At 55.0% G+C, this 922746-nt stretch carries 674 protein-coding genes, 3 tRNA genes and 4 pseudogenes (2 of these 681 running past the window's edge); 347 read left to right on the top strand and 334 right to left on the bottom strand.

Annotated features, from left to right (window positions below; all coding sequences use genetic code 11):
- The 9 genes from RB_RS08645 to RB_RS08600 all read left to right on the top strand — a co-directional run.
- Positions 1–6257, top strand: the 3' portion of a protein-coding gene (locus tag RB_RS08645; protein WP_011119870.1) for a choice-of-anchor Q domain-containing protein. Its footprint begins 2914 nt before the window's first position; only the last 6257 of its 9171 coding nucleotides appear in the window; the start codon falls outside the window, past its left edge; its stop codon occupies positions 6255–6257.
- A gap of 525 nt (positions 6258–6782) precedes the next feature.
- The gene (locus RB_RS08640; protein WP_164921739.1) at positions 6783–7208 is read left to right on the top strand and encodes a DUF6869 domain-containing protein; all 426 of its coding nucleotides are present in this window, start codon (positions 6783–6785) and stop codon (positions 7206–7208) included.
- Between the two features lie 131 nt (positions 7209–7339).
- Entirely contained in the window at positions 7340–7759 is a 420-nt protein-coding gene (locus RB_RS08635) for a hypothetical protein (RefSeq protein WP_011119867.1), read from the top strand.
- Positions 7760–7913: 154 nt separating this feature from the next.
- The gene (locus RB_RS08630) at positions 7914–8378 is read left to right on the top strand and encodes a macro domain-containing protein (protein WP_164921738.1); all 465 of its coding nucleotides are present in this window, start codon (positions 7914–7916) and stop codon (positions 8376–8378) included.
- A gap of 156 nt (positions 8379–8534) precedes the next feature.
- Positions 8535–8975, top strand: coding sequence for a hypothetical protein (locus tag RB_RS08625; protein ID WP_011119864.1), 441 nt, complete (start codon positions 8535–8537; stop codon positions 8973–8975).
- A 139-nt stretch (positions 8976–9114) separates the two neighbouring features.
- The gene (locus RB_RS08620; RefSeq protein WP_011119862.1) at positions 9115–9585 is read left to right on the top strand and encodes a hypothetical protein; all 471 of its coding nucleotides are present in this window, start codon (positions 9115–9117) and stop codon (positions 9583–9585) included.
- A gap of 672 nt (positions 9586–10257) precedes the next feature.
- Positions 10258–10728 carry a DUF7919 family protein gene (locus RB_RS08610; protein WP_011119859.1) on the top strand — a complete coding sequence of 157 codons (471 nt, stop codon included), beginning with the start codon at positions 10258–10260 and terminating at the stop codon, positions 10726–10728.
- Between the two features lie 162 nt (positions 10729–10890).
- The gene (locus RB_RS08605; protein WP_164921737.1) at positions 10891–11262 is read left to right on the top strand and encodes a hypothetical protein; all 372 of its coding nucleotides are present in this window, start codon (positions 10891–10893) and stop codon (positions 11260–11262) included.
- Between the two features lie 156 nt (positions 11263–11418).
- The gene (locus RB_RS08600; protein WP_011119857.1) at positions 11419–11859 is read left to right on the top strand and encodes a hypothetical protein; all 441 of its coding nucleotides are present in this window, start codon (positions 11419–11421) and stop codon (positions 11857–11859) included.
- 1125 nt (positions 11860–12984) lie between these two features.
- On the opposite strand, the gene RB_RS08585 is transcribed toward RB_RS08600, so the two are convergent.
- Positions 12985–13455, bottom strand: coding sequence for a PA2169 family four-helix-bundle protein (locus RB_RS08585; RefSeq protein ID WP_007324679.1), 471 nt, complete (start codon positions 13453–13455; stop codon positions 12985–12987).
- Between the two features lie 601 nt (positions 13456–14056).
- On the opposite strand from RB_RS08585, the gene RB_RS08580 reads away from it, so the two are divergent.
- Both RB_RS08580 and RB_RS08575 read left to right on the top strand, forming a co-directional pair.
- Positions 14057–14329: a hypothetical protein gene (locus tag RB_RS08580; RefSeq protein ID WP_164921736.1), complete on the top strand. Its 273-nt coding sequence runs from the start codon at positions 14057–14059 to the stop codon at positions 14327–14329.
- A gap of 14 nt (positions 14330–14343) precedes the next feature.
- Complete coding sequence (locus tag RB_RS08575) at positions 14344–15273, top strand: ISAzo13 family transposase (RefSeq protein WP_011119850.1); 930 nt, start codon at positions 14344–14346, stop codon at positions 15271–15273.
- A 244-nt stretch (positions 15274–15517) separates the two neighbouring features.
- Here the strand turns inward: RB_RS08575 and RB_RS08570 are convergent, their stop codons facing one another.
- The 4 genes from RB_RS08570 to RB_RS08555 form a co-directional block, all read right to left on the bottom strand.
- A complete protein-coding gene (locus RB_RS08570; protein WP_011119848.1) occupies positions 15518–16378 on the bottom strand; it encodes a glycosyltransferase family 2 protein in 861 nt (286 codons plus the stop codon).
- Complete coding sequence (locus tag RB_RS08565; RefSeq protein WP_011119847.1) at positions 16375–17493, bottom strand: hypothetical protein; 1119 nt, start codon at positions 17491–17493, stop codon at positions 16375–16377. The genes RB_RS08570 and RB_RS08565 overlap by 4 nt, the downstream gene beginning before the upstream one ends.
- Positions 17490–18575 carry a glycosyltransferase family 4 protein gene (locus tag RB_RS08560; RefSeq protein ID WP_011119846.1) on the bottom strand — a complete coding sequence of 362 codons (1086 nt, stop codon included), beginning with the start codon at positions 18573–18575 and terminating at the stop codon, positions 17490–17492. The genes RB_RS08565 and RB_RS08560 overlap by 4 nt, the downstream gene beginning before the upstream one ends.
- Before the next feature lie 127 nt (positions 18576–18702).
- Positions 18703–18915, bottom strand: a complete 213-nt coding sequence (locus tag RB_RS08555; RefSeq protein ID WP_164921735.1) for a hypothetical protein — start codon at positions 18913–18915, stop codon at positions 18703–18705.
- A gap of 220 nt (positions 18916–19135) precedes the next feature.
- Between RB_RS08555 and RB_RS08550 the strand changes: the two genes are divergently transcribed.
- Positions 19136–20584: an MATE family efflux transporter gene (locus RB_RS08550; RefSeq protein ID WP_164921734.1), complete on the top strand. Its 1449-nt coding sequence runs from the start codon at positions 19136–19138 to the stop codon at positions 20582–20584.
- Positions 20585–20950: 366 nt separating this feature from the next.
- Here RB_RS08550 and RB_RS08540 read toward each other — a convergent pair whose 3' ends face one another.
- On the bottom strand, positions 20951–22324 hold the full coding sequence (locus tag RB_RS08540) for an IS4-like element ISRba1 family transposase (protein ID WP_011119835.1): 1374 nt from the start codon (positions 22322–22324) through the stop codon (positions 20951–20953).
- A gap of 1037 nt (positions 22325–23361) precedes the next feature.
- On the opposite strand from RB_RS08540, the gene RB_RS08530 reads away from it, so the two are divergent.
- The 8 genes from RB_RS08530 (at position 23362) to RB_RS08490 (ending at position 31133) form a co-directional block, all read left to right on the top strand.
- Positions 23362–23745 (top strand): heavy-metal-associated domain-containing protein, encoded by a 384-nt coding sequence (locus RB_RS08530; RefSeq protein ID WP_011119841.1) that lies wholly within the window; start codon positions 23362–23364, stop codon positions 23743–23745.
- 55 nt (positions 23746–23800) lie between these two features.
- Positions 23801–24955 (top strand): ABC transporter permease, encoded by a 1155-nt coding sequence (locus RB_RS08525; RefSeq protein WP_164922784.1) that lies wholly within the window; start codon positions 23801–23803, stop codon positions 24953–24955.
- 29 nt (positions 24956–24984) lie between these two features.
- Positions 24985–25503: a hypothetical protein gene (locus tag RB_RS08520; protein WP_011119839.1), complete on the top strand. Its 519-nt coding sequence runs from the start codon at positions 24985–24987 to the stop codon at positions 25501–25503.
- Between the two features lie 2 nt (positions 25504–25505).
- Positions 25506–27065, top strand: a complete 1560-nt coding sequence (locus tag RB_RS08515) for an HlyD family efflux transporter periplasmic adaptor subunit (RefSeq protein WP_011119838.1) — start codon at positions 25506–25508, stop codon at positions 27063–27065.
- A complete protein-coding gene (locus RB_RS08510) occupies positions 27065–27766 on the top strand; it encodes an ABC transporter ATP-binding protein (protein WP_011119837.1) in 702 nt (233 codons plus the stop codon). Before RB_RS08515 ends, RB_RS08510 begins: the two co-directional genes overlap by 1 nt.
- Before the next feature lie 216 nt (positions 27767–27982).
- Positions 27983–29356, top strand: a complete 1374-nt coding sequence (locus tag RB_RS08500) for an IS4-like element ISRba1 family transposase (RefSeq protein WP_011119835.1) — start codon at positions 27983–27985, stop codon at positions 29354–29356.
- Between the two features lie 105 nt (positions 29357–29461).
- Positions 29462–30595, top strand: coding sequence for an ABC transporter permease (locus tag RB_RS08495; RefSeq protein WP_164922783.1), 1134 nt, complete (start codon positions 29462–29464; stop codon positions 30593–30595).
- Positions 30596–30671: 76 nt separating this feature from the next.
- The gene (locus RB_RS08490) at positions 30672–31133 is read left to right on the top strand and encodes a hypothetical protein (RefSeq protein WP_164921733.1); all 462 of its coding nucleotides are present in this window, start codon (positions 30672–30674) and stop codon (positions 31131–31133) included.
- Positions 31134–31220: 87 nt separating this feature from the next.
- On the opposite strand, the gene tnpC is transcribed toward RB_RS08490, so the two are convergent.
- From tnpC to RB_RS08475, 3 genes are all read right to left on the bottom strand, one after another.
- Complete coding sequence (gene tnpC, locus RB_RS08485) at positions 31221–32615, bottom strand: IS66 family transposase (protein ID WP_011119832.1); 1395 nt, start codon at positions 32613–32615, stop codon at positions 31221–31223.
- 354 nt (positions 32616–32969) lie between these two features.
- Positions 32970–33392 (bottom strand): hypothetical protein, encoded by a 423-nt coding sequence (locus tag RB_RS08480; protein ID WP_164921732.1) that lies wholly within the window; start codon positions 33390–33392, stop codon positions 32970–32972.
- 93 nt (positions 33393–33485) lie between these two features.
- A protein-coding gene (locus RB_RS08475) for an IS3-like element ISRba6 family transposase (protein WP_164921731.1) occupies positions 33486–34657 on the bottom strand; the annotation gives its coding sequence in 2 pieces (ribosomal slippage) (positions 33486–34408 and positions 34408–34657; 1173 coding nt in all).
- A gap of 661 nt (positions 34658–35318) precedes the next feature.
- Here RB_RS08475 and RB_RS08470 point away from each other — a divergent pair.
- The 19 genes from RB_RS08470 (at position 35319) to RB_RS08380 (ending at position 66395) form a co-directional block, all read left to right on the top strand.
- A complete protein-coding gene (locus tag RB_RS08470) occupies positions 35319–35981 on the top strand; it encodes a hypothetical protein (RefSeq protein WP_164921730.1) in 663 nt (220 codons plus the stop codon).
- A gap of 172 nt (positions 35982–36153) precedes the next feature.
- Positions 36154–37041, top strand: a complete 888-nt coding sequence (locus RB_RS08465; RefSeq protein ID WP_164921729.1) for a C1 family peptidase — start codon at positions 36154–36156, stop codon at positions 37039–37041.
- 173 nt (positions 37042–37214) lie between these two features.
- Positions 37215–38630, top strand: a complete 1416-nt coding sequence (locus tag RB_RS08460; RefSeq protein WP_164921728.1) for a peroxidase family protein — start codon at positions 37215–37217, stop codon at positions 38628–38630.
- A gap of 152 nt (positions 38631–38782) precedes the next feature.
- Positions 38783–41542: a ferritin-like domain-containing protein gene (locus tag RB_RS08455; RefSeq protein ID WP_164921727.1), complete on the top strand. Its 2760-nt coding sequence runs from the start codon at positions 38783–38785 to the stop codon at positions 41540–41542.
- Positions 41543–41596: 54 nt separating this feature from the next.
- Complete coding sequence (locus tag RB_RS08450) at positions 41597–43180, top strand: LodA/GoxA family CTQ-dependent oxidase (RefSeq protein ID WP_011119822.1); 1584 nt, start codon at positions 41597–41599, stop codon at positions 43178–43180.
- A 5-nt stretch (positions 43181–43185) separates the two neighbouring features.
- The gene (locus RB_RS28535; protein ID WP_011119821.1) at positions 43186–44310 is read left to right on the top strand and encodes an NAD(P)/FAD-dependent oxidoreductase; all 1125 of its coding nucleotides are present in this window, start codon (positions 43186–43188) and stop codon (positions 44308–44310) included.
- A gap of 14 nt (positions 44311–44324) precedes the next feature.
- On the top strand, positions 44325–45050 hold the full coding sequence (locus tag RB_RS08440; protein WP_011119820.1) for a dienelactone hydrolase family protein: 726 nt from the start codon (positions 44325–44327) through the stop codon (positions 45048–45050).
- 24 nt (positions 45051–45074) lie between these two features.
- Positions 45075–47579 (top strand): hypothetical protein, encoded by a 2505-nt coding sequence (locus RB_RS08435; RefSeq protein WP_164921726.1) that lies wholly within the window; start codon positions 45075–45077, stop codon positions 47577–47579.
- 148 nt (positions 47580–47727) lie between these two features.
- Positions 47728–49227, top strand: a complete 1500-nt coding sequence (locus RB_RS08430) for a hypothetical protein (protein ID WP_011119817.1) — start codon at positions 47728–47730, stop codon at positions 49225–49227.
- 68 nt (positions 49228–49295) lie between these two features.
- Complete coding sequence (locus RB_RS08425) at positions 49296–50171, top strand: zinc-dependent metalloprotease family protein (RefSeq protein WP_011119816.1); 876 nt, start codon at positions 49296–49298, stop codon at positions 50169–50171.
- 131 nt (positions 50172–50302) lie between these two features.
- Positions 50303–53068, top strand: coding sequence for a ferritin-like domain-containing protein (locus tag RB_RS08420; protein WP_011119815.1), 2766 nt, complete (start codon positions 50303–50305; stop codon positions 53066–53068).
- Between the two features lie 338 nt (positions 53069–53406).
- Positions 53407–55725, top strand: a complete 2319-nt coding sequence (locus tag RB_RS08415) for a hypothetical protein (RefSeq protein WP_011119812.1) — start codon at positions 53407–53409, stop codon at positions 55723–55725.
- A gap of 33 nt (positions 55726–55758) precedes the next feature.
- Entirely contained in the window at positions 55759–57315 is a 1557-nt protein-coding gene (locus RB_RS08410; RefSeq protein WP_011119811.1) for a Dyp-type peroxidase, read from the top strand.
- A 52-nt stretch (positions 57316–57367) separates the two neighbouring features.
- Entirely contained in the window at positions 57368–58645 is a 1278-nt protein-coding gene (locus tag RB_RS08405; protein WP_164921725.1) for a hypothetical protein, read from the top strand.
- Between the two features lie 349 nt (positions 58646–58994).
- Entirely contained in the window at positions 58995–61538 is a 2544-nt protein-coding gene (locus RB_RS08400) for a hypothetical protein (protein ID WP_164921724.1), read from the top strand.
- A gap of 116 nt (positions 61539–61654) precedes the next feature.
- Positions 61655–64072, top strand: coding sequence for a DNA/RNA non-specific endonuclease (locus RB_RS08395; RefSeq protein WP_164921723.1), 2418 nt, complete (start codon positions 61655–61657; stop codon positions 64070–64072).
- A 374-nt stretch (positions 64073–64446) separates the two neighbouring features.
- Complete coding sequence (locus RB_RS08390) at positions 64447–64989, top strand: trypsin-like serine peptidase (protein ID WP_164921722.1); 543 nt, start codon at positions 64447–64449, stop codon at positions 64987–64989.
- A 63-nt stretch (positions 64990–65052) separates the two neighbouring features.
- Positions 65053–65685, top strand: a complete 633-nt coding sequence (locus tag RB_RS08385) for a carbonic anhydrase family protein (protein ID WP_011119806.1) — start codon at positions 65053–65055, stop codon at positions 65683–65685.
- 347 nt (positions 65686–66032) lie between these two features.
- Positions 66033–66395 carry a hypothetical protein gene (locus RB_RS08380; protein WP_011119804.1) on the top strand — a complete coding sequence of 121 codons (363 nt, stop codon included), beginning with the start codon at positions 66033–66035 and terminating at the stop codon, positions 66393–66395.
- Positions 66396–66698: 303 nt separating this feature from the next.
- Here RB_RS08380 and RB_RS08375 read toward each other — a convergent pair whose 3' ends face one another.
- The 5 genes from RB_RS08375 to RB_RS08350 all read right to left on the bottom strand — a co-directional run bounded on the left by RB_RS08375 (position 66699) and on the right by RB_RS08350 (position 74800).
- On the bottom strand, positions 66699–67487 hold the full coding sequence (locus RB_RS08375; protein ID WP_011119802.1) for an RDD family protein: 789 nt from the start codon (positions 67485–67487) through the stop codon (positions 66699–66701).
- Positions 67488–67810: 323 nt separating this feature from the next.
- Positions 67811–68887 carry a hypothetical protein gene (locus RB_RS08370; protein ID WP_011119799.1) on the bottom strand — a complete coding sequence of 359 codons (1077 nt, stop codon included), beginning with the start codon at positions 68885–68887 and terminating at the stop codon, positions 67811–67813.
- A gap of 757 nt (positions 68888–69644) precedes the next feature.
- A complete protein-coding gene (locus RB_RS08360; protein ID WP_007328763.1) occupies positions 69645–70232 on the bottom strand; it encodes a TVP38/TMEM64 family protein in 588 nt (195 codons plus the stop codon).
- A 4-nt stretch (positions 70233–70236) separates the two neighbouring features.
- Positions 70237–74370: an ATP-dependent RNA helicase HrpA gene (hrpA, locus tag RB_RS08355; RefSeq protein WP_164921719.1), complete on the bottom strand. Its 4134-nt coding sequence runs from the start codon at positions 74368–74370 to the stop codon at positions 70237–70239.
- Positions 74351–74800 carry a PH domain-containing protein gene (locus RB_RS08350; protein WP_007331068.1) on the bottom strand — a complete coding sequence of 150 codons (450 nt, stop codon included), beginning with the start codon at positions 74798–74800 and terminating at the stop codon, positions 74351–74353. The genes hrpA and RB_RS08350 overlap by 20 nt, the downstream gene beginning before the upstream one ends.
- A gap of 217 nt (positions 74801–75017) precedes the next feature.
- On the opposite strand from RB_RS08350, the gene RB_RS08345 reads away from it, so the two are divergent.
- The 5 genes from RB_RS08345 to egtB all read left to right on the top strand — a co-directional run bounded on the left by RB_RS08345 (position 75018) and on the right by egtB (position 82595).
- The gene (locus RB_RS08345) at positions 75018–75578 is read left to right on the top strand and encodes a sigma-70 family RNA polymerase sigma factor (RefSeq protein ID WP_007331069.1); all 561 of its coding nucleotides are present in this window, start codon (positions 75018–75020) and stop codon (positions 75576–75578) included.
- On the top strand, positions 75575–77254 hold the full coding sequence (locus tag RB_RS08340) for a LamG-like jellyroll fold domain-containing protein (protein ID WP_011119792.1): 1680 nt from the start codon (positions 75575–75577) through the stop codon (positions 77252–77254). Before RB_RS08345 ends, RB_RS08340 begins: the two co-directional genes overlap by 4 nt.
- Positions 77255–77261: 7 nt before the next feature.
- Positions 77262–80078, top strand: a complete 2817-nt coding sequence (locus tag RB_RS08335) for a PSD1 and planctomycete cytochrome C domain-containing protein (protein WP_231846328.1) — start codon at positions 77262–77264, stop codon at positions 80076–80078.
- Positions 80079–80406: 328 nt separating this feature from the next.
- Positions 80407–81402: an L-histidine N(alpha)-methyltransferase gene (gene egtD / locus RB_RS08325; RefSeq protein WP_011119789.1), complete on the top strand. Its 996-nt coding sequence runs from the start codon at positions 80407–80409 to the stop codon at positions 81400–81402.
- Entirely contained in the window at positions 81399–82595 is a 1197-nt protein-coding gene (gene egtB / locus RB_RS08320; protein WP_164921716.1) for an ergothioneine biosynthesis protein EgtB, read from the top strand. The genes egtD and egtB overlap by 4 nt, the downstream gene beginning before the upstream one ends.
- Before the next feature lie 701 nt (positions 82596–83296).
- On the opposite strand, the gene dinB is transcribed toward egtB, so the two are convergent.
- Together dinB and RB_RS08310 are read right to left on the bottom strand one after the other, a co-directional pair.
- Positions 83297–84487 carry a DNA polymerase IV gene (gene dinB, locus RB_RS08315; RefSeq protein ID WP_011119785.1) on the bottom strand — a complete coding sequence of 397 codons (1191 nt, stop codon included), beginning with the start codon at positions 84485–84487 and terminating at the stop codon, positions 83297–83299.
- Positions 84484–85266, bottom strand: a complete 783-nt coding sequence (locus tag RB_RS08310) for an SOS response-associated peptidase (protein ID WP_165447231.1) — start codon at positions 85264–85266, stop codon at positions 84484–84486. The genes dinB and RB_RS08310 overlap by 4 nt, the downstream gene beginning before the upstream one ends.
- A 374-nt stretch (positions 85267–85640) precedes the next feature.
- Here RB_RS08310 and RB_RS08305 point away from each other — a divergent pair, with 374 nt between their 5' ends.
- The 3 genes from RB_RS08305 to RB_RS28530 all read left to right on the top strand — a co-directional run bounded on the left by RB_RS08305 (position 85641) and on the right by RB_RS28530 (position 86980).
- Positions 85641–85907, top strand: coding sequence for a hypothetical protein (locus tag RB_RS08305; protein ID WP_231846327.1), 267 nt, complete (start codon positions 85641–85643; stop codon positions 85905–85907).
- 508 nt (positions 85908–86415) lie between these two features.
- Positions 86416–86646 carry a DUF1580 domain-containing protein gene (locus RB_RS08295; RefSeq protein WP_011119778.1) on the top strand — a complete coding sequence of 77 codons (231 nt, stop codon included), beginning with the start codon at positions 86416–86418 and terminating at the stop codon, positions 86644–86646.
- A 1-nt stretch (position 86647) separates the two neighbouring features.
- Positions 86648–86980 carry a recombinase family protein gene (locus RB_RS28530; protein WP_011119777.1) on the top strand — a complete coding sequence of 111 codons (333 nt, stop codon included), beginning with the start codon at positions 86648–86650 and terminating at the stop codon, positions 86978–86980.
- Here RB_RS28530 and RB_RS08285 read toward each other — a convergent pair.
- From RB_RS08285 to RB_RS08275, 3 genes are all read right to left on the bottom strand, one after another.
- Positions 86910–87614 (bottom strand): hypothetical protein, encoded by a 705-nt coding sequence (locus RB_RS08285; RefSeq protein WP_011119776.1) that lies wholly within the window; start codon positions 87612–87614, stop codon positions 86910–86912. The two genes, RB_RS28530 and RB_RS08285, sit on opposite strands and share 71 nt — an antisense overlap.
- A gap of 212 nt (positions 87615–87826) precedes the next feature.
- On the bottom strand, positions 87827–88249 hold the full coding sequence (locus RB_RS28050; protein ID WP_231846326.1) for a hypothetical protein: 423 nt from the start codon (positions 88247–88249) through the stop codon (positions 87827–87829).
- Positions 88250–88914: 665 nt separating this feature from the next.
- A complete protein-coding gene (locus RB_RS08275) occupies positions 88915–89310 on the bottom strand; it encodes a DUF6876 family protein (RefSeq protein ID WP_011119771.1) in 396 nt (131 codons plus the stop codon).
- 872 nt (positions 89311–90182) lie between these two features.
- On the opposite strand from RB_RS08275, the gene RB_RS08270 reads away from it, so the two are divergent.
- Both RB_RS08270 and RB_RS08265 read left to right on the top strand, forming a co-directional pair.
- A complete protein-coding gene (locus tag RB_RS08270; protein ID WP_164921712.1) occupies positions 90183–91037 on the top strand; it encodes an FRG domain-containing protein in 855 nt (284 codons plus the stop codon).
- Positions 91038–91378: 341 nt separating this feature from the next.
- Positions 91379–91807 carry a hypothetical protein gene (locus tag RB_RS08265; RefSeq protein ID WP_164921711.1) on the top strand — a complete coding sequence of 143 codons (429 nt, stop codon included), beginning with the start codon at positions 91379–91381 and terminating at the stop codon, positions 91805–91807.
- A 326-nt stretch (positions 91808–92133) separates the two neighbouring features.
- Here the strand turns inward: RB_RS08265 and RB_RS08260 are convergent, their stop codons facing one another.
- Positions 92134–92511 (bottom strand): hypothetical protein, encoded by a 378-nt coding sequence (locus RB_RS08260; RefSeq protein WP_011119764.1) that lies wholly within the window; start codon positions 92509–92511, stop codon positions 92134–92136.
- A 146-nt stretch (positions 92512–92657) separates the two neighbouring features.
- Positions 92658–92731: transfer RNA gene (locus tag RB_RS08255), tRNA-His, on the bottom strand.
- A gap of 405 nt (positions 92732–93136) precedes the next feature.
- Here RB_RS08255 and RB_RS08250 point away from each other — a divergent pair.
- A complete protein-coding gene (locus RB_RS08250) occupies positions 93137–97000 on the top strand; it encodes a serine/threonine-protein kinase (RefSeq protein ID WP_011119761.1) in 3864 nt (1287 codons plus the stop codon).
- 316 nt (positions 97001–97316) lie between these two features.
- On the opposite strand, the gene RB_RS08245 is transcribed toward RB_RS08250, so the two are convergent.
- On the bottom strand, positions 97317–98666 hold the full coding sequence (locus tag RB_RS08245; RefSeq protein WP_011119759.1) for a DUF1598 domain-containing protein: 1350 nt from the start codon (positions 98664–98666) through the stop codon (positions 97317–97319).
- A gap of 175 nt (positions 98667–98841) precedes the next feature.
- Between RB_RS08245 and RB_RS08240 the strand changes: the two genes are divergently transcribed.
- Positions 98842–101100, top strand: a complete 2259-nt coding sequence (locus RB_RS08240; RefSeq protein ID WP_164921710.1) for a sigma 54-interacting transcriptional regulator — start codon at positions 98842–98844, stop codon at positions 101098–101100.
- Positions 101101–101205: 105 nt separating this feature from the next.
- Here RB_RS08240 and RB_RS08235 read toward each other — a convergent pair whose 3' ends face one another.
- From RB_RS08235 to ftsY, 3 genes are all read right to left on the bottom strand, one after another.
- Positions 101206–102282, bottom strand: coding sequence for a hypothetical protein (locus RB_RS08235; RefSeq protein WP_011119757.1), 1077 nt, complete (start codon positions 102280–102282; stop codon positions 101206–101208).
- 266 nt (positions 102283–102548) lie between these two features.
- Entirely contained in the window at positions 102549–103130 is a 582-nt protein-coding gene (gene miaE / locus RB_RS08230; protein WP_011119755.1) for a tRNA-(ms[2]io[6]A)-hydroxylase, read from the bottom strand.
- 5 nt (positions 103131–103135) lie between these two features.
- Positions 103136–104149 (bottom strand): signal recognition particle-docking protein FtsY, encoded by a 1014-nt coding sequence (gene ftsY, locus RB_RS08225; protein ID WP_007331084.1) that lies wholly within the window; start codon positions 104147–104149, stop codon positions 103136–103138.
- A 194-nt stretch (positions 104150–104343) separates the two neighbouring features.
- Between ftsY and RB_RS08220 the strand changes: the two genes are divergently transcribed.
- Positions 104344–107283: a PQQ-dependent sugar dehydrogenase gene (locus RB_RS08220; protein WP_011119753.1), complete on the top strand. Its 2940-nt coding sequence runs from the start codon at positions 104344–104346 to the stop codon at positions 107281–107283.
- Positions 107284–107392: 109 nt separating this feature from the next.
- On the opposite strand, the gene RB_RS08215 is transcribed toward RB_RS08220, so the two are convergent.
- The 5 genes from RB_RS08215 to RB_RS08195 form a co-directional block, all read right to left on the bottom strand.
- Positions 107393–109558 (bottom strand): RNA polymerase sigma factor, encoded by a 2166-nt coding sequence (locus RB_RS08215; RefSeq protein WP_011119751.1) that lies wholly within the window; start codon positions 109556–109558, stop codon positions 107393–107395.
- Positions 109559–109964: 406 nt separating this feature from the next.
- Entirely contained in the window at positions 109965–111482 is a 1518-nt protein-coding gene (gene malQ / locus RB_RS08210; protein ID WP_011119749.1) for a 4-alpha-glucanotransferase, read from the bottom strand.
- Between the two features lie 109 nt (positions 111483–111591).
- The gene (gene mqnC / locus RB_RS08205; RefSeq protein ID WP_164921709.1) at positions 111592–112749 is read right to left on the bottom strand and encodes a cyclic dehypoxanthinyl futalosine synthase; all 1158 of its coding nucleotides are present in this window, start codon (positions 112747–112749) and stop codon (positions 111592–111594) included.
- On the bottom strand, positions 112749–113552 hold the full coding sequence (locus RB_RS08200) for a menaquinone biosynthetic enzyme MqnA/MqnD family protein (RefSeq protein ID WP_315851295.1): 804 nt from the start codon (positions 113550–113552) through the stop codon (positions 112749–112751). Before RB_RS08200 ends, mqnC begins: the two co-directional genes overlap by 1 nt.
- 268 nt (positions 113553–113820) lie before the next feature.
- Positions 113821–114543, bottom strand: coding sequence for a hypothetical protein (locus RB_RS08195; RefSeq protein ID WP_011119745.1), 723 nt, complete (start codon positions 114541–114543; stop codon positions 113821–113823).
- A 125-nt stretch (positions 114544–114668) separates the two neighbouring features.
- On the opposite strand from RB_RS08195, the gene RB_RS08190 reads away from it, so the two are divergent.
- Together RB_RS08190 and RB_RS08185 are read left to right on the top strand one after the other, a co-directional pair.
- Positions 114669–115769 carry an ATPase, T2SS/T4P/T4SS family gene (locus RB_RS08190; RefSeq protein WP_007328734.1) on the top strand — a complete coding sequence of 367 codons (1101 nt, stop codon included), beginning with the start codon at positions 114669–114671 and terminating at the stop codon, positions 115767–115769.
- Positions 115757–116590: a hypothetical protein gene (locus RB_RS08185; protein ID WP_011119744.1), complete on the top strand. Its 834-nt coding sequence runs from the start codon at positions 115757–115759 to the stop codon at positions 116588–116590. The genes RB_RS08190 and RB_RS08185 overlap by 13 nt, the downstream gene beginning before the upstream one ends.
- A 261-nt stretch (positions 116591–116851) precedes the next feature.
- Here the strand turns inward: RB_RS08185 and RB_RS08175 are convergent, their stop codons facing one another.
- From RB_RS08175 to RB_RS08135, 9 genes are all read right to left on the bottom strand, one after another.
- Complete coding sequence (locus RB_RS08175; protein WP_011119742.1) at positions 116852–117262, bottom strand: hypothetical protein; 411 nt, start codon at positions 117260–117262, stop codon at positions 116852–116854.
- A gap of 15 nt (positions 117263–117277) precedes the next feature.
- Positions 117278–117538, bottom strand: coding sequence for a hemin uptake protein HemP (hemP, locus tag RB_RS27905; RefSeq protein ID WP_007331092.1), 261 nt, complete (start codon positions 117536–117538; stop codon positions 117278–117280).
- 39 nt (positions 117539–117577) lie between these two features.
- Positions 117578–119077, bottom strand: a complete 1500-nt coding sequence (gene gatA / locus RB_RS08165; protein WP_011119740.1) for an Asp-tRNA(Asn)/Glu-tRNA(Gln) amidotransferase subunit GatA — start codon at positions 119075–119077, stop codon at positions 117578–117580.
- A 114-nt stretch (positions 119078–119191) separates the two neighbouring features.
- The gene (locus RB_RS08160; protein ID WP_007336165.1) at positions 119192–120523 is read right to left on the bottom strand and encodes a sensor histidine kinase; all 1332 of its coding nucleotides are present in this window, start codon (positions 120521–120523) and stop codon (positions 119192–119194) included.
- Positions 120510–121097, bottom strand: a complete 588-nt coding sequence (locus RB_RS08155; protein ID WP_007328727.1) for a response regulator — start codon at positions 121095–121097, stop codon at positions 120510–120512. The genes RB_RS08160 and RB_RS08155 overlap by 14 nt, the downstream gene beginning before the upstream one ends.
- A gap of 693 nt (positions 121098–121790) precedes the next feature.
- Positions 121791–122819, bottom strand: coding sequence for a zinc-binding alcohol dehydrogenase family protein (locus RB_RS08150; RefSeq protein ID WP_011119735.1), 1029 nt, complete (start codon positions 122817–122819; stop codon positions 121791–121793).
- Positions 122820–122821: 2 nt separating this feature from the next.
- Positions 122822–124102, bottom strand: coding sequence for a tagaturonate epimerase family protein (locus RB_RS08145; protein WP_011119734.1), 1281 nt, complete (start codon positions 124100–124102; stop codon positions 122822–122824).
- Between the two features lie 203 nt (positions 124103–124305).
- The gene (locus RB_RS08140; protein WP_231846324.1) at positions 124306–125100 is read right to left on the bottom strand and encodes an endonuclease/exonuclease/phosphatase family protein; all 795 of its coding nucleotides are present in this window, start codon (positions 125098–125100) and stop codon (positions 124306–124308) included.
- Between the two features lie 271 nt (positions 125101–125371).
- Positions 125372–125818, bottom strand: a complete 447-nt coding sequence (locus RB_RS08135) for a cupin domain-containing protein (RefSeq protein ID WP_011119731.1) — start codon at positions 125816–125818, stop codon at positions 125372–125374.
- 393 nt (positions 125819–126211) lie between these two features.
- Between RB_RS08135 and RB_RS08130 the strand changes: the two genes are divergently transcribed.
- The 6 genes from RB_RS08130 (at position 126212) to RB_RS08090 (ending at position 135948) form a co-directional block, all read left to right on the top strand.
- Complete coding sequence (locus tag RB_RS08130; protein WP_011119729.1) at positions 126212–126655, top strand: BlaI/MecI/CopY family transcriptional regulator; 444 nt, start codon at positions 126212–126214, stop codon at positions 126653–126655.
- Positions 126656–126657: 2 nt separating this feature from the next.
- A complete protein-coding gene (locus RB_RS08125) occupies positions 126658–130041 on the top strand; it encodes a M56 family metallopeptidase (protein ID WP_011119728.1) in 3384 nt (1127 codons plus the stop codon).
- A gap of 59 nt (positions 130042–130100) precedes the next feature.
- Entirely contained in the window at positions 130101–131135 is a 1035-nt protein-coding gene (locus RB_RS08120) for a molybdopterin-dependent oxidoreductase (protein WP_231846323.1), read from the top strand.
- A 373-nt stretch (positions 131136–131508) separates the two neighbouring features.
- Positions 131509–132687, top strand: a complete 1179-nt coding sequence (locus tag RB_RS08105) for an ISAs1-like element ISRba7 family transposase (RefSeq protein ID WP_011118077.1) — start codon at positions 131509–131511, stop codon at positions 132685–132687.
- An 836-nt stretch (positions 132688–133523) separates the two neighbouring features.
- The gene (locus tag RB_RS08095) at positions 133524–134222 is read left to right on the top strand and encodes a tellurite resistance TerB family protein (protein WP_011119722.1); all 699 of its coding nucleotides are present in this window, start codon (positions 133524–133526) and stop codon (positions 134220–134222) included.
- Positions 134223–134475: 253 nt separating this feature from the next.
- Complete coding sequence (locus tag RB_RS08090) at positions 134476–135948, top strand: SEFIR domain-containing protein (protein WP_011119720.1); 1473 nt, start codon at positions 134476–134478, stop codon at positions 135946–135948.
- Between the two features lie 50 nt (positions 135949–135998).
- Here RB_RS08090 and RB_RS08085 read toward each other — a convergent pair whose 3' ends face one another.
- Positions 135999–136589, bottom strand: a complete 591-nt coding sequence (locus RB_RS08085; protein WP_231846322.1) for a JAB domain-containing protein — start codon at positions 136587–136589, stop codon at positions 135999–136001.
- Between RB_RS08085 and RB_RS08080 the strand changes: the two genes are divergently transcribed.
- Entirely contained in the window at positions 136580–137014 is a 435-nt protein-coding gene (locus RB_RS08080; protein WP_390174968.1) for a tyrosine-type recombinase/integrase, read from the top strand. The genes RB_RS08085 and RB_RS08080 overlap by 10 nt on opposite strands.
- A 550-nt stretch (positions 137015–137564) precedes the next feature.
- Here RB_RS08080 and RB_RS08075 read toward each other — a convergent pair.
- The 14 genes from RB_RS08075 to moaA form a co-directional block, all read right to left on the bottom strand.
- Positions 137565–138752: a hypothetical protein gene (locus RB_RS08075; protein ID WP_011119716.1), complete on the bottom strand. Its 1188-nt coding sequence runs from the start codon at positions 138750–138752 to the stop codon at positions 137565–137567.
- Positions 138745–140835, bottom strand: coding sequence for a TIR domain-containing protein (locus RB_RS08070; RefSeq protein ID WP_164921704.1), 2091 nt, complete (start codon positions 140833–140835; stop codon positions 138745–138747). The genes RB_RS08075 and RB_RS08070 overlap by 8 nt, the downstream gene beginning before the upstream one ends.
- Entirely contained in the window at positions 140825–141151 is a 327-nt protein-coding gene (locus tag RB_RS08065; RefSeq protein WP_164921703.1) for a hypothetical protein, read from the bottom strand. Before RB_RS08065 ends, RB_RS08070 begins: the two co-directional genes overlap by 11 nt.
- Positions 141152–141746: 595 nt before the next feature.
- Positions 141747–142925, bottom strand: a complete 1179-nt coding sequence (locus tag RB_RS08060) for an ISAs1-like element ISRba7 family transposase (protein ID WP_011118077.1) — start codon at positions 142923–142925, stop codon at positions 141747–141749.
- 23 nt (positions 142926–142948) lie between these two features.
- Positions 142949–143269 carry a hypothetical protein gene (locus RB_RS08055; protein ID WP_164921702.1) on the bottom strand — a complete coding sequence of 107 codons (321 nt, stop codon included), beginning with the start codon at positions 143267–143269 and terminating at the stop codon, positions 142949–142951.
- A 16-nt stretch (positions 143270–143285) separates the two neighbouring features.
- Positions 143286–143924, bottom strand: coding sequence for a ParA family protein (locus RB_RS08050; protein ID WP_164921701.1), 639 nt, complete (start codon positions 143922–143924; stop codon positions 143286–143288).
- A 229-nt stretch (positions 143925–144153) separates the two neighbouring features.
- Positions 144154–144513 carry an AbiU2 domain-containing protein gene (locus tag RB_RS08045; RefSeq protein WP_011119710.1) on the bottom strand — a complete coding sequence of 120 codons (360 nt, stop codon included), beginning with the start codon at positions 144511–144513 and terminating at the stop codon, positions 144154–144156.
- A gap of 208 nt (positions 144514–144721) precedes the next feature.
- Positions 144722–144795, bottom strand: a tRNA-Arg gene (locus RB_RS08040).
- 97 nt (positions 144796–144892) lie between these two features.
- The gene (locus RB_RS08035; protein ID WP_011119708.1) at positions 144893–146032 is read right to left on the bottom strand and encodes an AAA family ATPase; all 1140 of its coding nucleotides are present in this window, start codon (positions 146030–146032) and stop codon (positions 144893–144895) included.
- The gene (locus RB_RS08030; protein ID WP_011119707.1) at positions 146029–147669 is read right to left on the bottom strand and encodes a hypothetical protein; all 1641 of its coding nucleotides are present in this window, start codon (positions 147667–147669) and stop codon (positions 146029–146031) included. The genes RB_RS08035 and RB_RS08030 overlap by 4 nt, the downstream gene beginning before the upstream one ends.
- On the bottom strand, positions 147666–148577 hold the full coding sequence (locus RB_RS08025) for a DUF4129 domain-containing protein (protein WP_164921700.1): 912 nt from the start codon (positions 148575–148577) through the stop codon (positions 147666–147668). The genes RB_RS08030 and RB_RS08025 overlap by 4 nt, the downstream gene beginning before the upstream one ends.
- Entirely contained in the window at positions 148574–149650 is a 1077-nt protein-coding gene (locus RB_RS08020; RefSeq protein ID WP_164921699.1) for a hypothetical protein, read from the bottom strand. The genes RB_RS08025 and RB_RS08020 overlap by 4 nt, the downstream gene beginning before the upstream one ends.
- Positions 149640–150749, bottom strand: a complete 1110-nt coding sequence (locus RB_RS08015; protein ID WP_007336191.1) for a stage II sporulation protein M — start codon at positions 150747–150749, stop codon at positions 149640–149642. Before RB_RS08015 ends, RB_RS08020 begins: the two co-directional genes overlap by 11 nt.
- 48 nt (positions 150750–150797) lie before the next feature.
- On the bottom strand, positions 150798–151877 hold the full coding sequence (gene moaA / locus RB_RS08010) for a GTP 3',8-cyclase MoaA (protein ID WP_011119704.1): 1080 nt from the start codon (positions 151875–151877) through the stop codon (positions 150798–150800).
- Between the two features lie 14 nt (positions 151878–151891).
- On the opposite strand from moaA, the gene RB_RS08005 reads away from it, so the two are divergent.
- Positions 151892–152182 carry a hypothetical protein gene (locus RB_RS08005; RefSeq protein WP_011119703.1) on the top strand — a complete coding sequence of 97 codons (291 nt, stop codon included), beginning with the start codon at positions 151892–151894 and terminating at the stop codon, positions 152180–152182.
- Positions 152183–152225: 43 nt separating this feature from the next.
- Here the strand turns inward: RB_RS08005 and RB_RS08000 are convergent, their stop codons facing one another.
- Positions 152226–153692 (bottom strand): prepilin peptidase, encoded by a 1467-nt coding sequence (locus tag RB_RS08000; RefSeq protein ID WP_011119702.1) that lies wholly within the window; start codon positions 153690–153692, stop codon positions 152226–152228.
- A 181-nt stretch (positions 153693–153873) separates the two neighbouring features.
- Between RB_RS08000 and RB_RS07995 the strand changes: the two genes are divergently transcribed.
- From RB_RS07995 to RB_RS07980, 4 genes are all read left to right on the top strand, one after another.
- Positions 153874–154359 (top strand): TadE/TadG family type IV pilus assembly protein, encoded by a 486-nt coding sequence (locus RB_RS07995; protein ID WP_007326371.1) that lies wholly within the window; start codon positions 153874–153876, stop codon positions 154357–154359.
- Between the two features lie 11 nt (positions 154360–154370).
- On the top strand, positions 154371–154841 hold the full coding sequence (locus tag RB_RS07990; protein ID WP_011119700.1) for a TadE/TadG family type IV pilus assembly protein: 471 nt from the start codon (positions 154371–154373) through the stop codon (positions 154839–154841).
- Positions 154842–155040: 199 nt separating this feature from the next.
- A complete protein-coding gene (locus RB_RS07985; RefSeq protein ID WP_164921698.1) occupies positions 155041–156369 on the top strand; it encodes a vWA domain-containing protein in 1329 nt (442 codons plus the stop codon).
- A 68-nt stretch (positions 156370–156437) separates the two neighbouring features.
- Positions 156438–156980, top strand: coding sequence for a hypothetical protein (locus tag RB_RS07980; protein ID WP_011119697.1), 543 nt, complete (start codon positions 156438–156440; stop codon positions 156978–156980).
- A 117-nt stretch (positions 156981–157097) separates the two neighbouring features.
- On the opposite strand, the gene RB_RS07975 is transcribed toward RB_RS07980, so the two are convergent.
- Complete coding sequence (locus RB_RS07975) at positions 157098–158285, bottom strand: hypothetical protein (protein WP_011119696.1); 1188 nt, start codon at positions 158283–158285, stop codon at positions 157098–157100.
- 217 nt (positions 158286–158502) lie between these two features.
- Between RB_RS07975 and RB_RS07970 the strand changes: the two genes are divergently transcribed.
- The gene (locus tag RB_RS07970) at positions 158503–159801 is read left to right on the top strand and encodes a GlmU family protein (RefSeq protein ID WP_164921696.1); all 1299 of its coding nucleotides are present in this window, start codon (positions 158503–158505) and stop codon (positions 159799–159801) included.
- 127 nt (positions 159802–159928) lie between these two features.
- Here the strand turns inward: RB_RS07970 and RB_RS07965 are convergent, their stop codons facing one another.
- Positions 159929–160915 (bottom strand): sugar phosphate isomerase/epimerase family protein, encoded by a 987-nt coding sequence (locus RB_RS07965; RefSeq protein WP_011119693.1) that lies wholly within the window; start codon positions 160913–160915, stop codon positions 159929–159931.
- 104 nt (positions 160916–161019) lie between these two features.
- Here RB_RS07965 and RB_RS07960 point away from each other — a divergent pair, with 104 nt between their 5' ends.
- From RB_RS07960 to RB_RS07950, 3 genes are all read left to right on the top strand, one after another.
- Positions 161020–164181, top strand: coding sequence for a hypothetical protein (locus RB_RS07960; protein ID WP_164921695.1), 3162 nt, complete (start codon positions 161020–161022; stop codon positions 164179–164181).
- Between the two features lie 132 nt (positions 164182–164313).
- Positions 164314–165750 carry a DUF1501 domain-containing protein gene (locus RB_RS07955; RefSeq protein WP_164921694.1) on the top strand — a complete coding sequence of 479 codons (1437 nt, stop codon included), beginning with the start codon at positions 164314–164316 and terminating at the stop codon, positions 165748–165750.
- Positions 165751–165885: 135 nt separating this feature from the next.
- A complete protein-coding gene (locus tag RB_RS07950; RefSeq protein WP_011119689.1) occupies positions 165886–167553 on the top strand; it encodes a serine/threonine-protein kinase in 1668 nt (555 codons plus the stop codon).
- A 63-nt stretch (positions 167554–167616) separates the two neighbouring features.
- On the opposite strand, the gene RB_RS07945 is transcribed toward RB_RS07950, so the two are convergent.
- The 6 genes from RB_RS07945 to RB_RS07920 form a co-directional block, all read right to left on the bottom strand.
- Positions 167617–167916: a type II toxin-antitoxin system RelE/ParE family toxin gene (locus RB_RS07945; RefSeq protein ID WP_164921693.1), complete on the bottom strand. Its 300-nt coding sequence runs from the start codon at positions 167914–167916 to the stop codon at positions 167617–167619.
- Positions 167906–168112: a hypothetical protein gene (locus tag RB_RS07940; RefSeq protein WP_007326358.1), complete on the bottom strand. Its 207-nt coding sequence runs from the start codon at positions 168110–168112 to the stop codon at positions 167906–167908. The genes RB_RS07945 and RB_RS07940 overlap by 11 nt, the downstream gene beginning before the upstream one ends.
- A gap of 411 nt (positions 168113–168523) precedes the next feature.
- Positions 168524–169342 (bottom strand): alpha/beta hydrolase, encoded by an 819-nt coding sequence (locus tag RB_RS07935; protein WP_231846320.1) that lies wholly within the window; start codon positions 169340–169342, stop codon positions 168524–168526.
- Positions 169343–169529: 187 nt separating this feature from the next.
- On the bottom strand, positions 169530–170243 hold the full coding sequence (locus tag RB_RS07930) for an alpha/beta hydrolase (protein ID WP_231846319.1): 714 nt from the start codon (positions 170241–170243) through the stop codon (positions 169530–169532).
- A 36-nt stretch (positions 170244–170279) separates the two neighbouring features.
- The gene (locus tag RB_RS07925) at positions 170280–171017 is read right to left on the bottom strand and encodes a hypothetical protein (RefSeq protein WP_164921692.1); all 738 of its coding nucleotides are present in this window, start codon (positions 171015–171017) and stop codon (positions 170280–170282) included.
- A 27-nt stretch (positions 171018–171044) separates the two neighbouring features.
- Positions 171045–172535, bottom strand: coding sequence for a sulfatase family protein (locus RB_RS07920; protein ID WP_164921691.1), 1491 nt, complete (start codon positions 172533–172535; stop codon positions 171045–171047).
- Positions 172536–172920: 385 nt separating this feature from the next.
- On the opposite strand from RB_RS07920, the gene RB_RS07915 reads away from it, so the two are divergent.
- The 5 genes from RB_RS07915 (at position 172921) to RB_RS07895 (ending at position 181777) form a co-directional block, all read left to right on the top strand.
- Positions 172921–173586 (top strand): family 16 glycoside hydrolase, encoded by a 666-nt coding sequence (locus tag RB_RS07915; RefSeq protein WP_164922777.1) that lies wholly within the window; start codon positions 172921–172923, stop codon positions 173584–173586.
- Between the two features lie 68 nt (positions 173587–173654).
- A complete protein-coding gene (locus RB_RS07910) occupies positions 173655–175004 on the top strand; it encodes a glucuronyl esterase domain-containing protein (RefSeq protein ID WP_164921690.1) in 1350 nt (449 codons plus the stop codon).
- Positions 175001–177490 carry an ATP-dependent helicase HrpB gene (gene hrpB / locus RB_RS07905; protein WP_164921689.1) on the top strand — a complete coding sequence of 830 codons (2490 nt, stop codon included), beginning with the start codon at positions 175001–175003 and terminating at the stop codon, positions 177488–177490. Before RB_RS07910 ends, hrpB begins: the two co-directional genes overlap by 4 nt.
- A 71-nt stretch (positions 177491–177561) precedes the next feature.
- Positions 177562–178362: a TlpA family protein disulfide reductase gene (locus tag RB_RS07900; protein WP_231846317.1), complete on the top strand. Its 801-nt coding sequence runs from the start codon at positions 177562–177564 to the stop codon at positions 178360–178362.
- Positions 178363–178384: 22 nt separating this feature from the next.
- The gene (locus tag RB_RS07895) at positions 178385–181777 is read left to right on the top strand and encodes a DUF6797 domain-containing protein (RefSeq protein ID WP_011119677.1); all 3393 of its coding nucleotides are present in this window, start codon (positions 178385–178387) and stop codon (positions 181775–181777) included.
- Positions 181778–182199: 422 nt separating this feature from the next.
- On the opposite strand, the gene RB_RS28045 is transcribed toward RB_RS07895, so the two are convergent.
- A complete protein-coding gene (locus tag RB_RS28045; RefSeq protein WP_231846315.1) occupies positions 182200–182373 on the bottom strand; it encodes a hypothetical protein in 174 nt (57 codons plus the stop codon).
- Between the two features lie 24 nt (positions 182374–182397).
- Complete coding sequence (locus RB_RS07890) at positions 182398–183846, bottom strand: hypothetical protein (RefSeq protein ID WP_231846314.1); 1449 nt, start codon at positions 183844–183846, stop codon at positions 182398–182400.
- 872 nt (positions 183847–184718) lie between these two features.
- On the opposite strand from RB_RS07890, the gene RB_RS07880 reads away from it, so the two are divergent.
- Both RB_RS07880 and RB_RS07875 read left to right on the top strand, forming a co-directional pair.
- A complete protein-coding gene (locus RB_RS07880; RefSeq protein ID WP_164922776.1) occupies positions 184719–185759 on the top strand; it encodes a tyrosine-type recombinase/integrase in 1041 nt (346 codons plus the stop codon).
- Positions 185760–185773: 14 nt separating this feature from the next.
- Positions 185774–186922 (top strand): IS91 family transposase, encoded by a 1149-nt coding sequence (locus tag RB_RS07875; RefSeq protein ID WP_011119671.1) that lies wholly within the window; start codon positions 185774–185776, stop codon positions 186920–186922.
- Between the two features lie 401 nt (positions 186923–187323).
- Here RB_RS07875 and RB_RS07870 read toward each other — a convergent pair whose 3' ends face one another.
- The 9 genes from RB_RS07870 to RB_RS07825 form a co-directional block, all read right to left on the bottom strand.
- On the bottom strand, positions 187324–187899 hold the full coding sequence (locus RB_RS07870; RefSeq protein ID WP_011119669.1) for a hypothetical protein: 576 nt from the start codon (positions 187897–187899) through the stop codon (positions 187324–187326).
- 576 nt (positions 187900–188475) lie between these two features.
- Complete coding sequence (locus RB_RS07865; RefSeq protein WP_011119664.1) at positions 188476–188808, bottom strand: hypothetical protein; 333 nt, start codon at positions 188806–188808, stop codon at positions 188476–188478.
- Between the two features lie 747 nt (positions 188809–189555).
- Positions 189556–189993, bottom strand: coding sequence for a hypothetical protein (locus RB_RS07860; RefSeq protein ID WP_011119662.1), 438 nt, complete (start codon positions 189991–189993; stop codon positions 189556–189558).
- Between the two features lie 322 nt (positions 189994–190315).
- A complete protein-coding gene (locus RB_RS07855) occupies positions 190316–190564 on the bottom strand; it encodes a DUF6429 family protein (protein WP_007340708.1) in 249 nt (82 codons plus the stop codon).
- 140 nt (positions 190565–190704) lie between these two features.
- The gene (locus RB_RS07850; protein ID WP_011119659.1) at positions 190705–191190 is read right to left on the bottom strand and encodes an SMI1/KNR4 family protein; all 486 of its coding nucleotides are present in this window, start codon (positions 191188–191190) and stop codon (positions 190705–190707) included.
- 102 nt (positions 191191–191292) lie between these two features.
- Positions 191293–191631 carry a hypothetical protein gene (locus RB_RS07845; protein WP_231846313.1) on the bottom strand — a complete coding sequence of 113 codons (339 nt, stop codon included), beginning with the start codon at positions 191629–191631 and terminating at the stop codon, positions 191293–191295.
- 1437 nt (positions 191632–193068) lie between these two features.
- Complete coding sequence (locus RB_RS07835; protein WP_011119653.1) at positions 193069–194067, bottom strand: DUF4886 domain-containing protein; 999 nt, start codon at positions 194065–194067, stop codon at positions 193069–193071.
- A gap of 251 nt (positions 194068–194318) precedes the next feature.
- Entirely contained in the window at positions 194319–195953 is a 1635-nt protein-coding gene (locus tag RB_RS07830) for a sodium:solute symporter family protein (RefSeq protein WP_011119651.1), read from the bottom strand.
- Complete coding sequence (locus RB_RS07825) at positions 195950–196207, bottom strand: DUF3311 domain-containing protein (RefSeq protein WP_007327431.1); 258 nt, start codon at positions 196205–196207, stop codon at positions 195950–195952. The genes RB_RS07830 and RB_RS07825 overlap by 4 nt, the downstream gene beginning before the upstream one ends.
- A gap of 259 nt (positions 196208–196466) precedes the next feature.
- On the opposite strand from RB_RS07825, the gene RB_RS07820 reads away from it, so the two are divergent.
- The 5 genes from RB_RS07820 (at position 196467) to RB_RS07800 (ending at position 204556) form a co-directional block, all read left to right on the top strand.
- Positions 196467–198305, top strand: a complete 1839-nt coding sequence (locus tag RB_RS07820; protein WP_007327432.1) for an SLC13 family permease — start codon at positions 196467–196469, stop codon at positions 198303–198305.
- Between the two features lie 82 nt (positions 198306–198387).
- Positions 198388–198798: a PaaI family thioesterase gene (locus tag RB_RS07815; RefSeq protein WP_007327433.1), complete on the top strand. Its 411-nt coding sequence runs from the start codon at positions 198388–198390 to the stop codon at positions 198796–198798.
- Positions 198799–198972: 174 nt separating this feature from the next.
- The gene (locus tag RB_RS07810; protein ID WP_164921686.1) at positions 198973–200436 is read left to right on the top strand and encodes a sulfatase family protein; all 1464 of its coding nucleotides are present in this window, start codon (positions 198973–198975) and stop codon (positions 200434–200436) included.
- A complete protein-coding gene (locus RB_RS07805; RefSeq protein WP_164921685.1) occupies positions 200433–202979 on the top strand; it encodes a c-type cytochrome in 2547 nt (848 codons plus the stop codon). The genes RB_RS07810 and RB_RS07805 overlap by 4 nt, the downstream gene beginning before the upstream one ends.
- A complete protein-coding gene (locus RB_RS07800) occupies positions 202973–204556 on the top strand; it encodes a DUF7133 domain-containing protein (RefSeq protein ID WP_011119646.1) in 1584 nt (527 codons plus the stop codon). Before RB_RS07805 ends, RB_RS07800 begins: the two co-directional genes overlap by 7 nt.
- Before the next feature lie 10 nt (positions 204557–204566).
- On the opposite strand, the gene RB_RS07795 is transcribed toward RB_RS07800, so the two are convergent.
- The 3 genes from RB_RS07795 to RB_RS07785 form a co-directional block, all read right to left on the bottom strand.
- Positions 204567–206693, bottom strand: coding sequence for a carbohydrate-binding domain-containing protein (locus RB_RS07795; RefSeq protein WP_231846312.1), 2127 nt, complete (start codon positions 206691–206693; stop codon positions 204567–204569).
- A gap of 317 nt (positions 206694–207010) precedes the next feature.
- Positions 207011–208228, bottom strand: a complete 1218-nt coding sequence (locus RB_RS07790) for a tRNA-uridine aminocarboxypropyltransferase (protein ID WP_231846547.1) — start codon at positions 208226–208228, stop codon at positions 207011–207013.
- 175 nt (positions 208229–208403) lie between these two features.
- A complete protein-coding gene (locus tag RB_RS07785; RefSeq protein ID WP_231846311.1) occupies positions 208404–209729 on the bottom strand; it encodes a 3-keto-disaccharide hydrolase in 1326 nt (441 codons plus the stop codon).
- Between the two features lie 364 nt (positions 209730–210093).
- On the opposite strand from RB_RS07785, the gene RB_RS28525 reads away from it, so the two are divergent.
- Positions 210094–210627, top strand: coding sequence for a tRNA (cytidine(34)-2'-O)-methyltransferase (locus RB_RS28525; protein WP_011119641.1), 534 nt, complete (start codon positions 210094–210096; stop codon positions 210625–210627).
- Here the strand turns inward: RB_RS28525 and RB_RS07775 are convergent.
- The 6 genes from RB_RS07775 to RB_RS07750 form a co-directional block, all read right to left on the bottom strand.
- Entirely contained in the window at positions 210624–211586 is a 963-nt protein-coding gene (locus tag RB_RS07775; RefSeq protein WP_011119640.1) for a GHMP family kinase ATP-binding protein, read from the bottom strand. The genes RB_RS28525 and RB_RS07775 overlap by 4 nt on opposite strands.
- Positions 211583–212170, bottom strand: coding sequence for a DUF447 domain-containing protein (locus RB_RS07770; RefSeq protein ID WP_011119639.1), 588 nt, complete (start codon positions 212168–212170; stop codon positions 211583–211585). The genes RB_RS07775 and RB_RS07770 overlap by 4 nt, the downstream gene beginning before the upstream one ends.
- Positions 212167–212901: an anthranilate synthase component II gene (locus tag RB_RS07765; protein ID WP_011119638.1), complete on the bottom strand. Its 735-nt coding sequence runs from the start codon at positions 212899–212901 to the stop codon at positions 212167–212169. Before RB_RS07765 ends, RB_RS07770 begins: the two co-directional genes overlap by 4 nt.
- 163 nt (positions 212902–213064) lie before the next feature.
- On the bottom strand, positions 213065–213556 hold the full coding sequence (locus tag RB_RS07760) for an ExbD/TolR family protein (protein WP_007327445.1): 492 nt from the start codon (positions 213554–213556) through the stop codon (positions 213065–213067).
- The gene (locus tag RB_RS07755; RefSeq protein WP_007327446.1) at positions 213553–213990 is read right to left on the bottom strand and encodes an ExbD/TolR family protein; all 438 of its coding nucleotides are present in this window, start codon (positions 213988–213990) and stop codon (positions 213553–213555) included. Before RB_RS07755 ends, RB_RS07760 begins: the two co-directional genes overlap by 4 nt.
- Entirely contained in the window at positions 213990–214883 is an 894-nt protein-coding gene (locus RB_RS07750; protein WP_037228130.1) for a MotA/TolQ/ExbB proton channel family protein, read from the bottom strand. The genes RB_RS07755 and RB_RS07750 overlap by 1 nt, the downstream gene beginning before the upstream one ends.
- A 495-nt stretch (positions 214884–215378) precedes the next feature.
- On the opposite strand from RB_RS07750, the gene RB_RS07745 reads away from it, so the two are divergent.
- Both RB_RS07745 and RB_RS07740 read left to right on the top strand, forming a co-directional pair.
- Positions 215379–215636 (top strand): DUF4404 family protein, encoded by a 258-nt coding sequence (locus RB_RS07745; RefSeq protein WP_007327449.1) that lies wholly within the window; start codon positions 215379–215381, stop codon positions 215634–215636.
- 132 nt (positions 215637–215768) lie between these two features.
- Positions 215769–216740 carry an SMP-30/gluconolactonase/LRE family protein gene (locus RB_RS07740; RefSeq protein ID WP_011119630.1) on the top strand — a complete coding sequence of 324 codons (972 nt, stop codon included), beginning with the start codon at positions 215769–215771 and terminating at the stop codon, positions 216738–216740.
- A 614-nt stretch (positions 216741–217354) separates the two neighbouring features.
- Here the strand turns inward: RB_RS07740 and RB_RS07735 are convergent.
- Positions 217355–222151: a PVC-type heme-binding CxxCH protein gene (locus RB_RS07735; RefSeq protein ID WP_164921683.1), complete on the bottom strand. Its 4797-nt coding sequence runs from the start codon at positions 222149–222151 to the stop codon at positions 217355–217357.
- A 310-nt stretch (positions 222152–222461) separates the two neighbouring features.
- On the opposite strand from RB_RS07735, the gene RB_RS07730 reads away from it, so the two are divergent.
- Together RB_RS07730 and RB_RS07725 are read left to right on the top strand one after the other, a co-directional pair.
- Complete coding sequence (locus RB_RS07730; RefSeq protein ID WP_011119625.1) at positions 222462–224234, top strand: divalent metal cation transporter; 1773 nt, start codon at positions 222462–222464, stop codon at positions 224232–224234.
- Positions 224235–224252: 18 nt separating this feature from the next.
- Positions 224253–225743 (top strand): UdgX family uracil-DNA binding protein, encoded by a 1491-nt coding sequence (locus RB_RS07725; RefSeq protein WP_011119624.1) that lies wholly within the window; start codon positions 224253–224255, stop codon positions 225741–225743.
- Positions 225744–225756: 13 nt separating this feature from the next.
- Here RB_RS07725 and RB_RS07720 read toward each other — a convergent pair whose 3' ends face one another.
- Together RB_RS07720 and RB_RS07715 are read right to left on the bottom strand one after the other, a co-directional pair.
- Positions 225757–228435: a U32 family peptidase gene (locus RB_RS07720; protein WP_164921682.1), complete on the bottom strand. Its 2679-nt coding sequence runs from the start codon at positions 228433–228435 to the stop codon at positions 225757–225759.
- A gap of 342 nt (positions 228436–228777) precedes the next feature.
- Positions 228778–229002 (bottom strand): hypothetical protein, encoded by a 225-nt coding sequence (locus tag RB_RS07715; protein WP_007327455.1) that lies wholly within the window; start codon positions 229000–229002, stop codon positions 228778–228780.
- A 472-nt stretch (positions 229003–229474) separates the two neighbouring features.
- On the opposite strand from RB_RS07715, the gene RB_RS07710 reads away from it, so the two are divergent.
- Positions 229475–229909 carry a secondary thiamine-phosphate synthase enzyme YjbQ gene (locus RB_RS07710; protein ID WP_164921681.1) on the top strand — a complete coding sequence of 145 codons (435 nt, stop codon included), beginning with the start codon at positions 229475–229477 and terminating at the stop codon, positions 229907–229909.
- A gap of 199 nt (positions 229910–230108) precedes the next feature.
- Here RB_RS07710 and RB_RS07705 read toward each other — a convergent pair whose 3' ends face one another.
- A complete protein-coding gene (locus tag RB_RS07705; protein WP_011119620.1) occupies positions 230109–230495 on the bottom strand; it encodes a DUF2237 family protein in 387 nt (128 codons plus the stop codon).
- A 647-nt stretch (positions 230496–231142) separates the two neighbouring features.
- Between RB_RS07705 and RB_RS07700 the strand changes: the two genes are divergently transcribed.
- The 6 genes from RB_RS07700 to RB_RS28035 all read left to right on the top strand — a co-directional run bounded on the left by RB_RS07700 (position 231143) and on the right by RB_RS28035 (position 238013).
- Positions 231143–233152: a hypothetical protein gene (locus RB_RS07700; RefSeq protein WP_011119616.1), complete on the top strand. Its 2010-nt coding sequence runs from the start codon at positions 231143–231145 to the stop codon at positions 233150–233152.
- Between the two features lie 217 nt (positions 233153–233369).
- The gene (locus tag RB_RS07695) at positions 233370–233954 is read left to right on the top strand and encodes a pyroglutamyl-peptidase I (protein WP_231846309.1); all 585 of its coding nucleotides are present in this window, start codon (positions 233370–233372) and stop codon (positions 233952–233954) included.
- Positions 233955–234075: 121 nt separating this feature from the next.
- The gene (locus RB_RS07690) at positions 234076–235206 is read left to right on the top strand and encodes a leucine-rich repeat domain-containing protein (RefSeq protein WP_164921680.1); all 1131 of its coding nucleotides are present in this window, start codon (positions 234076–234078) and stop codon (positions 235204–235206) included.
- On the top strand, positions 235203–236711 hold the full coding sequence (locus RB_RS07685; RefSeq protein ID WP_011119613.1) for a serine/threonine-protein kinase: 1509 nt from the start codon (positions 235203–235205) through the stop codon (positions 236709–236711). The genes RB_RS07690 and RB_RS07685 overlap by 4 nt, the downstream gene beginning before the upstream one ends.
- A gap of 55 nt (positions 236712–236766) precedes the next feature.
- On the top strand, positions 236767–237585 hold the full coding sequence (gene proC, locus RB_RS07680; RefSeq protein WP_164921679.1) for a pyrroline-5-carboxylate reductase: 819 nt from the start codon (positions 236767–236769) through the stop codon (positions 237583–237585).
- Between the two features lie 50 nt (positions 237586–237635).
- Positions 237636–238013, top strand: a complete 378-nt coding sequence (locus RB_RS28035) for a hypothetical protein (RefSeq protein WP_011119611.1) — start codon at positions 237636–237638, stop codon at positions 238011–238013.
- A 117-nt stretch (positions 238014–238130) separates the two neighbouring features.
- Here RB_RS28035 and RB_RS07670 read toward each other — a convergent pair whose 3' ends face one another.
- Genes RB_RS07670 through pyrH form a run of 3 tightly spaced genes read right to left on the bottom strand, consistent with a single transcriptional unit; the run spans position 238131 to position 241331 of the window.
- Entirely contained in the window at positions 238131–239816 is a 1686-nt protein-coding gene (locus RB_RS07670) for a hypothetical protein (protein ID WP_011119610.1), read from the bottom strand.
- A gap of 6 nt (positions 239817–239822) precedes the next feature.
- Positions 239823–240383 carry a ribosome recycling factor gene (gene frr / locus RB_RS07665; protein WP_007339966.1) on the bottom strand — a complete coding sequence of 187 codons (561 nt, stop codon included), beginning with the start codon at positions 240381–240383 and terminating at the stop codon, positions 239823–239825.
- 42 nt (positions 240384–240425) lie between these two features.
- On the bottom strand, positions 240426–241331 hold the full coding sequence (gene pyrH, locus RB_RS07660) for a UMP kinase (RefSeq protein ID WP_037248584.1): 906 nt from the start codon (positions 241329–241331) through the stop codon (positions 240426–240428).
- A 176-nt stretch (positions 241332–241507) separates the two neighbouring features.
- Between pyrH and RB_RS07655 the strand changes: the two genes are divergently transcribed.
- On the top strand, positions 241508–241846 hold the full coding sequence (locus RB_RS07655) for a hypothetical protein (RefSeq protein ID WP_007325878.1): 339 nt from the start codon (positions 241508–241510) through the stop codon (positions 241844–241846).
- Positions 241847–242777: 931 nt separating this feature from the next.
- Positions 242778–244280 (top strand): arylsulfatase, encoded by a 1503-nt coding sequence (locus tag RB_RS07650; protein WP_037201681.1) that lies wholly within the window; start codon positions 242778–242780, stop codon positions 244278–244280.
- A gap of 87 nt (positions 244281–244367) precedes the next feature.
- Here RB_RS07650 and RB_RS07645 read toward each other — a convergent pair whose 3' ends face one another.
- The 3 genes from RB_RS07645 to RB_RS07635 form a co-directional block, all read right to left on the bottom strand.
- Positions 244368–245858 carry an arylsulfatase gene (locus tag RB_RS07645; RefSeq protein ID WP_011119603.1) on the bottom strand — a complete coding sequence of 497 codons (1491 nt, stop codon included), beginning with the start codon at positions 245856–245858 and terminating at the stop codon, positions 244368–244370.
- A gap of 377 nt (positions 245859–246235) precedes the next feature.
- Positions 246236–247552 (bottom strand): IS4-like element ISRba5 family transposase, encoded by a 1317-nt coding sequence (locus RB_RS07640; RefSeq protein ID WP_011119601.1) that lies wholly within the window; start codon positions 247550–247552, stop codon positions 246236–246238.
- A 348-nt stretch (positions 247553–247900) separates the two neighbouring features.
- Positions 247901–248755, bottom strand: coding sequence for an endonuclease/exonuclease/phosphatase family protein (locus RB_RS07635; protein WP_011119598.1), 855 nt, complete (start codon positions 248753–248755; stop codon positions 247901–247903).
- Here RB_RS07635 and RB_RS07630 point away from each other — a divergent pair.
- Complete coding sequence (locus RB_RS07630; RefSeq protein ID WP_231846308.1) at positions 248709–249494, top strand: hypothetical protein; 786 nt, start codon at positions 248709–248711, stop codon at positions 249492–249494. The genes RB_RS07635 and RB_RS07630 overlap by 47 nt on opposite strands.
- 94 nt (positions 249495–249588) lie before the next feature.
- Here the strand turns inward: RB_RS07630 and RB_RS07625 are convergent, their stop codons facing one another.
- The 4 genes from RB_RS07625 to RB_RS07610 form a co-directional block, all read right to left on the bottom strand.
- A complete protein-coding gene (locus tag RB_RS07625; RefSeq protein WP_164921678.1) occupies positions 249589–250113 on the bottom strand; it encodes a GNAT family N-acetyltransferase in 525 nt (174 codons plus the stop codon).
- A gap of 631 nt (positions 250114–250744) precedes the next feature.
- A complete protein-coding gene (locus tag RB_RS07620) occupies positions 250745–251137 on the bottom strand; it encodes a hypothetical protein (RefSeq protein ID WP_164921677.1) in 393 nt (130 codons plus the stop codon).
- Between the two features lie 935 nt (positions 251138–252072).
- On the bottom strand, positions 252073–252495 hold the full coding sequence (locus RB_RS07615) for an ACT domain-containing protein (RefSeq protein ID WP_231846307.1): 423 nt from the start codon (positions 252493–252495) through the stop codon (positions 252073–252075).
- 354 nt (positions 252496–252849) lie between these two features.
- Positions 252850–254682 carry a sulfatase family protein gene (locus RB_RS07610; protein WP_231846306.1) on the bottom strand — a complete coding sequence of 611 codons (1833 nt, stop codon included), beginning with the start codon at positions 254680–254682 and terminating at the stop codon, positions 252850–252852.
- Positions 254683–255448: 766 nt separating this feature from the next.
- Between RB_RS07610 and RB_RS07605 the strand changes: the two genes are divergently transcribed.
- On the top strand, positions 255449–257575 hold the full coding sequence (locus RB_RS07605; protein ID WP_011119585.1) for a S9 family peptidase: 2127 nt from the start codon (positions 255449–255451) through the stop codon (positions 257573–257575).
- A 122-nt stretch (positions 257576–257697) separates the two neighbouring features.
- On the opposite strand, the gene RB_RS07600 is transcribed toward RB_RS07605, so the two are convergent.
- The 5 genes from RB_RS07600 to RB_RS07570 all read right to left on the bottom strand — a co-directional run bounded on the left by RB_RS07600 (position 257698) and on the right by RB_RS07570 (position 263432).
- Positions 257698–258204: a lactoylglutathione lyase family protein gene (locus tag RB_RS07600; protein WP_011119583.1), complete on the bottom strand. Its 507-nt coding sequence runs from the start codon at positions 258202–258204 to the stop codon at positions 257698–257700.
- A gap of 150 nt (positions 258205–258354) precedes the next feature.
- Positions 258355–258660, bottom strand: coding sequence for a hypothetical protein (locus tag RB_RS07595; RefSeq protein WP_011119582.1), 306 nt, complete (start codon positions 258658–258660; stop codon positions 258355–258357).
- 55 nt (positions 258661–258715) lie between these two features.
- Positions 258716–259342, bottom strand: coding sequence for a hypothetical protein (locus RB_RS07590; protein WP_011119581.1), 627 nt, complete (start codon positions 259340–259342; stop codon positions 258716–258718).
- A 1254-nt stretch (positions 259343–260596) separates the two neighbouring features.
- Positions 260597–261241, bottom strand: a complete 645-nt coding sequence (locus RB_RS07575; RefSeq protein WP_011119576.1) for an SGNH/GDSL hydrolase family protein — start codon at positions 261239–261241, stop codon at positions 260597–260599.
- A 10-nt stretch (positions 261242–261251) separates the two neighbouring features.
- A complete protein-coding gene (locus RB_RS07570) occupies positions 261252–263432 on the bottom strand; it encodes a DUF5722 domain-containing protein (RefSeq protein ID WP_164921675.1) in 2181 nt (726 codons plus the stop codon).
- 232 nt (positions 263433–263664) lie between these two features.
- Between RB_RS07570 and RB_RS07565 the strand changes: the two genes are divergently transcribed.
- A complete protein-coding gene (locus RB_RS07565) occupies positions 263665–265179 on the top strand; it encodes an OprO/OprP family phosphate-selective porin (RefSeq protein WP_011119574.1) in 1515 nt (504 codons plus the stop codon).
- A 69-nt stretch (positions 265180–265248) separates the two neighbouring features.
- Here RB_RS07565 and nadB read toward each other — a convergent pair whose 3' ends face one another.
- Positions 265249–266931, bottom strand: coding sequence for an L-aspartate oxidase (gene nadB, locus RB_RS07560; protein WP_011119573.1), 1683 nt, complete (start codon positions 266929–266931; stop codon positions 265249–265251).
- Between the two features lie 124 nt (positions 266932–267055).
- Here nadB and RB_RS07555 point away from each other — a divergent pair, with 124 nt between their 5' ends.
- From RB_RS07555 to RB_RS07540, 4 genes are read left to right on the top strand one after another with little or no spacing between them, the layout of a single operon-like run.
- Positions 267056–268051, top strand: a complete 996-nt coding sequence (locus RB_RS07555) for a phosphatidylserine decarboxylase family protein (RefSeq protein ID WP_164921674.1) — start codon at positions 267056–267058, stop codon at positions 268049–268051.
- Positions 268048–268998, top strand: coding sequence for a CDP-diacylglycerol--serine O-phosphatidyltransferase (pssA, locus tag RB_RS07550; protein ID WP_007325853.1), 951 nt, complete (start codon positions 268048–268050; stop codon positions 268996–268998). The genes RB_RS07555 and pssA overlap by 4 nt, the downstream gene beginning before the upstream one ends.
- Positions 268995–270059 carry a hypothetical protein gene (locus RB_RS07545; protein WP_011119570.1) on the top strand — a complete coding sequence of 355 codons (1065 nt, stop codon included), beginning with the start codon at positions 268995–268997 and terminating at the stop codon, positions 270057–270059. The genes pssA and RB_RS07545 overlap by 4 nt, the downstream gene beginning before the upstream one ends.
- On the top strand, positions 270056–271468 hold the full coding sequence (locus RB_RS07540; protein WP_011119569.1) for an MBOAT family O-acyltransferase: 1413 nt from the start codon (positions 270056–270058) through the stop codon (positions 271466–271468). The genes RB_RS07545 and RB_RS07540 overlap by 4 nt, the downstream gene beginning before the upstream one ends.
- A gap of 63 nt (positions 271469–271531) precedes the next feature.
- On the opposite strand, the gene RB_RS07535 is transcribed toward RB_RS07540, so the two are convergent.
- A complete protein-coding gene (locus tag RB_RS07535; RefSeq protein ID WP_011119568.1) occupies positions 271532–272443 on the bottom strand; it encodes an NAD(P)-dependent oxidoreductase in 912 nt (303 codons plus the stop codon).
- A gap of 6 nt (positions 272444–272449) precedes the next feature.
- On the bottom strand, positions 272450–273505 hold the full coding sequence (locus RB_RS07530; protein WP_011119567.1) for an NHL repeat-containing protein: 1056 nt from the start codon (positions 273503–273505) through the stop codon (positions 272450–272452).
- 454 nt (positions 273506–273959) lie between these two features.
- Here RB_RS07530 and RB_RS07525 point away from each other — a divergent pair, with 454 nt between their 5' ends.
- Positions 273960–274526, top strand: coding sequence for a hypothetical protein (locus tag RB_RS07525; RefSeq protein WP_011119564.1), 567 nt, complete (start codon positions 273960–273962; stop codon positions 274524–274526).
- A 131-nt stretch (positions 274527–274657) separates the two neighbouring features.
- On the opposite strand, the gene RB_RS07520 is transcribed toward RB_RS07525, so the two are convergent.
- The 5 genes from RB_RS07520 to RB_RS07500 all read right to left on the bottom strand — a co-directional run bounded on the left by RB_RS07520 (position 274658) and on the right by RB_RS07500 (position 285921).
- Positions 274658–275965: a DUF1501 domain-containing protein gene (locus tag RB_RS07520; RefSeq protein WP_164921673.1), complete on the bottom strand. Its 1308-nt coding sequence runs from the start codon at positions 275963–275965 to the stop codon at positions 274658–274660.
- Entirely contained in the window at positions 275965–279753 is a 3789-nt protein-coding gene (locus RB_RS07515; protein ID WP_011119561.1) for a DUF1553 domain-containing protein, read from the bottom strand. Before RB_RS07515 ends, RB_RS07520 begins: the two co-directional genes overlap by 1 nt.
- A 183-nt stretch (positions 279754–279936) precedes the next feature.
- Positions 279937–280299, bottom strand: coding sequence for a hypothetical protein (locus tag RB_RS07510; protein WP_011119559.1), 363 nt, complete (start codon positions 280297–280299; stop codon positions 279937–279939).
- 30 nt (positions 280300–280329) lie between these two features.
- Positions 280330–284568, bottom strand: coding sequence for an FtsK/SpoIIIE domain-containing protein (locus tag RB_RS07505; protein ID WP_011119558.1), 4239 nt, complete (start codon positions 284566–284568; stop codon positions 280330–280332).
- Between the two features lie 216 nt (positions 284569–284784).
- Positions 284785–285921: a sensor histidine kinase gene (locus tag RB_RS07500; protein ID WP_011119557.1), complete on the bottom strand. Its 1137-nt coding sequence runs from the start codon at positions 285919–285921 to the stop codon at positions 284785–284787.
- Positions 285922–286341: 420 nt separating this feature from the next.
- Between RB_RS07500 and RB_RS07495 the strand changes: the two genes are divergently transcribed.
- From RB_RS07495 to RB_RS07475, 5 genes are all read left to right on the top strand, one after another.
- Positions 286342–286791, top strand: coding sequence for a hypothetical protein (locus tag RB_RS07495; protein WP_007328659.1), 450 nt, complete (start codon positions 286342–286344; stop codon positions 286789–286791).
- Complete coding sequence (locus tag RB_RS07490; RefSeq protein WP_011119554.1) at positions 286788–287864, top strand: ABC transporter ATP-binding protein; 1077 nt, start codon at positions 286788–286790, stop codon at positions 287862–287864. The genes RB_RS07495 and RB_RS07490 overlap by 4 nt, the downstream gene beginning before the upstream one ends.
- Positions 287865–287937: 73 nt before the next feature.
- A complete protein-coding gene (locus tag RB_RS07485) occupies positions 287938–290499 on the top strand; it encodes an ABC transporter permease (RefSeq protein WP_164921672.1) in 2562 nt (853 codons plus the stop codon).
- Between the two features lie 396 nt (positions 290500–290895).
- A complete protein-coding gene (locus RB_RS07480) occupies positions 290896–291321 on the top strand; it encodes a response regulator (protein ID WP_231846303.1) in 426 nt (141 codons plus the stop codon).
- A 59-nt stretch (positions 291322–291380) separates the two neighbouring features.
- Complete coding sequence (locus RB_RS07475) at positions 291381–294473, top strand: PAS domain S-box protein (protein WP_011119550.1); 3093 nt, start codon at positions 291381–291383, stop codon at positions 294471–294473.
- Between the two features lie 15 nt (positions 294474–294488).
- On the opposite strand, the gene RB_RS07470 is transcribed toward RB_RS07475, so the two are convergent.
- The 8 genes from RB_RS07470 to RB_RS07435 all read right to left on the bottom strand — a co-directional run bounded on the left by RB_RS07470 (position 294489) and on the right by RB_RS07435 (position 302241).
- Positions 294489–295364 (bottom strand): hypothetical protein, encoded by an 876-nt coding sequence (locus RB_RS07470; RefSeq protein WP_011119549.1) that lies wholly within the window; start codon positions 295362–295364, stop codon positions 294489–294491.
- Between the two features lie 81 nt (positions 295365–295445).
- Positions 295446–295904, bottom strand: a complete 459-nt coding sequence (locus RB_RS07465; RefSeq protein ID WP_164921671.1) for a hypothetical protein — start codon at positions 295902–295904, stop codon at positions 295446–295448.
- A 77-nt stretch (positions 295905–295981) separates the two neighbouring features.
- Complete coding sequence (locus RB_RS07460; RefSeq protein WP_011119547.1) at positions 295982–296398, bottom strand: VOC family protein; 417 nt, start codon at positions 296396–296398, stop codon at positions 295982–295984.
- Between the two features lie 23 nt (positions 296399–296421).
- Positions 296422–297822, bottom strand: a complete 1401-nt coding sequence (locus RB_RS07455; RefSeq protein WP_011119546.1) for a four-carbon acid sugar kinase family protein — start codon at positions 297820–297822, stop codon at positions 296422–296424.
- A 271-nt stretch (positions 297823–298093) separates the two neighbouring features.
- Positions 298094–298762 (bottom strand): cyclase family protein, encoded by a 669-nt coding sequence (locus RB_RS07450; protein ID WP_011119544.1) that lies wholly within the window; start codon positions 298760–298762, stop codon positions 298094–298096.
- Positions 298738–299787 (bottom strand): Gfo/Idh/MocA family protein, encoded by a 1050-nt coding sequence (locus tag RB_RS07445; RefSeq protein WP_011119543.1) that lies wholly within the window; start codon positions 299785–299787, stop codon positions 298738–298740. The genes RB_RS07450 and RB_RS07445 overlap by 25 nt, the downstream gene beginning before the upstream one ends.
- Positions 299784–301085 carry an MFS transporter gene (locus RB_RS07440; protein WP_231846302.1) on the bottom strand — a complete coding sequence of 434 codons (1302 nt, stop codon included), beginning with the start codon at positions 301083–301085 and terminating at the stop codon, positions 299784–299786. Before RB_RS07440 ends, RB_RS07445 begins: the two co-directional genes overlap by 4 nt.
- 61 nt (positions 301086–301146) lie before the next feature.
- Positions 301147–302241 (bottom strand): isocitrate/isopropylmalate dehydrogenase family protein, encoded by a 1095-nt coding sequence (locus RB_RS07435; RefSeq protein WP_011119542.1) that lies wholly within the window; start codon positions 302239–302241, stop codon positions 301147–301149.
- 253 nt (positions 302242–302494) lie between these two features.
- Between RB_RS07435 and RB_RS07430 the strand changes: the two genes are divergently transcribed.
- Positions 302495–303547 (top strand): DUF1593 domain-containing protein, encoded by a 1053-nt coding sequence (locus RB_RS07430; protein ID WP_231846301.1) that lies wholly within the window; start codon positions 302495–302497, stop codon positions 303545–303547.
- A 73-nt stretch (positions 303548–303620) separates the two neighbouring features.
- Here the strand turns inward: RB_RS07430 and RB_RS07425 are convergent, their stop codons facing one another.
- Together RB_RS07425 and glpK are read right to left on the bottom strand one after the other, a co-directional pair.
- Positions 303621–305213: a glycerol-3-phosphate dehydrogenase/oxidase gene (locus RB_RS07425; RefSeq protein WP_011119539.1), complete on the bottom strand. Its 1593-nt coding sequence runs from the start codon at positions 305211–305213 to the stop codon at positions 303621–303623.
- Between the two features lie 65 nt (positions 305214–305278).
- Positions 305279–306784: a glycerol kinase GlpK gene (glpK, locus tag RB_RS07420; RefSeq protein WP_164921670.1), complete on the bottom strand. Its 1506-nt coding sequence runs from the start codon at positions 306782–306784 to the stop codon at positions 305279–305281.
- Between the two features lie 278 nt (positions 306785–307062).
- Here glpK and RB_RS07415 point away from each other — a divergent pair, with 278 nt between their 5' ends.
- Complete coding sequence (locus RB_RS07415) at positions 307063–307296, top strand: hypothetical protein (protein WP_231846300.1); 234 nt, start codon at positions 307063–307065, stop codon at positions 307294–307296.
- Between the two features lie 267 nt (positions 307297–307563).
- Here the strand turns inward: RB_RS07415 and RB_RS07405 are convergent, their stop codons facing one another.
- The 4 genes from RB_RS07405 to RB_RS07385 form a co-directional block, all read right to left on the bottom strand.
- Positions 307564–308997 carry a sulfatase gene (locus tag RB_RS07405; RefSeq protein ID WP_011119535.1) on the bottom strand — a complete coding sequence of 478 codons (1434 nt, stop codon included), beginning with the start codon at positions 308995–308997 and terminating at the stop codon, positions 307564–307566.
- Positions 308998–309121: 124 nt separating this feature from the next.
- The gene (locus RB_RS07400; RefSeq protein ID WP_164921669.1) at positions 309122–310120 is read right to left on the bottom strand and encodes an SDR family oxidoreductase; all 999 of its coding nucleotides are present in this window, start codon (positions 310118–310120) and stop codon (positions 309122–309124) included.
- Positions 310121–310271: 151 nt separating this feature from the next.
- Positions 310272–310763 carry a flagellar export chaperone FliS gene (locus RB_RS07395; protein WP_011119532.1) on the bottom strand — a complete coding sequence of 164 codons (492 nt, stop codon included), beginning with the start codon at positions 310761–310763 and terminating at the stop codon, positions 310272–310274.
- Positions 310764–311340: 577 nt separating this feature from the next.
- Entirely contained in the window at positions 311341–313386 is a 2046-nt protein-coding gene (locus RB_RS07385; protein WP_164921668.1) for a flagellin N-terminal helical domain-containing protein, read from the bottom strand.
- A 332-nt stretch (positions 313387–313718) separates the two neighbouring features.
- On the opposite strand from RB_RS07385, the gene RB_RS07375 reads away from it, so the two are divergent.
- The 3 genes from RB_RS07375 to RB_RS07365 all read left to right on the top strand — a co-directional run bounded on the left by RB_RS07375 (position 313719) and on the right by RB_RS07365 (position 316349).
- Complete coding sequence (locus RB_RS07375; RefSeq protein WP_007328635.1) at positions 313719–314138, top strand: bifunctional nuclease family protein; 420 nt, start codon at positions 313719–313721, stop codon at positions 314136–314138.
- Between the two features lie 79 nt (positions 314139–314217).
- On the top strand, positions 314218–315069 hold the full coding sequence (gene panC, locus RB_RS07370; protein WP_011119525.1) for a pantoate--beta-alanine ligase: 852 nt from the start codon (positions 314218–314220) through the stop codon (positions 315067–315069).
- 311 nt (positions 315070–315380) lie between these two features.
- Complete coding sequence (locus RB_RS07365; RefSeq protein WP_164921666.1) at positions 315381–316349, top strand: UDP-glucuronic acid decarboxylase family protein; 969 nt, start codon at positions 315381–315383, stop codon at positions 316347–316349.
- A 13-nt stretch (positions 316350–316362) separates the two neighbouring features.
- Here the strand turns inward: RB_RS07365 and RB_RS07360 are convergent, their stop codons facing one another.
- Positions 316363–317607, bottom strand: coding sequence for an FtsX-like permease family protein (locus tag RB_RS07360; protein WP_011119522.1), 1245 nt, complete (start codon positions 317605–317607; stop codon positions 316363–316365).
- A complete protein-coding gene (locus tag RB_RS07355) occupies positions 317604–318869 on the bottom strand; it encodes an ABC exporter membrane fusion protein (protein WP_164922768.1) in 1266 nt (421 codons plus the stop codon). Before RB_RS07355 ends, RB_RS07360 begins: the two co-directional genes overlap by 4 nt.
- 107 nt (positions 318870–318976) lie before the next feature.
- Here RB_RS07355 and RB_RS07350 point away from each other — a divergent pair, with 107 nt between their 5' ends.
- On the top strand, positions 318977–320170 hold the full coding sequence (locus tag RB_RS07350) for an ATP-binding cassette domain-containing protein (protein ID WP_011119520.1): 1194 nt from the start codon (positions 318977–318979) through the stop codon (positions 320168–320170).
- A 77-nt stretch (positions 320171–320247) separates the two neighbouring features.
- On the opposite strand, the gene RB_RS07345 is transcribed toward RB_RS07350, so the two are convergent.
- A complete protein-coding gene (locus tag RB_RS07345) occupies positions 320248–321240 on the bottom strand; it encodes a sigma-70 family RNA polymerase sigma factor (RefSeq protein WP_007328629.1) in 993 nt (330 codons plus the stop codon).
- A gap of 850 nt (positions 321241–322090) precedes the next feature.
- Between RB_RS07345 and RB_RS07340 the strand changes: the two genes are divergently transcribed.
- The 4 genes from RB_RS07340 (at position 322091) to RB_RS07325 (ending at position 326641) form a co-directional block, all read left to right on the top strand.
- On the top strand, positions 322091–323683 hold the full coding sequence (locus tag RB_RS07340; protein WP_164921665.1) for an MFS transporter: 1593 nt from the start codon (positions 322091–322093) through the stop codon (positions 323681–323683).
- A gap of 128 nt (positions 323684–323811) precedes the next feature.
- Positions 323812–324231 carry an OsmC family protein gene (locus RB_RS07335; RefSeq protein WP_011119515.1) on the top strand — a complete coding sequence of 140 codons (420 nt, stop codon included), beginning with the start codon at positions 323812–323814 and terminating at the stop codon, positions 324229–324231.
- Positions 324232–324318: 87 nt separating this feature from the next.
- Complete coding sequence (locus tag RB_RS07330; RefSeq protein WP_011119514.1) at positions 324319–325713, top strand: beta-ketoacyl-[acyl-carrier-protein] synthase family protein; 1395 nt, start codon at positions 324319–324321, stop codon at positions 325711–325713.
- 169 nt (positions 325714–325882) lie between these two features.
- On the top strand, positions 325883–326641 hold the full coding sequence (locus RB_RS07325) for a hypothetical protein (protein ID WP_007326758.1): 759 nt from the start codon (positions 325883–325885) through the stop codon (positions 326639–326641).
- Between the two features lie 166 nt (positions 326642–326807).
- Here the strand turns inward: RB_RS07325 and RB_RS07320 are convergent, their stop codons facing one another.
- From RB_RS07320 to RB_RS28320, 6 genes and pseudogenes are all read right to left on the bottom strand, one after another.
- Positions 326808–328382 carry a bifunctional GNAT family N-acetyltransferase/carbon-nitrogen hydrolase family protein gene (locus RB_RS07320; protein ID WP_011119512.1) on the bottom strand — a complete coding sequence of 525 codons (1575 nt, stop codon included), beginning with the start codon at positions 328380–328382 and terminating at the stop codon, positions 326808–326810.
- 89 nt (positions 328383–328471) lie between these two features.
- Entirely contained in the window at positions 328472–330478 is a 2007-nt protein-coding gene (gene speA, locus RB_RS07315; RefSeq protein WP_011119511.1) for a biosynthetic arginine decarboxylase, read from the bottom strand.
- Between the two features lie 43 nt (positions 330479–330521).
- Positions 330522–331043 (bottom strand): hypothetical protein, encoded by a 522-nt coding sequence (locus tag RB_RS07310; RefSeq protein ID WP_037227447.1) that lies wholly within the window; start codon positions 331041–331043, stop codon positions 330522–330524.
- A 198-nt stretch (positions 331044–331241) separates the two neighbouring features.
- Positions 331242–332240, bottom strand: coding sequence for an FAD:protein FMN transferase (locus RB_RS07305; RefSeq protein WP_164922767.1), 999 nt, complete (start codon positions 332238–332240; stop codon positions 331242–331244).
- A 524-nt stretch (positions 332241–332764) separates the two neighbouring features.
- Positions 332765–333388 (bottom strand): annotated as a pseudogene (locus RB_RS07300) (LysR family substrate-binding domain-containing protein); the annotation flags it as partial.
- Between the two features lie 12 nt (positions 333389–333400).
- On the bottom strand, positions 333401–333712 hold the full coding sequence (locus RB_RS28320; RefSeq protein WP_011119508.1) for a LysR family transcriptional regulator: 312 nt from the start codon (positions 333710–333712) through the stop codon (positions 333401–333403).
- Between the two features lie 150 nt (positions 333713–333862).
- Here RB_RS28320 and RB_RS07290 point away from each other — a divergent pair.
- The 6 genes and pseudogenes from RB_RS07290 to RB_RS07265 all read left to right on the top strand — a co-directional run bounded on the left by RB_RS07290 (position 333863) and on the right by RB_RS07265 (position 339650).
- Positions 333863–334675: pseudogene (locus tag RB_RS07290) on the top strand (oxidoreductase).
- 365 nt (positions 334676–335040) lie between these two features.
- Complete coding sequence (locus RB_RS07285) at positions 335041–335448, top strand: DMT family transporter (RefSeq protein ID WP_011119503.1); 408 nt, start codon at positions 335041–335043, stop codon at positions 335446–335448.
- A 220-nt stretch (positions 335449–335668) separates the two neighbouring features.
- Positions 335669–336514 carry an alpha/beta fold hydrolase gene (locus RB_RS07280; protein WP_011119501.1) on the top strand — a complete coding sequence of 282 codons (846 nt, stop codon included), beginning with the start codon at positions 335669–335671 and terminating at the stop codon, positions 336512–336514.
- Positions 336515–337046: 532 nt separating this feature from the next.
- Positions 337047–337703, top strand: coding sequence for a helix-turn-helix domain-containing protein (locus tag RB_RS07275; protein WP_231846296.1), 657 nt, complete (start codon positions 337047–337049; stop codon positions 337701–337703).
- 129 nt (positions 337704–337832) lie between these two features.
- Complete coding sequence (locus RB_RS07270; protein WP_164921664.1) at positions 337833–338534, top strand: isochorismatase family protein; 702 nt, start codon at positions 337833–337835, stop codon at positions 338532–338534.
- Between the two features lie 132 nt (positions 338535–338666).
- Entirely contained in the window at positions 338667–339650 is a 984-nt protein-coding gene (locus RB_RS07265) for a zinc-dependent alcohol dehydrogenase family protein (RefSeq protein WP_011119496.1), read from the top strand.
- Positions 339651–339761: 111 nt separating this feature from the next.
- On the opposite strand, the gene RB_RS28520 is transcribed toward RB_RS07265, so the two are convergent.
- From RB_RS28520 to RB_RS07240, 5 genes are all read right to left on the bottom strand, one after another.
- Positions 339762–339941 (bottom strand): DUF1330 domain-containing protein, encoded by a 180-nt coding sequence (locus RB_RS28520; protein WP_164922765.1) that lies wholly within the window; start codon positions 339939–339941, stop codon positions 339762–339764.
- Positions 339942–340413: 472 nt separating this feature from the next.
- Positions 340414–341109, bottom strand: a complete 696-nt coding sequence (locus RB_RS07255; RefSeq protein ID WP_011119492.1) for a class I SAM-dependent methyltransferase — start codon at positions 341107–341109, stop codon at positions 340414–340416.
- Positions 341093–341566, bottom strand: a complete 474-nt coding sequence (locus RB_RS07250; protein WP_164921663.1) for an Rrf2 family transcriptional regulator — start codon at positions 341564–341566, stop codon at positions 341093–341095. The genes RB_RS07255 and RB_RS07250 overlap by 17 nt, the downstream gene beginning before the upstream one ends.
- A 32-nt stretch (positions 341567–341598) precedes the next feature.
- A complete protein-coding gene (locus tag RB_RS07245; RefSeq protein WP_231846295.1) occupies positions 341599–342219 on the bottom strand; it encodes an FAD:protein FMN transferase in 621 nt (206 codons plus the stop codon).
- A 190-nt stretch (positions 342220–342409) separates the two neighbouring features.
- Complete coding sequence (locus tag RB_RS07240; RefSeq protein ID WP_231846294.1) at positions 342410–344506, bottom strand: SHD1 domain-containing protein; 2097 nt, start codon at positions 344504–344506, stop codon at positions 342410–342412.
- On the opposite strand from RB_RS07240, the gene RB_RS07235 reads away from it, so the two are divergent.
- Positions 344505–344723: a hypothetical protein gene (locus RB_RS07235; protein WP_164921662.1), complete on the top strand. Its 219-nt coding sequence runs from the start codon at positions 344505–344507 to the stop codon at positions 344721–344723. The two genes, RB_RS07240 and RB_RS07235, sit on opposite strands and share 2 nt — an antisense overlap.
- 468 nt (positions 344724–345191) lie before the next feature.
- Positions 345192–345653, top strand: coding sequence for a DDE-type integrase/transposase/recombinase (locus RB_RS07230; RefSeq protein WP_011119486.1), 462 nt, complete (start codon positions 345192–345194; stop codon positions 345651–345653).
- A gap of 307 nt (positions 345654–345960) precedes the next feature.
- Here RB_RS07230 and RB_RS07225 read toward each other — a convergent pair whose 3' ends face one another.
- Both RB_RS07225 and RB_RS28515 read right to left on the bottom strand, forming a co-directional pair.
- On the bottom strand, positions 345961–346260 hold the full coding sequence (locus RB_RS07225) for a hypothetical protein (protein ID WP_164921661.1): 300 nt from the start codon (positions 346258–346260) through the stop codon (positions 345961–345963).
- 109 nt (positions 346261–346369) lie between these two features.
- Positions 346370–346552: a transposase gene (locus tag RB_RS28515; protein ID WP_164921660.1), complete on the bottom strand. Its 183-nt coding sequence runs from the start codon at positions 346550–346552 to the stop codon at positions 346370–346372.
- Positions 346553–347379: 827 nt separating this feature from the next.
- Here RB_RS28515 and RB_RS07215 point away from each other — a divergent pair.
- Entirely contained in the window at positions 347380–348288 is a 909-nt protein-coding gene (locus RB_RS07215) for a hypothetical protein (protein ID WP_011119479.1), read from the top strand.
- A 723-nt stretch (positions 348289–349011) separates the two neighbouring features.
- Here RB_RS07215 and RB_RS07210 read toward each other — a convergent pair.
- The 3 genes from RB_RS07210 to RB_RS07200 all read right to left on the bottom strand — a co-directional run bounded on the left by RB_RS07210 (position 349012) and on the right by RB_RS07200 (position 351916).
- A complete protein-coding gene (locus RB_RS07210) occupies positions 349012–349800 on the bottom strand; it encodes an SDR family NAD(P)-dependent oxidoreductase (protein WP_011119475.1) in 789 nt (262 codons plus the stop codon).
- Between the two features lie 59 nt (positions 349801–349859).
- Positions 349860–350801, bottom strand: coding sequence for a cyclase family protein (locus RB_RS07205; RefSeq protein ID WP_011119474.1), 942 nt, complete (start codon positions 350799–350801; stop codon positions 349860–349862).
- 305 nt (positions 350802–351106) lie between these two features.
- Positions 351107–351916 (bottom strand): AraC family transcriptional regulator, encoded by an 810-nt coding sequence (locus RB_RS07200; protein ID WP_164922762.1) that lies wholly within the window; start codon positions 351914–351916, stop codon positions 351107–351109.
- A gap of 440 nt (positions 351917–352356) precedes the next feature.
- Here RB_RS07200 and RB_RS07195 point away from each other — a divergent pair, with 440 nt between their 5' ends.
- Entirely contained in the window at positions 352357–353709 is a 1353-nt protein-coding gene (locus tag RB_RS07195; protein ID WP_164921659.1) for a Gfo/Idh/MocA family oxidoreductase, read from the top strand.
- Between the two features lie 398 nt (positions 353710–354107).
- Here RB_RS07195 and RB_RS07190 read toward each other — a convergent pair whose 3' ends face one another.
- The 6 genes from RB_RS07190 to RB_RS07165 all read right to left on the bottom strand — a co-directional run bounded on the left by RB_RS07190 (position 354108) and on the right by RB_RS07165 (position 360350).
- Positions 354108–354305 carry a cold-shock protein gene (locus RB_RS07190; RefSeq protein WP_037198672.1) on the bottom strand — a complete coding sequence of 66 codons (198 nt, stop codon included), beginning with the start codon at positions 354303–354305 and terminating at the stop codon, positions 354108–354110.
- 161 nt (positions 354306–354466) lie between these two features.
- A complete protein-coding gene (locus RB_RS07185; protein ID WP_011119463.1) occupies positions 354467–356482 on the bottom strand; it encodes a lactonase family protein in 2016 nt (671 codons plus the stop codon).
- Positions 356479–357186, bottom strand: coding sequence for a rhamnogalacturonan acetylesterase (locus RB_RS07180; RefSeq protein WP_164922761.1), 708 nt, complete (start codon positions 357184–357186; stop codon positions 356479–356481). Before RB_RS07180 ends, RB_RS07185 begins: the two co-directional genes overlap by 4 nt.
- Before the next feature lie 125 nt (positions 357187–357311).
- Positions 357312–358601: a 3-keto-disaccharide hydrolase gene (locus tag RB_RS07175; RefSeq protein WP_011119461.1), complete on the bottom strand. Its 1290-nt coding sequence runs from the start codon at positions 358599–358601 to the stop codon at positions 357312–357314.
- 334 nt (positions 358602–358935) lie between these two features.
- On the bottom strand, positions 358936–359685 hold the full coding sequence (locus RB_RS07170; protein ID WP_011119458.1) for an SDR family oxidoreductase: 750 nt from the start codon (positions 359683–359685) through the stop codon (positions 358936–358938).
- A gap of 95 nt (positions 359686–359780) precedes the next feature.
- A complete protein-coding gene (locus tag RB_RS07165) occupies positions 359781–360350 on the bottom strand; it encodes a carboxymuconolactone decarboxylase family protein (protein WP_164921658.1) in 570 nt (189 codons plus the stop codon).
- 357 nt (positions 360351–360707) lie between these two features.
- On the opposite strand from RB_RS07165, the gene RB_RS07160 reads away from it, so the two are divergent.
- Positions 360708–361550 (top strand): transglutaminase-like domain-containing protein, encoded by an 843-nt coding sequence (locus RB_RS07160; protein WP_007326778.1) that lies wholly within the window; start codon positions 360708–360710, stop codon positions 361548–361550.
- A gap of 169 nt (positions 361551–361719) precedes the next feature.
- Here the strand turns inward: RB_RS07160 and RB_RS07155 are convergent, their stop codons facing one another.
- Positions 361720–362301 carry a c-type heme family protein gene (locus RB_RS07155; protein ID WP_164921657.1) on the bottom strand — a complete coding sequence of 194 codons (582 nt, stop codon included), beginning with the start codon at positions 362299–362301 and terminating at the stop codon, positions 361720–361722.
- 218 nt (positions 362302–362519) lie between these two features.
- Here RB_RS07155 and RB_RS07150 point away from each other — a divergent pair, with 218 nt between their 5' ends.
- Positions 362520–362702 (top strand): hypothetical protein, encoded by a 183-nt coding sequence (locus RB_RS07150; protein WP_007326780.1) that lies wholly within the window; start codon positions 362520–362522, stop codon positions 362700–362702.
- Between the two features lie 114 nt (positions 362703–362816).
- On the opposite strand, the gene nhaA is transcribed toward RB_RS07150, so the two are convergent.
- The gene (gene nhaA / locus RB_RS07145) at positions 362817–364139 is read right to left on the bottom strand and encodes a Na+/H+ antiporter NhaA (RefSeq protein ID WP_011119453.1); all 1323 of its coding nucleotides are present in this window, start codon (positions 364137–364139) and stop codon (positions 362817–362819) included.
- A 50-nt stretch (positions 364140–364189) separates the two neighbouring features.
- Positions 364190–364477: a hypothetical protein gene (locus RB_RS07140; protein WP_011119452.1), complete on the bottom strand. Its 288-nt coding sequence runs from the start codon at positions 364475–364477 to the stop codon at positions 364190–364192.
- Positions 364478–365029: 552 nt separating this feature from the next.
- Between RB_RS07140 and RB_RS07135 the strand changes: the two genes are divergently transcribed.
- The gene (locus tag RB_RS07135) at positions 365030–366262 is read left to right on the top strand and encodes a two-component system sensor histidine kinase NtrB (protein WP_011119450.1); all 1233 of its coding nucleotides are present in this window, start codon (positions 365030–365032) and stop codon (positions 366260–366262) included.
- A complete protein-coding gene (locus tag RB_RS07130; protein WP_164922760.1) occupies positions 366259–367680 on the top strand; it encodes a sigma-54-dependent transcriptional regulator in 1422 nt (473 codons plus the stop codon). Before RB_RS07135 ends, RB_RS07130 begins: the two co-directional genes overlap by 4 nt.
- Positions 367681–367928: 248 nt before the next feature.
- Here RB_RS07130 and RB_RS07125 read toward each other — a convergent pair whose 3' ends face one another.
- Entirely contained in the window at positions 367929–368744 is an 816-nt protein-coding gene (locus RB_RS07125; RefSeq protein ID WP_011119447.1) for an HPP family protein, read from the bottom strand.
- Positions 368745–369160: 416 nt separating this feature from the next.
- On the opposite strand from RB_RS07125, the gene RB_RS07120 reads away from it, so the two are divergent.
- The 6 genes from RB_RS07120 (at position 369161) to RB_RS07095 (ending at position 376174) form a co-directional block, all read left to right on the top strand.
- Positions 369161–369754: a hypothetical protein gene (locus RB_RS07120; RefSeq protein ID WP_011119444.1), complete on the top strand. Its 594-nt coding sequence runs from the start codon at positions 369161–369163 to the stop codon at positions 369752–369754.
- Between the two features lie 2 nt (positions 369755–369756).
- Positions 369757–371712 carry a PAS domain-containing protein gene (locus tag RB_RS07115; RefSeq protein WP_011119443.1) on the top strand — a complete coding sequence of 652 codons (1956 nt, stop codon included), beginning with the start codon at positions 369757–369759 and terminating at the stop codon, positions 371710–371712.
- Positions 371709–373553 (top strand): putative bifunctional diguanylate cyclase/phosphodiesterase, encoded by a 1845-nt coding sequence (locus RB_RS07110; protein WP_011119442.1) that lies wholly within the window; start codon positions 371709–371711, stop codon positions 373551–373553. Before RB_RS07115 ends, RB_RS07110 begins: the two co-directional genes overlap by 4 nt.
- Before the next feature lie 193 nt (positions 373554–373746).
- Complete coding sequence (locus tag RB_RS07105; protein ID WP_231846293.1) at positions 373747–374763, top strand: TolB family protein; 1017 nt, start codon at positions 373747–373749, stop codon at positions 374761–374763.
- 164 nt (positions 374764–374927) lie between these two features.
- Positions 374928–375659 carry a polysaccharide lyase family 7 protein gene (locus RB_RS07100; protein ID WP_011119440.1) on the top strand — a complete coding sequence of 244 codons (732 nt, stop codon included), beginning with the start codon at positions 374928–374930 and terminating at the stop codon, positions 375657–375659.
- A gap of 32 nt (positions 375660–375691) precedes the next feature.
- Positions 375692–376174, top strand: a complete 483-nt coding sequence (locus RB_RS07095) for a hypothetical protein (RefSeq protein WP_164921656.1) — start codon at positions 375692–375694, stop codon at positions 376172–376174.
- Positions 376175–376204: 30 nt separating this feature from the next.
- Here the strand turns inward: RB_RS07095 and RB_RS07090 are convergent, their stop codons facing one another.
- The 13 genes from RB_RS07090 to RB_RS28025 form a co-directional block, all read right to left on the bottom strand.
- Entirely contained in the window at positions 376205–377203 is a 999-nt protein-coding gene (locus tag RB_RS07090; RefSeq protein ID WP_164921655.1) for a Kelch repeat-containing protein, read from the bottom strand.
- Between the two features lie 40 nt (positions 377204–377243).
- Positions 377244–378572, bottom strand: a complete 1329-nt coding sequence (gene xseA / locus RB_RS07085) for an exodeoxyribonuclease VII large subunit (RefSeq protein WP_011119437.1) — start codon at positions 378570–378572, stop codon at positions 377244–377246.
- Positions 378569–379864 carry an aminotransferase class V-fold PLP-dependent enzyme gene (locus tag RB_RS07080; protein ID WP_011119436.1) on the bottom strand — a complete coding sequence of 432 codons (1296 nt, stop codon included), beginning with the start codon at positions 379862–379864 and terminating at the stop codon, positions 378569–378571. The genes xseA and RB_RS07080 overlap by 4 nt, the downstream gene beginning before the upstream one ends.
- Complete coding sequence (gene sufU, locus RB_RS07075; RefSeq protein WP_007330765.1) at positions 379861–380295, bottom strand: Fe-S cluster assembly sulfur transfer protein SufU; 435 nt, start codon at positions 380293–380295, stop codon at positions 379861–379863. Before sufU ends, RB_RS07080 begins: the two co-directional genes overlap by 4 nt.
- A gap of 119 nt (positions 380296–380414) precedes the next feature.
- Positions 380415–381143, bottom strand: coding sequence for a polysaccharide deacetylase family protein (locus tag RB_RS07070; protein ID WP_231846292.1), 729 nt, complete (start codon positions 381141–381143; stop codon positions 380415–380417).
- Entirely contained in the window at positions 381136–382413 is a 1278-nt protein-coding gene (locus tag RB_RS07065; RefSeq protein ID WP_231846291.1) for a glycosyltransferase, read from the bottom strand. Before RB_RS07065 ends, RB_RS07070 begins: the two co-directional genes overlap by 8 nt.
- Before the next feature lie 197 nt (positions 382414–382610).
- On the bottom strand, positions 382611–384263 hold the full coding sequence (locus RB_RS07060; protein WP_164921654.1) for a GumC family protein: 1653 nt from the start codon (positions 384261–384263) through the stop codon (positions 382611–382613).
- Between the two features lie 731 nt (positions 384264–384994).
- Positions 384995–385654, bottom strand: coding sequence for a hypothetical protein (locus RB_RS07055; RefSeq protein ID WP_007338171.1), 660 nt, complete (start codon positions 385652–385654; stop codon positions 384995–384997).
- Positions 385651–387585, bottom strand: a complete 1935-nt coding sequence (locus RB_RS07050) for a cation:proton antiporter (RefSeq protein WP_011119431.1) — start codon at positions 387583–387585, stop codon at positions 385651–385653. The genes RB_RS07055 and RB_RS07050 overlap by 4 nt, the downstream gene beginning before the upstream one ends.
- Before the next feature lie 174 nt (positions 387586–387759).
- A complete protein-coding gene (locus RB_RS07045; protein ID WP_007330758.1) occupies positions 387760–388164 on the bottom strand; it encodes a hypothetical protein in 405 nt (134 codons plus the stop codon).
- Between the two features lie 115 nt (positions 388165–388279).
- Positions 388280–389242, bottom strand: coding sequence for an alpha/beta hydrolase family protein (locus tag RB_RS07040; RefSeq protein ID WP_164921653.1), 963 nt, complete (start codon positions 389240–389242; stop codon positions 388280–388282).
- Positions 389243–389264: 22 nt separating this feature from the next.
- Complete coding sequence (locus tag RB_RS07035) at positions 389265–389795, bottom strand: hypothetical protein (RefSeq protein ID WP_231846290.1); 531 nt, start codon at positions 389793–389795, stop codon at positions 389265–389267.
- Between the two features lie 157 nt (positions 389796–389952).
- Positions 389953–390192 (bottom strand): hypothetical protein, encoded by a 240-nt coding sequence (locus RB_RS28025; RefSeq protein WP_231846289.1) that lies wholly within the window; start codon positions 390190–390192, stop codon positions 389953–389955.
- A 476-nt stretch (positions 390193–390668) separates the two neighbouring features.
- On the opposite strand from RB_RS28025, the gene RB_RS07025 reads away from it, so the two are divergent.
- Positions 390669–394178, top strand: a complete 3510-nt coding sequence (locus RB_RS07025; RefSeq protein ID WP_164921652.1) for a DUF1583 domain-containing protein — start codon at positions 390669–390671, stop codon at positions 394176–394178.
- 283 nt (positions 394179–394461) lie between these two features.
- On the top strand, positions 394462–394833 hold the full coding sequence (locus RB_RS07020; protein ID WP_011119424.1) for a GxxExxY protein: 372 nt from the start codon (positions 394462–394464) through the stop codon (positions 394831–394833).
- A gap of 683 nt (positions 394834–395516) precedes the next feature.
- Here the strand turns inward: RB_RS07020 and RB_RS07015 are convergent.
- From RB_RS07015 to RB_RS28315, 5 genes are all read right to left on the bottom strand, one after another.
- Positions 395517–396074 (bottom strand): hypothetical protein, encoded by a 558-nt coding sequence (locus tag RB_RS07015; RefSeq protein WP_011119419.1) that lies wholly within the window; start codon positions 396072–396074, stop codon positions 395517–395519.
- Positions 396071–396427 (bottom strand): hypothetical protein, encoded by a 357-nt coding sequence (locus RB_RS07010; RefSeq protein ID WP_231846288.1) that lies wholly within the window; start codon positions 396425–396427, stop codon positions 396071–396073. Before RB_RS07010 ends, RB_RS07015 begins: the two co-directional genes overlap by 4 nt.
- 644 nt (positions 396428–397071) lie before the next feature.
- Entirely contained in the window at positions 397072–398985 is a 1914-nt protein-coding gene (locus tag RB_RS07005; protein WP_007330748.1) for a glucosamine-6-phosphate deaminase, read from the bottom strand.
- Between the two features lie 43 nt (positions 398986–399028).
- Positions 399029–399727 carry an ROK family protein gene (locus RB_RS07000; RefSeq protein WP_011119415.1) on the bottom strand — a complete coding sequence of 233 codons (699 nt, stop codon included), beginning with the start codon at positions 399725–399727 and terminating at the stop codon, positions 399029–399031.
- Entirely contained in the window at positions 399669–400085 is a 417-nt protein-coding gene (locus RB_RS28315) for an ROK family protein (protein WP_261340188.1), read from the bottom strand. Before RB_RS28315 ends, RB_RS07000 begins: the two co-directional genes overlap by 59 nt.
- Before the next feature lie 176 nt (positions 400086–400261).
- On the opposite strand from RB_RS28315, the gene RB_RS06995 reads away from it, so the two are divergent.
- On the top strand, positions 400262–401152 hold the full coding sequence (locus RB_RS06995) for an alpha/beta hydrolase (RefSeq protein ID WP_164921651.1): 891 nt from the start codon (positions 400262–400264) through the stop codon (positions 401150–401152).
- Between the two features lie 17 nt (positions 401153–401169).
- Here RB_RS06995 and RB_RS06990 read toward each other — a convergent pair whose 3' ends face one another.
- Positions 401170–402033, bottom strand: coding sequence for an AraC family transcriptional regulator (locus RB_RS06990; RefSeq protein WP_164921650.1), 864 nt, complete (start codon positions 402031–402033; stop codon positions 401170–401172).
- 928 nt (positions 402034–402961) lie between these two features.
- On the opposite strand from RB_RS06990, the gene RB_RS06980 reads away from it, so the two are divergent.
- The 3 genes from RB_RS06980 to RB_RS06970 all read left to right on the top strand — a co-directional run bounded on the left by RB_RS06980 (position 402962) and on the right by RB_RS06970 (position 407604).
- Positions 402962–404194, top strand: a complete 1233-nt coding sequence (locus RB_RS06980; protein WP_011119407.1) for a DUF1559 domain-containing protein — start codon at positions 402962–402964, stop codon at positions 404192–404194.
- Positions 404195–404275: 81 nt separating this feature from the next.
- Positions 404276–404476 carry a hypothetical protein gene (locus RB_RS06975; protein ID WP_011119406.1) on the top strand — a complete coding sequence of 67 codons (201 nt, stop codon included), beginning with the start codon at positions 404276–404278 and terminating at the stop codon, positions 404474–404476.
- Between the two features lie 14 nt (positions 404477–404490).
- A complete protein-coding gene (locus RB_RS06970) occupies positions 404491–407604 on the top strand; it encodes an FG-GAP-like repeat-containing protein (protein WP_011119405.1) in 3114 nt (1037 codons plus the stop codon).
- Positions 407605–407646: 42 nt separating this feature from the next.
- Here the strand turns inward: RB_RS06970 and RB_RS06965 are convergent, their stop codons facing one another.
- A complete protein-coding gene (locus RB_RS06965; protein ID WP_164921649.1) occupies positions 407647–408588 on the bottom strand; it encodes a metallophosphoesterase family protein in 942 nt (313 codons plus the stop codon).
- Between the two features lie 257 nt (positions 408589–408845).
- Complete coding sequence (locus RB_RS06960) at positions 408846–421550, bottom strand: YDG domain-containing protein (protein WP_164921648.1); 12705 nt, start codon at positions 421548–421550, stop codon at positions 408846–408848.
- A gap of 470 nt (positions 421551–422020) precedes the next feature.
- On the opposite strand from RB_RS06960, the gene RB_RS06955 reads away from it, so the two are divergent.
- Positions 422021–423826, top strand: coding sequence for a ShlB/FhaC/HecB family hemolysin secretion/activation protein (locus tag RB_RS06955; RefSeq protein WP_164921647.1), 1806 nt, complete (start codon positions 422021–422023; stop codon positions 423824–423826).
- A gap of 18 nt (positions 423827–423844) precedes the next feature.
- Here the strand turns inward: RB_RS06955 and RB_RS06950 are convergent, their stop codons facing one another.
- From RB_RS06950 to RB_RS06865, 17 genes are all read right to left on the bottom strand, one after another.
- Positions 423845–425443: a DUF4185 domain-containing protein gene (locus RB_RS06950; protein ID WP_164921646.1), complete on the bottom strand. Its 1599-nt coding sequence runs from the start codon at positions 425441–425443 to the stop codon at positions 423845–423847.
- 3 nt (positions 425444–425446) lie between these two features.
- On the bottom strand, positions 425447–425731 hold the full coding sequence (locus RB_RS06945) for an ArsR/SmtB family transcription factor (RefSeq protein ID WP_007325842.1): 285 nt from the start codon (positions 425729–425731) through the stop codon (positions 425447–425449).
- 183 nt (positions 425732–425914) lie between these two features.
- Positions 425915–427300: a putative sensor domain DACNV-containing protein gene (locus RB_RS06940; RefSeq protein WP_007328267.1), complete on the bottom strand. Its 1386-nt coding sequence runs from the start codon at positions 427298–427300 to the stop codon at positions 425915–425917.
- 108 nt (positions 427301–427408) lie between these two features.
- Positions 427409–428698, bottom strand: a complete 1290-nt coding sequence (locus tag RB_RS06935; RefSeq protein WP_011119397.1) for a DUF1593 domain-containing protein — start codon at positions 428696–428698, stop codon at positions 427409–427411.
- Positions 428695–430086, bottom strand: coding sequence for a DUF1593 domain-containing protein (locus RB_RS06930; protein WP_164922755.1), 1392 nt, complete (start codon positions 430084–430086; stop codon positions 428695–428697). The genes RB_RS06935 and RB_RS06930 overlap by 4 nt, the downstream gene beginning before the upstream one ends.
- Before the next feature lie 78 nt (positions 430087–430164).
- The gene (locus RB_RS06925; RefSeq protein ID WP_164921645.1) at positions 430165–431085 is read right to left on the bottom strand and encodes a ThuA domain-containing protein; all 921 of its coding nucleotides are present in this window, start codon (positions 431083–431085) and stop codon (positions 430165–430167) included.
- Positions 431086–431262: 177 nt separating this feature from the next.
- Entirely contained in the window at positions 431263–432144 is an 882-nt protein-coding gene (locus RB_RS06920; protein ID WP_011119394.1) for an NAD-dependent epimerase/dehydratase family protein, read from the bottom strand.
- 461 nt (positions 432145–432605) lie between these two features.
- Positions 432606–433937 carry a DUF1593 domain-containing protein gene (locus RB_RS06910; protein ID WP_231846287.1) on the bottom strand — a complete coding sequence of 444 codons (1332 nt, stop codon included), beginning with the start codon at positions 433935–433937 and terminating at the stop codon, positions 432606–432608.
- Positions 433938–433999: 62 nt separating this feature from the next.
- A complete protein-coding gene (locus RB_RS06905; protein WP_231846286.1) occupies positions 434000–435382 on the bottom strand; it encodes a DUF1593 domain-containing protein in 1383 nt (460 codons plus the stop codon).
- Between the two features lie 168 nt (positions 435383–435550).
- Complete coding sequence (locus RB_RS06900; RefSeq protein WP_011119388.1) at positions 435551–436993, bottom strand: DUF1593 domain-containing protein; 1443 nt, start codon at positions 436991–436993, stop codon at positions 435551–435553.
- Entirely contained in the window at positions 436990–437922 is a 933-nt protein-coding gene (gene rbsK / locus RB_RS06895) for a ribokinase (RefSeq protein WP_007330725.1), read from the bottom strand. The genes RB_RS06900 and rbsK overlap by 4 nt, the downstream gene beginning before the upstream one ends.
- A 13-nt stretch (positions 437923–437935) precedes the next feature.
- Positions 437936–438907 carry an ABC transporter permease gene (locus tag RB_RS06890; protein WP_007330724.1) on the bottom strand — a complete coding sequence of 324 codons (972 nt, stop codon included), beginning with the start codon at positions 438905–438907 and terminating at the stop codon, positions 437936–437938.
- A complete protein-coding gene (locus RB_RS06885; protein WP_011119386.1) occupies positions 438901–440436 on the bottom strand; it encodes a sugar ABC transporter ATP-binding protein in 1536 nt (511 codons plus the stop codon). The genes RB_RS06890 and RB_RS06885 overlap by 7 nt, the downstream gene beginning before the upstream one ends.
- Positions 440433–441089, bottom strand: a complete 657-nt coding sequence (locus RB_RS06880; RefSeq protein WP_007328278.1) for a DUF2291 domain-containing protein — start codon at positions 441087–441089, stop codon at positions 440433–440435. The genes RB_RS06885 and RB_RS06880 overlap by 4 nt, the downstream gene beginning before the upstream one ends.
- Entirely contained in the window at positions 441086–442075 is a 990-nt protein-coding gene (locus RB_RS06875) for a D-ribose ABC transporter substrate-binding protein (RefSeq protein WP_007330721.1), read from the bottom strand. Before RB_RS06875 ends, RB_RS06880 begins: the two co-directional genes overlap by 4 nt.
- 42 nt (positions 442076–442117) lie before the next feature.
- On the bottom strand, positions 442118–442525 hold the full coding sequence (rbsD, locus tag RB_RS06870) for a D-ribose pyranase (protein WP_007330720.1): 408 nt from the start codon (positions 442523–442525) through the stop codon (positions 442118–442120).
- 162 nt (positions 442526–442687) lie between these two features.
- A complete protein-coding gene (locus RB_RS06865; protein ID WP_037244312.1) occupies positions 442688–443857 on the bottom strand; it encodes a zinc-dependent alcohol dehydrogenase in 1170 nt (389 codons plus the stop codon).
- Between the two features lie 286 nt (positions 443858–444143).
- Between RB_RS06865 and RB_RS06860 the strand changes: the two genes are divergently transcribed.
- A complete protein-coding gene (locus RB_RS06860) occupies positions 444144–444938 on the top strand; it encodes a helix-turn-helix domain-containing protein (RefSeq protein WP_007335894.1) in 795 nt (264 codons plus the stop codon).
- Positions 444939–445062: 124 nt separating this feature from the next.
- On the opposite strand, the gene RB_RS06855 is transcribed toward RB_RS06860, so the two are convergent.
- The 3 genes from RB_RS06855 to RB_RS06845 form a co-directional block, all read right to left on the bottom strand.
- Entirely contained in the window at positions 445063–446277 is a 1215-nt protein-coding gene (locus RB_RS06855) for a type II secretion system F family protein (protein WP_007328284.1), read from the bottom strand.
- 81 nt (positions 446278–446358) lie between these two features.
- On the bottom strand, positions 446359–448050 hold the full coding sequence (locus RB_RS06850) for a GspE/PulE family protein (RefSeq protein ID WP_007330716.1): 1692 nt from the start codon (positions 448048–448050) through the stop codon (positions 446359–446361).
- Positions 448047–450995, bottom strand: a complete 2949-nt coding sequence (locus tag RB_RS06845) for a secretin N-terminal domain-containing protein (RefSeq protein WP_164921642.1) — start codon at positions 450993–450995, stop codon at positions 448047–448049. Before RB_RS06845 ends, RB_RS06850 begins: the two co-directional genes overlap by 4 nt.
- A 323-nt stretch (positions 450996–451318) precedes the next feature.
- On the opposite strand from RB_RS06845, the gene map reads away from it, so the two are divergent.
- Positions 451319–452116 carry a type I methionyl aminopeptidase gene (gene map, locus RB_RS06840; protein WP_007328287.1) on the top strand — a complete coding sequence of 266 codons (798 nt, stop codon included), beginning with the start codon at positions 451319–451321 and terminating at the stop codon, positions 452114–452116.
- Between the two features lie 198 nt (positions 452117–452314).
- Here the strand turns inward: map and RB_RS06835 are convergent, their stop codons facing one another.
- Positions 452315–453310, bottom strand: a complete 996-nt coding sequence (locus RB_RS06835) for a DNA integrity scanning protein DisA nucleotide-binding domain protein (protein ID WP_008660854.1) — start codon at positions 453308–453310, stop codon at positions 452315–452317.
- A 135-nt stretch (positions 453311–453445) separates the two neighbouring features.
- Positions 453446–454777 (bottom strand): hypothetical protein, encoded by a 1332-nt coding sequence (locus RB_RS06830; RefSeq protein ID WP_011119379.1) that lies wholly within the window; start codon positions 454775–454777, stop codon positions 453446–453448.
- Between the two features lie 26 nt (positions 454778–454803).
- On the opposite strand from RB_RS06830, the gene RB_RS06825 reads away from it, so the two are divergent.
- A complete protein-coding gene (locus tag RB_RS06825) occupies positions 454804–455367 on the top strand; it encodes a shikimate kinase (protein ID WP_011119378.1) in 564 nt (187 codons plus the stop codon).
- Positions 455368–455782: 415 nt separating this feature from the next.
- Here RB_RS06825 and RB_RS06815 read toward each other — a convergent pair whose 3' ends face one another.
- From RB_RS06815 to RB_RS06795, 3 genes are all read right to left on the bottom strand, one after another.
- Positions 455783–456808 carry an IS110 family RNA-guided transposase gene (locus RB_RS06815; RefSeq protein ID WP_011118756.1) on the bottom strand — a complete coding sequence of 342 codons (1026 nt, stop codon included), beginning with the start codon at positions 456806–456808 and terminating at the stop codon, positions 455783–455785.
- A 526-nt stretch (positions 456809–457334) separates the two neighbouring features.
- The gene (locus tag RB_RS06800; RefSeq protein ID WP_007330711.1) at positions 457335–459248 is read right to left on the bottom strand and encodes a DNA gyrase/topoisomerase IV subunit B; all 1914 of its coding nucleotides are present in this window, start codon (positions 459246–459248) and stop codon (positions 457335–457337) included.
- Positions 459249–459336: 88 nt separating this feature from the next.
- Positions 459337–461814, bottom strand: a complete 2478-nt coding sequence (locus tag RB_RS06795; RefSeq protein ID WP_011119377.1) for a DNA gyrase/topoisomerase IV subunit A — start codon at positions 461812–461814, stop codon at positions 459337–459339.
- 333 nt (positions 461815–462147) lie between these two features.
- Here RB_RS06795 and RB_RS06790 point away from each other — a divergent pair, with 333 nt between their 5' ends.
- From RB_RS06790 to fliD, 3 genes are all read left to right on the top strand, one after another.
- A complete protein-coding gene (locus tag RB_RS06790; RefSeq protein WP_011119375.1) occupies positions 462148–462696 on the top strand; it encodes a hypothetical protein in 549 nt (182 codons plus the stop codon).
- Positions 462697–462794: 98 nt separating this feature from the next.
- The gene (locus RB_RS06785) at positions 462795–463175 is read left to right on the top strand and encodes a hypothetical protein (RefSeq protein ID WP_008660861.1); all 381 of its coding nucleotides are present in this window, start codon (positions 462795–462797) and stop codon (positions 463173–463175) included.
- 582 nt (positions 463176–463757) lie between these two features.
- Positions 463758–466139, top strand: coding sequence for a flagellar filament capping protein FliD (fliD, locus tag RB_RS06780; RefSeq protein ID WP_011119371.1), 2382 nt, complete (start codon positions 463758–463760; stop codon positions 466137–466139).
- A gap of 28 nt (positions 466140–466167) precedes the next feature.
- Here the strand turns inward: fliD and ispF are convergent, their stop codons facing one another.
- On the bottom strand, positions 466168–466665 hold the full coding sequence (ispF, locus tag RB_RS06775; protein ID WP_164921639.1) for a 2-C-methyl-D-erythritol 2,4-cyclodiphosphate synthase: 498 nt from the start codon (positions 466663–466665) through the stop codon (positions 466168–466170).
- A gap of 388 nt (positions 466666–467053) precedes the next feature.
- Between ispF and RB_RS06770 the strand changes: the two genes are divergently transcribed.
- Both RB_RS06770 and RB_RS06765 read left to right on the top strand, forming a co-directional pair.
- Entirely contained in the window at positions 467054–468409 is a 1356-nt protein-coding gene (locus RB_RS06770) for a peptidylprolyl isomerase (protein ID WP_231846283.1), read from the top strand.
- Between the two features lie 144 nt (positions 468410–468553).
- On the top strand, positions 468554–469978 hold the full coding sequence (locus RB_RS06765; RefSeq protein WP_011119366.1) for a Gfo/Idh/MocA family protein: 1425 nt from the start codon (positions 468554–468556) through the stop codon (positions 469976–469978).
- A 119-nt stretch (positions 469979–470097) separates the two neighbouring features.
- Here the strand turns inward: RB_RS06765 and RB_RS06760 are convergent, their stop codons facing one another.
- Positions 470098–471408, bottom strand: a complete 1311-nt coding sequence (locus RB_RS06760) for a DUF1570 domain-containing protein (RefSeq protein ID WP_011119364.1) — start codon at positions 471406–471408, stop codon at positions 470098–470100.
- Between the two features lie 142 nt (positions 471409–471550).
- Between RB_RS06760 and RB_RS06755 the strand changes: the two genes are divergently transcribed.
- Together RB_RS06755 and RB_RS06750 are read left to right on the top strand one after the other, a co-directional pair.
- Positions 471551–472876, top strand: a complete 1326-nt coding sequence (locus RB_RS06755; RefSeq protein WP_011119363.1) for a hypothetical protein — start codon at positions 471551–471553, stop codon at positions 472874–472876.
- Positions 472877–473245: 369 nt separating this feature from the next.
- On the top strand, positions 473246–474160 hold the full coding sequence (locus RB_RS06750) for a DUF4349 domain-containing protein (RefSeq protein ID WP_164921637.1): 915 nt from the start codon (positions 473246–473248) through the stop codon (positions 474158–474160).
- Between the two features lie 63 nt (positions 474161–474223).
- Here the strand turns inward: RB_RS06750 and RB_RS06745 are convergent, their stop codons facing one another.
- The 3 genes from RB_RS06745 to RB_RS06735 form a co-directional block, all read right to left on the bottom strand.
- Positions 474224–474565 (bottom strand): MGMT family protein, encoded by a 342-nt coding sequence (locus RB_RS06745; protein ID WP_231846281.1) that lies wholly within the window; start codon positions 474563–474565, stop codon positions 474224–474226.
- A 445-nt stretch (positions 474566–475010) separates the two neighbouring features.
- Complete coding sequence (locus RB_RS06740; RefSeq protein ID WP_007327343.1) at positions 475011–475793, bottom strand: LON peptidase substrate-binding domain-containing protein; 783 nt, start codon at positions 475791–475793, stop codon at positions 475011–475013.
- Positions 475794–475797: 4 nt separating this feature from the next.
- On the bottom strand, positions 475798–476544 hold the full coding sequence (locus RB_RS06735; protein ID WP_007327344.1) for a Bax inhibitor-1/YccA family protein: 747 nt from the start codon (positions 476542–476544) through the stop codon (positions 475798–475800).
- A 490-nt stretch (positions 476545–477034) separates the two neighbouring features.
- Here RB_RS06735 and RB_RS06730 point away from each other — a divergent pair, with 490 nt between their 5' ends.
- From RB_RS06730 to RB_RS06700, 7 genes are all read left to right on the top strand, one after another.
- Positions 477035–477631: a dCTP deaminase gene (locus tag RB_RS06730; protein WP_011119358.1), complete on the top strand. Its 597-nt coding sequence runs from the start codon at positions 477035–477037 to the stop codon at positions 477629–477631.
- A gap of 487 nt (positions 477632–478118) precedes the next feature.
- A complete protein-coding gene (gene aceE, locus RB_RS06725; protein ID WP_011119356.1) occupies positions 478119–480851 on the top strand; it encodes a pyruvate dehydrogenase (acetyl-transferring), homodimeric type in 2733 nt (910 codons plus the stop codon).
- A 138-nt stretch (positions 480852–480989) separates the two neighbouring features.
- Positions 480990–482399 carry a 2-oxo acid dehydrogenase subunit E2 gene (locus RB_RS06720; protein ID WP_011119355.1) on the top strand — a complete coding sequence of 470 codons (1410 nt, stop codon included), beginning with the start codon at positions 480990–480992 and terminating at the stop codon, positions 482397–482399.
- Between the two features lie 191 nt (positions 482400–482590).
- The gene (locus RB_RS06715; RefSeq protein ID WP_164921636.1) at positions 482591–484984 is read left to right on the top strand and encodes a beta-agarase; all 2394 of its coding nucleotides are present in this window, start codon (positions 482591–482593) and stop codon (positions 484982–484984) included.
- A 70-nt stretch (positions 484985–485054) separates the two neighbouring features.
- On the top strand, positions 485055–485594 hold the full coding sequence (locus RB_RS06710) for a DUF1697 domain-containing protein (protein ID WP_164921635.1): 540 nt from the start codon (positions 485055–485057) through the stop codon (positions 485592–485594).
- Between the two features lie 57 nt (positions 485595–485651).
- Positions 485652–486662, top strand: coding sequence for a pectate lyase (gene pelA / locus RB_RS06705; RefSeq protein WP_193427768.1), 1011 nt, complete (start codon positions 485652–485654; stop codon positions 486660–486662).
- A 131-nt stretch (positions 486663–486793) separates the two neighbouring features.
- On the top strand, positions 486794–487909 hold the full coding sequence (locus RB_RS06700) for an alpha/beta hydrolase fold domain-containing protein (RefSeq protein WP_164921634.1): 1116 nt from the start codon (positions 486794–486796) through the stop codon (positions 487907–487909).
- A gap of 15 nt (positions 487910–487924) precedes the next feature.
- Here RB_RS06700 and RB_RS06695 read toward each other — a convergent pair whose 3' ends face one another.
- Positions 487925–488719, bottom strand: a complete 795-nt coding sequence (locus RB_RS06695) for a DUF1853 family protein (RefSeq protein ID WP_261340198.1) — start codon at positions 488717–488719, stop codon at positions 487925–487927.
- Positions 488720–488750: 31 nt separating this feature from the next.
- Positions 488751–489293: a carboxymuconolactone decarboxylase family protein gene (locus RB_RS06690; RefSeq protein ID WP_011119347.1), complete on the bottom strand. Its 543-nt coding sequence runs from the start codon at positions 489291–489293 to the stop codon at positions 488751–488753.
- A gap of 441 nt (positions 489294–489734) precedes the next feature.
- Between RB_RS06690 and RB_RS06685 the strand changes: the two genes are divergently transcribed.
- Together RB_RS06685 and RB_RS06680 are read left to right on the top strand one after the other, a co-directional pair.
- Positions 489735–492038, top strand: coding sequence for a glycoside hydrolase family 2 protein (locus RB_RS06685; RefSeq protein WP_011119344.1), 2304 nt, complete (start codon positions 489735–489737; stop codon positions 492036–492038).
- A 259-nt stretch (positions 492039–492297) separates the two neighbouring features.
- A complete protein-coding gene (locus tag RB_RS06680; RefSeq protein ID WP_011119342.1) occupies positions 492298–493773 on the top strand; it encodes a sulfatase-like hydrolase/transferase in 1476 nt (491 codons plus the stop codon).
- A gap of 73 nt (positions 493774–493846) precedes the next feature.
- Here RB_RS06680 and RB_RS06675 read toward each other — a convergent pair whose 3' ends face one another.
- The 5 genes from RB_RS06675 to RB_RS06655 all read right to left on the bottom strand — a co-directional run bounded on the left by RB_RS06675 (position 493847) and on the right by RB_RS06655 (position 500526).
- Positions 493847–494047 carry a hypothetical protein gene (locus tag RB_RS06675; RefSeq protein ID WP_007327358.1) on the bottom strand — a complete coding sequence of 67 codons (201 nt, stop codon included), beginning with the start codon at positions 494045–494047 and terminating at the stop codon, positions 493847–493849.
- Positions 494048–494171: 124 nt separating this feature from the next.
- Positions 494172–495413, bottom strand: coding sequence for a DUF1559 domain-containing protein (locus tag RB_RS06670; protein ID WP_011119341.1), 1242 nt, complete (start codon positions 495411–495413; stop codon positions 494172–494174).
- A gap of 429 nt (positions 495414–495842) precedes the next feature.
- On the bottom strand, positions 495843–497039 hold the full coding sequence (locus RB_RS06665) for a DUF1559 domain-containing protein (RefSeq protein WP_007337669.1): 1197 nt from the start codon (positions 497037–497039) through the stop codon (positions 495843–495845).
- Between the two features lie 215 nt (positions 497040–497254).
- A complete protein-coding gene (locus RB_RS06660; protein WP_231846280.1) occupies positions 497255–497392 on the bottom strand; it encodes a hypothetical protein in 138 nt (45 codons plus the stop codon).
- A gap of 173 nt (positions 497393–497565) precedes the next feature.
- The gene (locus RB_RS06655; protein WP_164921633.1) at positions 497566–500526 is read right to left on the bottom strand and encodes an FG-GAP-like repeat-containing protein; all 2961 of its coding nucleotides are present in this window, start codon (positions 500524–500526) and stop codon (positions 497566–497568) included.
- Positions 500527–500756: 230 nt separating this feature from the next.
- Here RB_RS06655 and RB_RS06650 point away from each other — a divergent pair, with 230 nt between their 5' ends.
- Both RB_RS06650 and RB_RS06645 read left to right on the top strand, forming a co-directional pair.
- The gene (locus RB_RS06650; RefSeq protein WP_011119333.1) at positions 500757–503801 is read left to right on the top strand and encodes an FG-GAP-like repeat-containing protein; all 3045 of its coding nucleotides are present in this window, start codon (positions 500757–500759) and stop codon (positions 503799–503801) included.
- Entirely contained in the window at positions 503791–506889 is a 3099-nt protein-coding gene (locus RB_RS06645) for an FG-GAP-like repeat-containing protein (protein ID WP_011119332.1), read from the top strand. The genes RB_RS06650 and RB_RS06645 overlap by 11 nt, the downstream gene beginning before the upstream one ends.
- On the opposite strand, the gene RB_RS06640 is transcribed toward RB_RS06645, so the two are convergent.
- Together RB_RS06640 and RB_RS06635 are read right to left on the bottom strand one after the other, a co-directional pair.
- Positions 506874–508820: a multiheme c-type cytochrome gene (locus RB_RS06640; RefSeq protein WP_164922754.1), complete on the bottom strand. Its 1947-nt coding sequence runs from the start codon at positions 508818–508820 to the stop codon at positions 506874–506876. The two genes, RB_RS06645 and RB_RS06640, sit on opposite strands and share 16 nt — an antisense overlap.
- A 331-nt stretch (positions 508821–509151) precedes the next feature.
- Complete coding sequence (locus tag RB_RS06635; protein WP_011119328.1) at positions 509152–515148, bottom strand: hybrid sensor histidine kinase/response regulator; 5997 nt, start codon at positions 515146–515148, stop codon at positions 509152–509154.
- A gap of 386 nt (positions 515149–515534) precedes the next feature.
- Between RB_RS06635 and RB_RS06630 the strand changes: the two genes are divergently transcribed.
- Both RB_RS06630 and RB_RS06625 read left to right on the top strand, forming a co-directional pair.
- Positions 515535–516902, top strand: coding sequence for an SAM-dependent methyltransferase (locus RB_RS06630; protein ID WP_164922753.1), 1368 nt, complete (start codon positions 515535–515537; stop codon positions 516900–516902).
- Between the two features lie 269 nt (positions 516903–517171).
- Positions 517172–518437, top strand: coding sequence for an OmpP1/FadL family transporter (locus RB_RS06625; RefSeq protein WP_011119323.1), 1266 nt, complete (start codon positions 517172–517174; stop codon positions 518435–518437).
- 711 nt (positions 518438–519148) lie between these two features.
- Here the strand turns inward: RB_RS06625 and RB_RS06620 are convergent.
- Positions 519149–520570, bottom strand: coding sequence for a PAS domain S-box protein (locus RB_RS06620; protein ID WP_164921632.1), 1422 nt, complete (start codon positions 520568–520570; stop codon positions 519149–519151).
- 738 nt (positions 520571–521308) lie between these two features.
- A complete protein-coding gene (locus tag RB_RS06615; protein WP_164921631.1) occupies positions 521309–523468 on the bottom strand; it encodes a cytochrome c peroxidase in 2160 nt (719 codons plus the stop codon).
- Between the two features lie 202 nt (positions 523469–523670).
- On the opposite strand from RB_RS06615, the gene RB_RS06610 reads away from it, so the two are divergent.
- The 5 genes from RB_RS06610 to RB_RS06590 all read left to right on the top strand — a co-directional run bounded on the left by RB_RS06610 (position 523671) and on the right by RB_RS06590 (position 531536).
- Entirely contained in the window at positions 523671–524900 is a 1230-nt protein-coding gene (locus RB_RS06610) for a sialidase family protein (protein ID WP_011119313.1), read from the top strand.
- Positions 524900–525865 carry an N-acetylneuraminate lyase gene (locus RB_RS06605; RefSeq protein ID WP_164921630.1) on the top strand — a complete coding sequence of 322 codons (966 nt, stop codon included), beginning with the start codon at positions 524900–524902 and terminating at the stop codon, positions 525863–525865. Before RB_RS06610 ends, RB_RS06605 begins: the two co-directional genes overlap by 1 nt.
- Entirely contained in the window at positions 525862–528552 is a 2691-nt protein-coding gene (locus RB_RS06600; RefSeq protein WP_011119311.1) for a sodium:solute symporter family transporter, read from the top strand. The genes RB_RS06605 and RB_RS06600 overlap by 4 nt, the downstream gene beginning before the upstream one ends.
- A 3-nt stretch (positions 528553–528555) precedes the next feature.
- Positions 528556–529731 carry an AGE family epimerase/isomerase gene (locus RB_RS06595; RefSeq protein ID WP_011119310.1) on the top strand — a complete coding sequence of 392 codons (1176 nt, stop codon included), beginning with the start codon at positions 528556–528558 and terminating at the stop codon, positions 529729–529731.
- A gap of 98 nt (positions 529732–529829) precedes the next feature.
- Positions 529830–531536 (top strand): hypothetical protein, encoded by a 1707-nt coding sequence (locus RB_RS06590; protein WP_164921629.1) that lies wholly within the window; start codon positions 529830–529832, stop codon positions 531534–531536.
- Between the two features lie 10 nt (positions 531537–531546).
- On the opposite strand, the gene RB_RS06585 is transcribed toward RB_RS06590, so the two are convergent.
- Positions 531547–532449 (bottom strand): AraC family transcriptional regulator, encoded by a 903-nt coding sequence (locus tag RB_RS06585; RefSeq protein ID WP_011119308.1) that lies wholly within the window; start codon positions 532447–532449, stop codon positions 531547–531549.
- A gap of 244 nt (positions 532450–532693) precedes the next feature.
- Here RB_RS06585 and RB_RS06580 point away from each other — a divergent pair, with 244 nt between their 5' ends.
- The 7 genes from RB_RS06580 to RB_RS06550 all read left to right on the top strand — a co-directional run bounded on the left by RB_RS06580 (position 532694) and on the right by RB_RS06550 (position 542622).
- Positions 532694–533506, top strand: coding sequence for a PIG-L deacetylase family protein (locus RB_RS06580; RefSeq protein ID WP_011119307.1), 813 nt, complete (start codon positions 532694–532696; stop codon positions 533504–533506).
- Positions 533503–534333, top strand: a complete 831-nt coding sequence (gene nagB, locus RB_RS06575) for a glucosamine-6-phosphate deaminase (RefSeq protein ID WP_011119306.1) — start codon at positions 533503–533505, stop codon at positions 534331–534333. The genes RB_RS06580 and nagB overlap by 4 nt, the downstream gene beginning before the upstream one ends.
- Positions 534333–535451, top strand: coding sequence for a Gfo/Idh/MocA family protein (locus tag RB_RS06570; RefSeq protein ID WP_164921628.1), 1119 nt, complete (start codon positions 534333–534335; stop codon positions 535449–535451). Before nagB ends, RB_RS06570 begins: the two co-directional genes overlap by 1 nt.
- 438 nt (positions 535452–535889) lie before the next feature.
- Positions 535890–537224: a Gfo/Idh/MocA family protein gene (locus RB_RS06565; protein WP_164921627.1), complete on the top strand. Its 1335-nt coding sequence runs from the start codon at positions 535890–535892 to the stop codon at positions 537222–537224.
- Between the two features lie 568 nt (positions 537225–537792).
- Positions 537793–539214, top strand: a complete 1422-nt coding sequence (locus RB_RS06560) for a hypothetical protein (RefSeq protein ID WP_164922752.1) — start codon at positions 537793–537795, stop codon at positions 539212–539214.
- Positions 539211–542186, top strand: a complete 2976-nt coding sequence (locus RB_RS06555) for a PVC-type heme-binding CxxCH protein (RefSeq protein ID WP_011119295.1) — start codon at positions 539211–539213, stop codon at positions 542184–542186. The genes RB_RS06560 and RB_RS06555 overlap by 4 nt, the downstream gene beginning before the upstream one ends.
- Positions 542187–542262: 76 nt before the next feature.
- Positions 542263–542622, top strand: a complete 360-nt coding sequence (locus RB_RS06550) for a VOC family protein (protein WP_011119294.1) — start codon at positions 542263–542265, stop codon at positions 542620–542622.
- Between the two features lie 16 nt (positions 542623–542638).
- Here the strand turns inward: RB_RS06550 and RB_RS06545 are convergent, their stop codons facing one another.
- Positions 542639–544225, bottom strand: a complete 1587-nt coding sequence (locus RB_RS06545; protein WP_011119293.1) for a DUF1254 domain-containing protein — start codon at positions 544223–544225, stop codon at positions 542639–542641.
- A gap of 143 nt (positions 544226–544368) precedes the next feature.
- Positions 544369–545727, bottom strand: coding sequence for a Gfo/Idh/MocA family protein (locus RB_RS06540; protein ID WP_164921626.1), 1359 nt, complete (start codon positions 545725–545727; stop codon positions 544369–544371).
- Positions 545728–546032: 305 nt separating this feature from the next.
- Here RB_RS06540 and RB_RS06535 point away from each other — a divergent pair, with 305 nt between their 5' ends.
- Positions 546033–546572 carry a cell division protein FtsH gene (locus RB_RS06535; protein WP_164921625.1) on the top strand — a complete coding sequence of 180 codons (540 nt, stop codon included), beginning with the start codon at positions 546033–546035 and terminating at the stop codon, positions 546570–546572.
- A gap of 88 nt (positions 546573–546660) precedes the next feature.
- A complete protein-coding gene (locus RB_RS06530) occupies positions 546661–548796 on the top strand; it encodes a Tex family protein (RefSeq protein WP_164922751.1) in 2136 nt (711 codons plus the stop codon).
- A gap of 3 nt (positions 548797–548799) precedes the next feature.
- Here the strand turns inward: RB_RS06530 and RB_RS06525 are convergent, their stop codons facing one another.
- The 3 genes from RB_RS06525 to RB_RS06515 form a co-directional block, all read right to left on the bottom strand.
- Positions 548800–549762, bottom strand: a complete 963-nt coding sequence (locus RB_RS06525) for a putative 2-dehydropantoate 2-reductase (RefSeq protein WP_011119289.1) — start codon at positions 549760–549762, stop codon at positions 548800–548802.
- A complete protein-coding gene (locus tag RB_RS06520; RefSeq protein ID WP_011119288.1) occupies positions 549759–551813 on the bottom strand; it encodes an arylsulfatase in 2055 nt (684 codons plus the stop codon). Before RB_RS06520 ends, RB_RS06525 begins: the two co-directional genes overlap by 4 nt.
- A gap of 118 nt (positions 551814–551931) precedes the next feature.
- Positions 551932–553215, bottom strand: coding sequence for a M48 family metalloprotease (locus tag RB_RS06515; protein WP_007328834.1), 1284 nt, complete (start codon positions 553213–553215; stop codon positions 551932–551934).
- Between the two features lie 265 nt (positions 553216–553480).
- Between RB_RS06515 and RB_RS06510 the strand changes: the two genes are divergently transcribed.
- The 4 genes from RB_RS06510 to RB_RS06495 all read left to right on the top strand — a co-directional run bounded on the left by RB_RS06510 (position 553481) and on the right by RB_RS06495 (position 558000).
- On the top strand, positions 553481–554743 hold the full coding sequence (locus RB_RS06510) for a putative DNA modification/repair radical SAM protein (protein ID WP_011119285.1): 1263 nt from the start codon (positions 553481–553483) through the stop codon (positions 554741–554743).
- A gap of 529 nt (positions 554744–555272) precedes the next feature.
- Complete coding sequence (locus RB_RS06505) at positions 555273–556265, top strand: DUF1559 family PulG-like putative transporter (protein ID WP_007328832.1); 993 nt, start codon at positions 555273–555275, stop codon at positions 556263–556265.
- Between the two features lie 243 nt (positions 556266–556508).
- Complete coding sequence (locus tag RB_RS06500; protein ID WP_011119281.1) at positions 556509–556931, top strand: hypothetical protein; 423 nt, start codon at positions 556509–556511, stop codon at positions 556929–556931.
- Positions 556932–557283: 352 nt separating this feature from the next.
- Entirely contained in the window at positions 557284–558000 is a 717-nt protein-coding gene (locus RB_RS06495; protein WP_231846278.1) for a hypothetical protein, read from the top strand.
- On the opposite strand, the gene RB_RS06490 is transcribed toward RB_RS06495, so the two are convergent.
- From RB_RS06490 to RB_RS06485, 3 genes are all read right to left on the bottom strand, one after another.
- Positions 557988–559271 (bottom strand): adenosylmethionine--8-amino-7-oxononanoate transaminase, encoded by a 1284-nt coding sequence (locus RB_RS06490; RefSeq protein WP_011119279.1) that lies wholly within the window; start codon positions 559269–559271, stop codon positions 557988–557990. The two genes, RB_RS06495 and RB_RS06490, sit on opposite strands and share 13 nt — an antisense overlap.
- Before the next feature lie 61 nt (positions 559272–559332).
- Positions 559333–559503 (bottom strand): hypothetical protein, encoded by a 171-nt coding sequence (locus RB_RS27725; RefSeq protein ID WP_007328828.1) that lies wholly within the window; start codon positions 559501–559503, stop codon positions 559333–559335.
- 19 nt (positions 559504–559522) lie between these two features.
- A complete protein-coding gene (locus RB_RS06485; protein ID WP_011119278.1) occupies positions 559523–561106 on the bottom strand; it encodes an ABC transporter permease in 1584 nt (527 codons plus the stop codon).
- Positions 561107–561325: 219 nt separating this feature from the next.
- Between RB_RS06485 and RB_RS06480 the strand changes: the two genes are divergently transcribed.
- From RB_RS06480 to RB_RS06470, 3 genes are all read left to right on the top strand, one after another.
- On the top strand, positions 561326–561775 hold the full coding sequence (locus tag RB_RS06480; protein ID WP_007328825.1) for a YkgJ family cysteine cluster protein: 450 nt from the start codon (positions 561326–561328) through the stop codon (positions 561773–561775).
- Positions 561776–561935: 160 nt separating this feature from the next.
- Positions 561936–562337, top strand: a complete 402-nt coding sequence (locus RB_RS06475; protein WP_231846277.1) for an HU family DNA-binding protein — start codon at positions 561936–561938, stop codon at positions 562335–562337.
- Between the two features lie 95 nt (positions 562338–562432).
- A complete protein-coding gene (locus tag RB_RS06470; protein WP_231846276.1) occupies positions 562433–562651 on the top strand; it encodes a hypothetical protein in 219 nt (72 codons plus the stop codon).
- A 100-nt stretch (positions 562652–562751) separates the two neighbouring features.
- On the opposite strand, the gene RB_RS06465 is transcribed toward RB_RS06470, so the two are convergent.
- Positions 562752–563219: a hypothetical protein gene (locus RB_RS06465; protein ID WP_164921624.1), complete on the bottom strand. Its 468-nt coding sequence runs from the start codon at positions 563217–563219 to the stop codon at positions 562752–562754.
- 236 nt (positions 563220–563455) lie between these two features.
- Between RB_RS06465 and RB_RS06460 the strand changes: the two genes are divergently transcribed.
- A complete protein-coding gene (locus tag RB_RS06460) occupies positions 563456–564478 on the top strand; it encodes an alpha/beta hydrolase (RefSeq protein ID WP_011119273.1) in 1023 nt (340 codons plus the stop codon).
- Here the strand turns inward: RB_RS06460 and RB_RS06455 are convergent.
- Together RB_RS06455 and RB_RS06450 are read right to left on the bottom strand one after the other, a co-directional pair.
- A complete protein-coding gene (locus RB_RS06455) occupies positions 564461–565192 on the bottom strand; it encodes a toprim domain-containing protein (protein ID WP_011119272.1) in 732 nt (243 codons plus the stop codon). The genes RB_RS06460 and RB_RS06455 overlap by 18 nt on opposite strands.
- Positions 565189–566172 carry a serine/threonine-protein kinase gene (locus tag RB_RS06450; protein ID WP_007328819.1) on the bottom strand — a complete coding sequence of 328 codons (984 nt, stop codon included), beginning with the start codon at positions 566170–566172 and terminating at the stop codon, positions 565189–565191. The genes RB_RS06455 and RB_RS06450 overlap by 4 nt, the downstream gene beginning before the upstream one ends.
- Positions 566173–566451: 279 nt before the next feature.
- On the opposite strand from RB_RS06450, the gene RB_RS06445 reads away from it, so the two are divergent.
- The 4 genes from RB_RS06445 to RB_RS06430 all read left to right on the top strand — a co-directional run bounded on the left by RB_RS06445 (position 566452) and on the right by RB_RS06430 (position 570555).
- The gene (locus RB_RS06445; protein WP_007328817.1) at positions 566452–566739 is read left to right on the top strand and encodes a putative signal transducing protein; all 288 of its coding nucleotides are present in this window, start codon (positions 566452–566454) and stop codon (positions 566737–566739) included.
- 236 nt (positions 566740–566975) lie between these two features.
- Complete coding sequence (locus RB_RS06440) at positions 566976–568274, top strand: DUF4832 domain-containing protein (RefSeq protein WP_011119270.1); 1299 nt, start codon at positions 566976–566978, stop codon at positions 568272–568274.
- Between the two features lie 85 nt (positions 568275–568359).
- Complete coding sequence (locus tag RB_RS06435; protein WP_011119269.1) at positions 568360–569325, top strand: RluA family pseudouridine synthase; 966 nt, start codon at positions 568360–568362, stop codon at positions 569323–569325.
- Between the two features lie 153 nt (positions 569326–569478).
- Positions 569479–570555, top strand: a complete 1077-nt coding sequence (locus RB_RS06430) for a Gfo/Idh/MocA family protein (protein WP_011119268.1) — start codon at positions 569479–569481, stop codon at positions 570553–570555.
- A 116-nt stretch (positions 570556–570671) separates the two neighbouring features.
- Here RB_RS06430 and RB_RS06425 read toward each other — a convergent pair whose 3' ends face one another.
- The 5 genes from RB_RS06425 to argJ form a co-directional block, all read right to left on the bottom strand.
- Positions 570672–571058: a VOC family protein gene (locus RB_RS06425; RefSeq protein ID WP_011119267.1), complete on the bottom strand. Its 387-nt coding sequence runs from the start codon at positions 571056–571058 to the stop codon at positions 570672–570674.
- 575 nt (positions 571059–571633) lie between these two features.
- Positions 571634–571819 (bottom strand): type II toxin-antitoxin system HicA family toxin, encoded by a 186-nt coding sequence (locus RB_RS28510; protein ID WP_011119264.1) that lies wholly within the window; start codon positions 571817–571819, stop codon positions 571634–571636.
- The gene (locus tag RB_RS06415; RefSeq protein WP_011119262.1) at positions 571816–572031 is read right to left on the bottom strand and encodes a type II toxin-antitoxin system HicB family antitoxin; all 216 of its coding nucleotides are present in this window, start codon (positions 572029–572031) and stop codon (positions 571816–571818) included. Before RB_RS06415 ends, RB_RS28510 begins: the two co-directional genes overlap by 4 nt.
- Before the next feature lie 162 nt (positions 572032–572193).
- Complete coding sequence (locus RB_RS06410; protein ID WP_011119261.1) at positions 572194–572616, bottom strand: DUF4275 family protein; 423 nt, start codon at positions 572614–572616, stop codon at positions 572194–572196.
- Positions 572617–572779: 163 nt separating this feature from the next.
- Entirely contained in the window at positions 572780–574012 is a 1233-nt protein-coding gene (gene argJ, locus RB_RS06405; protein WP_011119260.1) for a bifunctional glutamate N-acetyltransferase/amino-acid acetyltransferase ArgJ, read from the bottom strand.
- A gap of 197 nt (positions 574013–574209) precedes the next feature.
- Here argJ and RB_RS06400 point away from each other — a divergent pair, with 197 nt between their 5' ends.
- Positions 574210–575214, top strand: a complete 1005-nt coding sequence (locus RB_RS06400; RefSeq protein WP_164921623.1) for an ABC transporter ATP-binding protein — start codon at positions 574210–574212, stop codon at positions 575212–575214.
- Positions 575214–576197, top strand: a complete 984-nt coding sequence (locus RB_RS06395; protein ID WP_011119258.1) for an ABC transporter permease subunit — start codon at positions 575214–575216, stop codon at positions 576195–576197. Before RB_RS06400 ends, RB_RS06395 begins: the two co-directional genes overlap by 1 nt.
- Before the next feature lie 89 nt (positions 576198–576286).
- On the opposite strand, the gene RB_RS06390 is transcribed toward RB_RS06395, so the two are convergent.
- The 3 genes from RB_RS06390 to RB_RS06380 form a co-directional block, all read right to left on the bottom strand.
- Positions 576287–578506, bottom strand: coding sequence for a putative bifunctional diguanylate cyclase/phosphodiesterase (locus RB_RS06390; RefSeq protein WP_011119257.1), 2220 nt, complete (start codon positions 578504–578506; stop codon positions 576287–576289).
- Complete coding sequence (locus tag RB_RS06385) at positions 578503–580497, bottom strand: Hpt domain-containing protein (RefSeq protein WP_164921622.1); 1995 nt, start codon at positions 580495–580497, stop codon at positions 578503–578505. The genes RB_RS06390 and RB_RS06385 overlap by 4 nt, the downstream gene beginning before the upstream one ends.
- Before the next feature lie 413 nt (positions 580498–580910).
- Complete coding sequence (locus tag RB_RS06380) at positions 580911–581918, bottom strand: PP2C family protein-serine/threonine phosphatase (protein WP_007328804.1); 1008 nt, start codon at positions 581916–581918, stop codon at positions 580911–580913.
- A 319-nt stretch (positions 581919–582237) separates the two neighbouring features.
- On the opposite strand from RB_RS06380, the gene RB_RS06370 reads away from it, so the two are divergent.
- Positions 582238–583458 carry an endonuclease/exonuclease/phosphatase family protein gene (locus RB_RS06370; protein ID WP_164921621.1) on the top strand — a complete coding sequence of 407 codons (1221 nt, stop codon included), beginning with the start codon at positions 582238–582240 and terminating at the stop codon, positions 583456–583458.
- Between the two features lie 92 nt (positions 583459–583550).
- Here RB_RS06370 and RB_RS27865 read toward each other — a convergent pair whose 3' ends face one another.
- Entirely contained in the window at positions 583551–584015 is a 465-nt protein-coding gene (locus tag RB_RS27865) for an FKBP-type peptidyl-prolyl cis-trans isomerase (protein WP_173401914.1), read from the bottom strand.
- Positions 584016–584291: 276 nt separating this feature from the next.
- Between RB_RS27865 and RB_RS06355 the strand changes: the two genes are divergently transcribed.
- The 4 genes from RB_RS06355 (at position 584292) to RB_RS06340 (ending at position 588014) form a co-directional block, all read left to right on the top strand.
- A complete protein-coding gene (locus RB_RS06355) occupies positions 584292–585110 on the top strand; it encodes a sugar phosphate isomerase/epimerase family protein (protein ID WP_007328799.1) in 819 nt (272 codons plus the stop codon).
- A gap of 63 nt (positions 585111–585173) precedes the next feature.
- Positions 585174–585623, top strand: a complete 450-nt coding sequence (locus tag RB_RS06350) for an RbsD/FucU family protein (protein ID WP_007328798.1) — start codon at positions 585174–585176, stop codon at positions 585621–585623.
- Positions 585620–587152: an SLC13 family permease gene (locus RB_RS06345; protein ID WP_011119251.1), complete on the top strand. Its 1533-nt coding sequence runs from the start codon at positions 585620–585622 to the stop codon at positions 587150–587152. Before RB_RS06350 ends, RB_RS06345 begins: the two co-directional genes overlap by 4 nt.
- Positions 587070–588014, top strand: coding sequence for an SMP-30/gluconolactonase/LRE family protein (locus RB_RS06340; RefSeq protein ID WP_011119250.1), 945 nt, complete (start codon positions 587070–587072; stop codon positions 588012–588014). The genes RB_RS06345 and RB_RS06340 overlap by 83 nt, the downstream gene beginning before the upstream one ends.
- 197 nt (positions 588015–588211) lie before the next feature.
- Here the strand turns inward: RB_RS06340 and RB_RS06335 are convergent, their stop codons facing one another.
- Positions 588212–589615 carry a DUF1552 domain-containing protein gene (locus RB_RS06335; protein WP_007328624.1) on the bottom strand — a complete coding sequence of 468 codons (1404 nt, stop codon included), beginning with the start codon at positions 589613–589615 and terminating at the stop codon, positions 588212–588214.
- A gap of 51 nt (positions 589616–589666) precedes the next feature.
- Positions 589667–592420 (bottom strand): DUF1592 domain-containing protein, encoded by a 2754-nt coding sequence (locus tag RB_RS06330; RefSeq protein WP_164921619.1) that lies wholly within the window; start codon positions 592418–592420, stop codon positions 589667–589669.
- A gap of 835 nt (positions 592421–593255) precedes the next feature.
- Here RB_RS06330 and RB_RS06325 point away from each other — a divergent pair.
- From RB_RS06325 to RB_RS06295, 8 genes are all read left to right on the top strand, one after another.
- Complete coding sequence (locus RB_RS06325; protein ID WP_007328620.1) at positions 593256–594386, top strand: SPFH domain-containing protein; 1131 nt, start codon at positions 593256–593258, stop codon at positions 594384–594386.
- A gap of 58 nt (positions 594387–594444) precedes the next feature.
- A complete protein-coding gene (locus RB_RS06320; protein ID WP_011119244.1) occupies positions 594445–594939 on the top strand; it encodes an S-adenosylmethionine decarboxylase family protein in 495 nt (164 codons plus the stop codon).
- A gap of 62 nt (positions 594940–595001) precedes the next feature.
- Complete coding sequence (locus RB_RS06315; RefSeq protein ID WP_231846275.1) at positions 595002–596519, top strand: DUF4178 domain-containing protein; 1518 nt, start codon at positions 595002–595004, stop codon at positions 596517–596519.
- Positions 596519–596683 carry a hypothetical protein gene (locus RB_RS27720; RefSeq protein WP_007328617.1) on the top strand — a complete coding sequence of 55 codons (165 nt, stop codon included), beginning with the start codon at positions 596519–596521 and terminating at the stop codon, positions 596681–596683. The genes RB_RS06315 and RB_RS27720 overlap by 1 nt, the downstream gene beginning before the upstream one ends.
- Positions 596684–596833: 150 nt before the next feature.
- Positions 596834–597079, top strand: coding sequence for a DUF350 domain-containing protein (locus RB_RS06310; RefSeq protein ID WP_231846274.1), 246 nt, complete (start codon positions 596834–596836; stop codon positions 597077–597079).
- Positions 597080–597589: 510 nt separating this feature from the next.
- The gene (locus tag RB_RS06305) at positions 597590–597919 is read left to right on the top strand and encodes a hypothetical protein (RefSeq protein ID WP_011119236.1); all 330 of its coding nucleotides are present in this window, start codon (positions 597590–597592) and stop codon (positions 597917–597919) included.
- Positions 597920–597957: 38 nt separating this feature from the next.
- On the top strand, positions 597958–598368 hold the full coding sequence (locus tag RB_RS06300; RefSeq protein WP_011119235.1) for a hypothetical protein: 411 nt from the start codon (positions 597958–597960) through the stop codon (positions 598366–598368).
- An 810-nt stretch (positions 598369–599178) separates the two neighbouring features.
- Positions 599179–600951, top strand: coding sequence for a S41 family peptidase (locus RB_RS06295; RefSeq protein WP_164921618.1), 1773 nt, complete (start codon positions 599179–599181; stop codon positions 600949–600951).
- A gap of 591 nt (positions 600952–601542) precedes the next feature.
- On the opposite strand, the gene RB_RS06290 is transcribed toward RB_RS06295, so the two are convergent.
- Positions 601543–602679 (bottom strand): transaldolase family protein, encoded by a 1137-nt coding sequence (locus RB_RS06290; protein ID WP_011119230.1) that lies wholly within the window; start codon positions 602677–602679, stop codon positions 601543–601545.
- Between the two features lie 517 nt (positions 602680–603196).
- Between RB_RS06290 and RB_RS06285 the strand changes: the two genes are divergently transcribed.
- From RB_RS06285 to RB_RS06260, 6 genes are all read left to right on the top strand, one after another.
- Complete coding sequence (locus tag RB_RS06285) at positions 603197–607105, top strand: efflux RND transporter permease subunit (protein ID WP_011119226.1); 3909 nt, start codon at positions 603197–603199, stop codon at positions 607103–607105.
- Between the two features lie 207 nt (positions 607106–607312).
- The gene (locus RB_RS06280; protein ID WP_164921616.1) at positions 607313–609652 is read left to right on the top strand and encodes an efflux RND transporter permease subunit; all 2340 of its coding nucleotides are present in this window, start codon (positions 607313–607315) and stop codon (positions 609650–609652) included.
- Between the two features lie 91 nt (positions 609653–609743).
- A complete protein-coding gene (locus RB_RS06275) occupies positions 609744–611666 on the top strand; it encodes a sulfatase family protein (protein ID WP_164921615.1) in 1923 nt (640 codons plus the stop codon).
- 25 nt (positions 611667–611691) lie between these two features.
- Positions 611692–612879 carry an aminotransferase class I/II-fold pyridoxal phosphate-dependent enzyme gene (locus RB_RS06270; RefSeq protein ID WP_011119223.1) on the top strand — a complete coding sequence of 396 codons (1188 nt, stop codon included), beginning with the start codon at positions 611692–611694 and terminating at the stop codon, positions 612877–612879.
- A gap of 159 nt (positions 612880–613038) precedes the next feature.
- Positions 613039–613112, top strand: a tRNA-Ile gene (locus tag RB_RS06265).
- A 23-nt stretch (positions 613113–613135) separates the two neighbouring features.
- On the top strand, positions 613136–614323 hold the full coding sequence (locus RB_RS06260) for a pseudouridine synthase (protein ID WP_011119222.1): 1188 nt from the start codon (positions 613136–613138) through the stop codon (positions 614321–614323).
- Between the two features lie 547 nt (positions 614324–614870).
- Here RB_RS06260 and RB_RS06255 read toward each other — a convergent pair.
- The gene (locus RB_RS06255) at positions 614871–615341 is read right to left on the bottom strand and encodes a tetratricopeptide repeat protein (protein ID WP_007328869.1); all 471 of its coding nucleotides are present in this window, start codon (positions 615339–615341) and stop codon (positions 614871–614873) included.
- Positions 615342–615412: 71 nt separating this feature from the next.
- Between RB_RS06255 and RB_RS06250 the strand changes: the two genes are divergently transcribed.
- Together RB_RS06250 and RB_RS06245 are read left to right on the top strand one after the other, a co-directional pair.
- Complete coding sequence (locus RB_RS06250) at positions 615413–618505, top strand: COG1361 family protein (protein WP_011119220.1); 3093 nt, start codon at positions 615413–615415, stop codon at positions 618503–618505.
- 204 nt (positions 618506–618709) lie between these two features.
- Entirely contained in the window at positions 618710–619753 is a 1044-nt protein-coding gene (locus RB_RS06245) for a DUF1559 domain-containing protein (RefSeq protein WP_231846273.1), read from the top strand.
- 422 nt (positions 619754–620175) lie between these two features.
- On the opposite strand, the gene RB_RS06230 is transcribed toward RB_RS06245, so the two are convergent.
- Complete coding sequence (locus RB_RS06230; RefSeq protein WP_011119216.1) at positions 620176–621528, bottom strand: integron integrase; 1353 nt, start codon at positions 621526–621528, stop codon at positions 620176–620178.
- Between the two features lie 1591 nt (positions 621529–623119).
- On the opposite strand from RB_RS06230, the gene RB_RS06200 reads away from it, so the two are divergent.
- The 3 genes from RB_RS06200 (at position 623120) to RB_RS06190 (ending at position 624856) form a co-directional block, all read left to right on the top strand.
- The gene (locus tag RB_RS06200) at positions 623120–623614 is read left to right on the top strand and encodes a hypothetical protein (RefSeq protein WP_011119210.1); all 495 of its coding nucleotides are present in this window, start codon (positions 623120–623122) and stop codon (positions 623612–623614) included.
- Between the two features lie 125 nt (positions 623615–623739).
- On the top strand, positions 623740–624258 hold the full coding sequence (locus RB_RS06195; protein ID WP_164921612.1) for a hypothetical protein: 519 nt from the start codon (positions 623740–623742) through the stop codon (positions 624256–624258).
- Between the two features lie 91 nt (positions 624259–624349).
- The gene (locus RB_RS06190; RefSeq protein ID WP_011119208.1) at positions 624350–624856 is read left to right on the top strand and encodes a hypothetical protein; all 507 of its coding nucleotides are present in this window, start codon (positions 624350–624352) and stop codon (positions 624854–624856) included.
- A gap of 385 nt (positions 624857–625241) precedes the next feature.
- Here the strand turns inward: RB_RS06190 and RB_RS06185 are convergent, their stop codons facing one another.
- Both RB_RS06185 and RB_RS06180 read right to left on the bottom strand, forming a co-directional pair.
- Entirely contained in the window at positions 625242–626390 is a 1149-nt protein-coding gene (locus RB_RS06185; RefSeq protein ID WP_011118929.1) for an IS91 family transposase, read from the bottom strand.
- Between the two features lie 14 nt (positions 626391–626404).
- Complete coding sequence (locus RB_RS06180; protein WP_164921611.1) at positions 626405–627445, bottom strand: tyrosine-type recombinase/integrase; 1041 nt, start codon at positions 627443–627445, stop codon at positions 626405–626407.
- A gap of 134 nt (positions 627446–627579) precedes the next feature.
- Between RB_RS06180 and RB_RS06175 the strand changes: the two genes are divergently transcribed.
- The 8 genes from RB_RS06175 (at position 627580) to RB_RS06140 (ending at position 635295) form a co-directional block, all read left to right on the top strand.
- Positions 627580–628068, top strand: a complete 489-nt coding sequence (locus RB_RS06175) for a molybdate metabolism regulator (RefSeq protein ID WP_164921610.1) — start codon at positions 627580–627582, stop codon at positions 628066–628068.
- Between the two features lie 1721 nt (positions 628069–629789).
- Positions 629790–630128: an Asp23/Gls24 family envelope stress response protein gene (locus tag RB_RS06170; protein ID WP_011119201.1), complete on the top strand. Its 339-nt coding sequence runs from the start codon at positions 629790–629792 to the stop codon at positions 630126–630128.
- A 241-nt stretch (positions 630129–630369) separates the two neighbouring features.
- Positions 630370–630651 (top strand): hypothetical protein, encoded by a 282-nt coding sequence (locus RB_RS06165; protein WP_164921609.1) that lies wholly within the window; start codon positions 630370–630372, stop codon positions 630649–630651.
- 594 nt (positions 630652–631245) lie between these two features.
- Positions 631246–632544 (top strand): family 16 glycosylhydrolase, encoded by a 1299-nt coding sequence (locus tag RB_RS06160; protein WP_011119196.1) that lies wholly within the window; start codon positions 631246–631248, stop codon positions 632542–632544.
- Between the two features lie 159 nt (positions 632545–632703).
- A complete protein-coding gene (locus RB_RS06155) occupies positions 632704–633267 on the top strand; it encodes a hypothetical protein (protein WP_231846272.1) in 564 nt (187 codons plus the stop codon).
- A gap of 142 nt (positions 633268–633409) precedes the next feature.
- A complete protein-coding gene (locus tag RB_RS06150) occupies positions 633410–633760 on the top strand; it encodes a hypothetical protein (protein ID WP_231846271.1) in 351 nt (116 codons plus the stop codon).
- A gap of 336 nt (positions 633761–634096) precedes the next feature.
- The gene (locus RB_RS06145; RefSeq protein WP_164921607.1) at positions 634097–634741 is read left to right on the top strand and encodes a hypothetical protein; all 645 of its coding nucleotides are present in this window, start codon (positions 634097–634099) and stop codon (positions 634739–634741) included.
- 101 nt (positions 634742–634842) lie between these two features.
- Positions 634843–635295, top strand: a complete 453-nt coding sequence (locus tag RB_RS06140; protein WP_164921606.1) for a hypothetical protein — start codon at positions 634843–634845, stop codon at positions 635293–635295.
- Positions 635296–635467: 172 nt separating this feature from the next.
- On the opposite strand, the gene RB_RS06135 is transcribed toward RB_RS06140, so the two are convergent.
- Together RB_RS06135 and RB_RS06130 are read right to left on the bottom strand one after the other, a co-directional pair.
- Entirely contained in the window at positions 635468–636427 is a 960-nt protein-coding gene (locus RB_RS06135) for a hypothetical protein (RefSeq protein ID WP_011119190.1), read from the bottom strand.
- Positions 636428–636595: 168 nt separating this feature from the next.
- Complete coding sequence (locus tag RB_RS06130; RefSeq protein ID WP_164922745.1) at positions 636596–637867, bottom strand: cytochrome-c peroxidase; 1272 nt, start codon at positions 637865–637867, stop codon at positions 636596–636598.
- A 356-nt stretch (positions 637868–638223) separates the two neighbouring features.
- Here RB_RS06130 and dnaE point away from each other — a divergent pair, with 356 nt between their 5' ends.
- On the top strand, positions 638224–641823 hold the full coding sequence (gene dnaE, locus RB_RS06120; protein ID WP_011119187.1) for a DNA polymerase III subunit alpha: 3600 nt from the start codon (positions 638224–638226) through the stop codon (positions 641821–641823).
- A 266-nt stretch (positions 641824–642089) separates the two neighbouring features.
- On the opposite strand, the gene RB_RS06115 is transcribed toward dnaE, so the two are convergent.
- A complete protein-coding gene (locus RB_RS06115) occupies positions 642090–642626 on the bottom strand; it encodes a Spy/CpxP family protein refolding chaperone (protein WP_164921604.1) in 537 nt (178 codons plus the stop codon).
- Positions 642627–643083: 457 nt separating this feature from the next.
- On the opposite strand from RB_RS06115, the gene RB_RS06105 reads away from it, so the two are divergent.
- The 13 genes from RB_RS06105 to RB_RS06030 all read left to right on the top strand — a co-directional run bounded on the left by RB_RS06105 (position 643084) and on the right by RB_RS06030 (position 679617).
- Positions 643084–661107 (top strand): GEVED domain-containing protein, encoded by an 18024-nt coding sequence (locus RB_RS06105; protein ID WP_011119184.1) that lies wholly within the window; start codon positions 643084–643086, stop codon positions 661105–661107.
- A 213-nt stretch (positions 661108–661320) separates the two neighbouring features.
- The gene (locus RB_RS06100) at positions 661321–663834 is read left to right on the top strand and encodes a dockerin type I domain-containing protein (protein ID WP_231846269.1); all 2514 of its coding nucleotides are present in this window, start codon (positions 661321–661323) and stop codon (positions 663832–663834) included.
- A gap of 414 nt (positions 663835–664248) precedes the next feature.
- The gene (locus RB_RS06090) at positions 664249–665721 is read left to right on the top strand and encodes a Gfo/Idh/MocA family protein (RefSeq protein ID WP_164921601.1); all 1473 of its coding nucleotides are present in this window, start codon (positions 664249–664251) and stop codon (positions 665719–665721) included.
- Between the two features lie 1132 nt (positions 665722–666853).
- Positions 666854–667654, top strand: coding sequence for a class I SAM-dependent methyltransferase (locus RB_RS06085; protein WP_011119176.1), 801 nt, complete (start codon positions 666854–666856; stop codon positions 667652–667654).
- A gap of 588 nt (positions 667655–668242) precedes the next feature.
- Entirely contained in the window at positions 668243–668848 is a 606-nt protein-coding gene (locus RB_RS06080; protein WP_011119171.1) for a hypothetical protein, read from the top strand.
- 958 nt (positions 668849–669806) lie between these two features.
- Positions 669807–671273 carry a hypothetical protein gene (locus RB_RS06065; RefSeq protein ID WP_011119166.1) on the top strand — a complete coding sequence of 489 codons (1467 nt, stop codon included), beginning with the start codon at positions 669807–669809 and terminating at the stop codon, positions 671271–671273.
- 351 nt (positions 671274–671624) lie between these two features.
- The gene (locus tag RB_RS06055; protein ID WP_231846268.1) at positions 671625–672068 is read left to right on the top strand and encodes a hypothetical protein; all 444 of its coding nucleotides are present in this window, start codon (positions 671625–671627) and stop codon (positions 672066–672068) included.
- 423 nt (positions 672069–672491) lie between these two features.
- The gene (locus tag RB_RS06050) at positions 672492–672677 is read left to right on the top strand and encodes a hypothetical protein (protein ID WP_007330505.1); all 186 of its coding nucleotides are present in this window, start codon (positions 672492–672494) and stop codon (positions 672675–672677) included.
- An 80-nt stretch (positions 672678–672757) separates the two neighbouring features.
- A complete protein-coding gene (locus tag RB_RS28015; RefSeq protein ID WP_231846267.1) occupies positions 672758–673018 on the top strand; it encodes a hypothetical protein in 261 nt (86 codons plus the stop codon).
- Between the two features lie 549 nt (positions 673019–673567).
- A complete protein-coding gene (locus RB_RS06045) occupies positions 673568–674443 on the top strand; it encodes a hypothetical protein (RefSeq protein ID WP_011119158.1) in 876 nt (291 codons plus the stop codon).
- A gap of 292 nt (positions 674444–674735) precedes the next feature.
- Positions 674736–675197, top strand: coding sequence for a hypothetical protein (locus tag RB_RS06040; RefSeq protein ID WP_164921598.1), 462 nt, complete (start codon positions 674736–674738; stop codon positions 675195–675197).
- 581 nt (positions 675198–675778) lie between these two features.
- Positions 675779–677098, top strand: a complete 1320-nt coding sequence (locus RB_RS06035; protein WP_164921597.1) for a DUF1552 domain-containing protein — start codon at positions 675779–675781, stop codon at positions 677096–677098.
- Positions 677099–677151: 53 nt separating this feature from the next.
- Positions 677152–679617, top strand: coding sequence for a DUF1588 domain-containing protein (locus RB_RS06030; RefSeq protein WP_164921596.1), 2466 nt, complete (start codon positions 677152–677154; stop codon positions 679615–679617).
- A gap of 326 nt (positions 679618–679943) precedes the next feature.
- Here RB_RS06030 and RB_RS06025 read toward each other — a convergent pair whose 3' ends face one another.
- A complete protein-coding gene (locus RB_RS06025) occupies positions 679944–681287 on the bottom strand; it encodes an MFS transporter (RefSeq protein ID WP_165447207.1) in 1344 nt (447 codons plus the stop codon).
- Here RB_RS06025 and RB_RS28505 point away from each other — a divergent pair.
- From RB_RS28505 to RB_RS05995, 6 genes are all read left to right on the top strand, one after another.
- On the top strand, positions 681206–681658 hold the full coding sequence (locus RB_RS28505; RefSeq protein ID WP_390174944.1) for a DUF1589 domain-containing protein: 453 nt from the start codon (positions 681206–681208) through the stop codon (positions 681656–681658). The two genes, RB_RS06025 and RB_RS28505, sit on opposite strands and share 82 nt — an antisense overlap.
- Before the next feature lie 231 nt (positions 681659–681889).
- On the top strand, positions 681890–682138 hold the full coding sequence (locus tag RB_RS27715) for a hypothetical protein (RefSeq protein WP_165447206.1): 249 nt from the start codon (positions 681890–681892) through the stop codon (positions 682136–682138).
- 182 nt (positions 682139–682320) lie between these two features.
- Positions 682321–682776, top strand: a complete 456-nt coding sequence (locus tag RB_RS06010) for a PDZ domain-containing protein (RefSeq protein WP_231846266.1) — start codon at positions 682321–682323, stop codon at positions 682774–682776.
- 230 nt (positions 682777–683006) lie between these two features.
- On the top strand, positions 683007–683255 hold the full coding sequence (locus RB_RS06005; RefSeq protein ID WP_007326905.1) for a hypothetical protein: 249 nt from the start codon (positions 683007–683009) through the stop codon (positions 683253–683255).
- 225 nt (positions 683256–683480) lie between these two features.
- Entirely contained in the window at positions 683481–683813 is a 333-nt protein-coding gene (locus RB_RS06000; protein WP_390174943.1) for a YbjQ family protein, read from the top strand.
- 70 nt (positions 683814–683883) lie between these two features.
- Positions 683884–685458: an NHL repeat-containing protein gene (locus RB_RS05995; RefSeq protein WP_011119147.1), complete on the top strand. Its 1575-nt coding sequence runs from the start codon at positions 683884–683886 to the stop codon at positions 685456–685458.
- Positions 685459–686102: 644 nt separating this feature from the next.
- On the opposite strand, the gene katG is transcribed toward RB_RS05995, so the two are convergent.
- Positions 686103–688676 carry a catalase/peroxidase HPI gene (gene katG / locus RB_RS05990; protein WP_011119144.1) on the bottom strand — a complete coding sequence of 858 codons (2574 nt, stop codon included), beginning with the start codon at positions 688674–688676 and terminating at the stop codon, positions 686103–686105.
- A gap of 242 nt (positions 688677–688918) precedes the next feature.
- Here katG and RB_RS05985 point away from each other — a divergent pair, with 242 nt between their 5' ends.
- On the top strand, positions 688919–692380 hold the full coding sequence (locus tag RB_RS05985) for an exo-alpha-sialidase (protein WP_011119142.1): 3462 nt from the start codon (positions 688919–688921) through the stop codon (positions 692378–692380).
- Between the two features lie 212 nt (positions 692381–692592).
- Positions 692593–693096 carry a TFIIB-type zinc ribbon-containing protein gene (locus RB_RS05980; RefSeq protein WP_231846265.1) on the top strand — a complete coding sequence of 168 codons (504 nt, stop codon included), beginning with the start codon at positions 692593–692595 and terminating at the stop codon, positions 693094–693096.
- A 157-nt stretch (positions 693097–693253) separates the two neighbouring features.
- On the opposite strand, the gene RB_RS05975 is transcribed toward RB_RS05980, so the two are convergent.
- Positions 693254–694546 carry a PQQ-like beta-propeller repeat protein gene (locus tag RB_RS05975; RefSeq protein ID WP_164921592.1) on the bottom strand — a complete coding sequence of 431 codons (1293 nt, stop codon included), beginning with the start codon at positions 694544–694546 and terminating at the stop codon, positions 693254–693256.
- Between the two features lie 133 nt (positions 694547–694679).
- Here RB_RS05975 and RB_RS05970 point away from each other — a divergent pair, with 133 nt between their 5' ends.
- The 10 genes from RB_RS05970 (at position 694680) to RB_RS05910 (ending at position 709391) form a co-directional block, all read left to right on the top strand.
- Positions 694680–696065, top strand: a complete 1386-nt coding sequence (locus RB_RS05970; RefSeq protein ID WP_164921591.1) for a hypothetical protein — start codon at positions 694680–694682, stop codon at positions 696063–696065.
- 238 nt (positions 696066–696303) lie between these two features.
- Positions 696304–697458 carry a prenyltransferase/squalene oxidase repeat-containing protein gene (locus RB_RS05960; protein WP_011119138.1) on the top strand — a complete coding sequence of 385 codons (1155 nt, stop codon included), beginning with the start codon at positions 696304–696306 and terminating at the stop codon, positions 697456–697458.
- Between the two features lie 260 nt (positions 697459–697718).
- Positions 697719–698141, top strand: a complete 423-nt coding sequence (locus tag RB_RS05955) for a hypothetical protein (protein WP_164921589.1) — start codon at positions 697719–697721, stop codon at positions 698139–698141.
- Positions 698142–698752: 611 nt separating this feature from the next.
- Complete coding sequence (gene ptsP, locus RB_RS05940) at positions 698753–700540, top strand: phosphoenolpyruvate--protein phosphotransferase (RefSeq protein WP_231846264.1); 1788 nt, start codon at positions 698753–698755, stop codon at positions 700538–700540.
- Positions 700537–701607, top strand: a complete 1071-nt coding sequence (locus tag RB_RS05935) for a glycoside hydrolase family 130 protein (protein WP_164921587.1) — start codon at positions 700537–700539, stop codon at positions 701605–701607. The genes ptsP and RB_RS05935 overlap by 4 nt, the downstream gene beginning before the upstream one ends.
- 3 nt (positions 701608–701610) lie before the next feature.
- Complete coding sequence (locus RB_RS05930) at positions 701611–703887, top strand: glycosyltransferase family 4 protein (protein ID WP_011119132.1); 2277 nt, start codon at positions 701611–701613, stop codon at positions 703885–703887.
- Between the two features lie 6 nt (positions 703888–703893).
- A complete protein-coding gene (locus RB_RS05925; protein WP_011119131.1) occupies positions 703894–705339 on the top strand; it encodes a glycoside hydrolase family 130 protein in 1446 nt (481 codons plus the stop codon).
- A gap of 42 nt (positions 705340–705381) precedes the next feature.
- Positions 705382–707127 carry an alpha-amylase family glycosyl hydrolase gene (locus RB_RS05920; protein WP_231846263.1) on the top strand — a complete coding sequence of 582 codons (1746 nt, stop codon included), beginning with the start codon at positions 705382–705384 and terminating at the stop codon, positions 707125–707127.
- A 22-nt stretch (positions 707128–707149) separates the two neighbouring features.
- The gene (locus RB_RS05915; protein WP_011119129.1) at positions 707150–708247 is read left to right on the top strand and encodes a glycosyltransferase family 4 protein; all 1098 of its coding nucleotides are present in this window, start codon (positions 707150–707152) and stop codon (positions 708245–708247) included.
- A 262-nt stretch (positions 708248–708509) separates the two neighbouring features.
- A complete protein-coding gene (locus RB_RS05910; protein ID WP_011119128.1) occupies positions 708510–709391 on the top strand; it encodes a LysR family transcriptional regulator in 882 nt (293 codons plus the stop codon).
- Between the two features lie 9 nt (positions 709392–709400).
- On the opposite strand, the gene RB_RS05905 is transcribed toward RB_RS05910, so the two are convergent.
- The 3 genes from RB_RS05905 to RB_RS05895 form a co-directional block, all read right to left on the bottom strand.
- On the bottom strand, positions 709401–711245 hold the full coding sequence (locus tag RB_RS05905) for a chloride channel protein (protein WP_011119127.1): 1845 nt from the start codon (positions 711243–711245) through the stop codon (positions 709401–709403).
- 299 nt (positions 711246–711544) lie between these two features.
- Entirely contained in the window at positions 711545–712519 is a 975-nt protein-coding gene (locus tag RB_RS05900) for a cytochrome c (protein ID WP_011119125.1), read from the bottom strand.
- Positions 712520–712570: 51 nt separating this feature from the next.
- The gene (locus RB_RS05895) at positions 712571–713029 is read right to left on the bottom strand and encodes a bis(5'-nucleosyl)-tetraphosphatase (protein WP_007338041.1); all 459 of its coding nucleotides are present in this window, start codon (positions 713027–713029) and stop codon (positions 712571–712573) included.
- Positions 713030–713181: 152 nt separating this feature from the next.
- Here RB_RS05895 and RB_RS05890 point away from each other — a divergent pair, with 152 nt between their 5' ends.
- The 3 genes from RB_RS05890 (at position 713182) to glnD (ending at position 716868) form a co-directional block, all read left to right on the top strand.
- Positions 713182–713772 (top strand): cob(I)yrinic acid a,c-diamide adenosyltransferase, encoded by a 591-nt coding sequence (locus RB_RS05890; protein WP_011119124.1) that lies wholly within the window; start codon positions 713182–713184, stop codon positions 713770–713772.
- 75 nt (positions 713773–713847) lie between these two features.
- Positions 713848–714207, top strand: coding sequence for a P-II family nitrogen regulator (locus RB_RS05885; RefSeq protein ID WP_007325418.1), 360 nt, complete (start codon positions 713848–713850; stop codon positions 714205–714207).
- Positions 714208–714216: 9 nt separating this feature from the next.
- Positions 714217–716868 (top strand): [protein-PII] uridylyltransferase, encoded by a 2652-nt coding sequence (gene glnD / locus RB_RS05880; protein ID WP_007325417.1) that lies wholly within the window; start codon positions 714217–714219, stop codon positions 716866–716868.
- Between the two features lie 141 nt (positions 716869–717009).
- Here the strand turns inward: glnD and RB_RS05875 are convergent, their stop codons facing one another.
- From RB_RS05875 to RB_RS05850, 5 genes are all read right to left on the bottom strand, one after another.
- The gene (locus tag RB_RS05875; RefSeq protein ID WP_164922740.1) at positions 717010–717963 is read right to left on the bottom strand and encodes a sugar phosphate isomerase/epimerase family protein; all 954 of its coding nucleotides are present in this window, start codon (positions 717961–717963) and stop codon (positions 717010–717012) included.
- A 26-nt stretch (positions 717964–717989) separates the two neighbouring features.
- Complete coding sequence (locus RB_RS05870) at positions 717990–718775, bottom strand: class I SAM-dependent methyltransferase (RefSeq protein ID WP_011119120.1); 786 nt, start codon at positions 718773–718775, stop codon at positions 717990–717992.
- A 169-nt stretch (positions 718776–718944) separates the two neighbouring features.
- Entirely contained in the window at positions 718945–720105 is a 1161-nt protein-coding gene (gene rsgA, locus RB_RS05865) for a ribosome small subunit-dependent GTPase A (protein WP_011119119.1), read from the bottom strand.
- 3 nt (positions 720106–720108) lie between these two features.
- The gene (gene ftsH / locus RB_RS05860) at positions 720109–722127 is read right to left on the bottom strand and encodes an ATP-dependent zinc metalloprotease FtsH (protein ID WP_007325413.1); all 2019 of its coding nucleotides are present in this window, start codon (positions 722125–722127) and stop codon (positions 720109–720111) included.
- 634 nt (positions 722128–722761) lie between these two features.
- On the bottom strand, positions 722762–724132 hold the full coding sequence (locus RB_RS05850; RefSeq protein WP_164921586.1) for an outer membrane protein assembly factor BamB family protein: 1371 nt from the start codon (positions 724130–724132) through the stop codon (positions 722762–722764).
- Between the two features lie 937 nt (positions 724133–725069).
- Here RB_RS05850 and RB_RS05845 point away from each other — a divergent pair.
- The 8 genes from RB_RS05845 to RB_RS05800 all read left to right on the top strand — a co-directional run bounded on the left by RB_RS05845 (position 725070) and on the right by RB_RS05800 (position 731655).
- On the top strand, positions 725070–725378 hold the full coding sequence (locus RB_RS05845) for a hypothetical protein (RefSeq protein ID WP_011119111.1): 309 nt from the start codon (positions 725070–725072) through the stop codon (positions 725376–725378).
- A gap of 839 nt (positions 725379–726217) precedes the next feature.
- Positions 726218–726730 (top strand): hypothetical protein, encoded by a 513-nt coding sequence (locus RB_RS05835; RefSeq protein WP_011119107.1) that lies wholly within the window; start codon positions 726218–726220, stop codon positions 726728–726730.
- A 218-nt stretch (positions 726731–726948) separates the two neighbouring features.
- Positions 726949–727287, top strand: a complete 339-nt coding sequence (locus tag RB_RS05830; RefSeq protein WP_231846260.1) for a hypothetical protein — start codon at positions 726949–726951, stop codon at positions 727285–727287.
- A gap of 605 nt (positions 727288–727892) precedes the next feature.
- On the top strand, positions 727893–728369 hold the full coding sequence (locus RB_RS28010) for a hypothetical protein (RefSeq protein WP_011119102.1): 477 nt from the start codon (positions 727893–727895) through the stop codon (positions 728367–728369).
- A gap of 413 nt (positions 728370–728782) precedes the next feature.
- Entirely contained in the window at positions 728783–729274 is a 492-nt protein-coding gene (locus tag RB_RS05820) for an anthrone oxygenase family protein (RefSeq protein ID WP_011119100.1), read from the top strand.
- A gap of 64 nt (positions 729275–729338) precedes the next feature.
- A complete protein-coding gene (locus RB_RS05815) occupies positions 729339–729506 on the top strand; it encodes an ankyrin repeat domain-containing protein (RefSeq protein ID WP_007332392.1) in 168 nt (55 codons plus the stop codon).
- A gap of 159 nt (positions 729507–729665) precedes the next feature.
- Positions 729666–730328: an acyl carrier protein gene (locus RB_RS05810; protein ID WP_231846258.1), complete on the top strand. Its 663-nt coding sequence runs from the start codon at positions 729666–729668 to the stop codon at positions 730326–730328.
- A 772-nt stretch (positions 730329–731100) separates the two neighbouring features.
- Positions 731101–731655 carry a GNAT family N-acetyltransferase gene (locus tag RB_RS05800; protein WP_164921584.1) on the top strand — a complete coding sequence of 185 codons (555 nt, stop codon included), beginning with the start codon at positions 731101–731103 and terminating at the stop codon, positions 731653–731655.
- Positions 731656–732060: 405 nt separating this feature from the next.
- Here the strand turns inward: RB_RS05800 and RB_RS27860 are convergent, their stop codons facing one another.
- Entirely contained in the window at positions 732061–732231 is a 171-nt protein-coding gene (locus RB_RS27860; protein ID WP_193427767.1) for a hypothetical protein, read from the bottom strand.
- 238 nt (positions 732232–732469) lie between these two features.
- Between RB_RS27860 and RB_RS05785 the strand changes: the two genes are divergently transcribed.
- From RB_RS05785 to RB_RS05770, 4 genes are all read left to right on the top strand, one after another.
- On the top strand, positions 732470–732961 hold the full coding sequence (locus tag RB_RS05785; protein ID WP_011119093.1) for a GNAT family N-acetyltransferase: 492 nt from the start codon (positions 732470–732472) through the stop codon (positions 732959–732961).
- 255 nt (positions 732962–733216) lie between these two features.
- Entirely contained in the window at positions 733217–733627 is a 411-nt protein-coding gene (locus RB_RS05780) for a hypothetical protein (RefSeq protein WP_011119091.1), read from the top strand.
- Positions 733628–733733: 106 nt separating this feature from the next.
- A complete protein-coding gene (locus RB_RS05775) occupies positions 733734–734165 on the top strand; it encodes a hypothetical protein (RefSeq protein ID WP_011119090.1) in 432 nt (143 codons plus the stop codon).
- Positions 734166–734497: 332 nt separating this feature from the next.
- Positions 734498–735247, top strand: coding sequence for a hypothetical protein (locus RB_RS05770; protein ID WP_011119087.1), 750 nt, complete (start codon positions 734498–734500; stop codon positions 735245–735247).
- Between the two features lie 198 nt (positions 735248–735445).
- Here RB_RS05770 and RB_RS05765 read toward each other — a convergent pair whose 3' ends face one another.
- Complete coding sequence (locus tag RB_RS05765) at positions 735446–736774, bottom strand: DUF6666 family protein (RefSeq protein ID WP_011119085.1); 1329 nt, start codon at positions 736772–736774, stop codon at positions 735446–735448.
- Positions 736775–736837: 63 nt separating this feature from the next.
- On the opposite strand from RB_RS05765, the gene RB_RS05760 reads away from it, so the two are divergent.
- Complete coding sequence (locus tag RB_RS05760) at positions 736838–737893, top strand: hypothetical protein (RefSeq protein WP_231846257.1); 1056 nt, start codon at positions 736838–736840, stop codon at positions 737891–737893.
- 366 nt (positions 737894–738259) lie between these two features.
- Here RB_RS05760 and RB_RS05755 read toward each other — a convergent pair whose 3' ends face one another.
- The 5 genes from RB_RS05755 to RB_RS05735 form a co-directional block, all read right to left on the bottom strand.
- The gene (locus tag RB_RS05755) at positions 738260–739141 is read right to left on the bottom strand and encodes a class I SAM-dependent methyltransferase (RefSeq protein WP_231846256.1); all 882 of its coding nucleotides are present in this window, start codon (positions 739139–739141) and stop codon (positions 738260–738262) included.
- Positions 739142–739189: 48 nt separating this feature from the next.
- Positions 739190–739615, bottom strand: a complete 426-nt coding sequence (locus RB_RS05750) for a Minf_1886 family protein (RefSeq protein WP_007329952.1) — start codon at positions 739613–739615, stop codon at positions 739190–739192.
- Positions 739616–739658: 43 nt separating this feature from the next.
- Positions 739659–740480, bottom strand: coding sequence for a PSP1 domain-containing protein (locus RB_RS05745; protein ID WP_164922736.1), 822 nt, complete (start codon positions 740478–740480; stop codon positions 739659–739661).
- Positions 740481–740801: 321 nt separating this feature from the next.
- The gene (locus RB_RS05740) at positions 740802–741980 is read right to left on the bottom strand and encodes a prenyltransferase/squalene oxidase repeat-containing protein (protein WP_011119080.1); all 1179 of its coding nucleotides are present in this window, start codon (positions 741978–741980) and stop codon (positions 740802–740804) included.
- 300 nt (positions 741981–742280) lie between these two features.
- The gene (locus tag RB_RS05735) at positions 742281–742922 is read right to left on the bottom strand and encodes a class I SAM-dependent methyltransferase (protein WP_164921582.1); all 642 of its coding nucleotides are present in this window, start codon (positions 742920–742922) and stop codon (positions 742281–742283) included.
- A gap of 89 nt (positions 742923–743011) precedes the next feature.
- Between RB_RS05735 and RB_RS05730 the strand changes: the two genes are divergently transcribed.
- Genes RB_RS05730 through RB_RS05720 form a run of 3 tightly spaced genes read left to right on the top strand, consistent with a single transcriptional unit; the run spans position 743012 to position 746060 of the window.
- A complete protein-coding gene (locus tag RB_RS05730) occupies positions 743012–743452 on the top strand; it encodes an ExbD/TolR family protein (protein ID WP_011119077.1) in 441 nt (146 codons plus the stop codon).
- Positions 743449–743955: a biopolymer transporter ExbD gene (locus RB_RS05725; protein ID WP_011119076.1), complete on the top strand. Its 507-nt coding sequence runs from the start codon at positions 743449–743451 to the stop codon at positions 743953–743955. Before RB_RS05730 ends, RB_RS05725 begins: the two co-directional genes overlap by 4 nt.
- The gene (locus RB_RS05720; RefSeq protein ID WP_011119075.1) at positions 743952–746060 is read left to right on the top strand and encodes a tetratricopeptide repeat protein; all 2109 of its coding nucleotides are present in this window, start codon (positions 743952–743954) and stop codon (positions 746058–746060) included. The genes RB_RS05725 and RB_RS05720 overlap by 4 nt, the downstream gene beginning before the upstream one ends.
- Before the next feature lie 61 nt (positions 746061–746121).
- On the opposite strand, the gene RB_RS05715 is transcribed toward RB_RS05720, so the two are convergent.
- Genes RB_RS05715 through RB_RS05700 form a run of 4 tightly spaced genes read right to left on the bottom strand, consistent with a single transcriptional unit; the run spans position 746122 to position 749370 of the window.
- Positions 746122–747321 carry an ATP synthase subunit alpha gene (locus tag RB_RS05715; protein WP_011119074.1) on the bottom strand — a complete coding sequence of 400 codons (1200 nt, stop codon included), beginning with the start codon at positions 747319–747321 and terminating at the stop codon, positions 746122–746124.
- Complete coding sequence (locus RB_RS05710; protein WP_011119073.1) at positions 747312–747668, bottom strand: SPW repeat domain-containing protein; 357 nt, start codon at positions 747666–747668, stop codon at positions 747312–747314. Before RB_RS05710 ends, RB_RS05715 begins: the two co-directional genes overlap by 10 nt.
- A complete protein-coding gene (locus RB_RS05705; protein WP_164921580.1) occupies positions 747668–748300 on the bottom strand; it encodes a vitamin K epoxide reductase family protein in 633 nt (210 codons plus the stop codon). The genes RB_RS05710 and RB_RS05705 overlap by 1 nt, the downstream gene beginning before the upstream one ends.
- Entirely contained in the window at positions 748300–749370 is a 1071-nt protein-coding gene (locus tag RB_RS05700; protein WP_011119071.1) for an NAD-dependent epimerase/dehydratase family protein, read from the bottom strand. Before RB_RS05700 ends, RB_RS05705 begins: the two co-directional genes overlap by 1 nt.
- A gap of 617 nt (positions 749371–749987) precedes the next feature.
- Here RB_RS05700 and RB_RS05695 point away from each other — a divergent pair.
- Positions 749988–750800, top strand: coding sequence for a ZIP family metal transporter (locus tag RB_RS05695; RefSeq protein WP_164921579.1), 813 nt, complete (start codon positions 749988–749990; stop codon positions 750798–750800).
- Positions 750801–750860: 60 nt separating this feature from the next.
- Here the strand turns inward: RB_RS05695 and RB_RS05690 are convergent, their stop codons facing one another.
- Positions 750861–751364, bottom strand: coding sequence for a DUF1990 family protein (locus RB_RS05690; protein WP_231846540.1), 504 nt, complete (start codon positions 751362–751364; stop codon positions 750861–750863).
- 802 nt (positions 751365–752166) lie between these two features.
- Here RB_RS05690 and RB_RS05685 point away from each other — a divergent pair.
- Positions 752167–754116 (top strand): PAS domain-containing sensor histidine kinase, encoded by a 1950-nt coding sequence (locus tag RB_RS05685; RefSeq protein ID WP_164922735.1) that lies wholly within the window; start codon positions 752167–752169, stop codon positions 754114–754116.
- A 15-nt stretch (positions 754117–754131) separates the two neighbouring features.
- Here RB_RS05685 and holA read toward each other — a convergent pair whose 3' ends face one another.
- The 4 genes from holA to pilM all read right to left on the bottom strand — a co-directional run bounded on the left by holA (position 754132) and on the right by pilM (position 761362).
- A complete protein-coding gene (holA, locus tag RB_RS05680) occupies positions 754132–755181 on the bottom strand; it encodes a DNA polymerase III subunit delta (protein ID WP_007326016.1) in 1050 nt (349 codons plus the stop codon).
- A gap of 6 nt (positions 755182–755187) precedes the next feature.
- Positions 755188–757227: a hypothetical protein gene (locus RB_RS05675; RefSeq protein ID WP_164921578.1), complete on the bottom strand. Its 2040-nt coding sequence runs from the start codon at positions 757225–757227 to the stop codon at positions 755188–755190.
- A 115-nt stretch (positions 757228–757342) separates the two neighbouring features.
- Entirely contained in the window at positions 757343–759133 is a 1791-nt protein-coding gene (locus RB_RS05670) for a hypothetical protein (RefSeq protein ID WP_011119062.1), read from the bottom strand.
- Positions 759134–759202: 69 nt separating this feature from the next.
- A complete protein-coding gene (gene pilM, locus RB_RS05665; RefSeq protein ID WP_011119060.1) occupies positions 759203–761362 on the bottom strand; it encodes a type IV pilus assembly protein PilM in 2160 nt (719 codons plus the stop codon).
- Between the two features lie 326 nt (positions 761363–761688).
- Here pilM and RB_RS05660 point away from each other — a divergent pair, with 326 nt between their 5' ends.
- From RB_RS05660 to RB_RS05640, 6 genes are all read left to right on the top strand, one after another.
- Positions 761689–764748, top strand: a complete 3060-nt coding sequence (locus RB_RS05660; protein ID WP_164921577.1) for a hypothetical protein — start codon at positions 761689–761691, stop codon at positions 764746–764748.
- 4 nt (positions 764749–764752) lie between these two features.
- Entirely contained in the window at positions 764753–766141 is a 1389-nt protein-coding gene (locus RB_RS05655; protein WP_164921576.1) for a serine/threonine protein kinase, read from the top strand.
- A 177-nt stretch (positions 766142–766318) separates the two neighbouring features.
- Positions 766319–767041 (top strand): CPBP family intramembrane glutamic endopeptidase, encoded by a 723-nt coding sequence (locus RB_RS05650; protein WP_011119056.1) that lies wholly within the window; start codon positions 766319–766321, stop codon positions 767039–767041.
- A gap of 147 nt (positions 767042–767188) precedes the next feature.
- Positions 767189–767314 (top strand): hypothetical protein, encoded by a 126-nt coding sequence (locus tag RB_RS28310; RefSeq protein WP_007335150.1) that lies wholly within the window; start codon positions 767189–767191, stop codon positions 767312–767314.
- Between the two features lie 63 nt (positions 767315–767377).
- Positions 767378–768121, top strand: a complete 744-nt coding sequence (locus RB_RS28005; protein WP_011119054.1) for a PEP-CTERM sorting domain-containing protein — start codon at positions 767378–767380, stop codon at positions 768119–768121.
- A gap of 135 nt (positions 768122–768256) precedes the next feature.
- A complete protein-coding gene (locus tag RB_RS05640) occupies positions 768257–768883 on the top strand; it encodes a thioredoxin family protein (protein ID WP_011119053.1) in 627 nt (208 codons plus the stop codon).
- An 18-nt stretch (positions 768884–768901) separates the two neighbouring features.
- On the opposite strand, the gene RB_RS05635 is transcribed toward RB_RS05640, so the two are convergent.
- The 9 genes from RB_RS05635 to RB_RS05595 form a co-directional block, all read right to left on the bottom strand.
- Positions 768902–770311, bottom strand: coding sequence for a DUF1501 domain-containing protein (locus RB_RS05635; protein WP_011119052.1), 1410 nt, complete (start codon positions 770309–770311; stop codon positions 768902–768904).
- A gap of 62 nt (positions 770312–770373) precedes the next feature.
- Positions 770374–772854 (bottom strand): PSD1 and planctomycete cytochrome C domain-containing protein, encoded by a 2481-nt coding sequence (locus tag RB_RS05630; RefSeq protein WP_164921574.1) that lies wholly within the window; start codon positions 772852–772854, stop codon positions 770374–770376.
- A gap of 205 nt (positions 772855–773059) precedes the next feature.
- Positions 773060–774784, bottom strand: coding sequence for a LamG-like jellyroll fold domain-containing protein (locus tag RB_RS05625; RefSeq protein WP_011119050.1), 1725 nt, complete (start codon positions 774782–774784; stop codon positions 773060–773062).
- A complete protein-coding gene (locus RB_RS05620; protein WP_011119049.1) occupies positions 774781–775299 on the bottom strand; it encodes a sigma-70 family RNA polymerase sigma factor in 519 nt (172 codons plus the stop codon). The genes RB_RS05625 and RB_RS05620 overlap by 4 nt, the downstream gene beginning before the upstream one ends.
- 180 nt (positions 775300–775479) lie before the next feature.
- On the bottom strand, positions 775480–776352 hold the full coding sequence (locus RB_RS05615; protein WP_011119048.1) for a CvfB family protein: 873 nt from the start codon (positions 776350–776352) through the stop codon (positions 775480–775482).
- Positions 776353–776391: 39 nt separating this feature from the next.
- Positions 776392–776697: a hypothetical protein gene (locus tag RB_RS05610; RefSeq protein WP_231846251.1), complete on the bottom strand. Its 306-nt coding sequence runs from the start codon at positions 776695–776697 to the stop codon at positions 776392–776394.
- A 117-nt stretch (positions 776698–776814) separates the two neighbouring features.
- Complete coding sequence (locus RB_RS05605; RefSeq protein WP_011119047.1) at positions 776815–778659, bottom strand: outer membrane protein assembly factor BamB family protein; 1845 nt, start codon at positions 778657–778659, stop codon at positions 776815–776817.
- A 58-nt stretch (positions 778660–778717) separates the two neighbouring features.
- Positions 778718–780061: a Gfo/Idh/MocA family protein gene (locus RB_RS05600; RefSeq protein WP_164921573.1), complete on the bottom strand. Its 1344-nt coding sequence runs from the start codon at positions 780059–780061 to the stop codon at positions 778718–778720.
- Between the two features lie 274 nt (positions 780062–780335).
- Positions 780336–781562, bottom strand: a complete 1227-nt coding sequence (locus RB_RS05595) for a hypothetical protein (protein WP_007328143.1) — start codon at positions 781560–781562, stop codon at positions 780336–780338.
- Between the two features lie 404 nt (positions 781563–781966).
- Here RB_RS05595 and RB_RS05590 point away from each other — a divergent pair, with 404 nt between their 5' ends.
- Positions 781967–783325 (top strand): hypothetical protein, encoded by a 1359-nt coding sequence (locus tag RB_RS05590; RefSeq protein WP_231846250.1) that lies wholly within the window; start codon positions 781967–781969, stop codon positions 783323–783325.
- Between the two features lie 31 nt (positions 783326–783356).
- Here RB_RS05590 and RB_RS05585 read toward each other — a convergent pair whose 3' ends face one another.
- Complete coding sequence (locus tag RB_RS05585) at positions 783357–784250, bottom strand: glycerophosphodiester phosphodiesterase (RefSeq protein ID WP_011119041.1); 894 nt, start codon at positions 784248–784250, stop codon at positions 783357–783359.
- 6 nt (positions 784251–784256) lie between these two features.
- Positions 784257–785756: a DUF1598 domain-containing protein gene (locus RB_RS05580; RefSeq protein ID WP_011119040.1), complete on the bottom strand. Its 1500-nt coding sequence runs from the start codon at positions 785754–785756 to the stop codon at positions 784257–784259.
- A 530-nt stretch (positions 785757–786286) separates the two neighbouring features.
- On the opposite strand from RB_RS05580, the gene gnd reads away from it, so the two are divergent.
- Positions 786287–787765 (top strand): decarboxylating NADP(+)-dependent phosphogluconate dehydrogenase, encoded by a 1479-nt coding sequence (gnd, locus tag RB_RS05575; protein WP_011119037.1) that lies wholly within the window; start codon positions 786287–786289, stop codon positions 787763–787765.
- Positions 787766–787934: 169 nt separating this feature from the next.
- Here the strand turns inward: gnd and RB_RS05570 are convergent, their stop codons facing one another.
- A complete protein-coding gene (locus RB_RS05570; protein ID WP_164921572.1) occupies positions 787935–789047 on the bottom strand; it encodes a hypothetical protein in 1113 nt (370 codons plus the stop codon).
- Between the two features lie 409 nt (positions 789048–789456).
- Here RB_RS05570 and RB_RS05560 point away from each other — a divergent pair, with 409 nt between their 5' ends.
- From RB_RS05560 to RB_RS05550, 3 genes are all read left to right on the top strand, one after another.
- Entirely contained in the window at positions 789457–790125 is a 669-nt protein-coding gene (locus RB_RS05560) for a HEAT repeat domain-containing protein (RefSeq protein WP_231846249.1), read from the top strand.
- 21 nt (positions 790126–790146) lie between these two features.
- Complete coding sequence (locus RB_RS05555; protein WP_007328134.1) at positions 790147–790404, top strand: hypothetical protein; 258 nt, start codon at positions 790147–790149, stop codon at positions 790402–790404.
- A gap of 212 nt (positions 790405–790616) precedes the next feature.
- Positions 790617–791150: a hypothetical protein gene (locus RB_RS05550; RefSeq protein ID WP_007328133.1), complete on the top strand. Its 534-nt coding sequence runs from the start codon at positions 790617–790619 to the stop codon at positions 791148–791150.
- Between the two features lie 128 nt (positions 791151–791278).
- On the opposite strand, the gene RB_RS05545 is transcribed toward RB_RS05550, so the two are convergent.
- Positions 791279–791794 carry a hypothetical protein gene (locus RB_RS05545; RefSeq protein ID WP_007328132.1) on the bottom strand — a complete coding sequence of 172 codons (516 nt, stop codon included), beginning with the start codon at positions 791792–791794 and terminating at the stop codon, positions 791279–791281.
- Between the two features lie 115 nt (positions 791795–791909).
- Here RB_RS05545 and RB_RS05540 point away from each other — a divergent pair, with 115 nt between their 5' ends.
- Positions 791910–792839: an aldo/keto reductase gene (locus RB_RS05540; RefSeq protein ID WP_011119033.1), complete on the top strand. Its 930-nt coding sequence runs from the start codon at positions 791910–791912 to the stop codon at positions 792837–792839.
- On the opposite strand, the gene RB_RS05535 is transcribed toward RB_RS05540, so the two are convergent.
- Positions 792811–793953: a multiheme c-type cytochrome gene (locus tag RB_RS05535; RefSeq protein WP_011119032.1), complete on the bottom strand. Its 1143-nt coding sequence runs from the start codon at positions 793951–793953 to the stop codon at positions 792811–792813. The genes RB_RS05540 and RB_RS05535 overlap by 29 nt on opposite strands.
- A gap of 350 nt (positions 793954–794303) precedes the next feature.
- Here RB_RS05535 and RB_RS05530 point away from each other — a divergent pair, with 350 nt between their 5' ends.
- Positions 794304–795458: an endonuclease/exonuclease/phosphatase family protein gene (locus RB_RS05530; RefSeq protein ID WP_007328128.1), complete on the top strand. Its 1155-nt coding sequence runs from the start codon at positions 794304–794306 to the stop codon at positions 795456–795458.
- A gap of 39 nt (positions 795459–795497) precedes the next feature.
- On the opposite strand, the gene RB_RS05525 is transcribed toward RB_RS05530, so the two are convergent.
- Positions 795498–797276, bottom strand: a complete 1779-nt coding sequence (locus RB_RS05525; RefSeq protein ID WP_011119029.1) for an MFS transporter — start codon at positions 797274–797276, stop codon at positions 795498–795500.
- A 194-nt stretch (positions 797277–797470) separates the two neighbouring features.
- Here RB_RS05525 and RB_RS05520 point away from each other — a divergent pair, with 194 nt between their 5' ends.
- From RB_RS05520 to RB_RS05510, 3 genes are all read left to right on the top strand, one after another.
- Entirely contained in the window at positions 797471–798742 is a 1272-nt protein-coding gene (locus RB_RS05520; protein WP_164921570.1) for a dicarboxylate/amino acid:cation symporter, read from the top strand.
- 121 nt (positions 798743–798863) lie between these two features.
- Positions 798864–801128: an NfeD family protein gene (locus RB_RS05515; RefSeq protein ID WP_164921569.1), complete on the top strand. Its 2265-nt coding sequence runs from the start codon at positions 798864–798866 to the stop codon at positions 801126–801128.
- A complete protein-coding gene (locus RB_RS05510) occupies positions 801128–801736 on the top strand; it encodes an NfeD family protein (protein WP_164921568.1) in 609 nt (202 codons plus the stop codon). Before RB_RS05515 ends, RB_RS05510 begins: the two co-directional genes overlap by 1 nt.
- 108 nt (positions 801737–801844) lie before the next feature.
- On the opposite strand, the gene RB_RS05505 is transcribed toward RB_RS05510, so the two are convergent.
- The 4 genes from RB_RS05505 to RB_RS05490 all read right to left on the bottom strand — a co-directional run bounded on the left by RB_RS05505 (position 801845) and on the right by RB_RS05490 (position 805404).
- Positions 801845–803074 carry a DUF1559 family PulG-like putative transporter gene (locus RB_RS05505; RefSeq protein WP_449314177.1) on the bottom strand — a complete coding sequence of 410 codons (1230 nt, stop codon included), beginning with the start codon at positions 803072–803074 and terminating at the stop codon, positions 801845–801847.
- Positions 803075–803649: 575 nt separating this feature from the next.
- Positions 803650–804408 carry a hypothetical protein gene (locus tag RB_RS05500; RefSeq protein WP_011119024.1) on the bottom strand — a complete coding sequence of 253 codons (759 nt, stop codon included), beginning with the start codon at positions 804406–804408 and terminating at the stop codon, positions 803650–803652.
- Positions 804405–804884, bottom strand: a complete 480-nt coding sequence (gene greA, locus RB_RS05495; RefSeq protein WP_007339475.1) for a transcription elongation factor GreA — start codon at positions 804882–804884, stop codon at positions 804405–804407. The genes RB_RS05500 and greA overlap by 4 nt, the downstream gene beginning before the upstream one ends.
- Before the next feature lie 271 nt (positions 804885–805155).
- Positions 805156–805404 (bottom strand): DNA gyrase inhibitor YacG, encoded by a 249-nt coding sequence (locus tag RB_RS05490; protein ID WP_007339473.1) that lies wholly within the window; start codon positions 805402–805404, stop codon positions 805156–805158.
- Positions 805405–805719: 315 nt separating this feature from the next.
- Here RB_RS05490 and RB_RS05485 point away from each other — a divergent pair, with 315 nt between their 5' ends.
- The 3 genes from RB_RS05485 to RB_RS05475 all read left to right on the top strand — a co-directional run bounded on the left by RB_RS05485 (position 805720) and on the right by RB_RS05475 (position 811000).
- Complete coding sequence (locus RB_RS05485; RefSeq protein WP_231846247.1) at positions 805720–806901, top strand: retropepsin-like aspartic protease family protein; 1182 nt, start codon at positions 805720–805722, stop codon at positions 806899–806901.
- Positions 806902–807040: 139 nt separating this feature from the next.
- Positions 807041–809560, top strand: coding sequence for a DUF1592 domain-containing protein (locus RB_RS05480; protein ID WP_164921567.1), 2520 nt, complete (start codon positions 807041–807043; stop codon positions 809558–809560).
- A gap of 3 nt (positions 809561–809563) precedes the next feature.
- Positions 809564–811000 (top strand): DUF1552 domain-containing protein, encoded by a 1437-nt coding sequence (locus RB_RS05475; protein WP_011119021.1) that lies wholly within the window; start codon positions 809564–809566, stop codon positions 810998–811000.
- Between the two features lie 74 nt (positions 811001–811074).
- Here the strand turns inward: RB_RS05475 and RB_RS05470 are convergent, their stop codons facing one another.
- Positions 811075–811923, bottom strand: a complete 849-nt coding sequence (locus RB_RS05470) for an OmpA/MotB family protein (protein ID WP_164921566.1) — start codon at positions 811921–811923, stop codon at positions 811075–811077.
- A gap of 195 nt (positions 811924–812118) precedes the next feature.
- On the bottom strand, positions 812119–812808 hold the full coding sequence (locus RB_RS05465) for an HAD family hydrolase (RefSeq protein ID WP_007328113.1): 690 nt from the start codon (positions 812806–812808) through the stop codon (positions 812119–812121).
- Positions 812809–812852: 44 nt separating this feature from the next.
- Here RB_RS05465 and ubiE point away from each other — a divergent pair, with 44 nt between their 5' ends.
- The 4 genes from ubiE (at position 812853) to mqnE (ending at position 816549) form a co-directional block, all read left to right on the top strand.
- Positions 812853–813728: a bifunctional demethylmenaquinone methyltransferase/2-methoxy-6-polyprenyl-1,4-benzoquinol methylase UbiE gene (gene ubiE, locus RB_RS05460; RefSeq protein ID WP_007328112.1), complete on the top strand. Its 876-nt coding sequence runs from the start codon at positions 812853–812855 to the stop codon at positions 813726–813728.
- Positions 813725–814393 carry a UbiX family flavin prenyltransferase gene (locus RB_RS05455; RefSeq protein ID WP_011119018.1) on the top strand — a complete coding sequence of 223 codons (669 nt, stop codon included), beginning with the start codon at positions 813725–813727 and terminating at the stop codon, positions 814391–814393. The genes ubiE and RB_RS05455 overlap by 4 nt, the downstream gene beginning before the upstream one ends.
- Before the next feature lie 13 nt (positions 814394–814406).
- Complete coding sequence (locus RB_RS05450) at positions 814407–815324, top strand: UbiA-like polyprenyltransferase (protein ID WP_011119017.1); 918 nt, start codon at positions 814407–814409, stop codon at positions 815322–815324.
- Between the two features lie 61 nt (positions 815325–815385).
- Positions 815386–816549 (top strand): aminofutalosine synthase MqnE, encoded by a 1164-nt coding sequence (gene mqnE / locus RB_RS05445; protein WP_007339462.1) that lies wholly within the window; start codon positions 815386–815388, stop codon positions 816547–816549.
- 194 nt (positions 816550–816743) lie between these two features.
- Here the strand turns inward: mqnE and dapA are convergent, their stop codons facing one another.
- The 3 genes from dapA to RB_RS05430 all read right to left on the bottom strand — a co-directional run bounded on the left by dapA (position 816744) and on the right by RB_RS05430 (position 818778).
- Positions 816744–817670, bottom strand: coding sequence for a 4-hydroxy-tetrahydrodipicolinate synthase (dapA, locus tag RB_RS05440; protein WP_164921565.1), 927 nt, complete (start codon positions 817668–817670; stop codon positions 816744–816746).
- A gap of 241 nt (positions 817671–817911) precedes the next feature.
- On the bottom strand, positions 817912–818130 hold the full coding sequence (locus tag RB_RS05435; protein WP_011119013.1) for a hypothetical protein: 219 nt from the start codon (positions 818128–818130) through the stop codon (positions 817912–817914).
- A 15-nt stretch (positions 818131–818145) separates the two neighbouring features.
- Positions 818146–818778 carry a response regulator gene (locus tag RB_RS05430; RefSeq protein WP_007328106.1) on the bottom strand — a complete coding sequence of 211 codons (633 nt, stop codon included), beginning with the start codon at positions 818776–818778 and terminating at the stop codon, positions 818146–818148.
- 1124 nt (positions 818779–819902) lie between these two features.
- On the opposite strand from RB_RS05430, the gene RB_RS05425 reads away from it, so the two are divergent.
- Positions 819903–821012 (top strand): DUF4261 domain-containing protein, encoded by a 1110-nt coding sequence (locus tag RB_RS05425; RefSeq protein WP_007335200.1) that lies wholly within the window; start codon positions 819903–819905, stop codon positions 821010–821012.
- Between the two features lie 128 nt (positions 821013–821140).
- Entirely contained in the window at positions 821141–822595 is a 1455-nt protein-coding gene (gene zwf / locus RB_RS05420; RefSeq protein WP_007335201.1) for a glucose-6-phosphate dehydrogenase, read from the top strand.
- Between the two features lie 251 nt (positions 822596–822846).
- Here the strand turns inward: zwf and RB_RS05415 are convergent, their stop codons facing one another.
- The 3 genes from RB_RS05415 to RB_RS05405 all read right to left on the bottom strand — a co-directional run bounded on the left by RB_RS05415 (position 822847) and on the right by RB_RS05405 (position 827788).
- Positions 822847–824283 (bottom strand): sulfatase family protein, encoded by a 1437-nt coding sequence (locus tag RB_RS05415; RefSeq protein WP_164921564.1) that lies wholly within the window; start codon positions 824281–824283, stop codon positions 822847–822849.
- Between the two features lie 234 nt (positions 824284–824517).
- Positions 824518–825867 (bottom strand): sigma-54-dependent transcriptional regulator, encoded by a 1350-nt coding sequence (locus tag RB_RS05410; protein ID WP_037228658.1) that lies wholly within the window; start codon positions 825865–825867, stop codon positions 824518–824520.
- A 10-nt stretch (positions 825868–825877) separates the two neighbouring features.
- Entirely contained in the window at positions 825878–827788 is a 1911-nt protein-coding gene (locus RB_RS05405; RefSeq protein ID WP_164921563.1) for a sensor histidine kinase, read from the bottom strand.
- A gap of 280 nt (positions 827789–828068) precedes the next feature.
- Between RB_RS05405 and lpxB the strand changes: the two genes are divergently transcribed.
- From lpxB to RB_RS05370, 6 genes are all read left to right on the top strand, one after another.
- Positions 828069–829322 (top strand): lipid-A-disaccharide synthase, encoded by a 1254-nt coding sequence (gene lpxB / locus RB_RS05400; RefSeq protein WP_164921562.1) that lies wholly within the window; start codon positions 828069–828071, stop codon positions 829320–829322.
- Positions 829323–829372: 50 nt separating this feature from the next.
- Positions 829373–830173, top strand: coding sequence for a hypothetical protein (locus RB_RS05395; protein ID WP_007335206.1), 801 nt, complete (start codon positions 829373–829375; stop codon positions 830171–830173).
- A 52-nt stretch (positions 830174–830225) separates the two neighbouring features.
- A complete protein-coding gene (locus RB_RS05390) occupies positions 830226–830990 on the top strand; it encodes a hypothetical protein (protein ID WP_007335207.1) in 765 nt (254 codons plus the stop codon).
- A 308-nt stretch (positions 830991–831298) separates the two neighbouring features.
- Complete coding sequence (lpdA, locus tag RB_RS05380) at positions 831299–832723, top strand: dihydrolipoyl dehydrogenase (RefSeq protein WP_011119002.1); 1425 nt, start codon at positions 831299–831301, stop codon at positions 832721–832723.
- Positions 832720–833277: a phosphatidylglycerophosphatase and protein-tyrosine phosphatase 1 family protein gene (locus RB_RS05375; RefSeq protein ID WP_011119001.1), complete on the top strand. Its 558-nt coding sequence runs from the start codon at positions 832720–832722 to the stop codon at positions 833275–833277. The genes lpdA and RB_RS05375 overlap by 4 nt, the downstream gene beginning before the upstream one ends.
- Positions 833278–833414: 137 nt before the next feature.
- Positions 833415–834281, top strand: coding sequence for an SIMPL domain-containing protein (locus RB_RS05370; RefSeq protein ID WP_164921561.1), 867 nt, complete (start codon positions 833415–833417; stop codon positions 834279–834281).
- An 86-nt stretch (positions 834282–834367) separates the two neighbouring features.
- Here RB_RS05370 and RB_RS05365 read toward each other — a convergent pair whose 3' ends face one another.
- Complete coding sequence (locus tag RB_RS05365) at positions 834368–837649, bottom strand: PVC-type heme-binding CxxCH protein (RefSeq protein WP_165447205.1); 3282 nt, start codon at positions 837647–837649, stop codon at positions 834368–834370.
- Here RB_RS05365 and RB_RS05360 point away from each other — a divergent pair.
- The gene (locus RB_RS05360; RefSeq protein WP_011118998.1) at positions 837643–838665 is read left to right on the top strand and encodes a rhomboid family intramembrane serine protease; all 1023 of its coding nucleotides are present in this window, start codon (positions 837643–837645) and stop codon (positions 838663–838665) included. The two genes, RB_RS05365 and RB_RS05360, sit on opposite strands and share 7 nt — an antisense overlap.
- A gap of 149 nt (positions 838666–838814) precedes the next feature.
- Positions 838815–840347: a sulfatase gene (locus tag RB_RS05355; protein ID WP_011118996.1), complete on the top strand. Its 1533-nt coding sequence runs from the start codon at positions 838815–838817 to the stop codon at positions 840345–840347.
- 187 nt (positions 840348–840534) lie between these two features.
- Here RB_RS05355 and RB_RS05350 read toward each other — a convergent pair whose 3' ends face one another.
- The 4 genes from RB_RS05350 to RB_RS05335 all read right to left on the bottom strand — a co-directional run bounded on the left by RB_RS05350 (position 840535) and on the right by RB_RS05335 (position 843001).
- Positions 840535–840996 carry a hypothetical protein gene (locus RB_RS05350; RefSeq protein ID WP_231846245.1) on the bottom strand — a complete coding sequence of 154 codons (462 nt, stop codon included), beginning with the start codon at positions 840994–840996 and terminating at the stop codon, positions 840535–840537.
- Positions 840997–841027: 31 nt separating this feature from the next.
- On the bottom strand, positions 841028–841426 hold the full coding sequence (locus RB_RS05345) for a hypothetical protein (RefSeq protein WP_164922728.1): 399 nt from the start codon (positions 841424–841426) through the stop codon (positions 841028–841030).
- Positions 841427–841625: 199 nt separating this feature from the next.
- Positions 841626–841952: a hypothetical protein gene (locus RB_RS05340; protein ID WP_231846243.1), complete on the bottom strand. Its 327-nt coding sequence runs from the start codon at positions 841950–841952 to the stop codon at positions 841626–841628.
- A gap of 125 nt (positions 841953–842077) precedes the next feature.
- A complete protein-coding gene (locus RB_RS05335; RefSeq protein ID WP_011118992.1) occupies positions 842078–843001 on the bottom strand; it encodes a family 16 glycosylhydrolase in 924 nt (307 codons plus the stop codon).
- Positions 843002–843233: 232 nt separating this feature from the next.
- Between RB_RS05335 and RB_RS05330 the strand changes: the two genes are divergently transcribed.
- Entirely contained in the window at positions 843234–844763 is a 1530-nt protein-coding gene (locus tag RB_RS05330) for a sulfatase-like hydrolase/transferase (RefSeq protein ID WP_164921560.1), read from the top strand.
- Positions 844764–844918: 155 nt separating this feature from the next.
- On the opposite strand, the gene RB_RS05325 is transcribed toward RB_RS05330, so the two are convergent.
- From RB_RS05325 to RB_RS05310, 4 genes are all read right to left on the bottom strand, one after another.
- Positions 844919–846445 (bottom strand): DUF1501 domain-containing protein, encoded by a 1527-nt coding sequence (locus RB_RS05325; RefSeq protein ID WP_011118989.1) that lies wholly within the window; start codon positions 846443–846445, stop codon positions 844919–844921.
- Complete coding sequence (locus RB_RS05320) at positions 846442–849411, bottom strand: PSD1 and planctomycete cytochrome C domain-containing protein (protein WP_011118988.1); 2970 nt, start codon at positions 849409–849411, stop codon at positions 846442–846444. The genes RB_RS05325 and RB_RS05320 overlap by 4 nt, the downstream gene beginning before the upstream one ends.
- A gap of 15 nt (positions 849412–849426) precedes the next feature.
- On the bottom strand, positions 849427–850860 hold the full coding sequence (locus RB_RS05315) for a DUF1501 domain-containing protein (protein WP_164921559.1): 1434 nt from the start codon (positions 850858–850860) through the stop codon (positions 849427–849429).
- 79 nt (positions 850861–850939) lie between these two features.
- Positions 850940–854245, bottom strand: a complete 3306-nt coding sequence (locus RB_RS05310) for a PSD1 and planctomycete cytochrome C domain-containing protein (protein WP_011118986.1) — start codon at positions 854243–854245, stop codon at positions 850940–850942.
- Between the two features lie 230 nt (positions 854246–854475).
- On the opposite strand from RB_RS05310, the gene RB_RS05305 reads away from it, so the two are divergent.
- Positions 854476–855240: an AraC family transcriptional regulator gene (locus RB_RS05305; RefSeq protein WP_011118984.1), complete on the top strand. Its 765-nt coding sequence runs from the start codon at positions 854476–854478 to the stop codon at positions 855238–855240.
- 434 nt (positions 855241–855674) lie between these two features.
- Positions 855675–857027, top strand: coding sequence for a vitamin K epoxide reductase family protein (locus RB_RS05300; RefSeq protein ID WP_164922727.1), 1353 nt, complete (start codon positions 855675–855677; stop codon positions 857025–857027).
- Between the two features lie 84 nt (positions 857028–857111).
- On the opposite strand, the gene RB_RS05295 is transcribed toward RB_RS05300, so the two are convergent.
- Positions 857112–857573, bottom strand: a complete 462-nt coding sequence (locus RB_RS05295) for a hypothetical protein (protein WP_164921558.1) — start codon at positions 857571–857573, stop codon at positions 857112–857114.
- A 27-nt stretch (positions 857574–857600) separates the two neighbouring features.
- On the opposite strand from RB_RS05295, the gene truA reads away from it, so the two are divergent.
- The 5 genes from truA to RB_RS27995 all read left to right on the top strand — a co-directional run bounded on the left by truA (position 857601) and on the right by RB_RS27995 (position 862702).
- Positions 857601–858431 carry a tRNA pseudouridine(38-40) synthase TruA gene (gene truA, locus RB_RS05290; RefSeq protein WP_011118979.1) on the top strand — a complete coding sequence of 277 codons (831 nt, stop codon included), beginning with the start codon at positions 857601–857603 and terminating at the stop codon, positions 858429–858431.
- Positions 858432–858649: 218 nt separating this feature from the next.
- The gene (locus tag RB_RS05285) at positions 858650–860104 is read left to right on the top strand and encodes a serine/threonine protein kinase (RefSeq protein ID WP_164922726.1); all 1455 of its coding nucleotides are present in this window, start codon (positions 858650–858652) and stop codon (positions 860102–860104) included.
- Between the two features lie 110 nt (positions 860105–860214).
- Positions 860215–861147 (top strand): FHA domain-containing protein, encoded by a 933-nt coding sequence (locus RB_RS05280; protein WP_231846240.1) that lies wholly within the window; start codon positions 860215–860217, stop codon positions 861145–861147.
- Positions 861148–861194: 47 nt separating this feature from the next.
- Complete coding sequence (locus tag RB_RS28000; RefSeq protein ID WP_011118976.1) at positions 861195–862169, top strand: lipopolysaccharide biosynthesis protein; 975 nt, start codon at positions 861195–861197, stop codon at positions 862167–862169.
- Positions 862166–862702, top strand: coding sequence for a lipopolysaccharide biosynthesis protein (locus RB_RS27995; protein WP_231846239.1), 537 nt, complete (start codon positions 862166–862168; stop codon positions 862700–862702). The genes RB_RS28000 and RB_RS27995 overlap by 4 nt, the downstream gene beginning before the upstream one ends.
- Positions 862703–862843: 141 nt before the next feature.
- On the opposite strand, the gene RB_RS05270 is transcribed toward RB_RS27995, so the two are convergent.
- From RB_RS05270 to RB_RS05260, 3 genes are all read right to left on the bottom strand, one after another.
- Positions 862844–864475, bottom strand: a complete 1632-nt coding sequence (locus RB_RS05270; protein WP_011118973.1) for a sulfatase family protein — start codon at positions 864473–864475, stop codon at positions 862844–862846.
- 72 nt (positions 864476–864547) lie between these two features.
- Positions 864548–865432: a cell division protein FtsQ/DivIB gene (locus tag RB_RS05265; protein WP_011118972.1), complete on the bottom strand. Its 885-nt coding sequence runs from the start codon at positions 865430–865432 to the stop codon at positions 864548–864550.
- Positions 865433–865442: 10 nt separating this feature from the next.
- Positions 865443–866477 (bottom strand): UDP-N-acetylmuramate dehydrogenase, encoded by a 1035-nt coding sequence (locus RB_RS05260; RefSeq protein ID WP_007324328.1) that lies wholly within the window; start codon positions 866475–866477, stop codon positions 865443–865445.
- Positions 866478–866924: 447 nt separating this feature from the next.
- On the opposite strand from RB_RS05260, the gene xylA reads away from it, so the two are divergent.
- From xylA to RB_RS05235, 5 genes are all read left to right on the top strand, one after another.
- The gene (gene xylA / locus RB_RS05255; RefSeq protein WP_011118969.1) at positions 866925–868244 is read left to right on the top strand and encodes a xylose isomerase; all 1320 of its coding nucleotides are present in this window, start codon (positions 866925–866927) and stop codon (positions 868242–868244) included.
- A gap of 166 nt (positions 868245–868410) precedes the next feature.
- The gene (locus RB_RS05250) at positions 868411–869490 is read left to right on the top strand and encodes a WD40/YVTN/BNR-like repeat-containing protein (RefSeq protein WP_011118968.1); all 1080 of its coding nucleotides are present in this window, start codon (positions 868411–868413) and stop codon (positions 869488–869490) included.
- 1356 nt (positions 869491–870846) lie between these two features.
- A complete protein-coding gene (locus RB_RS28500) occupies positions 870847–871701 on the top strand; it encodes an efflux RND transporter periplasmic adaptor subunit (RefSeq protein ID WP_390174942.1) in 855 nt (284 codons plus the stop codon).
- Positions 871698–874049, top strand: coding sequence for a site-2 protease family protein (locus RB_RS05240; protein ID WP_164921556.1), 2352 nt, complete (start codon positions 871698–871700; stop codon positions 874047–874049). The genes RB_RS28500 and RB_RS05240 overlap by 4 nt, the downstream gene beginning before the upstream one ends.
- A gap of 251 nt (positions 874050–874300) precedes the next feature.
- Entirely contained in the window at positions 874301–875074 is a 774-nt protein-coding gene (locus RB_RS05235) for a methylamine utilization protein (RefSeq protein ID WP_011118964.1), read from the top strand.
- 160 nt (positions 875075–875234) lie between these two features.
- On the opposite strand, the gene RB_RS05230 is transcribed toward RB_RS05235, so the two are convergent.
- A complete protein-coding gene (locus RB_RS05230; RefSeq protein WP_164921555.1) occupies positions 875235–876053 on the bottom strand; it encodes a 7-carboxy-7-deazaguanine synthase QueE in 819 nt (272 codons plus the stop codon).
- Here RB_RS05230 and RB_RS05225 point away from each other — a divergent pair.
- The gene (locus RB_RS05225; protein WP_007324336.1) at positions 876043–876408 is read left to right on the top strand and encodes an NADPH-dependent 7-cyano-7-deazaguanine reductase QueF; all 366 of its coding nucleotides are present in this window, start codon (positions 876043–876045) and stop codon (positions 876406–876408) included. The genes RB_RS05230 and RB_RS05225 overlap by 11 nt on opposite strands.
- 51 nt (positions 876409–876459) lie before the next feature.
- Positions 876460–877470, top strand: a complete 1011-nt coding sequence (locus RB_RS05220) for a sugar phosphate isomerase/epimerase family protein (protein ID WP_164922725.1) — start codon at positions 876460–876462, stop codon at positions 877468–877470.
- A gap of 277 nt (positions 877471–877747) precedes the next feature.
- On the opposite strand, the gene glgB is transcribed toward RB_RS05220, so the two are convergent.
- From glgB to gap, 5 genes are all read right to left on the bottom strand, one after another.
- On the bottom strand, positions 877748–879958 hold the full coding sequence (gene glgB / locus RB_RS05210; protein ID WP_007324338.1) for a 1,4-alpha-glucan branching protein GlgB: 2211 nt from the start codon (positions 879956–879958) through the stop codon (positions 877748–877750).
- Positions 879959–880018: 60 nt separating this feature from the next.
- Positions 880019–880741 carry a ribonuclease H family protein gene (locus RB_RS05205; protein WP_011118961.1) on the bottom strand — a complete coding sequence of 241 codons (723 nt, stop codon included), beginning with the start codon at positions 880739–880741 and terminating at the stop codon, positions 880019–880021.
- A 551-nt stretch (positions 880742–881292) separates the two neighbouring features.
- Positions 881293–882180: a type III pantothenate kinase gene (locus RB_RS05195; protein WP_011118958.1), complete on the bottom strand. Its 888-nt coding sequence runs from the start codon at positions 882178–882180 to the stop codon at positions 881293–881295.
- Between the two features lie 16 nt (positions 882181–882196).
- Positions 882197–883420 carry a GTPase ObgE gene (obgE, locus tag RB_RS05190; protein ID WP_007324342.1) on the bottom strand — a complete coding sequence of 408 codons (1224 nt, stop codon included), beginning with the start codon at positions 883418–883420 and terminating at the stop codon, positions 882197–882199.
- A 190-nt stretch (positions 883421–883610) separates the two neighbouring features.
- The gene (gap, locus tag RB_RS05185; protein WP_011118955.1) at positions 883611–884639 is read right to left on the bottom strand and encodes a type I glyceraldehyde-3-phosphate dehydrogenase; all 1029 of its coding nucleotides are present in this window, start codon (positions 884637–884639) and stop codon (positions 883611–883613) included.
- A 148-nt stretch (positions 884640–884787) separates the two neighbouring features.
- On the opposite strand from gap, the gene RB_RS05180 reads away from it, so the two are divergent.
- On the top strand, positions 884788–885750 hold the full coding sequence (locus tag RB_RS05180; protein ID WP_164921554.1) for a class I SAM-dependent methyltransferase: 963 nt from the start codon (positions 884788–884790) through the stop codon (positions 885748–885750).
- A gap of 27 nt (positions 885751–885777) precedes the next feature.
- Here the strand turns inward: RB_RS05180 and RB_RS05175 are convergent, their stop codons facing one another.
- The 3 genes from RB_RS05175 to RB_RS05165 form a co-directional block, all read right to left on the bottom strand.
- A complete protein-coding gene (locus RB_RS05175) occupies positions 885778–886431 on the bottom strand; it encodes a PEP-CTERM sorting domain-containing protein (RefSeq protein WP_164921553.1) in 654 nt (217 codons plus the stop codon).
- A 182-nt stretch (positions 886432–886613) separates the two neighbouring features.
- Entirely contained in the window at positions 886614–887303 is a 690-nt protein-coding gene (locus RB_RS05170) for a response regulator transcription factor (RefSeq protein ID WP_011118951.1), read from the bottom strand.
- Between the two features lie 230 nt (positions 887304–887533).
- Complete coding sequence (locus RB_RS05165; RefSeq protein WP_011118949.1) at positions 887534–888367, bottom strand: TatD family hydrolase; 834 nt, start codon at positions 888365–888367, stop codon at positions 887534–887536.
- A 317-nt stretch (positions 888368–888684) separates the two neighbouring features.
- Here RB_RS05165 and RB_RS05155 point away from each other — a divergent pair, with 317 nt between their 5' ends.
- Together RB_RS05155 and RB_RS05150 are read left to right on the top strand one after the other, a co-directional pair.
- Positions 888685–890610, top strand: a complete 1926-nt coding sequence (locus tag RB_RS05155; protein ID WP_164922724.1) for a sulfatase family protein — start codon at positions 888685–888687, stop codon at positions 890608–890610.
- Positions 890611–890903: 293 nt separating this feature from the next.
- Entirely contained in the window at positions 890904–895646 is a 4743-nt protein-coding gene (locus tag RB_RS05150; protein ID WP_231846236.1) for a PVC-type heme-binding CxxCH protein, read from the top strand.
- 413 nt (positions 895647–896059) lie between these two features.
- Here RB_RS05150 and RB_RS05145 read toward each other — a convergent pair whose 3' ends face one another.
- On the bottom strand, positions 896060–899053 hold the full coding sequence (locus RB_RS05145; protein WP_011118941.1) for an ADP-ribosylation factor-directed GTPase activating protein isoform b: 2994 nt from the start codon (positions 899051–899053) through the stop codon (positions 896060–896062).
- A gap of 37 nt (positions 899054–899090) precedes the next feature.
- Positions 899091–900179 (bottom strand): DMT family transporter, encoded by a 1089-nt coding sequence (locus RB_RS05140; protein ID WP_011118940.1) that lies wholly within the window; start codon positions 900177–900179, stop codon positions 899091–899093.
- Positions 900180–900263: 84 nt separating this feature from the next.
- Between RB_RS05140 and RB_RS05135 the strand changes: the two genes are divergently transcribed.
- From RB_RS05135 to RB_RS05070, 13 genes are all read left to right on the top strand, one after another.
- Positions 900264–900857: a hypothetical protein gene (locus RB_RS05135; protein WP_011118939.1), complete on the top strand. Its 594-nt coding sequence runs from the start codon at positions 900264–900266 to the stop codon at positions 900855–900857.
- Between the two features lie 186 nt (positions 900858–901043).
- The gene (locus RB_RS05130) at positions 901044–901949 is read left to right on the top strand and encodes a DeoR/GlpR family DNA-binding transcription regulator (protein ID WP_011118937.1); all 906 of its coding nucleotides are present in this window, start codon (positions 901044–901046) and stop codon (positions 901947–901949) included.
- The gene (gene pduL, locus RB_RS05125) at positions 901946–902671 is read left to right on the top strand and encodes a phosphate propanoyltransferase (RefSeq protein WP_007333582.1); all 726 of its coding nucleotides are present in this window, start codon (positions 901946–901948) and stop codon (positions 902669–902671) included. Before RB_RS05130 ends, pduL begins: the two co-directional genes overlap by 4 nt.
- 116 nt (positions 902672–902787) lie before the next feature.
- Positions 902788–903084, top strand: coding sequence for a BMC domain-containing protein (locus RB_RS05120; RefSeq protein ID WP_007324356.1), 297 nt, complete (start codon positions 902788–902790; stop codon positions 903082–903084).
- A gap of 70 nt (positions 903085–903154) precedes the next feature.
- Positions 903155–903424: a BMC domain-containing protein gene (locus RB_RS05115; protein WP_007324357.1), complete on the top strand. Its 270-nt coding sequence runs from the start codon at positions 903155–903157 to the stop codon at positions 903422–903424.
- A gap of 84 nt (positions 903425–903508) precedes the next feature.
- Positions 903509–904744, top strand: coding sequence for an acetate/propionate family kinase (locus RB_RS05110; protein WP_011118936.1), 1236 nt, complete (start codon positions 903509–903511; stop codon positions 904742–904744).
- 64 nt (positions 904745–904808) lie between these two features.
- Positions 904809–905117, top strand: a complete 309-nt coding sequence (locus RB_RS05105) for a EutN/CcmL family microcompartment protein (protein WP_007324359.1) — start codon at positions 904809–904811, stop codon at positions 905115–905117.
- A 53-nt stretch (positions 905118–905170) separates the two neighbouring features.
- Positions 905171–906595 carry an aldehyde dehydrogenase family protein gene (locus RB_RS05100; protein WP_007333579.1) on the top strand — a complete coding sequence of 475 codons (1425 nt, stop codon included), beginning with the start codon at positions 905171–905173 and terminating at the stop codon, positions 906593–906595.
- A gap of 2 nt (positions 906596–906597) precedes the next feature.
- Positions 906598–906885, top strand: coding sequence for a EutN/CcmL family microcompartment protein (locus RB_RS05095; RefSeq protein WP_011118934.1), 288 nt, complete (start codon positions 906598–906600; stop codon positions 906883–906885).
- Positions 906886–906991: 106 nt separating this feature from the next.
- A complete protein-coding gene (locus RB_RS05090) occupies positions 906992–907657 on the top strand; it encodes a hypothetical protein (protein ID WP_164921551.1) in 666 nt (221 codons plus the stop codon).
- The gene (locus RB_RS05085; RefSeq protein WP_164921550.1) at positions 907657–907959 is read left to right on the top strand and encodes a EutN/CcmL family microcompartment protein; all 303 of its coding nucleotides are present in this window, start codon (positions 907657–907659) and stop codon (positions 907957–907959) included. The genes RB_RS05090 and RB_RS05085 overlap by 1 nt, the downstream gene beginning before the upstream one ends.
- An 86-nt stretch (positions 907960–908045) precedes the next feature.
- Positions 908046–908909 (top strand): class II aldolase/adducin family protein, encoded by an 864-nt coding sequence (locus RB_RS05080; protein ID WP_007324364.1) that lies wholly within the window; start codon positions 908046–908048, stop codon positions 908907–908909.
- Positions 908910–909037: 128 nt separating this feature from the next.
- Positions 909038–909973, top strand: coding sequence for a lactate/malate dehydrogenase family protein (locus RB_RS05070; protein ID WP_011118931.1), 936 nt, complete (start codon positions 909038–909040; stop codon positions 909971–909973).
- A 450-nt stretch (positions 909974–910423) separates the two neighbouring features.
- Here the strand turns inward: RB_RS05070 and RB_RS05065 are convergent.
- The 10 genes and pseudogenes from RB_RS05065 to RB_RS05020 form a co-directional block, all read right to left on the bottom strand.
- Positions 910424–910699, bottom strand: a pseudogene (locus tag RB_RS05065) (transposase); the annotation flags it as partial.
- A 400-nt stretch (positions 910700–911099) separates the two neighbouring features.
- Positions 911100–912248 carry an IS91 family transposase gene (locus RB_RS05060; protein WP_011118929.1) on the bottom strand — a complete coding sequence of 383 codons (1149 nt, stop codon included), beginning with the start codon at positions 912246–912248 and terminating at the stop codon, positions 911100–911102.
- Between the two features lie 14 nt (positions 912249–912262).
- The gene (locus RB_RS05055) at positions 912263–913303 is read right to left on the bottom strand and encodes a tyrosine-type recombinase/integrase (RefSeq protein ID WP_164921548.1); all 1041 of its coding nucleotides are present in this window, start codon (positions 913301–913303) and stop codon (positions 912263–912265) included.
- Between the two features lie 35 nt (positions 913304–913338).
- Positions 913339–913518 (bottom strand): annotated as a pseudogene (locus RB_RS05050) (transposase); the annotation flags it as partial.
- A gap of 271 nt (positions 913519–913789) precedes the next feature.
- Positions 913790–915139 carry a DUF1015 domain-containing protein gene (locus RB_RS05045; protein ID WP_164921547.1) on the bottom strand — a complete coding sequence of 450 codons (1350 nt, stop codon included), beginning with the start codon at positions 915137–915139 and terminating at the stop codon, positions 913790–913792.
- A gap of 86 nt (positions 915140–915225) precedes the next feature.
- Positions 915226–916266 (bottom strand): N-acetyl-gamma-glutamyl-phosphate reductase, encoded by a 1041-nt coding sequence (argC, locus tag RB_RS05040; RefSeq protein WP_011118924.1) that lies wholly within the window; start codon positions 916264–916266, stop codon positions 915226–915228.
- 202 nt (positions 916267–916468) lie between these two features.
- On the bottom strand, positions 916469–916933 hold the full coding sequence (locus RB_RS05035) for a response regulator (protein ID WP_011118922.1): 465 nt from the start codon (positions 916931–916933) through the stop codon (positions 916469–916471).
- Complete coding sequence (locus RB_RS05030; RefSeq protein WP_011118921.1) at positions 916930–918861, bottom strand: sensor histidine kinase; 1932 nt, start codon at positions 918859–918861, stop codon at positions 916930–916932. The genes RB_RS05035 and RB_RS05030 overlap by 4 nt, the downstream gene beginning before the upstream one ends.
- Positions 918858–920126: an ABC transporter substrate-binding protein gene (locus RB_RS05025; RefSeq protein ID WP_164921546.1), complete on the bottom strand. Its 1269-nt coding sequence runs from the start codon at positions 920124–920126 to the stop codon at positions 918858–918860. Before RB_RS05025 ends, RB_RS05030 begins: the two co-directional genes overlap by 4 nt.
- Positions 920127–920429: 303 nt before the next feature.
- Complete coding sequence (locus RB_RS05020) at positions 920430–922226, bottom strand: 30S ribosomal protein S1 (RefSeq protein ID WP_007324371.1); 1797 nt, start codon at positions 922224–922226, stop codon at positions 920430–920432.
- Positions 922227–922563: 337 nt separating this feature from the next.
- On the opposite strand from RB_RS05020, the gene RB_RS05010 reads away from it, so the two are divergent.
- A protein-coding gene (locus tag RB_RS05010) for a hypothetical protein (RefSeq protein ID WP_007324373.1) crosses the window boundary here: on the top strand, positions 922564–922746 show its 5' portion. The gene runs 78 nt beyond the window's last position; 183 of the gene's 261 nt are visible here — the first part of the coding sequence; it begins with the start codon at positions 922564–922566; its stop codon lies off the right edge, out of view.

Genomic DNA, 922746 nt, shown 5'->3' with positions numbered 1-922746 from the left:
TCGCATCGATTCAAGACAGTGAGATTTCAGGCAACACTGCCAATCGAGCCGGTGGTGGTATCGAGGCAACTGAAACGTCGTCCACTTCGCTGACCGATGTGAACTTGGATGGAAACAACGTTGGCGTCAGTCCCGCAGTGGCATCACCTGGCAACGGAGGTGGCTTGCACGTCACTGGTTCCGGAACGGTGACGATCAGTGGCGGCACCGTGAACGACAACGTTGCTGCTTCCGAAGGCGGTGGTTTGTGGAATGGAACCGGTGTGATGACCGTGACTAACACCACGATCAGCGGCAACACAGCATCGGGTGACGATGCGGACAATGGTGGAGGTGGCTTGTTCAATGTTGGCGGCAATCTGATCGTCACGGACTCCACGGTCATCAACAACGTTGCCGACGGTGCATCGGGCAGCGGCGGCGGCATCCTGAACCAAGGAACGCTGACCGTTTCCGGCAGCGATATCAGTGAAAACACTGCCAATCGTGCTGGCGGAGCGATTGAAGTGACCGCTGGATCCTCGACCACGTTGACCGATGTGTCGATGGATCGAAATATCGCCGGGCCAGATGGTTCGGCGTCGCCGGGTAATGGTGGAGCGTTGCACGTCTCCGGTGGTGGTGTCGTGACGATCACCGGCGGGACGGTCTCGAACAACATCGCCGCTAGTGAAGGCGGTGGACTTTGGAATAGCGTGTCCGGGAGTTTGACTGTTGACGGGACTTTGGTGAGCGAGAACTCCGCACCGATCGGGGGCGGTATCTTCAATGACAGCGGTGTCGACGTGACATCGCAAACGTTCCAAACTTCACTGAGTGCACTGAATGATTCTGGCGTGAGCGGAACGGCGACGGTCACTGTGGATACCAGCGACCCCGACAATCCGTCGATCACGGTTAACATCAATGCATCTGGTTTGGTTCCCAATCAACCTCACATTCAACACATCCACGGGCGGTTTGCTTCGGACTTGGATACAACCGGAACGATCCCGGGACCTTTCTTGGGTGAAGGCGGGGTCGCGATCGATTCTCGTACGCCGGACGCCGGCGATGACGCGAACGGGGATGGCTTCATCACGGTTGGCGAAGGGATTGCCGGTTACGGCAATGTGCTGCTGAATTTGTCCAGCCCGCGTGCACCGGTTCCTTTGGAAGGGAATTCACCGTTGGCCGATTTCAACTTGGCTGACTTCCCCACGGCTGATGATGGCACAATCGACTTCAGCGAGACCTACACGTTCGACCTGAGTGATGTCGATCAAGCTCGTCAGTACAACAATTTGTTGCCGATGTCATTGCGTGAGATTGTGCTGCATGGAGTGAACACAGACGTGGATGTTGACGGGGACGGTTCACCCGATGGTTATCGAGTCACCGGGCCCGCCGCGTCGGGGACGTTGCAAGCCGTTGGCGGAACGCTGTCCATCGTGAATGCACAGATCACCGGCAACGTGGCATCAGGCGATGGTGGCGGGATTGCCAACGAAAGCGGACATGTTTCGATTACGGACTCAAGCATTTCTGGCAATGTCAGTGGTGGCGACGAACCGGGTGAAGGTGGCGGAGGTGTCTTCAATGATGGAGGTGTCGTCACAATCACCGACAGCGATGTGATTGAGAACACCGCCATGGCGGGACTCGGGAACGGAGGCGGGATCCTGAATGCGAACGGCGGAACGTTGGTGGTTCGTGGTGGAACCATTTCCAACAACGACGCGTCTCGTGCCGGTGGTGGTGTCGAGAACGCTGGCAACGCAACGTTCTTTGAAACTGAATTCGACGGCAATGTGACCGGAATCAATGGTGGTGCACTGCACACCTCCGGACCGTGGACAGCCAATTTCATTGATGCCACGATTACCGGCAACTCCGCCGGTGCAGAAGGCGGAGGCGTTTGGAATAGTGTGTCGGGAACGATCGCTTTGGTCGGAACCAACGTCGAAGGCAACTTGGCTAGCGGTGCCGATGCTGATCAGGGCGGTGGCGGTATCTTCAATGATGGCGGAACCGTATCAATCAATTCGTCCACTGTGAACAACAACACGGCTGACGGCACTGCCGGAAGCGGTGGCGGCATTCTGAACCTCGGTTCGATGACAATCACCGGTTCAACAATCAGCGGCAACATGGCCAACCGCGCCGGTGGTGGAATCGAAGCCACCGATGCATCCTCCACTTCGTTGACCGATGTCAATCTGGACGGAAACAACGTCGGTATCAGTCCCGCGGTGGCGGCGCCCGGCAACGGAGGTGGTTTGCACGTCACCGGTTCCGGAACGGTGACGATCAGTGGCGGCACGGTGAACAACAACGTTGCGGCATCCGAAGGTGGTGGTTTGTGGAACGGTACCGGTGAGATGACCGTGACTGGAATCACGATCAGCGGCAACACGGCCTCCGGTGATGATGCCGATAACGGCGGTGGCGGACTGTTCAATGTCGGTGGAACGTTGAGTGTCATTGACGCAACTGTCACAGGAAACTTTGCCGACGGTGCTTCGGGCAGCGGCGGTGGCATCCTGAACCTGGGAATGCTGACGGTTTCGGGCGGCGAGATCAGCGACAACACCGCAAACCGTGCGGGTGGCGGGATCGAAGCTACCGCGGGTAGCAGCACAACGCTGACGGATGTGTTGATGGAACTCAACGTTGCCGGACCTGATGGATCTGCCGCGCCGGGTAACGGTGGTGCACTGCATATTTCGGGTGATGGCAACGCGGATATCTCGGGCGGAACGATTCGCGATAACACGGCGGCCCGTGAAGGCGGCGGTCTTTGGAACAACACCGGAACGATGACGGTCGACGGAACGATTCTGACCGGCAACGTGGCCTCGGGTGACGCGGCGGATGACGGCGGTGGAGCGATCTTCAACAACGGCGGAACATTGACGGTCAGCAATGCGACAATCAGTGGCAACGCGGCTGACGGTGTTTTGGGAAGTGGCGGCGGTATCTTCAGTGCTGACGGTGCGGTGACGATTAACTTGAGCCAGATCGGTGGGGCGATTCCATCCGAGGGCAACACGGCCAATCGAGCTGGAGGTGGCATCGAAGTGATCGATGGGACGGTGACATTAAACTTTGGAACGGATGTTTCGAACAACTTTGCCGGCATCAACGGTGGCGGATTGCACTCGACCGGAGCAGCCAACGTCACATCGAACTTGGCCATTTTCGGTAGCAACACGGCGGCGAGCGAGGGCGGAGGATTATGGAACTCATCGACCGGAACGATGACGATCAACGGCGGGGCGATCACATCGAACGTCGCCAGTGGCGATGACGCCAGCAACGGTGGCGGCGGTTTATTCAACGACGGCGGCACGCTGAACGTGATCGACGCGGTCATCGGATTCAACATCGCCGACGGTGCCAGCGGCAGTGGCGGTGGGATTTTGAATGATGGCGGAACGTTGACGGTGAGTGGAAACACGACCATTTCCAACAACACCGCCAATCGTGCTGGCGGCGGCATCGAAGCAACCTCTGGCACGCTGAACACGATCAGCGGAACCACGATCTCATCGAATAACGCCGGTGTCTCTCCTGCTGTCGCTTCACCTGGAAATGGGGGCGGTATTCATATCGGTGGTGATGGGCAGCTAACGATCAGTGGTGGATCTGTCACCGACAATTCCGCTGCTCTCGAAGGTGGCGGACTTTGGAACGGTAGCGGATTGATGACGATCAATGGCACCACTATCTCAGGCAACACCGCGTTGGGTGAAGGAGCAGACGATGGTGGCGGTGGCGTCTTCAACAACGGTGGCTCGATCGCAATCACCAATGGATCGATTCGTGATAACGTTGCCAGTGGATCGGCGGGAAGCGGCGGCGGACTGTTGAATTTTGGTGGTTTGGTGGAAATGACCGGAACAACGATTACCGGCAATCGCGCCAACCGAGCTGGCGGAGGGATCGAGTCGACCGCGGATTCGTCGACAACCTTGCTGAACGTTTCGCTAAATCTGAACAACGCCGGTGTTTCGCCGGCGACGGCGGCACCTGGAAACGGTGGTGGTTTTCACGTCACCGGAAATGGTTCGGTGGAGATCACTGGCGGAACGGTCAACGGGAATGTCGCTGCTTCCGAAGGTGGCGGACTTTGGAATGGGACCGGAACGATGACAGTCGACGGGACAGTCATCGACGGGAATGTCGCGTCGGGTGATGACGCGGATAATGGAGGGGGAGGCATTTTCAATGTCGGTGGAACGCTGGTGATCAGCGACGCGACCATTCGAAACAACGTTGCCGATGGTGTGTCTGGAAGTGGTGGCGGCATTTTCAATGCTGGAACTGCAACGATCGACAACACAACAATCTCAGACAACACTGCCAATCGTGCTGGCGGTGGGTTGGAAGCCATCGGCGGATCGACCACTTCGTTCACCGGTGGATCGCTTATAGACAACGTGGCTGGCCCAAGCGGTTCCGCGGCACCCGGTAACGGAGGCGCGGTTCACATTTCAAACGATGGTTCCGTTGAGCTGACGGAAGTTGTCGTTAATGGGAACACGGCCGCCAGTGAAGGCGGTGGTCTGTGGAACAGCTCGACGGGAACTCTGGTCGTCACCCGTTCGACGATTTCCAACAACATCACAATCGACGGCGGCGGCATCTTTGCTGACGGAGATGGTGGTGTGGTCACCGTTGTTAATTCAACCATCGCGGCAAACTCGGCGTCGAATGATGGTGGCGGTGTTTTGAGCGAAGGTGGAACCGTTTCGTTGACTAGTGTCACAGTCGCTGACAATTCAGCTTCACAGGGTGGGGGCATTTCGGTCGAGGCGGGCATGTTATCGTTAATCAATTCGATTGTTTCGCGGAACAACGCCTCAACCAATTCGAATCTATTGGGGGCAATTGCCGATAGCGGAAACAACCTTGTCGATGTCGACGCAGGTCTTGGAACACTGGGCGACTTTGGTGGTCCAACTCCAACGATTCCTTTGCTCTCGGGAAGCGCGGCTTTGGATGCGGGAGGTTTGGCCGGGGTGACAACCGATCAACGGGGTGTTTCGCGACCGCAAGGTCCAGGCGTCGACATCGGTGCGTTCGAATCAGATTTGGCGGTACCAGTTGCGGCTTCGTTGAGCATCGCTGCTGACAACGCTCAACGCGTTGAAGGTGACTCAGGAACCACCGCGTTCACGTTCACCGTGACTCGAGCAGAAAATACGATTGGAACCGTCACGGTGGACTATTCGGTGGTCGGGAGCGGAGACAATCCAGCAGATTCGAGTGACTTTGGTGGGACGTTGCCGACCGGAACAGTGACATTCGCCGATGGTGAATCGACGGCGACGATCACCGTGAACGTATCAGGTGATACTCAAGTCGAATCCAACGAAAGCTTCGCTGTCGTGCTGAGTAACGCCAGCGATGACACGGTGATTTCGCAAGCGGATGCGGAGGGTGTCATTCTCAACGATGATATCAACGAACGTGAGACGCGAATTTTGGTTCCGACCTTTGTGGCTCGTCCGCATTTGATTCCAGGTGATGGCATTCCAACGGCAATCATCTTCCAAGCGTTGACGGACACAACGGTCACGGTCACTCCGATTAGTGTGACCAGCTTGAGCGAAACGGTGCGGATCGTCGACGCTGATACGTTGACAGTCAGCACCTACCAAAACGGAGTCGCGACGGCAAATCTTCGAGCTGGCGAACTGTACGCGGTCATCTTTGAACCGCTATCAAGCGATCGTATTTTCTCGATTCGATCGTCTGCTGGTTCGGATACGTTGACCAATCGGGCGGCGACGAACATTCTTCAGCCGACGGACACATCGGCGGATGGTGAAACAACCGCTTTGGACGCGTTGATGGTGATCAACGAGCTGAACCGTTTGAACGATGCCGGTGGTGAACCCTTGCTGGGTAGCTTCGTTGATGTCAATCGCGACGCGAGCGTTACGGCACTGGATGCGTTGCTTGTGATCAACCACCTCAATCGAATGGAGCTGTCGACCAACACTGCGTCGGGTGAGTTCAATGCACCACAAGTGCCATTTGCGAACTCTGAACGCAATGAGCTTTTGAGCGATGAAGTCGATGAGTTCTTTGACAGCGGCGAGGTCATCGGTTTTGAAGAACCAGGACGCACGATCGCATCGTCATTCGCCGGATCAGCGTCAACCGCTGCAGCCACGCTGATCGGAGTGGACGAAGCAATGACAGAACTCAATGACGAGGAAGACTCGTCATCAATGACCACTGAGATCGAGTTGTTGGACGCTGTCTAACCAACGGATCTGTGGTGATGCGAGCATGCCCGGCGTGACTCACGGGGGCGCTCACTGAAGTATTCCCGGGTGGAAGCCGAATGTCTAAGCGTCGATCGCATCGTTGTTGGTGCGATCGACGTCGTGCTTGCCATGATTGCGTGGATGCAAACTTCAATCACGTTATCGCCGATGGAAGTTGCTATCCGTCCGATCTTGGTTGACCACGTCTGGCTCACCGCACTTCGATCCTTGCTATCTCTCGAATACTGGATTGAGGTCGAGTTGCTCGCCATGCATCGGGTTGGTCTCCGATGTTCGACAATGCACGACGCGGATGCATGGTCTCTCAAATGGCGACGACCGGCAGTTCTGGAAGTGCGGCAAGCGGACGGCGCGTGTCCATTGCTGGATCTTTGAGGAACCTTTCTCGGTTGTTCTGCCGATTTGGCACCGATACAATGTGCGTGGTTAAGGCACCTTTCGCATCATTGCGGGCGGTGTCGCGAGAAGCTTGCATTATCCGCTAAACTCGATTGCATTCTGTTGATTGATTCACGCTGGGATGATCTATCGGAGTCGGACTGGAATGCGTTCGCTATCGCATGGAATTCCGAACTCTGTGGCGATGACGCTTCGTCGTCGATTCCCAAGCTTCCTTGGTTGCTAGACGATGCACCAAGCACAGCTAGCGAGTACGTCGTGCCGATGAACTTCACTGCATCAGCAGCGTCTCAGTGGAAATTCATTCTTGTGGCCTATCGGACCGGTACCGAAGATACCCACCGGCATCTTGCTGCTGGTCCGGTGGAACATTTGCTCGGTGAACATGGCGATGAGTTCATTTCCTTGTTTGAACAATTGGCCGAGGAAGATGCACGCTTTGCCAAGATGCTAAGAAATTGTTTGCAGAACGAAATGTCAGGTGAAGTTTGGCGGCGACTATGCTTGGCACGCGGCGACGGAGGTTAAGATGTTTTTGTGACGCCTTCGGCACACGTTCCTCCGTTGGTCACGTCGTTTAGCCGTAGTATGTTCTTTCACAATCCAGGCCGCGCTTTGTTCAGGGCGGTGTCGTAAAAAACTTCCGTTGGCCGACTCTAGTGCATACGTTGCTTCAATACATCCACGACGAAATCTATTCGTGGGGCTACGACTCGCCCGCTGGGCTGACGGGATCCGTCGCACGACTTTTGCGTTCTGTCCTCGAATCCGGTGGGCAGCGCTATGACCTCTCCGACTTCACCGTCCTCTACGATTCGCTTGCCGACTTCCCTGCAAACAACACGGACGACATCTTTCGCGCATTGCACCAATGGAATGATGGGGCTGATTCCGACCAGTTAAATGATCCCGAATCTAGCGACCGGATGCTCAGCTTCAAGGTTGGCTGTGTTTGGGTGCTGTCACGCAGTTTGATGTTGTTCTTTAACCCAAACGAAAAACTCGACACATTCGCCGAATGGCAGGAATTCGCGTTCAAGAACGTCGAAAAGATGCCCGGCATGTATCTACGAACCTGAGTCGGCCAACATTGTGTTTACGTTGAGGACCTTCGGGCACACCTTGTCTCTTTGGTAGCGGGCCTTGGCTTTGTTAGAATCACCCTTAGTTCAGACGTCGTTCGCTTCGTTTAGGGTGGCGTCGTAGAAAACTTCCGTTGTGTGCCACAGATTGATGCAACTCCAAACCGTTGATGGGGATCTCCTCGACCAAGACGTCGACGTCATCGTGAACGCTTGGAACCGCAACATCATTCCATGGTGGCTGCTTCTGCCGCAGGGTGTCTCCGGTGCCATCAAAAAACGGGGCGGTTGCGTTCCGTTCCGCGAGCTGGGCAAACTCGGACCCATCACGCTCGGCGGCGCGGTCATTACTGGCGCTGGCAAGCTTCCCTTCAAATCCATCATCCACGTTGCTGGCATCAGCATGTGGTGGCGTTCCTCGGAACAGTCGATACGTGATTCAACACGCAATGCCGTCGCCCTTGCTACTGAACACAACTTTGAATCCATGGCATTTCCGCTGATTGGGGCAGGTACTGGTGGCGGTTCCGCTGATGACGTGCTCTCGATGATGCAAGACGAACTCGGTAAATGTGACTTTGACGGACTCATTCGCATCGTTCGATTTCGGCGCTAGTGGCACACAACATTGTTTTTACGCTAGGTCTTCGTCACACCTTCCTTGGTTGGTCACGCGGGCTGGCATTGATACAATCTCTCGTGGTTCAGGCACTGCTCGCTTCGTTCAGGGTGGTGTCGTCAGAAACCTCCGTTACGGGACCTACCGCACACGATGCCCGAGCTTCCCCCTGATCGCATCATTGGTTCGCGTCTACTCGAAATCGGGCATTCCACTTATTCCGAACCCGAGTTCGTTCACGCCGGTATCGGCCCCGCCCAATTTCGATCGCATTACCTTCGACTTGATTCTGGTCTCGTGCTCGACCTGTTCGTCGCTGACGTCTCGCTCGCCGATATCGACACTTTTCCAATGCCCGGGGAAACAAGTGGTATTGATGCCAGTTCGATGATTGGACGGCGTATCAATTCTGTCCTCTGCGATGACTCAATGTCTCCCATTGTCGTACTTGATGACGGCTTCTACCTTCGAGATGCAAATGACGGATGTTATGGCAATCCTCTTCACGCGGGGCGAGTTGACACCGACTACGACGCGGAGCAGCGGGCTGCATTCACTGACTTCTGGTCGCACGACGATGGACCGGTCGCCTAACGGGGTGTTTGCGCTGTAGCCTGCGGCACACCCTTCTTGGTTGGTCACGTGGGCTGGCATTGTTACAATCACTCGTTAATCAGACATTGTTCGTTTCGGATGGTGTCGTGACAACCTTCCGTTAGCGGCCAATACCGAAATGGCAAATTTGATCTTTGACGGAGCCATTAAGCACTCGAACTTGCCAACCGCTCGCGGACTCACACTGGGCGTCGCATTTTTTCGCGTCCCGACTGCTGATACGCCACCACCATTCAATGGCGACCCGCCCGGAGATGCCGTCACGGATTGCTACTCGGTGTACGAGTCGGTCGACCTTGATGCGGACTCGATCGAAATTCCGGACCTAATCCCGTTTTCGATCGTGCGCGAACCCGGCATCTACTATCTGCAACTCCGCGCCGTGCTGTACCGTTTTCACAATGGCAAACACTTTGCTCAGGTCGAACAGTTCTTCTTCACCCGGCGACCACTTGAAATTTCGGCCGAATTGCCATTGGTGACATTGCCTATGGAATGGCCCGATATTCCACTCGAAGACTTGGGAGTTGATGGCACGGTCAAACCAAAACGCAAGTTGCCGTGGCCGCTAACTTGGGTTTTACGCTGAGGCCCTGCGGGCACACCTCGTTTCTTTGGCAACGGGCCATGGCCTTGGTACAACTACCGTAGTTCAAACATCGCTCGCTTCGTTTAGGGCGGTGTCGTAAAAACCTTTCATTGTCGGTCGCAGGCTGCCCATGGACGTCGCACAACTGATTCGCGTATGTCAAATGGAATCCGTGACCTGTCGCATCAACGCACACCTTTGTGGCACAATCGATGGCGTTTTCGTCATTGTCGACTCTGAAAACACTTCCTTCGATCCTTCATTGATGATCGACATTGTTGTCCCGGATTTCTCCCGCTTCGCCTTTCACGCAGGTTTGCAACCGAGGGGCGGTCCCGGTTTTGCATACGGCGGACGCTCTGTCATCAGTGGTACGTTCACGCATGTGCCCACGTCCAAATATCCGAGTGCGATGATTGGCTTTACGTTTGTCGAGGTTTCACGGCATCGGAGACCGCCAGCACGGATCCTCCCAAGTTTGCCCACTGAAATGGAGACCTGACACGCGATTCAGCGACCGACAACATGGGTTTGCCGCGAGGCCTGCGGCACACCTTCCTTGGTTGGTAACGCTGGCTGGCTTTGGTAGAATCTCTTGTAGTTCAGGAATCGCTCGCTCTGTTTAGGGCGGTGTTGTAAGAAGCTTCCGTTGTAGGGCACTTGCGTTAACAGATGGCACACTACGTTGACCTCTCGCCCTGCGACTACTTCACATCTGATCATGGGGGCAAGCTGATCGCTGTCGGTTGGCTTTCTCGCGGTCACGCCTACTCGAAGGGCGACATTTCCGCTGAGGTATTCGCTCGTCTGCACCAGTTGCTCGTCAATCCATGGCAACCCTGTGTGGCAATGGGCGCTCATGCTTGTGACTTCCACCGCTTCACCGATGGCCCATGTCAGATCACGCTTGACAACGTCACTGCCCAACTCGGCGTTTCCAATCTGTTTGTCCCGTCCGGTGACCGACTGTTCGTCGCGCCGTCTTTGATTCTTCACTATATCGACGCCTACGAATACTCGCCGCCCCCTGAATTTTGCGATGCTGTAATGGCATGCCCCGAGATGCGCTCAATGGACTACCTGAAGTTGGTTCGCAAGACCGCACCAGCGGCACTTTTCTCTGGCAATCAGACGCAAATGTAGTGCCCCGAGTGTTGCAACAAGGTTTCTGCGTTAGGCCTTCGACACAGCTTCCTTGGTTGGTCACGCGAGCTGGCGTTGGTACAATTTCGGTAGTTTAGGCATCGTTCCATTCATTTGGGGCGGTGTTGTAAAAACTTTCTCGTTGTGTGACCTAGATTACTTGTGATACAAGCATCCGCCACTGTTGCACGCCTTCAGGAAACCGCAACGGTTGTCGTCGAGATTCGACCATTCGATGGTGACTCATTTGTTGTGCTCGATCTTGAATGCGACTCGGTTGTTAAGACCAACTTCAATGCGCCCGAAACATTCACCCGTGGCTACGGTGTCTCCGCTTGCTCTGGCATTCGATATGCAACTCGCTTGGCAGATCGTGACCGCACGGTGGCCGTCCTTTCAATCGCTGGTTCCAATCTCGGCTGGGACGCCCATGACGCGATTGCTCATGCAGCAATGTATGCGGCTTGGGCGGCGTTGGGGTTCCGTTTCACACCTGCTGACATTAACGTCGACCCAGATTGGGTGCTCCAGTAACGCGCCGGTCGCACAACATGGTGTTTACGCTTGGGCTGCGGCACACCTTGCCACTTTGGCGTCGCGGGCCGGCCTTGGTACAATTTCTCGTAGTTCAGGCATCGCTCGCTTCGTTTGAGGCGGTGTGGCAAAAACCTTCCGTTGAGCGCTTAAGTCATGCGTCACTCGACATCTGACAACTCAGTGCGCCTCAACATCCCCGACGAATGGGATATCTGGAATGGTGGAGGTGATGATATCTTCGTTGCCGCCGCACCGGAGGAAGACGAAAACGAGATTCAGCCACAACTCTTGGTGACGCGTGAATCAAACGCGGCTTCCAACTCTGAATCCTACATGATCGGCAACGTCGCTTTTCTGCAAACCGGTGTCGCAGACTACGTAGGGCACGGTAGTGGCTCGTTTTCCTGCGATGGCTACGACGTTGCATGGCATGAATTTACGTCGTCACAAAGGGGATTCACGCTTACCGCGATTTCATATTTCATCGTTTTCGGCGATTCTGCTTATCAATTTCAATTTAAAGCACACCCCGATTTGTTTGGACGCTGGCGATCTGCATTCGAGGCGATCGTTCGTACATTGACCTTCACGTAACTTGCAATCAGCGCGGTTATCACGCTTGTTCCTTCGGCAGTCCTTCCTTGGTTGGTCGCGTGGGATGGCATTGGTATAATTGAGCGGAATTCAGACATCGCTCGTTTGGTTCGGCGCCGTGTTGTTGTAAATTCCGCTTTGTGGCCTCGTCAAATGGTTGGGGCAGAACTCATTGCGAATTCTCGACGGAACATGCTTGACACGCTTGCTGACCTATCTTGCGTTGACAGGCAGCGGAGATACACCGAGACCGTACCCTACGTCCACGTGCCAAACGAACTCGCGTGCCAATGGGATCAACACTCTTCCCTCATGCGGGAACAACTTTGGTTTCGCGATTCGCTGTCGTCTGTGGAGCTTGACACTGCGTTTGCGTTCGACGCCGAATTCATCGCGTTCTGCGATTGCTTCGATTGCGATCTTACAAACTTCGACCGATTGTGGGCCGATACACGTTGGTCAGACATCGGACTTGCGGCTGCCAAGACGTTGGATGCCTTTGCGTAGTGTTGCGGTCGCATAACATGTTGTTTTTGCTATGGATTTGAGGGATCTACGTTGTTTGGCAAAGCTCGTTGGTAATGTCGCAGTTTTTGGAAGTTCAGGAATCGTCCGGTTGGTTGAAGGCGATGTCAGGGAAGATTCCGTCGAAAGAAATTCAGCAGTGTTAGGGTGTCGCTCTTTGAAGGGGCCAGTAGTGTGCGATGGCAGCTGGTCAGTGTTCTTGAAATGTGAAATTGCTGAACACTGATCTTCGCTAATCGCACACTCATCTTCTTCGCCTTCGTTGTTCGGGATACCGGGACGTCGTTCGATTCGGCTATGCTTTTGGTTGCTTTGCGATCATCATTGGTCAATGATGGCGGTTGCTTGCATAGCTCAAAGCTCTGTTGAGTTTGCTTTGACCAGTTGGGCTTGGTTGTGAACGAAGAAGAAGAATAGGAGTCGGAGTTGTGGTGTGGGCTTTGAGGATTTGGTACAAGCAATTACAGGCTGGACGCCTATACCACTTTTGGCTCCGGCTAAAGCTCGAGCAGAATGTCGTTGGCGCAAACAAAAAGCCATGTCATGGGACATGGCTTTCGTTGTTCGGTTTGGAAACCGAAATGATTTGACCAGCCGAGATCAGCTGGCTTTGTAGGCATCGCGGAGATCGCGGATTTTGTCGTGGCCGGCTTTGACTTTGGCGTATTGGGCGGTCAAGACATCGTTCATGGCGCTGCCTGCGGTGTCCTTCAAGACATCTTCGTAGGCTTCCTTGATGTGGTCTTCACCACGCTCAGCTTCGATCAAGATGACCGTTGCATCGCCGCCGTTGAGTTTGCCTCGGATGTTGATCCAAATGCGGTGCGTCTTGGCGGCAACGCTGCCGTCGTCTTCGGCTTCTTTGCCGTTGAATTCGACGTACTGCTGCAGTTCGCTGGCCATCGCCGAACGTTCGTCGCCAATGCTGCGGAACAACGTTGCCAAACGCTCATCCTTCAGCTCTTCTGCGGACTCGTGAAAGCCGTTGTACGAGTCGATGTTGGCCCGAATCAGCTTTTGAAGCTTTTCGATGGTGGTTTCGTTCAAGTCGATTTTGGTTTCAAGAGACATGTGAGATCCTTCAGTTTGCTGTAGTTGGTAATTTCATCAAACGGTTGCTTGATGAGATTGATGAGTCGCAACTACCGTGCCAGAACTGGACTTCGTTCTTCCAGCCAGCTGTTGTCGTGGTCTGATACTGCATTTGGTTGTACTTACTGCAGCGAATGCGTTCTCGAATGAAGTTTCGGGGAGTGGAGCGAAGCTGGCTCGATGAACGCGGGAGCGCTTTGAGTTGGGAGTTGCGCGTACTGCCCTCCCCGGCTTCCTCGCTGAACGCTTGGATTCCGACCCTCACCAACTGCGTTGAGGTTTTGCAGTTTTTAGGTGCTGTGTTCGTGACATCTTGCAACTACCGCCCGCGCGGAAGGAAGGTCGTGCAGTCTTGCTTCACCCTCCTTTTGGGAGGGTCGGCCCGCTTCGGGCCGGGGAGGGTTACGCGCTGGATCCAATGCTCGGCCCTCCCCTCGCTCCGCTCGACCCTCCCAAGGGACGTTCGATTTACAACTTGCGGAACCGCTTTGCTAGCATTGCATTCGGCTGAAATCGCCTGCTCGTTACAATGGGGTTATCGAATGGACTGAAAGGATCTTTGACTTTGAAGGAGTGTGTCATGACACTTGCAATGGAACACCACTTCGACCAAGCGGTCGAATCCCACATGCGAAACTTTTTTCGGACTCTCGGCGAGAAGGATCGTCGACGCTACGCAGCGATCGAAGCCAGGAAGCTTCCTTTCGGAGGCATCCGCTACATCGCCAAAGTACTTGGCTGCTGTGAGAACACGATCGCAAGTGGCATCAAAGAGCTGGAGAGCCTTGCTGATGGTGATCCCCTGGAAGGACGCCAGCGAGTCGAAGGAGGTGGCCGCCCAAAAAAGAACTGAGCTGTCCGTCACTCATGAATGAGTTGCGGGCAGTGATCCAAGACAATACTGCCGGTAGTCCCACCGTGCCTGGCTTGAAGTGGACGCATCTGTCGGTCGCTGAGATTGTCAGAGAATTGTTCCAGCGAGGAATCAAGGTTGCAAACGAAGTGGTTTCTCGTTTGCTCGGCGAGATGGGGTTCAAGACTCGCCAGCAGGTGAAATCAAAAACCAAGGCGCCAAGTCGCGACCGTGACGAGCAGTTTGAAAAGATCGAGAAGTCCATCGAGGACTACAAAAACACGGGAGATCCTGTGTTTAGCATTGATAGCAAACGAAAGGAATCGCTGGGTGAAGTCCACCGTAGCGGCGACGTGATTGCCAATCAGGCAGCGGAAGTTCTCGACCATGATCTACCAGCTTACAGTGATGGCGAAGTCACACCGCATGGGATCTACGACGTGCAAGAAAACACGGGGCACGTGACAGTGACCACAGGTAGCGACACCGGTGAATTCGCGGTGGCATCGTTTCAAAGGTACTGGGAAGAAGTTGGTTCGGTCCAGCACGCCTCGGCCAAGCGAATTCTCCTCTTGTGTGATTGTGGTGGCAGCAACAGCTACCGTTCAAACACGCTCAAGCACCATCTTCAGGAACTGTCCAATGAACTCGGGTTGCCGATTCAGGTGGCCCACTATCCGGTTCATTGCTCGAAATACAATCCGATTGAACGGCGAGAGTTTAGCCACGTCGAACGAGCGTTTTCAGGCCGAATTTTTTCAACAGCCTCGGACGTAGCAGAGGCTGCTGAATCAACATCCACCCAGACCGGGTTGAACGTCACCACAGCAGAACTCCCCGAATTCCAGCCTGTTCGCAAGAGCGGGAAAAGAGTGCCGAAACCACCGAACGTGGAATACGACAAAGATCTCCCCGACTACAACTACACGTTCAACCCACAGTAGTTGAATACGCAAGTTGTAAATCGAACGTCCCAAGGGAGGGTGATGACAAACGCGTGGCAGGACAGCACTTAGAAACTGCATGACCTTTGCGTTCAGGAGGGTGAATCTTGGAACGCGACCTTTGGGCGCGAACAAAGCTCAGGGAAGATTGTGTAAACGAATGGGCTCCACCACATCCGACATTCAGCCATTCAAGGGAACGCTCGGTTCACTTGGTTCCGCTTGTTCAATCTTGGGTGCTTGATCAAAAACCGGCCGGTGTCAGTGACGTTGCTTTTTGAATTTCCGATTCAGTCGGCAGGCGATGGATTGCGATTGAGTCGTCGTCCTTGTCGAAGTCGATGAGTTCTCGTTCAGCAAAGGCGTTGAGCCAGGATTCCATCGGCCATACGCCCCACTTGCGGCGAAACCGTTCAGCGTTTTCGACAATTGGCTTGAGATGGTTCAGGGGTGGTTTGCAAACCGAATGATGCTGGTGATAGGCGACTGCGTTGACGAACCCAAATGGAACACCGGCATTCCTAGCAGAAAATGCGAAGTCGGTGTCTTCGCCACCGTAGCCATCAAACGTGTCATCAAAGCCTCCGATTCGTTTGAAAGATGACTGGCCGATTGCAAAGCACAATGACCAAAACATTTCGTATCGTTCGGAGCTATGTCGTTCGTGATCTCCGAGTTGTGGTTGCAAAGGATGGTCGACAGCTTGCTGTTGGAGTTGATCCATTTGCCAGTCGCCGTCGGCGGCTCCCGCAGGGAGGTAGCGGGGACGTCCCATCCACAAGCGGTCTTCTGCTTGAATGGCATTCACCATCTTTCCGATCAGGTCGGGCGATGGAATGCAATCGACGTCCAAGAACACCATCCCGTCCGTCGTGCATAGCGATGCCGCGTGGTTGCGGGCTTGTGCCAAGGGAAGTGGCTCGGTGAGATAATGAACGCTAGATGTACGAATCGGAAAACGTTTGCAATCAGGCAGTGTGACTTCCTGGTTCATGCCGACGACGATCCATTCGTGTGGCAAGACGGTTGATTGCAGCAATCCCTTCAGTTGGTTTTCGAGATGTGCTTGGCGTCCGCGAACGATGGTGAGAACACTGATTCTCATAGCGTCACCAACTCCCCTGACATTCTGGCTTCGTGCGACCAGCGAGCGACTTGAGCAATATGCTCTGCCGCCTGGGAGGCTCCATCGTGTTCAAAGACATCTCGCCATGGCGATGGATCCAACAACATTGCTTCCTCAATCAGAGCCGGCCACCGGGTTGATGCAGGCCAACCTGTCAGTCCGATCGCCAACCGCTCGCGGCTGAGAATTTTGGCTTTTCGAATTTGTTCTTCGAAGGGACGGTCTTCTACAATCGCAATGAATCGGCACCGTGCGTGCCCGAGTTCCATCACGCTGTTGTGACCCGCTGAAGTGACGACGACGCTGGCATTGGCGATCCATTTGCCAGGATTGTCTTGCCAACCGGCGAAGAACAAATTCGACGGTGTTCGTTCGGCGTTCGAATCGTCGTCTTTTCCCAAAACGACCCAGTCTGCGTGTGGAACCATGGTTGCCGCATCTCGCAAATGCTGGTGAACGTCACCCGTTCCTCCTCGACCAAACATCACCACGATCATCGGCCGCTCGCGAATTTGTATTGTTTCTTGAGTAGGGTCCAACGTTTCATTCGTTTGCTCACGGCAAAACCCGTCCAGGTACACCGTTTTTTCTCGTACGAAATCGGGCGTGATGTCGTCTTCCATCGACTGTGGAAATGGTGCGAGCAGTGAGTGTGCGGCTTCGTAAGCTGCCAAATGAGCCGGGTCGTCGCGACGCCCATGTTGCCGCATCACGATTTGCGGAATCGACGCCAAACGCGTGAGCATCGATATTTCTGCGGAGACATCGATCACCATCACATCCGGTCGAGTCTCATCCAGCCAACGCGTGTACTGGGCGACTCGTTTGGTGATGGAATCGGTCCACAGGGGTGCGTAGTGCAACGCGGAAACATCCTGTGCGTGCTGCATACCACGTACTGGAACATGATCGTTGTCACAATCGATGCCGATGACGTCTGCGAGCGTCGGTCCGCTCCAATCGAGGTCATGAATTCGGCTGGTAACAACCGAAGCGGGCACCGGCAGCCGGCGAAGGATGGCCTCGGTTCGATGCTTGTGGCCCATTCCGTGATAGTGAACGTAAAAGCCCACGTGAGGTTGTTGATCGATCACGCTGCGACCTCGTTTGGAAAGCTCCAGTCGGATTGGTTTTGGTAAAGCGACTCGTATTGCTCCACCATGCGATCGAAGCTGTAGTGTTCCTGTGCGACCCGGCGGCAGATTTCGCCGGGTACCTTCATGCAACCAAGAATCGCTTGAGCCAGTTCACGAACACTTCCCGGTTTGGCCAATCGGCCGGTGGATTTGCCGATCAATTCAGGCAATGCACCGCGATTGAATGCCGCGACGGGTGTCCCACATGCCAGCGATTCTGCAACGACCAATCCGAAGGGTTCATCCCAACAGGGTGTGACAAGGGTCACGGCGGAACGACTGATCAACGTGCAAAGTTCTTCGTGAGTGCGGTGCCCGTGATAGGCGTCGTCTGGACGAAGCAGTGGCAAGACTTCTGAATCAAAGTAGTTTTGATCGGAGATCGGGCCGACAACATCGAGCGGAATGCCAGCACGATGGGCGGCACGCAAAGCCAGGTGAGTTCCCTTGTCAGGGAGGATACGACCAAACCAAATGGCTCGCCGTTGTTTTTGTTCTTTGCAACGAACCCAGAACGAAGTGTCGACTCCGTTGTGGATCACCGTTTGTTCCGGCAACAACGAACGCCAAGCATCCGCGTTCGCATTGGAGATGTTGATGAACTGTCCGCAAGCGTCTCCGCCCCGGCGACGCAGTTCCGCTGCCATGCGGGGCAAGGCAGGAGCGTGCAACGTGGTCATCAAACGCGTTGGCAGCAAATGCGAGAACTGCAAAGGAATGGGGCTGAGCGAGTGATTGTGAATCACGTCAAAGTCGCTCGTACTGAGTTGCAGCATCAATGCCGCATAGGCTTCGTCTTCAACGCTTTCGATCCAGTCATGGCACATCCGTCCGAGGCGTGCGTGGGATTCAGGGATGGTTGCGTTTGGGATGATGCTTTGCAGAGGCAACTGCGGATCCGAGTCTCCCGAAGCAAACAATGTGACTTCGTGACCTCGGTTCTTCAACGCGTTTGTGTACGCGTGAGTGAATGCTTCCAAACCTCCTGCGTAGGGTTTCGCGATGGGAAATTTGAGATGACCTATGATGCCGATTTTCATCGCGAATGGCTCCCCAGCCGATGGAGTTGGTAACGGGTGATTGATCCTCAGATCATCCGTGATGTTGTTTGCGATTCCGTCGGCTTCGGCTTAAGCAACGACCGTGCCAAAGGTCGTGGGGAGTAGCTCAGCGTCGTCGAGTTGCGACCACAGACACGCGTTCCGCAATCGGATTGATGACTCCGGCGTCGGTCAGCTTTCGATCAGATTGGTTGATCAAAGCAACCAACGCGCTTAACGTTCGCGTCAGTAGTCCACTGCCGGGGCGGGTGCGAAATTGGGCGGCTGGAGCGTGCCCATGGCCGTGGAGTTTTCGTTGCGAAAAGCTGGTCGAGGACATTGTTTTTTCCTGTTTGCGTTGTCACGTTGGGAGACGCGAAGCGGTGGCACGTGTTTCGCTTGCGAAGTCGCGAATTGGTTGCGTGCTTGCACTGCATTTTTTGAGCCAGAGGGTGATCGCGTTTCGATCAACCACGTCGCGTCGTGATCCTCGCACTTTCCATCTTTTTTATTTTGCTGGCCCTGGCGGTTGGCCGCTGTCCTCTCTCTCGCAGGAATCCATGACTGAATCGCCCCGTCGAATCGAGCGCGACGCGTACGGCTATCGAGCGATGGTGGCGGTTGCGATTCCGCTGGCGGCCACCGTTGGTTGTTTCTCGATCACGCTCTTCACCGATCGCACGCTGTTGATGTGGTATGGGCCGACGTCGTCAGCGGCTTCGATGGCAGCGGGCAACTTGTATTGGGCGATCGCTTGTATTCCCGTCACCGCGATGGGTTTCATCACTCCACTTGCTGCGATGGCGATGGGCAGGAAGCGTGGTCGGGGAGCGGTCGCGCTGAGGGTTTGGTCTCTGCTCTGGCAATGCTTGTGGTTCACGTTGGCTTGTGTACCCGCCTTCGCATTGATCGGTTGGATGAGCCCGAATCTGTTCGAAGCGTTTGGGCACGACGTCGAACTTGCGAAGCAGGAGGCACGCTATTTTCAAACGTTGTTATTGGTCGCTCCCGCGTCGATGTTAGAAGCCGGCCTGACCGCGTTCTTCGTGGGAAGAAGGGTGACGCGACCGATTTTGCAAACCAACATCGCCTCGTCGGTTTTGAATGTCGGTTTGGACTATTGGTTCATCTTTGGCGGGTTGGGATTGCCCGCGATGGGTGTCTTCGGTGCTGCTCTCGCAACGACCATCGCGATGTGGTTCAAAGTGGCCGTGTTTGCAGTGATGTTGATGCGTTTGAATTCATTTGGACGTCATTTTCGGGCGGCCTGGCGGCCGAGTCGTCATGTCATGACTGAGATCATCGTTCCAGGATCCGCGATCGGATTGCAGCAATTGATTCGTTCGGGATTGTTCAGTTTTGTGTTGCTGGTGATTGGTGCGGCATCCGTCACTGGTCTGGCAGCGACCTCCGCTGCGCTCACCATGTATCAGTTGTTATCGATCCCAGCGATTGGGTTGGGTACCGCGGTGACGGTTGTGACTGGGCAAGCACTGGCAGCGAAAGGAATTGGTTTGGCGTCGGATACGATCCGGCGAGGGATGGGGCTGGGGGTCGTGGTGGCACTGACATTGGCGATCGCACTCGCCGCGTTCCCAGAAACTCTGTTGCAAATACCGTTGGGTGGGATCAGTGACGAAGAGCGAGCCGAAATCCAACCGCTGGCGATTCGCTTGATGTGGTTCGCGGCCATCTATGCTTTGGTTGACGTCGCGAGTCTCTTGCTGGCCGCGTCTGCGAAAGGCATCGGCAAGTCCTTTGTGATTTTGGTGGCAACTGCGGTACCCGGTGTGTTGGTCGTCGCTGGTGGATGGTTGCTCGCGCCGGATGGATGGCTTCGGGCTGGATCGCTGGTCCGGGAGAATCAAATCGTGATCCATTGGTGGTCCGCGTTGGTGCTTTGGTCGACTGCTCAAGCGTTCGTTCTGGCGGGCAGCCTGTTCTGGTCGACAAATGCACTCTTGCCCGTCAGAGTCGGCCAAGCACCCCCATCACAACCCGACGCGTGAGTTTTGAAGTTGCGCTTTTTGCATTCGGTTTTGTTGGCCAAAGGCCTTCGTCATCGTAGCCTGGGGCATCGCTCCAGGGATCGAGAACGAAGGGAAATGAGTTGGCCTACGGCCAACATCAACCCACATGTTCTGAATTGAGTTTGGCCGTTGGCCAAAATGGGGCGGTGTTTTTCTGCTCTATGTTGAACGAGGCCGTTGGCCATTCGAGACAAAAGCGTAGGGCCGCCCCGTTGGGGCTCGCGTTGGAGCCTTCCGAACGAAACCCCAGGCGATGCCTGGGGCTATCGGGCTGTTGATTTAATGAGCCGTACCGCGTTAGCGGCGGTTAGTCAGACGCCAACCGGGGCTAACGCCGAATGGCACTTACTTTAGATCCGAGTCTCTCATTTTAGACGGTGGTTTCGTGCGTTTTTCAAACTGCATGTTTTTGGGGCGTTTCCGGTAGGCCTCGCGGCGATAACTACGTTTGCTGCGAATCGGTAGCTTGTCCTTGCGGGCGATCGACAATGCTGTTTGGTAGGCCATTCTCCAACGCTCAGGCTCCGTGTGCATGTGCCGCAGGAGGAAGGTTTGAAACGTGGTCCACGTTCGTTTGAAGCTCATTCGACGCGGCGGAACTTTCTCGAAGGCCGCCGCTTCGATCCGAAGCTGGCTGGTCAGGTTGTAAGCCACCACCGACGTATAGAGTTCTTTCATGAATGTGTCGACGCTTTTGGCGCGAATGTTCTCGGCGTCCATGACCACCTTGAAGTTGCGAATGTCAATTTCTACGTCGTAGCGTCGCTCAAATAGCGAGGCAGACGCGAAAGCATCTTGCGCAAGCGTACTGACCAGATAAAGTGTCAGCGTGTCGGTCGCCTGGACTTCATGCAAATAGACATCCAACTGGCAGTCGGACGGGAGATCTGGCTGCGTCTGGCGATTCTTCTTCGTGGGTTTCCAGGTGTGCCGATAAGTTTTGTGGTGCTCGGATTGTTCGATCAATTCGGCATCCTTCTGCAGCGACTGAAAGTTCACCTTCTTCATTCGCAGCAGGATGTCGTGACCTGCGTCGATTGCCCCATGTGCGATTCCAAAGATCCCAAATCCTGCATCGGACATGATGATCGAATTCTCCGGAAGCTGCTCAAACCCCTGCCGAGCAAGTTGCGTTTCGGAGATCGCCTCAGGACCGTACATCGGTCCCACTTGTGGAAGCATCGCTGCACCGCTGGCGAGTTCGTGAAAGACCGTCAACAGCACACAAGGCCACACGCCTTCACCGAGCTGATTGCTTGCCGGTGGAAACGCTTGCTGGAGTTCTTTTTCCGGGGCCAGTGCCAACGTGGTTCCATCGATCAAGAACACGCGTTGTTCGTCCACCGCCGGCTCGGTGGCAGAAAGGATCCCCGAGCTCACTTCCTCGGCAAACCAACGAACGACTTCTAACGGTAAGCGAGATCTAGCACGACTGTAGCCACCCGTTGCGACCGAGAGCGTGTTGTCTTCCAGGCGTTTGTTTTCGGGAAGATAAGTCGGTCGCGTATCGAGTAAATGCTTGACTGCGTTTTCAAGCGAGGCATCCGGCTTGAGTCGCTGGTAAACGAGCATCCACAGGACAACACATGCCGTATAGACGGTATGAGCTTGTTGCTCGAAGAGCTTGTTGGCATCTTCAAAGTTGACTAGCTGCTGCAACAACTCAAAAGAGCGGTCGAACTGGAGGTCAGCTTCGTGATTTGGACCGGTATAGTTCATGCCAAAATGGCTCCTTATTGGGAAAAGAAGCCTCTATGCGCAAACCATGTGCCTAAAGTGCAGTTCGTCAAGAATTTAGCGCAAAGTAAGTGCCATTCGGCTAACGCCCATCGGCTAATAGCTGTTACTCGGTATACGACTAAATCAACAGGCTGCTATGAAAGAGTTGCCCCGTTGGGGCGTGAGGCAGAGACAAACTTAATGCCGCAATGTCCGCGTTACCCCCTGATGTCTCTTTAGTTGGGGTGAACGCTTCAATGGCTGACGGGCAAGAGTGCTCGTCCTAGTGCGTGGGCATGTGGTTGACGAGTCAAGCGACGCTCTCCGAGTCGGTCAAACGCTTGGCTTCTGCCAGATTCAGGTTGCTCTGGTAATTGAGCGTTGGTAGACTTTGAGGTATGAAAACCCCGCTCTTCATCGCTCTGTTGGTCGTCAACTTGTTGATGTGCCCCTTGCGTTGCTTTCCGTGCCAAGCGGAAGTGACTTGCGATGAAAGTGTTGCTGCAGCATCTTGCAGTTGCTGCCATCACGATGCACAAGCCGGGCCAGCGCCCACGTCGGATCTCGATTCGAAACATGGTGACTCCTCCCCGTGCGGAGGCGATTGCAATTGTAAGAACTGCATTTGCGAAGGTGCGGTTCTTGAAAGCGACATGGATCTGCCAGATCCGAGTTTGGTCGTTGTTTGGGCCCATGTGGTCGATGCGCGATCGATGTTGCCATCCTTCTCTGATGCGGCTTTGACTTCGCATTGTGACTTGCCGAGTTGTGCGAGTCGATCTGGCCGTCAGGTGCGTCTTGCGCACCAATCTTGGCTGATTTGATCCAAGTGATCGTTCTGGATTTGATTCAACGCGATAGATGCGTTGCTGCGCGTTCATGGATTGTTACCTGATTGGATCACTGGTTCGTGATCGCATGGCGTGATGGATTCGTCACGTTCGACCAACCATTTTGAATCGGTGTGCATGCATTTCGTGTGTCCGCGACGGCGGACCGGATGACTGTGCGCGCCAAATGTTTGTTTCCCCTTTTAAGTGAAAGATTTGACGATGATGTTCGGTTCGAAACGGAATGGATTGGGTTTGGCCGGTTTGGCTTTTCTCGTGTCCGCTTTGATTGGCCCCGCACCTGTGTCGGCTGACACGATAACGGACAAGAAGGATCCCGCCCATCAAATGGTGATGACGGTGGGTGAGATGTGCGGAGGTTGTGTCAAACGAATCACCGCTCGGTTTGATTCTGTTGACGCGGTTGAAAAGGTCGTCTGCAGCATCGAAAAGAAGTCCGTCGCGTTGGTTGCCAAAGAAGGAGTTAAGTTGAGCCCCAAGGGAATCTGGGAAATCATGGAAAGCATTGGCAAAACGCCAAAGAAGATGATCACTCCCGATGGCACGTTCACCTCGAAGCCCAAGCGTTGAACATGAAATCGAACCTGCGTTTCACTTGCCAACCAACCCACCGAGGCGATCGTTGATGCTGTTGCCATGGGAATACGGCGTTCGCAATCTGGCCCGCCGGCCGGTGCGAACCGCGTTGACTTTGGTTGCTTTGGCGACCGTGGTGATGTTGGTGTTTGTGGTTGTCGGATTCATTCGTGGGTTGGAACGATCGCTCGCAATCAGCGGGGATGATGACGTGGTGTTGGTTTACTCGGTGAACTCGGAAGAGAACATCGAGAACTCATCGATCGCCGCGCGGACTCCGTCGTTGTTGGCCGCCAGCCTGGATGGCACGATGAAACGTTTTGGCGTCAGTCACGTGTCCCCGGAGTTGTACTTGGGAACTCGAGTCGCGACAGAATCCGGTCCGGGTGGACTGGGGTTGGTTCGCGGTGTGACTACGTCCGCACCGTTGGTCCGTCGATCGGTTCAGTTGATCGAAGGAACCTGGCCAGAGGACGGTGAAGTGATGGTTGGCCGGTTGGTTGCGACGAAGCTTGGCCGTGAAACGAACGAGTTGACCATCGGCAAGAAGCTCGAGTTTGAGGGGCGCAAGTGGACGATCAGCGGCCGGTTCGCTGCCGGTGGCTCGGCGTACGAATCCGAAATCTGGTGTTCGCTGGGTGACTTTCAAACGGCAACCAAACGACAGGACTTGAGCTTGGTCGCGATTCGATTGCAGCCCGGACGATCGGCGGCTGAGGTGCAATTGTTTTGCAAGGAACGATTGGATTTGGAGCTGAGAGCGATCCGCGAAACGGATTACTACGCGTCGCTGCAGCAGCACTACAAACCTGTCCGAGTGTTGGCTTGGTTTGTGGTGGTGCTGGTGTCCGGTGCGGGCGTGTTTGCCGGTTTGAACATGATGTATGGATCCGTCGCTGGACGGATACGAGAAATCGCAACATTGCAAGCCATCGGTTATCGAAGGCGAGCGATCTTGCTGAGTGTGGTCCAGGAGGGCGTCTTGTTGGCCGCCGCTGGATCGTTGTTGTCCGGGGTGGTGGCGTTGCTGCTGCTCAACGGGATGGCGGTTCGATTCACGATGGGAGCTTTCACATTGAGAATCGATAGTGTCGCAATCTTGATCGGTTGCGGCGTTGGAATTTTGTTGGGTGTCCTTGGTTCGTTGCCACCGGCACTGAAAGCGTTGCGAGAAGAAGTCGCAACGGGATTGAAGGCAGTTTGATTCATTACCCCTTTCGATAGAGAAGTACGATGAAACGTTTTCAACAATATGTTTTGGCTGGAGCCATTGCTTTGATCGCTGGTTGTGGCGGTGCGGAAGTCGCCGAGCTGGCTGCGACGACCACATCCGGCGATACGGCTTACTTGGCCAGTTCGGAACCTGCTGACGCGATGCCTGTCGGCGAAGCCCGTGAGAAGGCAGCCGACGGTGAAGAATTGACATTGGTCGGTTTGATTGGTGGTTCCAGTGAGCCATTCGTCGATGGACTGGCCGCGTTCACGATCGTCGATCCCAAGATCCCGTACTGTGCCGACGATGAAGGTTGTCCTACGCCTTGGGATTACTGCTGCACGCAAGACCAGGTCAAAGACAACATCGCGACCGTGAAGGTGGTTGATGAGTCCGGAGCCCCCGTGTCGAAAACCGCACGCGATTTGCTGGGAGTCAATGAGCTGGCCACCGTTGTGGTGCACGGAGTCGCTAAACGCGACGACCAAGGCAACTTGACCGTGGAAACCAGCGACGTCTTCGTTCGTTCGAGCAAGTAGTCATGGCCGAAGCCCCGCTAGATCTGGGCCAACTGGCCATCGACCGCACGCCATCGCCAAGCCATCCTTCGTCGACGCCTCGGCGGAGACGTTGGATCAGCCGTTTCGTGCTTCCGATTGGGATTCTAATCGGTTTTGCGATGCTGCTAGCCGTGGCCGCCGGTCAGCACTGGATGCCTCGCAAGAGCGTCTCAGTGATACCGGTGATTGCCAAACGTGCCGAGGTCGTTCAGGCGGGGCAAACGTTGTTTCAATCGCCCGGGTGGATCGAGCCGCGACCGACCGCGATCAGCGTCGCGGCGTTGGCCCCCGGGGTGATTGAATCGTTGTTGGTTGTCGAAGGGCAACCTGTGAAGCGAGGCGAACCTGTTGCGCGGTTGATCTCGATTGACGCGGAACTGAATGTCCAGCAAGCCAAGAACACGGTTGCAATCCGGCAGGGCGAGTTGCAACGTGCGGAGGCGGAATGGAACGCTGCGATGGTTCGGTTCAAGAACCCAGTGCACTTGGAAGTTCAGCTTGCCGACGCCGAAAGCATGTTGGCACGAGCGGAAACCGAGCTTGCGAAACTTCCGTTCATGATCGAAGCGGCCCAGGCAAACGTTGAGTACGCGCGAAACAACATGCAAGGCAAACGATCCGCCGAGGGAGCGATTTCAGGTCGGATTGTGGCCCGTGCGGAGAGCGACCATGCGGCTGAGTCCGCCAAACTGCAAGAGTTGCAACGTCGCCAACCGAATTTGCAACGCGAGGTCGATGCTTTGAAGACCAAGGTTCGTGCGTTCGAGAAGCAGTTGAATCTGTTGGTGGAAGAGACGCGTCAGGTCGAAGAAGCCAAAGCCAAGGTCGCGTCATCGAAAGCCCTTTGGGAAGAAGCGAAGATTGAACTGCGGCAAGCGGAATTGGCTCTGGAACGGAATGTCGTCAAGGCTCCTATGGATGGTCGAATCCTGCGTTTGATCGCTTCACCTGGAACACGAGTTTCGGGAATGGCATCTTCGACAGGACACAGTGCCAGCACGGTGGTCGAAATGTACGATCCGGATCGCTTACAGGTCCGTGCCGACGTTCGCTTGGAGGATGTTCCAATGATTCGGAAGGGCCAGCCCGTGGAGATCGAAACCGCGTCTTCTTCATTGGTCATTCAAGGACGAGTGTTGCAAGCCACCAGTGCCGCGAACGTTCAAAAGAACACGTTGGAAGTGAAGGTCGAACTGATCGACCCGCCTCCCACGGTCAGTCCTGAGATGTTGGTCACGGCTACGTTTCTCTCACCCGCGACTGAATCGGATGTCGACGCTGCAAAAGATAAGCAACGGTTGTTCGTGCCGGAGGCGTTGGTTCAGGCCGGCGATTCGGGATCATTTGTTTGGTGTGTCACGGAGGATGAGACGGCGAGGCAAACTCCCGTGGTTGTTGGTGGTGCAGGAGGTGATGGCTTGGTGGAAATCGAATCTGGATTGAACGTGACTGACAAATTGATTGCGAATGTTCCGTCGGATCTGGAATCTGGCGATCCCATTTCAGTCGTGAGCGAAGATACAACCATGGGGATGAACTGATGGCATTGGTCGAACTACGGGGCGTTTGCAAAAGTTTCCGCAAAGGCGATGAAACGATCACTCCCCTTGACGAGATTGATCTCGACATTGAGGCGGGCGACTTCGTCTCGTTGATGGGGCCAAGTGGCACCGGGAAAAGCACGTTGTTGAATCTGGTCAGCGGGATCGATCGTCCTGATTCGGGAACGATCCACGTGGCCGGAACCGAAGTGACGAAGCTCTCTCGCAGCAAATTGGCTGATTGGCGCGCCGCGAATTTGGGTTACATCTTTCAAACCCACAATTTGATTCCGGTGCTGACGGCTTATGAGAACGTTGAATTGCCAACTTTGCTGCTGAAGATGACTGGTTCGCAACGGCGACAGCGTGTCGAGTTGGCACTCGAAGCGGTGGGGCTGAGCGATCGAGCTGATCATTACCCGCGGCAATTGTCAGGTGGGCAAGAACAACGCGTTGGGATCGCTCGAGCGATCGTCGCGCACCCGAAAGTCGTCGTGGCTGATGAGCCAACCGGCAGTTTGGACACGGAAACGAGCGAACAGGTCCAGATCTTGCTGCAACGATTGAACAAAGAACTCGACATCACGCTGTTGATGGTCACCCACGACACGGACGCGGCGAGAATCGCATCGAGGCAGTTGGTGTTGGATCGCGGCAAATTTCGTGAGGTTGAACCGGATGCTTCTTCGGCCGTTCGTTGAACTCAGGCGGCATCGGTTTGGGGTGGGGAATCACAGGCTGGAAGCCTATCGGGCTGTTGATTTAATGAGCCGCACCGCGTTAGCGGCGGTTAGTCAGACGCCAACCGGGGCTAACGCCGAATGGCACTTACTTTGCGCTAAATTCTTGACGAACTGCACTTTAGGCACATGGTTTGCGCATAGAGGCTTCTTTTCCCAATAAGGAGCCATTTTGGCATGAACTATACCGGTCCAAATCACGAAGCTGACCTCCAGTTCGACCGCTCTTTTGAGTTGTTGCAGCAGCTAGTCAACTTTGAAGATGCCAACAAGCTCTTCGAGCAACAAGCTCATACCGTCTATACGGCATGTGTTGTCCTGTGGATGCTCGTTTACCAGCGACTCAAGCCGGATGCCTCGCTTGAAAACGCAGTCAAGCATTTACTCGATACGCGACCGACTTATCTTCCCGAAAACAAACGCCTGGAAGACAACACGCTCTCGGTCGCAACGGGTGGCTACAGTCGTGCTAGATCTCGCTTACCGTTAGAAGTCGTTCGTTGGTTTGCCGAGGAAGTGAGCTCGGGGATCCTTTCTGCCACCGAGCCGGCGGTGGACGAACAACGCGTGTTCTTGATCGATGGAACCACGTTGGCACTGGCCCCGGAAAAAGAACTCCAGCAAGCGTTTCCACCGGCAAGCAATCAGCTCGGTGAAGGCGTGTGGCCTTGTGTGCTGTTGACGGTCTTTCACGAACTCGCCAGCGGTGCAGCGATGCTTCCACAAGTGGGACCGATGTACGGTCCTGAGGCGATCTCCGAAACGCAACTTGCTCGGCAGGGGTTTGAGCAGCTTCCGGAGAATTCGATCATCATGTCCGATGCAGGATTTGGGATCTTTGGAATCGCACATGGGGCAATCGACGCAGGTCACGACATCCTGCTGCGAATGAAGAAGGTGAACTTTCAGTCGCTGCAGAAGGATGCCGAATTGATCGAACAATCCGAGCACCACAAAACTTATCGGCACACCTGGAAACCCACGAAGAAGAATCGCCAGACGCAGCCAGATCTCCCGTCCGACTGCCAGTTGGATGTCTATTTGCATGAAGTCCAGGCGACCGACACGCTGACACTTTATCTGGTCAGTACGCTTGCGCAAGATGCTTTCGCGTCTGCCTCGCTATTTGAGCGACGCTACGACGTAGAAATTGACATTCGCAACTTCAAGGTGGTCATGGACGCCGAGAACATTCGCGCCAAAAGCGTCGACACATTCATGAAAGAACTCTATACGTCGGTGGTGGCTTACAACCTGACCAGCCAGCTTCGGATCGAAGCGGCGGCCTTCGAGAAAGTTCCGCCGCGTCGAATGAGCTTCAAACGAACGTGGACCACGTTTCAAACCTTCCTCCTGCGGCACATGCACACGGAGCCTGAGCGTTGGAGAATGGCCTACCAAACAGCATTGTCGATCGCCCGCAAGGACAAGCTACCGATTCGCAGCAAACGTAGTTATCGCCGCGAGGCCTACCGGAAACGCCCCAAAAACATGCAGTTTGAAAAACGCACGAAACCACCGTCTAAAATGAGAGACTCGGATCTAAAGTAAGTGCCATTCGGCTAACGCCCATCGGCTAATTGTTGTCACTCGGTATACGACTAAATCAACAGGCTGCTATGCCACATTGGGGTCTACCGAATTTGGATGAATACTATGTTTCGTTATGTTTTGAAAACGCTTTGGCGACACCGCACGCGGACACTGCTGACCGTCACCGGGGCTGCTGTTGCCATGTTTGTGTTTTGCTTTGTTGGTTCGGTCCAAGAAGGCCTGCATCGGCTGACGACGGGTTCGGACGCGGATCGCAATCTGATCGTCTTTCAAGAGAATCGGTTTTGCCCAACCAGCAGCCGTTTGCCGGAGGACTACGAACGTGTGATCGCGGAGGTCCCCGGTGTGCGGGACGTGATGCCCATTCAGGTATGGACGAACAATTGCCGGGCTAGTCTGGACATCGTGGTGTTCAATGGTGCTGACCCGAAACAGATTCAGCAAACACGTCCGTTGAAGTTGACGAGTGGAGATTGGCAACAATTTGAGTCAACTCGCGATGCCGCCATCGTCGGCCGCAATGTGGCTCAACGTCGGGGGCTGAAAGTGGGCGATCAATTCACGATCGGAGAATTGTCGGTGCGTGTCGCTGGCATCTTCGAATCCAACGTTCCGTCAGAAGAGAACTTGATTTACACCAGCCTGCAATTCTTGCAGTACAGTCGCGGGTTGGATGCGGCCGGTTTGGTGACGCAGCACGAAGTCTTGCTGACAGACACGGCCGATCCGGATCGTGTGGCGGCAGCGATTGATCAGAAACTTCGGGCAGGCGCGGTCGCGACCAAGACACGCCGAAAGGGGGCGTTTCAGGCCAGCACTTTGTCGGATTTGGTGGATCTGATTGGTTTCGCACATTGGCTTGGTTACGCCTGTGTCGCGCTGGTGCTGTCGTTGGTTGCGACGACCACGGTGATGAGTGTCCAGGACCGAATCAAGGAATACGCGGTGCTGCAAACGGTTGGCGTCCGTCCGTTGCGAGCGATGCGGTTGGTTTTGGCCGAAAGCACCATTCTGTGTTTGGTGGGCGGATTGGTAGGAACGGTTCTCGCGTTGACGGCGCTCGGTTTGGGAGGGTTTGCGATCGGTGCGGAGGGAGCCACGATCGCGTTTCGTCCATCGCTGGGGTTGGCGGTCACCGGAACCGTGGTATCGGTCTTGGTCGGAGTCCTCGCGGGATTAGTACCCGCAATTCAGGCCGCCACCGTCCCGATCGTCGACGCGCTGCGTCAGGCGTGAGATCACACCGGGTCAGCTAAGTCGAGCGTGGCTCGCTAGACGCGATTATTCCCGCCGCGATTCCATGGAGAAATTGTTGAGTGATATGATTGGGGAATTCAATCCCCCATTTTTGCAGCATGGACGACACACTGTCGCCCAAACTTCCGTTGGCAGTCACAGTTACATGAGCTACGACCTTTACTTCTGGAAACAGACATCCGACTGCACGCTCGCACCGGACGTGGTTATTCAGCGTTTCTCAGAATCACAGTCCGTCGATGGAATCGTCCCGATGGACACTGCTGCTGTGATCGCTCGCCTCAAGGCCGAGTTCCCGACGATTGCCGAAAATCCTCTCGGGCTTGACGAATGTTCGGTCCAACTCGTTTGGGAGCACGAAACCGACGGATGCTTCATCGCGTTGCCGTGCACGACATATCTCTGCATCGAATCACACGGCGCGTCAAACGAAATACTTAACCGCCTCATCGACATTGCGAACGAATTCAAGTGCCCATTGTATGATCCGCAAACCAATGAACGCTATGCTGGGTGACTACCAACATGGTTTTTACGCTGAGGCCATTCGGACACACCTTCCGAGTTTGGTCAGGCGGGCTGGCATTAATACAATTGTACTTGTTTACCGTGCCGCGATGGGCAGAGGCAAGGCAAGCGGGCTCGTCGTGGTCAATTGACAGCGGATGAAGTCGAAAGGACCGGCCAGTCTTTGCTTGCACGTTTGCATCACGCTCATGATTCGTGACTGGGTCAACGCTCCGGCTTCGGTGCGGTTGCCGCCCCATACTTTTCGATTCACGACCGTTGGGCGGATCGCCTGCTCGCCTCGCCAGTTCGTTGCGTCGGCACCGGGAGGATGCAGGGACGTGAATAGATCATCAAGATGATTTTCCAAAAACTTCGCGAAGCGTTCATTGGCAGCATGCTTCTTTGGGTGACGAACCAATTTCCACATCTTCATCGTCAATCGGCCCGCCATCACCTTCATCCCATGTGCCGTCATCTCATCGGATCGAAAACGGTTGCGATACTCGAAGCCTGCGAGCAGCAAGTCTTTCACTCCACGCGGAAACGCCAACGCACCACTGGTCCCGCTTTGGATTAACGATTCACATCGCCGAAGCAGGTGCGCAAAGCATTGTTGATGAGTCGCTGCGGTGAACTTGTCATAGACCGCCCAGCCGTCGTGTCCAAAGATTCCCGACCAGTCGATGCCCAGCAGTCTTTCCGCCGGCCCGATGCTTCTCGTCGCATCCACTTCGTAACACGTCGCGGTCAGTCCGACGAACGCATGAAGCCAAGCCCCACGTCCATCGACTCGCCAACCCGTTTCATCTCCGACCACCTGAGGCGAACCACGCACGGCCCTTCGGACCTGAGCGTAGGCGTCCTCTAGTCGATCAGCGGTGCGAAGCATGCTTCGGCAACTGGTGCTGCGACTGACCCGAATCTCAAAAAGCATTTCCAGCAGACGCTTGACCTTGCCGTGACTGAGCCCAAGTTCTTTGTTCAAAAGCGCCATCGCGGCGTGAACGTTCGGTCCGAGTTGAGCCGCGGCGGCTCCGACCGCGTCGGACGTTTGCAGTTTGTGCCGACCCTGGACATGAGATCCACAGCCACAGCAAATTCCAGCGTCGATGTTGAATTGCCGGTTGATGACGACGCGAGGGATATCGGTTTGGAACTGCACGAGCGTTTCGGTCTTGGTCAGTTCGCCATGGCCGCAGTCGGGACAGCACGCTGGTAGGGGAACGTCGTACGTTTCATCGATCTGTTCGGGCACGGCTCGGCGATGGTGCTTGCCGTGATCTTCACCGCTTTTACGCCCTGGCTTTTTCGGATCGGCTTTGCGTTTCTTGCGAAACGGAGCCGCTTGGCGTTTACCTTCGCGTTCAACTTTCTCAAGACGTGCCGTGAGCAACTCAACTTGCTTGACCAGCATGTCGATGATCGCCTGCTGCTTCTCAAGCAGCGGCTTGCAATCCGGGCAATCGGTGGTGATCTTGGGCACATCCATGACCCGCGAATTGTGGTCGATTCAGGCCAAATTCACCAACACCAGTTTTTCGCTGGGTAAACAAGTACGCGCGAATTTGATCCAACACCGCCCCGCGGCCCTTCACTGGGTAAGTATCGGGAGTGAACGGAGCTGCACCACCATCTCTGGCATTCTTGTTGTATGGACTGCAGGCAACAAAATGGGGCTCCAGCGGGACAGGTAGATCCAGAGTGGCAAATCTATCAAGCCGCCACCTCTTGCAGACATCACGAACCGCTTGTTGATGTTCTGGCCGAAAAAGCATGTTGAACTGGCCTGCAGTGTCACCTGGGTACGGCGGCGGCGTCCCCAGCGGAGAGCAATCTTGGCAACCTAACTCCCGAAGCGTCTGGACGTCGGATTGAAACTCTGGGCATTGAACCAACAACCCCAGCCCTGCGACCAGTCGTGTGCGTCTTGAAGTGTCGCCGCTAGGTCGGCAACGATAAGATCCGGATTTGCAGAAAAGTGACAAACGTTTTGATCGACTCGCGTCACGCAGGCGGCAAGTCGGATGAACGACACGGGTTGCTCGTTCCGAACCGCGACATCGGTCCTCAAACTTCGCGAAAGTCGAGCCTCAAGTTCGATGGCTTCGGCGGTAATGGCTTCGGGGAGGGCGTCGTCGATTGCCAGAAGCAGGCTGTCCGGAAGCGTGTAGAAGAGTCGATGGCGAAGTTTGAACGCATCAACCAAGTCATTCGGGAGGCGATCGTTCGGCAGTATTTTCCCCGGTGTGGGTGTAATGTCGGTCATGGTTTTGTTCCAAGTGAAGGGAGTGTGGAATTGCCCACGAAAAGTTGACAGTGGACCGGTCTTAAGGGAAAGGTAAACGGTGAGTCCTGTGAGTCAGGACTCACTTACGAGTGACGGTTCTTTGATCGCTTGCTCGAAATCGATTGGACTGAGGTAGCCCAGCGACGAGTGCAAGCGATGAGGGTTGTAAAATCGTTCGATGTAGTCAGATACGCCGCGTGTGGCGTGTTCGTGCGTGTCGTAAATCTGCTGTGCTTCCTCGGTTTTGTAACTCTTGAAGAACGATTCCATCGGTGCGTTGTCGTAGCAGTTCCCGCGACGGCTCATGCTTTGAACTAGCCCACTGGCTGCCAGGCGTCTGCGGAAATGATCGCTCGCGAATTGGGAGCCACGATCGCTGTGAACGATCAGGCCCGCGTTTGGCTTGCGAAAAGTAAGTGCTTGATCGAATGCCCCGACCACCAATTCCGAATCCATGTTCCGGCTCGTTTTCCAGCTGACAATCTTGCGGGAATGCAGGTCAACGAATGCACAGAGGTAAGTGGAGCCTTCTTGGGTTGGGATGTAGGTGATGTCCGTTAGCCAGACGCGATTGATTGCCTCGGTCGTGAAGTTTTGGCCAAGCAAATTTGAGGCGATGGGCTGATCATGATTGGAGTCAGTGGTCGATATTCTGAATTTGGTGCGGCGATTGGCTTGTATTCCCGCATGACGCATGCATTTGGCGACGGTATTTCGGCAGCACACCACACCGCGTTTGACTATTGCTCGTTGCATTCGCGGGCTTCCATACGCATCGTGATGTTTTTCCAGTCGGATTTCCTTGACGGCTTGAATGATTTGGGTTTGCTTGATCTCGGTGGCTGTGGGACCGCGACCGGCGAATCGGTAATAAGCGGCGCGAGTGACTTCGAGGGTTCGGCAGAGCACTGCGATCGGCCAGCGATCGCGGCACTCTCCAATGAACTTCAACCTCAGTGACTTTCTTTGGCGAAGAATGCCGTCGCTTTTTTTAAAATGTCGCGTTCCATCTTGAGTTGACGATTCTCTTCGCGAAGTCGTCTCAGCTCGGCTTCAATGGATTGGCTACCAACTACTTCGGCCTGGAATGTTCCGTCTTCGTCAAAAGACTTCTTCCACTTGCGAATCAAGCTGTCCCCGATCCCCAAGTCTTTAGCGACAGCGGTGTACGACAAGCCTTGTTCGATGACTTTCTTGACTTCGGCCAGCTTGTATTCGCGGCTAAATGTTCGACGTTTGTCCATGGATCGGTTCTCCTGTCAGAGAAGTCTGACGTGCGCCGGCCCACTGTCAACTTTCCGTGGGCAATTCCACTTCATACAAGACACAGTGGATTTGCACACAGCAATCGGAAGCCGACTATCTTGCCCTGACTTGTCTCGCCCAAAGTTGCGGGCGGTTTTGCACTGCACAAAGCCTGGTTTGTTCCCAATATCACGCAGATCTTGCACCATTGGCAAGCGGATTGGGGGGTTTAGCAGCTTGTCCTCCGAAGGCTGTGGAGCATACCCCGCTCAGCCACTGGTCCGGAGAGCTTTGCCCCAGTTTGACGGACGGCGTAAAGCTTTGTTCTCACATCGTGCGACGTCGGCCTACAGATAGCAGGCTTTTGGCGTTTACCGAAGATTAGGGAACTCTAAATCTGCGATTCAACACCCGAGACCGAAGAATGCAGCTCTTGGGCTATATCGCTCTATATTCTTGGCAAACGTGAGACAGAGTGTCGCATAACGATTCGAGATCCCGTATGATTCAACAGGCCGGGGGGGGCGCCACCGGCCCGCCAGAGGCGGCAGGGACTTGACGAAGTAGCATCTGAAAACATGCGATCTCAGGGGCACTGAAATGACAAGAAGAAGCGTCACTCGGAGCAAAACAGACTTTCGAGACCACCTAATTGAGGCGATGGCACCGTTGCTGTTGGCATCTCAATATGCAAAGCAGGTGGCTTGCGAGCCTTGGGAGTTCGCCGTTGAGATTGAGCAACTTGTAGCCTTGGGACTGGCTCCTAACGATTTTCGATGGCTGGTACGCAGCGGATTGGTGACGCACCGACGAGAAGTGACGTTGGAGGGAGAGAATGGTCGGCATTTTCAAGCTGCGGGTGATTTGACCTATTGCGAGCGATCGTGTTTTGTCCTGACCGACTGCGGCATACGAATAGCCCAGCAGTTTCACCAAGCAGCCAATGTCTCTTTGCCAGTTGATTCTAAGCTTGGAATCGAACAAGTCTCGCAAAATGGCACTGTACATAAGCAAGGCGTGTCAAAAACGTCCGTCCCTATTTGGGAGGCGGAACGTCGCGAACTGCGATTCGATGGGGAAGTCGTGAAGCATTTCAAATGGGTGGCCGTCAACCAGCAGGCGATTCTAAATGCTTTTGAAGAGGACGGTTGGCCACCGCGAATCGACGATCCACTGCCACCGAACGCGGAGCAAGACTCCAAGCGACGACTAGCCGACACGATAAAATGCCTAAACCGGAAGCAGTGTTATGCGGTTGTTCATTTCCGGGGAGACGGGACCGGGGAAGGAGTCATCTGGGAGATTGTCGACTTACCCGAGTAAGCTCACTGAATGTTGCAGTGTTCTGACTCAGTTGCGTGGAGTCCTTCATTTGAAAATCGCATTATTCTCGGAGTGTTCCCATTCTATTCCGTAGCCGATTTCTATCGCAACGATTGAATAGACGTTTAGAGAGGCGTTTTTGCCTTGCTATTCGTTCAATCACGAGATCGCTATGGCTAAATTTGTGCCGCGAGGATTGGGGTGGCAACCTGACCTACCCGATGGACGCGACTACACGTTTCGGCACCCTGAGGTTCGGCGTCTACTTCTAGACCTGCCGGAGATGCTGGACTCCGAACAACCCGACCTAGTTGATCTACGCTGCGATTGCGACACAGAGTATTTCACGGCAGTAGACGACCAACGAACATTGAATGCTTCATCTGCGTTCGCGGCCTTGTCTGCGGTCGAGTATTTTGAGCGGCGTGTTGCCGGACGGACCTACGATGGCTCACGCCTGTTTCTGTATCAAGCTGCACGCTACCGGATCGCGAAAGCAGGACGAGATCTTGCTGATTCAGGCGCGGATTTGAGGACCACCTTGAAAGTACTTGCTCAGGTTGGCGTCCCGCCGGAAGAATACTGGCCATATAGTATCGAGGCTTTTCGATCCGAACCTAGCTCGTTTCTGCTTTCGCTGGCAACAGCCCCGAAGGCCCTTCGGTATTTCCGTATTGTCGATGATGGATGTAGTGGTCAAGAGACATGGCGTGCGTTGAAATCCTTCCTCGCGGCCGGATTTCCAGTACTGTTCGGGTTCTCTGTGCCTTCGTCATTGGCTGATTGTCCCGAGATTCTTTTTCGCAAAGCCCATGACGCACCGCGCGGTGGTCAATCTGTTGTCGCAGTTGGATATCAATTGAATCGCGTTGGTGCGGATCAAGACGCGATCTTGATTCGCAGTTCCTGGGGACAGCAATGGGGAGACAATGGGTATGGATGGCTTCCTGCCAGCTTCGTTTGCAACTACCTCGCTCGCGATTATTGGTGCCTAATCTCGGAAGATTGGCTGGATGTGACGGAGTTGTTTCGGCCATCCATCATCACTGATGTCAACTGAGTGTTCATACCATAGCCGTTCCCATCCGTTTCCGTAGCCGCCCGAGCAGTTGCAAGCAATCATCGTTTCTATAGATGGTTCAAATTCTCAAACAGGAGTATATTCGTATGGCAAGCCACGGTGCATTGAGTCAGCGCGGAATTGAGTTGGTTACAAAATCAGATCGTCGCCGAATGTCGATGTTTCATGCACTGGGGCTGGATGCCCAATCGCCCGAGCAAGTGCCGGCAGGAAAGTTCGGACGTATTTTTGAAGGATTACCAATCTACGAACCCACCAACAATGCGATTCGTCAAGTCGCGGAAACCATGCGAGAGGACGACGCAGCCGCGAACGAATCAACGATTCCGCTTGGCTTCGCGTTCTTAGGACAGTTTATAGATCATGACGTCACTTTCGATCCAATTTCACGCTTGGATGATCGTCTGGATCCAGACGCCATTCGCAATTTCCGGACGCCAGCACTGGATCTTGACAGCGTCTTTGGTGATGGGCCAGATGCATCACGCCATCTATACGATACTGTTGGAGGAAATCCTAAGAGCGAGCACCGCCTACCGTTTCGTCTGTTAACGGACACCGCAAAAAACGACTTTGATCTGCCACGCAATCGCCAAGGAACCGCAATCATTGGCGACCCTCGAAACGATGAGAACTTGCTCATATCGCAAGTGCATCGAGCATTTCTTGGATTTCACAATGAAGTTGTGAAGTACCTGTTGAGCAAGGCCGACGGCAACCCACCGGGCAACAAAGATTTGTTCGAGGAAGCGAGGAACTTGGTTACGCTTCATTATCACTGGATCGTCTTGCACGAGTTCTTGCCCCACATTGCTGGCACGAGTGTAACGAATGACGTAATAGTGAACGGCCGTCAGTTTTTCAAATGGGAGGAGCGTTCAGACCGTCCATTCATTCCCGTCGAATTCGGTGGTGCGGCTTACCGATTTGGGCACACGCTGATTCGAGAGACTTACAACCTAAATGCTGCGACCCAGGGCATAGAGCTGTTTAAGCTGCCATTTTTTGGGACCTGCCCTAATGGCGACTGCGGTGAAGACGGCGGCCCATCGACAAACTACAACTTGGATTGGAGTTACTTCTTCGACTTCGGCAACCATGACAATCTGCAGTTTTGTCGCAGGGTAGACGCAAAGATTGCTAAGCCGCTGTTCGATCTTCCATTCATTCATCGTGGTGAAGATCCGCCCGCGTCGTTACCAGAACGAAACATGCGGCGAGCGCGTACGTTGAAACTGCCAGCTGGCCAAGACGTTGCTGATGCGATGGGGATCACGCCACTAGATAACGCCACTCTAGGCATCAACGAAATCGACGGGCTTGGTGGCAAGGCTCCGCTCTGGTTCTACATTCTGAAGGAGTCCGGATTGACTGGGGACCCAGGCGGTGAACATTTGGGACCGGTTGGAGGCCGAATCGTAGCTGAAACGATCGTTGGGATGATCGATGTTGTCAGAGAAGAGATTCTTGCTCCACATGATCCACAGGATTGGACTCCAACATTGCCAGATCGTGCTGGAAACATCGGTAGCTTCACGATGGCTGATTTGGTTGCATTCCGTGCTTAAAGAGTTCCAAACCTTGTTGCGTTGAGGCCCCAATGTCCAAATTGCCAAGAATTTTTTTCCGAAGTCGCCCTCGTTCGGCACGCGCCGCCACCGCTGCCGAACAGAGAGTGCCATTCGCTGCAACCGCTGAAGAGTTAGTAGTAGAGGGCGTCATGACGCCTCGTGATGAGGCCATCTTCTTGTTGCAAACGGCTGCTGAGATCGAGCACTCATTGTTGGTGCAATATTTGTACACGGCTTATTCCATTGACGTCGGCAACGCGCCTGACGAAACCGAACGAACGAAGGCCAGGGGATGGCAATCGGCGATCGTTGAAATCGCGATCGAAGAAATGGCGCATCTGATCTCGATGCAAAACTTGCTGATATCGCTCGGTGGTCCGACCAACCTTGATCGAGAAGACTTCCCTTTTCGCGATTTGTTCTACCCGTTTCACTTCAAGCTGGAGCCAATTTCGCTCGACTCACTTGCGAAATACGTCGTCACCGAGATGCCTGAAATCGCGCCAGATGCAGAATTGCAGGCAATCATAGACCAAGCGATGGGCGCGCAGGGAGGCGAGCCACTGAATCGCGTGGGTGCGTTGTTCGAGAAAATCGACGAGTTACTTGATGAATTAAGCGACAGTGATTTCTACGCAGATTCGGCGGACACCGTTCAAGCTATCGCTGGCGAATGGAGAGCACTCGGCGGACGCATCGTACAAACGGTTTCTAATCGGGAAGAAGCAAGGGAGTTGGCAAATGCTATTGCCGAACAAGGTGAGGGTGGCGACGCGGCGGTCACATCACACTATCAAAAATTCAGGACGATCTACGAAGAGTTTGCAAGCACCACAACTTGGAATCCAAGCCATCCGACGCCCAACAATCCAAATACATCGGAAGAGGTCTTTAGCGACGCAGAGATGGAGAATGGGCGGATAACGGATCAAGAAAGTCGTCGTTGGGCTCACGTCGCCGATCTACAGTATCGTTTGTTGCTCTACGCGATCGCGCACTCGGTGACATTGGACCGCACATCGCAATTGACCCAACGCGGCACGGTGATCAATTGGTGTTTCCTCGGGATGAAGACACCCGGCCTCATGGGTGTGATTTCGCATCTACAATCGCGTCCGCAGCACGATCCGCCTCAAGTAGATGCGGATGGACGCGAGAAAAAAGCTGGTCCACCGTTCGCGTTGCCATATACGTTGTCATTGCCGCAGTCGATCGAGGCACAATGGCGCACGTACTTGGATATTGTTGACGCGACCGACTCCGTTTTGAAAGACACAACAACTGCTGCACCACTGCGAAACACGTTGGAGCGTACAAACGATCTGATCCGTTCCGCAGCAAACGATTTTATCGACAATTTGCCAACGGATACACCAGTCAACCCGCCCGATCAGCCGCCCGCGCCAAGTGACGGGACCAAGGCCAAGGCAGACTTTGTTGAACTGCTAAAGTCCAAATGCTCACTGGCGCAGATCGTGCACAGTGGCGTGCAAGTCGGCGATGATGGCGGCAATCTTAGCGGGCTGTTTTCCGATGAGGCGTACGAACGAATCTTACAATTCCTGACGACAGCCAATGCGACTCGTCCGCCCGCGGCGGGCAAACCGCTGGTGGTGCCAGGCAATCCCAGCCAAAGTGGTTTCTACATACAGATCACGGATGGGATCATGGCCGCCAACTTTACGGATGAAGAGGCGAAAGTTGTCGAGCGTTGGATACGCAGTTTGCCGACGGACTCTGGCGGAGCGGCATCAGGGCGAACTGTAGCGTTGGGTATGCGTGCTGCAGCGGGAGCTCAGGGCGGGGCGGCGGGAAGCATCGTTGCGAAACGATTTGCATCGGGGCTTGACCAACCGTTGTTCCTGACGTCAGCGCCGGGGAAACCGGATGCGGTCTATTTGGTTGAGAAAACCGGGGCGATCAAGGTACTGAACGCTTCCGATGGGATGGTTACTCATACTTTGTTTCAGGTTGATGACTTGAGTGTTGACGGCGAGCGAGGACTGCTGGGGTTGGCCTTCCATCCGAAGTTTCAAGAGAACGGGCATTTCTACGTAAACTGCACGGATCACGCCGGCCGGACCACGGTACGGCGGTACACGGCAACCGCAAACGGTGTTGATCCGGCAAGTAGACATAACGTGATGGTGGTAGATCAGCCCTTTGCAAATCACAACGGTGGCTGGATTGGTTTTGGCCCTAATGACGGTTTCCTGTACATCGCGTTAGGAGATGGAGGATCCGCCAACGATCCAACGCCGCCGATCGGCAACGCTCAGAACAAAAATTCTCTGCTGGGAAAGATGCTGCGTGTCGATGTGGATAAGGATGATTTGCCTGCAGCCGCAGACATGAACTACGGGATTCCCTCGTCAAACCCGTTCGCGTCAGGTGCAGCAGCGCGAGGAGAGATTTGGGCGACTGGATTGCGCAATCCTTGGCGATGTAGTTTTGATCAAATGACGGGAGACCTTTGGATCGCAGATGTTGGGCAGTTTGCGGTTGAGGAAATCAACTTTCAAAACACAAACAGTCGTGGCGGCGAAAACTACGGTTGGCGTATTCGCGAAGGCACAGTACTGACAGGGCTCGATTCAGACCAGCCAAACCTTGTCGATCCGATTTTTCAGTACGGCCGCAGTGATGGTGGGACGATCATCGGTGGGCACGTCTACCGAGGAGAAGCCCTTGCCGGATTGCAAGGGACTTACTTCTACGCTGATTTTCTTTCCAGCCGGATTTGGTCGTTCCGTTTTGACGGGACCAGCATCTCCAATCATATGGAAAGAACCGCCGAAATAAACGTTGGTGGTCCGATCAGCTCGATCGTTTCGTTTGGACAAGACAGCCAAGGCGAAATCTATATCGTGTCGATACTTGGTGACATCTTTCGGATCTCCTCTACTTGACGCTGTTCAGAAACCGGTGCCCGACGCGGGCAAATCATATAAGGAATCGAAGACATGTCCAAGAGCTACCGCGTTCATCCAGCCATTGGGGTTGCCCGATTAGGTAGCAGCATGGAAACGTTCGTTGGGCCGGAGATTCCGGGCACCAGTCCAAGCCCATCAGACGGACAGTTCAAGCGAGACGGGCGGTTGAAACGCCAAGCAACGCGATTTCGAGTCTTTGAGTACGACTCGGATCATCCTGACGCGGAGCCAGTGGAAGTCGACTTGTCACGTGGCGACGTCGCAAAGATCCAATGGCGTGTGAGTCTCGCCAACCGCAAAGCTGCCGGCGACAATATTCTTCGCGTTACTCCTAGTAAAAGAAATCCGGGTATTGCCGAAGCAGACCTCGTGATTGCACCATCGGGAAAGACCCTCGACACCCCGGGACAACAAGAAAAATTTGACGACGGGGCATTCCGCGGTGACCCAGTCTTCTTGGGAGACGCGACGGTGGAACCATCCGGGACGTTGGTCGTTGCCGGTGGACTTGGCAAATCCGATTTCGTCCTGAAGCCTGGGGAAAATGGCGGGTATTCTGCTGGTGGCAGCCTCAGCTTTGACAACAACCCGTTTTGGTATGACGATACCTCCGATGGTCCCGTCGAAGCAACGATCGAGTTCACCGATGGTACCACTACAGCAGTCAAACCTGCTTGGATTATTGTGGGGCCAGCCGACTTTGCCCCAGGCGTCGGCAACGTTGTGACACTCTATGACTTGATGTTGGATGTCTGCGTTCGCAATTTTTCGCTCAACACATCCCTCTTTGACGGCGGCAAATTTCGCAGCGACTATCGACCGTCCTACACCAATGAAATTTATCCAATCCTGCATCGTGCGTCGCAACAGGGCTGGGTCAACAAGCTTGCTAACTTGGGGCATGTCGGCGCTCACTTGTCCCGGCATGACGACCTAAGTCTTGAACCGGATGCGAACGGCGATCCGCATCAAGCTGCTCGCACCGCGATCTTTAGTAAGCTCAGGGACCCCGACAACCCAGGCAGCAGTGGAAACATGCCACGCCTGACGGGCGATCTTGATGGTGCAGTTTACCCAACCCAAGGACTGACGTTCACTAGAACACAGTTTCATTTGATGCGTCAATGGAAAGACGGAAAATTTGTCAACGACTGGGCCGGTGCATTTACGCCTGAAGCAACAGTCTCCGCAAGAGGACTGGACATCGCGGCTTTGGAATCTTGCGCTGGTGGCGCGTTTTTCCCAGGTATCGAAGTGAACCGAATCGTCGCACTGCGGCTGAACATCTACGACGTCGATTCATCAGATCGTGCTGACGAAATTAGATTGAAACCCGCTTCAATCGACCAGTTGCGCTCACCGGGCTACTTAACCGAAGGCAATGCTCTTCCCTGGCAAGCTGACTTTCTGAAGTGCGCTGGGTCATGGTGGCCGGCACAGCGACCTGACGAAGTGTTTGAGCACTCGGGAAGCTCACAAGTCGCTTGGACTCGAGGAAAGATTTCAAACCACAAGGACATGGTTCAGCGTTGGCATGAGCTGGGCATCGTTGTTCAAGTCGGAGAGGAGTATCACGAGCAGGAACGAAATCCCGATGGAATGTTCATGGCTTAGTCATTATGAGCCAGTATTCAGATGTAATGGTGATTGGAGGTGGCCCGGCGGGCTGTTCCACTGCCCTAAGGCTGCGACAGCAAGGAGCAACCGTCACCCTGATTGAAAAAAGCGACTACTCGCAACAGCGGCCGGGGGAATCGCTAGCACCCGAGGCAATTGGCTTTCTCAATCAGCTTGGCGTTCGCGATCGATTCGACGCCGAAGCCTTTCAGCAGACATCGGGGTTGCTAGTTTCCTGGGGAAGCGTTGGCATTTCTTTCTCTAGTTTCTTGACACGTCCTTTTGGCTCAGGCTGGAACCTCGATCGAGCTCGATTTGATCGAATGCTTAGCCACGCCTGCCGTCAAAGTAGCGTTAAAGTGGTCTTCTCGCGACAGTCGATACAGTTTGTCTACAGCCATGACCGATGGGAGTTGCAAGTTGGCCGGGACTCGTACAGATCGCCAGTCATTGTCGATGCGACCGGCAGAGCATCAGCCATGGCGACGCGATTCGGTGTTCAACGAATACACGATGACCACCTCATTGCACTCGTCAGCTATCGCGACGAGCAATCTTGTGATCCGCGGCTTGTAATTGAATCGACGCCCGACGGTTGGTGGTACTCAGCCGGTCTGCCGGGCGACGTTTCGGTGACCGCGTTTTTAACCGACGTCGATCTCATTCCTAAGCGGCCAGAGGAACGAACCACCTACTTCACTGAGTTGCTTGAACAGACTCGCTTTGCTCATCGAGGAATTGCCCCGTCAAGTCCTGCCTTTTCGCCGCGGTTGGTTCGTGCGAATACTAGTCGTCTTTCTAGGCCTAGTTCGAGTCATTGGTTTGCTGTCGGAGACGCCGCTATAGCCACTAGTCCACTGAGCGGAAATGGAATCGTTCGTGCTTTGGAAACAGGGTTGCTGGCTGCCGACGCCATCGTTTCGACCGACACGAACGCATCCCAAAGATACAACGAAGTCCTCGCTTCGATGAGGGAAGAATCCGAAGCTCAAGCGAGAGCTACCTACTCTCAAGAGAAACGCTGGGCAACGACGTTTTGGCAGCGGAGGCACAGCACTCTTCCGTCAATCAAGAGCCCACTTGTGCAACGAGCAGTTGGCACCGTGATTCCGAATCCGCAATCTTAAGGCACTCGATAGCTATGATCCCATCGACCTTCCAGACCGGCACTGATTCATCTCGGGAGAACATCCCCTGGACCTTTGACGAACCGGCATCGGCGTACGACCGCGCTGTCGTCATCGCCTACGGTAGCGACGGTCTTGTTTCTCCTTGGAAAGCCGAGATCGAAAACTTCGCGAAGAAGTTAGCTGAGGCAGGGATTCTGGCCCTGACGCCAGACTACTTTGAAGTCGATCCGCCGACTCCGCATGGAAGTAGCGAAGCTGCGTTCACGTCGATTTTGCCGAGGAATGAACAGTGGGCACAGGTTCTGCGGGACGCGGTCAAAGCCGCAAAAGCCTTGCCGAAGGTGGACGACTCCAAAGTCGGGTTGGTCGGGTTATCTCTGGGGGGATTTCTCGCCCTGCAGATCCGCGATTCTGTCAACGTATTGGTCGAACACTATGCGCCTTACCGGTTTCCGCCGAATGTTGATCTCGGAACCGAGACACCTTTGATTGGTCTTGGGCCCAACAAGAACCCAGCATTGAAGGCTGCCATTCATCACGGAAAAGCGGATGCCTTGGTGCCGATCAGTCTAAATGCTTCACCTATCAAGGCAGACTTAATCGCCGAAGGTGCCACCGTGACGACGACGTACTACTCCGGAGCCGGCCACGGGTTTCAAGGCACAGACGCAGATAGCGCGACAGCTCGCAAAGAGTCGCTTGATGACACAATCAAGTTTTTTGCAGATCACCTGTAATTCATGTTCGACCGAGACATAGCCGTGCAAGCAAATACTCAGATCACGCCGCCTGGGATCGAAAGATTCACAGCGCCAATTCCAACGACTTTCAGCGTGGGAGACTCCTACCTTTCGGCGGGCAGCTTGCTGGTTTTCTTAGTCGCTTCGGTGTTGGCAATCGTCTATTTGCCAGATCTTCCTGGGTGGGCGGTGGCTCCGTTTTGGTTCACGGCACTGGGGAGCGGGATTGGCTTTCTTTACGAATCTTGGTTGCTCATCCGAAAAGCACCGTACCAGCTATTGGGAACCGCCATGGGCCGATTCATTCAAACCATTCGGCTGGGCAATATCGCACTTGTGTTCGGATCGGTTTATCTCACCTACGAATTGTTGACGCTCGGAGCGTTTGGCTATTCGGGGCTGGTGACGACAGTCGTGGGAGTCGTTACGGGGTTTCTGCTGATTCTGTTCCTGTTCCGCGGTCCGCAAGAAATTGGCGCGGCAATCTTGTCGGTCGGTTTGCTGGCGGTGTTGATTCTTGTATTCACATGTGACGGCATCAAGGCCGGTGCTTGGATCAGGATTACTCTGGCGATAGCCGCTATAGGACTTTACGCGAGCACCTTCATCGGATCGCAAACACCGCGTCGAAGCACGATCTTTCATCTTGTCGCAACCGCGGTGGTTGGGTTGCTGTATTTCGGATTGAGGACTGAGTTTGATGTAGCCGCTGCAGCACACAGGGGAGTTTCGGGAATCGGCCTGCGGCTGTTGGTCTCGATCCCAGTCGGGATGGCGTTGGCTTTCTATTTGCTTCCTCAGACTTGGGCCGTGTTCCGTTCAATGCTGTCCGGGGCGACTTGGCCGTATTTCTATCTTTTCATCGCCGGTGGAGTGCGAATCCCGAGACCGGATCGGTTAGGCGAACTCTACGCGGGGCGTGAAAAGGAACTTCGGCCGCTGGGTATTTTGCCGTACTACGTCGCGCATCCGCGGAATTTGACACATCCGGTCAGCGTTCCCTGTCTGGATAAAGCGTTAACCTTGAAGGTGCACGCTTTTGGGATGATCACGCGCTTGGTGAAATTCGCCTTCGGCGCCGCAAGCGTCGTCAACCGTATCTTCCCGATCGCCAACGTTGACGTTCCGCTTCGGCTAAAACCTAGGATGGAGCCTTGGAGCGATGGCAGTGACTATTGGCCGAAACAGTTCCTTCAACGCATCTATCTGCCAACTCTTGGATGGTTCTCGATCGAGTCAGGTGTTCAAGGCCCAGGTTTCCAACCCACGCCGCCGACCGCGATCGAAGCTTATCACCGTGGCCAGCTATTGGCATTTCTGGTCGAGTACGGCATTGCGGGCACCTTCGTCCAGCCGGTCGTTCGAGATGGTAAACAGGCTTTTGAGTTGGATCTCTCATTCTTCGAGAAATACGAAACCAAAGCAGACTATGAGTCCTACGGTGGCAAGGCGTACTTCGAGATCGACGATGACAATCGTTGCTTGAAGCTGACTCACGTTCACGCTCCGGAGTCGACGATTGAGCTTGTGGTTGATCCGGCCGATGCAAGGTTCCGTCATGCCGAGGATATGATTCTGGCCACGGTTTACTTTTACGTCGTCAGTGGAAAGCACCTTGTCGAAATTCACATGGGATTGAACCTGATCGAAGTCGCACTGTTCAACTCGTTCGACGCGAAAGGGCAGTGGTTTCATCCGGTGCGACTGGCTCTGTACCCGCATCTCTTCGCTCACGAACTCGCCGAGGAACTAACGACTCAAAACCTGCTGGAAGACAAAGCGGTCTTTCCGCAGATATTCGCGACTACGAACGCATCGCTGATGCGACATTTGAACGATCGGTTCGGCGAGTACCAATTGGCGAAAGACGAGGACTTCGTTGGTCGCGAGCAAGTCCTGCTGACCGGCCGTGAGGGGCAGTCTTTGGAGGACGTCCTGCCGAGATCGAGCCTGATTTGGGAGAAGCGATACGCCCGGATTTGGTTGGAATACGCAACCAGCTTGGTCGAAGCCGTTTACGCCAGTGATGCTGATGTCGCGTCGGACGAGTGTGTTCAAGTCTTATTCGCCAATCTCACGGCCACATACTCTCAGCCGCTTCCAGACCGGTTCGAGGAACTAAGAACACGCTCTGGGCTGGCAAGATTCATCGCCGACATGATGCATCATCTGATTATCCGTCACGAAGTCTACGGAACATCCGGCGTCCGTCTGGCACTCGACCCACGCATCAACAAAGTGCAAGTTCCCAAAGACGGCGGAACTTACGGTGTCGACGAATGGCGTTCACTCGCCTGCGTTGCGATGGCTACATCACGAGTGCGTTACACCCAGCTCATGACCGACTTCAAAAACGTCTTCGACGATCTCCAAGACGACGAAATCCGTCAAAAGTACGGCAAAGCCCACGACAGAATGAAAACGCAACTCGAAAAGCTCCAAGCTGAATTCGCCTCCGACGAAATCGAGAATTACAGCACCCTTCGTCTGCTTCCATCGGACCTAGATATCGGAGCGGGCTACTAAGGGAACAACGGATTTCGTTCTCATTGAGTTCCCATCGACTTCCGTAGCTACTTTCGCTTCACGCATTTTAATAGTCAGAAGGGAATCCTGCGTTGAATGGCAATGCAGGCGAGTCGCTGCGGGCGTCCTTGGGGAGTAGTGCCAGATCATGAACGATATTTTGGCTGGAGCTTGGGTCTACCGGAGCTTTCTTAACGTCCAGGATCACCTTGATCCGACGCAGCCGCTCGGCGAGCGATTGCTTTTCGGGCAGGGCGAACTGGTATTCGACTCGGTGGTGGGCCACGATGACGTCCGTGGTCAACTGTCTTTTCGTAGCGATCCACCAACGCAACAAGACGCTCGGTTAGAAATGGTTGGCAGGATCGAACACGGTACGCCGCATCGAATTCGTCTTCGCGGGACAGGTGTCGCCGGAACAAGTGCAGAAGGCTGGGTTTATGACTACGTTGGCTACCTCGCACCCGAATGGGCTGACGGAAAGGACCAAGTTCCTGCGATTGTTGGTACGGTGATTCGCAGTGCTGCGCACGGCAATGCACCAGCGGGCGTAGTCGCGTCGTTCGTTGCAGTGGCCCAGGAATTTCCGGAGCCGCGAATCGTGATCCCGCTGCCTGAACCTGTTATTCGTATGCTGGCAGGCGAAAAACACCGGTTACACCATTTGCTTTGGCATTCGCTGCGGCAGTTCTGGCTCTCCCGCGATGTGTCAGACGAAACTCGGGAGCATATTCGCAAGCTCGGCTGGGAGCCTCCGCGACTGGGGACCGAGTCCGGCAAGACTGCGGTGGACAATGGATCCGGCATCGACTTTTTGTTCATGCATCGCGAGATGATCTCGCACGTTGCACACATGATGCATGGGCTTGGTCTGGACCCAATCCAACATTGGTCGGAGCCTCCTCAACCTGGTGCTGTCAGAGCGGAGCCAGATTTCACGCGAGCACATCCGGAGCTTCCCGTTCCTGGAAACCCCGATGGTTTTGTCGTGCCACCGGCTTGGCATTGGCCTTCCTCCTTAAACCTTGAGCGTCGAATCCACGCACTTAAGAGTGACGAATACTACTGGTCAAGAATGCGCTGGTGGGATCGCGAGTTTAAGAACCCAGAGCGACTGTCGCGACTTACGCTCGGGCAACTCGGTGCACTGCTTGAATTCTCCATCCACAACGACATGCACATGCGTTGGGCATCGGTTCCTAGGTTAGCCGAAGGCACCAAGGTCCCTGCCGGGCGAGGCATTGGAGACATCGACTCGAAGTGGGCGGATCCAAGCAACGACTACTTGGGCGATTTCTATTCGTCCCACGTCAATCCAGTGTTTTGGCGTCTTCACGGCTGGGTCGACGATCGCATCGAAGACTGGTTCGCTGCTCACGAAGCGGCTCATCCCGGTGAGGTCCAACGAACAGATGTCGGCGGCCTGCCGTGGTTCCATGGCAAGAACTGGGTCGAGCACGATCAGCCTTGGGCGAAACCGCAACAAGGCTTCGACGTCGACACCATGAAACAAGTCGTGCACCTGCTGTTCCCGCCTCCACTGGTAGACCCCGTAGCAGCAATCACATTGGCTAGGCCAGCAGTCGTGTCGCAACAGTCCGCCACCGAGTTCTTTTTTGGGAGGGAGTTGGAGACACCGCTGGAATGAGCAATCAACGTTGCCAGTCGTTGGCAGCAGAATACTTACGTGTTTGACTAAATGAAAGTGAGACTATCATGGCGCGATCAATGTTAAAGGCTGATTACGAAGATTTGGTACAGAGGCTGATTAAAGCTTTGGCAGAGTCGGGGGCGTTGGGGGCTGTCGATAATGATGAAGAAGAACGCAGCGAATCCCCAATCACAGATCGGCAACTAGAGAAAAAAATTCATCGAACTAGCAAACGAATGGTTTGCACTACTGACGAACGTGGGTTCGCGACACCTGATGACGTTGACCCAAACTCCATCGTACTTGATGCCTCGGAAGGGTTTATCCCGTTGTGGCGCTACGGCACGACTTTGAGATGGTGTTTTGATGAAGTTGCCCTTTCATCGCATGAACAACGATCCGGGGTCAAGCGAAAGGTGCGTGAATTGATGCAGGAAGCAATGTTGGCTTGGGGAGACGCGGCACCAATTAGATTGAAAGAAGAGCGTGACTCATACGATTTCCGCGTTGTTGTGAATGCCAACAGTCGCTGCACTCCGTTTGGCTGTACCCTCGCGAGCGCGTTTTTTCCAGACTCAGGCAGGCATAACTTTCATGTCTATCCTGAAGCGTTCGAGCAATCGCGGAAAGAACAGGTGGACACATTTATTCACGAACTCGGTCACGTTTTTGGCCTGCGGCATTTCTTTGCACAAGTTCGAGAGCAAGCATGGCCAAGTGTGATCTTTGGGAAACACCGCGCATTTTCGATTATGAACTATGGCGAACAAAGTGAGCTTACTGAAGATGATCGTAGTGATCTGCGGGAGCTTTACAGGGCTGTTTGGTCGGGGGTCCTAACAAATGTCAACGGCACCCCAATTCGACTATTCGCACCATACCATGAGGCTGGGGAATTGGTTACGCCGAGATTTTTTGATACTCGTTCTGCGATCGAGTAACGCGAGTTTTTGGTCAATGTTGTTGCCTGTGCGGGTGACGACGGACGGTTATGTGTACCGAGTGTGTCTTGTCGAGACCAGGCTGGACAACACTTCATCAGTTTGAGCTTTTTAGGAATGGAGAACACTAAATGTTGCATCTCGAAACAGGGGCGATCACGAGCGTCGACGACCTGAGGGAGTTCTTGCAAAAAGCAATTGAACTTGAGCACGCGACGATCCCGCCCTACCTCGTGGCGCACTATTCTCTTCACGGCCCGCTCAATTCCGAAATCAGAGACTGTCTGAAAGAAGTCGCGATTGAGGAAATGCTTCACATGACGCTTGCTGCCAACATCCTGAACGCGATTGGTGGCACACCCAGGATCGACTTTCCAGAGTTCGTCCCGGATTATCCGTCGAAGCTTCCGCTCGGCGTGGGATCGACTGACCCGGACCATGAACTGATTGTTCCGCTCGAGCGATTCTCAAAACAGCTCCTGAAGAACGTGTTCATGGAAATCGAAGAGCCCGAGCGACCACGGGAATTTCCAACCATCGAAAGGTCTGCGGCTCTTGTCGCACCCCAGTTTACCTTCTCGACAATTGGTGAATTCTATGCAGCGATAAAACAGGCGCTCATGCATTTTGGCAGTGAAATATTCTCTGGCCCTCCCGCAAACCAGGTCTCTGTTCATCAGGCGTTTGGAAGGTTCATTGATACGAATCAGGTTCCCGACATCGTCACCAGGCTGGAGTCCGCGCTGCGAGCAATCGACGTGATTGTCGAACAGGGCGAGGGGACGTATGAGTCGCCTGTCGATCCCAACACCGGCGTCGTCGATGACTATGCGCACTACTATAAATTTGCTGCCATTTTTCATGGAAGAAGGCTGAAACCGGATTGGACTAGCACCGGCGGGTTCTCCTATTCGGGGCAACGCATTGGTTATGACCCTGAGCAAGTTTTCCCTCTCCTGGCAAACCTCAAACTTCAGGATCTCCGCGGAGATTCGGAAGAACACGAGCTTTTGCAAACGTTCAATTTGACGTATTCACGCATGCTGCGGGAACTCGATTCCGCGTTTCATGGAAATCCAGCCGCGATTTTCACTGCAGTCGCAACGATGAGACAACTGGAGCAGGATGCTGAAAATGTGGTCGCAAAACGAATCAGTCCGGACTCTTTGAAGACCATTCAGATCGGAGCCGACGACGTCTACCATTTGACACCAAGCTTTGAATACGTTGCCGGAGCAGACGAGCCATCGAAGACTCGGTTTGATCGAGTTATCGAGATTCTCGATGAATCCATCGGAGGACCGTCAGTCACAATCGGCGTACACGGCGCTTTCTGGAGAAACAAAACAAGGAATGAGTTTATTGCATTTCAATTCGCCGGATTGGATTTGATCGTGGTCAACGATGGTTCAGGCTCAAACATGGTAAAGGCCCTCAAGGGTGAAGCGCCGTTTGGTGCCGATTTGCCAAATTCACCTGCGGGTGCTCGTTTCAGTCGCATGCCCGCAGGCTTTGATCCGGTATCGAATTCAGACATTCAATTTATTGAGCAATGGATTGATGATGGTTGCCCGGAAGACCCGCTACAACCTGAAGAAAAAATGGCCTGGCGGCGCACCAATGCTCCGGACGCCAGTTCACGCACGGACGATATCTGGTTCATTGATCCGCAGCGAGGATGGGCTGCCAACAGCAATGGGAAGATTATTTTTACCGAAGATGGTGGCGATTCATGGGTAGACCAGTTAAGCGACCCCGAGGTTTATTTTCGTTGCCTGGGTTTTGCGGATGAACAAACGGGTTGGGCGGGAACCCTGACAGCAGGCAAGCGACTCTTTCATACGACTGATGGAGGGCAGAATTGGCAATCGGTGGATAACCTGCCAGGCAATCAACCTTCGGCGATATGCGGGATTTCTGTTGTTTCCAAGGATGTGATTTATGCCTCCGGAACGAACTTTCCGAATCGACCAACGGGCGTCTTTAAGACAACCGATGCTGGCGCGAACTGGGAAGCGATTGACATGGAACCGTGGTCAGACATGTTGATCGACTGCTTTTTTACGGACGAAAACACGGGCTGGGTGGTTGGTGGAAAAATCGAACCTGGCGAACCGCAAATTCGCGACAACTCATTCCCGGTCGTTCTGAAAACAACTGACGGCGGAAAGACATGGGAGAACAAGCTCGATTCCATTTCGGGAGTTTTGGTCAAAGGTGAATGGGGCTGGAAGATCCAGTTCCTGAATGATCAAATCGGTTTTGTGTCATTGGAGGCATTCGATACAGGAGCCATTCTGAAAACGACCGATGGTGGCGAAAATTGGGTGCGGCTGCTAATTAATGACCCGCAACAGAATGCCAACCTGGAGGGTGTTGGATTCATCGACGAACACGTTGGCTGGGTCGGCGGCTGGGGAGACCGGGAATTTGAACGGCAGTCCAGCAGCTCGACCGACGATGGCGGTGTCACCTGGCGGGACGCCAACGAAATCGGTCGAGCCATCAATCGCTTTCGTTTCTTCGGTAATCCCGTCACCGTGGGTTATTCGTCGGGCGTCACGGTATACAAGTATGAGTCCATCGACAGTGGAGCTATCGCGGTCCAGGCGATTGCCTCAACTCGTCAAATCATGCCCGCTCGGCTGCTAACCCGTTCCAGCCAAACTGAGACCGTTCACATTCCAGTCGGTTTCGATGCACAGCAAACGGCAACGCTGCGCATTTGGGATCGTTTTGGAGATGAGGTAGCGGTTATTGAGAACATTTCTGGTGATATAAATGGGGTTGAGTGGGATATGAAAAACAGTACCGGCAACCGGGTGCAACCTGGATATTTTATTCTTCGTTTGACACGTGGCGAAGAGTCAGAAAGTTCCCTGTTGAAACTGAAATAGTTTACGGCAGGGTCTGTTGAAACTTCCATTACCAATCGATACAGGCTGGACGCAGACATCGACTTTGATGCGATCCGAACAAATTTCGGACAACTATGGATTCTCTTGATCGACTCCGCTGGAGACGAGATTGAAAAATTAAATAATGTCGAAGGCGTTACTTCGGTAGAGATCGATCAGGAAGTTTCTACGCAACAAGACCTATGAGCGAGAATTCTCCATGAATAGATTGATGACTTCTTCGTAATTTCGATCCCATGGGAGTCCGTAGCACGAACGGTCCGAATCATTAAGCTAGGTCAGATCGAATTCACTGAACACTTGATGGGAACGTTGGGATGTATACGCGAGAACTTGGTCGGGAGTTTTGGTTTGACTTTGACAATCAAACACTGTGGCAGCGGACGCGGGTGATCGCCGATGCGTTTCAGCGTGGGTATTTTGCTCAGAGTTGGGGCTTGGACTCGCTTCCCGAGTTTTTGCGGACTTCGTTTTCAAATCCGAGTCATCCTGAACCATTTGTGACGACGGTCGAATCTGGTAAACGCGGATTGCTAGACCTCGCCGCAATCCAATTGCAAATCATTGATCGACACTTGAAAGACGATGATGCGATTCGCAGTGCGTTTGAGGACTTCGGGCAAGGTGTCTTGTTTGACGATCGTCCGCCGCGACCACCAGGCAGACGCGTTCACATGATGGATGGGACTCCGGATAATTGGGTTGGCTGGCAACGCTGGCATGGATTTATCCGTGCTGCAAGTTTGTTAGGCGATTCAGCGGATCGTTGGTTGCACATCGATCGTTGCATGGGACTCTCTTGGGCGATTCAAACGGAAGCGATTCCGGTGAATGACAGTCCCAGCAATCCAGAGCTGCCCGCAAGTCGATTGGACTTGTTGCGCGACAGATGGATGGGACTTACGTTTGAGCATCTTGATTGGGCGTTTGCCAAGCACCGTTTTCGGGCACCTGCACCAGAGGCCTTCGATGCAATTTGCGCTCCATCGCAACGCGCAGCACTCGCAGGTGTCGGTGCTGCACCGCCCGTGACTTATGCGGGTGTTCAACAAATTCTGGAATCGGCTTCTGGGATGAGCTTCCCGCACCATGATGGTCAGGCCAGATTTTGGCGACTTCCCGAGGATGAATTTTTAGCGGTGCCACCGATCTATGGCCATGCGTTGATTGCCGATCCTGGGCCGGATCGCGGGGCTCGCTCGGCTCTCGTCAAAGTTCTCAAGGGAACGCTTTCTGGCATTCCGCAAATGCCGCTGAACCAACCGCCATTGAGTAGTGACGATATTCAATACATCGAAAACTGGATTGACTCACTTGATAGCACCAGTGGAGCATTTCAGTACTCACCACCGGCAAACGTCGAAGACCTTTCGCCAGCTCAGAAAGCAGAGTGGAGCGAAGTCGTTCACGGGTGGTTTCGCTCGGCAGAGACGCGACTGGTACAAGACATCGGAGTGTCGATGGCTGACGTTCGGCTTTTCAATCTGGTTGACACGCCGCAACACGGTGGCGGAAGTGTGGCAGAAATTCCGTGGAGCGGTTTCCCTCGGAAATATTCTCAGGTTGTTCAGGATGTCGAACAGCGTTGGCGAATCGTGGAAGAAACCGCCAGTGCAGACTTAACCGGTAGACGAGCGAGCTATTACCGACAAGTGCCGGGCGGATTTGTGCCTGCGGACGATATCGTTTTTCGCGATCAAGACGAGTATTGCGAGTGGCATTCTTTCCGCGACACGGGCAACGATCTAAGAAAAGTTGTCTTTACTTGTGAGAACCCAGAGTATTGGCGGTTCATCGCGGACGATGACCCCGATCTACTATTGACGCTCTATCAAGACTTAACGGGCCAGTCCGTCGCGATGGCGGATCTTTTTTTCGGTGAGGACATCTTCATCCCGGATCAGGATGGCAATGCGATCAATCAAAACGGAAAATACAATCCTTACAACAAATGGAACACGACCGACGGTGCAATTCATCTGACACATCCAGCCAATTCACTCTCCGCTGAGGTCTTCCTAGCCGCCGATGCGACTGTCCTACGGAAAAATGATACTGGGCCGATTACAGCGCCAGGCGCGCTAATTTGTTGTGCTGGCTATGGTGGTCCTGATCGCTCTAGCGACCCAACAATCGGATCCGCGATCAACGGCCTGGTACGGCAGAAACAATTTGTCACCATCGACGATCCAGTCGGCTTGTACATTCATAGTCTTGACCCAGCACCGTTCGAATTTCCAACCGGTGTCACGTTCAACGACTGCTGGAAAGTCATCCGTGGAGATCAAGACAAAAAGCAAATTCTGCGGGCAGAATTTTCACTTCCCGATGGCGGCCCGCTGAGCAATGTCAACGTTGGCGGCGAACCGCTTCGTTTTGGTTCGCAAATCGCGGAGTTTATCTCGATCGTCATCTTTGGCAAAGCTTTTGACGCGAGTGTTGTTCCAAGTGCGATGTCCTGTGTCGCACATTGTTGCGCACATCCAACTCTTCCGGATTTGCAAAGAATTACTGATATCGATGTTCCGTGCCCGCCGCCAGGTGGCCCAGCAGGTATTGCTGCAGCGCGCGAACTGGACGCTGCTCAAGATCCCCTGCCAAACTTGAAGAGCATCAAGAATCCTTACACTCGGTAGCATTCCGGGGCACCTCTGCGACAGGCAATCCGAATGATCGAACCGCTACTTTCGACCGACCAGATTCAAGCGAACATCGCGCCGGGTTTCCGTTTCCCATTCCAGCATCTCATCGCGGTCAAGTCGGGGGGAGCCGATGAGATTCGTCGATTGATTAGCGAATTGCTACCTCAGGTCACCACGATGGATCAGGCATTGCGGTTTCACGAGAGTCGTTTGGAACGGGCGAGACAAAGCTACAACTTTGGGATATCCAGCTTTCGTGCCCTGGAATCACACCCTTTGTGGGTTAATGTCGCTTTGGGTAACGAACTACTCATGAGTCTAATTGGCGACTCGGTAAACGACGCGGACCGTTCGTTTCGTCTGGGGCTTCATAGTCGTAGTTTTGCTCTCGGCGATCATCGCGATCCAGCAAGTGAGGGACACAGGAACAATTGGCTGGTTGGCGGTCCAGACAACGCGGCCGATCTGTTCTTGATCATCGGGTCGTCCGATGACGCCACGTTGGATGAAGGGGTTGCGTCACTCATTGACACCATCGAAGGCAATACGCATACGGTCATTTACGATGAACGTGGCAATCGCCTGGAGAACGATCAAGAGCATTTTGGGTTTCGTGATGGAGTCTCCCAGCCGGCGATGCGTGGTCGAGTGTCGGCCGGCACCCATGACTTTCTAGCCAAACGTCGGGTGCGCAATTTGCCAACCGGGCCGGAATGGGCGTCGCCGGGATCGCCTCTGGTTTGGCCGGGTGAATTCGTGTTCGGATACCCGCGCCAGAATTCAAACAACTTTCGCGATCCGTCCTCGATTGCCAACACCGATGACTTTCTGAAGAACGGTTCATTTTTGGTTTTCCGAAGACTCAAGCAGGACGTTCGGCTCTTCCGCGAAGAGACGGACAAGATGGCGTCGGAGCTAGCTGCGCATTCGGAGTTCTCACATATCGACGCAGAACTGCTGCGGGCGAGTATCGTTGGCCGATGGCCGGATGGAACTCCCATGCAGCAGTCTCCTGATGGGCCACCCGCACAAATGACATCCGAAGAACGAATCAACTATTTCGGCTACGGCGACGAAACATGTCCGATTGAGTTAGCCGATGGCCGAATCGTTCAAGGGACCGATGCAGACGCCGATGGCATCGTTTGTCCTTTCCACGCACACATCCGTAAAGTGAATCCTCGCGACCGGTCAACGGACCTTGGAGCAGAAACAAACACGATGAAAATGCGAATCCTGCGTCGCGGAATCCCCTTTGGCCCTGCGTACGAGGATGCTCCCAATGAAAACAATCGAGGACTTTTGTTTCTGTGTTATCAAACCAGCATTCGCGATCAATTTGAGCAGTTAATGTTCCGCTGGGTCAATTCAACGGTGAACCCAGAACCAGGAAACAACGAAGGTCATGACATGATCCTCGGTCAGAATGGGGCGGCAACCGACCGCGAGCGATTTTGCGTTTTCAAAAACGCATCTGGCTCCGAGGCAACCGTTTCCACGCGAAAAGACTGGGTCGTCCCAACCGGCGGCGGCTACTTCTTTTGCCCATCGATCAATTCACTGAACCAATTAGCCACAGCGTAATCACATGAAGAACAAGCCGTTGATCATAAGACTTGGCTACGTACATGCGATCATGATTGCCGCAACAGCGCTGACGCCAATCGTATGTAAAGCACAAAACGCTGATCCCTTTGAGATTTCTCCGCCCACCGTCGGTTACGAGTATCGACTTGACATCCACATCGACGAGTCTATCGAAGGAGTTTTCGTTCGCTCGTTGCTTCCCAATAGTCCTACGCAAAGACTGCGTCTCGCCAATGCCAATCCTCCTGTCATTCGCGCATTGCGTCCCGGCGATCAGATCACTCATCTCAACGGAAGAATCATTCGCAACGGCCAAGGACTGCGAGACGCATCAGATGCTAGTCATGGCAATGTGCGATTGACGATTAAGGAAAGCGATACGCTGCGCACACGCGACTGGGATGTTGACCCAGTGGTCATCACGCTCACGGCAAATCGAACAGCGGCGACTTCGCAGGCAAGCGGTGTCAAGCCAGTTCTGTTTGCCATTCTGATTGCCGATACGCAAGACGAAACGATCGGAAATGGAGCGAAAGTCAGCTTGGACCAGATTTCCGAACAGCTCAAACAGCTTATCAGTAAGGATCAACTTGAACTAACGATCCTGGATGAAGACGATTGCAACCCAGAAAAGATCATTCGCGAGCTTGGCGTGATTCCTTCCACCGATGCCGATTCAGTCTTCGTGTATTACCTCGGTCACGGCGCGTTCGACCCTCTACAATCGCAGAACGATCCATCCCGAGGTCACTTTATGGATTTCAAGAGGAAGGATCTTCTACGGCGAACCGTATGGAAATACTTGAACGCCGCCCCCGCCAAGTTTCGGGCTGTTGTCACCGATGCCTGCAATGTTCAGGGTGAGGCTGATCCGTTTGAATACCGCATGGAACTGCGCGCAAGAACAATGCAGATTGTCGGCGCGACGGGGCTGGAATGGCTGTTGCTCGGACATCGAGGACAAATTGATTTGTCTGCGGCCGATTTTGGGCAATTTGCTTGGTACAGCAATGAGCGTGGTGGTTTCTTCTCGAACCAGTGGGTCCAGGTTGCCAGTGACGTTTCACTCACAGACTGGTCACCCTTTCTATCGCAAGTCGGACAAGCGTCAAACAAATACTACGTAGCAGAACGAGAACGAATCCTAGCGAATCCTGGCAGCATTCCTACTGATACACTCGCGAGATTGCGCAGTCAGACATCGATGAGAACTCGGCTCTTCCGAAACCAAGTCAGACGCGACGCGCTGCCACCAGTCAATCCCCAGTTGAGACGCATGATTACAACAACCCACACAACGGCAGTTCCGTTTCATGAGAATAACTAAATCGATCATTTTTCATGCTCGACGAATGTGGTGGTCACGCTATGCAATCGCGACCATCTTGTCGCCGATGCTGATTGTTCTAGCGGTCTGGTTCTTGCCTGGAATGCTGCGGGGACTGGTGCTGTTACGAACGGTTCGTACGGAGCTGACACTGGGTGATCATACGATCGCCGATTCTCTCTTTCGCACTGACCTGAGTTGGCTTACTTGGCTCAATGCGATGAATGTCGCGTTCGGAATCGCAACCTATCGCCTCGTCCGTTTGCATTGGCAGAGTCGAAGTCGTCACTACTTCGCAGGCCATGCTTCGCAGTCCGATGAGTTACCAACTCAATTCGAAACGCAAACTTTGAACGAATCGGGAAAATTCCACATTGCTGGCTGGCCGATTTTGGGATGGTTTGTGTGGTTCTCGATGTCGTTGATCTATCCAATCGTAGCCTCAAGAGAAACGATCGCTGATCAACTTAGCGCAGACGCAATGCTGCAAATGGCGAACGCAAACGGTGCCTCATGGAGTGCTGCTGTTGTTGGGATCGGGATCGGCCTGTTTGCGGCATTGGCGAGCCTTTTGCTACTAGCGTTTATTCGTGCGTTGTGTGGCGGTGCCGATTCCCGTAGTAGTGGCATGTTTCCCGGTGAAGAGTGGGCGAGGCACTTCGCGAGCTGGATACTTCCCACATTAATGTCTAAGCATCGACTGCATCGTCTCAAATTGCCAATCCACATTCATGGTGTTACCGATGCTCAAACGAAAGTGTTGCTGCCGGGCCATTTGCAGTTGTTAATTGGATTATTGCTTTCTGTGACCGTCTATTTTGTCTGGCTCTGGCAATCTATCCATGCTGATTTGTGGAATGTCCCGAAATGGCCAGTCGGATTCTATCTGCTTGTCTTGATATTCTTGACTGGAAGATTCGTTTCACTCATTGCATTTTTATTTGATCGCTACCGAATCCCGGTTGGCCTAGCAATCTTGGCATGGATGCTGGTTGTGTCAGACAAACAGCGCTATTTCGAGTTATTGAGTGTTCAAGAAGCTAATTTTACAAAACTCGATCGTCCGCCATCAAATACTGGGCATAATCTGATCGACGCATTGGCGCAGCGCCCCGAGTCAAGCAGCGACTATCCCGATCCCCCTTACCTTTATGACCTTTACGACGAATACCATTTTCCCCGATGGGGTGACGGCAAACGAACGTGTGTCGTTGTATCAGCGAGCGGCGGTGGAATTCAGGCCGCAGCTTGGACGTCGAAAGTTCTTACAAGTCTCGAAGCGGAGATCGAACCGTTCGGTGAATCGATTGGGCTGATAAGTTCGGTTTCAGGAGGCAGTGTCGGTACGATGCACTACTTGGCGAATCGGTATCCTCGTGTCAATGACATCAACCATCCCCCCATGAGTCCTTCAGCAAATCAGCTTCTTCTCAACGCTCGATCCAATGCGTCTTCGCTTGAAGCGATCGGCTGGGGCATGGCGTTCCCCGATTTTTCACGACTGATTTTGCCATTCAAACTTGACGGTCGTGCTGATCGTGGTTGGGCGTTGGAAGGATCGTGGTGGAATCGATTGGGACGAACCGAAGCAGACGCCAGTTGGATGAGCGAGGTTCGAGTAAGGGATCTCGTTCAACCAACCATTGATGGTAAATTTCCCCCGGTGGTGTTCAATGCGACAGCAGTCGAGACCGGGCAACGCGTTTTGATTTCTCAGGTCAAAGGCAGGGCTGTTCCGCCGGAAGATTCGCGGCCAAATCAGTACGATGGCGTCAACATGCCGATAGACTTTCTCGATTTCTATGGCTCGATTTTCACTGAACCCACGATCGTCAATCCCCGATTGACCACTGCGGTACGACTGTCAGCGACATTTGCCTATGTGACGCCAGCAGCATTGCCACTGCCTGTTGATGACGGTCAGATCGCAGCGCCGGAGCTACGCTCGCGACTCGATATTCATCTGTGTGATGGAGGATATGCAGACAATACAGGGCTTGTTTCGGCAATCAGCATGTTTCAGGATCTCATCACTCGGTACGATGAGGACATGAAGAACAAGAGGAGAAAAACCGCTCCGTTCGACCGCGTACTGTTCGTTCGTATTGAGCCATTTCCACCCAGCGTTGCCCAAGCAACTTACGACAACCGAGGCACCAAAAGTGCATTTTTTGGGCCGCTCACCGCACTTGCGGCCACCCGAACTTCATCCCAAGCTGAGCGTGCGAATCTGGAACTAAGCCTTTTGATGAATACAAGTAGCGAGGATTTCATCGAGCACCAGCAATCCACGGCTCGCGATATTGATCAGCTATTGCAACAAGTCCAGGAGGCTTCCGTGCGAGCCGAAGCAGAGGTTGATCCGGAGAAGCATCAACGTCTGCATAAAGCGATCATGGATCTGCAGACTGATTCTATCGAGAAAAGCCTGGATGGTGTCGAAATCGATGTTAGTCTTGAACGGCACATGCGTGCTTTTCAATTGGGACTTCGACAAAGTGACCCCGAAAAGATGAAGGCACCTGCCGTCAAGGAGATCGCCAGAGCAATCGACCAGATATTGGAGCGGCAACAACAATCGACCGAAGAACAAGGATCGTCGATCGAAGTCTTGACTGCATTGTTCCGATTTGACACTCGATCTAGTAAACCGGAGGACAGCGAAGGGACTAGCAGTTATTCACCACCTTTGTCCTGGCGACTTTCACAGACCGACTTGGCGGCAATCGAAGTTGCGTGGAAACGTCATGAGAAAGCACTTCACCGAAACGACACCGTCGCGACAGCCTCGTCTGGAAGAGATACGGAATCCAAAGAAACACCTTGGATCACCGAGTCGTTGCCGCAAAGCAAGAGCCTGTCCCCCCGAGAAATGCTGAATCTTTCAAAGTAACAGTTGAGTGGGAAGAACCGGCTAAGAGCAACGTCGCAGGTTTTTACGCTGTCGCTGGGTTGTACGCAACAAGCCGAACACGAACGCAGGTCAGTAACCGTGACCAGTTTCAGTTGATGAATCGTTGGGATGATTCAACAGTGAGTTCGGAATGGCAACGGGCCAAGGTACGACATGATTCTCGACCAGAATGGGAATCTCGTGGGACGATTCAATATTCATTCCCATTGTATTCCTGCTGGCTTCCGTACCAATCCAGTGTGGTTATAGGTTTAATGATAGGCGAAAATTTGATACAGGCAATCGATACAATGGAGCCAGTTGTGACTCAAAATTATGAACATTCTGTCATTCCAGACGATGTCATTGCGGCAACCGAAAAGCGATTTCATAACATCCAACAAGAGTTTGATTCCCCGCTGGAAAAGTCACGTAGTGATTTGCTTGCTCAGAACGGACTCTCAACCATTCAAGATCGGCTCGAACGAGCGGGTGTGGATCCCAAACTCGCCAAGCAAGCGTCACGAGCTGGTGCAGCAAACCGTTCGCTCGACAGTGCGTCGATGTCTCGGGCCACGATCTCGGAAGCCAGTGCGTTGGAGAGGATTCTCAACGGGAACGATTTGGTCGATGTGCGATTCTTGCTCAATGGAGCTTCGCGAATCGCGTCGGTTGGAAGAATCAATTTTGGCGGCCGTGGTTTCGCGACAGGCTTCTTGGTCGGCCCCGGCGTGATCATGACCAATCATCATGTTTTTGGGAGTGCGGCCGAGACTCGGGGAGTGCAAGTCGAGTTCGGATTCCGCGAACTCAATCGTGACGGAGGATTGAGTACGCCAACAAAATTCAGATTCGACGCAAGTCAACTTTTCTTTGCCGACAGAGATCTCGATGTTGCGATTGTCGCCATCGGATCTCGCACAAGTGGAAGTATTGACCTAGACAAACTTCCTGTCATGCGACTACTTCCAGACTCGGATGCTGTCATTATGGGAGAGCGACTCAATATTGTTCAGCATCCCGCAGGCGAGCCGAAACAAGTCGCGCTGCGCGACAACACGGTGATTGCGATTCCGGACGAGACCTTTTTGCACTATCGCGCCGATACAAAGCGTGGATCCAGTGGCTCGCCCGTATTCAACGATGAGTGGCAATTGGTCGGACTTCATCACTCTGGTGTGCCAGACAAAGACGATGACGGGAACTGGCTCGATATCTTCGGCAACGTGGCAACGAACAGAACACCGGATCACCACATCGCCTGGATTGCCAACGAGGCAATCCAAAGTTCCGCATTGGTCGAACTATTGAAAGATACGACGTTTCGCGGATCGGAACAACGTTTGGTAGATGGTGTTCTAGAGGAATCGGATTCAGAAGAGTCAATCGTTCAGTTTCGTTCGCCCAACTGCCACAATGAGCCGCACTGTGAAGACGGCAATCTGCCTCAGCGACCCGTTGCAGATGGAGTTGTTCGCGTTGCCCAAGGCAGGGGCACAGTTCGTGTCAGGGTTCCCGTGGAGATCACTGTAAGAATTGGCGAGCCGGACGACCACATTCTAGTCAACAATGACTTCGACGTTGTGTCGGTTGAACGTTTGCGCGAACGATTTGGAATTGATCGCGATTACTCCAATCGCAACGGCTACGACGCGGAGTTTCTTGCTCATAAGCTTAACCTGCCGGCGTTGACCGAAGATCAGATTGCAGCGGCGGCGATCAATCGCGATCCGATCAATGGCGACTTGCCATACGTGTTACGATTTCACAACTTCAGCGTTGTGATGAACGGAGAGCGACGCCTAGCGTACTTCACAGCGGTCAATATTGACGGCGAAAAACTGATTCGCATTCGTAGCGGGGACGATGGCGGCAGTGCGAGTTGGAGCGAAGATCGACGCATTGGTGCACACGAACAGACCAACAATGACCATTACCGTGGCCGCGACAACAAGCTGGATCGCGGGCACTTGGTCCGGCGGCTTGATCCGGGTTGGGGTGGGCAACTACGCGATTCGGCTCGGGGTATCGTTGACACTTACCACTATGTGAACTGTGCTCCCCAATACGACACGTTCAACCAATCCGATGATCGCGGTGATGACGCAAATGGATTGTGGTTAGGCCTGGAAAACTTCGCTCTCGACAATGCCGAGAAGCATGATGTGAAGATCAGCGTCTTTACTGGGCCTGTATTTCGTGATTCCGATCCCGACTTCCGAGACAATGGAGTTCGCATTCCGACTCAGTATTGGAAAGTCATCGCATGGGTGGACGAGAGTAATGACCTGAAGGCTGCGGCGTTCCTATTGAGCCAAAAACGAATGCTCGATGACGACCCGCGTATTGAGCGCATGGACGAAGAAGCGTTTGACTTCCGCGAGCGAGACTTGTTTCAAACTACCGTCACCAAGATCGAAGAACTGACTCATCTGAATTTTGGTCCCTTGAACGACGCCAGGGGTGGTGGTGAGTCGACTGCCACACAGGTGCCGCGTCTGCTCCGTTCATACAAAGAGATTGTCCTCACCTAGGCATCGCCAAATCACAGTAGGGCGAGGTTCACACTCATCGTCTGCAGATGCTTTTACGAGATTGAAGCATGTCTAAAAATGCGAGAAAGCGAAAGTCGCTGCACAAGCTGAATTCCAAATACTGGAATCAACAGCGATTTGGCTCCTGTCCCGAACGGTGCAATAGGTGCGTTCGCTTCCCTCAACGCGGCGCGGCTGCGTCATTTCTAGACGAACAACCATCGTTTACTTCGAGCGAAGTGCCGCAAGATCAATACAAGGAGATGCCTTACTCGGCTGTTGGCAAAATACTTTTTCGCAGTGCACGGGCAGGTCAGTGTAACGTCATGGAAGACGCCTATGGATCCGCTTGGGCAATTGGTCCGCGTACCATTATGACAGTCGCACACAATTTGTACGAGACGAACTGCGCTCAGTTCTCAAGCAACATTGTCTTTGTCCCTGGATTTGGGTCTGATCAACCAACCGCTCTCTATTCCGTTGTCAGCTACAGGTTTCCTTCCGCCTATCCGGAAATCCCAAGTTCAAACAACGACGTCGCGATTTGTATCTTGGATCGAGATTTTGACGCTGATGTAGGCTTCATCGAACCATTGACGCACCAAGTCGTAGGTGGAGATCGGCTGCTTGCGCTGGGCTATCCTTCCAATCACAGCCTTCAAAACATGTGGCAATGCGATGGTGAGTTCGTGACGGAGTTGTCAGATCCGGAAGACCGAATCGCAATGAGCTCTGATTTTCGCGGTGGATCCATTGGCGGGCCTTGGGCGCTGCACGTGGGCGAAACATGGCGAGCCAGAGGTCACCAGGTTGGTCCCTACCCAGGCCAAGCAGGAGACATTCAAGGCTCGACTTACTACGGAGACCAAGTCGTTGAATTGCTGGAATGGGCGGGTTCGATTCTTCGCACAGTTTAGCCGTCATGTCAAAGCACACTTGAAGAAATTTCATCCTGAATCTGATCAAAATCCGAGGCACAAATGAACAACCAACAACAATCGCCGATTCACATCAAATCACCAGTCGTTACCAAGTACGCCAGGCCATTGAAGATTCGATGGTCAAAGCACCTCGACGGAACACTCAAGCCGCATCACGGTAAGGTGCAAGTCGTGTTTAGCGGTGACAAGAAAGAGCGAATTTCGTTTGATGGGCGTGACTTTCACATTGTGCAGTTTCACTTCCATCACAAGAGTGAGCACTGGATCGAGGACAAACAGTTCCAGATGGAACTTCACATCGTTCATCAGAATTGCGATCCGGATGATGGTAAGCTCGCGGTCCTAGGAATCATGATCGAGGCTGACAATTCGGCAAAGACTGTGCCGGGTTTGATTGAACTGATGGAAACGATGGCGAAGGACGACGCCCGCAAATTCATGGACTTCAAGACAAATCCTCATGAATGGCTTCCACCAAATACCCAGCACTTCTACCGGTACGAGGGATCCCTCACGACGCCCGAGTATGACGAAATCGTAAGTTGGATCGTTTTGAGAGAACCGTTGAAGCTCCCCAGCAAAGAGATTAATAAGCTGATCCGTTTCGCCGCCGAGCCGGCCAGACTTCCGCAGCCGCTTAACCGAAGGTTTGTCCTCTCGAACTTCTCGTAGATTCATGATTTGAACACTCGCTCGGACTTCAGACGCTATCTTTGGGGCACCAAACCACGCGAGATTTCTCGATGTGTTAAATTACACCTTCTAACTAAGGACATGAGCGTCTACCGCAGTGAAGATGGAGCGCGGAATCTCCAGTGAAGTCCTTGGAACCGTCGATCGAGAGTATTGTTTTGACATAAACTGTGACAACAGCCGACGAAGCATGACCACAGCTGAACGCACCTGAATATCAGCAAATTCTTGCACTAGAACGGTTTGTCGCCATTAACTGGCATTTCGCAACCATTTACGAAACGCCAGTAAAGGTTTCGTAAAAACCTTCCGTTGTCGGACCAATCGTGAGAATTTCGCCGACCGAACGCGAGAACGCCGACGCCAAACGGGAATCCGTCGCTTGCGTCCTCATTTTTGCCCCGATGCTCACCTTAGGGCTGGCAGTTGCATCGGTGATTGGCTTCATCACGCTTGTACCGCGTCGTGAGATTGGGGGCGGGCGTTCTGTTCCCGAGATTAGCTGGTCGGCTTACGGGCTACTTGGCAATCTCGTCCCGTTTCTGATCTCACTCGTGATCGTTGCGTTGTTCTTCCGCAAGCCGCGACATCGAATTCTCGCTTGGATTCTCGCTGCACTCACATGCTACATTGCACATGAGATTTTCGTGACCAACCTGCTTCGCCGCGACTTCATCGGCAAGTTTTAGCTCGCCGATCGCCTAACAGGGTTTCCAAGCTTGGGCTTTCTCACAACTTCGTCGGTTGGCCGCATGGGCTGGGCTGGGTGCCGTTTCTCAGGATTCAATCATCGCGAGCTTCGTCCTGGGCGGCGTCGCAGAAACTTGCGGCCAGCCGAGTTGCCGCGATTGCCAAAGCTGGCGACCTGAGGATTTGATAAGCGGAATTCAGTGTTCCTCAATGTTCCGCGGTTAGATGAGGCTTGCCGTCTCAATGTTTGATTCGGCAAGTTTGTAACGCGGCGCGGAAGGTGCAGATTGCTCGCTGGTCGTTCAAGATTTGCTGATATCGATCACGCGAGTTCCGGAAAGTGAGTCGTGCCACCCGACGCGTTTGTCTCCGAAAAGGTAGGAAAGTGGATCGAAGGGAATCAGGCGAGCCAAACTACGACCAAGAATTTTCCCAAAGCCTGCTTTGCCTCCATCCGCCGATCGCACGCGAGTTTTGGTAATGAATTTGGCAAGTGTCGCTCCAAAGACTGCTTCCATCAGGATGTAGTAGAGGGCAAAGAAACCAAGCCCCATGAATGTCGAGACGAGGGACATCGTTGCCTCTTGTTCGGGAGTCATGTCGACTCCGTGCATGACAACAAACACGATCCCAACGACGATGCCGATGCCGAATGAGAAGACTTGGACGAAGACCCAATCCAATAGGTAGTTTGCGAGCCGCTTGTTCTGGGACGCAAAGGCTCCAGTGGCAAGTTCCGATGAATCTGCGGCATCGTTCAAGGACGACGCGTAAGGATTGTGTCCACCGGTGGCTGCTGCTGGCATCATGCCTGGTTTGGGTGCGACTGCGACGGGTGCCAAATCGGTTTCGGTGAGTTCGTCGAACAGACCCGCGTCGGCACCCAGGGGACTGGCGACCGGTTGAGGTCGGCGAGCTGGAGCTGCGGGCCTCGCCGATGCGGGGGCGGTGCGTGTCGCGGCAGCAACCGGAGTCGCTCCTTTAGGGGCGGGCACACGGAGTTGCTTTCCACAGGGGCATTTCACGGTCTTACCCGCCGCCGTGTCAGGAACTTGGAGCAGCTTCGAACAGCCCGGGCATTTCAATTTCATCGATCATCATTCCCATCGTTTTGATCCCGGATCGTTTGCATCCGGAACAGCCAATTTCTCCGCGAATCGTATCGCGACGATGAAGATGATAACCCAATTGATTGATTTGATATCAGGTTGGTTGTCAATTGCCGCGCGATCGATCGCTAAGTGAAGGCCATCCGGTCTCAAACCCGGGTTTTCTCGAGCGGATGGGGCTGGACGAATATCGGTAGCGACCGTTCGAATTGGGAAAATTCCATGAAAAAACGTCCGGTGCTCACGTGAGCTTCCGGACGTTCTGGAAATCATTCGATTTGTTCGGCACCGTCGTGCCGTGGGAACTATTTAATCGAGCTGTCCAGATCAGCAGCGGCGTCGACACCAGCATCCACATCGGTGTTGCCAGTTGCACCATTCAAGTCGGAATTGACTTCGGTGCTAGCACCAGCATCTCCATCGGGGGTGAAGCCAGCGTCCACGTTCGATTCGGCATTCGCTCGCGTTTCGCCAACAACGTTTGCGTCGGTCTGATTGTCAACTTGGGTGTTGGCGTCCAGATTTGCATCACCGTTTGTATTGGCGGCGGCACGCGACTCGGTAGAGGCATCTGTTTGGGCATTTGCATTACCGCTGACGTCCGCGTCGAGATCGCTGTTCCGGTTCGCATCGGTGGATTGGTTCGTTTGGACCGCTCCATCGACTTCCGTATTCTGATTTTGGTTGAAGTCGTTTTCGTCCGATTGGCCATCGCGTGATGGAGCGGCGTAATCTTGGTCAGCATTTCCGTAACCAGCCTGATATTGCTGCTGGCTGCCAGTAGCATCAGCGTTCATTCCGCCATCGAAGTAGACGCGTTGTCCGGAGACACAGATGTATTCTCGGCCACTGGCGTCATGGCGTAGCGTGTAAACACCTTGGCTGGTTGTACCATGGTGGTTCACCGAACCATGGTGGTAGGTGGTACCCGCATGATGAGTCATGCCGACGTGGTGTCCACCAAGGTGATGTGCGGTTTGACCCTGTCCGTATTGCACGTTGCCGTGATTCGTGTAGCCGTTGTGGTGCTGATATCCGGCTGCTGCGTTGGTGCCAAGATTTTGGTTGTACGATTGGCCGTTGACGGTGACGTTCTGACCGACATTGGCACGAATGTTTTGTCCCGAGTAAACGTTGCCGTTTCGGTTCGCTCGGCTGTTGGCGATTCCGTTGGACTGAATAGAGGAATTTGCTGCCGCATCGTCGACTCGGTTGCGAAAGCCATCCGCCGCTCCACGTGCCATGTTTTGGGCTTGGCCGGTCGTTCGACTGACTGCATTGCCAACTTGGTTCGCTGCGTTGTTCAGGACACCTTGTGCGCTCGCCATGGTGCCTGTTGCGACGAAGCCCAAGAATGCGGCGGAGTTGATGAATTTTCTCATGTTGTTTTCCTTTATTGTGGGGTGATGGGGCACGGGCGACGACGTTCAAAGAGCAAAGCTCGATGTCTCTGTGTCGCCCAATGGGGGATGCCCCGAAAGCGTCTTTGTTGAGGAGACGTTGGTTGCAACCGGTGTTCCGTAGTTGCGAAACTGAAAACAAAATTGAGTGTGGCGTTGAAGATGGGTGGATCAACGCACCGATGCGGTGTCGGCCGGAAGCGATTCGCTGATGGGGCGTCGTGACGCTGCTCGAAATCGTTTCATTGATGGTAGAAAGTCGATCAGGTGTGGCGGTGATCGGCTACCCAGGTAGGCAGGTCACAATGGGTTTATGAGCCGCCTGGCATTAGCCACGGTTCCCGCATTGAACCGGCGCGAACTTTCGCCTGCGAAAGCTATCAGGCTGTTAATTTATTGAGCCGCACCGCGTTAGCGGCGGTTGATGAGACGCCAACCGGGGCGAACGTCCAACGGCTAATGATTGCCATTCGGTATGCGACTGAATCAACAGCCTGCTAGGACCGCCCCATTGGGACTTTGAAATCTTGGTCTCGCCGCTACACAGGGCGTTGCCCTGGGCTGTTGTAGGGCTGCCCCGTTGGGGCGAAGTCGTGCAATGGAGAAGGCGACCAACGGAATTTGCGCGAACCGATACGCTGCACAAAGCCAAACATTCCGCCGTCCAGGCGAGCGCCAAAACGGCTCACGGGATTCCATCCAGTCATTCCCGCGTACCTGCTTCCCTCGTGCCACGTGGCTAAACGCTGCCGAGCAGGTGTGCACCGATGGCGGACAGCAGAAGTGCGCCGGGGACGATGGCGACCGCGGTCCACAGCAAGTATCGCTTCAGGGAGACTCCGCCTGCCGCAGCGACTCCGGCGGTCAGGTGAGCACCCACGCCTGGGATTTGCCGGCCGAGAACCAAGAACCAAGGGCTGCCGGCGGGCCAACGGGATAACCATGTTGGCATTTTGCGGCGGGCATCTTCCGCGGACTCGACGCCTGTGAGCAAACGGATGGTGAGGAACTCCAGCGTCGAGCCGAGAAACCAGCCCAGCCACCCAAGCAGAACTGCGAATGGATAGGGGTACAGGCCTCCGTTGGCAATCACGATCACGTCGGAGGGAACCGGGGCGGCAGCAATCACGGCATGCAGTGGCACCGTGACGACCGGTGCGATCCAGCCCAGACGTTGGTGCATTGCTCGCAGGTCTTCGCCACTGGTTTGGAACGCGAACCAGCATCCGACCAGCAAAACGATGGGCAACGCCACGCGAAAAATGCGTTTCCAGAGAGGTTGGCTTTTGCCGGTGGGTTGGTCTTCGGCGGGATCGGCGGGCGACATTCGATCAGCTTAACAGCTTTTCGCAGCGTTTCTCGGAGACTTTCACCGCCGTGCCGAGTGGCTGAGCGAATTGGCTGACTCGAAGTTCCTCGATCAACCAGCGAAATTCGCTGGTGCATTGTGATTTCGGGTCCCGGCGGTCTTCCGGCAAACCACTCAACCAACGTTGCCACAACCGATCGATCAACTGCCGTCCCTCCGCATCTCGTGATGCTGCGCTGGACGCTTTGTCCAAACGGTAGGCGATCGCACTCAAGTATCGGGGCAGATGCTGAAGGTGTTGCCATGGTGTCCACTGAATGAATTGATCCGCGACGAGCCATTCGATTTGTTGCATGACATCGGCTCGAACGTCGTTCATTTTGGGGGAACTGGATTCTTCCCATTGGCAACGCATGGAGTGGTACGCGTCGGTCAATTTGCCCAGCCATCCAGCGATGTCTTGCGTGGCTTCTCCGATTCGCTGGGGTGCCATTTGGATGCGTTCGTCAAACTCGGCTCGCTTTCGAACCACCGGCATCTTCCGCCCCGGTTGACTTTCGACCAAAGCCACGCGAGCGATCAGATCCGCGAGCGCCGTTTCAATCACGGCTGAGGAGACAATCGGTGCCAATTTGATTTTGGCTTCGGCGAGGGCGGGCAAGTGGCGAACCTGGGCTCGCAGGTCTTTGCGGCAAGCGATTGCAAAGAGTCGCATCATGCCCAGACGCGTGGCGTTTTCGGCGGTCGCTTCGTCGGAGAACAATTTGGTGGACACCGAGTCGCCTTGATCGACCAGTCCGGGGTACTGCGCGACTTGCACGCCGCCGCGTTTGCGGACGACCTCGCGAGGCAGCACGTCCAGATCGAACGATGTCATCTTCTCGCGTGACCAATCCGCTTCCGGACCGCTGGCCGCCGCGGCGACTTCAGAGTCGTCGATGATTCGTGAACCAAGCTTGGCTTTGACCGCGTCGACCCCACGAGTCTTCTCGATGACGTTGCCGGTGTCGTCGACGACGTTGACGAGGAACTGCAGATGAGGCTCAAGTTTTTCGTCTTGGAAATCGGACTCAACCACTCGGACTTCCGCGTGACGCGTCAACGCTTCGCATAGCGTTGGCATGAACGGGACTTGCCCTCGTTTGTCAGAAATTTCGGCGACCACTCTGGCAGCGACATCGGCGGCGGGAACCAAGTTGCGACGCAACCGTTTGGGCAACGATTTGATCATCGCGATGACCTTGGGTTCCAACAGTCCGGGAACCAACCATCCCAGCGCGTCGTCGCTGACTTGCGGGAGCGCGGCTTCGTGGATGGTCAGGTGAACCCCGTCGTCCTCGGCTCCTGGACGAAAGTGATATTGAAGCGGCAAACGTGACGAACCGGCGGCGAACTCATCGGGGTAAGCGTCAGCGGCGATCGCGACGGAATCGACGGACAGGATGTCTTGTGGACGCAGATAGGGCGTCGTTTCGGAATGCTCGTCATCGGAATCCGTGGCGGGAGGATCGGCCAACCAGGCCGCCAGCGCGACGTCGTCGTTCAGCTTGGATGCCCAGGCTGGTGCTGGGTTTTGACGGTCAAACTTTTCCAGCCTCGGTCGATCGCAAACGTCCTCGGGCAAACGCGACGCGTAAAACGACAACAGGGAATAATCGTCAACCACCAAGTCGCGTCGACGGGTTTTCGCGGCGAGTTTTTCGATTGATTCGATCAAGCGTCGGTTGTGCCGTACAAACTTCGCCGTCGTCGGCAATTCGTTTTCGACCAATCCGTGGCGAATCAACAAATCCCGCGAGGTTGCTGGATCGATGGGCGCCAGGGGGACTCGCCGGCGGACGACGACAGGCAAACCGAACAACGATTGACGCTGGTAGCAGAACGCACCGCCACTTTTGCGACTCCAATGTGGATCGCTGTAGGAAGCCTTCAGCAAGTGCGGCGCAACCGCCTCGATCCATCCAGGTTGGATCCTTGCACACGTGCGAGCGTATTGCTTGGCCGTTTCGACCAATTCCGCGGCGACGATCCATTTGGGTTTGGCTTCGAAGATGCCACTGCCGGGCCACAGGAACAACTTCAGTCCGCCCGCACCGGTGTACTCGTTCTTGTCGCCGGCCATGGCGATCCCGGACAGCAAGCCGGTCATCAATGCCTGATGAATCAGAGCGTACTTGTCCGAATCAACGACCGGTTGTTCTTGGTCGGCTTTGGCTGGATCGAGCTCAGCGTAGCGAATCTTTCCGACGGATCCGCGGGACGTCAACGATTTGTTTTTGGATCGACGTTTGTTTTCGCCGATCGATGCCGACATCTCTTTGAGTTGTCGATAGACGTCCGACCACTCTCGCATTCGCGTGGGTGACAAAAAGTTCTTGCGAAGGATCCGCGTGAGCTTTCCACGGCTGTGATCGCTACGCATCGTGTCGTAGAAACGCCAAAGTCGTAGCAGCGAAAGGAAGTCACTTTCAGGATCTTTGAACGCCGCATGAGCTTCGTCAGCGGCGGCACGCTTCTCAGGCGGACGATCACGCGGATCGGGATTTTCCATCGCGGCGGCGATCGGAAGGACTTCCGGCAGCACGCCCATTTCTTTCGCAGCGATCAGGATGCGGCCGACTCGCGGGTCAACGGGCAGGCGACCGAGTTGCCAGCCGATCTCCGTGAGTTCTTTGTCTTCGTCGATGGCCCCCAGTTCGTGCAGCGTTCGCATGCCTTCGCGGATGGCTTCGGCACGGGGTGGATCGATCAGCGGGAACTCTTCCAGGCGACCAAGACGCAACGTTTTGCTCTGCAGCACAACGCTGGCGAGGTTCGTTCGTCGGATCTCGGGAGTCGTGAACGCGTCGCGAGTTTCAAAGTCTTCGGCGCTGTAGAGTCGCACGCAGATGCCGGGGCCGACCCGTCCGCAACGGCCCGAACGCTGGTTGGCACTGGCGCGGCTGATCGCTTCGACAGGTAAACGCTGGACCTTCGTTCGCGCACTGTAGCGACTGATACGAGCCGTTCCCGAATCGATCACGTAACGGATCCCGGGAACCGTCAGCGATGACTCCGCGACGTTGGTTGCAAAAATGATCCGGCGTTTGTTGCCGCTGGGGTGAAAGATCGCTTGTTGTTGTGATTGAGGCAGCCGGGCATACAGCGGCAACAGTTCGACTCGGTTGGTCAGCCCCATCCGTTTGTAGTGGCCCGCGACGTGGTGGCTGACTTCGCGAATGTCGCGTTCGGTGGGCAGGAACACCAGCGTGTCGCCGCTGCCGTCTCGCGAGAGCGAATCGAGACCGCCGATCACGTGTCGCGAAAGATCGTAATGACGACCGTCGATCTCAGCGTCTTCGCCGGCGATGTCTTCCCAGGGAAAGTAACGCAGTTCGACTGGGTAACCGCGGCCTTCGACTTGCAGAATCGGAGCCGGAATGACGTTCGATTCGTTTTCCGGATCGCTGGCGGCTTCTTCGGAATAGGTGCCAAAGTGTTCGGCAAAACGTTCAGCGTCGATCGTCGCCGATGTGATGATGACTTTCAGTTCAGGTCGGCGGTCGATCAGTTGCCGAAGGTAGCCCATCAAGAAATCAATGTTGAGCGAACGCTCGTGGGCTTCGTCGATGATGATCGCGCTGTAGTTGCGAAGCTCGCGATCTATTCGAGTTTCCGCCAGCAGAATCCCGTCGGTCATCAATTTGATCTTGGTGCGATCGCTGGTTTGATCTCCAAAGCGAACTTGATAACCGATCGCTCCACCGAGCTTGGTTTCGGTTTCCTCCGCCAACCGAGTCGCGATGCTGCGAGCGGCTAAACGTCGGGGTTGGGTGTGACCGATCATGCCGTGCTCACCCAAACCGGCATCGAGCAGCATCTTGGGAAGCTGCGTGCTTTTGCCGCTGCCCGTTTCGCCGCACACGACCAGGACCTGGTTTTCGGCGAGCAGATCCACAATCGCGTCGCGATGGGCCGTGATCGGCAAATCGCTCGGGTATTCGATTTTGATCGGCGGATCGGCCGGACCGGTTGCTCCGACTGGGCGATTGGTGCCAGCAACTCCATCGTCGCTCGGTCCAGGATCCGTTGATGCGAGATCGACCGGTGGAAGTTCGGCGTCGCTGGGCAGGGAGGGACTGTGCGGTTTCAGCGGGCTACTTGGTTTCTGATTCACGTGGATCCATCGATCGGGCAACTCGGTCCATCAATTCCTCGATGAAGCGTTCTCGTTCTTCGGGTGAAAGGATGTGATCGCGTTTGGCGGTGCGAACAATCACCCTTTTCAGTGACATCGCCGGACCGCTGATCCAAGTCGACGAGGGAATCGCTTCGGTGATATCGGCGTAGGCGACTTGGTAACAGATCAGTCCACAGCGAATCGAGAGAGCATCGTCCAACAAGGTGTAGCGGCATGGAATCGTGAATACACCGGTCACCGCGGCGATCGCAGCGGCCATCAGGATCATCGTGCCAGCTTCATCGGCGCGGCCTTCGTTCAACAGATACGCGGAAAACGCGATGGCCATGAAGATCGGGGCGAGCAGCAGAACGAGCAGCCAACGATCGACGGCGGATGGGTAGACGAGCGGGGCAGTGTTTCTCATTCGAGCAGTTTACCAGCCGGGACGGTTTTGTTGACCGGAGGCACGCCGCATTGGAATATCAGACCAGAGAGCTAGTTTGCCACCAATGTTCGGGGTTTTGACCGCGAAATCCGCCATTTTGCGAACAACTGTCTAAAAACTCGGAGTTTTCTGTAACGAATGGGAATCTCGCCGCAATTGTTAGTGAGACCGAAATGTCCGCCATTAAAATCTGTTCATGACCGATCGTTCCCATCCTGCCGCAAACCGCCCGACCGCTGAATCAGCGGAGGAGCACTTTGTGCAACTGGTGACGGAATATCAGCCTCGGATTGGTGCCTACATCCAATCGTTGATGGGGGACGCGAACCGAGCCGCGGACGTGTTGCAGGAAACCAATTTGGTGCTCTGGCGACGCAAAGCGGACTATCAAATCGGCAAGCCGTTTTTGCCTTGGGCGTTCGGAATCGCTCGGTTGCAGGTGCTTTCGAATCTGCGCGACAAACGCCGAGCCCCGTCGCTGCTCGACGCCGACGTTGCGGAATTGGTTTCGACGGAAGTTGAGACGGAGGCGGAACGTTTGCACGAAATCCAGTCCGCTCTTTCGGAATGTTTGAATTCGTTGCCGGAAAAGCGTCGGCAAATGATCCAGGATCGTTACTTCGAATCACAAACCATCGATCAAATCGCCAACGCCATGAGTCAGGGAAGCTCGAACGTCCGCGTGACGTTGATGCGAGTCCGCCGGCAGTTGGCTGAATGCATTGAACGTCGCTTGGCAACCGGAGGTGCCTCTTGAGTTCATCCAAAACCATCGAAGAACTGTTGCTGGCCAGCGAAGAGGGAACACTTGATCCCGCCGATCGTCAGCAGTTGAACGAATTGCTGCGGAGTGACCCTGAGTCGCGGGTTAAGTTCGCTCGTTGGCAGATGATGACAATCGCCTTGCAAGACGCAACACCGGCACCGTCGAAGAATCGAGCTCACGCTAGCGTTGTTCCTGCCGAAACGGATCGAAAGGTTTGGGCTGAGCGACAAATCTATCGATGGGTGATCGCCTCGGCCGCCGCGTTGTTGATTGCGGTCACGTTCCGCTGGGTGCAACTCGAAACACGTCCCTCCGCTCCAGTCGCCGAGACCGCGGTCGCGAGTGTTCGAACGTTGTCGGACGAACCGACATCGTCGGGTGTTGCAGTCGTCACTCAGTTGGTCGATGCCAAAGACGCGGTCATCCGTGACGCGTCCGGATCAACTTCACAATCGCTCAGCGTCAACGCGGCTCTCAACCCAGGCTCGGTTCGTTTGGAATCCGGCTGGGCCCAGATTGAATTTTTGAACGGTGCGACGGTCGTCCTGCACGGACCCGCCGAAATGGAATTGGTCTCGGCCGCCGAAGCGATCATGCATCGCGGACGCATCCGAGCGGAAGTGCCGCCGGCAGCCCGCGGGTTTGTGGTGCGAACGAATGACATGAAGGTGGTCGATCTTGGTACGGAATTCGGCTTGGAAGTTTCCGAAGAAGGTTCCAACGTCCAGGTCTTCGACGGCGAAGTCGAATTGCAGGTCGATGAAGATCAGCCTCAATTGGTCGGCGCTGGAAAGTCGTTGCAACGACGAAGCGGCGTTGGGATCGGATTGATCGATTCGCCCATGACTCCCGAGCGATTTGTCGACGCGGCCGAATTGCAACGTCTCGCCGAAACCCAGGAAAACGAACGTTACCAACAATGGCGGCTGGCAAGCGAAACGCTTCGCAAAGATTCGCGATTGATCGCCTATTTCGCGATGGACTCGCCCTTGAAAGGCCAGCGTTTTTTGACGAACGACACCGTACCACGAAACGCGGATTTGGACGGTGCGATTGTTGGAGCCACCGTGACGAGAGGCCGCTGGGATGCCAAGCCGGCGCTTCAATTCAAACGCCCTGGTGATCGGGTTCGCGTGAACGTTCCCGGTGAATTTGGTTCGCTCACGATGGCGACTTGGGTTCGCATTGACAGTCTGGACCGTTGGTACAACTCGTTGTTTTTGACGGACAGTTATCAGCTCGGCGAGCCTCACTGGCAGATACTCGATACCGGTGAGATTCATTTTTCGGTCCGAGCATCGACCGAGGCCAATGGAGACCAACCCAGTGTTGGTCCACCGCACTACGTTGCTTTGTCGCCATCCTTTTGGAATCCGTCGCTCAGCGGTCAATGGCTGCACTTGGCGGTGGTTTACGACGTTGAGAACGCAACGACCACACATTATTTGAACGGGGATGTCTTGAGTGTGGACCACATCCCTGATCACCAACTCGTTCGAACCACTCGAATTGGAATGGCGTCGATCGGGAATTGGTCCACGCCTTTGGAACCCGACGAACATTTTGCCATTCGAAACCTGAATGGCAGCTTGGACGAGCTGGCAATTTTTGCCGCCGCTCTTTCCCCCACAGAAATCAAGGAAATGGTTGAACATGGAAAACCGTGATTCATGGATGCAAGTTCTCACTGCATCATTTGCTGGACTCCTGTTCGGCGGCGGATTGATTCTGTCGCACGGCGGCGCGAATGTACACGCCGACGAAGCGATTCATGCCGCCGGCGATGCCAATCATTCCGCGGAAGACATCGAGCGTCTGTTCACGCTGAAGGTCATGCCGTTGCTTACTGAAAAGTGCTTGGGATGTCACGGCACTGATGCGGACGACATCAAAGGCGACTATGACGTTCGCACTCGAGATGCGTTGTTGCAGGGTGGTGAATCGGAAGAAGCCGCCATCATTCCTGGCAACGCCGAAGACAGCCCGTTCTTTTGGGCAGTCAACTGGGATGGCTTGGAAATGCCACCCAAAGAAAACGACCGGCTGAACGATAAGCAAATCGAAATTGTTCGCATGTGGATCGACGCGGGGGCTCCATGGCCAAGCGAAGAACGCCAAAAAGAAATTCGCGACGAAGAGTCGATGGTCGCGGAGAACGAAGACGGCGTGCTGATGGCGACCAGTGGCGGTCAAGGCGATGAGTGGACCTATCGTCGTTACAACAAAGACGAAGTGTGGGCGTTTTTGCCTCGCCAAACGGAATTCGAACACGACAGCGTTGATGCATTCGTTGACGCGAAATTGGAAGAGAACGGTTTGGAGCCGGCACCTGAAGCTGATCCCAACACGCTGATTCGTCGTGTTTACTTTGACATGTTGGGTTTGCCGCCGACTCCCACCCAGAAACGAGAGTTCCTGTCGGCTTGGGAAAAGGATTCAGAAGCGGCCTGGAACAACTTGATCGAAGAATTGCTTGCCAGTCCGCACTATGGCGAACGTTGGGGCCAACACTGGTTGGATGTCGTTCGATACGCAGACACGGGCGGCTTTTCAAACGACTACGAACGCTCCAACGCTTGGCGATACCGCGACTATGTCATTCGCAGTTTGAACGAAGACAAACCGTACAACGAATTCATCATTGAACAAATTGCCGGTGATGAGCTGCATGCCGACAAACCGGTCGATGATCCGGATCGCGTTGAGGCTTTGATCGCGACTGGTTTCCTGCGAATGGGACCTTGGGACACCGCCATGGTGCCTCTCGAAGAAGCCCGTCAGATCTTGCGAGACGACATGGTGCACAGCATTGGCCAGTCGTTCCTTTCGATGCCGATGCGATGTTGCAAGTGCCACGATCACAAATTTGATCCTGTGCCGACTCAAGATTACTACCGCATGTACTCCGCCGTATCGACGGCCCAGCCCGTTGAGGCGGAGGCACCTTTCTTGGCCGAAGAGAACTTGGCCGGATTTGAAGAGGGCAAGCAGCAAACGCAAGCGTTGTACGATTACGCGAAAACCCGTGCGGATCGTTTGACTCGCCAGCGTGAAGAGGCCGCTCGCGAGTGGTACGCCGAACATGGCAAAGAGTACAAATCGTTGAACGCTCGCAAGGACGATCCAGACGCGGAGAAGCCACCGCGTGCGGTTGGGCTGAGCGAGATGGAACAAGGACGATTGAAAGTTCGCGAGCAAGACGTTTGGATTTGGAATCGACGTCTGGAACGATATCAGCCGATGGTCCAAACCGTCGTCAACGCGCAAGACACCTGGATGAACGCACGCAAATTGCGTGCACCGGAAAAGATCAAAGAGGATTGGCGGCCAGAGTCGTTTATCTTCAATGGTGGATCGTTGGCCGCACCTGGCGACCCTGTGACACCGGGTGTGCTGAGCGGTTGCAATCTGCCCGTCGAAGGTGCTCCCGACGATGATCCTTACGCTTTACCGGATACGCTTAACGGGCGCCGGTTGGGATTGGCAAAGTGGATTGCCCATCCTGACAACCCAATGAGCACGCGGTCGATCGTCAACCGAATTTGGCAGCATCACTTCGGTCGTGGAATTGTCGCGACGCCAAACAACTTTGGCGTGAAAGGTGCTTCGCCTACTCATCCTGAATTGCTCGATTGGATGGCGGACACGTTCGTGAAGAACGGTTGGTCGATCAAGTCAATGCATCGGCTGATTTTGCAGTCGGATGCATACCGTCGCAGCACCGAACATTCGGCGGCGGACAAAGATCCTGATAACACATGGTTCGCTCGCTACTCGCCACGGCGAATGACCGCCGAGGAAATTCGTGACAGCCTGTTGGCGGTGACTGGTGAGCTGAATCCTGTCGTCGGTGGTTTGCCATCACGACCCGAGATCAACATGGAAGTCGCGTTGGAACCGCGAATGATTCAATTCTCGATCGCGCCCGCATACCAACCATCGCGAACGCCGGAAGAACGAAATCGTCGATCGATCTACTCGTACCGCGTTCGTGGACAAGCGGATCCATTTTTGGAAGTGTTGAACAAACCCAACCCGAATGATTCCGCAGACCTTCGCGACGCTGCCTCGGTTTCGCCGCAAGCGTTCACGTTGCTCAATAGCGATGTGATGACCGACCGTTCGACTGCGATGTCGGTACGTCTGCAACGCGAAGCGGATCAGTTGACCGATCAAATCAATCGGGCTTTTGAGTTGACGCTGGGGCGTTTGCCGACTGATTCGCAGATGCAGCGAATGAAACGCTACATCAAGGACATGACCGAGTATCACTCTGACATCAAACCGAAGCCGCGAACTTATCCCACCGAGATCACGCGCTCTTTGGTGGAAGAGTTCTCAGGGCGTCCGTTTGAGTACACGGAGTGGTTGCCGTCATTCGAGGACTACCAGAGCGATCTGAAGCCTTGGGAAGTCGATGCGAAAACGCGAGCGATCGCGGACATGTGCTTGGTGTTGTTCAACGCGAACGAATTTGTGTTCATTGATTGACCGCTGAAATTCGACTGATCGCTGAAATTCAATCGAGCAAACCCGAGCCCACTCATCGCCGGAGACGGAGTTGAGTGGGCTTTTTCGTTTGGTTTTTGCAACGGATTGTCGGACGTGAATCTCGAAGCGCAATTCCTACGACATTGGCACTAGACGTGCTGGTAATCTGAATTGGCAGCCTGTTGATTGAGTCGTATCCCGAATGACAACAATGAGCCATTCGGCGTTAGCCCCGGTTGGCGTCTGACTAACCACCGCTAATGCGGCACGGCTCATTCATTCAACAGCCCGCTAGACATTCCCAACTGGCACTCATTGATGGATATGCATGGTGATTTCTTCCACTGGATTGGCTGCTGCCGATAGAGCTGAGTGTGCGGTCGCATACGACAGTCGATTGATTGATCGAGATTCGGTCATTGAACTGCAGCGTGGATTTTTCAGCGATCAACCTTCGCTTCCGTCGAAATACTTCTACGACCAGTCTGGTTCGGAACTGTTCGATGAGATCTGTGAGTTGGACGAGTACTACCCGACTCGGACAGAAGCGTCGATCATGCGAGAGTGCGTTGACGACATGGTCGACGCAATTGGTTCGGCAGGTCGATTGATCGAATACGGAAGTGGCAGCAGTCTCAAGACTCGTTTGTTGCTGGAACACATGCATCCCGATGTGACCTACGTTCCGGTGGATATCTCCGGCGATTACTTGGAGCAGGTTGCGGATAATCTGCGACGTGATTTTCCTCAGCGTCGCATCGCACCGATCGCTGCCGATTTCACCCGTCCGTTTCGTTTGCCCAGTTCCGAGGCGGCTAAGTCTCGCGACGTGGTGTACTTCCCCGGATCGACGGTTGGGAATTTCCGACCGGCGTTTGCGGCGACGCTGTTGTCTCAAATGAGAAACCAAGTTGGGACTGGCGGTGGTTTGTTGATCGGGTTCGACCTGCAGAAGGATCCCGCCGTGTTGGAAGCCGCCTACGACGATCGGCGTGGTGTCACGGCGTTGTTCAATTTGAATTTGTTGCGGCATCTGAATCGCGTCGCCGGTGGAAATTTTAATCTGAACGCTTACCGACATGTCGCTCTCTACAACGATCGTGATCATCGGATCGAAATGCACTTGGAAAGCTGTCGTGACCAACAGGTGACTTTGGCCGGACGTTCTCGGACGTTGGCAAAGTCGCAACGCATCTTGACGGAGCTTTCCCACAAATACACTGTCGATGGTTTCACTCAGATGGCCGCCGCGAGCGGTTGGAAACGGGAGCAGATTTGGATGGATTCGAACGAGTACTTCGCCGTGGGAATGTTTCGCTCGTGAGTGACTCGATGCTCGATGCCTACCGCCGAGTGCGTGAACACTCGCGGAAAATCTGTGCCCCGTTGGAAACAGAAGACTACGTCATTCAGTCGATGCCGGATGTCTCGCCGACGCGTTGGCATCTGGCTCACACAACTTGGTTTTTCGAAACGTTTTGCTTGAAGAACCTGCCGGACTATGAACCGGAGCAACCTGCATTCGAGGTGCTGTTCAACTCTTATTACAACTCGGTGGGTGAGCAATTCCCTCGTGATCGACGCGGCTTGCTTTCGCGTCCGACCGTGGCGGAAGTGTGGCGTTATCGCGACCAAGTTGACGAGGCAATGTTTGAATTGCTTGCTCGTTCGGACCGTGATTCGATCGTGACCGATGAGGTGCTTCGAACGGGAATGAACCACGAGCAACAGCACCAGGAATTGATGCTGACGGATTTGTTGCACGTGTTTTCTTGCAATCCATTGCACCCCGTTTACTGCGATGACGCGGTGACGGATTGTGATCCGGTGGAAGAGGTTCGCTGGATCGAGTCTCCGGTTGAGCGTATCGAACCGGTTGGTTTTGATGAGTCGTCGCACGGTCTGTTTTGTTTCGACAATGAACTGCCGCGACATCGGGCGTTGTTGTCGCCTCATGCGATTGCAAATCGGTTGGTCACCAATGGTGAGTACCTTGAGTTCATTGAGGATGGTGGTTACGACGACCCTTCGTACTGGTTGTCCGCGGGATGGGCGACCGTGCAATCGGAAGGTTGGCGAGCACCGATGTACTGGCACCTTGGTGAGGAGGGTTGGCACCAGTTCACCCTCGCGGGATTGAGGCCCGTGGATGAGAAGGCACCCGTTTGCCACGTCAGCTATTTCGAAGCTGACGCGTTCGCACGTTGGTCGGGGTGTCGGTTGCCAACGGAGTTTGAATGGGAGATTGCTGTTCGCGATTCGCGTGAATCGATGATCGATGCGTTTGGAACTCGTTGGCAATGGACCGCATCGGACTACGCGCCGTATCCCAAGTACGCGGCTCCTGAGGGTGCGATCGGCGAATACAACGGGAAATTCATGTGCGGACAAAAGGTGCTTCGCGGGAGTTCCGTTGCAACACCAGAAGGTCACGCACGACTGACCTATCGAAACTTTTTTCCACCCTCCATGCGTTGGCAATTCTGCGGCATTCGCTTGGCCACGGATTTGGAATGATCATGGGGGCAGAGTTGAACATTTGTCCCCAAATGTTTGCGTGGTTGGGTGGATGACTTTTAGCCGCGTGACGCGCACGTGAGAGTAGTCCTGTTCGTAAGACACGACGCTGAAGTCGCTCCCCGGAATTCTCGCTGAACGCTCGACTTCCGACGCTCCCTAACTTCGCACGGGTTGTGCAGTCCTATTTCACCCTGCCTTCGGGCCGGGGAGGGTTACGCGCTGGATCCAATGCTCGGCCCTCCCCTCGCTTCGCTCGACCCTCCCAGGGGGAGGGTGAATTAGTGAAGTAAGTGCCATTCGGCGGGAGCCCCGAGAAGGATAACGGAGAAGAAAGGTCACCCCGGATGGGGCCGTCGTGTAACGTGACTCAAACCTCGCTGACGCGTTTTGAAGTTGCGGTTTTGCATTTGGATTTGTTGGCCGAAGGCCATCGTCATCGTAGCCTGGGGCATCGCCCCAGGGATCGAGAACGAAGGGAAATGAGTTGGCCAACGGCCAACATCAACCCACATGTTTTGAATTGAATTTGGCCGTTGGCCAAAATGGGGCCGTGTTTGTCTGCTCCAGGGGCGATGCCTCTGCCATGTTGAACGAGGCCGTTGGCCATTCGAGGAAAGAACGCAACTTCAAAACTGACGCGTCGGGTTCTGTTTGGTGGAGGTCGACGGCTTGGAAGCCCATCGTACGGGAGGTTGCGGCTAGTTTTTCGGCTTGGTGTTCTTGCGGTCGACCCATTGATGACTCGACGCACGATAGAGACTGTGTTTGCCAAGTTTGGTTGCGATTTGGTCGCTCAACGTGTCGACTTTCGATGATGCGTTCTCTCCGGTTTCTTCACCAAACAAATGGAGTTGCTTGGGAGCGTCGGCGTCGGTCAGACCGCCCAACGAGATGCCGAGCAACCGAACGCTGCGAGGCTCACGCGAGCGCATTTCCAACAACAACTCTTCGGCGACCTGCAGAATTTCGAGGGTGCTGTCGGTCGGGGTGGAAAGTTTGCGAGCGCGGCTGAAGGTTTGAAAATCTTCGCGGCGATATTTGAGTGTGATGGTCGATGCCAAACGGCGGGCACGGCGCAATCGACGTGCGGTTTGTTCGGATAGATAGCTGACGACCGCGTTGAGAGACTCGATATCAGACAGGTCTTCTGCGAATGTGCGTTCGTGCCCGATGCCTTTCGCCAGGTGATCGACCACGACTTGCCGGCGGTCAATGCCGTTGGCGAGGTTCCAAAGGTGTTCTCCCCACCGACCAAGTTGAGACTTCAGTGCGTCCAGGTCTTTGACACGCAGGTCCGCGATCGTGCGGTATCCCAGACGTTGCAACTTGGTTTGTCCGACTTTGCCGACTCCCCACAATCGCGAGACTGGCAACGGATCGAGAAATTCCCGAACTCCATCGGCGGGGACTTCGACGAAGCCATTTGGTTTGCCAATGTCGCTGGCAATCTTGGCAACAAATTTCAGCGGCGCGATTCCGACGCTGGCAGGCAAATCCAGTTCACGCCGGATGGTTTCTCGAATGTTGATGCCGATCTCACGCGGAGAACCGTGAAGCCGGATCGTACCGGAAACATCGAGAAAGGCTTCGTCCAAGGAAAGCGGCTGGACGACGGGAGTGAAGCGATGAAAGATTTCCCGGACTGCTCGGCCAACCGAGGCGTAGTGGTCCAAGCGTCCACGAACGAAATCGGCATGCGGGCAGAGCTTGATCGCGCGACTGCCCGGCATCGCGGAATGGATTCCATACTCGCGAGCTTCGTAGGATGCCGCCGTCACCACGCCGCGTCCTTCGGAGCCGCCGACCACGACCGGACGCCCACGAAGTTCTGGTCGGTCGCGTTGTTCAACGGACGCGTAGAAGGCGTCCATGTCGACGTGCAGGATCATGCCTGTTGGCTGTCGTTGGTGGATTCCGTGTCAACTGATTCGGGAATTCCAAGCGGTCCGGTTTCTTCGATCGCCGCGAGCTGTTCATCTCTCTTGGCGATGTTTCCCGATTGACGCTTGGTCCAAGTCGGCGCCATCTGCCGAGCGACCGTGACGGAGAGCTCCGGTTCGAATGCGTGTTGCTTGAGAATGGTCAGCGAGTCTTGCAGCGGTCGCGAATCTCGTTCAATCCAATGTTGGATGCCGCCGCGTGACAAGAAGAATGGAGATCGATGGTGCCCATGTTCCATGACGGTTGGCAATGCGGGACGCATGATCAGAGACATCGTGAAATTCGCGGGTGCTTCTTCCTGCGAATCATCCGGTTGTTCGTCGCGGTACCAAGTGAAGATGCCCGCGGCGAACAACGGCGAGTCCATGGGCACAGCAAAGTCGACTTCGGTTCCCGCGGTTTCACCCCAGTAACAAGGTTCGCGGAAACCGGTCATGGGCACGACGCAACGATGTGACTTGATCGCGGACTTCCACGGCCACTTTTCGAGGTTTTCGACGCGAGCGTTGGTCAGCGGCCTCCGCTGTGATTCGGGTGTCTTGCCAAAGGGGACCAATCCGAACGCCATTGGAAGGATCTCAATCATCCCGGATCGATTGACCGCAATCGTCGGTGCTGGTTTGCCGGGGAAGACGTCTTCCTCAAATTCCATTTGCCGGGGCGGGGCGGCGTCGAGCGATCGAGCCAGGTGGGCGAGATCCGTTTTGATGTTGAATCGATTGCACATCATTCCCCCCCCCGATACTTTGAAAACACGTACGCGACTGAAACGAAGGTGATCCTTCGCGGCGATCATCGACCCATCGCAGTAGAACGATCGCTCGGGACGTTGTCCATCAGCGTCGCGACCTGGCTGCTAGCGGAGCATTTGGTCTCTTTCGGAAAGGACCGAAATCGCGATCGTTGGCTCGAAATCCCTTATCGAAGGTTGAGTTGAGATTCGCCGACCAATCCGCCTACGGGCTTACGCAGCACGCTTGAACGACCGCGAAGGGTTCACCTATTTTGTGGCGTTTCGAGCGTTCAGTACCGGTTCGATGGTCGTTGTGGGGCATCAACGAGCGAACAGATTCTTCCGTTGAAGGCGGAGATTGGGATCCGATGAGACATCCACGACAGATCGCGTACGAGTGCTGTTGTGCACTCAGCAGTGATGCCCCCTTGGTGGATCGACTTTGGCAGTGCCACCGTGCGTTTCAAAAGCTGCAGCCAGAGAACACGCCCGCGGATTTGTTGCCGGTGGTTCATGGTTACAAGCTTCGATTGGAAAACTACTCGCAGCTCACCGTGATCGAACGCGAAAATTTGGCCCGCGACATTCTGGTGAGGTTCTGGGGCGAGATGTGTGAAGGCCGCCTGTGCAGCTGACTGGGATGGATACCCAGTCGCACCTTCGATTCTCGAGAGCATCCAATTCGTGACGCGTCAAAGAAGCGGCTCTGCCGAGGACGCACGTCGCGTCTGGCGAACCGCAGAATCCATCGTCGATGCACGACAAAAAAACGACGCGGCAGGAGCCGACAAGAGGCAATTTTGCCTGTCGTTCACGTGCATCACGGAGGGTGGCTGAGGGGACTCGAACCCCCGACCTTCGGAATCACAATTGGGTTAATTGAGGCTTTCAGTTGCGATGAAAAACCCCGTTTTCGTTGGTTTCCAGTAGAACTGAAATTCTCAGGTTTGTCGACCTTCTCCCCGTTAAGCGCAGACGGGGGTTTTTGTGTATTTCTAGTGATCGCGTTTTCGGTGGATTCTCGCCATCGCTCGCTTCTCTTGTTTCTGACTTTTGATTCGATAGCGTGACCCGTATCGGATTGGACATCGACTAGTCCACCGATGGCCAACAACGGAACGCGAACGCGAACGAAAGAGAGCAATGGTGACGACACAAGCAACTAAGACCGACGATCCGCTGACGCTAATGACCGAGGACGTAGTGGGCATGGCGAAGGCTGCGAAGCTTTTCCCCGGCGGAGTGAGTGTGGCAAGCATTTATCGCTGGGCTGACCGTGGCGTGAAAGGCGTGAAGCTGGAAACGATCCGCTACGGCAGCAAGCGGCAAACGTCCGTTCAAGCGGTGCATCGGTTCTTGAAGCGGACTCAGTGAGATGGCTATCACAGTAGCGGTGATCTACTGCCGTGTCAGCACCATGAAGCAGGCGGAGTCAGGCGGAAGTTTGGCGTACCAACTGGAGGACTGCTTGGCCTACTGTCGGGAACGTGGGCTAGATGTCGTAGCTGCGTTCCATGACATCGGCTCAGGCGATGCTCGCAAGCCGAGCAAGCTGCCTGGGGGAAACAATGAAGTCAGGATGGCAAACAAGCGAGGTGCCTTGCCGATGACAGGCTGCGACTGGCGTGGAAAGATGGCTACCAGCCAAGCAGATAATCCCAGATCATCCATTTCACAGCCGTTAAGCCAGTATACGACAGAAGAATAAAACCAAGCACATAGACCACGGCACAAGCTATCTTCCATTTTGGGCGAAGTGTTTCCGCGTCGTATTCAATCTCTACAAAAGCATCAGGGATATTCGGTTCGCGAACGCCATTCGGATCTCCAGGGCCAAACGTTTCGATATAAGTAAGTGCGTAGTCCTTTTCGAATCGCCGGGCTTTTGCAAAGATGTCCTGTCCCCGCTCATCTTCGTTGGCATATCCGTGGGGTGGATGAATTTCTCCCAGTTGCCTTTGGTTCCAATGCCCCAACGAAGTAGCAGAGCCGCCGGTCTTTCGGGTGAATTCTTCAAAATCCCCGTATAGCTTAATGAATGGTGGGCAGCAGAATGAAAAGATAAGGTTGCCAGCGGAGAACGCTAAAGAGGCAAAAAACAAACAAATCCAGCTGAATGGGAGATCGATATTTAGTGTGACCCACCTTCCATTCATCGGAAGTTCGATTTCTGGAGGCAACGAGGAAGTGAAACGAGCAGCAGCTGGAATAGCAGCCAGCCAGATCGCCGACCATCGCGAGGCTTTGCTCATCCCGATTCGCCGTAGGTCGGTCCATTGAACATCCGTAATCCATTGATAGAGACTGCGGAAAAATGGCTTCCAGTTCTGGGCAATTTTCACTTAATCTACTCCCTTGGGATGCAATCGACCGAGCCAGAATCTTCGATGAAGTCCTTGGAAGCGTCAATCTCCCAGTTGAAGTCCTTGGGAGTGGTCAGAAAGCCGCTGTCCGTTGTGGCAATGGTGCAAGGCGTTGCGGGAAAGAACACCCACGCCCGACCGTCAAATGTGGCTCCCGTTGTCCACCGACGGTCAGGATTTCAACAGGCTAGTCAGCCGACCAAGTGAGACGACAAGCGGGAAACCACGGTCTGATTGCGATCGACGCCGATGCAATCCCATGTCCAAACCCCATCGTCCTCACGAATGACACCGACCGTCTCAAGCAAGTCGAGGTCGTCGCAAGTGGTGCCCATGCCAACGGGCGTCCCAATGTACTCGCCGACGCAAGAGGCAAGATCGGCAGCGGAGTAACCGCGACGAGATGACTCGATCATGCCAGCGGTAGTCAGAATCCGCTTTAGGGCGGCGTGCTCGCGATCAACACGAGTAGTGAAGGAAGACGAAACCAGCGTAAGCAAACGACTGAACATATTGGGACTCGCAACGGTAAGAAGGTGAACTTCGATAGTGAAAACGGTTCCCGGTACGACCAGCCGGTTGCGACGGCTATGTGTCGGTCGTGCGATAAACATGGCAAAAACGGAAAGACCCGTCAAGCGGATGTTGCAAAAGGTATGGTAATTCTCGGGAAGTCACGCGTCCTATGGTCGGCGGGTTAAACCTGCTTTGCGAGTGATTATCACCGCTGGCTATCTGATCGCCAAGTCGCGACACTGGCTCCAGTGTCTCGCATAAAATGCTGTGCGAGCGGATTTACCTAGCCACACTTGATCTGACGATGGCGAGCTGAAGCGACCGCCGCGAGCGAGCCATAGCAGAAGCACTGGAGCGAGCATGCCTGAAGTGAAAGTTTCCGATACCAACAGAATTCGCCTCGATTGCCGACGCTGCCCCCATCAAATTCATATACCCATTGCCGACTTGAATCGGCTCGAATCTGCGAACCTTGTCTGCGATAGCTGCGGAAAATTGCTGGCTACCAAAGCGGAACACGAGAAGTTGAAGCAGTTCGCCCATTTGCTTGCTAATTTGCGATTCAACGAACCAAGCTCACTTTCGATTTTCCTGGAATAAAGTTTCCCCGAACAACCAACGTCGAACCAAGAGATTGAATCGGGCACCGCATCGCCATAACCTACGAATGCGGCGGGGGACATGACCCGACGCGGAAACGGGGGCCTCCGCCAGCTCAAGTCAGCCTGGCGGAGGCTTTTTTCTTACCGAATCAGAAGCCTTGCTATCGCTCGCTCGGCAGATAAAGGACTTCGTGCTCACCGTTCGCCGACTGCCAAATTTCAATCTCCTGAAGCGGAAAGTTTGTTTGCCTGTAGTCCTGCGTAATGAACGCCTCACTTTCGTGGTCTGCTCTTGCGGTGAGGCGGGCTGATCGATCCTCGAAGACTTCGAGTTTCCAGCTAACCACATACTGAAGCCGTTCGTCTTCTTCGACGGCCTTCTGAAATTTCTTGGACTTCATCCAAGCGATGATGTCAGTGATTAGCCAGTTGGCTTCTCCTGCGTCAATTACGTGGCGAATGCCTTTCGTATAGAGAACCTTTTTGTTCAAGGGACTTTGGTAAAAGACCGGTTCGCCGCTGAAATCCACTAGGTCCTTCTGCTGTAGAGTCGTCATCGTTTGTCACCTTCTTTGCTTTCGAGAAATGCTTTTGGGATCGCTCCCCAATAAACAAGGCGTCCTTTTATTCATCTTAGGGCGATCGATTCGGGTTTTTCAGCTGCGAAAGTTAGTATTGTTTTACGGTGCAAGAAGATACGGTTCACCAGTCGTGCCGAAGCCGCCCAGTGGATCAGGGAGCACCAGGCCAACCGCCGCAATGTGAGTCCGCAAGAGGCGAAAATCCTGCGAGGGCGGGAGTACAACGCTGCGAAGAAATCGGAGAAGGAGCGTGCTTCCAGTGGCGGGAAAGCGAAGGCGAAAACTGGTGAGAGGCCAACCGTTTCTGCTAAGGGACAAAATGTCCCAAAGCAGGAAACAGGCCAGCGGGTGTCCGCTGAACTCGCAGAAAAGCACGGCGTCGGAGAGAAGACGATTCGTCGTGACGCAGTTCGCGCGGAGCTTCACGACGCAGTCCAGGAGGCTGATCCCAAGGCGGCAGAAAAGATCGCCAGCATGCCTGACAAGGATGTTGCTGAGGCAATGAAGCCCTTCAGGAAATGCAGCTACGCGATCACGTTCGACGTTTTGCCGGCTTCATCGAAAAGTCGCACGGTGATGCGATCCCGCCCAGTCCAGGCTCCGCTACCGGGATTTTCATCGCTGCGGAACCGGCATTATTCGTATCTGGTAGACTCGATCGCAGGCGTTGGGCAGCGGGTCCAGTGCAATCGTAATGACCAACCGCATTCTTCCAAGTGTGGCGACAAAGTTCAGCGCAAGATCTTCCGCCAGCTAGTGGCTCAGCTCGACCAGTTCCGCTGAGTTTTCTAGCGCCTGACCGTAGGATAGATCGCAATTCGTTGTCTAGCTCAGGGGCGCGTGACCTCATGTATGAAAGTCGAAACGTCGATCGGGGCGTTCAAACCCGCACATTGGATTCGTGGAAGGATTTCTACGCGTTGATCGCAGACGATCTATCGAACAAGCCCGCATACATCTTCCGTGGTCAAGCGGATGCCGATTGGCTCGTGGATTCCAGTCTCGATCGCCTAGAAAAGCGATTTCCAACAAAACCCAACCGGTACGGAAGCATTCCACAAAGTTTCAACTGCCCGCCTGTGTCGCGAGAAAGACACCTCACGGCATTCAGACAAGCAATTCGCGGACGTAGAGGATCTAATCCACCACAACTCGATGACGACGAATCCTGGGCTTTGGCACAACATCACGGCTTGGCTACGCCAATGCTCGATTGGACACTCCTGCCGTTCGCCGCGTTATTCTTCGCATTCGAGGATGAATTGGTACTTGATGCCGGAGGTAAGATGTCGCCACCCGATAACAGAGCTGTATTTGCGCTTTCAACAAGCGTGATCGGCGAACACTCGACCGAGTCTGACCCTTCACCACGACTTTTTTCACCAACTACCGAGACCAGTAGCCGGCTTGTCGCTCAGTCGGGCTTATTCCTCAAAATGCCGAAACAAACCGACCTTGAAGGCTACGTCCAGAAGCATTTTTCGAACGAATCGTCGCAAACAAATCTCCATGCACGCGCCGTTCTGATCAAGATGGTCATAAAGAACGATGATCGAAGTGGCTGCCTTCAGATGCTCAATAAAATGAATATCAACCGAATGACTCTATTTCCTGATTTGGATGGCGCATCCCGGTATATCAACGCGCTATGGGAAATCGATTTCGATACTTCGCTCGGATACATTGGCGACGAGAGCCCGTAGAGCCAAGACAGACGAAGAGATCAAGAAGTGCGAGCGAGAAGCATTGATGCGGATCGGGCGTCGGCTGAACGCTGAGAAAAAGCCGAAAGGCGAGCACTTAAAAGCTGGTAAACGCAATAAACCTCAAGCTGAGGTTTATTCAGAGCCAGCTGCATCTCGCATCGCGAAGGAGGAAGGTGTTGGCCGCGCAACGGTCGAGCGCGCCGGAGCCCGTATGGAGATCCACGACGCCGTGGAGAAGGTTGCTCCAGATTCGAAACCGCGAGCGAGCGAACGAAGCTACAATCACATTCACAGCGACGCTTCCGTCAACAACTCCGCCTTGGCTGCTCTCGAATACTATGCAAACCACACGCTACTTGCTGCTTGGGCAACTGCTTGCCCTCGCGCCGCTACTGCTTTCAGGTTGTTCTGAGGCAAGCGAGGAGGAGTTGAGGATACGCCAACAGTTCCCCTCGATCCCGTCCGATATGCCAGTTGAAAATCTTGGTGAGATTGAATTCGTTTCCGGGTCGCCAAGGGTTATTGAACTCAAGGACGGGCAGTCCTTATCAATCACGGCTACTGCGAAACTAGACGATACTATTCAGGTGTCGATTGAGTACGAGTCCACAAAGCAGTCGGTTACCAGACTCGTGACTGAATCCTATTCCGAACAATCGAAATTTCTACTGAAGCCAGGGATGCGTTGCGCCCCAAAGCTGGGTGATGATCTGGCAATCGTGTTCAAGCCACGTGTCATCGACTCCGATGCCGACGCTCAACCTTAAACGAATGGTCAATTCAACAGAGATTTGACTTCGCGATCTCAACGTGAGGCTTTTCAAAAACACCGTGTTTTGCGGGCTAGATTTAATAGCCTCAACTTGAGGCTTTTCAAAATCCCCGAAAATGATCGCCAGCGAATGGCAAAAAAGTAGGCCATTTACCTTGTCACGTTTTTGTTGTCTGCCAATACTCAAGGTGTCGCACAAGATATTCGCGACCAAAGATGCCACCAAGACGATGGCCAACAGAAAAAAGACACAGCTCTGAGGGCGTTTGTTTTAGAACGCCAATGCCCCCAGAGCTGCTTCCCGTACAATCATCATAGACCTCAGCAGTTGGCGGTCAAGGTTCGCACGGGATTGGCAAACATTACCCGGTGGCTTGGGTACTTGGCCTTCAAGTGCTCTCGGTAGAGGGCGGTTACGTGGCTGACCAGGACGGGCGCGTTCTCTTGCTGCTCCTGGATCAGTCCCGCTTCTGAGTCCCCGAGCATGGCTTGGATTTGGGGCTCGATGTCGCTCACCGAAAAGTCTTCGGGCATCTTCAAACCACCGGATTGATACTTGGCCAGAAGCACGGCATATCGAGCGAGCGATTCAGGGCTGTCGTGAGGCCCGAGATAGTACGTTCGGCTGTTGAACGTGACGATTGATTGCCCACTAACGTGGAATCGTCGTGCGGGCATCTTGGACTTAGGGCGTGCCATGTGTGAGAACTCCCGGTTGGGAGACCTTAACCGAACCCCGAACGAGGGGGTTTTTAGTTATGGTCTCGAATTCAAACGGGGCCGCACACCATCGTGGTGGTAACGCGAGGAGCGTTTCGACCTGCTATTTACGACAAAAATCAAAGGGTGGCTGAGGGGACTCGAACCCCCGACCTTCGGAATCACAATCCGACGTTCTAACCAACTGAACTACAACCACCGTGAGCGAGCGACGAATTTATCGACGTGGTCTGACGTGGTCAATCCCGTTGGAACGTCCGGAATGACCAATCCGCCATAGAATTACGCTGCTTGTCCGCAAAATTGGAACTGTCCAACCAATTTGCTGCTTCGTCTGGCGCGTACGTCCATTTAAACTGGACGTGGATACACCAGCGTGGCAGGATACCCCCGAAGCAGGTGGGTGGATGCAGTTTCGCTCACAATCGTTTGCAAGTTCGCTGACTGAACCCGAGCCTTGCCCCCAAATGACGTTGCAACGCGGCTCGATTCTTTTCGGCGACTTCGCAGATATGCGTGCTTCTTTTTGAAGCGCCGGCGCAGGAATGCTACGATGATGACGAGGACGGTCTGACAATGCCCCCTGAACGATGGCCCGTTTGAAATGTCGCAATGGGAAGACTACACCGGTGATGAGTGGATGCGTCCACTGGCAAGCCAGGACACACGGACCAAGCACATCCTTGACCGTGAGACTCAAGGCATCAAACCACGCCCACGTCTGCAGGCGCCGCCGTTCAAGGCCGGCGATACATGGGGCGAATTCACTCTCGATGAATGGCTGGGGTCCGGTACACACGGATGGGTATTTGCCGCTCGAGAGAATGCGACTGAGAAGCCTGTCGCGTTGAAGATTTTGGCCGTTGAAGACGACCCGGGCACGACGCTGGCCAAGACGGGGTTCCGTCGGATGGCCAAGCTGAACCATCGCAACTTGATGCGTTTGCACGGGATCCACGAGCACGACAAAACGGTCGCGTTCAGCATGGAACGGATCGACGGTGTCAACTTGACCACCGCTATCCGGCGTTGGCGAAACGAACCATTGGATGTGGCGTGCGAACACATCACCGAAATGGTACGCCAGATTGGATCAGCGATCGGATGGATGCACGCTCGCGAGTTGGTGCACCGCGATCTGAAACCCAGCAACATCATGGTGACGGACGACTACAAACGGTTTGTCGTCATCGATTACGACTCCGCGGGGATGTTTCAGGAACACGATGCGGAATCGATGCGTGCGTATCTGATTTGGACGCCCATGTACGTCGCACCGGAGGTCTTGGTGCGCCAGCGTCACACACCATCAAGCGACGTGTTCAGCTTGGGAATGGTCGTTCTGGAGGCGCTGCGTGTGTTCAGTGCCGCCCAATATCGTCGCGAAGGATCGCTGAAGGTTGAATCGCGACCCACCGATGGAAGCGATGAGTCATTGGGCATTCGTCGCGACAAATCCAACGAAAAACAAGATCGGATGTTGATCACCAACGCCGTTCGCGGATTGCATCCGAGCATTCCGGCGGACTTGTTGGAAACGTTGGATGAAATGTTGGCACCCGATGAGGCGGACCGTCCGATGGCGATGACGTTGTCGCGATTGGGACGTCCACTCGAGACGATGCAGATGACTCGGATCACCGACGTCGACAGCAGCCGCGTTCGCGAGGCGACCCAGCAAATCCGCCATGATGAACTGGCGCGAATTCACCGGTGGAGCCACTTGGTCTTGGGCGGACAAGTCCAACGATTGCACCTCAGTGGCGATTCGGGGATTGGCAAGTCAACATTGTTGGATGTTGCACTGTCTCAATTGCGATCGCTTTCTTGGGCCCAGGTCTTCGTTGCACGTTGTCAGCAACGCGATCAAAAACCGCTGCAAGCTTTTAGCCAGATCTCCGATGAAATCACCATGCGTTTTCGCGGGATGGATCGCGAGCCGTTGCAAGTGGATTCTGTCACCGTCAGCGTGTTGACCAGCATCCTGCCCGGATTGGCTGAAGTGTTGGAGGTGGATCGATCGCAGCCTCTGTTGCAGACGTCGCCAACACGTCCCGGTGGTCTGGAAGCCGCACTGAAGGTTTGCGAACGCTTGCGAGAATACGGACCGGTGTTCTTCGTGATTGATGATGTGCAGTGGGCGGACCGCGACACCATTTCGGTGTTGGATTATTTGCAATCCGGCAGCATGAACCGGCCTAAAGCGCCCGAGTTGCAGGGACTGGGATTGATCACGGTATCGCGAACCGACGGCGACCGACAAATCACACTTCCCGATGAGACGATCAATCTGGGGCCATTGCCCGATGAGACCGCGATCGAAATGCTGATGCGGGAAGCCTCCAAGTACGAGTTGGAAATTCCAGAGGCTCACCTGAAGGATCTGGCGAGCCAGATTGACGGGTTGCCGTATCGGCTCGACGCCTGTCTGGAAGAGCTTCGCCCAGGTGGTTGGTTGTCAGACGCTATTCAAAAGAACGGCGAAGAAAGCGACAGCATGACCGTGCCGTCGATGGAAACGCTGTGGCAAAGTCGGTGTGAACAATTGCCGCCGGGGGCGTTGCAGTTGTTACGACGAATCGCGGCGGCGGGACGTCAGTTGCCGGTCGAAGAACTTCGAGTTTGGGACGAAGATGCGTCTTCGTTGGAAGATCACCTGGATGAGTTGCAGCGGCGTCGGTTGATCGTCCGTGGTGAATCGTCTGGACCGACGGTGCAGATCTGGCATTCGCGATTGGGCGAACGGATTCTGGACCAAATGTCAGAACCCGATATTCGCCAGTTGCACTTGGACTGGGCAGAAACACTGTCTCACGTTCGGCCGGATGTTGCCAACGTGATTGCATCGCACTATCAGCGTGCTGAGGCTCACGAACCGTTGGCGGAGTGGGCCAAGTTGGCGGCTGAGCAAGCCCAGCAAATGTTCGCTCACCGAGAAGTCGCATCGTGGTTGCAGGTCGCTGCGGATCATTCGGACGGCGAACAACGGATCGCATATTTAAAAGAAGCTTCATTCGCTTGGCATCGCAGTGGTTTGCTCAGCAACGCAGCGATGACACACGAAGCGCTCGCGAAGTTGTTGGACGGCCATGCTTCGGTGGAGCAAGAACTTCACCGGGTTGAGTGTTTGATCCGGTCGGGCGAATTCAGCGATGCGAGTCGATTGGTGGAACCATTGATCGACCAACTGGGGTTGCCACGGTTGAAGTCCAAATGGGCGTTCAAATTGTCGGTGATATGGCGGATCATTCGACTGCTGCCGATGCAGCGTGATCTCACGGGCTTGCTTGACCAACCATCGCCACTCCGCACTTGGCAAGAAGGTAGTCAAATCGAAGCCTGCAATCGATTGATACGCCCGCTCAGCATCATCAACAACAACATCGCGGTGGAATGGTCGCTCTTCGCCGCTCGGCAAGTTCGTTTGCTCGGGACGGCCGGCGAACGATTGCAGTTGGGCGTGGGCGAAGCCGTCTTCAATTGCTACAGCCCGGGAAAATCTCGTCAACGAGCCGGGCAGATATTGGAGCGGATGTCGGGAGCTTTGAAGCCGGAAGACGATCCGTCCTGGCACGCTGACGTCAACAGCGGTTTGGCTTGGCATGCGGCGATGGATGGTCGTTACGCCGATGCGCTGGCTCCGTGTGCAAGGTCAAAGAAGTTCTATGCATTGAGTGAGCACGCCAAGAACTTCGAAATCGCTCACACGTCCTACGTCGAATTGGCGTCTTTCTTTCAATGCGGAATGATCTCAGAGATTCGAAAGAGCGTTGCTGAGATGCAGGCGGAAGGTCGGACGACCAATGATCAATTTGTGACCATCATGGGCACGTTGGGATACGCATCGGTTGCATTCTTTTCCGACAATGATTTGGCTCGGATGGATCTGGCTTCGGATCGTGTGCGTGAATGCATGAAGCAGGTCGGGGCAACGTCGTTCTTGTTTGTCCAACAATTCAAAGATGTACTGCATGACCTGTATGCGGCGGACGTTACCAATGGAGCGTCGAAGTTGGACCTGCTGCCTCGGCAGATGCAACTCACCGATTTGAACCGGGTGCAAATGATCCGAATCAACTTCCTTGAATTCGTTTGTCTGTTGGCTCTTCAGGCACTGAGTTGCAAAACAAAGACGGCCGAAACCGTGTTGCAGCGTTCCCTTCGGAAGCTGCGACGCGAACGGTCCGAGTTTGCGAAGATGAAGGCGGACTTCTACGAAGGTATCCAGATGGCTCGTAGTCCCGTTGCGGGCATGGACGTTCACGCTCGTGAACGTTTGGTCGCCGCACACGCGAAGGCCGAGGAACTACGTCTGACGCCATTCGTATTGGCCGCCAGCGACGAATTGAAGTGGCTGGAAGACATCAGCCAACCGTCGGATTTGGAAGCTTATTTGGCAGACGAAGGCGTGGTCGCACCCTCACGCTTCGCCAGACTTTATCGTGGCGTGGAGCGACCTGAAGGCTGAGCGACGATCGGCAAACAAACGGCAGATGGTTCTGGACAGCATCCGACGGGCCGATTTGACGCACGCCCGCTACTAAATCGAGTGCGGCCGGTTCCGGCGAAGAACGCTGCGGATCGGCAGAACAACGTGTCCGAGCGATGACGTTGTCGATGAATGCTGCCGGGGACGAATATCGCCAGCACTTTGCGAAGAAGAGGTGTGGCGTGCTTTCGATCGCAGAGATGAGATGTTTGCAACATCCCGGGCGGCGTTCATGTGAAGGCCGCCGGAGAGAAATTCATCCGCTTTGTTTCAGCGGATGATTCACGAGGACAGCTTATTTGCCGTCCCACCACCAACGCGATGATGCGTCGCTGGCCGCAGCGATGCTGCCGAGCGTTTCGTCGGTGACTGGGTTTTCAGAAACCGCGAAAGCGTTGACGTTGACGCCACCCGAAGCGGTCACGGTCCATCCAGCACGGCCTTTGACGAAGCTGCACTGTGGTTCCAGTGTCTTGGGCATTTCATAGCTGGCCAATTCAACGTGCGAGTCGTTGCCACGAAGAACGCTGAGGTCAATTCCCGATTTGTGGTCGAGTTGTTGCTGAGTGATGAGCGTTGCAATGACCGCCAAATCCATCGCGTTGCGAAGATCGCGGAAGACGGGACGTTCGCGAGAGAGTTCTTCGAATTGTTCGGTCATCATGTCGGCCCACTTGGAGGCCAGAGCATTCTTGCGTCCGGTTGCGCGAACATTGCCTTGCTTGTCGAAGGTGTCGTCTTCGGTCAGCGTTTTGACACCTTGGCCACTGATTTTCCAAACGCGACCTTCCTCGTCACGGGCGACTGGTTCGTAGTCGGATGCCATCCACCATCGCGGTGTGCTGACGCTGGATTGGACTTGGTTTTTGGCAAGTTCCAGATAGCTAGGCAAACCAGCGACGGGCGACTGAGTCAGTCCCATCGCGATACGTTTCATTTCGAAGTCAGCAGCGACCAAAGTGCGAGCGAAGCGACTGTCGGTCGCGACTCCACCCAGCAGAATTTGCTGCGGGCCAAAGGCTTGTCGCATACCGGCTTCGAGATAAGCGGGGTTTTGACCGGGGCGAAGTTTGACGTTCTTCAAGAAGTTCTGCAGACGCACGCGACCTTCTGGGGTCGGTTCGATGGAGCACAGGATGCCGCCATTGTTGCGGGCTGTTTCGACACTGCGGAAAGCGGTGACCAAGTCATCCAGACGAAGAACCGATCCACCGGTCTCGGTTCCGACGACATGTCCATCGGGACGAACCATCCAAGGTTCTGCGGGACCAGCCAACAGAATATCGTTGTTCTCTTGGTCGACGATTACGTATTCAATACGCTGCATGCCGGCGAGGAACATGGTTTCGGTGTCGAGATGTTGCCCCGACTCGTGAGCTTCCTTCAATTTGGCTTGCAAGCCGTTCAGCGAGATCACTCGGCGATCAGCCGCTTGAGCCAGTTCACCCGTGGGGGCTTCCATGGCATTGCGAACAACCTGAGCCATTTCCTTTTGTTCTTCCGCGGTCGCCGCTCGAACGCTCCCATCAGGAGCGATCATCACACCCCCAACTGAACGTTGGGTTCCAAGTCCGATGCCCGCATACGCGGAGGACATTGTCATCGCCAAACAAAGGGCGGCGACCATCAAAGTTGGCAAACGCATGGTACGAACCCAAGACCCGAAACCGCATTGGATGGATCGACCGGAGATAGGACGACCAAGAAGAGAAGAACGCATCGAGACGTGTATCCGGCTGGCGGAGAGAAGGGATGGTGAAAGGCGACCGGCGGTGGGGGGAACCCGCAGTCTATGATTAGAATAATTGCAGGCTCTACCAGTGACAAGCAAATCTAACACAACTCAAGCCGCCGCTGCTCCAGCGAATTCGCCTCCGGACGCCTATTTGGTCGTCCATCGCGGTACGCGCTGGACGGATGTCATTCGATTGTCGGGCGATGTCCGGTGGACGATCGGTCGCTCTTCGTCCAACCCGATTGTGCTCCGCAGTGCTCAATCCAGTCGTCACCACGCGGAAATTCGTCCCGCGATCACTCCCGATGGACCAGTCTGGGCGATCGCTGATTTGAAGTCTCGCAATGGTGTGAGCGTCAATTCCAGGCGAATTCAAGCTCCGACGGTGCTCACGGAGGCCGATCAAATCGAGATCGCTGGGTTTGAGCTGACATTCACGCGGAACCCTGCAACCCTGGCTCGTCCCCCCGTTCGGAATAGTCCAAACATTGGCGGGCCGGCGTCCGGCGGATCGGGATCAGCCGACGATGGTGCGACCCAGGACAATCTTGCGAAAGATTGGCGGAACGGTGATTCCGGTTATGACGGTGAAAACGGCGAAAGCGAAGTCGATGTCGTTTCGCAAATCACAACCAGCGGACTGGCCCGTCGGCTCAACCGCGAAACCAATCCGGTTTCCGACAACGATCCAGCCACGATGGACGCGGCTGATCCACTGCTCGCGATGGCGTTCGCTTTGGGCCGAGCGGAGTCGATTGAAGAATGTGGCGAGACGCTGATGCAAACGCTCGATGAATTGCTGCCGGGCGCCACGATCGGGTTGTACCTGTTTGATGCGGAACAAAGATCCGCCTTGGTCCAGGGTGGTGGATTGTCACCGCCGCGATTGGTTCGTCAGCCCAAGGGGACTCGGTACCGTCGTCCGCCGACTCCGTTGATCGAACCGATTTTGCAACCCAATTCGGCCGCGATCCTAGCCCGCAACGTTTTGGGTGATCGACGCTTGGCAACTGAGAACACCGCAGGCGAGATCGATGTGGAATCGATTATCTTGGCCCCGCTTCGGCCGGTGGCTCGAGAGTCCGCCGCGAATCGCAGCGGTGGCGAATCAAATCGCGAAAAAAGTCTAGCTGCAAACCATCAGCCGATTACCGAAAGCAATCTGCCGGTTGGGTTGGTGCATGTGACCACTCCCGCCGGAAGTCCCGCGCTGACACCAAACCAATTGAGGAACGTCGTCGCGGCGGGAGAAATCTTTTGCCAGGCGATCCGGTCGATTCATCGCGAGGCATCGTTGACTCGATCGTTGAAGAAGTCCGAAGCGGTAATCAATCGTTTGCGACGTCAACTGGCCGGACGAATTCAGATTCTCGGCAACAGCGAACCAATTCGTTTGGTCCAACAACAAATCGCGCAGGTTGCCCCAACGCCGTCGGTCGTTTTGGTTCGCGGTGAGTCGGGTGTGGGCAAGGAGTTGGTCGCGTCAGCAATCCATCACGCCAGTCCTCGCAAAGATGGACCGTTGGTGTGTTTGAACTGTGCGGCGTTGTCAAAGGATTTGTTGGAATCGGAACTGTTCGGTCACGAGGAAGGCGCCTTCACCGGTGCGACCCAACAGAAGCGAGGGAAGTTCGAGGTCGCATCCGGTGGCACGTTGATGCTGGACGAGATCGGCGAGATGAGTTTGGATCTGCAAGCCAAGTTGCTCCGCGTACTGGAAGGTCACCCGTTTGAACGCGTCGGTGGTCAGTCGCCCATTCGAACGGATGTCCGTGTTGTCGCCGCGACGCATCGAGATTTGCGAGCGATGGTGGAACAGAACAAGTTTCGCGAAGATTTGTTTTACCGGCTGAACGTGGTAGAAATTTTGGTTCCGCCACTTCGCGAACGCGGCCGCGATGTCATTTTGCTAGCCAACCATTTTCTACAGTCCTTCGCCGAGTCGATGGCTCGTGGACGTTTGAAATTCTCAACGCTAGCAGAGAAGAAATTACAACGACATCGTTGGCCAGGTAACGTGCGAGAGCTTCGCAACGTGATCGAGCGGGCTGTCGTGATGTCGCCAATGGATGCGGCGGGTGACGGGGAAGCGACCGAACTCGACGCAAACGATTTGATTATCACCGCGGTTTCAAATGCTTCGAAAGAAAACGTCGCCAAAGCAGGCCGATCAGGTGGCTCGCCGGATGAGCTGGAGCTTTCATTGGCCGAATTAGAAATGCGGCATATCCGCCGCGTGTTGGAATCCACCGGCGGGAACAAGAGCCGCGCGTCTACGATCTTGGGGATCGAACGCAGCACGCTTGATCGAAAACTGAAGAGGGCAGAGAAAGACGGGCTCTAATTAATCCGCCCGTCAATGTTCTCTGCGGAAGTTGTGCTGCGATCGCTGCCGCTGCCAATCGCGAAGCAAAGCTTTCGTTGCTCTCGCGATCGTCCAAATTGTCGATCAGCGAGGTTCGTCGAGAGCCAGCAATGCTCGACGGCTGTCGTTGTAGTCCAACGCGACGACTCGTAGGTCGGTTGGCAGTTTTCGGATCACGGGATCGATGTAGGGGTCGGCTTGTCCGGCGATCAAACGTTCTGCCCAATCACCGTGGACGTCGACTGAGTCCACATCGATTTTTGCAGCGACGTGTCGGATCAACGTTGGTAGTGATCGGATTGGCGTGTCGGCTCGGTGACCGCTTGCTGCCTGACGAAGACGAACTTCAGCCGACGCCAATTGACGAGCCAAACTCCAGGCCGCGTCGTCACCCTCTCGGTGAACTGCGACGGTGAAGTGGGCTTTGCCGAGCATTGCGGATGACGAGCTGGTTTCCAACAAAGGCATGTCAGCCCAGACGCCGCTCATCGGGCTGGATTTGGCTGGTTTACCGTAGGCCATCACAACAACGTCCAACATTCCAGCTCGGAAGCCGGGAGGAACGTCGAAAGCGACTTGGAACAGCTTTTCGCCTTCCAAAACTTGTTGCGAAGTCCAACGCAGCTTGTAGTAAACGCCGCGACCACGTTCGATCGTTCCCGCAGCCGAAACAGCATGCAATGGAGCGTGCTTGTCGAACTGGATCGCTTCGGATTGTTTGTCGCCATGGTCCGCACCCAAGTGAGCCGACGCCAAGTGCCCATAGCCACCGTCAGCTGCAATGCCCATTGATCGAGTCGACTCGTCGGACCGTTTGACTTGGATGGGAGTGGCGTAGTCTGATCCGGTTTCGGTGCGAGGCGAGTAGTCGAGGACTCGCCATGAAGCAGCGCGAGGAACGACTTGAACCATCCAACGTTCGATCGTTGGTAGTTTGCTGCCCGTCACCATCGATGACAAACGCAACTCGACTTGCATGGACTCACCCGCCTGTGACGTCGGAGTCATACGGTCTGAAAGATCGACCGGACGAGCGACTGCGGTGGGAGGAAGATCGAACGACAATGCTTGAACGTTGTCTTCGGCAGCGATGTCGGTGGCGAGAACAACCAAGGCGAACGCTGCTACGTAAGATTTGACTTGAGATTGAAAAGTTTTCATCCGTGTGTCTCCGCGACCAGACGATTGATTGACGGTGGTGGCCGGGTCATCCGACTCGATTCCGTTCCTTCATGGATGCGGGCTGACTTTCGACAGCGACGAGAGTATTTCGTCTTGTCCGCGAGGGGCAAGCATCGCAAACTCGGTGCCAAAAGACGGCCCGATCGACACGCTCGAAGAGCCACTTCGCGTGAAACATCGCCGTCGTTGCGGATGCGAATCTGTTCACGGCAAATGCGGAGACACTATCCCGTGAAACAATCGTGTTAGGAGTGCATCCGCGGCAGTTCGCTTCCTTCGGCGATGATCTCACTTTCCAACTTGGACAGTTCGGTGAGACGTTCGCGAACCATTTCGCGACTGGTAAAATGCTCAGCAAGTTTCACATAGGTCGTGTGATGGCGAGCTTCACTTTCGAACAAACCAGCGTAAAACGCGGACAGTTCGGGCTCGCGGTCGGCCACGTGATCGGCAAGCAAGCGGAATCGTTCGCAACTGCGGGCTTCGATCAATGAGGCCACCAGCAATCGATCGACGGCTCGATTCGGATCGTTCTGACGAATCAGCGCGGTCAGTTTGCGGCCATACGGTCCCGGCGCGATCCGGCGAAATGGGATGTCCCGCTTCTTCAAAATATCGATCACCATGAAGAAGTGCTCGAGTTCCTCTTCCACGATCGTTGCCATCTCTCGACAAATGTCGAGGTTCTCGGTGTAGGCGTTCATCAAGTTCATTGCGGTCGACGCGGCTTTGCGTTCGCAATGAGCGTGGTCCAGCAACAGTTCATCCAAGTGATTGTCGACTTGAACCAGCCAACGTTTTGTCGATTCGGAATGCAGGTGAAGCATTTCGATCAGGCCTCCAACAACGCCGCGGCAAACGTATCAGGATCGAACTTGGTCATGTCTTCGATGCCTTCGCCCAGGCCAACGAACTTGACGGGCAGTTCGAACTGTTCGCGAATCGGCAGGACAACGCCGCCCTTCGCTGATCCATCCAACTTCGAAAGAATGATGCCAGTGCAACCGGCCGCATTGCTGAAGCCTTTCGCTTGACTGATCGCGTTTTGGCCCGCGGTCGCATCGAGAACCAATAGGACTTCGTGTGGTGCGCCCGGAAGTTTTTTGTCGATCACTCGCCGGATCTTTTCCAGTTCTTGCATCAACTTGCCTTGAGTTTGCAAACGCCCGGCCGTGTCGATGATTGCGTAGTCCGCGCCAATCTCAACCGCCTTTTCGGTTGTTTGATAGGCAACACTTGCCGGGTCCACTCCGCTGGGACCGGTCACGATCTCGCAGCCGATTCGTTCGGACCAAATGGTCAGTTGTTCGACCGCGGCGGCGCGGAACGTGTCACCCGCACCGAGGACGATCTTGTGCCCTTGGGAAACGAGATGATGCGATAGTTTGCCAATGGAAGTCGTCTTGCCACTGCCGTTGACACCGACGACCAAGATCACCGTCGGTGGCGAGTCCGCTTTCGCGAGGTCACCATGATCTTGTTTCAGTTGTTCGCGAATGTCTTGGGTGATCGTTTCGACGACTTCTTCCAAGTGAACGACTCGGCCGCGAAAATCTTTGGCAACGCGATCGCGAATTCGACCGGCTGGGCCGGCGCCCATGTCGGTGCGGATCAGTCGAGCGTACAGTTCGCCCAGAAAATCTTCGTCGACCAATCGGCCTTCGGCTTTGAACAAGTCACGGATGTCGGTTCCCAGAACCCGGCGAGTCTTCTGCAGGCCGGTTTTCATTTTGCCGAAGAGTCCGCCCGAGGCCTCTTCGCCGGTCGCTGGGGAGGAAGCCGACGAAGTTTCGGGGGCGGTCGATTCGTCGCTCGAGTCGTTCTTTTTGGATCGCCAGAAAGCCATCTATCAATGCACGTTTGGGAATGGAGCGTCTGAGAACTGGTGGGGCCGGCTGCGACGTCGCCGCAGCCAGACAAATTGTGTCGCAACGCGATGAAATCCACCACCCGGGGAAGTCCACAGAGGTGATGGTTTGTGCATTGCATTGGTTAAGATAGGCACGTCCTCCTCATCCCCACGGCCGGCTTATCATCCCCATGTTGCTGACGAACTCACTCGTTCGAACCATTCCCGTTGCCTTTTTGACGCTGTTGTTTTGTTGCGGCAATTCCGCAGCGGAACGTCCGGCATGGAACGATTCTCGATTGCAGGGGACACCCGAGCCGCCGCTGCAACTGACGGTTCAGCGGGTTCATCCGAACCTTGTCCTACGTTCGCCGATCACGGCGATGGACTTGCCTGGCACGAACCGTCGATTGGTGCTGCTGCAAAATGGCCAAGTGCATACTTTCGAAAAGCGAGATGATGTCGCGGAGATGGATTTGGCTCTCGATATCGACAAAGCCAATCAAACGCATACCGACGAACTGTTTGCAGCGGCTCGAGATTTAACGTTGCATCCAGAATTCGAAACCAATGGCTATCTCTATGTTGTGTGGTCGATCCGTCCGCATGACGTTGAAGGCGGCACTCGCGTTTCGCGATTTCGGATGACGATTCCCACGGCGGACAAGCCCGACGCTGACTTGCCGCCCAACGTGCCAGTGATTGATCCAAAGTCGCGATTGGATTTGCTCTCGTATCCTTCCGGCGATCACATCGGTGCGTCGCTCAACTTCGGTCCGGACGGGTTGCTGTACATCACGACGGGAGATGGATCGTTGCCGTATCCGCCGGACGTCAACAAAGCGGCACAAGACATCAGGGATCTTCGCGGCAGTGTGCTTCGAATTGATGTGGATCAGACCAGTGAGTTGGCGGATGGAACGACACTGCCCTATCGCATCCCCGACGACAATCCATTTGTCGATGTGGAAGGAGCCCGCGGGGAAATCTTTGCGTTTGGATTACGCAATGGTTTTCGCGCCGCTTTCGATCCCGCCACCGATGATCTTTGGGTGGCCGACGTCGGCTGGGAACGTTGCGAGATGGTGCACCGGATCGTTCCCGGCGGGAATCACGGATGGAGCCTCTATGAGGGGCCGCATCCGGTGGATCTTGAGCAGACTCCGGGACCGGGAAAGGTGATCTTGCCCGAGGTTGTTTTCCCTCGCAGTGAATCGCAATCCATCACCGGAGGTGTCTTTGTTCCCGCGGATTTGCTTTTCGCGGCTGACGATGGATCGCTCGCCGGCACGTACCTCTGCGGATGCTTCATGAACGGGAATGTCTGGGCAATCAACACGCAATCCAAAGCGACGACGGGCAAACCACCGGTGCCGCGAAAAATTGCCAGCACCGGTTTGAAGATCATAGATTTCTTCGTCAGCCAAAATGAAACAACGTCGGAGGTTTTGTTGGTTGACCATTCAGGTGGGATTTACCGGTTGAGCAGCAATCAGTCGGTCGGTGACTACGAAGCGTTTCCAAAACGACTGAGCGAAACGGGATTGTTCTCAGATACGAAGAGCTTAATTCCCAATCCCGGCGTCGTCGCATACCGTCCCGATGCCACGATGTTTCGCGATGGAATTCGTACCGTCCGGTTTGTTGGCATACCAGGCCAAGAACCAATCAACCCAATGCGGAAACGCTACGTGCCTGGAACCGTTTTCGCGAACACGTTGATCCGCGACGTATTGGATTCATCGGGCAATACGAAAGAGATTCGTTTGGAGACGCAGGTGTTGTCTTATGACGGATTGAATTGGAATCCCACCACGTTCGCGTGGAACGAAGAACAAACCGATGCCACGCTGGTACCCGCGATGGGAGCCACACAAACCTTCCGAGTGGACGATCCGATTTGGGGGAAGCGTGATTGGGAACACCGTTTCTATCCTCGCGATGTTTGCGTCACTTGTCATAACGTGGCCAACCCCGGTGCCGCGTCGTTGGTGCCGGAGAATCTGCGTGACGAGAGCGGTCCGGGATCGTGGTCGCAATTAGCTCGCGCAGGTTTCTTGGTGCCGGCAAAGGTGAAAGCTGGTCACGAGATGGTGAACGCTTATGACGTGGATCAACCTCTCGAACAACGGGCACGATCGTATCTGCATTCCAATTGTGCGCACTGTCATCGGCCCGCCGGTGGTGCGACATCGAAGATGGATCTGAGGCACATCCGGCCATTGGACCAAACTGCTTTGCTTGGAGTCCCCGCTGCCCAAGGTGATTTCGGATTGGGAACGAACACGCAGGTCATTGAACCTGGGCATCCCGAACGTTCCGCGTTGATCTATCGAGTTGCCACCGGCGGTCCGGGCAAAATGCCTCGCGTCGGTTGCTCCACGGTGGATCTGGCCGGTGCCAAGATGCTTTGGGACTGGGTGAAGTCGATGCCTGTCGCTCCCGATGCAACCGAGTCGGCCAGCGAAAAGCCGAACGAAACGTTGCAATCGATGTTGCTGTGGCGAGAGCTCGTTGAGGCACCACCGGAGAGGTCCAAGAAGATTGTTTCTGAAATGCTGAACGATGAAAGCGTATCCCATTCGCCGGTGGTGCTTGGTTTGTTGCAACCTTGGATCGATCCATCGGAACGCACACTCTTGGTGGGTGATTCTCCAGACTTGGAGGCGTTGCTGGCTTTGAAAGGGGATGCGCAGCGAGGGTTGCAATGGTTCTACGAATCGGCCGCGTCCCAGTGTCGGCAATGCCATCGCATCGGAGGCTTGGGCAAGGACGTCGGTCCGTCGCTCGGGGGAATCAGCAAACGACGAACGCGTTTTGAAGTGCTTCGAGGGATCGTGGAACCGAGTGAAAAGATCGAACCGGAATGGAGAAGCCACACGATTCTGACTGTGGACGGTGAGTTGATCGTCGGACGCATTCTTCAAGAGGACGATGACGGCGTGGTCGTTCAGCAAGCCGACGGAACCCACACGACGCTCCGTCCCGAAGATATTGAACTCAAAAAGTCAAACGAGCAATCACTGATGCCGGCGGGATTGCTGTCAGCGATGACGCCGCAAGAGGTTGCCGACTTGCTTGAGTTTCTCATGCAAACAAACGAAGCCGGCGAATTGCCGGCTTCGAATTGAATCGTCGAGTGGTTGTGCGTTGATGCCGGAACTCCCGTTGGTCGGTCCGGCCTACGAGAGACACGCGAAAGTAGAACTGTTGTCTCAACCGATCGCGTGCTGGGCTTGCTCAGAACATTCCGCCGCCACCACCCTCTCCTGCTCCACCGCCCATTCCGCCCATGATGGCTGGTGGGGGGGCTTTTTTCTGTTGTTGGATCTCTTCGTCCGAGAGACGAGGGTCTGAACCAGAGTGAGTTTCGCGAAGAGCTTGCATCAACTCTTCGATCTCTTTGTGAACGTCATCCGTCGTGCTGACCAGCAAGGCCGGACGACCTTCGTGAGAATGATTCACAGAGCTGATTGTCGACACGCCACCCAGTTGCTCCCAGATTTCTGGTTGAATACTTGCAACGATCATCTCGATGGTCCCGAGATTTCCTCCGCGTGGCAATCCTGTGCCTTCCAAGAAATAGAGGCGATTTCGAAGGTTATCTTCAGCTGCAGTTTGAGTTGTGATCTGAAGGACTTCTTCCTTGAACTGATAGGTCAAATTCATCTCGCGAAGAAGCAGTCGTAACGCGGAGCGGAACGAAATGGAATTGATACTCAGATCAACAGGAACATCTGAGGAAAGGCCTTCTCCTTCCAAAGAAAATACGTCAATCAAGATTGGAAAGTTGAGATCCTCTGACATCACGCGAACCGCATCGTTGAGCGGTGTCTCCACGAATGTGTAGGAAACCTTTTTGTCCATGATTTCATCGTACTTCTTCTCTTCTTCCGGCGTTATGTCCAACCATCGGTCCGTCGAAATGCCTCTGCGAGTCAACACAGTCATGTCAGCGGTGATCAAGAGACCGTCATCATCGACCGTTGCTTTCAAACCCTCACGCTCGAGGGCTTTTCGCAACAGCGTGCGAAGAGGTTGTTCGCCCTTTGATGAGAACTGCACGTGCAGACTGTCGACATCGATCTGTCCCAGAGTCATGGCTTGCTCGTCGAGCAGAACCGGAATGCCAATGGCCTGTTGCAGTGTTTCCGGAAGAGAGCGGACATTGGATTCAAATGCCAGTGTCGTTGGCTGATCAAGGGATCGCGTGACCTGGTCCGACACTCCGCTCGAAGGCGGTGCGGGTGGAACCGGCGGAGTGGGAGGTGTTGGCAACGCACGAGGCGGCTGCATGGCAACGCCTGGTGATGCTGATTGAGGTGGAAGTGTTGGAAAGGGCGTGGGCGACGCGTCTGCTGGCTCGATTTGCGCGAGGACCGAGCGATCTTCTTCACCCGGCGTGGCAAACGAAAGGACGCTGGCGGTGCGTCCGGTTTCGTCGTCGCCCACGGGGACCGCAAAGGCAACCAACAAGGCGAATCCAACCGCAGCGGTGGAGCCGAGAATAGTAACGACAGGCATGGTGGCGATTCCTTGTGAAAGATGAGATTCGAGAGAAGAGAAGTTGGAACGCGACGCGGCGGAAGTCCAATCGGATTTGCCAGAGTCTGCGCCGGGGGATGAGTTGGGATCGGTGGTCGCTTCTCCAGGATTCACTGGAGAGGTGAGCTTCAACGCTGCCTCGGCGCCCATCGCTTCGGACGCACTCCAGGCGTGGGCAGCGGCCCAGGCCGCCATCGGTGCAACCCCGCGAAGTCGAAGTTGTCGAGAAAGCCGTTGTTTGCCGCGGGCCAGCCAGCCTCGCACGGTGCCTTCGGTGGTGCCCATCCGCTTCGCGGTTTCGTTGACCGTGACACCTTGTTGAAGGTGCAGCACAATCGCCGATCGGTATTTTTCGGGGAGTTCCGACAACTCTTCGTCGAGCACGATGGCTTGATGTCGAAGTGTCAGTCGTTCCAAAGGATCAACAGGTTCGGAAGGAACATCTGATAGATCCTGATGGGAGTGTTCGGGTGACATCATGGTCGCGATGCTGGCGCGTTGGGCGACACGGTGCAGCCATCCGGCCAACCGTTCGGGACTTCGGATCTTCTTCGCTGATTCAGCGAGATACAAAAACGTGGTTTGCATGGCATCGTCGGCGTCCGACCGATTGTGGCACCTCCGAATGCAAACGCTGAGAACCATTTGGGCATAACGTCGGACCAAAGCGTCGAGAGCTTCGATGCAGTGGTCCGTGACCCAAGCGTCCAACAGATCAGCGTCGGTGGAATTGAGTTCATCCCAACGGTCCGCAATCGTTGCATTGGCCGGTTGAGCGAGTGTTTGAACTTCGGTCGCGTTCTGTTCGTTTGGTGGAGGAATCGAATCCGGCGCGTCCATGGTGAAATTTTCGCTGGGCATGATTGTCCCTTTCCTTTCCGGCTGAAAATCGAGGCTGCAGCGTCATGAGGCGATGCGAATCGATGTGACGAAGGCGCACGGGAGGCAAATTCGCCACTTCTGATCATCGCTTGTTCAGAAAGACAGTGGGACGAGAAGCCCACACGGCGCGCGAAAAATTAGAAATTCGCAGAAAACAAGATTTGAGCGTCCAAGAACCTGTCGATCGGTGGTCTTCCACCGAGACGGGCACGCAAGAAGACCCGTTTTCTCAACTGTTCGCGTCCTTGGCCGAGTCGCCATGCAACCTGACGCGAATGGTGGGAAACTTGGGCGGAAATAAGACGCTGGTTGGCGATTCTTCCGACTCGATTCACGCGTTCACGGTGGAGGACCACCGTGATTCAGGTTGTGGAGTCGGTGTAGTTCAGCCGACGCTGGGGACTTCGTGCGTGAGACGGCCTCGTTGTTGACACAACAACGCGAGACGGTCGGCGTGTTCTTGCGTCAACGCTTGAGGTGACAATCGCCACGCCCAATTGCCGTCGGCGATCCCAGGCAAATTCATTCGAGCCTCGTTACCCAGCCCCAGCACATCTTGAATGGGGACAATTGCGATTTCAGCGGCTGATGACATGACGGCATCGATCAATTGCCAATGCACTTCATGTTCGCTGGTCACGACTTCATCGAGAGGATCGTCGCCTTCCTCGGGTGGCGTTCGCAGATGGTACCAACCCATCACCGTGTCGTTGTCGTGGGTGCCTGTGTAGGCGACACAGGATTCGGGGTAGGTCGACGGGCGATGGAAATCGTCTTCCATCGTCGCGAATCCGAACTGGAGTACACGCATCCCGGGGAACCCGAGCTCTTCACGCAGTTCGTGCACCGCATCGGTGATCATCCCTAGGTCTTCGGCGATGAAAGGGAGTTCGCCGAGTTCTTTTTCGGCGGCACGGAACGGTTTAGCGCCGGGACCAGTTCGCCACTGACCGCCGATCGCAGTTTCGGCGCCGTAGGGAACTTCCCAATAAGCTTCGAAGCCGCGGAAGTGATCAACTCGCAGCAGATCAAACTGTTCCAACGAACGACGGAAACGCGCGGTCCACCAAGCGTAGTCAGCCTTCTCAAGTGCATCCCAATCGTATTGAGGGTTGCCCCAAAGTTGACCGGTTTCGCTGAAGTAGTCTGGTGGCACGCCGGCGACCAACTTGGGCGTGCCATCGTCATTCAATGCAAACATGTCTTGGTTGCCCCAGACATCTGCACTTTCGTAAGCGACGAAGATCGGCATGTCGCCACACAGTTGGACTTGCCGCTCATTGGCATACGCCTTCAGTCGATTCCACTGGCGGTCGAACAAGAATTGTTGGAAGCGAGAATAGTCGATCTCGCGTGACATCTCTTGGCGAGCTTGTCCAAGTGCATCGGGTTCGCGACGACGGATCGGATCGGGCCACTTCGACCAGTTCGATTGTTCGAACTTGTTCAAGAAAACTTCAAACAAGGAAAACTCATCGAGCCACCAATCGTTCGCATCCAGGAACAACTCGAAGGCGATCTTCAGTTCACGTGGTGGCTTGGTTAGGTAACGTTCGTAGGCGAGTTTGAGTCTGGCGTGTTTGAATTCGCTGACCGTACCGAAGTCAACGCGTGCCGGGTCGGTCTGCGTGAATCCGTCGAGGTCGGATGTTTCGAGCAAACCTTCGTCGACAAGAGCCTCCAAGCTGATTAACAACGCGTTGCCCCCAAACGCCGAGTAGGCGCTGTAGGGTGAGTTGCCATAGGCGGGAGGACTGAGCGGTAGAATTTGCCAAATCGATTGGCCGGCCGCATGGAGGAAGTCGACCATCTCGTACGCCGCTGAACCTAGATCACCGATGCCCAACTCCGAAGGCAAACTGGTGATGTGACAAAGAATGCCGGAGGATCGCGGGAAACGCATGCGTGAGATCTAGTTGGCGATAGTCGGTCGGTTGAATCGGAAGTTTTTGGCCTCGTGTTGAACACAGGGCAACTTCCGCACCACTTTTAAGAAGACTACCGGACTTCGGTCAAACCGCCAATTGGACCAACTCTCTTGCCGATTGTTCCCCATTTGCCTGAATGGCTTTTGCTTCCAAGTTTTCGTCCACGAGGTTGTAGTGCACATCACGCTGGCGGGGGACGAAGCCAAGTTCCTCGATCGCTTCCCGAATTTGCTGTAGTGACAGATAGTGCACCGTTCCGGCTTCGGCAACGACGTTTTCTTCGATCATGAGACTTCCCATGTCGTTCGCGCCAAACATCAACGCCATTTGCCCAATCTTCAAACCTTGCGTGACCCAACTACTTTGAAGGTTGGGAATGTTGTCCAAGAACAATCGTGAGACGGCCAACATTTTCAAGTATTCAAACGATCCGGTCGGCCGCACATCGGACATCTCGGTGTTGTCGGGTTGGAACGTCCAACAGATGAAAGCAGTGAAGCCGCCCGTTTCGTCTTGCAAACTTCGCAAGCGTTCTAGGTGCTCGATTCGTTCGGCGAGCGTTTCGACATGGCCGAACATCATCGTGCTGGAACTGATGCCACCCAGCTCGTGCCAGACCCGCATGACGTTCAACCAGTCATCTGTCATGACTTTGCCGCGAGTGATTTCGTTTCGCACGCGATCGGTCAAGATCTCAGCACCGCCGCCGGGGACGCTCCCCAGTCCGGCGTCCTTCAAACGCGAAAGAACGTCGCGAAGCGGAAGGTTGTTGACCTTGGTGAAGTGATGCAGTTCCGGTGGTGAAAAACCGTGAACGTTCACCTCGGGAAAGCGAGACTTGATGTCACGCAACATCTCCTCGTACCAATCGAGTTTGTACTTTGGATGCAGACCACCTTGCAGCAAGATTTGGTTCCCGCCCAGGTCGACAGTTTCTTGGATCTTTTGCAGCAGCACTTCGCGGGGAAGCACGTAGCCTTCCTCGCTCTTGGGACCGCGATAGAAGGCGCAGAAGTCACACACCGCGGTGCAGACGTTGGTGTAGTTGATGTTCCGGTCGATGTTGTATGTTCGATAGGGCTCGGAGTGCTTGGCCCGCGAGACTTTTTCAGCTGCGGCACCGATCGCTGCTAGGTCGTGGCTTTCCAGCAACGTCAGACCTTCGGCGGACGTCAGTCGATCTCCCGCAACGGCTTTGGCGAGAATGTCGTGGACGGCAGATGAGTTGGCGAGTGCGTTCATCAATCTTGCAAAGGTGAGTGGGAAGCGGGGACCAGCCCCAGATGTTCGGCTTTTTCGCGAAAGGCTGCCAGCCCCGATCGTTCGCCGTTGCCGAGTTGGAAGTGAAGATTTTCTGCGAAGTAGCGGTGCAAGTCTTCGATCGTCAGCCCATGACCGGCAGCTTCACGCTTGGCGATCATCTCGAATTGCTGCAATCCTTCGTCGCGAGACACATTCAATGCGTCTTCGATTTGCTGGCGGATCTGCGGATCAGCGACGGCGGATCGCCGCGCCACCCACATGGCAAACACGAACGGCAATTCGGTCCACCGGCACCATCGATCGCCGAGGTCCCAGATTTCCTGGTATTTGCCCGGAGCCGGATGCATGGCTCGATCACCAATCATCAACAACGCGTCGGCGTCGATTTCGTCCGGCGAGGAACCAATCGGGAAGGGCACCGTTTTAGGACGCAGCCCGTGCATCTCCGCCAGCAAGACTTGCGACATCGCGGCACTGGTTCGGCTGCCCTCGTCCAGAGCCAGAGTGCGGACTTCGTTCATGGGAACGCGGCTGAGAACCCGCACGCTCCACACCGGTCCGCGACACGCGATTGCGGCGTCAGAAATGATTTCATATTCGTCGCCGCCGCGAAAATATTCGACGCTGGGGATCAGTGCGATGTCCAATTCACCAGCCGCCAAGTCGCGAGCCAGACGCGATGGCAGATCCAAACGCAGCTCGCCCGATCGGCCCAAACGCCTGGGTAGCGTTTCAATCAACGGCTTCGTGTTCAGGTAGGAAACTGCACCGAGGCGGAGCATGATCGTTTCAGGGTTGGAGGAGTTCGTACGATGGCCTTCCAAGGCCGTCGATTCAACTTCGATGTATTCGGAGGGCGTCGATTCAATCGGCGACGGCCTCGGGAGGCCATCGTACAAATCTCGCGAGTGGCGACGGCCTTGGAAGGCCATCGTACACATTGGCGGGAACTGCGACGGTCTTGGAAGACCATCGTACGACTGGTGGCGTTTGCTGGAAGGACTTGGTCTTGTGTTGATAACCGCGACGAACGGAGCCCGACAACCCGGTTCAGCTTCGGCCGCGGGTTTTTCGCCAGACTCGCATTTCATTGGGGCCTTTGAAAAGCACCATGACCGCACCATAGGCCGCGTTGCGATGGAAGACGTACTCGTGGAAATCGTCTTCGCCTGGCCAAGGGTAGCTGTAGATGATCCCAAAGTCCTCCACGTCCAAACCGATGGACGAGTAAGCTGATTCGATGGAGTGGCCCAGGCTGGGAAGCGTTGGGTCTTCCGCCAGAGTTTCGGATCCTTCCGGCAGAAAGTTGCCTCTCACCAACTCGGGGGTGGGTCCGGACTTCGGGATGGCCGCGAGGGTCTCTTGCCAGTCGCTCAATGTCGCCTCGCCCTGACGGATCAATTCCGGTTCGGACTCAATGCCGATCGCATCCCATCCCACCGCGGCGGCCAGCCACGTGATTGCCGCGAAACCGCATCCCCATTCGACAAACCGCGAATTGTTCAGCATTTGGGATTCGGCCACCCACCGCATTGTCTGATAAACGTACAAGTAATCCGCCGCCACGAACAATTCGATCTGTGGCCGGTCCCAACGGTCTTGGAATGCTTCGATCCGTTGCTTCACGCCGTGCACCATCGCGTGAATTTCGGTCGGGATTTCGGTTGAGTCCAAACCGGATGGCAATTCGATCGGTGTCAGCATGTCGGGCGGGTCAATCGAGGACGAGTCGGGGACGAATGCGTGTCGGAATAGATCGCAGAATCCGAACAATCCGTTCAGCAGCGAAGCCTGACCGCGTGGTTCTCTGGCGAACCCCGTGATTCGTCAAGCCCGCTGGAGCGAATCGACCTATCTGTTTCGATAAGGCACTTATTCAGCATCTAAGAAATGGCACCATGAATCTAACTTCAGTCGATTTCAATCAACCGTCGGTTGGTTGGTTGGACGAAATGTGGGGGCAACTGGAGGACACCAGCCACGAGGAAGAACCACTCGAGGAACAGTTGGCTGACCAATGCGGTTTGACCGACGAATCCAAGCTGGCCTCGGTCTACGCCTCGCATTACTTGTTGCCTTTGTTTGAACCACCTAGCGGTTTGGCGATACCGGTCGATCGTCGTCTCCAGCAATGTCTGCCGGCGGACTTTTGCGAAAAGCACGAAGTGGTTCCGTTGGCGGTGCAGGATCACAGTCTGGAAGTTGCGATCGCGTCCCCGTCTGCGTTGCTACTGGCCGACGAAGTCAGACGACTCAGCGGACTGCAAATGCGACCGCTGTTTGCTCGAGCGACCGTCGTGCGGCGAGCCTGCCATGAATTGTTTGGCGATCTGAAACCGACACCGAAAAACGCTGAGGCAACAGCGACGGCCTCGGCAGTTTCCACCGTTGAAACGAAGAATGTCAAACGTCAATCGATCCCGCAGCCTCCCCCCGTGGAAAAGACCGTGGTCGCATCGCCGATGAACCTGACCGCCTATGATCTGAGATCCGCCGAGCGATCGGCATGGCAGAAACAGTTGGTGGCCGACAGCGGATTGACGATTTATTGCGGGCGAAAGGGTTTGGACAAAAGTCCATTGGCTCGATTGTGGGGCGTTTGGTCCAGTCAAACGCATGGCCGTCCCGCCAGTCGTTGGAATCCGTTGCAACGTGAATCGGTGGAATCGGACCCCTCGGTGGTCATCATTCCGGACCTAAACAGTCCCACATCCGCAGAAGTTTGTTTGCATTCGGTGCTGCAGGGACAGCGTGTTTTTGCGGTCGTTCACGCTCGTGATCCCGTTTCGGCCATTTTGCGTCTCCGAGCTTGGGGACAAATTGGCCACTCGCTCGCCGAACAGATTAACCTGTTGATACATCAAAACGGCCTTTCCCGATCAGAGTGTCGCAGCATCGAAATTGACGATGTTCGACGTTCCGCTTTGGCGTCCGAAAACGACATGGGCCGTTTGCAGAAGCTTTTTCCTTCGACTGGTAGCTTTCTATGTGGCCCCTGACCAACGGAAATCGATGTCTCGTCGGTCCCGAAGCTGAATTGTTTCGCGGCACGGTCGCGATGATGGTGGATCAGTTGGTCGATGAGTTGTATCCAGCCGCGGAAGTGGATCACGAAGGCGAAAGCGAATCGATGTTCACGTTGTCGGGCCCCGTGGTCGGGTTTGATCCGCCGCGTTGGTACGATATGTGGGAACCGCAGCAGAAAATCTGGCTGCTCGAACGAGTCGCCACGTCGTTGTTGACGTCTCGGCCGGCTCCCGCGATGGCGGCAATGTTCGAAGCCACCGTCGAAGCCGTCTATGTCGAAATGGGCAATCTGATCGCTTTAGAAATCACCGAAGGCCGACCGATCGAACCCGGTTCGTGGCGTCAGTCCTTGTTGGATGCTTACGTGCAACGATGTCCACGCGACAGTTTCCTGGAAGCCACGCACTTCGAAGCGACCACGTTGGATCCATGTTGGCCACGCGAAATCGAACAGCAGATTCGCCAATATGAACAATCGCCTTCCGCGGACGGCGATGCCAACGCGAACTCGATCCAGGATGCCAATTCAGTTCCCGATCCCGTTGAAAAACGGCAGAGCGATTGGCTGACTTATTGGTCGATGGTCATCGAACGGTTGTTGGATGCGACTTATGGGCCACGGGTACATCACGCCGCCGAAGCTTTTCGTGATGGCGATCCAAAACTTTTGAAGCAGTTTCTGCAATCCAAAGGTGTCAGCCCCAAGTTTGTCCAGCGAATCCCGCCGCTACGAACCAAGGCTCAACTTCAAAAAGCGGTGACTCGGTTGCAAGCGTTGTTGCTGGACGAGTGAAGGTGGGCGTGTAGTGGATGAGGCAACGAATCCTTCTGCCTGAACATGAGAGTAGAACAGTTGTCCTCAACTGTTCCGTCGTGCTGCCCTCAACGGCCAAGCCTCATCGCGACGGGCGCAACTTCTCATGCCCGGCCCTCACCCTCGCGTACGCCTGAACGGCGTCGCTCGACCTCTCCCCAAACTCTGTTTCGGGAGAGGTAAGTCATGCTGAAATCTGCCGACAAGCTGCACGACCTTAGTTCAGCTTGAAGCAGCGTGCTAAGCCGAAACGGCTCGCGATGGTTTGAACGGGATCACGGAAGGTGCATCCGCATCCATCACACCCAGTCGACGGACGCTGCGTTTTCGCTGGATCGCCGGCATCGTTTCCGGAACCATGGTGCGACGCATCATGTCCCATTGCTCGCGACTCATTTCCACACAACTCTGCGTGAACCAGCCGACCGCTTCGCTGAATGTTTCCTGACGTAGCACGATCGGTTGCGATTGCACGCTGGTCAGCTGTTCGCAGAACGGGCGACTGTCATCGGCTCGTTCTGGCTCAGCTTCGACAACGTCCGAATGCAATTTCAATCGTTCGGCGATTTCGATGAAGCGCGTCGCGACCACCATGCGCTCATGCTCGGTCGCGCCGGGGATCACTGCGAGAATCGTTTCACTGGTATGCACGGATGGATTCCAAGGTCATTTCGTCAGAATCAGTTTGCCCTGGCGGGTCTTGCGGAGCCGGTAAATCTGGCCTTCGTTCTCGATCCAGATTTCACCACCACAACGTGCCAAGGCCTCGAATCGGATGATTTTTGGCATTCCACCGGTCGACATCGTTGTCGCCGAGGGGACGGATTCAACCGCCGGCGTGCCCGCCGGAACACCTTCCACGACCGAACCAGTTGGGATTTCTCCCCATGCAGGATCGGTCGCCGACGAAGGTTTTGAATCAGTCATGCGACCAATCTAAGTCGACGGCAATGTCGCGGCAAGACCTTATTGCGAATGATTTGCAGTAAAAGTAGGCGGGCGGCGAGTATGAAAATCGCTGGCCATTTGGAACACGTTCCCGGCCCGCAAAAGCCGAGTCTCTTCCATCACCGGCGCCTGCAATTGCACGCCCACCGGCAATCCAACCGCATCGAAGCCGCCTGGCAGCGATATCGCAGGCACGCCCGCCAAGTTGGCGCCGACCGTGAACAAATCGCACAAATACATTGCGATCGGATCGTCGGTTTTCTCGTTCAGGGCGAATGCGGGCGATGGCGTTACGGGGCCGAGCATCAAGTCGACTTGTTGGAACGCGGCGTCGTAGTCGTTTCGGATCAGACGACGAACCTTGAGGGCTTGGTTGTAGTACGCGTCGTAGTAGCCTTCGCTGAGTGCGTAGGTGCCGACCATGATGCGGCGTTTGACTTCGCTGCCAAAACCGCCGGCGCGACTGAGCGAATACATGGCCTCGAGCGGCCCCGAGTCGGCGGCGGCAATTTCGGCATCAGCGACGCGATATCCGTAATGGGCTCCATCGAATCGCGACAAATTGCTGCTCGCCTCGCAAGGAGCGATGACGTAATAGGTCGGGACCCAGTACTTGCTGTGCGGCAATTCGACTTCGACAATTTCGGCTCCTTGTTCGCGAAAGACCGATTCGGCGGTTGCTAGTGCATCGCGAACGGCGGGCGAAATTCCGTCCTGGTCCAGACCTTCTCGCAAGACTCCGATTCGCATTCCGCGAACGTCTTCCGCCGCCATCGCTGGCGTGAAATCGGGAACTTCAGCGTTCACGGACGTGCTGTCTCGCGGATCGTAACCCGCCATCGCTTGCAGCCCAATCGCGACGTCATCGACTGACCAACCCATCGGGCCGGCTTGATCGAGGCTGCTGGCAAAGGCGACCAAGCCATACCGGCTGACCCGACCGTAGGTGGGTTTCAAACCGGTGATGCCACAAAACGCTGCCGGTTGCCGGATCGATCCACCGGTGTCCGTGCCCAAACTGAGTGGGACGGCGCCGGCCGCAACCGCCGCGGCAGCTCCACCGCTACTTCCGCCAGGCGTTTTGGTGGTGTCCCAGGGGTTGCCGGTCACGCCCATCGCACTGGTTTCGGTGCTGGCACCCATCGCGAATTCGTCCATGTTGGTTTTGCCAACGACGATCGCGCCTGCGCTTTTCAAACGAGCGACCACGGTCGCGTCGTATGGCGGGACGAAACCCTCCAGCATCTTCGAAGAGCAAGTGGTCGGCATGTCCGAGGTGCAGAGGACGTCCTTGATCGCCACCGGCAGACCTGCCAAAGGGCCCAGGGTTTTTCCCGCTTTTCGATCGGCGTCCACGGCTTCCGCGGCTTGCATCGCGGTCTCTTCCGCGACGTGCGTGAACGCATTGATTGTCGGCTGAGAAGCTCGGATGGCTGCGAGAGATTGTGCGATGACTTCGACTGCGGTGACTTCGCCGGAATCGAGCTGTTTCAGAATTTCCGAGGCCGAATGCAACATGAACGAACCGTCTTGGTCGCGTGGAAAGGAGCGTGAATGGTTTGCGAGGCGGCAGTATCGGCGATCCGCCGCCGGATTGGAATGCGGCTGGATTCACGCTCCACGAACTGCTCGTCAGGCGTGCATCGGCCAAGAAAGCTCTGCGACGCAACCGATCAGTGCCGGATGCAATTGAATTGACCCGCCATGAAGTTCCGCAATTCGGTGGACGCGACAAAGCGATAACCCGAGGCCGCGGCCGGCTTCCCGTCCGCTGAAATACGGATCAAACGCGCGAGCAGCATCATCCGAAGTCAGCCCCTGGCCGCTGTCCGATATTCGAAGCACGCAGCGATTCGTGTCGGTGTCGGCTTCGAAAGAGATGACGATTTGCCCTTCGACCCCGATCGATTCGACCGCATTGAGCACCAAAGCGCGAATGGCCTCACCGAGCATGTTCGGGTCACCATCGCACTTCAGCGAGGACTGCACATCGACATCGACGCAAATCGCATCGCGTTGCAGCGACGGTCGCATCGGAGAGATGACTTCCTCAACCACATCCTTTGCCACAAATCCAGAGATGAATTGCGGTTCGGGTGGATGGGCGTAGAACATCAGGTCGGCGATCATCGCATGAGCCCGGTAGGACTGGTCGACGATTCGCTGCAACGAGTCCGCTTGCTGGGGTCCGGATGCCGAAGCGATCAATCCCTGCGCCCGTGTGGCGATATTCGCCAGCGGATTGTTGATCTCGTGAGACAATCCGTACGCAAGTTGTTTTGCCAAATCGCGACGAACAGATTCGAGCGAATCGGAAAATTCACCCTGCAATCTTTCTCGTTCCGCAACCATGGCGGCCACCTTGCCGAACGCCACGTGTGCGTCTTGATTGGAAGCGTGTTTGATTGATTCCGAAGATGACTTGGATTGGTCCGAGTCGATCAAGCGGATCGAATGCAGCGATTGGCAAATGCTCGATCGCCGACAAAGTCCCGCTGCTTTCCACCACAGGTCGGATTCAAGCAACCAACGCGAGAACGGCAGCGTCTGGAAGTGTTGATCCAGTCGCATGAAACGTTGAAGCAAGCTTTCGCCGGTTTGGATGTCAGGACATGAGAGGAAAGCGGAGCCATCCCATATCTCTGCACCATGGCGCACCCACCAATCCGCCAATTGTTTGGTGGTCCATTGTCCCGCGATCGGTCGCCAACCACGTTCGTGTTCTTGCACCACCTTTGCAGCGGTGAACAAACACAGAGCGGGATCGTGCCGAAGTGTGTTGCGCAGCTGACGCCGAAACGTGACGCTGGTGTCGCGAGATACCAACGCGTGCAGCAACGTTGCCGACGAACTGGAACGCATCGGTAACCAAATGCGTTCTTCGTTTGATGGATTCGCCGTCCCTTCGTCACGCTGGATGACGATGGGAGGCAGCCAACCGGCAAACAGATCAGCCGATGACACCGCGATCCATTTCGAGCAAAGTGCAAGCGCGGCCGACCAAGTCGTCAATCGAGAACGGCTTCTGCATGAAGTCGTTGGCACCGGCGGCTTTCAAACCGTCGACCTTGCTGTGCTCGACCATCCCTGAAATGCACAGAATTTTGACTGTGTCCATCGATGGATCGCTGCGAACTCGTTGGCAAACTTCTTTCCCGTTGATATCGGGAAGCATGACATCGAGGATCACGAGGTCAGGGCGAAATTCCTTCACACCCATCCCGGCATCGAAACCGTTGTTGGCGGTGCGGATGTCGAACCGAGCATCTCGCTGGAATCCGTCCTGCATCAAGTCGACCAAGTCTTGGTCGTCATCGACGATCAGCAGTTTTTTCTTACCGCTTTCCAAAGCATCGGTCGGGATCCCGTTGTCCTTCATGAACAAGAACAACTGCTCGCGGGGGATCCGCCGGAACTTGCTTCCTGGGACACGGAAACCCTTCAGCGAACCGTTGTCGAAACAACGGATGATCGTCTGTTGGCTGACTTTGCAGATCTTGGCTGCTTCGCCAGTCGTGAATACCGTTTTTGTGGTCATGGCGGGAACCGTCCTCCCTGTGGGGTAGCCCAATACCGAAATGAGGAAAGCGCGAAGCCGGTGGGCGGTCAGAGAAAACTCTCACCGAAGCACCCAGCTTCACTCCGTCACTCCAATTAGCAAAACCGCGGGGATGATGCACTAGCACTTCAACCCACTAGAGTCACAAACGCACTTAAAATCCGCCGAACTCGCAGGGGTCACAAGCGACCGCACTTCCCTGGCTTGCCACTACGGCAAATCATACAGTTCAGGCAAGATGGGTCAAGGTTGATTGGGGGTCTCGCCGGTGCAGCGGCTGGTGATTGGCAGAGAACACGAATTTGCCCGCGTTTTCCGAGGCGTTAACGCTCTTTTTGCCGGCCGATGGCCTTCCTGGGCCGTCAAGCGAAACCAAGCAATCGTACGATGGTCTTCCAAGACCGTCGTAAATTACCCGAGGTTCTTAGGTGGGACGCGTGCGAGCTTGAAGAGTTTTTTCGATGGTCTTGTCGGACCGTCGTACGCGTTCGGAGGAAATCTTCGACGGTCTTGGAAGACCATCGTACGCGTGTTGAGAAGTTACGCGACGGTCTTGGAAGACCATCGTACGTGTGTTGGGAAGTTACGCGACGGTCTTGGGTGACCGTCGTTTAGTTCTGAGCCATTCTGCCGACGGTCTGGTAGACCGTCGTGGGCTCGCATTTCCGGATTTTAGGAAATGTGGATCACGGCTTTCACGACGCCAGATTCCGGATCCGTCCAAGCCGGGAAGGACTCGATGACTTCCTCAAATTTCGCGTGATGTGTGATCCATGGATCAGTGTCGATGACGCCCGACTCGATCAATTGAATGATGCGAGCAAAATCTCCAGTCAACGCATTGCGACTGGCCAGAATCGTCAACTCACGGCGATGCAAAAACGGTGCGTGCGGGAACTGCAGGTCTTGCTGAGTGATCCCGACGTAGACGACTCGTCCGCCGAACGCAGCCATCTCCATCGCACGACGCATGGAGTGATGGTTGCCCGTCGCATCGACCACAACGTCCGCGCGACGACCATCGGTCATCGCTTCCAGTTTTTCAATGTCCGCTTCGGATCCATCAAACTGAATGGTGTCGGTCATGCCCATCTTCTCGGTCACAAAGTCCAACCGCGTTTGGCTGAGGTCAGCGACAATGACCCTGGCTCCTGCGACACGAGCGAACTCGATCGCCGACAACCCAATGGGGCCCGAACCAATCACCAAAACGGTGTCCTTTTCGGTCACATGGGCGCGATCGATGGCGTGGCAACCAATTGCCAATGTTTCAACGAGCGCTGATTGCTCGTAAGAAAGATTGTTGGCGGGATGCAGTTTGCGGGCGGGCAAGATCATCTTTTCAGTCAGTCCGCCGTCGCACATCACGCCGAGTGTTTGGTGTGATTCGCAGCAGTTCGTCAGACCACGTTCACAGGAATAACACTTCTGGCAATTGATGTACGGTTCGACGCTGCAGCGATCGCCGACCTTCACGTTCTCGACACCTTCGCCAACCGCGACGACTTCCACGCCCAATTCATGGCCGGGAATTCGGGGGTAGGAAAAGAATGGGAACTTACCGAGGTAACCACCCAAGTCCGTACCGCAAACACCGACGCGGTGAATTCGCACCAACGCTTCACCGGGACCCGGCGGCGATGGTTCGTCGATTTCGATCTGCTCCCACTGTTTCGGAGCACTCAGTTGCAACGCTTTCATGTTCAGGCTCCCGTTCCGATGGCTTTGCCATCTTCGTCGATGAACAATGCCAACAGGTGTCGGTCGTAGATATTTTGGGTGACTTGTTGTCCGACGATTTCTTCGTTGGATTCCAGCAGATCTGTGTATCGAGCCCCCGCTTTCGCGGCGACTTTGAACGACACGTGAAGCAACTGACGCACGTTGGCATTGAAGTTTGGGTTCGATGGGATGTGGCGAATCAGTTCCGCGAACGCGGGACCATCGAGCTTTTCAACCGCGGCCGAATCAGGCAATTGTGAGCGGTCGATGTCAATGACGCTGGCGTAGGGAGCGCACAGTTCGTCAACGTGTTCCAAGGCGTAGACATAGATTTCTTTGGCAAGTGCCAATCCATCGCCACCGGCTTCTGCCAATCCAATGATCTCTTCGAGCCAGGTCGTCCCGGCGGTTTTCAGGTGAACGCCCGCGCCGGTTCGTTTCAAGCAATCGCGGATGATTGGGTACAAGCTGAACTTGTCGCTGCCGCTGTGAACGCTGAGCTTCAACACTTCAGGCAATCCGTACGCTTTAACGGCATGAGCCAGCACGGCGACGTCGTCATTGAATTCGCGTTCGAATTGAGCCAAGTCTCCGACGTAGTCGACGCCCTTGTTGAATCGGCCGGTGAATTTAGGAGCAATCGTTTGCACTCGAATGTTCTCGTCGGCCAGCATCGCCAAGATAATCAGCAGCTCGGGCGGCGTTTGCGGTTCATCGGTCTCGTCCATGGAGACTTCGGCGATGTAGTTGCCTTCGCCTTTGACGGACGCGATGTGCCGGTCGATCTCGCCGGCTTCTTTGGTGGCCAACATGTACTGCCCGGCAACGCGGCGAACGTCTTCTTCGGTGATGGTCAGCGGAGCGGAAAGGCCTTCGAGTTCCAACGTGCCGATCAGTTCGCTGTGCTTGGCAACGAAAGCGTCGATGTCAGCTTGGTCGGCTGGTTTACCGATCGAGTCAGCGACGTCGAGCGTGAAGAAGTCGGAACATGGCAGGAACGGTTCGACGGTCTTCAGACCGATGTGATCCGCATCGACGTGCCAAGGTCGATCGAAGCCGAGCTTTTCGACGGCCGCTGCGGCAGCGTCATACACGCTCTGAGGTTCCGAGCCGACAAAGGTGTGCTCACGATTGGATTTGTTCCAAACCGGAGCGACGTGGATGCCCTTTTCGGCCAAACGAGTGAAGGATCGCAGTTGAGCGGCCGCTTGATGGGCGAAACGGTCACCGACGCCGAAGGAGTATTTCTCAATCGTTAGCAAGGGAAGGCTCTTAAGCAGAGGGGATGAATCTGTTTGGGCCCAACAATATGACTCATCAAGTCGATTTCGGCCACGGGGGCGTCCCAGTCCTTAAAACCGTAAGTCTCAATTGTGTATAGACTTCCGTGTTCATTCGCTGTTTTGTTGCTACGACGCGATCAAGGCTCGGTCCGCTTCTCAGTGGGATCGAAATGGAAGCTGCTTTATTGCACGAGTTCCAACACGGCAAAGATTGGTCGGTGGTCGGACGCAACCGCTTCGTCCAGTACTTTGACTTCGATCAGTTTCCAACTGTTACTCGGTCGAAACAGGATGAAATCAATCTGGCGTCGTGGATTCGCCACGGGGGTCGTTGGCATGACTTGCTCGTTGACTCGAGTCCACATGGTCTCAAGCTCATCCAGCGTTGGGCTGTTCAGGACGTCGTTCATATCCCCAGCCAGCAACGCGGGTCGCCGCGGTGATTCGCTGACGATTTGATTGATAGCCTTGGCCGACGCAAGTCGTTCGCGGTCATCGCGTCGAGAGTCCAGGTGAGTGGCCAGCAGCAACAAAGGTTGGTTCCGTCCCGAGATCGTTAGTTCCGCCGATAGCACACCACGTTGTTCGCCATTGTCGAAATTCGGCAGCAGCTCGTTGCGATGGTTGGCGATCGGATACTTCGAGAGCACCGCGTTGCCGTAATGACCACCTTGCAACGGTATGTTTGGCCCGAAAGCAACCAGCATTCCCGTCAGCCGAGCCAACTCGGCCGGTTGATCGACGCTGCCACTTCGCGAAGCGTTTTGGTCAACCTCCTGGAGCGTCACCAAGTCTGGCTCGACCGACTGGATCACTTTCGCAATTCGTTCCAAGTCCAGCTTCCTATCCAATCCTTCGCCGTGATGGATGTTGTAGCAAAGCACTCGAACCTGCACGGGCTCCGCGGCCCTCAGCACTCCGGTGCCAAAAAACATCACCAACCCGGCCAGCCAAACCAACCCACAACCTTTCATCATTCGATTCTCCCGCATTTTTTCCCCTGCCCACCAAGCTGCTCGCACACAAAAAGCCCAATCTACCCGAAAAAGGTGTCAGGTACCTTTTTGGCAACCTATGTAGTTTTCCTTTCGAGACTGGTAGCGCAACTCGAACCGGTAGAGCGATCTCGGCTCGGTCTTCGTTGCAATAAATTCAACGTCGAAGGCTGCCTTCGCGATCGCGGTGCGAAGTCAGGGCGCGCGAACATGACCAACGGTCATCGCCCCGTTTGAATTGCAGCCAATTTGCCTATTCTTCCAAAAAGGTACCTGACACCTTTTCGAAGAAGATGGCGAGCCAAATGGTTGGTTCTTTTGGCGTGGTCCAATCGACTCGGTGCCGTTGGTGGGCGGGGATGAGGAGGTGATCGCCCGGTTGCATGCTGATGACTTTGGCGTCGCTGAAGCGGAGGCGGGCTTCTCCTTTGAGGACGACCACCCATTCGTCTTGCTCTTGGTCGTACCAGTCGCCGGGAGCGGTCGAGTGGCCCGTGGAGACAATTCGTTCGATGCGAACCGATTCACCTTCCGCCAACACTTCGATGAGTTCCGATGGTAAATGCGTTGGCACGTTTTCGAATAGGTTCATGTCGGCGGGTTCGTCGTTGGATTGGCTGGTGAACGATGTGGACCGAGCGTGATTCCGATCGCGAATTTCTTGATCCTTCCAGTTGGATTGTCCCCAGGTCAACTGCATCGGTTGTATGCGTCTGACCTATTCGGGGCACCGAGAATCTTGGTTCGGGATGGTCTTACAGGATCAACGATCCTTAGCTCGAATGTCTTCAATTCAGATTTTTCACCGTCGGGGCTTTTCTCTGCTCGGACAGATGAAAGGCTCAGCAGTGTGAGCAACAGCAATTCTGCGAGTGACCACCGCGTTGCAGGGAATGTCAAAGACGTCTTGCCAAATTCTCCGTGGGGTCGAAGCGTTGAGCGACAACGCCGTGCTGCAAAAAAACCTCAATAAGATAACACGCCGAGACCTTCTAGATAAAAACCACTTGCACTGCCTACGCGTTGTCAGCACAATGCCTACAGGTTGTCGTCGATAGGAAGTTCTTGAAGAACCACAGTCCAGGAGAAACGGATGACGAAATCCACACCGCCGCCACTGACTGAATCCCAGAGGGAGGTCATGGAAGTCTTCTGGAAGCACGGCGAAGCGACCGTCAGTGAAGTGCGAGAGTATTTGGCCGGTCTTGGACGACACGTTGCACGCAACACGGTCCAAACGACGATCGTGCGTTTGGAAGCCAAAGGTTGGGCGAAGCATCGCGAATGCGGCAGGACGTTTGTCTATTCCGCCGCTCAACCCAAAACGCGTTCTCTGGGCGTCAAGGTTGCTCAAATGGTGGATCGATTTTTCGCTGGTTCACCGGAGGACATGGTGACGGCGTTGATCGAATACCGCGGGCTGACGGAGGAAGAAGCCACGCGGATCACGGCGATGATTGATGAAGCTGCTGAAAAAGCGAAAGAGACCTCTCCGAAGAAGACCAAGTCGAAAGCCACTCGAAAGCGAGGTCGCTGAGCATGAATCTTCCATCTTATGTTCTCAGTTGCGTGCTGTTCGCCAGCTTGATTTCTTTCGCGGCTTTGACGGCCAATCGGATGTTGCGAAGGTTTGCGACCGCACGCCACGGAATGCTTCTTTCCGCTTTGGTGTTGATCCTTGTCTGCCCAGCCTGGATCGCTCTGCTACGAACGCCTGAGGTCGCCTCTCGCAACCCATTGCCGGGGCTGTTGGCCAGCGAACGCGACACGCCAATGGACAATGACTCCAACATGCCTTCGCCGTTGCCAGCAGAATTGCGGGCCGAAACGGAAGTGGCCAGCTTGATGGAACGCCACATTGAGTCGACACCAATCGACCAAGTAAAGCGGGAAGAAGATGAAGCATTGTCACAAAGCGATGTGGTGATGACATCCCACGCGTACCAGCCCGCGACGGCGAGCGGAGCGTTTGCTGAATCAGCAATCCAGGCAAAGCCGCTCAGGGCTCAATTCATGAGAGCGGCGAGGTTAGTGTTTCCTGCGTTGGTAGTGGTGTCACTGCTCGGCACGCTCGTTGGATTGATTCGAGTGGTGCTCGGCTTGGGGCGTTTGCGCCAGATTCTGAGAAGCTCCAATCCCGTCTCCAGCCCCCTCGTGCGTGAATGCTTCGCCGAAGCCTGCGGACGCGTTGGGATCCGACCCGAGACCGTTCGTTTGGCAACTTCTGACCAAGTCGAGATTCCCATCGCCACTCGACTGATTCAGTCGGTCGTCGTTTTGCCTAGTGAGATGGTTCAGGACGATTCGACATCGGATTTGCGTCAAGTTCTGATCCATGAACTGGCTCATGTGAAACGCCGAGACCAATGGGTTTTGATCCTACAACACCTCATATCAGCGATTCATTGGTGGAACCCGTTGGTACATCGTCTGAATCGTTGTCTTGCGGAGGCCCGAGAAGAGATTTGCGACAACTATGTGCTGGGAAATTGCGATGCGCCGAGCTATTGCCGGACGCTATTGCAAATCACCCAGCGTCAAAGTCCGTCAATGGTTCCGTTCGGAGCGGTCGGCTTGTTCACCTCGCGATGGAAGCTCGAACAACGAATCCAATCGCTGCTGAACGCGAATCGAAATCGGGCAACAGCAATGACTTGGAGAGGTCGTTCGCTAATCGGGCTTGGAGTTCTATTGGTGTTGGCGATGGGTAGCCAATTGGCGATCCCGGTCGAGGCGGTTGAGCCTCAAATCACGAGCTCCAGCGAACCACCGGCCAAGACTCCGATCGTCACACAGCCCAACGATGACAGCGAAGAGCTGTTGCCAAATGCGGCCTTTTCGGGATTCGTCAAAGATGAGTTCGGCCAGCCCATTGAAAGTGCAAAGGTGGTTGCCTTTTACCAACTGAAGGAGCAGCGTGAAGTGGTGAGCTTGGCGGATACGTCGGATGCAGAGGGGCGTTTCGAATTCACTGACATTCCACTCACCAACCCAGATTTGAAATCACTGGCCATTTATTCGTACGCGAGCGGCCATGCGATTCAATCGCGACGTGTTCATCGACATTCCGGTTCGCCACCGTTGAACGCTGATTTGCTCGACCTGGATTTTGAACTGCAGCCAGAGGCAGTCGGAATTGTCGATGTGATCGACGAAGAGGGGCAACCCGTGGCTGGGGTTGTCCTGAATCAATTGCAGTCAAAAGGCGAAACGTTGACCAGTCTGTATCTGTACCGTGATGTCTGGGAGCAACTCGGTTTGCCTGTTCCAACGTCGGACGAAAATGGCCGTATGGAGATCCCTTCCATTTCGCAAGCCAGCTTTTATGACGTTCAGCTCGTGCATCCCGAATTTGCCAAAACGCCGATTTGGAAAACTCCTCTTTCGGAAACACCTTTGACCGCCGTGATCGAGAAGGGAGATCCGGTCAAGTTTGTCGTCAAAAGTCCCACCGACTCGGACAAAATAGATCAGGCTAAGATCGAAGTGGTGGTCAATGAGATCGGTGGCGTATTCATGGTCGTTTGTGATGTCCCCGAAGACGGGATCGTTGAGACGCGACTACGTGATGCCAACTCGAACATCTCGATCAAGCACCCAACGCTTGTCAGTCAGTCCTGGCATTTTTACCGAAAAGACAAGCCCACGATGGAGTTCTCGCTTCATCGCACGGGAACGGTCCGAGGCCGGGTAGTGGATGCAGAGACGGGCGATGGAGTTGGGCAAATGTCCATCTCTTTCAGCGCCAATCATCGGCAGGGGCACCTCCTACGCACCGATGCGGAAGGCTACTACGAAGGTGAGGTCGCGGAAGGTGAGTACCCGGTGCAGATCGAAGACAATCAGGGACAGTGGAAAGCGACAGAGGACGATCGACGGAAAATCCATGTTGCGGCGAACGAGACCGTTCAAATGAAAACGTTCACCGCGACCAAGTCTGCTCCAATTCAGGGACGAGTGCTGTTTGAGTCAGGCAAGCCTGTTGCGAATGCCATCGTCCTTCAGGGTTTTCGGCAAAAGCCCATCCTGACTGATACCGACGGGAAATTTGCGGTCGCTCGTGGTTCGCGAAGGAATCAGGTGGTCTATGCGATTCATCCGACCAAAAAACTGTCTCGTGTGACGATTTTGCCAAACGAGGCGAAACATCTCGAGATGGTGCTGGCACCCGAAGGAAGTTTGAATGGCGTTGTCATCGACTCGGACGGCAACGCTTTGGTGGATGTTCCGGCTTCGCTGAAAATTCAGGTGTCATCGCGCTCAAATGGTGGGAGCAACATGTCGACGACCATACGGACCAAGCAAACCGACCAAGAGGGGGCCGTCCATTTTGATGGACTGATTGAAGGAGCCCATTATGCTCTCGAGGCAAATGGCAAATTCAGATCGAGCTTTGGTGAACGGTTGCGGCAATCCAGTCGATTCTTTGACGTTGCCGCGGCGCCCTGGGAAGACGTTGAACTCAAAGTCCATTCCGCCTTGGAAGCCGAACTTAATGAACTGGCCCGGTATCAGCAGGCGCCGGGAACGATCCAGCCACTGAGGGCAACGAATTGGTTGAACGGCGATCCGGTCGATGTTGTTTCAGGAGAAGCGAACTTTCGCCTAATTGTGTTCGGACGATCGAAACACAGTTTCCAAGAAGCGAATCTGGTGCACAAGTTTTATGGTGATCAAGGGGTTCAAGTCGTTGGTGTCGTCGGGAACAAAATCTCAGGATCTGAAAACAGAGACGTATGGGCGAGAGAGCTTCAAATCCCAATTGCGGTCGATGACGGCAACGCCAAAATGTTCTCTCGGTATGGATTCGATTCAAATGGCGGTGTCCTGCTGTACGGAGCAGATGGACAGCTCATCGAACGGATCAATGGAGGAAGAGACCTACTTTGGATCATGAGAAATCACGTTTTGTACCGGGATTGATCTAATCAAGTGATTTCATCGTTCTCGCTCGAAACCGTTTGTGCGTGTACGATTCTCGCATGACTGACAGCACTCTTCCTCCCAATCAACAGCTTGTTCGCGGTGATCGTTGGCCCATTGTTGGTGAACGACACCCGGGCGACATCGATTCGCCTTGGTCGCTGGAGATTGATGGCTGCGTTGCGAATCCGTTCACGTTTTCGCTCGACGAGATTCGAGCGATGCCGCAGGTGACGCGGCAAATCGATGTTCACTGCGTGACGCGTTGGTCGAAACCGGCAATGTCGTTCGCTGGCGTGCGCTTGCTCGAATTGCTGAACGACTCGGGGACACCGAGATGGACCGATGAAGCGAACTTTGTTTCGTTTGTCGCGAGGAGTGAGCGAAATCATTCGACCTCGTTACCGCTCAGCGAAGTGTTGGAACTCGACCCGATCATCGCTTTGCAAGCAGAAGGCAAGCCGTTGGCGACTGAAAATGGTGGTCCGATGCGAATGGTTGTGCCAGGCAAGTACTTTTACAAAAGCGTGAAGTGGATCCGTCGGATTGAGTTCTTGCAAGAAGAACGTCTGGGGTACTGGGAATCCGAGGCTGGGTACCACAACGGGGCGGACCCGTGGCGTGAAGAACGGTACATGGCACCGACGTTGACCAAGCAAGCCGCTTTGCGAGTGATCGAATCGCGAGATTTTCGAGGTCAGGACTTGCGGGGAATCAATGCGGCGCATCGAGACCTCGCGAATCTACAAGCGTCCGACGCGTTGCTTCGGGACGCCGATTTTCAATCCTGCAATTTGCAACAAGCAAACTTTCGCGACGCCAATCTATCCAACTCCAAATTGCAACGATCCAATCTGCAAGGGGCAGACTTCACCGGCGCCGATCTCGAAGGAGCGGACTTGTCCGGCGCTGACCTGCGAGGCTGCGATATTCGTGGTGCATCACTCTTCGGTGCCACCTTCTTCCAACCCGACGCAAACGAAGCAGATAGCCTGCTTGCCATCATCGATCGATCCACTCAAGTCGATCTCGCATCCTTGGACGCTTTGGTAGACGAACAAAAGGCATTTGTTCGCAAGGCGATCAAGGCGTAGCTGCTTGTTGATTTAATGAGCCGTACCGCGTTGGCGGCGGTTAAGCAGACACCCACCGTGGCTAACGCCCATTGGCACTTACTTCACACCCCCTCAAGGAGGTTGTGAATTTTTACGTGCATCGCCAGTAACGCCTTGAGAACCCCGCCCGTGCAGCGGGAGGGGTCGGAAAGCGAGCGTTCAGCGAGATTTCCGGGGGAGGGCAATCTGCGCCGTTTTCCATGCTCGGCCCCCTCCCTCGCGTACGCCTGAACGGCGTCGCTCGACCTCACGGCGATCGCATCAAATTTCGGAAGAAGTATTCGATTGCCGGTTGTCTTGGTGAAGACCTGTTGCGAAAGATTGCGTGAACTCGTTTGATTCATGCCCTGCTATGGAGACGGCAATGCTTTCGCAAATCGATGTGTTTCACGACTGCTTTGATCAGGTCGAAGACCCTCGCGTTCCCGGACGAACCACGCATCCGTTGAACTCCATTTTGTTCCTAGTGGTTGCTGCGACGATCGCCGATGCCGACGGTCCCGAAGAGATCGAGTGTTTTGGAAATGAACGACTCGATTGGCTCAGTCGCTTTGCAGATTTCCCTCACGGCATCCCCTCGCACGACACCATCGGTCGAGTCCTGTCACTGATCAAGCCAGAGCAGTTTCAGCAAGCTTTGCTAGACTGGCACACACAACTTTGTCAGCAATATCGCGACGCCGAAGACAAGCTTGATCGTGATGAAGAGCAGTCTCTGCCCATTCATGTTGCGATTGACGGCAAGACCGCACGCGGCTCTTACACCAACGCTGAGAAATCAAACGCAATTCACTTTGTATCCGCTTGGGCTTCCAAACATGGAGTCACTCTTGGGCAAACCGAAGTGGATTCAAAAACCAACGAAATCACAGCAATTGATGAGCTTTTAGACTTCATTGATGTCCGTGGCACCATTATCACGCTCGATGCAATCGGAGCCCAGAAGTCGATTGCTGAGAAGATTCATCGTAATGGCGGCGACTACATTTTCGCGATCAAAGACAACCATCCCAAGTTGGCCAATGCCATCCGTGAACACTTCGAGTTGGTTCACGAAGAAGGGCTGAAAGCCAATGGAGTGAAGTCGAAGAAGACGGTGGGAAAAAAGAGTGGCCGACAGGAAGAACGATTCTACGCTGTTTGCCCGATACCACCTGAGATGAAAGCCATGACAGATCTCTGGGCAGGTGCGACGAGCATCGGCCAAGCCATCACGCAAACGGAGCGAAATGGAGAGTGCCATGTCGAGGTTCGTTATTTCCTGCTCAGTCGACCTGCCCGGGTAGGAGAGTTCGCAATCAGTGTCCGGAGTCACTGGAGCGTGGAGTCCATGCACTGGGTGTTGGATGTCGTGTTCCACGACGATGCCAGCCGCATTCGGACCAAGAACGCGACGGCGAATTTCACGTTCATCCGTCGTTATGTGACGACGCTTCTCAAGCAGGACACTACCAAGCGAAGTCTCAAGCAGAAGCGAAAAAAAGCGGGCTGGAATACCGACTTCCTCGAGAAACTCATGTTCTCAGCATGATTTTGATGCGATCGCCGTGCGCTCGACCTCCCCCCAAACTTCGTTTCGGGAGAGGTGCATCATACAGAACTCCGCTTAAACGCGACCTCGACAAACTGCACGACCTCCCCAGGGGCGAGGGTGAAGTTGTAAAGTAAGTGCCATTCGGCGAACGCCCATCGGCTGATTGTTGTGACTCGGTATGCGACTCAACTAACCGCCTGGTAGCTTCCTCAAGGATCTTTCGGTCGATTGAATGGCGGCAAGTTGGATTTTGGCTGGAACGCAGTCAATAGCAGAGATCCACCGATATGTGATTCATTGCAATCTGCAATCACGTCGTGTTCCGTCTCAATTGCTTAGGCAAGCACAGTTCTTTTCGCATGCCATGAGCTGTCGCGTTGGCAACAGTTCTCGAGTGCAACCGGGCACGGGCTGCGTTGGCAGATGGACCATGCCAATCCATCCGTTTGTATGTGCTTGCGATGTGAAGGTTGTGTTTGATTTGTGTGCAATCGAACCAATGGGATGTGCCGCGGAAAGTGTTTACACAGTAATGGGATTGCAGCATGGTTTCCGCGACACGATTCCGGCTTCTCATGAGCACTTGCCGTCGCCGTGGGAAATGCGAAGGCTCTTTCCGAAGAATATTTGCAGTGGCTGATTGGCATCGCTATGATGCTCAAACTGTGCTGTTCGAAGCTTAACGTCCTGTTGATTCAGTCGTATACCGAATGACAACAATCCGCCGATCGGCAATAGCCCCGGTTGGCATAGGATTGATCGCCGCTAATGCGGTTCGGCTGATTGAATCAACAGGCCATTAAGAAATTAGCCTCGATGACCGGGACCAACCAATGAGTTTAGACGCAACGATTGCGAACGAGAATTCCGCTGCCGTTTCTCAGTATCCATGTCCCTATTGCCAGGAGCGAACGCTGGAAGCGGTCGCATCCGCTCCTTATGTCCGCGGTTTCCTGATCGTCATGATGTTTGGCTCGAAGTCATTCATCGGCTGCGTACCATGTGTTCGTCAGAAGATCTTTGGTGAGGCGGGTATGTCGATGCTGTTGGGATGGTTCAGCCCAAAGTCTTTGATCATCAACCCTTTTCTGATTCTCTACAACCTGATTCGTGCTGTTTTTGTCGGTGCAAACCCAAAGGCCGTGGAAAAGAAACTGACTCAGTTGGGGTTGCCTGGCACGCCCAATCTGATTGACATTCAAGCGGTGGGAGTGGCATTGGCCGCTTCCATGATTCTGGCGGACGGTGAAGTGGATGAAGCCGAGGTGTTGGCGGCTGAGAAATCCGGTGATGAAGTGTTTGAAGGGTTTGACGAGGCTCGTCTTCGCATGATTCTGCAGCATGGCAAAGATTTACCTTCTGCCGACGACTTGGCCGGAATGCTCCGCGATGTCTTGGATCAAGAAAGCAAGGCCAAGGTCATGGAATTCTTGTCGGAAATCGCCATGGCAGATGGCAGAGTTGCAAAGGAAGAACGAGAGATGTTGCAACGCGTGGCGGCAGGCCTTGGAGTGAACTCACCCATCAATTGATGCGACGCGCGTCGGAGTATTCGTTTCGCAACGAAGACGTTTCGACGGTTGATCATGCCCGCGGTTGAAAAGAGACAATCCGATTGTCTCCACGACTGGAGACGGCAGCGTCACGTGGTGGAATCAGTTGACTGCGTAAGTTGTCTGCCGCCTATCCGCCTGACATGCAGCGACTAGCGACCGAAACAGTATTGAGACAGGCCGAGATGATCGCGGATGAGTTAGTTCACAACGACATAACAGCGGGGCAACAATGAGCGAAACACCATCAGATTCAAAGAGCGTGCGAAGGAAAGTTTTTGTTTCGTACGCACACACGTCCGAACCACACATCGAGTGGATACTGGCATTCGTTGCGGATCTGCAAGCGAATGGCATCGAAGTTGTCGTTGACCAATACGATCTGAAAGAAGGCCAGGACGCCAACACGTTCATGGAGAAAGTTGTCACAGATAAGACAATCGATCGCGTATTGATTGTCAGCGATGAGAACTATGCGGCAAAGGCTGACGGGCGAAAAGGTGGCGTCGGCACAGAAAGTCAAATCATCACGCAGAAGCTCTACAAAGATATTGAAGAGACGCGTTTTATTCCAATCCTGAAAGAACGCGACGACCAAGGAAACGCTTGCTTGCCAGTTTTTCTGGGTGGGCGTATCTACATCGACTTTTCAAATCCTGATGCCTATGCGACGCGTCTTGAAGAATTGACCAGAGTTGTTTTTGACAAACCAAAGAGAATCAAACCGCCGCTCGGAAAACCACCCGCCTACATCACAGACGACACTGTCGTTTCCTTGAAATGTGTGCGATCAGCAAGAACGTTTCGTGAAGTATTGACTTCCGGAAAAGGGAACCCACCGCTCGCGTTTGACCAGTTCAAGCAGGCTGTCTTGGAAGATTTGGAGGAGTTTCAGCTCGAATTCAAACGAGGAAACGAAGAAGAGTGGCCAGACAGAGTGCTTCTCGCAATCGAGCAAATGAAGCCAATTCGAGACAGAGTTGTCGAGGTACTGGAGTGCGCATTTGTTGGTGTCGAGGATGAATGGCTTAGCCGCGCTCTCGTGGAATTCCTGGAAAAGATAGCTGAACTGACTCGCCTCGATGAACAAACGGAGGGTCCGCGATTCCCGATTTCAACCGACAACTACCGATTTTTCGCTCTTGAAATCTTTCTCTATGTTTTGGCTGTCGCAATCAAAAGACGTCGATACCAAATCGCCAATCACCTCCTGACGGTCGGGTACAGTGTGTCGGAGAGACGTGGAGGCGATGACGTAAGGCATGAGAACTTTGGTGTTTTCCACGACCCTCCAGACTCGCTAGAAGTGATGGCTAATCAGAAGTTGAATCCGGGTTGGATTCGATACAGCGGACATCTTATGGCTGAGCGAGCGACAAACTCAGCGATTCGACTCATCGACCTGGTTCAGGCAGATGCAATCGCTCTTCTTGCGGCAGTAAAACAACACGCCCGATGGGGACCAACTGTATCGATAAATGGGAAACGTAGCCGCCAACTCCCGTTGTTCGACGAGCTGTTGCGTACAGCAGAACCCGGTGCAGTTGGCGTGATACTTGGCTTGTCAACGTTCGATGAGATCACCGAAGTCGTTCTCTCTGACCAAATGAAACACTTCTACAATTCGAGTACTTACTGGCGAAGCACCTGGGGTGACGGCGATCTCGTTAGCGCCGAGGAGATCGCCAGAATACGCGACCGGTGAACTAGGATTGGCCGAAAGCGTTTTCAGGGCTCGAACGTTTTCAATCTGGACTACGGTTCCTGTTCACGCAAGCTCAAGCAGTTTTCTCTTGCGAGAACGATGTGGTCCAGCGCGGTGATGCCAATGACTTTGCCCACCTCAGTCAATTGCTGAGTTACTTTGAAATCTTCACGGCTGGGAGTCGGGTCTCCAGACGGATGGTTGTGGGCCAACAGAACGCAACTGCAAGCGTCCCTAATGGCTGGCCGGAAAACTTCGCGAGGATGGACCAGAGATGCATCGAGTGTTCCCACGGTGATTCTGTGTGAATCAATCATCCTGTGCTTGGTGTCGAGCGTCACGATATGAAATTCTTCCTGAAGCCCCTCTGCGATTAGTCGCGAGAAGTGCGACCTGCAGAACGCGACCGCTTTGTGGGTGGAGGTCAGCCGTTCGTTGAAGTTGGTCTTCGCTTCGCCCACACGCTTTCCCAGCTCAATCCCAGCCATCAATCGTTCATAGGCAATGTCAGTCAAACCCAGTTCCGCCTTTGACGCCTGGGCAATCTCACGGACCTTCCTGTTGGCGACACGCTCGAATTGCGATCGCAGCACAAGAGCCAGCAGTTCCTTGTCACTTTTCTCCTTCACACGTGGTGACACGAGCTTGCCGACGTACGTGGGCTTTGCCTTCGGCACGTTCGGAGCGTTTAACCAAAGAACGTGTCGGCCGCATCATTGGATTGATTGGCAAAAAAGCCGGAATCGTTGTTCGGAACGAGGATGAGCGAACTGGCACCAGAACCAAGTTTGCGAGTGTTCATGATATCAGGCGCGGCTGTGCGCAACGCCTTATCAATGCCGGCGTCTCTGCGGAGACGCTCAAGGTCGTCATGCGTCACGCTGATTTCGCGACGACAGAAAAGCACTACGGCGCAACGCGATCAGCTCAGGCCGCCGCAAGCGAAGTACGTCAGAAACTCGCCACACCTGCAACTACGGATGCGATAATGGGGGGACACGAAAAAACTCCGCAGCTATCAGCAGCGGAGTTATCGAAGCTAAAACGTTTGTTAAACAGCATTTAGCGTAGTACACCCCACTGGATTCGAACCAGTAACCTTCGGTTTCGTAGGCCAACCCATTACGGGAAAGCGGTATGCGTTGCGAAGGATGTAAGTGTTGACTTGACAACGGTTTGCGGGAATGATGACGCCGCTTTCCGCGTCGCCTCACTTCCCATATTTTCAATGGTTTTGTCCCACTGTCAACTGTTTCTGTGCCACTTTCTGTGCCACTTCGGAACTTCAAATTCCGTACTGATGGAAATTCTGCAATCGACCAAGAGTGGCTCCAACCCCAAATTCTGCATCCGCACTGGCACCGATACTCCCCCAAACCAGGGCCAGCAAACTCGCGACGGTTTGTCCAACCGCCAGCATCCAACGTAGGCTGAGACGATTCAGCGGATTGCTTAAGCACCGGAGCTGGCGTCACACCTGACCGGCACAAGTACTGGTTCCTCGTCCCGATCAAAGGCAGTCTCATGGCCTATTTCTCATTGATTGACGAATACCGTTAACTAACGCATACAAAACTGATGCGAGTCTGCCTTACGCACTCGATCGGCTTTGCAGATCACTCAGCTGCTGCAACGTTGCGAATGAAACGATCAAGTGCGGCTCTTTGCTCCTCAGTCAGTTTTGCAAGGTTGGACATCTCTTTCATCGTCGGTTCAGCCATAGCTGGCAACCATGCCTCATGACCAGCAAAAGATGGCCCGTGTTTTCCTTCCCTATGGCATTTCATGCACTTGGTGAGCACGCTATGCACCTCTGGATTATTGAGCTTCAGCCATAGCTCATCAGTCGTGTCGGCCATCCTTGATTGCGCAAAACCGAGTTGCTTAACCTGCGATTCAATAAGGTCTGATTGCTTCGCCAATCTTTTTTGCTCGACACCAATTAGTGTTTCCAAGCGTTGAACCGCTGCTCTAAGCTCCTCAGCCACAAAGCTGGTATCAGGCGCCGATGCAACATAGTTTGCCGAATACACAAGTGATGTCCACTCAGCATTCTTCGCCTTGAAGTTGACAAAAAACTTGCAGCCAGGAAAGCCGATCTTTCTGTGAATCAGGAACTCGCCAGACTCGTTTTTGAACTGATACGTGCCAGAGCACACTAGGTCATTCTTCCTGATGTCGTCATGCGCAAGCCACAGATTGTCAACCTTCATCTGCGCACCGTTAACGCTTATCTCCAGAGCATCCAGAGTTCCTGAAAAGTGCAGGTCAATCGCGTCGTTTTCGCCCTTAACTGTAATGTGGGTGTCAAGATCTTCTTTGTCGAATTCAAATGCCAATCCAGTTCTTATGAGCAAGCCAATCGGTGAATGAAACAGGACATTTCCATTACGCATATGCCATGCTGACACAGCGAATGGTTCCGGCTGACCTGATGATCCAGTAACCATAAACATCATCTGCAGCATAGAAAGGTCGAAGCTCTTACTGAGATCAATATTCGCAAAGTCAACGGGGCCGTTGGATGACCAGGAGCTCACTGTCTCGCCGTCCTCATTTAAGAATAGCAAGTGCATGTCATATGGTCCTGAATGCTTCAGTTCAAGGTTGACTGGTGGTTCACCACCTTTTATAGCTTTTGAGAGCCAGCCACTAAGTCTATTGGTGCTTGGCCTTAGCCTGATAATGTAGGATGTCTTGCCTTCGACTTTTAACTGGTTCTGGGCGTTGCAAGGACATGAGAACATGCCCGACATTATGGCGGCGATGGCGAGCCCGAAAGATTGCAAAATAACTCTATTCATCTCGTGTCCTTTTCTCTAAGAAGGCCCTAGAATCTTCACCCCATAGAAGCTCTGACGACAGACCGTTTCTGCCAAATTTAATAATAAGAAGCGGAGCTTCGTGTAAGTAGAAATCCTGAGTGAGTACATGCTCGGAACGCATCCCGTTCATAGATGCAAACACGAGAAACAAGCCCACTTCTTTGTTGAATTCATTAAGTGTTCGTATACCTTTGGGCCCTGGCGCTATTGGAGGGATCACCAACTCCCAGGCATCTCCAAAGGGAGATTGGAATTTGACTGGTGCATAATGCAAAAACAAAAGATCGACGTGAGAATTCGTTTCATTGTAGACGGTTAATGCAAATTCATCCGGTCTCCCAGTCTGTTTGGCCAGATCATAAATTTCGTGCGATGGTAAGTCGTACTCGTCCAGGGGACGTATGGATTGCTCGTAGAGTGGATTGATTCTCTCCACCATCAGTTTCATACGGGTTCTTGCACGATACCTGAATCCGCTGATTTCCACTGACTCAATATTCCCGATGTCACCGGGGTCTTTAATCTGCCCCAACTGTCCTGATATCGAGGTGTTGCTCAGAGGCATCTCGTCCGATGTGTAGGTCAACACCGCTTTGCGTGCAACGATTTCATCCGTTAAGACATCAACGACAGTAAACATACGGTCGGAAACGTCGAGAGACGCAGACCCAACTACATTCGATCGCCTCGAGCTGTTTGGCATGAGCCTGTAGCAAATGGATGCAAGAGCCACGCAGGCGAAGACAACAAGAAGAACAATCAGCCAGCGAAGAGGGACAAAATCAAAGAATGTAAGCCACGTTGGCATGTCCTTTCGCTGGCTTGTATTTCCGTCAGGATTGGCAAGTAAACGACCCTCAACGAGTGGTTTCCACCAGGTCGAAACAAATTCTTCATCAAAAAATAAAGAGTGTCCGCCCAGGTGGAATCTGTCTTGAACACAAATCTGGCCGAATCCGTCGACACCAGCCGCGCCATAGCCCCATCCAGCCGACTTCCCTAAGACAGGCCAAATATCACGACTGCCACAGTCATTGATGATGTATTTGCGTTTTTCGGGATCATTCCTGTCACCGACAAGATGACTAACTTTGTCCCACTGAAAATTCTCGTCCACTACAGAACCACATAAAATTACACGCCAAAGCTCGATATCAGACTTGTCCGTTAAGATTCGAGTAAGAAGGTATGTTCCATAGCTATGAGCTATCACCGTGGTTCTGGCATTTGGAAACGCTTTCTTTACGAGTCTAAGCTGCCTTTCAGCACGCTCCCTTGGTCGTTTCCCCCAATCCCAAGGTGCGAGAAATCGAAAGACATCAAAGTAACCATACTTACATCCGAAGACCTTCAGATTCACAGTGTTTTCTTCAAGAATCCGTCGCATCATTTGTTGCCATTCGCCACGATCGCGTATGCCATGCAACAAGACCACGACATCACAGACTGTTTCTTGTACCTGTTCTTTCTCAAGCACAGCGCAAATTTTTCTTGCTTGAGACTGTGGAGCAATCTGTTTACCAGTCTCCCATTTGCTTACAGTTGCAGGAGAAACTGCTATAAGGTCAGCAAGCTGCGCCTGTGTAAGTTTTTCTCGCAGTCGTAGTTCTTTAATTCGAGGTCCAGTGGGGAAATCCGAGTGCGTTTCACCTGGTGCGCGTCCAGTAATTCCCCAGATTAATCGTCGCAACGGATCAGCCGTAGTAGAACGAAAATCAACCCAGTTCATACCTTCCAGAAACACGGGAAGATCCGGCGTTGATTGGCACGACGGCAGAATCACCGGAATGACTGGGCAATCGTCTTTAACCAAACGACGTAGAAGCGCCTCCTGCTCCATTTCTTGCCAGGGTCCAAGACCTGATCCACCAATGAAAACTGCGGCCGCTCGAATGTCTACGATTGCACGCTCGAGTGTGCGTTGCCATGGTAGCCCTGGACGAAGTTGCTCTTCATCGAGCCAATATGTCAGGCCATTTGCGGCAAGTTCTGTGGCGACTTTCCGCACCTCTTGCTTATCTGCACTGTTGTGGCACAGGAAAACGTCAAACTCACCCTTCACAATATCGCCCTTCGTTACAAGGCAAATTCGATTCGAAATCCTCGGATTTGATGCCAAGTCTTTCAGTCGTATCGCTGATATACCGTACGGTTTGGAAATGTCGACTGGCAAGCCTGCCCTGTAGTTTTAGCGAGAATTCCTGTTCATCCGCTTGAGGCAGGGGATGCATCAAGATATCCAAAATGATGCCCCAATTTAGATTGCGTGCTCCGCTGGCAACCCAATACTGTGCGACCACATCTTTCGCCTTGGCATTCCGTTGAATGGCGAGAACGCGATGACCTGCCAACTCCGGATAGACTATCTGAATCGCCATTTGGGCCCGTCACCTTAAGAGTTCGTGTGGGATGCTGGAGGGATTGCTCATCTGCAGTATGTCGTGCTCTCACGGCGTCTGCCACACTCGGAATAAAAATTTGACCCGCGCGGCGAATTTTTCGCGTGCTGGAATGAGTCTTGGGATTTCGCGTTCGGCTAAGCCGGCGCGGTGCCGTTGGCACGCTGGCAGCACGTTCGCGGGAAACAAATTCCCTTAACGGTAAAGCAGGACAGTGCATTCGAGTCAGATACGCTTCTCGCTGTTCGTGGTCCTAGAACTCGTGGTGGTAGCATTGACTTCAGTATCGAAGCCTTTGGTCTATCTCGCGTCTGTATAAGCGGTTAAGTTCGCTGGGGTTTAGTGAAGATACATTTCGTGCGTTGGCCACGCTGAGCAGAGACTTATTCAGTCCTACGTAGCCACAGTCCCATAGCATCGTTCATGGTGTCTTGGAGCGTTGGTGGCCTCCGACCGGCGGATTCTTCTTTTCGGACGTGCTCTTCGTATTGAGCGATTAGCTGCGGTAGAAAGCGGATGCTCTTTTGGATGCGGGCACGAGATAGGGTGCGGGCGCACGGCGATCGCATCAAAATCATGCTGAGAACATGAGTTTCTCGAGGAAGTCGGTATTCCAGCCCGCTTTTTTTCGCTTCTGCTTGAGACTTCGCTTGGTAGTGTCCTGCTTGAGAAGCGTCGTCACATAACGACGGATGAACGTGAAATTCGCCGTCGCGTTCTTGGTCCGAATGCGGCTGGCATCGTCGTGGAACACGACATCCAACACCCAGTGCATGGACTCCACGCTCCAGTGACTCCGGACACTGATTGCGAACTCTCCTACCCGGGCAGGTCGACTGAGCAGGAAATAACGAACCTCGACATGGCACTCTCCATTTCGCTCCGTTTGCGTGATGGCTTGGCCGATGCTCGTCGCACCTGCCCAGAGATCTGTCATGGCTTTCATCTCAGGTGGTATCGGGCAAACAGCGTAGAATCGTTCTTCCTGTCGGCCACTCTTTTTTCCCACCGTCTTCTTCGACTTCACTCCATTGGCTTTCAGCCCTTCTTCGTGAACCAACTCGAAGTGTTCACGGATGGCATTGGCCAACTTGGGATGGTTGTCTTTGATCGCGAAAATGTAGTCGCCGCCATTACGATGAATCTTCTCAGCAATCGACTTCTGGGCTCCGATTGCATCGAGCGTGATAATGGTGCCACGGACATCAATGAAGTCTAAAAGCTCATCAATTGCTGTGATTTCGTTGGTTTTTGAATCCACTTCGGTTTGCCCAAGAGTGACTCCATGTTTGGAAGCCCAAGCGGATACAAAGTGAATTGCGTTTGATTTCTCAGCGTTGGTGTAAGAGCCGCGTGCGGTCTTGCCATCAATCGCAACATGAATGGGCAGAGACTGCTCTTCATCACGATCAAGCTTGTCTTCGGCGTCGCGATATTGCTGACAAAGTTGTGTGTGCCAGTCTAGCAAAGCTTGCTGAAACTGCTCTGGTTTGATCAGTGACAGGACTCGACCGATGGTGTCGTGCGAGGGGATGCCGTGAGGGAAATCTGCAAAGCGACTGAGCCAATCGAGTCGTTCATTTCCAAAACACTCGATCTCTTCGGGACCGTCGGCATCGGCGATCGTCGCAGCAACCACTAGGAACAAAATGGAGTTCAACGGATGCGTGGTTCGTCCGGGAACGCGAGGGTCTTCGACCTGATCAAAGCAGTCGTGAAACACATCGATTTGCGAAAGCATTGCCGTCTCCATAGCAGGGCATGAATCAAACGAGTTCACGCAATCTTTCGCAACAGGTCTTCACCAAGACAACCGGCAATCGAATACTTCTTCCGAAATTTGATGCGATCGCCGTGGGTGCGGGCGAACTCGGGAGAATCCTGTTGGAAGTCAGTTGGTCGCCGCTCCTTGCGTTGTCCCGCGACTTTGGGTTTTCGCTTCCCTGTCTTTCTCTCCGACATCGTCTGTCCTGGCTTCGGCAATTTCTCAGGTTGGTCGTTCGTGGCGGGTTCCTCGTTGGAAACACCCGTGCGGATGAAACTGTCAAACGCAGGTGTCATCTCCAACGCTGCTGCCGCGTCTCTTCTTTCAGCCATTGGCAACTCCCGATTTTTACACCTCAGCTATCTGTCCAAACAATCCTTTCAAATCCGATTTGGCCTTCTCGAACGATGGCGAGTCTGACTTGACGCGAAGCACGACTGTGCCCTGCTGGTCAGCTTCGGGAAAGGCCTGAAGGTCGCGGATTGGTTCGGTTGCCACAATGAGGCCGAGGCTGGGAGCGAGTTTTTCGACCTCGCGAAAAAGTCGGGTACGTTTCTTGGCTTTGTTCAGAACGAGCCAGGCGTGCTCTGGTTTTCCACCGGTCACGGTTCTTGCGTAGTTCAAGACCTCGATCGATTCCTTCGTCGAGCGAAGGCACTTGATGGTTGGCTCCATCGGAAAGATCGCGACGTCGGCCATGACCATCATTTCCCTTGTTTCATCAGAAAGCCTCGCGGGGGCATCGCAAACGACATCGTCGTGTTGGTCGGCCAGTCGCGTGATTGTGTCGGGGATTTTGTTTGGCTCGAATTCGGCGACCACTGTGATTCCAGGTTCCGCTTCTGCAATCGCTCTGGCCGAATGGAGCTGCTCGTCGGCATCGAGGACGGCAACTCTACGACCGGCGTCGTGCAGGTAGACGGCGAACGCCGTTGCCAAGGTGCTTTTGCCGACTCCGCCTTTCGTGTTTACGAAAAGATACTTCATGCCCCTTTGTTCGCATGCGTTACGAATCCGTGCAAGAGTCTTTCTTGCATGTGGATTGATTCCAGCAACTTGCCTGAGTCTTGCATGCATGCATCGGGGGCCGCGACAAAAATGGAGCAAACGACACTGCCGGCTACCATGGCGTTGCCGGTCAGGGCGACGAGAATCTACGACATTGACCGATCACGCCCCGACCTATGCCGATGGTAGGTCGTCAAAAATCAGGCCTTCAAACGGCTCTCTGAGCCTCGGGAATTTTCGCGAGAATCGAGCTACTGGAACCCGTTGGCGAGTTGCGATGAGTTTGTGCGGTACTTTCTCCGTTGCGCGAGCGAATGAACCACGATATCAGCTGGGCATGAGCAGGGTTTGGAATCAGTTCAATAATGTACTGGAGGGATAGATTGCGGCTTTTTCCCTTCTGGGCCTCGTCATGTAATCTTGCCATTCCAAGCAAAATGGCGTCCAGCAGTACGTCGTCGACTAGACGGAAAAAATCCCCAGCTTCCGCATGCAGCAAATTGCGGCGTTTGCTTGATTCAGCAAACAACTGTTTGTAGGTTTGCCATAAGTACGTGATGTATCGCACGTGGGCGACGACCGAATTAAGAGGCCCTTCTAGTTCAGCTGGAAGCTGCTGGCATTGAGAGTCAGTCTTATTCGGTGCCCAATCGCGAGGCGATTAGCTAGAGGAGATCCTGTGGTATGGTTTGATAGCCCCTCAGGCAATCATTGGGTCTAAAAAAAAAGCGAATGTAGCTGGGTACATTCGCTTTGGCGGTTTGACGTAAGTCGAGTACACCCCACTGGATTCGAACCAGTAACCTTCGGTTTCGTAGACCGATGCTCTATCCAATTGAGCTAGGGGTGCTTCTTCAAATGTTCAGCGGCGAATCGCTTTCGCGTCGCTCGCGAGGGCGTGAAAATATCGGCTGGTCTGGTTTCTCGCAAGGGGGAATGACCAACTTTCAGTTCCTTGGGACCTCGATTCCGCGAATCATGGCCCGCAATTCCTCATCAACGCTGCGACCCTCAATTTCGGCCTCCGCCGTCAACGAGACTCGGTGCCGCAAAACAGGCAAAACAATTTCCATCACGTCGTCGGGAACCGCGAAATCGCGGCCGGAAAACGCGGCAATCGTGCGGGCGGATTGCATCAGTGCAATCCCCGCTCGCGGCGACGCACCAATATGGAAGGCGGGCCAAGTCCGGGTGGATCGAATCAATGCATTGATGTATTCGACCAAGCGATCCTCGACGCGAACTTGGCTGCACGTCGAGATGACCTTTTGAACGATCTCCGGATTGGTGATCGGCTGAATCTCGTTTTCCAATCGCTGGCCAAAGTCGACCTGCATCGAATGCATTTTTAAGATCTCGGCTTCCTCGTTGGCCGATGGATAGTCGACCATCAGCTTGAACATGAACCGGTCCAGCTGTGCCTCGGGCAAGTTGTAGGTGCCTTCGCTTTCCAACGGGTTCTGCGTTGCCAATACCAAGAACGGTTTGGGAACCGGGTGGCTGGTTCCATCGATCGTGACGCGATATTCCTGCATGATCTCGAGTAATGCCGCGTGCGTTTTTGCCGGCGACCGGTTGATCTCATCGGCCAGCAACAACTGCGTGAACACGGGACCGGCGCGGAATCGAAATTCGCTGGTCTGCATGTCAAACACCGGGGCACCGGTGATGTCCGAAGGCATCAAGTCAGCGGTGAACTGGATGCGTCCAAATTCGCAGCCCAGGATTCGCCCAAGTGTTCGAACGAAAAGCGTTTTGCCCAGTCCCGGGACCGATTCGATCAGGACGTGGCCACCGGAGAACAATGCGGTCAACGTGCCCAGGACAAGCTCGTCTTGTCCGACGTACAGCTTGGCAACTTCGGCTTGGATCAATTCGAAAAGCTGTTTGATCTTTGCGAATTCTGGCGATACCGGCGGTGTGGACGGTTCTTCGATTTCTGGAACGGTGATGTGCGAGGCCGGGGTCGCGGGCTCGGACATCTCAGGCGGAGAACCCGGCGCATTGCTTGCAGCTTTGTCGGTGCCAGGGTTCCCGGGACCGGAGTTGTCTTCGGGCAAAATCGGTGGCAAGGAAGAATCGTTCAAGGCGACTTCTCAGCGGGTTCGTTAGGAACTGGCGGGTCAAGTGACGTTGTAGCAACTGGTGCCTCCGAAGTTGAAGGAGGCACATCGGAGGTGTCGGGCGAACTGGATTCGCCGTCCGACTTCGCGGTCGGAGGAGCGGTAGTGTTCATTGGCGGAACGGGCGGTTTCTTCGGGACGACAAACAGATCCGGTTCGCCGCGAACGATTCGCATGTAGTGGTTGATTTTCTCTTTGGCAAAGTCCATCCCGCCGGCGCGACGCATCAAAATTGCCATCGCGCTGAGGTGGTTTCCAAAGTGAGTCGACCGATGATAGACGACTTGTCGTGCTCGGCCAAAAGTCGGCAGGAGCATCAAACACATCACGACACCTAAGAACAGAGCGTGAAGCGTGACCAGACTGATCGGCCACGTTGTCAGCATCTCCATTCCGGTTTGTGCCGGGGCACCCGGTTCGGCGTCGGAGATAGGCACGTAGGAGAGGTCGCTGGTCATGAAGCCAAGGCTCACCCGTTCGTCTTTTCCCACTTCCGCGTTGGACAGGATCTCATGACGGATTTGTTTTGCCATTTCGATCGCAGGTTCGTTCGTCATCGCGAAGTTGGTCAGCATTCCGCCGCCGGCAACCACCAACACGCAAGAATTCTTCCACTTCGGATGTGTGATTCGGGCGTAGGTGGTGATCCCATCGTTCTCATCCAACGATTCGAACAATTGCGATGGCCGATTGGTCTGTTTGGAATCGCCTTTTTCCTCCTTTGGATCCTCCGTCGATTCGGAGGAATCCGTCGGCGAGTCAGGTTCAGATTTTCCTGAGGTGTCTTCTTGGTCGACGACAGTTTCTTTCGTTGCAGTTTCGTCGCTTTCGACGATCGTCGCGTTGTTGGACTGGGCGGCCGGCGCAACCAATCCACCTGGGATCACGACACTACTGGCGACATCGCGTTTCGGATCGAAATCGTGCAAGTCGTAAGAGACAACTCGACGATCATCGATGTTCTGGCGTGCCGGCAACCCTCGAGCGGTGAACAGTTTGCCAACTGTGATGTCGTCGCGTCGGACGTCTTCGAGCAAACGATGGTTGATCTGTTGAGCCAGACGGCGGCGATACTCCAGTCGTTGCTCCGGAGGTGCCAGGTTCGACGCTTCTCGCCAATAGGCTTCCGTGCTGCCCTCATCGGGAACGACAAAGACAACGGTGCGGTTTCCACTTCGCAGCCACTTGGTCATCCAATCTGAGACTTCGCCCGGATTGATTGGGGGCCATACGGTTGGAACCCAAACGATGGCATCGTGCTGATAGGCCCGTGAAGACAACCGCGTTAGGTTTCGAGAGCGGAGTTCGGCGTCCTCCCAGTCTTCGCCCAATTCGGCACGTTCCGCGTCGTCAAGCTCTTCGGTGAGCGTCTCGCGAAAAGCGCCGAATCCATTGAGACTTTCTTTGCCGATCGTGCCGTCCGTTTTGCCGTAAGTGGTGTACAGCTCGCCGCACCCAGAAGTCAGCAGGACGCAAAGCAGCAGCAACCAACGCGTCCGTTTCCCGCCGGTTCGCGGTGATGAAGCGGAACAACAGCACGCGACATCGGGCGACGCAAATTGGGACTCGACGATGGAATCATTTCGGGTGGCGGTGTTCATGCTGCCCCCGGTTTGCGAACGGAATCAGCGGCCTGGATCTCTTGTTCCAGCACCGCGTTGGTTTGCCAAAGGCGTAGGAATTCGACTTTCGAGATTTCGTGCCGACCAAAGTAGGCTCGTTCAAAAGCAGACACCGTTTGTTGCAATCGGTTCCCCGCATCGGGTTGAGACCGCTTTGTCTCTCGGACATAGCGACTGTTCGTCTTACCACGGGCCAACCGCAACCAGTGGACTCGGTCGAGCAACAGCAATTGATGGCCGTAGAGGTAGATCACCGCTTCGTTGTACTGGCCCGACTCCATCAACCGTTCGGCCTGGGCACGTGGGTTGACGCTGGTATCACGCAACGCCTCAGGCAAATGTTCCATGCGTTGGCGGGTTTGGCGGTCCAGTTGTTCGCCGGTCAGCAATGATTGCTCGACGTTGCCGGGAGTAAAATCAAAGCCGCTGTTTGCAAACACCCACGCCAGCAGCGACACAATCCCAACCAGCAAACCCGCAAGCATGAGCCAGCCAATCAATCGGGCGATTGTAAACCCGCCGTTTGCACCGGCGGCAGGAGCAGCGGGTGCCGGTTTGGCTTTGTTGCGGGAGACGCCCGTCCAGCGACTGTCACGATTGTCGGTGTCGGTCTGTTGGTCCGAGACTTCGACCGGAATGAGTTCTCCCGCGTCATCGTCAAACCAAATCGATCCTGTCACCGGCGAGGCGACGGTTTTGGCTTCCGCGGGCTGGTCCGCGAAACTTTGGCGGGTCATTGCTTGCAGTGAGATGCTGCTGAACAAGACGCAAGCGACGATGCACATCCAATTCGTGTGTGCTGGCGTCGAACGGAGACTGAGTGAACACCAAGCGGGCGATGCGTCTTGGAAAGAACTCTTTTGCGAGAAGATCTGGAGATCGGTCATGGTCGAACCTCGACTTCGATCGCGGTCTCGTTCGCGTCAGTTTCGTCGTCGGAAACCAACAGGGCTTCTTCGGTAGTAGGGGGCGGAGTTGGTGAAGCCGCGGGTTTGTCGGGTGTTGATGGTCGATTCAGTGCACCCCGTCTCGAAGACGCCGCCTGCGAGTTCATGGCATCTTCACCGAATTGGCGAATGGCTTCGGCGCGGATGGCCAGTTCCACTTCCCATCCTTCCAAACGGATTCGAGCGTCCAGGTACCCGAGCAAGCGAACGACCACGCTGAACGCCGCGACCGTCCACAGCGCCAACGGGACGAACACCATCATTGCGAGCAAATCCGTGGACCAATTCGAGGTGGCGATTCCGCGGACCCAGATCAGAGAGTAGTAAACCGAACACACCAAAACGAATGAAGTTCCCGCGACAGTCAGGAAGCGTCCGCCAAGCTCGCTGGCCATCGGAGTATGCAATCCCTTTGATCGCCGAGAGAGTGTGATGACATGCGGAGATTTTGAACGGAGTGGGCAACGTTCCAGCACGATCATCTCAGGAACAAACGGGCGGTTGCTGCGAACGACCGCTGCGAGAATCACGATCAACCACGGCAACATGAAATCGATGAAGACATCCGCATCGGTTCCGATTCGAAAAACAAGTAGCAGCGTGGTTGGGATTGCGAGGCGTTTGACGCCGAGCACCCACAGCAGCGGCCATCGAAGCTTCCAAACTTCCGCGAATGTGTGCCGCAGGGTTGGCTTTTGTTCAAAAACCGCTTGCCCCAAATAATATGTCGAGAACGCGCCGGCCAAGGGCGTTTGCAACACGACCAAAACCATCATCCAGCTGACGTAGCGGAGCAAATCCGACGCGGAGTCATCGGTGAAGAATTCATCCGCCGCGATTCGAAGGGGCAAGAATGACAGCAGGGCAGCGTTGATGACGATCCACGGCAATGCCCCGGCAAAAAACGCCCGTTTGACCGCGACCGGATAGCGGCGGATCATCAGCAAAGCGAGGTCACCGATTTCGGAGAGCGAGCGGACTCGGATGGCGATGTGAGTGCGATCAAGCTGCACGGACGCTCGAGCTCCCGCCACCATTCTGGTCGGCTTGCAGGTTGGGATCGGAATTCTCGGGTGGACCAAGATCATCCAGGATCGTCTCGAGTGTCCTTCGCACGGATCGATGTTCGCGATTGCCCGGGAAGCCGAGAACGACGAAGTAGAAACTGATCATGCTGGACGACATCACCGACCAAGCGGCTTTGAATGTATACGCCAGTGGACTGGGGGAGATGAATCCTTCGGTGAAGGCGGCGAGCACAAACAATGTCGCCGCGGCCGAGATCACCGGCACTGCTCTGACCGCGGATCGGCGGACGGAGTCGATGCGGCTGAGTCCACCGGTTGCAAAGAGTCCCATGCCTAAACGCAACCCGGCGGCGGCGGACAATGCGATCGCGGTCAATTCGAATGGACCGTGAGCGGTCACAAATTCAAAGAAATTGTCGCGGCTGGACACATCTTCCCGGGCCATGTAACCAAACACCGTGCCGAGTGTGACGGCGTTGCTGGACAATATGTACAGACACGGAACGATCAAGATTCCATAGGCGAAGCACTTCAGCCCAATGCCGGTGTTGTGCATGATGTAGAAGCTGGACATCGTGATGTAGTGGTCCAGACTTCCGTCCAGCTCCATCTCGTACATCTCTTCCATCGATTGCAATCCGGCTTCGCCGACGACGACATTCGCGAAATTGGGAAAGAGTGTTTGTTGGTAACCCAGGTACATCGACAAAGCGAACAGACCAAAGAACACCAACGTGGCGACTCGCACGCAGTTGTCGCCGTAGATTTCGCGTGGGGCGACACGAAAGATCATGTCGAACCAACCGGTCGGCTCGAATTTGCCCGCACGATAAAGCTGGTTGTGCGAACGCGCGACCAGTCGGTGCAGGTAAGTCACCGTGGCGGGAGGCAATTGGTACGCGTCGGCCAATGCCAAGTCCGCACATGCTCCGCGATACAGCGTTGCAAAACGAACGATCCCGGCGGCACCCTTGTACTGTGGCCCCGCTTTGTCCGTTCTTCCGCGAACTTCCATCGCCTCGCAAAGACGTTCCAATTCGCCCCAGTTCGATCGTCGTTTGTCGAGCAGTTTGGCGATGTTCATGCGAGCAATTATAGCGAACGAAGTCGGTTCGGGGGTGTGGCCAAGGTCCTAGCCACCGATGGCATGCATCGCGCGTTCGGGAGGGCGGAAATCATCCGAATCAATGCCGTGAGCGGCGTGTTTCTCGCCCACACACTGCTGGATCTTTTGAATCAGTTTGTCGTCGTCGCACCCACTTCGCATCGCATCGCGAAGCGGCGTTTCGGATTGCGAGAACAAACAATTTCGCAGCCCACCATCGGCGGTCAATCTCAAACGGTTGCAATCGCCACAAAATGGACGGGTAACTGATCGAATGATTCCGATCGTGCCTTCTCGACCGTCGCAACGGAGCGTAAAAGTTTCCGCGGGAGCCGATGGATTTTCGCGACCGGTCGGTGTGACGTCTCCAAACGCTTCGGAAAGCAGTTTTAGGCAAGCGTCGCCTGAAAGCACATCTTTGGACTTCCAAGCCCGGTCGCTGTCCAGTGGCATGAATTCGATGAATCGAAGCGTAACGCTTTTTTCGATCGAGAAACGGACTAGGCCAACCAGTTCGGATTCGCTGAGCCCACGTATCGCCAATGCGTTGAGTTTGATCGATTCAAAACCCGCCTCGATCGCCGCGTCGATTCCGTCGATGACTCGGTCGACACCGGGACGGCGAGCAATTTTGACAAACGTGGCTTCATCAAGCGTGTCGAGAGAAACATTGAGCCGTTTCAAACCCGCCGATCGCAAATCAGCCGCGTGGTCGCGAAGCAGCATCCCGTTGGTGGTCATCGAGAGGTCTTCCAACCCATCGATTCGGGCCAGCATCCGGATCAGGTCGACGCAGTCGCGGCGTACCAAAGGTTCTCCACCAGTGATTCGGATATCGCGAACACCGCAACGCTTGACCAGCAAACCCGCCAAACGTTCGATTTCTTCGAAAGTCAACACACCACTGCGAGGCAGAAATTCCGCATCGTGTTCAGGCATGCAGTAAAAACAACGGATGTTGCAACGATCCGTGATACTGATGCGAAGGCTGTCGTGGCGTCGACCAAAGCGATCGACCAATGCAATGGGATCGGTCATGTTGGTAGGGTAACCGGCCCGGATCGATGACGCGATGCGGACGAAAAACGAAGCGGTGAGCGTTTCCATCCGAACTCATTCGCGTGAATCAGGCCAGAGCGAATCCGACCAGCGAGATACAACCTTCGATGAGCAACGATTGGGACGACGATTCGTGGCAGTCGAGCTACGACGACGAGTTGGACGAAGATGCGGTCGAGGGGGAAGAGTACTCCGTCGACTGGGACGACGATTCCTACGACGAATTTTTGGCTCGCGAATTTCCGGATTCGACCAATCGCAAGGATTGGGCAGGTGGACGACCGCTTTGGCATTTGACGGTTTGGGTGGTGTTGGCGGTTTTCGTCGGTGGTTTTTTGCTGATGCTGTTTTAGATACCGGTTGGCAAACGGCGGACGTGGACGCCCTCGTTCACTCTCATTCCGGATCGGGAAGCAATCGCAATCGAATCTTTCGAGTGATCCACATCATTCCGGCCAGAACCGGCGGCATGACGATGGCCATCCAAAGCAACACGTCGCCCATCAGCAACAGCGTTGTACGAAATCGAGCGTTGTAAACGTCGTCCCAGAACCAAACGACCAGCAACGTGCCGACACACAAGTACGGACCGTAAGGCGTTCGTGGATCTCGGTTGATGACAAAGACCACCATCACGATCAGCAACCCAGCGATCGGTGAGAGGAAGAAAGTCAGGATGCTGCCTTGCCAGCCGATCACTGCTCCGATCATGGCCATCAACGTGACGTCCCCAAATCCCATCGCTTCCATTTGGACTGCCCATCCGCAGACCAATCGCACGATCCAGATTGTTCCTCCGCCGACAGCCAATCCCGTCAGCGAGGTCATCATGCCCATCCAGCCGATCGGGCTGCTCAGATAGACGGATACGATTGCGATGGAACCGACCAACCATATCGCGACCAAGATTCGAGATGCCGGATTACGTTTCAAACCAAACCAAAAGTACGCCCAGGCTTTTGACCATCCGCGACGGAGGTAGAAACGTCGATCAGCCAGAGCAAAGCACCACACCGCCCAGATCAGCAGCCCAGTGAACAGGCCGTTGGGGCTGCTCCAAAACGGAGACAAACCATACGGATGATTGGCCAGGGTAGGTGCAATCCCTTCCACGGAGTTCGATACCACAGTGCCGGGTAAGAAAGCGAACGGCGTGATTGTTCCAACCACGATGGCGAAGATCGTTCCTGGAATGGTCAGCGAGTCAGGAATGGTGCGTTCATCGAAATCGATGAAGGTGGCCGCGACCAACCACACTAAAAACACCGCGTGCAGAAAGAACAGCAAAGCCATCCAATCGGTGCACGCGGCAATCGTGGCTGGCAAGACTCCCGCGGGTAACAACTGACCGCCTAGATACGCGTGGTGCATCAACGGCAGCGTCACCGCTAGTGACAGTTCGATCAGAATCGGCCGAACCCAGAACCAGCGACCAAACATTTCGGACTCTCGTCGTAAACGCAGCCAACCAATCACCGGGATGCGGTCCATCCAGGTTCGAGCGGGAAGTCCTTCCGAGATCGTTTGGAACTTGGGCAGCAACGGCCAGCGTTCGCGATTGACCCAGGGGGAAATTGGACGTGGGTACCAACACCACGTCGGAATGATGTGATTGGCGATTGCCCCACCGATGATTCCGAGCAATGCCAGGACCATTGTTTGCGTGGTGGTCGAAAGTGCCAACCAGGCCGCCATTCCACCCGCCAACCAATCAGGTGTGATCTCTCCTAGCAAGCCATGCGTTGGCGCAATCTGAAAATCGGGCTGCGACGCAATCAGTCGCGGTGCCATCGAATCAACGACAGGTGCGGGAAAGGTCGAATCAATCATGCGGACTTTGCCGTCGGTTGTGGGAAGCAGCACACAAAACGTGGACCTGCGCAGAGGTTAGAAGGTTTTCAAAGATTTTTCACGCCCACGTCCATTTTCAAAGCTAGGTTTCCGTTAGAGGTCCTCCTTGAGAACCCATTCCCCCGCATTTCAATGGCCCGATCGTTCCTGGGCCAAAACTTCACTGGCCGTCAACGCCTTTGGTCTCCGTAACATGAATCCTGTAAACCACACCTCCAAACGCACACGTTCCGGCTTTACCAAAGCTGGCAGTGCGCGATCGGGAGGTCGCCTGAATCAACCTCGTCGCGGAACCGCGACGGCGGAGATCGCGTTTTGCCTGCCCGTGTTGCTGACATTCACATTTGCGACGGTCGATCTTTGCTCGATCTTTTTCTTGAAAGAAACCGTCGCCATCGCGGCCTACGAAGGTGCCCGTCGCGGCATCAATCGTGGCGGCACCGACGATGCCGTGCGAGCTCGCGTGGCAGAGATTTTGGATGAACGAGGAATCCAGTACGAGGGCAACTCGGTGTCGTTTGAGAACAGCACCTTTAGCTCAGCGGACACGTTGGAACACGTCACGATCGTGGTCACCGTGCCCGCCGCGGGCAATTTGTACGCTCCCGCGGGTTTGTACAACGATTTGCAGATTTCGCATCGAATCACGATGCGTAAAGAATTCAAGAATCAAGAGTAGGCATCGCCCCAATGATCCGATCAACCAAAGCCTCCGCCGGCCGCACACCATCACGGCCATGTCGAGTTCCGGCACGCCGTGCTGCGACACGTGATGGAGCGACGTTGGTGGAATTCGCCATCGTTTGCAACGTGTTGTTGCTGACCATTTTCATGTGCATGGAATTGGCTCGAATGAATATGGCACGCAACTTGGCACAAGACGCCGCCTACTACGCCGCACGAACCGCGATCGTTCCCGGTGCAACTGCGGATGAAGCGATTGCGGAAGCCGAGACCATCATGGAGTCGTTGTTCGCCAGTGGTTACGACGTCGAATGCACACCAATCAATGATGACACCGAGGAAGTCACCGTCACGGTGAGCTTGAGCCTCGACGACGTGGCTTTGTTCGCACCGATGTTCTTGGGCAACCTCGAATTGACGTCGTCGGCCACGATGCAAACCGAACGATACAACGGCTTCTTCCGAGTCCCCGATTGATCCATGAGCCGGACATGAGTGGCAGCTGCCCTTCATGCGAATACACATCGTGGGCCTCGCAAAAGATTGCTGACACTTCATCTTCCAACGAACCAAAGACACCTTTTAGAAAATTGCTTGCCGCTCGTTGTTTCGCGCGGTTGAACACAAGTCACCAAATGAATTCGGTCCGGGGGGACCTCATTCGCTTTCCTTTCCAATGTTTTGTTTTGGAGTTCCATCGATGTTTGTTTCCCCCGCTCCCGTGCGATTTGCATTGACCCAACGCGACGAATCTCGTCGTGGTGGTATCACGGTGCTGATGGCATTCGTATTGCCAATGCTGGCGTTGCTGGCCGCATTCTGTATCAACTTGGCTCAGATGCAGCTGGTCAAAACCGAGCTCGCAATCGCAACCGACGCAGCCGCTCGGGCTGGCGGTCGTGCGTTCAGCGAAGAGCAAACGGTCGAAGCTGCGAAAGCGGCTGCTCGTTTGACGGCTGCCATGAACGAGGTGGCCGGTGAACCTTATCAACTCAACACCGATGACTCCGCCAATGAGTTTGAATTCGGTGTCTCGGCTCAAACCGATGGCAACACTGGTCGGTTCTACTTCACCAAAGTGCCAACATCAGACGTCGCCGCCAATTTGGTGGCCGTCAGTTCTGTTCGGATCAATGGCAAACGAACCGATGATTCGTTGCTCGGGCCAGTTCCATTCATCTTCCCAAACACATTCTCGATCGGTGACTTCAGCCCAGTGGCTTCGGCAACTGCGATGCAAGTCGACCGTGACATCAGCTTAGTCCTCGACCGCAGCGGTTCGATGGACTGGAAGACCTACGATTGGCCAGATGACGCTGATCCTTGGGGCGAAGACAGCTTGATCTCAGCAGAAGACGCTGGCATTGTTGATTTGGAATGGAAGTATCGGAATGGTCAGCCTCAGTACATTCGCCGAGTTTCCTACAACCGCGGCTACGATGAATACGATCTCTACGATCACGCATGGGAAGAAGTCTTCGGACTTGGACCCGCTCCAAACACACCTTGGGAAGACTTGGTGTTGGCGGTTGACGCCTTCCTTCGAGTTCTCGATCAAACGCCTCAGAACGAGCAAGTCTCCATCGCCAGCTACAACAGCCACGGCACATTGGATTGTTGGTTGTTGGATGATTTCGACTCGGTTCGTGCCGCCGTTGCACAGTTGGCCCCCAATGGTTCAACCGGTATTGGTAACGGAATGAACTCGGGCAAAACCGCTTTCACGCATGAAAACGCTCGTCCATACGCTTCGAAAACGATGGTTGTGATGACCGATGGAAATCACAACTACGGAACGCAGCCCAACACTGTTGCTCAACAACTGATGAGCTCGTCCAACTTGAACATCCAAACCGTCACGTTTGGCGGCGGTGCTGATCAGGAAACAATGCAGGAAGTCGCCGTGACCGGATTGGGACGGCACTACCATGCCGATTCGGGTGATGAATTGGTCAGTGCGTTCGAAGAAATTGCCAACAACCTGCCAACGATCCTGACCAACTGAGCTTGCTCAGTTGTCCGTTTCAAACGCGAAAAATTGTCACGGTCACTAAGTGTGACCTAGAGTAAGACATGAAATCTACGTCTCCTGATAATCGTTTGCTTTCCGAAGGTCTCGTTCCGAAAGCGTCTCGCAAACCTGCCAAGCCCAATTGGATTGGCAGGTTGCTGATCTTCACCGCACTGTCGATCGGTTCGATCGCTGGTTGCATTGTGTTGCTTCGCAATACCGTGCACATGGTCAGTGCTCCGGCTTCCAAGGTGCAGCCGGTCCAAGCCACCAAGACATCGCGTGGCGTTGAAAACGACAAAGAGTTTCGTGCTCGCAAACAGCGAAACGAAATCTTTTTGGCCGAAGCGATGCAGGAAGACGCCGCATTCATCCGCGATCGTCAACGTCGCATTTGGATTGAACAAACAAAACAGGTTCCCGATCACCGCGACGCGTACGCTCAATGGAAAACGCAAGTCGAACGATTGGAGAACAAGGTCGCCGAAAGCGCCAAGCAACGAGGCTACTACGACGAAGAAGGCAACGTGGTCCCAGAGTCGATTCTTTGGCATCAGCAACAACGCCTTGAAAAGCTTCGCGAAGATTCACCGAACAGCTACTGAGAAGCTGTTTCGACTTCTGACGCAAAACGCAACCGCGGCCGATCCCACATCGGTCGCGGTTTTCGTTTGTCGGTAGAGAAGTCTTTCCCGATCGTTCTTGAGACGATGAGTGCCGAATCAGCGTCCGATCGATTCCAATCGCACGCCCCATACCGGATCCGCTTGGATGGCAGTCATTCCATGCTGCCGAGCGTCGATGCCGTCGCGTTTCCACAACAAGTATTGGGCAACGTCGCTGACTCGCGGCACGACAATCGAATGAGGCCAGTCGGCCTCACCAACACCAAAGTGAGCTTGGCCGGGCAGTACCGTGATCACACGCTGATCGTTACAGCATTCATTCAGTCGTTCGGTCAACCCATCGTGATTCACGCGGTCGGCGGCCAGCAGGGAAAGTCCTAGCTCGCGCACTCGAACACCGGGGGTGTTCCAAATGTTTTCGCACAGCTCGTTGACCAGTTCGGATCGATGATGAGTCAGTGCGATGCCCAAGCAGGTCTCGCGTGACCATCCGTATGGATTGCGGCGAATGGTCGAGTCGATCAAGCGTCCGACAACCCGTTCCGATGCCGTGCAATTGTCGATCGAGTTGGTGCACGTCGCCATCAATTTGGTTTGCAGCTGTTTTGCCGCGGGAACATAGCGAATTCCGCAGTCGGGAACCTGAATTCCTAGCAAGCATGACCAGTCTTTATCGCCGCCTTTTGCATCACTTAATGAGGCAGCGGCGTTCCAGTGCCAATCGGGGCCCGCCGTTAAAGCAACCAACTGAAATTGGCGAATCGCATCATTGTCATCGCCAGCACGCTGTGAAAATTGTTGCCACCAAAGTTCCAGTTCACGGTTGAAAGCGTCACTGGAATCTCCCCACGGTGAAGGAGTCAATGCTGCGACGGAGCGTTGATGGCAAGCCAAGCGAATTCGTTCGATCAATTGATCCGCAAGTTGGCGGGTGTCCAACGAAAACGAGACCCGCAGTCCTCGCAAGCGACAGAGAATCGCATCACAGGTCGCAACGTCGCCGTTGGAGGCTTTCGAATACAAGCGATCGGCGGTCAGCCGACGAATCACCGCGGAATCAGATTCCAGTCGTGACACGTTGCGATCGATGCGTGCCAGTTCAGATTCGGGCAAACACGCAGCCGTTTTGAAATAGCTGGCTTCGTCAATACTCGCGTCGATTGACGGTGGGCTGGGTTGTTCTGCAACAGTGGTGGTGGCCGTTGTCGAGAACGCCATGCAAGCCGATGCCGCAATCAGTTGTCGCAGTTTGCGGCGTCGAGCGAACTTTGGCGAACTAGGCAAACGTTTGACTCAGCTAGCGAAGGATGCTGACGTCGAGTATTCCGGCGAGCATCAAAGTTGTGTAGTTCAACTCTAGTTTCGTCCATCAACGCGGACCAATGATTTTGCATCGAGTTGTCCCCGCGACCTCGATCACGATGCCCGGTAAACTGCCCAACCGTTGCAACCGGTCTGCCGTTTGGCTGCGTCTTTGTCCCTCCCTCGTCTGGTCCCGCTCATGCAAATTCTCTGCTTCGAAGATTCTCGCGTGGAACAGCTCTGTCCGATCGTCCATGCGCGGCCCGCGTACGCGATCACTTGCGCCAGTTTTCGATTGTTGGATTGGTTGAAGACACTTGCGAGCGAATGCGGCACGGGAACGAAGGCGTGTCAGATTCAAGGACTGATTCGCGAGTATTTGCTGCCAATCCAAGAAGCCGACCACGGATTGCAGGCTCCAGCGACGGAAATGCCGTCCGATGAAGACGTGTTGCTGGTCAACGCGAGATTGGTGCCTTCGGTGCAGACCTACGAGACGTTGAAACAGTTGTTGAAGGCCGGCGAAACCGCTTCGGTGATCGGCAAAGACAACGGCGTCGACACCGAGTTGTTGGCGGCGTTCATCACGGCGGCTGACGTCGCCAAACTGAATGGTTCTGCTGCGTCCGATGCAGATCAGACTCCGATGGCACGAATGGAAGAATTGGCTCGAAAGAATATTAGTCCGCGTTTCAATCTGAAAGCGTTTCAATGGCCGCACGAAGTTGTGTCGTCGCACATGGACGCGATGAACGATTCAGTCAACTACCGCATCGAACACGGTGATTACACGCAGCGAGAAGACGGTGTCTTTGTTCGACCGGGAGTGTCGATTGGTGAGTATGGTTCGATCCACACTTCGGGTGGTGCGATCGTATTGGAAGAAGACGTTCGAGTCGGCCCGTTTTGTTTCTTGGAAGGTCCACTGCACGCGGGACACAGCACGCGAGTGATCGAGCACTCGGCGATCAAAGACGGCGTGTCACTCGGTCACACGGTGAAGATCGGTGGCGAAGTCGAGGCGTCGGTGATTGAGGCATACACGAACAAGCAGCACCACGGATTCTTGGGACACAGCTATTTGGGAAGCTGGATCAACCTTGGTGCGGGAACCTGCAACAGCGACTTGAAGAACACGTACGGAAAGATCAATATCGAATACGGCGATCGCAAGATGGCGACCGGCATGCAGTTTTTGGGCTGCGTGATGGGCGACTATTCCAAGTCCGCCATCAACACGGGCATCTTCACCGGTAAAGTGATCGGCGTTTGCAGCATGTTGTATGGATTCGTTACCAGCAACGTGCCCAGCTATGTCAACTACGCCCGCTTGTTCGGTCAGACTTCTTTGTTGCCACCAGATGTGATGATCAACACTCAAGCCCGGATGTTTGCACGTCGAAAAGTCGAACAACGCCAGTGCGACATGGATCTGATTCAAGCGATGTACGATCGGACCGAGTCCGAACGCGAGACGTCGGATCAACTCGCACTTTAGAGCAACGGGAAATCAGATCGCAACCAAACCGTGATTTGCCTGAATAGCAAAACGCAGGCAATTCACTCTATCGGCGCCGGCAGGTCGCGATCGACTAGCTTGACTTCCGTTAGTTGGACCGTCCGAGTTAGAGGTTGCGCAGGTATTCCAGGCTCTGCTGCAATTCCATGATGGCGGTTTCAGGACGCATCTCGGGGCGACCGACGACGAAGGGGCCACGGTAAGGGATGTCTTCTAGACGCCCCAACATCGATGGGAAGTCCGCGGTGCCCTCGCCAACCGGGACAGACACACCGCGACCGGCGGCCAGATCCAGCACACCGTCAACCGCATGGACGATCGAAATTCGCGACGCGAGCGCGTTGATCGCATCGTCGACTCGAAAGCGGTTGATGATCAATTGCCCAGGGTTGAGAGCGACCGGAACAAAGGTGTCCGGGATCGCATCCAGCAACGCGGCCAAGTCTTGTCCTGATTCGGTTCCCGTTTCCGCCGCCAGGAAACAGCCGACTTTGGCGCCGTAGCGGCCCAAGTCATCCATCACTTCTCGAAGTGTTTCCCACCGAGACGCCTCGCTGCCTTTGGCACCCTGCCCCGCGATGGCTTTGCCGATACGCGAGGATGCGATCGAATTGGCAAGTTCAGCGGCCAGGTCGGCTGGCAAGTCATTGCTCCAATCCGCGTCGTCTGACTCGCTGGACGAACCCAGCAACAGCGAACTGCCCGCTTTCTTGACCGCTTGATCAATGTTTTGCGGGCGTGGAGGAACCGTTCCGATTTGATTGATGATCAGCGGGGCGCCGAGACGGTATGCCGTCTTCATCGCGTTCTTTGTCGCATCGACCCGCTCGTCCAAATGGTCCGTCACGTCGTACCCAAACCTGGTTTGAAACCGGATGGATGCAATCCGCAAATTCAAATCATCCAGGATTTTCCGCAAGGTCCGAACCCCAGTGTCCGACAATTCAGATACGGGTACGTGGGTTCGACCACATAATTCGACACTTCGAACACCCATCGACGCTGCGATGGTCAATGATTTACGTAGAGCGGTGGCCGAGGCACCGGTCCCCGGGATGGCGTCCATTCGGACGGCAAGTTTCAATTCAGCCAATCTGTTCGTTCTCCGATGCAGGCAGCCAGGTCATGGTGGGACGCTTGATCCAACTCGACCCTTCACGATACGCCTTCCGGTCGAGAACATCGAGCGGGGGCAATGTGTTTCACGCCCGGCAGGGTCTCGCTTTCGCGGGTTCCGCCACCGGCAGCGAATCAGTCGGAGTCCGGTTGAGCCTCGTCTTGCGAGCGATTTGTTGCTGCATCGTCGCGTTTTGGATGATACTGGGCAGCTTATTTGTGTCCGCGATCGCTGAAGAACCGACACGTTATGAAAAACTGCGACGAGAGCGAATCCCTCGCGAATCTTTGATCGATCGCAGCAGTGTGGAATCAACTCGTGGGCCGGCGGGCCTGCGGCGGTTTCGCTGGGATTTCTCCCGGGCATCGGACAAGGATTTTGGTGGATGGCCGGACAACTGGTTGCGATACGACGGTCCGGGGTACCCCAATTACGTCGGCATCCGCATCGAAGCCCGCGACCCGAAGCTCGAGGAGGTCGTATTGCCGATGGACACCGCGGCATTGAAGCCTTGGCGGAGGCTGCGTCAGCTTTATCCCAACATGTCACCTTTGCCGCCGTCGCTCGCGGACATTTTGGTCGATCGTTGTCTGAGCATTCATCTGGATGGTGGACTGGCTCGAGTCGAGTCACCGTCGCTGCCCGCCAATCCAACGTTCCAGTATCAATTCAGTGTGGATGTTCGCACCCAAGGTCTGGTGCACGATCACGTCTACGCCCAAATCGTGTTTGAAGATGCATCCGGCAATGAGCTGGGCATCCGAGAAACCGAGCACGTGACGAAGAGCACCGATTGGACGACGTTGACGTTGACCGATCTGCTACCGCCGCGTCGCGCCGATCGCATGTATGTGCGGCTGATGGTTGTTGGTGGCGAGGATGGACTGGAAGACATCACCGGGCACGTTGGTTTTGACAACGTGATGTTTCGTCAGTACCCACAACTCAAAGTTGCGACGGACAAATCGTTGGGTGTCTATCTGCCTAGTGAAACCGTCGTTGTCAGAAGCGAAATGTTAGGGCTGTCCAACGAGCACACTCGATTGCGTTTGCGTTTATACGACCAACACAACAAAACGCTGGGGACATTCACGCGGGCGATCGATCCAGTCGAGGAAGCCGCACGTTTGCAGGCGGAAGAGGACAATTCCAAAGCCGAAAAGGATGCCGGTGAACCGAAAGAGACGGCCCAGGAAGCAAAACGATTGAATCTGAAGGGTGTCGTACCGAAGCAGCAGATCGCTGGCTTGGACGATTCAAGTTCGCTGCACTATCGATGGGACCTCAACGATTTGCGTCCCGGTTTCTATCGGGTCGCCGCGTCGATGGAGAACGATCGTGGAGCATCGCTCGCCAACGAGACGTCGTTCATCGTTCTTGGGAGGATCACCAACGACCCGTCGGAATTTGGTGATCCAAATGAAACGAAGGAATCCATCCTTGGTCTGCCATCACTGGCCACATTCCAGTCGGAATCCGATGTCATTGACCCGACCCCGTTTGGGTGGACATTGCCAAAATCACTGATGGAGCGGCACCGAACGGGCAAACTTTCCGAACGGGAGCTCGCCCGATGGATGCAGCTGATCGGAATCGGGTGGTCGAAGTTGCCAGTCTGGTTTGGGCCGGACCAACCCGATCATGCCGATGCGGCGGCCCTGCTTGCATTCCGATTGCGCGACCGCGGAATCCAACCGATTGGTTTGCTCGATCAACCACCGGAAGATCGACTTCACGCCTACCAGCTGAGAGACAAGAACGACACGCGCGTTGCAAGTTTGCTTCGTGACCAGTCGGCGTGGCGTCCGGAGTTGGAACCGTTGATGAACCGCATGACGATGCGGATTCGGCTATGGCAATTGGGTGCCGACGACGATCACAGTTTCATGGGCCAATCGAACATCGAGTCCACGTTGGAAGGCATCTCAACGGGGCTGCAAGGTTTCGGCCAACCCATCCAAACCATGATCGCTTGGTCTTGGGTTGATACGCCGCCGGCAACCGCGGGTGACAGCTGGCGTGGATTGCATCGCTATTCCAAGTCGCCGCTAACCGCTGCGGAAATGGACGCGATGTTGGACCGCGAAATTCAGGAACGTGAGAAAGCGGTTGTCGCTGGATTGGTTGCATCGGCGAGACCTCCGGAAACTTGGCTGACCATCAATCCCGTATCGCGAAAGAAATATGATCTGAATTCGCGAATCACGGACTTGGTCCTCCGCATGGCAGCGACACGAGGTCATGACGTGGCGGCGGCATTCTTGAGCGATCCGATGAATGAAGAAGCGGCGGTGTTGACCAGCGACGGACGGCCGGACGAGTTGTTGTTGCCATTCCGAACCGCCAGTCTGCTGCTGGGGCACCGCAACAACGCCGGCTCGCTGCGAATGAAGAACGGCAGCGACAACATCATTTTTCGAGGCGACAAAGAATCTGTTTTGATGGTTTGGGCGAACACACCCACAATCGAGCACATGTACTTGGGCGAGAACGTTTACGAAGTGGATGTGTGGGGACGTCGCACCCCGCTGAATTTGGTTGAACACGAAGGTCGACGCGTCCAGCAAATCTCAGTCGGACGCGTGCCAAAGTTTTTGGTCGGAATCGACCAATCTCTCGCTGATTTTCGGATGTCAGTCCGCTTGGATCGCACCCGAATCGATGCGTTGTTGGGGCTGCAACAACCGCTCGGCGTTCAATTTCGCAATCCGATCAACCAATCTTTGGCTGGTGAAATGGCCATCGTGCCGCCGGATTCTTGGCGTTTGGACGAGGCGAAGAAGCCATGGAATTTGCTGCCGAAGGAATCAACGAAAGTCGATTTTGGCGTGACGCTGGAGAACAATGCGACGATTGGTGCGTATCAACTCCCGCTCGATTTCGCGTTCGAAACGATGCCGCCGACGGTCATTCGGGTTCACCGAACGATCAGCATTGGGCCCGAAGGTTTCGATATTCGCGTCACAACGCGGCTGATCGACGATGGGCAGGACGGTCGTCTGCGAGTGAAAATTGAGATGGTCAACCACACCAATCGATTGACGAACTTTGATTGTTTGTTGTTCGCCGGGCGAGATCGCCAGTACGAACGTCGCGTGTTGGTGTTGCCACCACGAGACACTGTTTCGCGGAACATCGATTGGCCCAACGGCAAAGATTTGCTCGGCACCCGAATGTGGTTGCGTGCGATCGAGCAAGACGGGAACCGAGTGATCAATCACTCCTTTGAAGCCAAACCCTGATCTATAGAAGTTGTCGCTCAATTGAGGCGGAATCGCCGAAACGACCGCTATAGATTCGACGAAAGTCAGAGGGCACGGTTAGAATAGAGGGTCCCGCAGAACTTCCCACCTTTCTCGTTCGAGTTGAGTTTCATGCAGTCATCTTGGCAAACGTTGCAACGTCGCAATTTCTTTTGTGGTCTTGGTGCATCGCTCGGTTCGTTAGCGCTGACGTCGCAATTGGCCGCCGACAGTGTCAACGCAAAGGGATCTGATTCCGCTGCGTCGCCGCTGGCACCCAAGAAGCCGATGATTCCGCCGAAGGCCAAAGCGGTCATCATGCTCTTCATGGAAGGCGGCCCCGGGCAGATGGACACATTTGATCCAAAGCCTGAACTTGATCGATTGCATGTGACTGAATCGAAACGCACCGAGGGATTGGCCACCGGCAAACGTTTCTATGTCGGCAGCCCATTCAAAACTCGAAAGGTTGGCCAGTCCGGATTGGACATGTGTGACCAATTTGTTCACTTGGCCCAGCCCGAAGTTGCCGATGAGTTGTGCGTCTATCGTGGCTGTCAGGCTGAATCTTTGAATCACCCCGAAGCTTTGTTGCACATGAACACGGGTAGCCGCTTGGGTGGCGACCCTGCCGTTGGTGCTTGGGCGACTTATGGGTTGGGCAGCGAAAACCAAAACCTACCTGGCTTTGTCGTGATGACAGAACTCGCGATGCCACAGGCCGGCAGTGCGAACTGGTCCAACGGATTTCTGCCGGCTTATTATCAAGGCACAACGCTTCGTGCGCAAGGTTCGCCGATTTTGGATTTGAAGCCAGGTGATTACCGAACGCGTCAACATCAACGTCGGATGCTCGATGAGTTGGCGGCGCTGAACAAAGATCATTTGAACGCCAGTTCGTTGGAACAGCATCCCAACGCGGGTGAGTTGGCCGCGCGGATGGAGAGCTATGAACTTGCCTTCCGGATGCAAACGTCTGTTCCCAATTTGATTGATTTGAAAACCGAACCACAGCACGTTCTGGATTCATACGGCGTCGATGATCCTGAGACGGCAGCTTTCGGCAAGCAATGTTTGATGGCTCGTCGCATGGTCGAAGAGGGTGTGCGATTCGTCCAGATCTTCTCGGGCGGATGGGACAGCCACGACTACCTGGAACGCGGTCACGCAGCTCGAATCAAAAGTGTTGACAAACCGATTGCCGCTTTGATCAAAGATTTGAAGCAACGCGGGATGCTCGATGACACGTTGGTTGTTTGGACCGGCGAATTTGGGCGAACACCTGACAACAACTATCGCGGCGGTGTGACCGCGTTGGGACGTGACCACAACATCGATGCGATGACGATGTGGTTCGCTGGTGGCGGAACACGTCGTGGTTCAATCGTCGGCGCGACCGATGAGATCGGTGCGAAAGCGGTCGAGTGTGTCCACCCGATTCGCGACGTGCACGTGACGATGCTTCACTTGCTCGGTTTGGACGACAACAAGCTGACCTACTTCCACGGCGGACGTTACAAGCAGCTGTCTCAATTCGGTGGCGAAGTGATTCCCGAACTGATTGCCTGACCGTTCAATCCAGTTCGCCGTATCGCGACGCCTTTGTTGACGTTGGTCTCTTGGCGGGCGAGTGCGATCAATGCAAGCTACAATGGCTGGAAAACATTCTGTGTTTTCCAGCCATTTTTCATGTGATGAGATCTAGTGAACGACCCTGATTCGCCATCATCGTTGGATTCCGTTTTGGCGGAAATCCTGGTGCGTGAAGAGAATGGTGAGCGGCCGGATCCGCACGAGTACTTGGAAAAGCACCCCGATCACGCGGAAGAGTTGAGGGACTTCTTTCGCAACCACCGTTGGCTCGGAAGCGAAGATGCGGAGCCCGCCACATTGGTCGGGCAGACGATCGGCGAATTCCGAATCATTCGCGAAGTCGCTCGCGGGGGCATGGGTGTCGTCTACGAAGCTCAGCAGGATTCGCTTCGGCGTGTTGTTGCGATCAAGCTGATCGGTGACGGCGTTCTCGCTAATGACGAGGTGCGGTTGCGTTTCCGTGTCGAAGCGGAGGCGGCGGCTTCGTTGTCGCATCCCAACATCTTGCCGATTCACAGTATCGGATGCTGGCGTGGGATCGACTACTTCGTGATGCCGATGGTCTCGGGGGATTCGTTGCAGTCGTTGGTCGATCAACAGCGCGAGGGTTGCCGCGATGGTTCAATGGCCACCGCGGAAGTGAAAGAGTGCGTCATGAAAGCCGTCGCATTCATGCGAGACATTTCTCGCGGAGTTGCCTACGCACACTCTCGCGGCATCATTCACCGGGATTTAAAACCCGAAAATGTTCTCATCGATGATGGCGTCCCGAAGATTGTGGACTTCGGTTTGGCAAAGTTTCACCGCGATGCGCCGGAGCTAACTCGCAACGGACAGGTCCTCGGCACGCCTCATTACATGAGCCCGGAGCAAGCTCGCGGTTGTGGCGATTTGACGGATGCGGTTGACGTGTATGCGCTCGGCGGGATGTTGTTTTCCATGTTGACCGGATCGCCACCCCATAGTGGTGAATCCACCGCGGAAGTGCTTTCGCGAGTGTTATCGGATGAACCGCCTTCGCTTCGGTTGGCGTATCCCGGTGGGATGCCGCGACTGCCCGAATTGGCCGATTTGGATCACGTCATCCAGCGAGCGATGGCATGCGAACCAACGGAGCGATATCGATCCGCGGACGAACTGGCCGATGACTTGGATCGAATCCTGGTTGGTGAAACGCCGCTCGCTGCTCCGGATGGTTTGGTCCATCGGATGTCGCGAGAGTTGGCTCGTGATCAACACTTGCACGCGTTTCAAAACTGGGGACGTGCTCTGCGAGGAATCGGGTATGTGGTTCTGGCCGCTCACATCGCGATGTTCGTGATCATGCAATGGGTATATGTCGATACGCCGAGTGATCTGGCCGCATGGAGCCAGCCCGCTTTCTGGGGCTACTTCGTTCCACGCCTGTTGATGTTGGCAGGAATCGCTTGGGTGATCGGAAGAGCACGTGATGGATTGTGGCTTCCGCGAATTTCAGCGGAGCGTCCCGTTTGGTCCATTTGGCTCGGTTACTTGGTCGCTTTGTCCAGCATCAATCTGCTTTGGATCAGCGGCAACCTCGATCATTCCGGAGTGATGGTGATGGCGTGCGTGATGAGCGGGTTTGCCTTCATCGCGATCGCGGGTCACATGTGGGGCGGCAGCGCGCTTCTCGGGATGGGTTTTATCGGAATGGCATTCGCCTCGGTTGCGATTCCGGTCGCCGCGCCGTTGTTCCTGGGCGGTTGGTGGATGGTCACGATGCTGGTGTTCTCCAAACGCTATCGCCGAATGGAATAGCACCACCATCGACGGCATTGAAACAATCAGAGCCGCCTTGCACGTGACGTGGGATCGCTGGACTCAGGGACCGTCGCCGACCAGGACTGCGGAAGGGGCCGTCGCATGTGAGACCGTCAACACCCGCACTTCGTCATCAAAGATTTGATGAACGACACGGTATGAATTGACCTGAATCTCGGACACATCTTCCCGGCCAAACTCGGGAACGATCGAGCCGGCGTCAGGGTATTCGAGAAGACGTTCGGTTTGCTCAACGATACGTTCGAAGATCAAATCCGCGAACTTGTCGCTGTCTCGTCCGATGTAGTCTCGAATCGCCAACAGATCCGATACGGCGTATTCGGTCCAACTAACTTGCATTGCGAGCCTGGTTCCATTGTTCGCGTACGGTGTCAGTGCCGACCAACCGAGATGATTCTGCGGTGGCCAGACCGGATTCGATCTTTTGGCGAATGTACAAGCGGTAGAGGACCTCATCCCAGCTTGCGCCATCGGGCAGACTGTCAATGGTGTCGCGAGCCGCAAACTTTGCGGAGGTGTTCAGTGTTTCGTTCATTGGAGTCTCCTTTGTCCCCCCATGTTAGCGGTTTCGCTCCATTTGTGTATGCCCCAATAAGGGAATTCCCGTAAAAGAATTGCAATTGTCGCAAGAGGCAATTTGAAGGAAACGCCGTTTTGCGCACTATTTGCGTGTTTTGCAAGGGTTTTCCCGATCAGGAAAGCCTTGGGCACTGGGAGAACTTTTTTTGGAAAGCTTGTTCGGCGATGGAAGCTGGCACCATCGTCTGAGCAATCTGGTCGCCGATCGCTTTCGCGCCTCATCGTTAGGCATAATCAGTGGGCACACTGAATGAAAGTCTGAGCGACATGCCTCTCGAGCGTGTCGGCGGATGATAGGAGGACTTGATCCGTGCGGGTAGTCCGTTTCATGGACATCTACGAATCGCACATTTTTGCTCTGGGCGAGTCAACGGTTTCGTAGGAGCTGTTTGCCAAGGAAGGAGATCATTTGATCCGCGGTCTTCTTGTGGTAGTCTCCGAGATTGTGTTTGGTGTTCTCGACGATCACGACCTGGTGCGAAATATCGTGTGATCGAAACGTTTCTGCAAGCAATGCAAACGCGTCGGGGCGGTCGCTGTCTCCGTTGATCAGCAACGCGGCGTAACCATTCTTACGAAGTGTGTCGGCGTTCTCTTTCACGGCTGGAAGCAGAGGGCTTTTTTCAGGTTCGCCACGGAACGCCAACGCTCCGCCCCAGCTGCCCGCGGCACAAAACAAGTCGGGATGCAGCAGCGATAGTCGAACCGAACCGGCTCCGCCCATTGAGAAACCCGCGATGACTCGCGATTGCGCGTCAGCTCGGGTGGGATAAGTCGAGTCGATCAATGGGATCAACTCGTCGACGATCATCGACTCCACTTCACCTCGGTAGCCGCTCATTCCGCCGTTGGGACAAACACAAATCGCTGGCGGCATCGTTTTGTCTTGAATGCCTTTGGCAATCAGCGATGCGAAACCAGCGGCGTCTGATCGTTCATTTCCGCCAGCACCATGCAGGAAATAGACGACGGGATAACGAGTGTCAGCATCAACGGAAAATCCCGGCGGCGTCCAAACGACATATCCCACCTCATGTCCCAGCGTTTCGCTTTTGAGAACCTTGTGTTCCAAACCGGGGAAGTTTGGAATGTCCGAATTGACCCAGGTGATCGGTTTGCGAGTTCGCTGAGCGAAGGCTGGAACCGTGATGACGGACATGCTGACGAGACAGAACAAAACTGACATCAATACGCGCTGTGACAATGATCTCATCGGGCTCTACTTGGAGAGGATCTGGCGAGGTGACTTCCCGCAGAATAACACACCAGGCTGGGGCGAAACGGATCGAAGATTCGAATGCGTGGTGACTCAATCCTCGCTATCAACGTCGTGTGACTCGTCACAATCGCGTTTTGCTTGCCGCAACACCGTCTCAACGCAGCAGTTTGTCTCGCGTCGCGTCAACCACTTGCTTCGGGATCGTGTGGCCGTCATTGAACGGCATCCAATTCACGTTCGCATCGTGACGAAGCAGCGCGCCTAGCATTTCTTTTGCATCAAAAAACGGTAGGACTTGATCAAAGCGTCCATGGGCTAGCAGCACGTCCGGTCTGACTTTATCAGGCAGTTCGGATTTGAATTCCAACCAAGCGGGTGAGTAAAGGAACAGATCGTCGATCGGCAACCCAGGATCTTTCGCGAGAAGGCTCGCCAAGGTGGCTCCTTGTGAGAATCCGCCCACAGCAATCTTGGCGTCTTGGTTGGAGTCATGCAGTTCCTCGATCAGGGCGATGATTTGCTTGGTGGAACTTTCCCAGTGTGCGTCTTCAGTGGCCCATGCGAATCCGCCATCGGGCACGGAGATGGGGGCTTCTGGATAGACTTGGCATTGTTGTTCCACGCCGATGTATTCGCCAAGTGGAATCAGGTCTTCCTGCGAAGCTCCATATCCGTGCAGCATCACGACGATCTGTTTTGCGTCCGCTAATGGCTGGCCGACGAATTGAACTTTGAGGCCACCCCAAGGTTCAGGTGTCGGTTCCGGTTCGACTGGCGATGGTGATTGGTTGGTTGCAGACGTTTGGAGCTGCGTTGCTGGATCCGTGCATCCCATAATCAACAGCGTTAGGAATAGGAAGCGTTTCATCGTTTGTCCTGAAAAGACTGGTAAGGCCATGAAAGATCACGAAGGCATTGAACTGGTGGCATGCTCTTCGTCGCCGAAAGCTTCAGCCAGGACATGAAGCGGATCCTCACCGGATTCGATCGTCGATTCGGCATGTTCGCCAACGATTCTTTTGACCCGCCGAATCTGCAACCAATTTTGACAGGAGTATGCGGCAACGCCGGCCGCTAAAACAATGATGAACGGCCACGATTGAAGACCAGCCCGATTCCAAGTCAAAAGCGCCACCCCGGCTGCCCCCAACGCCAAGGTTGCTGAATTCTTGTTGAGCCGATCGATCATCCGGTCTGCGACCAATTGATCATCTCCTTGATGGATCACTTGATGTTCATCGTAGTCGAGCGAAAAAGACAGCCGCAGTGCATCGCCAAGTGAGATTTGTTGATCGGTTTGGCCCAAACGGCTCTGTTCGAAGCGATGGAAAGTTTCTCGTAGCGAGTTAGATCTTCGGATTCGCCGATATGACCAGTGTCCCAGCAATGCGGCGACCAAGATCCACGGGAGGTAGATGCTTGAAGAAGCAATGCCTTGGATTGCAAAGGCCGAGCAAGTTGCAGCGAGCACACCGAGCCCGATTGTGAAGCGAACTCGTTTGCGCAGCAATTGTTGAACGAGAAGTTTCATGCCCGGTTTGTTCAGAACCTGGTGCTGCTCGTAGGTGAGCGGGAACTGCTTGAGTACACGGACCAATTCAGCTCGCGACGCAACTTCCAAATTGATTGAATCTTCACTCATGTCATTGATTCGGTGATGACGTTGAACTCATTTTCCGTCGGCGACCATGGTTTTCATCCACTGAATGTTTTGCTCAACTGTTTGCAGATGTTCGGGTGTCGATCGGATGCGCAGCGTGTCAAGGTAGACCTTCATGTCGCTCTCGTACTGTGCCGGTGACTCGGGCGTTCGGCCGCGATCGTTGGTCTGTGTCATCCATTGATTCAGCTTTTCTCGCAATGCAAACAAGGTCGATTGGTGTTCCGGATCGGTGGCCAAATTGTGCAGTTCGTGTGGGTCGCTGTCCAAGTCGTACAGCTCTTCTTTTGGACGAACGTTGCGAAAAAGTAGCGACTGGTTTTCATCCAGCGTGCCGGCCTCGTGGCATTCGCGAAGAGCGATCAGGATTGCCTTCGCATCCTTGTACGCACATGGTTGCAAGTACGGTCGATCGGACAGGAAGTTGCGAATGTACTTGAACCGATCTGTTCGAACCGACCGAATGTGATCGACGGTTTCGTCGCATCGATCGCGAGCGGCGAACACCGCGTCTCGAGTCTGGTAATTGGCTGCGAGAATGTCGCGGGCTTGCATCGATTCGGGAATCTCAATTCCTGCTGCGGCCAATGACAGGGCAGCGATGTCGATGTGTTCAACAAGGTCATCTCGGACGGTACCGGGCTCGATGCCAGGGCCGTTAAGAACCAACGGTACATGCAGGCCTTCGTCGTACAAGAACTGCTTCCCTCGTCCATGACTGATGCCATGGTCGGTCATGAACAATATCAGTGTGTTGTCCCGGACGCCTTGTTCTTCCAGTTTGGCGACCACTTCACCGACCATCGCATCAGTCATACGAACAGAATCCAGGTATGCGGCCCAATCGCGAAGGATGATGGCGTGATCGGGATAGTACGGTGGCAAAACGACCGATTCGATCGGCGTCGATTGTCCAAATCGCGATCGTGCGGAATTGGCAACTTTGTCCCAACCTTTCGCATCTTTGCCGCGTAGTTTGCCGCCCTGCGTTTGAATTTGTGCGAAGAACGGCTGCCCGGGCTTTCGGTCGCTCCAATCGGCCGAATCATAGATGGACTTGTCCCATTCGAAGTTGTAGTCCGTTTTGCCCAGTCCTCCCTTGATGGGCCATCCGGTGATCGACGTGTGATATCCCGCGTCCTGGAACAATTTCGGAACCATCGTGACGCCTGCGGGCAGATCGATTTTCTCGGTGCCTCTTCCGCTGCGATGGTGATGTGCCCCGATGGTCGTTTGATACATGCCGGTGATGAAGGCGGAGCGACATGTGGAGCAGACGGGCGCGGTCACATAAGCGTGATTGAACTGCACGCCCTGTTTGGCCAACGCATCGACGTTGGGTGTCTCGATTGCGGTTTCGCCGTAGCAAGAGAAGTTGGCGGACATGTCGTCCGGAATGATCCAGACGATATTGGGGCGATCGTCGGCGGATGCTTGGTTCAGCCAACAGGTTGCGAGTGCAGCCAGGAACGCCAGTCGTAGCGTAGCAGCGAGTTTCATAGGGTGGGCTTGGGGCAGATACAGGACAGCGGGTGGCAGGGGATGACTCTCCGATGGACCCAAAAAGATAACCGGTTTTGATCGGGAGCGTTTGGTTGCATCTTCGCACCGGATTGCACAGCAACCGAATCGCTCAGCTATACTCCGGCGATGCACTTTCGCGAGCTTGATTGCGATGGGAACCGGTTTGACAGGTTGCACCCGAGTCGATTCGCGAAGGCATACCCACCTCCATCCCCACCCCGTATTCCACGAGCATTCGATGTTCTCTTCCCCACGCTTTGTACCAAACCGCTTGTGTCCGTCAGTCGAACGTTTTTGTGAATTTTCATGGAAGACCTTGGGCATGGTTTCTCTCGCGGCCGTTTTCACCACCGGTCATGCAATGGCGGTTGAATCCAAGACTGGCAAATTGATCTTTGAAGACCGTTTTGAACGCAACGAGTCACAGGAAGAGCGGGACGAAGTCGGTAACGGCTGGAACACAAACAGCAAGTCTCGAGCGAACGGCCACAAACAAGTCGATTTGAAGGACGGTGCGATGCGCATCTTCATTCATGAAACGGCGGATCATGGCGTGTCGGTCACTCACCCGATGGAGTTTCGCGATGGCCGCGTTGAGTTGAAGTTCATGCTGGAAGATCCCAAGGACTCGTTGGGACTCAACTTCGCCGATCTACAGTACAAGAAGGTTTGGGCCGGGCATTTGTTTCGTGTCAACGTGGGTGTGAACGCGGTTGAGATCGCGGATTTGAAAACTGGCGTGATGGACCTGAAGACGCGTGAAGCCCGCAAAGCCGGGACGGTTTCCAACGAAGTGAAAGAAAAGTTGAAAACGAAGACAAAGCGGGTGCCGCACAAACTGGAAACGGGACAGTGGTATCACGTTGCCGCAGAAGTGGTGGGAGACACGATGACGGTTTCGATCGACGGTGAGGAGGTCGCGTCATTTTCTTCCGAAGGGATGGCTCATCCCACCAAACGTTTGTTGCGATTGGCAATCAAACGAAATGTCGTGGTGGATGACTTGCAAATCTATTCGTTGGATTGAGCCACACCAGCGTCGCTGAGAGAGTCGTACGCACCCAACTTTCCAAATCATTTTTCAACGAATCAAAGATGCAAGTTCATAAATACAACAATCAAATGCTCGGGGCGATCGTCGTCGTGGCGTTCCTTTCCATGACGACGTCCACGATGGCGCAAACGACAAAGAAGTTTGTGCCAAACTACGACGAATCGAAGATTCCCCCCTACGATTTGCCCGCCGCTCTGCAAACAGAGAACGGCGATCGGGTTCAAACCGCGGAACAGTGGAATGATCGACGTGCGGAAACGTTGCGTCTGTTTGAGGAGCATGTGTTCGGCATCATGCCTGGGCAACGCAATATCAAGGTGAAGGTGGTGCGTAGCGACCGAGACTATCGACCGGGCGTAACACGTCACGAATTGGATGTGTCCATTTTGCCTTTGGACTCGTCCACTGATCGTTCGCCGCTAGTAGTGCAGGTTTTGGCCGACGTGCCACAGTCAGATGATCCAGTGCCGGCGATATTGGGGCTGAACTTTCAAGGCAACCACACCATCGATGAAGACCCGAAGACGCGAATTCCGACCAGTTGGGTTCGCGATCGGCGGAATGGAACGACCGATGGAAGCAAGGCGATCGAAGCCGGTCGCGGTGTCGCGTCGACTCGCTGGCCTTCGAAGATGATCACTGACCGGGGCTATGCGATGCTCACGGTTTATTACGGCGACATTGATCCCGATTTTGATGATGGTTTCGAGAATGGGGTCCACGGGTTGATGCGAGAGTTCATCGCGTCGTTGCCTGAAAACCATCGTCCCGGAAGCATTGCCGGTTGGGCGTATGGATTGTCTTGTGTATTGGATGCCATTGAGCAAACCGAAGCACTGAACGTGGATGCGACGCGAGTGGGCGTGCTCGGCCATTCACGATTGGGCAAGACGTCTTTGTGGGCTGGTGCGACCGATCCTCGTTTCGCGATGGTGATCAGCAATGATTCGGGATGCGGCGGAGCGGCACTTTGCCGGCGTGCGATTGGCGAAACCGTGGCACGCATCAACACTTCGTTCCCGCACTGGTTCAATGACGCCTATTTGCAATACAACGAGAACGAATCTGCACTTCCGATCGACCAGCATCAATTGATCGCGTTGTCGGCTCCCCGAGCGATCGCGGTTGGGAGTGCAACGCAAGATGAATGGGCGGACCCGAAGGGCGAGTTTTTGGCATGGCAAACCGCGGCGCCTGTTTATCAGTTGCTGGGAATGTCCTCGGAAGATGTGAAAGTTGTTGAGGAAGCGTCCATGCCGAACGAGCAATCGGTCATCAATGCGGGGCCGATGCAGTACCACCTTCGCGAAGGCAAACACGACCTCGCGGATTACGATTGGGAGTGCTACTTGGACCTAGCAGATCGGACGCTGCAAACCGAGTCTCGATGAATCGACTTCCAATCGAAGATGTTCTCTCGCCGCTGCAAACGGCAATCGATAGCGGGAATGCGGTGGTGCTGAAGGCTCCACCGGGTGCCGGTAAAACGACCGGGGTGCCGCCTGCCGTTTTGCAAACACTGCTGGATAACGACGTCGCGGGTCAGATCTGGGTGATTCAGCCCAGACGATTGGCGGCGCGTTCGGTGGCGGACTGGATCGCTCGTTCGCGAAACGAGTCGATCGGTGAAACGATCGGGTACCACGTTCGATTGGATCGCCGCGAATCGAAGTCGACTCGCGTGCTGTTTATGACGACTGGCATGTTTCTACGAAGGATGCAGTCGGATCCGTTGCTCGAGAATGTCGCCTGCGTGATTTTGGATGAGTTCCACGAACGCACTCTGGAACTGGATCTGGCCCTCGCGATGACGCATCGTTTGCGTTCTGAATTGAGAGACGACTTGGGTTTGGTTGTGATGTCCGCGACCATGGAAACGGAACCCATCGTCGAATATCTGAATGAAGTTCACTCGCAAAACGCGGTTTCGTTGCGGTGCGAAGGACGTGCATTCCCGGTCAGCGTTCACTATGGCGAAGATCAGCCGGGCGAGCGGATTGAAAGGCGTATGGTCAAACCAATTCGCGATGCTTTGGAGAGTAGCAGCGGACACGTGCTGGTTTTCCTGCCCGGTGTGGGGGAGATTCGCCGAGTGCAATCGGAGTTGGAGCGAGTGGACTTGCCCAATGATGTCCGCACTGTGGTGCTGCACGGCTCGCTTTCTCCCAAACAGCAGGACGAAGCGATCCGACCGTCGGCTGATCGCAAAGTGGTTTTGTCGACCAACATTGCCGAGACATCGGTGACGGTTAATGGAGTGACCGCGGTCGTTGATTCAGGGATGGCGAAAGTCCCCCGATTTGATTCCCGTCGTGGGCTGACCAAATTGGAGACGACGTCGATTTCATTGGCATCCGCTGACCAGCGATCTGGCCGTGCGGGGCGGACAGCGCCCGGAGAGGCTTATCGGTTGTGGAGCCAGGCGGCACAGCGATCCCGCGACGAATATGACGTTCCGGAAATACTGCGATCGGACTTAAGCGAAGTGGTGCTGATGCTGGCCAGCCACGGCGAAACAGATCTGCACGCGATGCAATGGTTGACAGCGCCACCTGAACATTCTGTTGAAACAGCTCAGGCTTTGCTGCGAATGCTTGGAGCAATCGATGAAAGTGGTCGCATCACCCGCGCTGGTCAGGTCATGGCAGAGATGCCATTGCATCCGCGAATCGCGAGGATGACAACGGAAGCAGTCGGATCGTTGCCGAGATCTTCGGTCGCGATTCTGGCGGCATTGATGAGTGAGCGAGATCCTCTGGAAGACATGACGTCGATGACGCTGGCGGACAAAGTCGATGCAATTGAAAACAATCGAGTGCCACGATCTGTTTCCGCATTTTCGATCAAGTCGCTTCGATCGGTGGCCGAAACCATTCGTCGTTCTTTGCCCGAAGGAGAGCCGGGACAAGGTGAGGCCGCCAAGATGGATCGTGACGTGGCGGTTGCCCGAGCGTTGCTGTCCGCTTATCCCGACCGAGTCGTCTTGCGTCGTGCGGATTCACCCGATCGCGGCCGGATGGTCGGTGGTCGCGGTGTATCGGGACTGACGCGAGCACTGGGCGAAGGAGTCAACGAAGAGTTGTTGCTTTGCTTTGACGTGGACGGCGGTGGGACGGAATCTCGAGTGAGGGCGGCTGTGCCAATCCAGGAGGAATGGTTGGACGGTGAAATGGTTCATACCGTGCAAACACAGTCATGGGACGCAGAACGCGGTGCGGTTCGTTGCCGACGCCAAGTGACCTACGGCGACTTGATTCTTCGTGAGACGCCGGCCAAGGTTCCCGGCGATGAGGAAACCGCGTCGATCTTGTTCGACAACGCGAAGATGCAGCTTCCACTCGGCGGTGCCAAATTTCAGAAGCTATTGCATCGGATCGAAATGGTTGGGGAAGTCGACGACCAGGTTCCCTCAGTTACCGAAGCGATGCATTTGGAATTGCTTCGGCAAATGTGCGTCGGCCGCTCAAGCCTTCAAGAGTTGAGGTCCGCCCCATGGAAGGATCACGTTCTAGGAACGATCGGGTATTCGGCTTGGCAGATTGTGCAGGAGGAAGCTCCTGAAGAGGTGCAGTTGCCGGGGGGACGAAAGGTGGCGGTGCACTACGTCGAAGGCAAACCACCTTGGATCGAAGTGAAAATTCAGCTTTGTTTTGGTTGGCCCGAAACTCCGCGAATATTGCGAGGACGACAGCCGTTGCAGTTGCATTTGCTGGGTCCGAATGGTCGGCCGCAACAAATTACCAATGACTTAGCTAGCTTTTGGGGCTCAACTTACGGCGAAATCCGCAAGGAACTTAGACGCCGGTACCCGAAACATGATTGGCCAGAGGACCCCTTGTCGGCGGCGGCCAGTTTCAACGGAATGAAGCGTCGCTGAGTGCCAAAGTTCAGACATTTTGTTAACGTAGTGTTTGGTTGTTCGTTCGTTTCCCCATGCCGAGTTCAACGATGGATCGATTCTCGTATTTAAGTTTTGTCCGCTGCGCCTTGTTGCCATTTGTCTTGTTATTGGGCGGGTGCGGATCTTCTTCGTCGCCGACGACGGAGACACCTGAGGCTTCGACCGAATCCAACGGGGCCGAGCCTGCGGTGGAACCGGCGGCGGTTGATTCTCGGCAACCCAACTTAAACACGCCTGGTGGAATCACTTTGCCCGAAGGCGATCTGCCCGATGCACCGGTCAAGCGTTCCAGCCCTGCCGAAGGCGGTATGAGCTTGCCTGATGATTTGGATCTCGGTGCTGCTGATGGCAAAGTGACGGAGCGAGATACGTCGACGGTTTTGGTTGCCACTGCAAAAGACGTTTCCATCGAATACGCCAAGTGGGACAAGGTTCGTGAGAAAGCCGGGAAGACGGGCAAGGTGACCGTGTTGGATGTTTGGTCGTTGGCTTGTGGGCCTTGTTTGAAAGAGTTTCCGAATCTGGTCGCGATGCAGAATCGATTCGGAGAGAAGGTTGTCGCGATAGGAGCCAACGTTGACTTTGATGGTCGCAAGACTCGCCCACCGGAATCATACGAACCAAAGGTCACTCAGTTTCTTTCCAGCGTCGAAGCTGATTTCACGAATTACATCGTGCAAACACCCAGCGATGAAGTGTTTGAGGCAATCGGAATTGGATCCATTCCCGCTGTGATCGTGTTCGACGAAAAAGGGAAAATGGTCAAGTTGTTTTCGGATGTCGGCGAAACCGCGGGCTTCACGTACGAAGCTGACATTGTTCCGCTCGTTGAGAAACTGCTGAACTGATTTCGTCTTCGACTATCCTTCGGTGCAGTCGTTCTCGTGCGAGGCGACTTGCATTCACTCGTGCTCAAGCGGTGAAACGCCGTTGGATTTTGTCATGGTTCATTTTGTGTTCGCCGATCGCCAACGCGTTCGCTTGAAAGCTTGCGTTGGCTTTTTTGTTGTCATGTGCAGTGGTGTTAGTTTATCTGCCGCACCGCCAACGACGACGCTTCGACAAGCCATTCCGCTGGAAACGCAATTGCGTCAGGCTGATCCGCTTTACTTGGCCGAGCAATCACGGCTGCGCGGTGATGCTCGACGCGGAGCCTTGGTTTTCTACAAATCAGCGGCGAATTGTGTCAGCTGTCATGGGAGTGATTCCGACGCGACGCCACTCGGACCGCCAATCGCTCAACTTGGCAATGAACTGACGGACGAATATCTCGTCGACGCGTTGTTGCGACCTTCAAAGCATATTCGTGAAGGATATGAAACCTACTCGGTCTTGACCGTCGATGGTGAAGTCTTCAAAGGGATGCTAGTGAAGCAGGATGACGCTGAAATCACGATGCGGCTTGGGCAGTCGCCGGAGAAGGATTTCACGTTGTCGCGTGACTCAATTGAGGTGATGAAGAAGGACGAGCAGTCCATGATGCCCGCGGGTTTGATGAGGTCGATCAAGTCACAACGTGAATTCTTGGATCTATTGCAGTACGTGACGAGCGTGGCTCGAGGCGGCAGGAAAGCCGAAGAAATGTTACGGCCATCGCTGGAGCAGTTGCTCGTTAAAGATGACTCCGTCAACCTGGATCATGCGGGCATCATCCGATCGTTGCGATCGCGTGATATCGTCGAAGGCGAAAGCCTGTTTCGAGGCGACTGTGCGAATTGCCATGGAACGGATGGCGTGCAGCCCGCATTGCCCACGGCTCGGGCATTCAGTTCGCAGGAGCTGAAGTTTGGTGCGGATCCCTACAAAATGTTCATGACCCTGACCAAGGGCAATGGGCTGATGGGGCCGATGACGTATTTGACTCCGCACCAACGATACCAAGTGGTTCACTACATCCGCGAAATGCTGATGAAGGATCAGAACCCGGGGTATGAGCCCCTTCGTGATGATTACCTGAATTCGCTTCCAACAGGCACTGAGGATGGCAAGCGTTTCGAGATCCAACAGCGTGACTTTGGATTGGCTCTGGGCTCACAATTGCGACGTGATTTCCCCAGTGTGCTGACGTTGCCCCTGGGTGACCTCACTGTTTCCTACAACTTGCACGCGATGGATTTGGCGGATGTTTGGACGGGCGGATTCCTGGACCTCAGCGAAACGCAGCACCAGCGTCCTCGAGGGGAAGGAACTGCGGATCCGGACGGCACTTCAATTCCGGGTTTGGCATCCTGGCAGTGGGGGCACGACGGTGAACTGGACTATTCCCGAGAGGGTTGTCTGCCGCGAGGCCCACTGCCAAAAAAATGGATGGACTATCGTGGTTATTTCTTGCGCGGCAACAATGTCATTCTCAGCTATCAGATCGACGGTCGTGATTTGTTTGAACGTGCCGAGGCGATTGATGACCGAACATTGGCGAGAGACCTCTGGATCGGTCCGGGGGAAACACTCGTGTTGTCCGTTGGAAATGGCCCAGTCGGGGCAACCAAGTTGGAATTCGATCATTCAAACGATACGGTCGTTTTGAAGAGTTCTGACCAATCGAATCAAGCGTTCACGGCCGCGAGCGTGTCAGGCGACCGACACGGCTTGCGTTGGGAATTGGCATCGGGGCAACGAATCAAGCTGACCATCCCCGGTGATGAGGTCGCTCGCAAAGTTCGAATCACCGTGGGCGTCGGGAACTCAACGGACGAACTCAAAACAATTGAATCACTCGCGTCGATCGGATTGCAGAAACCGGTTGCCGATTTGGCGACCCTCGTACAAGCTTCGGCAACCGAACCTCAGCAACTGCGTTGGGCGGGAGAGATCACGACGGTTGGCACTTTGGGTTTGGAGCAGGACGGCTACGCTCTGGATACATTGACTCGGCCCGAATCCACTCCGTGGAACACTTGGTTCCGCACGACCTCACTCGATTTCTTTGATGATGGCCGAATGGCGATCGCGACCCACGGCGGTGACATTTGGATCGTGGCAGGAATCGATGAGACGCTCACCGAATTGAGATGGAAGCGTTACGCCGCCGGACTTTACGAACCCTTTGGGGTGAAGGTCGTCGATGGCGATGTGTTTGTGACTTGCAAGGACCGCTTGGTCCGTTTGCACGATCGAGATAAGAATGGCGAAGCAGACTTCTACGAAAGCTTCAACGCTGACTCGGACGTCTCCACAAACTTTCACGCGTTCAACTTCGATTTACAGACGGACGCGGAAGGCAACTTCTACTACGCCAAGAGCGGTCATGGTGCCGATTTTGCTTTGCCCGGAGCTGTTTGGCGAGTATCCAAAGACGGCAAAGAACGCGAGGTGGTTTGCACAGGATTCCGAACGCCGAATGGACTCGGGACTTTGCCGGGCGGACGCATCACTGTCAGTGACAACCAAGGCCAGTGGACTCCCGCGTCGAAGGTTTCGATTGCAAAACCAGGCAGCTTTCATGGTTGGGTACCGACTTATTCCATTCCCAATAAGTGGGAGCCTGACGGCGGCAAAATCGATATCAAAACGGTGGTTGCTCCGGATACGTTCGAACAACCCTTGGTTTGGATGCCGCAAGCGTTTGACAATTCTTCCGGTGGCCAGATTTGGGTGGACGATGACCGCTTTGGTCCACTGTCGAAGCATTTGCTTCACACTAGCTTCGGCAAAGGATGGATGTCGATGATGATGATCCAAGAAGTTGGCGAAACCGCACAAGCAGCGATCGTGAAGCTGCCTTTTGATTTCTCGACAGGAATCATGCGTGGTCGGGGCAATCCCCACGATGGTCAGGTCTACGCGACCGGATTACAGGGTTGGAACGGTGGCGGTCGATTTGGGTTGGACGACGGCGGCATGCAGCGACTTCGCTACACCGGCACGCCACCGAAGATGATCACCGATGCACGCGTCGTGAAGGGCGGTTTGGAGCTCGACCTTAACTTTGCGATCGACCCTGAATCGGTTCTCGATGAAAACGCTGTCTCGATCGTCCAGTGGGACTATTTGTGGAGCAAGGCGTATGGATCGGATCAATACATCTCCGGCACCGCTGAATCGGAGACCCCACAGGTTGGGACGGAAACGTTGAAGCCCGAATCGGTGGAGGTCGACGCGGTGCCTAACGATCCAAGCTCGTCGCGATTGCGATTGGTTCTGCCAACGCTCGCGCCAGTGGATCAATTGCAGTTGCAACTGAAAATTCGCGGCCAGGATGGCGACTCATTTGAGGAGGAGGTGTACTGGACGATCCATGTCGTGCCCTCAAGCGACTCGTGATGACACGCTCGTGTTCTAAATTTTGGGAGCGTCGTCCGTCGCCGTAGACGCCGCCGTCCCAGGAGGAGAATGCATACTGACTGCCCCTCGCTCAGTCCTCCCAAGTAGGCCGGATCAAGCCGCTTCGGCGCTGCTCCGGCAGACCCGTTTTGTCGATCTACATTATGCAGTTGTCCACTCAAGCAGATCGGCAGGAAAGATCGGGTGCAACGAAGTGAGCCGTTTAGGCGTTAGCCCCAGTTGCACGTAGCATCAACGACGCTACACAAAAAACAACAGCTGAAAGACTCCTGCCGAACTGCTTTGCGCCGGTCGCAGTGCAAAGATGACCGTTGCGAGCGGGTGGCACAATCGAATTGGGACTCTGCCTGTTCTCGCCTTTTGACCGTCCCGAACACGGGACACGTGCCGATGGCACCAACTCATTTCGACGGCTGGAGCACCCATTTGTAGTAGCTCTCCGACGGTTGATCGCGATGAAAGATCAATTGCAGGTGCCGATCCAGTGGATCCACATTGGGATCACGCAATTCGTCAGGTACCGTCAATGAATAATCCTCGCTGAACATGCTCATGGTGTCACCGACCCTGTTCATCTCGAGATCGAATGTCGATTCGTCCTACTCATTCACAGCGACATCAGCCTCTGCGTCATGGACGGCGGAATCGCTGGGGTGTCGTGGCGGCAGGTCTCGCCACGTGTCAGGCCAATAGGATTCTGGTGGTTGCTTCGGCAACTCAACATTGTAACCTTCGATACGTCGTCCCCAAAGAACCAATCTCGACCCGTCTGCCTCAACGCCAAAGGGCTGCGGTCCAATGCCGACGATGGATTCGCGGGGCAAACTCAATTCCTCTTGGGCGAACTGAAATTCCTCCTCATGCGATGCTGGCCAACGGCCACCGTCAATTTCGAATCGTTGGCAAACAAGCGCCAATCGAGCCAAGCGGAGATTCTCCTCCGTGCGAATGACGGTCATTGCGATCGCTTTTAAAGCCGGCATCGTCACACCGGTCGTCATCGTTTCGACTCGTCTCCAAATGTTTGCCGAGCCAAGCGTGGACTCCATGTCAGCATTGGCTTCCGCCGCCGCACGCAGGAAAGTCACTGGATCGTTGGTCGGTAAGGCGAGGAATTGTTCATACCACGACAGCGTTTCCAATTGATCTCGGGGCCCGGCAAGGCCCAGCAATGTGCGAACAGTGCCACTGGGCAGCGTCCCGTCATCATAGATTGATACCGCCACGACCCGTTCGCCAATCATCGCATGCCGAAACGCTTGGTCCCAAGCAAGCGTGCGGTCCAGGTCGGTCAAAAGTTGATCGATCTGATCTGGCCGCCATTGGCCGAGTTGCGTCACACGACGCAATTCCTCCAGCGCGATGTTGACCACGCCCAGTCGAATCAATTGGGGCAACACCATCAATTCGCTCTGCATCGTTCGTGCCAGGGCGAACAGTTGTTTCACAGATTGCTCGCTGGCGTCGATGTCGCCGCGATCGATCGCCGCCAGATTCTCCAACGCCAAAATGGAAGCGATTTCGCGAGCCACATCGGCCGCTGGCGGCATGGTGTCAATGCCTTCATACGTCATCGGCGTATAGATGGGGCCAGCCGCATCCAGCACTTCTGCCAGATCACGACGAAGCGTGGCCGTTTCCTGCAGGAATCGCTGCACGTTCTCGCGTTCGCCCCATGGCTGACCGGCCCACATTGGTTGACAACGTGCCTTCGCATCGACGCGAGGCACACCGGCAACCTGATCGGAATAGCCCGAGTCGGTGCGAAACTGACTGATGACATCGCCCCAAGCTTCAGTCCTATCGGCGGCAGCCAGTTGTTCACGATAGGTCTCAAGCGAGACGGGATCGATTGGCAAGCCGGCACGGCGGATCTCTTGCTTCATATCCGCGACTCGCGTCTTCGCGAAGCCTTGCCGAATCGCGACCACGATCAACAGCAACACTGCAATTGCGATGGCAACGACAAAAAAGCCGATCGCGGCTTTTTGTAAACAACCCAGCCACTTGCGTTGGCGTCCCCGCGGAAGCTCCGAAATAGAACTCATCAAATCGACCTGTTTCGCGTGAGTTAACTTGCACTAGCCCGAAGATTAGCAGGTTTGGTCAGGGCGAAGGAACGATCCGCAACTAACCCGAACCAAAGATCCACCCATCACGGATCGACACGTCAACCGAACAGAAACGTTGTCACCATACGATGAACCGGAGCAGTGCAGAGCTACCGCTCCCGACCAAACAAACAAAAAAAGATCAAAACAATCAATTCCCGCTAAACTCTTTCAGGAAGGCATGGTTATCCGCATTGTTGAGTCAAGGAAAACAGTGAACCGTCAACCAATATTGAAACCCAAATTCATGCGTTCACCAACATCCAGAGCAGAACGAAATCGGTCTACGTAAGTACGAACGTCTCGCGCACCTCGTACACGAAGCCGTCGAATGCGTTGTGAGCGTTGCACGGGGCAGTACCGATCAATTAGCTTATGCGGCCAGATTTCGTTAGCAATCACACGAGCATTCCGATGGATCATGCCAAGTTCATCGCGAAACGCATCGAATTGGTCGGGCGTCACGTACAGGTCACTAGCCCTAAGCGTCGGCATGAACAAAGCACCACGTTCCGTCAACGAGCGAGATCCCCACAGCCGTGTTCGATAGCATTCAAAACCCGCTGCGCACCGGTTATCGAGATCGGGGACGGAAACGAATTCCAGTCGTTCGGTGTCATGACGATAGAGCGAGACGGAAAGTGCCATCGATACCCCGAGGTGTCACCGGTTGCGTTTCATTCAGTCGGGGAACATCACCAATCACCCGGCGGCGACGAGAAAATGTCCATTTGAACACGCTCGACTTCGCCGCTCGGGTGCATTGGATCGTTCAAGTAAGCCGCTTTCGCGGCGGTTTCGGTTTGGTGGTGGAACGGACGCGTTGCGGATTGTTGGAAGCATCTTTTCAGGAGGAGCTGTTCGCTGGGAACAGCTCAACAACTCCTCCTGAAAAGGAACACAACATGTCCAAGTTTAGCTCAAACGGTTCGCAAGATGCACCTGGATCCCACTTCCCTGAAAGTCTTCGCCTGAGACTCTCCGAAGACTTGCACCTGACCGGCAAGGCCAAACGAACTCACGATGGCTACATCCGAGCGGTCAGGCAGCTCTCTGATTTCGCCGGTTGCAGTCCCGACCAGGTGAACGAGCAGCATGTGCGACAGTTCTTCCTACACCTGAAAAACGATCGCAACTTTGCTTATGGATCACTCCGAGTGGCCTTCTCGGGCATCAAGTTCTTCTTCACGCACACCTGCAAGCGTGACTGGGAAATTATCAAGATGCTCAAGCTCCAAAACATCACCACGTTGCCAGAGGTGCTGACGATCGAGCAGGTTCATGAACTGATCGGCTCAGCGACCACGCAGCGAATGTTCGTCTATTTCTGGACTGTCTATTCGCTGGGACTCCGACTCAATGAAGCGTTGCATCTGCAGGTCAGTGACATCGACGCCGAGCGAGGCTGGGTTCATGTCCATCGTGGCAAGGGAGCCAAGGACCGGTACGTGCCACTGCCGACGACGACCGTTCGACTTCTGCGAAACTACTGGGCCAGTCATCGACATCCAAGCTTTCTGTTTCCGGCAGATGGACGAAAGCATGACCTCGCCAAAGACGGCGTCAGCGAAGCGACGACCCCGATGAGCGAAACGGCCGTTCAAGGAGCAATGAAGCAGATCACGAAAAACCTCCGCTTTGGCAAGAAGGTCAGCATTCATACGCTACGTCATTCCTATGCGACGCACTTGCTCGAAGCGGGCGTGGGACTGAAGGTGATTCAAAAGTACTTGGGGCATTCTTCGCTGCAGACCACGATGGTCTATCTGCATCTGACGGATACGGCCGAAGCCAACGCTCGCGAAGAAATCGAAAGGCTGTTCGGTAGTCTACCTGGCAGCGGCGAGTAAACCCGCTCTCGCAAATGCCCACGGTTGCGGAGGCTCTTCGCCAATTCGCACCGGCATACCTGCAGCAACACGCCGATTCGATCTCGGTCGCCGAAGACAAAGTTCTTGGCGCGATCACTCGTTGTCGCACCGGGGCACTGGGTGGTGTTCACTACCAGTGCGGCGGCTGCGGAAGCGATCACTGGGTCGGACGTTCGTGTGGCAATCGGCACTGCCCGAACTGCGGTCACCAGCGAACGCAGGCTTGGATTGAAACGCAGGCTGCCAAGCTGATGCCGGTTCATCACTTCTTGGTCACTTTCACGGTGCCCCGGGAGGTTGGCTTGGTGCTGCGCGTTCACCAACGTGACGGCTACCGATGCTTGTTCGATGCCAGCAGCCAGAGCATTCGCGATGTGGGCGCGGCAACCAAGAGTCTGAAAGGATGCCAGCTTGGATTCTTCGGCGTGCTTCATACTTGGGGGCGTGACCCGGCGGTCTATCATCCGCACGTTCACTATGTCGTTCCTGGCGGCGGAGTGAAACTGGATGAGCATGGCCACGCCTTGTCATGGCAGAGCACACCGAAGAACTTCTTGTTCCATCACGGCACGTTGATCCGCGTCTACAAAGCGAAGCTGGCCGATGAGCTTCGTGCCGCTGGGCTGTATGACCAGGTCAGCCGTGAGGCATGGTCGAAAGACTTCGTCGTTGACATCCAGCCAGTTGGGCACGGCGTCCCAACGCTGAAATACTTGGCACCGTACGTCCATCGAGTCGCGATCAACGACAGTCGCATCCTCGATGTCAATCCGGAAACGGTGACCTACCGGATTCGTCGCAAAGGGAACGTGTTTCAGAGCAAGACCGTTGCCGGCGAAGACTTCGTGGGCAACTTCTTGCAGCACGTGCTGCCGACGAACTTCATGAAGATCCGTCATTACGGATGGATGAGCGGGAACAGCAAGGTGAAGGTCGATGAAGTGAAGTGGTTGGTCTGGCTAATGCTTGGCTGGACGTTCTGGCTGGGCAGCGGCTACGCGCCGCAAGCGGAACCGTTGACCGTGCCGATGAAGTGTCGCCTGTGTGGCGGTGTCATGCGAGTGATCGAGGTCAGCTACACCTCGTTGTCTTCGCAGGGCATCCGCCCCGAGCATGGGCTGACTTACTACGACAGTGGGTAACGCATGAACCAAGGAAGTGAAACGACCGAGCGAATTCGAACGTCTTCAGAAGGGCGAATGGGGGCGATATGTCGCGACGGCAATCTCAAGCTCAAAACTCATCGGGCAATGAGCCTCAATCCGCTTCCATCCAACTCGTCGCCATCGCAAGTCGTCCATAGCAAACGGCCGGCCAACAATGAATCTGCCTCTAAACCAACCGGCCTCTGTGTCCGAGAACGCAACCCGGGAAGCAATTCCCAAGGGAGATTCCATCAACGCCTCGCCATTCACCCCCGGGTATCTTGAACAGAGGACTTGAGCTTCGGCTAGGCGACGCGTTCTAAACCGCGGCGAACGAAGAAAACTGAAAGAGAAAGTGACTCAACCGCCGCATCCACGCGAAGTCAAATCCTTATTGGTTATGCCTCATAGTCGGGTGGGCGGCGAACATCGCCACCCTTCCAAACGCCGGAGTCCAATCGCAACAAGATATCCGGACGTTCAAGAGTAAATTCTCGTGCGTGGGAATCTGGCATGTCCGCCCCCAACGCCTCGATCGCTTGGAGTGACGGTATGCGTAGGAATTGAAGCAAGGCGTAGTGCGAAAGGCCGCAGCCGTTGCAGTTCAGGGCGCGAAGGCTAGGCAGCGAAGCAATGGCGTCAGCTGCGATGTCATCAAGTTCAATGTCGTAGAGTCCAAAGTCTTTGACAGCATGTGGGATGTTCGCGTAGGCGATTCCTGATGCGGTGATTGCCGTACCACCGATATCAAGGCATTCAAGACGGTGGAATGTCGAGATCGCTGTAAGACAGCGATCGGTTACAAATGTGCCGGACAACATTAGCTGTTGGAGGTCGGCCCATCCGGCCATTTGCTCGACGTGTTCGTCGGCAACTGCAGTGTCAAACGCCCAGACTTGAAACGCAGCGTTGACCAAAGCGTCAGTTCCGTAGAGGATCGCCTTTAGTTGCGAAATGTTTTCTGCGTCAGTCATTCGTTAAGGGCAACGATACGCGTCACCGGGCCGGGATAGTTGATGTCCATTTGTGAAACCACGCAAGTGTGGCTCCGGTGCACGGGAGGGTTGCCCGCAGTTTTGGAGAATTGGAGGACGAAGCAAATTCCTTTAAAAACTTGGCATGACCACCGGTCTGACAGCTACCCAAGCCACAAGTATACCGGCAAGTGGCCAGCTCACAAATGTCATGAACGGACGACTCCTTCGCCGCTGTAGAACACGAGGTCGCCAATTAACGCAATGCGGCCGAGGATTTGCAGCGGCGTTTCCATCACACCGTCTAGTGGGCGACCGCCAGGGACTGTGGTTTTATTCAGGATGGATAATCGAGGAACCAGCATGTCGATGCCGGGTACAGCAAACGCGCAAAAGCCGAACCTATGCCAAGGAAGTGCGGCGATGACTATCGATGCGACGTCTGTTGTCAATAGAATGCGGTGTCGTTTTGTTATCGTTCAGACACGGACTTGAGACTTGCAAGCAAGCGAGAAAACGGACCACTCGTTCTCCGTCGCATGCGATGGCTACCCGACGTGGTGAATTCACACCTGGCTAGGCATGCAGTTCTGAAGCAATTTTGCCGATTAATGAAACTGCAAGAGCGACGAAGAAAAGATACGTCCCTTCACGGGCGCGTTCGGTCCAGAGACGACGAGTTGAGAGGGCAAGTAGTACGGTCGTCGTGAAAACGATCGTCATGTAAATCGTGTGTAACTCATTGCCGTACGTCTTCCAGACAAAATACTGCGTGAACATGTAAACGGCAAAGCAAGCGTTGGTCGAGAAGAAGAAAGCGACGAGGTATCTGGCCGCGATGTCGCCGCGTTCGCTCGGCTCTTCACGCGAGAGCGAATCAGTCGCTGTGGATGCAGAAACGTCAGTCACTCCCGGCCAAGCCTCTATTGAGTGTTTATGCGAGTATGATTTGAGTTCAATTTGATCGTCGATCAGAGGTTTCCTTCAACGAAGTATCTCGGGTGACGCCAAACGATCACCCGGTCCGCGCGATTGATCTTCCATTGTAAATACAGCCTGACTCGCGGACTCGGGTGCATCGGATTCTTCCCTGCTAACGGCATTTGCCGTTTCGAAGAACCCTAAATGTGTATAGCCCTCACGCCCACGCCAATCACGTGCATGGACTCCAAGCGTGAACTGCTTGAATTCAGCGTGGACAACGAGGTTGTAAACTCGTGTTTCGCCTGCCGAAAGTTTGGCACAGTCGTCCGCGTCGATCTCAAGCTCGACATATGTTGGATGCCCTTGGTTAGCAAAGGACAACCAAGGGAAGTCGAGAATCGGACTTTCGTTTGGTGTGAGCCAAAGAGGGAGGCTGCCGTCGTTTTTCACGGTCAGCGTGAACTGCCGATATTTGCCGGGAAACTCGGTGAACGGTTCGGTTGCCGGAACGGCGGCGAGTGATTCGATCGAGATTGCGGGCTTAAGTGGTCTGGAAGCAGCTATTCCGATAGCAGCGACGGCTGTGGCTATGAAAAGTGATCGAAGTCGGAAGCGAAGGAATTTCAACTTTCCCTTTCAGTCGGCGAACGGCGGGGTTCAGCGGGGGCGCACGTACGACCCTCCACTTCAATAACGTCAGCTCGCGGCCTCTTTGCAACTCATGGTTCGTCGCTACTCTGCCCGAAGCCATCTGAGGTCGTCGTGCAACTTCGGATCGTCGGAGCCAGCGGCAAGCCAATGGTCAAGTGCGGCAAGGTACTCGCGAGCCGCCAACGTATCAATGTACTGTGTGGCAATTGAACGATCGAGTGCCGCCAGAATGCGAAATGCAGTTCCGCGACACGTGATTGTTGACAGGTCGTCCATGCGTTTGGGACCGGCGATCAATTCCTCGAGTCTCTGTTGCACCGCGTGTGGTGGGAAGCCCAAGTCACCAAGGGCGTGAATTGCAAACCCGGCTATTTGCAAATGACGATTGCTGGTAAGGCGGATCAGCCAATCCGAAATGCGTTTGTGGAGGTCGTCTTCGTTGTCAAAACCGATCGCATGGACAATTGTGCCAAGCGAGCGTGCCCCGTAGGCAACGAGTCGTTCCTGGGTGGGCGGCAACGATTGACCATCAATCGAAACATTTTGGCAGCAATCAAGTAAATCTCGCAGGTGGATAGCACCACGAGGACCTTCCGATCGAAGGAACAGTGCAGCAGCACATTGTGCCTTTGGCGATTCAGAACCGAGAGCACGTTTGAAATTCAGGACAAGCTCCTTGTCAACGAACGTCCGGCGTCACCGGGCGGGGATAGTAAAGTTGTCTATTTCAAATCCGGCCGCAAACGCCGCTCCGCGTGCACGCCATGGCTATCCGCTCGGCTTGGATCCGACGTTGATGATAGGTGATGTTGGTCGATGTCGGATGTGAGTGAGCAAACATTCATGCTTCAGTCTTCCGCACGAACATTGCGTCGAACAATTTCTGGCAGCGTTCCATGCCCTCGGGGGTTAATGCCACGGATTTGGCTTTGCCTACGGGGTCGTGAATCATGCCCTTCTCGTGAAGTCGTGAAAGTGTATCCCAGTCGTGGCCCTTCCACGCACGGTCACCGCCGCACATCGTAAGCGCAAGTAACGCCAAAACGGTGTCGTCGATCTTGTCAGTGTCGAGTTCGTATCCGTCGTCCATGTATAGCATCATTGCGTCGGGAGATTCGCGCGATCATTCTCAGTCGGGGAACGTCACCAATCCCCCGGCGGCGACGAGAAATTGTCCATTTAAAACACCCGACTTCGCCGCTCGGGTTCATTGGATTGTTCCCCGCTGCTTCACGACTCAAGAAAGTCAGCGATTGATCCGTCGAAGGAGCGGAAAAAATCGTCAGGATCCTGATCGGCGTCGTAGCGGAACAATTCATGCATGAACATGTGAAGACCATCGGTCAGGTTGCCGTTCCGGTCATAAATGTAACCCATCGAGTCCCCGTTTGCCCAATCGATAAACGGGAGAAATCGTCTGGATAAGTTTTCGTGTGTATCGGCGATCGTGCTGCGGCAGGAAGAAACGAAGTCCGCCAATTCAGAGGTCGGCACGATGAGCCATGGCGATAGCATGGAGTCGGCATCCATCTTCAGACCGTATCCATCAACACTCCGATAGAGATCCCTCAGTTCGAGTGGCAATGGAAGCCCGATTTTGAATGGGAGGTCATCGAGACGCTCGAGCGGTGCTGCATCGCCGAACAGCGGCTCATACCCGGAGTCGGCATGTGCGGCAGCGTGATGGCGGATCAACAACTCAGCCCAGGCGGTCATGGCAGGCGGACAACTCTATGTCGGGGAACGATCGCGATAACCGAGTCGCGGAGATCAATTTTCCATTGTCCAAAATTGCAGGCGTTGAAACAAGCCAGCGGGTTACAGCTTCTGTGCCTTCGCACCAAACTCGGCCATCTTCTTCGGATTCATCAGTTGTACCGTCAGCATCTTCATGTCTATGTCGTCATTGGACATGTCCATCCTGACGATCATCAAAGTGTCGCCACTTGGATGCGTGTACATCACCTGGTCGACGGAACTCATGTTGATACCCATCTTCGCTTGCATTTTCTTCGCCGCCTCACCCATTTCGGCAGTCGGCTGGTCATCGGAAAGCGTGAAACCAGAGTCTTTTGCGATCGGGTCGACAATGTCCACGACAGCCTTGATGGGGCCGCCGTATTGATAAGTCGCAGATTGCATTGCGTCCATTTGCATCGTCTGAAATCGATCGCCAATTGCGTCGTCCACGGCGGTAAGCAAAGCGTCGAAATCCAGGCTTTGGGGCGGCGCAGTGTTACGTTCGTCGACTATGTTTGTTGCGATCGGCCCGTCGGATTCGGATTGGCAACCGACAGCGCAAAGCATGCACAGGAGCAAAACGTAAAGGAGTGAATGCGTAATCAGTCGTATTGCTTCCAAAATATTGCATTGGTTCATTGAGACAGAACGGCGGGTTTCAACAGTTGGACCGACTGAGAATAGGTTTTGATGATTGTTTTTGGTGGTTTGGCGGTGAGAACAAGTCGCGAGTTTTGACTTCGCGGTGACTTGTTCTTTAAACGGGGGTTTGTTCTCGTTGCCCCCCACCGAGATGGTTCCAGTTTGCCGGGTGCGCCGGGGCGATGCAAGCAAATTCTGCGATTCCGCTGGGGGAGAACATGCCAAAACTTATTGCCAGACACACCGCCATGGCAGTAGCGTGCCTGTCCGGTTGGCCGGACGGACTGGAAAGTTGTGTGAAGTGGAGTCAAGAACCGCGTGGGGCAGACCGCAGGATTCGTTGTGGATCGTGATGCAGGGGGAGTGGGTGACGGCGATGTTTCTGCCAGGAGGGAGAATTCACTCTTGGGCTGGACGTTTCGCCGCCGGGGATGTCCTTTCGATCCGACTTGTTGATTTGGTTGTCGGTTGGCCACTTTTGGCCGAGATCCACGACTCTGACGGGAATGAGTGTTCTTTCTATATTCGTCCAAACAGCTTTTATGGCGAGGGCTGAGTTGTTCCGGCGATGAACCAGCGCCAGGTGGGACCTGGCCTACGTGCGACAACGCTTCTGTCGGAACCTAGTACGTTGGCGAGACTGTCGCTGGATTCGCTACGAGGTCGAACGCTTGTGAACTCGCATCTCTGAATTCTGGCGAATCCAGCTAACGAGCGAGGCGTCCAGACAATCCTTTATGGCGAGGGCTGTGTTGTTCCGGCTATGAACTAGCGCCAGGTGGGACCTGGCCTACGTGCGACAACGCGTCCGTCGGAACCTAGTACGTTGGCGAGACTGTCGGCGGATTCGCTACGAGGTCGAACGCTTATGAACTCGCATCTCTGAATTCTGGCGAATCCAGCTACCACGCGAGGCATTCAAAAAAAACTTTGTGGCGAGGGCTGTGTTGTTCCGGCTATGAACCAGCGCCAGGTGGGACCTGGCCTACGTGCGACAACGCGTCTGTCGGAATCTAGTACGTTGGTGAGACCGTCGCTGGATTCGCTACGAGGTCGAATGCTTATGAACTCGCACCTCTGAATTCTGGCGAATCCAGCTGCCGAGAGAGGCGTCCAAATAATCTCTTATGGCGAGGGCTGTGTTATTCCGGTAATGCACCAGTGCCAGGTGGGACCTGGCCTACGTGCGACAACGCATCCGTCGGAATGCTTTCAATCCTTTGCGGCGGCGTTCAGTGATGCGAAAGGACCCGAAACGACATCACCGCCTTGTTGGGCCGCACGATGGGCAATCGTTTGCAGGTGCGCTGCGTATTCGGCGTCGAGTTGGTCGGGGACGAAGGAATTGCCGATAGGGGTTTCTCCATATAGACATTCAAACCACACGCATGCGCCCAAGTACTCGCCGGCAACGTTGGCGTGATGGCCGTCCATCTTCAATTGTTGTTTGCCATCGATTTCTCGCCAGCGGTATCCCACGTGCAATGAGTGAGTTTGGTCGGGTAGCTCAGGGAACTCAACCGACGCCGCATCAAAGTCAGCCGCCTCGCGATAGCTGAATTGAGCGTGGTTGTCCGCCGCCCAGAACGCATCACCAACCGGGATACGGTTCGCGGATAGTTCGGCCGTGATCGTTCGGTAGGCTTCGCTGAGTCCTTCGTACATTTCTCGCTGGGTGGCTGGTTCTCCCGCAATCAATTTCACGCGACGAAAACGTGGGTCGTCACTTCGATAGGACCAAGTCTGATGCACCAGCAACCTGGCTTGCGGGGCATCGCGACGAATGATTTGGGCCAATTGCTGGGCGTAGGGATGGTAGGTCTCAAGGTTGTGGCTTTTGATGCTGACTTGTTGGATCGTGACGAAGTCCCATGGTTCGCTTTGCAGTGCTTCTTGGAGGGTTTCGCCGTTTCCGTACTTGGCGAATGGAGCCATTGGATCTTTCTCGAATGCCAACGCTTTCTTCGCATGCAACTCCAATGGCGAACCGCCGATCGAAAGCATTTTGTGGGTCAGTTTGTGACCCGCGGCCTCGACGATCTCGTCCAGGTAGCGAGTCGCGTTGTGAGTGAAGCTGTTGCCAATCGTCAAAATGCGAACGTGTTTCGGACCGTCATCGGATGGCTTCTTTGGTGAGTCAGCGTAGGAGAACGACCCAGCGATCAACGAAATCAATGCGAATATGCAAACGAAGGGAAACGGTCGGAACATGTGGGGTATTCCAATGGAGATGGTGGGAAAGTGGGGCAGGGCCGCCTATGGTACTTGAAGTGGGAGGGCCATTTGGTTCTGGACAGTGACGGTGTGAATCTCATGTTCCTGAACGCTCCCTCGCTCACGCCAGAACGGCGTCGATTGACCTGCCCGAATTTCGTTAGGCGAGATGGGCAGCGCGATGGTTCGGCAAAAAAGAAGGGAGCCTCTGGGGCTCCCTTCTCGCGAATCAAACTGCAGGCCTAGGATCAAGCTTGGTCTGGGAAGAACTTCGCCAGAGTTTCTTGTGGCGGCTTGGGCGTTACGAGAGAAACGACGACCATCGCAATCAGAGTGCTGAACACCATTGCGACTACCGGCATCACTTCGTAGCTCTCCTCGCCAATCGACAAACGCAAGACATACTTGCTCAATCCCTGTGGGTCCAAGGTGCCTTGATAGAACAAGTAGGACCAACTGGAAATTGCTGCGAGGATACCAGCGATGGCTCCCATGGCGGTCAAACCTCTCCAGTACAAAGCGGCGACGACGAGCGGGAACAAAGCACTGAATCCGCTGAAGCACCAGACTCCCAGTGCAAACACACTGCGAACGTTCCCGAGACTAAGCAGGTAGGTGATTGCCACGATGGCGACGATGAACAATCGTGTGAATAGCACTTGTTGCTTGTCGGAAAACCGATCTTTGCCGAACGTGTGGTTGACCACATCGTTGTTAAACATCGTTCCGATGCAAAGAAATTGGCTGTCCAAGCTGGACATGATCGCGGCCAGAATTCCGGCGGCCAGGAATCCACCAAGAATGGGAGCGGTTTGAGTTTTCACCAGGAACGGGAGAACCTTGTTTGCATCGACAATGTCGCCACCGGGAAGACGCGGAAGTGGTGGCTTCGCGGGCATCAGTTCTCCGGTTGCCCAGACTCCGACCAACACGCATGGCACCCAAACAATCATGATGAACAAGGGGTGACACACCACGGACAATTTGAACGTGCTGGCCTTCTTTGCAGTCATCCAGTGTTGGAAAAGGTGCGGGAACATGCCGACCGAAAGCGGAATCATCAGGTAGGTGAAGAACTTCGTCTTGCTCATCTCCGCTCGAGTTTTGCCTTCTTCCGGGATGGACTCACCGAGCACTCGGAGGTTTTCGAAGAAGCTGTCCTGTTTGCCGAGCTTGTTCGCAATGACAAAGAAGGTCACCACTCCGAGAATCATGAACACCAACGTTTGAAAAGTATTGGCCCACGTTGTGCCTCGCATGCCGCCAAAGAACACATAGACCAAAACGACCGTGCAGATGGTCAACGAACCCAGCCAGGCGGGAATGCCGCCGTGAACGGCTGGGTCGACTCCGCCCGGGCCACCTTCTAGTGGAACGGGGAACATCTCGGGTGCCAGACCCGCGGTGAGGGCTTGGACAACGCCGCCGGCGCTAATCACACCCACCAACAGGTACGGGATGATCATGCCGACGAGGATCGGAAACAGCAGCCAGCCGACCAAGTTGTTATTGAGGCGGTCGCGGAAGAATTCGATTTGGGTGGTGTAATTGTGTGCGCGAGCAAATCGCCAGACCTTCACACCAATCAAGAAGAAGCAAAGCGAGTGGATGATGCCGCTGCTGCTGGCCAACATCCCGTAAACGCCGATGCCTTCTCGAAAAGCTTCGCCGCTACTGCCGACCAGTGCAAACGCGGTCATCGTCGTTCCAAACATGCTCATCAGCAGCAGGAACGGACCGATCGAATGGCTGGCGACTTGATAGTCTTCCTTCGTTCCTTTGAACAAACGACTGCTGAACAGTCCTAAGGCGAGCAACAAACTCAGGTACACTAAGATAATGATGAACTGAGGAACTCCATTTTGCATTTCGGCAATCATCATCGTTGCGGCTCCTCTTCATCGAGCGGCCACGCGACTCGGGTCGCCAAAAACCAGGTGAAGGACGCGGCAATCGAGATGCCAGCGTGCCACGCCAATCCGATGGGCATGAATCCGAACAGCAACGTGTCGTTGTGCCACAACCAATTGTCTTGGTGAAGGATCAAGAGCACGATGACCAAACCGGCGATGAGCAGAGCTCCGCTTGAAAGACCTTTCCGGTCAGGTGGAGCGGACGAATCAGTCGAGTTGGGCATGATGGAGAGTTCTGGGCGAGACGTGGAAGGAAGGTGGGAACGGCGGTTTCTGATGCGAAATGACCTTTCGAACGCGCAAGCCGTCCACTTTGGCATCAAAACCCTCGCCGGATCAGTAGTCTAATGGCATCGCGGGGGCGACGATATCCATGGTTTGAATTACTGTAAGTGCGATCGGTTCGGCATCGTCCCGATGAACGTCCGCCCCTCTCCCGCCGATGCGATACAACGTCGGCACCATCGAATTGTTTCCTGACGCATGCTAGACATCTTCAATCCGCTGATTTGGCCGATTTGGCTGACCATAGGCGTCACCATCGCCTTGTTGCTGGGATTGGCGACGCGGGCCGCGGCGACGGATCTGCTAGCGCTCACCGCGTTGACGGTTTTGGTTGTCGTTCAAGATTTGACTGGGACTCCGTTGCTGCCCAATCCGACGCAAGCGGTCGCGGGGTTTGGCAACAAAGGTCTGATCACGATCGCGTTGCTCTTCGCGGTTGTTGCGGGGTTGGAACTGACCGGCGGGACGGAATTGGCCACGGGTTGGTTGCTTTCCAAAGCGAAGAATCTTCGCGACACCCAGGTTCGGATGCTGTTGCCAGTGGCGTTCTTGAGCGGGTTCCTGAACAACACACCCGTTGTCGCTGCGATGTTGCCAGTCGTCGGGGATTTAGGCAAACGTTTGACGATCAGTCCGAGTCGATTGTTGCTGCCGCTTTCTTACGCCGCGATCCTGGGCGGCATGTGCACGCTCATGGGAACCAGCACGAACCTTTTGGTGCGTGACGAATACGTTCAGTACATCAGCGATGCAAAAGCCGCCGGTGCCGAAATCGAGATGGCCGAGCTGAGTTTCTTCACTCCCGCGATTGCCGGAATTCCGGCGACCATTCTGGGATTGATCTACATCATTGGTGCGTCCAAATGGTTGTTGCCCGAACGCAAACCAGCCGTAAGCGTCGGCGATGATCCGCAGAAATACACGGTCGAGATGCAGGTCGAATTGACCGGGCCGCTGGTGGGCAAGACTTTGCAGGAAGCGGGGCTGCGAGCACTACCAGGTTTGTATGTTGCTGAAATTCAGCGGGCGGACGGACGCATTGAACCGGCCAAGCCCGATCAAAGGCTCTACGGCGATGACATTTTGATTCTTGTCGGTGACGTCGACAGCGTGGTCGACCTTCGCAAGATTCGTGGTCTCATCACTCCGGGCGATCAGGCTCGTAAGTTGGAGATTCCGGCTTGGCGACGAACGCTGGTGGAAGCCGTCGTCAGTCCCCGTTGCAGCTTGATCGGCAAAACGATCCGAGAAGGTCGCTTTCGATCTAACTTCAACGCAGCCGTGGTCGCGGTCGCTCGCGGTGGCCGGCGGTTGGAGGGAAAACTGGGGGATGTTCGTATCGAACCCGGCGACGTGTTGTTGCTGGAAGCATCCAAATCATTCATGCACCGACAACGTGGCGGCAGCGATTTCTACTTGATTAGCAGTGTCGATCGAGGCGAGATTCGAAGGCACGAACATGCTCCGTTGGCACTCGGGATCATGCTGGTGATGGTGATCGCGGCTGCGCTGAATTGGCTGTCGATTTTAAGTGCAGCCATGTTGGCGGCGGTTGCGATGGTGCTGACTCGTTGCTGCACAACATCCGAGGCGCGCCGTAGCATCGATTGGTCGGTTTTGATTGTGATCGGATCTGCGATTGGAATCGGGCGTGCGATGGAGCAAAGCGGAGCGGCCGCGCTGATCGCAAACGGATTGTTGAGCATCGCTCAAGGAAGTGAACTTGGGACGTTGGTTGCAATTTACATTGCAACGGTGATCTGCACCGAGTTGATCACCAACAACGCCGCGGCGATGTTAATGCTGCCGATCGCCTGGACAGCCGCGACGAAGGTTGGGACGGATCCGATGCCGATGGTGATTGCGGTGATGATTGCGGCCTCGGCGAGTTTTCTCACTCCGTTTGGTTACCAAACCAACACGATGGTCTATGGCGTCGGTGGTTATCGATTGCGAGACTACATTCAGTTTGGACTGCCGCTCAGTCTCATTGTGGGCGTCGTATCAATCGGAATGTTGACTTGGTGGTATCAATGACTTGGCCACTACCGAAGGGCCCACTTGGTCCGATGCAGAGTCTTTCCATTCCAACTGATCGTGTTTCCGGTGTCATTGATCGATGAGCGAGCGTTTTTCAGAAGCCCCCATTTCGCGACTGGTCGGGTTTGAAGTTCAACCGAGCGAAATTGCAGATGGGGAGCCAGACGCAGGTCAGGCGATCGTGAACATCAATTGTGGGCCTCAGCATCACAATCCGATGGGTCGTGTGCACGGTGGTTTGGTTTCGGCGTTAGCGGATGCGGCGATGGGAATCGCCTTCGGGCGAACGCTGCTTTCCAGTGAAGATTTCTCGACCATTGAAATGAAGGTCAATTTCATTCGTCCGATTCGCGAGGGTCGATTGTCGGCCAAGGCGGTCGTGATCCAGCGAGGCCTGCGGATCGGTTTTGTCGAATGTCAAATCACCGACAAACGCGGGAAATTGGTCGCCACCGCATCATCAACGTGCACGGTGTTGGCGGGCGGTTGATCTGGCAATGAAGCACTTGGGCAAGGGCGACTTCTGACGACGCGAAGCAGTCCTTGTGGTAGACTGGGAGCCCTTCCTCCTAATGTCGTCGGGAACGCTTGCACGAGCTTTGGCACGGGCAACGCGTATCACTCTCGACGTCAGTCGCCCAAGTTCCCACCTCAGCGATTGTCGATGCGAAAGCCACCAGTCTCGTTTTTAAAAGCGTTTTGCGTACTCGTTTGTTTGATCGGACAAGCGTCCGCGGAAGAAAATCCCAGCGTTCATGGCGTCAGCGATGGCCGGCCCAATATTGTCTGGATCATTGCCGATGATCTCGGACCTGAGTTGGCGTGCTATGGCTATCCAGATGTGGCGACTCCCAACGTTGATCGCTTAGCTGAACGCGGGAGACTTTTTCTCAATACATTCAGTACATCACCGGTGTGCTCGTCGTCGCGTTCAGCATTCCAGACGGGACGCTACCAGACTTCGATCGGGTGCTATCACCATCTCACTCGCGACAAGAAGGAGTTGCAGGTTCGGACGGCGATTGATTGGTTGCGAGAGGCGGGCTATTTCATTTCGCATGGAAATGGCGAAGTGGGCAATAAGCAGGCGAACAAGTACGGCGTGAATTACCTGTACGACAAGCGAACGCATTTTGATGCTTATGACTGGGCCGATCGCGATCCTGGGCAACCGTTTTTTGCACAAGTTCATATCCATGAACCGCATCGTCCATTTGTGAAGAGCGATCGTCAACGCACCGAGGCTCCGATTCCTCCATATTACCCCGAGCATCCGATTACCCGCGCCGATTGGTCGAACTATTTGGCGACGATTGAAGTGATGGATCAAAAGGTCGGCGGGGTGCTCGATCGTTTGGAGTCGGAAGGGATCAGCGAGAACACCTTGGTGATCTTCTTTGGTGATCACGGCCGGCCACATGTCCGAGGCAAGCAGTGGTTGTACGAAGGCGGGTTGCACACGCCACTGATTGTTCGTTGGCCAGCGAAGCTTGCAGAGGCCAGCCAGGAATCCGGTATGGCGACCTTGTTGGACCTCGTTCCCACGACATTGCAGGCCGCCGGAATTGAGCCGCCGGAACTACCCGGAAAATCGCTGTTGAAGAATCAGTGGGCCGGGCATGAATACATCTTTGCCGCTCGTGATCGCTGCGGTGATGCTCCCGATCGCATTCGAAGCGTGCGAAACGAACGGTACAAATACATCCGCAATTTCCATCCTGAAAAGCCCTACTTGCAGCTGAGCAGCTACAAGAAGCTTTCTTACCCAGTGGAAACGTTGATGAAGGTGTTGCACGAGGAGGGACAGTGGGATTCACCATTCATGGCGGAGAATCGTCCGGAGGAAGAGCTTTACGATCTGTCCAACGATCCACATGAATTGCACAACCTCGCGAAAGAAGGATCCTATCAGTCGACGCTGGTGCAACTCCGAACGACGATGGACGATTGGATGAACGAGACCGGTGACCAAGGCGGCGTTGACGAAAGTCAAACGGTCAACATGGATGAGTTGATGGCTGAAAAACGCAAGTGGTACGAACGAACAATGCAGCGGCGCGGCCTCGAACCATCCGTTTCCGATAGTGAGTATCTCCAGTGGTGGGCGACCGAGTTGGGTGTGGAATGAGTTCACGCGTTTCGGTCGCGGGTTCGACGGTTCCAATGATTCAAGCCAACGACCGCTCTATGTACATATTGCCTTTCCATCGTCGTTGCAAAGTGCTGAACGGCATACTGAATGGCATGCTGATCGGTTGCCTCACCGGTTGGGGGCTGGTCTTTGCGATAGCTTCAACGAGCGTGGCAAAGGAACGTGTGGCTGCAGAGCGGTCTCCGTTCATCTCTGCTGTGGAGCGGTTTGGTCGCCATGACGAAATCGATTCAGCCGCGACGGCGAGATTGTTGGTCACAGAACTGAACTGTGTCGCGTGTCATCGCTCGCAACGTAGTGATCTGACGCCTAAACTTGGACCAGACTTGACGGCGGCCGGGACTCGATTGCGTGCGAGTTGGATCAAAGATTTCTTGCACTCCCCGCATGAGACGAAATCCGGTACGACGATGCCGGATGTACTCAATGAACTCGACGAGTCCGAGAAGGCCGCGGCGATCGAAGCAATCGTCGCCTTTCTGGCGTCGCGTCAGCAGCCTTTTCGAGAACTGAAAGCGGGTGGGGCCAATCCTTTGGAGGACGAGTTCTGGGACAAAGGCGATCCCGATCGAGGTGGAGATCTCTATCATCAGGTTGGCTGCGTCGCGTGTCATGAACCTGGCGCGGAAGTGGAGGTTGAATCTTCGCAATCATCCGCGATTGACCGTCTTCTTGACGAGCTGAATCCGGAAGAGTTGGAAGACATGGGGCTGGCGAGTGCCGCACGAAGAGTGGACTCGGTTCCGCATGCGGATTTGCCTGCCAAATACACACGGCAGTCGCTGACGCACTTTCTTCACGATCCTGAACACGTTCGTCCCGCCGGACGGATGCCGAGCTTGAAGCTGACGCCGAACGAAGCCGCCGATATCGCGGAATACTTGATGCAGCAACAGGAAGCATCGACTTCAAACAGCGACGAAAACCCCAGCGATTTTGCATCGTCCAAACAATTGATCGAACAGGGGAAGCAGCTGTTCGGCTCATTGCGATGTGCGAATTGCCATGAGACAGGGCTATCGATCAAGCAATCGTTTGCAACCGAATGGGGACAACTCAACATTGATTCAGCTGATTCGTGTTTGCGAGACGAAAGCCATCGGAGTGTTGACTTTCGTCTGGATGAATTTCAAACCGAAACCCTCGTCCATTCGATTCAAAGTGGCGTGTTGACAGGCGCGGCCTCGATCCGTGAAGCAAGCGAGTTGGTTCAGCAGAGTTTGCTGACGTTGAACTGCTACGCATGCCACGAGCGTGAACAACTTGGCGGAGTCGGGCGATATCGAAAACCGCACTTTGAAGCCAATTCGTTGGCGGACCTCGGTGATGAAGGCCGATTGCCTCCCGGTCTCAGCGGTGTCGGTGCGAAACTCACAAAGGATTGGTTGCAAAAGGTATTGGCGGGACACCCCGCGACTCGGTTGCGGCCTCACATGACCATCCGCATGCCAACCTTTCCCAAGTCGATGGTTGAGCCATTGGCTCAGGCATTCGAAGTGGCGGATGACGCCTCAAAACAAACCGACTCCGATATCTTTGGTGAGCACAACGCGCTCGCAGAAGACGGGAAGCAGTTGACTCAGATTGGCTGCATTCAGTGTCACGCCTTTGATGGAAATGCTTTGCTCGGAGTGGTTGGGATTGATTTGGGCGGCGTCCCGAATCGGATCCGTCCAGACTGGTTTCGCACATTCGTTCTGGATCCTGGCGCGTTGAAACGTGGGACTCGGATGCCCTCGTTTTTTCCGGATGGAGTCAGCCAATCTCCTCATATTTTGGATGGCAATACTGGTCAGCAAGTCGCTGCCCTTTGGTCTTACTTGAAACAGTCCGATCGCTTGGGAGCACCTCCAAAGATTGCTGAGGCGTTGGCGGCAAGCTATGAATTGAAACCGGCAGATCAGCCTTTGATCTTGAGGACATTCATGAACGGTGTTGGGAATCACGCGATTGCGGTCGGATTCCCCGAAGGCGTTCACTTTGCAATCGACGCGAAAACGCCTCGGCTTGCTTTGGCATGGAAGGAAGATTTTGTCGATGCCAGAAGCACATGGTTTGAGCGGTTTACACCGCCGATCGATCCACTCGGAATGGACGCTGTCGTTGTTTCGCCTGGGGCTGAGTTTCGGTTTCAACCAAGCGATCATTCTCAGAAGCCTTCTTATCCAACCTTCATCGGCTACCAGCTCGATTCAAATCGCGTTCCCACGTTTCGCTATCGCGTTGGCGGCACCATTGTGACGGACCGCGTCGAGGCAACTCGTGATCGCGTACTTCGTCGAACCATTCGCATCGCGAAGGATGACGAACCGATTGACGGACGGTTGGAGTTTCGATTGACGGGTGCATCCCCGAATGGACTGGACGGATCCAATCGAATCACCAGTGCGTCGGGTTTGAACGTGACGTTTTCGGATGGAGAAGCGGTCGAAGATCGAGTCGATCGAGATCCTAACGCTGATGACGTCTGGGTTTCACTCAGCAAGAACCAGACGATGGAGGTTGTGTACCAATGGTGATTTGCAAAATGCTTCGCACGTTGTGTCCGGTGATTGCTCTGCTTTTGACTGTCCTGTTTGGAGACGTGGTCCGAGCGGATGAAGAGAACGACTACTACCGAATGGTCTCGATCGCCGCTCCCGAAGCACAAACGGAATCTCGCGATCCAAACTGGAAACCTTCCGATGATGGGATCGCGTTGGAGGTAAGTGGGATCGCGGTGCTGAGTCCGTCTCGTTTGGCAGTTGCGATTCGCAAAGGCGAAGTCTGGTTGTTGGATGGAGTGGATGAGGTCACTGGCGACGACGATTCCGAGCGTGTTTCCTATCACCGTTTTGCCACTGCGTTGCATGAGCCACTCGGTTTGCTTCATCACGATGACTCATTGATCACCGTCCAACGAACGGAGATGACCCGTCTGCGAGACACTACCGGCGATGACGTCGCGGATGAATACGAAACGATCGCGTCAGGTTGGGGCGTTTCGGGGCACTACCACGAGTACGCCTACGGTCCGAAGTTGGATCCAGACGGCAATCTTTGGATGACGCTCAACATCGGGATGGGGCTGAAAGGCGAACAGCTGAAACAAATCGTTCCTGATGCACCATTTGGCTATCGCCAGGCGGCGTGGCGCGGTTGGGCGATGAAAGTGACTCCTCGCGGAACCTTGCAACCAGTGTGCGCAGGCATGCGGTCTCCTTCCGGGTTAGGAGCCAACGCGGATGGCGACATGTTTTATACCGACCAACAAGGCAACTGGGTCGCGACGAACTCGCTGAATCATATGCGGCCAGGAGCTTTCTTCCATCATCCAGAATCGCTTGCTTCGATGGAGCTGGAGGGATCAACGATTCACGACGTGGCTAAAGTGCCGAACGGGATCGCTTACCCCGAGGCCCTCAAACGATTTCCGCAGATGCAACCGCCCGCGGTGTGGTTCCCCTACAAGAAGGCCGGTCAATCCGCGACCGATATCCTTCTCGATAGCAGCGGTGGTGGTTTCGGTCCGTTTGCCGGGCAATTGTTCGTTGGCGAGTTCACTCAGGCATCGATCAACCGAGTGTTTCTCGAAAAAGTCGACGGTGAATATCAAGGGGCATGCTTTCCATTCCGGCGCGGATTTGCTTCTGCGGTTTTGCGGATGGCGCAAGCGGAAGATGGAAGCGTCTATGTCGGGCTGACCAATCGTGGTTGGAGCAGTCTGGGTACGTCGCCGTATGGTTTGCAGCGTTTGACCTGGACCGGCGAAACGCCGTTTGAAATCCAAGAGATGCGGGCGAAACCTGATGGCTTTGAACTGGTATTCACTCGCCCGGTGGACGTCGAATCAGCCTCGGATGTCCGGTCCTACGGAATGACCAGTCACACGTACTTGTATCAGTCCAGCTATGGCAGCGACGAAGTCTTGAAACGACATCTCAACATTCGCAAAGCCATTGTGTCCGAAGACCGAATGCGAGTTGAGTTGAAGGTGGACGGATTGCGGGAACTGTTTGTGCACGAACTGGATGCACATGGCGTGTTGGATGCAAACGGGAAACCGCTGCTGCACCGGAAATCGTTCTACACGCTAAACAATATTCCGCAGAAGTGATCGACCGGACTCAAACGAGTTGCCAGTAGGCGATGCCGAAGCCGTCATCGTTTTGTGCCAAGGTTCGAACATCGCCGTTCGAATCGAATTCCCACTCTTTCAGTGAGTAGGGCTGCAGGTTTCCGATTTCGTCAGGGTTGTGACCAGATATCCCGTCGGTGCTGAACGACGTATCCAGTTGCCCGTCCGGCGTGATCCGAGCGACACCGTTGAGGTAGGAAACGATGTATCGGCCTTGGCTATCGATATCGAAGGCCCCCGCCGTGTTGTCGAACAATAATACTCCGTCGGTCACGATGGAACTCGGCAAAATCAGGCGACCTCCGTCACCGAAGCTGGAGTCAATCTGGCCGTCAATGGTGAATCGAAGCGAGACTTGGGTTCCCAGGACGGTGAGCCTTCCTTCGTCGTCCAGCACCACGCGTTCAAACCGCTCGCCGTAGGATGAGTATTCAGAAAACTGTTGGTGGGGAATGTTCGCGAAGCCTTCGTCGCCAAACCAGGTTCCTGTGCTGCCATCTTCATTCAGTTGGATCAACCATCCCGCATTTGTGCTCTCATTGGAGGGGAACCCCCACAGCACAATGATGGAGTTGTCTGGACGGGTAAGAATCTGCGATTCCGCCGAATAGAAATTCGGTTCCTGCGGCGTCGGGATGTTCGTTGCACCATTGATTCCGAAACTGTTGTCTGCCGTTCCGTCCGCGTTGTAGCGTGCAATTGACACGTCGTTGCCGAGCAGGATTCGATCCTGCGAATCCATTGTCATGGATGCCCTCGAGCTGATGCCTCCGAGGGAAGCCTGAACAAAACCGCCATCACCAAATGAGGCGTCCAACTGGCCGTTTTCTGTCAAGCGAACCAGGACATTGGAATAGCTGCGGAAGTATCCGTCATAGTTGAAAACCTGAAGACGCGCCAGCAGACGATCTTGCGAATCCACCTCGAGGTTCTGCAATGAAAACTGCGTGGATTTTAGCGAATCATTGTTGAGGAACTGCTTCGCGGCCTGGATCAGTTCAACAGGCTCGCCGTTGTTGAACGATTTCAGAGCGGATCCATTTTCGTCGAACAGTTGGACTTGGATGATCTTTTGGTATTCACCCGACTCACCCCAGAAATACTGGTTCCAACCGACTGCGGATTCGTCTTGGGAAGTGATTGCATGTTCGACTTCAAATGGACGCTCGGGGGTGATGATTGAGACACCTGAACTCGCGATCGAATCGTCCAACGTGTAGCGTTCGCTCGTGTATTCATTTGCAGAGAACTGAAAGTGTCCGCGTCCTTCCAATCGCTCCGTTTGCCAGTTTCCGGATGTGATCGATCCATTTCGATAGACTCCTTGTGCAAACGTGGAGGGATCCTCGGTTTGATGAACCACCCCGTCAATTTCGATCCGATCGACGACCAAGTTGTAATCAATGCCTGGATCAGGTCGGTACAAGTCGTTGATGAACTCCACCCGTACCGAGTTCGGTTTCAAGTCGGTATTGAGATAGAACTTGTAGGCCGTCATTTCGGTGGTCAGGCTGATTGAGTCTGAACGGAACGAGCCCGCTAAAACGTTCATTTTCTCGCCGCCTTGGTCACCTCGAGCGTAGACGACGAGTTCTGATCCGGTGGGCGTGCCGTATTGCAAGTAACCGTTTGTGTTCAGCACGCTGCCACGTCCTTGGCCGGAGACTACACCGTCCTCGGGGATCCAAGTTCCCGTTGAGAAGACGTCCGCCGCGTTGCTGTCGAGGACCTGATCACCAATCGTCACTGATCCAAGTTGAACATTCCGATCGATTCCCTGTGCAGGGTCATAGAAATCGTTCACAAAATGAATTCGTAACAGGCTCGGATCAATCGAGGTGTAGTCCACATTGATCTGATAGGTCTCCCATTGGTCGCTGACGCGGAAGTACGAGATCCTTTCTTCGTTGTAGATCACTTCCAGGATCTCTTGCCCAGTGTCCCCGATCGCCTGCACCTCGATTCCAGATGCGTCCCACGCAAAGCTGATTTCCTGACCTGCGTCACCCGCCAACAACAACCGCGGTTCCAGTTCGTCGACCAACCAATTCGCCGTCGATGATTGCGAACGTTTCGACGTAAACTTAGGTGAGCGACGCCGTGGAAGACGGTTCATCCAACTGCGAAGATTCATGGAACTGGGGGACTGAGGGGACCGGGTGATCTGGGGTGGTGGTCAAGAGTATAGGCGATGGGGCGTGGGGTGGTAGCATCCCCAGTGAAAGTGTTGCGAGCGGATCAATGTTGCTGCTGGCCATTGCTTCCCGGACATGGAGGCGAACCGCATCGCGGATTGGGTGCCATCGATGTCTCCCCTTTAGCAAATTATCTTGATTTGGCAGGCAGCAGATCGCGCGATTGAGACCCCATGAAAATGCGCCGGACGAGGCAAATGACCCCGATCGGGCGACGGTCGAACTTTTTTGCAGGACGTCAGTTTGCGGAGTGCTGCACCAATTCTTCGACGAATCGAACCGCCCAAGCCAATCGTCGTAGCGGACGGGAGTTGCTGGTTTGGTCGGATAGGATCGCGGGCGTTCGCGGATCGCTTTCTTTGGTTTGTGGATTCAGATTGATTGACTTCAGAACGATGCTCGGGGAAAAATCTGCCCCGATGTCTTCCAGCAACTTGGAAGTGCTGCGATGGAAGGTAGCAACGCGATCATCGGGGCGGACAAAGGTTCGCCAGCGTTCGCGAAACTCATCCACTGTGACAAGCGGTTCCAATTCCTCTGTAGTCAAACGGAGGCGACGCATGAAGGATTCGTCAGTCAGCGATTCGGACTGGATCGCACAGCGGAAGAATTCGCCCGTTCCCATTCGAACCGCGTTCCAAAACAGTGGTGCCGGTGAGTGAGAATCTGTTGCAGTTGCATTGTCGGTGTTGCCTCGCTCCTGTTCGCCATAGGCGACCACAATCTTGCTCACATCTTCGGTCAACACTCGTGGCACGTTGGCGGATCCCCGGCGTCGAGTTTCGTTGAGTCGCCAATTGGATTTTGCATGCCCGATCTGATCCGCGATCATTCGATCGAACACGTCTAACAGACGATCGAATCCGGGTGTGGTGGGTTCGATCGCCGACAAGGCCGCGACGGTCGCTTCGAGCGTTGAGAGAGCGTGCTCATTTGGTTCGCGACGGATCCGGTATCGGCCCGGTTGAGATGGCGCGAGTCGATACCGAGGAAGCGTCTGCAAACGCGGAATGTCGCGAAAGAGCGTCTTGGCGTGATGCCAAGTGCCATCGATGACGACCAGTTGCTTTGGTCGCTCCTCCGGCGACAAGTCCGAGAGCAGTTTGGCATTGTCGCCGGGATACAACAGTCCAACGCCGTCGCTGAGGGGCATCGTCGCAAATCGCTCGGCCAATTCATGATTGTAAGCAACCATGACCCGACATTTCTGCAACGATTGGCCAACGATTCGAGCGGTGTTGAACGGATGCGACCGCTCGCGACGATGTTGCATGATCAACACGTCGGTTTGATTGGCGACCTTTGGGATCAGTTCGCAAAAGCAAAGCGATCGTGGGCGAAAACAGGCGTGACAGCGTTTGGGCTCGTCCGATTCGATCGGAGTTTCGTTTGAGGGTGGAGATAAAATGTCGATCGGGAAGTGTCTGATGCGAGTGTGCGATAGATGAAACGCCACAAACTCTATTAGAAATTCAGATGGCCGGGTATCAGGCGTCAGCGTCGGATCGCTTGGCAAAATGCGACCGGCGGTGATTCGCTGAAACGACCGTGCAACCAAAAATGAACCCCGCGTGCAGGAATTCTGCACGCGGGGTCGCTGTGTACTCGTGGCAATTCAACAGATCAGGCGATCAGTTTTCTTCACGAATGGAGATGTCCTTGAACTCGACCGGATCATTGTGGCCGGCGAATCCAAAGTGACCTGAAGTTCGGGTTTTACCCGGGTGAGCACTGCCAGCCATGTAGTCGTCGATCTTCGATACATCCGTGTCCAGGATCACGTTGCCATTCAGTTCGACTCGGATCGTTGGTCCGATAACGGTGACTTGTTGGAAGTTCCATTCACCGACGGGACGTAGGTAGCCACGTTTCGCTGCCGCCATTCCGTATGCCGACCCGTGGTATTGGCGTTCATCGAGCTTTGCGTAGGCGGGGTGATCGTTGTCCAGCACTTGCAACTCAGTCATCGCGGCGTAGGCGGGGTTTCCTTCTTTGGGAGCCCGAATTGCCAAACCATTGTTGCCGCGTTCGGGCAAGCGGAATCGCAAGCGGACGGAGAAGTCGCCATATTCTTTTTCCGTCAGCAAGTTGCCACCGCGGCCTTTTTGACATTGAATCGAGCCGTCTTCGGTCACTTCGTAATCCGCGACGGCTCCGATCCAACCTTCCAACGTCTTTCCGTCGAACACCGAAGTGAAGTTGTCGTTGTGTTTGGATGCGAGAATGTCGTTCGCCTCGTCAGTGTCCAATTGCCGAACTTGAATGTTGCGCCAGCGGATTTCACCGCCATGCGTCTGCAATTGAATCGGACCGGAAGCGGGCAATGGCTCTCCGCGACGCCAATAGTTTTCCATGATCGCGTGATCGACGGTTTGTTTGCCGTTGAGCCACACGGAGGTTCGTGAACCGACTTGGATGACGTGAACTGTGTTCCATTCACCAAAGGGTTTGTCAGCCAAAACCAAAGGATCTTTGCCTGCCGCACCGGGTGAGTTGTTCCAGAGAGCACCGCTGCCCAGGTTGGCTCCCAGGTTGAACTTGCCTTCGTCGGTGGTGTCCCAGATTTGGACTTGAGGGGTGCCTTTCAAGTAGATGCCGCTGTCCGCCTTGGCGACGGTTCGGTATTCCAATTTCAATTCGTAGTCGGAATAGCCTTCGTCCGTTGTTAAGTATGCACCGTGGCCGTCGTTGACCAACTCCCCGTTTTCAACCGACCAATGTGATTTCGCGTCTGCGGTCCACTCTTCGATTTTGGACGCCCGTTCTTCATCGGACATCTCAGCAAGTTTGTAAGGGTCGAAGTGTGGTTGGCCGTGCCATCCCGACAGGTCTTTGCCGTTGAAAAGCGTCGCCCAACCGGACTGAGTGTCGGTGGCGTCTTGCGCGTGCGATGTTGTGAAGGCGGCGAGGCACAAGGCCACGCAAAGCGGTAAGCGTTGGTTCAGGTGTAGGTTCATGTTGCAACGTTGAAGTGGAAACCAAAGTGAAGTGAATCGATCGAACGCACGCGGTGTCGGCGTGACGTTTCGGCATTGGTTCACGCGCAGTGTCGGAGACACTCGACGGAACGGATTGTTTCTGCGGGCGTTGAAAATCGCTCGTTGGGACGGAGGCCGTTTGGTTTGGCTCTCACCGATCATCGGTGAAAACATAAAACGCGGCGACCAAGGCAAATCAGATGTGGCTGAGTTGGCGGGGCCAGTCGAGCCGCATCAAACGGACGCGGTTGGGTGGGATTTCAGGCGGGATTCAGACAGGACCTATCAATGGAGGTGGGACAATATCCGAAGTCCTCGTAGGATAATCGTTTCGGGGTCGCGGATGTTGCGGCCCATCGCCAATCGTAAAAATGTGACGTTGATGTCCGACAGTCTTCCCTTATCCGTGCAGCCACCCGCCCACGTCGTCCTCTATCAGCCGGAGATTCCTCAGAACACGGGGAATATTGGCCGAACCTGTGTCGCTGTGGGGGCAAAACTTTGGATCGTTGAACCCGCTTCGTTTCAATTCGATGAAAAAAGACTGCGTCGTGCCGGACTGGATTATTGGCAGTACCTGGACTGGGAACCGGTCCCCTCTTGGGACGCTCTTTGCGAACGACTGAACCCGGAGCGATTTTTCTTCTTTTCGAAGTTCGCCAAACGGACGGTTTGGGAAGCCGAATTCGCTTTGGGCGACGTGCTGGTTTTCGGTCGAGAAACCAGTGGTTTGCCAGCATCGATCTTGAAGCCCGATGACCCAAGATCGCTTCGGTTGCCGATGCGAGAGCAAGTCCGGAGTCTGAACTTGAGTGTCACAGCAGGCATCGCCTTGTACGAACATCAACGTCAGACCATTGATCTGTTGCCTGCTTAGTGATGTTTCGCGTTGCGGAGAGGACGTTGCACCAGCAACTTTGTTCCGGGAAATCGTTTGTCCCAGTCCCGCGATGCCAACGCCGCCGCTTCTTCACTTTCGAACCACGTGAATACTCCGGGACCCCAGCTGCTCTGTCCGACACCGCTATGGCCGGAAGCAATCAACTGCTCGATCAAACGCGTTGTCGCTTCACCGTTGTATGGACCACCTTGAACAGATGAGAACAGTTCGCCACTGGAACGGTTGTAGCGTGTGATTGCATCGGCGAACGAGTCGAAGTCAGAGTGTTCGACCGACGGAATGAGTTCACGGGTGAGGATATCGACCAGTCTGGATCGCACTTCGTCGCTAGCTGGTTGCAGCGCATCGAACTGTTGTTGTTCCTCATCACCACTGATCGTTTCACTTGGCAATGCGGCGTCCATCAATACAACACCAGCACGCCACGAATCCGGAAGTGAGATCCTTCGGTCGATTGGATTGAGTTGGCAACCGTCGGCTCGTTCGCGATCGCTGGCTTGACCGCGGTCCAGGCCTTCGACGATCAACCCGGGTTCAAAAAATCCATGTGAGCCGACCGCGCTTCGTCGACCTCGGTTGGCCAATCGCAAGACACATTCGCGTGTCGGCCGTTCCGCGGAAGTTTGCTTCAGCAATGCCAGCGAAATCGCGAGCGAGAGTTGAGTTCCACTCCCCAGCCCGTTATGCGACGGTGCCGCCGACACGACTTCGATGGTCACGGCAGGCCGAGTCGCTCGGCCGGTCATTTGCTGCCAGCGATCGACGATCCCGAGAATGCGATCGCGATGGCGTTGGTCACATTCGAACGTCGTCGACGAACTCACGCGAACACAGGTGAGCGGCCCGTCGATCATGACGCCGCATCCGCCAAAGGGTGGCGCAACATCCAACAATCCAAAATGCAGACGGGCTCCCGTTCGAACTTCGACGCTCATGAGATCGACGACTCTCGCACGTGTCGCCGAATCAATTGCAACGCTTCTCGCTCAGGCTCACCGCCGGTTTTTTCGATCGCGATTCGAGCTCGCTCGAGTTCTTCTTCGATTTCCTCGGGAGGCAGCAGATGCAACCGCGTGGCGGCAACAGCGGCTTCGATCACCGCATGCTTGGCACGATTGAATCCAAAAAATGGGTCGACCAATCCCGAAGCCAGACATCTCGCGGTGAGCTCGTGTCGTGGTGGCGTTCCGGCACGCTGCGTGACTCGAACGGCGAACCAACGATGACATCGCTTCAATCGCACATGGGTGTCTTCCAATCCAGGAATGGGGACGACCAAATCGCTCGCGTCGACTTTGCCAATCGCTGTTTTCGCGATCAGTAGAGCATCGTCGATCACATGAATGACGGCGTTTCCACTTGCGAGCAAATTGTCGCAAGTGGTCGATCCCTCGTAGGGACGAAGCAAGAACTGCGGAAGGCCACCAGGCGATTGCGGTGGCAACACGATCGGTCCCAGCGGTGCCAGGTTGATGCGTCCCTGTTCGTCGAGTGTCGTGACCAATGATTCCAAGATCATGACGTCGCACCCCCACCGGCGTCGGGTTGCGAAATCGAGATCGGCGGAATGGTCGTGCGTTGAAAGCGTGAACCTTGGACCGACGGTTGGTGTTCGGGTTGATGCCTTTGAGCCATTCCGATGAAGTGTTCAAACATGGCCAGTCCGCCTTGCGTGAGCAAAGACTCGGGATGGAACTGGACCCCATGAACGCAGCGTCGGTGATCTGCTAGTCCCATGATCAATGTTGGATCGTCCGCTGCCCACGCGGTGATCTGCAATGACTTTGGCAGCGTCGCAGCATCCACTCGAAGCGAGTGATATCGTCCGACTTCGATGGTGGAAGGCAATCCAGCGAACACACTCACGCCGCGATGATTGACTGGAACGGCCATCCCGTGCATCGGCGGACCGACGACGACTTTCGCACCGTAGGCGGCCGCGATGGTTTGATGTCCGAGGCAGATTCCTAGAATTGGAATTTTGCCCGCGAGCCGTTGGACCACATCCAGCGAACATCCTGCGGATTCGGGGCCATGGGGACCGGGTGAGATCACGATCGCACTTGGATTCATCTCAATGATCTGTTCCACCGACAACGAATCACTGCGGACGACCTTCGTTTGCAACCCTTTGCCGGGTTCGTCTTCCATCGGCAAGTTGTTGCCTGCGCGGTTCCGGCGAGCAGCGACGCGGAGATAACGCGCGACGTTGTGAACGAAGGAGTCGTAGTTGTCGAGTAGCAGTATCAACGAGTAACAGTATCAAAGCGACGTCGGAATCCGGACGGCTTCATCGGTTGATTAGCAAGGATTGGGAATGTGGTCAGGTGCCGGTCGCACGCAGCAGCGGCGCGATGCACCAGCCGGTACGGCCAGCCAACAATTTCCCGTCGTTTCCTTCGCCAACCACGGATCAGCGTCTCGGTTTGGCAAATTTGATCTTCTCGATCAATTTGACCACCTGATCGCCGTCTTTGTAACCACTGACCGCGGTGATGGCACGAATGACATATTCGTACCGCAGGTTGTAGTCGGTGTCGATTTCGATTTCGGGACCCTCGCCCGCTTCCACTTCCATGGGAGTCGATGTGCCGATCAAACCAATCACGTTGGCTCGCAATTTGTCGAAGCTGGTCGCGTCGTTACCCATTTGAATATCGTTCAGCTCGATCCCAGCGAGTGACCCAGCCGCGTCGGAGCGAAGACGCAGCTTCAAAGGCAATTCCGTCGTATCCAACGCACCGCTGCCATCGCCTGCCAACGGCATTTTGATGCTGAAGTCGCCTTCCATCTCGACAATTTTGAACGTCATCACAAAGAAGATTAGCAGCAGAAAGACAATGTCAATCATGCTGGTCATGTTCAGCTCAGTGCCCTGGCTGGTTTCGCGGTTGCGAATTTTCATGAGCGATCCTCTTTGACGCGCAGAGCAAAGTTTTCCAGCTTGGAATCTTGGCAAACGCGGATGATCTCTTGAACCTCGCCCGCCGCAACGTCCTTGTGTCCTCGGATGATCACGTTGGCGTCGCTGACCGCTTTGCCTTCGGCACGAATGACCGCCAGTTCACGGTCCAGACCAATTCGTAATGTTTCAGCGGTGTAATCATCACCGCCCAGGAAAACTCGGCCATCGGCTCCGACGTGCAGAATGATAGGAAACTCGAGCGCGACTTCAGGTGGCTTCACCAAACGGCTGTTTGGCAACACGACGTTGTCGTTGGCCTCGGTTTGAGCGAAGTTGATCAACACCATGAAAAAGGCGATCAACTGAAACGTCATGTCGATCATGGGTGTCATGTCACCTTCCGCCATGTCGACTTCGGTGCGTTTGACTCGCATCAGCCACGGGCTCCTGACTTGGGCGACATGTCTTCAAATTTGCTCATCAGGTTTTCGCTTTCCACGCCCACTTCAAGGAGCAGGCGAGCGACGCGGTTGCGAAGAATGTTGTAGGCCGCGATCGCGGGGATGGCGACGGCGAGACCGACGAGCGTGGTGAAAAGAGCGGTCGAGATACCAGCCGCCAGATCAGATGGTTTGGGAGTGGAGCCACCCAAAGCAATGACTTGGAAAGATGAAATCATCCCTTGAACCGTTCCGAACAATCCAATCATGGGCGACAGGTTACCGATCAAAGCCATGTAGCTCAGTCGGTGTTCGAGCTTCATGCTTTCCTCTTCGCCGACTTCCTGCATTGCTTCGAGAGCTTTGTTGTATCCCTTGCTGACCTTTGCCAAACCCGCCGCCAAGACTTGTCCAAGCACTGATTCGTCGGCTTTTGCCAGGTCGTAGGCACCTTGATTGTCATTCGCGGCGAGTCGCTGACTGAACTCTTCCACCAGCTCGGTCGGGCAGAGCGTGTCGCGGCGAGCGGCCAACATGTTCATCACGAAGAGCGAGACCAGCGTCACGGACAAGGCCAAGAAGACGATCAGGTAGGCGACACCGAGTGATTCGAAGACCCATTCCAACAAGGATTGATCGGTCGCGGGTGGCTGCGAGTTGCCGGCGTTCCCGTTGCCTGCCGCATCACCGGCAGGTTGCTCAGCAGCACCTGCCCCAGCGGGTTCGGCGGGAGCTTCGTCGACGGGATCGTCGCCGAACTCAGCCATCGCATCATCTTGTGCAAACGTGGGCGAGAAAGACGACCCAGCAAAAACCAAAGATGCGAGAACAATCCCCACCGTGAAGAGCCAAGTTCGAGAAGCCAACGGTTCAGCAAGACGCATCATGGACGGAACAACCACGGGAGGAGAGAAAAGTCGAGTGGGTTTGACTCAGAATAATCCACGCTGACGCCCGTCGCACCACCCCTGCGGCGGTTTGTGCTCCCAAAACACTGTCGGATGTTCGGATTGGTCGGTTCATTCCGGTGAATCGATTCAACTTCCAATTGGTGGGCCGTTACATAGGGCCCATTCGGTGGAGGGTTGTCACGAGGGAACGGTTCGGAATTGAAAGCCGGGTACCAACGGACGTCAGATGTTCGCGTGATGTCCACTTCCGCGAAGTGGAGTTGCGAACGATACAATAACGATCGAAGACCGTGTTTGTTCTCACTGGTGTGGGAACTTTGATGCTGTCGGCCCTGCGTCCGCCAGTTCGTATGCAGTCTGCTTCGCACCTCGTACGAGCGATCTCGTTCGGTGGCGATTACGCAGCGCATCACCGTGCAACTCAACGCGGCGTTTTCGATCACCCCCTTTTTTAGACTGAGACCCACGCTCATGAGAAGTGAATTGGACGCCACGATTGCTCGCCTTCATGAGCAACTCGCTGACATCGATGACCTGGACCCAGCCGAGATCGCTCGTTTGAAAGCCGAACTCGATGAGATTCGAGAGACTTTGGACGAGCAAGACGTCAACTCAGCGACCTTGGCCGAACGATGGCAAAAACAAGTCGAACACTTTCGCGAGTCGCATCCGGTGCTGACGGAAAACGCTGGCCGCGTCGCCGACATGCTGTCTCAAATGGGAATCTGAGAGCCCAGAAGATTGCCTGGTGTGTGTAAGCCAAATGCTCGGTAGCAGTGCTTTGCCGATGGTGGTTGAACTCACCGTGCGGTCCTACAATCCGTCGCTTTCATCCCTGTTCTCTCGCAAGCCTGAATCGATATGTCGTCTGCACCCGAAGTCCGCATCGCCAGCCCACTGAACGTTCCCGACAACGATGCCTTGCGTTTCCTACCCGAAGGACCGATGGCGATGGTTGCGGATGGAAAGCTGTCATGGGTGGGAATCCAACACGGTGCCGACGTGTTACATGGCAGTATCAATGTGTTGGACTTGGCGACGCAAACCAACCAGTCGCATGACTTGCCCGGTCGTCCCGGATTCGCGTTTCAATGTCGAACAGCGGGCAAGTTTGTTGCTGGAGTGGAGCGTTCGCTCGGTATTTTTGACATCAACTCGGGCGAGTGGACACCATTCTTCGATGGTGTTGATAGCGACGTGACCAACACGATCATCAACGATGGATTGGCGATTGATGACAACCTGATCTTCGGAACGAAGGATTTAGAATTCGCAGAGAAAAAGGCCGGGTTGTATTTGTATCGGGGAAGCGACAAAAAGCTGATTCGCCTTCGAGACGATCAGATTTGCAGCAACGGCAAGATGATCCGCAGGGACGATTCCGGCAAACTGTTTTTGTTGGACATTGATTCACCCACTCGAAAAGTCGTCGAGTATCCGTTGGACATCGAAGCGGGCACCATTGGCGAGGCTCGCGTGGTCTTGGATTTGACTGATGATCCCGGAGTTCCTGACGGAGCTATTTTGACACCTGATGGCAAAGGAATCATCGTCGCGATCTTCCATCCCGGTGTGGCGGAACACGGCGAGACACGACTTTATGACTTGGCGACCGGAGAACTACGAACGATTTGGCAGACTCCTGGGTCACCTCAGAACACTTGTCCGGCCTTGGTACCTCACGAAGGCAAACTGAAGTTGGTGATCACCACCGCTATCGAAAACTTCAGCGCTGAAGATCAATCCAAATGTCCAAACGCGGGACAACTGTTCCTCGGTGAAACGGACGTCGCCGCCGACGAATCGTTCGAGCGAACTGTCTGGCCTGTTTGAACGTTGTTCGTCGACCGGTAACGAGTTTGACCAGTGAGATGCAGACCGATTGGCACCGCCAATTGAGCCGCACGGCGTTAACCGCGGTTGGTGTGGCGGGAGTGAGCTCGTGTTTGGTCGGAGTGTTGGGCTGGTTGGGATGTCGGTGTGAGAACCGGGCCTAACGGCCATCGGCTGATGTGGATGCTGGTAATGAGCCGCACGGCGTTAGCCGCGGTTGGTGCGTCGGAAGCGAGCTCGCGATTGGTCGGAGTGTTGGGCCGGTTGGGACGTCGGAGTGGGAACCGGGCCTAACGGCCTGCGGCTGATGTGGGTGCTGGTATGAGCCGCACGGCGTTAGCCGAATGGCACTTACTTCACCCTCCCTCAGGGAGGGGCGGCCCGCTTCGGGCCGGGGAGGGCGAACCTAGAACCCGGTGTGTAGCCCTCCCCTCGCTTCGCTCGACCCTCCCAGGGGGAGGGTGAATTTGTAAAGTAAACGCCATTGGGCGTTAGCCGCGGTTGGCGTGAGTTCGTAATTGATTGGAATGTTAGGCCGGTTGGGATGTCGGGGTGAGATCCGGGCCTAACGGCCTGCGGCTGATTTGGGGACCCTGGGGACCCGGGGGCCACGGTCACGGCAGGGGGCGTATGGAAACACTGTCGATTCCGGCCATCCAACGTGCGATCGCCTTCTCGTGCTTGCCCGTGATCTTGATTTCGATAGTCAAAGGTTCGTCGGTCTTCAGTTCCACTCGATCCCACGTGATAGCAGGCAAGACTCGTACGTCCGGTGAATAACCATCGAACTGTTGCTCATCCGCGTCATTGATTTTCAGCGATAGCTGTGCGTAGTCGACCGCACCGGTGAAGTGCATTTGAACTTCGGCAGGACCGTTGATGTTGTGCGGTACATTCAACGTTAATGTTGAACCAACTTTGCCGCCGGTCCACCACAGTTGATTGTCCGCGGACCATTGGTCGTGGAACGGTTTCATGTTTTGGTTTTGAACTTTCCCGCCCGAAACAACCGCAGTCTCGAGAAGACTCTCCGCTTCTACCGCCCATTCACGAGCGAAGGATGGCCCGGGGCTCATGAGGTAGCCAAACAAATCGCGAATTTGATTTGGCTTCATTGGCTCCAGTTGTCCTTCCGGCATCAACGACGTCTCAGAAAGCTTTTCAACTTCGACTTCATCAAGTGATAGCACGATGATTTCGGAAGTCGTCTGCACGGTGACCGCGTCTTCGTTGCGTGAGCGAATCAATCCGGAAACCACACGGCCATCGTCCATCAAGAACGATGTCATTTGATAGGCGTTGCCAATGACGGCGTTGGGCTGGAGGATATTCTCCAGCCAATAGTTGACGTCGCTGCGGTTGGCACCTGTCAGATCGGGCCCGATCGGTTCGCCTTCGCCAAACAGCCGATGGCATTTACCGCAATTTGCTTCGTACAGCTTTTTGCCTTCGGACCGATTCGCGGATGCCAATGTTTTGGGAGTTAGCAAGGCGGAATATTTGGCATGCAATTGCTTGGCTTGCTCACTCGTCGAACCAATCCGTCCCCATGCGGCTTCCAGGCGTTCGCGAGCGGTGTCGTCCTCGAATGGCAAAGACAGCACGTTGCGAATTGCGTAGGCGGGGACGATGGTCGGTGGGATGACGCCTTCTTCCATCGCACGGATCAGTTCCATGGCCGATCCGGTTCGCGAAGTCAATGTTGCCAGGGCATCGGATTGCTTTTGTGGTGACCAATCGTTGAACCGTTTGATCAGCGTGGATGCGATCTCGGGTGAGTCGAATGGTGCGAGCCCTCGAACAGCATGAGCACCGATGTCACGATCGTCGATCAGTGAGAGCAGCAACTGACCGAGTTCGGGATCTTTGGCTTGGGTGAGCAATCGCAACGCGTCCAATCGAGAGGTGGTCGCTTCATCCGTTTTCGCGAGGATCGTGCGTAGTTCGGGCAGAGCAGATGCATCGCCGAATTCGATAGCGAGAGCACCAACGAGATCTTTGGTGCTGGGGGCGGATGCCTTCTTGCGAAGCATTCCCGAAACCCTTGGCCATGCTGCGGGCATCGCAACTCCGCCACGACTGCGAGCGGATTGCAACAGTTCTTCTAGCATCCAATCAAACTGGTTGTTGATGGCAGAGTCTTCTGGCAACTTCTCGATTTGCTTTGCGATCGATCCCACCAACGCCTGTCTTCCTTCGGGTGTAGTAGCGGTTCGTCGAGTCACGAATCGTTGCAGTTGATTCCAGTTGCTGTTGGAAACCAAACTCATCACTCCCTCGGCATCGGTATCAACCACCGGTTCGATTCCGTACCAGATCAACCAAGGCAAATTGCGATCGTTTTGGTCGACGGTGTGTCGAAGCAATCCGCGAGCGATGCCGAGTCGTTGATTCTCGGGAATGCGTTGCAACAACGACGCGAGATAGCGACGTGTGACAGGCGACGGCTCGCCGGCCGACATCTCTTCCAGCTTCGCGAGCAAACCGGAGGACAATGATTGACGATGTTCTCCAATCAACTGCATCGCCCAGCCACGGATGATTGGATCGCTGTCATCCAGCAGTGAACTGAGATCCGTTTGGACAAAATTGGGGGCGACGTGCTGCTCGCCTTCGACTGGAAGTAGTCCCGATGTCCATGCGGTCCAGACGGCTTGCAGCCGCGAACGCCTCGGTGCGTCCGACTGAATCAATGCAGTCAGAGCTTCGGCGACTTTGTTCCGGTTGAGTTCCCCAGAAGCAGTTCGCTCCTGCAAAATTCGCTGAGACTGGCGGACGAAGTACGCGTTTGCGTGGGTGAGGTTTTGTACGAGCTGGTCGTCGGACAACTTCGATAGATCGAAGCGATAAGGTCGAAGATCGCCGTACCGGATCCGGAACAGACGGCCGTTGGTGCGGTCCCAGATCTCGTGGTCGCGGTGGTGGCAGGTTTGGTCGTCGTGCCAGTCCGATGTGTAGAGGGCACCGTCGGGACCTTGCATGATTCCCACCCCTATTTGTTCATGATCGTTGGACATCATGAAGTCCGGGCGGTGCCGGCCCAAGAAACCGGAACCTTCCGTTTCCAGATGTTCACGCACGATTCGATGGCCGTGCAAATTGTGGAAGAACAACTCGCCGCGGTAATGTGCGGGGAAATCGTCGGCTTGATAGATCGTCAGACCAGCGTGAGCATGGCCTCCGCCGACCATCGATGTCGTCGCCGCGGTTCGCCGGACCAAATCTCGGTCGACCCTGTTCGCTGAGTTCGCCGATTGAAACGTGCCATCACCGTAGTGCAGGTGATCGGCGATAGTTTTGATGTCGTCGTATGTATGTGGATTGAAATGTTGGCCGGCTTGTCGGAAGTAACGACCACCTTGCGACAGATGAAACAAGTGTGGAATGACGCAAGCACTGACAAACCAATCGCCGTTCTCGTTGAAGTCGACTCCCCAGGGGTTGCTGGTTCCGTGAGCGTAGACTTCGAATTCATGTCGCACCGGATGGTACCGCCACACGCCGGCGTTCAGCGGAGTCCGGTCCTTTTTGGGCGTTCCTGGTTTTCCAACGTTGGAATGGGTGAACACGCCGTGGCAACCATACAGCCATCCGTCCATGCCCCAGGTGAAACTGTTGAGGGTTTCGTGAGTGTCTTGGTACCCCCAGCCATCCAATAGCACCGTTGGTTCCGCATCGGGCACATCATCGCGATTGTTATCGGGATAAAAAAACAATTCTGGAGCGGCACCAATCCAAACGCCGCCAAATCCGACTTCGATTCCACTGGCTAGGTTCACGCCATCGGCAAAAACCTTTTTCGTCTCAAATGAACCATCGCCGTCGGAATCTTCCAGGATCAAGATTCGATCCTTTCCTTCACCATCGGGAGCCTTGGTCGGATACGTGTTGCCTTCGATCATCCAAATCCGCCCGCGATCATCGAAGCACATGGCGATGGGTTGCACTAAATCCGGTTCGCTCGCGACAACATCGACCTCGAACCCATCCGGCACATCCATGTGTTTGGCTGATTCGGATGGGCTCAATCCAATCGCGTATTCGTCTTGCGGTCGTTTGGAAGTTCGCCAGCGTTCCGCGACGTGCCGGCGTTTCGCGAGCGGAACATCACTCAGGTCGGTTTGAATGTGGACCGTCAAACCTCGTTTGTTGCCCGTCAGAACATCGACCAAGCCATCTCCGTTGATGTCCGATGTGACGACTTCGACTCCCACTCCAGATGTTTCATGGATGACATGCGGAACGAATTCGAGTCCACCAGGCTGGTCGCTTTTCACATTGCGGAACCAGACGACCAGGGGAGCCTGCAATCCACCAGCGTCTTTTCCTCCGTGGGCGTAGTAGCGTTTGCCGGTGACGATGTCACGTCGACCATCTCCGTCGACATCGATCGTTTCCACCGCGTGCATTTGCGATGTTGCATACCCATGTGGGTTTTGCATCGATGATTCGCCGCTGATTTGATGCTGGACGAACTGACCGGGGCGAGTTTGCTCGAACCAGGCCAGGCCATAACCGTGTGCATTTTCAGAGGTAACCAGATCGGAGTCGCCGTCACCATCGAAATCGTGTACGTGCATCTGAGCACCACCGCCACCAAACGGTTGAGCGATCCAGGATTGCCGTTGCCACAATGGTTTTGAGTCGGCTGTGCCGGTCGACTCGACGAGGGCGGAATCCGGTTGTCTCCACCAATGCTGGCGATCGATGATGTCTTGATTGCCATCGCCGTCAATGTCGCCAACACCCAAACCATGACCAAAGGGTTCCAACGCGGTTCCCGGTTCTGAGACAGCAATCCATTGCCATGGTTGTGTGGGATCGTCCAATGAGTCCGCGGTGTAGTACCCGTAGGCTCGATCTCGGGCGCAAACGAGTTCCGGAAGTCCGCCCGGAATCAAATCGACCCAGGCAGGTGACTCGTTCGATACGCGAGGTGCAATTGTGTGGGCCGGCCAAAACTGCTCGGACTGGCTCGCGTTCGTTTTGCCTGGATTGGTGTACAGGGTGGCTTGTCGACCAGGGAATCCGACCGAGATCACGTCGAGCTTTCCGTCAGCGTTGACGTCGCATACGTGCGAAAAGAAGTGTTGGCTATAAGCCATCACTGAAACCACTTTGGCTTCCGCCAATTCATGTCGGGTTTGGTAGTCAGGACCTTCGTACCAGACCGGACCGTAGACCAGATCGTTGATCCCATCACCGTTGAGGTCGCCGACCGCGGAACCCTCGGCGTAAAACTGATCCGTGATCTGCTGAGATTCCCAGCCGACGTCGGTGTATTCGAGTTCGGATTGAGGCGTTTGTGCGACCGCATGCGTCGTATTCAGGCCAAACACCAACGTGACGAAGCTCAGAAAGGCCGCCGTGGCCATTGAAACGGGACGTTCCAGGGACGCGAACAGATTCATGACAAAAAAACCGGTGGGGAAGCGGGGAAGGCGGATTGTCAGGCAGGACCGCGTCAATCGAGGCGGTGAATCAAACGGAGGTGTGAATCGTTGGCCGGGAAAGCCGGCGTGCCGCCAGTTTGTCAAACTGGGACGTGATCAAGGGATCAGGCGGGGGAATCTGGAAGGGCAACCGTCAGAATCCGAAGCTCGATTCTATGGTTCTTTGCCAGTATGACTGATTCTGAGCCGCTAGGGGGTAACGACGTGCGTTTCGAGGCTGGTATTATCTTGCCAGTTTCCTACCTCCCCGCCCGCCTCGTGACCGCGCATGTCTGAATCGAATCCATCTTCCAATGTCGAAGCCAATCCACTGACTGGTGGTGAAGCCGTTGTCAGCGACAAAGTTCTCGCCGATCGTGCGATGCTGCAAAAAGCACAAGCCGAAGGCAAAACGCTTGGCACGTACATCAAACTCTCCGGTCCGGGATGGTTGCAATCCGCGATCACGCTGGGTGGCGGCTCATTGGCTGGGTCGTTGTTCTTGGGAGTGATGGGCGGAACCAGCATGCTGTGGTTGCAGCTGGTCGCGATCGTTCTCGGCGTCGTGATGTTGTCGGCGATCAGCTACGTGACGCTTTCGACCGGGCGCCGGCCATTCGAAGCGATCAACAACGAGATCAACCCGGCTTTGGGTTGGGGATGGATCATCGCGACCGTGCTCGCGAACATGATTTTTTGCATGCCGCAGTTCAGCCTGTGCTACGACGCTCTGGACAAAAACTTATTGTCTCTGGGCGGTGGCGAAGGCCTGGGCGATTCCCGCGGCGTCCGCTGGGCGGTGACGATGGTGTTGTTCTTCGCCGCTGGGTTCATTGTGTTGCTGAACACCAAACAAGGTCGCGCTGCGAAGGTATTTGACATCTTCCTGAAAACGCTCATCGGGATGGTCGTGATTTGCTTCTTTGGCGTCGCGATCCTTCTGTTGGCGAAAGGCCAACTCAATTTTGCCAGCATCTTCGCAGGATTGATTCCTGACTTAACTCAGTTTGTTCGTCCCGCGGGCGACCTTCGCGAATCGGTTGCGAATTTGTCTCCGGAAGCCAGTTCGTTCTGGACTGGGCGGCTGATGGGAACACAACGCAGCGTCATGATTTCGGCGATCGCGACAGCGGTCGGCATCAACATGACCTTCTTGCTTCCCTATTCGATGCTTGCTCGCGGATGGGACAAAACCTTCCGCGGATTGGCTCGATTTGACTTGTCGACCGGCATGGCGATTCCATTCGTGCTGGTGACCAGCTGCGTTGTGATTGCCTCGGCGTCGTCTTTCCACAATAAAATTGACGATCAATTGGCATCGTCAGACGTGGCTGTGATGCAAACGTCGCCGTTGTTTGAAAAGGTGAAAGGCGATCTGACCGCACGAGTCGATTCGACCCTGGGTGCCGATGCTGAATCAACCGATGAAGCGACCAAGCTGCAGATGATGGCCGATCTCCCAAAAGACGAAAAGCTCTTGGCGGCGGCTTTGGTCAAACGAAATGCTTTTGAACTTTCGCAAACGCTGGCTCCTTTGTTGGGTGCCGAACGAGCCAAGCTGATCTTCGGGCTGGGAGTCTTCGGGATGGGATTCTCGACGATCATCATCCTCATGCTGATCAACGGCTACGCGATTCGCGAAATGTTTGGGCGTCCGAACAGCCAGACCATCTTCATTGTCGGCGTGTTGATCGCTGGTGCCTCCGGGGCGAGCTGGGTCGAGTTGTGGACGGATCCCGACAAAAAGTTCTGGTTAGCGATCCTTGCCAGCACCTTTGCTGTCATGTTGTTGCCGATCGCATATTTCACGTTCTTTTTGATGATGAATAGCCGCGAAATCTTGGGCGATGATCGTCCAACAGGCGGCCATCGTCTTGGCTGGAACGTGTTCATGGGATTGGCTGTCATTGGTGCGACCGCGTCCGCTGGGGTTGCCCTTTACGAAAAATACATGGCACCCGATCCGCTTTCGTTCCGCATCGTCGCATTCATTTGGGTGGCGTATGCAATCGCGGTGGCGTTGGGATTCGCTTTGAAAAAGAAGACTCCCCGTACCACTTGATTCCAACGTCGAGATTCCATGACCGCGTCCGAAGAATGTTTGAGTGTTCGGGCGACGCGGTGGGATGATTGGCGAGTGACGTCGCGGCGGTTGCTAATCAGCGGCGCCGCTCCGGAAACAATTCACTGGATTGATGGACGGTCGAAATCGGGGCGAAAGCAATCTGATCTTTTCGGTTCGGCCGACGTCGAGCCAGTCGTCGGCGAACCGTCCGCCGAAGCTGAAGGTCAACACGCGGCCGGTTTTTCGTCGCCGTTTCGCGTCCCCAAGGCGTTTTTAAATCTGGCACGCCATGTTTCGTGTCATCGCTCGCCTGGTCGCTGGGAATTGCTGTACCGGTTGCTGTGGCGGATTACCGGTGGTGAAAAGCACTTGCTGACCAACGCCGCAGATCGAGATGTTCACACCGCGACGAAATTGGAAAAATCCGTCAGTCGCGACGCTCACAAGATGAAGGCGTTCGTCCGTTTTCGCGAGATTGAAGACGCGGAAGGGAAACGCTTTGTCGCATGGCACCGTTCTGATCATTACACGTTGGAATTGGTTGCCGATTTCTTCGCACGTCGTTTCGACGTGATGCGTTGGGCAATCTTGACGCCGGATGAGTCCGCGATTTGGGATGGGAAGAAGCTGACAATGGGCGATGGGGCTCCTCGCAGCGACGCACCCGAAGCGGACGAATTAGAAGAGGTTTGGAAGACGTACTACGCGAACATCTTCAATCCGGCTCGCATCAAGCTGAATGCGATGCGTGCGGAAATGCCCAAGAAACACTGGGCAACAATGCCCGAAACAGCGTTGATCGACGATTTGGTTCGCAACGCACCGACACGCGTCGAAACGATGATCCGGCATGCGGAAGGCGGTGTCTCGGCTCGACCGTTCCTGCCCGAAGTCTCGACCGGCGAGTCATCTCAATCCATCGCTCGTTTGCGTGAAGCGGCGGCGGTGTGCCAGGGATGCGACTTGCACGGACCAGCCACGCAGACCGTGTTTGGTGTGGGCAATCCCAATGCGAAATTGGTGTTGGTGGGCGAGCAACCCGGTGATCGTGAAGACTTGGCAGGTGAACCTTTTGTCGGACCGGCCGGTCAGTTGCTTCGAGAAACATTGAACGACGTTGGGTTGGATCCGGCGGAGCTGTACATCACCAATTCGGTCAAACATTTCAAGTTCAAACCGACGGGCAAGCGTCGGCTGCATGTCAAACCGGCCGCCAGAGAAGTCGCGGCGTGCCGGCCTTGGTTGGAAGCTGAGCTGGACGTGATTCGGCCGAAGATGGTCGTGGCTCTTGGAGCGACCGCGGCGGGAGTTCTGCTCGGTCCCGGCTTCCGATTGCTGAAGTCACGCGGTCAGGTGCAACGGTCGGATCATGCCAAATGGACAATCGCGACGTATCACCCATCGGCAATATTGAGAGTGCCCAACGAGGCGACTCGCGAGACGATGCGGCAAGCGTTCTTGGATGACCTGCACTTCGCGGCGGAGCACTACCGGATGTTACCGTGACGATGCACTGCGACTAGAGGATTGCCAATGGGTTGCGTTTGGCTTCCAAAGTGCCGCGAGTGACACCAACTCGGTTTTCGGCGGACAACGATCGCCAAACATCCTGGCCGGGGATCTCGCCCAACAAGAGACGACGATACAAAGTCAGCATCGATTTCGCTTCCGTCTCGTTCTCGCTCAGCAGTTCGACTCGGAACGAACCGACTCCGCGAGCCACCATGTTGCCAACAATCTCCGCCCCGCTCTGAGGTGTCGCATTGAACAACGTGTTTCGGCAAGCGATGTCGGCCTGTAACACGTGAAGCTTGCCCACGCGGTCTCGTAGCTGCACGACATGTCGATCGCATGGGCGACCACAATTGGTTTTGTTGGTGCCCGGTGAAAGCACGCTGCAGAACACACAGTGCTCCATGTGGAACATTGGCATGTGTTGGTGAAGAACCAGTTCCAACCATTCGGCCGGCATCGAGCTGACCAGTTGATCCAATTGGTCGGCATTCAAATCGTATGACGCGGTGACTCTCTGAACGCCTTGGTCGATCAACCATTCCGCGGAACGATGATTCGCGACATTCAGCGAAAAGTCGGCAATCGTTGGAATGCCGGCTTCGAGGCCCATTCGTACCGCCGCTAAATTTCGAGCCAACAAGCCCATCGGACCTTGTTTAAGAATCTGTTTCAGCAATCCCATTTCGCCGGGCTTCTGAATTCGTAGCGACGCGATCCAGACATTCGCGTTGTGCTCCGCGCCCAGAGCAATCGCGGCTTTGTGATCGCGTGGATCGTGGAAATCGGCGTAGATTCGTTCCGCCGACGCGGCGATCGCACCGCGTACCTGATCGATCGTCCGGCACAGGACTGACAGCTGCGGCGATGGCAAATCGGAGGCCGCGGTTTCTTTCGCAATTGGAGTCACCAATGCACGGCCCGCTGATAGACGAACGGTTCGCCGGGGTGGTGCATGCAATTGGTCTTCGAGTTTCTCCACCAATTCGCGTCGAAGCTGATTGAGAACCCCGAGCGGAACCATGGGGCCGCCACTCAGGTCGCTGGTCAGTCGTCCGAGATGGAACGGAGACCCGCCGAGTCGTCCGAGTTTGTCTGCCAAGACTTCATCGGTGATGGCATGCTTGTTGGCGACGGCCAAGTCATCTTCGCCGATGATGCTTTCGGTTGTCGCGTGGTCCCCGTTGCCCAGCGTCGCATGGACTTCGACGGGACTTCCGACATGAGCCACAACGTGCAGATTGATGGGCCGCGTACGACGTGGCTTGCCGCCGAAGGTAGCCGCCAGGCGTTTGTTCAGTTGAGGATCATCGTTCTTAAAAACCGTCGCACCAATTTCGATTCGCGAAAAATCGATTTCGTCTCGACCGAATCCGATCCAAACCGTTTGATTCGTTTCAACTTTCTTGAGCTTTTCCCCCGAAGCTTGACCTTCTGCCTGTTGTCGCTGGCGGGCCAATTCCCAGGGACTCAGCGAAGACTGTTCGGGCAATTTTGCTTCGCTTTTTTGACGCGGACTTCCCGCGGATTCACTGTCGATTCGCAGCGAGTAGATTCGACCGCCCTGGTGATTGTCAGCGAACCCACTGTCAAAGGTTTGGGTGCTGTTGGGATCCACCTCGGACTCAATCGCCAAACCATCGCCGAGTGCGACTGCGGCTTGAACATCGACCAAGATCGAATCGCGACCGATGGCACGGATCTCGCCCAGCACGATGCCTTGTTTGGCGGATCGAACTCCGGGCACCAATCGCTTGTGGTCATTGCCCTCGAGCCATCCTGGTGTGAAGCCACGAGAGAACGACAGTTCCATCTCGTGTCGAGCGTCGTCGCCGAGGTTCACGGTGCCATCCTTGATGGCCTGATCGATCGCTCGGCGGTAGTGGCCGGTGATGTTGGCGACGTACTCTGGCGTTTTTAAACGGCCTTCGATTTTCAGGCTGTTGACGCCCGCTTCGATCATGTCCGGGATCGCTGCGTAGCCCGCCAAATCTTGCGGACTGAGCAGGTAGCGAACATTGCCGAGTTCTTGATCGATTCCATCGCACACCAAGTCGTAAGGCAACCGGCAAGCCTGCGCACACTGCCCACGGTTTGCGCTTCGTCCGCCAAGTGATTCGCTGGTCAGACATTGGCCGCTGTAGGCGACACAAAGAGCTCCGTGAATGAAGGCCTCGATGGGCATGTCCGTTTTGGAACGAATCTGTTTGATTTCGCCGATCGACAATTCGCGAGCCACGACCACCCGTGACAACCCGAGCGATTCTGCCGCCTGGATTGTTTCGGCGCTGGTCAAACTCATCTGAGTCGAAGCGTGGATCTCCAGTTCGGGACAGATCGCTTTGACGATTCGAGCGACACCAAAGTCTTGAACCAAAACCGCGTCCACGCCGGCGCTGGCGATCGCGTCGACCACTTCGACCAAATCGTTCAGTTCATCGGGAAAGACCAGCGTGTTGAGCGTCACGTAGCCGCGGACACCGCGAAGATGCAGTTTGCCCATCAAAGACGACAAATCATTGACGCCAAAGTTGGCGGCGCGGTGACGAGCGTTGAATCCTCGGTCGAGCCCGAAGTAAATGGCGTCCGCACCGTTTTCGATCGCGGCGTGAACACAGTCCCAATTGCCGGCGGGGGCGAGCAATTCGGGGGCGGAAGCGGTGGGTGGCAAGGCGGATTCGAGCATGGGTGAGAGTGTAACCGAACACACCGAAATACCAGACCAGAATTGGTGCTGATTGGTGTCCGACCGAGATCAGATTGCCGGCGTGAGTAGGACGATGCGGCCAGAGACGGGTTCTCGTTCAGACTTCGCGTGAGGGTGGCTCACGCAGAATCAACCTGCAGAGCGGGCCACGAAGTGATCGTCGAAGCGGCGGCGAGGGAGTTCGCGGCGGAAAAGCGAGGGGATAACGAAAAAGCCCCGGTCGCGGGAGACCGGGGCTTTCTGGGTCGTTCGTTGTGGGAGTCGATGGTTGCGAGCACCTGGCCTCTATCCGGGCGGGCTGGCATTTTCGATCGGTCGAACTTATTCGCGAGGGCGAATCGCGCCCGTCAAACCGCTGTAATCAACGCGGTCAGTCGTGTGCCAAAGGGGCTGGCCCAATTCAACACGACGACGCAGCACTTCAATTTTCTCTTGGCTGCCTGCAGGTGCATCCGTCGCAGTGAACATCTCATCTTCGTTTGGCACGAAATCTTCATCGTGGCCGTAACGCAAGATTGCTTCGAATACGTTTTTGCAATGAGTCATACTATTCCGATTTTCTTCAGGGGGTCAGGAGCCATCCAAGCGACCTGGACACCGCGTACAAACATTCGCCTTCAACCAAGTCCGTTCGCTGAAAGCATTTCACACGAAGGGATTATTCGTGTGGAACGGCGTGGGTCAAGAAAATTCTGGAGGGGGCTTGCTCTTCCCAGCCATTCCGGCGTGTCCCGCGACGATCATCCATGACCCTAACGAAGAGGCTGGGTTTGCCGGTCGCGAATCCATCGACTTTCTGATTCGCGAATTATGAAGGTTTCAAGGGGGTTATCCCCAACCTAACAACTGCATGAAGGTTTCAAGAAGGCACTTGGACGGGTTGTTATGAAACCGGTTCCGTCGTCAGAATGAAGCGTTCCAACGGTTCTCGGCTCAGTAACGGTACAAACGTCACCACTCGATTGAGCCGCAAAAAAGTTTCAGAATATTTCTCTTCTTCCTCTTGGTAGCTTCCCAAATGTCGTACTGGATGCAGCGTGAACTGACAATTCCAGCCGTTCGTCGCGGATTTCACCTGGTCACGCGGCCGATTCTGCAAGCCATTCCGGAACTGGCTGAGATCGAGGTTGGGTTGTTGCACGTTTTTATCCGGCACACCAGTGCATCGCTGACGATCAACGAAAACGCCGATCCGGACGTGCGAGTTGATTTCGAAACGGCGATGAATCACGCGGTGCCTGAATCGCTTCCCTATGTTCACACTTTGGAAGGTCCCGATGACATGCCCGCTCACGTGAAAGCATCGATGATGGGCAGCAGCGTCAGCGTTCCAGTGCGAGATGGACGCTTGAACGTGGGAACTTGGCAGGGGATTTATCTGTGCGAGCATCGCGATCGAGCCTCCTCGAGACATCTCGTTTTGACGCTGCAAGGCAAACGGTCCGACACTTAGTTCTCGTTTGCCGCTGAAGCAGTAATCGTCCTGCAGACGCCGATTGGTTTTTCCTCGGCCGGGACGGATCAGCTTGATTCTGCCAGAAAAAAGTCCAAACCATCGATCGCGACCAAGGCGATCAAAGCCAATTCAACTGATCCAATTCTGTTCAGTCGATTGTCGGCTGCAACTTGTCGGTCGCAACGCGACGGTGACCTCAATTGGATTCGGTCGCGAATTCTTGTAGTTCTTCCAGCGACGCGAATTCGAGTGCCGAGATATGGGTTGCTTCGAGGTGAACCTTTGGCGCCATTCCGGCATCGTAGGCCTCTTTCCACCGAGCGGCACAGAGGCACCAACGATCGCCAGGTTTTAGACCGGGAAATTCGTACATCGGCATGGGCGTGCTGAGATCATTCCCGCGTGCCCGGCTGAATTCCAGGAAGTCGGCCGTCATTTCGGCGCACACGACGTGCAAACCGACATCCTGCCCGCCGGTGTTGCAACATCCGTCGCGGTAGAAGCCCGTCATTGGCTCCATGCTGCAAACCGCCAGATCGGATCCCAGAACATTCTTCGCGTTAGAGCGTTTTGGCGTGGGCATGAGATGAATCCGTCAGGATGAATACGGGCATTGGTGAGACAGAAATCGCGTAGCGTACCACCGCAATCGTGTCGCTCAGATCGGTTTCCATCAAGGGACGCTGATCAGGCCGTTTGAGTTCCCCAAATGGTGTTTTCAGTCAATTCCCCGGAAAACAGGGCGGATCAGCGAAAATGGGTGAGTTTGTCGATTGGGGGATGTGTCTGCCGAGAACCGTCCCGTTCAGTCAATTTGGTTCGGAATGGCAAAGCGTTCCGGTTGCAACGCTCCTAGCAGTCGATCGCATTCTTCGCTGAATCCGGCGCGACTTAGCCACCAATTGAGGGATTGCTACGTGGAAAGGAGTCCACCTCTGACGATTCGAGTTGCGGAAGGAAGATCAAACCGAGCGATCGGTCTGGTCAACCAACTTCTCTCAATTCAGGTCCACCGTATTGAACCTTCGGCTGGGGTGTCGAGCAGAACCATTTGCTCAACTGATTGAGATCGAACTGACATCTCGTGAGTGCCTCCCAGCTGTTTGGGCCGGCAACTACTGGTCCAACTTGACTGTCATTTCGATCTTGGTCGGTCGCCTCTGTGGAAGACCCGATTTCGGCTAGGGCAGTTGCAATGAAGCACATTAGCGCACGCAGAAGGAGTCAGCGATGAAATTCAACGTCTTGCGAGCTGTCGCAGCCACCCTGTCCATGGGTGTATGCACGATCGCCTCGGCACAGTACGGACCTGGTCAATACGGCGGACAACCCTACGCTGGTCCAACCAGCCAGCTAGGTGTTCCTCAAACCCAAGCGGTTCAAACGTTTGGTGGTGGGAACTACCAACAACCCAACGCAGGCGGCTATCAAGCTCCTGCGAAGTGGAATAATTTCGGCAACCAAAACAACGGCCCGCAATTGTTCCAACCCGCCTCGACGGGATACGACAACCAGTTGCCGCCACCGGAATCCATTCCAACGCCGGCTCCGTCCTACAGCGAACAGTTGTCGGCTCCGATTCAACAGCACGCTGCTCCGGCTCAGCCAGCACCGTCCTACTCCGCTCCTGCGCCACCTGCGACCGTGCATCAGCACTCGACGCACCAGCATTCGGCAGCTCCTGTTCAGCACTACTCGGCACCCGTTGAGTACAGCAGTGCACCCGCCGGCGACTGCCAGACATGTGCACAACCCAGCCCGTACATGCAAGCCGCTTCGCAACCTTGGGAAGGCGCTTCGTATGCCGCCCAATCTTGTGGCATGCCATCAGCCGCTCCCGTGCGAGCACCTTTGTTCCCATGGTTCGGTTCGTTTGACCTGTTGTTCTTCAACATGGACACAAACGGAAAGGATCGGAACATCGTTTCGCGTTATGACAACGCAGACCCAACCCGACCCTATTTGCCACTAATGGGCATCGGTTCGATCGAGCCTGACAGCTCGCTCGGATACAGCCTCAGCTTCGGTCGCTACCTCGGTTGCGGTCAGTATGGTTTGGGCGTGACGTACTTCAATTGGGATCCAGATTCCGAGATGTACAACTCGCCGATCTACACGCCTGAGAACGCGACGCCAGGCGGCGGTGGTGGTGCTCTGCGTGCTTCGGGCATGCCACAGTACAACGGTGCTGTCATGAACTACCTGTATGACAACGGTGGTGGAGCATACAACGGCCTGGACATCGATGGTGCGGGTGGATACGTCGACGACGGTAGTGACTATGCAACCGTCTACGACATCATCGACGGCCGTGCCGGTCAGGCTGCCTTGGATGGTGGTGATGCCAACGCTGCTCCTGGTGGTGCTGGTACTGACTCACACGCAGAAGCAGTTCGCTTCCGTGCTCGTCGCGACGTCGATATCCAGGGTTTGGAAGTCAACCTGTTCAGCTTCGGACTGATGGGTGCTCAACGTGCCTCGGCTGCTTCTTGCGGAACCGGCATGGGCATGGGCCACAAGCTGAAGAGCTTCATGGGAATGGGCGGATATGGCGGAGTCGGCGGCTACGGCGGAGCCAGCTATGGTGGCTATGGCAGCTGCAACACCGGTGCATGCCCACCTCAACAGTGTGCTCCATGCGGACCACGTTATGGATACGGCGGAGCAGCCGGACCTTTGGTTCGTCCTTGCAACGGCAAAGTCCAAGTCGTCACCAGCCACGGTCTTCGTTGGTTCCAGTTCAAAGACAGCGTCGATTACGCTTACGACGTTGACGGACGAGCTGGTTACACGATGAACGACATCTACGACACGACCTCAACCGAGAACGATTTGTTCGGCTACCAGTTCGGCAGCCAACTGATCTACTGCTTGGGAAGCCGCGTCAACTTGAACGTTGGTGGTAAGTTCGGTGTCTACGGAAACCAAGCTGAGTTCCGTCATCGCTTGGGAACCCAGGACGTCGCCGCTTCGCTCGGTGCAATGCCTGACGAAATGATCAACTACAACACGAGCGACACCGTGTTGTCGACTTTGGGTGAGTTTGATCTGGGCCTCGGCGTCCGCGTCAGCAATTGCTGGACGGTTCGCGGTGGTTACCGAGTCCTCGGTGCAACCGGGTTGGCCATCGCCGACAACTACTCACGTGACTACAGCTCGGTCGCCTCGGCAAGTGCACTGCACGCCGACAGCAGCCTGTTGCTTCACGGAGCGTACCTCGGAGCAAACTTCAACTGGTAATCGTCGACGGCGTCATCGGACGTTGAACGCAGACGCAACCATCTGAACCGCCAAACGCCCTCGAATCGCTTTGATTCGGGGGCGTTTTCGCGTTTCTGACTTCGGCACGGTGAACAGCGAACTATACTTGCGGGGCCTGTTTCAGCATTTTGAGCCTGGATTTCAGGTCCAAAATATTGCTCCGCTTCTCTCGCATTTCCGCCGGACGACCCAACACGTGACCAAGGTTCTCTTGACGGCTTTCGAGCCCTACGACCGCTGGCCGGACAATTCGAGCTGGATGAGTCTGATGGAACTGACCCATTGGTATGACGGTCCGGTGGAGTTGGTGACTCGGCGATACCCGGTCAACTTGCTGAAAATGAGCGAACGGCTGCGAGCCGATTTACAGGCGGGCTACGATTTTGCGATCCACTGCGGCCAGGCCCCTGGTTCGACGCAAATGCGTCTGGAAAACGTGGGATTGAACCTCCGGACCGATGGGGCTGAGATTTTGCCGGACGCCCCGGCCGCTTACCGGTCGAAATTGCCGCTGGCCATTTCCGCTCAAAAAATTCGCGACGCCGGCATTCCCGCCGCGGTGTCGCATCACGCGGGTACTTATCTTTGCAACGCCGCGTTGTATCTGAGTCACCATTATTCGGCGGCATTTAGCATGCGGACTCAGTCCCTGTTTGTGCACGTGCCTCTGGCCCCATCCCAGGTCGCTCGCGAAAATTCGGATGCACCCAGCATGAGCGTGCCGATGACCAGTGCCGCACTCGCGATTCTGATTCAGAGTCTGGTTGCATCGGCTACCTGACGAAAATCCGCCGTCGATCTGGCCCGCCAGCCACAGCGGGAGATGACGATTGTGGGGGGCAGCGACTATGATGGGTGACTTTGTAGCCCTCCATCTTCCCCCACGGTTCAGCACATTCACCATGCACAGCTCGCGAAAACTGTCCGTCCTCTGGTTCGTGTCGCTCTTCTGCCTCAGCCTGGCTTTCGCCCCCGCGTCGTCGGCGGATGACGAGAAAAAGCCCGGCGACAAGCAGGAATCTGCCCCAGCCGAGAAAGCGGCCGAGGTGAAGGAGGCCGCAAAGTCAGAGAAACCGGCTCAGAAAGACGAGGACAAAAAGCCAGAAGCAAAGAAAGAAGAGAAGAAGCCTGAGGCCAAAAAGCCGGAGCCCAAGAAGGCTGACAAAAAGGCCGACAAGGCGGAGATGAAAGAAGAAAAGAAGGAAGATAAGAAGCCAGAGGAAAAACCCGTCGTCAAATCGGTCTTCCCGGACAAGGCTCTCGAGTCAGCCGTCCGCGCCGAGGTTTTCGCGAAACGCCACAACGACGAACCGATCACTGCCGAGGACGTCGCCAAGATCTCTCGCGTTGTCGGAACCGGCAAAGGAATCCAATCGCTCGAGGGACTTCAGCACTGCAAGTCGTTGATGCTGATCGATCTGGCTGACAACAAGATTGAGGATCTATCCCCGATCGCGGATTTGAAACGTCTGCAATCAGTCACTCTGGCCAACAACAAAATCGCCAGCCTGGATCCCGTCGCCGAATTGGTTGCGATGCAGTTGTTGGACGTTTCTGGCAACGAGCTGACCAGCCTGGATCCGCTGGCGAAGATGAGCAATCTTCGAACGCTGTATGTCGCTGACAACAAACTCACCAGCCTTGATCCCTTAGCGGGACTGACCAAAATTTGGTCGCTCGATGCTGCCGGAAATGAATTGACCAGTCTCGATCCCGTCGCAAAACTCGGTTGGCTAACGACGTTGGAGATTTCCGACAACAAGATCACTTCGCTGGCGCCGCTAACCTCGCTCAAAGATCTGGACATGCTGATCGCTCCGGGGAACCCATTCGCGAATCTGAAACCGCTCGTCGACATGTGTCGCGCCGATGTGGAAGGCGATCGCCGTTTTGCACCTTATCTGAATGTCTATCTCTCGCCCGCCCAAATGAAGCATGCGGATTGGTCTGACGACCTCGCCGCACTGAAACAGCTTGGTGTGCGTTTGCATGAGTACGAACGAAAGAAGTCCGGAGAATCATCGAATCCATGAGTGCTCCGACTCCCGAAGAATTCATCCAGCGTGCGGTCGCAGTTGGAATCGCTGAAAGACGAGAGGTTGATCGCGCGCTGTCGGAACTGGGTGCCGAAGAACGGCAACTCAACGACATCATTGAGTTGCTGCAACGACACGGCATTCTGACGACGCTGCAATGCGAGAAGCTGAGTCGTGGCGATAAAGGCGGTTACTTCTACGGCGACTACAAAGTTCAGTACCTGATCGGTGCGGGTACGTTTGCTCGCGTGTATCGTGCTGAAAAAGGCGACGAGGTTTTCGCGGTCAAAGTGCTTCGCAAACGTTTCCGTGATGAACCGAAGGAAATGGAGCAGTTCCTTCGCGAAGGCCGCATGGGGCTGAAGCTGAAACACCCCAACATCGTTCGCATTTTGGATGTTGTCCCCGACGTTCGAAACCCTTTCTTGGTGATGGAATTCGTCGAGGGGCAAACGCTTCGCGAACTGGTTCGCATCCGAAAGCAGTTGCCCGTTGAGCTTTCGTTGAAGTTGACGATGGAAATCGCCGCCGGTTTGGCGCACGCTGCCAGCTTGGGGATTTCACACCGTGACTTGAAGTTGTCCAACGTGTTGATTTCATCCGGAGGGACCGCAAAGCTGGTCGACTTTGGTTTGGCCGCGTTGGCTGATCGCAACAACCCCGAACAGGTCGCTGATTGTCCCAACGCTCGCGCGATCGATTACGCCGCTTTGGAACGAGGCACGAACGTCCGAAAGGATGACCCTCGCAGTGACGTTTTCTTCACTGGAAACATGCTCTATCACATGTTGGCGGGGACGCCGGCATTGTCAGAAACGCGAGACCGTTTGGCTCGATTAAATGTCTCTCGTTTTCAAGAAATCAAACCGATCACCGAACACGTTCCCGATTGCCCGGGGATCGTCAGCCAATTGCTGATGAAGATTTTGGCGTATGACCCGACGAAACGCATCCAGTCCGCGTCGGCGTTGCGAATCGAAGTCGAGCGTGTATTGGAAACGTTGAAACGAGGCCCCGTCGAACGCCAAGTTCACGACACCAGCGGAACGGTCAACGCAGCCGATGTCGGTGACGATCACGTCGTCACCAACGAAGGCGAAGGCTACGTCGTGATGCTGGTGGAATCCAAAGCCAACCTGCAAAACGCGGTTCGCGAACGATTGAAAGCCCGGGGCTACCGCGTGTTGATCATCGCCGATCCGCGACGTGCACTTGCGCGATTCGACGACGACATCGAGAATCCGGCGGATTGTGTGATCTTTGGTGCAGCCGAACTTGGCAACGACGCCTTGGAGGCCTACAACCAATTCGTCACCAACGAAAAGACAGCTGAAATTCCTGCGGTCTTGCTGGTCGATCAACGCCAAGGACACATCATCAGCCGCGCCAAACGCGGCCCCAATCGCGTGCTGCTTCCTCTGCCGCTGCGAGTCAAGCAACTTCGAGTTGCGTTGATGCAGTTGCTGGCAAACGTCGAAAAGCGTACCCCGGGAATGTTCTGAGCCGTCTGCTCGGACGTCTTCTTCCCAACACGCGACAGATGGATTGAATCTCGAGATGCAACTCACCGGATTGACGGTCATTGGCGGCGGGCAAATGGCTCGCGCTCTCGTTGGCGGAATGCTCGAAAGCGGGTGTCTCAAGGCAAGTGAACTGACGATCGTTCACAAAACCAAGTCGACTGGAGAGTGGTGGTCGTCGAAGTACAGCGAATGCACCACGACAACCGATACGGTCGAGGCGGTCGCCGGTGCCAAGGTCGTGATGCTAGCGGTGAAGCCGCACATCATCGCAGAAGTCCTGGCGGTCAAGAATAGTGCCGGGAAATCGGCCGATTGGTCGGGGAAATTGATCGTCTCCATTGCCGCGGGAATCGGGTTGGACAAACTCATCGACGGAGTCGGTCACGACCGCGTTGTTCGCGTGATGCCGAACACACCTAGTCTCGTGGGCGAGGGAGCGAGCGGTTTTTGTGTCAGCGGCGGCGTCAGTGATGACGATGTGCAGCTGATCGAAACCATGCTCAATAGTGTTGGCATCGCCGCACAAGTCACTGAGCCGCAAATGAACGGGGTCACCGGAGTCAGTGGGTCAGGGCCGGCCTACGTGTTCCTCATCATCGAAGCTCTTGCCGATGGCGGCGTCGCGGCGGGTTTGCCTCGTGCGACCGCGTTGCAATTGGCTACACAAACTGTTTTGGGAGCCGCAAAAATGGTTCGCGAAACGGGAGAGCATCCTGGCTTTTTGAAGGACAACGTCTGCAGCCCCGGCGGAACGACCATTGCCGCGATGAGTGTCCTGGAACAGAATGCCGTTCGAGGGGCGATGATTCAGGCCGTTCAAGCGTCCGCGAATCGCAGCCGTGAACTCGCCTAGAGGCTCCATCGCCGTGACCAATTGAAGCCGACTTCGATGCCGGCTGTTGTTTGCTGGACAGTGCCGGACGCGGGTTTGGTTGCCACGTCATTCAAAGCCTCACCAAACGCGGTACGATCGAAACAATTGATCGTCTGATTCACCCAATTAACGACTACTTCTTTTACATCTTGCACAGGGACACCGCGATGGTTTCTCCGATCGTCAAAGTTGATGACAAACACTTGCCACTTTATCGAGTCGTTTGGATTGCGGATCTGCCGCACTTTTGTGGCGAGGAAGATTGTCAACGCGAAGGCTATTACGAGATCCGTCTGGACGTCGAAGACTCCGTGTGGACCAGCTCAGCGGAACGTGATGAAGTGCTGGAGGCGCTCAATCGTTGGTGCGGTGACCCTCGCGATGATCCCGACGAGCGCCCATTCTGATTCGACGACTGTTCATTCAATTCGTTCTTCCATTTTCAATGGGACGAAATGAATGGTACGCCGTGTCGCGAATTGCCGTCGGATCAGCGTCGCATTGGCAGAACAGCTGGTATCGTTTCAGCCGCCGGCTTTGCGGGCCCGTTCGGCTTCACGAACTTCGTCAATGTCGTTCTGTTTTGGAGCGTCATTGACGGACTGACCAATCGCTTTGGCCAATCGCCCTAGCATCGCAAAGTAGATGAATGCTCCCGCCGTCGCGATGAAAATGCAAACCGCTGCCGCGGCTACTGGAGCGAACAAACTGGCAATGAAAAATGTCAGGAACGTTCCAAAGAAGATCAATGCTGCGGACAGATAGAAACCGCCCCACGCTTCTTCGCATCGCGTTACGCTGCGACCCACTTCGGGTGAAAACGGGACGAACATGCTCTGCATGTCCAACATCGACAGCAGAACAAATGGAAAGAGCAAAAATACCGATAGCATGACTAAGCACACTGTCGCTAGGTTTTGACCAAATGCCAATGTGCCAATGATCCATCCCGGTCCACCCGTCAATCCAACGGCGGCAAAGCAGAATGCCGTTGGGGCGAGCCACTCAAATGGTTCCAGCGTCAACGGCCAATCCGAGACGGTCTCTTCGTCATTGCTGACTGATTGCAGAATGGTGAAACCGCATGCCAGCACCAATGCCCCGTAGACAAGTCCAGCTGGAAACAAAAATTTCAGTGCGGCATCGTATCCAGACGCGATCGCAATGGCTGCGATGACCGAAGCAATCGATGAAAGAATCAGCCAGTGAACCGCGACGGTGAATTGACCAAAGATGCCGAAGGTTGACTTTGCCCAGTCCGCGATCTTGGGCACGTCCAAATCAGGAGCGGGTTCTTCCTTCTCAACTTTGGCAGCTTGAGCTAGCAATTCCTGTGCGGATTTGCGAAAAGGATCGGCAGGCCGATCGCTTTGTGTCACTGACGTTTCATTGAATTGGAATGACTGAGCGCGATCCATATCGATCACGACTTTCTTCTTCTTCCGAGGAGCCGGTGGCACCTTGATTGGCTTGTGGCAATCGTGGCATCGAATCTGTTTGCCTGATTGTGCCGATGTCACGTTCATCATGGTGTCGCAAACGGGGCAACGCACCCGAAACTGCTCTTCGTATTCGACATTGTGCGCGACCGGTTCATCGGACGCTGGCGGCTTTGGTTTGCTCGCCGACGCAGCCAACGCGGCAGCTTGGGAAAACAATGGATCAACCATCGAATCCTTTGCCGCGGGAGCAACCGATTCGGCCGGGCTGGCTGATTCTTCCATCGCGTCGAAGTTAAACGGATCGTCGGGATCATCAAACGCATCGGCGGTGGTCACCGGCTCGCCGCCGCTTGTTCCCCCTGATAGATCCTGGATGTTGTCGAACCCGAACGGATCGTCGTCACCGGACGAAGTCTCTGAATCGAGCGGCGGTAGATCCATGTCGAACATGTCACCGTCGGACTCGGATGAACCCGCGGCGGATGCGTCCGCGTCAGTGATGGCCGAGCCACTGGTGGCGGCCGGCTTGGGCGAGACCGCGGGCGATATGTTTGCGGGAGCCACCTGGGTTGGCTGTGGCTTGACCGCTGGCTTTTCCGGCGGATCGCTCAGCACCAACCAGTCGTCATCGTCATTGGTGGTGCTGGCGGAAACCCCCGGGACCAAGAACGTATCCTGGCACTTCGGGCAAATCACGCGAGTCCCGCCGGCATCGTCGCTTACAGCGACGGCCGCGAAACATCGCGGGCATTGCACCGATTGTGTCATACAGGATCAGTCCTCCATCACTTCCGCTTCGCGAGCTTTAGCGGATTCGTTGACGTTTGTTTCAGCCTTCTTGGTCAGTTCTTGCACTTGATCTTTCGTCTTGTCGCGATCGTCTTCCGTCATCTCTTTGTCCTTCTCAGCCGTTTCGGCGGCTTTGTTGGCATCGCGACGGATATTACGAATCGAAACCTTGGCTTCTTCGGCCAGTTCCTTGATTCGCGAAACCATCTTTTTGCGGACTTCGCCCGACAACGGTGGAACGTTGAGACGGATGACGCGGCCATCGTTTTGCGGATTCAATCCCAAGTCGCCGGCGACGATCGCTTTTTCGATATCTTTGATTGTCGTTGCGTCGTACGGGCGAATCAAGATTTGTTGTGGCTCAGGCGTACCGATGCTGGCCAATTGTTTCAGCGGCGTCAGCGAACCGTAGACCTCCACTTTGATCGAATCGACCAAACCCGGGTTGGCCCGTCCGGTGCGAATCCCCGACAAATTGTTTTGCAGCACCGAAACGGCTTTGTCCATTCGCTCTTCGGCGTCCATCAATATCTCGTCGCTCGTCATTGTGTCATCCTGGAATTGAGGAGGGGGAAAGGCTGTTTGCAATCAACGTTGGTTGGTTTGCGTGTCTTGTGGGTCACCGATCCAGGTTCCCACGGATTCGCCGCGGACGGCACGCACAATGTTGCCGTCCTGCTTGAAATTAAACACCAAGATTGGCTTGCGGTGTTCGTTGCACAACGCAATTGCGGTGGCATCCATCACGCGAAGCTTCTTTTGGATCACTTCGTTGTAGCTGAGTTGTTCGTACAAAACCGCGTGAGGGTTCTTTTCCGGATCGTCGCTGTAGACACCGTCCACGCGGGTTGCCTTCAAGATCACGTCGGCTTCGATCTCGAGCGCTCGCTGAGCGGCGGCTGTATCAGTCGTTACAAACGGACTTCCGATTCCTCCGGAAAGGATGATCACGCGGCCTTTTTCGAGATGACGGATGGCGCGGCGTCGGATGAATTGTTCGGCAACACGGTCGACGGGCAACGCACTCATCACTCGTGTCTGCAACCCGATCGAATCGAGAGCGTCTTGCAGAGCCAGCGAATTGATTACCGTCGCCAGCATGCCCATGTAGTGCGCGGTGGCTTCTTGGACCGAAGCGTTGGCTCCCGAGAACGAGGCGCCTCGCAGGATATTGCCACCGCCGTTGACGATCGCAATTTGACAGCCGGATTCGTGGGCGGATTTGATCTGCTTCGCGATTGCCAGCAGTTCGTTGTCGCTGATTCCTCGCTTGCCAGATTCAGCCAGGCTTTCGCCGCTGAGTTTCAAAATCACGCGGCGATAACGTAAATCGCCTTCCGGTTGACTCGATGGGGCAATGTCGGGCATCTCGGCGTCAGGTCGGGTCAGAGGAAGCAAAAAGGAAAGCGAATCGCCGCGTTGAAACGTGTGATTCGCAAGCAAACGTGGCTCGTAAAACGGTAACGATTTCCGTGTGTTTGCGAAACCAGACACGATTCCCCGCGTTTTTGTTTCGCCAACACGATCCTTCGCTACAGACCTCCCCCGTAGATGGGGATCAAATGTGCTTTTCCGCTCCCTTCCCTCGATTCTTGACCTAGGGTTGTGGTGAGAGGTCTCTCGAAAACGTGTGCAAGACACGCTCGTTACCCGTGTGAGGATCCAAATCTATGCCGTTGCCACCTCCAACACAAACCAACCAGACGACACCCGTGACCGTGATTCCGCCCCGTCGGAACCGGCAGGCTTCCGCATCGCGTTCGGAAACTTCGGAATCGCGTTCAACCGATCAAGAATTTCGACAAGACCGCCGTCGCAATCGAGACGCGTCCAACGGCGGTTACGCTCGCGAACGTCGGCAATTCGGAAGTTCCCACGCGGACTTGTCCGAAGACGGTTGTGAATTGGCCGCCGCCATCGATCGCTACAAAATGCAACATCATCGTCGGTACATCACCTGTGACGAGATGCTGATCGTGATGCGTGAGTTGGGCTACTCAAAGTCTTAGACTCCGTCGCCGGCGATCATTCGCCCACGAAACGTGTCCGATGCGACACAAAGTTTTCTGGTTTGCCCTTCTGCCCTCAGGGCCAACCTCCTATTCCAAGACGGCTCGAGTGACTTGGCCGATTTAGTTTCAAGCTGAATCGACCTTGAATGATCTCGAGGAGCCCGTCGATCTTGCTGTCTATCAATCGATTCGCTCTGAATTGTAACTGGCTAAACGTTCCGCCTACGCCCAAGGTTGTGGTGCGTGTTCGATCACCTTGCTCGCTGGCTCGATCGCAGTCGTCTGGTCGAGACGCTTTTTGGTGACGGACACGTCAGCATCTCAAAAGTCGGCGCTCTGATTCGAGAGCCGCTTGTTTCTTGACGCGTTGAAATCGCACAACGCTTTATGCCTTCGCGCAATATTCGTATCGCTCCCCGTAGATCGAAACAAATCACGCGTCCATCAAGAACGTATCTGCCGGACAAACCGCTCAGCGTGATTGCGAGTTGCAGCCACTATTGTGCAAGAACATACGACGATTCTTGGATCTCCTACTCCATTGATCTGCCGACACATTCCAGGAAATGTTCCTCGCGGTCCATGGTCAAAACAATCAATTCGTTCACTCAATATTCGCGAAACGTTCACCTATAAACGTTTTGGATATCGAAGGTCAGCCTTTGCGATTCGACTCGCGGCGTTCGGTTAGGAAATATCTAAAAACCAAAGCCTGACAATGTCGTTGACGACTACAAGCTGTCCAGCTAGGTGGATAAGCTAGAGGTGCTGAGGTGCCCGTCTGATCTGCTGCTACATGACGAAAATCATTCGTGTCCTCCGGTCTGCTTTTCACCATTGCCTCTCGCAACAATGCTCCCTCTGACTAGGACCTATCCAGATGAAGTGTAGATCTCTTGTGTTCCAAGCCTTTGTGCTTACTTTGGGCATGTGCCTCACGGCTCACGCTCAGGACAAACCGAATGTCCTCGTTATTTGGGGCGACGACATCGGCACCGAAAACATCAGCCACTACAACCGTGGGATGATGGGCTATCAGACACCGAACATCGACCGCGTTGCGAAGGAAGGGATTTTCTTCACCGACTACTACGGTCAACAATCCTGTACCGCAGGTCGTGCCGCTTTCATCAGTGGCAGTGTTCCGGTCCGCAGTGGGATGACCAAGGTTGGCTTGCCTGGTGCGAAAGAAGGCTGGCAAAAAACCGATGTCACCATGGCAACGGTTATGAAGAGCCTCGGATACTCAACCGGCCAATTCGGGAAGAATCACCAAGGCGACCGTGACGAACATCTGCCAACGCAACATGGTTTCGATGAATTCCTCGGCAACCTCTACCACCTCAATGCGGAAGAGGAACCTGAGAACGAAGACTATCCCGGCGACATGGTCTTGGCTGATGGTCGAACGTTCCGCCAAGCCTTTGGGCCTCGCGGCGTGATCAAGGCGACTGCGGACGGCAAGATCGAAGACACCGGCCCGCTCACGAAAAAGCGAATGGAAACGATTGATGAAGAAACCATTGCTGCGGCCAAGGACTTCATCACGCGTCAACACAAAGCGGGCAAGCCATTCTTTTGCTGGTGGAACGGGACGCGAATGCACTTTCGAACACACGTCAAGAAAGAACATCGTAACAAAGGCAACGACGAGTACACCGACGGGATGATCGAGCACGACATGCAGGTTGGTGAACTGTTGGATCTGTTGGACGAACTGGGAATCGCCGACAACACGATCGTTCAGTATTCAACTGACAACGGTCCACACTACAACACCTGGCCCGACGCCGGAACAACTCCCTTTCGAAGCGAAAAGAACTCCAACTGGGAAGGTGCTTATCGAGTTCCTTGCTATGTGCGTTGGCCCGGTAAGTTTCCGGCCGGAACGGTTCGCAACGGCATTGTGGCTCACGAAGATTGGTTGCCCACTTTCGCAGCCGCTGCAGGTGGAACAGACATCAAGGACAAATTGTTGAAAGGTGTGGAGCTGAATGGTCGCTCATACAAGAACCACATCGATGGTTACAACATGCTGGACTACCTGACTGGCGAGAGCAAAGAATCGCCTCGCAAAGAGTTCATGTACGTCAATGACGACGGCCAAATCGTTGCCATTCGCTACGAAGATTGGAAAGCCGTCTTCCTCGAAAACCGAGGTGTTGCATTTGAAGTTTGGCGTGAACCCTTCACCGAACTTCGTGTTCCGTTGTTGTTTAACCTCCGTCGCGATCCGTTTGAGAAGGCACAGCACAACTCGAATACCTACAACGATTGGTTCCTTTCGCGAGTCTATGTGTTGGCTCCCATGCAGCAACTAGCAGGGAAGTTTCTGATGTCGATGAAGGAGTTCCCGCCAAGCCAAACGCCGGGATCGTTCAACCTCGAGAAGATTCAGAAGCAAATCGAAGGCAGCTTGGGCGGCCGATGATCTGAGCGGACGCGGGTTCCTTGATGATTCACATGAAGCGGCGGGCATTGCTCGCCGCTTTTTCGTTGCCTGATACGAGTTTCGTTCTTAATTCAACGAGGGTGGATTCCATTTTGGAATCCCCGAACTATCTTTTTGCTTCTGAAACTGATCTCGGAACGGTTTTCCAACATCAAGTGGTGCGTCTTCGTTGATCATCAAAGGACGCACTTCATCCCACCATTCGTCGAAGGCGACAAGCATTCGCGAAACCACTTCAGGGTGACTGCCAGCAACATCGGCTGTTTCACCAGGATCATTTTCGAGATCATAGAGCTCTCCATTGACCAGCCGCCACTTTTCGTCTCGGACGGCGTAGTTCTTGTGTTTCGAATGATCCGGGTTTGGATCGCCCTTGCCAAACTTGCCTTTCAGTCCGGCTTTGGCCCATCGTCCGCTGTGAAAGAACTGAAAGCGATGATCCCAATCTAATTGTGGGTTCTTGATCAACGAAACCAGGCTGCGACCGTCCAGGTCCGCCTCAGCAGGAATCTCGGCGTGCGCAATCTCGGCAAGTGTGGGGAACAGGTCGACGTGACGAGTCATCGTCTCGATGTCCACGCCGCTGTTTGTGAAACCGGGCAGACGCATGAACAAAGGAACTCGCGAGCCACCTTCATTCACGGTTCCTTTGCCGCCCTTCATTCCTGCATTGTAGATCTTCGATCCTTTCGCGCTTCCGTTGTCAGTCATGAAAATCAGCAATGTATTGTCAGCCAGATCCCACTCATCGAGTTTGCCCATCAGCTTTCCCATGTTGTCGTCGATGTTGACGATCATGCCCAAGAACTCTGATTGTGGGGAGGAGCACTTGTCGCGGAATCGATCGGAGTATCGCTTTTCAACTTTGTAAGGAGCGTGCGGTGCGTTGGTGGGAATGTACGCGAAGAAGGGTTTTGTATCGCTCTTAGTTTGCAAGCGGATCCAACCGAGGGCCTGTTGGAAGAAGACGTCCGTGCAATAGCCTTCGGTTTGCACGAACGTTCCGTTGTGCTTGATGATCGGGTTGAAGTAACTGGTTCCGGGAGCGTCGCTTTGCGAACCAGCAAAGTTCTGGCCGATTCCGCCGGCGCCGTGGATGAACGTTTCATCAAATCCACGTCGATCGGGCTGGTAAGCGTCTTCATCTCCCAAGTGCCATTTGCCGAAAATGCCCGTGGTGTAACCTGCTGACTTCAACACTTCTGCGATCGTGGTCGAAGTGAGAGCCATGCGGTCTCGTTCCAAAATGGTGTGGGTCACGCCATTTTTGAATGGAGCGCGGCCAGACATCAGCGCTGAACGTGTCGGCGCACAGGTCGGGCTGACATGAAAGTCGTTGAAACGAGTGCTTTCCGAATGAAGGCGGTCAAGGTTTGGTGTTTTCAGAAACGGATGACCGTGGCAACCGAGATCGCCATAACCCTGATCGTCGGTCATCACCAAAATGATGTTTGGCGGAGACACTTGATCGACGTCATCACCGTTATCAGCAGCTCGTAGCCCGCTGCACGGTACAAGGAGAAACAGGAGTACTGAAAGAATGGCTTTGATTGGCATGGAAGGTCGATCCTAATTGAACTGGAGAGACAGCAGGCGAGATTGGTGGCGACCGGTACATTCAAGACGCCACCAAAACTCACTTCGCTGATTTTAAGCGAGTCCGCGTCAAAAGGTTGGCAGCACGCAAGCATCCGTCGACTTCGCATCGCAAAACACAAAACCGACAGCCACCGTAAAAGGGGACGGGGGCAATAGTGTTCGGCCCGGCGTTTGCCGGGCTGGAATATTGGCGGATGGTTGGCGAGTTGAGTGTGGGTTCATTGCGAAGGATGCGAAGCGATCCGGCTTGCCCAGGGCCGTTGCGTTTTTGTGTTTGGGACCGCGCAGCATTCATGCCGAGACCAGTCAGGCAAAATGACTTCCCGCAACGCCGATTAGCAAATTTCTTTACGCTCCTCTTTGGCACGCTTTGCCTCTTCTGCAGCTGCTTGCTTTTCGATGTGAGCAATCAGCTCCTCTTCAGTGGCTAAGCCTTGGAAGTAGAAGCTGATCATTTCAAACGTTCGTTTCGTGGGGCGAGATCCAGTCCACAGGTTGATCAGCAAGCAAGCAATCACCGAACAGTAGACTTGAATCTGGATTCCATTGGCGTTGTGGCTGATAAGGTGATCGCCGCCCATCAGTTGCTTGTAGAACCGAAAGAAGATTTCAATTGTCCATCGGTAGGCGTAGATCAGGGCAATGATTTCAGCAGGTACATTCAGTAGATTGGTGGCAATGCGAAGGATCCCATCGCTGTTGGGTGCCTTGGAACCTCTCGCCTTTCCGCCAGTGCGGTTTTGATGAGGCGTGCAGCGGATTTGGATCAACCGGATCGGATGATCAGGGGAACTTGAGCTGCTGCTCGATCCTCCAAGCTTCACAATCTTATCGTTGAGCACCCCCGCAGCACGGTCACCCTCGGTTAACTCAAGTTCTTGAGTCGTCTTGTAAACCGTGTTGTCACGTAGTCGGCAAACATAGCTACTCGATGACGCGACGATTGAATTGAAGAGCGAGAACTTGGCATAGCCACGGTCCATCACGTACAAGCGATCTTCTTCGAGCACTCGTTTGAGCACGGCCCGCTCGTCGTGTTCTCCACCGCCGTCAGGTGTCACGTCGACTCGTACGGGCAGCAGGTTATTGACCTCAAAGTGTGTGTGTAGTCGCCATCGCACCAGCGCTGAGCCCGTTGTTTGCTTCAGAATGGATGCGGCAATCAGCGACGGCAAGGCGTTAACAAGTGAGCCATCCACGGCGGTGATCGTTTGCTGAATGCTGCTCAGTCGCGGGTCCGGGGCAGCATCGTTGACTTCAGCAGACAAGGCCTCAATGACTGGCTTGAGATGGTCTGCAGAGAACAGCCCACCGGCTTCGGATAGCGATCCCAGCGAAGCTTTCTCGTTGCCCAGTTTGTCACGTACTTTCGTCAACTCACTGGCCTGCGAGATCGCTCGCAAACTTGAGACAGTGGGGTTCAGGACATACAGCAACACGAGCATGCAATACTGATCGTAGTGCAGCGTACGGTTACCAGCGGTATCACGCTGGCACTCATGTTCGTGAAGATGCTCGAGCAGGGGCTTGAGCATGGCGAAGTATTTGAGGCCTTCGATTTTGATCTTCGGCTTGACGAGAGATTCCTGTGTTCGCTCACCCTGGTCATCAGGAAGCTTTCGTCTTTTGAGTCGCTTGGTTTTGGTTGGCATGGCAAACCAACGATTGCCCGCTCAACGCAGGAGTAAAGCAAGATCGACGCATGAGCCAAACCGGTTTCACGCCTCTCGACTCTGGCGGATGCAAACCATTGAATGTTTCACATCATCGCAACTGCCCGCCAGTCTCCTTGAAGCACGAACGAGACACTCTCGCCCAGAGAGCGAAGACAAGCCAAATTGTCGAAGCGAGCAATTCAGCGTCGGCGGGCAAACGCCGGGCCGAACACTATTGGGACGGGGGTCAAATTCGAGACTCGCAGCTTGGCAAACGTTTGCAATTTTGAATCACCCGTTTGAATTCGCGCGAGCTGAACAGGATGGTGGGCTATCACCTGTTTTCTAATCGAACACTGCGAGCTGCGGGAGGTGATCACTCAGCGCGTACGACTTTTCGTCTTCATTGTTCACGCGAAACGCACCTTCAAACAGCGGCCTTGATTCGCCCACCCTTTTCGCGATCGGTCCCGTGGCGAAGACGTAGTCGATTCGCCATTCGGGATTGTCTGCTTTGATCGTGAAACCATTGCCTTCGCCGACCTTCGCAAAAGTATCGATCCAGCCGGCATCTTTCCAAAGCTTGTATTCGTCAGTGTCAGGGCTGTGATTCAAATCTCCAATCAAAAGCATCGAGCGTCCTGAATCGAGATCCGATTTCATCGATTTAATCATTGCCCGAATCTCTCTGAGGCGAATCGTGGGCTCGGGAGTTGGGTAAAGATGTGCCGAGTGAACGATGAGCGGTTCATCATTTGGCAATTCAACGAGGGCTCGTCCCCAATGGCGCGTGAACAGCTCTTTCGGTCTTTCGCCGTTCATCGGGGCGTTTTGTGAATCCGAAATCTTCGATTTGCTCAGCAGTGTCCCGGGCCAGTTTCCTCCACTGGGAAATCTCACGTGATTCATGCCGAGCAATTCTGCAACCTCTTTCGTCAACTTCTCGGAGGGGGATTCGGAAAAGTTGATGATGTCTGGATCATAAAGAGCCAGCTCCATCGCCAACCGTTTCGCCATTTGTCCACGCGCGACGGCTTGCTGGGCCAAGGGGCTTTGGCTCGGCCATCCTTTCAAATTGTAAATATTGTAGGCGACTACTCGAAGTGGCTTTGGCGATTGATCGTCCGCAAGCAAATTCAGATTGGAGGCGGCAATGCTCGCCCCGACTGCTCCGCAAAAATATCGGCGTGAAAGCGTCATTGTGTTCTCCGTAGTGATGTTCGCGCAGGAACGGTCGGGTGATCAGTGTCAAAAGACTTTTGCCGGCGTGGGCCATTGTGTGCTTCACGCAAATGGCACCCGGCACTTTCTGCCAGCTCATTGCTATGTCGATACCGACTTCGTTTGTCTTGATAGAATAGACGCAATGATGAACGCCTTTGCAACAATCCGAGTTGAAGCAGCAACGATGTTACACTGTTCGGCAATCCGAGTTTTTGTGCTGACCCTTCTCTTGGGGCCGGTGAGTTTCGTGTTCACTCAAGACGCAGATTCGCCCTTTACGATCACAACAAAGCGAGCGGGTGACCAAGTCAAGGTCGAAGTCGAAACTGAGAAAACGTACTTCGTCGTTCGAAGCTCTACGGGTATCGGTCGCGCGATCATCGAACGCAATGGGGCCAACTGGCCCAAGACCGTGTTGGTGCGTTTGCATTTGAAGGGACTCGAAAATTTTCGAGTCAGCAATGGGGAGGACTGCCTTGTGGCCACGGTTTCGAATCAAGATGGCAGAGCATCTCTGTGGATGGACGGTGAGGAAACCTCACTGCTTGATTCGCAGCATCGGTACTGGATGAAGATAAGGGTGGTGGAAAAAGAAGAAAGTCTAGGACAGCCGAACCCCAGAGGAGATGCCTGGTTTCAGATGCAGTTGCCAAAAGCGTTGCTGGAGGACGATCCGAAGTCGATTGAATTGGAATGGATCGACTTCTATCGTTGAGTGAAGAATCAACTAGTTCCAGATAGGAAGACCGGAGATTCACACTGACAATACAACGGCCGAGTCCACTCAACGACTTGAGATCAGCTCAGGATCACAACTCAATCCAGTAGCGTCTCAGATTCGCAGTGGGTGCGTCGTTACAAACAATATCATGGAGGATGCCTCCATTGCGCTCGATAACTCGAGCGGACCCGACGTTTTCGACGCTACATGTCACCAGGAGACGCGTTAAGCCGACAAATCGAGCGAATCGTTTGGCGTCTTGTAGTATTAGCGTGCCGTAGCCTTTGCATCGCTCTGTAGGACGAACGCTGTATCCACAGTGCCCACCGCATTGTTCCAATTCAGGGGAAAGCTCGTGGCGAACGTTGTAGTTCCCGATGATTCGGCCGTTGAAAATCATGAACTGCGATGAGTTCGGTACAAAGCCTGATAGCATTTCGCCATTTGACCAAGCCTGCAGTCGTTTAATCGTCTCCACGTGCGTCCACTCAGGTTTTGCGAAGTAGCCGTGGATCCGATTTTCTCCCTCGCGTTCAAACTCGGCAACGTAGTCGGCGAGAGCGGCTTCATGTTCTGGGCCAAGCTCTGCGAAGGTCGGGGCGGTTTGATTCATGGCGTTGTTCAACGATCGAAGTCTATGCTATCCAAACGAGAGACAACTTTTGGCGAGTTGGGTTCGTTCCATGGAGGGGCAAATCCACCTGGGTAGGAGAGGATGTGTCTGGAGAATCACGAAAGCAGCCGGACGAAACTGAGGAACGATTGAAGCGGTCCTCGCTAATGCCACGTTGTTTAGTTTCCGAACAGGCGTGTAGTCGATTGGCGTTGGTCGGATTCTCAAGCCGCTGGCTAGTTGACGTTTAGAACGACGTTGCGGTTTTGAGCTCAATTGTTGCTCCCGTCGGTGGGCATAAACAGGGTCTCGAAGTTCGTGAGCGATTGCATTCGAAGGGGCGAACGAGTGGGCGGGTAGAGCATCCGGACGCCTTGAGTGCTGCCCTTTCCGACTGTGGAATCGTTTGCCAAACTTCATTTGGCGAAGGTGCTGTTGGACTGCTGACTCAGCAGACTGCTGATCCAATCGAATCTAGGCAACTGATGCAGCGAAGCAGACTATGTTGGTCGATCGATAAGTGCGAGTTACGTCATAATCCGTGGGTCAGCGATCTAGGGTGTAGCGAATACAAAACGCCCACAAGTCGTACAGCATCGTACCAACGCCACTTCATGAAATGCTTTGCCGGCTATTTCGGATCCGTCGGTGCAATTTGTTCTGTCGCTGCACGCATCTCGGCTTGTTGTTGACGCGATGGCAAAAAGACGACTCGAAGCAAGGTGTCACCGCCGGTGATGAGATAGAGCCCGGTGACCAAGTATGGAATCCCACCGGCGACCCATCCAGCTGAATGTGGGTCGATCGTTGTTGAGTACCCGGCATTCGAATATTCAGCGATTTGCAACATCCATTGGACGCTGCCGCCGAACAAGGCTCCCATGCCATCGACGACCAGCATGACGCCGAGCAAGCGAAGCCCCAACTGTGCGAATGGCAAAATCGTTGGTGGGTCTGGATTGGACAAGTTTGAGTTGCTGACGTCTTGGTCTCTGATTGGAGTTTGGTATGGCGAGTGGTTCACTTTGACGGCTCTGATGAATGAGGCAAACTTGAAGACGTGGTGCACGTTCGGTTTTTGTTCGTTCTGTGTTTCGACTTTCGCAACGCAGTGTGGGTAGACAATCGCAAGTCTCAGGTCGTCTGTTCTCGATCACCCAATGCAGATAACGGCTGTGGTCCTTCCGTAACCATCAACCACTTGGTTCGCATGGTTGCCTTGGAGAAAACACATCATCAGTGAGTTGCTGAAGGCGCCAGAGGTATCGAGGCATCCGTTAGTATCGTGTCAAAAACGGTCTGGGGGCTCCTTGTCAGCAGAAAGCCAGGCATCTCGACGTCGTCAACAAACCAGGTGCCCTGCAGACATTCAAAGCAGATCACGACATCGTAGGTCTTCCCGTCGTAAATCGCCCGCAGCCCATGTCGTGGATTGAAACACAAAGCGGCGCTGCCGTCACTGTCTGCGATTCCATTGTCGAACGCATCCAGCAGTTTGGTTCGCACCGCCGGTGCTGAGACGTCGGTTGATCCAAGGTCCTGCCAGCATTGAAATGGTCCTTTGCGATCTCGACTCGTAGGAGTTGGGTCGAGTGAATGCAGCTGAAGCGAATTCGTCTCTCTGAGCGCAGTTTGAAGTTCTGGTGGCAAACGCTTCGTAGAGCAGCCGGCAAGAAGAGCGACAAGAAAGAGTGTGATGAATCTCACGATCAATTTCGATTGACTGGTTTGGGTTGCAAGCGGACTGTTCATACAAGTCTCTAGGAGGAAGCATTTGATGGCAACTTGGACACGGCGTCGTTTCTCGTTCAACCGTTTCGCAATAGTTGTTCGCTGTCCGATTGCAATCTGATCCCGAGTCGAAGGTGCGTGTTCTGCAATGGCATTGTTTCACGCTCCAAATGCTCACGGACGAAACGGAACTATTGCTATCGTCCCGCCACTGTCAGCGAATGCTCACTAGTCTGCGCGAAGTTGTGTGGACAAGCTCTTGACGTTTTCCAGGACACCGATTGCGTCGTGGGCACGAACGGATGGGACGAAGATGTGATCGTGATAGAAGCCTGCTATCACGTTTGCGCTGATGCCTTGTTCAGCGAGGGCTGTCGCGATTGTTGCCGTCAGTCCCACTGCTTCGAGACTGGAATGCACCCGCAACGTGATCATCCGAAAAATGCTTTCGTATTCGATGCCCGCGGTATCAGCATCCTCCTTTTTCACCACGAGAGTCAAACCCTCCGGCTCTTCCATTGCGGCCAAGGCAGGCAAGTCCATTGCATCCGCCATGCGTTTCCCAGGTCGAGACACGAAGACATAGTCGTGGTCATCAAGCACGGGTTGCAAGGTTTCGAGGAGAGTTTGCAAGTCGGTGATTCCTGGCATGAACGCGGCCTCCATTGAGTCCGTAGCAATTCTATTGTTGCGATGGTTGTTTGATCCGCGACTGGAATGCGTTCTGCATGCACTTCACCCGTCACGGTCTTGGGTAGGAGATCGTTACCATTTGCTTTTGAAAAGTTCTTTCAGGCAGGCGGATAGGATTCTTTCGGCTTTTGATTTGTTCGGGCATGCGTTTTTGCTCCCAACTGATTGCGAATCAACTTCGCAATCGGAGCGTAGTTTGGAGCGCTGGCTTGGTTGGTAGATCGGTCAACCCGTTGCTTCTTTGAGTGGCGTTGCAAACCGCCCGGAGCTTGATGGACCTGCTGATTTTTCGAATCAGAACCGATCTCGTGACTATTTCAGTGTGACCAATTTTCCGCCGGCCGGCTTCAGCTCAATTGACTGAATCGATGAGATGCCGGGCGGTAGTTGGATACGAACGTGAATGATCTTGGAGTCACTGGGCAAATTGGTGTGAATCGTCTGGAATCCAGTCGTGTCTGCGACATCGACATCCAGGCGATTGTTTGCCGTGAACTTCTTGTCTGTTGAGGTTCGCCACGCGATGCCGACCGCTCCGGATGCCGCCGGTTTCAAGGTCAGGACGACGGACACGGGGCCGTTGAGGCTCAAACCGTTCTTGGTGATAAAAGGAGCTTGCGCAGAACCTGGGTTATGCGGCGTTATCCTCCAACCGTCTTCTGTGACTGACATTGTGCCGCCACGAGTCAGCCATGATGACACGGCACGGTCTGGCTCGTCGGACGGTTTTGGGTTTCCAGACTTCGGCTGGAACTTTTGCGGCAGCGGAGAGGCCGGTTTTCCGTCGAGATAGAAGTCGAAGTAGTCATTGGCTGCCTTGGACATGTCGCCACTGGCGAGTCCAGGTGGATCGAGTTTGTCTGCCCAGATTGAGAGCTTTTCTCGAAGCCGCCTGGCAACCTTGGGATGTTTGGCAGCGAGATTGGTTTGCTCCTCGAGATCATTCTCAAGGTTGTACAAGTACTCGCGGTCACCGCCGCGAAGCAACTTCCAGTCTCCTTCGCGAATCGCCGCTTGGGCAATCCAACGCCAGGCAAGAAACTCATGCGGTGCATCACTTTTTTCGCCGGTGAGAAATGGGACCAAGTTGACACCGTCAAAGTCATCGGGCTGGGCGGGAATGTTTGCTATCGCTGCGGTGGTCGCTGCGACATCGAGTGCGCTGATCGGGTGATCATAGACTTGACCGGCCGGGATCTTCCCCGGCCAAGAAATGACAAAAGGAACGTGCATTCCACCTTCCGAGAGCATGCCCTTTTCGCCATTGAGTGGATCGTTCAATGATCCGTCCCATCCGGGGCCGCCACCGGGTGCGTCGAGTTTGTGAATTTTCAACGGCGCACCGTTGTCACCGATGTAGAAGATCAACGTTTTTTCGGTAAGGTTGTTCTTCGCCAGTGTGTCGGTGATCAGACCAACGCCATCGTCCACCGCTGACAGCATCGCCAAGGCTTGTCGCCGTCGCTCCGGCATCTCGCCCGGGAATCGATCGAGGTATTTTCTTGGGGCATCCAAGGGCACGTGAGGTGCTCGGTAAGCAACATACAGAAAGAATGGATCGTCGTTGTAGCGATCGATAATCGATGCTGCCGCTTTGCTGCATCCATCGATGTGGTACATCTCAGGACGCAAGCTAGACATCTCGCGATCGTGACCGTCTGAATCAATGTTGGCCGAAAAGGACGCTCCACTGTTTTGATTGAAAACGTGCTTGAAACCGTGATCGGTGATTCGGTTGCCAGGACCGAGATGCCACTTTCCGAATTGAGCGGTGACGTAGCCAGCTTTTTGCAGACGCTCGGCGATCGTCAATTCACTGTTGAAACCTTCCAGCGAAGCGCCGTTGGCTTCAACACCAAATTTGGACTGAAACTTGCCAATCAGCAGACCGGCACGTGAGGGAACACATTGCGGCGCGGTGCTGTAGCCATTCCGCGCGAGGACACCACTCTTTGCTAACGCGTCGACGTTAGGCGTCTTGATATCAGTCAGGACGCCTTGGCAAGACAAATCAGCGTGACCGTGATCGTCGGTGTAAAACACAATGATGTTTGGCCTCGACGCATCGGCCGGCATGTCGGCTGCACTGACGATTGCCATCGAGAGCCAAATGAGTGAAATCCAAAACGCGAAGAGCTTGTGCATGTGTTTGCCTGTTGTTTGAGGTGGAGAACTGCCTTCATCCTGCCTGTGCACACGGCACGCGTGGCTATTTAGCAATCTCACGTGTAAGAGCTGTTTGCTTCGTCCAGACGAGTCAGTCGTTCATGATTGCGTCGATCGTCCAGTCAGCGTTCTCGTTGAATGGCACGCTTGGCGAATCCGTTGTTTTCACCGCTAAACGCAATGGACCAACGGGGCACAGTTTTGAATTGGGAGTGAAAGCGTTTTGCTAACTGCGTCGGTGCGATCCGAGTCGAATTGTAGTCTTTGTCGGCCGCGGTTGCCCACGCGAATGATCAGGTGGTCGACGTTCGGTTGCCCACCTGAACCGAAAGCGTTTCTCAGATGATCGCAGCGTTCTGATTCTTCGAGTCTGAGATTGATCGGGTCAGACGTGATTCGCAGCGATGATCACCGTCGCCTCGGTGGTTCATTGTCGGGGACGGAGGCAACGAACCCATTTACCAATTCAGTTTGAAAGCTTGCGAGCATTGGGCTGATTCGTCGCCGTTAGTGGCGTCCACCGGGGATCTGTTTTAAATGAACCAAGGAAACGCGTTCGCAGAACGAATCGGATCGCTCATTTGGTTTAGTCTTTAAGTATCCCCTTCGTAGACCTGCTATCACCCGCCCCCCTTCCTCCGCGTCGCACCTTTGCGAAACTGCGATTGGATGAATAGCGAATCGATTCTGTTCGCTACTTCACGTCAACGTTTCGTCCCGCGACATCTACTGAAGAGCAGAATTGATGCAATCAAGTTTGAAGGTTGTCACCTATTTGTTTGCTGCAGCGTTAACGTTTGCTACAAACACGTTTTATACTGCGGCACAATCAGCCGACTCACATTCGACCAGCACGTCGGAACTACTCGAGAAGTCACGTCCACGATTGGAAGGCATCTACGCAAACGGCGAGATGCGTGCCAAGGACTTCCGAGCCGAATGGCTTTTGGATAGCACGGGGTATGTTGTTCGCGAGAAAGCCATCGATTCAGGCGAGTCTGTTCAAGCGATCTACGACATGGTAACAGGGGAACGGACCGTAGCGACGTCGGAAGTCGAGACCACATCGCGTGATCCAATGCTGTCGCCGGACGGTACCAGTGTGCTGAAGAAGCAGCGAAGAGGGTGGGGCATTCGAGATCTGACGAGCGGCGAGACACGTCCGCTTTTGAAGCCGGACGAAGCCGGCGATATCCATTATCAAGATCTGAGTTGGAGTCCGGACGGGAAGCGAATCCTGTTTGTCGAATCCAATTCGAACGAAGTGCGACTTCGCAATGTGCTGGTTCCCGATGATCCTTCATATCCCGGAGTTAGCAAAACCCGGTTTGCTCGCGTCGGGACGAAAATCCCGGAACTGAGAGTAGGAGTGGTCGATTCTAGCGGTGAAGACGTTCACTCGGTGACCTGGTTGCCGATTGAATTTCCGGAAGATGGCGGCTACTTCGGTGAAGTCTCTTGGGCGGGGAATTCTGAGGAAATCCTGGTCGAAAGGCTGAGCCGTTTCCGCGACAAGCGTGAGTTCCTTTTAGCTCGAGTCGACGGTGTTGTGTCCACCATTCTCGAAGAGACCAATGAAGCTTGGGCGGTGGGGAGCCATGGGATCAATTCCGGTGTCAAATGGATCGATGGCGGAAAGAACTTTGTATTTCTGAGTGAGAAAGATGGATGGCGTCAGGCATTCGCTATCGATCGCGATGGCAAGAACGAACGACTGCTGACTCCCGGCGATTACGACATCATTGATCGTGCAGAGTCCGGAGATGTCGTTGATGAGGACGGCGGTTGGTATTACTTCTACGCTTCACCGGACAACGGAACACAACGGTATCTTTTTCGCGTTCCTTTGGATGGGACGGGAACGTTGGAACGGATCACGGGCAAAGATCAAGCTGGCTGGCATAGCTACCAGTTTTCGCCAGATCGCAAATGGGCCGTTCACACTTATTCGACCGTCAATTCGCCGCCGGTCGTGGATTTGGTCACCATCCCAGAGCACCGCTCGATCCGAATCCTAGAGAGCAATGAAGAACTTCGGACCAAGGTGCGTAAGACCATCACGCGACCAACTGAATTTGTCCAATTGCGACTTTCGGACGAAGTGACTGTCGATGCAAGCGTGACCAAGCCCAGCGATTTCGATGAGTCGAAACGCTACCCAGTGTTTGTTTATGTGTACGGCGAGCCCTATCTGCAGACTGTGCTTGATCGTTGGGGAGCCGCCCAGATCGATTTTCTTCGCACGATCGCCGATTTGGGTTACATCACTGTTTCGATTGACAACCGTGGGACTCCCGCTCCCAAAGGTGCGGCGTGGAGGAGAAGCATTTTCGGAAGTTTAGGACCGTTGTCGACTGAAGAACAAGCCGCCGCGATTCAGGAACTCGGTCGCACTCGATCTTACGTTGACCTATCTCGCGTCGGCATATGGGGATGGAGTGGAGGTGGTTCCAACACGCTCAACGCATTGTTCCGCAAGCCCGACGTTTATCACCTCGGGATCGCGGTCGTTCCCAAGCCGCAACCACATCTCTACAACGCTTGGTTCCAAGAAATCTACATGCGGACTCCGGAGGTCAACGCGGAGGGATACGCGCGCTCGGCGCCATTGGGTTTTGCAGACGGCCTGAAAGGCAAATTGCTGATCGTCACTGGATCCGGTGAAACCAACACGCATATCCAAATCATTGAAGGTTTAGTCGATCGATTGATCGAACTGGGCAAACCTTTCGATTACATGGTTTACCCCAACCGTGATCACGGTCTTCGTGAAGGAAAGGGATCCGAGGTCCACGTTCGAATGTTGATCACGCGTTACCTGCTGGAAAACTTGCCGCCGGGGCCTCGCCCACTATCAAGCCAAGCAGGGTAGGGTTCGCTCACGGTGCTACCCACCAAACCGATAGCTGATGCAGGCAGGCTGGTGAACGATCAGCCTGCCAGGAAGTCATCTGGTTTGACGAAACAATGGCAATTCGTCTTTGACGATACCACTCAGGCTTTTTCGCCTTGGTAGGCACCCGCGGAGTAGGTCAATTCGTAGCTGTGTGAGTAGATCTCGATGATGTTTCCAAATGGGTCTTCGCAATAGACCATTCGGTACGGTTTTTCTCCCGGGAAATATTCGCGAACGGGCATTCGTTGCTTGCCACCGTTGGCAACGATTCGTTTTGCTAAACCTTCCACGTCCGGATCCTGAACACAAAAGTGGAACACTCCCGTTTTCCAGTATTCGAAGTTGTCTTTGGGCTTCTCCGCGTTTTTGAACTCGAAGATTTCGACGCCAATCTTGTCGCCCGTCGAAAGGTGAGCGATTCGGAAACGCCCCCAGCCTTCGCCGAAGACGTCGTTGCACATGACACCGATCGCTGAGTCATCAGAAACGATTTCAGTCGGCGGCATGATGACGTACCAGCCCAGAGTTTGGGTATAGAACTCAACGGCTGCGTCCAAGTCGGTGACCGAGAGGCCGATATGGGAGAACGTGCGGGGATACGTCATTTTCGAAATCCGGAATGAAAAGATGCTGTCGCGGAGAGGGCGAGCTTACGTCCAGAGGGGATGGTCTTCGATTCGATCGTCCCGCCATTGAAAAGGCAAGCAGAAAGCGAGTCGACTTGCGGCCTATCAGATGCGGAACACGAACCGTTCTCATTTTCGCATCCTGAAAAGGGCGTGCAGTCCGAACATGGCAAAATTTGGGACGGCGAAGTAGGCGAGAATCAGCCAGAATGCGTGCGGTGCAAAATTCCAGTAGTGGCTTTGATAGGTGACTGGATCGCCGTTGTTTCGAGCCGTTTCCATGTGCATCTCGATCAGCACAGACGCGGTATCGACCAGAGCAACCGCAAGCGGAATGCCGAGTAGCACGGCGTTTAATAAAGCAAATTGGAATCGCTTACGAGAATAGGTGCCCTGTTTTGGCGAGGTCTGCGGCGGAAGGTATGGATTGGACATTCGCGTGAGTTGTCGTACGCCGACTCTGTTGAACAAACTGGCATTGGGCGAGAGGCTACAGCTGCGGATGTGGCAACTCAGATCGAAGTCGTTTGAGCAGTGCTTTGGCATGGGCATCGTTTTTGAAGCCGTGCCAACCATGAACAAAAGTTCGTTTCTGGTGGTCGTAACGCGGGAGATAGAAATTCTGACACTTCCAACAAACCGTCGTTTCAAAGAGCAATGACGTACCACGATAGAAACGAAGTCCGTAGACGGGCTGATGGCAAAACGCTCCCGCATAGCGGTCGAAGGTGAGATCCTGCCAGAGCTTGCGAACGTCGCCACAGCTAGAGCCGGTCAACGTCTTGTGTTTCAGGATGTCCGCGTTTCTTCCATATGGTCTCACCGGGAAGATGCCTTTCTCTGATTCTTGCTCGATCTCATCGTCATCGAACGGTAGAGGCATCGAAAGAGCGAAGATCTCGGCACGGTCAAAGCGAGGAAACGCTTCGGTGTGGACCAATTCCAACATTCGATCTTCAGGCGACCCTCCGGCGGTAACGGCCGGTTCCGTTTCTGAGGCGTCGTCGTCAGCAACGACTGGTAGAAACGGATTGTCCGGCGAGACGGCAGATTGAGCCATGGCTGTCGGGTTGAAGACAATCCACAACACCAAACAATAGGCCGAAGGTCGCATCATCAGATATATTAATGAGAGAGGACAGGATCAGTTTCATGCGAAGAGCGAAGATAGGCGGCATTCAGTAGGCGTGAAAGTTCTAAATGGTTCTTCAGACGACTTTGCGTGAGATTCCGTTTCGGAGTTGAGTTAAGGCTGGTCCAAATCCTCGGTGAATGCAAGATTAGCGGCAGGGAGAAGCGTCATCATTCGATGGGCTTCAGATCGATTTGTCTGAGTCGTTCATTCTGCATCGAGTATCGTCGCGTGCCGCTGACGAAGATCCCGCAGGCGATGAACGCACCGACGAGTGCCCCGAGAAGAATGATGCCAATTCCTTGAGCATTAGGCCCAGCCAAAAGAAACAATCCCATGGGAGGAAAGGAGATGGCGATCAACGAGTAGAGCATCTGACGGGAACTTACACCTGGATCATGAGGCCAATTCCGTGATCGAATCCGAAAGATCAGTCCACCGACGACGCTTCCACCTAGAATTGTGACGAGCCCAATTGCAGGAACAGGAGTCAGAAAGGGAACGGATGCAAATGCACCAGCCACTGCGGAGAAAATAATGTACCACGCTGGCCCTCTTCGGAACTCTGATTTCACGTCGTGACTCGACGGGCGAACTGCTTCAGTTTCTGTTGGTGGTGCGTAAGGGTTGTCAGTCACTGAGGGTAATGTATTAGGCGAAGTTTCGATCGAAACGGTTTCGAAGACCGCTGCAGCAGGCTTGCCTGGGTGACGATGGATTATGGCGTTTTGGAGTGCGGGGATGGCCCGAATCGTTTACGGCAGAGGTGGCATAAGCTTCCAGCTTGTGGTTGCGCTGAACAGGGGCTGGAAGCCTATGCCACTTTTCCTTCGCTGTCTCCTGATTGCTCTGGATGGGATCGTGGTGCAGGGCTCCTTGATTGAATCAGGCTAAGCAACGCGTGAACAACAAGTGGCGATGTTAGCGGTGTGGCGCAAGCCGCCCGGTGTGGAACCGGAGGGCTCGCGCCCTTCCGCTACGTCACTTGTTGTTCACGTGGTCCTAAGCACGTGAGCGGGATTCATTGGGCCTGATCACGTAGCGGTGTCTCTCCGAGACGCTGTCATTTGCGAGTCTCAGAGAGACTTGCCTATCGTGAGGTTCTACCCGATTATTCCTGCCGACCTGCTTAGCAGGCGGTTGATTAAGTCACCCGGAACGCGATAGCGTCCGGTTCGTTTCCGGTAACCGTGGGCGAGCGTCCGTCGACTGAGCTTTCGATCTGAGAAACGTACTGTATCAACAGTCTGCTAGTATTTCAGCGATTGTCGATGCCAGTGCGGTACCGAGTGCTTGATGTTGTTCTTGATCGAGATGGACTCCGTCGACGACACTTGTTGTGGTGACCGTGGCCGCATCGAAGAATTCGCAGGAGTGTTCTGTTGAGACCTTGCGAATCGCATCTGCGAGTCCCGTCGATTTCGTTTCCGCGTTTTGGAACTTCGCCGCCATATCAAGTTTCGGGTGGTGAACCGTCGGTGGTGCGACAAGCAGGATTTTCGGTGTCGGCATTCCTGGTTCGAAAGGGGAGCGACGAATGGCGTCGACAAGCAGTGCGAGTCCTTGTGCCGATTGCTCGGCATGGAATTCGTGGACGGACTGGAAATCGTTGGTCCCCAGAAAGAGCACGACCAGTGACAGAGGTGAATTGATTTCGATCCGTTGCTGCAAACCATCCAGGCCATTGCGTCCGGGTTTGATTGGATCTTCCAAGACGGTTCGTCGGCCATTGAGGCAGTCTTCGATGACGCGGGCATCGATTCCAGTTTGTCGCAGTTCAATCTCCATGACGCCCGGCCAACGCTGATGGAACGCGAAGCGACGACGCGTGCCGGGAATGATTCCCCAACTGAGAGAATCGCCATAGATGAGGATTGAATGCATTTGGGGCCTGTCAGTTGTTCCAAAGGGCTTCGTACTTGGAACGCAGGTTCGTTTCGGCTGGGGTTGCGATCGATTTGTAGGCGTCCCAGGCGGGTTTGGCCGCGCCGCGTGGTTGCTTCGGAGAACCCAGCCCGCGCAGGCCTAGATGCAGGCCTCCTTCGTTGCGATTGTCGACGGGGCGGTGATAGTCGAACGCGAGAATCGATTCGCACTTGCGAATCTGTTCGAACGTGTAGAGCACCGCAGCGGCTTGTTGCTCCAATGCTTCCGGATCGTTTTCGGACGCGTGGAAACCTTGTTCGCTGAGCAATACGGCACGCACGTTGCCCTTTGGATCACGCAGGCGTTTGGTGTGCAACCAATCGTCGAGCACCTGCCAGTTCTTCAGCGTGAACATGTTGGCGTCGAGCGAGAAATCTACGTTGTCGTTCCAAGTGTCCGATTCCCACAAGCTTTCGGGGTAGGGATGATGGGCCAATCCCCACGGGAAATTGCCTTCGACTTCACCGTGGCGGACGAGTGCCTGCATGATGTCTTTGGACCTGTACCACCGCCAATGTGGTGGATCTTCTAGGTTCCAGTGGTGCGTCAATGAAATGAAAGTCCGAGCGTGTGGATTGATGCGCCGAGTCGCGGCAACGACCAGACGCATCGAGCGAAAGTAGTGGTCAAGGTAGATGTGCATGGGGACTTCGCCCATGTTTGTCCATTGCCAACCGGCGTCAATTTCGTTGTGGACGATCCAGTGATCGATTCGAAGGTGGCCTTCGCTGTAGCGGTCCGCAAGAAAGTCGAGCGTGTCAGCGTACAGTTGAGCGGATGCTTCGTCAGTCAGGTTCGGCATCGTGTAGGTGCCAGCAGGATCTGCGTCGGGATGCTCCAAACTGGGAGCGTCCTCGGTCGACTTGGTTTGTGAATTGGGGATCAACAAGATCGCAGCCATCACCAAACCGGCGTTACGTCCTTTCTCAACGCGGTGGTCGAGGTTGCGCACGGCGGCTTGATTGACGTATCGTTCTTTCCCGCGAATTTTCGTTGGGTGATAGCCGGGTCGCGGCGTCGGCGAGACCAGATTGCTCAGAACCAGGTTGACTGAACCGTGGGCCAGCCCGAGTTCCTCGACGTGTTCGGGCGCCAACTCGGCCAGGCAAGTCATTCCTTTGGCAGCTCGCAGCTTGGGAGTCGGAGCAAGCTGTTTGGCCTCTGCTGGGTCGTAGCGATCGACGTGGCGGACGGCGGAATACGGAGTCGTGGATCGCGTTCCGTCCGAGTTAAGTTGGCTGGAAATCGAAACAATCTGCCAGCGAAGCCCGGTGTTTCGAAGCGCCGAGTGTTTGTCGGCTGGGATACGGACCATGAAGTTTCCGTCCGCATCAATTCTTACCGGGCGTAGGAGCGTGGTTGAATGCACCTTCGCAGGTAAGGCGGAAATGTCAGTCAGCCCCCGAGCGATCAGGCTGAGGTTGGCCGTCGATAGTTGTCCGACCGCTTTTCCCGACACGAGGATCGCGTCGGCGGTATGCTCCACTCGCGTGATTTCGATCGGGAACTGCGTTTGGTAGTAAGAGGCGATCTGTTCGTTCAGTCGTTCGAGTCGCTTGACCCGTTCTTCTCTTTCCTGATTTCGACGCAGCTCAAGATCGTTTTCTAAACGCAGGACGACATTCCGTATTTGAAACCGTTTGTCAGCTTGGTTTCCGAAATCGAGTCGCAACCAAAGTGGCTTGTCCTCCCGCAAGAACTCCTGGCCGAGGGAGAGGTCGCACGTGTAAGTGGTCCAACCTTCTGCGCGACTCAGATGTGGCAAATCGATTCGGCGTTTTTCACTCCAAGGTTGTCCGTAGAACAGTTGCATGTTCTGGATGCCGTGGGGACAGAACACTTCCATCGCCAAAATCCAACGTCGTTCATTGGCGGGCGTCGGCGGGATTTGAAAGACAATGAACGGATCATTGCCGTTGGTTCGGAACGCGATGGCGTCGTCTGCCTGTTCCATCTCCAGGTGTTTGAGCTGAACTTGCTCGTTGGAAAACGAAATCGTTCGCGGCTCGACGTCGGTTGGGGATTGGGAAGCCGCGAGCGAAGTGAATAGGGGACTCAAAGCCAAGCAAACCAAAATTGGCAGCACGTCACGAACCAAGGGCGTGAAACATTTGCTTTGGCGAGCAAACCAATCGGAGAACAAATTCATTCGAAGGAGGGGATTTCGTGGGGCAGGGAATCGGCGGCGAAGGAGGGAGAGACCGCCACCGGGGAGGTGTGTTTGTTCCGATTGTAACGGTTCGACGCGGCGGTCTACATCCGAGTGGTGGTCATGTCGACTTTGATCATCGGAGCGAAACGAAGCATCAAACCTTGTGGAACGGTCATCCGGGACACAAGGCTTGCATCGAAAGAAGCGACTTCCAATCAAAGGTGGATGGATGACAAAGCAAGCGATCGGAAAAACAGGCGGGAAAAATGAAATGGCATTCCGCGATTTCACTCTGCAAATTGTCGTGATCATGGGGGCGTTGTGCGGCGCTCAGGCGACGGTAGCCAGCGCGCAGGAAGACATGGTCTTGGGAAGCGGGATCACGAGCCAGCCGACCACCGCCACTGAGTTGGGAGTCCCCTTTTCAGAGAGATCCTTGGATGCAAACGCCGCGGGTGATGCGTCGGATGAAGTCGCATTGGAACTGGCTCGGTTGCAGGCTCAGATCGATGAGCTGAAACAAGCGTCCAAAATCTCCCAAGAGCCGATCTACGTTTATCCAGAGGAGTCTCCTGCAATGGCTTGCAGTCCTCCTGAGGTGAGCAAGTTTCCCACCGTGCGGCTGACCGGCTTCTTCCAAGCCGACACAGCCTGGTTCCATCAAAGCGAACGAAACATCGCGGCAGTGGGCGGCGCGGAAGATGGTTCAGACTTTCGACGAGCTCGATTGGCCGCGGTTGGCAACGTTTGGGACAACGTTGCTTATTCGCTCGAGATGGACTTTGGCTTCCCTGGCCGTCCCAGTTTCATGGACGTTTGGGTCGACATGGAAGATGTGATCGGCGATGTCAATCTGCGGGTTGGCCAATTTCGTCAACCGATCGGAATGGAAGGATTGACCAGTGTGAAAGAACTGACGTTCTTGGAACGTTCGTTGCCATTTGCCTTGATCCCATTCCGTCAGGTGGGGGCGGTTGCCTATGGAACCGCGTCGGATGACTTGATGACTTGGGCGGTCAGCGGATTCCGTTTCCCAACCGATGTGTATGGGGGCAGTGTCGGCGAGAACGGTGGTTACGGAACCGCCGCCCGTGTGACTGGGTTGCTGGTCGATCGCGAACCTGGCAACGTTCGTTTTCACGTCGGTGGAGCTTACAGCTTCATCGATCCTTCAAACGATTTGTTACAATATCGAAGCCAGCCCGAAGTGTTTGTCAGCGAAACCGGTGGCGGAGTCCCTGCCGCCGTGGCCGTGAACACACCCTTCTTCGTTGATACCGGAATCATCGACGCGGAGCACACCAATTTGTTTGGTGCGGAACTCGCAGCGTCGGCGGGATCCTTCTACGCCCAATCGGAATATCTGGTCAGCGTGGTGGATCAGATCGGCGGTCCAACCGTCGCACTGCCTGGAGCCTATGCCTACGCTGGCTATTTTCTGACTGGCGAACAACGTTCGTATGACAAGAAGAACGGAGTCTTCGGCGACGTGGTGCCGAACTGCAGCGTCGACAAAGATGGCGGCATCGGGGCGTGGGAATTGGCCGTTCGCTATTCCTATCTCGACTTCAACGATGCAAACGTGCAAGGCGGTCGTTTGAGCGACATCACGGCAGGAGTCAATTGGCACTGGAACCCACACACCAAGTTCCAACTGAACTACATCCACGCGATGTTGGACAGCCCGGTCAATGGCGACAGTGACGCCAGCATCTTTGCCATGCGAGCTCACCTCGATTTTTAGGGTGAGATTGGATGACGACTCAAACTCTTGCGGGGCGATCGAGAGAGTCGATCGCAAAGTCGGATCGGTTCAATCGACCGTCGAGTTCGTCTGCGTTGATTCACGCGTGATCACGGGAGACGTCATTGGTTCGCCTTTTCGTGGCATGCCACCATCAACGTCGACTTGAACGCTGAGGTGGCAACGCCAATTCTCGTCGTCCGGTTCGGGGTAATCGCTGCGAAGATGCACGCCGCGAGATTCGGTCCGTGCCAGTGCCGATGAGGCCATGCAGTGGGCGGTCAGCAATAGATTCTGAAGTTCCCAACCTTCGACGCTGTTGAATTGGTGTCGCATCACGTAAGCGGCCAACGATCGAATTTGCCCGTCGGCTTGGCGTAGCCCCTCGGCATCTCTTTGAACGCCTACCAATCGACCCATCAGACTTTTCAACGACACACGGACGTCGGCGACATCGAACGATTCGTTGAGCGTGTGGTCTGCGTGTTGGATGCGGCGCGCAACCATTTTATGTGGGCCTTCCGCGGCGGAACGGCTGGCCGCTTCTCCGGCGTGGGCACCATAGACCAAACCTTCGAGCAAGCTGTTACTGGCCAATCGATTGGCGCCGTGCAGTCCAGAGCTGGTCGCTTCGCCCGCCGCCCACAATCCAGGGAGACTGGTTCGTCCCAACATATCGACCCGAACGCCGCCGATCATGTAGTGAGCTCCCGGACGAACCGGGATGCGATCGGTGGCGATATCCAACCCGAACTTGCCGCAAGTCTCTGCGATGCCAGGGAAGCGAGCTCGCACGTGTTCAGCGTTGAGGTGGGATAAGTCCAAGTACACACACGGATGTGCGGTCTCGTTCATTTGATTGACGATCGATTGACTGACGATATCTCGGGGCGCGAGTTCACCGCGAGAATCGTAGTCGGGCATGAAGCGATGACCGGTCGCATCACGAAGGTAAGCTCCGTCGCCACGGACGGCTTCGGTGATCAATGAACGGGACGATCCGGCGATATACAAAACGGTGGGATGGAACTGAATGAACTCCATGTCTCTCAGTTCAACGCCGGCTCGATAAGCCAGCGAGGTTCCGTCACCGGTTGCGACTGGCGGATTGGTCGATTCGCGATAAACCTGGCCCACGCCACCGGTGCAAAGAATCGTTTCTTTGGCCCACACCATTGTCGGGCGTCCATCGCTGGTGACGACAATCGCACCGTGGCAACGCCCTTCTTGGCTGAGCAAATCGACTGTGAATGCGTTTTCCCAGATGTCGATGTTGGCGGCTTCGCGTGAACGTGCGATCACGGCTCGCATCACTTCGCGTCCAGTCGCATCGCCCATGGCATGAACAATGCGTTCGTGGCTGTGCCCGCCTTCTCGTCCGAGAGCGAGTTCACCTTCGCTTTTGTCAAACTGGGTGCCCCAGTGGATCAGTTCTTCGATCCGACGCGGGCCTTCGTGAATGACCCTCGCGACGACGGCCGGATCACAAAGGTTGCCACCCGCAATCAATGTGTCTCGGATATGATCGTCAAAACAATCTTGGGGATCCAAGACGCCGGCGATGCCGCCTTGTGCGTAGTTGCTGTTGGACTCACGAAGCTCGTCTTTGGTCACAACCAAAACAGACAGGTTCGGTTCCACCGCGTTGGCCGCTCGCAAACCCGCCAAACCACCGCCAATGACCAGGACGTCTGTGAAACGATGAAGGGCTCTTCGCGAATCAAACGGCAAAAGATACCGGGGTGTGATCATCGTCCATCCAACGGGGTAACAAATTCGAGTGCGAGTGTTCTCGACAATTTCACAGTGTAACCAGTACGCTTCACGCTGACCGGCCCCCTGCCAAGCCGTCGTTTTTGGCTTTCATATTGAATTCATGGCCAGCTATTTGTCCTCCAACGCTTCCGTCCCGCTCAACGATCCAATCCCGCCGTCTTCTGATGCGGCGATGTTGGAAGAGCCAGCCATGGACCCAGCGCTGAAATCGATTCAGCCCGGTGGTGGAGTGGTGATGACAATTGAGTTGGCGTGGGGGAGGTTTCGGCGAGCTTGGTTGAACGCGGTTCGACCCAAGTACGTGGCGAAAATGCGGGATCGTCGCCAAGGCCATCGTGGCGAGTTGCCGTTCGAGCCGGTCGATTCGCGAGACATGAAATACTATCGCAATCAAGACAGTTATTGGTGGGCTGACGCCGACGACCCGTTCCTGTGGCGAGAATCACTTCCGTTTGTGCGGGTTGGGTTGGCCGAACTGATCATCATGACACTGGTCTCGCTCGTCCTGGCGGTCATCGCCGGGTGGTTCTGGTGGCCCCTGGCCGTTCCGTTCGTTTTGGTTGCCGCATTGGTGGCTTGGTTCTTCCGCAATCCGCGTCGCAAAGTGCCGGAAACGATCGGCACCGTTGTCTCACCCGCGGATGGAAAGTTGGTCGAGATCGTTGAAGTCGATGATCCGATCATCGGGGCCGCTGTCCGGTTTGGAATCTTTTTGTCGGTTTTCAATGTGCACGCCAACCGGATTGCGATGCCCGGCCGAGTCGTCCGGGTTCGTTATCGTCCGGGCAAATTTCTTAATGCGCTGCGTTCCGAATCGACCAAAGAAAACGAAAACATTGACGTCGAATTGGAATGTCCGGAAATCGGAGGCCGAATCGTCCGGATTCGGCAGATCACCGGCCAATTCGCGAGAAGAATTGTTTGCTGGGCTCGCGTGGGCGACGTTTTACAGCGCGGAGAAATGTTCGGAATGATTAAACTGGGATCGCGAACCGAGTTGGTGATTCCTCGCGACGAAGCCCTCGAGATCGTGGCACAAGTCGGTGAAAAGGTGTGTGCCGGCTCGACGGTGTTCGCCCGCTATCAACAAGGTTGATCGAAATGAGCGAACTGAAACCAAGATTGCCAATCCAGGACGACGACAGCGTCGATGACGAATCGGACCTCATCCAAGAGGACGGAGTCGCTGAACGCTCGAAATTTGGTCGCCGACGCCGCCGTGGTAAGAAGCGACGTTTGACGCTGGCCGTGTTGCCAACTTTGTTGACCCTCGGAAATGGCGTCTGCGGTCTGGCTGCGATCGCGATCGCTGTCAGCACAGAGTCGCTGGATTGGACGCCCGAGTCGAAGTTGTTTGCCGCTGGTTTGTTGATCTTTGGCGGCATGTTGTTTGATGCCCTGGATGGATCAGCGGCTCGGTTGACCGGTCAAGCGAGCCGGTTCGGCGCGGAGCTGGATTCGTTGTGCGATGCGGTCACGTTCGGGGTTGCACCCGCGGTGATCGTTTGGCGGATCAGCGATGTGTTGTTGCAGCGTTTGACTTGGGGCATCGGCGTTTTGTTCGCGCTTTGCGTTCTGATCCGCTTGGCTCGTTTCAATGTTGAAACGCCAGAGGATGACGACCACGAAGGCTTTGAAGGTTTGCCATCGCCGGCCGCCGCAGGAACGATCGCAGCGTTTGCGATTGCGATTCCGGACCTGGCCGACTTCTCGGTCGGCGAAGCCTATCCCGAATGGATTCATTCGATGGCCGGCCTCGCTCTCGATGCGTCGCACTATGTGATTCCGACCCTGGCTTTGGTGCTGGCGTTTTTGATGGTGTCGCGATACGAGTACCCTCACGTGTTCGCACAATTGGTGCGTGGACGGCGAGCACCGCACCAGATCGGACAAGCTTTGTTTGCGGTGGTGGGTTTGTTCCTGCTGCACTGGGTCGCTCTTCCAGTTGTGTTTTGCTACTTCGCATTCATGTCGCCAATCCGATCGTTGCTGCAACGCAACTCGAAACCCGCAACGTCGACTTCGTCGGTAGAAGGCGGATGATCGTTCGCTGGTTGATCGGTCTGTCGTTGGGCACCCTGATCATCGCAGCGACATCGCCATGGTTTGTGCGCAGCTATGTGCCACGCACGTTCGATGACGTTCGGCAACGTGTGGTGCTCTCGCCAGGCCAAACCTATCGATGGCGAGCGGAAGGTTATGCGACCACTTCGGTTGGGCCTCACGGGATGATGGGCAGGATCAACCTGCCACAGACCGGTGATTCACGAATCAAGATGCTCGCACTTTGGGGTGATTCGCAAGCGGAAGGCGTGAGTGTCGCTGACGCCGACAAATTGTGGCGTCAGCTCGAAAATTCGCTTGGTGACTTGGCCTCGAATGGTGAACAACGCGGCGTGAAAGTGCACGTTCTTCCGATGGCCAGCAGCGGTGATGATGCTGGCTCTTGGAGACACCAGATGCCGTTGGTTGAACAAGAGCTGGACGTCAGTGGGCACGTCTTCTTGATTTGTGAAATGGTTGACTTTATGGGGACGGTTGAAAAACCAAGCCATCAGACCTCGGCCGATCTAACGAACCTCGCCGCCACAAACAGGGTGGCGAACTGGGTACCGGATTTTGCAATTCACGCCGGACGCAACTTGTTGCTTGACCCGCAAACGATGGAGCGTCGTCGACTGAGGTTTGGTGTTGGACCAGTTCCCAAGTATCTATCTCCGACCCAGCTAGCAGTTCAAGAAAAATCGGATCGAGTCGCAGCGGAACGCCGGATCGTCGACAACCTGAACGCGATCAGCGCGGCGGCAACGAAGCCCATTTGGGTCGTCTATGCGCCTCGTTGCCCATTGATCATGGACGGGCAGCTTCGTGTGGAGGATCCGGACACTTATCTATGGAACGTTGTCCAGCGAAATGCGGATGGGACGTCGACGAAAGTCATCGATTGTCGTGGCGCATTTCGTAATTCGGTTGCGCGCGGCGTTTATCCACATGGTTTTCACAATGGACGTTTTGGAAATGGGCACCTCAACGCGGTCGGCTACCAATTGATTGCCACTGAGGTTGCGAAGCACTGGCATGAAGCTCTCGGAGTGGCCGAGTGAACTTCACGCAATTGGAATTTCTGTACTTCTTGTTATGCGTCGTGTCGATCGCGTGGATGCTTCGAGGACGCGTGGGACGCAACGCGTTTTTATTGCTGGCCAGCTACTACTTCTACGCGTACTGGGACTTTCGCTTCTGCGGATTGTTGTTGCTGTCGACGGCGGTGGACTTTGTCGTCGCAAAGAAGATTGCGGCGAGTGACAATCAAACGACTCGCAAGCGTTGGCTGTTGTGCAGCCTGACCGTGAACCTCGGCATGCTGGGCATTTTCAAGTACTTCAACTTCTTCTTGGAAACCGCCGAACCGTTGGTGCGAGCGATTGGGTTGAATTCCTCAACGCTGCCCATCGTTTTGCCGGTTGGGATTTCGTTCTTCACGTTTCAGACGCTCAGCTACACGATCGATGTGTATCGTCGAAAAATGAAGCCAACGAGCAGCCTGCTTGATTTCTCGCTGTACGTTTCGTTCTTCCCGCAATTAGTGGCTGGGCCGATCGTTCGTGCGTCGCATTTGTTGCCGCAATTGGCGGTGACTCCGAATTGGAACTCCAAGCGGATGTACAACGGAGCCCAGCAGTTGCTTCGAGGTGCGGTGAAGAAGGTCTTGATTGCCGATCACTTAGCAGACTTGGTCGATGGCGTTTTCGCAGGACCGGAGCTCTATCATCCAGCAACGGTTTGGCTTGCCGTTTTGGCCTATGCCGGACAAATCTACTATGACTTTTCCGGCTACAGCGACATGGCGATCGGGATCGCGAAGATGCTTGGGTATCGGTTTCCGGTCAATTTTCGGCATCCGTACCTATCCACTTCGATCAGCGAATTTTGGCGACGCTGGCACATCACATTGTCAACGTGGTTGCGTGACTACCTTTTCATTCCATTGGGTGGCTCCCGCGGCACGGCCTGGAGCACCAATCGGAATTTGATGATCACCATGACGCTCGGCGGACTTTGGCACGGTGCTGCGCTGACCTTTGTGAGTTGGGGCGTTTGGCACGGGATCGCGCTTGTCGTGGCCCGATGTAGTCGCGTGCGATTGCCTCGCGTTGGCGGATGGCTGGCAACGATGAGCGTTGTTCTGTTCGGTTGGGTTCTGTTCCGCGCGACATCGTTTGAGAACGCGATGGTCGTCTATCGCGGTATGTTCGGCGGCACGACTCCGCTTGGCCTTCCGGGGACCGAAACTTGGTCGGTGGCCGGGGCGATTCTGTGGTTGCCACCATTGCCGCTGTTGGCACTGGCGTGCATGGTTGTCGATCACCTGGTTTGGCGTACTCACGGGCGTCGGTGGATGCGTTTGCCGGCAGATCGGTGGTTCAGTCCCGTGGCGACCGCCATGATGATTTGGGCATTGGTGTTGTATGCCCCTCGTGGATTCCGCCCGTTTGTGTACTTTCAGTTTTGAGTTTGACTTGCCAATCGATCAGCGATTCATGCAATGCTGATTCGTGTTCGAAGGCCGCGACGTTCAACGTTTGAGCCAGTCGATTCCCGATAGGTTTGCGATGGCAAGTGCCAATGCGTGTGTTCCGTCACGTCCGTGACCCTGTGCCGCGACCGCTTGATAGAGCTGTTCTGCCAGAGCCAATCCCGGCATGGAAAGACTCATTGCTCGGCACTCGGCAAGTGCAATTCCCATGTCTTTGATGAAGTGTTCGACGTAGAAGCCGGGATCAAACTGATTGTCGATGATTCGCGGACCCAGGTTGTTCAGCGACCAGCTTCCCGCCGCACCGGATCCGACCGATTGCAGAACCGTTGGCAAATCCAATCCGGCTTTGTGTCCGTAGACCAACGCCTCACAAACGCCGATCATGTTGGTTGCGATTAAAATTTGATTGACCATTTTGGTGTGCTGGCCCGCACCGGGACCGCCCTGATGGACGATGGTCTTGCCCATCGATTCCAGGCAAGGTTGCACCTTTGTGAGTGCACGGCCGCTACCACCGACCATGATGGACAGCGTTCCACCCTTTGCGCCCGTGTCACCGCCGGAAACGGGAGCGTCGAGCGAGTCGACTTCTCGGCGAGCCGCTGCTTCGGCGATTTCAACGGCCAGCGACGGTTGGCTGGTCGTCATATCGACAATCACATCGCCTGGTTTGCAGCCCGCCAGGACTCCGGTTCCTGGGTCCAAGATGACTTCACGAACATCGTGTGGGTAACCAACGATCGTGAAGATCAGATCGCTACTTTCCGCCACCGCTCTAGGCGTCTTCACCCAAGTCGCGCCGCGAGTCAGTAGCGACTCAGCTTTCGCGAGTGTTCGAGTTGTCAGCGTGACTTCATAGCCGGCGTCAAGCAGATGGCCGCACATGCTGGCCCCCATCACTCCCGTCCCAACCCATCCGATTTTCGGGAGCGATTTGTCGTCGGCCATTTGCTTTCACTTTGCTGGAAGAGGAATTCGCAAGATGCGGTGATTGAAGCTGTCTGCAATGTAAAGTTGATCGCCGCGAACGCAAACACCGTGAGGACGACGAAGTGTGTATTCGCCCAGATTCAGTGTCTGGACGACGTCGGTTTCTGGATCGTAGACTCGGACCAGGTGGTTGACATCGTCGGCGATGTAGACGCGTCCATCAGGTGCCACGTCCATGTGCTTTGGTCCGTTGAAGCTAGCCTGTTTCGCATCACCGTCGGCCTTCCCCTTTTTGCCACTGCCAGCAAGCGTTGTGATGTCACCGTTTGATTTGACGCGTCGCAACCGATTGCCGTTGCGTTCCAACACGAGCAGACGGCGGTTGCCGTCCAAGTCCACCGCTCGCGGATCTTTGAGTTTGGATGTCCTTCCGGCGAGAGTAGTGACCAAACCCGATGAAAGATCGATTGACCGGACGACTTGATTGCCGATATCAGCAATCAACAGGCGATTGCCTTCCGCGTCCAACGTGACTGAGATGGGTTCGTGAAAGGTGGCGTCCCGGCGGTCGACGTTGTCGGTTGCGGGACCTTCCTTGCCTTGGCCAGCATACGTGTCAACCATCCATTCTCCATCGGTTGTCTGAATCAACCTGCGAACGGAATGGTTCGCATGGTCGGACAGATACAGAACATCCTCCGCGTCGATCACCAAGTTGTGCAGCTTGTTGAACCGCGCCGATCGGGCGGGGCCATCAACGTATCCAAGTGCGTTGGGTTCAGTTGCCGATTCGGGACCAGCGATCACGCTTGGGTCGCCAAAATCATTGGCCTCGCAACGCAACACGCGTCCGCCATCGAACTCGACGATCCACATGCGGTTCTGTGAGTCGAATTCGACAGCAAAAGGCGTCCGCAACGGTCCAGGATCGGGCGCATCCTCGGGAGCGGGTTCAGTTGGACCGATTAGGACCTCAACCGGTAGTGAAGGCATCTCATCAGCTGTCGAATTGTTAGCAAGGAAAACCAGCGTGTAGACGGTCACCGCCAATGAACAGCTACGAAACGTAAACGACGTCATGAGAAACTCGGTACAAGAAAGGATGCGTTTTGGAGAACGACAATGAAACAGGTGTGACGCGTCAATGGCACGGTCGTTAGTTTAGCGAATCGGCGTTGAATCGTTGACTTTCGTGACCCGTCGATTTCAGGAACGAACGCAGAGTGAATGAAATAGAATGAGTCTCTTCAACAGGCCCGTGAGGGGCTCATCTGTCGAACACCGAAGGTTTGTGATGCCTTGCCGTGGAACATCGCAAACGAGCGTGTTTGGTCGAGCTAACATCCAGGTTAGATTGTCGCCACAAATTGAATCCGAAGCTGCGATGCTACCGAAATGGACGACAGCGTCGTGGTTTCTTGATCGCAAAATCGCGAGGACGGCTGCAACGAGTTCCACAACCACCGAAAGCTGTAGTAGAACGTAGGGCAATCAGTACAGTTTTCACTTTCAATCATCAAAACAGGCGGACCCAGTGTCAGACACACCTCAAGAATCAGCGAATCAACCTTCTTCACCTCAGCCCAAGAGCAGTCGTGGTGGCCACAAGGGACTGTTCATCATACTTGCCGTGATTGCGGTCGTACTTGCGGCATTCTGCTATGAAACCTTCCTCGCCCCAGCGAACCTGCAAGCTGGCTTTGACAAAGTCGCCGAGGCACAGTTTAAAAGTCTGGCGGACAACAAGACTCTGTCAAATCTCGACGTGCGAGAGGTGTTGGGCAAAGAACCTGCCAATACCTATGAAGAGGGCGAAGAGTACGTCGAGGTGTTTCATTGGATGGGTGGCATGATTGTGAATTCCCATAAACTGTATGCGGTCTATCGAAAGCAGGGTGAGGATTGGACGTTCGTTCGCCACTCGCTGAAGCCCAAGGAGGAGACCGATGAGCAGACCATTGTCATCGACCCAGAGGCAATCGAGGGAGATTCAGAACCTCCAATGGAAACCGCGGACGATAGCGGACCGCCGACGGAACCGAACGGAGAAGATGATTCCTCCGAGGCCGAACAGTCCGTCAATGACGACAACAACCAGTAGCGAAGGTTGCTGGCGGGTGAGTTTGATGTTGGCTGACGGCGATTCGGCAAAATCGCCGCTGGGGACAAACTTCTTGTCGAGCACATTCGACGAAAATCAATCGCTTGATAGTGGCAGGCAGCGTGAACGAATCAAACGAGCAATGACCGAATTGGTTTTCCGTTGTCTGTGATTGGGATCGGACGGTCGCCGTCGTAGAGCAATTTTTGCGGGTCGATTCCGAGCGACGCATGCACGGTCGCGAATAGATCTGGAACGCTCACCGGCGATTCGACGATGTTTTGTGAGAGCTCGTCGGTCAGTCCATAGGCTCCGCTGTGGTTCAGTCCGCCGCCCGCCAGGACACAGGTGAACGCCTTGCCTTGGTGACCTCGTCCGCCGCCGGCGTCGAAGCCTGGTGGTCGTCCAAATTCAGACGACACCATGATCAACGTTTTGTCCAGCATTGAGTGCTTTTCCAAGTCATCGATCAACGTTGACACGGCTGTGTCCAAGTCTCGGATCAGTTCGTGTTGTTTGTTGATGCCATCGTTGTGGACATCCCAACCCGTGCCATTGATGAAGTTCAGGTTATGGGAGACTTCCACAAACCGAACGCCTCGCTGGACCAAGCGTCGAGCCAGCAAACATCGTTGTCCGAATTCGCTGCCGTATTGATTGCGAAGTTGGCCGCTCTCGTTTTCCAGTTCGAAAACTTCTCCGAACTCCGGACCGGACAAACGCAGCGATTGTTCGATGACCGAATCGTAGTTCGCGACTGCAGAATCGTTGTCGAAGCGACGCCGTGCTGATGCTCTTGTTGCGCTCAGCAGTTGCTCGCGTCGTGATTGACGTTCCGCATCAATTCCGTGTGGTAGTGACAATCCGGACGGGCCTTTGCTGGTATCCGTCAGATACAGGTAACCACTTGATGCACCCAGGAATCCTGGGCCGCGGGTCACGTTTGGATAGCCGATCAAGACGTAAGGCGGAACGCTGGAATCTGCTGAACCGAGTTCGTGAGCAACGACGCTGCCCAGCGACGGGTAGGTAACGGTTCCTGTCACGACACGACCGGTGTGCATTCGGTTGGTCGCCGCCGCGTGTTCATCAATCACGTCATGGTGAACCGTTCGAACGGCCGTGACACGATCCATGCGTTCGGCGAGTCGCGGCAAGTGTTCACAAACGGAAACTCCAGCCACGGCCGTGTCGATCGATTTATAGAGCGAACCCGGTTTTCGAGCCTTTTGGTCACCCATTCGTTTAGGATCAAACGTGTCGATCTGCCCCATACCGCCACCAAGCCAAATCGAGATGACGTGTTCGGCTTTTCCGAATAGCGTGGCGTCGTTTGCTACATTCGCTCGCAACAATCCACTCACGCCAGCGGATGACGCGGCAATGGCGGTGCTCCCTGCTGCAACGTTTTGCAGCCAACTTCGTCGAGATTGCAACATCAGGGGATCCAGATGAATTCGGGGGAATTGAGCAATGACCAAATGACGTCTTCGTAGCTTTGACGCCATGTTGAACGCAAACGTGAATCGGGGGCATCGCCACGAACGGCTCGTTGTTCCAGTTCGAGTTTGATGCTGTTGGCACGGTCGGCCAAATGGTTCGACCAAGAAACGTGCTCAAGCTCCGGAAGCGGTTCGGCGCGATGGCGATGAGCCTTCGGAACGATCCGGTCATCAAATCCATCGGACAACACATTCGCGAAAAGTTCGCGTTCATCATCGGTGGGTCGGCGTGACAGGAAACGAACGAATAATGATTCAGTCAGCGAATCAGGCGTTTCAGATTGCACGGCCAAGTCAGCTAGCTCGCTGTCTTCGGATGCGGCTACCGTCCAGGATGCAAACACGGAATTTCCAACCGCGCCGGGTTGCAACACGTTCGGATCTTCGTCTCGACGATCGATCGCCGATTGTCGAGAACCGGTCCAGCCGAATGTTTTCATCACGTCCACGATCACACCCGCACGAGGGAACGCGAGACTGGGACGATCACGTTCGTTGGACAACGTGGTGAACTCCCACGCTCGCTCGGGAGCATCCAAATGGATCATGGTCTGCGGCGGACGACGGGCTTCGGGATCGAACGTCAAAGGTTCAACATCCAAGGGACGGCCGGAGGACATCACCATCGAATCGATGATTTGTTCGGATGACATGCGACGACGATCGGGGGCCGCAAAAAAGCGATTGGCTGGATTGACGGGATCGTTTTGGCCAATGGCTTCGCGTTGGTAAACTTCGGATTGCATGACCGTGCGAACCAACTTGCGAAAGTCATAGCCGCTCGCAATGAAATCTCGCGACAACCACTCCAGCAATTCTGGATGGCTGGGTGATGCCTTTTCCCAGTCGCCAAGTGGTTCGACAAAGCCGGTGCCAATCAGACGCTGCCAAACGCGATTGACGATCACCTTTGCGAAACGAGGGTTCTCCGGAGTCGTCACCGCGACGGCCAACCTTTCTCGAGCATCGGAAGGTTCACGCATCCAACGATCCAATCGAGACGTGTCGACCAGATCACCGAAGGGCCAATTTGGTTCCACAGCTTCGCCGGGCGGCAAAGTGACCTGAATCAGCGAAGCTCGCCCAGGATGATCCTCGAAGAATGCGGCTGGAACGCTGCTGCTGGCGGGGACTTTCAGTTCCTTCCGAGCCAGCATCGCGGCCAGTGAATACAGGTCTTCTTGGGTCGTCGAATGGTAAGGTGAATCGTGGCATCGCGCACATTGTAAATTCATACCCATGAAAGCTGACGCGGCGACGATACAGCGTGTTGCTTCGGGGGCGTCATTGTCGGCGGCCATTCCGAAACCTGCACTGCCGCCTTCATAGCGACTGCCGTGCAGCATCAACAGTTCGGTCGCCATGCGATCAATTGGCTTGTTGTCTATTAACGAATCGTGCAAGAAGAAACGGAACGGGCCGGTGTTATTGAGCGAGGGTTTCAACAAGTTGGGATTCTCGGCCAGCAAGTCTTGCCAGAAGCTGACCCAATGATCGGCGACTGCATCTTGTCCCATCAAGTCTTCGATCAACCGTTGTCGTTTGTCTTTGGCGGTGTCAGCGGCGAACACGCGAAACTGCGTTTCGGTTGGCGGCACACCGATCGAGTCCAGGTAAACGCGGCGAATGAACGATTCGTCGTCGACCAATTCCGCGTCCGCAATTTCGATGGTGTTTGCTTCGTCGGCCCAACTCGCACCTTCGGAGATCCAACGGCTGAGGATTGCGATTTCTTCATCCGGAATGGATTCGGAAGGAGGCATCCGTTCCAATTCGTCGGTTGAGCGAATCCTTCGCATCAATTCGCCCGCGTGGGGGTCGCCGGAAACCAATAGCGTTTCGCCTGAATCACCGCCCATGCGGATCGCCTCGGCGGAACTCAGTTGCAAACCGCCTTCGCTGTCCTCGTCATGACATCGAAAGCATCGTTCCCGCAGAATGGACTGTGCCTTCAAAGACAATTTATTTGTTTCAGGTTCCGCTTCGCTCGATCTCGCATCGCGACGATACGTCTCGATCTTCGCGGTCAGAAATCTGTCAATCGAGTGTCGTGCCTGTTCAGCCTTCGTTGAATTCGTCGGGACTTCCACGGATTCAAGCGAGTCAATCCACTCATTCGCTCTCGCATGACGTTCGTCCCAATAGTCATTGTGTGCTGCGGCGTGATGCCGCCGAGTATGCACGTCATGTGCATTGAGTGTCGTTTCCACTTGGGCCAATTTCGTTTCGACCATTGCGTCGGTAATCGGCAGCCGTGAGTTTACATCTTCAAAGGCGGATGACAGCAAATAGAACGGCCCAGTTCCACTTAGCTGCACGGCGACTATCGTTTCATCGGGTTCCGCTCGATATCGAGTGCCACCTACGATTGTTTCTAGGATGAATCGTTTGTCGCCTTCCTCTTTGACAGAGTGTTCGACAATTGTTTCTTGCACTCCATAAGCCAGACGTCTCAATCCGGGGCCCGGTCTTTCCGGCAATGGTTCGACTGGGTTGTGTCCGTCGGTACGTCCGTTCTGCGGACCGATGGTTGCGATTTCCTCGTCGTTCATCCATAGCCGAGACAAGCCGCGCGCGCGAACAAGAAACCGATGGTCGCCCGCGGGAATCGACAGTTCGGTTCCCAATCGAAGGTAGACCGCTTTCGAATAGGAATCGCGGATCCCGTGCGAGTCGTACTTCTGCGGCAAACGCGAAAGCAGCATGGGAGCCTCGACGGTCAGCGAATCACCGTCATCAGAATTGACCACCGGCCACTTCGTATGCGTCGGAATGTCATCCTTCCACCACCAAGTGACCTTGCCGGGGGAAAGCAACATTTCCGGAGGTTTGGGACGTGGTGGAGGTGGAGGATTCCAGCAACCCTTCAAGTCGTCGTCGTGAAGCAGTTTGCGAGAGACAATCAGCTGATCGATCCATCCTCGAAAGCTCGATGAATGTTGACCTCCCATCGACGAGCCAACCCAAACCGGCGCGTCGTCGATGATTGGAGCCTGCTTTGTCGGTCCGCCCATGTCCCATTTTCCGGCGACCGGCTTTCCGTTTAACCAAGCGCGAACGCTTTTGGGTTCGCCAAAACGGTAAGTCACAGCGATGTGGTTCCAGGTCGCGGTTGATTCGACCCCTTCACTCGACGTCCATCGGTGCCAAGGTGTATTGCCGGAAACCTCCGGCGTTGCGAAAAGCAGACTGATGCGGCTACTGCCATTGAGTTGCCGCAAACGCAACGCCCAGTTTTGATTGTTGGATGCGTACTTCTTCTCGTGTGTGCGACCCTTGCCGATGACATAGACGTTTTGACCCTCGCCGATTTCGTCAATCTTGACGATGGCTTGGATCGATAGCTCATCTCCATTGTCAAAATCCCACTGTGAATCGCTGCCCGGATCATCGATGACCAAGCGTTCGCCCTTGCCGTGAAATTGAGCTGACAGGTTGCCCGGTTTGGCTTCGGCGTATTCAGGCGGTACCGGTCCGGGGACATTCCATTTGACGGAACCATGAACGTGGATTTCCAATGGAGAGGTCGTGTTTGATTCCAGCTTGGTGAAATCCAACGCTGTCACCACTTCGTTTTGGCTCGTCTGTTGAGCCAACGCTAAGGCGGAAAAGAGCGGTGCGGAGATCAGGGCAGCGAAACTGGCAACGTAGATACAGCACCGGTGCGAGTTTCTACGCGACCAAGCGTGATCACACGCTCTCGTTGTGATTCCAAACGAAAACATGGCATTTCGGGGTGGGATGGGGAGGCGGGAGGGGTCGATCGGTCAAATCGACGCACCCACTATAGACTATCCCGTCCCCCCGTGTGTAATTCTTCGAGCCGATCAGCATCGGGGCGGCATGATCAAAAGTTCGCTCCGACTTTCGCGTGACCGGTGCGGTGGAGCATGTGAGTGAAGAACTTGCTACTGGTAGCGAGCTCGAACTTCAGGGAGTGGGTATTCGGTGACGTCTCGGTCGCCGTCTTCCGAGTTGATTTCCCAAAGCCGTTGATAACCTCGTGTTACCAGATCGATCATCTCGTTGGAGTGATCTGGATCCAGTTCGGAGAGTGCAAATGGTCCTTCCACTGCAACGGGTGGAACGCGATCGTCGCGAATGCACTGAGCGAGAATTGGATTGCAGCGGATGTGGCGTTCGGGCGACACATGGAGCTTCTCGGGATCCAAGTGCCCAATGACATAGCGAAGATACAGATCGCTATCCACGATCGACATCACGTCTTCGCCACAGACTTCGCAGCGATACCCTTCATCACACTTGGCCAAACGAATGTCCTGGACTGAGAGAATTTGGAATCAGTTGGTTGTTAACAACGCCATCAATTCTCCCGACGTTGGCGGGTCACACAACCGGAATTTGGTCAATCGACCATCTGAATCGTCGTACAAAATCATCGTTGCCGCCGAAAGATCTGCGGCGGCGGGCGAATCAATCAACATAGATGAATCGCCAGCGTTGAGGGCACCCACCAAACGCAATTCCAGATCGTGATGACTTTGACGCGGCAACCATCGATTGAGTGTTTCAGCCGATGGAAGGCTCACGATGATGAATACGTTGACCGCGGGACCCTCTCGCAAGATCGATTGAAACGCGTCGCAACCGGAAACCTGGCTGGACGCATCCAGCGAGAAGTTCATTGATTCAGGCTGTCGCAAATCGCGGAAGCGGTCGAGCCCATCGAGAACAACCAGCACTGGAGTTTCGTCGTTGTCAGGCAACTCCTCGATTGGTGGTTCTTCCGTTTGATCGCTTTTTGCTGATACCAACGTGCCACCGGAATCCAAACTGAATGCGGCGGCTGTGGATGCCGCTTCGCGATCCTCGGGGGAGTCAGCGGGGGCTTTGCCAAGTCGCGAGTCCACGAACCGCGAGAGTTGGATCATCGCTGCTTCGGCGTCTCTGGTCCGAATGATTTGTCCACCAAGTTGCGGGTTCTGCTGAATCCAGTGTGCCGTTGAATCGCCTTCTTCGGCGCGCGAACCATCGAAATGGACCAGTGCCATCTCGGGACGATGCGCCTTTGCCGATGCGATGATGCTGCCCAGAATGCTGGGGCGATTTCGAGCCGAACCAACCAGGACCGCGTTGCGACCCGTGTTGGCTTGCAACCGCAGTGCGCAGGGCGGGCCAAGTTCGACCGCTTCGCCGAGCAAGCCAACCAGTGTATCGGAGCGTCCCGATTCCGCGATGACTTCACGAACCATGGCCGCCGTAAAGCGTCCGGGGCGGTTACCTTCGAAGACAACGGCCGCTCCCAGTTCTTGCGTCCAGGATTCATCACGCTCAGCAATCTGATTGAGCAGCCGGACTTGTTCGGCGCTTTCCAGGTAAGCGACTTGGAAGGGTTGATTCCCTTCGATCAATCCACTTTCGTCGTTGTAAATTGCTTCACCAGGACGCGAAATCAGGCGAGCGGCGGTGTTGTCGTCGGACAAGATCAACGCTGCATCCGCTTCACTGCACTGCATGGCGATGCGAACGGCCATTTGTCCCAGCGTTGCTCGTGGAAGGCTGTTCGCACCCGCCAGCGATTGACTGCTGAGGACAACGTGGATGCCAAACGAGCGGCCTTGGCGAACGAGTCGATCGAGCAACGCGGTGCAATCGGCCGCCAATGAATCGTCTCGGGTGAACAACTCTTGGAATTCATCAACGACCAGCATCAGCCGTGGCATCAATTTGTTTGGGCACGCCCGGCGGTACGATCCGACTTCTTGCACACCGGCGGCACGAAACAGTTCGCCTCGCGTGGTCATCTCGGCATCCAAACGTTGCAGCACGCTACGTCCAAATTCGCGTTCGCTCTCGATCCCGATCACTCGAGCGTGAGGCAATTTTGCGTCAGCGTAGATCTTGAATTCCACGCCCTTTTTAAAGTCCAGAAGATAGAACTGCAGTTCATCAGGTTCGTACATTGCGGCACCTGATGTCACGATGCTGTGCAGCAACGTGCTCTTGCCCGAACCGGTCTTTCCTGCAATCAAAACATGTTGGCGAACCCCTTCGCCTAAGTCCAAGGAGCGATTGCGTCCTGCACCAGAACTGCCGATGATCACTTCCAAACCATCTGCGGAGCTGGACGTATTGGCCGCAACGGGAATTTGTTCGCCGGGAAGTAACGATGTCAGCGGCACAATGACCTGAGAAGCTTCCTGCGCGAGCCGACCGATTCGATTGATCAGCGCCGAGCGGTCTTGCGGCATCGGTGGCGGTGCTGGCCAGAATTCAAATTCATCCAACCCTGCGTTGAGCAAACGCCAATGGCCTGCCGTGATGCCTTCGTCAAGCAAGCGAACTCGACGTTTGGACGCGATGGGAATGATGCCGTCTTCGTTGGCTTCCGGCTTTTCACCGGTCAGGGTCGATCGATCCAGACCGTCGAATGCCACCGACGGATCTTTTCGAGCAGCTTCTTCGCCCGAGTCCACACCGGCTTCGCCGTATTTTAACCGTAGCAAATTCGGATGGTCAAACATTGGCATGTCGGCAGGCCACTCGTGTTTTTCATCAACGACCAGGATGACAAAGACGCCACATCGGATGCCGCTGCGAATCAACGAGCCCAAATGCGAGTAGGCTTCGCGAGACAATCCGTCGGGAAAGCCGACCGCAGCGATGGCTTCATAGGGCTGCGCAAGCGAACCGGCGACTTGGTTGTAGTCTTCCAGGCGTTCATATTGGTCACGTAGGCAAGACTGCAGCAGATTCTCAGCTTGGTGTCCGATGTCGGCGATTCGTGCGGTGATTTGGTCGCCCTGAGTCCAAACGCGGTGATGGATCAGGCTCGGGTCGTGGTCAGCCAACGCGAGAAAGCTGGAAAAATTCTGGCCGCGTCCGGCTGGGTCGATCAATGTCACACGAGCTTTGCCCGGTGGCGCCGCGCTAAGCAAACGCCAAAGAATCTGATGAGCGATTTTGATGCCATCTTCGATGTGGGCCGTTGGTGCCTCGATGATCACGCCGGAATGCTGACGCCGATGCATCGCGATTGGCATCGTGTCAGGGACCTGCAATCGATTGAGGATGTCGGCTTCGTCGTGGGCGTGACCATTGTTCGCCGCGCGATGCTTGGCGTTGTATCCCAACGCCGAATCAAATTGCTTCTTCAATCGATTGCCCAACCGGAGAGATCCAAGTGGTAGGAAATCAATGCCGGGATGTTGAGGCGGTGGATTGGATAGCAATTCGTCCCAATGAGGATGTCGATATTCGACTAGATCATTCGCAGCTAGAATCCGTGTCATGCCCCGGTGCATGCCGGAATTCAAACGTTGGGACAACGATTCAAGCGTATGCTGGTGTTGTTGAACGACAGCTTGCAGAGTTTGGCCCGCCGCCGCGTCGGATTGACTGAGCTTTTGAGCGATTGCGTCAGCGGTTTGCTCCGCTCGTTCACGCATGGTTTGCTGCAGTTCATTGAATCCCGATTGAAACTGTTGCTCAATCCGTTGCAATTGTTCGTTGAGCCGAGTTTCTTCAGCAACCTGTTTTGCCGCGAGGTCTTCACGCAGAGACTTCAGTTGGCTTTCTTGCCACTGGTGAGCTTCTTTCACGTGAGCGTCTCGGCGCTGGATGAGCTCTTGGCTGGCTTTCTTCGCCGCTGCGGTTGAAATTCGTTTGGCTTGGACGACAGCATCCTGCGATGCCAGTCGGATACGCTCTGTGGTCGGATGCAAGGAACGCGTCATCCGTCGCAACGGCCACATCAAAATCAGATAGCAGGTGAATCCGATCAATCCTGAGATGATGACCGAACCAATCAAGTAGTGAAGCAGCGGTTCCGCTTTCATCAAGATGGATGCACCAGCGAACAGCACCAAAAGTACCGCGACGAGAGTAGGCAGGTAGTAGACCGCATCGACAACGTGAGCCGCAAAACCAGTTTGCATCTCCGCAACGGTCGATTTCAAACGTCGGTTCTGTCGCCGTATGAGATCCAATGCATCTTCGACACTGGTCGGTTTCGATTCGCCGAATTCCGCATAGAGGTCGCTTGGTGTTTGAGTCTCCAGCAGACGGTTCAACCTGCGAATCGTCAAAGCTCGTGCCCACTCGATGTCCTCGTTGGATTCTGCGAGAGCGGTGTCGAGTTGGTGATGCTCCTTCGTCGCGACCTTCTTGGGTTGATCCTTGCGAGCCTCGTACTGATTTTTGACCGCGATCAGTCGCTTCTCGACTTTGCCGTTGATCACCGCTTCTTCTTCGGCCAATTGGCGTCGGAATCTCGCTGAACAACGTCGCAATTCGTCGCGAGTATGCAATGTCGCGGATTCGTAAGCGGCAATGGTCTCTTCTTGTGCGGCATCCCATTGCTTGAGAGTGCTGAGTCGGTCGGCTTTGCAGTTCTGTTTGACCGCAGCGAGTTGGTCGGCAAGTTTCTGTTCGATGTCCGCGTGTTGGTCACCTTGTTGGCGAACCAATCGGTAGTGTTCCTCTCGCGACGCCGCAACGCGTTGTATCAATCCATGAAGCAGACGGCGTTGGCGTTCCGGAGCAAACAGCAGCGCAGGCGAAACAGCAGAGTCTTTCATGGATTCGATTTTAACCCAAGCTGAACTGCTGCGTGGTCACAAAGGTGCCGCCAACTTCAAAACAAAACGGTTGAAGATTGAGCGGTTAAAAGGAGTGACGTTGTATCACGAAAAGTTCCCGCATGTTTCGATCGCTCATTCAATTCGCATTTCGATCGGCGGAATCAAGTTCGCAATTCAACAAGAAGCGGATGTACCAAACAGCAAGCTGAACGATCATTCTTTCGATGGTGGCTCATCGGCCCCGGTTTCCGGCTGGATGATCTTTCCGTTGGGAAGTGTGACGTCCACTCGTGTGCCAGTTGGCTTACGGTTGGCGATGGATTCCGGATTGCTTGGCGGTTGGTCCGCGCCGGCGGACTTTGTGGAATCGGTCGGACCCGTCTCGGTTGCCACCGTCCAGTGTCCGTCTTGGATATTGATGCGACCGCCCAGAGCATGCGTGATGTTGCGAACCAAATACAGTCCCAGCCCGGTGCCCTGCTTGCTTCGTTCCAGTTCACTTCCCAAACGCACAAAGCGACCGAAAACTTTCCTTCGCAAGTTGGCGGGGATGCCGGTCCCATTGTCGAGGACCGACACAGTCACATCGCCCGTAGGAGAACAAACCGCGGTCAGCTCAACTTTGGGAGGTGAGCCACCGTACTTGATGGCGTTGTCGATCAAATTGCGAAATAAGATTTCAATTTGCACGACCGGGGCGTGAACGTAGATCGCGGGGCAGTGAATGCTGACGGTTTCCGGTGGCATTTTGTATCGCACGCAGGCGCCTTGGGCGCATTTGGACAGAACCGTTTCCAACGACAGATCGCTGGCTTCGTAAGCCTCCCCGCCTCGTTCCACCCGAGCTGCATCCAACAGGTGATTGATCAGACTGTCCAGTCGCTCGACGTCTTCCAACATGATGAGGTGGAACTCTTTCTGTTGTTCCACACTGACATCGTGCCGGGTCATCGTTTGCAAATACAACTTCAATGACGCGATCGGGCTTTTCAGTTCGTGCGTGACTGAATCGATAAAGTTTGATTGGCGACGATTGAGGTTGAATGCCTTGACCGATAGCGTCAGATAAGCGATCACGCCAGCCAAAACCGCGACGAGCAGTGGCGCACCGGCGCCCAGCATCACCCAAAACATCCCCGACGTGGAATCGTTTCGAACAGCGCCCCAAACCGTTCCGCTGATCCAAACTGCGGTCAGCAGGACGACCAAAACGATCAGAACGACGCCCAGCGTAACGGGCGTTCGCAAAGTCAGCGGGCGGTGCGAGATGGGCGTGACGATGACCATGTCCTTTGCAGGTTGAAATGGAATCGAACCAGACACTTGGTTCTTGCAATTCAAATTGCCCAAACGGGCTTTTTCGAGTCGTCACCCCGGTCCGGTCGTGGCTGTCGGCAGGGACGCACGCAACTGGTCTCTGAAAGGTGCTGGCTCCTACCAGGGGCACCTAAATGAGAGCACAAATCAGGGGTGTGATGACGTCAACGTTAGCAACAATGCGGCGTTCACCATAGCGTCAGAGGATTTCTGTTGTTCGTCACGAGAATTTGCCCGTCGAGACCGGCGAGTGCCCGATGGCCGGCGGCGGATCCGTTGCCTGATTTGATCGCGACATGCTGTCACACCAATGGGTGGCAACGAAAACGGGCAAGCCAAAAATGAGTCAAAACTTCCCCAAAAATTTGACTCCGACCATGACGGCGGTTGCCCAACCGGCAATAATGGACCATCGGAGACTAAGTGTCTTCATCATTGCCACGCGGAGTTAGGATGATGCGTGCCGAAACGCAGCAACGACAGTATTCCGAAAGAACGCTCCAGCAGGTCCGTTTGGACGGGGTCCGTGCGCTCTCGAAAGCGAAATTCTGTCCCAAAAACAGTGAAATCGTTCGCTTGTCTTGCGTCGATGATCGTGCCGAAACGGACAATCAGTTTGGCAATCAGCTCTGGTACTTCGAAGCCAAAGGCGTCGACGAAGGCCACCACCGGCAAGACGTGTTCGGCGTGATCGAATATCAAATCCAGTTCGGATTGCAAGAATTGGTCGAAGATGGAGTGTTCGACACCCCACAAGAACGCGAAGGTTTTCGCAGTTTGTACGATCGTGAAGTGAGTGGCCCGTCCTGGCGTCACCCCGCTAATCGGCTATTGTTGGCAGCAATGATTGCCATGGCCGCTCTAACGTTGTTCCTGTTGACGCTGAAGAATCTTCTGGCGTGAGTTCCACCATCGCAGAACCGACCGAGGATCTTCCAGCCTCCGACGAAGTGCTGGAAACGTCGGGCACGATCATTTCCGTCAACGGTCTGCAAAAAGTCTATCGCGGCAGTTGGTTGCGATCTTCTCACGTTCACGCTCTTTCGGGTGTGACTCTCCAAGCCGATGCGGGTCAGGTATTTGGATTGTTGGGCCCCAATGGTGCTGGCAAAACGACCCTGATCAAAATTCTGCTCGGTGTCATTCGCTCTTCCGGAGGTTCGGCCAGCCTGTTTGGATTGCCCGCCGGATCGGCTGCCGCTCGTCGACGAGTTGGTTACCTGCCTGAATCGTTGCGAGTTGATCGACACCACACCGCACGTTCGGCACTCAAATACTATGGACGGTTGAGCGGTTTGGACGGCACGACGATCGGCAACCGCAGCGATGAACTGCTGAAGTTGGTTGGTCTGGATGGTCGTGATCGTGAGCCCGTGCGACGTTTCAGCAAGGGAATGTTGCAGCGTTTGGGTTTGGCGCAGGCTTTGATGCACGACCCTGATTTGTTGGTTTTGGACGAACCCACCGATGGATTGGACCCGGTCGGACGATCGGAAGTCCGTCGAGTGATCGAACGACTTCGTGATTCAGGAAAAACAATCTTTCTTAACAGTCACATCCTGCACGAAGTCGAATTGGTGTGCACTCATTTGGCGATCATGGCAAAAGGCCGTGTGCTCGCATCCGGGCCAATCAACAACCTCAGTGGGCCCGGGTTGAAGGCGTCGACATCAGAGTTGACGATCCACATGGAGATTGATCTGGAACGGTCCAACCTGGACACGCTCCAGGAACAGCTTCAGCCGATGATGTCCACCGACGCAGCGTGGCAATTGGTGCGTTCACTGGGAACCAAAGATCTTTGGCGAGTGCAATTGAATTGCGACGATCAAGCGGACGTCGATGCAAGCGTCGATTTGGTGCGAGGTCTGGGTGGATCCATCGTGACGTTGCAGCCGCACCGACACACGTTAGAAGACACCTTCATGCGATTGGTGCAGCAAGCCGGTGCTCCCGTCCCCAACGCGACGTTGTGATGACGATGGCCTCTTTGAGCGTCGCGGCAATGCTGACGCCATCTGTTTCGAAAATGATCCCGGGAGAGAAGCTTTGAATTGGCGACCCTATTTCGCCGTCGTTTGGGATTCGTTTCACGCTGCGATGGCTTCACGTGTGCTTTGGGCCGCGATGCTGGCCATTTGGATCTTGCTAGCGATGCTCGCCCCGATCGGTGTTCGCGAAGATTACACGACGACGTTTCGTTTCTTCGATGTCTACAACGGGACACGAATGAAGGCGATGCTCGCCCAAGGCATGGTCGATCCCAAACAAGAAGACGCGCCGCTGGGCCGAATTGCCGAAGCAATGCCCGAAGAATTGTCGCGAAAGCTAAAGCGTGTCGGAGAAGGCGACGAGGTCCGCATTCCGTTGCCGATGCTGACCGACGCTTTGAATGATTTGATCGATCAAGAATTGAAGCTCGCGAAGGGAACGGTTGACGAAGAAGCCGAATCAAAAGACGACTCGAAGGAAGCATCCGTATCGCGACATTGGTACGACGCGGAAGCATGGAAAGAAACGGTTCGTCTTCGCGAACTTCGTGAGCTCGATGAGATGCCCACCGAAGAACTATCGGATTCCTTGATTCGGCGGCGTGGGCGATTGCGAATCGAGGCTGCTTTGCCGGGAGTCTTCGAGGCGAGAAGTGCGAGGTCGGTGTTGTTGACTTACGGCACGTTGGATTTCCCCACCGGGTTCGAGATCGATCGAACGCAATTTGAATCGCTATTCAATCAGTTCGTGATCCCGATGTTGGTTCACTGGTTGCTCGGCTTTGTGCTGGTTTTCCTGGGCATTTTGGTTACCGCTTCCATTATCCCCGACATGTTGCAGACGGGTTCGTTGCATCTACTGCTAAGCAAACCCGTTTCCCGTCCGGCTTTGCTGATCGCAAAGTTTGTGGGTGGGTGTGCATTCGTGTTTCTATGCGTGGCACAACTGGTCATTGGGCTGTATTTGATCGCGGGATTGCGTTTGGAAATTTGGAACCCGCGAATTTTGTGGTGCATCCCGGTCGCGGTCTTTCTCTTTGCGGTGTTCTTCAGTGTCTCCGTACCGGCTGGCTTGAAATGGCGATCGCCGATCATTTCGATTGCCGCCGCTGGTGCGTTGGCAGCAATCTGTTTGGTGTTCAGCATCATCTCCGGTGTTTTTGACACTCGAATTGTCCAGCCGGATCGAATTGCTGGTTTAGTACGAGCTGGCGAGGATCTGCTTTCACTCACCAACGGCGGTGGGCTGAATCGGATGGATGAAGATCAATTGCAATGGGTGCCGGTGATCGAGAGCAAAGCGATGTCGAATGATCGCGTTCTACGGCCCGTCGCGATCGATGACGATCATGTTTTGACGGCCAGAATCCGCAATGGAAAGTTCAATCCATTTGGATCTGGATCACTCGACTTGATCGTGTTGGCTCGCGACAACGATTGGAAACCTCAGCCGGGTTTGCGTTTGCCGACGGCGACGGAACGGCTGATTCCCATTGGTGTGACTGAAGATTCTGGATCCGGTCACACATTGGCGGTCAACACAGCGGATCTGTTGATCACTCACAACCGAGATATCTTGTCGTCAATCGGTAAGAAGGTTGAAGATGAGGATAACGATACCGCTGAAGACGGCGACGAAAGTTCAGATGGGCGTTCGCCGCGCGGACAAGGTTCCAATTCGATCGGCGCTTGGTTGAGTACGCTTGTGACGATGCAGGGTGGGGCAACCGAAGAGTTCGTTTCGATCTTGCCGCGGAACGTGGCTCTCAGTCCGCCGATACGATTAGCAGTTCCGCTGGCAGCCGAAGATGCGACGGAGGATATTTCTAGCGAGACAACACGTTTGCTGATTTTGAATGGAAGTCAATTGCAACAGTTGGAACCCGATGGAGATCCCGTCGAAAACGTGTGGCAGCGAACCCAAGTCGCTGACTTAGCCCGTTCGGATACACCGCTCCCTCCTGTTCTGGCAGCGTCGAGTCGATTTGTCATTGCCAGCACCGGCGACGAGTCCGCTCGAGTGTTCGAAGGAAACGAACTGAACGAGTTCTATGTTGGCGATTGGCCGGAAGACATCGCACCGCTTTCGATCCACGCCGTTGCGGACGATCTGTTTTTCGTTGTTACGACGGAAGGCAGCGGCCATTTGCTACGGGTACTCGACCACGATGACGCGTCGGAGCAACGTTTGCAGATCACCGCGACGCTGCCAGTGGATGACATCGAGACCGCGATGGTTGAAGTCGCGCCAGATGCTACGACAGCTCAGTTGATCGTCGCACACGATGTCGATCGAATCAGCGAATTTGAGGTCAGTCATCAATCGCAATCGGCAGACATATCGTTGATTCGCAGCGTTGAACCGGAACGATCGTTTTGGCGGCGAATTGACCGATACGGAATTGGTTTGCTGGAATTGTTAACGCCTCAAGTCTTGGCACTTGGTGATACCACCGCCGGGATGGTTTCAGGCAAGAAAGCATTCATTATCGGCGGTGGTGACATGGAAACCGGCGAAGTGGTTCGATACGGAATCGCCACGCCTATCATCAGTTGCGGTGTGTTCATCATCGCCATGATGTTGCTGAGTTGCATTTACTTCGCACGCAGTGACTTTTAAGCAGGAAGCCGTCTCCCTCGATACGTGAAGCGTATTGAGGTTGCAACAGTCCATGTGTACCCGCTTAGACGCACAATGAAGCGCATGGGGCGACCAGATGTCTGCCCGACCGAGAGGTCGAGCGGATCGCTTGGGAATCACTTTCTCACGGTTGAAACGCCAGCACCATCGTGTGAATCGTGATGGCTTGGTGTGGTGGTGGACGCCCGTGCATTCGGCGTAGTCAAACGGATGAAACTCCGATTGTGACGATTGTTGCGCTCGCGTGAACCTGATGTGTGGACGGTCTTCGCATTGTCGCGGAAGTCTGTCGTGCGCGCACAAATGGAGGGCTAACTTTATAGTGCCCCGCTTTTCAAATTCTTCATGTTTCACACTAAGGTGGGGAGAATCCGTATGAACAAAACTGAGCGTATTTTATTCGTGGATGATGACACCATCGTCCTTCGTGTGCTCAGACGCAGCATGGAAGAAGACTACGACGTTGAGACCGCCGATTCAGGGCTGAAGGCACTCGAAATTCTGCGAGGTACATCGCCGATCAGCTGCGTGGTCAGTGACATGAGAATGCCAATCATGGACGGCGTCGAATTGGTCCAGAAAATCTCGTTGGAATGGCCGGACATTCCCTGCATCATCCTGACGGGCAACCAAGACGAAGAGAGCGAACGTCGCGCGATTGAAGAAGCGAACGTTTTTTGCTTGATGAACAAACCTTCGCCTCGTGGTGAAATCATCGAAGCGATCGAGGGTGCTCTGAAATGTCGAAGTGAAAAGGAAGCTCCGGCGAAATCAGATACTCATTTCACGATGAGTGCATGATCGCCCGATCCTACGTGGCGACCAACCGGCGTCCGATCTTCCTACCCTAGGAAAGTATCATGAAGCGTTCTCTCACCCTTGCACTATCAGTTGCTTGCGTCGGGATAGTGATGACGGCGGCGACAGTGAATGTCGTTCGTCGATCAACGATGCGGCACGACCAGGTCCGATTTGAGCATCTTGCAGACCGCTTGCACGGCGAGTTTCAACGTCGGATGCAGCAGAGTGAACTAGGATTGGTCGCGGTTCAGTGCCTCTTTTCGGCGAGTGAATCGGTTCGGTACGACGAATTCACCAACTTGCTTGCACAAATCAATTTCGAAGATGAATTCCTTGGCGCAGAAGCGTTTGGGTATCTGGAGATCGTGCCTGATACACCTGAGGCACTGGAATCTCTTAGCGATGAACTGGTTGCCTCCGGTTTGCCTCCACTCCGATTGTTGACTCCCAAAAGCGCTGGTATTCCCTACGATCAGGTTGGCGACGACCGGCTCATTCCTGCGCGATTCATTGTCAAATTTGTTCAGCCCGGAACACGCTTTTCGCAGGTGATCGGTTTGGACATGGGCGAAGATCTCTCTCGGCGAAAAACGGCCGAACTATCTGCGCGTACCGGACAGGCCTGTATCACCCCGCGACTGCAACTCGTCGGCGCGGATCCTGACGAGGTGAACTTCCTGTACATGGTTCCCCATTACCGAGGTCTTCCCACGACCGAGGCCGAGCGATTGGAATCAATCGTCGGTTGGGTTGGAATGGTCATCGATACGTCTGCCGTGTTCGAAGGGTTGGAAACCGCGACCGGGTCCGAACTCGGCTACCGTTTGTTCATTCAGGAAGGCGACAAAGGCAAATTTGAGGTTGCTTCCAGCGGTGAGTTGGGAGAGTCCTATGTGAACAGCTTCAAACACCATGCAGCGGAACAAATTGCGGGGCAACGCTGGGACATCGAGATGTTCCCCACTCGAACTTTCGCGACCACGGCATCTTCATTGGTCTGGATGATCGGACTGGGTGGTGCCTGTTGCACGGCGTTGGTGTCCACACTGGTATTTCTTTTGAGCTCAAGCGCATACAGGGCCAATCGAGCCGCCGCGAAAATGACCGTGGATCTGCGTAAGTTGGCGATGGTCGCTCAGCGAACAACGAACGCCGTCATCATCACTGATGCTGAACGAAGGATCACGTGGGTCAACGAGGGATTCACACGAGTCAGCGGCTATGAACTTCACGAAGTGATCGGTAGGACACCCGGAAGTTTTTTGCAATGTGAAGAAACTGATCGTCGGACGATTGTAGAGATTCGAAAAGCACTCCGTGACAAAACTGGTTTCTATGGAGAGATGCTGAATCGTCGCAAGAGCGGAGAACACTACTGGGTGAACCTCGATATTCAGCCACTTCACGATGTGGACGGTGAACACATTGGCTACTTGGCGATCAAGAATGATGTCACTCAGGCCCATCAAGCTGCTGAAGAACTGAAGCAAGCCACTCAGCGAGCTGAGTACGCACTGGACGGTGGCAGAATGTCGATCTGGGACTGGGATGTTCAGCAAGAACGAGTCTTCTACGACAGCCGCTGCTATTCAATTACAGGACACGGAACATCTAAGGATGGTGATCCGATCCAAGCTTGGTTCGATCGCATTCACGAAGACGATCTTGAGCACGTGGAAAGAGAGATCGGCCGCTGCGTTCAAGGTGAGACTGACGTTTTTCAAATTGAATGGCGATGTAGACGTCCAGATGACCAATACAACTGGTTGTTTGCACGCGGTCAGGCGCTGCAGCGTGACAAGGACGGACGGGCAACGTTCCTTGCTGGAACGACGATGGAGATCAATGAACGCAAACGTGTTGAAGCGGCGCTCATTGAAAACACCAAGCGTTCGCAAGCGATGTTCAATTCATCGCAAGACGCCATCTTGTTTCTGTCCGACGGAGAACTACTGGATTGCAATCCAAGAGCGCTCGAAATGTTTGGGTTCGACAGCTTGGATGAAATGCGAAGTGTCAATGTGAGCTCACTGTCACCCGAGTATCAGCCCGACGGGAAACGATCTGACGTTGAGAGTGAAAAAGTCATGGAGATGATTCGTCGGGATGGAAAGAAGCACTTCGAGTGGACTCACCAAACGAAGGACAAACAACCAATCGATTGCGACATTTCGGTTGTCTCATTCGAGTTGTCGGGCCGCATCTACGAACAAGCAGTGATCCGTGACATTTCCAGCAAAAAGGAAATGCAGCGACAGTTGGCACAAACGCAAAAACTAGAAAGTATCGGTCAGCTTGCCGCCGGAGTCGCACACGAGATCAACACGCCGATGCAGTGCGTGTTTGGGAATGTGGAGTATCTCAACACGGCTTTTGACAAAGCATTCGACCTAATCAACTCCTACCGAGAACTACGCAACGATGAGAATCCAAGCGAGCTTGCGCAGGAAGTCGTGCCGAAGGCAGAAGCTTCTTGTCGATTTGATTCCTTGCAACGCAACATCACCGAGTCGATTCAGGAAGCTCACGACGCGTCGAATCGAGTGATTGATATCGTGCGAGCAATGAAGACAATGTCGCATCCCGGCACTTCAGACAAAAGCACAACGGATTTGAATCAACTGATTCGCGATGCAACCACCGTGGCTCGCAATCACTGGAAATACGTTGCGAAGTTGGAGTTGGATTTGGATGAAACCGTCACACCACTTCCTCTTTACCCCGCTCAAATGAGTCAGGTGATTCTGAACTTGGTGGTCAATTCCGCCGACGCGATCGAGGAACGAGTCGGAAACGACTCTCACGAACTTGGGAACATATCGGTTGCAACTCGTAACGCCGGAGATGACATACAAATCGTCGTGAGTGACACGGGCTCCGGTATGCCTGAAAGCGTCCAGTGCCGAGTCTTCGATCCGTTCTTTACGACGAAGGATGTTGGCAAGGGAACCGGGCAAGGACTGGCGATTGCGTATGATGTCGTGGTCAAGCAACACGGTGGAACGATCAAGGTAGATTCCACGCCCGGCGAAGGAACTCAGTTCACAATCACGCTTCCGACCAACGTCGATTCAGGAATCGGGCTGATTCTCGTAGAAAACGGAATCGGTTCTGGTGAAGCCGGGAATTTGATTGAAGCAACCGTTGGATAGTTTGACGGTTTCATTTCATTCCGTAGCCGTTCCGTACTCTTCGGGTTCAATCGGTCGAGCGAACAGAATGCCCTCCAATCGATCGTAGTATCGATTGCCGGTGGCTTCTTCCGAATCGACCAAGTTGTGCCATCGCTTGCTAGTCAGACTCCACTTGTATCCGGTAACTTCTCCGTTGTCATTCAACCGGAATTGCATGACGCCTGATCCAATTCCGGTTCGTGAAATGGCATCGACCGGGCTGTCGGCCTGATGACGAGTGTCTAGCTGTTTCGTGTGAGCACCGTTCGACGAATCGAAAACGCGGACTTGGATTGTCGAGTCATCCTGCGGAGGTTCGATCTCCCAAGCCACCATGATGTGTCCTGTGCTCGTGTTGTTTCGCTCGACACGCCAGGAATCTTCGTACCGAGCGACGATCAAATCACCTGGCTTCAGATCTGCAGCACAGCGGAAGACCAACCAATCATCGGGTTGCTGCTCGTCAAAATAGTCGTAGAACAATCCCGCAAGTGGCCGGGTCATCCACATTCGGCCATCGTCGGCCGATGGAATGGAGGTTCGATTTTTCTTCAGGTGTTTTTCGATCGCCTGATAGTGATCGGGCAATGCAGTCTTCAGCAACACTTCACCGACGAAACCGCTGCAGTCAAATTTTACCACGCCGTTTTCGAGGTCAATGACCTTATCCTTCCGATGCGTGTATTCGGTCACTTTCAAATTCGACCACACGTTTTTGACTTCGTTGACCAGCAGGATCCGCGGCGTGTTGCCTTCCAAAGGAGTGGTGTCAATGATGACTGGCGGTGTTGGCGTCTTTTTCGTCGAAGCGGACGGTGAACCAACTTCGAAAAGGACGACCAGAGCAACAAGGATCGCAGAATTTGGCATGAATCAATCGGTGTGGGCGGTTGCCAAGATGAAGAGCCACCTCGGCGGAGGGAACCGCATTGAGGGAACCGCATTGTACGCTCAATTCAAATCGCTGTCGGGCGGTTGGGAGACATTCGTCTCACGACTCGAGCCGTTGCTGCTCAGGTAGAAAATGCAACCGTTGCGAAAACGCACGTATCCCAGGCAGATTGTGAGGATGCAGTGAACAAGAACGGATAGCGTCGTGGCTCCCGATTGAAAAAGTCGCGGCGTGTCCAAGTGCGGATCGCCTGCTACCCAAGCCAACGCAAGATAGCTGCCGTTTGCGAGAATACAAAAGTCCGCCACGAACCACACTGGGCGTCTTCGGATTACCGACGCCGCGAAGACCGGAACGACGACACCCAGGATGGGGCCCGACCACAAAGTCAGCAACGGATGCGGGTCAGGCGAATGGATCGAATATGGAAGCCGCCAAGGCGACAATTCCAAATCAACCAAGTTCGCACCGCCACTCCATCCGCCAACAACATGCCCAAGTTCATGAGTCAATGTCATGACGATCCAGCTCACCACCAGCAAGCACGAGAACCGAACGACGACGTGTATCCGGACGGGAATTGACATCCAACCGGCTACTGCGGCCCCGTCATTTCCCAGATCACGCCACGCGTTTTCGTGGGATCAATGAAGCCGGCCTTCTTGCCGAGCACACCATCGTGAGGCGTCTCGTTCTTGGGCGACATGCCACGATCTGGTAGCTCGGCAAAGGTTTCTCGAACGTCTTTGGTCTCAAAACACAGATGGTGAAGTCCTTCACCGTTTTGATTCAGATGGTCCATCAGCGGATGATCATCGGTCAATGGCTGAACCAATTGCAGATGCAGATTGCCCATGTCCAAATGTGTTAGCCGAACGTTTCCTGATTCGATCTTTTCGTCGATCACGACCGGAAGTCCCAGCTGATCGCGGTAGAACGAAAGGGCTTCATCAGTGTTGCGTACCACAATCGCGATGTGATCAAGTTTTTTAAACAGTGGTGGCTGAGACACGGGAACCTCGGTGAAGAAAAGTTTTAAGCTTTGAGTTTTTGAAATGCTTCGAGCAACGCGTTTGTGCCACCAACGTTTCCGGGAAAAACGACGTACGCGATTCCCGGGAAATGACTGTCAGCCGGCATCTTCCAGACCGGAACACCTGGAAGGATTTGACCGAGCACCATTGCGTGCTTGGCCTGCAAACCCTTGGTTGCAACGTCGCTTGAGGTGATACCACCCTTGGCGATCAAGAACCGCGGACGCTTGGTGAGCCTTCTGACCACTGAAACCAATGCGTCCGAAACGCGATTGCCGATCGACAAACTGGACGCGGCATCGGTGCCGGTCACCAATTTACGTGAGGATGACAAGACGACGTTGGATGATTGGAGCGATTCATTCACCAACTGGGTCACTTCCAACAGATACGACTCGCTGTCATCGGCAAGTAGCTTGTCAACGTCCAATACAACCGACTTCAAGTTGGATTCATTTTCGAGCAGCGACGCGAGTTGCTGTGTTGTTTTGGGAACGTAGGATCCAACGACAACCAGACCGGTCTTCGTGTTGCCATCGACCATTTCATCAGGCGTCAGCAATTCGCGTGGTTCCAACCCCGCAAAGGCCTGTACGAAACTTGCCGCCGTACGATAGACAAACGTCTGTCCCTTTTGTTCAGCATTCTGAGCGGCGAGCACAAAGGCTTCCATGTCTCGCATGCACGCCGCATTGACAATGCAGACGGAACCCGGCGATAGATTGGCTAACCGATCAGTCAGTGACGACAGATCGGACGAGCGAAGTTCATTCAAACTAACCGAAGCGATTTGGTCGGCATCGATGTTGCCGTCGTGTTTTTCAATCACCCATTGTTTCAGATCGCTATTCTGGAAGCCGAACGCCGCATCCTGAGCAAACGGGGTTTCCGCAGCGGGGACCAATTGCTCATCCTCGGCGACGTAGTGAATGTCACCGATCGTGTAGCGACCTCCTTGCAAAAAGAAGGGGGCAATCACATGAACTGCGTCGGAAGTGCCGACCGCGGCCGCAATCGCGGTCACTTCGGCCGGGTAATGACCGCGAAGGGTCGAGTCGCTGCGGCTAACAACCACGAACTTTTGCTTGGTCCGCAGAGCGGCCTCGTTCAGGTTAGCTCCGATTTCGTTTGCCAACTTGATCGCATCAGGCTCGGTCAATGAACGAGAATTGGTGAGGATGTAAAACAAGGTCCCGGGTGAGGTGAATGCCGCGGCTAGTTCGTCGACACCCCACGTGGTCAAAACTGGCGTGTCGTAGACCGTCTGCGTCCCTGTTGGATCATCGTCCAATACGACGATCTTGCGATTCGATTTGTCATTGTTGTCACGGATCTGCGCAAGCAATGATTCCGAGCGTTCTTCCGCGATGCCTTCGAGGGCTTCCGAGAGGGTTTGGGTCATGGCAAAAAACGTTGAAAAAGAACGTGGAGGAACGGCCGAATGCGATGCTTGTGTTCGTTACCAAGCACGTCGGCAGGAATGATCGGGCAAAGCCATGTGAGCCGTTTCGGCGTGGGCCGAATAGCACTTACATCACCCTCCCAGTGGGAGGGTGAATTTGTAAAGTAAACGCTATTGGGCGTTAGCACCGTTTGTACGTGGGAACAGTGACGTCTGTCATAACAGCTCAAATGCCGAAACACTTCTGACGACATTCTTAATCGCGGCGGACTCAGGACCCGATCGGACAATCCAACAGAGCAAACGCGCGACATGGCGCGCCGTCGCCACCGGCAACCTTGAGCGGAGTGGCACCAAACAAACACTTTGGCTCTGTAAGCGATTCCAAATTTGTCAGCCCTTCAACGATGATCACGTTGCCTCCGAGCAGAATCTGGTGGATCTCGGTGACGGCGGGCAAATTGTTGACATCTGCGACCGATGGTGGTTCCACACCAATCAACCGAACCTTTCGCTCAACCATCCAGCGTGCAAGCTCGGGACTGATCGGCTGAAAGTTGTCTCGATAGTAGGCTGGATCCCCAACATGCTGGCTCCACATTGTCCGGAACAACAGTGCATCGCCGGCTGGAAAGGTTTCCGCTAGATCGCCAAGGTGGGCGATCTCAATCGGTGTCTTCGGCGGCAAATGGGCTAGATCGACAATCCACGCTGTTCCGAAACAATCTTGCAGAGGAATCTGGTCAATGGTTTGTTCGCTCGCTTCGAAATGCAGCGGAGCGTCCATGTGTGTGCCGCAATGCGAATAGAGGTGCAGCGTGCTCGCGTTCCAACCATCCTTGGCCTTGGTGAACTTGCTCTCCCATTCGAAGCCTCGCATACCAGGTTCGATACGAAGCGTTAAATCAATCACTTTCATACCCGCGGTGACTCCCAGCATCCGGACTCGGAGGACGCATACATGGCTTCCTGCACCGCCAAACTTTTCAAGTAGTTCGGGCCATCTGTTTCGAATGTTTCGCCGGTCGCAAGATTGTCAATGAAGTGGCGCTGCGTCGCGAAAACACAGTCTCCGGAAAAACCATGTTGGGTGGGAGAATAAGCATGATCGCGTTCGGTTTCCCCCAAACTTTGAATCGTCAGGCGTGCATCGTCATACAATCGAATGCTGCCGCCGTCACCTTCCAGCAGAACTTCGCCAAATGTATAGCGAGGATTCTTTGAGGTGGATTCATTGAAGCGGTTCGCGTCGTAAAGCCCCATCGCTCCGCCCTCAAAACGAAACACTCCAACGGCGGTGTCTTCGCCCGCGATGACTGGATTGAGTTTGCGATGCCAGCACCAGGTTTGTTCGATTTCGCCGCCGAGATACCGGAAGGTATCGATCGTGTGAATGCCAGCTTCGAAAATCAGGAACTTTTCCATCGTCTGGAAGTATGGCTGGCGAGCAAGATATGCCTCGGGGCCGTGCCCATCGCCCGCACGGTTACGGAATGATAGCGAATGCAAACGATCGCCAATCACGCCATCTTCCATCAACCGTTTCATTTCGCGATACCAAGGCTGAAAGCGAAAGTTTTCGTGCACCATAAAGCGGATACCGCGTTCCTCCACCAACGACACCATTTCGCGAGCTTCCTGCACCGTGGGGGCCAACGGCTTTTGACAGATGATTGCGATTCCGCGTTGCGAGATTTCGTCGACTAATTCCAGATGCGTATCTGGACGCGTGATGATGTCTACGAAGTCGACTTGATGTTGGTCGAGCATCTGTCGGTAGTCCGAGTAGACGGACTTCACACCGTGTGTTTGAGCCACATCGTTCGCTTTTTCCATGTCGACGTCGCAACAAGAAACGATCTCAACATCCGGCATTCTTTTCCAGGCGTCATAGTGAAACTGGCTGAAGTAGCCGGCTCCAATCACGGCGCCTCGGTAGGTTCGTCCATCGGGTTGTGAACTCATGCCGTCGCTCCCGTTGCTGGGGAAGCCGCATTAAGTTCCTCCGCGATGGAGCGGTCCGGCGAGATCCGAAACCACATGAAGATTGCCACAATGTTCAATGCAGCCGCCGAATAAAAGAACGGTTCGTGTGCATCGAAGTAGGCCACCAAGTATGGGAACGATAGAGATGTCGCGAAGGCACCCAGGTTGCCCACCATGTTCATCGCACCGCTGACCGCACCGGCACTCTTTCCACCGATGTCCATGCAAGTCGACCAGGACGGACTGAGGATCATGTCACTTCCAAAGATTGCGATGCACATGCAGATGACCGCTGATGTGGGAGTCGTCATGTTGACGCACAAACTCATTCCAATCGCCCCGAGTGCAAATCCAATTGCGGCTGGCAGACGCCGGGAGAGCTTCCAATGTCCTTTGCTGTAGAGCCGATCCACCGTGAAGCCGGCCAGCCAGTTTCCCACGACGCCAAACAGCAATGGGGCCGCGGCATAAAGACCGGTTTGTTGGCTGGTCAACGAGTACTGTTCCTTCAGGTACGGAAAAAACCAACTGACGGTGAAGAAAAATGTGAAGTTGTGTGCCACGTACTGAACCATCAGCATCAACATGTTCGTTGACTGCAACATTTGCACAAACTTGATGGGTGCTTCTGCGACGTCACTGGTTGTTCCAGCTCGCTTTGGCGATCGCGATTGGATAATGTGCGCAGCTTCGGCTTCGGAAACGGCAAAGTGATCTTCGGGCAGATCACGAAATAGCAGGAACCAAACCACCGCGAAAAGGATTCCCATCGCACCGAAGAACCAAAACGTTTGTTGCCATCCACCCAAAGCACCAATCAACCAAACCACGCCGGGCATGGCGAGTGCAGCACCCAATCGCCCACCGGAGAAGCTGATCGAGTTGGTGATTCCACGTTCATTCATTGGCAACCATGACGTGAATGCACGTGCGAGTGTCGGATAACCACCCGCTTCGCCCATTCCAAACAAAAATCGCAAACCGATCATGGCGGACAATCCTCGGACGACTCCGGTCAGGACGGTGAAGGCGGACCAAATCAAACACACCACCGCCATCACGCGCCGCGGTCCAAATCGATCAGCCAGCTTTCCACTGGGCACCTGGAACAGGGCGTAGCCAAGGGCGAAGGAGGACATGACCCAGCCCATTTGCTGGTCGGAAAACCCAAGGTCGGTCGCCATGTCTTCTTTGGCAGCCGAAATACAAGCTCGATCCACCCACATCAGCACGGACAGCAAGAACGCGCCGAGTATTAGGAAGAAGCGTGTGGGCATCGGAGTGTCCATTCATTGGAGTGTGGAAACGTTCGCGAGCGAATCTGTTCGACGCGAAAACTCAAACAGCGGTGGTTTCACCTTGCAGTCGTTTACTCAACCGTTCTGCGATCTTGTCTGTGATCTCAACGGTCGACAGATTGCCGCCCATGTCAGCGGTGCGCTGTGTTGGATCCGACAGTACGTCAGCGATCGCGGCGTTGAGTGCATCGGCGGCACGTCGTGTTTCGGGATGGTCCAACCATTCCAGCATCATCGCGGTTGATAGGTGCATCGCGATTGGATTGGCGATGGATTGACCGGCGATATCAGGCGCTGATCCATGTGAAGGTTGAAACACCGCGGCGTCGTCACCAATATCGCCAGATGGTGCCATCCCCATCCCACCAACCAATCCGGCTGCCAGATCAGACAGGATGTCGCCGAACATGTTCTCCGTGACCATCACGTCAAAGTCTTGCGGACGGCGGACCAAGAACAACGCTGCGGCATCGACATAGACGTGTTCGGCTTTGATGTCGAGGAACTCTTTGGCGACTTCGTCGAACACATGCCGAAAATAAACCATCGACGAAAGCACGTTGGCTTTGTCGATCAATGTGACGGTCTTCTTTCCATCTCGGCGACGTGCGGTCTCGAACGCCAATCGGCAAACTCGCTCGGATGCCGAACGAGTGATCCGCAACAAGTTGGTCGCTTCATCGGCTTCCAAATCGGCAATCGCATCGCGACCGTAGAACAGCCCTTCGGTGCTTTCGCGAACGAGCACGAAGTCGATCTCGCCAGGGCCGTGGCCCTTCAGTGGCGTGTCCGCTTCGTGATAAAGACGGATCGGGCGAACTCCCCCGTACAACTGCAGTCTTTCACGAAGGTCGAGTTGCGGTGCAATCTCTTTGCCGTTGGGATAACGAACGTTTGGCAGCCCCATCGCACCTAGCAGAACCGCGTCGGAGGCCAAGCAAGCATCGTAGGCGGACTGCGGCAACGCTTCGCCGGACCGTTGATACTCACCAACACCGACGCTATGACGATCAAGCTGGAACTCGACACCATCCAAGTGCGGCTGCATGATCTCCAGCAGACGAACCGATTGGTCACAAACTTCGGGGCCGATACCATCGCCACCTAAGATGACGAGATGAAAGGATTGGGGCATGGGTGATGGTGCGAGAAAGAATGGGCGACTGGAAAATCACAACGCACGGTGAGTCGAAAACGTCGCTCACCTACGATCGAATCGCAGAGCGATACGGAACGGTCGAGAACGACTGGATGCACTCCTTCGCGTGTCCTCAACGGCGCACATTACACCACAACAGAAACGAATTCGACAGAGGACAGCCAACATTCTTGCGCCTCGCTCTATACACTCACTGGTTGTGGAAGCCAGAAACGCGATTGCAAAAGGAATGGATGTGTCGACTCGAATCAAACTTCTCGCGACCTGTGTGACATTTGCATGTTGCATCGTCGCTATCGTCCCAACTGTTTTCGCTCAGCGACCTCGTTTGGCCGTGCTGACAGATATCGGAGGCGACCCGGACGATCAGCAATCGATGATCCGTTTGCTGGTCTATTCCAACGAGTTCGAAATCGAGGCTCTGATAGCGAGCGCATCAGGAACTCGCGGTGAGTTGAAAGAGTCCGTGACTCGGCCCGACCTGATTCACGAGCTCATCGACGCATACGAAACCGTTCTTCCAAATCTGAAACAGCACGCCGAAGGGTGGCCACAACCGGAAGCACTTCGCAGCGTCGTTGTGTCAGGCAATCCGCATCGCGAACGGCCACATATAGGCCAGGGGCATGACACGGACGGATCGCGATTGTTGATTCAACGCATTGACGCTGGTACCCCAAAGTCTCCGCTTTGCATCACATTGTGGGGTGGGCAAACGGACTTGGCTCAAGCCTTGTATAGCGTAAAATCAGAACGTGACGCGGAGGGCTTTGCCGAATTCTTGAGCAAGTTTCGTGTCTATGACATTGCTGACCAAGACGGAATCGCAGACTGGATGGGTCAGGAGTTTCCTGGGATGAACTATGTTCTGTCCGCCGCCAGGCCAAAGAGCGATAAACGCATCGCGAATTTTCGCGGTATGTATCTGACAGGAGACGTCAGTACGACCAGTCGCGAATGGATTGATTCCAACGTTCGGCAGATGGGGCCGCTGGGATCGCTTTATCCCATGAAGACATGGACCGCGCCCAATCCTCAAGGATGTTTGAAGGAAGGCGACACGCCCTCGTGGTTCTTCTTCCTGCCGCACGGAGGCAACGATCCAAACGATCCAACTCAACCAGGTTGGGGCGGCGTGTTCGAAAAACAAGCCAACGGTTGGTATCGCGACCGCGCTGCTTCGTCATCTTACGATCCGCGAACGTCCGTTAGTCGTTGGCGACCTGAGTTCCAAGCGGACTTCGCCAAACGAATGCGTTGGTGTTTACCATCAGACGAGTGAGGCATCAAAGGCTTCGCACGTCGTTTCAGCACAAAGACTTAGACGCGATGGTTTGGCCGAATTGAGAATGACATCACCCGATTCGGTACGCTTCGGAAAGTTTCGCGAAGGATGCAACTTGGGCACTGATCCAAGCTTCGTCGCGATCCGATTCGGAAGCCATCAGCCTTGCCACGGTCTCGGAGATTGCGATCGCAGCAGCCGAATTCAAAAACAGGCAACGAGTTCGTCTCGCAAGCACATCTTCGACGGTCCTTGCCATTTCATAGCGGGTCGCCCAGATCACTTCGGCACCGGTGATTGAGAGCTCATGGTGCAAAGGTGATGCCCACTCCACGTGTTCACGCTCGAGACTTTCGATCTCGGACAAATCCGATCCATAGTGCCCTCGTCCCGATCCTGCGACGGTGTTGGTGGAACCGGAATTTGGATCGTAGCCGTGCAGATGCAGTGTCTCCGTTCGGCAGGCGTTGGCCTTCAATGGATTTGCGGAATTCTTAGTCGAAGCGAGCGCGCGATCCACGCAATCCTCCGCCATTTTGCGAACCGTCGTCCACTTGCCTCCGGTAATCGTGATCAATCCAGAGTCAGATAGACGAATGGTATGATCACGAGAAAGCGAAGCCGTCCGAGACGATTTGTCTCCTTTGACGAGAGGTCGAATCCCCGTGAAAACGCTGAGAACGTCCGACCGGGTTGGAGCCTCCACCAAGTACTCCTTTGCCGTTTCGAGTAGAAACTCAATTTCACCGGCTTGCGGTTTTGGTTCTAAAGAAACGTTCTCGATGGCGGTGTCGGTCGTTCCAACGACAGCGTGGTTGTGCCACGGAATGATGAACAAGACACGTCCATCGGATGTTTTAGGAACGATCATCGCAATGTCGCCAGGAAAGAATCGCCTTGGCAAGACAATGTGCACGCCTTGGCTGGCCGCCAGCATTTTCTCAGCAGCGGGTTCATCCATCATACGGACCGCATCGCAGAATGGACCGGCGGCATTGATGACTCGCCGAGCCATGATGGAATGCGTTTCGCCCGTCTCACGGTCTTCTGCCACGACGCCATCGATATCGCCGCGGGCATCCTTCGACAAATCGGTGACGGCGAAGTAGTTCAGCAAACAAGCCCCCTGTTCATCCGCGGTTCTTGCCATACTGATCAACAACCGTGTGTCATCGAATTGCCCATCGTGATAAATGACTCCGCCGTTGGCCTTTTCGGTTTTGATCGTAGGGACTCTCTCAAGCGACTCCTTCTGATTGATTGCGTGAGATCGTCCGAATCGATTTCCGGTCGCCAAAAAGTCGTAGACCTTCAAACCAATCGCGTAGTACATCCGTTCCCATCGAGATTGACAGGGAATCAGGAACGGCATGTCATGAACCAATTGCGGCGCGTTATTGCGAAGCAACGTGCGTTCCTTCAATGCATCTCGCACCAAGGTGATGTTGCCTTGCTGAAGATACCGAACACCACCGTGAACCAGCTTGGTGCTACGACTGGACGTTCCCTTTCCGAAGTCAGCTTGTTCGAGCAACAAGCAGTCCAGTCCGCGACTGGCGGCATCCATCGCGATTCCGACGCCGGTCGCACCGCCACCAATGATGACGATGTCCCAAGGTTCGGAACGTTCTTTGAGTTTCGTCAGTGATCGTTGACGTTGCATGGTCAGATAGGGTGAAAAATAGACTAAGGGGAAAAGGGGGAAGCGATCGGACGAAGGTCGTCAGGTCAATCAGCGGAAGCTTCCTGTTCCACCCATTGCTTGGATCGTTCCAACGCCGCCGCCCAGCGTCGCCTGCGTCGAGCAACTTCTTCGGCGGGCATTTGAGGTTCGAAGACGCGGTCGGTTTCCCAAATTCGTTCGATGTCCGCGCTGTCTTTCCAAAATCCCGTTGCCAGCCCAGCGACGTAAGCCGCACCCGCCGCGGTCGTCTCGATGACTTTTGGCCGGACGACGCGAGCGCCGATGATGTCGGCTTGGAACTGCATCAGCAGATCATTGGCGGCCGCTCCGCCGTCAACGCGTAGTTCTTCAATCGCCACACCGGAATCTTTTCGCATCGCGTCCAACACGTCCGCCACTTGGAATGCGATGCCTTCTAGAGCAGCCCGTGCGATGTGGGCTTTCGTCGTACCGCGAGTCAGCCCCACGAGTATCCCGCGAGCGTACGCGTCCCAGTGCGGTGCACCCAACCCCGCGAACGCCGGGACGAGGTAAACGCCGTCGGTGTCATCGACGCTGGCGGCGAGCGATTCGACTTCCGAGGACGACTGGATGATCCCCAAACCGTCTCGCAACCACTGCACAATCGCTCCGGCAATGAAGATGCTACCTTCATACGCGTATTCGCGTTTGCCGCCGTCCCAACACGCGACCGTGGTCAGCAACCGCGAAGGCGACGCGGCGGCTTCTTCGCCGATGTTCATCAGCATGAAGCAACCGGTTCCGTAAGTGTTCTTGGCCATACCAGGCTGCGTGCAATTCTGGCCGAACAAAGCCGATTGTTGGTCGCCAGCGGCTCCGCCCAACGGAATTGATTTTCCGAACAAGCTCGATTCGGTCTCGCCGTAGATGTGACTGGATGGATGAACCGATGGAAGAACTTCTTTTGGAACCTTAAAAAGTGCCAGCAATTCGTCGTCCCACTGCCCGGTATGAATGTTCCATAGCATCGTGCGAGACGCATTGGTCACGTCGGTCGCATGAAGTTTGCCGCCGGTGAGATTCCAAAACAGCCAGCTGTCGATTGTCCCAAATGCCAACTCGCCGTTTTCCGCTCGCTCTCTAGCTCCTGCAACATTGTCCAGAATCCATCGCAGCTTCGTCGCACAAAAATAGGCGTCGATGATCAGTCCGGTCTTCTTTTGCACGCAATCAGAATGGCCAGCGTTCCGAAGAGCATCACAATCCGATGCCGTCCGGCGGTCTTGCCAGACGATTGCGTTGTGAATCGGCTCACCAGTCGCTCGATCCCAGACCAAAGTGGTCTCACGTTGATTGGTGATGCCGATGGCTTCAATGTCCGACACGTCCATGTCGTGCTGCTTCAAAACATCGCGCGCGACCGCCAACTGAGTCGTCCAAATTTCGGTCGCGTCGTGTTCCACCCAACCTGGTTTTGGATAGTGTTGTGTGAATTCCTTTTGCGACACGCCGATGATTGATCCATCGTGAGCGAAAAGGATTGCGCGAGAACTCGTTGTTCCTTGATCAAGTGCCAAAATTGCCTTCACCGAAAGTCTCCGCCTGGGTGTTCGTTTGTGATCAATGCTGAAGTGGTCCCTCATTCTATCAGTGCGGTTGATAGCAGGTTCTCGAAAAGGTCGCCGAAACCGCCATGTATGCAAATGAACTTTGGATCAGATCGCCCGCAATCGACCGTGGAAGCTTGCGGTCGCCGGTGGCAAGAATCGAATGAATTGCCACCGGTTCCACACCCGATGCCGATTCGTGTTCGTTAGACTAGAGGGTGGTATCGAATTCGCGGGCTCAAGTGGACCGAGGTGTGACGATGTCGAAGATCCAACAAATGGCGGAATCAATTTTGCCCGCGGCTTGGTTTGTCCGCGTTCGAGACTCATCGAAACGTTGGATGATTCGATGTCCGCAGTGCCAACGTGAACAGTCCGTTTGGGACGTTGGCGGCATCCGCTGTGGAGCCGCGTCGGTCGGGAAACGGATCCAGGCTCACTGCGAGTTTTGCGGGCGTGTCACCGCGAAAATGTATTACCGGAATGACGAGTGACACTTCAGGTTCAGCGAACGCCTAACAGCCTGTTGATTTAGTCGTATATCGAGTGACAACAATTAGCCGATGGGCGTTAGCCCCGGTTGGCGTCTGACTAACCGCCGCTAACGCGGTACGGCTCATTAAATCAACAGCCCGCTAAGCACGTGAGCGGGAGTCATTGGGCTTGATCACCTTGCGGCGTCTCTCCGAGACGCTGTCATTTGCGAGTCTCAGAGGGACTTGCCTACGTAAGGTTCTAACCGATCATTTCCGGCGACCTGCTTAGTCGACACTCTCGGCCAAGTCGTTGGCTCGTAGTTCCGCGAGTTTGCTTTTCAAGATTAGCTTCATTGCCGCAACGATGGATTGGTGTTCTGCGGAAGTGGCTAGGTTGGTGAATTGCTTTGGATCGGATTCCATGTCGAACAATTCCATCCCACCTGACGCATCTTCTTTGTATTGAATGTAGGCCCATCGATCAGTTCGGATCAAAAATCCCTTTCTCATGGGGGCGACGCTGAACGCGAATTCGTGAACGGTGTGGTTCGGATCATCGAGCATCTTGGAAATGTCCGTTCCCTGCACATGCTCGGGCACATTGATTCCGCATAGGTTGCCGATGGTGGGATACAAATCCAACATCTCCACCAAGCTGTTGCAAACGCCAGGTGCCTTGCCGGGCACTTTGATGATCAATGGGACCTGAGACGACTCATCTCGCAGAGAGACCTTGGCCCAGAAATCGTGTTCGCCAAGGTGATATCCGTGGTCGCTGGTGAATACCACGATTGTGTTGTCAGCCTTTCCCGATTCGCGAAGAGCGGTCATGACTTTGCCGACTTGCGCGTCCATGTAAGCGACCGACGCGTAGTAGCCACCGATGGCTTTGCGTTGTCGACGCAGGTCCATCTTCATGTTCATGCTTGTTTTGTAATTGATGCCAAGTTTAGGAATGTCGTTCCAGTCACCTTCCACACGCTCAGGCAACGAAAGTTTGCTGAATGGTTTGAAGGGCTCGAAATAGTGTGCCGGGGAGACAAACGGAACGTGAGGCCGCACAAAACCAACGCCAAGCCAAAACGGCTGCTCACGTTTTTCGCGAATCAAATCGCTTGCTTTGGCAGCCGTCTTTCCATCGGAATGAACTTCGTCGCCTCCTTCGGCTTCCACCACGACAAAGGTGTTGCCTCCGACCACCGGACGTGAGCCATCAGGGTTCCCTTCCAACGTTTCACCAACACCCGCAGCCTTCCATTCCGGTCCGGGACTGTTGAAACGTTCAACCCAAGACAAAGGATCATCTGCACCATCGCCACCTGTCTCGATCCCCCCTGGCACACCCATGTGATAGATCTTGCTGACGCGAGCCGTGTAATAGCCGGCATCTTTGAACGCTTGCGGCCATGTTTGCCGATCGCCGATTTGGGGACGCGGACTCTTGTATCCAAGCACTCCAGTCGCGTGCGGGTAATAGCCCGACAAGAAGGATGCCCGGGATGGTCCGCAATACGTCGCTTGGCAATAGGCTCGCGTGAACCGCATGCCTTCGGCGGCCAACGCGTCGATGTTCGGCGTTTGGCAGACATCGTTGCCGTAACACGAAAGTGCGGTCGACGTTAGGTCGTCGGAAATGATGAACAGCACATTCATCGACTCCTTCGCCGCGACGGGAACGCTTATCGCACAAAGGATTGGTAGAAGCATCCAGGGACGCATGAAGGGATCTCGGCAATGAGGACATAAAAGCGATTGGTATCGCGATTGTAAGCCGAGTCACCCAGTGACGCACGCAACCAGACCGGTGACCTACCCGAGCGGAAGCGAGATTCCGATGAAGGTGTTAGGTGGGCGAGCAAAGCCCACGGTAGTATTCAATGCTTTGGCGTAACCCTTCGGTCATGTCGACCGTTGGTTCAAAACCGAGGCGAGATCGGATTTGGTTTGTATCTGCCAATGAGTCTCGCACGTCGCCGGCACGCGGTGGCTCGTGAATTGGTTGAATGTCACCCTCTAGCAGTTCACGTAGAGTGTCGAGCAACTCCAGCAACGTGGTTCGCTGTCCTCGGCCGACATTGAAGATTCCGCCGGCCGCGTCAGCAACAGTTGCCGCCAACATGTTCGCATTGGCAACATCACGAACAAACACAAAATCGCGAGATTGCTGACCGTCGCCGTAAATGACAGGGCGTTCGCCGCTGAGAATCATCGAGACAAAACGAGGGATCACAGCGCTGTACTCGCTCTTCGGGTCTTGCCGCGGACCAAAGACGTTGAAGTATCGCAACACGACGGTCTCGATTGGAAACTCACGTTGAAAGACTTGGCAGTAGTTCTCGGAGGACAACTTCGCGGCAGCGTATGGCGACAATGGCGCGGGCATATCGTCTTCGCGTTTGGCAACATACGGTGAGTTGCCATAAACGGCGCTGGTAGACGACAAAACGAAACGCTTCACACCCGCGGCAGAACCGGCGGCCAGCAACTCAACGGTGCTGGTGGTGGTCCAGTCATGGCACATGCCGGGCTCTCGCATGCTGCGCGGCACACTGGCCATCGCTGCGAAGTGAAAAATGTGGTCCACGCCTTCCACTGACCGTTGCACACACGCCCGGTCTGCGGCGTCACCTTCGACAAAGGTCAGACGATCCCGTTGCGGACCTTCCAAAAATGGCGTCAGGTTATGCTTGAATCCGGTGCTGAGGTTGTCCAACGCGACCACTTCCGCTCCGGCATCGAGCAACCGCTCAACCATTTGCGAACCGATGAATCCCGCGGCGCCAGTGACCAAACAACGCGTGCCAGCAATTTGAGCAACGGCGGACTCGAGCGATGATGACATGTAATTCGATTGGATGCATTGTGATTCGAAGCGGCATCCGGCCTGAATGGAATGAACTCGATCCTCGAGCCAATGTGTCACGCTTGGCTTGCGGTTGCGGACGTTCCTCAACAGCAACTCAAACGCGTCATCTGCACCTGATCGTTACGATCTAGCCCTGCAAGTTCAACCCGCCGCCATCGGAAAGAGCGTTTGCGACTCTCTTGTTGGCAATCGCCTTGTCGCCTTCACGGGCACAGACCATTCGCCAGGTTTCCGCTTCCGTTTCAAGAACCAAGCGAATCTCATCGATCATGGTCGAGTCGCCGTTTGCTTCGGCGGCGATCAGATGCTGGCACAAAAATACGTACAAATCGGCGACGGTGCGACAGACATCGACCGAGCTGTCGGTGACGCCTGACAAGAGTTCCGAAAGCAGTTCGAGCAGCTTGAGCGAGTACTCGTTTGTTCCTCGCTTGCCTGGCTGAGTCTTCCAGTGATTGGCCAAGTGCCGAGAAACCTCGACGGCTCGTTCGATCAACATGAGTCGCAGTCGGGCGGGTGAAGCGGTCTTCACCATCGATTCCAGGTAGGCGTCTCCGCTTCGACGACCGAAGTTTTCAATGCCTTCACTCAGGCTGCCTGGTTCACCGGGACGAGGCATCGACTGAGAGGATGCACTATTGGGCGAAGCCTGGGAATCACTGCTGGTCGAAGCGTTGTCGTCCCCAACGAAGGTCATCGGCGGAGGAACGAAAGAATCAGCCGTGTTGTACATCGGGTTTCCGGTAGCGGGAGTTGGAAACGAGCTTGCGGGCCGAGGCCAGCATGCAGCGCATAGTTGTATCGACGTTCGCAACTCTTTTCTTCATCGAAAGAGTTGTCGGCTGGACAAGTTGCACGCTTCCGTTTGAACGATTCGGCATGAGTGTCGACGAATCGATCGTTCGCCCAAATGATTGTTCGCAACGCAAACCAGCTAGGTTAAGATGCGCGACACTGAGAGGCGAAGCCCGGAAAAAGGCGCCAGATCGTTGCAGTTTATCAAGGCAACGCTTGCGTAACCGGAACACATGCTCGAGCGGAACATAGGGGCGCTCAAAGTTGTTGTCTTCCGATCAGTGCGGGCGGCGGATCATCAAACGAAAAAAGCAGCAGCAAGCCGGAGCTCACTGCTGCTTTTCAATATGCACTTTGGATTCAGGCGGCCGTTAGGGTGGCCGCACTGAATCGATTTTGGATTAACCCAACAACGACAAAACGTTTCGTGGGTTTTGGTTGGCCAGCGACAGCACGTTGGTACCGGACTGAACGAGGATCTGAGCACGAGTCAGGTTGGCCGACTCTTGAGCAAAGTCAGCGTCACGGATCGAGCTTTCAGCTTCTTGCAGGTTGGCTTTGGTTTCGTTGAGCGATACCAAGTTGCTTTCCAGCGTCGTGCTTTGGAACGATCCCAGACGACCACGCAGTCCAACCACTTTGCCGATCACTTCGTCGATGACCTTGGCGGCACCTTCGACGTCGTTGGTCAGGCTCTTCGCTTGGCCACTGCCCAGTTCGTACAAACGACCTGATGCACCACCCAATTGACCGGTCGAAACGCTGCCGATACCCAAGCTAGCTTGCTGGGTGCTGGTCACGTCTGGGCCGAGTTGGAACGTTGCTCCACCACCGGTGATGCTGAAGCTGAAGTTCGTGCTGCTGCCGTCGTCAACCGTCAAGCTCAAGTCGAGCGAACTGGTGTTGATCGAAAGGCTGTTACCAGAGCCGTTTGCTTCGACGCCGTTCACTGTTGCAACGATATCGGCACCCGTTGAACGAGTGTTGTCCAAGCTGCCTTTGAACGTTCCACCAGCACCTTCGCTGATGACGTCAATGTCGACCAAAGCGTCGCTTCCGAAACCAGTCGAGCTGAATTCCAGAGCGCCCGTTGCATCGGCTGACACACCGGTGCTGTCTGATACCAAGTTGACGGCTGCTGCGATTTGATCTTTGGTGGTGCCTGCACCGAAGTTGAACGTTTCCGCTCCGTTTTCGCCGCTCAGCTGGAACACTAAGTCTGCGTTGAGCACCTCACCACCGGTGTTGCCGGTCGAACCGACGGCTGGCAGGTCGGCCGTATCGATGGTGAATTCGCCATACTCGGTAACCTTTCCGGCTGCCGGTGTCGCACCAGTTCCATCAGCCACCTCAGCATCGAATTCCGTCGTTCCTGCATTGATCGCAGCGGCAATGGCGGCCAGATTGTTTTCGCCAGCACCAGTACCAATTGTGACCGTCAACGCTTTTTGATCGGCATCGTAGCTTGCGGTGGTCGCTGCGGCGTCACCAGCGACGTAGTTGATTTGAACGTTGTTGAAGTCTCCGCCCGAGTCCGCTGCGGTGATGGACAAGCCGGCACCTTCGATTGCGGTTGCATCAGTAGCGGCTGATGCGTTCACATCGGCAACCGTTCCTGTTTCTTCAGCGTACACGCCTGACACACCGTTCAGTGCAGTAACAACCGATGCACCCGTTACAGTTGCGGCCGCGTCGACGGAGATGGTCAAAACGCCATCAGTGATCGAAGCCGACGTTGCTGAAGATGCACCGCCGTCGATGACCTCAACGCTATCGAATTGGCCTTCGATCGTCAGGTTGTTGGTCGCATCACCAAGGGTGACCGAGTTGATTCCAGCTGGGGTAGTTGCTGTCGCTTGAGCAGCAGCGCTGAAACCTGAATCAGCTGCGGTTGCTGTCGCTTGCGTTGCAGCTGAATTGATGACGACTTCAACGTCGATTTTTCCTGTTTTTCCCAAGTTGGCTTGGTCAATCGAGATGTCGCTGATGCTGCTGACGCCGCTGGCGGTGCTAACGAAGTCTTGCGAACCGTCGAGCAACTTACGACCTTGGAAAGTCGTTGTTTGTGAGATTCGGTTGATGGCTTCGAGCGAGCTGTCGATCTGCAACTGGTTAGCAGCGATTTCCTCTTTGCTCAATGCACCCGAGTTGGCGGCTTCGACCACCAAACCGCGGACGTCGTTGAGCAAGTTGCTGACTTGGCCCAGAGCACTGTCAGCGGTGCTGATGATTTGGCTGGCACGTTGCGTGTTGCTGATCGATTTGGTCAAACCGGTGATTTCGCCACGAAGAGCTTCGCTGGCCAGCAAACCGGCGGGGTCGTCGCTACCGGAGTTGATCCGAAGACCAGTGCTCAATCGCGTCAAAGATTGTTGCAAGTCATTGTTGCTGCTTTGGAGGCGGTTCTGTGCAACCAAAGAAGAAACGTTGGTGTTGATCCGAGTCATGTTATTATTCCCAAAGATGGGTTGATGTTGAGTAGAAGGGGTCAACCAGTTGGGTGCCGAAGCGTCGGAATGACCCTGGACGTAAAGCGCATGGCTCTGCGTCCACCTCAACCATGGAACGCGTTCTTGCGCCGTGCGTTGGCTGCAACCCCAAATTCATTGCGGCGATGGGATTTCCTGAGACAGCTTCCGGCACAACCGGAACAATCCGCGGAGCTCGTCATGGAAGGCAGCCAGACGCTGCGATATCATGCAGGTGACAGGCGAGATATCTCGGCCTCCTCGAATCAATCGATTCAATTGAATTCTGAAACCTTTTGGCGAACTTTTCTATGACCGTCCAAATGCAACTCGCTCGGATCATCATTTCCGAGCTAACCGATAACCAAGTGATTTATCTCAAGGAAGTCGACGGGACGCGTCAATTCCCGATCATGATCGGAATCTTTGAAGCTACCAACATCGATCGCCGAGTCAAAAATGACTACGTTCCGCCGCGTCCGCTGACACATGATCTGATCGTCAACGTTGCCGAATCGTTGGACGCGACGATTGAACAAGTCGTGATCAGCGACCTGTCCGAACACACATATTTCGCGCAACTGCATCTGCGAACCAGCAGCGGTGAGCTGATCGAAGTTGACGCTCGGCCGAGCGACGCGATCGCGGTGGCGGTCACCTTTGACCCACCTCTCCCGATCTTTGTGTCTGAAGAAGTCCTTAGCGGAGCGACCGGAACAAGCGACGATTGATTGACGATGGCGTGGTAAGTCCGTCACTGTCTTTGGCTGCATTTGCCTGCTCCTTGAACGACCGATTGAGGCCCCTCTGTTGGAAACATTCACATCCATTGATGCCATGCGAGCGTGGTGCCGCGAAAAGTCTCGTGGGGGCAACACGATTGGCTTGGTTCCCACGATGGGAGCCTTGCACGAAGGACACCTGTCTTTGGTTCACGCCGCGAAAAAGGACTGCGATCATTGTGTTACGTCGATCTTTGTGAACCCGACACAGTTCGCTGCTAACGAAGATCTCGATCAGTATCCCCGCCCGATCGAAGACGACCTCGCGATGCTTCGTGACGCGGGTGTTGAAGCGGTGTTCATGCCAACCGCCGATGAAATGTATCCGGGTGGACCACAAACGCACGCCACTTCGGTGCATCCATCCGCGGTCGCGTTCCCTCTCGAAGGAGTTCACCGTCCTGAACATTTTGTGGGTGTTGCGACGGTGGTGATGAAGCTCTTCCAAGCCGCACCATCTGATCGAGCCTTTTTTGGCCGCAAGGACCTTCAACAGCTTTGTGTCATCGAACACATGGTGCGTGATTTGAACTTGCCGATTGAAATCGTTCCCTGCGACATCGTTCGAGAGCCCGATGGTTTGGCGATGAGCAGCCGCAATCGCTATCTGTCGGATGATCAACGACAGCGAGCACTTTGCATCAGCAAGTCGCTCAACCAAGTCGAACAAGCGTTTCTTGAAGGCAACCACGACCCGAAGCAACTCGAGTCAATCATGGCCGACCACTTGTCCCCTTGTGACAGCGTCGACTACGCGGTCGTGGTCGATCGCCAAACATTGCTACCGATTTCAGAAATCACGCAGAACGCGGTTGCTCTGGTTGCGGTGAGGGTCGGCGTGACGAGATTGATCGACAATCGTGAATTGATCGTCGCGTGAAATTGAAATCGACTGAGCAACGGTAGCTGAACCGCCGTCGCAACAAACGACAATCCGCGTAACAGGCACCTTCCGAATGGTCGCCCCGACACTGCGCGGTGAGCGGACATTTCTGTCGTCAATTAGCGAGTCAGCACGAAGCCGGCGGGTAGAATTGAAAGCTTCTTGCTGGACGATTCCACTTCGCCGATGCCCATGGCGCCGACCCACGAAAATCGGCGTGAACGCCCGTGCGGCGAACCTAAATTGGCACCGTCCAGCCAGCTCCTTTGATTTTCAACCGACAACGGTTTCTGCGAACGGCTCGATCAATGATTCAACGTATTTTGGTGACAGGTGGTGCGGGATTTCTAGGCTCGCATCTTTGCGAACGCTTGGTCAGCGACGGTCACGATGTGATCTGCTTGGACAACTTTTTCACCAGCCAGAAAACCAATGTCGTTCACCTGCTCGACAAACCCAATTTTGAATTGATCCGACACGACATCACGCTGCCGATCCATTTAGAAGTCGACCAGATCTACAACATGGCCTGCCCGGCCGCACCGGGTCACTACCAGTTCAATCCCATCAAAACGATCAAGACCAGCGTGATGGGATCGATCAATATGCTGGGCATCGCCAAACGATGCGGTGCACGGATCCTGCAGGCTAGCACCAGCGAAGTGTATGGCGATCCGGAGCAGCACCCGCAAACGGAATCGTATCGCGGAAGCGTCAATCCGATCGGTATTCGAGCCTGTTACGACGAAGGAAAACGCGTCGCCGAAACTTTATTCATGGACTATCACCGTAGCAACAACGTGGATGTCCGAATCGTTCGCATCTTCAATACCTACGGGCCGCGGATGCATCCATTTGACGGACGTGTCGTTGCCAACTTCATCCGCCAGGCATTAGCCGGTGATGACATCACCATCTTCGGTGACGGCTCGCAGACCCGTTCGTTTTGTTACCGAGACGATTTGGTCGAAGTCATTATCCGAATGATGAACTGCGACGGTTTCATAGGCCCGGTCAACATTGGGAATCCGCACGAGTTCACGATCCGCCAGCTCGCTGAAAAGACGATCGAACTGACGGGATCGAGCAGCAAGCTTATCGAGGCTCCACTGCCGGCTGACGATCCAACTCGTCGTCGTCCCGACATCGCACTCGCAAAAGAAAAGCTGGACTGGGAACCAAAGATCGAACTGGAGCAAGGACTCAAGCATACGATCGATTGGTTCAAGACGATCAACTTGGGCGACTACCGTCCGCCAACACCAAACTTCAGTTGAAAAGCGAACAAGCTTAAAAAAGATTCGCGGGTTCGGCTCGAATCAGCTTTCGAATCGCAATGAGACCGGCTGCATTGCACATCAGCAGCGACAACACGGCGACCAAGACCAGCCATGTCAGCGTCATGCGAATAGGAACGCCGGCGAGCGCCGACGTGATCGCATAAAGTGCGAGTGCGGCGATTACCGAAGGCGGGAACGCGATTGTTGCGAGCAAGGTGGACTGGGTTAAAAGCGTTCGGATCAAAAAGCCAGTTCCATAACCCATCGCCTTTAGCGTTGCGTACTCGCTCAAGTGTGCTTGCACGTCCGAGGCAAGGATCATGTAACTGATCACGCCTCCCACGACGACGGCCAATGCGACTCCCATCGCGAAAATCATTCCGATGGGAGTTTGGGTGTACCAACGCCACACTTCGGCTTTTTTCGCATCTTCGATGGTCAGGGTGGAAGCATGTGACGCGGGACCAGCCAACGCATTCAGCCGACCCGCAACCATGTGACGTCCCCGTTCGTTGCTGACACCATCGGTCAATCGAATCAGCAATAGCGAAACTTCGTCATCGCTGCTCCCCGGCACCAGCTTGCGAAACGTTTCGCGAGAACATAAGAGCGCGCCATTTGCCGCTAGCCCAGTTCCCATCTTGAACGTCCCCACGATCTTGGCGGGGGTGCCAAAGACGCTCGCGACGGTTCCGATATCATCCGAACCGAACTTCACGCCGTTCTTGGGGCCAAAGTCCGTTTTCGTAGCGTCATCGACAAGGACCGCTCCCTCGACCAATAGCTGACGCCGGACTTCTCGGGTCAGCTCTGGCAATTCAAACGCAGGATCGTTCAGATCGATCCCCATCACAGCGATCGCCCGCGGATCTTGGTTGGTTGGGTTGGTCCATTGAGTCACGCCAATGTCCAGCGGCACGACCTGGTCGACTTCGTCAATCGAGTTCAACCAGGGACGCAGATCGTTTCGAATCTTTGACGCGTCGTAAACGTGCAAGTAATCGGGTGATCGAACCAAAACGTCGCATGGCATCCGGTCCAGCAACACTGTTGCGGTATCGCCAACGCTCCCCAGAAACCCAAGCTGCATGAACATCAACAGAATCGCGAAACCGATTCCGCAGATGGAAACAACCGTTCGAACCCACATGTGGCTTAGGTTCGACCATGCCAAGGACGTCCGAACGACGCTTCGGCGTTGACGTGACTTCTCGGCGGTTTTGCCGCTGGGCTTCTGACCTGGGCTGGTCGTCATGGCTTCGCTGCCGAAGCCACTTTGGCGGATTCCTTCGAGCCGCCTGCTTTGATTTCCACGTCCACCTGAAGCTCGATCAAACGGCTGGCACTGGTCGAATCATCTGAATCGATCGCAATGACCACATCGGCGGAGTATCGATCGACGGCAGCCATTGGGTAGGGGCTTGCCAGCGTCGGGGCCGCGATCAATGACTGAATGCGTTGCACTTTGCCTCGCAACGGTTCGCGAAGTGCTGGTGAAGTGATCGTTGCAGTTTGCCCGACTTCGACACGTGAAAGATCAGCAACGTTCACTTCGGCGACGCAGACCATGTTGGACGTGTCTGCCATGTGCATCAAAGCGGAGACGCCCGTCGCGGTACCGATGGTCGCATCGACTCGCAACACTCGACCTTTGGTTGGTGCAACCAATCGCGACGTTGCAACGTTGAACTTCAGCAGTTCGATTTGTTGTTTCAACGATTCCAGGGACGCGGATTGTTCGGCGGCGATCAAAGAGAGCTCAGTCGCCCGAATTTCTTGCTCGGCCGAGTCGACCGCGAAGCGTCCTTCGTCAATTGCTTCCTGAGCGTCGCGCAGAGCCGATTCGTATCGTGCCTGCGACTCGCTGACTTTGAGTGCTTCGGTATCGAGTGCGTTTTCAGATACCAATCTTTGCCGCGCCGGGTCTCGCGATGCGGATTCCAATTGCCTCAATCGGCGTTGTCCCAAATCCGCAGCTTGCTTGAGCAGATTCAGTTCGCCACCATCGGCTTTCGAATCTTTGAAACGCTTTTGAGCATCCGACAGCTTGGATTCAGCTTGCTTCAGTGACGAGCGAGCGACTTGCAGTTTGGCTTCGCCCGCGGCGCGTTCGGCAGCGATGCGTCGTTTGGCTTCGTCGAGTTTGGTTTGAGCGATACTCAACTCGAGTTGTCGAGCAGGCAGGCTTTCCAAATCCATCAGCACGGTGCCTGCTGCGACGTCTTGGCCCGGTTCGACGTAGATCTTCGAAACCCGGTCGCCGGGGGCAGCCATGACGGCCAAGATTCCGCCCCGTGGTTCGAGCGTGCCGAGCGCCATGACCCGCTGCAATGCCACCGTTTGTGCTGGCTTGGACGGATCAACTGTTTGAGTTGGGCTGGACGCCGATCGCCAATCACATCCCGAACCGATCGCAAAAAAACCGATTGCGAGTGAGAGCGGCAAACGGATCATGCCTTGTTGGATCGAACCGGCTGAGATCGGCTGCTTGGCTTGGGGCACGACGAACAACTGCAAAAACGAGGTGACACGAATTCGGGACAAGTTGCTAAGGTAACGTTTTTCCGCTCCGCCGGGCCATCGCGATCAAAGGGTCTGGCACGCAAAATGTCCTGAAAATTCGCGTGAAATTACCTTTTCGAAACGACAATCGTCCCGACCAGAACGGCGCTCGGTCATCCGCTTCGCGCGGGATCACGCCCGAGATCGCCTTGGATGGGTCCGCCGCAATCGACGTTCGCGGCGTGAATCACTACTACGGGACCGGTGACGCGCGAAAACAGGTGCTTCACGACAACCATCTGCAGGTTCAACCCGGCGAAATTGTCATCATGACCGGGCAATCCGGTTCTGGCAAAACAACTTTATTGACGTTGATCGGCACTTTGCGTCGCGTTCAAGAGGGCCAATTGAACGTGCTCGGCCAACCGCTTCACAATTTGTCTCAAACCAACATCGGGGCGCTTCGCAAAAGGTTGGGCTTCATTTTCCAAGCCCACAACTTGTTCGGTTCGCTCACCGCGATGCAGAACGTTCGCATGGCGTTGGAACTGCAACCGAATCGCACTTCTCGCCGGGAAGAGAACGAACGTTGTGCGAAAATGCTCACCGAAGTCGGCTTGGGTGAACGAATTCAATACAAACCCGGTGGGTTGTCTGGTGGCCAAAAACAACGGGTCGCGGTTGCACGAGGGCTCGTGCATCAACCGGATATTTTGTTGGCCGACGAACCGACCGCGGCTTTGGATGAAGAGTCCGGACGGCAAGTCGTGACGCTGTTCCAGCGTGAGGCTCGCGAACGTGGTGTTGCGATTGTAATTGTGACTCACGACAACCGCATTTTGGATGTCGCGGACCGAATCGTCAAAATGGACTTTGGCAAAATCGCTCGCGACACCAATTTGAACGAAGCCGCCGTGCTTGGCGAAATGCTTTCCCAATGCAGTGTGTTCTCAGGTGTCGCGATCAGTACATTGACCGAACTGTCACGCAGCATGACGAGAACGACGCATGGCCCCGGCGACCGAATCGTGACGTACGGCGACGTCGGCGATCGTTTCTACTTGATTCGCGAAGGCACCGTTTCGGTCAAACAGCCCACCCAACCTGGCGGCAACGATTTTCGCGAAGTGGCACAACTGGGCGAAGGTGCCTACTTCGGCGAAACCGCGTTGTTGACCGGGGAACCTCGGAACGCACATGTGGACGCCACCACCGAAACGGTCACCTACAGCCTTGACGCCCCCACCTTCTCGGACGTCATGAGCCAACGCAAATCCATCGATGAAGAAGTGCGTAGCTCACTCTTTGCTGAGTGATGCGGTGTAGGTGATCTCGTTTCGTACGCTGGAAAGCGTTCCAACATTGCCGGTCGAACCGAACATCGGCGAGTCGATCAGTACCCGCGTTCCCGAGGATCGGTCAGACCGTCTGCCAAGCGACGCAGTGCTTCGGTTTCGATCTGACGCACACGTTCCCGAGTCAATCCGAGCTCCGCGCCGATTTCCTTCAGCGTCATCGGCTCGACACCGCCCAGCCCGAATCGCAGCTTCAAAACTGTCGATTCGCGTTCTTCCAGATCGCCCAACAGACTCATCGCATGTTTGAGGATGTCGTGATCGAGCATCTCCTCATCAGGTGCTTTCAATCGCTCATCCTGCACCATGTCACCCAACGACCAACCTGCTTCGGTTTGGTCGCTTTGCGGCGTCGAGTTGTTGATCTTGATTGCCTTGCGAATGATCGGCAATTTCTTTTTGGGCAGTCCCAACACCCGGGCGACTTCTTCGTTGGTCGGCGTTCGGCCCAGCTCTTCGTTCAACCGTGCGGTCGCTCGACGCCACTTGCTCAACAACTCAACCATGTACGCGGGGATACGAATGGTTTTGGCTGAATTGATCAACGCTCGTTTGATGGATTGCTTGATCCAGTAACTTGCATAGGTGCTGAACCGAGTGCCGTGAATCGGATCGAAACCTTCGACTGCCCGCAGCAAGCCCAGGTTGCCTTCTTCGATCAGGTCTTGCAGTCCGAGCCCTTTGCCGGTGTAGCCCCGCGAGATGTTCACGACCAACCGCAGGTTCGCTCGAACCATTTGGTCGCGAGCCATCACATCGCCTTGGGCGATCCTGGCGGCGAGTTCAAGCTCTTCCTCGGCGGACAACAACGGAGTTTCGTTGATTTCGCGGAGGTAAGTTTCCAAAGGCGACTGAGCCGCTTCACTTCGGCGGGTCGGCGTTTTGCGTCGACTCTTTTTCAGCAGCGTGAGTTCGTCCTGCTCAAGAGATTCGGAGAAAGTCATCGGTGGCGATCCGGTCGGGAAAGGGAGGTGGTTCCGACAAATCACGAGTCGATGCATCACCGCGACGATTTCGTCTCGATCCAACACGTGTTCAGTGGCGTTCAGCGGCAATGGGAGGAGCCAACGAACGGAGCACGTGGAATCAAACGACGGGACCGCCATTCAAATTGTGATGCCAACAACGACGCGGGGAGAGATCGGTCGGGAGTTGATCACAAATGGTTTCGACCAATTCCAACCCCAAAAAACACCGCTTGTTAAAACGTTCTGCTTGTGTCGATTGAAACGATGTGTGCAACAATTCGGTGGCAAGTGGTTGCGACAATCATTCGGGAAGCTGGCAAAGTGTCTGATGGCGAAGACGAAGGATTGCGGGCAACCAGCCACGCATGAACGGTGGAGAATTCAGCCAAGTGCTGAGAGAACACTTCAATCCGCAGCGCTGTCGGTCGACGATGAATTCCCGTCGGGCCACGAGCATATAGACCTCAGGTCGAATCCGGGGCATTCATTCGCAATAAGCCTAACGCGGACTCATGCACCGCCTTCCTTTGATCTTTCACTTGAACACCCAATTCGACTCGCCAGACGAGGCAATTGGTTGGCGAGATAGGGTGAACATGACGGTAGCAAGGCGTTCCCGATCGAATTACTTTGGTCACAGAGACGGAAACGTCGCCGGTATTCTTGACGAAGGGACTCGAAAATGCCAGCATCTGCGGCGTTATCTTGCCTACCTGTTGTCCCTTTCTCTCACCCTACGCACGATTCGTCAGCTCCGCGAACGCTACTTTGCCCCGTTTGGTCCAGCTCTGCTGAAAGATTCAGTCGAGTTGGCAAGCTCATTCAGCTTGAACTTCACCACCGGCATTCAACCTAGTCGGATCTCAAAGCCGCTCGCATGGTTCGCTGACAAATTCGGTTGCCGGAGATCCCTATGGAATACGCTCGCGGAAAATTGATGGTCGCTAGCTTTTTAACGCTAGTTGCCTCTGGAATTGGTTTTGCAACTCGGACCGCCGCGGGTGGACCATGGGAACGTGAATTCAACCTTGGTGGTGGCGAATTTGGTGCCATCCTTGGCGCAGGGTTCTTAGGCTTCGGTCTGATGATCTTCTTCGGCGGTATTTTGGTCGAGAAGTTTGGCTACAAAAAACTCTTGACGATCGCTTTTCTGCTTCACTTGGTGAGTGCCGGAATGTTGTTCGCTGCCAACCCCTTGTTCGCAGGATGGCAAGAAACAGATCCTGAGAATGCGACGAGCAATGTGTTCTCCGTGCTCTTTTGGAGTGCGTTTGTCTTTTCAATCTGTCAGGGGCTCTACGAGGCGGTGATCAATCCGTTGATCGCTCAGCTGTACCCTGAGAACAAGACTCACTACTTGAACATTCTGCACGCGGGTTGGCCTGCCGGAATGATCCTTGGCGGCATCTTCGCTGCCTGTTTTATCGGCGAGAATGCCTGGATCACCGAACTGCCTTGGCAATACGGATTGGCCAGTTTCTCGATTGTTGTAATCGCTTACGGCGTCATGGCACTGCCTGAGAAGTTCCCAGAGACCGTTGGCGAAACAGCCGGCTCGTTTGCAACTATTTTTTCCTGCTTCGCATCGATCCCATTCTTGGTCCTGATCGTGTTGCACGGTTTGATCGGTTACATGGAGTTGGGTGTTGACTCTTGGATGACGAAGTTGATGGAAAACTTGCTTCCAAACTCGATCATCATTCTGGTCTACACATCATTCTTGATGTTTGTGCTTCGTTTCTTTGCAGGACCAATTGTCCATCGCGTCAATCCAATTGGATTGTTGCTTGGTAGTTCGGTGATCTCTTGCTTAGGGCTGCTTTGGTTGGGATCACCAATCCAAAGCGTTGCCATGATTTTCGTGGCCGCAACGTTCTACTCCTTTGGCAAAGCGTTCTTGTGGCCAACCATGTTGGGCGTTGCCGGTGAGCGCTATCCGCAAAGCGGTTCGGTCGCCATGGGGGCGTTGGGAGCCGTCGGAATGATTTGCGTCGGACAAATCGCTGGGCCACGTATCGGTGCTCAGCAAGGATACGAGCTATCCCAGCACTTGGAGGAATCCGCCCCGGAAACCTACGCTCGATACGAAGGCTCCGAGCCGACTTCGAGTTGGGGTTACGAGTACACGCCGCTCGATGCCGCGAAACTCAATGCTGCCAATGGCATCGAGGTTGACTCAGGAACCGTCGAGACCGCCGCAATCGAAGAAGCGAAGCTGATCCCAGAAGAAGAAAAGCCAGCGTTGATTGCGAACGCCGCGACCGATGTCCCCGCAGTACAGGCGTCGTATCTGTTCGGCGGCCGCCGGGCTTTGACTTTGACAGCCTACATTCCTGGAATGATGGCCATCGGATTCTTGGGGCTGTTGATCTACTTCCGAAGCATCGGCGGATACAAAGTCCTCCGATTCGATGAAGAACTCGGAAAGGCGGTCCCGATCGAAGGACACGGTCACGGCGAATCTGAATCTGATGTCGTTGATTCTGAAGCCGCAACGAGCTTCTAGTACGGTTGATCAACTGATTGACAATCACCAAACTCGCGGGCGGAACTCTGATTCCGTCCGCGTTTTTTTGTTGGACAACCAGCACAGGTGATTGTCCACGATTGCCCCTTTTCATTCGAAAGTGACGTATGTCAGTCGAGATCACTGCGGTCTACCAAGGTCAACTTCATTGCGAAGCGACTCACGGGCCGAGCGGCACCAAATTGGTCACCGACGCCCCAACTGACAACGGCGGTCGAGGGTCCTCGTTTTCGCCGTCCGATCTGGTGGCGACCGCTCTGGGAACCTGCGTGATGACAATCATGGGATTGGTAGCTGATCGACACGACCTGGACTTGAGTGGGACCACCATTCGCGTCGAAAAGGAAATGGCCAGCACCCCCGTTCGGCGAATCGCGAGCTTGAAAACGAAGGTCTCCTTCCCCTCTGGGTTGGATTTGCAACCTGAGATGCGAGATCGACTGGTCGCTGCGGCGCGGAAGTGCCCCGTTCATCAAAGTTTGCATCCAGACATTGATGCACCAATCGACTTTGTCGACCTAGATTGACAGGCACGGTCTGGTTTCACTCCATCGCTCGGATCATACTGCTGCCACCCGCTTGTCCCGTTTCTCTTGTTTTGACCGATTTCTTTCATGAACCGCAGTGACATCGTGATCACCGGCGTCGGCGTGGTCTCATCAATCGGTTTGGGGCGAGAAGCCTTCACGGAATCTCTGCTCAACGGGGACAGCGGCGTCATCGAACTGGTCGACTCCACCGTCGGCGATCGAAATGCGACGGCGCGATACAAGTTTGTTCAGGGATCCTCCGGCGACACGGAGCAAGAGTCACCGGTGGAAATCGGTGCGCCGATCACGGACTTTGATCCAAAGCTGTTCGTAAAACCGCGAAAAGCTCTGAAGGTGATGTGTCGCGAAATCCAAACATCTTTCGCGGCCTCGCAAATGGCGATCGAGGATGCTGGACTGTCCTCGTTGTTGCCTGCCGAACCTGCAGACCAAGCCAAGGTATCCGGGCGCATCGTAGTGGATCGGATCGGAACCGTCTTCGGCAGCGAAATGTTGTATGGCGATCCGGAAGAATTGGCGGATGCTTTTGCCGCTTGCAAAACCGAAGAGAACGAAATCGATCGATCAAAATTCGGCAACGCGGCGATGCGTTCGATCACGCCGCTGTGGATGCTGAAGTACCTACCCAACATGCCGGCGTGTCACGTTGGAATTGCAGTCAATTCACACGGCCCCAACAACACGTTGACCGTCGGCGATGTGTCCGGTCCCAATGCGGTGTTGGAAGCATGCGGCTATCTGCGACGCGGAATCGCGGACATCATGGTCGCTGCTGCAGCGGGTTCGCGAATGAATACGACTCGAACCATGTTCACCGAAGATCAACCACTGACCGGTGCGTCGGCATCCGTTGAGCGTAGCAGCCGACCTCATGCGAAAGACGCCAAAGGAATCGTGCGAGGCGAAGGCGCGGCTTGCGTGATTTTGGAAACCGTCGAATCCGCTGAACAAGGAAAACGTACGCCAATCGCGAAAGTCGTGGGAATGGCGTCGCGGTTCGTGCCGTCCGCCGCATTCGCGGAGGGACGATTCACCAGTTCGTCCGAAGAGAACGCTGGGCGGGGATCAGCCGCCGCAATCGAGGCGGCCATCGCGGGCGCATTGTCTGATGCTGGATTGAGCTCCGATGACATTGGATTGGTGGTGGGGCACGGTATGGGCGACCCGGTCATTGACGCTCAAGAAGCCAGAGCGATTGCGAAAGCTTTGCCGGGTGTTCCGTTGACTTTGCCGATTGGGTTACTGGGCCATACGGGCGCAGCGACGGGAATGTTGGGGCTAACCGCCGCGGTCGTTGCGGCTCAGCGAGGCACAGCACCGCCTGTCGCCCACGCGGCGGATTGTCCAGAGACGCTGAATGTTGTTCAGGAATCTGCGCCACTCAAGCAACCTTACGTCATCGCGCTGTCTCACACCTCACACGGTTCGGCAACGGCTGTCATCGTTTCTGCGACTTGAGGAAAACTGCATCAGTCGTTGTGATTTCGACAAACGGGTCACGCGTCGGCTTTGCTCCGGGACTTGAGACCAATCTTCTAACTTTCTGGTCGAGCCCACTGGATCCCAGCCGAAGTCAACTCAGACAGACGCGTGAGGCGGTCCTCGCGTCATTCGGACAAGCCAAGGCATGTTCGTTCCTGTGCATCCTCCCAATGCCAACCTGAGCGACGCGATGACAAAACGACGATTTGATTCCATTCTGAAGATTGCGGTGGCCGTGCTTGGCTTCGCATCGGTGACCTGGTCGGCATCCTCTGCCCAGGCAGTCGACGGTACCGAACTGACCAGTCGCAAAGCGATTTGGGCTCCATTGTTGCCCACCTACCAAGGCGACTCGGGAGATTCCGTTGGCTTTCTAACCGACATTCGCGGTCACCATCGCTTTGATGGATATCGAACCAGCGTTGAAGGAAACTTCACGTACGCCGTCTCTGACAACACCGAGATGTACGGCTTCGACGCGATCATGCGGGACACATGGACGTTCGGCGTTCACGATCTGTCCGCCGGTACCGGTTACAGCCAAATGGAATGGAAACAAGAGATTGGCGACAACGAACTGGACAACTCCTATCGTGGTGCACTGGTCGTCGCCGGCTGGGAAACCGCGTTCGGGCGTCGTCCAGTTTGGGTGGACCTGCGTTTGGGACTGTATGACCTCGACGGCAAATATGTTGGCAATGATGGTGTGACCACCGGAACGAACAACAAGTTCACCACGACGTTCGGGTTCGACGTCAAACATGACATCACTGTCTGCGGAATCCCTGGCCGCACCGTTTTCGGCCTGGACTACTTCAGTGACTACGCAACCTGGGATGGAGCCAACATGGGCTTCGACGACGCGGTGGTGCTGAGAGCCGGTTTTGAACTGCTGCTCTACTAAAGGCAACGACATCGAGGTGGTCATCGTCCAGGCAACGTGAATCACTCAGAACAAACGATCAGGAGCGTGTGCGACAATTTTCGCACACGCTCTTTTTGCATAGACAGCGGTGTCACTTGGTGGTGATTGAACAGCCAGCTGCGCGAGCGGCCCGCATCGCAAAAGCTCAGCTCCGCGACTCACCCGATGCGGCTCTCGTTTCAGTCAAACGATAGAGATCCAAACGTCGATCGTTCCAGTTTTGGACACTGCCTTGTTCCCGATGTCGACGTAGCAATTCTAGATCGACATCGTAGATCACAACCGTCTCAATGTTTGGGTTGGCCTCTGCTCCGATCCCTTCGCGGGCGAACGTTACATCCAAAGGTGTAAGCACAGCCGACTGTGCGTAGTGAATGTCTGCGTTCTCGCAGAACGGCAAATTGCCCGTGCAACCGGCAATCGCGACATACACATGATTCTCCACGCAACGGGCGGCCGCGCAGGTGCGAACACGCATGTAGCCATGCCGATTATCGGTGTTGAACGGGACAAATATGATTTGGGCCCCCTTCTCGACCGCGAGACGCGAAAGCTCAGGGAATTCAATGTCATAACAGACCTGGATGCAGATCGGTCCGCAATCGGTTTGAATGACTTCGATCCCAGGCCCACCGGCAACGCCCCACCATTTTCGTTCGCTCGGCGTGATGTGCAGCTTGTACTGTTTGTCGATCCCGCCGTCACGATGGAACAAGAATGCGACGTTGTAAAGCTTTTCATCTTCGACCACAAAGTGAGAACCACCGATGATATTGGTGTCGAACTTCACGGCCAGATGGCTGAAAAGCTCCAAATACTGCGGCGTGTACTCGGCCAATGTTCGAGCGGCTTGCCCCGGACGTTCATTCGGTAGAAAGGAAAGCAATTGCGTGGTGAACAACTCTGGGAACAACAAAAAGTCGCACTTGTAGTCACCCGCCACGTCTACGAAATAGCGAGCCTGTTGAGCAAACTCTTCGAAGTCCTTCACCGCTCGCATTTGATACTGGACTGAGCCGATTCGTACCGGCCGAACCGTCCGGCGGAACCGACGTTTTCCCGCCGAGACATAATCCAGGTTCTTCCATTCCAAGAACGTCGCATAGCCGCAGCTCTGCAAGTCCGTGGGCAAGTAGTTTGGAATCAAACCCTGCAGTGAAAAACCGTTGGCAATTTGAGCCGTCAGAACCGGGTCGAAGAATGTTTTGTCGATGACACGATCAATGTACTCGGACGCCTTCATCTCCTCCGCGTGCAAGTGATAGCCAGGAATGCGGCCGCCAACGATCATTTGCTCAATATTTCGCGAACGACAAAGCTCTTTTCGTGCATCATAGAGTCGTCGAGACAGACGCATGCCGCGAAAGTCGGAATGCACCATGATCTCGATGCCGTACAACGTGTCGCCGGTTGGCTGATGATTTCGAATGAAACCAATGTCTGCGATTTTCTTGTAATCGTGCCATTCCAGGTCGTCTTCGTAATGCAGCAGCAAGCTACTGCTGCTGGCGACGAGTTTGCCGTCGCACTCGATGACGATCTGGCCTTCCGGGAAGTGAGCGAGCTGACTTTCGACCTGCTCCTTCGTCCAAGGCTGCATGTCCGGAAAGCACGCCTTCTGCATGGCAACCATCGAGTCATAGTCCTCGATGCGCATGTTCCGAAGAATCAGCTCGCGTTCAAAGTTAGAAACATCAAAGTCAGGGGTGGGCGTCGACATAAAAGCCAGTCAAAGAACCGAAGAGGAGAAAACGACTCAACAACGAACCGTGCAATTGTCCTGCCACGGAACCACAGCAGATCCACGAACTATTTCGTCCGCGTCGACAAATACGTGTAGCCACTGAGCGCACGTTCGTACGCGGCAACTGTCTCGCCTGCCTGCTGATGATCGATGTGTCCGTTTCCAATCGCGGATTCCACCGACTCTTGGAGATTCTCGATCAACTCTCGATCTTCGTATTGGACATACCCCAACACTTCCGAAACCGTGTCGCCTTTGACGATCGATCGAACTTTGGTCACACCGTCCTCGATGTCCACATGCACGGCATGCGTATCACCAAACAGATTGTGCAAGTCACCTAAGATCTCCTGGTAAGCTCCCACCATGAAGACCGCCAACTGATACGGTTCACCAGATTTCAGCGGGTGCAGCATCAGTGTCCGTTGACGTCCGCCGCCGCAAACAAACGCGTCGACTTTGCCATCGCTGTCGCATGTGATATCACCCAAAACCGCATGTCGCGATGGCTTTTCTAGCAAACGATGGATCGGCATGATCGGGAACAATTGGTCGATCGCCCAGGAATCAGGCATCGATTGAAACAACGAAAAATTGGCGAAGTAGATGTCTGACAGCATCCGATCAAGATGCTTCAAATCATCGGGACGCTCCTTCATCGATTCCGCCAATTCACGAACACGATGGCAGATCGCAAAGTAAAGGTTCTCCGCCGCGACGCGTTGTTCCAACGGCAAGTAACCACCACTGAAGAGGTTCATGCACAGGTCCAGTGCCACCTGCGCGTCGTGAAAGGTTTCCATCATGTTGGCCTGCGTCATGTTGACGTAGCCGACCCACAAGTCATGCACCGGTTGCTCGTATGATTCCGGTGGGCCTTCCATTTCGGATGTTTCGATCGCACCGACGGAATCCATTTCGATCCCGCCGTGATCGGGCGATACCGGTTCGCCTTCGACCTTGGCCCAGCACGGCAAATTTGCAACGCCCTGGGAAGTCACCCCCAGTGTTTCCATCACCAACACGCTATGGTGAGCCGCGACTGCCCGGCCCGATTCCGAAATCAACTCGGGGTGCGGGACTCCCGCTTCGTCGCACACGGTTTGGGTGTGATAGACGACGTCGTTGGCGTATTCCTGCATCGTGTAGTTCATGCTCGATTCGCTGTCGCTGCGCGAACCGTCATAGTCAACACCGAGTCCACCGCCCACATCGAGGTAGCGCATTCCTGCACCACGGCGAACCAAGTCGACGTAGATTCGCGCGGCCTCGAGAATGGCCGATTTGAGTTGACGAATGTTTCCGATTTGGCTGCCGACATGAAAGTGCAGCAACTGAAGGCAATCGCCCATGTCCATCGCGATCAAGCGATCCAATTGAGCCAACAACTCGGCAACGGTGAGGCCAAACTTGCTGCGGTATCCACCGCTCGCTTGCCAACGACCACTTCCGCGGGTCGCCAGTTTGACTCGCATCCCGATCGTTGGACGTACGCCGATGTCCTTGGCGACGTCCAAGATCAAATCCAGCTCACTGACCTTTTCGACAACGGGCAGCACATTTCGCCCCAACCGTTGAGCCAACAACGCCAACCGAATGAACTCTTCGTCTTTGAAACCGTTGCAAACAATCGGTACGTTGGCGTCGCCCATTGCCACGGCGGCGACCAATTCTGGTTTGCTTCCCGCTTCGATACCAAATCCCAGCCGAGCACCTTCGCTGACGATCTGCTGGACCACTTCGCGTTGCTGGTTGACTTTGATTGGAAAGACGCAGCGATAGCGGCTTTGGTACTTGTGATCATGAATCGCGTTTTTGAAACAACGATCCAGCTCGCGCAATCGATCTCGAAGAATCCCGTTGAAACGGAGCAGAATCGGCAGGTCCAAGTTGCGCTGCCCCAAACGATCGACCAGCTCTTTTAAATCGATGCTTTGAGACGGATCCCGATCCGGTGAAACCAACACTGTGCCGGCATCAGAAATCGAAAAGTAGCCAGCGCCCCAGCGGTCGATGTCGTACGTTTTGGACGCGTCGCTGCGAGTCCATTTGGAATCCAAAACCGAGCTCACCCAGAATTCCCTGTGAAAGAGGTTTGCGTTTGAAATGTGAGATTCAGAATTGCACCTCTTTCACGCCTCGTGCACCAGTGGGCAACTTCCCAGTTACGGTAATTTCTGTGATTGGATAGCGTCCCGGAACCCAAAATTGGCTGCTCTTGGTCGCAAATGCCGCCTGACGTAGCACCAGCGTTTCTCCCACCGCCAGCGGTTTGTCTTGGTACAGAAAGTACTGTCCGTTCAGGTTCATCGTCAGATTGGGAATTTCAAAGTCCGCTTCGTTGGTGACGACGACGACATCGTCCATCATCTGAGAGTTGCCTTCGACGGTCATCAGCGGTCGGCGGTCGATCAGGATCTCGACCGGCAATCCGTGTTCACTCGCCTTTCCGAAAATCACCGCGTAAATGCTGAGCCCAAACAGAGGAACAAAACAGACCGTCGCCAGAGCAACGAACAGTCCGCGGGTGGACAGCTGCGGAGTCGGCGCGATTGATCGCGGCGGCTCGTAAACGGCTGGATCCGCGTCGTTGTCGGGAGCGGTTGTCGCGTTGCGGTGAGTTGAAGAATCAGACATGAAGGCGTATCGGCAAGAACAATGCAGACGTGGGAAGTGTCGGCGAATTGATGATGAGGCTTCGGTTTGAGAGTCACTGTCGGCGACATTCCAAATCATCGCCAAAACGAGGAAGACAGTTTTGAAGGCCGCAGACCCTAACGGATTCGGCAGGCTCCGACTGACCGGAATTTCTTCGCGGATGAACTCCGGTGATGCTCAAGTGTTGTGCCAGATCAAGGGGCCTGACTTGTCCAACACGACCTCCTCCTGTCGTTTCCCGGCACTGACCAGAATCAATCCGATCCCATGCTCGGCAGCATACGCTTTTGCATCGTCCTTTCCCATGACAAACAAAGCCGTTGACAGGGCATCCGCGTCCACGGCGTGAGTCGTCGTCAACGTCAAGGACAGCCACTGGCCAGCCGGATACCCCGTCCGTGGATCAATCACGTGTCCGTAACGTTTGCCTTGATGATGAAAAAACTGTTTTCCGCTGCCGCTGGTCGAAAGCGCCTCGTCCCGTAGCCAAAGCCCCCCAAGACGTTTCCCCGGTCGGGTCGGATGAGAGACGCCAACCAGCCAACCCTTCGGCCGCTCTGAGTCGTGTTCCACCTCGTTCTCATCAGATGTCGCAACTGGTTGTTGGTCGCCCGCCGCCAGAACGCTGCTATGCCCCGCATGGATCAGAAAGTCACACATGCCATCGGCACGCATTGAAGCGGCCAAAACATCGATGGCGTGCCCCTTGCCGATCGCACCCATGTTCAGCGACATGCCCTTGACCGCGAATCGAGCGGTGCGACTCTCCACATCCAGAATCAGACGCTTCCAACCGACACGCTCTCGAGCCGATTCGATCTCATCCGGTTTGGGTTTTCGACCTTCACGCTTGGTGAACCCCCAAGTCTCCACGAGAGGTCCCGCCGTGATGTCGAACGCTCCCTGGGTGCGTTCAGCGAGGGCGTTTGCTTTCTGCAGAAGCTCAAACGTGGCGGGCTTCAAATGAACTGGCTTTTCATACGCCAACGCATTGACCCGAGCGATTTCGCTGTCACCTCGATAGACCGTCAGCGAAGATTCGATTTCCTCGATCGCTTCCAAATGACGCAGGACAACATCAGCGACGGACCGATTGCCCACGCGTTGATTTTCGTCCGGCACCAGCACCACAAAGTCGCACGCCATCGCACGATGCTTCAATTCCAACAAGTCCATTGTCCCAAAGGAGTCACGGCCCGCCTCGGGCTCGAAATCACACGGAAAACAATGTTCCATGATAGATCCTGGTCCATCTCAACGCGAAACCCCATTGTTTCGTGACTTTTGCCTTTGGAAGAATGACGCATTCTACGGGGCATGGCTCAGCCTGGTAGAACGCTGCGTTCGGGACGCAGAGGTCGCTGGTTCAAATCCTGTCGCCCCGACCTGATGCTAATACAGCTTGCCACATCGATTTGCGGCCAGCTGTCTTTCTTTGAATGGCAAGGGTTTACGCCGAAAGATTGGTGTTGACTGCCAGTTCAATCGACCTCCCCATCAAATGCGAAGCAGGTCGGCCTTTGCCGTAGGTTGATTGATTGCATGACCTTGCCGCTCCTGGCCTCTCGGCCACGGGTTAGACGTAGCAAAGAAGGATGCTGATCATTCAACGACTGAGCGAGGCTCTACACTAGTCAACGCATCGGCCACTTCTGGCATATCGATATGAATGACAGCACGAGTTCACGGACCTGCTGTTTTCATGATCGGTTCTTTCTTGCCGATTTTTGCACATCAGGCTGCCTGACGCACTCCTGCTGAATGGTCGTTTTTCGTTCGTGGACGAGTTGCAGAAATGCGTCTCGAGGTGGACTTTCGTGGTTCGAGTGCCAGCACACGACCAACGGGATTGGCTTCATCGCTGGCTCGATTGAAACGAAGGAAATCTGCTGACTGCGATGGTTCTGAACGCTTTCGGACACGATGCTGATGCCTTGTTCGGCGGCCACCATCGTTAACACGGTGGCCATCAGGTCGGCGCCACCAGCGACCACGGGCGAGGATCCCGCCGACGAGCACGCTGCGATAATGTGGTCGTAAAGGCTGATCGCAACGCCGCGGTCCAAAAGAACAAATCGTTCTTCGGCAAGATCGCTGAGCCGGACTCGCCGACGTGATGCAAGCGAGTGGGTCTCAGCCATGACGGCAAGCAGACGTTCACGAAACAAAATCTGCGTGACGAGGTCTGGATGGCCCGGTGGCAACGGCCGTGTAAAGGCGACGCTGATTTCGCCGCTTTCCAGCGCATCCAACTGTTTGTCTGGCGTCATCTCGAACATCCGGATGGTGACATCCGGATACCGCAGTCGAAAACGCCTGATTAAATCAGGAAGAAACTACATGGTGGGAGCAGCAAAAAATCCAATCGACAACTCACCGAATTCGCCACGCGAAGCACGTAGCGCTTTCAGCTTTGCGGCTTCGCCAGCCTCCAGGATGGCTTGAGCTTCTTCGAGGAATACGGTCCCGGCTGCAGTCAGGCGGACGACTCGCTTATTACGGAAAAATAGTGAGGTACCGATTTCCCGCTCCAAATCAGCAATTTGAGTGCCTAGCGCAGGCTGAGCGACTAACGACTTCTCAGCCGCTCTGGAAAAACTCAGTTCAGACGCCACGGCGACGAAGTAACGAAAGTGTCGAAGTTCCATTCTTCAGCTATACGAAAAACCGATTACTGCTGAAACAGTTATGCGTTTCACGAATGCATAGATGGATCCGATAACCCTTGTGCAACGGCAGCCTGCTGCAATGTCATTGCAGAGAAGCCGATTCGAAAACCAATTATCTGAGGAAACGAAATGACACAAGTCAGCGATAACGAGTTGCTTTTTCAATCACTCTGCATCGGTGCAATCGAACTCCCCCACAGGATCGTGATGGCCCCTTTGACGAGAGCACGATCTACGGATCGAGTTCCGAATGAATTGATGGAAGAATACTATTACCAACGAAGCAGTGCTGCCCTGATCATCTCGGGGGCGACCGCGATCAGTGAGCAGGGGTATGGCTGGCACGGTGCTCCCGGCATCTATACTGCTGAGCAAGTCGAAGGATGGAAGCGAATTTCCGACGCCGTTCACGCGTCCGGTGGGCGAATTTTTTTGCAACTGTGGCACATGGGCCGAGTGTCGCACCCAGACTATCAAAGCGGTCAATTGACGGTTGGTCCCAGTCCTATCGCGGCAACCGGCGAAGCTCACACCCCCCACTGGCAAGAAGCCGCATGTCGTTCCTCAGGCCATGAGTACATCGGGAATTGCAAGCGTCATTGAAGACTATGCCAAGGCAACCGGACAACGCGGGATGCGGGATTCGATGGTGTCGATATCCACGGCGCGAATGGATATTTGATCGACCAGTTCTTGCGAGATTCCTCGAACCAACGCACCGACGAATACGGCGGCTCAATAGAGAATCGCCTGCGGTTTCTCCGCGAAGTTTTTACGGCAGTCAACAACGCATGGTCGGCGGATCGTACGGGTGTTCGCTTAAGTCCTCCCATGAGTGGCAACGGGATGGCAGGTAGCGATCCCATTGAATTGTGTTCGCGGGCAGCGCAGATGCATAACACGTTCCAGCTCGCCTACCTGCATATCGCAGAAGCGATTTGACCGGGTCGACTCTACAACGCGGATGCACCCCGCGTGAAAGCTTATATCCGAGCCGAATTTGAAGGCGTGCTATTCGCCAACGGTGGCTACGATAAAACGTCGGCAGCCAATGCGATACGCACAAGGGAAGCCGATGCCGTTGTGTTCGGCCAGAAGTTCATAGCGAACCCCGATTTGCCCTAAGGCCTGAGAGCTGACGCACCGCTCAACGAGCCTGAAGTCGCGACATACTATGCGCCCGGAGCAGAGGGCTACACCAACTATCCCTCCCTTGTCTGAAGCTGACGATCGCCACCACAAACCCGCTTGCTCACTCACGCATCAACCCTGCTCGCACAACCGCGGTTCCAACTCGAAAGAAAATCATGGCAAAACTGATCTGGATTCTAATGGCTCTCGCAGCCGGCTCCGCATTGCCGCTACAAGGCGGTGTCAACGCGAAGCTTGGAAAAGCAGGAGCCAGTTCGGCTCATGCGGCGTTCATATCGTTCGCAGTCGGGACGGTGGCATTGCTGTCCTATATCCTGCTGACCAGGCAAGCGGTTATCTGGACAGGCATCAAACAGTTGCCACCGAAATACTGGATCGGCGGGATATTGGAAGCCACCTATGAGACGATCGTTATTCTGGTGTTTCCGAAGCTTGGGCCGGGGTTTGCATTTAGCCTGATCGTTGCCGGCCAAATGGCGATGGCATTTTTCTGGAGCACTACAATATCCTTGTCGCTCAGCAACAATCGGTCAGCTTGGGGCGGATCATGGGGGTCGTGCTGATTGTCGTCGGCGTCGTTTTCGTGAAACGGTTTTAGGACCGCACAGTGGGGTAGGCTAAATGGAACCAGCATTTCGGAGGGGCGGGGAGCGTTGGTCACGTCCCCGTCTGTCTGTCGGCTACGCTTAGTATTCTGAAAGGGAATCGAGATTAGACAACGCTTCGCCTTCCCCGACGAATTTTTTATTGCAATACAATTCACTTTGAACAAGGGACCTACCCATGAGCTCTGTTACTAGCGCTGATGGTGCAAACATTTTCTACAAAGACTGGGGAAAGCCTAGCGATCAGCCTGTCGTCTTTCATCATGGCTGGCCTCTCAGCTCCGATGACTGGGATTCCCAGATGCTGTTCTTCCTGTCCAAAGGCTATCGCGTGATCGCGCATGATCGACGAGGCCATGGGCGATCCAGTCAGGTTAGCGATGGTCACGACATGGATCATTATGCTGCCGACGTTGCCGACGTGGTGAATCATCTCGATTTGCGAGACGCTATTCATGTCGGCCACTCAACAGGCGGCGGTGAAGCGGCGCGTTATGTCGCGCAATACGGAGCCGGACGCGTTGCGAAGCTAGTACTCATTGGCGCCGTTCCGCCGTTGATGGTGAAAACGCAGCACAACCCGGATGGCCTGCCAATCGAAGTATTTGATGGGTTTCGTGGGCAGTTGCTCGCCAATCGTGCGCAATTCTATTGGGACGTCGCCAGCGGACCTTTCTACGGCTTCAACCGTCCGGAGGTGACACCCTCCGCACCTGTCGTGCAGAACTGGTGGCGGCAGGGAATGATGGGAAGTGCCAAGGCGCACTACGATGGGATCAAGGCGTTCTCGGAAACGGATTTCACCGACGACCTGAAGGCGATTGACGTGCCAACACTTGTCATGCATGGTGATGATGATCAGATCGTGCCCATCGCAGCTTCCGCGATGCTCGCGGTAAAACTACTGAAGCAAAGCACGCTCAAGATCTACAAAGGGTTCCCGCACGGAATGTGTACCACCAACAGCGATGTCATCAATGTGGATCTGTTGGCCTTCATTCAAGGCGAGTCAGTCGGCACCTGAGTAGCTCGATTATCAGACGGTAGGCGATGCGATGTTCAAATCCTGTCCTCTGTTCTACCGGTCGAGTTCCGATTGGGTTGCTGTGCAGTTGGCCCCGAAAGCATTACCATGAAGGTGGTCGGCAGTGCCGAACAATGTGTTGCAATGATGCTGCGGCAGGCCGCGCCACTTCACGGCTTGTCGGAGTTCAGAGGTTCCTCCGCCCCCCCTGTCGCCTAGCTTTGGCGAACGGAGATGGAGGCATAGATCAACAGGTTGCATCATGACGCGGACAATCCAACCACCGAAACACTTGCGTCCGCTCACTCCCGATGATCGGCTGAGACACATTCCGTATGCGTTCCAGCATACGAGCGCGACGCACGGCTGGAATGGTCTTCGAGTCGAATACAACACACCACAGCCCGCCAGCGACTTCGTACATCCACCCCTCGCGTGTCTAATGGTCGTACTCACAGGCAAGATCTTTCCGGAGCGGACTGATCACCGTTGCGATAATGAGCGGTACAGCGGGGACGGCTTGCCGCACGCCGTGAATCTTCTGCCGCCCGGCATCGAGAGCCAGTGGCGGTGGCGGTACACAGGCGACTTCACCGACTCGACCCACTATCAATTGTCCCCGGCCTTGATCTCCAAAGTGGCGGAAGAGGCATTCGATCTCGACCCGGCCCGCATTCAGTTTCCGGTACGCTACTACGACCAATCGAGCCCCGAGGTGATCAAGACCCTTACGGCCCTTCGCCACGAGCTGGTTACCGGCGGTCCGGGCGGGCGTCTGTGTGCCGAGTCGCTGGCAAACGTGCTGGTCGTCCAACTGATTCGACAGATGTCCAACAGGCAGGGTTCGGGCGGGGGCATCCGCGGGGCAGGCGGCCGTCTACCGCGACATACCTTGAGAGCAGTCGAAGAGTACATCCACGCGCATCTCGACCAAAACATCGCCCTCGCAGACCTTGCGGATGTCGCCCACCTGAGCGAATTCCACTTCGCCCGGCTGTTCAAGCAGACGACCGGCCTGCCGCCGTATCAGTTCGTCATCCACCAGCGCGTCGAGCACGCCAAGCGACTCATCGCCGCCGGACAGCTCTCGCTTGTTCAGATCGCCATCGAGGTAGGCTTCAGCGACCAAAGCCAACTTACCCGACACTTCAAACGGCTCGTTGGCGTCACTCCCAGGCGATTCGCCTAAACACAGCAAGAATCGCCAAAGAGTCAGCAAGAACCTCCGATACTCTTCTGCTCCTGCCTTCTATTCTGTTTTTCAGACATCGCGGTGTCGCGGTGCCGAACAGAGAGCTCTTTTCTTCAGGAGAAAATCATGAGTACAGTCAACAAGTGGATGATCGACCCGGACGATGCGGTGATGCTGCTGATTGACCACCAGAGCGGCCTATTTCAACTGGTTAAGGACATCGAACTTCCCGTCCTGCGGTCCAACGTTATCGCCTTGGCGAAGGTGGCCCGTCTCGCCAAGGTTCCAACCTTCACGACGGCCTCGGTTCCGGACGGACCGAATGGCCCGCTGATTCCTGAAATCCACGAGCAGAACCCGGAGGCGGTGTACATCCCGCGGACGGGCCAAGTCAACGCCTGGGACAACCCACCGTGGGTTGAAACCATCGAGAACACGGGCCGCAAGACGTTGCTCATTGCTGGCACGCTGACGAGCGTCTGTATGGCGTTTCCCGCAATCAGCGCTGTCGCCGCGGGGTACAAGGTCTTCTGCATCATCGACGCTTCGGGCAACCACTCCCAAATGGCCACCGACTTGACGCTCGCCCGAATCGCTCAAGCTGGAGCGATCCCGATCGACACGTTTGCCGTACTAGGCGAACTGATGAGCACGTGGAACCGCCCCGACGCGATGGACTTCGCAGCCGTGATGGTCGACCTCGTGCCGCACTACCGGGCGCTGATGGAGAGTTACGACAAGGCACAAAGCGTGCAACGCGACGGGCACGAAACCGAGCTGGACAAGTTCGAGGCCGGTGCGGGCGAAGAAGTGATCCACGCTCGCTGAGCTAGTGAAGATGCCGAACCTGGCCCATGCATCTGATCGGCGGGGCAGGTTCGCTTCTTGATATCCATCGTTGCTTTGCCGCCCAGGTTGCTCAGCTAGTTCATTTATCGTTTCACAGAAAAGAGCATCGCGATGAAAGCGATCGTACTTCATTCATTTGGGGGCCTGGAATCGTTCGAACTTTGTGACGTCCCCAAGCCCGTACCGCGCGCGGGGCAAGTCCTGGTCAGGGTACATGCAACCTCCATCAATCCGTTGGATTACCAGGTCCGACGCGGCGATTATCACGACCTGGTGCAACTGCCGGCCATTACCGGACACGACGTATCTGGCGTGGTCGAAGAAGTCGGAGCGGGCGTGACGACCTTCTCTCCAGGAGACGAAGTCTGGTACACCCCGCAAATATTTGACGGGCCCGGAAGTTATGCCGAGTACCACGTTGCCGCCGAAAGCATCATTGGAAAGAAGCCGGCCTCGTTGAGCCATCTTGAGGCGGCCAGCTTGACCTTGGTTGGCGGAACGGTGTGGGAAGCACTGATCGTTCGTGCGGTGCTGAGAGTCGGCGAAAGCATTCTGGTACACGGTGGCGCAGGAGGAGTCGGTCATGTGGCGATCCAGCTCGCAAAGGCCATCGGAGCGAAGGTGTTTACGACCGTGCGCGACGCAAACGCTAGGTTCGCACGAAGCATGGGGGCCGATGTCATTATCGACTACCAAAAGGAGGATTATGTCGATTGCATCATGCGGGAAACGGATGGACGAGGAGTCGATGTGGTGTTCGATACCATCGGCGGCGACACCTTGTCGCGCAGCCCCGACGCGCTGGCTCAACTTGGCCGCGTTGTCACGATCGTGGACACCGCGCTGCCACAAAACGTCATTCAAGCCTGGGGCAAAAACGCGAGTTATCACTTCGTTTTCACAAGACAAAATCGGGGCAAGCTTGATGAGTTGAGTGCCTTGGTCGAGCGCGGTCAGCTGAAGCCACACGTAGGCGCTGTCTATTCGCTCGCCGACATTCCGCTCGCACAAGCGCGCCTTGAGAGTTCCAACAACGGTGTTCAAGGAAAGATTGCGATTGCAATCGACGATCGGATTCGCGAATCCATGGAGTAACAAAGAGAGAAGGCGTTCACGGTGACATATTTGGAGCCGAGCTGAAACGATCGACCTGTTCAGTAAGGTATTACGAACGCAACTTCCCATGTATTTCGCGGAGTCTCCGGGTCATTTCCTCTCCACTATAAGGCCGCGGCAGACTGCGCCACGGAAACGGTGCTGAGCGGCTTCTTGGTAGGCAGGGCTGTCGTACCAAGCGCGGGCCTCCTCCATCGTCGGAAACTCTGCGATGACGGCGCCTTCGACTTCTGGTCCCTCCAACGTTACATGAGAACCATACGCGGCCAGAGGCTTAACCTGCCCCGCGAATCACGCGGATGGTTTTCATCGAATCACATGCGAAATTCGGCGTAAGCCCCCGAAACGAGTCCGCAACTCTTTTCCTCTCCAGAGTACTGAAAGCCCAGCCCACGAGGCAGCGCTAGTTTTCAAAACGTGTCCGCGTGCCAACGGTGAGTTGTCCGTTTGCTAGTCAGCGGCCTCGACCTAAGAATGGCCGTCACCTCCCGTAGTGGACGAGGCGACGAGTCCTTCCCCCATCCATCCCGAAATAGACGAAGCGAGAAGCCCCGCGTCCGCGAGGATTCTTCGCGTCGTCGGCTTTCTCGTGAAGGGGACTCCTCGCGTCGTCCACTACGAGGGGCAAGTTGAATCGTAATACAAAGACGCTGAGTCCAAGCGAGGATCAGCTCCGCGTTCCCTGCGGCTCTACGTTTCCTTGACTCACGCAACCAAACCCCGGTCTCCAACGGCCGTGCCTTTATGCGTAAGACACCCAGCCTCGGAAAGCGAACCCGGCGTAGAACAGTTCGACGTCCGAAAACCCCGCTTCCTGCAAAAGCGATTCGTCCCGCTGGGGTTCGAGGATGGTTAGATAGGCGTCCACAGCCTTTCGGAACTGCGATGCCTTTTCGGCATCAACGGCGGGGCGAACCATGTAGGCTGCGTATCGTGAGAGCAACCGCTCGCGCGCACCATCGGTTTGAGGGAAACTCAGGTGTACCACGATGAACGGTGCTTGTGGCTTGAGCCGCTGACGAATGGCGGTCAACATCTGTTTTCGCTCTTCCAGGTCTGCAAAATGCAATGTCAAAATGCACGTGGCCGCATCAAACGGACCCTCTGGCGCAGCATCGACTTTGCCCTCGTGCAGCCTGACTCGCGAGGCAAGCGGCCCCAGCGTTTGCTCGGCAAGTTGCAGCATTGCCGGAGAAGGGTCCACGCCATCAAATTCCCAGCTCGGTTCCGCTTCCGCGAACACCTTCAACTCGAGTCCACCGCCGGCTCCAATGACCAGGATACGGCCATGGCTTTGCACCCGCTCGGCCAGCAACAACGCCGCCATCCGCTGCATGTCCCCGAATCCCGGAACGGCGATCGGTGCCGAATCCACGTATTTCGCGACCGCTTCCGGCGCGTGAAATGCCGCTTCGAGAAAATCAGCTTTGGAGTCCATGTCGGTTCCGTTTGGCTTTGATGGAAATGCCTTTCGTATTGAGGCGTTGGTGGCAGTCGGCGCTCAGCGAGGCGAGCGTGACTTCCCCCAACCGCCGGAGCAGCCGTTGCTCGGCTTCGTCAAACGTTTTGCCCAGTGCGGCGTTCACGGATTGCTCCACCAAACATCCTGGAGCCTCCGTTCGATTGCCCATCGCCAACAACCTCGGGCTTCCCACCGCCTCGTAGATGTCCAGCAAAGTGACATCGGCCAGTTCGCACGCCAAAGTCCAACCGCCTCCGTGGCCCTTGACGCTTAGCACGTACTGCTGCTCGCGAAGCCCAGCCATCAATCGACGCACTACGACGGGATTGGTGTCCATGATCTTCGACAAATCGTCCGAAGTCACCGGTTCGTCCAGCTCCGCCATGTGCAACAAAATGTGCAGGACGCCGGATAGCTTGCTATCTCGTTTCATGTAACATACTGTATTACGTGAAAGCAGGTCAGTCAAGCTCGGCTCGGAAAGCCGCGACGGCTCAGCCACTCACTCCAGGAGCAACATGTTGTCACAACCAGACTGGAACGCTCGCTATGCCCCGCATGGATTAGAAAGTCACACATTCCGTCGGCTCGCAGTGCAGCCGCCAAAACATCGATGGCGTGCCCCTTGCCAATAGCACCCATGTTCAGCGACATGCCCTCGACCGCGAATCGAGCGGTGCGACTCTCCACATCCAGAATCAGACGCTTCCAACCGACACGCTCTCGAGCCGATTCGATCTCATCCGGTTTGGGTTTCCGACCTTCACGTTTGGTGAACCCCCAGGTTTCGACGAGAGGCCCCGCCGTGATGTCGAACGCTCCCTGGGTGCGTTCAGCGAGGGCGTTTGCTTTCTGCAGAAGCTCAAACGTGGCGGGCTTCAAATGAACTGGCTTTTCAGACGCCAACGCATTGACCCGAGCGATCTCGCTGTCACCTCGATAGACCGTCAGCGAAGATTCAATCTCCTCGATCGCTTCTAAATGCCGCAGGACAACATCAGCGACGGACCGATTGCCGACTCGTTGATTCTCATCCGGTACGAGAACCACAAAGTCACACGCCATCGCACGATGCTTCAATTCCAACAACGCAGTCTTCTCTCTGTGTCAGTTTTTCAAGTCTACCGGGTCCCAAATCTACCGGGCCCCAAGTCTACCCGGCCGTTCGGAGGCGGCGACACATGATAGAGGCAAGTCGACTGCTGTGGAAAACCCCATCGATGCACTCCGATTGCACACCCGCGACTCATCGGGGAATGACCAATCAGCAGCGAACTCATTGGATTGTCCAGATATCCGTCAAGCCGATCGTTTCCTTCACAGGCTTCGGCTCGATCGTCGCTGGGAAGGTGACGGTTTTGATCTTGCCGATGTCAAACTCACTTCGTTCGTTGACCCACTGTTGAACGGTTTTGCTTCGCGGAATCACACCCATCGTGGTCACCAGCGATCGAAAACCTCGAATCATGAGTGGCTCGTCACCGTCGTAGATAGCGAGCCGATACGTTCCGTACGTCACCGGGATGGTCTGGTTCTTCTTGCCAAATCCGATGATGCTGGACGTTTCAAATTCGATGGATTCAGTCACTTCGTTGACGTCGGCTCGGAGCTTGAGTGGGCCGGACGGGTCCACGATCCAGCCATTCTGCTTTGCCATCGCCTCCAACTGAGACTCGATGGGCTGTCGATACTTGTCCGCCAACGATCCCGCGACGCGAATGGCAACCTTCGCACCAGGCCGGACCAATGCAACTTTGGGGGCAGGTGGCTTGAGCTTTTCAGGGTCAATGACATCAAACAAGCCTCGAATGAGAATCTTGGATTCACGGTCGTTGTGAATTCGCAACTTCCCCGCCAGGGTGCTGACGGAACCGGCCGGTCTGCCACGAAAAGTGCAGTTGAACTTCCAAACGATTCGATTGAATTTCGTGTCAAAGATGGACTCTCCGTCGATGAGCGTGTATCGATCGTCGATCCATTCGACAACGGAATCGGATAGGAGATCGGATTCCAATTTCAGCGGCTTTCCGTCTTTCAATGAAACGATGGTTGGAGCGTCTGCACCGCTGACAATCAGTTTGCTTCCACTGGGGGCAAAACTGACCTTCTTCACGCCAGATCTCAGCGGTTCTGTGTTCGCCAAGACTCGAATGCCATCCGTTTTGTAGATGGTGATATGGCCAAACACAAAGAAGGCAGCAATCTCGCTGGCAGGCGAAAACTCAATGGGTGTCTTGCTGTTGGCCGTGATGATGGCATGTTGTGACTTCGTCTCCGGCATCCAAACCGCGAAGCGTTTTTCATCGAGCACGGCCACGCGATCGTTCTTGAGCCAGAACGCTGATTGAACTTGGCTCACTTGATGTGACTCGGGAACGGGACGCCAGACCCACTCGATGTTGGCCGAACTGTTTTCGATCAAATAGACGCAAAGCCCAGTGGGACGAGATTCCTCGTCATTGAGAGAAACGATCAGACGTCGCCCGTCATCCGACAGCGCCAATGGCTGAATCAACTTGCTAGGCAGTTGATCGGTCTGCCACTCAACGGTGCCGTCGGTCAAGTTGAGTGCAACCGACTGATTGTCCCTGACCAACAAAGCCCGCTGGCGGTGGACCGAGGGAAGAAATGCATCCCACGGTTTGTTCAGCGGAGACGATTCGAACTGAAAGGTCCAGTTTCCGATTGTCGGTCCGGCTTCGGTTTGGATGGGAGATTGCCAACCGTTCTCTGCGAGGTGACTGACAAACCGGCGGCTTTGGATCGACTCATGACTGTAGACTGGAGGTGTCGCCGGCGGCAGTTCGAACGTCAATAAAGGAACATTCGGTGTGCTGACGGCAGTGTTCTCTGCCTCTTCGGGAACACTGGCGAACGCTTCCATCTCAGGTTCGTTGGATTTATCATCGGTAGCATCCTTCTCAATCTCCGCAGAAGTCTCCTCCGCTGGAATCAGCCGCAATTCTTTTGCCGTGACCCATTTGTTCCAACGGTCTGAATAGTCGTCAAAGGAAATGAAGTATTTGCCAGGCTGAACTTGAAGCACCTCTCCGGGATACCATCCTCCAGTCGACTTGATCTCGACCTTCGTCCCGATTGGAAAGTCACCAACCATCGCTTTGTATTTCTGCAGCATGTCACGCAGAAAGGTTTGATCGCGGTCCGACAGGCGATTCAGTGGCACGACCACTTCCACGCCATCCGCTTTCTTGAGCTTGACATTGGTTTCGTCCAGGTCCATCACCACGGCCCGAATGCGGAATTTCCCGGTTTGGTCCGTGAAAAACCTCGATCCAGGTTGCTGAGCGAAGCACGGCCCTGCTGCCAACAACACGATCGCTATCGAGAGTCGAATCCGTGAGAAACATGACATGTTAAGAGCTTTCCAAAGAGATTTAGAACGCAATGGATGCGATCTTCGAGCAACCGCGATCACCACAGGCGGATTGAGCGAAGTGCGAGGGGCAACCGATTCTCTCCTGGCGAGATTCGTCATGCAATACAAACCATGTCCGCCCTACAACATTCAAAAGTTTGTGATTCGGTTGTTCCAGGTTTGCAAGTTGATTCTTCCGGAACTGAGTGGCTGATCATTCGGAACGCGTTGATTCTGCACTTTGTTGGGATGAACAATCCAAAATTACTATCCTGCCTCTTTTGAAATTGGAAATCTGCCAAATGATGACCCATTTCTTCCCGAGATGATTTACAAGGACACGAAAACGACGCTCGTTCGCGGCCGCTGAAAAGGGATCAATGCCGTCATGAGCCAAGCTGAACGGGCTTTCGAAACCCCCGCTCGACCAAGGCCGGCAAGGTGAATGCCCACAACGGCAAAGTTCTTAGGGAATGGTGGCTGGAAGATGGGAGAAGCAGACGATTGTCCATTTTTACGACAAGAACTCGCTCGAAGGCTACCGTCGACTGACGTTCATGAAGCTCGGTGATGATGTCTTGACAGTCGCTCCGCCAACGGTCTATCGCGTGCTCAAGGTCGTAGGCCGACTGGATCGAAAAAGTAACGAGGCATCGCAAAAGGAAACGAATTCAAACATCCATTGAAAGCCCATGCGCACTGGCATGTCGACATTTCCTACATCAATGCTGGCGGAACGTTCTTCTACTTGACCGCGATGCTTGATGGCCACAGCCGGTACATCGTGCGTCATGAACTACGCGAGTCGATGACCGAACTGGAAGTGGAAATCATCTACCAGGCGGCAGTGAAAAAACGGCCCGGTGTGAAGCCTCGGATCATCAGCGACAACGGTCCTCAATTCCTCGCCGGTGACTTCAAGGTGTTCGTCCGTCACAGCGGAATGACACATGTAAAAACCAGTCCGTACTATCCACAGAGCAACGGCAAGCTCGAAAGGTGGCACAAGTCGCTCAAGATTGAAAGAATTGGTCCGAACTGTCCACGAAAACCCAACGAAGCGACCAAGCTGATCTCGGAATATGTCCATCATTACAACGAGGTCAGGCTTCACAGCGAGATCGGCGTATGTTACGTCGGCTGACTTCCTGGGCGGATTGGCACCGGAAATTCACTCCGAGCGAGACCGTAAGCTCGAATTCGTCGTCGCGGCGCGGTGGCAGCGAAGTTGCTGTTGCCGGATGAGCAGACGAGAATGTCAATACATGATCGGCGGATAGGGCTCTGCAGAGGTGCAACCTCGGCGCCGCATTAAGTGCGTCGACCGAAAGGAAGCCAGTTGTCGCGAGTTGATGACCGCCACCTTTCCCTTTCGGCATACGCCACAAAGCGAAACCCCTTCGACACTGCATGCGTGGATCACAAGGCGAAGGACGCCACCAAACTACGTTTCAAACCATCGGTCGATTTCCAATTCCCGCTGAACCAGCGACGCAACGACGGCATAGCAGTGCTGCGATCTCGCACCCTGCGGACGCACTTCGAAAACCAATGGACCCTGTCCGGTCGACTTCTTCGTAGGCAGCGGTTTCGGTGATGATCCCTTGGCAGGTGACAGCCCTCAAGCGGCGAGTCGTGCGTTGACGTTCTTGTGTATCGCTGGACTGAGCCATCGCAATGGACTTCTTGAGAAATGCTTCGTTACCAAGCACGCAGTCGCTGAGTGCTCGGAAGAGCGGATTCTCCGGCACCTCGAATCCTTGAGTGACATACTGCCGATAGGCCCTTGCTGGGTCCTATCCTCCATTGGCGGCCACCCGGTACAGATGCAGGTCGTCATATGCGATCCAATCCACTTGGCTAATTCTTCGAGCGTATCCTCGGTAACTGCTGCGTTTTCAACAACAAATGGATGTGATTTGGCATCCAGCAAAACGCGAGAATTTTCCAGCCTGATCGAGTGACTTCTTCTTTGAGGCTATTAGTAAATCGATCATAGTGTCCATCGTCATAGAAATGCGTCCGTCGCCCATCACTACGCATGACAACGTTATTAATCACACCAGGAAACTACACGCGAAGGTGCCTCGCCATCAGTCCGTGCCTCCCCAGGCGGAACTCAGAAGTTAAAGATCAACAACCTATCGGACTTAAAATCGAAAACCCAGCCTGACCCTAGCGAAGCGTTTCCTGACCCCTGTGACACTAATAACTGGATACCTAGCCAGACCCCCGCGATGCGTTTTCCGTGTCCGCAAAGTGAATAACACGATCGCATGCTTCTGTGCAGAGCGCGGTTAATAGAGACCTGACCCATTGGAAGGCATTCTGAGCTGATGATCGAATTTTTGCGTGTCAACATCGCGGCATCGCTCACCGTTCATGAATTCTCACGATGGAAAGCTTAGCCAGCGTGCGTCATCAGCAAGTGCACTCATTCTGCCTGGTCGCGTATTGGCCATCACCCCACAAAGGTGCTATGTCCCTTGGCTTTCCCGTGTCGGACACCCTTTTCGGCACTCGTACGTCGCGTTGACCTCGAATCTCCCTCCGCCAACGTGAAGGGCCCCAAAAAAAACAGACAGAGAAAAGAGTCCTGTCACATTCTCTTCCTCTCCGGTATGCGGGAGAGTTTCCGGCTCAAGCCGAGAAAAACGTGAATGCAGGACAGTTTTCGTGGCCGCCTAACAATGCCCTTGGCCCGGTTTGGACTAGAAAAACATTGCTTTGCTCGAAAAAATGTGATGGCATAGAAATTAAACTTCGTCACCACATAACAAAGGGTTGACCACGGCCTGCATGTCGGTAAGAATCCTCACTACCAGTACAACCAAACTCTCGCGGCCACTAAGCGACAGCGTTTCATTGCAGTGACAAACCTCGATACCTTCGACATCTACGCAAAACTCAAGGAATCACTCGATTTCGTGATCCCGCTTGCAGATGAACATCCGAAGATTTTTGAAGATTACGTCATACGCTTGCTCGAACACCTCCCGAACAAGCTGATTGACGAATCGAGCGAAATTGCACCTGATGTGGGAAATGCAGCTAAGCGAGAACAAGACGATGAAGCGTCGGTGACTCACATCGACAAGATCACAGCATTCCTTGCAGAGAACCCTTGGAAGTCCGCGAACGAAATTAGTGAAGGGGCTGGGGTCCCAAAAAGCATCGTCGGCGCAGTTCTTTACGCGAAAAGGTTGAAAGGTCGCTTCACCAGCAAAACCGGCGATGACGACATCGTCCTATGGAAAAATGGCGTCGTTGGGGAAAAGAGCCGGGTCGGCACAAGGCTCGTCGAGTGCAAAAAACCTCGCGTAACAACGACATCCTTGATCGTGGATTGGCTCGATCAGCATGGCGAGGGCACCATCGCCGACATTGCTAAGGGGATTGAGGATCAAGCTAAATCAGACACCCCCGACTTCACTGCCGTGGTTCGCACGATCGTCTCTCGATCGGTCAAAACCGGCACCATCGTCCGTTATCCCAAAGATGGGACCATAAGCTATTCGCTCCCTGCGAAGCCGCCTAGCAATAAATGCAATCCGAAATACGAAGGGATGACGACGTTCGAGGCGATCGTCGCATGGTCCGCCGAGAACGGGCACGACTATTTCACCATGTCAGACGTTGCGAACGAAACCGGTCGGCCGATTAGCGCCTTGCGACAGGTAATCTACGCCTCAAACCGTGAGCTTTTCGACCGAATCTCTCGAAAGGGTCCAAACGGGCAAACACTCTTCCGATTTAAGTCGCCCAAGGAGGCAGAATAATGCCTATTGCATGTGGCCATTAGGGCGGCCAGAAAGAAAGTGACCCGGTGATTCTTTTCGACGGAAATCACCGGGTCACCCCTAGTTTCATCCGTGGCTTTGGACCAGCCAGCGGATGGTCAGGCAGTGCCCGACAAATGCACGGTGTTGCCTGGCTAGAATGGTTCCCGCGAAACCATTTTTCGCAGGTGATACTATGTACCAACTCCAATTTGATTTTGAGCATGTTTCCGGCCACTATCGCCGCCCGTGGGGTTCCTACGGACGCGGCGAGAAATCGGTTTACATCACCCCCTATCGTCGTCGAAAACGATTTCGATAGCAACCATTAGGGGCATTTTGCCCCGAGAGTTTTAGTGCGTCAGCGGGGTTCTTCGGGCTCCGTTGGCGTTTTGTTGGGCATAACTCAGCGGGTTCATCAGCGACAAGAGCAAACTGGCATAACAATGAGATGTGGAAGAAAAACACTGTCATGGCCTGGGGAGATATCAGGGGTCAGGCCTCTTAGATGAGTTCCGCAAGGGCATTGGCGGTTAAAACGCGGGCGAGCGGTGTGGCCATTGGGCCGGTCGTTGCTGCCCGCGTAACATCAGCGCGGGCAAGCAAAAGGATCCAGCAAGGGACGGAGCGTTTACGAATCCGCCAATGCAGTCGTTTGAATGCGAGTCAAGCTCAAAACGTTATTTCGGCCCGCTTCACCTCAACGGTTCTTTTCCAACTCCGTTAAGCGATCGTTGGAATGAGTCCTCCGTCGACTCGTATGGGCGCTCCGTTGATCGCCGATGCGAGTGGGCTGGCAACAAAGGCAACCATGTTAGCGATCTCTTCGGGCTCGATCAATCTTTGAATTAATGAGGTCGGCCGATTGTCTGCCATGAATCGTTTTTCAGCCGCATCGTAGGGCTCGTCCGGGAAAAGGTTGCTGACGAATTCCTTCACACCTGGGGTTAACGTCGATCCAGGCATAACGGTGTTCACCGTAACGCAGCTTCCCTTGGTCAATTGAGCCAGACTACGCGAGACGGCAAGTTGTGCCGTCTTCGTCATCGCGTAGTGTGGCATTTCAGGAGCGGGCACCACGCCGGATTCGCTGCTGATGAAGATGATGCGTCCGGTGTTTTGATCCAGCATTTGCTTCAGATAATGCCGTGCAAGACGCACACCGCTCATCACGTTAACGTCAAAGATGTGCTGCCACGCTTGGTCCGTCAGGTCAAAAAAATCAACCGCTTCAAAAATGCCCAGATTGTTGACCAGGATATCGATCTGCGGATGTTCGGCGATGGTCAGTGCGGCGCCTTCGGCCGTCCCATTGCCGGAAACCAGTCCGAACAGGTCGGCTTTCGGATGACTCTCGCGAATTTTTTCAATCGCCGTGTCGACGCTCGCTTCGCTGCGCCCGTTGACGATGGTTGTTGCCCCTTCGGCTGCCAGGCGAGTTGCGATCGCCAGACCGATTCCGCCTGTTGATGCGGTGACCAGTGCTGTTTTATTGTTGAGTTCAAGATTCATCGAATTCTTATCCTATTGATGTTGTGGAAGAGTGGGTTGTGTTTGGTGTCCAGGTCCAATCAGCGAATTGCGACTGGGTTGATTTGCATCTGGGTTGTCCCTCTGAATTTCGCGTGACCGAGTACAAACATGAATTCGTAAACGTCGTCTTCGGCTAGCTCGTCACTCAGAATGTTCTCAAGCACATGGACACCGTATTCGGTTGCCAATAATTGATTGACAGGGAATGCCAGTTTGTCGTCTTCGTGCGGAACAGCTTCAAACGACCAATTGTCAGCTCCAATGGCTACGACTCCTTTCTCTGCCAGATAACGCGCGGCTTCGACACCAACGCCAGGTCCGCCGGCCAGGTATCGCTTGTTATCAACGCCCATCAAACGAGCCCAACCGGTGCGGAACAACACGACGTCGCCCTTGCGAATGGCAACGCCTTGCTTCTTCGCGACTTCCTCGATGTCGGCGACGGTAAAGACAGTGCCTTCGGGAATGATCTCTTTGCCTAAGTGGGCTTTCATGTCGAGCATGACTCCGCGAGCAACCATCGGAGGCACTTTTTCGAGGCCAAGTTCCTTGACCCCTGAGATGGTCAGAAAGTCGGAAACCTTGTGGCCGTTGTAGTGCACATTGTCATTGCCGTAATGAGCGAGGCCGTTGATCTGGGAGCCAACGCCCGTCCAGCCGATGAGCTGGTCATCAACGTACGTAAACTTGTTTTCGCCGAAAGTACGCGGTTCGGGCTGCATCGTTTCAATTTGAAAGTAGCGGTGGCGAAAGGCGGGCGTCTTGTTATCAACAGTCATTCCGAGAGAATAGACCTTGCCTTTGGTGACCAACTTGGAGGCACTCAACACGGTTTCCGGCGTCAAGTAGTTCATCGCGCCGATTTGGTCGTGCGGCCCCCAAGGAGAGCGTTCTTTGTGCTTCTCTTGTGCGATCACCTGACCGGTCATCAATATGATGATGGCAAGACAAGCAGTCTGCATCGTTCTTGACGTTCTCATAGCGTGGGTTCCCTGGCGTTCATGGATGGGTGTCGAAGCGAATACTTCAACAGAAGGGGCTGACTTGTCGCCCTTCAATGTCATGAGTTTAGGGAGGTGCTCGGGAAGCCTCTTGAACGATTTTGCGCGCCGTCAAAAGAAATGACCGACAGGATTGACGCCGGCTCAGGACCTGCGGATCGTCCCCGACGCCCGTCCACTTTGGCACTAACGCCGTGGGTTCCTCAACGGAAGTGCGCGAGCCATCCGAGATTTCGCGATCGATTGCGCATGACACCGGGAGGCTTTGGGGTGACGACAGCGCGTCAGGAGTTGCCCGATGGATTCACCGCTTTGGAATACGCTCCCGGCGCGACCCCGATGAATCGTTTGAAATGCCGCGTGAAGTGCGACTGGTCCGCGAAACCGGCAGCGTAGGCGACATTAGATAGCGTCTCACCGTCCATCAACATCTGCTGCGCACGACGCACTCGGATTTGAGAGAGATAGGCTTGGATAGGAATGCCGACCTCTTTGGAGAAGACGCGGCTTAGATACGGGGCGGAGGTCCCAGCCAATTGGGCGAGTTCGTGAAGCGAGACATTCTCGCGGAATTTCGCTTCCAAGCTCTCCTTGACTCTGCGAATGTTCGCCCGCCCTCGCTTTTTCGGTATGTCCGGCATGGATGCGTGCCGCACTAACAGCTCGCAGATGGCTTCATAAAAGGCTGACTCCTGATCCAACTGCGGATCTCCGTCGTCCATCGCCCGGTGAGCCTGCAAAACGAGCTCCACGAGTTGCGTGTCGTCGATGACCGGGGGCAGCAACAATGGTTCGATATCACCGTTCCGGTCAAACGTCCTGACGATACTGGCGACGACGTTCGGAGCAGCATAGAGATAACGCCACGCTCCGGTAGCCGTGCACGAATGCACTTCATTGGGGTGAATGACAAGCAGCTTCCCCGGTCCGGTGAAGTATCGCTGGCCGCGATTGAAAAACGTCCCTGTCCCGCCTTCGGAAACACCCAATTTGTATTCAGGGTGTGAGTGATTCGGCCAAGTGTGGTCGACCGACTCCCATTGATGAACCGTAATCCCGTCGTCGGCAGAACCGCGAACTTTGAAATGCTTCACTGTTAACCCGGAAGCCATACTGTCCTCGGTGGCGATACAAACAACGTGAAAGACAACAGAGAGATTACGTCGCGGGATGATTGCAAGCAAGCTGGACGAAGAGTGGCCTGTCGGGGGCTTCCAAATCCATAGGGCCCCCAACCGAACCGCGAACACCCGACATCGAGAGCTAGCTCCACCTGCGGCCGTTTAATGGCGGACTGAACCGCGCCACTATCGTTTCTCGGCTGGCTCCGAGACGGAATTGGGACGGTCCACGGCGGTCAAGCAAAGCTTCAGACTTGCATGGGTGTTGCGAACATATCGGAGGCGTGTTTGCCGTCCGACGCAGAAGCACGACGACTGCCTGGTTCGACTATGATTGAAGCGTCTTCGACGCACTTTGATTCGCGGTGGCAATCGACCACCATCCCCATACCCCAAATCTGGAAGAACTGTTCGTGAGCAAGCCATTGACCACCACCAACCGTCGCTCATTTCTCAAAAAGGGTGTCGTTGCAACAGCGGGACTCGGTTCAATTGGAATCCAATCAGTCGATGCGGCCGAGTCCAACGACAAGGTGAATTTGGCGATCATTGGTTGCACCAATCGGGGAGCCGCCATTGGCAATGACGCGGTCAAGTCCAGCTTGGCAAACGTGGTGGCTCTGTGCGATGCCGATCCGTCACGGACCGATCGATTTAAACAACAACATCCCGAGGCGAAAGTTTATGACGACTTCCGCAAGATGTTCGATGAAATGGGCGGCAAAATTGACGCCTGCACGGTCGGTACACCCGACCACACGCACTTTCCAATCTCAATGCGAGCGATCTCGGAAGGCGTTGCGGTCTACGTCGAAAAACCGCTTGCCCATACGTTCGAAGAATGTGAACTACTGATCGCGGCTGAAAAGAAGCACAACGGCATCTGCCAAATGGGCAACCAAGGGCATTCCTCGTCTCAACGCATGCAGTTCAAAACATGGGTCGATGAGGGCATCATCAAAAATGTGCGACGCGTCGACGCTTGCATGAACAAAGGACGGCGATGGCATCCATGGGGAAATGTGACCGGCTATCCCGCTGCGGAAAAAATGCCAGCCGGAATGAACTGGGATGTTTGGACCGCAACGGCACCGATGCAGAGCTACAGTGATCGTCTCGACAATGGCAACTGGCGTGGTTGGTACGACTATGGCAATGGTGCCTTCGGCGACTGGGGGCCTCACACCTTGGATAGCATCCATCGTTTCCTCGATTTGGGACTGCCATACGAGGTTCGTGCGGACAAGTTGGAAGGGCCGAACGATTTCATCTATCCAATGGCAACCACCATTGCGTTTGAATTTGCCGAGCGTGGTCCGGGCATGCCAGCGATGTCCATCAACTGGTACGACGGCGTCAAAAACCAACCGCCGCGGCCCAAGGAACTGGGTGAAGGCAAATCGATGCCAGCATGCGGAAAGGTGATGTACAGCGACGACCTGACTTTCTTGGGCGGCACTCATAGTGCAAAGCTCAGTATCCTTTCGGATTCTGTCAAAACACCGGAGATTCCTGCTGGAGAAACAAACCAAAGTCACATGAAGAACTTTTTGCTCGCAGCAATGGGCAAAGAAGAATGCAACTCAAAGTTCGCTGTTTCAGGGCCTTTGACACAGGTCTTCATGCTCGGCTGCATCGCGCAACGTCTCGGAGGCACTCTCAAGTTCGATGCCGAGAAGCGAGAAATCACCAATAATGAACGAGCCAACCAACTCCTCAAGGGACATCCACCAAGAAAGGGTTGGGAAGAGTACTACACCGTGTAGGAATGCCTCCGGCAAAGGACAGCAGTTTCAAAGTTGTGCGGTGGTGTGCTGGTCCGCAGCTACCCCGACAACCTTATCCAATGCCTTCAGGACAGCCTTCGCTTGTCGGAAACCAATCAGGCGTTCCGAAACGGACATGCTCAGCTAGCCAGGCCAAAGTTTTGCGAATTCGAATCGGGTCAGTGAGGAGGAAAGCCTGCTTGGCTGACTCGATGTTCGCGGAATCCATCGTTTGCCGCGATGAGTCTTGAAACCCGAGACTGCAAAAAAGAACGGCATTTGGCTCATCAAGCCAAATGCCGTTATGTATTTTACAGTCTTGGTGTTTTCCCGCTCAAATGTCGTCCGCGGAATGCGCTCACGACAGAACAGGAAGCTGGGTGACTAACCCGAGTCACTTACTGAACTTGGACGTTTTCTGCACAAGGCCCTTTTTCGCCACGTGCTTCGTTGAACGTGACTTGTTGACCTTCACGGAGGTCATCGAAGTTCACGCCTTCAACGCTGGACGAGTGAAAGAACAAGTCCTTCGAGCTGCCAACGTCAATGAAACCGAAGCCTTTGTCGGTGAGACGTTTGATCGTACCTTCTGCCATTTTTCAATCTATTCAAAAGAGTTCTTGGTAGCCGATGCCGGAGACGAAGTTGTCTTAGCTTGTCGACTGCCGCACGCATCGTAACAGATGTTGCTGACCTGCCGGGCATAAAGTGGGTACGCAATCGGCAATTCATTGAAATTTCCTTCAGCGCGAAGTCATCAAAGCGGTTTAATCGTCGTTGTCACACGCAGAAAGACAACTTCGTGGCTGGCGCGATTGATTCCCAATAAGACGCCTGGATCGTGAGAATCCCAAGCAATTCCTTGCCCGGTGATCGGTGCCGGCACCGTCGTGACGTGTTTGAGCTCGCTTTTGTTGGCTGGAATCTCGAGAACATAAAGTTCGGCGTGATCGTGCCCTGTCACGTACAAATTTCCGTTTGGCCCAAAACAGCCACCTGAGTTGCTCATTGGCAAGAATCGCTGAATAACCGATTCAGGAAACATCCATTTGCCGGTCTCATTCCATTGTTCGTCGTATCGAACCAGCTTAGTTCGGCGAACTTCCGCTTCGCCATAGAACGCGAAAACGACCCACCAAGCTCCATCGTAGCGCTCAACCCAATTGATCGCACCATCGGTTTCAGCGAATGAAATCGACTCCAAATGCGTCATTTGTTCGGCATCAAAGACTTCGATCGAGTTATTCAATGGCTTGGTCGGCCAGTTGGAATTCGCACAAACCAACCGACCGTTTTTGACGATGCCGCTGTTGAGATGCTTGATATCCGATCCAACAGGAGCGTCCCATCGGGCGACACGCTCGCCAGACCGTTTGTCGTATCGAGCGATCGTTCGATTGGAAATGGCGTAAAAAGAAGACTCGTCGACCGCCACCGCTTGGTGAGCTTCCGGTGCGGGAAACCGACGTATTTCGTGAGCCGATTGATGATCGTCAGCGAGATCTACAAAAGTAATGCAAGACGGATTGCCAACCGAGGCATAGTCTCCGGTGAACTTAAGCAGTCCAGATTCTTGGTCGATGCGAAACGCGGTGACGTTGTCGGCACGTTGATTGCATACGTAAAGGAAGCGACCGCTCGGATCAAAGTTAAAGCTACGTGGGTAGTCGCCACGGGTCCACTCGTTGCCAATCTGTTGCAACGTTCCATCGGACTGAATCGCGAAAATCCCGATGCTGTCGTGAAGCCGATTGCCCGCGTAGACAAAACGTCCGTCTTCGGAAACCAAAATCTCGGAGCAGAAATTGCTGCCTTTGAAACCAGGCGGCAAAGAGGGCACGGTTTGACGCTGTGTTAGACGTCCGGCATCACCGTCGTAGTCAAACAGCACGATCGTCGATCCTTCTTCTTGGATCGAATACAGCCAGCGACCGTTGGGATGAAAATCAAAATGCCGGGGTCCATCTCCGGGAGGCAACGACACACTCGCGGGTGTGTTGGAGGATAATGTTCCCAACATCGCATCGAACTTCCACACAAAGATTCGGTCCATTCCCAAATCCACGTGCAGAACGTAACGCCCCGTCGCGTCGGACTGAATCATGTGTGCATGCGATCCATCGTGACCACTGATCGCAAAACTTCCCGGGGGTGAGTTGGTTGCCTTTGTAGGCCCGACGTTTCCTTCTCCGCGTTGAATATCGGTCGCTTTGCCCAAACGACCGTCCGCAAGTATCGGTAAAACCGCGATTGAGCCGCTGAAATAGTTCGCGACAAACAGATAGCGTCCGGATGGGTGAATGCTGACATACGTGGGCCCGTCGCCTTCCGACGCAACGGTATTCAACAACGTCAATTGGCCATCACGCGGATTGATCGCGAAGGAACTGACGGATCCTTGCTTCGCATCCCCAAACCGATCCGTTTCGTTGCTGGAATACATTCGATCTCCAGCCGCATTGACCACCAAGCAATCAGGACTCGCGCCGAAATCAACCGTACCAGTCGGCTCCAAGGCACCACTTTTTCGGTCAACCTTGAAAAGATGAATGCCTCGGCCATTTCCCGCGGGCAAATCAACCTGTGTCGGTGGAACGTCACCGAGCGGCGAGCTGAAGGTTCCGACATAGGCCATCAGAGGTCGAACCGCGGGTGCTTCCGTCGGCTCACCCTCAGCTCGCAACGTGTCCGAGCGCACAAAACCTATCAGCAACAGAACGACTAGAAATGTTTGCGGACGGAATTGCTGAAGCAAAAAGAATTGGTGAATCATTGTGCGTCTGGGGAGGAAGGCGAAGGCGTCAAATAACGATTCAAACCGGGCACAGCAAATTGCAACTCCTTGATAACAAGGTCAGCCATCACCTCGCCACCTTTTTCGTTGAAGTGGGTCAGGTCACCTTCCTTGAAATTGAATTCCATGCTGGCCGCCGGTCCAATCTTGTTGTGGAGCTCAATGCTTCTGTTATGCAGATCAACAAATGGCACCTCCAATTCTGATGCAACCTCTTTCGCAGCGACGGCCCATGGTCCCAGCGTTGTTCGTATCTGATCGTGCTCGTCGAAACGGCGTCTTGTCACCGAACTAACGATGACTGGAACCGCCCCGATCGCTTTCACTTCCGCAACGTAGCGTTTCAACTGTTGACGATAGGTTGTTGCCGGATCCGTTTCTCGCTTCGGCCCTTTTCCTGGTTGATCATTGTGCCCGAACTGGATCAATACGTAGTCCGGCTTTGCATCCAAGACCGCTGGCATTCGGTTGCCGTCATACCAGCTCTTCGAACTCGCTCCGCCCTTCGCGAAATTGATGACTTTCACTTGGTTGTTGAATCGCGTTTCGAAAGCCACTCCCCAACCCGAGTAGTCTTCGACGGTCGAATCACCGATCAATGCGATGGTGATTTTGTCGCTTCCTGACGAAGCAGAGTGAGCTTCCTGACGAGACTGGGCCGCGACGGTGCCGGAGATCAGCATGCAGGACACGAGCAAAATGCTCCGCACTCTACGGTCGTCGTATGATCTGATTTTGGTCGTGGAGATGATGAAGTTCCCTGTCAACAAGCGGTGAAAGATGGATGCAAAAACGGTGAGTTGCCTCGTCACTCTCGCTCAATCAACTTGGCCATCTCCTTCGTGATCGGCATGACTTCAAAGTCTTTGAAATACATTTCACAGTCGGTGCCGCCATGCATTTGCAATCCAAGCTTGCCCGTCTTTTCACATTCTTCATCGATGATGTCGGAGGTGCAAAAGCCATTCAGTGTTTGAACGAGTCGATCGCCATAGGCCGCCGTGCAGGTTGTATTCCACTGATCGTCTTTGTTGCGAACCTTTCCAACAAACTCGTCGTTGGTGACGATCCAACCGCGTCCGGGGATTGTATTCCCGTCGATGATGCCGGCGGTATGCCATAGAGCGCAATCCTTTCCGTTGTTCGCGATCTCGTTTTGAAACCCACGCAGGACCCAAGGTGCGTCTGTTTCCTCGGCGCGGAAGTACAGCGCACTGTTGCCACCGCGCATCCGATAGGTCACTCGAGCGATGAAGTTGTCGAAGTTGTCATCTGAAATGACCAGGCCATCTTTTCCTTGGCTCTTCGAATGAACGCCGTGCAAGACGCCATCTTTGGTGAATGACCATTCTTCGGGCAGAACAAACCTCGCACCTTCGAGTCCGTATTCCCCGTCGTCATTCTTGACGAAGAAAGATTGCCACTGACTTTCGCCCAAGTCTTTCACGCGGATATCCTTCCACGCAACGGATCCTGTTTCGCCGGAGTGGATTTGAAGCCCAATGAACCCCTTCATCGAAAAACTATCGAAGATGTCGACGACCAAGTTTCCGTTCAGCCAAGTCTTGATCGAAGGACCGACACACTGAATTTCAAGATCATTCCATTCGCCTGGCCGACAGCTTTCCTGAGCCGCATCGAGACGTTCTTGTGGCGTGAAGGCATCGAGCCAAATGATTCCGTGCTTGTGCCCGCGGCGGCCTTCATCGTAAATGCGTCCGGTCATGTCGCCGCCTGGCCGCATTTCGGCTTGGTAACCGAAGACCCGCTGACGATCGCCTTCCTCGCGCGACGCAGAACGGAATTGAACGCCGGAATTTCCGCTTTCCAAAAACTTGTAACGCAGCTTCAAAACAAAGTCGCCAAACTCTTTATCAGAGCACAGAAAGGTATTGCCCGGCGTGTTGGGCGCACATTCTCCGACAATCACGCCATCCTCGACACGATACTTGGCCGATCCGCCACGTTTGACCCATCCACTTAAGTCGCTGCCATTGAATAGCGATACAAATCCCTCCTCCGTGTCAGCGGCCTCGACGTTGTGCGTGATCGATGCCAAAAGTCCGATCGTGATCGCCGCAGCAAGTAGCGTTCTCATTGATGTCTCTCTTGATGATAGTGTGAGATCCAGAGCGAATTACTCCAGTTGTGGTGAACATTCAAAGCAACCACGAGCCTCGGGAGCGTCAACCGTTGTCGATCGTTGGCCCCATTTGCAAATGGATACGCGGCTCAACGGACTCGAATAACGGGACGCATTCTACACAACCATCTGCCTGGCATTGTAGGCGATACGAAGAGATCACTTGATCGCATCTACACGCGACCGGAACCTATCGTGAAGTTCCTAGCATCGACCATTGCATTGCGATGTAGCGGTCATGCTCGCACAACACTTGGCAGTCAAAAAATCAAGCTTGCAGAAGGCTTTCTTAGGACACGCTTTCCTGCATGTCGGCTTCCACGACATTTTTAGCGAAGCTCTGATAGGCTTCGCCGATCTGTTTGGCCATCGGATCAGGCCAAGCGTGAAAATGATCGTTCGCAATCGCGTCAAAGATGGCGGTTGCCACCAGAGTCGGTGACGCGGCGCCCTCTTCAAACCCGGCATTGTGTCCCATGTCAGTATCAATCGGTCCTGGATGGACACTGACAACGAGCGTTCCTTGTTCCTTCAGCGAGTCTCGCAATCCTTGAGTGATCGAATAGCTCGCCGATTTTGAGGCGCAGTAGGTTGCAAACTCAGAAAAAGTCTTCACCGAGGCGACACTGTTGAGTTGAACCAACGCGCCACCTCCATTCGACTTCAATACGGGCGCGAATGCTTGGGCGATTCGCATCAGTCCGTAAACGTTGACGTCCATTTCAAACTTCAGTGTATCAACCGCATCACTTTCGAGAGCGTTCTTCACCTTCAGCACGCCTGCGTTGTTGACCACCACATCAACGTCCTTTGCGACATCAGCCGCAGCAGAGATAGACGCAGGGTCTTCCAAATCGACTCGCACCGGGACGACTCGATCACCGTGCTTCTTGACGAGTTCCTCCGCGGAATCGATGTTCCGCACCGCCGCGTAAACTTTCGACGCGCCTCGATGGAGCGCCTCTTCCAATATCGCTTTGCCAATGCCTCGGTTGGCTCCCGTTACCAGAACCACTTTGTCTTTGATTTCAAATGCCATCTTTCATTCCTTTCTCTTGATTGGTTTGTCAATTTTGGTGATAGCCGCCACTCGACCGTGACAGCCTCGTTTGCCTGCGTCTTGTGCACTTTCACTCAGCTCGCATTTTCCGCTACGGCGTGCCATGTGTTCTTTGAGAAGGCATCATCAAGCGGGGTTTCAGCGATGTGATTGGTGTAGTTGGACAGCACTTTGTAAGCCGTCCCAACAATCACATCGAGAACGGTTACGTTTGTGTAGCCCACCGCCAACAACGCTTCGATGTCTCCGTCTTCCATCCATCCACGTTGAATGTTGACTTTTTCAGCGAACACTCGAAGTGCTTCGAGCTTTGGATCCGCGATGGGAGTGCCTGATCGCAACGACTCGATGACGTCGTCGGGCACCTTCAGGGACTGCATGATCGACGTATGAGCGGCCATGCAGTATTCGCATCCGTTGAGTCGATTGTTGGTCATCGCGATGATCTGACGCTCGGTCGCGTTCAGATTGGTCTTCGTGTCAAAAATCCCCGCAATCGTTCGGTAGGCTTCCAGCAACGCGGGCGACTCCGCCATGACCGCGTGCAGATTCGGAACAAATCCGTAGGTCTTCTGGCTATTTTTTAGCTGCGGTTTGCTGGCTTCCGGAGCAGTTTCAATTGTGTGTGTTTCAAATTCAGTCATCGTCTTGCCTTTGTTTTGACCAAGCGGTCCAAATGGGCTTTCAAAAATCGGAGGACACTTGTCCCTCCGGGGCATCAACCAATGCGGTTGTGCTAGAAAGATGCTTGTTTGCGAGGTTGGACCGCCAATGCGCGACCAGACGCCATCAAAAAAGTCCGAAAGCGTCGGGCCGTTAACGCGGGCAAAGGCGACATCCGTGACGACGTCGGATACTGGAATGGCCTGCCGTGATCGATTGAGACCATCCTCCTGGACGAATCCTCGAAATTTGAGGTGGAATTTTCGTTTGCTGCTCTGGTCCACTTCGTACGATAAGCAACGTTTTCGTTTGCTTTCTAACGTCGTCGAAGATCCAAAATGAACACCGTCCATGTCGGGTGCCAGCTGAACTATCTCGTGAAGTCGCCCTCGATCTTCCTCTTGAACTGTTCGGTCGCAAAGAATCCGCACCAAGTCGTGACTTCTGAGTCGCTTGAGGTCCTGCCGTTTTCGCCGGTCGAAGAATGTGACGTCGGCCCGCTCGGTAACCGAGTCGTTCGGTTGAACGCCCCCGCTGGAGAATTGCAAATTCGCTATGCCGCAACCGTGGGTTTGCAAACGGAATCCGTTGATTCCAATGACGTGATGGAAACCAATTACGAGAATTTGCCGGGCGACATCCTTTCGTATCTGAATCCCAGCCGATACTGCGAATCCGACAAGCTTTATCGCTTTGCCATCGATGAATTCGGACATCTCGTTCCCGGATATTCACGCGTCACCGCCATTTGTAACTGGACGTTCGAGCAACTTGCCTACGTCCCCGGCAGCACCAACTCTTCCACGACCGCTTGCGATGTTTTGCTGCAACGTGCGGGTGTGTGCCGAGATTATGCACACGTCGCGATCAGTTTGTGTCGAGCATTGGGAATTCCGGCCCGTTACGTCTCTGGGTACGCGGTCAATTTGGTTCCACCGGACTTCCACGGTTTCATGGAAGCCTACCTGGATGGGCGCTGGTTCCTTTTCGATGCGACTCGCTTGGCCCCCGTGGGCGGCTTGGTACGAATCGGCACCGGTCGAGATGCAGCCGACGTAGCTTTCGCGACCATCCGCGGTGAAGTGGATTGCACGGGGATGGGTGTGTGGGCGACCGATGCCAATCCGATGGACGAAAGGTTGAGCCCTGACAACGTGCAAACGGGTGTCAGCTCTGCTTGAGCGAATCCAAATTCGCGGCAATGACGATCAACTGAACAATATCGAAATCACTTCGAAACCTTGTGACTTCGAAGCGTCGTGTCAGTCCGAAACATCGCGGCCGGCGGTCCCATGCCGATTACCGCGCCGAATCAACACCGATCGCGTTTCAAGCTCGGTTCTTCATTCGCTATCGATCGTCAGTTGGTTCTGTCGATAGCGGAATGGAGATCACCAAGGCTGCGGCACGATCGTCGTTGTTGGTTCGTCGCGAAGCGTGGCAACTGAGGCAGGTCGCTGACAATCGTATCCTTCCCGCGAATCGATAGGTGTTTTCGTCGGTCTCATCGAAACTCGTTTTGCCGGTTTTCAGTTGCTGTGCCGCTCGTTTTTCAAATCGCGTCTCAGGTTCGTTGTCGATATTCATCGCTTTTAAATCGACCGCGATCCATCGCAACTCGATGCCGTGACTCTTTTCAATTTCGGCAAAGACATCTTCAAGCGAACGCGATGGAATGCTCAGCCCGTCGTCTTCGCGGAAGAAGTCGCGATGCATGACTTGCAACGCACCGTGAAACGTTTCATGCAGAATCATCGCACGCGTTTTTGCTTCGACCAACGTCGGCTTTGGTGGATCATGTGGTGATTCGGCGTCCGAAGAGTGAACCGCTGTTCCACTGTTTGCCGAGTCCAAGTTTGAGACGGTCTGACTGAAAGCGACTGCAGATGTCAGCAACCAACCCAGCATCACGATGCAGGTAAACGAGATCATGCGAGCGTATACGGTCAACGGATTGCCCGGTGAAAAGATGGGATGAAAGCGTCACTAGAAGTTGACGTGAGGAAACGTTGATTGACGCAGCTGAATGAACATTCAATCGCACAGCCAGCATTCTGATGCGTTTACACGGTGTTTCCAAGTGAAATCACAGAATACCAAGCATCGGCACCACGATTGCAATGAAATAGGTTGATACCACGGACGGGGCAATGCCTTCTCTCATTCTTGGAATCGAAACCATGTTGATGCGAAACCCCCACGAAGAAATTGTTGTCACCAAAACGAGTTTGGTTGCACCCAATACCGAGTCACAAACGGTTCACTTGTTTGGACAAGCCGTTCTCTTGTTATTGTTCTTGGTTGCGATCCTGCTTCGTTCGTTGACTTTCTAAACCGCTACCCGTTCTAAACCGCGACCCGATGGTACGGAAGCGATGACCGCAGAATTATCCCGCGGTCGTCGCGTCCTGCCAATCGTCATTCGAGTTGCAAGACGAAATCGTCACTCATTGACGAGTTGGTTTGGGCAGAGTCCACAGCAGCAGTCCCATCCCAGCGATTGCGCTGATTGCGGACCCGACCAGCACGCCAGTCTTGGCAGTATCGAGCCCATCGGCTCCGAATGCCAACCCGTCGATGAACAATGCCATCGTGAATCCGATACCGGCAAGGAAACTTCCCGACATCAAAATTGGCCAGTTCAAACCGCTCGGCAAACGTGCCACGCCCAATCGAATCACCAACCAACTGAACAGCGCAATTCCAAGTGGCTTGCCGACGACCAGACCGATCACGACCGCGATTGCAACGGAGTCACTCAGGTTGGCCGGTTCAATCAACACTCCCGCATTCGCGAGCGCGAAGACGGGCATGATCACATAGGCGGTCCAAGGGTGCAGTGTTACCTCCAAGTACTCCAGCGGTGAAACTGTTTCTCGCGTGAGCTGCTGAACTTCTCGAACCACCTCAGCGCGGTGTAGCCGCCGACTCCACTCCTTCGGTTGAAATTCGTGCTCCTTTTCGTGCAAGTATTCGCGAAAACGCTCGGGCACCAATGTCGGCGTGGCAGGAGTCATCAGTCCGAGGATCACGCCGATCAGTGTCGCGTGAATGCCAGATTCGTGGAGCGCAATCCAAGCGAGAACGCCGACGATCACGTACGGTGGGAAACGACGCACTCCGATTCGCGAAAGGAAATGGACTGCGCCGACCGCGACCGCTGCGAGAAACAAGTAGCGACCGTCCAGCGATTCGGTGTAGCCGATTGCGATCACCAATATTGCGCCAATGTCATCCACGATGGCGAGCGAAAGCAGAAGCACTCGAAGGCTGTGCGGTACGCGAGAACCAAGGATCGCCAGGCATCCCACGACGAAGGCGATGTCAGTCGCCATTGGAATGCCCCATCCCTGCACCCCGGGCTGGCCGTACTGCATGGATAGATAAAGCGTGGCCGGCACGATCATCCCACCGATCGCCGCGGCAATCGGCAGAGTGGCCTGTTTCAAATCCGATAGCGACCCATGGGCGAGTTCACGTTTGACTTCCAGACCAATCACAAAGAAAAACACCGCCATCAATCCATCGTTGATGACGTGATGCAGTGAGTGATGAAAGACGATGTCACCGACGGCAATCGTCAGATCGGTATGCCAAAACGCTAGATAGCTATCTGCCCAAGAAGAGTTGGCCGCGACGAGGGCGACCACCGTGCACAAAATCAGCACCAGCCCGCTGGTTGCCTCGATGTGTAAGAAGCGTGCAAACGGACGTAGCCACCGATCAATAGGTTGAATCGGTAGCGGGAGTCTAGTTTCGATGTGATTCATGCAAGGATTGGGATAGGTCTCTTGGGCGAGAAATAGGGCAGGAAACTAAGTTACGGAATGTCAGGACGCACCGTCATTCCGTTGGTGAATGCGTCGGGGGAAACGATCAGATAGACAAACGTCAATGCCGCTGGCAGCAACAGCAAAACCAGCATGGTGCAGATGACCCCAACGACATAATTCTTTTCATCGTCGTTCGTCAAAAGCTGACTGGGCGGCGGGTTCGGCTCGTCAGACATGTCCGGTCCCAATTCGTCAATGAAGTAGACCGTTTTCGCTGAGTTGGCTTCTACTTCGGTCTGCGGAGACGTTGGGCGGGTGATCAATGCCGGCAGCATCGGTTCTTCCTCCAGTAGGAGTTCCCTCCGGTGGGTCGAAAAACGGTGCCACTCCAAACGAAGAGCTTTCCCGAACAGGTTTCCGACCCCGGATTCACTTTCGAAGACTCTGATGCAGGTACGATGCCGATCCACTCCATCCGAAGCACCGCCACAATCTCAGGATGGCAGACCATCCTCGATTGACAGCTTGAATTGCGAGCAATTTAGGCTCGCGACGACGCAGACAGAATCGGGTTGTTTTTATGCTGACCAGAGCTTCCACCTTTCGTACAAAGAGAGAGCGTCAACCCCGGTTTCCGCGGCGTCCACTTTGGTTGGCGCTCGCGTCATTTCCCGGACGGAATATGCGATATCTATTCGATCGAAAGCCTTCTGTCGCGGGTAGATTTGGCCGACATGCATTGCTATGTCTCTCACCCATTACACGAACGAACCCGGTCTTAGGGTTGATGCGAACAACTGAATCTCGAGCCGTGGATCGTCCCAGCGACGGCATGGTTCCCACCGCGAATTTGCCGGCGAAGACTTGATATCAACTACGATGACTTCATGACACAAAGACACGACCTTTCGGCACAAGTACTTCCTCGTCGCGGTCAATCGATCCCGCCGGAGTTCTTTCGTGCGATCGCCGAAAGCACGGTGGATTGGGAGAGCTGGCAATCAGCCAACGGGCAGGTCGTTTGGGTGAACCAAGCGGTCGAGCGATTCACCGGCTACACGCCCAAAGAATGCCTCGCGATGGATGACTATCCACTGCCAATGATCGCTCCGGAAGATCGCGAACGAATGGGGTGTCACTTGGAGGAAGCATCCAAAGGAAGTACCGGCAACAACGTCGAATTCAAAGTGTTGCATCGTGATCAATCCACGTCGTGGGTCGCCGTTTCTTGGCAGCCGATGACCGATCGCGAAGGCAATTCGTTGGGCTTCCGAGCAAGCTTTCGCGATGTGACGGAACGTCGACAAATGCGGGAGCAACTGCGGGAACAGAATGCAGAACTGGAACACTTGGTACAGATGCGGACCGCCAAAATTGCGGAGCTCGAAAAACATCGACTGAAGATGGAAAAACTGGCCGCGTTGGGCGAACTTGCCGCTGGCGTCGCGCATGAGATCAACAATCCGCTTGCTGGCATCCGAAACGCATTCGCACTTCTCAAGCGGCACCTGCCATCGAACGTGAAGCATTACGACAAACTCGATTTGATCGACGGTGAAATTGAGCGTATTCGTGGCATCACACACCAAATGTTCCAGCTTTATCGGCCGAGTCAGCAAAAGGCCGTCGTATTCAATGTTCGTCGATGCTTGGAAGAGCTGATGTCGCTTGCTCTTCCGATGTCACGCAAATTCAAAGTGAAAGTCGAATTAGAATGCGAGGCTCTTCCGGCGACGAAAGAGCTCGGCGTCGACGAAGTATTGCTTCGTGAAGGCGAATTGAAACAGATCCTTCTCAACCTCGTGCACAATGCGATCCAGGCATCATCGCCGGGTCAGGAAGTCCAGCTCGTCGTCACCGCCAATGATGACGCGTTGGTCTTGCGAGTGGTCGATCGGGGATGCGGGATCGCTAATGATGTGATCGACTCCATCTTTGACCCATTCTTCAGCACCAAGACGACGACGGTGGGGCAAGGCATGGGTTTGGGGCTGTCCGTCACCCGTGGTTTGATCGAGGCGATGCGGGGGTCGATTGACGTTTCCAGCGAACCGAACGAAGGAACCGAGTTTTGCGTCCAACTACCGAGATGCCTGAAGACGGAGCCAGAAGAGCATTGAATACATCAACGACTCAACGCATCTTGATTGCGGACGATGAACCGCTCTTTCGCGAAACGACGGCTGAATTCCTGCGTGAAGAGGGGTATGAATGCCTCTGCGTCGAAGACGCGAACGATGCAATTTCGGTACTTGAGGAACACAAGTTCGATCTGATTCTCTCGGACCTCAACATGCCGGGCAATTTGAAGTTCGAGCTTTTAAAAGAAGGCCGAACCAAGCACTCGGACGTTCCCATGATTGTCGTCACGGGTGCACCCTCACTGCCATCGGCAATCGAAAGCGTTCGCCTGGGTGTCACGGATTACTTACTCAAACCGGTGAAGCTAGAAGAACTGCTCACCGCGGTCCAGCGTTCACTCTCTCAAGCGGGCAATCGGAAAGCGATCGAACAAAGCAGTGCGCCGACACCAGGCGACGAACGAGCGTCAGCCGATACACCCGCTTGGTCGAAAGATCTCGGCATCATCGGTGAAAGCCCAAAGATGCTGGAGGTTTTGGAGATTGTGGAACGTGTGGCGATGAGCGACACCAACGTTCTGATCACCGGAGAAAGTGGAACGGGAAAAGAGGTGATCGCCAAAGCGATTCATTGCCGGAGTCATCGACGTGACAACGCGATGCAAGTGATCGATTGCACTTCGATTCCTGAGTCACTTTTCGAGTCCGCTTTGTTTGGTCATATCAAAGGATCATTCACCGGTGCCGTGAAAGACCAAGCCGGTTTGCTGCGGGCTTGTGATGGCGGCACCGCATTCATTGACGAACTCGGCGAATTGCCTCTGTCTTCGCAAGCGAAATTATTGCGGGTCATTCAGGAACAAACTTTCACGCCGGTTGGCGATAGTCAGTCGATCCGAGTCGACACTCGATTTGTTTGCGCCACGAATCGCGACTTGCAGAATGAAGTTGATGCTGAACGTTTTCGACACGATCTCTACTATCGCTTGGCGGTTGTGCACATCGAGTTGCCTCCACTACGCGATCGTGGCGATGATGTGATTCTACTGGCCAATGCGTTTTTGCAAAAGCATCAACCAGCAGGCGTCAATCCGAGTTCTTTCGCTTACGAGACACTGGAGTGTTTCCGTAGCTACCGCTGGCCCGGCAACATCCGTGAGCTTCGAAACGTCGTCGAACGGTCATTGGCTCTTGCCAAAGGCCCGGTAATCGAGGCCAGCGATTTGCCCAAGCCGCTTCGCGATTCGATCAATGAGACACCTTTCGAAACATTGGATCTGGCCGAAGTGTCGCGTGACGAAGCGCTCGATACCGCCGATCGTGCTTACCTGGTGCAGCTTCTCGGAAAACATCACGGCGTCATCGCCAGTGCGGCTAGGCAAGCGGGACTGTCTCGGCAAGGCATGAACAAGCTTCTGAAACGGCACCACATCGACGCGAATGATTTTCGTAGATGATGTCCGCGTGGAGCAAAATGCCCCGCAGTCCCAGCCGTAAAAGTGATCGGAAGTCTATCGGAATGCGCATTGATTGAGCGTATGCCAAAGACTCGGCGAATAGCCGTGGCCAAAACCTGACAAGCCTCTGAAGCGATACACGATCACTGTTTGCGGGCGGATGGATGAAGAACCCAATCGACGCGAGACGTCCTGCACATGCACATCTCGCCAGGGCACTCGCGTCGCGCCCGATCTGTTTGCATTCTCTATTGCAGCATTTGGTTCGATTTGTCCGACAAGCTTCGCTTCAGGAGTTCGCCTGGGGCTTCAGTCAGCTCAATCGTACGTTTTTGCGGTTCACTCAGCGAAACCTTGTGCTGCGAATGGTCGCTTGATTGGAACAGCAAGTCATCGGCACTGCCCAACTCACGCACGAGTCGGACCAGATCTTCTTCACTCACATCGACAAATGAATCCAACGAACGGAGGGCCGCCAAAACCTGTTCATGAGACGGGGCCGAACCAATACGTTCAATTGCCAAGCCTTCATTTGCAGAGCGAAATAACCCCGCCGGGTAGCGTCGCCAGCGGAATGGTGCATTGATCAATACGGCGAGCGTCAGCATCAAGACAACGTTCAGCAGAATCGGGCACAGAACATACATGTATCCCAGTTCGTGAATGGCATCGCCTCCCATCACAGCAGTGAACGCGGTCGCGCCGCCCGGCGGATGGATGCAACGCAGTTGGTACATCAGTCCAATGGAGATACCAACCGCGAGTGCTGTTGCCAGCGCCGGGTGGCTGATCCATTGGTAACACGTCACACCAATGCAGGCCGAAATCGTATGCCCCGCGACCAGCGGCCAAGGCTGAGACAATGGGCCATGGGGAACCGCATACAGCAGAACCGCGCTTGCTCCCATCGATGCAATCACGCCCGCCGCAGCTAGTCCGGGCAGACAAAGGTTGGTGACGTAGAAAACACAGTAGATTGCGCAGGCGGATCCTACCGCCGAGATCAATTTTTCATGCAGGCTGACTTCAACAAGTTCAACGCCTAACCATCTGCTTCCTAGCATGTGGAATTCAGTTTCAAACGCGTGAATACCGGACGAATCGCCACATCATGTCCGCTCATGATGGGTCGCCGCTCCGGTTGGCCAATCAGACTAGGCGAAACTACTTTTGCGTCAAGCCGCAGTCCCGGAAGCGATCTCGACATCAACGAAACGAAACCTTTGCGTTTGGCGGGATGCGCGCACTGTATCGCGGGTGGTTCCGTTCCACGGCAAAGCTAGCAAGGTCGATATGATCGGCCAGATCGGCCTCCAAAATGGTTCATGTGATAGTTGCAACCCAATCTGCATCAACCGCACAGTTACTCACGTGCAAAGCTCTTATTCAAAACAGTGGGTAAGCAGCGATCTCATGCGACCGGCGTGATCGACAGCGACCCTGTATCGAACAGTCTCTCGTTGCTATATCGATTGCATTCATGGGTTGGAAAATTGCTCTCTCAATGCTGCTCTTGCCAGGACTGGTAGGAATGACACAGCTCGTGTCGTATTCCAGCCAGCCCGGCGATGTCGGCCAGTCTGTGCCAATGTTGCTGCCGCACAGTTTGTCAAGCGTGCAATCATTCGAAGACGCCAATCAAACAACCGTTTTGGTCTTCTATCATCCGCATTGTCCGTGCACGCGAGCGACGATCCGATGCATGGAAAGGATGATCGCATCATTCACCTCTCAACCGACGATCATTGCTTACGCCTTTGTTCCATCCGGTGAGACGGATCATTGGATTGAATCGGAGACGACCGACAAATTGCGATCGTTTGGCAATGTATCCATTGTCGCCGACCACAACGCGAAAGCGTGTCGCCAATTTGATGTCGCAACGTCTGGCCATGTGCTTGTCTATAACGACTCAAAGCTGAGTTTCAGCGGTGGGATCACACCGTCTCGAGGCCACGAGGGAAATTGCGACAGCGGTGTTGCGTTTCTGCATAGTGTCAACGGCGAATCAGAAGATCGCAGGGAATGGCCGGTGTTTGGATGTGCCATCGTTGTCCCCAGCGAAGGTGCCTGATCATGCAAAGTCCAGCGGGTATCGCAGCAACAAACGAATTGTTCCAGAAACGCTACGAGCACGAGTGCTTGTGGGTCCACCGGTTCATGACCTGGATCATGGCGGGGCAATGGGCATTGGGATTGGCATTCGCAGCATTTCTATCGCCACTGACTTGGATTGGACAACGTAACGAGGTCCACATTCACGTTTGGGCGGCGTTTCTGATCGGAATGTCGTTGTCTGGATTCGCGATCCTATGGATGCGGATGTTCCCCCGAGAGGCATCAACGCGTCATGTCGTCGCGGTCGTGCAAATGCTCTGGTCAGCCCTGCTGATTCACCTTTCAGGCGGACGGATCGAGACGCACTTTCACGTGTTTGCTTCGCTCGCAATTCTCAGTATCTATCGCGATTGGCGAATCCTCATCAGTGCGACCGCTGTTGTTGCACTGGATCACTTCGTCCGAGGCGTCTTCTATCCATTGTCGGTGTTCGGCATCATGACCGAGAGCCCCTATCGATGGATTGAGCACGCCGCTTGGGTGTTGTTCGAGGTCGCATTCTTGGCGCCGGGATGTTATCGACTTCGCAAGGAGGTGTGGGAACTTTGTGTTCGACAAACAGAAATCGAGTTTGCAAAACGCTCGGTCGATCAACAGGTCGCTGAACGCACCAAAGAATTGTCGGAAGCCTACGACCTGCTGGCCGAAAAAACCGCGGAAACAGAGAAGCTTGCCCTTGTAGCTCGTTATACCGACAACGCAGTCATCATCACGCACGCGGACGCGACGATCGAATGGGTGAACGAAGGGTTCACACGCATCACCGGCTATTCAGCTGATGAAGTCATCGGCAAGCGTCCTTCGGACCTTCTGCATGGTCCCCAAACCGACCCAAAGGTTTGCTCCGTCATGCGAGATGCAATCGCGAACCGATCGGGATTCAACGTCCAGACAATCAACTACCGAAAGAACGCAGAGCCGTACTGGGTGGACATCGAAGTCCGGCCCATTCACGACGCCGACGGTATTGTTCGACGATTCATCGCCATCGAAGCTGATGCGACGGAGCGAGTTCAACAAGAACAAGAAAAGGTTCGTTTAAACCAGGAGTTGCTCGACGCATCGCGGCAGGCGGGAATGGCAGAGATCGCGACCGGTGTGCTTCACAACGTCGGCAACATTCTCAATAGCGTTAACGTTTCGGTCTCGGTCATTCGCAACCAGTATTCCAAAAGTGCGTTGGCGAACCTAGAGAAAGTGTCTTCGCTGATCGCCGAGCACGAGCAGACTTTTCCCGAATTTGTCGCTACTGATCAACGCGGCAAGAAAATTCCCGCTTACGTCCAACGCGTCACCCATGCACTCAGTGGCGAACGTCAAACAATCGATGGTGAACTAACGGACTTGGTCAAGAACATCGAGCACATCAAGGAAATCGTTGCCGCTCAGCAGTCCATGGCAAGCTCGTCCGAGATGATTCAGGAGCTCGATCTGCAAGGTTTGATTGAGGATGCTCTGGCCGCGAACAAGGCGTCTTTAATGAACCACGACATCAAGATCTCGTTGGATTTGGAAGAGGCCGACAGGTTGATTGTGACTGACAAACACCGGTTTCTGCAGATCGTGATCAACCTGATCAAAAACGCGAAAGACTCCTTGGTTGAAAACAAAATTTCCGATCCGCAGATCATCGTTCGGGCGACGCGGCAAGAAGAATCGAACACGATCTCCGTGATCGACAACGGGATTGGTATTCCGGCTGAAAGCCTTCAGCAGATCTTCCAACACGGGTACACGACCAAGATGGAAGGCCACGGTTTTGGCCTGCACAGCAGTGCGAACACTGCGGGCGAAATGGGTGGTCAATTGGCGGCGTTCAGCGATGGTCCTGGATGCGGTGCACGCTTTGACCTCACTCTGCCAATTGTCCAAAAAGAGAAAACGAGCCCCAAGAACTCCGAGTTAGCTGTATGAACACTTTGAAATTGAGCAAGTCGCACCGAGTGTTGATCGTCGATGACAATCCATCGATCCACGCGGACTTTCGTAAGATCTTCACGCCTCGGCCAACCGAACTGCCCGACATTGATGACTTTGACATCGACGAGGTGCCAGATGAAGGCCTTCAGCAGGAAGGCCTCCGTTTTGACTCGGCGCATCAGGGGTTGGATGCTGTGAAAATGGTCGAGTCAGCGGTCGAACACAACGATCGTTATTCGCTCGCTTTCGTCGACATGCGAATGCCACCTGGGATGGATGGCTTGCAGACCATCGGAGAACTCTGGAAGATCGACCCCGAATTGCAGATCGTCATTTGCACCGCCTACAGCGACCATTCATGGGAGCATGCGGTATCGGTGTTGGGTCACACCGAGAACCTATTGATTCTAAAGAAGCCCTTTGACGATGTTGAAGTCCTCCAGATCGCCGTCGCGTTGACCTGCAAATGGGACTCGGCACGCGCGGCCGGTTTGAAACATCGTGAACTCGAAGAACTCGTTCGAGTCCGCACGGCCGAATTGGAACGAGTTGCTCTGCACGATGGTTTGACTGGGCTGGCCAATCGCATCAAGTTCAACGACCGTTTGAGAGATTCCTTGGCAAATGCAAATTCGCAACCGCCGGCGGTTCTGCTCATCGACCTCGATCAATTCAAACTGATCAACGATACGCTGGGACACCCAGCCGGAGACGAGTTGATTCGGATCGTGGGACAGCGATTGTCCGCTGTCGTTGGAGCGGCTGGTTTGGTTGCACGCTTGGGTGGCGACGAGTTTGCTGTCGTGCTGGATCACAACCCAACTCAGCGAACGATCGAATCCATCGCCGATGGAATTCAATCTTCGGTTGCCGAGCCTGTGTTGTTGGATGGGGTTCCTTTCAGCGTGACGGCCAGCATTGGTATCTGCGGCTCGCCTGATGAAAATTGTGATGCCGATGAATTGATCCGCAATGCGGACATCGCAATGTATCGAGCCAAAGCTGACGGGCGTGATTGCGCCCGATACTTCGAAAAGGGGATGGACCAGCAACTCCGCCAACGTCAAATGATGGAGGCGAATCTGCGTGCGGCAATTGCCAACGATGAGTTCGTGCTCCACTTTCAACCATTGTTGGACCCGAACACCAAAAAAGTCTGCTCGTTCGAAGCATTGCTTCGCTGGGAGCATCCAGAACGCGGACTTGTTCCCCCGTTGGACTTCATTCCGTTGGCGGAGGAGACAGGACTGATTCGACAAATCGGCGACTGGGTTCTCCTGGAGGCTTGTAAAGAAGCCTGCAATTGGCCTGAACACATCCGAGTCGCAGTCAACGTATCCGCCATCCAGTTCCGAGGTGGGACGCTACCAAAGAGCGTCTCGGATGCGATCGAACAATCTGGGATCGCAGGCGAACGCCTCGAAATTGAAATCACCGAGTCCGTGCTCATGGGTGAAAGCCTGGATGCATTGGATCAGCTGCATGCACTGCGAGCGCAGGGTGTTCGCATCGCTTTGGATGACTTCGGCACCGGCTATTCGTCGCTCAGCTACCTGCGACGGTTTCGATTCGACAAATTAAAGATGGACCGCTCATTTGTCCAGAACCTCAACCAAGCCGACGCGATGGCAATTGTCAGCACGATTGCCAATCTTGGGAAATGTTTGGGGATGGCGACCACCGCCGAAGGCATCGAGACGGAGCAGCAAATGCGCTGTGTCATGGAACACGGCTTCACCGAGGTCCAAGGGTATCTCTATGGCCGTCCGATTCCGTCGACCGAGATCCACGCGACTCACTTCGGACAATCGGCTCTTACGAGTAGCCGCGGATAGATCGCTCGGGGACCGTCGCGCGTTTCAACTGGACGATTCGCCGGGCGGTTGCGAGTGAAAAAAGCATCTCGCGTCCCATGCACGCCAAAAAGTTGATAGACTACGGCCCTTCCGGGCCATTCCGCTACCCCGCCGCGGGGCTGCGATGAATGGTCGTTCGGCCTAGCACTCTAACTTGAAGGAATGGGATACCGTGCGCCATCTACGACAGTCTATCTGTATTTGCTGCTCGCTGTTCGGGACGCTTGCGTCGCCCTCCTTCGCGAGTGCAAACGACGCGTTGGACGTCGATCCAACCCAGCCCGAACGACAGATCCTGCATCTCTGCAAACCCGACGGAACGCCCATTCGACCGTTGGTCTTGGACGAATCGCTGAGGGAGCGGTTTGACAGCCAGGGCAAACCAGAGATTTCAGCCGATGGGAAATGGATTGCATTCGACGCGTGGACAAATGATTTCAAACGAACTCGGCAAGAGTCCAAGATTGTGATCGTCGACTTCGATGGCCAGAAAACGACCAATATCATCGACGGTTCTTTGCCATCGTTTTCACCCGACGGCAAACGTTTGGTCTTCAGCCGCCCGCGACGATACACGAACACAGACGGCGCGGAGGGAACGTCGATCTGGATCATGGATATCGATGGCGACAATCGAATGATGGTCGCCCACCGCGGGGCGTGGGGTGGACGTTGGTCACCGGATGGAAAATCGATTGTCTTTTTTGGTGGTGAAAACGAGAACGGGATCGCAGTTCCAAAATCATGTTTGCGCCTCTTTGATATTGAAACCCAGACGACCACCAACATTTTCTCACCTGACGACTCGCCGTTTGGAGAATTGAGTTTTCACTTCGAGTGGGCCAAAGATGATTCGCGTCGTGTGGTCTTTGGTGGACCGCTGAAAGACACCCAAGAACTGGCGACCGGAGTGATCCAAGTCGACGAGGGGATCTCGAGCTTGATGGTTCGAACCGGCGACACCATGGAAGCGGGCCTGCTGCACGGCAGTTCGTACGACTGGAATCCAAAAGGCAACTCTTTTCTGATGGCCGGGACAGTCGGCGACCGGGTTTTACCCATCGCTGTTTCGATTGACCTGGTTGAAGCATCGCAAACCTTCGATGGCATACCGGAAAACGTTTCCACATCGGATCCGATTCACACGCCCGATGGAAACCATCTGATCGTTTCATTTCGTTCCCAATGACCGTCAAGGATCACGACAACCGGCTTGCAGCGAGCTTATTTGATTAGTCATTTCTTGCGGTGGAGAGTTGCGCGCCCATCAACCGGGGCTCGCAGTTGACTACCATGGACGATCTCAGGCGGACAACTCCGTTCGCCGGTCGGTCGTCACACCCGAGTCAATAAATGCGTTTGCTACTGACAGCTTGTTTGATCGTGATTTCTTTGCCAACGGTTGTCGCGGAAACGCCCGCCGACGTTCTCGATCTTTCTCGATGGCGTCTGACGTTGCCGACTGAGTCGGACAAACGGGGGTCGCCATCAGAAATCCGGCAACCTGAGTTGGCGAGTTTCTCGCACCCAGAGCACTTCCACGTCAGAGATCAGGCCGGGGTGGTCTTCCGCGCGCACTGTGGCGGTGCAACAACCAAGGGATCCAGTTTCCCTCGTTGTGAACTTCGCGAAATGGCCCCCGACGAGGTCAACCGAGCAGACTGGAGCACGGATGACAAAACGATTCACACAATGACCGTGCGGGTCGCCATTACAGCCACACCTCGTAAGAAGAAGCATGTCGTGTGCGCGCAAATTCATGACGCAGACGACGATTTGATGATGGTGCGTTTAGAGGGCGAGAAGTTATTCATCGAACGCAATGAAGTCGGCGAAGTGATGATGGAACGTCACTACCAACTGGGAACCGAATTCGAACTGAAGATCGAAGCTGGAAAGGGACACGTTCGCGTCTTCTACAACGGCGAAGAGAAAATGAACTGGAAAGTGTCACGCGACGGGTGCTACTTCAAAGCCGGTTGCTACACCCAATCCAATTTGAAGAAGGGAGACGACGCTGACTCCTACGGTGAGGTCGTCATCTCGATGCTTCAACTCGACGAGATCAATACCGAAGACCAGTAGCCGCCAACTCGTTGTCCCCTCGGATGCTTCTCATGAAATTGTTCATCACGGGCCTCTTTGTCCTCTCGCTTTGTTCATCGTTGCAAGCAAAGGAATTTCGGCCCGTGGATGCTAAGACAGTCTTTTCTGTGACCAAAGAATCGTTGGAAGCGACACCCGCATGGAATCCGGGTGCCGGGCCGATTCCCGTTTCAGCCGCGGACGCGATTCAGATTGCGTCGGATTTTCACAAACGCATCGCACCCGAGGGCAGGACCGACAGTTTTGTTTTTGATCTCGCGGGGGCCACCCTGGTACGTTCTGAAGATGATCGCTGGTACTGGGTTGTTCAGTATCGGGTTCACTTTGATCCACTTCCAACGCCGAATCGTGTTGGGAATGGTTGGGCCGGACCAATGCCAAAGCACAGTCGATACCCGGTTCTAATGAACGGAGAACTCGCCCCGCACAAACCGATATCAGCCAAACTACCTGAAGCGGTTCAGCCGGTGGATGCGATGAACCATCGTGAGTGACGGCGATGAAGTCGCCTGATGCGATCAGGGCTACTTCGCGAGCTGCAATCGTTCGGTCGATTCAAGTTCGGGCCCGCCACCGCGATTGCCACTTCCCGATGCGGTGTAGATTGCGTCGCCAATGCGAACCAGACCTGTCCCGTGTCGGCCTTGTTTCAGCGAGGGCCATGCCGACCAACCGTTCGTTTCCGGATCGAACACCTCGACTTCGTCGTGAGCCGACTTTTGGTCCGCGCTCTCACCGCAACCGACAACCAGCTTTCCATCAACGGCGATGACACTGTTGCCCGCACGTTCGGTCGGCAGATCGGGGCACTTGTCCGAGGAGAGCCAATGACCAGTGTCAAAGTCATACACATCGATCTTGCTGATTGTTTGCGAGAAGACCGCGTTGTCGCGTTTTGATGTCACTCGCCCACCCGCGGCGTACAAACGATTGCCAATGATCGCCGCCTGGAAATGATCTCTCTCATGAGGTGCATCGGGCAGAATCTCCCACACACCCGTCTTGGGATCGTAGCGATCAAACCAACGGCGGCAACCATCAACGTGTCCGTTGGTGATTCCGCCGATCAGATAAACCCATCCATCGTGATACACCGCGCCGGCACCTCCGCGACGACGTGATTCCGGAATCGAATGGACAAAATCAAATCGGTCCTCGGAGGGATGATAGACAACGACTTTCTCGAGCGGAGTCTCTTTCGGATAGGGGCCCGTCATCGCGCCCATCAAATAGATCGCATCGCCAACAACAACTCCCTGAAAGTGATGCAACTCCAAAGGTGTTTCCGACTTTTCCGTCCAAACATTCGTCGCGGGATCGTAGACGTCCACGGGATTGATGCGGCGACCGCCCAGCAAGTAGAGCTTGTTTTCAAACCCCACCAACGCCGCTTCATGACGTGCCGTCGGTTTGCCGTTCGTTTCAATGGTCTGCCAAGTAGGTCGCTTGGAATCAGGTGAATCCGCGTGTAGCGACGAGGCCGTTCCGAAGAGAAGCAGGGTGCAGATCAATAAACGCATCATGGTGGAATCAAGTTGGTGGGAATGAATGGATCGACGACACCTACGCCGAATCGGAGTTGCCCGGTTTCGACTCATGTCGTGAAACGACGGAGATGACATCACCGTCGGTCAGCCGAGTTCGCAAGGAATCACCTGGCTGAACGTCGCCGGTGGAACGGACCACTTTTCCGGCATCAGTTTGCGTCACGCTATAACCACGAGCGAGCACGGCGAGTGGTGACAAAGCGGATTGTGCCGCCGCAACGGTTGCAAGCTTTGCTTGAGCCTGTTCTAGACGCCGCCAGATCGCCGATCGACCACGTTCGTCCCAATCGTCGACTTCACGACTGCGATCATGAACCATTTCAAACGGGTTTTGAAAGACCGGCCGAGACTCCCAATTTTCCAATCGTTGACGTTCAGAATGAACTCGCCGAAACAAATTGGTTGCCATCATCTGGCCAAGGGCGTCCAGTGCCGCAACCATCGAATCGCGGTCGGGTAAGACACGTGAGGCCGCATCGGTCGGAGTCAATGCTCGGACGTCGGCGACCAAATCCGCGAGCGTGACATCGATTTCGTGACCAACCGCCGACACAGTTGGGATTCTCGATGCGGCGATCGCTCGCACCAGTTGTTCATCATTGAATGACCAAAGGTCTTCCAGCGATCCGCCACCCCGCGAAACAATCAAGACATCGGGTTGGGGACGCATCCGGTGGGCCGCTCGCATCCCGTCGATCAACGATTCAACGCTTCCCGGACCCTGGACGCTAGCGGGAATGAGTACGATTTCAATTCCGGCGTGACGCTGCGCGGCGGCCTGAAGAAAGTCCTGGATCGCGGCACCGGTGGGGCTGGTCACAATTGCAACCCGCCGGGGCACTCGTGGCAACAATCGTTTTCGTTCCGGTTCGAACAAACCTTCGGCCTGCAATTTCGCTTGCAGTTGAGCAAATGCGAGTTGCAACGCGCCCATGCCCTGAGGTTGGCATTTGCGAACGACCAATTGGTACGAACCTCGTGCCGCGTAGACCTCGACATCGCCCATGCAGAGAACGCTTTGACCATCATCCAGTTCAAAGGGCAAACGTTCGGCAACACTTCGCCACATCACACCTCGAATCTGCGAACGCTCATCCTTCAGCGTGAAATATAAATGGCCGCTTCTCGGTCGCGCGATGTCGGTGATCTCACCGGCGACCCAAACACCAGGAAAACCCGACTCAACCGTCGACTTGATTTGACGGGTGAGTTCGCTGATCGAGATCGCATCGTCGCTGCTGGAAGAACTTCGTTTCTTCCGGGCGACTTTGCGTTTGGGAGCGGTGACCTTCGCCGGTTCGTCATCGCCAGAATCAAACAGCGAAAACTGGGTGCTGTCGCTCATGAGTCAGAACGGCTCGCCCGTGAGCGGCGACGTCGCCCCGTTTTCGCAAACCGATCTCGAACATCGGAAACCGCTTGCAAGAACACGTCGACTTCGTCCACCGTGTTGTAGAAATAGCAACTCGCACGCGAGGTCGCCGTCACGCCAATCGCATGGTGCAGCGGCATTGTGCAATGGTGGCCGGCACGCACTGCGACTCCCTGACCGTCCAAAAACTGCGAGACATCGTGCGCGTGAACACCATCGATCACGAAGCTATTGATTCCGCCCTTGTGTTCCGGCGTGGGACCGATGACGCGGACGCCAGCGATCTCGCGAAGCCCCGCGTCAGCGCGTGAACCAAGCTGACGTTCGTGAGCATGAATGTTGTCCATGCCGACCTGAGTGAGGTACTCAATGGCCGCTTCGAGCCCGATCGCTTCCACAATTGGCGGCGTGCCGGCTTCGAATTTCTCTGGCAACGCGTGTGAAGTGAAACCTTCGGTCGTGACCGTCTGAATCATGCCGCCGCCGCCCAAAAACGGAGGCATCGAGTCCAACAAGCTCTCGCGTCCCCAGAGCACCCCGATACCGGTCGGCCCGCAAACCTTGTGTCCGCTGAAAACGACGAAATCAGCGTCCCAATCTTGAACGTCCATCTTCCAGTGCGGTGCAGCCTGAGCGGCATCGATCAAGACGCTTGCTCCGGCGTCGTGAGCCATCCGGGTCCAACGTTTGACGGGATATTCCGTGCCAAGCGTGTTGCTCGCCGCACCAAATGCAAAAAGCTTGGGTTGGTGCGTTTCGATCGCGGAAGCGACTGCTTCGTCGTCGATCAAAAATTCTTCGTCAACGGGGATGAACTCAACGCGGCAACCAACACGTTCGGCAAGCTGGTGCCACGGAACAATGTTCGCGTGGTGTTCGCTGATCAACAACAGAATCACATCGCCCTGCGACAAGTTCTGGTCACCCCAGGTCCGCGCGACGGTATTGATCGCGGCTGTTGTTCCGGCGGCAAAGATGACTTCGTTGGTCGACGCAGCGTTCATGAACGACGCGACGGTCGCCCGGGCGTTCTCGTAAGCTTGCGTCGACGCTTCACTCAACGTGTGAATGCCGCGATGCACGTTGCTGTAGTATTCGCGATAGCAACGACTCATCGCTTCGATGACCGAAGTGGGACGCTGAGTGCTGGCCGCGTTGTCGAAATAAACCAGCGGTCGATCGCTGGCCGAACGGATGCCCAAAATGGGGAAGTCGTCACGGATTTTCGCGACATCTAATTTCGATGGGGACGTTGTCACAATCACTGTTCTTCCCCGAGCGATGGGCCGCCCGGTGCGGACGAATCACCGTCTTCGTCGATGGGTGAATGCAACGCGGACTGAAGAATCTTCCACGAAAGAAGGCAGCACTTCTGTCGGTTGGGCGTCAACTTTGGTCCAAACAACTCCAACATTTCTTCGGCGGTGAACGCCTTCACCTCTTCGATCGTCTTGCCTTCCATCCGCTCAATCAACATCGACGCGGAAGCTTGACTGATCACGCAACCTTCGCCTTCGAACCAAGCCTCAGCGACTTTTCCCGAATCGTCCAATTTCAGCGTGATCACGATCCGATCGCCACACAGCGGGTTGTTCCCCTCATGCATGTGGCTGGCGGATTCCAAAGTCCCACGGTGGTACGGGTCTTCGTAGTGATCCAGCACGTGTTCTTCGTAAATGTCCTGCTCGTTCGGCATGTTCGAATGGTGTGTCGTGTGTTCGCGGTCGGAGGAGTCGCATCAATATTTGGCGACGAAGAAACCTCCCAGCGGTGCGTCTGATTCCACCCGTCGCCTATTTAACTCTATGCGAGTTGTCAAAAAAGGGAAGCGGGGTTTTCACACGAACAAATTTCTCCGTTGGTCGCGGTGACGGCGTTCCCCGACTGAACCGCGTTTGCCAGCGTTTCAAACACCTTCTCGAGGTTTTGCCACTGGTCGTTCGCTTCGATTTCCCAGCTATGGCCCCACAAATGGAACACACCACCCGTTCGTACCGCTTCCTGCAACATCATCTCGGCCATCCCGACCCAAGTCGTCTTTCCGGACAATTTCCATGCCCTTTGAAACGGTCCCCACGCGGCTCGCTTCATTGCATTGCGAAGGTACGCCGATCTCGGGTGCGGGTGAGCCTGCACGGAAGTCGTCATGGACGACAATTCCCATCCCTTGTCGCCGCGGACGTAGTCGCCTCGTACCCGACGTTTGGGCGGATCGCACCGCAACAATTCCACCGTCCGATATCCGGTGAAACCATGACGAGCGATCGCGTTGACGTGTTCTCGCTGAAATTTGCCCAACGGCGGGCAAAACATCTTGCAGGGCCGACCGGTCACATCGGCTACCCAAACTCCGCTGTCGTGAATTTGGCGTTCAGCTTCCACATCCGGCAAAGTCGTGAGCGCCAGATGATCCATCGTGTGAGCCCCAATCTCAAACCGCTGGCTGAGCTCGCGAATTTTCTCCTCTGGCAAGGTCTCCAGTTGAGATTTGCGAGGGATGTAGAACGTGGCCGCCAAGTCGTAGCGGACCAGAAGATCAGCCAAGCGGTGATCCAGAGGATGCCCGTCGTCCCAGCTCGTCGTGACCACGCATCGATTCGGTGTCATGGGACTGTTCGGATTCGGGGGCATTGTCGTTGGCAAAGGTCGATGATTGGTTAAGCGGAAGATTCGCGTGTTGAGAATCTCTTGTTGACGAACCTGAGTGCGACGGAGTCCGGGCGTGTTTCGGATCGACTCGCAAATCGGGATCCGTCAGCCGACTCAAATCAGTCCGCCCACGCAGGATCAGTGCCTGATGGTAGATGTCGAGCAGTTGAGCATGATTGATCTCGGCCGTGTACTTGGAAACGAACTCCGAGCGAGCCGCATCGCGCATCGCAATGGTCTCTTCTGCGTTCTCAACGAACCGATCCACCACTGATGCCAACTCGCTCGCGTTACCGCTTTCAAACAACGCGCCGACACCAGGATGCACCAATTCAGCTTGTCCGCCTTGGTTCGCACAGACAACCGGTGTTCCGCAAGCGAACGCTTCGACGACAACTCGGCCAAACGACTCGGCACAGTGAGAAGGCAAAATCAAAATCGCCGCGTCTGCCATCGTTCTGTAGACCGCATCTTGATCCAAGCGTCCGAGATATTCGACGTTCTCTTGCGGCACATCCAACAAATGCTGGAGTGGTCCATCACCAATGATCTTCAAAGGTATGGGCTGGGTCAGACGATCCCAAGCATCCAACAACACCTTCAATCCCTTTTCCTCGCTCAACCGACCGACGAATAGAGCGTAGCCGCCATCGCCTTCTCCAAGTGGCAAATCGGATTCGACGAAGTGAGGTTTGACAACGATCGGTGGCATTGGATGCCCCGAATCCTCGTATCGTTTTTTGACAAACTCAGTGGGTGCGATGGCCAAATTGAGTGACCGCTGATAAGTCTTTCGACTTCGATGCAGCCAATTTTTGACGGCAACCACTCCCGACGCCAATCGGTTCTCATGAAAACATGCGTGCCGAATCGCGGGCGTCGCAAAGCTTTTCGTAACGCAAGCCGTGCAGGGTTGCCCGTCCCGGAAACAAACCGCCTTGGGACACAGAATTCGCGAGTTATGCAGCGTCAGCACAGTCGCGGCACCCGCATCATGAGCGGACTTGATCGCCGCCGGTGACATCGCGGGGAACGTGTTGTGGAAATGAACGACGTCAATTTGCTTGGAATTCACAACATCGCGAATTTCGTCCGCGATGCCGTGGTTCCAAATGGTTTTTCTAGCGTTCGCCAATGCTCCCGCGCCCGACATGGAATCATTCATCCGTGTGAATCGAGTGACATCGTGGCCATACGATTCCAGCAACTGCGTTTCCGCATCAAATACAACATCCTCACCGCCGCGAAGGCGGTAGTAGCTGTGAACGGCTAGGATTCGGATGGCGATGATGGGCGCCGTGGGTCAGCGAGGAAGTTGGGGCAAACGAGCAAAGGTCTCGCCTATTCTACGGAAAAATTCGTTCAGCGAGGGACCGCCGTCAACCCACCATTTTCCTCGGACTCCATCGCGGGCTCCGATTCAGGTGGCTTGTTGAATCCTCGAACGCTGTCTGATCCACGATATCGGCCGTGACCCGCATCGCTTCGGCGGCGAGTCGGTGGATTGCGGCTAGCATCCAAATCCGCCGAATGAGGCGACAAGAGCAGGCCGCGGAGCAACGCCTGAACGATGCCAAAACCGAACGCCAACATCGCCGCTAAGACCAAAAGGATTGACCGTTTAGGTTTGACTTTTTTCAGTCCCAGCGAAGGTTCCTGAACGACGGCGATTTCGCTGACGGCCCCCGATGACAATTGATCGATCAGCCGGGCATTGTCACGATTCTCCGCTGTCCGCATGTACTCGGCTTCGGCCAAATCGGTTTCCCAACTCAGTTCTGCCAGATGAACTTCGTCACGATTGAGTTGCTTGAGCTCCTCGTGCAGCGACTCGGCTTGCGATACCAAGTTTTTTCGTTTGGATTCCAATCCGGCAAGAGTCGTGCTGGTTTGCTGCCACGACATCATCAAGGCTTGCCTCAACGGGTTGGTGGACTCGGTCGTCTGAGGCCGCTCGCCTTGTTCCGATTGAGCGATCTCGGTCGCAGCAGCCAGCTGCTCTCGAAGCACCTTCAACTTCGGATGATCTTCGCTGAGTTTGACCGACTGCTCCTTGTACCGAACTTCCAGGTCATACAACGCTTGCCGCATCGAATCGCCCGTCGCCTTCGGAATGCCACGAATGGTTTGTGTTTGCAAGGTTTCTGGTTGCTGCTCGATCTGTTCTACCAATCGATCCCGCTGGGAACTCATCGATGCGAGTTCGTGTTCGACATCGACAAGGTTGCTTTCAACTTGACTGAGCAACGAACGAAGTGCCGACTGAGCCGATCCGATGTCGATGATCCCGCGTTCCGTTTTCGCGATGCGAAGTTTTTCCTTTGCATCCATCGCTCGTTTGTAAGCGATCTTTGATTGCTCCTCGAAGAACTCGGACGAACCCGACGAGCTATGGGCCATCGCATGGTGCTCGCGATAAACGTGAACCAACGCGTTCAGCAAATCTCGCGAAAGGAATGGATCCTCGGTGCGAACTTCCAAGTCAATTGTGTAGGCATCCTTTGCCATGAACAGGTTCATTGATTCTTGGAACTTGTTGATTGCCATCTCTTCCGCGATTTGGCTCTCCACCTGTTCAGCGGACAGATCGCCCATGGGTTTGGTTTCACCACTGGGGAGCAGCGAACCGAGTTGCTGCATCGACTTGGAAAGCAAACTGTGTGGTTCCAAAATACGATCGACACCAACTTCATCGACGACCTTCTTGGCGATCGCGCGAGATTGCAACATTTCGCGAACGCTGTTGACCTGTGATGCGCGACTGTCTTGCAGCGAGACGGTTGGCGAGAGTGTCGCGGTTTGATCCATCGACACCGCACCGCGCCCCAACCGGATCAGCAGTTGCGAATAGGAATCAAACTGAGCCGGAATCAGGAAGACGCAAAACGCCAGCACGGGCAGCAGGAGCAGCGTGCAAATGACGACTGACCATCGATGGCGATTGATTGCACGCCAGAGATCACTCAATCGCAGTGGGCGAAAATGATCGGCTTCGGCAAAGGAGCGTTCATTCATGTCGCGAGATGCAGCAAGATACGGGAACGGTTGCAAAGAGCTGTACGACAATGGCCGCAGCGGACAACGTCGTCATGGAATCGAAACGGGATTCCACCCCCAGAATCCGACCGCCCCAGTCTAATCCGTTGTGCGACTAACGAGAGGGGTAAGCGAGCCCGACACTGATTTTTGCTGCATCAACAGCGATCGAAGGATCATTCTCCGCCCCTCGCTCGCGGACAAACGCCGTCAAATCGCCTCCGAATCCGTCCGGAGCCAGCGAATTCCACCCCATTCGTCGAACACGCGAAAAGTCGGATCGGTGACGGAACGAATGCTTCGGTTCTGTCGGCGCATAAAAAAACCGACAGGCTGGATCCATCGATCCGACCTGCCGGTCCAATTCGGTTACAGCCACTCGGCGGCAAGAGTGAAGCCGCTGGGAGAAACGCGTGAATCTCGACGTGCTACTGCACAAGTCTTTGAGTGATTCAGGCGTGCCCGAAAAATGAACCCTCTGCCGGTGTTATGTGACTGCACCTAACAGACCTCAAAAGGTCTGCTGTGTGCATTTTAGGCTCAGTTGCCCATGCAGCAAGGTTGATCGGCCATTTACTTGGCGGATCTGATGCGAATCTTCCATTTTGTGAGCTTCACGCCAAACTGTCTCGACCGTTCTCGAGGCATTGGGCTGGCAACAGAAATTCAGATCGAACCCCGATTTGTTGCGACATGGGCCAATCGTTCGCTCACCGAATCAACCATTCGCGAAAACCTTCAACGAATTGGTCTCCTCGTCCCATCACCGATCGGACAAGCAAAAACAGCATCGCCAACGCAACAAAGAGTGCTGCCCAGCCACGACGAGGCGAGGGGGGCGAGATTCCGCGCACCTGGACTCGCAGTTGACCGAGCAAGTGATTCCAGAACGAAAGCGGAAGCATCGGCTCGAAGGCCAAAACGCTCACGCAATCAAATCCTTGATGCCCTTCAATCCTCAGGTGGGCGCCGAACTGCGGCAGATGAACCTGAGCGTTCTTCTCGTCGCCGACCGCGGATGAGTCGATCGCTTGAGCGCTTCGCAGCAATGCGGGGTAAAGCTCATTTGCGGTCCGTCCGTAAACAACCAACCGAGGCTCGCGAGTCAAAACCACCAATCCGCAGATCAGCACGTACAGCAACAACATCGGTAACCAAACATACGGCCCGAGCAGCGCCGCCGATGCACTGGGAAAGAATAATTGCATCGGGCCGACAGCAACCATGCCGGCCATCGCGAAAAAGAGGGCAGACAGATCACGTCCGCCAGTCGTTATCAAGACTCGGCCGCTCACGCGAATCAACGAAAGCAGTAGCAGGTATCCAATGATCGGAAGGAAGACGACCGTCAAAACAAACGGATCAATCACGCGTTTGCCTCCCCGTCTTTGGACGACGCCTCATCGTCCTTGTTGGCATCGTCGGTCAGAGAGGGGTCCGGTCGTTTCTTAGAGGCCTTCACCGCGTGTTTGTCCGGAACCGGCGTGCTGCTCACCAGCGCCAAAATGGTCTGCCCCGCCGCGGGAACCAAGGGTGCGTCGACGGTGTTGATGTTGAGGGCACCTTCGGATGTGATGGCGCACAACACGGTCGTCACTTCGCCATACTTTTCTTGAAAATCGGCGAACAAGAATGACTCGGTCAACTTCGTCGTTTTCAAACTCGCACCCGCAGCATGCATTTCGGAGAGGCGAGTGAACGTCAAACCTTCGCCGAAAAGCTCACGTCCCATCAAGTTCTTGGTCAGTCCACGACGCCCCGCCGTGTTCTTGCTTTTGAATGTCAACTGATACAACCGAGACGAATCGAACAACGTTCGGCACTCACGAAGAGCGAGCGAGTTGACTTCATCGTTGGGCGTCATCGCCAGCAACCGACCGATGCCGGCTAAATCCAGATCCTCGCGGGCGTGTTCGTTAAGAATGTTGGCACATTCGCCTCGCAGCCCCGCCATTCGGGCTTGGCTGATTTTGTTGTAGTTGGTGTCCACCAGCAAGACGGGGATTCCCGCGGCCTTCAGTTCTGCCGCGAAATCTCGCACCCAAGCATCGGCACCCGCAATCAAGACACCTCGGCTGGTTTCTTCCGCCAACTTCAGCAGACGTGCCAGCGGTGCGGCGGCGATTCCATAAACCGCAACCGTTCCAATGATCACCAAGAACGTGACCGTCGCCAGTTGATCCGATCCTGGAATGTTCAGATCGGTTCGGCTTTCCATCGACAACGCAAACACGCTGCTCACCGCCGCGGCAACAATCCCTCGCGGAGCCAACCCGGCAATGAACGTCTGTTCGCGATAGTTCAGTGGACTACGCAGCAACGACAGATAAACCGAAACCGGTCGCACGATGAATATCAAAGCAAAGATCAGTCCGATTCCCGGCAAGCCAATCGTCGCCAAGTCCGTCAGATTGACGCGAGACCCCAGCACGATGAACAAGCAACCGATCAGCAACGTGCGAAGGTTCTCCTTCAGTTCAATGATATGCTCGACATCGAAATGCTTTTGATTGGTCAACCAAATCCCCAGCACCGTCACGACGATCAGGCCGGACTCGTGCGCAATCATGTTGCTCAGTGCAAACAGCAACAACGCCAGCGACAGCGCCGTCACGCCGTGCAAATGATCGGGCACCCAGTAACGGCGAAGTGCCTGTGTCAACAATGCACCGCCGGCGACACCCAAACCAACGCCGATTGCTCCCGTGATGGCGAGCGACTTCAGCGCGCTGGAAAAGTGAGGCGCGGATTGAGCCAGAACGACTTCTTCGTAAACCAGCACAGCCAACACCGCACCGATTGGATCGATCACGATCCCTTCCCATTTCAGTGTTGACGCCACTCGACGGCTCGGTTTGACCTGGCGAAGCAACGGACCGATGACCGTCGGACCGGTCACGACCAAGATCGCTCCCAGCAGAAAACTGAGATGCCAAGCGAAGCCAAGTATCCAGTGGATTGCCAGCGTGTTGCCGACGAAGGCCAACGCGGCACCAACCGTGCATAATCGCAAAGACGACGAACCCGATTCACGTAGTTCGCTGAGTTTGAGCGTCAGCCCACCCTCGAACATGATGATCGCGACGGATAGCGAAACCAACGGAAACAGAATGTTTGGCCCGGCCGTTTCGTCGCCGCCGGTCAAATCAGCGAGCAGGGAATCGGGTTGGACGACAAAGTGGCCCAAACAAATTCCGAACAGAAGCAACAACAGAATGCTGGGCAACTTCGTTCGCCACGCCAGCCATTGTGCCGTCACACCAAGGGCGGGCACGAGGGCGAGGTAAATCAAAAAATCCATGTGGCGGATGCGTCGGCTTTAGATGGAGAAGTACAGAAACCGCTCACAGGATATCTGCCGATGCGAGTGCCGGACAGCACCGACGCTGATGGATCAGCCCGTGTGGGCTGAATGTTCACCCAAATTCACCTGCCAGCCGTCAAAACCAGCGTGCAAGCTGATAGATCCGTTTCCTCAATAAGTCGGAACGGTCACGATCGGTTGGTCCTGATACAACTTGATCGAAGGCAACGTGATGCCGCGTTTGGCAGCTTCATATTTCAGTGCCCGCTCAAAGAACGGAAAGGGATAGTGCGAGTCGCGGCGGATTGAATAACGCTCGATCGCAACGACCAATCGCAAATCCAGCTTTCGCTCGTTCACTCGCTTCGTGATCTCTAACAGGTAATCCTGTTGGGGCTGAGTCGTCGCGTGCAATCGATTGACCAACCGCTCGTACAGCTTCGCAGTCGAATCGCCCTGGGCTCCCAGTTGCGTTCGAGTGGTGATTTGAGCTTGTGCGGACGGTGCGTCAGCGAATGCCAAACCCAGGCAAACAAAAAGCGAAGCAATGAAAAAACGGTGGTGTCGAGCCAGCATGATGCGACCAAATTTCGCGGGAACACGTGCGAGAATCCTCGAAGTGCACCGCTAGCAAATCCGACCGCCTCGGAACAAGACGGATCGTTCGGATCCGCCAAATATATCTTCGCTTTCACTTCCAGCTCCAAACGTCAACGTCACTCAAACCAGTCTCCGATAGCGGCCGATCGGATTGCAACCACGTCTTGGCCGATGCATCTTCTTTCAGATATGCGTCCCAAAACCGGAGGCTGATTTGCTGAATCGCCGGGTGATGCTTCGGGTTGCGATTCCTGGTCCTCAGGCCTCGGCTGTCACCAAACGCGGAATGCTCCGCTCCATCCAAAACCAATTCGTACTTGTCGCCCTCTGGCAGAGCAGCGTACACCTCTCGTCGTTTCGCTGGATCAAACGAAGAATCAATCGGGCTGGCATCCTTCGTGCCTGTCATGCACATCATCGGTTTTGCCAAATGACCGAAACCTTGATCCGCGGGAAGCCCCTTTCCTGGTTGGGGGCTGAAGGCAACAAACGCGTCGATTCGTGTCTCTTCGAAACTTCGATTCCGCGGAAGCTTCTGACCGGCTACCGCGAGTGTCGTGACCGCCCCAAAACTGTGACCACTCATGCCGATGTGTTCCAAGTCCATCCGGTTGCTCAGCGGATGGGACTTCTGCTTGTTCCAAACGGTGAGCTGATCGATGACGAACGTCACATCCTCGATCCGATCTTGCGAACTCTGCAAACTTGCCGCGGACTTCAGTGCCGCCATTCGTTGCCGTAGACGAGCGGTCTTCCAAACCTGTTCATCACTCCCAGCGTGTTGCATGAAAACCGCAACATAGCCGGACGATGCCCAGTATTCGCCGAGATAAGCGTTGTTCTCTCGCGAACCACCCAGCCCGTGCGAGAACAAGATGACCGGTTTTGGTGTCGGTTCGCCATCCCAGTAAACCTTGAGTGGAACCTCACGGTCTCGCCGCCCATCCGTCGGCTCAAATCGCAGTACCTTCACCGCCACATCGACTTCGCCGTTCGCCCTGATCGGGAACGACATCGCCAACGCGGCAAAGCTCAACAGCATCCAATTTTTCATGTTCGCGTTCCTTCCAGGCGACTTACTCATCCGCGGTGTTGGCATTTTGGCCGGGGGCATTTGGTAATCGCGCATCGGTTGTGATTGGGTATTTGCTGTATTGTTTCCAACTAATTCGAGTTTGCTGCTCGTCGGTTGCTTTCGACACGATCAACGTAGTCGAAGTGGTCTTCGAATTTACCAAGATCACGTGGAGTTCAAACGGCCGTCCTTCTGACTCGTCACAAAACACAACCGAACGACCTTCATTCGGTTGAATGCTGAGCTTCGCATCGTGATCCGGGTTCCGTGTTAACAGCTCTCGATAGTGCTGGAGGACTTCGTCCACGGATGCTTCCGTCGTCATGCGTGCTTCAAACACAGTGGACTGAACGGTTCGGTTACCCTCCGCATCAATCGTGGCAGCGTCTGAACCCTTCGCATGGTTGATGGAAGACTTCGGATACCGCCAGGGAGCAATTGTTCCCATCAAACTGACCGGTTCTGCGGCTACGTTCATCGCGGAACCAGCAAGAACCAACCAGACACAGATGTTCGCAAGCTTGGATCGCATCGCTTTTCCTTCATTCATGGAGTTAATGTACTTTTCGATCGCCGCAGATTGACTCGCTAACGCGAGACCATCGTATCTTTGGCCCCGAGAGCAAAGATCGCAAGCCTTTCGTGGATTGAATCGTACCAGCGCAAACTGGCGAGAAGTTCTTCCGTGGCTAATCAGCGTCGACGGCAGTCAATTCGTCTTGGAATTGCCTGCGTTCCCGCTCGAGGACCGTTCGCGATGCGGCCCCTTTCCATGTGCTGAGTGCCGGCGTGCCAAATACATGAAACCAGATCGTGCCGAGACAGAGAAAGACGAACGCGTGAAGACCAAACAGAATTGGCTTGGATGGCGGTATCGCACGAAAGTAAAGCATCGATGCAAAGCAGGCGATCGCGGTCAGCGTCGACAACAAACTTGCCCACCAGGAATTCTTCAGTCGTAAACGCCTCCCGCACACGTCGCATTTGCATCGAGGAAAGACCAATCGCAATCGTGATATCGGATGATCACAAACAGGACACGTCGTACTTCTCGACTCAGTCGAAGCGATCGGAATGGTTTCCGGCGAACGATAAGGATTCGACTCAGTGTGCAACGGTTCGCTTTCAGATAACAATTTCGGACGCAACGGGAAAACGCCAATTCACGACCAATTACAACTTAGCGGAATGGAGTGCCACTCGTGCGATCGGTCGCCTCTTTTTGCGATGCAACTCAACGGCCAAACATCAACACCGATACGCACCAAGAAACAAAGCTTCCGCCGCGAGGACACTGAGCCGTTGCATGCGACCGATGGTGGCAGGTGGTAGGATGAATTCCCGCAATTGAATCGCCTCTCTGGTTCCCTTGCCAATTCATTCCCCCACTTCTTTTGACAACGACATGCGTTTTGCGATTCGAGTGTCTGTGCTCGCCCGACTTGTGATCGTCGCGGTTCTTTGCGTAGCTCAAATTAGTTTTCTATCCCGTGCATTCGGACAACGCCCCAACCAATCGGCGTCGATCCAATCAACGTCATCGGACGAAAACCTCGGACCAGGCCACTCGATCACCAAACCGGATGAACACGTTCGTGAATGGTTGTTTGGATCCGATCTGTTTGCGGAAGATGTGTTGGAAATCCGAAGGATCTCTTCAAAGCTTCCCGTTGAGGAACGCCTGGATGCTCTCCTTCAATGGATTTTGCCCTCGCGATCTCATGCGAGCTTTCGTGTAACGGGCGCGTCATCTCCAACCACCCCTTCGCCGTCGGTCCGGAGCGGTTCGGTCTTTGACACACACGAATCCCAGATCGTCTCGCCGGTCTACGACGCGTTGAACCTCGCCAAGCGCCGAGGGGTGTTGCCGGAATTGCGCAAGCGAGTGAAATCCGCCGTGGCAAAGAGCTTGAATGATGAGCGATCGCGTCAAGCGATGTTGGCAATGATTGATTTGGAACTTGGCAACGGGACCAGCGCCGAGGAGTCCATTGTCTTGCTTCACGAACTCTCGTCCAAAACGCCCGTCAATTCACTTACTGAGCTTTGGCCAGTCGCTTTGGTGGCGCATCGAGGAACGCGTCAGTTCGCTGAATCACCAGCGTTGGGAGAGCTTGTGTCTCTTCTCTATCAAACCTGCGTCGTTCGCAATCGATCGGATCTTCCTAATTCATTTGTCAGCCAAATACGACGCATCAGGACCGAACTGTTTGATAAGCAATGGGCATCCACGGACGAAGCGGTTCGGAAGATCTACGAGTGGACCGCCGACTATCAACAAGAATGGATTCCGATTCGCGAAGCAACCGCGTCCATCCGAGGAAACGGAGACGTTGACGCTGAGTGGATCCAAGACGAATCAGGCGTCGTTTCCAACCGCGGTGGCAGCCACACCGAATACTTGGCGTTTGCGACACCTTTGAAAGGCAACTACAGCATCGAAGCGGATTTCGCGACGAATAATCTGGGGCAAATCCTTGCGGCTGGCCGGTTTGTTGGTCCCGGATATCGAAACACCAACTTTCGCAGCGGTGTATTGAGCGGGCGACTCGATGAAATTGAATTGGACAAACCCTTCGAGAAGCTGGATCGATGGATCCACTATCGCTCGAACATCAAAGACGACACTCAAACGGTTCATTTGAATGGTCGCCAAGTGCAAAAAGAATCGGTCGCTCCCAACGCGGCACCTTGGTTGGCGATGAGAGGCTGGTACACGGCGAATGCAAATTTTCGAAATTTCCACATCGCCGGTGCTCCCGAAATTCCAGACGCCGTCCCCATGCTGACATCGCGTGGCCTGTCTGGATGGACCGACTACTTCGGCGGTTCGCGTCCTGAATACAGAGGGCAGTGGAAACGTATCGACGCCGCGCGTGGTGACACGATGATCGTGGGTTCAAAAAAAGATGGCTTGGACCAGTCCCACTTCGAGAGCTTGCTTCGATACTTCCGCCCGCTGATGGATGGCGACCGTGTGGAATACGAATTTTTCTACGATCCGGGAAAGGCGAATGCCCACCCAGCACTCGATCGCCTCGCGTTTCTCATTTCGAACGAGGGAGTCACCGAGCACTGGGGCACCGACGGCTGCTTCGATCGCACTCTGCTGCGTCCCGACAACATGGAATTTGTGTCAGACTACCAGCGTCACGAAGGAACCCTCCCGTTGAAAGTGTCGGAGTGGAACCACGGTGAACTGCAATTGGCCGGCAACATGATCCAGCTTTCATTGAATGACCAGCTGATCTACGAACGCCCATTGGACAGCGAAAGTGATCGCACCTTCGGTTTGTTTTACTTTTCCGATCGCGAAGAACTGAAAGCACAGTCTCTGACCTTGCGAGGCAAATGGCCAAAGGAATTGCTCGGGCCTCAGCAATTGGCCGATCCGGTACCGAACCGCCTTCATGCGTCGATGGACGAGTTGACTTCGGTCTTCCATCATGACTTCCGGGACGCTGATGCGACGACTCGCTACTTCAATGCAACCACCCTTCGAAACAATGATGGCGCAACGGAGACAGATGGTGGATTGCGATTAACGGCGTCGTCTTTCGGGCCGTGGAAGCAGCTTGCCGCCGTCCCGCAGTTTTCGCTGCGTGGGGATTTCGATGTGACGGCGGAGTTCACTCAGGCAGTGATCCCCGAGTCCGTTGACATTGCTCGTGTTGCTCTTTCAATCTCGTTGGATGATTCCCAGGCCCGCAAACTGATTGCTGCCACGGGATTCGCCGACGGCCAAGGCAGGCATTTGATGGGGTCGATCAACTTGAGTTATCCGGATGGGACGATGCGGTTCCAAACGGGCAGACGCACCCACGAATCGACCTCTGGCAGGTTGAGAATTGCAAGGCGTGGTGAGGACGTCTACTTCCTCTTTGCTTACGAAGGATCCGACCAATGGCAGTTGCTTCACCAGGAAACCGCATCCGAGGCAGAGGTTCCCATCGGTGGCATACAACTCGTATCCATTGCGAAGGGCCGTGGAACGACATCTGCAAAATGGCTCAATCTCACACTTCGTGCCAAAAACCTGATGGTGTCGCCGTCGTCCGATCCCAAGCCCGTTCTTTCAGTCGTTCGTATCGATGGGACGGACCTGCGAGATCTGGCAGAACCGAACGAAACACTGTTGCACGTCGGATCGCCGGACTGGTCCCCCGATGGAACACAGATTGTCTACGACCAACAAGCTGGCAGTACCCTGACGGCTCGGCTGATGCGAGTCGACAAAACCGGCGGCGATCCGGTTGATTTAGGATTCGGGTCCATGCCGACGTTCTCGCCCGACGGGAAACGCATTGCATTTTCGGCTGCGCGTCAGGGTGTGGGAATCATGGACGCTGACGGTTCCAATCGCACCATCCTGGATTCGAGCGGCTGGGGAATCCAGTGGTCGCCAATTCCGAACTTGCTTGCCTACAGCAGCGGCGGCAGTCTTTACGTTTGGGATCTGAACACGTCGTCTCGAAAAGCTGTTTTGCAAGGGCCAGACGCAATTCGGTACAGCTACATCTACTGGAACATGTGTTGGTCACCTGATGGAAAGCGGATCGCATTGAAGGGAAGACGTCGTGACAACTCACAGGACGAAATCGCGGTTGTCACGCTGTCCAACCCAAGTCGGCTTCAGGTCATCCCCACGCCCGCCAAACTTGGCGGCGATCTCGGATGGGCGTCCGACAGTCTCCAAATTTTGTTTCCGATGCTGTCCGCCGAGACACGGCGTACCCAACTGCACTGCGTGGACGTGACCAATCCTGGAACACCGAAACTCTGGCCCAATCAACCAAGCGATCGACAGATTTCAGGAGTTAGCTTGTCCAAGGATGGAAAATGGCTCGCCATCACCGCTCGGCCCGATCCCCGCACGGTCCCTTGGCAAGATCAACTGGACGCCTCATCGAACTAGCCGTGTCCGATGAAGTCAGACCCATTCGTCCGGTGCAGCGGATTGCGATCTGCGTCGCCAATTCAACATTGCCGGTCGAGTCCAGGCGCCATGATGCAGCCCACTCATGATGCGATGCAGCCGCAGATCATCCCGCCCTCGAATCCGTGTTCATCTCAATTCATCTGTGGCAAAAAGTTGATCCTGAGTCGGACGGTGCGTAAGCCTACCCTGGTGACAAACGAGCGGACATTGCACATTGGAAATCGTGAGTTTGGCCACAGATGAATTGGGATGAACACAGATGACTGACGTCGAAATCAACGTATTGACCGAGAAGATGATTGGTTGCGCGTTCCAAGTTTCAAACACACTTGGATGCGGATTTTTGGAGAAGGTGTACGAAAACGCCCTCGCCTACGAACTGCAGAAACATGGTCTTGATGTGATGCAACAGGCTCCCATCAAAGTACATTACGAACAAATCATTGTCGGGGAATATTTCGCGGACCTACTTGTTTCAAATGCAGTAATTATCGAACTCAAAGCCGTCAAAGAGATCAACGCAGCTTTCACCGCCCAATGCCTCAACTACTTGAAGGCAACGGGGCTCCCAATTTGCCGCCTGCTTAACTTCGGCAAGCCCCGCGTCGAGATCAAACGGTTCCGCCACTAATCTGTGTTCATCTCAATTCATCTGTGGCAGAAATTGATCATAGGACCAGTGACCATTTGCATTCCAAACGCATCTGGTCTTTTCACTTCGATGTTGTCGACGGAAAAAACCACCGAAACGTCAAACGGTAGCAGGAAGAAGTTGCTATTTGGCCACAGATGAATTGGGATGAACACAGATGACTCATGGCGAAATCAATGAGCTGACCGAGAAGGTAATCGGTTTTATGTTCCATGGTGCATACACACTTGGCTGTGTTTGGCAACCAATCTCTCAATCTTGCTGGTCCGATCTGTCTCGCAAGAAACGTTCAATCATTTGCCGCTCTCGGCTTAACTCAAGCCTCCAGACCACAAAGTCCGGTAGCGTCACGATCGAACAAACGATCACGCTGGATAGCAGAACGGCAACCGCTAAATTGCATGCAATGCCAATAGGGTGATAGGTCGACTTAAACTCGCATGGACCGGTTTCGTGTCGGGGATGGTTTGCCAATCGATCCGTGCGAGAGAACACAGGCCAGCCGAAGTTGATCGTCCCTGGCTCTCGCAAGCACCGATCCGGTAGTGGACCAAGGTAGCGGCCCCTCGAGTGCACCGGCGATGCAACATGATTGAGTGCAAACACAAACGCCGTCAGCGAGGTGCACAACAACAGCATCCGGAGTGAATAGATTCCCCGTTTCATTCTTCAACCTCGCGCGGTCGAAAGTTCAGACGGTCGTTCTCTTGAAGGAAGGCTTTGAACACACTCACCAAACCAGCAAAGATCCCAAGCAATCCGCCAATGTAGCTAGCATTGTGAAGGGCGGCTGTTCGTCGGAATGCGACTGGATCATCAATCAGCGCATCACGGAGCATCGTATCAACCACCGGATCGGCTTTCGTGAAAGCAATCGCAAGCAGTAGCCCAATCATTCCAACCAGAATCGTTGTCGCAAGAACCACGCTAAACGCACGGAGGACCGTAAGCACGTAGCCAAGATCACTGCGAACGAGCATCCCCGCCGGGACCAAAAAGAGTCCGATGAAGGCTCCCATCCACCATGAAGCGTGCCATCCGACGATGGCTGCTCCTAGCCGCTCGGACACACTCTGCGAAATGTCAAACTGATCGAATTTGAACTTCGTAAAGTATTCTGAAGAGATAGAATACGAAACCTGATTGTGAACCATCCCGTACACACCAGACAACGCACAGGCCAACAATAGAAGAGCCGGTACAGAAAGCAGACGAATCACCTTTCCGCCTGCGTCAAATCAATTGATACCAATCGGTCACCCGGTCCTTTTGGAATTGGAAAGTGAATCCGCAACGGATCCCTCTCTCCTGACTCTGTTTCTCGTTCGTACTGCAACACGACTGAGTCCGGTTGATGATATGTGTCAAAGATACGAAGGAAATTGGAACTCCCTCCGGTAGGCACTAAAACGACATCATGGTCCGGAGTCCGCTGATACGGAGGATCAAATCCTTCTGTCACTTCGTTGTCAGGGGTGCAGAGCCAGTCCGCAGTCTGTTGATCCCAGCAAGTCATGTACAAGAGCGATTCCCGTTCGATCCCAGGCGGCAATTCGACATCGATCCGGAGCATGAACCGGCCGCTCCATCGTGCCGAGGTTAGCAGCAGTGCAGACACGACAAAGGTCGCGACGCACAACGCAAATCCATTTGCACTCCAAATCAGCCCTCGCCGTGTTGCAATACGGATCATGAATCATGCCCCCGAACATTCGTGCAGAACTTGTGATCGATGTGGTGGAGTTCAATCCGTCGTCGGTATCCATCGAACAATCGCTCCCACACTTTGGAACGCATTCGACGAATGGCGACGCCTAGAATGAGCGAGTCCGTTGCGTGGGTATCGCCCGCAACTGAACTGCATGCTTGCGCGACTTCTGTTTTGGTCTTCAAAAGCAGCTCAGCGGTCTGCCCGGCGTTGCTATTTCGGCTTTGAGGTATCAGCATCGGCAACGAGAATTGCAGCATGAATAGGATCCTCAAACACGTAGAAACCGCTGAATGAGTCGAACCACCACAGCAACAAGCATCGCCGCCACAACTACAAGACCAGCTTTCCATCCGAAGAAAAGGTAAGTGATGCCGCCGCTGGCGACGACCAAAGTTTGGCCCACGTAAGATCGGCTGATTTCGCGAAGCAGCATCCGTCTCACCCGCCTATCTACCTAGCTTTGAATCATTGAAGGCGAGGTTCCGAGCATGTCGCCGCTGCGAACCTCAGGACTGGGGACGTTTGTATTCTACAAAACCTTCGATGGCCTGATATTGTGCCAGCCCGAGTTGATCATACGTGCGTGCTGTGTGCGCGTTGCGAGCTTCGGCTCGCTGCCAAAATTCGCGAGCATCTGCCCCGGGGAACAAGGCTCGGTCTTTTTGCGATTCATGCTTGAAAATCGCCGCTCGCTTTCGATCGACCTCCTGTGGACTCAGTGGCACGGCCATCTCAATCTCATGAGGTGCCCATTCTTGCCAAGCGCCACGGTAGAGCCACACCACACACTGGCTCATCCATTCGTCTTCTCCGCATCGTTCGCAAGCGGCCAGTAGGATATCCAAGCATGTACGATGCGTTCCGTGCGGGTCGCTAAGATCACCGGCGGCGTAGATCTGATGCGGCTGGACTTCGCGAAGAAGGTCCACCGTGATCTGAATGTCAGCGTCGCTGATCGGACTCTTTCGAACCACGCCGGTTTCATAGAAAGGCAGTTCCAAAAAGTGCAATCGCTCCGCTGGAACACCGCATACAATCGCCCCCTCTTCGGCTTCACCACGTCGGATCAAACCTTTCAATCGCTGCATCTCAGGGATGTCGACCTCGCCATGGTCCTTCGTTCCCAAGAACTCGATCATGCGCTTGGTCAGTTCGACCACCGGAGGAGTGAGCAAATCAAACTCTTTACAAAATTCGCGAGCGAACTTGGCAAAACGAATCGCATCGCCATCAAACACGGCGATGTTGCCGGACGTCTGATAAGCGACATGCACCTCGTGTCCTTGACCGGCGAGGCGAGTCAAAGTGCCTCCCATCGAGATCACGTCATCGTCGGGGTGGGGTGAAAACAGAACGATTCGTTTTGGAAAGACCACGCCGGGCTGGTCCGGTTTGCCGGCCGGCCATCCCGTGATCGTGCTTTGCAAATGCCGAAAGACACGCAGGTTGATCTCATAGGCCGATCCATGTTCCGCGAGAAGATCTTGCAATCCGTTTTCGTTGTAATCGCCATCGACCAGCATCAAGACGGGCTTCTGCAACGCCTGCGAAAGATCGATCACGGCACGACGCACCATCGTGTCGTCCCACGTGACCTTGTCGACCAACCAAGGTGATTGAATGACAGTCAACTGAGCCGCTGCCGCTCGATCGAGAATCAATTCCGCGTCGGTGTGTTCTTGCAATGATGTCGCCGGAACCGAAGGGGCCAGTTCGCCTTCGATCGTTCGAGCGATGATCGACGATTTGCCTTCTCCAAACGCCAACAGAAATATTTTGCGGGCTTGCAGAATCGTCGAGACACCCATCGTGATGGCTCGCCGCGGCACGTTCTCCACCCCAAAGAAGTGGCTGGCCGAGTCAATCCGCGTCATGCCATCGAGCGTGATCATTCGTGTCCGTGAATCGGTGCCTGATCCGGGTTCGTTAAATCCAATGTGGCCGGTCCGTCCGATCCCTAGCAATTGAATATCGATGCCACCAGCATCAATCAATTCTTGGTCGTAAGCCGCACACCCGTCAGCGATGGTCTCGACAGGCTGAGTCCCATCGGGCAAATGAATGTTCTCTGGACGAATATCAACGTGATCAAACAAATGCTCGTGCATGAACCGCGCATGGCTCTGCAAGCAATCTGGATTCATCGGGTAGTACTCGTCCAAATTGAACGTGATCACGTTCGCCAACGACAAGTTTTCTTCTCGGTGAAGCCGTATCAGTTCGGCGTACACGTTGACGGGAGATGAACCAGCGACCAATCCCAACACTGCCATTCGCGATTCGGCAGCACGCTCGCGAATGAGCGTGGCGATTTCACGAGCGACGGCGGCACTCGCGTCGGTCGACTCGGGATAGACCCGATAGGCAATCTTGTTCTTGGGCGATTGTGGAACCAGGTGCGTGGCGTCCGTTCCTGACATGATGTTTCTCTTGGTCGATTCAGCGAAGAGGATTTCGGCGAGGCTATCTTATAGCGGTTCCGGGCCAAGAGGTCTCGCCGGCCATTTGCCGAGAATAGTGAGCCGCACCAACAATCCCGGCATCGTTCCCTAAGGTTGCAAACTCGATCTTCAGATGCGAGCTGATTTGCACCAGGGTCCGAGGAAAACACTCCTCGCGAATCGATTGCAGAAACTGCTTTCCGGTGTCGGTTCCTGGGCCACCAAACGTCATTGCGCCGCCCAAAAGCACAACGTCGGGATCCACAACGTGAGCGAACATCGCAATTGATCGTCCGATCACCACGCCGGTTTGGTGAATGACTCGGATCGCAATCGAATCTCCATCGGCCGCGGCATTCGCGATCGCCAACGGCGTCAGCGATTTCATTCCTCGTAACGCACTCAACGCGTCGGTCTGCTTCAGTATCTCATTCGCCGTTTGAATGACGCCCGCCGATCCGGCATACGCTTCCAGATGCCCAGGAAAGCCGCACCCGCACATTCGAGCGTCGGATGAAAAATCAATGGTCGCGTGTCCAATCTCGCCACCGCATCCATTCGCTCCTCGAATCGGACGACCGTCCAAGATGACCCCGCCTCCCACTCCGGTTCCAAGCGTCATCAACACCAAAGAGTTCGCTCGGCACAAACCATGGGCTGACTCAGCCAACGCAGCGGCGTCGGCATCGTTCAGAAGCGCAACCGGTTTCTGGAAAAACATCCGCGAGTTGCTGGCGGAAATTGAGGTGATGCCAACGATGCAAATTGGCGGTTTCGGCCAAGGCTTCCGCTTTTGGGTCCAGCACACCCGCCATCGCTAAACCGATCGCATGCAGATCCTCGATTGTTTTCGATGATTCGTTGAGCGTGCGTTCAACGTTGTCTCGGCATGATTGGAATGCCGCCTCAGGCGATCCAAAATCATCCGTCCGAATATGGTTCCGCCAGATCAATTTGTCGCCGCGAAACAAACCGAACTTGATGGTCGTTCCGCCAAGATCGATTCCAAGTACCCACGTCCCTCCGCCCGAATCATCGCCGTTGTTGTGGTTCGATTCTTTGGTGGACGCGAAATTCATTGGCGACGATCAAAATTCCAAATGGACTGCTTGCGAGGACTGCGAATGGCAACGGTCGATACTTCGACGGTCATCAGTCTAATTGAACGCCAAGCTGATCCGGCGAGTTTTGTGTGGACTACAATCTCGGTCCCCTCCTTTGTCCTTCCTATGCCCCACCTTGTTCAGGAAAATCAATGAATCGTATACCCGGATCGTCCTCTCCGTTCTGGCAAACTGCGATCGTCGCAACCACCGCGATTTGCGTCGGTTTCACCTCATTTGTCCGCGCCGATGAAACGCCTTCCAAGATCCCTTTGTGGAAAGACGGTGCGCCAGGATCCGAAGACCGCATGCATGAAGCGGAAGTCGTCACTGGCACGAATGTCTCCAACGTTCACCATCCATCGATCACTCCGTACCTGCCGACCAAAGAAGCTTCCACGGGCACGGCGATTTTGATCGCACCGGGCGGAGGTCACAGCAAACTGTGTCTTGGCCACGAGGGCGATTCGCTAGCGAAATGGTTCGCCGAACGCGGAGTGGCCGCCTTCGTGATGCGATACCGACTTTGCCGCGAGCCGGATTCCGGTTACACGCTCGAAGGACATGCGATGGATGACACTCGCCGAGCCATTCGAATGATCCGATCCAAGTCGAAGGAATGGAATTTGGATCCAAACCGGATCGGGATATTGGGATTCTCAGCCGGCGGAGAATTGGCAGCCTATTCGGCGATGCATCCGCAGCCTGGAAAACCTGATTCCTCCGACCCGATTGAACGAGTCAGTAGCCGTCCCGATTTCCAAGGATTGATCTACCCGGGCAAGTCAGACACGTTCACTGTTTCGGAAGGAATGCCGCCGGCGTTCGTCGCGTTTGGTTTTCACGATCGAGAAGACATCGCGTTTGGGATGGCCAAGGTTTACTTGAAGTACAAGGAAGCCAATGTGCCTTGCGAAATGCACGTCTACAGCGAGGCGGGTCACGGATTTGGATTTCGTGAGAACAACAAAACCGCTGCGGGACGTTGGCCTGAACGAATGCTGGAATGGCTGACCGATCGCGATCTGCTAGTCCAAAATTGAAACCACGCATCGACTTATTAACGAGAGCGTTTTAACTGACTCGGTGGCACGCCGTAGACCCGTTTGAAAGCTCTTGAAAACTGAAATGCATCCGCAAATTGCAGCATTTCGGCAACGTCGCGGACTTTCATTCCTTGAGTGAACAACAAGTCCGCGGCGTAGTTCATTCGCAGTCGCAACAAGTACTGGTACGCACCACGCGAAGCGTACCTTTTAAACAACCGCGAAACGTAGACAGTCGTGTAACCACACTGCTCGGCGACTTGGGCGATCGATGTCAGGTCACGAAAGTTGTCTTCCATGTACTGCCGGATGTCCTCGTAGACTTCGAACGCTTTTGGCGAATCGCCATCGGTCGTCGACTTCCGCTGAGCGATCTTGATAATCATTGCCCGGGTGATCAACGAAACGATATCGCGGGATCGAAATTGATCGTCCTTACCTTCGGCTGAAATGATCGAGAATAAATCGGTCAACTCTTTCACGTTCCGGACCTGCAACGGATAGCCGCGAAGCAAATTCGCTTCCAGCAGCAGGCTCTTCGCGTCGGTACCAAACATGTCCAAGTAGTACTTCCGCATTCCGGTCTTCGAGCTGTTCTCGATGCGGTGACGAACTCCCGGACCGTAGGCAAAGACGGTACCCCGCTTCAGTTCAAACCATTCATTCTCGAGCTGCAATTTGCCTTCGCCTTGATCGACGATCTCCAGCCCCCAGAACGGAAAATTGCTTCGTTCGACGACGTAATCCAAAGACGTCCGCTCCACGCCACCACAGACAACCGTGAACCGACTCGAACTATCTGGATCCAGGTCCAAATAGAAATGCGAGGCTTCCACGGTTTGTTTGGAGACGAATTCCGGCGTCTGGATATCTTCCATCACGTTGTCCCTGGGTGATCGAGACACACGCAAAAGTGTGCTTCGTCACCCAATTTGTGTAGAAATTAGGTGTATAGATTCTTCGCGACGGCCTTTTTATTTTCAACCACCCCGCCTGATCCTCGAATCTAGGACGCGAACGAATGGAATTCGCTGCGATTGGCATGGCAAATCGAAAGTTTAATTTCTGCTATCTGCACCACATCTTACATGCTCATTCCTCGCATTTCCACGCGAGTTTGTCGATCGATCGCACGGTTTTGTCATGCAAACCTAGCGGTAGCTCTTGGAAACGAATGCTCATGATGCCTGCAAAAGCATAGCGAAACAGGACGCGGAACGTCCTTCTCAGCGTCTGAATTCACCCTGACGGTAAATTCCCTCATGAAACACTCAGAAAATTAACATCACGCGGTGAACAATTGTCGCTTGATCTGTCCGACCCATCACCGCGAGATTCCAATTTGGCTCGCCGAGGGGGGATGACGATCCGCTTGGACGCCAGAATGAGCTTTCTCGCGTCTCGTTGTTTCGCATCTGGAAGGTACTGGACCTGCGCTTGTGGCGTTATTTTTCGGCAAGTTAAAAAATGGCATATAGCGGCCCCTTCCCCGCCAGGCTAACGGCGATCGAACGGCCTTTGCGAACGCTCAAGATGCGCCCACACCCAAATATAGATTTGGCAACCGTTTTGGCTGTTTAAGAAATGCCATGCTCTAGCAATCTAGCTATGGAGAATCCGCGTTCTCAAGGCAGAATAGCCCCCGTTGCAAGCTGACAGTCGGCGACTGACCGCCATAAGCGGGCAACAACTGACCGTTTTCGCGTCTCGTTTTCTGAGCGGGCGAATGACTGTCAGAGAACAAGTCTTTTCCTTTTTGGATTCGTTTCGAATTCCTCATCCCACTCTCGGTTGGAGTACATCTTGATGCAAAAGTCCCCTTCGCAACGAGCAGGCTTCACGCTTGTCGAGCTGCTGGTCGTGATAGCGATCATCGGCGTTCTTGTTGGTTTGTTGTTGCCCGCCGTGCAGGCCGCTCGCGAAGCTGCCCGCCGAATGAGCTGCAGCAACAACTTCAAACAAATTGGTTTGGCAATTCACAACTACCACAGTGCGTACAACCAATTGCCAATTCATGGTGGCGGTACGACCGACCCACATTCCGCACAGATCTGGCGCCCATCGGAAGTTTCCAACAACGGCCGTTTGAGCTGGTTGGTCGGGTTGACCCCGTTCATCGAACAACAGGGTCTTTGGGAAATGATCTCAAATCCATTGAACGAAGATTCGCGCGGTGCCAGCCCACCGGCGGCAAGCGGCAATGGTGGTGTCAGCGGCGGAGCGACTCGCAATGGCGGCCCATTCAACCCAATGGGACCAACACCAGACGAGATCCTTTACACGCCATGGGTCACGCAAATGCCAACGTTCCGTTGCCCAAGCGATCCAGGCGTCGGCCTGCCTTCGCTCGGACGCACGAACTACGCTGCCAACTTGGGCGATTCCGCTGAACGTGCTCACCAAGGTGATTGGAACAACAGCGCACCAATCGGCTACGGCAACATCAGCTCTGGTTTGGCCAACGAAATCCAAGGTGCAGGCCGTGGATTCTTCACGGTTCACAAGAGCCGACGTTTTCGCGATGTTCTGGACGGCTTGTCCAACACCATTGCTGCTGGTGAAATCGCGACGGACCTGGGCGACAAAGACGCCCGCACCGCTGCCCTCAACCGAGGTTGGTCGTTCGTTCGTAACTATCCACCAAACGACTGCGACAACTTGGTCGATCCGGCTCGTCCTCAATTCTGGGATGCGTCTCAAACCACCGTCAGCGGTGTCGATGGTCGCGGTTTTCGTTGGGCCGAGCACTTGCCAAACTTCAGTGGTTTCTTCACTGCTCAACCACCAAACAGCCCCATCTGCAACGAGCAAAACGCGGGCAACTCAGGTTGGTACTCCGCATCGAGTCGCCACCAAGGTGGTGTTCACGTCTTGATGGGTGACGGTGCCGTGAAGTTCATGACTGACTCCGTCGAAGCTGGCAATCAAAGCCAACTTGGCATCAACGCTTACCGATCTGCCGGATCGAAGAGCCCCTACGGCGTTTGGGGTGCCCTCGGCACACGAGCAGCCAAGGAAATTATCGAAGACGTCTTTTGATCGAAGCTAACCTTCACGTGTGTCCGCTTCACTGGCAGGCGGACGCACGTTCTTTCCAAACATCATTCCCACAACAGAACCATGAAATATCGATTCGCTTTGTTTGCCTGCCTTATCGCATTTTCCCTGACCGTCGGCTGTGACAGCGGTGAACCAACCAACCTTGCCGGCGAAGTGAGTGACAGCGAGATTGAAGAGTACAACCGCATGCTCCAAGAGTCACAAAAGCAAATGGTTGAATCGGACGAAGCAATGAAAAAGGAAATGAAGCCGAAACGCTAACGGAGACATCTGTTTTGCTGGCAGCTTCCGCTTTCAAGCTCAAAAACGACTCTGAGTTCGACGCCATCCGCATCGTGCTCAGAGTTTTTTTATGCGCCGCTGGTTTGTGTGTTCTGTTTGGATGCAAGCCAACGGACTCAACGTCAAATCCGGCGACAACGAACATCGTCGACGGCGAAGATCGTTCTGTTACAGATTCCAGCGACGAAATTGCTGCTGAGGCATTTGGACCAGACCAGATTTTGAACTTGGGGCGAACCCAAGGATGGGAGGCCGCGGAACAAGTCGCGAGCCGGGCTTTGATTCTTTCGCCGCAAGACGTCGGCATCCTGGTAGTGTCCGCTGAAGTGAAACAACGCCTCGGCAAGACGGACGAGATGTCGATGCTACTGGTCGATGCAACACGCGCCGACGATTTCGAGAACGAGACGCTGGTGCTGCAAGCGGTCGCGGGACTGATGGCGAACGGTCAACTCTTCGAGGCCATTGAATTGCTCGAAGACGTGATCGGCAAACATCCGGAACGAAGCGAAACACGTCGATGGTTGTTTGATTGTTTGGTCAACTCGGAACAAATCAATCAGGCGTTGCCGCACGGTCGCCAGCTCATTCGTGAACGTCATTTCGATTCGGTTCTGTTGTTTTCAATGGGCCAGAACGAACAACGCGATCGTGAAGTGGAATCTCTGACGATTCTTTCCCGCCGCAACCCATCGGATGCCCGCCTAACGATCGGAATGGCGAGGCTCGCCCTTGACCGAGGCGATTTTGCCGAATCTGGTGAACTGCTTCAGCAAATATTGCAGCAACACCCGACGTTTTCGCCCGCATGGTGCTTGGAAGCCGAGCGTTTGTTTTTGGCCGGTGAACACCCAAAATTGCTGTCGTGGTTGGGAGATGTTCCGCCCAATGTCAAACGAGACGCGTGGCAGTTCTGGGCAACCACAGGCAACCTTGCGCTGAAGTGTGACCAGCCGTCCGTGGCCGCTCACGCTTACTGGGAATCTATCCAACGCAACAACGGTGTCGGGAAAATTCATGCCAAGCTGGCTCGATCGTTGCAGCTCATTGCGGATCAACACGATTGGATCACACCAGAACTTCTGGACGGTTTAACGCTACGAGCTGAGTTGCTGGAACGACTGGTGCAGGTGAAAGACCGTTTCTATCGCTCTGATATGAAATCGCCTGAGATCGCAACTTCCATTGCCGAACTGTTGGCTCAACTTGGTCGCAACTGGGAAGCGGAAGCTTGGCTGGCGAATGCGATCCGAGAATCCAATGGCCAAGCAAAAGCTGCTGTCGAACTACGAAGTAAGATCGTTGCCAAGTTGCGTTCCGACCTGCCATGGCAGTTGGAAATCGACTCCTTTACAACGCTGGATTCGCACGTTCATGCCAGCCTACCGGCTTCTTCAATCGAATCGTTGGCCGTCGAGATCGAACCAACCTCAACTTCACCACAAAAGCTGGCCGGCGCAGAAGCGAACGGTGATGCAACAGACTATCGACTGATTGACGAGAGCGAATCACGCGGACTCGCAGAGTTGCCGAACGATCCGATCCAACTGGCAAACGGAGTCATTCCGATTCATTCTCAGCTGGGATCCGGCGGCGCATCCTTGGATTACGACCTGGATGGTTGGCCTGACATCTTCTTGGCCGGATCTTCCGACGGGATTGATCAAGAAGCTTCCCGGCTCAGCAACAGCGAACTTTGCCGAAACGAAGCCGGACAACTGCATTCCGTTCGTCGGGAGGCAAATTTGTTCAACCGCGGGTTCCCTCAGGGGACCGTGACGGGAGATTTGAACGCGGATGGATTCATGGATTTGATTCAGCTGAATTACGGCAAGGACCAAGTGTTCCTGAACAACGGCGATGGAACATTCTCCGATGCTTCCAGCTGGTTCGATCGTAACGAAATGGCTTGGTCGACCAGTGGTGCGATCGCGGATTTGGACGCGGACGGGATCGCCGACATGATCGTTCTTCGATATTGCGAACCGGACTCTCCCATCCGTGAACGGTGCCGTCGCTCGGATGGTTCGATCGATTACTGCGTCCCCACTCACTACAACGCTGACATCGATCAGTTCTACCGCGGAAGGCCATCTGGCGGATTCGAGATCGCGACCGAACGTTGGGATACCGTTCCGACCAATCCAGGCCGTGGACTGGGACTGATCGTTGGACAACTGGACGACACGCCATCCATCGACGTTTTTGTCGCCAACGACATGACCAGCAACCACTTTTGGTCTCGGTCGATGCTGGATGATTCGAAGTTCGCAGAGAGCGGCACATTGTGTGGGCTCGCGTTGGACTGGCGTTCTCGTCCGCAGGCCAGCATGGGAATTGCCGCGGCCGACTTTGACGGCGACCATGATCTGGACTTCTACGTCACCAACTTTGAAAAAGAACACAACACGCTCTACCTGCAGCAAAACCCAGGAATTTGGTCCGATCAAACCCAATCGGCTGGGCTCTACAAACCCAGCTTCGAGTCCCTGGGTTTTGGAACAATCGCGATCGACCTCGACAACGACATGTCCGAGGAAGTGATGATCTGCAACGGTCACGTTCACCACGACTCACCGTCCGGCTACGCGCAGCATCCGCAACTTTGGTCGCGATCAAATCATGGTTTTCAGTTTGTTCCGCGAGCAAAACTGTCTGACTACTTCCAGACGAAACATGTTGGCCGTGCGGTTTGGAAGATGGATATCGACCGCGACGACAACACAGATCTGGTGATTACCCACCAAGGCGACCGGCCAACTCTGTTGTGCAATCGGACGCCAAAGGCATCAGCAAACCATTCCTTAAAAATTCGATTGGTCGGAACGGTGTCAGCTCGCGATGCGATCGGTTCGGTGGTTTCAATCACCCACGGGACACATTCCAGTACACAGTGGCTGCTTTCCGGTGATGGTTACATGGCGTCCTGCGACAAAGTCCTGACCTTTGGTCTGGGAACTGCCAACGAAGACGCTCGAATTGAGGTGTCGATTACTTGGCCCGATGGCACGACCCAATCGGCGCAGACACGACCAAACGTCGAACTGTTGGTGGTCCAGAATCAACCGACCGCGTTTGTACTGGACGCAGATTCACACTTGGATTGAGTGCATCGGTTGTTCGGTAGCTCTGACATCCGAATCCGGATGTTAGACATCCCATCGATAGCTGGCTTGCCGAACGAAGCCTTTGATTTCAATCGTGCCATCCGGTTGGATATCCATGACCGAATAGCCATTGCTTTCTGGACCTGAGCCTTCGACCATCGCCGCCATTGTGCAATAGTGGATGCCTCCGATCTCGCTGAGATCATTTTGGTGGCTGTGACCTTGAAACACTGCCACAACCGAACCTGAATCCTCCAACACTCTTCGAACATCCGCGTTGTTCTTCACTCCGTGATGGTTGCTGACGTCGAGTCGTTGATGAGCAAACACCACCGTCGGCTTGCTGCTTGCCTTCAGGTCACCACGCAGCCATTCCAGTTCTTCAGCAGAAATGTTTGCGTCCGTCCAATGAAAGTTGCGACGACCGTAAGACTTCCCGTCCTCTCGAAAGCACGCGTCCAGAACGATGAAGTGAATCCCTTGTCGATCGAATGAGTAGTAAGAACGTTCCTGTTCCACTCCGCCCAAGAATTCGTCTTTCGTCAACGTGTCAACGCAATGGTTACCCAAGACGTAATGACGTTCGTCACAAATCGAAGAGAATTGCTTGTTGATCGTCTTGAGATACCCTTGCTCAACATCCACCGAATCCGCCGCATCAATCAGGTCGCCCAGTTCCACGACAAAATCCGGTTGATCGGTCGAGAACTGCTGACCGGCTGCCTCCAACTTGCCTAGCGTTTCTCGATAGTGACGCGACCCGGCGGGCGACTTGTCAGCGTAATGCAAATCCGTGATCAGCCCGACGCGAACTGCTTTCTCATCGCTCTTCACTTCCTCAGCGAACAACCGTCGATTGGTCAAAGCGGACGCCGCCAAAACGAGCGTTCCATTCTTCAGCAAGGTGCGTCTCCCAACAAGTTGGTGAGCAAGCTGGCTAGTTTGATCGCCGGATTCAACGAATGAACTTGATGCAGGATTCATGGTTGACAGATTCAAGGAGGGAAGCTCGGAGGGTTCGATTGCCACAATCTACTGGTTTTCCATCCTCGTGAAAGTGAAGAAGCGTTCTCGATGATGAAACATTTCGGTTGCTCATCATTGCCACGAAGAGAGCGCAAAGAATTCGAGAAGGTTCGATGAAGCAGCCACCCAAGTCGCAGCCCCGCCACAATCGACCTGGTCCATGGATGTGGAGCCTTGTATATCGCCTTCGTCGCGAAAGCCTACCGTCGTTAAGCCTAGTTCTCCCCCGAACGCCCGAGATCGATCGGTTCTTCGCGACCTTGATGAACGTAGATCTCATCTCCCGTTTGCGTGACTTCCCGAATCGTCAGCGGTCTGCCCTGTCCGCCGGGAACCTCCGCGTCCGCAAACACGCGGTTCACGAACTCGCGAATGCCAATCCAAACTCGGCCAAGCGTACTCTTCGTCGTTTGCTCAGCGGTCTCATCGATGTATCGGGTGTGGGTGTCACGAACATTCTGACTCAACGATCCGCGAAGAATGTTGCTTTGGCTTCCCGATCGATACCGTCCAAAGTCGACTTGTCCATCAACATCGTTGATTTCGATGTTTTGCCCATCGACGTTCACCACGTTCCGGAATTGGTTATTTGCGTTGCTCAATCGAACGTCAGCTGGCGTTCCCGCTTTTCGAGCATTAAACGAGGCAACGCCCGACGATTCGATCGTTGATATCGGATCCTGTAGGATCGCGCCTCCCTTCGTCATGACATTAAGAAGTCCTTCCGCCAGGATTTGTCCGAGCGTCAGTTCATCCGCGTTGTCCTGGAACCGAACATCCCGCCCTTCCGCATGCAAAACCCCTTGGAAGTCGTTGTCTTCATTGTCCAACAAAATGTCGGCCGCACTTCCTGCGGATTTCGCCGAAAAGTCTGCCGATCCAGCGATAGCGATTGATCCACCGGATGCTTGAGAGATCGCACCGCCGTTTGAATTCGCGACAAAGTCACCGACCGTATGAATGTCAGCAAGTTCCAATCCCCCGTCATCGTCACGTAGCGTCGCAGAGAAGGCGTTCACGCTCACGTTGTCTCGGAAATCGTTACTGGCATTGTTCATCGTCACCGCACCATTGGCCTCAAACGATGAATCCCCATTCACAATGGTGACGGTACCGGGAAGCTGATCGATATTCCCGCTGTTGGCATCGATATTCAATCCACCTAACGCGATGATATCTCCGACCTGAACATCACCGTTGGTCGCATTCAATTCGACATGGGTGCCGCTCAAATTTCGAACGTCAAGCGTTCCGCTGGATTGAGTGATCTCAATGTTGCCGATTGCTTCGATGACACCGCCCAACGCCTGAGTGAATTCTTGCAGGACAGACAGTGTCCCCGCCAAATCGAGCGTGCCGCTCTGCTGATTCAACACAGCAACGCCAAGGCCGCCATCAAATTGCAACGTCCCACCCGTTTGATTGAGCAGATCCAAACTTGCATCATTTTCAATACGCAGTGTTCCTGACTGTACGATCAGATTGTCTCCGTTGATGGACTCGATCTCGACTGGTCCATCGACCGTGTTGTTGAACGAAGGCGTCACTCCGGCAGGAAGAAACACATTTGCGACATTCGCCAAGTCGGGAATTGCACCACCGGCCCAATTGTTCGGATCACTCCAATCACCGGTCGAACCGCCAACCCACTGAACGCTATCGAGTCGCTCGATCGTGGCACCAGCATTTGCGTCATAGCTGATGCTGTAGTTCGCTCCACCGTTGCCATCCAAAACTGTTGCGTTGGACGGAGTCAGTGTCTTGCCAGCCCCGACGTTTTTGTTATCAAACTCTAGCGTGATTGCATCGACGAAGTCGCCGTCAACTCCGAGTTGCCCAGACAGAACCGCTAATTGCTCTTGAGTCGCACTGAGCGATGTGTTTCCGTCATAGATTTTCGTTCCGGCCGGTGCGATCAAGGCAACATTCTTTGCAGTGATGGATCCGTCCGTTCCAGACAATGAGCTACCGCTCGTTAGGAAATAGTTGCCTGCATCATCACCTGACAACGTCATTCCATCGATCGTGTAGGACAACCCCGTTCCCGCGTTCTTAGTCAAGTACTCACCGACACCGCTCAGGGAGAGCGAATCGCCTGCAACACTGCCCGACAAACTCATTCCACTCAAATCGAATGCTACTGTTCCGTCGTAAACCTTCGCCGCGTTTGACAACGTGGCACTTACCGGAGCCGCCAAAACAGAATGATTCCCCAAAACACTGATTTGGTTTGAGAAGTTTGCACTGGTTTCACTGACGCTTGATGCAATCAGGTCGTAACTTCCAACCGTCAGAGAACCGCCCCCACCATAGGACGCCGCCTCAGCAGCAATCGTTAATTCCGCAGTCCCACCCACACCATCGTTGAACGTGTAGGTGCTTCCGTTCTGCGTCGGATCTGCCAAGTCATGAACGACGTTTCCGCTATCCATGTATTGAGCGGAAAGAAAGCTGAAGTCATTGGCTTCTCCGTAAACTGACTCGCTGTTACCAAACCGAACCAGCAATTCTTCGGCCGGAACAATTGTAAAATCACCGGTGTTGAAGGTGATTTCGTAGTTACTCGATGAGTAACCACCTGGCGAAAGCACACCGAAATACTCTCCCGCAGCCTCGTTCACACCAACGCCGGCTCGTGAAACAGTGAGTGCCCCCCCAAGATCCAGTGCCGTCTCACCTCCGACAAATCCGGTGATGTTCACGCCCGCGTAATTGGATGAATCAGACTTGCCGATGAACTTTGCATCATGATTTGCAGTGACAACCAAGGGTGCGGGTGTGATGTCACCTGTTAGACCTGTTGGCGATTGCAGCGTGTAATTGTTCGAGTCCACGCCTCGCAGGTGGAGTCCGCTAACACCGATCTCAAGGCCCACGCCCGCATTCTTTGTTGCATAGTTTCCAATCACGGTTCCATCGAGCGTCACGTCGTCTCCCGCAAGGGTATCGACGGTGGCGGAACCGTTCAGCGTCGCAAGCGTTGTTGCATCGTAGGCTTTATCAGAACCGGTCAATCCAGTGATCGACACCGAGAGTGGCGTGATACTGGCGGTCGCGTTGACTTGATCACTGATCACGTAGTTTTCAACGTCTGTCCCTCCGTAGACGGTCCCGGAGAGCGTCACGCTTTTGCTGTTTCCAACATGCTTGTTAACAAACGTTCCGATCGTTCCATTTGCATTCAGATCGTCACCAGCAACCGCCCCGTCAAATGACACGCCGCTAGTATCGATCACTGCCGTGGTCGTACCGTCATAGACTTTATCAGCCGCTGTGAGTCCCGAAACACTGATGGCCAACGGAGTGATGTCGGCAGTTGTCGATGCTTGATCGACAAAGTTGTAGTTGCCAACGTCGGCCCCACCATAGTTGGCACCAGCTATCGAAACCTGTTTCGCCGAGCCAACATGTTTGTCATCGAAGGTTCCTGTTGCCGAAAGAACATTGAGTTCATCGCCGCTGATCATGCCAGTGAATGACGCTCCTGAAACATCAATTGCTGCAGCAGTGTTTCCGTCATAGACTTTTCCCGCACTCGCGAGTCCGCTGACAGAAGCTGACAGCGGAGTGACGTCCGCCAACGTGCTAGATTGATCGGTGAACGAGTAGTTGGACGCATCGGTCCCTTCGTATGATATTGCACTTAGAGAGACAACTTTGTCAGTGCCAACATTCTTGTCGACAAACGTTCCGAGTGTGCCTGTTACGGAAACGTCATCGCCAGTGACCAAACCAACAATGCTGGCCGATTGCAGGTCAATCGCAGCGACGTTGGTTCCGTCATAAACTTTGTCGTTAGCAACGATCCCCGTTACGCTCGCTGACTTTGGTGTGATGTCCGCAGTCGTCGAGGTTTGATTAGCGATGGAGTAGTTCGCGAGATCGGCACCTCCGTACGTCGTCCCCGAAAGCGTGACCGATTTTCCGATCCCCGCATTTTTGTCTGCAAAAGTGCCAACTGTGTTGGCCCCAGACAAATCATCGCCGGCAACGAGACCGTTGAACATCAGACCGCTCAAGTCGACCGTTGCACTCGTGGTTCCATCGTAAACCTTGTCGCCGACCGTGATTCCACTGACCGTGATCGACTTGGCGGTGATATCGGCCAAGGTGCTGGATTGGTCCGTGATCGCGTAGTTGCCGACGTCTGAACCACCGAACATCGTTCCCGCCAGTGTGACGGATTTGCTCACGCCAACATTCTTGTCGTCGAAGGTCCCGGTCGTTCCCGATGCGTTGATGGTGTCTCCCGATAAAAGTCCTACGAAGCTGATGCCGGTCAGATCAACGGCCGCCGCCGTGCTTCCATCGTAGACTTTGTCGCCCGCGGTGATTCCGCTGACCGTCACTGCCTTCTGACCAATCGTCGCCAACGCTGTCGCCTGATCCGTGATCGCATAGTTTGCAACATCATCGCCGCTGTAGCTGCTGCCCGACAGGTTCACCGTCTTGTTCGCGGCAGCGTTTCTGTTGACGAATGCTCCGGTAACCGAAGCAATACTCAGGTCATCTCCATTCACCAAACCAGTGAAGCTGATCCCGGAAGTATCCAAGGTTGCGTTGGTCGTTCCGTCATAGACTTTATCCCCAGCGACGATACCGCTGACCGACACCGATTTCGCGGTGATGTCGCCTGTTGCTGCGGTTTGATCTGAAATCGAATAGTTCGCGAGATCAGTGCCGCCATAGGTTGTTCCCGAGAAAGCGACCGATTTCACGGTTCCAACATTTTTGTCTGTAAACGCGCCAACGGTACCGGAGGCCGACACATCATCACCACCGACAAGACCGTTGAACGCTAGACCGCTCAAGTCGACTGTTGCACTCGTTGTCCCATCGTAGACCTTTGCATCGACCGCGAGTCCGCTAACCGTGATCGACTTGGCGGTGATATCAGCGGAGGTGCTGGCCTGGTCCGTGATTGCATAGTTGCCGACGTCGGAACCACCGTAAGTTGTTCCCGCCAATGTGACAGACTTATTTGCGCCAGCGTTCTTGTTCGCAAATGTACCAGTGGTGCCAGAAGCATTGATTTCGTCACCCGAAACTAAACCGGCAAAGCTGATTCCACTCAGATCGACCACGGCAGAGGTTGTTCCATCGTATACCTTGTCGCCCGCATCGATTCCGCTAACCGTCAAACTTCGTGCAGTGATAGTTGCGGAGGACGTGAGTTGATCCGAGATAACGTAGTTCCCAACGTCCGCTCCTCCGTAGACTGCGGAACTCAACGAAACCGTTTTCGCTGTCCCAACGTTCTTGTTTTCAAACGTTCCTGTGATGCTCGATACAGAGAGTTCATCGCCCGCGACCATTCCGTTGAAAACGGCACCCACCAAAGGCGTGGTTGCGACGGTCGTTCCGTCATAAACCTTGTCCGAAGTCGCAATCCCGCTCACGCTGATTGCCTTTGCGGTGATGTCCCCGGTCGTGCTGGCCGAACTCACTGCACCCAGCGAATAATTCGAGGCATCGCTGCCCGACAAATTCAGTCCATTGACTGTGACCGTTTTGTTCGTCCCAACGTTCTTGTCACCAAACGTTGCGCCGGTATTGCCGATCGATACCAGATCGCCAGTTTCGATTCCGACAAGCGTTCCGCTTGCCGTGAGAGTTGAGTTGGTGGTTCCGTCGTAGACTTTGGTTGATGCTGCAAAACCGCCTGCTGTCACGACCTTTTGTGTCACGGCGACCGCGTCAACATCATCAACCACGTTGTAACCAAGATCAGCCAACGACGTGTCAGTCACGTCATAGTCACCTGCCCGCAATTTCCCAGCGTTGGATAGAACCGGAGCGACGATCGAGAAGGATCCAATGGAATCGCCGTTGACCAAACCGGTGGCAGATCCATTTGGTGTGGGTGCATCGTTGCCGTAGGTGACTGACACGTCATTGGCCACGATATTCGCGGTCGGTTGCTCGCGGTAAATCACTTGCAACCCAGCAGCCAACGGCGTGCTGAAGTTTGACGCAACTTCGTCGCTGTTGTACCGGAAACCTCCACTTCCCGCCCCCAACAAGCTGGTCACTCCGGTGGAGTCCTCGATACTCCCGGTCATCAACGTGACGCGGCCCCCGTCACCCAACGCAAGCGCGGCAGAATCGGCAAGGACGATGTTCCCACCCGTCGAAGTTCCCGCGTCCGTCTCGCGGCCCGCGTTGAGCGTTATGGCCGAAGCGGTGGCATCCGTCGTTGCGATGTTCTGGCTGACCGTTAGATCGCCGGCCAAGGTTTCAATCGTGATAGTCCCCGAGGTACTTATACCATTGACGCCGACAGATCCAATTTCAATTGCATTGCTATCAGCATAGTGAACATCGCCGACTCCGGTTGCCGCAATAGTCGCAACATTGTTCGTCAGTGAACTCAATTCAAAATCACCGCCGCCGGACAATCGCAATTGATCCGAAACGACTGAACCGGAAATGTTTTGAGTGACATCGCCGGTGCCATTGAGATGAACCAAATTCCCATTGGAATTGATTCCCGCATGCAAATTAAGATCGCCACCGAACAAGCTAATGTCACCTTGGATCGAGACATCAGATCCAATCGTAATGTCAGCTGCATTGCTGACCTTGCCAATCGTTAGGCCAGCCAGCGCGCCACCGAATGTGGTTCCAGTGGTGTCCAGGGCTGAGGCAAAACTCGCGTTGAGTGGTTCAAGGAACAACGTTCCGGTTCCGACATAGCTGGACGACGAAAGGCTTAGCTGATCAGTACGCAGTCGCAGTGAACCGTCCACCGTAGTGGTACCGGTGTACGTGTTGATTCCAGACAACACCAATTCGCCGCTGCCTTGCTTGACCAGATTCCCTGACCCCGAGATCACTCCCTCGAATGATCCAGCGGAGTTGTCACCGAATGCAGTCAACGTTCCGGCATCCAGATCGATGCTTCCGGCCCCCGCAAAGGATGTCACGGTCTCATCGAATCCCGCGAGATCCCATGCAGCACCAGACTCAACGGTGACGGCGACCGAGTTATGGATAGCACCGGATTGATTCTGGGAGACCGTTCCCTCCGTAATTTGCAATGCACCCGTGAACGTGTTCGGCGCCTGAAGCGAGAGCGTACCGGTTCCTTGCTTGGTCACTCCGCCATCGCCTGCGACGATGCTTTGCCAGATTGCGGATTGGGCTGTATCCACGATCAACGAGTGGTCCGTAGCAAGAAACAGCGATTGGTTGCTCAGGTAATGCAACTGCCCCGTGGCATCGATGCTGACATCGCCATCCAATACGCTGATTGAGTGATCGGCACCCCAAAGAATCGCGTATTGGTCAGCGGCGGTCGCAGCAGTTCCTGTCAGCGAGATCCCGCCGAAGGCTTGTAGGTTCGTATTGTTCGGCGTCGAACCGCCGTTGGCCAAGATTCCGAATCGTGATGCTGAGCCGCTCGTATCGGTCACACTTCCCAAGACATCGATCTGATCAGCAAAGAGGTTGCTACCAAAGAGCAAAACTCCGCTGGCATTATCGCCGCCCGCGTAGGTGCTTGTTCCCCGCAGCGTGATGTTTCCGGCGGTCGCGTCCAAGTTATCTGAAACGCGCGCGTCAACCACTGCATTATGCAATGAGATGCCAGAGTGGAATCGTCCCGAGTCGTCAACAAAAGCTTGGCCAGATGCAAATCCGTCAGGCGAATCATCCGAATCCGTATCAAGGCCGCCAGCGAACAACACGTCGCCTCCTTCGGTAGAAACGGTTGCACCGGATTGAATTTCAATGTGCCCAACACCGTCCGCATCGCTGTCTGACCAATAGGTCACACTTCCACCGTCCGTTGTGACATCGACGTTGGCGGATTGAACCACCGAACCAGTCGTTCGCACAAAAAGATCGCCACCGTTCGTGTTCACATCGCCCAGCAACGTCGCGTCGCCACCTATCAACGAGACGTCACCGTTGATATTCAAATCACCATCTAGCGTCAAATCAGCCGTATTCCCATCTTTGCCAACAACCAGACCGGTCAAATCCGTCGAAAGTGTCAGAGTGTTTAGTGGCAGATTGAATGGTGCTGCGAAAGAGTTGTTCAAAGGTTCGATAATCAGTTCACCGGAGGTATCAACCGCTACGGTCGCCGGAAGCGACAGCGTGTCGGTTCGCAAAAGGATATCGCCGGATAGGTTCGCCGTCAGATCGCTTTCGAGCGTCAAAGCCGTTCCTTCCAAGTGAATGTCACCGTCCACCGTCAATCCGGAACTGGAAACATTCAAATCCAACTGGCTTTCCACGACCAATCCGGAATCGTAGGTTTGGGCACCAGTCGTGATGAGCGAATCGCCGCTGACAGTCACACCAGCACTCGTCACATCCAGCGACGCGAGTGCTTTGCCTGAACCGATTCCGCCCATGGTCACCAGGCCGGTCGCACCCGCGTCGATGGTGACCGTAGCGGGCGCCGCATTTGTTTCGCGTACATAACCAAGGACGTCGTAATCACCGGTTTGGGTAGCAGCGAAAGTGGTGCTGGAACTGAGGTCGTTCCAGAGCCCTGAGTTGCCGTAGAACTGACCGACGGATTCGCCCGCACCCGACGGACCTCCATTGGGCTCGCCAGGACCAAAGTTCGCAAACTCTCCTGGTTCCGCAGCACCACCTCCAGCGTCAACTTCTGTCCAGAAGTGCTGTCCGGATTCGGGTCCGTCAGCCCACTTCCAATCCAGCGGCGTCGCGGTATCTCGATAGGCACCAATCCACGCACCTTGATATCCAGCCTCAATGCCAGCGATCGCGTTTTCCAGTCGAGATGTGATTGTGACGAGATAGCTGTCCCCAAGAAGACTTCCGCCCGCGGTTCCATTCCTCGCGTCAGTTCGAGCCCAATCCCATGAACCAGCACCGTTGGGACCATCTATGAAGTCGTATTGGTTCCCAGAGTTCAATAGTCCTGAGAAGTCGATGTCACCGCCGTTCGAATCAAAGGTAACTCCTTCGATCGACGCGTTGGCGATGATGGTCTCGCCCTGGATGGAGATGTTGCCTCCATCAGAGTCGAACGTCTGTGCTGCAGCATTTGTGATGTAGATGTCGCCGCCGACTTGCACATCCACTCCATTCAATTCCGCAATATTTCCATTGCCGGTAGTGATGTTTCCGCCTGCCGTGGCCAGCGAATTCGCACGAAAGATATTGATGCCATCGCCGGAATTGTCTGCGTCGGCCCACAGTCGAACGTTCTGCGACCCAGCCAAAGTATCAATGTTCCCGTTAACAACAACGTGACGATCCGCCTTCAAAATCATGTCGGTGCTTGCACTGCCAACGCGCGTGATCAGGCCACCCAAGTTGACGTCATTTCCCCCGGTGATCGATAGATCGCCACCCAACGTGATGGCATCGTTGATGTTGACATCACCTGACGCATCCAACAGCAGGTTTCCGAGCGCACCAGCGGAACTCAGATCCAGTGCTGCTCCCGCGTCGACCGTTATGTTGCGACCAAACAATTCCAAATCACCGGCGATCGTCAATGAATCATAAAGCCGTATATCCTGTGACAAGCCCGCCTTCCCGAGCGATAGTCCGCCGAGCAAATTGAGGTTCGAAATCACCAACCAATTCACGTCGGCGTTCACGCCTGTGAACGTGTTTGCACTCACGCTCCCATCGAAATCCAATTGCGTACCGATATTGGCCCAAATGTCGTTCGGGCAAATTCGCAGATGACCATACAGATCGACGTTCAAAGTGCCTCCGCCGAAGTCATCGCCGATAAGCGTGATGTCACCGGAGCCACTTTGCAGCAACCTAGTTCCACTCAGTCCAATCCCGTCGAATCCAGTGTTGTAGCCGAGCCCGGCCCACAGCAAGATGTCACCGCCACCACTGTTGACGTCGCCATACAAGTCGAAGGCGTTGTGGTTGAATCCGCTTGCGCCAACCGAACCTCCGTCGCCGACAGTCAATCCGTTCCAGTCCTGACTGCCAGCGTCAGTTGCACTTCCACCAGCCCAGAAATGGCCACCACCGGAGGTGATGTTTCCCAAGATCGATGTTCCACCCGATCCGGTGTTGTGATAGTCCGACCAAAGAATCGTATCCAAGAGCGCACTACCGCTAGCTGTGATGTCACCAACAAGCTGAACGCGACCGTCGGCTTGTGCGGTCAGGACCGAGCGATCGCCACCCGTCTTGAAAATGTTGCCCAGCAGGCGGATGGAAGAGTTCGTTGCAAGATTGGATTTGAACAGCAAATTTCCTGTCGACGTGCTGGTCAGATCGTCGTTCAGCGTCAACTCACCGCCCATGGCTGAGAAACCGCCAACAAGCGTGATGGTATCGTCAAAAGTGAGATTCGCGGTGTTGTTGATCTTTCCGAAAACCATCGAACCGAACGACGCACCAAAGTTCCAATCGTCGTCAAACACTAACGCTTTTGAAAATGAATCGCTGAGGGACTCAATCGTGAGCCCGCCGAAGCCTTGAATCGAAATCGAGCCGCTGCCCGCATTGGTGAAATGTTGCGAGATCGAGTTGGCTTGGATCAGAATGTCGCCGCTGTAGGGGTTGATTCCGTCGTAGCCAATCGTGATGTCGCCTGCCACGTTGTCCGCAGTAAAACGAATCGCGTTTTCAGCGGTAGCGACTTCTTGCGAATTCACGCCACGAAGCGTGATGTCACCGGTTTGTGATGTGATCAATAACGCCCCGGCCGAACCGGGTTGCAATTGCAATCCCGATGTGTCACTGGTCGCGGCGTCGCGAAAATTTGCAGTGCCGTCCAGTGTTATGTTTCCACCGACCGTCGCGATGTTGATTTCGTCGGATCCGTTGCTCGTTACGAGAGCCAGCCCATGTCGCCAACCAGAACCGGAGTTATCGGCACCGATACCTACGATATCGATGTCGCCGTCTCCGGTCGTGATGCTGACATTACCACTAGCGGTCAACGCGTTGTCGATCTCACGCCCAATCCAAACACCGGATCCGTTAACAAACTCGCTCGTGTTCGCCAACTCGCCTGTGATCGATATGTCACCGGTCGAACTGGTGAGTGACGAACCGCCGGCCAGATGAACTCCCACCGCGTTGTCGACGTTGAGTCCTGTCTGATCACCAACCAGCCCATCCAGAGTGATCGATCCGGATGCGGTTGAAATGCTGGTGCCGTTAAGTTCAATCCCAAATACTTCGTCGAAGATAGACAAGGATCCCGTCGAACCGGCACGAATGAGAACGTTGCCTCCATCGGTATCAATGTCGGTGTTCAGAATCTCCGCTCCATGCAGCAATCCCAACAAATCCCCTGCCATGGCACGTCCAGATCCGATGGCAATGGTGGGATCACCATCCGAGGGCGTCCACGTTGTTTCTGAACCGCCTGTGATAGCCAGACCGCCGCCGTTGGTTCGAATGGTCGTTCCCAGAACCGCATTGCCGATGCGTACGGTCCCCGTGCCCGAGTTGTCTTGGTCAGCCCAAAGCACGACATTCAACTTGTTCGCGTTCGCGTTTTGTGTGGCATCGATGGTGACGCCCGCATCCAGAACGATGTTTTGATGTGCCTTCAAACTCAGCGTTGCATCACCTGACATCGCCCCCGTGATCAGGTCGCTGGTCAAAGTGATATCGCCCAACTCCAGATCACTGCCTAGGCCGCCAAGCAAAGGCAGATCAACAGTTGTATCGACGGTAACATTCGTACCGGAGTCCAATGCCCCAACCAAAGTGATGGAAGCGGCGAGATCGATGATGAAGTTGTACGGATCAATCAGCCAATCGCCGCCCTCGCCGTTGGGAGCTCCCGCGTCAACGCGAACACCGGTCGTGTCGACTTGCGAGCCCGACGTTTCGATTCGCCCGCCATTTCCTGACAATTGACCAGCTCGAGCGATCAAAGTGCCGAACGCGCGAGTGACGGACTCTTTGCTCAAGACATCAGACCAAAGTACGATTGCTCCCCCGTCACCACTTTTAGTTGCCGATGCGTCAATCGTCGCGGTTGATTCCATCGTGATGGAAGTGGCTTGCGACATTTCGCCCGCGCCCTGCCATTGACCACCGACAAAGACTTTGCCACCGCCGTTCGTGCCGGTGGCATTGATCAAGGAATCCTCTTGCAGCGTGATTTGATCCGCTTCGAGTTGCACCTTCCCTCCTTGGCTTCCTTCCGCAAGATGGCTTTCAATCGTGCCATCATGAAGAATCTCACCACCCGGATTGACGAGGTACACCTCTCCGCCAACTGAGGCCGCGCCGGTGGCTCGAATGGTTCCCGTGTTCTGAATCAATCCCGCAGCCGGACTGATACCGCTGACGAGAGTCTCCATTGACGCTTGAACAAATGAGACTCCGTTTTCCAAGGTCACGGTTCCGCCACCTGACATGGTGATGTTGCCACCATCGGAAGCGATTGTTCCGTGATTTGCAATCTCGTTCGCGATCAGATGTGCACCGCCTCCGCCAGTTTGAACGGTGCCTTCGTTGACCACCGATGCTTCACTTCCGTTGTTTGTGAACGTCAGTGGCCCGCCGCTCAGAAATGATTCGTTAGTGACATCAAAGGTAGAGGCCACGAACCCGTTGGTGTTCACCATTCCAGACGAATCAACCATGATGCCAGAAGGGTTGACCAGCATCACGTTGCCATTCGAATGAATCGCACCTGCAATGGTCGACGGCATATCGGGTGTCGTCACTCGATTCAGGATCGCAGAACTGGAATCGGGCAGATTGAAGTTGGCCACATTGCCAGCACCGACGTTGAATGAATCCCAATTCACAATGGTGCGAGAGGAGGTTGCATTGACATCCATCACTCCCGCAGCCTGGGAAATCGCGGCCTGCCCCGCCACAATATCGGCACCGGTCGGTAAGGTGGGTGCTTGAGCGAACGCGTTCCCCGCGCCTCCGGCAACCCATCCTAAGATTGCAAGTCGAAGCGAATTTCGACGTGAACGCGCAGTCATACTGCGACGGCGCGCAGCCTGCTTTCCATGAATCATTCGTGTGCCCCATATTGATCTCACCGAAAAGCCAATCGCTCTTTGTGCCTAAGCAAGCTTTTCGATGACTGTGTTATGCCCATCAGCTGGATGCCGTCCGAACCTCTGCGGAGGGCACCAACCTAGGGAATCTTCGCCGATTTTTATTGCCTCTCTGTTTTTTATGACCTACGGAACTCCGGAAAACCTTTTGCAACAGGCAATTTGAATCGGCTGGAACGATTGCATTGCGAATCAAAACACTTGTTCAGTTCACAGCAGGCCTCATAACCCATTCAGCGATCACGACACGATCGAAAACGAGGGTGCGATTCCGTTTCGGAAAGAGAAGATTGATCCGATCCTTCTGGTGAAAGCGATATCCCTAATCGAAGGGGCAGTGAGTCGTCGTGGCACACGACTTACATAACGAGGCTATTCAAGGAAGTTGCGTTGTGGGGCAAACACAGCAATCCGCGTCGATCAATCGATGCGCAGTCATTCGTGTGGTATTGGCAGTCGTTGTCGGCTTTGCGTTGGTAGGTGGCAGTCTGGCGACCGCTCAAAACTACGATCGTTACGCACCTCGTGCAGCCACCGAGGCCGACAACCTGCTACGGCAACCGCCATCTGCTGAATTTCCTGAGCAAGAGACGCCAGATGTTCCCGGCGACGACCGCGTCCTCGTTCCAACATGGGACGCGGTTCGATTCGTTGACTCGGCTGGCAAGATCATAAAGGATGCCTCGATCGATTCGCTCGAAGGTGTTCACTACGACTTCGGTGTCTGTCGCTCAGTCTTGTATGGCGAGGGGACTCGTCGGATCGTGCACCGCTACCTCGGCGGACCGATCACTCTTCGCCGTCTGAATTCACTGTCGAGAGATTTGATCCTGCACTACCGCCAGTGCAAATATCCAATCATCGATGTCCAGATTCCCGAACAACGAATCACCGGAGGCACCGTTCATCTGGTTGTCATCGAATCAAGGGTTGGTGATGTCAAAATCCAACCCGGTTGCTATTTCGATCGCGAGGAACTCTCAAGGTGGATCAAATGCACTCGCATCGGCAATCGCATCTACGAGCCACCCATCGAGAATGACCTGCTCTGGCTCAATCAGAATCCCTTTCGTCGCGTCACGGTCGACTTCGAGAAAGGAAAACTTCCTGGTACCACTGATGTCATTTTCGAAAGTCACGAAGTCCGACCGATCCGCGGGTACATCGGAGCAGACGACACGGGTGTGGAGACGTTGAACTACGGACGGTTCTTCACAGGCTTCACCATGGGCAACAGGTTCGGAAAAGGTGGAATCTTTGGCTACCAATACACATCCGACCAAGAGTTCCGGTATCTACACGCTCATTCTTTGAGCTACACCCATCCCGTCAGTCGCAAGTGGTCCGCCAACGCCTTCGGAAGTTTGGCCAACGTTTCGCCCAAACTAGACGGTGGACTCAATCAAGATGGTCAAAGTTGGCAATTGGGAGGTGGGATCACTCGATACCTGATCCGAACTCGAAAGGACATCGCCAATCTTCAACTCGGGTTTGACTTCAAGAGCACGGACAACAACCTAGAGTTCGCGGGATCCACTGTCTCTGACTCAGCGGCTGACTTGTTCCAAATCAGCCTGAAGTTCGATCGTATCATCCGGGGCGATCAACCTGAGGAATACGCACTTCTCAGAATGGAGACCTTCGTCGGTCCCGGCGGCGGAATGTCTGGACCGCACTCATCAGACGCTTTCAATACGATTCGTCCGGGGACCTCACCCGACTACATCTACGGCCGATTGCGAATGGAAGAGTCGCGTTACGTTGGACGTAACTACCAATTGCTCAGTCGGTTTACTGGACAGGTAACATCGGAGCGATTGCTCTTTAGCGAGATGCTTGGCATCGGAGGATATGACTCGCTGCGTGGATTTGATCAACGTGAGTTCAACGCCGATCATGGATGGATCGCGAATTTTGAATTCGGGCCGCGTACGAAGCGTTGGGGATGTGATCGGACACCAAGGGTTCTAAGAACGTACGGGTTTGCCGATCTAGCCAATGGCTACTTGGACAATCCAGTTGCCGGTGAAAACGCTTACGAGTTTGCGATGAGCACCGGCGTCGGGGCTCGCTTCCAAATGAGCGACGTCCTGATCGCACGAGGGGACTACGGCGTCGGATTGGTCGACCTCGACGGTTCAAGCCGCTCCAACCGTTTTCATTTTGGTGTGACCTGGGTTCCTGGGCTGCGTCCCTGATCGTTACTTCTATCGATGCTAGTCATTGGCCGATGCATTTCGATCCACCGGTTGTGCGTTGCTCAATCCCGGAGGCGGCATCGGCATCTTGATGCGACCATCGGATACGTCGAGACGGTACATCAGTTGGTTGTAGTTGTAACGAGGAACAGGAACCGTGGTGCCTGAGAACGTATTGACGAAAGTGCCCTCAAAGAAAATCGTCCGACCATCATCCCGCATCAACTCTGGATGCTGCTTGGGATTGTAGAAGTCCATGTTCTGGCCCGGTCTGGCGTGCGTCGCAACCTTTCGGCAATGACCCCAAGGCCCTTCTGGTGAGTTTGCCGTCGCGAACCAGACTTCCCCCAGAAAGCTGTCACCGCCTTGCTCACAAAAGAGCATCGTCCAACGCCTCAAGTAGGGATTCCAAGCAACCGACCCGTTCGCGACACGGACGGGCTTGCTTGAATCAGCATCTCGTAAAGCGGACGGTGCTTCTTCCGGTGTAAGCACCCCTTCGCGAATCAGTGTGTCAATCTGTTCTTGCGAGATTGGTTGCTTCCCACGTTTCCAACGGAATTGAATTCGATCGTCCTCATTGCGATCGATCGAACCATCGTCGGAAAAACAAGTCAAACCTTCGTATTCGCTGGGGTTTGTGATTGATTCGAAGTCAGCCGGCACGCGAACAGTTGGTGGCGTACCGATATAGAAGTACTCCGATTCATCAGCCTTCACTCGAATGGGATGATCACGAGGGAACAAACGAGACTCGGTTGGCAAAGGTAGACGAAGATGTTCTACGAAGACATCTTCCGAATCGTCGTAGACCATCAATCCTGTTTGAGCGACCGAGAAATCTTTACGAGCGGCCACGTAGCGAGCAACCAAGTGTTCCTGCTGGTCGCTATCTCGCACGACCATCAGCCCATCGACCCAAATGGGATGGTTGGCTTCTTGTTCCACACGAGCCATTGAGCGAACAAAGCGTCCGGGCTGCCGAAGGAAATAGGTGAAAGGGATACCGATGTTCGCATCCAGTTCGGACGGCAACGGCGACGTCGCACCTGTCATGCTGTAGTTGCCCAGTGCAAACTTGATTTGGTTGGTGTCCTGCCAGAACCAACGCATCTTGCCGTTGTAAACCACCGTTTGGACCGAGTCCGATCCGGTGACCTTGCCATTGACGAGCGGTACATCCAAAGTCGGCGTCTTGCCCAGCAACATGGTATCTCGGTAGATACCAACCCCGGTTTGTCGATACAAACGTTCCGCAACATTTGTGCGCTGAAGCTTCACCAAGACTTCATTGCTCGGCGTGGTCGTGAGCGCGATGCCGGTTGTGCCATAGGGTCCGACCGGACTTTCGTAGCCCCAACTGCGGATATCAAACCAAACCTGCTGGTCCATCAACCCTGGTTCGTGATACGCGACATAGCCATTGCTGTCGGTGAAGTATCGAGACTCGTCCGTCGTTCGAATTTCGACCAGCGGAATGCCACGTCCGGTTTCGCGATCAACGACTCGGATGGCGAAGTAGTCTTCGGGGCCCGCGTGAACGGTCGTCATCAAGCCGAGTAAAAAACACGCCCCGGTGGTCAACATCGCGGCACGATGGCGTGCTGACGTGAACATCAATTACAACTCGGTGACGAATGCTTTGAGCTGCTGCAGACGGTCTTCATTGATGCAGTAGCACACCTTTGGGCCGTCCACCTCACCCTGGATCAATCCAGACTCTTTCAGAATCTTCAAGTGCTGGGAAACAGTGGACTGCGCGAGAGGTAACTGATTCACGATTTCGCCGCACATGCACGCTTCTCGGCCGATCAAAAAACGGACAATCTGCACACGTGCCGGATGAGCGATCGCCCACGCGAGTTTTGCGAAGTCCTCCGCCGTAGGGTCGTTCTTCAGCTTCACCGGCGTTGAATCGCAAGCTTTCTTCTTAGTTGACTTTGCCAAACCGTTTCCTCTCTTTTCTTTATCGTTGATCTGCGATCGATGCTAGCTGTCACGGGCCCATCGGTCAACGGTTTGGAGAGCTCATATTGCATTCGAGCATGGCAATCGAGGAAGCCGACCGGAATGATCGGGGCGGCACGACTACGGCAGATAGGGCCAATAGGTCAATTTTCCGTTGTGGTGAGCGACGAAGCGAACGTCACCATCCTGCGACACCACAACGGCAATCGACTGATTCAGTCCGTTGACCAAACGGTAGGCCGAGCGGTGTCGCGTTCCCGCCGAATCGGCTCGTTCAGCTACGGTTTGATTCCCTTCAATATCGGTTGCCCGATGAATCGTCTGGACAGGGGTGTCACCAAGAATCTCTCCACCGAATCCGATCAATCGAAAACTATGGTCCAGAATCAAGGCTCCATCAACCGTCATCATGTCGGCGAGAAAGTGACTGAAGTCAATCAGCTGATCATCGAAACGCCGCAACTCCGCATCACGAAATTGCTGGTAGTCACTCCAAGTCAAAATGGCCAACTGCCTCGTCTTCGCAACTTCCAAAGCTCTTGCCATCAAACGCAACATCATGCCGTGGTAGAGCAACGTGGAATCATCGGACTCAAACTGCACGCGGAAACGCAGCCATTGCTCGCAAGTCCCATCTTCGTGCGCGCCATTGGGCAGTACCACCATCAATCCGCCGTGGCGTCTGTTTCGGACCAATCGGAGCACTCGCCGAACAACACTTTGTGCCAGGTCTCTTACAAACGATTCGCAGACCTTGGTCGTGGCAGTGTCTTTGGCGTGGTCATCCGGAAGCCGATTCAACATCGCCTCACGCACGTTTGAAAAACGGCCAGAGATCCAAGTGGACCGAAACGGATCAAACCCATCGATCAACAACTGACCTTGGTTGGTCTCAAGAACTCGCATGTACCCGGAGGATGCAACCAAGTGCCCCGGCCGGATCGCTTGAACAACCAAGTTTGGAGGCAGCGATACACCGTCGAAACGACTGCCTTCGACTCGGTTGACCCACTCGGTTCCTGTAACCACCAAACCCCAAATCACCAACACGCCTCGCTCATCAGTCGTGATGGCGAGCGCGGCGCGATAGAAATCAGCCGCGGCATATAGCTTTCGCAAATTGTGCGGGCTCAGGATCGCTGGCTCCGCAAACGACAACACATGTGGCTGAGGATCCTGCGTCGCCATGCCTCGCAATTGGGCGGGACTGGCGTAGATCACGCGGCAACGAACCGGCGTGTCTTCCTCCCGCAACAAGCTCGCTTGATAGCAAACGTCCAACAAAGAAACCATGGACGCCGTCGGCGGCAGCAGTTCCAACGGGAAACCACGCGATTCCCATTGTTTCACAAGAACCGACGCCATTTCGGCGGGGTAAGAAGAGAACTGATCCATGCTTTTCGCTGTCCCCGACAAGACATTGTCATCAAACTGGCATCCCTGCTGCTGTGTGCCTTCGTTGACAATGTCTAGATCGTCGAACCTTCCACCGTCAACACCCAGCAAAAGACTGCAACAATCGTTCCGGAGAACTCACGCCAGTCTTCCAGGCAATTCCATTCGAGGGGCACAAACGCAGTGAATTGTCACAGACAATTGCCGCTGTGTCGTCTCTCAGGGAAGACAGCGATTCAATCGCGACTCAAAATCACGCAGGTAATCTTCCCGCCAACGATTGACCGTTTTGGCCCCACGGTGAGGACCTTCCGATGACTTCATGTCTGGATCGTCCGTCCACCAATTCGGCAAGTCCGCTGACGGATGGTTGGCAAGCCCCGGTGACGGGTTCACGACCGTGATCGATCCGCGTTGTCCGTCCAGCGTTTTTGAATCGCTCTCGATTCGAAAGTCATATCGCTTGGCAGCCTTCGGGCAAAACCGAAAATGAACCGCCGAATCATCGCCGAGGTGACCTTCCAAACGCTGGTTCTCGACCACCAAGACAGCCTTTGTTGGAGCAGCGTTTGAATCGATCGCGAGCACCAATTCCAGAACACCAAAGACCTCCATCTGATCCCTTTGGACTGGCATACGGTCAAGACGCATCGTCGGCCGCTGCCAAGCCCGGACAAAGCGTCCACCCCAACTGGGTTGAGATGGATCCGATGGATCTCCGTGCAACAACCAAGCAACCGTGGGTGTGTCACCCATTTTGATGTCGGCCATTTGACGCACAAAGAAGTCGCCCAGTTTCCCTCTGCCGGCGACCTTGGATGCAACAAAGCGTTTGTTGCTCCAATCACCAGACTGGTTTCCGCCGACGAACCAGCCTCGGTAGGTCGAGTTGGATTCGATCATCCACAATTCTGGATGGTGATCGACGAGGTACTGGTACGCGTCAGCGGACCACTTCTTGTTGGGCCCGCCGATCCAGTGCACACGCAACTTTGGCAAGATGTCCGGCGCGTCATGCAGTGACTGAGCCAAGTCCTCCAAACCGCCCCACACCAAGACATGCAGGGGACGCGGATCTTCGCGACGCGCACACTCGACGATCCAGTTTGATCCTTCAGTCGATTTTCGAAAGCCCGCGTAAGGAGCTCGCTCGGTTTCACCTTGTTTCGTGATCGAGCGAAGTTGGGCTGCCGCTGGATAGCGTTCGGAATGCTTCCGCAAATTGGGATAGTCCGCCTCATAACAATCGATCACTCGCAGGATATCGCTCGTTCGACCATCACCAAACGGCGAGGAAATGAGACCTTCGATGTCCAGCACATCAGCGTACAACAGCAAATGCACCATCGACTGGAAGTCATCCGGGTCCGTCCCGCCGATATCGGTCAAGACGATCACTCGATGACGTTCGCTGACGCCGGACACCGGAGCATCCTGCGCAGCGACATCCCCTTCCAGCATTACCGAAACACCCAAGCACAGCAGACAAAGCAGCAAACGATTCATCATTTCACGACATCCACAATGACACGAGCGTAGCGGGTCAGTCGAGGCGAACCATGATCCGTGACCGCCACGATGAAGTGCATCGTACCGGTGCCCGGTGGCATCACAGTCCGCGTCGGGACGGTGAACGAAGCCGTCGCGTTGTCAAAGCCATTGATTGCGACAGGACGAGCGTTCGTGCCACTCGAACAAAGAAAGCTTCCCGCTTCAGGGTAGTACAACCATTCGTACGACAGCAAATCGCCGTCGGGATCGCTTGATCCCTCCGCACTCAATTCAACGACGTCGCCTTTTTTCGCGGTCAGACGTTCGGCGTGAGCCAACTTCACAACGGGGGGATGATTCGCATCTTCGACTGATTGAATCGTCCAGTCCATTCGGGCGGCGAAGTCGTTTTGGTAAGCCTCCCGCCATCTCCAAATCGTTTCGTGGTTGCCTCGGTGCCACCGACCGTCTGTTCCCAACACTTCGTCCTCCGCGTTGGACCAAAACGGACGAGTCTCGGCCTGCAAGAACCACTTCTGCATTCGCGGTGTGTACAACTCGTAACGGCCGCCCCATCCGCCCCAATCTGGATGTTCCGGCTCGTTCAAACCATTGTCGATCAAGTTCAGAAACGACGGAGTGTCGCCTTCCATCAGGTATTCCCAAAGTGGGTACTCTTTGCCAAGCGGTCCTTTGCGACGAAGGTTTTTGTCGAGCCATTCATTGGTCACCAACGAGAAATCCGCTCCATCACAACGAGCGTGAAAGTAGTCGCCGCTGATTCCACTCCAAGTCGCATGCTGATAGGCTCCGCCGGGATAGAACCCTGGGCTGGCGACATAGAACAGATCCGGGAACTGTTCCCGTATCCACGGTCCGCTATCGTCCTGGTCCGAGATCGTATAGACGCGAATTTTCTGGATGAACGCTTTCAGTTCGTCCGCGTTTCGAGTCTCTCGCACTTTCCACAATGACTGAGCCAGCACGCTTGGGCCGCCCCATGCCGTGACCCAGATCGGCCGTGGGTCATCGCGATCGACCGCCTCGATCAAATCGTTCGAAGCGTCCGAGTCCTTGCCTTCACCAACACCTTGCATGCCATACACGGCAAGGCCTTCGGTCACGCGATTGAGAAGTTCGTCCTCCGTCGGGAACCCCGCTTCGTGCTTTTCTAAGTTGTCACGAACCTCACCATAAGCCTTGACGATTCGGCGAATCCGATCCGGTGCCGTCCGGCGCTGTTGGTGAACCGAAGTCGTCGCGGCCAACCCCTCGATATCAATTTGGTTGGCATAGGTCAGCAACCGAACCATCGACATCGCATCGTCGGGTTCATTTTCGATATCAGTCAGGACAAAGAGACGAGGCTTGTCGGCGTTTGCAACACTGGCGATCGCCGGCGTCACACAGAGAACAAGCAAAACAAGTAAACGGGACAAAAACGGCACGGGAACGTCCTTCCAAGTTTGGGGATGAGAGGTGAATTATTGACGAAGCGAGGTTTGATCGGCGGTGGGGAAGTCGTCGGGAATTTCTTGAGTCACTGTTCCAGTCGCTGCCCACTCCGTGCCGCGTTGGAGAGTCGTGATGAAGCCGACACACTGGAGCGAATCGACCGGTTCGGATTGATTGGGTGCAACGTGTCCGAGCGTGGTATGAAAAACCCGTCCCTTGCCATACTGGATCGTCATCAAGATGGGCTCGTTCTCACCGGTGCCGTTGCGCATCGATCTGACCGCCGACGCGGTTGCAAGCACCGTCAAATCATTCGCGGGTCCGCGAAGCTGGGAATACAGCTCGTCGTTTGCATGCAACCACATCGAAGGCAATCCCTTCATAATCGGATGCTCTGGGGCACGGGACACGACTGGAAAATCATGACGAGATGGATGCTGAGCGGTTCCAGACGAGGTGTCCAAGACAGTCTTGCCGTCGCGCCAACGAACCTTCGGTCCCCACTCTTCTGTGCGTCCACCCCAGCCGCCCAGCCCGGTCATATCAAGGAAGGCTTGCCAGTTTGGAAATGCGTTGTTGGTCGCGTGAACAACAACCAAGCCGCCTCCTTGTTCCATGTACTTTTCAAATGATTTCTTGGCGGCATCGGGCCAATCGTCGCCTTCGTAATCCAGAAGCACCGCGTCGTAGTCAGTCCACACAGGATCGAAGCCCGACATGTCTTCACCAGAAGCGGGTGTTGTCAGCAATCGCACGTTGAATATCCCAGCGTCCTCGAGCATGCGTTTGAACGCCGTGCTTTGGACTTCCCAGTTGTGGTACTTGGACGATTGGCCTGTGACCAACAACACATCGAGTTTTTCCTGCGCAACCGCCGAACTCGAAGGAAGCAACGCACACAACATCGTGCACGAAAGGATGAGGAAGCGGAGTTGGAATAAAATGTTCATGATGTGATAGTCTGGTGGTGGGGAAGCAAGTCGGCAGGAGTCAGTCGGTTGTGGAGCTGTTAGGGCAAGCACCGTTGCTCGCATCTGCAACCGGGGCTAACGCCCAAACGGCTTCATATGGTTCGGCCCGACTGCTATTGCTTGCTTGCGTGTAGCGACGGACTGCCAAGGAAATCGTCACGCGTTTCTCCAGCGAGACGGCGCCGCACAACCCAACAACTCCTTTGCCTTGTCGATGGAATAGAACGTTTCGAACTCGCCCAACTCGCGTCGCTGCGGGACGCCAGCATAAAAATTCACGATCACTTCGGCACTCGGCATTCCAACCGAGGAATCTTCGTTCGCGACGTTGAAGACTTGGAAACCGAGACCATCGGTTGCCAGAGCACAGTCGACGAAGTGACTCAGATCGCGTGTGTCGATGTACGCAAAGATGTTGCGACGCCGGCACGCCGCATCGCCGCTCCATACCGGAACCAGACTCGCGTACTCATGTGGCTCGATCACGTTGTTGATTCGCAAGGCGTAAATGTCGGTTCCCGATCGAGCTTGAAAGCTGCGGCCGCAGACCTCGTTGCAAACCTTTGACATTGCGTAAGCGTCGTGCGGGACCGTCGGGTGCTGTTCATCCACGGGGATGTATTCCGGTTTGACTTCTCCATGAGCAAAGCAGACCCCATAGGTGGTCTCGGACGAAGCAAACAAGACCTTGGGAATACCGAGCTTCACCGCGGCTTCCAGCACGTTGTAGGTCGACGTCGTATTGACCCGAAAACATTCCGGATCCGGCCGTAACTGAATGCGAGGTACCGCCGCAAAGTGAACCACAGCATCGAACTTCGGAGGACCATCGGTCGACTCCAAATCATCGAAGCCGACTATTCCCGACATCGCCGAGAAGACTTGTCCTGCATCCGTGAGATCGACCGTCATGTCCCAAACGCCGTCAATGTTCGCCGGGACGAGGTCCAAGTTCATCACCGTGTGACCTCGATTCGCCAGGTGAGTCACCACGTGACGTCCCGCTTTGCCTGATCCACCGGTAAAAAGTATTCGCATTTCCTGTCTCGTTGGTGTGGTGCGGCATCAGCCGACCGATTGGATGGAGAGGTTGTGTTGGGTTATACGGCCACAAGAGGTGAAGATCGGATCGAAGCCAATTACCTCCCTTACACCTTTCTTTACTGAAGCAGGCCGGCAGGAATGATCGGTTAGGACCTCGCGTAGGCGAGTCTCTCAGAGACTCGCAAATAACAGCGTTACGGAGAGACGCCGCTACGTGATCAAGCCCCATGAATCCCGCTCACGTGCTTATAGCAAGCCTCGTTGCTCCCACGAAGAACCGGAGCGAATGCCCAAACGGCTCAAATGGTTCTGCCCGAGTTTTCCTTCCGAACTGCTTAGCAGCCTGTTGATTTGATCGTATACAGAGTGACAACAATTAGCCGATGGGCGTTAGCCCCGGTTGGCGTCTGACTAACCGCCGCTAACGCGGTACGGCTCATCAAATCAACAGCCCGTTAGCGCACCTCCAAAATCATTCTGCGATAGGCGTGCAGGCTGGGCTGGCCGTCGTCATGAATCTCCAAAATCACATGAACCGTCTTACCCGCCGCGTCCTTTGGCACCGAGATTTTGGCGGTCTCGGAGGATGCGTTTGCTACCGAAACATTCCCTTTGTAGGTGGATGGCTCTTGGTAGATCGACCATGAATAGCTAATCGAATTGTTGTCGGGATCGCTGGTGCCCTTCGCACTCAGCAAAACACTCGCACCAGCCTCAACGGACATCTTCATCACATCGCGAGTCGTGTCACCGTTCAAAACGGCAATCGGATGATGATTCGCTTCGGAGTACTTGTTCGTGATGCTCCAATCCATCCGTGCTGCAAAGTCGTTGTTGTAGCCTTTGCTCCAGCGTTTGATCGCGCCGGTTCCATCGGATGTGTTTCCCCACATCTCGTACGGATCGAACTTGCGTTCTTCCCCCTTCACCCCCGACATACTTTTGATGCCGGTCTTCTTTTCAAAGCTGAATCGTCCACCCCAACCACCTTGGTCGATTTGGTCTGGATCATTCAGGCCGTTCGGATACACATGCATGAACGCAGGGGAATCACCTTCGGTTGCCCACTTTGTATCCGGGTAGACGGAACCCAGCGGTCCATGACTTTGAATGTCATTCTTTTGGTAGTCGCCATTCTTTGGCGGCTGCCAACCGTAAACCTTCGTTGCTCGTATGTAGAAAACTTGCGGGTAGTTCTTGGCAATCCACGCTCCCGCGTCATCTTGTCCGAGGATGTCGTACACACGAAGCTTTGAAAGAAATTTCTCGAGTTCGGCTTTGGACCGTGTTTTGCGGACTTTCCAGATCGCTTGAGCGACATTGTTGTTCCCGCCCCAACCACCGATCCAAATGGGCCGTGGATCATCTTTGTCTGCAGACGCGATGATCATGTCCGATCCAGGCGAGTCTTTGCCGTCGCCCACATCGCTCATGCCATAACCGAGTTGTCCCATGACCGAGATCGAACGCAGATAGTCCGGCGTCGGGAATCCGTCGGCGTGAATCTTGAGATTGTCATAACACTCGCCGTAGGCATCAACGATTTTGTCCAGCATTTTGGTGTTGCTCTGCGTCTTCTTCCAGCATCCGGTGGAAATGACAAGACCTTCGATGTCGAATTCGTTGGCACTGACGAGCAATCGAACCAACGACTGATCATCGTCCGGGTCAGCACCCAAATCGGTCGTCACGATCATTCGAGGTTTGGAATAGTCGGCCGAGGAGGCCGTTGTCAGACCGAAGACAACCGAAATCGTCAAAGCTCGAAAGAGAATGGTGTGGATCATGGGGATGGTCAAAGCATCGAAGTGGGGAATGAATTTCTGCTTGTGCGGTTGTTTGGTCAATTTCAATGCAACTCGACGACAACCCGCTGGTACCGTGTCATTAGTGGCGTGCCACTGTCGGTCACTTCGCAAATCACGTGAACGGTTTTGCCTTTCGCATCGCTGGGAGCAACGAATTCGGCTTGCTGTTGATTTGCGTTGGAGATCTCAACCGTCCCGTCGTAGGTGTCAGCTTCGGTGTGCTGCCACCAGCGATACTGAAGCTCGTCTCCGTCTGGGTCACTGGTACCTTTCGCGCTCAGCCTGACTTTGGCACCCGCTCCGAATTTCAAGTCGGCACCGTGATCGATGCGTACCTCAGGAGCGTGATTGGCTTGGTCAAACTGCTGAACACACCAATCCGCTCGCGCCGCCCAGTCGTTCTGTTGAGCGACCGACCAACGCCATGTTGGACGAAAGAACTCAAGCATTCGCGGGTCGTTGTGAGACGTCATGCCCGCGTTGAGACTCAGCCGTCCCCAGCAAGTTTCGCGAAAATAGCGTCCCTCTGGATGCTGGTATCCTTCGTATGGTGCAGGGTCCATCCAGGTGTTTTCGCGAATCCAAACAAAGCGTCCGCCCCAACCGCCCCAATCGGGCGACTCTTGACTGCGAAGACCAGTCACCACGTTGTGAAGAAAAGCCGGTGAGTCACCTTCGGAACGAAAGTCGCCTTCGCTGAATCCCTCTTCGCCCGCTTGGTGGCTCTTAAAAAGTGAACAAAGCGGGCCGTGATCATTCAGGATGTTCTTCTTCATCCACGGGGCGGCGAAGTATTTGTGTTGAGCAGGGGGCTGAATCTTTTTCCATCGATACGCGATCGCCTCGAACTGGTCTGAGATGATCGTGGTCATTTGATACTTGCCCCAATGTGGCAAGATGTAATCTTGATAGGTCGCATCTTGTTCGAAGATGCAGTACAGCCGGATCTTGGCCGCGACTTCAGCCATGCGATCCGGATGTTCTTCTTCGATCGTCTTCAAAGCCCTGGCGATCGTGTTCGTACCGCCCCAGGCCTGCAACCAAATGGGGCGCGAATCCGTGTCGTCCAGGAGAACCTTGACGATCAACTGCGATCCCTCGGTTACGTCCTCCATTTCGCCTTCGGCTTTGACGTTTCCTAACTTGGTGATGCTGCGAAGGAATTCAGGCGTCGGGAATCGATCATCGTGTTGAACGAGATTGGGATACACATCCGTGTAAGCGTTCAAATATGGGTCAATCCAACTGTCGCCCGCCCACTCAAAACCCTGCCAGTGATACTGTGAACTCGAAGTGACGATGCCTTCGATGTCGAACTCATTGGCGTACAATAAGAATCGAACCATCGAACATTCGTCATCAATCTCACCGTCCGTGGTGACCAAAATCCGAGGCCGCTCCGCCGCGTTGACAATGTTGGGCATCGCGGTGGAAAAAAGGCAAAGACCTCCCATCCAGACACAGATGCACAAATTGCGGAAATGGGATTGGTTGAGTTGGCTGCGCATCATCATGGTGTCACTCGTGGGGAGAAAGGTGTCACTTGTCTGCGTCGCATTGCGGCCTGTTGACTGCCTTGCAATTGGTCTTCGTTAGGGTTGAACCGTCACGATCACTCGCTTGTATCGGGTGAGCCTTGGCATGCCGCGATCGGTGACCTTCAGAATGAAGTGCATCGTCTCGGGTTGGTCGAGTTTCGGAGCCGTGCGGGTCACCTGGTAGACGTTTTCTGGCGACTGACCGATATCCAGATCAAGCGGTGTCGATCCTGCTTCGGGGTAGTACATCCACGTGTAACTGAGACTGTCACCATCGGGATCGGTTGTTCCCCATGCGTCCAAACGGAACTGCTCGCCCGATTTCACGTTCAGCGTTTCCGCATGGGCGAGTGCTGGCACAGGCGGATGGTTGGCGTCTTCGTAGTTTGCAGTGCACCAATCCATTCTGGCGGCAAAGTCGTTCTGAAAGTCATCTCGCCACCGCCACAATGTGACACGGTTTCCGGTGAACGTTTCATCGCTGGGCTTTTCAGCACGCTTCTGATCATGAAACAATCGCGGTCGATACGTGTCGCTGGCGTTGCCCCAGATGGGACGCGTTTCGGCGAGGATCGGCACGCCACCCTGCACTTCACGGCCAACCTGAATCTCATCATCGCTGGGCTGGCCAAGTTCGTAGCGACCGCCCCATCCACCGAAGTCCGGGCGTTCGGAAACGTTCAAGCCATTGGGAATCAACCCCAGGAAAGCGGGCGTGTCGCCTTCGACTCCCCATGCAACATCGGGATACTCAGCTCCCAGCGGACCATGGCCTTGCTGGATGTGATTGGCCAACCAAGTGTTGCTGATCGTCGTGTTGTCGATTCCCTCCACGACCTGGTTGATCGCGCCCCAAGTCGAGCGTTCGTAACGTCCGGGGCTAACGACGTATTGCAGATCCGGGAATTCGTTTCGCAACCAAATCCCAGAATCGTCTTGGTCAGAGATCGTGTAGACACGAAGCTTCTTGACCAGACGTTTGACGTCCTCGCCCGGTCGAGTCTTGCGAAGTTTGTGCAGGGACTGCGCAAGCGTATTGGGGCCTCCCCATACCGAAATCCAAAGTGGCCGTTCATCATCGCGATCGAGTAATTCGATGATGCGATCCGAACCTGGCGAATCCATTCCGTCACCGACTCCGTTCATCCCGTACAAAGGCAACCCTTTGGTGACCAGTTTGTGAAACGCATCCGCGGTGGGAAATCCAGGTTCGTGTTTCAGAAGGTTGGGTTGGACTTTGCCATATGCATCAATGACACGCTGGATGGACTCCGGAGCCACTCGATTTTTTTGGTGCACCGATGTCGTTGCCACAATCGCTTCAATATCAATCGAATTGGCGTAAAGCAGCAGTCGAACCAGCGACTGAGTGTCGTCTGGGTCCGCTTCGATGTCGGTCAGCACAACCATTCTCGCTTTTGCAGTTGAGCCGTCATCGGCCGCAACAAACGAGGACGTCGCCAGCAGAACCATCAAGAGTTTGAAGAGGTTTTTCATGCAGTGTTCTCAGCTTGCTTCCAGCGATTGATTTCATCGAGCGAAGGAAAGGATGTTTGAGTGCCGACGCGTGTGACCGAGATGGCCGCAACGATCCCGGCACGAGTGGCAGCGTCGGCCAAAGACATTCCTTCGGCGAGCGAGACCGCCAATGCACCAGTGAATGCATCGCCGGCCCCGGTGGTGTCGACCGCTTTGACGGGTGAGGCAGGAATGAGGGACATCCCCGATCGGTCGAGCACCAAAACGCCTTCGCCGCCCATCGTCAGTGCAACTTGTCGAACGCCACGTTGCCTCAACTGTTCAGCGGCGGCAGCACAGTCAGCCTGTGTCTCCACACTGCAACCCGTGATGGCGGCAATCTCGGTCTTGTTGGGGACACAAACATCGCAAAGCGAAAGCAGTTCATCCGAAACAAGTTCCGCGGGAGCCGGCGTGAGCATCGTCAGGACGTTGGCCGCACGAGCCAGTTTGAACGCCTCGAGAGCCGCCTCCACTGGAGTTTCCAATTGGCAGATCACAACATCGGAAAATGCGATCACATCCTTCGCCGATCGAACATCGTCCGCATTCAATTCCGCGTTGGCGCCCGCAACAACGATGATGCAGTTCTCTGCATCATCATCCACCAAAATCGCAGCCGTGCCGGTAGGCTGGTCTTTGGAATGTTGAACGAAGGACGTGTTGATTCCGTCTGTCTGGTAGGCGTCGATGGCCTGCGTCGCGAATCCGTCATTTCCGACGCGAGCGACAAAGGCGACTTCGGCACCGAGTCGGGCGGCGACGACCGCTTGGTTCGCACCTTTGCCACCCATGCCTTGATGCAGCGAATGTCCCGCAAAGGTTTCACCAGGCACGGGCAATCGCGGTGTGCGAAACGTCAGATCCACATTGGCCGAACCAACGACGGTGATCTTCGGGCGTGTCATTGTGTCTGTCATCTTATCGGTCCCTTTGACTCATGCGGTCCACGGCGACGGCGGCCAGGATCACGAATCCCTTGACCACTTGTTGCCAAAAAGGGGAAACGTTTAACAGAAACAAACTGTTGTTCAACACACCAATGATCAGGCAACCCAGCACCGTCCCCATGACGCTGCCTCGTCCGCCCGACAGGGATGTGCCACCAATCACGACGGCGGCAATCGAATCGAGTTCGTAGCCCAACCCTGCGTTGGGTTGAGCCGAATCCAGTCGAGCGGTCACGATGAGTCCCGCCACTCCAGCGAGCAAACCACCGAGCGTGTAAACCGCGATTTTGATCCGATCGACTGGCAATCCTGTCAACAACGAAGCGCGTTCGTTGCCGCCAACCGCGTACACATGCCGGCCAAAACGAGTTGTCCGGGTCAACAGCACAAACACGCCAACCAATGCACCGGTGATCCAAACCGGAACCGGAATTTGCAGGAACACGCCCGTGCCGATGGAACCGAACGATGAACCGAGACCCGTGACCGGGAACCCGCCCGTCCACAACATCGTCAAACCACGAGCGATGCTGAACATTCCCAGCGTGGCGACAAACGGCGGAAGCTTGAAACGAGTCACCGCGACTCCATTGAACAACCCTGCGGCGGAACCGACCAACAATCCAGAAACAATCGCTCCGAAAACGGTGAACTCCAGCTTCACACCAAGCGGTTCGAGCATGATGCCGTTCTTCAGCAACCCTGCCGCCACGGCGCCGGACAAAGCGAGAATGGCACCGACCGACAAGTCGATTCCGCCGGTCAAGATGATCAATGTCATCCCAATCGAAAGGCTGAGATTGACTGAAATTTGTCTCAGAATGTTCAACCCATTCTCGGGCGTGAAGAAACTGTCTGACAGAAAGCTCATCGCGATCAGCATCACTGCCAACGCGATCAGCGATTGAAATTTCGCGAGGTGTTCGCGTTTGTTTTCTAACATGGAATCGAGTTCCTTCTCGGTAAAGCCGCTTGCAGAATATTTTCCTCCGTGGCCTCAGAACGGTCGAACGATTGGGTTGCACGCCCTTCGCACATCACCAAAATCCGATCGGAAACCGCCATCACCTCGGGCAATTCCGATGAAACCATGATCACCGCCAATCCGTCAGCGGTCAGTTCATTGATGAGCGAATAGATCTCGTTCTTGGCATGGATATCGATCCCGCGAGTGGGCTCGTCGAGCATCAGCACGGCAGGCCCAGTCGCCAACCATTTCGCCAAGATCACTTTCTGCTGGTTGCCACCACTCAAGTTGATGATCTTTTCACGCAGCGACGGTGTCTTCACGCGAAAACGTTCCACGAAACGCCGAGTGTGCTCGCGTTCCCGCCCACGATCGATGAAGCCAAACCGTTCAGCGTGTTTGAGGCTCGCCAGGCTCGCGTTTTCACCGACGGACATCGACAACACCAAACCATCCTGCTTTCGGTCCTCGGGGACCAACGCCAAACCATGAGAAATTGCATCGGCGGGGTTTCTCAATCGAACACTTCGATCGTGCATGCTCACCTGCCCGGTCGACGCCGTCGGGTGCAGTCCGAACAAACACTCCAGCAATTCCGTGCGACCGGCCCCCATCAATCCAAAGATGCCCAGCACTTCGCCTTTGCAAACGTGCATGTCAACTTCGTGCACGAGGTAGTCGCCGGGCCGTGTTGGATGGCTGAGCGAGATCCCTTCGGCACGAAGAACCGGCTGATTGTTGGAGGAAGACTGCTTGGAAAGGATTTTCACATCTCGTCCAACCATCATTCGAACCATTGCGTCGTGGCTGAGCTCACCAAACTCGGCCGTGCCGATCAAGCAACCATCACGCATCACGACAATGTCGTCAGCAATCTGTTCGAGTTCTTCCAAGCGGTGAGTGATATAGACGATCGCGACACCCTGTTTCTTTAGATCCGCAATGCATCGGAACAGAACCTCCGTCTCGCGTTCGGTGATTGCGGAGGTGGGCTCATCCATGATCAGGATTCGAACGTTGCCAGCCAACGCGCGAGCAATCTCAACCAACTGTTGTTGACCGACTCGCAGTCGCCGGACGGGCGTCGTTGGCGACACGTCGAGTTCCAAACGTTTCAACCATTCGTTTGCTTGACGGTTCAGTTCGGTGTAGTCAATCAGCGTTTCGAAACGCAGCGGCTCACGGCCAAGGAAAATGTTTTCGGCGACGGTCAGATCGGGCACCAAACTCAGTTCTTGATGGATCATCGCGATGCCGTGATCCTGCGCGTCGCGTGGGCTGGTGAAATGAACCGGTTCACCCTGCACCAACAACTCGCCTTCGTCGGGCGGTTGCACTCCCGCCAATATTTTCATCAACGTTGATTTGCCAGCGCCATTCTCGCCGAGCAACGTGGTGAGCCTCCCCGCTCGCAACGTCAGGTCAACGCCGTCCAACGCTTTCACGCCTGGAAACAGCTTCGAAATCTGTTTGGCCTCAAACACCACGTCATCGGAGACAATCATTTCGCCTCCACGATGAAGGGGACCACTTTCAATGGTTGAAGATCAGAGTCCTCATCGTTGACTTGGACACATCCGGTGAATTGCACTTCCGCGCCGACCGTCGCGATCTCTCGAAGCGTTGGCAAAACATTCGCTTCAATCCGGCGGTTCAGTTCCGTGGAAATGGCGTTGAAGTCCTGAGTGTTGTTGAAGTCATTCACGTCCAGCAAACCTGTGCCATCGCGAACCGTGTTGCCGAAGAGGATTCCCGCTTCCAAAATCACTTCCGTCTTTTCCGAATCCGGCGAGATCGCCAATCCAATGAAATTCTTTTCAACGGAGACAACTCGTCCGACACCGGTGACGTGGTAGAAGTACGATTGACTCAGTCCAACCTGCCGTCCGTGTTGTTCACGGGCTTTGGCCGGATCAGCTTTGACTTTTGCGACCAACGTGGCGGCATCGACCGCGGCTGATTTCGAAGGAAGCAGCTCGCTGTCCCAGAACGTATCCACGAACTTCACCGGATCGAACTTCGCCGCAGTCGCTTTCGCGGTGGCTTTGTTCGCATCATCCAGTGAAACGATGTGGATTAGCGGGAACAGATACAGCAGCACCAAGGTTCCGATTGTGATCACCAACCAAGTGATCCCTTTGCGTTGACGCGAAATCACTCGGAACCTTCTTCGTCAAAGTCACCAAACTTTTCCGCGTTGCCTTGGTGAACCAATTCAACGGCGACCGGAACCTTTTGCAGCAGGTCTCGATCGCCCTTCAGATATTGGTCCGCATACTCCGCAGCTGTCTTCGCCATCAACTTGGGAAACTGCATGCCCGTCGCGACAATCTTGCCTTCTTGAATCATCGCAACCACATCGTCAGCGCCGTCGAAGCCAAAAATCTTGACTTGCTCTGCTTTGCCCGCTGCCAACAGAGCTTGGTACGCTCCCATCGCCATTGCGTCGTTGCCACAGAAAACCGCTTTGATGTCAGGGTTGGCTTGCAAGATTGCTTCCATCACTTCCAACGCCTTGGCACGATCAAAGTCAGCACTTTGCTGCGCGACCATTTTCAGTTCGGGATAGCGATCGACCACACTGTGGAATCCATCCGATCGATTGCGAGTGTTGTTGTCTCCAACCAATCCGAGCAGCTCTGCATATTCCCCGGACTCCCCAACCTCTTTCACGAAGTGCTGCCCAATTGCAACGCATCCGGAATAGTTGTCCGACAGGATTTGTGAAACCGCAGCGTCGGTCGCGTTGATTTCTCGATCCATGCAGAACACGGGCACGCCGGCTTCTTTCGCTCGACGAACGTTCGCGATCGAACCATCCGCGTCCGTCGGATTGAAGAGCACGGCGGAGTAACCGGAGGCGATCACATTGTCGAAGTGAGCCGTTTCCTTCGATGGATCGTTCTGAGAGTCAAATATCACCGCGTCGTAGCCTAGCTCAATGGCACTGTCTCGAGCGGATTCAGCGAGCACGACGAACCACGGGTTGTTCAGCGTTGAAACAATCACGGCGACTCGTTTGGTCGCGTCGGAATCCGCGGAACCGCCCGCGGGTTTGGCTTCGCTGCGACATCCACTGATCACGAGTGCCAACGCGCACACGAACAATGTCGCGAATCGTTTGGGTTGGTTGCCTGGGCTCATCAATAATGTCTCGATCAAAAGTTGTTGGGGATAACTTCGACGTCAAAAAACAACGCCGGACTTGAGGATGACGTTCGCATACGGGGTGCATTCCCCGGTGCGAACGATCGCCTCGCTGGCCTGTGTTCGTTGCTTGAATTCCACATGCGAAACCTCCGTGATCTTCGGTGCCATTCGATGAGCTTCGAAGAGTTTCATCATTTGCTCAAACAACATTTGGTTGTGGTCATGAATTTCGCTTGCAATCACGATCTCCTCCACCTTCAACTCGCTTAAGATTGCATCCAGCGTACGCAAGAATGTCGGATACCCTTCCTCGATCGCCAAATCAATCCGCTTCACTCCGGAAGGAATCGGCAACCCGGCATCACACAACGTGATCGATGCGGTGTGCCCGATCCGACTGATTTCGTAGCTCAGTTCGCTGTTGAGTAGTCGGGTGCGTTTCATGAATTTCGCGAAAGATTCAGATGATGAGACAGGAGGTTCGATTCGTGTTGAGAATGGCTCGGTTCAGACCGCTGAACACGGGTCGGCCACTTCTAGGCGAAGCGACAAAACGATGCGGAAACGAAGGCTCCCAATCATCAGGCAAAGACCCGCCAAAACGGCTCAGCTTTTGTGCGGAATCACTTCGATTTTACAGCATTCGTCGAAGTTGGTGACCGTTCCGAACTTGTCCACCAACTCATCCAATCCGAATCGATGTGTGATCAAGGATGGGAAGTCGTAGCGATCGGATTGTTGGTGCAGAATGTTCAGCACCGGACGCCAATCCGTTCCGCAGTGGAACACCGAATGGATGTGCAAGTTCTTCGAACTGATGTGTCGCATCACGTCGAGTGCGACTGGTTTGCCGAGATCAACCCAGTTGCCAACTTCGATGACGGTGCCTCCCTTCCGCACCATCCGGAGTGCTTCGATGAACGCTTCGGGTTCACCTGCTGATTCAATCACCAGATCAGGTCCGACGCCTTCGGTCATGTCTTTCACCTGTTCAATGCGTTCATCGGTCGAAACCTTGGCCGCATTGATGGTGACATCCGCGTAGAGGTTCTTTGCTTTCTCCAATCGCAAATCGGACAGGTCCGTTGCAATTCGCAACCCAGCGCCGTGGATGCTGGCCATGATGCCGTGCAAAATTCCAAGGGGCCCATTGCCAAGCACCGCCACCGAGTTGCCTGGCCCGAAGCCTTCGTTCACCGGGGCAAATGGTCCGGCCGCACGAGCCAAACTGTGATACGCAACGGCCATTTCTTCGACGAAGACGGCGACGTCCGTCGACATTTCATCCGGCACCTTGAACAGATGAGTGCCCGGCCGAATGAAGATGTACTCGGCAAACCCGCCTCTCAGGTAAGGGAGTGTGTCCGCATTGGGATGCAAACCGTAGGCTTGGATTTGATTGAGGCAAGTTGTGTTGTTGTAGTGCTTGCGGCAATAGAAGCAGTGACCACAGTTCACCTCGACCGCAATCGCGACTCGATCACCGACTTGCAAAGGTTGCTTGTCGTAGTCCATCACCTTCGCGGCGTTGTCACCAATCTCGACGATTGTGCCGATCACCTCGTGACCGCCCACATACGGGAAAATTGATTTACCACGAAGCTCTGATGCTTCTCCTTTGAAGATGTGCCGGTCAGTGCCACAGATGCCGGACATGTCGACTTTCAAAATGGCCGAGTCGTGATCCACTGTGGGATACGGATAGGTGCGCATCTCTGTGGCACCGGGTGCCGTCATCGCAACTGCACGTACCGACTCGGGTTTCGCTACACTCATCAATGAAGTCCTAACTGATTTCTGAAAAGGAGGACGTATGTTGGCTGCGTCGGTCGGTTCCGCCATCAATGTCAATCGCCAACCAAAGTAGGGCTAAGAACTGACAGGAAGATTGAACGACTCAGCGTTGATCAATTTCAGGCGTCACGATACACCAGGAATTCGCACAATCTCCCTCGAAAGCTCGCCTGACTTGCACTATTCTTAGATAATGCAACATTTTGACACACAGAGACCCGAGTTCGCACCTTACGGCTTCACGTGTGAGGTTTGGGAACCGGTCCCAATGCCTCGTCCAGACCGACACGATGAAATCGAGATCAACTTTCTCGATTCCGGATCGCTGACCTACTTGATTGGCGGCAATCGGATCACGGTCGACGCGCACACGCTCACACTTTTCTGGGCCGCGGTTCCGCACCAGATCATCGAGTTTCGTGATGTGACGCATTACTACGTCATCACGATTCCCTTTGGTTGGTTCCTGCAATGGGGACTTCCCGAAAGTCTTCAGACCCAACTGATTCTCGGTAACGTCTTGTCGGGAAAATCGGATCCAAAGACGGCCGTGCGAGACAAGTTTCTATTCGAACAATGGCATTCAGACGTGTCGATTGATCCGGAAGACACGCGTGAATTTGTGTTGTTAGAACTGAAGGCGCGACTGCTGCGGTTAGCGCGATCGTATTTCAAAAACCCGGCCTTGTCCTCTGACGACCGCGAAGCGCGACTGAGAAACTCGTCGCCGAACCTCGCCAAAGCCGAGTTGATGGCATGTCACATCGCTCGCAACTTCAAATCCAGATTGCAAATCAAAGACATCGCCGAATGCGTTGACCTTCATCCGGACTACGCATCGACCTTGTTCCGAAAGACGTTTGGATTGACGCTGAATGGATTGATCACACGTCATCGCGTTGCCGAAGCTCAACGACTGCTGATCTCCAGCAATGATCAAATCATCGACATCGCCTTCGCGGCCGGCTTTGACTCACTGAGTCGTTTCAATCGAGCGTTCAAAGAAACCACCGGCATGACACCTCGCGGTTTCCGGAAAGAATGCCGTTTCAACCATCGATGATTCAGAGACGTTGCACGACGACCGTCGTCCCACAGTCCTTTTAGCCGATTGGCATTCGCCACGGTTGTTTCGGATGGAACCGTGGCCGATCAAAAATCGGCGAAGACTTAGAAGCGGTGTCCGATTAGAGACTGGTGCTGCTCTTGAGGACGGGTACTAGCAACGCCATCACAACGGCGAGAACCAGAATCGCCATCACGAGCAACATGATTGGTTCGAGCAATCGCACGAACAAATCCAATCGCCGAAACGTTCGCTTTTCCAACGAGTCAGCGATTTCCGGAAGCACTCGGTCCAAAGAGTTGCTCTCTTCGCCGACGCTGATCATCTCGACAACAGAAATCGGAAAATACCCCGACTGACGAAGCGGTTTCGCTAGGCTTTCACCGCTGCGGATGTTTTCACTCGCGTCTGCAATCGATTGGCTGAGCAAACGGTTGCCGGTCGCCGTCCGACTGATATCGAGCGACTTCAGAATCGGAACACCGTTGGCCAGCAAGGTTCCCAGCACACGACAAAATCGTGCGACCGAAAGGTTCATCAAAATGTCGCCCAATACCGGGACTTTCAACTTCACCTTGTCGAAGATGTCTTGCCCGCGTTCGGTCTGCATTTGTTGACGGAAAAAGATGATCAGCCCCACCGCCAAAACGATCAAGATCCAACCATAGCCTTGAAGGAAGTTGCTGAAGCTCAACAACGCTTCCGTCATCGCAGGCATCTCACCCTTTTGACGCAGCCGATCAAACAGCATGTCGAATTTGGGAACGAAGAACACCAACAGAGCGGAGATCACCACACTGCCGATCGTGAACAAGAAAACCGGGTAGGCCATCGCACTGACCGTGCGACCCTTTAGATCTTCTTGCAGTTCAGTGAAGACGCCAACGCGGTCCAAAGCGTCTTCGAGAAAACCACCTTCAGTACCGGCGCGAACCATGTTCACCGCCATATCGCTGAAGACGCCCGGATAGCGAGACATGGTGTCGCCGATTGGTTCGCCGTCTTCAACTCGTCCACGAATTTCAGCGAGCACTTCACCGAGGACCGGCGTGCTGGATTGTTCGCCCAGGATCGTCAACGAGCGGATCATCGGCACACCGCTGCGGAGCAACGAGGCGAGCTGGCCATAGAAGGTGGCCATGATTTGGCCTTTGACCTTCTTTCGTTTCTTACCAAAGATCGACAGACCCGAACCAGATGTCTGTTCCGCGATCTTGGTCGGGAACAAGTCACGTCCGGTCAGCAACGACGTCGCTTCGCGCTGCGACGCTGCTTCGAGCGATCCTTGGACGCTCTTTCCGGTCATGTCTCGTGCGGTGTATTGAAACGTTGGCATGGTTGTCGAAAGGCGGGAAGCAGGCGGGCTTGGTAGCGGAGAGGGAAAAGCTTATCGACGAAGAGAAGCCTGGGCGACGAACTAGAGAGCTTCGCCCTTTGTCACACGAAGGACTTCGTCAACACTGGTCACACCAGCAACGACTTTGTCCCAGGCATCCATCCGAAGCGTTCGCATGCCTTCCTTGACCGCCTGGCGACGAATGTCCCAACTGCTGGCGCGGTTCTGAGCCATCTCGCGAATCTGCTCGCTGCTGACGAGAAGTTCGTAGATCCCCAAACGACCGGAGTAGCCAACGTTGCGGCACTCACGACAACCAACGCTGCGGTAGATTTCTTTGCCTTCAATTTCATCCCAAGGAAAATCCTTCGGCAAATCGTCTCGATCAGGCCGGATGGCTTCCTTGCAATGAGGGCACAACCGCCGAAGCAATCGTTGAGCCATCACAGCTTCGACCGTTCCGGCAACCAAGAACGGTTCAACGCCCATATCGACCATCCGAGTGAAAGCACCGGCCGCATCGTTGGTGTGCAAGGTGCTAAACACCATGTGACCGGTCAACGATGCTTGGGTCGCATTCTCGGCGGTTTCCAAGTCACGAATTTCCCCGACCAGCACGATGTCCGGGTCATGACGCAGGATACTTCGAAGTGACGCGGCGAATGTCAGTCCAATTTTAGAGTGAACTTGGATCTGGTTGATTCCATCGAGCTGATACTCAACGGGATCTTCCGTCGTGATGATCTTGTTCTCAGGACTACGGATCTCCAGCAAACTGCTGTACAGCGTCGTCGTTTTACCACTACCCGTCGGGCCGGTGACCAACACGATTCCGTGCGGCAATTTGATCAACTGGCTGAATCGGTCATAGATCTCTTTGGACATCCCAAGTCCTTGAAGATCAAACACCATCGATGATTTGTCGAGAACACGCATGACCAGGCCTTCGCCGTGGATCATGGGAATCACGCTGAGACGAATGTCGACTTCGCGTCCATGAACTCGAAGTTTGATCCGGCCGTCCTGAGGCAATCGTTTTTCGGCGATGTTCAATCGAGCCATGATCTTCAGACGACTGATGATCGCAGCTTGGAAACGATTGATTTCGGGCGGAACCGGTTGCGGATGCAAGATTCCGTCAATCCGGTATCGAATGACCAAACCATCGGATTGAGATTCGATGTGAATGTCACTGGCACGCGAATCAACGGCTTCGATCAAAATTTCATTGACCAGCCGAACGACCGACGCTTCTTGAGCCATCTCCGACAGTTCACTGCCATCGGTCTCGATGCCGTCCAGCAGTTCCACTTCTTCGTCGCCGGCAGCCGCGACCAGCCCTTCGACTGTTTCGCTGCCGACACCGAGGTGCTTCTTCACCAAGCGACTGATTTCGCCACGTTCGGCGACGACGGGAACAACCGTTTTACCGGTCGTTGCGCAAGCTTCATCGAGTGGATACAGATCAAACGGATCCGCCGTCGCAACCAACAACGCACCGTCGTCCCATCCGATCGGGAACATGGAGTGGCGATAGATCAGCTTTTGCGGGAAGCCCTCCAAAGCGGACAGATCAATCTCCGACGTGCGAAGGTCACGAAATTCCAAGCCGACCTCATCTGCAATCGCGGACAGGGCATCTCGCGCCGACACGTACCCCAAGGTCACCGCGTTGTCGACGACCGATTGAGGGTCACCGTTGCGGCTCTGTTCCAACTGTTGGGGCGTCAGCAATCCGCGTCGTTGCAGAATCTCGCCAGCATGCATGATCATCTTCCTCGTCCTCCGCCTGTTTGTCCGCCGCGACCACCGCGACCTGTGTCTCCGCCACCTCCGCGTCCGGTTGTACCGCCTCGTCCACCGAATCCTCCAGTAGGTCCACCGCCGGTACCACCACCGCCGAACCGTGATCGGAAGAATTCAATTCGACGCTGAATGTCTTCAGGCGACGAACCGGTGGGTGTCGAACCGGATGAACCGGTTGATCCACTGCTGGAACCTCCGCTGGTCGATGTTGCCGTGGTGGCTTTAACGCCGAGCATCGACTCCAACGCTTGTTGTAACACTTCTGCACGCACGCCACCTGCGATTGGCATCACAACGGTCTGTTCTTCTTGTTCCATGCCTTGTTGATCCAAAATCTCAACGAGTTCTTGGACCTGCTGGAAGTCTTGTGGTGTGGCGGTCACGACCAAAGCGTTGCTGCGTTCGTCCACGGCAACGATGATCTTCGTCGGTTCGCTCTTTGGCTTCTCAGCAGCACCGCCGCCGCCTCGTCCGCCGCGACCCCCACGGAACGCGTTGATGATGTCTTCGGGAGAAGGCTGCCGGCCTCCACCTCCGCCACCACTGCTCTGTTCTTGGAACATCTTCTCGGCAAAGACGGCTTTCACGATCGCGGAAACGTCCGAAGCCTCTTGGTAAATCACTGGAATTAACCGGGGCTGCGGAACCGTCCGTACCAACTCGGGGCTTTCTTCTTGGTCGATTTCTCGAATCACCAATCGTATGAATTCAAGGTCCGCGGGACTGGCCTGAACAATCAATGAGTTCAAGTGACCGTCGGCAACGATGTTGACGCTGCCGCGACTGGTCAAAATCGATCGGCTGCTGGAAACCTCTTCTCCGCCACCGCCGCCCATGCCCAGCAATCCGCCAAGCATTCCGCCGCCGAGTCCGCCCATGACGGATTCAGTCAACGATCCTGAAGACGATTCCGATCCACCCAGAACGCTGGCGATCAATTCCGAGGCCACATCGGCTTTGATGTATTTCAAACGAAAGATGGTCGGCAAGTCGCTGGCCATTCCCGACGATGTGCTGATGGAGCTGAGCAATTGCTCAAAAGCGTCGAGAGCTTCGCTGTCCTTGGATGCAATCACCAATCCAGCAGGAGTCATTTGAACGACAATTTCCGCGCCAGCGTGCGGATTGGCTGAATCATCTTGCAGCAATTTTGGCCCGGCGATTCCGCCTTCGGATTCGTCATCCGCAGATTCAGAACCAGCCGATTCGTTGACGTCCAGATCGTCAAAGGCTCGCACCAAGTATTCGCCGTTCGCTTCGCCTTGATTCCAAGACGCTTCCTGATCCAAATCGCGTTGAAACTGCTGGCGGATTGGCTGTGTGTCTCGGCTTCCATCTTGTAGTTGATCGTCATCGCTGGACGTTGGAACAATCACTCGCAAACGGTTCTCACGGCCGGTCATTGGCCACAAGCTTTCCAATTGCCGAAGTGTTTGATTCGCGGACGAACCGGTCATCGGCAACACGCGAACGTTTTCGCCCAATCCACCGGCCAACGGATCGTTTTCAAGTTCGTCGATCAGACGTTTGACCGTTTCGATTTGGGCGGCAGTTCCGCGAACCCAAAGACGTCCGGTTTCTGGATCGCCATCCACCGTCGGACCTTGGCCACCCGTTTCGGTCACGCCAAAGAACTTGTTAATGGTCAGCAGAGCATTGGCAGGTTCCAAGCGACGCAGATTGATGATCGCAAAGTTATCGCCGTCACCTTCGAGCTCCGCGATCGTGTCCGAGATCAATTGCTGAGTATCGGGACGAGCCGATGCAACGATGACGCCACGTTTGGTGTCCAAGGCGATGCGGGTCTCCGGCGTTCCGGCCAACATCGTTTGCAACACATCGAAAGCGGTTTGCAGGTTGGCGGAAGCAACCGAGTGCGTTTTCAACACTGGTTTGATGATTTCGATCTCTTCCTCGTCTTCGCTGCCAGGCATCGCCTTGTCCGCTTTGGTGAAGATGCTCTTCAGCAACGACAGCTTGGCGGGCGATCCAGTCGCGAAAACTCGGTCGCCGTAAAACGAAACCGAGATACGGAGGTCTTCGCCAAGGTTTTCGCCTGGTTCCAAACCAACCAACGGACGCGCGACCTCCAGAATTTCTTCCGCAGCACGATGTTGAAGCGTGATTTCGACGACGCTGGATTGAGCTTCTTCGGCGGCGGACAATACCGTCTCGATGATACGCAGCTTTCCGACCGTTTCAGTCACGACGACTTGGCGAGCTCCCGCCAAAACATTGATGCGTCCCCATGGCCCAATGATCTGCGACAACTCTTCGCGAGCTTCATCCGGCGACAATCCTCCCAATGGAAAGACGCATCGAACGATGTCGCTGTTTCCGCGTTGGTCGAACGTGTCCGGGGTGACCAACTCAGCCATCTCGCTGATCAGCTTTTCCGCGTTCTCCGCTTCTAAATCGACCAGCAGCAGCATGCGTCCTCGACGAACCACAGCCCAGCCGCGATCGAGCAGCAGACGGTTGATCAGGTCCAGGCCTTCGCCGACGGAATATGTTTGCGTCGGATCGGTGAAATTAACCGTTCCCGCGGGTGCCGAGTCCATCTGCAACGACAGATCAGCTTGCTCGGAGAACCAGCGCAGGACGTCGCCCCAAGGTGCTCCTGAGAAATTGAATTGCAATTCCTTGTCGGAGTTCGTGACAACCGTTGCGTTTGCGGCAGCGGTATCAGGTGCGGCGGCCTCTTGGGTTGAGGCGTCCTGGGCTGCGGCGGGTTGAACGCCCGAGCCAAGGACGATCATCCCAGCCAAAGCGGCACCGCGAAGGGCCCACCTGGCACACAAGCCTCTTCGAAGCGAAGTCCGGAAAGAGCGAGCCTCCACCTGCGCGGGGTTGCATCCTCGGTTTGACCAAGCATTAGCGGCTTGCGTCGCGTTGGAAACAATTCGATTCATTTCGATAGATAAGATGTGGGACCGAGCTGGGCGAAGTAAAAATCGTTTGCCTGGAAACTCGGTTGCCAGGATAGTTGCCGGAAAAGCGATCGGACGAGCAAATGGTCTCGTTCCGTATCGAACTAACCCTCCGGGGCCATAAAAGTTCCGACCGGGGGCGTTCCTGATTGATCGAAACCGCCGAATGTACCGATCATTCCAGCCCGGATCCCTCACTTGGCCGGGATCCGGGGCCGTTTGGGTTTGCCAACACCTCAAACCTGCTATGCTGACGCCGTGCCTTTTATGGCCCCAATTCATCCGAACCGACACCATTTAGCAGCATGCTGACCAAGCAACGAAAACTGATCCTTTCCGAAACCCAACGCGACATGATGCGGGCCGCTGGCCAAGCGAATGCGGCGCTACTGGACTATGTTCGGCCACACGTCAAACCGGGGATCACGACGGGCAAGATCGACCAAATGATCCACGATTGGACCTACGGTCACGGTTATCGCGCCGCGACGCTCGGGTACCAGAAGTATCCCAAGAGCTGCTGCACCAGCGTCAATGAAGTGATTTGTCACGGGATCCCGGACGATTACGAATTGAAAGAAGGCGACATCATCAATGTCGACATCACGACGGTGGTCGATGGATGGCACGGTGACCAAAGCGAAACGTTTTTGCTGGGTGAAGTCAGCGAAGAAAAGCGAGCCGTCACCCAGTGTGCCTTTGATTGCATGCACTTGGCCATCGACGCTCTGACGCCCGGTTGCCGCGTGGCAACGATTGGCGAGGCCGTCGTGCCGGAAGCCGAAGGCCGCGGATTCACCGTTGTCCGCGAATATGTCGGCCATGGTTTGGGCAAACAGTTTCACCTGGACCCATCGATTCCTCACTTCCCGAACCGTCAAAGCCGAATCGACCGATTGTTCCCGGGCATGTGCTTCACGATCGAGCCCATGATCAACGCCGGTTCGCGGTACACCCAGTGCGACAAAGCGGACGGATGGACAGTTCGGACCAAGGACGGACGTCCATCGGCACAGTTCGAACATTCGATCTTGATGACCGAATCAGGCCCCGAAATCCTGACTCAAACCAAGGACGGACCCAAGAAGGGCCACAAATTCTAAACGGACGGCGGCATTCAGCTCAGCCGTTCGGGCATCAGCGGGCTGTTGATTTAGTCGCATACTGGATCACAACCATTAGCCGATGGGCGTCAGCCCCGGTTTTTGTGTGGCAACCGTGGGCGACGCGATCGAAGATCGCCGTTTCGGCGTGAAATCAGTGGCGAGTCCAGGTGGACCTGCCCAATAGGACGAAGACGCCTAGTTTTCGTCCGCTGATTGCGGCGGTGGCTCAAAAGCAAATTCCTGCCACTTGATCGCTTTGTCCATCGGGACAATCTGCAGGATCAAAAATCCGTTCTGGTACAGCCTCACCGTTCCGGTCGATTGGCTAACCACGACCGAGACCGCTTTGGTTTTTCGCGTGATCGCGGCGGCGGCCCAGTGTCGGGAACCGAGTCCCTTGGTCATCTTGAGGTCTTCGTGCGAAACCTCCAGCATCTGACGACTTCGTTCGATGATGCCGTCCGAGGTAACCACGAAGGCACCGTCGAGTTGAGCGATCTCTTTGGCGTCTTCCTGGACTTTGGGGTCCAAGATGTTGCGGTGCTTTTTGTTGTACCCGCGAAATGGATCCGCGCCGCTATCGCTAGCGTGCTCCAGGACTCGGCGATGATCACCGACCACGAACATCGTTCCAACGGCTTTGCCTTCACGACCCTCTCGGCCAATTTGCGATGCCAGGTCAACGACAGCTTTGATCGTCTTCAGCGGGACACTGCTTTCGAGCGTCTGCAAATCACGAACGGTGAATCGACGCATCCGCTCGTCGAGTTGCAGGTGGCTGATCGAGTCCAATCGTCCTTGCTGGAATCCGCTGTAAACCGCGACGACTTCGCCGTTGGTTTTGATCAGCTCATCGGCGGCGGCTTCCAGCAATGCTTCTTGCAGTCGTTCAAGCAACGGAGCCTTTTCTTTGTTCAGTGCCAGCGGCTTCAAACCAGCTTCGGCGGCACCGTCCAAATCCTCGATCGTATCGACGGCGACGATGACCACATTTTCGTTGGCCTCGGTCAGCTCAGAGATTCGCTTCCAATCGGTGCTGCCATCGAGCAACAACAACAGGGCGTCCGCGTTCCGATCAGCTCGAAGTGCGACGGCGGCCGAGATCATCGCGGCATTCTGCTTGGTCAAACGTTGCGTGGCCATCGAGTCTTCAGCAGCTCCGGATTCAATGCGGTCGACCAAGGGGAACAATCAGTGCTCCCCACTTTAGACCAACCGAGTCTGCATCCAAAGAGGACCGAGACCGGTTGAGGCCCGTTTTAGCCCGACTTTTGCGTCGTTTCTGATCGAGCATCGTCGATCGATGCCATCGGTCTGATTCGGTGCCTAGGCAAATTCGATTGCATTGTCGCGAGGCGCGGCGTCTGCGGCCGACTCGTTCGTTTCGGTGTGTTCAATCAAACCACATTGTTCCAACACGATCGTCATGTGCATGTCATGACGTCGGCTGACCTTCAACAACACCACGGTGTCGTCGTCCGCTTCGGCGTGGATCGAGTGGGTCAGCCATCCGCGAACCAATCGAGGCGAGGTTCCACATTGCAGAACATGGCCGTCGCCTCCCAATCCCCATGACAGCGGCGACCATGGTGTGGCGGGAGTCAACAACCATCCTTCGTCTCCGCGACGCAATCGCAAGCAACTTTTCGCAGGATACGGACCAACGGCACTTTGTGCGAACACGATCACACCGCGTGGGTCCGGTGTCGCGAATCCGGGCCAGATCCTTGCCAGGACCGGATCGAGCAACATCGTTCGGTAGAACTTCACCCGGCGAGCGGCCCAGCGAAAAATCAACGCTGCAACAAATAGAATCGCGAAGTTGAACACGGTCGCCAGGGTGGGGCTCAGCGCGTAGACAGCCATCAAAGCCGCACAAAGCGACTTGTTGCAGACCTCAAAGATTGCGTCGACGGTTGGAAACGGAGTCAACCAAACCAGAAACTCGAAGAAGAATTTGACGCTGTTGATGACCAACACGTTGACCGTCATCGCGACCAGCAACAACGCATTGGCGGTGAAACTAAAAATGCCCGCCGTATAAACGGGCATCGCTTCGGCCGCCAACTGAGCCTCGTTGGTTCCTACTGATTCCGCGGTCATCGAAGCGGTGATTTTGATCGCCAACAAAATCACGATGACCGAGTAAGCCTCCAACTGATCCATCGCTTGGGCAAACGGTTTGCTGACTTTTGACAAGCGTGGAATGCTGGTCAAAACCGCCAGAGCAGAAAAGACGGCGAACAGCGGAACGCTGCGAAGCGGTCCGGCTGACCCCAACAACGCATTGTCGGTGATCCAATCCGGGCCCCACAACGACAAACCCGACAAACAAGCGACGCCAAAGAAGGGTGACAACGCCAAAGGAGCGAGCGGACCCAACCAATCCGCTAAATGCAATTGATCCGCCCAAGCCGTCGCGGCGGCGATGTCTCGCGTGTCGAATTCGCCCTCCAGTGCTTTCGGAACGTCTTCTGCATCGACCGCGGATGGAGTGCGAGCGGCAGGTACCGGATCCACCTGAGAAGTATCATCGCCAATAACTTCTGCGCGGTCGTTCTGCCCGGTGGCTTGAACGCCCAACCCGATGATCAGCACCACGGCCAACGTTACTTTTGCAATCCAACTCATCTTGTTCCCTTCGGACTTCTCAATCAAACCGTGGGCTGGTAGCGTTTCGCATCATGAACAACGACGAAGTGAAACCTCAGCACCTCTATTTGACCGGCTACCGTGGGTGCGGCAAAAGTACGCTTGCGAAACTTTTAGCGCAGAAGCTGTCTCTGCCCTCAGTCGACTTGGACGATGTGATCGAAACGACCGCAGGCAAATCCATCGCCGAAATCTTCGCGAATGAAACCGAAGTCGGTTTTCGCGACCGGGAAGAAGCCGCTTTGATGGAAGTTTCCAGGCGACCGCAACATGTGATCGCGCTTGGCGGAGGCACCATCCTTCGCGAAGCAAACCGGAACATCATCGCGAATTCAGGCTGGTGCGTTTGGCTGGACGCCGAACCAGATGTCCTGGTCGCCCGCTTGGCCGGTGACGCGACGACGGCCGATCGACGGCCTTCACTGACTGACCAATCCGTTTTTGACGAAGTCCAATCCGTGATGAGCCATCGCGAACCGCTCTATCGTGCATCGGCTGACTTGCGAATTGACACAAGCCACCGGAACATGGACGAGATATTGACAGAGGTTTTGAAGGCGGCGCCGTCCAGCATCGGACAAGCCGACCTCAGCTAGCGTTTCCTCGACGGCCTAGCAGCCTGTTGATTGGATGAGCCGAACCGCGTTAGCGCCGGTTAGTCAGACGCCAACCGGGGCTAACGCCGAATGGCACTTACTTTACAACTTCACCCTCGCCCCTGGGGAGCGACCGTAATGAATCTGGCAAGTGTCAGCGATCAAAAATCATAAAATTTTTGATTCCATGGCGTTCTCTGCGCAGCATCTTAACGGCGGGCTCTTGGGTAAAAGCTCGCTTTGATTAAACTTGCAAACTGGTACCGCGTGGCAACACGCGAGTACGTCGGGCAGCCGGTTGTCGGGCTTGTTTCGATGGCCGGTTGCCCCCTTTTCGCCTCGGGTGATGGTTGCCTGTGGCGGTGCGACCTCGATCGGGCTCGGCAAAAGGGACTCGCGGCGACGCTTGGGTGGATTAGCAACAGGATTGCACCTCGGCCATGGAGGCGTACTTCGTTGCGTCAAAGGTTTCTTCGTTGCGAACCATTTGATTGAGCGTCGAAAGCATCTTCCGCATGCAAGCGACCATCGCCACCTTGAAGGGCTTGCCTTGGCGGCGAAGCCGTTCGTAAAACGCCTTGGTCGCCGGGTCGTGTCTGCGTGCCGAATTAGCCGCCATGTACATCGCGTTGCGTACGTCTTGTCGTCCGCCGCGAATCGGACGCTTGCCATCCTTCCTGCCACTCTGGTTGGCAATCGGACTGACGCCAACAAGCTTGGCCACCTGCTTTCGGTTCAGCGTTCCCAATTCAGGCAACCGAGTGAGCAGCACGCTCGCGGTGACTTTGCCGACACCGGTGTGACTGAGCAGGATATCGACCTTGGGATCCTCTTTGGCAAGCTCCTTGAGAATCTCATGGAGGCGTTTTTCAACGCTTTTGAGCTGCTTTTGGATGTTTTCCAACATCTCTTCAAGGAACTTGATTGCCTCGGCGTCATGGGTGTGTTCCAACCGCATCCGCTCCTGGCCACGCATCTTCAGCAATGCCTCACGTCGATTGACCAAGGCGGTATGGTGCTTCTGCTGAGCAGTGCGAGGAGCCGTCAGATGAACTTTGACATCCTGACCGAATTGGCAGAGCACACCTGCATCGATCTGGTCCGTTTTCTCCAGCCGGCCCTGACCTTTGGCAAAGTCTCGGACCTGTCGCGCGTTGACCACCGCGACGTCGACCGAATTGTCGTGAGCGGCGTCCATCATCAGTAAGTGGTAACTTGCTGTCGATTCGCAAATGATCAAAGTGCGAGAGGCTGGATCAATGTGATCGAGCAAATGCTTGTGGATGTGATCGAGGTCATTGTTGATCGAGCCGGTGATCTTCCCGTGCGAGTCACACAGGTCGAGTTTGTCTTTGGCGACGTCGACGCCAATGACCCGCTGGTAGCCGGTTCTCGAAAGAGTTGCTTCGTTGACGCTGATGGTTGTTGCTTCGCGATTCATCTTTCAAATCCCTGCCTAGTAAATGCGGTCTGGCTAAGAAGCCGACCTGGCGACCGTTCGGGTAAAAGAACTCGCTTGCGACCAAGCTCCCCCTCGTACTGGCGAACGCCGAATAAAGGGTCGAAAGCGATCTGCAAGCGAGCAACCATTTCGGCAGAGCGACTGCCCAATGGTCGTCACAGCGAATCGACTGACAAACAGTTAAAACTCAGCAACAGCGATATACTAGGTCGAGCGACGCCGTTCAGGCGTACGCGAGGGAGGGGGCCGAGCATGGAAAACGGCGCGGATTGCCCTCCCCCGGAAATCTCGCTGAACGCTCGCTTTCCGACCCCTCCCGCTGCACGGGCGGGGTTCTCAAGGCGTTACTGGCGATGCACGTAAAAATTCACAACCTCCTTGAGGGGGTGTGAAGTAAGTGCCATTCGGCCACCGCCCATCGGCTAATTGTTGTCACTCGGTATACGACTAAATCAATAGGCTGCTAGGCAGGCCAAGGTACGGAACCATTTCCAGGCGAGCTGCCCTACACGTCGATTTCGCTGGCGTCTTCGGCTCGTTCCATGATGAACCGAAACCGCGCCGATGCGTCGCGTCCCATCAAATCGCTGATCGTGCGATCGGTTTCCAAGTGGTCATCGATCTCGACCTTCAACAACGTCCGCTTGGTCGGATCCAGCGTCGTATTCCATAGGACTTTGGGCATCATCTCACCCAAGCCTTTGAAACGTGTGATCTCCGGATTCGCTCGACCATTGTGCTCCGCCAAAATTCGCTCGCGATCTTCTTCGTCCGCCGCCCAAAACGTTTCTTTGCCGATGTCGATTCGATAAAGCGGAGGAACCGCAATGAACAATCGACCATCCGCTATCAAGGCTGGCATGTGGCGGTAGAAGAACGTCAACAACAACGTCGTGATGTGGTGACCATCGCTGTCAGCATCTGCCAACAAGATGATGCGGTCATAACGCAAATTCGCCAGGTTGAGCGACGGACCGATGCCGCAACCCAGGGACGCGATCATGTCCTGGATTTCTTTGTTGTCCAGAATCTTCTTCAGCGTCGCCGACTCGGTGTTCAGCACCTTCCCTCGCAGCGGAAGGATGGCTTGGCAGTTCCGATCGCGACCTTGCTTGGCACTCCCGCCTGCCGAATCACCTTCGACGATGAACAACTCGGACTTGCCTTTGCCGCCGGACACGCAATCCGAAAGTTTGCCGGGCAACAACGTTCGCTTCGAGCCACCTTTTCGCGAAACGGCTTCGCTGGCGGCACGCGATGCGGCGCGAGCTCTTGCGGCGGCGACAATCCGCGCGATCACCGCATCGGCGACCGAGGGATTGTTGTTCAGCCATTGTTCCATCGCACTTCGGACACCTGATTCAACCAACCCGTGAGCTTCTGGGTTGTTCAAACGATCCTTTGTTTGACCTTGGAACTGAGGCTCGGCGACGAAGATCGAAACGATCGCAATCAGTCCTTCGCGAATGTCTTCGTGCGTGATCTTCACACCGCGAGGAGTCAGACTGTGCGTGTCAACGTGGTTTCGAACCGCTTTAACAACGCCACCGCGAAAACCGTTTTCGTGGGTGCCGCCGCTGCCGGTTGGAATTCCGTTGACGTAACTGCGAACGTGTTCGTCGGTCGATTCCGTCCACTGGAGCGTGACTTCCACCCGATCTTCGTCGTCCACTCGGTAGGTGAACGGAGCTTCATGAATCGTGCGAGCCTCGCGTTCCTTGATGACTTTGCCGAGGTAATCGACGATGCCGTTTTCGTGCAAAAACGTGTCACGCGTCTTCGCGACTTCATCGATATAAGTGACCTTCACACCGCGATGCAAGAAGCTGGCCGTTTCCAGGCGTTGCTTGATCGTGTCCCCGTTGAATGTCGTGCGTGGGAAGATCGTTGGATCGGGAGTGAAAGTGATGGAGGTTCCTGTACCGCGGATGGTGCCGCGGAGTTTCTGCAACTTTGAAGTCGCTTGACCGCGACTGAAAGCCATCCGGTATTGAACGCCATCGCGTTTGACAATCGCGACGAGTTCTTTGCTCAGTGCATTGACGACCGACGCACCGACCCCGTGCAAACCACCGGACGTCTTGTAGTTGTCGCCTTCGAACTTGCCACCGGCGTGCAATACCGTCAGCACCATTTCCAAGGCTGACTTCTTCGTCTTGGGGTGTTTATCGACGGGAATTCCACGGCCGTTGTCGCTGACCGATACCGTTTCGCCGTCTTTATGCAGCGTCACGGTAATTTCCGACGCGTGACCATTCATGGCCTCGTCGACGGAATTGTCAACGATTTCCCAGATCAAATGGTGAAGACCAGCCGAGCCGACACCACCGATGTACATGCCCGGACGCTTGCGGACAGGCTCGAGGCCTTCCAGAGCGGTGATGTTTTTGGCGTTGTATTCTTTCGGTGCAACGGACATGAAGAGAAGACGTTGGAAGTCGAAGGATGGGATGAGTGAGTGCGTTCAGGTTGGCGACCTGAACAACGGTTGGCCACGCGAAGTGGCGTCAGTCTTCAAAAATCGGAGGTGGCTCGATTGGATCGCGAACGATCTCGGCGATCTTTCCGTTCTTCTGCAGTTCGATGCCGCGTCCACCTCGTGATGTCGTCCGGTACTTCGCCGTCGATACCGTTTTCTTGGCACCACGGTTGGTCACCACGTTGAGCAAATCGCGGTCACCGGTCGAGGGTTTGAATCCGAGCAACTTGTCGCTCGCCGCCAATTTCAACAGCAGCACACCTTTGCCGGCGCCGGACAGATAGTTGATCTCATCGGCAGGACACACCATCGCTCTTGCGTCCGCAGAGACCGCCAAGACCGTTTCGGTTCCCGCGATGGGAACAACGTCGACGATGCTGGCACCTGGTTTCACCCGAGCAAATTTACGGCCGGCACGTGTCGACGGTTCAGCGAAAGGTTGCAGACCAAACCGCAAAGCATACCCATCCGTTGACGCGGCAAGAGCGTGCGTCGCGGGGTAGTAGTTGCCCTTGGGGTCTTCGCTGATGTCGCCAAGAATTCGCGGATCCATCGATAGAGCCGCGATGATTCGTTCGCCGTCTTTGAACTTGAATAGCTTTTGAATTGGCTCGCCAAATCCCGTTGAGGCAGGAATATCGATCATCCGAGCGGTGTAGCAAACGCCCAAACTGCTGAAGAACGCGAGCGTGGTTCGTGTGTTTCCGGCGACACACGCCAGCACCGCATCGCCCTGACGCAGACGACTCTTGGACGGATCGGCGATCTGTTTTTGCCGCTTGACCCACCCGTCGACGGTGACCATCACATGGCAATCTTCGGCGACGATAAAGTCCTCTTCGGTGTACTCCACCTCTTCCGTCGGCACCACGATCGTGCTGCGTCGGCGACCAGCGGGAGTGTTGCCGTAATCCGAAATCAGGGACTGCAGTTCTTCTTTGATGATCGCCCAACGCCCGGACGACGTGTAATCGTCGCGGTCATCAGCCAGCAATTTGTTGATCTCGTCGACTCGTTTGCGTTTCTTCTTCAGTTCGTCCAGCACGACGTTGATTTCCAAACGTGCCAGTCGATACAGCTTCAACTCCAGAATCGCATCAGTCTGCTCCGCATCAAGCCCATTTGAGGCTCGCGTCTTGCGACGTGCCTGGGCAGGCGTGAGTTCTTTGACCGGAAACCGCTTCATGATCTTTTCCGCCGCGTCGGCTTTGCCTTCGCTGCTGCGGATGATTTTGATGATCTCGTCGAGAGCATCGAAGATCAACGCCAAACCTTCGAGGATGTGAATCCGTTTCTCGAGGGCTCGCAATTCGTTGGTCAGTCGCGCGGTCAGCACGTCCAAACGGAAGTGCAAGAAGTACCACAGGATCTCCTTCAAACCGAGACGTTTTGGCGCACCGACTTCTGGGTTTTCAGTCGGCGTCAAACAAGTCAGGTTGACGTTGAAGTTGGTTTGCAGCGGAGTGTGCTTGTAGAGATACGCGAGCACCTTGTCGGCGTCGGCGTTCTTTTTCAGCAACAGATCGACACGGATGTCTTCGGTTGAAAGGTCGCGAACTTCTTGCACGAGTGGAAGCTTGCTGCTGTAGACCAGCTCAGCGATTCGCTCCACCATCGCTGCTTTGTTGACGCCGAATGGGATCTCGGTGATCCGGAGCGTGTCGCCCGTGCGAGACTTCTCCGCAACTTCGGCGACGCCACGCAGCTTGATCGTGCCCGTTCCCGTCGCATAGATTTCGCGAAGCTCTTCTTTGGTGTTGGTGATGTGGCCACCGGTGGGGAAATCGGGACCCTGAATCGCGTCTCCGGCGACCAATTGGTAGTCCTTGATTTCCGGATTGGCCAGCAACTTCAGCAGCGCGTTGCAAACCTCTTTAAGGTTGTGCGGCGGGATGTTCGTCGCCATCCCGACCGCAATTCCCGTCGCTCCGTTGACCAGCAAACTGGGAACGCGGGAAGGCAGCACGACGGGCTCTTCTCGCGTGCCGTCGTAGTTGGGTTTGAAGGCCACCGTTCGGCTGGATAGATCCGCCAGAACCTCCGACGCGATCGGCGTCATCCGGCACTCGGTGTATCGCATTGCCGCGGCATTGTCGCCGTCGATGCTGCCGAAGTTTCCGCTGCCGTCGATCATCGGCATACGCAGCGAAAACGATTGGCTCATCCGAACGAGCGCTTCGTAAATCGAACTATCACCGTGGGGGTGGTACTTACCCATCACGTCTCCGACGACCTTCGCACACTTACTGTGTTTGGCCGAGGAATCAAGCCTAAGAAGCGACATCGTATAGAGAACACGCCGCTGAACCGGTTTGAGTCCGTCGCGGACATCCGGCAGCGCTCGGCTGGTGATGACCGAAAGCGAGTAATTCAAATAGCGATCTTGGGCCGCGAATCGCAGCGGAATGTTCTGAATCTCTGCCAACAGCGATTCATCGAACGGATCGGCTTTGCCCCGTTTGGAGCGACTGGATGCGGAACTGGATGTTTTGCGACGTTTCGCCACGCGGAATCAACCTAAATCGTTGGGGACGTTCGTTGTGAGGAGCTGAGAACAGAAAGCGAATGAAAAGCGGACTTGCAGATCAGCCTGCGAGTTTGGGGGTTATAGCGACCACGGGGTTGTTAGCGAAACCGCGGATTACCGCGTTTGATTCGCATCGGTCGCCGAATTGGTTTGGAAAAGCTCGTCTGAGCTAGGCGAAACGTGCCTGCTGGGCGAACTTCGCCATCTGTCGCGATCATCACGCCGCAACAGTATCGGCTGTTTTTCCTCTCGATTCGCGTCGAAACCAAAAGCCAGACACCTGGTCCGTCGTCGTTCGAGGAGGAACGCGAGATGAAGCGAAATTGGAAAGCAGCCGTAGCGACGGCCCAAACAATCGCCACACAAATCACCCGACGCTCACGCACCGTAGCAGCGATCGCCATCGGCACCGCCAGCATCACCTTGCTGGCTCCCGCCGCAATGGCACAAGGCGAACACATCGTCAGCTCGCAAGTCATCAGCGACACCGTTGTCGGCACCAGCGAAACCGGTGGATGTGCGAGCGGCGATTGTGGCGGAGCGTCCGGTGAAGTCGGCGTTCAAGGCCGCGAGTATGGACAGCCCGACCTGTTCTACAACTACTACACCCAAGGCCCGGCCAACGCAGCGAACGCACAAATGTACGTGTCGCCTGTGCCGGTTCCTCCAAATGTCGGGCAGACCTACCTGACGTATCAGCCTTTCTATCCCCACGAAATGCTTTATTGGCACAAAGACCGCTACCACAACTATTATGACAATGGTCGTGGAATGAGCCGAACTCGAGCGATCTATTACAGCCCACCGGTTCGTCAAGCTGCCAGCAATTTCTACTGGAACACGTTGCGTTTGCCTCGCTGATCCAGCCACCTGACTCATTGGCAGAACGGACTCCCCCTGTCCGTTCGTCGCAGCGAATGGTTGCTGCCAAATCCACCGTCCTCGAGGATCCCCGAGCCATGAAACGCATCGTCCTTTGTCTCGCCGCCTTGGCTGCTTTCAGCGGCTTGGCCGGTTCAACCGAAGAAGCCCAAGCAGGTGACCCTTACGCGGTGACCCAAGTTTGGAACCACAACTTCGCTCAAACGCGTGCTTGGCACGGCAACTACTACTACGCACCGTACGGGCAACCGACGGCACTGGTCGTTCCACCAACCGCTCACCTTCGACAAACGTATTCGTGGGGCGTCAGCCAAAACACGAATCACCCGATTTATCACCAGTACGGTCGCAGTGCCAGCACACCTGGAGCGGCTGCTCCGGGTCGTTTCCAACCGACTCCCAACTGGCCAAGTCACACGGACCAATTCGGCGTGTACTACGTCCGAGGCCCTTGGTGAGCAATCACCGAATTTGACACAAATCAACGCTGATTCACTCGGTTGCATCGACGCAATCGAGCGAACAGCAATCGGACGGCTTTGACCGTTTCCGACATCAAGACTGACGACATTTCGGGACGGTGTTCCCGCCGAGCCGCCTCGTCCGGGGGTGGTTTGGCGGAGACACCGTCTCGTTTTTTATGCGCCCACCGAACATTTAGCCGGTTTCGACTTTCAAACATCGCGGCATGCGCTGATTTGAAGCTACTCCGCCCCTTCTCGGCAAAACGTCAGGAAAACCGAAATCCGGCGCATTCGGAACATCTCTCTCAGACTGCCTGTCTTTCCGCCTCTGCGGGACGGTTGTTCACTGCCCGGACAGCCGACACACAAATCGCAACCTAGGTTTCAGTGTCACAATCCAGCGATTGCGCAATGGATCGCGTTCGACATCGAACCGATCCATTGCCTTCGGACAATTGATACACAGTCCGAGCGTCGAAGAGTGGACCAAACAGGCCGACTTTGCCGATGAGAAGAGTGTTGGATTGAGACGAAGGCCTTTTCTGTCTCACATATTCACAACTTCATTGGTGTGTCATGGCTCGTTTGCAATCATCGATCGGATTAGTCACCGGTACCGACATCGTCGGGACGGTCGACCAATTGATGGCGATCAATGCGCAACCGCGTGACCGAATTCTCGCCAAAACGGAAGAACTGCTCGGTCAACAGCAGCAAATTGCGTCGCTGACCGCATCCGTCATCGGTGTGCAACTGGCTGGAGATGCGCTCGGTTCGTCCGCACTGTTCAGCAGTAAGAATGCGACGTCATCCAACGAAGACGCTCTGTCGGTATCGACACGCGACGAAGTCACCAACGGCAATCACTTGGTGCGAACGCTCCGTACCGCAGCCACGCACAGCGTTTCATCGGCACAAAGCTTCAGCACATTCGACGAAGCATTGAGCCTGGCAGGTTCACTCACGATCAAACCCAGCGGCTTTGTTGATTCCAAAGTCAGCCTTTCGCAACTCAACAACGGTTTGGGCGTTGAAGGCGGATCGATTCGTTTGACTGACCGCAGCGGTGCATCGGCAGAAGTCGACCTTTCCCAAGCTCGTACGGTCGACGATGTCCTGCAAGCGATCAACGACGCCGACGTTGGAATCCAAGCCACAACGTCCGGTGGGAAGATCAAACTGATCGATCAGACCGGTCAATCGATCAGCAATCTCAAGGTCGAACAACTCGGAACCGCTGAAACGGCAGCCGACCTCGGTTTGCACGGCATCGACGTCGCGTCGAGCAGTGTCGATGGCAACGACATCCCGCTACCCGATGGTGTGGATTCGCTCAACGGAGCCAGCCTGTCGCAATTGGGCGGTGGCAACGGACTGGGCACTCTCACAAGCCTGGACATACAAACCGGCGACGGAACATCCGCCAGCATTGATGTCTCCGGTGCAACATCGCTCAATGAAGTGATCGATGCGATCAACGGCAGCGGACTCGATGTCATCGCTCGTATCAACGACGCCGGCAACGGTTTGCGGATCCGTGATGTGTCCGGTGGTCCCGGAACGTTCGAAATCAGCTCAGCGGACGACACCGCAACCAGTTTGGGGATCGCCGCATCAACGACCGACGACATCGTCGTTGGCGAAGATCTGAACTTTCAATCGGTCACGCTCGAAACCAAGCTCTCTGAATTGAACTCCGGCGACGGTGTCGGAACGGGCAGCTTCACGATTCGCGATAGCAACGGTGCCGTTGGCGGTATCAACTTGGCCGTTTCAGAAATTGAAACGATCGGTGACCTGATCGACGCGGTCAACGCGTTGGACATCGGGGTCGAAGCCGCTTTGAACGAGGCGGGCGACGGAGTCGTAATCACCGACACCGCGGGCGGTGCATCGTCACTGAAGATCACCGATACCGGCGAAGGAAAAGTTGCCGCTAGCTTGGGTTTGGCGGGCACCGCCGATGCGGGAACCAGTCTGGTCGGCAGCGAATCGGTCACGATCGAAATCACCGAAGACGACACGCTCGAATCCATCGTTGAAAAGATCAACGAATCAGATCGCTACGCCGACGCGTCGGTTGTATCCAACTCGGACGGCTCCTATTCACTGCAGATTCGCAGCAAGAAGGGCGGCGAAGTTGGACGCATATCTGTGAACTTGGATGGCGTCGACCTGAACCTGCGGACCAACTCGAAGGGACAAGACGCCCTGATCTCCATCGCAACGGATGGTGGAACCGAGCGTTTCCTGACATCGACCGATGGCGTTTTTGAAGATGAAATCAGCGGTTTGAATTTGACGGTCAAAGAGTTGTCCGAGGATCCCATCACCGTCAACGTTGACGACGATCCGGACGCGATTGTTTCCGCCGTCAAACGTTTCGCCGATCAATACAACAAATTGATCGACAAAATCCAAGAAGTCACGTTCTTTGACGCCGAAGCAAACGAAGTTGGCTTGCTGTTCGGATCAACGGAAACGCTCCGTATTCAAAACGGCTATTCGCGTCTGCTGACCGGTACCGTTCCGCTCAGCAGTGGAGACTCGATTCGTTCGTTCAGCCAAATCGGCGTTCGAATGGATGAAAACGGTGAACTCCAAGTGGACGAAACCAAACTTAAGGCGGCTCTCGCCAACGACACCGAAGCGGTCGAACAATTCTTCAACAAAACCAATGATGAAGATGAAAACATCGGCATGGTGGGGCAACTGAAAAAGCTCGCCGACACCTACGCGGGTGTTGACGGTGGCATGCTGATTCGCAAAACGCAAACTCTCAGCGCCCACATCGAACGCAACGACGCTCGCGTTGAATCGATGAACGATCTGCTGGAATCGCAACGGGAACGTTTGCTGAAGCAGTATTACGACATGGAACAAGCGATCGCAAAACTTCAGGCGAACACATCGTCGATCGGCGCGATCGAGTACATCGGTCCTGTTGGATCGGAGTGATCAGGTTCGCCGCAGAGTCTAGATTCTTCTAGCGGCGACTAAGCATCACGACCGCTCGTGCCGCGATCGCTTCGCTGCGTCCGACCGCGTCGACGCCTTCCCCCGTCTTCGCCTTCAAACCCACTTGTTCGATCGTCGTCTGAAGCATTTCGGCGACCGCTGCTCGCATCGAATCGATGTGCGGAGCCATCTTTGGTTTCTGAGCCAAAATCACGGCATCAACATTGTTGATTTCGTATCCGGCTTCGTTGACTCGGCGGAGAGCTTCTTCGACGAAGTCGCGGCTGTCCCGCCCTCGATTTTCATCGGCATCATCGGGAAACAACCGCCCGATATCGGGTCCCGCAATAGCGCCCATCAATGCATCCGTCACCGCGTGCAACAACACATCCGCGTCACTGTGGCCTATCGCATGAAAGTCGCCGGCAACATCCAAGCCACCAATCCGTAGCGGACCGTCTGGACCCAAACGATGCGAGTCGTATCCAAGCCCGATTCGAAAGGCGAGTGGTTGCGGTTGGGTCATCAATCGATCCGTCTGAAAATCTCATGAGTTGTCGAGGCGTGAGCCCTGATTGTCCGTGGGACTGTGGTCAACGCCGAAGCGACGAAAACATGCCGAGCTCGATGCCCACCTGCACGACCGCAGTCTTCCTGCTCAACAGGCCAGCCCCTTTTTCGCTCAAAGCCTAATCCTTGGACGAGAACAAACCATCCCCCGAGTTCTTGCGTAGGTGCCGTTCAAGGTTCGCTATCGATCCGTCGAACGCTCATTTTTTGATCGATCTCGGGCCTTTCGCGAAAGCGCCCGATTTGGTGTGCTTTCTAGCTCATTCGAACGTTCTCTATCCTCGGCTTTTCGCATGCTCGCTTTCTCGAACCCACTTTTTCGACGTTCGCGCGGACCGGCGACCGTGTTCGCTCAGACCGCCATGCTGCTGATCGCCGGACTGAGCCTGACTTGCCAAACCGGCTTGATCAGCCAGACGTTCGCCCAGCCACCCGGTTCGGATGGTTCCGCGAACGAGACGGAAAGTGCTGCTCCCTCCAACGAGTCCGCGCCACCTTCGGCGAATGGAGTCGACGGCGGTCGGGTGAAAGATGATCCCGAACTCATCGCGAAAACGATGGCGGAAATGCCGGAAGACATCCGCAAAGACGCGGAAGAGATCTACGCGGAGTTCCGGTCCACTCATGAAGAATTGCTCGAATCGATGTTGAAGCTTCGCGAGATTCACATTCGATTCAACAACGACGTTGATCGAAGCCGCGAGGCCACAAAGGCTTTTCGCGCACAGCAGCACAAGACATGGGACTTGATGCAGAAACAAATGGAGATCTCGGTCAAGGTTTTCCGTTTGCTTCCCAGTCCCGAGGCGGCCAGTTACATGGTCACAATGGTTCAGCACCATTTTGACAATGACATCTACGACGCGACCACATTCGAAGCTGCCGCCAGATTGATCGACATCGGTCAGAACTACCGCTATCTGTTCCTCACCGCGGCACGTGCCGGTATCTCCAACGGCAATTTCGAAACCGCCCGAAAGGTCTACGAGTCGCTCCAGCCCGATGAACTGGAGAAGGTCGACATGGCCAACAAACACTTCCTCGATTTGCTGGAAGAGCAATACAAGGAAGAAATGGATCGGATGGAAAAGATCGACCGCGACGCGTTGCCGCAAGTTCTCTTCAAGACGACACGCGGCGACGTCCTGATCGAGCTTTACTCCGGCGAGGCTCCATCGACGGTCGCCAATTTCATCAATCTGGTGGAAGACGGGTTCTACGACGGAATGGATTTCTCGCAAGTCGTTCCGAACATGCTTGCTTTGTCTGGCGATCCGACTGGTGACGGACGCGGCAACAGCGGCAAATTTTTGATGGATGAGCACGACAACGAGAACTCACACCATGCTCTTCGCGGCTCGGTCGTGATGGCCAAAATTCCGATGGGCGAAGGACGCTTCATCGAAAACTCCGCCAGCTCTCAGTTCGCGATTTTCTTTTTGCCTGTCACGTCCGCCTCCAGTAATCAAACGGTGTTTGGCCGAGTGATTGAGGGCATGGACCGGGTCAGTGCCATGCGTCGAAAGGATCCCTCCAAGACCGATGAGAAAAAGATCCAATTGCCACCGGACGCGATCATCTCCGCCGAAGTTGTTCGCAAAGGACCGGAATTGCCCGAACCGGAATACGTCGACGTGGAAGCGGAACTCAGAAAAGCCGAGGAAGCGGGGCTGATCAAACGGAAAACGCCGGCCAAATAGCGCATTCGTCGCCGGAAATGCTGGGCGAAGCCCGCCATCCGTTGGTTCGCACCTTCCGGCTGGGTTAAACTGTGACCAACAGAATGCCGGCTCTCCAATCTGCCGCCTCCCGCCTCGCCGACATCCCACCTCCGCGAACACTTCATGGCTCAACGAACTCCCGCTCGCAACGAGAATCATCCGTCGGACCCGACGGCGGGCGAATCAATTCCTGCATCCGAACGGTCCGCCGTGATGGAGCAACGAGCAAGTCGTCGTACCTTTATTCAGAGCGGCGGCATCATGCTGGCCGGCGGCAGCGTCCTGGGCACGAACCTGAGCGTTGCCCGTGGTGCTCATGCGTACGGCGACGACACACTGAAAATCGGACTGATTGGCTGTGGCAGTCGTGGAACCAACGCGGTCATCCAAGCGATGAATACCGATGGTGCCACTCGGCTCGTCGCGATTGCGGATGTCTTCGAGAGCAACGTTCAATCGGCTTTTCGCGCCATCAACAGCAAACACGGAAAGACCGGACCGGCCGGCAAACGTGTTGATGTCGATGGTGCTCGTTTCGTCGGTTTGGACGGATGGAAGCACGTGTTGCAAAGCGACGCTGACGTCGTGTTCCTGACAACGCCTCCGGGATTTCGGCCGTTTCACTTCGAAAAAGCCATCGAAGCGGGCAAGCACGTCTTCATGGAAAAACCCGTCGCTACCGACGCCCCCGGTGTCCGACGAGTCCTGGCGGCCAATGAAATCGCCAAGCAAAAAGGTTTGGCGGTTGCGGTCGGTTTGCAACGCCACCACGAAGCTCGCTATCGCGAATGCATTGAACGACTTCACGCCGGTGCGATCGGTGATCCAGTGTTTGCACGAGCCTACTGGAACGGGGAGGGATCGCGGCTGCGAGTCAAACCGAAAAATGTAACCGAACTCGAATATCAACTTCGTCAGTGGCAGCACTTCAATTGGATTGGCGGCGATCAAATCGCTGAGCAACACATCCATAATCTGGATGTGATCAATTGGTTGCTCGGCGAACATCCGGTGTCGGCTCAAGGTCAAGGCGGACGTGACTCACGATCCGATCAGACGCTCGGCGAAACGTTTGACCACCACATGGTTGAGTTCACTTATGCAAAGGACGTGCGGTTGCTCAGCCAATGCAGACACGTTCGAGGTTGCTGGAACAGCGTCAGCGAACATGTTCACGGCACGCAGGGAAGTTGCGACATCAGCGCCGCCATCATTCGTGACCCAAGCGGAAAAGTCGTCTGGCAAAGCTCGCAGAAACCATCCAAAGACCGTGGTTGCCAACAAGCCCAACATGACTTGTTCGCCTCCCTTCGAAAGGGCGAAATCCCAAACGAAGGCGACTACGGCGCGACCAGCACCATGACTGCGATCATGGGCCGAATGGCCAGCTACTCCGGCAAAATCGTTCGTTGGAACGAAGCTTTCCAAAGCGATCAGATGCTTGCCGATGTTGATGCAATGCGGTCACTCAAAGACATCGCACCGGTCCAGCCTCTTCCCGATGGCAACTACGAAGTTGCAATTCCAGGCCAAACCAAGGTCATCTGAGCGGGCTCCGCACGAGGACGATTCCAATCAATGAAGGAATCGTCCGCGTCGCTGCGACCAGCCTCTGGCGGGCTGCTGATTGAGTCATGTACCGAATGGCAGCAATCAGCCGATGGACGCTACGGCAGGCTCGCGACAAAGCGAGTCAGGCGATTGCTAAAGTCTCTCACGTCGGTGCCAACAACCCGTTCGAAATCGATCATGCGTTGACCTGATTTGTAGGTCTCAAACGGAGGACGCGTGGCGGTGAAGTTCAGAATGTCCGCGAACGCTTCCGTGTCCCGTTCGGCCAAGTAGAACATCATCGACCAAGCCAGCGCGTACGCGGTGTGGATGGTGGTGGGATTGCGGAACAAGTCATCGCTTCGAATCATTCGATCCACCCATCGAGCGACCTCCGCTGGATCTTCCATGTCGATCGTTTCGCGAAGCTGACGAACTGAGTCTTTGTTCACACGCTCGACCAGTCGGGTTCCGGATCGCCCCGAACTCATTGCATCGGGTTCGAACATCTGCCCGATGCCTTCTGTCACCCAGCTCGGCGTGTCGTTCACCCGGCTATGGACACCACAATTGAATGCGGATTGGTGAGCGGCTTCGTGGCGAACCGTCGCGGCAATCATGCTGATAGCACCGCCATCATGAGTCATCACCCGATTGCATTTGTTTGCATACAGCCCCGCAACTCGCGAAACGTCGATTCCTAATCTCGCGATCTCGTCGTACATCGCTCGCGCATCGGGCAAAACAACCGCGACCATCGGGAAACGACCTTGGCGAACCTTCACGCCTCGACGTTCCATGTATGTCACGAATGCGCGATGGCATTGCTCGAACATTTTGGGCCAGCGACTGCCGCGGCCTTTTGGTTGAACCACCAAAAAGTTTTGCGTGGCGATGACTTCAAACTCTCGCCCGAATTCTGCTCGCAATCGATTGCGAAGCTCAACCGACGAGGTGGGCTGGAATTGCCCAGCGATCGAACGCATGGACTCGGATTTTTCTGTTCGACTGATCGTGTGCAACCAACCGTCTCTGCCGATCACCAGCGATTCACTCGCCGATTCGATCAGATGCAAACCACTTTGCCAGCTGTTGCCAACTCGGAATTCGACCAAACCCGGACGAATCGATGGTGCGACCGATTGCGATGAAACCAAGTGTTCAGAACGTTCTGGCGAGGCTGGCGCAACCGGTTCCGCATTGCATTCTTCGGCGGACATCCCGCTGAGCAGAATCGCAGCGACCAGAGGAACCAAGCGAGTTTGAACCACTCGAAAGCGTGTCGCATACGAGAGAAGTCGATGCGGCGTGCCCGTGGGAACGACATTCGACGTTTTCGCAATGGAAGTGAGAGTCATCGACATGATGGAAGTCAACGGCGAGGAACAACGCAGGAACACATCCGAACCGTCGGCGCCCCGCAACACCCACGCGATCTACTCAACCCTAGGTTAAGATTGAAGTGGCGGACGGACGTACGACCTTTTTGCACGGAAGGTTCCTCGTACCCTCGCGGTTGTAACGCCGATCGATTGAAATTCAGTTCAAAACTTTTCTCGAAAGCTTGACATGCATCGTTTTCACGTCGCGCACCAACGGCTTGTCCCGATTGCGGTGACCTTGCTGGCGTTTTGCCTGCTCGCACTGGCCGCTTCCAACGCTCACGCCCAGGATTCGGCGGACACGCTTGAACTCGAAGTCCCGCTCTGGATCGCTGAGCTCGATGCTGACGAAGCCCAGACCCGCCGCGCCGCCGAGCTAAAGCTGATCGAAGCGGGCCCGGATGCGTCCGACTATCTCCCCGCAATTCTCGATGATCTTTCGATCGAAGCTCGCGAACGTCTCAATCGAGTCCGTGCGGAATGGGCAAAACGCAAAGCGGAAAGTCATGTCGAAACCCAGCTGATTCGCCTTCAGAATGCCAAAACTTTGGGCGAGGCTTTGGAGGCGATCTCAACCGTCAGTGAAGTTGAGTTCGATCTCGAAGCGGCAGGTGAGGGAGGCGACCTCACCCAAACCATTCGTGCTCCACGGTCCCCACTGAACTTCTGGCATGCGGTCGACCATGTTTTGGATCAAGCCAAACTGGACATCAACTTTTACGGAGGCGACCGAACGACATTGATGCTGATCCCTCGTGATGAGAACCGTCCATCGCGAGTCGAATCGGCTGCATACGTCGGAATCTACCGGCTCGAGCCCACCGTTGTGACCGCCCGCCGCGTCTTGCGTTCGCCGGAACTTAGCAGCATGAATCTCAATCTCACGATTGAATGGCAACCCAATCGAACGCCGATCGGATTGACGTTGCCCATTAGCGCCGTCAACGGAAAACTCGACTCGGGCGAAACGCTGGTGCCTCAAACCAGTGGCGATACGATCGACATCGCAACGAATACTGAGATGGCGCAAAGCGAGTTTTTCTTGCCCATGCAACTTCCCAATCGACCTTCCGAAAGCATTGAACGGCTCGCGGGAACGCTGACCGCAACGATTCCCGGTCGCCGGGAAAAGTTTGCACTGGATCTAAACGAACCCGCCGCATCGCAAACCGAAGACCAAATGACCGTTTCGATCGAAGCCGTTCGCGACGCGGCCCCACTCCGCGAAATTCGCGTGGGAGTCGAACTGGACTCTGCGGGTCGTTCACTTGAAAGTCACAGGCAATGGATCTTTGAGAACGAGGCCTATGTGATTTTGGAAGATGGAACTCGGATGGATCACCTGGGCTACGAAGTGTTCCGCCAAACCAACTCGGGAGTTGGAATTGGGTATCTGTTTGATTTCGGGCCAGCAGGCTCACCACCGCCCGGGTCCAAATTGATCTACGAATCGCCCACCTCAGTCGCCCAGGACGCGGTCGACTTCATACTCAACGACATCCCCACTCCGTAACCATCGGATGAAGCCAAATGGCTGTAAGGGACGGGGCCAAGATTCATTCCGCACCAATATCCGTCGTGGATGAGGCAACGAATCCTTCAGTACGAGACTCGTCGCCTCGTCCACGACCAAGATTCAGTCTCGGATACACTCGCACCTAATATTTAGCCGGTCTCAATCGTAGTTCTGGCGAGGCACGTCGCATCACAATCCCTCACCGTCACCGTTCTCCAAATGGAACAGACGACGCATCCATACGCACATCCCGTCGTGGACGAGGCAACAAATCCTTCAGCACCTGACTCGTCGCCTCGTCCACTACCGATTCAGCCGAAGCGATCATCTAGCGACATACATTCCACCGACGCAGGACCAAAGTTGATGAACCACCGAAACTTTCGCAACGGTTTTCTTGTCGTCGTGCTGTTGATCGCGGGATGTGGGCCGCAATCCAGTCAATTCTCTAGCAAGCTCGACATGGTGAGCGAGCAAGCCGCTCAGGAACCATCGGCAGCAGCCTTCTCAGTTGCCCAAACTCCAAATCGTCTCCCAAACGGCGACGAGACTGATGGTGAGGCACCGGAAGGCGATCGATCAAGTGAAACGGTGAAGTCGAATCGGCGAATCGTTTACAACACCCACCTTTCTCTGGTCGTGAAAGAGTACGCAACGTTTGAATCCAAGCTGCCTGATTTAGTCGATCAACATGGAGGATTCATTTCAAATAGCGAAACGAATCGTCGCTACAACAATCAGCAATCCGGTGTGTGGGTCGCCCGCATTCCAGTCGCGAACTACTTGGACTTCCTTCAAGGAGTCACAGGATTGGGTTTCGCGGAATCTCGCACCGAAGACGCCGATGATGTCACTGCGGAATTCGTGGACGTTGAGGCGAGAATCCGAAACAACAAGAAGCTCGAAGAACGCATCATCACGATGCTCGATGAACGAACCGGAAAGCTGTCCGAGGTACTAGAAATCGAACGCGAACTTTCGCGCGTTCGCGAGGAGATCGAACGCATGGAGGGACGCCTGCGAGTGCTATCAGATCGCTCCGCTTTGGCAACCATCACGATCAAGTGTCGAGAAGAAAAGGAGTACGTTCCTCCGGCGTCACCGACATTTGGTTCCCGGATTCAAAAGTCATGGGCGGGTTCGATCGACGCGATGAAGCAGACGGGTGAGAACATCGCCATCGCTGCAATCGCGATCCTGCCGTGGTTGCTCGTCTTCGCCGTACCGATTTTGGTGAGCATTGCCGTGGGCAGACGAATCCTTCGCAAGCGATCGAAGTAGCAACGCAATAACCATGATGCTTCCGGGCCACGACGACGCCCGAAACAATTGCGATCCCGATCGTTAGGAAGCGAACCTTCCCAAAGGAGATTCCACCACTCGCATTCGTTTCATTGTCACGCCTTCTTCCAACAACCGTTGCTCTTGCAAAGAAGGATTGACTGGCGGCAATCGCCCATCGTTGTAGACAACCCGCCACCATGGCAAGGCATCGAATGATGCCCCGAGCAATTGCCCCACCGCTCGGTGCCGACGTGGGTAGCCCGCTCGAGCGGCGACGTCGCCATAGCTGACCACTTCACCGGGACGAAGCTCCTCAATCGTGCGAACAAACGCCGTGCGCATCGGATCCGTTTCGGATTCGCGAGCGGTCCAATCAGACGTTTTCGATGACTTCGATGACATGGGCTCAGAATTCCACTGAATATTCGCTTCGCGGCCGCGAACCTGATTTTGGTTGCATGCGTCTTGACTACCGACGATCATGTCGTCAACGGGTCGCGATTCCGCGTCGCGACAAAACTTCCGCACGTTCGCTTGTCTGTTCTGGTTGGCACCTGGGCAAGTGGCGTCGAACCAAACTTTAAAAGGAGGTGATCAAGTGGATTATTGCTGTACTAGCCAACGGGGTGGAAACCCTTGACGAAAGTCGGCGGGCTGACGCCAGGGTCAGCCACCCCACTCGCGATCACTTTCTAGAACGCGAGCATCGCCCGTTTGCTGAGATGGTTACCTTGGTCTCAGCAGACGGGTTTTTTATGCGCCGACCGTGTACCATCCGACACGATCCATCCAAGCTGTGCTCAAAGGCGCAAGCACGCATAACCAAAGCGTCGCCGCAACGAATGCGTCAGTTCACGCTGAACGGCGGAGGAAAGTCTTTTCGCGAACGTGACGATTCAGCCAAATCGACATCACCTTCTTCCACGCTGACCGATTGAAGATCCAGCCCGCCCTTTTGGATCAAGCGGATCAACGCTTCCGCTCGTTCATCCACATCTGACATCGCCAGCAATTTGATCTTCTCATTCGGATCAAACGGCAATGTGTAAGCGATGATGTCGGTGATCGGTCCCACTCCCATTTGGCCGGCCATCAAATCGTGCAACGATTTCTGTGAGCCTTCGCTGACGGGAATGATCTTGCCAAACGCTTCGAGCAAACGTTTCTTCAAATCCGCTCGCTTTTGGGTTCCAGCGGGAAGATAGAAGTCATCGATCAAATCAACTCGTGCCGTTCGGAATGAACGCCCGGTCTCCAGCTCATGCCGAATCGTGGCACGGCGGATCCCAACAATCAAAATGTTGTGACGATCGCCTTCCAACTCAGCGTGCGAAATGATCTTTCCCACGCAAACGGTTGGCGAGATCGGCGGCAGCATGTTCAACGGTAACTTTTGCTTGGTCGCCTCATCGATCGCGACGTTGCCCTGTTGATTCGTCAGCGTCGCCATCGTGATGAGATGATCAGTCGACAATGCTTCTTGCAGCATGTCGACGTAGCGAGGTTCGAACACATGCAAGGGTTGCATCGCATGAGGAAATAAAACCATCCCCGGAAGCGGAAACAACCGGACCAGCCCGTCGAAATCATCCGGCAGACTGGTCACTCCTGTGATCGAATCAAAACTCATGAAGTCAGTCGCTGCTGGAGAAAGCCATCAAGATTCGCAGCACGTAATAGAACAACAACGCGACCGAAGCAAACAATGCCAAAGAAGCGGCAACGTGCTGACGCGTGTCGTAGTGATGCAAGACATTGGAAGTGTCGTAAAGAATGTAGCCGCATGCCAAGGCGACCATCGCGGCACTGAAGAACAATCCCAATGAGAATCCGAAGAGAACGCCGCAAACGACGACTCCCATGGCAACCAAACCGGCGACAAACAAATACGTTCCCCACGATGCGAGATCGACTCGCGTAAACATCACGAAACCTGTCAGACCAGCGAAGGTCAGCGTCGTGATGATCCCTGCCAAAATCGGAATCTGAGGCTGGTTCATCACGCGAATCGCGATGTACATCAGCGGAAGCATGATCACGGCTTGGGCGACCACATACAGCCCTAACCCAGCGTATTGCAGCCCGCGTGATTGCCCGCTGCTGGCCCACGAACGAGCCATCCAACTGACGGCCATGAAGGCACCTAGCACCAACAACCAACCGTAGCCGCCGGTCATTCGCTGAACCAGCATCGTCATCGTGTCAGCTGGCACCAAAGTGAACAGAACCACTTCCAGCGCCAAAAAAGCGAACACGGCTCCCGATAAGTGAGCGTATGTGCGTCGGATAAATCCAATGCGTTCGGTTTCGTCCGCGTAAATCGCTGCGTTGCCATAAGCGGCACCGTCGACACCGGAAGAATAAGGATTCACGTTGCTCATGAGGTAACTCGTTTCAATGGAATGTCTGAATCGTTGTTGGTTTCACAAATTGAATCGCATCAGCGATCGCCACTCGCGAACTCCTTGGGGGAGCCTGCTATCCTCGAGGGTACAACCAGCTCTTGCCGGTTGCATCCAGGATGAACAATCCACCCGAAGAATTCATGGTCGTTTCTCATTGACTCAGCGATTGCCGAGCCGCTTTGTCGCCAATCAGACAATTTGTGCGGTTCAAACCGGTTCTACGGAGCAAATCGGTTGTTGCTCGCTTCGAACGTTTGGCTTTCCAGAAATATACCCCAATGCGACATCTCGGGGATCAATCGAGAGCTCGATGTGGTTAAATTGCCAGGAGCAGCCCACTGAACGATCCGCTTATTCCAACGCAATCCTCGCACCTTTCCCGAAACGCCTTCGCGGCGACCTCGGGCAACACTTCGTGCGGATTGACTGACTGACGCCCGGACCGTCTCGCTTCTCGACACCCTCCGTGAAGGAAACACCGATCATGATCCTTTCCGGTCAAGACATTCAATCGCGGCTGGGCAAAGACATCGTGATCGATCCCTTCGATCCATCTCGTTTGTCGCCCAACAGCTACAACTTGACGCTTCACGACGAGCTTCTGGTCTACGAAGAAGTCGTTTTGGACGCCGCATCACCCAACCGCTACCGCCGGCTTCCCATTCCAGAAGAAGGTCTGACGCTGCAACCCGGCACGTTGTATTTGGGCCGAACGACCGAACACACAGAAACTCATGGTTTGGTTCCGATCATTCAAGGTCGATCCTCGCTCGGCCGTTTGGGGCTGTTCCTCAATCCCGGCGGCAGTCTCGGTCATGCCGGATATCGCGGAACCTGGACGCTGGAACTGCACTGCGTGCAACCCGTTCGAATCTATCCCCACATCCAAATCTGCCAGATCACCTACTGGGAAGTCAGTGGCGACAGCCCCGAGGAAGCCAGCGAGAAATATCAAAACAGCAACGATATCCAGCCTTCGCTGATGCATCGTGAATTGGGTTATGATGATCGCGACACGCAGCTGGAGCTCGGCTTTGACGAAGCCATTCGCAGCACGCCGTGAGTCACAGTTGCGTCGCGAAAATTCAGACGCGACCAAATGTCGCTGTTTCCCCTGTCTCGCGAGATTCTGCTGTCCCGTGAGACCCCGTTCAGAAATCGGCAACGCTGAGTTCGCGGTAAGTTTCTCCGGCCAAATCCGGTGACGACTCCAAACAATCGAGCGTTGATCCGCGAATTCGGAAGGAATCATGCCCAACCCGAGCTGGATGCGACGCAAATTGGCGGCATCGCGACAAAGATGACTCGGTGATCGCCCCAACAATGCTGCGTCGAGCTTTTTTGGGCGTTCAAAAGGTGCCGCAGAAAAACTTTCGCCCGAGCCAATGGGGGTTAGCACAACCAACTGTCCAGCAAAGCTGAAACGGGCATTTCAGATGCCCTTCCTAACCTTGCTGGAAACGTGCAAGAACGGCTAAACTACTAGGTCTGACCGAAAAACTCGACCTATCTGATCCAATCGTCCGCGAGCCCGGAGTTCTCTACTCTCTATGTCCGAATCAAAATCCGTCGCTCAAGCTGAAATTTCCCAAAACCTTGGCGAATTGCAGCACTCGCCGGACGTCGATGTCGACTCCGCCGAAACCCAAGAGTGGATATCATCCCTCGAATATGTCCTTCAGAGCAAAGGCCCCGAACGGGTCAAGTTTCTGATCGACCAACTGCGTGACCGAGCCGCTGAAGAGGGTGTGCCCCTTTCCTCGGACACCTCGACGCCATACGTCAACACAATCCCACCTCACGAGCAGCCCGCTTACCCCGGCAATCGTGAACTCGAACGACGCATCAAATCGATCATTCGCTGGAATGCGATGGCCATGGTCGTCCGAGCGAACAAACGGCCCGGTGGCGTCGGTGGACACATCAGCACGTTCGCCAGTTCAGCGACACTTTACGAAGTCGCATTCAACCACTTCTTCCAAGGCCGCGGCGAAGACGGTTACTCCGGCGACTCGATCTACTTCCAAGGTCACGCGTCACCCGGCATGTACTCACGTGCCTACCTCGAAGGTCGCTTGTCTGACGAGAACCTCGACAACTTCCGTCGTGAACTCGCACCCGGTGGCGGACTTTCCAGCTACCCTCACCCTTGGTTGATGCCCGGTTTTTGGGAGTACCCCACCGTCTCGATGGGCCTCGGTCCGATCATGGCGATCTACCAAGCCCGTTTCAACGAGTACCTCAACGATCGTGGTATCAAAGACACCAAGGGCCAAAAGGTTTGGGCATTCCTCGGTGACGGAGAATGCGACGAACCGGAAACACTCGGTGCAATCGGATTGGCTTCGCGTGAGAAACTCGACAACCTGATCTTCGTCATCAACTGCAACCTGCAGCGACTCGATGGTCCCGTTCGCGGTAACAGCAAGATCATTCAAGAACTGGAATCGATCTTCCACGGTGCCGGATGGAACGTCATCAAAGTCGTCTGGGGCGGCGAATGGGACGAACTGCTTGCTCGTGACACAACTGGCCTGCTTGCCAAACGCATGAACGAAGTCGTCGACGGCCAGTACCAAAAGTACACGTCGATGCCTGGTAGCTACATCCGCGAGCACTTCTTCGGCAAGTACCCCGAGTTGCTCGAATTGGTCAAACATCTCTCCGATGAGAAACTCGAAAAGATTCGCCGCGGCGGTCACGATCCCGAAAAGGTTTACGCGGCGTATCACCGTGCCACCACGCTGAACAACGGCAAACCGACCGTGATTTTGGCGAAAACGGTAAAGGGTTATGGTCTGGGCGAAGCCGGCGAAGGCCGCAACGTCGCTCACAACCAAAAGAAGATGAACGAAGCCGAGTTGCTCGAATTCCGAACTCGCTTTGGCATTCCAATCAGCGACGAAAAAGTTGGTGAGGCGCCGTTCTACAAACCACCGGCCAATAGCACCGAGATCAAATACCTAAAAACTCGCCGAGAAACACTGGGTGGCCCGGTTCCGAGCCGACCAACCGAACATCCAAAGTTGGAAATTCCAGCTCTAGACGTGTTCCAAAAGTTCGTCGCGAAACGCACCGACAACAAGGAAGTCAGCACGACGTTTGCCGCCGTGCAGATGTTGATCTCCATGTGTCGCGATAAATCCATCGGCAAATACGTGGTGCCCATCGTTCCGGATGAATCACGAACGTTCGGCATGGAAGGCATGTTCAAACAATTTGGCATCTACGCTCACGCGGGCCAACTTTACGAACCAACGGACTCTGACCAAGTCGCTTACTACAAGGAAGCTCAAGACGGGCAGATTCTGGAAGAAGGCATCACCGAATGCGGATCGATGTCCAGCTTCAATGCCGCTGGCACAGCTTACAGCTGTCACGGTGTGAACATGATTCCGTTCTACATCTACTACAGCATGTTTGGCTTCCAGCGGATCGGCGATTCGATTTGGGCCGCTGCTGACATGCGAGCCAAGGGTTTCCTTGTCGGTGGTACCGCCGGTCGCACGACGCTCAACGGCGAAGGCCTGCAACACCAAGACGGGCATAGCCTGCTCAACGCGATTGCGTTCCCCACCGTGCGTGCTTACGACCCAGCGTTTGCTTACGAAGTCACCGTGATCGTTCACGAAGGCTTGAAGCGGATGTACGAAGAGGGCGAGGAATGCCTGTACTACATCACCGCTGAAAACGAAGCATACGTTCAGCCGGAAATTCCTGAAGGATGCGAAGAAGGCATCATCAAGGGGATGTACAAATTCAATAGCCGCGAAGTGGACGGTGCCAAAGCACGCGTGCAATTGTTCGGCAGTGGTGCGATTCTCAATAGTGCGTTGAAGGCACAAGAGATCCTCGCTGAAAAGTACAACATCGCCAGCGACGTTTGGTCGGTGACCAGCTACACATTGCTTCGTCGCGACGCTCACTCCGTCGAACGTTGGAACCGTCTGCACCCAACCGAGACGCCCCGCAAGAGCTACCTCGAAGAAGTGCTCGAAGGAGTCGAAGGCCCATTCATCTCGGCCAGCGACTACGTGCGTGCTCTCGGCGAACAGCTCACGCCTTGGATCCCGGGCGACTACTACGTCCTGGGCACCGACGGCATGGGCCGAAGCGAAACTCGCGAAGCACTGCGTCGCCACTTCGAAGTCGATGCGGAATCGATCACCATCGCTGCTTTGGGTCGTCTGGCGAAAGCCGGAACGTTCGAAGCCGCCGACGTGGCACAAGCGATCAAAGATCTGGATTACGATCCCGATAAAGTCGATCCTTACTTCGCCTAATTTTGGTCGCAAAAACGCGAACGTCGTTCGCGACGCATTGCCTGGATTTCAATCGTCCCCGAAACACCGGGGACTTGGCCGCAATCGAACGACCGAGCGTCTCAACCTTCTCCAATCACACTCTGACATATCTTTCCCATGACTGAAGTCAAACTCCCCGAACTCGGCGACGGCATCGAATCTGGCGATGTCCTTGAAATTTTCGTTTCCGTCGGCGATGTGATCACCGCCGGACAAGACATCGTGGAAATGGAAACGGACAAAGCAACCGTTCCCGTGCCGAGCGACGTGGGTGGCAAAGTCACCAAGATTTCAGTTGGCGAAGGTGACACGGTGCCAATCGGTGGCGTGTTGATCGAAGTTGAAGCTGCCGCTGGAGCCGAATCTGCTCCTGCACCGGCCGCTCCAGCAGAACCAGAAAAGAAACCCGAACCCAAACCAGAACCTCAGGCGGAAGCACCTGCTCCCGAGCCCGCCGCTCCTCCTGCTGCAAAACCAGCCGCACCGGCGGCACCGCCCGTCGCTCAACCCGTGGCAACTCCCGCCGCCCGAACTCCCGCGGTCGCGGACGAACCCGATGCTCCCGTTGACGGCGGTGGATCGATCCCAGCCGGCCCTGCGATTCGCCGCTTCGCTCGCGAAACGGGTGTGAACTTGGCCAGCGTCACCGGAACCGGTGCCGGCGGACGTATCACTCGCGATGATGTTCTAGCTGTCGTGCGATCGGCCAGCCAAAAGGCCGCCGCTCCGGCTGCGAAACCAGCCCCATCGGCTGGCACGGCTGCACCACGAACCAACGTCACATCGGGCGATCTGCCGGGAACTCCCGACACGGATGACTACGGTCCGATTCGCGTCGAACGCATGAGCAAGATTCGCAAAACGATCTCGGCTCAAATGCACCTTTCATGGTCCACCGTTCCCCGCGTGACCAACTTCGACGATGCCGACATCACCGATCTCGAACGACTTCGTCAGAGCAGCAAAGACGACTACGCTGCCCAAGGCCTCAAGCTGACCACGATGCCGTTCTTGGTCAAAGCCGTCGCGACTGCTCTTCGTCATCACCCATCGCTCAACGCGGTAATCGACTCCGAAAACCAACAAGTGATCTACAAGGATTACGTTAACATTGGCATCGCGGTGGACACCGATAACGGTTTGGTTGTCCCCGTCATGCACAACGCTGACCAAATGGGCATTCCCGACACCGCCCGCAACATCGCCGAAATGGCCGGCAAAGTTCGCGGCGGCAAGTTCGGCGTCAATGACCTTCGTGGTGGATCGTTCACGATCAGCAACCTGGGCGCGATCGGTGGCCAATACAGCACACCAATCGTGAACGTTCCCGAAGTCGCCATCTTGCTGGTCGGCCGTTCACGAAAGCTGCCTGTCGTCATGCCCGACGATTCGATCCAACCTCGTTTAATGATGCCGCTGAGCCTTTCGTACGACCACCGTTTGGTCGACGGAGGAACCGCAGCTCGTTTCCTCAACGATGTGATCGGATACCTGCAGGCACCAAGTCGTCTGTTGCTGGCTCTCTGAGCCTGACGCAATCGAGACAAATCATTCAAAGGCCGAGTCAAACCGATTCGGCCTTTTTTCGTTTGAACACGAGACTTTCAATCTCACATCACCAATCCGAACTGAGAACAAGTCCATACATTGGACAAAGGAACACCTCGTGACAATCATTGACGGTTCCCCATCCCATCGTCACTGGATTCAGCACACTGATGAAACAGATTCATTTCGCTGCCCTCGTCTGCCTTTCCTTCTTTCCTGTCTTCGCGTCCGCTCAGGCTCCGACGGCCCCCAACCTATTGAGCGATGAAGGACTCGCCCGCCAAGAGGCCCATGCGTATTTGTTCGACGAGTTTTCGAAGGACAAAGAATCGACTTATCGGGGCGAAGGTGAAAACCGAAACCTGGTCGAGCTGGTGCTCTCCAATGAAACCCTTCAACTCAGCGGAGACGTTTCAATCGAGTTGCCGGCCGGAAGCCAACGGGTCGCTTCGCTGTTCAAGTACATCATCCTTCGTGGTGAAAACCTGAATCATCTTGGCGGCATCGAGGTCGCTCCCTATTCCGGCGGCGGAACGGTCGAACGCAGCACTCAAGAACCCAAGCTGTATCGTTTTAAATTGCCCGCGATGCCTGTACCCAGCGAGAAAATGCCGCCGATCCGCATTCGCACCCGTTGCGCTGATGGCAAGACCGCAACCGTCACGCAGATCGCCTTCAACTCACAAGGCAAACTGCCGGTGAAGTTCGACGACATCCCTTATCGAACTCTGGGCGCCGACCGACCACGCGTTCCGGTCAACGTGCGTGTCGACCTGCAACACGAACTTTCCATCGCCGGCCACGTCGACTTGGAACGCCAGAAGTTCTTTCGCTATTATGCCGCACCGGGGACTTCCGACCCCAGCTTTGAACGATGGGCAAGCGAACGCAACTTCTCCCCGGGCCGGCAAATATTCAAGCTCGATCCTGCTTTGGTCGTTGGCTATGGTCCCGGCGAAAAGCTAAAGGAAGATCCCAACAACAAAGGAGCCGCTGACCTCACGTTTTTTGATCGCCACGATTCGTCGCCACCGAAGACGATTCCCGAGTTCGAAGCGACCGACTATGCAATGTGCTTGAACGACTACCCCGAATTCATGTCAGTGGAACATGTCGGACGGGGAACACCTTTGATCGAGCACTTTGGCGACGCAGCGAACTTAGCCGCCGCTCACATCGCAGATCAACAACGTGATGGCGGACGAACCGCGAAATGGTGGGAAGTTAAAAACGAGTCCACAATAAAAGCCGAGTGGGATTACCACTATCAAAAGGAACATGATTCTTGGGCTTTGCTCGCCGAATTTCATAATGCGGTCGCCGAGGCCGTGCACGCGAAAACTCCTTCGGTCAACGTCGGTGGCCCGACCTCCGCTTGGATGCAATTGCACGTCAACCAATTTGGCCTGTATCGCGACCAAACCCGGTTCATGGATCTCACTCGTGATCACCTGGACTTTTACTCACGCCACTTCTACGAGGACATGGGCTCGCTCGGTGCATGGGAACGTCGCGACAAAGGTTACTCGGGCTACTTGCTCGGTCGTCTCGAAGCCACGCTCGACATGTTGCAAGCACACATGGAAGAGACCGACAACGTCAAACCCATCCTGATCACCGAGTGTGGTTCACTTCAAGCTGGACGCGGTGCGGCCGACTATTGGTTGCGTCTGCGATCTTTCAGTGCATTCTTGCACAAACTGATGAGCCGTCCGCATCAAATCGATTTGTCGGTTCCGTTTGTCTTCACGAACATGCACTGGAACCCGACCAGCGGAAACGTCGCCTTTGTTCCAACCGAAGGTGCATCGGCGAGAGGTCCTTTGGCCGATTTCCAGCCCACCCCCGTCGCTGACTTCTTCGAGCTCTGGCGTGACTTCGATGGTCGAAGACTCCCCGTCGCAACCAACGATCTGGCTGAAGTCGGCCTGAACGCCACGGCTGTCTATCAAGGCAATCGTTTGCAGATCGCACTGACCAACATGACCAGTCATCAACTCAGCGTTCACCTATCGGACATCGCAGGCGACGCATTGCACGCATCGTCCATCCAGCAACGACGTTTGCGATACAACGACGGCGAAGTCATCTACGAAGATGCGATTTCATTGTCCGATTCAAACGCGATTGAAGTCGACGCGGAGGAAACAACCGTGCTGACGTTCACGTTTGACCAAACGATTCAGCCTAATAGGACACTGCTTCGCCAATTTGCTTACGCGGCCGGCACCGCCGTGCCCGCCGATCAAACGCAAACATTCCAAATCGATATCGACGACGCATCCGATATCGAATCGGCTGAATTGGTCGTCGGGGTCCACCGAATCAAAGGACTTGAGCAAGCCGTTTCTGGTACGTTCAACGGTCACCGTTTTGAGTCACACCCGGAGTGGACCCACCAGTTTGATCAGCTGTTGGCACCGCTGGAAATTCCGATCTCTAAAGACTGGCTGCAAAACAACAACCAAATCCAAATCGAACCCCAACCCGGACTGACGATCACCTCAGTCCACTTGATTTGCGACAGCATCAGTGAGGCCCTCGATAGCAAACACAGTCAATGAATTTGGTTGGTTTCATTTGCACCGTGCTTTGTCACAGCGGCACCGACGTTCCATACCATTGCGGAAAACCATGACAACCTGGATCGCTCTGTTTCGCGGCATCAACGTTGGTGGCAAGAACAAGTTGCCAATGGCTACCCTGCGATCAACTTTGGAATCCATTGGGTGTCAGTCGGTTCTTACTTACATTCAAAGTGGGAACGTCGTGTTCTCGTGCGAGCCTAGCTCGAAAGAAGCAATTGCCACACGAATTGCCGACGCGGTGGACGAGAACTTCGGGTTCCGGCCTCAAGTGATGCTTCTGACGAAAGATGAATTTCAATCCGCCGTCGCGAACAATCCGTTCGCTGATGCTGTTGCCGCTCCCAAAACGCTCCACTACTTTTTTCTCTCGACCCCACCGGTTCATCCAGATCTTGCGACAATCGCCAACCTCGCGACCGCTACCGAACGCTTCGATTTAATTGAAAACGTGTTCTATCTCCACGCTCCCGACGGGTTTGGAACGTCCAAATTGGCCAAAAGCGTTGAGCGCAAACTGGGCGTGGGCATAACTGCTCGAAACCACTCAACCGTTGAAAAACTCGCAGGCCTTCTGAATCCTGAATAGTCCATAATGTCCGCTGCTCGGGACACAACGACTTTTGGTTTCTTTCAGAGATTCAACATGCAACGGATATCAATCGCGATCCTGGCGGTTCTGACCGTCAACGCTTCACTCCTTTCAGCGGCGACGCCCGCCGAAAAAGTCGCGAAGCAAACCGACGAATGGTTCCGCGGTGCCGAAGGACAACACGCGATGCGTTGCATTCTGTCTTGGCAAACCGATCATGGCGACTGGCCAAAGAACACTGACACGACGTCCAAACTGTTCACCGCTGGCGATGACAAGCCGAACGGCACCTTCGACAATGGTGCGACCATTGGTGAACTGCAAGCCTTGGCGAGAGCGTTCAAAGCGTCGGGCCAAGACGAATACAAGTCAGCCTTCTTGAAAGGTTTTGATCATCTCTTGGCCGCCCAGTATCCCAATGGTGGATGGCCACAGTACTTTCCGCTCAGCAAAAAGTACCACCGCCACATCACCTTCAATGACGGCACGATGATCAATATCATGCAGTTCCTTGAAGAGGTGGCTGAAATCCCAACCTACGAGTTCTTGGACGAGCAACGTTTGGTTCGGACGCGAACCGCATTGACTCGCGGGATCGAGTGCATATTGGATTGCCAAGTGATTGTTGACGGTGAACGGACCGTTTGGTGTGCTCAGCATCATGCCGAAACGCTCGCCCCGGTCCTCGCCAGAAGCTACGAGCCCCCATCGCTCAGTGGTGCTGAGAGTGCAGGAATACTCCTTTACCTGATGGAATTGGACGAACCATCGCCACGGGTGATTCAGGCAGTGGAATCCGGCGTGAAGTGGTTCGACTCGGTTCAAGTGAACGGGTACCGCTATCAAAAGCGAAAGGAGCTTCCATCGCTGATTGCAGACAACAACGCTCCGTCAATCTGGGCTCGTTTTTACGACATCAAAACCAACCGTCCGATGTTCAGCGATCGCGATGGGACAATCGTTTACGACTTGGACCTGGTTGGTGAAGAAAGAAGAAGTGGCTACACGTGGTATGGAAACTGGGGATCAAAGGTCGCCAAAGCTCACGCAAAATGGATGAAGTAGCCCGACGCGATGCCCATCCGATCACGGTGGACTGTATCAAATGCCGGCATACATGATTCGGTCGCGCAGTGGGGCTATCATGAATCGCTCACTACGAAAGCCTCCACCTGCCGAACGAAGCCGAGTTGAAGATGAATCATTCTTTCCGCCTATCAGTCCTGTTTACGCTGACACTGACCGTTGCATGTTGCTGGACTTCGGACGTGCTCGCGCAGCGTGAACGTCCGACCATCAAGAATCGATTGGAAAACGATGATGCGAACGACGACGGGAAAGTCTCCAAAGACGAATTCAGTGGCCCCGAAAACCTGTTCAAACGTCTCGACCGCGACGGTGATGGGCAAATCGACATTGAGGAAGTTGTCGGAAACATGTCCGTAAGACGTCCCGAAGACGGTCGAAACCCATCTCCTCGTGCACCGCGAGGTGTCGAAGTCAAACGCGATGTCGTCTTCGGTAAAGGCGGCGACCGCGACCTCAAAATGCACATCGTTTTGCCCGAGTCAAAACCGAGCAAACCATTGCCGGCTTATGTTTGGATCCACGGTGGTGGATGGCAAGCGGGTTCCAAGGAAGGCGGCGTCAACCAAGTCGCAAGAGTGGTGGCAGAGGGCTTCGTGGGCGCAACAATCGAATATCGCCTGACCGGGGAGGCACCTTTTCCCGCACAAATCGAAGACTGCAAATGTGCCATTCGCTTTCTTCGTGAACACGCCGACCAATACGGTATCGATCCAGATCGCATCGCCGTTGGTGGCAGTTCGGCGGGCGGGCATTTGGTCGCGTTGCTGGGCACGTCAGGTGATGTGGAAGAACTTGAAGGCTCCGGCGGTTGGCCTGAACAATCCAGTCGCGTCCAAGCGGTGGTCGATCTTTATGGACCAACTGACTTTTCGAAGTTTGTCACCACGAACGGTTTTGAGTCCCACAACCGGGATGGTTCGCCCGAATCGAAATTGCTCGGCGGAGGTGAGGTTCTTGGGAATGACGAGGGAATTCGTCGCGTCAATCCGATCACCTACATCGATGACAAGGATCCGCCTTTTCTGATCATTCACGGAACGAGCGACCCAGTTGTTCCGGCGAACCAAAGCCAACTGATCCATGACGCTCTCGAATCAGCCGGTGTCGAAACAACTCTCAAACTGATTCGAGGCGCAAAGCATGGTGGCAAGGAGTTTTCCGATCCCGAAATTCGCGAATTGATTACGACGTTCTTGAAGAAACATCTGCAACCGTCTGAATGAAAGCGGCTTTGCCGCTCATTCGCCGGACCACTCATTGGGAACAACGAAGAAACGCTCGACGTGGTTCGTCGAAGCATCCTGGGAAACGAATCGACGAGCTGCGAAAATGGGGCGGTCGAATCGAATGGCTTGCTGCTCCACGGCGGCAAGAAACTCATCCGGCTCCATCCATGCGATTGTTTCGTCACCGCTCGAATCCACTGACAACCAGTGAGGCTTTGTCAGGATTCGAAATTCATCACCTGAATCCGTGACCTTTTGCAATTCGGATTGGTGCACCCACAGGCCTCGGTCGTGATTAGCCGACATCCAACGCGGCAGTTCTGGCACAACACCGATCCCGGGCGGGTAGAACAAGCAACCTTTGACAAACGCTTCACGCACCTCCACATCATTGCGAACCTTGCTGCTCAACAACAACTGATGTTCATGCATCCGTTGCGTCTTCCGCTCGAACGTGTCACGTGAGTTCGGACCCACAAAGTGACTTCCGCGACAAGGTTGCCCGGTGAGGTACAGGTAAAACTTCACCGCAACTTCCCAGTGAGTCAGCCGGCCTCGCTCATCAATGAACAGGAAGTCAATCTCGCCAAGCGTTTTTCCTTGTTCGCGAACGGGCAATCCATGAGCGAGGATCTGCAAACCGCGAATGTGCTTGAGCCAGTAGAAAATCAATCGTTCAAAGTATGGCCCGACCTTGGTCGACGTGCACTTCTCCATGAACGACCGAAGATGCGGCCGATCAATTCGGGCAACTGCAAGCGTTGGACATTCCGCTGCCGGCGAAATCAGGGAAGGACTGTTCACCACCCAAAGCAAGTCTTCGACGTACTTGTCCAACCTACTCGCCCGCAGCGTTGTGTGGCATGTGACAACTTTGCATCTTCATCAACGCACGTTTGAGACCGGGATAGATTCTGACGCCCACGATGGCAATGGCGAGTTCACCAAATGCAGCTTCTCCAAAATGCCGTTCAATACGAAGAGCCACCTCTTCGTCGATGGCTCCGGCTCCCAAGCAATTCAGCGTGTGGTCACGTACGTCCTTCAGCTCCGCCGGCAAGCGTTCCGGCGACTCGACCATCTGCTCAATGAGTTGCTCGGAGACCCCCGCTTCCTTCGCCATTTTGACGTTCAGTTCCAAACAGCCGCTGCAATCTTCCTGTTGCATCACGGTGATCGCGGCGGTGAAGTAGGCCTCCGCGGTCAGCTGATCGTAGTGCATCGTCATTGGCCGCGCCGCACGAAAACGCCGGAATGATTCAGGCGACCGTGCAAACAAATCCTTCATGTAATCAGCGTTGTACCCATACGCTGACTCGAACGCTTCGATCTCTGCAAGCATTTGGGTAGCGTCCTCGGTGGGTTTGCTTTCCTTTGGCATCCTCTGTTCCTCCAGCTGCTTTGGGTCATCAACAGCGACACATCGTCGCTATCTTCCCCTTGGTTGACGAATAAAACCATTGGTCTGGGTTACGCGCACTCCACTTTTGGGCTTCTCAAATTCGCCAAAAAGCACCATCCGCGAGCAGGTCATCAATGGCTGTTCAGTTCTATGGATGGGATCCAGCCCAATCGCCACCGAACCCTTTACTACGACCCTTTGTCACGCTAGCCTGTCCATTGGCTTTTCAACGAACGAGGCTGACTAGGGTCTTCCAAGACGCCCAACAACGTCTTCCACCTTGTTCTTAACCATTGAAATCCAACGTCCCCTTTCCCCACCTCGTCCTCCGCAGCCTGTCAGACGCCTCCAAATCACTCAGTTTCTCCGTCACGCTGAAACTGCTGACATTGCCGCTTACCCGACTGAAAGAGATCCCCAATGAAGATTGATGGTTTCAAGTTCCCATCGAAGCATCTGATAATGCTGAGTGGACTGTTTCTCTCGCTCTCTTGTTCCGTCGCAACCGGGCAGGAAATCAGCGACAAGTGGAAGTTTCAGCTGAACGATCCCGGCGAAGACTGGCAGCGATCCAATTTCGACGATTCAGCCTGGTCGGACGCGGCCGGTGGATTCGGGACGCATGGAACTCCCGCCGCCCGAATCGGTCATGTTTGGGACACAGACTCAATCTGGCTGCGGAAGTCGTTTGAACTCAAATCGGTACCTGCGAAACCAGCTCTCTTGGTGCATCACGACGAAGACGCCGAAGTCTATCTGAATGGAAAGCTGGTCGCCAAGCTGAGCGGATACAGCACTCAATACCACACGCTTCCGCTCAAACCCGCAGAAGCCTCGGCACTTCGCGTCGGTACAAACCTGATGGCGGTGCACTGCGTGCAAAAGACCGGCGGACAGTTCATCGATGTTCACGTGGTCGATTCACAGAACGTTCCAACACTTCCCAAGCCGGAACTCAGCACCAAGCCATTTCAATCAGAACTGATCACAAAGTGGGGAGCCGAAGTCACCGCGGAAAACGCATGGACCGAATACCCACGACCTCAGCTGCAACGATCCAATTGGACCAACCTGAACGGCACTTGGGCCTACGCGATCACTTCCAAGAAATCAGAGATGCCGGCCGAATGGGCAGGCGAAATTTTGGTTCCCTTTCCGCTTGAATCGAAACTTGGCGGCGTCCAACGCTTGCTCGATTCCGAGGAGTCGCTGTGGTATCGACGCAGCTTTGAGGGGACTCCGACCGAGGGCAAACGAACCCTTCTGAACTTCGAAGCGGTCGACTACCAGTGTGAAGCCTTCGTCAATGGAAAGCCCGTTGGATCGCACACGGGAGGCAACACGCCATTCACTTTTGATATCACCGATGCGGTGAAGGACGGCCGGAACGAACTGATCGTCCGTGTCGAGGATGCGACAGAAGAGTGGCAGTTGCGTGGAAAACAAACTCTGAACGCTCGCGGAATCTGGTACACGCAAGTCTCGGGGATATGGCAGACCGTTTGGATGGAAGAGGTCGCTTCGCAACACATCAACGATCTGAAAATCAAGACAGACGCACAGGCTGGTTCCATAACGATTGCCGTCGATCGAGAAGGCAATGCACCGGTCAAGATCGAAGTGAGAGATAACGGCGAGGTCGTTGCGTCGGCAACAGGCAACACCGAATCAGTGACGTTGTCGATTCCAGACGCAAAGCTTTGGTCCCCCGACTCACCGCACCTGTACACGATCGATGCGACAATGCTCGACGGCCAAGGTGCTACGCTTGACCAAGTCACATCCTACACTGGAATTCGCGATGTCGGCAAAGTCAAAGATGCCGATGGGAACTGGCGTTTCACCTTGAACGGCGAAGTCATCTTCCACTGGGGACCGCTCGACCAAGGATGGTGGCCTGACGGGTTGCTCACTCCACCATCGGACGAAGCGATGTTGTTCGACATCGAATGGTTGAAGTCAGCCGGCTTCAACATAATTCGCAAACACATCAAGGTCGAACCTCGCCGTTACTACTACCACTGCGATCGGTTGGGCATGATGGTCTGGCAAGACCAAGTCAGCGGTGGTTCCGGTGAAGGTGCTTGGCCGAAATGGACGCGTCTTGCCCCCAATCCTTCCGAAGCGACCTGGCCGAACGAGCCTCACGCGCAATTCATGCGTGAACTGGAATGGATGATCGATTCGTTGGAGAATCATCCGTCGATCGTATGCTGGGTCCCATTTAACGAAGCGTGGGGCCAGCATCTGACAATGGAAGTCGGCAAATGGATGGTCGAACGTGATCCTTCACGTCTGATCAACATCGCCAGCGGTGGTAACTTTTGGCCGGTTGGTGACATCGTTGACGAGCACCGATATCCACACCCTGGATTCCCATTCGACCTGAATACGAATGGCCGTTTTGACAATTTCATCAAGGTGATTGGTGAATTCGGCGGTCATGGCTACCCCGTTCAAGGACACCTGTGGGACGCCAATCGTCGCAACTGGGGCTACGGCGGGTTGCCTCAAACCAAAGCCGAATACAAAGAACGTTACACAACGTCGATCGACAAGCTGAAAGAGCTTCAGCAACAAGGAATTGCTGCAGGCATCTATACGCAAACAACGGATGTCGAAGGTGAAATCAACGGACTGATGACATACGATCGAAAGGTGATCAAGATCCCAGCAGAAGAATTGGCTGAGCTTCACGAACCATTGCTTGATCCCGCCGAATGATTGACTCCCGTGTCGTGAAGCACGTCGTGTAAAACGCTCGCCGCGTTGCAAATCCTCTCAACGCTCGGATCCCATGATCCGAGCGTTCTCGTTTTGCATCAGAGCTTCTTCACCTTCATGACGAAATGTTGCGTCTTGGCGACGACACAGCGACAATCGCACGCCGAACACCGTTTCAAATGGGCAACGCCGCTATGAGCGACCTCGTTCTGCCGATGCTCTCACCCCTTCCCACCCGCCCCACCAAGGAATCTTCCCCATGATTCGTCCCCGCCTTCCGTTCCATCAATTCGAGGCGTCCCTATTGTGGTTGCCCTGTAGTTTGTTGGTTTTCATGGTTTTCGCTACCAGCCTATCCTCGGTCGCCTCAGCGGCGAACCAACAACGCCCGAATGTGGTGCTCGTGTTTATCGACGACATGGGATGGGAAGACTTTTCGTGTTTCGGCAACCATGACGCTCAAACACCTCGCATCGACCAAATGGCTCGCGAGGGCGTGAGGTTCGAACAGTTTTATGTGAACTCACCAATCTGTTCGCCATCGAGAACCGCGATTTCCACCGGGCAATACCCGCAGCGTTGGCGCATTGGTTCATTCCTAAACAATCGCGATCACAACAACGAACGAGGCATCGCTCAATGGCTCGATCCAGCCGCACCGATGCTGGCAAGATCACTCCAACAATCGGGCTATGCGACCGGGCACTTCGGCAAATGGCACATGGGCGGCCAGCGAAATGTCGACGACGCACCCTACATCACCGAGTATGGCTTTGACGAGTCGCTGACGAATTTCGAGGGGATGGGGCCGAAGCTCTTGCCACTCACGATGAAGCCTGGTGACGACGAGCCCGGCCGGATTTGGGCGGACGCCGAACGACTGGGTGAGGGATATCGCTGGATGCTGCGATCCAAAATCACTGGCGGCTTCGTCGACGCTGCCATCCCGTTCATCGATCGAGCCCAGAAAAACAATCAACCCTTCTACGTCAACCTTTGGCCCGATGATGTGCACTCACCGTTCTGGCCACCGGTCGATGAGTGGGCCGATGGGAAACGCGGTTTGTACCTCTCGGTCCTCGAAGAGATGGATCGCCAATTGGGAAAGCTATTTGACCGGATTCGAAACGACGAAGCCTTACGAAACAACACGCTCGTCCTAATTTGCTCGGACAACGGTCCCGAACAAGGTGCGGGGTCGGCAGGTCCTTTCCGAGGTCACAAGACGCACCTGTACGAAGGAGGCATTCGCTCATCAATGGTTGCCTGGGGGCCCGGCATCGTGACTCGCACCAATGCCGTCGACACGACGTCCGTCTTCTCAGCAATCGATTTGGTTCCAACCCTTTTGGATATCACTGGGACCAAACATCCGCACGACGCAACGTTTGATGGCGAGTCGCTTGCATCGGCCTTCACCGGCGACGGTCAATCGCGAAACGCACCGATCTTCTTTCGACGCCCACCAGACCGCGACTCGTATTACGGAGTGGACGACCTTCCCGATTTGGCGATGCGGAAAGGCAAATGGAAGCTGCTGTGCGAATACGACGGATCCTCCGCGGAACTGTACGACCTCGACACCGACCGAGGCGAAACCACCGACGTCTCGGCTGAACACCCCGACACAGTGGCCGAGATGACAAAGAATCTTGTTGCCTGGCACCGCTCGATGCCCAACGACAACGGCGCCACCTATCGCGTGAAGACAAAAAAGAAAGGCCGCTCCCGTTAAGAAGAGCGACCTCTCGTCTATCTCAGATCCAACTCACCTGAACTGATCTTACGATGAGTTCAGGCGTCCTGGCTTAGCGATAATTGTCTTCGTAGTTCTCTGTTTGTTGCTGAGCCTGCTCCTCGTAGTCCTGCAACTCTTGTTCAGTCATAGGACCGTCTTCTGATTCGATCACGGTATTCCCACCAGGCCCACAACCGGTGAAAACGACTGGCGTCAATGCCATGAGGGCGACCAAGCAAAATCGATTGGTCCAAGAGAAAGTTTGAGTCATCTAGTTCGCTCGTATGAAAGATGGTGCAAGTAATAATGAGGACGGTCGCTTCTCGCGATTCGTTGCTACGACGGGAAGTTTCAATCGCGACGAAGCAACCCTCCAATCCAAGTCAGCGACGTGATCAGAAGGCTCCTTCGATCGTCTCTTTACCGTTCCGTGTACCCAGTGCACCCCAAACACCGTAAGGCGATTCCGCCCCAGGGTTGTTCGCACTCCAAATCACTTCTGCGTGGATATTCCCCGCATCAATGCTATCTGTGATGAACTTCACCGCTCCGTCACCGAGCACGACATGAACACCACCCTGGTGTTGGCTGCTAGGTGGCGCGACGCACCAAGCCGAGTCAGAGCGGTTTGGCATCACCATCTCGCGGTTTGGTGGAAGAATCGTGTTGAACGCAGAATAGATCGTCGCGGCATCTGCCCAACGGAAGCCACGTCCATAACCCGAATTCAGGTTACGAACGATTGAGTCAGTAGCGTCCACCCAAAATTGTGGCCGGGCGGGATCCTTCGCATTGGTCGTGTCTGCCCAACCTGGATCTTCCCCCAATGGCCGAAACCCAGGACCGACTGCTGCGTCAGTGTTGATCGCACGTGGGTTCACGTGCGTCGCCATCTCGCCCAACATGACCGTGTTGCTCAGCCCGTCCGTGACGTCACGGAAACGCATGAGCGGTCGAGTTCGAGCCTGCCCCAATCCCTTGATGCCGTTCACCGTATTGCGGAAGATGAAGAACCCCCGCAACGACTGGTTGACTTGGTTTGCACGTCCACTGTCTTCGTAATGAAACCCGTTTGATGCGTTGAGAGGGCCAACGTCGCCGTAATGCAATCCATCACCGTAACTACAAACGTAGTTGCTTCTTCCCATCGCTGGCGAACCGACCCCTGGATCACTTGGGCAACGGAAGGTACCGATGTCGGTCATCCACGGCGTGTAGTTGCGATCCCACGCCCGCGGGCCCATGGCTGGATAATTGATCGTACCGTCGCCATCCGAATCCATCGGATTGCTGATCTGCTCCCATAACGCTTGTTGCTCAACGTAGGGCAAAATAGGAATGAGCCAACTGATGCGTCGACCGTTCCCCGCGTTGCCATTTTGAGTCGGCTGGCTACCAGCAGTGTTGTCGGTCCCGCCACCATTCGGCGGTAAACCGTTGAATGCACTGTGATAGTTGTGGATCGACAGCCCAAGTTGCTTCATGTTGTTGCCGCAACTCATCCGCCGTGCAGCTTCTCGAGCCGCTTGAACGGCGGGTAACAGTAGCCCCACCAAAACTCCGATGATGGCAATCACCACCAACAATTCGACCAGCGTGAACGCTTGTCGATCGCTCCTCAATTCTGACTTGATCATTGATCAATCCTTCAGGTTGTAGAAAAAAATAACGACATCGAGCTCGAAGAGCAGCAAGCTCACAAAACAGCTTCGCAAGCTCATTCCGAGCACCTCTGTCGTTAAATTTCGGCGATACCGCCCCCGGTGTCAAGCGACAACGGGTCTCAGCTCCCCCTTAAAAACAAAGTCCATAGCATTCACCGGAAAAACACATGCGTTTTCTCCGTTCGGCTCGCTTTCACCGATCATCAGTATCCATCCAACTTCTCATGTTTCAGCCAACGCCCTTTGATGCACCCTAGAGAGGATTCCTCCAACACGTTCTCGCTGGACGCACACTGACAACTCCCCCGCAACAATTGAGCGCATGAAAGAACCGCATGCTGCTCGAAGCAACATGCGGTTTAGGTTTGGTAGCTGACCGAAAGAACGAGAACGCTGAGTCGATTAGAACTCGGTGCTGATCACTTCTTTCATGCCTTTGGTGCCCAACGCACCCCACAGCCCGTACGGGCTTTCACGCCCGGCACCACCGTTCGCACCACGTCCGTCACCATTGTCACGACCATAGGCGACGTGGTCTTGGTTTCCGGAATCAATCGACGACGTGACAAACTTCACTGCACCGTCACCCATCAGGATATGAACACCGCCCTGGTGACGACTCGCCGCCGAATAGATCCCGAAGTTTCCTTCGCCACGACAAACGTTGTAGCTATTAGGTGGCCCAATCGTCATGAACGAAGTGTATGTCGGGCGACCGTCAGCCCAACGTCGGCCCCGCTGGTGGTTGGCGTTGCCGTCCCAGTTCGCGCTATCGGACCAAAACTGCGGACGTGCTGGATCGATGACGCCAGATGTTGCCCAATAGCTTGGTGGTTGGTTGGCAACGTTTCCATCGCGGTGGATCGAGCTAAAGATCTCACGGTTGCCGTTTCCGACAACGATCTCGCCACACAAAATGGTGTTTGACAAACCGTCCAGGATGTCACGGAATCCAGTGAAGTTACGACCGTGAAACGCTCCACGTGCCCAACGATTTCCAGCGGTGGATCCCCAGGTACCGTCACCGCTAGGCTGACCGTTCCCGTCTTGGATGCCATTGTGATGCTGCTCGAAGAACGCGTCGCCGGTGCAAGCGGCATAATTCGAAAATGCAACCTGCGTTCCTGCTGGAACAACTGGGTCGCTCGGGCATCGATACATCGGTACCTGAGTCAACCATGGTTGATAATCCTCATTCCAAGGCGTGCCACCCATTGCCGCGTAGGTATTCGGAGGTGTCAACACATTGCCATTCCGATCAAAATTGAACGGGTTGGAAATGGTTTCCCACATGGCCTGCTGCTCAACGAATGGCAAGATACCGACCAAGAACGAGAGGTAGCCGCGGTTGTGGGTGTAGTTGTTACCCCCATCAATGTGCGTCCCACCCTTGTGCTTCGGAAGCTTGTTATAAGCGGCGTGATAGTTGTGCAGTCCAAGGCCCATCTGCTTAAAGTTGTTACTACAACTCATACGTCGCGCGGCCTCGCGGGCGGCTTGAACAGCCGGCAATAGGAGCCCAACAAGGACTCCAATGATCGCGATAACGACCAGGAGTTCGACAAGGGTGAAACCCTGTCGGGTTTGATTGCTTTTCATAAATTTAGAATCCTAGAAAAGAAAGAAAATCCAAAGGACGTTCTTGAACGGAATCGTTCAAACGCCAACAAAACACAATAAGTAAGGCAACAGAGCGTCACCTTCACAAAAGAAAGAACGGCCGAGCCGACAAATACTCTGCCCTATCAAAGCGGCCATTCCAAAAGAATTCTTTCGCCCCAGGCCCCGACGAAAGATCGAATCCGAAAACAGAACTAATTGCCGTACTGTTCCTGAAACTCTTTTTCCATCTGCGCGTCATAGTCCGCCTGCGCTTGCTTCTCATCTTCCGTCATCGCAGGAACCTCAGATGGGTCATACTCGGCCTCCCCACCCGATCCACAACCGATCATCGCGATGCATCCAAGAGACAAAAACAGACAGAACGCAAAGCTTCGGTACATATTGTTAGACCTAATAGAGGGGACAACCGACCGCCCAAAAAGAATGAGACATCACAATCCCACAAAAGAGAAACGGGATTGGATGCGGTCGTTAATCGAATGGTAAGGTAACCTCACCAACGCTACCTAGCATAGCGAGTGGCGTTGATCACGCCAGAGCTTTCTAAGATTTGATACCGTTTGTTAACCGCCAATCCTTCAATGGTATCTTTCACCCCTGACGGCCAGCTGATATTAAGAGTCACGGTCCCGTCTGTTTCACCTAATCCGACATGCATCACCGCCTGTCCGGTGCCCATGTACCCCCCGCCCGAAACAACGAACGATGTCAGTTCTTTAGCGGTGGCTTCCGTATTATAAGTCAACGTCACGACGGCACCGACAGCGGCTTTTTCGCTGTATTTTCCGACAACCTCGAGTTGCACAGAGTCTTTCGAAGGGGTTTCATTCCTTAATAGTGCAACCGGCTGATCAAGGTGATTTGCAAGCAGGTCAAGCCTTCCGTCGTTGTTGAAGTCCAATGAGGTGAGCGTACGACCAATTTGTTCACATGCGAAATATGAACCGCTCGCTTGGGGAGACTCTGATACAAACCCACGCTCTCCTCCTCGGAACAATTGCGGAAGCATTTTGAATGGGACACTTTGAGAAATATTGTTAAACAGGTGTCCATTCAATACGGCAAGGTCCAACCACCCGTCGTTGTCGAAGTCGACGGCTCGGGTTCCAAAGCCAGTCGTTGATCTCGAAGGGGTATCCAAACCAAACGACAATGCCTCATCCGCAAAGAAGCCACCAGCGGTTTGGACAAATAGATTGACGGACTCTTTATGAAAGTTCGTGACATGAAGGTCCAAACGACCGTCTCGGTTGAAGTCGCCCGCAGCGATGCCCATGCATGCCTCGCCAATTCCGCTTCGCCCCACTGCACAACCGGCTAAACCAGCATTCTCAATCATTGTCGTGATGGTTGGGGACTTTAGCTCGGTATCCCCCCCCGCTATTTCACCACCCGTGGGGCCAGCGGAACATTTTGAGATCCAGAAATGGTTAAGGTCTCCGTCATTGGAAACGAAGAAGTCGTTGCCACAACGATCGTCGAAATTCCCAATGATGACACCGAAACCGAGCTTCGGTCGCTCGGACATTGCGTCGCAAACGGTTTGCCACGGACTCAACGTCCCATCGGGCTGCATCTCATAAACATAGTCCTGAGCGACGCGATAGCTTTGTGGTTGGCAATTTTCGAACGGGGGGGAGCACATCACTTCGAAAGCCAACGGATCGTCGATGTAGTTGATTTCGACCAACTCGGGCAGAGCATCCCCGTTCAGATCTGCGAGGCCCAAACTCGATGTCCAACGTTCTTCGTTTCCGTTGATCAACTTGGGATCGGTTTGGAAGGTACCATCGCCTTGATTGATATAAACGCTGTTTCGACCGATGTTCGCAACGAGAATGTCCGGGAATCCATCTTGGTTCACATCACCAACGCAAATCCCTTGACCAAACCCGCGATCATCAGCACGACAGACCTCAGTCACTTCCTCGAAGTTGCCGCTTGGTAATTGGCGATAAAGCTGATTTGCCAGCGAGTTCAGCTTGTTCGGGTCGCCTCCTGCTCGGGCGAAATAGGTATCACAGCGGCCATCCAGGTCGTAATCCAAGGCCGCGAGACCAACGCCATTGGCTTGATGAAGATAGAATTCTTTGCCATCTGCCGGGTAGCCCGTAGAGAACTCGGTGTTGATGCCCAGCTCCGAAGCGACATTTTGAAACACGAGAGGAGAACGTGAGGATTCGTCGGCTGTACCGTCCATCGCAATGGATTCGCTCAACGGTGGCATTTCAAACGGACTGGGTGCGAACCCCATCGATCGCTGCAGTCGGGCCTGCTGGGCCTGCAATTCGGTTGCTTGAGATTCCCAAGCCATCAAAGATGCGCGACGTTGATCGAGTTCCGGCACAACAGCCGCTACCTGATCGGTGAGTTGAGCCACTCTCATCATCCAAGCCGCCGATTCCCAGGGCCGAAACCAGCTTTGCATGCGTTCAGCGATCCATGCCGCTTGCTCTGCGTCAGCATCTCGCGCTAGGCGAAAGACTTTGTCGAGATCACCGATCCACTGACGAAGACGCGGGAGCTCTTTGCTCCAACGTGAGCTTTTCGGCAGATGTTTCTCGGTCGTCGAAACAATCAATCGAAGCGCCGCCCGGTTGGTCGGATCACGCCGAAGCGTCTCCGTCCAAGCGTTGACCGCTTCTTCGTGCAATCCCCCGTGGTCCAACCAAAATCCAATCGCGATCCAAAACTCCGGTTCGTCTCTTAGAGTCATGGGCCGATTCACGCCTGCGATACCGCTATCGTTCGCAGCAACCGGTCCCACTTTCTTCGCGTCCTCCGGTAGTTCCGCAATCCACTCTTGCAATTCGCTCCATCTCGCGTTCTCCGCCAAAACACGACCGGTAAGCGCCACAACGGTCGAGTGATCAGGGTGTTGACGACGAACTTTCATCAGCATGGACAGAACTTCGTCCACTTCAGCACGCGGTGAGAAATAGACACGGCGGGCTTCCCCCAAACCAAACAAGGTATCCGGGGCCATTCCTGGCATCTCACCGTAGTTCACCAACCCAAAGGGGCCGCTTAGATCGATGAGACTGAGCAATTCGTATTGTTGAATGACTCGCAAGCGAATCAGATGTCGGACGTGGTGACTGGCCTCAATGCGTCGCCCTTGCGCACTCAACATTTGAGCCATCAGTCGACGCGCCGTGATATCGTCGGGGTTCTGTTCGATCGCATTCTTCAGAAGAGATTCAGCTTCGGCAAATTTGGCCGTCCGGAGCAACTCGTCGAACTCCTTGGCGATATCGACCAAACGAGATTCCTCGAAAGGCTCGGATTCTGGTTGGGGGCGAGGTTTATCGGTCGGGTCAGCAAGCGGGGCCTGTTTGTTCGGCGAGCCTTGTTCCGTCCCCGATCCGCCACAGCCGCTTGCAGAGGAAAACGCGAATCCCAAGACAACGATCAGCAACTGATGCGTGAACGTGCCATCGAATCGAATCGAAGATAACTTCATCAATCTGTGTCGTGCAAAAGGAAGGTCGAAGAGGAGTCTCGGCGGCGGCCAATCCGCTATCTTAGAAGTAACGCTGCTCGAACGCAGTGCTGATTGCAAAACGCGTCCCCGAAAAGGCCTCGCGGAGGCGTGCCAGTGTCTTGAAAAAACGCGAAATTCGGGTTCGTCGATTGTTTGTCTGACGTTCCGCTTCCGCATGTCCTAATCAACTCGGTATCTCTGAGTCCCAAGTGAGTCGAACCTATCTTGTCCTCAGCGTCTTTGGCAACTGCCTCGCGTGTTGCCTTCTTTTGGGATGCAATGGGTCGGGCGATGAATCTGTCTCCGCTCCTTCGGAAACTCGCCCCAATCCGGCAAAGATCTCAGCCGACAACGTTGCGGCAACCGGTATCCACTACCGCGAAGCGGTGAAATTGGTTCGCGTCGGCGATTTTGCAAATGCACAACGTTCCCTTCGCGAACACTTGCTCACAGATCCCACCGATGTCAAAGCGATGGAATTGGCGGGCGATATTGCCTCACGCCTTGGCGACACCCCGCAGGCGATTCAGTGGTATCGCGATGCGGTCGAGCAAACGCCGCAACCCAGCTACGCTCTGTTGGATAAGTTGGCAAAAACTCTGATGGCGACCGCGAATGCCTACGAATCGGTCGATGTGCTGAAGCAGACCATCTCCATCCACCCCGATTTGGAACGTCCAAAATACGACTTGGCGGGACTCGTCACGGTACTCGGCCTCAACCATGACGCGGTCGAGCCATTGCAGTGGTTGATTCAAAACAATCTTGGCGATGAAGAAAGTTTGGTCGTGCTGGCCAACCCTGATCGCGTTCAACCTGATCCCGAATTTTGCCGCAAGCTATTGGATCGTGCTCCCGAAGACCTCCGTCCTCACTACGCCCTTGCCAAACTGGACGCCGAAAAGCAGGACTGGTCAGCCGTCTCGAAACGCCTGCCCGCCGTACTGAACAGGCATCCTGATTTTCTGCCGGCGTGGGCATTGCAAGGCCGGGCATTGGTTGAATTGGCGGTAGCGAATCCAAGCGACGCCAATCGTCGGAGCGATCTCGTTGAATGGGCGAAGAACAAACCAACCGCATTGGAAGATCTGCCGGAATACTGGACCGCCGCTGGCATTTGGTCGAACCACACCAGCGATCATTCCGCCGCGGTACGCGCGTTCGTTGAAGCGTCGCGATTGCATCAATCGAATCATGGACCGACGCTCTCGTATTTGCAGGCGAGCTTGCGGCAACTCGGTCGCGAAGAAGAAACCAGCCGGGTTGCAAAACGGTTTGCCCAAGTCGCTGGTTTGAATGACGCGGTGAAGACATTTCTCGAACGCAATTCAAAATCGCAACTCGCTGCTCTTAGGATCGCCTATCAACTGGTCGACCTGGGCAGAATGTGGGAAGCGGAAGCTTGGACCAGCCTCGCGAAAACGCTGCCGGAAGATCCAGTCGCCACCATCGAACAGGCTCACCTCGCGATACGTGCTCGATTGCGTCCGGATTCGCCTTGGCAAACGAAATCCAGTCTTGTGGCGAGTTCGATCAATATTAGCGACCTACCGATGGCTTCCTGGGACGCTGCCGTTCAGAACGCTCGCACCATCGCGAACCGAATCGACGAATCTCCGGTGCGGTTTATCGAACAGGCACAACAAAGAGGATTGCTGCACACCGTTTCTTTGGCACCCGAAGCCGAAAGTGAAGGGCACTGGATCTATCAAAGTACTGGCGGTGGGGCCGCGGTACTCGACTTTGATTTGAACGGATGGCCTGACACAGCGATCGCCAACCTAGACGGCACACCGATGCAGAACAACTCGAGCCCCAATCGCTTGTTCCGAAACATCGATGGTCAATTCTCTGATGTGACGTCAACCAGCGGCTACGCCGACACTGGGTTTGCACAAGGGATCACGTCAGGTGACTTCGACAACGACGGCTTTCCCGATTTGTTCGATGCGAACATCGGCCGCAATCGTCTGTACCGCAACAATGGTGATGGTACCTTCAGTGACGTTACCGACGAAATGAAATTGGTCGGAAATGAATGGACCACATCCGCGGTCTTCGCTGACGTGGACGGCGATGGGAACGCGGACTTGTTCGAAGTCAACTATTGCGGCGGCAACGCTCCTTACGAAACACCTTGCCGCAGCGACGCGACTGGCAAACTGGCCAGCTGCCCACCCCTGAAATTCGAAGCGAGTTCCGACCGGATCTGGACTAACAATGGAACTGGCCGATTCAAAAACGTCAGCCGAGATTGGATGCAGCCAACGAACATCGGCAGAGGATTGGGCATCATCGCCGGACAGCTCGATGAAGCACCTGGTCTCGACTTGTTCGTGGCCAACGACATGTCCGTCAATCATCTTTGGTCATCATCTCGTTCCGCAAGTGAAGACTCCACCAACGACGTTCCAACACGACTGACGGATCTTGGTACCGTTCGAGGCCTGGCGATGAGTGGGCAGTCCAATTCGCAAGCGTCCATGGGGATGGCCGCCGGTGATCCCGATGGCGATGGCGACCTGGATTTTTTCCTGACCCACTTCGCCGAAGAACACAACACTTACTACGAGCAAGTTGCACCGGGCCTCTGGGAAGACCGAACACACGCGGTTGGACTGTATGAGCCATCCTTGGACCAGCTCGGTTTTGGAACGACGTGGACGGACTTCAACTTGGACGGAGCGATGGAACTTTTGGTCACCAACGGCCACGTGAGCGACACCGGCCGCGAGGACATCGGCTACGAGATGCCGCCGCAAATGTTCACACGATTGGAATCTGGCCGCTGGCAAGAACTTCCGAACAGTTCGCTTGGCGACTACTTCGAGCGCGAGCATCTTGGCAGAGCATTGGTGACCCTCGATGCGAATCTGGATGGACGAACCGATGTGCTGATCACACATCTCTACGAACCCGTCGCGTTGCTCATCAACAAATCGGAAACCACTTCGAAATCGATCGGCCTGCGATTCCAAGCAACCTCGGGTCACCGCGACGCCATCGGATCAACGGTCGAAGTTCTGTCCAGCGGCGACAAACGCACGCTGCAACTCACCGCCGGCGATGGCTACATGGGCAGCAACGAACGCCGGCTTTCATTCGCGTTGTCCAATGCATCCAACAAAGCCGACATCGTCGTGAAATGGCCTTCCGGCCTCCGCCAGTCTTTCAATGAGCTCGAAGCCGGCCGCGACTACCTTTTGACGGAGGGAATTGCTCTGCCGATTCCGATGAACAAGCATGTTCAATGACTTCAGATACTACCGCCAATCGATAAATGCAATCTTTCTAATTGCGTTGTGTGTGCAAGTTGCCGGTTGCACTTCCGAGCCATCCGACTTTGAAAAACTTCGAAAACAACAGCAACTCAAAGAAGCGGCTCGACAAACGACCGAACTGGGATTGGATGAGCAAATTGCGTTGGCGAAGAAAGAACTCGAACTCGGCTCGGTCGTGCGAGCCAACGAAATCATCGGCCCACTTTTGATCAGTGATCCAGACAATCAAGACGTCCTGCGTTTGAAGGCTGAGATCCAGCACCGCCTCGGCGACCATGAAGCCGCGGCCGCGTTGCTCGCGTCGATCCCCTTTGAAAGTGAAGACCGCGCGACCTCCGCATGCTTGGTAGCGGCCGACTGGTACGTCGAAGCCGATGCGTACGAAACGGCCATCGAATTCTTGCAGAGTCGTTTGCAGACGCGTCCCGATGACACTCGAGTCCGCCATCGATTGGTCGAGATTCTGAATCAATCAGGCCATCGTGTTGCCGCCAGTCGTGTACTGCGTCCGATGATTCGCGACGGCAAAGCCAGCGAACGGGAACTGTTCTCGATGATCACGCTTGGCAATGCATTTGTCGACGAATCACTGCCCGCTCCAGACTTTTCAAACACCACACTCGCAATGTTGTCGCTCGCGAGACGACAGCGAGACCAAGGTGAACTGACAGAAGCCAGCGAGTCACTTCAGAAGCTTCGGCAGAAATACCCAAGCTCGACGGCGGTCGCCGCATTCCAAGGACGTGTGTTGGCCGACCTGGGGGACTTCGCCGCCTTGACGCAGTGGAGGCAGACACTGCCCCCAGACATCACGTCAGAACCCGAATACTGGTACGCACTTGGGCAACTGGCTCAGAGTCGAGACGAACATCCGGTTGCGATCCGTTGCTTTGGCGAGGCTCTTCAAATCGATCCAACCGATCGCAACTCGATGGTATCCTTGGCTCGATCGTTCCGTCAGATCGGTGAAAACGAAGCGGCCGATGAAACGATGCAACATTTCGAGATGCTGGAACGAACTTCAGAACTGGCAAAAGTCTTTGGTTTGGCCTCCGGAACGCCCGCCCAATACCGCGAGATGGCGAGTTTGCTGGACGATTTGGGGCGTCCATGGGAATCGATGGCGTGGCAGCAAATCGCAGTTGCCAAAACAGGCAACCAACCGAGCGACAAGGCTGCTTTGGACGAAAAGCGAAACCAATTGGACCGACATACATCAGCCATCACATCATCAGCTAATTCGACGCTTCCATGGTCAAAGCCGAACCTTTCGAGCTGGCCCATGCCAGACTTCCGCGACTTGGAAACACCTACCACCGATCCATCCACATCGAGCGAATCAAACAAGCTCTCGTCCGATCCCGCTCCCATCCATTTTCGCGATATAGCGACCGAGCTGAATCTTCGTTTTCAATACGACAACGGTGACGATCAAGCTGACAACGAGTTTTACTTGCATCAACAAACAGGTGGCGGGATCGGAGTCATCGATTACGACCGCGATGGTTGGCCGGATCTTTACTGTGCTCAAGCCGGCAAAGATGCACTTGTCGGGCGGTCGGCCAAATCGAATCAACTCTTCCGAAATCTGTCCTCCAACTTGGTAGCTGATGTCACGACAGATTCGCACTCCGCTGACAAAGGTTACGGGCAAGGGATCACGGTTGCGGACACCAACCAAGATGGTTTCCCTGATTTGCTGATAGCAAACATCGGTCAGAACGTCATCCTTCTCAACAACGGTGACGGAACGTTCTCGCGTGGTGAACTCCCCAGCATTGGCAACGATCAGTGGACAACATCAATCGCCTGTGGCGACTTAGACGGCGATCAAATCCCTGAGTTGATCGAGGTGAACTACATCGATGACCCGTCCGCTTTTGAGATTCCCTGCGTGCCGGATAACGATGCCTGCGGGCCCAGTCGATTCAAACCGGCGTCGGATCGGTGGTTGTCGATCGATCCCACCGGCAATCTTCAACCGATGCATCCGTCAACGAAAGCGGATTCTCTGACCGAGACGTCCGCCTCCGATGCCGGGCACGGTTTTGCTGTGATCATCGGCAATCTGAACAACCAAATCGGAAACGATGTCTACATCGCCAACGATGGTGACGCGAATTTCTTTTGGCAGAATCGACAAACAAACTCAACAAATGAATCGCGATTGACAACCGCCGACCTGAGTCAAACGACTTCTTCCACGTGGGATGCGAAAGAGACCGCTTACCTTTCGGGCATCGCGACCAGTCAGCAGGGCGGTCGACATGGATCAATGGGACTCACACTAGCCGACTTTGATCGAAACGGTCTCCCCGACCTTCACGTCACCAACTACTGGGACCAAGAAGCTGACCTGTATCTTCAAGATGCCGGTGCGATTTTTCGACACTCCAGTCGTTCCTGGAAAATTCGCGATTCCAGCAAATCGACGGTGGGCTGGGGAACGCAATCCGCTGATTTTGATCGTGATGGACGTGTTGACTTGATGGTTCTCAATGGACACATCGTCAATCACACGCAACGAGGCGTCCCGTTTCGAATGCTGCCTCAGCTTTATCAGGGACATGACGATCACTTCGAGCTTGTATCCCGCTCATCGGATCCCAGTTTGTCGCAACCTGATCGATTTTGGTCGCAACCGACTCTCGGCCGCGCTCTCGCCGTGTTGGACTGGGACCAAGATGGAATGCCCGATGTTGTGGGCAATCATTTGGATCAACCAATGACGCTTTTGAAAAACGAATCCAAGCAGCAATCTTGGCTGCAACTCGAACTGGTCGGAACGAGCAGCGAGCGTGAGGCAATTGGAGCCACGATCCAAGTTCAATCTGGTGCGAACCGCTGGACCAACTGGGTGATCAACGGTGGCTTTTTGACCAGCAACGAAGCGGCACTCGATTTCGGACTTGGAAATTCAGTTCATCCTTGTGAGATCAAAATCCAGTGGCCCTCGGGCAAGGAACAGATCATCGAAAACGTTCCACTCAACGATCGCTATCTGATAGTCGAACAGGAATCAGCGGTGCCATGGTCCCGGGAGAATCACTCCCGCAAATGAATCGGCCGATGGTTTCTTCGTTCGAGAAAAGCACGGGCACGCAGAAAGTCAAATCGGCCTTCTTCGTTGACCAGAACAGAAGGCTTGGGTTCCATTTGCAAAGTCCTGTCGATCAATTCAATGGCATCATTGAAAGCGTCCATGCGTTCGCCAACCGGTGCCATCGCATCCATCGGTTTTGAAATGCGATTGGGAAGAGTACGAAGCGACTTCTCCGCGACGATGCGAATGGCGTCGTACGGATCGTTCAGCCCGAGCAACAAATATGGCTCCATCCATTCGGTTCCCGAAGCTTCCTGAGCAGGTTTCCATCCCATCGCGGCAACTTGCACGGCACGCTGAGCCGCATCGCCGCTGAGCAAGTGCAACGCAGACGTTGATAAATCGACATTGGGCTCGGTCGTCGTACGTTCGGCGAGCGGCTGCCCATACCAATCGTGAAGATGTCCGGAAACCCAATCAAAACCACGATCAAGGTGACACAGCGAACACGCATTCGGACGGTCACTGCTTCGGCTCTCCTCGATCGACGGGCTAGAGATTTGGTGACTGCGAATGGTTTTTAGCAACCCATAGGTTGTGTGGGGCATGTGGCAGTTCATGCAACGACTGCCATGGGATCCTGCCGCATGGTGAGTGTGCACCTCAATTTGGTCGCCCATGTCAGAGTGACACTGCAAACAGGCTGCATCACCCGCCATGCCCGAGCCCAACTGATCGTTCCGCCATTCGGCTAAGTGTTGGCTCGCATCGTTGCCGGATTCTGACACCGGATGCATTTGATGGCACGACAAACACGTCATCTCGCCGTGCTGAAAACACGCCGACTCGATCAAGCCGTTGTACTCTCGCCCGGCGATTCGTGGCATTCCGTCCGCCCAGAATGCACCACCGACGTCTTCCATCTTGGACCACTGCTGAAACGCCTCCGATTGTCGCTGCTCGGCTGAGGCTCGGACGACCTTCGAAAATGCAAGAGCGTCCAATCGATCGCCTGGTCGGAACGGGTTTCCGTTCTGCTCGTAGTCCTTCAACGCGACCACTTCATAGTCCGGCGTGAAAACACTGTGACATTGCCCGCAAACATCCGCCGATGCTTGTTTAGAAAGCTTCACAGGATTCACGATCAAATCTTCCCGCTGCTCTTCAGGGTCTTTCGCTGCTCTCGTCAGAGCTGAATCGAGCGTTGCCGCGTTGTCGGTAGTGGCATGTCGAAGAACATGCCCACGACCTTCTCCATGGCAAGCCTCACAGGCGATCCCAAACTCCGCAACGCGAGTACTCCAATCTTGAGTGTCGGCGTTGAAACGCTCTCGCAGGTGTGTTGAGTGACATCGGCTGCAAGTCCGATTCCATGTCCCAAGTTCTAACCCACCTTGATGATCCGGAGGCTGGAGAAAACTTGAGTCGCGTGGGATCCAGCGGTCTTCTTCGATGAGATAGACGATATCGAGTTGGGCTGGCGTACCGGGTCGATCTGATTCGTGCCAGAACACATGCATATGGTGCGAGCCCGTCATCATCAACAACTCACGACGCATCGTCATGCCACCACGGAACGGATCCGCATAGGTCACGAAGAATGAGTCGCCACTTCGCTCAAACAGATATCGTTTGCCTTGAACAACAACTGTCTCGTCCACAATGGCACTCGGAGCGGTCTCAACGTTGACAACCTGCGTCATCGTTCGATGAAACGACGCGTGCCACGATTGATGTTCGTCGGCATGACACTGCAGACAGGTTTCCGAAGCAACAAAACCTTCTTCCAGCTCGACAACCGGCCGCAATTGAGAAGCGGTCAACGTCACGCGGGACTCGTTCTTGTCGTGACGAACTGGGCGGTCAGCATCAACGATGGAGTCAGCCTGAACAGCAGGATCGCCATTCGCGTCAGCAGCAATATCCTTCGAACGATTGCATCCCAGCACCGCAGCGACTGCCACGAAGATGAAGCAAAGACCGAGCCTGCTACCGCATCGTGAAATACGCCGCGTCGACTCACGCTCGGCACCCAACGAAGATCGCCCGTTCAACAAACTCACGTTCCACTCCACCTTCGGCTCGGGCAATCGGCAAGGTGTTGACGCAAATGGCGTACCTTGCGACGAACTCACAAACAATTTGGCAGCAGAAGCAGGTCCGCCCAAAAGACGCAGATGGGATCCATGCCTGATTCGATGCGATATAGAAATCAGACAGACAATCTACCGCAATCGTCGACGCTTTGAACAGTGATCGTTGCGACGTATTGATGCCACATTATCGATCGATATCGGCTGACGGGTCGAGCGAATTGTTTGAAACGCTTTCCGAGGACGAACTCTTTTCCTCCAACGCATCGCTGACATAGCTCTGCAACTCGGTCAGTGTGTTCCGAAGTTGTTCCCACTGGGACACTTCGATCGCCGATTCACCTTTGGCAGCAATTTCGGACAATTGCAGCAAACCGACTGTTCCACCAGATCCACGAATCTGATGCAAATGCTTACCAACTTGTTCCAAATCACCACGATCGTAGGCATTGATGATGCTCGGCATCGTCTCGTCGAGCTGGTCGATCAAATCACAAGCAAACTCATGCAGCCAATCGTAGTTGAAGATCTTTTCCTTCGTTGTTTCATCTTCGTCGTTCAACGGTTCATGTTCTTCATTCAAAGCAACTTCAAGCTGCTCATGGTCGTCCGGAAGCATTTCACTCGATTCAGCAAGCGGCTCACCCTGACCGACTGACTGCGATGACAGCTCAATCGGTGACGCTGCCTCCTCGATCACTGGCGGATTCTCTTGGACGGCGACAATGCTTGACACATTCGCTTTTTCGCCAACTGTGTTTTCGGCCACACATTGAAGAAGAGCGTTTAGATCAAGCGGTTTTGTTTGGTAGTCCGTGCAACCCGCTTCGCGACAACGAACTTCGTCACCGGTCATCGCATTCGCGGTAAGAGCAACAATGGGTGCTTGGAACCCTTGCGCACGCAGTGCCGACGTTGCGGTGTATCCATCCATTACCGGCATCTGCATGTCCATCAGGACAATGTCGACCATTGATGGGTCGCTACGCAGCGCATCGACTGCTTCTCGACCATTGCATCGAATATCGACCTCGGCTCCCGCGTCCTGCAACAACAAAGACAACAAACGACGATTGGTTTCGCAGTCATCCACCACCAGCACACGCACTCCCGCCAAATCAACCACGTCGAATTGGTTTTCTTTCACGCCATTGTAGGGTAACAGCACTTCAGCAGGACTCAGCATTCGAACACCCGATGGACATTCGATATCAAAGTTCAAGATCATCTGTGTTCCGACACCCCGTTCACTTTCGACTTCCAATGTCCCGTCGAGTGCTTCTGCCAGACGCTTGCTGATGGAAAGCCCTAATCCGGTGCCACCATATTCTCGCGTGGTCGATACATCGGCCTGCTTGAATGGTTCAAAGATAAAGGCGGTCTGCTCCTGCGTCATGCCGATACCGGAGTCCCGCACGGCAATCTTCATCTTGCTAGCTGTTTCACCTGAACCGATAGCGCTGATCGAGATCGTCACGCCACCTTGGTTGGTGAACTTGATCGCGTTGCTGGTCAGGTTCGTAAGTATCTGTCGCAAACGCGTCGGGTCGCTGTAGATCTCTTCGGGGAATTCGCTATCGACTTGGATCTCAAGTGAGATGTCTTTCTCAATCGCTTTGGAACGCAATGACGCGATCACGTCTTGAACCATCCAACTCGGATTGCACAACACCCGTTCCGTCTCAATCTTGTCCGCTTCGATCTTGGAAATATCCAGAATATCATTGAGCAGATGCAGCAAATGAAATCCGTTGGAGTGAATGGTTTGCAGATGCGATTCGCGTTCGGCATCATCGGTGACCACACCACGCAACAACAACTCGGTGAACCCCAGAATCCCGGTGATCGGAGTGCGGATTTCGTGGCTCATCCTAGCCAGGAACTCACTCTTCGCCTGGTTGGCTTCTTCAGCCGCCGTTTTCGCGATCTGCAGTTTCTCTTTGGTCGCGGTCAATTGTTGAGCGGTTAATTCGAGTTCTTTCGAATGTCGGACAACCGACTCCGTCCGTTCGTGAACCTTCTTCTCAAGGTTCAGGTTCAAATCTTGAAGCTGTTGAAAACTATTCGCCTTCTCCATCGCAGCACCCGCCGCGGATGTCAAATAGTCAGCGATCCGGATCTCATCGTCGTCGTAAAGGTTGCTGAACCGTTCGTTGCTGACATACAAGTAGGATAGCGTTTGATCATTGACGTCCACCGGACTGCATAGGAACGTGCCCTGTTTTGTCGTCGTGATGCCGTTGGAAACAGCGTTTTCGACGTCCGCAACAACGGTTTGCCGTGTCCTGTCGACTTCGTTGACGATCGCTGGGTCAAAAGGCATGCCAGCTGGAACGGTGCTCAGCCTTTCATCCTCCGTTCGGGTGATCAAGAAAACCTGCTCACCACGAAGGATCTTCGTCGCCGCTCGACGAACCTCTTGATAGATCTGTTCCGGCAGAACGCTGGTCGCGATCCGACGTCCGGATGCTAACAAAGAGTCAAACCGGTTGACCAAGGACAGCGAACCGCCTTCGTTCACGTCGTAATCGCTGCATTCCAGTTCAGACAATGTTCCACGAGCGTGTTCGATCGCATCACCATCGATCGGCCACCCAAACTCAGCCGCGTATTCCGCAAACAAAATCATCGTCTTCGCGTGAGCGACCATCGCACCTTGAGCTTCCGCGACCTGCAAACTCTTTTGGAAGCAAGCCTGAGACGCACGAAGCTTTCCTGCCAAGGCCAAATACGCACCGCGTTCACGATAGGCATGAGGAATCTCATTGGTGAACTGCTTGCTCACCGCGACGGCTTTTCTCGTGGCACGACCTAATTCGCCGATCGATTTCCACCGACGCTGAGTACTTCGCGGAATCGATGTTTCCAACTGTCGCCGCATGGCGGTGCAACGCCACGGGTAAGCGGGGCTGACGTAGGTGTTTGATACGCGCGTGTCTTCCGCGACGGCAATCGCTCGTGAGAACGATCCGACGGCCTCCGCAAATCGTTCCTGATAAAATTCGCGAACGCCCTTTGCCAACAACACCTGACTCATGCGTTGGGAATCAGCCAAGTCTCGCGCCAGTTCGTTCTCAATAATCTCTTCAGGAATGTCTCCGTTGGTCGAGCGAGCCCACACGTCGATGATATTCCCCGTCGCTTGATAGTCACCGCGTCTCATCGCGGATTCAAAGTTGATACGAGATTGCTCGAGCGCTTCCTTGTGCCGCCCCAATCGATACAGCGATGCCGCCAACTGATAACGAGCGATGTGCACTTCCCAGTAGTCACCGGTCCGCTCAAGCATCTTGACCGCTTGGCTGGCCTGTTCCACGCATTGCTCGTAGCGAGAAAACGACAGCAACAGAATGCTTAAGAAGTTGCGAGTTTGGCCCTGCCCCCAAACGTCGCTAAATGCCTTCCGAATCTCGAGTGATCGGCGTGCATATTCGACACCGCGTTTTTCCCATCGCAGCAACGTCATCACCGGCGCGTGCTCGGAATAGGATTGCGCCAAATAGCGAGTTGGCTGGAAACGTTCGGCGGCGTTCATGGAACGCAAATGCGCCCAGAGTGTGTAGTACTTGTCGCGGGTGTACCAATAGGCGTGAGCGATCTGGCTGTACAATGACAGCGACATTTGCTCTTCTTCGGATGGTTGACCGCATTGGCGTCCGACGAAGCAAGGCAGCAAAGAGTTGCGAACTTGACGCGCTCCCTCCAGTGCAATTCGCGCCATTAGGGAAAGTCGATTGTTGCACACCGGCTGCTTCAGCTGTCGCAGAGAGGCCTCGAAGCATTCAACTGCCAGGTTCTTGCTGCCTCGTTTGAAGTGCAACTCACCCCGTTTCAAAAGCACTCGAGCGTTGTGTGTTCCGGTCTCCGCACTTTCAAAAGCTTGATCAAGCCACGCTTCGGACTTGTCATATTCGCCCTGCAGCATCAACACATCACTCATCATCATCTGGATGTGATGCTGCTTGGAGCGATCGGCGTGACAAATTGCACGAGTCGCGATACGCAGTTGTTCTTCCGCGCTGACCAGCGAAAAGCTGTTCCTGGCAATTTCCGCGGCTCTCAACGCGAACGGCAATGCCTGTTCGTGCAGCTCCGCCGCGTCGAAATGATACGCGAGTTTGAAGAACTCCAGTGGTTCGTGTTCCACGTAGTATTGACCAATTTGGCCGTGCATCGAACGAATACGATCGGCGGTCAATTCCTCAAGAATTGACTCGCGAATTTTGTCGTGAACGAATGCCAGTACACGATCGGGTCGGCTCCAAACCAATCGCTGAACACGAGCCGGGTGAATGGCTCGGTGGGCATCGGCGAGTCGAATGCCGACCAACTCGGCCGCCACCTCCAGATTGAAGTCTCGACCAATAACCGCGGCGGCGGTCAGCAGCTCCCGAGTCTCAACGGGAAGTCGTGTCAGACGATCGACAAGGATTTCGCTGGCATCATCGGCGGCTTGAAAGCTCGACAACTTTGCGTCATCGACCACCCAACATTTGTCGGCGGGACGTAGTGCGCTGGATTCGACCAACCCTCGCACGATCGCTGACGCCATGAAGGGACTGCCACCGGCAAAACGCTGAACCACTTCGATCGCTTCAGTCGGAAGCTGTCCCGCCATCGATTCGGCGAGCTGCTGCACCGCTTGATCGGTGAGCGGACCGAGTTCGAGTTTGATAGGAAAACTCAGCTCGTCGTTGAGGCGAGTGCACAACCCTTCGCTGGGACGAGTCACCGCGAAAAGGAACAAATGGCGAGCGGGACATTCACAGATTGCTTGGAGAATGCGGAAGGATTGGTCATCCATCCACTGACAATCATCCAGCGTGATCATCACGCTCGTTTCGGGTGTCCCCAGTTCGGTGAACAAGGTTCGGAACGCGGATACGATTCGTCCTTGTCCAAATTCGTCCGGGCCTGAAAGCTTTGCATTGCCCCATCCAAAGGCTTTTGCCAAAGCCGGCAAAGCCGTGGTGACTTCCTGCCGGTACGGCTCCATTCTCTCGCGAGTGCGTTCCAGCATGACCGGGTCATTGGTCAAATGTTTGACCAGCTGATCCATTGCTTGCAACCAGATCGCTGAAGGCTGCTGATTTGCATCCGGCAACGAACGCCCACGAAGGACCAAGAATCGCTTTCGCGAAGCCAATCGAGAGACTTCGTTCAGCAATCGGGTTTTTCCCATCCCCGATTCGCTTCGCAGCAAAACGCGTTCGGTGCGACCTTCCAGCACATTGTCTAATGACTTCTCAAGCGTCCGGACATGTTCGTCGCGTCCCACAAAGGCGGGATCGATTACAACAGTCCGCTTGTCGGTGTTGCCGATGACGAAATCATCTGCGACGCCACCGGTCTTCAGTTGATGCAGGATCGTCTTGACGTCATCGAGCACCGCCGACGCACTCTGATAGCGGTCGCGGGGTTCCTTTCGAATGAGTTTTTCAACCAACGCGATGACGACCGATGGTGTCTCGTCTGGATAGCACCCGGTGTCCGGATCCGCGGTCATATGGCGGTATAAGATTTCGCTGACGTCACCAGCGAAAGCCGGGACGCCGGTCAGCGCGGCGTACAGAACATGACCAACTGAATAAAGATCCGATGTTTCGCTGATATCGTGATCGATGATGCCCGACAATTCTGGGGAGGTATAAGTCGCACACTCCCGAGCCAACAAGTCGTCTTTGCCAAACAGCTCCGGGCACCACAATGGAACGTAGCCACATAGGACCGAACGTGCGTCCTCACGCACAATGATATTGGACGGCCGTATATCTCTGTGGATACACCCAATCTGATGAATTTGCTCAAGGGCCTCAAACAAATCCTTCGCAAGAAGCATCGCCTCGGTTGCCGTCAACGGCCGTTTCCGAAACTTCCTCGCCAGGCTCACGCCTTCGACGTATGGGTAGACAACTCGCAAGTGAGTTTCGCCAACCATGAAGTCGATTGGCCGCGAATATGTTTCGCAGTGAATGCCTGAAGTGAGCCGCGATTCTGTTTTGAATCGATGAAATCCGCGCTCCTGAAAGAAGACTTTCGGGACCTCACGCAGGATGACCTTTCCACCGGTTGCCGTGTCTATTGCGGAGAAACACGAGACAACGGACGCATTGGACAACTTCTTTTGGACGTTGTACCGCTGAGTGCTTATGGCATCAGGATCGTTAGGTGGAAGGGAACTCACATTCGCCTCGATTGGATACGTGAAAGCGTCACTGCGAAGAAGCGATCATGACCTCGGGGCCTTGGCCACTGTGCTTCTTTGGGCAATCCATCGTCCTTGCGCAATGGCTAAACTTTGCCCGTGCAACAGTACCGCGCAGATCCGTGCCACTCTTAACGAACCACTGAAATGAACAGAATATTTCAGTTGACTTTTCAAAAAGTCTCAATAGTGTCCATACCATTGGTATAACCATCTCGTCGCAAAGCGATTTGGATGCGAGCCAACCAAAAAGAACGTTTGGTAAAGTTCCCGATTCTTTCAAAGTGATTGGATCCAGTGTTCTGGGGTGAACACGCGTTCTTACTAATCCAGTAGGCTCATTTGGAGAGAACATGCTTACATCAGTGGATGGAACGCCAGCGGTCAGCTGGGAAGAAGATTATGAGCAACGAGTGAATCCAGAGCTGATGACAGAGCTCTTGCACAATGCCATCCCAGTTCTGAAAGCCGTGCAGTGGAAGGTCACATCCGTGACCGAAGGCGGTTGCGAATCCGTGCTGCCACTGACCAAGGCATCCACCAATCAACACGGGACGCATCAAGCCGCGTTGATCTCTTTGTCGGCCGACTACACCGGCGGTCTCGCACTGACAACCTTGTTACGTGGAGTTCCACTGGCGGGCATCCACCGATGCAACGACGAGGATTCGGCATCGTTGTGGTTGGCCGCGATGGATGTGAAATATCGCAACCCAAGCACCGGGCACCTGACCGCGACGTGTGACATCCCGGCAAACATCGCTCGAACGGTCCAACAGCGTTACTTCAACGGAAAACGCGTTCTGGTCACGCTTCCGGTTGTATTCACCTCCAACGGGGAACTGGTCGCGGAAGCTGAAATGCGATATTTCGCACAACCCTCCATTCAATTAAAACCCACCAAATCCAACCCTCGCATCTCACCGATTTTCAAGCAGAAGCTGAAAGCCTCGGCTCGAATGATCGCTGGCCTTCGCGCCTCATCGGAGAGCAAGAACATCCGGGTGGATCAAAGCCATGAACGACAAGCCGCCGGTCCACACGGAGAACTGCTCGCCAACCGGCTCAACGGCGTGTTACCGCAACTGAAAGACATGGTGCTCGCCCGCACCCGGCACATTGATGAAACGCTTCGCAGTGTCGAGAACATCGAGCAAGTCGTCATCCTCGGCGTTGGATTGGACATGCGTCCATTTCGCATGAACGAAGAGCTCGGACGTCCCACGTTCTTCGAATTGGATCTTCCGGAAATGCTCGAAGAGAGGGACCGGGTCATTTCGGAGATGAAACCCGATGCCAGCGTCAATCGGCATTCGATGTCGGCGGACTTCAAGGTCGACAAGATCTCGCAACTCTTGCTTCAGAACCCCGAGTTCGATCCGAAACGTCCGACCGCGGTCGTTTTCGAAGGTTGTTCGATGTACTTCACACGCGAGGAGAACCAACAAATCCTCAGCGACATCGCGTCACTTTTGCAACACCCCGACAGCTTGGTGTGGTGCGATCTTGTTCGAGAAAACGTGGTCGAAGGAACTGTGCCTTCGCCTGACATCAAGAAATTCACTGATGGAATGGAAGAACTAGGCGAACGCTTTATCTTCGGGAGCAATTCGCCCACTGACTTCTTCCTGACCTGCGATCTACCGCAAACCAAATCCACCACCGTTGGGGAATTCCTTGGTTCCGATGATCCCGTTCTGGCAACCTATCAATTTGCCGTTGGATCGAAGTAACCAGCACAAACAAGACGTTGCATTTACCATCGGATCCGTTCCTCGAATGCTCCGTCATTTGCGGGAACGCAGAGACATCACCTCAAAGCTTGTGTTGCTAACCTCCGGATGACCCACCACGTCGGGGGCTGTTTTCTGAGCACGCTGTGAAACTGTAGCGGTTTGAACGAAATTTCAAGCCGGTCGCAACGATTGAGTCGATTTGATCGAAGGTACCGAGATGTTCGGTCAGTCGACAGAAGCAATGATTAATCGTTGGGGCAATCCGGATGGACAAGAGACTTTTTTCGCTGGCAGCACTGCTGCTGGCCACCACGTTTGCGAATCACGCGTATTCGCAAGGCGTTTACATATCGGCGGCGGGGCCGATCAACCGCAGTATGGGCGGCGCTTCCACGGCGGCTCCCATCAGTGCACTCAGTGCAATGTACTGGAATCCAGCCTCGATCAGCGGCATGGAGAACACCGAACTGGAAGTCGGCGTTGACCTGCTGTTTGCCGATCACAATGTCACCTCGACCGTCGGCGGGACAACGGGTTCAACCGATGCGGAACCGGGCACGTTCCCCGTTCCAAACTTTGCCTGGACCCACCGACTGGCGGACCCTCGCTTCACGTTCGGTTTGGGCGTCAATTCAGTGGCGGGTTTTAAAACCAGTCTACCTGCCAGTACAACCAACCCGGTCCTTGCGCCACAACCGACTGGTCTTGGGCAAATCACGTCAGAAGCTTCTTTCCTGCAAATCGCTCCTGTCCTCTCGATGGCAGTCACGGAAAGAATGTCGGTTGCTGCTGGACCACTGGTCACGACCGGACAGGTCGGTATCGAACCTTTCGTTTTTGACTCCGCGAATGCTGACAACACCTATTCGTCCGGTCGAGCAACCCGGTACCACTGGGGCGGTGGATTCCAGCTCGGAACGTACTTCTTGATGACACCGGACTGGCAACTGGGGGCTTCGTACAAAAGCAAGGCGTGGATGGAGACATTCGAATTCACAGGCGCTGATGAAAACGGGCTGCCGAGAACTCTGACCTGTGATCTCGATTTGCCATCGGTGATTTCGCTGGGAACAGGCTATACCGGATTCGACAAATGGCTCTTCGCAGCGGACATCCGCTACTTCGACTATGCCAACACGGACGGGTTCGGCGATGACGCCACCTACGACGGAACCGGAGCGTTGTCCGGATTGGATTGGAGCAGCGTCTTTGCTCTGGCTTTAGGAGCACAACGCACCATCGGCGAACGCGTGGTTTTGCGAGGCGGCTACAGCTACAACCAGAATCCGATTCGAGAAAGCAAATCCTTCTTCAACATGGCGTCGCCACTGATCTATGAACACGTGCTGAGCATGGGCGGATCCTACAATCTCAATGAGAAGGTTGCGGTGAACCTCGCGTGGTCGCACTACTTCGAAAACACTCGGACCGGTGCCGTCATACTGCCCGGCGTGGGTGCTGTTCCTGGATCATCCATCACAAACCGATTGTCGGCCGACTTCCTCAGCTTCGGCATCGTGATGAAGCAGTAGTTCGCGAAAGGCGGACTTTCTCAGTTCAGCATTCAACCGCTATCGCGATCTGCCCCTCGCGATGCGGTTGTCCGCTGAGTTGCGACGCATGAAGCAGCGTCTAATTCTTTCAGCTTCCACTACCGGCGATGTGATGTCATTCCGCCGGACTTCTTGAGGCGACCTCGTCGTCCATTGCTAATGGCAACGCTGGCAACACCAACCAGCGAGAGCACCAAAACGTTTCACCGTATCTGCGTAGCTCAGACATGGTTGTTTGGTAACTCAAATAGACGACATGAAAGGAATCGAACTCCAAGTTGCGGCGCATGAAAGGTTGCCTCCATTTGGGTGGCTCACAGATGACAACCAAATACTCATACATCCACTTCAAGCGATCTTCGACTCGACAAGACTCACACTACGCTACCACGCACGCTCATACTGAACACCCACCTGGGGATGACCCTCAATTTGTAAAAACGCGACTACCCCTGGCTGATTTCTGATCGATACTGTTATGGGGCAAAGAGCAAAGCTCGGTCAGCATCCACTCGACTCGCCTTGGGGCAAAGGAGAGTCACCTTGGATGCTGGCCGAGCTTGCCTGCTTTCTTGACCAAGCTTTCTAAACCAAGCTTTTCGGTCCATCGCAGTGTCAATCGCGGAAGTCCGCCGGCAAGGCGTCGACTCTCAAAGTCAGACACTGAACCCGACCAGCACTGAATGACGATCAGGATGCTGTCATGATTTCAGCCGTCATGGAAAGCTTTACGAGCTCCGCAACACTTTGAGCGTCGAGCTTCTTCATCAAGTTCGAACGGTGTCGTTCAACTGTCTTCTCGCTGATCTCCAGCCGATTCGCAATGACTTTGTTCATCCGTCCTTCGACGATTTGTTCGAGGACCTGCCGTTCTCGGATGGTCAAGCGTTTTAACTTTTCTTTCGCCTCGGCCGCCAATTTCGTCAACGTCTCGACATGCTTGCGATGCGTGATGTCGACGGCACGGACTTGGATGCCGATGAACTGATCCGAATCGTTAAAGAGCGACGAGCAAGTCAGCAATAGCCAAACAAGATGACCATCTTTGTGAGTCAATCTGACCTCGTGAGCCTCGGATTTGTTTCGATGAAGCATCCGGTCCTCGATCAGCTTCGCGCTTGCCGCCTCGGCCAATTGGCAAAGGTTTAAACCGGTGATGTCATCAACTTCTTGACCGAGAATCGACGCAAACTTCCGGTCGGCCTGCAGAATCTTTCCGTCGAGATTGAGAATCGCGTTGCCTTCCGCATTGGTCACCACCATTTCGCGATACTGCTCTTCACTCTTTTGAAGAGCCGAACGTAGTTCGACGGGTTTGGTGATGTCTTGAGTCGTCCCTCGACGAACCATCTTTCCGTTTACCCTGGTCAACCACACGGTTGCCGCGAAGTACCGGCGAGGACCAAATTTTGGATTGCTCGAAAATTCAAACCGCCGCACGTCTCCCTCGATGAATGGCGGCCGATTGACTTCGTAGATCTTCTCACGGTCTTTCGGATCAACCAACTCAATGAACTCTTCAAAGGTGGCCGGCCCGAGAGATGGATCCATGTTGTGAAGTTCGTAGAGCTGTTTTGACCACCACGCCACTCGCTCACCTTCCACCCACTCCCAACTGCCCACTCGAGAATTGGCTTGTGCTGAATCAAATCGGTCGTTTGCCAATCGCAACTCTTCTTCGGTATTCTTCGCTTGCGAAACATCGATCGCCGTCGCATTCACGACATCGCTTTGTTGATCGCCAACTTGATTGGCAACAAACGTGTACCGCAACCAAACCGTCGTGCTGTTGTTGTTCAACATGGGGAATTCACCCACGACACATCTGCTCGAGTTCTGCCGAAGACTTTCAACCAGGTCCACAAATCCCGGCCGGTGATCCTGATCGACCCACTGAGCGAGTGGCTTTTGAATGAGGTCGCTCCCTTCTCGACCGATCATTCTGCTTAGTGTTCTGTTGATGTCTTGTACGACCGTCGTCGCGGTCTCCAGACGAACAAAACCTATTTCAAACACATCAAGGGCACTACCGAGATTTGCGACGGACTGATGAGCGACATCGATTCTTTGATCGGACTTTGCGCGGTTGGAGTCTTTCGAGTTCGATGTCATCAATTCATTCGCCTAACGTCGTTCACCCGAATCGATCACTCAATCAAGGATCCTGTTTACAAACACTGTTTCTTTGTCATCACATCAACCCAAATGTTCCGCCAAAATCATCCAGGCTCGATCGTTGCTGCGAGTCCCCAACTTCGGACTCACGACACGGATCCTTCAATCATCTAGCAATCCATTGAATCTTTTTTGCACTGACGTACGCCGTAACAAACGGATTTGCTGCCTCTTCCAAATCAGGAAGAACCCACCCTGGTTGATCGAACAACCTCGTTTCCTTTGCGTTCGCATCGCGTCAAGGACTCCAATCAATTCGATGCTTCCACTATGAAAGCGACCAAGTTCCGAACCAACAAATCAATGCCAAGCGTTGACTTGCCCATTGCGGACCTCAGCAACTCGAGTGCTCAGTTTACAGCGCAGCGGATCGGCATTCGAGTCATTTAGGAGCTGTTTCTTGGTTTTGTTCCCAGGAAAGCGGCGTTTCCAGATGCGATGCCTGTGGACCGACGTACAGTTCGCCAAACTTTGCCCAAACTCAAAGCAGCAAGACCGTGCGATCAAAGCGTTCCTTGTTTCGGCGCAACGCATGCCAAATTCAGGTTGGTACCGCTGCCAACACGTTTTACGCGATTTCGATTTAGATGCGATATCCAAACGGTCTTTCTACTGAAAACCGCAGTCGGAAGGCGAACTATTTGCCACTCGAAAGACAAAAGAACAAATCGGTCTCTACAGACTTCGTAGGTATCGAATGAGTTGCGTCTGCTCCTCCTCCGATAGGTCTCGTGGCAGTTGGTGGCGAAATTTGCCAACGACGTCTTCCAAGCTTGTCGCACGCAAGTCATGGAACAGTCCATTGAGATGCCCCACACCACGCAGGGATGGTGGGTTGAACTCTTTCGTGCCTCGTTCGTCATCCAACCCAACGTCATAGGATGCATCGGATGTGAACACGTGCCCTGAGTGACACGCAACACAGTCCAATGTTTCAAACAAATGCCTGCCTTCCTCTAAGAGCAAACGATCCGCCTCCGAATCAGATGGATCAAAGACGGGTGGCGGTGGAATCGATTTCAGGAACGCGACCAGATCAGAAACGTCGCGGTCATTCAGCCTTCTTCCCTGCATTGTCAGCCGAAGCGTTTGCTTGACTTGTTCGTCAATCACCGACTTGTCGCCGATCCACGCCCAAGGTCCGGTTTGCCCAACGCCCCGAAGCGACAAAACCCGCTTCGGCGCCCCCTCGCCTCCATCGCTGAGCGTGTCCGCCAAGGATCCGCTCGTGTGTCCATCGGTATGGCAACTGTGACAGCTGTACCAACCACCCCGCGAAAGACTGGCGTCAAAAAACAACGCCTCGCCGCGATCAGCCGGCTCGAGTTCTGGTGAAATGCCCAGGCTAAGCGTTGTTGCGGTCGCAAACAGAGCCTCGATTTCATTCGTCGCGTCCGGACCGATTTGATAGCTCGCGATCTTTCGCACCGGTCGAATGGGTTCAGCTTCCGGATCATCCGATGCACGATACGACTGCGTCTCATAGTCGGCGTCTTCCGACTCACCATCGTCGTCACTGTCCAAGTCGTAATCACGGGTGTCATAGTCTTCGGTTCGGTAACTCTCCGCTTCGTACTTGCTCGAACTGTATTCCTCTTTGTCGTATGGCTTCGACTCGAATTGCGGAGTCTCGTTTTGCTTTGTCTCGCCACGCTCGTTCAACAGCTTCCTGACCACGCTTGCATCAGCATGAAAATCAACTCGCGTGAGCGTGTCAGACAGCTCGTTGGCAATCAAAAATCGGTCCGCCGAGATTTCCGCGATCGCTACCGGACGTTTGCCAGTCGCAATTCGCGTGACACCAATCCCACCGGGTTCGACCACACCGAGTTGCCCAAGCCCACCGATTGTCACCAGCAACCGACCATCCTGACGCATCAACGCCGCATTGGGATCACCGGCACCTCGCGTGTTGTTCCCGACCGCGATGAATCGACTGCCACTCATCAAACTCGCTTCAGGATCAACGATCGATTGAATGGATATTTCGCGAGTCGCATCCGACACCATCGATCCCCAAATGATCTCACTGCTGCGTGGCGGTGCAATCTCGTTGATCAACTCATGAGTCACGTAGACGTTCTCGCCGTCTCGCCCAAGCGTCAGACCGCGAATGTTGTTACCGGGAATTTCACGAATGGACTCGACCTGAAAGTCATCCAGACGAATGACGGCAACTCGAGGTCCAAACGCATCGGCAACCAACAACCGAGCCTGTTCGGGAAGCAACAGTTGTTCGCGCGGCGAGAAGGGAAGCTCGACTGAAGTCAAAACTTCCGGAGATTGCCCGTTCGTTTTCGGCATACTCACAAACGTGACCCGCCTCGCCCAAGTTGAGCAAACCGAACACCAATCACCTTTGCTTGACACTCGGACCGTTGCCGGTTCGTCGGGCATCGCAACTTGCCATTGCAATCGAGGCTGATCGTCGTTGACCTGAACCGCCGAAAGCCGACCTTCTCGTTCGGTTATGAGCAAGCTTTGTCCGGATCTCACCACGTCGGTTGGATGCCCGCCAAGCTGGTACTCAGAATCAACATGCAAGGTTTCCGTGTTGACGAAACTGAGCGTTCCGCTGCGGCGATTCGCGACAACGGCCCGGTTAGCTCCCATCGCGACGACGGCTACCGGACGACGGTGCAACTTCGTTTCGGGCGAGACTAGCGGCAACGCCGTCACAACAGGCTGCGAACCTTTTCGATCGACACTGGACAACTCACTGGGCTGATTGCTCCAAACGACCATCGCTGGCCCGAGCAAGCCAGTGCAAAGCGCAACGATCACGAAAGAAGGGCGAGCCGTGAATGTACGGATTGGAAATTTGCTTGAATTCATCGCCACAGTATGACCCGATCATTTGCCGGTGTCACGCAGACCTGTTTGGGAGGTCCCCTGATTTGCGAATCTCGAAGCAACAGATGGGTCCATCGACGCAACCCTACATGTCGGCGTCATGCTATAAAGCCCATCCACTTTCACGGCTCACTCGCCGTCCTGCCCGTTCAAACCCACCCCTCGTTTCTCAACGGAGTTCGTTGTGTCCCGCCAGCAATCCGCGCTGCTTCCACGCAGAGTCGATCGACAGGTCTTCTCTGCCATCCTGTCCGCCTTGGCCGCAATCTGCCTTTTCATCACGATGTTGCCGGCTAAAGCGGAAGCCAACGACGAAGCCAGGGGCCAGCGAGAGATTGTCGACGTCTTTGTTCCCGAACAAGACGGATATCCTGCGATTCGCATTCCTTCGCTGATCACCACCAACCACGGAACCTTGCTGGCTTTTGCCGAAGGTCGCCAGGGCGGGGATCATTCCGAAAACGATTTGATCATGAAGCGTTCAACCGACAACGGTTCCACCTGGAGCGACGTTGTTCTTTTGAACGATCAGGGCAAACTCTCCTTGAACAACCCGCAAGCCGTCGTGCTGCAATCCGGCCGAATCTTGCTGATGTACCAACGCAGCAAGCTCGGCGAACACAAAGCGTCCGACGGCTACGGACCGAATTCGTATTTCACTTTTGTTCAAACAAGCGACGATGATGGGCAGACTTGGGCCGCACCCCGCGACGTTTCCAAGCAAGTGAAACGTGAAAAAAAGGTGACCAGCGTTGCCGCCGGCCCCGGGATCGGAATCGTCCTGCAAAACGGTCCGCACAAGGGGCGGATCATCATGCCGTTCAACCAAGGCCCCTACAATAACTGGCGAGTATACGCTGCCTACAGCGACGATGATGGCCAGACCTGGAACATGGGCGATGTGGCTCCGGGCGACGGCAAAGGCCACGCCAACGAAGTCCAGATGGTCGAGCTATCCGACGGTCGCGTCATGCTTAACGCGCGGACTCAGGGCAAAGGATCGACCAAACATCGCAAGGTCGCTGTCAGTGACAATGGCGGTCAAACCTGGTCGCAACTGCAGATGGATCAAACATTGATCGAACCGACGTGCCAAGCATCGATTCTTAGATACTCCTGGCCTTCCAAAGGCAAAAGCCGAATCATCTTCTCGAACCCGGCGTCTCAAACGAAACGGGAAAACGGAGTTCTTCGCATTAGCTATGACGAAGGTCAATCATGGCCCAGTCAAACGGACGTCTACCCAGGCGGCTTTGCCTACTCATGTTTGACGCGAATGCAGGACGGTCGCATCGGAGTCCTCTTTGAACGCGACAACTACAAAACAATCAGCTTCGTTGCGATCTCATTGAGTGATCTGGATTCATCCGAATCGCAAAACGAATCGTCTGAAACCGACCAGGAGAACAATTGATGGTCGACGAATCCCTTTTGATGCAACGCATGGCAGGGCGAAAACTATCGGGCCTGATCGCCGCAACCTACACCCCGATGAAAGCGTGCGGCGATCTCAACCTCGATGTTGTCCCCGCCATGGTGGAGAAGTTGCTACTTGACGGAGTCTCAGGACTGTACGTCTGCGGCAGCACCGGCGAAGGAATGTCGCTCACCACGCGAGAACGCCAGCTGGTCGCCTCGGCTTTCGTCAATGCGACGGCCGGCCGAGTTCCCGTGATCGTTCAAGTTGGGCACAACAGTTTGCGTGAGGCACAAGAACTGGCCAAACATGCCCAGCAGATCGGTGCCAGTGCGATTTCCGCGACCTGCCCATCGTATTTCAAAGTTGCCAGCGTGCAGTCGCTCACTCTTTGCATGCAAGAACTAGCGGCGGCCGCACCGGAGACGCCGTTTTACTATTACCACATCCCGGTGCTAACGGGTTCCAGCATCGACATGGTGGAATTCCTGACTCACGCGGACGAAGCCATCCCGACTTTGGTGGGACTGAAATACACCGATACGATGTTGTTCGAGTTTCAACGGTGCCTCGAATTGTCGAATCGGAAGTTTGACGTCGTTTGGGGCTGCGACGAAATGTTATTGGGTGCGACCGCGACGGGTGCCCGTGCCGCGATTGGAAGCACATACAACTTGGCGGCAAAGATCTATCGCAAGATGACGTTGGCACTGGCCAGCGGACAGTTGGAAACCGCTCGCCAATGGCAATCGAAATCCATCGAAATGATTTGCACAATTGGACGCTACCCGTTCCATCCCGCGATGAAAGCCATCTTGGCAATGCAAGGTCTCGATGTTGGGCCTTGCCGCCTGCCTCTGGAATCCCTTTCGCAATCGCAGGTGGAATCGTTGCGAGAATCGCTCGACGCGATCGGATTCTTCGAATGGAGTGGCGACACGAGCAAGCCAAGTGACGCATGATCCATCGTCGCCCGCTGCACCCTCGCTGTCGAAACGAACAATCACCTTTCATCAAGCGAAGTTTGCTCGCAGTCTTCTTCGCGATTTCGATGATGGCTGTTTCGCCTGAAATCACATGTGCGCAAACGGTCACAGATGAATGGCTGAAGTGGAGCGAACTTCCGCCGATCCCCAACTCTCTCGGTGTGGCGGGTCCATTCGTCGGCGTGGACGAGGACGCGTTGATAGTGGCCGGCGGTGCTAACTTTCCAATTCCGATTTGGGAGACCGACAAAGTCTGGCACGACGCGGTTTATGTCCTGCCTCGTGTTTCTGGCAATCCACCTGACGATGGTGTTCAGTGGATTGAAGCAGGAAAGCTGCAAAGGCCGACCGCCTACGGGGCATCAGTCTCGATTCCATCAACGGAATCCGTTCACCACGGTGTGCTCTGTCTAGGAGGCAATGATTCCAACGCGACCTTTCGCGATGTCTATTTGCTGCGATGGAATCCATCCATGCGAACAGTGGAGCAAGTGGACTTTCCTGCCTTGCCTCAACCATGCGTTCACGCGTCCGCCCAACTGATCGGACAAACCGTCTACCTGATCGGCGGACAGAGTGGCGGTGAACTCTCCACCGCGTCGTCACGCATGTGGGTATTGGATCTGAGCCAATCCGATGATCCCGCCTTGCTTGCCTGGACCCCGTTGGCCGATTGTCCTGGGCCTCCTCGTGCGTTTCATGTGACAGCAGCCCAACACGACGGGTACGAAACATGTTTGTACGTTTTGAGTGGTCGCCGTCAAACACAATCCGGCGTCGACTTCCTGACGGACAATTGGGCCTATCGTCCCAGCACGAACACCTGGCAACAGAAAGCCGACGTTCCGCAATCGGTGATGGCCGGAACGGCGACTCACATTGGGCAAAGTCACATTGTTGTGCTCGGTGGCGATGACGGAAGCATGTTCGGCCAGGCTGACCAACTCAAGGACGATCATCCCGGCTTTGCAAAGAAGACATTCGCCTACCACACCATCACTGACACCTGGACGAAAGCCGGCACCAGCCCCGCGAACCACGTGACGACCACCGCCGTTCACTGGGGCAATGAGATCATTATCGCATCGGGTGAGGTGCGACCAAGAGTCCGATCGCCGGCCGTTTATCAGATCACACTCGCGAATTCCGAACGCAGCTTTGGAACGCTGAACTATCTCGTCTTGTTTGCCTACTTGTTTTCCATGTTGGGCGTCGGCGTCTACTTCGCTCGACGAAACCGCACGACCGACGACTACTTTCGAGGTGGCAGTCAGATTCCATGGTGGGCAGCCGGATGCAGCATTTTCGCAACGATGCTCAGCTCGGTGACATTCACGGGAATCCCATCTAAATCCTACGCACAGGATTGGACGTACTCGATCGGCAACTTCACGATCCCGTTGGTCGCGTTCATCGCGGTTTACGTCGCAATGCCTTTCTTTCGCCGCATCGATGCGACGAGCGCATACGAATACCTGGAGAAACGTTTCAACCGAATCGTCCGCTGGTTCGGCAGCCTCAGCTTCTCGCTGTTTCACCTGTTTCGGATGGCGGTTGTGATGTCGTTGACGGGTTTGGCCTTGTCCGTCGCGACGCCATTGACACCGTCGCAAGCTGTTTTGTTGATGGGCGGACTCAGCATCGTCTACTGCACACTCGGCGGGATCGAAGCCGTCATCTGGACCGACACCATTCAAACCGTGGTGCTGCTGGGTGGCGCTTTCCTGGCCATCGTGTTGATGGTGTTGGGGACCGACGGCGGCTTTGGCGGCAGTTTGGATCACGCCATCGACGCGGACAAAATGCGAATCGCCAATTTGCACTTCAGCCCCACGCACGCGCAGATCGCACTTTGGGTCATCGTGGTCGGAGCGATCGGGCAAAACCTTTCGTCGTACACCGCCGATCAAGCCGTCGTTCAGCGATACATGACAACGGCGTCGCCGTCGCTGGCCGCTCGATCCATTTGGACAAATGCGGTGCTGACGATTCCCGCGACGCTGCTCTTCTTCGGAATTGGAACGGCGTTGCATGGTTTCTACCATTCGCATCCCGAGCGGCTTTCGCCGGCAATCACCACCGATCAAGTCTTCCCGTTGTTCATCGCTCGCGAGATGCCGATTGGATTAGCGGGGCTGATCGTGGCGGGCGTTTTCGCGGCGGCCCAGTCGACTGTTTCGACCAGCATGAACTCCACCGCGACCGCATTGGTCACCGACTTTTTTCGCCCACTGAAACTCTGTCGCAACGAACGAGGCTACTTGATTGCCGCTCGCACGCTGACTTTTTCGCTCGGCGTGCTGGGAACATTGCTTGGATTGGTCTTCGTCGACCCCAGCATCAAATCCTTGTTCGATACCTTCATCGTCGTCATCGGTTTGTTCATGGGTGTTCTGGGCGGACTCTTCGTTCTGGGCGGACTGACCACGCGAGCGAACTCAATCGGTGCGATGGTGGGTGCCACCGTCGGCGCAGCAGCGATGTTTTCTCTTTGGCGATACACTGACGTCAACGGTTACCTCTACACAACCTGTGGCATCACGAGTTGCTTTGCATCGGGGTATTTGGCCAGTCTGCTGACATCGCCGCCAAAGGATTCGCTGGTGGGGCTGACGATTCATACGCTGGACGCATCCGCGACCGACGATTCCGCGGAGAACTGATCAATGGATCCTCAGCAACGTCAAACATTGATCAATGTCTATCGCGATGGGCTGCTGCGCGACACGATCCCATTTTGGTGCAAGCACGGCATCGATCGCAAACATGGTGGATTCTTCACGTCGCTCAATCGCGATGGAACCATCATCGACACCGACAAAGGAGTTTGGCAGCAAGGCCGTGCGACATGGCTGTTTGGTGAACTCTACAACAACGTGGAACGTCGCGAGGAGTGGTTGCAGCATGCCATTCGCGGTGCTGAGTTTCTGACACAGCATTGCTACGATCCGGTCGACGGTCGCATGTGGTTCCACGTGACTCAAGATGGCCGACCGATCCGTAAGCGAAGATATGCTTATTCAGAATGTTTCGCGGCGATCGCCTACGGTGAACTTGCACTGGCCACCGGAGAGAACCACTACCGCGAGCGAGCGATTCAGGCATTCAATGGTTTCGTCAATCACAATCTGAACAGCGAAGAAGTAACCTCCAAATTCACTGTCACCCGGCCAACACGAGGGATGGGATTCCCGATGATGACCATCGCGACCGCCCAAGAACTCCGGCAATCAATCGGTTTGCCGGACGCCGACCGCTGGATCGACCGCAGTGTCGCCACCATCCGCGAATTTCATCTCAAGGCAGACATCCAGTGCGTGATGGAAACCGTGGGCGTCGACGGTCAAATTCTGGATCACTTTGACGGGCGCACACTCAATCCGGGACATGCGATCGAGGGAGCTTGGTTCATCATGTGGGAAGGTCACCTGCGCGGCGACACGAGCTTGATCGAAACCGGCTGCCAAATGCTTCGGTGGATGTGGCAACGCGGATGGGACCAACAGCACGGTGGGATCCTCTATTTCGTCGATGTATACGGTTTGCCCGTGCAAGAGTACTGGCATGACATGAAGTTCTGGTGGCCCCAAAACGAATCCATTCTCGCAACGCTTCTCGCTTATCTACTGACCGGCGAAGACGAATATGCCCAGTGGCACCAGCAGATCCACGACTGGGCTTACTCTCACTTTCCCGATCGCGAGCACGGTGAGTGGTTCGGCTACTTGCATCGAGACGGCAGCCTTAGCAGCGAAATCAAAGGCAACCTTTGGAAAGGACCGTTCCACTTGCCAAGGATGCAGTACATGGCCTGGAGATGGCTGGAAAAAGACCTCGTCTGATCGCGGCAACTCCACCACCGAGTCATTGGTTCGCCTACAATTTCAGTAGGCAACGCATGTGAACTGACGCATGAACTCGCGAACCTCAAGGACCACTTGTGATGAGACTTTCGCTGCTAGCTGCCGTTGTATTGTTGTTTGCATTGACCGAGCGCAGTTCGCTTTCGGCGGACGAAAACGATCTGTTCACCATCGTGGGCGAGCAAACGACCGAAACGATTACTGTTCAGGTCACCGATCCCAATGACGATCCGATCGAAGGTGCGGTGGTGACTCCGTGGGCACTTCGTTATTCGCAAGGCCACGGTCATTGGCTCCGCAATGGAAAAGACCCTTCCGGAATGAAGCCGGAGGCTGCCCGCACTGACAAAAATGGAATCGCGAATATTGCTTATCCGTTCTATCGTGATGCCGCCGAAAAATCGCGAACGTTGCAAGTGTCCGTGCATGTTCGACATGAGTCATTCTGTTTGGCAGATGCGGTCCACATGGACGTCCCATCCGACGACGTGTTTGAAATTAAAATGCAGCCGGCAGCCAGCATCCAATTCCGGCCGGTCATCGCGGTTGACGACGACTTCACGATGGACCAAATCCAAGTTCTTCGTTCCGACATCGGTTCTTGGGAAAACAGTTTCCGCCGAGAGATCCAAGGCGACCATGTACACGTCGATCAACTCTTCCCCGGTGAAAGCGACTTTCTCTTGGTCCGTCTGGTAGATGGCGCGCCCACGCACTTCAGTGATATTCTTGAAGTCGAACTCACGCCTGGCGCAAACCCACCGATGGATGTTCCGCTTCGTCCCGCCACATCCGTCTCCGGAAGACTGGCGGACAATGTTCCGCGTCCAATCGTTGATGGCCGTGTTCTGGCGATGACCGTTCCACCCAAGTCAGCTCGGGACCGGGTGACTTGGTCCACGTGGGCCCCAATCGATGCTGACGGGACCTTTCTGATTGAAGGCTGGCCGAAAAAACAATCCATTCAAATCATTGGGCTAACCGAAAATCATCGAGTCCGTTCCCCGGAAGCAGCCCAAAACCTGAGTAGTCATTTTGGGCATCCAGTCGTCTTTGATCCGCCGCTGGACAAACCGATCACTCTTGAGATGGAACCATTGCATGCGTGCCGGGTCCAGGTGAAAAGCCTGGACGACAAACCGCTGGACGACGTGAAAGTGACTGCCTATCCGAACGTCTTGTGGACCAATTGGGGATCACAGGTTTACGGCAAAACTTTGACGCGGAGTGCGGACTTCTTTGGAAACCCTGACTTGCTCGCCTACTTTCAAAATCGACGTGACCAGCCCCTTTACCCGTCGACCTTTATCGACCAAAGCGACGAGGATGGCGTCGCACGGTTGAAGTTGCCTGTCGGCAAATGGGGACTATATGTCGATGACGATCAATACGAGATCCCCATCCTCCTCGGACGCCGGAGTCTCGACCTAACAGTCTCCAACGACTCCGAAAACTCAATCGTGATGCGGTTAGTTCCCAAGGGCACGGACTTGCTTGGCGACTACGACAGCCTGGCGGGCGTCGTCTTCGGCTGTTCCACACGAGAAGGCGAGAGAATTTGTGCGTTGCCGGAAGTCCGCGAAAAGATCGATGAGTTTGTGCGTCGAATTCAAGAAGCCGAGGACCCGCAAGATCCCAAAATCCTCTCAGAGGCGTTCATGGTTGTGTCCGACGCCTTCCTCAAAGCTGGCGACCAAGACGAAGCGGCAAAGTGGCGGCGAAAGTCGCTGAAAATGAAGGTCAAACTGACACAAGCGATTTCGACGGAAGAATCTTCCAATTGAATTCGATTGCTCAAACTGCGATGCGAACGCGGTTGCGATATTCCCGTGGTGTCATCTTTCGGTGTTGTTGAAAACGCCGATTGAAGTTGGACAGGTTTTGATACCCGGATTGTTGACTGATCGACAAAATCGAATCCTCGGTGTCGGTCAACAAGCGACATGCAAATCCGATCCTCAATTCGTTGATATAAGCGGACACGGTTCGACCGGTGGACTGCTTGAAGAACCGACTGAACGCGGACGCATTCATGTCTGCCAATTCCGCCAATTCGCTGTGCGTCAAATCGGGATCGGTGAGATGGTGCGTGATGTGGTCGCATATCACCTGAATGCGAGTCTCCACTTCTTCGTTGCTGCTGGCGCGATACAGATGCGACGCCAGCGGTTCGGCTTCGCTGCAACGAGCAAGTTGATCCAGGATTGAGAGCAGCGTTACCAATCGTCTAGCTCCTTGCTGCTGTTCCAACTCGATCAACTGGCCGCCAATCGATTCGGCCATGCCGGCCGGGAACCATAACCCGCGACTTGCACGGTGAAGCAAATGATGAACTTCCACCATCTCGTTGAGACGAAAGAAGTCGGGTCCTAAGAAGTCAGGATGAAATTGCAACACCATGGCGGAGTGCAAATCGTACATCTGGCCCCGGTATTCATCGGACGCCCACGTGTGAGGCAATTCAGATCCCAACAGAACCAAATCATGGTCGGTGTAACTGCCAATGTGATCACCCACCATCCGTGAGCCCACGCCCGAAGGAATGTAGGTCAATTCAACCTCGGGGTGTCGGTGCCATTTGACCGGTGACTGCAACGAGGCTCGGTCAAAACAGCGAAAAGATTGCCCATCATTGGGAACCAGTTTTTCGTAGGAGGCTTTCATGCAAACGCCATGGTTCGAGTCATCCGAGCGCATCAACGAAGAATTTGGAAACGCCGTTCCGTGAGAATTGCCGGCTAGTTCAATTTGCCGCCAGACTCAACGTCACCAGCGCGCAGAAAGTATTACTTCCTGGAAAAATGCGCATAGTTTCATAATTGACCCATTCGACGCGCAAACAGAGTATCACAAATGGGCAATCAATGTGGAGAAACATCATCCATCAGTCTGCAGAATGACGCCCGACAGATCGCATCCCCCAACCGTGAGTCACCCTGCCATGCCAACCCGTCCCTCCGTTCCTGATCGAAAAGTGGCGCTCGCTTTCATGGCCCACCCCGACGATGCGGAGATCTCTTGCGGCGGCACGCTGATTCGTCTGCAGGAGTCAGGTTGGGAAGTTCACATTGTCTCCGTCACTGCGGGAGACTGCGGATCGATGAACGAAGGTCCCGAAGAAACCGCTCGCATTCGATTCGCCGAAGGCACCAACGCAGCCAACTTGATTGGGGCAACATTCCACACACTCAGCGAACCGGACGGTCGCCTCGTCTATGACCGCCAATCGTTGCAGAAGTCCATTGATATTTTCCGACGCATCGCGCCAACGTTGGTGATCACGATGCCGATGTCGGACTATCACGCCGACCACGAAATCACCGGCCAACTCGGACGAGCGGCAAGTTTTGTTTACGCCGCCCCGAACGCATCTTCGGAACCTGTCATCGAAGGTTCGCAGGTTCCCTATCTGTATTACACCGACGGGCATGACGGCCAAGACCGAATGGGTCATGCGATCACGCCGACGACGTTCGTTGATATCAGCGAACAGCTTGAAACCAAAACACGGATGCTGGCTTGCCACAAAAGCCAACTGGAATGGTTGCGTTCACACAATGGGATCGACGAATACTTGACCGCAATGCGTGAACACAGCCAAGCGCGGGGCACTGACATCGGAACGCGAGCAGCCGAAGCGTTTGTACAACATCGTGGGCACGGGCACCCAAGCGATGATGTCCTTTCGGCTCTCTTCCCGATCCAACACTCTTCTCACTCGACCGACTCTGCCTTGCAAGCGACACACTCATGAGTAGTACTTTGGAAAGTCCCTCGCCGTTAAACAACCCATCTCAACGCACGTCGGGTCTGTCCGTCCTGCGAATGGCAAGCGCGGGTGAAGCCAGCCGACGGGTTGCTAGGGAAATTGGATCGTTGATTCGCCACCGTGCCTCCCAACATCGCAATTGCGTATTGGGATTGGCCACCGGATCAACTCCCGTACGCGTTTATCGCGAACTGGTGCGAATGCACCGCGAAGAAGGTCTGTCATTTCACAACGTGGTCACATTCAATCTGGATGAGTACTATCCGATCAAACCGGACGCGGCCCAAAGCTACGTTCGCTTCATGAATCATCATCTGTTCGATCACATTGACATTGTCCGTGCGAACGTTCACATCCCACGAGGAACCATCGAACTGGAAGCGGTACCCGGGTACTGCCGAGACTACGATGAGCTGATCGCATCGTCCGGTGGAATTGATCTGCAGCTACTGGGAATTGGACGAACCGGACACATCGGATTCAACGAACCGGGTGCCACGCGGGACACGCGGACTCGAATGGTCAAACTGGATGACCTGACTCGTCTGGATGCGGTCAAAGACTTTGGCGGGATCGAACACGTGCCGTTGCTCGCGATCACGATGGGAGTCGATTCCATTTTGCAGTCGCGTCGAATTCGCTTACTCGCGTTTGGTGAACACAAGGCCGACATTGTCCAACGAGCCATCGAAGGACCAATCAGCTCCACCATTCCCGCCACCTACTTGCAAACGCACGGTGACGTGCAATACCTGCTCGATGACGCGGCGGCTGATTGTTTGTCCTCGTCCGCACTGGGAGAATCGGTCTGATGAGTGAATCTGCAACGAATCAAGATCGCGTTCGTATCCTGTGTGTTGGCGCAGGAAACATGGGCCGCTCTCACGCTTTGGCGTATCAAGCGATCGATGGTTTTGAGATCGTCGGAATTTGCACTCGATCGAAAGAGTCCGGTGCAAAATTGAACGAAGAGCTCGGTAGCGACTACGCGACCTATCAAGACTTCGATGAGGCTCTGCGGGCGACCCAACCGGACGCCGTTTGTGTCTCGACTTGGCCCGACACCCACGCACGCTTTGTAACGACCGCGTTAGAAGCGGGATGTCACGTGTTTGTCGAGAAACCGCTGGCGGATTCCGTGGAAGCAGCCGAAGAGATCGCGGCCACCGCATTGGCGACCAATCGCAAAGTCGTGGTGGGTTACATCCTGCGACATCACCCGAGTTGGAATCGATTCATTGAGATCGCACACACATTGGGCAAACCTTTGGTGATGCGGATGAACCTCAACCAATCTTCATCGGGTGCGACTTGGGAAACCCACAAACGATTGATGTCAACCGTATCGCCCATCGTTGACTGCGGGGTTCACTACGTTGACGTGATGTGCCAAATGACTGGGTCACGTCCAGTGCGAGTGTCGGGAATCGGCGCGAGATTGACCGATGAACTTCCTGAAGGAATGGTCAACTACGGCCAACTACAGGTCACGTTCGAAGATGGGTCGGTTGGTTGGTACGAAGCCGGTTGGGGACCGATGATGAGCGAGACTGCGTTCTTTGTCAAAGACGTCGTTGGACCAAACGGTTCAGTATCCATCGTCGCCGAATCGGCTTCTTCGTCGGGACAAAGTGACAACGTGGATGCTCACACAAAGACGGAATCCATCCGCTTGCACCACGGAAAACTGAACACCGAAGGCAACTTCGCTCGCGACGACGAGTGGATTCATCTGGAAGACGAACCCGATCACGATGGTTTGTGCCATCGTGAGCAGCAGTTTTTCCTCGATGCGATTCAACAAAACAATGACTTGACAGCGCACCTTCAAGACGCGGTCAACTCTATGAAGATTGTCGCGGCAGCGGACGAATCCTTCCGAACCGGCAAGACCATCGAGCTACATACGAACGAAACCGTTGGAAGTTAGCCAACACAACTTGGCGGGACAGCATCCCGACCGAATCAGACGTTTGGGCATCCGCCCCGGTTCTACATCAATTGCATCAGCCGTTTGGGCGTTAGCCCCGGTTTTGCTTTCATCGAACCGAACCGAACGCCATAACGGCCTAGTAAATCAACATCACAAAAACGCCCCAACGGCCAAACCAAACAAACGCTACCCAACGAAACACGCCAACTAAACTGAACTTCGATGGGTCCATTCTGTGGCCCCATTGGATGGGATGGACGAGGTCACCAAGACCGCTTGATTTGCTCCCGAAGATGACCGGTGGCCTCGTCCGATTCCCAACCACATTCCATCCCTCCCACTGAATTCTTCTCTGCCTTCATCCCACCTGAATTACCGACCTTCCGAATTGCGTCTCGCAGTTCTTCCCTGTGATTGTTTCCGAGTGAGCCTGATATGAATGACAAGCTGAACCGCACCACCTCTGATCACCCAACCACCACCCGTCGCGAAGTCCTGCGTCGCGGTGCATCCGCGTCCGCTGCATTGGCGGCAACGGTTGGTGCCAGCCGAATGGTTCACACTCAGGCGGCATCCGCCGATCCAGATCGGAAGATCAAAATTGGAATCGTCGGCGCGGGTGGACGGGGAACGGGCGCAGTCAACGACTCGTTCTCCATCAACGACAACATCGAATTGGTCACCATTGCGGACTTGGATCCGGGCAATGCGGAACGACTTCGGACGGGAATGACTCGACGTCATGGCGACAAAATCAACGTTGCTGACGATCGCATTCACTCTGGCCTGGACGCTTACAAAGCTGTTCTGGAAGATCCAGAAGTGGAAGTTGTGTTCTTGACCACTTCGCCAGCCTTCCGTCCATCTCACATCGCCGAAGCTGTCAAAGCGGGCAAGCATGTCTTCGCTGAGAAACCATCCTGCGTCGATCCCGCCGGCTATCGAATTTGTGTTGCCGCTCACGAAGAAGCGAAGAAGAACGGGACCGCCATCGTCACCGGAACACAGTACCGCCGCCAATCCAACTACATGGAAGCGGTCAAGCGAATTCACGACGGTGAGATCGGTGACATCATCGGCATGACCTCTCGCTACTGCAGCCAAGGCATTTGGTATAAGAACCGAGCCGAAGGTGTTAGCGACACCCAGTACCAACTCAACAACTGGATGCACTTCATCTGGTTGTCCGGCGACCAAATCGCTGAGCAAGCCGTTCACAACATTGACCTGATGAACTGGGTCATGCAGGGACCACCGGTTAGCGCGTACGGTTCGGGCGGACGCTTCACCCGTCCCGACGACAGCGAAATGTGGGACAGCATGTCGATTGACTACATGTACTCCGACGAACGCCCTGTTTCGTTCATGTGCCGCCAAATCCCTGGTTCAACTGCTGAAAACGGCAGCACCGTTCGTGGAACCAAAGGTTTTGCAATCATCGGTGCTGGCAGCAGCGGATCCACCTTCCTGGACCGCAGCGGCAAGGAAACTCTGAAGCTCGAAGGAAGCATCGCGGATGCTTATCGCCAAGAGCACAAGGACTTGATCGATTCGATTCGAAGCGGCGAAGCGATCGTCGAGTTGCTCGAAACTGCGAAGAGTTCGTTGACCGCTGTCATGGGTCGCATGGCCGCTTACACCGGCAAAAAGGTAACGTGGGACTTTGTCGCCAATGAGTCGGAACTGGACCTTTTCCCCAAAGATTTGCAGTGGGACGGAAGTCGACCTGAGCCTAGCTATGCCATCCCTGGCAAAACGAAACTAATCTGATCACGTTCCAAGAACGATCGAGCAGACTTTGTTGAGGCATCGCCATATCAACGTGCCGATTCTGCTTATCAATGTTCACCAATTCCAAATGCAGTTGTCATCAACTGCTAATCGGGGCGGCAATTTTGCCGCCCCTTCGCATTGGGTGACGGGGCGATCGTGTTCATCGATCAACGTTGCCGCTGTAGCGTCCGTCCAAGACGCAGCTCACCTTCACGGCTGAGCAATCGTTCGGCAATCGCAAAGTTGCGGCCATCGCCCCATCTCGTGGGATGCGATCTGCTACTATAAGACCAGCCCGCAGGTGCAATGGAACTCCATTTGTTCAAGCGGTGGCTCCCGCCCCAAGTCCCACCCCTGATCGCCATCCATCTCGTATGGAACGACCAAGCTCCGCCAGTTTGGCTCTGTCACCACACATGATCTCGACTGAGTCATTTTGTGTTGAAAAGATCGCTGCAGAGTTCGTCGGTTTTCTACGAGTGCGTGGCGACGTGCCCGGAGACCAACCATGACATCCCGTTCTGCAGTGAACGTCCTTGTAGCGAATCTCCTGGTTGCTTGGATAGTGACCGCGTCGATCACACCGAACAATGTGTCGGCACAGGACCAAGCTTCGAACCCGGTGAACGAAGCTTCAAAAATCCGGTTGGCGAGATTCGATGTTGATGCGACGCCCACCGTTGGCTCGATGATGGCCTACGACCGGGTCAAACGGGTCGAAGAAATGACGCTTCGGGCTCGCGGCATCGTCTTGCTCGGTGCCGATGATCCAATTGTCCTGTGTGCGGTTGATTGGATTGGGATTGGAAACGAGGGACACGACCAATTTCGCGGTCGATTGGCAGAAGCCGCCGGCACAACGCCTGACCGAGTCGCTGTGCACACCCTTCATCAACACGATGCACCTCGTTGTGATTTCACCGCCGAACGATTGGTCAACGAAGCAGGGAAATCCGACCTGGGTCCTTACGACAGTTCGCTCGCACGCGAAGTCTTGAACCGGTTGGCTGATGCGGTCAAGGAAGGAATCAACGGTGCGACGGAAGTCACGCACGCGGGTTGGGGAACGGCCGAAGTGAAGGACGTCGCATCCAACCGTCGTCTCCAAGATGAAACAGGCCGAGTCATCGCGACCCGCTACACCGCTTGTCGCGATCCCAAGTTGATCGCGGCCCCGGACGGAACCATCGACCCCGAATTGACTTCGCTGACATTCTACAGCGGTGACAAAGTCCTCGCCGTACTCACGCATTACGCGTGTCATCCACAAAGCTACTATCGCACAGGTGTCCCCAGCCCCGATTTCCCGGGACTGGCACGATTCATTCGCGGGCAGGCACGTCCCGACGTCCTGCATGTTCATTTCAACGGTGCCGGCGGAAACATCGGTGCCGGCAAGTACAACGATGGTTCACCCGCAAACCGCATGAGGTTGGCTCATCGTGTCGCTGATGCAATGGAACAGGCGGCAAGCAACAGCACCAAGTTTGCCATCACGTCCGATGACATCCGATGGGCATACACGCCGGTCTCGCTTCCACCGGCTCCTCATTTGGATGCCGATGCACTGCGAGAAAAGTTGGCCGATTGGAATACGACCGACTATTGGGGCAGCCCCGATGATCTGGCGTGGCTGCTGCGTTGCCAAAACGGGCACCAAGTTGAACTGAGTTGTTTGTCGATCGCCGACGTTCGTCTGTTGCATATGCCCGGCGAACTTTTTGTTGAATATCAGCTGGCAGCCAAAGCGATGCGTCCGGATTTGAAAATCTCGATGGCAGCATACGGCGACTACGGTCCGGGATACATCGGAACCGAAGAAGCCTACGGCCAAGGCGGCTACGAAACCAGCCAACGCGCGTCAAAGGTGGGTCCCGAAGTGGAAGCTGTGCTAATGGATGGCGTGCGAGAACTTCTGGAAGTCGAAGCTGCAGAAGCAACCGTCGAGATCAAAACGGAATCGCCATCGGAGGTTGAATCACGATGACGCTAACCAACCGCTGTTCGCTGCTTCATACGGCCGTCGCTAGCCTTGCTGTTGCGTTCTCGCTCGGGAACGCAACAGGATCTGCGCAAGATGACTACTCCGCCGAACTTCCTCGCGTTCCGGCCACGCCAGCCTCGGAAACACTTCAAGACTTTCAGGTTGCCGACGGGTTTCAAATCCAGTTGATCGCCAGCGAACCGTTGGTGACCAGCCCCGTGGCAATGGAATGGGCGGCGGATGGATCGCTGTTCGTTTGCGAAATGCGAGGCTACAGCGAAGATCGCGACCAAGGTATTTCGCGAATTTCTCATTTGCGAGATGTTGATCAGGACGGGGTCTATGACTCCAGCACCATCTTTGTGGAAGGACTTCTGTGGCCCACTGGTTTGTTCCCGTGGGACGGTGGACTGTTTGTCGGTGACGCGCCCAACCTTTACTACTTTCGCGACACCGATGGTGACGGAAAAGCCGATCAACGGGACACCGTCTTGACCGGATTCGGTACCTCCAACGTCCAGGGCCTTATGAACTCGTTTCGTTGGGGACTCGACAACCGAATTCACATCGCATGCAGCAGTACCGGCGGAATGATCCGGAGGCCTGGCCAACCTGAATCAGACGCGATCAACATACGAGGTCGCGACATCGCTTTGGATCCACACACCGGTGATTTTGAACTGACCAGTGGCGCGGCTCAACACGGAATGAGCTTCGACGATTGGGGACGCAAATTTGTGTCGTCCAACAGCGACCATCTGCAGCAAGTCATGTACGAAGATCACTACATCGGCCGCAACTCACTACTGCAACCCGCCGCGGCGAGAGTCTCGATCGCGGAGGATGGACCGCAAGCCGAAGTGTTTCGCACCAGTCCCGTCGAACCGTGGCGGATTGTTCGCACGCGATTGAGAGTCAGCGGCAAGGCACGCGGACCAATTGAAGGCGGCGGTCGAGCGGCGGGCTACTTCACCGGCGCCACCGGAGTCACGATTGTGCGCGGTGACGCTTGGCCTGCGTCATTCCAAGGCATGGCGATCATTGGCGATGTGGGCAGCAATCTGATTCATCGCAAGAGACTCCAGCCCAACGGATTGAAATGGGTTGGCAAAAGAGTTGACCCCGACAGTGAACTGGTCACATCCACTGACATCTGGTTCCGCCCAGCTCAGTTCGCCAATGCTCCGGATGGTTCGCTGCACATCATCGACGTTTGTCGCGAAGTCATTGAACACCCCAAAAGTCTGCCTGTTGAGATCAAACAACACTTGGACCTGACCTCGGGACGCGATCGAGGCCGTCTGTACCGTCTCGTTCCAGATGGATATGAGCACCGAGCAACGCCGAATCTGAATCGTGCAAGCGACCAAGAATTGGTCGATACGCTTGCTCACCCCAACGCATGGCATCGTGAAACGGCAAGCCGTCTGCTGGTCCAGCGACAGTCAAAGTCAATCACCGAACTGAAACAGATGGCAAATCACCCCGAACTGCCGCTTGGAAGATTGCATGCACTCGCGGTGCTGGACGGCCTCAAGCAACTCGACGAAGAAACCGTTTTTCCAAGACTGAACGATCCGCATCCGTCCATTCGCAAACATGCGATCCGCTTGACAGAAAAACTAACGTCCAACGAGGCGCTGCGTAGCAAACTGGCGGAACGAATCGACGATCCATCGATCGAAGTCCGTTACCAACTGGCTTTCACCGCAGGTTCGATTGACGGCTTTGAAAAAACGCAAACACTCGCCCACATCATCCGCCAAAACCCCACCAACCGATGGATGCAGACGGCGGTCCAAAGTTCCGTTGCCGAAGGAGCTGGCGAATTGTTCTTCGCCTTACTCAAAAAACCAATTGATCCCAATCTGATTGAATTCGTCGGTCGATTGGCGTCGCAAATCACCCAGCAGAACGATCCAGCTGATATTCGCTTGGCGGTCGCAGCCGTATCGAATCTATCACCCGACGATGGAAACTTTGCTCTTCCGATTTTGGGCAAACTTCTGGAAACCCGATCGCGTCCAGACACGGTGTTGCGTCAGCTGGACGATTCCGGTGAGCTCGCGGAAATCGATCAAGTGTTGAACAAGATGCTCGAACAGCTCGAGCGTGTCGCACTCAATGAGTCCGAACAGGTGGATGATCGCGTCAGTGCAATTGAAAACTTGCGATACGCCACCGCATCTCGCGTGTCGGATGTGATGAAGTCCTTGATCGACAGTCGCCAGCCCATCGGGATTCAGCGAGCCGCAATGATCACTTGGGGCCGCTTCGATTCCGACGAAATCACCGAGTCGCTGTTATCGCGTTGGAGCAGCCTGAGTCCCAGTCTTCGAGAAACGGCCAGTGAAATCCTGTTCTCGCGACCTGATCGTTTGCTTCGTCTGTTGACCGCCATCGATTCTGGCGACATCCCACTCAGCGAAGTCTCACGATCACGTTTGCAAGTCGCCACAAAATCGCCCAATTCGTCGATTCAGAAGCTAGCGGCCAAACTGCTCGAATCAAGCGGTTCGAAAAACCGCGAACAAGTTGTTCAGGCGTACCAGAAGTCGTTGCATTTGCCTGGCGATTCCGCTCGCGGCAGCAAGCTCTTCACGGCGCACTGTGCCAACTGCCACCGCCTAGAAGATCGAGGCCATGAGATTGGCCCCAACTTGGCGACGGTCAAAACTCGCGGAGACGACTTCATTCTCGCGAACGTCTTGGATCCAAACCGTGAGGTGAACCCTCAATACTTGAACTACGTCGCGTTGGACGTCGATGGACGAACGCTGACCGGAATGATCACGGAAGAATCGGCAACTTCGATCACGCTGCAACGAGCCGAATCGGCCAAGGATTCGCTGCTACGGGTCGACATCGAACGTCTGCAGAGCACCGGAATGTCGATCATGCCGGAAGGTCTGGAAGAACAACTCGATCGGCAAGCGATGGCCGATCTGATCGCGTATCTGATGCAGGTGAAGTGAACAGGGCTCGTCCCGTAGCAACATCAAAATGCTACATTCGCAAATCCTCTTCTTTTGTTGCGACCGAGAGATCTAAATGTCCAACCAACACGAATTGATCAACTACATCGAGATCCCCGCCACTGACATGGCGAAAACCAAGGTTTTCTTTGAGACTTGCTTTGGTTGGAAATTCACGGACTATGGCCCCGAGTACACCGCCTTCGACAAATCGACTGGCTTGGATGGTGGTTTCTATCAGTCCGATAAGTCATCGCTGACATCCAACGGATCCGCATTGGTCGTTTTCTACAGCAATGAATTGGAAGCAACGATGGCGAAAGTTCAATCATCGGGCGGAACCGTGATCCAGGAAATATTTTCCTTCCCCGGAGGCCGCCGCTTCCAATTCACCGATCCGTCCGGCAACGAATTCGGTGTGTGGTCCGACAATTAGGACTTAAACAAAGGAGTCAATCGGCGTCGTCGAAGAGTTCGATTTCTCCGGGACGCCAAGTCTTCTCAAACCACGGATCCAACGGTCCATAAAGACGAAGCAACGTGTACCACCCCTTTCCGGAAACGGTTTGAATCCAATTGGATTCTTTTCCGGCGGGGCTTTCCGGTGCAAAGTAAAGGTCAACCGAACCGTCTGGATTGGTCTGCAGGTCGTCTCGCTTACTATTCTTGCTTGGAAACGATTGCCCGGTCTGCAACTCGGATCGAGTCTGAGGGTCGTAGATGACAACAGACCAGAAGTCTTTCACCGGGACGTTCGCGGGAAGGCGAAGCTTGTAGGTTTTACTTCCGTCCAAGTAACGCCCTTCTTGATCGACCGCAGCATAGGCATATTGTGACCCCTTGCCTGTCATCTTCAGAACCATGGCCGGTGTATTGACCGTCGCCTGATAAAAGAACAACGTTCTTGCATCGAGGTTGCGTCCACCACGACCACCGTCTTTGAGCCACTTATAGTCTCCTCCGATGAATGCGGTCATCCATGCACTACCAGAGTAGTATTTCACGCCAGTTAACCGCGGCCTGAAAACAATTGAACGCGCAGTGGCATTGCCAATCGCTACCGCCTCCGTCAGCAGTCGTCTTTCCTTCTCATCTGGAGAAAACTCTTTTCCTTTTTCAATACCGATCGCGGCAAAGATCCCACGCAATTCAGGATCAAGCATGGTCACAGGTTCTCGTTGGATCACCGTGGCCAATTCCTCGTAAAACTCAAATGTATTCGCGTGAATGGTGTTGAACGTCTTTTCCGATCCGCTGACGAATTTCATCGCGGGTGGGTTCGACTTCATGGAAAGCGGATAGACTTTCAAACCGTTGCGAAACATTTCCGCAGACGCATCAGGTTTTCCGTCGACCAGGAAGCCACGGAGAATCACCCAATTCACCCAACTGGTTGATTGAACCACGAAGTATGTTTCGCCATCGATTTCGGTTGCTTTTCCGCCAATTGGTCCTACCCATTCGCCGTCATGGTCGGGTGGCAGAATCAAGTATTTCCCACCGCTACCGCGGTCTGGCCCCGGAACTCCCATATCAATGACAAACCGAAAGAACGCGTCGTTGACGGTGCCTGGACCACATTTTTCCGGCACCTCCACAACGGTCGGCCCATCGCGTTTGAGATCCAAGAATCCCGAGCAATACACGGTGTCTGTGTTGCCGGTCAAAAAGAGCGGGTTGGAATCTAAAAGGCGATCCATGATCATGAATTGGCTGGATGTTTTCAGTCCCAATTCAATGTGTCCTAACCGAAGCCCTTCGATCGATGTAGCGGGGATTCCGTTCAAAAAAGCTTCCGTTCCACGCACGACGGTGAGAAAGTCATACAGTTTCTTGGTGGTCGCTTCGTCGGGGCGCCCATCATCAAAAGTCAACTCTCCGAGCAGTTTGGTCTCGACCACGTCCGGCGTGAGGATTTGCTGCGGAATCTTGTGATTGTATCCGGGCGTCGGATCATCAGCGTCAACCGCATGTCCATTTGCGCTCAGCAAAACCAAAGCCACAATGCCGAGTTGGCTCCGTATCCATCTAAAATTCATCGCGCACCCTCAAGGAAAGAACAAACACTTAGGAATCAAGCGTTCGCACCGATTTCGATGCGACAACCGTGACGAATTCCAGGATGCCGAAACTACTTCAAATCACACCATGACTTCTTTGGCAGGCAGGATCCGCGAGACGATCATGCCGTATCGGCGGGGTGCTGATAAGGTGCTCGATAGCTTCTTTTTATCTTTTTGGTCGCTTCTTCATCATCCACAATCGTATGTGTTTCCGGATCAAACTCGAGCGTTCGACCTAGTTCCATCGCCACGTTTGCCATGAAGCAAGACGCACTGCTGATGTGACCTTGTTGAATATCGGCGACCGGTTTGGAACGGTTGTCAATCGCGTTGAGGAAGTCACGCATGTGACCCCGAATGGCCGAGGCGACGTGCAGTTCGAGCGCCCACTTCTCTTTATCAGTAACATCCGTTAGGTACTTGTCAGTCTCGATCACCGCCTCGCCCGACAGCTTCTTGCCGCCACCGCGAGGTTCAAATTCAAACTTGTTCACGCTTAACTTCAGCGTGCCCTTGTCGCCGTAGATCTTGGCCGCCCAAGGATACTCGGGATCGGGAGCACTGCCCCAGCTTCGGTGTGTCCAAACAACGTCCAAACCGTCGAAGTCAAACGTCGCCGTTTGTGTGTCCGTGATATTGGCAAGCGAATCTTTCTGAACCATGATCCCGCCCACGCTGCTAATTCGCTTGGGCCAACCCAAGTCCAATTGCCATCGCACCAAGTCCAACATGTGAACACACATGTCACCGACGATTCCATTTCCATACTCCATGAACGCACGCCATTTGCGTGGATGAGTCAGCTCAGTGTAAGGACGCATCGGCGCCGGTCCTGTCCAAGCTTCGTAGTCCAAGTGCGGTGGCGGATCGATCGCCGGTGGATTCGAGTTCGCTCGCATGTGGTAGTAACAACACACTTCGGCAAAGGCGACGTTCCCAAGCAACCCGGCATCGACGACGTTCTTTTTCGCGTCGATCAAGTGCGGCGTGCTTCGACGCTGCGTTCCCACTTGCACGACTCGTCCCGTCCGACGTGCCGCGTCCAACATCGCTTTGCTTTCCAGCGTGTCGACGCCAGTTGGCTTCTGAACGTAAACATCGGCACCTGCTTCGACCGCAGCGATCATCGGTAGAGCGTGCCAATGATCGGGCGTGTCAACCAAAACGATGTCCACGTTCTTCTTGGCGAGCAGCTCTTCGTAGCTTGCGAACGTTTCAGGTCGATTGCCGGACTTTTGCCGTGAGGCGATTAGATCGGCGCATTCTTCGAGCAACTTTTGATCGACGTCGCACAACGAAACCACTTCGACGGGTTCGATGTTGATCAGCTGCAACAAATCACATTTGCCATACCAACCGCAACCAATCAAAGCGACGCGGCGAGGGCGTTGCTTTTCATCGGCTCGAGCAGATTTGGCTTGGGTGGCAACAACGGTGGCAGCTGCGGCGCTGGCGGCAAGAAAAGAACGGCGTTCCATAGCAATCTTCTGAGTGGGGTGGGGGATGGGAGCGACCAAACAGACGCGGGTGAATCGGCACGTGGCAGATCCCCTGGACCGCACATTTTAACAGAGCGGAGCGGGCCAGCGTTACCACCAAGATCGCCCAGGAAATTCGCCCTGGCAGATCTGCTAATCAGATCGCCCCAGAAGTCGCTGAAATCCCAAGTTGCTACTTTCGTCTGAACGAGACGTCACGAACGGAATGCTCTCGCTAGCGAAACGACGCAGAGATCGACTTGCCGGGAATCGCTGTTGCACCTTCTCTCACCTATACTGCCGCGATGAAATCGAACGAAGGCACGACCGAACACGGGGAATCACCACCCGCCACGTCCGCTTCCAAAGAAACCGTCGCAACCGCGTACCACGAAGCCGGTCACGCGGTGATGGCGATGGCGGTCGGACGAAGCATTCAAAAAGTCACCATCGCACCCGGCAAGCTCCAATTTGGAGGCTCTCGGCTTGGCACTTGCGAGATCAAAAAGGGCCGATCCAAAGGCAGCAAGGACCAACTCGAAGACGACGTGTTGGTCTTGTTGGCTGGGATGGTTTCCGAATCTCGCTTCACCGGAGTCTATTGTCCGGCGGGTGCATCGCAAGACTTGCGAGAGGTCTCGGCGCGATTGTGCACGCGAGCGGCGTCGCAGCGACAGCATGAAACACTCCTGAAACGCATGCTTTCGAAAACAGAACACATTCTCAACGACGAAGCCAACATCGAGGCGATCCGCGCGATCACCAAAGAGCTGTTGGATAAGACAACCATCAGCGGCCGCGCCGTGAAACACCATTTTGAGATGGCACAACGGCGGCACGCTTGAGTATCACTGCCGCTCGATCGTTTCATCCGAAATGATTTTCCGGTCCACCCTCGACTTCGCAACCTTTCGCAGCACTGACGTCCGTCCTATGCAATCCATCGCTCGTGAACTGAATCTTCCTGAGAAACAAGTCGCCGCGGTCATCGAGTTACTCGAAGCCGGCAACACGATCCCTTTCATTGCACGGTATCGCAAAGAGGTCACCGGCGGACTAGACGAAATCGCTCTACGCGCGATCGAAGACGCGCTCGAAAAGCACACCGCGCTGCTCGCTCGAAAGGCCACCGTCTTAAACACAATCGAAGAGCAAGGTGCCCTGACCGCTGAACTGCGCAAACAGATCGAAGCCTGCACAGATCTGCGAACTCTGGAAGCTTTGTACCTGCCGTACAAACCCAAACGCCGAACCCGAGCGACGATCGCACGCGAAAAAGGTTTGCAACCACTGGCGGATCTGCTGCTGAAGCAAACCAAACTTCCCCAATCGAAGCAGCAAACGCTGCAGTCATTCGTCAACCAAGAACTGGATGTCGCTGACACCGATGCGGCTCTGGCGGGCGCTCTCGACATCGTTGCCGAACAGTGGAGCGAGGATCCAACGGTTCGCGAATGGATGGTCGAAAAGGGAACCAAGTTCGGACAGATCACATCAGCCGTCAAACGCGGTAAGAAGGACGAAGCGGACAAATACGAAGCCTACCTGGATCGTTCCGAATCAGCCTCTCGCATTCCCGGTCACCGATTGCTTGCGATGTTGCGTGGCGAAGCGGAGGGTGTTCTGCGTGTCGGGCTGAAAATGGAAGAAGACCGAGCCATCTCGCATGTCAAATCCACTTTCATCCAGAACCGCTCCTTCGAATTCGCTAGAGAACTCGAATCAGCCGCAGAAGACTGTTTTCAACGTTTGCTTCAACCGGCAACGCAGTCCACCGTCCTGCAAATGTTAAAAGAGAAAGCCGACGAAGAAGCCATCGATGTGTTTGGAAAAAACCTGCACGAGCTTCTGATGTCGCCTCCCGCCGGTCCTCGCGTGACGATCGGTATCGATCCCGGTTTTCGCACCGGATGCAAAGTTGCCGTGGTCGATGGCACGGGAAAGTTCTTGGCCAACACCACGATCTATCCAACGCCGCCCAAATCCGACACTGCCGGAGCATCAAAACAGCTACTCGCACTCATAAAGAAACACAATGTTGAACTGATCGCAATTGGCAACGGGACCGCCTCGCGAGAAACCGATGCCTTTGTCGGTCAACTCATTCGCGACAACAAACTCGATGTGACCAAGGTGATGGTCAGCGAATCTGGTGCGTCGATCTATTCGGCCAGCGAACTGGCTGGCAAAGAATTCCCCGATTTGGACGTCACCGTTCGTGGTGCCATCAGCATCGCACGCCGCCTGCAAGATCCGCTGGCGGAATTGGTCAAGACCGATCCGAAATCAATCGGTGTGGGGCAGTACCAACACGACGTGAATCAGACCCAGCTTCGCAAGTGCCTCGATCGAACCGTCGAAAGCTGCGTGAACCGCGTCGGCGTCGACTTGAATATGGCAAGCGTTCCTTTGCTGTCGCGAGTGGCCGGCATCGGACCGAAATTGGCCGAGAACATCGTTCAGTATCGCGACACAAACGGGCGTTTCGGCAGCCGAAAGGAATTGACCAAGGTACCCAAACTTGGCAAGAAAGCCTTCGAACAAGCCGCCGGCTTTTTGCGAATTCGCGGTGGTGATGAACCTCTCGACAATTCCGCCGTGCACCCGGAAAGCTACACGCTGGTCAGTCGCATGGCCAAGCAGCTCCATGCCGACGTGAAGACGTTGGTTGGCAACGCGACGCTCAGCCAAAAACTGCAACCCGATTCATTTGTCGACGATCGCTTCGGCATTCCAACCATCCGTGACATCATCGCGGAACTGGGCAAACCTGGCCGCGATCCGCGAAGCGAATTCAAAGTCGCCCAGTTCGATGATTCGGTCCAATCGATGGAAGATCTTCGCGAAGGAATGGTGCTGGAAGGCGTCATCACCAACGTGACGCACTTCGGCGCGTTCATCGATCTCGGTGTCCACCAAGACGGACTGATCCACGTTTCTCAGTTGGCCAACCAATTCGTCAGCGATCCTTCCGAAGTCGTTTCGGTCGGCGATGTTGTCAAAGTCAAAGTCCTCGAAATTGACCTCGATCGCAAACGAATCGCCGTCTCCAAGAAGGCTCTTGGATAACGTTCAAGCGTCTTGGCAAATCGCTTCGTTGAAAAACGCGAGCTGTTGATACAGCATCGAAATCGACGGAGCGATTTCGCTCGCACGATCTCCGATCGCTCGCAGCGGGTTGCCAAAGATCGCTTCGACTTCCATCGGTCGCTTGGCCAGAAAGTCCAACCGCATGCTGCTGTCGTAGGGAACCATGGTTTCGGTGTGTTCCATCGTTGCCCGAATTGCCTTTTCGTCGATCTCCACGCCGCATGCCGCGGCACCGGCGTGAACTTCCGCGATCAGCTGATTTGCCAAGTCGCGACCAGGTTGCGAGCCGATGATTCGATCCGTTGAAGCATCCAAAACAACCGACAATCCATTGAAAGGGATATTCCACATCAACTTTCGCCAACGTGTCTTCGCCAAATCATCGCTCCAATTCGCGTCGATGCCTGCTGATTGCATGTCCGCTTCGATGCGGCGGCCCACCTCATTGGCACGCAACGGATCCACACCAGCTTCCTGGTAGGCACCAAACGCGATCCGCCCGTAATCCAAGTGGTGGATATGGCCCGGCCCAACTTTGTTGCTGCAAAGGAAACAGCAACCGCCGAGAACTCGTCCGGCGGGAATCGTCCGCCGCACATCCGCTTCGACATCCAACCCGTTTTGCAGGGTCAGCACCACGCCATCATCAGCGACGACTCGCGGCAGCCACTCGTCCAACAGCGCATTGCGAGTCGACTTCAGCGCGATGATCACGACATCGCATTTCGGCATCGATTCGACCGAATCGTAGACCTGCGGCGACTCCAAGACAAAGTCGCCCAGCACACTGTCGATGCGCAATCCGTTTTCGCGAACATGCTCAAAATCCGAATGCAACAGAAAGTGCACGTCGCATCCGGATCGGGCCAACATGGCTCCGTACAAACCGCCCACCGCCCCACTTCCCAAAATTGCATAACGAAGCGGTTCGGCAGGAGTGGTCATTTGGATTTCCTTTTCTGTTTGGCTGGTTTGCGTGACTTTTTCGGAGCGTCTGGCAGCTCGTTCAGTTCCAATGCGGGAACGGAATCATTGCCCGCCAAACGGACGATCATGTCAACCGGGTGCGTACCAGCTTCCAGCGTGACTTCAACCGATGCATCCGTTTTGTCATGGCCGGTGGTGTCAATCAAAGCAGCATCATGCACTCTCAAAACAGCATCGCCGGTCGCCTTCAATCGCAACTCGTATCGCCCTGTTTTGGCGACATTCAGAACCGTTTGCACGCGTGCGTTGCCTTGGCCGGCTGAGCGAACAGCGTCGGCGAGATCCAATCCTTCAATGTCGACCTTCGTCGATTGAGCAGGATCCAAACGCGAAACGATGGATGTTTTGGTCGGACAATAATTGACCACCATCGGAGCATCAGCATTCAATGATTCGTCCGCCGGGATGGGTTCGCCATCGTAAGGACGTTCGGCAGTCGCGTTGGCCGATCGAAGCTGAAGCACCCGGTCATGCATTCGTTGTTGCAGCTTTTCCATCTCGGGTGACGTCCCAGCCAAATTGTTGGCTTCGCCAGGATCTTTGGCGACGTCGTAGATCTCAAACGGATCCGCATGCGATTGGATGTTGTGCCGAACGCCTTTGTAGCCGTCCATGAAGATTGCTTGCATCTGACCACGACGAGCACCGCGGCGTGATGGCTCGTAGTCTTCGTAGTTCGGCGTCTTGCCTCCGTTGAAGTACTCGACGTAAGTGGTCGGAGTAGCTTGCTGGCCCTTCTGCAACAACGTAGGAACCAGCGAAACACCGTCCGCTCGAGCCGGAACGTTTGCTCCCGCCAAATCAGCAAAGGTGGTCAACCAATCGTGGAATTGGCTTGGGCTTTGATCGATTCCAGCTGCAATCTTTCCAGGCCACCAAGCAACGGTCGGGACGCGGATCCCACCCTCATAACAATCTCGCTTCATCCCATCAAACGGCCCGTAAGACTGAAACGATGTCGGTGCGTAGTTGACGTTTTGAATATAGGACTCGCTATGCGGCCCGTTGTCACTGGAAAAAACTACCAGGGTATTTTCTTCGAGTTCCAGGTCACGAAGTGTTTGCAACAGGTCACCCATCAAATCGTCGAGCCGTCGGACGCTGGTCGCGAACCGGACCTCGGCATCTGTCCAACCTTGGTTGGCGTAGTCCGGGTGCTTGTAGGAATCGATCGGTCCGACCGTGTTAATCATGCGTTCGGTCTCACCGAGCCACTGCACGCCGCCGTTGACGCCTTTGCCTTCTGGATAGGGCGCCGAGGGATATTGGATTGATGCGTGAGGTGTGTCGTAAGAAAGAAAGACGAAGAACGGATCGTCGGCGGATTGCGATTGGTGTTCAACCAAGAACCTTTTTGTTTTGGCGGTGAACAAATCAGCCGTGTAGCAGCCTTTCAGTTGAGATGAGATTTCATCGTCGTTGTGCCACAACTCGACGGGGTTGGCGTGTGCGTCGCCATTGGCAATCGGCCACTTGTCGGCGGGATAGTGGTTGTGGCCGTCGCGGTGACGCACATAGCCAAAGAATTCGTCAAAGCCGCGTTTGGTCGGGTACGCAGGCCAATTTTCGGCGCTGTTGCCTTCGCCCTGCAAACCATACTTACCGACGAGCGCGGTCGTGTAGCCAACGCTTTTCAGAACCGATGCGACCGTCGGAACGTCGGGCAACGCTTTGTCGAACTGATTGTCTCGGATCGACGCATGTCCCTGATGCACGCCGGTCAACAGCGACGCGCGGCTGGGGGCGCACACGGGAGCCGGGCAATAGTGGTTCCGCATCTGCAGACCTTCGGCAGCCATCGCATCCCAGTGCGGTGTTTGGTGCGTGCGATCATGCTTGGATTCGTTCTGGTAGTAGCACCCCAGATCGCCCCAACCAAGATCATCGTACAAGACGAAAAGAATGTTTGGTTGGCTGGCGGAGTCCGCAGCGTTGGCTGGGGTGGGTGCGAGCGAATTGGACCAAACCATCAGTCCAACGAACAAACACAGAAGATGGCGGGAACGCATGCAAAAGGCTCTTCTTCAGGTGGGAAAGGTGTGAGGGAACACGATTCTAACTCAAAGCCTTTCTCCAGTCCTTCCCTATCTCAACGCGACCATCATGAAGATGCGAAGCCAGCGTCGATCAAATCAGATGCATGCGAGGCGGTTTGGCCAACCGTTTGACTCGCATCGCCAAACTGGGGTGCAACCAACTCGCTCGACGTGCCGCGGGATGTCCCGCCGTGACTCGGCCCAGGGCCGCGGCCATCATTCCAGCCGCTTCGGCTTCCGTCGCTGGCATCCCATCGGCTTGGCCGCCGGCTTTGACAGCCAACTTGCAAGCGACCGCGTCAGCGTCCCATTCCGTCAGATACGCAACAGCACTCAAAGTCCCGACGGTCAACACCAACCCAGTCAGCCCGCCAACGGTTGCTCCCCAGGATTCATTCGTGAACAACGACCCAACCCAAATCGAAACAAACCACGCTGGTGCGACGGCCGCCATTCGGATCGGAACGTGCCAGCGCCGCACATGAGCCACCTCGTGCATGACGACCATCAACAACTGACCTCGAGGCAATTCGTCAATCACGCGATCGGACAACAACAGCATTCGTCCGGGACGAAACAAACCCGCCACCAAAGCGTTGAAGACACGTCCGTTGGTGTTCCATCGGACGACCCGCATCGCAGACCATCCCTCGGTTCGCACGCCCACGCGGTTGAGCCACAATGTGATCGATTCGCGATCGGCGGGAGCCATGGTTTCCTGACGAATGACTCGGCTCACGATCCATGGCAGCAAAAATGCGATCGCCGCGATTCCCACTCCGATACCGATTGCGACCGCATTGCCCGTAGCGATCGGTTGACTCCATTCTGCCAAATCACCCAACAGCAGAAAGAGCATCGTTGGAATGATCAACCAAACGGGACCTGCCCGGAGTCCTGACCACAACGATACAAAGTAGTTTCGCAGCGACGAGTCGGTTAGACCCAGCCGAGCCCCAAAGACATGCTCGGCGGACCAAGTCGCCAGCAGAATGGTGATGCCTGGCATCAGCAGAACGATGGATTGCAGCATCATGCTGGACTCCAAAATCGGCTGTTCGCGGGACCAGGCCGCCAGTGAAAACGCACCAAGACAAGTCAGCACCACGGGCAGCCCCAACCAGCGGAAAATGTCTAGCTGAACCTCAAGCATCCGGCTCGCGTCTCGAATTCGCATGTGCCCACGCCTGACCTGCAACACCATCATTCGAGCGGCCGTATGACACAGAATCGTCCATCCCGCCACCAACGCGACGCTGGCAATCACCGACCGGAACGACGGTTCCGACCAACCCGGGACGGAACCGCAGCAGAGCGATACCAAAACCAGCAAAAAGACGTAGAAAGACAATTTGAATCCTTGTTCGTTGAGCATGGGCCGTCGTAGTTTCAGCGGCCAATCATCAGCAAACCCAATCTTTTCGACGACGTCAAAGGATTCTCGAAAAAACCGCCGTTTCGACCATCCCATCCTGTCAACTCGGCCCGGTTTTAACGGTTCTAACGAATGGATGGTGCGGAGCATTCAATGCATTGCTACACCCGATCAAACCATCGGGCGCAAGGTTTGCTTCGTCACCGTTCAAACGAACAACTCGCCGCGAAACTAATCTTGCGGCCTCCACCCAACGCGAGACTTCATGCCGTCACCATCGGACATCAACGGAAAACTGGCGATCCTCGCTGACGCCGCGAAATACGATGCCTCCTGCGCTAGCAGTGGCTCGAAACGCGAATCGAAGGGCGGTTTGGGCAGCACCGAAGGAATGGGGATTTGCCACTCGTACACGCCCGACGGACGATGCGTTTCCCTGCTGAAAATTCTGCTGACGAACTATTGCATCTACGATTGCCAGTACTGCGTCAACCGAATCAGCAGCGATACCCCGCGGGCTCGGTTCACTCCGGAGCAAGTCGTCAAGCTGACGATGGATTTCTACCGCCGCAATTACATCGAAGGGTTGTTTCTCAGCAGCGGAATCATCCAAGATTCCGACTACACGATGGGGCAAATGATCGAGGTCGCGAAAACGCTTCGTGAGCGAGAGTCGTTCCGCGGCTACATCCATTTGAAAACAATTCCAAACGCTGCGGATGACTTGATCGAGACGGCGGGTCAATACGCTGACCGGCTGAGCATCAACATCGAACTACCAACCGTCGGCGACTTGAAAACCCTTGCACCAGAAAAGAAACGCCCGGCGATCGAACAGTCGATGGACCGGATCAAAATCAAACGAGAAGAAATCACGTCGGATCGAAAACGAGGCCTTCGTGTGCCGCAATTTGTTCCCGCGGGCCAAAGCACACAAATGATCGTTGGTGCAACCGACTCAACCGATCAAGACATCCTGAACACTTCGTCGGTACTGTACGGCACACATCAACTGCGTCGTGTCTATTACTCCGCGTACAGCCCGATCCCGCACGCGGACGCCCGTCTGCCGGGCATGTCGCCTCCATTGGTCCGTGAACATCGTTTGTACCAAGCCGATTGGCTGCTGCGGTTCTATGGGTTCGATGCATCGGAACTGACAACGCCGGAATCGCAAAACCTCGATTTGGACATCGATCCTAAACTCGCTTGGGCACTTCGCAATCGCGAGTCGTTTCCGATCGATGTCAATCGAGCGTCGAGAGAGATGTTGCTACGAGTTCCCGGAATCGGGGAGCGAGGCGTCAAACGTATTCTCAACACGCGACGTCATCACGCCATCCGGGATGAAGACCTGATTCGAATTGGCGTCTCGTACAAAAAAGCACGCCCCTTCTTGATCACGTCAGATCGTCATCCGGAACCACTCAGCCTGGACAGTGTTGGACTACGGAATCGCCTGCGTCCCAAATCAGTCCAGTTGAGCCTTTTCGATGCGTTCGAGTCAGCTGCGACTGGACAGGTTTAAGCGGACCTTCGAATCAGACTTTGACCAATCGATCTGGTCAACCAACGCGGTGTGCCCGCACAAAACTGGCTCTCACAATCTACCTAAAACACCAAGTCAACTCAGTCGTCTAGCAACGGTGTTGACGCATACTGTGCAGATGCATCCGACCGATGCGGGGGGGGCTGCTCACAATTAAGACATGCATGCTACGGCTGTGCGCATGACCTAAGCAACGCCGCGTTTCGAACACGCTCGCTTGCTTCCTTCTTGTCATGAAACTAACGGTCCCCGTGGCAGCATTACGCGACCACACCGCGCCTCATCTTCCCGCCGCGTACCTCTTGAGTTGGTTCCGTCCGGCACCAAGACGCTTTGGCATTGCCTTTGCCTTTGCATGATCTCCGCCTGAGTGGTGCAAGTGAATGGGCGGAGTCCAAAACTCACTCGACGAAGCGATCTTTCGGGAAGGATTCTTCCCTCCTTCACCTTATGTTTCGATTGCCTGTGTCCAATCACGGGATCGAATCTCTCACCTAAGGATTTGTCGATGCGTCAGAAGCAACATGCAAACTCTGGATTCACTTTGGTCGAGCTATTGGTTGTCATAGCGATCATTGGTGTCTTGGTTGGACTCCTTCTTCCCGCAGTCCAATCTGCAAGAGAAGCCGCCAGAAGAATGAGTTGTTCGAACAACATGAAACAACTTGGTTTAGCGATGCACAACTATCACGACACGATGTCAAGCTTTCCTCTTGGTTCATATAACCTTCGAGAGACTTGGCCCGCCAGCGGATCAAATTGGCGTGCGTTGATTCTTCCATTTCTCGAACAAGGCAACATTCACGACCAGCTTGAGTTCAGCTATTCGTCTCATTTCATGGCCGGTGGCGCAGCCGGTGCGGATGCACTCAAAGGCAACGAAATCCTCAAATACCTTGCCGTTCCAACTTACGCATGCCCCTCATCCGCGATTGATATGTTCGAGAACGCGCCGGTATCGAACAATTCCGAAGGTGCCATGAACATCATGTATGTCGGAATCCAAGGCGCCGCTCGTCCGGTCCCTGGTGGCGACCCAAACAAGGGAACCGCTGACCTTGGTCACGGTTGGTCGTCCAACAACGGAATGCTGTTTGCCAATGGAAAAATCAAGATGCGTGACGTTGTCGACGGGACAACCAATGCCATCATGATCGCAGAGCAATCCGGATGGGTCGACGGGGTGAACCGCACATCAAACTACTACGGTGGATGGATGGGCTCGAGACACCCGCGCCCAGTCGATGGACCAAGCAGCTGGGACCTTTGGCAAACCGGAACAACTTGCGTTCGATTCGCACCGAACTCGCAAATTGTGCAAACGGGAGCAACCGACCGCATGTATCGAAACAACACGGTGATCAATTCCATGCACACCGGCGGAATCAATGTGGTGATGGGTGATGCGAGCGTTCAATTCATCACCGATTCGATCGACTTTTTGCTGCTGAAACAATTGTGTTGCCGCTACGACGGTGAAGTCACCACTTTCCCACAATAGGTTTCTGTACGACACACGTTCCAAGCAGGTCGGCAGGAATGATCGGGTAGAACCTCACGTAGGCGAGTCTCTCTGAGACTCGCAAATGACAGCGTCTCGGAGAGACGCTGCTACGTGATCAAGCCCAATGACTCCCGCTCACGTGCTTAGCCAGCGAAATTTGACGCGGGACCTTTCGATCCGATCGGCAGACCGCGACCGACACCATCCAATCCAACTCCTTCAAACAAAGCGATTCTTCCAGTGACTCAAAAAACCTACACGTCGAAACGTTCCGCATTTCTATTTTCCGCGATCGCATGTCTTTCAACATTTTCACTCGGATGCAGCGACGCACCTTCCGTCGGCACGGTGGAAGGAACAGTCAGCCTGAATGGCAAGCCTTACGATGACGCTGCGGTGATGTTCTTGGATTCAACCACAGGCCAAGCCGCCGGCACCGACATTGGTGATGGTGGCCAGTTCGCACTCAAAGATCCCATTCCAACCGGTACCTACAACGTGTACCTCGCACCAAGGACCGTTCCGATGGAAGAGGGATCTCCGGAAGCCGTCAAAATTGATGAATCTGTTCCCGAGAAATACTGGAATGAGACGACAACCGATATCCAGGCGGTCGTCAGCGAAGGCGAGAACAGCGTGACCATCGAGCTGATGAAATCTTAGGCATCTGAGTTCTCGGACAACCACGCTGTCGTGCATTCGGATCGCACGGGCAGCGTGGGTGCACCAGTCGCGCCCATTGAGCGGTCACGCCGGCGGCGTCTGAGAATTTCACGTTCTCAGACACCGTTTGTGTCGATGTACCTGCAATGTCGCGGATGCTTTCATCAGGGCTTCCATATGAGGTATCTTATGCGGCATGATTCCTTCACAACTTTGCATCATTCGGGTCTTGGGCTGGTCTTGCGTTCTCTTCGCATTCGAGCTTGGGACGGTCGACACAATCGCGGACGATTCTGTGTCCCAGGAACGGACATCCGCCCTGGAGAATCGGATCCAAATCCATCCGCAATTGATGTCCGGCGCTGCGCCGGTCGGCGAGGAAGCCTTCGCAGAACTGGCAGGATTGGGTGTGAAGGTTGTTGTCAGCGTGGATGGACAACGTCCCGAGATCGAACTCGCTCGCAAACATGGATTGCGTTACATCCACATTCCAATTGGATACGACGGTGTGCACGACGATGCGTGCAAAGCCGCGGCTGCGCTAACCAAGCAGATCAAAGATCCGATGTACGTGCATTGCCATCACGGCAAACACCGCGGCCCGGCAATGGCCGCAGTCATCGCGCAGTCAGCTGGTTGGTTGGATCGAAAACAAGCGATCGAGCTTCTGAAACGAGCAGGCACCGGCTCGCAGTACGCCGGTCTTTGGCGTGATGTCGATGGCTTTCAGCCGCAGCCGATTTCGGCTGAGCTTCCCAAACTCGTCGAAGTCGCCGAGATCAGCACTCTCGCCTCGCACATGGTCGACACGTCATTGCAATACGAAGTGTTGCTGGATTCGATGAAAACCAACGACTGGAAAGTGAGCGACGTTCGTTTGCTCCAAGAGGCTTTGCGAGAATCACACCGAGTTTGCAACGAAGAGATGCGTCCCTGGATGCATGATTCCGTTCGGTTGGTTCATGCCATGGAATCTCAGGTCGAACGAAAAGATTTCCAGGAATTGCGAGAGTCAATGGCGCGACTGAAGCAGGCCTGCAACCAGTGTCACGAACGTTATCGCAACTGATTGCACATGGGCGAATCGCTTCGCGGCATAGTCGCGCGAGTTGCCTCGATCATTGCGTCGCAGATTCGGTGCAACGCATCTTCGTTGATGCACAACGGCGGCGTCGTGTACAAGCAATCCCCAAACGGACGCAGCCAGACGCCTCGCCGAACCAACTCGTCTTGAACCATCTGCATCTTGGGCGGATCACGGAACTGAACGACTCCAATCGCTCCAAAACACCGCACATCCGCAACGTTGTCTATGTCTCGGAGGACGGACAAACGTTCGCGAAGAATCGTCTCGATCTTCTCGACGTCGTAAGGATTTCCTTCGAATAGATCCAGCGAAGCGTTCGCGGCAGAACAAGCCAATGGGTTCGCCATGAATGTCGGCCCGTGCATTAATGCCGCACCGGGGTCGTCACTGTAGAACGAATCGAACACATGGGACCGAGCAATCGTGACCGCCATCGACATCGTGCCAGCCGTCAACGCCTTGCCGAGACACAGAATGTCGGGCACAACGGGTGACTGCAGATCCGCGGTGTGATCGACCGCGAACATCTTACCGGTACGCTGAAACCCGGTTGCAATCTCATCGGCGATCAACAGAACGTCGTGCCGCTTGCAAGCATCGCGAATCCGCCGGAGTGTGATGACATCGTGAAATCGCATCCCGCCGGCACCTTGGACCAACGGCTCCACAAAAACACCCGCGATCGAATCCGAATGCGCCGCTAACGTGCGTTCCAAAACCGCTTCCGTCGTTGCATCACGCGGAAGTGCGACGTGATATTGCTGCGTGATCGCTCCGCTGTACCTTGCGTGCATGCTGCGTTGAGGATCGCAAAGCGACATCGCACCGGTGGTGTCGCCGTGATAAGCGTTGTCGAAAGCCAAGAACCGTGTGCGACCGGGACGATCGTGGCGACGCCAATGGCCAATCGCCATCTTCATCGCAACCTCCACCGCGACGGATCCGCTGTCTGAAAAGAACACGTGGTTCAAATCGTCGGGAGCCAACTCGGCCAGCCGATTTGCCAAACGCTCGGCTGGTTCATGCGTGATGCCACCGAACATGACATGAGGCATTCGATGCAATTGTTCGGTCACCGCATCGCGAACTTGCGGGTGATTGTATCCGTGGCAAGCCGACCACCACGATGCCATTCCATCGATCCAGCATTCACCGTTTTGGCCGATCAGATGGCAGCCTTCCGTCGCGACGATTTTCATCGGCGGAGGAGCGGTCTTCATCTGGCAATACGGCCGCCACACGCTGTTCATCATGCTTTCTCTTTCCAGCCCACTTCGTGGACCACGGAGTGTCCCATGACCACTCGTCGTGATCTCAAGACGCTCGCAGTTTGGCGGCTTCTTCCTCGAGCGATTTGATTTCGTCTTCGAGTTCCTTCAGTTCTTCCAGATCATCGGCTTGTTCTTTGGAACCAGCCAACCGCGGACGCAATGTCTGCAGCTTCTTGTTGATAACGTCCAAACGCTTCTTCGCCTTCTTGTCCATGGTTTCTCCTGCGGGGCAATCAAAATTCCAGCAAGGCGACGACGAAGTGAACAACCAACACATACAAGGTCGTCCAAAGTACCGTCGCGGTAATGCAATGACTGACATCACCGGCTGAATGCTTGGGGGTAATCCCTTGATGGTAACCAATCGCCGCGGTGCCGAAACCACAAAGCAAGTTCTTTGCGAGCACCCAATCCCAACCTTTCCACCATGTGATGATGGATCCTCCGGTCGTATCGGGCGTGATGGCACGAAAGAAGTGCTGTTGCCAGAAATGAACGCCGATTTCCGGATGCGAAAAATTGAACGTCACCCGGCTGATCCAGTGCGACGCGGTGAATGCGATCCATTCCAAGATTGGTGTCGCGATCAGGAACGCGGCCAAAATCGGAATCAACAAATACGCCGGGGCGCGGATCCCAAGCGTCCGAAAGGCGTCGACCTGACCACCATACTGTTTGACCCCGACGTCCGCGGCAACCGCCGCACCACACCGAGCCGCGATCAAGACGGTCGCCAATACCGGTACCAAAATCCGATAGAGAGCAAACCCGATCGAGGAAAGTAATTCGTCGATCAACAAAGGCTGGGTGTACAAACGAAACGGCAAGAAACGCAGCGTGAAGTAAGTCGTCGTGAACCCCGCGATCAAACCTGCGATGATCAAGTAAACCCAGGCCGATGGTCCGCCGACCAAACGCAGATAGTGAGCCAGGAAGCGCCCTGCCCACTTCATTCGCGGTACGACCGGCCGCGCATCCCAAGGTAGTCTTGCCGCGGCGACCAAACTGCGTCCGGTTGAATCAAGAAATCGCTCCGCACCACGTCGCAGCATCGCGAGCGGTCCTGTTGCTTGCTCCGATCCCGCTTCATTCAATTGAGAAGGAGACAAAGCGACCGCCTCCATTTGCTCAGCCACGTTAGGCCATTCCGATCGATCAATTCGGCGGATCGTCTGCGCAGCAGAATCAAACAACAAAACTTCGTCGGCGATCGGCAGCAGTGTTTCGTAATCGTGGGTCACGACAATGCTGGTTCGACCAAAACGCGTCTGCGTCTCGCGAATCAGTTCGGCAACGCGTTTTCCCGTCGCCGCATCCAATCCGGAGGTCGGTTCGTCGTAAAGAATGATTTCGGGAGCCGACGCCAAAGTCCGAGCGATCGCCAATCGCTGCTTTTGACCACCGCTCAGTGCCGCGACCGGCGTTGATGCGGGAACACCAAGAAATTCCAACCAGTCCGAAGCGTTGTGTTGTGGCGCGTCATCGCGATTCGCGCGGTGGTCAATCGCGAATTGCACATTCGCGGTCGGTGATAGCTCATCGAACAACGCGAACTGCTGGAACACGATCCCGGTTCGCGGCATCGATTCAGAATCAATTGGCTCACCGCGCCATTGAAGATCGCCGCTCCACTGGATCGCGTCGCCGTGTCGCGGCAAGATCCCCGCCAGGACTCGCAGCAGAACACTCTTGCCCGCTCCGCTGCCGCCAACTAGCACGGTGATCTTTCCGTCCGGAAACGCCAGGTGAGCGTCCTGCAGAAGGTTTCGCTTGCCGGCCGACACGCACAAACGATCCAGGGTCAACGCGTCAGACAATGTGAACCGCCAATTTCATGACTCCGATGCAAAAGTTTTCCAACCCGGTGCGTCGATCATCGAAGCCGACTGCTGCTAACCCGACAAAACGACGGCGATGAGTTTACCGGGATCAACCGTGGTTAACACCAGACCGCGGCAAGCGAACTTGGCGAACCCGCCTCTGACCGGGTAAGCTTCCCTTTTGCTTCTCACTCTTCTCATCCCCACTCGATCGCCGTGGCCAAACGTCCCGTCAAACCTGGCTCCAATCCCAAGTCTGCTCCCTGGTACGCCGATGGGTTGCGTTTCGAGTGCACCCAGTGCGGTGAATGCTGCAGCGGCGAGCCCGGCTATGTCTTCGTCGATGAGAACGAAATTGCTGATTTGGCCAAAGAAATGAAGCTCGATCGCGACGCGTTCGAAGACAAATTTCTACGCCGCGTCGGAAACCAATTCAGCTTGCTGGAATACCCCGACGGAGATTGCATTTTCCTGGACCCGAGATCGCGACGCTGTATGGTTTACAACGCCCGACCAATTCAGTGCCGAACGTGGCCATTTTGGGACAGCACGCTCGCTGGGCCCACTGATTGGGCGGAAACGTGCGAGGTCTGCCCGGGAGCGGGAAAAGGACAACTGTACAGTTTCGACGAAATCGAAATTCGCCGCAAAGAAAAGTCGGTTTGATTGAAGTGTAACGGTTATGACGGTCGATACGGTTCTACGTGGACCGTTCTACGCTCGCCCCGGCGGCTTGACCGGCCCCACATTGAAACCTAAGCTGTCTCTGTAAGTCCACCAATCACAATGGTTTACGGAGCCATCCGGGGTGACAAAGAAAGAAATCGTGCGCGTCATTTCCGAAGAACTCGGGCTGACTCAGCAGGAAACCAAAGAGGTCGTGCAGCGGACGTTTGACTCGATCGTCGAAACCTTGGTGCGGGAAGGCCGCATTGAACTGAGGAACTTCGGTGTGTTTGAAGTCAAACCGCGAGCTGCTCGAAAAGCACGCAATCCAAAGACGGGACAACAAGTCGACGTGCCCGAAAAGTACGTCGTCACGTTCAAACCCGGCAAGGTGATGGAACAACGCGTCCGGCAATTGTCCAGCGACAACCTGCCTGACACATGGGTCATGCCACTGGACCACGTGCCTCAGGAGGGTTCTGCCGAGCGTCCGAACGAAACCGACGACCCGAACCGTCCGCCAAACAGCCCCCCCAACAGCCCATCGGGCAGTTGGCAATAGAACGCACCGACAAGTTCACGGAGGAACTGACGATGAAGAGCTCACAAACAACCGCGAAAACTGATTCCGCAGCCCGTCAAGGCCAACGATCCGTCATGAGCCGTTTGGTTCTGGGATGCGTTTTGATGGCTGGCCTCGCCACCTCCGTTGGCTGCTTCGTGCCGATCTACTCGAGCCGTCCAGAACGCCGTGTTCAGCAATTGCTTTACACCTCGGAAGACTTGCGTTCATTGGTCGACGAATGGGAACGCTTCTGGTTCTTGGATTCGCCTTCGCACATGACCCCCATCCGTACTCACGGTGGCGTGCTCTAGGGCATCCGGATGTCTTTGCCAGGCGAAGTTCTTTCCGAGTTTCGCCTCTAATTCATCGCTCCCAAATGTCTCACCGGCATTTGGGACTCAAGAATGCACCTCACTGGGAAACCGAAACCGCCGGGTGCATCCGCCGGATGAAGTGTCGGCCCGGCCAATCCAACAGGTGTCTTTCCCATCCCGCTCGTTCGAGATGACGATCGGTTATGCGGGCATTGCTCACGTGCGCGACGATGGCGTACGACTTCCGCAGTCTCGCAATTTCGTCGAGCACCTTGGACGCTCCGATTGCGGTCGCATACCGAGTCGCGTTGCCGCTGCGGACATAGTCCAGCGTCACAAAAGCACTCATCCCGCGAGGCACGTGGAAGTCGAGACAACAAATGTCTCCCTCCAACTTTCCAAATTTGGCTTGCCACCAAACCTGAGCCACCGAGATCGGGCTGCGTGCCCAGTGTTGCTCAATGCGTTCCAGTCTCCCATCGCGCATCACGATCCGGCCACAACGAATTCGCGAAATCGCGTTCTCGTTGGATTCGATTTTCGAAAAGGATCGACGAATCCACATGGCGAGCTTTTGAAAGACGAGCGACCGGCGAGGACGTCCTGGACACACGAGTGTCCGACCAGCGACAATCCGAAAGTGGGATAGGCTTCCAGCCAGTCGATTGCATGAGTCATGTTCCGCACGACTGACAGGCTGGAAGCCTATCCCACTTGGCTGCACCAGAGTCCAATCAAACATAGCATGCCGATCCAGTTGTTCCTTTTGAATGCCTTCCCTGCAACGCTGCTGAACCCACGATGCCTAACGAACCAGCCGCACATTCCGATCAATCCACCCCTGCGAATCATACAGATGACGTCGCGGCGTCTGCAGGTGCTCCGCGAGCGTCAAAGACCAAACCAACGATCCGCCATCGAATTCTTCGCACCTCGGGCCTGCTGGCGATCATTTATGTCGGCGTGTGCATTGGACTGGTCGTGATGGAAACTCGGTTGCTCTTCCCGGGTGCATACATGGAAAAGAGCATCTTGATGGATCCGAATCGCTTCGAGCCTGATCGCCCCACGCCGGGAACGGTGGAAACGATCACTTATGCCGCGGTCGATGGGGCCGACTTAGAAGGCCGATTGCTGATCCGTGACGGAGCGGAAGAGGTGATTCTGTTTCTGCATGGCAACGGCATCCATGCCGACGAAATGGATGGTTGGACCCGCCGATTGTCGGACAGTTGGAACGCAACGGTGCTGACGGCCGAGTATCGGGGTTTCCAAGGTGATGGCTTCACGCCAAGTGAAGTTAGCACCATAGAAGATGCCGTGAGTGCGATCGACACGCTTTCGCAAACCACGAACACACCAATTTCGCAAATCATGGTCTACGGCCGATCGCTCGGTGGCGGTGTCGCCTGCGGGTTGGTCGCGGCATTGCACGAACGAGGCGATTCGATCGAAGCACTTTGTCTCGACCGCACCTTTGACAGTGCCGCCAGTGTGGGAGCGGACCGATTCTTTTTTCTTCCTGTTCGCTGGCTGATGAAAAACCAATACGACAGCGTCAAAGCACTTGCGAATTACGAAGGGGCTTTGGTCCAAATTCATGGCACTCCCGATCGCATCGTCCCTCGGAAGAACGGCCGTGCCCTCTACGATTCATTGATCCTGGAACACCGTGATTGGATAGAGCTATCCAGTATGTTCCACAATGACCGTCTGCCAACAAAGACGCTTGACGTTGCCGGCCAAAAACTCAAAGCCCTTCGCAACGAAGCGTTTCCCAAAGCGGACATGCAGGCGCCGGAAACACTAACCACCGCTGAATAGACGCACCGCGTCCGCCGCTTCTTCGCGACTCATTTCATCGGCCGCCCGCGAGCTTGGATCGACACAACAAGTCCGCAAAACATCCGGCGGAATGCTGCCCAGACCACGATGGCGAAAACGTTCGTAGTCGGACATGCCCGCTTCGGTCAATTTGGCCTCCATCCGCCGCGCGTGATCCGGGTTGGAAGCGACCAAAGTTCGTATTTGCACGCCGGCCTGGTCCGCCGTGGTTCCGCGAATGCGAAACAGAAACATTGGCGGACGAACCACACACACGCGTCGTTCCTGTAACAACTGCGGTGCGAATCGAAGTAAAAACCCAAGCACCAAAACGCCGCAATGGATGCCGTCCGCATCCGGATCCATCAATACCACCAGTCGGGCGTAGCGACATCGATCGGCTTTTCGCAACGCTTCGATCCAATCTTCGCTGGCGGAAAGCTTGTGGTCCAAAAGCGTCGACGCGAAGCGAATCAAAACTTCATTGCGAAGTGCAACCGATCGGCTCGCCTTGGCAACGTTCATCGGCTTGCCTTGCAAAGCGAGAACCGATTGCCGCGTCGTATCTCGAACTTGGTTGACCGACTTCGCCGCACTGTCACCCTCGACAATGACCAACTCCGTTTGATCGGGCGTCACACCCGTCCGAGCCGGATCGTCGATGGGATAGTGCACCGGTGCTTTGCCGTATGGTGCAAAGTATCGGCCGCTCACGACACCGAAATGGTCAACGCTCGAATGTCCGCGATCAACTCACGCATTGATTGGTAGCGTTCGGCCGGTCGTTTCGCGATCGCTTTCATGACCACCGCATCGACTTCTTTTGGAATGTCGTACTGCGGCGATTTCTCACTCGGTGGTGGCACATCAGCGTGCTTGATGTTGTCAAACGTCTCGTCGATCGTCCGCCCCCGGAACGGTTCACGAATTGCGAGTGATTCGTAGAGCACGACGCCTGCGCTGAAGATATCGGTCCGCTCGTCGATGCCGCGATTTCCGTTGACTTGCTCGGGCGACATATACAGCGGCGTGCCGGGACGTTGGCCGCCACCGGTCAACGTTTGCAACTGGGTTTCGGTCTTGGTTTCATGATCAGGCTGCATTTGCTGGCGGTGCAATGTCTGTGCATCATCCGCATGCCCCCAAACTTTCGCGACGCCCCAATCGAGCAAGATGACTTCGCCAAAGTTGCCCACCCAAATGTTTTCTGGCTTCACATCGCGATGAATGACACCGCGAGCGTGCGCGTAGGCGAGAGCTTGGCAAGCATCCGCAACGATTTCCAACCTTCGCTGCAACGGAAAAGCGGCGACCGCGTGTTCGTCATTGCGAGCAATTCGCTTCAAAGACTCAAACAGGTTTTCACCCGAGATCCGCTTCATCGTGAAGTAAACACCCTCCAAATCATCGTCCCCGATTTCGTAAACGGGCACCGTGTTTGGATGCTGCAATTGGGCCGTGACCCGAGCTTCCCGAAGCAAACGTCGACGTTCGTAACGATCTGCTCGAATTTCTGGCAACAACTTTTTAATCGCCACGGTACGACCGATCACCGAGTCCACCCCGGCCTGCAATACCGCGGTGGCACCTCGCGCCATTTCACGCAATCCCGTGTACCGCTTCAGCCCATGCGGCGGTGGCGATGGGATGTCGTTGTCAGTGCCAGCCAGAATGATAGTCGATTCATTGTTCATCCCCGAATTGTATCGTGCTCATGCCACGGCCGACCACTAGCCATCGTGTCGTCAAAAGCAACTCATCAAGAATTCATCAACTCACATCCATTTTGCCAACCAGCGACACTGCCACCACGCAAAACGATCTCTGGGGCATTCAGGATCGCTCAAGATACACCGTCGATGATCACGAACTGGCTGGACCGGATCGAGTATCCTCGATGAGTCATTGGCGAATGGCTCGCAGCGATGCCCTCACCAATTTTTCAACTCTTGTCTCCAAGCTGAACCCATCCGATGACTCAATCGATCCCACCGGAAAGCCCGCAAACACCGGACAACACACCACCGTCGGACGACGACGCGACATTGGTCACCGTGGCGGAACGTCCGACGGAGCCCGCTGCAACGGTGCTGGTCAGCATTCTTGCAGACGCTGGAATTCGAGCAGTGGCGGTCGGAGGCTTTACCGCCGGGTTCGTTGCGGAGGCACCGGGTTGGGTCCAAGTCAAAACGTTCGAACGAGATGCCGAGAAGGCTCGCGAGATCATCGCCCAAATCAAAGCAGAGCCGCTCGACTTCTGATCGACCCAAGATCCAGAACAGCCACCACTTACTCCCCCTACCCCGCCTGGCTTCAGCCACGGTTCACTCTCATTCGCCGCCTGGTGTTGCCACGGCTCACTCCGATTAGCCGCCTGGCATTAGCCACGGTTCGCTCGGATTAGCCGCCTGGCGTTAGCCACGGTTTCCCCGTCCCAGCCGCCCAGCCCAAGCACGGCTCCAACCACCATCCAACAAAACCTCGAAACACAAAGTCGATGCTTTCAAATACCTCGCGACGATTGATTCACTTCCTTGTCTTCTCAGGCCTGATTCATTGCCTTGTCAGCGTGGACCAATCCGCACAAGCACAAACGCCGACAGTTCGCTTGCCGATCCAGTCCACGATTGACCAAGTCCAACCGATGACAGGCGTTGTTCTCTGGCATGACCATGAAAAAGCCGCGACCGATGCGATCTCTTTGGAGTTTCGATACTGCGGATACGATGAGGTGGCCATGGGTCCCGGGGAATGGGACTTCTCAAAGGTCGAAGAAATCCTCGACGACATTGCTTCGCGATCACACCAAGCCGTTCTGCGTTTCCGGTTCGTTTACCCCGGCAAAACCACGACCGTCCCCGAATTCATTCGCAACTTAGACGGCTACAAAGAAACGGTTGCCAAAAGCGAAGGCAAGAAAACTCACTTTTGTGATTGGTCCAGCCACGCGTTGCAGCAATTCACATTGGACTTTTACGCCGAGTTCGCCAAGCGGTACGACTCCGACCCACGGATCGCGTACTTGCAAACTGGATTTGGACTCTGGTCGGAGTACCACATCTACGACGGCCCCATGGAACTCGGCAAAACGTTCCCGTCCGCGGATTTCCAATCAAAATTTTTGCGGCATCTCGATCAGCAGTTTGATTCGCTTCCGTGGATGATCAGCATCGATGCGGCGGACGACGAGTTCACGCCCATCGCCGGCGACGACTCCCTTTTGGCCCTCGACTTCGGATTGTTCGACGATTCGTTCCTTTCCAAATCGCATTCCAAATGGAATGCGAAGAATTGGGCTGCGATGGGCGAAGATCGTTGGAAACGAGCCGCGGGCGGTGGCGAATTCAGCTACTACAACCGACGTGATCAGAAGATGGCGTTGGCCGAATCCGGGCCCAATGGCGTCTCGGTGGAAGAATCCAGCCGTGAATTTCACGTCTCGTTCATGATCGGAAATGACCAACCCGAGTTTCAGCCCATCGAACGCATTCGTGAGGCTGGGATGGCAATGGGTTACCGATTTCGCGTGACCGATGCTGTCCTCGCGAAATCGGGCTCAGGCACGACAATTGGGCTGAAAGTCACCAATAAGGGCGTCGCACCGCTTTATCGCGATGCCTTTTTCGCCGTCCGAGGCCAACGATCACAGCAAACCCTTCGTGGCCTTTTGCCAGGTGAAACGAGGATATTCACGGTCAAAAACGTCAGTGGACCGGTGACCGGGAGTGACATCGAAATCGAAAGCGATGCGATCTTGCCCAATCAGGCCATCCAATTTTTCGCGGATCTGAAATAGACTGTGGCAACAACGAGGCTTTCGCGAGCTTTCAAACCGTGCTCGCTGACCTCATCCCGATGCCGCTTTCTTCTGAAATCCTTTCATGCCGCTGACCAGCGTTTCGACCACCGTTGATGAAACCAACGAGGGACGTGTCGATATCATCGTCCGAGAACTCTCCGAAACCTCCCGCAGCCAAGCCCGCGGGATGATCGATCACGGATGTGTGATGATCAACGGATCGCCGTGCAAGAGCGTTGGAACGACGGTCAAACCAGGCGATCTGGTCGCTGTTCGATACGACAAGCATCAGCGTTATCGAGAGAAAAAACGTCAATGGGATGACCGTACGTTCGAAATCGTTTTTGAGGACGAACACATTATCGTGGTCAACAAGTCGGCGGGCACGCTGACCGTTCCGACGGATCGTGGTGAACCCAACAGTTTGGTCGATCGCGTCTCAATCTACCTGAGCTATTCCAAATCGAAGAAGGAAGCGTTCGTTGTCCATCGCTTGGATCGCGAAACATCCGGTTTGCTCGTCTTTGGCAAACATGAGCCGATCGCAGATTTGCTGATCGAACAGTTCAAGGATCGTCGCCCGACGCGAGTGTTCCACGCGATCGTGGCAGGAAATGTTTCCGAAGATGAAGGCACGTTTGAATCGCACTTGGCCACCGGCAGCAATCTCGATCGCTACGAAACCCGCCCCGGCAAAGACACCGACCAAGCCATCACGCATTACAAGGTCGTCCGTCGCTTGGCCGAACGAGAATCCAGTCACGGCGAAGAAACGACGCTGATCGAAGCCCAGTTGGAAACCAGCAAACGGAACCAAGTTCGCGTGCAGTTCGCCAACGCCGGTCACCCTGTTTTGGGCGATCCACGGTACAAACCCAAAGAAGCAACCCACGCACGTTGGCATCGCAAACGAATGGCATTGCATGCCAGCACGCTGGGGTTCTTCCATCCCGTCTCTGGTGAACCGGTGAACTTCGACACGCCACTGCCCAGTGCGATGGAAAAGTTTGTTGCCGGAGCACGTGGTCGCAGCGACCGGAAAGCCTGATCGCGGAGTACTGACTGCACCTCCATTGAACGCACCACCCGCGTCAGCAGATTCAACCGGGTGTGTCGAATTTCTCGTTGTTCGTTAAACTCACCTGACAAAAGCCGAAGCAATCCGCCGGCTTCCCGCAGGAACGCAGTACTCGAGTGACCGATGATGAAACCGTGGCGCATCGCTGGAATCAATTTTTCACACATGCACATGGGGGATCTGCTTCGGCAAGTCACCGAGCACACCGATGGGAAGTTGGTTGGAATCTGCGATGCCGATCGCAAAGCAATGCAATCAACCATTGATGCGTTGAACATCCCCGAGGACAACGTTTTCACCGACGAAATTGAATGCGTCAAAGCCACCAAGCCGGATCTCGTGATCTTATGCCCGCCCACTGGCGAGCACGCGGATTGGGTTAAACGCATTGCTCCGTTGGACGTGCATCTGTTGGTTGAAAAGCCGTTCGCGGCATCGCTGGTCGATGCCGACCGCATGATCGAAGCGATGCGTTCGACAGGAAAGCAATTGGTCATCAATTGGCCCGCACGCTGGGACCGAGCCCACTACGCGACGTGGTGCTTGATCAATGACAACACGATCGGAGATGTCATTGAAGTGCATCACTACGGCGGCAACCGCGGGCCTCTCTACCACGGTGCGGACAAGATCGAAATGGAACCCACCGCGGAAGAGAAACAAAGCAGTTGGTGGTACAGTCTCGAAGCCGGAGGCGGTTCGCTACGCGACTACCTCGGATACGGCGTCACCATGGGAACTTGGTTCAACGGTGGCAAGAAACCGTTCGATGTGACTTGCGTCACAACCGGGACAAAGGGTTTGGAGGTCGACGAACACAGCATCACGATCGCACGCTATGCCGATGGCATGTCCAAGTTTGAAACACGTTGGGGAACCTTCACCGATCCGTGGGTCCATCAACCGCAACCGAAATGCGGCTATGTCGTTCGCGGCACGCGAGGGACGATTGCCAGTTACGACTATGCAGAAACCCTTCGAGTTCAAACGGACGAGCGTCCAGAGGGCTACGACCACCCGGTGGCTGATTTGCCGGTTGGTGAAACCAATGGCATCGAGTACACGTTCTCGCGACTCAACCAAGAACTACCCGTCGAAGGCCCTCTCTCGACCGACGTCGCTCGAATCGGCCAGCAAATCATCGAAACCGCAATCCAAAGTGCCGCTCAACAGCGAACACTCCCTTTGATCGATCGCTAGACACAAACTGTCCTCGCCACTGTGATCAGCGCGCGTCGACTACGTCGTTGCAAAAACCGCTCCAAGTGCAGAGTTCGAATTCATGGAGGCTTTTTCAATGCCTCACGGGTTTACGTTCAGGCAACGATCCGTTCGTTGAAATAGTAGCAAAGTCCATCGGGGGCAACGACGAAGAACACATTGAACTTCTCACCGTCGCGTTCGTCCACGCGAATGCTTGCGACATCAATTCCATTGGACTCGAGTTGCCGTCTGATCCCGTTGATATCACTAACGCGAATCGCAGCGCCCTCTTGAGCCGGATCACCGCCATTGATCGCGAAACCAATTCGAACACCATCGCGTTCAAGGATGACAGCGGGGTTCGGCGTGGCAACGCGTTCAAATTCGGTCATTCCGAAGTGTTCGCAGTACCAATCAGATGCAGCGTCCAAATCGGCGACCGGCAAAGCGAGAACATCATCCTTGTAAGGCGATGCTGATTGAAACGAAGGTTTGGACATAACCGTTCTGCTTTCTAAGAAACCGCCCTCCACAACGGAAGACTCTTACTTCATCGCCCTAAGAAAAGCGAACGATGCATGAATTACGGGAAATTGTACCAATGCCAGCGATCGTCGCCAAACGACGAAGGTGTGCCGAAGGCCCCAGCGTAAAATCCATGTTGTGCGGCCGGCGAGTTACGCAATCAACTGGCGTACCGCCATGGCAATGTACGCAACCGACCAGATGAGCATGGGAAGCAGGATGAAGCCCCCGAGTCTGATTGCACTAAGAATTGGTGCGGCAACGGAAGACGCAATCGCAACCCGAGGGAGATGCGAGAATGTTGAGATATGGGCAAAAGGTCGCGACGTCGAGAAAACGCGCGGCCAGCGCTTCGGGTTCTTGGGGCGTGCGATCGTTGGGAGGTGCTGAGTTCAAATTTTAGACTAGGCCGCAAAACGGAAGGTTTTTACGACACCGCCGTTACCGAAGCGGTGGAGTTTGAATCACAAGAAATCGTACCGATGCCAACGCACGTTGCCTACCAACGAAGGTGCACCGAAGGCCTAGCGTAAGAACCATGTTGTGCGACCTACGGTTCTGGGATCCCAAGATCACGGCAGATTTTGCGTGCCAAGTAATCAGAAACCTCGCGATGACGCGGCACCGCAGACCGTGCACCAGTAGTAGTATTGCCCCACCAAGAATGGTTGCCGCCTTCGCGCACTAAAACGCAGCCACAGCTGACCAGATGTCGGATGAGGTCACGGCGTTTCACGGTTGGATTGCCACTTCTTCGTATACTGCGCCAGCCGCCTTGCGGGCGTCCTCGCGGTTCAATTCGATAGCCTCTGAAAGGGCCTCGCGGAGGTTGTCGATCAGCTCGTCACGGGTCGCACCCTGCGAATTGACGCCGGGCACCTCCTCGATCCAGCCGATCCACCATTCGCCGTCTTGGCGTATTACAGCGTTATAGTTGGGGGTAAGCATCGGTATTCCTCAGAGTAGGCCGCGCAACGGAAGGTTTTTACGACACCGCCCTAAACGAAGCGAACGATGCCTGAACTAAGAAAGATTGTACCAATGTCAGCCCGCGTGACCAACCAAGGAAGGTGTGCCGAAAGCCTAGCGTAAAAACTATGTTGTGTGACGCTACGTGCTGGGTGCCGCAAAGAACGGGCCAAGTCCAATCGACATTTCGTGAGTGGTCGTGAATAGCCACGCCATGTCGTGTGGGAAGACGTAAATGTCGTTGTCATAAGCACGAACATCCGGCCATGCTGATGCCGTGCAATCAAAGAGTGAATCGTCGAACTCGTGGTAGATGTAGAATGGAGCCACCGTCTGCTCGCGGTAGCATTCAAATGCGGCGTCACCAGATAGTGCGGTTTCGTGGTTGAATGCGTAGCCGTGCCACCGATAGTTGTTGTACACCCACTTACCGGTCGCCTTTTTGACGTTGGGGAAGAAGCGTTCGAGCAACCGCTGGTTGATATCGCGAAAGGTTGCGCCGTCGACCGCTATCGCGGCCGTGCCGTGGTCCGAGTTGAGCGTTGCGATAAAGTCATCCATCATGGTTAGACTGCGTCACACAACGGAGTTCTGGACGACAGGGTGTCGTCTATGCAAGATAGTCGGGAAGAATAGGATTCGATATTAGCCCATTTTGATTCGGTTTGCTCGCTCAGTGCAAGTAACGGAGGGCGGTGAGAGCGATCCTGCTTTCCCCTCGCACGAATCAGGTCGTGTACAGCGAGTTGAATCGCACGTAGGCCTCAGTCAGATCGCTGGCCCAGAACGATGCCTTGCCGGGACCGTCGCCGACGGTCAAATCGGCCAGCACTTCCGAATTGGCTTTCATCGATTCGCTGAGTTTGGCCGCGTCAATTGAAAGCGGCGTTCCGTTCTCGAAGACTGTCACACCATCGATCACGAGACTCGTTCGTTCGGGCTCTATCTTTGGGCCTGCGTATCCGGCGGCCGACACGATGCGTCCCCAGTTTGGATCGCCGCCAGTGATGGCTGTTTTCACCAATGGACTGGCCGCAACCGTTTTGGCGATCACGAAAGCGTCTCCATCATCGGCGGCTCCGGACACACGGACTTCAAAGAATCTCGCCGCACCCTCGCCGTCAGCGACCAACATCTTCGCCAGCTTCAACGCGACCTGCGTGGCGGCTTCTTGCCAAATCTTGAGTTCATCTGAGTTGAACTCTTTTGCGTCTTCCGACACCGACATTCCCGTGCATACCAACATCACCGTGTCGTTCGTGCTGGTGTGCCCGTCCACACTGACGCGATTGAACGTTCGGCCGGCAATTTGCTTCAGCGATGCCTGAGCGGCATCAGGCCCGATGGGCGCATCCGTCATCACGACACCCAACATGGTTGCCATGTTTGGAGCGATCATTCCGGCTCCTTTGCACATCGCCGCGATGCGAAATTGCTGACCGCGGATGGTCACCGTCTCGCTGACCGTTTTTCGGAATTGATCCGTGGTGCAAATTGCATCCGCAGACGCAATGAAATCCGACTCTGCGTCGCCGAGCTTTCCGGCGGCGGCCTCGATCCCGGCCCGGACTTTTTCCATCGGCAACGGTTTCCCGATCACCCCCGTGCTCATCACCATCACATCGGCCGAATCACAATCGGCCAACTTCGCGGCCAAGTCACACATCGTTTTTGCGTTCTGCATGCCTTCGTCGCCTGTGCAAGCGTTGGCGTTTCCGCTGTTGGTCAGCACCACGCGTCCGGTCGACGTTGGCGTTTTCGCCCGAGTCAGAACGACCGGTGCGGCAACGATTTGATTGGTGGTATAAACTCCCGCCATGACCGAGGGCCGATCGGTGACGATCAGTGAAACGTCCGGCTTTCCGCTGGCTTTGATACCGGCCGCCACGCCGGCAAAACGAATTCCCTTAGGAAGAACGTGCGAAGTCGTCGGGTCGTTCTGCGGTGCGGTATCCGTCATGCTATTCAGTGAGTTGGGTTGGTGATCGGGATGTGGGTGAGGCGTTGTTGACAGTGATCGACAATGCGTTGCCAGCTTTCAGGTTGCCTGGCTGTCATTTGCCACGCTTCCGGGGTGCAAGGCGTCCGGTGGGATTCAATGCCTCGAACGTTGATCGTCCAAGTTTCGTACTACCAAACAGTTTCCACAAGTCGCCAGTGAACGCCGTTTTGAAACCGTCCGACGCAGCAATGCCAGACCCCAATCCCGACGATTTGGTTCGTTGCGAGCATCTGACCAAACGCTATGGCGACTTCACGGCACTTTCAGACTGCACGCTCAACGTCCGGCGTGGCGAAGTGTTCGGGTTGCTGGGGCCGAATGGTGCGGGAAAAACCACGCTGATTCGGACATTGCTCGGATACCTGTATCCGACTTCGGGTCGCTGCTCCATCGATGGATTGGACCCAGCGGATGATCCGGTTGAAGTTCGGCGTCAAGTTTCGTACTTGCCAGGTGATGCTCGATTGCCACGTCATATGCGGGGCAAAGGATTGCTGAACTTCTTTGCCGAGATGCATCCGCTCGGAGATCGAGAGCGCTCGTTCGCCGTCGCGGAACAATTGGAACTCGACCTCACCCGCCGAGTTGCGTTCATGTCGACCGGGATGCGGCAAAAGCTCGCGTTGGCCGTTGTCCTGGGGCCTCGCACGCCGCTACTGATTCTCGATGAACCGACCGCCAACCTGGATCCGACCGTTCGAGCGACCGTGCTGGATCTCGTCTCGTCCGAACAAGCAATGGGTCGAACGGTGATGTTCTCATCTCACGTTCTCAGCGAAATCGAGCAAACCTGCGATCGAGTTGCTTTTTTGCGGAAAGGCCATTTGGCTCACGAGTTGGCGCTCGAGGATCTTTTCCAACGTCATCGCGTGACCGCCCGGCGTACCGATGCATCAGCGAGTGAAATACCGATCCCCAGCGACCTCGTCGAATGGATTGGCGGGATCAACCAAACCGAAAATCGAATTCAAATCAGCACCGCCGGCGACTTGGCTCCCGTTTTGCCGTGGTTGGCGACACTACCGATCGAACAAATTCGTATCGAGCCGTTGGGATTGCATGCGATTTATCAGTCAGTCCACATGGGAGAAGAACTTCCGCGATTGCAACCAAAGGCTTCGAGCGAAACTGACTCACCAATGTCCGAAGGAGTGCACTGATGCATTGGCGTGACATTGGGATCGACCGAATGCTGATCCGAAAATTCATTGGGCAATCCAGTTTGCTATTCTCCGCGTTGGCGGTGACCTTGTTCGCATTCGGTTGGGTTCGAGTGTGGGTGGTCAAGCTGTTGGATATGGGTCAGTTCCAAACCATCTTGGAACAGTTCCGCGATTACGAGAAGTTTGCACCGATTGAATTTGATGCCTTGTTCACGTACTCGGGACGCGTCGGCATGACCTTCGACGAACCGATTGTGATTCTATGCACCGTGGTTTGGTGCATCGCTCGAGGCAGCGATGTGGTCAGCGGCGAACTTGGGCGTGGCACACTTGAGATGCTGCTCAGCCAACCGGTCAGTCGGGCTCGTTTCATGTTGTCGCATGCAGTGGTCAGCATTGGCGGACTGGTCGCGTTGTGTTTGGCTCTTTGGGCCGGCATGGGCGTAGGCGTCCACGCGACAACGCTGACGGAAGTCGTTCCACCACCCTCGGTACGCGTGCCGTTTTTTGGTTTTGAATTGCCACTGACGGACGACGCACCCGTCGAACAATCGTTCCCCATGAGCGACCGAGTCGATCTGCGGACCTACTCTTCGTCCGTCTTTCAATTGTTCGCGTTTGGATTCTTTCTGCTGGGGCTGAGCGCCTGCTTCAGCAGCCTGGATAGATACCGATGGCGGACGATCGGTGCGGTGATGACCGTGTATGTGATTCAGCTAATCATGTATGGGCTGGGAAAGGCCGCCGAATCACTATCGTTTCTGCAGAGCATGTCGTTCTTCAACTGCTACAAACCTCAGCGAATGACGTCCCTGGTTCGCGACGGTGACCTTTGGTCTCCTTGGAATTTGTCAGTTCCAATCGAAGACGGTTGGCTGCCACCGTTGGGATATCCGCTGCTGCTAATCGCATTGGGCCTGATTTGCTATGGCGTCGCGTTAGTAGTTTTTACCCGTCGTGATCTTCCTGCACCGTTGTAAGCAAAAACAAACACGCTCACGCATCTAAAAGCCATGACTCAACATTTCCGCAGCCCCGTCAGACGATCACTCGTTTGCGAAAGCCATTCTCACAGCCAGCGGTGATTGATCAATTCGCTTGCACATTCTGGTTTCACCGGCTGCGAGAAGTAGAACCCTTGGACGAAGTGACAACCCAAGTCCTGCAAACGTTGAAGCTGAGCCAACGTCTCCACTCCTTCGGCGACGACGTTCAGTTCCAGACTTTTGGCCAATGCAAGAATCGATCGAATGAGCGATGCGTTCTTTTCTGAGTCAAACATTGACTCCACGAAAGAACGATCGACCTTCAAAATGTCCAGCGGCATTCGATGGAGATACGACAAAGACGAATACCCGGTCCCAAAATCGTCAATGCCGATCGTCAAACCAATCCGTCGCAGTTGATGCAGCAATTCGATCGTACTTTCGGGGTCCTGCATCAGGAAGCTCTCCGTCACTTCCAGCTTCAAACACTCAGGCTGCAATTTTGTTTCTTCGAGGGTCTCCGTCACCGCCTCGACGAAGCCCGTTGATGACAATTGCCGTACTGAAACGTTGACGCTGATCATGATCGGTCGACCAAACTCTTCTTGCCACTGCATCGCTTGTTGGCATGCCTTGCGAAGCACCCACTTGCCGATCTCGATGATCAGCCCGTTGGATTCAGCGATCGGAATGAACGTGTTGGGCGACACCGTTCCGTGTTCCGGATGCTCCCAACGCAGCAAAGCCTCAAAGCCAGCCGTCTTCCCATCGCACAGCTGAACCATCGGTTGATAGAGCAATGCGAGTTCGTCTCGTTCGAGCGAATGTCGCAATTGCGAACCGAGTTCCAAACGCAACATGTTTTCGGCCAACATGTCGTCATTGAAGATCGCGTACGGCAATTCCGACTGATTCTTCGCGAAGTACATCGCCGTGTCGGCACGCACCAGCAGTTCTTCTCCGGTCGCTTGTGGAACGGATGATTCTGGATCGAATTCCGAAACAACAATTCCCATGCTCGCCCGCGTCAAAATTTCGCGATCGCCTACTGGGAACGGTGCCCGCATCTTGTCATGCAATCGCATTGCGACGGCGACCGCTTCGTCAACATGCCGTATGTTTTCCAGCAAAACCGCGAATTCGTCGCCGCCCATTCGAGCAATGATGGCGTCGGACTTTCGCAGCGATGTATCGAGTCTCGAAGCGATACTGACCAGAAAATCATCGCCCGCATCGTGTCCAAAGTGATCATTGACCAATTTAAAATCATCGACATCCATGAAGATGACGGCAAACCGGTTCTGAGGATTGCGAGCCTGATGGTCGACGCACCGCTGGACTCGATCGTTGAATAGCATCCGATTGGGAAGCCCCGTCAACGCATCGGCGACTTTGCCTTCGGTGATGTCGGTCAGTGAACCAGCAATTCGATACGCGGTGCCGTGAGAGTCCTTGACCGCCAACCCTCGACACAACATCCACCGATAGGTTTGGTGGCCGTCTTGCATCCGCAGTTCAGTTTCGAAGTGGTCGGTCTCACCGCACAGGTGAGCCTCCAGATCCAACTGCACCCGGCGGCGATCTTCGTGATGAATCAAATCCATCCACTCGGAACCATGCGGCGTCCATGAGACACCATCCAAACCGACCATGCTTCGCCAGCGCGGCGAAAGGTACAATTCGCCGGTCACGAGGTTCCAATCCCACATTCCGTCGTTGGTACCGCGAGCGGTCAGGGCATAGCGTTCTTCACTCTGCCTGAGACGCTGCAATGCGGACTTCAACTGCAACTGTGTCGAAATTCTAGCGATGGTGACGGCGGGATCCAGTGGTTTGCAAACGTGGTCGTTTGCTCCGGCATCGAACGCCCGCACGATTTCATTTTGGTCGCTCGCGGACGTGACCATCACGATTGGCAAACGACTCAAGTCCATCATTTGACGAAGCAACCGTGCCGTTCGGAACCCGTCCAAATCCGGCAGGTCGACATCCAACAACACCAAATCAACGTGCTGTTGCTGAACAATCACAATTGCTTCTCGTCCCGTCGCAGCGGGCAGGACACGATACTGCCGGTACTGCAGCATCTGCGTCAGTTTTTCGCGAGTCTCCTCGCATCCTTCCACGACAAGGATCGTTTGCGGGTCACTGCCCCGAGACCGAGCCGGTGTTTCGGCACTGCCATACTGATTCTCCGTCGAATCAAACGTTGCATTCGCGGCACCAATGCTGGTGAAGGCGAGATTTTCGACCGATTGCAATGCCTGCAGATCATTCACTGGGTTGGGTGAAAACGTGCTCACAACGTTTCCTCCAACAACGACTGCATCAAATCAATCGTCTGTTCGACCCGATTGGACAACGCCGACAAACACGTCCGAACGCCTTCGTTGTTCTTCGAAATCGCGTGGGCGGTCAATTGAGATGTCAGTTCAGCGACCGCGGTCATCGAATGATCTTTTGCTGCACCCGACATTTGATGGGCCAGCCGAGTCACCGTTTCCAAATCGCCACGGTCCGCCGCCGTTTGCATCTCATGCAAACGCATCGGCATGGAAGAACACATGACTTCCATCACGACTGCGGACAGAGCTTTGTCTCCACCGCACTCCTTCTGCAAACCCTCCACGCTCATCAACAACGACGATTCGATGGATTCAGGTTCCGTGGTCGCTTCACGATCAACCGCTACGCGGGAGACAACGTTCGCGGGCAAATCAATCTGCGAGACAACGACGGGATCGGTGTCGGCTTGCGCGTGCAACGAACCAGAATGACACTGAAGACATGAATCGGATTCATCAGGCTCACCCGTTTTGGTCGCACCAATCAAGGCGGTGCGTAGACAGCTTTGGCGAATCGGTTCGGAAACCGTCCAAACCCAATCGGGTGCACGTAGCCGATGATGAAAGTTAGATTGGCAAGTCGTCCCGCGCGACTGAATGCGAATGTTCGCGGACGTGGCCAAGCACTCCAAGGTCTCTTTCGACAACGTTTGACGCGTAGCAAAGATGGATTCGTCGATCAGGATCGCATCGAAGTTCCGTCCCATCTTCTGATTGATGCGAATGCGTTGCAAAGCGACATCCAGTTCGTCGCAGGTAGACGAAGCAATTCGCCAACCCGCCAAAATCTCGGTCAACGCGTCGCGTGTCGCCGTGTGTGCGGTCACGATCAACACCCGAGTGTTCTCACCAAGCACCAATTCCGGGTGTTGGCTGGATCGCAAATCGGTGTCCTCGACCAACGTCGTGTCAAAAGCAACTTCGAGGCAACCGGACGGCAAAATCCTTGGTTTCAGATCGCTGTGCAATCGTTGTGCGTAGCGTGAAGCGATACGCCATTCGGACGGATACATCTCGGGCGACAAAGCATTCGCACCATTCGATGCGAAAGAATGACGTGCAACTTGAATCGCGAAGGTGGTTCGCTTTCCATTCTTGGAAGCAATCAACTTCACATCGCCCCATTCCGAATGCGATGCAGCATGATGCAACAAGTTCGCCAAGACGCAGTGGATGGTTTGCAAGTTGCCTCGAACGACGGCAGGCAGATCGTGACCGATCTGCACGGTGATTCGACGACCGGCTCGATGGATTTCTGAAGCGGCCGACTCAGCCAAATCCTCCACCAACTCACACAACCGGAAACCTTGCCGTCGATCTTTAAGCGTCTGCAGTTCTAGGTCTGCCGCAACTTCGCCGTCCAGGTTGCACTCGGATTCCAAATTCACCAAGTGCTCGATCGTGTCACATAAAGCGTTCGTCATGCACGGGGAGTTGCCTGCACGAATCGATTCGCGAATCCGTCCGAGCGCCCATCGGACTTGGTCACACAACTCGCCAATTTGGGACTCCTTCGAATCGGCGCGAGCGTGTGCCAATTCGATCGCGGCGGCATTCTGTGACTGAGTCGCGGTGAAGTCGTGAACAGTTCCCAGCCATTGTTCCAAGTGACCGGCTGAATTGCGGACCGGGACCAGTGTTTCCACAATGGTTCGTCGTTGCCCCGCGATCTCGATATCCGTTTGGCACTGACTGATCGGCAAATGCCGCGAAAAATAGTCGGCAAACATTTGCCCGCTGGTGCTCTGCGGCGAATGCCACGGCACGATTTGCGTCGGCGTGTGTTCCGATGAACCGCCGATCAATTGAAGATCTTTGATCGATTCAACGGCAAAGATCTGCAAGAGATCATCGCTCGCGTCCAGGAGTCGTCCTGTTTCGTTGAGTCGATAGAGACCGGTCGCACCCGGGCGTGCCAATGAGAGGTCGATTCGATCGGGCGAAGACATGGAGAGAATCAGACGGGGCAAAAGGAAATGCAATCCGACTCCATCGGGTCAGTGAAGAACCCGGGGAGTCGGATTGCATTTTTGGGGCACGCTACAAACATGCCTGCCTTTTTCGGGGGGAACGGGACCTTCGCCGATCAAATTGAAGACAAGAGTTGGACCCTCCTGAGTCAATCCGAAGAACCCGCACAACCCGATCGCCTTGCCTCACCGATGTACAGTCACCGCATCCTCGCATTCCAAGATCGGACTAACAAAATCGGTCCAAAGCGGATCTCCGGAATCCGACCGAACGCGTGGTGATTTCACGCGTCAGGGAGTTCCCTGATGCACAATTGCCTCGCACGACTGAACGGCCGCTCAGCCTTCGAAAGCTAATCGCCCGTCAAACGAATCGCCGTCTGGCTCACTCGTCATTCCGACTTGGAACGCTCATCCGGCAAAGTGTCTTCGTTGGCAAACGATTGCAATTCTTCCAGGCTCATCGATTCCGATAAATCGGGTTGCAAATCGCTTTCGTCGTCCAGCTGAACCAACGGCACTGAACGCGGCAAATCTCCATCGCGAACTGACCTTCCGTTTCCGTCTGGACGGCTGACCACGACGGTGATGTTGTCGATCCCACCGGATCCGTTTGCCAACGCGATCAAGTGGTCTGCCATCTCATCCACGTCATCTCCGTATTGCTGCACGATGGACAGCAGCGTCGCGTCGTCGATGTATCGAGTCAGTCCGTCACTGCACAGCACCACCGTATCGTTCTTTTGCAACTCAACTCGTCTGACTTCCGCGATCAATTCATTGTGGCCGTGACCACCGAGCACGTTCCAAAGCACGTTCGACCAACGACTGCTCGCTTCGTCTTCCGGTTTCATGCCACCCGCATCCACCAACTGTTTCGCCAGCGTATGATCAGTCGTCAATTGCTCACACTTGCCGTCGCGGACCAAGTAGCAACGACTGTCGCCTGCGTGCACAACATACATGCGAGGCCAGACGAGATAGGCCAGTGTCAAAGTTGTTCCCATCCCGCGATGCTCGGTCGCATCCTGCGCTTCGGCAAGCAACTTCGTGTGAGTCTGTTGCAACAAAGCTTTCAATGATTCAATGAACGCTTCGTCGTGGTCTTCATCCAGATGCAAAAACCAATGGATGTTGTTGAGCAACTGCGAGATTAAATGATCGACCGCCAAGTTGCTTGCTCGCCGCCCCGCCGCGTGACCACCCATGCCATCGGCGACCACCAAGAGCTCACCACTTCGACCGCCAAATAACATGCATTCTTCATCCAACGCCAAACTGGTGGAATGAATTTGCATGGACTTCCGCAACTCAGCGATCAAGAACTGATCCTGGTTGTCTTTTCGACGTTGACCAACATCGGTTCGTCCGGCGGCACGAATGGAAGATTCTGTATTCACTGGATCCCTGGAAACTCTGGCCTGATGCGGTCACGCCCATGGCATTCGAAACGATGCAATGCGAACTGCAAAGCAAACCGCAACGTTGCTCACCACACCACTCATTACGTCTCGTTCCCGACAAGGTTCCATCGACGCGAGACAATCGCTGTTCCCTATCGCCGATGGTTCAGGCGTACGACAACTGCAATCCGCAGACCGTTGCGGAAAGCAACTTTGAGTGCGAGCAAAGCACTCATTGCAACGCAGGTGCTGCCCTGCGAAAACGAATGGCCCCTGGACTCACCAGCATTGTAGCGTCCCCCCGAGTAGGTGGTTTATGAATTTGCGTCTCGCTGTGACGGTTTTTGTCACGTCGCTCGCGTTGGTTCCCATTGTGACCCGCGGCCAAGACATCCCGCCCACCTCCGTCTCATCGACAACCGAAAAACTCGTGGAGAAATCAACCGAAACCATTCGCGTCGCATCTTTCAACGTTTCGCTTTACGGAAAGCAAGCCGGCGAAGTTGCTGAGCGCTTGCTCGCTGGTGATGACTCGCAAGCAACCGATTTGGCGACTGTCATCCAGACAGTGCGACCGGACATCCTGCTGTTGTGTGAAATTGATCACGAGCCCGATGGGCGAACCCTCAATGCGTTTGCGGATGGCTACTTGGCCAAGGGCAACGCTGCAATCGATTACCCTCATCGCTGGTCCATCCCCACCAACACGGGACTCTTAGGAGACCTCGATTTGGACTCTGACGGCGACGTCGAATTGCCAACCGATGCCCACGGTTTTGGCCAGTATCCCGGTCAATATGCGATGGCTGTCCTCAGCCGATTTGAAATTGATCGGGATGCGATTCGAACCTTTCAAACAATCCGCTGGTCAACGATGCCCGGAGCCCTAAAACCGGTCGATCCAGTCACGGGCCAACCCTACTACAGCGACACGGTTTGGCAATCGTTGAGGTTGTCGAGCAAGAACCACGTGGACGTTCCAGTCTCAATCCCCAGTTCGACGAGCCAACCATCCGCGGGCGTTGAACCATCAAATCACCGTGTCTTGCATTTGTTGGCCAGCCATCCGACTCCGCCGGTCTTTGATGGCGATGAAGATCGCAACGGTAAACGCAACCATGACGAGATCCGGTTTTGGGACGAATACATTTCCGAACCGGAAGCTGAATGGATCGTCGACGACCAAGGGTTCATGGGCGGATTGAAGAGCGACTCCTCCGCGGATGCGATGTTCGTGATCGCGGGCGATTTAAATTCGGATCCGAAGCAAGGCGACAGTTTGCGGAGCGGCATCACAAACTTAATCAGCAACCCTCGCGTTCGAGACGCGATGCCGACGAGTTCACAACACGGGATCTCCACGGCGAAGTTTGGCCGCAACGAAATTCGCGTGGACTATGTGCTGCCATCCAGCAACCTCCATGTCATCCGTTCCGCTGTCGTCTGGCCTGACGCACAAACCGACCTGGGAAAACGTGTCCGAGCCACTGACCACCGAATGATTTGGATCGATATCGAGCGACCAAGCCCGCGGTGAGCCCGCAAACGTTGCAGGCTGTCCAATGAATCAGGCGGTCCGAAACGTTCGAACAAACACGCTTCAGTGTGCGGCGAAGAAAGCGAACTCGTCTAGCGAACGTCGTGCAGTTCCACTTTGAAGTGCAACGTCGCATTCGGTGGGATTTCCGGTGGGCTGCCCATGACTCCGTAACCAAGTTCGGACGGAACTTCCAATTCGATCATGCCGCCTTCACTGACCAATTGAACGCCTTCGGTCCAAGCCGGGATGACGCTCGATAGATTGAACTTGGTTGCTTCGCGGCGATTGTAGGAGCTGTCAAATTCGCGACCGCTGTCCAACCATCCGACGTAGTCCACCGTCACAAAACTTTCCGGTCCCGGATTGTCGCCCGAGCCCTTTCGCAAGATGCGGTACTTCAATCCCGAATCGGTTGTCGTGAACTCGGTCGGAGCGTCTGGGTCCTCCGGTCCTGGTGAACTGGATCGCGCGGAAGGATTGCATCCCATTGGCAAGATTGCGAAAGCCAACACCAAAACCAGAGAAGCCTTGGAGAATTTGGACGGAGGATTCATCGTATCGATCGGATTGAAAGTGGAGCGAACGGTAAGTGGTGAGCCGGAAATTGGTGTCAGGTGCCTTCCGTGCAAATGAGCCGATCTGGCAACCGCAGCCTGGCAAATCTTTTCCGGACCGTTCCTAAGAAGCACGACTGCGACGAATCCTTCTTCGCTCTGGCGAGCGATTTTTGTTGCACGTCTGCCATCTTGGGGCGTGACAGCCTACATTGTCAGACCGTGACAGGACCAGATCCCGACCCAAAACTCTAGAATCGAAGACAGCCCTGAATCATGCCTTTCCGTTACGCAATCTGCAACGAAACGTTCGGTGACATGCCCGTGGAAGATGCCCTTCGCTTGGCAAAGGACGCGGGTTACACGGGCTGGGAAGTGGCCCCATTCATGTTGTCCGACGATATTTCGTCGTACTCGAAATCCGAGCGTCGCACCTATCGCGATCAAATGACCGAAGCAGAAATGCAGTGCGTCGGGCTGCATTGGTTGCTTGCCAAGACCGAGGGCTATCACCTGACGACGCGGGACGCGATCACTCGTGCGAGCACGACTGCCTATCTGTGCGATTTGGCGGAATTGTGTGCCGACTTGGGTGGCAAAGTCATGGTGTTGGGCTCGCCTCAACAACGCAATCGCACCGAAGGCCAATCCATCGAAGAAGCGATGGAAAACGCGGCGGAAGTCCTCCGCGGTGTCGTCCCGGCACTCCATTCCCACGGCGTTCGAATCGCACTGGAACCACTCGGACCGGCGGAAGGCGACTTTCTCAACACCGCGGACGAAGGCGTTCGGCTTGCTGAAATGATTGACGATGACCACATCGGTTTGCATCTGGACGTCAAAGCCATGAGCAGCGAATCCAAGCCAATCGAAACCGTCATTCGCGAACATGCCGATTCGATGATCCACTTCCACGCGAACGATCCCAACCTGCTCGGCCCCGGCATGGGCGATGTGCCGTTTCAGCCCATCATGAAGGCGCTGTCTGACATTGATTATGACGGTTGGGTCAGCGTCGAAGTCTTCGACTATTCGCCGGGTGCGGAAACCCTGGCTCGCGAAAGCATCGCGAATCTGAAGAACAGCATTGGCTAAAGCCAACCGCCCGAACAAACATTCATCCCCACTTTTGAAACCACACTGACCGAGGCTCTTCCCATGCTTTTGTCCAACTTGATTCACCCCGAGATTTCAGCCGTCTGTGCCGCAGCCGGTCACCACAGCACCATTTTGATTGCCGATGGAAACTACCCCGCGCTAAACAAACGTGGTCCCAACGCAAAGCTGGTGAGCCTGAACCTGAGTCCCGGTTTGGTGTCATGCGACCAAGTCCTGAAAGCACTGCTGTCGGCGATTCCGGTCGAAGCCGCGATGACCATGCAAACTGAAGCCGATGGCCCTTACGCTCTCGATGGCGATCCGCCGGTTTGGGAAGAGTACCGCAAGTCATTCAAAGAAGCCGGCAGCAAAGTCGAATTGCAACCGCTCGAAAAATGGTCTTTCTACGACCACGTGATCACCGATGACCACGTCCTGACGATCCAAACCGGCGACCAACAACGCTATGCCAACCTTCTGCTCACCCTCGGTGTGCGGATGGATGGATGAACTTCGATAAATTGTCCCGCTGGATGCTACCGATAGCGCCATTGGTTGCTGTCGTGATCGCATTTTTCGCGAATCGCAATGGGCTCTCGGTACCCGCCACAATGTGCGCCGGCGTAGCAATTGTCTGCGCGTTGTGGTGGATCTTTGAATGCCTGCACATCGCCGTCGTGGGACTGTTGCCGTTCGTGGCATTGCCAACGCTGGGAGTCGTCAGTCACCGCGAGGTGGCCGAAGCGTACGGGCACACGATGATCCTGTTGTTGCTGGGTGGATTTTTGCTTTCCGCGGCGATGGAACGCAGCGGTGCTCACCGTCGAATCGCGATCAACATGGTCAAATTGGTAGGCGGTCGAGGCGGGAAACGGCTAGTCTTGGGGTTTATGCTGGCCACCGCGTCGCTTTCCATGTGGATCAGCAACTCCGCCACCGCGTTGATGATGCTGCCGATCGCTCTGGCCGTTCTATCGCAAGCTGACGATCCCAAGCTCAGAGTTCCGCTGCTGTTGGGGATTGCCTATTCGGCCAGCGTCGGCGGCATGGCAACTCCGATCGGTACGCCACCCAACGTTGTTTTCATGGGCGAAATGGAAACGAAGTTCGGCGTCGAGGTTCCCTTTGGCACTTGGATGATGTTCGGTTTGCCAGTCACGATCATCATGCTGCCGATCATCTGGTGGTGGCTGACTCGAAAGATCGATGACGTACGTCCGGTATCGATGCCTTCGATGGATTCGATCGCACGCAACGAAGTCTATTTGTTGATCGTCTTCGCCGTGACCGCGTTCCTTTGGGTTTTCCGAACCAGCCCCTTTGGTGGATGGACGGGGTTGTTGCCCTGGGACGGCACCATGATCGGTGACGCGACGATCGCATTGGCCGCATCGCTTTTTCTATTCATCTGTCCGAGCGGACTGAACGACGGAGAGCGACTGATGGATTGGAACACCGCCGCGAAAATTCCTTGGGGCATTCTGATCATGTTTGGCGGCGGGATGGCGCTCGCGATTGGATTTGATCAGTCAGGTTTGAGCGTCTCGATTGGGCGACAACTCGCGTTTCTGAAGGAAGCACCGCCATGGTTGATCGTCCTGTCGATTTGCATGCTGGTCACCTTTTTGACGGAGATCACCAGCAGCACCGCGACCGCGATGTTGCTGCTTCCCATTTTGGCGGCGTTGTCTTTAGAAGTCGGACTACCGCCCGAATTGTTGATGCTTCCAGGAACGATCAGTTGTTCCTGCGCGTTCATGTTGCCGGTCGCGACGGCTCCCAATGTCATCGTCTTCGGTGCGGGAGGCATCCGCACCGACGAGATGGCTCGCAACGGTTTGTTCCTCAACTTGGTCGCGGCCGTTGTGATTACGATGGTCTCCCTCACCGTCGCGGGCATGGACTGGATGCCGCGATTGGACATTGTTCCTCCGGTCCCTGAAAGTGAATCAACAGATGAATCCAATGCGTCGGCGGTTATTGGCATGGGTCGCAATCACCTCGTCCTCCATCCTCAGTTGCAACCTCTACGCGGATGACACTGAGTCTCATGCTGCGAACACCAAGCCCGCTTCTGTTGTTCAACCAGGAGCAAAGCTGAAAATGATCGGTGAATCGTACAAGTTCACCGAAGGACCGACGGCAGACAACGACGGAAACGTCTATTTCACCGATCAACCCAACGATCGGATCGTTCGCTACGACGCGAAATCAGGTGAATTGGCCGATTGGTTGTCGCCTTGCGGACGCAGCAACGGATTGTTCTTTGTCGCCCCTAATCAGTTGATCGCCTGCGCCGACGCCAACAACGAGATGTGGTCGATCAACCTGAACGACAAATCACATATGGTCTTGGTGGACTCCGTGGACGGTCGTCGTTTCGGCGGCCCCAATGATTGCTGGGTCGACACCGATGGAACGATCTACTTCACCGATCCTCTCTACAAACGACCGTATTGGAAGCACACGATCCCGTCCGACAACCCTCGCGGCGTTTATCGACTTTCACCGGACGGCAAGCTGTCTCAAGTCGTTGATGATTTGGTTCAGCCGAACGGCATCATCGGCGACTCGGAAAACCGCCAACTTTGGATCGCTGACATCGGCGACAAGAAGACCTACCGCTACGACATCGCCGAAGACGGATCGCTGACTAACCGCAAACTGTTTTGCGACATGGGAAGTGACGGGATGGCGCTTGATCAAGAACGCAACCTGTACCTGACCGGCGGCGCAGGAGTGACTGTCTTCGATGAGAAAGGCAACAAGCTAGAGACGATTGCCGTCCCCAAAGGCTGGACCGCCAATGTGACGTTCGGTGGCGAAGGACATCGTGAGCTGTTCATCACCGCAAAAGAAGCGGTGTACACGATTCCAACGCGAGTCAGCGGATTGCGTTGAGTGACGCTTGGACGCGATCACCAGGGTCCGTGACGCTGATGTTTCAAACGTCGACGCGGGCGAGAGAGTTCGCCCGCTTGGTGCGGAGATTCGCCTGCGTTGTGACAGGTGAGGCTTCCAGGAGGGAATCGTCGGGCTTGGAAGCCCAACTTACGGGCAGAGATGCCTTCTAGGCATCTGGACGATGCCGGCGTCGTTTAAGACAAGCTCAGGCGGCCGGTGCTGTCGCCAATTTCTTCCGCGGGCGTGCCGACGACGTCGAGCATGCTGAGGAACAGGTTCGCCATCGGTGTTTCCTCTGCGGCCTGCAGGTAACGTCCGGTCTTTATCTGACCACCGCCACCACCTGCCAGCACGATTGGCAAATCATGGTGCGTGTGACGGTTACCGTCGCCCAGTCCACTACCATACAGCACCATCGAATTGTCCAGCAGCGTGCCGCCACTTTCTTCGACAGAATCAAGTCGCTCGAGGAAGTACGCGAACTGTTCAACCAGATAATGATCGATCTTTTGAATCTTCTCGACCGTTTCCGTTTTGTCACGGTGGTGACTCAACCCGTGGTGAGCTTCCTTCACACCGATTTCAGGATAGGTGCGATTGCCGCCCGCGGTGTCGAGCATGAACGTCGCGACCCGGGTCGTATCGGTTTGGAATCCAACGACCATCAAGTCGTACATCAAACGTGCGTGTTCGCGGAACGCGGTGACGCGACCCATTGGCACCTCGAGATCGGGCAATGATTTGCGATCTTCGGCTTCGGTTTGCTCAATCCGTGTTTCGATTTCGCGTACGCTGGTGAAGTATTCATCCAGCTTGCGTTTGTCGGTCTTGCCGACCTGTTTCATCAGACGCTCAGCATCACCTCGCACAACGTCAAGAATGCTCTTTCGGGCCAGGCGTTGTTTGCGTTCCATCGCCGCATCGCCGGAACCGAACATACGCTCGAACGCGAGCCGAGGAATGGTTTCCTTTGGCATAGGTTGCGATTCGTTCTTCCAAGAGATGTTCGACGAGTAAGCGCAACTGTACCCGGAGTCGCAACTGCCGGCGTTCCGGCTGCCGTTCAAACCAAGTTCGATCGATGGCAAACGGGTTTGACCGGCGAGTGCGGTGGCGGCGACCTGGTCGAGTGAGATTCCCAACCGAATGTTGCTGCTCGTTTTGACCGGACGTGCCGCTGTCAAAAACGTTGAACCACCACGAGCGTGATCGCCCGCACCGTCTTTGCCCGCTCGGCCATTTTCATGAGCCAAGTTGGAGATGACGTTCAGTTTGTCTTTGAAAGCTTCGAGTGGCTTGAGCGTTTCGCCCATCTCCCAGTTGTCACCGTCCACCTTTGGACGCCACGATGGTTGAATGACTCCGTTTGGAAAGAACACGCATGCCATGCGGACCGGACGGGAAACGTCGGTCATCTGCAGAGCTTCCTTGGAAGCGTAGGCACTCCGCCCGGCTGGAGTCATCGCCTCGAGCAACGGCAATCCGAGAGCCAACCCAGAGGCTCGCAGCATGGTGCGACGACTCAAACGGGACGAACCAATTTGGACGATCGAGTTGGGCTGATTAGGAGCGTTGGGGACGTTCATCGAGTCTTTCATGTGACTTTCCTTAGTTCAGGCGAGGAGCCGTGGGCAGGCAGGAAGGAACGATCAGGAGGCGGGGACGCTGGTGGTCAAAAACGGTGGGCTGTTGATGACGCCTTCGACGAGGTCTCGCAAACGGAAACCTTCATCTTCAGCGTCATCCAAAATGGCTTCTACAAAACATCGATCGGCAGGACGCAATTCGCGGCCGATAGCAAAGGATAACAATCGACGGACGGTCGTGTCAGCAAAACGCCGCGTTTCGGTGCTTGCCAACATTTCACTCAATTCCATCGCTCCGCGGAACGAACGACCGCCTGGAAGCTCTCCGTTGGCGTCGGCGACGGATGGATCGCTGGGCGGCCGCAAGCGACCGAGGTGGTCCATCGTCTCCAAACCGAACCCAAGAGCATCCATCACACGGTGACAGGAGGCACATCCAGGATCGGCACGATGCAGTTCCAATTGCTCGCGAAGAGTCGCATCGGCCGAGGCCGCACGGGTCTCTTCCAATTCAGGCACGTTCGGTGGGGCTTCTGGTGGAGGCGTCCCGAGGACGTTTTCCAAAATCCACTTGCCGCGAAGAACCGGTGAATTTCGAGTGGGGTAACTGGTCAGCGTCAGCACGCCGGCATGCCCCAAAATTCCGCGTCGGCCCGCGTCGGCGAGCGACACTTTTTGGAAGGTGTTTGCTTGATCGGATTCGGGAAGTTCCACGCCGTACCAATCCGCCAATGATTCGTTGACGAACGTGTAGTCAGCGGTCAGCAATTCGGTCACGGGCAGATTGTCTTTTAGCACGTGGTCGAACAAGGCGTGAGTTTCAGCGGCCAGGTCGTCGACCGTGATCGCGGGGCCTTCTTCGTTGCCGCCAAAATCCGCCATGTCCCGAGCCTTCAGGTTGCCCAAACCGAACCACTGGGTCGCGAATTGTTCGCCGAGTGAAATCGATTTTGGATCGTCCAGCATGCGATGAACGTGGCGTTGACGCTTCGATTCATCGACCAACTGATTCTCTTTCGCGGCCTGCAACAGTTCCTTGTCAGGAATGCTGCTCCACAAGAAAAACGACAAGCGGCTGGCAAGCTGAGTCGACGACAACGGTACCGCTTCGCCGGTGGCCGCTAATTCGCGAGCTTCGTCCGTTTCGGGCAATTCGATCCGGAACAAGAAACTCGGCGAGCACAAAATCGCGGTGATAGCCTGCTGCATCCCCACGTAGAACGATTCCCGTCGGTCAGTGGCTGCTTCCACCAGCATCGCGTATCGCTTGACTTCTTCCTCGCTGACTTCGCGGCGGAACGCCCGTCGCATCAACGGTTCCAAATTGGTCTTGGCCGCTTTGTAAACGTCTTCCCAATGATCGCTTCGCTCGCGAGCCATTCGGGTGATCAATTGCGACTGAGTCGCCGGCAGATCCTTGCGATTGTGTGATGCGGGACCTTTGATCGACACCGTTTTGAATTTGAAGTTGAACTCGTCATCAGAAATCCGACGCGAAATTTCAATCTTCTCGCCCTCAGGCAATACAGTCTTTGCGAGTTCCTCATCGGTCATCGCTCGAACGCGATCGGAAATCGATTCACCGATACGCCATGGGTCCTCGCGATCTTCCGACTTGGGAAGTTCATCGATCCAGGTATCCGTCGGCGAAAAGAAGAATCGATGCTTGCCAGGTTTCAGCGTCGCTTTGAACGATTCACCGTCGGTCGGACCACTTTTGTCTTGAAAGCTGAAATCGAGGATCTCGAGCAAGCGTCCCTCTTCGTCGTGCACCATCACACAACGATTGACTTTGTCGCTTTCCTTTGGCTCTTTGTCTTCGTCGTCCCTTTTTCGATCTCTTCTTCTTTCTTTGTCTTTGCCTTCGGATTCTTTCGCATCGGATTTCTTGCCGTCCGAATCATTGCTTTCTGAGTCTTCGCCCTCCGCATCAGCTTGAGACTTTTCCTCTTTCAACTCGTTCAGTTCCGATCGACGAACATTCGTGCCACCACGGATATCGAAGTAGTACTCGCCTTCGACTGGAACTTCGACTTCGCACCAAACCATCCCGTCGCCGCGAATGAACCATTCACCAAACGAAGCCAACTTGGCTTCGCCGATCGTGTGCAGGGTTTGATCAGCGAAAGTTTTGTCGATCGATGGCAAGGTCGCCGGATCAATGATCACGGTCGACGCAACCGTTTCGCCGGCCTTCAAGTACTTCTCCATCAGCATTGTCGACAACGACAACACGTCGGCGTTGTTGTCAAAGCCACCACCAACTTCGTCCGAGGGGAATTGGTCGGCGGGTCGGAGATCCATTCCGAAGAGATCGCGAATGGCGTTGTTGTATTCGGCGCGATTCAATCGTCTCGCGGTGATGCGACCGGGTTTGGGACGCAAATCACAAGTTGCGCGGTAAACCAGATCATCAAGCTGATCGGCAAGTTGACGTCGTTCTTCGACCGTCGGCAACGCGGAATCTTCCGGTGGCATCGCGCCGAAGCGAATCATGCTGATGGAGTGCATCGCCAACTCGCTGTTGTTGCGAATTTTTTCGGCGGTGCTGAGAAGCGTCAAATCAACTTCGGCTTCTTGGTAGTCCGCATTGTGACAATCAATGCAGAACTCTTCCAACTTCAGAAAACCGGAGTTTTCCCAAGCGGTCAAATCATCGGTGGTGGGCTCGACCGTCTTAAAATCGGCCTCGGCGGAAACCTCTGACTCGGGTTGGTCAGCTCGGATTGTTGAGGTCGTCAACAACGCCAGCGTTCCCGCGAACAAACAGAGTACGCGAGTCCAGCGAGTTCCCGGCAGGATGCAATCGAATTTCATAGGCAGGCTGAGCGATCGACGACAAACTGGATGCAATCCAATCACGAAGCCGAGTGACTCAATCGTTGCGATAGGTGGGATGGTATGAGGCAGGACTGCAGAAACGATAGCAAGCCGTCCATGGAGGGGGCGCATAACGAGCCGCAGCGACGTCCATTGTAACAGATTCTATAGCCCGACCGAATACCTTTCGCAAAATCGAGCGAGATTTCGCGAACGGTGAAACAACGCTATTTACCCCCAATTTCGCATGATTTGCGGGGTCTCGACGCTATTCAGATCAAGACAAACACCCGAATCGCTGCACTGCTAACATTTGTTACAAACCCCCGATGCGTTGCGGCTTGGATGGCAGCGTGATCAAGCCGATGACCGCGGCCATTCGTGGAAAACGAAGACGTCCGTTTCGATACGGCATTTTCAGCTGCGGGCTGATTCGTTTGAGGGCTCGGAAGCTGGAATCGATCGAAAGCTGCGCCCCGTTCGCAGAATGATTCGGCCTGGATTGTTGATGGGAGCCCAAAGGGTTGGGTTCTCGGTTGTTGTTGCCTGGTGTTGTCCGCTGATGGCCAGATGCTAATCGCTCGAAACCTAGCTGATAGTTCCGAACCTGAACGGCCAAGTGCTGATTGTCTGGATGGAGCGACTTGGTTCTGAGCCCAGCGGAAACGGCCGAGCGAAACGACCATCCCGGCAAGCCATCGGATTGATTTGAAACGCTAGAATTCCGCTTCCGTGAATCCGTTTGGTGTTTCGGCAGTGTCACCGTTTGACCTTGCCCCCCAACCGCCCTAGGCTTTGCAACGATTTCAAGACCGTACACAGGAGATGCGACGTGGGACTGTTTGATCTGATTCGTTCAGAATTGATTGACATCATCGAATGGATCGATGACACACAACATACGTTGGTGTGGCGATTCCCTCGGCATGACAACGAAATCAAAAACGGAGCGCAATTGATTGTGCGTCCGGGCCAGACGGCCGTCTTTGTTTACAAAGGCGAAATCGCCGACATCTACCCGCCCGGTCATTACCAACTGACGACCGACAACATGCCCGTCATGACGACGCTGCAGGGTTGGAAGTACGGATTCGACAGCCCGTTCAAAGCCGAAGTTTACTTCGTCAGCACCCGCCAGCTGACCGATCTGAAGTGGGGCACGCCCAATCCGATCATGTTGCGAGACCCCGAGTTCGGTCCGATTCGAATTCGCGCCTTCGGAACATACGCGTTGCGTGCCGTCGATCCCAAAGCGTTGCTGCTGGAAATTGTGGGCACCAACGGTGAATTCGGTGCAGACGATGTCAACGTGCTGTTGCGTTCGATCATCCAATCTTCATTCGCGGACCTGATCGGCTCATCGCAAATCGCCGCTTTGGATCTGGCCAGCAATTACGAGCAACTCGCCGCTCAACTTCGCGAACGCGTCGTTGAAAAGATCGACGACGAGTACGGTTTGGATTGCCCCCAGCTTTTCATCGTCAACATCTCACTTCCCGAGTCGGTTGAGAAAGCTCTCGACACGCGGACGAGCATGGGTGTGATCGGCGACATGAATCGGTTCCAACAATTCCAAATGGGCCAAGCGATGACATCGGCTGCCGAGAACGGTGGCGGCGGTGGGGCGGCCGAAGGCTTGGGACTGGGACTCGGTGTCGCGATGGCCGGTCGGATGATGCCTGGCGCGATGAACCCTGGTGCGATGAACCCCGGCGCAGCAGCGGGATCCGGCGGACCTCCTCCACCCCCCGCTGCAACGGCGTGGTACGTCGCAAAGGATGGCGTGACGCATGGTCCATTCACGGCCGAGCAAATTCGATCCGGAATTGGAAGCGGAGAGATGGGAGCCGAATCAATGGTTTGGTCTTCCGGAATGGGCGGATGGTTGATGGCCAAAGATGTTCCCGCTTTGGCATCGATGCTGGCCGCTGGCAGTCCTCCGCCACCGCCACCAGCGAACTGATTGAGACAACTGACTTTCACGGCCACCGTGATGGAATAATGACAACGGAGTGAACTGAGTGCCCGCGACGCCTGTCAACGCAACGACGAACAAAACGAGTGATTCATCCACCGCTGCGCCGTCCATCAGCGTCGGCGGGCAGTGGATAGTCGATGCGTCAGGGTGTGATCCGAAAACGCTTCAGTCCTTGGCGACAATCCAGTCGATCTGTCAGGACGTGATCGCGTCGCTGGGTTTGAAAGTGGTTGGCGAACCGCAATCGCATGTCTTTGGACCACCGCACGGCGTCACGGCGTTGTATCTGCTTTCTGAATCACACTTGGCGGTGCACACCTATCCTGAACACGGCGTTGCCACGTTCAATCTGGTTTGCTGCCGAGAAACCGCCGTGTGGGATTGGCAGACGCAGTTGCAATCTCGTTTGAACGCGACCAACGTGCGAGTCCGACACCTTCGTCGAGGAGCTTGGGAGACCAACGAAGCCTCAGACACGCACTGCTGCAACGCATCGTCCACACACATTCCGGAAGCCATCACCGAGGTCGACGAATGAAGGTTCGCCGCGCTTCGTGTCCTGGTTGTGGGGCGCCCGTTGAATTCCGTTTCGGGAACTCGATGGTCAGCGTCTGCGAATTCTGCCACACCGCAGTCGCTCGCGGTGACAAAGACATCGAGGACTACGGCAAAGTCAGCGATCTTGTTGAGACCGATTCGGTTGTTCAGCTTGGTTCGACCGGATCCTTTCGGGGCAAGCCCTTCGAAGTGATCGGCCGAGTTCAATACGACCACGCCGCCGGCGGCGTTTGGGACGAGTGGTACTTGCGGTTCCCGGGCGACAAGATGGCTTGGTTGGCTGAGGCTCAAGGCCAATTGCATCTGACGTTTGAACGACCGGTACGAACGAAGTCTCCTTTGCCCGATTTCGATTCGCTGTCGCTGGGACAGATCGTTCATTACGGCGGACAGGATTTGACCGTCGCTGAGTTGGGCGTCGCCAAGGCGAGATCGGCTCAAGGCGAAATCCCTTGGCAGTTTCGTCCCAATGACGACCATCGCTATGTGGATCTGCACGGAGCTCCTGAGCCCGAAGGCGGATCATGGTTTGCCACCTTTGATTACTCACGCGGCGAACAACACACATTCATCGGCCGCACAGTTACGAAAGAAAAACTGAACCTGTCGACTCCCGATTGGCAGCCTGATCCTGGATCAGGAACGATCGCGGTCGCATCGCTTCATCTGAATTGTCCCAAGTGCGGCGGTTCGCTGGACCTTCATGCACCAAAAGAAACACTGCGAGTTGGATGCCAACACTGCGGTGCGTTGTTGTCCAACGATGATGGGCGGCTGAAATTGCTGACGATGTTGGAACAACGTGAGATGCACACGTCGTTGCCGCTCGGCATTCGAGGAACCATCGAAGGCACCGAATACATCATCATCGGCATCATGGCTCGCTTCGTGCGTTACGCGGGCACAACGTATCCCTGGACGGAATACCTGCTCTACGCACCAGGGATCGGATTCCGATGGTTGGTCGAAAATGATCGCCATTGGTCATTCGTCCAGCCCGTCACCGGACATGCGATGGATCCTCTGGCCACTCGCCTTCGATATGACGGTGATTCCTTTCGCATCTACGACCGCGCCACCGCGATTGTCCGACATGTGATCGGCGAGTTCTACTGGAAAGTCCAACAAGGCAACTGTGTCGAGACTGCGGACTTCATAGCCCCGCCAAGAATGCTGTCGATCGAAGACAGTTTCGAAGGCAGGACACACGAACGTGTTGTGTCATTGGGGACCTACATGAAACCGAGTGAGATTGAAGAAGCTTTCGGCGTCGAAAACCTGACGCGTCCTTGGGGCGTCGGCGTGATCCAACCTGCGCCCAAAATCTCCTTTGGAGTTTGGCTCGCCTGGGCTGGGTTCTGCTTCTACATGTTCATCATTTACCTCGGCAACCATCGTTCTGCCTCATCCGCAACACCGTCCGCTGACGGCTGGATGCTGTTTTACGGGTTGCTGTTTGTTTCAGCGATTCCGATTGGATGCTTGGTTTACATACACAACTTCGAAGTCTCCCGCTGGAAAGACAGCGACTTCAGTCCCTACGCCAGCAGTGATGACTGATGAAAATACTACGAATCTATTTGATCATCGGCGTGCTCGTTTGCTGCTGGTACTCGGTCGCCGCGTTTCGAGGTTGGCAAGCGATCAACTTTGGCATTGTCGACAACATGGGCAGCAGCGGCGGCGGTCGAGCCTACGGTGGTTCGTGGGGCGGCGGAAAATAACCAACCGACACCAGGCCACTCGCAACATGCATCGCAGCGACACACCGCACTCATCAAATCAACACACAACACTCCAACGAATCCAAACCAATCGAAAAGGTAGAGAGCATGATTGATCGACTACGTGGCTTGGCACAATCCGACTCTGTCGTGGTGGATCCGACACCCGCGACCGGCACCAGTCTGGATTTGCTTTTGCAGCATCTGATTGCCGCTTGCGTGTTCTCCGTAGTCGGAATCGTTGTCTTCATGGGCTGTCTGGTGCTGATGGAAAAGCTCACGCCCTTCTCGATCCTGCACGAGATCGGCGAAGAGCACAACTTGGCAGTCTCGATCGTCGTCGCCGCGATCGTGCTCGGCGTCTCCATCATCATCGCCGCCTCCGTGATCGGTTGAGCCGCCACGCCGCATCCGATCGATTCGGTTCTTGAGACATGGTCGCAACTGCCCCCCACCTGTCAGCCTGCGAATCGAACGATCGTTGCTTACCTGGATGCTGACGGACAACGTTTTCAAATTGCAAAACAGAGCATTTCATGCACAAGACAGAGCTCATTGCGAATGCGCGTTCGAGATGCTGCAAGCACATTTGGTTTGGAACCATAATCGGTCTTCTATCTGCATTCATTTCCGGATGCTTAAGTCGCGTCGAAGCTGAAAAGGAACTCGATCGCCGGAACAGCACACCCGAAGCGAGGTAATCGCGTTTGGGTCGCGACGTCCACACTTTTTGATGGTCTTGTTGATCAATTCTCTATCGCAAACCTTCCGATCGTGCCTGTATCGCGGCCACAAAAGCACCCCATCACGCCTCGGGTTCGTTTTTGTAGCTTAGGACGTGGGTTCACGCTGCTGTCGATCTCTGGACTGCAAAGTCTGCGACTTAACTGACTGGGACATCATCGAGTGAACAATCCCTACGAACCGGTCTCGAGCGAGACCGAATCAACGGTCCCTCCGAGCATCCGTCGAACGATTTATCACTTCACATCCGTCATCGCTGGCTTGGGATGGTTGGGTGCAATCTGCTACGCGATGTTGATGTTTCATCAAGCGGAAGCGACGATCGAGGCTCCCTACTTCGGGAGTGCTGTGACCGCATCAGTTATGATGTCGCTGATCGTTTGGTCCGCCTTCGTCCGCACTTGGTATCGAAATTCTCGTCTCGTGTGCGCAGTCTTCACCGCAACGTTGATCGTGTTTCAGGGCGTCGCGATCTACATCCTAGGCGGTTGACCGAACGCGTCAGCTGAAAACAGGGAAGGAAGGTCGACATGCCTGCAGTGCTCCGTATCACCGGTGACCATCTCGCTCTTGAATCGATTGCACGCGAATCGGCCTTGGCGATTGAAGAGACGACTCAATCTCGAAAGAAACTGCGTCAATGGACAGACGCCACGCAGACGGACTCGACATACCGCTTGGTCGTTTCGCATTCTGATGGGGACCACGTACCGCAACAGATCGAAGAAGCTTGCGTCTTTCTTGAAGCAAATGAAGAGGCATTGGGGTCCATTTTCAATGCACTACCAAATTGCAGACGGACGCTGGACTTTTCCTGGGACCTTCCCGATGGATCGCTCGGTCAGTTCAATCGATTCCCAACGACGCTCCTCTCCCAGTTGAACGCTTTCGGGATAGAGCTGGGTGTCTCTGTCTATGGTGTCGCGAACAGCACAGACTGACCTCAGTCGCCAACAGTGTTTGAGCACGTGAGCGAGAGTCATTGGGCTTGATCACATGGCGGCGTCCTCCCAGACGCTGTCATTTGCGAGTCTCAGAAAGACTCGCCTACGTGACGTTCTACCCGATCATTCCTGCCGACCTACTTAGCTTCGCCAATGCGACGATCGGATCGCATCTATGGTTGGAACAACCCAAACGGACAAACGGCCGGCGGAACAACGTGGCCCGATTTACAAAGTATGACGGCGTCGAAAGGTGCCGCAAACAAAACGTCGAGCTCTACGATATTGGAAGGACATCGTACGGATTGCTTGCGTTGCTTCTGAGCTACCAAGTTGGCGAGTCTTCGTTGAGCGTCTGAATCCGTTGCTTGCCCGCGTATGGGACAGTGCCTATTCTTATCGCGATGCCAAGAAACAACTGGCGATGAGGAACGCCGCAAGTGTTTCACGAACTTGCTCGTGAAACAACTCGATCACTGAACTTTGATCACATTGAGTGAAGTTGTTTCTTTCTGCGCACTGGAGGCGCATCACGCGATGAAAGTCGTGCCTGACCGGCACGATACATCCCAGCGACAGCCACGCCCTAACCGGCAAACTTTCTGTCGTCGCGACAACCGACGGCTTGTTCACCGGGTCGTGCGGTTTGGAGCAAACAGGGTGATATTTCATCGGCATGGTTTTTTGACCGGGCACGTTTTGTGACCTAAGTTTGCTCAGCCCCACGATTCGGAGTGTCTTCCGTGGGGCTTGGACTCACCCCGTCCAGCAATCCCCCTCCAACGACACTCGCGATGGAATCGGCGCATGGACCTGTTAACGACGATCAATCGATGCCTTGCTTTTGACAAGCAAGCGGACCAATCAAACGAAGGCAAAGCGATTGCCAAGCACGCTCGTCGGCGACGAGTCGCTGGCCGCATGCGGACGTTTGCATTGGTCGTCGGTGCGATCGCCGTCGGCGGATCTTCCATGCCCGCGTTTGCACAAGGCTTCGTGCCTTCACGTGGTCCTACCGTTTCCGCCCCCACCAACGACGCCGAACGCAAACTCGAAGAACAAGAGCGTGCTCGAGCGTTGACTGATGGCATTGAACTGGAAGATGCCGGTCAGTGGAGCGACGCAATCGACCACTACGAATCGGCAACTCGCCGGTTCCCGCAGGACCGCATCCTGTATCAGCGACTGCTGATCAGCCGGTTACGATTTGACGTCAACCGCCGCTATCAAGATCAAACGTACTTGCGATCGCTGCGTGACATGACAACGTCGCAGTCATTGGACTTGTACAGCGAGATTTTGGCGAACCTGCAAACGCACTATGTTGACACGATTGAGTGGTCACGAGTGTTGCTGCACGGCACCGCGGCTCTCGAAACCGCGTTGGATGATGAAACGTTCGTGCAAACGATGCTTCCCAATGCGACACCGGAACAGATTGAGAAGTTCCGAATGGAAATCCACCACCGGATCAGTCAGCGGTCCACCCAAAGTCGATTTGACTTGCGAGCGACCGTGTCTCAGGTTGCGTCCATGGCTCAGCAAGAACTCGGCTTGAGCGGAACGGCGACGGTTCTGGAGTTCGTATCGGGTGCGGTTTCGACGTTGGACACGTACACTCGTTTGCTGTCGCCTGGACAACTAGACGACATGTTCAGCACCATTGATGGCAACTTCGTTGGACTCGGCGTCGAGTTGAAGCCTGGCGAAGACTGTTTGAACATTTTGTCGGTGATTCCGGGTGGCCCCGCCGATGAAGCCGGTATCGTCGCTGGCGATCGAATCATGGGCGTGGACGCGATTTCCGCCGCTGACCGTGACCCTGACTACGTTGCCGATTTGCTGCGTGGTCCCGAGGGTTCGTTGGTGTCACTCGAGATCGCTTCCGTTGATCAACAACCACGTTCCATCCGAGTCGCACGACGCCGGGTCGACGTGCCATGTGTTGAAAACATTCACTTGGTCGACACGGATGCCAAGATTGGCTACTTCCGACTGACAAATTTTCAAAAGTCGACGCCCGCGGAAGTGGAGAAAGCACTTTGGGCACTCAGTCGTCAAGGAATGCGTTCGCTGATCATCGATCTGCGTGACAATCCCGGCGGATTGTTGCCCGCGTCGGTGGAAGTCGCCGATCGGTTCATCGACAACGGTCGAATCCTAACCACCCGAGGTCGCAACGCTCGCGAAAACTTTGACTACTCGGCTCACCGTGCCAACACATGGAATGTTCCGTTGGCGGTCTTGATTGACCGAAACAGTGCGAGTGCCAGCGAGATCTTCTCCGGTGCAATTCGCGATTCCAACCGTGGAACGGTCGTCGGCGAAAAAAGCTATGGTAAAGGTAGCGTGCAGGGCATCTTCCGAATGCAAGCCGCCCAGTTCGGGCTGTGCCTGACAACGGCGAAGTTCTACTCGCCAAGCGGTCGAGCGATCAGTCGCAACGGAGTGGAACCACACCTGTCCGTGCCGCCAACCTACATCGCGGCTCGCCCGGATGAGAACGGACGATTGGTCACGGAATTGGAAGACGACGTGCTCCAACGAGCCATCGAACACTTGGCTCAACCGGCACACTGATTGGCTTGCGATTGTTAGCCGACTTGCGTTAGCACCGGTAGTTCGATGCAACCGGGCCTAGCGGCCATCGTCAGATTGGTGCGGTTTGGAAGAGAGATCTGGTCAGCGGGTGTCAGCTTGTAGATCGGTCGTGGCGATTGAAAAAGTTAAATTGACAATTGTAAATTCTAAATTGGCTGGGTGGCGCCGGGGCTTTTGGATCCGCTCGTTGACGAGTGGTTTGTCAATGAAACAACTTCGGGTGAGACCGGACGGCTCGCGCCGTTCCGCTACCAACTTCAGCTGCAGCGCACGAGCCCTCCGGTACCAAACTTAGCGGCAGGGCGCAAGCCCTCCGGTTTGTGGGGAGCCCAGCGTGACACCGGACGGCTTGCGCCGTTCCGCTACCAACTTCAGCCGCAGCGCACGAGCCCTCCGGTACCACACTTAGCGGCAGGGCGCGAGCCCTCCGGTTTGTGGGGAGCCCAGATTCGTTGGTTCGTGAATCGCCGATCGATCCTCAGACGATTCAGGACACATAGCAAATCAGCCGCGGCATTTGCCGCGGCTGATTGCATTTCAAACTGTTGCCTGCGAGTTCTTGCTCGACGACTAGGCTTGCTTCGTCAGTTCTTCGCGTTTGGCGGAGATGATCGCCAACAGTTCTCGCTGTGGCTTGACGAACTTGTCGACGCCTTCATCCATCAGGAACTTGTGCATCGCCTTAATGTCCAAAGCGGCGTCAATTTCATCTTGGACCGCTTGTGATGGCATGTCGGCCACTTCGCTGGTGAATTTCTTTCCGCTCGCATCGACGGCTTCGTTGGTCGCCGGCGGGTTGGTTTGAATATCGCTGCCGGCCAGAGCGGCGACATACTTCCAAGGTGGGTCATCTTTGCTCTTGGTTCCCGTGCTGGCGAAGATCAATTCTTGTTCCAGCTTCAGGTTTTTGTCGGCCCAGAACTCCTGGTTCTCTTTCCAAATTCGCTTGGCGTTCAAGATGCCCACTTGGCCTTGCGCGTCAGCTGACAGGTTTGGCAATTCCTTCTGCGTGTAGACATCAATTCGCGAGATAAAAATGCTGTACACGGATTTGAATTGATCCAATGATCGCACTCCCGATTCGGCTGCACGCTGGGCACCCTTCCAAATGGCTTCGCGAGCAGCGTGGTATTGGTCGGCGGTGAACATCAACGTCACGTTCAAAGTGATTCCGGCGGCGGCCAATTCTTCCAATGCCAACAAACCAGCTTCCGTCGCGGGAACCTTAATCATTCGGTTGGTGTGACCGGCGTTCCACTGCTTGCCCAACTCGATGTAGCGGCTGGCAATGTCGGATGCGGATAGGTTTTGGTCGGGGTCTTCCAAGATCGGATCGAGTTCGAAGCTGACCCAGCCAGCGTTGCCGCCGGTGGATTCGTGAATCGAGGCGAATTTCTTTTCCGCGTCAGACACCAACTCATCCGTCAAAGCCCATGCGATGGCTTCGTCGTCGTGACCTTCGCTCAGCAACGCGTCAATGCGATCGTCAAAACCGCCCGCCTTCACGATGCCCGAAATGATGGCGGGGTTGCTGGTGGCGCCGACGGCCCCCCACTTGAGGTTCTGGTCAATTTCGGATGGCTCAACCGAATCCAAGTACAGCTTTGTTCCGGAGTCGATCAGGGACTGGAGAGATTCAGACATCAATTCACTTCGTGGGTTTCGAATAGACAAGTGTGATTCGCGGGGATGCGAACGAGACGGCATTCATCGACGGAAAGGCTGCAAAATGCGAACCCAAACGTGCTCGACAAGCGGGTCGTGTTCTTCACCGTCCCCATCCGGATCCACCTTCGCGGCTCGGGTTGGTGGAAAACACATTTCTCACGCTCTGGTTCGAACTGCTCCGCCGATTAGGCTGTTCTGACAATTAGACTGCATTTGGTTCGTTTTGTGGGGGTGGGGCAAACCGTCGCTGTCGGATTTCGAGTCGGAAGTCTGGCATGGTCGCTTGTTTTGGGTCAGAAACTTCCCAGCTTTTCTAACCCTCTCATTTGGCTCACAACAATCGAAACGTTTGGATCGGACAATCGCATTGACGTGGACCTTCCGCCAATCCCTCGATAGCTTACTGCTGTCTCGGTGGTTGGCGGCGGATTGGTCGCCCATGACCGAACGAAATTGACGGGACATCGGGCCTGATACTCATCTCGATCACGCATTCAACCTTGTCCAATCGCCCCCGTCTCGACCGGACTCATTCTTCTCACTTTCGGAATCCTCGATGACCGCAGATTCAACCAAGCCGTCGTTCCTGGAGCGGCCTGGCCCGTGGGGACTGACCGTGGCTTTGTTGATCCTCATGGGATTCTTCTTTTTCATGCCCTCGGCGTTCCGCGCCGCCCGCATGGGTTTGAAGAACAAAGAGAACGACGTCAAAGATTGGTTGCCCAGCGATTTCCCGGAAACGGCGGAATTGGACTGGTTCGCGGATCACTTTGCCGGTGAAAGTTTTGTTCTGTTGACCTGGGAAGGATGCAACGTCGGCGATCAGCGATTGCGATTGTTCGAAGACAAACTGTTGCACGAATCAGCCAACTACCGCGAACAGCTCGCGGCAGACGAAGCATGGGGTGAGAACGCTTTGTCACTGGCGGAAGTTCAAACGCGCGTGCGTGCGCGTGAACTGGGCGAAGAGCTGGAACTTTTGCCTCCCGGTCAAGATTTGACCAACTGGGGTGGCGAAGACGAGAAGTGGTTGGCATCGGCCGATGGGACTTGGTACTACATCAAACCAGACGGCAAATTGTTCCGGTGGGAAGAATCGATGAACGGGCCGGCCGCTTTGGTCCGCAAGTTCAACAAATCCATCGGCGAATACGAGTTGAAAGGTCAATTCGTAACGGCATTTGGCGAGCCATCGACCACGGAACGGATCAACCCGTTTTACAACGACCCGATGTTGTTGTGCGCTCCGTTGTTTCAAACCGTTCAAACGGGAGCCACAATCGCCGAACAGTTGGCCGCCGAGGGTGGTCCGCTGTGGCCGATCGATTTGACCGACGTGACCAAAAAGCCAATCGTTGCCAAACGACTGGCTATGGAACGTTTGACGGGAACACTGTTCGCCCCCGCGGTACCGCACGAGTTTGACTGGACCGCGGAATCATTCATTGAAAAGCTTCCCGAAGAAAGCCGCTCGGGCTTACCAGCGGATGCACCGGAAACAATCGAGCGTGCCCTCGAAACCTTCGTCGTCGAACGTCTCGATGGCGACCGCGAAAAACTTGCGACGTCGCTGACGCAAACGCAAACAGACGCTTGGTACGCCGTCTACGATGCATTGGGCGTCGAACCGCCACCACGATTGACGTGTTTGTTGGTAACGCTGACTGATCTGGCAAAGGACAATCTCGCGTTCGCCGTTGGACGTGGCACACTTGGGACTCCGCAAGGTCGATTGCTGCAACTGGCTCAGCAATCAGGCATCCAGCCACCGTTGCCGCCCAGCAGCGCGCCACCGCCGTTCAATCGCGAACCGCCGGAATCCATCGGAGGCATGCCACCTCTGCGAATGGGCGGTCCACCGATTGACAACATCGCCATCGACGAAGAAGGCACCATCACGCTGGTTCGCTTGGTCGGTTACTGCATCTTGGTCGGTGTGCTGCTTTCATATTTCTGCTTCCGCAGCTTCAAAGTCACCATCATGTTGTTCGTCGTCGGCGGTTCCGCCGCGATGCTCAGCATGTCGATGGTGGGTTGGACGGGCGGCCGCGTCGACGCGATTTTGATGTCGATGCCTTCGCTGGTTTATGTGCTGGGGTTGTCCGGATCGATTCACGTCATCAATTACTACCGTGACGAAGTTCGTTTTCGAGGCAGACGTGGGGCGGCAACTCGCGCGCTCAAGCACGCTGCACTGCCGTGTACGCTGGCCGCACTCACGACTGCGATCGGACTGGCGTCGCTGTTCACCAGCAATCTCAAACCGATCAGCAACTTCGGTTTGTATTCCGCGATCGGCGTGATCTCGACGCTGGGCGTTTTGTTCAGTTATTTGCCCGCCGCGCTGGAAACTTTCTCGCCACAATTCGGCCAAGACAAAGCCGAAGAACGCAAGCGACTCGCCGCCGAAAAACGAAAAACGGAAGCAACCGTCGACACCAATTCCGGATCGACACCGACGAAGGGTGCCGTATCGGGTGAGTTGGAATTGGCCGCTTGGTGGGCTGGAGTCGGACGTTGGATCACCGGGAATCATGCGATTGTCAGTATCGCTTGCATCGTCGGATTGGCGATCGCATCGTTGGGGTTGTTCAAAATCACCACGTCGGTGCAATTGCTCAAGTTGTTTGATCCCCAGGCCCGCATCCTTCGCGATTACGCTTGGTTGGAAGATCACTTTGGCAATCTGGTGCCGATGGAAATTGTCGTCCGAATGCCCCCCGAAATTCAACGGCCCGAACGCCTGGCGTCCGCATCGACTGAAGAGGAAGGCGACGACCAAGATCGCTTGTCCGATCCGATTTCGCTGAGCTTGCTGGAACGAATCGAGGCCGTCGCACGGATTCGCAAGGTCGTCACGCGATCCCTCGGAGAAGAAGGCATCGCAAAAGTTGGGCAAGCGTCCAGCATGGATACTTTCATCGCCCCACTTCCGGATGTCAGCAACGGTTGGAGCAACACGCGGTCCCAATTCAACAGCCGACTGAACGAATCTCGCGACGAGTTGTTGACCAGCGACTACGTCAAAATCGAAAAGAATGGTCCGCTAAAAGACAGCGAACTGTGGCGACTTAGCCTGCGAGTCAGCGCTCTTTCGGACGTCGACTATGGATTGTTCATCAACGAGTTGAAAGACGCGGTCGATCCTGTTGTGCAAGCCTACCGGGTGCGAGCAAAATTGCTCCGCGAATTGCAGCAACCTGACGGAACACAGCTTCCCAAGGCAAAGGTCTTGGTTCTCGGCGCACAGAACGTCGTGGAGTTGGATTCCGCGAATTTGGTCACGACTGATGAAATATCGGGTGAACGCGTCGTCGACCAACGTGCCATTTTCTTGTCGACGTTGCGTGAACTGTTGGGCAATGAACGCATCCGTCAAAGCTGGATCGATCCAGATGCCGAAGATGCAATCGCGAAACCGACCGATGAAAATTGGGACCGCCGAATCGCGGCCGCGGATGTGGTGATCGACTTGGCTGGGTTAAGTTTCCAGGCTTCGACTTCGAAGACGGTCGCCGCGACGGAGCCTGTTGAATCATATGCCGCCGGAGCGGAACGTTTGATCTCGGCCATGGAAGTGATCTCGCGGCCAATTCCAAAACACATCCTTTCGCTCGACAAAGTCGCCGACGGACAACCCAATCGCTTGCCCGTTTTTGAGCTCGATGAACCGGCCACGCCACAGGTCATCTACACCGGTGTCGTGCCGGTTGTCTACAAAGCTCAAAGGACGTTGCTGGGCAGTTTGGTGGAATCGATCCTGCTCGCGTTTGTGCTGATCGGTTTTGTGATGATCGTGTTGCTCAACCCCGGATCTTTCCCTGGCCAATGGTTGGCACCGTCCAACTTGCGAGCTGGTTTTGCCGCTGGTGCGGTTTCGATGATTCCAAACGTGTTCCCGGTGTTGCTGGTATTCGGAGTCATGGGGCACCTGCGAACCGCCGTGGACATCGGAACCATGATGACCGCCAGCGTCGCGATGGGAGTCGCAGTCGACGACACGATTCACTTCCTGACGTGGTTCCGTCAATTCCTCGAGGAAGGCAAATCTCGAAAGGAAGCGGTGATCGAAACGTACCGACGCGTCGGCCCCGCAATGACTCAAACCACCATCGTCGGCGGGTTGGGGCTGTTCATTTTCGCTATGTCCACTTTCACTCCGACCCAACGTTTTGGAACGTTGATGTTGGTGATGTTGGCCGCCGCGTTGATCGGTGACTTGATCCTCTTGCCGGCGTTGCTTGCAGGACCTCTCGGAAAGGTCTTCAAACCACGGCATGACCATTTGGGAAAGCCCGCGTTTGATCCAGGACAATCGGTGAGCGCTGAGTCCCCATCGTCGCTCGATGCCGTCCAACCCGAACGCCCCACCGAAGGGATCGTGGTGACGGAGGACACTCCGGTGTTGAAGGTTCACAAGCCACCGACGCGGACCGAATCCAACCATCCTTCTCGAAAAGGGTGAGCCCCGTAAACGATCTCGGTGTCGCGGATGCGGATCCACAATCGGCCCGCGACGATGAGAAAGTTTGACGAACAGGTGGATTGAAATGAGGCGTCGCGTCGCATCTGATCGGTGACGCTGACTTGGCGGTCGATTACGAGTCGTCAGCGAGGGTTGGATTCGGTAGGCTCGGCATTCAATCCGTCCCGAACCGCCCGACACTACCACATGCCCCTGAAATCTCTGGCCGACCAAGCGACAACCTATCGCGTGCGATTTTGCATCGGTCTGCTAGCCGTGTGCATTCTCGCACCCTTGGCCGCTCGCGATTCCGCTCGTGCGTTGTCGACCATGTACAACGCACCGGCGTTGTGGTTGCCCGAGGACATGCCGGTCCGGAAACAATACGACGACTTCTCGGAGCTGTTTCAGGGCCAAGATGTCCTGATGATTGGATGGGACGGTGCCAAGATTGGTGCCGAGGAAGTCGATCAAGCCGCTCAAGCGTTGCTGCCACTGGTTCAGCCCACTTCGGACCGTCCGGCATACTTGGAAGGCGTCAGTTCGGGACAACGTGTCTTCGATGTTCTGACCAGTCCACCGACCAGTTTTTCAGAACGAGCGACACGGGCTCGGCTAAAAGGATCTTTGGTCGGCGAAGACGGCGAGCAAACGATTGTGTTGGCGACGTTCTCAGAAGCCGGAAACCTCAATCGGCAGGAAGTCCTGGCCCAAGCTCGGCAACTGGTTTCTGACCGAATCGGTGTTCCCGAGGATCAGATCTACACCGCCGGCCCGCCCACCGATGGTGCTTTGGTCGACGCGGAAGCCCAGGGTTCGATCGATCGATTCACGCTGCCATCGGTCATTGTTGGCGCGCTGATTTGCGTGTTCTGCCTGCGTTCGATTGTATTGACCGCGATCATCATCATCGTCGCCGTGATTGGCCAAGGCATGTCGTTAGCCATGGTGCTGTATTCCGGCATCGAAATGAACGCGATCCTAATCGTGCTGCCGCCGCTGGTGTTTGTGTTGACCGCCAGTGCGGGGATTCACCTGTGCAATTACTATCGCGATGCGATGTGCAGCGATCCGACCATCGATCCGACCGCAGCCACCCGCCAAGCCATGCAGGCTGGAATCTTGCCTTGTTGGCTGGCGGCAACGACAACCATCATCGGACTGGGATCGCTTGGCTTGGTTCGTTTGGTCCCGGTCAGTGCGTTTGGGTTCATCGCCGCGGGATCGGTGTTTGGCACTTTGTTGCTGTTGTTGTTGCTGCTGCCTGGTGCCATGCAGTGGCACGGCAAACGCCATCGAATCAAACACCGCGCGGCACTTGCAAAGGCAAACGAAGAAGACATCGATCCTCTGCCAGTAGAAAAATGGCGGTCGAACATCGGTCACGCCTGGGAAGCCTTCGCGGCCCGGTTCATGAAGTATCCGATCATCGTGGTCGCGTTGTTCACAGTCATCACCGCCGTCGCTGCGTCTGGATTGCCGCAACTGACGACCTCGGTCAACATCCCTCGAATGTTCCCCGAGAACAGTCGCATTCGGACGGATTACGCATGGTTTGAAGAACACATCGGCCCGACCATCAACGCCGAAGTCGTCGTCCAGTTCCCACCTGACTCGATGCCCGATCCCATCGATCGATTTCGATTGGTTCGCGATGTCGACGACCATCTCCGGTCCACCGAATTGGTTGGCGGTGTGTTCTCCGCTCGCTCATTTTTGCCCAGCCCACCGTCCAAGAAAAGTCGATCGATTCGATCAACCGTCTTGGAAGCCAATATCCGAAAGCAACTGGAGGATCCTGACTCGCCGTTGCAAGACGCTGGCTACATCGCGATCGACAAAAAGGGAAATCAACTTTGGCGGATCAGCTTTCGATTCCCATTCGACGAAGCGATCGACTACCGCACCGAGTTCCAACGTGTGCAGGCGGAAGTCATCCCCATTCTGGAATCAGCCGGTGAAGGGATCTCGCCACAATTCACCGGTGGCGTTCCGATGACGACGGAGTCACAGGATGTGCTGCTGCAGGATTTGTTTCGCAGCTTCCTTGCGGCCTTCGGCATCGTTGCAATCATCATGATGTTGTTGCTGCGAAGCTTTACCGGCGGATTGGTTGCGATGTTCCCGAACCTGTTTCCGACGATCACTTTGTTTGGAACGATGGGCTTGCTGGAAACCCCGCTCGACATTGGATCGGTGATGACCGCCAGCGTCGCGTTGGGGATTGCCGTCGACGGAACCATTCACTTTTTGACCAAGTTCCAAAGCCAATCCCGCAAAGGAAAGGCACGAACGGAAGCCTCGCTCGCGGCACTTCACAAATGCGGCCCCGCAATGTGGCAGACAACCGCCGTCTGCGCCATTTCGCCTTTGGTTTATGGATTGTCGGACTTTCAACCGACCCAGCGATTCGCGTTCATGATGTTCGGATTGCTACTTGCTGCCTTGGTGGGCGATGTCCTGTTGCTGCCCGCATTGCTGGCCTCGCCGCTGGGACGATTCCTTACGCCCAAAACTCCTAAACAAAAACCAGCAACGACTCGGTAGCCAATCGCGCGCATGCTTTCGTGTTCGGTTACCATGTGAGGCCACGGGTTGTTCCCCCACAATCTCCCGCCTCACACCAAAGATCTCCACCATGATCAAATATTGGATTGCTGCCGCTTGGGTCGGCTGCTGTTTCCTTTCGCCCGCTTTGCTGAGCTCCGTTGATGCAGCGGATTCCGATGCGTTGCCTCCACCAAACATTCTTTGGCTGACCAGTGAGGACAACGGCCCGCAACTGGGTTGCTACGGCGATGAATACGCCGACACTCCCAACCTGGACAAACTCGCCACACGCTCGTTGCGATACGAAAAATGTTGGTCCAACGCACCCGTGTGTGCACCGGCGCGGACCACGTTGATCTCCGGCATGTATGCGACCAGCCTGGGTGGCGAACACATGCGAAGCGGTGTGCGGGTCCCAGAAGATTTTAAGTTCTATCCAAACGTGCTTCGGGAAGCCGGATACTTCTGCACCAACAATTCCAAAACCGACTACAACTTCGCCGACACGGCCGCAATTCAAAGCTGGCACGAGTGCGATGGCAAAGCTCACTTCCGCCATCGCGAACGAGAGGACCAACCTTTCTTCTCGGTCTTCAACTTCACGATCAGCCACGAGAGTAAGATTCGCAACGAGCACACGCTGGTCCATGATCCCGACAAAGCCCCCGTGCCCGCGTATCAACCCAACGTTCACACCGTCCGCCGCGATTGGGCGCAGTACTACGATCGCTTGACCGAAATGGACGCGATGTGCGGAAAGATACTCAAGCAACTCGAAGAAGACGGGCTGACGGATTCGACCATCGTCTTCTACTACGGCGACCACGGCAGTGGCATGCCGCGTAGCAAACGTTGGCCATACAACTCGGGATTGCATGTTCCGTTCTTGTTGCATGTTCCTGAAAAGTACAAACACCTCGCGCCCGCGGATTACAACTCCGGTGGCGTCAGCGATCGAATGGTCAGCTTTGTCGACATGGGACCAACCGCGATCAGCCTGGCGGGTGCGAAATTGCCATCCACGATGCAGGGCGTTCCCTTTGCTGGCCAGCTCAATGGAAAACCGAAGGACTATTTGTTCGGGTATCGCGGACGCATGGACGAACGAGTCGACATGGTTCGCAGCTGCACGGATGGACGCTACGTCTACATCCGCCACTTCCACCCCGAGCGGATCTACTTCGCTTACATCGACTACATGTTCCAAACGCCAACGACTCAAATTTGGAAGAAGATGTTCGATGCGGGAGAACTAAACGAAGCTCAATCGAAAGTTTGGCAAGTCAAACCGCTGGAAGAGTTGTTCGATCTGGAGGCAGATCCGGATGAAGTCAACAACTTGGTTTCCAATCCGGCTCATGCGGACAAACTCAACGCAATGCGATCTGAGCTCCGCAACTGGATGAAGTCCACGACTGACCTGGGCGTCGTTCCAGAAGCCGAGATGCATCGATTGGCCGGCAACAAGCCGCCTCGCCAGTGGGCTTTGTCCAGCGATTTGGATTGGAGCCATTTGGTAGACATGGCTTGGGACACCACCACGGCATGGAACGGATTGACGGATCAGAAGCTGCAAGATCTGCGAGAACTTTGCACCAGCCAATCCAGCATTGATCGCTATTGGGGCACTCGAGGTTTGACGCTCGCGATGCTGTCACCATCTTCCACACTTGAGCCGGACGCACACGCTGCTGCTCTCAGGTTGCTGGATCCCATTGCCGCGAAAGGTGAGTCGCCGATCGTTCGCGCGGCCGCTTGCGAAGGCTTGCTTGTCGCGGGCAACGACTCACAACGGGAACATGCAAAAGAAACGCTGTTGCAATTCGCCAACGTTAACAACGAAGGTCACTTCGTCGCGATGACGGCACTTAACTTGATCGACAACCATCGACAAGAGCTGGACTGGGACGTGAAGTCGGCGCTGCGGAAAGTCCCCACAAAAGGTGACAATCCTCCGAAACGAGCCGATAAGTACGTTGAAAGTCTGCTCAAATATCTGTTAGCGAACTAGCGTATTCTCAGCAGGGATTGAACCGATGTCACTTCAACCGCTTCATGATCGACTGGAAGCCATTGCTCGAGAAGGCCGGACGCGAAAGCTGTGTGCCCGAAAGGTCGAAGGGGTCCACGTCGTCGAAGCGGACGGGCGTCGGTTGATGAACTTCGGCGGCAATGATTACCTCGGTGTCGTTGCCGACGAAACTCGCGGTTGTGATTTGCAATCGCCGCACGAGACACACGGCGCAACCGCCAGTGCCCTGATTTGTGGCTGGACCCCGCGCCATGAAGCACTCGCTCGTTGCATTGCCGAGTTAGAGATGGCGGAAGCCGCGGTTGTCTTCCCTTCCGGTTACGCCGCATGCTCGGGTGCGATCGCCACCTTGGCCGGCGAGGGCGACTTGATCCTCAGCGATGAACTCAACCATGCGTCGTTGATCGATGGGTGCCGTTTGTCGAAAGCCGAACGCGTCATCTACCCCCACCGTGACTTGGACTTCGTCGAACACGTTCTGACCGATCGCGCCGGCAAAGCCGGTTTGACTTGGATCGTGACGGATGGAGTCTTCAGCATGGACGGCGATATCGCACCCTTGCCTCAATTGGCGGATCTAGCCGAACGATTCGGCGCTCACCTGATGGTTGACGAAGCCCACGGCACCGGTGTCCTCGGGCGTCGTGGCGGCGGGCTGTGTGATGCGATGGGAGTTTCCGACCGCGTCACGGTGCGGATCGGAACGCTCAGCAAAGCGGTTGGACATCAAGGAGGCTTCGTCGCCGGACCTCAAGTCGTCATCGACACGCTGGTCAACGCCTGCCGCTCATTGATCTACAGCACCTCGCTGGCACCGATCGTCGCCGAGGGAGCCCACCGGGTGATCCAACGTCTGTCGCTCTGGCAAGATCGCCGCGATCGGCTGGCTCATCTTTCGCGACTCTTTCGCCGACGCATGAATTTGGAAGCGGGTGGAATCGAGGCCGGCATCCCAATCATTCCACTGGTCATTGGTGAGGAAGCCGAAACGGTTCGAGCCAGTCAAGCGATGCGAGAGAACGGCTTCTTTGTGCCTGCGATTCGTCCACCGACGGTCGCTCCCGGACAATCACGTTTGCGAGTTTCGATCACATCCGCTCACCGCGATCACGACATCGAACTGCTCGCGGACATCTTGCACCGAGTTTGCCCTCACCTGGGATCGGCGGAGATGGCTTCGGCAACCCAGTAGAGCAACTGGTCGCAGCCGACGAGAAATGCCCTCGCCAAAGGGCTTGGACCGATCCCTGACGACGACCTGCGAGCGGACTACATCAACCGACTCGCAACTTCATCACTGTCACAAACTCGGGTGGGCAGCTATCATTTGCCCCTGCGAATCTCGCATTTCGGGGCTGTAGCTCAGTTGGTTAGAGCTGGGAACTCATAATTCCTAGGTCGCGGGTTCAAGTCCTGCCAGCCCTACCTTTTTCTTTGCTCGTCCTTTCATGCCACGCCAACCCTCGTCCTCCAAACCCCAACGCGCCAAGTCTTCGTCGAAAGACAAGGCATCGTCGGCCAAACGAATCAACCAATTGCTCGCCTCCGCGGGCTTTGGCAGCCGACGTCAATGCGAGGAACTGATCCGCGAAGGACGGGTGGATGTCGACGGCGAGACGATCACCGAATTGGGAACCACCGTTGATCCTGACCTTCAAAAGGTTCGCGTCGACGGGAACTACCTGCGTCCTCAGAAACTGGTTTATTACGTTGTCAACAAACCGGTTGGCATCGTCACGACCAATCGTGACCCTCGTGGCCGCCCCCGCGTGATCGACTTGGTCCCACCAACCGAACGCGTCTTTCCCGTCGGACGTCTGGACATCTCCAGCGAAGGCCTGATCCTGTTGACCAACGATGGTGACTTGGCCCAAAAACTCGCTCACCCCAAGTTTGGTATCCAAAAGGTTTACCGCGTCGTCGTCGCCGGCGAAGTCCGTGGCGAAACGATGAAGAAGATGCGAGAAGGCATCTACATCGCGGAAGGTTTGGTTCAGGTCGACGGTGCCAAAATCATCAAGGCACGAACCAAAGCCACCGAAATGGAAATTCGGCTGAAGGAAGGGAAGAACCGCGAAATCCGCCGAATCCTTGCTCGGTTTGGGCACAAAGTTCAGCAACTTCGTCGTGTCGCCATCGGCCCGTTGAAACTGGGCGACGTCCCCCGCGGGGCTTACCGAAAACTAACACGAGACGAAGTCGACAAACTGCGCCGCAGTATCGATGCGGCTGAGAAAGCGGCCAAAACAGCTCCGCCGGCTCGTCCCGCATCAAAGCAATCGATCAAGCGCCGCCCTGGCGGTGCCAGCCGCAACGTTGCGGCCAAAGGAACCGGCGGACGTCCCGCGTTCAAGGGCGGCCGAAAAGCGGTCAAGAAGAGTCGCACGACCGAAACGCGTTCCAGTGCCACCGGCCCAAAGACATCCAAACCCGTCAAAAAGCGAACGCTGTCCAGCGGTGGTTCCACCGGAACGGTGATCGGCGCGGACGCTCCCAAGGAATCTCGCAAGAAGACGGAGCGAGGTACCAACCCGGACATCATCCGCAAACGAACTGCCGGGAAGAAACCGGCCACCAAACCCGGTGGCGTCAAAAAGGGCCGAGGCAAAGCGTCCCGTCGCGGCGGCCGTTCGTAACCAAGCTAGCTGCCTCACACCCCCGTACGATGGACTTCCAAGTCCGTCGACCCGCTCCACCCCAGCAACGCCAACCACCGCTGCACTCCCAACGCAGCACCGCACGCCAAGCTTGCTGCCTCACACCCTTCGTACGATGGACTTCCAAGTCCGTCGACCCGCTCGCCCCCAACAACGCCAACCACCGCTGCCCTCCCAACGCAGCACCGCACGCCAAGCTAGCTGCCTCACACCCGTACGATGGACTTCCAAGTCCGTCGACCCGCTCCACCCCAGCAACGCCAACCACCGCTGCCCTCCCAACGCAGCACCGCACGCCAAGCTCGCTGACTCACACCTCCGTACGATGGACTTCCAAGTCCGTCGACTAACTCCATCCCCAGCAACGCCAACCACCGCTGCCCTCCCAACGCAGCACCGCACGCCAAGCTTGCTGCCTCACCCCCGTACGATGGACTTCCAAGTCCGTCGAAACCAGCCCCCCTGCCGGACGAAAAAGTCCAGCATACGGCGAGAGAAATCCAGCCCGCGGGAAGACTAACAACGATTACAAATCGTCGTCTTCACCCAGCATCCCAATCGACGAGAGCAGTTCGCTCATTTCTGCCGCCGCGTGCGAATCGTTCTGAGTGCGAGCCTGTTCAATTCCATCACGCAGGATCGCACGAGCCTCATCGATTCGGCCCAAATCAACCAACTGCTGCGCCGCCATGAAGAACGCGGGCACATACGGCGGATCGTCCGCGAACAGATCACGTAGTTTCACCAAACTCGTTTCATGATCACCCTCGGACCGATATTCCATCGCCAAGGAATACCGCAAAAACGTGTCGGTCGGATCGTCCGCCAACATGGCTTCGATTTTTTCGCGTCGAGACATGAAACTCCATCGCTCGGTTGATTGGAAAGGACAAACAACGGCCGCAACCGCTGCTGATTCGGGGGCACCAAACAGCCCGTCGTCACAAATGACACAGGCCAAGTTTTCGCCCAAACCGTCATCGTCGTGCAAATTCATTCAGCACGGAATACCCGAACAGCCGATACCACGATCGAATCACCCTTTCGTGTCACGAGACGAGTACAAAAATGTCGCGCGGTCTTTGTCAACTCATCACGCATTTGGCGTCGCCACGCCGTCGTTTGCCGGTCTTCATGGCCGCAGCGATGTTCGCGACGTCCTTCACCGTCGGACCAACGCCTTGGACCTCTTTCGGGCCACAAAGCGTCGCCGCCCAAGAAACCACGGACAACCCTGAGATCCAACAGGTTGTCGGGAAACAGCTCAGCGGCCCAGGGAAGTCCACCGGCATCCTCAGCGGTTTGAACTCGCGTTCACGGACCACCACCCGATCCTCCAGCAACGGTTTGCTAGGCAGCTTGTTCGGTGGATCCTCGTCTTCTAGCAAATCAAGCAACGACGGCCGCACCGCAACCGCGGTCCCCAGCGAGCGTGACGTTGATTGGAGCGGCATCCCGACTCACCGCAGCCAAAGCACCACCCCACGATCCACCGCCGGAACCACGCCACTGCGTGATCCGAACGCTGGCTCACGCGTCGTGCAACGCTCGACTCCGCGACCAACCTCACAAGTGCCACAGCCGCCGAAGATGGAAACATCGATCGCTCGCAAGGCACCCTCGCAACCGATTCGCGTCGAAAGCAAATCGTCGCCGGTTCCTGTCGTTCGCAGCTCACCCATCGCGATCTCACCGGTCACATCAGAACCAGTCGAAATCGTGCCAAAGGTTTCACGCCGAATCCTGAAGGTTGAAACCGAACCAACGATGGAAGAATTGTCGACCACGGAATCTTCCCGTCGTCGCAAACCAACCGTCGTTGCAAAGACCGAACCCAAGGTCGAATCAAAACCTGCTCCGGTTGCAAAGCCTGTTCCTGTCAAAACACCTTCGGCCGATGTTGCCAAAGCCGAACCAAAGCCGGAGCCAAAACCAGAACCTAAGCCAACGGCTCCAGTTCAAACCCCGGCACCGAAGGTTGCTGCCAAACCAGCACCCGCACCATCCGCAACCGTTGCAGCACAACCAACCCAGCCCACCAAGCCCGCTGCTCCGGCTCCGTCGGAAGTGATTGCGAAAAGCGAGCCCGTTGCGACTCCTGCACCGGCTCCACATCGAATCAGCCAACTCGTCCCGCCCAAGAGCGTTGCGATGGCTCCGATCCAGGCTCCCGCACCGATCAACACACCAGCGCCACTTGCTTCGCCCGCAAAGACCGCATCGCCAACGATTACGCTGGGCGAAGCTCGCCAAGCACCATCGATGACGCAGAACTCTCCTGCCGACTCGTTTGTTGCCGCGTCGCCCCTCGCCACATCGACTCGTGCCGCTGCAACGAACAATTCCGGCGCCGACGAAACACCTACCAAGATGCAAACCTTCGGTGGCGGTCGTGCAGACATGCGTCCGTCCGGTTCGCTCGCGGCAAACGGTTCCAACGGAATCGCATTGCATCCGATCAGCGACCGCTTGCCCGTCGGTGCACCTTCGCAACCAGCGGAATCCACTTTGGGTCAACCACAATCGGCTTGGCACAACTCCAACGGCGTTTCGCACGACCAGTTCCAACCGCGGGATCCTTTCCAAGCTCGTTCGTCCGTGCCCGCTCGCTCGGTTGCCGGACCATCCACCACGCTTGGCAACCCAAACTCGGATCACGTCGGCACTGACTATCCAAACAACATGCGTGGGAACGTTGCTGCACCAGCGACCGCACCAACATCGGAATCCCAATCAACGACGACCGCCAGCGAACTGCCCGGCATTCGCGTGACCACGGCGGGCCCAAAGAAGGTCATGATTCGTCAAACGCACCCCTACGAAATCCGCGTCGAAAACCGCGGCAACGTGGATGCGGAAGGCTTGGTCGTCCGAGCTCACATTCCTGACTGGGCCGACGTCGTTGGTCAACAAGCCACCCGTGGCGATGTCGCCGGAGTCACCGAAAACGGTATCCGTCAACTGAACTGGCGAATCGAAACCTTGGCCGCTGGTCAATCCGAACGAATGCTGGTTCGCTTGAAAGCGTCACGAAGTGGTACCCACGATGTGAACGTTGACTGGACCATCGCTCCTCAAAAAGAACGCATGCAGATCCAGGTCCAAGAACCTGAGTTGGCTCTGACGATCGACGGTCCCGATGAAGTCATCTACGGTCAATCAAAGACCTACACGATTCGCGTCTTGAACCCCGGCGACGGCATCGCACCCAACGTCGTGTTCACACTGTCACCTGAATCCAGCACGCCACAAAGCCAACGCATTGGCGACATTCCTTCGGGCAAAGAAGCTCAATTCGAAGTGGAACTGACCGCTCAAGACTTGGGCGACCTGAAGATCCACGGTTTGGCTGCCGGTGATTTGGAATTGAAAGCCGAAGCGGACAAGAACGTTCGCGTCTTGGCCGCTGACTTGGAAGCCGTCCTGACGGGCCCCGAGCTCAAGTACCAAAACACCGATGCAATGTATCAGTTGGAACTGACCAACCATGGCACAACGGCCAGCGACGATGTTGTTGCAACACTGACATTGCCAATGGGCGTCACCTACATTGGCGGCATGGAAGGTGCCTCGTTGATCGACAACCAACTGCGTTGGAAGATCGCTTCGCTCACTCCTGGTGCACGTCGCAACTACCAATTCCAGTGCCGATTGGATTCCACCGGACAACATGAATTCACGTTCAACTGCAAAGGCAGTGCAGCGGGTCAAACCGGCGTCGCTCTGACAACCAACGTGGAAGCCATTGCTGACTTGGTTCTTTCAATCGAAGACCCATCCGCACCAGCACCCGTTGGACAAGACGTCACGTATCAAATCGTGATTCGTAACCGCGGCAGTAAACCAGCGACCGACGTGCGTGCGATCGCTCAATTCAGCAACGGCATTGAGCCTCAACAGTTGTTGGGCAACGACGGCAAAGTCATCACCGGTCAAGTGTTGATCAATCCGATCGCTCGCATTGATGCTGGTGAAGAAGTTCGCATGCAGATCATCGCCAAAGCGGCCGAGGGCGGGCACCATCGCTTCCGCACCGAAGTCCGCAGCGGTGACACGATCCTGGTTGCTGAAGAAGCGACTCACTACATGAACGCTCGCAACGATCGGATCAGCCGTCGCAGCGGACCGGGTGGCAACGAATTCTCCTTGCCACTGCGTTGATCTGACCAAGACTGCTGCTTCGCGACTTGCCAACCAATCTCGCTCGGGTGATTGTGAGATCTGGCAAGCCGAACGCGGATAGCGAGCCATTTGGCGACAACGTCTGATAATCGTCTGAAGAGCGGCGTGTTGGGAAACCGACACGCCGCTTTTTTTTGCAGATTCATCCTTTCCCCAACTGGGGGTTTCAGCGAAAATGGCGGCATGCCCTGCCCTGCCTCGCTCGCCCCCCACCGCCGGATTTACATTTCCACGATGCCGCGTCGTCTTCGCGGATCATCGGTGAGTGATGGCGCGATGATGCATCGAGCGTTCACGCTGGTCGAGCTGCTCGTCGTCATCGCGATCATCGCGATTCTGGTCGGGCTGCTGCTGCCCGCCGTTCAGGCTGCTCGTGAGGCGGCTCGCAAGGTTCAGTGCACCAACAACCTCAAAAATATCGGGCTGGCACTGCACAATTACGAATCGGTCTACCGCACGTTGCCTTGGGGCGCAAAAGGCGGCTGGGGCCCAAGCTGGACAACAGACATCCTCGCGTTTCTGGAACAGCGCGAACTCGCCGACATCGTCCCCTACGGTGAACGCGGTGGCGCAACCGGCGGCTTGCCCGAAAGTGTCCGGTTCAGGCAACTCGCGACAGCCCCCGTCATGGTCTTTCGTTGCCCGTCCCAGATCGGACCGGTCGCACTTAGCCAACCCGGAGACAAAATCACCGGCCGAGTGCGAAACACTTACCTCGGCAACGGCGGCAGCGATGTCAATTGGAATGAACATTCGATGTTCGACTACATCGGATTCGATCGTGGCAACGGCGTCTTCTTAGCGACGGACTTTTGCCACATCACTTCAGGTGGCGATGTTTGCGACAACCGCCCCGATCGCAAACCCATCAATTTCGCCGCGATTCTGGACGGACTCAGCAACACCGTGATGGTCGGTGAAACGAAGTACATCGACCACGAAGAGTGCGGCGTGTGTGATCACTTCATGCTCTACCATGAAGACTTCGACGCACAGAATGGCCAAGACTTCTCAGAAGCCCTCTGTTCGCTTCACTTCGGTTTCAACCTTCGAGACGTCCCGAAAGACAACTTGCAAATGTCGTTGGGAAGCTACCATCCCGGCGGAACGCATCTGCTGATGTGCGACGGCTCGGTTCGATTCACAACCGATTCGCTCAACGAAGAAGTCCGCCACGCGATCGGCAGTCGCGACAACAAAGAAGTGTTCGACGCCGGCGAATTCTAAGCAAGCACGCAGGTCCCACTGGCGATACCAGCCGCCCGGCGATAGCCCAATGACAATGACCTTACCAATTCACCCTCGCCCCTGGGGAGGTCGTGCAGATTGTCGAGATTGCGTTTCAGCGGATTTCTGTATGATGCACCTCTCCCGAAACGAAGTTTGGGGGGAGGTCGAGCGACGCCGTTCAGGCGTACGCGAGGGAGGGGGCCGAGCATGGAAAACGGCGCGGATTGCCCTCCCCCGGAAATCTCGCTGAACGCTCGCTTTCCGACCCCTCCCGCTGCACGGGCGGGGTTCTCAAGGCGTTACTGGCGATGCCCGTAAAAATTCACAACCTCCTTGAGGGGTGTGAAGTAAGTGCCATTCGGCATTAGCCACAGTTCCCGCACTCAACTGAAACCAACCACCGTAACCGACTGAGGCTCTCAGTCGGCCCGAGCGCAACCAATACCCGCCACCTCTTCCCGCACCAACCGATCCAACGGACTGACCACCTTCGCCTCATGTGGATTCCGCACATGCGTGTAGATCTCCGTCGTCTTCACGTCACTGTGCCCCAGCAACTGCTGAATCTGGCGAATGTCCGTCCCCTGCCACAACAGATGCGTCGCAAAACAATGGCGAAACGTGTGGCTCGTCACATGCTTCAGAATCCCCGCCTGTTCCACCGCGCGTCGCAAGTGAGTCGGGAAGGTGGTTGCGCGCAAGTGATGACGGTGGATGCGGCCGGTTCTCGGATCCCGTGACAATCGGTGCGACGCAAACAGATACTGCCACTTCAGTTCACGATGCGCCGACGGATACTTCCGGTCCAACGCATACGGCAGATACACCGAGGCCGTGCCGTTGGCCAAATCATGTTCGTGCAGTGCGTCGCGAGTCTTGACAAAACGCCGCAGCGGTTCAATCAAATCATCTGGCATCGGAACCAATCGGCTCTTGTTGCCCTTGGACTGACGAATCTCGATTTGCTTGTTTGCGAAATCAATGTCCTTGACCCGCAACCGATGCGTCTCACTGATCCTCATCCCGCAACCATACAGCAACTTCGCGATCACCAGATACACGCCCTCGAGTCCCTCGAACACTTGGCCGACCTCCTCTGGTGACATCACCGTGGGGGCCATCGAATCCTTGTTCGCACGGATCGCTTCGATCTTCCCCATCTCACGCTTCAGCACCAACTCGAAAAACTTCAGCAACGAATGAAATGCTTGGTTCTGAGTCGACGGAGAAACGTTGCCATCGACCGCCAAATCCGTCAGGTGAGCCTCCACGTCACAAGCGTGAATCCGGTCGAAATCCGCCAGACAATTCAGCCCACGATCCGCCATGAACGCCTTCAGCTTCCTCACGTAACAACGCTCGGTCGCGATCGCCAAACCAGCTCGACGCATCGATCGACGGAACTCCTGAATCGCATCCATCTCGTTGGGATTGATCTTGCCGACCACATCGTCGATCGAATCCAACCCGCCTGTCTTGGCTTGCTCGATCAAGATGATCTCGCCCATCTTTTTCTTCAGCGGCAACAGGTCGTTCACCTCTCGACGCTGGATCGTCTCACGGTACTGAATCAAGCCTTCGATGATCTTCATCCGCTTCCAAGCCGGCACCTCCGCATCGCGACGTGACCGCAAGAAAGCAATCACATCATCGGCCGAAAACTTCCAATCCGGTTCCGTCTTCCGCCGGTGAAATTGGCAAAGCTTTTGGAACCATATCTTCGCCCAACGCTGCTTCTGTTCGGCACTCGCCGGTTTCGAAAACGTTCCCATCACAACTCAACTCCCGCACCTGAACCGTGTCAATCCAATTCGTGTCATCCAACCTGCCACCTCAGCAAGTCACTCACCTCGTCGTTCCGCAACCCAAGTGGCTTAGGCTTCCAGCCTGAGAATCCCACCTTTCAACCCGGCGCGTAAGCGACGTCCAGTCATAACCCGCCGCGTAAGCAAGGCTGTTAGTCTCAACACGCCGCACAAGCGACGCGTGAACAACAAGTCACAATGTTAGCGGTGTGGCGCAAGCCGCCCGGTAAGAAACCGGAGGGCTCGCGCCCTTCCGCTAGGTCACTCGTTGTTCACGTGGTTCGAAGCAAGGCCTCCCAGCATCGTCGCAGTGGTCCGCTACTCGTTCATGTCGTTCCAGTCACAACCCGCCGCGTAAGCAAGGCTGCACCCACAACATGCCGCATGTGTAAGACTCCCGTCACAACCCGCCGCGTAAGCAAGGCTGTTAGTCTCAACACGCCGCACAAGCGACGCGTGAACAACAAGTCACGATGTTAGCGGTGTGGCGCAAGTCGCCCGGTAAGAAACCGGAGGACTCACGCCCTTCCGCTACGTCACTCGTTGTTCACGTGGTTCCAAGCAAAGCCTCCCAGCATCGTCGCAGCGGTCCGCTATTGGTTAATGTTGTCCCAGTCACAACCCGCCGCGTAAGCAAGGCTACAACCACAACACGCCACATGCGTAAGGCTCCCGTCACAACCCGCCGCGTAAGCGACGCGTGAACAGCAAGTCACAATGTTAGCGGTGCGGCGCAAGCCGCCCGGTAAGGAACCGGAGCGCTCGCACCCTTCCGCTACGTCACTCGTTGTTCACGTGGTTCCAAGCAAAGCCTCCCAGCATCGTCACAGTGGTCCGCTATTGGTTAATGTTGTTCCAGTCCCAACCCGCCGCGTGAGCAAGGCTACAACCACAACACGCCACATGTGCAAGGCTGCACCCACAACCCGCCGCGTAAGCGACGCGTGAACAACAAGTCACAATGTTAGCGGTGCGGCGCAAGCCGCCCGGTGAGGAACCGGAGGGCTCGCGCCCTTCCGCTACGTCACTCGTTGTTCACGTGGTTCCAAGCAAGGCCTCCCAGCATCTCCTCCTCCTGCCGATCAAACATAAGATTCTTCCCAAACGCTCCAACGCAACCAGAGGCAACGCCTCCACATCAGCCACCAAGACTGTCTCGAGAGCGTGAACAAGCTAGGCGAGAAACTCGCTGAAACCACCGCTCAAAGCGTGCGGTTTTGTCCACCGGTTACGAAAATGTTTGCAAGCGGGGAGCGGATCCCCAAGAATACAATGGGAATTTCACTGGACACTTTTGCGAGCATCAAAGGCTGCGGTCCTTTGGCTCGCGTTCTGCCGTCAAATTGTCAATTGAGATCAATCCGAGGACGCAACGTCCTGGAAGTGTCACGGTGAGAACAAGTCACCCACGTGGACGAAGTCCGCACCGACCGATGAGAACAAGTGCCCGGAAGGCAACTTATTCCCACCGGCAAACCGTGTAGAATAAACCTCACCACTTATTCCCACCTGTCCAACAGGTGATAAACAAGTTCTGCCAGTTAAAACGAGCACACCATTGCCATCGACGCTGCCACCGCAACTTGATTCATCGGTTTTCGGACGCCTAACGCTACGTGAGTCTGAAATCGAGATTGCGGGATCGATCGAACGGAGCTTCACCTTTGAATCGACCATCATCGAAGCCGACAATCGTGTTAGCGTTGTTCTCAATCCGGATCTCGAATGGCCTTACCCACCTGACGCCGAAAACCAAACACGTTCTCTATTGAACACCGCTGAGAAGATTCATGCCAAGCTTCAGGCTCTGGGGGCGGACGGAATATTTGAGCTTCACCGTTCCGGTCTAGCTCAACTTGGGGAATACAGTGGGTACGATCGCTGGAAAGCTAGCGAAGAGCAACTGTTCGCCTATTGGGTTCTCGAATCAGAGATCTTCTTCACAGACGGCGGCTTTCGGCTGATCTATGCTGGTCATCCGATATACTACCTGGACCTGTTGCTCGAATTTGACCGCGAATTCTGTCCAACGCATGTGCAATTTGATGGATAGATTTGGCAGAACCATGACATGCACGGGAGAACGGCTTGCGTGGTTTTTGAAGTGGAAAGTCTGTCGTCCGTTCCCCGTGATGTCTACCGTTCGCCGACTTGATTGATCCTCTCTGTAGCTTGAACATGACCACACCGCTCCACACGACTTTGCTGTTCATGTTCTTGTGTATTCCGAGTGCGATCGTCGCGCAAGAACTCGACGATCTATTTGCTGGCTCTGCTAAAACACCGCCTTGCGAGTGTGATCATCACATTTTCGCCTTAAAGGGCATCCCCGAATGGATGCCAAAAGCTGCGAAATCCGCGTTGGCGGAAGCCGTTTCTATGGACTGGAATGGAACCGATGCAATGCTTCTCTACTGCCCTACGACAAACGCCGTGATCCAACTGGTTCCCCTGAAGGCCTCGTGCTCGTTTCTCGTGTGCCCCTCGAATTGGCGCGGGTTCAAGCCTCGATTCGCGACCGAGGAATCAATAACGGAACGTGGTATACCTGTCGACAAGATCAGAGCCATGTTCCAATTGCCGGATGTCGTGATGGGACCATTGCAGATATCTGTTCGAGCACGGCATAGCGGTGATATGATGGGCGATGCCGAAATGAGTCGCAGACCGCAACGTACTAATTTCGGCGAACCATGACATGCACGGGAGCACGGCTTGCGGCTTTTTCCGCAATGGATAGTCAACTCTCCGTGCCCCGTGATGTCCGCCGTTCCCCGACAGACGATACATGAGTGTTGACATCGCCGAATATCGTTTCAAGACACTCGGCGCACGCGGACATGTCGTGCTTTCCGAATGTGACGTGATGTGTGACACCACATCGTATTTGGGACGTTGGAAAGCGACGACTCCATACTCGGCCATCGAACCGCACCCAATTTCACTTTGGCAAACGCCTCCGGTCACGATCTACTGTGGTGTTGGCTTGGGTTTCCTGACCGTGGTTCTTGGATTCGCAGCCATTGGCGAACTAAGGTCGAACGCATGGCTTCCCACATTGATATTCGGTTTCTATGCCGCATTTTGCGTGGCGGCTTTCGGGTTGCTCGTTCGTGTGGTGCGAAACTGGACCGCAGAGTGGATCATGTTTCCGACCGCAATTGACGGCCACCGTATTGCGTATATCAAGACTCGGCGTGATAAAGACGCATTCGACGCCTTTACCGCCAACCTGACATTTCGCATCTTGGACGCAACCGGCCGCCAAGAATGCGGGGAACCAATAAGGATTTGACTTCGCGTGGATGCGGCGGTTGAGTCACTTTCTCTTTCAGTTTTCTTCGTTCGCCGCGGTTTAGAACGCGTCGCCTAGCCGAAGCTCAAGTCCTCTGTTCAAGATGCCCGGGGGTGAATGACGAGGCGTTGATTAAGTCTCTCTTGGGAATTGCTTCCCGGCTGCGTTCTCTAACGAAGAGGCGGGTTGGCTCTGAAGCAGGTGACTTCCTGATCGGCCGTTTGCTCTCGGCCAGTTTCGCTGGGGAAGAGTTGCATGGAAGCGGATTGACGCTGATTGCCCGATGAGTTTTGAGCTTGAGATTGCCGTCGCGACATATCGCCCCCATTCGCCCTTCTGAAGACGTTCGAATTCGCTCGGTCGTTTCGCTTCCCTGGTTCATGCGTTAACCACTGTCGTAGTAAGTCAGCCCGTGCTCGGGGCGGATGCCCTGCGACGACAACGAGGTGTAGCTGACCTCGATCACTCGCATCACACCGCCGCACAGGCGACACTTCATCGGCACGGTCAGTGGTTCATCCTGTGGCGCGTAGCCGCTGCCCAGCCAGAACGTCCAGCCAAGCATCAGCCAGACCATCCACTTCACCTCCTCGACCTTCACCTTGCTGTTCCCGCTCATCCAACCGTAGTGGCGGATCTTCATGAAGTTCGTTGGCAGCACGTGCTGCAAGAAGTTGCCCACGAAGTCGTCGCCGGCAACGGTCTTGCTCTGCATCACGTTCCCTTTGCGACGGATTTGGTACGTCACCGTTTCCGAATTGACATCCATGATGCGACTGTCGTTGATCGCGACTCGATGAACGTACGGTGCCAAGTACTTCAGCGTCGGAACGCCGTGCCCAACCGGCTGGATGTCGACAACGAAGTCTTTCGACCAAGCTTCACGATCGATTTGGGCATAAAGACCTGCCGCTCGAAGCTCTTCGGCAAGCTTCGCCTTATAGGTGCGGATCAACGTGCCGTGATGGAACAAGAAGTTCTTCGGTGTGCTCTGCCATGACAGGGCGTGGCCAAGCTCATCCAGTTTCACTCCGCCGCCAGGAACGACATAGTGAACGTGCGGATGATAGACGGCCGGATCGCGACCCCAGGTATGAAGCACGCCGAAGAATCCAAGTTGGCATCCTTTCAGGCTCTTGGTTGCCGATCCCACATCGCGAATGCTCTGACTGCTCGCATCGAACAAGCATCGGTAACCGTCACGTTGGTGAACGCGCAGCACCAAGCCAACCTCCCGGGGCACCGTGAAAGTGACCAAGAAGTGATGAACCGGCATCAGCTTGGCAGCCTGCGTTTCAATCCACGCCTGCGTCCGCTGGTGACCGCAGTTTGGGCAGTGCCGATTGCCACACGAACGTCCGACCCAGTGATCGCTTCCGCAACCGCCGCACTGGTAGTGAACACCACCGAGCGCACCGGTGCGACAACGAGTGATCGCGCCAAGAACTTTGTCTTCGGCGACCGAGATCGAATCGGCGTGTTGCTGCAGGTATGCCGGTGCGAATTGGCGAAGAGCCTCCGCAACCGTGGGCATTTGCGAGAGCGGGTTTACTCGCCGCTGCCAGGTAGACTACCGAACAGCCTTTCGATTTCTTCGCGAGCGTTGGCTTCGGCCGTATCCGTCAGATGCAGATAGACCATCGTGGTCTGCAGCGAAGAATGCCCCAAGTACTTTTGAATCACCTTCAGTCCCACGCCCGCTTCGAGCAAGTGCGTCGCATAGGAATGACGTAGCGTATGGATGCTGACCTTCTTGCCAAAGCGGAGGTTTTTCGTGATCTGCTTCATTGCTCCTTGAACGGCCGTTTCGCTCATCGGGGTCGTCGCTTCGCTGACGCCGTCTTTGGCGAGGTCATGCTTTCGTCCATCTGCCGGAAACAGAAAGCTTGGATGTCGATGACTGGCCCAGTAGTTTCGCAGAAGTCGAACGGTCGTCGTCGGCAGTGGCACGTACCGGTCCTTGGCTCCCTTGCCACGATGGACATGAACCCAGCCTCGCTCGGCGTCGATGTCACTGACCTGCAGATGCAACGCTTCATTGAGTCGGAGTCCCAGCGAATAGACAGTCCAGAAATAGACGAACATTCGCTGCGTGGTCGCTGAGCCGATCAGTTCATGAACCTGCTCGATCGTCAGCACCTCCGGCAACGTGGTGATGTTTTGGAGCTTGAGCATCTTGATAATTTCCCAGTCACGCTTGCAGGTGTGCGTGAAGAAGAACTTGATGCCCGAGAAGGCCACGCGGAGTGATCCATAAGCAAAGTTGCGATCGTTTTTCAGGTGTAAGAAGAACTGTCGCACATGCTGCTCGTTCACCTGGTCGGGACTGCAACCGGCGAAATCAGAGAGCTGCCTGACCGCTCGGATGTAGCCATCGTGAGTTCGTTTGGCCTTGCCGGTCAGGTGCAAGTCTTCGGAGAGTCTCAGGCGAAGACTTTCAGGGAAGTGGGATCCAGGTGCATCTTGCGAACCGTTTGAGCTAAACTTGGACATGTTGGTTTCCTTTTCAGGAGGAGTTGTTGAGCTGTTCCCAGCGAACAGCTCCTCCTGAAAGGATGCTTCCAACAATCCGCAACGCGCCCGTTCCACCACCAAACCGAAACCGCCGCGCTAGCGGCTTACTTGAACCATCCGATGCACCCGAGTCGGCGAGTCGGGCGTCTTGAAAATGGAAGATCTCTCGCGCCGACCGGGTGATCCGCAACGTTCTGCCACTGAATCATATGACTGAACACGACCCATTCAACGAACCGGAGACCGCCCATCCTCGCGCACGCGAACTGATGCGTGAGCCATTGTTCTGGGACTGCGTTGACGAGGGTGCACCGTTTGGGAGCGACGAGGGCAGCGACGCTTACTATGAATGGCGGAATTGGCGATCCGAGAATCCGGGTGCTCCTGTTACCGACTGCTTCGATTGGATTCTCGATGGGAATCTCGATGCCTACAATGAAACGCTGGCATCGGACGCGCAGATCGAGATTGACTTGGCTAATCCGGATGATGCGTTTCTCAGCGACCAATTCGATATGTTCACATTGGACACGACAATCATCGCAACCGGGCTTGGACAATTGATGGACGAGGGAAAGATCGACGAGGACGTAAAACCATTCATTTACGTGGCCATTAAACGGCAACGTAATCCTAAGGCTGGACACTACGATTCAACAACGCTTGATGCCATTGCTCGCGTGGTGGGCGAATCATGACCCAACCAAACCTGGCAGAACCATCGCATGCACGGGAGCGGCGGTGGCCAGTCGGTTTTGAAGTCAACGTCAACTCCCGCCGCCCCGTGATGCGGGTCGTTATTGCGACGAATTGGTTGACTGCTCGATTGTGCTGAACCGCTTCGCACATGGATGCCTTGCATCGCGTCCTTTGGTTGATCGCGAATTGTTGGCAGGAAAGTGCTGGTTGGAACGCGGAGTTGAGCATCGGCACCCGAGTTGGTTCTCAAGCTTCTTTTGTTGGGTTCACGGTTGATCGGCAATCACCAGTCACCCATCATTGCATTCGCAACGCCACTCGATCATTCCATCACAGGTCATCTTCTCGGCTTGGTTGGCTTTGCATCAATTCCAGCTTCGTTGTTTCGCCATCCGGCCTGTCGTACAATTTCACATCATCTGACGGTGCCCGGCCATTCCGCCGCGCACGCAATAACCAATGCATGCTGCGGAGTGGCGGTGGAGACCTTCAACAAGTGGAAATCTGGCTTCCGCCACCACGCAGATGCTTCCCGTTCGCCAACTGAAGCCTATGCAAGCTTTCGCCGGACTCGACTTTCACGCTGGCGCACGCTACTGCATGCACGTTCCAACGCTTCGCGACGGCGTCGCGCTAGCCTCCACATTGGCAGATTCCGTCGATTTCGAACTTGCAATTGCTCCGATTCACGTTGCTACGATGCCTGAGCGAGACTCATGGATCCGTCGTGCGTTCCGCCCAACTTCACCCGTCCGATGGCTGGCGAAACGAGCCCACTGGACCGTTCAACTTGCCGCCCAAGAGATCTCAGCGTTGCCCATCCCAGTCCCAGATCAATTTCGCTGCATGGCAATGAACCCACGACAATTCCTTGCTTTTCTGGGAGCATCAGCGGGAGAACCTAAAACGTTGATCTACCAAACCGATGGGATGGACCCGCTAGGTTTATCCAGCCTTCACTCATTTGCGTGTGATCACTTCACGACTGGTACGCTCATTCACTGTACTTCGCAACCGATCGGGTCATGCCCACTCGCTCCGCGATGCGTTTCTATCGAATGGTGATTCTCAGGTGAGTGGCGAACCATGCGATGAACCGAAGTCGCGGAGTCGTCATTGTTGACAATGGAAAACCAATCGCCGCGACTCGGTTATCGCGGTCGTTCCGCAACGAAGACCAACACTCGTGATTGACAATGCTCGAACTCCAATGCCCGAGCTTGTGCTCGAATGATGGCGCAGACATTGATCATTCGTTTCTCGAAACGAGACTTGAACTGACGTGAAGCTCGTCTGGCTCGCAAACCGCAGATCAAATGACGACACGCTGCCGACCGACTTGACGGCTGATGCCGGACATCGCCAACCGCTGCCAATATTGGCGGCGACTGACAACCAACGCCTGCAATATTGCAATGCTCGAAGTGCCGACTGAAAATGGCGGGACGGATTGACCCACGGCGTGTTGACAGTGTTACCATCAAGCCAACGGCGTTCGAGACTCAAAGCGTCGCCCACCGTAAAAGCGGAACCATTCGATGCACGTGAGTCGCCTCGTTTAGCTTTTTGAAGTGGTTGATCGTCCGTGGCGACCACGTGATCGATACCGTTCGTCGTGAATGTTTGATTCTGTTTGGCACGCATTCGTTCTCGGCGTCCAACTGATCGGCAACAAGTTCCCTACCGTCACTGACCCTAGCCAAGAACGACATGGTGTGCGATGACCAATCCTTACGCCCCCTCGCGTGCGTCTACGGATGTTGAACGTGACGACCGCGTGCGTCAAATGCGCATACAAGGTCTGGTCTTGCTGTTGATTGGATCAATCGCGGGATTTGTGGCACTCTGGTTTATTTTCTCCGCGTTTGATCTTCGCCGCGCTTTTCCGGACCTTACGGACCGCGGCCCCTACGCTGACCCGGATTGGCCAAAAACTCAAATGCAATGGTTCGTGATTTGGATCGGCGGCGCGTCGGTTCTCGCAATCCTACTGTTGATTGCAGGCTATCGTCGGTTTGCCTATGCTAGAACCAAATACAGAGCGTTGACCAACACCTAGCCCAATATCGCGACGAACCATGCGTTGCACCGAAGCGGCGGTGGTGCGGTTTAGTGAAATGGAAGAATCTCTCCCGCCGCTCGGTGAACGCGGCCGTTCGTCAACAAGGGCAGGATTCCGAATCGAACCTCGCTACTTTCCATGAACGGATTCAATGAGAAAATATCTCCGATTTAGTACTCGAACCATGCTGTTTGCCGCTACGGTCGTGGCGATGGCCTTGTGCTGGATTCGTTGGCCGATGATGACCGCCTCGTCGTTTGTTGCAAACCCAGACGTCCCTACGGACAGGATCATTGTCGATTTCGACACCCTCGATGAACAGATTGAACGAATTCGGTTTTTCGCATCTGACGAACGCAATTCAGGGGTCGAACTCAAGGCCTTCAACCGCACGTTCGTGGACGTGCTGCTCGGAGTACAGCACTTTGATTACGGAATGTATGATGTAACTGCTCGACGCGGTAAGGTTGCGGTTTACGGGCCATACTTTAGCTTTGGGGCTGGGAAGATTCGGCGATGACACCTGGACCTGAGATTGAAAACGTGACGAACCATCCGATGCACGGGAGCGGCGAAGTCAACGACATTGAAATTGAGAATCTTTCGTCGCCGCCCCGTGATCGGTGACGTTATTGCGACGAATTGGTTGACTGCTCGATTGTGCTGAACCGCTTCGCACATGGATGCCTTGCATCGCGTCCTTTGGTTGATCGCGAATTGTTGGCAGGAAAGTGCTGGTTGGAACGCGGAGTTGAGCATCGGCACCCGAGTTGGTTCTCAAGCTTCTTTTGTTGGGTTCACGGTTGATCGGCAATCACCAGTCACCCATCATTGCATTCGCAACGCCACTCGATCATTCCATCACAGGTCATCTTCTCGGCTTGGTTGGCTTTGCATCAATTCCAGCTTCGTTGTTTCGCCATCCGGCCTGTCGTACAATTTCACATCATCTGACGGTGCCCGGCCATTCCGCCGCGCACGCAATAACCAATGCATGCTGCGGAGTGGCGGTGGAGACCTACAACAAGTGGAGATCCCGTTTCCGCCACCCGCAGATGCTTCCCGTTCGTCAGTTTGCGTACCCTAGCCGCAGTCCAGATCTAAACGAGATTTTATGATTAAACACCTTTGCACCGTTCTCTGCTTTGTGTTGGCGCAAGGAAATCCGTTGGCTGCACAAGAGCATCCTTTTTCCGATCCGACTAACGATGGCGAATGGGTGCTGAATACATCTGTCAGCGATGAGTTCGATGGGAGTGTTCTAAATCTCGACAAGTGGGACAATCTTGGGCTCAACGGAAATTATTACGGCGAGTGGAAAGGCAGAGCTCCTTCTCAATACGATTCCGCAAACGTCTTCGTCGGCGGTGGACATTTGACATTGACCTCAAGATGGGACCCTGACTTTCAGTTTTCAAAGACGGCTGGGAGCAATGGGTTCAAATATGGCCAGCCTGCACCGGTGACCACAGCCTGCGTCGTAAGCAAGGCCAGGTTTAAATACGGGTACATGGAAATGAGATGCAAAGCGGCTGACGGACCAATTTCAAGTTCGTTCTGGACGACTGGCCATGGTGGTGAAATCGATGTGTTTGAGCACTTTGGGGAGAAGCCCAACGACGCTTTTTCATCCAAACGTTTTCACACGTCGTTCCATGACTGGCGAAAAGGGTCTTTGACATTTGGTAAGCGAATTTGGACGAACGATCATCAGCTCGACTTCCGGGTCGCTGATGATTTTCATATCTATGGTCTCCATTGGGCCGAAGATTTCGTCAAAATATACGTGGATGGTATCTTAGTAAATTGTGTAACCAAAGATGAAATGGGGGACAATTGGGTTGCCACAGATGAACAAAAAGTTTGGATAGATTCGGAAACGTTCGATTGGGAGGTAAGGCCCGAATTTTTGAAAGCAAGTGATTTTGGCGATGGCCAACAGTTTGTAATTGACTACTGCCGGATCTGGCAGAGCAGCAAGGCGCTAAGGTGGGTATTGCGACCCAACCTCATTAGCAATCCTGGATTTGAAGAGGGTTTGATTGGGTGGCAAGGATCAGCGGTGGCTGGCGAAGACGTACGTTCAGGGCGTGGTTCCGCAGTCATGGAATCGAGTGGGACGATCCACCAGACGGTGCCCGTAAAACCAAATACAACCTATATACTTTCGGGTTGGGTAAGTTCGCCAAAAACAAATGGAAAAGACTTGTGGTACAACGCTTACTTAGGGGTTCGAAGTTATGGAGGCGAAGAAACCAAGGCAAGATTCTTCTTCCCGTATTTTCATCAAAAGAGCCTTCAATTCCGAACAGGCCCAGAGGCATCAAAGGCAATCATATTTTTTACGAACAATCCTCAAGATCAAAAGGCTTTCATCGACGACATCTCGTTAGTAGAGGCCGAACAGCCATGAATTTGTCCACCATTCGATGCGAACCACTAACTGACGAACAAAGTGTTGCACCAAAGCCGCGGAGCCGAGCGGTTTCCAATTGAGACTCGTTCACCGCGGCTTGGTGAACCCTGTCGTTATTCGACTGGGACCCTCTTGAGACAAAGTATGAATCGGACATTGATCTTCATCGCGTCCATTGTCGCTCCAACCATTGCTCGGGCGGCGGACATAGGAACGACGTACGCCTTTACACCTGATCTCGCACTTGAAGGCAACCCAGCAATGGCTTCTTTGGACTTTCCAGAGATCATCGCGTTGAACATTGCAATTGTCGCTGCGGTATCTCTTATGACGTATTATTGGTGGCGGCATCCGGTTGATTGCAAGATGCCGTCGAACGTTGATGACACATGGGCATTCGCGTCGCTCAACTACTTCGGCGCGGAATACCCTAGGCGTACGTTCGCGTACAAGTTCATAGCCAAGTTTCCGACCAATTGGCCACTTGCGATCCAAATGACCGGTCTAGTTTTGTCTTCCATTCTTGTGGTCGGCAGCTGCATGGCAGTCTTTTCCTGGTTCGCGGTGCACGACTGGCATCTGCTCTGGTACCGCAAGGCGTATTTTCGCACTCACTTTGCATTCCCGTACTTGCTACTTTTGCCGGTCTACCTTGCTGCTACAGCGATGTACTTCAGGGCTGAGCATGCTCGAATCCACACAAAGCTGAACAACGAATAACCAAGCCATTCAACGGAGTGGCGTGTCAGGCGTTTTGGCAATGGTTGAATCTCTCGTCGCCACCCGCTGATGGCCAACGTTATCCGACTGAATCATGACCGCATATGAGACCGTAGATTGGACCCCAATCAGCGAAACAGATTTGCTTAAACTGATTGCCGACGAAACCCCTCAACACAACGCATCGGCCAAACGTCTTTGGGACGCGATTCGCATTCAACCAGTCAAATGGCAACTTCACCCATGGGGTGACCTCGGCGGTGGGTTTTGGGTCGTCGCCATTTTCGGCCAAACGGTGGTTTGGTACAACGATATCGAGGATGGGTTCAATACCTCGCCTTGGACGACTCCGGGGCTCATTGATGCGTACTTCTGCGATCAGGCTGATTTGCGGTACGTGCTTTCGTACCTTTCTGACTCGTTACTCGGCGGCACCGCGTTGCCTCCAAAACTCGGCCCTCCGCGACCGGGTGTGATTGGCGGACAACCATGACATGCACGCGTAGCGGTAGCGTAGTACTGCTTCGCATTCCAACCTTGCTGGCGTTCACATCCCACTTAATCCTGCCGGACAACTTCAAAGCACGTTTGCAGACTCACCATTCATTCTTGCCGACCTGCTTCGATGCCACGCGGCGTGGCGGTTACAGATCCACGGACGAGCCTCGGTCATCGCGATCATTCGTCGGAATCGAGATCAGATCGTTTCGACAGGCTGTTGATTTATTGAGCCGCACCGCGTTAGCGGCGGTTGATTAGACGCCAACCGGGGCTAACGCCCAACGGCTAATGATTGTCATTCGGTATGCGACTAAATCAACAGCCTGTTATGCTATCTACCGCAGACATCAACGACTTGTCGAAGAAACGCATGTGGACGATGGTCCTCGCTGCGTCCGTCGGTGTTGCGGTCATGCTCGCATATTTTGCGGTGGTCGCCGCGTGGCGGGACTCTTTGGTGGCTGCCGCGAGGCAAAACTTTAGTGAAACGACCGCTGACATTCTGCCATTCGTGTTGATCCTTCCTTCAGTTGGATTCTTTCTCACCGCGTTGATTTGGGGTGAACACAGATCCAAACGCTACGCACTGATGTGCCCCAACTGCAACACGGACCTATCCCGGTCCATGAAGCGATTGGCTGCGACAAGGTGCTGCAACTCTTGCGGTAAGCAAATCGTGGAAGGATCACGAACACATGGTCCGGGAGTATTTGCGAGACGATCCCGAATCGAGCAACGGAAGTTTCTCGTTTACTGGTTTTGGATTTGGCCGATATCGGGTTCGCTGATGCTTGGCTACCACTGGCTATCCCCGATCGGATTCGAGGACTGTCCGCAGATGCTTTTCATGCCGGGACTCATCGGCACGGCGGCTACTGGATGGGCATTCGCTCGAACGCTGGACAAACGCTATCTTCCACAGTTTGTCGGGTCTGCTGTGGTTCTTTGCATGGGTTTCAACGCGTTTTGGTGATAGCAAAGCAGAGACGAACAAGGTGATGTGCCGAATTCGCAGTTATCTCGTCTTTGACAATCAAAACGATTTGCCGCAACACCACCATTTTTGATCTCCAAATGGATGCTGCTCGCTTCTGCATTGAACGCCCCGCAAGCAAGCTGCGTTTTTACGTCGGATTGGCGGTTTTCGGATGTTCGACGGTTGTTTGGTTTCTGATGGGCATGGCAGATACGAAGCTTTGGATGTCATACCCGCTCGCGGTGATTCATTTGGTTGCTTTGGTCGTCATCGCTGTCAGCAGACCGAGTGCAAAAGTTGTCATTGAACGTGACACGATTGCTTGGTTCGGGGACGGACTATTTTGGCCCACTTCCAACCTGGTCTCGTTTATCGAAATAGAATCCGTGGAATTGCAGGTGTCTGGCGATCGCCAGTTGATACTGCTGCACAATCGGTTTTCCGATCCTTGGGTGATCCGTGACAATTGCTTCACCGATGCGAGGGCGATCCTGGCGGCCATCCGCGAACTTCAACCGTCGCTGCCAATCTCTGACCGGGAAATGTCATGACAGCGAAGAGCGGTGGCTTTCAGTCACAGGACGAACGCATGAAATGCAGGCAGAGACTCGAATTCTCGCTTGCATGCCGATTGTCGGCGTGCGGCGGCCTAGGACATGCACACTTATGTTTGGTGTGGCCCGTTCCAGTGGACTTGGCAAGAAGAACTCTCAAGTTGCCTGTCTAGCGGAACCATTGGGCCAGTGCGGTTGCGTGCAGTTGTTCGTATGCGTTGACGGTTGTTGACTCATTCACGTCAGGCCGCAAGAACTCTGAGATCATCTGATCGGTTTGGTCGACTTTGCTTTCGATGCGGTGCATCCACAAAGACTTCAGCGTCCCGATGCTGTCGAAGAGGTCCGCTCGCATCATCATCATGACGCTGTCAGCGACACCTTGATTCGCTGCCGGCAAGGACGCTTGCTTAGCCACATGCTTTTGGAAGCCTTCCGTCATCGCGGCGCGAGTCAGCCAAGCGACTGTTTCGTGCGATGGCGTCGTGCTGCATTCTCTCGCGGCGGTCGCGTGTGACCGGGTCCGGGTGAGATCCATTCCGAACCGCGTTAATTCAGCATCGTAGGCAGAGATGCTGCCGACCAAGACATCGATCCATCGCTCGGTGACGCGTCGCAATCGATTCAGCCGAACCGCGTCGGTCACGCTGCATCCGCGACGATCCAGAATCGCCCACTGGACTCGGTTGCGTGCTTCCAAGTGTGACAAATGGATCGCTTGCGTGATTGGCGAACATTCGTCCGTTCCATTTCGCCGATCGATGCCGTCGCCAATCGCGGCGACCACGCGTGTCAGCACTTCGCTGGCCAGAATTTCTTCCAGCACACCCATGTGGTCCGTCCACCAGCATCGCATGCGGTAGAAGTCACCGGTTGATTTGACGCGATTGAATCTCGCCATGACTTGATGCCACAAGTCCAACCGATTTCTCGATGCAGACCAGTACTGCGCAATCGCTTCAGGCGAAATCGGTCGGCGCTGCAACAGCATCGCTGGCCCATGATAGGCCAGGACGGAAGCAAGTTCGGTTAGCTGAACAACGTGCATGCAGAGACACTGGTAACAAGTCGGAAGACCGCCGCGGTCGAACCGATACCGAATTGCAGACGCCGCGCCGTCAGGCCACACTCACCAGTGTTTTCATCGCAAGTCACTGCCAACGAGCGACTTACGAAAAACAGATCCGCCGGATCGCCGCCACGCACCACTTGCAACGTTGTAAAAACGCCACACGAAGTGGAATCCTTGCAACACACAACGTGGTCGATACGAGGACGGCCCCAGAATGCGCTGACGCTATTCGGCCGTCGCGGAATGCCCCGGAGGATCGTCCGAGCCAGTCCGCACGAATGGATCGCTCCACTTTTCGTCCGTCAGAATCGTGCGATCGGTCAGCGTTTTCAGGAACGCGACCAGAGCCACCTTGGGCACTTCGGGCAACCCCATCCCATTGGCGGAAAAGTTCTTCAGTCGTCCGTCCAAGTTCGGGTGCGGCTTGATGCTCCAGTTGTAATGCTCGACGACTTGGTCCAGCGTATGGAATCGTCCGTCGTGCATGAACGGTCCGGTCAGTTCAACGTTGCGAAGCGACGGAGACTTGAAGCGCCCGCGATCCATTTCGGCACTGCTGATCGCACCCACACCCAAGTCAACCTCGTCCGTGTCCGCATCGACGCCGTTGACGGCTGGAGTCGTCATGGTGAAGAACGCTGTTTGTCGAGGCGGTCGCTTCGACGAATCGTACGGTTCGTCAGGACGATGGGGGTTGAAAGGCAACGCGTTGCTCATGTGACAAGACGCACAATTGGCTCGACGAAGGAAAACGTCCTTTCCCAAGTTCTCTTGTTCGGTGAAGTTTGGGAACGGTCTGCGATATGAACCGGATTTCGCCAAACCAATGTCATACTTCGATTGAAAGGAAACGATCGAGCGAACAAATTGTGCCAACGCTTTGGCGACTCGATCGACCGTGACATCCGACGACCCAAACGCGTTGATGAACAGAGGCGGGTAGATTGGGTCCGACGCTAACTGTGGAATCAACTTGTCCAGATCATGCCCCATCTCGATCGGGTTTTCGATCGGCATCAAGACTTGTTGTTCCAACGTGCGAGCACGCTCGTCCCAAAAGAAGCGACCTCGTTGATAGAAACGAGCGTTCACGAGACTCATCGAATTGCGAGCAACCTTCTTCCCGTCAAAGCCAACGCTCAGCGGTTCGTCATCGGTGAATGACAATTCTTGCTTGTGACAGGAGGCACACGAAACCGTTCCGTTGGCCGATAGCGATTTGTCGTAGAACAACACGCGTCCAAGCGTCGCACCATGATCGGTCAGCGGATTGTCCGGCGGAGTGTTGTCAAAGCGTTCCACTGCGGACTGAAAGTGTTCCGGCCAATCAATGTCGCTGTAGTTAAACGGCTTGTCCGGCAGATTCAGCGCACGCGTTTCTGCTGCACCGCCCTGCCCCGCCACATTCGACTTGCTCGCGAGCGGCTCCGCCGCGAGACCAACCGCGCCGCATGTGAGCAACCAACCCGACCAACAAACAGCGAGAAGCAAGCACACCGCCCTGCCCCGCTCCGTTCGCGAAACAGACCTTACGAAATGCGTGTTCGTGATGATTGGCATCGTGGCGTTTTCTATGGGAAGCAACTTTGATCCCGCGAGTTTAGCATTTCCACCAGCCTTTTTCGCGGGTCGTTGCATGTGGAATGACCACCACACCGCCCTGCCCCGCCGCGGAATGGGGTGATTGGCTGGCGGATGGCATGCGTCATCAAGTTTGCAAAATCGCGACAATCGGTGGCCAAAACGCTGGCAAACGGGGCAGAAATTTGCAATCGCCAAATGCGAGTTTCTCTCGGCTGGCTCAGCGGGTACAAACGTTGGCTGACGCGCACCCTCGAAAAGGATTTTGCTGAATGTCGGATACGATCATCGCTCCCGAAATGAACATTGAAGCGGCGACGGAAATTCCCGAAACCAAACCGTTTGTTCACCTCCACTGTCACAGCCACTACAGCCTGCTCGATGGAGCCGGTGACATTGGAAAATTGGTCAAGCGAGCCGTTGATCATGGAATGAATGCGCTGGCACTGACCGACCACGGCAACCTGCACGGCGCGCTCGAGTTCTATCGCAAGGCAAAAGACGCTGGCATCAATCCGATCATCGGATACGAAGCTTACATCGCTCCGGGAAGTCGATTCGACAAGGGCGGAGCAAGCAGCAGCAAAGCGGCGAGCTATCACCTGACACTGTTGGCTCAGAACCGAACCGGGTTCAAGAACCTGATCAAGCTGGCGTCGGCCGCGTCGCTCGAAGGTTTTTACTTCAAGCCGCGAATCGATAAAGAAATTCTTGAGAAGTACAACGAAGGCATCGTGTGCTTGTCCGGATGCGTCAGCAGCGAATTCAGCCGCGCGATTCTGAAAGGGATTCAAACCAAAGAGCACGAAGAAGAAGCCAAGAAGATTGCGGGTTGGTTCCACAAGGTCTTCGGCGATCGTTACTTCATCGAGATCATGAACAACGACGTCGACATCCAGCGAACCCAGCTCGAAGGTGCCGTCGACATCGCCAACAAGATGGGATTGCCGTTGGTTGCGACAAGCGATTGCCACTACGTCAATCAAGAGGACGCGGAAGCACAAGACATCATGTTGTGCATCAACACCGGTCGATTCCGAACCGACAACACGCGGATGAAGATGGAGAACGATCAGTTCTTTCTTCGCAGTCCGCAACAGATGTACGAGAAGTTCCCGGGATTGGAAGACGCGGTCGGTCGCAGCCAAGAGATCGCCGACACGGTCGACATTCAGCTGGAGTTCAACAAGTACTTCTTCCCGAGCTTCCCCTGCCCCGACGAGCTGACGCCGCTGGATTACCTGCGGAAGCTTTGCGAGCAGGGATTGATGGAGCGATACGAAGGCGACGACGAGCGAATCATCGATGGGAAGCTATCCGACGAAGTGATGGCTCGTCTGGACCGCGAATTGGACGTGATCGAGAAGCTCGGTTACCCAACGTACTTCCTGATCGTTTGGGATTTCGTCAACCACGCTCGTGACATCGGTATCAGCGCCACGGCTCGGGGTTCCGGGGTCGGGGCGATCGTGTGTTATGCGCTTTACATGTCGCACGTTTGTCCGCTGCGATATGACTTGCTGTTTGAACGATTCCTCGATGAATCGCGAACCGAGCCACCCGATATCGATATCGACTTCGAAAAAGAACGTCGGATCGAGGTCATCGACTATGTGAAAGAACGTTACGGCAGCGAGATGGTCTGCCAGATCGGGACGTTTGGAACGCTTGCGGCAAAGGCCGCGATCAAGGACACCGGTCGCGCACTTGGCATTCCGCTATCGCGTGTCAATCAAATCACGGAATTGGTGCCCGATGAGCTGAAGATCACCATCGCGAAGTCGCTCGAGAAGAGCGCCGACCTGAAGATGATCTACGACGGCGACCCGGAAATCCGCGAGCTGCTCGATCTGGCGATGAAGATCGAAGGCTTGGCTCGCAACGTCGGTACACACGCCGCCGCCGTTGTGATCGCCGACAAACCGTTGACCGAATACGTGCCGCTTGGCCGCGTCCCCGGAAAGCAGGATGTGATCACGCAGTGGGCGATGGTCGACGTGGAAGCGTCCGGTTTGCTGAAGATGGACTTTCTTGGTCTTCGCAACCTGACGATCCTTTCACGAACGGTGAAGTTGGTCGAGCAAACGACCGGCACCACCATCGATCCACTGAAGTTTCCGCTGGATGACAAACCTTCCTACGCCTTGCTGCAACGCGGCGAAACCAAGGGTGTCTTTCAGCTTGAGTCCGGCGGTATTCGCGATTTGCTTCAGCGGATGAAGCCCGACACGTTCAACGACATCATCGCGACGGCGGCGTTGTATCGTCCCGGTCCGCTCGAGGGCGGGATGGTCGATGACTACGTCAACATCAAGCACGGGCGGCAGCAACCGGAGTACAAGCACCCGGTCTTGAAAGAGATCTTGGAAGAGACCAACTCGATCATGGTCTACCAAGAGCAGGTGATGCGGATTCTCAACCGCCTCGGTGACGTGCCGCTGGCCAAAGCGTACACGTGTATTAAGGCAATTAGTAAAAAAAAGCAGGCACTGATCGATGCCAACCACGATGTTTTCATCGCCGGTTCGATCAAGAACGGTTTGGCGGAAAAGGACGCCGAGGATATTTGGAACCTGATCGTCAAGTTTGCCGGTTACGGTTTCAACAAATCGCACTCGACCGCGTACGCTTTGGTTGCGTACCAAACGGCGTATTTGAAAGCCCACTACCCCGTGGAGTTCATGGCAGCGTTGCTGTCCAGCGACATCTCGGGGCGGAACTTCAAACGCAAGGACGCGCTCGTCGAGCACATGGAAGATTGCGATCGGATGGACATCGAGGTTCTGCCTCCCAATGTCAATCAATCCGACGCTGACTTCGGCGTGCTGGACGGCAAGATCCCGTTTGCACTGTCGGCGATCAAAGCTTGTGGTGGATCCACGGCAATCAGTATCGAAGAGGAACGCAAGAAGAACGGTCCATTCAAAGACATCTTCGATTTCTGCGAACGAGTTGATCCGCACGACTGTAACCGCAGTTCGATCGAAACATTGATCAAGGCCGGCGCATTTGATTGCTTTGGCGCGAAACGCAGCCAATTGGCGTCCGTGCTGGAACGTGCCATGCAAGCGGGAGCCAAGGTTCAAGCTGACAAGAAGACCGGCCAAGCCAGCTTCTTCGATGCATTCGATGAAGAAGTTGACGCTGATTCCAACGGCGAGTCCAGCGCCGCGGTTCCATTGCCCGACATCGAAGAATGGCCCGATCGCGAAAAGTTGTTGGCTGAAAAGGAAGTCCTCGGGTTCTATCTGGACAGTCATCCGCTCGCCGAGTTTGAAAACAAGCTGGCGACGTTCCGCACGCACACCACCGAGTCCATGGCGGATTGCAAAGACCGCGACGAGGTCATCGTGGGTGGGATGATCAGCAGCATCAAAATCGCTCACACCAAAAACCCAAAACCGGGTGCACCCAGCAAGTACGCCAACTTTGATTTGGAAGACATGGCCGGCAGCGTCCGCTGCATTTGTTGGCCAAAGGGGTTCGCGGTTTGTGGTGAACGAATTCAACCCGATGCCGTGGTGTTGGCCAAAGCCAAGGTTGACCGTCGCGGAGGCGGCGATGAAATCAACTTGATCATCGACGAATTGACGCCGCTGGACGAACTGGATTCACGCTACACGCACGGGATCCGGATCCGTTTGGACGAAGCCGAGCACGACGAAAAGACGGTGTCCAACGTTCGCGAAATTGTTCGCGGCTACCCGGGCAACAAAGATTTGTTGTTGGCAATGCAATTGTGCGAAGGAGAGACGGTGCACTTCAAAGCCGACAAGTTCCGAGTCGACATCACGCCGCAGCTTCGCGAACGCCTGGACGATCTGCTCGGGACCGGCCACTACAAACTGCTGATGAGCAAACCGAAACGTTGACCTGCGGCCGAATGGCTCTTGCTTCACCCTCCCTCAGGGAGGGTCGGCCCGCTTCGGGCCGGGGAGGGCGAACCTAAAACCCGGTGTGTAGCCCTCCCCTCGCTTCGCTCGACCCTCCCAGGGGGAGGGCGAATCCGTAAAGTAAGTGCCATTCACTTGCGGCCCAGTGGCCTTGAGTCCCTGAGGCTCTTTCCAATTCCCAAACAAAAACCACGCGTGCCGAAAGCAGCCCGCGTGGTCAGAATTGATCGTGTGGTCAGCCTGACTCAGGCGTCTTTCTTCTTGCCTTTGCCCTTTCCTTGTTTCTTGCCTTTGCCCTCACCGCGTTCTTTAGCGGCGGACATTTGCTTGCGGGCTTGTTCTGGCAACGCTTCCATCTGTTCGGGGGTCAGCATGCCCGCCACCGAGGCGCGGAGTGAGCGAACTGCTTTTTGTTGCTTGCTGAACAAGGCCTGCTCTTCTTCACTAAAGCCTTCGTTCAGTTTCGCGGCCATTTCCTTGCCCTCCAGACCGGCTTCCCGAGCTTCTTTCTGAGCGTCGTTTCGCTTCTTCATCAGTTCGGGGGTCAGGCCTTCCTCCCGCAGATCCTTGACTTGTGAGGTGAAGCTTTTCTTGGCTTCGTTCCATTTCTCTTTCTGCTCGTCGGTCAATTCGACCTTCTCGAGCAATTTGGCAACGTTCCCGGCCATCCATGCACCGGCGTCCCGATTTCCGGCCCGCTTTTTCTTTCCTTCGGGTTTGTCGTCCGCGGACGCAGTGGTAGCCAAACAAGCAATCAAGGCCAACGCAATCAAGTGTTTCATCCAAGTATCTCCAGGAGAGGAAGGGGGCGATGGTGAAGAATGTACCGTCATCAAACCCGTGCGGGTGATTAAGTTCCGCAAAACCGTCACAACCCGACCGGAAGTTGCGATCTCGAACGCCGGAATTGGTTGCAGATTCGGCTCGGGAACTTTCTGGTCTCATTTTGCATCCAATCGCCGGTGAAAGTCATCTGAACCGGATGACCGTCATGACCGTCACGCAGCGACATAAACCCTGTCAGAACAGCGTTTTTCGTTGCTTTGCGAGGCACCCCAAGTACACTCGACCCCCGCGGCCAAGCCCCAATTGCGCAGCCGCTGCAACTTATCCCAACTGCCAAAAACGAGCTTTTTCTCTGACTTTGGCATCCATTTTCGCTACTTCCCCCGCATCCTGCTCCGCCGCTGACCAGCTCCAAATTGGTTTGCTAAGAGCGGCACGACGAGGCCAACACTGATGACGATCGGTAACCCGGGCAACTCTTCCAACATGCACAATGCCAACGAATCTGCCGCTAAGCGGCGTGATGATCGTCGCCGCCGCAGCGGATCCTCCCTGTTAGGAGGTCACTCGCGACGCGGGAAAACGCAACGAGCCAAATTGGAACGACGCCTTCAGTCGCAATCGCTCGAAGCTCGCCAATTGCTGGCTGGTCCTGAGTTGGTTGCCATCCAGCCCAACGCTTCGGAGCTGATCGATAACAGCAGCACGATTCGTCCGGTCAACGGTTTGGAACTGCTGAACGTTTCGCCCAATGAGCTGACGTTCCGCTTTGACGATGATTCGTCGATCGACCCGAGCACGCTGGGCACGGCGGAGAACCCGCTAGCGATCAGCGTGACGCGTGCCGGTGAAGACGGTGGGTTCGAAGCGGCGACGGCCGTGACGGACTTCAACACGAACGGGAATGTGTTGCTCGAGTTCCGCGCCTCCGCGGCTGGCGTCAGCGGCAATGGAACGACCGTCACCCTGACCGGTACGTCGCGTCCTCTGACGACCGCTCCTGTGATCATCACGCAGGATCCTGAGAACAAAACACTCAGTCTGAATCTGAACTCCAACCCAAGTCGTCCGGCGACGGTCCGCGATCTGACGCTGGCACTTCAGAACTACAACGCCACCCAGCGCAACCTCAACCGAGACACGGTCGCCGATGGCTTCCAAGTCAGCGGACCATCCTCAACGCCGATCGGACAATCGGTAGCCAGCAGCCCAATCTCGCTGACGTTGTCGGGTGCCAACGCGGCTCAAACGTTCACCGACTTGGGGCTTGGCAACGCGTTCAGCACCAAAATCGTCGCCAATCAATCCGGCGTCGGCGGACAAGGCATCTCGGTCATCGTTCAGTCGCGCGACTTCGGCGGCCCAACGGCACCGTTGGTTTCCGTCAGCGGCAAAACCATCACGGTTCAAGTCAATCGCAACGCGGCCAGCCCAACGACCGTGGCCGAGTTCATCAATGCGATCAACACGACCCCGACCGCAGCCGAGTTGGTCACCGCGACTCAAGAGCGCGGAAGCACCAGCCGATCGATCGGCAGCTTTGCCGGCACATTGCCACTGACCGGTGCGACGGACACTCCCGTCAACGCGGGTTACATCGGTTTGGGCAGCAACCCCAACGAAGTCGTCTTCCGTTTCGCGGAACCACTTCCCGATGACGCCTACCAAATCGAAATCTTCGGTGCTGGCGACCGCGCTCTGCGAAACCTCGCTGGCGAAGCGTTCAACGACGGTGTTGATTTCGCTGTTCCATTCATCCTGAACAAACCACCGCAAGTTCTGGCGGTGGTTCCTGAACCGATCGATGTCGACAACCAAGGCCAACGGACGCCACGGTTGAACATGATCGATGTTTATTTCACCGAAGACGTTAACGTCGCCAACTTGGCCAACCAAACCGAGTTGTTCCAACTGATCTTCACTCGGGACACGGTCACGGGTGCGGACGACGATGTCTTCACTCCAACGAACATTTCGGCGATCGCTGGCAAACCCAATGCGGTTCGCCTGACGTTTGATGACTTCCTGAATGACGGCAACAGTAACTTCAGCTTCTCGGAAGTTCCTGACCTGACTCAGCAAACCAACCCGCCGATGCCAATTGATCAGTTGCCCAAGATTCCGGGCGCGATTCGATTGAAAGTCGGCAACGACAGCGCCTTGCCCATGACTCCGGGCAACGTCTCGGTGGCGGCCGATGCTGGCGACAGCTTTGACACCGCAGCGGTCATCAACAACTTGGCCGGAATTGGCCAAGGACAAACCGCCAGCGTTCGCTTGACCGGCGGCGAGATCGACAATCCGAATCCAAACGATCCGCTCTACACACTCGATTTCCCGGGTGGCACGGATTATCAAGGGGTTCGCAACATTCGCGAAGACGACCCGAGCCGCTTGGAACGCACCGTTCCCTTGGACGTGTGGCGCCGTGGTGCGGACACGTTCGATGGCGTGACGACCGCCTACTACAACTTCCCGACCAGTTGGTTGGGCGACGATCCGAGCAGCAGCGGTTTGGATCTCGACAAGACTTACATCAACCAAATCACCGCGGAACAAAAGCAACGCGTTCGCGAAGTCATGTCGCTGTTCAGCGAATACTTGGGCGTTCAGTTTGTTGAGATCGGCGACACCGCATCGGGTGCTGTCACCAGCATTCCATCAGGCAGTCCGCTGTTGAGCATCACGTTGGGTGAGCTTTACGGCAGCGTTGACGACAACCTAACCGTCAACAGTGCCGTTGGCGGTGTGACGTTGGACACGCGTCCGCTGGACATCAATGGCCAGACTTTCCTCGGCGTCGATCCAAATGCTGCTTCGATCGGTGATCGTCAACTTTTGGTAATGGATGCGCAGGACTTCGACGCCAGCGTCGACGATCAAACCGGCGGCGAGTTCTTCCGCGGTGCGTTCTTGGGCATTGGACAACTGCTCGGTTATGGCTACGCCGATCACCTGCCACAACCTGTCACTCAGTCGACCGGATCGGTTCTCGAAGGTGTGAACCCAGAGTCACCCGACGTGGTCGACTTCTCGTCGCAATTGGGCAACGACAACGAAGCGTTGTTCCCCAGCCCATCGGACATTGTCAACGGACAGTACCTGTTCCGTCCGGAAGCAAACGACATCGACCTGTACCGATTCGAATTGACCGAACCGGGCAAGCTGTCGATCTCGACGGTCGCCCAGCGTTTAAGCCTCTCAAGCACTTTGGACACGGCCCTTCGGCTCTACAAGCAAGTCGGCGCTGATGAATACATCGAAATCGCCGCCAACGATGATTACTTCAGTGACGATTCGCTGATTGAAATCGAAATCCTGGAAGCTGGCGATTACGTCGTCGGTGTCAGTGCTTCTGGCAACAACTCGTACAACCCTGTGATCACCGGCACCGGAATCGGTGGTGTAACCGAGGGGACTTACGAATTGGTCATGTCGTACGAAACGGCTGCTGCCAGCAACCTGCTCGACACACCAGTCAATGGAACCGCCGCTCAACCGCTCGACGGCGATGCGGACGGACAACCCGGTGGCGAATTCAATTTCTGGTTCAACCCAACCAACCCCGACGCCGTCGTTTATGTCGACAGCGTCACGGGCACCAACCTCCCCGATCGCAACTTCACGACGACCGACGTCAACCAGTTTGACTTGTTCGTCACAATGGGAACGCCAACCAAACCAGTCGCCGAGATTGACGACGCAATCCGTTTGGCTGAGTTCCGTTTGAACAATGGTGGCACACCTGTCACTAAAATTCGTGTGATCGGTGGCGGCAGCTACGAAATTGGACGTTCAGCATTCGGGAACGCCCTGAAGGACGGTTCCAGCCTCGATGTTCCACAAGACATCGCGTTGGTCATCGACGGTGGTTCCGAATTCAAAATGTCACGCAGCCGAATTGGCGTTGGCAGCACTTCGGAATCGGTCGATCGCAGCAACTCGTCACTGCAAATTTTGGGTACGCCTTACGACGCAGTCAGCTTTGTCGGATTGAACGGACAAGTCGGCTCATGGGGCGGTATCGATCTGCGTGGGGACATCGACTACGCCGACGACAGCAAGATCAACATGGAAGACAACGCCGTCTTCCTCAACCACATCCAATACGCCGACATCCAGCATGGTGGTGGTCAGGTTTCGGTCGATGGCCAAACGCTGACGATCTCACCAATCGAGCTTGCCGATGTCCGCGCGACGATTCTGAACAACCAGATTCGAAACTCGGCCCAAGCCGCGATTGCAGCCACGCCGAACACATTCGCAGAAACACGATTCGACGAATCGCAATATCAAAACCAGGTTGCTCCTGGAGCGTCGACTCCTTCGTACTTCACCAGCGACGTCACTCGCGTTGGACCTCACATCCGCGGCAACGTGCTGACGAACAACTCGATCAACGGGTTGCAAATTCGTCTGCTGACACCAACCGGCGGCGATCTCCAATCGCTCGAGGTCAACGCTCGGTTCGATGACACCGACATTGTTCACGTGCTGACCGAGAACTTGTTGATTGAGGGCAATCCTGGTGGCGTCAATGCCGCCAACGAAGCCCCGAGCGTTCTGTTGGTTCGCACCGCTGCAACGTCCACTCCAGCGACCGCTGATGGATTGGCCGCGGGCAACTATGTCTACCGCATGACATTCGTTGACCAAAACGGCTTCGAATCGACACCAAGCGACAACACCACCGCGGTCACGGTTGGTGCGAACGGTTCGGTTCAGTTGTCAGGTCTTCCAACCGTTTCGGCATCCAGCGATTTCTCCGGTCGTCGTCTGTATCGAGCGACTGTTGACGCCAACGGAAACCCTGGCGAATTCCGCTTGGTCGCACGTTTGAACACTAGCGATTCGTCGTACCGCGACTCGACGGCCGAAGGCAGCAATCTGCTGAACCCAAGCATCATCGCGGGCACGTTGTTGGCGAGAGCCAGCAGCACGATTCAAACCAGCTCGATCCCGAACCCTGCCGGTGGCGGAACGGGAATGGTCGAGCCAGGTCGATACGTGTATCGGTTCACCTTCGCAACCGCCGACGGAACCGAAGTGGGACCAAGCAGCGAATCGCAAATCATCGAAATGATCGACGAAGGTTCGATCAGCGTTTCCGGAATTCCCGCCGCTCCAGCCGGCAGCGGTTTTGCATCGCGAATCGTTTACCGTGCGGAAGTATCCAGCAATGGAACGGTGGGCGAATATCGTCAAGTCAGCGTTCTCAACGCGACGCAAACATCCTTCACCGATGCTGCATCGATCGGCACCGATCGTTTGGATCTGCTCACCGTCACGGCTCCATTGCAAGCCCGTGCCGGTCGTCTGGACCCAAGTTTGGTGATCGATCCAGGCATGATCGTCAAACTGGATGGTGCACGCATCGACGTGACCTTCGGATCGCACTTGTACGCGGAAGGCACAGCGAAAGAACCGATCATCCTGACCAGCCTGAACGATGCTCGGTATGGAACCGGCGGAGCGTTCAACACCAACAACATCGCTCAAGGAACTAACGACGGGCAAAACGAATTGACGCCCGGCGACTGGTCCGGCGTTTACCTGGCCTTCGGTGCGGACGCATCGTTTGACCATGCCGTTTTGGCCGGTGGCGGTGGAACATCGCGAATCGAAGGTGGCTTTGCCAGCTTCAACGTTTTGGAAGTTCACCAAAGCGGTCTGCGAGTCGCCAATTCGCGATTCGAAAGCAACGCCGATGGACGTGGCTTCTTGAACGACAGCGGCAACAACACCAACAACCCTGAAGACCCACGCGAACAACGGGTCGGTCGCGTCAACAACGCCAGCGGCACGGTCTTCGTCCGTGGTGCTCAACCAGTGGTTGTGAACAACGAATTCGTCGACGGCAGTGGTCCGGCGATGAGCTTCGACGTGAACAGTTTCTCATGGCAAGAAGTCACCGACCCAGGTCGCTCGACCGCGTCGCGTGATTTCGGAACCGGCTCTTCGCTCGAAGACAGCCTAAATCGCTATGAGATTTCAGGAAACAGCGGTCCACTGATCGCGGGCAACGCGATTGATTCGGCAACCGTTTCGGATGACGACGTTGCCGCGGGCATCATCACCGCCGGACTGAACGGTTTGGAAGTTCGCGGTGGCACCGTCGCAACCGAAGTTGTTTGGGACGATACCGACATCGTTCACATCGTTCGCGACATGATCGAAATCCCGAACCAACACATCTACGGTGGGTTGCGTTTGGAAAGCGACGCTCGTGGATCCTTGGTCGTCAAATTCCAAAACCAAGATCTCGATGTCGAAGACGTCTTGCTGCGTCGCCAAGCGGGCATTGTCGCCGGTGGCACACTGTTGACGGCAGAAAACGAGATGCTGGACATCGCCGATCGCATCGGTGGCAGTTTGCAGATCGTTGGCCAACCGGACTTCCCTGTTGTCTTGACCAGTTTGCTTGACGACACCGTTGGTGCTGGCTTCACGCCAGACGGCCGTGCGAACATCGACACTGACAACAACGGCGTTCGAGTCGATGCCGATGGCAACCCGATTTCGATTTTGACCAGTGACACCGGTGGTGGACAAGAAACGCCTGCGTTGTTGCCACTGGGGCAAGAGTACGATCGCACCGATCGAACCGAAGTCGACAATGGCACGACCATCGACAACGACATCGATCCAAACTCGCCTGGTTACTTGAGCACAACTGTCTTGGGTGCTGGTGAACTGCAAAACGTCGTCGTCACTGGAATCGACCAGAACAACGGCGGTGCTTTGCTGGCTCAGCAAAACTACGCGTTCCTGTACACGACTTTCATCGAAGTCACCAACGACTTTGGAACACGCACACGCATTCCATTGATCAATGCGTTTGGACCAAACGACAACCCGAACCCAATTTTGGTTGGCCCAGACCGAGTTCGCAGCAGCGGAGTCTTCACTGCGTTCGGCCGTGAGATTCGTTTCACCGCGGAAACGTTCATCGTCAACAACCGCGCGGTTGCCTACACCAAGCTCGACTTCGAAACCGTCGACGGTGCAAACTTCACTGCCGGTAACATCGGTGCGATTCGAGTCATCAGCTACCTCGATCAAGGTGTCACCGCCGACGATGCTGATGTTCTCTATCAAATCGGAACGCCCGGCCAAGCTGATTTCCGCTTGATGACGTTGAACGAAACCGCTCGCGTTGGGTTCACTCACGGTGGTGTCTACGAAAACGATTCGATCAACCAATTCAACGCTTCGTACAGCGGCTGGGTGACCGATGACGCAGGCGATTTGCTCAACCGTTTGAACACCGTTCAGAACGGACTGAACTTCGACATCGCCGCCAACATCAACGGCGACATCCCAGGTGCCTTCGGACCGGTTGCCGGATCCGCCAACTTCGATGGCGTCTCCAGCGGCACGACGGCAATCAGCCAAAACGGCCAACCCGCCGACATCGAAACCGCTCACGTTTGGCAACTCAGCGGTGGCACCGATGCTGCTCGCCTGACGTCGTTCGTCGAGTGGATTCCATTCGACCCGGCCAACCCAGCCAGTATCACGTTGCCACAAAGCATCGATGGTGCGGGATCGTGGGACGGCATCACGATTCGCGAAGCAGCGTCTGATGCGAACGTATCGATCACCAGCGAAAATGAACCAGGCAACGTTGGCAACAGCGATACCAACGCGACTCCTGCGACATCGCAGTACCTCGGCGAACTTGCCCCATCGATCGCAGCCGGCGACGAATCACGTCGCATCGGATTGATCGTCGAAGGTGAAATCAGCAGCCGTGGTGACGAAGACGTTTACGCCTTTGTCGCAGAGGCTGGCACGCAAGTTTGGTTGGACATCGACCGAACGAATTCCAATCTTGACACGGTCATTGAACTGATCGATGCCAACGGCAACACGCTGATCCTGTCGGACGACTCGCTCGAAGAAGCCCGCCAAATTGAAGAACTACTCTCCGTCGATCCGACCGATCCTAACGCAGCCGCACGTCGTGCCGCTCTGCGTGCTGAAGTCGCTCGTCGCAGTGGTGGTGGCCTAAACGGCTACGACATCGATCAAGTTCTGGGACTCGGAACGACGTTGGTGGATGCCACCGCCGACGACTCGTTGTTCCAAGACAACTATTCGACCAACGCTCGCGATGCCGGCATGCGAATCATCCTGCCGGGCACGACGGGACAACGTTTGCTGTATCACATTCGTGTTCGCAGCGGACTGACCGACACCGCGGAATCGGTCACACTGCCTGATGGTGGCGGATTCTTGACCAGTGGCGATTCGCTGGGCAAAGGCCGTACGACTGGTAGCTACCAGCTGCAAATCCGCTTGGGCGAAGACGACGTGTTCGCGGGAACCCAGGTTCGCTACAGCGACGTTCGTTTCGCGACCAATGGTGTCCAAGTCATCGGTGGTCCGATGCACAGCCCGCTGGCCGGCGATGATTTCGAAACGGAATCACCTAACAACACGTTTGCCGACGCACAACGTTTGGGTCTTTACGACGGACAGTACACCTCCGACGGAACGATCACGACCTTGGCCGATGGCAGCATCGTTCTGAACCGTGATTCCGGTGGCGTCGATCGAGTCGACATCGACCTCGAAAACGCTGCGGGTCCATTGTCCAGCGACAGCCTGTCGAAGAACATCTCGGGATCGTTGACTGACGGCGGCGACGTCGACTGGTACGAATTCGAAATCGACTACAAGCAACTGACGCGGGATGACGCGGCGTTGTACTTGGCAACCGTGTTCGACCTCGACTACTCCGATGGTCTGGCTCGTGCCGATACCGCACTCTATGTCTTCAACGCTTTGGGTGAGTTGGTACTCATCGGTGGTGACAGCAATGTTGCCGACGATCAGTCGTCCGCTGGTGCAGGTTTCGACCCATCGGATCTATCACGCGGATCGTTCGGAACCGCTGACCCATACATCGGCTCGGCTGAACTGCCCGAAGGCACCTACTACGTCGCGATTTCGAACCAATCACGTCAACCTGCTGTGTTGGATCAATTCACCAACCGTGACACCGCCAACCCGTTGTTGCGATTGGAACCTGTCGATTCGATCCGACGCATCGCGGAGGAAAACTTCTCGAACTCGAGCTTCTTCTACCCAGGAACGGCAACGACTCCAGTCCAACCGGTCTTGTTCGATGACAACTCGATCCTCGACTACTCGCTCGACGACGTCGTCTTGTACGTCAACACAGGGACGACTCTGTTCGTGGTCAACCCATTCACGGGCGAAAACTACGGCACGATCGGTAACTTCGGCGACGAAATTCGCGACATTGCATTCACTGCCAACGGCGAACTGTTTGCCTACACCGGGTACGACGACCGTCCCGCCGGCGACACCACGTGGACCTACAACCGAATTGACACCGCCACCGGTCAGCTCAGTGCACCGCTCAGTGTTGGTGCAGGGATTGAAACGTTCCATGATCTGAACGTCGAAGCCCCACCGGCGCAGCAAATTCTGGATCAGGCCAGCGACGACGGAATCGAAGTCGAAGGCATCACCATCCGAGCACGGTTCGGTACCGAGACTGGTTTCTTCATCGGCAATCGTCCAACTGCACAACAAGGCCTGACCTACACCCAGAACATCCTGTATGCCTTCAACGAGGAAACAGGCGAAGCGACCGGTCCGGTATTCGATCTCACATTGGCCGGTTCCGGTGCAGGTACCGACCGCCGCGAAATCGGTGCGATCGACACGTCGATTCCAATCGGTAACCAAGACACCCAATTGGGCATCGCCAACGCGACGGCCAACAACGCCAACGGATTGCCCGTGGCTCGTTTGTTCGACGGTGACACGTTCAGCTTGACCAACGGTACCGAAACCGAAACGTTCGAACTGAACCAGGGCTTCACCATTTTGGCTGCATCGCCAGCCGATGCCCTGACCGGAGCAACATTGCCGAACGCCGCGATTCCAATCGCGACGGACACGACGTTGGATCCTGCCAGCATCCTGAACAACACTCTGTTGACGGTCGAAACACCCGGCAACGCACCCGTGACGTTCCAGATCACCGACTCCACCGCCGCGATTCCACCGGGTAACATCCGAGTCCAACTGGATCGGACATCCGACGCGGTTGTCTTCATCGACAACTTGGCGTCAGTGATTCGCCAACAAGGCATTCCGGTTTCGGCCAAGGGAACTCAACTGGCACTGCCAACCGCAACCAACGTTCAGTTGACCGGTCCTGGTGCGACGCCTGCTGACGGAATTGCATTGGTCGGAAACAACAACGTTACCGCCGGCAACATTGCCGTCACCCTGTTGCCGACCGACACCGCCGAAACGATTGCTTTCCGCATCTCGCAAGCGGTTCAAGCGGCCAACACGGGCGGTGCTTTGCCGACCGTCACCGCAACGCCTCAAGGCAACTCACTGGCCATCACCGGTGCAATTGCCAACGTCAGCAGCGTGACCGGAGCCATTCGTGCTGGTGGGTCGCCAAACGGCGGAACGATCACCGGTGTCGAGCTTGTCGGCAACTCTCTGTATGGCGTCAGCGACAATGGTGGTCTGTACTTCGTACCGAGTGCTCAGCTCAATGGAACGGGCAGCCGCTTTGTTGGAAACTATGTCTCCACCGCGACCGACCTGATCGGATTGAACTTCACCGGTCTGCGTGCCGGACCAAACAGCGTCGAAGACGGTGCGTACAGCGACATCTTGTTCGGGACGACCAGCAACGGCCGCATCTATGCGTTCAATACGCTGGGCGAACTTCAACCAATCTTTGCTGGCGGACGCAACTTCATCGAAACCGGCATCTTTGGTGCCTTGGGTCTGGACTTCAGCACCCTCGATTACAACCTCTGGCACGTTGCCGGTGCTCGTGCCGATGACGCCGGACACGGTTACAACCAAACGTTCAGCGACACTCGCGTCGGCTATACCGGCGGCAACTCGTTGCAGTTCAACTACACCGCGGGTGCCTTCAACGGCAACTACAACTTCGGTGAAGCTCCGGTTCAGAACCTGAACACCGTCAACGAAAACGTTCGTCAGGACGGCCAGAGCGTCCAAAGCACTTACAACCTTCCTGGTGGTGCCAAGGGTATCGTTCAATCCAACGCGTTCAGCTTGGAAGGGTACGCGTCGGCCGACTTGCCAACGATGTACTTCAACTACTTCCTGGAAACGGACGGAGTTGACGACGACACGCAAACCGACAACGACGACGACTTGTTCGCTGAAGACCGTGACACCCTGCGTGTTTACGTCATCGATCAGTTCGGTGTCGAGCACTTGGTCGCGACCAACAACGAATCGCGTGGCAACTTCAGCTTCGACGATGAGTTCGATGACCCGGCTCAAACTGGCATCTACGACGACGACATTGACGTTGACGTTCAACAGTTGTTCGACAACACCGGCAATTGGCGTCAAGCTCGCGTGCCGCTGAACGAGTTCGCCGGTCAAAGCAACCTCGCCTTGCGAATTGAATTTGCAACCGCAGGTACCACCGCAACAAACACGGCAGAAATCCGAACCGTTGCCGCCAGCGGGTTGACCGATGGCGAAACATTCACAATCGGCGGACAACTGTTCTCGATCGATCTGTCGCCAACCATTGCGTTCCCATCGGGAGCACAACTGTCGCAACTATTCAACAGCGGACCGACCGCCGAAGCCACGTTCACCGTCGACGGCCAAGAGTATATCTTGACCGACGGTACCCGTGCCGTTTCGGCCGGCCAAATTGAAATCGATGTGACCAACGGTCAACCGACCGCACTGGCTACATTGACTGCTGCCGAGATCGCCGCGGCCGTCAGCACGACGTTCGACACAAGCGTCAACGTTCAACGTTTGGTTCCATCAGGTGCCGAACTTGCTGTCTTCTATCAGAACAATCCTGATGAATTCCGAACCGTCTTCCTCAACGGGACTGAATTCCTGTTGGACGATGGTTTCCGTGACACCGCTGATGCCACCGCACAAATCGCGGGAACCGCTTTGGTACCGATCGACATTTTGGCGGTCTACCAAACTTTCGACGACGCCGATCCAGATGTCGATCAAGTTGTCGACCTGTCACAAGAAGACGTGGCTCGGGTTCTGTCCGCTGTCATCGGCGAAACCGACGGTACGGTCGACTACGATCAACTTGTCCCAACCGGCAACCAACTCTCCGCACTGTACAGCGACGCATCGGAAACCTTCGTTGTTGAAATCGATGGCGTCGAATACGTCCTCAACGATGGAACGCGATCGATTCAAACCGGTCAAGTTTCCGTCGCGATTGCTGACTTCGCTCGATCGGACATCGGTGCGGAACTGCAAGCCGTCGTCGAGCAGAACACCGGCGTTCAATCGCCTCAGTTCACCACCGTCGACAACTTCGACTTCAGTGACGCATCTGATCCAGTCGATCCATTTGGAAACCCAAACCCAGCCGGCGCTGTTGGTCGCAATGACCTGCTCTTCCAAGCGACACCACTTCCATATGTTGATGGCAACACCCAAGTCTCCGGTCGCGGAACGCTTGGTACCGTCACAACAACCGGTGTAACCAACCTCGGCGACGTGGACTTGTCCAGCGTCGAAGTGGCTGCTGGAACGACGATCACCGTCAGCACTCTTGCCGACAACCCTGGCATTGATCTGAACGTTCGGTTCTTCGATTCGACCGGCGTCGAACTACGAAGCCCCACCGGTGGTTTGCTCGCGGTCGAAAATGCAGCTAACGGAACCGTTTCCGTCACGGCACCATCGGATGGCGTGATCTACATCGGCATCAGCGGACCTGAAAACGGCGATTACGATCCTCGCGTTTCGGGAACGACCAACGCAGCTCAAGTCGGTGGCTACGACGTCACCGTTTCGATCAACCCACAACTGGACGTTCGAGCGAACTCCTCCGTGGTTGAGTTCAACGGCGTCGGTTCGGTTTCCGTCTCGACCGGAAGTGGACTGCGTGTTGGTTCGCAAAACGCATTGCCGGGCATTCCGATTCGAATCAGCCAATCTGCCACTTCGCAAGAAGTCGCTGCGGCACTTCGCCAAGCTTTGGCAAACCGATTCACCGATGGCAACGAGACGTTGATTCCATTGGTCGGTTCCGCCGTTCGCCTGCCAAACCTCACGATCAACGATTCCGGACCGTTTGCATCCACCGCACAACGGTACGGGGATCGCTTCGGAGCCAACGGCCGTGGTGCTGCCGCCGACAACGAATCCAACGGAGCGTTCATCGACGACATCATCATCGGGTTCGCCGAACGCGGCGAAATGGTCAGTGCGGCCAACCCGATCGGTGCCAACGAAGACTTCGTCTTGGATCAGTCGGTCAACTTGACCACTCCGGCCCAACCGACTCAGCCGACCGTTTCGGGTTCCTATCAACTGGAGATTCGCGACGCATCGGAATACGTCAGCAGCGGCGAAGTTCCTGCCTTCACACCGCAAGTCCAACGCAACGCCAACGGCACCGCGGTGCAAGTCGCAGTTGCTCCAGATGGATCACAAGTCCAAGCCAATGCGAACGGCCAGTTCTTGGACGGCAACGGTGCGGCACTGGACCTGACCGGATTCACCGGTCCGTTTGGCATCAACATCGACGATGGATCACTGGTTGCACTGGACACCTCCGGCGAACCGATCCAAATTCGCGGGGTCGCCTTCGACGCTCGCTTCCGCACCTTCGATACCAACGAACGGCTCAGCAGCGGCATCACACTGACCGCCCTGCCCGCCTCGGAAATCCAGGACGGAGCAACGTTCACGCTGGCCGACGCCAACACGCGATTGACATTCGAATTCGATATCTTAAATGACTTCGGTGCCAGCGATGGATTTGTCAACGACGACAATCGAGTCGTTGTGCGATTGCCTCGCACCGCATCGGCTGCTGAAGTTGCCAACGAAATCATTCGCTTGATCAACTCCAACCAAGTCCAAGCTGTGATCGATGGCAGTGCGGCTCGTTCCAACGGAACCGTGCCACCGGCCAGTGCCAGCTCACCAAATGCTTTGGTCAACGCTGACACACGCATTAACCTGTATGGCGACCTCAGCCTGCGACCTGACACAGCCGGACGCCCAACGTTCGCGAACATCGAAATCGCTGACTTGCGTGGTGACACCAACCGTGTCGACGAATCACAAGGCGTGATCATGATCGAGAACAACCGGTTCTTGTTCAGCTCCAACGCTGGTGTCGACATCAACCGTGACGCATCCGCTCGAGTCACCTCGGACGATTTGCGTGACGCGACGCCTTCGATCCTCACCTACGCTCGCAACCTGATCGAACTCAACACCGAGAACTTGATCCCAGGCGTGGTCGTTCAAAACAACGTCATCGCCTTCAACGCGGACGCTGGAATTCGCATCACCGGTTTGGACGGCAACGGATCGGCGACACAAGATCCAGTCGGATTCGATCGCATCGTCAACAACACGTTGGTCGGTGGACCGATCGAAAGCGGTGCGGAACTCGGACCTCAAGTCTTCGAATCGATCTTGTTCGACCAAGGCGGCATCTCGTTCGCTGACGCAGTTGTTCAAGACACGTTGTCGCTCGGTCCGGACGTCAGCTCCGAATTCACCGATTCCGAAGCCGCTTTGGGATCGCCTGATTGCCACGGAATCGGTCCAGAACCGACCTCGGGACAATTCACGTTCTCGTTGGGATCGGGCGGACAAGCGACGTTCCTGTTCCAAGACAACCTGTTGGTCGGTGACGGAACCTCCGCCCCTGACTTGGTCATCTTCGAATCGGGAACGCCCGAACGCGTCGCGGTTGAAATCAGCCGTGATGGCGTGACGTTCTTCTCGGTCGGCCAGATCTTCGGCTCGGACAACACGATCGACCTCGACTCGTTCGGCTTCGGCCCGAATGATCAATTCGGCTTCGTTCGTTTGACCGATTTGTCCAGTTCGGGCACGTTCGACTTCGGTGCCGCTGGTGCCGACATCGACGGCATCGGTGCGATCTCCACGATCGCTCGGGAGATCTACACTCCTGGCAGCCAAGGCATCGTCGTCCAGCAGAACTCTGCTCCGACGATCTTGAACAACATCGTTGCCAACTTCCAAACCGGTATCGCGGTTGCATCGCCTCAGAACAATGTTCCTGGCGACGTCGACGTCTCGGGTGACTTGACGGTCATCGGTGGCAACACGTTCTTCCGCAACGCCAACAACGCGACCGCTGGCAGCACTGGATTGTTCGCTCAGTTCATCAGCCCGTTCCAACAAATCTTTGTTGATCCGGTCAATCTGGTCTTCACCCCACAAGCCGGCACGGCAACGATCGACAGCGGCATCAGCTCGCTGGAAGATCGCTCGTCACTCGAAACCGTTCGCGGTGCGATTGGCTTGCCACCAAGCCCGATCATTGCTCCTGTCTATGACCTCAACGGTCAGCTTCGTACGGACGATCCAAACGTTGCCTCGCCAAACGGCCTGGGCTTCAACGTGTTCGTCGATCGCGGAGCGGAAGAACGCGGCGACAACGACGGACCGCGCTTCGTCGTCACATCGCCACGCGGAGACGACCTGTTCAACTTAGCCGGTCAAGCCTTCAGCGTTGGAACGATCCACGATGCATTTGAAATTCAACTCATCGACGGAATCGCTCCTGCCGACGCCGCCCCTGGAGTCGGCATCGATGACTCGACCGTTCGTTCCGAACTGGTTCGCGTCAGTCGATTCTTCTCCGACAGTGACGAAGTCGAGTTGTTGTCCGAGGGTGTTGACTATCGATTCAGCTACGAGCCCGGCGACAACAAAATCCGCCTGACTCCGATCGGTGGTGTGTGGCCAAACAATGCCACCTACACCGTCGAATTGCTCGGCAGCACACAATCCGGTGACACAGTTGGTGTTCTGAAAGCCCAACAGGGCCGTCTGTACGCCGATGGTGCCACCACGCAAGTCGGCGACAAGATCTTCGAAGCCGACACCGGCATCGGACTGTCGATCCTGCCGAGCGAGTTGACTCGGGTCAATCCGATCACCAATCTGATCGAGTCCAACATTGACGGACAGCTCGTGACGATCTTTGACGGTGTCAACGAAGTCACGTTCGAATTCGACACCGAAGCGATAGCCAACGTCGCCGATGGAAACGTGCCGGTTCGCTTGCCTGCCGCCGCTACCGCGGAACAGATCAGCGATATCTTCGCTCGTGCCATCAACGGGACCGAATTGCAACTCGTTGCGATTCACATGCAAGTCGCTGACGACGCGGCGATCGAAACCGGTCGTCTGCAGTTGCTCGGCACCACCGAAGCCAGCGAAAACAGCTACGTTTCGTTCGAAGCCGACAGCTTCCTGCGTCATACCAACCAAGTGTTGGACGTCACGCTGCTGATCACCACGACGAATGGCGTCAACGACTTCGACGGTCAACAAGTTTCGATCTTTGACGGACAACAAGAACTCACGTTCGAATTCGATTCCAACGGTGTTGCCGCGGCAAACGCCGACGTCGTCGTCGCAATCCGAACGGATTCAACCGCCCGTCAAATCACGGCTGAACTGCTCGCCGCGATCAGCACCGCGGGACTGAACGTCGAAACGTCCGGAGCCACCGGCAACTTCCGAATCTCGGGAACCAATGGGCCGATCTCCGTCACCTCGCTGACCGACTCGATCATTGTCGAAGGCAACAGCGAAATCGGCACCTCATTCGGCTTTGGCCTTATCGTGCCAACCGAAGAAGGCCAGGTTTCGCCTCAGCTGTCCGACGGTCAAACGTTCACGATTTCGCGTGGCACGGCACAAGCGGTCACCTTCGAACTCGACTTCGACGGATTCCTCAACAACACCGTGGATGCCGACGGGAATCCTGTCGTTGCGGTTTCGATCCCTGGTGGCGGATTCGGTGGATCGACACCGGATCAAGTTGCCAACGCCTTGGTGGCTGCCATCTCGGCCAACTTCGTGGGTCTGTCCCCTGTCAACATCGGCGGCGGACGAGTGACCCTCGGTGGCGACGATCAATACAGCTTGAACCTGGCCAACACATCGTTGTCGCAATCCGGTTTCGCCGGTCAACCCGCTTCGATTCCTGTGATCGTGCCTTTGGACGACGTCCGAAGTGCAGTCGTCACCGGACTGGAACAATCCAGTGCGACCAAGTTGGCGGCGATCCAGCCAATCATCGATATCCTGTCGATGTCGCAAACCGGCGTCAAACGAATCGCTGCTCTCTACGGCGAAGCCATCTCGGACGCATTTGCGAGCGAGATCGCAGCTGGCACCATCGTGGTTCAACAACCTGACTCACGCATCCTGATCGAAGGAGCCTCCTTGGTTCGCGGTCAGTCTGTGATCAGCGATCGAATCACCGATGAAGTCGGCAACCAATTGCTCGCCGGCGAAGCCATCATCTTCGTGGGCAACCCGCTCGACTTTGGTGACGCGGCTGATCCTCGCACGCCTGTCACTGTCAATGAGAATGGTCCTCGCCACGTCATCACGGAAGGATTCCAACTGGGTGATCGAATCACCGCCGATGCCGGTGGCGTCGACAATGGCAGCGGAACTGCTGACTCCAACGCCGATGGCGATGACGGAGTCGCAATTTTGGGTGCGATGCGACCTGGCTTCTCGACTCAGTTCGTCATCGATGTTCAATCGCCAACAGTGGGTGGGGTCACACCTGCCTTCTACTTGGACGCTTGGTTCGATTGGAACGGCGACGGAACGTTTGATGAAACCGAAGTCGAACGCTTCGGCAGCATTGGCTCCGGTGTCGCTCGCGTCATCGGAACCGGTGGAACGACCGTCAACATCAACGTGCCATCGACGGCTGTGACGGGTCCGATCCAAACTCGTTTCCGTTTGTCCAACGAATCGGGCCTCGGATCGGGTGGTTTGGCTCAATCGGGTGAGGTCGAGGACTACACGTTCACGATCAACAACAACCCGTACCAAAACCCATCGTTGATCCATGACGTCAACAACAGCGGAGCGATCACACCGCTTGATGCTCTGTTGATCATCAACGCAATCAACGCAGCCGACGGAGATATCAACCTGGCAAACATTCCTGCGGGAATCACGTTGCCTCAGTACCCCGATGTCAACGGCAGCGGAACCGTATCCGCATTGGATGCTTTGAACGTCATCAACCGATTGAACGAATTGACCAGTCCTGGCCAAGACCCAACCGGTGCGGGCGAACCTCTGTTCGCTTCGTCAACAAGCTCTTCGGTCTACTCGGCGGTCTCTGATGGAGTCCTCGCGTCCAGTGCTACGATCGCTTTCGACCCGACTTCCACCAGCGACGTCGATTCCCACAGCGACGATGACTCCCGGTCGTCCGCACCTGCTGGTGAACCATTGGTCGAATCGGCAGCCAAAACGGTTGGGGATGCATCCAGCGTCTTCGATTCGGCCGCTGTGATCAGCCTCGACGATGTCGTGGAAACCCTGGCAAGTGATCGGGATCAGGCGGATCAATCCGAGCAATCGGAAATTTCCGCATTGGACTCAATCTTCGCGTCGATGAACTAATCGTCGCGAAGAAAACCACCGGTCAGAAATCAATTTTCGCGAGCGTGACGTAAAGTTCCATTGGACGGTTCCACCGTATTCAATCGAACCTTGCGTCACGCTTGTTTCGTTTCTGCATTGAATTTGGGAACCAATTGCACGTTCGTCGGCTCCAAGGATCTAGGAAACGGCGGCCAAACACGATTTACAACGCTTTCCCTGCAATCGGCCGACATGCGAAAACGGGCTTCCAACAACAAAAACAGCCAACGAATCGCCACTCGTCGCCGAAAAGCGACCCGGCGGCCGCTGACGCTCCAGCCGTTGGAAACACGGCGAGTCATGGCGGCTGGCATTCCCGTCGGTGCAACGACCAGCGACACGGCCGAGTTTTTCTTGGGCCGGATCGCCGTCACTCCAATCTTTTTGGATTCGAACGGTCAAACCGACACGAAGACCCAAAATTGGACCGCCGGTGAAATTGATGCGGTCATGGAAGAGATTACCGTCGGTCTGAACTGGTGGACGGAAGCTCTCGATCGCCTGGACACCGTCCACTCGCTGGAATTTGTGATCGACGACACGTTCGCAAACGACCCGTTCGAAATTCCAATCGAACCGATCGACCGAACCAGCAACAACTACAGCGCCTACGTCGGACAGTTCTTAGACGAGATGGGCATTCCATCATCGCTGTCGTTGGACGACGGCATGTTCGCCTACAACAACTCCCAGCGTGAAACGCATGACACCGACTGGGCGTTCTCGCTTTTCATCAGTGATTCGTCGGATGACGCTGATGGTTTCTTCGCCGCCGGTGGATCCTTCTCGGGCGCCTTCGCATTCCCCGGTGGGCTGTACGTCGTCGCTCCTTCGACACGGCCTGCTCGAACCTTTGCTCACGAGATCTCGCACATCTTTTGGGGATTGGATGAATACAGCGGCGGTGGCTCGTACAATCAAAGCCGCGGCTACTACAACACGCCCAACGACAATGCGTTTGATAATCCGACACCCGGATTCACTCAACAACCCAGCATCATGGCTGGCGGAAACAACTTGGTGAACGGCTACCAAAACTTCGTTTCCCCCGAGTCCACCTTTGCGATGATCGGCTGGCAAGATTCCGACGGTGACGGGATCTTTGATGTGCTCGACGTTCCATTGAACTTCGACGGCACCGGTCACTACGACTCCGAGACCAACCAATTGCATTTTCGCGGTGAAGCTTCCTCGGGGACACTGATCAACCAAAACTCCTCGGGACCACAAAGCGACATCACGCTGAATGTCGTCTCTGAACTGCAAGTCTCTATCGACGGTGGCGAGTGGACGACACTGCAAACGCCCGACAGCCCCACGGCAACATTTGATTTCTCGCTCGATGTTCCACCGACGATGACAAGCGTGTCGTTGCGGGTCATTGATGCCGCAACGGGTGTCACCAGCCAAACGCTTACCGCGTCCCGCACAACACCACTCGTCGCCGAAGCACCCGTCGCCGGGTTTGTCTACTTTGACGAAAACGGCGACTCCAATCGCAATGAATTTGAGACCCTGCTTTCGGGAGTCCAATTCGACGTCTTGGCATCCAACGGAACGGAACTGGCCAGTGGATCGTTTCATGTCGACAATGTATCGCTTGACACGAACATTCCCGCCGCCAACGGAATGACGTTCTCCGCGATCGGTGACAACGTTCTCAACGAAGTTCAAGTCAAACAAAACTCGACGTTTGACAATCAATCGTTGATCCATGTCATGGATCGAAACCTAAATCGATGGTGGCCGGCACTGACATCCCGACTCGGGTTGGATGTCGCCTTCGATGAACCGGTCGGTTACGTCGAGGTGGACATTGTCGGACTGCAAGACGACAGTTATGGACGAGTCCAAGCGTTTGACGCCGCCGGCAACTTGATCACCCGAGTCACAACCGACATTCGTAACACCGCCGGTGGCAGTCTTGCCGATGGCGAAGCCTCGACGTTAACCTTGGTTGATCCCGAAGGCCGAATCGCACGCATTGAAATTGCCGGTCACGCTGACACTCCAATTGGTGTCACCGCTGTGCGTCATGGCGTCGAACCACAAGTTGTTACCGATGCATCGGGAGCTTTCACGCAAACCAATCTGCCAGATGGCCAGTATCAATTGCGTTGGCAACCCACTCAAGTCATCCATTCGATTGCCGACGCCACCATCACCGTGTCCGGTGGTGAAATCACTTCAGGAGTCACGACAACCGCGGGACTGGTTTCGGTTGCCGCCACACGAGTTGACAGCCCACGTTACAACACGGCCCTCGGCGAAGATGTCAACGGTGACGGAGTGGTCACGGCCTTGGACGCGTTGCAAGTCATCAACGACTTGAACGCCAACGGGGATCGCACACTGACGTTTGCTGAAACCGCGGGTTTCAAGATAGATGTCACCAACGACGGCAATGTGTCTGCCTTGGACGCGCTTCGAGTCATCAACAAACTGAACGAACTCGATGCGGGCTCTGAACCGGCTGGAGAATCCATCGCGGCTTCACAATCAGACGGCCAAACTGATTCAAACACGTCCGGCTCTGGCGACTCCTCCGCGTCAAGCAGCGCATTGTTCTCTTCATTCGGATCTCAGAATGTGCCGCAGCCGAACTTTTCAAATTCCGGCACCAATGACGCCATCTTCCGCGACGACGAAACCCTCGGCGAAATCCTTTCCCTCGAATCCAAAATCATCGCCCCCTCGGTGACCTGAGATCGCCGTTTAGCAACGCGTGAACAACAAGTGACGATGTTAGCGGTGTGGCGCAAGCCGCCCGGTGAGGAACCGGAGGGCTCGCGCCCTTCCGCTACGTCACTTGTTGTTCACGTGGTCCTTAGCCGGACAACGCTATATCGAATGAGCCCTTTGGACGCTGCCCCCGGTTCTCGTGGAAGGAATTGGTGAACCTTCACGTGGCCCCCGCGTTTGTGAATCGCCGCCAATTGCGGGCGATTCCTGTCAAACAATGCTATCCGGTCCCCTGTGCGCCTCTTTCAGCATTCACGTGCGGCGTGCTTTCGCAACTCCCCAAATCACGCGATAGCGTAGGAAATTGCCCCAACGATCTCTGGCGGTTAATCTATGGGCCTGAAACACCCACCAGTCCCAACCCCGGAAACCCCCGCCATGAGCGACCGACGCGAATTCCTCAAAACTTCCGCCGCTGCCGCGACCATTTCAGCTGCGACTCTGACTGCAGCAACCACCACCAGCCAACCAGCCTCCGCCGCGCCAGCGGGCAGCAACGAGCGCATGCGAATCGGTTTCATCGGCCCCGGCGGACGTGGTTTTGGCGCTCACGTCAAATCGCTCTGCAAACACCACCAAGCAGGTCGCAAGATTGACCTCGTCGCGGTCGCTGAAGTGTTCGAAACACAACGAGACACCGTCGCTGACTACATCGAAAAGGCCACCAAGACCAAACCGGCCAAGTACGTCGACTACCGCGACATGATCGAGAAAGAAAATCTCGACGCCGTTTGCATCGGAACCCCCGATCACTGGCACCATCGTCAAACCATCGACGCTCTCGAAGCCGGACTGAACGTCTATTGCGAAAAGCCAATGACGAAGACCGTCCAAGAAGCCTTCGACGTTGAAGACAAGTGGCGTGCCAGCGGCAAAGTCATGCAGGTCGGCGTGCAATCGACCAGCCTCCCGGTTTGGGACGAAGTCAACGCCCTGCTTCGCGAAGGCAAACTCGGAAAAGTCCTGGGTTTCCAAACCGAGTACTTCCGCAACTCCGATGTCGGACAATGGCGTTATTACAAACTCACGCCCGACATGACTCCCAAAACCATCGACTGGAAACGTTGGCTTGGAACCGAACACGACCTCGCCGAAGACGTGCCGTTCGATCGCGAAGTCTACAAGCAATGGCGTCGTTTCTGGCCCTTCGGCAGCGGCATGTTCACCGACTTGTTCGTTCACCGCACCACTTCCATGTTGAAAGCCACCGGCCTTCGAGTGCCCGGACGTGTCGTCGGTGCCGGCGGAGTCTACCTGGAGTACGACGGTCGAGATGTGCCGGACGTTGCCACTGTCGTCGCCGACTTCAACGAAGGTGTTCAAGGTTTGATCACCGCGACAATGTGCAACGAAGAATCACGGGTCAATCAACTGATTCGTGGCCACTACGGCACGTTCGCTTTCGGCAACGGCGAATCCTTTGACGGGTTTGACTTCATTCCTGAACGCGGTCCGGTCACGCACGTGCGACAAGAAGCCGAGCGGATCACGACGAACCCGATCGACAACACCACGATGGCTCACTTCGCCAATTGGTTGGATGCCTGTGAAGCCGGTGACCCATCGCTTTGCAACAACCAACCCGACCTCGGTGCGGCTGCGATGTCGGTCGTTAACCTGGGTGCCCAAAGCTACCGCCAAGGCAAAGTGTTCTTTGTCGACGAAGATCACAAGATCTCTGACCAAGACCCCGGCTGGGCGGCCAAGTGGGAAGAGCGTTCGGCCAAAGGTGGCCCGGTTGCCCACATCCCAGGCTGGAACGCCGGCGAATACGGCAGCAAGCAACGTGACCCCGACTACATGCAGTACGGTGGTCCATGGCTGAACGGCAAGGATCCTTCCGAAGGCTAGACGTCTGGCCGTTTCAGGCAGCTAATTTGTAAACCCGATACGTGGGCGAGGCATCCGGAATGACGCCTCGCTCACGGATTGAGTGACTCAATCGGCGGATTTGCAAGGCTGAACGGAAACTAAGCAGCATAGGCCTCCAGCCTGTAATTCCACGGAAGACAGGTTAGAAGCCTATGCCACACTTTCTGTTCGGACGCCGAAAAAGGGGACGCGCCGAAAAAGGCGACGGGGGTCTTTTCAGCGACAGACCGAGACCAAACTGCCTGGCACCCCGGCAGTCCTCTCTGCTCATAGGGAGGTCGTGCAGTTTTTTAAATGCCGTTGATCCCAAACGACTACCATCACCTTCCCCCTGGGAGTGCCGAACGAAGCCAGGGGAGCGACTATCATCACCCTCCCTTTGAAAGGGTCGAGCGAAGCGAGGGGAGGGCTCAGCAATGGATCCAGCGCGCAACCCTCCCCGGGCCGAAGCGGTCCGACCCTTCCAACGGGAGGGTGAAGTAAAACGGCACGACCGCTGCGTGGGCGGGATTCTCAACGTGTCATTGGCACAGCATTTAAAAAACAGCACGACCTCTTCGGCTGGCCCAATCTGGGAAATCGGCTTCCCTTCGCTGATTGGCTAACGCGACGGACTTCGATTTGAAAAGGGAGACGCAGTTGCCGAAATTCCGAATCTTCGATCTGCTCTTGGGAATCGCGCTCCTCGCTTTGCACTTTGCGAATTATAGGATGCTCTCTCTGGGCACTGACGCTGAGATCGCAGGACTACTCCACTTGACCCCAACTCTGCTCGCAGCATGGATCCTTTTTCGTTCACGAATTTCAATTCCGCACGCGACGCTATTGCACTACCTTCTGTCGCTCGGTTGGGCTTTTGCAAACACGTTTTGCTATGAACTTGCCATCAATTTCAGAGAGTCGATGGCAAATGAGACAAGACGCACCATGCCTCTGTGGTCGGCCGTCGACACCATGATTGATATGACAATGTGGTCGGTGGCGTTTTCGGCAACTTTTGCACTGGTTTGTTATGCCGCCGTTTCATCGCCTCGTCCATCCACCTTGCCGAACAACTGAACTCACAGCACCCAGCGACTGCTGGCGTCCAGATTGCTCACAGGTTCGCAACATGAATCCAAACATTGATCCTGCCGCCGACATCGTTGCCTACAACCGCGCGGCTTGGGACAGTCAGGTACGAAAAGGAAATCGTTGGACGGTTCCTGTCACGCCAGAGGAAATCGAGCGTGCTCGTGAGGGTGATTGGAGCATCGTCCTGACACCCGAAAAGCCTGTGCCTCGCGAATGGTTCCCCGATTTCAACGGCGAACCTGTTGAAGTGCTTTGCCTGGCCGGAAGCGGAGGCCAACAAGCTCCCATTCTTGCCGCGGTAGGTGCCAAGGTGACTGTGTTTGACAACTCGCCAGCCCAGCTTTCACAGGACCGAATGGTGGCCGAACGAGAAGGCTTGGATATCAAACTCGTCCAGGGCGATATGGCTGACCTCTCCGAGTTAGCAGATGAATCGTTTGATCTCATTGTGCATCCTTGTTCCAACTGTTTCGTGCCCAACGTCCTGCCGGTTTGGAAAGAGGCCTCACGGGTCATGAAGCCGGGCGGCAACCTGCTTTCTGGAATCGTCAATCCTGTTGTCTATCTCTTTGACGAGCAATTGATGGAGAAAGGCGAGTTCAAAGTTTGTCACAAGATCCCCTACTCGGATCTCACCAGCCTTTCTGATAAGCAACGGCAAGCCTACCTCAACGATGACGAGGCCTTTTGCTTTGGTCACACTCTCGCGGACCAACTGGGCGGCCAAATCGAAGCAGGACTGGTCCTCACCGGCCTGTTCGAAGACCGGTGGTCCGAATGGCCCATCTCGGATCACATCCCCACCTTCATTGCAACCAAAGCAACCAAGCTGAAGTGACTAGTGTCGACTGACGCCAGCGTTTCGATGTCCGCCTATTCGCTTGACCAACAGCCAAAGTCATCAAAGCCAACGGCAACGCCTTCGTCATTCCTTCGCGTCACATCAACCAAGCCCGCTTCCTCTGGAGCGAATTCGCCTGCGTGGCTCCCGAGGACTCCACGTAGAGAGGTCGGGTGCAAGCCCTGAGAACATGTCTCCAAAATCGTGATCTCGCCCCAGACGGGACCGGCAAATGGGACATCAGCTCTGAGTGCTTTTTTCTAGCGTGCAAGTGGAATTCGTCCGTCTCATGAACTGGTGTTCCTCACTGCTCCAGCGAAAATACTGGCCTCGCGTTTGTTCTCTGCCCAACACTTTCACAACCCGGTTCGCTAATATCAGATGCATCGATTGCCGCTCTTTGTTCGACGCGTTGTTTTCAGCGGACCCAAGTCAAAGAGACTCCCGTCGCATCATTCGACCAGAATCGTCAGAGAGAAGATCACTGGCAGATTGCTGGACCGATCGCCTTCACCAACCAAACAAGGATTGATGGATCGGCCTGTCGAATGAGATGCCTCCTCCCCATCAACATCGGAAGCTCAAATGAAATTCTATTCGATCTTGCTTGCTTCGCTTTTCATACTTGTTGGAATCCTACACGGCGACGAGGTTACTGCCATCGCGGAAGCAACCAACGAACCTCCATCGGAATCAACTCAGTATTGCGTCGAGCTTTCCGAGTTTGAGCTCCAAGAGCCCATCGCGATCGGTCTGAACGAAACCGAAGTGATTCAGACCATCCTTCAGTCCGGCGTCAAGCCAATCGAAACGATCCGACTGATCGCGATGCCTAACGCGCCAAGTAACGTTCGAAAAGGAAAACAGGTCGCAGTGGTGACCTCCACGATGACGCGTGGTGATGTCACAACTCGCCAAACCAAGGATATCGAAATTGGGACCACCCTTCGGATTCAAATTGGAGAGCATCCTCAAGGCGTATTGGTCAACATCGACTATATAACCGCACGTATCGAAGACGATACGAAGGGCGACTCGAAACCCGACATTCTGAACAGCACCATTCAAACGACCCAAGTCTGTGTTCCTGGCAAGATGCGACTCGTGTCAACCATCGGATCGAAGCAACTCACCGCCGTGGTCGTCACCATTCACGAATGTAATCGCACGGAAACCAATCCGTCCAAATGACGTTGAACTGTCAGCTTGTCACCGTGAATGATTCAAACCCAAGAAAGAGTTTGCCGCATGGAAGAATCCATCAAACTGATCCCTCAGTTCGGTGAATTGGCGTTGTGGGCCATTGTGGCATGCGTCAGCTTCATGCTTGCATGCTCTTTGGTTGACCGTCACCCACCACCGTGAACCTTCGCAGCAAAAGGCGATTCCGTCTGTCAATGAGCGTCAGCCTTCTGGCTGCCGATACACTTACCGCGATGAGATCGCTTGGACGGTGGAACGTTTGCTATTGGCATTCTGAAAACGGATGCAACTTTGCTTTCTGAACAGCACCGGCGAAACACCCCGTCTCCCCTCTCCCAAAGCGAGGTTTGGGTAGAAATCGAGTGACGACGTTCAGGCGTGCGTGAGAGTTCGCACATGGGAGACGCCATGCACTGCCTTCCCCGGCAAATTACATGTTTCGCACTTCCGGTTTCGGCTTGTTCATTGACTGGGCAAAGACATTTCTACGCATGTAGGATGTGTACTCTTGGCTTTTTGCACCCCACATCTTTTGCAAAACGCTCGCGTTGGGAATGCAGGCGTTTCGAAGCCAAACATCCCTTGTCCAAGAACATTAGTGTTCGATCAGCGGAAATTAGTGTTCCCTTGGCCGCTCTGGCGGAACACTAATCCACTCTGATCGGACACTAATCTCTGGTGCTTCGAGATGTGGGTTATAGAAAGGACACCTTGCCCATCTGCGTCGTGAAGGTCGCCCAAGAATGGCCAACCTACAACAAAATCGGAAAGCCAGGTCGCAACGGAGGGTACTCAGACGGCACTACAAAACGGCACTGACTCCAAATGGGCGAAGGGAGCCAGTAGACTTCCGATCAAAACTTGCGTCAACGAAACCGAAATTTACTTTTCAACAGCGATAGCTCGCCATCCTGGGACCTCAGGCAGCCAACCGGATCACAAAACAGTGACGCAGCCATCCAATGATAAGCGAAAGCCCGCCGTAGAGAGACTTGCCTCTCCGGCGATCGCTCATTCACTAGAGCGTTCTCAAATAGCGAAATATCACACCAAAGGCGGACACGGGTTCACGGCTGAAGACGCCAATCATCTCGCAGACGTCTTCCGAGGGAGACGAGCGGAGATCATCGGAATCAACAACGAAGCGAATGGAGCCGATCGAATCGTTGACGGATTGCGGATTCAATCCAAGTACTACCAGACAGCTGCCAAGACGGTCGCATCAGCGTTTGCATCCGAGTCCGGTCTTTACAGATACGCACAGCAGGTGCTCGAAGTCCCAAAAGATCAGTATGACGCTTGCGTCGAATTGATGAGAAAGCGAATCGCGGCTGGCAAAGTTCCCGGCTTTGACAATCCGGCTGACGCTGAAAAGCTCATCCACAAAGGAACGGTGACCTACAAACAGGCAAAAAACATCGCCCGTGCGGGAAACATCGATTCGCTTGTGTTCGATGCGAAGTCGCAAGCGGTGACATCCTCCTATGTACTCGCAATTTCGTTCACAATCACGTTTGCACATGACTACTGGCACAGCCGTCACGTTGGCGATGCTGCCAAAACAGCCGCAAACAGATCGTTTCTTGCGAGTGGCACGGCACTTGTGACAGGAGTTGTCAGCGCACAGGTACTACGGAGCCGTGCTGCTGCGGTTGGCGTTGCTACCGTTCGTCGGGGCGTGAAAACCGTCAGCCGCTCGTCCATTGGACGTGGTGCCGTACAGCGAATCGCCTCGGGTTCCCTTGGACGTGCCGTCTACGGAGCCGCAGCAGTCAACCACGTATCGAAGTTGCTTCGAACCAACGCTGTCGCAGCGACTGTGGCAACGGTTGCGACGGCTGGACCGGACTTCTACAAAGCCGCGCTGGATCGCTCCATTTCTTGGAAGCAATTCACAAAGAACCTATCAGTCAACGGTGTGGGAATTGCTGCTGGTTCCGCCGGATGGCTAAGTGGTTCCGCAATCGGTGCTGCAGTCGGAAGTGCAATACCTATCGTCGGAACTGCAGCCGGAGGAATTGCTGGTGGCCTCTTGGGAGCGTTCGGAATTGGTACGGCAGGGTCAGCAGCCGCAAAGGCCCTCGCTGACAGAGTCGTTGATGACGACTCCCAAACAATGCTGCGGCTGATGCAAGACGAAGTTCAATCACTCGCGTTTGAATACATGCTTTCCGAACCTGAGATTGAGACCCTGGTGAAAGAAGTTTCCGTGACTGTCACTCCCGAGTGGCTTCGGCAGATCTACAAGGAAGCGAATGGACTGGAAGACGATGAAACGACTCGACGCTGCTTACGAAAAGCTCTCCGTCCAAGTTTTGATGCTTTGACGAAGGCACGGCCCAAAGTCACCTTGCCCACCGAGACAGAACTATCTTCGTTTCTCTCCGATGTTGTAAACCTCGCTATCGAGTAGTGATTCGTCAGCACAATTCTCGTCGCGACAAACGACACGTCTAGCAGGCTATTGAATGAGATATTTAGCCGATGGGCGTTAGCCCCGGTTGGCGTCTAAGCAACGCGTGAACAACAAGTGACGATGTTAGCGGTGTGGCGCAAGCCGCCCGGTGAGGAACCGGAGGGCTCGCGCCCTTCCGCTACGTCACTTGTTGTTCACGCGGTCCTAATCAACCGCCGCTAACGCGGCACGGCTCAAACAACCAACAGCCCGCAAGTATTCCCTCAACCTGGCATTGCATCTTCTCCCGGTACTTTGCTAACGCGAAAAGAGTCCCTTCCTCATTCACTCAACCGATTTGCGGTTTCGATGAATCCACCGATCAAACCCACCGCATTCTTGGTTGGAATGCTTGTGCTTGCGGGCTGCAGATCTGCTCCCAAAGACACATCGGAGATGGACGCGATCCTGAAAACCGTGGTCTACGACACATCGGTTCCAGTCATTCCTGCGTCGTTCCCCGTTGCATTTTCGTCTTCGACACCCGCGACGTCGGAACCGGCTGCGTCAGCCCCCAAACCCAACGTCACATTCGCGGAGAGAACCAAGGCAACGGGAAGATTTGTCGGTGATGGCTTGAAAGCAACCGCGGGGCTCATTCTGCTGGGCGGCATCAAAATCGTGGAATCCTCTCTTGGTTTGGGCGACGATGATTCGCCGAGCTATGGAAGTGCGGATAGGAATTTCAATCAATGGCTCGATGACCGAGACCGTTGGCGGAAAGAAGATCGAACAGCAAACACTGGTTCTTGAACCCCGATATCGACTCGCCGCAAACCGCCGCTGCGACATCGCGGGAGTTGGACGCTCATCCCGCGTTTGGGAAGCGACACGTTAAGCAACAACTCAGCATTCGCTGAGTAAAGGTTATACTTTTCCACTGCGTCTTGAAGAACGCGGCCAGCACGATCCACTTGATCAAACTTCTCCACGATCCTCCAAAGAGCCGATGGCACCTCGATGATGCGAGTATCGAATAAGCGGAAACCGCTTCCACCCGATTATCCACCATCGCTCAATCCATACGAGTCGCCATCACCAGACCCGTGGGTAGCTCTCCTTTGGGATCGATCCGTTTTGACACAAGTTGTATTCGGTATTCATTTGCTTATCTTGCTCGCCTACAGTTTTTTCACAGTAGACAGCGAGTTGACATCTTCCGAGATACTCGCTGGAATGAACCCTCGTATTCATTTGGCGATGGCCGGATGTTCGGCGTTCGGTTTCTTGGTTGTTTTCACCACAACCATCACGCAACGGAGTTGGCCGCTGCACCAGCGTTTGTGTTTGATAGGCGTCGATCTCTTGTTGATCGCCATCTCAGCCTACATCTCGCAAGGCTTTGGATCGCTGTCCCATTGATTACTAATCGTACGAATTGAATGCCAATGGACAGAGAGCGTCGACCGCCATCACCCGAATCGCTCACTAATTCCGCTGCAATGAAGAACGCCACCGACCGATTGAAACGCTTTTCCGGATGGATCGCAGTCCTTTGCATCCTCGTCGGTCCATCATTCACCACGTTTTCGATGATCCGCTCGTTCCAATCAACGATTGAAACGAACAAGGCGTTAAGCACGGACGAACTCGCAAATGATGTCGAGTTCGCATTGAATATCACAGCGAGCCTACTCCCCGTCGCAATCATCGCTGGACTCATTTGGGTCGCCTGCCGCTATCGCATCTCACGCGCGAAGTAAGGCGTCAAACAAATGGCTTCAAAGCTAATGCAGCAAGGCCAACTCCCGACTGCCTTCATCGATAGAAGGGTTTCCAAACATGCACAGGCGGGAGATTTCAAGGAAACCTTGAGTCGCACGAACGGTTCCCAGGTTCGATATTGAGACCCCGCTGCATCGTCAGCCTGCCAAGTCTATCGCTCACTCATGGACCTGGCTCGAAAGAACGCCAAGGCTCGACGCGGGCGTCAACATGGCTCGGTGTATAGAGCAGCTTTTGGTCTCGTGAGTTGATGCGTATCATAGGTGCCGAATTTCGGTCTTTGGACACGGCTTGCTCGTCCCAAAGATTTCTCCGTTGCAAGTCTGACAGAGAAAAGAAGATCGACTGCTTTTAAGAAACTCGCCGGATCCCACCGCAGTTGCAACTTGAATCGGCAACCGATGCCAAGCGACGGGTGCTAAGAAATCTCTTGCACCACTCACTAGGCTGAATCCCCGGCATCAAGAACGCTTTCGAAAGAGCGTTATCTCCATGCAGGTCCTCCATCATTTCCCACGGATCCAACCATGACCAGACTCTCAATGTGCGTGATCTTTTTGCTGGCGACAATTTCAACAGGAAACTGTCGAGCACAATCTTTGGGTTACGATCAGAACCGAATTGCGATGAGCTTTGATGGCAACAGCGCACCTGACAAACAATACAAATGGCCGACGGGAGATCCCGATGATTGGGGTGCGTTGCCGGCATCCTGCGCGATCATGGCGAAACTCGGGCTGCAAAACAAATTGGTTCACTGCTCGTACAACAACTTCATCGACGCTCCGTCTGGGCCTGACTCCAAGAATCAACTGAAGATCAGCGCCGATGGTGTGATCGAACATTGGGGATTCAATCCCGACGTTTTCATTGATGTCACCAAAGAACAGAATCGTGCGATTGAGAGCTTGGCCGCTGAAATGAGTCGCTCAACTGAGAGCGACCCGCTCTTCTTCATACACGCTGGACTGTCCGAGTTTGTTTACCTCGTCGTCAAAGAGGTCATCCGAAGTGGGAACATTGATTCGCTAGCACACGTTCATTTAGTGTCTCACAGTGCGTTCAACGAGAACGAACGACGGCGAAAACACCACCACACGTGGGACGACATCCAAGTGCTTTGCGGCAATCGTATCCAGTACACAAAAATCCCAGACCAAAACGACAAAGACAATCCGAATCACTTATGGCATTCGAAAGGCAATTTCTCGGTCTGGCACTGGATGCGGGATCATCCTGAAGCCGACGTGAGATGGATGTACTCCCGATTGAAAGCTCATAGCGCAGGCGTCGCGGACATCTCCGACTGCGGCATGTTGTTCTTTCTGCTCGTTGGCGATGCCAATGGTAGCCCCGAGAAATTCCGCGAATTCATTGGTGATCAAATTGTCTCCAAGAATTAGCTTCACGAATGGTGCAATCAATCTGTCGCGCTGACGTGGATGGCTGAAAGGCGAGGCAATATCCGCGATCTGTTTTCGTGTTGGCACAAATTCGTGATCAACACGTACTCGGTCCTGTTGGCCTGAAACACACGGCACCGTTCTGTATCGGTTGAATGCACGAGTCTCGCGGGGAGATCGCGTTTTCGAAAGCCCGAGCGACTTCGAGTGCCCGACCGGCAAACACTTTGTGTCCCACATCGCTGAACCACGGCGATACAATGTTGGCATCCGCACACTTTGGGAGACACCAATGAATCGAATCGCTTTGCCTCTGGTCGTGCTTTTTTTGATCGCTTTCTCGCCGTCCGCGAGTGGCGAAAAAGTGAGTATGTCACCGGAGCAACTTCGCAAGACTGCCACGCACGTTATCACGGGAACCGTTTCCCACGTTTTTCAGCGCAGCGAAACTGTGAATGATTGGCAGTACACTCACTACGTTGCCGAAATTCGCGTCGGCGATGTTGAAAAGGGCGACGGCATCGATCAAGACCGTCCGCTCTATGCGAGTTACTGGAAACGACGCTGGATTGGCAAAACGCTCGTTCCTCCATCAACCTCTGGACATCGGGGTTTGCCCGCTGAGGGCGATACCTTGAGGATCTACCTGGCTCGTGATGCCTACGACGGGTTCACTCGTAGCAACGATGACGGTGGATTCAACGTCATCGGTGCAAATGGTTTTGAGGCATTGCCGAAGACTACCAGCAAATAGAATTCGTGATCATTCAATGAGTTGGATTGCAATAGGGTGAATCGATACTCGACCAACGGGATCTCGCGCTGCGACGCGTCGCAGCGGAGTGAGACTTCGGAGGGTTCCTAGACTCTCGGCGTTGAACCTGATTCAGTTGCAAAACGGGTTCGAACATCCGTGACCGGATGCTTGATGGGCCGGTCACGCCCCCTCTGTAACTCATTTCAACAGTAGCGGATTCGGTTTGTTTCAACTTTCATTGCGTCGTTTCGCACAGGGGAATTTCAGCTTCCGGTATCGTCTCGAAAGCGAGTTCTCACGGCCCCACCGCATTTCCCTAGCGAAATCTCTGTTGCGGCGAGCCACGGGATGGCTAGGCTATAGAGATCTGGCGAGCAGTTTCGGCAGATCCCGCCCCCCATCCTTCCTTGATCGTCATATCACCGCCGAGCCCGACTGTGCGGCTTCGGCATCGATGCTTGGACGCTTGTGGCAATGGAGCCACTCGTTTTTCCAATGCATCCACTGGTCGGTTTTCCCCGTCCGACCGACGTCCTGACTCAAAACAATCGACCGTGCAACACGTTGAAAGTTCGATCATGATCAGTCGTAGAAATCTGCTGCAGGGACTCGCCGCCGGCGCAGGTGCCGCTATGGGTGCTCCCATTTTGCCGGAGCGTTTGCTCGCGTCTCCGGCACCAAACGCGTCTCCCAAACGCATCATCTTCTTCATGCAGAATCAGGGGTTCGATCCCAAAACCTGCATTCCCGCGGGGATGACGCACAGCGGATCTTTGGCGAAAGCGAAACTGCTGGAACCAATCAACGCCTTGGAACCCTACAAAGAACGACTGCACATCATCAATGGCTTGCACGGGCTGCACACCAGTCCCTCGCACAGCGCATTCTTCGGCGCATTGGGTGGCTATCGCGGCAGTGATGGAGTTCCGCCGAGCGCCTCGACGATCGATTACGAATTGAGCAAGGTTCTTCCACAGACGCTGCTTCCGCATCTGTGCATTGGCATGGACTCGATCGAGAACATGAAGACGAAACCAACCATTGCGACGCTGTCGGCCAGTGGTGCAGGTTCTCCGATCTTCATGCATTCCAATCCAAACCATCTCTACCAGATGCTCTACGGCGGCATTTCATCAGGTGAGATTCGGCGCCAACACGAAGCTCGATCCAGTGTGCTCAGTCAGGTCGAATTGCTGGCGGCGAGCAAAGGGAGATCTCTTCCACCTTCCGATCAACAACGCTACGGCCAATACGTTCAAGGTTTCCAAGAGGTCAACGGATTGCGAGACCGGCTCGACACCGTTTCAGATCACCTGCGGAAGTTTGCCCCCGAAGTGGACGAGCGATACAGCAACCCCGAGTTCGAAACCGATTGGCATGACCGCTTGCTCGACCTCGGTATTTCGGCGCTCTCATCGGGTATCACCAACACACTGACGATCGGTTCTGGACGCGGCGAAATCTTCGGTGCCTGGAAGGGTCTGGGCATCGAACAACAAGGTCACAACCTGGGGCACATGGAACAACCCGACAATCCGATCTGGATCAAAATCCGGCAATACAACAGCCGCATGCTGGTTCGGATCATGGAAAAATTGGACAGCGTTCCCGAAGGCAGCGGCACGATGATGGACAACACCCTGATCGTTTACACCAGCAACAACGCCGACAAACAACACACCAACGGAGCGAACTGGCCGGTCATGTTGCTGGGCAACCTGGACGGCGCCTTCAAAAGTGGATGCTTCACGCAAGTCGATGGCCAACGACCGATCAACGCTTTGTACACATCATTGTTGCGAGCGGCGGGGCAAAACGTCGACCGATTCAACATGGATGACAAAATGGCCAAGAAGTATGACGACAGCAACGGTCCGCTCAAAGAAGTCCTGGCGTAGCGATGTCAAAGCCATTTGCAACGAGACGCTGTCGACTGCTGACAAGTCTGCTCGTGTTTTTCACCTTCGGTTCCGTTGCCAAAGCGGAAACCTACACGCCTGGCCAACCCATCGATCAAAACTACTCCGCGATGGCGGAAGCGTTCCTGGCCGACTATTGCATTGACTGCCACAGCGAATCGGATCCAGAAGGCGATCTGTCGCTTGAAAACCTTGGACCGGTGGACGACATCAATGCGAGCATATGGACCAGCGTTTGGGCTCAAGTCAGCTTGCGTGAAATGCCCCCGCCTGACATGTCACAACCCGAAGTGATCAAACGCCTGAAGTTTTCCGATTGGATCGTCGGCGAACTTTCCCGAGCGATGAAGGACAAAGGCGGATTTCACGCTCATCGCGATCCAAACAAAGGGAACTTCCTAGATCACGATCTGCTCTTTGGGTCCTTGCCCGATGCGATCGAACTTCATCCTACATCGTCACCCGCGCGTATCTGGCGAGTCACGCCCGAGGAGCACATCACTCGCCTGAATGAGCTCATCAATACCGAACCCGAATACGATCCATCCAAACCGGGGCTTCGCACGCATGGGGACGCTGTCCCCACGAATCACGGCGGCGAATTGAAGCTGTACTTTGGCGTCGATCGAATCATCAAATGGCAAGGCGGAACGGTCGCGTACGCCACGTCGGTCAAAAGTGTGCCCGCGGTCCTGTCGACGGCCAGAGACCATGGGCTCGAAAACTACCCGGACTTCTATACCGTCAACAGTGCTGAAGCGACGCAGATCATGGGGATCGCCAGCGACATCATTCGGTACATGGCCGAGGGTCCACTCAGCATCGCCGAGCCATATCAGATCACCGATGATCCCAATTCGATCGCTAATAAGATGAAGGGTGATCTGCGTGGACTGCCGACCAGTTTGGTGTACAGCACCAAGGTCTTGCGTCCACTGACGCCGGTCTACGATCTCTTCGAATCAGATGAGTCTAACGAATCGAACCAACGAGCCGCGGTTGATTTTCTCTTTGAAGCGTTGACGTTCCGTCCGCCAACCAAAGCTGAATCCGACACCTACGTCGAGATCCTGGATCAGTCGATTGAAAAACTGGGCAAAAAGGACGGTGCCGTTCTCGGGTTGTCGGCGATCTTCCTCGACCGTGACGCTCTCTTTCGTCCCGAGTTAGTCGAGAAAGGTGAACCAGACAGCCATGGCCGGGTCATGTTGCGGGATTGGGAGTTGGGGTTGGCAGTCAACCATGCCCTGCGATACCTCCAACCCGATGATAGTCTTCGCAGTTCGATCGTCGATGGACGCATGCGAACACGCGACGACGTTAAACGCGAAGTCGTTCGCATGTTGGAAGATGACAACATTCGGAAGCCGAGGATCCTGAGATTTTTCCGCGAATACTTCGACTACGATCTGGCGGGATACATCTGCAAAGACACTCGAGCACTTGGCGAAACGGGAGTGAACAACAAAGGCGTCGCTCACTACAACGCCATGTTCGAGGCAACCGCCAGCACCGATCGTTTGATTGAGCTGATTCTCGCCGAAGACACCGAGGTTCTGAAGCGACTACTAACGACGGACAAAGTCGTCGCGGGCAAATACGACAACGTCTACTTTGGCAAGCAACGTTCACGGGAAGAAATGGCGGCCTCTGTTGCCGCTGAAAAAGCCACTAAGACCAAAGCAGCAATCGAATTGGCGGCTTGGAAAAAGGCCAACCCGGGAAAGGACCCGCCCGAGAAGCAAAACGCTCCAAAGAAACCCAAAATCAATCACGCGGTCACGGAAGCCAAGCTGACCGGACCGGACATCTTCGCTCGCGTCAGTCGCCGTAGCTTCGGTCGTGGATCGATGAAGCCCGAACGTGTTTTGGCGACGGTTCCCGAAGGCGAACGCCTTGGCATCCTGACCCATCCTAGTTGGCTGGTCTCACACTCCGATGCGATGGACAACCACGCCATTCGGCGAGGCCGCTGGATCCAAGAACGATTGATCGGCGGTGCGATCCCTGATGTCCCGATCACCGTCGATGCGATGTTGCCTGACGAGCCGAGAACGACGCTTCGCGAACGAATGCGAGTCACGCGAGAAGACTACTGCTGGACGTGTCATCGCAAGATGGATCCGCTTGGTCTTCCATTCGAGATGTACAATCACGCCGGACTGTATCGCGAAACCGAACATCGCCAACCCGTGGACACCACTGGCGAGATCATCGATTCAGGCGATCCGACGCTGGACGGTAAAGTCGCCAATGCGATTGAGCTCATTGAACGTCTCGCTGAAAGCCAACGAACCGAGCAAGTGTTTGTTCGTCATGCATTCCGCTTCTGGATGGGGCGAAACGAAACGCTCCACGACGCACCCGTCTTGCAGGCCGCCCATCAAGCGTACCGAGACAACAACGGCAGCATGAAAGCGTTGCTCGTATCACTGCTGACCTCCGACGCGTTCCTGTACCGAACTCGAAGCGAATCAGCATTGGCTACCACCAACTGAGCGATTGAGCGACAATAGGTGAAACTTCCTCGCGGAACGGCGCACGCCGTCCACATCGAAGGCGAATGGCCAACTTCAACTTTCGCTGCTAGCTCGTAGGTCTGCCACGTGAGCGTGAGTGCTCGTGGCGGTTGTTTGCCACCGAGGACACCGAGTTCACAGAGACAAAGTGACGGCTGAGCTCATGTCCAAATCGACGGAGAATCACCTCGGTGCTCTCAGTGACCTCTGTGGCTGCCCCACACCAACCGCGTCCGGGGTCGCAGGCAACTGAATACCACCGGGCGACCAACACCGTTTCGCAGCATCGAGAACCACTTTCTTGCTCACACCGGGCGATCGGCTCGCCAGGACGCCGCGATCAGGACCACAGCAGCGACGGCACACACCAACGTTGCCGGCCGATAGGCACCAACTTGGTCGTGGGCAACGCTGAACAGGTAAGGACCAATCGCGGTCCCGGCAACGACAATGGATGTCGAAAACCCCGAAATCGCCCCGAGGTGCGTCCGGCCATAAAAACGAGGCCAGGTGACACCGGAGATGATGCCAAACATGCCTTGCATCAATCCCATACCCAGCACGACGAACACAATGGAAACGTTTTCGTCCAGGAAAGACAAGCTTAACGCGAGTATCAAACTGCCCAGTGATTGAACCATCGCCAGATATTTCAGTTTGACGAAATCGCTGAGCCAACTGCCGACAAATTCGACCATCACGCTGACAAACGCGGCAGGCACAAAGATCGCTACCGCACGAGCACGCGACATTCCCGCGTCCGCAAAGATTGACACGACATGAAAAGAGAACGCCGTCAGCAGCAACCCGGACAGCACCACACTGAACGTGAACACCCAAAAACTGTAGGTCCGTCTGGCTTCCGAAAGCGTGAACTGCCGACCGCTGACCGTTTCTGCATGTGTCTTGCGATCCGCCTTCGCAAACGGACCGTCGGGGACCATTCCGTGTTCTTCGGGACGTGATCGGGCAAAGCAAATCGCAACGATGGCGAACACGCCGACCATCAGCGCGATCGTTTGCCAGGCCCAAGACCATCCACCACGCTGAATCAACCATTCAAAAAGCGCTGGGGTGATGGAAAATCCAAAGGCAATCGAAATACCGATGAACGCCAGCGCCATCCCGCGTCGTTGTTCGAACCACTCCAAAACCATGTTGCGAGACGACAGCGTCAACATGCCTTGTCCGAAGAAACGCATTGCAAAGAAGCCGAGCGTCAGGACAGCGAACGCCACGCTGTCTCGATAGGTCTCCGGCAACATCAAGGCGACCGCTCGGGCGATCTCATCGGAAAAGCTCATCGCGACCAAAACGATCGCCAGCATCGCTGCGGAACCAGCAGAAACCCAGCGTCCACCGAAACGATCGTAGTATCGACCAGCACGACTGATCAGCAATGCACTGCCGATTGTTCCCGACAGATAAGCAAAGCTGATCCAACTTCGTGATAGCTGGTGAGCCTCAATCAAAAAGTCCGTGAAGACTGACACCCCAACGGTTTGTCCGGGCGCACTCGCCAACACGCCCAACGTTCCGCACACCAAGACGACCGTTCCGTAGAAGAATGGCACGGAAGAAGGATCGAAGGGAAAGTTCGCGAACCTTGGACGCACCGAGCGGTCATCGTTGTGTTTGTCAGATTTCATACGGTTGTTCGTTGCATCGAATTCGAAGCGATGCATTGGATCGCCCTTCATCAAAGATGTCAGTGGGGATTGACAGAAAGCCCACCCCAACCGATCGAAGCAACAGAGATCACGGGCAGAACAACGCCCCCGAGGTCATCCCCCGTAGGCCATGTTCCACATGGCATCCCAGCCGATGCTTTGGAACAAAGCGAGGCGTGATCTCACCTCAACCCTTCATCGAAACATCCAAACCACCGGCCAGTCACCGCCGCCAGGTACAACCTGGCCTACGTCGTTCCATCCGTCTAACCAAACTCGCAATCGTCATTCCCGTAGGCCATGTTCCACATGGCATCCCAACCGATGCTTTGGAACATAGCGAGGCGTGATCACAACCAATCACCCATTCCACCCAAATTTGGTTTACGTTGACGAGACACCAACCACGGGTTTCAAAGATGAACGAACAAAACAACATGCGGGCGAAGCCGGACCCGTTCAAGCCTCCGCGGGCCGAGCTGCTTGAACCCGCCCGACCAACTGGATTCCAATCCGCCGGGCATGCCTTTTTGATCGGCTGCCGAAATGGCTTCTTTTGGTCGATCGTTCTCGGAGGGCCCATGGCTTGTCTTTTGGTCCCCACATTCCCGCGAGTTCGATCATTCGACGCCAATGGCAACGTCATTCCTTTTCCGGATGAAATCAGTTGGCTCGCATTTTTCAATTTGGCCGCACCGTTTTTCGCGTTCATTTCGGCCATTTGGACCGTGTCCGCCGGTCTCTCGCTATTGGTGACGCATCTTCGCCACCAACACACTCGTTCACGAATGGCAGCCGACGACGACAACACCATGACGAGACGGGATTGATCCGGCGAGAGACCGACGAACAAACAGGCTACACGGTGTCTATTCAGCTCGTTGAGAACCACAGTTGTCAGGAATAAAAGTTGCAGCAATTCGCCTTGCGGCCATCTCGAGTGCCCAAATGGCAGCCGCGTTGTTGCGTCGCATCGGCACAAAGGTTGAGGGGTTCACCAATGAGCGTTTCAATGTCTTTTCGTGTGTTTTTGGTTTCTTCGTTGCTATGGTTGGTTGCCAGCCCAATCGCACTGCTTGCGGATGATCCGGAAACGAATGACCGCCGTCCGATCGATGCTGAACGCGGCAACGGTTTTGTCGAACCGAAGCCGGGCAGTCCGATTCGACATCCTGCGGCGGGATGGTACCTCGGCGTGTATGGAAAATACACTTCCACCGGATTGCTACTCACGGAGGTCACTCCAAACACAGCCGCCTCTCGGTTTGGTCTCGAAGTGGGTGATCGAATCGTTGCGGTCAACGGGCAACAAATTGGTGTGCTCGAAAATTCGCAGTTGAACTTGGACGTTGCATTGCAACGTCACGCGGGCCGAGGTGGAATCGTTCGCCTATTGGTCCAAGACCACCGAACCATGCAACTGATCAACATCAAAGTTCAATTGTCGAGAGGACGAGTTCACACTTGATGAAGATTGACAGCGGTGGATCCAGCCGGATCGAACCAATCGATTGCAGAAGGATCAACACACTGCTTTGAAAACGTTTTGATCCGCTCGCCCAAGTACGCAGCGTCGTAGCGTCTGCCTAGCGGTCGGCCACCCCGCCAGTTGGTAGGACGTGGTATCCTTTTGTTCCTCAGGCGGCCTTGAACAGAGGCCGCCGTACCGCATCTTCAGGAACACGATCGAGCTCGCTCATGGAAATCCTTCTCAATATTCTGGCAATGACTGCTGCAATCGCTAGCATCATCGGGTGGCTCTGGATCGCGGTGATGGCGTTCAGCGAAGGCGAAGTTCTCTGGGGCATTGGGTGCTTGATCATCTCTCCGCTGTGTCTGGTGTACGGAATCATGAATTTCCAGGAATTGAAGATTCCGGTGTTAATGCTGGGCATTGGCTTGCTAGCACGGATTGGCGTGGCGGCGGCTGCTTTCGCGGTCGCCTAATCCGGGCCAGCCCAAAGATTCAGCAACGTGATTTGTCGACGCGACTATCCAGTCGCGACACCTCAAACACACCAACCCCATTCCCTCGCTTGAATTGAATGAATGCCTTGGAAATGCCCTGCGTGCGGCGGCACGACTGAACTGGGATACAATGTTTGTCGAAAATGTGGCGCCGCGCGACCAGGATCCGATCCGGACGAAATCAACTTCCAGATTGAGATGCCGATGACAACCACGTCAACGTTCGAAACACACATAATCGAAGCCTATCGAGGTCCAGTTTTCGGCGAGACCATTTATGGTGCGAATGTTCTACGAGATATTTCGGCAGTGTTCACAGACGTCGTTGGCGGTCGAGCAGGCGACTATGAAAAGGTTCTGATTCGAGGTCGCAATGCTGCACTCGCGGAGATGTCCGAGCGAGCCAAACAACTGGGGGCAAATGCGGTGATCGGAATACGATTCGACTATTCAACCGTGGGCAGATCGATGCTGATGATCTGCAGTAGCGGCACCGCCGTCATCGCGAATCCTCGAATACCCGACGCGTCCCACTGACACATCCAAACGACGAGATTGTCACTTTCAACTCTGTTGCGAATCAGTAGCTTCAAACAAGGGATTCACCTTGAACCGACCTCGACGCAACCCCATGCCGTTGTTCGCGGCTGTCATGGTCCTTTTCCTGATCGCCGGAGCGGTTAGGTCTGCTTCCGCGGCAGACTACCAAATTGAATTCTCAACCTTTCTAGGCGGCAGTGATTGGGAACATGCTCGCGACGTCTGCGTCGATTCCACCGGCAACGTCATCATCGTCGGCGGCACCGTTTCCAATGACTTCCCCACCACCGACAAAGCGTTCCAGCGAACTCAGGATCGGTCAGGAACCAAGACGGACAGTGCCGGTCACTGCGATGCCTTTGTGTGCAAATTTGATCCAAACGGCGCACTGCTTTGGTCGACTTTGCTGGGCGGTCCAAACTACGACCGCGCCTACGCGGTTGAAGTCGACGCAGCAGACAACATCATCGTTGCCGGAAGAGCTGGCCCTGAATTTCCGGTGACCGCACGAGCATTCCAGACAACGTTCCAGGGTTCCAAGCAAAGCATTTATGGTATGCAGAATGGGTTTGTGACCAAGCTGAGCTCCGATGGTTCTTCGGTGCTCTGGAGTTCTTATGTTGGCGTCAATCAACTGTGTCGCGATGTATCGGTTGATGCGAAAGGTTCGGTCTACCTTCCACTCTGCTACACCGGAAACGGTCCCAAGCCACCGATGCGGTGGTTCGCGAATGCTTTTCGCGATCAACCGATGGGCGGTGCTGAGGTGGGTGCCATCAAAATCTCTCCTAACGGACAGAACGTCATCTGGGCAACTTGGTTGGGTGGCTCGCGTGACGAGGTTGGCAACTGCGGATTGCGGTTGGACAACAACGCAAACGTGTTTTTGAACTTCACGACGAATTCGCCCGACGTTCCCACCACCGAAAAGGCTCACCAACGAACGTATAGCGGAGGTGCCGATTCGTTCATCGCAAAGATCAGCCCCGACGGAAACGAACTGCTTGCTGGCACCTACTTTGGAAGCTCGGGCGATGAGGAGGGCAACAGCACGCACAGCATGGCGGTGGACTCATCCGGCAACGCCTATCTCGCCGTCTCTACCACCAGCAAGGATTTGCCGGTGACGTCGGGCGTTGTGCAACCCGCATTCGCGGGAGGCAATCGAGACATTGTCGTCGCGAAGTTTTCGCCGCAAGGTGGATTGTTGAGGTGCACGTATTTGGGCGGAACCGGCAACGAAGGTCCAGATGGTATCTACGCCGACGACCATGGCGACGTGTTTTTCACAGGGAACGCTGCCTCGGCTGATTTCCCGCTGACCGACAATGCGTTGCAATCAACACAGTCCACCCCCAACGATGCGATCGCGGTGGTGCTGGCGAATGACTTTTCGAGTTTAAAATTCAGCAGCTTTATCGGAGGAGAGAGCTACGACGATGGACGATCGTGCTACCTCGATACGGCCGGTGATTTGTACATCACCGGATCAACCAATGGTCCTGGGTGGCCGATGAAGTCCGCCCACCAACCGACTTTTGCGGGTGGCGGTGGTGGGAAAGAGCTCTGCTACAAAGGCGGCTGCTTTGCCGGCGACGTGATTCTGGCAAAGATCAAACGGGTCGTCGATCGCAAAGATTAGCCGAACGGCGTTAGCCGCGGTTCCCACAACCACCGCCAATCGCAGCGGTCGAGCACCTCAAACCAACGCCCAACCCGGTGTAAATTCGCGTGTTCGTGCGCAAGAACCGGGCCTAACGGCCAGCGGCTGACAGGCTCGGGATCCAGCCGCGTGCCATGCCCTCGCGGAGCCAACCCATTAGCCGAACGGCGTTAGCCGCGGTTCCCGCAACCACTGCCGATCGCAGCGGTCGAGCACCTGCAACCAACGCCCCGAACCAGTTACAACTCGGGTGTTCGTGCGCAGAAACCGGGCCTAACGGCCGGCGGCTAATAGGCCCCGGACCAGCCGCGCACCATGCCTTCACGGAGCCAACAAATTAGCCGAACGGCGTTAGCCGCGGTTCTCACAACAACAGTCGATCAAAGCCATCAAACATCTCAAACCAACGCCCCAACCCGGTGGAAATTAGTGTTTCCGTGCCCAGGAACCGGGCCTAATGGCCGGCGGCTGAAGTGTTTGGGTGGAGTCGCTCTTCGACCTTCAAATAGAAAACGCCGCGATTGGTGGATCGCGGCGAATGTTCAACCGCACTCGGGCCGTCCGGTGTTTAACCGAACGACCCGTGCCGGTTTGCGAACGACAACTCGTCTCAGCAAATCAAATCACTTCGCGGCGACTTGAGTCTCCGTCGATTCCGAATCGTTGACGTCGAATCGATCAAGGTTCATGACCTTCGTCCATGCGTTAACAAAGTCCTTCACGAACTTTTCCTTCGCATCTTCGCTGGCGTACACCTCGGCGATTCCTCGCAATTGAGAGTTGGATCCGAACACCAAATCAACACGGCTGGCGGTCCATTTCAAGTTACCCGATTCGCGATCACGTCCTTCAAAAAAGTGTTCGCACATCGGTGACTGTTTCCAAACCGTATTCATATCCAGCAGGTTGACAAAGAAATCGTTGGTCAACGCGCCCGGACGTTTCGTCAATTTGCCAAGGTCGGCCAACGGCCCAGCACCCGCGTTGGTATCAAGTGCACGCATGCCGCCAACCAACACTGTCATTTCGGGAGCGGTCAGCGAGAGCAAATTGGCTTTGTCAACCAGCATCTCTTCGGCGGGACGATCCGCGTTGTGACCTTGGTAGTTGCGGAAACCATCGGCAATCGGTTTCAGCGGTTCAAAGCTTTCCACGTCCGTCATTTCTTGAGTCGCATCGGTGCGACCGGGAGTGAACGGAACTTGGATCGCATGCCCAGCCTTCATGGCTGCGGCTTCCACACCAGCACAACCGCCGAGGACAATCAGGTCAGCCATCGAAACTTGCTTTCCGTCTTTGCGTGATGCGTTGAACTCTTTCTGCACACCTTCCAAAGTTGTCAGAACGCTCGCCAACTCGGCTGGCTCATTCACTTCCCAATCCTTTTGCGGTGCCAAACGGATACGAGCCCCATTGGCTCCGCCACGCATGTCGCTATTGCGGAATGTTGATGCCGATGCCCAAGCCGTCGAGACCAATTGCGACGACGTCAAATTGGTTGCAAGGATCTTTTGCTTGAGCTGCTCGATCTCCTTTGATCCGATCACGTCAAACGTTGCTTCTGGAATCGGGTCTTGCCACAGTTGCGGTTCAGGAACGCTGTCACCCAACAATCGCGAAACCGGGCCCATGTCACGGTGAGTGAGCTTGTACCAGGCCTTCGCAAACGCTTTTTCAAACTGCTCTGGATTGTCATGGAATCGACGAGAAATCTTGCCGTATTCCGGATCCATTCGAAGAGCCAAGTCGGTCGTGAACATCATCGGCGCGTGTGACTTCGACGCGTCATGAGCATCCGGCACGGTCCCCTTCGCGTTTTCGTCGGTCGGAGTCCACTGCCATGCACCCGCAGGACTCTTGACCAGTTTCCATTCATAGCCGAACAGATTCTCGAAGTATCCGTGCGACCATTCGGCGGGTGTGGATGTCCATGCACCTTCCAAACCGCTGGTGATCGTGTCGCCCGCGTTGCCGGTTCCATGTGTGTTGATCCAGCCCAACCCTTGAGCGGCCAAGCCTTCACCTTCCGGTTCAACTCCCATATTGCCATCCGGTGATGCCGCACCGTGTGCTTTGCCAAACGTGTGACCACCGGCGATCAACGCGACGGTTTCTTCATCGTTCATCGCCATCCGGCCGAACGTTTCGCGGATGTCTTTGGCCGCTGCGATCGGGTCAGGCTTTCCGTTTGGACCTTCCGGGTTGACGTAGATCAATCCCATTTGCACCGCCGCGAGTGGGTTTTGCAAATCACGATCGCCGCTGTAACGCTTGTCACCCAACCACTCCGTTTCAGGTCCCCAGTAAACATCCTTTTGTGGTTCCCAAACATCTTCGCGACCGCCGGCAAATCCAAACGTTTCGAAGCCCATGTCTTCGAGTGCGCAGTTGCCGGTCAAGACCATCAGGTCAGCCCAAGAGATCTTGCTGCCGTATTTTTGTTTGATCGGCCAAAGCAAACGACGAGCCTTGTCCAAGTTCGCGTTGTCGGGCCAACTGTTCAGCGGAGCAAAGCGTTGCGTGCCATCGGATGCACCACCGCGACCGTCCGACACTCGATACGTACCCGCGCTGTGCCAAGCCATGCGGATAAACAATGGACCATAGTGTCCATAGTCCGATGGCCACCAGTCTTGCGAAGTGTTCATCAACTCCTTGATGTCAGCTTTGACGGCGGCCAAATCCAACGAATTGAACGCGGCGGCGTAGTCAAAGTCCTCGCCCATCGGGTTGCTCTTCACCGAGTTTTGATGAAGCATGTCGAGGTTCAATTGATTCGGCCACCAATCGCCATTGCCCATCGCTCCGGATACCGTGTGCCGATTTGGGCCCGCCGGATTTCCCATCACCGGACACTTGCTGATCGCATCAGCTTGAGATGCCGCAGCGTTCGTCGCCGTTTCCTGAGCAACCAAACTGGCACTGGCCGATGCCGCCAAGCAACCCAGCGTCAGGGTGAGTGGTCGAATGGAAACAGTTCCGCGAAACAGTCGCGTTGCAAATCGGCGGCAAATCTGTGCCGTTGTTGGATGTTGATTCATGTTGGTAGCAGTGGATTTCATCGTCCGCGTCCTCATAAAAGTTGCAAACAGGTCCCAAGCTGATTCGCTTGGTGAAGTGGGGTCACGTACTAGTATCGGGCTAAGCCAAGAAACGTCCAATGCATTCACCGCATCCTTTCCATGCACCAAACGCATAGGCCAGCCAAGCCGGTAGGGAGCGGATCTTCACAACACCTCCGAAGTGCGGCAAATCACGGGTCGCAAGCGATACCAACGCTCAAAATGCACTATCATGGCAGTCCGATCGCAACCGCGATTCCCGCCCGTTTCCGCCCGCCCTTTTTGTTGCTTTCTGACAGGTCGTGTCGGCAGTTTTTGCTGAGCGAAAGACCGCTTGCCACTGTCGCTGCGACAAATCCCCACCGAATGGAAGAGCGATGTCTCTGCCGATGCTGCCCAAATCCGTCGTGTCTGTCCTTTTAGCCGGCGTACTAGCCTGCACCGCCGCCCACGCCCAGCGTCCACCGACTGGCGTGCCGAACGGAATCGAAAAGGTTCTGCGGATCGAGCCTCGTCCCGGTAATGGCCGCAATAGCGAAGGCGATTTCGTTCAGTTGAAGGACGGACGCCTGCTATTGGTTTACACCAAGTTCATTGGAACCGGCGACCACGCACCGGCGGCATTGGTATCGCGTCACTCAAACGACAACGGCATCACCTGGACGACCGAAGACGACTCAGTGATCGAACGCGGCGACGACGACGCGAATTTGATGTCTGTGTCGTTGCTGCGTCTGCAAGATGGTCGCATTGGTTTGTTCTACATCCGCAAATACGATCCGACACCGGATGCCAAACATTTGTTCTTGGACGACATCTTGATGCGAACCAGCTCGGACGAAGGAGACACTTGGTCCGAACCGACTCGGATCGTTCCCAAAGACACGCCTTCCTATAGCGTGCTGAACAATGACCGCGTGATTCAACTCAGCAGCGGTCGATTGATCGTGCCTTTGGCGGTTCACTATCGAGTCGGTTGGCCAGGTTATCGAAAGTCGGCCGAGATGGTTTGTTACTTGTCGGACGATCAAGGCGCAACATGGAAACGCAGCCAATCCGCGTTGACCTCCGAATCACTGGCACAGGAACCAGGCGTCGTCGAACTGAGTGATGGTCGCGTGATGATGTTTTGCCGCAGCAGCAATGCTCAGTTGCTCTCCTACTCGGACGACCAGGGCGATACATGGTCGGACTTGAAGCCGTCATCATTCACTCAGCCCACTGTTTCACCCGCATCGATCGAACGCATTCCATCCACCGGCGATTTGCTGATGCTGTGGAACAACGGCGACGACGAACTGGCAAAGAAACAACCTGTTGGTCGACGTCCTTTCACCGCTGCGATCTCGAAAGACGATGGAAAGACATGGCAGAACATTCAAAACGTTGGAACGGATCCCGAAGGCTGGTACTGCTACACCGCCATCGAGTTTGTCGACGATCATGTCTTGCTGGCCCACTGCGAGTACCCACGACTGAACTCGTTGCAGCTGACCCGAATTCCCGTCTCTTGGTTCTATCCAGGAGAAACCGTGTCGGCCAATACGCCGGCTGAATCTCAAACAGCACCCTTGGACTACGCGGTCTCACTCGAAGTCACCCATGAAGGGTTTGACGGCAAAGAATGTTGGGTACACGCTCGAGTGGGAACTGTTCCTGACGCCAGTGGTGCTGCCACCGCGGTCATGACCACACAAAAGTTGTTGCTGTCAGGTTCCGATGTCTTCTACCGTTTGCATGAATCTCGAAAAACGCCCGAATCAAACGCATGGTCGAAACTCAGCCCCATCGACTCCTTTTCACGTCAGAAGGTGGAAGGCGATCGCATTCCACGCGGCGGAAAAGGTGCCGAGGCAATGCTGCAGGAAGGCGACGAAACGACCGTTTGCGACTTCGTTCCCCAGTGGCACGCGGCGAGTCAGCGGTTGCTGGGAATCGGACAAACCGTTTGGTATCGCAACAACCGGGTGATGCATGTTCGCCCACGAGGAGTTGCTTACAGTGTGATGGATCCTCAAAACTCAAGTTGGAATGACTGGAAAGTTCTTGAACTACCTGACGAGCCTCAGTTTCAAAACGCGGGCTCGGGCAGTGCCCAACGAGTCGACTTACCCGGCGGAGACGTTCTGTTGCCGGTCTACTGCAAACGCCCGGATCAAAAGCAGTACTCGTCGCTGATCGTACGATGTCGTTTTGACGGTGAAACACTTCACTACATCGAACATGGCAACGCGCTGACGATTCCCGTCGAAAGAGGGATGGCCGAACCATCGCTGACGCATTACGACGGTCGCTACTACATGACCATCCGGAATGATCAACATGGTTATGTCGCGACCAGCGATGACGGACTGCACTTCGATGAACCACAGCGTTGGAAATTCGATGACGGCAAAGACCTGGGCAGCTACAACACACAACAGCACTGGGTAACCCATAGCAACGGACTGTTTCTGGTTTACACGCGGCGCGGTGCAAACAACGACCACGTGTTTCGGCACCGTGCGCCGTTGTTCATGGCTCAGGTCGACCCCAATTCCCTGCGAGTGATTCGCGCCACCGAACGAGTCTTGGTTCCCGAGCACGGTGCTCGCCTGGGGAACTTTGGCGTCACTCGCGTTTCCAAAGACGAGACTTGGGTATCAGTGACCGAATGGATGCAGCCCGCGGGAGTCGAGAAACACGGAAGCGACAACCGAATCTTCATCGCGAAACTGCGGTGGAATCAACCAAATGACCTCGCATCGATGACCAGCAATCCGGGAATCAGCGTGGAGACGACTGCCTATTGCAAACCACCACAGGCGATGACCGAAGAACTCGGTGACTATCGATCACCGTTGATTTTCGAAAATGGAACACGAGTGCCCCACGCAAGCCAATGGCCGCAAAGACGAAAAGAAATTCAAACGCGTTGGGAATCCTTGCTGGGCAAATGGCCGAAACCGATCACTGATCCACAGGTCACCATTTCAGAGACTGTTCATCTGGATTCGGTAACGAAACACACCATCGAGTTCCAATGGACGCCTAATGAAAAAGCGACCGCGTATCTGCTGGTACCTAATACCGTCGAGCACGCTGATCACGATTTACCGGCGGTTCTTTCGGTCTACTACGAACCTGAAACCGCCATCGGTCTGGGCAAACCGCACCGCGACTTCGCTTTGCAATTGGCCCATCGCGGATTTGTGACGCTCTCCATTGGCACAACCGAAGCGACAGAAGCGAAGACTTATTCGTTGTATCACCCGTCCATCGATGATGCGTCGGTTCAACCATTGTCAATGTTGGCTTATGCCGCCACGACCGCATGGCAAGTCTTAGCGGACCGTCCCGAAGTCGACCCGAATCGAATCGGTGTGGTGGGACATTCGTTCGGCGGAAAATGGGCGATGTTCGCCGCCTGTCTTTCCGAACGATTTGCCTGTGGGGCGTGGTCGGACCCTGGCATCGTGTTCGACGAATCGATGTCAGGCGTCAACTACTGGGAGCCGTGGTATTTGGGATACCATCCGAAACCCTGGCGAAAACGCGGTTTGATCACACAGGACAATCCGGCTCGCGGTTTATACCCACGACTGATCGCCCAGGGGCATGATTTGCACGAACTGCACGCGTTGATGGCACCGCGGCCATTTCTCGTCTCGGGTGGTTCCGCCGATCCGATTCGTCGCTGGACGGCTCTGAATCATTCCGTCGCGGTCAATGCATTGCTTGGCCACGATGACCGAGTCGCGATGACCAACCGTGCGGACCACTCGCCAAACGAGGACTCCAACTCAGTCTTGTACGCATTCTTCGAAAAACACTTGGCTCCATCCGACGTTTCTCTGTGACCGAGGTTTTTCCGTTTCGCGGGAGAGCAAACTTCGAATCAGCAAATCCCTAATCTTCGTCACATTCGCTCACCACAAGTCGTTGCGGCGAGTTTGCTTGCGACCGCACCCAAAAACGCGTGCACATTCGACGGATCCGTGACCAACGCTTCGAAATACAAAGCCTGGACGCCAGGTCATTTCGAGTCAGTTGGATTGTGGAAGACAAAGCAATGAATTGCGGATCATGCGGTGCCCCCGTCACGCGAATGGGACGATCTGGACGATACTACTGCGAGTATTGCGAATGCGAAGCGGTTGCGACCCCGCTGAATGATTCCGTCGATGGCTTGGTCCTAACGGGCACACAAGCGGAGACACCCTGTTTGACTTGTGACCACACTCAATTGGAACTCGGATCGCTTGGCAAGTATCCCATTCAAGGATGCAGACGGTGCCAGGGCGTCCTGCTGAATCGTTCCACGTTCGCCAGGTTGATTCGCGAGCGTCGGGAGTCTTACGAAGGTCCCGACCGAACCGGTGAGTTTGATCCCGCGTTGGATGGTCCACGCGATCACCACTCCCGGTTGACTTGCCCCAAGTGCCGCACACTGATGGACTCGTTCTTCTATGCCGGTCCCGGACGCGTCGCCATTGACTCATGCGGTCGATGCGAAAGCGTTTGGCTGGACTGCGGCGAGATCTCCTCCATCACCGAAGCCCCCGGACTCCGCTGAGAAACCTCGCCCGAGGACGTCTTGGCCCAGGACCTTTCTGGCAAGAAACATCAATTCGCTCAAACACTCGCGGCCGATGCCCCTGCTCGCGAATCAAGTCGACGTACGAATTGGCAGGCGGTAAATTCGGCAGTCGGCCGAGCAAACGCGGCTCGACTCATTCTTCGATTCGATAGATCGCATCGGCGGTACGGATGAACAAAGCGTTGCCGTGCACTGCCGCGGATGCCAGGGTGCGTTCTCCCAAATCATTCTCTGCCAGGACCTTGTAATCGGGACCGCTTGCGATGACGGTCGTCAAACCCGATTCGTTGGTGTAGTAGATCTTGTTGTCGACCATCACCGGCGAAGACGAAAAACCGCCGCCCACTCGCTTTTTGTAAACGATCTCACCGGTGGCGGCTTCCACACACATCGCAATTCCATCGTCACTGATGGAATAGATCCATTCCTCATCCGCCAACATGGATGGTGTGTGGGGAACGTTCTTTTTCAGAGACCATTCTAAATGCGTGTCCGTGACATCGCCCTCGCCTGTCGGATCGATGGCAAGCATGCTGGGCGTGTCATAGCTGGTCGATAAATAAACCAATCCGTTGTGATAGATCGGCTTTGGAATTACCGAGTAACCCGAATACAGCAATTGCCAAATCACTCGTCCATCCGCGGGAGCGATTGACAAAACGCAGTCGCTTCCGGGTGCGATCACTTGCTTCTGACCGTTCACGACGATCAACGCTGGAGTGCAGAACGAAAACTTTCGATTCGCATCGTTCGGACGTTCAACTTCCCAAGCAATCTTGCCAGTCTTTGCATCCAACGCGACCACCTTCGGATCGCTGGCACCATCGCAGGTGAAGATCAGTTTGTCGTCGACCAACACCGGCGTGCCACCGTTTCCGTGAACTGGTTTGAAAAACAGATCCCGGTTTTTCCAAATCACATTGCCTTCCAAATCAACACATGCGGTCCCTTGGTAACCGAAGTGCACGAACACTCGGTCGCCATCAACGATGGGCGTTGGGCTGGCGTGTGAATTCTTCTTGTGAATCTTTGGGCTCTTCTCAGCCGTCTGCCGCATCAGCGACACCGTCTTCAGCACATCGCCGCTTTTTGCATCCAAGACGATCAGCGACAAATCGTAGTCCGTCGTCTTCGGATCGGTTGATTGGTCGATCGGAATTGCCGCTGAAACATAGATCCAATCATTCGCGATGACAGGCGACGACCAACCCTGACCTGGTAACTCCGTTCGAAAGGCAATGTTCTTTTCGCGTGACCATTCCGTTGGAACGCTTGCGTCTGTGTTGGCGATTCCATTTCCCCACGGTCCGCGGAACACGTTCCAATCCTCCGCCAGGATGCATTGAGGCGACGGGCCAAACGAACCAAGCATGGCTGACAACAACGGAATGCAAACGGCAAGGCTGCCGAACCGGGAATTGAGCATGGGAAGTGGGCCACAAGGGATGGCGGAGGCGGGCTGACGAAATGAACCGCGAACCATGATAGCCGATGTTTGGTCGGCTAGAATTAGCCGTCGTGATCGATGTCCCCCGCTCCCCCGCACCACCGAGTTCACCATGACGCGACGCCCCGAACGTGAATCCTCCCTTTCATTGACTCGGCGGGATTGGCTGTTCTCTGCTGCGGTCAGCAGTGGCGTGCTGTTGCAAGCCAACGACCGAGTCTGGGCCGATGAGGAAGGAGTTTCCGAAACGCCCCACTTCTGGTACCGGTTGGCTCCTGAGGGGCCCTACATCGATTCCCAAAGAGACAACAAGGCGCTTGGTTTTGGCCAGGGCAAAGTCTACTTGTCCGAAGACAATGGGCAGACTTGGGCGCACGACGCCATTTTTCGCGACGCTGACAAGATCACGTTCAGCTGCATCCTCGGAAACGGGAACATCCTGTTCGCAACACGCACTCGCCTCTTTCTCAGCACCGACAATCTGAGTTCATACAAAGAGATAGTTGTTGAAGACACCGACGGCAGCGACTACCGACCGCACCAACCGATCGATCCCGAAAATCCGGGCTGGTACTATCATCCGCTCGACGGTGTTCACACCTGGGACGTGAATGGAGCTGAGATGCTGGTGTGGGGCAACTACTGCAACGTGCTGGGCGGACCGGTTCCGATCAACATCTACTATTCGACGGACCACGGCGAAACCGTCAAGATCGCTTACTCCTTCGGACAAAGCCCCACATTCCAACAACCCGGTGCCGGCCCCGATGATCAACTTGGCAATCCCGATAACCCAGTGGTTTGCCGACATATCCACTGCGTGACCTACAACCCGGCCGAGAACGCTTTCTACGCTTGTACCGGCGACCATGATCGGACCGATGCCGATGGCAACAACCACCAAGAGTGCCACTGGCTTCGTGGAACCTACGACGCCAACAACGATTCTTGGGAATGGACCGTTTTGGTGTCTGTCAATTCAAACTCCCGGTACAAATCGGGAGGGATCAACTTTGTCGACGGGCAACTCTACTGGGCGGCCGATGCCAACGGCAAGAATGGCACGATGCCTCATGACCGTGGCATCTTCCGTTGTGCTCCAGCAGATCTAGCGGATCCGACCAAGCACGAATTGCTGTTCAACCCGCATTACGAATCCGCGAACATGATCATCGAAGATGACGTGATTCTGTCGGCTCATTACGCTCCCGCGTCGCCGTACGCGACGGGGATTATCTATTCGCCCGACTTGGGCAAGTCATGGGCTCAATACGACTTGAAAGAGTTCGGACAACGAAGTGCGATCCGATTCCATCCCAAGAACAGTGACGGCTGGTTTCGCGTCGACTTGAGGAAAGGTTGGATCGAACGAGGCGAGGTGCTGTTCATCAAACCCAAACCAAATCGCATTGCTGTCCAAACTAGAACGGCTGTCCAAACTAGAACGGCTGTCCAAGCTAAAACGGCTGTCCAAACCAAAACGCCAGCAAACAAATAAACCTTAGACTTCTTCATTGAAGCGGGGCAACCGATACGATTGCAAGCGGCACCGTGAGCCGTTTGGGCGTTCGCGGGCTGTTGAATGAATGAGCCGTACCGCGTTAGCGGCGGTTAGTCAGACGCCAACCGGGGCTAACGCCCATCGGCTTATGGTTGTCATTCGGTATACGACTAAACCAATAGGCTGCTAGCCCCGGTTCTGAACACTCACCTCCATCCACAAGCGAATCAATCACATGGGTTTCCAACCTCCCCAACGCACCATAGCGGGAGCTATCTTTGTGTCGCTCGTGTCGTTGGCACTTGCCTCTCCGAAGGATGCACAAGCACAAACCGAAGTCATCACGCTGGAATCCGTTCCATCCAAACGTGATTCGATTGATGCCGACGAACCGATCGCGGCAGCGTTCTCGGCGAAGCAAGCTGCGATCTACCTCGATCGCTCTTCATTGACTTGGCAAAAAGAAAAGAAGTGTGTGACCTGTCACACGAACATGCCGTACATGTTCGCCCGGCCGGCGTTGTCGTCCGTCCAAAAAGACTCCGGCGAAGTCCGTGAGTTCTTCGAACGGTACCGAACAGAGCGTTGGACAAAGAAGGATCCCACCGAAAGCCAAGGATTTTGGGTGATCGTCGTCGGTGCCGGTCTGACTTTCAACGACATGCAAACAACCGGACACCTTCGTCCAGTCACACGTGATGTTTTGGACTTTTTGTGGACCACGCAGCGTGCCGATGGCGGATGGGATTGGCCGGACTGCGACTACGCCCCCATGGAAATCGATGATCACTTCGGAGTCACACTGGCTGCACTCGCGGTTGGCATCGCGCCGGATGGATACTCCAAGACGGAAGCCGCCCAGGCGGGAACTGACAAACTGCGAACCTACTTCGAAAACAACCCGCCCAAGTCGTTGCATCATCGTGCCATGATCGCCTGGTGTTCCAAACGGCTCGATGGGATCGCGACGGAGGACGAGCGTCAAAGAACGCTGGAAGAACTACTCGCGAAACAACTTCCTGACGGAGGCTGGTCGACGGCCGGTTTCTTGACCGACTGGAATGGTCTCGAGCGAAACGATGGTGAACCACTGGATACGCAAACCAGTGACGCTTATGGGACTGGGTCGGTCATCGTGATCAGCAGAGAACTCGGTATTCCCGCAAGCGATCCGCGAATGCGAAGAGGAATTCAGTGGTTGCTCGAAAACCAGCGAGAAAGCGGCAAGTGGTTCACACGCTCGCCGGTCAATGATGCTGGCAACTTGATTTCGAACACAGGGACGGCCTACGCCATCCTCGCGTTGCAAAGCTGCGGTGAGCTTCCCGGTTGGCCGTTTGATACCGAAACGTCGGCCCCGTCAACAACGTCGGCCCCGTTAACAGACTGAACGAGAATCGCACGAATTGGTGATTCTCTGTCGAAGGCCGCTTTCAGCCCCCATCGTTGAATTTGCGATTGTCTTGTTTAGGAATCGTGGTAGCTTGCAACGTTGGCCTGCGCGAAGCGTGCACTTAGGTGCCGCCAGCTGTTTCCTCGCATCCGCGACTGAAACCTCCCTTTTCGCGATCCGCAGTTCGCTCTCGTCGTGGATTCTCTACGGCAGACAAACCGCAGCAGGCCTATCGATGGCCTGAGGAGGCGATCTCCGTGGACGGTACTTCCAACACACCACGCTATGTCTTGAACGACGCGGCGTATCCAACCTGTCCTTCGATGACGGAAACTTCACTGCAAGCCCATTCCGTCGTCATCTACGGGTTCTCCGACAAAGCCCGATATGACATGTTCCTGAAGGCGAGTTCGCTGGCATTGACGCCGTATCCGTTGGTCAAACGCTTTCTAGAAAAGCATGTTGATCAGAACGCGGACGATGTGCACCTGGTGGTGATCGATCCAGAATCGCCGACACAGACGACCGCCAATGGCGCGACATTTCAAAATGTTCTCGAAGCAATGCGGCTCGGCTCAAAGACCGTCAACCTTTCTCACAAGTTCATCTTTGATTCAACAACATCAAAGTATCAAGCGGAGGCGATTTCGTTCTCCGCTTCGGCTGAGCCATCGGCATGAATGGCAATCGTGCCATGCAACAATGGCAAACGCTCTCAGATGACGTCCCGAGCCAGTGGGACGAAACGATCCGCTCGGGTTGGTTGTTGTGTCATGGTGAGTATGAGTCGTTCCATCAGATTGATGCACACCGATTTGGTCTATCAAATACAAATTCCGTTTTTGACCAAAACGATTTTGCCCCCCAACTTCGAATCGAACACAACGGCAGTTTGAGTTCACTGAACTTTTCTCGGCAACTGCAAAAACACTGGGGTCATCACCATGTTGCGCGTCAGCGATAACGCGGGACCTTGGATTGAATTTCGAGGGGGACCGTTTGACGGCCACCACCAACTGTCAACGAAGGGTTCATTTGCGGCTGAGATTCTGTGCTTCATCACCCGGGACACATTTCGGCAACTCAATCGAATTGAAGATTGCAAATCGCCAAACGGCGGGGCTCTGACAAGCGTCGCTCTGTACGAACTCGATGCGGTCTCCGATCCGCCAACTTATCGGCACGCGGGGTCCATCGGTGGACAATCTTTCGGTGAAGTGATCGCCGGAATGAGTTGATCCATGCAGGGTTACGCGAGACGGGATTTTCACAGGAAAATGGAATGAAACGCATGGAAGGGAATTCACTATCGATCGGACTCGCCAAAGGAGTCGCTGTCGTGTTGGGCTATGAATTGCAACGCACGATCACTCTGCCAAGTGACGACGTTTCAGATCCTATTTCACGGTCGAACGTTTCCGGCGAATGCGACCGAATGGACGTCGCTCTTGAAAAGTCCAAACAAGACCTTCAGGACCTCAAGTCCATCGCCACGGGCAATACATCCATCGCCTCGGCAATTGATTTGGTTTCCGCTCATGCATCCATGGCGGGCGAAATCGCTTCGCTGGTGAAAGATCGAATCTCTCACGATCTCGTTGGGGTCGAGGATGCGCTGGAGTCAGTGATCTGCCAAACCGTCGGCCGACTGACCAAAATCGACAACGATTACCTTCGCGAACGCGAGACGGATGTTCGAGACATCGGTCAGCGGATGAAGCGGCATCTCCTGGGAATGACAGCAACCCGTCTGGATGAACTTCCCGAAAATGCAATCATCGTCGCACGAGAACTCGCCCCATCTGATGCAATTGCGTTGGCAAACTCCGGCATCATCGGCATTGTCACCCAAGTCGGCGGCAATCTGGGCCACACCGCGATCATCGCTCGATCGATGGGCATCCCCGCCGTTTCCGGCATCGCAAATGCAACTCAGCGAATCACGAGCGGAATGACGCTTTTGATCGATGGCGATGCTGGTTTCGTCACCGCCGAACCGAGCGAGCAGGAACTGTCTGAATTTGATTCGCGAATGGCAGTTGCGAATCGCGAATCCAATTCCCTTCAAGCCAACCACTCCGATCCCGCGACCGCCACGAAATGTCAAACGCTCGACGGTACCGACATCATGCTGTACGGCAACGTCGGACTGGCTGCCGATCTTGACCAAGTTCTGCATCATGGGCTGGCAGGAGTCGGCTTGTTCCGCACGGAATTTCTTTACCTTCAATCCGAACGACGACCGGACACAGAATCCCAACGTCTGCTCTATGAACAGATGGCCGCTCGTTTGGGCGACCTTCCATTGGTCATCCGCACATTTGATCTCGGAGGAGACAAACTGCCTCCGTTTTTGTCACAAGACGAAAATGTCGATGCATCCAGTTTGAGCTTGCGGGGTCTTCGCTTTTCGCTCGCCGAAAAAGATTTACTGCGTTCTCAACTGACGGCGATCGTCCGCGTGGCACAAGACGCCGACGTGAAAATATTGTTCCCGATGGTGATCGGAGGCCATGATTTTTCACAAGCCATCGCGATGGTCGACGAAGTCGTCGAAGAGTGCAACGCATTCAAGCGGCCTCAGATTGGTGCAATGATCGAAACGCCCGCGGCGTTGTTTTGTCTGGACGAGATCCTTGAACTGGCCGACTTCATCGCGATCGGAACCAACGACCTCACCCAGTACCTGTTGGCGGCCGACCGTGAACTGTCGGCCGAAAACGATCAGGTGACCGCAATGCACCCGGCGGTCTTGCGAGCCATTCACCAAATCGCCTCTGCCGCGAAACGGTGGGACTGCCCAGTTTGCGTTTGCGGCGAAGAAGCCGGCGACCCTGAATTCGCGGAATTGCTGATCGGTCTTGGAATTCGAGAACTCAGTGTCACTTCCTCGCGGTCCGAAAAACTTCGAACGGCCATCGCGAAAATGGATTCAACCCATGCGAGTGCGTTGGCACTGAAGGCCCAAGATTGTCGTTGTCCACAAGAGGTGCGACAGTTGCTGCGGTTGGCAACAAAGAACCAGATGATCAGCAATGCCCCCGGAAGGTCCATCGATGCGATCGAGTCATGCTCATGATCGATCGTCAATCCGAATCCGTGATCTTGCAACCGTGCGACATTCAACCATCGCAAACCGACCTTCGAGTCGTTGGAGTTTTCAATCCGGCGGTGGCATCGGTCGACGATTATCTTGTAATGATGGCCCGAGTCGCGGAAGCTCCGACGGAACAGCGAAAAGGTTGGACGCCGCTCCCTCGGTGGGCCTCATCCGGTACCACGCAGATCGATTGGGTCAACAACGCCGATTTGGACATCGTCGACGCGCGAGTGGTTGCGATGAAAAGCAACGGTGACTTGCGTTTGACGTCCACCTCCCATTTCCAACTCTTTCGATCGACAAACCGCGAAGGAGTAAGTTGGCAGTCTGTCACGACGATCCTCCCGGAAGGACCTTGGGAAGAATACGGCATCGAAGACCCGCGGGTGACCAAGATTGAAAACACTTTTTGGATCACTTATGTCGCGGTTTCTCGATCGGGTGCCGCGACCGCACTGATGTCCTCGAACGATCTGGTGAACTTTCAACGACACGGGATCATCTTCCCCAGCGAGAACAAGGACGTGGTCCTGTTTCCCGAAATGATCCAGGACGACTTTGTTGCATTGCACCGACCGAATCCACGCTCTCACTTTCGCCCACCTCAAATTTGGTTGGCTCGATCGCCGGACATGATTCACTGGGGCCGCCACGAACTCGTACTGGATGGCGTGCATGATTGGGAAGGCGACCGCGTCGGAAGCGGAACGCCGCCAATCGAATGCGACCAGGGCTGGTTGATGCTCTATCACGGTTGCACTCGTCCGATCACCAGCGGAACGGTTGGCAGCTATTCCACGGGAGCCCTGTTGCTGGACCGCGAACACCCGAATCGAGTGCTGGGCAGATCCCCACAACCGGTGCTGCAACCCATCAGGGAGCACGAACGCGTCGGGTTTGTTCCCAACGTCGTCTTTCCCACCGCAATGCTGGACCGTGGCGACGCCCTGCAAATTTTTTATGGAGCGGCCGACGCCTGCGTGGCATCGGTTCAGCTTTCAAAGCAATCCGTTCTGGATTCGCTCGAACGCATTCCCCACAAGTAAACCATGTCAATGATATCAAATGACCTTCTGAAGATAGCCTTCGTCGGTGACTACCTGCCACGAAAATGTGGTATCGCAACTTTCACGCATGATTTGCGAATCGGTGTCGCCCGAGAGACTTGCGCCGAATGCATCGTTGTCACGCTCGACGACATCGAAGGCGGTTACGCCTATGACAACGAAGTCCAATTCCAAGTTGCCGATCAGGAACTGGATGAATACCAATCGGCCGCTGACTTTTTGAACTTCAGCAACGTGGATGTCATCTCGTTGCAACATGAATTTGGCATCTTTGGTGGCCCCTGCGGCAGCCACATTTTGGCACTTCTCCAAGACGTGCGGATGCCGGTTGTCACGACACTTCACACGGTTCTATCGGAACCAAACGAAGCCCAACGTGCCGTGATGATGCAGCTCATTCGCCTTTCCACTCGGTTGGTCGTGATGACCGAACGCAGTCGGCAAACGTTGCTGGACACCTACTCGGTCGACAGCGACCAGATCGACGTGATTGCTCACGGCATTCCGGAGGCTCCTGAAACCGACCAAAGCGTTCTCAAAGAACAATTCGGTGTGGAGGATAAACCCGTCGCTCTGACTTTTGGACTGCTCTCACCGGGAAAGGGAATCGAGCACGTACTGAAAGCGATCCCTGAAATCGTCGCGAAATTCCCAGACTTCATCTACATCATTCTGGGTGCCACTCACCCCAGTCTGCTTCGCGAACAAGGCGAACGCTATCGAATCAGCTTGGAACGGATGGCGAAGGAACTGGGGGTTTCCAAGCATGTCAGCTTCTACAACCGTTTCGTCGAACTGGAAGAACTGACTGAATTCATTGGTGCGGCCGACCTGTACATCACGCCTTACCTGAACGTCGAACAAGCCGTCTCGGGAACACTCGCTTACGCATTCGGGTGTGGCCAGGCGGTCATCTCGACTCCCTACTGGCACGCCGAAGAATTACTCGCCGACGGACGCGGAGTCCTGGTTCCCTTCGCGGATCCATCCGCGATCGCTCGCGAAGTGATCGGACTGTTGAGCGACGACGACCGACGCTTGGCGATGCGTGACAAAGCATATGACCTTGGCCGGGACATGACGTGGGAACACGTTTCTCAGTTGTACATTGATTCGTTCAATCGGGCTCGTGACCAACGAACATCGTCCTTGAAGCCACTGGCCGTCCGCACGTTGGACGAGCAACCATTGGCACTGCCACAAATGCAGCTGGATCACTTGCAACATCTCAGCGATTCAACCGGTGTCGTCCAACACGCGATCTATTCCATTCCTGATCATGCCCACGGGTATTGCACCGACGACAACGCCCGAGCCTTGATCCTGACGGTGCTGCTGGAGGAGCAAGGCAAAGATTCGACCGAAGTGCGTTCGTTGGCGTCGCGTTACGCGGCGTTCCTTAACAACGCCTTCAATCGAGAAACCGGACGTTTTCGCAATTTCCTCAGCTTTGATCGGCAATGGCTCGAAACCGACGGCTCGGACGACTCGCAAGGCCGCGCTTTGTGGGCGTTGGGAACTTGCATTGGCCGATCGAGCAACGCGAATTTGGTTGCCTGGGCACGCGAAGTGTTTCACCAAGCACTTCCGGCGTGTGAAAAGACCTCCTCACCGAGAACATGGGCCCTCGCGATCATCGGAATCCACGAATACCTCCGCCGCTACAGTGGCGATCGTGTTGCTGCGGCGATGAGTCATCAGCTCGCCGAACGATTGGCCGACATGTACGACGCCACCGCCACGGACGCTTGGCCTTGGTTTGAAAAGATCGCAACATACAACAACGCCAAGCTGTCCCAGTCCATGATCACTCATGGTCGCTGGTTCGACAATCAACGCGTCGCCGACATTGGAATGAAGTCCCTGCGTTGGCTCTGCGAAGTTCAACTTTCTCCACAAGGACGTTTCCGTCCGATCGGTTCCAACGGATTCAGTCCTGAGGGCGGAGTCGCGGCAGTCTTCGACCAGCAAGCAATCGAAGCTCACGCCATGGTTTCAGCCTCCATCGAAGCGTTTGCTGCTACCAAGGACAAATTCTGGTCCGAACAAGCGCACTTGGCATTCGACTGGTTCTTGGGCCGCAACGATCTTGGGCAACCAATCTACGACCCATCGACGGGCGGTTGCTTCGACGGTTTGATGGAAAACCAAGTCAATGCGAATCAGGGTGCTGAGTCGACACTCGCATTCCTACTTTCACTCGCCGAGATGCGAGGCCTTCATACCACGTTGCGTGTCGTCGCCAATCCAACTCACTGAACTATCTTGCCAATCAAACGAACCGGAATCGTTCTATCGCCCAACAGCCAACGTGTCGTCCTGCGACCGTTCCAGCCGCCCGGCGACGACCGCGTGCTGCGTATTATCGGACGTGTCTGCACGTTGTCCGAAGTGGAGGTCAGCCAACTCATCTCTCATGTCCTCGAGGAATTTCACGGTCGACATCAAAAACCCAAAGCCTACTTCGAACGAAGATTCCGAGACCTCAAACATCATTTGCTCACTGACACGCCACTGAGCGAGAACCGGCGTTTGCTGTTGGGGGCGTACTTCACTCAGGAGTACGCGTTGGAATCGGCAGCATTATTCAACCCCTCACTCGTTTGGCATCCCGACCAATCCGATCTGCCATCGGGTTCGCGACGTTTTGCCATGAGTCTGCGAGCAGTCGGCGAGGGCCATATCTCGTCCATCGTTTTTCGAAGCGGCACGATCAATTGCGATCTTGGCATTGAGATTGATGAGCCGGTGCGATTTGTCACAACGCCCCGATACGTTCCCGACTCTTGTTATGAAAACGATCTGTTTCGACGCAAGTTGATTGAACTTGGGCTGGGAAACACGTTCACCTATGAAGTGCTGGCGGCCTTGCCGACCGAATTCACTCTCGAAGAATTGGAAACGCGATTGCAAGCATCGCTGCGTGAACACCGTTCGATTCACAACGAATTGGCGCCGCTGGTGGACCGCGTTGTGATGCTTGCGAAATCGAATTACGAAATTCAATACACCCCCGACCACGAACTTTCCGAGCGGGTTGTTTTTCCATTCAGTCCGACGGAAAGCAATGGAATCGAAGACGCACGGTTCGTGCACTTCACGGAAGACGATGGCAGCAGTCGGTACTACGCAACCTACAGTGCTTACGACGGGCAATTGGTACTGCCTCAGCTACTAGAAACGAAGGACTTCCTGCGTTTCAAAATGCATACGCTCAACGGACCTGCCGTCGCCAACAAAGGCATGGCACTGTTCCCGCGGAAAATCAATGGTCACTATGCGATGTTAGGCCGGCAAGACGGGGAGCATTTGTTTTTGATGTACTCCGACATGCTGTACTTCTGGCACACCAGCGAACTGATCATCAAGCCTGCGGAGCCATGGGAATACGTCCAAATGGGCAACTGCGGATCGCCAATCGAGACCGACGCCGGTTGGTTGGTCCTGACGCACGGTGTCGGACCGATGCGCAAGTATTGCATCGGAGCGATGCTGCTGGACCTGAACGATCCATCCAAAGTCATTGCACGATTGCGTGAGCCCTTGGTCACCCCCAACGAAATCGAGCGAGAAGGATACGTTCCGAATGTGGTCTACACCTGCGGCGCAATCATCCATCAAAACCACTTGGTGATTCCTTATGCGATGTCGGATTACGCAACAACCTTCGCCACCATCGAGCTCAAAGAGCTTCTCGCGATGATGATCTGACATTGCTATTCGCTGGCTGCCAAGCGTTTGCATGGGCGGAACATGGCGACTGTCGAGTACGAAATGCAGCAACAGGCAATCGCCCCGCGTTTTGCCAATTCGAATTTTACGCCTCACAACCGACCAAGGCATCCCTTCACTATCAAAACGCATTCACAAAAATCTGCTCCGTCGAAACCAGCCGAACGTCGCTGGTGGGAAACCGGTGTGATCTATCAAATCTATCCGCGGTCTTTCCAAGACAGCAATGCCGACGGTGTGGGCGATCTGGCAGGTATCAAGCAACGGCTGGACTATCTGGTTCGCCTCGGAGTTGACGCGGTATGGCTTTCACCGATTTATCCTTCGCCGATGTTCGATTTCGGTTACGACGTCTCGGACTACTGCGGCATTGATCCGTTGTTCGGTGATCTGACAGCCTTCGATCGGTTGCTCACCGCCATGCATTCGCGTGGTCTCAAGCTTCTGATGGACTTTGTTCCGAACCACTCATCAGATCAACATCCATGGTTTGTCCAGAGCCGTTCATCTCGCGACAATCCCAAGCGGGATTGGTACATCTGGCGAGATGCATCAGCTGACGGCGGTCCACCTAACAATTGGATCAGCGATTTCGGTGGCTCGTCTTGGCAATGGGACGCAACGACCCGGCAATACTATTTGCACGCCTTTCTTCCGCAGCAACCCGATCTCAACTGGCGTCATCCCGAACTGCGTGAGGCGATGATGAATGTCCTGCGGTTCTGGTTGGATCGCGGTGTCGATGGATTTCGCATGGACGTGCTTTGGCACATCGTCAAAGACGCCGCTCTTCGAGACAATCCGATCAATCCGGACTGGACGTCTGACCGTACACAGCGTGACCAGCTGATTCAGCTGCACTCCACCGACCAACCAGAAGCCCATTCAATCGCGGCTGAGTTTCGCACTTTGGCGGACAACTACGGTGATCGCGTTTTGATTGGTGAGATCAGCCTGCCCAATGATCGACTCGCGCGATGGTTTGGGACGGAAGAACGACCGGAGGTACATCTGCCGACCAACTTTCATCTCATCGAATGCGAGTGGAACGCTCCAACCCTCCGACGTGTGATCGCTAACTACGAAGCGTCCCTTCCAAACTTTGGATGGCCGAACTGGGTTTTGGGCAGTCACGATGCTCCTCGCATTGCCGCCCGACTTGGTGACGCTCAATCCCGAGTCGCCGCCATGCTGCTGCTAACCCTGCGTGGCACGCCCACGCTCTATCAAGGCGACGAAATTGGGATTGGTGAGGTCCCCATTCCTCGCGATCAAATTCGCGACCCTCAGGATTTACGGCAACCTGAACTGAATATCGGACGAGATCGATCTCGCACGCCGATGCCTTGGGACGATTCCGCCTTCGCCGGTTTCAGCGTCAACGACACGTGGCTCCCGCTCAATCCTGATTGGCGTCAAAGAAACGTTGCGACGCAGGAGGCTGATCCACAGTCAATTTTGAATTTGTACAGAACACTGCTCTCGCTTCGGCGAAGCCACGCTGCGTTATCGAACGGCGACTTCACACTTCTCGATTCCGACGATGATGTGCTCGCTTTCGAAAGAAGACACGGCGACGAACACCTGTTGATCGCGCTGAACCTCAGTGAGCAAACCCGATCGTTGCCGGTGCCGTCGAAAGCTGCCCTCGTCACGGTGCTCTGTTCCACCGTGTCTCCTCGAGCAATCGATGGAACTCTCGTACCAAACGAAGGGCTGCTTCTGCAATTGGTAGACAACGAAGATCAATCCGGGCAAGTTTCATGACCGCATCGCAGGTCCACTCCAAGTGCAAACCGCCGATCAATCCATCTCCGGCATCTTGCATCTCAACCAACTTCTTCGCCACGAATCAGAAAGCGAACCTTTGATGCGAATAGCCATGCTGGCCCCGATCGCTTGGAGAACACCACCGCGTGCCTACGGTCCGTGGGAATTGGTCACCAGCATGCTGACCGAGGCTCTCGTCAAACGCGGCGTCGACGTGACCCTCTTCGCCACCCTCGACAGCAAAACATCGGGAAAGCTTGCTGGTGTGGTTCCGGCTCCGTACAGCGAAGACGCATCGATCGATGCCAAGGTGTGGGAGTTTCGACATCTTGCCCACCTGTTCGAACAAGCCGACCAGTTTGACTTGATCCACAATCAGGCAGACTTTCCCGCCCACGCTTTTGCCCGACTGATCGACACTCCGATCGTCACCACCATTCATGGATTCTCGTCCGACCGAATTTTGCCGATGTACCAGGAGTACCAAGACCTGGTTCACTACATCGCGATCAGCGACGCGGACCGACATCCCAGTCTGCGATACGCAGCTACGATTCACCACGGAATCCCCATCGATGACTTCCCATTTCAACCCGAACGCGGCGAAGACCTATTGTTCTTCGGACGAATTCATCCTGACAAGGGAGCGGCAGAGGCAATTGAAGCCGCCCGTCTCAGCAAGCTTCCACTGCACATGTACGGCATCGTGCAAGACGAACACTACCACGACATGCACGTCGCACCCACGGACGATGGCGTCAGCATGACCTATCACGGTGTCATCGGCGGTCCGGAACGACTCCATGCGTTGGGCAATGCTCGTGCCTTGTTGCACCTGATCAACTTCGACGAACCATTCGGGCTTTCTGTCATCGAAGCCATGGCGTGCGGCACGCCCGTTATCGCCAACAATCGTGGATCGATGCCCGAACTGATCGAACACGGCGTGACCGGCTTATTGGTCAACAACTTGCAAGAAGCGGTGCAGGCGATCGAGCGAATCGACGAACTCGACCGTGTCGCCGTTCGCCAATCCGTCGTCGATCGTTTCTCAATCGACCGAATGGCCGACAGCTACGTTGCCATTTATCAACGCATCTTAGGCACAAGCCCCTGATGTCGCCGGTACGCAATACCGCCCAGCACACCGTTGGTTGCGAACCGATCGAGAATATAAACTTCAGCCTCAATCTCAGTTCAGTTGGTCTTCGACACGCGTCGACTGGCAACTCTGGCAGATCGCTCCCGCAATGAGTTCATCGAACAGTTGGTGCCGCCACGAGCGGTCGGAGCCTAAGGTAGCCGCCCGGCGTCGCTTCGATCTAGACTGGATGCCGACCTCGCCGCTGCTTGATCCGTTTTCTGCTTGTGATGATTCGATGGACATTGACCAACTGAAGTACTTCCAAAGCGTTGCGGAAACGAAAAGCTTCACCGAGTCAGCCACGCGAATGAACCTGTCACAACCGGCGCTGAGTCGATCGATCCAGCGACTCGAAGAAGAATTTGGGCAACCTTTTTTTGAACGAAAACCTCGCTCGGTGGAACTGACTGACGCGGGATTGTTGTTTCAACGCAGTGCCACGCAGATCCTTCGAATCCTGGAAGACACGCGTGCGGAAATCACGGACGATGGAGAAACCGGCAAGATCCGAATCGGGGCAATTCCCACGATCGCGCCGTACTTTTTGCCGAACCTACTGAAGCAATTCTCCAACGCGTTTCCCCGATCGCAACTGATCGTCCACGAGAACACGACCGACGAACTTCTGAAGCGGATCAAGCAGGGCGAAATCGATCTGGCGATCCTTGCCGAACCGATCTCGGAAAAATACGTCGAGGTCAAACCGTTGATGGAGGAAGAACTGTGCTTGCTCCTTCCTCCCGATCATCCGCTTTGCGACAAAGACCGCATCAGCATGAAGGATGTGGAAGAAGAACCGTTCGTGATGCTGGACGAAGCCCACTGCTTGTCCGAGAACATTCATTCGTTTTGCCGGCAACGTTCGTTTTTGCCCGTTGCGGTTGAACGAGCCAACCAATTGGCAACCGTCCAGGAATTGGTCTCTCTGTCACACGGAATCTCGATGATCCCCGAGATGGCCCGACGCTTGGATCGCAGCAAACGGCGAGTTTACAAGTCGTTCGTCAGTCCACGACCAACGCGACGGATCGTATGCGTGACCAACCCATATCGATTTCAAAGCCGCCTGTTCGCAGAATTTCGCGATCGACTTTGCGAGTACTCAAAGAACTTCTGACGTGAATGGCTATGCGTCTTCAGCGGTTTGTTTGTGCTCGACCAAACGGCGGTTGTAGGCCGCGATCGTTTCCTTGCGACGCAGCATCCCAAGCAACTTGCCTGGCTCATCGATATCAATCACCGGCAATTCTTCCAAGTTCAACGACGTGAAACGCTTCAGCGCCGTATTCAAATCGTCTTCTGGGGTGACGCTGACCAAATCGGTGGTCATGACGTCGTTCGCAACTGCCAGCCGCCAAATCGAATCGTTGTACAGGTAAGTCCGAACGTCATCATCACTGAAGATACCGACAATCCGTTTTTGCTTGTCCACCACGGGAAAATAGTGCTGCTGGTTGTCTGCCAAACAGTGAACGATCTCGTCCAGGGTCGTCGCTTCCGGGATCAGCAACACCTTTCGATTCGGGTCAAACACATCTCCCACCTTCAGCCCTTCGAGAACGTCGACGATGAAATCGCCACGATGAGCCTTCGAATCCATCCTCGTGGGAACTTGCCAATGATACAAACGCCAGCGACTGCACATCACAAAACTGAGCGTCGTCACCAACATCGTTGGCACCAGCAACCCGAAATCACCCGTCAAAGCACGGACCATGATGATCGTTGAAATCGGTGCTCTCGCAACGCCCGCAAAAAAACCCGCCGTTCCAACCACCGCATACGCTTCTGGCTGAGTCACCACGCTCGGGAACATCGCTTGGAAACCAAGGCCAATCGCGGCTCCCAAGCAACCTCCGATCACCATCGACGGACCGAACACACCGCCGGACCCACCCGAACCAATCGTCAATGCGGTGGTCACGATCTTTGCGAACACGATGATCAACAACATCGGAATTCCGAGCTCCGCCGCATTCGTCAGCGCCAACTGCAGCGTTCCGTATCCGGTTCCCAAGACTCCCAACGCGTGCATGTTGTTGCCGACCATGCGAAACAATCCGATCCCAACCAAACCGGCCATAATTGCACCAATGGCTGGTTTGATATGCGGCCACAGTGGCAACTCCAAAAATCGTCGTCGCGTTCCCGAAAACAATTTGACGTAGACCACCCCAACAATCGTGACCGCAATCGCCAAAAACGCGTAAGGCAACAACTCCAACGGCGAGGTTAGCGTGTGATGCAAATCATCACCAAACAGTGGCATGTAGCGAAACTCAATTGGCAACGCTTGAGTGAACAAGCTGTAGGCAACAATCGAAGCGGTCGCCGAAGGCACGATCACATCGGCTTCCATGTCCGAATCGCTGTACAGAATCTCCGCTGCAAAAACAGCACCGGCCAATGGCGCGCGAAAGATCGCACCGACGCCCGCGCCCATACCCGCGGCCATCAGAATCCGGCGGTCACGCGGTGACAACTTCAGCCGGTCGGCCAACACTGATCCCAAGCCAGCACCGATTTGTGAAATCGGTCCTTCACGACCGCCCGAACCTCCGGTCCCCAGCGTGATCGCTGACGCGATGGTTTTGACCAGCGGAATCCGCGCCCGCATTTTTCCGCGACGATTGTGGAATGCATCGATGACCGCATCCGCACCGGATCCTTCCGCTTCCGGAGCGAACCAGTACACGATTGTTCCGGAAACGAGTCCCCCCAGGGTCATCACCAGCACCAGCATCCACGGCGAGAACACCGCGTCGGCCGGCATCATCACGGCTTCTTCGCCAGCGGCTTCCATCGGTGCGTAACCGGTGAACTGAGCCATGGCAAAACGCACGACGACACGGCCCAAACGATCAAAAACGATCGCTCCAATCCCAACCAACACACCCACCATGGACGCCAGCACGATCCACTTTCCAGACGATTGCCCGAAGACTTCTAGAAACTCACGGATCTTGTTCACAAGGCGGTCGGGGTGTTTGTCTCACGGGGGAAAGGACACAAAGTGCGGGCTTGGTGCGTTCCCATCCAAGACAAATCAAGGCTCACCCCAAGCGGCGTTCATTAAACGGCCCCAAGCCAAAATTTTCCAGTGACGCTCTGGGAAACTATTGAAATGAATCAACATCGCTCGCAATCGTCATGCAATGTCCGTCGTAGCGACCAAGCTCACCAACGCCAGATATCCAACCCGCAACTCAATATCTAAGCCCGCCTGAAATCCAGCCCACCCGATATCCGACGATGCCCGTCACCTGCCGACTATCGATACTGCTCGTGGCAAGCCGCACAGCTTTGGGTCACATCACCGACCGCCGATCGCACTCCATCCCAATCTTGCCGTTCGATTGCACTGACCACGCCACTGCTACTCGTCGTCATCGCACGGCTCAGCTCGGCGTAGTCCGGGTCGTCGTAGTCATCCATTCCTTCTTGCACCAACACCTCGCCCAACATCGCAAGCAACTCCGCTTCGCGTTTGACCGCGTCCAGGTTTTCTTGCGTCGCGGCGGCGTCCCGTGTGTGATCGCCCAAAGTATCAAGCAACTGCTCCGCATATTCCATCAACGGTGAACGGTCCGCGATCATGTGCCACTCGTTAACCTTCTCTGATTTCTGCGTCGCCGTGATACCGGCTCCACTGACCAAATCTTGCAAATCGGCTTTGCGAAGTTTCGCTTCGTTGTAGACCTGAGTCGATCCGGCCGCGCTATTGCGAGCGGTTCGGGCCATCACGTCGCGTGCTGTGTGCGCATCCGACTTCCAACGAACATCCTCTTTGTGATCCGAAACAACAGCAAACAGCGTCGCCAAAACAGTCAAATTCAAACGAGCGTCTTGATAGCCACCGCCATTGAACGCCCCCGGAGTGGTGATGACCGAATCGTATCGAAGCTTGATTCGCTTGATCTCGTCTTCCAACGAAAGCGGCGAAACGATTTTGCCCCACTTCGACCCGCCACCCGAACTCTCTTCCGCGGCTGCTTCCGCTTGTGCCATCACTTTCTCAGCCCCCGCGTCTCGGAGATTCGCCAGCGACGGACGTTCACCACGAAACGCGGTCGACGGGTCAGCAAAGAAGACTCGCGAAACTTCATCGGCGTCAAACTTCGGCGGACGAGCCCGCTGTTCCTGTGCGATTGCCGTGGATCCCACTTCAGCCAAAAATCCAAACGCAACCAAAAACGCAATTGCAACCGAGGTGGCTGGTAAACAAGGAAAGCAGCGCGATTGCATGGGGTCTCAATGAAAAGAGAACTTCGATGAAGGAAATCTTTATCGCCGGTTTCAGCCGGACTGTTTCGCGGACAAGTGATCAGCAACCGCGGCAAGCAACGGATCGATCGTTTGCGACTGAATCTGATGCGGAGGCGACCAAGGCCACCATCGCGACATCTCGTGCTCGGTCAGTTCAATTTTAACGACTTGCGGTAAGAACGCCAAAAAATACCGGACGTGCTTTTGGAACGTTTTGTCCGGTTGCTTGCGATAGGTGACCGGGTAGTGCAGATCAAACTGAAAATCCGGATCAAATTCGCACACCTTGGCATCGATTCCGGTCTCCTCAACCAATTCGCGTTTGGCCGCCGTCAGAAAATCCTCGCCCTCATCGCAATGCCCCTTCGGCAAGTCCCACCGGTCGGGATGCCGCATCAATAAGAATCGTGGCGACGATTCTCGAGTCAACAACAACACACCCGCGGCACACACCGTCGGCGGTGCCGGTTCTTTCTTCCCACTTGCCATCTTGCTCCAATGCAAAACCGGTTCGGGTCGTGGACTGAACCCCACGGCATCCAAACCTTGACTCATCCAACCGCCAAAACCAGTCCGATCAACGACCCACGAAGATCCTGACCGCTACCAATTCACTGCCACGAAACCATACGCAACGAATCATGAAAATTTACACTCGCACGGGCGACTCCGGGACCACAGGTTTGTTTGGTGGACCAAGGGTGGCGAAAGACGACACTCGCATCGAAGCGTACGGAACCGTGGATGAACTGAATGCGACGCTTGGCCAAGTTCGTTCGGCATTAAAAGAATCCGCTGGCGAAGCGACGGCCGCAAATGACGGATTGAGCGAATTGGATGCTCGAATCGCTCAGGTACAACACGAACTTTTTTCGATCGGTGCCGAACTCGCTTCGCCACACCCGGACCAATTCGACCTACGCGTGATCGGCCCTGTTCACATTCAACGGATCGAAGATTGGATCGACGATGCCGAGCAGCAACTGCCGCCGCTAAAGCAATTCATTCTTCCGGGAGGCTCGATTTTGGCGTCCCATGTGCACCTTTCGCGAGCGGTTTGCCGACGTGCGGAACGACGGGTCATTTCGCTGGCTGACGCCGTCCAAACCGAAACCCCCATCAGCGACACCGTGATTATTTACCTGAACCGATTGAGCGACTGGTTGTTTGTTGTGTCCCGATTGGTGAACCAAATTCTGAATGTTCCGGATCAAATCTGGGAAAAACCCTGAGATTGCTCGTCTTCGCCTTGCCCGTCTGGTTCAATGACGTGGCGAGTGTACAATGTTCTGAAATTCTCTGTTCGCATGTTTGTCGGAGCCGCTCCTGTGAAAAAAGTCGAAGCCATTGTTCGTCACTTCAAACTCGAAGACGTCAAGAATGCGTTGACCGAGCAGGGGATTCACGGAATGACCGTCAGCGAAGTTCGCGGATTTGGTCGCCAAAAAGGTCACACCGAAATCTATCGCGGCACCGAGTACGCCATCGATTTCGTCCCCAAGGTCAAAATCGAAGTGGTTTGCACCAGTGACAACCTGCAAACGGTGATCGACACCATTCTGCAAACTGCCCAAACCGGACAAATTGGCGACGGAAAGATCTTCGTCACCAACCTCGAAGAATCGGTTCGCATCCGCACCGGCGAGCGTGGCGAAGAAGCGCTATAAGCTTCCCTGATGGCGTCCTCTGGTTCACTTCCTTCGTTGGCACGGCAATGCCGTGACCGACTGAATGATGGACGCGGTCGTATCGAGTCTCGATTTCGAGCCGGTTTGCCCAGTGTTCAGACGGCAACCGCGCTGACGGATCTCTATGACGATGTCATCGAGAAAATTTGGCAGGATTCGCTCGAGCGTGCCTCCTCGAGTGTCAAAGCCTCGCAACTCTCTCAATTGAGTTTGGTTGCCCACGGCGGCTACGGTCGTCGCGATCTTTCGCCATACAGCGACGCCGATTTGATGTTGCTGACCACTCGGCGAAGCGCAGCCGCTGCGGCTCAAGTCGCCAGCACATTCGTCCGCGACATCACCGATGCCGGGATCGACTGCGGCTTCTCCGTTCGCACGCCCCGCGAATGCTGCACGTTGGCTTGGGCTGATGCCAAAATTTACACTTCGCTGACGGAATCGCGATTGTGCTTTGGTAACGAACAAACCTTTGACCGTTACTTCGATCGTTTTCGCGCCGGTGCTCGCCGCCGCCGAAACTATCTGAATCATCAATCGCTGATGGCTCGCCGAGAAGAGCGACACAAATGGGGCGAAACCAACTACTTGTTGCGTCCCAACGTCAAACGTTCACGCGGTGGCCTGCGAGACATCCAATTGGTTCGCTGGCTCGGGTTCGCAACCCACGGCGCCACCAGTTTGGAACAACTCAACAAACTCAACGCGTTATCGGACGAAGACTACGGCACGCTGCGACGAGCCCACGCGTTCATGCTTCGGCTTCGCCATGAATTGCACTTTCGCACCAAACGAGCCCAAGACGTTTTGGATCGGCCAACTCAGTTGGACATCGCCGAAGATTGGGGATACCAGGGCCGGTCGGGTGTGCTGCCGGTCGAAGACTTCATGCAGGATTATTTCGAACACACTCGCGGTGTTCGTTACGTTGCCGCTTACTTCCATGACGACACACGCATCCGTTCGCGTGCCGCCGGCGCGGTGGAATCCGTCATGTCGCGACGGATCGACGAAAACATCCGCATGGGGCCGACCCATATTTGGGTCAAATCAAACACGCTCGAACAGTTCGCACAAAGCCTGCCGGACGTTTTGCGTTTGATCCAATTGGCGAATCATCATTCGCGCCGGATCGCTCACCCGACTTGGCAAGCGATCCGCAAATCAATGCAAGACCGCGAGGCGACTCCGCCGGATCAACCCGCCGTGGATGCGTTCTTAGAATTGTTAAAAGATCCCGGTCGACTCGCATCGCTACTTCGACGTTTGCACGAACTCCGAATTCTCGACCAATTGATCCCCGCGATGGGGCGTTGTCGAGGCTTGCTGCAATTCAATGCGTATCACAAATACACCGTCGATGCGCACTGTATCCGAGCGGTGGAAGCAGCGACCGATTTCATCGATGCCGAAAACGCCATGGGCCGTCGCTACCGGCGACTCAAAGACAAAGGATTGCTGCACCTCGCGTTGCTGATCCATGATTTGGGCAAAGGTTACGAGGAAGACCACAGCGAAGTGGGCCGCCGAATCGCGGGCGACGTCGCTGACCTGTTCCACCTCAGTGCGGACGACAAAGACACGCTGCAGTGGCTGATTCACAAACACCTGCTCGTCAACGAAGTCGCGTTTCGTCACGACTTGAACGACCCCGAGGTCGTCCATAAATTCGCGGCCGAAGTCGGCTCGATCTCGCGACTGGAACTGCTGCTCATCCACACCGTCGCTGACCTGCAGGCCGTCGGCCCCGATGTGCTCAACGATTGGAAGATGGGCTTGATCGAAGATTTGTACCTTCGCGCTCGTCGCTACTTCGAAACCGGAAACCTCCCGGGCGAAAACGAAGCTGACTTGGATTCCAAAATTGAACAGGTGAAGGAATCTCTCGCCGAGAAGAAACTCGATCCGTCGTTGATCGAATTCGCCAAAGACATGCCTTTGTCGCTGCTGCGGCAACATTCAACCGACGACCTGATCCACGAGATGCATCAAGTCGGCGAATGGCTGACCCACAATCCCGGGTGCTATTGCGCCGGCGCGGTCGACCCCGCCGCATCCGCCGTGCGATACACGATCGTGCTTCGCCAAGGCGAACGCCGGGTCGGTGTGTTCGCCCGAATCACCGCGGCGTTCAGTGCATGCGGCCTTTCGATCATGCGAGCCAACGTCGAAACAGTCGGCGAAGATTTGCTTTGGGATCAATTCTGGGTCAACGATCCGGAACTCAAGCAACGCCAACCCGAATCACGAATTGAAGAGGTTTGTCGCGTTGTCACCAAGGCCCTCGATGATCCCGATTCAGTCATGCCGACTCCACGACGAGTCTGGCAAACGCAGGGTGCGAAGGAACCCTCCAGTGTGTTGCTGCTGCCCACCAAGGTGCTCTTTGACAACGACACCTTCGACCATCAGACCATTTTGTCGATGTTCACCTACGACCGCCCCAGCCTTTTATCAGACATCTCCGGGACGTTGTCTCAACTCGATGTCGTGATTCAATTCGCAAAGATCGACACGCACCTGGATCAGATCGCCGACGTGTTCTACGTCACTAACCCGGACGGCAGTCCCATCACTGATTCGGACCGACAAGAAACCATCCGAAACGCCCTGGTCGACGCCGTCCGAAAACCACTCCCGTAGACCGTATCACGGTGGTACCCCTCGTGAGTTTGCGCTCGGCTTGCTGGGGGGCCCCAGCAAGCTACAGTTTTCTCCTCGCGTAGCTTGGAGCGATCTAACCTGTAGCTCGGTGATCGCCCACCGAGAACCAACCAACCTCTCCTAAACCCCGAGCGCCCCGCGCAGCTCATCCAAGTGCTTCGGAAGAGCCTCCAAAACATCCGCGTCTTCGTATTCCAAGACGACGTAACCCTGGTAACCCGAGTCGCGAAGAATCTTTGCGATGCGACCGTAATCCGCCGGAGTCTTCTCGCCCGAAGGCGACTTCGTCACCGGTTTGACTTGCACATTGACCGCGTAAGGAGCACACGCTTCTAGGTCGCCATAGGGATCGTCCGACTCGAAGTTACCGGTATCGAGATTGATGCCCACCCAAGGCGAATCGACTCGATCCATGATTTCCAACATCTGCTTCGCCGTCAGACGACCGTGGTTCTCAACCCCTAGAAAGACACCTTTCTTCGCCGCGTGTTCCGCGCATCGATTGACCGCCGCTACGGCTTCATCCATTCGCGTGGGTGACTTAGCAAGCTGAGCCGCCGTGCCCGCGAAGAATCGAATGTGCGGTGCCCCCAGCACAGACGCCAAATCGATCCAACGGATTGCATCGCGAACCTCTTGCTCATAACGTTCGCCCAATCCGACCGTGAAGTTGTTTCCGATCGCGGTTCCGCTGATGACAACGCCACGAGTGAACGCCTGCCGACGAAGTTCCAGCAACGACGCTTCGGTTGGAAATCCATCCGGCCCGGGCGTCATGAAGTAACCGGTCAACTCGGCCGCTTCGACGCCCATCGAAACGCAGTAATCCAGAAAATCGGTTTGAGTCAAACCGCCCGCCACATCTCGGTCGGTAAACGAAATGCCATCCGGAACGGGCCGAAACGTTTGTTCCTTGCCCTTCATGTAGCGGAAGTAAGGGCGGAGCGAATAACCAGCGATACCGATTCGAAATCGCGGTGGACCGGAACGCTCAATCGGCCCGCGAGCCTGAACGACCGACGACGTGGCACTTCCCGCGAAGGTCGCCAGCGTCGCTGCGGCGGTGGTTTTCAAAAACGCACGTCGCTGAGCAGCAAAACCTAAGCTTTGCGTTCGGCGATCAAGACTCGGAACAGAGACAGCGGGTTGGACTTTTGGCATCGGATGACCTGGATTGGCAATTCGTTGAGCAATTCATCGACATTCAAATCCGTCCGCCATCCCAAGTGACGGGTCAAACTGCCCGCCGAATCAACAACGCGAGCGATCAGTGGGTTCGGGCTCCGGAAATGATTGATGACCAAGATTTTACCACCCGGGCGACACACACGCACGAGTTCACGCATCATTCGATCGGGATGCGAAACGACGCTGATCGTGTGAAACGAGGTCACCAGATCAAAGCTCGCGTCCTCGAACGTCAATTCCTCCGCGTTCATCGGCTGAACGGAGACATGCTTCCATCCCCGCTGCTCGATCAACTCTTCCGCTTCCGCCAACATGGATTCAGACAGATCCACGCCCGTGACATTCGCGTGCTCCGGGTAAGCGTCCAATGACAATCCGGTGCCGACGCCGACTTCCAAGACTTTCGTGCCAGCCGCAATGTTGAGCGAATTCAGGTTGTGCTGAATTCGGCGACGAGCCACCGCCGGCCACAAAGCCTGATAGGCCGGAACCAAGTTGTCGTACAGTTTGCTCTCGTGCGGCTTGGGTTTGGCCCCACGCGATTTTTTGGCCGTTCCGCCGCTCATCTTTCCATTTCGATCGCGAACACCCTCACGAGATGAAGCCGGTTCGTTGTCGTTCTGCACCGCTGCCGTACCCGCCTGGGCACCCGTCTCCGACGCTTGATTCGAATGTGACTCGGAATCCAACTCTAACATTTCAACCTCGTCCTCAGCGAATCGACCGCGATCCTCAGACTTCCTGCTGAAATCACGAGTTGCAATCGAAAATGAACTTGAATCACCACAGCAGTTTCGCAGATTTCAAACCGCTGTCATGCCCGAACCTTCTCATGGAGCCCAAAACCTGACGAATTTTGCGCCGCAATTACATGAGTTCTTCTTCTAGCAAATGACAGTACGCGTCGTAACGCCGCGCGTCGATTCGTGCGTCGGCGACTGCGGTCTTCACCGCACAATCGTCTTCGGCGAGGTGCAAGCAGTCCGGATAGCGGCAGCCGCTCACGTAGGGCCTCAGATCGGGCATCAAACCGGCCACCTCGCCCGCACTGATGTCCCACAATTGAAATTGCCGGATTCCCGGTGTGTCAAAAACCGCCCCACCATCGGCCAGCGGTATCAACTGGGACGCCGTGGTGGTGTGTTTTCCCTTGTCGTTGTCGCTGCTGACCGCCCCAATTGCCAATCCCAGTCCGGGCTGCACAGCGTTCAGTAGACTGCTCTTGCCCACCCCACTTTGACCGGCCAGAGCGGTCTGGCGATCTTTCAACAAAGCCCGCAGGTAAGCGACATTTTGGCCCGTTTCCGCGGACGTCGGCAAAACGCGATACCCGAGCGAGGAATAAACACCAATCAAAGGCTGCAGATCAACCAAATCGATCAAGTCAACTTTGTTGATAATCACGATCGGTTCAATCTGGCATTGATGAGCCGTCAGAATCATCCGATCGATCAATGCAGGCTTGATCCCCGGTTGCTCCGCGCTGGCGATGATCAACATCGCGTCAATGTTCGAAACCAACACGTGCTGCCGTCCACGGCTCGTTCGGCTGATCATTCCTGTCCGCGGCTCAACCCGCTCGATCATCCCATCCGCTTCCGACTTCAGCGACACTCCATCCCGGGACTCCGACCGAAACCAAACCCGATCCCCCGCAACGATGACATTGCGTTGGCTGGTGCTCAGCGATTTCAGAACCTGACGAACCGCACACGCATACAAAACGCCGTTGTCACCCAACACCTTGCTCTGCAACCCGTGCACACTCAGCACACGACCTTGCAGCAAGTTGTCCTCGTCGACCGACAATTGCACGTGCATTCCGGCGGCTGACTCCGGCGTCGAATCCGCACCCTGAATGGTGCGTTTTCGCGTCAGCTCGCCTTTGCCGCTCAGCCGTTCCGATTGAACGGCGTCGTCTTGAGAATCACCTTCGCGAAAATCACGAGTCAAATCACCACGCCGCACTCGGCCTTGGTGCTTCTTACGAAAATTTGCTCGGAGGTTTCCGCTTCGCTTCTTCGCCAAGGGTCAGTCTTCGCGTCGTGCGGAAGCGTTCGAAGTCCGCTCGGCGGCTCCTTCGGGGGCCATGATCTGCTCGACCTTGCCCTCTTCGTCACCCAAACGTTTGTGAATCGAAGGACCAATCAGTTCCGTCAATTCAGCCTCGTTCAGCTCCTCACGATCCAGCAACTCACGCGTGATCGTCTCCAACTGACCGCGATGTTCTCGCAACAGTTGCTCTGCCTTCTGATCCGCTTCCATCAGAATTCTCGCGACCTCTTCATCGATCAATTCCTGCGTGTGTTCGCTGAATTGACGTTGCTGATGAATCTCGCGACCCAAAAACGGATCTTCGTCGCTCGTCTTGTAACTGACCGGACCAATCTTCGGACTCATGCCCCAATGCGTGACCATTCGCCGCGCGATACTGGTCGCTCGTTCCAAATCGTTCTCCGCACCCACACAAGTCTCCGTGTAGATGATCTTCTCTGCCGCGCGGCCCCCGAGCAACACGATCAATTGATGCTCAAGCTCTCGCTTGCTCATGCTCAATCGGTCCTCATTCGGCACATACTGAGTCACCCCCAACGCGCGACCTCGAGGGATGATCGTCACCTTGTGAACAATGTGCGAACCTTCCAAGTGCCAAGCCGTCAACGTGTGGCCGGCTTCGTGATAAGCGGTTTTTTCTTTCTCGCTTTCCAGCAAGACCTCTTCACGCTTCGCACCCATCAAAATCTTGTCGCGAGCGTAGTCGAAGTCGCTCATCTCGACGATTTTCTTGTCGCCACGTGCCGCCCAAAGAGCAGCCTCGTTGACCATGTTGCGAATGTCGGCACCGGTCAGGCCAACCGTTCCCGCCGCCAAACGATGCAAATCAACATCGTCGCCCAGTGGCACGTCTCGAACGTGAACCTTGAAAATCTCTTCGCGGCCCTTCATCGTCGGACGACCCACGGTCACGTGACGGTCAAAACGTCCTGGTCGAAGCAACGCCGGATCCAGCACGTCGGGCCGGTTGGTTGCCGCAATCACGATGACCGCTTGAGCACCACCGAAACCGTCCATCTCTCCGAGAATCTGATTCAACGTCTGTTCGCGTTCATCGTGTCCGCCACCCAAACCAGCACCACGTTGACGACCGACTGCGTCAATCTCGTCAATGAAGATGATCGACGGAGACTGTTCTTTTGCCGTCTTGAACAAATCACGCACGCGGCTGGCACCAACGCCAACGAACATCTGAATGAATTCACTACCGTTAACGCTGAAGAACGGCACGTCCGCCTCACCCGCCACGGCACGAGCCAACAACGTTTTGCCTGTACCCGGAGGTCCATTCAGCAAAACGCCCTTGGGAACTTGGCCACCGAGCTTTTGAAACTTCTCTGGAGTCTTCAGGAAATCAACGATCTCTTGAAGGTCAGCCTTAACGCCTTCCAAACCAGCAACATCGTTGAACGTGATGACTTTGTCAGTAGCTTCGAATCGTTTCGCCGGACTCTTGCTGAACCCGGACAGAAACCCGCCGCCCATCATGTCGTTTCGGGTGCGACGGATCATCATGAAGATGAAGAAGAAGATCGCCAGCGGCAATCCAACCAGGATCAACAAATTCAAGATCGCGGCGGTGTTGTCCGGCGGCGAGAATTTCCAATCCTTGATGTTCCGCTTCTCAAGGTCTTCGGATAGCTGCACGGCATAATCCGCTCCCGCGGGACGCGTGAATCGAAAACGCTTCAGCAACTCCTTCGGCTTCGCATCACCATCTGCAGACTCGCTGGCCGGCATTTGTGGACGAGTCTTGAACGTTCCCGAAACTTCGATGTCGCCGATCTCGACCGACTCGATGTTGTTTTTTTCAAGCTGACTTCGGAAAAAGCTCGCCGAAATCAAAGAGGATGGCTCGGGTTGATTGAAAAACAGCATCGCGGCTAGCACCGTGATCACCAAAGCGATGATCATCGGATTGCCACCACGGCGTCCCGTCGAGAGCTCTTCCTTGTTGGATTTGTCCGAAGAGTTCGATTCGGAATCCTTTTTCATACCGTTTTATCCTCAAAAGTCACTGTTCGTTGGCACTGGCGATGGCGAGTTGCATCTCGCCAGTGCAAGGAGTGTACCGCGATGGCGGATCGTTGCCTAACCGGATGACTCGAGTCGGCCTCTCTGCCTGTCATGGTCCATCCGACACCAGCCAATTCCCGCAAAAACCAGCGATTGCCGCTGTTCCAAACCAATTCGCGAAACTGAAGTCTAGCCCTCAAACCGCCCGGTTCGCCCAACCAACCGATTTTCGCCGGTCGATTTCGACAGCCTGCGACAGTTATTCCAAAAGTCGCCGTTGAACCGGCATTGGGATGCCGAGCCACATTGGCAGTCCTCAACGGCCGCCATGCCACATTCGCCGATGGTCAACCACCCCAAACGGTGCAAGCGGAACGTCCTGAAACTCGACCTTCTTTCGGGCACTCTGATCGTCATCGTTGAAGTTCGATCAACGTCCGATCACTACGCCCACTCAATTCACTTCGTTCGACGCTCCGCTCCCTCAAGAACCAGTGCTCCACAGCGCCCCGGTGCCCCACAGGCACCCAGTGGCCCAGAGCCTAGGTGGGCCAGTGACACAGAACCGAGGACTCATCAACGACGCCGCTCGCCAAACTGATTGTGAATCGATTTAACGAGTCAACTTGTAGAGATGACCTTTTGTCCGCAACAACAACCCACCGGCAAACGGTACTGGGCTGGCAACGGTGAACTGCTCGTCGTCATCGACTTCGTTGGCATGAATCAATTTCGGCTCCGCATCGCCGCCGATGTTCTCGACAACCGAAGTCATCCCCGTTTCATCGGTGACATACAGACGGTCCCCGATGAGCAGCGGCGAACTGCTGTAACTCGATCGGATCCGTTCCAAAGAGGTCTCCCAAAGTGTTTCGCCCGTTTCGGCTGCTAGAGCCGACAACTTCCCTTTGGACGGCTTGCCATCTGAGACCAAATACACAATGCCATCGCGAGCCGCGGGAGTCGGCACATCCGACCCAACGTCATCCCGCATCCACAAGATGGCATCATCGGCTGCGTTCTTGTCATCTCCCGCTTCAATCAACTTTGCCATGTCCACCCCGGTCAATGTCGCGCCCCGGGAATACGGGCAAACAATGACATTGCCGGTGATCACCGGCGACGCAATCGAACGAAAGAACTTCTCTTGCCCCGGGTTGAACCCGCCGAGCGTTCCCAATCGCTCTCCTGTCTTTGCATCGGTCAAAGTCAGGTGATCAGCTCCCAGCACGGCGACGATTTTTTTGCCATCGATTTCTGTCGCGAGCGGCGTCGAGTAACTTTGCGCCGCTTCTTCCGGTGCGGGCACCATCCGGTCGTCTTTCCAAACCACTTCGCCCGATTCAATATCGATGGCGACGATGTAGCTAGGACCGGTTTGCATTACCGCGACAACCACCAAATTGTCAACGATCATCGGTGAGGATCCCAGATCCCACCAAAGCGTGTCCTCACCAAACTGTTCTTGCAAATTGGTGTGCCAGATCGGTTTTCCGTCCAGATCACAACAAGCCAAATCACCACTACGAAAGTACGCCACGACGTTCTTGCCATCGGTCACAGCGGACGGGTTACTTCCGCTGCCTTTGCGGTGTTTGTTGCCGCGGTCGTCGCCGAGTGGGGTTTGGAAAGCAATCTTCAGCGAATCGATGTCGACGCCCAACAAATGATTTTGGCCATCGATCCCGCTGGTCAGAAACGCGCGGTTGCCGACGATCACGGGCGTACTCGCACCACTGCCTGGAATCTTGCACCGAGTCGCTTTTTCTTCCGACCATTCGACCGGATAGTCGCCTTCCGGTGCGACGCCCTGCTGCGATCCGCCACGCCACTGTGGCCAAATCACATCAGAGTTCTTTGAATCAGCGGATACCGATTCCGCGGCCCCAACCATCGCGGTTGAAACAACCGAGACTCCCAAACAAACAACCACGGCGCTCAAGCGTGCCGACGAAAGCGATGCCAGAAAATGGGGCAGGGACATCAAACGGTCTCCACAAAAAATAGACGGAAGGGGCGGGGCGGGAAACGTCATTGTGAAGCACCCCGCGTTCAAATGAAACCACGCAAGCCCGCTGTTCAAAGCAAATCGTTTTCAGGGCGTCGGGTTATTCGCCGAAGTCCGCTCGCACGGGTCCCGACGACACAAACGGATTTCGAGGACACAAACGGAACACCGGCGGTCGGCTGCAGACTGACTCCCGGGCACAGATCGAAAAAATCATGTGCCCTTAACCGCTGCTCCGCTGACTGGATGCTTCGCTGACTGGATGCTTCGCCGAGCCCCCGCTCGATGTTTGACGCACGCCGCGGTCTCAAACCAGGTACGTGCAGGCTATGGATTTAGTCGCATACCGAATGACAACCATTCGCCGTTGGGCGTTGGCCCCGGTTGGCGTCTAATCAACCGTCGCTAACGCGGTGCGGCTCAACAAATCAACAGCCCGTTAGCCCCGGTTGTCCAGAACGACCAAACATGCGTCTTCCACACGAGCAACCCAACCACATTAGAAGAAACGTTCGGACAACAACACCTCAACCGTTTGAGCGCCACCCCGGTTCCATGCGGAGCAACAGGCTGACCGAAAACTTCTTACCCAACCCTATTTGGTGCAAAAATACTTGCAACCGGTTCGCTGAAACCCAAGAATGCATTCGCAATCTAATTCGACACTTTCTAAGAAACGAAAGAAGTGATCCTTTGCCTCGCAGAACTTGTCAAAACTCTTCTTGCTGCAAATGACGACGCGGCAGAATGACCGCGGCTCACCACGGCGAGGAAAGGTCACCCATACAGACGAAGTCCGCGCCGTCTGACAAGACCAAGTTCCAAGACAGCGACGTATCCCCATCGGTAAATTGCAGACAACCGTCTTATCTCTTATTCGCACCTGACCATCAGGTGAAAAGCAAGCAATGCCATGCAAGACGTAAGTCCCTACGAGCCGCCGGGTACGGACATTCATGTCCTCTCTGAACTCGACACTCCAAACAAAACCCGTATTGCGGCAAAAGTTGCTCGAGCGGCCGCAGTAACATTCTTCTCTCTACTTGGAAGTGTCCTTGGGCTGGTCGCGGGATTCTACGGTGGATTTGCCGTGTTTGGCGATGCGGGCGACTTCACAATGATGTTCGTTGCACCATGTATCCTGATCGGCGTCTCCGTCGGCGCTGCTCTGGGCGCCGTCGGTGGTGCGTTACTTGGTCGTTCAATCACGACAAATAGTTAACGTAGCTAAATTGAATCGGAACGAAACACGGTTCGCCTTCGACTGTCTTCGCTCGTTCAAACGTGCTGGGTGTAAGACAGGGCAATAACGATGGCTCATCGCAGAACAGGGCGTGCAGGCCCTGCGAATTAACAAACCAACTCTCCCAGCTCGCAAAACCTAAATGTTATCCAACTGAAAGAGCCCACTCCGCCAATGCGATATTCAATCGCTGAACTGCTAGTATTTCCTTGCTTTGCAATACTCGCTGTCGGCATCAACGGTTACATCAACTACCTGACGATTGATATCCGATACGAATGTGTGACATGGTTTGGCATCGATGACTGGGACTTGCACCGCAAACTCCCGCGTTGGCTCTATGAACGGTTGCTCGATGTATCTGGGCGGCCGATCGACTACGCAATTGCATGCTTGCTCGCATGCTGTCTCCTTCCATTCAAGCGTTTCGCTCGTATCGCCGGCTTGTCGTTGCTCCTAACGTTGCCAATTTCATGCTTCCACAGTGAAATCGCCTCTGGACACCTTGATCGTTGGATAGAACTTCCCATTGCATTGCTGATATCGTGCCTTTACGTCCAGTTGTGCAGATGTCCCATGTTCGTCACTCATCCGCCCAAAAATATCACGGTGATTGTCGTCTTTGTGACGTTGGGTATCCTGGGACTTTTCTTACTGTCTCGACTGCCAAATTTTCCTACGTGGCACTACCGAACGTGACAGCACAGCCTTGCCTCATACGGCGGATAGGCTTGCGGCGGTGGTTGTCGCCGTCTTGGAAGTGTTAAAATTGTTTGCCGCCCGTGTATCACAACCGTTACCAATACAAGCAATAAGTCGTGTCACTCTCGATCGCTCGAAACCTGATCTATCACCTCGCTGAAGATGGATGCGAAATCGGACATGCAGCCAAACGTGATATTGCTTGGGTTGAAAATCTGCCAATCACCGTCGACCTCAAGCGATTGCTTCAGTGGTATTGGCCGTTGAAATCTTGTCAGATCGGTCCCATCACGTTTGGTCCAGTTTCCGAAATAACGAAATTCCCGTGGATCGACGAAATCCTCGAATGCGACCTGCTGCCCGTTGGTTTTGGTCCAAGCGGTGACTGGTTCGCGTGCGATCCTACAACCACTGACTGCAATATCGGATTCATCAACCACGAAAAGTACGGCGGTGGCAATGACGCTCGATGCCATTACCAAGCCACTTTTCGATCACTCGACTCGTATCTCCATTCGGTTGACCTCGGTCGTTATGTGCCCGGTGACTACTACGATGCCTGTGATTACCTTCGGTTTTTGAAAAAAGAGTCTGCCCAGTCATTTTCACCTCCAATACAAGACGAATAACAAATGCGTGCACCCACAGCGGTGGTGGAAACCAGTTTCGCTTTCCAATCACACCGGCCGCTATCCGCGAGCGACGCTGACTGTGATTTAATGAAAGTCGATGAAACGCCATGTTTGAGCACTGTGGCGTGAACCCGTCTCAGACACCACAGTCATGCCGTGTTGATGAAGAACGTCGATCGAAACGTACGGTATTCCTTAGACTTTTCGTTGGCACTTTGATCGGTGTTTCCACGCATTGGGTGCTGCTGTGGACCGACACGCTGTCGACCGAGATGCCACCTGCGGGCGGTGCATTGCTCGGCTTCACTGCGGTGCTTTGCTACTTGAATCCTGTTTTGTTGCGTTCAAAGATCCTTCTCGGCCTCGGCTTTTTCGCGGGGCAGATATCCGTTACTTCATGTCGCCCGCTATTCTTGATCAATCCGTTTGCTGATATCCCGCGGAACATACCAGTAGCTTGGCTTTCAGCGATGCTTGCATTCCTGCTTTCCGCAGCCATCACCTATCAGGCTGTTGATTTATTGAGCCGCACCGCGTTAGCGGCGGTTGATTAGACGCCAACCGGGGCTAACGCCCAACGGCTAATGATTGTCATTCGGTATGCGACTAAATCAACAGTCTGCTATGGGGCGCACTTACTGCTCAAGCGTTGCTGCTCTGCTCTGCCCAACAGACACTCTCGGGAGCGCAATGCATAATTTGGACGTCGTGACTGTTGAATAGAAACTGCGATCGAAGCAGCGGCCCGGTTGGCCGCAAAACCTCTCACACCACCTAACTGCCGACTTGGCGTTTGATCGACAGGATCTTGGCGTTACCTCCCTCGGCGAGCAACCGTCTTCTACAGGATTTGCCAGTTTCGCCGCAACTTGTTCGTAGAACGCCCTGCTCGCCTGTGACAGTTTGGCTCGCCAAAAGAACTCAATTGCGAAACGCTCGAAGAAGATAGTGAACCGACTGGCTTCTCTGCCCAGAGAAAGCGAATTGCGTTCTGGCTGTGCTCAATGTTTTCTTCTTTGATCCAATCTGGTAACAAAGAGGCGGCGGACAACCATCGCTTCCCAATTCGCAGGGCTTTCCGTGAGGTTGAAAAAATTCAACTTCCCCTGGGCCCCGATCAAAAATGTTGCCCGAATGAATCACTGCAAAGGATTGCTGAATGTCAATTGTTTCACTAGTCATCGCGATCTCGATCGGCGCGCCGCCTCAGCTCTCAGATACCCGAAACGTTCTTGAGAGATTCGAGGACGCCGGAATACAAACCCAAGGACGCGACCCGTTTGCCGGCACTGGGTTGTGCGGTGCATCGCTGCCAGTGCGGGTGCCGAGTGACGTTTACTACGTATCGCTACCGCCACGCGGTTTTAACGACGCCCATCTTCGCCTATTGAGACGGTTCCCTCATCTCATCCAAGTGCGATGCAAACGTCCCGTCACAGAAGCGGAACACGAACTGATTGAATCAAACGTACCGACGGGGGCATGGTTGCTGTACGATATCCGTCTTGATGATGGCAATCTCAAACAGCGGCGTTCGTTCCGCTGCGGCTATCGATTCGCCGACGAGGACGTTAACGGCGATGGAATCATTGATGAGGACGACGGAGAAATTCGTGACTCAGCAAACGGCGGGTAGCAATGCGACGTACACAGAGTGGCGACGTCACATTGCATGAAGTACTCCGTCCGTCTCCCCGTCGTACCCAAGCGTGCGAGAGCGGGACCAAGATGCTTACGCAAAAATACGCGTCCACGTGGAAGCCCTTTGGCTCGGTTTCACAAATGAGTTCCCAATACGACGTCTTCCCGTAGTGCTGAACCAGCGAACCGACGGCTGCAACCAAACGTTTGGAATGCCCGTCTTCGTGCGGGTCAATTTTCTCACAATCACCTTCCGATTCGCCCCGATATCCGATCAAGACTTCTGCAACTACATCACGATGACCACACGCACGAACTGCGCCCAAGCAACCATTGCCGGTGGTTGAATGTAGAATGAGACGTCGAACACTCGCTATCGCTGTCATGCATCAACCCGAACTGTAGTCAATGTTTTTCCACACTGTTTTGGTATCCGCGACCCTTTTGTGCTCACTCGTTGCCGGCTTTCTTTTTGCGTTTGATGTTGTAGCGATGCCTGGCATCGGTCGACTCAACGACAGGTCATTTATTCGTGCATTTCAAGTGATCGATGGCGTCATACAAGACAACCAGCCTTTCTTCATGTTTGTTTGGATTGGGTCCGCCATAGCGATCGTTGTTGCGGCGGTCATCGGCTTCTCACAGATTGATGGAGTGGATCGAACGTTATTAATTGTCGCTGCGGTTGTTTACCTGTTGGGAGTTCAGCTCCCGACTGTTCGAATCAACATCCCGCTAAACAACAAGATCCAGGCGATTGACGTTGAACAGAAAGACGATCAAGAACTGCTGGCCGCGCGGTCTGTCTTCGAGGCTCAATGGAATCGATGGAACGTTTTCAGAACGGTTGTTTCCATCACGATCGCGTTGTCGCTCCATGTACTCTTGCTGAGAATCTAGCGGCCGATTGCAGGCAGCAGGGCTCCATCCACGCCGAACGTTCGGAGTTTCGCCGTCTGCCAACATGCTGACTCAGCTGATGGACCACATCCGTCATCGCACACCGCTTCACGAGGCTTGCACGCAAGGAGACACTCGAACGGTTCGTGCCTTGCTAGAATACGGCGCCGACAAATATGCTCTCGATGCCAATGCGCAGACTCCGGCTGAATCGGCGGCGTCCCACAACTAACACGCCGTCATCAAACTACTTAAAGGAGCAGCTCGGTGTCCTGACACAGAGTTGGGTCGTAGCGACGAACTTAGGCGAGATACAGCTAACAACCGATCACGCCACAACCTCTTCCTGTCACCTGGCTGAATCATGGGACTCGACGCTGTTGAAATCGTAATGATTGTCGAAGATCACTTCGGCATCTCAATCCGGAACGACGAAACGGAACGTGTACTCACCGTCGGTGATCTCGTCGCGTTGATTCAATCGCGAATTGGCGCCGCCCATATTGCAACATGCCCCACGCTAACATCGTTCCTGCGTTTGCGTTCCAGCGTCCGCGAACTGACGAATGATCAAACGCTGCGGATACGAATCGGAACTCGTGTTGTCGACATGATGAACCGAACGCAACGCCGACAACTGTGGGCTCAACTAGACGACATTCTTGGTACGGCGGCGCCAGGTCTTCGCCGACCAGCAATCCTGCGCAAACTGCTAGCCTTTTTAGCTACGACGACCTTCGTCATCGCGTTTCTCGGTTCCGTCACGATTGATGTCGCGATCCTCCCTCTGACTCTCGCACTCGCGGCTTGTGCGACACTCGCACTCCACATCATCACCATCCCGTTTCGGAGCATCCCACCTGACGCAGCAGCCACCTTTGGTGCGATTGCACGACGCATGGCAGGCATTTCCGTCGCCACAAAACAATTGCATCTACGCACGGACGAAGAGATACTCCACGAACTCCGACCGATCGTGGCGGCTACCCTGGGCACAGACGGCTCCAAAATCACCAGAACCACGAGATTCATCGAAGACCTCGGAATGGGGTGAAGTCTGCACATCAAGTGCCTCATAGCCATTGACCACGACGGACAGGCGGAGCTGCGATTTCGCGTGATCCCCATGCGATTTGCCCCCGCCATTGCATCTGTTATCCAATGTTTGCAACGCCCCCACGAACGACAGTTCAATATGCGATGTCGATCCCATTTTCGGTTGCTTCGATTGCTCTCTGATGCATTTAGAAGAATGCGTCTGACGACCACACAATCAATCAAAATGTCCGATCGGTAGTCAATAATCTTCAAGTGTGATTTAAAACGCGGCCCGAGGGGAAACAAGTGGCATAGGCTTCCAGCCTGTGATTGCGCAGAACACAGGCTAGAAGCCTTTCTGTACCCCACATCTTTTGCGAGCCGCTTGCGTTGGGAATACAGTCGTTTTGAAGCCAAACATCCCTTGTCCAAGAACCATTAGTGTTCGATTAGCGGAGATTAGTGTTCCCTTGTCCTTTCTGGCGGAACACTAATCCGCTCTGATCGAACACTAATCTTTGGTGTTTCGAGATGTGGGGTATAAAAAGACTAGAAGCCTATGCCACACTTTCTATCCGGAACTTATTCTTCGATTGTTGTTTACTCAGACGGCCCTTTGAAGCACTCTCGGTAGAGGTTAAGCATCGTTCGGTCGATTTCGAAGAACGCATTCCGCAGCAATACGCAACAGAACAACTGTGTCGTCTAAACTACTACGAACGAACTGGTGAACTTCAATATTGGCAGCTAAAGATTGCACCGGTTCGCGATCGAGGGAAACCAGAACGATGAGAAGGTCCTACACGACCGGTCCCGAAACAGCACGTCTGGAGCATCGCGCGTTTACCGTAGACGACGCCGCGGAGTTCTTTGCCCTCAACAGCAACCCGGATGTGATGCGTTTGACTGGCGAGCCGCTCCTCACATCACTTGACGCAGCAAGAGAAGCGATCGCGAAATACCCCGATTTTCGCGAAGTAGGTTATGGCCGCTGGGCGTGCATTCTCAAACAAACAAGAGTGATCATTGGATTCTGTGGGCTGAAGTACCTACCCGAAATGGACTTGGTGGACATTGGATATCGATTCCGTCCACAATACTGGGGGCACGGCTTCGCGACGGAAGCATGCGCAGCGTGTCTGGATTTCGGTTTCGAAACGCTTTGTCTTCCAGAGATATTCGCTTTTGTGCTTCCGGAGAACGTTGCATCCATTCGCGTGCTCGAAAAGGTCGGAATGCGGTCGGATGGCGAGATAATGTACGATGGATTGCTGGCGTTTCGGTTCGTCAAACCCGCACCGCGAATCCGCGAACCAGCGGGTGCACCTGAGCGACCGAAATAGGGCTTTTGAAAGGATCAACCGCTCGCCTCGACCATGTCATCTTCATCGCTCACCAACCAATCATCTTCATCGACTTCGCGAATTGTCGGTGTCGCAATTGTGTTGCGAGCCTTCACAAGAGTGATCTTGGTGTGTCGCCAAGCTTCCGTGGGCAGTCGCTGTTGGCTTTGCTAGACTGCGATTCGAACTGAACAGTTGTGTGACCTGAACCCTGCAAGAAATGTTTGAACTTTGCCCTGCCCAAATCCCCACGATTCACCTGATGAAATGCCCCCGCCGAGCACCTTTCCCGGGCCGACTGAAAGAGACCGACATCCGGGACGTTTGGGCGGTCTCCTAGGAATTGGATCGCTGCTGGTCGCCATCACTTTCGTGTGCTGGATGTTCACGTTAACAAGCGGCGTTTCAATCTTTGCCTTGGTGATTGGTGGACTGGTCGCTGCGCCGTACTTGTTGATTTGGCTTGCCTGCCGAAGCCTCCGGTTTTGGGCTGCGCGTCTCGTGATCGTGGTCGCTCTTGTCGGCTGCTGCTTGCTGGGCATCTATGCGTTTAGCACGGTGGATGATGATGCCCAAGGAGGGCTCAATCTCGTCTTTGGACCTATTTATCAACTCATTGGCGTTTTTGTTTTGTTAACTTTGGCTGCCGTGATCGACCACGTTTGGAAAAGGCATTCAGCACGATCTTTGCTGAGACAGGACGTTGAAACAGCAGGTTAGAATATCGAACAGTTGGCGAACGTTTCTTCCTCCGAGCGACCCTGACCGTTACTGACGCTTCATCTCCTTTTCTGATTGAAAACTCTACTTACCAATGCCGCAAATTCGTCAACTATTCGATGCTGACTGGCCGAAAACCTGGGAAGTAATCGAGCCCGTGTTTCGCGACGGGGAGACTTACCCTTATCCGCGTGACATCACGATGGATGATGCGTATGACATTTGGGTATCGGTCCCGTCAAAGACGTTTCTCGCGGTGGATGGTGCGGGTTCGATTGTCGGAACCTACTACCTGAAACCCAATCAGCCTGGCCAAGGATCGCATGTGTGCAACTGCGGGTACATCGTCTCTCCCGAAGCACGCGGACTCGGCATTGCATCGGCGATGTGCCAGCACTCGCAGCGGGAAGCGATTGCGGAGGGATTTCGGGCGATGCAATACAATTTGGTTGTCGCGACAAATACCGGTGCGATTCGACTGTGGCAGAAACTTGGGTTCGATATAGCCGGAACGCTTCCAAACGCGTTTGATCATCCGCAGTCGGGATTCGTCGATGCACACATCATGTACAAACAACTCGTTTGATGTAGGCGATCGAAAAAGTGCTACATTCTGAAAACGCCATCATCGCGTGGTAGGATTGACAGTTCCGACTGTTCGCTGCTTTCACTCAAGGAACCGAAGATGAGGCGGCGAATTGTCCAAGCAGTGTCTATGACATGACAACTACTCCTCGCCTGCGACGAAAATCCTCTTAAAGCTTCGGTCACGAAATGTTTGTTGGGTCCCTTTGCATTTGAGGAGCTGGGACCTGTTTCTCGATCAATTGACTAACGTCTCATGAAATGGTTCCGCTATCGACTGAGGACTCTGTTTGTCGCGACATTGGTTGCCGCAACGTTTTTCTCGTATTTGATTTCCAGGAACAATCGCGATCAACGGCGACTGGAAGTGATCCGAAGTTCGTTTGTCGATTGGACGAAAAACACGGAACTAGGTGAAGGGAAGATCCACTCCTATTTGCACCTCAATCGCGACGTTGCACCAGAGTCGGTTTCACAGATTCGAGGCAAACAGACTTTCGTCGTCTCCAACGCCGTTACAGTCCATCTGCCCACCAAGCTTGTGCATGACGCGGGAACAATATCGTCAGACAAGAATCGGTTCTACTTGCTGCCGGCAAAGAAATGGGTTTCATCCCCGCAAGAGGTGCTCGAAGAATGGGAGATATGGCGTGACAAAGCGTTTTAAACTCTCATGACAAAATGGCTCTACGATGTATGTGTCACATGTTCTCTCCAAGATCGACGTAGAGCTTCGTTCAGTCGCCCCTCTACTCAAGGCAAGAAGTCCGACGATGAATGCAAAATTCGTGATGTGCAGTATGGTACTTCTGCTCGCAGCGTCGAGTCACGACGGTGTAGCAGATGACGCAACGAACCCGAAGACGACCATTCATCCTGAACTGATAGAGGTTCGCAATCTCACCGGGCTTGGCTGGGATCGATCGATGTTGGAGAGCATTCACGGAGATCGACATCCGAAGGTGGTCGCTCTCGATCAGCGAATTCGTCGAACTGAGTTGTTTACCAGAGAAGACTCGCCCCACCCGGTCCCGACCATTCTTGGTAAGGTCGATCGAGAAGTTGAAAGCACTGCGGACGGTAGTGAACGCGCGTTTGACCGAATTGCAGGACCAAAGTTCCAATACCGATTGATCGTACTGGGCAGGTCCGCAGAAGTCTTTCGGCCATCAAACCGTTCCAGTCAGCGTCATTACTTCACGTAGAACAGGAACAAATTCCCGATCGGCTCACATAGCAGGCTGTTGATTTAGTCGCATACCGAATGACAATCATTAGCCGTTTGGCGTTAGCCACGGTTGGCGTCTAATCAGCTGGCGCTAACGCGGTCCAGCTCAATAAATCAACAGCCCGATAGTCGTGCCTGATCATTCCTGCCAAACAACTTTAGCGATCGATCAATCCACACACCGTTGCCGAAGTATCGGCAGCGCGACTTTGTTAATCTCATGAGCCTTGTGTACCGGTGAGCCGCAGATGAAACGATGCGGTGACGCTCGGTGATTTATCTGGTCCTTCAACATGCATCGGGAACTGAATGACGACAGATTGTTCGACGCCGAACCGATTGGGTATTTCGCATTTGATGATGCTGACCACCGGCATCGGAATTGCCTTTTTTGTGTCGCGAGGCATTGAGCATCTTCGGTTCCCTGCCGACGCGCACTACTACAACCTTGCATCGCCTTCGAATGTCGATGCGTTGGGGATGTTCATCGCGTCGATCTACGGTCTTTGCGTCACGATGTTTGTGATTGCAATTCGAGATCGAGACTTTTGGTCCAGCCCGGGCAAGACGCTCGCCTTGCTTTTCGCAACGATGTGCGTTCTCAACTGGAGCTTGGAAATCATCGCAGCAACCGTCACGCATGTTCGCATGCAGAACGATCTCGCCTTCGGCACCAACGACCACCGGGGATTTGTTATTGGTATTTGGTACCGTGATTTTGCCGCCAGCGTTGGATACGTCGCTTGCCTACCAGTCTTGCTGTGGGTTGTTCTTAAGACCAGAACTCAACCCGTTGCCTGGCGAATTGCGTGGATAGGTTTTCTAATCTTCGCGTTGCTGATCATCGGTGACCTGCATTTCGGTTTTCGCAACCAAGTTGGATTGACGCTACGGCCTTGGTACTTCGAAATCGCGATCGGAATTCCAATCTGCTTGCTGATGCTAGCCGTCGCTGATTCGTTCGCTCGTCGCAGACCGATGGATTGGTGGACGGTGTTGACCGCGATTCCGGTTGCATCGGTTTGGTGCATCGGGATCGCGATCAGACTACTCGCGTAACTCTGCTTTCAGGACGAGGCGCGAGCAGGTGTTGCCGTGTTGGTGCGACTTTGACGAAGACGCACGATACGGCGAAGGATTCGGTTTGATTCGACGCTGTTGCACGGGCGAAAATCAACTGTTTCAGCGGCGACGTTTTTGATCGACCGACTTGGAACTCCATCGTACGCGTTGGCAAACTCGACGTTGCGAGTTGGCTTAGCGGCGGAAGACGAAGAAGGATCCGTTGTCAGCAACGTTGAAGAGAGGGTTCCGGTAGCGTTGCTTTGGTCCGGTGACGCCTGGACGGAATGCGAAGCCGATTGACAAGTTCCAACCTTCGGCTTCGTTTGCATCCAATGCGGTATCGTCGCCGGGGCTAAAGTAAGCTGAGCCAACCAGCAGCGACCAATTGGTTTGCAAAGGAATCTCCATCTCGCTGCCCCAGATAAAGTGTTCTTCGCTGGTGCCGCCAAGGAACGCAGTCATGTGTCCCGTCGTTCCCATCGCTCGGCGATAGAACGCCCGGTACTGGTCAACCGGTTCGATGGTCTCTGAACTGGTGAAGCCCCCCGCATTCGTCGTCACGACTTGATCGGTGACTCCGGCCATGAACTGGAACCCGAACTCGTGACATGCGGAGACCTTCCAGCTCAACTCGCCGCGCAATTGCAGCAAGTCACTTTGGTAGTACCAATCTTGGTTCAAGTAGTCGACGACCAACCCGTATTGCAGGCCGTAGTCGACTCGACGAAAGAAGCCGCCGGTCACAAAGACTTGGTGCATCCGTCCGCTGGTGAACTCTTCGCCGTCTAGATTGGTTTGAGTCGCACGCACACCAAGTTGGGCGGAAAGATCCAAACCCAACCAATTGCGGAGATCGCGACCTTCGTTGAAACCTTGGTAGTAACCAAAGCTGCCGCTGCCACCGCGAGGTTGGCCGGTCGCGTCCAATGCGGGGTAGTTCAACGGCGACTTGAACGCCTGCGATCCGGCGAAGAACGAAAAGCGGCTCCAGTCGACTCGCAAGATTGGCAGGAACAATGGGAAGCAATCGATTTCGGCTCCGCCACACATTCCATCGCATCCGCCATCGCAAAAGCCACTGTCGCAGCCCGACATCAGATCGCCGCTGCACGCATCGCAACTGCAGACGCCGTATTCCTCCAGCCCACACCCGACTTCGAGTCCGCAGCTGGCTTCCATCCCGCACCCGGGCCCGCCCAGCACACCTGCCGCGGAGCATTCGGCGCAATCGCAACCGCCGTCCAAGTAGCCGACTTGCTTGACCGATCCGTTTGCTGGTCGCGAAACCAATGTGGGCTTGCGATTTGAAGCCACTTGGTTGCGCTGAACCGACTGGGTGTTACCTTGAGGCGACCATCCGGAGTGGGTCGTCGAAGATCGCTTCACGCCCGTGTTTCCCTGTGAAACGGGCCGGCTGCGAATCAATTGGTCCGCTGCATCGGCTTGAGCCAACGTCAACGACGCAGTCGCACCAACGAAACAGGCGAACAGGCACAACAATCGACGGGGAATGGTTATCATGAGACGTCATTGCCGGAATTGGGACATGGAACTTCTTACTTATCGGACGTCATAACCCTCCTCATGAATAAATCTTGCCCAACCCGAATTTTCGATTCCATCTTCCCAAACAACCACTACGGCTCGCGAACGTGTTTCACGATCCTGGGTAAAGATCGCTTTGGGAGCGTGCGAAATTTGTTGATCGCTGCGATCGTTTCGGGAACCATCCTGCAGGCTCATACAGCGACATCTCAGGATGCGACGGAGACCGAAGCCGCTGCCGCGGATACCACAGCGACCGAAGCCAAACCCGAGACCTACCCGGACGACTTTTGGACAGAAGCCGAAAGCCCCGTCTACCCGCGCGGCGCGGTGATGTCGGAGGACAAGCTGTTTGTGCTTGATTCAGATGCTCCCGGCGTTTGGACGGTGCCATGGCCGGCAACCCAGGCGGCCAAACCCGAGCGTTTCGTGACCGGTTCGCGCTACCTTCGCAAAACGATGAATCGCCCCTACAGCGCCACGCCTCACCCCGGTGGTGGCGTTTTGGTTGGTGATTCGGCAACACGTGAGATTTACCATGTGACGCCCAATTCCGATGCTCCCGGAGGTCAAGATGCCAAACCGCTCAATGGTGGATTCCTGGGGATCCCAATGGCCTTGGTGGTTTCACCGGACGGCAAAACGATTTATGTGGGTGATGCCGAACGTCGCGCGACATTCGCATTGCCCATCGAAGGTGGTGAGCCCGAACTGATCGTACGCGTGAACGCTCGCGGATTGGTCTTCGACGAAGAAGGTGCCCTGTACGCCGTCACGCCTGACGCCGATGCGGTCGTGAAGATCAACGTCACAGAGAAAACCAGCGAACCGGTTGTCACGGATCGCCCTTACGGTTTCCCCGGCGGGATCGCTTGGCACGACGGCACGGGTTTTGTCTCCGATGTTTACGGCAAATGCATTTGGCAATTCTCGGCCGATGGCAAAACCGAAAAATGGTTCGACGAAGAACTGTTGCTCGGCCCAGTTGGGTTGAGTGCGACAGCCGACGCGGTCATCGTTTCCGATCCCAAAGCCAAGCAGGTATACCGAATCGATCGCGAATCGAAAGAAGTCACCAAGCTGCTCGCAGAGTGATCCAAGAACCAATCCTCCGACCGTACGATGGACTTCCAAGTCCGTCGAATACACCAACGGAACCTACGGCGTAAGCGAAAGCAAAGACCAGTCCTATCCTCAGGAAGGCCCCATCCGGGGCGACCTTTTGCTTTTCGCCACCGGTTTCGGGGCTCCCGCCCCGAGCTACTGACGATGGCCCCATCCGGGGCAAGTTTGACGTGACAACATCTCCGTACGATGGACTTCCAAGTCCGTCGAACTCGCCAACGAAACCCACGCGTAAACGCAGTCCCATCCCCACGGCAGCCCCATCCGGGGCGACGTCAATGATTGCCGCTCTCGTCGTGTGAAGATCGAATCACAGCTCTGACATCTACCCGCCGTTCACTCTTGAGTGAACGGTTCCGGTTCGATTTCGGGCAGAGGACTGTCATCGCGGGCGAAGAACATCAGGTGTTGCCAAGGCAAACCGTTGTATTCGCGGACAAGCTTCAAATCGGAGGCTTTGTATTCCTGCATGATCTGCGACTTCGACATCTTGTGCAGCGGTTTGATTGGAACGGCCGGATCTTCCGCTCGGTATTCCAGCAAAGCAATCACGCCATCGGATTTGAGCGATTGGCGGATCGCCCACAACATGGATTCCGGATGCGAAAACTCGTGGTAAACGTCAACCAAAAGAACCAAGTCGACTTTTCCGGCGGGCAATTTCGGATCGTCAATTGCACCGAGGATCGGCTGGATGTTGTCCAGCTTAGCGCGAGCGGCGTTCCGCTGAAGCATCTGCAACATCTCACGTTGGATGTCGACAGCCAACACTTGGCCGTCGAGCGATTTAGATTCGTCGTCCGCAACCTTTGCATCGTCGGAATCTGCCTCCGAAGCATCAGCGCCGGATGGATCTGACGGTGCCTTGATCGCCACGGCACGAGCCATCGGGATCGTCCAGTAGCCGTTGCCGCACCCGAGATCGACGACCGTCATCCCGGGTTTCAATCCCAAGCGGTCAAAGGATTCGCCGGCCTTCTCCTCGTCGTCTCGTTCCGGGCGAACCAACCATGCGGCACCGCGGTGCGACATCGGCTGTGCGACGATCCGGCCCATGTAAGTTCGGCGAGCTTCTTCCTTGGGACGCGACTTTTCGTTTTGGCGAGCGACATCGGTTTTCGCCTCGGTCGCCACCGCGTCAGTCGCAAACGCGTTTCCGGTGTGGATGGTTGCCGAACCGATCAACATCCAAAGTGCGAGCCAAGTGGAGAAACGCATGGTGCTTTTTCGCAGAGTGATAGGAAGGAGCTTCGCGTTCGATTTCAATCAGTCCTCGTCGCTGAGAGCCAATTCGAACTTGGGTTGGAACGCGTTCTCGAAATCATAGACGTCGTCAAAGTCTTCTCGGCGATCCGATTCGCTTTTCCGCATCTGTTCGATACGGATCAAGTTGTAAACCAATTCGCCGAAGTCGCCGGTTCGCCGCAGGCCCCAATTTTCGAGCACCATTTGGGCCAAGTAACCGAACTGGTCGATGGCGTACAAACGGCACGCTTCGCAAAGCTGTTGCCCGGTCAAGTGACGAGGCGCATCGCTGTTGGGGTCATCGGAAGGACCGAACCCGAGTGGCCCAATGGCATCCAGATTCTCGTGAGCGTACTGCAACGCTTCGCGAATGAATTGATACGCCTCGAGTTTGTATCGAGTGTCGTCTCGCAGGAGGTCCTGCATCGCTTTGACAGGAGATGGCATGGCGAAGGATCGAGGAAAAGAAAAGGAAGTGATTCGAGTGGGTTCAGCGTTTACGTTGTTTAGTGGGTTCCCCGGAACCCCGCTTCGTCACGCTGACAACGTCACCCGCAGGAATCATAACGCGTCGATGGTCATCGGTCTTGACCACCAATTGCCCAGCCAAGATGTCTTGGGCGAGAACCTTGGCGGATCCATCACGGGTCAGAATTTCGCTGCCGATTGGGGGGAGCTCCTCTGCCATTTCCTCGTAGGTTTCGAATTCGTAACGCAGGCAACATTTTAATCGCCCGCATCGCCCTGAGATTTTTGCCGGGTCCAAAGAGGCTCGCTGCAGTTTTGCCATTTTCATCGAAACCGGCGGCATCTTGCTGAGAAAACGGCTGCAGCAAACTTTTTGCCCACAATCGCCGTAGTCTGCCAGCAACTTCGCCTCGTCCCGGATACCGATTTGACGCATTTCGATGCGTGTTTGGAATTCGCGTCCGACCAATTTAACCAGTTCGCGAAAATCGACTCGGCCATCAGCAACGAAGTAAACGATCACGCGTTCGCCGCCGAGCATTCGTTCGACGTCGATCACCTGCATCGGCAGTTTCAGCTGGTTGACGCATTTCTTGGCCGCCAGCAGATCTTTGCGAGTCATCTCTGACATTTGCGACCAATCACCTCGATCCGTCGCATCGAGTCGGCGAATGATTTTCCCTTGAACCGGCTCCGAGTTGCCTTTCGAAGGAACCAGCTCGACCGCTTCGTTGGTTGCCTCGCACAACACGGTGGCGATCTCGGTGCCGCGATCGCTGCGGATCACGACCTCATCGCCATACCGAAAACACTCGGTCGCGGTCATCACTCCCATCAACCTCATCGAGCCATATCGGCACACGTACCCGTCGCGGGGCACGGTCGGCCGATTCGTATCGGCATCATTCGTTGGGGAGGTCGAGGAGTTAATGAGTCGGTCCGTCGGTGGTGATGCAAATGGGATGTCCCAATTGTACGCGATCAGACGGGCTCGCCTAGATTTGGAGTTCGGCAATCGCGTGAAAGCCCAACGCCCCGGATCGAACTTGGCGAATAGGCGGCAAACCGATACGCAGAGAGGTATTCGATCAAAGGAATGCCGCCGTCAGCCAGTTTGCTCATCCGAGAACATTTCGAACGCGGACGAGCAATCGCAAACGCTCGGCTACTTGCGAGCGTGCTTGAGTGCCAGCAAGCAATAAGCGGTGACGAGTTGGCGATCGCCTTCCATCCAACGCTCGGCTTCACGGTTCACCCAAGATCCATCTTCTTGTTGCTCGGCTTCGAGTTTGTTGATGAGGTCCATTCGCCAATCTCGCGGCCCAGCGTCGGTTGACTCAACGACTTCCAGTCCAGCCACATCCAACGCTTTGGCAAACGTGTGGTAGTAGTAGTATTGACCCTGAGCACCCATGCCGGGGTTGTTGTCCAACGTGTAGTGATTGCGGATGAAATCCAATGCGGCGTTGACTCGCGGGTCTTCGGGAGTCAATCCCGCATAGATCATGCTTTTCAAGCCGGCGTAGGTCATCGAGCCATAACTTCGCAAACCGCCGTCTGCCGACTCACCAGCTTTGCTTTGACCACCAGCGGCGGGTGTGTAGTAGAAACCACCGTCACCAATTTTGTCGGCATGTTCGGTATCGTTGCCGTGCTGAGTCAGATTCTGAGTGCGGCTGACAAACATGAGAGCCTTCTGAATCGATTCGTCTTGAGGATCGGTTCCCAGATCATGAAGTGCTTCGATCAGGAACGCGGTGTTCGACAAATCGGGACGCGAATGGCTTCCATAACCGGCTCCGCCATACGCGGTGTCGCCTGGTTCGGCACCTTCCTCTTCATCCCACTGGATGTCTTTCAAAAAGTTCTTTGCCCGTTCAAGTTGGCTGTCGAACCGGCCATCTTTGTTGGCTTTGTTCAAAGCCATCGCGGCGGTGGTGGTTTCGTAATTCCGATGCTTCGATCCGGTCGCGTATATGCCACCGTCCGGTTGGACTTTTGATTCCAAGTACTTGATCGCTTTCGCAATCACCGGGTCAGCAGAAACGGCTTCGGGCCGATGTTCTAAGATCGCTCGCACACACAACCCCGTGACGGCGGCTCCGGTTTCACCACTGAACGCACCTTCGTCACTCTGACCGCGAGTGCGCAAGAATTCGATTCCCCGATCGACCATTTGATCGATCCGTTGATCAGCCGTCCGCGTGTCCTTGGTTGCGGCTTCTTGCGCCATCAATGGCGACGTTGCCAAGCCCGATACGCAAACCGCGGATGCGACCAACAACCCCAAAGCGGTCGAAACGAAGGTGCGAGTGGACATTTGAAAGATCCAATCCAATTGCATGTTGGGTTTCCTACGAAGGTTTGTCTATTGAGATTTTTTGAACGCGAATGCGGTCGCGACATAGTCTGTTGAACGCGGCCCATATGAACTGGCCGAACAACCTATTGTCGCTGGTCGCCGTTGTTCGATCAATCGTATTCCCTTCCAACCGATGGATGGAAATAGCGTCACCCTTGGCGGTTTCTTCACCGCGTGGGTGATTTTCCTGAGTCATCGACAGTACGAGACATTGATCCGGCCCAATGGCGACCGCGGTCGTCACCAGTGCAACGGTCATGCCCAAGCAGACGAGAAAAGGCTTCAGCGTTTGACGCAGCGATAAACAAACGCCGGCGGCATGTTTCGCCAAACCGTGGGACTTCGGTGCACCTCGGTGAAAGCCCCTCGAAGCTTCTTCGAAAAACGCTGGCCCGCGGGCAACACGACGCCTTGCCAGTACGCAAAGGTCGCGAACTGACCACCGGGAGCCAGCACGTCCAGGGTGGCTTCCAGAATGCTGGTTTGCAAACTGTCGGGAAACGATGCCCAAGGCAAACCGCAAATGATCGCGTGAACCTGGTCAATCTGATTGTCTCGGCAAAGATTCGCGACTGATTCTGCCGAATCCTCCACCACATTGACTTGCGGGCAACGAGCGCGGGTGATCGCGGCCAACTCAGGCGACCGCTCGATCGCAAAGAATTTCGCGTCTTCGTGCAATTGGTTCTGAATGGCCTCGGTGAAGACGCCGGTCCCGGGCCCAAACTCAACGACTCCACGAGCGGTTTCCCAGTCAAACCACTCGACCATTCGCTTCACCAAACCTGGGCTACTGGGCCAGACCGCCCCCACCTGGTTCGGGTTTCGAGCGAAATTTTTGACGAACGTCCATGCACCACCGCGCGGAACTTCGGGACAATCTGGCGTGTCTTGTGAAAGCGACGAGGAAGATTCCGAAGTCATGCAATTTTTCGCGTGAAAAACAAATGTAGAATTTGCACTACGATAGTGGTCTGGAACCGCCGTGACTATCTCGCTCATCTCATTCTCCCATGCGTTCACCCAGCCAATCCATTCAAGACGGTCGTCGGGTGGACGAGATCAACATGACACCGATGATCGATGTCGTGTTTCTGTTGATCATTTTCTTCCTGGTATCAAGTCACTTGGCTCGCCAAGAAAACCGGCACGCGGTCGATCTGCCATCCGCCCAGTCGTCGATCGAAAGTGATCCGAACGCGGCTCCAATCAATCTGACAATGGATTCGTCACATCAGTTGTGGTTGGGGGCGACCCAAGTCGACCTGGATGAGATGATCACTCGGCTCAGCCAAACCAAATCGATCGTTGAGACGCCCGTTCGATTGCGGGTCGACCAAAGCGTGGCGTATCGGTTTGTTGAACCGGTGCTGCATCGTATCAACCGAATCGGCATCCGAGATTTATCGATCGCGACACTGCCATCATCGAACCGGTCGGGAGCGTCTCGATGAAGCGTCCCGCCATCCAAAGCAATTCGCAACAGAGCGTCGGCATGACGTCGATGATCGATGTCGTTTTTCTGCTGCTGGTATTCTTTGTCTGGACCAGTAGTTTCGATGCACCCGAGCAAGACATGCCGGGCGGGTTGGCAGTTGCCGCGGAGTCGTCGTCTGTTTCGTCGCAGAAACTGCCTCCCGAACAGACGAATGATATTCCGATGGAGGAGTTGATCCTGAAGATCGAAAGCACCGGTTCCAAGTCGGTGCGTTATGTCCTGGGGACGACGCAGTTCAATTCCGTGATTTCATTGCGGGAACGGTTGGATGCGATCGCGGAACTAGGAATCTCACCGCCAGTGATTGTTGATCCGGACGGCGACGTCTCGATGGCGATCACTGTTGCGACCGTCGACTTGGTTCGATTGGCTGGACTCGACCGAGTTCACTTGGCCGTTTCAGCTGACCGTTCATCCAGTCTGGTGAACAACTCGACGGCGGAGCCCACCGCGCCATGAGTTTCCGGCTAAAACAACTGAACTTCGTCGTGGTTGCTACCTGCCTACCAGCGATGCTGTTGGCCACGGTGGGCTTGGCTCAAACGACATCCGATGCAACAAACACGAACTCGGCAAATCGCACATCGCGATTGGTCGATACGAGTTCCGGTGACAGCCATGTGCAGTCCACTCGAAACGATTTAATCGAAGTCATCGCGAGACCGATCCCCGATGACAAACTCTCGCTTCTGCTGACCAACGTTGGCGAAGCCGATGGGAGGCTCGAGGCTCAGCTGAATGAGCTGCAATCATCCGAGTCGCCTCGTGAAGTGAGTTTGCTATGGCTTTCCCGGGTCGAACTGGCGGTGCTCAAATCCGAACTGTTCGCCGAAGGAAGCGGCGACGGGGTCGCATCAGCCGCCGAGGCGGTCAAGATCGCGGAAGCGGCATTGTCGGCTTTGCCCTCAGGGGGAATCGCTCGCGCGGAAGTCTTGCGATTGCTCGCCGAGGCTCATCTTCGACAAGGTGACGCGAGATCGGCGGCCGCTGTCCTTCGTGAATCTGCGGGCGCGGTCGTAACAACCTCAGAATCAAGTTCGTCATCCGAATCCGTCCGGGCTTTGCGCATCCGAGTCGCACTGTCGGCCGGTGACATGGAAACGGCGAATAACATGCTTGATGCCGTCTACGGAAGCGATCCAACGGCGGCCAACGTTGGCGTCGCAATGGATCTGGTTCGGCTGCGCTATCTGTTGTTACAAAAAGACGAACAAGCAATCGCCGATTGGTTGGAAATCATTCGCAAACGGCATGGAGTCAACGCGAAAGATCGGGCGGACACCATCGTCGCTCAAACTCGTCTGCAATCAGGAATGGATTCCGCCAATCCGCCGGGCGACGGATCCGATCCGCGGCTGTGGATCGCTGATGCGATGTACTACCTTCGGCGCGGCCAATCCATGCAAGCAGCGTTGCACTTTGCAAAAGCCGCCGTCTCTGATGAGGTCGCCACCCGAAGTGTTGACTCAGCGATGAAAGCGGCGGCGATCCTATCGCGGCATTCCAACGCGAAAGCGGCGATCGAGTTGCTTCATCGGATCAGCCAACGACACCCCAACTCGACAAGCTCCGCGGATGCGTTGCTGCAGGCGGCCACCATCGGTCAAGCCGCGGGAACGACGGTTGCCACCGATGCCGATGTCGAAGCAATGCTGATCCAGATCACACAACAATGGCCGGAGTCCCAATCCGCTTTCGCCGCGACGCGTTGGCGAATGGCTTGGGCGGAACGGCAATCGGAATGGCTTGAGGCAGCGAAGATCTCCGTTCAGTTTGTCGATGTTCACTGGGCAGATGAATCATCGGGTGATTCGGTGCGAACCCAGGCGATTCGATCTTGGGCAAATGCTTGGATTCACCAACCAAGTCCCAATATTATCGCGGCAATGCACCAAGCGTTTCAGGGACACAACGCGACAAAGACGGCTCGGCATACTCACGCGGACCTGACCGTCTTGCTCGCGGAAAAGTCCGATGCCCTGTGGAGCGAACTGCAAAAAGAAACGAGCGATGGGTTCTTTCAGCAACTCGCGTCTTTCCGTCAAAACCAAACGGATCTGATCGAGGCGTCGCCGCCTGCTGATGTGAATGACGCTTTGGCGATGCGTCTGGAATTGGACGTGGTTCAGAATCCGGTTCGACGAGTCGATGTCGGGCGCTACCTGCTGTCGCTTCCGTCAGACAGAGAATTCCCGACCGATCTCCAGCGTGCCGGTTGGCTCATTTGGGCCGGCCAACGCGATGCGGCGGAAACGTTGATCGCGACCGAATTGCAACAATCACCATCCGGCGCGGATGAATGGTGCCGGAGAGCCGCGACGTCGTACGCAGTCTCCCAGTCCAAATCGGATCAGAAGCACGCTGCGCGATGGTGGAAGCGACTGGCGGACGGACTCCCTCAAGGTGACCCAAGTTGGCATTCAGCGATGATTGGTTGGATTCAAGCCGTTGCCGCGTCCGGTGATCCAGACAAGGCGAGGGCATCCGCAAAAATGGTGTTGCTGACGATCCCACCAACTGACCGAATGACCCGGGACGCATACGAACGCCTTTCGCAGCAGTGATTTCATCTGGGTACAACGCACGGCACCGAATCCGAGAGATCATTCATTCCAAGCGACGCAATCAGATTTCTTCGTCTACAAAGATGATGTGGCGAAAGTAGTGTTGCGATTCGAAGCTGGTTCCCAGTGCACCGATCATCAGCCCCAGCGATGCACTGAACGTCGACATCGAGAAACGTTCCGCCCATCCAATCTGCGACGCTGGTTGCGACAAAGATGCAGCCCACTCGGCGATGAGATTGGGCCCAAACAAAAGTCCAGCGATCGCCAAGGCAGCGACCGTGAGTGTCAACCAAGTCACCAACATTCCGGCGAAGACAATTCCAATCGCGGACAGGTTCGTGACAACCATTTGTTCGCTTTGTCGTGTGCGATTTGGAACGATCAATTGCTGACGAAACACGACGTAAGTGGTGGTGCCAATCCAGGACACGACAACCAAGCCAGTGGTGCTGGCAAAACTTTGCGACAATGCCAAGTCCCACGATTCCGCGGTCAGCAGCAACACGACCAAGGTGGACACGGCCGCCAAGGTCAGCCCGCTCAGCCGCCGCGGGAATTGCCAGGGTCGCGCCGCGAAGATCGCTTGCCATATTTCCCGAGCATTGATGACCGCCGATCGCAACATGAAATTGATCCACGTCGTTGAGCTGCCTGAACGTTCCTCTAAACGTTGATCGGCAATTTCGACAAGTGCCGAGATTTGTTGTTCCACTTGGGAATCAGTGAGTTCTTCCATCTCATCGAGTTGCTCTGCTGACGAAGGATGAAACAGAAGGTTCGTCGGGTTGGAATCGCGAACAAGACCGAGCAAATGCGAGAGTGCATGCAACATCAATCGACTCAATCGATTGGCAATGGTTGCGATTCGCAGTTCCGATTCCGCATCTCGTCCGATCGCACGCGGGTCGATCAGCGACAGCGAGAAAACGGCAGAATCCCATGGCCGACTGAGCGCCGCGAAGCAATGGTGCGAGTAGTGACTCTCGAGTTCTGCGGCGGTGATCGCGAACGCGAAATCCCAGTGCTGTTCGTCTCGTTCGTTCAACGCTTGTTGCAACAACGCACTCGGCGCGGTTCGCTTTGACGCGACCGATTCCGGACGCCGCGTCGTTTTGACTTCCCATCGGAAGTCCGGAAAACGAACTCTCAAAAATTCGCGAAACTGATCGAGTCCGCGACGCACCGCGGCTTCGTCCACCGCGTCGAGTGTTCCCGTGACGATCACGCCAATTTCGACGAGTCGATCGCTCACGGACATTCGTCTCCGGTTGGAAGCTTTCGCCACGCCCTCGGTGGCAGCGAGGCTTCGTTTGGAATGAGTGCAATCATCAAGAGAAAAATGCCAACGACGATGTGATTTTGGTGAGCAGGAGTCGGTGGCAGGACCGCGAAGCGTCCCCAAACAATCAATCCAATCGAAACCAAAAGAATCAACAAATGAGCATGACGCGTTGGATGCCAGTAAGACAAACCGGACAGCACACAGATCAACAGAGCGACTCCGAGATCGCCCCATAGCAAATTCGGATCAGATTGCACGCTAAACACGAACGGGCTGACTGCTAACCAAACCGCCGTCATGATTTCGATCACTCGTCCCCACATCAGCGCACCTCACGCGAAAGTAGTTGTTCACCGGCCGCATCCAGTTTTTCTGAGCGAACGCCCCACACTGCATCCCAAAGCAAACGCTTATCGTGATGCTCTGCCCAAACAATACGCAAGTAAGCCAACGACACACGGACTTCATCCCACGCCCAGTAAACGAGCACCAACGAGATCGCCGCGGTCACCAAACACAGAAAGCACCATTCCCCGACAATGAATGCTTGGCAAATCACCAAAATCACACTCACGATACCAAGCGGAATCACATCGATGCCGAACAAAATCACCAACCAAGGACGATACTGCCATCGTCTGGTTGATCCAGCGAATCCCAGAATCGCGTCACCGAGATAGGCCAACACACCCAGGGAAGCATCATGGATGCCAAGGATGCCGTACATCGTTTTGGCGGTGTCCGACGTGAGCACATCGTTGCTGCTGTTGCCGAACACCGGGTCGTAAGAACTCTCGATCAATCCCCACTGATACAACGAAAGATGGGCTGAGATCGCTGCGGCGACGAATGCCAACAAACAAATCGGAATCCGCTGACTCCAGGCCGACGGATTGTGCTTGTAAGGCGGAACGTTTCGGTTCAGATCGTCTACCGGAATGGTCACTTTCGACATCACTTCAACCCATTCTTTCGATACCAAGTCTCAGGGTCTGACTTCAGCTGTCTGGTTATCGTCGACAGTGTCTCCGAAAGGCTGTGTTGCGGTTCCCAATCCAGCAACTCTTTGGCCCGCGAGATGTCCAGTGCATAGTGATCGTCGGCCATGTCGATCATGAACGGTTTGATGAACGAGTCGCCGCGTTGGACCACGTCCGTCACCGCCGCTCCGACTTTCGCGAGCGCGGATGGAACATAGTGCGTTGACCATTCTTTGCCGTGAAGTTCCCTTCCGATTCGATCTTGGAGTGTTTGATACGAAAGCGGATCCCGCTCGCCAATCAAAATGGCTGTTTTGGCTTCGATGTCAGATCGTCGTTCAACCGTCCGAACGATCGCCTCGACCGTGTCGTCCAAATGCACCGCTGATTGGCCGGCATCTGTGTCACCCGGGAAGAAGTGACCTTGGAAGTCCTTTTCGTAGATGCGTTTGATTTGTTGTACGAGAGTCGGTTGCCGCCCATAATCCGTGTAAACGCCACCAATTCGCAGGAAAACGGAGCGGACGTTCGGGTGCCCCTCCCGAATCAGTCGTTCGGTTTCCAGTTTGCTTTGAGGATACGGCCACTTGGCCTGAAGCGGATCGTCTTCGCGAATTCGTTCGCCTATTTCACATGGCTTGTGGATGAGCATGGTGCTGGTGAAAACGAACTGCTCGTACTCGAAGTCCTCGAGTTGATTGAGAAGCCGATCGGTTCCGTTGACAGTGACCTTCTCGTACAAATCGCTGTCTTCGCCGGAGAAGTCATAGTAAGCCGCCATATGAACGACACTGGCCAGCCGACCACCGGTCAGTTCGTGCACCTTTTCCATCGCAGCTCGAACCGACACAGAGTCAGCCATGTCGCACTGGATGTCGCGAACGAAATCATGTAGCTTCGGTGGTTCAGGGAGACCGACTCGATCAAACCCGAAGACTTGATAGCCAGCTTCAGCGAGCCGCAAGCAGACCGGATACCCCAGCATTCCCGTGCTGCCAGTCACGATCACGGCGGGTCGCTGACTTGTGGTTGGTTGTTCAGACATGATGCTCCTACCAACTGAGTAGATGTCGTCGATTCAGATGCGAGACCCGCAAGCGACATGCCAAAACGTTCAGCGCGATGAGTAAGACTCCGGCAATCTACAACGACGAGTTGGAGTGATAAGAGCGTGAGTGGACGACCTCGCATTACGGCAATGTCAATCATTGCCCACACGGCGATTTGCAGGCCCCCTTCCGCCCGACAAGTTCGCACCGGCCGATTCGTTGCCCAATTCAGTGCGATCCGAAATGTGCGCAAAAATCGGCTAACAGGCTGTTGATTTATTGAACCGCACCGCGTTCGCGGCGGTTGACTAGACGCCAACCGGGGCTAACGCCCAACGGCTAATGATTGTCATTCGGTATGCGACTAAATCAACAGGCTGCTAAGTTTGGTCCCGCCGGAACAGACCAAAGATGTGGTGCTTGCGGATACAGCCATGATGCCACAACGAGCAAGTGGCACGCCGTATGCGTCTCACGGGACGTGCAGTGTTGTTGGCCGGATCGTCCCTGCATTTCTCGTCATCAGTCGTCGGCGTCTTGGCAGACGACGCCTTTGAAACGAAACGTCACGGGACGAAGCCAAACAACTCTCCTCGACTTCCAGTTCACATCCATGACTGATTGGCTGCAACAACAAACACCTGTGCTACAAGCCTTGTTGGCTGGCATTTTCACATGGGTACTCACGGCACTCGGCGCGGCCGTGGTGTTCGGTTTGACCAATGTGCCTCGCAAACTATTCGACGCGATGCTTGGGTTTGCCGGCGGCGTGATGCTGGCCGCCAGCTACTGGAGTCTGCTTGCTCCGTCGATCGAGGCCGCTGCAGAACAAGGATGGCCGAGTTGGTTGCCTGCCGCGGTCGGCTTCTTAATTGGCGGCGCGTTTCTGTACGGCTTGGACCGCGGACTGCCTCACCTGCACCGTGGCATGCCAACCGAATCTGCAGAAGGTCCCAAGACAGCTTGGCAGAGAAGCGTTCTGTTGATCGCAGCGATCACGCTCCACAACATTCCAGAAGGACTCGCGGTGGGCGTCGCGTTTGGCAGCGCGTCCGCCGGCATTGAATCGGCCACGCTGAGCGGTGCAACCGCGTTGGCAATTGGGATTGGTCTTCAGAATCTTCCCGAGGGCATCGCGGTTGCGGTGCCGCTACGAGGCGAAGGAATGAGTCGCATGAAATCTTGGCTGATCGCCCAAGCTTCCGCGATCGTCGAACCAATTGCCGCGGTGCTTGGTGCGGCAATCGTTGTCTACGCAGCACCGGTGCTTCCGTTTGCCTTGAGCTTTGCCGCTGGGGCGATGGTTTATGTCGTGGTTGAAGAACTCATTCCCGAGACGCATCAAGAAGGCAACGAAGATTTGGCAACGCTCTGCCTCACGCTGGGGTTCACCGTGATGATGATTCTCGATGTGTCACTGGGATAGTGCAACAAACGGACGGAGGCTCGAAGCCGTTGCTCAGAATTGAAGATACCGTCCGTTTCGTTATGAGCTCGGTCCAAGTTTGCAAGCCAGTTGCATAGCCTCAGCGGATTGGTTTCGGAAACGATTGAACCGTCGATGCAAAACCGGCCACGCAATTTTCGCGGCCAGGGTGTTCGGTCGAAAGAATGCTGCGACTTCGTAATCCACATGATCTTCCCGATCGATCTCGATCGAAAACCGCTCCTCGCCCTGCTCCGGGTGTTCCGTCAGTGTCCCGACCGAGAACCCGAAGCGGCGGCACTCCCCGTCTTGCTCGCCGTAGACATCAACGATCCGGTCAAAAGCGACCGCCCAAACGCCAAAAATGCGAACTCGAATTGCGATCGTGTTACCAACCGTGATCGACGTGTCCGAGGGTATTGCTTCCACCCACCCAACATCGAACTGACGCCAATTTCCGAGTGCTTCCTTCGCTCTGTCGAAGACTTCCTGCCCCCGTCCCAATCGAACTCGATGGTGGTGGTGTTCATAACCACTGGGGAATTCACAGAGGCTCGCCCCCACATCGGGATAGTTAAACGGCGACCGCGATTGCTCGGCAATTTTCTGCAGAAGCTCTTGATGGGATGGCTTGGTCAAACTGAACAATGGGACCTCGGCAATAACACGTGTTGCAATGTTCACTGCGAATGAAATGCGAACCGTAACGGTGTCGTTCAAACAACGACGCTCACTCGTCCAGCGATGTTGCGTTCAAACGCATGATGCATTCGCCGATTCGAGTTACCAACTCCGAATTGGTTGCATCGACAACGGATCGCTCACGATCGCAATGCACAGCGAAACGACAGTGCGTCAACTTACCGTATGTGGTTTCGCTCGTTGGGAAGTCTCCATCGGCTTCCCGCAATTAAAAGATTGCGGGTGAGTCACGAGGTTCGCCATTGAAGACCAATGAATGGTGCCTCGATGCAGCGGACTCACTTGCCAGGGCGGATCGAAATCTTGGCTGGAGATGCCTAGCGAAACGATGACGCAAACCGGTCGGTCAATGAGCGGTCGGGAGATAAGTGTCACGTACTTTTGTGCGAAGTCTCCGTGGGCCGTGCCAGCGAAAGGTGACTGACATCCTTTCGCCGGTCATCGCTTACCGCAGTTCGTTCGACCGCTGTGACGACGTAACGGTTGGATGGATCCGCTCATTTGCTGTGCCACGCAAAACGCTCAAAATTCATGCGAGGAAACCAATACGTTGTCGAAGACATCTCCCCCGGCTCTTGGCGTCCGAAAGTCCCGCGAGGGGATTTCAAAATGAAGCGGCGAGTGAGTTGCCGATATGACGATGATAAACGAACCGGTGCAATCAATGGTCAACTCCTCTTATCCGATCACTAGCAGCATGAAAGCTCTCCGCGACTACCTCCAGTCCCACGGGGAACTCTTCTTCGACGTGTTGGAACTTGCCACCTGTGGTTTCTATTTGCGTCCGTTGCTTTCCCAGGACGGTGACGATTCTCAACCCCCGCTGTTCAGTCAACTGTGTTTCTCCTCGTTGGGTCATGAAGTCCCCGAGGCGGAACGGACATCCCAGGTTTGGCTGGATCTCGTTCACCCGGAAGACCGGGCCGCGTTCAATCAGCTCGCTGGATGGGGCGACAACGCTGAGCTAGGAAATCAAACGCCGGTTCAATATCGACTTCGCCGTCAAGACGGCAGCTATCGATACACCGAAGAGGGTGGGCGACGAATCACTCTAGGAGACCGCCAGGAAACGTTTTGGCTGGGAGTGTTGCATGATGTGGACGAGCGTCTGCGTGCCAAGCAAGAACTGGAGGCGAGTCACCAGGAGATTCAAACGATCCTCGATACCATTCCGACGTTTGTGTGGATCAAGGACGAGTCTCATCGAATTCTTCGAGTGAACCGCGCCGCCGCCAATGCCACGGGGATGACTCCTGATGAAATCGAAGGTCGCCTCACCAGCGACGTGTATCCCGAACAAGGAGAACGCTTTCAAGCATCCGATCGGCAACTGTTGCAAGGCAACGGTCCCGTTCGACATGTTCCTGAAACGTTAGAGAACAAGAACGGCGACGTATATAAAATGCTGATCGATAAGTACTCGCTGCCTTCGCTTCATGACGACGAGAAACGCATTTTGGTGGTGGGAACCGACATCACCGAAATCGAACAAACTCAGCTCGCGCTGGCCAGCCAGGAAACTCAGTTCCGAAATCTGTTCGAGCGAAGTCCCCTGGGCAGTGTGTTGATCGATTCAAACCACCAGCTGCAATTGATCAATTCGCGAATTGAGGCGATGTATCAGTTGAGTCCTACCCAAGATCGTCCCACTCAATTGATCGATTTGGTCCCCTCTGAATTTCATGAAAAGCTGACACCGCCAAAGGATCGCTTTTCACTGAACCAAACCGCGAATACTCAGTTCGAATTTGAGACCAAGCGTGCCGACGGAACCACGATGCGGATCAGTCTGGTTACCGCAACGATTGAGATTGAAAACCAGTCCATGACGCTGGCAACGTTCACCGACATCACCGAACGTCACCAAGTTGCGATGGATTTGGAACGCAAGCAAGAAGAGCTGGAACGCAGCAACGAAGACCTGGACCGCTTCGCTTACATCGCATCGCACGACTTGAAGGCTCCGCTTCGTGGAATCATGCACCTGACCGAATGGATCGAGGAGGACATGCCTCCGCAAATTGGCCAAGAGGTGCGTGAACACTTGAAGATGTTGCAGGCACAAGTCAGCCGGATGGACATGTTGCTCAACGACTTGCTCGCCTACGCACGCGTGACACGGCAAACCGATGCCGTGGAATGGGTGGACCTGAACACCGCGTTGCCGGAACTGTTCGCGTTCATGTCACCTCCGCCCACGATGAAGCTGGTGATGCCGACAAAGATGCCAAGCCTTTCAACCGCTCGAGGGCCACTGGAACAAATCTTCCGTAACCTTTTCGGAAACTCCATCAAGCACGCGGCCAGCAGCAGCCAAGTGATTGTCACCGCGGAAACCACCAGTGACTCGTATCACTTCACGGTTCGCGACAACGGACCAGGAATCCCAGAGAGTTCCCAAGAACGAATCTTTGGAATGTTTCAAACCCTGGAGAGCGGTAAAGACCGACGTGGGACGGGAATGGGCCTGCATTTGGTCAAACGGTTGGTCCAAGTCCAGGGCTGCGACGCTTGGGTGGAGTCTGACAATCACCAAGGTGCGGCGTTTCACTTCACTTGGCCCCGCGAAAATGCGGTTCATTCGTTCGAGAAGTGTGAAGCGTACGCGTCTTGAGCGTTCGTTCGAAGGTCAGGCTTGTCGAGCAAGCTTGAGAATCAATTGCTCGAGCAAGAATCGGTCGCGCCCCTCGGCGCTATGAGTGCCTTTCAAACGCAGATCAGCGTCGAGGAGCCATGGCAGCAGCTGTTTGGCCCGTTCTCGGCCAATCGACTGCAGCTGTTTTTTTGCCGATTGCACTTCGAATCCACGGCGAATTCCACCGGCTGCCAGAGCGTCCTCGAACTGCCATGGACGTCCACTTCGTTCGCGAAATTCGATGGCTGCGGTGGTCATTCCCAAACGCCGTAACGACCATGCGATCTGAGGCAGCAGTGCGATCGCACGTTGACCACCGCTGAAAAGCTTGTCGAGTTGTCGCAACGCTTCCGCTGCGTCTCCAGCAGCGATCGCATCGGTGATTTGCCAAACCGTTTTCCCCTGCCAACCGGCCACGACATCCCGGACGAGAGGTTCCTCGATTTTCCCGCCGACATCGACATACAATGCGAGTTTCGCAATCTCGGTGTCGAGCATGCCGATCTCTTCGCCCAACATCTCGACCAAGGCGTCCGCGGCGGCGGGAGCGAGTTGCGTTTTGTGGCGATCAGCAACAAACGAAGTCAGAAACTTCCGGCGTGACGCCGCGGTGATGCCGAGTTTCGCGTCCGTCGCACTGGTACACGCAACCAGCAAATGCGACTTATCGACCGCCTTGTAGACGCGAGTGTTGCTGGCAAGCGATTCCAATTCCAGAACGAACCGGGTGGCATCACCAGGGGCGGAAACGTACTTCTCGATTTCCGGCCGATGATTGGACAAAAATTTGTCGGCCGAACGAACCACAAGAGTTCGTTTGTCACCACCGTCGAAATCGAACAAGGATGCCGTGGCAAGATCATCACGCAGATCCGACCACTTGCAAACTTCTCCGTCGACCTGCGTCCACTCGCTGTCACCGACAATCGCATCGATTGCCCATTTCCTCAGCGTGCTGTCGACACCGTAGACAACGCCGATGCTACTTCCCGCCTGAGTGGATTCGGGCGAGGAAAGGTATTCAAAGGCGTTGAATCGTGGCATTCGCTATTACAGACCGCGTTCTTCGGCAAAGGAGTAGATCCGATACATTTCTTGATCTTCCACTTCGCCGGTCACCTTCAACGACCCGTTCTCGTCGAACAGCAGCATCATTCCGGGCTCCTCCAGTTCGGAGTCGCCCGTCATGGGCAGTACTCGACCGCCATTGATATCGATCACGGTGGTTTGCGAAGTAATCTTCGCATCTTCCACCTTTTTGACCACGAGATCAATCGGATCAATCAGCTCAGCCGGTCCTTCATAGGAGAGAACCGAACCGGGCTGCAGGTTTTCCATCCAGACTGGCATCAACGTTTTGTAGGCGATGTTGTAGCTGAGGTTGACGGCCTTTGCCGTCGGCGGATCGGCGGAGTACTCGACTTTCTTGCCTTTGTAATCCAACTCCTTGACCCGCGACACTTCGACGGGACCAGCGTAATAGTCGGTGAATGTGGGCAAAGAAATCTGTGGACTTGGTCCACTCCAATCCGACCAACGTTGGAAGTGGCCCTTGCGATTTTTGTCCGCTTCAGCAGCTTCCATCAGCTTCGAAACTCGTTGATAGACCTCGCCCGAGAGTGATGAGATCTTTGGTTGCTGCAAAGCATTGGCGGGGAAGTTCGGGTCCACCACCGCCAGGCGAATTCGGTAGACGTATTTTCGTCCGGGACGAGGTGTATTTCGGTCTTGATCGCTGGCGAAGTCGTAGAAACGCATCAGTTTGTAATCAACCGGATCTTCTTCCACCATTGCCATCCCGCCGTAGGAGCCCATGCCTCCCATTCCCATGCCCATGTCCATCTGCATATCCATGCCCATGTCCATGCCCATATCCATGCCCATGTCCATGCCGCCCATTCCACCGGCGCCTGGACCGGCAAGCTCGAGATCATCCACGCCAAACTTCTGTTCCTGCATCATCTCCTCGCGAGCCTTCATCTGCTTCTCACGTCGCGAGACCATCGGAATCAATGGGTGCGTCACGAAGTCGGTGTAATCGACCAACAACACGGGCGGGATGTAAGCGGTGACGTTCAAGTCTCGGTAGTCCTCCGGCACCACTTCGGTGGCGTAGCCAGCCCAGACTCTCGCGGCTTCCTTTACGTTCTGCTCACGCGTGTAGCGAAGAATCCAATCTTCGTCCGCCAACTCATCAACACTCTTGTTGGTGACGTCTGCCCGCTGCACTTCGTAATTGAAATACAGGGGTTGATCTCGGACAGGAAGATATCCTTCGGCGCTCTGCAGTGCCTCGCGGAACGACTCCGCCATCGCCTTGTGAGGAATCACGGCGGTCCCGGAAATGAACCAAGCGTATTGCGGAACAGGCAGCTTGCTGTCCTTCGCCGTCGGAACGAATCCGAGATTGTGCTTCGGGTTGAATCGGCGACCGGCGGCGGTGGCTGACATGGTTCCCATGCCTCCCATCATCCCCGGATCCATTCCCATGCCCATGTCGCCACCGTACATATCCATTCCCATTCCCTGATCCATTCCCATTCCATCCATCCCCATCCCGTCCATGCCCATCATCTCATCCATGCCACCGCGACCTCGACGACGGCTTCGGGGACGTGGTTTTTCTTGCTCAACGACTTCCAATGCTTCCGCACCCTCCAGGTCCTTCAGAGGGTACTTACCGCTTGGCGACAAAATCGCAATCGATGCGATGTGACTGTCGACTCTCAGTTCAAGAGGTGCATGCACAACCGGATCCTTGCGACGAACCGATGTGTCGATCGTCTTGCGTTCCAGCAAGTGAGGCATCTTGTAGGCGGTCGCGTCCACCGGCGTTCGCTTACGGGCGGTTTCGGCCAGAATATCGAAAACCGGTTTTCGATCAGGCAGAATATTCTCGTTGTGATCTTCGTCGATGCTGTTGCGAACCGTGTTGGCATCGGTCGTCAAACGCTCCGGTTGAACTTCATCCAACATGTTGGGCATGTTCAGGCCGGAGTAGACCATCCAACCAGCCGCCAGAACAACAATTCCGACGACAAATTTTTCACCGTGGAAGATGAAGAACTGTTTGATTTTGTCGGCATCCATGATGGTTTGACTCGCACGAACGAAAGAGAAAAGGAAAGGTCGGCGACGACTCATTTTGCTGAACTAGTTCTTGGTTGGACGGTCGCCACGACCAACCTGAACGTTCGCGATCTGCTTAACCGGTTGTTCCAGCGGAGCCACCTGGTACGGAAGCTTCCCCAGCCGGCTGAGGCGAAGCCTCGTTTGCATCCGGAGTTGTCGCATCCTCGGCTGGTGTCGTCGCATCGGGGTCAGCCGTAGGCGGTGGCAAAGCAGAATCGGGTGTGTCCACAGCGGGCTGCGTCCCCGCACCAGCTCCGGCACCATTGCTGCCTTCCTTGAGGTCATCTTCGGCACTCTGAGCCATGGTTTCACCGTCCAACACCGTGTCTTCGGTAACTTGCTCAACGCCGAGCTTGTCTTCATCAGGTGGGTTGTAGATGTGAATGAGGCCGTAAACCTCCACGGTGACGTCGAGCGGGAACTTCTCTTTGGGACCTTGGCTGGCACCGCCGCCCATCATCCCCATTCCCATTCCACCCATGCCCATTCCGCCGTCCATGCCCATCCCCATGTCCATATCCATACCGCCACCCATCATGGAATCCATGCCACCACCCATGCCGCCGCCCATCGCGCCAACGGCGCTAGAACCGGCCGACTTGGGAAGGATGCGAACCTGCTTGACTTCCACCATCAGTGGAGCACTGCCGCAAGCGGCCAACAGATCGGGGATGTAACGCTGATCGATTTGCAACGACATCATGACAGGAACTCGCTTCGCGACTTTCAAAGGCGCATCCTCAGGTGATTCGCTTTCCAGTGCGGAACGCAGAGTCGCACCGTCAATGGGCTCATACGCCGTGTCGACATAACGATTGTCCACCGGGTCAGGAGCTTCGGACATTGTGCCCATGCCCGAATCCATTCCGCCGTACAAGTCGCCTGAATCCATTCCGCCGTACATGTCATCTCCCATACCCATCCCCATGTCCATTCCCATATCCATGCCCATGCCCATGCCGCCCGTCATGGCGACTCCGGGTTTTTGAATGGAACCAGCGGTGAACTTGACCTTCTTACCAAGCGACAGGTGATTGATGACGTGAATCTTGGCTTCGAACGGTTGTTGAGCCTCACCGTTGACGTCCGCAACGATCGCCAATAACTGACGCAAAATCCAAAGGTTCTCTTGGCTGTAGTAGACCTCCAACGTTGAAGGCGTGCGTCCTTGCCAAGGAAACAATTCGGTGATGATGGCGGATTGAGAACTGACCGGCCAATCCACCAACGGGACATCTTCGACTCCGGCAATGTTGATGGGGCCGCGGCCCATACCGCCATACCCGCCCATTCCATCCATTCCACCCATCATCGAATCCATGCCACCCATCATGGCGTCCATCCCACCAGCACCGGCGGACCGAAACTCTGCTTCCCATTCAGCCTTCGCGATTTCCGCGATGCTGGGCAACACGTCTTTAATGTAGTACGCGTACAGATTCCGGTACGAACTCGGAATCTCTTGTCCGTCTTCCGGTGGATGCGCAATGTGCGTTTCAATTGGCATCAAATCGCGAAATTCATCGACGAATTCGGTGGTCAGCTCTTCTTCCGGCCAAACCAGAATATCGCGTTGGGCGTCGTAGACTTCCTGCCAAACTTGCAAAACTTCGGCCTGGCGTCCCTCCACCAGCAAATCCATCGCTGCCTTTGAGATCTGATTGGGATGCTCGCTCAGTTCAGAACGAAGCGTCGACACAGCACTGACGTCGCTTTTGATCTTTGACGTTCGACTGTTGTTTTCCTCCACCAAAGCGCCCGTGACCATGAACCAAATCACCAACGCACCAAGTGTGATGGTGCCGGTGCCAATCCAAAAGCCATACTTGGCTGCAGCAGCGAATGATTGCTTGAGTTGATCCATCGATCAGACCGAGTCGAGAGTGAAAAGTGGTGTGTGGTTGATGGCGACGTGAATCGCCGTTGTATTGAACTAGTTGGCCATCGCGACTGAATCCGGATCGGCATCAACATCGTCGTCTGGTCCTGATCCGTCGCCGGTACCTTCCAATTCCGCTTGGGCGGCAGCTTCTTCCTCTGCCAATCGTTTTGCTTTGATTCGTTCGCTCAAAACGCTTTCTTTCCAAACGACCTGGAAAACAAAATCCAGTCGCAACACTTCCAGAAATTGCGTTTCAACTTCGACGTCTTCGTCGCCATCAGCTCGCAACTGCATCGCAGTCATCGCAGCGACGGGATCGTAGTCCGGGTTTGGCACCTGGACCAATTGAGGTTGGTTGTCGTTCAGCAGGATTGGGTAGCTGAAACCAAACTCCTCTGGTGTGAAGGTGATTGGGTTGCCCTGTGGGTCGATCAAGGTGATCGGTTTTTCGCGGAAGGCAGTCGTCAAATACTTCCGAACGTGTTGGCTACCTTCTTCGCCCTTGTGTTTGGGGCTGTTGTAATAGTGGTATCCCTTCAATTGGATCACCCAACCGTCTTCTTCGGGACCGGTGTCCTCGGCGAGTTCTTCCGGCGGCGCGGAATCTCGCATCAGGTCGTACCAGTTCTTCATTTCTTCTTTGTACCGAGCATCCAAACGCTCCGAGTACCAATCTTCCGCGAGGTCTTCGTAGTATTTGGTGTCGATTTCGGAGATGTGGAAGTCGATGCGATCTTCCAGTGGCAGTTCTTTGATGCTCGGAATTTTGTCATCGGGGTATTCGGCTCGAGGAATCGCAGCGTTGACCGCGTTGATGACTTCCAACCAAACCAGTCGACGTTCCGCGTTGCCGGAAATTTCTTCGCCCAGACGATTCAAAAACGTCAAGCGACTGACCAACAACGAATCCTCTGACTTTTGATCCGAACTGTGCGACGACATGCTCGAAACGGCCTGAGCGGCACCGGACCACAGTTTTTCGTGAGTCGTTTGCCAAGATCGCTGAGTGAGTGCGTACTGGGTCGTCGTCCCCAGCAGCAGCGCCGCCATCCCCGCCAAAGCCCAGGGCTTCTTCGCGCGGATCATGCGTTCCGTCTTGATCTCAGCTGGAATCAGCGACGTGTGGATCTGGCTCAGACCCAAGCCCTGCAAACACAAACCGTAGCAAACCGCAAACGTCGGCGCGTTGTCACGGAAAGTTGGGATGCTGAGAACGTCATCGCCAGACAAGCGATTGAATCGGTCGAGCGTGTGAACTTCGTAGCCAAGGTTCTTACCGAGGTAAGCGGCCAGACCTGGCATCTTGACCGTGTTACCAGTCACCAACAGTTCGGTGATCTCGGCCTTTTTGTCGATGCTGCGGAAGAACCCAATTGAACGTTGAACTTCCGTGACCAAATCGTTGAAGACCGGTCGCATGGTTTGGAAGACGAGTTTTGGGTCGACCGCTTCGCGAGCGTTGCGTTTGAGGTGCTCCGCTTTCGCGAACGTTAGCTTCAAGTCCTTGGTCAATTGGCGAGTGAAGTGATTACCACCAATTGGCATGCTGCGTTGCCAAATCCGGAAACCGTTCGTGACGATCAAATCACTGCTGTCGGTACCGATCGACAAAAGGACGCTGGACGTCGGAGGCTCATCAGGGTCGAACGCTTCATTCTCGATCCGCTCGTGGAACCGGTCGTAGGCGACCATGTTGTAGAGCGCGATCGGAGTCAGCTGCACCATGTCGACTTCGATGTCGGCATCTTTGAACGGTGCGAGTTGCCGGTAAGCTTGCTCGCGTTTCATCGCGAACAATCCGACTTCGCTTTCAAGTGCGTAGCCTTCCTGGATGGTGGCACCCGGCATCGTTTGGTAATCCCAAACCACGTCGGACAATTCAAACGGAATTTGAGTCTTGGCTTCGTACTTGACGATGTCGTGGATTTTCTTCAGTTCCACCGGTGGTGGCTTGAAGAACTTTGCCAAACCACTTTGACCGGGAACGCTGATGCAAACGCGATCGCGAATCGCGTCGTTCCGCTGCATCAACTGATCCAGCGCATCGGCGATCAGTTGGTCCGGATCCGCATCGGCTTGCCCCAAAATCTTGGGATACTCGATCAGATCAAAGGCATCAGCAACGATCTCATCGCCCTGTTTGACGCAGTGCAACGCTTTGAGCGCGCTCTGACCAATTTCAATTCCCCAAACGCCGCCGGATCCGGCCATGGTTTACTTTCAACACGAAGAGACAAGATTTTTTATATCGATGAGTGGTGTCAGCTAAAGTTGACACCAGGGGCGAGTCCGGGAGGTGCCGGCGATCTCGCCAAACCGCTAGTATCCCCTTTTCGCTCCTTCACGTCAAATTTTAGTCGCTCATGCCGTCCTTTGCCGAATGTTGCGTCCTAATTCCCTGCAGCACGATCGAAGATTTCCCCTCTCGGTTGGATCATGACGCCGCCCGGAGCCTCCTGGGCACTCTGACCGCGGCATGGCATCCTCGCCTACTCGCTCAGGCGGGGCGACTACCCACCTGGCATCGAGCCGACGATTTGCCCTCGCCGCCGACTCCAATCGGCAGCCTGACGGACCCCGTCCAGGCGTCACAATCAGCCGAATCCGACTCCTCGACCGCTGGCCCAGTCCGTTTGCTGCTGATTCCCGAAGCCAGCCTGTCAAAATTGACTGCTTCCGTTCGTGAATCATTGCCGGCATCCGATTCCGACAACCGAAGCGTTTCCGTCGATCTGGATTCACATCGAGACATCCGCGTCCGATGCCAGAGCCGAAACAACGCGCTGGCTCTCATTGATTCGTCGATCCAGTCCAGTTGGTTCGGTGACTCGAGCACGCTGAAGAAGAATCCAAACGACAATTGGCCGAATCAATCGGCCTCGTTGCTGGACGATGTCCGTTTGGTGACCGAAAAAGGCCGCGAAATTTCGCAAGCCGACTTTTTCGCGCTCAGCTACACGTGGTGGCAGATCCAGGTGCTCACCCGACGGCTTCGCTACACCAGCAACCTCGACCAGGTTTATTTCGAAACGCGAGTCCTGGACGCCGCCGAGGCTTGGGTGCGAAACGACGCCGAAGCGACCGCCGCGGCACTGCACGATTGCTTTGATGCTTTGGCGGAAGAACGTGACCACTACTTTGCGTCCGATCCATCGCTGATCGATTTGACGCTGCTGACCCCATCGACGCTGGATCGTTTTCTGGATCTGCCCGAACCAAAGTCCAGCGACACCGAAGCGATCTTGTCGACACCTCGCAACGTTTTGGTCGATCAAGCGGTCGCCGAGGCGGTATTGAATTCCAACGACTCGGTGCAGCAATCCTTCCAATCGCGATTGGCAACCGATGCCATGTCGTGGGCGGGCGGTGGACCAGCATCCACCGTTTGTTACGACGAACTGACGATCGATCAAATGGAACGGTCGCTGCGAGAATCGATTGATCAAGTCCAACGTGCGGTCGGTCAACCGATGATCGTGCACGCACGCTTGGGAGGCAGCACGACTCCCGAAATTGTCGCGGCGTTGGCCAGCCACAAACACGACGGTCAATCACAAACTCAGTGCCGCGGTTTACTGCCGATTGATTTCCTCAACGGAACCGGATTTGGTGACGAAGCCAAAGTCATTCTTGGCGAAAGCGGTCACGAAATCGAAGCATTGACCGCGAAGCCCATCGATGCCAACAACGAGTCCTCTTTCCTCACTCTCGGAACTCGTTTAGGCGAAGCCATCGACGCGGGAGAAATCGCGACGGCGCTGTTGGTTCACTGGCCCGGCAAAGGCTGTGAAAGCTTTGACGATCTCAATCGAGCCGCAACCTGGACGCTCGCACTTGGTCGATTCTGGAAAATCGACGAGTACTTCATCGACGGTGAACACCCCTATCACCATGGTTCATCCGCATCGTGGAAAGATTCACCAGCCGATCGAATGCGAGTAGGTTCGACCGCGGCAAGGCAATCCGCGTCGCAGTATGCATCGTTGGTTCGCAGTCAATCCGAACGTGACGCCAACGGATTGTCCATGTTGGCGAATCCGCGGCGTACCGATCTCAGTCATGGCTTGGCCGAATCGCTTGGCCTCAACGATTGCATCGAAGTATCCGCCGATGCGAACGTCGCTGGCAAAAACCAACCAACCGAAAGCGTGCTGGTTGTCAACGGAAGCAGTGTTCCGACTCGCCAACGTGTGATTGTAAAAGGCAAGTTGCCAAGCAACGATCGTTCGATCTTCCATGCACACGCCGACCGCGGAAACACCGACGCGGTACTGGACGTTCCCGCATGGGGTTACCGATGGACCAGCTCCAACGCATCCGCCAAAGCTTCGTTGACTGATCCCAACAACAGTGCTCGCCCAAATTCGACCGACGATGACAATCCTCGACTGATCCGTTGGGCCAAACAGCTTGGTCGATCGATGAGCCGCGGCCCAGGTCCGATCGTCGACGGCGAACGAATGAGCAATGAGTTCTTGGAATTATCGATCAATTCAGACCACGGTGGAATCCAAGGCGTCTACAGCGGAAAGGTCCGAGGCAATCGCTTGTCGACTCGGATTGAATTCGTGCGAGCGAAAAAGAACGCCGAGGGCGTTGTCGCCAAATGCCATTCGGTTCAAACGAAAGAGAACAGTGTCTCTCGCGGCATTGTGGCCTTGGAAGGCACCATCGAAATGCCTGGCGACCAGGTCATGGATTCGACAACGAGTGCTTCCACCAAAACGCTGAAGTGGCAATCAGAAATCGAATTGGTTCGCGGCAGTCGGTTGGTTCGATATCGCATTCGTTTCCAGACATCCAGCGTCTCATCGCAAAATGCTGGTGGCGTCGCAGATTCGTTGGACTGGATCCATCACCCTGTCCTCCGAATGGCGTTTCCAGGAGCCAGCCCCGTGGTGCGAGCGATCGTGCGTGAAAAGCTGCATCGAACGAGTGCTCGCCGCTTCATCGCACCGCTGGGGTTTGTTCACGAAGAAGACGAATGCCAAACGTTGGTCGCAACTCACGGCAACGGTTTCCATCGACGCAGCGAAGATCGTTTTCTCGAAACACTCTTGCCGCTGACGGATACGTCGGGCACTTCAACCGAAGTCAGCGATGACTATTCACCGTGGCACGAATTTGCTTTTGGATTTGATGTCCCTCATCCAATCGATGCGGCCATGCAACCCTGGCGAACCCCAACGGTTCTGCAAGTTCCCGATGGCCAAATGCTCCGCAAAGGTGTGCCCGCGGGTTCGTGGCTGATTCATGCCTCACCATCGACGATGCGAATTCAAGTTGTCGGCACTGGATTGTTGGATGACGGCCGAATGGTGATGCACTTGCGAGCGATTCAGACGACCAGCAAATCAGTACGCGGAATCGTGCGGTTCTGCCAACCAGTCGCACTCGCACATCCGATCTCGCCCCTGTCTCGGCCGCTAGGGAAAGACCACGGCGATGCATCGCAAACATCTTCCTCCGTTTCGATGCAATCCATCGATGCCGCATCGATCGACGGCGAAGTCAAATGCGAAGACGATCGAATCGAATGGGCGTCCTCCGGTCACGGGGTGACTCATTTGTGCGTTGTCTTCGATACCGCGAAGTGAGCCGATGACCGAGACGCTTTCCCCCGTCGCCGTTTTTCGCGAAGCCGCCTTGAGATCTGATTTGCTCAAAGCGGAGCAGTGGGAACGCGCTGCCAAAGAGGTCAAACAAAACCTCGCCAGCGAAGACCGCTTGAATCCCGAACTGGTCTGCGAGGAAATGTCCAAGGTGCTGGTTCGTGACCGAATCTTGACGCCTTACCAATCCCAACAAATCCGGGCTGGACGAACAAAACTGACGTTGGGCAACTACGTCATCACCGAGTTCCTTGGCCAAGGTGGCATGGGGCAGGTCTTTGGTGGCGTGCACAAAATCATGGGCCGACAATGTGCGATCAAGGTTCTGCCGCTACAAAAGTCAGACCCACTGAGCCTCGAAAGTTTTGCTCGTGAAATTCGGCTTCAGTCGAACCTCGACAGTCCCTACTTGGTGCGGGCCTTTGACGCGGGCAAAGATGGCAAGGTTCATTACCTAGTCACCGAGTACGTCCCGGGTACCGATCTGCGACGTTTGGTTCGTGAGCACGGGCGACTGTCGATGCAACAAGCCGCATCAATCATTGCTCAAGCCGCCGCGGGACTCGCCTACGCCCATGAATCCGGTTTGGTCCATCGCGATGTGAAACCAGCCAACATCATGGTCACTCCCGACGGTCACGCAAAAGTATCCGACGTTGGATTGGCGGCTTTGTCATTCGGTCCAGATGATGACCCGCGGGCCGGTATGGTGGTTGGAACGGCGGACTATTTGTCGCCCGAACAAATTCGAACGCCCGATCAAGTCGGTCCGCCCAGCGATATCTATTCGCTCGGTTGCACGCTGTACTACGCCTGCACCGGCGCCGTGCCATTTCCCGGTGGGGATTCGAAATCGAAATGTCGCCGGCATCTGAATGAGATGCCGCTCAAACCAACTCAGCACGCACCGGAACTCAGCGAAGCGTTTGTCGACACCATCGCAGACATGATGGAAAAGGAAGTGTCTCGGCGAATCACCACCGCAGCGGAAGTCGTGATGCGTCTGAGTCCTTGGGCGACAATGGATGCGGACACCAACGATTCAGGATCGATCCAAATCGGCGAAGGCATGCGTCCGGTCGCGATTCCCGCCGCCGGCATCCCAAGCCCAGAGGACTCATTTGGCGAATCGATGCTCGACGAAATGAGCTGGGACAACGTTGGATCGGCGGTATCGGCCCCAGACTCAACCACATCGAGCACCAACTCGGTCGTCACGCCACCTCCGCCGCCTCGAGATCCTCCGGCGGAGTCGCCCACGCCCGCCGTTTCGCACACAGCCGGAATTTTGACTCCCACGTGGTTGGTCAGCATCCTCCTTTTCACCGCGATCGGTTTCCTATTTGGATACCTCACCGCTCGCGGCGTGCTGTTCTGACATACAACACGACCATGTTTTCGACCTGGTATTGCCATTCACCAAACAGGTTGGCATTTGCGATTGAGAACGAATCACGATGGCCTTGTCCGCGTTTTCAATCGCGAACTTGAACACAATGTGTTTTGTTGACGCAAACTTTTGACGGATGCGTAGAAACGGCTTGGATGCATCTCAATGAATCGCCAGCACACTTCTCTCACAATCTCGGAAGCAACCGCGATCTTTTCTGCGGCGACCTTTTACCTTGTGCTGCTTCTATGGTTTGTTCTTCCGATAGTGAGAGCCCAGGCAGGACTTCACCCGGCAACCCACTGGTACTTGATCGGGTATCTGTTGTTTCCTCCCATGATCGCCTACTCGGTATGGCAGGCCCACCGAGAAGGAGCCAACACCGTCGCCAAAATCATGGCTTCGCTTCGTGTACGGCCAATGAATCAAGCAGACTGGTTCTACGCAGTTGGTGGCGTACTCGCAGTGCTGGCCGGAACAGGTTCGCTAATCGCTGCATGGTTCATCCTGGCTCAGCTTGGATTGTTGCCGCCGGTTGAAACGGCACCTTGGTGCATCGACATGTCGCCATTGGATGGTCGTGACCGACTGTTGCTTTTCCTTTGGATACCCATGTTTCTGCTGAACATCGTTGGAGAAGAACTGCTGTGGCGAGGCTATGTTCAATCACGCCTCAACGTGCCAAATGGATGGTTCGTGATTGGACTGCTATGGCTCGCCTTCCACATCCCCTTTGGCGTTTCAACGTTAATCCTCTCGTTGCCGCTGATGCTGATCTTGCCATTCATCTTCGATCGAACCCGAAACACGACCGTCGCCATCTTGATCCACGCCATGTTCAACGGCCCCGCCTTCCTGGCCGCTGCGTTTGGTCTTCTGCCAGGTTAGCATCGCGAACGCAGGTTCGCGGTGATGGTTCCATCCGGTGCGAAAGCGCACATAGGCTCCGGAGGAGCCCGCGTACTTAGCTCAGGGTCGAAGCCCCGAGACCACCGCCAGTAGGACAATAGCGACGAGAGCGAAGGATCGACGCCAATGAATGACGAACTCGACGCTCGCGAAAGTCAAATCGAGCACGGCCCGCAAGAGCTACTCGGCACCCTCAAAAGAGGCTTTCGATTCCGCAATCTGAGCACACGTGCACAGTTGTCACCCAAGTAACGTGGACACCTCGTCGCAGTCACATGTTGCGTGTCTACCTGATTTGTTACTTGGGAAAACATCATGATACGAGTTCTATTTGCGACCCTGATATTTGTGGCGATCGGTGTGCCTTCTTCATCGGGCGCAGTGGCGCTCACCTTTAATACGGGAACAGATGGCTTCGCGAGTACAAACGGAGGTACTGTGACGAACAATTCAGGCAGGCTGCAAATTCTCGCTCTTGGCGGAAGTAACTTTTTTGAGAATGGATCTAGAGCAGCCACTCTCAGCTTCATGCCAGGAACCGCCTTGGGAGACGAGATGGCATTGGCGTACTCGAATGGCGGAACGATCTCCTTCGACTATTCAATTTCCGGAGACGACATCACATGGGGGCTAGCAGGCGTTCCTGCAGCAGGAACCCTTTTAGAGATGCAGCTTGCAGTGGGCTCAGGCTTAAGCTCCGACACAGAAGTTGATCTTTTTGCCTTTCCTACCATTGGGGCAACGACGAGCCGAACCTTTAGCGTTGATATTGTGCAGGGCTCGGGAAACCAATTCGACGGAACGAACGGCACTATCCAATTCGATAACTCGCCGGATCGCTTCTTTGCGTTAGGATTGAAAGACCAAAGCGATCTTATCGACAACGCGACAATCTTCATTGACAACTTCACCGTTTCCGCAAATGCGAGTGCCGTTCCAGAGCCATCGTCGGTGGCCTTCCTCGCGATTGGCGGTGCTGGACTTGCTTTACGCCGTCGCAAATCGAAAACGAATGCTCCGCAACAGAATGCCGGTAACATTTTGGATCAATCGAGCTAACCCCAAGGCATACTCACGATCGCGAGGCGTGACGTGAATGTTTGAAGTTGACTGGGTTGCCATTTGGCTTGGCGATTGAAGGCTGCCTAACGGAACAGTTGGGGACAACGCTTCTACTCAAGCTGACTCCAGCAAATGACATCTGCTGTCGTGGGCGCGACCTACTTCTGTGGCAAAACGTTTGACACGATGCGTTTTGCGACCAAGTGTTTGCGAAAGGACCGTGATCCTTCTTCCCGCAACCGTGCGGGGATCGCGTTTCCCTCAGCTTGCTCGAAGTCTCCCATGAACCACCTGTCACCATTGCGCATTGGATTGCTCCTCACAATTGCGATCATTTGTTTGGGCGGCGGTTGCAGCATGTCTGAGATCACAGGCTCATACAGCGAAGAATCGTTTGACCGATTGATTGGTCAGGACAAGTTGGTCTTGGTCAAGTTTGGTTCGAAATCTTGCGGCCCATGCAATCGCTTGGATGAGGAACTGGATTCGATCAAGGCCGATCCTCCGGCGGGTGTGGAGATTCATTCCCTCAGTCTCTGTGGCAACCAAGACCTCGCGCGAAAATTCAAGGTCACCGGCATCCCGCGAATGATGCTGTTTCGCGAAGGGCAAAAGCTCGGCGATCACGTCGGTTATCAATCGGAAGAGCAAATTCGCAGTTGGATCAGCTCACAGAACAACATCGTCGGCGACGTGCATTCGAATCCATTTGCGACCAAAGCCCCAAACGGCAACGAAGTGACGCCGCAAAAATCCTAACGGATCGTCTCGCAACAACTACGCGAACAAGTCATGGACGACGTTGCCCGCAACATCCGTCAAGCGAAAATCGCGTCCAGCATGGCGATAAGCCAGTTGCTCATGATCAAGGCCCAACAGGTGCAAGATCGTGGCATGTAAATCATGCAGATGGACTTTGTTCTCGACCGCGTAGTATCCGTACTCGTCCGTCGCGCCGTACTGGATGCCAGTTTTCAAACCGGCGCCCGCCATCCACATCGTGAAACCTTCCGGGTTGTGGTCTCGGCCGTCTTGTCCAGACCCCTGGCACGTCGGCGTGCGACCAAATTCGCCTCCCCACAATACAAGCGTGTCGTCCAACAAACCTCGTGTCTTCAAGTCTGTCAGCAAACCTGCGATCGGCAGGTCGACTTCGGCGGCATTCTGCGTGTGACCTTTGCGAAGGTTGCCATGTTGGTCCCATTGCACTTCCGTGTTGCTGTGTGTGATTTGGACGAATCGCACACCACGCTCAGCAAATCGACGTGCCATCAAACACTGGCGTCCAAAGTCCGCCGTGGTCTCGTTGTCGATCCCATAAAGCTTGTGCGTCGCCTCCGTTTCGGATTCTAAGTCCAACGCTTCGGGCATCTCCGTTTGCATTCGAAATGCCAACTCAAAAGACTGAATGCGAGCTTCGAGTTCGGAATCCGGACCGGTCGTTTCCAAGAATTCTCGGTTCATCGATTGCGTCAAATCCAACTGCATGCGTTGTGCGTCCAGCGACAAACGAGCGTTTTGAACGTACTTCACACGGGCTTGATCGGATGGTTGGCTGGCGTTGCCTATCGGAGTCCCGGAAACGCTGGCGGGCAGGAACGCCGAACCCCAATTCTTCGTTCCGCCATGGGCCAACGTTGGACAAATGGTGATGAACCCCGGCAGATTTTGATTCTCTGTACCGAGGCCATATGTCACCCAAGCCCCCATGCTGGGACGGACAAACACATCACTGCCCGTGTGCAGCTTCATACTCGCGCCGCCATGGGCTGGGTTGGTACCGTGCAACGAATTGATGATGCATAAATCATCCACGCATTCCGCGACGTGAGGGAACAATTCACTGACCGAGATCCCGCTCTCTCCGTATTGTTTGAACTTCCAAGGCGAAGCCAACAGGTTACTGGTCGGAGCAAACTGCACGCGAGGTTTTTCGAATGGCAATGGCTTGCCATCGTCCTTCTGCAATTGCGGCTTGTAGTCAAACGTGTCCATGTGCGACGGGCCACCTTTCATAAACAGAAAGATCACTCGTTTCGCTTTTGGTGGAAAATGTGGAGTTCCCAAAAGCGATGAAACAGCACTGCCGCTAGAGGCACGAGCATCGTCCGCGAGCAACGACGCCAGCGCCAGCGATCCGAATCCCGCGGCGGTATTCTGCAAGAGCTGTCGTCGTGAAAAATGCATCAGATCAGCTGGGATGGAAGAAGGCGAGAAATTGCAAAATGACGCACGTGGCTAACGCTTTCTCAACGGAGGTAGACAAACTCGCTGGAGGAAACCACGGCTTGGCAAAACGCTTGCCAGGCGGAACGTTCCGGATCGGACGCGTTACCATCCGATTCAACATCGCCGCGCCGCTGAAGCGTCTCGAATCGTGAGAGAAACCGAACGCCATCGGAAATCTCGGGATCGCGCGGTGGTCGTCCGTAAGCTTCCAAGTACAAACGTTGAATTCGTTGCACAGAATCGGTGTCTTCATTCAGCAAACGATCCGCCATCGCAAACGTCAGGTCAGACACCATCTCGGAATTCATCAGATACAACGCTTGCGGCGCGATTGTGCTGGTGTTTCGATCGCCGTCTAGAACGCTCGCGTCGGTGTAGTCAAACAACTGGAACATGTCGTACAGGTGATTGCGGATCACGGGCACGTAGATCGAACGACGCTTTGAATCGTATCTGGATTTGTCCTGCGAGGTGTGGTTGAACACATACTCACGGTTTTTGTACGGCATGATGTTGCCACCGGTCGTCCAATCGAGTTGCCCACTGACGGCCAACAACCCGTCACGAATGGCTTCGGCTTCCAATCGCCGCACACTGAATCGCCAATAGAATTGGTTGCTTGGATCTAGTTCAGCATTGGACGCGTCGAAGTCACTGCTTTGTTGATAGGTTTGCGACAACACCATCATTCGGTGCATCGCCTTGATCGACCAACCTTCCTCGACAAATCGGACCGCCAACCAGTCCAGCAATTCAGGGTGCGTCGGTGAACTGCCTTTCAGACCAAAATTGTCGACCGTTGGAACCAAGCCTTTGCCAAAGTGACCACGCCATAAGCGATTGACCATCACGCGAGCGGTGAGCGGATGACGCCCATTGGTCAGCCAACGAGCAAACTCCAGACGCCCACTTTGATCAGCAGGGATCGAGGGATCGTCGTCCGACATCAACACTTCGGGAAAACGTCGCGGGACGACATCGCCAAGTGTCAGGTGACTGCCCCGAAGATGCACGGCCGTATCTGCGATGTCACCATCGACGACACCCATTGCAGATGGCAATTCCGGTGTTTCCTCTTTCAAACGTTCGAGTTCATCACGGAGCGTCTTGAGTTCCGCCCGAGTTTCTTCCGAGAATCGTTTTTCGAGCTCGTCCGGCTTAGCCGCAGCATCGGACGGAGGTTCCAGCTCTGACTTGGCGTGCGTGAATTTCTCCGCAATCAACTTTTCTTGATCGGCAATCTTTTGTTGATGCTGCTTCAGTTCGGCCGCCTGCTCGGGTGTTTCGATTGAGTTCTCATGCCACTCCGCGACAGTCTTGTAGCTGTCCATCGTCTGTGTGCTTTGAAAGATTCCGGCCAGCCCGTAGTAGTCGTGATGGCTGATCGGATCAAACTTGTGCGTGTGACAACGAGCACATCCTAGTGTCAGCCCCATCAGGCTGCGACCGACGGTATCGATCTGTTCATCGATGATGTCCATTTCCATCTTGGCTTCATCCTGCTCGGCCAAAACTTTTGGCCCCAAAACAAGGAAGCCAGTTGCAACCAGACGATCGTGACGAAGATCGACATCATTGCCTGAATCCAGCAAATCACCCGCCAACTGTTCGACAACAAATTGATTGTATGGTTTGTCACCGTTAAGCGAACGCACAACGTAATCACGATAACGCCACGCATTTCCATGGACCACGTTTTCATCGAGCCCGTTGGAATCGGCATAGCGAGCAACATCCAACCAGTGTCGTGCCCAACGCTCACCGTACTGAGGCGAGGCGAGCAATCGATCGACCACCTTCGCGAATGCATCGCTCGAGCTATCAGATAGAAACGAGTCGATCTCTTCTGGTGTCGGCGGCAAACCGATCAAGTCGAACGTGACGCGCCGAAGTAGCGTCCGTTTATCAGCGGGAGCGTTTGGACGCAGGCCCTCCGCACGCAGTCGCGCCAGCACAAACGCATCGATCGGATTCGGTGCATCCGTCAATGCATCGCCGATCGGCGGAGTGGCTTTGATGGGAGGTTGAAACGCCCAGTGCTTGCGTCCTTGATCCAGGTCCACCTCGCCACGCTGCACGATTGGTCCGACAGTATTCGTGTCGGGATGGGGTGCTCCCATCTCAACCCAACGAATGATGTCCGCAACCTGAACATCCGACAATTTCTCGTCCGGCGGCATCTTCAGGTCATTGTCCTGATAGCGAACAGCAGTCACCAACAAACTGCTCGCTGGTTTTCCCGGAACCAAAGAAGCCCCCGCCAATCCACCGGTCAACATTCCCGCCAACGTGTCCACGCGAAGTTCGGATTCCTGAGAGTCTTCGCCATGACACTCATAACAGTGATCGATCAGCAACGGACGAATCTTCGATTCAAAGAAATTCAGGGAATCCTGCGTGGGCTGGGCCGTGTCCCTGTGATCGACCTCATCCTCAGACCGAGCCGTGACAGGCCCCAACAGCATCATCAACACCACACCGCAAATTGCGATGCGTTGCATCAGGCCTACGCCCCCAACGCTTCGAGATTGTGGATTTCCTAGCTGCCATACTTCCACGCGTTTATCATCACCCTCGCGATGCCAGGGCGAAGCAAACCAAGGGGAGAATGAAGCAACACCGCACGATCTGTTTCGATGCGATCGGGCACCCAAACCAGGGACATAAGCCGGAGTTCGCGAGTCAATCGGACGCATCAACCGTCTCCTAGAACGTGGGATTTCCGGCATGATAGATTTCCATGATTTCCGCTTCGTCCAACGCATCACTGAGCATCAAAAACTCGTCCATTCGACCGTTGAAGTTTCTGATCGCATGAGAGTTCTGGTCAACAGGTCGTCCCCAATTGCACAACTCTGCGTCACCGATTCGGATCGGCCCGTCATAACGAAGGTCGCCTTCGCAGGGTACGCGACGGCCGTTGAAGTAATGACGCACCGTTTGGGTGGAACCATCGAATACCGAGGCAACGTGGATCCATTGCCCAAGCGTCGTGAGATCGACCAGCGGTGGCGTGTAGCGCCACGCCACCCCGGGAACCTGGCCTACGGATAAACCAAGTTGTCCGCTTCGATCGAATTGCCAATGAACCTCACCCTCGTCCCATCCATCCGTCAACAACAACGAACTGAGCAGGCGGTCGAGTCCATCGACTCGGACCCAAGCCGCCAAGGTGATCGATTTGTATTCGCCATCCAAATGGAAACGTACCCGGTCACTCGGCCGTTTGAAATCCAAGGCCGACTTCCCCGGCCAACGGCCCTCCGACCAAGCACATCCAATGATCGAACCATCCGCGTTCTTTTTGCCCGACGCAAGGTTTGGCAAAATGGTTGGCGATGCGTTCGAACTAGTTTCTGCCGGCGACGCAAAGTCGTAGTACATCAGCACACGAGGGTCGTTACGAATCTTGGTACTCCAACTTTCCCAACGCTCGATCCTTTGTTGCCAAGCCTCTTCTCTATCTGGCTGAAGAAAAGACTCAGACGGCATCTTGGCAACCTGCTGCTCATTCGAAACCGCATTGCCATTCCCATCCACGCTGATTGATTGTCCGGTGACCAACTCACGCAGCGATGCGGTATCGTCTCTCACTGACGGATCATGCAACTCCACCAATCCATCAAAGACGTGAACTTCGGTCCGCCCGTCAATCGAAGCGGACACACCAAACTCGGTCCCAAGATCAACAATCTTGGTTTCCGATGTTAGCACGGTGAACCCTCGCGCCGGAACTGGAACGCTCGCCCAAGCGTTTCCCTCATGCAGCACGACCAAATTTGGATCGCGAATTTCCAGCTTCGCGGGACCTTCCAGAGTCAACGTCGCCCCTCGGAAAAACTGCAACTGCACCCATCCGGATTTCAAATCCAGTGTTTCGTTCGCTGAAACGGAGTCGCCCATCCGAAGAGCAGAATCGTCTTGCCACTCGACATTGACCGTTCGCTTCAACAATGCCACAGAAGCGTCAACCGGTTCAGAATCAGTCGCTGGCGCTGGCACCGAAATACGCTTCGCCACTGATTCGGCGTTGCGAGATCCGGATTTTTGCCCCGCCCACATGCCAATCAAGAACGCGACCATCAAGCAGGCGGCAATCGCGACCGCCGCCAGCGGAGCCCAGCGTTGAAGCTGGTTTCGTGCCGTGTTCAAACTCGACCGATCCAGGACGCCGTGGAGAAAGTCAAACTTCTGCGACTCTGCATCCAAACGCTGCTCCAACAATTGAGAAAATCTTTCGCCTGCCCGGTCTTCGCGAACCACGATCGCAAGTCCCTCATCCATTTCAACTTGGTCGCAGAAACGCCGTCGCAACGTTTCGTCGGTCGCCAGCGACTTTGCCAACCGATCCACTTCCGCCTCGGTGAGTTCGCCATCGAGCAAATGGCTCAATTGCTGATCGAAATCTTGTTCGCGTTTTTGTTCGCTCATGTTGACGCCTCCGCCAAACGTGATTCAACACAAGTCCGAAGCAAACCACGCAGACGCGACAAAGCCTGGCGAACGGCGACCGGTGTCATCTCGGTCTCATTCGCCAACTGAGTCGCGTTCTGTCCACGCGTGTACCGGCCATTGACCAAGGCTCGACCGTGACCCGGCAGTCGATCGACGCATGCCCGAAGCGCGGTGAACCAATCTTCGGACCACGGACCGGTGACTGGTTCGTTCGACATTGCCAACATCGCTTCGCTGAGCGATGCATTGACGACCCGGCGTCGACGAGAGCTTTTCCGCAGCTCGTTGCGGACCAAATTTCGAGCGATCGATCGCAGCCATGGCCCCGCGTTTTCCATGTCATCCAGCGTATCAATTCGCTCGTATGCAACCACAAACGCATCTTGGGCCAGATCATCCACCGCGTCGGGCATCGCGCCGAGCATGCGGACAAACATCCGCAGTTGAGCCTGATGTTCCAGCACAAGTTTGGCGAATTCTTTTCGTTGCATCGATCATGTTCCTTTCGCTCCTACCATGTCGCCACAAACAAAAGTGTGACTCGGAATGAACGAAAAATCTTTGAAACGACTCGAAATTCGATCAAAGGTCGATTTGCAAACAATCGGCTGGAGCGGCGAACATCGCTAAACGCTTGGATCGCTCGACGCGATGTGATCTATGTCTCGCGTTCAGACCAGCCGGATACCGTCGTCCTCGATCGCGATGATTTTTTGCTTGTACAAGCCACCAATCGCCTTTTTGAATTGCTTTTTGCTCATGCCGAATAAGCCCGAGATTTTTTCGGATGGCGACTTATCGTGCACTGGTGCAAATCCACCGTGATCACGCAAATAATCTTCGATGACCTGGCTGTAGTTATCTCGTATTTGTTGACCACTTTTTAGGCTCAGATCGATTTTGCCATCAGCACGGACGTGTTTGACATAGCCTTGGATCGTTTGGCCAAAACTGATTCGTTCGTCCACGTCATCATTGTAGAGCAATCCCCAATGACTCTGATCGATGATCGCCTTGTATCCCATCTCAGTGCTGTTGGCGATGATCAACTCGACCGCCTGCTGAGCGTAGAAACCGTGATCGGGATCGTTGCTCACGTATTTGTCGATCTTGGACGTTGCCGTGATTCGGTCTTGGTTGTCCAAGTACAAAAAAACGATGTAGGACTTCCCCAAGACCATCGGCCGGTGCTGTTCTGCAAAAGGCACCAACACGTCTTTGTCCAATCCCCAGTCCAAGAACGCACCCACCGGCGTGTTTTCTTTGACTTCTAGATAGGCAAATTCGCCAACCTCGGCCTTGGGAACTTGGGTGGTCGCGATGGGGCGGTCTTCGGAGTCCGAATAAAGAAAGACTTCGACGATGTCGCCGGGACTCAGACCTTCGGGGGTGTGCTTTTTAGGAAGCAGAATCTCCCCCAAATCGCCGGCGTCCAAAAACACGCCAAAGTCGGTTTGCTTGACCACTTCCAAATCATACGTGCCGCCGATTTCGATCATCATGTTTGGTGTTCCAGCAAATCCATCAGCAGCAGCTTTGTACATCGATCGCGATCCAATTTGCCGAGGATCGGACGATCGAATTCACTTCGAGTTTTTGCGTTTTTTCAGCGGCGGATTGCTATGAAGAATCTCGCCTGAATCGGCGACCTTCAGGTAATAAGACGCGCCGATGTGAATGCGTTTTGAGAGTGAAAACTCTCCGATGGGTTCCAGCTCTTCCCAAATATTGACCCGATAGTTGCCGTTGTGATGCCGACAAACCTCCACACGATGCAGTCGCGGAGGCCTGCCAATCTTTTCGAGTATTTGCGACTTGATTGTCACCGAGTGGTCGGCGAGCGACTCCGGCTCATCTTTCTTCGGGGCTGGTTGATCGACTTTTGCCATGCTTTCCTCGGCCACTTGCGGGTGATTGAACCTGAACTGTATCCGAACCGCCTTCGGTTCGATACGAGGCCGAAAATTGGCGAAGCGACGAAAGCAACTTCAATTCAGCGTCCCAGATCACTTCGAAAGCGTGCTGGCCAGCACCTCCGGTTCAGCTTCCATTGGCAATTGATAGCAAGCTGCTTCTTGCGAATTGCGGACATACAATCGATCACCAATGACGACCGGGTGGTTCCACGTTTTGCCCTCAATTGCCTGAAACGTCGACAATTCTTGATGCTTTGACGGGTTCGCCTCCAACAAAACAATCTCACCTCGCTCACTGACAACCAACAGCACATCCAAGTCCGCCAGCATCAATACTTGCCCTTTGCCGTACCGTCCACGTTTCCAATTTCGTTTGCCGGATTCCAAGTCAATGCAGGTGAAGATTTCTGCGTCAAAACCGTAAGCGTGACCGTCATGAATCACAAAGTCGTTGAAGTCGGGCTTTAACTTTCGCGATGACCAGCGTTCCTCGACCGCGAAACCACTTTCCGTCGGAGTCATCTCGAGGCACCGTGTTTCCTCCTGGCTGGCCAAAACAACCATTCCGTCCGAGTAAACCTGAGGCTGCACGGCGCTGTAGCCATCCAATTTCCAATCGTAGTCGCATCGCGATTCGCCGGTTGCTGGATCAAGAACATTCATTCCGGCATTGGTGAACATGACCACGTACTTTTCGCCCGAAAGCGTCAACAACTGCGCCGAGCTGTAGGAATGGTCGCCGGCCGCGGCGGACCATTTCAGATCACCTGACTCGACGTCAAACGCGAGTGTTCCCTTGTCGCCTTTTCCTCCCGCGTGAACGACCACAACCGAGCCGACAACCAATGGTGAAGATGAAAATCCCCACATCGGAGGCTCCCGGTCAGCCACTTCTCGCAAATCCACTTCCCAAACTTTTTCGCCACTCTTCGCATACAACCGTTGCAACTGTCCGCTCGCACCTTGCGCAAAGATACTTCCGCCGGACAGCGTCGGTGTTGCTCGGGGACCTGGACCTCCGAGCGGATCGAAGAATCGCGATTCAATTTCCTGGGCCCAAACCTCTTTCCCAGCGTCCGCTGTGTAACAAACGACCGTTTCTTTCTCGCCACGTTGTTCCTGGGTGAACAACAGGTTTCCCGCAACCGCAAATGACGACCATCCAGGACCAACGGGGACCTTCCAAACCAATTCGGGCTTCTTTGTTGACCAATCCGTCAGCATCGGCGGTCCATGTTGCTGGCTCACTCCCTCAGGCCCACGAAACTGAGGCCACTGCGGATTGGTGAGCCATTCGTCCATCTCATCCGACGAACTCACCACATCACTGGTCGGCGCATCAGATCGATCAGCCAACATCAATTCTTCTGCGGTTGGCTCCCATCGCCAATGCAAATCCAACGCGAAGTTGCCCCACATCCCTTCGTTACGCAGCAAAGTGGCATATCCAAATCCGCAAAGCGTCAGAAGCAAGACGATGATTGTCCGGCCGAACGAAAGCCATCGGCTCAATAGCACAGCACCAATTCCAAACGCTGCTGTCCCGAATGGAACGGCGACCATCATGATGCCGGGTCCAATCATTGTCTCGTCCAGCGAATAAATGCACCCGCCGGCAATCATCAATGCACCAAAGAATCCAACCAGACGTTCTTTCGTGGAGGCGCGACTGAACGTCAGCCACCACAGCCATATCAATCCGCCCAGGATCACTGGACCAATCACCGCAACCATCAGCAGCATGATCGGTGCGTCTTCCACCATTCCTGGGACAAAACGAGCGATTGCCATACCCAGCAACAACACCACGGCGGGCCAAATCCGTAACGGTTTGAGAACGCTGGCAGATTGGTCACCCGCAGGATGCCCCGTCGCCGATTGCTCGGTTGAGACGTTGGGGGTGCCTTCGTTGGATTCAGATGGAACTTCGTTCATGGATGATTTCTTCCTCGCTCGCTGGACGAACTTCGATTAGTCGGTTCACGTCAGGACCCTAGACCCAGGCGGGCTCCCAGCCTTTGCGATAGGGTTTCGTGATCCACCGCTGTGCTTCGGCGTGATTTGTGATTTGCATCGAGTCGGTGTCCCAGTGCAACTCTTGACCTGGGAAACGGATCCCGATTGTTCCTAGCAACACCGCTTCGGTTAGCGGGCCGGCATAGTCAAAGTGGGAAGTCGTTTCGGCACCTCCGCGACAAGCGTCCGCCCATTGAGTGTAGTGGTCGACCGACGAAATCACCGGCAAGTTTTCCGCCAACGTTTGATCCGCCATGTAGAGTTGCGGCATCGCGACATGAGGGATCACCAACGATCCTTTTTCGCCAACTAGAACCGATCCAGCGCCTGGCAACTTTGCATCGACTGGAATATGCCCCAATCGTTCTCGCGGCGGCGATACCCCCACTGCGTCATACCAGGTGACCGGCAGCGTGGACTCAGCCGTGTATTTTGTTCCGGGGAACTCATACCGCACAGTCGATCGATCCGTCCAGGTCTCCGGCATCAGTTCGGGTGCTTCGGCCGTCAACTTGGTCGGCGATTCGATTTGCAACGCTTTGAACACCGGATCCAAAATGTGGCAACCAAAGTCACCCAACTGCCCGGTGCCATAAGCCTGCCAACCACGCCAATTGAATGGGTGATACATCCCGATTTTGTACGGACGCTCCATCGCGACGCCCTGCCAAAGATCCCATCGAACATGAGAAGGCACCGGATCGTTTCCGCTGGGGCGTGGAATGTGACGCGGCCAAGAAGGCTGACCGCCCTGCCAAGAGTGCACCTCTTTGACTTTGCCAATCATGCCTTCGTGAATCAGGTGGACTGCCGTTCGATAGGCTGAGTGTGATTGGATTTGGTTGCACATTTGGGTGACCACGCCATGCTTCTTCGCTGCCTTCCGCATTTGCCGGGCTTCCATCACCGTGTGCGTCAGCGGTTTTTGGCAGAAGACATGTTTGCCCAACTGCATCGCGGGCAGAGAAATTGGTGCATGCATGAAGTCTGGTGTCGAAACCAATACGCCCTGGACATCACCGCTTTCGTCAAGCAATCTCCGCCAATCATCGTATTGGCGTGCAGAGGAAAACTTTTCGGCTGCCTGTCCGAGGTGTTTTGCCGAGCTATCGATGTCACAAAGTCCGACCACATCGACATTCGGGCTCGCTGCAACACCAAGCAAATCGCTCCAACCTTTGCCGCCGGTTCCGACACTCGCGATTTGCAAACGTTCGTTTGCACCGTAGACACGCGAGTATTGCATCGCAGAGAGCGTGATCGCAGTTCCTGCGATTGTAGTGGACTTTAAGAAGGAACGACGATCCTTGGCATGACGCACGGCAGGTCTCCATTCGAGGTGAGGGAGGGGAGATGGGGCAGGCAACCGCGATGCGATTGGATTTGCATCATACCGGATCTTCCACCTTCAGGAGTGCATCGCAGATGGGTGCCGAGGGCACTGTCGCAATCAATGTGGATCGGGCGAGCGACCTGATCTGCCACAGTTCGCCAACAATTAGAGAATGCTCAATGCAAACGAAAAAAGCCGGCAAGGTGAATTCACCTCGCCGGCTTCAATGATGTGATCAGCTAGCAGTGGAACGATGACTGAATTAGCGGTTCAGTTCGATCCCGAATGTTCCGCCTACCGCCAAGAAGTTTTGGTCAGATGGCCCAATCATGGTGCCCGCATCGCTTTCGTGTCCCGCTCGTCCAAGCCCCTTGGCTAGGTCGAAGATTTGGAAGCCGCCACGGACGTGAATCATGTTCGTCAACTGGTAGCCCATTTCTGCTCGAGCGTCATATCCGATGAAGAATCTCTCATCACGATAGTGTTCCAGCTTGTTCTGAGTCCGGTAGAACGACGTGACTTCCGAATCAGCACCGAAGCCATCGTAGAACGTGTTCTCAGACTGAGCGTATCGCGTTGCGTGCTGCAAGTTCACGCCGCTGAAGGCACGAAACTCAAGCGAGTAGCGGAAGCGATTCACGAATTTGAAGTACCGGAAACCGAGTTGCAACGTGTACATCTCGTTTTCAACTTCGGACAGGTCTTGGTCCAGACGCTCGTAGGCGTCATCGCTGATACCGAGGTCGACGAAGTATGGATTTTCTGTCAGCTCGGTTGTGCCCGGCAGAATCACCGCACCGTCTTCACGAGTCCGCGAGTAGGTGTTCGTCAAAGCTCGGTCGTCCAATGTGACGAATTTGACACCGACCATTGGCTCAAGGATCCCACCGTAGTGATACGGTTCCATCCGCCAAGTTTTATTTATTTCGTAGGTGTCATACTCGACGGAGTTCGTCGAACGGCCAGCTTCGTAGAACCGAGTGTCGTAACCGAAGTTGTTGTTGTCATCGGTCAGAACGTTCTGCCCGAACTGGCCACCCGGAAACTCGGGTTCACCATCCAACTGAGACACGTTGAGGCGGTTGATCCGTTCGATGCGAGTGAACTCACCTGCACCGATGTCTAGATCCGACCACCCGAACAGCCAACCGGTGTCCTTTTGTGGCGTCATGTAGCCAAACTCGTATCGGTGCCCATCGCCGAAGTCGAGCTGATACTCGCCGCTGTCGCCGCCGAGCGTCGTCGCTTCACCTTCAGGGCGTTTGCCCCACATGTGCAGCTTGTCGTAGGTTCCGAACCAGCCCGTGTGAGCCCGTTTCTTTGGTTTCGTGTCCACGATGTCAGCATCGTAGATCGGTTCGAACCATTGAAAGTCTGGGTCAAACGCGAAGGGGTCCGCCAAAGCATGCTCCTGGGCAGACACCGAAGCGCCACCAGCAAATACCGCCAGGGCTGCCAATAGTTTTGCAGTCAGCTTCCGTACCGACATCGTTGTTCCACCGTCATGCTAGGAGTTGCCGTCACGTTCGATTGAGAACTCGCTCAATCAACGTCACTGCTGATCACTGTTAAGTCCCGCCGCCGCCCCACTTTCTGAGCAAACCGCATTGGGTTGTGCCGGTAGTATCGGTTCGTCTGATCGAAAAGGCTTAGCCAGATTGCTGGTCAAAACGGTAAATCCTTCAAAAACTGATCCACCGCACCTTTCGTTTCGAGAGGATTCACCTGCCTAATCAGCGCATCTTTCCATGCTGATCGCGATCCTTCGACTTCGGCGTTTCCAATTGGAAAGCCACTGCAGCGGATGTGCTGCCGCGATGTGGCGGAACCACGCAATCATTCGCCTTCGAATTGATCTTGTTGCCAGGAGGCTCCGATCGGCACAATCCCGCCATGCCGACGTCCCCCTCCCAATCGCACTCCACGGCCGATACGCCGAACCCTTTCTCGATTGCTTTGCCTCCCGCCAGCGGAGCGAAGCAAAGGTTCGTGCACGCCCTGCAGTTCCTTGGAATCGCGGCCGCGATCACGACGGTTTGGTTGCTGGTCACCGTCTACGGCAAACAATATCTGCTGAACCAATTGGTCCAGGAACTTCCGACGCTCAACGCCACCGAGAAAAGCGACCGGCTGATCCAAATCGCTGGTTTCGGCATCGACGCCATTGAACCGTTGTCAGCAAGCTTGATTGATGATGAGGACGCGGTCTCGGAAGTCGCTTTCGGACTTCTCAATCAACTGCAAAATGATTGGACAACCCTTTCGCCGGAGATGGCTGCCCGCTCGCATCAACGGCTGATCGATGGCGTGCGCAATAACATTGCGACCAAGCCCTCCACCGACTGGACCGCACGGCAAACCGCTCGCACCCGTTCACTCCTTCGACAAACAATGCTCGAATTCGCGGGCACCGAGACACTCGGCAACCTTGAATTGACCGACGAACTTCGTCAATTGATCGCGGAAGTTTCGCAAAGCTCACGCGACACGTTGGCCCAATTGGACAATTCGGTGCGAACTCTGGCAAAAGCCCCTTTGGCGCCGAAAGCCACGGAGCAACTGCCAAACGCGGACACCGATTCGATGTGGACCGATTGGCCTCCATCGCGTCCCGTCGCGATCATTCGTTCGGGAACATCGGATTCGCAATCAATCCAAGTTCAAGAGACAGCCACCCGATTGCAGTCCGCTGGTTCGCCAGAAACCAATGGCGGGCAACTGGAATCGGTCCCCGATGGCGTCACGATTCCATTGACTCAGGTTCCATCCCCATCTGACGAATCCCTGGTCCATCGAGTCCCTGAGTTGCCGCGATTAGCACGCTCCGCCGACGAACGAGTCATTCGCGTCAACGCGGAGCTAACCGGATCTCCATTCACAGCAATGGACGACGAAACGATCCTGCGTCACTTGGGCAACCCCGATGGGGCCCTGGCAGAACAAGCCCGCGCCGAATTGATCGAACGCGGCTTTTCAAACGTGCAACTTGAGTTCGGAACGGCAATCGCCATCGCTCAGCCCAAGGACCAGATCACACTCATCGACTCGATGCTGAAATCCGGAGGCCTGAACGCATGGCCGTGGTTGTCGATGTTGCTCGACGACCCTGATCGCCAAGTCCGATTGCACGTGATCTCGATCTTGGCCCCATCGAAGAACCGAACCGTCAAACAACGTTTGCAGGAACGCTTGAAAGCAGAGTCGGATCTGATCGTTGAAACGAAGCTCCGCAAAGTCCTCGAGCTCCGCTAAACGCAACCAGCGAATTCGCGTCGCGGCGAATTCACTTCTTCAAAGCGTCTCGAATGTAGGCCGGACGATTGGTCGTGATGCTGACGAAGTCGAGCTCGACCAACCGCTTGGCAACCTTGGCATCGTCGATTGTCCAACCGTGCATTCCGCAACCGATGTCACGAACGGCGTCGCAGAACGCTTCGTTGAGAACCGAGCCGACCAGTTCAGGTTTGACCTGAGTCCCAAATCCGGAGGCGTTCGTTGACTTCAATTGATCAGTCACGCTGACAAGGCTTGGTTTCCAGCCTCCCGTCAATTGCTTCTTGTACGAAGTCAACCAATTCGCTTCGTAAGGCATCATCTCTCGAGCCTGGCGGACGACCTCATCGTTGAAGCAGATGATCGTAATTTGCTCAGGCTTGAGCGAGCATTCTTCCAATTGTTGCTTCAAGATTGGCAGGATCTCGGGTCCACATTTAATTTCGATGAAGATTCCTTTCCCATCGGGTACCGTGGCGATGACTTCCTTCAAAGTTGGGATGCGTTCGCCGGCGTATCGCTCGTGCTTCCAGGCACCCACGTCCAACTTGCGAAGTTGCTGCAGGGTTGCTTCAGCGACCTTGAGCGACGGCGATCCAGGTGCGGTGCGGGCCGTTGTCTTGTCGTGCAAACAGACGATCTCTCCATCAGCCGACAAATAGAAGTCGCCTTCAATTGCGTCGGCGTTCTCTTCCCAAGCCAGATTGAATGCGGACACCGTGTTTTCCGGGGCGGTGTAGGACGCACCACGGTGCGCGACAATCATCGGCAAAGGCTTGGCTTTCACCGTGTTCTCGTTCCCTCGCAAATTCTCGAGCGAGCCAAAACCGAGGCATACAACAAAAGAAAACGCCGCCGCGAAACGAGTCGCGGCGGCGAAGAAGGTTGTCTCAATCGAAGTCATCTTGAATCAGTCCCACCACCATTGGCCGGGCGCCAGCTGATCTGGCCCCGAGGATTGTTTGACCTGCACGTGCTGGCCTTCGGTGTCGATTGTGACGTGGTCTTTCTTCAGTGCAATCCGTGGCTGGACGTTCACACCGCCTCCCAAAGGAGTCATCAAAGTGTTGCCTCGCCAGATCGCATTGACAGCGGTTTCGACCTTTTCAGGTGCTGTGTATGTCTGGACGCTGACCTTGCCTTCGTCACCCAAAACAGGCATCGACCAGTTAGCTTGACCGTAGAAGTCTTGCTCGTGGATGTAAGCCGCCGCGATCGACAAATCGATCAACTGACGCAACTCAGCGTAAACGCGAACGCGGTCAGCGATTTGGTTGTACTTCTCGGTGAACTCTTTCGTGAACGCTTGGCTGGCACGATTCACGCGTCCGGTTCCAACACGAGCACCGTCACCTTGAACGCGTTCATTAGCACCGACCAACTGAACACCACGTTCGTTGATTCGCATCGCCAAGTTGTCTTCGCTAACGGACACACCGTCGTAGTTGGGTTGGAAGTACCAACGTTCCATTGAATTTGCTGAAACACTGACCGGGTTGGTGCGTGACACATAGCTGCGGACTGGAACGGGCAGTTGCTCCAAACCGATGCCGATCAACTTCATTCGGTAGTCGGCCTCGACCAACACGCGAGCGAAGTGGCTGGCCGCTGGGATGCCTTCAATGGTGACTGTTTGCAGACCGAGGTTCTGCTTGAGTCCACGAACGAGTTGCTGTGTGTCTCCGCGGCCGGCGCGCCCACCGACTTGAACGAGAAACTGCTGCATCCGCTGCAGGCCTTCCGGGGTCGGATCGATCGAGACTGAGATCACTCGAGCGGGTTTGCCTTGTGGTGGGAAGGCTCGAAGAGCGACAACGACGTCTTCCAAAAGAACGCTTGGACGTCCCGACTGCATCCCGACGAAGCGGTCCGTTGCGTCAGCGACATAACCTTCGGCTGGGCCTGCCAAAACGATGTCGTTGGTGTCAGGGTAGAAGAACACGTACTGGACGGAGGTCAGGCCGGCCATCGCGAGCATTTCAGCGGGAAGTGGACGATCGGCGTCGACATATTCGGAAATGGCGGCTTCCAAACGATTCAGCGAAACCTTCCGCAGTTCGCTCGATTCCATCGCTTCGCCGGGAGCCGCGTTGGCTCGCGATTGCATCCAATGTTGGCGAGCCAAACGGGGATCGATGGTTCGAACTTTCAAAACGCCCGCGGCATCGACGTCCACACCAGCAGGCTGGCTGCCAAAGTTGTTCGTGACATCACCGCCACCGCCGCCACCGTCTTGGCCGAAGCTGGAGGGAACCAACGCAATCGCCATGAACGCTGCGAACGCGAAACTGGCCAAGGTGCGAATTCGAGAATGGCGATCGATCAGTCGCATCGGTGGATTCTTTTGCAGAGAAGAACGTCGAGGGTGAGAATGAGGGCCGACATCGATCGGATTCCGACCGGCAGCCAAAGGTCAGTTTAATAACGCCCGCCGAAAACCTCAACGAAATTCCTGAGGACCTTTTCACGGGGACTCACGAATGTCACGGGGGCTCACGAATGATCCCGCGGCCCCCTTTTTTCACCCTTGGTTGGCGATGACGACGGTCGTCACCCGTCGGCCGAAAGACAGCCCCGCTTTGGCCGCGGCCACGCTGACTGGCTACCCCCCCCACGTGCGACCGTTTCTTTGACACCCACCCGATAATCTCAGGCCAATCGAATGGGGCAACGACGCCGGACACCCCAGATTTCCCGTACACGCCCACGCTCGCTTCTACAGCGGCTCCGCCGAGAGGCGAGATTGGGACGGTTAAAGCGGTTGGAATGCCCTGAGCCAAGAGTGTATGGAGCCAAACGGAGCGGACAAACAGTGTCCAGGCCTTTTCGCCGTGCCCCAGTCATTTACACTGCTGGCCCGCGTGAGCCGCTGCGGCACGCTTGGATCGCCGCAACCCGGGTCGTCACGTCCCCGTCTAACACACGAACAAAAGTACAGCTATGAGTGGTGATTGTGATTTCGGCCTGATTGGTTTGGCCGTCATGGGCGAAAATCTGGCCTTGAACGTCGAAAGCCGCGGCTACAAAGTCGCCGTCTACAACCGCACCACGTCCAAAGTCGACGCTTTGATGGAAGGCCGTGCGAAGGGCAAAAACTTCGTCGGCTGCCACTCGATCGAAGAATTCGTCAAATCAGTCAAACGACCTCGCAGACTGATGATGCTGGTCAAAGCCGGCCCCGCCGTCGACGCATTGATCGAGCAATTGCTGCCACACTGCGAACCCGGCGACATCATCATTGACGGTGGTAACGAGTACTACGTTCACACTGAACGCCGCACCAAGCAAGTCGAAGAAGCCGGAATGCTGTACGTCGGTTGCGGCGTCAGCGGTGGCGAAGAAGGTGCCCTCAAAGGCCCATCATTGATGCCCGGCGGAAGTGCCGAAGCATGGCCTCACATCAAAGAAATGTTCCAGTCGATCGCAGCCAAGGTCGGACCCAACAACGACATCCCTTGCTGCGAATGGCTCGGTGCCGGTGGCGCGGGCAACTACGTCAAGATGGTTCACAACGGCATCGAATACGGCGACATGCAGTTGATCTGCGAAGCCTATCAATTGCTGAAAGAACTCGGCGGTTTGTCCAATGACGAACTGTATGACGTCTTCGACGAATGGAACCGTGGTGATCTGCAAAGCTATCTGATCGAAATCTCTCGCGACATCTTCAGCGTCAAAGACGACCAAGGCGGCGACGGATACCTCGTCGACAAGATCATGGACGTTGCCGGTGCAAAGGGCACAGGTAAATGGATGAGCCAACTGGCTCTCGACCTTGGCGTCCCCAGCACCCTGGTCACGACCGCCGTGTTCGCTCGCGGTTTGTCGGCACAAAAGGAAGCACGGACTCGTGCCAGCAAGACGCTCAACGGTCCCGCTGAATCGTCCAACCCTGAAATGCGTGCGATCGCTCAATCGTTGGTTGGTGATCGTGCTGAGTTTGTCGAAGCGGTTCGCCAAGCACTGTACGCTTCGAAAATTGTTTCTTACGCGCAAGGCTTTGTTCAACTGCAAGCCGCATCGGCCGAGCACAATTGGGGCTTGGACTACGGTGCCGCCGCATTGCTATGGCGAGGTGGTTGCATCATCCGTGCTCAGTTCCTGGATCGCATCAAAGAAGCCTTCGACGCCGATCCAAACCTGGAAAACTTGCTGCTGGCCAAGTACTTCGAAGACGCAGTCGAAAACGCACAAGAAAAATGGCGAAAGGTCGTCGCCATCGCTTCGATCATGGGCATTCCGGTTCCCGCGTTCAGCACCGCATTGTGCTACTACGACGGATATCGCATGGAACGCTTGCCAGCCAACATGCTGCAAGCCCAACGCGATTACTTTGGTGCTCACACCTACCAACGCGTCGACAAGGAAGGCACCTTCCACAGCGAGTGGATTCAACTTCGCAAAGAGCCCAAAGCTTAGTTTGCAATCAGCAACGAAAGATTGATCAACTGATTGGTCTCGCACAAAAAGGTCGGCACACGCCGGCCTTTTTTCGTGTCATGATCGCAACCTGTCTTCTCGGGCAAAGTTCACAGCACAAACACCTACAGCACAAACAATGAGTGTCGCGATAGACCGCCAGCCCTACTCACTCGCCAGGCTGATCAAGCGGCAAGCTAACGCGGACAACTTGCTCGCCCCAGTCAACTTTGAGGTTGGCTTGCAAAGCAATCGTCTGAGCCAATTGCGAAAGCGTTTGCTTTGCTGCATCCAAGCTCACCAATGTTTGACTTCGCAGCTTCGCATCGTCGTCAATCGTCAGTTGCTTTCCCGCCGCGCCCGCGAATTGCGAAAGGACTTCGTCGGCGGGTTTGTTCAATAGCTTCAAATCGTAGGTGGCCTCTCTTCCGGACGCCGCAATTTGGGCAGGTGCCGGAGCGGCATTCCAATGAGCCGCCAGCGCCGCACGATGACCAGCCGGAATCGTGTGCACGCGCAACGTCGTCTTGCGCGACTTTGGATCGCGGCCAGATCGAAACGACGCGGTCGCATCAACGGACTGAACCGCCCGCCGAACCTCAGCTTCGCCATCCTCCATCGGATAGTTCATCAAGAACTTGACGTCTTTCCAGTCCGTGTCGGTCGCCTCGACGAATTGAACTCCGTCCGGCAAAGACTCATCGCGGGATCGCAGCCTCGCCAGCGGTGTGCCTCGGCGTGCAGCCATTTGAAACTCCGACAACATCAACGATGCAACATGCCATGGGTCAACCTTCTGCAGTTTGCCTTCCGGCCAAACATCGTGCGGCAACCAACGGACGCCAGTCGCTTCTTCTGATGAACCGTCCTGCAGTTTCAAACGTCGATTCTCTGCTTTCGAAAGAACGGCACTCAGTGCCATCGTGGACGATGTTCCTCTTGGCCACTGAAGATCGACGGATTCTGGCTTCGCAGAACTCACCAAAGTGCCAAGCGTCCGATCGATCCATTCTGGTCTCCCGACCAGCAAAACCCCCGGGATCGGAAAAGCTTCCCAGCCCAACGGACGCGTCAGTTGGGTCATCGCCTGGGCGGCAGATCCGCCAGCCAAATTTAGCGAAACGATTTCGTTTGGGTCGACGCCGCCATCCCGCCACCACGTCCAGGGTCGATCGGGACTTCCCGAGCTCACCTGCGAAACGATTTGATTGATCGCCTCTTCGGCCGTTTGACCGTCCAGCGACACCGTGATCACGGTCCGGGTGAATGCGGATGCCTGCACCGGGGTGTCCGTTGGGGGCTGACAAAACGCCGATAACCCGCAGAAAACGGAAAACGTCGCCCCCAAAACCGCGGCCGCGAAAAGTCTTCTCCAATCTTCTCGAAATGATCGGATCCGCAAATCTTTCGCTTGGACCGAACGTTGGGTCGTCGGCACATTCGCCGTATTTTGGCTGGTTCGGCAAGCTCCCGCACGCGGAAAGCCAACGAGGAAAAGTGGTTGGGATAGCATCCGACAATCCGTGCGTTGGAAAGTTCTTTTGGTGTGCCGTCTTGCCCGACAGCTTGATCGGTCTAACATCGAGAAGTCAAACCACAGCAGCCAAATTGCAAGTGAAAAACCGGCTCCAGGCCGTTTGACCCGCCCAATCCTCCCAGACCGTCCTGACTAGCCCAAGGTGGAATCGAACGTGACAGCTCCCATCGTCCACACGACTCGCCTAGTCGCCGCTTACCGGCGATACCTCGGCTCCGCGGACGCACCCCGGTTTGCTCACGACGTCGATGAGCACTACACCTCGGCCACGCTGACCGCACTGCTTTCTCGAGGTGAAGTCGAACATCGCCGAGCTGCCGCGTTAGCTTTGGGGATGTTGGGCGACCGCCGTTCTGTCGATTTTTTAGGCCGGGCTCTCTCGGATAGCGACCGCGGCGTGCGATTGGTCGCGGACGACTCCTTTCATTCGGTCATCGTTCGCGACGCCGCTCCACTGCACCATCAAAAACTGCTTCGCGTCATTCACTTGAACGACGGTGGCGAATACGCAGCTGCTTTGTCACCCGCGATGGTGTTGATCGACCAAGCTCCTTTGTACGCGGAAGCTCACCATCAGCTCGCGATTTGCTGGCATGGACTGGAAGATTTCGAAAAGGCCGAAGCCGCTTACCAATCATGTTTGTGGCATTGTCGATTCCATTACACGGCTTGGCAAAGTCTCGCCAAAGTCCGCGTGCTTCTTGGCAAGGGCAACAAAGCACTCGATGCACTGAATCGTTGCTTGGATATCAACCCTGATGTCGAAACGGCTCGCATGCAACGCCGAGTCATCCGTCGCCGTTTGCGTCAAAGCGACGTTTGAACTCGAGCGAAGGATGTAGTCTTGATTCACGATGACACATTGGTCGGCAGCTTGGCATTGCTGATCGCAGCCATCACGACCGCGATTGCGATCGGCCCCTGGATGGCTCCCTATCAAATTCGCTCCATCGCAGCGATTCAAAAGCACTATGGACTGTTGGTCGCACGCTGTGCTTGGCTGTTGATCGCGTTCCTTTCTGCAATTTGCGGAGCGGCCATTCTCAATGGCATCCGGCCAACCTACGCTTCGCCTCCCGCAACGCTCAACCAAAATCAGTAAGCAAATCAGTTGACGCTGTTTTCCAACAATCGCGTCTGATCAAACTCGCTGCCAAAGACGTACCACCAAGTGTCTCGAGCCCACTTTGCTTGACCAGCGGGGGCATCAAGCTCTACAAAAGATGTCTTGACTTTGGGTGAGTGGGCTACTACTTGTGGATTTCAGGTCTTTCAATTGGCCCCCTTTCGCAGCCTGAACAAGGGGATGAAGCAATGGCAGCTGAACACACACCTGAAAAAAGATCGGCACTCGATCGCTTTCTCAGCGGACTGAGTGAATCGATTTTTCAAACCAAGTTGGGCGTCGCGGACGTCCAGTTGATCGGTTACGTCAGTGACCTGATGTTGCGGTTCGTTCGCATCGACGCCGTTCACAAAATGCGTCGCAACGATGGCCGCCCGGCAACGGAAGTCTTCCAGTTGTTGTGCGAAGCCGAACGTCGGATCGGGATCGCCAAACGTGAAGTGCATCGACACATTGGTGACGTCACACTCTTTTGGTCGGGCATGTTTCCTGAATCCGTGCGCGGTGATGGCAAAGATTCACCCGATCAATTGCTGAACTACTTCGAACACGGCAAACGGTCGTACAAGATCGCATCGACGATCCAAGCCGACGAATCTCGACCGCCTTGCGAGTTGCTCAACCGGTTGAGCGATCAGTTCGAACTGTGTGCGTACGGGCTGCGTGAGATTCGACGCGAAATTGACGATGCAGAACCAGGCCAGCAATTGTTGCTGTCTTGATGCGATTGAAATGCCGGTGGAACGAACGGCTCGTTGATTGCGAAAAGAACTGATTCGCGCAAACAAAAACGGGTTCGACGATTGCTCGCCGAACCCGTTGAGTTTTTCGCGATCGAATTCTTCGCGGTCTATTTCCGACGAGCTTTGGTCTTCCGGCTTTTTCGTTTCAACTGTTTTTCGCGAATCGCGAGCACCTCTTCTCGGTCCACGGTTTCATAATCGCGAGCCAGACAGGCCAGTTCCCACGCTTCATCTTCGCCGTAGCGATTGAACGCGAAACTGATCTTTTGCCGTCGCCCATCCTCGGTTTTCCAAGACGCACAGTACGCTTGGTATTCACATCCCGGATAGCGATTGTCGACGGAGTGGGCCAGGTGCACCCCCACCTTGCCAGTGGTATTCCGACTGGTCAATTTGTCTTTGGTCGAGTTATTGGCCGGCCCCAGGACTTCCAACAAAGCGGCGTGGCTCTGCTTTGCCAACTGAAGAGCTTTGCGTTTTCCGCCGCACATTTTGTCGGAGTAATATTCTGAATTCCGCACTCCATCGCGGCAAACGCGGACCACGTATCCTTTCGAGTTGTTCTTTTCGACTCGGGTGATTCCGGGAGCAACTGTCGTTGCCTTGGTGGGTGTCGTTGCCATCTTGCTTTTGAATTGTTCTTCTAGAGGTCATCGGATCGAACGATCGTCAATTCTCACTACGAATTAACCACGTCCTGCGCCCAACTTAGTTCCCTTTTTCATTCTCGCAACTGTTTTGAACCAACACATCATCCTGGGGCTCTGGCCCATCGCGGGAGTCACCACCATTGGCGTCACTCGCGAAAATGCAATCGCGACCATTCATGCCGCAATCGACGCGGGAATTCGTCAGTTCGACACGGCGTACAGCTATGGCCTGCAGGGGGAGGCGGATGTACGCCTCGGGGCAGCTCTGAAGGACTTGGACGGGCCAACCCGTGATGAAATCCAAATCATCGGTAAAGTTGGACAACGCTACGGTGAAGACGGCGTCCGCGTGAACGATGGCAATCCAGAGACACTGGTTGTCGACGCCGAGAACTCGCTCAGACGCATTGGCACTCGCTGCTTTGACACGTTGATGTTGCACTGCGTCGATGACGAAGTGCCAATCGAAGCGAGTGCCTGGGCATTGCAACGATTGATGCAACGCGGCATGGCAAAACGCGTGGGGGTATGCAACGCCACCCCCGAACAACGTGCGGCATTCGCGAGCGTCGTTCCGTGTTCAGCGATCCAGTGTCCGCTCAATGGACTTCAACAGGATGCTCTTTCCAACGAGATTGCCGATGCGAAAGAACACGACTGCGACGCGTGGGTTTATTGGACGCTCATGAAAGGATTGCTGGCCGGCAAAATTGAGCGTGATCATGTCTTCGCCGAGGGAGACAGCCGGCCAAACTATCCGATCTTTCAGGGTGCCGCCCGCGAAAGGGCTCATGACATCGTCGACAAGCTCAAGGCAATCGCCGCCGACACCGGACGTTCGGTTGCGAACTTGTCAATTTCGTGGGCAGTATCGCAACCTGGTGTCACCGCCGCGTTGGTTGGCGCTCATCGTCCCGATCAGATTGCCGGGTTTGCAACCGCGGGCCCACTTCCCAAAGCAGTGCGCCGACAAGTCAACGAACTCTTCGCTACTTCCAGCGATTCGCCGGAGGAATGAACGCGTCGAGCGGTTCGAGTACGTGACCGTTTGTTTCCGCAGCGAAGCGAAAACCGATCTCGGCAATCGCGTCAGCTGCCTGAATGAGTTGCTCACGGTTGTTGAGTTTCAAGGTCACGCCGCTGTAAATCATGAGAACGTCTTCGAGCTGTTTCGAGTCGATTTTTTGAGAGACTGAAAGCAAACGTTTCGCGGCTCGGTCGGCACGTTTGGCGGCGGTGACACCGAACTTTGCTTTTTCAGTCGCCTCGGCAGTCGCTCGAAGACTGGCTTCCAAGTCCGCGATCATGCCGCTGACGAACATGACTCGCAATCGATCGCGAGTGTTTTGGTCGTTGGTTTGGCCATCGGAATCAATGAAGTTGTGCCGGATCGTTCCTTGGCTCCATGAAACAAATTCGAAATCCAAACTACCGGTCGGGTGACCACCGACATTAACGAGTTCTTCGTCGGCGGTCGTATGGCAACGCAAGCAACTCTGTGCGACCAAGTAAACGTTGACGGGGTTTCGCATTCCGGCGGCGACACTTTGTGCCAAACGTTGCTGTCGATGCTCTGGCGTTTCCATTGCACGCGTGACTTGTTCGCCACCATAGTCATGGTGCAGGTCCAACCATTGTTTGGCAGAACCATGGCACGATTCGCAACTGACACCCTCGATCGCGTGAACATTACCCGACGCCACATCAACTTTTTGCGTGTAGTGGCAATGCACACATCGTCCGTCGTGCTTGATGGAACGAACACCCAACTTGGATGCGATTTCTTTTGCCGCCGGACGACGATGTAACTCATCAAAGGTGCGATGGTGAGGTGTTGCCTTCCACACCTTCACTTCGTTTGCATGACATTTGATGCATGTCTCGCTGCCCATCGTCAGATGTGGATCCACGGGTTTGGCCGCCGCTCCCGCGACGCTTGCGGTATCGACCACCGAACTGACCAACACGCCGCCTTGAGCGGGAGCCCACCGCATCAGGTCATCCGCCGATGCATCCAATTCCGGTGCTGAATTCTTTGTGCTGGGCATCTGCAACAATCCGATGGCGGTCATGGCGAGGACCAGCCCCGTGATCACAGATGCGATTGGAAGACGGTTGATGCAGAATGACATGTGGACGCAATTGAAACAGCGGACAAAACAGTTTTAGCCGTTCAAATTTACGACACGATTGCGTGCGTTCTGTTTCGCTTCGACGCGAGTGGCACGATCGGTCAACCGGGGGATGCGTTCGCAATGGTTGGTCGGTGTGGACGTGATATTGCAGTTGACGCGATTGAAACGGATTGACTATCGCCCAAGCAGGTTCTGTGATCGAGCGATCTTGTTGCGCCCCGCCACGAAGGCAATCAGCGTCGACATTTCGTGAAACAGAAGAAGTGACTAGCAAGAGCCACTGGAACGCATCGAGAAGGATTCTCGGCGACCGCCAGTGAGCTTGTGATACACGCGGCAAGGAGGCCGTGGTGATCAAACTGTTATGGAAACTGATCTGGGGCGATAAGTCCAATTCGCGGCGGCGGTCTCGTCGATCCAGCGGCTCATTGCTGCGCTGGTTCACGCCAGGAATCTCAGTCACCGGTGTCATCGCGTTGGTCATCGCGGCGTTGACCGGACAGGTCAATTTGCCGAGCCTGGATTCGTTGCGAGGCAGCGAAGAACCGGTCTATGAAGATCCGCTGGCAGCATCGTTGACGCCCGAACAAATGGCGTCCCGTGGATATTCCGGAAAAGCACCGATCGGCCAAATTGCTCCGGTAAGTTTGGTCACGCCCGTCAGCGGACGCGAGCAGAAAAACGACACGTCGATTCGCATCGCGACATTCAACATTCAAGTCTTTGGCAAGAGCAAATCGGAAAAGCCAGACGTGATGCGTCAACTCGCTCAAGTCTGTTTGCTATTCGACGTCGTCGCGATCCAAGAGATCAAAGGTGATCCTGCACTGCCGATGAATGGCTTGCTCGACGAGATCGCTAGCCTAGGTGGTCGCTACGATGCCACCGTGAGCGCCCCTCAAGGCAGAACTTCACAGACCGAGCGATACGGATACGTTTGGGACACCGATCGCATCGACTTGATCCCCGAGTCAGACTACTTGGTCAACGACGACCTTGATCGCATGCACCGTGCTCCGATGGTCGCCAGTTTCCAAACGCGTGTCACACCAACCGCGACTCGCAAACCATTCCGATTCACTTTGCTAAATGCACACACGGATCCCGACGAAGTCGGTTCACGCATCGGTGACACGCCAGCAAATGAGATGAACGTATTGGATGACGTTTTTCATAGCGTACGAATGTACGAATATCAAAACACAGGCGAAGAAGACTTCATCCTGATGGGCGACTTGAATGTCGACACTCAGTGGTTGCTCGAAACAGGACGCATCCCCAACGTGACATCGCTGGTCGGCGACAAACCTACCAACACGCTGCAAACAAAGACCTACGATCACATACTGATCGACGCCGCAACAACGCGAGAATTCACAGGTCGAGCTGGTGTGCTGGACCTCAAAGCCGCATTGAGAATCACCGAAGAGCAAGCACTGAAAGTCAGTGACCACATGCCGGTTTGGGCGGAATTCGGAGTCTACGAAATTCCGCCTCGGTGATTGTTTACCAGATTGGTGAACTGGACGAGTTCATTCGACTCAGACGGGTGAAGCGTCCTGGAACATCCGCACTGGCTGGATTGGGTATGCGAACCGGCCGTAGGCCATGTCATAGATGTCCCACTTTTGATGTCCTTCGTCGTGCAGAACGGACTTGATCACCCGTTCCGTCAGCAGCACCACATCGCGCCATTCGTTGGTGTCCAATGTCACCAAACCGGCATTTCGTTGCTCTGCCAAGTCGGCGGCTTTTTCCAAGTGCTTTGCCAACAGCTTGGGTGCGGTAATCGATTCGTGGACCGCCAAGGTCGCATGCTCATTTGCACCCGCAACCTGAAGGTCTTGATATGAATCGTCAACGCTGATGAGGCAATGCCCGTCTTCGAGAATGCTGATCATTCGCAGGCGGACCTTCCCGTCGAGTTCATCGGTCATTCCGAGAACGAGGTTCTGACATCCGACCTGAATCGTTGCGTAGCACGCCGCTTCTCCGCGACCAATTTCAACCAACAGCGGTTCTTCAAAATCGGCCTTTTGCCAAAGCACATTGTGTTCCATCGCTTCGGGAGATGGTTGTGCATTGGCCGGCACGCTCAAACGCGGATCCAGGTATTTTCTGGAGTAGCTGGCGTTCTTGTTCAGCGTTTCTTGCAGCTTGTCTTGTTGAACGCCTGTGGTTGCGTACTGGTCTGCATCCACTTCCATGCCTTTGTTCTTCTTGGAACCCTTTTGTTTCTTCGAGGGCTTCGCACGTTTCGAACGACCTTTCTCTGGCACGATCAAGTCGTCCAACGAACCAGGCGACAACGCAATGCTTCGCTTCGTTTTCACGCTTCCGCGGATCCCCAGCAACAACGCCGTGCCACCACAAGCAGCAACAAATCCGGCGGCTTGCAATGTCCATATCGATTGAGCCTGCCCAAGTCCTCCGAGTTGAAAGGCCAATCCGTAGGCCGCGACCAAGCTGATCACACCTGCGAAGAATGCCAGTGTCCATGTCACTCGGTTGCCACGACCGGATCGCAAAGGAAGTCCGAACAATCCAACGATGGCGGCGATGGGACAAAACACAATCCAAAGCCCCCATCCTGCCGAACTGCACAGCAGCCATCCCAGAGTCATCGCCAAAGCAGAACCGCCTACCCAAAGCCCCGCATTGGACTTGGTTTCGGTTTGCGAAACTGGATGCAAAGAGTACTGATCCATTTCAGCCGCCTTTACAAACGGTTCGGGCAATTCGAGACCAAGGTAGTCAGCCGATTTTGCGATCCATTTCGACGTTGGGTCCTCGGCAACGAATGCGGTCAAGGTGCCGGTCGACTTCACTTCTTCTAGTGCCAACGAGGCAATGTCTCGTCCTGGTGACAACTTCAATGGTTGTGGCATCGAAGCGCCGATGAAGTCACGTGGAATGACTTCGCCGCGAACCATCTGATCGATCAGTTTCTTTGAACGAGGATGCTTGAGTGTTTTCGCGATCGTTGATTTTGCCATCGCGACTTTGTCACCTGACATCCAAGCTCGCATTCCCGTTCCGACTGGCAACGGGGCCGATTGGTTGGGATCCGGTTCCAACATGGCGAACTCCATCTCTTCGGATGGCTCCGCAATGGTTGCGTCGGTCAATCGCACGACCGAGGATTCACCGATTCCATATTGAACCAGCTCTGCACAAGTCATCTCGACCGGAGTTTGCTCCGATGACAACGCACGGTGAAGCTTGGGAACGGCGACGAGAGTCCCGCAAAAGAGACCGGCCGAGAACAAAACGCTGCCGACTGCTGCACGTCGAGTGTTACGTCGTTTTGAGGAGGGCATCCAAGGCTACTCGTTGATTGGGCGAAGGCGTGGCCGATGGCCAAATGAATTACATGAGGGTGGGGGACGAACCATTCCATCCAAAACTTAGGTCGCACTCCTCGCGGGTGCCGTGCGAGGTCGGAAAGAAACCGCTATTTTGTGTCGCAGTGAAGAGACAACGCCGCGCGATGGACGCTCCAAGGGATACAAGCATGACGGAATCACCCAAGCACAATCAGTCACTGACGTATTGGATTGCGGGTGCGATTGTGGCGGCGATCGCGGTTGCACTGACTGCGCCGGAATTCGCGGTTCACTTCGAAATCGGCGGTGAGTTGTTTCTCCGAGCGTTGAAAATGATTGTGGTTCCGCTGGTATTCACATCAGTGATGTGCGGCGTGCTGGGGCTGGGCGACGTCCGGCAATTGGGGCGACCAGGTGCGACCGCGGTGGGATACTACCTATGCACAACCGTCCTGGCCGTCGTCATCGGACTGATCGTGGTGAACGTCATTCGGCCTGGAGTCGGAACGGTTGATCCCGCGGTCCTGGAAAAATTCGCTCAGGGAGCAGAACTGCCCAATGGGCAAACCGAAGCACCGGGTATGGGCGTCGTGCTGGAGAACTTGGCATTGATGCTGATCACGGACAACTTGTTTGCCGCCGCAGCAGACACGCAGTTGTTGCCAATCATCGTCTTCACCATCGCGATCGGTGCGTTGATGACAACGATGATGGATCGGGTTCGCTCAATTGCGACTTTGGTCACCGAAGCAAATGACCTTCTTCTGCGATTCGTCTTGGCTCTGATGAAACTCGCGCCGATCGGGATCTTCTGTTTGGTGACCGCACGTTTTGGCAAGGCGCATGCCGATGGGCGATTCTTTGAGGAGATCAGCCAAATCGGCTGGTACTTCGCCGCGGTCATCATCGGATTAGCGATTCATGGATTCATCGTGCTTCCTTTGATTTACTATGTCGTGACCAAGAAGAACCCCTATCACTACATGGGGGCGATGAGCCAAGCGTTGCTGACCGCGTTCTCGACGGCCAGCTCTTCTGCAACCCTACCGGTCACGCTGGAATGCGCCGAATCAGCCGGTGTCTCCAAACGCTCAACCGAGTTCGTGATTCCTCTGGGAGCAACGATCAACATGGACGGCACCGCGTTGTACGAAGCCGCCGCGGCGATCTTCATCGCGCAGGCTATCGGGTTTGACCTCACGCTGTCGGATCAGTTGATCGTCGCGGTCACCGCGACATTAGCCGCTATTGGGGCAGCCGGAATCCCAGAAGCCGGACTGGTCACGATGCTAATTGTCCTCGGTGCCGTCGGATTGCCACTGGAGTATCTGGGACTGATCCTGGCCGTTGACTGGCTACTGGATCGCTTTCGAACCGCGGTCAATGTGCTCGGGGACAGCATCGGCGCCGCGGTTGTGGGGACAACGATTCCCGACGCCGAACCCACAACGCCGACCTAAAGTCCGCAACGACATCCCGCCCGTGCAATTCGCATAATTTAAACGCCAGACGACCTTTATAATCGCGGACGAAATGGACCTGTCATGGTCTTTCGCCTTCCATCCGCCGTATAATCTGGGCATGAACGGTCAATGGTTCGTCTTAGTTGGTTTCCGGCACAGCGTTGTCCCCGGCTGGGGGCGATCGCTTTGGTGCTTGATGTTCGCATCCCTCTGCATGCTTTTCGTCCGGCCGGGATGGGCACAAACAATCGCGACTCCAGAAACCGGAGTGTTGATCGATGTGCCCTCACCGCTGACCGGCCGCGATGTTGACCAAATTTTGGGCCGGCTGTCTCAGATTGCTGTCACGTCTAAACGAGGTGACGCATCCGACAATGGCCGAACCACCGTGGTTTTGCGACTGCGAGAATCTGGCTCAGCCGATCAAGTCGCTGCCGACAGGCCGTCTGAGAACAAGCCAACACGGGATAGCAACAGAGCGGCTTCCACTCGAGCAACCGCGTTCGAGGACGCTCTAAAGATCGCGAGGACTATTTCCAGTGCCGATCTCAAGCGTGTCCGGGTGGTTGCCTGGGTTGATGGAGCGGTCAGCGGCCACGACGTGCTCCTTCCGCTGGCCTCCGAAACAATCCTGATTTCGTCTTCTGGTTCAATTGGCGATGCAGGTCGATTCGAGACTCAGCTCGATGACACGATCGGTGTTCTGTATCAGTCCATCGCTCGGCGTCGAGCTTTGATTCCTTCTGAGCTGGTCGATGGATTGGTTGATTCCGGGCTGGAAGTCGCGAAGGTCAACTTGATCGATGGCGAATCAAGCTTTCTATCGGGCGACTCGCTCCTAGCTGATCGAGCCGATGGACGGGTCGCGTCTGAAACCACCTTGGCAAATGCGGGCGAACCGCTTGTACTGGATGCCAACCAGCTTCGACAGATCCGCGCTGCTGCGGCGGTCGTTGATTCAGTGGCCACCGTCTCAGACTGGCTGGAACTGAAGGAGTTGCAAAGCGACGATCCACGGTCAATCAACCAGGCAGTTGGGCGACTGGTCCGAGTCACAGGCAACATCACCGGATCCAGAGTTCGCCGTTGGCAGAGCAACCTAGCGGCTTCAATCGATTCACCGGACGTGAACACTTGGCTGGTTGCCATCGATTCTCCCGGTGGCAATCTAAATCGCAGTGCCTCACTCGCGGCCTCGTTGGCTGATCCCGGCATCGCGATCCAGTCCGTTGGTGGTTGGGTTACGGGTGAAGCTCGCGGCGACGCAGCATTGATCGCATTGGCCTGCCAACCTTTGCTGATGTCACCTGAAGCGACCATTGGCGGAAGCGGTGCGGATGCGATGTCGGCCGATGATGTGCGACGGCAATCGGAATTGATCGACATGATCGCCGAATCAACAGGACGCAGCGCCGCACTGATTCGCGGAATGCTGGATCCGTCGATCTCTGTGCATCGTTACGTTCACCGTCGGTCAGGACGAGTCCGGTACGCCACGTCGGAACAAATTCGCCAGGAATCGAACGAGGACGCCCCAAGTGACTGGCAACGAATGGAAAAAGTTGAACTCGCCACCGGACTGAATGCCGCTCAAGCCATTGAACTAGGATTGGCCGAGGCGACTGCCGAATCGCTTCAGACAGCCGCCTCGTCGGTGGGTTTGAACGAGGTTCCGCCCGAACTTTCCGACCGCGGGCTCGTCCGCTGGGTCGAACGCCTCGGAGGCCAAACCGGTCTCGCCATGTCGCTGCTCGTGATTGGCTTCATGATGCTGTCGATCGAAGCGAGCGCCCCTGGACTTGGCCTTCCTGGATTCATTTCCTTGGTCTGCTTCGCCTTCTTCTTCTGGATCAAATACCTGGCGGGAACCGCCGAATGGGCCGAACTTCTCGCGTTTGGACTGGGGCTAGCATGCATTGGAATCGAGATTTTTGTGCTGCCCGGATTCGGTATCTTCGGAGTCGGTGGTCTGATTTTGACCGCGATCGGTGTGATGCTGATGAGTCAGACGTTTGTGATTCCGCAGAACGCCTATCAGCTCGGCGAACTCACGCGAGGCCTCTGGGTCGCACTCGGTGGACTCGGAGGTTGCGTTCTTGGAATGATCTTGGTCCGGATGTATCTGCCCCAAGCGGCACTCGCGACGGGACTTTCGATGGGAGTGCCCGAGGCGAACCTGGATGAATCCGAGCGTTTAGCCCACTACGATGATCTGATGGGACAAACCGGAGAAGCGACCACGCCACTGCGTCCGAGCGGCAAAGCTCGATTTGGTGAACGAATTGTGCCTGTCGTGAGCGATGCCACCGCAATTGATGCCGGTCAATCCATTCGCGTGATTCAGGTGCTCGGAAACCGTATCACCGTCGAGGCGGTGGATTGATGCCGGTTCTGTATACGATCGGGTTGCTGGTGCTCTTCTTCACACTGGCCATCGCCGAGATCCTTGTCCCGAGTGCAGGCTTGCTCGGGCTATTCGCCATCGCCGCAGCAATCACGGCCGTGCTGATCGCATTCACCGTCAGCCTCAACTTTGCCCTCGCTGTGATACTCGCACTGCTTGTACTGACACCCATCCTGCTCAGCATCGTCCTGAGACTCTGGCCTCAAACGGCAATTGGCAAAGAAGTCCTCAACCGGCGTTCAAGCGACTCGAAAAGCACGATGCCCACTGCAACAGCTCCCGACGGTACACCACTCTCTGACTTGGTAGGCCGCTACGGAGTCGCTGCATCGAACCTGTTACCAGCCGGCAGGGTCATCGTCGACGGCCACAAGGTCGATGCGGTCAGCACCGGAATGCCAATCGACACGGGGCAGCCCATCAAGGTCGTCCGAGTCCAAGCCGGCAATCTGCAAGTCCGACTAGCAACCTCTGACGAACCCCAATCTCAACCCGCCACCACGTCGGCAGAAACAAGCTCCCCCGACGTGTCTCCCAACTCCGCCAAAACACTCGACGAAGTCAATCTCGACGACCTTGGTATTTGAGATCCAGTCGTCAGTCTACTGAGCGTGCGTTACTACCTTCTGTCCAGATACAAAAAAACGGCATCCCGAGGGACACCGTCTTCGTTGAACTAGCTGGCGAACAGACGCTCAGTTTTCTTCGTCACTGTAGACGTACTCTGGGAATGGAACGTTGCTGCTTTTCCCGCGAGGTGTCAGCAAGGCCTGATAGACACGGTAGTCAATGGAATCTGCAATGAACCGCGTGCCACCGTCAGCCATTGCCGCGTTTACTCCGTCGGTGTGAGCCGAAGAAGGACGTGCAATCTGAGCGGCATTCGCTGTAGTCATTTGCAAGTTGAAGATTTCATCTGAAACAGAAGTGCCACCACCGTTGATTCTGTAGAAACCTACAACGGCATTTGGAAGTTGAGGAGCAGCGTTGCCGTTCTTGTTCCAAAATGACGCCAAAGCGGCATCCGAGTTCTTAGGATCGGCATAGTGCCAAACCATCCCATGAACATAACGGGCGTTCTCGACCGCAAAAACAACGTCTTTGTGAGCTGGATCGGCGAGCGTCACGTTGCTAGCGTTGATGAAACCAGCACGGCTCCATGGAAGAGCTTGAACACTCTCTGCAAACAACATTGTGTTTCCAGCTCCATCCTTGAAGTCATCCAAGCGGACTCGCGGTCCTTCGAATTCATGAACACCGTCTCCTCGTGAATTCACACTGGTAACGTTGTACTTGCAATTAAACACACCATTGGCCCGGTTCTGCGATTCAGCGAAAACGCTGGAACCTGACGGTGCATTAAGAAAGCTCGATGGCCCCGAACTGTGGCACAAACCATTGTTTGAAATGTAGCTGTTCTTCGCAAAGTCGCCGACTGCAACCGGGTTACTTGGACATTGCATGACTGCCAAGTTCGGTGCTGCTAACGAGTGGAAACCATCTCCAGATGCACCACTAGTTGCTTCATGTTCAGCACCAGAAACGTTGGTGTGCAGGATTGGATAACGGTCTTCGCTCCAGTGCTCATACGTTGGCTGAGCATCCAACCAAGGAAGAAGAGCGACTGCCCAAGTCCCGATTTTCATGTGAGGGGCCAGCGCGGCACCTGAGTTGCTCGGGTCCGATGGATCGATATAGCTGTCGTGACGCCCGAAACTTTGGACGTACCCCGGCATTTCACCTTTAGTATTCTCATACTGAATCGCCGCCAAGGACAAGTTTTTGATCTGTGTGCTGCATTGATTACGTCGAGCTGTTTCCCGGGCCGTGTTCACAGCGGGGATGAGCAGGCCCATCAAGATGCCGATGATGGTGATCACCACCAGCAATTCAACGAGAGTGAAACCGGATGGTTTGGTTTTCATGGCGGTGTCCATAGGCGAAGAGATAAGAGACGACGCGATCCGGCAGTCGCCGGTCTGTTCGATCGCTAGCGATACCATTATTCCAAGCCACGACGGGAATTGCAACTCAGAACACCCTTCCCTTCGCTCGAGTGGGGGATTAACGCACCATCTCGTGCGGACTGGCGGATGTTTGCGGTCACACGCAGGCCATCTGCGTGCCTTTCTGGCAGCTTGAACGACAATCGGCCAACAAATCGCCGGAGATCCACTGCCCCCCAAATGCGAGGCGTTCTCAAAACGATGGCGATGGAAGCGTCGACATTGAGCCAAAATCATGTTGGCCAAGCAAAGTTTCACGGCGGAAAAGCAATCTAAAGCGCCATTTGCCGATCTTGTTTGCAAGCAATCTCGAGCTGGACATTTTGGCGGATCGTCAATGGCTACGATCGCCAGCGTCGCGAAAAATTGGACATCGCGACAATGCCTCAGACAGGCAGAGCGTCGAGCGAGTGCGAGTCGCGAAGCGAACGCCGACAACCCTACGTCCAATTCAAACATGAATCGCGAAGGTATCTCACACCGAACAAAAGGGCTTAGAAGCCGCCCTGATCCACCGCGGCGGTGAGCTCTCGTTTCAAGATCTCATCGATTGGCTTGCGTTCGAAAGGCTGGTCGGCCAGCTTCTCACGATCGCCGATCAATTTCGCTCGCTGGACCACTTCGCGAATATTTTCGGCCGCAAGTGGTTGCTTCAGCACACGGCCGAGCGGGTGCGTCGTGTCGACTTGGGTTGTTGGTAACAAGACGTCATTGACGTCAATCACCGTTGCCTTTCCAAGCTCAATTGCACGCCTCAACCGAGAAATCTGTTTCAGCGCGTCATTGCGTTCATCGTCGCCAAAGTTTTCTTGGACGAACGAGTCGATCACGTCCAACTCGCCGTACTGCGGGATCGGTAAACGCACCAAACGCTGCATCACCGCGGACGCCCTTTCTTGCGGGTAGTCATCCGCTCGCATTTCCTTGATCGTCGATTCCAACTGAGCGATGACCGACTTCTTCTCGTCCGGTGGCAACAGGCTCTGCTCGATCACGTCGACGTAACCCACCAATGTACGGATCGCGACTTCGGTGCGTTTTTGAAACAACACCCACGTCGTGACACCGCAAAAGACAAACGACACGATTCCCATCAGCAGCGTGCATGCAACCACAATGGGCATGCACCCCGGTTCTTGTTGTTCCGGGGTGCTGCTTTGTGGTTTCGAGTCGCCACCGGGCGTCGAATCTGAATCGGCACCAGCTCCGGTCATCTCCGGTGCCGGCTCGCTGTCATCTTTGGCTGAGCTCACAGATTGAATTCGATCTTCAGGATTTTGAATTTCAACTTACCTGCTGGCACGTCGACTTCAGCCGTCTCGCCGACCTTCTTGCCAACCAACCCCTGACCAAACGGACTGGTAACGAGAATTTTGCCACTGTCGTAATCTTCATCGCCAGCCCCCACCAATGTGAATTGTTCTTCGTCGCCATAGGCGACGTCTTCCACCGTAACGGTGCAACCGAACACAACTTCATCTTTGGGAAGAGACGACACATCGATGATCGATGCGCGAGCGATCTTGTCACGCAGCTCGTTGATCTTCGCCATCAACATGCCTTGGTTCTCACGCTGCGCGTGGTATTCCGCGTTCTCCTTCAAGTCACCTTCTTCACGAGCTTCCGCGATCTTCTGGACGATCATGGGCATTTCTTCGTTTTCCATGCGATTGATCTCGGCCTTGATCTTGTTGTAGCCCTCTCGGGTCATTGGTACCGATTCAACCATTGTCGCGATCCTACATGTGTTTGGCTGGAGACATAAAAAAAGAAACCTTCCCCGAGGGAAAGGTTCGTTCGCAAACCGCAATTGTCGACCAGTCGGATTGAAAAGTCCAGTCCCAGGACCTAATCGGCCGGCAATGGTGGGCTCCTGTTCAAAGCCAACCAACCATTCGATCCAACCCTTTCAAAGGCGAAAATCCGCGATGCCCTTTCCTTCGGATCACAAGCCAATTCGCTCGCCGCTGGTCACTCTCGATCTACTAGTTACCGCTCTGCTACTCGCTGTATCGATGAAAGCTCTCGTTTTGCCGCTCGGGACTTGGTTGCGTCAGATCACGGTCGTCCAAGTACTCGACGGGTGCGTCACCGGGATCGCCTTCATGGGGCAAACCGATCTCTTCGTTCATCCAGCGTCCGAGATCGATGAGCTGGCACCGCTTGGAACAAAACGGCATCGCGGGCGTCTCATCCGATAGAAAACGGCGGCCGCACGTTGGGCAATTGATTTTGACGGGTGGTTCCATGCAAGGCTCCTCAGTCGATTCGGTTGGTCAAGTCGCATCGTTTTCGCGACGCACTCGGTGATCTCGCGGTGGAAAAAGCCTCCTCCCGCAGGAGGGCTTGCTACAATCGTCATGGTTGCACGTGATCGAGGCTTCGACACGCGAGTCTCGCTGCAACCATTTGCTGCAGACAGGATTCGATCGAGTCAATCCTCGGTCCGCAACACCGTTGTCAATCAAACTGGCTTTCTCACGTCCTTTCGTCAAGCTCGCCCGATGCAATCCGAATGCCATCGCCGCCTCCAAACGAGCAACCGACCGCGCCAATCGTCACAGGTGTTGGACTCAACTGAAGGTCCGCATCGCCGCTCGTCGGTGTGGGCGTCAGTGATGGCTGCGATCTGCCTAGCCACAATCGGCTCTGTACCAGCGCCGGCCAACGACGCTCTGGTCCAGGACGCGGCGGCACAGGAACCCACCGAGACCAACGACCAGCCCACCGAAACGGCGAGAGCGACTCGTTACTCCGCCAGTGTCGAAGCGAAGGCAGAAAAAATCCTGCACGAGGCGGGACTGCGCCGCAGCGGCAAGTCATTGATCGCGAATGAATCCGCCGAGATCGCTCGAGCGATGACCGCTTTGGTCAAACAGCGACGCGAATTAATTCTGCAACAGAAGGAACTGGATTCGGTGCTGGGGCAAGTCCAACAGATCAACGACCAAATCCGCGCTTCGGAGAATCAAGACGGTGAACTGAATTTGCAATTAGCGCGCGTCGCGGGAAACGATGTCGCGTCCAACAATCGAATCGTCGCATTGATCAACGCCAACCGAACTCGCGTCAGCCAACTTCGGTCACAACGAACCAAGACACAAGAACAAGCCAACGAGCAACGGTCCTCACTCAATTCCAAACAAGCCGACTACGCAGAATCCGTTTTCCAGATTCGGCAGGACCTGGATGCACTGCGAACGTTGCTCGCGAAAACACTGGAAGATCCCAAAGTCAAGATCGCGGTCCAAGTCATGAATGCGAACCAGGGCGTTCCCGCATCGATCTCGGCCGTAGACATTTTGCAAACGATCGAGCTACGACTCGCAAAGATCGAGCAGGAAGTTTTTTCAGAATCGATTCCTTTGGAAATCGAACGCAACGGCTCGCTTTATGTGACCGCCAGCGTCAACAACCAACCGATTCGCATGATCGTCGACAGCGGTGCAACGCTGGTGACGTTGACCGCCGAAGCAGCCAAAGAACTCAAAGTTGAAATCCCAACGGACGCACCACTCCTGCGTCTCGTGATGGCCAACGGTGACGAGATCTCAGCCAAACGAGTCGAACTGGACTCCGTGCGCGTCGGCCAGTTCGAAGCGAAAAATGTCTCTTGTGCGGTTCTGGAGCCAATCGCGACGCGAGCCGATCCGATGCTTGGGATGAGTTATCTGGGCGAGTTCAAATTCGAAATCGACGCCGCGCAGAAAAGCCTCAGCATGCTGCGAGTCGAAACGTCGCCTTAGAAAACTGGAGCTTGCAAAACTTGCATCGCCCTCCGCCAGCGGCGACAATGAGTTCCCCACCACAGGCTTCCCCGCCACCTCGCCCCACCTTCGAAAGCACTCGTGAATTGCTCGCGCTTGCTTTTCCCACCGAGTGATCATGCCAACCAGGCTCTCCCTCTTATCGCACGCGGCTTTTCTCGCGTCGATCGTTTTGCTTGCCCTGCTCGCGCAGCAATCGTCCTGCCTTGGCGAGGAACCAAACAAAATCGGTGCGGCCGAAATTCCGAATCCTGAATCGACAACGGCGTTTGAAGACGACATCCGTCCAATGCTGGTCGACTACTGCGGCGATTGCCATTCGCCAGATGACGACGAGGCTCCCGTCGGCTTTCTAAAGTCAATCACGGTCGATGAGATCCAACGTCGCCGCGAAGTTTGGTCCAGTGCGGCGGAGCAATTGCACAATCGCACAATGCCTCCCGCGGATGCGGACCAGCCCACCGAAGCGGAACGACTGCGACTCAACCGATGGATTGAAGATCACTTGAAGGCCACCGCCTGCGATGGTGGTGAATTCGCGGGGCGTCCTGTGCCACGACGATTGAATCGCGACCAATACACACATGCGATCAACGACCTGACCAGTCTGAACTTTGATTTCGTTGAAACGTTTCCCGCCGATGGAGGCGGCGGCGAAGGCTTCAACAACAACGGCGAAACATTGTTTATGCCACCTCTGTTGATGGAACGCTATTTAGAGGTGGCATCCCAAGTCATCGATGAAGCGATCGTGCTCACGCCGCGGCTGGTTGAGTTTCAACCGGACGGCGAAGCCTCCATCGCAACGCACACGATGCTTTGCAGCACCGACGAAACATACGGACTATCCATTCGCTTACCACGAGATGTTCCGGACGACACTCGCGTTCAAGTGCGTGTGGATGGCATCGTCGCGGCCGTGTTGGATCAGAGCCGCCGAGAGAACGATCACCACTGGATGACACTGTCACTCCCCAAAGGCCAGCACCACATTGCTGTCCAAATCGATTCCGCCGCGAGCGATGTAAACGACCAAGCCTCATTAACCATCGCACATGTTCGTTTGTTTCAATTGCCTCGAATTGAATACCGCAAAGGCCAACAGATCGAACGCGATCGGCAAAAAATGTCCGACGTCGTCCGCGATTTCGCTCTGAAGAACTCTGAAGTCTCAATCGATCAACTCGGGCCCAAGTTCTATCGCGGGTTCCAAGAATACGGTCGCGACTCGCTGAAGAAACGACTGACCGCAACCGCAACGATCTTGGGGCTCTCACCAGAAGCGGACCCGCTGACTCATCCGGTGTCTCGCGAAGATGCGGAGCTGGTTTTGACTCGCTTCGCCCGTCGAGCCTGGCGGCGTCCGATCGACCAAACCACGACCGAACGTTGGATGGTTTTGTTCGATCATGTGGTTGCTCGAGGCGAAACTTCTCGAGCAGCACTTCAACTGGCCCTGCAGGCAATTTTGACATCTCCCAATTTTCTGTACATCAGTGAATCCGATTCCGATGAATCGCACCTTCATCGCATCACGGATTTGGAACTCGCGACTCGGCTTTCGTTTTTTCTTTGGTATTCGATCCCCGACGATCAATTGCTGGACCTGGCCGAGCGTAGTGAGCTCAGCCAACCTGAGAATCTTCGCAAACAAGTTGACAGGATGCTCGCCGACCCGCGATCGAAACGTTTTGCGGATGCGTTTGCTAGCCAGTGGCTCGGAACCACTGCGGTTGGAAACACGGTCATCCCCGACACCAACTTTTTCAAACCGGCATACTCCGACAAACTTGTGATCGACCTGCGCGAACAAGTCGGCCAAACGATGGCCTGGATGATTCGCGAAAATCGGCCGGTGACGGATTGGATCGATTCCGACACAGTCGTCATCAATCACCGGCTAGCCAAGCACTACGGAATGGAAACCGCTGCGGAGAAACTAAAAGACGACCAACAAAGATTCGTTGCCGTTCGCATCGCGGACGATCCCGAAGCGTCGCGTCGCACGGGTGCCCTAGGACTGGGTGCCGTTCACATGCTGACCAGTTATTCGCGGCGAACCAGTCCCGTGCTTCGAGGTGCATGGGTATTGGAAACAATCTTTGGAACGCGAGTGCCTGCACCGCCGCCGGATGTCCCATCGCTGCCAGGCGGTGAAAAAGAGAACGGCAAAAAGACTGTCCGCCAACGACTCGAACAACACCGAGAGAACCCGACCTGCGCCGCCTGCCATGACCTGATCGATCCAATCGGTTTCGCATTGGAAAACTTCGACGTGATCGGTCGATGGCGTGACCACGAACGTGGCTCAGCAAGCGAAGAGGATTGGCAGAAGAAGATCGAGAAGGCACCTGAGACGATCGCGAAGCTTCCGAAAATCGACAGCTCGGGGCGGTTGCCCAGCGGAGAAACATTCGAGGGCGTTGATGAACTAAGAGCTGTCCTGATGGCTCGCCAAGACGCTTTCCTCGACGAATACATCCGACGCATGCTTGGCTTCGCCCTAGCGAGAAGTTTGGAAGAAGCCGACGCGTGCACGATCGACTCGATCCGAAATCAGATGTTGCAAAACGACTTGCAAACTCGCGAGTTGATTCATGCCATCATTCAAAGCACTCCATTTTTAAACCGAGGCTAAACGATGCTGTTTCGAACCAAGCGTGCCAGTTTGTCGCGACGGCGGTTGCTCCGTGGATTGTCACGCGGTTCCGCGGTTGGATTGAGTCTGCCTTGGCTGCACGCGATGGCCGGAGAGTCACCCGACAATTCGCCACCGGAGGTGGATGCAAACGGCAAAGTCAAACCGCTCGATCGCCCGCCTGTCCGCACGGCGTTTCTGTTCATGCCCAATGGTGTCAATCCAGCCAATTGGACTCCGCCGGAAATTGAAAACAGCGACCAATTTGAACTGACGCCGATGCTGAAACCTCTGGCCGGTGTACGCGACGAAGTCGTGCTGCTGGAAAATCTGCATCACCCCAACCTGAACATGCGAAACGGACACTGGCCCAAGGTGCCCGCTTTCTTGTCCGGCGGTTTCGTGCTTCGAACATCGGGACGAGACATGGACACGGGCAGCATGTCGGCCGACCAATTCATTGCATCAAAGATCGGTTCGCAGACGCCTCTGCCAAGTTTAGAACTCGGCGTCGACTCGGCTTACACGGGTGTCGACAATGTGGGTGGCGGATTCACTCGAATCTACGGCTCTCACATCGCTTGGCGAGACCGAAACACGCCGCTGCCAAATGAGATCGTTCCGCAGCTCGCCTTTGATCGTCTGTTCCGTGGCGGCGCAGCCTCTCCGCCCGTATCGGGATTGAATCTGCACGATCCGAAAGTCGCGAAATCACTGCAACGAGACACAACCAGCGTCCTCGACATCGTTCTCGAAGACGCCCACGGGCTGTCACGGCAACTCGGCAGCGAAGACCGTGCGAAGCTCGACGAGTACCTGCAAAGCGTCCGCAGCGTGGAGCAACGCATCGAAGCGTCGATGAAGCCCCAACGTCGCTGGATCAACGAAGGCAAGATCGACGTGCCGCGTCCGGGCCCAGGGCTGCCGGAACAACACATTGAACACGTTCGACTGATGATGGACATCATGGTCCTCGCGTTTTGGACCGATTCGACTCGCGTCGCGACTTTCATGATGGGCAACGCTCAAACCGGTCGAAACTTCTCATTCATCGATGGCGTGAACAGTTCTTTCCATGGGATCTCGCACCACCGAAATGAACCGGATCGAATTGCGGAATACGAACGCATCGGCACATGGCATATCGAACAATACGCGTATCTGATTGATCGAATGCGGTCGCTGAAAGAAGGCGACTCGACGTTGCTGGACAACTCGATGGTCATGTTCGGTTCGACCATCCGAGACGGCAACAAACACGACATCGAAAACCTTCCGCTGTTATTGGCCGGTCGCGGCGGCGGAGTCGTTCGCACGGGACGCCGGTTGGTTGCACCCGAAAAATCCAGGCTATGCAACTTATACGTTTCGATGTTCAACGCGATGGGAATCGACGCAGAACAATTCGGAACCAGCGACGGAAAAGTCGACTTGAGCTGAACAGTCCACCGTGACCTGAAACGCCGCCGATTTTTGGCGTTCGCCACATCGCATCCCAGATCAGAACGACCTAATCAAAACGATTCGGGATAGATCACCAACTCGATGCGGCGATTGGCGACACGACCGGCGGGCGTCGTGTTGTCTTTCCGTGGATTGTTCGATCCTTGAGCGACCGTGAACAATTGTTGTTCGGGCATACCACTTCGCCGTGTCAACCAATCCAGCACCGCGCCCGTTTGAGCGGATGTGAGTTGATGAGCACTCCCGGCTGCTCCGCCGTACATCGGAGCATTGTCGGTGTAGCCTTCGATCCCAATTCTTTGACGAGGGAACACGGAACGAAGCTGTGCTGCGGTTGGATCGAGGATCGCACCGGCTGAAGGTTGCAGTTGACCGGTTCCCTGAGCGAACAGTTGATCGCTTGGCAACACGACCCGCAGGACTTCGCCGTCTTGTTCGACTTTCAAACCGCCCAAGTTCAATCGGCCGGCCATTTGATTCAAGTTCGTGTTCGCACGAATCGTCGCACCACCACGCATTTGTGCGGAGGCTTGAAAACTTCGTGCTTGCGTCTGAGCGTCTTGAGCCGCGATGCGAGCGGACTCGTATTGTTGCGTCGTGTCCGACAATTGCTTGCGGACCAGGTTCAGCTCATCGCGATAGACCTGAGATTGCTGTTCGCTTTGAGCCAATTGCGTGGTGAGCTGACGGTTGTTGTCGTCCAGCAATTGAACTCGACGATTCAGCTCGGCCACCTGGGCTTGGATGCCATTGACGGCGGTGGTGCTTGGTGGCGGTTGCCACACAGAAGTACCGCCGCCCGCCAAATACGGGTTTTGCGAGCAGCCCATCGCGACGCAGACCCACACAAGGGCGACCGCGAGGAATGGCATATCGGAGCGTTGACGTAGAACGTTCATGGCACGGACGTTACGAAACGAAACCACCCGATCACAACACCGATTCGAATCGACTTTCAAAAATTCGTGCGGATTCACTCAAGAATTGCCAAATCCCGAAACCCACTGGCACACACGCCTGATTTACAAACCCGGCACATCCGCCTCGTACGTCGAACACCACCGGCCGACTGCGGCGACGTGCCGACGGAAGCGTCAATCCGCCAGAACCTCATCATCGACCAGGAAACGCATCACTCGTTCGGTATCCGACAGGTCGTCCAGCAACAACGTCGGCTCGGCTGGTGCCAATTGTTCGCGGGAGAACTCGCCCGTCGTGACCGCCAGCGTTTTTGCACCGATCGCTCGGCCACACAACACGTCGGCCGGAGTGTCGCCGATCACGATCGTTTCTTGATGAGCATCGCCGTGCCGTCGAGCCACCATCATCGCGGCCCTCCGCGCCATATCGTCGCGATGCACGTCCAAATCGCCGCCGATGATCCACCGAACCCACCGCCGGATCTCGAAATGTTCCAGTTTCTGAGTTGCCGTCTCCGGAAAATTCCCGGTCATTACTGCAATGTCGAGGTTGGGCAGCGCATTCAATGCCTGAAACAACGGCACGATGCCGGGCAACAATGCGCCACCCGATCGCCGCAATTCGGCTCCAAACAGGGCCCCGTAACGTCGTCGCAATCGACCACAATTGATCTTCGTTGGCGAAACCCGGTTTCGCTGCAACAACTCCACCATCAGGCTGCGATCGGTGCGGCCCGAAAACGAAATCTGAGTATCAGGATTTTCGACCGCGAATTCCTCTTCAATCGCTTGCCGAATCGCTCGATTCCCGCCACCGGCGGTCGTCAAAAGTGTCCCGTCGATGTCAAATAGCAACACTCGCACTTAACCGCTGCCCCTTCCCTCTTGTTGTCTTCCTAAGTTGTCGCATGAGTGTCCCAAACGTTGACCCGTCCCACCAGTCCAATGCTTCGGCGAATGAGGCAACGCGACCGTCGCCAGCGGCCGAGGGACTGGACAAAAGTGGCGAGCGAGTTCGCGAAATGTTTCGGCAAATCGCGCCGCGATACGACGTGATGAATCACCTGCTGTCGCTGAACATCGACAAATGGTGGCGACGCAAAGCGGTGCAAACCCTCAAAATCAAAGGCGACGATCCAATTCTGGATCTCTGCTGTGGCACCGGAGATTTGGCGATCGCTATCGCCGATTCGGCAGGCTCGGACGTCCAAGTCATAGGCAGCGATTTTTGTCACGCGATGCTGGAGATCGCTCGCGTCAAAGAATCCAAACGAACTCGCGACACGGCGGGCGGCTCCGGCCGGCACACGATCCCGTTCCTGGAAGCGGACTCGATGGCGCTGCCCTTCGACGACGACGCCTTCCAATGCGTGACCGTCGCGTTCGGATTGCGAAACATTGCCGACACCGACCAGGGCCTCTCCGAGATGGCTCGCGTCTGCAAACCAGGCGGACAAGTGTTGGTGCTCGAGTTCTCTCAGCCGACGCTGCCGGTTTTGAAGCAAGCCTACAACTTCTATTTCCGACACGTGTTGCCTCGCATCGGCCAGTGGATGGCTCGCAACGACAAGTCCGCCTACGAGTACCTTCCCGAATCCGTCGGCAAGTTCCCTTGCGGTGATGCTTTGGCTGGCCGGATGCGGGACGTCGGATTGCAGCACGTGACCTTCCGTCCGCTGACGCTCGGTGTCGCGACAATCTACGTGGGCGAAAAACCAGGCGGCAAAACGGATCACGCTGAGATGGCGGCTCACCGCGAACGCGAAGCCTTGGTGGCGACATGAGTGATGCAACGAAACGTCGTCGCCGGATCGTCCTGGCGATGACGGGTGCCTCCGGTGCACCGATCGCGGTTCGCTTGCTGCAAGTCATGCGGAGAGATCCCAGTGTGGAAGTTCACCTGACGATCAGCCCCAGTGGCGCGGCGGTCCTGCATCAGGAAATGGGCCTGCAACTGAATTTGCGATCGCCGGACCTGAATGCATTGCTCGCTTGTGTGCCACAGTGGGCCAGCGAACCTGCACCTGAATTCGACGAGATCGGACCCACCGGCGACGAGCGTCTGCATTACCACCAGCACGATGACTACATGACACCGATCGCCAGCGGTTCATTTCTAACCGACGCGATGGTGCTGTGCCCTTGTAGCGGAAGCACCCTGTCAGGCATCGCTCGTTCGGCCGCATCGAATTTGGTCCAACGTGCCGCCGAAGTGCACCTGAAAGAGCATCGCAAACTGGTCGTCGTGCCTCGCGAAACTCCTATGAGCGTTTTGCAAATCGAGAACATGCAACGTCTGGCTGCGGCCGGTGCCGTGCTGCTTCCCGCGATGCCGGGTTGGTACCACGATGTCAAACGAATCGAAGACCTGGTCGACTTCGTCGTCGCAAGGATCCTCGATCAAATCGGCTTGGACAACGGATTGATCCAACGATGGAAGGACGCATGAAGCGGGAACAACGATGGCAAAACTAAACGACTGGCTTGGCCTGATCCGCTTTTCACACACCATTTTCGCACTCCCCTTCGCGATTTTGGCGGCATTCCTGGCTTGGGCGACGCCGTTGCCCGAGACCTCCCCCGTGACCTACCCGCAAATCAGAGTGCAAGACATTGTTGGCATCCTGCTGTGCATGGTCCTAGCCCGCAGTGCCGCGATGGCATTCAACCGTTGGGTCGACCGACGAATTGATGCCGCGAATCCTCGCACCGCGACTCGCCACATTCCCGCCGGAACGTTGTCCGCCCCAGCCGTGCTGGCGTTCACCATTTCGTGTGGCGTTGGATTCATCGTCTCGACGCTGCTGTTTCTGCCAAACCGTTTGCCGCTCTTTGCATCCGTTCCGGTGCTCTTGTTTCTGTGTGGTTATTCGCTCGCCAAGCGTTTCACCTCCTCGGCGCACTTGTGGCTTGGCATCGCACTCAGCTTGTCCCCGATCTGTGTCTGGGCAGCGATTCGAGGAGAATTCGTGCTGCAGCAACCCAGCGATTTCTGGGTCCCCGGATGGCTGGCCGTCGCAGTCGCGTTTTGGGTGGCAGGATTCGACATCATCTATTCATGCCAGGACGCTGAGTTCGACGCTGCCGAAGGACTGCACAGCGTTCCATCTCGCCGCGGCGTTTCCGGCGCTCTGCGGGTTGCGGCGGTCTCACATGTTGCGATGATTTTAGCGCTGGGGCTGCTGGCCTGGACGGGAGGTTCCTCCGGTTTGGGACTGGTTTTCCTCATCGCCGTCATGCTGACTGCCGCTTTGGTCATTTACCAACATCGATTGGTTTCGCCGAGCGACCTGTCTCGCGTCAACCAAGCCTTTTTTCATACCAACGCGATCGTCAGCCTGATTCTGATGACCGCCGGAGTGATCGACTGCTTCATTTAGCGGTTAATAGCACACCGACCAATCGCCATTTTCGCATTGCCTTTCCCTTCGAATCATCACCATGCAAGCCAACGAACGAGACGCCCGTTTTCGCGAAATTCGTGACAAGGTCGAATCTGAACAACGTCTGTCGATGGAAGACGGTTTGTTTCTGTACGAACCCGAAGTTTCGATCCAACAGGTTGGCGAATTGGCCAACTTTGTTCGCGAACGAAAGAATGGCAACGTCGGCTACTACAACATCAACACGCACCTCAACCCCACAAACGTGTGCGTGTACCGATGCCGCTTCTGTGCGTTCCGCAAAGACCTCCGGGACGAGAACGGGTATGCGATGTCGGATGAGCAAATCCTACATCGCGGTGCGGAAGCAACGGCCAACGGGTGCACCGAAATGCACATCGTCGGCGGATTGCACCACCAACGAAAGTACGAGTGGTATCGCGACATCATCTCGATGCTAAAAGAGAACTACCCGAAGATTCACTTGAAAGCCTGGACCGCCGTTGAAATCGATTGGTTCCGTTTCCAAACCAAGAAGTCTTTTGAGTGGGTGCTGGACGATATGCGGTCCGCGGGACTGGGAAGCATGCCGGGCGGTGGAGCCGAAATCTTCCATCCCGAAGTGCGAGACCAATTGTGCGAACACAAAGCCAATACGCCGGCTTGGCTGGAAATCCACCGCACCGCTCACCAGATTGGTTTGAAAACCAATTGCACAATGCTGTATGGGCACGTTGAAAAGGCCTATCACCGGATCGACCATCTAATGCGTCTGCGGGAACTGCAGGACAAGACCAATGGTTTCCAGGTCTTTATCCCGCTCGCGTTCCACCCCGACAACACAAAGCTATCGGACCTGAAAAAGCCCTCTGGATTGATGGACTTGCGAACGATGGCGATCAGCCGGTTGATGCTGGATAACATCCAACACATCAAAGCGTACTGGATCATGCTCGGCATCGAGACCGCTCAGACGGCGTTGGCGTACGGAGCGGATGACATTGACGGAACCGTTCGGCATGAACTGATCTATCACGACGCGGGTGCGAAGACACCTGAGTTCATGTCCGTCGACCAGATCAAAGACCTGATTCGCGAAGCGGGTCGGGATCCGATCGAACGCGACACGACCTACAACCGTGTGATTCGCGACGAAAACGACTTCACGGTTTGGCAATCAGGCGAAAGCGTCGATGCTGACGCTCAGCTGGCCGGAGCCTAAGAAACGCGGGAGATAGGTGCCATCCGTCACAACCCGCAGCGTAACCAAGGCACACCACCCACGTTGGATAACCCGCAGCGTAAGCAAGGACACGCCCAGAGCACCGGCCAGACATCCGTCATCCGGGCTTAAAAAAACGCGGCAACCATGGAGGATGCCGCGTGGATGGGGTTTAGCTGGGACGCGTCCTTCGATCACGCGCCGCTGGCTTGCAATTGACCAGCAATGGCCGATTCCATGCCAAACTTCATCAGCGTCTCTTGCAAGATCGCTCGATCGGCATCGTCAAGCGGAACCATCGGCAAACGCATTTCGCCGGTGTCACGACCGACCATTTGCATCGCTGCTTTGACCGGGATCGGGTTCGTAGCGAGCCCCAGCATCTTACTGCACAAAGAATACAAACGATGGTGCAGTTCGGCAGCCTTCGTGTAATCACCTGCCGCTGCCGTTTGGACCATTTCCAACAACACCGATGGCACCAAGTTGGCCGCCACGGAGATCACGCCTTCGGCTCCGACGCTCATCATTGGCAATGTCAGCGAATCATCGCCTGATAGAACGGTCAGATTGGTTGCACCCAAGACCGCGGTGCATTGATCCAGTGATCCGGTCGCTTCTTTGACCATCGTGATGTTCGGCAATTCTGCCAATCGCACAATCGTGTCGACTTCGATGTTCTTCGCTGAACGCCCAGGAATGTTGTAGACGCAGACTGGAATGTCGACAGCTTCCGCAACTGCGCGGAAGTGTTGATACATGCCTTCTTGAGTTGGCTTGTTGTAATACGGGGCGACTTGCAAAGTCGCATCCGCGCCTTCATCGGCAGCTCGACGAGTCAGTCGCAACGCTTCCGCTGTACTGTTACTGCCCGTGCCAGCCATGACTTTGACGCGGCCGGCGACGTGTTGAATCGTCAACGAGATCACACGTTCGTGCTCGTCATGCGTCAACGTCGGTGACTCACCAGTCGTTCCGCATGGCACGATGCACGTGACACCCGAGTCGATTTGAAAATCGATCTGCTCAGCCAAACGTTTCTCGTCGACTTGTCCATCACGAAAGGGAGTCACAATGGCGGTGGACAGACCAGCGAAATCGCTGCCTTTTCTGGGAGACATCAAGCACGTCCGGAACAAAAGTCAAAAAACGGGGTCATGGAACAAGCGAGCAGTTTAACGTTTTCTCAAAACATTTCACGGGCCAAAATGTGGCCGAAAAGAACAGTCTGAACAGCGGGTCACGTCTCGATTACCCTATTCCCGACGCAACCAGCAGCGACCGCCCAATCGCCTCCGACCGACCACTTCCGCTTGGAAATGATCGCTCGACGCGAAAGACAGATCTCATCCGCGGTTGGACTCAAACAGTGATTCGATCGCGAGCGATGCTCAACCAGGCACCAAACGCGGCACCTGCCAGAAATCGATACATGGGGACGAGGAATCGTTCGACTCGCCCTGATTCAGACACGTCCGCAGAGAAGAAGTTCGGCAGGAGCACAATTGCGTTGCCGAAGTGCGAGACGTCTGTTGAATTCCCGGGTCGCCAAATCCGCATGGAAACGACGACTAGTTTCAAAGAATTCGAAGGAGATCAGACCAAGTTCTTGCGAACGGCCCAAACGGCGGCTTGCGTACGATCCGAGACGCCGAGCTTACGCAGGATATGCTGCACGTGCTCTTTGACCGTTTCGTAGCTGATGCCCAGCATCTTGGCGATCTCTTTGTTGGTCAGCCCCAACGCCATTTGACGCAAAACTTCGCTTTCGCGCTGAGTCAACGGCACGTCGATGTCTTGGTTCATGCGAGGAGTCGCCAAAGCACCGGTAACGCGACGAAGTTCTTCGCGAGTCCAGGACTGCTGACCATCGAAAGCCAAGTTCAGAGCTTCGATCAGACGCGAAACGGGCGCCGTTTTCAGGATGTAACCGCAAGCACCAAGTGCAACGGCACGAGCGACATAGGTTGGGTTGTCATAGCCGGAGAACAACAGGATCGGCAGGTCGGGGTGATCGAGCTTGATACGACCAAGCGTATTCAGGCCATCGCCACCTTCCATCCGGATATCGAGCAACACGGTGTCGAGAGGAGTGTTCGAAACAATCTCCAGAGCGTCGGCAGCTTTGTCAGCTTGCGCGACCACTTCAATGCCGGTTCCTTCAAGGGCGGCTAAAGTTCCCAAGCGGGAAACTTCGTGATCATCGACGATCAGTAGGCGTTTTGACATCAGTTTTTTCCATTCAGAGAAGAGGTATGAGCGGGAGCCGTGGTGGGCTGCTGGGCAATCGAGGGGTAAAAGCGAGTTGTAACTCAATCAACTAATAACGCAAACCGGTTTAGTTGACATGTGACGCATCTGACCATCGACATCGCACCGCACGATCCTTTGCACGCTAAATCTTAGCTCATTAACACCAAGAGGCCAGCCGCGATCCGGTCATTCGAGCGATGTCCTACTAGCACCCCCGGTGCCAAACCGGCTGAAAAACACCCAATGCAAGCAAAAACTGGGGGTTTCCGCCAATCCCCTCCAGCGAGCGAGACAGTTGGCAAAACAAGCGATGCTCAATTTTATCCCCCTGCGGTGGTTCAACCCGTATCACTGCAAGGGTGTTTTTAATCCGAATTTGTCACACGACTGGTAAACGTATTTTTTTCGGAAAAGGTTCCAAAAAAAATGATAAGTCCACAATGTCTTTACTGATTTTCCATCCGCCGATGAAAGGACAACTCTACCCTCCACCCCCGGATGGACCATCAATGCATCTCTGTACGACGGGCTTCCCCGATTGGGTCACTTCGGCCTGTAAAGTCGCCCGATTCGCCCCGATCGGGGCGCTGCCATCATCGCCGCTGGTTGTAAGTCGATGCGCAAAAGATGCGCAAATCATATCGGCGGTCGTGACTGAAAAGTTTACAAAAAGCTCTCGCAATAGCCCGATTGGAAGCGGAAAATCGACACCGCTCGAAATGACAATATATCTTACCTGAATTTCGGTCGTCACGTGGCATTCACGGCTTGCCGCCCGAGCATCACCCTGAGCATCACCCCGCTAGGATCGAAACCGCATTGATTGCTTCAGATCCAGACAAGCACCCACCCACCATCGCGAACAGCGGCCTCAACGAGTGAACGCAAGGGAAAATCAAACGCCGCTAGCAAGCGTGCTCACGCATCGATCGTGTTGAGATTGAAACTCGCGAGTTCCCGCCACTGGTCGCTAGCGAGACGCATCGGCGGAATCTCCCATTTTGTGCGATTTCGTGCCGTGCGTGCGGGGGTCGTGAGACTGATGCAATGCGGGTAAACTCCGCGGTTTGAAACCAAACCGGACACGGAGAATAGGATTGATGGCGAAAGGATTGTTCACCCAGGGCATGTGCGTGCTATTGCGCCGTCCGCTCGAGTTGGACGAAATCCAATCGCGGTTGAACCAATTCCAATTGGCAGGTCGCCAAGAGTCTCTCGATGATGAGGACTCGCCCGAAACGCTGATCTATGACTTTCGGCCAGAAGTCGGCGGCCATCTGCTTGTCACTCCCTCGTCAATCCCATGGCCTGATGACATGGGTGACCCAGACGAATCACCCGAACGATTTGTCGCTTGGTCGTTGGGCCAGTTCGGCCCGCTCGCGTTCCCCGGTTGCCTGTCACGAGCTTGCGATCAAACGCGCCATTGGGACGACATGCCGGACATCCAATCCGAGCACACCTGTCACATTCGGTTTCTGATCAGCTATGTCCTGGGCACCGAAGAGGAAGACGACGACGACGAGGACGATCTGCCGCTGGTCCCGGATGACTACGAGGCGATTGACGAACTGCATTTCTTGACGAAAGCCGTCGCCGCAATTCTGGAAGCTCCCGAAGCGATTTGCTATTTCAATCCTGGCGGTGAAGTCCTCTGCGATGAGAACGTGCTTCGCCAAGGACTCAATCACGCCTGGAATTTGGAACTGCCTCCGCTCGACATGTGGACCAATGTCCGGGTGTATGTCGATGACAATCGGTTCGCAATCATGGACACGGTTGGTAACGGCCAGTTCGATTTACCGGACATGGAAGCGGTGTTCCCACTTTCCGAATACGTCGCCGAAGACGTCGAACGTTTTCTTCGACACGCGTCGCTGTACTTGTTGGCGGGCGATGAGGAAGTCACGACGGGTGACACCGCCGACGGCCCCGGAGGCCAAACATGGTTGGCGATGGAGTGCGACCAATCGCTCTCCGATCCGCCTCGACCGACCATCCGTTGGATCCCCGAAGACGGCCGCAACATTCCCGAACACCTGCTGGACCCCGGCACGATTGAAGAAGATTTCACTTCGCTCGACGACGATGTCGACGAAGCCTTTCTGGACGATCACGATTTTGGTTCCAGCGAGTTTGATCCCAGTGGTACCGAGTACCTCGACTCAGAACCGTTTGATCCTGATAAACCGGACGATGATGACGACTGAGTCTCGGCATTGCCTTGCATAACCTCCCGGCGACGCACTCTGCGACAAACTTCGGTCCCAGCCAATCAACGCACACCTCCATTCCGTTTCCGTTTGATCGCGATTCCTTCTGACCCGAAACGCAGACCATGTCACATACAATTGTCATCTTTGGTGCCAGCGGCGACCTGACCAGCCGCAAACTGGTCCCGGCACTCTTCCGACTCTTCTCACGCGGACGCCTGCCCGACTCGACTCGCATTGTCGGTGTTTCGCGAAGTCCCTACGAACATTCCGAGTGGCGAAAATCGCTTCGCGAAACCACCGCCAAATTTGTCGGCAAGTCTTTCAGCGAAGAAGCCTGGGAATCATTCGCACCGAACATCTACTACCAGCCCGGCGACATCAAAGACGCAGAGTCGTTTCAATCGCTGGCGACGTTTTTGGATGAAATCGAAGAAGGCAAATCGACCGGTCGAGTCTACTACCTGTCGACCATGCCACAGTTGTACGAAGAAGCGATCCAGCAACTCGGGGCCGCGGGACTCGCCTGCGACAAAACCGGACCGCGACGGGTGATCATCGAGAAACCGTTCGGCACGGATCTGAAAACGGCCCAGCGTCTGAACGAATCGATCCACAACGTTTTTCGCGAAGATCAGATCTACCGGATCGATCATTACCTCGGCAAAGAAACCGTACAGAACATTTTCGCGTTGCGTTTTGCCAACAGTATCTTCGAACCGCTGTGGAACCGGAACTACATCGACCACGTGCAAATCACCGTGGCCGAAGAAGTCGTCATCGGCCGGCGAGCTGGCTACTACGACAACAGCGGAATCCTCCGCGACATGTTCCAGAATCATATTCTGCAACTGATGATGATCACGGCGATGGAACCGCCGGCGAAATTTGACGCCGCTTTGGTTCGCGATGAGAAAGTCAAAGTGTTGCACAGTGTTCGCAAGATGACGGGTGGCGACTTCGCATCTCAAACCGTTCGCGGCCAGTACGACGGCTACCTGCAAGAGGAAGGCGTCCCGGCGAACAGCCAAACGGAAACCTTTGCCGCGTTGAAACTGTACTGCGACAACTGGCGATGGCAGGGCGTGCCGTTCTTCTTGCGAAGCGGCAAAGGCATGTCATGCCGAACGACCCAGATCGTGATCCAGTTCAAAAACGTTCCGCACCAATTGTTTGGCGGATCGAAGAAGGAGAACAAACTTGGCAACCGATTGGTCATTCAAGTCCAACCGGCCGAAGGCATCCAATTGCACTTCGAAACCAAGGTTGCCGACGCCGGAATGAAGACGCGAACCAACCACTTGGACTTCAACTTCCAAGATTCGATCGGCGGCCAAGAAATGCCCGACGCCTATCAGCGACTGCTGCTGGACGCGGTGCAAGGCGACGCCAGCCTCTTTGCTCGCGGCGACGAAGTCGAACTGGCCTGGAGCATCATCGATCCAATCATCGAAGCGTGGCGAAGCCCGGCCGCTCCGCCACTGCACACGTACCAAACCGGCCTTTGGGGCCCCGAAGAATGCTCGCAGTGGCTGTTCGACCAAAAACGCGAATGGTTCGACGTCTGCCCAGTTATTTAAGCAGCTCGTATGCGACTGGGGCCTCCCAGTCGCGTCCCGCAATCAACCAAAGCCTCCAGTCGAAAATCACGTCGTCGACCGAGGCCTCTCGGTCGACCTTCCCGCGTGTAGTCGATTGAGGCCCCTCGTTCAACCTTCCCGCGTGTATTCGACTGAGGCCTCAAAGTCGACCTTTCCCTGTGTAGTCGACTGAGGCCTCTCAGTCGACCTTCTCGGATGCGATCGGGGGCCCCGATCGCCTACGTCCCACCTTACCCTTCGGTTCCAACTCCGAACCGATGCTCGCCACGCTTGGCTGCTCGCAGGGACTCGTTTGTATCCTGTTCCGCTCCCGGATCGCCCTGCGATTCCATCCAACGCTCCAGCTCTCGGCCCAACTCCTCGCGGACTCCAGCCAACCCTTCGTCGTTGATCAGATTGGTCATCTCATACGGATCGTTGGCAAGATCATAGAGCTCCTCTTTCGGGCGCAACTGGTATCGCTGGATCAGACGAAGTAGCTCAGGCTGTTCAAAGCACTGAAACACCCAGGTCTGCCAATACTTGTTGTTCAGCTCACCGTTGCCTTTGACGCCCATCAAGTGCTTTTCGATGTACAGGTTCTCGTTCTGCAGATTGCGGATGTAGTGATAACGCCCATCGGTGATGGATCGAATCGGATAGGACGGACCTTCAGGAATATTGTTGTGCGTCCCGTAGGCATATTCGCGATGGGCATCTTTCTCATGTCTTAGCACATGGGCGAAGGAAGCCCCGTCGAACGTTTCTGGTTGATACTCGGCACCAGCCAGATCCATCAACGTTGGCAACACATCGGCGTATTGCACCAGAGCGTCTGTCCTGGTTCCCGGCACGATCATGCCCGGCCACTTTGCGATCAATGCTGTGTGAACGCCGGTGTTGTAGTTCGTCCACTTGTTGCCTGGGAACTGAGAGCCCTGCTCGGAAGTGAACAACACGATCGTATCGCCTGACTCTCCAACTTCCTCGAGTTCATTCATGATCTGGCCAAACTGATCATCCATGTAAGTGATCTCAGCCAGATACCGCCCAAACGCCGACCGAGTTTCGGGCGTGTCGCCAATGTTCGGCGGCAACTTCAATTTGCGTGGCGGGTACGCACTCGCGTCGCCCATCACCCACGGCACATGCGGCTCCACCAACGCGACCACCAAACAAAACGGCTGGCCGTCCTCGCGAGACATAAACTCGCCAATGGAGTCCAACTGCATTTCTTGAGTCGGATTGCGAACACAGTTTTTGTCGCACCCATCAACCCTCTCAAACGGGAAGGCTGATTCCGGCGACACATGAACCTTGCCGGCCAACCCGACTCGATAGCCGACTCGAGCAAGATGCTGAGGCATGCTCTCGATGTCACGGCGACTGGCGGAGTGATTCCAATTGCAACCGTTTCGCATCGGATACAAGCCCGAATACAACTCGGCACGACAAGGCTGGCAAATCGCTTCGGCGAGGAACGCCCGATCGAATGTCATCCCTTCTTTCGCGAGCCGCTCCAGGTTCGGCGTTTTCGCGTTCTCGCCGCCGTACATTGGCAGATCGTTGTACGTGCAATCGTCCGCCATCACAATCAGGAAATTGGGCGACTTCGTCTCAGCGTGCGCGAGAACGGGGACCAAGGCAACCGCGAGAACGGTGGCAATGGTTCTAAGAGAACTTTTCATAAAAACCGGGCGGGAAGGGGATGTTTGCGTGTGTGAGCCGACAATCCGAAATCGCGGCGGCGCAAATATCTTAACCCCAAACGCCGATGTCAACCAAATCCCGACGAATAGACGGGCCAGCCATCGACCAATTCCCCGTACGATGGACTTCCAAGTCCGTCGAAAGTCATTCACCTCGACGGACTTGGAAGTCCGTCGTACGGATGTTGATTCAACGATCTTGTGACACACGAGCTAGGCGGCTTCGGAAGCTTCCGATGCCGCGTTCAACTTGTTGTAGAGCGTCTTCAGCGACATACCGAGCTCTTCCGCCACGGCCTTCTTGTTACCGTTGTGGCGAGTCATCGCTCTCTCGATCGCACGCAATTCGATCTCACGCATCGTCATCGGAGCGGTATCGGCCAAATCAGCTCGAAGCTGACGGCGAGCAAAGTGCTGAGGCAAATGCTCCACATCGATCGGAAGTGCATCACATAACACCGAAGCGTGCTCGATCACGTTGGCAAGCTCGCGAACGTTGCCGGGCCATTGATGCGATTGCAACTCAGCCATCGCCGCCTCGGTGAACAACTGGCCGCTGGTACCATCAGCACGATGCCGACGCAGCAAGTGCTCCGCCAGCGCAGGCAAATCATCGATACGATCGCGAAGCGCCGGAAGCCGTAGCTCGAACGTGTTGATGCGGAACATCAAGTCTTCGCGGAACGTGCCTTCAGTCACCATTTTTTCCAAATCGCGGTGAGTTGCGCAAACCACACGCACGTCCACCTTGATGCTTTGATTGTCGCCGAGTCGACGGATGTCACCGGTCTCCAGAACGCGAAGCAATTTTGCTTGAACGGCCAACGGAAGCTCACCAACTTCGTCAAGGAACAACGTTCCACCACTGGCGACTTCGAACAATCCCATCCGTCCAGAGTCTGCTCCGGTAAACGCACCTTTGACGTGCCCGAACAGTTCGCTTTCGATCAACGTTTCCGGCAACGCACCACAGTTGATTGCGACGAATGGCTGCTCACTGCGAAGACTCTCGTCAGCGATCGCACGAGCGACCAACTCTTTGCCGCATCCCGTTTCGCCACGAATCAAAACGGTTGATTCAGTCGGTGCGACCTTGGCGATCAGTTTGCGAACCGCGTGCATCGATTGGTTCTCACCGATCAAATCGGAATCGCCTTCGGCACGCTGCAATCGATGCCGAAGTGCAGCGACCAAACGGTTCCACTCACGACGTTCGCTCACTCGTCCCATCAAAGCCGAGATCTCAGCCAGTCGGCAGGGCTTCATCAAATAGTCAAATGTGCCGTGACGAAGCGCTTCGATCGCGGTTTCTTGACTGGGGTTGCCCGTCATGATCACCGCTTCGATCTCCGGCCGAATTTCGCGGGCGCGAGCGATGACTTCGATTCCGCTCATCCCCGGCATATCGAGATCAACCAAAAGGCAATCGATTGGTTCTTTCGACAAAACATCGACGGCCGTTGGCCCGTCGGGGCAAACGGTCACGCGGTATCCCATTCGCGGCAACTCGGTGCCCATCAGTTTTTGCAACTGAGGTTCATCGTCCGCGAAAAGAATGTGCATGCCGTCGGCTTTAGGCTGCTTGGGTTTGCTGGGCATCTTGGAACTTCCAACTTTCATACGCGGGTGAGGTGACTTCTTCGGTGATGGCAGCGATTGGCAATCGCAATTCAAATTCGCTGCCGCGATTCTCGCCTTCGCTGCGAGCACTCAACTGGCCACCGTGCTGACAAACAATTCGGTGCGAAATACTGAGTCCCAATCCGGTCCCGGTACCATCGCGACGCCGAGTGAAGAATGGTTCAAACAAGTGAGCCTGAACTTCCGCGGACATCCCGCAACCGGTGTCCTTTACGCGAACGGTCGATGTCTTGGGGCCTTGGTGGATATAGATACTCACGTCGCCGTCGCAATCCACACTCTCCAGGGCATTGGTCACCAAGTTCAAGATAACTTGGCGAATCTCTTGATCATTGGCATAAACAATCGCTGTTTCGTCGCCGAACAACCGCAGCGATTGGCACTTGTATTTTCCGAGTGTTCCGACCATTTCGATCACGTCGTTGACCAACGGCACAATATCGAACGAAGTTTTCTCGACTTGTCCCATACGGCTGAACAGCAACATCTTTTCGATGATTGATTTGCACCGGAACGCTTCGCCCTCAATACGTTGCAAGTTCTCACGCCAATTTTCAGTCATCTCGCTGTCGAGCAATCGCTCGTCGTCGGGCAACATCATCAAGTCGTTCATCCGCGATTCGATCGCTTCGGCGCTCCAAGCAATCGCGGCCATCGGATTGTTGATTTCATGAGCGAACCCGGCCGCCAAGAAACCGACGCCGGCGAGTTGTTCGTTGCGAATCACTTCTTGGGATCGCACCTTCACTTCTTGATCCAATTCGTCACACATCTTTTCGATGTGAGCCATGCTGTTTTGAAAGCGATCGGTCATCTCGTTGAGAATGACTGCTAACTCGCCAAGCTCATCGCCCGTTCCCAAATCGATCCGATGCCCAAACTGGCCGCGTGAGACCAAACGGGCACCGATGACAAGGTTATTGAACGGCGCCAACACGCTGGTTTGAAAAACCCAAACCATCACAGCGGCGATGACCATCGCGGCGGCAAAGGCCACCCAAGCGATCCCGATCCCAAGTCGATATCGGCCTTTGACGTGGTCACTGAACGCCGCCATTTGACCGTGAATCAAAACCAGGTGAGCCCGCGTCTTTCCGACCAATTCATCGAGCGTCTCGCCCATTTTGTTTCGACTGGACCGACGATCGATGACCAGATAGTCCAGGTTGTTTTGATTCTTTTGAATCTCAGTCAAGATGCTCCGGATGGTGTCCAGAGAGGCGAGCTGAGTTTCAGGATTGATCAGCGTCGAACCAGCCTCCACTTCTTGAGGTTGTTCGATCTTCGCCGTCACCATGGTGGAATATCGACCAAGCGCCGAATCCAACTCGTTGATGGTGTTGTGGAATTCGTCGTTCTCCATCTGCAAATTGGAGTGCGGCATTCCAAAGGGATCGATCATGGTTGCCTGAGCACGCATCTGGCACAGACGCGTGTTGCTGTCGCGTGCTTTCGCGGCGGCTTGAGCAATTTGCGTTGCCATCGGCAACTCCTTGGCTCGCGAACTGATCGCGTCGGCCAAGTTTCGATACTGGTACAGCCCGACAATCCCAACGCCGCCGAGCGTGATCACCAAAGCGACCAAGACCAGCGTCCCGGTCAACAGTTTGACTTGAATCGAACCGATCTTGGGGAACTTGCCACGTGGAGCCAAACGCCAGACTCGTGAATCCGTTCGCAAACGCGGGATTCGCCGAGACCAGTTGGTTGCCGACTTCTCGGCGGCTGCCTGCTCACCGGCCGCGGGATCTGCTCCGCCGGGAGAATTTGCTCCGCCGGCAGACTGCGACGATGCAAAAAGAGGTTCGACGACCGAGTCCGGGACCGCATCACGGTTGGACATCGATATCGTCGCGTCGCCAGCCGATGACTCATCCGAACCGGAGCCAAAAAGCGACGCCGTGGGATGCGTTGCAGAGAGGCTACTTGCCTCATGGGGTCCATTTTTTCGCATCCGAATCGGCCTCCTTGACCATCACGGTGTGAAACATCCTGTTCAACATTTCGAAGCGTATCGTTGGCTTGGCGGAGTGGCAAGAGCGGATCGAACTTGCGTTGCCAAAGCGTGATTTCCTATATCCCCACGTTGAACTTTGCTCCACGATCGCCGGGGACCGTCACACGTGACCAAGACCATCTTTTTTTCCGTCGGGGAACCCAGCGGTGACCAACACGCCGCTCGATTGATTCGTCAATTGGCGAATCCCGGTGGTATGGCGATGCGAAACGACGAACGAATCATTTGCCGTGGTTTTGGCGGCCCCTCGATGCTGGCGGCCGGTTGCCGCGTCGACTTGGACCTGACTCGGCACGCCGTTGTCGGAATTGTGGAGGTCCTTCCAAAGCTTCGTGAATTTTTCCGCTTTGCCGACCAAGCCGAAGACATTTTCCGCTCCGGATCAGTGGACTCGGTCGTTCTGGTCGATTTCCCCGGATTCAATTGGCACATCGCAAAACGAGCCAAGAAGTACGGCATTCCGGTTCACTACTATTGCCCGCCGCAACTTTGGGCGTGGGGTGCATGGCGAGTTCGCAAAATGAAACGCAGCGTCGATCACGTGGTCGCCGTCTTGCCCGTCGAGCAATCGTTTTTCAATCGTCATCAAATCCCGGTCAGCCTCGTCGGGCACCCGTTCTTTGATGCCGTCGCCGAACAAAAACTTGACACCGCGGTCATGCGTCGCTTTCAAAGCCAGCAAAACTCGGGCGATCGCGTCGTCGCGGTCCTGCCTGGTTCACGTGATCACGAAGTCCGGGCGAACTTCCCCATTCAACTGGAAACCATCCGGCGACTGGACCGCGAATTGAGCCAGTCGGGTGAAAACGTGCGGTTCGCCGTCGCCGCGTATCGCGACAAACAATGCCTTTGGTGCCGCGAGCAACTGTCCGAAGAAGACAAAGATTTGCCAATCGACTTTTACGTCGATTGCACATCCGAAATCATCGAAGCCGCCCATTGTGCGATGATGGTCAGCGGCAGCGTCAGCCTGGAATTGCTGGCTCGCGAAACTCCCGCAGCGGTGATTTACCGCGTCGGACGAGTGCTGCACGCCGTCGGCAAACGCGTTCTGAAGATCGACAGCGTCACGCTTCCAAACCTGATGGCTGGACGCAAACTCTTTCCCGAGTTCATATCGGTCGGCGACCCGGCACCCGCGGTCGATTTCCTGACCGAAACCATGCGAGCGATGCTGCAAGACAGCTTCTACTACGCGAAAATCCGGCGAGACCTGCAGAAACTGCGAGATGAACACGCCCGTCCGGGGGCGTCTCAACGAGCCGCGGAATTGCTGCGATCCAAGCTGTTTGGCGACCTCGAAACGCTCCCCGAAAAGAATTCCTTCGGCATGCAAACCCAAATGCGAGACGCTGCGTAACAGCCCGGGTCCCACTTCCCCCGCGGTCCTCTTTTCGTAACCTCGCCGAAATGAACCAGCCTGAATCGTCCAAGTCGTTGTTTTTGGGCGGTGCCGCGAAAGCCACCGCCGCCAATCGCGAACGGGATGTTCCCAGAATGGGAGCCGAATCGGGCTACGAAGCGGTCGTGGTTGAAGACGTCGCCCCAGTTCGCATCAGTGCCTTCATCGGGCTTCTGCTCTCGCTCGCCAGCTTCACCGCCGCGGTTGCCAAGCCCATGCTTGTGCTGCCCGCTTTGGCGATTGTGATCTGCTTGTTTGCGCTGCGAAAGCACGCCGGAAAGGCGAAACCGGTTGGGACCACCGTCGCCAGAATCGGTTTGGCGCTGGCGTGCTTGTTCGGTTCGACCGGCTTCTTTGTGCACTACCTGAAATACCGAACGCTGGGCGACCAAGCGACCTACTTCGCTCAGCAGTACCTCGAACTGGCGGCCAATGGCGAAGAAGCGTTGGCGCTGGAGTTGCAAAAATCGGCTCCCAACCGCCAAGTTTCAACGATGAAACTGGACGCGGCCTACAAGCTGGATCAATCCGCCCAAGAACAGCTTGAGTCGTTTCGCGCCGGTCCTTATTCGGATGTCAAACGACTCGGTCCAGAGATCCCGTGGGAACTCGACCGTCGCCCTCGCGTCTTCCAGAAGTACGGACGAGAAAAAGTCGACACGTACTGGCGAGATCCGACCGGACAGTTCGACAACGTGATCCAGATTGAATTGCAATGGAATCCATCTCGCGACAAAGATGAATCCGATTGGCAGGTCACGCTGTTCCAAATCGAACGCGAATTGATCGTCGCCCCGGTCGTTTTGTAGCGGGGATGGGAATCCTCGCGGGAAGCTTTCCTGTCTGAATTTCGTTCGCAATTTGCGAACTGCGTCGGATTGGGGTGGCGTCGAATTGCTGGCAGTGCTTACGACCAAGTTTCCGGTTGTATTCCCCGCCGCTTGCCCTCCGACGTTCATCATGCCAGCTCGATCCACCGCTCTCATTTGCACCGTTTCGTCGTTGCTGATTTCCGGCCTTCTGTTGACCACTCAAACCGGTTGCTTGGGTTTGATGTCAAACTTGATGCACGCTGTCGGTGCCGACCAAGTCCCTGCGGAATGCGAAGCACTCAAGGATTCGAAGGTCGCGGTTGTGACCTTCACCGACCGAAGCCAATACAGCGAAGACATCGCCGCACGGACTTTGTCACGAAAAGTCAGCGACATATTGCTCACCAAAATCAAAAACATCAGCCTGGTACGCGAAGACGAGATCCAAGAGTTCCGCGACACCCATGGTTGGGAAAACACGGACTTCTTGGACATCGGCAAAGGCGTCGATGCTGAAAAGGTCTTGGCGATTGAACTGACCGGCATGAAGCTTCGCGAAGGTGCGACACTTTATCGCGGATCCGCCGCTGTGACTTTGACCGTCCTCGACGTGGAAACCGAATCCGTTGTCTTTCGGAAAGAGATCGACGAGTTCATGTTCCCCTCAACGGCGGGTCAGTACACCAGCGAAACGACCGAGTCGAAATTCCGCAAGCTTTATCTGCAGATGCTGGCCGAACGCATCGGCCGGGTGTTCCACCCATACGACTTCGCGGACACGATCGCGATGGACGGGGCAATCGCCAGCCAATGAGCAGGGCGAACGTTTTCGGCACTCCCCGTGTCTGATTACGTGAACAGGATCTCATTCCGCATCCGCCGCTGCACATGAACCTGCACGTCCAAGCTTGAGAGAATTTCTCTCAGCAGACGGGTGCATTTGATGAGATATGGCCAGCAGCTTTCGGCTGCGTCTCACGGACAACTGGTTTTGTGATGCTCGGCCGCACCGGATTTCTGTCTCAGCAAAGCAACTGCGCTCCGGTCGACAAACCGCTTCGCGTATCTGACAATTCATCCTGATTTGCAACGATTCTCGCCACGCACTCCAACTCAATTGCTATGAAAACGGCTCGTCACGAACTCGTCATTTTGGGCGGTGGCCCAGCCGGATATGTCGCCGCCATTCGCGCAGCACAGCTCGGCATCGACGTTGCCTGCATCGACGACAACCCTCGCTTTGGTGGGACGTGCGTACGCGTCGGGTGCATCCCCAGCAAAGCTTTGTTGGAATCCAGCCACCTGTATGAAGAAGCCCAGCATAAGTTCGCCGATCACGGGCTGAATGTCAGCAACGTCGAAGTCGATCTCGACGTGATGATGAAACGCAAAGAGAAGATCGTCGAATCGCTGACCGGTGGAATTGACATGCTGTTCGATCGCCGGGGTGTGACCGCCTATCACGGTCGAGGCCGCCTTCGCGATGTGGACAGCATCGAAATCACGCCCAGCGAAGGTGCGGCCGAAGATCAGCCGACTTTGGTCACCGCCGACCAAATCATGCTGTGCCCCGGCAGTGTCCCAGCACAGCTTCCCTTCGTCGAAGAAGACGGCGACCGAATCGGAAACAGCACCACGGCGTTGTCCTTCCCCGAAGTGCCCGAAGAGTTGGTTGTCATCGGCGGCGGATACATCGGGTTGGAACTCGGCAGCGTCTGGAACCGGCTGGGCAGCAACGTGATCGTCCTGGAAGCCTTCGACCGCATCATGCCGGGTCTCGACAAGGAAATGGCCACCTTGGCTCATCGCAGCTTCAAGAAACAAGGCATGGACATTCGAACGGGAACGTTCGTGGCATCCGCCAAAGTGGATCCGAAGCCAGGCGACAAGAAGCCGTGCGTCATTAAAATCAAAAACGGCGAAACGATTCGTTGTGACCGAGTGCTATTGGCCACCGGCCGCGCTCCCGCAACCAAGAGCATGGGACTCGAGGAAGCCGGCGTGAAGCTCGACGAACGAGGCTTCATCCAAGTCAATCACCAATTCGAGACATCGGTGACCGGAATCTACGCCATCGGCGATTGCATCGGCGGTGCCATGCTGGCTCACAAAGCCATGGAAGAAGGCATTGTCTGCGTCGAACAGATGGCCGGCATCGCCTCCGAAATGAATTATGAAGTGATCCCCGCGATCGTCTTCACCCACCCCGAAATCGCGATGGTCGGCAAAACGGAAGAAGAACTGAAGGAAGCCGGCATCGAATACAACAAGGGTGTCTGTCCTCTGGGGGCCAACGGCCGAGCCCGCACATTGGGCGACATCGATGGCCGAGTTAAAATTCTCGCCGACGCCGCCACCGATCGAGTGCTCGGCGTGCACATCATCGGCCCGCGTGCCGGCGACATGATTGCGGAAGCCGCCGCCGCAATGGAATTTGGTGCCAGCAGCGAAGACATCGCCCGCACCTGCCACGCTCACCCAACCCTGTCCGAAGCGGTGCACGAAGCCGCTTTGGCCATCGACGATCGAGCGATCCACACGGCGTGAGCGGTCCCATCCAGTCCGGTTGGCTGAGGCGATTGTACGCCCGCATCGTGTTCCTCCCGACGTTGTGGTGGAACATGTTGCTGGGACGTGTTCTCAAAGTCCGCAATTGGTTTGACTGGATCGATCCGTTGGTAATCGTCGGTGCTCGACCTTTCGCTCGTGACGTCCCGCAAATGGCGGAACTCAATGTCGGCGGTGTCGTCAACACTTGCGAAGAGTATGTCGGGCCCGTCGATGAGTATTCCAAACACGACATCGAGCAACTGCATCTGCCGATTACCGACTTCACGCACCCCAGTCTGCAAGACGTGATCACGGGTGTCGCCTTCATTCAACGAAATGTCGAATCAGGCAAAGCAGTCTACATTCACTGCAAAGCCGGTCGGGCTCGTAGTGCCACCATCGCGATTTGTTGGCTGATTGCTCATAAAGAGATGACTCCCGAACAGGCTCAAGCTTGGCTGTTGGAAAAGCGTCCTCATATCAATCCACGGCTGACCAATCGTCCGGTCGTCCAACAATTCATACGTGAATTTCAAACGTCGATCGGATAAAAATGCTCTCACCTCTGAGACCAGCGACGTTGACTGGGTGCATCGGATTCAAAGGATTAACTGAGTGAAAGTCCATTGCTGGCGGATGCACTAGAATGAGGGCCCCACTGGTTCTTCCCCATCCAAGGAGCCCTCGCATGTCAATTCGCAACGTTTGGAAATCCCGTGTGATCATTGCGGCGATCACCGCGACCACTGCCCTGCCGTTGACGCACTGCATCGCGGATGAAGGCATCGACACTCGGTCGAAATTAACCGTGCACGCCACCGCCGACACAAAGGTTGCACCCGACAGCGTGACGTTGCGTTTCGCGATTGAGTCACGGGAGGAAGAGGTAACCGACGCGGCCCGCAGAACCTCCGAGCAAGTCAACCGCGTGGTGCAGTTTCTGAAGAGCCGAGGGATCGAAGCCAAGGACATACGTACGGAATCAATCGTGCTTTCACCCATTTACCCAAAAGGTCAAAAGGGGCAATACGCAAAGCAAACCTACGCGGTGCAGCAGTCGCAAGGGCTCGACGATCTTTTTGGCGACTCAACGCCACAGCAAGTCGCTCCAAACCAAGCTCCCACCTCAAACATTCGTGATCAACTGCAGAAGAACCAACCCATCGGATATTCGGCCAGCCGGCAGTTGACGATCATGGTCCGAGACATCAAGCAGTTTGAAACGGTCTACACCGGAATCCTGGAACGCGGAGTCAACTCCATCGCTGGTATCCAGTGGATGAACTCCGATCAGATTCAACATCGCCGCGCCGCTCGCATCAAAGCGATCGCTGCCGCGCGTGAAAAGGCCAGTGACATGGCGGGAGCCCTCGATGCCAAAGTCGCTCGCGTGCTGAGCGTTCAGGAAACATCCCGAGGTTCCGATCCATTCAGCACCAGCATGCAATTGTTTGGATCCGAATCCTCGGGCGGCTCAATCGAAGCTGGCCTGATGACACTCTCCGCGTCAGTCCAGGTCGTCTTCGAACTCAGCGACACCGAGTTCGAAAACTAGGTGCTAAGCAACAAACCTACCGTTCAACCGTAGCCGGATTCGCCAGAATTCGGATCGAGTGCTGCTCCATCGCAACAAACGCCCACCTACTTCCCGTCCGGCAACGCGACTTGGGTCGGGCTCTTCAGGTATCCGATCAAGTCGACCACCTGCTGCTCCGTCATCGGTTGCAACAAACCGCTTGGCATCGGTGATTGCTCAGTCACCGACTCCAGTTCGATGTCATCGTTGGGCAGAACCCACGTCTGATCGGCAGCAACGATTGTCGTGGTCTGCCGCGTTCGTTGAGTCACCAAACCGACCAACAGCCTTCCATCCACAGTGACAATCTTGGTCGCACGGTAATCTGCCCCGACCACCGAATCAGGGTCAACGATGTTGTGCAACAGATATCCAAGATCGCTCCGCTGAGCCCCCGTCAAATCCGGTCCGACCTTGTTTCCGGTTCCGAACAATTGGTGACAGTTCGCACACGCGGTTTGAAACAAAGCCCGGCCGGCTGGCAAATCTGCCCGACTCAATCGTTCACGTGTCAAAGATTGCGTCCAACGGTCGATTTCTTGTTTGCGATCGTCAGGCGTGTCCTTGATTCGCCCCCAAACGTTTTCGACTCGCTCGGTCAACGCATTGTTCTCAAGTGAAAGAATCGTTCGCACATGAGAAGCGGTCAAAATGTCCTTGGGACGCTTCTTTTGCTCAATCGCTGTCAACAGCACGTCGGCGAAAACGTCCCGGGAACAGAGGAGCCCCACCACGCCCGATCGCCGCGGTGCACGAAATCGATTCAGGTTGTCGAGCAACAAACTTCCCACTTCGGGCAACTCAATGGTCGACAACGCCGGAGCCAACTTTGCATTAACGCGAGGGTCCTTGATTAGTGGCATTGCTAATCGAACGATGTATGAATCGGCGATGGCATCATCTGCCCCTCTGGTTTCGATCAAACCGCGGACCGCAGCCAATCGTTCCAAGACATCTGCGTTCGCATCACCAGCGATCATCGCCATCTCGCCGACACTTTGGCCTTCGCCAAACAATGTGTTCAATTTCCGAAGCGTCTCGGCGTGCTTGGTTTGCAACTCTTCGTGAGCCGACAACACGGTTTGAAAATCGCTCCAATCCTCCGGTCGCTCAGCCTTTCGGACTCCCACGATTCCGGCTGACACACCGTCCAGAAACGCTTCTGCGCACGCCACGTTGGGTTTGCCATCCAAGTCGTGATCACCGCGAAGCCGTCGAGTCACCGACGTCACCAAACGCGAAAATTCCTTCGGATGCTGGTCGACTCTTTCCGCCAAGGCTCGCGAAATGAGTCGTGTGGTCGTTGGGATTTGGCACTGCTCACCGCCAAAGAGCAACTCGTCGGGATGCTTCTCCGCACTCGACATCAGGCCGTACCAAATCATCAATCCTTGGTTGTGATCGTCAGCGTCCTCGATGCCAGAATCCAATTCCGTCAAGAAGTCCGCTAAGTCACCTCGCGAACCCAAAGGCAAACGCTGCAGAATCGACGCGAGCGTCAATCGTACCGAAGCAACATCGGCCTCCGCATGCGACAGGATATCGCTCGAATAAGCACGGTATTCGTCATGCACCTTCTCCTCGGCTGCCACACTCGCCGACGTCGGTCCAAACACATCGTCAATCGGCCAGTGTTGCGCCATCAATCGAAAGCACCACGAACGGACGTGCGGCGATGGATCGGCAACACTTTCGAGCAACGTTTTGCGAGTCAGTCCGCCAGAAACATTGAGCGTCCAGAGCATTCGCAAACGTTGCTGTGGATCGGTCGAATCGTAATCTTCGAACCATTTGACCAACTCCGCGTTCAGCTCGCTTGCGTCCGCTCCGCTGGCAACAGCCTCAGCGACCTGCAAACGCGACTGGTGCGAGAACCAACGGTCGCCACCGAGCTGGAACGCGATCGTTTGCTCAACGTTGATTCCAGGTTCGTTCAGCTTCGTCAACCGATCGGCCACGTTGTCTGGCGTCCCGGCTTCGTAACGAATTTGAAAGATGCGACCGCTGGATCGGTGGACTCCCGAGTGTTCATGGCATTCGCCCAAGTCCGCCCAGTCCAAAACAATCACGTTGCCATCCGGGCCTGCGGACATTTCCATCCCGCGGAACCAAACATCGTCGCTCAGGAACAGGTCTTTCTCGTGCTTGCCGACATACCCCGTTCCATGAGGCTCCAATCGTTCGCGGTTCACGCGACGCCCGTGGAAGTTCAACGTGTACAAATCGTCTTGGTACTCGGTCGGCCAAGTCGACTCTTGGTAAATCATCATGCCAACGTGAGCGTGTCCGCCGCCGTAATCGTTCGCCGCTCCATCGCGTGAATCTTGCCATTTGCCGGACGTGTCAAAGTGGTAGTGATCGGCGTGCTGATCGATCAACTCGTAGGCATTGGGGTTCGGATCCAAGGTGAATGGTCGGTGGAAGTGGGCACCGTGGATGCCATGCCACAGATGGCCGTTGACGGTGTTGATGAAGAACAACTCTCCGTTGCGATCAAAGTCATGACCCCAAGGGTTGGTGGTGCCATGGCAGAGCACTTCGAAGTGACGCGTTTCCACGTTGTATCGCCAAATGCCACCTTCAAGTGCCGTCCGGTTCTCATCGGGTGTTCCTGGCAAGCCGATTCGCCCCGGACAAGATCCACCGCAACGTCCGTACAGCCAGCCGTCCGGCCCGAACCTCAAACCGTTGGCCAGATTGTGATAGTTCTGCTCCGCGATCGTGAACCCATCCAAGATGACTTGTGGAGGACCATCGGGAACCGCGTCCCCGTCAGCATCAGGAACAAACAACAATTGCGGCGGGCACATCAACCACACGCCGCCTCGCCCCACTTCGACGCTGGTCAAATGACTCACTGAATCCAAAAATACAGAACGTGACTCAGCGACTCCGTCAAGATTTTCGTCCTTGAACACCAACACGCGATCGCGTTGGTCGTCTCGCCAGGAAACACCACGCTGACCATAGGTGTAATTCTCCGCAACCCACAGTTGGCCCTTCCGGTCCCAGGCCAAATCAATTGGGTTTTGCACGTCTGGTTCACTCGCAAACACCGTTGCGGTGAATCCCGCGGGCATCTCCAGCGAATCGGCTGCTTCTCGCGGAGACAACAGAGGGGGCCCGGCGAGCTTGCCGTCGGCGTTTAATTCTGCGAGAGGTTCCGTGTTGATTGGGGTGGGGAAATCATCCGCCGCCGCGGGCAAACCCAGCACAACGAACGTGAACAAACAGCTCACCCATGTCCACTCACGCGTTTGGCGGGATTTCGGCGTTTGCTGAGCCCCGCCGTGCTGTGTCCCCACCCGTGCAATTTTGACGTGATCAACGTAGAACATGGATGTCATTTTCGTTTCGAACAAGAAAGATTGATATGCGGCGAATCGGCAATTTTTCCGATCCCAAACTGGCGGACCAATTCAACGACTATCTGCAGACCCTGAAGATCCCTGCGAAAGTCGACCACGACGAAAGCTCCCATGATATCTGGATTCGCGACGAGAAAGATGTCGCGACGGCCCGAGAAGCCATGGATGAGTTCAAACAGTCACCCGGCGCGGCAAAGTTTGACGTCACCGCCGAAGCCGCACGCCTGCGAAAGGAAGAGGAAGCGGAAAAGAAACGCAAACTCGCTTTGCAACAAAAAGCACAGAAGAAACTGCGAGGGACGTCAGGTGCTTTTGGTGGCCGGACTGCAAGAACCGGCAATATCCCTGTCGTCATCGGCATGATCATCATCTGTGGGATCGCCAGCGTTTCGACGGACTTCAATCCGCAGTTGGATCTGTCAGTGATTCTCGAGCAAATCAACTCTCCCCCAGAGGTCCGAGGCGAACAACTCACCGCTCGAGAAAAACTAGTCGTGGCTCTGAATTTTGCGAGCCCAATCGATTATGCCACGACGGGTGACGCATGGGTCTCGATCAAAAAGGGCGAGATCTGGCGGTTGGTCACACCAGCCTTTCTGCATGGCTCGACGATGCACTTGGTGTTCAACATGATGGCGTTGTTCACTCTTGGCAGCGTCGTTGAGCGTTTGCACGGCTCGTGGTTTCTTGGATCGTTGCTGCTTGCTTCGCATATCATCGGCATGATTGTTCAAGTCGTCTTGCCGGACTGGCTCGAAAGCCCCATGGCGGTTGGTGCATCCGGAGCGGTGTTCGGCGTTTTCGGATTCATATGGATTCGACCTCGCTTCCAACCTTCGTATCCAGTGGGCATCCCGCCGTTCAATGTTTATTTGATGCTCGGGTTTATGTTTGCTTGCATGACACCACTGATACAGGGCATCGCCAACGGTGCTCACGTTGGTGGCCTTCTGACCGGGATGGCTGTCGCTGCATTAGCCCCCAAGAGCATCTGACGAACCGTCGTCACAACGTCAAAGCATCCGGGTATGCCGGATCAAGCCGCTTCGGCGCCGCTCCGGCAGTCAACCTCCGACTGTCGAACGGTTCAGCTAAACTTGTGGGCAAACTCCGTAACTCATGTTTGCTCCCCGTTTGACGCCAGGTGACCAGTTTGTTGTCGTTTTCACCGAAGATCGCTTTCAATCACATCGCGACGACTTGCCGACTGTTCGCTCCGCTCGCCATCGCAGCGCTGTTCCTCCGACCAGCACTCGGCGATGATCGTCCCAACGTCCTATTGATCGTCGCCGACGATTTGAATTGTGCGATCGGTCCTTACGGCGATCCCAACGCGATCACGCCGAACTTGGACGCTCTCGCGAACCGCGGGCTGGTATTCGATCGAGCCTACTGCCAACAAGCCGTCTGCAATCCGTCGCGTTCATCATTCCTGACCGGACTCCGCCCCACGACGGTGGGTGTCGATGACCTTCGCAAAAGTTTTCGCGAGACCGCTCCGAACGGCGCGTCATTGGTCACGCTGCCTCAACATTTCAAAAACCATGGTTACTATTGCCAGGACATTGGCAAAATCTTCCACAACATGGGCGACACCCAAGACCGCCAATCTTGGTCCATGGACGAAGTCTTGCACGCGGGAACGCATGCTGCCGACACGGTGCATTCCAATACGCCCGTCGCTCTCCGTGCTCGCAAGCTAAAAAAGGCTCCCGCGACCGAGACACTCGACGTTCCCGACACAGCCTACCGCGATGGCCAAATCGCTCGTTTGGCAGCCTCCGTCATCCGTGACTACCCCGACGACGCGGCACCATTCTTTTTAGGCGTCGGCTTTTGGCGTCCCCATTTGCCATTCGTTGCACCAAAGAAGTACTGGGACCTCTACGATCCTGATGAGATTTCATCACCCCAGCTCGAAACCAGTCCGGTTGATGTCCCCGATATCGCGATGCACATTTCGCGTGAGTTGCACGGATACGATGGAATCCCCAAGGAAGCCGAATTGTCACCGGAGTTGAAACGGCATCTTCGCCACGGCTATTACGCCTCGATCAGTTTTCTCGACGCTCAAGTCGGACTAATTCTGAATGCCCTCGAAGCAAGTGGCCACGACAACGACACCATCGTCGCGTTTGTCTCGGACCACGGATTCCATATTGGTGAGAAGACCTTGTGGGGCAAAACCAGCAACTTCGAACTCGACGCTCGAGTGCCACTCATCATCGCCGATCCACGAGTCGACCGAACGCAGCCCCGAACCGATTGCTTGACCGAGTTGGTCGACCTTTACCCAACGCTCACTTCGCTCGCCGGTATCGCAAACGACTTGCCCGAAAATCTCGAAGGTGACGACCTCTCATCGCTGCTGATAAACCCCAATCAAACGCTCAAGACCGCCGCGTTCACTCAGCACCAACATCCGTTCTATGCACCACGCGAGAAGTGGGTCGCTTTGGGATACTCCGTCCGAACTGCCGACTGGCGATATACCCAGTGGAGATCCATCCAAGACCACCATGTCATCGCCGAAGAACTCTACGATCATCGGAACGACCCAAACGAGAGCCAAAACGTTGCCGTCCAATTCCCCGACGTTGTCCAACAACACTCACAAAGCCTAATCAAGCATTTCAACCTTTCGGAAAAGGCACCTTCGGCGAAATCTGACTTTTGATCCAAGCGTCCATCGCCAACATGACCTCTTGTTGACGCTCGACATATCAGCCGCATGGCGCTAGCCACGGTTTCCATGATCAACCGTGGCAAACGTCAAAATCGCTCACCAGGCTGTCCGTAATCAAACGACGCGAGTTCCCTGGATCGCTGAAACATAGAACGACCTCAGATTAAACAACTCGGTCCTATGAATCCAAAGTGGCGGGAATTCGTTTTCCTTTAACACCAACATCGCCGAGGATCAGCGCAACGACTGCCATCATGCCGAATGGGACCCCGAAAGCGACAAGCGGGGACAGAATCGGAATGGAGCACAGAATCGCAGCGAGATAGGACAACGCCCTTTTCCTACCCGCGAACATGCTGCGTGCACCGAACCACTGAACAAAATGCACCACGATCGCCAAAACGTAAGCGAGATACCCATTCAATCTTAACGGGTAAGACCGCAATAGATTTGCCGTCGGCGTCCCAGTCAGACTGATGAACAGAGCAACCGTCGACAAGATCAAGAGCGGCACCGCAAAGCTACGCTCCCGCTCAAACATGCTCTGATCGGGATCGCTTTCAACAATCTCCGTGCACTCAGGCGGGCTTTGATATGGATTTAAGACGCTGTCACTTGCCGGGTGTTCAATCGTTTTCATCCGTTGGGTCGTCACGCTCGGTGACGCTCTATCATTCATCGCACGTATTCTTCCCGGCGTCGGACTCGGCAGTGTTCAAATTAGCAATCAAATCCTTGAATGCCTTTTGAGCGGTGTCGATCAATCGCCCCATCTCGAGCTGTGCTGCTTTCATCCGCTTGAGACGTTCCAAGTTTTTCACGTCCTGGCCCGACCGGATGCCTTGCAACAATCCGGCCATCGATGATTGCCAACGACTCGCGATCACGTTGAATTCGTTTCTCAATTGAGTCACCTGGTCCAACGATTTGTGTGTCCGCCCGTGCTGATCTTCTTTTTCGGCCTCGGCGAGCTGACACGCGAACAAATGAAATCCTTTCAATCCGCCGACAACACGTCCATTGGGCAGACCGCGGATTTCACCGCCGGGCAGAGATTGCGTCCGCCTCACAGTTGCGAGAACCAGAGCGAACTGTCCGCGTCTCTCATAGTCAAGACTCATCTCAGTTCCCGACTTCACGTTCAACAAGTCAATCCAAGTTCGACACAAACAGCATACCGTTCTGGCTCAGGTGACCGCGTAACGACTATTGCGGTTGTCGATGCGGATGGCTTTGGACTGAACCAGGTACCAAATATCACCATTGTCGTTAATTGGATGTAGCGGAAGCTTTTGCCAGAAGTCGTCGAACTTGCCATCGAAAGGTCAGCCACGAAACCGGCAGTCCAGCAAAAAATCCCGCCAATGCACTGGCGATTCGCATCGCTTGTGTGGGCTGACCCAAACCACCGAGAACGCCTCCAATGAAAGCACCTGCGAACGCGCCGGCGACAGCCCCGCCAATGGTCGCCACAACGACAAACAGAAACCAAGCCAGAGCGATTTGCCCTTCGCCGATCGAATAACCACTATCGGTCAGCAAGACTTCGTTCTGAGGGGCCATTTCAGACGACTGATACGGACTCGGTTCGTTCATCGGAATCACCTGCGATCGAAAATGGAAGTGATAAAGAATACCAATTGTCTTTCAGGCTCGCATGGTGATCCAAAGAAACCTATCTCGTAGAAGAATTGGTCCATGCGGCCAAGCACACTTCACGGTCACTCATCCAGTTCCCACACCCGGACATAGTCGATTTGCATGTTGGTTGGGAATTCGGTCGCCGGATGTGACTCGTTGGCACGCAAACGATTGTTGCCGAACACCGCATATGGCTCACGCAAACCCAGCGAGATTGCAACGTTCATCTCCCGGTGCCAAAACGTGTTCTCTTGCCGCCCGACCTCGATCCCATCGACGTACCAAATGATTTCATCACGTCCGACGTTGCATCCATAGGTGTGAAAGTCCTGCCCAGGATCGAATGGAGCGTGATACTCAATCGCTTGGGTCGCTTTAAATCTCGCGTCGTTGGGGCGTTGCCAACTTCTGCCCGCGATGCCGCCGGTTCCGTTGGACAAGATCGAGTGGAGATTGTGATCCATGATCCGTTCGTTTCCCTCAATACGATTTCCTCGCTGAGACATCTCCACGACGTCAATCTCGCTGTAGCGAACCGCTTCTTTCTCGATGATCGAGTCGTCGATTTTGCTGTACATCCAAAACGAAGGGCACACGCCGGGAAACACAGGCGAACCCTTGATTCTCGCTTCGTAGTATCCGTACGTCCCTACCGCGTAGGACTTCAGCATCGCGGAAGTGAACGGCGTCGGATTTCCGCTTTGATCCCGCCGAGATGCCTTGGTGTCGTCCTGCCTCAATCGGCGGACCGTTAGCGTGAGCACGCCGTTTGCGGCGACTGCATTTGTTTCATTGTCCCAAGTCCACGCACCAAAGTTTTCGGGATTCTTGTTCCACTTCTTCCAATCAACCGAGTCACGATTGAAATCGTCCGATCGATTCCATTTGATCGCCCACTTTTCTCCCGGCTTCGCGGTCAAGGGTTTCGAATTTTCGTTGGACTGTGACCATGCAAACGACGGTGCACCGAAGATGACCAAGAGCAGCGTGAGAGTACGAAACATTTCAGTCCAACGGATACATGATGGGTCATCAAAGCAGAAAACAAGCCGACAAGCTCGAACGATCTAGATGATACCAAGGAGCCCGTCGAAACAGGCATTCGCGAAGTCACAAAGGTGCGGGCAATCCGAGAACCACACTTCGAGGCGAACGAGAACGATTGACTTGGCAAAACTGCTCCGCCGCTCGAGCGCAACCGTTGACTTGGGAGGATATTATCTGCCGCTCTATCCAATGACTCACCGACAATGTTCGAATGCTGCTTTGATCATGATGATTGACTCGATTCTCCGACAAGCCATGTCAGTTGGCTTGCTCGGGTGCGTATGTGTACTGGGCACACTCTCGGCCGGTACGGCTTGGGCCGCGAAACCCAACGTGGTGTTGGTACTGACCGACGACCAAGCACCCTGGGCGTTCGCGGAAGCGGTTCGATCGGGGCAGTTTTCGGACGTGCCAATTCCCTCGACGCCGAACATGGATCGTTTGGCGGCCGAAGGTGCCGTCTTTCGCAATTTCTTTTGCACCACGCCGGTGTGCAGTCCCGCTCGCGCAACTTTGATGACGGGTCGCTACGCCAGCGAACTGGGGATCAAGGATTTTATCCCACAACCCGGACACAAACTCTACGATCCCGATTCACCGATTCATTTGGATCCCGACAACACCGTGACTTTCGCGGAAGTGATGCAGCAACAGGGATACACAACCGGTTTGGTCGGCAAATGGCACCTCGGTGATTGGACAGCGAACGGCGATTCGGGGAAGCACCCGACGCGACACGGATTTGATTCGTTCATGGGTTTGACGGGAGGTGGAACGACGCCAGACAACCCCGAATTGGAACTCAACGGAAAGGTTCAACAGTTCCAAGGTTTGACCACTGATATCTTGACCGATCATGCGATTGATTTCGTGGAACAAAACGCTGACCGCCCCTTCTTCTTGTGCCTGTCCACCCGAGCACCTCACGGTCGGTGGTTGCCTGTCGCACCCGAAGACTGGCAGCCATACGAAGAGATGGATCCAACGATCCCTCAATACCCGGACCTTGATACGGACTGGGTTCGCAAGAAGATGAAGGAGTACTTGGCGAGCACGTCAGGAGTCGATCGCAATCTTGGGCGGTTGCTGAAAACGCTCGATGCACAAGAACTGACGTCCAACACCATTGTGATCTTCACCTCGGATCACGGGTTCAACATGGGCCATCACGGGATCTACCACAAAGGAAACGGGATCTGGGCGACCAGGCAAAAGCCACCAGGCAAATTTCACCAAGGTACCCGAGTGATCTCGGACAAATACCGACCAAATCTTTATGACCATTCACTGCGAGTACCGGCAATCGTCCGTTGGCCGGGCGTGGTCAAACCTTCGGCCGTGATCGAAGCCACCGCATCGCATTTGGATTGGTTCCCGACATTATGTGCGATCGCCGGCGATGGCTCATCAGCCAAAGACTTGCCCGGCCGCGATTTGTCGCCACTGTTGAAGGGTGAACTACAGGACGACTGGGACCAAGCCCAGTACTTCGAGTACGACATGATCAACTACGCCGTCGCATCGCTCCGCGGCTATCGCACGCCGGAATACAAGCTGATCCGCGATCGACACAATGAAGGCTGCGACGAGTTCTACGACCTAACGACGGATCCAGATGAAACAGTGAATCTGATCCGCAATCCGGGCTCGCAGGCAGTGATCAAAAGATTGGACGCGAAACTTCGCGCAATGGAAAAGAAATTGGAAGGGCGTCGGTAAGGCATCATCTTGAAACGGGGTGATTCCAAAGTGCAAATTCTCGAATGCAAATCGCAAATCAACGTAGGCCAGGTCTCACCTGGCGATCCCGATTGTCCCGGAAAGGCAATGGCTCGCCAAAGCAGCCATATACCCAATCAACCTGGCTCACTTCCTCATGCGAGAATGCCTTGAACCACTTGGGCTGGTTTGACGCCGGTCAGCTTTTGATCCAGACCTTGGAACGGATAGACAAGGCTCTGATGGTCAAACCCGAGCAAATGCAACAACGTCGCGTGGAAGTCTCGCAGATGAACCGGATCAACTGCCGCGGTGTAGCCCACTTCGTCTGATTCGCCATACGTCACTCCTTTTTTGACACCGCCGCCAGCCATCCACAGCGTGAATGCGGACGGGTTGTGATCCCGACCGACGAAGGTCATCTCGGTCCCGCCACGGTTCTCACGCATCGGCGTGCGGCCGAATTCGCCGCTCCAAATCACGAGCGTGTCCTCGAGCATTCCGTTGGCCTTCAAATCGGCAAGCAACGCAGCGGTGGGCTGGTCGACTTGTTTGCACTTGTCTTTGAAGCCTTCGTTTAGCGCTTCGTCTTTTCCGGCACCGTGCGAGTCCCAACCCCAGTCGTAAAGCTGAATGAACCGAACGCCTTGCTGAGCCAATCGTCGGGCGAGCAAACAGTTGTTGGCGAATGATTCCTTGCCGGGCTCGGCACCGTAGCTGTCCAGGACGTGTTGTGGTTCCTTGGAAATATCCATCGCATCGGGCACCGCCGATTGCATTCGAAACGCCATCTCGTACTGGGCAATTCGAGTGATGGTCTCGGGGTCCCCAAACGTTTCGTGAGAAGTTTGATTGAGACGATTGAGCGAATCCAACATCGCTCGTCGGGCTTCTCGAGTCGTGCCCTGCGGGTCGGAAATATTCAACACCGGATCGCCTTTGGATCGACACTGGACGCCCTGGTAAACCGAAGGCAAGAATCCGGAACTCCACAGGGCTTTGCCAACTCGAGGCAACCGACCGCCCGACAACAACACCATGTAGCCGGGAAGATCTTCGTTCTCGCTGCCCAATCCCCACGTGACCCAAGATCCGATCGATGGATTGCCCATCCGAGTTTGCCCGGTGTGGACCATCAGTTGCGCAGGCCCATGATTGAATTGATCTGTCTGCATCGATTTGATGAAACAGATGTCGTCGACCTGTTTTGCCAAATGTGGCATCCGATCGGAAACCCAAGCTCCCGACTCACCGTGTTGCTCGAACGGATACTGCGGCCCCAGCATTTTGGGCGTGCCTTGGATGAACGCGAAACGCTTGCCCTCCAAAAAGGATTGCGGGCAATCTTTGCCATCGAGTCGTTTCAGTTCCGGTTTGTAGTCGAACAACTCCAGTTGGCTGGGGGCGCCAATCATGTGCAGGAAAATGACACGCTTGACCTTCGCCGGTAGCGGCGGCTTGATCGGGCTGAGCGGATTCGTTGGTGAATGCTGAGGGACCACGACGTTTCGCGCCGATGCCTGGTTCTGCTGCATCGCCATCCAAATCGCGCCCAGACCCAACGTGGAATCACGCAGGAAGTGTCGACGCGTCGAGTGTTGCAACGAGCCAGCGTAGAGCTCCGATGCTAGCGATTTCCGCGAAGCGTTATTCGTTGAATGCATGGTTTGGAAGTCAATCATTTCATCAAGACCTCATCGAGGTTCAAAAGCACATTGGCAACCATCGCCAGGGGATCGCCGGTATTCAATTGGCCAAGTTGTTGATGCAGTCCGACCAATTCATCAAGTTCGCCACCGGAAGGCTCTCGGCACGCTACACGAACAAAACCCAACCGGATTTGTTCCGAAGGATCGTCGGACAACGTTCTCATGTGAGCGGCGAAGGCATTGGCACACTCCGCGAAAGTTTGATCGTTGAGCGTCATCAGGGCTTGGACCGGAGTGTTGGACCGTAGCCTGCGAGGCGTGCAAAATTCTCGCGACGGAGCGTCAAAGGCCGCGAACATGGGGAACGGAATGCTGCGTTTGGTGTAGGTATAAAGCGAACGTCGATAGCGATTCCCGTCATCAACCTTCGCAGTATTCCATTTGTCCCAAGATGCAAACGGAGTCCAAACACCGTCGGGGATGGGTGGATGAACCGGCGGCCCGTGCATCTTGTCGCTCAACAATCCAGAGATCGCGAGAGCTTGATCGCGAACGGTCTCGGCATCCAAACGGTGTCGGGGACCACGTGCCAACAACCGATTGGCCGGATCCACGTCCATCAGATCATCTCGAACGACACTGGATTGCCGATAAGTCCGAGACAGCACCATTTCTCGAATAAGCGGTTTGAATTTCCACTGGTGAGTGTCTTTGAAACGCAACGCCAACTCATCGAGCAAAGCCGGGTGCGATGGTGCCTCTCCGGAAGAACCAAAGTCTTCCTCTGTTGCCACCAAGCCAATTCCAAAAAGCTGAGCCCAAACTCGGTTCACCGCGACCCGCGCGGTCAGCGGGTTCTCATCGCTGACCAACCAACGTGCGAGAGCCAACCGCGGCGGTTGATCGCCGGCCGACAAAGGCGGGAAGGCCTGCGGTGTGTCGGGTTGGACTTGCTTGTCCTTCGTCAAAAACAGACCGCGAATGAACACGTGGCTGGGTCGAGCCAAGTGCGACTCTCGTTCGGCCAAAATCGGCACCGTCGTGGTTTCAATCTTGTCGCGTCGAGATTTCAATTCGGCAAGTTCTTTTCGTTGATCCTGCAGGGACTGATCCGTCAACAACGCTTGGAACTCTGGATCGCTCGATACCGCCAAATGCCCTCGACGAGTGACCAACGAGAAAGCGGACAGCAAGTAGATCCGGTGCTTGATCGTGAATTCGATTTGCGATCCCTCGCTGACAGCCAAAGCTTCCTTCAGCAAGAACGCGGCGGAGCGGGGGTAGTGAATGCGTGTGTACGCGGCGAATCCGTGATTCGATTCATCGTTGAGACTGCCGTTGGGATCATGGAACGGATCAGGCTCATCGGAAATCACATCGGCGAATTCGATCGGTGTCGGTTCGCCGCCATCGGCAGGAATTAACTTGGCTTCGACGTGCGAAAGGACAAATCCCCATTCCGAATCGGCAACCGCCTTTTCGGGGTCCAGCGGCATGCCCGTGAAACGGATCGCAGTGAGTGAATCGACGGACTTTGGCAAAGGCGACCGAAGTGTGATGTCCGTGTTTCGAGCTACGGTTCCGACGGTGTGGTATTCGTCATGATCACCGACCGTTTCCACAGCGACTTGCGTGGCCTTGTTGGTCGAAGCCGCCAGGCCGGTCAGCGGTTTCCAACGAGTTTCATCTGAGAGCAGTTCGTACTCCTGAGCCCAAATGTTCCGTTGCAAAGGGCGGATCTGCGAATCGAGCTTGGCCGCTTGATCGTAGTGAGCCGAATCAACCGGCACCTTCAACACCGGCCAATCTTCGTCCAAGTCCGAGTCCGTGGTGTTGTTGAAGAACGCCGCGAATTCGTAGTACTCGTCATGTTCGAACGGGTCATACGGATGGCTGTGGCATTGCACGCATCCAAATGTGACTCCTTGCCAAACCTGCCAAGTCGTGTTGACGCGATCAAGAATCGCCTCGATTCGAAACTCTTCGTCATCGGTCCCGCCCTCTTCGTTCGATTGCGTGAGTCGTTGGGCGGCGGTCGCGACGTAATCTTCAATAGTGGGATCGGGCAACAAGTCGCCCGCGATCTGGCGAATGGTGAATTCGTCATAGGGCATGTCTCGATTGAACGCATCGATCACCCAGTCGCGATACTTCCATGCTTTTCGAGGAGCATCGAGTCCGAGACCCTTCGAATCGGCGTAGCGAATTTGATCCAACCAAACGCTGGCCCATCGTTCGCCGAACTCGGGACGATTCAGTAGCCGATCGACAGCATCTTCGTACGCATGTTCTTGCTGTGCTTCGATCGCCGCCTCGAAGGCGGTCACTTCGTCGGGCGTGGGTGGCAAACCGATCAAGTCCAATGAAGCTCGTCGCAACCAACGCGTTGGAACTTCATCGGCGGCCGGTGAGATGCCATTTTCTTCCAACTTTGCCAAGATAAATCGGTCCGTCGCTTGTCGACACCAATCAACGTTGGCGACATCGGGCACGGCGGGGCGTGCAGGTTTTTCGTACGCCCAGTGCTCGCCCCATTTTGCACCTTGCTCGATCCATCGCCGAATCAGTTGAACTTCGTACTCTGGAAGTGGCGGTCCGTGTTCCGCGGGCGGCATGATCACCGATTCATCGTCGGTCGTGATTCGTTCGATCACGATCGACTCATCAGGATCTCCTGGTTCCACCACCCAACCATCCGGCGGCAGAACCTTGTCGCGATAGACAAACGACAGATCACCTGCCTGCTTCACTCCACCATGACACGCGACGCAGTGAGAGTTAAAAATCGGACGGATGTGTTCGTTGAAATCGATCGTTTCCGGCAAAGCTTCCGCATGGGTGTGCGCTGCATCCTGACCGGAATGTTCGCCCTCGTCACCGTGAGCGACCACGCCGAATCCACTCAGCACGCTGAGCAGGCCAACTGTTTTGATCCAATGAGTCATGAAAGCATCGAAGGAACGGTGAGAGGGAAAAGCGGCCAAACAAAAACCATCCAAGCGAAGCTGCGAAAGTTATGCCAAGATGTCATCAACGACGTTGGACGATTCCACCCCAGTCAATTTGAAATCGAGACCTTGATAGCGGTGGGTGAAACGCTCGTGGTCGATGCCCAACACATGAAGTGCTGTGGCGTGTAAGTCACGTACATGAACCGGATTTTCGACAACGTTGTAACTGAAGTCATCCGTCTGCCCGTATGACGTTCCGGGCTTGATACCAGCCCCGGCCATCCAAATCGTGAAGCAGCGGGGATGGTGATCGCGACCGGCTTCGGGTGAATCCCATTTGCCTTGACCAGCGACTCCGCGTCCGAATTCGCCGCCCCAAATGATCAACGTGTCGTCGAGCAAACCGCGTTGCTTCAAGTCTTTGACCAACGCGGCACTGGGTTGGTCGGTATCAACGCATCGCGAAACGCACCAGGAACTCAGCCGCGAATGGTGGTCCCAATCGGGATGAAACAATTGAATGAACCGCACGTCACGCTCGGCCAAACGCCGAGCCAAAATGCAGTTGGCGGCGTAGCTGCCCGGCCGACGCGAATCGGGACCGTACATTTCAAATGTCTCGTCGGACTCATCACTCAAGTCAGTCAGATCCGGAATGCTGGTTTGCATCCGAAACGCCATCTCATATTGAGCGATACGGGTCTCGATTTCGGGATCCAAAGTTTCAGTGTGGTGCAGACGGTTCATCCCCGCCAATCCGTCCAGCATTTCACGACGCAATTCCCGTGGAAAGCCATCGGGGTCGTTCAAATACAGAACCGGATCCTTTGCACTACGCAGCTTGACGCCCTGATGTTTGGACGGAAGAAACCCGCTGCCCCAATAATGGTCATAAAGAGGTTGATCACTGGGCCGCTTCATTTTTGAAATCAGCACGACGTAATCGGGCAGATTGCTATTCATGCTGCCCAAACCATAGCTCGCCCAGGCACCAAAGCTGGGTCGACCGGGGAGCTGGTGACCGGTCAAGAATTTTGTCATCGCCGGTGCGTGATTGATCTCATCAGTGACCATCGATTTCACAAAGCACAAATCGTCGGAGATTGCACCGATATGCGGTAACCATTCGCCAACCAATCGTCCGCAATCACCGTGGCGGTGAAATTTTGTGATCGCTGGCAGAATCAATTGCTTTTGGTTCTTGGTCATCCCGGTAAGCCGTTGGCCCTGGCGGACACTATCGGGCAGTTCGGTACCGGCCAGCTTTGGCAGCTCTGGTTTGTGATCGAACAACTCAATCTGCGAAGGACCGCCGGATTGGGTCAAGAAGATCACGCGTTTGGCTTTGGGCGCGAAGTGCGGCAGGCTGGACTTCAACTCGCTGGCGGCCAGCTCGTCGCCCAGCATCGCACCCGCGGCGAGAGCACCGAAGTTAAAGCCGGCTTGCGAAAGGAAGCTACGCCGACCGAGCTGCAGATGGGTTTCTTGGTGATGCATTGGATCTTTGAATGAAAGGCGGCGTCTTATGATTGTTTGCCGTGACGTTTGATCTTTGACATGAATGGATTGGTGAAACTCATTCACGCGTCATGGCTTCGTCTAAGTTCAGAATCAAACTGGCGGTCGTCATCCAAGCCGCGGTTTTGGCAGCTACGCTAGCATCGGGCGACTCCATCTGGCCGACGGTGCAAAACTCGATTGCCTGGTCAACGTGATCGCCGTAGTAGTCATCTGTTCGCGTCCAAACCATTCGCAACGCCTCGCATTCGTCGTCGCTGAGCGGGCGAGACAATACTTGGGTGGATAGATAATTTGCTTGATCAGCCCAAGCGGATGCGTCGGATTGCTTCACGAGTGAATCCGCGAATGCTCGGGACGCTTCCAACATGGTCGCGTCATTCATCAACGTCAGTGCATGCAGCGGAGTGTTCGTGCGTCGCACGCCGACTTCGCAAACGCGACGCTGGGCACTATCGAACAGAAACGTCGGTGCACTGCTGCGACGCCAGAACGCGTAGATCGTCCGTCGGTACTGCCTAGAACCGAGGCTAGGTTGATAGTCAAACCGTCCCATGGTGATCTCCGCCCATACGCCCGGCGGTTGATAGGGATACACGGGCGGGCCGCCGACGGTTGGATCGAGCAATCCCGAGACTCGCAATGCATTGTCGCGAATCATCCAAGCAGGCAAACGGAACCGGGGTGCTCGTGCAAGCAAACGGTTTTCGGGGTCGAGTTCCAACAACTCCGGTGAAATGACGCTGCTTTGTCGATACGTTTTACTGGTCGCGATCAGTCGTAGCAGATGCCGCAGATCCCAATCGCTTTCGATCAGTTCCACCGCCAACCAATCAAGCAGTTTTGGATGCGTTGGCAGTTCGCCTTGCAAACCAAAGTCACCCGGCGTTCGCACCAAACCGGCACCAAACATCAATTGCCACATGTGATTGGCCATCACACGAGCGGTCAGTGGGTTCTCGGGATCGACAATCCAATTGGCCAAATCCAAACGAGTGCGAGTCTTCTCGGCGGGCCATTCCAGCACGCTCGGCAGAACGGTTCGTTCAACGACATCGCCTTTCGCATCCCAAACTCCTCGCAACAGCACGTGAGTTTCGCGAGGTTCCTCCCGTTCGCTCAAGACCATCACCTTGCGAGGTTTGGCTTGGTTCTTCAAATCGGCGAGTTGCTTTTGAGCTCGTTTCAATCGTCCGCTGGCGTCTTGGTATTCCAAATCAGCGATTAAGAATTGTTCCAGCAAACGTTTGCGAAGTTCGTCGTCAATTAGTTTGGCATCTGACTCATCGACGGTTTCGTCATCTCGGTGCTTGTTCAATGCTTGAACCAACTCAGCCTTGGGGGAGCCACCATCCACGCGGCGAACGGTTTCGCCAAACTCCGAGCACAACGAAACTCGGAAGCGTCCGATGTTTGCATGGCCGTGAGTGGAACGTTGACGCATCAAAACGACGAATCGATCGCCGGGTTGGACGTCCCATGGTTCGGCAAGCTCATACACACCGACGTGTGGCTGAATATCTTCGGCTCCTTCGGTTGTCCAACCGTCCCGAGCGTCGTCGTTGAGCGTCTTGTTGATTTTCGCGTAACGTTTGTCCCATTCTGTCTTGCGTTCTTCATCTGATTCAAAGTCCGCCTTGGCACGAACAAACTCTAACTGGCTTTCCGAGGGACTGCCATCTCGACGGCCCATCGCCAGAACGCTGGTTAGCGTGAACTCGCCATTTCCGTCACGTGAAAACCGTCCGTCAACATGTGATTCGTGCGGGAAGACTTCGATGCGAACCCCAGTAACACGCGGCATGTCATCAGGTATCTGCATGACCACGCGGTAGTCGTCTTGGACCGGCGTCGGCCCTTTCGTTTGAACGATGCGATCGTCCTGGATGTCGAATTCGGTCCCTTCGCTGCTGTTTAGCTTTGGCGATGGCGTGTGCCACACCGAGTGTTCCGCTGGTGGGTCGATTTGGAATTCGGACAGCCAGGTATCGAAGCGTTCAACAGCTCGCTGTTTTTCGGCGACTTCAGCTTTTACGCACTCCTCAACAAACGTCGCAAACTCTTCGGCTTGAGGATCGACCTTGGGCGACTCGAATTCCAGATACGGTTTGGCTCGCATCCCAGCATTGCCATCTTCATCAATGCTGTTGAAGAACGCTGACAATGAGTAGTAATCGTGGTGCGTGATCGGATCGAACTTGTGCGTGTGACATTGCACACAACCAAGCGTCAGCCCCAACCAAACCGTTCCGGTCGTGTTGACTCGATCGATGACATAGTCGATGCGAGATTCTTCGGGGTCGCGTCCGCCTTCGCCATTGGTCATGTGATTGCGATGAAAACACGTCGCCAGTTTTTGTTCCGCGGTCGCGTCTGGCAACAAGTCACCGGCGAACTGCTCGATCGTGAATTCGTCGAACGGCCGATTGTTGGCGAATTGATCGATCACCCAATCACGCCAAGGCCAGTTTTCGCGAGTGCCGTCTTGTTGGAAACCATCCGAATCGGAATACCGCGCGGCATCGAGCCACCACATAGCCATGCGTTCGGCGTGATGCGGTGATTCGAGGCATTCCTTGACGACGCTCTTCCAGACTTCTTCTCGGGTTTCGTCAGTGGCGTCACTTAGCCGAGCGATCTGGTCGGGTGTCGGCGACATGCCGGTCAAGTCAAACGAAAGCCGGCGAAGCTGTGTGATTGGATCAGCAGGCTGACTGAGTGACAATTCGTTTTCGGCAAGTTTGTCAGCAACGAATGCGTCAATGGGATTTGAGTCGGACTCCTCGCTATCGGACTCAGGAACCTCAGGCCGAGTCAATTTCTCAAAAGACCAATGCTTGCCCCAGGGTGCTCCTTCAGCAATCCATTGTCGAATCGCTTCGCGTTCTTTCTCCGACAACGGTTTACGATGTGAATCTGGAGGCGGCATCAACGTGTCTTCATCGTCAGAAATGATCCGAGACCAAATTTCGCTGTTGTCCAAATCACCAGGCTGAACCGCGGCGTATCCGCCACGATCCTCTTTGGCGGCCGACTCGACATCCAACCGCAGATCCGCCTCACGGTTGCCTTCGTCAGGACCGTGGCAATGAAAGCATCGGTCCGATAAGACCGGCAAAACATCGCGGGAGAAAGAAACGTCATCCGCTTGCAGAGCAGTCACACTGACGAGCGAGGTGATAATCCAACCAAGCGACGTGAGAAGGATGACACAGACCGGATTGCCAAAGAATCGAGAACTCTCCGCGGGTGGATGCGGATGCGATTCAGACAGCTCGGTTGTTTCGAACGAATGCGCACACCCAATCAAGCCAATCGGTGAATCGTTCAAACTTCGAAGATCATGGACGATGAGTTCACTCATTCAATCTGCGTGACCGGATAGGAGACAAATCAGCGACGGGAGGGAGGTCGCTTTGCGAGTTCACTCGCATGATGGCGAGCACTCGACGAAAGGCGGGGCAGCGACGGCAAGGTCGGAACGAATGATCTCGAAGCCGCTGATCTCGAGGCCGCCGCCACCAGTCATTCATTATTGTCAACCGATTCGTCCGTGTCTTGCCGATTCGTTGCATTGATTTGTAAAATCCTCGCATGACAAAAGCACTATCTGACATCAACCACTGGCGAACCGATCTTTTTGACAGCATTGCCAACCCGATGGCCTGTTTGGAGCTGTTCGACTATTTGCCGCAAGTCTATATGTACGTCAAAGCGGCTGACGGACGCTATCTACGGGCCAATCGCGTGGTGTGCCGCGTCGTTGGCGTCGAGGATGAATCGTCGATCATTGGCAAAACCGACCTCGATTTCTTTCCACCGGCAACGGCAACTCAGTACATCGAGGAGGATCGACGTGTGGTCGCTTCGGGCGAGACTTTGACGGATCAAATTTGGCTGGTTCCCGACAGCCGCGGTGTCCCTCAGATCTATTCCTGCAATAAGATTCCGTTGCTCAATCAAGCCGGCGACGTGGTTGCTTTGGCGGGAGTCAAGCGGCCCTACCATGATTCGGATGCCCCCGAGAGCGGACATTTGCGGTTGCTCAAGGTGGTTCAGTTCGTGACACAAAATTATGGCGAACAAATCGCGGTCGCGGACTTGGCACGGGAAGCCAACTTGTCACCCAGCCAGCTGCACCGCGAATTCATTCGGCTGTTTGGAATCACGCCGAACCACTACATCCGCGAAGTCCGAGTTGGTGTCGCCAGACATTTGCTCGAGTCGACACAGGAAGCGATCGGCAGCATTGCCGCCTCCACCGGGTTTTACGACCAAAGCCATCTGACACGGCAATTCAAAGCGTCGACGGGCATCACTCCGACCGAATACCGACGAACCTACAGCCCTCTTGGCTGAAGTCTAACGATCTCGCCCAGCTCGCCGCCCCTTCCCAAATTGAGACGGTCACAAGCAGAAAATGCGACACTTTTGACGACAAGCGTTTCAGGTGAATTCTACCGGGCCTAAGACGAACGCCTCTCGGACATCTGCGGATGGTTCATTTGCTTTCAAATTGGTCGTTCAATGGTCGCACCGACGCCCGTGAGCACTGCAATCCGTGCAATTGCCGGGATTTGCTGGATTTTGAATGGCGGCGTATCGCATTGGCACACAACCTGCAATTCCGATGATCCACCGCAACAAGATTTCCCACCAGACTTTTCTTTGGATCCATCATGGCCACTGTCGATCTGCACTCCTCGGTCAACCGCCAACCTCAATCGCCCCTCAATTGGAGGATGCCGACGAGCGGTGCGGTGCCTCGTATCCGAGTGACTGCATGGTGGACAATGTTGGCGTGCAGCGTCATTGCTTTGGTGACGAGCAGTTACCTGGCGTACACCTCATTCACCTCGTCACCGGTCGCAGGCTGTTCCGGCGGAAGTGTCTTTGATTGCGGGCATGTGTTGCACAGTCGTTGGTCGAAAGTTGCCACCGTGCCGGTCAGCGTCCCAGCGATTCTGACTCACCTGTCCGTCATCTCGTTGCTTTTGTTCCGTCCGATCAGCCTGTTCTGGAAACGAGTTCGCACGGGTGCTCTGGGCGTTGCGGCTCTGACGGCTGGTGGTGCGGCGTTGTGGTTCCTGGGTCTTCAAATCTTCGCACTTGGTCACCTGTGCCCATATTGCATGGTCGCTCATATCGCCGGATTGGTGTTGGCCGGCACGTATCTGTTCAGCCGTCCGACTCATGCTCCATCACTTCGATACGTCGCTCCCGCCGCAGCGGCAGGCTTGGCTGTGTTGATCACGCTGCAAGTCGCCACGGAACCACCACCGACATTTGAAGTGATCGAACACACCGCTCAACCGGCGACCTTCAGTGCTCCTGGAGCAAATGATGGTTCTGAAACATTCGCCGCACCTGGCGTATTCGAAGCACCGGCCGGCGATGCTTCTGCAAAAGGTGAAGTCATCGATGGACTGTTTGCTCCACCCGAATCGGTCAGCAACATCAATGAAGCAAACCGTTTGATCAGCCAAGTCGCTGAATTCGATGCGGCTCGTTTCGCAATGGCAATGGTGAACCCAGCGTCGTTGCTTTCGGCGGAAGTGGACTCCGCATCGGACACTCCAAAGACCGCGGAAATCTTGGGTGGTGTTCGATTGACAACCAAAGATTGGCCGCTCGTTGGAAAGCCAGACGCGGAAATGGTTTTTGTCGAAATGTTCGATTACACATGCCCGCATTGCCAACGGACTCACGAATCACTCAAGGCCGCCGAACAACACTTTGGTGACCGATTGGCCGTCATCATGTTGCCGGTTCCACTTGATGGCCAATGCAATCCTGAGATCAAGAGCACGCACGCTTCGCATCGCGAAGCTTGTGATTTGGCAAAGCTAGCCGTCGCGGTTTGGTTGGTCGACCGAGAAAAGTTTGCCGATTTCCATTCGTTCCTGTTCGAGTCCAAGTCCAACTATTCGCAAGCGTTGTCGCATGCATCGAAGATCGTTGACGAAGCCAAGCTGAAATCGATCGTCAGCGGTCCGACTCCTACCGAGTACATCCAGAAACACGTGCAGCTTTACCAGCGTGCGGGCGCCGGAACGATTCCTAAGTTGTTGTTTCCAAAGACAACCACCGTCGGAGCGGTTGAATCTTCTCAATCAATGATCCGGTTGATCGAACAACACCTGTAAACAAACGTGGTGTTGGTTCCCATCCGGTGGAGCAATCTAAAGCTATCCGGTGCGAGCACAGACTGGGAATGTAAGCCACTCTCGTCATACCGCCGCATCAATTCGTAGGGCGACTTCTGAGACGCAAAGCGGCGGACTCGATGCCTCGTTGGATCGCAACTCGATCTCGATTTGATTCTGCCCCAACAACGGCTTCGGAAGTGGCAGTCGGATTGCTTCGCTGGCGGTTTCAACCTGCATCCCCGCCAGGTCGTTTGTGCCGATCTCCTGTTCATTCAGTCGCACCACAAAACGCTGATTCGGTTCCGGGTCAATTTCGATTGACACCTGATCACCGTCTTCCAATCCAGTGGGGCAATTGAAATGCCGTCGATAGATGGCATGATACTCCGACCGGGTTACCTGCCCGGGCACATCATTGCCCGTAGGAACCTCGGATGCACCCGACGTGTCCGGAACGTCCATGCGTTCCGCTCGATGCACCGACTGGCCATCGCAGAAAATTTCGCGGGTCCAGGGGCGTCGCAATCGAATGCGGTGAGTCATTGAGAACCGGTTCCAAAGAGAAATGAATTGCAAGCCAACGATCGCCCTCGCACGTTTCATCTGACGGTCGCTTACGACGGTACCGAATATTGTGGCTGGCAAGTCCAGCCTGAACAGCGGTCGATTCAATCCGAACTGGAACGCGTCATTCGACCGTTGGCTGGTCGTCCGGTGCGAGTCTTGGGCAGTGGCCGAACTGACGCGGGAGTTCATGCGATCGGGCAGGTAGCTCGATGTGTATTACCGGTTTGGAAGGCCGACACGGTTGCCCTGCAGCGCGCGATCAACAGCAAACTGCCAAACGACATTCGCGTCAAAGCGGTCCGTGAGACTCGCGAACGATTTCATCCCATCGCCGATGCGACGGGAAAGCAGTATCAGTATCTCGTTCAAGTCGGTGGCAGTCGCGATCCATTCGCGAATCGCTTTGTCAATCGCGTTGGTGGTCCGATTGATCATTCGGCAATGCAATCGGCAGCGGCAAAGTTCGTCGGGCGTCACGATTTCAAAGCGTTTCAGGGAACCGGCGCTGAACGACCGTCGACCGTTCGGACAATCCATTCGGCTCGTTGGATTCCTCGCGTTGCCACCGGACCAACCGGAGCGGAACTGGAGGGCGAGCACTGGTGTTTTGAAATCGATGGAGAAGGTTTCCTCTACAACATGGTTCGCAACCTGATGGGCACCATGCTGGAGGTCGGCCGAGGGAAGAAATCGCCTAACTGGATCGATGAGGTCCTGGCCAGCCGCGACCGCAAAATGGCAGGCCCGACCGCGCCGCCTCAAGGGTTGTTCCTTTGCCGAGTCGACTACCCCGACGAAGTGTTTCAGGTGGAAGAACCCGACGTGATCGAATGAGCGGACCCATTCGAAACAATGTTCATCAAAACTTCATCGTCATCGACGATAAACCGCGGGTTTTACGGTCGAAACGAGAGAGTGTGTTCCTTCGCAAAACCGGGTGTCGATTGGTAAACTGACACGACCGGTTCACCTCTCATTGATGCGATGTCTTTATGTCTGCCGAGAGCCCTCCCGCCTCTGCGCCCATCCTAGATGAAGAGTCCCGTGCACTCGTGCGGCGATCCATCGCTGCCGGTGTGGTGACACTGGACGAGATCAAAACAGTCGTTGCTTCTCTGATGACCGACGACACCCGGTTCACTCCGCAGCGTCTCGCCGATGGCATGCAGAACGCAGGTTTGCTGACGCGATGGCAATCCAGCAAGTTGCTTGCCGGCAAGAGCAAAGGCTTCTTTCTAGGTGCCTACAAACTGCTTCGCCCGCTCGGCAAAGGCGGCATGGGGATGGTCTATCTGGGTGAACACAGTGTCATGAAGCGTCAGATGGCGCTGAAGATCTTGAACTCAGACTCCAGCCGTGACGAACGCCGAATTCAACGCTTTCAAGAAGAGGCTCGTGCATCGGCCCAACTTGACCATCCAAACATTGTTCGCGCGTACGACTTCAATCAGTCCAACGGCAAACTCTACATCGTGATGGAATACATCGACGGGATCGATTTGCATCAAGTCGTCGCTCGCGATGGCGTGATGTCGATCGCCGCCGCGATTGATGCGATGTATCAAGCCACCGGCGGATTGGCTCACGCTCACGAGCGAGGAATCATTCACCGCGATATCAAACCGTCCAACTTGATGTTGCGATCCGATGGCGTGGTGAAGGTCAGCGACATGGGTCTGGCTCGCATCGGATGGTCGGAAGGTTCGGGCGATACCGGCAAACGTCGGCTGACCGGAACAGCCGACTTTGTCGCACCGGAACAGGCTCTCAACAGTCACAGCGTCGATGCCAGAGCGGACATCTATTCGCTCGGATGCACGTTGTTCTTTCTGCTGACCGGTCGTCCACCGTACAAAGGTGACACAGTGGCACAACGACTGGCTAAACATCAGACCGCCCCCGTGCCCGACGTTCGCAAGCTGCGTCCGGATTGCCCCGCACCACTGGCAAGTTTGCTGACTCGGATGATGGCCAAGAAACCCGCCGATCGTCCGCCATCTGCCGTGGATTTGATCGGCCAATTCGATCGCATCCGCCGCTCGGCCGGACTGAAACAGAAGAACCATCAACCGCTCGCCGCGATCGCGTCGACATCGGACACGACCGACGAAGGTCAACTCTATCAAGCGACGATGGATGACCAGTCGATTTTCAATGGCTCAGATGCTGACGAAACGTGGCAGGATTCGAGCGAGTTTGATTTCAGCACGCTGCCCGATATCGGTGTCGCGACCACACCAAGTGCATTCCCCAGATCAACGTCTGGATTGTCTAGCCCACCGCCGCCGCGTGCTGGCCTGGCATCAAACAATCATTCATCCACCGGATCCAATTCCAATCAAAATCAGACGTTGATGCTGGGGATGGGGTTGGCGATCGCTGTTATCGCCCTGATGACAGTGCTGGGGATGGCCGTTTACACGATCGCGAAACCGGATGCGCCGGCGGCACCGAAAATTAAAGCCACCGAGAGTGGCAAAGAGATCGTCATCATCAACGGCGGTTGAAACCCCGGCAATATTGACTTGTTTTTGTTATGATCAAAACCGCAGTAGCGGGGCGGCCCATTGGTGGTCGGACCGGATCCCTCCCTCCGATGCACAACCGACAGAATCTGGTGACCGATAGCTCCGCACAATTGATTTTGGCAACCGGCAGCCGGGCCGGTATGGTCGCGGAGATTCGATCGGGGTACTACATGATCGGTCGCGATCGCGTTTGCCAAATCCGGCCGAAGAGCCGCTCGGTGAGTCGAAAACACTGCTTGCTGCACTGGGAAACGCCGGCCGATTCCGAGCCACGGTTCCGAATCTTCGATCTCGACAGTTCCGCGGGAACGCGAGTCAACGGAACCCGCATTCCAAGTCGGACCTGGATCGAACTCGTCGACGGCGCAGAATTGAGATGCGGCAAAATCGCATTTGGATTGGTGATCGAGTCGCAAGAAAATGCGGCACGCAAGCACATCGCCGCCATCGACCCAAGAGAAGACACGGTGGTGAACGAACGCGGATTTGACACCGCGTCCGGCTTCGAAGACGAAGATGACGCGAAGCGGGCAAACCGAGACCATTCGGCGAGACAAGCCAATTCAACTCGGGCGGTCTCCGAGTCGCCCACCGTTTCGTTGCTGCAAGGAGAAGCATGGCAGGAAGTCGACATCGCGTCGTTTTTGGAAGCCGAAGACACCGTCGCTCGCGAAGCACGCTACGACGATATTCGCGCCAAAACCTCCAATCCTGAACCATCACGTCCTGATTCAGAATTCTTCGACCACGACGAAGAATTTATCGACGACGATGCGGCGGAACCGCCCGATCAAACGTCATCAGGTAGAGGCGCCGCCACAAACAAACGCGGCTCGGGATCGCCCCCCTCTGCAAAAGTAAAAGGTGCAGCCACAACGAGCATTCTGAACCGAGTCGACTGGGACAAGGTGAAGATCTACGCCGCCTTTGCGATGACGATCGCCGTCTTCGTCTTCGGCGGGTACCAAGCGATGCAGTTTTGGCAGGGTCCGGAAGTTCGAATCGTTGACGGAATCGACTGACCAGGCCTCAAGCGGATGCACTGATCGCAACTATACTGCTCCGCAACATGCCATCCGATCGAACCTCTAACGACTCATCTTCCACAGGTGACTCCAGCATTCTGAGCGATCGGTCTGGGGCGTCAGACGACCGCGTGGCAACAGTTGGCACTGCCGAGACCATCGCCAGTCAGTCCAATTGCGGCGAGCCAATGGTTGGCGATTGCTCCGTGTCTCCGGCAAACGCGGACGCTGGATTGACCAGCTCCGGCGAGGCTGTCCCCGGTCCGGCAATCGCCGATCAGGCTCCTTCCGACAATGATGCCGGCAACGCTGCTCCCCCGAGCAAGTTCGCCAAAGCGTTTTCGTTTGCCCAGACAGTCGGCTTTGCCTTTGGAATCGTGGCGTTGCAGATGGGCCAAGGCATCTTGTTGGCCCGACTGCTCGGACCGGTCGGCCGAGGCGAATACGCGACGACCGTTCTGTATGTGCAGATGCTGCTCTACATCGGTTTGTTCGGCGGCGTGGAAGTCATCTGCCGTTACGCCGCCGATCGGACGGTTGAGACGATCAAACTTCGACGGGCGGCGATGTGGTTGGGCTTGACCACCGGCGTCGTGACGACCGGATTGGTTGTGCTCTGCAATGTGATCGCGTTGCCCGACGAGAAAGCCTATCTGATGTCGCTGGGTTGCTTGTGCGCGTTCAGCGTTATCGGCCAACACGTGATGCTGATCATGACCGCGGTCGATCGCGGGGCAGGTGACTTCTCGAAGTACAACGTGCGTCGATTCGTTTCCGCCGCCGCGTTTCCCGCATTGCTGCTGGTTGCTGCCTTCGTGACCGACGTGACGCTGAATTTGGCTTGCGTGTTGTTCGTCATCGCATCGGCAATCTCAATGGCCGCCTGTGTGATCGGACTCCCCAAACTAGCCACGGGCAACAGCGAACCGCCTGTCAAACAACTTTTGAAAGAAAGCCGCCCCTACGGCGTTTCCATGTTGGCGACGGACCTTTCCGAGCGATTGGATTGTTGCTCGTGATGTGGTTGGTTCCACTTCTAACGCAGGGCTTTTACGCAGCGATGGTTCCTGTCGTCTATCCGTTGACGGTGATTCCTAACACGCTGGGCATTTACTTGTTCAATACCGCGGCGGATCGCAGCAAACGACTGCGAACATCGGACGTGCACCGAATTCTTGGTGGCTCCATCGCGATTCAAACCGTTTCCACCATCGCCTTCATCATCTTGATCGGACCGTTGGTGAAGCTCGTTTATGGCGAAGAATTTGCACCCGCCATTGTGTTCGCTTGGTGGCTCGCACCGGTGTCCGCGATCAAAGGCATCTTGCAAGGGTTGGACAGCTACGTCAAAGGCCGAGGCAAACCGCTCGCGCCGATCCGATGCCGCATCGTTGCTTCCGTCGTCATGCTGGGATTGACCGCCGCGTTCGTCGGATCCTACGGGGCGATCGCGATCGCGGTGGCTGCTTTGGTCGGACAAGTCATCTGTTTGGTATGGCTGTCCGCGATCGTCTACGCCGACGTTCGCGAACAAAACGCGGTGATCGAATAGTTCACCGCACCGAACGCGGATCGAGTTCCGTCTCGATTGAATGCTTCTTTACTGAGGAAGGCGTGAACACTAAAAGACGATCTTAGCGGTGCGGCGCAAGCCGCCCGGTGAGGAACCTGAGGCTCGTGTCCTTCCACCACATCACTTGTCGCTCACCTGTACCTTGGGCCGACGCTGTTCCAACCAGTCCATCTTTGGCACGCGATCCGGTGACTGCTTTGCCCACTCAGGTTCGGGGAACCAACGCAAACCGCTGTATCGCGGATAGGTTTCCCAAATGTCACCGCCATCCGGACCTGACACTCGCGGATCGTTTGTCTTGGTCAAGTAATCATTCAAACGCTTGCTCAAGCCGGCTTTGATCTCTGCGAAATCAGGTTTGGCCGACAGATCGTTCAAACAAGCGGGATCTGATTGGATGTCGTAAAGTTCATCTGCAGGTCGCTTGGCAACCGCCGACTGCAAATACTTGGCGAGCTCCGCGTCGTCGCGGTTTTCGACCAAGAACGACAACGAAGGCGAACCATCGATGTCGTGATAGCCTTCGTGCATCGGCCCCAACTCTTTGGCCAAGACGACATTGGTTTTCGGGTAACTTCCCGCACCAAATTTCTGGGGTGCACCAGCCGGCCAACGTTCCGGACGGAAGTTGCGGATATAGAGGTATTGGTCCGTTCGGATGCATCGTTGAGGATACCCGAGCGATTCATACCGCACCGAAGAATGCCTTTCGCGGCCGGAGAAAACAGCGTCACGAGTCGGCTCGACGATTCCGTCTTGGTCGGACCGAAGCAGCTCGACCAAACTGCGACCACTCAGCGGTGTCTTCTCAGGCGGTTGGACCTCGGTCGCGTCGTAGATGGTCACCGTCACGTCGATCAAATTCACCAGGTCATCGACCACGCGTCCACCCTTCGCGCCGCTCGGCCAACTGATCGCCAGAGGCATGTGGATGCCATATTCATAAACGTTTGCTTTGGCCCGCGGAAACGCCATGCCGTTGTCGCTGGTCACGATCACGATCGTGTTGTCGAGCTCTCCCGCTTTTTCAAGCGAATCAAGCATTCGGCCTAAATGCTGGTCAAACCACTGGATCTCGAAACAGTAGTCCAGGATGTCGCTTCGAATCTCGGGCGTGTCGGGCAAGAAAGCGGGCACAACGACCTTGGACGGATCCAGCCCATTTTTCAGCCCGATGCCTTTCTCGAACACACGATGCGGTTCATGACATCCGAACCAAAAGCTGAAAGGCTTGTCGTCCGGCCGGGCCTTCAAAAACTCGTCAAAATTGGCTGCGTAATCGTTGCCGCTGATTCCGCCGGGAGCCTTCGACTTCTTTGACGAAAACGATGGCCCGGCAGGGTTCCTCGAACGATCGCTGATTTTCCAGTTTCCCGGCCCCCAACCTTTGCCGGTGTACCCAACGAAGTAGCCCGCGTTCTCAAGCCGGTCCTGATAGACCTCGTACTTGCTCGCAAAGGAACTGGCATGAGTCCCGGCGTGTTCGATCTGCCAAATATTGCGTCCGGTCAAGAATGCAGCACGCATGGGGCTGCATCCTGGCGAGGGTGTGAAGGCGTTGTTGAACAAGACTCCCGTCTTTGCAACGCGATCAAAGGCCGGCGTTTGAATCGCTTGATATCCGTACGCCGACGTGTGCGGGAAGGACTGGTCGTCCGATATCGCCACCAACACATTGGGACGATCCGCCGAGAACAGATTCACGCAACAAAGCGTGAGAACAAACAACAATGCGAGATGAATCCGGACCAAGTGAACATTCCTTCCGCGAGGTGAATTGACTGCGAAGGGAAGATATTAGCTGAGCCGGTGATGCTTTGCTTGCTACGGCTGAAGTTGAACTTGTCGTAAATCCGATCCAGTTGGCACTCCGGCCAACATGGCTTGCAACTTCATCGTTGCGGGCAATTCGCCAGCAACCTCTTCGCCGGGAGGACTGCCCCAGAACCAACGTTCGCCATCCTCATTCGCGATTTCGAGCTGAACGATCGGGTTTTGCCGCAAATCGCCATGCACCCCGATGCTTTTCAATTTCAGCTCGATGCGATGGGGTGCAAGCAATCGAGCCAACAACGCGGCGGAATGAACTCGGGTGTCACCAAAAGGCGAACCTAGCCCGCCGGTGTGATAAGCACCTGGAACAATGATGTGCAGATAGTGATCGGTTTCGGAGGGTGCAAAGTCGCTGGGCAACAAAGTGCCTTCGCCATCAACCACCAAAAAACCAGGTCCGGTTTTGGGATCATCAACGTAGACCATGGCAACGGGCAATCGATAATTCAAACGCACGTCGAGTCGGCCGTTTGCTTTCTTTCGCACGCCGACAACACGCTGCACCCACGGGTGACTCGCAAACGCAGAAGCCACTTTTGCGGACACTTGCTTGTCCAGCAGCGACATGTCCTTCATCGCGGTTTCGGTGTAGACAACATCAACGATGTCCGTCCGCACGTATTCCGGTGGCGACGTCACAGAAATCTTTTGGGGATCGATCCCGTGATAAGTCACCGCGACGTACTTGGCTCCCCAAGTTTGCCAGGCGGCGTAGCCAACGACCAACAGGATCGCGGGCCACAGGATCGACAAAACCGCTGGCGCGGCGATCATTCCGCGGACCCATCCCACCATCGTGGATGGTTGTTCCACTTCCAGTCCGCGCTTGCGCCGGATCAATCGTGGTCGTTTTTCGGACGGGGGCGACTCGGTCATCCGAGTACGGTTACCAAATTTGCAGATTCAACTGCAAGTCGATCCCGGTTTGCATCAAGACTTGTTCGCGTACCCGCCCGATCAGTTTCACGCATTGATCGCTGGTCGCGTTTTCGTGGGCGATCAAGTAGTGCGGTGCCGCCGAATCGAGCGACACGTCGCCCTCACGAATTCCCGCCAGTCCGGTGCTATTGATCAACTCGCACGCCGAAATGGAATCGGGATCGATGAACGGCATTGCGATGCGATTGGATTCCGATGGACGGCGCTGGCCACGATGGATCCACAACTTTTGCATGCGTTTCGTGAGTGCCGAAACGTCCTTGGGTTCCAAGTTAAACGTGACGGACAGAACCACGGTTCCCATCAAAGTGGATTGACGGTGAGCGAACCCGGCTTCGTCGCCCGTGAGCGTTTTGCGTTTGCCTTCTTCATCGATGATCTCAATCGACTCCACGACCGATCCGATGTCGCGACCTTCCGCTGAGACGTTCCCGACGACGGCTGCTCCGATACTGCCAGGGATTCCGACCAAGTGTTCCAGTCCGCCCAATCCTTCACCGACCGTTTTGATCACCGCGTGAGTCAGCTTGGCTCCCGCACCGGCGACTAGTTTTTGGCCCTGGATTTCCAGCCCACTGGTCGCGGGAGCGGACAACTTGATGACCAACCCATCAAATCCGGCTTCTCGAACCAGCACGTTGCTGCCTTGTCCAAGGACACGCAGAGCCAACTGCTTTTCGCGAGCGGCGGTGTAAAGTTTTTCGATCTGATCGATTTCGACCGGTTCGGCTAGGAAGCGTGCGGGGCCGCCAATGCCCAACCACAACGTTTCACGCAGTGGTTGGTTTTCGCGGACCACATGCAGCAGGTCTTCGGGGAAATATTCGGTAAGCGATTCAGAGGGAGCAGAGGACACGTCGTTCATTTGCCGGTGCGAGTTTCGAAAGCCACCACCTCCAGGCGGCGGGACGCTGGACGCCAGTTTCGCAGTCCGAAGCAAAATTGGCAATCTGGATTCGATCAGCCCACCGGCGAACAACAAATCTAGTGGATTCTCCAGTCATCGAGGTCGTGCAGTTTCTAAGCTGTTGAATTGCCACACGTATGTCATCACCCTCCTTTTGGGAGGGTGAAGTCAGACTACACGACCTCCATCGACGCAGGGACACCCAGAAACTCTTCGGATTTGGCAATCGATCACGCCGAGCAAAAGTGGCTATCGGCCGCAAACCGTGAACTCCAGCTCGCTTCGATCCCCCCGAAATGCGCGGCCAGCGGCTGCGACGGCCGCCTGACCAGGTCCGAGAACACCTCGCCGACCCGCTGGCAGCGTTTTCGTCGCCCTAAACGGAACCGGAAAGTCCATTCCGGCACCACTGCGAGACTGAAACCGGTTTCACCCCCTTGTCGCGTTTCCGCCAACTTCTGATATTGGTGCATTCCATTGACTTGCCCTTTTCACCTCGCAGCCACACACGGAATCCGTTTGATGACCGCTTTCCCCGATGTTCCCGTCATTCAGTACGAAGGCCCTCAGTCCGACAATCCGCTTGCCTTCCGCTGGTACAACCCCGACGAAGTCATCGAAGGAAAAACGATGAAGGACCACATGCGGTTCAGCATCGTCTACTGGCACACGTTCCGAGGAACCGGTGCAGACCCATTCGGCCCCGGAACGGCGGTTCGGCCTTGGGACAACGGATCTGAAAGCGTCGAAAACGCACAAAAGCGTGCCGTCGTTGCTTTTGAGTTGTTCACCAAACTGCAGGCTCCTTACTACGCGTGGCACGACCGCGATGTGGCCCCCGAAGGAGCCAACTTGCGAGAAACCCACGCGAATCTCGACGCGGTTGCCGATGTGCTGGAAGAACAGCAAAAAGCGACCGGCGTGAAATTGCTGTGGGGCACCGCCAACATGTTCAGCAACCCACGCTTCATGCACGGTGCCGCGACGAGCTGCAACGCGGACGTGTTCGCTTACGCCGGTGCTCAAGTCAAAAAGGCTTTGGAAGTCACCAAGCGTCTGGGCGGCGAAAACTATGTGTTCTGGGGCGGCCGCGAAGGTTACCAAAACCTTTACAACACCGACATGAAACGAGAACTGGACCATTTGGCCAAGTTCTTCCACATGGCAGTCGACTACGCCAAGTCGATCGGATTCGACGGTCAGTTCTTGATCGAGCCCAAACCGAAAGAGCCTACCAAGCACCAGTACGACAGCGACGCGGCCGCGTGCATGAACTTCCTGCGAGCCTACGATCTGGATTCGCACTTCAAGCTCAACATCGAAACCAACCACGCGACGTTGGCGGGTCACACGATGATGCACGAGCTCGATTACGCGGGCATACAAGGTGGACTGGGCAGCATCGACGCCAACACGGGTGATTTGTTGTTGGGTTGGGACACCGACCAATTCCCAACCGATTACTACCTGACCACCCAAACCATGCTGATGATTCTGAAGCACGGCGGGATCGGCACCGGTGGCGTGAACTTCGACGCCAAGGTGCGTCGTGAATCTTTCGAGCCCATCGATTTGTTCCACGCTCACATCGGCGGAATGGACGCGTTCGCGAAAGGTTTGAAGATCGCTGCTGCGATTCGTGCCAGCGGCGAATTGGCCGATTTCGTGAAGAACCGCTACTCGACTTGGGATTCCGGAATCGGTGCCAAGATCGAAGCCGGTGAAGTCGGCTTCGCGGAACTGGAAGCTTACATGCTCGAGAAGGGCGACGTCGACGCAAACCAAAGCGGCCGCCAAGAGTACCTCGAGCACATGATCAATAAGTACATCGATCGCGTTTGATCGAACGAAGCAGATCGGCTCCCGAGACACGTCATTGAGCGTCAGGGAGTGACCATTCCATTTAGAACGCGGTGCAGCGATCATTCGCTGAGCCGCGTTTTTTCGTTCTGAGTGCATCGCGTAGAATCAGTTCTCCACCTGCGATCCTCGTCAACGAACCAATTCAATGTTTTCAAAGCAATGCGTCGCCGTTCGCTGCTTCATCCTTCTCGCGATGGCGATTTTGCCCCCTCGCCTCTTGGTCGCTGCGGATGTCGTGTCTTCCAATTGGAACGTGAGCGAAACCGGAACGAACGTCAGCTTGCGGGGGCTCTCTGCGGTGGATGACGATGTGATCTGGGCCAGTGGAGCGGAGGCCACCGTGATTCGCTCGATCGATGGTGGAGAGACTTGGCAACCTTGCGGCCCCGCCGGTTTTGATGGTCTTGAATTTCGCTGCGTCTGCGCCTTCAGTGCAAACGTCGCATGCATTGCCAGTGCGGGAACGCCGGCCGTGTTGTTACGAACCGAAGATGGTGGAGCGACTTGGAAGGAAACCTATCGCGCCGAATCAGAATCGGCGTTCTTTGATGCGATGCAATTTTGGGATGCGGATCGCGGCATGGCGGTGAGCGATCCGGTCGATGGTCGGTTGCTTGTGGTGGAAACCAACGACGGTGGCAAATCATGGCGAAAGGTAACCAACGGGATCCCGCTTGCTCGCCCTGGTGAAGCAGCCTTCGCGGCCAGCAACTCATCGTTGTTGCTTGGTCCGGACGGCCAGTTGTGGTTCGGCACCGGAGGTGCAGAATCCGAAACTAGTCGGCTGTACAAACGGTTGGGTTGGGATCAGCCGTGGGATGCTATTCCTGTCCCCATGCCAAGCTCGCAAGCCGCAGGCATTTTCGCAATTTGCCAGGGGCCGGCCATCGCCGAAGTTGACGCCACGAAACCTCTGATCTGCGTAGGCGGAGATTACCGAGCTTCCGAAACGTCGAAGGTCACGGCCTGCATTAGCCTGGATGACGGAGCAACTTGGCAACGTGTCGCGGGTCAACCAGAATCCTTCCGCAGTGACGTCATGGCGATCCCCGAAGCCAGCCCGCTCGCCAGAGCATTGATCGCCGTCGGTCCAGCCGGAACCGATTTGTCTCATGATGGAACGAACTGGACATCCTTGTCAGACATTGGCTTTCACTGTTTGTCAGCGGGAAAAACAAAGCTCTTCGCGTGCGGATCCGACGGCCGATTCGCTCAACTGGAGTGATCCTCGACCGAAGTCGAGCCTTCAAATGCTGACACAACCGCCCCCCCCCACACTTTCGGGGGGCTTGATTATGCTGGGGGCATGAACCGTTTAGATGCTTCCACAACCGCTTCCGTCCCGTCGGGTGAATCCGATGCGGAGACGATGTCGACGCACCAGACGGTCGAGCGAATCGCGAATGAGTCACGTGACCAAGCCGACTTTCTTCATCGCTTGGCGACGCACTTGGCCGAAACATTCGATGCGGCGGTGGTGGCAGTTCAAGACTCGTCGTTCCCGCAACCCCGCATGCTCATTCGCAGTGAATCGATTGCTGCGAGCTTGGACCGTGAGAAACTGAGAGAACAGTTAGGCGCGCTCACGCCATCGGTCGCATCATTCGAAATCGCCCGAGATAAAAACGAACCATCGCACCAGTCCACCGCGGCCAGTGTCACTGCGTTGGGTGTCGAGATCTTGCCGGCACCGCAGTTTGCGAATCTCTTGATCATTCATGGCTCGCAATTGCCCGCCGGGCAGATGCTTTCCGAGATGAGGTCGCTAGCAGAAATTTCTACCGCCGCGCGTCAAACGATGGGCGAAGCGGATGCGGAATCACAAACTCCGCAATTGGGTTCCCAAACGTTGTCAGTCCCCGATGCGGGTTCGAAATCAATCTCGAACTCGTTGGATTCTTCTCGCGGAATTCGATCGGCGCTGCGAGCATTCCATTCTGACTTAAGTCCCACGGCAACCGCGTACCGCATCGCGTCAGAACTTCCTCGGTTATTGCCCTGCGAACGATCCGTCGTGTTACTCGCCAAGAATCCGTCGGCACGACGGCCTCGATACCAAGTTGCCGCGATCAGCGGTTCATCGGTGATCGACCTGCGCTCGCCACTGGTTCGCTCGATGAATCAATTGGCCGACGCTGTTTCGGTTTTGAAGCGACCATTGACCTTGCCACCGTCGGCCGACGCGGACACGATTGATCCCGCATCGATGTCACCGCAACTGGTTCCACCGCTTGAAACCTACTTGGACGAATCCGGGGTGTTGTCGGTGTTGATGATTCCGCTGTTCGAATCGGTCGACGACACGAGAGTTGCTGCGGGTGAAAACACGTGCAACGAATCGGATCAGGAGACTCGCGAAAAACAGCGTCGCCAGCCGATGCCGATTGCGATGCTGATGCTGGAAACATTCTCGGGCGAACCATCGACATCAATCACCCCGGCAATGGTGGAAGTCGCCGAAGAGTCGTCCTCCGCCATCAGCAATGCGATTCGCTATGACAGTGTGTTCGCGTTGCCGGTTCGACGCCCGGCAGCGGCCGCAACTCGCCGAGTCACCCGCCACTGGATCCTGGCTGGTTGCATGTTGTTGGCAGTCGGCTTGTTGGCCGGTTGGTTCATTCAAGTCGATCATCATGTTGTTGCGACCGGGCTGGCTCGTCCCGCGGTTCGGCAAGCTATGTTTGCTGGGATCGACGGCGTCGTTAACGAATTGAAGGTGAAAGATGGCGACGTCGTTCGCCAGGGTGACGTTTTGGTCCAGCTCGAGAATCCGGAACTCACCCGCGAAGCCCAGGCGTTGTCGGGACAGCTCGCGACCGCCACTGAAAAGTTGAGTTCTGTGCGAGCGATGTTGCTGGCCGCATCCGACGATTCTCGCGATTCGGCACAGAGCATCCTTGAACAACAAACGCTCGAGAACCAAATCGATTCACTCAACAAACGATTGCAAATCAATCGTGAGATGAAGGACATGCTTTCCGTGAAAGCCCCCTTTGATGGCCAGATAGTCGGTTGGCGATTGAACGAACGGCTGAAAGATCGGCCGGTGTCTCGCGGCGACCGATTATTCGCGATCGTTCAGCGCGACGGACCGTGGGAGTTGGAGCTGAAGCTGGAGGAAACTCGCGCTGGCGAAGTCATCGAACGTCACGCGGCGGGATTGAATCTTCCCGTTCAATTCGCCATCGAAACGCGACCGACCGAGACGTTCCATGCGAATCTGTCCGCGATCGGAGGCGTCGCTCGCAAACGTGCCGATGGCCGCAACATGGTGGACTTAGTCGCCGACATCGACACCATTCCGGATGGCGGCTTCCGTGGGGATGCCGAGGTTACCGCAAAGATCGTTTGTGGCCGTCGTCGCTATCTTTCCAGTGCACTGGATGACGTGGTCGCTTGGTTCCACCGCAACGTTTTGTTTCGGTTTCGAACATGAACACCGGCACTGATTCTTCAACGCGTCGGCCGCTCGGAATTCACCACAAAGTCGGCCTGAAAGCGGTTCGAGTTTCTCATCGTCATGCGGGTTGGGCGGTCGTCCATGATGCGATCTCGGGACAGTATCACCGTCTTCGCGAAGACGAATACTTTCTGCTGACGTTACTTGATGGGCAATGCAGCCTGGATGATTTGCGAGATGAGTATCAGGCTCGCTATCCCAATCGTCGCGTTCGCCCCAACCAAATCAACGCGTTGCTGTTCCGTTTTCACGAAAGCGGATTGACGGTTAGTCAGTCGGCCTTGCAAGGTGAACCTTTGCTCCAGCGAGCGGACGCGGACCGCCGGCAAAAACGTTTGGCGATGGCATCACAATGGTTGTTCATGCGGTTTCCTGGAGTTGATCCAGCACCGATCATGCGGATCCTGATGCCGATCGTTCGTCCGTTGCTTGCTCCATTCGGCATGCTCGCTTATTTGGCGTTGGTCCTTTCCGCAGCCGTGATGATGCTGGTTCACCGCCAGCGTTATCTTGCGGAATTGCCCGCATCACACGAGTGGTTGACACTGCAGAACGCAATGATCTTGGCCGTCGTGGTTGCTATCACAAAAGTCGCGCACGAATTGGGGCACGCTGTGGTGTCAGAGCGATTTGGTGCCAAGTGTCGGTCGATCGGTCCAATGCTGCTCGTTTTCACACCCGCGTTGTACTGCGACACCAGCGGATCGTGGATGATTCCCAGTCGTGTGCAACGAGCGGCGGTTGCTTTGGCGGGCATTGCCACGGAAGTTCTCATCGCATCCATCGCGGCGTGGGTTTGGCTTCGAACGCCGGCGGGCCTGACCCACACGATTGCTTCCCACGTGATGATCGTTTGCGGAGTCAGCACAATCGTTTTCAACGCCAATCCGCTGTTGCGATACGACGGGTACTATCTGTTGTCGGATTTGACCGACATGCCCAACTTGGCTCAACGAGCCCAACGGCGATGGGGGCAGTTTTTATCGCGAGTTTTCTTGGGTGTGGAAACGGGAGCTCCCCACGAACCCGCGGAACGTTCGACGTGGTTGCTTGCCTATGCGGTCACTTCGCTTGCGTATCGATGGGTCTTGATGGCGACCATCATCGGTTTTATCTGGATCTCGCTGAGACCCTACGGGTTAGAAATCATTGGCCAAGCAATCGCCCTCGTCGCAGCGGCCTCCATGCTGTGGGCTGGGTTGGTGTGGCTGCGTCGGTTTTGGAACAATCCTATGAACCGCCGAAACATTCGCCCCCGACGAGCCATCGCATGGTGCACCCTGCTCGCCATGGTTGTCTTTGCCGGAACGGTTCCGTTGCCGCGTCATGTCTACAGCACCGTTCGCATCTTGCCGGAGCAAGAAACCCGTGTGCACCTGACTTCACCCGGCATTCTGAGCCAAATCCATGTTGATCCGGGGCAAACGGTCCGCCGCGGCGATGTCTTGGCAGAACTGTCCAATCCAGAAATCGAGTTGGAGGTTCTCGAAGCCGAAGGTGACGTCCGTCAACAAACGATGAGACTCGAAGGATTGCGTGCGTCGCAGACGCTGGTCCCAGAAGCCAGTTCGCAGCTGCCCGCCGCGGAAGCGTTGCTGGACGAAATGCGAGACCGATTGGCAGCAGCAATTCGGCGACGTGACTCGCTAACGATCACCGCTCCGTGTGATGGCGTCGTGATAATCGCTCAAAGCAATCCGCAATCCGCTTCAGACGCTTTGCTGGATGCCGATGCGAATCCACTGGATATCGGGCCGGGCTTGAATCCGGCGATGGATCGCACCGCGGTTCGGCTAGCATCTTGGTCCGGTTTTCCCACATCCAAAGAAAACGGTGGATGCCTGCTCGAAGCGGGGACTGAATTGCTGAGTATCGCTTCACTGGACACAGAATTTGCCCGCCCAGTTCGATCACCGCAACTCGGAGAACCGCCATTTGCTGACCAACAAACGCCCCCCTGCATCCGATGGCGAGGCGAGGTAGTGGTTCGCTCTGTTCAGCGGCAACGAATTTCGCTTGGCGACGAAGCCTTGATGATTCGCGACTCCTCGCCCAATCAAGTTTTTCGCGGCCGGGTTGTTCAGATTTCCGAAGAAACCTTCGACCCACGAATCGACGCTCCCCGACGAGACCATCACCGAGCTGATCAAGCGACACGGACGCCGGGAACCAGCTATGTCATTGAAATTGCAATCGACAATTCCGTCACAGCACCCGCGACATGCGTCGCGGGTGCCTCTGGGCGAGTGAAAATCGCGGTCGAATCGGCTTCGGTTTGGCAAAGAATCTACGAACTCCTTTCAAGTTCATTTCGTTTCAGATAACGAGTGCATTCACCTGCTCGATTTCCGGGTCGGCTGACCGCGTGAGGGACTTCAAGATCCGTCGGCGGCAAAGTCGATTGCTTGATGATTCATTCGCGTTTCGCCCCCCCATTCCTGGACTTTCGTTGTCGGATTGATACAATGGAATGCCCACCTTTCTGACGACGACACCCGCAGATAGGCTTTGCGAAACGCATCGTCACGTCGTCACCCACCTACACCGAACAATCGTTCTTCTAGGAGAAACCCCTTTGAATATCCGTCCTCTGATTGCTGGCACCGCCGCTGCGTGTGCACTGACCGCATCGATGGCCATGGCCGAAACCGGAACGTTGAAAATGCGTTTCGTTTACGACTCCAAAGACGCTCCCAAAGTGGAGCTGATTGAACCGAACAAAGACATCGCGTTCTGCGGCCAGCACGATATTCCCAACGAAAAATTGTTGGTCGACTCGGAGACGAAAGGCATCAAAAATGTCTTGGTCTACGTCTACACCGGTCGTGGCGGAACCAAATTGGATGATGTCGCTCCAAAGAACGCCACTCACGAATTGGCCAACGACAAGTGCCGTTTTGAGCCTCACTACGTGATCGCACAAACTGGTGACACGCTGAAGATCACCAACCCCGATACTGTCGGTCACAACGCGAATTTGAATTTCTTCGCGAACAAGGCCGAGAACTTGATGATCCCAGCTGGTGCTAACAAAGAAGTCGCTCTGGAAAAGCCAGAACCGGCTGCAATTCCGGTTGAGTGCAACATTCACCCTTGGATGCGTGCTTACGTCGTGGTTTTGGAACACCCTTACGCTGCAGTGAGCGGTGAAGACGGAACGCTGACCATCGAAGGTATCCCAACTGGCGAAGTCATGTTCCGCGTTACGCACGAAGCCGGCAAAATCGACGAAGTCACGATCGACGGTGGGAAGGAATCATGGCGTCGCAGTCGCTTCGAGCTGGACATCAAACCCGGCATGAACGATCTGGGTGACGTCTTGGTCCCAGCAGACGCTTTGTCGCTGTAAGACCACACCGCCACATCAAACATTCGATCGGCGTCGTTTCTCAAACGACGCCGTTTTTTTTGCGCACAGACCTTTCTCGCGAACCCTTTCCCGCCAACAGGGCCTTCTCTCGCACCGATTCACTCGCACAAAAAAATTTGCGAATTGGTGCCCAGGCCGATCAGGTTCCTCGGCGGTTGCCGAACCAACGAATTTGCATGCGGTCGCAATATTGATAGCCTCGCGAGATCGCCATCGGTTCCAACCATGGCCGTGCGGCGTCCAGCTGTTCGACCGAGATCCCTTGCGGCATCAAATACACGGCATCCGCTGCGATCTCCAATTGCCGCACGACCTCATCGATCTCAGGCAATTCATCGGCCGAATCGACCACAAATTTGACCTGGGTCGCTTCTGCGGATTGAATCAATTGCTTCATCGTGTTGATCGGCAACCGCCTTTCAGCGTGCATTTTTGCCAGGCGCGGGTGATCCTTCGCGTCTGGAGTGCTTGCCCGCAGCTTGGGGCTGAGCGACAGCAAATCGCATCTCGCACCAGGGTCGACGGTTCCAGCGGTTTCAATCGTCACGTGATTCCCCGCCGATCGCAACTGATCGATCAAGCTGACGATCCCCTTGGCAATCAAAGGTTCTCCACCGGTCAGCACCACGTGCTTCACGCCTGACTTCGCGACCAATTGCAACAAGTCCTCGATCGTTTGCCGCGTTCCTTCGGGCTTCCAAGACGCGTAAGGCGTGTCGCAAAACCAGCACCGCAGATTGCAGCCACTGGTCCGGATGAAGACGCTTTCGGTGCCGGTCAATTCGCCTTCGCCTTGACGACTGACGAAGGTTTCTGAAATCAGCAGCGACGATTCCGAGGCGCGTGCGTCCCCGGGGGTTTCCGCCGAGTGCTCAGCGGGTAAAACATCGACTGGATGATCGACCGATTTCAAACGACACCGCGTTTCTAGAAGTGAACCAAACCACGTGAGCGACACAGCCTCTTTTCGAGACACTCTCGAAGTTTTTGAAAACCCCGCCCCGACACGAAATTTCACGATCGAGCATCATTGCCCGGAATTCACGTCGGTTTGCCCGAAAACGGGACAACCCGACTATGGAACGATCGTTTTCACGTACGTCCCAGACCGTGTTTGCGTGGAGCTGAAGAGCTTGAAAATGTACTTGCAGAAATTTCGCAACGAAGGAATTTTCTACGAGCAAGTCACCAACCGAATTCTGGACGACTTTGTCGCCGTCGTCCAGCCTCGCAAAGTCACCGTGGAGAGCAAATGGACGCCACGCGGCGGCCTGAACAGCAACATCATCGTGACCTACCCCGACGAAGCGTGATCTGATCACGGCATGAATTCCCCGTCCTTCCTCACAAAATCCGCCTGCGCCATGTCCTCCGTCATTCTGTCTGGTTTCGCCGACGAATCCGCGTTCTCAAAAAGAGCCAATGAGCAATTCGCAGCTCTGGCCGCCATCGGACTTCAGCACTACTCGATTCGTTTCGTCGATGTCGGAAATGGCATCAAAAACGTGATGATGCTGGAACCTTCCGAAATTGAGACGCTTCAGGAACTGCACAAAGAGTATGGAATGTCGGTCAGCAGCATCGGCTCGCCGATTGGCAAGGTGAAGCTGCTGGACGTCGAGGATGGGACTTCGAACAAGTTCATTCCATTTGAAAAATACCTCGCCGAAGACGTGCAAACTGCTTGCGATCGGGCGGAGGCCTTCGACTGCAAATTGCTTCGCGGTTTCTCGTTCTATCACCCCAAAGGCACGTCGCCCGAAGATCACATCGATCAGGTCTCCGACCAACTCGGGCAAATCGCTGAAGCGTGCGACAAACGTGGTTTGACGTTTGGCTTGGAAGTCGAAGCAAACTTGGTTGGCCAAACCGGCGACTTACTTGCCGCGATCGCAGAGAAGGTCAACAACCCAGCTCTCGTCACGATCTTTGATGGAGCCAACATGGTGATGCAGGGTCTGACATCGGATCAGGTCTACGCCCAGTACGAGGCGATGAAACCGTCGCTCGGTTGGCTGCACATCAAGGACTACAAAGACCCATCACTGAACGGCCGGGTTGATCACGTCGACGAAGAATCCGCCAGTCACTTTGTGCCGGCCGACCAAGGCGACAGCGCCCACGAACGCATCTTCGAAGACCTTAAAACGTTCCTGCCAACGCTCGCGGATCGAATGTCACGACGCGGAGTCGAAGGCATTTACTTGGACCTCGAACCTCACGTTCGTGGTGGCGGTCAATTCGGCGGCTTCAGCGGTCCCGATGGATTTGGCATCGCCGCTCGCGGTCTATGCCGCGTGCTCGACAAAGTCGGCATCGACTATCACCTGCGAACGTTCGAAGACTTGGAAGCCGCTAAGGCTCAACAGTCCTGAACCAAGTCCGGCGACAAAGTCTTCATCCACCCAAAAAGTCGCCAACCATTCCACGCATGACGGGCACTTTTGCCCGTCTTCCCGGTGCATGCCAATCTCAAACGTCGGCCAAGAGTGGCCGACCGACGTCAAGGGTCTCCGCCAACCGGTCGCGGGCCTAGCGGGCTGTTGATTTAATGAGCCGCACCGCGTTAGCGGCGGTTAGTCAGACGCCAACCGGGGCTAACGCCCATCGGCTAATTGTTGTCACTCGGTATACGACTAAATCAACAGGCTGCTAGGATTCCAAACGCAGGATCGTCGTTCCCAGTGGCGGCAGAGTCACTTCGATGCTGTCCGGACGAGCGTGGTGCTCAATGCCGGTCGTCTGACATCCGGGATAGTTGCCCAGGTTTGATCCGCCATACGCTTCGCCGTCACTGTTGAAGATCTCTTTCCAGAAACCTTGTGCCGGCACACCAACGCGATAGTTGTCTCGCGGGACAGGCGTGAAGTTGTTGCAAACCAGGATCGGAGGATCGCCTTCGGCACCCTTTCGCAGGTAGACCAAAACGCTGTCTTCCGCGTTGTGAGCATCAATCCACTCGAAGCCGTCGCCTGTGAAATCGTGCCAGTGCAGAGCAGGGTTTTCAATCACGACCTTGTTCAAGTCGGCAACCAATTGTTGGACTCCACGGTGCGTGTCGAAGTCTAGCAATTCCCATTGAGGACCATCGTCCGCATTCCACTCAGTCCACTGCGCGATTTCACCGCCCATGAAGAGCAACTTCTTGCCGGGGTGAGTCCACATGTAGCTGTACAACAATCGCAGGTTGGCGAACTTCTGCCACATGTCTCCTGGCATTTGGCTGATCAACGACCCTTTGCCGTGAACCACTTCATCGTGCGATAGTGGCAACGTGAAGTTTTCGGTGAAGGCATAGATCAGACTGAACGTCAGCTCATTCTGATGGAACTTGCGGTGAATCGGTTCGTTCCGCATGTAGCTTAATGTGTCATTCATCCATCCCATGTTCCACTTGTAAGTGAAACCAAGACCGCCATCGTACGTTGGACGCGAAACGCCCGGCCACGCGGTCGACTCTTCCGCCGCCGTGATCACACCGGGGTGATTCTCATGAACCGCGATGTTGAAATCACGCAGGAAGTCGATCGACTCGAGGTTCTCCCGTCCGCCATACCGGTTCGGAATCCACTCACCGTCTTCTCGGCTGTAATCCAAGTACAACATGGATGCGACCGCGTCGACTCGCAGACCATCGATGTGGTACTTGTCCAACCAGAACAACGCGTTGGCGATCAAGAAGTTCTTCACTTCGTTGCGACCGAAGTTGAAGATCATCGTGCCCCAATCCGGGTGCTCGCCCTGACGCGGATCCGCATGCTCGTACAACGCCGAACCGTCGAACTGACGCAGACCGTGATCGTCTTTCGGGAAGTGAGCTGGGACCCAGTCGATCAAAACGCCAATGCCGTTTTGGTGCATGTGATCGACGAAGAACATGAAGTCTTCCGGCGATCCGTGTCGGCTGGTCGGCGCGTAGTAGCCAACGCTTTGATAGCCCCATGAACCAGTGAAGGGGTGCTCGCTGATTGGCATCAATTCTACGTGCGTGAAATTCATGCGGTGACAGTAATCCACCAACCGTTTTGCCAAGTCTCGGTAGTCCAACCAACCGTGGGTTCGGCCGGGCCCCTTTTGCCAACTGCCCAGATGAACTTCGTAAACGTTCATCGGAGTGTGCATCGGGTCCATCTCGGCCCGTTGCTGCAACCAATCCGAATCATTCCACGAGTACGTGTTGATGTCCGTGATGATATTCGCGGTCAGCGGTGGCAGTTCGGCGGCGAATGCCATCGGGTCGCACTTGTCCATCCAATGACCGTGCTGGGTCTGGATTCGGAACTTGTATTTCTGACCGACTGTTGCTCCGGGCAGGAACAATTCCCAAATACCAGTCGACTCGACGGGCTGGGCGACATGACCGCGTCCGTCCCATCCATTGAAATCGCCGACGACCTGAACTGACCGAGCGTTGGGTGCCCAAACGGCGAAGTTGACGCCTTTGACGCCATCGACTTCGCGGAGCTGCGCGCCGAGTCGCTCGTACAACTGATTGTGGCGACCTTCACCGATCAGATAGCGATCCAGGTCACTAAAAATGCTGGGGACGGTGTAAGGTGACGTCGTCTTAATTTCTTTACCGGTCTTGTCGATCATTTGCAGTCTGGACGTGGAGGGCTTGGTGATGGGCTCATCGCAGATCGCTTCGAAGAATCCGCCGGGATGCAACCGTCGCATAGGACGTCGCAAACCGCTTGCCGAATCGATCAGCCACACGGATTCTGCGTTGGGTTCCAACACGCGAACGGATGTGGCTTCTCGCCCCCGATAGTTGACAGGGTGACGGCCCAACAAACTACCCGGGTTCGCCACACTGCCATCCACGAGTGACTGAATGGTCGATAATGAAAGCTGCGAATTCATGGCTGGACTACGAGTGAATTGATTGAAAATGAGTTCGAAAATGCAAAAACACGCCTGAAATCAGGACGTTTTGATTGGGTTGGATCGTTGAATGCCGTTGGCCGAAATTGCGGTACTCAGCAACCAGTCACGCAGGCGATCGTTGGCGGTAGGAACTGCCCGACTGGATTTCGGAGCCGGCGGCCCTAAGTGAGGTTGGTCGATTCTCGACCAATCGCCATTCAACTTGGTGGATCCGCGGGCAACCGAAGCGTCGACTTCAGCCGCCGGAATCGCTCCATCGGGCGTGACGTGTTCGGGTTTGCGACTGACCAGACGCGACGTCACCAAACACGCTTGAACCTCGTGGATTCCCAAAGCGTGGTCGACGCGTCGCCACAGATCAGCGTGCTGGACTTCAACACGACGGCCGAAGTGATCCCAAACGAAATCGCTGCGGCGCCATCTCGGCAATGAATCAGTCAGTGATCGAATCAGGTATCGGTTGTGACTCAGCAGCGTGATGCCCGAGGGACCGTCGATTGCTTCGAGGCCTCGTACCGCCGCCAGCAATGACAAACGGTTCAAGTCGCCAAATTCTTGATCGTCCGCTTCCATCACGGGTTTGCCATCCGATGTCTCGATCACAAATTGCCATCGACCATCGGTCAGCGACGTGCTGTGAGCGGACACGACCAGCAAAAACGAAGCGCGAGGTTTCGCGGGTGGTGGGTTGAAATCGGGGTCGCCGAATTCGGACGTCATCGACGCGAATTCTTCGAGGGATTGCAAAGGATCCATCATGGTTGGGTTCGCCAGTGTGTTCGACGTGCTTTCAATACGTGATTGCGATCAATCTGGCGGCGGCCCCTTGGGTCTCGCCCGGATCCTTGGACGAGAGGGCCGCCGCATCGCAGTTCACGCATCGATTGCTAGGGAGGGGAAAGCAATGAGACGCGATCCATCGGTGCCAGTCTTCAGCGGTGCACGTGTTGGCTATCGATTGTTGCTGCGATTTCAGCTTGCCAAAACTTCGTTGCGACCGCCTGTCGACAAGGATTGCTTTCGTCCTCGTCGGCCATGCCGGAAAAGCTTTCCTGCTCAAAAAGGTTTGCGCGAACTACCAGGCGATCGTGCAACCGTTGAAGCCTGAATAACCGGCAAGCTTTGGCTTGGAAGCCGCCAGGGTTCGGCTCATAGAATGCGATCACGTGGTCCCAAACGAAGGACCCAATCGCCTGTTAGCGAAACGAGAACCGCTATGTCCATCAAAGATTGGAGCCCGAAATGCGATTAGCAGGGGACTTGCCCGAAGACCCTCATTAGGGGGCTCTCAACGGCAGTAGCTCTGTCACTTATTCGTGCAGCATCAAATCCAACAGTGCTTGCGCGACCAAATGAGGTTCTTCCACCGCGTCGCATTCCGCTGGCAAGGCATCGACCAAACATCCCGCATCGCCACCGGTTACGACCAAAGTTGCCGCACCGCCGTAGATACGAAGCAGTCGTTCAACGGCCCCCGCGACCGACGCGAGAACGCCCAGTCGCATCGCGGCGACCGTGTCTCGGCCTGGTCCCTCCGGCATCTCTCGACACCGGTGGGATGCCCAATCGAGTTTGGGTAACGCATCCGTCCCGGCCGCGAGTGCCGCGGTCTGCATTTCCAAACCAGGCAAGATCGCTCCGCCGCGAAACACTCCCTCGGCGGAAACAAAATCGACCGTCACCGTGGTTCCGGCATCGACCACAATCAACGGTGCCGCGTGACGCCGGAATGCAGCTTCCGCTCCGAGCAATCGATCGATCCCGACTCGTTCGGGGAAGTTCACATCGATTGGCATCGAAACGTCTTCATGCGTCACGAATCGCACGCGAATGCACTGGAAGAATGCTTCGTCGAGAGCAAACACCAACGGTTCCGCCGAACCACGATTCACACTCGCGACCCGAACGTCATAGCAAACGGATTCACATTCTCGCGATTCACAAGCCGCAACCTTCTCCGCCAGCGTTTGCAAGTGCTCGATGCACTTGGTGATCCACTCTGGATCACGCAGTGAAATCGATCGCAACTGTGGACCTCGCGTCCTTGCTGGCTGCGCCGCTTCGACAGCGGTCGATGCTTGAGTGACAACCTTGATCGCGGTGTTGCCAACATCGATGCCGACTCGCACCATCACGACATCGCAAGGCGATTCATCGTGGAGCGGTTGCTCATTCGCGGGGGACTGCTCGTCTGCCATGTTCCTGCCGACTGCTTCAAGACGAACGATCGCGGCGTTCGCCAGGCACGACTTTGCCAGTGTCGGACAACGTAGCGGCACCCTGGATATCTTGTGCCTGCACCTCATCCGACAAGCCACCCGTTGCGGCAGCCTTGTGAGGTGGAAGGCGACGTTCTTTTTTGGGTGTCACGGGAGCGTCGTCTTGGCGAATCAAAGTTGGAGTGATGCCCGCTTCGATCATTTCCTCGCGACGCTTGGCGACTCGAGTCATGATTTCGCCAACCAGTTCTTTCAGTCCCACATCCGTTGCGGCACTGATCGAACGCAGATCACGAGCGTGGTTGGCCGGGTGCTCGTCAAAATAAGCTTGCAATTGCTCACGGACTTCTCCATCCGGGTCCAATTCACACTTGGTCATCACCACCAATTCATCGCGATCAGCGAGCGACTCGTCGTAATGCTGCAACTCTTCGCGGATCGCGACATAGTTTTGGATCGGATCGCTGCCGTCGACCGGAGTTGGCTCGATCAGGTGAACCAGCAATCCGGCGCGTTCAACATGACGCAGGAACTCGTGTCCCAGCCCGATGCCTTCACTGGCCCCTTCGATCAACCCGGGAATGTCAGCCAGGATGAACGATCGCTCGATGTCGACGTCGACAATTCCGAGGTTGGGATACTTCGTCGTGAACGGATAATCGGCGATTTCGGGTCGAGCACTGCTGATCCGCGAAAGCAGAGTGCTTTTGCCAGCGTTTGGTTTTCCGATCAGCCCCACATCGGCGATCGATTTCAATTCCATGATCACGTGCCGCGTTTCACCGGGCTGGCCCAATTCGCGTTCTCGTGGTGCCTGGTTCTGCGGCGTCTTGAACCGAGCGTTCCCGTGACCGCCTTTGCCTCCGCGGCAAATCACAAACTCTTCTCCGACCTGAGTCAGGTCTTTGATGACGAAGCCGTCTTTCGCGTCGATGATGCTCGTCCCGCAAGGAACAAACAGACGCATTTCGCGGCCCTTTCTGCCGTGACGAAGAGCCCCCATGCCGAAGCCACCCTTTTCAGCTCGGAAGAACTTTCGGGTCGCGAATTGGGCCAACGAGTTCACGCCCAGGCGAGCTTCCAAAACGATGCTCGCACCCCGGCCGCCATCGCCCCCATCGGGACCGCCCTTGGGAACGTACTTTTCCTTGCGAAAGCTCATGCAGCCATCGCCGCCCTTGCCGGCTTGGAACTCAATTTCAACGCGATCAAAGAACATGGGATGCAGAGTGGAAAGGACCACAGTGGCACAGGGCCACAGGCGGGGAGCGGAATCAAAGGTTGAGTATGGCCATGAGTAAGATCAAACGCAAACGGGGTGTGATGACCGAATCACCACACCCCGCGCTTGAATTGGAATTCAGAACTTTTGCTCTGATGAGCTGTGGTCCTGAGGCTCTTTCACACTCTTAGAGCATCTTTCCGAGCTTGCTGCACAAGTCAGCGGTACGGCTCGAGTAGCCCCATTCGTTGTCGTACCACGACACGACCTTGGCCATCTTGCCCTTGTCGCCGAGGACTTGGGTGAAGTCAGCTGCGAAGATGCTGCTGTGTGGGTCGTGAACGATGTCGCTGCTGACGATTGGATCGACAGCGTAGAACAGAATGCCCTTCATTGGACCTTCTGCAGCGGTCTGGATCGCCAAGTTGATGTCTTCCTTGGTGACTTCCTTGCTCAGGTTGACGGTCAAGTCGACAACGCTACCCGTTGGCACTGGAACTCGCATGGCGATCCCGGTCAACTTGCCTTGCAATTCAGGAATCACCAAACCGACAGCTTTGGCAGCACCGGTGCTGGTTGGGATGATGTTCTGAGCAGCACCACGTGCACGGTACAAGTCAGCGTGAGGCTGATCCTGAACGTTTTGGTCGTTGGTGTATGCGTGAACGGTGGTCATCAAGCCTGATTCGATTCCGAACGAATCGTTCAGGACCTTGGCGACGGGAGCCAAGCAGTTGGTCGTGCAAGAAGCGTTGCTGACGCAGTTCAAATCGGCTGAAAGCTTGTCGTCGTTGACGCCTAACACGCAGGTCAGGTCAGCGCCGTCTTTGGCTGGTGCGGACAACACAACCTTCTTTGCACCAGCGGCCAAGTGGCTGTCGTAGCCAGGTTTGTCGGCGGTAGAACGTGCGGTGAAGAAGCCGGTTGACTCGATGGCGATGTCAACGTTGTGGTCTTTCCAAGGCAAGTTGCGTGGGTCACGCTCAGCCAAGGCGACGATCTTCTTGCCGTTAACGGTCAACGAAGTGTTGTCGTACTCGACAGTGCCGTCGAAACGTCCGTGAATGCTGTCATACTTCAGCAACATGGCCAAAGTGCGGTTGTCGGTCAAATCGTTGATCGCGACCACTTCGAACTCGTCGCTTCGCTCCATCAGGTTGCGAAAAGTCAAACGTCCGATTCGGCCAAAGCCGTTGATTGCTACTTTAATAGCCACTGATTTCGTATTCCTGTCTCGTGGAACAAAGATGGAGAGAAGCGGCGGGCGAAACAGTCACCCAGTCCGCTGCGGGCGCGGATTATAAGATCGCGAGTCCATTTTGAAACAGCCCCCGAACCATTCCACTGACATCGAACCAGCCACGATGACCGATCCTCGGCCCGAAAAAATCGCTTCACCAGCCGAGTCCTCGCATCCCGATCGACGGGAATCATCCACCCGAATCGAACAATCCCAATGGCGACGCCCAGCAGGTGTCGCACCAGGAACATGGCGATACGTCCAACAAGGGTCCATCGCCAACCACTACGATGCTTTTGTGGCGGAAACGCCGCTCTGTGCGTTGGACCAGACGTTCTTGCGTCAGGTGTTTGAATCTATCGATTCCGGCCGGCAGACAGCGGAATCTACCGAGGGGGAGGTTGGTCGGGCCGACCAAAAAGTTTTTTCTGATCGAGACAATTGGGTGCTCGATTTGGGATGCGGAACGGGCCGAGCCGCCACTGAGTTATCGCGACTTGGCCGCGTCGTGCTTGCAATCGACTTGTCTCAGTCCATGCTGAACCACGTGGTCGAGCGAGCGAGATCCGCCAGTGCCGAATCTCAGGGCAATCAAACAGGATCGATCGTTCCACTCCGAGCCAACTTGGTCCAGCTCGATTGCTTGGCCGACAATTCAGCCGCGGGAGCGGTGTGCCTGTTCAGCACTTTGGGCATGATCCAAGGCAGAGAGAATCGCCGGAAGGTTCTCCGACACGCTTCACGCATTGTCAGACCAGGAGGCAAGCTCCTCCTGCACGTCCACAACCGCTACGCATCGCTGGCTCAATCTGGCGGAAAACGGCTGCTCGCCAAAAGCTTGCTGAAATCGATCATCAGCCGCGACCACGAATTCGGCGACGCAACCTACGCCTACCGAGGACTCCCGGACATGTTCCTGCATCGCTATTCGCGCCGAGAACTCATCGCAGACTTAAAAAGCAGCGGCTGGCAAATCAACCACATCCACCGCTTGTCACTCGACGGATCCAAAACAATAAAAGAAAGTGCCGCCAACAAACTGCGGATCGAAGGTGGCTATTTGGTGGAGGCGAACAATGGCAACTAGTGTCAAGCGTTCGTTAACGCAACGTTACTAAGCAACCACGCCATCAATTCGCTTGCGTCGTACGCGGCGAATAACCCCGAAGCCTAAGCCAGCCCCCAGAAACGCCAAGGAAGTCGGCTCAGGCACCGCAACGACCTCCAATGTGATGTTGTCAAATTGGTGCCCGGGAGTCTGACTCCATGACACAGAAGACAGTGCGTTTAAGGTTGTGAAAGATATCGTTCCAAACTGGTTGTCAGTTACTGACACCGTCTCTGTTTCCACAACAGTGCCTCCAGCGGCAAGCTGCCCAACAAACGTCAAAGAGAAAGGACTTGTCTGCCCATCGGTCAGTTTTCCAATGTCTATTGATGTCAAACTAAACTCCGCAGCACTGGCTTCGGTCAGGGTGACGGTGGAACCGGGATTATCGGAGAACACGGCAAAACCTGACCCCGTTATGTAGTTCCCATTCCCTGGTTGATAGTAGGACAATGCACCGAAATTTGGTGGATTGTCTGGGTTCGTCAGATTAAAACCGTTCTCGCTGTAAGAGGTACCAATCTCGATCTGTGAACTACCGGAGTTGTCAGCCTGAACGTCGTCGAAATCAATTACGATCGTAACAGCGGCGTTAGAGCTACCAGCAAAAAAGCCCACAGCACAAAGGGCAGCCAAGTAGATCTTTGAAATCTGAAACATAACTAGCACACTAAAATAACACAGAGACGTGACCACCCGGTCGATGAAGCGTCAGCATTTGTTTACCAAACCGTCTCCAAGAGCGTACACAAACTGTCGGGGGAGTGTCGTACTGCTCCAAGTTTTTTGGATTTTTCTACTTTTTCGTGACACTCAAAACGCCGTTTTGCTTTAAAGCCCACCTACTCCTCCCGGAACCGGTAGCCAATCCCGCGGACGGTTTCCACTAAATCGGCGTGTGCGTTCATTTTTTTGCGGAGGGCTCGGACGTGGACGTCGATGGTTCGCTCCAGCACCATGGTGTCTTCGCCCAGGGCCGCATCGACCAGTTCGCTTCGGTCGAAGGCTCGTCCGGGCTGGCGGATCAGAGTATCGAGCAGCCGGAATTCACTTTTGGTTAGCTTGACCGCTTCCCCCTCGATCGTCGCGACGAAACGCCTGCGATCGACCGTCACGCCGCATCGCGAGATCGCGTCCGCATCGTCCATGCTGGGTTCGCGACGACGCAGCAAGGCCTTGATTCGCTGGAGCAGCACCTTGTAGCTCTCCACTGGTTTGACGACGTAATCGTCCGCTCCGACTGCGAACCCAACCACCTGGTCAGACTCTTCACCCAACGCACTGAGCATCAAAATCAGCGTGTCCTTGGTCGTCGCATCGGATCGCAATTGCTTGCAGACCTCCACACCGCTCAAGACTGGCAGATCGACGTCCAGCACCACCACGTCGGGCAAGTACAACTTGGCCTGATTGAGAGCCTCCCGTCCATCGGCAGCTCGATAGACCTCGTAGCCGGCTCGTTTCAGCTGGTACTCCAGCGTTTCCACCAACGGCCGGTAATCTTCAACGATGAGAACTTTGGTTTTTGACATTCGTCCGCATGCTGCGTTTTGAGAGGAGATTCATATCTTCCGATCTGCGTGTAGTTTCGTGGAAGATGTGAAGTTTGGCACCACCCACAAACCGCCGTTTCGTTGAAGGTTTGATGAAGATCTGATTCGGGAATCCAGAGTCGATGGATTCGGCACACAAAATCAGATCCCAGCGGCCTCTTCGGGGCATCTTACCGAACCCTGATCTTATCGAACCCAGCACGCTGAATTCACGACAGCTTAAAAAATCGCCTCGCATTGGCGGTCGTTGCCTCCGCCAAGGTCGAGGTTGGCACATTCCGAACATCCGCCAAGCAACGCAGAATGTGTTGCACCCGGGCGGGCTCATTTGGCCGTTTTCCTCGCAGCGGTTCGGGCGACAAGTACGGCGAATCCGTCTCGATCAACAATCGGTCTTCCGGAACTCGCTTGGCGACCTCGCGAAGATCGTCGCTCTTTTTGAACGTGACCATCCCAGCGAAGCTGATCATCAATCCCATCTCCAAACAACGCTCAGCTAATTCCCAATCACCGGTGAACGAATGCATCACTGCCTCGGGAAGCCGCGATTGCCGGGCGAGCTGCTCCGCAATCAGCTCGCCGCTCTCTCGCATGTGAATGACCATCGGCAGGTTGGTTCGACAGGCCAGATCGATGTGTTGGTCAAATGCAATCTGCTGCTGTTCGATCGGTGTGTCGTCCCAGTAGCAATCCAGTCCTGTTTCGCCAATCCCGCGAACACCGGGCGCCGACGCCAAGTTTTCAATTTCCGCGAAATCGCCTTCGGAAGACTCGGCGACTGAATTGGGTTGAATCCCGACGACGGCGTGGAGCATATCTGGGAACTCTGCTGCCAATTCAACCGCTCGGCGACTGGTCGCCAGATCGATTCCGATCACACCGATACCGACCACGCCAGCCTGACGAGCCCGATCCACCACTTCAGCAACGTTGTCGTTGAAGTCCTTGGAATTTAAATGAGCGTGGGTGTCAAACAGAGGATTCATTCGGGGCTCGGATGGATCGAAAGCGGAAACAGATGTGTCGGTCACTGCGTCGGTCATTCTGTTTCATTTCGCGAAACTGGGTAGCACCCGCGACCACAAACATCTTTCGACGGTTGGCATCCGCCAGTGAGAAACTGCATCAGTTGCACCGATTCAGCTCGTACGCCAGATCATTCCGGTGCGACGAGTTGTTCATCGCCCGACAAATCATTTCTGTTTTGAACGGCCCCGATTCCGCTGATTGGTGAACACAAGCTGATACATTGGGGGGCATCCGGTCGCATCGAAGAACGTCCCACTCGTTCGCGATTGCCTCACATCGACGCCCACCATCGTGACCGGTCCCGCCTGCAAACCCAAAGGTCTTGCCCAAGATGTTTCAGTCGACGTTCCGTGCCGTCACTTGTTCGATGGCAATTCTATTCGTTGCTCCCGCGGTTGCTTATGCCCAACCGGAGTCAACGAGCGAAGCCCCGAATTCGGCCTCTCGTCCAAACATCGTTTGGATCATGTCGGAAGACAATTCCAAGCATTACTTGAAACACTTCGACGAAACCGGCGTCGAGACTCCCGCCATCGAAGCCATGGCGGCTCACGGGATCACCTTCGATCGAGCTTTCAGTAACGCACCGGTTTGCTCCACCGCCCGAACCACGTTGATCACTGGTTGCTACGGTCCTCGAATTGGAACTCAGTTTCATCGACGCACGGAATTGGCCACATTGCCCGAGGGAGTCGAAATGTTCCCGGCGTGGCTGCGGAAATCCGGGTATTACACAACGAACAGTTCCAAAGAGGACTACAACGCGAAAAAGCGGATGGAGCCTTGGGACGATTCCTCGCGAAAAGCGTCTTGGAAAAACCGACCGTCCAATGAGACGCCGTTTTTTCACGTCGTCACGTTTGCCGAGTCGCACGAAAGTAGATTGCACTTCGGTGTCGACGCGTTGCAAAAGCCAACGGACTTCGATCCAAAAACCGTTTCGCTGCCACCCTACTTTCCGGACACTCAAGTCTTCCGGCACACCGCCGCGTTCTATCGCGATCGGATGAGCGTCATCGACGAAAAGGTCGCAGGCGTGATCGATCAATTGGAACAATCCGGCGAGCTAGAAAACACATTTGTGTTTTACTTTGGCGACCATGGTGGCGTGCTACCGCGAGGCAAAGGCTACATCTACGAAGCGGGACTGCATGTGCCGCTGGTCGTTCGCATTCCCAACAACTACCGCAACCTGGTCGATCGCGAACTGGGCTCTCGCACAAAGGGTTTTGTTTCGTTCATCGACTTTGCCCCCACGGTATTGAACTTGGCGGGTGTTCGACTGGACAAAGCCGGCCCGATCGACGGCAAAGCTTTTCTCGGACCGCGAATCGACTCGGCAAAAGTCGACACGCGAGACACGACGTTTGGTTACGCCGACCGAATGGATGAAAAGTACGATCTGGTTCGATCGATCCGAGTCGGTGATTGGAAATTGATTCGCTCATTTGAGTCGTTCCAACCCGACGCGATGTGGGCGGACTATCGATACAAAATGCTGGCGTACCAACAGTGGCGAGACCGCTATCACACTGGCAAACTCAACAACGTTCAAAGTCAGTTCTTCAAGCCTCGTCCAACAGAGCTGTTGTTCAACTTGGCGGACGATCCGCATGAAGTGAACAACTTGGCGAGTGACCCGGCCCACGGCGATCGACTGACAGAATTGCGTGCCAAGCTGAACGCGCATCTGAAGCAAACCAATGATCTCGGTTTTTTGACCGAGGCCGGCATGCTGAAAGTCATTGATGCTCCAGTCGAGAACGGCAAACGCTTATCAAGTGAGATTGCCAGCTACATCGACACCGCCAACATCGCAGTGATGCCATGGGAGCAAGCCAACAAGGCATTGCTATCAGCAATCAACAGCGGAGATAAGCTCGAGCGATATTGGGCATTGGTCGCGGCCAGTTCCATCGCGGCATGGAATCGATCGGCCAACCGAGACATGGCGGCGGACGAGACGTTCGTCAAGTTGCTGCATCGCCGAACACTCGATACCGAGCCACTGGTCGCATCGCGAGCCGCTCAACTCGCCGCGATTCTGCAAGTCGAAGATCCTCGGCCGATTTTTCAACGAACGCTGGAACTGAGTCAGTCACCGACGGAGGCCTTGCAAATCTTCAACATGGTGCGGCATGTCAACGCGTTGGCGGGCAATCCGTACCCGATGAGTTCCAAATTGTTTCGCCTGCCGTTCAATCCGGATCCGAAAGGTTTGATCCAGCAGCACCTCGATCATCTGGATCGGCCGTGATATCGCGTTGAGATTGTCGCCGAAACACAACGACGCAATTCGCTTCTCTTCGAGAACGAATTCCGCCACCTCTGGATATTTGAACGTAGTCGTTGAAAACGAAGCGTCGAATCAGCACAATCGCTGGGCGATTCTCCGGGACTCGCAACACGAATTCATCGAAGTCGTGTAACAATCCCTGTTCCTAAACACGTCGCTCTCGCGACTGTTGTAAATTGCATGAATGGTCCGCCATCTGGCAACCATGCGTGTCTCGCCATCATCCCACCTCCTGTCTTGTGAATCCCCAACCGATGACAGCTTTTCGCTATCTCTTCGCCACCGCGGCGTTGGTGTTTGTTTTCCCTTCCGCAATCGTCCAGGCTCAACCGCCCGCGTTGGAGCTCCAACCAGGCGACCACGTTTGTCTGATCGGCAACGCTCTTGGCGAACGGATGCAGCATGAGAATCACTTTGAAACTCTCTTGCATGCCGCGCGACCTGATTTGGACCTGACGATCCGCAACCTGTGTGCTCCCGGCGACGAGCCCAAGATCCGCCTGCGAAGCCTCGACTTTGGATCGCCCGACGAACATCTCACGCACAGCGCCGCCGACGTTGTGCTTATGTTCTTTGGCTACAACGAATCGTATCGCCTTCGCGAAGGATTGGATCACAAGAAAGTCCTCCGTGACTTCACGAGCGAACTGGATGAGCTGATTCAACACACTCAGTCGCAGATCTACAACGGAGAGAACAACCCGCGCATCGCGTTGGTCTCACCCATTGCCTTCGAAGCGACCGATGATCCGAACCTTCCCGACGCAGAACCGAGAAACGCGGCACTGAGCAAAATCGCTCGGACGATGCGAGTCGTTGCCGAAAAGAATGGTGTCTCGTTCGTCAATCTGTTCACTCCAACCAAGCAACTCTTTGAACAGAGCGAACAACAATTGACATTGGACGGTGGGCACCTGAACTCCGATGGCTACGCTGCACTCGCCCCGATCATGGTCCGTGGACTGCTTGGTGAAGTCGACGTGCCTAAACAAACCAAACCGGCACTGCTGGCCGCTGTCGCGGACAAGAACTTTCATTGGTTCAATCGTTATCGAGCCGTAAACGGTTATTCGATCTATGGCAAACGTGGCACCGCCGGCAGCGACGGCACCTACAACAACCGTTCGGTCATGAACCGGGAACTCGAGATTCTCGACCAAATGACAACCAACCGAGACGCTCGCGTGTGGGCGATCGCCGGTGGCGAAAACATCAGCGAACCGATCGATGACTCGAACACACTGCCGTTCATCATTCCCAAAACCAACGTGGGTGGGCCCGATGATCCAAACGCGAAACGCGGCAAGCTTGGATCGTTGGAATACTTGACGACCGACGAACAACTCAAAACGTTCACGTTGCTGGATGGTTACGAAATTCAACTGGTCGCTTCGGAGCAACAGTTCCCTGAACTGGCCAACCCGGTTGCTTTGGATTTCGATTCCAAGGGCCGATTGTGGGTCTCGACCATGCCGAGCTACCCGCACTGGCAACCCAAGTCACCGATGGACGACAAACTTTTGATCCTGGAAGACACCGATGGTGACGGTGACGCGGACGTGTGCAAAACGTTTGCCGGCGGCTTGCATCAACCAACCGGGTTTGAAATTGGGCGTGGTGGCGTCTTCGTTGGCGGGCAACACGACATCTACTTCTTGGAAGACACCGATGGCGACGATGTCGCGGACAAGCGAACTCGAGCGATCGTCGGCTTTGACACCGCCGATTCGCACCACGGTTTGGCCGCGTTCGACTTCGGACCCGGCGGGCACCTGTATGCTCAAGAAGGCACATTCAAGTTCACGCAAATTGAAAGCCCCTACGGACTGACACGAAACTTGGAAGGCGGCGTGTTCCGCTACGACCCGACGACCAAGAAATTCGGCGTCCACGTGAACTTCGCGTTCGCCAACCCTTGGGGATTCGGGTTCAACGAATGGGGACAAGACTTCATCGGTGACGCTTCGCCTGGCAAGAGTTACTGGGCAACCGGAATCAGCACACGACTGGACTACCCCATCAAACACCCGGGCGGTTCTCAACATCGCCGTGTTGCCGGAGAGCAAGGCTACGACGACGGATTGGTCGACTACCAAACGTTCTACCCGAAACGCATTCGCCCGTTGGCTGGTTGTCGCTTCCTGAGCAGCGAGCACTTTCCCGATGACGTCCAAGGCGATTTTCTCGTGACAAACGTGATCGGTGACCGCGCCGTGCTTCGACACGAAGTGGTGGAAAAGGACTCCGGCTACGAAGCCACCGAGGAACCGATGTTGGTCGGTGGTGGCGACGGAAACTTCCGTCCCGTCGACATCGAGATCGCACCGGATGGATCGCTCTACATCATCGATTGGCACAATGCGTTGATCGGTCACCTGCAACACAACTTGCGTGACCCAAGTCGCGACCACAGCCACGGCCGCATCTGGCGATTGACTCACAAGGAGCGTCCGCTGGTGAAATTGCCCGTGATCGCGAAGACCAGCACGCCCGACCTGATCGATCAATTGTGCTCGGATGTCGGTCGCAAGAACCAACGACACGCATATCGTGTCCGTCGCGAATTGCATGCTCGGTCAACGAAGGAAGTGATCGCCGCCGCGAATGCGAAACTGGCGGATTGTCGGGCCACCGAGGACGACGATCATGATCTTTTGGAATTGCTGTGGCTGCATCAAGCTCACAACCAAGTCAACGAGGAACTGCTGACCGAAGTCCTTAGCAGCGACGATCATCGAGCCCGCAGTGCCGCCACCCGTGTGCTGTCCTATTGGGCCGATCGAATCGAAGGCACGACACAGCGTTACGAAGAACTTGTGACCGACGAACATCCTCGTGTCCGCATGGAAGCTCTTCGCGGCGTTTCGCACGCGGTCGGCGAACCTTGGGCGTTGGATGATCAAGATCGTTTGATCCGAGCGGCACTGCGTGTCAAAGAAATGCCGATGGATCACTATCTTGACTACGCTCTTGAAGAAACGATGCAGCGTTTCGAACAGGTCATTGCCAGTCGCGCTCCCTATTTACCAGAAGACGCAAACACGCAGACTCAAACGGCCCACGCTCACGCCGGGCACATTCAACCTCAGGTTGGATACGCAGTTGATCAAGTCCACCTGTTGACCGATCCCGGTGCGACGTTCGACGGCCACGGCAGCAAAGTCGCTCCTTACAACGCCGCCTTGCCTGTCTTCTTTGATCTTTCACCTGAGATTGTTTCGTATCAAATCGAACGATTGTCGACGCCAGTCCTGTTGGCTGTCCCAAGAGATTCGAAAGATCCCAAGTACGAACCGCTGCATGCCGCGATTCTGGCTCGAGGCGAAGTGGGCGACCAAGACCGACGTGCCGCGCTCGACGCATTGGTGGCTCTGCAAGACTCCGATCCTGGCGATGTGTTGCTCGGCGTCATCGAGAACTTGGATTGGCGAGACAAATCCAAACGAGAAGTCACCCTGCGAGCCGCTCGCGGATTGTCGAACATGTTGCTAAAGCTTCCCGCCGGCAACTTGGAATCGTTGCAGGACCGATTCACCGCTGCGGCCAGAAAGAATGATGCCGCGATCGCTCCCATCGCGCTGGCTGGATTGATTGTCGCTGGTGACGACGTCGCATCGTTCGAATTGACAAAGCGATCCGATGCGGCGAAGGTCAATTGGTTGACCGGAGTCGCGATGCTTCCAGACCGACTGGATCGCGAATCGCAACGTGAACGAGTGGTCGACCTGATGTCCAACAGTGACAAAAAAGAGGTTGTCGCTGCTGCGATTCGAACACTCGCGGTAGTCCCAGGCGACTGGAACGACACGTTTGAACGCGTTGGAAACCTAGCTTGCGAAGGGTATCGCGAAGACGGAATCACCACGCTGCTGGCGATCCCGAAGAAGGCCTATCAACCCGAGACCTCTCTGAAGTTGGCTCGTTATCTCGTCAACTTTGCCGAGCGAACCAAAGCGAGGAACCGCACCAGCGACTCGTTTATCGACGCGATGCAAGTCGCCGACCGAGCCATCGCCAAATTGCCGACCAAAACAGCGAAGCAATTTCGTGATCGTTTGCGAGAGATCACCGTGCGTTTGGTTCGCATCAAAACGGTGGACGAAGAAATGCGTTACGACGTGCCCTACTTCGCTGTCGAAGCGGGACGTCCCGTGCAAGTTGTCTTGGAGAACCACGACGGCATGCCACACAACTTGGTCATCACCGTTCCAGGCGAACTGAAAAAGGTGGCCGAACTCGGTCTGCAAGCCGGACCTCGCGGTGGTTTTCAGGGCAAGCAATACGTGCCCGACTCAGAATTGGTGCTGCATAGCACCGACTTGGTGGCCTCCAACGAAAAAGAAGCGTTGACGTTCACGGCACCCACCGAACCGGGCGAGTACCCGTACGTTTGCACGTTCCCTCAACACTGGTACCGCATGTACGGTGTGATGGTCGTCGTCGAAGACCTCGATGCCTACAACTCCGCCCCGTATGAACCGGCTGATCCAATCGGAAACAATCGTTCGTTTGTGCAAGCGTGGACGATCGACGATTTCGCAGGCGACAAGCTGACCGAAGGCTTGCGGGGTCGAACCGCCGAGATCGGCCAGAAGATCTTTGAACAAGCCACCTGTGCAAGTTGCCACCAAGTCGCCGGCAAAGGCGGACAGATCGGCCCGGCACTCGACGAGGTCGTCAGCAAATGGAAAGGCGATTCGCGCGAGGTGCTCAAGGAGATTCTTCATCCATCTGACCGCATCGACGACAAGTATGCGATGCACCTGGTCCTCACCGCCGACGGGCAAACGTTCTCGGGTCTGTTGGTCGAAGAGACCGACGACGTCGTGAAATTGCTCGCCAACGCGGAGGCCAAGGAACCCACCGTGATTGAGCAAAATGAGATCGAGCAAATGGTCAAAACGTCGACTTCGATGATGCCGAAGGCATTGCTGGATCAGTACACCGAAGACGAAGTCTTCGAGCTGCTGAACTACATCCTCAGCAATCAAAAGTAGCGAGGTCGTCCGGTAGCGTCCGAATTCTGGCGAATCCGGCTACTCACTGTTTTGTAACCAACGTTACGTAGGCCAGGTTATACCTGGCGACCGAGCCAATGCTTCGAAAGAAGCGAGGCGTCCACCCCAACAACGCTCTTTCGCGAGCGTCAATCGGCCCGGCGTTTCACCCTACGCCATGTAAAACATGGCCTACGTGGAGCGCATCCGTATCCTGGCGAATCCGGCTACGGAACGTCGTGTCCGCGTAGTCCTTGTAGGCCAGATTGTACCTGGCGCCCGAGCCGATGCTTCGCAAGAAGCGAGGCGTCAACCATCGACGACGCTCCTTCGCGTGCGTCAACCGGCCCGGCGTTTCACCCAACGCCATGTGAAACATGGCCTACGTGGCGGGCGAATTTGTTTTGGAACCTTTAGCGGGATCGGCGGGTTGGCTGGCGTTGCCTTGCGACGCTGCGTGAACTCGAAAGCGAGGCTGGCTCGCCATAGACCCGCTGATGGAACAACGCCAACGATCGCAACGCGTGCCCCTTGGGACCGATCGACCAATCGTTGTTGCGTCCCTTCAACATCGCGTTCAACAAGAACGTGACCGAATGCAACACTTCGGGCTCCAACAACTTTTCGTCCGGCAAATGCGTGAGCAAGAACTCGACCATGTGACCGGTCGTTTGCACTTTCCGGTCCAAGTCACCGTTGTCTTGGCGTGACTCAAACCAATCCGTGCTCATCGAACCGTCACGATTCTGCAGTCGCAAGGTGTACTCGACGAAGTCATCGAGGAACTGTTCCGCGCGAGCCCATTGGCCGTCGATGGGTTGGCCTTCAAGCCGTCGCTTCCGCAACGCGTGAGCGAATCCCATCAAACGGTGTGTTCCGCCACAAGCCGAACCGACCACCGGTTGATCGAGTTCCGCGGCGATCAAGCGTGAGAAATCCCAACGCTCGCCGTCGGCACCGACCCAAGTCGTTTCCGTGTCGAGGTAGTGCGACAATCCAATCAGACTGAAAGTAAGCTCTTCACCTTCCTTGCACTTGGACGCTTCGACTTTGACCAGATCAGCGACGCTGAACTTCTCGCCATCGACGTACAAAGGATAGTCGCTCGGCACACCAGCCATCGCGAGCACGGCCAACCACTGGGCTTGGTGTCCCTGCAGTCCAACGCCTTCACGGGCCTTGATCTTTCCGCCTTCGACTTCCATCAACCGCTGGCCGCGACAAACATTGTTGCCGGCCATCCAAGCAATCGTGCTGTAGTCGCGACCGCGAGCAATCAAGCGAGTGTCCGGACCAAACACCATCACGGCATGCATCATCCCCCAATTGCTTCGTCCATCGGCCTTTTCGCGTTGACCATAGTAGTGCTGCAGACACTGCACGATCGGTTGTTGCATTCGCATCACACCGGTGCTCAAGTTCGGTGCCGCGCCTTTGCCGCTGTGAGTTTTCGCTCGACCGGTTGCGTCGAGTTGAGCCAGACGCAGGCGTCGTTGCTCGATTGAGTCGTCTTTCTCGGCAATGGAGTCTGATTCTTCGGCATTGGATTCTGCGTCGTACAGTTCTTCCAAATCAGCTTCATCCAAATCATTGCCGCGGATATCCCGCAGGCTAACCGATCCGGCGGGTGCATCCTCCAGCGGCATCAGTCGATCGCGTTCGACCGGTTGCAATGGCACGCGAGAGAGTTTGTCGGACTCTTCCTGATCAAAGATTCCCTGATCTCGCTTCGCGGCGTTCAATCGGGATGACTCATTGGTCGAGCGACGCGGTGAAGCGGGCTGCAAAGAGACTTCGTCGTCACGGTTCTGAATTTGCATCCGATCACGAGCCGCCTCGCGACGGAGTTGTTCCGCAATGCTCTCGTTCAACTTTCGAGCGGCATCCACTTCGCTGCTGTCCGCTGAATCGAGTTCCCTTCCCGACGACTTTGGCTTCGTCGCTGACTTTGGTACCGTCAGCGATTTTGGCGGCTCCAACGACAACTGACCGGCTTGCAAACCACTGCCGACGGTTTCCTGAGAGACCGACGAACCAGCATCTTTCAGGGACGGTAACGCATCCAACTCGTTGATTGGTTTTATTTCCGGCAACGATTCAATCGCTGATCGCTTCTGCGGAATACTCGGCGGGATCACATTGGCAGGTACCTGGATCTTCGGCGTGGCAGGTGGTGCCTTAAGTTTTTCGGGAGCGGTATTTTCGACGGGCTCCGGCTTGCTGGACTTCAGAGCGTTCAGTTGTTGAGTCAGCTCCTCGATCTTGCTAGTCAGCTCATCGACTTTCTGCGGCAGATCGTCAATCTGTTCTTCAACCTTGGGTGCTTGGAACGACGGTGCGTTCAAAGCCGGCAGGCTCGGCAACGATTCCGTTTGGATCGGTGGCAGAGATGGCGATTGCAGAGCAGGTGATTGCAAAGATGGAACCTTGCGAGCGGGCAGTGCCCCGCTACCGATCGGCGCCATGGTTGTCGATGGCACTGGATCTCGAAGCGGTGACACTCGATCGACATTTCGTCGAGCATTCCACAGTGTCGTGTTGGAATGGTCGTCGCCGTTCCAAGCCGATGCACCGTTACGATCCGAAACGGATTTTGTCGGCCGCGAATCGAATTCCGCTGGCATCTTCGTTGGATCAAACAAATCCGGTGGTGTTTCCGCCAATTGCCCCTTCGTGGGCGGTTCCAATTCCGCTTCCGCCGACTCGGGACCGCGCAGAACCATCGAAGGCTCGGTTTGTGTGAACAGAGGTCCGTCCGCTTCCCACGTCTTTCGAACGCCGTTGAGCCGGGCGTCTTGGCGAGTCACCATGCGTGGTGCTTGCACGCTTTCATTGGTGCTGATGACATCCGCATTGCCCAAGAAGACAGGCTCTTCCATCTTGGAAGGCTCGGCCATTTGAGGTGGCAGCAATTGAATGGCCGATCCGATTGGCCCGCCCTTCGTGTTCCACTGACCGTTTTGCTCGCGGAATTGCAAATGGGATCGAGTCGGATCGTTGTTTTCGCGAACAACAACGGCGGGACCGGCGACTCGCGGTTCAATCGCGTTGGATGGTGCGGGACCGTCAATTCCATCGAACGACTTCGATGGCACCAAACTGGTCGAACCCTTCGCGGGTGGCGTCTTCGCTGTTGCGGTATCACTGCCGGACGCCGGGAAACTCAATTGTTTCGGCAACTGCATCGTCTCCGGCAGACTCATCGCCGGCGCGGCCAAGGTCGGCGCAGCCAACTGGGGTTCGTCCGCTTGAACGGCCACGGTGGCGAGACACGAAGACGTCGACAAGCTTGTTGCAATCAACAAAGCGGCCAAACGTTGGCGTTTTTCTGACACAGTCAATTTTCTTCCGCGGTCGGTGACATCACGTTGGGTTCCTCCCGAGGTGCAGTCGTTGCAATCAAGCATTCTGCAACGGCACGACGGGTCTTAACGTGTGTATCGGTTATTCCGAACGAAAGGTTGACTGGAATGTGGGCCATGGATCCGGAGCCGGCCTCCGTCGGGTGGCAAGAATGGTCAGTCCAGCCAGCGTCAACGAAATGCCGATCACCAACAGCTTTGTCACTGGTTCGTCAAAAACGATCACACCGGCAACGCTGGCCATCGCGACCTGAGACGCATTGATCAGGTGGACCGCGACGACGGGAAGGACTTTCAATGCCGTTGAAATGGCGACGAATGCGGTGAAATTAAAGATTCCAGCCAAGATCATGGACTGCCACATCGCCGCAGGAATGTCCGCGATCGGTGACCATCCCGTTCTCACCGCGACGATTCCGGCCAACGCCAATGTGCCGGAGACACCGCTGATCCACATCGCCATCGACGCCAGCATCCCGCGTTTCATCGTGAAACGCATCGTCGTGCTGAAAACAGCGTAGGCCAATCCGGACGAGACCGCGCACAACGCTCCAATGATCGGCGAGTGCAACCAATCCACCGGCTCTTCCGAGAGATCCGCGGACGATGAGCTCCACTCGACCGGTTCAACTGCGCGAGACTGGGACAGCACGATCACCGCAATGATCAGCGTGGCAATCGAAATCAACGTCCGCGTGCGAACTGGTTCCCTCAACAAAACTCGGCCCAAAATCGCACTGCCGATCAGCAACGATCCGAGCGTGATCGGCACCGACGCAGCCAAGCCGATGCTGCCGAGAGCCACTTGGAAAGCACCATTGCCAATGACTTGTCCGATCAAGCAAATTGGAATGAACATTGGAATCCATTGGCGACTGGTCGTTATCGGTCGCCCGCTGGCTTTGACCGCCGCCAAATAGGGAGTCAGCACCAACACGGTCGGTGCCGCTTTGAAAGTCGAAACGATGAACGGATCGACTGAAATGGCGTTTCGTAGCGAGATATTGGCGAGCGTGTACAACACCGCGGAGGCAATCCCCGCCACGATGCCGAAGCCAATCCCCGGTGAGATCATGCCGCTGCCGAGTCGCTCCCACCATGCAACTGGCACCACCGAATTCATATCCTCGACGACGAAGTCGTTCTGATCGATCGAAGAATCAGAACTCATAGGGCGTCCAAACGAGGAAGTTGAAATGATAAAGACAGCGACAGGTCAAAACAGAAATTCAGTCCAACAAACAAACTGAACACGATGGCACGCGAAACTCACGACCGCGAAGATTTACTGTTGGAAGGTGTCAATTTGCCCGAGCGAGCTCGACTGCTGCACCGAGCGAGCGGCCGAGAATGGGTGATCGGTTGGCGAACCGGCGGTGGAGCGGCGTTCTACGATGGCCCTGACCGGGTCTACCAATTCAACGCGGACAATCAACTGCGACGAGTCTACCTGGATGGCTCAAAATTGGCAGCGGAGGGTGGAAGGCTGTGCGAGCTCCGGCGTCCGGAGCCGACCAACCCAGATGGATCCGCCGGTGATCGAACGCAGAAAGTCAAACTTGTGTGGCAGCCGATTGACTCGGCGATCCAGCGAAACGTTTTGGAGCAATGGGCTGAAACGCGGCAACAATTGCTCACCGCCTTAGAGCTCTTTCGTGAAAGAGATCTTCCAAACGTCACGATCGCGTCGACAGCTCCAGACGGCTCAAACTCTTCCCTATCCACCCAGCCTTCCATCTATTCCTGGGAATCAGTGGGGATCGACGCGTTCGAGATGCTCGATCGGACCAGTGGGTGGTTGGTATCTATCACTGACAATCCCGAAATCGCCGCCCAGCCCAACGCATAGCGACATTCATTCCTCCCATCTTTTCCAAATCCACACAATTGGACGCTTGCAATGGTGTAGGCTTGAAAGAATAATACCAGCCGATGGCAGAAACCTGTCGCCCTGCAAGAAATCTTGCAACTGAGCTACGGAACTGCCTGGTAGATTCTTCGCTACAGCGCCCCAATCCCCACAGCGCCCCACTCAGTGACCACCGACGAACGTCGAGATCGATTGCGTGATTTGGTCAAAGACCGCGGATTCGCGGCTTTGGGCGAACTGGCGTCGCAATTGTCGGTCAGCGAATCGACGATCCGTCGTGATTTGGAAATGCTGGAAGAAGCCGGTTTGGCTCGCCGCACCCACGGCGGTGTCTATTGGACGGGCGACTCCGACACGATCAGCGTCTTCGAATCCCGTAACGACGATTTTTGGGCTGCGAAACAATCGATCGGCCGAGCCGCGTCGGAATTGATCGCCGACCACGACACCATTTTGCTGGATGGCGGTAGCACGGTTTACGAATTGGCTCGCCTGATCATCCATCGGCCACTCCAAGTCGTGACGAATTCGCTGCCGGTCGCGCATTTGCTTTCCACCAGCGATTCAATCGACTTGGTCATGATCGGCGGCTGCGTTCGCGGTCGCACCTCGGTCACGATCGGTCCTCTGGCCGATTCGCAACTGGCAAACATCCACGTCACCACCGCTTTCTTGTCGGTCGCCGGCGTTTCGCCTCGCGGATTTTTCAACAGCGACATGATGCTGGTGGAAAGCGAAAAGGCGATGCTCGCATCGGCCGAGCGAGGCATCGTGCTGGCCGACCACAGCAAGTTCGGGAAAACCAGTTTGAGCCGGATTTGCGAATTGCATCAGATGGACACGGTTGTCACGGACGACGGGCTGGATTCTGACGCGAAAGCGTGGCTGGAATCCGCCGGTGTCCAACTACGCTTGGCCCAGTCCCCGTTGACTCAATCGCAGTCGGCCCAGTCATCGATGGCCCAGGCATCAACGCCCCAGTCACCGCAGAAAACATCGGCGCCGGCTCCGACCGCGTCCCCATCGAACTCCTCCCCCACCCACTCCTTGAACAACGCGAATCTCTCATGAGCTTGGCTGTCGATCGTTCACGCATTGAATCCCTCGTTCGCAACGCGATCCGTCAATCGGGTTTGGCAACGGCTGCACCGTCAGTCGGATCCGCCGGACAGCAACCTCTTGGTTGGGTCGACGGCAAACCGAACTTGCGTGTCAGCATTTCCGCCCGCCACTGCCACCTGACCGACGAACACGTCGAGATCCTGTTCGGCCGCGGCAGCGTTTTGGAACCCGACAAAGACCTTTACCAAGACGGCTTTTACGCCGCCAAGCAAACCGTAATGGTCGTCGGACCTCGCAAACGGATGCTCCCCAGCGTCCGCGTGCTCGGACCAACGCGTGGAGCCAGCCAAGTCGAACTCGCACTGACCGATTCGATCTCGTTGGGCATCAACGCACCGGTTCGCCACAGCGGCAAAATCGATGGCACGCCCGGATGCGTGTTGGTCGGTCCTGCCGGCAGCGTTCAGCTCGAACAAGGCGTCATCCGCGCTGCTCGCCACGTCCACATGAACTACGCCGACGCCGAGTACTACGGCGTCAGCAACGGCGACATGATGCAACTTTCGGTTCGCAGCCCTGACTGCAGCGTCTCGTTCGAAGACGTTTTGGTTCGCGCCGATGAAGCGGCCAAATTGGAAGTTCACATCGACACGGACGAAGGCAACGCTTGCAACCTGGATGCAGCGACCAGCGTTGAACTGAAGAAATCAGGCTGTGCTTGCCAGCACTGACCCATCCATTCAAACCGTTCGCCGGCGCCAGTTTGGTCCGGTGATTGAAACCGTTGGCAACCTGCCAACTCAAACCCTTTCACGTTTTCCCCTTTCCTTTTTAGGTATCTCAAAAGATGGCCAAAATCAGTGAAGCCCTCGGCATGATCGAAACCAAAGGTTTCGTTTCAGCAGTGGAGGCAACCGACGCAATGATGAAAGCCGCCAACGTTCAGTTCCTTGGTTGGGACAAGATTGGTGCTGGCTTGGCAACCGTGTTTGTCACCGGCGATGTCGCCGCTGTCAAAGCTGCCACCGATGCGGGTGCTGCAGCCGCCGGTCGCGTCGGCGAAGTCGTCAGCGTTCAAGTGATCCCTCGTCCTCACGGCGATTTGGAAAAGATCCTGAAGCTGCCTTCGGCCAGCAAAAAGTGATCGAGCGACAGCAGCGTCTGTCACCCCGATTGTCTCCCACCTCACCAAAACAACTTTTAGAGAATCTCAAATGAACGATGCCATTGGTTTGATTGAAACGAAGGGCCTCTTGCCGTTGGTCGAAGCCACCGACGCGATGGCCAAAGCCGCCAACGTCGCTGTTGTCAAACGCGTCGACCTCGGTGGTGGAATGGTCACGACCGTCGTCAGCGGTGACGTCGGAAGCGTCCGCGCGGCCGTCGAAGCCGGTGCCGCCGCAGCCGCACAAGTTGGCGAATTGGTCAGCAGCCACGTGATCGCTCGTCCAGCCGAAGGCTTGATGAACGCTTACTTCAATTGATCGCCGCCGTGTGATCCGGTTGCGAAATTCACAACCTGGTTCACACACGCTGCGTGAAACCTCTTTCACAAGGACCGTGATTCGATGTTGATCCTCGTTGCCAATTTGGGTTCGACCAGTTTCAAGTACAAGCTGCTGGACATGTCCGGTGACTTTGAATCTGCGAACGCTTCGCCGGATTCTCGCGTGCTCGCTCGTGGGGCCGTCGATCGCATTGGCGAACCCATCAGTCAATGCGAAGTGATTGTCACGCAATCGCATCAAGGCGAAACGTTTCGCGAAGAAACGCAGATGCCCGTGCCGGATCATGGGGTTGCCGTTCAAGCCTGCTTGGACCAACTGACCCATCCTGAAAACGGATGTTTGACAGAGGCCAATGAAGTCGCCGCGATCGGATTCAAAGCCGTTCACGGTGGACGCAAAAGTGGCACCTTCGTCGTCGATGACGAAGTGCTTGAAGCGATGGACGAGATGAGTGCCGCCGCACCGGCGCACAACCCTCCCTACATCGCCGCGATGAAATTGTTACGTCAACGTTTTCCGGAGCTACCGTTGGTTGCCGCGTTTGAAACCGAATTTCACGACACGATTTCGCCGGAGCGTCGCACCTATGCGATCCCTGCGGAATGGACGCGTGAAATGCAAATTCAAAAGTGGGGATTCCACGGTTCCAGCCACCGCTTCATTGCCGAACGTGCCGCGGAAGTCTTGGGTCGCGACGACGCCAAGATCATCTCGTGTCACTTGGGCGGAAGCAGCTCGCTGACCGCGATCGATTCCGGCAAGAGCATCATGACCACGATGGGCATGACACCTCAAACCGGCGTCCCGCAGAACAACCGAGTGGGCGACTTCGACGCTTTCGCGATCCCGTTGATCATGGAGCGGACCAGCCAATCGCTCGAGGAAGTCCTGAAGACGCTCGCCAGCCAAGGTGGACTGAAAGGTTTGTCCGGAGGCATGGCGGATTTGCGTGACATCGAGTCGGCCGCTTCCGAAGGCAACGCCGACGCGAAATTGGCTCTCGGTGTTTACACCGAAGAGATTCGCCGACACCTCGGCGGAATGATGGTCGCGCTGGGTCGTTTGGACGCGATCGTGTTCACCGGAGGAATTGGTGAAAACAGCGACGTTGTCCGGGCCGCCGTTTGTGCGGGCCTGGAAGGTTTTGGCATCGAACTGGATGCCTCCAAGAATGACGGCATGCGTGGCGAAGGAAGCCTGCACACCGAGTCCAGCAAAACTCAAATTTTGGTTTTGCCCACCAACGAAGAATGGATCGTGGCCAAGCGAAGCCTCCGTGCTCTCGCCGCCCAGTAGCACTGTAGGCCAGGTTCCACCTGGCGTCGATCTCCCCAACACATCACCTCAACCCACCACTTCCATGTTCCTAGCCCGCGTCACCGGATCGGTCGTTTGCACCCAAAAGGTTGCATCCATGACCGGTCACAAACTGTTGATTGTCGAGCCATACCGGCTTGATGAGAAAACGCGTGCAAAGCTTTCCTCAACGGGACGCACTTTCATCGCGGTCGACACGTTGGGCGCTGGCGAAGGTGAGTTGGTGCTGGTGTGCCAAGGAAGCAGTGCTCGCCTGACTCCCGAAACCAAAACACTTCCCATCGACGCGGTCGTCATCGGCTTGGTCGATTCCGTTCACGTGGATGCCAAAGAGGTGAAAGTCAGCACCTAGCCCGTGCGATCGCTTTCCCCATCCAATCCATCACCCCTCATTCATCTCTCATCATGCAACTCGACGAAAACACCATTCGCAGCGTGGTCGCTCAAGTGCTCGCGGAAGTCGGACCGATGCCCAGCATGCCAGATCCGGCGAACGCCTTTGAAGGCAGCCACGGCATCTTCGGCAACGCTTCCGATGCGGTCGCCGCGGCTCGTCGTGCGTTCGAACAACTTCGCCAGCGTCCGATGGAAGATCGCAAACGTGTGATCGACATCATTCGCAAGATCAGCATCGAGAACTGCGAAGAGCTCGGGCTGATGGAAATGCGAGAAACCGGAATCGGTCGTCCCGAACACAAGATCGAAAAACTGCGAGCCCTCGGCGAACTGTCGCCGGGCACCGAGTTTTTGCAAACGAAAGCCTTCTCCGGTGACCATGGCCTGGCCATCATCGAGCGAGCCCCGTTTGGCGTGATCGCGGCAATCACCCCGGTCACGCACAGCCTGCCAACGATCACCGGCAACGCCGTCAGCATGATCGCTGGCGGAAACGCCGTCGTCGTCAACCCTCACCCATCAGGTCGCTTGGTTGCCGCCGAAGGTGTCCGTCGCTTCAACGAAGAAATCGCTCGCGAAGTCGGCATCGACAACCTGATCTGCGTGATCGCTGAACCAACGCTCGAAAGTGCGGCTGAACTGTTCGGCCACCGCGACGTCGCATTGATCTGTGTCACCGGTGGCCCCGCCGTTGGCCGTGCCGCTCTGAACAGTGGCAAACGAGCCATTGTTGCTGGCCCGGGCAACCCACCCGTTGTCGTCGACGAAACCGCTGACCTCGACAACGCGGCTCGCTGCATCATCCAAGGCGGTGCGTACGACAACAACTTGTTGTGCATCGCTGAGAAAGAAGTCTTCGTCGTCGATTCGGTCTTCGACGACATGATGGCCGCGATGCGACGTGCCGGAGCCGTTCAGCTCGACCAAGCCCAAATCGCAAAGCTGACTTCGGTCGCGATCACCCAAGTCGGTGACGACAACCACGACGCCGCCGCGAAAGATTTCATTGGCAAAGACGCTTCCGTGTTGGCCGCTGCTGCGGGTGTGAAGGTTCCCGAATCGTGCGAATTGATCTTCGGTGAAACGGACGAGCATCATCCCTTCGTCAGTGTCGAACAAATGATGCCGTTCATCCCCTTCGTCCGAGCCCGCGACGTGGATCACGCCATCGCGATGGCCAAGCACTACGAACACGGCTTCCGCCACACCGCGATCATTCACTCGCGCAACGTTCACAACATGACCAAGATGGGCAAGGAACTCGACACCACCTTGTACGTCAAGAACGGACCTTGCATGGCCGCATTGGGACTGGGCGGCGAAGGATACCTGTCGTTCTCCATCGCGGGTCCAACCGGCGAAGGCGTCACGACACCTGACACGTTCACTCGCGAACGACGCTGCAGCATGATCGACGAACTGCGAGTGGTCTGAGAATGCAACCCGCACGCGTCATCGGTCACACCCGCGCGACCGTCAAACACGAATCACTGCAAGGCCGACGTCTCGTCCTCGTTCAACCTACCGGCGTTGGCGAGAAACCAGACGGAGCACCGTTGCTCGTGTTGGACGAACTCGGGTGCCGGGTTGGTGATCGTGTGATGCTGACCAGCGAAACCGGCCCCATCCGCGAGATGACCGGTTTCGAAACCTGCCCCGCTCGATGGAGCGTCCAAGGCCTGATCGACGAACCTGCGAAGAAGAAAAAGAACAAGAAGAAATAGGAGTGGTATAGGCTTCCAGTCTGTGAAGTGGCATGGGCTTCCAGCCTGTGATTCCAACCCCAACTCAACAACCGAATTCTGCCGAACCCGCCGACCAACCAAAACAATGAACTCTCCCGCAACCCAAACCGCTACGCCAACCAACGTCGACATCGCGTCGATCGTGGAGCAGGTGTTGCGCCGGTTGCGAGACCAAACCAACACCAACGGTTCGACGTCCAAACCAGCCACGCATGCCCCTTCAGCTCACGTCCTGAGCGACAAAGTCATCAGCGTCGACGTGATTCGCGGCATTCCCTCGGGAGTCACCCAGGTTCAGTTGTCCGGAGGCATCGTGACGCCCGCCGCACGCGACGAAATGCGAGCCCGTGGCATTTCCCTGGCCGGAGCCGAAAGCACGTCCGCCGCTGCCATCAAACCGGCGAGCAATTCCGGCAAACGATTCATTCAACTGCACACCGACACCTCCTCCAAATCCATTCGCGACGCGCTGGCTCGACAGCTTGCGCTTCGCGGCGTCGATCATTGCCCACGGGCTCACCGCTCCGTCATCGTCACGAAACATCCCGCGACCGCGTTGCTCGGTCGCATCCAGTCGGGTGCACGAGCGGTGTTGATCACTCGTCTCGAAGACATCCCGCGATTCGCATCGGAAATTGACGCCGACACATTTGTCCTCGACATGCAGCGGTTCAACCTCGTTGCGTTGGTGAATGCGGCAACCAGCATCGCTCAGCTCAGCACATCTTCCACGTCGCAGGAGGCAACTTGATGAAGATCGCTCGTGTGATTGGAACCGTGACGCTTTCGCGAATGCATCCTTCGATGAAGGGCTACAAACTTCGCTGTGTCGAAGTCGTGGAGTCCGCGGATCAAATTCAAGTCAACCAGGACGATGCCAAACCGATCGGTGGTGACACCATCGTCGCTTGGGATCTGGTTGGCAGCAGAAACGGCGACTGGGTCGCTCTGGCCGAAGGGCCTGAATCCGCCGCTCCGTTTCGTCCCGAAGTCAAACCGACGGATGCTTCCATCGTTGCCATCCTTGACCACTGCGAGGTTCAAACCTCGTGACCAACAAAACTCAACTCGGAACGCTCCTCCCGTTCCGATTCATCTCCCATCTCTCGACCTCCCTTTCCTGACTTGGACCACTTGTCATGCAAAACATCCATAAGATCAAACAAGACATGTGCGACATCGGTCGCCGCATCTACAACCGTCAATTCGCGGCGGCCAACGACGGCAACATCACCGTCCGCGTCAGCGAAAACGAAGTCCTCTGCACACCGACGATGCATTGCAAAGGCTATTTGACGCCCGACGACATCTCGATGATCGACATGACCGGCAAACAAATCGCTGGTCGCAAAAAACGCAGCAGCGAAGCGTTGTTGCACCTGGAAATCTACAAGCAACGTGCTGACATCAAGTCCGTCGTTCACTGCCACCCACCACACGCGACCGCGTTCGCGATCGCTCGCGAGCCGATTCCACAGTGCATCTTGCCGGAAGTCGAAGTCTTCCTCGGCGACGTCCCGATCACCAAGTACGAAACACCTGGCGGACAAGCCTTCGCCGACACGATCATTCCTTTCGTTGAAAAAACGAACGTGATGATTTTGGCCAACCACGGCACCGTGTCTTATGGCGAATCGGTTGAACGAGCCTACTGGTGGACTGAAATTCTTGACTCGTACTGCCGTATGTTGTTGCTCGCCAAGCAACTGGGCAACGTGTCATACTTGGACGAAACCAAGTCACGTGAGTTGCTGGAACTGAAAGACAAATGGGGCTTCAAAGACCCACGCAACACGTCCGAGTACGAAGATTGCGACATCTGCGCCAACGACATCTTCCGCGATTCGTGGAAAGACTCGGGTGTGGAACGTCGTGCATTCGCTCCACCACCACCGATCAAAACATCCGGCTCGGCTTCGTCGGCACCTGCTGGTGTTGATGAGGAACAGCTCGTGAAGCTGATCACCAACGAAGTCATGCGTCAGATGAAAGCGTCGAGCTAGGTAGCCGGATTCGCCAGAATTCGGATTCCTAGCGGTAGGGCGCGAGCCCTCCGGTACCGCACCGGGCGGCTCGCGCCGCTCCGCTAACACCACCAAACCATCCCCCAACATTCAACTCAACTGATCCCATGAAAGTTTCCATCATTGGTGCCGGCGGCCTCGTCGGATCTTGTGCCGCTTACGCCTTGCAGTGCGGCGGCTTGGCTCGCGAAATCGCGTTGCTGGACGTCAACGTTGAAACGGCCGTGGGTCACGCGTTGGATTTGCAACACGGTTCGCCGAGTGTTGCCGATCAAACGATCGTGGGCGGTGGTTACGAGCACATTCCTGACAGCGACGTCATCTGCATCACCGCGGGGCTGCGTCGCAAACCCGATGAGTCACGTCTGGACCTGATCAACCGCAACACCGACTTGTTCGTGCAAATTCTTCGCGACGTGAAAGCCGCAGGGCCGAAGCAATCCGCGATCGTATTGGTCGTCAGCAACCCGGTCGACATCCTGACTTACGTCGCCGCAGGCATGCTAGGATTGCCAATCAAACAAGTCATCGGTTTGGGAACTCAGCTTGATACGATCCGATTCTGCTCGTTGATTGCAGAGGAACTCAAGGCACCACCAACGCAAACCAAAGCGTTGATCTTGGGCGAGCACGGCGACACGATGGTTCCGATTTGGAGCAGTGCGGCGATCGGTAGCTTGCCATTGGAAAAATTCCCCGGCTGGACCCCAGCCCTCGCCAACCAACTGTTCACCCGGACTCGCGGCAGCGGCGCGGAAGTCATCAAACGCAAAGGCGGAGCGGGCTTTGCCGTCGGCATCGCAATTCGCGATGTGATCGACGCCGTGATCCTTGATCGCAAGTGCTTGCTACCCGTCAGCAGCGTGCAGTCGGGCTGCTACGGCATCCACGATGTAGCACTCAGTGTCCCCACGGTGGTTGGCCGCGCCGGTGTCGTCGATCAACTCGAAATCGACCTGTGGCCCAAAGAAGTCCAAGGCCTCCGAGCCAGCGGCGCCGCCCTCCGCAAAACCCTAAACACCGTTCTGCCAAGAATCAAGTGAAGCTGGTAACCGGATTCGCCAGAATTCGGAAGCCAAGTCGCCCAATTGAATTTGGCCGTTGGCCAAACCGATCGATGTCGGTTCGAGTCCCAGGGGCGATGCCCCTGGCTTCGATGAATCTGGCCGTTGGCCAGTCTGTTCGCATTGGCCAAAGGCCAAACTCTTCGCCCTCATCGCTCCCAAACATATCGTTCGCCAAAATTCGACGATGGCCTTCTCGCCGATGGCTGAGGCACCAAGGTCTCCATGGCCCAATTGATTTTGGCCGTTGGCCAAACGAAACGATGTCGATCCGAGTTCCAGGGGCGATGCCCCTGGCTTCGATGAAACTGGCCGTTGGCCAGTCAACCGCATTGGCCAAAGGCCAAACTCAACATAGCCAGCGGGCGACGCCCCTGGTCTTACAACGCACCACACACACTTTGGCCAACGGCCAAATGCAACCGATCATCACTCCCAAACGTATCGTTCATCAAACGCGATCCCATATCGTTGGAGGAAGTCGCGATATTCGTCTTGGAATGTCGTTGCCCGGTGATGCTCCTGCTGGTTCTCGATGTAGGCAACGACGCTTTCACGATGCGTTGGGGAGACCGAAAAGATCCCGTACCCTCGTTGCCAATAGAACTTGTCCAGGTTGGGACGTAGCGTCTTCACAAACTTGGACGTCTCCCGCTTGGCCTTCTCCACAAAGTCCTTCGCCGGATGGATTCGGCTCATGTCAAACCAATAAGGATTTGACTTCGCGTGGATGCGGCGGTTGAGTCACTTTCTCTTTCAGTTTTCTTCGTTCGCCGCGGTTTAGAACGCGTCGCCTAGCCGAAGCTCAAGTCCTCTGTTCAAGATGCCCGGGGGTGAATGACGAGGCGTTGATTAAGTCTCTCTTGGGAATTGCTTCCCGGCTGCGTTCTCTAACGAAGAGGCGGGTTGGCTCTGAAGCAGGTGACTTCCTGATCGGCCGTTTGCTCTCGGCCAGTTTCGCTGGGGAAGAGTTGCATGGAAGCGGATTGACGCTGATTGCCCGATGAGTTTTGAGCTTGAGATTGCCGTCGCGACATATCGCCCCCATTCGCCCTTCTGAAGACGTTCGAATTCGCTCGGTCGTTTCGCTTCCCTGGTTCATGCGTTAACCACTGTCGTAGTAAGTCAGCCCGTGCTCGGGGCGGATGCCCTGCGACGACAACGAGGTGTAGCTGACCTCGATCACTCGCATCACACCGCCGCACAGGCGACACTTCATCGGCACGGTCAGTGGTTCATCCTGTGGCGCGTAGCCGCTGCCCAGCCAGAACGTCCAGCCAAGCATCAGCCAGACCATCCACTTCACCTCCTCGACCTTCACCTTGCTGTTCCCGCTCATCCAACCGTAGTGGCGGATCTTCATGAAGTTCGTTGGCAGCACGTGCTGCAAGAAGTTGCCCACGAAGTCGTCGCCGGCAACGGTCTTGCTCTGCATCACGTTCCCTTTGCGACGGATTTGGTACGTCACCGTTTCCGAATTGACATCCATGATGCGACTGTCGTTGATCGCGACTCGATGAACGTACGGTGCCAGGTACTTCAGCGTCGGAACGCCGTGCCCAACCGGCTGGATGTCGACAACGAAGTCTTTCGACCAAGCTTCACGATCGATTTGGGCATAAAGACCTGCCGCTCGAAGCTCTTCGGCAAGCTTCGCCTTATAGGTGCGGATCAACGTGCCGTGATGGAACAAGAAGTTCTTCGGTGTGCTCTGCCATGACAGGGCGTGGCCAAGCTCATCCAGTTTCACTCCGCCGCCAGGAACGACATAGTGAACGTGCGGATGATAGACGGCCGGATCGCGACCCCAGGTATGAAGCACGCCGAAGAATCCAAGTTGGCATCCTTTCAGGCTCTTGGTTGCCGATCCCACATCGCGAATGCTCTGACTGCTCGCATCGAACAAGCATCGGTAACCGTCACGTTGGTGAACGCGCAGCACCAAGCCAACCTCCCGGGGCACCGTGAAAGTGACCAAGAAGTGATGAACCGGCATCAGCTTGGCAGCCTGCGTTTCAATCCACGCCTGCGTCCGCTGGTGACCGCAGTTTGGGCAGTGCCGATTGCCACACGAACGTCCGACCCAGTGATCGCTTCCGCAACCGCCGCACTGGTAGTGAACACCACCGAGCGCACCGGTGCGACAACGAGTGATCGCGCCAAGAACTTTGTCTTCGGCGACCGAGATCGAATCGGCGTGTTGCTGCAGGTATGCCGGTGCGAATTGGCGAAGAGCCTCCGCAACCGTGGGCATTTGCGAGAGCGGGTTTACTCGCCGCTGCCAGGTAGACTACCGAACAGCCTTTCGATTTCTTCGCGAGCGTTGGCTTCGGCCGTATCCGTCAGATGCAGATAGACCATCGTGGTCTGCAGCGAAGAATGCCCCAAGTACTTTTGAATCACCTTCAGTCCCACGCCCGCTTCGAGCAAGTGCGTCGCATAGGAATGACGTAGCGTATGGATGCTGACCTTCTTGCCAAAGCGGAGGTTTTTCGTGATCTGCTTCATTGCTCCTTGAACGGCCGTTTCGCTCATCGGGGTCGTCGCTTCGCTGACGCCGTCTTTGGCGAGGTCATGCTTTCGTCCATCTGCCGGAAACAGAAAGCTTGGATGTCGATGACTGGCCCAGTAGTTTCGCAGAAGTCGAACGGTCGTCGTCGGCAGTGGCACGTACCGGTCCTTGGCTCCCTTGCCACGATGGACATGAACCCAGCCTCGCTCGGCGTCGATGTCACTGACCTGCAGATGCAACGCTTCATTGAGTCGGAGTCCCAGCGAATAGACAGTCCAGAAATAGACGAACATTCGCTGCGTGGTCGCTGAGCCGATCAGTTCATGAACCTGCTCGATCGTCAGCACCTCCGGCAACGTGGTGATGTTTTGGAGCTTGAGCATCTTGATAATTTCCCAGTCACGCTTGCAGGTGTGCGTGAAGAAGAACTTGATGCCCGAGAAGGCCACGCGGAGTGATCCATAAGCAAAGTTGCGATCGTTTTTCAGGTGTAAGAAGAACTGTCGCACATGCTGCTCGTTCACCTGGTCGGGACTGCAACCGGCGAAATCAGAGAGCTGCCTGACCGCTCGGATGTAGCCATCGTGAGTTCGTTTGGCCTTGCCGGTCAGGTGCAAGTCTTCGGAGAGTCTCAGGCGAAGACTTTCAGGGAAGTGGGATCCAGGTGCATCTTGCGAACCGTTTGAGCTAAACTTGGACACGTTGTGTTCCTTTTCAGGAGGAGTTGTTGAGCTGTTCCCAGCGAACAGCTCCTCCTGAAAGGATGCTTCCAACAATCCGCAACGCGCCCGTTCCACCACCAAACCGAAACCGCCGCGAAAGCGGCTTACTTGAACAAAACGTGAACATGATCGTCGACGCCACCCACTACAACGAACGGCGAACCCATTTCGCGTAGCACAGAGGCCAGGTACGCATGGACCCGGTCACGTATATCGTCTTTCAGGAACGGGAACCGGTCCTTCGTGCTAAAGATCACGTGAACATAGAGTTGAGACAATGACTGGGGCATTGTGGTCTCCGTTGATCCATTGATTTTGGCCGTTGGCCAAACGGTTCGATATTGGTTCGTCTCCCAGGGGCGATGCCCCTGGCTTCGTTGCAACTGGCCGTCGGCCAGTCAATCGCATTGGCCAAAGGCCAAACTCAACATAGCCAGCGGGCAACGCCCCTGGTATTGCAACGCACCACCCAGACGCTTTGGCCAACGGCCAAATTCATCCGCCCTCATCGCTCCCAAACGTAACATTCACCAAAATTCGTTAATCGCACCCATGCACCGCTCAGGGCATCAACCGGTGAAACACCAAACCGCTCAGCAATTTGGGATAGAAGTAGGTGCTCTTGGCGGGCATGCGTTCGTGATTCAGGCTGATCTTCTCGACGTCCGCTACTGACGCTGGCATCACGAGCGCCGCGAAGGTGTACTGGCCGTCGCCTTCTGACTCCGCGGCTTGCGACTCGCCTTTCAATCCCGCGAGCACATCCCTGACCTCGTGGACATAAGTTGGCTTGGGATGATTGGATTCTCCCAAGGAATCCTCCAGCACCAATTTGTGCAGCAAGCTGACTCCGAGCGATCGCCATGTCTCACTTTGGTCGCCGGCAAGCTCGGACATGCGAGCCATCGCTTTCTCGTTCGCATTGGCCATGACCCATGTCTCGTCTTCCGCGCCATACAACGCCATCAAACCTTGACGATTCGCCAATTGGATCCGTGTCCAAGCGTCGGGTGCCGCGGACATGCCACCGCTCAGCGTTTCACAATCAAATTGGTCGCCAAGTCGTTCGATCAATTCCTCGGATCGCAGAGGACGAGTGCCGCGAATCAACCGGTGCGTCGGCAGCACAACCAGCCCCGGATCATTCATACCGACCAACATGGTCATCACGAAGTTCACCGGATGATCCGGAGCGATCCCACCGGCCTGCTCAGCGACGAAGTCTCGGTAGTCACACGCGGTTTCGTATCGATGGTGTCCGTCCGCCACAAACATTGGCTTGTCCGCTAACAATTGACTAGCCGTCGCGCTAGCACCGGAATCAGTGATCGGCCAAACGGTGTGGACCACGCCCGCGTCGTCAGTCGCTTCGATCGGCGTGACATCGTCCTTGGCAGCTTCCAAGCATTCAATGACGGCGTTGTCATCGTCGGGATACAAACCAAAGATCGGGCTGTTGTTTTGCTCGGTTGCCTTCAACAACTTCAGACGATCCACTTTCGCCTTCGGGTGAGTTTCTTCGTGCGGGTGAATGTTGCCTTTCCCAAAGGGCTCCAATCGAACTCGTCCCATGAACCCGCGCCGGGTCACGGTTCCGACCTCACCATCCTTGCCGTCGGTCTCAAATGTTTGGTGATAGAGATAGAACCCCGGTTCGTCGTCCTGTTTCAGCACACCCTCGCGAATCCATTGTCTGACGAAACCAGATGCTCGTGAGTAGGTCTCGTCAATCTCGTCGCCAGGTTCCTCGCGATTCAGGATCACGCGAATCACGTTGGATGGATGACGTTTGTAAAGGACGTCTAGGTAATCGACATCGATGACGTCATAGGGCGGTGCAACCACTTCGGAAAGCGACCGAATGTGATCCAGGTTGTAACGCAAGGCGGCAAACGGTGTGACCTCTGGCATAACAAGCTCCGATGCAGAACAACGTTTCAAGTCCAAGTCAAGTTGCAAACATCCGCGGCATGAACATCACGCCAACGTGTTTGAAATCACATCAACAGCCCAGCCGTTTCTGGCAATCCAAACATCACGTTCATGTTTTGCACCGCGGCACCACTGGCACCCTTGGTGAGATTGTCGATGGCACAAACGATGACCGCTCGTTTGCCCGATGGACGCACCGAGATTTGAACGTGGTTGGTTCCTGCGACGTACTTCGTTGCGGGCAAGTGATCGACCACGTGAACGCAAGGTTGGTCGGAGTAAGTGTCTCGCAACAGACTCATCATTGCGCGGACGGCATCTTCGACCGAACCCGCCTTGCCAACTGGTTTCACATAAATGGTCGACAGGATGCCGCGATCCATCGGCGTTAAGTGAGGCGTGAACATCACTTCGATCGGAGCACCTGCGATTCGTTCGACGAGGTCCGCGATTTCGGGTGCGTGGCGGTGGGTTCCAACCGCGTACGCTGAGATCGATTCGTTGGTCTCACAGTAGAGCGTTCCCAATTTGGGTGAACGACCGGCGCCCGAGACTCCCGATTTACTGTCGACGATGATGTCGTCGGTTTCGATCAATCCCGCCTTCACCAGCGGAGCCAGCGGCATGATTGCGGACGTGGGATAGCACCCTGGATTGGCCACGATGTCGGCACTACGAATCTCGTCCGCGAAGAATTCGGGCATGCCGTAGACGACGTCACCGATCCGCTCAGGCCATGGGTGTTTGACGCCGTACCAGTGTTGGTACGTTTCGAGACTCGAGAGCCGGAAGTCAGCGCTGAAGTCGATCACTCGCATGCCAGCCTCGGCCAATTGCTTGACGCTTTCTGCGGATGCACCGTGAGGCAAGCAGCACATCGCCACGTCAGCCGATTTTGCGATCACGTCTGCATCGAGTGGTTGCAGTGTCACGTCGCAGCGTCCGGCCAGCATCGGATGAATTTCCGACAGCGGTTTGCCCTCGTCTTGGCGACTGGTCGCAACCACCAGATCCGCACCGGGATGGGTGAGTAGCAAACGGGCGACTTCGAGTGCGGTGTAACCGGTCGATCCAACGAGAGCGACGCGAAGATTGGATGATGACATGATGCAACTAAGAAGACTTCAACTCGGAACGGGTTCACACAGGCGGTGAACAATCTCGCACCGATGTTGTCGCTTTTTCCGCCGCGATCGACAACCATGCGCCAAAACCGAAAAGTCGGTCGGTCGAGCGACAATCAGAACCGGTGTCGAAAACCCGACACCTCTTAGCAATCAGCGGGAATGAACTCATCCCAACCTTTGCTCAGTCGTTTTTGCCGCCCAGTGTCGGGAAGACCAAACGGCCCGCGAATTGGCGTGCGATTTCGAGCACCGATGCCAAATCGTCTTTCTCGAAATAGCCAGCAACGTTCTTGTCGTAGGCCAATGCAATGTCACGTTTGTGACGAGAAGTCGTCACAACGAAGACAGCTAGCCGTTTCAACGATTCGTCCCGGCGGACTTCCGCCAAGAATTCATGGCCGTTGAGTCCAGGCATGTTCAAGTCGAGAAACGCCAAAACGCCGATGTCGTCGTTTTCGTTGACCATACTGCGCAGCTTTTCCAATGCTTCGCCACCGTCGCTGGCGTGCACCAATTCGCAATCGACTTGGTTGCGTTTCACTGCGCGGCGAAACGCCTCAGCGTCAACTGCGTCATCCTCGATCAAAAGGAACGTCGGACGCTTCACGTCGTCTTGGTTCGAACTGTCGACAGGAGACGGTTTCATGTGGGCACGTTTGCAATGGGGTCTTCAGCGAGCTCGCCGTTGGATGGCGACTTCACCGTTTCGATCTGTACCGGCCAAGTGAACCAAAACGTGGTGCCCTCTCCCGGTGACGATTGGATTCCTATTTCTCCACCGTAATGTTCCACATGTTTCTTGGCGATCGCAAGTCCCATGCCGCTTCCTTCGGAAACTTCTGGAGCGACTCGCTGATACATTTGGAACACTTTTTCGTGAAACCGAGGCTCGATCCCGATGCCGTTATCGCTGACTTCCCATCTGTACCAGTTCGCATCCTGGACGCATTTCACTCTAACGCGGCCTTCAGCACCCTTGTCATTGTACTTGATTGCGTTGGTGATCAGATTCAGCAAGACCTGCTTCAGTGGCGTCCGAACCGTGGAACACGTCGGAAGCGATTCCCACGAAATCTGGCAGTCCTCCAAATTATCCGCCATTTCGACGATTCCTGAAACCACTTCACTGCAGTCCACTACTTCGGGGCGTGCATCGACGCGGCCGACTCTCGAATAATTGAGCAGGTCATCAAGCAGGCATTCCATGTTGCGGACGCGGGATTGCATGTGAGCCAAATGCGTCTGCGACGTTTCCGGCAAGATGTCTTCGCAATCCTCTTGAACCCAGCTCGCCAAATGCTGGATCCCTCGCAGCGGAGATTTCAAATCGTGAGAGGCGATGTAGGCAAAATTATCAAGCTCTTTGTTCGATTCCACCAGCGCGTCGGCCTTCTTTGCCAGCTCTTCGCTCAGCGTTTCTGAACGAATCAACAACTGAGTCGTTTCTTGGTTCTTGTCGCTGAAGACTCGCGCCGCATTGACCATTTGTGCGATTTCTTCCGTGCGGCCGATCTCATCGCTGATCGCCATCGTTTCACCAGCGGCCAAACGCTGGAACATCTCCGTCAGACGTCCGATCGGCCCCACGACCGCCATCGATAGACTGGTCGCCAGCAAAATCGCCAACAACACTGCTCCCATCGCCGCTCCCACCGCTAAATACTGAGACCGTCGGAACGAAGCTTCGCGGTTTCGCTGGTTCAACGCCTTTTGCTCTTGGACGTACGACTTCAGCCGAGACGATTGATAGCTAAACTCAGATATCTCGCCGGCCATCACGACATTCGAATAAACCATGTAGCCGCGGGTTGCCTGAAAGGCTCGCGTGCCGACTCTTTGAAACTCGCTCAAACTGGCGAGCAACTCTTCCATGAGCAGCTGAATGTCAACTTGCTGATTTGCAGGATCCTCTTTCAGCTCCACGCAAACAGATCGCGATTTTTCCAAGTGCTGACTGGCGAGATCAAAACTCTCCGACTTTGGATGATTGAAGTATTCGAGCAACGACCGATGAGCCGCAACGTACGCACCGCGAGCACTACCGTGTTGACGTATTTGCGGCTCCTTTTCGACAGGAGACTTCATCCATTCCGCTCGCAATGCGTTGAATGCTTCGCGAACACGTTCCGCCTTCGCAGGCAATTCGATTTGCACCAACTGCGATCGCAGATCTCGTTCCTCGGCGGCCAATTTCAGCTGATCGCTCAGCACGTTCAGGTGGCCTTCCATCTGGTCCAAAGTGTCCTGGATCGCCGGTGTTTCTCCCTTCGCGCGTTCGATCTCGTCGGCCAACTGATCCTGCAAACTGAGTGCGGCTCGGTACTGAGCCGATGCACCGGTCAAAAGATATCGCTCGCTGCGAGACTTGAGTTCCTGAACCTTTCTCTCAATCGATTCAACCGCGACCGACGTGTTCTCAGCTCGTTGGTACTCGGCAAAGCTTTCCAACAAAGCCGACTGGCCGGTAATACCAAACCAAGCAACCAAGACGCACAGCAGCACGAAACATGCGCTGGCGAGGTAAATGCGTTGCCGAAGCGTTCGCCCAATCAATTGAGAAATCATGGTGCTCATCCTGCCAGGAACTCATTCCAGTGTCGAAGGCTGGCTTCGTAAGATTTCATCACCGTGTTCCAAACCGCAACGTTGCTGAATCGCTTGACATAAGAACCGCCGTCACGACGTTGCCCTTGGTTAACAACAACCTGCCCAGTTGTGCCAAGCAAATCTGTCGCGGCAGGTTTGCCTTGATACCAGTAATCCCACTCCGCTTCGCTAAGCTCTTCACGCGAACGTTGCGGGTTGGAGATGTAATAGCCTTGGCGAGCAATGAATGCTCCCGGCCATCCCGACAACCACCAATTCATGTATTCATACGCGGCATCCTTGACCGGACCGGTTGTCTTGGACGACAAGCACATCACACCGTGCCAAGCTCGATAGCCTTCCTTGGGCGAGGCGTAGACGCAATCAATCCCGCGACCTTTCAAATCGAACACGGCTGGTGAAAACATGCTCTCGATGACCGCCTCACCGCGGCTCATCAAATCAACGGATGCCGGAACACTGCTCCAGACACCGCGAAAATGACCTTGCTGTCGATAGCGTTCCAAAATCTTAAACAGCGTTTCCAAGTCGGCTTCGCTGAGATTGCCAATGTCTTCGAACTCAGCCAAACCCTTGGCTTGAACGGCCAGAGCCAGATCAAAGAGACCAATGGTGGGTTCGTTGACAATTGCGACTCGACCGGCCCAACGCTCATCGAGCAACCAAGCCCACGATTCAGTCTCGAACGGAACACCACGTGGAACGATCGACGCGTCGTAACCAAACGAGTCAACGTTGTGCACGTAAGGCAGGAAAGTCACATGGTCGGTCGGTTGGCCGCCCAACGTTCCATCGGGCTGGATGAACAGCAACTTATTCGGTGCATCGCCGGCACCGCGTTTCGCTTTGGGAGTCAAACGACCTTCGCGGGTCAGCGGATTGATTTCATCCCAGTACCGAATCCTTTTTCGATCGATCGGCTGAATCGCGTTCGCCTGCCAGAGCACGCGGATACTGTTGGACCACTGCTCATACAAATCAAACGTCTCGGGACGCGTCGACGCTCGGTGCAGAACCTCCGCACTACCACCCGGCGAGAATTCCAGCCTGATCCCCAGATCAGCCTCCGCGCGAACCCGTAGGTCTTCCTGCAAAGTCACGTGTGTCCCGAGAACACGCACAACCGGTTTTTCTCCGTTGTGAATGGCCGGTGCCGCAAAGACGTCTGAACTGGCAACTGCGGCTGCGGAAGCCAGGCTTGCGCCAATCATTTCGCGGCGATTGAGTCTCATAGCGAACATTGATGAAAGTGGTTGCATTGAACGAGGACAAATCTCCGCTCTCCGCTTGGCCGTGTAGACAGAAATCAAATATACGGCGCAAAAAAAGACGGGCGTCTGAAGCAGATCAAACGCCCGTCATACATGTCAATGTTCAATGCGAATGCCGCTCGATATGAGCAGCTCATGCCTGCGTCTTGGAACCCCCGTCGAGCCCGTGAAGGGGCGACAGGCGTTCACAACGAAGACAATCGATTCCAACCGGGCAACCGGATCCCGAAGCACCCGATTTGCCCTCGTTGAAATTTTATTGGACTATTCGGAGTCCGAAGTCGGGATCAACGGTCCAGCCGAACCCAAACCGCCCTTCAAATCGCCTTCGTCCATCGGAGTCGGCATGCCCGACTCGGCGGCTTCGGCTGCTGCGGCGGTTTTCTCTTGCTCTTCGCTCCAGTCGACTCGTTTGAGCGACAGACCGATTTTGCGTTCGTCGGTATCGACGCGAAGCACTTTGACTTCGATCGGATCGCCAACCTTAACCACTTCTTCAGGGTCCTCGACTTTGTGCTCAGCCAATTCGCTGATGTGCAGCAAACCTTCCAAGCCGTCCTCGAGTCCGATGAAGACACCGAAGTTGGTGATCTTGGTGACTTCACCCTTGACCAATTGGCCGGGCTGATACTTGTCTGGAATGTCGCCATCCCACGGGTCGTTGTCGAGTTGCTTCAGACCCAAAGCGATTCGGCGACGTTGTTCGTCGACGCTGAGGATACGGCATTCGATCTCTTGGCCCTTCTCCAGCACTTCGCTCGGGTGAGCGATCTTGCGGGTCCAGGACATGTCGCTGACGTGCAACAGACCGTCGATGCCTTCTTCCAACTCGATGAATGCACCGTAGTTGGTGAGGTTGCGAACCTTGCCCTTGACGTCTTTGCCTTCGGGGTAACGTTCGAGGACTTCGTCCCATGGGTTCTTCAGCGTTTGCTTCATACCCAGCGACAGTTGCTGACCTTCTGGATCGACACCCAAGATCATGACATCGATCTTGTCGCCGATGTTGACCAATTCGCTTGGATGATTGACCCGTTTGGTCCAGCTCATTTCGCTGATGTGAACCAGGCCTTCGATGCCTGGTTCCAACTTCACGAACGCACCGTAGCTCATCACGTTGACGACTTCGCCAGGATGAACCGATTCGACCGGGTACTTGGTCTCGATGTTTTCCCAAGGGTTGCGATCTTTTTGCTTCAGCCCCAAAGCAATTTTTTGCTTTTCGCGGTCGATGTGCAGAACCTTGACTTCGATCTCTTGGTCGATCGACAGCATTTCGGTTGGGTGACCGATGCGTTCCCATGCCATGTCGGTGATGTGCAACAAACCGTCGATGCCGCCGAGGTCGACGAACGCACCGAAGTCGGCGATGTTCTTGACGATACCCTTGCGGATTTGGCCGACTTCCAGCTCTTGCATCAAGTAAGCGCGATCTTCTTCACGCTGACGCTCGATCAAGCTGCGGCGGCTGATGACGATGTTGCGACGAGTGTCGTCGATCTTGAGCACTTCTGCTTGGACAACACGACCGATGAAGTCGCCGATGTCGCCGGGACGACGGATGTCGACTTGCGAACCAGGCAGGAAGACGTTGACGCCGATGTCGACGAGCAAGCCACCTTTGATTTTGCGAATGACGGTACCGGTGACCACTTGGCCCTCGGCAACCGTTTCCATCATCGCTTCCCATTCGATGATCTTCTCGGCTTTTCGCTTGGACAGCGAAATCATGCCATAAGGATCGTCGGCAGCACCGAGCTCATCCTCCATCTCTTCGATCAGAACTTTGACCGTGTCGCCGATCTTCGGCTGGTCCTCCTCGGGACCCCACTCATCCAGTCCGACCGTGCCTTCACTTTTGAAGCCGACGTCGACGAGAGCCCACTCGTCGTTCAGTTCAACAATTCGTCCGTCGACGATTTTGCCGGAGTTGTAATCTTGCTGCTCAGCAGCAATCGCGTCGAGAAGCCATTCTTCGGCCTCGTCCTCCGGGGCAAGCAGCGCCAAATCGCCGAGGATATCGTCGTCTTCGAGGGAGCGGATGAGGTTGCGGTTAACCATAAAAACGTTACCGATGGTGAAATCGTATCGATCGGGCTCCGGCAAATGACCCGTCGATCCGTCACCTGGGTTGGTGGTGTGGATTGTAAAACTACAGCCGGAGGGGGGCGTCCCCGCGGACTCGCCGCGGCGCCTAGCCGAGAAGCCTACCAAAGTCGGAAATTCGTCACAATGCGTTTGTTGGTCTGGACACCCCGCCGACGATTGTTTTACAGGCGACGAACGTGAGGCATGACACGTGATCTGAAACCCGTGAACGGATCGCAGCCGCCCAACCACCGAAATCCTCGGTCCATCGGCAGCGATCCTTCACCGACACCAACCACCCAATTGAGATATGAACCTGAATTTTTTCGACTGGCTACGAGACGGCGTTCGCCAATCCGTCATCCTGGGCGTGAGCGACGCGGTCGAGCAAATCGGCACTCCTGACGAGTCGTCCGAAATCAACCCGCAAGTCGCGGCGTTGTTGCAGGAACCCACCGCAGGCAAACAAGCCCTGCCGGCAAAGAAGGGCACT

The sequence above is a fragment of the Rhodopirellula baltica SH 1 genome (genome assembly GCF_000196115.1).
GTDB lineage: Bacteria > Planctomycetota > Planctomycetia > Pirellulales > Pirellulaceae > Rhodopirellula > Rhodopirellula baltica.
Note: the sequence above shows the minus strand (reverse complement) of the source record. Positions and strands in the feature narration are given on the sequence as shown.

Coding starts and splice junctions, on each gene's coding strand:
- RB_RS08630 (WP_164921738.1), top strand. CDS start 7,914: ATGCAACTCCAAACCGTTGATGGGGATCTCCTCGACCAAGACGTCGAC.
- RB_RS08625 (WP_011119864.1), top strand. CDS start 8,535: ATGCCCGAGCTTCCCCCTGATCGCATCATTGGTTCGCGTCTACTCGAA.
- RB_RS08620 (WP_011119862.1), top strand. CDS start 9,115: ATGGCAAATTTGATCTTTGACGGAGCCATTAAGCACTCGAACTTGCCA.
- RB_RS08610 (WP_011119859.1), top strand. CDS start 10,258: ATGGCACACTACGTTGACCTCTCGCCCTGCGACTACTTCACATCTGAT.
- RB_RS08600 (WP_011119857.1), top strand. CDS start 11,419: ATGCGTCACTCGACATCTGACAACTCAGTGCGCCTCAACATCCCCGAC.
- RB_RS08585 (WP_007324679.1), bottom strand. CDS start 13,455: ATGTCTCTTGAAACCAAAATCGACTTGAACGAAACCACCATCGAAAAG.
- RB_RS08580 (WP_164921736.1), top strand. CDS start 14,057: ATGACACTTGCAATGGAACACCACTTCGACCAAGCGGTCGAATCCCAC.
- RB_RS08575 (WP_011119850.1), top strand. CDS start 14,344: ATGAATGAGTTGCGGGCAGTGATCCAAGACAATACTGCCGGTAGTCCC.
- RB_RS08570 (WP_011119848.1), bottom strand. CDS start 16,378: ATGAGAATCAGTGTTCTCACCATCGTTCGCGGACGCCAAGCACATCTC.
- RB_RS08560 (WP_011119846.1), bottom strand. CDS start 18,575: ATGAAAATCGGCATCATAGGTCATCTCAAATTTCCCATCGCGAAACCC.
- RB_RS08555 (WP_164921735.1), bottom strand. CDS start 18,915: ATGTCCTCGACCAGCTTTTCGCAACGAAAACTCCACGGCCATGGGCAC.
- RB_RS08550 (WP_164921734.1), top strand. CDS start 19,136: ATGACTGAATCGCCCCGTCGAATCGAGCGCGACGCGTACGGCTATCGA.
- RB_RS08540 (WP_011119835.1), bottom strand. CDS start 22,324: ATGAACTATACCGGTCCAAATCACGAAGCTGACCTCCAGTTCGACCGC.
- RB_RS08525 (WP_164922784.1), top strand. CDS start 23,801: ATGCTGTTGCCATGGGAATACGGCGTTCGCAATCTGGCCCGCCGGCCG.
- RB_RS08520 (WP_011119839.1), top strand. CDS start 24,985: ATGAAACGTTTTCAACAATATGTTTTGGCTGGAGCCATTGCTTTGATC.
- RB_RS08515 (WP_011119838.1), top strand. CDS start 25,506: ATGGCCGAAGCCCCGCTAGATCTGGGCCAACTGGCCATCGACCGCACG.
- RB_RS08510 (WP_011119837.1), top strand. CDS start 27,065: ATGGCATTGGTCGAACTACGGGGCGTTTGCAAAAGTTTCCGCAAAGGC.
- RB_RS08500 (WP_011119835.1), top strand. CDS start 27,983: ATGAACTATACCGGTCCAAATCACGAAGCTGACCTCCAGTTCGACCGC.
- RB_RS08495 (WP_164922783.1), top strand. CDS start 29,462: ATGTTTCGTTATGTTTTGAAAACGCTTTGGCGACACCGCACGCGGACA.
- tnpC (WP_011119832.1), bottom strand. CDS start 32,615: ATGGATGTGCCCAAGATCACCACCGATTGCCCGGATTGCAAGCCGCTG.
- RB_RS08480 (WP_164921732.1), bottom strand. CDS start 33,392: ATGACCGACATTACACCCACACCGGGGAAAATACTGCCGAACGATCGC.
- RB_RS08470 (WP_164921730.1), top strand. CDS start 35,319: ATGGCACCGTTGCTGTTGGCATCTCAATATGCAAAGCAGGTGGCTTGC.
- RB_RS08465 (WP_164921729.1), top strand. CDS start 36,154: ATGGCTAAATTTGTGCCGCGAGGATTGGGGTGGCAACCTGACCTACCC.
- RB_RS08460 (WP_164921728.1), top strand. CDS start 37,215: ATGTCGATGTTTCATGCACTGGGGCTGGATGCCCAATCGCCCGAGCAA.
- RB_RS08455 (WP_164921727.1), top strand. CDS start 38,783: ATGACGCCTCGTGATGAGGCCATCTTCTTGTTGCAAACGGCTGCTGAG.
- RB_RS08450 (WP_011119822.1), top strand. CDS start 41,597: ATGTCCAAGAGCTACCGCGTTCATCCAGCCATTGGGGTTGCCCGATTA.
- RB_RS28535 (WP_011119821.1), top strand. CDS start 43,186: ATGAGCCAGTATTCAGATGTAATGGTGATTGGAGGTGGCCCGGCGGGC.
- RB_RS08440 (WP_011119820.1), top strand. CDS start 44,325: ATGATCCCATCGACCTTCCAGACCGGCACTGATTCATCTCGGGAGAAC.
- RB_RS08430 (WP_011119817.1), top strand. CDS start 47,728: ATGAACGATATTTTGGCTGGAGCTTGGGTCTACCGGAGCTTTCTTAAC.
- RB_RS08425 (WP_011119816.1), top strand. CDS start 49,296: ATGGCGCGATCAATGTTAAAGGCTGATTACGAAGATTTGGTACAGAGG.
- RB_RS08420 (WP_011119815.1), top strand. CDS start 50,303: ATGTTGCATCTCGAAACAGGGGCGATCACGAGCGTCGACGACCTGAGG.
- RB_RS08415 (WP_011119812.1), top strand. CDS start 53,407: ATGTATACGCGAGAACTTGGTCGGGAGTTTTGGTTTGACTTTGACAAT.
- RB_RS08410 (WP_011119811.1), top strand. CDS start 55,759: ATGATCGAACCGCTACTTTCGACCGACCAGATTCAAGCGAACATCGCG.
- RB_RS08405 (WP_164921725.1), top strand. CDS start 57,368: ATGATTGCCGCAACAGCGCTGACGCCAATCGTATGTAAAGCACAAAAC.
- RB_RS08395 (WP_164921723.1), top strand. CDS start 61,655: ATGAATCGTTGGGATGATTCAACAGTGAGTTCGGAATGGCAACGGGCC.
- RB_RS08390 (WP_164921722.1), top strand. CDS start 64,447: ATGACAGTCGCACACAATTTGTACGAGACGAACTGCGCTCAGTTCTCA.
- RB_RS08385 (WP_011119806.1), top strand. CDS start 65,053: ATGAACAACCAACAACAATCGCCGATTCACATCAAATCACCAGTCGTT.
- RB_RS08375 (WP_011119802.1), bottom strand. CDS start 67,487: ATGAAATTGAAATGCCCGGGCTGTTCGAAGCTGCTCCAAGTTCCTGAC.
- RB_RS08370 (WP_011119799.1), bottom strand. CDS start 68,887: ATGAGAAAATTCATCAACTCCGCCGCATTCTTGGGCTTCGTCGCAACA.
- RB_RS08360 (WP_007328763.1), bottom strand. CDS start 70,232: ATGTCGCCCGCCGATCCCGCCGAAGACCAACCCACCGGCAAAAGCCAA.
- RB_RS08350 (WP_007331068.1), bottom strand. CDS start 74,800: ATGAGAAACACTGCCCCGCTCGTCTACCCATCCGCCGTCGATCGTTGG.
- RB_RS08345 (WP_007331069.1), top strand. CDS start 75,018: ATGACCGATCGTTCCCATCCTGCCGCAAACCGCCCGACCGCTGAATCA.
- RB_RS08335 (WP_231846328.1), top strand. CDS start 77,262: ATGCAAGTTCTCACTGCATCATTTGCTGGACTCCTGTTCGGCGGCGGA.
- egtD (WP_011119789.1), top strand. CDS start 80,407: ATGGTGATTTCTTCCACTGGATTGGCTGCTGCCGATAGAGCTGAGTGT.
- dinB (WP_011119785.1), bottom strand. CDS start 84,487: ATGATCCTGCACGTCGACATGGACGCCTTCTACGCGTCCGTTGAACAA.
- RB_RS08310 (WP_165447231.1), bottom strand. CDS start 85,266: ATGTGCAATCGATTCAACATCAAAACGGATCTCGCCCACCTGGCTCGA.
- RB_RS08305 (WP_231846327.1), top strand. CDS start 85,641: ATGAGACATCCACGACAGATCGCGTACGAGTGCTGTTGTGCACTCAGC.
- RB_RS08295 (WP_011119778.1), top strand. CDS start 86,416: ATGGTGACGACACAAGCAACTAAGACCGACGATCCGCTGACGCTAATG.
- RB_RS28530 (WP_011119777.1), top strand. CDS start 86,648: ATGGCTATCACAGTAGCGGTGATCTACTGCCGTGTCAGCACCATGAAG.
- RB_RS28050 (WP_231846326.1), bottom strand. CDS start 88,249: ATGTTTATCGCACGACCGACACATAGCCGTCGCAACCGGCTGGTCGTA.
- RB_RS08275 (WP_011119771.1), bottom strand. CDS start 89,310: ATGACGACTCTACAGCAGAAGGACCTAGTGGATTTCAGCGGCGAACCG.
- RB_RS08270 (WP_164921712.1), top strand. CDS start 90,183: ATGTATGAAAGTCGAAACGTCGATCGGGGCGTTCAAACCCGCACATTG.
- RB_RS08265 (WP_164921711.1), top strand. CDS start 91,379: ATGCAAACCACACGCTACTTGCTGCTTGGGCAACTGCTTGCCCTCGCG.
- RB_RS08260 (WP_011119764.1), bottom strand. CDS start 92,511: ATGGCACGCCCTAAGTCCAAGATGCCCGCACGACGATTCCACGTTAGT.
- RB_RS08250 (WP_011119761.1), top strand. CDS start 93,137: ATGTCGCAATGGGAAGACTACACCGGTGATGAGTGGATGCGTCCACTG.
- RB_RS08245 (WP_011119759.1), bottom strand. CDS start 98,666: ATGCGTTTGCCAACTTTGATGGTCGCCGCCCTTTGTTTGGCGATGACA.
- RB_RS08235 (WP_011119757.1), bottom strand. CDS start 102,282: ATGAAAACTTTTCAATCTCAAGTCAAATCTTACGTAGCAGCGTTCGCC.
- miaE (WP_011119755.1), bottom strand. CDS start 103,130: ATGCTTCACCTGCATTCCGAATCGACAAAACGTTGGCTGGTTCAAGTC.
- ftsY (WP_007331084.1), bottom strand. CDS start 104,149: ATGGCTTTCTGGCGATCCAAAAAGAACGACTCGAGCGACGAATCGACC.
- RB_RS08220 (WP_011119753.1), top strand. CDS start 104,344: ATGTTGCTGACGAACTCACTCGTTCGAACCATTCCCGTTGCCTTTTTG.
- RB_RS08215 (WP_011119751.1), bottom strand. CDS start 109,558: ATGCCCAGCGAAAATTTCACCATGGACGCGCCGGATTCGATTCCTCCA.
- malQ (WP_011119749.1), bottom strand. CDS start 111,482: ATGCGTTTCCCGCGATCCTCCGGCATTCTTTGTCACATCACCAGTTTG.
- mqnC (WP_164921709.1), bottom strand. CDS start 112,749: ATGAACGCACTCGCCAACTCATCTGCCGTCCACGACATTCTCGCCAAA.
- RB_RS08200 (WP_315851295.1), bottom strand. CDS start 113,552: ATGCTCCGCCTCGGTGCAGTTTCCTACCTGAACACGAAGCCGTTGATT.
- RB_RS08190 (WP_007328734.1), top strand. CDS start 114,669: ATGAATCTAACTTCAGTCGATTTCAATCAACCGTCGGTTGGTTGGTTG.
- RB_RS08185 (WP_011119744.1), top strand. CDS start 115,757: ATGTGGCCCCTGACCAACGGAAATCGATGTCTCGTCGGTCCCGAAGCT.
- hemP (WP_007331092.1), bottom strand. CDS start 117,538: ATGACTGATTCAAAACCTTCGTCGGCGACCGATCCTGCATGGGGAGAA.
- gatA (WP_011119740.1), bottom strand. CDS start 119,077: ATGTTGCATTCGGCCTCGGAAATTCTGAAACAGCTCGATTCCGGCGAA.
- RB_RS08155 (WP_007328727.1), bottom strand. CDS start 121,097: ATGACCACAAAAACGGTATTCACGACTGGCGAAGCAGCCAAGATCTGC.
- RB_RS08150 (WP_011119735.1), bottom strand. CDS start 122,819: ATGAAAGCGTTGCAACTGAGTGCTCCGAAACAGTGGGAGCAGATCGAA.
- RB_RS08140 (WP_231846324.1), bottom strand. CDS start 125,100: ATGATGAAAGGTTGTGGGTTGGTTTGGCTGGCCGGGTTGGTGATGTTT.
- RB_RS08135 (WP_011119731.1), bottom strand. CDS start 125,818: ATGCAGTTGACCTGGGGACAATCCAACTGGAAGGATCAAGAAATTCGC.
- RB_RS08130 (WP_011119729.1), top strand. CDS start 126,212: ATGACGAAATCCACACCGCCGCCACTGACTGAATCCCAGAGGGAGGTC.
- RB_RS08125 (WP_011119728.1), top strand. CDS start 126,658: ATGAATCTTCCATCTTATGTTCTCAGTTGCGTGCTGTTCGCCAGCTTG.
- RB_RS08120 (WP_231846323.1), top strand. CDS start 130,101: ATGACTGACAGCACTCTTCCTCCCAATCAACAGCTTGTTCGCGGTGAT.
- RB_RS08105 (WP_011118077.1), top strand. CDS start 131,509: ATGGAGACGGCAATGCTTTCGCAAATCGATGTGTTTCACGACTGCTTT.
- RB_RS08095 (WP_011119722.1), top strand. CDS start 133,524: ATGAGTTTAGACGCAACGATTGCGAACGAGAATTCCGCTGCCGTTTCT.
- RB_RS08090 (WP_011119720.1), top strand. CDS start 134,476: ATGAGCGAAACACCATCAGATTCAAAGAGCGTGCGAAGGAAAGTTTTT.
- RB_RS08075 (WP_011119716.1), bottom strand. CDS start 138,752: ATGAATAGAGTTATTTTGCAATCTTTCGGGCTCGCCATCGCCGCCATA.
- RB_RS08065 (WP_164921703.1), bottom strand. CDS start 141,151: ATGGCGATTCAGATAGTCTATCCGGAGTTGGCAGGTCATCGCGTTCTC.
- RB_RS08060 (WP_011118077.1), bottom strand. CDS start 142,925: ATGGAGACGGCAATGCTTTCGCAAATCGATGTGTTTCACGACTGCTTT.
- RB_RS08055 (WP_164921702.1), bottom strand. CDS start 143,269: ATGGCTGAAAGAAGAGACGCGGCAGCAGCGTTGGAGATGACACCTGCG.
- RB_RS08050 (WP_164921701.1), bottom strand. CDS start 143,924: ATGAAGTATCTTTTCGTAAACACGAAAGGCGGAGTCGGCAAAAGCACC.
- RB_RS08030 (WP_011119707.1), bottom strand. CDS start 147,669: ATGAACACCGCCACCCGAAATGATTCCATCGTCGAGTCCCAATTTGCG.
- RB_RS08025 (WP_164921700.1), bottom strand. CDS start 148,577: ATGACCGATCTCCAGATCTTCTCGCAAAAGAGTTCTTTCCAAGACGCA.
- RB_RS08015 (WP_007336191.1), bottom strand. CDS start 150,749: ATGAACATCGCCAAACTGCTCGACAAACGACGATCGAACTGGGGCGAA.
- moaA (WP_011119704.1), bottom strand. CDS start 151,877: ATGGAAACGCTCACCGCTTCGTTTTTCGTCCGCATCGCGTCATCGATC.
- RB_RS07995 (WP_007326371.1), top strand. CDS start 153,874: ATGAATCCTGTAAACCACACCTCCAAACGCACACGTTCCGGCTTTACC.
- RB_RS07990 (WP_011119700.1), top strand. CDS start 154,371: ATGATCCGATCAACCAAAGCCTCCGCCGGCCGCACACCATCACGGCCA.
- RB_RS07985 (WP_164921698.1), top strand. CDS start 155,041: ATGTTTTGTTTTGGAGTTCCATCGATGTTTGTTTCCCCCGCTCCCGTG.
- RB_RS07980 (WP_011119697.1), top strand. CDS start 156,438: ATGAAATCTACGTCTCCTGATAATCGTTTGCTTTCCGAAGGTCTCGTT.
- RB_RS07970 (WP_164921696.1), top strand. CDS start 158,503: ATGCAAATTCTCTGCTTCGAAGATTCTCGCGTGGAACAGCTCTGTCCG.
- RB_RS07955 (WP_164921694.1), top strand. CDS start 164,314: ATGCAGTCATCTTGGCAAACGTTGCAACGTCGCAATTTCTTTTGTGGT.
- RB_RS07945 (WP_164921693.1), bottom strand. CDS start 167,916: ATGCAAGTTAGTTGGACCGAATACGCCGTATCGGATCTGTTGGCGATT.
- RB_RS07940 (WP_007326358.1), bottom strand. CDS start 168,112: ATGAACGAAACACTGAACACCTCCGCAAAGTTTGCGGCTCGCGACACC.
- RB_RS07935 (WP_231846320.1), bottom strand. CDS start 169,342: ATGTCAGTTTTGTTCTGTCTCGTCAGCATGTCCGTCATCACGGTTCCA.
- RB_RS07930 (WP_231846319.1), bottom strand. CDS start 170,243: ATGAAACGCTTCCTATTCCTAACGCTGTTGATTATGGGATGCACGGAT.
- RB_RS07925 (WP_164921692.1), bottom strand. CDS start 171,017: ATGAGTGAAGATTCAATCAATTTGGAAGTTGCGTCGCGAGCTGAATTG.
- RB_RS07920 (WP_164921691.1), bottom strand. CDS start 172,535: ATGAAACTCGCTGCTACGCTACGACTGGCGTTCCTGGCTGCACTCGCA.
- RB_RS07915 (WP_164922777.1), top strand. CDS start 172,921: ATGGCGGTTGAATCCAAGACTGGCAAATTGATCTTTGAAGACCGTTTT.
- RB_RS07910 (WP_164921690.1), top strand. CDS start 173,655: ATGCAAGTTCATAAATACAACAATCAAATGCTCGGGGCGATCGTCGTC.
- hrpB (WP_164921689.1), top strand. CDS start 175,001: ATGAATCGACTTCCAATCGAAGATGTTCTCTCGCCGCTGCAAACGGCA.
- RB_RS07900 (WP_231846317.1), top strand. CDS start 177,562: ATGGATCGATTCTCGTATTTAAGTTTTGTCCGCTGCGCCTTGTTGCCA.
- RB_RS28045 (WP_231846315.1), bottom strand. CDS start 182,373: ATGAACAGGGTCGGTGACACCATGAGCATGTTCAGCGAGGATTATTCA.
- RB_RS07890 (WP_231846314.1), bottom strand. CDS start 183,846: ATGAGTTCTATTTCGGAGCTTCCGCGGGGACGCCAACGCAAGTGGCTG.
- RB_RS07875 (WP_011119671.1), top strand. CDS start 185,774: ATGCCCACGGTTGCGGAGGCTCTTCGCCAATTCGCACCGGCATACCTG.
- RB_RS07870 (WP_011119669.1), bottom strand. CDS start 187,899: ATGACTGACGCAGAAAACATTTCGCAACTAAAGGCGATCCTCTACGGA.
- RB_RS07855 (WP_007340708.1), bottom strand. CDS start 190,564: ATGGACGACGGATACGAACTCGACACTGACAAGATCGACGACACCGTT.
- RB_RS07850 (WP_011119659.1), bottom strand. CDS start 191,190: ATGACCGCCTGGGCTGAGTTGTTGATCCGCCATCACGCTGCCGCACAT.
- RB_RS07845 (WP_231846313.1), bottom strand. CDS start 191,631: ATGCAAATGGACGCAATGCAATCTGCGACTTATCAATACGGCGGCCCC.
- RB_RS07835 (WP_011119653.1), bottom strand. CDS start 194,067: ATGTTCCGACCGTTTCCCTTCGTTTGCATATTCGCATTGATTTCGTTG.
- RB_RS07830 (WP_011119651.1), bottom strand. CDS start 195,953: ATGATGATTGCCGAAATGCAAAATGGAGTTCCTCAGTTCATCATTATC.
- RB_RS07825 (WP_007327431.1), bottom strand. CDS start 196,207: ATGCCCAACTCGACTGATTCGTCCGCTCCACCTGACCGGAAAGGTCTT.
- RB_RS07820 (WP_007327432.1), top strand. CDS start 196,467: ATGCTAGACATCTTCAATCCGCTGATTTGGCCGATTTGGCTGACCATA.
- RB_RS07815 (WP_007327433.1), top strand. CDS start 198,388: ATGAGCGAGCGTTTTTCAGAAGCCCCCATTTCGCGACTGGTCGGGTTT.
- RB_RS07810 (WP_164921686.1), top strand. CDS start 198,973: ATGCGAAAGCCACCAGTCTCGTTTTTAAAAGCGTTTTGCGTACTCGTT.
- RB_RS07805 (WP_164921685.1), top strand. CDS start 200,433: ATGAGTTCACGCGTTTCGGTCGCGGGTTCGACGGTTCCAATGATTCAA.
- RB_RS07800 (WP_011119646.1), top strand. CDS start 202,973: ATGGTGATTTGCAAAATGCTTCGCACGTTGTGTCCGGTGATTGCTCTG.
- RB_RS07795 (WP_231846312.1), bottom strand. CDS start 206,693: ATGAACCGTCTTCCACGGCGTCGCTCACCTAAGTTTACGTCGAAACGT.
- RB_RS07785 (WP_231846311.1), bottom strand. CDS start 209,729: ATGAACCTACACCTGAACCAACGCTTACCGCTTTGCGTGGCCTTGTGC.
- RB_RS28525 (WP_011119641.1), top strand. CDS start 210,094: ATGTTGCGGCCCATCGCCAATCGTAAAAATGTGACGTTGATGTCCGAC.
- RB_RS07775 (WP_011119640.1), bottom strand. CDS start 211,586: ATGAGCGTCGAAGTTCGAACGGGAGCCCGTCTGCATTTTGGATTGTTG.
- RB_RS07770 (WP_011119639.1), bottom strand. CDS start 212,170: ATGATCTTGGAATCATTGGTCACGACACTCGACGAACAGGGACGCATC.
- RB_RS07760 (WP_007327445.1), bottom strand. CDS start 213,556: ATGAAAATTCGCAACCGCGAAACCAGCCAGGGCACTGAGCTGAACATG.
- RB_RS07755 (WP_007327446.1), bottom strand. CDS start 213,990: ATGCGAGTCAAACGCACCGAAGTCGACATGGCGGAAGGTGACATGACA.
- RB_RS07750 (WP_037228130.1), bottom strand. CDS start 214,883: ATGATGCGTCTTGCTGAACCGTTGGCTTCTCGAACTTGGCTCTTCACG.
- RB_RS07745 (WP_007327449.1), top strand. CDS start 215,379: ATGAGAAGTGAATTGGACGCCACGATTGCTCGCCTTCATGAGCAACTC.
- RB_RS07740 (WP_011119630.1), top strand. CDS start 215,769: ATGTCGTCTGCACCCGAAGTCCGCATCGCCAGCCCACTGAACGTTCCC.
- RB_RS07735 (WP_164921683.1), bottom strand. CDS start 222,151: ATGAATCTGTTCGCGTCCCTGGAACGTCCCGTTTCAATGGCCACGGCG.
- RB_RS07730 (WP_011119625.1), top strand. CDS start 222,462: ATGTCTGAATCGAATCCATCTTCCAATGTCGAAGCCAATCCACTGACT.
- RB_RS07725 (WP_011119624.1), top strand. CDS start 224,253: ATGACCGCGTCCGAAGAATGTTTGAGTGTTCGGGCGACGCGGTGGGAT.
- RB_RS07720 (WP_164921682.1), bottom strand. CDS start 228,435: ATGCTCGAATCCGCCTTGCCACCCACCGCTTCCGCCCCCGAATTGCTC.
- RB_RS07715 (WP_007327455.1), bottom strand. CDS start 229,002: ATGACTCATTGCAAAAACGTATTCGAAGCAATCTTGCGTTACGGCCAC.
- RB_RS07710 (WP_164921681.1), top strand. CDS start 229,475: ATGTCGTACTGGATGCAGCGTGAACTGACAATTCCAGCCGTTCGTCGC.
- RB_RS07705 (WP_011119620.1), bottom strand. CDS start 230,495: ATGCCCACGCCAAAACGCTCTAACGCGAAGAATGTTCTGGGATCCGAT.
- RB_RS07700 (WP_011119616.1), top strand. CDS start 231,143: ATGAAATTCAACGTCTTGCGAGCTGTCGCAGCCACCCTGTCCATGGGT.
- RB_RS07690 (WP_164921680.1), top strand. CDS start 234,076: ATGCACAGCTCGCGAAAACTGTCCGTCCTCTGGTTCGTGTCGCTCTTC.
- RB_RS07685 (WP_011119613.1), top strand. CDS start 235,203: ATGAGTGCTCCGACTCCCGAAGAATTCATCCAGCGTGCGGTCGCAGTT.
- proC (WP_164921679.1), top strand. CDS start 236,767: ATGCAACTCACCGGATTGACGGTCATTGGCGGCGGGCAAATGGCTCGC.
- RB_RS07670 (WP_011119610.1), bottom strand. CDS start 239,816: ATGACACAATCGGTGCAATGCCCGCGATGTTTCGCGGCCGTCGCTGTA.
- frr (WP_007339966.1), bottom strand. CDS start 240,383: ATGACGAGCGACGAGATATTGATGGACGCCGAAGAGCGAATGGACAAA.
- RB_RS07655 (WP_007325878.1), top strand. CDS start 241,508: ATGCCGTTGCCACCTCCAACACAAACCAACCAGACGACACCCGTGACC.
- RB_RS07650 (WP_037201681.1), top strand. CDS start 242,778: ATGTGCCTCACGGCTCACGCTCAGGACAAACCGAATGTCCTCGTTATT.
- RB_RS07645 (WP_011119603.1), bottom strand. CDS start 245,858: ATGCCAATCAAAGCCATTCTTTCAGTACTCCTGTTTCTCCTTGTACCG.
- RB_RS07640 (WP_011119601.1), bottom strand. CDS start 247,552: ATGCCAACCAAAACCAAGCGACTCAAAAGACGAAAGCTTCCTGATGAC.
- RB_RS07630 (WP_231846308.1), top strand. CDS start 248,709: ATGCTCGCCCCGACTGCTCCGCAAAAATATCGGCGTGAAAGCGTCATT.
- RB_RS07635 (WP_011119598.1), bottom strand. CDS start 248,755: ATGACGCTTTCACGCCGATATTTTTGCGGAGCAGTCGGGGCGAGCATT.
- RB_RS07625 (WP_164921678.1), bottom strand. CDS start 250,113: ATGAATCAAACCGCCCCGACCTTCGCAGAGCTTGGCCCAGAACATGAA.
- RB_RS07615 (WP_231846307.1), bottom strand. CDS start 252,495: ATGCCAGGAATCACCGACTTGCAAACTCTCCTCGAAACCTTGCAACCC.
- RB_RS07610 (WP_231846306.1), bottom strand. CDS start 254,682: ATGCACAAGCTCTTCGCGTTTTGGATTTCACTCATTTGGCTCTCGATG.
- RB_RS07605 (WP_011119585.1), top strand. CDS start 255,449: ATGCAATCAAGTTTGAAGGTTGTCACCTATTTGTTTGCTGCAGCGTTA.
- RB_RS07600 (WP_011119583.1), bottom strand. CDS start 258,204: ATGACGTATCCCCGCACGTTCTCCCATATCGGCCTCTCGGTCACCGAC.
- RB_RS07595 (WP_011119582.1), bottom strand. CDS start 258,660: ATGTCCAATCCATACCTTCCGCCGCAGACCTCGCCAAAACAGGGCACC.
- RB_RS07590 (WP_011119581.1), bottom strand. CDS start 259,342: ATGATGCGACCTTCGGCCTATTGTTTGGTGTTGTGGATTGTCTTCAAC.
- RB_RS07575 (WP_011119576.1), bottom strand. CDS start 261,241: ATGCATTCAATCCTCATCTATGGCGATTCTCTCAGTTGGGGAATCATT.
- RB_RS07570 (WP_164921675.1), bottom strand. CDS start 263,432: ATGAATTTGTTCTCCGATTGGTTTGCTCGCCAAAGCAAATGTTTCACG.
- RB_RS07565 (WP_011119574.1), top strand. CDS start 263,665: ATGACAAAGCAAGCGATCGGAAAAACAGGCGGGAAAAATGAAATGGCA.
- nadB (WP_011119573.1), bottom strand. CDS start 266,931: ATGATCACACCCCGGTATCTTTTGCCGTTTGATTCGCGAAGAGCCCTT.
- RB_RS07555 (WP_164921674.1), top strand. CDS start 267,056: ATGGCCAGCTATTTGTCCTCCAACGCTTCCGTCCCGCTCAACGATCCA.
- RB_RS07545 (WP_011119570.1), top strand. CDS start 268,995: ATGATCGTTCGCTGGTTGATCGGTCTGTCGTTGGGCACCCTGATCATC.
- RB_RS07535 (WP_011119568.1), bottom strand. CDS start 272,443: ATGGCCGACGACAAATCGCTCCCGAAAATCGGATGGGTTGGGACGGGA.
- RB_RS07530 (WP_011119567.1), bottom strand. CDS start 273,505: ATGACGTCGTTTACGTTTCGTAGCTGTTCATTGGCGGTGACCGTCTAC.
- RB_RS07520 (WP_164921673.1), bottom strand. CDS start 275,965: ATGTTGCAATCTCGACGAAGTTGGCTGCAAAACGTTGCAGCAGGGAGC.
- RB_RS07515 (WP_011119561.1), bottom strand. CDS start 279,753: ATGTTTTCGTTTGGAATCACAACGAGAGCGTGTGATCACGCTTGGTCG.
- RB_RS07505 (WP_011119558.1), bottom strand. CDS start 284,568: ATGAAAGACTCTGCTGTTTCGCCTGCGCTGCTGTTTGCTCCGGAACGC.
- RB_RS07495 (WP_007328659.1), top strand. CDS start 286,342: ATGATGCGTGCCGAAACGCAGCAACGACAGTATTCCGAAAGAACGCTC.
- RB_RS07480 (WP_231846303.1), top strand. CDS start 290,896: ATGAACAAAACTGAGCGTATTTTATTCGTGGATGATGACACCATCGTC.
- RB_RS07475 (WP_011119550.1), top strand. CDS start 291,381: ATGAAGCGTTCTCTCACCCTTGCACTATCAGTTGCTTGCGTCGGGATA.
- RB_RS07470 (WP_011119549.1), bottom strand. CDS start 295,364: ATGCCAAATTCTGCGATCCTTGTTGCTCTGGTCGTCCTTTTCGAAGTT.
- RB_RS07465 (WP_164921671.1), bottom strand. CDS start 295,904: ATGACATTGACTCATGAACTTGGGCATGTTGTTGGCGGATGGAGTGGC.
- RB_RS07455 (WP_011119546.1), bottom strand. CDS start 297,822: ATGACCCAAACCCTCTCGGAAGCCCTCGAAGGCATCGCGGAAGAACGC.
- RB_RS07450 (WP_011119544.1), bottom strand. CDS start 298,762: ATGCTGGGAGTCACCGCGGGTATGAAAGTGATTGATTTAACGCTTCGT.
- RB_RS07445 (WP_011119543.1), bottom strand. CDS start 299,787: ATGAGTTCACAACCCGATGGACGAACCTACCGAGGCGCCGTGATTGGA.
- RB_RS07440 (WP_231846302.1), bottom strand. CDS start 301,085: ATGCCCACACGCTTCTTCCTAATACTCGGCGCGTTCTTGCTGTCCGTG.
- RB_RS07435 (WP_011119542.1), bottom strand. CDS start 302,241: ATGCCCCAATCCTTTCATCTCGTCATCTTAGGTGGCGATGGTATCGGC.
- RB_RS07430 (WP_231846301.1), top strand. CDS start 302,495: ATGGATGTGTCGACTCGAATCAAACTTCTCGCGACCTGTGTGACATTT.
- RB_RS07425 (WP_011119539.1), bottom strand. CDS start 305,213: ATGCAACGTCAACGATCACTGACGAAACTCAAAGAACGTTCCGAACCT.
- RB_RS07415 (WP_231846300.1), top strand. CDS start 307,063: ATGTCGAAGATCCAACAAATGGCGGAATCAATTTTGCCCGCGGCTTGG.
- RB_RS07405 (WP_011119535.1), bottom strand. CDS start 308,997: ATGCGTCCCTGGATGCTTCTACCAATCCTTTGTGCGATAAGCGTTCCC.
- RB_RS07400 (WP_164921669.1), bottom strand. CDS start 310,120: ATGTCATCATCGCTCGAGTCCGCCGTTGCTCAAATTGCTGGCACGCGT.
- RB_RS07395 (WP_011119532.1), bottom strand. CDS start 310,763: ATGCCTCGTCCCGGTGAACCAGGCAGCCTGAGTGAAGGCATTGAAAAC.
- RB_RS07385 (WP_164921668.1), bottom strand. CDS start 313,386: ATGACTCGGATCAACACCAACGTTTCTTCTTTGGTTGCACAGAACCGC.
- RB_RS07375 (WP_007328635.1), top strand. CDS start 313,719: ATGACCGTCCAAATGCAACTCGCTCGGATCATCATTTCCGAGCTAACC.
- RB_RS07365 (WP_164921666.1), top strand. CDS start 315,381: ATGATTCAACGTATTTTGGTGACAGGTGGTGCGGGATTTCTAGGCTCG.
- RB_RS07360 (WP_011119522.1), bottom strand. CDS start 317,607: ATGACGACCAGCCCAGGTCAGAAGCCCAGCGGCAAAACCGCCGAGAAG.
- RB_RS07340 (WP_164921665.1), top strand. CDS start 322,091: ATGGAATACGCTCGCGGAAAATTGATGGTCGCTAGCTTTTTAACGCTA.
- RB_RS07335 (WP_011119515.1), top strand. CDS start 323,812: ATGTCAGTCGAGATCACTGCGGTCTACCAAGGTCAACTTCATTGCGAA.
- RB_RS07330 (WP_011119514.1), top strand. CDS start 324,319: ATGAACCGCAGTGACATCGTGATCACCGGCGTCGGCGTGGTCTCATCA.
- RB_RS07325 (WP_007326758.1), top strand. CDS start 325,883: ATGTTCGTTCCTGTGCATCCTCCCAATGCCAACCTGAGCGACGCGATG.
- RB_RS07320 (WP_011119512.1), bottom strand. CDS start 328,382: ATGTCGACGCCCACCCCTGACTTTGATGTTTCTAACTTTGAACGCGAG.
- RB_RS07310 (WP_037227447.1), bottom strand. CDS start 331,043: ATGTCTGATTCTTCAACTCACCGCAACGCGACAACCGCTCCCGACAAC.
- RB_RS07305 (WP_164922767.1), bottom strand. CDS start 332,240: ATGGACTTGTTGGAATTGAAGCATCGTGCGATGGCGTGCGACTTTGTG.
- RB_RS28320 (WP_011119508.1), bottom strand. CDS start 333,712: ATGGAACTTCGACACTTTCGTTACTTCGTCGCCGTGGCGTCTGAACTG.
- RB_RS07285 (WP_011119503.1), top strand. CDS start 335,041: ATGGCAAAACTGATCTGGATTCTAATGGCTCTCGCAGCCGGCTCCGCA.
- RB_RS07280 (WP_011119501.1), top strand. CDS start 335,669: ATGAGCTCTGTTACTAGCGCTGATGGTGCAAACATTTTCTACAAAGAC.
- RB_RS07270 (WP_164921664.1), top strand. CDS start 337,833: ATGAGTACAGTCAACAAGTGGATGATCGACCCGGACGATGCGGTGATG.
- RB_RS07265 (WP_011119496.1), top strand. CDS start 338,667: ATGAAAGCGATCGTACTTCATTCATTTGGGGGCCTGGAATCGTTCGAA.
- RB_RS07255 (WP_011119492.1), bottom strand. CDS start 341,109: ATGGACTCCAAAGCTGATTTTCTCGAAGCGGCATTTCACGCGCCGGAA.
- RB_RS07250 (WP_164921663.1), bottom strand. CDS start 341,566: ATGAAACGAGATAGCAAGCTATCCGGCGTCCTGCACATTTTGTTGCAC.
- RB_RS07235 (WP_164921662.1), top strand. CDS start 344,505: ATGTTAAGAGCTTTCCAAAGAGATTTAGAACGCAATGGATGCGATCTT.
- RB_RS07240 (WP_231846294.1), bottom strand. CDS start 344,506: ATGTCATGTTTCTCACGGATTCGACTCTCGATAGCGATCGTGTTGTTG.
- RB_RS28515 (WP_164921660.1), bottom strand. CDS start 346,552: ATGCGTAGTGATGGGCGACGGACGCATTTCTATGACGATGGACACTAT.
- RB_RS07210 (WP_011119475.1), bottom strand. CDS start 349,800: ATGAATCTTGAACTCAACAATAAAACAGCACTGGTCACCGCATCAACA.
- RB_RS07205 (WP_011119474.1), bottom strand. CDS start 350,801: ATGAGAACGTCAAGAACGATGCAGACTGCTTGTCTTGCCATCATCATA.
- RB_RS07190 (WP_037198672.1), bottom strand. CDS start 354,305: ATGGCAGAAGGTACGATCAAACGTCTCACCGACAAAGGCTTCGGTTTC.
- RB_RS07185 (WP_011119463.1), bottom strand. CDS start 356,482: ATGATTCACCAATTCTTTTTGCTTCAGCAATTCCGTCCGCAAACATTT.
- RB_RS07180 (WP_164922761.1), bottom strand. CDS start 357,186: ATGCTGATCTCCGGCACCGTCGCGGCCCAGTCTCGTCAGGAAGCTCAC.
- RB_RS07175 (WP_011119461.1), bottom strand. CDS start 358,601: ATGAGAACGCTACTTGCTGCGGCGATCACGATCGGACTTTTGGCATCG.
- RB_RS07170 (WP_011119458.1), bottom strand. CDS start 359,685: ATGGCATTTGAAATCAAAGACAAAGTGGTTCTGGTAACGGGAGCCAAC.
- RB_RS07165 (WP_164921658.1), bottom strand. CDS start 360,350: ATGACTGAATTTGAAACACACACAATTGAAACTGCTCCGGAAGCCAGC.
- RB_RS07160 (WP_007326778.1), top strand. CDS start 360,708: ATGAACACCGTCCATGTCGGGTGCCAGCTGAACTATCTCGTGAAGTCG.
- RB_RS07155 (WP_164921657.1), bottom strand. CDS start 362,301: ATGATCTCGTTTACCTGCATCGTGATGCTGGGTTGGTTGCTGACATCT.
- RB_RS07150 (WP_007326780.1), top strand. CDS start 362,520: ATGCCTTCTCTCATTCTTGGAATCGAAACCATGTTGATGCGAAACCCC.
- nhaA (WP_011119453.1), bottom strand. CDS start 364,139: ATGAATCACATCGAAACTAGACTCCCGCTACCGATTCAACCTATTGAT.
- RB_RS07140 (WP_011119452.1), bottom strand. CDS start 364,477: ATGCTGCCGGCATTGATCACCCGCCCAACGTCTCCGCAGACCGAAGTA.
- RB_RS07135 (WP_011119450.1), top strand. CDS start 365,030: ATGACACAAAGACACGACCTTTCGGCACAAGTACTTCCTCGTCGCGGT.
- RB_RS07125 (WP_011119447.1), bottom strand. CDS start 368,744: ATGCTAGGAAGCAGATGGTTAGGCGTTGAACTTGTTGAAGTCAGCCTG.
- RB_RS07120 (WP_011119444.1), top strand. CDS start 369,161: ATGGGTTGGAAAATTGCTCTCTCAATGCTGCTCTTGCCAGGACTGGTA.
- RB_RS07115 (WP_011119443.1), top strand. CDS start 369,757: ATGCAAAGTCCAGCGGGTATCGCAGCAACAAACGAATTGTTCCAGAAA.
- RB_RS07110 (WP_011119442.1), top strand. CDS start 371,709: ATGAACACTTTGAAATTGAGCAAGTCGCACCGAGTGTTGATCGTCGAT.
- RB_RS07100 (WP_011119440.1), top strand. CDS start 374,928: ATGCGTTTGCTACTGACAGCTTGTTTGATCGTGATTTCTTTGCCAACG.
- RB_RS07095 (WP_164921656.1), top strand. CDS start 375,692: ATGAAATTGTTCATCACGGGCCTCTTTGTCCTCTCGCTTTGTTCATCG.
- RB_RS07090 (WP_164921655.1), bottom strand. CDS start 377,203: ATGATGCGTTTATTGATCTGCACCCTGCTTCTCTTCGGAACGGCCTCG.
- xseA (WP_011119437.1), bottom strand. CDS start 378,572: ATGAGCGACAGCACCCAGTTTTCGCTGTTTGATTCTGGCGATGACGAA.
- sufU (WP_007330765.1), bottom strand. CDS start 380,295: ATGCCGAACGAGCAGGACATTTACGAAGAACACGTGCTGGATCACTAC.
- RB_RS07065 (WP_231846291.1), bottom strand. CDS start 382,413: ATGAATGATTCCATGTCGGGCGCGGGAGCATTGGCGAACGCTAGAAAA.
- RB_RS07060 (WP_164921654.1), bottom strand. CDS start 384,263: ATGAATGAACGCTCCTTTGCCGAAGCCGATCATTTTCGCCCACTGCGA.
- RB_RS07050 (WP_011119431.1), bottom strand. CDS start 387,585: ATGGATTTTTTGATTTACCTCGCCCTCGTGCCCGCCCTTGGTGTGACG.
- RB_RS07045 (WP_007330758.1), bottom strand. CDS start 388,164: ATGCTGGCTCGACACCACCGTTTTTTCATTGCTTCGCTTTTTGTTTGC.
- RB_RS07040 (WP_164921653.1), bottom strand. CDS start 389,242: ATGAAAAATTGGATGCTGTTGAGCTTTGCCGCGTTGGCGATGTCGTTC.
- RB_RS07035 (WP_231846290.1), bottom strand. CDS start 389,795: ATGCGATCCAAGCTTGCGAACATCTGTGTCTGGTTGGTTCTTGCTGGT.
- RB_RS07025 (WP_164921652.1), top strand. CDS start 390,669: ATGCGTTTTGCGATTCGAGTGTCTGTGCTCGCCCGACTTGTGATCGTC.
- RB_RS07020 (WP_011119424.1), top strand. CDS start 394,462: ATGACTGACGTCGAAATCAACGTATTGACCGAGAAGATGATTGGTTGC.
- RB_RS07010 (WP_231846288.1), bottom strand. CDS start 396,427: ATGCTCCGGATCGATGTCGAATTGCCGCCTGGGATCGAACGGGAATCG.
- RB_RS07005 (WP_007330748.1), bottom strand. CDS start 398,985: ATGTCAGGAACGGACGCCACGCACCTGGTTCCACAATCGCCCAAGAAC.
- RB_RS07000 (WP_011119415.1), bottom strand. CDS start 399,727: ATGTTTTTCCAGAAACCGGTTGCGCTTCTGAACGATGCCGACGCCGCT.
- RB_RS28315 (WP_261340188.1), bottom strand. CDS start 400,085: ATGAATTTCGCGTCCACCAAAGAATCGAACCACAACAACGGCGATGAT.
- RB_RS06995 (WP_164921651.1), top strand. CDS start 400,262: ATGAATCGTATACCCGGATCGTCCTCTCCGTTCTGGCAAACTGCGATC.
- RB_RS06990 (WP_164921650.1), bottom strand. CDS start 402,033: ATGGAAGATATCCAGACGCCGGAATTCGTCTCCAAACAAACCGTGGAA.
- RB_RS06980 (WP_011119407.1), top strand. CDS start 402,962: ATGCAAAAGTCCCCTTCGCAACGAGCAGGCTTCACGCTTGTCGAGCTG.
- RB_RS06975 (WP_011119406.1), top strand. CDS start 404,276: ATGAAATATCGATTCGCTTTGTTTGCCTGCCTTATCGCATTTTCCCTG.
- RB_RS06965 (WP_164921649.1), bottom strand. CDS start 408,588: ATGAATCCTGCATCAAGTTCATTCGTTGAATCCGGCGATCAAACTAGC.
- RB_RS06960 (WP_164921648.1), bottom strand. CDS start 421,550: ATGACTGCGCGTTCACGTCGAAATTCGCTTCGACTTGCAATCTTAGGA.
- RB_RS06950 (WP_164921646.1), bottom strand. CDS start 425,443: ATGTTCACGTCAGCACGCCATCGTGCCGCGATGTTGACCACCGGGGCG.
- RB_RS06935 (WP_011119397.1), bottom strand. CDS start 428,698: ATGATGAATCGTTTGCTGCTTTGTCTGCTGTGCTTGGGTGTTTCGGTA.
- RB_RS06925 (WP_164921645.1), bottom strand. CDS start 431,085: ATGAACATTTTATTCCAACTCCGCTTCCTCATCCTTTCGTGCACGATG.
- RB_RS06920 (WP_011119394.1), bottom strand. CDS start 432,144: ATGCGAATACTTTTTACCGGTGGATCAGGCAAAGCGGGACGTCACGTG.
- RB_RS06910 (WP_231846287.1), bottom strand. CDS start 433,937: ATGATCCACACCATTCTCTTTCGAGCTTTGACGATTTCGGTTGTCTTC.
- RB_RS06905 (WP_231846286.1), bottom strand. CDS start 435,382: ATGCCCAACATTGTCAACGCGGCGGAGCGGCCTCGGATTTTGGTCACC.
- RB_RS06900 (WP_011119388.1), bottom strand. CDS start 436,993: ATGAAAAACCTCTTCAAACTCTTGATGGTTCTGCTGGCGACGTCCTCG.
- rbsK (WP_007330725.1), bottom strand. CDS start 437,922: ATGACACGCCCGAAGATCACCGTCGTTGGTTCGGCCAATGTGGATCTG.
- RB_RS06890 (WP_007330724.1), bottom strand. CDS start 438,907: ATGTTAGAAAACAAACGCGAACACCTCGCGAAATTTCAATCGCTGATC.
- RB_RS06885 (WP_011119386.1), bottom strand. CDS start 440,436: ATGATTGTCTCCGATGACGTGGTGTTTGAGGCCAAACAGATTTCGAAG.
- RB_RS06875 (WP_007330721.1), bottom strand. CDS start 442,075: ATGAGCCCAGGCAACCAACCCAAACGATTCGCGACATTGTTCGTGTGC.
- rbsD (WP_007330720.1), bottom strand. CDS start 442,525: ATGAAACGCACCCGACTACTCAACAGCGAACTGAGCTACGAAATCAGT.
- RB_RS06865 (WP_037244312.1), bottom strand. CDS start 443,857: ATGAGTGTAGCGAAACCCGAGTCGGTACGTGCAGTTGCGATGACGGCA.
- RB_RS06860 (WP_007335894.1), top strand. CDS start 444,144: ATGCCTCGTCCAGACCGACACGATGAAATCGAGATCAACTTTCTCGAT.
- RB_RS06855 (WP_007328284.1), bottom strand. CDS start 446,277: ATGCCAACGTTTCAATACACCGCACGAGACATGACCGGAAAGAGCGTC.
- RB_RS06850 (WP_007330716.1), bottom strand. CDS start 448,050: ATGATCATGCATGCTGGCGAGATTCTGCAACGACGCGGATTGCTGACG.
- RB_RS06845 (WP_164921642.1), bottom strand. CDS start 450,995: ATGAATCGAATTGTTTCCAACGCGACGCAAGCCGCTAATGCTTGGTCA.
- map (WP_007328287.1), top strand. CDS start 451,319: ATGCTGACCAAGCAACGAAAACTGATCCTTTCCGAAACCCAACGCGAC.
- RB_RS06825 (WP_011119378.1), top strand. CDS start 454,804: ATGAACAACGACGAAGTGAAACCTCAGCACCTCTATTTGACCGGCTAC.
- RB_RS06815 (WP_011118756.1), bottom strand. CDS start 456,808: ATGAATCGCGAAGCAACAACCATCAGCGTCAACGAAGCAACTCTTTCG.
- RB_RS06800 (WP_007330711.1), bottom strand. CDS start 459,248: ATGTCCGTTGCACCGAAAGAATACAACGCCAAAAACATCACCGCTCTG.
- RB_RS06790 (WP_011119375.1), top strand. CDS start 462,148: ATGAAGCGAAATTGGAAAGCAGCCGTAGCGACGGCCCAAACAATCGCC.
- RB_RS06785 (WP_008660861.1), top strand. CDS start 462,795: ATGAAACGCATCGTCCTTTGTCTCGCCGCCTTGGCTGCTTTCAGCGGC.
- fliD (WP_011119371.1), top strand. CDS start 463,758: ATGGCTCGTTTGCAATCATCGATCGGATTAGTCACCGGTACCGACATC.
- ispF (WP_164921639.1), bottom strand. CDS start 466,665: ATGACCCAACCGCAACCACTCGCCTTTCGAATCGGGCTTGGATACGAC.
- RB_RS06765 (WP_011119366.1), top strand. CDS start 468,554: ATGGCTCAACGAACTCCCGCTCGCAACGAGAATCATCCGTCGGACCCG.
- RB_RS06755 (WP_011119363.1), top strand. CDS start 471,551: ATGCATCGTTTTCACGTCGCGCACCAACGGCTTGTCCCGATTGCGGTG.
- RB_RS06750 (WP_164921637.1), top strand. CDS start 473,246: ATGAACCACCGAAACTTTCGCAACGGTTTTCTTGTCGTCGTGCTGTTG.
- RB_RS06745 (WP_231846281.1), bottom strand. CDS start 474,565: ATGTCATCGAAGTCATCGAAAACGTCTGATTGGACCGCTCGCGAATCC.
- RB_RS06740 (WP_007327343.1), bottom strand. CDS start 475,793: ATGAGTTTTGATTCGATCACAGGAGTGACCAGTCTGCCGGATGATTTC.
- RB_RS06735 (WP_007327344.1), bottom strand. CDS start 476,544: ATGAGCAACGTGAATCCTTATTCTTCCGGTGTCGACGGTGCCGCTTAT.
- aceE (WP_011119356.1), top strand. CDS start 478,119: ATGTCCGAATCAAAATCCGTCGCTCAAGCTGAAATTTCCCAAAACCTT.
- RB_RS06720 (WP_011119355.1), top strand. CDS start 480,990: ATGACTGAAGTCAAACTCCCCGAACTCGGCGACGGCATCGAATCTGGC.
- RB_RS06715 (WP_164921636.1), top strand. CDS start 482,591: ATGAAACAGATTCATTTCGCTGCCCTCGTCTGCCTTTCCTTCTTTCCT.
- RB_RS06710 (WP_164921635.1), top strand. CDS start 485,055: ATGACAACCTGGATCGCTCTGTTTCGCGGCATCAACGTTGGTGGCAAG.
- pelA (WP_193427768.1), top strand. CDS start 485,652: ATGCAACGGATATCAATCGCGATCCTGGCGGTTCTGACCGTCAACGCT.
- RB_RS06700 (WP_164921634.1), top strand. CDS start 486,794: ATGAATCATTCTTTCCGCCTATCAGTCCTGTTTACGCTGACACTGACC.
- RB_RS06690 (WP_011119347.1), bottom strand. CDS start 489,293: ATGCCAAAGGAAAGCAAACCCACCGAGGACGCTACCCAAATGCTTGCA.
- RB_RS06685 (WP_011119344.1), top strand. CDS start 489,735: ATGAAGATTGATGGTTTCAAGTTCCCATCGAAGCATCTGATAATGCTG.
- RB_RS06680 (WP_011119342.1), top strand. CDS start 492,298: ATGATTCGTCCCCGCCTTCCGTTCCATCAATTCGAGGCGTCCCTATTG.
- RB_RS06675 (WP_007327358.1), bottom strand. CDS start 494,047: ATGACTCAAACTTTCTCTTGGACCAATCGATTTTGCTTGGTCGCCCTC.
- RB_RS06670 (WP_011119341.1), bottom strand. CDS start 495,413: ATGATCAAGTCAGAATTGAGGAGCGATCGACAAGCGTTCACGCTGGTC.
- RB_RS06665 (WP_007337669.1), bottom strand. CDS start 497,039: ATGAAAAGCAATCAAACCCGACAGGGTTTCACCCTTGTCGAACTCCTG.
- RB_RS06660 (WP_231846280.1), bottom strand. CDS start 497,392: ATGATCGGTTGTGGATCGGGTGGGGAGGCCGAGTATGACCCATCTGAG.
- RB_RS06655 (WP_164921633.1), bottom strand. CDS start 500,526: ATGAAGTTATCTTCGATTCGATTCGATGGCACGTTCACGCATCAGTTG.
- RB_RS06645 (WP_011119332.1), top strand. CDS start 503,791: ATGTTCAATGACTTCAGATACTACCGCCAATCGATAAATGCAATCTTT.
- RB_RS06625 (WP_011119323.1), top strand. CDS start 517,172: ATGGACAAGAGACTTTTTTCGCTGGCAGCACTGCTGCTGGCCACCACG.
- RB_RS06620 (WP_164921632.1), bottom strand. CDS start 520,570: ATGACATCGAACTCGAAAGACTCCAACCGCGCAAAGTCCGATCAAAGA.
- RB_RS06615 (WP_164921631.1), bottom strand. CDS start 523,468: ATGAATTCAAGCAAATTTCCAATCCGTACATTCACGGCTCGCCCTTCT.
- RB_RS06605 (WP_164921630.1), top strand. CDS start 524,900: ATGGTCGACGAATCCCTTTTGATGCAACGCATGGCAGGGCGAAAACTA.
- RB_RS06600 (WP_011119311.1), top strand. CDS start 525,862: ATGATCCATCGTCGCCCGCTGCACCCTCGCTGTCGAAACGAACAATCA.
- RB_RS06595 (WP_011119310.1), top strand. CDS start 528,556: ATGGATCCTCAGCAACGTCAAACATTGATCAATGTCTATCGCGATGGG.
- RB_RS06585 (WP_011119308.1), bottom strand. CDS start 532,449: ATGCGCTCGGATGACTCGAACCATGGCGTTTGCATGAAAGCCTCCTAC.
- RB_RS06580 (WP_011119307.1), top strand. CDS start 532,694: ATGCCAACCCGTCCCTCCGTTCCTGATCGAAAAGTGGCGCTCGCTTTC.
- nagB (WP_011119306.1), top strand. CDS start 533,503: ATGAGTAGTACTTTGGAAAGTCCCTCGCCGTTAAACAACCCATCTCAA.
- RB_RS06570 (WP_164921628.1), top strand. CDS start 534,333: ATGAGTGAATCTGCAACGAATCAAGATCGCGTTCGTATCCTGTGTGTT.
- RB_RS06565 (WP_164921627.1), top strand. CDS start 535,890: ATGAATGACAAGCTGAACCGCACCACCTCTGATCACCCAACCACCACC.
- RB_RS06555 (WP_011119295.1), top strand. CDS start 539,211: ATGACGCTAACCAACCGCTGTTCGCTGCTTCATACGGCCGTCGCTAGC.
- RB_RS06550 (WP_011119294.1), top strand. CDS start 542,263: ATGTCCAACCAACACGAATTGATCAACTACATCGAGATCCCCGCCACT.
- RB_RS06545 (WP_011119293.1), bottom strand. CDS start 544,225: ATGAATTTTAGATGGATACGGAGCCAACTCGGCATTGTGGCTTTGGTT.
- RB_RS06540 (WP_164921626.1), bottom strand. CDS start 545,727: ATGGAACGCCGTTCTTTTCTTGCCGCCAGCGCCGCAGCTGCCACCGTT.
- RB_RS06535 (WP_164921625.1), top strand. CDS start 546,033: ATGAAATCGAACGAAGGCACGACCGAACACGGGGAATCACCACCCGCC.
- RB_RS06530 (WP_164922751.1), top strand. CDS start 546,661: ATGCAATCCATCGCTCGTGAACTGAATCTTCCTGAGAAACAAGTCGCC.
- RB_RS06525 (WP_011119289.1), bottom strand. CDS start 549,762: ATGACCACTCCTGCCGAACCGCTTCGTTATGCAATTTTGGGAAGTGGG.
- RB_RS06520 (WP_011119288.1), bottom strand. CDS start 551,813: ATGCGTTCCCGCCATCTTCTGTGTTTGTTCGTTGGACTGATGGTTTGG.
- RB_RS06515 (WP_007328834.1), bottom strand. CDS start 553,215: ATGCTCAACGAACAAGGATTCAAATTGTCTTTCTACGTCTTTTTGCTG.
- RB_RS06510 (WP_011119285.1), top strand. CDS start 553,481: ATGCCGTCACCATCGGACATCAACGGAAAACTGGCGATCCTCGCTGAC.
- RB_RS06505 (WP_007328832.1), top strand. CDS start 555,273: ATGCGTCAGAAGCAACATGCAAACTCTGGATTCACTTTGGTCGAGCTA.
- RB_RS06495 (WP_231846278.1), top strand. CDS start 557,284: ATGTCCGGCGCTGCGCCGGTCGGCGAGGAAGCCTTCGCAGAACTGGCA.
- RB_RS06490 (WP_011119279.1), bottom strand. CDS start 559,271: ATGATGAACAGCGTGTGGCGGCCGTATTGCCAGATGAAGACCGCTCCT.
- RB_RS27725 (WP_007328828.1), bottom strand. CDS start 559,503: ATGGACAAGAAGGCGAAGAAGCGTTTGGACGTTATCAACAAGAAGCTG.
- RB_RS06470 (WP_231846276.1), top strand. CDS start 562,433: ATGAGCCGTTTGGTTCTGGGATGCGTTTTGATGGCTGGCCTCGCCACC.
- RB_RS06465 (WP_164921624.1), bottom strand. CDS start 563,219: ATGTGGATTCGTCGATCCTTTTCGAAAATCGAATCCAACGAGAACGCG.
- RB_RS06460 (WP_011119273.1), top strand. CDS start 563,456: ATGCCTAACGAACCAGCCGCACATTCCGATCAATCCACCCCTGCGAAT.
- RB_RS06450 (WP_007328819.1), bottom strand. CDS start 566,172: ATGAACAATGAATCGACTATCATTCTGGCTGGCACTGACAACGACATC.
- RB_RS06445 (WP_007328817.1), top strand. CDS start 566,452: ATGACTCAATCGATCCCACCGGAAAGCCCGCAAACACCGGACAACACA.
- RB_RS06440 (WP_011119270.1), top strand. CDS start 566,976: ATGCTTTCAAATACCTCGCGACGATTGATTCACTTCCTTGTCTTCTCA.
- RB_RS06435 (WP_011119269.1), top strand. CDS start 568,360: ATGCCGCTGACCAGCGTTTCGACCACCGTTGATGAAACCAACGAGGGA.
- RB_RS06430 (WP_011119268.1), top strand. CDS start 569,479: ATGATGAAACCGTGGCGCATCGCTGGAATCAATTTTTCACACATGCAC.
- RB_RS06425 (WP_011119267.1), bottom strand. CDS start 571,058: ATGTCCAAACCTTCGTTTCAATCAGCATCGCCTTACAAGGATGATGTT.
- RB_RS06415 (WP_011119262.1), bottom strand. CDS start 572,031: ATGCTTACCCCCAACTATAACGCTGTAATACGCCAAGACGGCGAATGG.
- RB_RS06410 (WP_011119261.1), bottom strand. CDS start 572,616: ATGATGGATGACTTTATCGCAACGCTCAACTCGGACCACGGCACGGCC.
- argJ (WP_011119260.1), bottom strand. CDS start 574,012: ATGACGGATACCGCACCGCAGAACGACCCGACGACTTCGCACGTTCTT.
- RB_RS06395 (WP_011119258.1), top strand. CDS start 575,214: ATGCATTGGCGTGACATTGGGATCGACCGAATGCTGATCCGAAAATTC.
- RB_RS06385 (WP_164921622.1), bottom strand. CDS start 580,497: ATGTCTTCGCCCGATCGAATCGACCTCTCATTGGCACGCCCGGGTGCG.
- RB_RS06370 (WP_164921621.1), top strand. CDS start 582,238: ATGAATTTGCGTCTCGCTGTGACGGTTTTTGTCACGTCGCTCGCGTTG.
- RB_RS27865 (WP_173401914.1), bottom strand. CDS start 584,015: ATGAATCCTCCGTCCAAATTCTCCAAGGCTTCTCTGGTTTTGGTGTTG.
- RB_RS06355 (WP_007328799.1), top strand. CDS start 584,292: ATGCCTTTCCGTTACGCAATCTGCAACGAAACGTTCGGTGACATGCCC.
- RB_RS06350 (WP_007328798.1), top strand. CDS start 585,174: ATGCTTTTGTCCAACTTGATTCACCCCGAGATTTCAGCCGTCTGTGCC.
- RB_RS06345 (WP_011119251.1), top strand. CDS start 585,620: ATGAACTTCGATAAATTGTCCCGCTGGATGCTACCGATAGCGCCATTG.
- RB_RS06340 (WP_011119250.1), top strand. CDS start 587,070: ATGAATCCAATGCGTCGGCGGTTATTGGCATGGGTCGCAATCACCTCG.
- RB_RS06335 (WP_007328624.1), bottom strand. CDS start 589,615: ATGAAAGACTCGATGAACGTCCCCAACGCTCCTAATCAGCCCAACTCG.
- RB_RS06330 (WP_164921619.1), bottom strand. CDS start 592,420: ATGAAATTCGATTGCATCCTGCCGGGAACTCGCTGGACTCGCGTACTC.
- RB_RS06315 (WP_231846275.1), top strand. CDS start 595,002: ATGGTCAGCGTCTGCGAATTCTGCCACACCGCAGTCGCTCGCGGTGAC.
- RB_RS27720 (WP_007328617.1), top strand. CDS start 596,519: ATGAAAATACTACGAATCTATTTGATCATCGGCGTGCTCGTTTGCTGC.
- RB_RS06300 (WP_011119235.1), top strand. CDS start 597,958: ATGCCTGCAGTGCTCCGTATCACCGGTGACCATCTCGCTCTTGAATCG.
- RB_RS06295 (WP_164921618.1), top strand. CDS start 599,179: ATGGACCTGTTAACGACGATCAATCGATGCCTTGCTTTTGACAAGCAA.
- RB_RS06290 (WP_011119230.1), bottom strand. CDS start 602,679: ATGCCGTCTCGTTCGCATCCCCGCGAATCACACTTGTCTATTCGAAAC.
- RB_RS06285 (WP_011119226.1), top strand. CDS start 603,197: ATGACCGCAGATTCAACCAAGCCGTCGTTCCTGGAGCGGCCTGGCCCG.
- RB_RS06280 (WP_164921616.1), top strand. CDS start 607,313: ATGCCCCTGAAATCTCTGGCCGACCAAGCGACAACCTATCGCGTGCGA.
- RB_RS06275 (WP_164921615.1), top strand. CDS start 609,744: ATGATCAAATATTGGATTGCTGCCGCTTGGGTCGGCTGCTGTTTCCTT.
- RB_RS06270 (WP_011119223.1), top strand. CDS start 611,692: ATGTCACTTCAACCGCTTCATGATCGACTGGAAGCCATTGCTCGAGAA.
- RB_RS06260 (WP_011119222.1), top strand. CDS start 613,136: ATGCCACGCCAACCCTCGTCCTCCAAACCCCAACGCGCCAAGTCTTCG.
- RB_RS06255 (WP_007328869.1), bottom strand. CDS start 615,341: ATGAATTTGCACGACGATGACGGTTTGGGCGAAAACTTGGCCTGTGTC.
- RB_RS06250 (WP_011119220.1), top strand. CDS start 615,413: ATGTCGCGCGGTCTTTGTCAACTCATCACGCATTTGGCGTCGCCACGC.
- RB_RS06245 (WP_231846273.1), top strand. CDS start 618,710: ATGCCCTGCCCTGCCTCGCTCGCCCCCCACCGCCGGATTTACATTTCC.
- RB_RS06230 (WP_011119216.1), bottom strand. CDS start 621,528: ATGGGAACGTTTTCGAAACCGGCGAGTGCCGAACAGAAGCAGCGTTGG.
- RB_RS06195 (WP_164921612.1), top strand. CDS start 623,740: ATGACCACACCGCTCCACACGACTTTGCTGTTCATGTTCTTGTGTATT.
- RB_RS06190 (WP_011119208.1), top strand. CDS start 624,350: ATGAGTGTTGACATCGCCGAATATCGTTTCAAGACACTCGGCGCACGC.
- RB_RS06185 (WP_011118929.1), bottom strand. CDS start 626,390: ATGCCCACGGTTGCGGAGGCTCTTCGCCAATTCGCACCGGCATACCTG.
- RB_RS06175 (WP_164921610.1), top strand. CDS start 627,580: ATGACTGAACACGACCCATTCAACGAACCGGAGACCGCCCATCCTCGC.
- RB_RS06170 (WP_011119201.1), top strand. CDS start 629,790: ATGACCAATCCTTACGCCCCCTCGCGTGCGTCTACGGATGTTGAACGT.
- RB_RS06165 (WP_164921609.1), top strand. CDS start 630,370: ATGATGACCGCCTCGTCGTTTGTTGCAAACCCAGACGTCCCTACGGAC.
- RB_RS06160 (WP_011119196.1), top strand. CDS start 631,246: ATGATTAAACACCTTTGCACCGTTCTCTGCTTTGTGTTGGCGCAAGGA.
- RB_RS06145 (WP_164921607.1), top strand. CDS start 634,097: ATGCTATCTACCGCAGACATCAACGACTTGTCGAAGAAACGCATGTGG.
- RB_RS06140 (WP_164921606.1), top strand. CDS start 634,843: ATGGATGCTGCTCGCTTCTGCATTGAACGCCCCGCAAGCAAGCTGCGT.
- dnaE (WP_011119187.1), top strand. CDS start 638,224: ATGTCGGATACGATCATCGCTCCCGAAATGAACATTGAAGCGGCGACG.
- RB_RS06115 (WP_164921604.1), bottom strand. CDS start 642,626: ATGAAACACTTGATTGCGTTGGCCTTGATTGCTTGTTTGGCTACCACT.
- RB_RS06105 (WP_011119184.1), top strand. CDS start 643,084: ATGACGATCGGTAACCCGGGCAACTCTTCCAACATGCACAATGCCAAC.
- RB_RS06100 (WP_231846269.1), top strand. CDS start 661,321: ATGCGAAAACGGGCTTCCAACAACAAAAACAGCCAACGAATCGCCACT.
- RB_RS06090 (WP_164921601.1), top strand. CDS start 664,249: ATGAGCGACCGACGCGAATTCCTCAAAACTTCCGCCGCTGCCGCGACC.
- RB_RS06085 (WP_011119176.1), top strand. CDS start 666,854: ATGAATCCAAACATTGATCCTGCCGCCGACATCGTTGCCTACAACCGC.
- RB_RS06080 (WP_011119171.1), top strand. CDS start 668,243: ATGAAATTCTATTCGATCTTGCTTGCTTCGCTTTTCATACTTGTTGGA.
- RB_RS06055 (WP_231846268.1), top strand. CDS start 671,625: ATGAATCCACCGATCAAACCCACCGCATTCTTGGTTGGAATGCTTGTG.
- RB_RS06050 (WP_007330505.1), top strand. CDS start 672,492: ATGAACCCTCGTATTCATTTGGCGATGGCCGGATGTTCGGCGTTCGGT.
- RB_RS28015 (WP_231846267.1), top strand. CDS start 672,758: ATGAAGAACGCCACCGACCGATTGAAACGCTTTTCCGGATGGATCGCA.
- RB_RS06045 (WP_011119158.1), top strand. CDS start 673,568: ATGACCAGACTCTCAATGTGCGTGATCTTTTTGCTGGCGACAATTTCA.
- RB_RS06040 (WP_164921598.1), top strand. CDS start 674,736: ATGAATCGAATCGCTTTGCCTCTGGTCGTGCTTTTTTTGATCGCTTTC.
- RB_RS06035 (WP_164921597.1), top strand. CDS start 675,779: ATGATCAGTCGTAGAAATCTGCTGCAGGGACTCGCCGCCGGCGCAGGT.
- RB_RS28505 (WP_390174944.1), top strand. CDS start 681,206: ATGGCACGGAAGAAGGATCGAAGGGAAAGTTCGCGAACCTTGGACGCA.
- RB_RS06025 (WP_165447207.1), bottom strand. CDS start 681,287: ATGAAATCTGACAAACACAACGATGACCGCTCGGTGCGTCCAAGGTTC.
- RB_RS27715 (WP_165447206.1), top strand. CDS start 681,890: ATGGCTTGTCTTTTGGTCCCCACATTCCCGCGAGTTCGATCATTCGAC.
- RB_RS06010 (WP_231846266.1), top strand. CDS start 682,321: ATGTCTTTTCGTGTGTTTTTGGTTTCTTCGTTGCTATGGTTGGTTGCC.
- RB_RS06005 (WP_007326905.1), top strand. CDS start 683,007: ATGGAAATCCTTCTCAATATTCTGGCAATGACTGCTGCAATCGCTAGC.
- RB_RS06000 (WP_390174943.1), top strand. CDS start 683,481: ATGACAACCACGTCAACGTTCGAAACACACATAATCGAAGCCTATCGA.
- katG (WP_011119144.1), bottom strand. CDS start 688,676: ATGCGTTTGGTGCATGGAAAGGATGCGGTGAATGCATTGGACGTTTCT.
- RB_RS05985 (WP_011119142.1), top strand. CDS start 688,919: ATGTCTCTGCCGATGCTGCCCAAATCCGTCGTGTCTGTCCTTTTAGCC.
- RB_RS05980 (WP_231846265.1), top strand. CDS start 692,593: ATGAATTGCGGATCATGCGGTGCCCCCGTCACGCGAATGGGACGATCT.
- RB_RS05975 (WP_164921592.1), bottom strand. CDS start 694,546: ATGCTCAATTCCCGGTTCGGCAGCCTTGCCGTTTGCATTCCGTTGTTG.
- RB_RS05970 (WP_164921591.1), top strand. CDS start 694,680: ATGACGCGACGCCCCGAACGTGAATCCTCCCTTTCATTGACTCGGCGG.
- RB_RS05960 (WP_011119138.1), top strand. CDS start 696,304: ATGGGTTTCCAACCTCCCCAACGCACCATAGCGGGAGCTATCTTTGTG.
- ptsP (WP_231846264.1), top strand. CDS start 698,753: ATGGAAGGGAATTCACTATCGATCGGACTCGCCAAAGGAGTCGCTGTC.
- RB_RS05935 (WP_164921587.1), top strand. CDS start 700,537: ATGATCGATCGTCAATCCGAATCCGTGATCTTGCAACCGTGCGACATT.
- RB_RS05930 (WP_011119132.1), top strand. CDS start 701,611: ATGTCAATGATATCAAATGACCTTCTGAAGATAGCCTTCGTCGGTGAC.
- RB_RS05920 (WP_231846263.1), top strand. CDS start 705,382: ATGGCGACTGTCGAGTACGAAATGCAGCAACAGGCAATCGCCCCGCGT.
- RB_RS05910 (WP_011119128.1), top strand. CDS start 708,510: ATGGACATTGACCAACTGAAGTACTTCCAAAGCGTTGCGGAAACGAAA.
- RB_RS05900 (WP_011119125.1), bottom strand. CDS start 712,519: ATGCAATCGCGCTGCTTTCCTTGTTTACCAGCCACCTCGGTTGCAATT.
- RB_RS05895 (WP_007338041.1), bottom strand. CDS start 713,029: ATGGCAAGTGGGAAGAAAGAACCGGCACCGCCGACGGTGTGTGCCGCG.
- RB_RS05890 (WP_011119124.1), top strand. CDS start 713,182: ATGAAAATTTACACTCGCACGGGCGACTCCGGGACCACAGGTTTGTTT.
- RB_RS05885 (WP_007325418.1), top strand. CDS start 713,848: ATGTTTGTCGGAGCCGCTCCTGTGAAAAAAGTCGAAGCCATTGTTCGT.
- glnD (WP_007325417.1), top strand. CDS start 714,217: ATGGCGTCCTCTGGTTCACTTCCTTCGTTGGCACGGCAATGCCGTGAC.
- RB_RS05870 (WP_011119120.1), bottom strand. CDS start 718,775: ATGTTAGAGTTGGATTCCGAGTCACATTCGAATCAAGCGTCGGAGACG.
- ftsH (WP_007325413.1), bottom strand. CDS start 722,127: ATGAAAAAGGATTCCGAATCGAACTCTTCGGACAAATCCAACAAGGAA.
- RB_RS05850 (WP_164921586.1), bottom strand. CDS start 724,132: ATGTCCCTGCCCCATTTTCTGGCATCGCTTTCGTCGGCACGCTTGAGC.
- RB_RS05845 (WP_011119111.1), top strand. CDS start 725,070: ATGCAAGACGTAAGTCCCTACGAGCCGCCGGGTACGGACATTCATGTC.
- RB_RS28010 (WP_011119102.1), top strand. CDS start 727,893: ATGTCAATTGTTTCACTAGTCATCGCGATCTCGATCGGCGCGCCGCCT.
- RB_RS05820 (WP_011119100.1), top strand. CDS start 728,783: ATGTTTTTCCACACTGTTTTGGTATCCGCGACCCTTTTGTGCTCACTC.
- RB_RS05815 (WP_007332392.1), top strand. CDS start 729,339: ATGCTGACTCAGCTGATGGACCACATCCGTCATCGCACACCGCTTCAC.
- RB_RS05810 (WP_231846258.1), top strand. CDS start 729,666: ATGATTGTCGAAGATCACTTCGGCATCTCAATCCGGAACGACGAAACG.
- RB_RS05800 (WP_164921584.1), top strand. CDS start 731,101: ATGAGAAGGTCCTACACGACCGGTCCCGAAACAGCACGTCTGGAGCAT.
- RB_RS05785 (WP_011119093.1), top strand. CDS start 732,470: ATGCCGCAAATTCGTCAACTATTCGATGCTGACTGGCCGAAAACCTGG.
- RB_RS05780 (WP_011119091.1), top strand. CDS start 733,217: ATGAAATGGTTCCGCTATCGACTGAGGACTCTGTTTGTCGCGACATTG.
- RB_RS05775 (WP_011119090.1), top strand. CDS start 733,734: ATGAATGCAAAATTCGTGATGTGCAGTATGGTACTTCTGCTCGCAGCG.
- RB_RS05770 (WP_011119087.1), top strand. CDS start 734,498: ATGACGACAGATTGTTCGACGCCGAACCGATTGGGTATTTCGCATTTG.
- RB_RS05765 (WP_011119085.1), bottom strand. CDS start 736,774: ATGATAACCATTCCCCGTCGATTGTTGTGCCTGTTCGCCTGTTTCGTT.
- RB_RS05760 (WP_231846257.1), top strand. CDS start 736,838: ATGAATAAATCTTGCCCAACCCGAATTTTCGATTCCATCTTCCCAAAC.
- RB_RS05755 (WP_231846256.1), bottom strand. CDS start 739,141: ATGCGTTTCTCCACTTGGCTCGCACTTTGGATGTTGATCGGTTCGGCA.
- RB_RS05750 (WP_007329952.1), bottom strand. CDS start 739,615: ATGCCATCTCCTGTCAAAGCGATGCAGGACCTCCTGCGAGACGACACT.
- RB_RS05745 (WP_164922736.1), bottom strand. CDS start 740,480: ATGAGGTTGATGGGAGTGATGACCGCGACCGAGTGTTTTCGGTATGGC.
- RB_RS05740 (WP_011119080.1), bottom strand. CDS start 741,980: ATGCAATTGGATTGGATCTTTCAAATGTCCACTCGCACCTTCGTTTCG.
- RB_RS05735 (WP_164921582.1), bottom strand. CDS start 742,922: ATGACTTCGGAATCTTCCTCGTCGCTTTCACAAGACACGCCAGATTGT.
- RB_RS05730 (WP_011119077.1), top strand. CDS start 743,012: ATGCGTTCACCCAGCCAATCCATTCAAGACGGTCGTCGGGTGGACGAG.
- RB_RS05725 (WP_011119076.1), top strand. CDS start 743,449: ATGAAGCGTCCCGCCATCCAAAGCAATTCGCAACAGAGCGTCGGCATG.
- RB_RS05720 (WP_011119075.1), top strand. CDS start 743,952: ATGAGTTTCCGGCTAAAACAACTGAACTTCGTCGTGGTTGCTACCTGC.
- RB_RS05715 (WP_011119074.1), bottom strand. CDS start 747,321: ATGTCCGTGAGCGATCGACTCGTCGAAATTGGCGTGATCGTCACGGGA.
- RB_RS05710 (WP_011119073.1), bottom strand. CDS start 747,668: ATGTGGGGACGAGTGATCGAAATCATGACGGCGGTTTGGTTAGCAGTC.
- RB_RS05705 (WP_164921580.1), bottom strand. CDS start 748,300: ATGTCGAAAGTGACCATTCCGGTAGACGATCTGAACCGAAACGTTCCG.
- RB_RS05700 (WP_011119071.1), bottom strand. CDS start 749,370: ATGTCTGAACAACCAACCACAAGTCAGCGACCCGCCGTGATCGTGACT.
- RB_RS05695 (WP_164921579.1), top strand. CDS start 749,988: ATGACTGATTGGCTGCAACAACAAACACCTGTGCTACAAGCCTTGTTG.
- RB_RS05685 (WP_164922735.1), top strand. CDS start 752,167: ATGGTCAACTCCTCTTATCCGATCACTAGCAGCATGAAAGCTCTCCGC.
- holA (WP_007326016.1), bottom strand. CDS start 755,181: ATGCCACGATTCAACGCCTTTGAATACCTTTCCTCGCCCGAATCCACT.
- RB_RS05675 (WP_164921578.1), bottom strand. CDS start 757,227: ATGGATGCCGACAAAATCAAACAGTTCTTCATCTTCCACGGTGAAAAA.
- RB_RS05670 (WP_011119062.1), bottom strand. CDS start 759,133: ATGGATCAACTCAAGCAATCATTCGCTGCTGCAGCCAAGTATGGCTTT.
- pilM (WP_011119060.1), bottom strand. CDS start 761,362: ATGGCCGGATCCGGCGGCGTTTGGGGAATTGAAATTGGTCAGAGCGCG.
- RB_RS05655 (WP_164921576.1), top strand. CDS start 764,753: ATGACCGAGACGCTTTCCCCCGTCGCCGTTTTTCGCGAAGCCGCCTTG.
- RB_RS05650 (WP_011119056.1), top strand. CDS start 766,319: ATGAATCGCCAGCACACTTCTCTCACAATCTCGGAAGCAACCGCGATC.
- RB_RS28310 (WP_007335150.1), top strand. CDS start 767,189: ATGAATGACGAACTCGACGCTCGCGAAAGTCAAATCGAGCACGGCCCG.
- RB_RS28005 (WP_011119054.1), top strand. CDS start 767,378: ATGATACGAGTTCTATTTGCGACCCTGATATTTGTGGCGATCGGTGTG.
- RB_RS05640 (WP_011119053.1), top strand. CDS start 768,257: ATGACATCTGCTGTCGTGGGCGCGACCTACTTCTGTGGCAAAACGTTT.
- RB_RS05635 (WP_011119052.1), bottom strand. CDS start 770,311: ATGCATTTTTCACGACGACAGCTCTTGCAGAATACCGCCGCGGGATTC.
- RB_RS05630 (WP_164921574.1), bottom strand. CDS start 772,854: ATGCAACGCATCGCAATTTGCGGTGTGGTGTTGATGATGCTGTTGGGG.
- RB_RS05625 (WP_011119050.1), bottom strand. CDS start 774,784: ATGAGCGAACAAAAACGCGAACAAGATTTCGATCAGCAATTGAGCCAT.
- RB_RS05620 (WP_011119049.1), bottom strand. CDS start 775,299: ATGCAACGAAAAGAATTCGCCAAACTTGTGCTGGAACATCAGGCTCAA.
- RB_RS05615 (WP_011119048.1), bottom strand. CDS start 776,352: ATGTACAAAGCTGCTGCTGATGGATTTGCTGGAACACCAAACATGATG.
- RB_RS05610 (WP_231846251.1), bottom strand. CDS start 776,697: ATGGCAAAAGTCGATCAACCAGCCCCGAAGAAAGATGAGCCGGAGTCG.
- RB_RS05605 (WP_011119047.1), bottom strand. CDS start 778,659: ATGAACGAAGTTCCATCTGAATCCAACGAAGGCACCCCCAACGTCTCA.
- RB_RS05595 (WP_007328143.1), bottom strand. CDS start 781,562: ATGTCGGTACGGAAGCTGACTGCAAAACTATTGGCAGCCCTGGCGGTA.
- RB_RS05590 (WP_231846250.1), top strand. CDS start 781,967: ATGCCGACGTCCCCCTCCCAATCGCACTCCACGGCCGATACGCCGAAC.
- RB_RS05585 (WP_011119041.1), bottom strand. CDS start 784,250: ATGACTTCGATTGAGACAACCTTCTTCGCCGCCGCGACTCGTTTCGCG.
- gnd (WP_011119037.1), top strand. CDS start 786,287: ATGAGTGGTGATTGTGATTTCGGCCTGATTGGTTTGGCCGTCATGGGC.
- RB_RS05550 (WP_007328133.1), top strand. CDS start 790,617: ATGGCAGCTGAACACACACCTGAAAAAAGATCGGCACTCGATCGCTTT.
- RB_RS05545 (WP_007328132.1), bottom strand. CDS start 791,794: ATGGCAACGACACCCACCAAGGCAACGACAGTTGCTCCCGGAATCACC.
- RB_RS05535 (WP_011119032.1), bottom strand. CDS start 793,953: ATGTCATTCTGCATCAACCGTCTTCCAATCGCATCTGTGATCACGGGG.
- RB_RS05525 (WP_011119029.1), bottom strand. CDS start 797,276: ATGCCCTCCTCAAAACGACGTAACACTCGACGTGCAGCAGTCGGCAGC.
- RB_RS05520 (WP_164921570.1), top strand. CDS start 797,471: ATGACGGAATCACCCAAGCACAATCAGTCACTGACGTATTGGATTGCG.
- RB_RS05515 (WP_164921569.1), top strand. CDS start 798,864: ATGAACGGTCAATGGTTCGTCTTAGTTGGTTTCCGGCACAGCGTTGTC.
- RB_RS05510 (WP_164921568.1), top strand. CDS start 801,128: ATGCCGGTTCTGTATACGATCGGGTTGCTGGTGCTCTTCTTCACACTG.
- RB_RS05505 (WP_449314177.1), bottom strand. CDS start 803,074: ATGAAAACCAAACCATCCGGTTTCACTCTCGTTGAATTGCTGGTGGTG.
- greA (WP_007339475.1), bottom strand. CDS start 804,884: ATGGTTGAATCGGTACCAATGACCCGAGAGGGCTACAACAAGATCAAG.
- RB_RS05490 (WP_007339473.1), bottom strand. CDS start 805,404: ATGGAACCACCCGTCAAAATCAATTGCCCAACGTGCGGCCGCCGTTTT.
- RB_RS05480 (WP_164921567.1), top strand. CDS start 807,041: ATGCCAACCAGGCTCTCCCTCTTATCGCACGCGGCTTTTCTCGCGTCG.
- RB_RS05475 (WP_011119021.1), top strand. CDS start 809,564: ATGCTGTTTCGAACCAAGCGTGCCAGTTTGTCGCGACGGCGGTTGCTC.
- RB_RS05470 (WP_164921566.1), bottom strand. CDS start 811,923: ATGAACGTTCTACGTCAACGCTCCGATATGCCATTCCTCGCGGTCGCC.
- ubiE (WP_007328112.1), top strand. CDS start 812,853: ATGAGTGTCCCAAACGTTGACCCGTCCCACCAGTCCAATGCTTCGGCG.
- RB_RS05455 (WP_011119018.1), top strand. CDS start 813,725: ATGAGTGATGCAACGAAACGTCGTCGCCGGATCGTCCTGGCGATGACG.
- RB_RS05450 (WP_011119017.1), top strand. CDS start 814,407: ATGGCAAAACTAAACGACTGGCTTGGCCTGATCCGCTTTTCACACACC.
- mqnE (WP_007339462.1), top strand. CDS start 815,386: ATGCAAGCCAACGAACGAGACGCCCGTTTTCGCGAAATTCGTGACAAG.
- dapA (WP_164921565.1), bottom strand. CDS start 817,670: ATGTCTCCCAGAAAAGGCAGCGATTTCGCTGGTCTGTCCACCGCCATT.
- RB_RS05430 (WP_007328106.1), bottom strand. CDS start 818,778: ATGTCAAAACGCCTACTGATCGTCGATGATCACGAAGTTTCCCGCTTG.
- RB_RS05425 (WP_007335200.1), top strand. CDS start 819,903: ATGGCGAAAGGATTGTTCACCCAGGGCATGTGCGTGCTATTGCGCCGT.
- zwf (WP_007335201.1), top strand. CDS start 821,141: ATGTCACATACAATTGTCATCTTTGGTGCCAGCGGCGACCTGACCAGC.
- RB_RS05415 (WP_164921564.1), bottom strand. CDS start 824,283: ATGAAAAGTTCTCTTAGAACCATTGCCACCGTTCTCGCGGTTGCCTTG.
- RB_RS05410 (WP_037228658.1), bottom strand. CDS start 825,867: ATGCACATTCTTTTCGCGGACGATGAACCTCAGTTGCAAAAACTGATG.
- RB_RS05405 (WP_164921563.1), bottom strand. CDS start 827,788: ATGTCCAACCGTGATGCGGTCCCGGACTCGGTCGTCGAACCTCTTTTT.
- RB_RS05395 (WP_007335206.1), top strand. CDS start 829,373: ATGAACCAGCCTGAATCGTCCAAGTCGTTGTTTTTGGGCGGTGCCGCG.
- lpdA (WP_011119002.1), top strand. CDS start 831,299: ATGAAAACGGCTCGTCACGAACTCGTCATTTTGGGCGGTGGCCCAGCC.
- RB_RS05370 (WP_164921561.1), top strand. CDS start 833,415: ATGTCAATTCGCAACGTTTGGAAATCCCGTGTGATCATTGCGGCGATC.
- RB_RS05360 (WP_011118998.1), top strand. CDS start 837,643: ATGTCATTTTCGTTTCGAACAAGAAAGATTGATATGCGGCGAATCGGC.
- RB_RS05365 (WP_165447205.1), bottom strand. CDS start 837,649: ATGACATCCATGTTCTACGTTGATCACGTCAAAATTGCACGGGTGGGG.
- RB_RS05350 (WP_231846245.1), bottom strand. CDS start 840,996: ATGAAAACGATTGAACACCCGGCAAGTGACAGCGTCTTAAATCCATAT.
- RB_RS05340 (WP_231846243.1), bottom strand. CDS start 841,952: ATGAACGAACCGAGTCCGTATCAGTCGTCTGAAATGGCCCCTCAGAAC.
- RB_RS05335 (WP_011118992.1), bottom strand. CDS start 843,001: ATGTTTCGTACTCTCACGCTGCTCTTGGTCATCTTCGGTGCACCGTCG.
- RB_RS05330 (WP_164921560.1), top strand. CDS start 843,234: ATGACTCACCGACAATGTTCGAATGCTGCTTTGATCATGATGATTGAC.
- RB_RS05325 (WP_011118989.1), bottom strand. CDS start 846,445: ATGATTGACTTCCAAACCATGCATTCAACGAATAACGCTTCGCGGAAA.
- RB_RS05315 (WP_164921559.1), bottom strand. CDS start 850,860: ATGCATCACCAAGAAACCCATCTGCAGCTCGGTCGGCGTAGCTTCCTT.
- RB_RS05310 (WP_011118986.1), bottom strand. CDS start 854,245: ATGAGTGAACTCATCGTCCATGATCTTCGAAGTTTGAACGATTCACCG.
- RB_RS05305 (WP_011118984.1), top strand. CDS start 854,476: ATGACAAAAGCACTATCTGACATCAACCACTGGCGAACCGATCTTTTT.
- RB_RS05300 (WP_164922727.1), top strand. CDS start 855,675: ATGTTGGCGTGCAGCGTCATTGCTTTGGTGACGAGCAGTTACCTGGCG.
- RB_RS05295 (WP_164921558.1), bottom strand. CDS start 857,573: ATGACTCACCGCATTCGATTGCGACGCCCCTGGACCCGCGAAATTTTC.
- RB_RS28000 (WP_011118976.1), top strand. CDS start 861,195: ATGCCATCCGATCGAACCTCTAACGACTCATCTTCCACAGGTGACTCC.
- RB_RS05265 (WP_011118972.1), bottom strand. CDS start 865,432: ATGACCGAGTCGCCCCCGTCCGAAAAACGACCACGATTGATCCGGCGC.
- xylA (WP_011118969.1), top strand. CDS start 866,925: ATGACCGCTTTCCCCGATGTTCCCGTCATTCAGTACGAAGGCCCTCAG.
- RB_RS05250 (WP_011118968.1), top strand. CDS start 868,411: ATGTTTTCAAAGCAATGCGTCGCCGTTCGCTGCTTCATCCTTCTCGCG.
- RB_RS28500 (WP_390174942.1), top strand. CDS start 870,847: ATGTTGTTGGCAGTCGGCTTGTTGGCCGGTTGGTTCATTCAAGTCGAT.
- RB_RS05240 (WP_164921556.1), top strand. CDS start 871,698: ATGAACACCGGCACTGATTCTTCAACGCGTCGGCCGCTCGGAATTCAC.
- RB_RS05220 (WP_164922725.1), top strand. CDS start 876,460: ATGTCCTCCGTCATTCTGTCTGGTTTCGCCGACGAATCCGCGTTCTCA.
- glgB (WP_007324338.1), bottom strand. CDS start 879,958: ATGAATTCGCAGCTTTCATTATCGACCATTCAGTCACTCGTGGATGGC.
- RB_RS05205 (WP_011118961.1), bottom strand. CDS start 880,741: ATGATGGATCCTTTGCAATCCCTCGAAGAATTCGCGTCGATGACGTCC.
- RB_RS05195 (WP_011118958.1), bottom strand. CDS start 882,180: ATGGCAGACGAGCAGTCCCCCGCGAATGAGCAACCGCTCCACGATGAA.
- obgE (WP_007324342.1), bottom strand. CDS start 883,420: ATGTTCTTTGATCGCGTTGAAATTGAGTTCCAAGCCGGCAAGGGCGGC.
- RB_RS05180 (WP_164921554.1), top strand. CDS start 884,788: ATGACCGATCCTCGGCCCGAAAAAATCGCTTCACCAGCCGAGTCCTCG.
- RB_RS05175 (WP_164921553.1), bottom strand. CDS start 886,431: ATGTTTCAGATTTCAAAGATCTACTTGGCTGCCCTTTGTGCTGTGGGC.
- RB_RS05170 (WP_011118951.1), bottom strand. CDS start 887,303: ATGTCAAAAACCAAAGTTCTCATCGTTGAAGATTACCGGCCGTTGGTG.
- RB_RS05165 (WP_011118949.1), bottom strand. CDS start 888,367: ATGACCGACGCAGTGACCGACACATCTGTTTCCGCTTTCGATCCATCC.
- RB_RS05155 (WP_164922724.1), top strand. CDS start 888,685: ATGTTTCAGTCGACGTTCCGTGCCGTCACTTGTTCGATGGCAATTCTA.
- RB_RS05150 (WP_231846236.1), top strand. CDS start 890,904: ATGACAGCTTTTCGCTATCTCTTCGCCACCGCGGCGTTGGTGTTTGTT.
- RB_RS05145 (WP_011118941.1), bottom strand. CDS start 899,053: ATGCTTGATTGCAACGACTGCACCTCGGGAGGAACCCAACGTGATGTC.
- RB_RS05140 (WP_011118940.1), bottom strand. CDS start 900,179: ATGAGTTCTGATTCTTCGATCGATCAGAACGACTTCGTCGTCGAGGAT.
- RB_RS05135 (WP_011118939.1), top strand. CDS start 900,264: ATGGCACGCGAAACTCACGACCGCGAAGATTTACTGTTGGAAGGTGTC.
- pduL (WP_007333582.1), top strand. CDS start 901,946: ATGAGCTTGGCTGTCGATCGTTCACGCATTGAATCCCTCGTTCGCAAC.
- RB_RS05120 (WP_007324356.1), top strand. CDS start 902,788: ATGGCCAAAATCAGTGAAGCCCTCGGCATGATCGAAACCAAAGGTTTC.
- RB_RS05115 (WP_007324357.1), top strand. CDS start 903,155: ATGAACGATGCCATTGGTTTGATTGAAACGAAGGGCCTCTTGCCGTTG.
- RB_RS05110 (WP_011118936.1), top strand. CDS start 903,509: ATGTTGATCCTCGTTGCCAATTTGGGTTCGACCAGTTTCAAGTACAAG.
- RB_RS05105 (WP_007324359.1), top strand. CDS start 904,809: ATGTTCCTAGCCCGCGTCACCGGATCGGTCGTTTGCACCCAAAAGGTT.
- RB_RS05100 (WP_007333579.1), top strand. CDS start 905,171: ATGCAACTCGACGAAAACACCATTCGCAGCGTGGTCGCTCAAGTGCTC.
- RB_RS05095 (WP_011118934.1), top strand. CDS start 906,598: ATGCAACCCGCACGCGTCATCGGTCACACCCGCGCGACCGTCAAACAC.
- RB_RS05090 (WP_164921551.1), top strand. CDS start 906,992: ATGAACTCTCCCGCAACCCAAACCGCTACGCCAACCAACGTCGACATC.
- RB_RS05085 (WP_164921550.1), top strand. CDS start 907,657: ATGAAGATCGCTCGTGTGATTGGAACCGTGACGCTTTCGCGAATGCAT.
- RB_RS05080 (WP_007324364.1), top strand. CDS start 908,046: ATGCAAAACATCCATAAGATCAAACAAGACATGTGCGACATCGGTCGC.
- RB_RS05070 (WP_011118931.1), top strand. CDS start 909,038: ATGAAAGTTTCCATCATTGGTGCCGGCGGCCTCGTCGGATCTTGTGCC.
- RB_RS05060 (WP_011118929.1), bottom strand. CDS start 912,248: ATGCCCACGGTTGCGGAGGCTCTTCGCCAATTCGCACCGGCATACCTG.
- RB_RS05045 (WP_164921547.1), bottom strand. CDS start 915,139: ATGCCAGAGGTCACACCGTTTGCCGCCTTGCGTTACAACCTGGATCAC.
- argC (WP_011118924.1), bottom strand. CDS start 916,266: ATGTCATCATCCAATCTTCGCGTCGCTCTCGTTGGATCGACCGGTTAC.
- RB_RS05035 (WP_011118922.1), bottom strand. CDS start 916,933: ATGAAACCGTCTCCTGTCGACAGTTCGAACCAAGACGACGTGAAGCGT.
- RB_RS05030 (WP_011118921.1), bottom strand. CDS start 918,861: ATGAGCACCATGATTTCTCAATTGATTGGGCGAACGCTTCGGCAACGC.
- RB_RS05025 (WP_164921546.1), bottom strand. CDS start 920,126: ATGAGACTCAATCGCCGCGAAATGATTGGCGCAAGCCTGGCTTCCGCA.
- RB_RS05020 (WP_007324371.1), bottom strand. CDS start 922,226: ATGGTTAACCGCAACCTCATCCGCTCCCTCGAAGACGACGATATCCTC.